Below are 845,018 nucleotides of genomic sequence, written 5' to 3'. Positions count from 1 at the left end.
GTGGTGACACATGGAGCTGACGAATACTAATCGATCGAGGACTTAACCAAAAAGTTTGAAGCATTCAATGAACCGTTTATCCAGTTTTGAAAGAATAATTTCTTTTATAAAGGGTTTCAAGATACGAGTAGTTCGAGGAAGCAATGGAGAGAGGGAAGGAGCGTACTCAAGTACGTGACTGACTGAACGACAGAAGCTGACGAAGAAATGCGATGTATATTGAAAGCCGAACATAGTCTAGTGATGATGGCAAAGAGGTCACACCCGTTCCCATACCGAACACGGAAGTTAAGCTCTTTAGCGCCGATGGTAGTTGGGGGCTTCCCCCTGTGAGAGTAGGACGTCGCTAGGCAACAAAACAGTCAGCTGTGTGCTGGCTGTTTTTTTATTTGCAACTATTAGTAAGAAACCATCCAAGCATGAAAACTCTTTCTATGTATAGGTCCAATCATTCAAATTCTTTTTAAACTAAAGTTGCAGGCTAGTCCAATAATCAATCTTTATAACGAATTTAATAGTAATTAAGGTGAATCGTACATAAAGACAGTATTCACGACTTGTGAATAGACTTTCACCACCTAATTATACATGTCAGATGCACAATAGAAAGTACCACAACCATAAAAGTTCGGTAATCCAAAATGTTCGCCTATCTAGCAGGATTCTTTACAGGTATGTACCGAATCAGTAGTTTGCCTAGTGAATAATTGAAAAGTATTGTGCAAAGAAAAAAATCAGGTATTTCACCAGATTTATAATGCTAGACATATAGTGTTGACAAACATTAAGTAGGAGTCCATCCCAAATCCCATTATCTATTTTTACAGTAAGTCCAATTGTTTAAGTGCTTTATCCCCATTAATAGTTCAACTTGATTAATTGTTAGTTCATGGGCTGAACAATCTTGATGCAATATCAGGGTTATTTCGGGTAGTTAAAATTTTCCTCTGAATCCATCCTTCTTTATTTGTAACCATGAATTTATAAAAAATCCATTTGAGTAATTGAGTGTATTCTTTTCCTTACAATACGTCTTGTCTTTTTTTAAAAGATAGGGTTAGAGTAATTAGAAATGTGTGCGTTAATTACAGTGTATCTTTGCAAATTTAAATTTCTCCTTTCTTATAATTTAAGGATAAACAGTAAGTTAAGGTTATTGCCATTTAATTTGAGATTATAAATGGTTTCTTGAACAGCAGTGAAAAATGGTTTGATGGTGTAAAGAGAAAAGAAAAGTTTAAAAATGTCATGAAGACGAGTGGTATAACATAAGGTATGTATGTGTTCCTGGTTCTTTAAATTCTGTTTAATGTTATTTTTATGCTCGTATTAATAGGAAAAATCTATTTGTTGCTAGACACCAAATTTTGAGAATGCTATATTTATATGGTCATAGTATTTTTATAATTAGGAAAAAAAAGAATTCTTTTATGAAAGAGAGTTGTTTTCCTGATTATAAGGAGTGATGGAGTATAGAGCTAGACGAAGGATGATAGGGCCTATGGTAAAGAAAACATTAAAGCAAAGAATTGTAGACGCTTCAGTTGAGCTGTTTCAGCAGGATGGTTATCACAATGTAACTGTTGATCGTATCGTTGAATATATAGGGGCATCAAAAGGTGGATTTTATCATAATTTTAAATCAAAAGATGAATTGTTGTATGAAATTCATGATGTTTTTATTTCATATGTTATTCAACAATCACAAGATGCATATGACAAATACGATACGCCCATTACCAGGTTATGTGCGATGCTACAAACGCTGACGCAAGTATTTGATATGTATCAAGCACATATTACAATTTTTTATGAGGAAAGTCGTTCACTCTCAGAGGAGTATAGTGAGATTATTCATAAAAAACGAGATCATTATCTGGACATCTTGCAAAAAGTGATAGCAGAAGGCCAAGAAAAGAAGGTTTTTCGTACAGAATTGCCTTGTACCATTGTTACGATGGCGATTGTGGGGATGATTAACTGGACATATAAATGGTTTAAGCAATCCGGGCCATTAACAATGGTGCAAATTACAGATGTTTTTACGGACATGGTACTACGTGCGATTGTAACAGAACAAGCAATGGAGGAAGCAAAGCAATTTATGATAAAGGGGTAGCCAGTAGAAAACACTGGTTTTATTATTTGCTTTTACAAACCGACTAGTCGGTATTTACTTGAAGGGAATTATCTTTGAGCTAAATCTACTATGGCAAATTTGACATTAGGGGGATTAGGGATGAATTTTGAATTAACAAAAGAGCAAGTGATGATTCGAGACATGGTACGTGATTTTGCTGAAAAAGAGATTAAACCGTATGCTCGTGAGGTTGATGAGACATCGACAATGAGAATAGAAAGCTTTAAAAAGATGGCGGAACTAGGCTTATTGGGTATCCCGTTCCCTGAAGAATATGGTGGTTCAGGTGGTGATACGGTGTCCTACGCTTTAGCTGTAGAGGAAATTGGTCGTGCATGTGGGGGCACTGGCTTAAGTTATGCAGCTGCTGTTAGCTTAGGCGCTTCGCCAATTTACAACTTTGGTACGGAGGAGCAAAAGCAAGAATGGCTTGTTCCATTGGCAAAGGGTGAGACATTAGGATCATTCGGTTTAACAGAGCCTAATGCAGGTTCAGATGCAGGCGGTACACGCACTACGGCTGTCATTGATGGAGATGATTATGTTATTAATGGAGAAAAATGCTGGATTACCAATGCAGGATACGCTCGACAAATAATTGTAACTGCAGTAACGGGAAAACGGGAGGATGGCAAAAAGATTATTTCTTCTATTATTGTGCCAACGAATACTCCAGGTGTAACGATTAATTGTAATTATGACAAAATGGGTGTCCGTGGTTCTAATACATGTGAAATTGTTTTACAAAATGTTCGCGTTCCTCGATCCAATCTATTAGGCGATGAAAAGCGAGGCTTTAGCCAGTTTTTAAACACTTTAGATGGTGGTCGTATTTCAATTGCAGCTCTTTCTGTAGGAATTGCACAGGCCGCTTATGAGAAGGCACTGAAGTTCGCAAAAGAACGCGAGCAATTTGGTGCACCTATTTCGAAGCTACAGGCGATCCAATTTAAATTAGCAGATATGGCGATGGAAATAGAGCTTGCTCGTACGCTTGTACATAAAGCGGCATGGCTAAAAGATCAAAAGAAACCATTTGGTAAAGAAGCGGCAATGGCTAAATTATTTGCTTCTGAAATGGGCTTCCGTACATGTAATCAAGCCATTCAAATTCATGGAGGTTCTGGATATATGAAAGAATACGATGTAGAACGTCATTTACGTGATATTAAATTAATGGAAATTGGTGAAGGAACATCTGAAATTCAGCGTCTTGTTATTTCTCGCTTAATTGGCTGTTAATGATTTTCAACACATTGTGTCCGGGAGCAGCTTTGTGCTGCATAGAGCACTTCTTTCCGATACCGAGACACCTACTAAAAAATAGCTTAAATCCGCATTTATCTCATTGCTGAAAGACGTTTAATAGCATTAACAAGGGGGATCTTCATGGCAGAACTTGTGTATCAAACAATTGGTCAATTGCTAGATGAACAATCTAAAAAGTACCCGCAAAATGAGGCTTTGGTCTATGCAGATAGGAATTTACGAATGACTTATGAGCAGCTAAATCGTCAAGCACGATTGGTAGCAAGGGGCTTAATGGCTTTAGGGATTGAAAAAGGAGACCATATTGCTGTATGGACGACCAATGTTCCTGAGTGGGTACAGCTTCAATTTGGTACAGGCAAGATGGGGGCTCCAATCGTTACAGTAAATACTAATTATCGTGCTAGTGAATTGGAGTATCTATTAAAGCAGTCTGATGCCAAAACGATATTTTTAATTGAAAATTATCGAGACCATTCTTTTATCCATACACTTCAAGAGTTATGTCCGGAGCTTGAACATTGTGAACCAGGTAATTTGCAATCAAAGCGACTACCTTTATTAAAAAATGTTATTTTAATCGGCGAGACTAAGTATCCCGGTGTATTGAATTGGTCAGATGTAGTAGCAGCGGCCAATCAAGTAACAGAGGAACAATTAGAACAAAGAGAGCAATCTCTTCATTATAATGATGTGATTAATATTCAATATACATCTGGTACGACAGGTTTTCCTAAAGGTGTGATGTTAACACATTTTAACTTAGTTAACAATGCGGTCAACATTGCAGAGTGTATGCGTTTAACAGCAGAGGACCGCTTATGCATTCCTGTTCCATTTTTCCACTGCTTTGGCTGTGTTATCGGAACATTAGCTATTACAACTAGTGGTGGAACGATGGTGCCAGTACAAGAATTTTCACCTGAAGAGGTGCTAAGGACGGTTCAACAAGAAAAGTGCACAGCCTTACATGGCGTTCCAACGATGTTTATTAGTGAGCTTAATTTACCGAATTTTGAGTCTTTCAACCTTTCAACTTTACGGACAGGAGTCATGGCAGGCTCTAATTGTCCGATAGAGGTAATGAAAGCGGTCATTGAGAAAATGGGCATGACAGATATTACGATTTGCTATGGTCAAACAGAATCATCTCCAGTGATTACACAAACGAGAACGGATGATCCGTTAACGTTAAAAGTGGAGACGGTTGGCCGTGCCTTACCAAACTTAGAGGCGAAAATTGTTGTTCCTGGGACGAACGAGGAAGCACCCACAAATGAACAAGGGGAGCTATGTACAAGAGGGTACCATGTAATGAAAGGCTACTATAAAAACCAAGAAGAAACCGATCTTGCCATTGATCAAGATGGCTGGCTGCATACTGGTGATTTGGCTACGATGGATGAAGCGGGCTATGTCCGTGTAACCGGTCGTTTAAAGGATATGATTATTCGCGGTGGTGAAAATTTATATCCCCGTGAAATTGAAGAGTTTCTTTATACACACCCAAAAATATCAGATGTTCAGGTTGCAGGGGTTCCTGATCCTGTGTATGGGGAGGAAGCGGCAGCTTGGATTATTTTAAGAGAAGGTGAGCAGGCAACAGAAGAGGAGATTCGAGAATATTGTCGGGATAAAATCTCTAGACATAAAATCCCAAAACATATTTTCTTTATCGATCATTATCCAATGACTGCTTCAGGAAAGGTTCAAAAATATAAATTACGAGAAAATTTTGTCATGACCGTCAGATAAGGAGGGGCAGTGAATATGTTTAATAAAGTATTAATTGCAAATCGTGGGGAGATTGCTAGACGTGTTATCAGAACATGCAAGCGCCTAAATATTAATACGGTTGCTATTTATTCTGAGGCTGATGCTGAAAGCTTACATGTGAAGGATGCGGATGAGGCATATTGTGTAGGGAAACCGCCTGTTGCACAAAGCTATTTAAATATAGAACGTATTCTAGAGATTGCACTAGAAAATGGCGTCGAGGCTGTTCATCCTGGCTATGGTCTACTATCAGAAAATGCAGAGTTTGCAAAGCGCTGTGAAGAGGAAGGTTTAATTTTTATAGGACCAAGTGCTGATGTAATTGCTTCAATGGGAAGTAAATTAGAAGCACGAAAAACAATGAAAGCCGCTGGGGTTCCCATTGTAGAGGGTGTAGAGGCACCTATAAAGGATGCAGAAGAAGCTACTGAAATCGCTGAACGTTTAGGCTATCCAATTATGTTAAAGGCATCGGCAGGCGGTGGCGGTATCGGTATGCAACTTGTTGAAAATGCAGAGGAACTAGCAAAAGCATTTGAGGGAAATCAAAAACGTGCCCAGTCATTTTTCGGTGATGGCACGATGTACATGGAGCGATTTATTGCTAACCCTCACCATGTTGAAGTACAAATTATTGCTGATCATCAAGGCAATGTAGTTCCGTTATTTGAACGTGAATGTTCGATCCAACGAAGAAATCAAAAAGTAGTAGAAGAAGCACCATCACCATTCATTTCACAGGAAACAAGAGATAGGATGCTTGAAGCCTCAGTGAAGGCAGCGAAGCATATTGGCTATGTCAACGCTGGAACGATTGAGTATTTGGTGGATGAGAATCAAAACTTTTATTTCTTAGAAATGAATACAAGATTACAAGTAGAGCATCCTGTGACAGAGGAAATTACAAAGCTTGATTTAGTAGAAGAGCAATTAAAAATTGCTGCACAGCAACCTCTCTCATTTACAAAAGAAAGTATTACGAAACAGGGTCATGCGATTGAAGTGCGTATATACGCTGAGAATCCTTCTACATTTTTCCCGTCTCCAGGTACGATCACAGCTCTAGAATTACCAACAGGGGAAGGGGTTCGACATGAGTGTGGTGTAGAGACAGGTTCTGCAGTTACACCATTCTATGACCCCATGATTAGTAAATTGGTAGTGTGGGGAGAAACAAGGGACATTGCCTGTGAGAAATTAATCCAAGCACTGAAAACATATAAAGTGGAGGGTATTCAAACGAATATTCCGATGCTGCTGAAAACTGTTACGCATGAACAGTTTTTAAAAGGCTATACGACAACAAAATTTGTAGAACAATTTTATTTACCTCAATTAGCAGAGTCAAAGTAAGTATGTAATAGCATTCGCGCTTCACAGAGAGTGCGAATGCAAAATTAATGAATAGTAGGAGTGAGTGTTAATGGCAACAGTAAAAGCAAGCATGGCCGGTACAGTATGGAAAATCGTCGTAGCAGAAGGTGAAAAAGTAACAGCAGGTCAAGATGTAGCTATTTTAGAATCAATGAAAATGGAAATTCCGATTGCAGCCGAAGAAGATGGCGTGGTAACAAAAATCATCGCCAATGAGGGAGATTTTATTAACGTTGATGATGATATTTTAGAAATTGAATAAGAGGAGGCCTCTTAATGCAACTACCTAAGCAGGTCGTGATTAAAGAAGTTGGTCCCCGTGATGGCTTACAAAACGAAAAAAAACATATTACAACAGCAGATAAAATACAATTAGTGAATTTGTTAAGCCAAACGGGATTAAATTACATCGAAGTGACTTCATTTGTTCATCCGAAATGGATTCCACAGTTGGCGGATGCTGTCGAGGTTCTTCAAGCCATTAAAAGGAACAATGATATTACTTACGCGGCACTTGTACCTAATATGCGAGGGCTAGAAAGGGCGTTGCAGGCGGAAGTAGATGAAGTAAGTATATTTATGTCTGCTAGTGAAAGTCATAATCAAAGTAATATTAACAAAACCATTGACGAAACATTTCCTATTTTAGAGGAAGTAGTATTAGGAGCTAAAGCGTCAAAAAAGAAAGTTCGAGGCTATATTTCTACAGTTCTTGGCTGTCCCTATGAGGGATATATACATCCTGATAAGGTGCTGCGTGTTACAGATAAATTATTGGAGATGGGTGTAACGGAGATATCCCTAGGCGACACGATTGGCGTTGGTGTACCAACTCAAGTTGAGTTTCTTTTAGAGGAACTATTAAAAAGGTATTCCGCTGAAAATTTTGCTATGCATTTTCATGATACACGTGGCACGGCGCTTGCCAACATTATGAAATCTTTAGAGATGGGTGTAACCAAATTTGATAGTGCGCTTGGTGGTCTAGGGGGCTGTCCATATGCAAAGGGAGCTTCGGGTAATGTAGCCACGGAAGACTTACTTTACTTATTTGATGAAATGGGTGTTCAAACTGGTGTGGATCAACAAAAAATACTAGAGGCTGCACTCTTTATTGAACAGAAATTAGGCAAAGCTGTAGCTTCAAAGCAAATGGCGATTGTCCGTAATGAAAGGAGTGCGAATCCATTATGACTCAACTCGTTCGTTTTGAATTACTGGAGGGAAGTATTGGACTGATTACTCTCTTAAGACCAGAGGCTGCGAACGCGATGTCAGTACAGTTACTGCAAGATCTATCTGGGACGTTGGATCAAATCAACGGTGATCCAGCAGTGCGAGTAGTCTTACTAACAGGTGCTGGGGAAAAAGCATTCTGTGCAGGGGCTGATTTAAAAGAACGTAAAGGTATGTCTGATCGACAAGTGAAGCAAATCGTCCAGTTGATTGGTGCCACAGTCGCAAAAGTGGAGACACTCGCTCAGCCTGTCATTGCAGTACTAAATGGAGTAGCTTTTGGTGGTGGTCTAGAATTAGCCTTAGCTTGCGACTTACGTGTGGCAGCAGAACATGTCAAGCTAGGTCTCACTGAAACCTCTCTCGGTATTATTCCAGGGGCAGGAGGAACTCAACGACTTCCACGTCTAATTGGCCTTGGGAAGGCAAAGGAATTAATATATACAGCACGTCGCTTAAATGCTGAGGAAGCCAAAAATTATGGCATCGTTGAGTATGTTCATGAGGCACATGAGGTAATGGAAAGGGCACAGCAGCTTGCACTAGAAATGGCAAAAAATGCACCATTATCGTTAGTACAGGCTAAAGTGGCTATGAATCAGGGGGTTGAGGTAGATTTAGCTACCGGTTTGAAAATCGAATCACTTGCATATAGTGCACTGATCCCAACTGAAGACCGATTAGAGGGCTTACTTGCCTTCCAAGAAAAGCGAGCACCACAATATTCAGGAAAATAAGTAAGAGAATCCAATCAGATTAATCACTCTGACTGAAATCTAAGTTGATTTTTTTGCGCATTGACAAAGGGAATAGGGGCGCTAAAAAAAATAATTTGGCGTAATTGAATGGGCAAAGGGAGGAAATAAAATGAGCAATATTTCAACAGAAAACACGCCACCTACAATGAAAGATAAAATTCTTTCTGGCGGTTTACCAAAATATCATGATAAAAATGCACAGCAAGGGAAGCTATTTGTACGTGAACGACTTGAATTATTATTAGATGATGGTCTTCAATCAGAGGATGGCCTCTATGCAAACTGTTTGGCAGGCGACTTACCTGCTGATGGTGTCGTCACAGGGATTGGTAAAATTCATGGTCGTACCGTTTGTATATTAGCTAATGACTCAACGATTAAAGCAGGATCATGGGGAAAACGTACCGTTGAAAAGATGATTCGTATTCAAGAAACTGCAGAAAAACTTAACTGTCCGTTACTATATTTAGTCGATTCAGCAGGGGCACGTATTACAGATCAGTTAGAAATGTTCCCAGGTAGAAGGGGTGCTGGTCGCATTTTCTACAACCAAGTCAAGTTATCAGGTAAAGTACCACAAATTTGTTTACTATTTGGTCCGTCCGCGGCAGGTGGCGCCTACATTCCTGCATTTTGTGATATCGTTGTCATGGTTGAAGGGAACGCATCCATGTATTTAGGATCTCCTCGAATGGCTGAAATGGTTATTGGAGAGAAAGTAGATTTAGAAACGATGGGTGGCGCAAAAATGCACTGTTCAGTTTCCGGCTGTGGAGATGTGCTTGCCAAAACAGAACAAGAGGCCATTGCCTATGCTCGTAAATATTTAGGCTATTTCCCTAATAACTACGCTGAACGTAGCAAGGTGGAGGTACCTAAGCCACCTGCTACATTCGATAAATCGATTGAGGAATTGATACCACAAAATCAAAACGTTCCTTTTGATATGTATAAGCTAATTGAACGTATTATTGATGAAGATTCGTTTTGTGAGGTGAAGAAATTATTTGCACCGGAATTAATTACTGGTCTAGCACGTATTAATGGGCAATCAGTAGGAATTATAGCGAATCAGCCTCGCGTTAAGGGAGGCGTACTATTCCACGATTCTGCGGATAAAGCGGCTAAGTTCATTTCTCTTTGTGATGCTTTCAATATACCGCTTCTATTTTTAGCGGACGTCCCAGGCTTTATGATCGGCACACAGGTCGAAAAAGCTGGGATTATCCGTCATGGCGCAAAAATGATTTTTGCGATGAGTGAAGCAACTGTTCCAAAGCTAACAGTCATTGTTCGTAAAGCATATGGAGCTGGTTTATATGCCATGGCTGGTCCTGCCTTTGAGCCAGACTGCTGTATCGCATTATCAAATGCTCAAATTGCAGTAATGGGTCCAGAAGCTGCAGTCAATGCAGTTTATGCCAATAAAATTGCTGAGCTTCCAAAAGAAGAGCAAGCAAGCTTTATTGCTGAAAAACGAAAAGAGTACCAAGAGGAGATAGATGTGTATCGATTAGCATCAGAACTAATTATTGATGATGTAATTGAGCCAAATGATTTACGTAAGGTGCTTGAAAATCGTTTAGAGCTTTACATGTCAAAATACTTACTTTTCTCACAGCGTAAGCATGGGGTAAACCCAGTATAAATACTTACTGGGAAGGCTGTCTCTCTATCAGGAGGCAGTCTTTTTTAGTTGATAAAAATTTAACAGCTACTTGCATGGTGTAGAGGAGCATATTAAAATATGGGAAGGAATAAAGGGAAGAGGGTGTTTAGCATGTCTAAAAACAACATAACGGATGTTCAAGGTAATGCCAAGCTCCCATTACCATATCGAGATGTTATTGATACATATTATTTGCCAATAAAAATAGTGGGTTGGATGTTATTTAGCATCTATTCTTGTTTGGCTTTTTATAAATTGGTGATTGATCGCTTAGTTAATGTAGTCGTTATATTATGGAAAGGTGATTATTCAGTCGGTGATTTAGGGCTGTTTGATTACAGCAGTTGGCGATTAACTACTAATTTTATTCCCTTTGAAACGATATTCCGCTATATTAACTACTCTCAGTATTTTAATTGGGATACAATAATTATTAACTTACTTGGTAACTTATTAATTTTCACCCCTATGGGCTTTTTACTGCCATTACTATCGAAGAAATTCCGCAAAGCAGGCGTTATACTTTGCTTAGGCTTTTTTTCCAGCCTTAGCGTGGAAACTATTCAATTTATTTTTACAGTAGGCTCTGCCGATATTGATGATTTAATTTTAAATACAATTGGTGCATGGCTCGGGTATTTAGCTTATAAGGGGCTATTGCTTACACCGAAAAAATGAGAAAACAGCCAGTTACCCCGTAAAAGGTTTAGACATCAATCTAACTTTTATGGGGGTTTTTTTTATTTATTAACACTATTTATTTTGTGTAAATGGTAGTAATTTTTATTGAAATCGAAATGAAAGTAATAAACGACTGAGGAGTATATTCTAAGATAGTGGGTATTTTAACCTAAAAATGATATTAATTTTTGCTTCTTTAGGTGGTTAGTAGTCATTTATGCTTGAATTTAATAATGAAAATTCCGATAATAAGTGTATAGAAGCTGTTTCGGAGGAATAGATTTTGTCATAAAAGATGTTCATATCTAGTAACAAGTTAGCATATGAAGATAGAAGGATGAGGTGAAAACTATGAAAATATATAATTCAATGGAGCAAGAGAGATTATCGTCCCCATTTAATCGTAAAAAGTTTCTGCAACGTAAAGAAGCGGGAGATGCATATCGAAAGAATGCCATGTATTTTCAGCCAAAGAAAAATCCATTATTGCTGGAACTTGAAAACCTACTATTAGGGCGCACAGATCAAGATTTATACGAGCAGCAACAAGAAGATACAGAAGTAGTAACACCCCAACAGCAGGCCATTATGGATGATTTGCAGCAGACTTCAAAGAATGTCCATGCACATGAGCAGGCTTATAAATGGGCAAGTGGTAATCATGACGGAGCACCTGTTGTAAATAATCCGGATTTGAATGATACGTTACAGGTTTTAGAGCAAATGCGAAATGCAGCATTATCATCGTCAAAGCCATCTGCTCAAGATGTAAGGTTAGCAGAAAACGTGAATGCTCAAATTCAGCATATTCTACATGAAGTTAACTCAACAGATGAACAGGACCAACCTTTTGTCAATGAAGTGACTACAGTTAAGGTTCCTGAACGTTTCTCGAAGGAATTGAAATTGGACCCATTTGCAGATACAATTTTCCGTAAGAGCCATGATGCTACTTTAAAATTGAGAGCCTTCAAACAGGCATCTGAAAAGTATGCAGCACATGTTCAAATGACGAAGAATGGCTATCGTCCAGGAAATGATTCGATGTTCTCTTTGATAGCCTAATGTTGTAGATAGGAGATTACGGTTATGGCGAAGGCAAAGCATGCCAAAACAAATGCGATAAGATTATTAGAGCAGCAAAAAATCCAATTTGATGTGATGGAATATGAAATTGGAGACGGTCAAGTAGACGGTGTATCTGTTGCCGAAAAAATTGGTCAGCCGGTTACCCGTGTTTTTAAAACATTAGTAGCAAAGGCAAGTGCACAAAAGCTATTTGTATTTGTTATTCCAGTGGCTGAGGAACTGGATTTAAAGGCTGCCGCAAAGGTAGTTGGAGAAAAGAAAATTGATATGCTACCTGTAAAAGATTTACTTAACTATACAGGATATGTCCGTGGTGGATGCTCGCCTGTAGGCATGAAAAAATTGTATCCTACGGTAATCGATAAAACTGCTCAACAACAAGGCAGTATTATTGTAAGTGCAGGGAAAATAGGTATGCAAATCCATGTTCAACTTAATGATTTGAAGAATATTACAAAGGCCCAGCTTGCGCCAATTACAACTATCCATTAGTGAAAAATGGGTAGTTTTTTATTTTAATAGAATAGGGTTATCCATCCTTCCATTTACAAGCACGATTTCACGATATTTGCAGAAAACATGATACAGTTAGAGCGTTATCAAATATAAAGAGAGGGATAGGGAATGCGCAAAATAATGGGGTGGCGCTGGACATTTTTTATTGGCGGCTTGATTGTGATGTCATTGGGGATTACGATGTCTATTAAAGGGAAGATAATTGGAACGAGCCCTTGGGATGTCTTGCATGTAGGGTTATTTCAAAACTTTGGATTAACGATTGGTACATGGTCTATATTAACAGGTCTTTTTATTGTCGCATCTACATCAATTGTATTGCGTGAGTGGCCTAAAATTGGTACATGGCTGAATATGCTACTAATCGGTTCATTCATCGATGTATTTAACTGGCTATTGCCTTCAACAGATGTGTATGGTCTGCAAATGACATACTTTACCATTGGTTTATTTGTCTTAAGCTTTGGCTGTGGTATGTATATTGCTCCAAATATGGGTGCAGGCCCTCGCGATACTTTAATGATGATACTTGTCGAAAAATTTGGCGGAACTATTAAAACTGCGAGAATGGGGATCGAAGTTCTAGTAACTATTGTAGGATGGCTACTAGGTGGCCCGGTTGGAGTGGGAACAGTATTAATTGCTTTAACTTCGGGATATATTGTGCAATATTCATTACCTTATTGCCGCAAAGTATTAATGAAATGTATTGGTCATATTGAAGACATGGAGCCTTTTTATTAAACTGTAAAGCTACTTTTATCTGTTAAGGATAGGAGTAGCTTTTCATCTTTTTTAGTGTTCCTTCATATAATGCAAGGCAGAAACAAAAGGAGGAACGACATTTGAACGGAAATGTGACGTATTATTTTGGACATGCATTGACTGGGCAAGGTGTGAAACATTTATATAAAGAAATGATGGAGGAAGCGGAGCTAGTTTATTTTTTACAAGGTGCCTCCACATCTAAAGGATCAGAACTATTGAAAGAGCTAGGTTATTTTTATGTTAAACAAGGCTTTGCTGTCGAATGGTTTAAGCATGCGTTATTAGAGGAAGTAGTCGAGGCTGTTTATGTAAAGGGTTGTAATAGACTGTATGTCTGGGCATCGGAATGGGGTATTGGGCCAACATTACTTGGTACGAAGCATCGTGTTATGTCTTTTTATGATTGCTTGGAAGATATCCAGCTTGAGAAAATAGGAGAGCAACTTGCTGAAGCAGTACAGGAACGTACGGCTTGGCGTGATAAATGTATTGCCAAGCTAAATCAAGCTATCAAGCTCCACGATGATTGGGAGGTTGTGACGCAAAGCTGCATGAATTGGCAGGCATTAAATGAACAGGTGGAAAATTTAAAATCGGAAGTCTTCCAATCTATTGTTTTAAATAAAACGGGTGAGCGAACACACCGTTTACTTGGAACATTGACTCCTAGAGGGGCAGAAAATACAGTGGAAAGCATAACGAAAAATATATCGACAAGATTAATGATTAAAGGTAAACCGGGTACAGGCAAATCCTCCTTGATGAAAGGTCTAGCAGACGAGGCGAATGCAAGGGGACTCGATGCACAAATTATATGGTGTGGCTTAGATGCAGGATCTGTTGATATGGTCATTATCCCTGAACTAAATTTCTGTATCTTTGATAGTACAGAACCTCATATTTTTAACCCACAGGATGGTCGATTAGGCGATAAGATATTTGATATAGGACAACATTGTGCGCTTACGGAAGAGGCAGAATTAGCAATTGAGGAAGTACGAGCGTGCTATAAAGAAGCCATGCAAGATGCGATGGGCTACTCAAAGCGTTATGCAGAGGCAGAATATACAGTGCGGCGTTTATTGGATAATTGCCTATCTGCCTCTTTGTGGCGAGAAAAAACAGCGTCATTATTCGAAAGATTAACAAAATAATTTAGCTATAGGCTTGCTTATGCTAAACTAGGAACTAGAACTGTTTTCCTAGGAAAGGATGATACGCTTGTCAAAAGTATTGAATGCATTTTTAGACGAAAACCTACAAGCCCTACATGAACAAGGCTTATACAATGAAATTGATCCAGTAGAGGGTGCAAATGGCCCGATAATACAGGTACGTGGCAAAAATCTTGTTAACTTATCTTCTAACAATTATCTAGGCTTAGCAACGAATGAAGAATTAAAGCGTATTGCCAAAGAAACGATTGAAAAATATGGTGTTGGGGCAGGTGCTGTTCGTACCATTAACGGGACACTGGACTTACACGTTAAATTAGAAGAAAAGCTTGCTGAATTTAAAGGAACTGAAGCAGCTATTTCTTATCAATCTGGCTTTAATTGTAACATGGCAGCTATTTCAGCTGTTATGGATAAAAATGATGCAATACTTTCTGATCAATTAAACCATGCCTCTATTATTGATGGTTGTCGTTTATCTAAGGCGAAAATCATTGCGTTTAATCACTCAGATATGGATGATTTACGTGCCAAGGCAAAAGCGGCAAAAGAATCTGGTTTATACAATAAAGTGATGGTTATTACGGATGGTGTATTCTCAATGGATGGCGACATTGCTAAATTGCCGGAGATTGTGGAAATTGCCAAAGAATTTGATTTAATTACTTATGTTGATGATGCACATGGTTCAGGTGTAACTGGTAAAGGCAAAGGAACTGTGAAGCACTTTGGACTTGAAAAAGAGATTGACTTCCAAATTGGTACACTATCAAAAGCAATTGGTGTTGTAGGGGGCTATGTAGCTGGTAAGAAGAATTTAATTGATTGGTTAAAAGTTCGCTCTCGTCCATTCTTGTTCTCAACTGCTTTACCACCAGGTGATGTGGCAGCCATTACAGCTGCTGTACAAATGCTAATTGATTCTACAGAGCTTCACGATAAGCTGTGGGATAATGGTAACTATTTAAAAGCGGGACTAGAGAAGCTTGGCTTTAATATTGGTGAATCTGAAACACCAATTACTCCTTGTATTATTGGAGATGAAAAGCTGACACAAGAGTTTTCAAAACGCTTATTTGAAGAAGGCGTTTATGCGAAATCAATCGTATTCCCAACCGTTCCTAAAGGTACAGGTCGTGTTCGTAATATGCCAACTGCAGCTCATACAAAAGAAATGCTTGATAATGCGTTAGCAATTTACGAAAAAGTTGGTCGTGAACTAGGTGTAATTCAATAATACGAAAAGGCTACCTCCACAGCTGAGGTAGCCTTTTTTAAAACGAGCGCTTCGTTCCAATTAAATTCTATAAAGTGATCTTTAGAATAAAGGGGTACTTATTTTGAGCTAATTACATGCGCTTTTTTTAGCTGTTGAACTTCATGATCAGTGATGTTTAATGCCTGCAAAATTTCTTCATTATGCTGTCCTAAAGTGGGCGCTGCACTAGTTAATTGTCCCGGTGTGCGTGAGAATTTTGCTGGGAAACCTAATGTCCTCATTGGCCCAGCAGTCGGATGGTCATAAGACAAGACCATGCCACGCTCTAAAATATGGGGATCATTCAATGTTTGGTCATAGGAATAGATTGGGCTGGATGGTACGCCGTGCTCATCTAAAAGCTCCAGCCAGTAGGTCGCTGGATGTTTCGCTAATTCGCTCTCTATTTCTACCTCTAAAGCTTTCACATGTTGGGCACGTGAATAGTTAGTAATAAAGAGGGGATTGTCTAACCAATCAGGACGTTTGACAACCTTTGTCGCAAAGATTTCCCACAGCTTTTGATTGCCAGCACCTAATAAAATATAGTCATCCTGTGTTTTAAAGCCTTGATAGGGTGCGGATACTCGATGGGCAGTTCCTGTTCGTTCTGGTAATTCGCCTTGACCAAAGTAGGCAGCAGCCTCCCAAACAGTCCAAGCAAGCCCTGACTCTACTAAAGAGACATCTATATATTGTCCCTCGCCACTGCGTAGCTTATAAATATAGGCCATTAAAATAGATTGTAAGGCCGTTTGGGCAGCAGCAATATCATTGACAGCAAAGCCAACTTTTACAGGCCGACCCTGCGCTTCGCCAGTCATATGCATTAAGCCACTTAAACCCTGTGCCATAATATCATAGCCACCTTTTTGGCTATAAGGACCCGTTTGTCCGTACCCAGAAATAGAGCAGTAAATGAGTCCGGGATTAAGAGCCTTTAAAGTATCATAATCAATACCTAGTTTTTCCGTAACACCTGGCCGGTAGTTTTCCACCAGCACATCTACAGACTGGATAAGCTCTTTGAATAAAGCCAAACCATCTGGCGTTTTTAAATTTATACAAACACCTTTTTTATTGCGATTAACCATCATATACATATGACTTTCTTCATTAATAAACGGACCCATTGCTCGGGTGTCGTCTCCGTTTGGATATTTCTCGATTTTTATGACTTCTGCGCCCATATCTGCTAAGACCATCGTACAATAAGGGCCAGCTAAAACTTGAGATAAATCTACAACTTTTAAACCGTCTAATGCTTGTTTCATTTGACCTCAATCCCATCATTTTTGACTAATGTAATCGTACGTAACCCTTCGATGGAGGTTGTGCCTGCTAATGCAATGGAAACCTTTAATTCATCATAGATATTTGTCATGACTCTTTCGACACCCTGTTGTCCTTCAAGGGCTAGACCATAGATGAAGGGCCGCCCAATTGCCACAGCATCAGCTCCTAAAGCAAGCGCCTTTAAGGCATCCATCCCGCGATATACACCGCTATCTAAAATTATAGGGATTTGTCCTTTGACAGCACTCACGATGGAGGGAAGGGCATCAAGTGACCCAATAACACCATCTAATTGTCGGCCGCCATGGTTCGATACGATAATACCGTCAATCCCATTTACAATTGCTAGCTTTGCGTCTTCAGGATGTAGAATTCCCTTTAATAATATAGGGAGATTTGTACGCCGTTTTAATTCACGAACATGCTCCCAATTGAGTGTAGGGTGGAAGACATTTTGCAAGACGCCTTGTACATACGATTCAAATGAATCATTAGGCAAAGAAGCCATAAAGACAGGATCATTTATGTAATTTCCTTTTGCGTAGCCTAGCTTTAATGGTGAAAATTGATTGCGTACATCTTCTTCTCGCCATCCAAGCATTACTGTATCGACTGTTAAAACAATGGCTTCAAAGCCTGCTGACTCTGCTCGTGCGGCCATACTAAATGCAATTTCCTCATTTGTAGACCAATACAATTGAAACCATTTTGTTGCTGAAGGGGCAGCTTCGGCAACATCTTCGAGTGCATAGGTGGAGACTGTGCTTTGAATATAGGGCATATTTAATTGCTGGGCAGCGCGTACAGCGGCAAGTTCACCTTCCTCGTGAACCATTCCGTTCATGCCTACAGGTGCAAAGAGCAATGGTGTTGGATATGTTTTTCCGAATAAATTAATGGATGTATGAACGTTTGAAACATCATTTAAAAAACGGGGAACAATGGAGTACTTTTCAAAAGCTGAACGATTATTGCGTAATGTTTGTTCACCGCCAGCTCCTGAGCGAATGTAGCCGAATGGTCCGGCGGGAATTTTTTCCGCTACTGCTTTTTCTAAATCTGCAAAGCAAATGGGGAAGGGCGCTTGGGCAGTGATATTTTTTAAGAGTAGGTCACCATCAGTTGTATTTGTCATCGTTACTACCTCACTTATTTATTGAAAATAGGCTTTCTTTTATTTAAAAAAGCTTGAATACCTTCGTTATAATCATCAGAACTAAATGAATCGAGAATCAATTGAGCCAGTTCATCACTCTCTTCATTTTCACCATCCACAATAGCTTGAATTATTTTTTTACTACCTGCATTGGCAATAGGTGATTTCTTTAAAAGATGCTCTGCAAAATGCAAAGTGGCATTTTCAATTTCCTGCGGCTCATGAAGGGCAGTAATCAAACCAATGCTTTTTCCTTCCTCCGCTGTAAAAATGTTTGCTGTGTATAAAATCTCTTTAGCCTTCGCGACACCCACAATATTTATAAGTCGTTTAGTGCTTTCAAGATTATAGACAATCCCAATGTTCGCAGCGGTAATGCCAAGCTTACTCTTTGGTGTTGCCAATCTAAAGTCACATGCATTGGCTAACTCTAAGCCGCCGCCAATCGCTAAGCCCTGAATCATGGCAATCGTAGGATGTGGAAATTTATAGAGGACATCAATGGCCTTTAAAGCTAGATTATTATAGGCTTTAGCATTATCTGACGCATAGCGGATATCTAAAAATTCACTAATATCTGCGCCTGAGGAAAAGGCGACTTCATTGACACCCCGTACAATTAATAGCTTGATAGACATATCTGTACGTAACTCTTCTAGCTCGTCTATGATCGCTTGGAACATTGCTCTCGATAAAGAATTCCGTTTGTCGGGACGGTTTAACACTAGCGTTGCGATATAGCCGTTTTTCTCTACATAAATCTCAGTTGCCATGGATATCTTCCCCCTAGTCTTTCTTCAATTTGGCTGAAATGCGGTTGCCTATGGATTGTATGCTTTGTACAAGGATGATTAAAATAAACACCGTTGCATACATGACATCTACCTCGTAGCGTAAATGACCATAACGGTAAGCGAGGTCGCCTAAACCACCAGCACCAACCATTCCCGCCATTGCTGTTGCGCCAATCAATCCAATTGTAGCAATCGTTAAGCCTAAAATAATGGATGGGCGTGCTTCACGTAATAATACATGCCAAATGATATGGCGACGTTTAATACCCATGGCTGTGTAGGCTTCGATAACGCCAGAATCAACCTCTAAAAGCGCTGACTCCATCAGTCTTGCAATATAAGGAGCTGTATAAACTACAAGCGGAACAATAACGCCTTTAACACCAATCGTTGTACCGACGATAACCTTTGTAAAAGGTAAAATGAAGAATAGTAAGATGATGAATGGCACTGAACGGATAATATTGATGATTAAATTAAATAATTGATAGAAAAATTTATTTTCAAAGGATTGACCAGGTCGTGTTAAAACAATTAAAAGACCTAAAGGTATACCGATTAGAATGGAAAAGAATAATGAAATTCCGACCATTTGAAATGTTTCGATAATTGCTTTGCCAATAACCTCAGACCAATCATGAAAGAAATTATTCATGGAATTCTCCTCCTAACTCTTCAACAGTAACGCCATTCTCTGCAAAATAGGTTAGCGCTTTTTGAACAATGCTTGGCTCTCCGTTTAAATGCACCACAATATTACCGACAATGCCGTTTTTTAATTCAATAATATTGGCTGTTAGGATGTTTGGTTGTACATCATATACTTTGCTGACTTCAGCTAATAATGGCTTCCCAGTACTTTCCCCAAGAAATGTTAAACGAATGACGCTACCTGAAACATTTAGCTGCTCAATAAGAGAAGGAGTTAAGTTACGCTGTGAAATGGTACTTAAAAACTTTCTTGTAGTAGGGTGTTGGGGCTTTGCAAAGAGCTCAATAGCCGTACCAAATTCAACTACTTTCCCGGCCTCTAGAACAGATACCTCATCACATATTTTCTGAATAACATTCATTTCATGTGTAATCAGTAGGATTGTAATTCCTAATTCACGATTAATTTTTAACAATAGTTCAAGAATGGCCTCTGTCGTTTCAGGATCAAGGGCACTTGTTGCTTCATCACTAAGTAAAATCTCTGGCTCTTGCGCTAGAGCGCGTGCAATTGCGACACGTTGCTTTTGTCCACCTGAAAGCTGATTGGGGTAGCTATCTAGCTTTTCTGTTAAACCTACAATTTCGGCATATTTAGCCACACGATTTTGGACTTCTGTTTCGTTATAACCAAGTAGCTTTAAGGGAACCGCAATATTGTTATAAACTGTTGCTGTCTTTAAGAGATTAAAATGTTGAAAAATCATGCCAATCTTTTGCCGTGTTTGACGTAAGTCATGAAGTGAAAGGGTAGTAATATCCACATTATCAATCAAAACCTTGCCTGCTGAGGGACGCTCTAGTAAATTAACACAACGAATAAGCGTACTTTTACCGGCACCACTATACCCAATTACACCATGAATTTGTCCTTTTTTTACATGAAGATTAATTCCGTCCACTGCCTTAATACTGCCTTTTTTCGTCTTATATTCTTTTGATATATTTTGTAATTGAATCATCAGATTACTTGCTCCTTTCTTAGCTTCTAAAAAGCAAGAATCTGCGCGATTTCCATAGTGGACAATTGGCAGATTCTCAGCCTTATATCAGCTTTTGGCATGTATTACCAGCTAGGGATTACAGAACCTTTGAATTCCTCTTCAATGAATTGGCGCACTTCATCAGACTGGTAAGCCTCAACGAATTTTTTAATTGTTGGGTCATTTTCATTTTCAGCACGAACGACAATGTAGTTCACATATGGAGAGTCAGTAGATTCTAAAAGAATAGAGTCCTCTTGTGGATTAATGCCAGCTTCCAGCGCAAAGTTCGTATTAATAGCAGCTACATCTACTTCACTAAGCTGCTTAGGAATTTGTGCGGCTTCTAATTCTATGAATTTTAAATTCTTTTTGTTTTCTTCCACGTCACGAACAGATGCTGTTAAGTCCGCTCCATCTTTTAATTTAATATAGCCTGCCTCTTGTAAAACAAAGAGAGCTCGCGCTCCATTTGTTGGGTCATTCGGTAAGCCAAATGTTGCGCCTTCAGGAACGTCATCCAATGATTTATATTTTTCAGAGTAAATCCCCATAGGATTTAAAATTGTTTTGCCAACTGGTACTAAATCTGTATCGTGATCTTTATTAAAAGTATCGAGGAAAGGTTTATGCTGATAGCTGTTTGCATCAAGATCTCCTTCAGCTAAGGATGTATTGGGTAAAACATAATCAGAAAAAGATTTTAGTTCTACTTCTAGCCCCTTTTCCTTTGCGACTTTAGCAGCTACCTCTGCAATTTGCTCATGAGGTCCTGAAGTGACACCCACGACAATTTTATTTTCATCGATAGCGTCGCTTTTTCCTGTACTATCTTCTTTAGAGCCACAGCCCGCTAGTGCTGCTACTAATGTAAGACTTGCTAAACCTACTAAAAATTTATTTTTCTTCTTCATGAAAACTACCTCCCAAAATTGTTTTATCGGTTTTTTGAAAATAAAAAAACTCTCTTATAAATTAAGAGAGGCTCATGAAAAAAAGTCCTCTCTTATCTATCAAACGAATTTCGTTTGCAGGATTTAGCACCTTCCTTCATAAAAGGAGGTTGCCGAGCTTCATAGGGCCAGTCCCTCAGCTACTCTTGATAAGAGATTCATATTATATTTTTGTATTTCCGATAGAACTAATATAATTTATAGGGTATAGTAAGTCAATAAATATTTTTGAAATTTTTTATATTGTTATAATATTTTGTCGCGAAGGAGGGGGAAGAATGCCAGTAAGAGTTAATTATGGCATAGGTTCATTTGGTAAGGTGATTAGTGCACGTCTTCTCATGGGGACAGACATCATTGAAGGAATAGAGGCACTTTGTGAAGAGAATAATATTGATTCAGCAACCATTATTAGTTGTATTGGTAGTTTTCAAAAAAGTAGCTTTGTTTATTTAGTACCCGATGAAACCTCCCACATTAAAGTTCGATTTAGTGATGTGGTAGAGAAAGAGGGGCCACTCGAGTTTATCCAAGGTTCAGGAGTGGTTTGTAAGCGTGATGCAGGATATGAAACGCATTTCCATGGTTCCATGAGTGATCAATGGGGAGTGGTTTCAGGCGGTCATTTTATAAAGGGCGGAAATATCGTCATAACAGCAGATGTAGTACTGGCAGAAGTGCAAGGCATTCAGCATATCCGTCAGATGGATGATGAAACAGGTCACGTACAATTTTATCCATTAGAACATGGGTTAGATTTTCCAAGGAAAATTGAAAAATAGTAAGTCCTGTAGCTAGTGAAAGCTACAGGACTCTATATGGTTACATGTTAAAATAATTTCAATTGCTCAATTCTTTGGATGGCCTCTCGTAAACGTTCCTCGCTTACAAGCAAGCCAATACGCACATAGCCTTCCCCATATTGACCAAAGCCATTACCTGCGGCTACTGCAATATCAGCTTTGTCGAGCAATATATCGGCGAATTGTTCGCTTGTAAAACCTAATGGGACAGGGAGCCAGGCAAAGAAGGAGCCTTTTGGTGCTGTTACTTGCCAGCCAATTCTATGCGCTTCTTCGATTAGAACATTTCGACGACGCTCATAGGTAGCTCTTAGCTCATCTGCACATTCCTGTGAAGTTGTAAGAGCAATAGCTGCTGCTTGTTGAATAGCTGGAAATTGACTACAAAACAAATGATCCTGAATAAGATTAATCGCAGCAATTAAATCAGCATTACCAACAGCAAAGCCTATACGCCAACCTGCCATATTATAAGTTTTTGATAATGTGTACATTTCGATTCCAACTTCTTTTGCGCCATTGGCCTGTAAAAAGCTAATAGGCTTATTGCCATCAAATCCAATTGCACCATATGCAAAATCATGTGATACGATGATATTATGCTCCTTAGCAAAGCGAACAGTTTCTTCAAAAAATTCAAGTGTTGCTGTACCACCCGTAGGATTATTTGGGTAATTTAAGTACAGTAACTTGGCCTTTTCCTTAACTTCTTTAGGTAGGGCATCATAATCAGGTAAGAAATGATTCTCAGCAAAAAGTGGCAACACTTCAAAATTTACATCACCTAATACAACACCTGATAAGTAGTCTGGATAGCCAGGGTCTGGTAATAGCATTGTATCCCCTGGATTTAACACAGCCAAAGGTAGCTCAACAAGACCAATTTTTGTGCCACCAAGAATCGCTACTTCAGTATCGGGATTAATCTCCACATCATATTCCCGTTTATAAAAGTCGGCAGCCGCTTGACGTAGTTCGGCGATACCACGAAATGGCGAATATTTGTGGTTTTGAGGATTTTCAGCTGCTCCCTGTAATGCTTGAATAATATGAGTAGGCGTAGGCTGGTCGGGATTTCCTTGACCAAGATTAATCACATCGCGTCCTTCTTCCAAGGCATTGTTTACTTTTTGGACAAGCGCCGCAAAAAATTGAGTGGGTAATTGCTGTAGTTTTTTCGAGAATTCCATGCATGATCACCTTTTTCAGAATATAATAATTATTATTAAAGAATATGAAGCAAATAGTATTACTTTTTTTGTTAATTGTCTATAGGAGGAATTAATATGAAAATCGGTTGTATTCAGTTAAACATTGGCTTCGGCAAAGTAGAAGAAAATTTTACACGGGCGGAGGACAAGATTCGTGAAGCAGCAAAACTAGGGGCAGAAATTATTGTGCTACCGGAAATGTGGAATACAGGCTACGCATTGGAGAAACTACCAGAATTGGCGGATGTTAATGGTGAGCGTTCAAAAGTATTTTTAGCTAACTTAGCGAAGGAGCTTAGTGTACATATTGTCGGTGGCTCCGTTTCCATAAAAAAGGACGACAAGTTTTACAATACGATGTATACATTTGATAACAATGGAGTACTTGTTGGGGAATATAGCAAGGCACATCTTTTTCGTTTAATGGACGAGCATCTTTATTTAGAGGCTGGAGATGATATGAATCGATTTGCGCTAGGACCAATTGAAGCGGCTGGTGTCATTTGCTATGATATTCGTTTCCCTGAGTGGTTACGTGCACATGCCCTCCAAGGAGCGAAGGTGCTGTTTGTACCAGCTCAATGGCCGACACCTAGAATTGATCATTGGAAAACATTGCTGCAAGCGCGAGCGATTGAAAACCAATGCTTTGTTATAGCAGTTAACCGTATTTCGAGAAAAGTAGAAAACTTTAATGGGCAATCGATGATTATTCAGCCATGGGGTGAAGTGCTTTGGGTTGGTGCTGAAGACGAGGAAGTTGCAGTAATTGATGTGGATTTCTCCATAGTTGATGAAGTACGTGGAAGAATTCCTGTATACGATGATCGTCGACCAGGACTTTATCAAGATGTTGTGGTGAAAGGATAATGAGATTGCACGTTGAAGGGGAGAGGCCTCTTGAACGTGCCTATTTTTTAACTCTTGTCATCAATTAAGGAGTTTGCAAGGAGCATAAATTCTAGAGTGATGCGATTATGACCCTTCATGAAATTTTCTCCGAGTAAACTTTCAAGCTTTTTTAAGCGGTGATACAGTGTTTGACGAACAATAAACAATTGGTTAGCCGTTTGCTGCTTGGAGCCGTTTGATTGTAAATAGACTTGTAATGTTTCAAGGAGCTTGCTGTTATATTTTTCATCATACTCAATAACTGGCTGTAAATAGTCATTTATAACTTCCTTTAAATTCACCTGCATTTGTAATTTATAAATTAAATGATACAAATGCAAATCGTCGTAAAAGAATGATGAAGCTTGCACCTTGCGGCAAATATATAATGTTTCTAAAGCAGTTTGATAGCTTTTGAAGATATCTTGTACATCTGCAACAACTTTACCAACTGCTATTTGAAACTCTTGAGTTTGCTGTTTTTTATAAAATTCAGTTTTAGGAAGCGAGGTGAAGATGCTATTTAGTATTTCACGAATCGCTCGACAATCTTTGGCATGAAGTAAAATAAAAATGACATAGCTTTTTCTTTCGAATAAAAACGGGATAAAGCCATGCTGTTCAAAGAGATTACGGTAATAAAGTTTACTATAGACAATATCCTCCTGCGCTTTCATGACTGTACTAGGAGTGGCCAAAATAAAGACAACGCCACTAGATTGTGAAAAGTTGGTATAGTGGGAAACGATAAATTTATAGATTTCTTCCTTGGATAGCTTTTGGTCGATCCAATCAGCTAAAATCGAGGCGTCCTCAATATTCTTTTTCTCCTCAATATAGAACTCTCGCATTAATAATTGTGCTAATGCTGTTGCTGTACGGTCTAAAATTAATAATTCAAACTCTGAAAATAGACCATCTTCACGGAATAAGGTTAAATCTGCATAATGCTGATCAAAAATATAGATGGGCTCATGTTTAAATTGCTGAGCATATTTATTCAATGCTAATAATTGCTGGCGTTTACTTTTGGTCATATTAGGATATAAGACGGGTTCCCGTCCCTTAATAGAAAACATAACTTGTGTTTTTAATTCGATATACATATTTTGTAAGATGTCTTCCGTATTTTGTCCTAACACCGTATTTTTATTTAAAGTTTGTGAGTAGGATTCTAGTGTCGAAACCATTAAATACTGCTGATTTATAATTTGACTATGTAAATCCTGTGTAATGCGAACAAAAGGAACTGCTTCATGAAAAACAATAATCGGGAACTGATGACGATTTGCAATAGCAAGTATTGCTTCTGGAACTGCTTGAATAGAAGAGCCATACTCAATACAAAGGGCAGCACAATTTTTTTCAATTAAGGATTCAATAAACGTCATAAAATCTTCAATGCCATGTTGAAGACTGATCCCCGTCGTTAACACCAACTCTTCTCCAACTAAAAAATTATCTACATGGACTATTTCAAGAACATGTGCCCACTTTACGATTCTTAATAACCCCTCATGACCTGCAACTACCTCTGCATTCTGAAAGTATTTATTTTCTAAAACATGAAGTACTTTAAGTTGGAATTGGCTCAATATAGCTCCTCCTTTGGAAACATCTTTTATGACTTTTTTATCTATTATTGATGTTTACTGTTATTAAATAGCTAGAAAACTAAATAAAGTAATATTTTAAGAATATTTAGTCTATTTTACATTATGTTTAAAACAATTGTATAGAAATTTACAGTTTGTCTATTACTTCAACGATATGAAACATGTAAGATTTTTGTAAGCGATAATCCAATCTAATAAAAGAGGTGTCAGATATGGAGCAACAAACGCATTTACAAAGAGGATTAAAGAAACGGCATATGACGATGATCGCGATAGCGGGTGTAATTGGGGCTGGCTTATTTATGGGCAGTGGCTCAGTCATTAACTTGGCGGGTCCAGGAGCAATTTTATCGTATATATTTGCAGGAATTATTGTCATCTTAGTGATGCGTATGCTAGGTGAGATGGCGGCTGTCAATCCAACAAGTGGGTCGTTTGCACACTATGCACATGAAGCAATTGGTCCATGGGCAGGCTTTATGATTGGTTGGCTGTATTGGTTTTTCTGGGTCATTGCTATCGCATTAGAGGCAACGGCAGCAGCGGCGATTATTCAATATTGGTATGACGGAATTCCTTTATGGCTCTTAAGTTTACTTTTAACAGTAGCACTTACTTTAACAAATGTTCTTTCTGTAAAAGCCTTTGGCGAATTTGAATATTGGTTCTCTCTTATTAAGGTTGCAAGTATAGTAGTTTTTTTAGGTCTAGGCGCATTTATTATTTTTGGTATAGCACCAAACTTTAACGCTGTTGGTCTGACGAATCTAGTTGAGCAGGGTGGATTTTTACCAAACGGCTTTGGCGCTGTATTAATGGGTGTTGTCATTGTTATTTTTTCTTTTATGGGGACAGAGATTGTGGCTATCGCTGCTGGTGAGTCAGATGAACCGTTAGCAGCTGTCACAAAAGCTACGAATTCGATTACTTGGCGCATTTTAATTTTCTATGTAGGCTCAATAACAGTTGTTGTGACGTTATTGCCTTGGCACTCCTCTGATATTTTAACAAGCCCTTATGTAGCAGTGCTAGATTATATTGGTATTCCTGCCGCTGCACAAATTATGAATTTTGTTGTTTTAACAGCTGTGCTATCGTGTTTAAATTCTGCACTTTATGCAACATCACGAATGGTATTTTCTTTAGCAGAGAAGGGGGAGGCACCGAAAGCTTTTTTAAAATTAAATAAAAATGGTGCACCAGTGAATGCAATTTTAGCCGCAACATTTTTCTCTTATATTGCCGTTATTATGAATTATGTTTCACCTGATAAAGTATTTATGTTTTTGCTAAGCTCTTGTAGTGCTATTACTTTGATTCTTTATTTAATCATCGCCTTTTCACAATTGAAAATGCGTAGAAAGATTGAACGCGAAAATCCTGAGCTACTGAAGGTGAAGATGTGGCTATTTCCTTATCTAACGTATTTCACCATAGTAGCTACAACTGCCTTATTAATGGCCATGTTCTTTATTGAGTCTATGCGCTCACAAATTCTATTTACATGTGTTGTCGTTGCCGTGGTCATGATTTTTTATTTACTTACGCAAAGAAATAAGGTGATAAAACAGGTCGATGAATCAAGCTCTATTTTTAACAAAGACGAATTTGATTTTGAACAATAATCCCATGTAAGGAGAGGTTAAATGATGACAGTACAACAAAAAATGAAAACGCTAACACATTTTATCAAAGGGGAAGAGGTAGCTGGTACTAGTGGGAGATTTTCAGATGTGTATAATCCAACAACAGGTGAAACGATAGCGAGAGTACCGCTTGCTTCAAAAGATGAAGTACAGCAGGCCATTCAACAGGCTAAGGAAGCCTTTCCTGCATGGAAAAAGATGTCCATTGGGAAGAGGGTTGAGGTTTTACATCGATTCCGTCAATTGTTAGTAACAAAGCAGGAAGAGCTTATTGAAGTGATTTGTCAGGAAAGCGGGAAAACTAAAGAGGATGCGAAGGGCGAAATTATTCGAGGGATTGAATCGGTAGATATGGCGATTAGTGCCCCACAATTACTAAAAGGGGAGTATTCCGTCAATGTAGGTGGCAATATTAATGCTTTTTCTGCCAAATCACCACTCGGTGTAGTGGCAACGATTGCGCCTTTTAATTTCCCTGTTATGGTCCCTTTAGCTATTACAAGTATGGCTGTGGCAGTAGGGAATGCTGTTATTTTAAAGCCATCTGAACGTGTTCCTCATTCTGCATTATTTTTAAGTCAATTATGGAAAGAGGCGGGACTCCCTGATGGTATTTGGACAGTAGTGAATGGCGATAAAGAAGCGGTCAATGAGCTTCTAGAAAACAAAGAGATTCAAGCCATTTCCTTTGTAGGCTCTACGCCAGTAGCCGAATATATTTATCAAACGGGAACAAAGCATAATAAACGTGTGGCTGCTTTTGGTGGTGGTAAGAATTTTATGATTGTTATGCCAGATGCCAACTTGGAGCAAACTGCGAACGCCTTTTTAGGTGCTGCATACGGGGCAGCATCACAGCGCTGTATGGCGATTTCTGGAGCGCTTGTTGTTGGTCAAGATACCGAGCAGCGTTTTACAGACATATTGAAGCAGAAGATTTCACAGCTAAAGATAGGTCCTTATACAGAAGATGATGTCGATTTTGGTCCAGTTATTAGCCAACAATCGAAGGAAACGATTATCAGCTATATTGATGGGGCTGTTACTGAGGGGGCAAACCTTGTCATTGACGGACGAAATCCTAAAGTATGCGAAACATCTAATGGTTTTTATGTTGGACCAACACTACTCAATAATATTACGCCTGATATGACTATCTTCAAAGAGGAGGTATTTGGTCCAGCCCGCATAGTAGTGGGTGTAGAGACATTACAAGAAGCTATTGAATTAATTAATGACCATGAACTTGGTAATGGTGTAACGATGTTTACCAGCAGTGGTGCAGCAGCTCGTAAATTCCAAGAAGAGATTGAAGTGGGCATGGTAGGGGTTAATGTACCGATTCCAATTCCTGTCGGCTACCATAATTTCGGGGGATGGAAGCGCTCTAAGTTTGGTGAAGGGCATATGTTTGGTCCGGATCAAGCGAGATTTTTTACAAAGGCTAAAACAATCTCGGAGCGTTGGCCAGATGAAATGGAAGATGCGACAAGCTCCTTTGCCTTCCCAAGTAATAACGATGCAAAAAGCTAATCTACTGAAAAAATAAATGAGAGGGTGTTCGGCAATGACACAGATCAATCTTAAAAGTGATGTTTTAACAAAGGATGAGCAATATGTATGGCATTCAATGAAACCCTACAATCCACAAGCAACCTATGTAGTGGAAAAATCAGATGGTGCAAGAATAATAGATACAGATGGCATCGAATATATTGATGCCATGGCTGGGCTATGGTGTGTAAATGTGGGCTATGGACGTAAGGAACTGGCAGATGCCGCACATGAGCAAATGATGAAGAATGCCTATGCACCATTATCGCAGGGACATTTACCAGCCGTACAGCTAGCTGAAAAACTAAATGACTTGCTTGGTGGGGAGTACGTTATTTTCTTCTCTAATAGTGGATCAGAAGCGAATGAAACAGCTTTTAAAATAGCACGACAATATCACCAGCAAAAAGGGCAAAGCTCCCGCTATAAGATTGTCTCTCGCTACCGCGCCTACCATGGAAATTCCTTTGGGGCATTAGCAGCAACAGGGCAAGCGGAACGGAAATATAAATACGAGCCTCTGTCTCCTGGCTTTATCCATGTTGCACCGCCTGATCAATACCGTGAACATGAAGATGATGCTATTGCGCCATTAGATTTAGCCAGCGTAAGGGCTGTCGATAAAACGATGACATGGGAACTGAGTGATACGATTGCAGCCATGATTTTAGAGCCAATTATTACAGGTGGCGGCGTCATTATGCCTCCTGAATACTATTTAAAAGGCATAGAGGAAGTATGTAAAAAGCATGGTGCTTTAATGATAGTGGATGAAGTTATTTGTGGCTTTGGTCGAACAGGTAAGCCATTTGGATTTATGAATTATGGTGTGAAACCAGATATTATTACAATGGCTAAAGGGATTACGAGTGCATACTTACCATTATCAGCAACTGCCGTAAAGCGTGAGATTTATGAGGCTTTCACTGGCACAGATGCCTATGGCTATTTCCGCCATGTCAATACATTTGGGGGCTCTCCAGTGGCATGTGCAGTTGCATTAAAAAATATTGAAATTCTAGAGCAAGAAGCATTGTTCGACCGCTCCAAGGAGATGGGGAAGGCCACATTACAAACATTGCAAGAAAATTTACAGGATCATCCGAATGTAGGAGATGTGCGGGGCAGAGGTTTATTAATTGGGATTGAGTTAGTAGTAGATAAAGTCTCGAAAGAACCTTTACCAGTGGAGAAGGTAAATGCTGTTATTGCTGCATGCAAAGAACAAGGGGTGATTATTGGGAAAAATGGGGCAACAGTAGCCGGCTTTAATAATGTTCTGACACTATCACCACCACTAAATATTGTGCAAGCAGATCTTCAGCGCATACTTGATGTGGTCGTTGAGAGTTTAAAGAGGCTTTAATAAATACTATTGGTTCTAAAGGACTCTAAATAAGAGCTTTTAGAACCTTTTTATGAAATCAGAAAAAGGTTCAATCAATAAAATAACAATCAATTTATGTAAAATAATACTGGAAAAAGGTGAACTGTAGTTTATAAAATTTTTTTTGATAATTATCTATCAAAAGTGTCCTGGCGAGGGATATTCTTTTAATTACTTCTTTTTAAACGAACAATCAATCAGAATAATCCCTTTTTATCTAGCAAGTAGAGAAAATCCTTCTCTACTTGCATCTCTTAGTCTTCTCTTTTAAACATATACCCCTTATAGGATTTATGAATAATCATGACAATTCCCATTAGCATGAAATTTGACAAAAGTGAGCTGCCCCCGTAGCTTAAAAAAGGCAAAGTAACTCCCGTGACTGGTAAAAGTCCAAGGGTCATGCCAATATTTTGAGTAATTTGGAAGGCTAATAAGCTTGATATTCCTGCGCCCATTAATGTCATAAAAGGGTCTTTTGCTTCAACTGTAATAAGCACAATTCTGTAGATGACAAAAAACAGTAAAGCAATGACGAATGCACCGCCAGCAAACCCTAATTCCTCAGCAATAGTAGAAAAAATAAAATCAGTATGTTTTTCTGGTACATAAACATTGTTATTCAGATAGCCTTTTCCGATAAATTCACCCGATCCAATGGCTAAAAAGCCCTGGCGTACTTGAAACGAAGAATCTATGTAATCATAAGGCTGCAGCCAACCATAAATACGAGATACTTGATGTCCTGATAGGGCACCTAAAATTTTTTCCGTGAAAAAATCATTAAATCTGACATAAAGTACTACAACTGTACTGATAAGAACTAGAGGAATGGCCGTAAACACAATCAGTAACTTTCTATGAATACCCGAAAAAAGTATCATGGGTAGAATCATTGCCATGTATAACATAACCATGCCTGTGTCGGGTTGTTTATAAACAAGGAGCGATGGAGGAAGGACGATGAGTCCGATTTTTACTAATAGCCATAAATCAGCTAGATAAGAGGGGCGTCCATTTTTCTCTTGATGAGAGATAATGACTTTACTCACAACAATTAAAAAGGCGAATTTTAAGAACTCAGATGGCTGAAGGGAGCCTAGAAATGGTATTTGATACCAAGATTTAGCCTCGTTTATCGTCCGTGCAATACTTTCTGGTGCTACTATGAGTCCAGCAGTTAATGCTACGGCTAATCCATAAAACGGCCATCCAATCTTTTTTAATTGTTCAATATCAAGTAAGGAAATCCCAAACATGATCATAAACCCAATGAGATAAAAGATAAATTGCTTCATAATGAAGGAACTGGTATATTGTCCGAAATTGACACTGCTAGAATGGACAAAAAGACAGCTAAAACCTCCAATGAAAAAGAGGCTCACAACTAAACTTCCATCCAATTTCTTAAGCTGCGACAAATGTAACACCTTCTTTCTATAGTTAATATTATAAACGCTGGTAATGTGTGGAAGGTTGCAACTATTTACATGATGCAAATAAAGGATATTTGTACATGTTGATTTGTACGGTAAATTACCTATATGGGATGAGTGAGTGGGCATAATTTCTTAATTCTTCGTCTAATCTTTACAAAAATATAACACTGGCTTTATATCTTCATACTATCATTATTGGTAAGAGTTGGAGGAGGAGCCAGAGATCATGCATTTTTTTCGTTTCATTAAGGTGAAGGACAAGTTACTTGTACTTATGATTGTTTGTGTATTATCGAATGTATTGCTAGGTGTATTTAGTGTGGATTATTTGAGAAAAATGTCGTGGCATGCAAGTGAGAGTTACAAACAGGGGCTTGTTCCAATTGGATGGCTAAATGAGCTGGAGGAATCGCAACGTCAATTAGATTTTATCGTTGATTCTGATGGTGATTATAAAAGAATGTCAGCCATTTTAAAAGACGTGGATAAGCCGTTAGACCATTTAAAAGGGCAAGAAATTGATAAAAAAATGAGTCATCAAATTAATAAGTATAAATCCTTGCTAGGAAAGCAGAGAGAAAAGATTGAGGGCTACCAGCAATTGAAACAAAGTGAACAAGAGAAATTTTATTCACAGACGTTTCTACCAATAAGTCAGGAAATTCATACATTATTAGAAGAAACTCAAAACTATCTTGTTCAACGAGCAAAAGACCAACAACAGTCCTATCAAGAAGATGTACAATTTGGTTATTGGCTGCTTGGTGGGGTGTGTTTAACAGTTGTGATGCTAGTTATTATTATAGGATTTATAGCAACAAAGGCAGTCAATGTACCTACACGACAATTGAAATCATTATTAAAGCAAGCTGAACAGGGTAATTTCACTGCCAATGCAAGTTATGTGGCTCATGATGAGCTAGGTGAGGTAGTGCTTTCTTACAATCAAATGGTCACAGAAGTGAAACGTTTACTCCATACAGTTACGGACAGTGCCTACGAAGTGGAGAAAATGACCGAGAAATTGCAGGAGTCTTCAGAGGAATCCTCTACAACAACATTAAAAATAGCTAAAGATGTACAGTCTATTTCAGATTCAACAGCCGCGTCTACTAATAAATTGGCCTCCAATACATCATCACTAGAAGAAGTTTTAAATGATGTACAGGTCATATTAGAGAAAATTCAAATTGTGGAAAATTTCGCCCACAAAACTGCTAGAGATGCGGAGAGCGGTACTGAAATTGTGCAGGCCAACTTGGCGCAAATGCAGACGATTAAGCAAGCTGTCGAGAAATCCAATACAGCCATTTTTAATTTAGTTCAACGAGCATCATCTATCGATCAAATGATAGAGGTCATCGAAAGAATAACAGCTCAAACAAATCTATTGGCGTTAAATGCATCTATTGAAGCGGCAAGAGCGGGCGAGCATGGCAAGGGATTTGCAGTAGTAGCGAATGAGGTACGTAAGCTTGCGGAGCAAACCGTCCATTCTACACAAACTATTACATCCATTGTACAAAACATTCATTTGGATTCAAGCTATGCAGTGCAAATGATGGAGGGCGTTCTAGTGGCAACCGAGAAAGGCGTTACTGTAACAGGACAAACGGCTTCCAGTTTTGATCAAATTTTAGAAAAAGTACATACAATCAAGCCTTATATTATGGAAGTATCTTCTACAGTTCAAGAGATTGCCAATCATACAAAAAAAGTTAGTGATGATGCGGTTATGTTGACATCGTTATCTGATACGAATACAGTATCGACAAAGCATGTTGCTGCTTTAACAGCCAATCAATTAACAGCACAGCAACATTTCCATAATTATATTAAAGAATTACGAAAGGTATCAAAAGTGCTACAAATAGCCGTTAAACGTTTTTCAATATAATTTAGTCATTCATATCTTAATGGGCGATTGAATCTCCTTTGTAAAGTTAGCAACGGGGATTCTTTTTATTTGCTCTAATAACTTGTTGGATGGTAGTTTTAAAATATGTCCTCTGTGAATATACAAATGTATTTGATATATTTTTGTAGCACAATAATTTAAAATGTTCATATACTGAGAAGTAAGGGATAGTATGTTTCTTTTATGAATATTTTTAATATAATTGTTGTATTTTCAAAACGAACACATTATAATGAATTTCATTGAAAGTGTTATTAAATCAATGTTTGTTAATATATTTTTGTACTTTCCATAAGTACAATTGTTCACATGTGGAGGTTTTGAGAAATGAAAAAAATTATGGTTACCGGAGCACTTGGTCAAATTGGTTCTGAGCTTGTAGAAAAACTTCGTAGTATTTATGGAGAGGACAATATACTTGCTACTGACATTAGAAAGCTTGACCATACTGAGGGCCCGTTTGAGATATTGGACGTTACAGATGGACAAAGAATGCATGATTTAGCAAAGGACTTTGGTGCTGATACAATGATGCATTTAGCAGCACTATTATCAGCTACAGCTGAAAGAAATCCTTTGTTGGCTTGGAATTTAAATATGGGTGGATTAATGAATGCTTTGGAAGTTTCACGAGAGTTAAATATGCAATTCTTCACACCAAGCTCAATAGGGGCATTCGGACCATCTACACCGAAGGAAGACACACCTCAGGATACATTGCAACGCCCGACAACTATGTATGGTGTTAATAAAGTGGCTGGCGAATTATTATGTGATTATTACTTCAGCCGTTTTGGAGTAGATACACGTGGTGTCCGTTTCCCAGGTTTAATTTCTTATGTAACACCCCCTGGCGGTGGTACAACTGATTATGCGGTAGAGATTTTCTACGAAGCGATTGAACAAGGTAAGTATACATCTTATATTCAAGAAGGTACGTATATGGATATGATGTACATGCCAGATGCTTTACAGGCAATTGTCGATTTAATGGAAGCCGATGGTAGTAAGCTTGTTCACCGTAATGCTTTTAATATAACAGCAATGAGTTTTGAACCATCGCAAATCGCAGCTGAAATAAAAAAACATTTACCGAACTTTACAATGAACTATCAGGTTGACCCAGTTCGTCAGGCAATAGCAGATAGCTGGCCAAACTCAATAAATATTGAAGCGGCACAAAAAGAGTGGGGCTTTAAAGCAGAGTACGATTTGTCTAAAATGACGGTAGATATGTTAGAAAAGCTAAAAATTAAACTGCATAAAAGAGCGATTTCATAATAGCGATTGAACGGATGATGTGATAGACTTCATCCGTTTTTTTTATGAAATAAATGGGGGATATATATTCTTATTGGAATAGATTCGTTTATACTTGTGTTTCAAGATCAGCAGACATTACATCATTAGTGAAAGTTGAAGAGCGATTTCCGGTTTAGGAAATCGCTCTTTCAGGTTTAAATTATTTATTTAACATATGAAAAACTTGCTCAACGTCCTTATCGCCACGACCTGAGATATTAATAATAATAATGTCATCAGTTGTAAGAGTAGGCGCTAGTTTTAGTGCATGGGCAACTGCATGAGAGCTTTCGAGTGCAGGAATAATACCTTCTACCTTCGATAGCACCTGAAATGCCTCTAGGACTTCTTCATTTGTCACGGTAACATACTCTGCACGACCAATTGTTTTTAAGTGACTGTGCTCAGGTCCCGCACCTGGGTAATCTAACCCTGCGGCAATCGAGTATGTTGGTAGAGGGTTTCCCTCTGCGTCCTGTAGCACTAAGCATTTGAAGCCGTGCAGTTCTCCAGGCGTTCCTTCGTTAAGTGTAGCAGCTTGATCTGGCTCTATTCCGATAAGACGAACATTTTTATCAGCAATAAACTCTGCGAATGCCCCTATAGCATTACTTCCACCGCCAACACAGGCTAGGACAGCGGTTGGTAGTTTTCCTTCTTTCTCCAAAATTTGCTCGCGGCTTTCGCGGCTAATAACTGATTGGAAATGTTTAACCATTGAGGGGAATGGGTGCGGCCCAACAGCAGAGCCCAATAAATAAAATGTCGTTTCGTAGTTTGCCACCAAATCAGCGAATGCTTCATCAACGGCATCCTTTAAACGTCCTTGCCCCTTATCAACAGCTACTACCTTTGCTCCAAGAAGCTCCATTCGAAATACATTTAATGCCTGACGTTTAGTATCCTCTAACCCCATATAAATAGTACAATCCATCCCGAACATGGCACAGGCAGTAGCGGTTGCCACACCGTGTTGTCCTGCACCGGTTTCAGCAATAACGCGATTTGCTCCCATACGTTTTGCTAATAAAATTTGACCCAATACATTATTGATTTTATGTGAGCCCGTATGGTTAAGATCCTCACGCTTTAAATATATTTTTGCGCCAGCCAATTGCTTTGTTAAATTTTCTGCAAAATAAAGAGGGGATTTGCGACCGACATATTCATTGAAATAATAATTCAATTCTGTATTAAAGTCTGCATCATCTTTGAATTTTTGGAAATTTTCATCCAAAATAGTTAATACATGCTGAAGCTCCTCTGGAACGAAGCTTCCACCAAATTCTCCGAAATATCCTTTATTCTCTGCTACTGTACTCATCTTTTCTCGACTCCTCTACGCTCATTTTTTCATAAAAAAAAGCCACTCCAATCCTCTGTAAAAAGGACGAGTAACCGTGGTGCCACCTTTATTCGCAATTGATGCGCGCTTTCTAACTCCGATAACGGGGAGCCAATCGGCCTTACATTGGGGTAAGGCTGCTCTGAAGTCCATTCACAAGTACGTACTACTGGTTTACACCGACCACCAGCTCTCTTTAAGTAACGATGCTTGCTACTACTCTTCTTCTTCGCATTTATTAGAAAGAATTGTAGAATGTTTTCAGAATATTGTCAAGAAAAAAAGACGAATCTTGTAAGACTCGTCTATTCAATCATCTCTTTAAAGTGAAGGCGTTTATTGAGTATATACATAATAGGTGCACCCACCGCTAAAACAACGAATTCACCTGCTGCCACCGTTAGCCAAGTCCAAAAGAATGGTAGCTCTAAGGCTAAATTCAATTCAAAGGCAATTATAAACATTGTACAAGTAAATAAGAATGTATTGATGATTAAGCGTGCCCAAATATTTTTAACAAATTTACAAATCAAAATGAACAAACCCAATGTAATCATAGAATGTCCAACACCAAATACTAAGTCGTAGATACCAAGTGGTGAAAAGATATTAGCAATAAATACTCCAATTATGATACCAACGGCAAAGCGTGGATTAAAGGCCACTAAATGGTTAAAAATTTCAGATACACGGAACTGCACCTCTGTAAAACCAAATGGTGCAACAAGCATCGTCACAGCAATGTATAGAGCTGCAATAATACCACTTGCTGCTAAAAACTTTATTTTCATATTCATTTCTCCTTAGTTTTTTTTCGTGGGATGGTTACGAACCACGTAGAGCAAGTGCAATCATATCAGTATTCATGCGGGTTTGTAAATAACTATGTGTAAATAATGTGTAAAATAATAAAGCGGCTAAAATATTCATTGTATTTCTCATGAATTCAATTTATCAGGAATTAGAGCTAACACCAGAAGAAGGAACAGCAATTTTTTTTGCTAACAACTTACGTAAAAAGAAAGTTTCGAAGGTTGAAATTGCGTAGGGTGAAAGTAAAAGTGAACTAGTTAGACGATGCGCTGTGATACCGAGCCAATGACGGTATTTAGTACAAATTTTCAATTACAGGGAAATCACGTTGCAATGATTGGACTGCCATTTCTAGAATTAAGAATTTATGAAATAGTCGCCGTTGTTCAGGTTTCAGCATACAACGGAACGCTCCTTGTGAATGACTGGAACAACTGCCAATACACTATCAATCATAAATGTGCGCTTGGCTTGCCTTGTAAAACAATACGCCTGAAAGGAACCGCCAACAATTTTAATTATCTTGATACGCCTTTGTGACACTGTGCCGTCTTTAGCCATATACATCATGTTCAAAAATTGATTTCGCTGCATTGCTTTTATAAGTTGTTCTTTCATCATTCCACACCTCTCAAACAAGAACATTAAATTACAAAAATACCTATATTTACCTTTATATATGTAATAATAGAATCCTATTCTACAAAAATATAATTTCGGAGGTAATTAAGAATGAAAAAAATTTTTACTTTATTAAGTCTTTTAGTTTTATTCAGCACTACTATTTCAGTTCCTTTTGCTAGTGCAAATGAAGAAGAGTTTCTGCACTCTACCAATGCTAGCCAAATGGAAGTAGACACACAAAGTGAGTATGATTTGAAAGCGCTCGAGATAATAAAAGAATTAGAAACATCAGATGAAGGTGTTATAGTAGAAGAATATCAAGCAGAAGAATATAAGATAGATGAAGAAGTTGAGAATGCTATAATTTTAAAAAAGGGTAAAAAGCCACCATATATATCTCGTGATATAGATGGTCATATTGGTGGAGCTTGGAAAGGTGGCTCTTCACCTAGTACTATCTGTTCAAAAGACACTAGGAGTGGTACATATGATAAAAACCTCACAAGGATTGGCGACTAAATCTATTCATACTAAGTCTGGGGTTCCCATTACTGAACCGTGGAGTTCTTCAATGTATTTTAATGCGTCAATGGAAAACCGTGTTCGATTCTTAACGGATTATTTTAAAGAAGTTCGAGTGGATGGGATTCGAAAGTTTATTAATGACCTCACACTGGATGATCCCACTGTTGATCTATTCATTTCTTTAGAATACGATAATAAAAAGAAATACATCTCTAATAACTTATCCAAGCGTATACGCTTAGTTAATTGGAAAGAATATAAACTTACAAGTGAAGAGTTTGATCTTTATGAAGGCTTTGGTAAGATTGCATTAATAAAAGATGTAGCAGTAAATGACACCATTTTATATACAATAGATGCGCTTCTCAACAAAAATAAGTGTGCCTCTAATGCTGTATTTTTTATTGTCACGAGTAAGTATTTAGTTCATTTCGGAGCGAGTGGGGACGTAATTAATATACTTTCTACAGATCCTATAAATATTAAAAACCTAAAAATGAATTATAAAGGTATTTTTGATACTTTTTATGATGAACCTTTAAGCTAACTTCAGTAATTAAATATGTAAACGCAAAAAGCCCGTCATCACTGTGATTTGAACATTAATGACGGGCTTTGATTTTTATTTAACGTTACGTTCAATATAAATCAATGCATACTCCAATATTTTCTCTGTTGAATAATTATCAACATCAGTATGTGGCGATGTAAATGTACCATCCGCTACTGCTTTACGAATTAAATTACGTCCTTTGTCCTCCACAGTTGATGATGTGGAAGGCTTCAGCATTTTACCGACCGCTTTTGCTAGTTGTCCTGCAATCGCTTGGCATATCTTCTCAAAGTCTCGCTTGTACATTGCAACATCTACGCTATCATTTACAAAGCATACTTCAATCAAGTAACAAGGTTTATTCGTACCTTTTAGCAATCCTAAATCAGTACGAATTTTCACCCCACGATTCTGCAATCCACTCGCATTACTAATCGCATCTGTAATAGCTGTAGCTGTATCAATATTTTTCCCACTATAAATAAGTGTCTCTGTGCCGATGCCTTTGTTGTGTGTGCCTGGAACTGAATTAAAGTGAATAGACACATCAATTTCTCGGCTCGATTTATTATGTTGTGCAATCAACCATTTGATGTTTGCTGCCTGCGATTTACTCACATTATCCTCAATGTAATTTGTAATAATACCTACTGCACGTAAAATAGACGTTACACGCTTTGCTACGTTGATTGCTTCGGTTCCTTCGTCGATTAATCCCATAGCTCCAGTATTCTTTCCTCGATGTCCTGGGGAAACTGTAATCATTTATTACCACCGTCCTTATAGGTCCAAAACCTCCAGTTGTACTAACTGGAGGGTCAACTGAATCGTCGTCTCTGCTATCATGCGTAGGAGAAGTATAATCAGTTGGATCTCTCCTAGTGTCGAGTCCTCCAGTAGCAAATGGATCTCCACTCGAATCTTCGTTCCTCATTTTGTTTTTCATTTTTTTCACTTCCTTTCTCTATATTCTTCACAAAGTAAGTGTTATATACAAAAAATCAGTGAAAAGGGAAAAGAAAATGACCACCCTAAATAGAGTAGTCATAAATTTTAAATGTGTAAAAAATGTGTAAAACAAAACAGAAACTAAACTCAACTAAATCAAACTTAAATTTGTGCAAAAAGTTGTTAACTGTTGATATTGCTAGGTTTTCATTTTTAATGAAATTACTCAATGCAAGTAAGTTTAGCCCAATTTTTTCGTGGGATGGTTACGAACCACGGTGCTTTCACACAAGTCAATATTTTATTATACATATCTAGCAGAAGTCAAATGTCAGACTTTTTATCTATATGACTAAATTCGCAAAATTGTCATAAATATTTTTTACTATTTTTTAAAAAGGAATCGAATAACAAAAATAGCGTAGTTTAGCGGTTTAAAGCGTCAAATTAAATGGAATACTAAAATTTTTTGTGAAATACAAAAGTCAGAACATTCATAATGTTGTTGACGGAGCTCAATAATAACGATAATATAGCGATACATTCACACTTTGTTTGGATAAAGTGTGATAGATATTCCAGAACTTAATCGGGGGGATTAATGGTGAAGAGCAATGTCAAAAAGCTTTCATTCCTACTCTTTGGACTAGTATTACTACTGGCTGCTTGTGGTAGTGGTGGGTCTAGTTCAACAGAATCAAAGGGAAACGAAACGAATAACGCAAGTGACAGCGGGAACGCAGATGATAAAACATATAAAATCGGAATTACGCAAATTGTAGAGCATCCATCGCTAAATGCAGCGACGGAAGGCTTTAAAAAGGCGATTGAAGATGCAGGTTTAAAAGTTGAGTATGATTCACAAATCGCACAAGGCGATAATAGTCTTAACACAACGATTGCTAACAATCTAGTAAGTGCAAACGTAGATTTAATATTTGCTAACTCTACACCTTCTGCACAGGCCGCGGCAACAGCAACAAGTGATATTCCCATTATCTTCACATCTGTAACAGATGCTGTAGGTGCTCAGCTCATAGAGTCAATGGAGAAGCCAGGGAAAAATGTTACAGGTACTATCGATTTACATCCTGAAACGATTTCTAAAACAGTGGCCTTTTTAAAAGAGCTAGGTGCTAAAAACGTTGGTATGGTCTACAACGCTGGTGAGCAAAACTCCGTAGCACAGGTGAAAGAAGTAAAAAAAGTGATGGCTGAGCAAGGTCTTGAGGTTAAAGAGGCATCTGCAGCAACTTCTGCGGAAGTAAAGCAAGCCACTGAATCCTTAATTGGTAAGGTCGATGCATTCTATATTATTACGGATAATACAGTAGTTTCTGCATTAGAGTCTGTTATTGATGTAGCAAATGCCAATAAATTACCTTTAATTGTTGGAGAGCTTGACTCTGTAGCGCGTGGTGGTTTGGCGGCTTATGGTTTTGAATATTTCGATATCGGATATGAGGCTGGGCAAATGGCAGTGAAAATTTTAAAAGGTGAGGCAACACCTGCTGAAACGCCAGCGCAATTTCCACAAAATCTAAAGCTATTAATTAATAAAAAAGTAGCAGATGATTTAGGAATTGAAATTAAAGATTCTTGGGGTGCAGAACTTCTAGAAAAATAGATTGAAGCGGGGGAACCATCCCCGCTTTATCTTCATTTACAAGCAGTAGAATAATAAAGAGATTTAGGAGATGATTCAACGATGTTTTTAGCATTATTTGGCGCAGTGGAGCAAGGAATCATCTATGCAATTATGGCACTTGGTGTATATGTAACATTTCGGGTGTTAGATTTTCCGGATTTAACGGTTGATGGAAGCTTTGTAACAGGGGCGGCAACAGCAGCAACAATGGTTTTGCTTGGCTACCACCCAATCTTAGCGACTTTAGTGGCAATTGTTGCTGGATTTATTGCTGGATGTATGACAGGAATTCTTCACACAAAAGGGAAGATTAACCCACTTTTATCAGGGATTTTAATGATGATTGCTTTATATTCCATTAACCTACGGATCATGGGGTTAACTGCAGAAAATACGATAGGTCGCCCAAATATTCCATTACTAAACTCTGAAACAATATTTTCAAAGTTTCAAGCGTTTTGGAGTAATTTAGGGATTGATGATGCTCTCAACAGCCTATTAAAAGTCATGGGGATTCAGCAAGTACCAGGTACTTGGAGTGTACTAATTGTTATCGTAATTATTACGATTTTAATTAAAATAGGAGCAGATTGGTTCTTAAAAACAGAGGTTGGGCTGGCTATTCGGGCTACTGGTGATAATAAACGAATGATTCGCAGCTTCTCAGCTAATACAGATACACTTATTATTCTAGGGCTAGGACTTTCCAATGCACTTGTCGCATTTTCTGGAGCTTTAATCGCACAATATTCAAAGTTCGCTGATGTAAGTATGGGAATCGGTATGATTGTGATCGGGCTTGCATCTGTTATTATCGGGGAAGCAATTTTTGGTACAAAGACCATTATTCGTACCACTTTTGCAGTCATCGCTGGAGCTATTATTTATCGTATTATTTTAGCGCTAGCATTACGTGTAGACTTCCTGGATTCTGGCGATATGAAATTAATTACAGCTATCATTGTCATTTTGGCGTTGATTTTGCCTCAATTTATTAACAAGCGTAAGGAACGAAAGCGTAAGGCAAAACGAGCTGCCGAACTTACACAAGTCAAACCAGTAGAGCAAGGAGGAAAAGGCCTTGCTTAAATTACACGGTATAAATAAGGTGTTCAATGAAGGGACACCGGATGAAAAGATCGCTCTAGCAGAAATTAACTTACATTTAAAGCCTGGTGATTTTGTTACTATTATTGGGAGTAATGGGGCAGGTAAATCAACGATGATGAATATGATTTCTGGCGCCTTAACACCAGATTTTGGCACGGTCTCGATTGATGGTAACAATGTTACTCATTTGCCTGAGTATAAGCGCTCGCAATTAATCGGTCGTGTTTTCCAGGATCCAATGGCAGGGACAGCACCTGCTATGACGATTGAGGAGAATTTGGCACTAGCTTACTCCCGCAATAAGAGTAGAGGATTGAGAAGAGGTGTAGACAAGAAACGTCGTGAGTTTTTTATTGAATCGTTAGAGATGCTTGGATTAAATTTAGAAAACCGTCTTTCTGCAAAGGTTGGGTTACTTTCAGGTGGGGAACGACAAGCTTTGTCTCTCTTAATGGCCACTTTTACAAAGCCATCCATATTATTGTTAGATGAGCATACAGCTGCGCTGGATCCTTCACGTGCAGAACTAATCACCCGCATTACAAAGTATTTAGTAGAAAAAGATCATTTGACGACATTGATGGTTACGCATAATATGCAACAAGCTTTAGATTTAGGGAATCGTCTAATTATGATGGATAAAGGTCAGATTATTTTAGAAGTTGGAGAAAATCGTAAACATGAATTAACGATACCTGATTTAATGGCTGAATTTGAACGCATTCGTGGAGAGAAAATGAATTCGGACCGTGCTTTATTAGGATAAAGGTATATCGTTCATACATTCGTATGAGTATAAGACTATAGGCAAACTCAATGACATTTGGGTTTGCCTATAGTTTTTTCATTTACAATGATGTGAGGGTCGTGCTTCTTCCCTCGCTCCATTCATCTATATAAATGGTTGAGAAAGATGCTGTTGAGGTGACTCTCAAATATTTAAACATAGAAAAAGCCTCACTTGCTAAAAGTGAGACTCCTTCTTTTAGACGAGTAGGCCAAATAGCTGAATATCATTGTTAACTTCTTTATATTTGAAGCCAAACTCATTCATTCTCGCTAGTAATCCCTCGTAATCTGATCGATCGCCGAGCTCAATACCCACTAGAGCAGGGCCGCTTTCTTTATTGTTTTTCTTAGTATATTCAAAGGTAGTAATATCATCATTAGGACCGAGTACGCTAGTTAGGAATTGACGAAGTGCGCCTGCCCGTTGAGGGAAGCTAACGATGAAGTAGTAAAGTAAACCTTCATGAATAAGAGACTTTTCTTTAATTTCCTGCATACGGCCAATATCGTTATTCCCACCACTGATGATAACTACGACAGACTTTCCTTTGATTTCTTCTTTATAAAAATCAAGAGCTGCGACTGACAATGCACCGGCAGGCTCAGCAATAATCGCATGCTTATTATACAAATCTAAAATGGTTGTACATACTTTTCCTTCAGGTACAAGAATAATGTCATCTAAATAACGGCGACAAACATCATAAGTATGATGACCGACACACTTTACAGCAGCTCCATCGACAAATTTGTCAATCCAATCAAGAGCAACTGTGCCACCTTCAGCAAAGGCAGCCTTCATACTGCCAGCACCGGCAGGCTCTACACCAATAATTTTGCTAGATGGAGAAAGGTTTTTAATATAGGCAGAAACACCAGACATTAAGCCACCACCACCGATACTGCCAAAAACGTAGTCGATTGGCTCTTCCATATCATTCATGATTTCTACCGCCACAGTTCCTTGCCCAGCAATAACATCGAAATCGTCAAATGGATGAATGAAGATTTTACCTTGTTCTTCACAGAAGCTTAGTGCGCTTTCAGCAGAGTCATCGAACGTATCACCCGCTAAAATAATTTCCACATACTCACGTCCAAACATACGCACTTGGTCTATTTTTTGCTTAGGTGTAGTTTGAGGCATAAAAATGCTAGCTTGAATTTTTAATTGGGCACAGGCATAAGCTACACCCTGTGCGTGGTTGCCTGCGCTGGCACAAACAACGCCAACATTGCGCGCTTCTTCCTCGATTTTTTTAATTTTATAATAGGCGCCACGAAGCTTGAATGAGCGTACATGTTGTAAATCCTCGCGTTTAAAATAAATATTTGCACCATATTTCTCTGATAAATAGTCGTTTCTTTGTAGAGGTGTATGCACAACTACGTCTTTTAAAAAATGGTGTGCAATGAGAACATTCTCCACTTGCACGGTTCTAGTATCAGCAACTTCCATAGTATTCATCCTCCATTTTACGTTTAAAACATTTATCTATGATAGCACACTTTATTTGCTTTTTGGACTTAATTTTTAGTAAATTCTAAATTTTCCGTGTCCATTTTGTTATGTAAGCGTTTTATCTTAATTCAACATACTTTTTATATCAAAAAAGGTATCAAACACGGTCATATATCACTTCTATGATAGTGCTCCTACTAGCAAATCACGTTTAAAAAAGAGCTCTTTTTAGAGGGGTGTCCACAATATCTTTGATCAAAAAAATACAATTTTCATATCAAAATTGGTCAAGCATATACTAGATTAGCTTAGGACAAGTGGGAGGGTAAGCAGTGGAAATCATTCAAGGAATTCTATCTACATATAGTCAGTTTTTTGATTGGGCAATGTGGAAGGAAGTATTAGTGGACCCTGTATCCTGGGGACTAATATTTTCCTTAATTATTATTGAAGGATTGCTATCAGCAGATAATGCACTTGTATTAGCAGTACTTGTCAAACATTTGCCGGATAAGCAACGAAAACGAGCTTTAATGTATGGGATGCTAGGAGCCTACTTTTTTAGATTTTTATTTATTGGAATAGGGGTTTATCTTGTAGAGTTTTGGTTTATTAAAGTGTTAGGAGCGTTGTATTTAGGATGGCTTTGTATCGCTCATTTTCTTCAAATTGGAAATGAGGATAGTGTGAAGGTGGTAAAAAAATCAGGCTTGATGGTTCGTTTCTTTGGGACCTTTTGGGCAACAGTTATTTCCGTAGAGCTGATGGATATTGCTTTTTCTATTGATTCAATATTTGCTGCCTTTGCTGTTTCAGATCAAGTATGGGTGCTTTTAATTGGAGGTATGTTAGGAATCTTAATGATGAGAACAATAGCGGGTGTATTTTTAATTATGATCGAAAAAGTACCTGAGCTAGAAGCAACTGCTTTCATCATTATTGGGGTAATAGGGTTAAAAATGTTAGTAAGTGTTGTTAATCTTCATATACCTCATTATTTTTTCTTCCTGTTTTTATTGATTGCCTTTTCCATCACGTTTATCGTGCATAAAGTAAATAAAGTAAAATCTACCTAATAAAATGAGGCTCTGTTCTCCAATCATAAGAGGACAGAACCTTTTATTTATTTTACATATTTATCAGGATCAATAATGTAGAATCTTTCAACATTTAGCCAGCTCTCGCTCATCGGTTCACCATCATCAATGCGTTTTTCTGTTTCTTGCATCATCCAACCAGTTTGTGATGCGTGTGCCTGTAAAGCTTGTAATTTATCCATTCGCATTTCGCGAATATCATAGACCACATGAGGTTCGCCATTTTTTTCAATAGTATCGTTTGCGAAGGCGCAGCCAAATACTTGCGGACGTGCAGCCTTAGGCATGCGACGTACAGCTTCAACGACAGCACGTGCGGTTGCTTCATGATCTGGATGTACCGCAAAACCAGGTAGGAACGTAATAATTAATGAAGGCATTAGCTCTTCAATTAAACCTTCTACCAGCTTCACCATCTTCTCATCGTCTTCAAATTCGATTGTTTTATCACGAAGACCCATCATACGTAAATCTTGAATACCCATTGCTTCAACGGCTGCAATTAATTCTTTACGACGTATTTCTGGTAATGATTCGCGCGTTGCAAAGGGAGGATTACCTAAATTACGGCCCATTTCACCTAATGTTAAGCAGGCATATGTAACAGGTGTATTCATTTTTTTTGTATAGTAGGCAATCGTGCCAGCAACTGAAAAAGCCTCATCATCTGGGTGAGGGTACACAATTAAAATATGACGTTGTGGTTGTAAATTCAAAGAGTCGTCCCCCTTAGTAAGTAAATGGCGTTTCACTTATTTCAAGCGCAATCGCCAATTTTCCAGAGTAATCTAATCCAGCCATTAATAAACGGCCTAAATCATCTAATTCATAATGAGTAATACCTTGTGCATAAACCCAGCCATGAGGTAATTTTAATCCAACACGATGAGGTGTCTTGTCTACAACTTTAGCAAGTTCATAATTAATTTTTGCGTTGCGTATAAAGGCACCTGCATTAAAGAACTTTTCATCATAATGTGCTGCATAAGATCCGTTTGTCGTCTCAAGATGAATATAAACGTCTTTGTTGGCAAAAGAATTTAGTAATTCTTGCAACGTCTCTACTTGTACTTCTTGCATCTTAACACTCCTCTCGATCATTTCTCCTTTAAGTATAGTAAAAAAAATTAGCAAAGGGAAATTGATTGCTTCATACGTACAAATTAATGATTTGTGTAACTTACATCCCTCCCACATAATTTCATCTAGATTAATCTAATTCTAAATCAGGGCAAGATGAATCATTAACTATTAATCTATGACAAGTTTCCAAGCAATATTCTTGAAAAAATTATTGTAATGTATCAATATAAGGAGTGTGAAAAAATATGTACAAAATGTGTCGTTTTGTATACGGTTTCACACCTGAAAGATATTGCAACCATAGCTTCTTCCTAAATCGTGTGTAGACAGCACAAAATGCTAAAGGATGGCAAAACTAGGTAAAAACGAATTCTATCTTGGTACAATAGATGACGTTCCTTCAGCATCTCAGATTGTGCTGTAGAATAGGGAGAAGAATGAAGCTCATTATCATAGTATAATAAAAAACCGCGTTTCTCTTTATGACGGAGATTCGCGGTTTTTTATTAAAATTACGGATAGGCTATGTATTGGTTAGAACCGATTAAGCTTTCTTTCGATCGTTTCTAAACGATTATTGACATTTTGCAACTGTTTAAACATTTGTCTCATATATAGATTTTGATCTTGATTTTCGGTCTTTTTTTCTTGTGCTAGTTCTTCTTCCTCCTGAAGTGCCATTATTGTGGCGAGGGTGGACAATGAGTAGCCGAGTGTTAAGACAATGGAAGCTAGTACTTCTACTTTTGAAGAGGTTATTTCTCCAGCTAATAAACCTGATTCTTCAGTTAAGTTCTCTGCCTTATGTTTTTTCATTTTTTTCCCTCCCATCTAAAGCTAATATATGGGGGATGAAGTCCTAACGTATCTTGTCCGATTTTTTATCTTTAGTCAGCAAAAACTCTAGAAAATAACGCATTATTTGTTTTGTAGTAGTAGTATTTAAATAATTACGTTTTTTTCTCATAGTGTTAGGTAATATTTTCAGCGAGATACTGGATGTGAGTATGGCTGAGGTGACTTAGAAACCTCCCTTGTGTAAAAAGGGATGTCTCTATCTTTGAGACATCCCGTTCACATGGTTATATTTCAGTCACTGTTACTTGTGGAGCACCAAAGCGGGATTTTGCACCATGCATGACAGGACCAACGTAATCGTTAAGAGCCCAACCATGTGCAATGGCTGCGGATACAAACTCTTTTGCTTCAATAACAGAATCCATAACAGACCGTCCATTTGCCAGATTTGCAGTAACAGAAGCAGCAAAAGTACAGCCTGCCCCATGGTTATTTGTAGAAGCGACTTTTTCAGATTCTAATAAATAGAATGTTTGTCCATCGAAGAATAGATCTGTTGCTTTTTCAGTGGCTAATGCTTTCCCACCTTTAATGACTACAGCTTTAGCTCCTAGTTCATGGATTTTTCGTGCGGCTGTTTTCATTTCATCAATCGTTTTGGGAGTACCTGTACCAGCCAATTGACCAGCTTCAAAAAGATTTGGAGTTGTGACTGCTGCTAATGGTAAAAGATGTTGTATCATTGCATCTGTATTGCCAGGATTTAGAACTTCATCGTCACCTTTACAAATCATAACGGGATCAATGACAACATTTGTAGTACCTGATGTTGCAACAGCTTCTCCAGCTAGAAGAATAATTTCTTCCGTAGATAGCATGCCAGTTTTGATAGCATCAATTCCTGTTGAAAGAGCAGTATCGATTTGTTTTTGTAAAAGTTCAGTTGGTAATGGTGTAACATTGTGTGTCCAACCATTCGGGTCCATTGTTACAACAACTGTTAATGCCACCATACCGTACGTACCGTGCTCTTGAAATGTTTTAAGATCGGCTTGCATACCTGCGCCACCGGATGTATCTGAACCAGCAATTGTTAATGTTTTTTTTAGAGTCATGAAAAGATCTCCTTTATTGTTGAGAGTGTTAAAATTACCATTTAGTATAGTCTTATTCTGATTCTATAAAAATAGTCAGAATTAGATAATTTTAAATGGTCAGTTTGAACTGAGGCTTGAATTCAAGGTTGGTTTTTTGTACCGTTGTAAGAAAAGAAAGGGGCTTAAAGGACAATGAAACAAGTATTCCCGAATGATTGGCAAGAAATACTTGCAGACGAGTTAGAAAAACCATACTATCATGCGCTACGTCAATTTATTGCTAATGAATATTCAACGCAAACTATTTATCCGCCCATGCAGGATGTGATGAATGCATTTTATACAACAGCTTATCAAGATGTGAAGGTCATTATTTTAGGACAAGACCCATACCATGGTCCTAATCAAGCACATGGCTTAAGCTTTTCAGTCAAGCCAGGTATCCCGCATCCCCCTAGCTTACGAAATATGTTACAAGAACTACAAGATGATCTAGGCTGTCCTATTCCTCAAGATGGGACCTTGACGAAGTGGGCAGAACAAGGTGTCATGCTTTTGAATACAGTGCTTACTGTACGAGCAGGACAGGCGAATTCCCATAAAGATCAAGGCTGGGAGCAGTTCACTGATGCGGTTATCGATAAACTAGCCGCAAGAGAGGAGCCACTTATTTTTGTACTATGGGGTAAACCAGCGCAGCGAAAAAAACAATTAATTTGTAAACATGCAACGCCCCATGTCATATTAGAAGCACCACATCCTAGCCCGTTAAGTGCTTATCGAGGATTTTTTGGTAGTAAACCTTATTCAAAGATTAACCAACAATTAGTGGAATGGGATAAACGACCAATAGATTGGTGTTTAGCATAGATTGGCACAAATCGTTTACTTTATACACTACATAAATCGTGATACAGTTAGAATAGAAGAAAGAGAGGGACAACGATGAAGGCGAATTGTTTTCAATGTCAATTTTTTAAAGTAACCTGGGACCCTCAAACTCCACGTGCCTGTGTCGCATATGGCTTTAAAACAAAGCAAATTCCATCCGTTGTCGTGAAACAATCCTCAGGTATGGAATGTTTAAAATTTGTACCAAAAGTAGAAAGTGGGAGAATGTAATGATTCCTTATCAAGCCGTTATACAACAACTTGAAAAACAATTATCTGGTGCAAAAAATGCAGGGAATGATCAGCAGATCCGCGAAGCTCTTACAGCCATTCGTGCATTATGTGATGTGGTGTTAGATTCTCCTGGTAATACGCCATCTATCACGCCACCTTCTAAGCATTTACCACAAATGCTTGGATCAGAGATGAAGCTACCAAGTTTATCTACATCCAAAGTTGAAGAAGATGGAGCAAATGGTGATTCAATTTTTGATTTTTAAACAATATTAAAGGTAGGGTAACGAGCAATGAAAAAATTTATCGTGACAGGGGCTCTTCACGGCCTATTAGCAGTAGCCTTTGGTGCCTTTGGTGCACATGCTTTAAAAGAAATTTTAGATGATTATAGTCGAGGGATTTGGGAGACGGCTGTTCAATATCAAATGTTCCATGCTACTGGTTTGTTGGTAATCGGATTATTAATGAGTTCCAAATTATTTGGTGAAGTGAAGCAATTAAATTTGGCAGGAATTTTCTTTAACCTTGGGATTGTCTTCTTTTCAGGTAGCTTATATGTACTAGCGATTAGTGGTATAAAAGTATTGGGCGCAATTACACCAATCGGTGGTGTTCTATTTTTAATTGGGTGGATACTTATTATTTTATCGGCTTTAAAACATGCTCGTTAATTTTAAATTATGACTCTCTTACATGATTTGTAGGAGAGTTTTTTCTTTATTTTGTAAGAATACGATTTAAATCCTATTCTTTTTGTAAGAATTTATAGTACACTACTACTATTACTTGCAATATTTCGAAAATACAAAAAGAGAGGTTGTGTAGGATGGAAAAGCTATTTACATTATTAGATGAAAATTATGAAGAAATGGTAGGGATTCGTCGTCATTTGCACGAGTATCCTGAACTATCCTTTGAAGAAGTGGAGACACCAGCCTATATAGCTGCCTATCATAAAAAATTGGGTCATGAGGTACGTGAAGGGGTAGGTGGAAGAGGTGTAGTAGCGCTGCTACGCGGTGCAAGGCCAGGAAAAACTGTGGCGTTACGCGCTGATTTTGATGCATTAGCGATCCAAGAAGAAAATGATATACCCTTTAAATCAAAGGTTGCTGGTAAAATGCATGCTTGTGGACATGATGGTCATACAGCAACATTACTAGGATTAGCTAAAGCACTCAATCATATGAAATCTGAAATTACAGGCAATATTATATTTATTCATCAGCACGCTGAAGAGGTGGCGCCAGGTGGGGCAAAGCCGATGATAGAGGATGGGTGCTTAGATGGTGTAGATGTTATTTTTGGTACTCATCTATGGGCTCCCACTCCAATAGGGGAAATTTTAGTGAAAGATGGCGCTATTATGGCAGCTGCGGACAAAGTAGAAATTGCCATTCAAGGGAAGGGTGGACATGGTGCCGAACCACATCACTCCATTGATGCGGTTACTCTTGCTTCACAGTTTGTAATCAGCGCACAACAACTTATCTCGCGACGTATTGATCCATTAAAGTCAGCTGTTTTAACAATTGGTCATTTCGAGGCGATTAATCCGTTTAATGTTATTGCTGATCGTGTTAAATTGGCAGGAACAATTCGCACCTTTGAGGAAGATGTGCGTACACAGATGGAGCAGGAACTAGAAGCAGTTCTAAACGCTACTTGTCTAGCCTTTGGTGCAAGTTATGAATATCGTTATACTAGGGGTTATCCACCTGTTTATAATCATCAGAAGGAAACTGAGTTTGTGGCACAGCTAGCGTCAACTGTCCCAGGCGTAGAGCAAGTGAAAACTTGTCCACCATTTATGGTTGGAGAGGATTTTGCTTATTATTTAGAAAAAGTACCTGGTACATTCTTCTTCACAGGTGCGAAAAGTCCAGAATGGGAAACGGCTTATCCACATCATCACGCACGCTTTGATTTTGACGAACGCGCAATGCTTATAGCTGCTAAAACTTTAGGTAAAGCTACATTGGAATATTTAAAAGATTAAAAAATAAAAATCCGCATACTCTCATCGACGGTTGTCAGTGAGAGTATTGCGGATTTTTAAGACACATGATTGCTCTTATGGATTTTGGTTAAAATAGGCCATTTCTTCATCATATTCAGCAAAATCAAAGTAAATCATTGGGAATAAGAAGCGGTGATTGGATTTAAGTTCACGAATGATAACATGATCTCGTCCAGCAGCTTCTACCACACCACGTACAGTTTTTGTGTTTTTTCCTTGTTCCACTGCATGCTCAAAAGAAAAATGGAAGGTAGCTGGTTTTCCGCGATTCAACCGTAAAATATTTTCTATATAGGACTCTTCACGGCCAGGTGGTCGTCCGGTCGGGATTGTGACTGGAGGAGGAGTCATTTGTTGTTGCGTTGTTGGTGTCCAATAATAAGGCATCATCAATAATCAACCTACTTTCTTTTTAAATTTGAGGACAATCTTCTTCAGTTGGCGAGAAGAAGCAATGAGATTTGTATCTGCCTGTATTCCATTGGCCATACCATTGTGCAGGACAATCACCCGCAGGCATGAAAAACCACAAGGAACGGTTAGCTGGATGGAATCTCTCACCTTGAATTACTCTTTTGGCTAACCGGATATCTTGATCACGTGCTCGTTGATAAAAATAACTTTTTTGAGTTGCTTCAAAGCCACCTGGACGTTGATAAACCATCTGTTCAATTGTTCGAATATTACCAAAATCTAAACAATCCCCCCTTACACGATTAACGCCAACATTCCCAACCATCAGCATGCCTAACTCACCTTCGCCTTCTGCCTCGGCACGCATAAGCCTTGCTAGCAGGGCTGTCTGGGCATCATTCGTCTTAATAACAGCGATTTTCATACCTCCTCGCTGTCAGTATATGCATGATGGTATTGTAGACATGTTCAATTTTCTGAAGAAAGAAATTCACACAACAAAGGTACTATGCATACAGTAGTAATAACGACAAGTCCGTAAAAAATAATCTGAAAGCCATTCATGTTAGATACTTTTTATGAAAAATTGGGTAAATAGAAAAAGATATAAATAGGGGAATAGGAAATCAGTAAATTGCATGTGTAGTCCATACATGTGAGGTGATTCTATTTATGGAAATTGGGGTATGGTTTGGTATATTACTAAGCGCGGTCCTAGCCTTTTTACTAGGAGCGTTTTATGGACAGCCGCTCCATTGGTATCTATTTATTTTAATTATTGTGACAGGTTTTTTTATACAAATGGTCATCTTAATTTTAAAAGTAAAGGATGAAAGCTCTTAAGAAAAAATAAATTCATGGATTAAGGAAGTGTCATCGCAGAGGGGTGACATTTTCTTATTTTTATAGCTAATTTAGCTTGGCCCGTATAGTAACGTTGTTCCGAGACATACTAATGTTGAATTTATTTTTGCATTCATGAAGGAGCGTTACAATGCGTATTTTTAGTATGTTTGTAGCAATAATTATTAGTGCCTTTATGGCAGTCGGGATAGCAGAATACTACCATCAACCCTATAATTGGTATTTGGTTTTTCTGATGATACTTACCGGATTTTTTATTCATACTATCATATTAATATTTGAATCCGAAAATGCGGAGGAAAATGAAATTTAAAATGCGAGTCCTCACTGGGGACTCGCATTTTAACATTTTTAATTGTAATTATTAAACCGTTAAGAATGTAACTAATTTATCGTTATCAAGTAGGTTTCCGACGAAGAATGCGCCAAACTCACCGTAGCGAGCAGAAACTTCATCAAAGCGCATTTCATACACTAATTTTTTAAATTGTAAAACGTCATCAGCAAATAATGTTACGCCCCATTCGTGATCATCAAAGCCAACAGAGCCTGTAATAATTTGCTTTACTTTACCTGCATAACCGCGACCAATCATGCCGTGAGAACGCATTAATGATTTGCGCTCATCCATTGATAGCATGTACCAGTTATCATTTCCTTGACGGCGTTTATCCATAGGATAGAAGCATACATATTTAGAGCGAGGAAGCTCAGGGTATAGACGTGCACGTACATGTGGATTTTGGTATGGGTCTTCATTTGATTCGCCAGCTAAATAGTTTGAAAGCTCAACAACAGATACATAAGAATATGTAGGAATTGTAAAATCAGCAATGGCTAATTTATTAAATTCTGCTTCAAGCTCTTGTAGCTCATCCATCGTTTCACGCAATGTCATAATCATAAAGTCAGCCTTTTGACCAACGATTGCATAGAAGGCATGAGCACCTGTTTTAGCAATATCTGCTTCATTTAATTTCTCTAAATAAGCAAGAAATTCTTCTACTGCTGCTTGACGTTCTTCAGCAGAAACGAGCTTCCATGAAGCCCAATCAATTGAGCGAAAATCATGTAAAGCGTACCATCCATCTAACGTAATTGCTGCTTCATTCATTATTGAAAACACTCCTTTATAAGTGAATACCATTCAAAATTAGTTTATCATAGTTTGTGCAAATTCCCTAAGTTCATGAATGTTTTTCACGAATTTGACACCAACTATAGATGATGTATGCTAAAGAGTAGAGATGGAATTAGAGGAGCACCAATATGAAAAGTATTTTACAGCAGCCAATTTGGCGTTATTATGATCAATCAATTAGTGCAAAGCAGCGATCTCCGTTAGAATCCTTTGCCACTGATGATACGCTGTGTCAACTAGTTGGACAATTAGTATCACCCCCAACTATTCGGACGTGGGTCCATGAGGCATCCGTTGTGCTTGGTATCCAAGATCATCGTTTACCATATGTACAGCAGGGAATGGATTTACTAGAATCAAGAGGTTATCAACCTATCGTTCGGAACTCTGGTGGATTAGCCGTTGTCCTTGATGAAGGAATTTTAAACATTTCTATTGTATTATCTGAACAAATGGATTCATTAAGTATAAATGATGGCTATGATGTGATGGTTGACCTCGTTAAAGGTTTGTTTCCAGAGGTGGCAGAGAAGATTGAAGCCTATGAAATTGTAGGCTCATATTGCCCAGGTTCGTATGATCTAAGTATTGAAGGGAAAAAGTTTGCGGGAATTTCACAAAGACGTTTACGCCAAGGTGTAGCTGTGCAAATCTATTTATGTATAGAAGGTAGCGGCTCACAGCGTGCTGCACTCATTCGTGATTTTTATGAGGAAAGCTTACAACAGGAAGAGACGAAATTTAATTATCCACAAATAGTTCCCGAAGTCATGGCATCATTATCGGAGCTTGTCGATCTACACTTAACTGTAGAGGGAGTCGTTATTCGTCTACAGCAATTACTTCATCGCTTAGCTGGTGAAGTACATCCAGAATCTTTTCATGACGAAGAATTAACGTTATATGGTTTCTATTTAAAGCGTGTTTTTGAGCGAAATGCTAAAATGCTAGAACGACATGAATAGACTGATATTAACAAAAATAAAAAAGGCGATGCTGCTAATTAAGCGCATCGCCATTTTCAGGCTGGAAATTAGAACTACTTACTACTAGATTTCCGTTTTTCTCCATTTTAAAAACAGGTGCAACACGTTCTTCCTCTTCATCTAACGTAACAAGTCGTCTAGCACGATTCATAATTTGAACGAATTGTTCATAATCTTTGCGAATTGCTCGATTTTCTTCTTCTAGCTTTGTAATAGTTTTCTCTAGTTTTTTATTTTTCTCAGATGTTACATGGACAAGCTGTCTCCATTTTGAAGATTCATTGCCTACTTCACCAGAATGCTGTAAACGCAGTAAATAAGCTATAACAATATCAAGAGAAAGAGCAGATAGCGGAATTGATTTTCCTTCTGCAGCACTACTATTCACTGTAAACATACTAGAAGTGCGACGTCTTGCAGGAGCTCCTAACACTCGCATTCTTTCTTTTCTTTCTTTTTTAGCTTCAGCTAATTGTTCTTCATATTCTTTACGAACAACAGCATTCCAACGGAAACCACAGGCTGCAGCAGTACGATTTAACGCATCACCAGCTTCTTCAAAGGCATTTAGCTGTGTACTCCCCTCCGTTACGTGACGAATTACCGCCTCTGCTAACAATTCATCATTTTCTTCTAGCCAAGCATCTTGTCTTATTTTACTCATATTAAAAACCTCCACCTTTTTTGGTACTTGTTATTTAAGACTAGCATGACCAATCTTTTAACCTTTTATTCATCTATGTAAAAGGAATTATGCTTGAATAGAAGGGGAAAAGTACGATACAATACCCGTTGTAGGTTTGTACGTATGCTGCATACTTAAATATGTGAAGGTCATGCGTTCCATAGAGCGAGCGATTTTTTGTTTGAAAAATACTATATAGAAAGGGTTGTTGACAAAATGGCAAACGAATTTAAAGTTTGCGATGAATGTCAGGCCGTTAACTTAAAAACGTTAATTCCAAAATTAAAGGAAATCGATCCTGATGCAACCATCGAAATTGGCTGTCATTCTTATTGTGGTCCAGGACGCAAAAAAACATTTACCTTTGTAAATAGCCGCCCTGTTGCTGCATTAACCGAAGAAGAACTAATGGAAAAGGTTTTAACAAAATTAAAGAATAAGTAAACAAAAAGCTGTCTCTACTTGTTGGAGAAAGCTTTTTGTTCATTTATAGCAATAGAAATAAAAAGGTTGTAAGTATCTATAGAAAAATGTGAATAAGTATGCTAGTCCTAGATTTATCGCATATAATAGAACTATAACAAAATGGGGGTGCTATACAAATGACATATGCAAACGCTAAATTACAAGAAGAAAAGGTATTTAAAGACCCTGTTCACCGTTATGTGCATGTAAGGGATCAGGTGATATGGGATTTAGTAGGTACAAGAGAATTTCAGCGTTTACGTAGAATTCGTCAGCTTGGTACCACATTTTTAGTCTTTCATGGGGCAGAACACAGCCGCTTTAGTCATTCACTTGGTGTATATGAAATTGTACGTCGTATAGTGGATGATATCTTTGTTGGCCGTGCTGATTGGGATGAAGGTGAACGACTTTTAGTGCTATGTGCGGCGCTCTTACACGATTTAGGACATGGGCCATTCTCACATGCCTTTGAAAATGTCTTTGAACTGGATCATGAATATTATACAAGACAAATTTTATTGGGTGATACAGAAGTAAATGCTGTGCTGAAAAAAGTGGCAGCTGATTTTCCTGAAAAGGTATCTCAAGTAATAGGAAAGACATATCCAAACAAACAAGTAATTAGCTTAATTTCAAGCCAAATTGATGCGGATCGTATGGATTACCTACAACGTGATGCTTATTTTACTGGAGTTAGTTATGGTCACTTTGATATGGAACGGATTTTAAGAGTGATGCGTCCTCGCAAAAACCAAGTGGTCATAAAAGCAACAGGTATGCATGCAGTAGAGGATTATATTATGAGCCGCTATCAAATGTACTTGCAAATTTACTTCCATCCTGTGTCACGTAGTGCAGAGGTTATTTTAAATAAAATTTTAAAACGAGTAAAACAATTAAGTTTGGAAGGTTATACATTTAAGCATGAACCTACTCACTTCCTAGCATTTTTCCGTAATGCAATTACGCTCGAAGATTACCTTGCCTTAGAAGAGAGTATTCTTTTTACATATTTTCAACTATGGATGCAAGAGGAAGATACGATTCTAAGTGATTTAAGTCGCCGCTTTGTTAATCGCAAGCTATTCCAATACATTGATTTAGATCCTGGTGTCGAGCTTGATAAATATCAAAAACTACAGGAACTTTTCAAAGAGGCAAACTTGAACCCAGACTACTATCTTGTTCATGATACAACGGCTGATTTGCCCTATGATTTTTACAGACCTGGTGAAGAGGAAGTACGCGTGCCGATTTTCTTAGAAATGAAAAATGGTGAGCTACGTGAGCTTTCACGTGAATCAATTATTGTTGATTCTATTTCAGGACGGATGAAGAGGGACCATAAAATATATTTTCCTTTAGATTTTTTAGAAGATGATTCTACGCACGCGACCGTTAAACGGAGAATATTAACCTTGTTAGGAAAAGACGGAAAATAAAATATGAAATAGAAAGCAGTAAACACGTTCAAAGGAGCGATGTTTACTGCTTTTTTTGTATGTTTAGATGATTGTTTAGAATTTGTTCAGCGCTTGTAGTTATAATGTATCAAAAATGATAAAAGGTGGTGATGTTTATTTTTATATGCGTCACAAAAGTAATGCTTCTAAAATAAAATAAAGGAAAGTTTATAATTTGTTAATTCTTATGTCCTATGTTAGGATACAATTTGGCTTTTATTCACAAGAATGACAAGTTAATTTCAGGGAGGAGAGAAACCAATGTTTGTGGCAGGCTTTATCTGAAAATGAAAGGAAGCTATCGTCGCAGCAAACAATCAAGCTCTCTATCTATTAAGAAAAGAGGAGTGTCATGAGAAAAAAAATGAACATTGCTATGCTGACCATGTTGTTAGTGTTCCAAACACTACTCAGCCCACTGTCAGTATTTGCTTCTGAAGACATTTCGACACCACCAGTCGTGAATGACAATGGTTCGGTTGATGAGATGGAAAAAAATCCATCTACACCTGTGAGCAATGACACAGAGTTGTCAGAAGATAACATAGGTGAGGAAGAGCTTTCTACAACACCGCAAGAAAATGAAAATACGGAGCAAGCTCCTGAGGGCCAAGCTCCTGAAGAAGAAAAAGTGGATGATGAACCCGCTAAAACATTGCCAGTGAATCATACACCATTGGCTGCTCAAGAAATTCCAGCTTCACTATTATCATTTGTAATGAAAATTGGTGAAAAAACAGTTGGAGCAGGTGAATTTGGTGCAGAATTAGATCCTAATACAACTGCTAACTTCACGGTTAAATTTTCCGTGCCAATGCAAGATAGTCAAGCAGAAGCTTGGGGAGACGGGAGTTGGTTTGAATTCCAATTGCCGCAGTCGTTAATTGATTTTGATGGGGCATTCACCGGTAGCAAGACAGTAAACGGTATCACATATAATTATGTAACTACGGATAATAAAGTTCGTGTAGAGTTAAGTGGAATGGAGCCCGGCTCAGGAAGCTCTCAACCAGAGGAATTAACCATCATATTTAATGCTGGTTTTAATAACCTTTCAGACGACATTGAGCAAGATCTGGAAATTCCGGCAGCCACAGGTGGTAGTGAGATCATTAAAGTTAAATTTACTTTCTTACCTTCAACGAGCAACAAAAAGGTAAGTAAGGAGAAAATAGGGACTCCTACACCAACAATAAGTGGTAATCATGAGATGGAATGGCAGGTATGGATTAATGAAGCTGGTAAATTATTAAGTAATCCAACTTTAACAGACGAGCCAACATCACATGAAATTATGGCTAATTCCGTGAATGTTTATCAATATGAGGTTGGTCTTAATGGAGTGAGAACAAGTACAGAAAAAAATGTTCTGACAAATGGTAGTTGGAGCGATATTGAAAGTACGCTGACTGGTAAGTATGCATATAAAATTACGTATAAAACGTCTGTAACATTAGAGGCGGATAAACGTGATGGTGCAGTTAATTTTAATAACAGGGTACAATTTACTAACAATGGACAAATAGAATCTTCTAATATGGCAACACACACCATTACGTATGGTAAAGCGCTAGATAAAAAGTTAGATAAAAATACAAACTATGAAACAAAGTGGCATATTGATTACAATCATAATTTGTTAAGTATCGATCAATCTGATGCATATGTTATAGATACAATTAAAGGTCCTCACGAAATCGATGCATCAAGCATTAAGGTTTATAAAATGAACGATGCAGCTGGCCATGTGGCGACAACAGTTTCGGAAGCTAATAGAGTAACAAATGGATTTACTATTACTCCTGCAGCTGGAAATGTTAAAAGCTTCACATTAACCTTTGATAACGATATTTCAGATGCCTATACAATTGTGTATGATGCGAACTATACTAAACAGGATTTTTATGAAAATGAAGCAGGGCTGTTTAATAATAGTGTGACAAGCGGTTCAGGTAAAGAGAAGAATATAAACTATGTACTTACTGAAAACCTATTAAAAAAATCATATACCGTTGATTTTGATAAAAAAGTAATTACATGGACGGTCAACATTGTATCTGATAATCCAACTAAATCAATTAACAACCTAACACTAACAGATACATTTACAGCTGGTGCTGCAGATGGGGTGCATGAGTTAATAGACAACACTGTAAAGCTTAATGGTATAGCAACTACTTATACTCTAATTGGTGGAGATAAGAAAAAAGGCTTTACAATTTCAGGTATTAACGTACCAGCAGGTAGTACATCAACTATCACTTATCAAACGAGCTTCGCAATTGGTGATGAGGGTACTGTACAAAAGCAAGGGTACGGAAATACAGCCGCTACAGAGTGGACAAGTGGCGGTAAAGTATATGAAAAATCAGCTTCTGCGAGCTATATTCCACAATCAACTACTGTTAATAATGGCAGTAAATCGGGATCGTTTGACTACTCCACACAGCAATTTACATGGGATGTAAAAGTGAATATCAATAAAAAGGATATTAATGGAGCTATTTTAATTGATACAGTTGGTGAGGGACATAAGTATTTACCGGGAACAATTGAAGTATTACCTTTAACTAATTTAGGTGGTAGTGATACAGGCGGAACTATTGGTACTACACCGATTGACCCGAACAATTACACAATTTCAGCTGAAACAGATAAAGGCTTTACATTAACATTCAGTGATTCCTTATCAGGAGACATAAACTACCAAGCATATGTGGTTCGTTATAACACAATGGATGACGATCACATTTTAGGTATTGGTTCTGATACGGCTACTGAAAGAGGGAATGTATATACGAATGATGCCACATTCAAAACAAAGGGTACGCAAGAATTTACGCTGGAATCAACGCCAGTAAAAATTGATGAGAATGTAGCGAACAATTTAGTGACAAAAAATAAACCACAACAAAACGCAAGTAAAGAAACAATCACTTGGACATTAGATGTGAATAAATCTCATTCTGATTTAGGTCAAAATGTCATCTTAACAGATTTACCAGGTAATAATTTAATGTTATTGGAAAGTAGTATTCTATTAGCACCATATACAGTATCTAAAACTGGTATTCAAAATGCATCTACCTGGCAAACACCTTTACAATTAGGGGTAACTGTCAAGTTTGATACTCAAGGAGGCTTTAGCCTCGAATTCCCTGATTTAAATCGAAAAGGGTATCAAGTACAGTATAAAACAATAGGCTTTGGTCAAATGGGTGATGCATTAGAAAATACAGCAACATTGCATAATACGGGGCAAACAAAGGCTAATCAAAAAACTGAGAGTGACTTTAAGGGTAAATTTAGCTTTAGTAGCTCTGAATCAGATTTTTCGTCAACACGAGGCAGTGCGAAATTCAAAAAGATTGGTATCGACTCAGCTACAGGTCAATTTAAAGAAAATTTAGCGGATGTTGAATTCCAACTAATTAAAAAAACCGCAAAACCAAATGAATATATCATACAAACAGCTACTACAGATGCAAATGGAGAATTCACATTTGAAAATGTGCCGTACAATGACTATCTCATCCGTGAAGTAGCAGCACCAACTGGTTATACTAAAATGTCTGATTTTAAATTTAAGTTAGATGAAAACACGACACTAAATAAGCAGCCAGACTTAATAACACAACTTGTCAATACGACACCAATAGTGGGTGGTAGTTGTACACAATTCGAAATAGCAATTAAGGATATGGATGGTCATTCAATTACTACAGGGACAGTTACATTAAAGGATCCCAATGGTACAGAAACAGCACCATACAACGTAACAAATGGCAAAGTGACATTACCTAATCATTTTACTGCTGGTGAGTATACTATATCTCATTCAGTTGAAGGTGAATTAGGAAAGGTAACAGTGAAATATGATGGTGGATGTAAAGCTGTAGTTCAACCAGTGCCGAAATGTGAAAACTACACAATTGTTGTGAGAGATGGTCAAGGTAATATTCGTACAAATATTTTAGAATTAACATTAAAGCAAGGTACTACAGTAGTGACAAAGGTATCTCCTGACGCAGGAGGTAGGTTTATTGTTCATTCAAATGATCCTACTAATAGTGTAAAACCAGGTGAATACACAATATATGAGGGTAACCAATTTTTAGGTACAGTTACACTGACATACAAGAAAAGCTGTGGTTATGAATTTACAATTATACAAGCACCAAAATGTGAAACATTCGATTTAACGGTCAAAGATGTTGATGGAGAATTAATAGAAGATAAAACGAAAGTAACTATTAAAGATATAGATGGCAAAACGGTAGCTACTGAAGAAACAAAAGATGGGAAAGTAGAGATAAAAGATTTAGAGCCAGGTGTTTATAGTGTATTTGATAAGGATGGAAATAAAATTGGGGAATTCTCTAGCAATATTGATTGCCATGCTGAAGTTCAGCAAAAACCAGCCTGCGAGCGCTTTACAGTAGAGTTAAAGGATAAAAGTAATGTCCTAATTAAGGCTGGAAAAGACGTTGTTATTAAAGATAAACAAGGTAACGTTATTTCAACAGTGATTGAAGCTGATGGTAGCATGACATTTGTTTCTAAAGATGTACCGGCAGGTAAGTATAATGTTTATGACAACAAAGTGTATTTGGGTGAAATTGTAGTTTCTTATAAACAAATTTGTAAAGTAGAACTGCCTATTGCTCCAGCTTGTCCAATTTTCACATTAACCATTAACAATATGTATGGTCAGCCTCGTGAAGGTGTTAAAGTAACATTTACAGATGAAAATGGTGAAGTGGTAGAAGAAAGTGGTACTAAAGAATTTATAACAAATAATATAGGTCAAATTACAATAAGTAATTCATTCATAAAGCCTGGTAAATATATTGTGAAAGAGAATGGAAGTACAATCATTGGGACAGTCGAGGTAGGTAATACTTGTGAGGCTAAAATCCAGCCTACACCACCTGTAACAAATCCTACAACTGATCCGGATCATCCAACATCAGAGCCAGGGCAACCGGTTGACCCAAACAAGCCAAATCCAGAGAAGCCGGTTGAGCCAAATAAGCCAAATCCAGATCCAGATCCAGAGAAGCCGGTTAATCCAAACAAACCAAACCCGGATCCGGGGAAACCAATCGGTCCAAATAAACCAAATCCAGATTTAGAGAAGCCGGTTGAGCCAAGCAATCCCAAACCAGATACAAACAAACCTACAACTCCTGGTAAGGGTGGCACTTCAGCACAAAATGTTATTGATCAAGGGAAACAATTACCACCGTATAATCCATCAAACGTAACTAAAAATACGTTAGATGCTTATAAAGATTTCCTGAATAAATATAGTAAGCTATCAAAAGATGAGCAAACTGAGGTAGCTCAAGCTATTGATATCAATAAAATTAAAGCGGATGCAGAGCGCTTAGAAGCACAGTTGAGAGCACAAGGTAAATTACCGCAAACAGATGGAGCCAATCAAACAGCTCTTGTATTTGTTGGTTTACTGCTTGTAGCTGGGTCAATATGGTTCTTGCGTCGCCGTACAACAGAGATATAATCAAAAAAGCGCCATCTTATAGTGATGGCGCTTTTTGTATGATTTAAAAGGTTCCTTTGGCATTTTCTAAAGAATAGCTTTGCACAAAATCTGCCTGTAAGGCCAGTCGTTTGGAGCCTTTTTCTGCACAAGTAATCAAGGTTAACGTCGTCTGGTTGGGGATATCGTCCAAGATGAAAACATCGGTTGCTGCAATAATTTTTTTAGTCGTTAATTTATACTCGTAGACATTACTCATGTCTGTAACATAAATGATATCGCCAATTTGCGCTTGATAGAGGGGACTGAATAAAATATCTTTCTCTTCAAAATAATGACCTGCCAAAGCATAGTTCCCTTGACCGAGTTGTTGATTAGGCTTCATTGTACCTGCTCCAATAGCAAGAACAGCATTGCCTACCCCCTTCAAAATAGGAAGTTGCATATGGACACTAGGTACGGCGATACTGCCAATAACGGGCATTTTACTAGCCTTTATTTGGGCTTGGAGAACCTCGGCGATGGACAGTGATTGCACAGCTTCGAACTCAAAATCTGCATCAAGCTGGTTGTTCTTTTTGATATCGTCTGTGCTGTATTCAACTGCATTTAATTTGTCACTCATCCGTGCGATCATCTTATTTTGAATAGGTGTGATAAATATTAGTAACAGGCCGATGATAAGCACGCATAGGAGTAAGGTCAGTTTAAGTTTATTCATTTTCATTAATCACATCACATCCTAGCCATAATTATGTAATACTGAAAAGTTTAAAAATGGGTAGAGCATTAGATGGCTCTACCCAAGTTCAATTTATTTATCACTTAAACGAACGCCTGCAACGCCGTAATGGTTTTTAGACATTTCTTCAATAAAAACTGTTACATTTTCTGCAGGTGCATTCACTGTGCGAGAAACGGCTTCTGTAACTTCTTTTACAAGGGCACGTTTTTGTTCCTCTGTACGACCTTCAAGCATTTTAACTGTTACGTATGGCATAATATTGCCTCCTTTATAGAATAATGTTGTATAGTTAGTTTATAAGAAAGTAGTATAAACTTCTTACTTGCATTGAGGCATACGTGCCAGGTTAATTGTGGCTATATGCTTCCTTATATAATAGCAGAATGGAGGGTATTTAAGTATGGCAAACGAAGAAAAACCAAAACAAAAAATGGGCTTTACTATTATAAAAAATGATCCAACCGATGGACATAAGGGGTTTGGGATTGGCTCGCTTTCATTAGAAAATGTATCGCCAGTCATTATAGATATCGAAGAGGGTACAGCATCTGTTGAGATTGGTGCTATGCATGCGCGTAGCGATGTGGAACGCGGAATTAAATTTACAACGGATCGTGCTGATTCAGAGGGTGGAAAGCCATATTGGCTAGTATGGGTGACAATCGATCATAAAGAGGATGGACCTTACTATGCTGGTATAACAGCTTGTGAAATGGTAGTGAACCGTGAAAAACGCCGTGGCTATAAAATTTTGGCTGATCATGTGAATAAAATGGATAAATCCATGAAGCGTCATATTATCGTAGAGCATATGGATATACCGTCTAAAAAAGTGTTAGCTACTTTCCTAGAACAACTTAATCCAGACCTGTGGGAGCGAAGTAGCGAGCAATTGCGTCAAGACTTATTTGTCGAATAGACCTTTAATGATTGAACAAACTGTGACATTTTGCAATCGTTTTCGATATTAGGTTGAAAGTGAGTTTGAAACAAAGTAAACTTGAGGCAGAGCTTACATTTTAGTAAGCTAGGACACTTGGTTTCGCGAAAGTGATGAGCGCTATGCGGCATTTGAACAACCCAAACCCAAGCCAAATGCCCCATGATGCTCATACTTCGCAAACCATAAAAAGAAAAGCTTTCTGTTCCCACGGACACGTCTCCGGGGAAGAGAAAGCTTTTCTTATTTTTCGTATATCTGTTACTTTGTCGAGAGCCTTCATAGCTTAAAACGTATTAGGTTTAAAAAGGTTTCCTGATTAATGCTGGTTTTTCTTAGTCCTTAAAGATCGAGAATGGAAGCATATTCCAAAATTCTCCCCATGTATTACTGTCAAGAATGTCGAAGTTTGTACATTTTTCAGTTGGTACATCCTTAGATTCCATATATACAAGGCGTTGTTTAGGACAAGCATCGGTCGCTAATTTACCTGTTTCGATATCAATGACAACACCTTCAACACCTTTTGGCTTTTTGAAGTCTTCATTTTTTGTTCCTTTATTTACAGCCTCCATAAAGTCTATCCATATTTGCTTTGTCGCTGCAGTATCTTCTTTTGTCGTTAGATTTTTCCCTTGGTCATAGCCATTCCAGACTCCAGCAGTTAGACTTGGTGTAAAACCAATGAGCCACTGGTCGCTATTGGTAGACCCTGATTTTGCTGCATAAGTATGGGTCATACGTGAGCGAATGCTTATACCTGTTGCAGGTGAGTAATCGCTGAATACAGGGTCAAAAATACCTGTCATCATTTCCGTTAAGATAAATGCATTCTCTTTGGAAATAGCGGTCTCCGACTTTTTCGTAACACCCTTGTTTTCATAAATCACATCTCCATTAGCATTTTTTATGGATACAATTGCCGTCGGAGTTGTTTGCTGCCCTTGTGAAGCTAAAACATTGTAGGCATTTGTCATTTCATATAACGTTGTTTCGATTGTGCCAAGTGCTATTGATAAATTATCCTTTGCACCAATTCCAACATTAAAACGGTTCGCCATATCGTGAAATTCCTTGAAGCCAATGTCCTCTAATGTCTTCACAGCATAAATATTATCTGAAATTGCAATAGCTTGTGCCATAGTCATATCATGATCAGCAAACTGCCCATTCACATTTTTAGGGGCATATGTTCCTCGTCCGTTATCATAAGTAAATGTTGTTTCACCCACATCTAAAAAAGTAAGTGGAGTGTATCCGTTTTCTAAAGCAGCCGCATATAAAATAGGCTTAATAGTAGAACCTGGTTGACGTTTAGCCTGTGTCACACGGTTAAAAGAACTTACTGCATAGTCACGTCCACCTACTAATGCCGTGACAGCACCTGTTTTAGATTCCATGCTAACAAAGGCTGTTTGAAGGTCATTAGCAGGCATGTTTTTTGCCACTGCTTCTTCGGCTGCTTTTTGATGTTCAAGATTCAAGGTCGTTTGAATCGTCCAGCCACCCTCACTAATATCCAGGTTTTTTGATTTTAAAATTTCACTCGCTTCTTGCCAAGCAACATCTAGGAAATAGGGGGCAACAGATTTGGTTGCTACCCAACTATCATTTTTCAAAACAAGTTGTTCATTTTCTGCACGAGTTTTTTCTTCTTGTGAAATGGCTCCTTGATCTGCCATAAGCTTTAAAATAACATGTTGGCGATTTGTAGCCTTGTCCAAATTAGCGATTGGCGAATAGATACTTGGACCCTTTGGTACACCTGTTAACATGGCTGCCTCTGCAAGCGTTAAATCACGAGCAGACTTTCCAAAGTAAAATCGACTGGCTGCTTCAACACCATACATCCCATGACCGTAATAGACTGTATTTAAATAACCCTCTAAAATTTCGTCTTTATCATAAAAAACTTCTAATCTATAAGCATACAGAGCTTCATTTAATTTACGTGTCCAAGATTTCTCATGAGAAAGATAGAGGTTACGTGCATATTGCTGGGTAATTGTACTCGCTCCTTGTACCTTTCCTCCAGCTTTAATATCCACTAAAATCGCACCAGCAATACGTGAATAGTCAAAGCCACCATGTTTATAAAAATCTTTATCTTCAACAGCTACTACTGCTTCTTTTAAATAAGGTGACATCTCTTCGAGGCCAACCCAATAACGTCGTTGATTTGTAAAGTGGTCTCCAATTTGGTTCTCATTTTCATCTAAGAAAATGGAGGCTTTAGGTACGGTTAAAGGCGGTGCACCAGCCACTTGAACATAGATGCGTAGTGCTACAAATGCTACGACAATTGCAGTTGCAAAGGCGACAAAATAAGTAAGTGATTTCCGTGTGCGCTTTACACGCTTTTGCTTTCGATGATAGCTTTTTCGTTTCATCCGACTCTCACCTCGTTTTCTCACAACTTCGAACTTAATGTTAGTATGTGTTCGAACATTCATCTTTAATCGAAATTCTACCTAAAAACTATTGCACTTTATTCAAAAACATCTATACTTTTTTTGTACTACTTGAAACGCTGGCATTCGACAAGAAAATCACGCTTTGTAGATTTTAATCGAATTTTGCTAGACGTTCCAATAATGTATACGAGGATAAAAGGATACAGGTTTCATTACAATCCTGTAAGCCATAATAATGGACTTTAAGATAAGTTGTTTTTCAAAATAATATTTTATTTATAACGGAGGTCTAGCAATGAGATTTGATGAAGCGTATTCAGGAAATGTATTTATAAAAAGTCATCCTACATATAAGGATGCTCAGGCAGTCATTTATGGTATGCCAATGGATTGGACAGTAAGTTATCGTCCAGGTTCACGATTCGGCCCACAACGTATCCGTGAGGTATCAATCGGACTTGAAGAGTACAGCCCATATTTAGATCGTGAGCTTGAAGAAGTAAAGTATTTCGATGCAGGCGATATTCCATTGCCATTTGGAAATGCACAACGTTCATTAGATGAAATTGAAAAATTTATTGAAAAGTTATTAGCTGATGGGAAAATCCCTGTTGGTATGGGGGGCGAACACTTAGTGTCTTGGCCTGTCATGAAAGCAGTATCTGCAAAATACGATGACCTAGCTATCATTCACTTTGATGCTCACACAGATTTACGGGTGGAGTATGAGGGAGAACCACTTTCTCACTCTACACCGATTCGCAAAATTGCCGAACATATCGGGCCAAAAAATGTTTATTCATTTGGTATTCGTTCAGGGATGAAAGAGGAATTTGATTGGGCGAAGGAAAACGGTATGCATATTTCTAAGTTTGAAGTATTGGAGCCGTTAAAGGAAGTTCTACCAACGTTGGCAGGTCGTAATGTTTACGTAACGATCGATATCGACGTGTTAGATCCAGCCCATGCACCGGGCACTGGTACAGTTGATTGCGGTGGTATTACGGCGAAAGAATTACTAGCTTCCATTCATGCCATTGCAGCAAGCGGTGTAAATGTTGTAGGCTTTGATCTAGTGGAAGTAGCACCAATTTATGATACATCTGAAATGACAGCTAACACAGCTTCTAAGTTATTGCGTGAAATGATTTTAGGCTGGGTAAAATAATTTAAATAAACACAATTAGATGGGGGTAGCTATGGCTAGCCCCACTTTTTAATTAGTCGATTTAATAAGAAAAAGGTATTATTTGACTCAATATTCACAATACGAATATAATTTTTATATATAAAAAGGGAAGGAGGAGTATTGTGATTTGGTCTCTTCTCATGAATGATTTATTTATCTTTATGAGCACAATGGAATATTTTTGGCTATTAGCTTCGTTCGTTTTAACCGTTTTCTGTGTTAATTTACAGCTATATTTCGCCAATAAATTAATGGTTCAAGAAATACAAGATGAAGAGATTGAAGTAGATTATGACATCACTAATACTTGGACTCCACCTTTGCTAACGTGGTTCGTTCTATGTATAAGAACGTCAGAAAACAATGAAGAAGAAAGTATGTCTCCTAGTTTTATTTAAACTTTAAAACTAGGAGGAGAATCATTGTTTACTTTTTTAACGCAACCAATCATTTATTTCATTCATTTCATTCATTCTTTTACAGGAAGCTATGCAATTGGTGTCATTAGCATCACGATTGCGGTGAGAGTCATACTTATGCCGCTTTTTATTAAATCGGCCAAGCACCAAAAGCATTCAAAGGAATTAATGACAGTTATTAAACCTGAATTAGATGTACTTACTGCTAAATTGAAGAATAGTAATGATGAGTCAGAAAAAATAACGGTTCAACAAAAAATACAAGAATTAACTTCAGATTCATTGAAAAGCTCATTATTAGGTTGTTTACCAATCATCATTCAATTGCCTGTGTTATTTTCACTGTACTATGCGATTAAGCTAGATACAGTGATTGCCAGTGAAAATTTTCTTTGGATGAATTTGGGCACAGTGGATATCGGGATTTCAATAATTGCTTGTGTCATCTATTTCATGCAAAGTTGGCTCTCGTTAGATAAAAACCAACCAATGAATGTGAAGGTGCTGGTGTTCATCAATCCTATCATGATTCTAATTTTTAGTTTGTTTAATCCAGCGATTATTCCTATATATTGGACTGTGAGTGCTTTATTATTAATGATTCAGCAATTGATTATAAAAAAATGGTATAGATAAATTGCGAAAATCCTCTCTCTTTAGAAGGGAGGATTTTTTATTGCATGAATATCCTTAGTAGTTTCGCCCTGATTGACTTCTATCTTGAAAAAACATTGGTATTCATCCTATAATAAAAAGGTTATAGTAAAAGATTAAAAAGGGAGCGTCCGTTATGGCGAACGAAGTAAGATCGCAAGTAAACATTAAGCTCATTTCTACGATTCGTCCAAGTGATGGAGAATCCGAAAGTTATGAAATGTGGCTCAAAGGGCAGCTACTTGAAAAAGCAGGAAGCTTGTATTTGAAATATGATGAAGTGCAGGAGGATAAAACCATCCGCACGACTATGAAGTTAGGCCATGAGAAGGCACTTATTATGCGTGCTGGAGCGGTCAGTATGCGGTTACCACTGAACATAATTGAACAACAAAAAGGGCATTATGAAGGTGAGTTTGGCTCCATGCCACTCGTTATCGATACGAAGAAAATGTCGTTTACGAACAGGGCAGAAAGCGGAGATTTCCATGTACAGTACGATTTACTAATGGGTGGGCAATCCGTTGGCAATTATACATTAGATATTACATTTACGGAGGTACAATGATGAACGCAGTAGAACAAGTACAACAGGCTATAAAAGCAGCGTTGGCTCAAGCCGTTAAAAAGGCTGGCTTAGTGGAGGCCGACACAGAATTAATGATTCACCTGGAAACACCAAAGGATAAAGCAAATGGTGATTATGCAACAAACATTGCTATGCAGTTAACAAAGCTAGCGAAGAAGCCACCTCGTGCTATTGCAGAAGCTATTTTAGAAAACCTAGATACTGCAGGAACAGATATTGAAAAAATTGATATTGCCGGTCCTGGTTTTATGAATATTACAGTCCGTAAAGATTTCCTGGCAGGGGTAGTTACACAGGTGCTTGAGCAAGGTAATGACTATGGTCGTTCAAATGCCGGCGCAGGGGAGAAGATTCAAATAGAGTTTGTTTCGGCTAACCCTACAGGAGATCTTCATTTAGGACATGCACGGGGTGCCTCTGTTGGAGATTCATTATGTAATGTATTAGATATGGCTGGCTACAGTGTCTCTCGCGAGTACTATATTAATGATGCAGGGAACCAAATTAATAATCTGGCTTACTCATTAGAAGCTCGTTATAAGCAGGCACTAGGATTGGATGCTGAAATGCCAGAAGACGGTTATCATGGCCCAGACATTATAGAAATTGCTGGCAAGCTAGCAAAGGAGCATGGTGATGCAATCCTAGCAAAATCAGATGAAGAACGTTTTGCATTCTTCCGTCAGCATGGTTTAGCGTTAGAATTAGACAAATTAAAAACAGACCTAGCAAACTTCCGTGTGAACTTTGATGTCTGGTATTCTGAAACTTCTCTTTATGAAAACGGGAAAATTGAAGTGGCATTAGATAAATTAAAAGCAAATGGTCATGTGTTTGAAGAGGATGGTGCCACTTGGTTCCGCTCAACAACTTTTGGTGATGATAAAGACCGTGTATTAATTAAAAACGATGGTTCATTCACATATTTAACGCCAGATATTGCTTATCATGAAGATAAAATTGTCCGTGGCTTTGATAAATTAATCAATATTTGGGGAGCTGATCATCACGGCTATATTCCACGTATGAAAGCTGCCATTCAAGCACTGGGCTATGATCGCGATACATTGGAAGTAGAAGTAATTCAGATGGTTCAGCTTTATAAAAATGGTGAGAAATTCAAAATGTCTAAACGTACAGGAAATGCAGTAACAATGCGTGAGCTTGTGGAAGAGGTTGGTTTAGATGCTGTTCGTTACTTCTTCGTAAAAACAGCAGGCGATTCTCATATGGACTTTGACCTTGACCTTGCTGTATCGCAATCCAATGAAAATCCAGTGTATTATGCACAATATGCACATGCACGTATTTCATCAATCTTACGTTCAGCCAATGAACAAGGTTTTGCTGCTACAAGTGAAAACCTTACCCTGTTAACAGCTGAGAAAGAAATTGATTTACTGAAAAAGATAGGCGATTTCCCACAAGTGGTTGCTGACGCGGCGAAACACCGTACACCACATCGTATCGCAAACTATATTCAAGAAACGGCTGCTGCTTTCCATAGCTTCTATAATGCAGAAAAAGTATTAGATGCTTCAAACAAAGAGCTAACAGAAGCTCGCTTAGCATTAATTACGGCTGTTCGTACAACAATTGCCAATGCACTTCGTTTAATCGGCGTATCAGCACCAGAAAAAATGTAATAATCAATTTTGGCCCCTAACAGGTAAAATGTTAGGGGCTTTTTTAATGGATAAAAGTGGTTAACACCATTAAAAAATGGCAGATAGATATACAAAAGTTTCGGCTAACCCTGAAATTTCTGCTTCGAACTATATTTTTCTGTTAATTGCGAAAATTTTGTTGAAGTTAACGTTAACGTCAATGGTATACTGATGCCATATAGGAGGGGGGAGACGATTATGAAGACGATTCAGGAGGTGGCTCAGGAGTTCGATGTGTCCACACGCACAATTCGTTATTATGAGGAGCTTGGTCTTCTTTGTCCTCAACGTTCATCTACGAATCAACGAACCTTTTCGAAAAAAGAATTAGCGAAGCTCAAGCTTATTTTAAGAGGAAAGCGTTACGGCTTTTCACTGGAGGAAATCAAGGAGATGGTGTTACTTTTTGACTTTGATCGCTCTGGGATTCAGCAATTGGAGCGAACCGTTGAATACGGAGAGCAAAAAATTCAAGAGATTGATAGTAAAATAGCTGAGCTTACGCAAATGAGAAATGAATTACAACAAATGCATGGCATGTTTAATGAAAAATTAACGACTTTAAGGGGAGAGATGCACGATGAATAGTTCCGATTTATTAGCACGTAATGCCCGTAAGTATCCAAAAAGGGAAGCTGTTATTTGTCATGGTAGAAGAGTGACCTATCATGATTTAGATGAGCAAGTGACCCGTTTTAGTCATGCTTTATTAGAACAGGGTGTAAGGCAGGGAGATAAAGTTCTGATTTTTATGCCTAACGTTGTAGAGTTTGTCGTGAGCTATTTTGCTATTCAGCGAATGGGTGCTATTGTCGTTCCGGTCAATGCTAAGTTTACATTACAAGAAGTAGAGTATGTGGCACAGCATGCTGAGGCAAAAGCAATTATTGCTCATGAAGCCATTTTTGCGGCAGTCCAGCATATTGCCGTAATCCCGTTGAAAATTAAAACAGGGCAGCAAGTAGCGGGCTGGCTTCAGTATGAAACAATGATTCAAAGTGCCAGTGCTCATACGATTGAATGTCAGTTAAACGAGGATGATGCTTCGACTATTTTGTACACATCAGGTACAACTGGGAAACCGAAGGGCGTATTGTTTAGCTATCGAAATATTTTAACGGTTGCGCAAATGATTGCAGTTGAAATGGAGGTCAAGCCTGAAAGCCGTATATTGCTGATGATGCCATTAACCCATTCCGCACCATTACATTTATTCTTAATGGCAGGTGTACTTGTAGGTTCTACAAATGTATTAACACCAACTTTCACGCCAGACTTATTGATGGATTCCATTGAACAGGAAAAAACGACCCATTTTTTTGGAGCACCTGTTGCTTATTTATTAACAGCACAGATGCCAAGATTGCAATCAGCTGATTTGTCCTCTATGAAATGGTGGGTATATGGAGGAGCACCGTTATCCGAAAACGAAGTTCGTTTTATTCAACAGTCATTCTGCACAACTAATTTAACATGTGTTTATGGATTAACAGAGGCGGGGCCAAGTGGATCATTGCTTTTTGGTAAGGAGCATGAAGAAAAGGCTGGGAGTATTGGTCAACGTGCACCTTTAGGTACAGAGATACGTATTGTTAACGACCATGGCGAAGATGTACCAGCAGGAGAAGTAGGGGAAATCGTTTTATTTGGTGAGGGTAATATGCTCGGTTACTACAGAGATGAAGTGGCAACCAATGCGGCATTTATAGGCGGCTGGTTAAAAACAGGGGATCTCGCTCGTATGGATGAAGACGGTTTTATTTGGATTGTTGATCGAAAGAAAGATGTGATTATTTCTGGTGGAGTCAATATTTACCCGAAAGAAATAGAAGATTGCCTTTTAAGCTTTGAGGGGATATTTGAAGCGGCAGTAATTGGTGTTCCACATCCACAATGGGGTGAGACAGTGAAGGCTGTTTATTCGGCTAAACAGGATATTGATGAAGATGCTCTAAAAGATTTTTTAGAGGGGCGGCTTGCTAAGTATAAATTACCACGTATTTTTGAAAAAGTGGAAGCGCTACCACGGAATGCCTCAGGCAAAATTTTAAAGCAATCTTTGAAAGGACAAGAGGTGAGATAGCATGAAAGTTTTACAACAGGAAATAGCACGTACAAGCAATTTCTTTACAGGTGATGAAACGCTTCAGAAAGTGTTGGAAATGATGTTGGGTAAAGAATTTTCATCTTATGCGCATCGAGAATTGACGGACTTTGGTGAGCTATGTGCTGGCGCTATAGACGTGAGGGCGAAACATACCGATCGACAAGGGGAGCCTCGCCTTCAAAGGTATAATGCCTATGGTGAAGAGGTCTCAGAGGTGTGGGTCAATGACGGCTACAAAAAAACAATTGAAGAGACATATAATACGGGTATTGTTGGTTATGTGCATAAGGATATTCCCCAACTAGGTCACAAGGGGAATTATGTCTATAGCTTTGCGCAAGGTTATTTACTGTCACATGCAGAGCCCGGTTTTTATTGCCCTGTGACATTAACGATGGCCACTGCCTATTTATTAGACCATTATGCAGAGGAAGAAGTTAAGCAGCGTTTCTTACCACATGTTTGTGCAACAGGCGATTTAGAGCTATATGAGGGGGCGACATTTTTAACAGAACGTCAAGGAGGCTCAGATGTTGGTGCAAATGTAGTAGAAGCAAAACTTGTAGGGAATGAGTACCGCCTCTATGGTGAAAAGTATTTCGCGTCTAATGCTGGAATGTGTGGGGTTGCAATGGTGTTGGCACGAATAGCGGGTGCACAAGCAGGCTCTAAAGGATTAACTCTATTTGTAGTTCCATGGCGAAATGAAGATGGATCGGTTAACCATCTTCGTATTCGACGACTCAAAGATAAATTAGGTGTGAAAGCCGTTCCATCTGGTGAGGTAGAGTTTGATGGAGCACTCGCCTATGTAGTTGGTGATCCAAATAAAGGGATTTATTATATGTTGGAGGCGCTTAATTTATCAAGAATTTGTAATGCAGTGGCATCCATTGGTATTATGCGCCGTGGCTTCTTGGAGGCGAAGCATTATGTGTCAAATCGATATGCCTTTGGTAAACCTTTAACACAGTACCCTATGATTCAGGATACATTGGGTAAATATGCTGCTAAGCTGCATGTTGAAGTAGCCACGATTTTTGATCTTATTCAATTATACGACAAAGTGACAAGTGGTCAGGGGACAGAACAAGACATCATAATGAATCGTTTATATATTGCCATTATGAAAAAGGAAACGGCAGAGCAGGCAGTTCATTATGCAAGTGAAGCAATTGAGCTACATGGCGGGAATGGCTATATTGAAGACTTTGTAACACCACGCTTACTAAGGGATGCGCAAGTGTTGACTGTATGGGAGGGTACGGCTAATATACTAGCGTTGGAGCTTATTCGCTTAGTGGATAAATACAGAGCACATGAATTGTTTGTTCAAGAGATGAGCGAGCGATTAGAAGTATTAACAGACCATTCATTAGTGAAAATCGTTCAAGAGCAATTAACTAAACTATCGGCAACATTACAAATTTTTAGTGCTCTCGATGAAGCTACAAAAACGTTTGAAGCAAAGGATGTTGCCCAAAAAATGGCTCATTTATATGAAAGTGTCATCGCAGTTGAATGGGCACAAAAATTTGGTGGGAAATATGAAAAACTTGCAGATGTTTATTTAGAGCAAACTTGGTCATTACGACCGATTGGTGCTTCGATGAAAACCGTACAGTATTTTGATGAAATTGTCTAACAACCTTTGGAGTCGCCTTGATATAGAGGCGACTTCTTTTAATTTCATGTATAATATAATTCAACTGAATATTATAAAGGTTCTTTACTTATGTAAAGTGAAAAGGGAAATCGGTGTAATTCCGATGCGGTCCCGCCACTGTAAGTGTGAGTTTTTTCAAATAATGCCACTGAAAATTTCGGGAAGGCTTGAAAAAACGTAATGAGCACAAGCCAGGAGACCTGCCTTTATAGCATAGACATGACAGCCTACGAGGATAGGATGGTGGATTTTGTATCAGTTTTTTGGTGCGATTTTGACCCCTCATCATTCGAAGATGAGGGGTCTTATTTTGATGGAAGAACACTTCTAACACATGAACGCACAAATCTACGAAGGAGGATTCACATGAAGAAATTTTGGAAAATAGGAGTATCGGCATTTTTAACGATAGGGTTGCTAGCAGCTTGTGGACAAGAGGCGAAAAATGACAAGTCCGCAGCTACAGAGGAGCAAACACAACAAGAAACGTCTAAGGTGGAAGAGGCAACATTTCCAATAACTATAACGGATGCTATTGGAAAGGAGATGACTCTAGAGGCCCCTCCTGAGAAAATAGTGTCACTTATTCCAAGTAATACAGAGATATTATTTGGCCTAGGTTTAAAGGATGAAATAGTCGGGGTTACAGACAATGACGATTATCCACCAGAGGTAGCTGAAAAGGATAAGGTTGGTGGCATGGAGTACAATATTGAACAAATTATTGCCTTAAAGCCAGACATCGTTTTTGCACATGAATCTAGCATGTCTCTTTCAGAATCAGCCATTGCACAACTTGAATCGGCGGGCGTGAAAGTATTTGTTGTAAAAAATGCCCAGAATTTTAATGAAACCTATACAACGATTGAACAGCTTGGTCGTGCCACAGGGAAATTACCAGAGGCTGAAAACATCATTGCTGACATGAAGGCGAAAGTAGAAGCAGTACAGGAGAAAGTGAAAGACGTTGAACCTAAGAATGTTTTTGTAGAGGCCTCTGATGAACCTAATATTTATACAGCTGGTCAAGGCACATTTATGAACGCAATGTTGGAGATGATTCATGCAAAAAATGTAGCAGCAGATGGTGATAATTGGTATGAAATTAGTGCAGAACAAATTATCACAAAAAATCCAGATGTCATCGTGGTGACATATAGCTATGTACCTGATATTTTAACAAAAATACCAAAGCGTGCTGGTTTCGATACAATAAATGCAGTGAAAAATAATGCCATTGTGCAAGTAGATGAAAGCACAACAAGCCGTCAAGGACCGCGTTTAGCGGATGGTCTTGAGGAGTTAGCAAAAGCCATCTACCCTGAGGTATTTAAGTGAAAAAAGTAGTAACAGCCTATGTATTAACATGTACGCTTTTTATCATTAGCATTTGGTGTGGCGTAGCTATAGGCTCTGTTCATATTCCGATAGAAGTGCTGTGGAATCAGTCAGTTGATGAAACGGCTGCCAATATCTTTTGGAAAATTCGCTTGCCTCGTGTGCTTTTAGCAGGGCTAGTAGGGGCTGCTCTCGCTATTGCGGGAGCAGCTTTCCAGGGCTTGCTAAAAAATCCGCTAGCAGATCCATATACATTAGGTATTTCATCCGGTGCTTCTGTCGGTGCAGTCATGACAATTTTTTTTAATATTTCGATACCTGTTGTAGGCTTGTATGCCTTACCTACCTTTAGCATGATAGGCGCAATCATTACAATGGTTGTAGTTATGAGCTTTGCTAGAATAGTAGACCGTTCGCTAAAGATGGAAACCCTTATTTTAACGGGCGTTATCTTTAGTTCATTTTTAGGGTCGTTAATCTCGTTAATGATTGCCTTATCGGGAGAGGAGCTACGCCAAGTAATCGGCTGGCTACTGGGTTCTGTATCTATGCGTGGTTGGCCGTATGTTCAAATGATTATCCCATTCGTTATTGTGGGTTCCCTTATGCTGTGGACGCAGAGACGTGAGCTTAATGTTTTATTATATGGGGAAGAAAGAGCGAAGCATTTAGGTGTCAATGTAAAACGTAGTAAGTATTTGATTTTAGTAGGTGGTTCTATGCTGACTGGAGCAGCGGTAGCTGTTTCAGGCACAATTGGCTTTGTAGGGTTGGTTGTACCACATATGACAAGAATGATTTGGGGTTCTGATCACCGTCATTTACTGCCATTATCATTTTTTAATGGTGCAACATTACTTATAATTTGTGATTTAGTCGCAAGAACAATCATCCTGCCAAGGGAACTGCCCATTGGTGTCATTACTGCATTTATTGGAGCGCCTGTTTTTTCCTATATTTTTTATAAACAACGGAGAAGCAAGGGGGTGCGGGCGTGATTTTTGTTGAACATCTATCAGGTGGTTATGAAGACGTACCAATCGTCAAGGATATAAGCTTTACGGTTGAGAAAGGAAAAATTCTTGGCATATTAGGGCCAAATGGTAGTGGGAAATCCACATTATTAAAGGTAATGAGTGGTATTCTACCAGCTGTTGAGGGCACAATTTCTATTGATGGACAAAACATTCTGTCCTACAATGCCCGTGCTTTAGCAAAAAAAATGGCTGTTTTACCACAGCTTCATGCGAATGCTTTCTCAAACAGTGTAAGAGAGACTATTTCGCTTGGACGTTATCCACATCAAACGGGCTTTTTTTCAAGTTGGTCTGAGCAAGATGAACAAGCGGTTCAACATGCAATGCTGCAAACAGGTATAAAACGTTATGAGCATACACCTATGGAATTTTTATCGGGAGGCGAACAGCAAAGAGTTTTTGTTGCACAGGCCCTTGCTCAAACTGCGGAAATTTTACTGCTAGATGAGCCGACAAATCATTTAGACATTGCCCATCAACGTCAAATTTTAGATATGGTTCGGAAGGAAGCAGTCGAGTGTGGATTAACAGTAGTGATGGTATTACACGATATGAATTTAGCCTCTCTCTATTGTGATGAATTATTGCTCATGGAGAGTGGACAAATGAGAGCTTTTGGGGCACCACATGAAGTATTAATTGCTTCACAAATAGAAGAAATTTACCAAGCACGAGTAGCTACTTATGCTCATCCAGAAATTCCTAAACCACAAATTACAATGATGCCTGCTGCAAGCGACCATCAACAGCGAGCTGTAATAAAAAAAGAACATTTTAAAATAACGGAACAATTTATACAACTTCAATCAGAGATTCCTTTAAAAACGGTATCATCTGCTGTCCATAACCCCGGTATAGGATGGCATAATTGCTTGTTAAACCGCTCTGTACCTGGTGACTATGTGATCAGTGATGTAAAAAGAGAAGTTAATGAATTTTTGCAAAAAGGTCATTTTTCACCCACGAATACAGTTGTCATGCTGACGGCAGTGCCAACAGCCCTTGTGGCGATCAATGAATGGGCTGCACCATTTGGCAGTGTAATAGTAGCTGTTACTGCTGGAGTAGGCAATGCAGTAGATGTATCCCGTGTGCATGAAAGGCAAGATCAGCCATATATTGGTACTATTAACACATGGGTAATTATAAATGGCTGTTTATCAGAGGAAGCATTTTTTCAAGCTATGATGACAGCTACGGAGGCGAAAACGAAGGCTCTGCAATCAGAAAATATTCGTGATGAGCGTAGTGGAACTATTGCTACTGGTACTGCTACAGATAGTCTTTTAATTGCTGCAACTCAAAAAGGGAAAGAAATGTTATATGGTGGCCCCATTACGGAGGTTGGTAAAATGATTGCAAAGGGTGTTTTTGAAACTACAGTTCAGGCTATCAGAAATTATAAAAATGAATTTTAGGAGATGAGCGAAATGAAGCTTTACACAAAAACAGGGGATACGGGTAAAACAAGTCTTATCGGAGGACGCGTTGATAAAGATAGTTTGCGTGTTGAAACGTATGGGGCGATTGATGAATTAAATTCTTTTATTGGTAAAGCAGTAAGTGAATTAGACCAAGCACTTTTCAAAGATATTTTAACAGACCTAGAAACCATTCAACATGAGCTGTTCGATGCTGGTGGTGATCTGGCAAACGTGATGAAAGAACGACATTATAAGCTTACAGAGCAACCAATTGAAGTGCTAGAGGCTCGTATTGATGCACTATCAGATGAAGCGCCACCATTACAACGTTTTATTTTACCAGGAGGGGCCCCAGCAGCTGCGACTTTACACATTGCACGTACGGTTGCTCGTCGAGCAGAGCGTGAAATGGTCACACTTATGAAAGAAGTTGAAGATGTGCCGAAAGTTGTACAAAAATATTTAAATCGATTATCAGATTATTTATTTGCGGCTGCACGTGTTGTAAATGCTCGATTACAGGTTGCGGATGTTGAATATATTCGCAGTGGTAACGTCTTTAAAAACTAAAATATAGTTTTCTACAGAAAGTAAAAAAATGCTACTTTGAAAAAATTCAGGGTGGCTTTTTTTCTTGTAAAATGTAAGAATATAAAATTATCAGAAATATTTCCGTTTTATGTTGACTGAATGCTCACTCATTTATTAGAATAGGAATATAATATCGAAATGATGAACATTTTCGTATGAGCTAGCAAATTTATCACAAAGAGAGAAAAATTACGACAAACAAGGGGGGATCAACCATGAGTCCATTATTAATTGCTAACATTGTCTTAACAGTCGTGGTTGTACTTTATGCAGTAGGATTGTTCTTCTATCTGTTGAAAACACGCTATAAGTATGTGCAGTTGGGGAAAAAGGTTGAGTTTGATGAAAGTGTAAAAGAGCGTCTTCGCTATATTATGGTCAATGTATTTGGCCAAAATAAGCTATTAAAAGATCCAAAGAGTGGTTTAATCCATGTTATGTTCTTCTATGGATTTTTAATGGTACAGCTAGGGGCAATTGATTTAATTTGGAAAGGATTAGCACCAGGCTCACATTTACCACTAGGTATTTTCTATGGAGTCTTTACATTCTTCCAAGAACTTGTGGTTTTAATGATTTTGGTAGCGGTTGTCTGGGCATTTTACCGCCGCTATGTTGAAAAGCTAGTACGTTTAAAACGTGGCTGGAAAAACGGTCTTGTATTAATTTTCATTGGTGGCTTAATGGTATCGACGTTAATTGCGAATGGTATGGGACTAATTTGGCATGGAGAGGGATTAACTTATACGGAGCCAGTCGCTTCTAGTATTGCTGCTATTTTTGGTTTCCTACCTGCGTCAGTAGCCGCTGGTGTATTTTATGTCATGTGGTGGGCACATTTATTAATTCTTTTAACATTCCTTGTGTATGTACCACAGTCTAAGCATTTCCATTTAATTGTAAGTCCGCTAAATGTTTATATGAATCGTTTAGATCGAACAGGAACTTTAGCACCCATTGATTTCGAAGCATTAGAAAATGCTGAAAGTGAAGAGGATATGCCTTCTATTGGGGTGGGACGCATACAGGACTTCACACAAAAACAAATGCTAGATTTGTATTCTTGTGTAGAATGTGGACGTTGTACAAACATGTGTCCAGCAACAGGGACAGGAAAAATGCTCTCTCCTATGGATTTAATCGTGAAATTACGAGATCATTTAACATTTACAGGTGCTGTTGTAACTAAGCAAAAGCCTTGGGTGCCTTATCAATTCTTTGCCAATACAAAGGGAAATCAGCTTGCGATGGCAGCTGGTGCTGAAGGTGCAGTGATTGAAGATATCTACAGCCCAGCTTTAATTGGTGATGTGATTACAGAGGAAGAGATTTGGGCTTGTACGACTTGTCGTAACTGTGAAGATCAATGTCCAGTAATGAACGAGCATGTCGATAAAATTATTGATTTACGTCGTTATTTAACAATGACAGAGGGAAAAGTAAATCCTGATGCGCAACGTGCGATGACGAATATCGAGAGACAGGGAAATCCTTGGGGACTAAACCGTAAAGAAAAAGAAAATTGGCGTGATCTAGATCCAACTATCCATATCCCTACAGTAAAAGAATTGAAAAAGTCTGGCGAGGAAATGGAATACCTATTATGGGTTGGGTCAATGGGAGCATTTGATAACCGCTCTCAAAAAATTGCATTAGCATTCTGTCGTCTATTAAACGAAGCAGGTGTGAAGTTCGCAATTTTAGGAAATAAAGAGAAGAACTCTGGTGATACGCCTCGTCGTTTAGGAAATGAATTCTTATTCCAAGAGTTAGCTACCGCCAATATCGATGAGTTTGTTAAAAATGACGTGAAAAAAATTGTTACAATCGACCCTCATGCATACAATATCTTTAAAAATGAATACCAAGATTTTGGTTGGAAAGGCGAAGTATATCATCATACTGAATTATTAAATCAGCTGATTGAAGAGAATCGTCTAGCATTAAATCACGAGGTGCATGAAACAATAGTTTTCCATGATTCATGTTATTTAGGTCGTTACAATGATGTCTATGATGCACCACGAGAAATTTTGCGTGGCATTCCTGGAGTGAAGTTAGTCGAAATGGAACGTAATCGAGAAACAGCGATGTGCTGTGGTGCAGGTGGAGGTCTTATGTGGATGGAGGAGCATGTCGGCAATCGTATTAACGTAGCCCGTACAGAACAGGCTTTAGCAACCAATGCATCAGTTATTTCATCTGGCTGTCCTTACTGCTTAACAATGCTGGAGGATGGTACAAAGGCTAAAGAAGTGGAAGACTCAATTGGCACATTCGACGTAGCAGAGTTATTGGAGCGTTCAGTGTTTGGAGAAAAAGTAAAGACTGCCGACAACACTACTGAGGAAGTAGAAGACACAATGGAAGAAGTTGTGATGACAGTTGAAAATACAAATCAAAATGAGAATACTGAAATAAGCGCAGAAAAATGATTGCTATTGTAGAAATATTTTAGTTATCTGAAAAATATAAATTGCACAATAAAAAATTGTTTTGTAGAATAAGATTAAATGGAAATGGGAGGTGAAATAAAAACTCCCATTTTTCATCGATAGAAGTCGAGCGAGCGTTCAGTCAATAAAATGCTTCACTACTTCATCGAGAACGTAAAACAAAAGGGGTGTTTTACTTGAATAGAGCAGTAATATTAGCAGGAGCAAGAACGGCATTTGGTAAATTTGGTGGTTCTTTATCAGCAGTACATGCAAGTGATTTAGGAGCCACTGCAATTAAGGGTGCATTAGAGAAATCCAATGTGAGACTTGATGAAGTCGATGAGGTAATTTTAGGCTCGGTTTTACAAGGGGGACAGGGGCAAATTCCCTCTCGACAAGCGGCAATAAAAGCAAATTTACCAATAGGGGTAAAAACAGAAACTATTAATAAAGTCTGTGCGTCTGGGATGCGTGCAGTGACATTAGCAGATCAACTGATTCGCTTAGGGGACGAAGAAGTGATTGTAGCTGGTGGAATGGAGTCCATGTCTAATGCACCGTATTATCTGTTAAATGGTCGAACGGGCTTACGAATGGGTGATTCAACGATGGTCGATGGGATGCTTTATGATGGGCTAACATGTGCTTTCGACCCAGCAAGACCACATATGGGCAGCTATGGTAACTCGACAGCAAAAGAATTCTCTCTAAGTCGTGAGGAACAGGACGCTTGGTCAGTTCGAAGCCATGAGCGTGCACTAGCAGCGATGGACAAAGGATATTTTGCAGAAGAGATCGTTCCTGTTGAAATTCCTCAACGAAAAGGTGAGCCACTTGTTGTGATTAAAGATGAGGCACCAAGACCAGGTACTTCTTTAGAAATACTGGCAAAGCTTAAACCAGCCTTTGATAAGGATGGTACCATTACTGCAGGTAATGCACCTGGTGTAAATGACGGAGCATGTGCACTCGTCATGATGAACGAGGAACGTGCCATACGCGAAGGTAGAGAACCATTGGCAATAATTATAGGTCATGAAGAGCTAGCGATTGAGCCAGAAAATTTCCCTCAAACACCAGGTCTGGTCATTAATAAGCTATTGAAAAAGACGAATAAGTCATTAGCGGATATTGATTTGTTTGAAATCAATGAAGCCTTTGCAGCAGTAGCTTTAGTGAGTAAGCAGTTAGCGGATCTAGATGCAGAAAAGGTGAATGTTAATGGTGGCGCCGTTGCTTTAGGACATCCAATCGGGGCTTCTGGAGCACGTATCATTTTAACGCTTGCACAGGAATTGAAGCGTCAGGGCGGTGGTATCGGCATTGCGGCTATTTGTTCAGGTGGTGGACAAGGCGATGCAATCATGATTGAAGTACCGAAAACAGGGGGACTGAACTGATGGGAATTCAAAAAGTAATGGTCATTGGTGCAGGGCAAATGGGCTCTGGCATTGCACAGGTTTGTGCACAAGCAGGCTTTGACGTGAAATTGAACGATATTAAACAAGAGTTTTACGAGCGTGGACTAGGCGTTATTGTTAAAAACCTATCACGTGATGTTGAAAAGGGTCGTAAAACAGAGGATGAAAAGACGGCAATTCTGGGTCGCATTACGATGTCACTAGATTTACAGGATGCTAGTGATGTAGATATTGTCATTGAGGCAGCTGTAGAAAATATGGAAGTGAAGCAATCTATTTTTAAACAACTCGATCGTATTGCGCAGGCACATGCTATATTAGCTACCAATACTTCTTCACTACCTATTACAGAAATTGCTGCTGTAACAAATCGACCAGAGCAAGTTATTGGCATGCACTTTATGAATCCTGTACCTGTCATGAAGCTTGTAGAAATTATCCGTGGTTTAGCCACAACCGATGAAGTATACAAAGCGGTGGAAGAGATGACAGTCAAGTTATCGAAGACGCCAGTTGAAGTGAATGACTTTCCAGGATTCATTTCAAACCGAATTTTACTTCCGATGATTAATGAAGCTATTTATGCTTTATACGAAGGGGTAGCATCGAAAGAAGCGATTGACGATGTCATGAAGCTTGGAATGAACCATCCAATGGGACCGCTAACATTGGCGGATTTCATTGGTTTAGATACTTGTCTCTCCATTATGGAGATTTTACATGAGGGCCTAGGAGATAGTAAATATCGACCTTGTCCACTGCTTCGTAAATATGTAGCAGCTGGTTGGCTAGGAAAGAAATCTGGAAGAGGCTTTTATATTTACGAATAATCCTATGGGGATGGGGTTATCGAATTGCTACAGGACAACTTAGAGGGGTGACATAATAGATGCATTTGCAATTTACAGATGAGCAAATTATGATGCGCGATATGGTTCGTAATTTTTCTCAAGAAAAAATTCAACCATGGGTAGAGCGAATGGAAGCTGGGGAGTTTCCACGTGAGTTACTTCAGCAAATGGGTGAGCTTGGTTTAATGGGTATCACAACGCCAGAAGAGCTTGGAGGCTCTGGCATGGATTTTACGTCGTATATTATTGCGATTCATGAATTATCAAAGGTAAGCGCTGTAATGGGCGTTATTTTATCGGTGCATACCTCAGTTGGAACAAATCCAATCATTTACTTTGGGAATGAGGAGCAAAAGAAACGCTATGTACCTAAACTTGCAGCAGGGGAATATTTAGGTGCTTTTTGTTTAACAGAACCAGGTGCTGGTTCGGATGCAGGCTCTCTTCAATCAAAAGCAGTACGTGATGGTGATGAATATGTCATTAATGGCTCCAAAGTATTTATTACTAATGGTGGGGAGGCTGATGTGTATATTGTATTCGCATCAACGAATCCTGCAGAAAAAACAAGAGGCATTTCTGCTTTTATTGTGGAAAAGGGAACACCAGGCTTAATTATTGGAAAAGACGAACATAAAATGGGCTTGCATGGCTCTCGTACAGTTCAACTAACCTTTGATAATTGCCGAATCCCTGCCGACAACCTCTTAGGGGAAGAGGGAGAAGGCTTCAAAATAGCGATGGCTAATTTAGATGTGGGCCGCATTGGTATTGCGGCACAGGCTTTAGGGATAGCTGAAGCGGCACTTGAGGCAGCTTCTGCTTATGCTAAAGAACGTGTTCAATTTGGTAAACCAATTGTTGCTCAACAAGGCGTTAGCTTTAAACTTGCCGACATGGCAACAGCTGTTGAATCATCCAAACTACTAGTCTACCGTGCTGCAGATTTACGTGCAAAAGGTTTACCGTGTGGTGCAGAAGCTTCAATGGCGAAACTATTTGCATCACGAACAGCTGTCCAAACGGCGATAGAGGCTGTTCAAGTATTCGGTGGCTATGGTTATACAGAAGATTACCCAGTAGAGCGATATTTCCGCGATGCCAAGGTAACTGAAATATATGAAGGAACAAGTGAAATTCAAAGACTAGTCATTAGTAAACATTTACTGAAATAGAGCCTGGTATAAGGTAATTGTAGCTAATACAAATGAATCAAATGTGCCAAAGAGGATGGGAATCGTTCGATATAGAAAGAGAACCGCTTAATAAAATGCTAAATCTAATTTAACATTATTCAGAGCAGAGTCTAATAAAAAGGGGAAATGGACAATGAACTTTCAGTTAACAGAAGAGCATGAGCAATTACGTGAAATGATTCGAGATTTCGCTATTAATGAAGTGGCTCCAACAGCAGCAGAACGTGATGAAAATGAAGAATTTGACCGCGCCATTTTCGATAAAATGGCGGAGCTTGGATTAACAGGTATTCCATGGCCAGAGGAATATGGCGGAGCTGGATTTGATTACCTTGCGTATGTCATTGCTGTTGAAGAATTATCGCGTGTGTGTGCATCAACAGGCGTAACATTATCTGCCCATACATCACTGGCAGGCTGGCCGCTTTATAAGTTCGGTACAGAAGAACAGAAACAAAAGTATCTTCGTCCAATGGCTGAAGGAAAGCATATTGGTGCCTACGGTTTAACAGAACCAGGATCAGGTTCTGATGCGGGTGGTATGAAAACTTACGCAAAGCGTGATGGCGATGATTATATTTTAAACGGCTCAAAAATCTTCATTACCAATGGTGGAGTAGCAGATACATATATTGTATTTGCAGTAACAGATCCTGAAGCCAAAAACGGTACATCAGCATTTATTGTTGAAGCTGGTTTTGAAGGCTTTTCGGTAGGTAAGAAGGAGAAGAAATTAGGGATTCGTTCATCTCCTACGACAGAAATTATTTTCGACAACTGTCGTGTGCCGAAAGAAAATTTACTAGGAGCTGAAGGGGAAGGCTTTAAGATTGCGATGACGACACTGGATGGTGGACGTAATGGAATTGCGGCTCAAGCTGTAGGAATTGCACAAGGAGCACTTGATGCAGCAGTTGACTATGCAAAAGAACGTGTCCAATTTGGTAAACCAATCACGGCAAATCAAGGTGTGTCCTTTAAGCTAGCGGATATGGCAACTCAAATTGAGGCATCTCGACTTCTTACATACCAAGCGGCTTGGTTAGAATCTAATAACCTACCATATGGTAAGGCATCTGCAATGGCGAAATTAATGGCTGGCGATACGGCGATGAGTGTAACGACGGAGGCGGTTCAAGTATTTGGTGGTTATGGTTATACAAAAGATTATCCAGTAGAACGCTTTATGCGTGATGCAAAAATCACACAAATTTATGAAGGTACGCAAGAGATTCAACGACTAGTTATCTCGCGTATGTTAACTAAATAATTGATGACCGAAAAAGATAAAAGGCCCCAAGTACAGTCAACTGTAAAAGATGAAAATTTAATCGCCATTCGTCGTGAGCAAATGATTCAGGGAGCTATTAAGTTATTCAAAGAAAAAGGCTTCCATCGGGCCACAACGAGAGAAATCGCAAAAGCTGCAGGCTTTAGTATCGGTACCTTATATGAGTACATTCGAACAAAAGAGGATGTTCTTTACCTTGTATGTGATAGTATCTATCATCATGCAATGGAACGACTTTCAAGTTACGAGATTAAAGCAGGAACAATCGAAGAGCTGAAGGAAATGATCCGAGAATACTTCCTTCAAATCGATAGCATGGTTGATGAGCTCACAATCATGTATCAAGAAACAAAATCATTATCAAAAGAAGCGCAACGTTATGTCTTTAGTAAAGAGTTTGAAATGGTTGCTACTTTTGAAAGATTGCTAAAGCGCTGTGTACAGTCTGGTGACATATCAATGACAGACAAGCAGATTCATTTAGCAGCCAATAATTTAGTGGTGTCTGGACAAAGTTGGGCATTCCGCAAATGGGCATTACATCGCCAACATTCAATTGATGAGTTTATCGACATGCAAATCACATTGTTCATTTCAGGCATAAAGGGGTTTTAATATTTCGTTAGGGGGTTGTCGGTAATTGCATAAAGCGACATTGCAATTGCCGGCTTTTTTTATTCATTAAGGGGAGAGAGTGGGGATTTCATATGACAAAGGTAGAAGTATATCGTCCAAAAAATCACGTACGTTTTGTGACAGCATCGAGTCTTTTTGATGGACATGATGCTTCGGTCAATATTATGCGACGCATTTTGCAATCGAGCGGTGTAGAAGTAATCCATTTAGGTCATAACCGATCAGTTGAAGAAGTCGTAAATGCTGCGATACAAGAGGATGCGCAAGGTATTGCTGTTTCTTCTTATCAAGGCGGGCATATGGAATACTTTAAATATATGTATGATTTACTGCGTGAAAAAGGGGCACCACATATAAAAATATATGGCGGTGGGGGTGGAGTAATTCTACCGCGTGAAATAAAAGAGCTTCATTCTTACGGCATTGCAGGAATTTTCTCGCCAGAGGATGGCCGTGTTTTAGGGCTTCAAGGAATGATTAATGAGCAAATTAAAGGAACAGATTTTCCTACTGCAACTGGTAGCTATTTAGAAAAATTAGAGTCTTTAACAACAGAGACTCCAGAAATTTTAGCTAATTTAATTACAGCTGCCGAGTCAAATGACGATGAAGACACGAAAAAAATGCTGGAGGAAGCACGGAAGCGTTCAAAAGGAACACCTGTTATGGGAATCACCGGAACAGGGGGAGCAGGTAAATCTTCATTAACGGATGAACTAATCCGCCGCTTCTTAAAAGAATTCCCGGAAAAACGTGTGGCAATTTTGTCCGTCGATCCAACAAAGCAAAAAACGGGTGGGGCATTACTTGGAGATCGTATTCGTATGAATGCCATCTTTAATAACCGTGTCTATATGCGTAGCTTAGCCACACGAGGCTCTCGTACGGAATTAACCGCATCCATTGGGGACGTAATAGATGTAGTACGTGTAGCAGGTTATGATTTAATTATCGTTGAAACAAGTGGTATTGGTCAGGGTGATGCCGAGATTACAAAATATACCGATTTATCGATGTATGTGATGACTAGTGAGTTCGGTGCACCAACACAGCTTGAGAAGATTGATATGATTGATTTTGCAGATGTTATTGCTATTAATAAATTCGAGCGTAAAGGTTCAGAGGACGCACTACGCCAAGTACAAAAACAATATCAGCGTTCGCGAGAACTTTGGGATGAATCACTTGATAATATGCCAGTTTACGGTACAATTGCTAGCCAATTTAATGATAAAGGAACAAATGCATTATTTGCCGCGCTAGTGCAAATCATTAACCAAAAAGTGGGTAGCGATTGGGAAACGAGCTATGAGCAATTTGCTAAAACACAAAAGCAAGATGTAATTATTCCAAATGATCGTCGTTATTATTTACGAGAGCTTACTGATACAGTGCGTGGCTATCATAAAAAAACAGAGCAGCAGGTAGCATTTGCTCGTCGTCTATTCCAATTAGAGGGGGCTATCGCTGCTGTTAAGGAAAAAGCACCGGATGATGCACTTATCACATCGCTTAATTCTTTAGCAGAAGGTGTCCGAGACGAATTAACGGCTGAATCCAAGCGTATATTAGACAATTGGCAAGCTTTAAAGGATGCGTATGCTGGGGATGAATTTGTGACGAAAGTTCGTGATAAAGAGATTCGCACAATATTGAAGACAACAAGTCTTTCAGGTACGAAAATTCCAAAGGTTGTATTACCAAAATTTGAAGACTACGGTGAAATTTTGCGCTGGGTTTATAAAGAAAATGTGCCTGGTGAATTTCCTTATACGGCCGGTGTTTTCCAATTCAAACGCGAGGGAGAAGATCCGAAGCGCCAATTTGCTGGTGAAGGGACACCAGAGCGTACAAATAAACGCTTCCACTATTTATCGAAGGACGATGACGCGAAACGTTTATCTACAGCATTTGATTCCGTAACATTGTACGGGGAGGACCCGGATTATCGACCAGATATTTATGGTAAAGTTGGAGAATCGGGTGTATCAATCTGTACGTTAGAGGATATGAAAAAACTGTATGCAGGCTTTGATTTATGTGCACCATCTACATCTGTATCTATGACAATCAATGGTCCAGCACCTATCATTTTGGCTATGTTCATGAATACAGCGATTGATCAGCAAATAAAATTACGTGAGCAAGAGTTAGGGCGTACTTTGACAGTTGAAGAATTTACAGAGACACGTGAAAAAACACTACAGGTCGTTCGTGGAACAGTGCAAGCAGACATCCTGAAAGAAGATCAAGGTCAAAATACATGTATTTTTTCTACAGAATTTGCCTTACGTATGATGGGGGATATTCAGCAATACTTTATTGACCATAAGGTTCGCAACTACTACTCCGTTTCGATTTCTGGTTATCATATTGCGGAGGCGGGAGCAAATCCTATTTCTCAATTAGCCTTTACTTTAGCGAATGGTTTCACGTATGTAGAATATTATTTAAGCCGAGGCATGAATATTAATGACTTCGCGCCTAACTTATCGTTCTTCTTCTCCAATGGACTTGATCCGGAATATACAGTTATCGGACGTGTAGCTCGTCGTATTTGGGCGATTGTGATGCGTGATAAATATGGTGCAAATGAGCGTGCCCAAAAGCTAAAATATCACATTCAAACTTCAGGTCGTAGTCTACATGCGCAGGAGATTGATTTTAATGATATTCGTACAACATTACAGGCTTTGATGGCCTTACAGGATAACTGTAACTCCCTGCATACAAATGCCTATGATGAGGCGATTACAACACCTACTGAGGAATCTGTACGTCGTGCAATGGCTATTCAAATGATTATTACGAAAGAGCATGGTTTAGCGAAAAACGAAAATCCACTTCAAGGTGCATTTATTGTGGAAGAGCTGACAGATCTTGTAGAGGAGGCTGTCCTCGAAGAATTTGATCGCATCAATGATCGTGGTGGCGTGTTAGGAGCCATGGAGACGCAATATCAGCGAGGGAAAATCCAAGAGGAGTCCATGCATTATGAAATGTTAAAACATTCAGGGGAGTTACCGATTATCGGGGTTAATACTTACTTGAACCCAAACCCAGCTTCTGATGCTGATATTGATAATATGGAAATTGCTCGTGCATCGACGGAAGAGAAGGAAACACAAATTCACAATTTACAAGATTTCTGGAAGGCCAATGAAGCTAAAAGCGAGGCGGCCATTAAACGATTACAAGAGGTAGCTGTTCATAATGGAAATATCTTCGCGGAATTAATGGAAACTGTCAAAGTAGCTAGCTTGGGACAAATTACGAAAGCTTTATATGAAGTTGGTGGACAATATCGTCGTAATATGTAGACAGAGATAAACAATTTTACACGTTTACAAATACTTTTTTAATGTATAAGCTTCTCTAGTTTTTTAGTGTCTAGTCTTAGGATTAGGCACTTCTTTTTTTTTTCGCTATAATAGAAATGTAAAAAAAAGGGGAGGCGCGGTAGAGGATGAAATCAGCTATTCACTACATAATTGTATTAGCTTTAGTATTGGGAGCCATTTTCCTGTATAATAAGCAAATTGGCGCTATTCCTTTACTACTATTATCTGTCTATTTGTTTTATCTTGGCATTAAAAAAATGCGTAATATAAAAAACAGTAATTGAAGCTAGCAAAGGGGCTAAAACTTTGTATATAATGGGTATTATGCTTATTGTATGGAAAGTACCTTTTGCGTGGCCATTTTGCTGCGCTTGGAAAATAAAGCACCATGTAATTTTAAAACGTCCATTGTGATGAGGGAAAGGAAGTGCACGAATTGAATTTTCGTGAAATGACAAAGGAACAATTAACAGAAGAGTCGTTAATTAACTTAGCGTATGTAATTTTAAATGAAAAACGTGCCTCAGTAACTTTTAATGATTTGTTAAAAATAATTCAAGAGCTTGTAGGCTACAGTGATGAAGAAATTAAATCCCGCCTACTACAATTTTACACAGATCTTAATGTAGATGGCCGCTTCTTATATAACCAAGAAACAGGCTGGGGCTTACGTGAATGGTTTAAAGTAGAGCAGATTGAGGAAGAAACAGCACCGTCTGTTAAAACTCAAAAGAAAAAATCTAAAGCTTCTGCGGATGAAGATGATGATCTAGAAGAAGATATCGATTTGGATGAAGAAGATATCGACTTCGACGAGGACTATGAAGAATTCGTGGATGAAGAAGAGATAGACGAAGAAGATGAAGATAAAGAAGATATTGATTTTGATGAAGACGAAGATTTAGAAGATATTGAAGAAATCGATGAAGAGTTTATTGATGAAGAAGAAGAGGAGTTCGAAGAAGAAGAGGAAGAAATCTAAAACCTCACTCTTAGAATTTTCTTACTTTTATGCTTGATGTAAAAATTCTTGACTTCTATCACGGTTACGTTTAATCTTTTACTTGGGCTCCTTAAAAAAAGGAGAAAGACCGTGTATATAATACGCTCCCCCTGCAGACCTTGCAGGAGGAGCGTTTTTTTTGTTTTTAACTTTATTCAGACTAGCTCTCCCATACTTTTTGCGCGGATATGAATATAAATGTTTTAAAGTATTCATGATGTATAGTAAACGGTGACTGAATAAATGTTAAAGTTTTAAGGTTTAAAGGAAAGTGGAAAAGAGATAGAAACGATGACAGCTTCGAATCGACTACAAATTTGTAGACATTCTCGGCTTTTCTTTTTTTAGGGTGTTTGACTGTCAGATGTTCTAATCCCTAACAAAACAACTTATCTAGCAATTCTAAAGGAGGAATTTTTTCATGACGAAGTATATTTTTGTAACAGGTGGGGTTGTATCATCACTTGGAAAAGGGATTGTTGCAGCATCTCTAGGCCGTTTATTAAAAAACCGCGGTTTAGAAGTTACGATTCAAAAATTTGACCCATATATTAATATCGATCCAGGTACAATGAGTCCTTATCAACATGGTGAGGTTTTTGTAACAGATGATGGTGCTGAGGCTGACTTAGATTTAGGACATTATGAACGTTTTATTGATATTAACCTAGGAAAGCATTCTACAGTAACTTCAGGTCGTGTGTATCAATCTGTATTACAGAAGGAACGTCGTGGTGATTACAACGGTGGTACTGTACAAGTTATTCCTCACATTACAAATGAAATTAAAGATCGTATCCAACGTGCTGGTCGCGAGACAAATGCAGACGTTGTTATTACAGAAGTAGGTGGAACAGTAGGCGATATTGAATCCTTACCTTTCCTTGAAGCTATCCGTCAAATGAAAACTAATTTAGGTCATAACAATGTAATGTATATCCACTGTACATTGATTCCTTATATTAAAGCAGCTGGTGAACTAAAAACAAAGCCAACTCAGCATTCCGTAAAAGAGTTACGTTCTTTAGGTATTCAACCAAATATTATCGTTGTGCGTACTGAACAAGAGGTTCCACAAGATATGAAAGAGAAATTAGCTTTATTCTGTGATGTTCAACCACATGAAATTATTGAATCACGTGATGCGGAGCATTTATATGAAGTACCATTAAACCTACATGCCCAAGATATTGATGATATCGTTCTTGACCATTTTGGTATTACAGCTCCAGAAGCTGATATGGAAGAATGGCGTGAGCTGGTAGACAAAGTGAAAAACTTACCAAACAAAAGAAAAGTAGCGTTAGTCGGGAAATATGTAGAACTACAGGATGCTTATATTTCAGTGGTAGAAGCATTGAAGCATGCAGGCTATGTTTATAATTCTGATATTGAAATTGACTGGATTAATGCAGAGCATGTCAATGCTGATAATGTAGCTGCACTATTAAAAGATGCTGATGCGATTTTAGTACCAGGTGGCTTCGGTGATCGTGGTGTAGAAGGGAAAATTTTAGCAACGCAATTTGCGCGTGAAAATAATGTACCTTTCTTAGGTATCTGCTTAGGTATGCAGCTTGCAACAATTGAATATGCACGTAATGTACTAGGCCTAAAAGGTGCTCATTCTACAGAGCTTGATGCAAACACAGAGTACCCAATTATCGACTTCTTACCAGATCAAAATGATAGTGTAGACATTGGCGGAACATTACGTTTAGGATTATACCCATGTAAATTAAAAGACGGATCTAAGGCAAGTGAAGCATATGGCAAAGAGCTTGTTTATGAGCGTCATCGTCATCGTTATGAATTTAACAATGAATATCGTGAAGCAATGGAAGCAGCTGGTCTTGTCTTCTCAGGTACAAGCCCTGATGGTAAGCTAGTTGAAATTATTGAGCTACCAGAGAATAATTTCTTTGTAGCATGTCAATTCCACCCAGAGTTAGTGTCACGACCAAATCGTCCACAACCTCTGTTCCGTGACTTTATCGGCGCAACATTTAAATAAACAAAAAAGAGTTGTCTCGGAATATGAGACAACTCTTTTTAATTGAATTATTACAATTCTTCCTCATCAAAACCAAGCATATCATCATAGGCCATTTTGACAGCCTCATAAACAAAAAGCCCTGCAAGTGCATGTGGTACAACTATCCGTTGACCTAAATCATTTGGCAATAAACCACCCTTTATACGAGTAGAAACATACGTATAGGCTAAGTCCATAAGAGGGTTTTCTGCACTGGCTGGTTCACTTGCAACAGCAGCGAAGGGAATAAATTGTGTATTTAATTTCTGAGCTAAAGCTAGTGCTTCTTCATCGTGTGCACTACGAGTAAAAATGCAAACTCGATCAGCTTCTGTTAAGTTTGTATCAGAAGTCCAAGGAGCTAACTTACTAAATGGTTCCACTGCTTGCAGAGCATTTAATTCCACTGTCTGCATTTCTCCAAAGCAAGCGAAATAGACATTACCTTCGCCAATTGCAGCTTGTGCCAATAGCCTTGCAGTCTCCTCGATAGCATCCTCTTCATTTTGTGTAATTCTTTGTAATAATCCACTTACTTGTGTTGTTAGAATTTTTGACATGATCCCACCTCTACCCATATTATAGGGGTGAAAAAGGTAGAAAGCAAAAGCAGATAATTTATAATACTAGAAGGTATTAAGCTGAAAAAGTAGAATTATACATAATAAAGAATATTTTTGTGTAAGAATAAAATATAAAAAGGGCGGAATGAAATGTGAAACGATTACTAATTGTCGATGATCAGCAGGGAATTCGTTTGCTTTTAAATGAAGTGCTGAAAAAGGAAGGATATGTTACATATTTAGCAGCCAATGGCTTAGAGGCATTAAAGTATGCAGATGAACAAGACATGGATTGCGTATTACTAGATATGAAGATACCCGGAATGGATGGTATCGAAATTTTAAGACGTTTAAAAGAAAAGTTCCCAAAGCTTCCTGTATTTATGATGACTGCGTATGGCGAGCTAGATGTTGTACAAGAAGCTTTAAATCTAGGAGCGATTCGTTACTTTACGAAGCCTTTTGATATTTTTGAAGTACGTGATGAAGTCAACAAAGCGTTACAAGCATAAAGAACAGGCAGTGAGTACACGGCCTGTTTTCTTTATGCTTAAAAAAAGAGGGAGATTTTTTCAGGTTCAAGCGCTGTGGTTTAGTTGCCTACACATTGGTGTACACTGCCGCTTTGTTGGACTGCGCTTTCATGTAGAAAATAATAGCCCTGCTTTTCAGGTTCAAGCGCTGTGGTTTAGTTGCCTACACATTGGTGTACACTGTTGCTTCGTGATACTGCGCTTTCGTGTAGAAAATAATAGCCCCTGCTTTTCAGGGGCTATTATTTTTGCTATGATTGAGGAGCATATTTATGTAGAAAGAATAGTCCTAAGAGGAGGATTTTTAGTATGGCATTAGTATCTATGAAAGAGATGTTAATTAAAGCAAAAGCAGAGGGTTATGCTGTTGGTCAATTCAACATTAACAACCTTGAGTGGACACAAGCAATTTTACAAGCAGCTGAAGAAGAAAAATCTCCAGTGATTCTTGGTGTATCTGAAGGTGCAGGGAAATACATGGGCGGATTTATTTCTGTTGTTCACATGGTAAAGGGTTTAATGGAATCCTATGGTACTACAGTTCCAGTAGCCATTCATCTTGACCATGGTTCTAGCTTTGCAAAATGTAAAGAGGCAATTGATGCAGGCTTTACTTCTGTGATGATTGATGCTTCACACCATCCATTTGAGGAAAATGTGAAAATTACTTCAGAAGTAGTAGAATATGCACATGCTAAAGGCGTTTCTGTAGAAGCGGAATTAGGAACAGTTGGTGGAGATGAAGATGGCGTAATCGGCGGTATTATTTATGCTGACCCTGAAGAATGCCGTAAAATGGTTGAGCTTACAGACATCGACTGCTTAGCGCCAGCACTTGGCTCAGTACATGGTCCTTACAAAGGAGAACCAAATCTAGGCTTCAAGGAAATGGAAGAAATCTCTAAATTGGCAGATCTTCCGTTAGTATTACATGGTGGTACAGGTATTCCAACAAAAGATATCCAACGTTCTATTTCATTAGGTACAGCAAAAATTAACGTTAATACTGAAAATCAAATTGAAGCAACAAAAGCAATCCGTGAGATTCTTGACAATGACAAAGTTGTTTACGATCCTCGTAAATTCCTTGGTCCTGCAAGAGAAGCAATTAAAGCAACGGTTATTGGTAAAATTCGCGAATTTGGTAGTGCACAAAAAGCATAATTTTTGCATTTAATATGTTACAAAAGCATAGATAAATACACATAATAAGAGAAGTGTTGATGCTTTCAATCGACCTTCTCTTGTTTTTGAAATAAAGAAATTTTGGAAAAATATTTAATAATATAAGAAAAATGATCAGGAGGAAATAATATGAAATTTTTTATTGATACAGCAAATTTTGAAGAGATTAAAGAGGCACATGCATGGGGGATTTTATCAGGAGTTACAACAAACCCATCATTAGTGGCTAAAGAAGAAAATGTTTCTTTCCATGATCGTCTTCGTGAAATTGCTGAGCTTGTCGATGGCTCGGTAAGCGGAGAAGTTATTGCATTGGATGCAGAAGGAATGATTAAAGAGGGCTTGGAATTAGCTGCTATTGCTCCTAACATTACAGTGAAACTACCAATGACTCCAGCGGGATTAGAAGCTTGTCGTTTCTTTGCAAACAAAGGAATTAAAACAAACGTAACATTAATTTTTAGTGCAAACCAAGCATTAATGGCTGCGCGTGCAGGTGCTACATATGTATCACCATTTATCGGCCGTTTAGATGACATTGGTCAAAATGGTGTAGAGCTAATTGAAACAATTGCTGACATGTTTACAATTCATAATATTGATACACAAATTATTGCTGCCTCTGTTCGTCACCCTCAGCACGTTACGGCTGCAGCTTTAGCTGGCGCGCATATTTCAACAACTCCATTTAAAGTTTTAAAACAACTTTTCCACCATCCATTAACGGAAAAAGGAATTGAAGGATTTTTAGCGGATTGGAATAAGAGAAAAGGCGAATAATAAGAATATACAGTGAGCCAATTGCAAAAAATACTACTTTCCAATCATGAGGGAGAACGCAAAATGGATGTTTATAAAATTACTGGCGAAAATCGTCTACAAGGTACAATTAAAGTTAGTGGTGCAAAAAATAGTGCAGTCGCCTTAATTCCTGCATCAATTTTGGCGAACTCTCCAGTGACTATTGGAGGGATACCAGAAATTTCAGATGCATGGACGTTAAAGGCTTTATTAGAGGAAATTGGTGGGGAAGTATCGTTTGAGGATGGGAAGATGACAATCGATCCAACAGACATGATTGCATTACCATTACCAAACGGCAATGTTAAAAAGTTACGTGCCTCTTATTATTTAATGGGGGCCATGCTAGGGCGTTTCAAGAAAGCTGTCATTGGTTTACCTGGTGGCTGTTTCTTGGGTCCTCGACCAATTGATCAACATATAAAGGGCTTTGAAGCATTAGGCGCTAAAATTACGAATGAACATGGCGCAATTTATTTACGTGCAGATGAGTTGATTGGGGCTAAAATTTATTTAGATGTCGCAAGTGTCGGTGCAACGATTAACATCATGTTAGCTGCTGTCCTTGCGAAGGGTCGTACCGTTATAGAAAATGCAGCGAAGGAACCTGAAATTATTGATGTAGCAACACTACTAACAAATATGGGGGCCAATATTAAAGGGGCAGGTACAAGTGTCATCCGTATTGAAGGGGTAGAAGAACTACATGGTACAGAGCATACGATTATACCAGATCGCATTGAAGCGGCGACATTTATGATAATGGCCGCAGCCGTAGGTGATGGTATTACAATTGATAATGTAATTCCACTGCATTTAGAAGCAATTATAGCGAAGCTTCGTGAAATGGGTGTGAAGATTGAAATTGGTGAAGAAAGTATTTATGTACCAAAAACAGACCTTTCCACTTTGCAAGCTGTTGATGTAAAAACATTGGTGTATCCTGGTTTCCCAACCGATATTCAGCAACCACTTGCTGTGTTAATGTCACAGGCATTCGGTTCCTCAAAAGTAACAGATACTATTTATACAGCTCGATTTAAACATATTGATGAGCTTCGTCGTATGAATGCTGATGCTCGTGTAGAAGGCAATACGGCCATTATTAAAGGGCCAAGTAGACTACACGGCTCAACAGTAACAGCTACAGATCTACGCGCAGGTGCAGCTTTAGTTTTAGCTGGTCTATTAGCTGAAGGCGAAACGGAAGTGCAAGATATCTATCATATCGAACGTGGCTATAGCTCACTTATTGAGAAATTACGTGATTTAGGCGCTGATATTCGACGTGAAACAATCCTGGCACGCGTAGCTGAGACAAAGGAATAATGAGAGCTAAAAGTTTTCACTCAATTATGTTACAATAGAGGTAATTTGAATGTTTCGGTATGAAAAACGGCCGATAACGGGAGGCAAAGCAACAATGGAACGTAGTTTATCGATGGAAGTAGTACGAGTAACAGAAGCAGCAGCAATTGCATCCGGGAAATGGATGGGACGCGGTTTAAAAATTGAGGCAGATGATGCAGCAACAACAGCGATGCGCAAAATGTTCGATACAATTCCAATGCATGCTACAGTAGTAATTGGTGAAGGTGAAATGGATGAAGCACCAATGCTTTATATTGGTGAAGAACTTGGCTTACGAAGTGGTGGTCCAAAAGTAGATATTGCTGTGGATCCATTAGAAGGTACAAATATTGTAGCAAAAGGTACGAATGGTGCCATGACAGTCCTTGCAATTGCAGATAAAGGTAATCTGTTAAATGCACCAGATATGTACATGGAGAAAATTGCTGTAGGGCCAGAAGCGGCTGGTAAAGTAGATATCAATGCTTCTGTCACTTATAACTTATTACAAGTAGCAAAAGCAAAAAATAAAGATATTTCAGATGTCGTTGCTACTCTATTAGATCGACCACGTCACCAAGCAATTGTTGATGAAATTCGCGAGGCTGGTGCACGTATTAAGTTTATTCAAGATGGCGATGTTGGTGCAGCAATTAATACTGCCTTTGATGAAACAGGTATTGATATTATGTTTGGAACAGGCGGCGCACCAGAGGGTGTTATTTCGGCTGTAGCCTTAAAATGCCTGGGTGGAGACTTCCAAGCAAAATTAGTACCCGAAGATGAGGAGCAATTAGAACGCTGCCATAAAATGGGTGTAGATGTGGATAAAGTTCTTTATTTAGACGATCTAGTAAAAGGTGACGACGCTATTTTTGCTGCAACAGCTGTGACAGATTGTGAGCTTTTAAAGGGTGTTCAATATAAAGGTGCTTACGCATTAACGCACTCGGTAGTTATGCGTGCTAAGTCTGGTACGGTTCGCTTTGTAGAAGGCCGTCACGCACTTGAGAAAAAACCTAGATATTAATGATATTATCTTCTAAAATATACCTAGTACATTTATTGTGCTAGGTACCTTCTTCTTAAAATAAACCATCCCGTAGTTTGTAAGGCAATGTTATATTATATGGTGGATTTGTTATTGACCTATAGAGGTAACCGTATACTATGAACAGAGCTATTCGTTCGTAAAAAATCTTCGATGATAACCCCAATAATTGTATTATATTTTGAAAAAGACTGGAGTTGTGCATATGTCTGCATTGACAATCGCTCAATTAGAAAACATGACGTTAAAAGAGCTTTACGCTCTTGCACGCCAATATAAAATTTCATATTATAGCAAGCTAACGAAAAAAGAATTAATATTTGCTATTTTGAAAACGCGTTCAGAGCAAGAAGGCTATTTCTTTATGGAAGGCGTACTTGAAATTGTTTCGCAAGAGGGCTTTGGCTTCCTTCGACCAATAAACTACTCTCCAAGTAAAGAAGATATTTATATTTCTGCATCTCAAATACGTCGCTTTGATCTTCGTAATGGGGACAAGGTATCTGGGAAGGTGCGACCACCTAAAGAAAATGAACGTTATTACGGCTTATTACAAGTAGATGCCGTCAATGGCGAGGATCCTGAAGTTGCAAAGGAACGTGTGCATTTCCCTGCTTTAACACCGTTATATCCAAACAGACAAATTAAACTGGAAACAACTCAGCGTAATTTATCAACACGTATTATGGATTTAGTGGCGCCTGTAGGTTTTGGTCAGCGTGGATTAATCGTAGCTCCGCCGAAAGCGGGGAAAACATCTTTATTAAAAGAAATTGCAAACGCTATTACGACAAATCATCCAGAAGCAGAGTTAATTGTCTTACTGATAGATGAACGTCCTGAAGAAGTAACGGATATTGAGCGATCTGTAAATGCAGATGTTGTTAGCTCAACGTTTGATGAAGTTCCAGAGAATCATGTCAAAGTAGCAGAAATCGTTTTAGAACGTGCACGCCGTTTAGTGGAACATAAACGTGATGTCATTATTTTAATGGATTCTATCACACGTTTGGCACGTGCATTTAACCTAGTTATTCCTCCAAGTGGACGCACGCTTTCAGGGGGGATTGACCCTGCTGCCTTCCATAGACCTAAGCGTTTCTTCGGATCGGCTCGAAATATTGAAGAAGGCGGTAGCTTAACGATATTAGCGACTGCTTTAGTAGATACTGGTTCACGTATGGATGAGGTTATTTACGAGGAATTTAAGGGGACAGGTAATTTAGAGCTTCATCTAGATCGCCAGTTGGCAGAGCGCCGAATTTTCCCTGCGCTTGATATTCGCCGTTCAGGTACACGTAAGGAAGAGTTATTGCTTGAGCCTGAACAACTTGAAAAACTATGGGCAATTCGTAAAACATTTTCAGACGCGCCTGATTTTGCGGAACGCTTCTTGAAAAAACTTCGTACAACAAAATCTAATGAAGAATTTTTTGAAAAACTGAACGAAGATATGAAAAAAGCAACAAAAGGTAAAGGTTTATTATAGAACTGCCATCACCATTGACAAATAATTGTCAATGGTGATTTTTTTTGTATATGTTTGAATGAAAAAATGTTTATTGAAATTGATAATCATTATCAATATAATGAAATTAATAAATATCTTTTTGAAGGAGATTCGGATGAATTATGATGCCTATATGCTGCTTTGGCAAAATGCCTATGTTCAAATGAAGCATATTAACTACATAAATAAATCAAAAGTTCAAGTTTCAAAGGTATTAACTAATAGTTCGTTTCTTATCATTACAGCAGGCGAGGCGCAAATTGTCATTGATGAGCAGCCTTATTATGTACAGCGTTTCAGTATTTTTCACATTGGTAAATCTCAGTGTTTGCAGATTAATGCACAGCATAGTGTTAGCTACTTCCTCATACGTTATGAAGGAGATGTCATCTATAAAGATGCCTTTATGCAGCATTTACAGATGCAATATCAACCTTTTCAAATAAATTTCTCTTGTGTGCCTGCTAATCCAATAGCCATTCATAACATTCTTCAAGATATGTATAGCAAATGGATATCTGGCTCTATTCAAGATCATTTTTCAGTCAAAGCTTCTTTGTATGAATTTGTTTATCGTATGTTTCAGGAATTAGCAGATGGGCAGGGCAACCCACATGAAATGGATAAGGCAGAAGTAGCACGGCTGTATATTCATCAGCATCTTCACCAACCATTATCTATACAATCACTGGCAGATACGCTCCATATTAGTACACGACATTTATTACGAATTTTTAAAGCACGCTATGGGGTAGGACCACAAATTTATTTACAGCAATTGAGAATTGAGCAGGCAAAACAATATTTGTTAGAAAATCAATTTGGTATAAAGGAAATTGCTATTTCACTTGGCTATGAAGATGAATACTATTTTAGTCGTGCCTTTAAAAAGGCTACAAATATGGCACCAAGTAATTTTAGGCTGAAATATGCATCATTTATGTCTGAAATGGCCATTACAAATGAGAATCATTTTCAATACAATGAAAATCAGCTCGCGCAAGCACACCGATTTGAGATTGGAGAAAATGAGATGATGATGCAAAAGATGATTCAACATATAAAACTGCCTTTTTTTCTGAGCCTGTTTGTTTTATTAGCTGCATGTAATGAAAATTCGGTCTCAACAAAAGTAGACCACACTATTTCAGATACTATAGAGACGAGAATGGTGACAGATGACAGTGGTCGTGAAGTAGAAATTCCAGTAAGAGCAAAAAGAGTCATCACAGACTGGTACTTAGGACAAATTTTAGCGTTAGATATTGTACCAGTAGGAGGCGTAACAGCTAACCTCGATTATGCAGCATTTCTAAAACAACACTACAAGGATGGGGAAATTACCAATATTGGTACTGATGGTAAGGTATCATTGGAAAAAATTCTAGAGCTAAAGCCGGATTTAATTATTACATGGAATCCAGAAGATGTAGGCAAGTATGAGAAAATTGCACCTACAATTGTTTTTGCTGAGGATGCTCATTCATCAGCTAGAGAGGAAATTGAGGCAATGGGGAATTATTTAGGAAGACAAAAAGAAGCAGAAATCTTTATGGATGAGTTTGAAGAACGTTTAGCCCAAGCTAAGGTAAAAATTAATGATGTAATTCCAGACGGAGCAACATTTACTATTTACGAAATGTTTGAAAAAATGCAACTATTGTTGGAAATTCAAGTGTATCGGGTGGTAGAGCACTCTATCAAATTTTGGGCATGAAACCACAAGAAAAAGTGCAGGAGTTATTTGATGCAAAAGAGGCGAGTGGTGGACGTTATGAGATCTCCTATGAGGTAGTAGGTGATTATGTAGGTGACTATAACTTCATGATTAACTTCTTTAACAAAGATGGGAAGTTGCCAGGCACTTGGACAAACTTAGATGTCGTAAAAAATAATCAAATCATAGAGCTTCCATCGGAATATTATTTTGCCTCAGATCCACTTTCGGGTCTCCATCAAGCTGAAGAGCTAGCTGACAAAATAGTAGAGTTTACCAAGGTTCAACAAAAATAAATTAGTAGATATGAAGATTGATATTGCAATAGGAGGCTACCAACCATGTTATTACAGCGATTTTTCTCATATTACAAACCGTATAAACGCTTATTTATTTTAGATTTTAGCTGCGCCATTTTAGTAGCATTAATTGAATTAGCGTTTCCAATTGTTTTAAATAAAGTAATTGATGATATTTTGCCAGATGGCGAGCTAAAGTGGATTATTATGGCGAGTTTATTGCTTTTTGCTTTATATATCTTTAACTCCATTCTCCATTTCATCGTTTCCTACTGGGGGCATATGCTAGGGATTAATATTGAAACGGATATGAGAAAGGAATCCTTTAGCCATGTACAAAAACTTTCCTTCAGATACTTTGATAATAATAAAACGGGGCATCTTGTTTCCCGATTAACAAACGATTTAATGGATATCGGTGAGCTTGCTCATCATGGTCCAGAAGATATTTTTATTGCTGCTATGACCATTATAGGGACATTTGGTGTCATGTTTTACATAGATCCAACCTTTACAATACTTATTTTCCTACTTGTGCCGATCATCCTAGTTTTGACAATTATTTTCGGAAAGTTAATGTCCAAAGCATTCCGTCAAATGTTTGGTGATATTGCTGACTTTAATGCACGTGTTGAAAACAATGTCAGCGGTATTCGCGTTGTACAGGCTTTTACAAATGAGGATCATGAAATTAAACGCTTTAAAGTGAATAATGAAAGATTCCGAATGACCAAGTTGTTCTCTTATAAGGTTATGGCTTGGAATGAAGCAATTTCAGGTATTCTGACAAAGATATTATCATTATTTACATTATTTGTTGGTGCTTATTTTGTGTTAAATGGTGATCTATCAAATGGGGACTTTATCGCATTTATTTTACTTTCCGGGATTCTGCTAGGCCCTATTAATAAAATCAATATGTTTATAGAAAGCTATCCAAAAGGGATGGCAGGATTTAGACGTTATATTGAATTCCTTGAAACAGAGCCTGAGATAGCGGATCGACCAGGAGCGAAGGACATCGATGAAATTGACGGAGAAATTACGTTCACAGATGTATCGTTTGGCTACTCGGATACAAATCGTGCTTTACATCAAATTAATTTAACGGTTCGTTCCGGTGAGACTGTTGCCCTTGTAGGTCCATCTGGGGCAGGGAAATCTACTATTTGCAGTTTGCTTCCCCGTTTTTATGATGTCAATGAAGGCTCCATTAAAATTGATGGTGTGGATATACGCGATTTCAAATTGCAATCATTGCGTGGCCATATTGGGATTGTTCAACAAGATGTCTTTTTATTTGATGGCACTATTCGTGATAATATCGCATACGGTAATTTGAATGCCAGTGAAGAAGATATTTGGTATGCCGCACAGCGCGCACAGCTGACTGATGTCATTAAGGCGCTCCCAGAGGGTATGGATACATTAATTGGTGAGCGGGGTGTGAAGTTATCTGGTGGTCAAAAGCAAAGATTATCCATTGCGCGAATTTTCCTGAAAAACCCAAAGATACTCATACTTGATGAAGCAACATCGGCATTGGACACTGAAACCGAACAAGCTATTCAACAAGCATTAAACGAGCTTTCCATTGGTCGTACGACGTTGGTAATTGCCCATCGATTAGCAACGATCAAAGATGCAGATAGAATTGTTGTTGTATCGAAAAAGGGCATTATTGAAGAAGGAACACATGAGCAATTAATGGAACGAAAACATGCTTATTATGGCTTGTATACAGCTCAATTTGGTCTACAAATATAAGGTTAGTTATAAGCTACTCTCAACAATGAAAGGAAGTTAATTATGTCAGTACTAGAAATAGATCGTGTAGCGATTGGTTATTCTTCGACGCTCATTGTCAATGATTTAAGTGTGGAAATTCCAAAAGGGCAAATCTCCACAATTATTGGACCGAATGGTTGTGGGAAATCTACTTTATTAAAGGCCGTGGCTCGTGTACTTCATACCCAAAATGGAGCTGTCTATTTAGATGGTAAAGCCATCCATCAATTGAAGACCAAGGAAGTTGCCAAAAGAATGGCTATTTTGCCTCAAACGGCAACAGCTCCAGGAGGCTTAACTGTATTTGAGTTGGTATCATATGGTCGCTTTCCTCATCAAGTCGGATTTGGCACATTACGCAAGGAAGACTATGAGTATATCCATTGGGCTATTGATGTGACAGGATTAAGGGATTTTAGTGATCGACCAATTGAAGCATTGTCGGGTGGCCAACGCCAAAGGGTGTGGATTGCCATGGCATTAGCACAAGGCACCGATATTCTAGTACTGGATGAACCAACCACATATTTAGATTTAGCCCATCAGCTAGATATTTTATTGCTTCTACAGAAGTTAAATAAAGAAGAAGGTCGAACAATAATCATGGTATTACATGATTTGAATCATGCGTCACGATTCTCCCACTTTATCTTGGCCATGAGAGACGGGAATTTAATGGTAGATGGAAGTCCAGAAAAAGTAATGACAAAGGAAAATTTACAAAGCGTTTTTAATATTGATGCTGAAATGGCTGTTTGTCCATATAGTAATAATCCAATCTGCCTATCCTATCAGCTATACGATATGAAGAAATAAAATCTAGTCCGTATGTGTATTGGGAAGTTTATAAGGAGGAAATAGAATGACTACGTCGACAGGAGTAGGAGAGCTCAACGATTTAGAGGAGCTACAGAAACGATCTCATCCGATCCGTGGAGTAGTGGCTTTAATTGTAGGAGTAATTGGATTAATTTTAGCTATTGGCTTATCGATTTCTTTTGGTGCAGCAGATATTTCACTAGGTACTGTTTGGACAGCAGTTACCCATTTTTCACCGGAATTAACGACACATCAAATTATTCATGATATTCGCTTACCACGAGTACTTGGGGCTGCTCTAGTAGGAGCAAGCTTTGCAGTAGCCGGGGCGATTATGCAAGGTATGACACGTAACCCATTAGCAGATTCAGGATTGTTAGGCTTGAACTCAGGAGCCGCATTTATGTTGGCCGTGTGCTTTGCCTTTTTCCCTGGTATGCCATATATATTTTTAATTTTATGGTCCTTTATAGGAGCAGGTCTTGGGGTGGCCATTGTTTATGGTATTGGGTCACTGTCTAAAGGTGGCTTAACACCAATGCGACTTGTTTTAGCAGGTGCGGCTGTTAGTGCATTGCTTGGAGCGCTAGGAGAAGGAATTGCCCTTTATTACCGTATTGGTCAAGACCTGGCCTTTTGGTATGCAGGTGGTGTCTCGGGAACAAAATGGAGCCATCTACAAATACTATCACCTTGGATTCTTATTGCGATGATAGGAGCTCTTATCTTATCACGGTCAATCACTGTACTGAGCTTAGGGGAAGAAATTGCTGTTGGACTTGGTCAAAGAACGGCTGTTGTGAAAATATGGGGCATGATTATTGTGTTAATTTTAGCAGGTGCAGCAGTTTCTGTTGTTGGAGCAGTTGGTTTTGTAGGCTTAATAGTTCCTCATTTAACGAGATACATAGTGGGTCATGATTATCGCTGGATTATCACATGTTCTTTAGTATATGGAGCATTGCTTGTGGTGTTAGCTGATTTAGTAGCACGCATTATCAATCCACCTTATGAAACGCCGATTGGTGCTTTAATTGCCTTTATTGGTGTACCCTTCTTCCTTTATTTAGCGCGTAAAGGAGGGAAAGAGTTATGAGTAACAGCTACTTAACACCAAGTCAGCAGAAAACAAGAAAGAAAAATTTTATCATCATTGCTACATTGCTTGTTTTAATCTTCGTTACCTTTGTGATTAGTATGAATACTGGGGTGATTAAGCTAACGCCGTTGGAGGTTTTTAAGACTCTTTTTGGACAAGGAGATGCACAACAACAATTAATCTTATTTGAATTTAGGCTTCCACGAATTGTGATTGCTGTATTAGTGGGAATGGGCTTAGCTATTTCAGGGGCAATTTTACAAGGCGTTTCCAAAAATGCTTTAGCAGACCCAGGTATTTTAGGGATTAATGCTGGTGCTGGTCTTGCAGTTATGCTGTATATTTCATTTTTTCCAACAACGAAGGCAGCACCTGTTTATTTACTCCCTGTACTTGCCTTTGTCGGAGCAGGCTTAACAGCAGTCCTAATTTATTCACTTTCTTATAAACGACACGAAGGTATTACACCGATGCGCTTAATTTTAACAGGGGTGGCTATAGCAGCCGGAATTAGCTCGGCAATGATTGTGCTAACACTACGGCTATCTCCTGAAAATTATCAATTTGTGGCTACATGGCTGGCGGGGAGCATTTGGGGTTCAAATTGGAGATTTGTTCTCTCGCTGCTCCCATGGCTAGTGATCTTATTACCATTTGTTTATGCGAAATCGCGGGTATTAAACATTTTAAATTTAGGGGAATTAACAGCTGTTGGATTAGGTGCCTCGATTGAAAGAGAGCGCCGTTGGCTATTAGCGGCAGCTGTTGGTTTAGCAGGAGCTAGTGTTTCTGTAAGTGGTGGTATTGGCTTTGTAGGGCTTATTGCCCCACATTTGGCTCGCCAGCTGGTTGGAGCAAAGCATCAATTTTTACTTCCTGCGGCGGCATTATTGGGTGGTTTCCTCGTATTAATGGCTGATACGATAGGTCGTTCTATTCTCGAGCCTTCAGAAATTCCAGCAGGGATTGTAGTAGCCGTTATAGGCGCTCCTTATTTCTTGTATTTATTAGCACGATTTAAGGAATAAATAGTGAAGGTACCTTGGTGAACAATAAAAGTGTATGAGCCGAGTGCAAATAATTATTGACGGAGTTAAGATGAAGGGGATGGAATGTAAAAATGGAGAACGAACTCTATGATGTAACGATTGTTGGCGGTGGCCCAGCAGGTCTCTATACAGCCTTTTATAGTGGGATGCGAGATTTAAAAACGAAAATTATCGAGTATAGCTCTCAGCTTGGTGGTCGTATGTTAATTTATCCCGAAAAAATGATTTGGGACGTTGGTGGAGTTACCCCTATTTTAGGTGGACAGCTCATCAAACAGCTTGTTGAACAAGCTCAAACCTTCGATCCAACAATTATATTAAATCAAAAGGTGGAAGGATTAGAGAAGCAACCAGATGGAACATTTATTTTAACGTCCTCAACGGGTGAAAAGCATTTTTCCAAAACAGTGATTTTGGCGGTTGGTTATGGCGTTCTGACGATGCAAAAGCTTGAAATAGAAGGAGCAGATCGCTATGAAGTAACTAATTTACACTACACTGTACAGGAATTAGAGATTTTTCGGAATAAACATGTCTTAATTTCAGGTGGTGGTAATTCAGCTGTCGATTGGGCGAATGAGTTAGAGCCAATTGCAGCAAGTGTGACCATCGTTCATCGTCGTGAGGACTTTGGTGGTCATGAAAAGAACGTTTTACGGATGAAGGAATCCTCCGTATGTGTAAAAACACCATTTGAAGTAGTGCAATTACATAGTGATGGGGATTTAATACAGTCTGTATCGATTATGAATAAAGAGACGAATGAGATAGAGCGAGTTGAAGTAGATGCCGTTATTGTGAACCATGGCTTAAAATGTGATTATGGTGCACTAGAAGAATGGGGATTACATATTAAAGATGGTGTGGCACTCGTCAATGAAAAGAGGGAAACTAATATAGAAGGAATCTATGGTGCAGGTGATTTTATTGATCATCCAAGTAAAGTTAGGTTAATAGCAGGTGCCTATACAGATGGTATATTAGCGTTAAATAGTGCAAAGCTATTAATAGAACCTGATGCACCAAAGGTTGCTTATGTGTCTTCTCATAATATCCGATTCAAAGAGCGAAATGAAAAAATAGGGTTACAAGACAATGATTATCGAGAAGTTCGAGGATAAAAACGATGGATATCTTTCTTTTGATATTTTTTTCTTGAAAATAATAAAACGACTATGCTATACTTCTTAGGTATGCAACGTGTACATATATAGCTGATGGTTTCACTCATATTCGGGCTATGTAAGGTACAGTTCGATAATACTCTGTTCCAGATGGTTCAGGGCGAGAGGAGAAAACGAATATGAAACAAGGAATTCATCCAGACTACAAAGAAGCAACAGTAACTTGCTCTTGTGGGAACACTTTCAAAACTGGTTCAGTAAAAGAAAACATCGTTGTCGAGTTCTGCAACGAATGTCACCCATTCTATACTGGCCGTCAAAAATTCGCGTCTACTGATGGTCGCGTGGATCGTTTCAACAAAAAATACGGTCTTAAAAACTAATGTTAGTTTAATACCTGCCAAGCATGTGCTTGGCAGGTATTTTTTTCAGTAAATATGACACGTTGATGCAAGTCTTTTCAAAATACAGATCGACCAAAAGAAAGGGAGAAGACAGTATGGCGCAGCTATATTTTAAACATGGTGCAATGAATAGTGGAAAATCAATAGAGATTTTAAAAGTTGCCCATAATTACGAAGAACAGCAGAAACCTGTAATGATGTTTACATCAGGTTTAGATACACGTGATGAGGTTGGCTTTGTTTCTAGTCGAGTAGGTTTAAGACAGCAAGCCATTCCTGTTTATGAAGATACAAATATTTTTGAGCTTGTGCAAAACAATGCAGTTAAACCATACTGTGTACTTGTGGATGAAGTTCAATTTTTAAAAAAAGCTCATGTTTTACAACTAGCTAACATTGTGGATGAATTAGATATTCCAGTTATGGGCTTTGGCTTAAAAAATGATTTTCAAAATGAGCTGTTCGAAGGCAGCCAATACATGCTTACATATGCAGATAAAATTGAAGAAATGAAAACCATTTGTTGGTTCTGTCATAAAAAAGCAACGATGAATTTACGAGTAGATGGAAATGGACAGCCTGTATATACGGGAGATCAAATTCAAATTGGTGGAAACGATTCCTATTATCCTGTATGTCGAAAATGTCATGCTCATCCTTCGCTATAATGGAGGACTAAGAAAAAGTGGCGTAGATGCGAAAAGTTTTTTATACTAAGTAGTGGACATAAACATTGTAAATAACCATTATGCATTAGCGTAATTTTAATGGAGAGCTCTTGAAAAATAGGAGCAATTTAAGAAACTAAATTGAGGTGAAATCCATGTTTGATCGATTACAAGCAGTGGAGGATCGCTATGAAAGGCTGACAGAGCTTTTAAGCGACCCAGATATTGTTAATGACAGTAAGAAATTACGTGAATATTCGAAGGAACAATCAGATATCCAAGAAACTGTGGATACGTATCGTGAATATAAAAATGTCAAAGAGCAATTAGTAGATACACGTGAAATGTTAGATAGCGAAAAAGATCCTGATATGCATGAAATGGTAAAGGAAGAATTTAACCTATTAAAAGCTCAGCAGGAAGAACTTGAAGAACGTTTACGTATTTTATTAATTCCCAAAGATCCTAATGATAATAAGAACGTTATTATGGAAATTCGTGGAGCAGCTGGCGGAGATGAGGCAAATATTTTTGCGGGTGATTTATTCCGCATGTATTCTCGTTATGCAGAAACACAAGGCTGGAAAATTGATATTATGGAAGCCACTCCAAACCCGATGGGCGGCTATAAAGAAGTAATCTTTATGATTAACGGACAAGGTGCTTATTCAAAGTTCAAATTTGAAAATGGTGCCCACCGTGTACAACGTGTACCAGCTACCGAATCACAAGGACGTATCCATACATCTACAGCAACAGTAGCCTGTTTACCTGAGGTAGAGGAAGTAGACGTTGAAATTCATGAAAAAGACATTCGTGTAGACACATTCGCATCTTCAGGTGCAGGTGGTCAATCCGTAAATACAACGATGTCTGCGGTCCGTATGACCCATTTACCAACAGGTGTTGTAGTTTCCATGCAGGATGAGCGTTCGCAAATTAAAAACCGTGAAAAGGCAATGAAAATTTTACGCGCTCGTGTAGCAGATATGTATATGCAAGAGGCACAAAAAGAGATCGATGCCACACGTAAGTCTGCTGTGGGTTCTGGTGATCGCTCTGAGCGAATTCGCACATACAATTATCCACAAAACCGTGTAACAGACCACCGTATTGGGTTAACAATTCAAAAGCTAGATCAAATCGTCGAGGGTAGATTGGACGAAATTATCGATACGCTTATTTTAGAAGAACAAGCATCGAAGCTAGAGCGTTTAAATGATGACTTATAAAAATGTGATGGAGGCCCTTGAGTGGGCTTCTTCTTTTTTAGTGGATAATGGTCGGGAGCAAACTGCGGCACGTATTGTTATGCAGCATATACTTGGTACAAGCTATTCAGAGGTTATGCTACATTTACAGGATAAATTAACAGAAGCACAGCAAGTAAAATTTAAAGCCCTTATAGAGGAACATATCAATGGTCGCCCAGTTCAGTATTGTGTGGGAAGTGAGGAGTTTTATGGTCGTTCATTTATCGTCGATGAATCAGTATTAATTCCTCGACCGGAAACGGAAGAACTGATTCTTGGCACTATCAATCGTATGACTAAACTATTTCAACACCAAGCATTGAAGGTAGCTGATATAGGTACAGGCAGTGGTGCTATTGCCATTTCAATGAAGCTGGAGTGTCCTACGTTAACGGTCGTAGCTACTGATTTATCTGAAGCTGCATTAGCGACAGCACAAAAAAATGCACAGAGATTAGAGGCTAATATTGATTTTAGGCTGGGAGATTTAACTGCTCCGCTCGCAGGTGAGAAGTTTGATATTGTTTTATCGAACCCTCCCTATATCGCTTTTGAAGAGGCGCAGGCTATGTCGGATGTTGTATTAAAGCATGAGCCTCATAGCGCGTTATTTGCTGAGGAAGATGGTCTTATTTTATATCGACAATTAGCAGAGCAATTGCCAGCGTATATGAATAGACCAGCATTAATTGGGTTAGAAATCGGTTATACACAAGGTGAAAAAGTAGCAAAGTTCTTTCAAGATAGTTTTCCACAGGCTACGATTTCGATAGAAAAAGATATTAATGGTAAACCGCGAATGATTTTTTGTGAGATTCATGTATAAAGTGTCTTCATCTTGCCAACAATGTTGAGCAAGGAGGGATTTACATGTTAAATGAATACAAGATTATTAGATTACCTAAACAAAATATCTTTCTAGCGTTTGCTAGATTAGTAGTAGTGGCCATTGCTTTACAGCTATGTGTTTTATATATTCCATCATTAGTAGGTTTTGCAAAAGAGGCTACTAATCAAGAACAAGAAAAAGATTTTAGAATTCGTGTAATTGCTAATAGCAATACAGCACAAGATCAGCATGAGAAAGAGCAGCTTGTTGAAGAATTAAAACCCTATTTTATGCAAGTAGTATCTGCAGGTGTTGCAGGGAATGAGCAAATTCAAACGTTAAAGCAACAAATTGAAACAGAATTAAGCAAAAATTATCCACAGATAGATACACAGGTAGTGGTTGGGGATAACTTATTTCCGCCTAAAAGACAGGGAGCGGTATTATATCCACAAAATGTGTATCACTCCATTGTAGTTAAAATTGGTGATGCGCGTGGTGATAACTGGTGGTGCAGTATATTCCCATCCATTTGCGAGCCCGAAAAAGAAGAAGTAAAAGCAGAAGAGCCAGAAGAGGAAGAGCAAGTAACATTCTTTATTTGGGAATGGATTAAAGGACTTTTTGCATGAATTGTTCACAAATTCAGATAACTTATGCACATTTTTTAAGCAGTTATAAACAATTTGTGGATAATTCAGTAAGAATCAATAAATGAAGGTAGGTTTTAAACATGGAAACCGTTTGCAAGGTTGTGGACAGTAATGTGAATAGTCAAATAAATTATACACAAGCTGTGGATATCTTAAATGCGGGAGAGGTAGTAGCATTTCCGACAGAAACGGTTTATGGGCTGGGTGCTGTTGCAACAAATGATACGGCAGTGAAGAAGATATTTGAAGCGAAGGGCCGCCCTTCAGATAACCCTTTAATTGTTCATGTTGGTACAAAAGAGGAAGTAACGAACTATATAGAACATATTTCTGAAATAGCCAAACAATGCATCGATTTATTTTGGCCAGGACCGTTAACGCTTGTAATGCCTGCTAAACCAAATGTGCTGGCTCAAAGTGTAACGGCTGGATTATCGACTGTCGGCATCCGTATGCCAGACCATCCAGTAGCACTTGCCTTATTACAGCAGCTTCAAAAACCACTTGCTGCGCCAAGTGCTAATCGTAGTGGTAAGCCGAGTCCAACAGAAGCTATCCATGTTTTAGATGATTTGGGAGGGTACATACCTTATATATTGGATGGAGGTTCCACAGGCATTGGGTTAGAATCCACTGTATTAGATGTGACACACGAGCCTCCAGTAATTTTACGTCCGGGTGGCATTACGAAGGAGATGCTTGAAGCAACAATTGGTCCGGTTATTCAACCAACCAAAATAGAGCAGAAACTAAAAGAGACACCAAAGGCTCCAGGCATGAAATATACACATTATGCACCAAATGCGCCGGTATACTTAATCAATTGCCATGATGGGGAAGTAAGCGAAGCTGTTCAACAATTACAGCAGCAAGGACATGAAGTAGCACTTCTTGCACCTCAAAATTTCCAACATATTAAAGCTGATTTTTACTTCTCAGTAGGTGAAGAGGGAAGTAAAGAAGACATGGGTGCTTCGTTATACCATGCACTTAGAGCATGTGATAAAACAACAGCTACCGTTATTTTAGCTACGACAACTTCGACTGAAGGCGTAGGGGCAGCTATTATGAATAGACTTGAAAAGGCTTCTGGAGGCAAATGGTATTCATTGTAAATAAAAATGAGTGACAAAAGACATTAATAAATTTACATGTCTTTTGTCCTTTTTTTATAGGCAGGGATCCTCTTTATAAAAAGGAAAATCTTATGTGGACAAATATGATAATAATGTATTTTCGAGCATAAAATGATAATATATTAGGGAGAGAAGGAGTGTATTCTTGCAGGGAATTCTTGCAGGTATATTAACGTCTGTTGATGTTATTGGTCTATATGTATTGCTGCCAAATGTTAGATATCGCTTATTTTTATCACTATGGACGGCTGCACTGCATATGCTTTTTCCTTTGTTGGGATTTGAATTAGGAAACTATTTAGTTCGTTTTCTATTAGAATGGGGACAATGGATATCGAGTATTTTGTTATTTTGCATGGGCATGCATTTACTATTATTCTCTCATCGGGATGAAAAAGTAACAATTTCCCCCGTACTTTTAGCTGTGACTGCAAGCCTAGATACCTTTTCAGTTAGTGTTTCTTTTGGTATGCTAAACTTAGAAAAAACCATTTTTATAATGAGTGCAGGCTTGAGTGCCTTGATTTGTGCCTATGGGTCATTAGTCATTGCACGTAGGAGCCAAGTCTTTTTTGGAAATAAAATTCAAATCATTGCTGGCATTATATTTATAATTATGAGTATCCTAGCTATTCAGCAATAATTCAATATAAATCGGAGAGTGATAAGTGTGAAAATATTATTTGTTTGTACAGGCAATACTTGTCGCAGTCCAATGGCAGAAGTCATATTAAAACATAAACAAATAGACAATTTAGAAGTACGTTCTGCAGGTATTTATGCTATGCCTAATGCCCAAATGTCAGCACATGCGCAACAAGTGTTAAATGAAGCTCAAATGTCTCATCAGCATTCTGCAACACAATTATCCATGGTAGAAATGGAATGGGCAGATTTAGTCCTAACAATGACTACCGCTCACAAAGACACTGTCATCTCAAGCTTCCCAGGCACTGATCATAAAGTATTCACATTAAAAGAGTATACAAATGAAGGTAGCCTAGAGAATGTAGTAGATCCTTACGGCGGTAACAGAGCAATATACGAAGCAACATTTGCGGAACTACATGAATTGGTTGATCAATTAATAAAAAAACTACAATAGAATTGAGGAGCCCTATGAAAAAACAATTTGGTTTACGACTTAAATTGGTGTTATTTGTGAGCGTGCTAGCATTAATTACTTACAGTATCAGTTTTATATTTATTGAATTCTTACAACCGACCTTCTTCCCAAGTATTAATGGAAAAGTATTTCAAGTGGTGACGTATGCATTAGGAATCACATGGTCAGGTATATTGGCTGCCATCTTTAGCGTGATCTTAATTAAACCTTTACAACAACTTGAGCATTCCGCAACTCTAGTAGCAGAGGGGAAAATTGGGCAGGATGTTCAGATGCCTAAAACAAACGATGAGATTCGTTCGGTTGCAGAGGCATTTCAACAAATGGTATTAAATTTACGTCAAATGGTGGAAAGTATTGACCAAAATTTTCAACAGACCAATCAATCGATTATTCAGCTCTCAGATGAAGCGGGAGTCGCTACTCGAAAAGCAGAAGGTATTGCTTCAACCGTTAAGCATATTTCGGCAGGAGCTGAAGCATCTGCGACAGCTGTACAAGATACCGCTGAAGCAATTGAGGATGTACGAGCTCTTGCGACAGAAGTAAATAGTAGAGCAGAAGCATCGGCATCACAATCTAAAGAGATTTTACATAATTTATCGACAACAACAAATGCAATCGAAACATTAGTTAATAGTATTCAACAAATAGCTACTGGTAACAATGAGGCATTAAAAAGCATTCATGCTTTAGAAGAAAATGCTGGCCAAGTAGAGCGCATTATTGGCTTAGTTGGTGATATTGCGGCACAAACAAATTTACTAGCTTTAAATGCATCTATTGAAGCGGCTCGTGCTGGAGAACATGGAAAAGGCTTCGCTGTGGTTGCGGAGGAAGTGCGTGGTTTAGCAGATGAAAGTGCAAAAGCTGTGCAAGGGATTACAGCTCTAATCCAATCTATGCAGCAAAATGTTGAAGTCGTAGTCAAACAAATGAATGAACAGGTAGCATTTGCAACGAAAGAAGCAGATCGCGTATCTGAAACAACAACAGCTGTAGAAGGTATGTCGTCTAACGTACATGAAATGGCAACAGCGATTGTAGAGATATCTTCACTAATTGAACAGCAGATGCATAATATTGAAACTACTGCTCGTCAATCACAAGAAGTGGCTGCAATTGCAGAGGAAACATCAGCAGGTGCACAAGAAGTTCGTAGTGCGGCTGAAGAACAAGCCTACGCCATTGAACAAGTAGAGCACCTAGCGCAAAGTTTAAAAAAGCAATCAGAAGCTTTGCATAAAGTGATTCAACAATTTGATCGACAGGCTTAGTCACAAAAAGCTGTTTATAAATGCGGTGAAAAATCGGATTTATAGACAGTTTTTTTATTTTTGGAAAAAATAGTGATACAGTTTGTCCACTGTAAATAAAAAATGAGAAAAACTTTAGTAGATAGAATATTACAACAAAAGACCATTATCCGAATTTATTAACATGATATTCACAATATCCACAGAAAAAGAGATATAAAAGTGAATGATTTTTAGCTAAGTAACAATAAATGTTCGTCTTTTAGGAGAAATCAGCATAAAAATACAAGAAAAATCGTGTTATTCTTCAGAAAGAAGTGGTACACTAAGGTTGACTATAATTCGAAAAGAGGGAACCCAGTGAGAATAGCAATTTCTTCTGATCACGGAGGTAACAACCTACGTCGTGAGATCATGCAGCTACTAGATGAGCTTCATATTAGCTACGAAGATTTTGGTCCACAATCTGCGGATTCAGTAGACTATCCGGATTACGCAAAGCCAGTTTCTGATGGTGTAGCCAACGGAGAATTTGATAAAGGTATTTTAATTTGTGGCACGGGAATTGGTATGTCTATTGCTGCAAATAAGGTGAAAGGTATTCGTTGTGCATTAGTGCATGATGTATTTAGTGCAAAGGCAACGCGATGCCATAATGACTCTAATATTTTAGCTATGGGTGAACGTGTTATTGGCCCAGGTCTTGCACGTGAAATTGTCCAAACTTGGCTAGAAACTGAGTTTGAAGGTGGTCGTCATACACGACGCATAGAAAAAATTACGGAACTTGAGCAATAAAGGATTGTTATTCCATATATGACATTCATCAAGGATGTCATGTATGGCATGATTTTAATGGCTATAAATGAAGGAGCTGAGCTTAATGGTTGTAAAACAAATACGAACGCATTTGACTCAGTTACTCAGTGAATTTGAAGAGCAGGTAACATTACGACCTCATACAATTTTTGTCGTAGGATGCTCTACATCTGAAGTGATTGGTCAGAAAATTGGCACAGCAGGTGCATTGGAGATAGGAGAAGCCATTTTCGAGCCGTTACAAGAATTCGCAATGAAACACCAGCTACATTTAGCGTTTCAAGGCTGTGAGCATATTAATCGTGCTATTACGATGGAGGCATCAACTGCTGAACAATTTGGCTACGATCCAGTGGCGGTAGTCCCAGTACGTACAGCTGGTGGCTCTATGTCCGCTTATGCCTATACGCGATTTACTAATCCTGTGGTTGTTGAAACCATTCAGGCACATGCAGGTATAGATATTGGACAAACATTAATTGGTATGCACTTGAAAGCAGTAGCTGTCCCAGTTCGCACATCAGTGAAAATGGTGGGAGAAGCAGTGGTGACGATTGCAACAACACGTCCAAAGCTAATTGGCGGGGAACGTGCTGTATATAAATAATAAAGGATACTAGGAGGCTTTTTCTAACATGGCATATGAAAAATTAGCAGTACAAGACAAAGCAGTATTAGAAGGAATTCTTGCAGAAAAAAAACGTCAACAAGCAAATATCGAATTGATTGCATCTGAAAATTTTGTATCCGAAGCAGTTATGGAAGCGCAAGGTTCTGTACTGACAAATAAATACGCAGAAGGTTATCCAGGTAAACGCTACTATGGTGGCTGTGAACATGTAGACGTAGTTGAAGATATTGCACGTGATCGTGTGAAAGAAATATTCGGTGCAGAATACGCAAACGTGCAACCACACTCTGGTGCGCAAGCAAATATGGCTGTATACCACACAATTTTAGAACCAGGCGATACGGTTCTTGGTATGAACCTTTCTCATGGTGGTCACTTAACACATGGATCTCCTGTAAACTTCTCTGGTATTCTTTATAATTTTGTGGAATATGGTGTAACAAAGGACACACAAGTTATCGATTATGAGGATGTACGTCAAAAAGCATTAGAACATAAGCCGAAACTTATAGTTGCGGGAGCTTCTGCGTACCCACGTGAAATTGACTTCTCTAAATTCCGTGAAATCGCAGATGAAGTAGGTGCATACTTCATGGTGGATATGGCACACATAGCTGGTCTTGTAGCTGTTGGTGAGCATCAATCGCCAGTTCCATATGCAGACTTTGTTACATCGACTACACATAAAACATTACGTGGACCACGTGGCGGATTAATTCTTGCATCGAAAGAATGGGAGCAAAAATTAAACAAGTCTGTATTCCCAGGAATTCAAGGTGGGCCATTAATGCATGTCATTGCTGCTAAAGCTGTAGCATTTGGCGAAGTACTGCAACCAGAATTTAAAGACTATGCAAAACAAATAAAATTGAATGCAAAAGCTTTAGCCGAAGTCCTTATTGCTGAGGGTGTTGAAATTGTATCTGGCGGTACAGATAACCACTTATTACTATTAAACGTTAAATCTCTTGGTCTGACAGGTAAAGTAGCAGAACATGCATTAGATGAAGTGGGCATTACAACTAACAAAAACACAATCCCTTACGATACGGAGTCTCCATTTGTTACTTCAGGTATTCGTATCGGTACACCAGCTGTTACATCTCGTGGCTTTAAAGAGGAAGATATGAAAGAAGTAGGTGCAATTATTGCAGCAGTTCTTAAAAACCCTGAAGATGAAGCAGTTAAAGCGGACGCAAAAGATCGCGTAAAAGCATTAACAGATAAACATCCATTATACGCTTAATAGCATTCTAAAACTGTGTTTAAAGTGGGAAATTCACTTTAAACACAGTTTTTTATTTTGAAAAGTAGGTCGAACAATGAAATACATATTTTTTCTAATTAAGAATAATAACACTCTTATTTTTGAATAAATTTACATATAATCGATAGAAAGGGATTATTATAGTTGGCTGAGGTCAGATTGTGTACTAAAAAAGAAGTTTTTTTTAATAAAAGTGAAAATTTAATTAAATTTTATGTACAATGGAAATGGGATGAAGTGATAGAGAAGGAGGGGTTGGATGGTCACTAAATCGTTAGATATAGATAATGATGCCTTATTAAATAGTATTCTCAATATAGGGGATAATTCTAAGGAAAGCTTCGTAATTTTTGATGCAACAAATCATCATAGTATAGTAGAGTGTAATGAATCTTTTTGTAGTCTTACAAATGCTTCAAGGTCACAAATCATAAAAACAAATTATTTTACATGGCTATTAGATGAAAAAAAGACAACCATAAAAAAGATTAAAGAAAAAATACATAATGGTATCATGGTACAAGCGAAGCTACATCATAAAGGTATCAATAAACCCCCATTTTGGGCTGAAATTCAAGCTCTACCATTTCGAAACGATGCAAATGTAACGCAATATGTGTTAGTCCTTATGAAGGACGTTACGTATTATCATACGGAAGATTTCTTAATGCGTTTAGAAAATGATATGTATAAGGCGATAGAGAGAGATAGCTCTTTTGAGCAAAAGATGCATATTATTTGTCGCGGACTGGATGAGTTTTTTATGCCGAATACTTCCAGTATGGTACTCATCAAAACAGAGAGCAATTTATTACAGACTTTTACGGATAATGGTAGATCAAAAGATGTACCGAGATGCTGTGAAAATACCGACTTTTTTACGAAGGTTATGCAATCAGAAACCTCTATTTTTATTGAAAATTTGGATGATGTGCATATTCCAGATGAGCATAGACAATTTGCTGCTTTTTCACACAAAGCGTATGGATTATTTATACCTATACGCAATCAACAGCGACAAGTAATAGGGCTTTTTTCAATATATTATCAGGAAGCACATAGTGACCTTGCATATTTCACAAATATGTTTCGAAAAGTTAGTGCACTGGTTGCCTTAGCATATACGTATGCAAGAACACAGAGAAAAATATGGGATTTAGCCTATACCGACATTACAACAGGTTTACCTAATCGTCATAGCTTTGTGAATTGCCTCGAAAAAGAGGCTGAACGTGGACAAAATGGTTATATTAAAATTGTGAAACCAAGCGAATTTCATCAAGTGGTTGAACTGTATGGACGTGAATTTGGTGATGAATTATTAAGGCAGCTCGCCAAACGTCTAGAGCAAGACAAGCCAGGGGATCGCGAATATATTGCGAGATTTACAAGCTCTAGTCTTATTCTATCCACGATGACCTTTAATGAAAATTTAAATAATTATGAAAGGCGCATCAAGGAGACGATTCGGCAGCCCTTTATAATAGGAGGAAAGCAAATTTACATCACGTTAAAAACAGGGATTGCTTCCTTTAATGATGCTATAAAAATTAATGATGCAATTCGGTTTGCAGATAATGCGCTTTCGTCTGCTACTGATAAACCGGGTACACATACAGAAATTTTTACGACAGAAAAAAATGACGTTCTAGTACAGCAAATGACAGTATTAAATCATTTGTCCCAAGCAATCAAAAATAAAGAAATTACAGTCCATTTACAGCCAAAAGTAGATTTACGTAATGGAGAGATTCAAAGTATAGAGGCACTTGCACGATGGGTATCCCCGAAGCTGGGCTTTGTGTCTCCAGCCATCTTTATTCCAGTAGCGGAAAGTGCGGGAAAGGTTAGAGAAATTGACGTTCAAGTTTTAGAAATTGTGCTATCGTGGCTGGCAGAACGTCAAAAGGTAGGGAAGAAATTAGTGAAAATAGCGGTCAATATTTCACCAGATCATTTCTACTATACGCATTTCGTTCAAGATACGCTAAAGCTCGTTAGGAAATATGAAATAGATCCAAGTAATATTATATTAGAGGTAACAGAAAATATAGGGTTAGTAGACTTCCAATCTGCCTTTACAATTATTCAGGAATTAAAAAGCTATGGTTTCAAAACATCCGTGGATGATTTCGGAACAGGATTTTCTTCATTGAGCTATCTGCAACAATTACCATTCACAGAATTAAAAATTGACAGAAGCTTTATTAATGCCTTAGAGGACCCTGCAACGCTTGCTATTGTACGCTCAATTATTCAATTGGCATTAAACTTAGGAATGATTTCTGTTGCAGAGGGAATAGAAACAGAAGAACAGGTTGAAATACTCCGTGCTTTAGGTTGTACAGTCGGACAGGGGTATTTCTATTTTAAGCCAATGGCAATAGAACAATTAGATACAATTCTGGATCAATAACTTACTTTGGTCAAAGAAAATTTAATAAAAGGAGTCACCTTAAATTTATTTTTGAGGCGATTCCTTTTTTCTGTTATACTAGTTGAGATAAAAATGAAATCCGAACGGTTAGGAGAGAATCCCTTTGAGCAAAGTCTATGTATTTGATCATCCACTAATCCAACACAAATTAACTTATATTCGCGACAAGAATACAGGTACAAAAGAATTTCGTGAGCTAGTAGACGAAGTAGCAACACTTATGGCATTTGAAATTACACGTGATATGCCGGTGGAAGAAATTGAAATTGAAACACCTGTAACGATTGCTAAAACAAAAGTACTTTCTGGTAAAAAGCTTGCAATTGTACCGATTCTACGTGCAGGAATTGGTATGGTAGATGGTGTACTAAAGCTTATCCCAGCCGCAAAAGTTGGACATATTGGTCTTTATCGTGACCCTGAAACATTAAAACCAGTTGAATATTACGCAAAGCTTCCAGCAGATGTGGAAGAACGTGATTTTATTATCGTAGATCCAATGTTAGCAACTGGTGGTTCAGCAGTGGAAGCTATTCACTCATTGAAAAAACGTGGAGCTAAAAACATTAAATTCATGTGCTTAATCGCTGCACCAGAGGGTGTCAAAGCTATTCAAGAAGAGCATTCAGACGTAGATATTTATATTGCTGCTTTGGATGAGAAACTAAACGATCATGGTTATATTGTACCAGGTCTAGGTGATGCCGGAGACCGCCTATTCGGCACGAAGTAAAAATGGTGTTATGAAATTTCCTCATTTAGGAAACTAATAATTTGTGAAAGCGTCCTTCAAATTTGAAGGGCGTTTCATAGTATGTTTAGGTAAGTACTCCTCATGTTGGACTTCAACTGGTGTGGTGTCCTTTTCATACAATAACAAAAAGGACGGTGCAGATCGTTTTGATGAAAAAATGGAAAGTAATGACGATTTTTGGTACAAGACCAGAAGCAATTAAAATGGCTCCTCTTGTTTTAGAGTTACAAAAGTATCCTGAGCAAATAGAATCTATTGTCACAGTAACGGCACAACATCGCCAAATGCTAGATCAAGTACTAGAGACATTTGAAATAACACCAAACTATGATTTAAATATAATGAAAGATCGTCAAACATTAATTGATGTGACGACAAACGCATTACAAGGTTTGGATCAAGTAATGAAAGAAGCTCAGCCAGATATCGTATTGGTACACGGTGATACAGCGACGACTTTTATTGCAAGCTTGGCGGCGTTTTATAACCAAATCGCAATTGGACATGTGGAAGCAGGACTGCGAACTTGGAACAAGTATTCACCATACCCAGAAGAAATGAATCGTCAGTTAACAGGTGTAATGGCTGATTTACATTTTGCGCCAACCGAAGTATCTAAAAAGAATCTTATCGATGAAAATAAGAATGCTGATACCATTTTTGTTACAGGTAATACAGCGATTGATGCATTGGCAACAACTGTTAGTGAACATTACACGCATCCCGTATTAGATAAAATTGGCAAAGATCGCATGATTTTATTAACAGCACATCGACGCGAAAATCTGGGTGAGCCAATGCGTCATATGTTCAAAGCAATTACAAGAATTTTAGCTGAGCATGATGATGTTCAAGTAGTATATCCGGTGCATATGAATCCTGCAGTAAGAGAAATCGCGAATGAAATTTTAGGTGACAATGAACGAGTACATTTAATAGAGCCACTTGAAGTATTTGATTTCCATAACTTTGCAGCGAATTCTTACATGATTTTAACAGACTCAGGTGGCGTCCAAGAAGAGGCACCATCATTAGGGAAGCCAGTACTTGTCCTTAGAGACACAACAGAGCGCCCAGAAGGAATTGCAGCTGGAACGCTAAAGCTAGCAGGAACTGAAGAAGATACTATTTACACTTTAGCTAAAGAATTGTTAACGGATAAAAAGGCTTATGAGGCGATGGCACATGCATCAAATCCATATGGTGATGGACATGCATCTAAACGAATTGTAGAGGCATTGCTAGTTTTTTTACAAAAAACTAAATAATGTACTATATTTAATTCGAAAAAATAAGTCTAATGTACCTATTGAGTTGGGTAAGCTAATTTATGAGCATAATTATGTCGTAAATTAGCTTTTTCTATGAGTCAAGAAAAAGAGAACATTTGAAACTATGAAATTTCATACACAAATTTGTCAACAATTTGACAAGAGTATATAGGTTGTGAAGTTTTTCTCTATTACCAATTGACTTCAAATATCTCCTATTGTATGCTTACAAAGGGTAAGAATGATAAGGGTTTCAGTTCATAATTAGGACGTTGAAACACTTGTTATATCAACTTTCTACTAAATTGACAGTTCAAAATAAAACTGTCGATTTGCAACGTTTTGTGCGTTTCGGTTTTTACCGAGTTGGTAAGGGGTGTAAGTTATTTTTTGGGTATTTACACCTGTAATTGAAATGACTCTCCCATTACTATTCCGCTGTGAGTAGTGCCTTTCACTGCTCTTTTCTGATTTCACATGGTGGTCAGCAAACGCTTTCAATACTCGAAAATTTGATTCAGGAGATTACAACCAATGCTAGATTTGCATCACATTTTTGCTGTGCAGAAGAGGGCGTTATTTTTTTTGCTTGCACTCTGCGCATTAGGCTGGGGATTCACTTCCTTTCAAACTGTATTTGCGGGCATCGCAGTCGGTGCATTCTTTGGTACGTATAATTTTTGGATTCTAGTTCGCCGTATGGAGAAGTTTGACAGGTCCATTAGTGAAGGGAAGAAAATAGGCTCACTTGGTACAGCACTTCGCTTTGGATCAGGTGTTGCGGCAGTCGCAATAGCCATTTCGTTGCCAAACTATTTTCACTTAATTAGCACGGTCATAGGGCTAATGATTCCGTACGTTTTTCTCTTTGTCGAGAGAATTGTGTCACATGTAAGGAACCGCTAATGTGCTTTAAATTAGAAAGAGAGGTGAAAAATAACAATGAATCATGAAGCTCCGTTACTAGAAGTCGGTTTTTTAACATTTAATAAATCGACAGTTATGATGTTACTAGTTGCTGCAATTATCGTATTTTTAATTGCCTTTATTTCAACTAGAAGCCTAAAACTAAAACCAACTGGTATGCAAAACTTCATGGAATGGATTATGGACTTCGTTAAGAATATCATCAAAAGCAACATGGACTGGAAAACTGGTGGTCGATTCCACATTCTCGGTATTACGTTAATTATGTTTATCGCAGTATCTAACTTATTAGGTCTTCCATTCTCGATCGTTTATGGTCATGAACTTTGGTGGAAATCACCAACGGCTGACCCAACTGTAACGATGACGTTAGCAACGATGATTTTAGTTTTATCGCATTTCTATGGTGTTAAAATGAAGGGTACAGGGCATTATGCTGGTACATTCTTTAAACCAATGTCTTTCATGTTCCCACTTAAATTAGTAGAGGAATTTGCAAATACATTAACGTTAGGTTTACGTCTTTACGGTAACATTTACGCGGGTGAGATTTTACTTGGCTTATTAGCAGGTTTAGCATCATCAGGTGCTGTGGGATTCATCGGGGCAATCGTTCCAATGATGGCATGGCAAGGTTTCTCAATTTTCATCGGCTTTATCCAAGCCTTTATCTTCACAATGTTAACAATGGTTTACATGGCTCATAAAGTGAGCGATGACCATTAATATAAAGCATATATCATATGCTTGAACCACAAAAACAAACAATTCCAAGGAGGAAATTTTCAAATGACAGGTTCATTAGGTTTATTAGCAGCAGCAATCGCAATCGGTTTAGGTGCACTTGGTGCAGGTATCGGTAACGGTCTTATCGTATCAAAAACAGTAGAAGGTATCGCTCGTCAGCCAGAAGCTCGTGGCGTTCTTCAAACTACAATGTTCATCGGGGTTGCATTAGTTGAAGCCCTACCGATCATCGCAGTAGTAGTAGCATTCATCGTAATGAATAAATAATTCAGTTGAACACTGGATTTTACTAGTGGCGAAGCAGGATTCTCCAGATGAAACTTCGCCCTTCATTTTGGAACGGATAAAAGCTATGTGTAAATATAGCTTTTTAAAATAGGTAGTTTTTTAATTCATTAAATTAAGTTGAAGTTAAAGCTCTTGAAGGGAGTGAAACAATCGTGTATTTAGATTATCTTGTACTAGGTGCTGGCGCTAGTAAGTTCAATAACGGAGACATCATCGCAACATTAGCTATCTTTTTAGTATTAATGTTCTTACTTAAGAAAGTCGCTTGGGGTCCACTGATGGGCATCATGCAACAACGTGAAGAGTTAGTAGCGAGTGAAATCGAAGCAGCTGAAAAAGCGCGCAAAGAGTCGCACCAATTTTTAGAAGAACAAAAGAGCCTTCTTAAAGAAGCTCGTACGGAAGCACAATCGATTGTTGAAGGCGCTAAGAAGCAAGGCGAACTACAAAAAGATGAAATTCTTACTGCAGCTCGTAATGAAGCAAACCGCTTGAAAGAATCGGCTTTACGTGAAATTGAGTCTGAAAAAGAAAAAGCTATTGCAGCTGTACGTGATGAAGTCGTTTCATTATCTGTACTTGCAGCATCGAAAGTCCTTAGCAAAGAGATTTCTGAGGCAGACAACCGTGCTCTAATTGAAGAGACGATTGCGAAGGCAGGGGAAGCTCGATGAGTAATTCAGCTGTAGCAAAACGTTACGCTCAAGCGCTTTTTGAATTAGCGCAACAAAAAAATATTCTTGCTGAGGTTGGAGCAGACTTAAACGAGCTAACAAAGATTGTTCAAGAATCTCCTGATTTTTTAACGCTTTTAAATGCTCCCAAGTTCTCTATCGAACGTAAGAAACAAATGGTAGCTGAAATCTTTGCAGGTGCAACTCCAGAGGTTTTACACACAGTTCAACTACTAGTTGAGAAAAAACGTGTAAACGAAGTGAAGCTTATTGCGAACGCATATGCTGAGCTTGCTGCAAAGGCACAAGGTACTGCAGATGCAACAGTATTCTCTACTCGTGCACTTTCTGCTGAAGAAAGCGCTAATATTTCTACAACATTTGCGAAGCTTGTAGGGAAACAATCATTAAACATTACAAACGAAATTGATCCATCACTTCTTGGTGGTATTCGTGTTCAAATCGGTAATCATATTTACGATAGCTCAGTAGCGAACAAACTTGAGCGCCTAAAACGTGAATTAATCGGTTAATAATTAAGAAATGTGAGAGGTGACATACATGGGCATCAAGGCTGAAGAAATCAGCAGTCTGATTAAACAACAGATTGAGAATTATGAATCTGAACTTAAAGTAAGCGAAGTTGGTACAGTTATCCGTATTGGTGACGGTATCGCTCTTGCTCATGGCCTCGACAACGCCATGGCTGGAGAACTTCTTGAGTTCTCTAACGGTGTTATGGGTATGGCTCAAAACCTAGAAGAAGGTAACGTTGGTATCGTAATCTTAGGTCCATACACAGACATCAAAGAAGGCGATGAAGTTCGTCGTACAGGTCGTATCATGGAAGTACCAGTTGGTGAAGAACTAATTGGCCGTGTTGTAAACCCACTTGGTCAACCAGTGGATGGACAAGGTCCAATCAACACAACTAAATCTCGTCCAATCGAAAGTCCTGCTTTCGGTGTAATGGCTCGTAAATCAGTACACGAACCATTACAAACAGGTATCAAAGCAATTGACGCTCTAGTACCAATTGGTCGTGGTCAACGTGAGTTAATCATCGGTGACCGTCAAGTAGGTAAAACATCAGTAGCAATCGATACAATCTTAAACCAAGATGGCGAAAATATGATTTGTATCTATGTTGCAATCGGTCAAAAAGAATCAACTGTACGTGGTGTAGTTGAAACTTTACGTAAGCACGGTGCATTAGATTACACAATCGTAGTAACTGCTGCAGCTTCTCAACCAGCTCCATTACTATTCTTAGCACCATTTGCTGGTGTTTCTATGGCAGAAGAATTCATGTTACAAGGTAAGCACGTATTAATCGTGTATGATGATCTTTCTAAACAAGCATCAGCTTACCGTGAACTTTCACTTCTTCTACGCCGTCCTCCAGGTCGTGAAGCATACCCTGGTGACGTTTTCTACTTACACAGCCGCTTACTTGAACGTGCTGCGAAGTTAAATGAAACATATCAAAACGGTTCTATTACAGCTCTTCCATTCGTTGAGACACAAGCTGGGGATATCTCTGCATACATCCCAACTAACGTTATCTCAATTACGGATGGTCAAATATTCTTACAATCTGACTTATTTAACTCAGGTGTACGTCCAGCGATTAACGCCGGTCTTTCTGTATCACGTGTAGGTGGATCAGCTCAAATTAAAGCGATGAAAAAAGTTGCGGGTACACTACGTCTTGACTTAGCTGCATTCCGTGAGCTTGAATCATTTGCTCAATTTGGTTCAGATTTAGATAAAATTACACTAGCTAAACTTGAGCGTGGTAAACGTACGGTTGAAGTTCTTAAACAAGACCTAAACAAACCACTTAAAGTTGAAAAGCAAGTAGCAATCCTTTATGCATTAACTAAAGGTCACTTAGATGATATTCCAGTACAAGATATCGTTCGCTTTGAAAGTGAATTCTTAAGCTGGTTAGATTCAAACCACACAAACGTTTTAGATCATGTTCGTACTACAAAAGAGCTTGCTCCTGATGCAGATTACGTAGCAGCTTTAACGGAGTTCAAAAAAACTTTCGCTAAATCAGAATAAGTTCGAGCTAGTCACTTGATTAAAAAACAAAAGGTGGTGAAATACCAGTGGTAAACTTACGCGAAATAAAAGGTCGTATTAATTCTACAAAGAGTACGAAACAAATTACGAAAGCGATGCAGATGGTTTCTTCTTCTAAGTTACGTCGTGCAGAGCAAAATGCTAAAGCGTACGTTCCTTACATGGAAAAAATTCAGGACGTAGTAGGCGCGATCGCTTCAGGAACAAAAGACAGTGGACATCCAATGTTAACTGCTCGTCCTGTTAAGAAAACAGCTTACTTAGTCATTGGTTCTGACCGTGGTCTTGCAGGTGCTTATAACTCAAGTATCCTACGTCAAGTACAACGTACAATTGACGAGCGTCATAAATCTAAAGACGAATACGTGATTTTAGCAATAGGTCGTGTTGTGCGTGACTACTTTGTGAAACGTGATCATAATGTCATCAGTGATGTTGTCGGTCTTCCGGACCAACCTACATTTGCTGATATTAAAGAAATCGCTCGTAATGCTGTTGGTATGTTCATTGACGGTACGTATGATCAACTTTATATGTACTATAATCACTTTGTCAGCGCAATTGCTAACGAAGTGACAGAGAAAAAACTTCTTCCATTAACAGATCTTGCACCTGCTAGCAGCAATGCTTCTTACGAATTCGAGCCATCTGGTGAAGCAATTCTTGAAGTGTTACTTCCACAATACGCGGAAAGCTTAGTTTATGGCGCATTATTAGATGGAAAAGCAAGTGAACATGCTTCTCGTATGACGGCTATGAAAAATGCAACTGATAACGCATCTGATCTTATTTCAGACCTTTCATTGCAATATAACCGTGCGCGTCAAGCGGCGATTACACAAGAAATTACAGAAATCGTTGGTGGAGCTGCAGCCTTAGAATAGGCCAGCTTCCCAATGTCGTATAAGAATACGATAGGAGGATACACAGTAATGAATAAAGGACATGTTATTCAAGTAATGGGTCCAGTTGTTGACGTAAAATTCGACAATGGCCAATTACCAGCAATCTATAACTCACTAACAGTTAAGATTGAACGTCCTAATGAAGAACCAACAATTCTTGCATTAGAAGTTGCGCTTCATTTAGGTGATGATTCTGTTCGTACAATTGCAATGTCATCTACTGATGGCTTACAACGTGGAGCAGAAGTAACAGACTCAGGAAAAGCTATCTCAGTACCAGTTGGTGAAGTTACTTTAGGTCGTGTATTCAACGTACTAGGTGAAGTAATCGACTTAGGTGAAGAGATTCCAGCTGACGCTCGTCGTGATTCAATTCACCGCGAAGCACCAACATTCGAAGAACTTTCAACTACAGTTGAAATTCTTGAAACAGGTATCAAAGTAGTAGACTTATTAGCACCATATATTAAAGGTGGTAAAATCGGTCTCTTCGGTGGTGCCGGCGTAGGTAAAACAGTATTAATCCAAGAATTAATTAATAACATCGCACAAGAGCACTCTGGTATCTCTGTATTCGCTGGTGTAGGTGAGCGTACTCGTGAAGGGAACGACTTATTCTTCGAGATGAGCGATTCAGGCGTTATCAAGCAAACAGCGATGGTATTCGGTCAAATGAATGAACCACCAGGTGCACGTATGCGTGTAGCTTTAACTGGTCTTACAATGGCAGAATACTTCCGTGATGAGCAAGGTGCTGACGTACTTTTATTCATCGATAATATCTTCCGTTTCACGCAAGCAGGTTCTGAGGTTTCTGCCCTATTAGGTCGTATGCCTTCTGCGGTAGGTTACCAACCAACACTTGCTACAGAAATGGGTAAACTACAAGAGCGTATCACATCTACGAACAAAGGATCTGTAACTTCTATCCAAGCGATCTATGTACCAGCCGATGACTATACTGACCCGGCTCCAGCTACAACTTTCGCCCACTTAGATGCTACTACTAACCTTGAGCGTAAATTATCAGAAATGGGTATCTACCCTGCGGTTGACCCATTAGCTTCGACTTCACGTGCATTATCACCTGAAATCGTAGGCGCTGAGCACTATGCAGTTGCTACTGGTGTACAACGTACAATCCAACGTTACCGTGAATTACAAGATATCATTGCCATTCTAGGTATGGATGAATTATCTGATGAAGATAAACAAACAGTAGAACGTGCTCGTCGTATTCAATTCTTCTTATCACAAAACTTCCACGTAGCGGAACAATTCACTGGTCAAAAAGGTTCTTATGTACCTGTAAAAGAAACTGTTCGTTCATTCAAGGAAATTCTTGATGGCAAATGGGATCACCTACCAGAAGATGCTTTCCGTCTAGTTGGTTCAATTGATGAAGTAGTTGAAAAAGCGAAAAGCATGGGCGTAGAGGTTTAATACTAGGGACGAGGAGGAAAAAATATGAAGACAGTTCTAGTCAATATTGTCACTCCCGACGGCCCGGTATACGATTCTGAAGTATCAATGGTAATCGCTAAAACAACTTCAGGAGAAATCGGTGTTCTTGCAGGCCATATTCCGATGGTTGCTCCACTTGCAATTGGTGCAGTGAAGCTGAAAAAAGCAGACGGTTCTACTGACATTGTTGCTGTTAGCGGTGGTTTCATTGAAGTTCGTCCAGAAAAGATTTCAATTTTAGCGCCTTCTGCTGAAGTTGCTGAAAGTATTGATGTTCAACGTGCAAAAGAAGCCGTTAAACGTGCTGAAGGACGTCTTCAAGGTAAACAAGACAACATTGATTTCAAACGTGCTGACCTAGCATTAAAACGTGCGTTGAATCGTATCAACGTTCATGAGGGTAATATCTAATTCATTTTTAACGGGCAGATATAGCATCTGCCCGTTTTTTAAAATGCTTAAATTATAGGACAGTTGGAGGGGGAAATATGGAGCTTTATGAAGCAATAGGACAAGAAGCCTTATTAGGCATTTTATCGCATTTGTTTTTTATAGCTATTACATTTTACGCATTACAGGCTTTTATGGCAGAAAAACTATTCAAGAAGAATAGAGTTTTTCAAATTCAACTTATTTATATTTTATTAAGTATTGCAATTGGTTCTGCTGTATCCAATTTCTTTTTACAAATATCTAACTGGTCTGGCAAACTTCCATACTTGTTTTAAAGATTCGACTTTATCAATTCGAATCTTACACTCCATCACTACATACTTCAAAGGACTTTATAATAACATTTATGTGGCCCTTTGAACTATGTATAAAAAAACTTCTAAAAGTTGTTTTTTGTTCATACATCTTTGGGTATGTATTAGAAGTGAACTGGTTATTGGTCATTCACAAAAAAAAAGTGGTAGCGTACAATAAATAAATAGCAAAATATCTAATAATGCCTTAAAATAGTGATTTGGACGCTTGAATGGGCGTTAAAAAAGTTGTACTATAGAGTTGTTTGTTTACTGATTATGACATTATACTTCTTTATTAAAATAAAAATTCGGTAGGTTAATAGATTGAATTCGGAGGGACATAGGGTGGATAAAATAATAGTGACTGGCGGCCAAAAACTACAGGGAAAAGTACGTGTAGAGGGCGCAAAAAATGCAGTGTTACCAATCCTTGCAGCAGCTTTACTTGCTTCAAAGGGAGAAAATGTAATTAAAGAAGTCCCTAACTTAGCAGACGTCTTTACAATAAACGAAGTACTTAAAAGTTTAAACGCAGCAGTTACATATATACCTGAAGATAATGCCGTATATATAGATGCAACAAAAGAACTTTCTAGTGAAGCACAATTTGAGTATGTTAGTAAAATGCGTGCATCAATTTTAGTAATGGGCTCGTTACTTGCGCGTAATGGGTATGCTCGTGTTGCGCTACCAGGAGGATGTGCAATCGGTTCTCGCCCAATTGAATTACATTTAAAAGGTTTCGAAGCAATGGGAGCGAAGATTTCATTTGGCCATGGATATGTAGAGGCAAAGACAGAGGGTCGTTTAAAAGGAGCAAATGTATATTTAGACTTCCCAAGTGTTGGGGCAACTGAAAATATTATGACAGCAGCATCTTTAGCAGAGGGGACAACTGTAATTGAAAATGCTGCCAAAGAGCCTGAAATCGTAGATCTTGCTAACTTTATTAATAGTATGGGCGGACGTGTAATTGGTGCTGGTACAAATACGATTCGTATAGAAGGAGTCGATACATTATATGGAGTAGAGCATCATATTATTCCGGACCGCATTGAGGCTGGTACATTTATGGTGGCAGCAGCTATTACTAAGGGTGATGTGGTCATTGAAAATGCAGTTCCTGAGCATATGACGGCTTTGATTGCAAAGATGCGCGAAATGGGCGTAGAGATTATAGAGTTGGATGAAGGCATTCGTGTATGTGCTCCTCAGACATTAAAGGCTGTGGATATTAAAACAATGCCACATCCAGGGTTCCCGACAGATATGCAATCTCAAATGATGGCGTTAATGTTGACTGCGGAAGGTACGAGTATCATTACGGAAACAGTATTTGAAAATCGTTTTATGCATGTTGAGGAGTTCCGTCGTATGAATGCGGGTGCTAAAATAGAAGGACGCTCTGTGTTTATTGAGGGGCCAGTAGAGCTTCAGGGGGCTGAAGTAATGGCAACGGATTTACGAGCTGCGGCTGCACTGATTTTAGCAGGTCTAGTATCAGAAGGAATTACACGTGTTACAAAACTACACCATTTAGATCGTGGATATGTTGATTTCCATGGTAAATTAGCTTCTCTTGGTGCCAATATTGAACGTATTACTGATGAAGAAGTTGTGACAACTGAAGACATTTCTGTTGAATTACCTGCAAACTAAAATGTGTCAAAACCCTTTGCTTACATAAGCAGAGGGTTTTTTATTTTTCATAACTAAATGATATACAGCATATTATTCCTTATGAAAAAATGGATGATTAGTATAGGTGTCCTTTGTTTAATGGGAGCATTATATGTGCTTCCTGTTTTAGGATTTAGCGAAAGACGGGAGGAAGTGCAACCTCCAACAGCGGAAGAAAAAGCTTGCGAAATATTTATAGAAGTGGAGGGGCAAAAGGAAAAAATCCCTTTAGAGACATATATAACAGGGGTCGTTGCGGCAGAAATGCCTGTTTCTTTTAAAAAGGAGGCATTGAAGGCTCAAGCGATTGCAGCACGAACTTATGCGTTAAAAACGACAAATTACGGTAAAAAAGCAATTGCACCGACTGTAGCAAAGCAGGTTTTCTATGATGAGAGTCAAAGAAAAGCGAATTGGGCTAGCAATTTCCTGGGAAATGAAAAGAAAATTGTCGAAGCAATTAATGAAACGAAAGGACAAGTTCTTCTTTATAATAATAATTTAATTACAGCTATGTTCCATTCAACAAGCAATGGACAAACAGAAAGTGCATACGGTTATAGTGGAAATAACATACCATATTTGCAAAGTGTTTCAAGTATATCAGATCAAGCCTCTCCTAAATTTGAGGCAGAGCAAGAGTGGTCACTAGCACAATGGAATAAACTATGGCCAGTACAATGGCAAGCTAGTGATTTTAATCGTATACAGCTATTTTACAATGACTCAGGGCGTGTAGAGCGTCTACAATTAGGGAATAATGTCTGGACAGGGAGAGAGGTACGAACATTTCTTGGGATACCATCAACAGATTTTTCAATTGTCTATAATGCTAATACAAAAAGAGTGCACGTGAAAACTCAAGGATATGGTCATGGAGTAGGAATGAGTCAATATGGAGCAGAGGCCATGGCAAATGAAGGGAAAACCGCTGCTGAAATTTTACACTATTATTATCAAGATATTGAAATAAAAAAAATAGATGCATGTTTAAAATAACTTCTAGTTGTTCACACTGCAACTAGAGGTGATGAAAATGAGAGAGGATAAAAATAATAAAGCTTCTCAAAACCAGAATCCAAATCAAAAGGAAAATGGTCAGTTACAAAAGAAACCATGGTTTTGGCCAGTAGTTTACACAGGTGGTGCACTCGTTCTAGCAGGGTTGTTATTTGGTTACAATAGTCTTGTATCAAAAGTAGAAGATGCTCCTTTACCAGATTTAGCGGAAGTTGACTCGGGTCCAGTAGTAGAAACAAATGCACGTACTGAAAACATGATGTATCCATTCAAAGAAGAGAGTCTTGGTAAAGTACAAATTTTACAAGAGTTTTATGAGCTAGAAGCAAATGAAGAATCTCGTGAAAATGCACTAATGGTATTTAATCAAACATTTACTACGTCTTCTGGTATCTCTATTGCTATGAATGGTGAAGAGTTTGAAGTACTAGCTGCTATGAGTGGTAAAGTACTAGAAGTAAAACTAGACGCATTTACAGGGAATAAAATTGTCATCGAGCATCCAAATGGCATGCAAACTCACTATAGCTCTGTAAAAGATATCGCTGTAAAAGAAGGCGATGAGGTTACACAAGGTCAAGCTTTAGGAAAAGCGACTGATAACGAGTGGAATCAAGCGGCTGGCGTCCACATGCATTTCGAAGTAGTTGAAGACGGAAAATATGTTAATCCGAAAAAATTACTAGCTTTTTAATTCTGAAAGCTAGTAACGCATAAAAATCAGCATTTTATTAGGAAAATGCAAAACGTGTTCTGAATAGCTTTGTCCTTACATAAGGTGAAGAAATGCGCAAATGTGCATCTGATTGCCAAAGCATTTTGTGAAATTGTGTGGAAAGGACGAAGAACGTGCATGAGCACATTCGGAAGCGCTGCATACGCCTCGGTGAATTACTGATTGAGACGCGTGAGACTGTGCGTGTCCTCGCGAAAATGACTGGTTATTCAAAAAGTACGGTGCACAAAGATTTAACAGAGCGATTACCAACAATTCATGAAGGATTAGCTGACCAAGTGAAGGAAATACTCGCCTACCATAAGGCCGTACGTCATATTCGCGGAGGAGAAGCAACGAAAAACAAGTGGAAAGAAAGAGCGAGTCAAGATTGATTCGTTCTTTTTTGTTGTGTGGACAGGCATAAAATAAGATTGTTAAAGGTAAAGTAATACTATACTATTGCCATGCGGATCGTGAAAAGAAAACAGTCTTAATCATTAAATTCAGGGTGAAATTACCAATAGAATATGATAAAATATTCTAGATAAAGAGATAAAATGAACGTTATGTAGTTGGAACTGGCGGGAAGGAGAAATTATAAAATGTTTTCGAAAGATATCGGCATTGACTTAGGTACTGCGAACGTATTAATTCACGTTAAAGGTAAAGGAATCGTCTTAAATGAACCATCTGTAGTGGCTATTGACAAAAAGACAAATAAAGTATTAGCGGTAGGGGAAGAAGCTCGCCAAATGGTAGGGAGAACGCCAGGTAATATTACAGCAATTCGCCCACTTAGAGATGGGGTCATTGCAGATTTTGATGTGACCGAAGCGATGTTAAGACACTTTATTAACAAATTAAATGTCAAAGGATTTTTAGCAAAGCCACGTATTTTAATTTGTTGTCCAACGAATATTACAAGTGTTGAACAAAAGGCTATCCGTGAAGCGGCAGAGAAATCAGGCGGTAAAAAAGTATATTTAGAGGAAGAACCAAAAGTAGCAGCAATTGGTGCAGGCATGGATATCTTCCAACCAAGCGGAAATATGGTAGTTGATATCGGCGGTGGAACAACAGATATTGCCGTTCTTTCAATGGGTGATATTGTTACAAGTGAATCCATTAAAGTGGCAGGAGATGTGTTTGATAACGATATTTTGCAATATATTAAAAAAGAATATAAATTGCTAATTGGTGAACGTACAGCAGAGGCTATTAAAATGACAATCGGAACAGTATTCAAAGGTAGTCGTAATGACACAATGGATATCCGTGGTCGTGACATGGTGACTGGTTTACCACGAACAATTTCCATTCACTCTGAAGAAATCGAACGTGCATTACACGAGTCTGTAGCAATGATCGTTCAATCTGCCAAAAATGTTTTAGAAAAAACACCACCTGAGCTATCGGCTGATATCATTGACCGCGGCGTTATTATTACAGGTGGCGGAGCACTTTTACATGGTATGGATCAACTATTAATTGAAGAATTAAAAGTACCTGTCTTTATTGCTGAAAGACCTATGGATTGTGTAGCTATTGGTACAGGCATAATGCTCGAAAATATAGATCGCGTGCCAGCGTCCTTATAAAAATAAAATGAGGTGATTTCTTTGTTTAAAGGTTTTTATACAGTTGCAACGGGTATGATCACGCAACAAAGAAGAACAGAATTACTATCTAACAATTTAGCGAATGCAAATACACCAGGATTTAAGGCTGACCAATCCACGATTCGTTCGTTTCCAGATATGTTGATGTCTAGCATCGGAAAAACAAATGCACCTGCCAATCAACAAGCTGGTGCCGAATATATGAGTCAAGTAGGCGCTTTAAATACTGGGACATACTTACAAGAAACATTACCAAATTACATACAGGGCCAAATCTATAGCACTGATTTTACAACAGATATGGCATTGATTGATGGAAACTTACCCCAAAATGAAGATGGTGTGACTGGCTCAATATTCTTTAGACTAGCACATCCAGATGGTGGGGAAGCCTATACACGTAATGGTAATTTTACTTTGGATGGCCAAGGTTATTTAGTGAATGGGCAAGGCCTTTATGTGTTAAATGATGCTGGACAAAGAATCCAGTTACCTAATGATGATTTCCGCCTCGACGAAAGTGGCGCCATTTACGTTAATAATCAACAAGTAGCGCGGGTAGGCGTATCATATGCTGCCAATCCGAACATGCTACAGAAACAAGATAACGGTCTTATTCGGACAGAAAATGGCGCAAATCTGCCATCAGCCTATGGAACGAATGGAGTTTCCTTTACATTACGTCAGAACTTCTTAGAGGGCTCAAACGTAGATTCTGGTCGTGCAATGACAGATTTAATGACAGCCTACCGAGCATTTGAAGCCAATCAAAAAGTATTACAAGCTTATGATCGCAGCATGGAAAAGGCTGTTAATGAAATCGGTAAAATTTAACGGACGAACAGAACAGGAGGCTTTTTATAAATGCTACGTACAATGATGACAGCAACCAATACAATGGGCCAATTACAAAATAAACTAGATACAATTAGTAATAACATTGCCAATAGTAGTACAACAGGCTTTAAAGCGAAGGAAGCAACCTTCAATGAGTTACTCTATCAACAGTTTAATAATGACAAACTGGATCGTGCCGAGCGTCAAACACCTGTTGGTATTCGCTTTGGATCAGGCGCAATGCTTGGCCAAATTAAATCCAATCAAAAGCAAGGTTCATTGCAAACAACTAATCGAGATTTGGACTTAGCTTTTACAAAAGCAAAACAATATTTCAATATTTTAATGCCAAATGGTGAAAATGGAACTGAAACAGTGTATACTCGACAAGGTGACTTTTATTTATCGCCGCTAAATAATGGAACAGTTATGCTAGTAACGGCTGAAGGATACCCAGTGGCAAATGCTGCTGGACAAGCTATTACATTACCAGATAATGTGCAAGGATTTTCAGTACGAAATGGTGGTATACTAGAAGCATCTTATCCAAATGGCGATATAATTCGTACGGATTTAGCGGTTACAGAATTTCAAAAACCGCAACTAATGGAACATGTTTCAGGTTCTTATGTTGGATTACCAGACAACCTTGCTGAACTTGGCTTTACACAAGCTGAAGTTCTAACAGAGCTAGTAGGTGCTAACCGTCAGCAAATCGGCATGCAGGGTGGTACTTTAGAAATGTCCAATGTTAACCTCTCGAAGGAAATGACAGAACTAATTCAAACACAACGTTCCTATCAATTCAATGCAAGAACGGTTACATTAGCAGACCAAATGCTTGGTCTCATTAATGGTATTCGATAGGGAGTCATCCTAAAAAGCAAGGAATGAAGAGGAGTACAATTTATGACAAACGATTCACGTCGACGTTCTGTGCCGACACAAGAAACCGATACGCAACCAGACAAGAAAGAACGCCGCTCAAATGGAGAGCAACGCGAGGTTCGATGGGTGCAAATCCGACTGATTCCGATTTGGTTACGCATTGTAATTGTTCTCATCTTAGTTGTTGCTGCCGCAACATTAGGCGCAATGGTTGGCTTTAGTGTTATTGGAGAAGGAAATGCTATGGATATTTTCAAAAAAGAAACATGGCAACATATATTCGATATTATGCATGGTAAAGAATAATTTTATTCTTTACCTTACTTTGTGTATACATACTTTATTTTGAGGGGGAAATGACATGTTAACAGCAGAGCAAATTCAAGCAATTTTACCACACCGTTATCCATTTTTATTTGTAGATCGTATTATTGAATTAGAAGAGGGAAAACGTGCAGTAGGCTTAAAGAATGTTTCTATGAATGAGGACTTCTTTAATGGACACTTCCCAGGATATCCAGTAATGCCAGGTGTGCTAATTGTAGAGGCATTAGCACAAGTAGGTGGAGTAGCTCTTTTAAATGCCGAAGAATTTAAGGGACGCTTGGCATTTTTAACGGGTGTTGATAACTGTCGTTTCAAACGTCAAGTAGTACCTGGAGACCAACTTAAATTGGAAGTGGAGTTTGTAAAACTTCGTGGTTCTATGGGTAAAGGACATGGCGTAGCAACTGTAGATGGAGAACTTGTATGTGAAGCCGATATTCTATTTGCAATTGGACCGGAGCAGCCAAAGCAAGCATAATTTGCATTTATAGACCAAAAGATATAAAATAGATAAAGTCAAGTCAAAAAATTGAGACTAGTAGGTTCTTAAACTGCGATGGCGAATTAAGCGATTGTGAATTGAAATAGATGTAATTTTTAGGTTTTACAAACGTAGGAGGATTATTAAGATGTATAAGGAATTGTCTTCAGGTATTAAAATTAGCATTACTCGTTCGATTTCAACATCTTTTGAAACATACTTAGCAAGTATTGGTTGGGATGAAGAGCGCTTTTCCATGGAAGACTTCATTGCAAGCTGGCAGACTTATTTCCAAGAGAATGCAGCATGGATCGAAAAAATTCCAGCCGAAATATTGATGAGCGCAGAGTTTCATGAAGAGATGGCACAAAAAATTGATGAGGTCATTGCCAAAATTTTAAATGAAGAACCAACAGCACAACAAGTTGAAACAATCGATGCATTGCAAAAAGAGCTAGGCACAGACTATAGCTATGACTGTAAAGCAGAAGCAGCATATATTGAACAGTTATTAAAAGAAAAACAAAAATAGTTTGTAGAAAAATCGGATAGTTCCCTCCTTTCTCGGGCAATCTATGTTAGATCACAAATACACATGATGTATTTGCTGACATAGTACCAAGAAAGGAGGTTTTTTACTATGTGGAAAATGTCATTTTTAACCATTATTCTGGCTACTGTATTCCTTGGAGGATGTAACTGGGGAAATCGTGCAGTTGAAGATCATCCTGTGAGAAACGCAGAGACTGACGTTCGTAATGGTGTGGATCGTGTCGAGGATGCGTTAGATCCAAATCATCGAAATGATGCATACGATCGGAATGTAAATGGTGTTGAACGAGGTACTGTAAATGAAAATACAACTTTACCTGAAGCGACAACGCCTGGATCAAATGCTGATATTAACAGCACAAATGGCTATGACAACGTACCAAACGCGAATGGCGTAAACGGTGTTAAGCGTAATGACAACATGGTTGATGAAAAAGCCAACGACACTGAAAAGTATCGTGACGGTATGAACAACCGATAATATCAAAAGAGTGTTTCCTACAAGGAAAACACTCTTTTTTTGATTTGAGGAAGCGGAATGCCTATTGGAATATAATATTTCAAGTCATTTATGACCCCGTTATCCCAAATAACTTGTACTGACAAGACCTCATTTCACAGAAAAACCTTCAAACGTTTTTTTAAAAAAAACGATGCAAGAAATTTGCATCGTCAGTCACTCTTCAATTTTGGTCGCTGCTTCATATCTTTTGTAAAGCGTTCCAGCAAATGTTCTAAAGAAACACCTTCAGCTAGTAGTTCAGAAAGTAATTGTTCGGCATATTTAGAGCGTTTTATTTTGAGGGTACCTTTTAAAAGTACTGATACATGGTCACCGATTTCTTGAACCGTATGTACGATTACCTGAAAAGGAGCGGGTTCATTATCGGGAAATGAAATAACGGCACGTACATTAAAAATAGTAGCATTCACTAAGAGCTCATCAAAGGTTGAACGATATTGTTTTTCCATAAACAATTCGAGTATCCAAGACTGATGGCTATTTTCCTGATTAATAATGATACCATCGACTAAAGGGAATGGTTGAACGCCATCTTTTGTGACAAGGTCAAAGGAAAGCATTTTAAATGTTTTCATTATGTATATTCCTCCTAAGTCTGTCATTCTTTTAGTATAACACATACGGTTCCAGTTGTTGGTCATACGCACTTACTAGTTAATTTCTATTACTGCGAAATTATTGATTTCATGAAATAGCATTTGCCATTACTGCCTAAAGCATTCTGGTGAAAAAATAAGAAAAAAAAGAAAAATACAACAGGTAATTTACCTATTTTATGCAGAAGTATCATGGCAAATTATCATTTTTCGATTTTGTTAATATTGGCATCATTTTGTAAGATGAAGGCAATCCACAGCAAAGGAGGTGAAGGGATGAATCAAGTCGGACTGGTCGGAAGGTTTACGAAAGATCCAGTATTACGATACTTATCTGGAAATCGTGTGCAGACTCATTTTTCACTCGCCATTAATCGCAATTTCAAAAATAACCATGGGGAAATAGATACAGATTTTATATTCTGTACAGTTTGGGGAAGACTTGCAGAACATATCGTCAAGTATTGCGGCAAAGGCTCATTAATAGGTGCAAACGGCCGAATTCAAACAAGGTCATTTGTAAATGAAGAAAACACTAAGATTTTTATGACAGAGGTAGTGGTCGAGGATGTTCGATTTTATCAACTTAAACAAAGGGATAGTGACGAAGCTTCTATGGTGACGCCACCTCCACCCAATGAACAGGAAGACTTAAAAGACTTTGTATTACCATAGCATGCTACATACGGCGCAGGAAAAGTATTGTCTAATCCGCCATTCTCCTTAAACTCCTTGCACCGTAGTAACAGAAAGGAATGATGTGGACCAATTTTTTTCGGAAAAGTTGCTGAAGACCGCACAGCAATGAAATTTTTAACACAACTGAATATGGATATGAAGTAAGTAGGGAAGAGAAGAGAAGTAAGCATGGTTCCACTGAAAAAGCGCCAAGAACCCTTGGCGCTTGTTATTAATATATATCTAATGTAATGAGATCACGAAGTTCTTGATCCTCTAATTCAGTTAACCACTGGCTTGACTGAATTAGTTCTTCTGATAGCGCTGATTTTTGCGCTAGCATTTTATCTATCTTTTCTTCAATTGTGCCAAGTGTTACAAATTTATGGACTTGCACAAATTGCGTTTGACCGATGCGGTAAGCACGATCGGTTGCCTGATTTTCGACAGCGGGATTCCACCAGCGATCTGCATGTAAGACATGATTAGCAGCTGTTAAATTAAGTCCTGTTCCACCTGCTTTTAAGGAAAGAATAAATATAGGAAAATCTCCTGCCTGAAACGCCTCTACTAAGCGGTCTCTTTGCTGCTTAGGCATAGCACCTGTTAAAAACGGTGCATCTACATTATATAATTCACTTAAACAATGCTGGAGCAATTGTCCCATTCCAATATACTGTGTAAAAATGAGGCATTGCTCGCCATTGTCCACAATTTCAGCCGCCATTTGCACAATGCGCTCTAACTTTGCCGAACGTGCAAGCATTGTTTGGGCATCCTCGAAAGGCTCTTTTAAATATAGGGCAGGATGATTACATAGTTGCTTTAATTTACTGAGCATTTTTAAGACGCGTCCTTTTTTTTGAAACCCTGTTAACTCTTCCAGCTGATCAAGCGTCTCCAAAATATAGCCCTCATAGAGAGAAGCTTGCTCGGCTGTTAATGGGCAATACTCATTTGACTCTAGCTTATCTGGTAAGTTCAGCTGCAAATGAGGATCACGTTTTGTCCTACGTAATAAGAATGGTTGAATTTTTGTTCGTAGCTTTTGTTTATGGGATTCAGATTCATCTCGTTCAATTGGTAATATAAAATCTTCATTAAAGCGACCAAAGCTACCTAAATAGCCTTTATGAATAAAATCAAAGATTGCCCATAGCTCAGACAGACGGTTTTCTACAGGCGTTCCAGTCAGGGCAATGTGATGGTCACCCAGTAATTTACGAATGGCTTTTGATTGTAAAGTTTGCATGTTTTTAATATTTTGAGCTTCATCTAAAACAACCGTTGCCCAGTCAATATCCTGTAAAAATTCTGTATCCTGTGACACCGTTCCATAGGTTGATAAAATAACATGTGGCCTATCAATCAATACCATTTTTTTGAAATCATCATCTTTTGCACGGTTAGTTTGATAATGCGTATGGACAATTAGTGAAGGAGCGAATCGAGCAAGCTCCTTCTGCCAGTTACCCAGGACTGATGTTGGGCAAATAATAATAGATGGTTTTGTGTAATCAGCTACTGCTTCATATATATGAAGTAAATAGGCTATCATCTGAACGGTTTTGCCAAGACCCATATCATCGGCTAGGCAAGCACCGAAACCTTGCTGACGCATAAAGACTAGCCATTCAAAGCCTTCAATTTGATAAGGACGTAACTCTGTTTGTAATGTCGCTGGAATGGGTACAGCAGGTAAACCCTTTTTGTCTAAGAGCTGTTCCATATAAGCCTTTAACGATTGCTGTATCTCTAATGCAAAGATAGGATCATCCCGAAGCGCATCGTCAGCATCCTCTTCTTCAATAGGTGCAGATAAATCTTCGGGTAATTCCCTGAATAACAATTCTCGGACAGTCCAGCTTTCGTCTTCTGCCTGCTGCATTAACGCACGCATCTCTTGCATCCAGTTAGCGTCAACACGGAACCATTCTGTCCCTATACGAATAAATTCACGCTTTTCTTCCACTAACTTTTTAAATTGCTCAGGTGAGATTGTCTGTCCATTCATCGAAAATTGCCACTTGAATGTTAGAATATCATCTAATCCAGCGACTTTTTTTGTAGATGCATTGCTAGTTGTCACACGGACACGGAATTTGGATTGCTTTAAATCCTTTAGCCATGCTGGGAGCACAACATCGAAGCCAAGTGCCTGTAATCTGGCAAGATCCTCACGTAAAAAAGATCGTACCTCCATATCTTCAAGTGTTACACGAATGAAGGTTTCACTACTAATAGCATCTTTAGATAGTAGTTGAACTATTTGTTGTTGTTGCTGCTCAATTTCAGTTGCAAACATACGCCATTTTGTAGGGAGTGCATCTTCTATAAGTAATGACTGCTTACGAATAGCAGGTGTCCAGTAATTTTTTGTAGTAGCGGTGCTAAGGACCGTTTCTAAGAGCCAGACATCGGAATCTTCTTCTGGTTCACTTAATCGTAAGGAAACGGTAATGGCACCAACTTGGCGTGTTTGATCCAATGGCCAGCCACCTCGTAAGAAAAAGGGCAATAGCTTTGGTAAATCAGAAAGTATTAGCCCTACTTGAGAAAGTTTTTGCTGCACCGCAGTTTCTAATAATGCAGAATCTATATCGTCGAGAGGGAAGGTTAGTGAAGAAAAATCCTCTGCAATGACAGCATGTGACCAAAGAGAGGGCTCCTGCCAATAATCCTGTAACGCCAATACTTTACCTAGCCATTTTTTACTATCTTCATTTGCACCAACCCAGCTGATAAAGGGATGTTGATAGCTTGATGAAAAAATATCAAGAAGCTCAGCAGCGGAAACCTCAATGGATAAATCCGCCTGATTTGTTAGTAAGCCATAGATATTTGCCTCATAGGTAAAGAACAATGAAGATACGAATGTATCTACGTCGATTGTTGTACCATTTGCAGTAAATCCCTGCAACGTAAAATATCCTTCTCGAGCTACATCGATACGAAGCTGCTGTGTTTTAGAAAAAGGGGAAGGAGAGTTGGCGTTTATTGTCATCATACTAAGTTTCCTTTCTCGATTTCTTCCTGTAACGCACGGAGTCGTTTGTATTCTGAGCGGATTGTTTGTATATATGCTTCAAAATAAGCTGTTTTACCTGCCCGTTTTGCAGCAGTACGCATACTTTTCCAAATGCGTACTGCCTGCTTATAATTCAAGCGAGATTTTTGAGCAATTTCCGCCATTGCATAAACATGATATAGCGGTAAAACCGTAGCTGGTTCAATTTGTAATACATCCTTTAATCCACACATCTCTAAATAAGATAGAGACGAAGGATTTAATTGATGAAGCGCTGCCCAGTCTCGATAACGTCCTTTTTTAATTAAGAAAGAAGAGAATGGTTGAAGGCCGTAGACTCCGAAGGCGCTGTATAGAATGGCTTCCTCTTCTTCGGTAAGCTGTATTTCATCAAATAAAACCTGGAATTGACGAACATACTGAGCACGTTGTACAACTGGTACGACTTCCTTCAAAAAGGCTGCTGTCATTGGCAGAATTGCTCGTAGAATAATAGCCAGAGCATGTGATTCGCCAGCACGCTGAGCAAAAGTAGCGAGTTCAAAAAGATCCTGCATTTGCTGCAAATCAATATGTTTCAAACTTTCAAGCAGTAAGTCCTCCTTTTGTAAGAGTACATAAAATAATAATCTTAATGATTCTAAGGATATTTCTGCCGAAGGGTTTTCAAGATTATTTAAATAATCTAATTCCTGCTCACGACGAGGCTTTTCATAAAAAAGTACCGCCCAAAGTAGCATGTACAGGTGAAGTCGATTTGGAAATAGTCCATGTCGTTCTAATAAAAACTTCCGTACTTCCACTTGGAGAGCGTCATAAAACGGATCAGTCGCAAAAAGGCGAGATCGATTAGTCAGCTCTGTAAGTATGCTCTCAAAAGATTGACTGCTTTGATCAATAAAGTATTTCATATAAGGGGAATCCAGTGAATGGCCTGGTGTTTCATTCAAATGTCGCCAAATAGTATTGAAAATGGCTAACTCCATATACAGTTTATAAAGAGGCTGCCATTCACGTTCAAAGGGCATATGTCGACGAAGACGCTCCAATGCATCAGTCCTTATAGCAGAAAGGCCATAGCCCTCTAAAATACGACCTGGTGGCAATAATCGTTTCATTACTTCCTCAACCATCAATGACCAACTTTGAGGGCTACGTTCATCAGCTAATGATTTTAACTGAACAGATTTTTGAGCACGCCAAGCACTCGACCAATTTTGAACGGAATCAAAGTACTGGTAAAGAGCAAGTAATGTACCTACCTGATGTCGACACCATTTTGGTTGTGGACAGCTACAGCGTAGCTCTTCTTTGACGAAATCAATTTCAACAGAAGCGGGTCTGACATCCTGGACAGTTGCATATAATATAGAACTGGCTCCATTAAAACGGTCAAAAATAATGGACTTATTTCTAACCGAAAAGACCGCACGACGGACTAGTTCTTCATCTTCCGTAGAGGAAGGATGTAAATCATGTTCAGCTTCTTTTAATTTAGTTAACACAAATGCTTGATGCTCTTTAGCCAATTGCGATATTGACAATGCCATAACCTCACTCCTTTCTTTATAGATGGCTATGTTAAATATGGATTAATGGTAGTAAAGGAAAAAAGACTGTCCTTCCATTATACGATTAAAATGCGGCAATGATAAGCTGAATGATCAGAAAGAAGGAAATTGAATTAAAGATAGTTAACAAGACTTTTGATTTGTGTTAAAATCTGAATAATCAGATAATCGGGAGGGATGAAGGATGATGCAAGTTCAATACATGAAGCCGTTTTATACAAAAATCACTGGGGACAAATTACGTCTCGTGTTTGCTTATCAATATTTCTCTATATTAAAAGAGAATGAGATTTTCCATTTCATTCCCATAGAAGGTAAAGAGATGATTATCAACATGAAGACACAACAAATTGAAAATTTATCTGAGGTGTTTGTTTTCCAAAAGGGCAATCGATTTATTCGATTACCACTTTATCAGCTACTTCTTATTACCAACGTCCATGATCATCTGGCACCTATACTTGAAAGCGCTACACCGAAGCAACTTCCTCTTGTTTCTACAGTGACTGTAGGTGAAATTGATCAGCTTATTGCAGAAATTGAGAACAGAAATCTGGATTACTTAATCGATCAAGCATTATTAGAGAACAATAAATCACTCTTTTTTAATCTATTGCAGCAAAAGAACCATCAACTTGGAGGTTTCAAAATTGAATAGATGGTATACCCATTAAGCACCTACTTTTCTTACTAGGAGAAGGGGTGCTTTTATTATCACAGGTAGGTCAAAAGTTTAAAGGGATGAATAACTTTCCTACAAATAATTAATAAATCCTACTATATTGGAAACTATTACCGATGGAATGTTAAAAAAGCGGAGGATAGACCGATATAAGTGGCAAAAGGGTGGTGAGTAAATGCTAGGTAATTGGTCAGCTACAGGGATGTCGATCCTGAATAATATGAATCGACATTATGGTGCTATGAGTAAAGCAATGTTACGAATTTCTACAGGTTACCGAATCAATAGTGCAGCAGATGATCCAGCTGGTCTGGCCATTTCTGAAAAAATGCGTGCTCAAATTCGTGGATTGAATATGGCGGCAAAGAATATACAGGATGGTATCTCATTAGTGCAAACAGCAGAGGGCGCATTGAATGAGACACATGCGATGATTCAGCGTATGCGAGAACTAGCAGTGCAGGCAGCCAATGATACATTAACAGATGAGGATCGGAAACAACTTGATTTAGAGTTCCAAGAGTTAAAGAAGGAAATTCAACGTATTTCAACCGATACCGAATTTAATACAAAGACATTACTGAATGGCGATTATGAAACAAATGGGATTAAAATTCAGGCAGGTGCCAACGCAGGACAGAGCATTGAACTGTTGATTAATGGTGTCGGTTCAGAAGCACTTGGTTTGAAAGATGTCTCGATTGCTACTAGAGATGAGGCAGATAAGGCTATTTCTTCTATGGAGGACGCTTTAAAACGCGTATCCAGTGAACGTTCCCGCCTTGGCGCCTATCAAAACCGTTTGGAACATGCCTATAATGCCAATGTGAACACCGCAGAAAATTTACAGGCAGCAGAGTCACGAATTCGAGATGCTGATATTGCCAAAGAGATGATGAATATGGTGAAGGCTCAGATTTTAATGCAGGCCAGTCAATATGTGCTGGCGATGCATATGCAGCAGGCACAATCCATTTTAAAATTATTAGAAATCGGAAAAAAATGATGAATTTCAATTACTATTGAAATTCATCATTTTTAATGTTTATTTAGAGAAAGTCTCAATCGCTAATTTAGCCGTTGCCGTAGCTTCATGCTGTAAGGGTAGCACAGCCTGACGCATATTTTCTCGAACCGTCGTATACGATTCTAACATGGCAATCGCACGTTCGAACAATGTGACACCGTTCCAATCATCCTTCTCGACATGCCCAATAACCGGCTGATCAACAATATCAGCAAATGCATCAATTTTTGGATCATACGAAATGGCGATAAAAGGTGTAGCATAGATGGCTGAGAAGATGAGGGAATGGAGTCGCATCCCAATCAATAATTGAGATTGTCCAATTACCGCAATTTTTTCCTCAATGGATAAATCAGAAGGAGCAATTAAGCTTTTTTCCTGCATGAGTGCTGCCACTTCCTGAGAAGTTTTTAAATCGTGTTCACCATGCATTGGTAAGAAAACGATTTGCTCACCCTGACGTACTAATTGGTCTAAGCTATGAGCAATTTTTTCTTTATATGCTATTGTAGATGGCCAGTCACGGACACTAACAGAAATATAGCTTTCTGCCGTTAGGGATTCTTGATCTAACCATTCACAATGAAAGTCGCCACCATTGAGTCCCATAACAGGATCGGGCACAATTTTAGTCTCTTTACGTACACCAATCTCTGTTAAAAGAGTTTGGGAGGCTTTATCTCTAACCGTAATTTGCTCAACCTTGTTAAAGGTTTTACGCACGATTAATTTACTAAGCGAGTGGTTGATTGGGCCCATACCTTGGGCGTAAACAAATACTGGCTTCTTCAGCCATTTTGCAATTTGAATCACGCCCGCATAGTATGGAATAGTTTTCATGCCTGTTTGATCCTGCATTAAACTACCACCGCCACTAATGAGTCCATCAGCTGTTTTAAGCAATTGATGGATTTCTTTCATTTTCCAACGATTGACGGCTTTTACACCATAGGTTTGCTCAGTAGCGGTTGGGTTATTAGATAATACAGTGATCTCTATATCATTTTCCCATTTCTTCAAAGCTTGAATGATGGAAAGCAGAATAGCATCATCTCCGACATTATCGAATCCATAATAGCCCGATAAAACAATGTGCATTATGACCACCTCGCGATGGCCTTAGAAACCCAACGATAACCGAATTTAAAAATAAGGATAAATACTAGTCCTATAACAAAACCAAGAGATACGCTGTATAGAGTACGTAATACTGAAACAGCTACTGGGATGTGTAAATGTGTAAATGTATTAACGATCGATAAGAATCCGATAACACCTGGTACAAGTAAGATACTACCCCATTTGCGGTTGATGCCCATTACATATAAAGCTAAAACAAAGAATGGGAAACCAATTAAGAATTCCTTCGTTCTTGGTCGTACATATAAGGTATTTTCTAGCCATTGTCTAAATGCTAATTCTAAATCACTAACTGAGCCAGAGTTACCAGTTCTGCTAATGTAAAATAAACCGATACCCGCCACGACAATTAGTAGGAGTACATGCCAATATTTTAATTCTTTGTTTAACAATGTTACGGTATTAGATAAAGATTTATTAATATTTTGATCAGCTAGTCGGTTAATCTCAATTAATGTAAATAGTAGAACGCCCATAATTGGAATCAGATAAACTAACTTCACGCCTTTGAACGTAGCAAAGCCTGTCATAAAGGCATTGCCATTTAATAAGCCAATGACAATAACAATCCCGATAAGGCTAATCGCTACTGCCTTCAAGTATTGCACAAGTATTTTAGACATTTTCGTAGACCCTTGTGCTGATTTAATTACGGCATAGGTAGGTGCAAGGACTGCAATAATTAGTGCAAATGCCTGTAAGAATAGAGTACTTTTCAGGATAAAGTACGCAATGGCTAGTACTGTCATAAATCCAGCTGCCGCAATTCGTAGAGGCATCCATTTGATTAAGTCTGAAACGATAAAGGTAAATAAAATACCTGCTACTAATACAGCTGCTGTGACCCAGGCTGGTACAGCTACCTGATCAAACAGCTTTGGCTCGCCAGGTTGGAAATGATCTGGCATTGCGTCATGTACTCCATTTAAGTAGTCAATTGTTTGCTCCACATTTTCCTTGGCATTACCAGTTGTTTTAATATGGTAGAAGATAGAACGGATATTACGCTCTTTTACAGCTCTTGTTGTACGGTCAATACTTTCATTTAACTTTAATTTCGTTTGTCTGTTGATGTTAATACTATGCAAACGAATCATATTGTAATCGGTCATTTGGGCGATTTTATTTTCGCCCTTCAATGGATTACTTTCGATTGTATAGAAGTAATAGCCCGCATCACTTAGTTTTTCAACTAATTGATTGCCTTTTTCTTGTCCAAAGCCAATTGCTTCGTCACCTTGACCAAGCAAGCGACCAGAAGAACCATCTTTTAATGCGAGTAACTGATTCACCAATTTAGCGTTAGCCACTTCATTATCTGCATTTTCAACTTTAAAGACATAGCCTAGGCCATGCTTACTAATCATATCGATAGCAGGCTGATCGTAGCCAATTGGTGTTTTTAAATCAAAGTTATGGTTAGAAGTAGGGAGAAAATAAAAAGCCTCTTCTCCTATTTGAACTTCCTCCGGCTCAACACTATCCATGATAAGCTTTCGGTAGCTTTCATTTTCAGGTACTCGAATATAAGAGCCACTCTTTGTAACATCAACAGCATCTTTATAAGGTGTAAATAATAATTGTGCTGCTAAGTCGTTTTCTTTATAGACAGTAATCAAATTTTGTTTTTCCATTTCCTTTAATGTTAAAGGCTCAAGACTAACAGTTGTCAGTCCAGCTTCCTTTAAGGAGGAAAGGATTTCATCCATTGTTAAATCACTGTTTTTATTTGCAGTTTGTATTTCATCATAGGGAATCACGATTTCATAAGAATCATTCGATTGCTCCGCATTCCACCTCATCATGATACCTGTGGAGGAAACGACGAGTAAAAGAACAATAATCCCCCAAAGCCATTTCTGTTTCGACATAAGTGTCCTACCTCTCTTATTTATGAAAATCTTTTTCCGATAACAGGGATTTTCTTTAAATCTTGTTTATCAATAGCTTTCATTAGCCATAGTAAAAGGAAGTAAATAGCTCCTCCAATGATGATGGCAATAGTCAGATAGCCCATTGCCCACATACGAGACCAATGTGTAAAATCAAGCCAAAACGTTGGTAAACCAACGGCTGCTCCCATTACGATGGAAGACACAATCATTTTCACCGTATCTTTTCCAAGAACAGTAAAGCGAATCATACGATATATAAAGACAGTATTCACAATAAATAACACAAAGTACACCAATAATGTTGCATAGGCAGCACCATCTAGACCGAATGCTTGAATGAAGAAGATGTTCGCAAACACCTTCAAAACAACACCACTTAAAATAATAAGAGCGCCTGTTTTAGCAGCATTCATTCCCTGTAAAACGCCCGTCCCAAGGAGTGTTAGTGATGTAAAGACCGAGCTAAGGTTAATCATGGCTAACATTAAGCTTCCCTCTAAGTCTTTAAAAAGAGCTAGATTTAAAGGCAAGGTTAAGGCTAGCAGTCCAATCGCAGCTGGCCAAGATATAAGATGAGTCATACGATGTGTTTGTTCAATAATACTGCGTGTTTCATCCATTTTACGTTCAGCAAGCTTAGTAGTAATTAGTGGCACTAGCGGTAAAATAATTGATGACGCAAATACCGTCGTAATTTGAACTAATGTTAGCCCTCGACCATATATCCCATAAAGGAAGCTAATTTCACTTGCGTCTGCCCCTGCACTTCTTAACCCATATGTAACGGTAAAGGAATCCACAAAGTTAAAAAGTGCCATTGTAACAGAACCAATTGCAATCGGAATGGATATTTTTAATATAGTTTTACTATATGTGGAGAAATCCTTACTAGAATATTTCTCCTTGCTCGTTACTTTTACCGACGAACGGAAATATTTATAGAGTAAATAAACAAGTGAACCGAGTGCTCCAAGGACAGAACCAGCCATAATTCCACCAGCTACGATATCATTTGAATAATCCATCGCAACTAGGAAGTACGCAACAATTAGAATTAATGCAACTCGAACTAATTGTTCAATTACTTGAGAGATGGCAGTCGGTCGCATATCTCCAAAGCCTTGAAAAAAGCCACGATAGACAGCCATATAAGGAGCCACAAGTAATGTCAGTGCCACAATAATTAAGGCAATTTCTGTTGATGGTCCACCAAGTGCATTCGCTATCTGCCCTGAAAAACCGTAAATGATTGTAAAACTAATGACGCCAAACGATAGGGCAAGGATTCTTGCGGTTACATAAATTTTCTTTATTTTGGCAGTATCCTTACTTGAGTTAGCCTCCGCAATCAGTTTAGAAATAGCAATAGGGATACCTGCAACAGATAAATACAAAGCCACCATATAGACAGGATAGACAAGACTGAAAATACCAAGTACTTCGTCACCAGCAATATTTTGAAGTGGAATACGGAAAATACTGCCAATAACCTTAGAAAGTAATGTCGCAATGGTTAAAACGAGTGTACTTTTGACAAATGTTGATTGACTCATTTTGTTGTGCCCTGCCCTCTAAGCTTTAATGAGAAAACCTTTAAAGCAAAACGTGGAAGAACAAGCATTCTTATAAAACGACTTGGCTGGCGTAGCAGTCGATAAAGCCACTCAAGATTTAACTTTTGCCAAATGACTGGTGCACGCTTCACAGTGCCCGCGATGACATCGAAGGAGCCACCCACACCAATAAATACGCCCTTTGAAAACTTGTCTAGGTTTTCAGTAATCCATTTTTCCTGTCTCGGTACTCCTAAAGCGACAAACACCAGATCAGGTTGTAATGCTGCGATATCGTCCGCAATATGATTATTATTCCAATCAAAGAATCCATCCTGATAGCCTACAACTTCAACATTTGGATAATTCTTATGAATATTGGCAATGGTCTTTTCTATTGTTTCTTTTTGTGCACCCAATAAATAAACTTTAAAGCGCTTTTGCTGACCAACCTCTAACAATTTCACCATGGTATCATAGCCTGTTACACGCTCGGGAAGTGAATCTCCAAGGATTTGAGCAGCCTTTACCACACCGATACCATCCGCACAAATGTAGGTTGCCTGATTTAAATAGCCCTTCACAGTAGGATTTTCATTTGCCTGCATGACAACTTCAGGATTTGCTGTCACAACGAAAGTCTTTTCTTGCTGTTCAATACGATTAACAAGTAGATCTACAAACCCTTGCTGACTAATATGTAAAAAGGGTACGCCCATAATCGTTACATGCCTCATATAGTGTTCAAACCTTTCTGTAATTCCTTTTTCACTGCAATCTATCATACCATAAAAGCAATATTGACAGGAAATTTTCGATAATAGTTCAGCTATGGCTATAGGCTGCATAAAAGGGGATTCATCGTTATAAAAAGGAGGATTCTATTGCATATACAAGAAACAAACTAAAAAATGCACTGATTTTTTTAGGAGGAAATAGTGGTGCTCATAACAGAGGGGGTTGAGTTTCTTCTATTATATAGTGTTTTATATTCATGCAATGAAGACAAAAAAAGAGTGCGAGACAATGTCGCACTCTTTTTTTAGAAAATCGTAGGAAATCATTTTTTTACAATATAATCGCCATGTACCCAGCCGGTTTTGCCGTTATAGATAACCTGATACCAGGCACCATTTTTTTTGAATTCGCCTTTATCATCTACTGCACCAATAATAAAGCCGTTTGGTTTAACTGTACCTAATATTGGGGCTGTCGTAGATGGTTCACTTCGGACATTGAGCATGATGTTCATGTTGACAATCTGTAAACCATTTTCAAGTTGAACATAATCATCAAACACCCAGCCCTCTTGACCATTGACGCTTACTTTAAACCAGCCACCATTTTCTCCAAGTACTTTGAAGGATGTATCTTTAGGTAAATTCGTCATAATGGATGCAGCATCTGTAGTATTAGGATATGTTCTCATATTGAGATTAGTAGTAGCCTTTCCGATTGCCCCAGCTATATATGAATCCAAAGCATATTGCTTCGTAGGGCTTGGTAAAGATGGAGCGGAAGGCTGACCCTGATAAGCAGGAACATCAAACACTAAATTCGTTGACGTATGTGCCCCAACTAATTCATAAATATCATAAATCTTTTTCGCCTGAATAACTGCCCACATTACATGTGTAGCATATTGATGGACGGTTGGATTATCAGGATTCCAGCGCATTTTATATAATGTGTCTTGTCCTTTACTAATATACTGATCCTTGACAAATTGAGCGCCGCCGATAATCGCATCCTGTACGGTAAACCAACCATTTGTATAAGCACGCTCAGCACCAAATTTATTGGCATCAGCATCAATAGCTCCAATACCATAAGCATTATAAGTTTTCTTAATAGCGGTTAAACTGTCTCGATTTTCAGGAGTAACCATCACTGGTTTTCCACCCGTATCTAAGCCAACCTCAATTCCATTCATAAGCGCAGAGGCCCCATTAGCGGTTTCATGTAAAGCATGTGATAACAGATAGATAGCATTTACATTGTTATCGATACCCGCCTGAATAAAGGCATCAGCCATACCTGCTAAGCTTCCTTTATTAGCAAGTACCTTATCATTGAGTTCCTTGGCATTCAAATTATTAACCACAGTTGATAATTTTAAAAATTGATAAAAAGATGGGCTATCCTGCATAACACTCTTTGGGTGTACATAGTATGACACTAGTGCGTCGCTAGCCGTAAAAATGCCAGCACCGTCTACCTTTGGATTATTGGCAGTTTGTTTATTCACCACCGAAGAATAGTCAAATGAGTAATTCGTCGTTATATATTCCTTTCCACCAGTTTCTGGTGCTTCTAAATGAAGTAAACGATAGAGAACGGTCGCTGCTTCAGCACGAGTTGTTTGGGCAAGTGGTGCAAATTGATTATTCGGCTTCCCTACAAGTAGCCCTGATGTTACGACAGCCTGTACATCAGCATAGGCCCATTTGGCGATACGAGCATTGTCACTAAAGTTAATAGGGGAGGAAGATGTATTGATATTTTGATAGTGGAGAGCTCTTTTTAACATAGCCGCCATTTCCTGACGATTAATATGTGCGTTTGGGTTGAATTTGCCCTGGTCGTCACCTTTAATCAATCCATGATAGCTAGCTTGCTCGATCACTCCGTAATACCAGTCGCCTTTCTTTACATCTGAGAAGGTTGCTTGACTAGAAGTAGCTGGCAAGTTAAGTGTTCTGACTAGAAATGCTGCGAATTCAGCGCGAGTAACAGCATCGTTTGGACGATAATTGCCAAATTCATCACCCTTCATTAAATCGTTTGTAATAAGATAGTTCATTTCATGATAGGCCCAGTGCTTCGAAATATCTTCTGCTGAAGCGCTAGTAGGTGCAAGATATAGCATACCTGCAAGCACTGCCCCGTAAAGAGGAAATTTTCGTTTCATTTTTCAAGCTCCCTTCAATAGCTGATAATTGTTCTATCAAACTATCAAAAGTGTATCACAAAAAAAGGTAATCTATTATTACAACATAGGGACAGATAGAATTAGCTATTATTTAATAATGAAGAAACTCTTAAAAGTGATAGGAAAGTGGCGAAATTCGCTAAAAAACTCTAGCTATGTTTCTGTTTCTTTACAAATATAACTAAAATGTTACGGGAGTCTTTAATTTTTGACAATTTAGTAACCATTCCAGAAAATGCTTGGTTATTATGGAGAGTCAGGTATAATAGGAAATGGAACTATATGTTACCAATACAAATGAGGGTAAAATTAGTTGGAAGAAAGTAGCCATCTAGTAAGGTCCATGGTAAAAAAATCTTCTATATCTAAATTTATGTCCCAATGCTTGAATTTCGGAAAAGATAATGTTATATTATTGTAGAAAGTGAATAAGCTTACTAGAATGGTATTCTACTACTCATTTTCTAGTAACTTTACTAAGAAAATTTGCTTTAGTTTTGAATTATTCGAGAAAGCTATAATACATAAATTTAGGCAACTAATTATGGTGGTACTATAGTTTTCGTTGGAATAATATCAATTTTTAGGAATATTAGGGAGGAATAAATTAATGGCAAAGCAAAACAAAGGCCGTAAGTTCTTCGCGGCATCAGCAACAGCTGCATTAGTTGCATCTGCAATCGTACCTGTAGCATCTGCTGCACAATTAAACGACTTCAACAAAATCTCTGGCTACGCTAAAGAAGCAGTTCAATCTTTAGTAGACGCTGGTGTAATCCAAGGGGATGCTAACGGCAACTTCAACCCACTTAAAACTATCTCACGTGCGGAAGCTGCTACAATCTTCACTAACGCTCTAGAATTAGAAGCAGAAGGTGATGTAAACTTCAAAGACGTTAAAGCTGATGCTTGGTACTACGATGCTATCGCAGCAACTGTAGAAAACGGAATTTTTGAAGGTGTAAGTGCTACTGAATTCGCACCAAACAAACAATTAACTCGTTCTGAAGCTGCTAAAATTTTAGTAGATGCTTTCGAATTAGAGGGTGAAGGCGATCTAAGCGAATTCGCTGACGCTTCTACTGTTAAACCATGGGCTAAATCTTACCTAGAAATCGCAGTTGCAAACGGCGTTATCAAAGGTTCTGAAGCAAATGGTAAAACAAACTTAAACCCAAATGCTCCAATTACTCGCCAAGACTTCGCAGTTGTATTCTCACGTACTATTGAAAACGTAGATGCTACTCCAAAAGTTGACAAAATCGAAGTAGTTGACGCTAAAACTTTAAACGTTACTTTATCTGACGGTACTAAAGAAACTGTTACTTTAGAAAAAGCTTTAGAGCCTAACAAAGAAACAGAAGTTACTTTCAAAATTAAGGATGTTGAATACAAAGCTAAAGTTACTTATGTTGTAACTACAGCTACTGCAGTTAAATCTGTATCTGCAACTAACCTTAAAGAAGTAGTAGTTGAATTCGACGGTAAAGTTGATAAAGAAACAGCAACTGATAAAGCAAACTATTCTTTAAAATCAGGTAAAGTAATTAAATCTGTTAAGCTTTTAGACGATGAGAAAACAGTTGTTCTTACATTAGAAGATAGACTAAACAACAATAAAGTTGATGCAGTTAGTGTTTCTAATGTAAAAGCTGGCACTTTAACTATTTCAGCTAAAAATGTAGAATTCAAAGCAGTTGATAACGAAATTCCAACTGTTAAAGAAGTAAAATCTTTAGGAACAAAAGCTCTTAAAGTTGTATTCTCAGAACCAGTTGATGATGTAAAACAAGGAAACTTCACTTTAGACGGTAAAGCTTTCTATGGTAAAGTTACTGTTACTGGAAATGAGGTAGTATTAACTCCTTACAGCACATCAGCATTAGCTGTTGGTACTCATTCATTACAAGTTTCTCAAATTAAAGACTTTGCAGGATTCACTTCTCTTACATCTACAACTGAATTTACTGTAGTGGAAGATAAAGAAGCTCCAACAGTAACTGAATCAAGTGCGACTCTTGAAACACTTACTTTAACATTCTCAGAAGATGTTGATCCAGATTCTATTTCAGCTTCTAAAGTATTCTGGAAATCAGGTTCTGATAAAAAAGCTGCTAAATCTGTAGAGCGTGTTGAAGGTAATAAATATAAATATACTTTTGAAGGAGTAAACACTCTTCCAACTGGATCTGTAACAGTTTATGTTGAAGGAGTAAAAGATTACTCTGGTAATACAATTGCTGCGGATACAAAAGTAGTTGTTTCACCACAAGTTGATCAAACTCGTCCAGAAGTTAAGAAAGTAGAAGTGAAAAATTCAACAACTTTAGTTGTGACTTTCTCTAAAACATTAGGTTCTTCAGCTGGAAACAAAAACAACTATACTGTTCTTGATAAAGACGGAAAAGTTATTTCTGTTAAAGACGCAGTATTATCTAACGATAAAAAATCTGTAACTGTAACTCTATATAAAGAGTTATCAGATGGTAAGAACACATTAGAAGTTAAGAATGTAAAAGATAACACAAAATTAGAGAATACAATGTTAGATTATAAAGAAGTTATTGAAAATGCTGACAGAGTAGCTCCTACAATGGATTCAAAATCATGGAACACATCTCAAAGACGAGTTGTTATTAAATTCTCTGAAAAAATGGATGTTGAAACATTATCTAACTACTCTAATTATCTTGTAGATATTAATGGACAATTACGTTCATTAAACAGCGATATTGCTAATATCGACATTTTACATGATGGAACTACTGTAGCTATTACATTTGCTGAAAAGATTGGTAATGAAACTGTTGAATTCGGAACAACTAATAGTTCAGGTAAAGCAATTATCAAACAATTACGAGTTCTTTCAGTTAAAGACGTTGCAGGTAATGTGTTAAAAGAGTTTTCTGAAAATAAAGGTGCTAACCATATTGATTTCACTAATGAAAATTCAAGTTTAGCACTTGGCGAATATAAAACAATTGGAAGTACGAAATACTCTGCTGCATTAGTTGATAGAAAAACTGTTGAAATCAAATTTAATGCTGGCATCGAAGATGTAAAAGCTGGTGGTATTACTTTAGCTACAGGTAGCACAAATACAATTTCTTCAATTGAAGCAAATGGTACTTCAACTGTTAAAGTGAAATTTGATAAAGAAATTAATGCTGACGCTTCTAATTTCGAATTAAATGTAAAATTTGATAAATTAGTTACTTTAGCTGGTGATTCATTTACAGGTTCTGATGTAATCAAAGCGCCAACAAAAACAGTAGCTGGTAATTTATTGGATAAAGTTGCTCCTGAAGTGGTTGGAGACGCTAATTATGCAACAAATCAAGCTGATAAAACAATTTTAGTTCCATTTACTGAAGAACTTACACTTAATGGATCTTCTGCAGAATTAGCTGCAAATGATTTTAAAGTTGTTCGTCACAGTGATAGAAAAACACTAACTGCAGGTTCTGATTATACTGTAAAACTATCTCCTGATAATAAAGGTGTTTTAATTACTATTAAAGCAGCAGATACTACAGTAGGTGGCTCTGTTTACTTAGTTGATGTAGTAGAAAATGCTAAATATATTTCTGATTTATCTGCAGCTCAAAACTTTATTGCTGCTGAATCAACTCGTGAATCTGCAAATGTAATTGACTTCGGTGCTGCAACTGCAGTAACTGCTACAGTTAGTGGATCATACAAAACTACTGGTCCTACAGATGTTGAAGCTAATGAAACTTTAGTATTTACTTTCAGTTCTGAAGTTGATTCAACTCTTATTGCTGATCTTAAAACTGAGTTTGCAACTGTATTCAAACCAGAAACTACGAATGGAGCAGCTGACGGATTTACTGTAGCTGATACTACAGTTTCAGGAAAAACAGTTATTACTGTAACAGCTGGTGCTAGCTATGCTACTACTCCTATTGCAAATTTAGGTACAAATGGAACAATTACTATTTCTAAAGCTAATTTTAAAGATAAAGTTACAGGTAATGTTCCTGCAAATGATTTAGTAATTGATTTCAAATAATAATTTTAATAAAGGAATGTGACTAACATTTCTTAAAGAAAGGTTCTGTTGAGAATAACTCTCTACAGAACCTTTTTCTACTTCTAAAATTTATTATTGGAATAATACCTAAGTTCAAGCAGATACAATACTAGTGAAAAAAACTTATAATCCATCTTTTAAGAACATCATAAAAGTTAAAATACCAAACTTTGTAGATGAGGGTTTTATTAAAGTTTGATTCAAATAGCCAAAAAGTCTTTGACAATGTTCGAGGAAGTTTAGGTGTCAAAGGTGAGTTTATTTTTGTTTAGGAACATGTCAAAAGGGAAAAACCAAAAATATTGCAGAAGATCAGTCAGTAATATGTATAATAAACTTATTTTCGAAAGATGAGGCTAGTACAACTTTACTGTATGGTATTTGATATTTTAAAACAATGGATATTCAAGTATTCAGTTCTTATAAGTTTAATTCCTAGGAATTTAATACTTGAATATTTTCGATGAAAAAAGGAGATGAATAAGTAAAAATCATTAGGTAGGTTTAATATGGAATTTTATAAAGAAAAAGAAATCTTTTGCTACAGTTGCCGTAAAAAAACTATATTTACTTATAAAGATATGCATAAAAAGAACGGGGTAGATAGCCATTGTAGTGAATGTTCTGGTATTTGGTTTGAATGGCAAAATAGAGCTGTTGAGAGGGAAATGGAAAAGTGGATTGACTATAATAAACAGCTTATCAAATGACCAATAGGTTGTTTACCAATATTTAATCGAGAAGTTTATAGTAGAAGCTCTGTAAAGAAAGTGTCTGCAGAGCTTTTTTATTATGGATATAATAAGCCTCTTGATAAAAATATTTTATTATTTTGTCTAGTTAAATGTATTAAGTCTAATAGTAATATATAGACATTCTAAAAATGGAAATACTAGTCCTAATAAGATTAATCATATTCTATTAGTTTGGACACGAGAAAATAAAAACTATTGATGAATACTGGAAGAGTACGGATATTTATATCTCTTCAATAACTATAAAAGTATTGAATGAGTATTTAGTATGTTTAAAATTAGAAAATAAAGCAGTGGCAACTATAACCATATATAAATGGATACTGGAACGCTTCCTACGTGAATATAAGGTTCCGCTGAAGGATATGACCTCAGAGAATGTTAGAGAATGGATTAATGATTTTTCGATACATAAAAAACCAAATACAATAGCGCTTGTACATGCAACACTATCACCCTTTTTTCAATTTTGTTTTGATGAAGAATATATAGAAAGGGTGAAAAAAAACGTTGGAGACCTCAATTATCTAAATCACTTCCTAATTATTTAGATGAGTATGAGTTTTCTTGTATTAAACTTATCTCTGAACAATTATCAACTCGTGATAGGGCTATTATTTTATTTCTTCTTACATCGGGTTGCCGTGTCTCAGAAATGTCAGCATTAAATATTATCAATATTAATATGGACAAACATACAGCTGAAGTAGTAGGGAAAGGTAATAAAATTAGAACTACCCATTTTTCCTTAGAATGTGCCATAGCATTACAAAATTATTTACAGGCTCGGACTTGTGATCTAAAAGAGCGGCTATTCATGAATAAATTTGGTGACCGTCTTTTAAATGGTGGAATAAGAGGTGTTCTAAAAAAGTGGGTAAACAAGCAGGACTTGAAAAAAATTTTCATCCACATTGCTGTAGACATACATTTGCCACCAATTTGTTAGCAAGAGGAGCAAACCTTCAGTTTATAGCGGATGAAATGGGACATGCTGATTTAAATACAACACGTATCTATGCACAAATACCATCGGAAGATAAGAGATTAAAATATAAGAATATAATGGGGTGATTTCTATGAATCAGGAAGTTTTACAAGCCTTCTATGATGATAATTGTATCAGTTCAGCTCAGAAACAATTCGTTCTTATAAAATTTCACTCTCACAATTTTTTTCGGAGATTGAAAAAAATATGATGAAGTAAGGGCAAAGGATATACGTAATTGGCTGGCAACTCTAAGTGTAAAAGGGTTAAAAATACGTAGTATTCAACTGAAACTAACTGCATTAAAATCATTTTATCAATATTGTATTGAAGAAAACAAGATTACTCATAACCCCACTAAGAAAACAGAAAGCTAGAACGATTAATTCTTAAGACAAAACTTAAAAGGATTGAATCTATTATTGCACTTAGCTCAAGCCTTTTATTTATTCGCAGCAGGGTAATCATTTTCATCTTTAACTAGAACAATGCTATCATCAATTTCGTTAGAAAAACTAGTGTTGCGATTCCCATTAAAAAAACTAAGTTTTTCAGTGCTATTCAGTCCACTAGAGGACTTTTGAAATTGGTCTTACATTACAAATCATTGTCTATGTAGTTCGTGTAGGAAACAAAAAAGTCTTCGAATTCAAGCATTTAGACCGATAAAAACAAAGAGTATAATTTATGAACCAAAGGAACTGTAAAAAAACATGTATGGAAGGAGGGCTCTGAAAAATGCCACATCAATTGTTATACAAATGGACTTTTCAAGTTGGTAAATCTGAAGTGAGCAAGATATATGCTAACGAAAACCGAATTTCTTTAGTACCCTCGAATGGAAGCTTTCCTCTTTTTTGAAGCCTTATCAGTAAATTGATAGTAGGTTTGCGAAAAAAGAATACGGACAATAGTTGTAAGCAAGCATCTTAAAAAAACTTGTAAAGCTTATGTAGAAAAAGGAGAACCGTTACATGAAAACTGTATTTAAAAGCCTTAAAAGTAAGTTGTATATTTCATTTGGACTTGTATTAATAATCCCCGTTGTTTTAGTTGGGGTATTGTCATACTTATCAGCTAAAGATTCTATAGAAAAGGAAATTCTGCAAAGTGCCAACCAAAGTGTTGGGGTATTAAACAAACTTATAGACAAAACCATCAGTGAAAAAATTAACGAAATTGAAGTCTTTAGTGAGGAAATTAATTCTTCGATGTATGGACAGGGTGAGGTTGCATTAAGATCATCACTTCATCAATACTTTAAACTAAATCCAGATGTCTTCAGCATATATGTTGCAACGAATAGTGGAGCGTTTATTCAAGGAGAGGACGTGTCTACTGCAGAAAACTATAATCCTCTGGATAGAGTTTGGTATAAAGAAGCAGTAAAGCTTCAAGGGAAACCTTTTATAACAGAACCCTACAAAGATGTGAGGACTGAAGAAATGATTGTGACAATTGCTAAGCAGTTAAAAGACCGCTCAGGAGTTGTGGCATTAGATCTTAAACTGGCAGACTTACAAATAACATCAGAATCTATTAGTATAGGAAAAAATGGATATTCTTCTATTTTTGATGAAAACAAAAAAGTTATTTCACATCCTACTTTAGAAGGTGGAGGGGAAGTGAAAGAGAGCTTCTTTAATCAGATATACGAGAAAGAATCTGGGACGTATGATTATGTATATGAAGGTGATAAACGTATAGTATTTTTTACAACGAATAAATTGACGGGCTGGAAAATTACAGGAACCATCTTTTCGAAAGAAATAGATGAATCTGCAGCTTCAATATTGTATACCACTATACTTGTACTAGTCATTGCCATTGTGGTAAGTTCTATAGCCGTTTATTTTGTAGTAAAAGGAATTATTAGACCGATTGGCAAGTTAAAAGAAAGTGCAGTGACAATCAGTAAAGGTGATTTAACTGAAAAAGTGAGCATCACATCGAATGATGAAATTGGACAATTAGGCCAGGCGTTCAATGATATGCGTGAAAGTCTTCGAACACTTATAAAGAAAGTAGAAGTCAATGCAGAAGAAGTCGCATCTTCAGCGGAAGAATTAACAGCTAATGCTGATCAAACGAGTTTAGCAACCGAGCAAGTGGCAATTGCTATACAAGAAGTTGCATCTAGTGCAGATACGCAAACTACGAATGCAAACAAAAATGCTGAATCATTAAATGAACTGTCAAAAGCAATTCTTCATGTTGCAGAAATTTCTTCTACTGTTACGGATCTTTCACAGCACGCTACGATACAGGCAGATGAGGGTGGCAAAGCAGTCCAAGATACGAAAGAACAAATGAATTCCATACATCAATCCGTTTCAGAATCAAACACAAAAATTCAAACGTTACATAATCGCTCACAACAAATTACGTCTATTTTAGATGTGATTACAGGCATTGCTGACCAAACGAATCTGCTCGCTCTCAACGCTGCTATTGAAGCTGCAAGAGCAGGAGAACACGGGAAAGGATTTGCTGTTGTTGCAGATGAAGTGCGTAAACTGGCAGAGCAATCCCAACAATCAGCAAAACAGATTTTCGAATTAGTACATGGTATTCAAGCAGATACGGAGCAATCGGTACACATTATGGCCCAAGTTACTAACGACGTACAAAGTGGTTTACGCGTATCGGATGAAGCGATTGCAAAGTTCCAAGTCATCATGACCAGCATGCGACAAATTACGCCGCAAATGCAAGAAGTATCTTCCGCATCAGAACAGATGTCAGCTAGTGTTCAAGAGGTTGCAGCTATTACGGAGGATTTGGCTTTTTCAGCTAAAGGAAATGCTGCTACATCAGAAGAAGTTGCCGCGTCCACAGAGGAGCAATTAGCTTCTATGGAAGAAATTAATGCATCTGCTCAATCACTCTCTCATATGGCGGATGAGTTAAAATCGCTAATCAACCAGTTTAAATATTAAAGCCTATCTTAGATAGCCAATTTGAATCGAGTAGGAAGCAGGTGACTCCCCCTCCGACCTCTCAGTCGAGTAAGCCAATGAGGGTTTAACCAAAGGCTCTAACAGAACCGTACGTGAACTCTCAATTCATACGGCTAACTATTAAGAAAACATTTCAAGAGCCCAGTGAGCAACATTCTGGGCTCTTTTTTTGGTGCGCCCAGCATGCACATGAACTATAGGGTGTAAGGCAAGAATCTCGAAGAAAGAAGTAGAGATTAGCCAAGAGCAAGGGTATCCGTGGTGACGCGGAACCTGAAGGCAGCTGAAGGCAAAACACCGGACCGAGGAACACGAATCTCATAGAAGGCTAGGTAAGACTGGATGAGTGTGCCAAACAACACAAGCATTGCAAAAATGGTGCAGCTGTTGCAAGCTTTCATAACGTAAATAACATTATCTACAAATCTTAATATTATTCAAGAGAATCTTTATTAGTGGGGTTCCATTAATGTTTAGTTCTAAAAGAAAAGCTGTCTTATAGCATTTAAAAGGTAGGCGCAGTATGAGTATGAGTATGAGTATGAGTATGAACAACACTTCTCATGTACACACCTTCCCTAATCTTTTGTTGTTTTAAACATGTAGCTACTATAAGATTTATTGATAATCATCACAATGCCAATTAACATGAAGTTTGATATAAGTGAACTTCCTCCATAGCTTAAAAATGGCAATGTCATACCAGTTACGGGCAAAAGGCCAATTGTCATACCTATATTTTGTGTGATTTGGAAGGCTAATAAACTAGAAATCCCTGCTCCCATCAACGTCATAAATGGATCTTTTGCTTCTATTGTTATAAGAACAATTCGGTAAATCACAAAAAATAACAAAGTAATGACGAAAGCCCCTCCAATGAAACCGAGTTCTTCAGCGATGTTTGCAAAAATGAAATCGGTATGCTTTTCCACGACATAGACATTATTCTTCATGTATCCTTTTCCGGTAAACTGTCCCGAACCAATTGCCAAAAACCCTTGTCTTGTTTGAAAAGATGAGTCCGGATATTCATTAGGTTGCAACCATCCTTGAATTCGAGAAATTTGATGCCCTGATAGTTTATTTAAAATGTTGTTTGTAAAAAATTCATTATACTTTACATATAAAATAGTCACAATGCTGAGAATTGATACGGGAATGGCTGTAAAGATAATAAGCAATTTTTTTTGTATACCTGAAAAGAAAAGCATAGGAATAAGCATCGACATATAGATCATTGTCATGCCTGTATCTGGCTGTTTGTAAACAGCGAGCATAGGGGGAAAGGTGATAGCCGCAATTATTATGAGGAGTCGCATATCCGTTAAAAAGGTAGGGTGCACATATTTTTCTCGATGTGAAACGATGACCTTACTGACAACGATTAAAAGCGCGAATTTTAAAAACTCTGACGGCTGAAATGATCCTAAAGCTGGAATTTGGTACCAGCGCTTCGCCTCATTTACCGTTCGGGCTATACTTTCGGGTGCAATAAATAAGCAAAATGTTAACAAGACCATTGCCCAATAAAATGGCCAGGAGACTTTTTTTAGCTGCTCGATATCAAGCGTCGCTACACCATACATCACTAAAAAACCTATTAGGTAATAGAATAACTGCTTAACAATAAATGAGCTTGTATACTGCTCAAATACCGTACTACTGGAATGGACAAAAAGACAACTAATGAAACCGAGTAATGACAAGCTAATTACTAAACTTTTATCTAATTTATTGATTTGTAACATTTAAATACCTCCTTTTTAGCGATCAAACTATTAGAAGAACGCTAGAGGTATAGATAAGGTTGCGAGTTTAAGGAATATTCTAAATATTTTTAAAAAATAACCAATTTCACCATTTTTTGGTTTTACATTTTATTCTATTCGAGTTCGTCAAATGGGGCTGCTTGGGTCAGAAAATCTTCGTACAATCTTTACAAAAACAGATCACTGGCTTAATATTTTCATCTATTATGGTGGGTACCAGTTGGAGTTATTATCTTTCCAATGGTTATCCAAAATCACGGCAATCTTAAGACAAGTTTGGGTCGTGAATCATAAGGCTGTGCAACGTATCATGCAAAAGTATGGTTGGCCATGTCGTGTAAAAGTTAAAAAACGTAAACAAACAGGACAACCACATTACGTGGCTAATAATCTGATGAATCGTGAATTTACATCACAAAAACGCTTGGAGAAACTTCTTATAAATATTACCTACTTACCTTTTGTCGGGAAAACGTTATATCTATCTAGTATACTCGATTAATTTAATGGTGAAATTATTGCTTATAAGATGTCTGATACTCAAAATGTAAACCTTGTGTTAGATAAACTTCAGCAATTACCTGTTTTACCGCAAGGTTGTCTTTTACACAGTGATCAGGGTCGGTTTATACTTCAGCAGCGTACCAGCAAGCCATCAAAGCAAAGGGCATTATCATGAGCATGTCCCGTAAAGGAACGTCCGCTGATAATGCCCATTTGAATCGTTTCATGCGACACTCAAAGCAGAAACGTTTTATCTCGACGGATTAACTCGAACTACAACGGTCATTGTAGATCAAACGTAAGAGATTATATAAATTATTATTACAATACTCGAATTCAATTGAAATTAAACAACCAGTCTCCAATTAATGATTGGAAACTGGTAGGGTGATGCTTTTTTGAGACTGCCTCACTTATGGGGTTCAGTCCCATATTGTCGTTAAGCTTTTTTCTATAGTTCAAAGCAGAGCAATTGAAATGGTAAATGAATTTATTACATTTGAAGCTATTATAAAGGTTTGAAAAGAAAAAATGGAGATGTAGCTGCAAATCGAAAATCTCCAAAATAAAGAGCTACGAGCTACCGGCATCTATTGATGATTCTCAACACTTTGAATAAAAGAAAATTATGATCTAGGAAAATATAAGTTTATTCAAACTTATTAGATTGTCAAAGCAATAAAGTCTTGTTCTTTTGGCGACTTTATTTAAAGATAGTTGTAATGAGTGTAGGGCTCCAGTATTTCTTATTGACCATTATAATTCTTTTTTTCATTTTAATTTATCCCATTCAACTGAATAATACTATCTATTAAACCGGGGCCTGGAAAATCAGCAGCGATAATCCCAACATGATGCAGCCCACTTTTTTGAATGAATTCAGTTCCCATTGTATTCATTCCACCGTAAAACACTTGGTCATTCATATCACGAGGGAAATCCGTCCATTCATTTGTAGCATTTTTTTGAATCAGCTTTTGATTGCTATTTGTATTTCGACTTTCTTTCCCACTTGCAACAAACCAAGGGTAGAAATTAGTCAATAATGCTAATCCGCCTCCCGTCCCACTAAAGTGGTTCAAATAGATTTTTCCATTTTGCGAGTTATTATTTGCCTGTAGAAGATGAGCTTTCACTGAATTCCATTTATCATATATTCCGTTTGGTCCGATACCGACTTCAAACTTATCTTGAATATATAAAGAATCATAATTAATACCATATGTTTGAGAGGCTGTGAAATTTTGTAGTATTACAATTTTACCTCGGACATCTTCTAGTTTCGGATTATTTCTTTCTGAAGATGCTACAGAATCTGGGTCCCAAAAATAAGGAGCATTACGCTCTTTATAATTGTTAAATATTTGTTCGAATGATTGTGAGCCGGTTTCGGGATCAGTGTCTTCTTTTAAACGCATTAAAATTGTTTCATTCGGATGATCTTTTAAAAATTGAATTATCTCTTGTAATACATCCTCAAACATTGCTTTTTGATAAACAATTCCATGATGCATTGCGAAGGAATCCTTAACACATTTCACTCGCATGTCTACATAACGAATACCCGAATTTAATTGCTGTGAAAGGTTCATGGTTTGATTCCTAGTCAGATCTTCATCAAAAACACTTATTCCATGTAAAGCCATAGAACCATGAGTTCCTGGAATAGATAGCTCGCTTATTTTTTTTGAACCCTCTATTTCTGACATCCAGGTTGAATTATGATAGCCTATATTTGATTCATATGAATAACCAGGGTGACTATCAGCAAATACAGTAGAAGTTGTACATAAATTTGCCAATATTACACAAGTAAGAATGCTAAATTTTAAGACGCTCCTCATGCTATCTCTCCTTTTTTAAACTAAATAATCGCATATAATAAAGTGTGTAATTATACATATTTATCTCAACAAAATGATGAGAAAATCTATTTAATATATTTTTTTACAAACAAAACAGGAGTCTTAAACAAGACTCCTATTTGTAACATACAATGGTAAAGTAGCACGGATCTTTTACGGATTCGTCAACAGTTATAAATGAGATACATTCGTTTAATAATTGATGTCAGTTACATTCCTAGAAAGGTCTATTCCTCGTTAAAGGTTAAACTAACGATAGTAGCAATAGATTGTGCTGCATGTTCCCAACTACCATCTATCACTCTCCCAATTTGTTGACCAAGTGTGTTTAAATCATTTGGATTAACAGGAATCCCATTATATGCAGCAATAATAGATAAAAGTGGTGCTGCAAATGGTGTAAAGCCACCTCTATCAATATAAAATTTAGGCGTATCAGTTACTTTTCCATCTTTTACTGTAAATTCATAGTAAAATTGATCATCTGGACGAAGAGTTAAATGATGAGAGATTTGGCCCTTAACATATTGTTTTCCGCCGCCTAAATTTACAACTTCAACTGGTTTTACATTGAATTCATGTTCAAATACTTTAATTTTTTTTACTTCTGGACCATATAAAGCAGCATTTACAGCTATTTCTAAATTACTCTGTGAGAACGGTTGAATACTCTTTTGTGATTCTTGTTGTTGATTAGGAGCATTTGTTTCTGCGGCAGACGCCAATGTAGTAGGTAATGCACTTGTAGCTAATGTGGCTACCATTGCTGCTGTGACTAACATTTTTTGTTTTTTCTTCATTATTTTTATCCCCTTTTTCGATAATATTGTATACCATTTAAAATGCGCGCCATTTAAACAAATGATATATAGATATGATAACCTTCTTCACAAATTCCCTCAATTTTCATATTAAGTAACTCATAACCACTTTTATATATAAATTTATCACTTAAAAATCCCCTCTTATTTACTTTAAATGGCATATAATCCAAATAAAACACTATGATAACGATTGAAAAAATAGTATAAGGGAAGATAAATGACACAAATTTGAAATATGTTTAAAGTATAAAGATGACAAATTATAATTTAAAGTGACATACTTGGCTGAAATTTTGAAAGAAGCTAGAATTAATAAGCGAGAAAATAAGGTAATCAGTCGGAATAAACGTTTCTGCTCTAAGTGTCTCATGAAGCGTTTCGATTGGGGCATTATCAGAGGGCATCCTTTACGGGACATGCTTATGATAATGCCTTTTGCTTTGATTGCTTGTTGGTACGCTGCAGAAGTATAAATCGATCCATGGTAGCTGTGTAAAACCACCTTGCAGTAAAACGGATAATGCTGTAGATTATCTAACACAAGGTTTACATTTTGAGTATCAGACATCGTATAAGCAATAATTTCACTATTAAATATACTTGATAGATATGTATTGAATTAGGTGGACTGAACTAGGTTTAAATCTTCTTATTATGCAAAGAATTCATATTTTCTGTTTAGAAAAGGAAAATATTTTGGGGATTTATGGTGGAAAACATTGGCTAAATGAATTAAAATCATGAGTTAAACAGAATTAATGAAAAAAATATACAAGGAGGTATTCAATAAGCTCTTAGTCTTAAAGTATGTTTTTTTAAAAAATTATAATATTTTATTAACTATTTTTGTGACAATTAGAAAGTCTGATGAATGCTTAAAAGTAAAAAATTAGTAAAGTGTCGTTGGAATTACGTACATACTATGACTAGAATCAAAAATACGCGTTACAAAATACGCTTTAAGGTATAAATTTTGCTATTATTACAGAATATTTGCTAGATTTAGCGAAAAACACTATTGTTTTTAGTGAGACAGAGTTATTTTTGCATAAATTGACCTTAATAGGCGTAGTTTGAAAAAGGACGCTTATACCAATTAATTGATATTCGAGACAAATACATGGACATTCATAAAGTTCATTTCTTGATTTTTTTAGTGTATAGGTAGTTCTACAAATTGGTATGGTAATACAAAATACCACGGTCTTAACAACATGAATACAAAAGCATATGAAGCAGGATATCAAATTGTATTTGATCAAACATATTATTCGGAAGGATTCTTATAGTGAATACGGTAACGGAAGAATATGAGCCTCTATGTTAATAGTCAATCATCCCAATGTTAGCAATAACGTAGCGGATATTTCCTTTTTATTGCCACCAACTGCTAATAAATAGGGATTATTTGATTAAACCCTCTTTTCCAAGCTATTAATTCTATATCGTTTTTTATTATGCAAAGTCAAAAGAATTTACCCATTAATTATTCTGTAATTATCTTATAGTGGGCTACAATTATATAGTGAATTAACTAATATAGAATAATAAAAATTTTTATTTCTGTGAAGATTTTCATTTTACAATAATAATATGTATGTTTGTAACAAAGGAAAGTAGGAGGGAAAATGAGAAATTTTTTCGAAGATCAGTATAAGTATAATGGGGAGAATCAAATAATAAACTTAGTTAGTGAAATTAGTGAATACAAAGGAAAGTTAACTGCTTATCAAGAACAAAGATCTGATATATTTACTAGACTGGAAAATGCTATGCCAATACAATACATAAAAAACTATGTTTCAATTTATGAGGATATAAAAGTTTCCAATAAACGATTAAAAGAGCTTATTTTAGGAGATATAATACCCCAGTCGATCTCAGAAGATGCGATATTTTGTTACTATGAAACTCTGACGCTTGTGCGTGAAAAATCTAATGTTTTTACTATTAGTCCAGATACTATACAAGAATTGCATTTTCAATTAATTCATTTTATTACCTCGGATGGTGCAAAATGGCGACAAAAACCATTTTCTATCCCCGGAATACTGGAGAATGGGATGTACACGAAGGTTTATCGTCCTCTTCCACCTGAAAAAATTCAAGTGGCTGTAGAACAATTATGCGACCAGTATAATTTATTAAACTGTAAAAAAGAATGTCCTACTATTCTACTGATAGCTTATTTTATATTCAATCTTTATTGCATAATTCCATTTAGTCAAGGCAATGGGAGAGTGACTATAATGTTAATGCAATTATTACTAATAAAAAGCGGCCATACATTTGTAAAATATGTTTGTTTAGATGAACATATAAAGAAAAGAGAATCAGAATACTATGAAGCAATCTATAAATCATCAGCAAATTGGTATTGTAATGAGCATAATAGTAGCTTTTGGTTAAAAATATTCTTAACAATTATTTTAGATGCTTATAAAAATCTACATAATAGAGTTAAGGATTCTATAAGTAGACAGACTAAGATAGAGAGAATTCAGAATTTTGTTCTTAATCACGAACAACCTTTCACAAAAGAATGCATTCGGAGTATGTATCCTGATATAGCCGAAAGAACAATTAGTAAAGCTTTAAATGATTTACAATTATTAGGCGAAATTAAGCTTGTTTCAAAAGGGAGAAATGCGTGCTGGATGAAAGTGTAACCTTAAAAGTATGGGATTAGAACCAACAACCCAGAATTACTTAAAGCAGCCTTTGAGGATTGTATATCACAGTTGTCTGTTTTTTTTATAAACAACAAAAAAGCGGCTAACTAAATTCAGTAAGCCACTACAATGATCATTCAACATTTGAAATACTCAAAATTCCAATAAATGAAATTTATGAATGTCCGTGTCCGTTTCGGATATCAATTAATTAGGTTGAGCGTCCATTTTCAGACTACGCCTAGTAAGGGTCAATTTATGCAGAAGACTTTGCTCTCCGATTTCATCATACAACTGTTCTCCATGTCTTTAGCCATGTACATTATATTCACCAATTAAATTTTATAAACATAAGTTTTCTTAATAGGAGTAGCCTAGGCTCTTGAATACTATGAACTATGAAACTGATTCAGATACTAAAATATTATTAAAAAGGTCTTGATTCCACTAAAATGGGGTTTGCTGGATTTGTAACATCTAAAATATCGACCTCTAATGTACTACCCATTACACCTTCGAATTTACCAGTCCCTTGTGCCTTTACTATAACTCCACCAGTACTTGGAAAGTAATTAAATTCTATTCCATTTAAATCATTTTTCTGAGCATTAGTCAGTTCATACCAAAATTGAGCCGTATATTTGCTCCATGTATGATTTTCCCAATAATGACCATTTGGTGCACGATATACAGCAGTCCCTTTTATTGTAGTCATAGGATTGACTCCTTCACCAGTAAACGAAACATCACCCCAAAAATTTAATTGTTTTAAAACAGCGACTGCTTTATATTTTTTACCCGATGGCACTCTTATATTTTGTGAAGGTGCTGTTAATGTTCTTGTCACGCTCTTTGTAGTTGTATTTGTAGTAGAAGAATTAAATTCTGCATTTAATTTTAAACCTTCTACTAATAGAGGAACTTTAAAAAATAGATCACCAGACCCTCCAACTTTAAAACCATTTTGTGTCGCTGTCGATGTTGTTTCTTGTACACTTTCACTGTAACTAATTGTTGTAAGTATCTGTTCTAGAGGAGTTTTTGTATTATCAAGTTGGCCTACTGTTACGTAATTAATCGTTGTTGAATCATAGTTAAGATTATTTAATGTATTACTCGTAATACTAAAGTTTAGCTCTGTCTCAACACTATCTGGGGCTGGATTAAAAATTAGTGGAAGTCCTTTTGAATAGTATTTTGTTCCAGCTATTTCATTAGTATAATAGTATTTTCCGATTTTGTTCAATTCAGATTGAACATCTTTAATACCTACTGCGTTTGCTTGTTCATTAATGCTTATACTAGTTGGAGTATTTTCTGCTAGAACACCTTGTTCTTGAGAAGTACTAATATGATTTGCACTAGCTAAACTTGGGGATGCTAAAGCAAATGTGGTTCCTATAGATGCAATTGCAGCTATAGTTAAAGTTTTTTGCACTAAATAGTTCCTCTTTTTCATAGATATCTTCTCCTTTTCGATTTTTTTCTGCCACACTAAAAATAATAGTTTTCTTCACATAATTGAGCAAATATTCTGTAATTTGAACGAAATCCTTATCTAAAAGCGCAATTTGTTAACGCGTATTTTGGATTCTAATGATATTAAGTACGTAATTCCAACGACATTATACTAATTTATTCATTTTTAAGAGGTCATAAGGTTTTTTAATTGTCACAAAAAGGAGGCACGTACTCATTTACTTGAAGCTGAATTTACAATTTCCATTTTTAGAAGCTATACGAGATGAAAAGGAAGGCGAAGAAACACACCCAGCATTTCTAAAGGGGTTAAAGATATGTGATTACTTCAGTCAATGTTTAACCGAGGAAACTGCCTAGATAGTTTACCAATGGAGTAATGCCCCATTCCTATTAGTGATAGTATTACCATGTACATTACTATTAGGCTTCATTGGTTGAGATAACAATACTAAGATATAGCAAGCTATCTATCATTACAATAAACAGGTGATGAAGTAAATGTTAGTGTTAAAATTTATTTAAACAAAGATAGCTATACGTAAATAATAAGACGGCCTCTAAAGGAAGTTTTGTGTTTATCAAAAGTAGACAATAATTTTCTTAATGAAAGTTAGTTATGTACAAAATTTGATCATCAATTGAAGATCCTTTTGTTTGTAACTAAAACGGTATTCTTTAACCTCAGCTGATGGTGCTTTACTGGTGTCGCTCATCCTTTTTAAGCTATATTCCGTATTCCTGGAATATAGCTTTTTTAATACAGTTCACGTGAATAATCCACCATTTTCTCCAGGCTGTGTAACTTTTTTTAAAAAAACCAGTCTACTTAATACAATAGTTTGCTAGATGACATGCTGATATCAGCCCATAATGTTACTGATCAACTACTAGCCATGTCTCGATATCAATTTGATAGAAAGCAGCTACACCATTGCTTTAAAATTTGCTTCTAGGGAGGGTATATATAAGGATCTAGTCAGGAAGAAAACAGTTTGCAAGAAAATATACTGGCCATTTGGAATATCATTTACTTCATATGAAGCTTTTGAAGGAGAGAGGTTAGAACTCTAGTACTGAATTCTACTTTTTTCGATAAGAATCCCACATTTTGGGGTTTTTTCATGTTAAGATGATAAAGACAATTGAATGTGAAAAAAAGGAGATTAGCATGTTTAAGAAACTAAGGAATACATGTATTGTATCAGCGGTTGCTTTGGCTACAATTTTACCTGGACAAGCATCTGCATCAGCAACTAGTAACAATGGAATTCAGATAAAAAACAATGTTTCAATTACAATTAATGGAGAGACGATTAGTGTCTATGACCCTATTTTAAATAAATCGGATTTCTTATTATTGCCAATGCGTGCTTTATATGAAGCGATTGGTGCGAATGTGGATTGGAATAAAGAAACACAGACAGCGTCAGCTACTCGTAACGGGAAGATTGTGGATTTAAAGATTGATTCGATGATGGCTTTAGTAGATGGACAAGAAGTGGTGATGGATGTTGCACCGTTCATGTATAAGGATCGTACTTATATGCCACTGCGTTTCGTTAGTGAAAATTTTGATGGGAATGTTCAATGGGACCCAGAAACACAATCGGTAGATATTACGATGTCAGATGATCTGCCTGAAACGCCTCAGGAAGACCCTTATATTTTACATATCAATAACAAACGTATCGTGATGAAAGATCCTATTATTATGAAAGATTCAAGATCTTATTTACCAGCTAGCTATATCTATGATTATTTAGATGATTCTGCTGGTGCATGGCTCCCAGACAATTCCTTTGAATTACAAATTGCCGGGATGAGCTTTGTTTTCAAAGATAATAGTAATGAGGTTCTTGTGAATAACGAAACGGTAACTTTAACAGAAAAACCGTTTATTCAAAAAGGAAAAATGTATGTGCCTATTACGTTTCTTGTGAATGCGTTAGGCGGAAATTTACGCTATATCAGTGAAAAAAAAGAAATGTATATTTACGTTTACCGTTATATGTACACAAGTTCATTCCTTGAAAAATCTTATGGTTCTACATCATCGCCAACAGCTGTTCCTTCTGCTCGTTTAGAGGGAGATCGTGATTTATTTATTAGTGATAATCCTGAAACGTTAACGCGTAAGCTTGTGCCAAAGAATAATGCAACGCTTTCACAATATGACGTGAACTCAACGGCAGTGACGAATAAGCATCGTGTCTTTGGGTGGCATTACAATACATTAGGTACAGATGTCAATATTGGGATTACGGTTCAAAATAAGTCTACGACAGAGAGTATTAAAGTTGTAGATTCTAGAGGTATTAACCAAAAGACAGGAAATAGCTGGGTAGGTCATGATATTGGTTTGACCATTGCTGATGCTACATTAAATAACAAGCTGAAAAAATCAGAAAGTAGCGGTATTGTCATTGCACCAGGAGAAACAAAGGTCATTGAAACATACGATCTACACCATGAATATATTATTGGCTTTTTACATGATTTAGATATTCAAGCGGTCAATGGTGGAAAACCAGAGTATACCATTCGCACAGTGCTTACAAAAGATAATAGTGATTTAACAACGATTCAATCGGAGCAGGTTGCCATCGATGAGTATGCAAAGCATCCAAGAGGTGCTTGGCCAAGCGCTACAATTCTAGCAGAACTACCAGCCTATACAGTAGATTCACCAGAAGTAGGCTATAACATTTCGAATGGCCGTACTGACCATTTACAAACAGCTGAAAATTCATTTTCACAAATTAATGGAGCAGTCGGAAATCCAGGTCATTTCGGTATGAACTACAAGGTTTCCATTCCTGTTGTAAATCCAACAGGGACGACCAAAACGATTAAGCTGAAACTTGCTGGTCGTGGAGGCTTATACAGTGGAGCAATTAAGGTGAATGGCAAAGTGCATTTAGTGCCTTCTTTAAGAGTAGGAGAAGAGTATGTTGAATTACCAGATTACGAAATGAAGGGTGCAACAGATACGATTCAATTAGAGTTAATGCATGCTGGTGGTGTCAATCTTCCAGTAGCTATCTATGTGGAAACAAAATAAAGAAGTCCCTGGCACGGTTCATATGACATGATATCGTGCCATACTTTGATTAATTCGGAGTGAAGAAATTGGCAAGAAAATTAGTAACAATTGTTGTAGTCATGTTCGTGCTTATGTTAACAGTTAGCCCCATCAATGGACAAGCAGCTGGTTTTGGAAATAAAGTAAGTGAAGTGAAAACAGAGGTATCACCACAAGTAAATCACGTACAACAAACCTATACGTCAGGTTCTATACGTCAGTTTGTAAATGTTTTAGATGTAAATTTAAATAATACATATACAAAACTAGAAATTGGGATGCCGAATCCTATTAATTCCCTAAAAACAACTTCAGCTATGGCGAAGCAAAACACGTATGATGGCCATCGAGTTGTTGGAGCTGTTAATGCTTCATACTTTTTAGGAAATGGGATGCCTGCGAACTTGTTAGCGGAAAAGAATGAAATTGTCAACTATGGTATTTTGGGAGATACGTATGATAGCCCGACGCAAAAGCCAGTTGCATTTGGCTTATCTAAATCAGGGAAAGCGATTGCAGATTATTATACAACGAATCTATCTTTCCAAGTAAATGGAAAAACATATCCTATTGATCTAATTAATAGTGAACGAGGAACAAATAAAAACGTTTTATATACGCCAGAAAAAAAGACAACTGGTACAAATGCATGGGGCTTAGAACTAGTGGTGTCAGGAGCTAGTCAAGATACAAATACCCTACATTTTGGTGATCAATTCTCAGGGACAGTTTCTCATGTAACAACGTATGGTGCAGAAGGAAACTCAGCAGTACCAGCGGATGGTTTTGTTATTTCTGTACAAAATAAAGAATTAGCCGCTGAATTAAGCAATATTTCAGCAGGTACAAATATCGATGTCAGCTTGTCAATCGATCAAAAATGGATGGATGCTCAATTCATTTTAGCTGCAGGACCAATGCTTGTACGCAATGGTCAAGTGGATATTTCCATGCCAACAAATTCTGGTTTTGCTTCGACACGCAGTCCTCGTACAGCAGTAGCGGTGGATGCTACAGGTACAAAGGTATCACTTATTACAATTGATGGTCGCTTAAGTGGTCATAGTAATGGTGTTAACTTATCAGATTTAGCTTCACATTTAATTTCAATAGGAGCTACTTCAGCTATTAACTTAGATGGTGGCGGTTCTACAGCGATGGTCGCGCGCAATCCAGGAGGGTATTTCGCCAACCTTGTGAACAAACCGTCTGAGGGTAGTGAGCGTCGTGTATCGGCCATTTTACAGGTCGTTAATACAGCACCACCAGGGAACGCAAAATCTATTACGCTAAATAGTGTTGGTCAAGTCATGAAAGGTTCATCTGTAGATATGCAAGTAGCAACTGCCTATGATCAATATTTAAATCCAATGACTATCAACCCAGCGAGTATGAAGTGGTCAGTTGAAGGAAATATCGGTAAGATGGATGGTGCAACCTTTACGGCTACCCAAAAAGGTGAAGGGAAAATTATTGGGGAATATGGAGGTATTCGTACGTCCACAGCTGTATCTGTAATAGACTTAGCAGAAAAACCTATTGTACTAGATAGCTTTGATAATGTGTCTTCTTGGACAACAGAAGTAGCAAAAGCGAATGCTTCGTTAGCAAATTCTAAAGAGTATGCAAGACAGGGAACAGCTAGCATGCAATTAAACTACGATTTTACAGTAGCGGGCTCAGGGACTAAGGCTGCCTATATGGTTGCTAAAAAACCCATTACTATAACAGGTCAGCCGAAAAATATCGGTGTTTGGGTATTTGGCGATGCAGGTAAGCATTGGCTAAGAGGTGTGGTTGTAGATGGATCAGGGACTAAGCACACGATTGATTTCACAAGCCAGGGCGGTTTAGACTGGAATGGCTGGAAATACGTAAAGGCGGATATTCCAAGTAATCTAGCAACACCATTGAAATTCGAACGTTTATATGTTGCTCAACCGACAGCTTCTCTTCAAAAGAAAGGCCAGCTGTATTTTGATCAATTACAGGCTGTCTACAAAGATAATCATGAGGAATTAGTTTATACGGATGTGAACAAAGGGCATTGGGCGTTTTCAGAAATCCAAAGCCTATACAATAAATCACTGATCAAAGGTTACTCTAATGGTACGTTTAAGCCAGAAGCGTCCATTACACGTGCAGAGGCAGCTACAATCATTGCCAGAGCACTGAATCTATCAACAACGAAGGATTCTAGCTTTAAAGATGTAAGTAAAAGTCATTATGCATATAGTGCCATTGCAGCAGTCGAGCAGGCTGGCATTATTAAAGGGCAAGAACCAGGGAAGTTCAACCCAAACGGACAGCTTTCACGTGCAGAGATGGCAGCGATTTTAACAAGAGCCTACAAATTAACAGGTACAAGTAAAGTTAACTTCACAGATGTTAAATCAACGCACTGGGCATACAGTAATATCCAGGCACTTGTGGCGAATGATTTAACAGGAGGTTTCCCAGATAATACATTTAGACCCGATGCACAAATTACTCGTGCTCAATTTGCAAGCTTCTTAAATAGATGCCTATCATTAAAATAATCTTGAAATCCCCCTGTAATAGCTACAGGGGGTATTTTTACAGAAAAAATCCGCCACTCTCTGAAGAGAATGAAGCGGATTTTTCATTTAGAAAACAATGTATTTCACATATTGCTTCCAAGTTAACTCTTTAAACTGCTTCCAGTGTAACTTCTCAATAGGTAAAGTACGGAAGGTATAGGCTTCCATATTGCGCTTCTCATTAGAGAGCATTGGTGTTCCCTCATCGAGATAGTCCGAGAAAATAGCAGATTGAGCCGTATTAAATTGGACATTAATATCTATCAGTTGGATTTTCCCATCCTGATTAATAATATGAAGCTTTTTATTTCCTTTTTTTGTTGTCGCTAACCACGATTTATCGACCTTATAAGAATCAAACGCTTCATTGACAATAATGGAGGCTTTGCCAGTTGATGAAAACGGTACATCCTCTATTGGCGCATCTTGTTGCAGTACTACTTCATAATTTGTTGGCTGCGGTAGGTCTGTTGTTTTGGCTAATTCACTTGCCCAAAAGGTTTCATCATCTGTAGCAATCATTTGCTTATCTAATACGATGCCAGATAATGGGTCTTTGACATGTTTCACTTTAAAATCAACCGTTTGGCCTTCCTGTACTTGTTGCCATTCTTTTTCAGATAAATAAGCATACATGGCTTTTTCATTAGAATAGATTTCGAAGGTTAAAGCACCAGCTTCTTCTTTCACCGCTGCTACTACACCGTCGATAGGACTGATGATGCCTTGACGTGATTCTATTTGTGTGATCTGTGCGTCAATGAGCGCAATTTGACGATTCGTTTCAGCGATATGTCGATTTAACAGGGCAACTGCTGTCGATAGCGAATTTTGTTGAGCAAGCTCTAATTTTAATGTCACAGACAATTTATCATTGATTTGATCGGTATTAATAGAGCTTTTTGGATTCGAATCGTCGTATTCATCTTCAATTTGATCAAGTGCATCTTGTAAATCATTTAATTCTGTTTCATAGGCAGTACGTTCCGATTCAAGCTTTGTAAGCTCCTCGTCTACTTCATCTGTTTTAAAGGTAGCGAGTAAATCATTCATCATCACTTCCTGACCGCGCTTTACATTGACAGCGGATAACTTTGTTGCATCAGCTGTAATGGTATACGTCTCAGCGGGTGCCACAATGGTTTCCTTATTGACACGCTCTGTATTCGTACCGATATATGCTTTCTGAAATTCGTCAATAAAGTAGGATCGTGTCACGGTGCTATCTTCTTTGAAAACAAAATAAGCATTTATACCGATTATGAGCATCGCCAACACAATACCTATACTTGTCCATGGTCTTGTCTTGATAAATGCCATCATCCTAACCCCCTAGCAATCCATTCTTTAATGGGTAGCACACTAATCATGCCCACAAATAAGGCCATAAATAGTTGTAAGCCAATCAATTTGACTACTAACATTTTTCTACTAGCTTCTTCCTCCCATTTCGACAGGAATAAATACTGCACAATAATGATTAAAACGGACGTTACTGTCAGCTGATTGATTGTAAATAACACGAAGTCAGTTTTAATGACCTGTAAGGCAGCGGGTGCCAAAGAAAAGAATGAAAACATCGTTGTATAGCCAACTCCATAAAAAACAGCAAAGAGGATTGCTTTTTCAATGAGTAGAAAGGCAACAACATAAAGCTGGACTCTTTTTATCCAAGTATAAGGAATGTCCGTTAATAGATGTAATAAGTAGGTAACACCGTAATAATGGAAGCAAAAATAAATGATTGCCCATAAAATGGCACCGAGCATGGAAAGTACGCGTGCTACATAGTATTCATTTTGTAAATCCATTGCAAATAAGGACGTTAAATTCTCTGTCCCCATTCCCCAATATTCGCGAGCAGCAAATAATAGGATGAAAAGAATGAACACCGTTAATGCACGTTTTTTATATCCGATGATCTCGCCCTTTTCTACGATGTTTGTAAAGTAGGTAGGATTTTTTAAGCTATGCCAGAACTTATAATGGTAAAACATAAACAGCGTCCTTTCTTCCAAAATAGGATATCAAAGATGTAGTATACACCTTGCAAAGACATTATGACATATGAAAATAGCTGTTTTTTTCCAATAATTTCGTTGAAAAAACGTATTTCGTCATTACATGTCGATGGATGAAAAACATCCTACTATCAATTAAATCTGGGCAGATTCGTGTCACATTATTTCGGACTTACTCGAAAGCACATTTTCAAAAATCTGTGATTTCTGCCAAAGGATTTAATATGATTCGGTAGGCGTTTGAAATCCGAAGAATCCATATAAATCTATTGTATAGTATAATTGAAATAACTTCCTGTTTTTCTAGCTAGTAATTTTGAAAAACTACTTTTGACGCTCGTTATTTTGTAAATATAATAGAATGGCTTGAAAACATGTAATTTACACCGATACTAAAGTAATGATTCATTAATTATGTCTTTGCGTAATTATGTCCAGATTTTTTCGATTTTGCTCGAAAAACCTCGGAGGCTTTTTAATCACATGAAGATTTTGGATAAATGAAAATGAACAGAATCATTTTCTTATACATAAAAAATGAAAGGGTGGTTCGATTGAATCGAAAATTGACAGCAGGTGTTATAACAAGTCTATTATTAGCACCTACAGCTATCGCAAATGCACAGGAAAATGATGCACAATCTCGTGCTACAGTTCAAACGGAGCAAGTTTCCTATGTCAATGCTGTAGCAGCTGCTACAACAAAGGAACAGCTCATTGCCCAATTCGGTAAATTATCAGAGAATTCGACTGCCAATGAGATGGTTATAGCAGATGGTGATATCAAAGTTGTACAAAATTCAAATGATCTTGGATTTGACAACAATGAAAAGGCGCTTATTCAAGCAAAATACGATTATGTAGTAGAGCAACGTCGTCTATTAAATGAGCTACAAGCAATTTGGAAGAAAATTAGTACTATCTCTTATACTAGTAAGACATTTATAGATGATGTGAAAGCTGTAGAAACAGAATATGACAATTTTTTAGGGAATGAAACGACAGACCATTCATATTTATTCGTACAAAAACAATTTGAGGAAGCTGTCGATGCAGCATTTGCTAATAGCGCTAGCAGTATTACTAATACCATTCGAGGAACAGTCTTACAATATGGTTATAAAGAGGCTGATCGCAATAACTATTTTAAGGGCAAAGGAGTAGATATTGCGAAATTAGGAAAATTGGTTTATGATGCAGCAGCAGTAAAAACTACTGCTACAGAACTAGATGCTTTAGTAGTTGTATTAAAGCAAAATCCAACAGATTATCCAGCTATTTCGTCAGCATTAGATAAAGTTACAGCAGCTTATAACTTACTAACGGCCGATCAAAAGAAAGTGGCTGAAGCTTATAATCCAAATAATGATGTGGTAACACCCTTTAAAAAATATAAGGATGCTTTAACTGGTCTATCAGCCATAGATAAAGTTTCATTAAGTATTACGCAATTAATGGCTAAAAAACCAACAGAATTTACTTCAGCGACAAGCTTTATTAGTGCAGTAACTGCTATTGAAAAATCCTACAATGCCTTAGATGAAGCATCACAAAAGTTAGTGGCAAACTATTCTACATTTGAACAATATAAAAAGGCTGCTGATATTTCCAAACGAATTTCAGCACTGCGTGTATCAAATGATCCTGCTTATCGCACAGAAGTAGATTCGATTAAAGGTAGTTATGATCAATTAACAATCGATAAAGAACTTGTAAAAAATACAGCTGATCTACAGGTAGCAATAGCAAATATTGCTTCTGCTGAAAAAATCGAAGGACTTATTGTGGCAATTGCAAATGCCTCAAATAAAGTGGAAGCTATCAAAGATGCTCGTACTGCCTATGATGTGCCGCAAGCAACAAATGGCACAGCTATTAACGCGGCGAATGTCAAAAAAATTGTCAATAACCTTGCAGAGCTGACAAAGTGGGAGAAGGTTTATAATGCGTCTTTAAGTGTGGACAAATTAATTGATGCTATTGATCCTAAAGCTTCTACATTCGAGAGTAAAACATTTGCTGCTCAATCGGCTTTTGATAAATTAGCTGTGGAAGAACAGGCATTTGTGCAAAAGAGTGATCGCTTAAAGCTTTTAATCCAATATGCGACTTTATCGAAACAAGTGAATGCGCTTAAACCGACCATGCAAGATTACAAGAACCAAATTACGGAACTGCAATCTAAAGTGACGTCTTTAAATGCTGGTAATGGTGATGATGCGGCTCCATTGGCAGAAATGAAAAGTAAACTTGAAGAAAAACTATCCAATCTATTAAATGAAGATTTAGTAATAGCAGGTGTGATTGAGCAAATATCAAAACTAAGTCAATCAAATGATATGATTACAGATATTTTAGCAGCCCGAGCTGCCTATGATGGTCTCCCATCTTCAGCAAAAAGCCGTGTAACAAATATTAAGGTATTAACTGATTTAGAGAAATCCTATAAAACGGTTGTGAATGTCATTTCACAATTTGAAAAACTTGATCCATCCTCTAAGAGCTATATCTCAAAAGCTAAATCAGCTTATACAGCATATGCTAAGCTAGATGACAAGAATAAAACCTATGTCAAAAATTATAAGAATTTAAAAGAGCTTGTACCTGTAATAGAGGTTATTGTGCAAATTAATGCATTAAATCCTTCCAGAAAAACGTATAAAGATGATGTGAAGGCAGCAACAGATGCTTACACAGCATTAGCAGATAAAGACCAAGTTATTAATTATCCGGACCTTACAAAAGCACAGAACTATATCAATATGGCAAAGGCATTTGATGAACGTGTTCTTGCATTAGCCAATGAGAATCCAGATACATTTGTCCAAAAGGTAGCAGAGCTAACGACAGCCTATAAAGCATTAGATAAAAATGCGCAGAAGCTTGTGGAGCAGGCAAAAACTTTAAGTAATTATGAAAAGAGCAATAAAGCTGTTATCAAGGTTATTCAACTAATCAATGCGTTGGACCCATCGAGTAAGGATTATACGAAAAAGGTACTTGGCGCTCGGAAGGCTTATAATGCACTTGATGAAGTTTCAAAAAAACATGTGACGAACTATGCGAACCTCACGTCTGTCGAAGATGTGGCTTCATTAATTGGCCTAATCGCTACGTTAAAGCCAACAAGTAAAACATTCTACCAAGATATGAAAACGGCACGTGAGCTTTACGATGCGCTATCTGAGGAGAAGAAGCAAGCCATTATCAACTATGATGCACTGGTAGCCGCTGAAAATGAACAGGGGCTAGCTGAGGGTGTAATTGAGCTAATTAAATTAACAGAAGTGCAAGATGCAGACTATTTAACAAAGCTGATGAATGCACGTGTAGCCTATGATAAGCTGTCATCTAATCAAAAGAAATTAGTGTCGAATATTAAAGATTTAACAACACGTGAAAAAGAGGTTAAACCTATTTTAAGTGTGATGGTACAAATTAATGAACTAGATCCACAATCGAAAAGCTTTGTTAGTAATGTCAACTCTATACGTAAGGCATATGACAAACTAACAAAAGATCAAAAAAAATACATCAACAATATTGATGTACTATTAAAATATGAGCCTGTATCCGATGTAGTGGAATTGATTAGTAAACTAAAATCTTCAAGCAATACATTCCTTCAAGATACAGCAAGAGCCCGTTCACTTTATGATGCACTTCCTGCCGATTTGCAGCAATATGTGACAAATTACTACTTATTGCAAGCGGCTGAATCAAGTATCCTTGGGGCTGGCAATGTAATGCAGATGATTGATGCTTTACCATCTATTGATCCAAAGCAGTATGTCAAACGTATTCAAGAAATACGTGCTGCTTATAATGCTTTACCAAAGGATCAGCAACGAGCTGTGCAAAACTACAGAGTATTACAAGACCAAGAAAAGCTGATTAAGCCCGTTATGAGTATTGTGGAGGATATTGATCGACTTTTAACAGCAAAAGATATGAATAGTCAATATCAAAAGATTTTAAAAGCTTATGATAAGCTGAATGCTGACCAAAGACGATATGTGTATAACGACCAATTATTACTATCCTTAGACAACGTTATAAAAGTCTATAATAACATTGCAAAATTAAATCCTAAGGATAAGTTCTACTTTGGTATGGTTGAAGCCGTACGAAAAGAATACGATAGTTTGAATACGACAGATAAACAGCGTATCTCCAATTATTCGATTCTCTTAGAGGCGGAGAAAAGTATGGCCGATGTCAAGAAGGTCGTTGAAATAATTGCGGGACTTTCTCCAAGCTCACCAACGTATATTGAAGATGTGGCTAATGCCGTGGCTGCTTATCAGGCATTGGATTCTAAAGTACGCGGACAAGTCATCAATGAAGACTTACTTAAACAGGCTGAAAAAGATGTGGCTGCAGTTCTTAAGGTTGTTCAAGCGATTGGAAATATCGATCCAGATAGCTCATCCTTTGAGAAAAAAGTGCTATCAGCTCAAAAAGACTACAGCTCATTGTCGATAGAGCAACAGGGATTAGTATATAATTATCGTATTTTAGAAGAATATCTTAAAATGATTCAATAGTATGAGAAAAAAGGAGTTTTCCCAATGAATATTAAGGGAAAACTCCTTTTATAATGATCAATGATGAATCTATTGATGATTTTCCAAAAAAAGTGAAACTATCTTATTTGAATTTCGTATCATATAGTAGGTATGGTGAATTTTCGTTTCCTGACCTCAGTGATGAAAAAGCGCCGTTTGCTACATATTTGACATGTGGAGGAGGTAGCCCTGTTGAAGAAAATGCTGAGTATTGTTGTACTTTCAATAGCTGCAACCGTAGGAAGTTTAACTAGTTTAAATCAGGTAGAAGCGGCATCTGCCAAAGTTGTAGATGTTTCAAATTCATATTGGGCAAATGCTTCGATACAACATATGCTTTCAAAAAAATATATGACTACATATAGCGATTATACATTTAAGCCAGAGCAGGCTATTACAAGAGCGGAGGCGGCTGCAGCCATTGCTCGTTCTATTCAGACCAATGTAGACATAGCGAATATGACAAATTTTAAGGATGTCCCTGCTAGTCATCCCTATTACAAAGAAATTTGCCAGCTTGTTAAATTGGGGATTATCCAAAAAGGAGAAGCCTTTTATCCTGAGGAGCCTTTAAAGCGAATGCAAGTGGCAAAAATGCTAGCATTAGCATATCAGTTTAAGGTTGATAACAAAAATAGTACCCAATTTGCGGATATTCCTGGCTCTCATTGGGCAAAAAATTATATTGAGTCGCTTGCTGATATAGGCATTATCAGTGGGGTTGAAGCTAAACGTTTTGCACCTGATCAATTAGTGACACGCGCCCAATTTGCTGTGTTCGTTGAACGAAGTATTTATTTTCAGCAAAAAATAAACAAATTGGAAGTGGCCTATGATTATTTGGCAAAGGATTATATCCCAACTGTCAACCTTTCTACAGAGTGGTCTAAAAAGGTGATTGAATTAATTAATGTTGAAAGACAAAAGAAAAAACTAGAACCTGTTGTGTATGATCCAAAATTGACACAAATCGCAATTATTAAAGCGCAGGATATGGTGAACCGCCATTATTTTGAACACGTTTCTCCATATTATGGTGCCCCATGGGATTTAGCGACTTTATTTGATTATGATTACACGAGCTTTGGAGAAAATATCGCGAGAAATATCCAAACGCCAGAGGTTGCGGTAAAGGCATGGATGGCTTCACCGAGTCATCGTGATAACATTTTGAAAGAAAATTATACGAATACAGGTGTTGCAATAGCGCAGGATAGCAAAGAAAATTACTATTGGGTCCAATTGTTTTCTAGTCAATAAGTTGTTATGTAACAAAGGAGCACTAATGTTACAGTAATGTTACGAAGGCTTCGAAATTTAATAAAAAAATCCCTCTTTTAACGCTGGAAATACGACCAAACGTTGGTATTACAGCGTTTTTTTGCTGTCTAAAACCGTTACACAAATGAAAAATAACAAGACCTTCTTTTGTGATAGTCTATTTATAGGCAAAAAAGTATTGAGAGGGGTATAACAAAAGTATGAATAAGAAATGGTTATTACCGATTTTTGCATCTTTCATGTTATTTTCAACAACTCATATAAATACTGCTGAAGCAGCGACAAAAGAAAATGTCACTGAAACAGCTTCTAAATATTTAGGTACTCCATATAAATACGGCGGTACAACAACAAGTGGTTTTGATTGCTCGGGCTTTACATCTAAAGTATTTTCAGACTTAGGTATTCAATTAAACCGTACATCGGGCTCTCAATACCAACAAGGTGATGCAGTAGCAAAGAGCGATTTACAAGTTGGTGACTTAGTATTTTTCAATACAAGTGGTAGTGGTATTTCACATGTGGGTATATACATAGGTGATGGAAAAATGATCCACTCTCAAACTGGTCAAGGTGTTAGCTACTCAAGTGTTAACGACCCATATTATTGGGGTTCTCGTTATGTAGGGGCTAAACGTGTGGCAACATTTGATTCGCAACAGCAAGCTGAAGTAAAAAAAGCTGCAATTGACTTTTCAGTATATGCTTCTCGTGGAGAAGTTGCTGTACAAATTGCAAAAGCTTTAAACTTAGATACTTCTAATACAACTACTAATTTCGTAGATGTAAAACCAACAAATGCAAATGCAGGTGCTATTGCGGCTGTTGAAAGATTAGGTATCTTTGAAGGGGATGAAAATGGTAAGTTCAACCCATCTTCACCAATTACACGTGCACAAATCGCAAAAGTTTTAGTACTAGCTTTCGGTCTTGAAAACCAAGGGGAAACAGTAGCATTTAGTGATGTCTCACAAAATAGCTGGGCTAGTGATTATGTTTCTATCCTGGCGTCTAATGGTGTTACAAATGGCGATGGAGATGGAAGCTTCGGCTCTGATGATTTACTAAAAATCAATCAACTTAAAGTTTTTATTGAAAGAATTCAACAATAAATAAATTCATGAATTTTACATGTTAATTTTGTCATAGATTGCAAGAATTGATCTTTTGAATAGCTTATAATGGAAGAAGGGTTTGCATTTGCAGACTCTTCTATTTTTATGATAACTACGTAGGAGAGGAAGTGATATGGAAAATATATTTTAACAGTTCTATTGTATGATGCATTATTTAGCTAATTTTGTTAAAATGGACACGTTAAGAGAACAAGAAGGGAGGAAATAAGACATTGAACATCAAAAAAATTAGTCTTATCTTGTGCGTCTTATTCATTTCGGCTTCTATGTTTACGATACATAGTGCAAGTGTCAGTGCAGCTACCAACTCAAATATAACATTTGAAGATGTCACTAAAAATCACCCAGCCTATGAAGAAATTAATTATTTAGTAAGTTTGGGTGTAATCCAAGGCTATTTTGTGAATGGTAAAAGAGTTTTTGGCCCAAATAACAATGTAACAAGAGGACAAGCAGCCAAAATGGTTGTCGTTGCCTCTGGAAACAAACCATTAATCGTAAATAAATCAAGCTTTTCAGATGTTACAGTAGGCACTGAAATGTCAGGTTATATAGAACGTGCTGTACAATTAGGTTTCTTCGACAAAAATATAAAAGGTGAATTTCTACCAAACAAAGCCCTAACTCGTGGAGAAATGAGCTATGTCTTAACAAAAGCATTTAATTTAGATACAAGTGAGTATGAGGGAATTGACTCTCCATTTACGGATGTAGGGATTACACACGAATATGTAAAGTACATCAATACGATCTATTATAATGGGATTACAAACGGAACAGGTAAAACATATTTACCAAACAGCACGGTGACACGTTCTCAATTTTCATTATTTGTGGCACGTGCAAAAAGTGAGAAATATCGTTTAGAATTGCCTGTAAAAGGTGTAACTGTACCAGATACATCTCAAGTTATTGGCTTAGTAAAGGTTACTACAGATGGTTTAAACATTCGTAAATCAACGGATAGTAGTTCAACTACGAACATTGTAGGTAAAGTCAATACAGGTGGTAAATTATCAGTATATGCAGTTGAAGGCAATTGGTTAAAAGTATCTTATAAAGGTGCTTATGCTTATATTTTCAAACAGTACGCTGAGTTTTTAGATGCAGATGGTAATGTGCTAGGAGCAGTCGAAAAAGAAGTAACGACAAAAAATGCGGTTAACTTATATGTGAAGCCAACTTCTTCTGCAAAAGTAATTTCAACGATTAAAACAAATGTAAAATTACCAGTGTATAAAACAGTAGGTGGCTACTATTTAACACAAGTGGATGGTTTACCTGGTTATGTTGTAGCCAATAGTACAACAGATGCGGTTGAAGAAGAAAAACCTAATCCAGATCCAGGTACACCACCAGTTATTTCTGGAGATGTACTGGGAAGAGTAACGGTTGCTAACCTAAATGTACGTAGTCAAAGTAATTCAACGTCAGCAGTACTTTTCAAGCTGAATAAAGGAGAGTATGTCCAAGTTAATAGCATTAGTGGTTACTGGGCAGAAATTACTTACAATGGACAAACAGGTTATGTTCATAAATCTTACTTAAAGCTATTAAATCAGTCAGCTAAACCTCTACAAAATCGCGTTATCATCCTAGACCCAGGTCACGGTGGTAAAGATCCAGGGACAGTAAAAGGCTCTGTTTCTGAAAAGAGCATTACATTAAAGGTCAGCACGCAAGTAAAGCAATTACTAGAGAGTGCTGGTGCCAAAGTGTATATGACACGTACTGGTGATACGTATCCATCATTACAAGATCGAGTAGATTTCACGCAAGCAAACTATGGTGAGATTTTTGTTAGTGTCCATGTCAATTCTGCTGCCAATTCGTCAGCACAAGGTACTGAAACATATTATGCTATATCTACAGGAGATATGTATCAGGAAGACATAGATTTAGCTACATTTGTAAATAACCAAATTGTTAACAATTTAAATATGAAAAACCGTGGTGTTAAACAAGAACAGTACTACGTAATTCGTAATATGGTCATTCCGTCTATTCTAGTGGAGCTTGGTTTCTTAACAAACACTGAGGACCATAATAAAATGACCAATGATCAATACGTGAATCTATTTGCAGAATCTATTTATAATGGTATTTTGCAATACTATAAAAAACAATAAGAGTTGAAGATACGATTCCAAAGTTTTACGAGCTTTGGGATCGTTTTTTCTCTTTACTAATAACTACCCAGTTTCCCAAACAATAAACAATTAAAGCTACCTTCCATTGTTGGAGAGGTAGCTTTTTGGGTTTTATTTTACTGTATTAATGAATTGAATATAATCCTTACTAATATAAGCTGGTTCTGAGTGTAATTTATCTGAAATCACTTGATACCAACCATTTGTTCCAGTATCTGTGACAATGACAGGCATATTACTTTTATTAAAGGTGAATAGTGGACTTTGCTGTGTTGATGCATCAGCACGAACATTTAGACCAGCGGTTGTTGTTAGTGCAATTTTATACGGGCTATTAGCATCTTTATAGCCCAATACTTTTTCTGCACGATAATAGTGTCCAGCAATTTTGGCTCCCCAGAAAGGGTCAGAGGCGTATTTGACGTTAAATCCAATCGCTTTAGAGCCAACGACTGAACCATTTGTATAACGTCCGCCAGGCGTAATGTAATTGGGCTGTAGAAACTTTTCGACAAGCTCATTAATGTTTGCGCCAACACTATCAAATTTTTTGTTTAGAGGATTTGTATCATATACATATAAACCAAATAGGTTATTAAAATTTTGAGCATGATCGCTCATTCCGTAGGCACTCTCATGCTGTGCAAGTGCTAAAATAAGCATGGCGTTAATATGAGCATTCGCTTCTATATCTTTTAACACGGAACCTAAACCAATCAGTTTACTTTTCGTTGTAGCATTTTTATAAATAGAAGCACCTGAGCTTTCAACCTCAGCTAGCTTTTGCATAATATATTGATCAATTTCTTCAGCTGTATATTGTGTCGTAGCTCGAGCAGGTAAGAATTGATAGTAATTATAGCCTTCACCTTTTGAAGAGCCGTTCACATTCGTAAAATTAATACCATCCCAGCTAAAGTATTTCTCACCTTGCTTCATAAAGCTAGGGGCCTTGCCGTAGACGTAACTAGATGAGTACTTATTGGATTTATAATCGTATAAGGTATGTTTAATTTCACCATTTTCATTTGTATAATAAGCGCGTCCCTTTACTAAAGCAGAAGGGATTAAGGTAACGTCTGCTTGTTTTAAAGAGCCAACATGTCCAGCTAGACGTACTCTAACGTGAGTCGCATCACTACCTAGATACTCCATTTCTGTATTAGCAGCAATTGCAATTTGATCCTTAATCGTCTCGGAATTTAATGCGACATAATTATTTGTGACAATCATACCCGAAGACATTTTTATAATCTTATTATTTTGAGTAACCACTAAAGAACCGTTTGTCACTGCTTTTTCAGCAGCTTCAAAGCTAGTATAGGATTGCTTGTCTACTAAATTACCATTTGTGATTTCTTTGACAATAAATGCAGCATTCTCATTATTATTGTTACCTGAATTATTGTCGTTACCAGAGTTGCCGTTATTATTAGAATTACCAGTATTACCGTTGCTATCAGTATTCCCATCATTATTTTCAACAGTATCAGCAAGGAGAATTAAGCGAAGTATAAAAGTTGAAGCTTCAGCAATGGTAGCATTGTCTCTAGGTAAGAACATGCCGTTAGAGCTTCCTTTAATAAGTCCCAATTGAGCTCCTATGGCAATGTCCTGACGGAAATCTTTGAAAATAGTAGCATTGTCTTTAAATGTAATAGAGGAAGTCCCTTTTGGGATTTTTAAATAATCAACCGCTCTAATTAACATAACGGCCATATGCTCTCTTGAGATACGTTCTTCAGGCTTAAATGTGCCGTCTGTGTAGCCGGTAATTATTCCAGCAGTAGCAGCAAGCTTGATTTCATTGGCCAATAAATATGTGTCAGAGACATCTGTAAACGTTATAGTATCTTTTGTCTTTAAGTTTAAAGCTTTTGCTATGTATGTGGCGAATTCACCGCGTGTAACAGTATCATTCGGACGATAGCTGCCATTTGCATCTTTCAGCAAGGCTCCTTTGGAAATCAAATAACGCAGACCACTTTCATGCATATGTCCTGATAGCTCATCAGCATAGGCCTTTTGGGGTTGCGAAATGAGTACGCTAACAAGCATCATGAGTAACATTAAAATTGATAGTTTTTTCATAGTTTTACCCTCCTAAACTGTTATCATTTTAACAAAGTTACAGAATCAAGTTAAGGGTCAAATGTTAGAAATATCATAAAATATACCAGATTGTTATAGGAGAAAAGTATCCTTTTGGCTTATATAGAGAACGTAATAGTGGAATCTGAGAGGGAAGTGAATCAAAATTCACATGAGTTTCTTCTATTATATATAGGTTTGAGTGAAACAATAAAAAAAGCCGTACATATTAAACTATGTACGGCTTTTATGCTGGAAAATATTATAGCATTTCAGAAGTTGTTTTTGCTTGCATGTGAAGTTGTAGGTAGTCTGGGCCACCAGCTTTTGAGTCTGTACCTGACATGTTGAAGCCACCAAATGGTTGGTAGCCAACAATCGCACCTGTACAACCACGGTTGAAGTAAAGGTTTCCAACATGGAATTCTTCACGTGCTTTTTCTAAGTTCATGCGGTTTGTCGTAATGACAGCACCTGTTAAACCGTATTCTGTATCGTTCGCAATTTCAATCGCATGATCGAAATCCTTTGCTTTTGCAATCGCTACTACTGGTCCGAAGATTTCTTCTTTCATAATACGTGCAGAAGGCTCTACGTCCGCAAATACAGTTGGTTGTACGAAGTAACCTACTGTATCATCTGCTGTACCACCAGCTACTAGACGACCTTCGCCTTTACCGATTTCGATGTATTCCGTAATTTTATTGAATGCTGCTTGGTCAATAACCGTTGCCATGAAGTTGCTGAAATCTGTTGGATCTCCAACTGTTAATGCGTTTGTTAACTCTTCTACACGGTTCACTACTTGGTCATACACATCTTCTACGATAACAGCACGAGAACATGCTGAACATTTTTGACCTGAGAAACCAAATGCTGATTTCACGATCGATTGTGCAGCTAATTCAAGATCTGCTTCTTTATCGACAACGATTGTATCTTTACCGCCCATTTCAGCGATAACGCGTTTGATCCAAATTTGACCATCATTTAGGACAGATGCTCGTTGGTTAATACGTAAACCAACATCACGTGAACCTGTGAAGCTGATGAAACGAGTTTTTGGGTGATCCACTAAGTAGTCGCCCACTTCTGCACCAGAACCTGGTACAAAGTTAACAGCTCCTGCTGGAAGACCTGCTTCTTCTAATACTTCGATAAATTTATATGCCACTACTGGTGTTGTAGAAGCTGGTTTTAGTAATACTGTGTTACCTGTTACTAAAGCAGCCACTGTTGTACCAGCCATAATCGCAAATGGGAAGTTCCAAGGAGAGATGACGATACCGATTCCTAGTGGAATATAGTCATAGCGGTTGTATTCACCTGGACGGCTTTCTACTGGTTGACCGTTTTTAATACGTAGCATTTGGCGACCATAGTATTCTAAGAAGTCGATTGCTTCTGCTGTATCTGCATCTGCCTCAGCCCATGGTTTCCCAGCTTCTTTTGTTAATAATGCTGAGAATTCATGTTTACGACGACGAATAATAGCTGCTGCTTTGAAAAGAACGTCTGCACGAATAGCTGGATCTACCTTTTTCCAAGTTTTGAATGTTTCATCTGCTGCTTGCATCGCTTTTTCAGCTAAATCTTTGCTTGCTTTTGACACACGGCCGATAACTTCTGTTTTCTTTGCAGGATTGTACGAAACAATTTTATCTTCCGTTGTAATACGCTCACCACCGATAATAAGTGGGTAGTCTTGCCCTAAGTAACCTTCAACTTTATTTAAAGCCTCTACATAAGCATTGTAGTTTGCCTCTTGTGAAAAATCTGTGAATGGTTCGTGTTTGTATGGAATCATATCTGTTTCCTCCCCTGGATAAAGGGTGCAAAATGATTATGCACCTTTAAAGATTTTGTTAATTATATAATGCAATATAATTTGGCATTAATCAACTAATTTTAAAACTTTTTTAATTATTGCATCTGTTTTTCGTATTGGTGTTAGAATAAGCATAATGGAATACAGGAGGACAAGATGGATAATAATGTATTACTAAGCATTTATAAATACGTCATTGAAAAAGGTGATATGGGAATCTGCGTTGTGGATACAGAAGGCAAATTGCTCATTTACAATAAAAAAATGCGAGAACTAGAAGGCGTGAATGAAGACGAGTATGAGGAGAGGCGAGCAATAGAAATCATTGATTTCGAAATCGAAAAAAGCGATATCTTTAAAGTTCTAAGTTCTGAAACGCCAGTTCTACATGTGAAAAAAACGTATTGGAATAAAAAAAATCAAGAAGTGACCTACATAAGCAATATTTATCCGTTGCACTATGAGGGTGTTTTAGTAGGGGCTGTAGAGTTTGCTCGGGATATTACGCAGCTTGAATATATGATGTATCAGCCATTAAGAAGATACGGTGCACCGCTAACATTTGATATTATTACGGCTGTCTCCGAAGTTATGAAGGGTGTCATTGAAAAGGCAAAAATTGTCGCCTTGAGCAGAATGCCTGTTGTGCTAATAGGGGAGTCAGGTACTGGAATTGATATGATTGCTGAGGGGATTCATCATGATCTAAACGTGCAAAATGATATGTTTATCGCATTAATTTGCCGGCGAGATGAGCAAACAGTGTTGAATCAATTTGAAAAATACATTGTTGAAAAAGAGAGAATTACTTTTTTTGCTGAACGCATCGAATATTTATCACTCGAGGCACAAGAAAAGATTGTCGAGCTATTCAACGATCATCCAAATCATCAGCATGTTTTAATTGCTAGTGTTGGCAAAGACCCAATAGATTTGATTCAAAAACAGGAGCTTTCTAAAAAACTGTACCGCTTATTTTCTGGAATCACAATTTATGTACCACCTTTGCGTGAAAGAAAAGAAGATATGATGCCATTTATTGATGATTACTTCAAAAGGCATCGTGATAGCTTTGGCTCAACGATTCAAGGACTTTCGGAAGAAGTTCAAGAGATATTTTTGAAATATGATTGGCCAGGTAATTTAAAGGAATTAGAAGTATTGCTGGATGAAATTACCTCTCTGATTACCAATGAAACGGTCGTAGAATCCCATATGCTACCTGTTCATTTTAAATGGAAAATCCAAAGTACATGTGAGGAAACAGAAAATGAAGTATCAACAAGTGATTTGTTTGTCATTAAAAATCAGCAAGACATTCGACCATTAGATGTCTACATGAAAGAGGTGGAGGAATATTATATTTCCAAGGCTTTAGACTTTCATCAAGGTAATATCTCCAAAACCGCGGCTGCATTGGGAATTCGACGACAAAGTTTACAATATCGCGTAAAAAACTATAAGCTCAATAAAAAAAGCGAAAACATGGATTAACAATGTTTTCGCTTTTTTTGATAGCTTGTTTAGAATGACGGATAAAGCAGTCGAACTGACGGATAGAATTCCGAAAGTGACGGCTAGAATTATCGAACTGTTGGATAGTCACTAGCCTTAAGTCTTATTTTCCTTTTTTTGAAAGACGACCAAGGGCGAAGGCTGCTGCTCCTAAGCCAATTGCTAGGTTTGTTTTTTTATTAAACACTTGTTTTGTTACAAGTGCTACGTTTTGTGGGCGCTCAGCTAGACGGCGCATAAAGTAACCGTACCAGTCGTTACCAAATGGTAGGTATGTGCAGAAATTATAGCCTTCACGTGCAAGGTCTAACTGCATTTCTTTACGGAAACCATATAGCATTTGGAATTCAAACTTATCATTTGGAACGTTATGCTGTTTAACGAATTGCTTCACATGATTAATAACATTGTGGTCATGAGTAGCGATAGAAGTAAATTTACCATGTAACAAGTGATGTTCGATTAGCTTCAAATAGTTCCGGTCGATATCACCCTTTGATTGATATGCTACACTTTCTGGCTCTTTGTAAGCACCTTTTACAATACGTAAACGGAAGTTTTTGTACTTCTCAATATTTTCCTCTGACTCGAAGAAGTAAGCTTGAATAACAGTTCCCACATTATCAAATTCTTTGTGTAACTCCTCTAATAATTCAAAAGAGCTGTGTAAACGTTCATAATTTTCCATATCGAAATTCACGAAAATATTATATTGATGTGCAAGCTCTACGATTTCTTTTAGGTTTTCGTAGCAAAATGCGTAATCAATATCTAACCCTAATTGGGAAGGTTTAAGTGAAATATGAGCATCTAGTTGCTCATCGTGAATCGCTTGGACAACAGCTAAAATATTATTTTTTGCAGCAGTTGCTTCTGATTTCTCATAAACGAACTCTCCAAGATTGTCGACTGTACAAGAAATATTCGCTTTATTTAATTCTTTAATAGATTGGACAACTTCAGGTAAGCTAGTGCCTGCAACAACACTTTGTGCCCCCATTTTTAGACCATATTTTTGTGCAGCGCTATTTAATACTTTGTTTTCTGATAAGTAAATGAAAAAATCACGTAGTACCATTTTTATGCCTCCAAAATTGAAAATTTTAAATTCTTGGCGATTATAACACTTTTTTCGAAAAGTAAAATGGGATGATTTTTAGAAAAAAATTTTTTGAACAGATGACTGAGGAGGTAAACTCTTGGCGTAATTGATTTTTCGAATTTAAAAACGGCCATAAAAAATATTTTTTCAAAAAAAAGGACTTTTCAAAATAATAGTTTTGTTTTATGTTAAAATTTTTGTCTTAAAACGGAAGTGCTGCTTTATTGAAGGAGTTTATTGCTATAATTTTGCTAATTTATTGGGTGAAAGAGTGTTTATTTAAACCCAATCTATAAGAAAAAAAGAAATAAGTGAAATCCTTCTATTGATAATATGTTGATATAATTTTATGGTATGGATAATTGAGGTATTTTGGAAATTAAATAAAAAATATACACTTTTTAGTGTAATCATAAATCTATCATTTATAGTAAAAATTTAAAAGGTGTATTATAATACAATGGTGTATAATCATGAATAAAAAATGCACATGTTATGAAAATTTAGTTACTTTTGATTAAGAATAGTGTGTCTATTAGTGATGCTAAGGGATTAGGGCGACTATAAACTGAGATAAGGTGGAAAGTATGGCAAGGGGTAGAAAATTTAATTCAAATGGTGAACGAAGCAAACAACTATTACTTGAAAAAGCGATAGAGCTATTTTCTGATAAAGGATATCATCATACAAAAATTAGTGATATTGTGAAGGCTGCTAATGTAACACAGCCTACTTTTTATTTATACTTTAAAAGTAAAGATGCACTTTATAATGATTTGAACTTGCAATTTCAGAGTGGCTTTTTTGAAGCGATGAATAGTAAATCCTCTGATAGTATGGCTAATGGATTAGAAGCATTTATTTCGATTTTAGAACAAAAACTGTCAAAATTGTTTCTCTACATAATCGAAAATCCGAAGCTATCAAAAATCGGTTTTATAGAATCTAAGCAGGCAATTTTAGTAAAATCTCAACTAACGCAAGAATTAATCCATCTTATTTATCTTCATGATTGTGACAAGGATTTACAACGTTATCGTGTAGATATTAAAATTTTAATAGATTCTTTAGTTGGATCGATGGAGAGACTGATTTTAACCAATTTACTAGAGCAAAAAAGATTGCCAGCAGAACTAGCAAACGATATTGTACAATTATATTTTTGGAAAACTGAAGAAATCATACAAAAATCCTCCCATCAGTCGTAATGTAGATTGATGGGAGGATTTTTCTTAATTTTCAAATTTTATGTGCTGATAATAACCTTTTTGTCCCTTGCTTTGTTTATTCGGATGAATGAGTAGCATATATTCCTGATTGAGTGATAAAGGACTCGTTGGAGTAACAATTAATGTTTGCCCTTCGACTTTAGTAGTGGCTAATACTTCATCGCCCCCTAAAGCAATAAGTTGAATAGACCCCTTATCCATTTGTGAAACAAGTGCTGTAGGTAGTTTCACCGTTATTTTTCCTGTTTGAATGCTAGTCTTCCCAATTGAAAGCTTTTTATATTTAGGGTATTGCTCCTTTATGGCATCAAAATGTGCCTGGAAAATAGGCGCTGTTGTTGTTTGAATATTGGGTTTGACTCCTACTTCATGAATGGTTTGCTGGGCAGGACCTGTAAATTTGCCTACAGTTAATTTTAAGTAGCTTCCGTCATGGAGCATATAAAAGCCCTGCATGGCGCCCTTCCCGTAAGTAGTTTCACCGTATAAAATAGCTGCTTTTTGGTCTTTTAATGATGCAGAAAGCATTTCAGAAGCACTAGCGCTGTATCGATTGACTAAAATACGCGTATTTACTGGAAACTTCGTATTTTGCTTAACGGCTGGTATTGTATAAGAGGCATGTGCTTCCTCTAATAGATACGCAACTTTTGCTGATGGAAATAGACCTGTAAGCTCTTCAGCTGTTGTAACATACCCGCCACCGTTATTTTGTAAATCGAAGATAAACGATTTAGCACCGCGCTTTTTTAAATCAGCTAACGCTTTTTTGACAAGCTGTGCACCATCTTCTGAAAATGAAGCTAGTGAAATGTAGCCAACATGCCCAAACAATAATTTAGATTGTACATTTGGTAATGTGAATTTTTTTCGTGTAATGGTTTTTGTCGTCGTCGTTTCATTACTATGTTTAAGTGTAACTTTCACCTGACTACCTTCATGACCAGTTAAGAGAGAAGAGGTCTCCTGTGTAGAACGACCAATAATTGACTCACCATTTACTGCAATAATGATATCTCCTGCTTGTAAGCCTGCATCAAATGCACCACTGCCCTCAATTACTTGTAAAATATGAATACCATCTTCGTGCTCTTCAATCACAACACCGATGCCGATGGATGATAAATTGATGCTATTCATATAATCTTCAAATTCTTGTTTTGTAAAATAAGTGGAGTAAGGATCCAGCATATCAATAATTTCTGCGATGGATGTAGCCTTTTCTAAGTTTCCGTTAATCGTCCCCACATACGTATTCTGTATAATATCCTTTACTTCTCTTACTAACGATTGTTCATGGCTAGCTGCTTGCGTAGATGTTAGTGGTAGGAGAAAGAAGCCTAGAATAAATACGAACGGCCATATTAATTTTTTCATTGAACACCTCTTTTCTAGAACTCACAATAGGAATGTATGTCCTCCTAGTTAATGGATGGATACATTTTACAATTGAGTATCTAGTTTTTATTATACATGAACGATAGAAATAGTGGATGAATTTAATGTCATAGAAAAAGAATCTACTTGCCTTGTATAGCAAGTAGATTCTCATGAAAAATGTCAGGTCCATTAAGCCGAGACTTGATTGTTAAATAGTTTATAAATAATAAAACCGATAAATGCACCAACAATGGCTGGTACAAGCCATCCTAAGTTTTGCTCATACAATGGCAAGGCTTGAAGAATATTTTCATATGAAGTGATGTCGATTTTCATTTGCTTTAATCCATCATATAGGCTGACAAGGAAGGTAGGGATTAACGCTAAAATATAAACAATTTGTCCACCTTTAAAGAAGTGATCCATTAATGATAGCACCATCAATACCATGGCTATTGGATAAATGATTAACAGCACAGGTAGAGATGCTTTAATAATTGTTGAAAGCCCTACATTTGTAATGGCTGTACTAAAAATAGTAAAGACGATTAAGAATGTTTTGTAGGATACTTTTGGGAATAGTTTATGGAAAAATTGTGCGTTGGCAGTTAGTAAACCTACAGCTGTTGAAATACAAGCTAGTAAAATAGTCGCAGACAAAATAATACTTCCTAGACTTCCAAAAAGTACTTCTGCTGATTTTGCAATAATATCTCCACCATTCGCAGAAGTACCAATGGCAGCAATGCTTGTATTACCGATATGACCGAGTGAGATGTAAACAAAAGATAAACCAATTGCTGCAACAACACCAGCAAATATAGTTGTATTGACTTGCTTTTTCTTATCTGTCATGCCCATATCGCGTAATGCTTGTAAAATAACGATACCGAATACAAGAGCGCTCAGAACATCCATTGTTAAGTATCCCTGTACAAATCCTTCAGCAAATGGGGAGCTAATATAGTTTCCAACCGCTTCCCCAGGCTCGCCCATTGGAGAAAGAAAGCTTTTGACAGCCAGCAATAAAATGACAAGAAGTAGGACAGGGGTTAAGATTTTTCCTACTCGATCGACAAGCTTCGAAGGGTTAATGGATAAATAAAGGATTAAGGTAAAAAACAAAATAGATGTAATGAAAAGAGGTGCCCAATGATCCTTCATACCTTCTGAAAGAAAAGGGGCAATTCCAATTTCATAGGACACCGATCCAGTTCGTGGTACAGCAAAAAACGGGCCAATTGCTAAATATACAATAGATGTAAAGAGTATACCAAAAGCGGGGCTAACACGATTGGCGAGCAGTTGTAAATCGCCTCCTGCTTTAGCGACAGCAACGATAGCTAATAATGGTAAACCGACACCTGTAATTAGGAAGCCAATCATGGCTACTGAGATATTTTCACCTGCTTGTTGACCTAATAACGGTGGAAAAATAATATTCCCAGCACCCAAGAATAAGGCAAATAGTAGTAATCCTACTGCTAAATTTCCTTTGAGGAAATGCATGATGTTTTTCATAAGTTAAAAACTCCTTTAAGATTGAAAAGATGAAACTTTCTAAAAATTTTAAATACAGAAGTGTATGTTATCATAGGAACTAAATTCTTGCAATGAATATACTATTGTAATATAGTCGGATTTCGTCGTTTTCTATAAGTTTGATAAAAAGTTTGAAAAATAGTCAGTATTTCCGATTTTTCATAATATAATTATCTAGTATGATAGACACACAAGGAAATATTCTAGCACGAACGGAGGCACTTTGGTATGCAAAAAACAAAAAAATGGAGAATTCTCGTTTTAAGCACTTTAGCCACTTCATTTTTAACACTACAAACTGCAGAGGCTGCAACATATACTGTACAAAAAGGCGATACTTTATCTAAAATCGCCCAAAATCATCAAGTAACGATTACAGATATTATGAAATGGAATAATCTATCGAAAGATACGATTTATGTGGCTCAAAAGCTTGAAATTCAAAAGCTAGCGACGAATGATAGTAAAAATACTTCAGTTCCATCAACAACCGTAAAGCAGCCAACAACTACTTCTCACACAGTAGCTAAGGGTGATACATTATCCAAAATTGCTAAGCAATATAATGTGACCATTAAGGATATTATGAGTTGGAATAAGCTGGAGAAAGACACAATTTACATTGGACAAGTGTTAAAAATGTCTCCAGGCGCAGTTATTCCCGAGAGCGATTCAATACATAATAATGTGACTTCAGATGCGGGTACACCACCAAAAGTAACATCAAATGATCCTACCACTAATGGACAAGCTATTTATAAGAAGACAATAGAAGTGGCCAATACATTGGTTGGGACACCGTATCTATATGGTGGAAATACACCTGTAGGCCTTGACTGCAGTGGCTTTATTTTCTATACCTTTAATCAAGGTGGCTTAAAAATAGGAAGAGCGAGTAGTGAAGGGTATTTTAATGGCAATACAACGGCTGTACAAAATCCAGTACCTGGTGATTTAGTCTTCTTCGAGAACACATATAAAGAAGGGATTTCTCATATGGGTATTTATCTTGGTGAGAATAAATTTGTCCATGCAGGTACAGATGGTGTAGAAATTTCAGATGTTACGTATCCATACTGGTCATCTAAACTAGTTGCCTATAAACGTTTTGATAATGTGAAATAAAAAACTAGGGATTTTTGCTAGGGCAGAGATCACTAGTGTAGTGGGAACTTATAAAGCCCCTTCTCTTTATTGAGAAGGGGCTTTATGTATTATTGCGTTACACGTGCTGTCCAACGAGAAAGATCAGCGTCTTCTGCATCAACAAGCTCTGCTGGGAAGATAAATGTCCATGGCTTTGTTGAGTTCGGTTGAACAGTTAGAATTGGGTCCATTTTAAAAGAACCTTTTGCAATTTGCTTACCTGTCGAATCAATAATTTCTAAAGGTAATTGCTCTAAATTGATCGCTTTGTTGTGACCATTTCGGATAAAGATGGATACGTTTAGATTACCATTGTCTGCTAGTTTTGCCTGTAGGCCTGTAAAGTTTACCTCAGTTTCACCAAGTTCTGGTAATGTTTTGACGATTTTCTCAAGCTCTTCTTTTTGAGCTGCTGGTAATTGCTTTTCCCATGATGGATCTAGCTCTAATTGGTGACCACGAAGGGAGACAAGGTTAAAGGCAATTTTCCAGCCATCTTCAGGAACTTCGTCTACTTTAATAGTAGATTTTTCAAATTCAAATACCCATGGACGAGCACTTTCTGCCGGAATTGTGCCTAAAGCTTTAAAATCGAATTTTTTAGAAGCGATAAGCTCTTCATTTTTATCTAGAATGAAAAGTTCAATTTCACCTAGCTCAATTGCTTGTGGTAAAGAAGAACGGAAAAATGCACGAACTAGCCATTTTCCAGCGCGAGCCTCTTCAATACTAATAGAAGATAGCGATAATTGATTCGGTTTCAATGGTTCTAGCTCATTCGCAAGGAAGTTAAAGATGTACTTTTGCTCCTGCGGCACATCCCATTCTGGATGAAAGGACAGTTTTGTTACAACATCACGGTGATCACCTTTATTTGCTGTAGCATTTCCTAGCAGGTCTTTAGAGTCAATCGTATTTTCTTGACCGACTTTGTCCGATTTTTTAAAAAATGAAAATAAACCCATTATTGTTCCTCCTGTTGTGCCTCGACTGTTTTCATGAAGCCTGTAATCTCTATTATAATTGAACGACGTAGCTCTTGGAAATTTTTACCGAACAATTCAAGTCCTTCTCGTTGGTAAATTCGCATTGGGTCTTCTTGTTGATAATGGCGTAAGCCGATTCCTTCTTTTAAATGCGTCATTGCCTCTAAATGTCTTACCCAACCACTATCGATATAGCTAAGCATAATTTGTGGAAGAACTTCAATTACTCTTTCATTTTCCGCAAATTTCTCCATATGATTGAGGAGCTCTTGTTCAGAAGGCTGAATATCAGCTAAAATTTGTTTTACTTTACCAACCTCGCGATCGATTGTAACCGGTGTGATGAAAAGGGAGTTAAGTGCATGCTCCATCCGATCATAATCCCAATCTATTGAGGATACATCCTCCGGTGCAGCATCTAGTACAGCGAAGTCAACCGTTTCATGTAGCATTTTTTTCAGCTCGCCCATTAAGTCTTCACCAGCTAAAATTTTGTCTCGTAGTCCGTATAGTACAGTACGTTGATCATTAATAACATCGTCTAACTTTAAGTTATACTCACGCATGCCATACTGAGAACCTTCGACAATGCGCTGTGTACGGTCAATTAGCTCCTGAACCTCTTTATTTTGAATAATGCCCTGTTCGTCAACGACCATTTTGGCAGAGAATTTTTCAACTTCTTCTTTTGCATAGCGTCGGAACATATCATCTTCAATAGAGAGAATGAAGCGGCTTTCGCCTATGTCACCTTGTCGACCAGAACGACCACGAAGCTGATTGTCTACACGGCGACTTTCATGCTTTTCGGTACCAATAACATATAAACCACCAAGTTCGTGAACATCATCGCCTAACACGATATCCGTACCACGACCAGCCATATTTGTCGCTACCGTAATACGCCCTTTTTGACCTGCCTGCGAAATAAGCTCAACCTCTTGCTCAACGGTTTTTGCATTTAGTAATTGGAATGTTAATTTTTCCTTTTTTAGATAATCGGCCACTGTCTCAGACTGTAAGATCGATGTTGTACCAATTAAGATAGGCTGTCCTTTTTCGTGGCGCTTTTTAGTTTCGGCTGCCACATACTTATATTTTGCCTCTTGAGTGCTAAAAATAATATCAGGCTGATCGACACGTTGACGTGGACGATTCGTTGGAATTTGTACAACTTCCATGCCATATACTTCACGAATTTCTTTTTCCTGTGTTTTCGCTGTACCCGTCATCCCAGAAAGCTTCGGATACATACGGAAATAGTTCTGAATTGTAATTTGTGCTTGTGATTTATTTTCATCTGTAATAGTGACGCCTTCTTTGGCTTCAATTGCTTGATGTAAACCGTCAGAAAGCGAACGTCCTTCTAAAATACGGCCTGTAAACATGTCCACAAGCTCGATTTTGTCATCTTTCACAATGTAATCCACATCACGTTTAAACATGACATGAGCTCGTACTGCTTGGATGACATAATGGAAAAGTGTTTGATGTTCTAAATCATACAGATTTTCAACATTGAAAGCAGCCTCAATTTTTTCAATACCTTTATCTGTTAGAGATGTAGCCTTTGTTTCATCATCGAAATCATAGTCTTCATCCTTTTTGAAACGTTTAGCTAACATAGCCGCAATGCGATGTAATTCATCATTTGAAGGCATTTTACCTGCGATAATTAAAGGTGTTTTAGCTTCGTCGATTAATACACTATCCACTTCATCAATAATTGCGAAGTGATAAGGACGCTGTACTTTATCTGCTAAGCTATAGGACATATTGTCACGTAAATAGTCGAAACCAAATTCAGTACCCACACCGTATGTAATATCTGCATTGTAGGCTTCTTTTTTCTCATCAGCCTCCATCATTGGAATATTTAAACCAACAGTTAGGCCAAGAAAACGATGAATTTGACCAACTAGCTCATAGTCACGTTTTGCTAGGTAATCATTCACGGTGATGACATGAACGCCTTTACCTTCTAATGCACGTACATAAGAGGGAAGAGATGCCACTAGTGTTTTACCTTCACCTGTAGGCATTTCAGCAATATTACCTTCTGTTAACACTAGACCACCGATAAGCTGCACATCAAAATGACGCATTCCTAATACACGCTTTGAGGCTTCGCGTACAACAGCAAATGCGTCTGGGATGATTGATGTAATAGGCTCACCTTGTTCTAATTGATTTTTGAAAATAAAAGTCATTTCACGTAATTCGGCATCTGACTTGTCAACATACTTTTGTTCAAGATTATTAATTTGATCTACTATTTTGTAGTAGCGTTTTAATTGACGAGCACTCGTTTGCTCTTTGTTACTTTTGAAAATTGAGAACATGAAATATACGCTCCTTTAATGTTGTCTAAATGCTAGACACTCCATTATTCTATCAAATTTTACGTATGGTGACTACAATTGACTATATAGGAATCTATTAATGCTAAAATGTACAAAATATTTGTGAAATCGTGGAAAATGTTTAGAAAAAGTATATTTCAATGCTTGTTCGTGCTATAATCAATTTGGATTTCAATGTAGATTATTTTTTGAGGAGGAGAGACATGATTTACGTGTCTTTAATAGCAGCATTCGTTGCATCCATTTTGTTAACTCCATTAGTGAAACGTTTAGCATTTAGAATAGGTGCAGTGGACGCACCAAACTATCGAAAAGTACATGCTCGAATTATGCCAAGACTTGGTGGTTTGGCTATTTTCCTTGCATTTATAATTGGTGTAACGATTTTATATTCTTATTTAATTCATACTAAAAATGGCAATAGCGATTATTTAATAGCGATTATTATTGGTGCTTGTATTATAGTAGCGACAGGCGTTGTGGACGATATGCGTGAGATTTCTGCGAAAGCAAAAATGCTTGGTCAGCTGGGTGCTGCTCTCATTATTGTTTTTGTAGGTGGCATTCAAATTGATGTGGTAAACCTACCATTTTTAGGTACATTAGATTTTGGTTTACTAAGTATTCCTTTAACAATCATTTGGATTGTTGGGATTACAAATGCTGTTAATTTAATTGATGGCTTAGATGGTCTAGCTGCTGGTGTATCCACAATAGCGCTGATTACATTAGCGGTCATGGCATTTATTATGAGTAATATGTTTGTATTAGCAATAGCAGCCATTTTAGCTGTAGCTTCACTTGGCTTCTTATTTTATAACTTCCACCCAGCCAAAATCTTTATGGGTGATACAGGAGCACTATTCCTTGGATTTATGATCTCTGTACTAGCGTTACTTGGGTTTAAAAATGTTACGTTCGTTTCTTTAATCATCCCAATTATTATTCTTGGTGTTCCGATTTCTGATACGTTCTTTGCGATTGTTCGACGTGTACGTATGAAGAAGAAATGGTCTGATCCAGATAAATCCCACTTACACCATCGTTTACTGGATATGGGTTTCACACATCGTCAAACTGTACTTATTATTTACGGAATTGCAGTGATGTTTGGATTAGCAGCAATTATTTTCTCAATGGCAAAAGTATGGGGTGCGATTTTACTTGTCGCTGTCATTCTAACAGCTATCGAAATATTTGTAGAAATTATCGGGCTAGCTGGTAAAAACTACAAACCATTATTGAATTTTGTACGAAGCTTTAGTAAATAAAGCTTTGTGACATACTAAAGACTAAAGACGCACTCAAAAAATTGAGTTTGTCTTTAGTCTTTTTTGATTTCCATAACTCCAGATTAGGTCGAAATGCTTCCTGCATGATCTCTACTTTGAGTTGGAATTTTAAGAGAGGACATCTATCCATAAGGGAAGTATACGAAAGAGACGCGAGAACTTCTTGAAGGCTTTTGATTGGGTCAATCGTTGTTTCACAATGCATAGGGCGTTATGCTTTTTCCTCCTTCGCGTCTAACATTTTATTATGAGGTTAGTTGGTTATTGTCACTAACGGAGAGCTGTTTAAAGTAGCAGATTAAAGGGAAAAGAAGCAACAACAAAAAATCTGCTCGTATGGTCGTTAAGGCGTATGGAAAAGAGAAGGAGAGATAAACTAAAATGGCGTTGGCTAGAATAAAAAGACCATAGACAAAAATTTCGTCTATGGTCTGAAGGGTTTTATTGTTATACGAACTGATTATTCAACCACTGAATTTTCATCGCTAGCAGCACTATCAGTTCCTGTATTGTTGCTACCACTTGAAGTTAGGCTTGAAGATTCTTCATTTCGGCCAAGATGGTTTTTGAATATTTCCTTTGTTTCTTCCACAGAATCCTGATTTAGCTGGTAATAATAAATACCAGTAGACATATCATCTGTACCATCTAAAGTTAAAGTGTCGATACGCGGAGCGCCTTTTGATAAGTATGATAAGAAGGATTTCATTTCAGTAAATGTCATATCTGTTTTCATATTATCACCAAGTGCCTTGATTACATCATCATACTTTGTGATGGAACCTACAGAAGCTACTTTTTTAATAATAGCTGAAAGAATTTCCTGTTGACGTTTACCACGTTCGATATCGCTATCCTGTTTACGTGTTCTTGCAAGAGCGAGTGCCTCACTACCATTTAAATGCTGTAGTCCTGGCTGTAAATTGATTGTAAACTTATCAAATTCGTCAAGTTCGTGTAAGGCATACGGTACTTCAGCCTCTACACCGCCTAATGCATCGACAACATCAATGAAGGCATTGAAGTTCATTCGTACATAGTAGTCGATTGGGATATCGAATAATTGTTCTACTGTCTCAATCGTAGTAAGGGTCCCACCCATTGCGTGAGCATGAGTGATTTTATCTTTATAGCCGACCTTAGGAATATAAACGTAAGAATCACGAGGGATACTTAACATTTTAACGGTATGTGTTTTATTATTTAATGTTGCTAAAATAAGCGCATCAGAACGTGAATGATCAGAACCTTGTCCACGATTATCACTATCATCAACTCCGACAAATAAAATAGAAACATTATCATGTACGGGTTCTACTTTTTCCTCACGGAGCTTAGATACTTCCCGACCTTCTAATACTTCATGGGCTGAGTTTGCCGCATGCTCTACCTGTTTTGTAAGGTAAACACCATAAGCAGTAACACAAATTACTAAGCTAGCCACTAGGAGTAGTGTAACTTTTATAATTAAGGAAGCTTTAGAAGATCTCTTTTTGAACTTATTAACAGATCTTTTTTTCATATTGGATATATTCTCCTCTTATTATTGGGAATAATAATGCGATAAAGCTAAATTTTATTCAATTACTAAAGAAGTAAACGTGTGGTCCATAAAAATAGCCTAACAAAAAAATTATACTATGCATATTTAGTTTCGACAATTAAAACTATTTATTTGACAATAAATTCTATAAATTGAGCATCTTCGAATGTAATGGATGCTTGTCCATTTGTGATTTCTGTCATCCAACCTCGAAACTGTTCTTCTCCCTCTTTAGGCACAGAGACGATGATTTCGACACCCTCCAAATAACGTATTTCCTCTAACGTATAAGACGAACCTCTTACTTCATTTTCGACTTTCCCGAGCCATGTGTAGTCAATGGCAACTTTCATGAAATGATGAAGCTTGCGTTCCACTACTTGCGCAGCAATAAGACCTTCTGTTGTTGCTTTTCCATATGCACGTATAAGACCGCCACCGCCGAGTTTAATACCTCCAAAATAGCGTGTCACGACGACGACCGTATCTTTTAGGCCTTGCTTTTTTAAGACCTCTAACATAGGGACGCCAGCCGTACCACTAGGTTCCCCGTCATCATTCGCTTTTTGGATGTGATCATGTTCGCCGATTATATAGGCTGAACAATTATGAGTTGCGTTGTGATGCATTTTTTTTATACGTTCTATAAAAGAAATTGCATCCTCTTCCGTTTCTGCACGTTCTATATAAGTGAGAAAGCGTGATTTAGAAATAACAATTTCGCTTTCACCATATCCTTTTACTGTTAAATAGTTTTCTCTCATCCGTATCAATCTCCTTTTAACTAGAGTTCTATTCTATAATTTTCATAAAGAAAAAGCATTAAATTTTAGCATGGTAATGCTATAATAGGTGTAGACTATGGAATATAAGAATTTGGTCTATTAAAATAGTAAGTAATCATAAGACATTAGACTGGGGAGTATAGTATGTTTTCAAATGATACCTTCGATTTAAAGTCGCTTGATGACATTTTTAATCGAATGTTAGATACAATCATGAGCTCGAAAGATGATATCTTTATTATAAGCGAACAAAGCCGTATAAGCTTTGAAGATATGCAAAAAGAGCTAGAAATTGTTCGAAAACAAATATCAATTGTAATTGATGAAGGCGACGCATTGGAAAAAAGTACGCAGCTTGCTAAACAAAGACTTGTCTTAGTAAGTAAAGCTTTTGATAATTATACCGAAGAACAAGTTAGAGAAGCATATGAAACTGCACATGATTTTCAAGTAAAGCTCTCCGTTATTAGAACGCAAGAAAAACAGCTACGGGATAAAAGAGATGATCTAGAGAGAAGATTAAGAGGATTACTCGATACGATTGAACGTGCTGATCATATTGTCAATCAGGTAAATGTCGTTTTGAATTACTTAACTTCAGATTTAAAAAATGTTGGTTTAGCGCTTGAACAAGCAAAAATGAAGCAAGATTTTGGGATACGTATTATTGCAGCTCAAGAAGAGGAGCGTAAGCGTTTGTCTAGGGAAATTCATGATGGACCTGCTCAAATGCTTGCAAATGTACTAATGCGCACTGATTTAATAGATAGAACGTATCGTGAAAAAGGCATAGAAAATGCATTGGCAGAAATTGCTGATTTAAAGAAAACGGTGCGAAACGCATTATCTGAGGTGCGACGTATTATTTATGATCTACGACCAATGGCACTTGATGATTTGGGAATTATTCCGACATTAAAGAAGTATTTATCAACAGTCACTGAATATAATCCAGGTGTCGACATTCATTTCCAATCGAGAAGTACTGAAAAACGTATACCTTCCAATTATGAAGTATCCATTTTCCGACTTGTGCAAGAGTGCGTAACAAATGCCATGAAGCATGGAAAATGTAAAGACATTTGGGTAAAGCTTGAGTGGTTAAAAGATGCTGTTAATATCGTTGTTAAAGATGATGGTATAGGCTTTGACCAACAAGTAGTGAAAGACCATTCCTTTGGTATTTTAGGAATGAAAGAACGTATTGAAATTTTAAATGGTACAATTACTATTACTAGTGAAATCAACCGAGGTACAACGGTGTTATTTAAAATTCCGTTAGAAGTAAAGTAACTGTTGCAGAAATTTAGGGGGTAAAGACAAATGACAAAGATTATTATTGTAGACGATCACCAGCTATTCCGTGAAGGAGTAAAACGTATTTTAGATTTTGAAGATACGTTTGACGTAGTAGCAGAAGGTGACGATGGTACGGATGTGGTGACGTTATACGCTGAAAATGAACCAGATGTAGTACTGATGGATATTAACATGCCAGGTAAAAACGGAGTAGAAGCAACATCGGAGTTAATTAATGAATTTCCAGATGCGAAGGTAATTATGCTGTCCATCCATGATGATGAAACATATGTGACACATGCATTAAAATCAGGCGCTCTTGGCTATATGTTAAAAGAAATGGATGCAGATGAAATCGTGGAGGCAATTAAAGTCGTTGCAAACGGTGGATCTTACTTACATCCAAAAGTAACGAAAAATTTAGTGGCAGAGTTCAAAAGACTTTCAGAACACGAAAATAAAGGGAACTTCCACCAAACGGAAATTCGCCGTCCATTCCATTTACTAACAAAACGTGAATGTGAAGTATTACAACTATTAACAGATGGTCAATCTAACCGTACAATTGGTGAGACACTGTTTATCTCTGAAAAAACAGTTAAAAACCATGTATCAAGCATCTTACAAAAAATGAATGTGAATGACCGTACACAAGCCGTTGTAACAGCCATTAAAAATGGTTGGGTTGAAGTACGATAATTGTTAAAACTGTTTTTAAAAGCTACTTTTTATGGGAGTAGTTTTTAAAACAGTTTTTTATTGTTTTTTGGTAAATTTTTGTATGGTCATCTGAAGATAATGGACCGCCTTTCACAAATTTGTAACAATGCTTTTTGGTCCTGTTAGTAGACATTAAATATGGAAACTGTCAGATCATGCAACATTTTACTGTCAAATGCGTCATAAGGAAGATGTAGCACCTAAATGTTGAAAAAGCACAACAAAATTCCTACGACAGCATTTATATGCTACAATATGCGCGGGAGGTTTTGTGATGTTAAAGAAAAGTTTTCTAGCAGTTTTAATTTTATTTGTATTCACTTTAACTGCATGTGGTAATAAAGAAGAGAAGATTAGTGACGACGATCGAGAAAAGGTAATAGAGGATGGTACCGTTGGCTTTGAGATGATGGGCGGTAATGTTGAAAAGGCAGAAAACGTACCAGAAGCAGATGAAAAAGCTATTTTAGCTTCTTTCGATGAGTATATTGCAGCCCTAAATGCGGAAGAAATCGACCGCTATATGAAAACGATTTCCAAAAATCCAAAGGGTTTTAAATACGATGAAGAAAAAACATATGCAACAGAAGTGTTCGATCAATTTGATATAAAGCGTGATGTCGAAAATGTAACGATTGCCAAATACGCGCCTGAAGAAGCACAGGTATTTGCCAACATGAAAATGCATTCACTTCAGCTTGAAACAAATGTCGAGCATGAAAGTGCAGGACGACAGGTGACGGTCTTTGTCAAAGAAGATGATGCTTGGAAAGTAACAAGCGTCTTTTATATTGGTGATGACTCACAGTCAAGTACAGGCAATTAAGAGGAGCGATCTTCATTCAACGTAGAATTGAGTGAAGATACGCCTACTATACATAGGAAATGAATGTGAAATGAAAGCTAGCCACTAGCTCGATGCTCGAATGACTAAAACGTAAAATATACGTTCGTCCTTCAACACATTCATTTCTTTTTTGTTTTCATTCAAAAATCTGTGGGAAGCCCAACAACAATTGCACCAAGATGAAATAGATTGTAAACTATGAATCATAGGAGAGTGGACATAGATGAGGACGGCAATCGTAACAGATAGTACTGCATATAATACAGCTGAGGAACGTGCACACTTAAATATTCATATGATACCTTTAAGTGTTAATATTTCAGGTCAATTATTTGCAGAAGAAGTAGATATCACAGCATCTGAATTTTATGATAAGGTGCGTGGTGCCAAAGAATTCCCCAAAACAACACAGCCTCCAATCGGAGAATTTGTCGCTCTTTTCGATGAGCTAGCAAAGGATTACGATGAGGTTATTTCCATCCATCTATCGAGTGGAATTAGTGGAACATACCAAGGTGCCGTGCAGGCAGGTGAAATGGTGGAAGGTATTGATGTTTATGCCTTTGACAGTGAAATATCCTGTGCTGTGCAAGGCTTTTACGTTTTAAGAGCAGCTGAAATGGCGAAAGAGGGCTATTCAGCAAAAGAAATACTTGCAACATTGGCGGACATGCAGCAGTCTATTCGTGCTTACTTCATTGTAGACGACTTAGCACATTTGCAACGTGGTGGGCGTTTGTCTTCTGCGGCAGCTTTGATAGGGGGCCTTTTACAGGTGAAGCCTGTTCTTCATTTTGTGGATAAGGTGATTGTACCTTTCGAAAAGATCCGAACACGTAAAAAAGCTTTAAAGCGTGTAGAGGAATTATTAGCTGAGGATGCTAAAAAATATGATGCCATGGATGCTGTGGTCATACACGGCAATTGCCCTGTAGAAGCACAAGAATGGCTAGAACAATTAGCTGCAACTTACCCAAACGTCAACTTTAAATTAAGCTATTTTGGTCCTGTCATAGGTACCCATTTAGGAGAAGGATCAATGGGATTAGGTTGGACAAAAAAATAAATGTAATTGATGAAAGTCTCTACGCAAAAGTAGAGGCTTTTTTCGATGAAGGGAGACATCATCTTGAGATACAAAGGTTGGCTGTTACCACCAGCTTTACGGGATTTCCATGAAGGACGTATTTGGTTAAAACATCATTCTCCATTTTCAACTACAGATACTGATCGAGCAATTAAGCAAAATTACTTCCATATAATAGATGGAATTGAAATGATGCCTGTTATCAAATGCAATCGTTGCCACAATATAGACCCACATTTATTCACATTATTCGATTGTTCAAAATGTCAGCAGCAATGTTTATATTGTCGGCATTGTATTAGAATGGGTAGGGTGAGTAGCTGTACAGAGTTAATGATTTGGACAGGCCCTAAAGTTATCAAAATGAGAAAGCATACACTGAAATGGGCAGGGCAGTTGACTAAGCTCCAACAGCAGGCAGCAAATGAAATGCGAGAAAGTGTACAGGCAAAACGATCCCATCTTATTCATGCTGTATGTGGAGCAGGCAAAACTGAGTTGCTCTTTCCTGCTGTTCACGAAGCATTAAAGAAAGGGTTACGTGTTTGTATTGCTACACCGCGCACGGATGTAGTATTAGAGCTATATCCACGCTTTCAACAAGTTTTCCCTAAGACAGTTATTCATGCATTATACGGTGGTGTAACGAAGCAAAATGCTTATGCCCAGCTTATTATTGCCACAACTCATCAGCTCTACCGATTTGAGAACGCATTTGATGTCATGATCGTAGATGAGGCAGATGCTTTTCCTTATACTTTTGATCAAGCTCTACAAAGAGCAGTAACAAAGGCCAAAAAGGGAGAGGCACCTATCGTATTTGTTACCGCAACGCCATCACAGAAATTACTCAATGCTTTCCAACATGAAAGCTATTCCTTCATCTCCAAACGCTTTCACAATCATCCATTACCAGTTCCTCAGATTCGTGCTTTATGGGGTTATAATAAAAGCTTTCATCAAGGAAGAATCCCTAAGAAATTAATAAAATGGACAGTAGAACGCCTTGAACGAAAGGAACCATTTTTACTATTTTTCCCTACCATCGCCCTCATGCATAAAGCAGCGCCTCTTTTTCAGCTAGTAAATGAAAATATACTTGCTGTGCACGCAGAAGATCCGGATCGGAAAGAGAAAGTAAAGAGGCTCCGAAATAATGAAGTACCCGGACTTTTAACGACCACCATATTAGAGAGAGGTATCACCATTAGTAATGTACAGGTGGCAGTTATTGGAGCAGAATCCGCGATATTTACCGCAAATGCACTGATACAAATTGCTGGACGAGTTGGACGAAATAGTCAATATCCTAATGGGGACGTCGTATACTTTCACCATGGCATCACGACAGAGATGGATGAGGCATGTGCGAAAATCCTTTTTTATAATAAAAAAGGATTTACCGTATGAATAAAACGGAATCGCATTGCTTATTATGCTCACAGCTATTAAAAACCTCAATTTCTTGGACAACGCTATTAACAAAGCAATTTACTCCAACTATATGTACATCATGCTCTGCTCGCTTTGAACAATCACAGTCAGTTACAGCAATCTATCAATATAATGAGGCCATGAAAGTCTATTTACACCAATTCAAATTCCTACAAGATATAGCTCTGGCAAAAGTATTTCGGCAGGAGCTGTATGCTCGTTTCAATAAAGAAAAGGCCATTATTCTACCGATTCCCATGCATCCCATCAAACAACAGGAGCGCACTTTCTCGCATACCGATGAATTATTAAAGGCAGCAAATATACCCTTTATTCAGCTGCTCGAAAAGACAACAACAGAGACACAAGGCTCCAAAAATAGAGAACAACGCTTACGTGCAACTCCGCTATTTCGCTTAAAAGTGCGTGCAAATGTAGAGCATAAAGATTACCTTCTTTTTGACGATATAAAAGCTACGGGAACCACCTTACAGCATGCTGCAGAAGTTTTAATGCAAGCAGGTGCGAAAAATGTCCAATACTTCACATTAATTGAAGGATGAATTTTCCAATGTATTATGTATAATAGATGATGAGTTTAGTATGCGTAGATAAGATATTTTGTTAGAGGAGGAAAAGTAGATGGCAGAGGTTCGAAATTGTCCAAAATGTAATGAGTTTTTTAATTATACAGGGGTACGGGAAGTTTGTCATAAATGTGCACAATCAGAAGAAGAACTGTATCAGATCGTATATCGCTTCCTTCGTAAACGTGAAAACCGTGCTGCAACAGTGGAGCGTATTGTAGAGGCAACGGGTGCTGAGGAAGAGCTACTATATAGATGGGTTCGTAAAGGTCGCTTGCAGCCAGCGATGTTCCCTAACTTAGGCTACCCATGTGATAACTGTGGTCATTTAACGACAACGGGCAAGCTTTGCACTAAATGTCAGGATGAATTAAAGGCTGATTTACGTACTTTTGAAGCGGCTAAGGAATTCCGAGATAGTGTTGAGCAACGCGACCGTGTCACATATCACGCAGATCGAAAACGTTAATAATTGAAGGTGTGTTAATTTTAAACAAAATTAGCACACTTTTTTATATGTGAAAACTTAACATTATGTGAGACAATCCGAAATAATAGTAAGATAAGATTTTAGACGGGGGGTTTCAAGATGAAAATTACATCTTATGGAATTAATGCAGTGAACGCCTATAAAAACCAAGTGCGCAATGTTAAATCCGATACAAACAAAGCATCTTTTGCAGATAAAATCGAAATTTCAAAAGCTGCTCAAGACATGAAAAGCGTTTCAACCTACAATACGGAACGAGCTGACCGTGTTCAACAGCTGAAAAAAGACATTGATTCTGGAGAATACAAAGTAAATGCTCGTAAAGTAGCTGAGGATATGCTGAAATATTATCGTTTCTAGGGTATAGCAGAAAGGGTGTATAGCAATATGTCTGTAGAAGCGATTAATTCTACATTAACGATGCTAGAGAGAATGCATAAAAGCTTACTTGAACTAGCCTGTAAAAAAACAGAAATTATTAAAGCTGGCGATATCGAAGCGCTAGACCAATTGCTCAAGGATGAGCAGGCACACGTAGCGGCCATCGATAAGCTCGAACAACAGCGTAAGAAACAGGTAACGGACTACCTTGAAGCAAAGGGACTTGCTTCAACTGACAAAACAACTGTTGCGGACGTCATCGAGGCTGCTGAAAAACAAACTGACAAAGCAACATTATCAGTAGTTCGCGATCGCTTATTGCAAATTATCAATGACCTACGAAAACAAAATGACTTAAATCAAAAGCTCGTTTTCCAATCACTTCAAATTGTCAACCTAACATTAGATGCCGTAAGACCTCGTACAGAGCAAATGAACTACTCTAGCAACGAGGTTCTCGGCACAAATAACATAGCAAAAAAATCATATTTCGATTCACAAGCCTAATAAGGGAGGAAGAAACATGCGCTCAACATTTATGGGTCTAGAAGCAAGTAAACGCGGCCTCTTCGTACAACAAACAGCTTTATACACAACAGGACATAATATTTCCAACGCCAACACATTAGGTTACTCACGCCAACGAGTAAATATGCAGGCAACACCTGGTTTTCCAACCGCTGGATTAAACCAACCAACCTATCCAGGACATCTTGGTACTGGGGTGGAAGCGGGGTCTATCCAACGTATTCGCAGTGAATTTATTGACCGCCAATATCGTCAGGAGACGAATAAATTAGGGTACTGGGAATCTAGAACAAATGCCATTGCTCAAATGGAAGATGTTATGAATGAACCTTCAGAATTCGGTTTAGATAAAGCTTTCGAACAGTTCTGGAAGGGACTTGAAGATGTGGGGACTAAGCCTGCAGATGGAGCTTCACGTCAAGTAGCTATTAGTCGTGCAGAGCACTTAGCTGAATCCTTTAATTATCTTGATAAACAATTGAAAATGATTCAGGGTAATATTGGAAATGAGCTTAATGTTTCGACAACTCAAATTAATACCATCCTAAAACAGATTGCTGCTGTTAATAAACAAATTCAAGAGGTTGAACCTAGTGGACATGTACCAAATGATTTATATGATGTTCGTGATACTCTAGTTGATAAATTAAATGAGTATATCCCCGTATCAATTGAACGTATTCCTTCTGGTGGTTTAGCATCAGAGGTTGCAGAGGGCAGCTTAAAAATTACATTTAAAGGTGCAGACGGTGTTGTCAGAGATTTAGTAAACGGTAAAGATTTTGCTCAATTTACAGCAATGGGTACGAATGGCACGAAGGTGACAGGCGACGATATTACAAACTCTTTCTCTGAATTACAATTAACAGGATTGGAATCTCTAGATGCGCACGAAGCAGGTGTTGTCACTAGTACACAAACGGCCATTAAACAGCAAGACTTTGAAGCATCAAAAGGGAAATTACTTTCACTCATTAATTCGTTTGGGTATCAAAGTGCAGGCGGCGATATTAAAGGATACTACTCGGAAACTTTACAAAAATTAGATCAGCTGGCTAATGCATTTATTAAAGAATTCAATGCGCAGCATGCAAAAGGTTATACCCTTGAAGAAAAAGATGCGAATGGAAACATCATCAATGCTTCGAAACCAGGTGGCGTTTTCTTTGAAGGAACAGGTGCAGGTGGAATTAAGGTTAATGAGGATATCTTAAAAAATCCTAATCTTTTAGCAGCATCGGCTAACCCGACAGAAGAAGGAAATGGTAAAAATGCTTATGAACTTGCCAATATGCAGCATAAATTATATGCAGATATAGATAACGCAAGCTTACAGTCATTCTATCAAGCGATTGTCGGTAAAGTTGGTGTAGATGGTGAAGAAGCATTACGTTTAGCGGCATCTTCTGAATCCCAGCTTCTTATGGTTTCCAAAAGCCGTGATTCTGTAAGTGCTGTTTCGCTAGATGAAGAAATGACAAATATGATTACTTTCCAACAGGCGTACAATGCAAATGCACGTATGATTACGGTTGTCGATGAAACATTGGATAAAATTATTAACGGCATGGGCCGAGTTGGATTATAACGATAGAAAGAAATCAAGAGTAATTAATGGAGACAACTTTCTCCAACTGACAAGAAGGAGGTTTTTTACAAGATGCGTGTAACACAATCTATGCTATCAAGTAACATGCTACGCAATTTAAATATCAGCTATGGTAAAATGTCTAAGCTTCAAGATCAAATCAATTCGGGTTCAAAAATCACTCGTCCATCTGATGATCCTGTTATTGCAGTAAAGGGTATGGGCTATCGTCGTGATTTGGCTAAAGTAGAGCAATACACTCGAAACACGATTACGGCAAGTAGCTGGTTAGATTCGACAGATGAATCTCTTAACCAGGTTGGCGAGCAAATGAAGCGAGTTCGCGAATTAGTTATTCAAGCAGCCACTGATTCAAATACATCAGAGGATCGCGACAAAATAAAAAAAGAAATTGACCAAATTCGCCAACAATTACAGGATGTAGGGAATACGAATATAGGTGGTAGTTACATATTTAGCGGAACTAGAACTAACGAGCCTTTGTTTATAGGAGGTGCCATAAACCCAAATACTAATCAAGAGAGTGTAAAAGTAGAAATATATGATGGTATCCAGCTTTCTGTGAATACCCCAGGGAAAGATCTATTTAATAATATAGATGATATGATGGGGAAAATTTCGGATTTATTAGGCGATCCAACCAAAACAGGTGAAGAAATTGCTAGCATGCTAGGTGGAGTATCCTCATCAACTACAAATGATGATATTACAGCCATGCATAATAAAGTTTTAGAAGCACAGGCAGACATCGGGGCACGACAAAATCGTGTAGAAATGATGGAAAATCGTTTGGGTGTACGTGAGGTTAACGTAACAAAGCAATTGAGAGATAATGAGTCTGTTGACTATGCAAAGGCCATTACTGAAATGGTAACACATGAATCTATTCATCAGGCTGCACTTTCAGTAGGTTCTAAAATAATTCAGCAAACATTAGTGGATTTTATCCGTTAATATCATTTAGGCGTTTGGACACCTTGTTCAAACGCTTTTCTTGAAAGGAGAGCTAGTATTGTGAGGCTACCACAAATACAAATTCGTACAATCGATGCCAAAATTGATCTTCATATTGGTAAACCTCAGCAGTATATTGAACAACCAAAAGCGACACAGCATATTGAACAGCCAGCCGCTATTTTAGATATAAATACAACGAGAAGTGTTTTAAAGATTGACTCCTCACAGGCAAGAAGAGACATAGGAATGATCGGTCCCTTAGAATCAAGTGCAAATTATGCTGAAAAAGGGAAACAAGAGGCGCTAAAAGGAATGGCACGAAGAGCAAGAGAAGGACGACAAATTATGGAGAATTCAGGGAAAGATCAAGGGCGTGCAGTAATTCAAAATATCGCTCAGCAAAACCACGGTCCACATCGTGTTCAATTTAATGTCAAATTTGTACCATCCGTAGGATCCGTTAAAATTAATTTCACTCCAGGTACAACGGATATCAATATTCAACGAAGAGAACCAGTAATTGACGCCAAAGTGAACAAACCTATACATGAATACACACCAGGAAAAGTAACTGGTACAATGATACAAAGACCAGATGTTGACATAGATGTCATCATTTAAAGGAGAGTTTATAAATGAAAATTGCTACTAAATTTTTAGGAGAAGTTGAAATTAGTGAACAGGATATCCTAACATTTGAACATGGCTTACTAGGATTAGAGGAGGAGAGAGAATTTATATTGCTACCAATTGATGCAGACCTTCCGTTAGCAATATTACAATCAGTTGAGCGGCCTGAAATTGGCTTTGTCGTTGCATACCCTTTCGCTTTCAAAAAAGATTATAGCTTTGATATAAGTGAAGAGGATCTTGAGCAGCTACACCTAGAGAAAGAAGAGAATGTGTTAACATACTCTATAGTAACAATGAAGGATACATTCCAAGATTCAACTATCAATTTACTTGCACCTTTAATCATTAATATGGAAAAAAAATACGGTAAACAAATTGTCCTTCAGGATAGTAAATCCTATCCATTACGTTTCCCAATGCAGTCATTGGAAGGAAGTGCAAAATAATGCTAGTCCTTTCTCGAAAAAAAGATGAGTCAATCATGATTGGTGATCACATTGAAATAAAGATTTTAGCTGTAGAAGGCGAGCAAATTAAGCTAGGTATTGTAGCCCCAAAAACGGTAAAAGTACATCGTTCGGAAGTTTTTGAAGCAATACAAGCTCAAAATAAAGAAGCACTTTCTTCAACTTCAAGCTTTTTAGAACAGTTAAAAAGAAAATAGTAGCTATTTCTTAATTTTAAATACAAACTTCAAATCTATTACATAAAAAAATAAAAAAAACTTTTAAAAAACTATTAAACTTTTCCAACTACTAACGATATATAGATTGTAGGGTAAGGGGAGTACATACATACAACCCAAGCCGACAATATTCCACACGGACGTGGAATAAAAAAACACACATTCAAGGAGGAATTCCAAATGAGAATTCAACATAACATTTCAGCTTTAAACACACACCGTAACCTAGCTTTCAACAACACTCAAGCTTCTAAAAACCTTGAGAAATTATCTTCTGGTTACAAAGTAAACCGTGCTGGCGATGACGCTGCTGGTTTAGCAATCTCTGAAAAAATGCGCGGACAAATCCGTGGTCTTGATATGGCTACTAAAAACGCTCAAGACTCAATCTCTTTAATCCAAACTGCTGAGGGTGCACTTAACGAAACACACGCAATCCTACAACGTATGCGTGAATTAGCAGTTCAATCTGCAAACGATACAAACGTAACAGCAGACCGTACAGCACTTAACAAAGAAGTAATTGCATTAAAATCAGAAATCGACCGTATCGCTAAAAACACAGAGTTCAATACTCAAAACTTATTAGATGGTTCATTCTCTGGTAAGAAATTCCATATCGGTGCTAATGATGGACAAGCAATTACATTAAAAATCGCTACTATGGATACAAAAGGATTAAAAGTTAGCGGTACAATTGATACTCAATCAAAAGCTGACAAAGCAATTAAAAACTTCAACAGTGCTTTAGAATTAGTTTCTTCGCAACGTTCAGATTTAGGGGCTGTTCAAAACCGTTTAGAGCACACAATCAATAACTTAGGTGCAACTTCTGAAAACTTAACAGCTGCTGAATCACGTATCCGTGACACAGATATGGCGAAAGAAATGATGGGCTTCACTAAGAACAACATCTTAATGCAAGCTGCTCAATCTATGTTAGCTCAAGCTAACCAACAACCACAAGGTGTACTTCAATTATTACAATAATTGACTAACATTTAGAATAATATTAAAAGCTTGAACGAGGACTCGTTCAAGCTTTTTTTTATAAAAAATTTAAAAATCCTTTTTTATACCGATATAAACAAAGAAGTAGTATATTATTTTTCTAAATAACACTACTAAAAATCCTTTTATCAGGATAGTCTTACTAAGTGAAGCAAGGAGACGACTTTATGGAAGAGTTAGATATAATTTATTTACAAACAAGAAATAATAAGCCTAATGCAAAAGTGAATGGATATTTTTTACATAGTAATTACAATCCAGAAGCAGAGGCTGAAAAATACATAAATAATAACTATAAAGAAGGATATTTAAATATATTATTTGGTTTTGGCCTAGGATATATAGCTAATACTATTGTAAAAAAGTATGGGAATACAGGTATTTTAGTTTACGATCCTTTATTTACTAGTTTAAATATTGAAAATAAGGATAAAATTGAAGGGATTTTTACTGATTTACAAGACTTTTGTAAGCGTTCAGAAGAATATATTGCTGAATTCGATCGTAAGGTCAATATTCTACTCTCACCTAATTATGATAAAATTTTTGACAGAGAATATAAAGAATTTCTAGATTTTATTCGCCATGTTCAAATTGAAGATATAGTAAATGAGAATACAATAAGATTCTTTGGCGATTTATGGCAAGAAAATTACATTATGAATTTATACTATGTTCATAACGATCAAAGTTTAAAAGCACTTTTCAATAAATATGATTGCCCGGTAATTTTAGCTTCGGGAGGTCCTTCATTAACAAAACAGTTACCATTGTTAAAAAAGATGAAGAATAAATGTTTGATAATATGTGCTGGTTCTACAATTAATTCTTTATTGGCTGCAGATATTATTCCTGATTATGTAGTAACAATGGATGGTGGAGAAAATAACTATTTACACTTTAAAAACATTAAAAGTTATGAGTTTGATTTAATTTATGGATTAGGGAATGCATGGAAAATAGCAAGAGATTTTAAAGGAAAGCGCTATAGCTTTTGTTTTTATGGAGAAGATAGTATACAAAAACGTATTAAAGAAGGTCTAGGGAAAGATTTACCAATGCTATCAACTGGTGGTACAGTTGCTATTACTGCATTAGAAGTTGCAAGTAAAATTAGTACAGGACCTATAGCAATCATTGGACAAGATCTTGCATATACGAACAATAAATCCCACGCAGAAAATAATAACCATTACAGTGAGTTAACAGATGATTTTTTTAAGAAAGATATGGCCTTTGAAGTAGAAGGGTACTATGGAGAAAATGTAAAGACGAATCACCAGTTTAACAGTATGAGAAAAAGTTTAGAAAAATTATATCAAAACTTACAGCATCATCATAAAATCTATAATTGTACTGAAGGTGGTGTAAAGATTAATGGTATGCCACAATTAGATTTCGTAGTATTTTGTGAAAATTATATTAATCCTAATCCTACAAATAACATTACTAAGTTGGAATTTAAGAAAGATCTAAATGATAATGAAGAAAATTATGTAGAATTTATGAATCAAGAAATAGAAGTCTATTTAAAAATTAAAAAATTACTAGTGGATGCGATGCATCTTTTAAAAGAAGAGAGAAATAATACTGTTTTTACAACTAGCACATTAAAAAAATTAGATAAAATAGATTCAAAATTGAAGGCGTATTATCCACAAGTTATAATGGAAAGAATTGTTGATCCAATTACTATGGATGTAATTAGAATGACTACGGATAAAAAACAAAAAGAGAGAATAGATAATTTCAAACAAATTCATAAACAAAATATGTATCTTTATGAAAATATGTTAGAGGCAACTGAAAAATCATTGAAATTTACTAGAGTTGCATTAGATGAATTCGGAGGGTGTTAACATGGATAAAACAGAGATTGTAGATGAATATTTTAAATATGTAGCAAAAATACCGGCAGGAATACAATATATTGCAGATAATTTAAGAACTCATAAAATTCCCATGGCTTTAAATGAAATCCTGAATTTCTCAGAAGGTATTACGTGGATTAAACAAATGGAAGAAATTTTAACTGACCAAGGGGTCAATACGAATTTAGATAAAAATCAATTGGATGAATTTTTAAATCTTATCAATGAAGGTTTAGAAAAGCAGGATTTTGTCCTTGTAGCTGATATTTTTGAATATGAAGTCTTACCGTATTTTATGAAAATTGTAGCTTGAAAATAATAGTTATTAGCTAATAGTTAAATTAAGGACACTTTTTGAAAGTATATTTAAAATCAAAAAGTGTTTTTTATTTTCAATCAATTGTCAAATTAAGTGCAACAGTTTATCCCGAAACGCCTCATATGCCATTTTTCAGCCTAGGCATTTCCTTGGTTGATTCTTTATGAAATTGAGTATTTGCTTCATGTCATCTAGTGTTACGTAATCGAAGTTCTTTTTCTTAGGAAGAATTCGCGCAGTAAGTCCTTCTATTTTCATTACTAATGCGTTGCCAAGCGGAATAAGCATCCCAAAATAGACTTGAAAGATTAGTTCTTTTTAAGCCCGGAATAAAAAAATTGCACCTTCTCGTATGCATAACGACTGGCCATCTACTCTAACTTTTTGGTTAGATGGCTAATTTGTACATATATATTGTATTTAAACCAAGTTTGTAATGATTTGAAATCTCTAGGTGTTGGTGAATCAGTAAAAGGCGATTCATCCACCCATTAAAAAACTCGAGACAAATATTTTAGCGGTGCTTTTCGGCGCTTTCCAGGTGAAAGGTGATTAAATTGACATTCGAAGCAATATATTTGATTGCAAGTATTGATGACTATTTGACCGTTTTTTCTATCGATCAGTCAATAAAGTCATACATGAGCCCAACAGTTAGCGAATGAAACATCATGAGGATTGCCGTAGTCAGAATAGCCATTCCAGATTAAGACATTAGCTTGCCTCACTTGGAAATACCATTGACTTAACCAGATTTTCCGTCTAAGCGTTTGATGATATACGTATAGGTATCATCACATGTAACACAAATTAGGATGATAATATCTTATCCTACACTAGTAGAAGCAAATAGGCCGCCCGAGCCCGTATCGTTCCCAGTTCCTTCACCTGGCGGTAAAGAGGTAAGTACTGAATGAATTTTGTCTGTTCAATTGCAAGTGTTGTACCTGCTTCGGTCAGTTGTAGCAATCAGCTAATCAAAAAGAGATTGGTTGATTTTTTTTAAAAAAAGCCGATAGTAAATATAATTAACTAGTTATGGTAATATAAATAGAAAGAATTTTAGAAGGGGTTTTTTTATGAAAATATTAATTACAGGTGCCGATGGCTTCATCGGCTCGCATTTAACAGAAACATTAGTACGACAAGGTTATGATGTTCGTGCATTTGTTTATTATAATTCATTTAATTCATGGGGCTGGTTAGATCAGTCTTCGGCGGAAATAAAATCATCATTAGATGTATTTTTAGGAGATATTCGTGATCCGTATGGCGTAAAAGAAGCGATGAAGGGGTGCACGCATGTCCTTAATTTAGCAGCTTTAATTGCAATTCCATATTCCTATCATTCTCCAGCAACTTATGTTGATACAAATGTGACAGGGACTTTAAATATTGTACAAGCTGCGAAAGAATTAGGTGTAGAAAAGGTAGTTCACACTTCTACAAGTGAAGTATATGGTACAGCGTTATATGTACCAATCGATGAAGAACATCCATTACAAGGACAATCACCTTATTCTGCTTCAAAAATAGGTGCTGATCAAATGGCTTTGTCATTTTATCGCTCATTTGACACACCTGTATCAATCATTCGTCCGTTTAATACATATGGACCACGCCAATCTGCTCGTGCCGTTATACCGACAATCATCAGTCAGCTAGCAAGTGGCAAAACAAATATTAAGCTTGGAGCTGTAAGCCCTACACGTGATTTTAACTATGTAAAGGATACCGTTAACGGTTTTATATCTGTTATGAATGCTACTAGTTCAATCGGTGAAGTCATTAATATTGGATCAAATTATGAGGTTTCTATTGGTGAAACTGCACAAATGATTGCAGATATTATGGGTGTAGATTTAACGATTGAAACGGATGAACAACGTTTACGTCCTGAAAAAAGTGAAGTTGAACGTCTTTGGGCTGACAACAAAAAGGCAAAGGAACTACTTGGATGGGAACCGCAATTTGGTGGCAAGGAAGGTTTCCGACAAGGTCTTGAAGAAACGATAGGATGGTTTACAAATCCTAAAAATTTATCTCAATATAAGGCAGATGTTTATAATATATGAATAATCAATGGTTGGAATTTGCAGATAATGTAAAGCGATTTTATGGAAAAGAGTTTGTGCCTTTACATGAGCCTACATTTAATGATAAAGAAGTTGAATATGTGACGGATTGTGTTAAAACAGGTTGGGTTTCCTCAGTTGGAGCTTATGTGAAGCGTTTTGAGGAAGACCTCGCTAAATTTGTCGGCGTTAAACGTGCTGTTGCTGTTGTAAATGGTACAGCTGCATTACATATTGCATTAAAGGTTGCAGGTGTAAAGGCGGAAGACGAAGTGTTAATGCCTTCACTTACTTTTATTGCAACAGCCAATGCTGTGTCATATTTAGGTGCAGTTCCACATTTTATAGATGTTTCTATTAATACTTTAGGTGTTGATGCAGATAAATTAAAAATCTACTTAGAGCAAATTGGAACAACAAAAAACAATCAGCTTTATAATCGTGTAACAGGAAGACGTATTTCAGCGATTGTACCAATGCATACATTTGGCCATGCTGCGGACATAGAGGGGTTACTTAAAGTATGTGAAATGTATAATTTGATGCTTATTGAAGATGCAGCAGAGTCATTAGGTTCATATTATAACGGAAAACATACAGGTAGCTTTGGAAAAGTTAGTGCATTGAGCTTTAACGGCAATAAAATAATGACAACTGGCGGTGGCGGTGCGATTGTGACAGATGACGATGCAATAGCTGACTATGCAAAACATTTAACAACTACTGCTAAAATACCACATCGTTGGGCATATGAGCACGATGAAATTGGATTTAATTACCGTATGCCGAATATAAACGCAGCGTTAGGTTGTGCGCAATTAGAAAAAATACCCTTGTTTATCCAGCAAAAACGCGAGTTAACAAAGCAGTATGAGCAATGGTTAGCTGGTATCGAGGGTGTCCAATTATTTAAAGAGCCAGCAAATTCTAGAAGTAATTATTGGCTACAAACTATTCTACTGGATGAACAGTTTAATCGTGATGAAGTCTTGGACTATTTAAATGAGCAAGGTGTAATGAGTCGTCCTATTTGGAGCCCGATGCATCACTTAGCAATCTATCAAAACTGCCCGAAATCAGATTTAAGTGTGACAAATCAGTTAAATAGAAGTGTTGTCAATATTCCTAGCACACCAATAAGTGAGGGATAATGATGAAACGTAAAATTTGTATTATAACTGGTACTAGAGCGGAGTACGGTCTATTATCAAATCTTGCAAAAAAACTTCGAGAAGATCAAGATTTTGATTTACAAATGGTTGCTACAGGCATGCATTTATCTCCAGAGTTTGGAAGCACTTATAAAGAAATGGAAAATGATGGATTTTTTATTAATGAAAAGATAGAAATTCTATTATCTGCTGATTCTCCAACCAGCATTGTGAAATCGATGGGACTTGCTACAATTAGTTTTGCAGATGCATTTAACCGTTTAGAACCAGATTTACTAATTATTTTAGGTGATCGTTTTGAAATGTTAGCAGTCGCTCAAACGGCACTTATTATGCGAATTCCTATTGCTCATATACATGGGGGGGAGTGTACGTTTGGTGCATATGATGATGCTATTCGTCATTCTATTACAAAAATGGCAACTTGGCATTTTACAAGTACAGAGTCCCATAGAAAACGTGTCATTCAATTAGGTGAATCTCCAGAACGTGTTTATAATGTTGGTGCTCTTGGTATAGAAAATATTGTAAATTTAACTCTGCTGACACGTCAGGAACTATTTCAAACACTGCAACTAGATGAGGAACGACCTATGTTTTTAATAACCTATCATCCTGAAACGAATGGTCATATTCATGGGGTATACGAATTGTTAAAGGCCCTGGAAAATTACCCTGATATTAATTTAGTGTTTACGAAATCCAATGCTGATAATGGTGGAAGGTTCATTAATAAGGCGATTCAACAATTTACTTTAAAACATAACAATGCAAAAATATTTGATTCACTTGGTCAGTTAAAGTATCTAAGTGCAGTGAAGTATGCTGATGTTGTCATTGGGAATTCTTCAAGTGGATTAATTGAAGTACCTTATTTAGAAACACCTACTGTTAATTGTGGAAATCGTCAGGAAGGACGTGAGCATCCCAATTCAGTATTTAATACAAATATGGATGCTGAAAGTATACTTATTTCCATTGAAAAGGCAAGAAAGTTTAGCGATAAGTATGAACATATATTTGGTGATGGAATAGTATCTGAAAAAATAATTTCAGTATTACGCAGTTTACCTTCATTTTCTATTCAAAAGGGGTTTTATGATTTATGAAAAATAAGACATATATCATTGCTGAAGCAGGTGTCAATCATAATGGGTCATTGGAAATGGCAAAAGAGCTTGTGTTGGTTGCAAAAAAAGCAGGGGCAGACGCGGTAAAGTTTCAAACCTTTAAAGCTGAAAATCTAGTTACAAAGAAAGCACAGCAAGCAGCATATCAAGTTGAAAATTTAGGTGGGGCTTCATCTCAATATACAATGTTGAAAAAGCTGGAATTAACTTATGAGGAATTTATTGAATTGCAATCATTTTGTCAAATAGAGCAAATAGAATTTCTATCGACACCTTTTGACTTCGAAAGTGTCGATTTTTTGCTAGATAAAATTGCAATTGCAAGGGCTAAAATCCCATCAGGAGAATTAACGAATGCTCCATTTATTCATTATATTGCAACAAAACAAAGACCAATTATTTTATCTACGGGAATGGCAACTATCGAAGAAATACATGAGGCATTAGCATTTATTTCTTATGGTTTAGCGAAATCTGATGAACCCGTTACGATAGAGCGTGTGAATAAGTTTTATGTTACAGAAGAGGCGAAAGAAGTGTTAAAAAAATATGTAACATTGTTACATTGCACTACACAATATCCAGCGCCTATGGATTCTATTAATTTAAAAGCAATGATTGAAATGGAAAGAATCTTTCAATTACCTATCGGTTTATCAGACCATTCAGAAGGAATCAATATTCCGCTAGTGGCAGTAGGTATGGGTGCAACTGTAATAGAGAAACATTTTACGTTAGATAAAACGTTAGAAGGACCAGACCATGTGGCATCCTTAAATCCTGATGAACTTAAGTCCATGATAATAGGAATTAGAGAAGTAGAGCAGGCATTAGGAAATGGCATAAAAAGTCCAACATCTATAGAACTTCAAAATCGGATTCCAGCACGGAAAAGCATAGTTGCTAAACAAACGATACAAGCAGGTGAAAAATTCTCTGTTAGCAATTTAACTGTAAAAAGACCTGGAGATGGTATGCAACCTTCTAAATACTGGTCTCTTATTGGTGAAATTTCTTTAAAATCATATGAAGAGGATGAGTTAATTGATGAATAAAGGGATTATTATGATTGGGAATGGGGGACATGCCTCGGTATTAACAGAAATTTTACTTGAACAGAAGCAAACGATTATTGGATTTACTGCACCAACTCTAGAAGAGAATGCTTTTGATTTGCCTTATTTAGGAACTGATGAGGTAATAGAAGATTATAATCCATCTGACATTGAACTAGTACTCGCTATAGGGACAATTAAACCGTCCCCATTACGGGAAAAAATCTTCAATAAATTTACACAAAAAACGTATCAATTTAAATCTGTCATCCATCCTTCAGCTATTATTGCTCCTTCGGTTCAATTAGGTCAAGGTGTTCAAATAATGGCTGGTACTATTATTCAAACGAAAACAACAGTTGCCGATAATAGTATTATAAACACTGGTGCGCTGATTGATCATGATTGTCAAATAGGTTCCCATATACATATTGCGCCGGGCACAAAAATATCAGGCAGTGTACATATACAAAAAAGAACACATGTCGGAACAGGTGCAACAATTATCCAAGGCGTTCATATAGGATCAAATTGTTTAATTGGTGCAGGGGCAGTTGTGGTTAGTAATTTTGCAAATGGCATAAAAGCAGTTGGCGTACCTGCAAAGGAAGTGTAACTATATGAAACAATGGAAAAAAACACTAGTTAATCAAAATCATACTTTACTAGATACAATGAAAATTATTGATGATTCTTCTTTGCAATTTGCAGTAGTTATAGATGAAGAAAAACATTTGCTTGGAACTGTTACGGATGGAGATATTCGCCGTGGTATTTTGCGAGGTGAAGGCCTTGATGTAAAAATTACCTCCATTATGAACCCAAATCCAATAAGTGCAAGAAGCGGTCAAAGATATCATAAATATAAGCAATTAATGAAATCAAAAATGCTTAAGCAGTTACCTATAGTAGATGAGGATAATAGAATTATTAATATACTATTTGCGGACAATATTGAAACGACATTGAATAAAAACACTGTTATCTTAATGCTTGGCGGATTAGGTACAAGGTTGCGACCATTAACAAACGATACACCAAAACCAATGCTTAGAGTGGGAAATAAGCCGATTTTAGAAACGATAATAGAAGGTTTCAAGCAATATGGATATATTAATTTTATTTTTTCTGTTAATTACAAAAAAGAGGTAATCCAGGACCATTTTCAAAATGGGGAAGCATTTGATGTAACGATTAATTATATTGAGGAAGACAAAAAAATGGGGACTGCTGGAGCACTTTCATTACTAAAAAATAGACCGACTAAACCATTTTTTGTGATGAATGGAGATTTATTAACACAAATTAATTTCGATCAACTGATGCAATTTCATATCGAACAAGATTCTGTTGCAACGATGTGTGTAAGAGAATACGAATATCAAATTCCATATGGTGTTATTGAAACAGTTGGAACAGATTTAGTGACCATAAAGGAAAAACCTATTCATCGTAGCTTTGTTAATGCTGGTATTTATGTATTAAGTCCAGATGTTTTTAGTTATATACCAAATGATGAATTTTTTGATATGCCTACATTGTTTCAGCGATTGGTAGAAGAAGGAATGAAAACATCAGTTTTTCCAATACATGAATATTGGTTGGATATTGGACAAATAGGCGATTATGAGAGAGCGAATAATGAAATAGGAGGAATTTCTAAATGATAAATGGGAAAAAAATAATTGCTTTAATACCAGCACGGGGTGGAAGCAAATCTATTCCTAAAAAAAATATAGCATTGCTAGGTGGTAAACCATTAATTTCCTGGTCAATCGAAGTAGCAAAAGCAATTGATTTAATAGATGAAATAATAGTTTCTACAGACTGCAAAGAGATAGCAGAGGTTGCTAAAAAGTTTGGAGCAAAGGTACAAGAAAGGCCGAGTGAATTAGCAAACGATAGCTCTTTAGTAATTGATACAGTTCGATATGTATTAAGTAATATGGAAAATTATTTAGATGATGATGATTATTTGTTGCTATTAGAACCAACCTGCCCTTTACGTTCTGAACAAGATATAAAATCTTGTATAAATCTAATTGAAACGGAACAGTTAGATTCAGTTGCTACATATAAAGAGGCGGAGTTAAATCCACATAGAGCTTGGAAAATCATTGGTAATAAACCAACGAGTTTTATAGATGGTGTAAATCCATGGTTACCAAGACAGGAATTACCAATGTCTTATCAACTAAATGGAGCAATTTATCTTTCAAAAGTTGGAGTAATTGATGAAAAAACGGTTGGTTTAGTGAATGGAAACATTGGGGCAATTGTTATGCCAAAAGAGCGTTCTATTGATATCGATCATCCGATAGATTTACTTGTAGCAGAGGTGATAGTAAATGGATAAAAGTAAAATACTAATTACTGGGGCTAATAGTGGTGTTGGAGCCTCTTTGGTCTCATACTTATCAAAAAGTTATGATGTTATTGCTTTAGCTAGAAATACGGAAGAGATTATAGAGAAAGATAATGTTTTTAAATATAAAGTGGATTTAATAGAAGAAAAAGAATTAGACAATCTATTAATCCAAATCGTTGAAGAACAAGGGTATATACCTTATTTAATTAATAATGCAGGTATTATGCATCAATCTAAAATTGAAAATTTAAGTCTTAAGGATTTAGAGTATTCTTTTAGAGTAAATGCATATGCCCCGCTTCAAATAATGAATAAATTGTTGCCATTAATGAAGTTAAACAATTATGGAAGAATTATTAATCTTACTTCAGGTGCACCTTTAAATTGTATGGAAGGCTATACAGCTTATAGTGCTTCAAAGGCAGCATTAAATGCTATAACTGAAACTGCTTCAAAGGAGTACAAGGATTATAATATTAAAATTAATTTGATGAGCCCAGGACCTTGTAAGACTAAAATGGCACCTAATGGTGTAATGGATCCATCAGTTTGTCATCCCACTGTTGATTATTTACTTAATTTAGATGAACAAACAATAACAGAAGGATTATATTGGTTAGGATATCAAATTCCACTTAAACCAGAACTTAAAGGAATTGAGTGGCTAAAAGGTACTGCTGATAAAAGGTACAAAAAAATATTATGAAAAAGATAGGGTTGCTAGGATTAACAGATGGTAACGGTCATCCATATTCTTGGGGATCTATTATTAATGGGTATAATGATAAAGCATTGAGAGATGCGAATTGGGATGTTATTTATAACTATGTTAAAAAGAGGGATATCTCTGAATTTGGTTTTCCTAACATTAAAATCACTCATGTATGGACTCAAGATGATGCTATTAGCAATAATTTAGCACAAGCGATTGGTGCAGAGAGTGTTGTCAAAAACTATACAGATATGATTGGAGAAGTTGATGCAGTAATTATTGCTCGAGATGATTATGAGCAACATTTAGTAATGGCTAAACCATTTTTAGATGCAGGAATGAAAGTTTTAATAGACAAACCTTTGACAATGGATATATCAGAGTTATTGTATTTTAAAGAATTCCTATCTAAAGGACAGTTAATGTCTGTTGCAGGATTAAGATTTGCAATTGAACTAGATGAGATAAGAGCTAATATGGACACGTTTGGTAAACTAAAAGTAATTCAATCATCAGTCATTAATGAATGGGAAAAATATGGAATACATATAATAGACGGGGTATTAGGGTTAATAGAGGAAAAGCCAAAATCAATTGAATATATTTCTAGTAATGCTGAAATATATGTGGTTACCTTTGATAGTGGATTAGTCTGGACAATTAATATTCTTGGTAGAACACAAAAAACATTTAATATAGAAGTTTGGGGAGAATCGAAAAGATCTAGTGTCGAAATAGAAGATAATTTTTCTATGTTTAGACGAATGCTCTATCGATTTGGAAAGTTAGTAGATAAAAATGAAATACTTTATAACCCTGAGAATACTTTGTTATCAATTGCATTATTAATAGCTGGAAAGCAATCACGTCAAGAGAATAGAAAAATCATATTGGATGAGCTATATCATTGCTTAGGAATAGAAGGGTATTAAAATGAAAAAAGAATTTAAAAAGCTTTTTGATTTGCAAGGTAAAAACGCTATTGTAACAGGTGGTGCAGGAATTTTAGGTAGTCATTTTTGTATGGGGTTGGCTGATGCAGGTGCCAATGTAGCAGTAGTAGATATCAATATAGATAAAGCGAATGAACTTGCAAGTACAATTGAAAAAGATTATGGAGTAAAAACACTAGCGATTTATTGTGATTTGACATCTGAACAATCAGTCAAAGAAATGGTCAATAGTGTCGTAACAGAATTTAAGACAATTGATATTCTTCATAATAATGCAGCGGGTAAATCTAGTAACTTAGAAGCTTTCTTTGCCCCGTTTGAAGAATATGAATTGAACCAATGGAAAGAAATAATGAGCACGAATTTAGATGGTATGTTCCTTGTAGCTAAATATGTAGGAAAAGTAATGAAGCAACAAAAAAATGGAGGTTCTATCATTCAAACGGCTTCTATTTATGGCGTACTTGGTCCAGATAATCGTATTTATGAGGGCTCTTTCTATTTAGATCGTCAAATCAATACGCCAGCCATTTATTCAGCATCCAAAGGAGGCGTTGTTGCATTAACTAAATATCTTTCTACTTATTGGGCGAAAGATAAAATACGCGTGAATACAATAACCCCCGGTGGAGTAGAAAGTGGACAAAATGAAGTATTTAAACAGAATTACTCAAATCGTATTCCGTTAGGTCGAATGGCACAAGCCGATGAAATGGTTGGAGCGTTAATTTATTTAGCATCTGATGCTTCAAGTTATGTAACAGGGCAAAATCTAGTAATTGATGGTGGTTTGAGTGCGTGGTGAGTATTATATCAATCATATAACAAAACTATTTGTTTTAATTCATAGTCTATAAAGATGAAAATTTATATAAATATATTATTTACTGTCATTTTTATCTAAGTAAATAGTATATATTGCTTCTACAATATAACCATACTTAATATTAATTATTTATAGTATGTTTTAGTTTTAGGACATAGATTGAATTGTTAAGCCTTTTTATATTGTATAAAAGAATTTATAATGTGCAAAGTTTAGTTGTAAGGATATTTGATGTGTTGCTTGGAACATTACAGTAGATAAAGCTTTATCATCCTGAAATAAGTAGGATCTAAATATAATCAAATCTAGCTAGAATTTTAAACTTTACACTCAAAATCTAATATGATTGGGAGTCTGTAAAACAGCAAAATTAACGCAGGAGATGATTATAAAAGTATACAGCAACTTGCTAAAGAAATTGGACTAATTCTACTTAATTCATATTATCTGAGTTGAAGCTTTTTTGTTGAGCAATACATATTAAAAAGAGTTTACTGCAAAGGTGAAAAATTTAAGAAGAGTTTTATGAGATTTCGTTATATAGTAAATTTCATGAAATTATAATCAATATCTTGATTCATAAATAGAAGTAAGAGAAGGAATGACGATAATCAAGGCCAAAAGAAAAGAATGGAGATTTTTTATGGGTTATATAAATAAGCAATACTGGGAAAACTTTTATAAAGATAGAGTTGATTTGACTGAATCATCAACCTTTAGTGAGTTTATTTTAAAGAAAAAAGAACAGATTATTGAAAATATAATTCTAATTGATTTAGGATGCGGAACTGGAAAAGATACATTTTATTTTGCTAAAAATGGTTTTGAAGTTATTGGAATTGATGGATCGGAAAAAGCGATACAGAGAAATAATGACCTAACAAAAGAACATTTTGATACAAATAATATATATTTTACATGTGTTGATTTAAGTGATGTGAATGCAGTTCAAAAATTAATGGCCAAATTTAATGATATTTCAATATCTCAAGAAAAAGAAATTTTGTTTTATACTAGGTTTTTCTTACATGCAATTACAGAAGAAACTGAAAATTTGATTTTTGAAAGCATTCTTGCGAATATTAAATTTTCTTGTGAAATAGTAGCTGAGTTTAGAACTAAAGAAGATGAGGAATTAGACAAAGTTTTTGATAATCATTACAGAAGATATATAGATACAGATATGCTAATTTCCAAGTTAATAAATCTAGGATTTTCTATTGAAGAGTTCTCAAAAGGAAGAGGGTTTTCTATTTACAAAAACGAAGATCCCTTTTTAGCTAGAATTATTATTAAAAAGAACTAAGTTGTTTATAAAAATAATGAAAGAGTGATATTTTTGAAAGATGCTAAAATAACTGCTTTGAAAAAATTTAAACAAGAAATCACTTTACTCTTAAATGAAGGATTATTAGCAGAAGCTAAGGTTAAATTAGATGCAATAAGTATAAGAAATGAATCGTATTATTCACTATCTGCAAACTATTATTATCAACTTAGTGAGTATCAACTAGGAATAACTTTACTAGAGGAAGAGGCATTAAAAGAATTTCCTTTTTCATTTGAAATTGTTTATAATTTGGCAATCTTAAAAAGTGCAATTGGGGAGTATATTGATAGCTTATGGATATTTGCACGATGTGTGAAGTTGGCGAATTCTGACGAAGATCGTGAAATGGCGACGCAAAATTTAAAACAAGTAATAGATAAAGTAAAAGAAGATTCTACTCTAATTCCTGATCAACTTCAGGCAGCTTTAGATTATACTAAATTGATTCTTTTAGAAGAAAACGAAAGCAACTATCCAATTAATCGCTTTAATGAAAGTCTTGTGAAAAAAATAGTAAAAGATTCTGCTGGCAATGAATACTTTACAGAAATGTACAAGTCGCTGAATGTGTTGAATATTGATAAAACTTCACGATTCTTTTTTAAAACTGAACTGTTACAAGGAAAAGCTACTGATACCTTTTCTTTTGCTATTAATAATGTAACAACTTTACCAATAGCATTATTTGAACAATATGATGAAATAATAGTAGAAGGCCCAAAAATTAATTATAGTTTCCCAAGAAATGTATTAAGGTCAAACCAATTTAATTATTTTACATTTACTGATGTAGGTGAATATAAAGTAACGTCGAGTAAACCCTTTTTTGTTGGAAAACCAGTTGATTTGAAACCTACTATAAAACAAGCTCAAGCTGTTATTACTATTTTTGTAGATGGTCTAGCTAATAGTGTAATAGAAGAAAAGTTACATAAATTAATGCCCCGTACGTATAACTTTTTTTCAAATGGCTATATAAATAATAATTGCTATACTACGGGAGATTGGACACTGCCAAGTGTTGCCAGCATGTACACTGGTAAGACTACCTTAAACCATGGACTTTACCATCCTTCAAATCATTTAGAGTTAAACAAATATAATCATATGTTCACAAGGGATTTTCAAAAAAATGGATATTTAACTACCCAAGTTAATAATGATTGGCGGGTTACACCTACCTATGGTTACTTAGAGGGGATGGATCGAATTTTATATCAAAACTATGCAGGAGGCTTTACGGCTGGAGAAGTAGTTGGAGAGGCAATCGAGCATTTAGAGACTTTCAAAAATAATAATCATTTTTTATGGATAAGCTTAATGGATTTACATGATGTCGCTGATGAAATAAATAATGATTTAATGAGTCAAGTCAACGTTTCAGCTAAATATAGACAAAATAAAAATCTTGGTGCTACATCTGTATTATCCTCTTATGACCCAAATAAAATAAAAAAGTACGAATCAGAATTAAAGCGTGTAGATTTGCATCTATCCTCACTATATAGTTATCTTGAATCAAGTTTTGGCAAAGAAAATATTATTGTTGCTTTAGTAGCTGATCATGGACAAACTTATTTAAAAGAAGACGACTTTCTTTTACATGAACCAAGACGTAAGGTCCCATTTATGTTGGCAGGTGGAAAAATTGAAAGGAAAATTAGTAATGAATTATGTTCCATTATTGATATTTTTCCTACAATTGCTAACCTTGCTGACCTAAAGTTAGATAGTAATGAAGGTGTTGTATTAAAAGATTTTGGTGGTAATGGACGAGATACAGCAATAACGGAGACAATACACCCTGATCAACCTTATTTAGTTGCTATTACAGATGCTGAACATATTTTTAGATTTAAGACAAAATCTAACGTTACTGACAATGGGTTAGTTGATTTAGAGCATTATGAAGCGCAATTATTAGACTTAAAAACATTTGAAGATGTATCAGTACAATTTATTGAAAAATTAGAGAAATATATAGATACAACTATTCAAAGAGCAATAAAATTACAGCCATAGAAATAATAATACAGTGAGATATAATTAAATAGAATAGAAAGGATGGCCTCTTGTTCAAGAAAAATTATTTGAACAAGAGGCCATTCTTTTGAAGTATACAAACATATCAAAGTACTTCTAGAGAAAGAGTGAAACATTCCTAAAAACTTCCGATATTAAATATAAGAATAAGAAAAGTTTAGGAGGTTACATATTATGCGTATTGCAGCTCAAGGACAATCTACAGATGTAGGAACTGCAGCGTCGTCTACTGTTGCGAAGAAAACAGTAAAAGAGGAAACTACGATGACGACTACTAGTAAAGCTCAATTAGTAACGCAATCACAAGGAGAAAATCTACCAACTGCTGACGTACAAGAAATATCTAAAGAGAAGCTGCAACATGCAGTAGACACTGTGAATGAATTTTTGCAAATCAATCATAATGCTTCTAAATTTGTGTTACATGACGGTTTAGATCGATATTTTGTACAAGTTGTTGATACTCAAACAGAAGAAGTTGTAAAAGAGATCCCTCCCAAAAAACTTTTAGACGCATATTATGAGATGCAAAAGTTATTAGGGATGATCGTGGACGAAAAAATATAAGAATATTTAGGAGGAAATATAATGGTAAATAGAATCGGCGGTTTAGCTTCAGGAATGGATATAGATGCACTCGTAAAAAAATTAATGAATGCGGAAAGAGCACCGTTAAACAAGTTATATCAAAAGAAACAAACGTACGAGTGGCAACGTGATGCATACCGAGGTGTTAATACAAAATTAAAAACATTTGATACTTATATTTCAGATAATCTAGTATTAAAAAGTCTCATTTCTAAAACGGCAGCTAGTTCCAATTCTAACTTAGTAACTGCAACTGCAACAGGAAGTGCTGCGGGAACACTGTCAATTGAGGGTGTTTCTCAATTAGCTACAGCAGCTCGTAAAGTTGGTGATCAGGTGAATGCTGTAGGAACAACAAAAATGTCTGATTTAGGAGCAACAGGAACTATAGAATTTAAAGCCATCCAAACTAACGGCAAATTAGCAAGTGAAGCAACAAAGATTGAAATTACTTCTGATATGACAGTTGATCAATTTATTAGTAAAGTGAATTCTAGTAATGCAGGAATTAGTGCTGTATTTGAAAATGGTCGATTCTCCTTTACTGCCAAAAACACTGGTGATGTTAAAGGTGATGATGAAATCAAAGTTGTAGGTGGTTTAGATATTTTCAACAAGTTAGGGTTTGCTGATCCTAATAAAGTTCAAAATACAGAAGGAAAAAATGCTATTTTCACTGTGAATGGCATAGCTACAGAAAGAACAACAAATACATTTACTATTTCAGGCTATAATGTAACGCTAAAAGATACATTTAATGGCCTCCAAACGATTGCAGATAAATATAAGGCTGCTGTGGAAGAATTAAAAAATGCTACTACTAATTTAGCAAATAAACAAGCAAATCTTATTACAAAACAAAATGCTTATGGTGCTAGTGATATTAATAGTTATACCGCTAACCATGAAACTGCATATAAAAACGCTTTTGGAAATACTTTATCTTTGTCACAACAAGTGCAATATAACAAACTTGGAAATAATGCGTGGAGAAATTTATCAACTGATGAAATAAATTACATTAAAAACCAATCATCTGCACAAGGTATTAAAGATAATCTAGATGGAAGCTCTTTAAGTGATGAAAGCAAAGCGAAATTAAAGGATTTATCTAATGATGTGTTAGATGTTCTATTTTCAAACAAAGATCAGCTTACAGATTTTAAAGCTCAAGCGGAATACGAAAAATATGGTGTAAAATTAAAAGATTTTGATCAAAATGCCATTGATGCATTAAAACGTTTCTCATATAACAGCAATGATTCAATTGAAAAAATTCATAAAGATATAGATGATAATCCGGAGTTTACAAAGGAAGTCAAAGATGCGCTAAAATCTTTAAGTAAAGATGATTTAACTAATTTAATAGCAACAGATTCAGCAACTTTAAAAACTTATCAAGAAAAAGCTCAGGCTGACGATTTCAAACAAAAGTATAGTCAGTTAGGCGATGCGTTAATTAAAGAGTTGCAAGAAGGTACTAAAAAGGTTGAGGATTTAACAGAAAAACAAAAAGAGATTTGGAATAGCTTATCACCAGAAAAAAAAGGTCAATTTTATGATTTAGCCGATCAAAATATTAAGCGCTCCGAGTATTTAACTGCAGTTGCTGAAGAAAAAGCAGCTCAAACTCGTTTAACAGAGGCCACTAATACCGAAAAAGCAGCAACAGCAGATGCAACTGCAGCAGGTATTTTAAAGGATGATGGTAGTGGCGGTAAAGAAGTTGACGAGGATAAAGTAAATGCTGCTCCACAAGCACAAGCGGTCACTATGACTTCCACAACAGATGTGGATGACATCATGGCTAAAATTAAGGAATTTGTCACTACTTATAACGGTTTTATCAAAGATTTAAATGATCAAACGAAAGAAACAAAATATCGTGATTATACGCCGTTGACTAGTGAACAAAGAGAAGAGATGTCAGAAAGTGAGATTAAGCTTTGGGAAGAAAAAGCGAAGAGTGGTTTATTAAGAGGTGACACTCTTATTCGTGAAGGGCTTGCAGGTATGCGTTCTTTAGTATACCAATCAAATCCTGGTATTGACTCAAAATATAATTCCCTCTTTAGTATTGGGATTACAACATCAAAAAATTATAATGATGGCGGTACTTTAGAAATTGATGAAGCAAAATTACGAAAAGTATTAGAAGAAGACCCTGATGCAGTTGAAAAACTCTTCAAAAATAGTGAAGGTAAAAAGGATGATGTCGTAGACGGAAAAACAGTCGATACACGCGGTTATTTAGATAAACTTCGTGAATCGATGAAAACTTTTGAAATTACTATTGAAAAAAAAGCAGGCCGCTCTACGATGACCGACGCTCAATATGCAATTGGAAAAAATTTGGTGGATACAGAAAGTCGAATCAGTACTTGGAAAAGAAAACTAGAGGATATAGAAGCACGATACTGGAAACAATTCACAGCAATGGAGCAAGCTATTAATAAAGCAAATCAACAATCAAGCATGTTCATGCAGGGCTAAGGCTTTCTTTATTAGATAGGAGAGTATAATGTATCAAACAGATCAACTATTACAGGTGTCTGCCAATCTATTTAAGCATTTAGGTGACATTCCAAATGGTGAAGAACGTGACGAATATATTGAAACAATTAATACCATGTTGGACAAGCGTGAAACAATTATTAAAGGCTTGAGACAAGAAGGTTTTCAATTCGATGAACAAAATCGTATTCATCGTACTCTGTTAGAGTTAGATAAGGGCATAAAACAACGATTAGCAGCTGTTATGGATGCAGTTAAGCAAGACATGGCAAACCTACAAAAAACGAAAAAAAGTGAACAGCAATATTTCAACCCTTACTCCAATGTTCGTGTGATGGACGGAATGTATTACGACAAAAAGAATTGACCTTTTATCTTCATTCAGTGTGGTGGAAGCCGCAAGCTGAATGAAGATAAGGCCCAGGCGTATGTCAAGGATTTTTAAAAGAAGTGAATTGTGCTATCACAATTCAAAATCCCGACACAATTACGCTTGGGCGTAATTGATCAAATAGCTTTTCTTCGGAAAATGGTTTAAACTAGTAAATAAGTAACCTTTCAAAGGAGTTGTCCTTTATTGGCAGCAAATTTAACAGCACAAAATGCGTACAAACAAAATAGTGTAACCACTGCTTCTCCAGGAGAGCTGACGTTAATGCTTTATAATGGATGTTTAAAATTCTTGAATAAGGCGAAACAAGCTATTCAAGAAAAAAATATCCAAGAAAAAAATACAAATCTTATTAAGGCACAGGCAATTATAAGTGAATTAATGGCAACGCTTAATATGGATATTGAGATTTCGAAACAAATGCTACCTCTTTACGAATATATGAATCATCGTCTAGTCGAGGCAAACATTCAAAATGATGTAGCCATTATTGAAGAAGTAGAAGGATTAGTGACGGAATTCCGCGATACGTGGAAGGAAGTTATTCGCATTAATCGACAACAGCAATTTGGTCAGGGAAACAGCGGACAAATTTAGACACTATTAGAGACCATCCACCAAGATGGTCTCTTTTCTTTAAGACAGAATCATCTGTTAGAAATTATCACTAAATAGTCATAAAATAGGCTGTTCAACGGTAAAATATGTTACTTATTCCCCTAGCTGTAAGATGGGCATCGTGTCATAATCAAAGCAATATAAATGTTTAACAATATACTGGGGTGGGAATATGATTTTTAAGCGTCAAGAAGGTTTCCGATTTAAATTTGAGGAGCCTGTTCAAATAACTTTTGCTGTTTATGAAAATGGGCGAGTTAATCATGGGCAGACGGCAATGGCTGAATTGCTGGATATTAGTCCGCGTGGGTTAAAGATGTATACGGAAGTGGATTTAGGTGTGAATCCCCCACCATTGGATATCCATTTTGTGCTTGATACGCAAGAGGTACGGGCTTATGGTGAAGTGATTTGGAGTCGTCCATTTGGTAGTGGTAAGCAATATGGCGTTTATTTTAATGATCAAGGTCGTGTTGAAGAGTTGATTGTAGATGAATTAAAGCTACGACGCAAAAAAGAAGCGGCAGAAATAAAAAAGCAAAGCCAATATTAATTTTATAAAAGTTTTTTGTAAAATAAAGAATTATTTTAGAGGAATTTCACACACTTGTGTAGAAATAGATAGTATAGCAGTTATAAAGGAGGAGTTTACATGTTAAACTTTAACATTCGTGGTGAAAATATTGAGGTAACTCCAGCTATTCGAGAGTATGTTGAGAATAAAATCGAAAAAGTTGAACGTTATTTTAACGAAGATGTTAACGCCAATGCTAACGTAAATTTAAAGGTTTATAATGACAAGCAAACAAAAGTGGAAGTTACAATCCCAATGAAGAACTTAACTCTTCGTGCTGAAGAGCGTCATAATGATATGTATGCTGCGGTTGATCTCATTGTTGATAAATTAGAGCGTCAGATTCGTAAGCATAAAACGAAAGTAAACCGTAAATTCCGTGAGCGTGAAGGGGCAGGCCTTTATTTTGCTACTACTCAAGCAGTCGCTGATACGACTTTGGATGAAGAAGAATACTCCATTGTACGTACCAAGCAATTTGATTTAAAACCGATGGATCAGGAAGAGGCTGTATTACAAATGAATATGTTAGGGCATGATTTCTATGTCTTTACAGATGCTGAATCAAACGGCACAAATATTGTGTATAAACGTAAAGACGGAAAATATGGCTTAATTGAAACAACTTAAACTTCATGATGACAAAGGCTCTCGCGATGGCGAGAGTCTTTTTTGTATGACTTTCTCATGCAAGTAGGGTGACTGTTTGCATGAAACTGTTACACAATGGTAAAATGAAAGTTGAATCTATATAGGAAGTGAAAAACATTCATGGCAAACCTATTAAATAAATTATTTGATTTCAATAAACGTGAGTTAAAAAAATTAGAAAAAATCGCTGACCAGGTTGAGGGATTCGCTTCTCAAATGGAACAGCTTTCAGATGAACAATTACAAGCGAAAACAGAAGAGTTTAAAAAGCGTTATGCGGATGGGGAGCAGTTAGAGTCTATTCGTGCGGAGGCTTTTGCTGTTTGTCGCGAAGCGTCGAAACGTGTGTTAGAGATGTATCCGTTCCGTGTCCAAATCATGGGGGCTGCTTCCCTTGATGAAGGTAACATTTCAGAGATGAAGACTGGTGAAGGTAAAACGTTAACAGCTACGATGGCGGTTTATTTAAATGCGATTACTGGTAAAGGTGTGCATGTTGTCACAGTCAATGAATATTTGGCTAGTCGTGACGCTGCTGAGATGGGACAACTGTATAATTTCTTAGGTCTTACAGTAGGTTTAAATTTAAATAGCTTGTCAAAAGAAGAGAAGCGTGCGGCCTATGAAGCGGATATCACTTATAGCACAAACAATGAATTAGGATTTGACTATTTGCGTGATAATATGGTGCTTTATAAAGAGGAGCGTGTTCAACGCCCACTTCACTATGCTGTCATCGATGAGGTTGACTCGATTTTAATTGATGAGGCACGTACGCCATTAATCATTTCCGGTCAGGCTGGGAAATCAGCACAGTTGTATAAACAGTCTAATGCGTTTGTACGTATGTTAAGTGCAGAAACAGATTACACATACGAAGAGTCAACAAAAGGTGTTACATTAACAGATGCTGGTGTGGAAAAGGCGGAGAAAGCATTCGGCATTGACAATTTATTTGATTTAACACATGTCCGCTTAAATCATGCGATTAACCAATCGTTAAAGGCACATGTGAGTATGCATAATGATGTCGATTATGTTGTCCAAGATGGCGAAATTGTGATTGTTGACGGCTTTACTGGTCGTTTAATGAAGGGGCGCCGATATTCGGATGGCCTCCACCAAGCTATTGAAGCAAAAGAAGGCGTTGAGATTCAAAATGAATCAATGACAATGGCTACCATTACATTCCAAAACTATTTCCGTATGTACCAAAAGCTTGCGGGAATGACAGGTACAGCGAAAACTGAGGAAGAAGAGTTCCGCAATATTTACAATATGAGCGTTATTGCGATTCCTACGAATAAGCCAATTGCTCGTGATGACCGTCCAGATTTAATTTTTGCTTCTATGGAAGGGAAATATAAAGCGGTGGCGGCTGATATTGCAGAGCGTCATAAGGCAGGACAGCCTGTTCTTGTTGGTACGGTTGCGATTGAAACATCTGAAATTATTTCGCAATTGCTTGATAAACATAAAATCCCTCATAATGTACTGAATGCGAAAAACCATGAACGTGAGGCAGAAATTATTGCGAATGCTGGTACAAAGGGTGCTGTAACGATTGCCACAAATATGGCGGGGCGTGGTACCGATATTAAACCTGGTGAAGGTGTTTTAGAAATTGGTGGGTTAGCGGTAATTGGTACAGAGAGACATGAATCCCGTCGTATTGATAACCAGCTACGTGGACGTTCTGGTCGTCAAGGGAATCCAGGGGTGACACAATTTTATTTATCACTAGAAGATGATTTAATGCGTCGTTTCGGTTCAGATAATATGAAGTCTATGATGATGCGTTTAGGAATGGACGATACACAGCCATTGCAATCAAAAGTTGTGTCGAGAGCTGTAGAATCAGCGCAGAAACGTGTCGAAGGTAATAACTTTGATGCTCGTAAGCGTTTATTACAATATGATGATGTTCTCCGTCAGCAACGTGAGATTATTTATAAAGAGCGTTATGATGTGCTAGAAACAGAAAATATGCGTGTGCTTGTGGAATCGATGATTCAAGAGACGATCGATAATGTTGTCGGACTCTATACACAAGGGGAGCAAAAAGATTGGAATCTGAAGGCTATTGATGATTTTGTGGCTGCTAACTTGCTAGAGGAAGGTCAACTAAAAGTAGCTGATTTCCAAGGCAAATCTGCTGAAGACATTAATCAATTGATTTCAGAAGCTGTTCATGCTCGATATGATGAAAAAGAAGCAGAGCTTACTCCAGAGCGTATGCGTGAGTTTGAAAAAGTTATTTTATTACGTTCTATTGATACAAAATGGATCGATCATATTGATGCAATGGATCAACTTCGTCAAGGTATCCATCTGCGTGCATACGGTCAAAATGATCCACTTCGTGAATATCAACAAGAAGGTTTTGCGATGTTCGAAGATATGGTTGCTTCCATTCGCGAGGATGTTGCGAAGTATGCAATGAAGGCAGAAATTCGCAGTAATCTTGAGCGTGAAGAGGTGGCGAAAGGTCAGGCTGTTAATCCGAAGGAAGAAGGCGGTCCTGCTCCGAAAAAGCAACCAGTTCGTAAAGCTGAAAATGTTGGACGTAATGATTTATGTCCGTGTGGAAGCGGTAAGAAGTTTAAAAACTGTCATGGCGCAGCTCAATAATATAAAGGGAAAAGGTCATTTTAACTGTGTGTTGAAATGATCTTTTTTTTATAAATAAATAAATTTTTGTTATAAAAGTCAGAATTTATAGACAATAGTAAAATATGGGTATACAATAGCTGTAATATTAGGGATTTAGTTTTAGAGAATACTTCTATTATTACCTAATAATTAGGTGGGTTGAAAACAAAGAATTAAGAGTGACAAAAGATTAAAGATGGGGTGGGAGAAATGTGGGTGGAAATAGAGTTTTCCAAGCAATTTCGACTTGTAGAAAAAAGCGGGAATGTACGGACATTTGTATATTCTTTTTTTATTTAGGCTGAAAACATAAGTGCATAAAGGGGGAATAATGATGCATAAGAAGGATATTATGAGTAGTGAAACTATGCTGTATATGCCTGTGTATGATTCCTTTGGAAATTTATGTACTCGGGTAATGGAAAAAAGTAAAGATTATATTTCTAAAATACCGCCGACAAAGTTAATGGACTATAATCTGCGTTATTATGGTTCTAGCTTAAGAGGGGCTTTTGATGGATCAAAAATGATTTTAGGTAAGCTTAATAAAAACCCAATCGTTGTGGATGAGCGAGGTAATATTTTATGGTTTCCGAGCAAGTCGCCTCTACATCCGGAATGTATATGGTTTGCTGTCCATCATATTGATGAGTATATCTCTGTGGATAAAAAGAGTACAAAGATAATCTTTACGAATGGGCAGGAAATTATTGTAGATGTTAGTGTCAAAACGATAGAGTATCGTATTCAACGGGCATTTTTATTAAAATATAGATTAGAGAGAAGGACGAAGCATTTACTTGTTCAATATGATCGTGTGAAAGTATTTCAACGTTTTACGCTTGATATGCTTGAGGACGAGACTTAGGATCGTGTATTTATGTATGTTTTCCTCTGTAAAAACGTTATAATAAAAAGATACGGAGCTTTCACACTATGCTCCATTACAAACGTTCGGAGGATTTTACAATGATAGAATTAGCAGATGTACGCAATGTGTTAGATACTACAGCCAAAAAATTGGTGGACTTCAGGGGGTCTCTTTGACTTAGAAAACAAAGAGGCACGTATACAGGAGTTAGATGAAATGATGCTAGAGCCAGGATTCTGGGATGATCAGCAAGGTGCACAGGTGATCATTAATGAGGGTAATGGCTTAAAAGCAATCGTTAATGAATATAAAGAATTAGAAGAAACACATGAGAATTTAGATATGACATTGGAGCTTTTACGTGAAGAGCCAGATGAAGAATTGCAGGAAGAATTGGGAAAAGAGTTGGTGGAATTCCAACAAAAAATGGCTGATTTTGAGCTGCAATTATTATTGAGCGGTCCATACGATCAAAACAATGCCATTTTAGAATTGCACCCAGGAGCAGGGGGAACAGAGTCACAAGACTGGGGTTCTATGCTTTTACGTATGTATACACGATGGGCTGAGAAGCGTGGCTTTAAAGTGGAGACAATGGATTATCTTCCTGGTGATGAAGCAGGGATTAAATCTGTAACCATTTCGATTAAGGGGCATAATGCTTTCGGTTATTTACAGGCCGAAAAAGGTGTCCATCGCCTAGTGCGTATTTCCCCATTTGATTCTTCAGGACGTCGTCATACTTCTTTCGTTTCTTGTGATGTTATGCCAGAGTTTGACGAGAATATTGAAATTGATATTCGCACAGAAGATTTGAAAATTGATACGTATCGTGCGACAGGTGCGGGGGGTCAGCACATCAATACAACAGATTCAGCTGTTCGTATTACACACATCCCGACTGGCACGGTTGTACAATGCCAAGCAGAACGTTCACAAATTAAAAACCGTGAAAAAGCGATGGCTATGTTAAAAGGGAAATTGTATCAATTAGAGCTAGAGAAGCAACAGGCGCAGCTTGATGAGATCCGTGGTGAACAAAAGGACATTGGCTGGGGCTCGCAAATTCGCTCTTATGTATTCCATCCATACTCTATGGTAAAAGATCATCGTACCAATGAAGAAACAGGGAATGTCGGAGCGGTAATGGACGGCGATTTAGATCCGTTTATTAATGCGTACTTACGTTCAAAAATTAATTAATATCCATCCCCCAAGAGTTAATCTTGGGGGATTCTTTTAGTTAAAAGGGTGGATGATAGGGGGAGTCTTGACTAAGCTGTTTTCGTTCGTTCATATAATGTTTATAGAGCATTGATGCATTTACAAACTGCTTACTAATAGAAGCATATTGAATAGGTAGCTCAATCTTTTTATCATTTTTTAATGTGACAACACATCCTGTTTTACTAGGTGTAATGTTAGTAATGGCATGGAGTCCTATCCATATATTATGAATTGAATTCGGTGAATAGGTTGGTAGAAAAATGCAAGGAAACCCATAATCAAAAGCCACAACTATTGGTAGCTTATGTTGATTACCAAAAAAACGTTTAGCAGATTGCTTGGCAGCTTCATAGGTGGAGCCTAATGATATACAGGATTTTCTTAGTACATGCATCGGTTTCCGAGTAACAATTAGCTCATTATGTTTGTCAATAACATGAGTAAAAACTTTAGCGTCATGCTGAATAGGTTGTAGCAAGTAAGTGTTAAAGGAAATTAAATAGCCATTAACAAATTTGGTAGTCATAGTGAAAGTGCCTCCCTTTTCTATTGATAATCGTAGTGTAGTACATAATATGAATTTCAAAAAATATACAAAATAATGGAACAAGGCTTATAAATGAATGAAATGCTTAGAGAGTTTGCTTTAAACTTCACGAGTTTAGTAGCTAATTCAAGTTATTTTCAAATCGTAAGCATTGCTTTTTAATTTCAATTTTCATATAATTTAGAAAAGGATCGGGGTGAGATCGTTGGATAAATATTATTCGTACACAGATTTTCTAAAAGCCGTTGGTCATTCAAAAAAAGTTGATGAGGCAGAGAGATTATTAAACGAGATTTATTTAGATTTATTTTTAAATCGTATCCAGCGTATGCATCGACAAGAGCAGCTCATAGTTCTGATAGATAGAGCGCTCGATGATAAAGATGAAAACGCATTTTATCAATACGCAACCGAACTAAACTCCTTGCATCAAACAGAAGATGAATCATACTAATTATTCCGCTCTCCGCGTCTATGGAGAGCGGGATTTTTGTTTTTGGAAATGATAGAGTGGGTGGGGTCCAATGCACTCAATTTATGAAATTGCACTAAAAATGAGAAACGAGAAATTGCGACTACCATTCTATAATTGACTAATGAATAGATAAAGCTTGAAAACCTGTTGAAACGGCTATGATGAAAGTAGAAGGTTGATGGGCCATCTTCCATTTTAGGGATAGAAAAAAATTTACAAACATTCGTTCGTTAAATGTTCGATATTTTAATATTGCTATGCTAAAATATATGTACAAATTGGAAAGAAAGGACGGGGACAGGTGTGCAAACTTTTGATTTACAAGCGCCATATCAGCCTAATGGGGACCAGCCACAGGCAATTGCGGAATTAGTGGAGGGTGTGAAGGCAGGCAAGCGTCATCAAACGTTACTAGGTGCTACAGGAACTGGAAAAACGTTTACGATTTCTAATGTCATCCAGCAGGTTAAAAAACCGACACTCATTATGGCACACAATAAAACATTGGCGGGCCAATTATATAGTGAGTTCAAAGAGTTCTTTCCAAATAACGCTGTAGAATATTTTGTTAGTTACTATGATTACTACCAACCAGAAGCCTATGTACCGCAGACAGATACTTATATAGAAAAGGATTCTAGCATTAACGATGAAATTGATAAGCTGCGCCACTCTGCAACTTCGGCATTATTTGAGCGTGATGATGTCATTATTATTGCATCTGTATCCTGTATTTACGGTCTTGGTTCTCCAGAAGAATATCGTGAAATGGTTGTATCGATTCGCACAGGTATGGAAATTGAACGTAATCAGTTACTGCGCAAACTTGTAGATGTTCAATATGAGCGCAATGATGTTAGTTTTACACGTGGAACGTTTCGGGTACGAGGAGATGTAGTTGAAATTTTCCCAGCCTCACGTGATGAACATTGTATTCGTGTCGAATTTTTTGGGGATGAAATTGATCGTATCCGTGAAGTAGATGCTTTAACTGGAGAAATATTATCAGATCGAGAGCATGTTGCTATTTTTCCAGCATCCCACTTCGTTACACGAGAAGAAAAAATGCGAAAAGCAATTGAAAATATCGAAAAAGAATTAGAAGATCGTTTGGCATTATTGCGTGCCGAGGATAAATTGTTGGAGGCTCAACGTCTAGAGCAACGAACGCGTTATGATTTAGAAATGATGCGTGAAATGGGCTTTTGTTCGGGGATTGAGAACTATTCCCGTCACTTAACTTTACGTGAAGCAGGTGCTACTCCTTATACTTTGCTTGATTATTTCCCTGAGGACTTTTTACTTGTAGTAGATGAAAGTCACGTAACTCTCCCACAGGTACGAGGGATGTATAACGGTGACCAAGCACGTAAAGGGGTACTGGTAGAACATGGTTTCCGCTTACCATCTGCTCTAGATAACCGTCCATTGCGTTTTGAAGAATACGAAGCTCGAGTACATCAAGCTATTTATGTATCTGCCACACCAGGGCCTTATGAGTTGGAGCATACACCAGAAATGATCCAGCAAATTATTCGACCTACTGGTTTATTGGATCCATTAATTGATGTCCGCCCAATTGAAGGTCAAATAGATAACTTGATTGATGAAATTCAGGATCGAATTGCACGTGATGAGCGAGTGTTAGTAACAACGCTAACGAAGAAAATGTCAGAGGATTTAACCGCCTATTTGAAGGAGATGGGCTTAAAGGTTGAATATTTGCATTCTGAGATTAAAACATTAGAGCGCATTGAGATTATCCGTGAGCTACGGAAGGGCACATACGATGTACTAATTGGCATTAACTTATTGCGAGAAGGCCTTGATATTCCTGAAGTATCACTTGTAGCCATTTTAGATGCAGATAAAGAAGGGTTCTTACGTTCTGAACGTTCACTCATTCAAACGATTGGCCGAGCTGCGCGTAATGCGAATGGTCATGTCATCATGTATGCGGATCATGTAACAGACTCGATGAAAAAGGCACTGGATGAAACAAAACGTCGTCGTGCATTGCAAATGGCATATAACGAAGAGCATGGTATTACACCTCAAACTATTAGCAAAAAAATACCAGAAGTAATTCGTGCTACACAAGTGGCAGAAGAAGAAGAATCCTATGTAACGAAGGCGACGAAGGGCAAAAAGCTGACAAAGGCAGAAAGAGAACAGCTCTTAGCTTCTCTAGAAATAGAAATGAAGGAAGCAGCAAAAGCGCTTGATTTCGAACGTGCAGCGGAGCTTAGAGATACAATATTTGAATTGAAGGTAGAAGGGTGAATGACTTGTGAAAAATACTGAAATTGTCGTGCAAGGTGCACGTGCTCATAATTTAAAAAATATTAATGTCACAATTCCACGTGATCAATTAGTCGTTTTAACAGGATTATCAGGTTCAGGTAAATCTTCACTAGCGTTTGATACGATTTATGCGGAGGGACAACGACGTTATGTCGAGTCTCTGTCCGCCTATGCTCGCCAGTTTCTTGGACAAATGGACAAACCAGATGTTGATGCAATTGAAGGATTATCGCCTGCTATTTCAATTGACCAAAAAACGACGAGTCGTAACCCACGCTCTACGGTCGGGACAGTTACAGAAATCTATGATTACTTACGTTTACTTTATGCACGTATTGGTAAGCCGATTTGTCCGAATCATGGGATAGAAATTACTTCCCAAACGATTGAGCAAATGGTGGACCGTTTATTATCTTATCCAGAAAGAACCAAGATGCAACTTCTTGCGCCAATGGTTTCTGGTCGTAAAGGAACACATGTAAAACTACTGGAAGATTTAAAAAAACAAGGCTTCGTTCGTGTGCGTATTGATGGGGATTTACGAGATTTAGATGATGCGATTGATCTTGATAAAAATAAAAAGCATTCCATTGAGGTTGTGATCGACCGTGTTGTAATGAAGGAAGGTATTGCTGCACGTTTAAGTGATTCTTTAGAGACAGCTCTTCGTTTAGCAGATGGTCGTGTTCTTGTAGATGTCATGGAGCACGAGGAATTACTGTTTAGTGAACATCATGCCTGTCCAATTTGTGGTTTTTCCATTGGAGAGCTAGAGCCACGCATGTTTTCATTTAATAGTCCATTTGGTGCTTGTCCTAGCTGTGATGGCTTAGGCTCCACACAAGAGGTGGATTTAGATTTAGTGGTGCCAGATTGGGATCGTTCCTTGTTAGAGCATGCTATTGCACCTTGGGAGCCTACAAGTTCACAGTACTATCCTCAATTATTAAAAGCAGTATGTGACCACTATGAGATTCCAATGGATGTACCAGTAAAAGATTTACCAAAGGACAAGATGGATAAAGTTTTATATGGTTCAGGCAAAGAGAAAATTCACTTCCATTATGAAAATGAGTTTGGCAATGTGCGAGACCAAATGATTGAATTTGAAGGTGTTGTGCGAAATGTAGAACGTCGTTTTAAAGAGACAACTTCAGATTATGTTCGTGAGCAAATGGAAAAATATATGGCACAACAGGCTTGTCCTTCCTGTAAGGGTTATCGTTTAAAGCCAGAAACATTGGCAGTGAAAGTTGCTGATAAGCATATTGGTGAAGTGACACAATATTCGATTCAGGAAGCCGATACATTTTTCAAAGAGCTAGATCTCACTGAAAAGGATATGCAAATTGCTCGTCTAGTTTTACGAGAAATAGAAGAAAGACTAGGCTTCCTTGTCAATGTAGGTTTAGACTATTTAACTTTAAGTCGTGCAGCAGGCACATTATCAGGTGGGGAAGCACAACGTATTCGTCTTGCTACGCAAATAGGGTCACGATTAACGGGCGTTCTCTATATTTTAGATGAACCATCGATTGGTTTGCACCAACGGGATAATGATCGTTTGATTAGCACCTTACAAAACATGCGAGATATTGGTAATACACTAATTGTGGTGGAGCATGATGAAGATACGATGCTAGCAGCTGATTATCTGATTGACGTTGGACCAGGGGCTGGTGTACATGGTGGTCAAATTGTTGCAGCTGGTACACCACAGGAAGTCATGGAAAATGATAATTCTTTAACAGGACAATATTTAAGTGGTAAAAAATTTATTCCATTGCCAGTGGAAAGACGTCAACCAAATGGTCGTAAGCTTTCGATTAAGGGTGCCAAGGAGAATAATTTACGCAATGTCAAAGTCGACGTCCCACTTGGTTTATTTGTCGCAGTAACGGGTGTGTCTGGTTCAGGGAAATCTACGCTGATTAATGAAATATTATATAAATCATTGGCACAGAAGCTGAATCGTTCCAAGGTTAAACCAGGAGAACATAAAGAGGTAACTGGGATGGATGAACTTGAAAAAGTCATCGATATTGACCAATCCCCAATAGGCCGTACCCCACGCTCGAATCCAGCCACTTACACGGGAGTCTTTGATGATATACGTGATGTTTTCGCTACCACAAATGAAGCAAAGGTAAGAGGCTATAAAAAAGGTCGTTTTAGCTTTAATGTCAAGGGTGGCCGCTGTGAAGCATGCCGTGGAGATGGAATAATAAAAATAGAAATGCATTTCCTCCCGGATGTGTATGTCCCTTGTGAAGTTTGTCACGGGAAACGCTATAACCGTGAAACACTTGAAGTGAAATATAAAGATAAGAGTATCGCAGATATTCTGGATATGACAATTGAAAATGCAGTAGTGTTCTTTGAAAATATTCCTAAAATCCAACGTAAGCTACAAACTATTGTAGATGTCGGCTTAGGTTATATGAAATTAGGACAACCTGCCACAACATTGTCAGGAGGAGAAGCGCAGCGTGTAAAATTAGCATCTGAATTACATCGACGTTCAACAGGTAAATCATTCTATATTCTAGATGAACCAACGACAGGCTTACATGCAGACGATATAGCGCGTTTACTTGTCGTGCTACAACGTCTTGTTGAAAATGGCGACTCCGTTTTAGTCATTGAACACAATCTAGATGTTATCAAAACAGCTGATTATCTAATCGATTTAGGTCCTGAGGGTGGAGACAAAGGTGGGACGATCATTGCAACAGGTACACCTGAAGAAGTGGCAGAAGTGCCTGGTTCTTACACAGGAAAGTATTTAAAACCAATTTTAGAACGCGACCGTATGAGAATGGATGCAGTTCTAGCAGAAGCTTCTAAATCTTAATCCTAATCATCAACGGAATGCGAAAAGCGCTACTTAATCTATAGAATTAAAGAAGATTGGAGCACATCTTTCAAGCTGACGAGAAGGAAAGCCTTGGTTGTGATAGAAAATCCATATTATTTCAATTTTGCAGTGAAACTTTTCAATTAAAGAATCGTATAAATAGTATAACGAACTGAGGGAGGCTATTTAGTTATGCAAAATGAACGTCAACGAATTTTAGAACTTGTAGAAAAAGGTACGATTTCGGCACAAGAGGCGATTACATTATTAGAGGCATTAGAGCAATCTGGCAAATCTACTCAAAATGTTATGGATGATGTGTCTAAAGAGTCACAGTCATTTTCAACTGACAAAGAGTCACTATTTGAAGAAAAGTCTAAAGATGGCGACAAGAAAAAAGAAGATTTTATGAAACATTTCCAAGATGAGATGCAAGATTTCCGTAAAGATTTAACGCAGATTGGTTCTCTTTTTATGGATATGATGAATACAGCTGTCAAAAAGGTGAAGGAATTTGATGTTGCTTCTCCATTTGGCGACAAAATTGAGTTTACACATACAGAAGAAGTGGCTGCTGCCAATGTAGAAAGCATTATCGCTGAATTACCGAATGGTAACTTTTCATTGGAATCCAGTGAGGGAGATACAATTCAAGTTATTTGCAAGGTGAAGGCACCGCTTATGAATGAAAGTGAAGAAGAAACACGCAATCACTTTTTAGAGCAATTTGTTGTGAAAGAAGATGAGCATTCACTTCGAATTCTAAGTCAATTAAAGCTTGTTCAAGTCAATGCGAAGGTACTTGTTCCAAAGGATAAACTTGAAAAGCTATCCGTCCGACTTATGAATGGTAGTGTTTCATTACAGGATACAGATGTTGAAGAATTAAAGGTGAAAACATTAAATGGTGCTATTAAAGGGACTAAGTTCAGTTTTGGGAAAGCGGAAGTAGATTCCTCTAATGGCTCCATTGAATTAACGAAGGTTCGCGGGAAAGATTTAGAAGCTGAAACTTTAAATGGTCGCGTTTATTTAGATGGCGCGTTGGATGAAGTAGAAGCTAAATCTGTGAATGGACATGTTGTGGTGACAACATGTTCAACAAATTCATCCAAAATAAAAGCTCAAACTGTTGCAGGAGCGGTTGAATTATATGTACCTCGAACTATTTCATTAAGTGGTAAAGTGGTAACTAACTTTGGGAAAGTAGACGTCGGAATACAGGATGTTTCCAAAATGGAGTCACAAGATCAATTCCTCTCTAAAGTTGTCCGTTTTGATAAAGAAGTGGAACATGCAAATCGCTTATTTATTGAGGGAGAATCAAAAACAGGTGCTGTTTTAATTCGCTACACAACATCAGATGAGCAGCAAGTTTAATACAAAGCATTCAGGCTGATTGCCTGGATGCTTTTTTCTTGTGAAACAGCAATCGACACCGTATGTCGTCGATTGCTGTTTTTATTGTATGTCATATTTTTAAGGATTATGGCAAGGAAAGAACGAAATAGAAGGAACTACCACGGATTGAAATGAAACTGTAATAAAAAAACAGAAATAGAGTGCTATAATAGTAAATGAAATACCTCTTACATAGTGAGAGTTTTAGGTGGTTTAATCATGATAGAAATGAAAAATGTGACAAAGAAGTACCCCAATGGCGTTGTTGCGACAAATGGTATTTCTGTAAATATAAAGCAGGGAGAATTTGTGTATGTAGTTGGCCCAAGTGGTGCAGGTAAATCTACATTTATCAAATTGATGTACCGTGAAGAAAAAGCAACGTCAGGGCAGATTATTGTTAATGGTATCGATTTAGCAACGTTAAAGAATAAGAAAGTCCCTTTTTTGCGTCGTCAACTTGGTGTTGTTTTCCAAGATTTTAAATTATTACCTCGTTTGAACGTGTATGAGAACGTAGCGTTTGCACTAGAAGTAATCGAGGAACAGCCTGATGAGATCAGACGTCGCGTTATGGAAGTTTTAGAGCTTGTTGGATTAAAGCATAAAGCCAGAATGTTTCCGAATGAGCTTTCAGGGGGAGAGCAACAACGTGTGTCCATTGCACGCTCTATCGTCAATGTACCAAAAGTTGTGATTGCGGATGAACCTACAGGAAACCTTGATCCAGAAACTTCATGGGAGATTATGAATTTATTTGAGGAAATTAATGCGCGGGGGACAACCATTGTAATGGCGACCCATAACCGTGAAATTGTCAATACGATTCGACGTCGAGTGATCGCTATTGAGGGCGGTTTAATTGTCCGTGATGAACACGGAGGTGAATACGGCTATGAAATTTAGTACAGTAAAGCGCCACTTCCGTGAAAGTATAAAGTCGCTTGGACGAAATAGCTGGATGACTATTGCGTCTGTCAGTGCAGTCACAGTTACACTTATTCTAGTTGGCGTTTTTGCGCTTATTATGATGAATTTAAATAAGGTGGCAACTGATTTAGAAAACGACGTTGAGATAAAAGTCTTAATTGATGAGACAGCAGATGAGGCCGCTGAAAAAGCACTCATTGAGAAAATTAAAAAATTACCTGGTGTCTTAGAAATGAACTACTCAACTAAGGAAGATGAGTTAACCAAATTAGTCAAAGATTTTGGTGACGATTTTAAACTATTTGAGCAAAGTAACCCATTACGTAATGTAATTTATGTAAAAGCTACTGAACCTCAGCAAACGGCAAAAGTGGCGAAGACGATTGATAAATATGAGTATACATATGACGTTATGTATGGCGAAGGAAAAGTAGAAAAACTATTTAACTTCTTAAATATGAGTCGTAATGTAGGAATCGTGCTTATTTTAGGGTTATTATTCACAGCAATTTTCTTAATTTCAAATACTATTCGAATTACGATTATTGCTCGACGAGATGAAATCGAAATTATGAAACTAGTAGGTGCCACGAATTCATTTGTGCGTATCCCTTTCCTATTGGAAGGAATGTGGCTCGGTATTTTAGGTTCTATTATTCCGATTGCGGTTGTCACAACCCTTTACCACAATATATATAAAATTATTGCACCTCGTTTACAAGGTGAGCTCATCCAAGTATTAGATTTTTCTCCACTTGTGTATCAAGTGAGCGGTCTTTTGTTACTCATTGGTGTATTGATCGGTATTTGGGGAAGCTTCATGTCAGTGCGTAAATTTTTAAAAATTTAGATTAGCACTCACAGCGGATATTTGTGAGTGGGAAAATGAATAGTCGAAGGGGAGTTCAATAGGTGAAAAGTAAGGCGAAAAACACATTGAAAACACTTGCAGTAGCATCTGCTCTCATTCTTTTTATCCAAACTCCATCAGCGTTTGCAACAAGTTTATCGGATTTAAAAGAAGAAAAAAAGCAAATTGAAACAAAGAAAAATGAATTAAATTCATCCATTTCAAACAAATCAAATGCAATTACAGCCAATCAAGAAAAACAACAAAAAATCATAGATCAAATTCAAGCATTAAACGCTGAAATCGACAAAACAAATAGTGATATAAAAAATGTACAAACCGAAATTCAAGCAACAAATGAAGAAATAAAAAAACTAGAAGAGTCTATTAAAGAACTTTTGCATAAAATTGAAGAGCGCGATGTTTTGTTACAAGAGCGAGCTCGAGCAATTCAAGCAGGAGGCTCTGTTAGCTATTTAGATGTATTATTAGGTTCTAATAGTTTTGTTGACTTTATTGATCGATTCTCTGCGGTCAATGCCTTAATGGAAGCGGATCGTCAAATTATTCAAGATCAAAAAGATGATAAGCAAAAATTAGAAGAACAAAAGCAAAGTGTAGAAGAAAAACGAAAAAAATTAGAAGGCCAACGAGCGGAGCTTGAACGACTAAAAGCTTCATTAAATAGCCAAAAAACTGAGAAAAATAAATTAGTTGACCAATTAGAAAAAGAGCAAGAAAAGCTAAAATCAGAAAAAGTATTACTTGAAAAAGAGTATTCAGAGGCTTTGGAAGTAAGCCAAGAATTACAGGATCAAATTATTTCTGAGCAAAAGCGTTTAGCAGAAATTGCTCGTCAACAAGAAGCAAAGCGTAAAGCAGCCGCGGCTGCAGCTGCTGCAGCTGCTGCCAACAATGGCGGTGGTGGCTCATCTGGTGGTACAGTCAATGCCCCTCAATCAAACGGCACATGGATAAAACCAACGAATGGTCGTTTAACATCACCTTATGGATGGCGTAACCTTGGAGCAGGCCCAGAATTCCATTATGGTGTAGATCTTGCCAATTCAACAGGGACACCAATTTGGGCAGCAGCAGATGGTGTAGTTGCTTACGCTGCACCATTAAGCTCATATGGAAATGTGGTCATTCTTACACATTCGGTAGATGGGCAAATCTATACAACTGTATATGCACATTTAAATTCATTTAATGTGAGTGTAGGACAAGAAGTAACACAGGGACAGCAAATTGCTGCAATGGGTAGTACTGGTCGTTCTACTGGTCCACACTTACACTTCGAAGTGCACATTGGTCCTTGGAGAGGACAGGCAGTTGGTAGTGTAAACCCGTTAAAATATATTCCGTTGTAAAAACTATAAGCTATACATTAGAGCCAATCTAGTGTGTAGCTTTTTTTTGTCCTTCATCATTATGAAGTTCTTAATTATGTTTAGTGCTCCAGCAAAAAATAATAGAATTACTAGCTAAACATAACTATTTGATAGACAGTAATTATTGAAGGTAGTGTTGAAAAAGGGAGGCACCTTCCTTTTCCTATTATCAAATTCTATTTAATGTTATGATGAATATATACATAGTGGGGTATATTTCTTAAGATTTTCTGAACACAATGTGAAACAGGCTTATTTTGAAAACGTTCTATGCTATGCTGTATGTATCTTTCGGAGGTGGATTATAGAGTGATCAATACAGATTGGTACTCCATCCGAGCACTAACTTTACCAGCAACTGCAATTGCTCTGCTTATTACATTTTTCATAGTTTGGCTTATTCTACGTTTACAATTTTCAAAAAAGTGGTCTGAGGCATATAGTGATGCAGCCTTTACGTTTATACTTGTTTGGAAATTTAGCTTGCTTGTCACTGACTTTAAAACAGTTGTGGCGCAACCCATCTCCTTACTATATTTCAACGGAGGTACGGTTGGCGTCTTTCTTGGCGCCATTGTTGCATCTTTGCAAATATGGCGGAAGCGACAAAAGCTCCCATTACAAGGCCATCATGTGATGGCGTATAGCTGGGCAATCATCTTAACCCAATCCATTTATCAATGGCTTGTTGTACTGCTCAACGACAACTCTACAACGAGTGAGATCACTACATTACTGGTACTAAGTGTTTTGACCATCTTCATACTATGGAAAATGCAGGGGATTAAGCGTGGCTTAATACTTTATACTACTGGCCTAAGCATTGTTGCTTTCTTCCAGCCACTTGGTATATGGCAAACGGCTGTAGGTATTAGTCTAATATTGCTTTGTCTTGGTATTGTTTTAGAACAAGAAGGAATCAAAGAGGGAGGTAAAGGATGAAAAAAAATATTGGACTGCTGATTGTCGTGCTTTTAGTAGTTGCGATGATTGGTACATATGTAAAACAGCAAATTGATGAAGACCGAGCAATTGAGAAATCTGCTCTTGGCAAGGATATTGAGGAGCGAAAAATTGGTTTAGGCAATGGAGATACGCCGCCTGATTTTTCGTTAACAAGCTTAGACGGGAAAAACGTCAAATTAAGTGATCTTCGTGGAAAGAAGGTTGTGTTAAATTTCTGGGCGACATGGTGTCCACCATGTAAGGCAGAAATGCCTCATATGCAAAGTTTCTATGATGAATATGGGAAAGAAAAAAATGTTGAAATCATAGCTGTCAATTTAACATCCGCTGAGCGTGATGTGACAGCTGATGCGAAAGTGGATACGGTGATGACTTTTAGAGATAGCTTTGAGCTAACATTCCCAATTTTGTTGGACCCTGAAAATTCAGCCGGCTCGGACTATCAAATTATTACCATACCGACCACTTATTTTATTGATTCTAACGGTTATATTCAGCGTGCCATCAAAGGACCAATGGACGTGGATATGTTAAAAGAATATGTAGATGCATTAGATTAGTTCATAAAAAATCTGTTCGATTTCTATAGTTGAAACGAGCAGTTTTTTTTTATTTTTCACTGACTCAGTGATGAAAAATCTTTAAGTGAATAGAAGCTCGCGCATGGTGAGGCCAAATTCCAGTAGGATAATGCCAATTATTCACAAATTGAGAGAAAGTATCTCTTCATTTCATAATTTTGAAAAGCAATCTTGTATGTTTGAAAAAATAGTGTCATACAGTAAAAGAGACGGAGGAGGGAAGATTTGCGCAAATTAACGGCCGGTGTCGGTGTCCTACTTAGTAGTTTAGTGGTAGGCAGTGGTATTTACTTTGATTGGTTTAATATGGGTGATAAAAAGGAGCCTGTTACGGAGGTTGACACAATTGGTGAGGCCATAACCCTCATTGAAGAAAAATCAGTGTACAATACAAAAAAGGATGCATTGGTGGAAGGAGCCCTTCGAGGTATGGCAGATGCCATTAAGGACCCTTACAGCACTTATTATTCCAAGGAAGAGGCTGAGCAACATCGACAAATGCTAGCTGAGGAAAGAGTAGGTATTGGTATTGAACTCTCAGAAAATAAAGGGAAATTTATCGTAGTTTCCCCTGTTCGTTCATCACCAGCAGAGAAGGCTGGTATGCGTTCACTTGATGAAATTGTACAAGTTGATGGTGTTCGTGTAGATGGTAAAACGATGAGTGAATTAATGCATTTAATTCAAGGGGAGAAGGGGACGAAGGTAACTATTGTTGTGTACCGTCCAAGTGAGGATAAGCATATTAAAATGACGATGGAACGGGCAGCTATCTCTAACAAGACGGTCTCAAGTGAAGTTGTAAAAGTAGAGGACACGACAATTGGCTATGTTTCTATCTCTCTGTTTGGTGAGAAGACGGCAAATGAGTGGGTTGCTGAAACAAGTAAGTTACTTCGGAAAGACGTTGAAGGAATTGTTATTGATGTTCGTGATAATCCAGGGGGTTATTTACATAGCGTCGCAGCGCTACTAAGCACAGTATTAGATAGTGGCAAGGTATTTGCATATATGCAAAATGCTGAAGGTGCTATGGAACCATTAAAAACACAAACAAAAGGTATCGATGAAAAATATTTAGAAAAGATGAACAAGATTCCGATTGTTGTTTTACAAAACCAAGGTAGTGCTTCTGCAAGTGAAGTATTAAGCGGAGCCTTAAAAAGCTGGGGACGTGCTTCTCTTGTTGGAGTGAAGAGCTTTGGGAAAGGAACGGTGCAGGAATCATGGGAGCTTTCTAATGGAGGAGAGCTTAAATTATCTACAAATAAATGGCTAACACCGAAGCGAGAATGGATTCATGGGCAAGGCATCGAGGCTAGTTTAGTAATTGAGCAAAATGAATTGTTCGCTTTTCAACTACATCCACTGACAGGGAAGTTTAAAGTGGGCGATATGAGCGAGGAAATTTCTTATTCACAAAATGCCTTGCAGAAACTTGGCTATCAAATAGATCGGTTAGATGGCTATATGGATGATACAACGGCTGAAGCGGTTAACCTTTATCGAAAACAGAAAAAATTAAAGCTAGCAGAAGATGAATTTTATATGGATACGACCTTCTTTAATAGCTTGAATGAAACATTGAAAAATTATAAAACAGATCGTCAGAATGATCAACAATTCCAAATGGCAACTAGTTTTTTACTACACACAATCGAACAATAAACTAATTAGTAGAACAAAAATACCATAATACAAAGCTTTCTATGAGTTTGTACTACGCAAGAGTGTAGTCGTTTGATACAATAAATTCATAGTATTCAAGATAGAAACGGCGGGTGTTCGTATGGTTAGTGAGATTTTATTAGAAATTGTAACAGCGATTGGCCGCTTTTTACTCAACCCATTACTGTATATAGCCATAATATTTGCTATTTTATTAGGTTATCGTCGCGTAAAGCAGGAGCGTAAATATTTTAATAGACGGATTATTTGGGGCTGGACAGAGTTAATCGGACAATGGAAAGATGGATGGCTTTATGCTTTGCTTATTTCCCTGATTAGTGTGGCGGCAGGCCTTACCGTTCCAAAAGTTTTTTTAATCCTTGTAATAGCAGTCTCTATCGTAGGGCTCGTATTGTATTTCCTGAATGCTTTGTCACCTATTTTAACCATGGGTGTAGCAACGCTAGCAATATGGGCTATGTTTTACTACAATTGGTCATTTACTTGGGGGGGCATTTCCCTGGCAGGTGTCGATTTAGAGAATGGGGCTATCGTTACCATTTCTATTATTGTAGGTCTTTGCGTCATTGCTGAAGGGCTTTTAATTCGACGTGCGGCAATAAAGGTCACAACACCTGGTATGGAAAAAACAAAACGAGGTATGCAGGCGATTGTCTATCGTTCAAGAAATGTTTGGGTATTGCCCATTTTCTTTGTAATGCCTGGTGATGCGATTTCTGCTGTATTCCCGTACTGGCCACAGTTTACGATTGGGGATACTAGCTTTGCACTCGTCCTTTTCCCACTCGTAATTGGCTTTTCCAAGCTGATAAGAAGGGAATTACCGGCCCTAGTATTACCTAAAATTGGACGTTCTGTAGTGATACTTGGACAGCTTATCTTAATAGGGGGACTGGCTGCATATCTTGAACCAATGATCGGTTATATGACGCTTGGGTTGGGAGCGATTATCCGTATCATCATCTCCATTTATTATGCTCAGCAGGATAAAACAGATCATTATGCGGTAGCACCTAGCACAAAGGGTGCTATTATTGCAGCAGTGCTTCCTGATTCGCCAGCTGAGAAAATGGGCTTACTTGCAGGGGAATGTATTCGGAAAGTAAATGGTGTTTCTATTTTTACAGAAAATGAATTGTACGAGGCATTACAATTAAATGCAGCTCATTGTCGTCTTGAAGTGTTAGATCGAAACAATGAAATTCGTTTAACGCAGCATGTAATTTATAGTAATGATCATTACCGAATTGGATTACTATTAGCTGAGCCGAGGGATATATAATGGACGTTTTTGGCAAAATGATGTTAGCGCTCTTCATACCTGCTTTATTGGTGCTATTGTTCACAAGAATTACGTTTAATCGCTATGTTGCCCTATTATTGGCCATTGCGCTTATCGCTGCCTCAGTATATGCTGGATATACATCTCCACCAATTATTTTCGTTATAGATGCATTTTCATTGACAGTGGGCTTTTGGCTAGCAAGTAAAATGAAGAAATAAACAAGGTCAGTCCTCATGGGGGACTGACCTCAGACTGTCAACAAAAGGAATTGAGAAGTTCACACTCGATTCCTTTTGTCATTTTTTTCTTTTTCATTATGTTTAAAAATGGTAATTTGATATCCAATAAAACAGACTCTTCAAGTATAAGAACTCTTTGAAGCCGCCTGCCAGGTCCAAGTAGCTAGTTTCTTTAAATTCATGGCAGCAAGTAGTAGGTATCGCCTGCATGGACAATTTTTCAGACCACTAGGTTTTCCATCGCATACCATGCCATGCTTTTCCTTTGCATCGGCAAAGACATGCTCAATCGTTTCTTTACGCTTTTATAAATTTGTTTGATGTCATAGGAATGGCGTAAATGTTCAGCTTCCTCCACATACAGTTCCCCAATATGGCGTTGAATGAGTTTTTTGTGATTCTTATTTTCTGTACATTGGGAAAGGCTTGACACTTAGCACCATTCAAAGGTTTCGATGTTTCTCAAAAATTTACCTATGTAGATGGGGTACTTTATGTAGAAGTTGATAGGAACGAAGGGCGGCGACTCCTGCGGGAAGCAGCTCGACCCCGCCCGCGGAAAGCGTCCGCCCGTAGTGGAAATCAACGGCTTTACTTTATTTCATTGAGTTTGTCTACAGTCTAAGGTCAGTCCTCATGGGGGACTGACCTTTTTACATGAAAAATCGCACAGCTGCCATGATGATCACTCCTGCAACGACAGTAATAGATAAACTTTTCGTAATCAGTGCAATAAGTAGCGTTGGAATAAATGTAATAAAGACTGGCCAATCAAGCGTCACAATTTTGCCGCTTTCGGTATCGATTAAATTTTCAATGACAAGAGCACTTAAAATACAAACAGGAATAAAACTAAGCCACTTCAGGACAACATCTGGAAGTGTAACACTGCGTACAAAAATAAAAGGAATGACACGTGGTAGCCATGTGACAAGCGCACAGCCAATAATTAGCCATACCATATAAGCGGTTGTTGTCATTTATCTGTCACCACCCCAATGGTTGCTACGATTACTGTTGCTAGTAAAACAGCCACATGTGAAGGTACTATATAAGATAGACCATACATAATAACAGCCATATAGCCGATTAACTTAATATAATGCACGATTTTACTTTTGCCGACACTACTCAATTGTAAAACTAAAAGAGCGACAAACATAGCGATTAAGGCGAAATCTAATCCCCATTGTTCAGGATTTGCCACCCATTGCCCTAAGAAGGCACCCGTGACACAAGATAAAATCCAAAAAAGATACGCAGTTAAGTTAAGCCCATCCATCCATTTACCGTATAATTTACCGGTTTGCATTTGCTTAGTCACAGCGACTCCAAAGGTTTCATCTGTTAATAAAGTACCGAAGCCTACATTTCTAAGCATGGAATAACGCGTAAAATGAGGTGCTAATGTTAAACTCATTAATAAATGGCGTAAATTGACGACAAAAATGGTTACAATGATAGCAGAAGCAGGACTACTTGTTAAAAGTAGTGCACAAAAGATAAATTGTGCAGAGCCTGCATAAATCAATATAGTTAAAAGGGCGATTTCTAGCACTGATAGTCCTGAAGCGGAACCTACAACACCGAATGCAAGTCCTATACTAATATAACCGAGTAAAGTGGGTACACAATCCTTCACGCCTTGTATAAAGCTATCGTTAGGAGAGCTTGTTGCCGGATCATGATGAAGCTCTGTTGTACTTGTCATAAATAGGTCATCCTTTCTTAAAAATTTCCATGTATACTGTTGATGGAATAGTTTGATAGTTCTTGATGTTTATTAAAGTATACATATGTCTGATAAAATAAACAATAGAAAATTGGTGATTATAAATGGAACAAATGAGTCGAAATTTAGCCTTTCAATTAAAGAAAATTAGACAACAACGTCATTTAAGCTTAGATGATGTTGCCAAAGCGACAGGCGTTAGTAAAGCGCAACTCGCTCAAATAGAAAAAGGAGAGGCCAATCCTACGGTATCAACCATCTGGAAAATAGCTGCTGGTATGCGTATTTCATTTTCTTCATTATTACAGCCGCCAACAGCTCATTTCATGCGTTATAGCAGTAAGGATGTGCCACATGTTGATGAGGATGAGGGACGCTATCGTGTCTATTCAATTATTCCGTATAATCCAGAACGAGGCTGGGAATTCTACAAGGTTGAAATGGAGCCGGGAGCTGTTAGTAGGAGTGAAGCCCATACAGAAGGGGTAGAGGAAACTGTCATGATCATCAAAGGACAAGCTGCTATTTCTGCCGGAGATATGCATGAATTACTGGATGAAGGGGATACACTAGTATTCTCGGGGCATCAACCCCATGAATATCGAAATACATCTGAAGGGTTAACAATTTTTCATTTAATTTTACAGTATAAATAGAGGTGTCGATATTGAAAGAATGGTTTACAGTAGAAAATATTGAACTTGTGGCGGCGCAGTATCGAACACTCGGCCCCATCATTGGTTTACTGCTACCTTTTCTAGAAGCGTTTTTACCATTCCTACCATTAGTGGTGTTCGTTGTAGCTAATGCAAGTGCATTTGGCTTATGGCTTGGGTTTTTATTATCTTGGTTGGGTTCTGCAGCTGGCTCCTATGTAGTGTTTTTGCTTGTCCGACATTTTGGAAAACATCCAAGGTTGCGATTTATAACTGGCAGTAAGAAAGTACAGAAGCTTATTAAGTGGGTGGATATGAATGGTATAAGCCCTCTTTTTGTCCTCCTATGTTTCCCTTTTACACCTTCTGTCATCGTGAATATTGTAGCGGGTTTATCTCATATTCATAAAAAGTTTTACTTAGTCGTATTACTAGCCGGCAAGTTCGTCATGATTTTAGGTATGAGTGTATTGGGATATGATTTAAAATCGTTACTAACAAGCCCCGTGAAATTAATAATTGCAGCTGTTGCGATTGTTGTTTTATGGTTTATCGGTAAGCTGATTGAGAAGCGATTGAATGCCCGTGTAGAGAGAGATTTAAAACAAGCGCGAAATTTGACGAAAAATCAGGATCACCATGTAAGATAAATAGTTGAAGCCTCTTTGAATAGCTGAAGAGGCTGTTTTTTTGTGAAATGAATTCATTGGTTTTTATTGTCTATCGAAGGTTGATAGATAGTATTTGCTAGTTTTTTTCGATAGAATTTAAGATAGCTAACCATCGTTGTTAATGGCGTAATCATTTTTAACGGAATATGATTTAGTGATAGAAACGATAAAAAATAATTTATATATAAATGTTAGTGAATCGCTACTAACGCTCAATCAAGATAGGTAGAAGGCAATCTATAGAGGAGGGAAACGGATATGACATTGCGAATTGTTTCAGGACGCTCAGGAACAGGGAAATCGGTATTTATTCATCAAGAAATTGTTGAACAGCTAAAGAGTGATCCACTAGGTCATCCTATTTTTATAATTGTTCCTGACCAGATGTCTTATTCTACGGAATATGAGCTAACGAATAGGCATGGTTTGCAAGGCTTAATTCGTGCACAAGTGATGACGTTTAAGCGTTTAGCATGGCTCGTTTTACAGGAGACAGGTGGGATTGCTCGTAAAGAAGTAAATGGCTATGGTTATCGAATGCTAATCCGTAAACTACTGGAGGAACAAAAAAGTGAGTTCTCCTTATTCCGACAAGCTGCTGGAAAACGTGGTTTTACGGAGGAAATTGAAACACTTTTAAAAGAATTTAGTCGATATAGTGTAAATAGCTCTGTTTTAGCTGAGGTAAAGGAATCCTTAAAGGCAATTGACGCGCCAAATACCTTACAAGCCAAAACGAATGATTTATATGTCGTTTTGCAGGCATTAGAGGAACGCCTTGGTACGACATATGTCGATAGTGAGGGGTATTATCCGATTTTAACGGAGCAATTGAAGTATGCTGAAACGATGAAGCAAGCAACCATTTACATTGATGGTTTCACGGCCTTTACGGTGCGAGAGTTAGAGCTGGTCCGTGAATTGCTTAAGGTCACTAAACATGTAACTGTGGTTCTTCCGTTTGATCATATAGACGAAGCTTTTGATGAACAGGCTCTTTTTCATGAAGCGGCGTTAACGAATCAGCGATTACATGATATTGCAAATGAAGAAGGCATAGACGTTGAGCCACCTTTACATTTTTATTATACTCAAAGATTTCAATCTGAAGATTTACAACATGTAGAGGGAAATTTTGCTAATATGGTGCCCCACACCAAAAAAACTTCTGGAGATGTAATGGTATTTGAAGCATCCAATCGTAGAGCGGAGGTTCACGCGATTGCCCGGGAAATAACAAAGCTTACAAGAGAATATGGCTATCGTTATCAAGATATAGTCCTTTTATATCGACAAGCAGAGCTTTACGATCCATTGATTACAAGTATTTTCCAACAATATGAAATTCCTATATTTACAAATACTAAAAAAACAATGCTCCATCATCCATTGATAGAGCTTAGTCGTTCGGCATTAGAAATCATGACGTCTAATTGGAAGTATGAGCCTGTATTTCGAAGTGTAAAAACAGATTTGTTTTTCCCCTTACAAGCGGAGCTAACTATCTGGCGTGAACGAGCTGATCGATTGGAAAATTATTGCTTAGCGCAAGGAATCTATGGTGAACGTTGGTTTGAAGAGCCTCGTTGGTTTTATAAAAAGTATCGTGGGCTTGAGTTCCATTCGCGTGTACAAACAGATGAAGAACGTGCGATGCAAGCAGAAATTGAGGCAATTCGTGACGAAATTCGTCAACCGTTAAAGAGTTTACAAGACAAACTGAGTATAGCGTCAACAGGTAAGGATATTGCCACCGCTTTATTTGAGCTAGTAGAGTCATTACAGGTATATGAGAAGCTTCAAGCTATGAAGGATCGTGAGCTTGAGCGAGGAGATGCACTCGCAGCGAGTGAGCATGAGCAAGCTTGGAATGAATGGATCAATGTACTGGATCAATTTGTCTATATGTTTGGCGAGCAGGAGATGTCAGTGGAGGAAGCAGCTAAAATTCTTGATGAGGGCTTTGATACATTAGAATTTTCTCGCATTCCGCCAACCTTAGATGAGGTTATGGTAGCGACGGTTGATTTAGCTCGTTTATCCAATATTAAAGTGGCCTTTGTTTTAGGGATGAATGATGGTGTGTATCCAACTCGGATGGAATATGAAGGTTTATTGTCAGATACAGAGCGTGAATGGTTTAGTCAAATTGGTTATGAGCTGGCACCAACCTCTTCTAACCGTTTATTACAGGAAAATTTCTTATTTTATCGAGCGGCCTCCACACCGTCAAACAAGCTTTATTTGACGTATCCAACAGCAGATGAAGAAGGAAAGGCACTGTTATCGTCTCTTTATATAAAAAAATTCATCGGAAATGACAAAATAGCTGGGTTGTTGAGTGGTGTTCAAGCGGAGCGTGTTGTAATGGATCCAATTGAATTATTAGATGAAAGTGCTTTACCGTATTTACGCCATCCGCGAACAGCGTTAGCACATTTAATGGTGCAACTACGTCAGGCAGAGCATAGCCGTGAGCTAGCACCAGAATGGTTAGCGTTACAAAAATTTTATCAACAGGACCCATATTGGGCACTTATTTTTGATCGGGTACATTATCCAATTACTCATAAAAATGAAGCAGAGCCATTGGAAACCTATATAACACAAGAGTTATATGGGCAAAAGCTCACATCTAGTGTGTCTCGAATAGAGAAATATTTTAGATGTCCATTTTCTCATTTCACAACGTATGGTCTACGTTTAGAAGAACGTGCGGAGTACCGTTTGGAAACCTTTGCAATGGGTGATTTATTCCATGAGGCGTTAAAGTGGATAACAGAGGAAACTCACCGACTGCAACTATCCTGGATTCGTTTAACAAAACAACAAATTAAACAGTTGGCACGTCAAGCAGTAGAGCAAATTGTTCCTGTCTTCTCCCATCAAATTTTATTGTCTAGTGCACGTTATCGCTATATTCAGCGTAAGCTTATTCGAATTGTGGAACGCACGATGATGGCATTGACGCAGCATGCAAATGTGTCTCACTTTAAACCAATTGCGATCGAGGCATCGTTTGGCCCAGGACAACATGAACAGCTTCCCCCTCTTGAGATTGATTTGACTAGTGGTAAGAAAATGTTTATGCGAGGGCGTATTGATCGAATAGATAGTGCCACGATAGATGACCGCTCTTATTTACGGATTGTTGATTATAAATCATCAGCTCGAGATTTAGATTTAAATGAGGTTTATTATGGATTGTCTTTACAGGTTCTTACCTATTTAGACGTGGCAATGGAAAATAGCACCTATTGGCTTCCAGGGGAAACAGAACCTGCTGGGGTACTGTATGTCCATGTCCATAATCCCATGTTAAAACTAGATAAGGATATGACGGATAGTGAAATAGAAGAGGACCGATTAAAGCAGTATAAAATGAAGGGTCTACTGTCTGAGAATGCTGAATCCATTTTATCAATGGACGAGCAGTTAGAGGAAAGTAGTGGTCACTCAAAAATTATCCCAGTCTATATGAAAAAAGATGGAACACCTTCTGAATCGCAATCTCGCATTGTGCCTGTGAATGATATGAAAAGACTTCAGCATTTCGTACGTCGTAAGCATCAGGAGGCTGGGAATGGGATTTTGTCTGGTGACACGGCCATCAGCCCATATAAATTAAAATCCAAAACGGCCTGTGATTATTGTCAGTTTGCAGCAGTTTGTCAATTTGATCCATCTGATGGTAAACAAAACTATCGTCAGTTAATGCAAGCGAAACCAAATGAAATTGTTGATAAAATTCGGAAGGAGATAGAGTAGCATGGTCCAAACAATTCCTATAAAGCCGGCGGATGTCTCATGGACAGACGATCAGTGGAAAGCCATTTACGCTAGTGGTCAGGATACACTTGTGTCGGCTGCAGCGGGGTCTGGGAAAACAGCGGTACTGATTAATCGTATGATTGAAAAAGTTATTGCTACTGACAATCCCATCAATGTAGATGAGCTACTGGTGGTGACCTTTACGAATGCTTCAGCAGCTGAAATGCGCCATCGAATGTCAGAAGCTCTAGAAAAGGCTATAGTAGAAAATCCAACTTCCAGTCATTTAAGACGACAACTGAGTCTTATTAATAAGGCGCAAATATCAACATTGCATTCTTTTTGTTTAGCAATTGTTAAACAGTACGCTTATTTGCTCGACATCGATCCTGGATTTCGTATTGCTAATGAGGCAGAGGTAGCCTTATTAAGAGATGATATAGTAGCGGATGTTTTAGAAGGAGCCTATGATTCTGAAGAAGAGACACAGGTACAAGCTATTTATCGACTTGTGGATAGCTTTACGTCAGATCGAGATGATCAGGCTATAGAAACGCTGATTAGTAAGCTTTATGATACTTCTCGGGTACACGCAGAGCCTCAAAGATGGCTGTGGAGCTTACCGAAAGCTTATGAATTAGCGGAGGAAGTGACAATTGATGATTTAGAGCTATCCCACTATGTTAAATTGACTGTTCGACATAGTTTGGAGGAAGCCTTCGTACTAATTTCAGAAATGCGAGCAATTACCCTCCAACCCGATGGACCAGCCCCATATGCTGAAACGGCAGAAATTGATTTTGCTATGATTCAGGAAGGGATTCGAATAAGTCAGGAAGGTACATGGCAGGAACTCTTTGATTATTTTGCGACTGTCAAGTGGTCTACATTAAAGCGAGTATCAAAGGACGCTTTAGTAGACGTGGAGTTACAGGAGCTTGCAAAGAAAAAGCGGGAAGCAGCGAAAAAAATTATGAATAAAATGAAAGAAACCTATTTTATTCGCACCCCCGCACGTTTGCTAGAAGAAATACGCTTGATGGCGCCAATAATTGGCACATTAGTGGAATTGACGACTATTTTTAGTGAGCAATTCAGACTTGCCAAGTTAGAGCGAGGTATTATTGATTTTTCAGATTTAGAGCATTATGCACTGCAAATTTTAACAGTTGAGGTAGATGGAGAGCTACAGCCATCCCCCGTAGCGCTTGATCTGAAAAAACGTTTTAAGGAAGTACTTGTGGATGAATATCAGGATACAAATATGCTACAGGAAACGATCTTACAACTTGTCAAATCAGGAGAAGAACAGGATGGAAATCTGTTTATGGTGGGAGACGTCAAGCAAAGTATTTATCGTTTCCGCTTAGCCGAACCTAAGCTCTTTATGAGGAAATATAGTGAGTTTTTGGAAACGCCTGATGCAACGGGCATGCGTATCGATTTAAATGCCAACTTTCGTAGTCGTAAAGAGGTATTGAACGCGACAAACTATATTTTTGCTCAAATTATGGGTGAGCGTGTCGGCGAAATTCTCTATGATGACAATGCGTCATTAAAGCCAGCAGCGCCCTATGATGAAAAAGAAGTACCTGTTGAGCTTGTCGTGATGCATCCTCCACAGGATGAGGAAACAGTAGACGAGCAAGAGGATAAAACTGATGAAGCATCTGAGTTAGAGGAATTAAAAAAGTCACAATATGAAGCACGCTTTATTATTGATCGTATACGACAGATGATGGAAGATGGCACCACTGTCTATGATACGAAATCAATGACAGAAAGGCCATTGAAGTATAGTGATATTGTTATTTTAATGCGCTCTATGACATGGTCGACGGATTTAGTGGAGGAATTTAAACTAGCGGGTATTCCACTTTATGCAGAGTCGTCCAAGGGCTATTTTGATGCACTGGAAGTCATGATTATATTAAATGTCCTAAAGGTAGTGGATAACCCTTATCAGGACATCCCCTTGGCTTCTGTACTGCGTGCACCTTTTGTTGGCTTGACGGAAAATGAATTAGCTAAAATCCGCTTAGCTGATTCAAAGGTACCTTTCTATGATGCATTACGACAATTTATTCGAAGTGAAGGACAGGGAGTACAGACGACTACATTTGAAAAACTTCAACGCTTTATGCTAGCTTTTGAAAATTGGCGAGATTTAGCACGGCGTGGATCACTATCAGATTTAATTTGGAAGATTTATTTAGATACACATTATTATGAAATGGTTGGTGCAATGCCCAATGGTAAGCAGCGGCAGGCCAATTTACGTATCTTACATGATCGTGCATTAATGTATGAGCAAACGGCCTTTCGAGGACTCTTCCGCTTTTTACGCTTTATAGATCGGATGCGTACACGCGGAGATGATTTAGGGACTGCTAAATCAATTGGTGAAAAGGACGACGTAGTACGCCTTGTGACCATTCACTCCTCCAAGGGATTAGAATACCCTGTAGTCTTTGTGGCAGGAATGGGACGCCCGTTTAATAAGATGGATTTTCATCATCCTTATTTATTCGACCAAGATTTTGGCCTAGCTGTAAAGGCCATTGACCCAGAAAATCGGATAACTTATACTTCATTACCGTTTTTGGCGCTGAAAGAGAAAAAAGAGCTGGAAATGCGTGCAGAGGAAATGCGTGTCTTATATGTTGCCATGACACGTGCAAAGGAACGTTTGATTTTAGTGGGCTCCGTGAAAAATTGGGAGAAAACACGAGACAACTGGCAGGATGCACAAAATATACCGAGTGATGCTCCGCTTCAAGAATATTTGCGGGCTAGAGCTAATAGTTATCTAGACTGGATTGGACCAGCTGTGGCAAGACATGGTGACTTTGCCTCCCAAGCTACCACTTCATATAAAGAATTGGACAGTCCATCCCATTGGTGGATACAGCCCATTGATACGAGACATTATTCGTATGATATACAGGCATTTAATGATGAAATACAACAACACCTTACAACACAAGAGGATGAGGCACTTTTATCTGAAATAAAGGCACGCTTTCACGCGCAGTATACGTATCAAAAATCAACAAGAAAACGCTCTAAAACGTCGGTCAGTGAAATTAAACGTTTAGAAAACTTACAGCGTCAGGAGGAGCCAGAATATTATTTTGCTACTCCAGCTAAGCGGACTTCAGCTTCTATTGCACCACGCCCAACCTTTTTACAGGATCAACAGCTAACAGGCGCGGAAATAGGAACGGCTGTACATACAGTGATGCAGCATATTCCGCAGTTTGGCTTTGATACTATTGAAGGTGTAAAAGGCTTTGTAGCAAATTTAGTAGCAAAACAGCTACTAACAGAGGCAGAGGGAAAAGTGGTTCCGATAAAGAAAGTTTATCATTTCTTTCATACCGAAATTGGACAACGCTTTAAGCAGGCAAGACAGATACGTAGAGAAATGCCATTTACTATTAGTAGAGTAGATGAAGATGGGGATGCTCAAATCGTCCAAGGGATTATCGATTGTTTGTTTGAGGATGAATATGGTAACTGGGTCTTGCTAGATTACAAGACAGACCGCATCCTCCCACATTTTGCAAAGGAGCCCGCCCTGACAAAGGAAATAATGGGGCGTTATGCTGTTCAGCTTCGTGTTTATAGTGAAGCTATTGAATCGATTTTACAAATTAAAGTAAGTGAAAAAGTGCTGTATTTATTCGATAATGAACAAACTGTACAGGCATAAGCATTTGTTATGGAAAGCGGAGTCATGCAATTTTTGCTTGCTCTGCTTACACCATAGCTGCTATTTAAGAGGGGGCTATTTTGTGGAGTTTAAACCGACAATGTTGCAGGATCGACTGGCAACATTAGATATTTTACGAGGTATTAGTTTATTAGGTATTTTACTCGTAAATATGTATGCATTTTATTTGCCAATGCCGCATATTGATTTGGCATCTTGGTTTACAACACCATCCGATATCGTTTGGCAGAAAAATTTAGATATTTATGTACAAGGTAGCTTTTATCCACTATTTGCGATGCTATTCGGTTATGGGCTTGCCATGCAGTGGCAAAAAGCACAAAGTCGTGAGCAAAATTTCTATACGCTAGGATTACGAAGACTTTCTGTATTATTTGCCTTTGGTTTAATACATGCCGTACTCATATGGTGGGGCGATATTTTAATGGTGTACGCCTTTTGTGGGGTATTTTTAGTGCTTTTACTACGTTTAAGCCCTATTTGGTTATTGATTAGTGCAATTATCATGAATGGTTTGATGCAAGTTTTTATGTTATTTGTTTTAGGGATTATGGAGTTTAATACGAAGGTGGATGACTATTTAGATATTGTATCTGTTGAGAAGGCGATTACGGCTTATGGGACTGGAAACTGGCTAGATGCCTTTATGCAACGCTTAACAGACTTATCGATGCAAGCAAGTATAGGGATGTGGTTTGCCGCATTGTTTACTATTTTACCATATATGTTAATAGGCGCAGCTGCATCAAAATGGCGTCTAGTAGAGCGAGCAAAAGAATTAAAATGGCTGTGGCTAGCACTTGCCCTTGCCGGATTGATTATCGGCATAACAATCAAAAGTTTGCCTATTATGCTTACACGGACATATTTATTAGATTATTTAAAGGTATACATAGGTGGCCCTATCCTTTCTGTGGGATATATCGCGGTCATAGTGCTACTTTGCCTGCTGCCAATTGTACCTAAGCTACTTAGTCCTTTTGGCAAAATTGGAAGAATGTCGTTAACGATGTATATATTGCAATCCATAATCGGCACGTGTTTATTCTATCAATTTGGCTTTGGTTGGTATGGGAAAGTAAGTGTAGAAACAGGTGTATTCATTGCCTTTGGAATAATTGTTGTACAAATGATCATAGCCGAAATTTGGTTATCAAAATGGAAGCAAGGTCCGTTAGAGGCTTTATGGCGCAAATTAACGTATAAGGAAAAAGGAAAAATATGATAATATATTCCGCTTCACATGCATAATTTATGAAGATATAACAACTTATAAAATTATTGTCGCAAAAGTGAGGCAATTTCTATCATATTGTTGTATCATGTAGAAAAAAGAAGGAGCTCTTTCAATCATGAAAATTTTATCATTCAAATTAGGTGGACATGTAAGCTTTGGACCAAAAGTAAAAAAAGAAGAAGCGGTATGGGATGTACTCGCTATTCAAAATGAACTTCAAGTTCTCCCTTCTTTTTCAAGTTCAATTGTAGATGGCATTGCTTTAGGCTTTGATTTTGTTGAACAGATTCGTAAATTAGTAGAAGCAGCTGAAAAATCAGATCGTGCTAATAGTTTTAAACGTGAATTTACAGAAATCGAGTGGCTTTCACCAATCCCACGAACACCTAAAAATATTATGTGTATAGGTAAAAATTATAATGAACATGCCAAAGAAATGGGTGCAGAGGCAGCACCAACGGAATTAATGGTATTTACAAAATCACCAACGGCTATTGCAGCAGATGGACAAACGCTTTCCATCCATGCGGACCTTTCATCTAAAATGGATTATGAAGGGGAGCTTGCTATCGTTATTGGAAAACGTGGTAAAAACATTCCGAAAAACTTAGCATATGATTATGTTTTTGGTTATACAATTGCCAATGATATAACAGCTCGTGATTTACAAGAGAAGCATAAACAGTTCTTCTTAGGTAAAAGCTTGGAGGGCACTTGTCCGCTTGGACCATACCTTGTAACAAAGGATGAAATTCCGAATCCTCAGGACTTAACAGTAGTCACAAAAGTAAACGATGAAGTACGCCAAAACGGCTCGACGAAGGACATGATGTTCTCAGTTGAAACTTTAGTATCTATCCTATCTGAGCATGTAACACTAGAGCCAGGCGATGTTATTTTAACAGGTACACCAGCAGGAGTTGGTAAAGGCATGAACCCGCCACAATTCTTAAAAGCTGGAGATACAGTAAAAGTATCTATTCAAGGCATCGGTACTTTAGTCAACCATTTTGAATAATAAAAGGGAATCCGTGTGAGTCTTTACTCCGCGGATTTTTTTATTACTCCCTGTGTAAGTTGCTTTCTAGGGAGTTTCTAAGTCGCAAATAGTGTAAATTATGTGAACACTATTGTAATGTTTGAAACCCTTTCCATCGCATGGTAGGATAGAGTTTGATAGAAAAATGAATGAGGTGGGACAAACATGGGTTTTTTAACTAGCCAAACGCATTTGCATATTACTACGTGGGTAGTAGCTATTGTTATCTTTTTAATCGCTGCGCTAATGGGCAAGCAATCAAAAGGCTTACATATGACATTGCGTCTATTCTATGTACTAATTATCATTACAGGTGGGGCATTATTCATTGAAGGCATGAATTACAACATGGGCATGCTTTACGGCTTTAAATTCATAGGTGGTATTCTAGTAATTGGTATGATGGAAATGGTATTAGTACGCCAAAAGAAAAATAAACCAACTGGCATGTTCTGGATTTTATTTGCAGTATTCTTATTGATTACATTGTTCCTAGGCTTCAAGCTACCAATGGGTCAAAATTTCTTAGCATAATATTTGGTGAAAGTCGTGAAGTATGTGCTTCGCGGCTTTTATTTTTTTTAAGCAGATAGCATACTGAAATGGAAGTGAACGGACACCTTTTTGCCGTAATTCGTTCCGCATTTTCGTAAAATCTTTTGAAATGATAGCGACGTGACAGTGTTATTTGGTAAAATGACGATGGATTGGTTTGAAAGAGAGGGAATAACAGTGAAATTCAAGAAGTGGATAAGTGCGACAGCTGCATCACTTTTACTAGCTACTACATTTGTAAGTACTACACCTGTTGCGCATGCGGATGCAAAAGCGACAACATCGATTGCAGAAGAGAGCATCTATGATTTACTCGTTGACCGTTTCTTTAATGGCTCGGGCACAAACGATTTTGATACAAATACGCAAGACCCTTCGAAATTTGCAGGGGGGGATTTTACAGGTCTACAAGATAAATTAAAATTTATCGGTGAAATGGGTTATACAATTGTTTCCATTGGACCTATTTACTCTACAGAAAAATATGATGGATCTATGCCAACAAGCTATTCTACGATTGAACGCCATTTTGGGACTACAGAAGAATTCCAAAGTGTTGTAGAGGCCTATAAAGCTAAAAACATGTCTATCATGGTGGATTTCCCACTCAGTGATGTAAGTCCTAATCATGAATGGGGAAAGGATGCTGCCAAAGCAGACTGGATTGCTTCTACGAATAATGGGCAAATTCAGTGGGATTTATCGAATAAAGACGTGCAAGAAGCGCTTATTCAATCAGCCATAGATTTTGTTTCTACATATGATATTGGTGGGATTCGATTAACCCATATTTCAGATGCTGATACGGATTTTATAAATAACATGATAGCTGCATTAAAAGATACTAAAGCCTCTCTTTATGTCATAACAAATGAAGCGAGCGATGCTGATTTTGATGCAACCTTCTCAACGGAGACAGCAGAAATTTATCGTAATATCTTTAAGAATGTTGATATGGACTCGTCTAAATTAACAGAGCCATTTTCAGGAGAAAAACCGACGCAAATTATGGTAGATTCTCTAGAAACCCACCGTTTTACATTCGATTCTGCGAATGAAAATATGTTCCCGCCTACACGTTTAAAAATGGCTATGGGTGCTTTATTTATGATGCCAGGAACTCCAGTTGTCCAATATGGTACAGAAATTGCGATGAACGGGGAAGCTAAACCTGATACACATCAACTTTATAACTTTAAAACAGATGAAGAATTAATTGATTATATAAAAAATGTTCAAACCTTACGAAATCAGTCTGCCACTCTACGTAATGGTGATTTTAAAGTCATTACAAATGAAAATGGTCTACTTGTCTTTACACGTACTTCGGATGAAGAACAATGGGTAATTATGGTTAATAATACGAGCAAAACACAACGCGTGGACTTAACACCTGAACAACTGGGTGAAGGGAAAATGCTAAACGGGATTTTACATGAGGAAAAAGTTCGTATAAATGAAAAGCAAGTTTATCCAGTTATTTTAGACAGAGAAATGGTAGAGATTTATCAGGTTCGAAATGATGAGGGATTAAACGTGCCGTATATGGTTGCTCTTGGCTTAGTTTGGGTCATCTTTATTGGCTTTGTTGTCATCATCATTAGACGAGGAAAAGTTCGTCGTCAAGAACAAGACGCTTCTTAATAATTTCACAAAGAAAATAGCATGCTAGGAGTCGTCCTAACATGCTATTTTTGTTTTCATTCAGTGAAGTTCAAACAGCTCGGCAATGCCAATCATTCATGGCTTAGCCTTGATAGCTCTTATTCGTGAAGAAGATTGCGATAGTGCCCGGCCCCACATGTGAACCGATCGCTGAGCCAATCATTGTAATTTGAACCGACTGTGGAGAAAAACGCTCCTGAATGGATGCCTTTGCTTCATTGGCAAAGGCCACATCATCACTATGACTAATACCAACAATTTTATTCGTAAAGCTACCTCCACGCTCCTGCATTAAATCCAGCATACGATTAAGTGCTTTTTTACGACCACGTGATTTTTCTATCGGTACAAGCTTGCCATCTTCTACATTTAAAATAGGTTTAATACTTAGAAGACCACCTAAAAAGGCACTAGCCTTTGAGACACGCCCACCCTTAGCGAGGTAGTCCAAATCTTCAACTGTAAATAAATGCTCCATCTGAGGAGCGAAAGCGCTAATTCTAGTCGCTACATCTTCAAAGGAGGTTCCTAAATTTCTAAGTCGAACAGCTTCTTCTACAACAAGTCCATGTCCTAGTGATGCACATTTAGAGTCAATAATGACTAACTTCAATGAAGGATATTGTTCTAATACTTGATTCCGAATCATTTGAGCAGTACTATATGTGCCGGATAATTCTGAAGAAAAGGCAATATAGATACCTTCCTCCTCTTTTTTGGCTAAATCTTCAAAGTGCTTCAAGAAAAGCTCTGGCGATACTTGAGATGTTTTTGGTTGGGCACCTTGACGGATTCCATCATAAACCTCTTTGGAATCAATGGAAATGACATCTTCATATTCTTTGTTGTTCAATTGCACTCGTAAAGGGAGTAGCACGACATCATTTTCTTCATAGTAAGACTTTGGTAAATCACATCCACTATCCGTAAAAATCTTCATTCTCTTGTCCCCCTAATTTCAACTTACTTTTTAAAGCCTGTTTAGCTTTATTCAGTCGGTACTCACTTAAGTCAACCGGAAGGGGTACCACTGAATAAAGTTAAACTGGTAAAAATGGTATAGTAACTTGAAGTTACTACTTAACTATGATAATTTCAAGCGTTCGATGAGTATTTTTGCAATCCCATCCTCATTATTTGTCGTAGTTATTTCATTGGCAATATTTTTAAGGCTTGATATACCATTCCCCATCGCTACGCCAATTCCAGCATATTCAATCATCTCTAAATCATTGTCTTCATCACCAAATGCAATAATGCGTTCACGCGGAATACCTAAATCCTTTGCTACGTGTGCAATGCCTACTGCTTTATTTAAGCCACGGCGAACAATTTCTATAATATGAAGCGGTGCTCCCCAACGACGGTGTTCAATAACTTCAGCGTGTACAGCCTGTAAATGGTCACGAATAATGACAGAATTGGATTCATTTGCCTGTATCAGTAAACTTGTAGGATTATCTAAGAGATGTGTGTATAAATCCCCAAGTGTAATTTTGGGATTACCCATATTAAAAATATTTAAGATGCGATCATCCTCTGTGTGTACATAAATATCATCTTTTACCTCAGCAATAATATTTTCATACTCATAACTATTAATGGAATGAACGACATCATGGACAACACTTAAATCAATGGGAGTGTGCATATGCTGCCAAGAGGCATTTTTAGGGTGATGCACATAAGCTCCATTAAAATTGACTATTGGTGTTGTAAGCCCAAGCTCATGATAATAAATATCACTAGCACGATATGGACGGCCAGTTGCAATCATCACTTGATGCCCCTGTTCCTTAGCCTGCAATAATGATTTTTTTGTTTTTGAGGAAATTTGTTGTTGGTCTGTTAATAAAGTACCATCTAAATCTAACACGATTAAATGCGGTTTCATAGCTCGTTGCCCCTTTCCTATAGTTTGAATAGTATCTCTTTGTCTTTCATTCGTCAAAATTTTGTCACAGTGAAAAAAGTTTGCTAACATAAAGATGAGACAAGAGTTGGGAGTGACAAGAATGTTTGTAGAAAAAGAAATGTGGGGAAATATTCCTTTATTACATATACATTCAGACAATATGAATGAAGAAACACCGGTAGTGATCTTTTTACACGGCTTTATGAGTGCAAAAGAACATAACTTACACTATGCATATCAATTGGTGCATAAAGGGGTGCGTGTCCTATTACCAGATGCAAAATTTCATGGTGATCGTAACGAAGGCCTAACAGAGATGCAAATGAACTTGAAATTTTGGGACATTGTTATAAATTCTATTCATGAAGTGGAACAATTATATAATGAATTAAAGAATAAAAATTTATTAGCTAATCATAAAGTTGGCCTAGCAGGTACGTCCATGGGTGGTATTGTGACATCAGGCTGCCTTAAGCTTTATGATTGGATTCAAACGGCTGCAATATGTATGGGTGCGCCTGGTTTTATAAAGTTGGGTGAATACCAATTACAGCAATTCATAAAAAGTGGTGTCAATTGGCCCATGACAGAGAATGATGTTCAAAAAATTAATGAGGTCCTAGCTAACTATGATGTTAGTCTAACTCCTGAAAAATTTGCGGGACGCCCGATATTCTTTTGGCACGGTGAATTAGATAAAACCGTCCCTTTCCATGAAACATATAAATTTTATGAAACATTACGGGAATACTATCAAGCAAACCCTGAAAATTTAACATTCATGGTGAATAAAAAGGCTGGACATGTTGTACCACGTGATGGAATGTTGGCAGCAACAGAGTGGCTTGCAGAGCATTTGGCATAATATGATGCATCTGCTATGATAAGGTTAACACTATGATGGAAGGAGAAATGGGAATGGATCAGGATATGAAAGATAGCATGTTAGGTGCATTAGAAAATGTAATTGACCCTGAGCTTGGAATTGATATCGTCAACTTAGGTTTAGTATATGATGTAGATTTAGATGATGAAGGTGTAGCAACGGTTACAATGACGTTAACATCGATGGGCTGTCCACTTGGCCCAGTGATTGTGGATCAAGTGAATACAGCATTAAACGAGCTTCCAGAAGTGAAAAGTACAAATGTAAATATTGTATGGAATCCACCTTGGTCAAAAGACAAAATGTCACGCTATGCCAAAATGGCATTGGGTGTACGCTAATAGTGTCTATTAAAAATCCCTGCTTATTTTTAATAAGCAGGGATTTAGCATGTAACGAATTAATCGATACGGCATACTTGTAATGGACAATTTTCGCAGGCAATCTCATTTTTTAAAAATTGTAAATCATGAATAGTAATAAAGCCTTTGTCAAAAGTCAAAATGTCATGTTTTTTTAAATCATTCAACATGCGATTAATCATTTCACGACTAGTCGCACACAAATTTGCAATTTCCGTATTTGTTAGTTGAAACTCAATAAAAATGGAACCATCCTCTAAAAGCTTACCATACGTATTAGATAGACGAATGAGCGTTGAAAACAAGGCACCCTTTTTTCCGTTTAACACTAAATCACGCAAACGACTCTGATGCTTTAAATTTTCTGTTTGTAGCCACTTCATATATTCCACCATAATCGTAGGCTGTTCTTCCAGTAAATGTTCTAATGACTGCCGACTTAAAACATATAGCGTAGCAGATTCTAAAACTTTTGCAGTCATGGAATTATAGACAAGGTTACAAAATAATGAACCCTCTCCAATGATACTATCAGGACCACATATTCGAATCGTCAATTCCTTCCCAGTTTCGGTTTCTTGACTAATCGATACAACACCCGACTTAATATAGTAAATTTCCTTTGACCGTTCACCTTCTAGAAAAATTTTATTCCCTTTATTTACTTTGATAAAAACACCATGCTTTTGAAAAAGGTCCATAATTTTTTCTAACATATTATCCTTTGAAACCATATCTCCAACACATCGCTTTCTTTTTGTAATAAATGGCGATTATTACAAAAGGACAGTGGATTTTTCGATACTTAAACATAGAAACATACCATTATTATAACGTAAATGTTTATTTATAAGTGTAAAAATTTAGTGCTATTTCTTTGCATAAGAATTGTCGAGTGATGTAAAATAAAGTTAGTCAAATAAGGTCAAACTTTTAAAAAGAACCAGAATGGGTATAAAGATTATGCGAAATAGTAAAGTAAAGGAGTGCTAATTATGCAATTTCAACAAACTGATAATCAAAAGCCATTAGAGCAATTTGGACGTAACTTAATAGAAGAAGTTAAAAATGGCAAAATGGACCCCGTTATTGGGCGCGATGAGGAAATTCGAAATGTCATTCGTATATTAACGCGTAAAACAAAAAATAATCCTGTATTAATTGGTGAGCCAGGAGTTGGTAAAACAGCGATTGCAGAAGGTTTGGCTCAACGTATTGTGAAGGGTGATGTACCAGAGGGCTTGAAAGAGTGCGTGCTATACGAGCTGGATATGAGTGCTTTAATAGCAGGTGCAAGCTACCGTGGCCAATTCGAAGAGCGTTTAAAAGGCGTATTAAAAGAAGTTAAAGATTCAGAAGGGCAAATCATTTTATTTATTGATGAAATTCATACAATTGTAGGCGCAGGCAAAACGGATGGTGCTATGGATGCAGGAAATATGTTAAAGCCCATGCTTGCTCGAGGCGAATTACACTGTATCGGTGCGACTACATTAGATGAATATCGTCTGTATATTGAAAAAGACCCTGCCTTAGAACGCCGGTTCCAACAAGTTCTTGTACGTGAGCCTTCTATTGAGGATACTGTGTCTATTTTACGAGGCTTAAAAGAACGCTTTGAATTACATCATGCAGTACGTATTCATGACCGCGCGATTGTGGCTGCAGCAGAGCTCTCCAATCGTTATATTACAGAGCGATTTTTACCAGATAAAGCGATTGATTTAATTGATGAGGCATGTGCAATGATTCGTACTGAAATTGATTCAATGCCACAGGAACTAGATGCAGTGACTCGTCGTATTATGCAACTAGAGATTGAAGAACAAGCGTTACGGAAGGAAAAGGACGAAGCAAGTAAAAAACGTCTTGAGCAATTACGAGAAGAATTGACAAAGTTGAAAGAGTCTTCTGAGGGGATGAGGCAGCAATGGGAAGCAGAAAAGGAAAAACTACATGAAATTCAGAAAAAACGGGAGACATTAGATAAATACCGTCGTGATTTAGAGGAGGCGGAAAGTAAATATGATTTAAATAAAGCTGCTGAATTACGTCATGGTAAAATTCCAACACTTGAAAAAGACATTCAGGAACTCGAAAAAGAATTAGAAAGCGGCGCAGAGTCTCGTATTTTACGTGAAGAAGTGACAGCTGACGAAATCGCCGCAATTGTTTCTCGCTGGACGGGTATTCCTGTGACAAAACTAGTGGAGGGCGAGCGAGAAAAACTATTGCGTTTAAAGGAAACCTTACATGAACGTGTAGTTGGTCAAGATACAGCTGTTCAATTAGTAACAGAGGCTGTATGGCGTGCTCGTGCAGGCATTAAAGATCCGCATCGTCCAATTGGTAGTTTTTTATTCTTAGGTCCAACAGGTGTTGGTAAAACAGAGCTTGCTAAGGCCCTAGCTGCTCAATTATTTGATTCAGAAGATCATTTCATTCGAATTGATATGAGCGAATATATGGAGAAGCATAGCGTGTCTCGATTAGTTGGAGCTCCTCCGGGTTATATTGGTTATGAAGAAGGAGGTCAACTCACAGAGGCTGTGCGTCGTAACCCTTATTCTGTTGTTTTACTAGATGAAATTGAAAAAGCACATCCCGATGTGGCTAATATTTTATTGCAAATTTTAGACGACGGCCGAATTACAGATAGTCAAGGACGTATGGTCAATTTTACAAATACAGTAGTGATTCTAACATCGAATATCGGCTCTAGTTATTTAATGGAGGCAAAAGATGACGATCCAGCTGTTGAAGACTTGGTTATGGCTGCTCTCAGACAGCATTTTAAACCAGAGTTATTAAACCGTATGGATGACATTATCTTGTTCCATGCGTTATCAAATAAACATTTTACAGCTATTGCTTGGAAGTATGTGGAGCAGTTAAGGAAACGAGTGGCAGAACAAGAAATTACATTAGCTATTGACCAAGAAGTTATCGATTGGGTTGTCCAACAAGGAGCAGATGCCCAATTTGGTGCAAGACCACTAAAGCGCTTCGTACAAAGACATATCGAAACAGCTGTGGCTAAGGAACTACTACGGGGTGAGGTATTGCCTGGAGAAACATTGCATGTAAAAATGCATGATGGCCATTGTATAGTGGAAAAATAACAGAAAAAACCTGTTTCGCATAATGCGGAACAGGTTTTTTCTAGCTGAATTAATGATGGTCTGCAGCTTCTGGTGTAGGATCGTTTGGAATAATTGCTCCAATAATAAAAATTAAGATGGAGAATACAACTGAAACGATTGCCCCTGTCTTAAAATCAAATGGTGCACCAAGTACAGAGCTGACTACATAGTTTAACATAGAAACTAGTAGGAATGACCATACGAACGTTACGATATATTGCATTAATTTCACCTCAACCGAACTTTTTTCATCATAAGTTTTTACTCATATTCATTATCATATCATAACATAAATCGAAAAAAAATGAATCTTTTATGTGAAACATGGCGAATTTGTCACAACAAATACAAGGTTTTGCATTTAATAATTATCTTGGTTTTGTGAGGGCATTTATTTTGTTAAAGGTTGTTTACAAAAAAAATAGAACCGCTATAGACTTCATACCATATGAGAGAAGTAATAAGAATACCTTCAAAAGCTGAAAGCTCCCTTTCGATAATAAAGAAATGCCGTGCTCTCAACACATTAATTTTAAATCAACTTGCGTCTGTCCTTTACTATGCGTTATAATTATGACCAGTTACTAATAATTGATAGTAAGAAAGCTGAGGGGTTGCTATATGAACGCTGGTATTTTAGGAATAGGCAAATACGTTCCTGAGAAAGTCGTGACAAATTTTGATTTAGAAAAAATAATGGATACTTCGGATGAGTGGATTCGTACGCGAACAGGCATTGAAGAACGTCATTTTGCGGCAGATGATCAGGAAACTTCAGATTTAGCAGTAGCCGCTGCTAAAGAAGCTATTAAAAAAGCGGGTATTACGCCTGAAGAAATTGGATTAATACTTGTAGCAACTGTCACACAAGATCAAACTTTCCCAAGTGTAGCATGTATGGTTCAGGAACAACTCGGAGCAGTAAATGCTGCGGCGATGGATCAAGCAGCAGCATGTGCAGGATTTATATATAGTTTAGTGACAGCTAAACATTTTGTAGAGGCAAACACTTATAAATATGTCTTAGTAGTAGGTGTTGAAAAGCTGTCAAAGGTTATTGATTGGAACGATCGAAATACAGCTGTATTATTCGGTGATGGCGCGAGCGCAGCCGTTGTAGGTCCAGTTTCTAATGGCAGAGGTATTTTATCATTCGAGCTTGGTGCAGATGGCACGGGCGGTAAAAATCTTTATTTAACAAAACAAGACACAATTGCCATGAATGGTCGTGAAGTGTTTAAATTTGCTGTGCGTCAAATGGGTGAATCAGCTGTCAATGTAATAGATAAAGCAGGATTAACAAAAGAAGACGTAGATTTTTTAGTGCCACACCAAGCAAATATACGGATTATGGAATCAGCTCGTGAGCGATTAGAGCTACCACCAGAAAAAATGTCAAAAACGATTCATAAATACGGAAATACTTCTGCAGCTTCGATTGGTATTTCCTTGGTAGATGAGCTTGAAGCAGGTAAAATTAAAGAGGATGATTTATTAGTCCTTGTTGGTTTTGGAGGCGGCTTAACATGGGGTGCCGTTGCCATGAGATGGGGAAAATAAGTAGGAAAAATGCTTGAGGGGAGTAAGACAATGAGTAAAAGACGAGTAGTAATTACAGGAATTGGCGCAGTTACACCACTAGGAAATAGCATCGAAGAAACATGGGCGAACATTAAAGCTGGTAAATCTGGCATTGGTGAGCTAACACGTTTAAATAAAGATCTTTTTGCAGCGAAAATTGCAGCAGAAGTGAAAGAATTTGATATTGAAAAATATATTGATCGTAAAGAAGCTCGAAAGATGGACCGCTTTACACATTATGCATTAGCTGCTTCAATCATGGCTATGGAAGATGCACAGCTAACAATTGATGAGGAGCTAGCTCCACGTGCTGGTGTTTGGATTGGTTCAGGCATTGGTGGAATGGAAACTTATGAGCAACAGTTTTTAACATTCCAAGAGCGCGGGGCAAGACGAGTTAGCCCATTCTTCATTCCAATGATGATTCCAGATATGGCTTCAGGTCAAGTGTCGATTCATTTTGGCGCAAAAGGTATTAACTCTTGTTCTGTAACAGCATGTGCTTCTGGAACAAATTCAATTGGAGATGCTTTTAAAGTCATTGAACGTGGAGATGCAGATGTCATGATTTCAGGTGGTGCGGAATCACCAATCGTAACGATGGCTGTGGCAGGTTTCTGTGCCAATACTGCACTATCTTTAAATCAAAATCCGCAAGAAGCATGCCGTCCATTTGATAAAAACCGTGATGGATTTATTATTGGAGAAGGCGCTGGTATTGTCATTTTAGAAGAATACGAACATGCAAAAGCTCGTGGCGCTAAAATTTATGCCGAAATTCTAGGCTATGGTGCAACGGGAGATGCTCATCATATTACTGCTCCAGCTCCAGAGGGTGAAGGTGCGGCACGTGCAATGATGCAAGCATTGACAGATGCTGGTGTAGAGCCATCACAAGTTGATTATATTAATGCACACGGCACGAGTACACCATATAATGACTTATTCGAAACGCAAGCGGTTAAAACTGCTTTCGGTGACCATGCTTATAACCTAGCTATGAGTTCTACAAAGTCTATGACAGGACACTTATTAGGGGCAGCAGGGGGCGTAGAAGCTATTTTTACTGCTCTTGCACTTAAAGAAGGTATATTACCACCAACAATTAATTTAACAGATCCAGATCCAGATTGTGATTTAGATTATGTTCCAAATGAAGCGAGAGAAGCAAATATTCAATATGCAATGAGTAATTCTCTTGGTTTTGGTGGTCACAATGCAAGTCTTCTATTTAAAAAATATGAAGCATAAATAGTACAACTAAACTCAAAAAACGTCAGCCAAATTTAATTGGCTGACGTCTTTTTTTATAGTTTTGTGAATAAATGATAAGTAAGAAGAAATAGAAAGGATGCCGTTACTTTGTTCCGTCTCTTTTTATTTTTAGTAAGCTATGGTCTCATGATCCTCTCTGTAGGGAATCTCATATTGTATTTAAATTACCGTACGCTAGGCTATTCTTGGAAAGTTGTATTTAAATTTATTTTTCAAACAACAGAATTTTATATGGCGGTTGGAGCATGTATCATCATATGCGCTGTCGTTCTTGATATAGGCTTTGATCGAACGTCAGATAGACTATAAATGATTAGCGACGTGCACGACCGAGACCCATTGCCTCTTCCATACGTTTTAATGTGGCACTGGCAATTGCATTTGCTTTTTCAGCACCTTCATCAAGGATGACGTCTAATTCAGAGGATTCTACTAAATGATAGAACTTTTCTTGAATTGGCGTTAGGTGGTCAATTACTGCAGTAGCTACGCCTTGCTTGAAGCCGCCATAACCAATGCCTTCATATTTTTTTACTAAGTCAGCAATAGATATACCTGAAATAGCCGATTCAATTGTTAATAAGTTTGAAACGCCTGGTTTATTTTCAACATCAAATGCTACGATACCGTCAGAATCAGTAACAGCTGATTTTATTTTTTTCTCAATATCCTTAGCCGTATCTAGCAACCTAATTGTCGCCTTTGTATTTGGATCAGATTTGCTCATTTTCTTTGTTGGTTCTTGTAGGGATTTTATACGAGCACCAGCTTTTGGTAATTGAATCTCTGGAATTGTTAAAACGTTGCCATAACGTTTATTAAAGCGTTCTGCCAGATCACGCGTTAACTCGATATGTTGTTTCTGATCATCACCAACTGGGACAATATTTGTGTTGTAAAGTAGAATGTCTGCAGCCATCAATGGTGGATATGTTAAAAGGGCAGCAGAGACGCTTTCTTTACCATGAGATTTATCTTTAAATTGTGTCATACGTTCAAGCTCTCCGATAGATGCAACACATTGTAACATCCATCCTGCCTGAGCATGTGCAGGCACCTCTGATTGAATAAATAATGTAGATTTTTTAGGATCGATGCCAGTCGCAATATAAGTAGCAGCTAGTTTACGAATGCTTTCTCGTAATTCTTTTGGATCTTGAGCGACTGTAATAGCATGTTGATCGACGATGCAATAAATAGCATCCCCTTCATCTTGAAGGGCAGGGAATTGCTTGAAGGCTCCTAAATAGTTACCTAAAGTTACAATTCCTGTAGGCTGAACACCTGAAAAGATTGTTGTCATGAAAATTTCCTCCTCGAATTCAAATAAAAAACATCACGCGTCCTCATTAGACTTTTTCTAATGAAGGGACGAATGATGTTTGAATCCGCGGTACCACCCAGCTTGCCTTAACGGCCACTCAGCTTCGTAACGTGAAGGGACGAGCTTTGCTAGTAGTTTACATACCTAAAACGTTCACAAAGCTAACTCGGAAGTCCATTCCATATGCCCCACGATCTGTTTTCACCAGCCACAGACTCTCTAAACGTGTACGTAGCATATGTACTACTCTTCGTCAGCGTTTTTCTCAATTTAAGTTCAAATTGATTTTATTGCATTGAATTATAGTATAAAGATTTCATTGTGTAAAGTCAGACTTTTGGCGGTGTTTTTTTTTGAGAAAAAATTATATGCTTTTTTTGTTGTGTAATTTTGTTATAAAATTAAACTTTTTTATTAAAATTAACTTGTGGTGTACACGTCAAATTGACAATTTTCTCGTTTACTTTAGTTAAATGAGAACAGCTGAGAGTCATAAAAAGATGTTTAAAATGCATGTAAAGTGGGAATAGTAGTAGTAGTTCGGAATGTTGTGAAAAAAGTATATACATTTAAAAGGTATATAAAAAGACAGAAAATTTAGCGAGACACCCATTCTTTTTTTTATTGGAACTATATTCAAAAACAGCAGAGTACTGTATAATGGTACTGTGTATTTTACATTACATTAATTCTAATTTAACACACTGGTTTATAGATATGATTACAAAATGAAAGGATGTGTCAGAAGGAATGATCGTAACTCTATTTACATCACCAAGTTGTACCTCTTGCCGTAAAGCGAAAGCATGGCTTGAGGAGCACGAAATTCCCTATACAGAACGTAATATATTTTCTGAACCACTAAGTATTAGTGAAATTAAAAAAATCTTACGTATGACGGAAGACGGCACAGATGAAATTATTTCTACGCGTTCGAAAATATTCCAAAAATTAAATGTAGATGTGGAAAGTTTACCTTTACAACGTTTATATGAATTAATTCAGGAATATCCTGGTTTATTGCGCCGACCAATTATTCTAGATGAAAAACGTCTACAAGTTGGCTATAACGAAGATGAAATTCGCCGTTTTTTACCTCGAAAAGTTCGAGCATATCAGTTGCAAGAAGCACAAAGAATGGTGAATTAATTTTATCTATTCTGAATAAAATAAGTAGTAGATGTTACAGCTGTGAGATGCATATTGTGACATCTATTTTTTTATGTTTTACTTATGTAAAACCTTCTATATAAAGTATAATAATTAATAGTGGAAAGTCATATATTTCCGTTAAAGTATGTTAAACTTGATTTAAGTTAAATAGTTTACTACAATTTCAATAATTCAAATATCTTCTGTGAAACGGTGTATATCCTTTTCATTTTATGACAGAACAGCATACAATAGTGTTAGAGACAACTGTGAATAAAAAATTTTAATGTTTGCAGTTCCTCGTGTGGTTTTACTGGTGTGGTCAAAGGTTGAAAAACAAATGCAGTATGAAGGTTAAAAAAAAAGAATAAAAGCATACTAATGAAACAAAACTGTTTTTCGACATATGACAGTGAAGGGAGATGAGGTCTAGTGGACATCGAACGTGTAAATGAAAATACACTTAAGCTCTTTATTACGTACAATGATATAGAGGATCGCGGCTATAGTCGTGAAGAAATCTGGTACAATCGAGCAAAGGGTGAACAGCTTTTTTGGGATATGATTGATGAAGTAAATACGGAGGATTATTTTGATGTAGAAGGTCCGATTTGGATTCATATCAATGCATCTGAAGTAGGCTTAGAAATCATTGTCACACGTGCACATATCTTAAAAGACGGTGAAACATTAGATGGTCATTCGAATTTTGATGAACACAAAGAGATGTTTGCACCATTCGATGAAGTTGGGGATGATCTTCTTAGCCAACTAACTCAATTTGGTGACATGGATGAATCAGAATTATTTATGGATACAGACATTTATGTATATAAATTTAAAGATATTGATGAGTTAATCCCTGTTGCAAAGCGAATGACAGACGAATTAGTGGATTCCTCATTATTTAAATATGAAAATTGGTACTATTTAGTGGTTGATTTTGGTAATGCAGATGAAGAGTTAAACCGTCACGATCGAAATGCAGTCATCAAAGAATTTTTAACGCCATCTAATTTTACGATTCATCGTTTAGAGGAGTACGGCGAAAAAATTATGGAATTTAATTGCTTTGAGACAGTTCGAAAATACTTTGCTTAAGCATTTGTTTACTTGATTTTTTAGACTGTAGTGAGACTCGGTAAATTTATCGAGATTCACTACAGTTTTTTTATACGAAATGTTCAATAGTAGCATTTTATAAATTTCAAGAAAAAGCAGCTTTTATTTTGTGATAGCTAATAATGTTTACTATAGTTGGGCTAAAAGGAGCTGATTATATGTTGATTGCCTATAACCATCTTCAGCAGCTTTTTCACCCATATCAATATACGAGAGAAGCATTGCAGAAATATAGGCGCCAGATGACATTTTTTTGTCCTCAATGTCTAGAACCAGTTCATTTAAAAATTGGTTCCTATACTATCCCACATTTTGCACATCATACGCAAAATCAATGTTCAAAGTTCTTTGCAGAAGGTGAATCAAAACTTCATTTACAAGGTAAAATTCAATTGTTTGAATGGCTACAAAAGCTTAGGCTTAAAGTGGAGCTTGAGCCCTATTTAACAGAGCTTTCTCAGCGTCCAGATTTACTTGTTGCTTTTGACAATAACAACTTCGCACTGGAATTTCAATGTAGCCCCATTACTCATGATAAATGGCAAAAACGGACAATAGGCTATGAAACAAATAACATACAACCAATTTGGCTCTTTCTAACTCCTCAAAGGAACGAAGCAATCACTGGTATTAGAAAAATAAGCATTTCCCCATTACTACAAAAGTCATTTATGACCACTTCAACAGGCCTTCCTTATTTAATGACCTTTAATGCCAAAACTGAACAATTTGTTTATTGGACGAATCTCCTCCATGTCCATGGGCATACTTTTATAGGTAAAGTACAAAAAATCTCAATAAAACAACAACGCTTTCCATTTTATATACCAACTTGTATTTCCTTAGAAGAATTTCAACAGTATTGGCAGCTATATAAACGTGCTTGCCAGCAATTTGCAAATAGGCGCCTCCTACAAAGTAAGCAGGGCGTACATGATTCATTTTTACGAAGTTGTTATGAGATGAATTTTTCTATTTCGGCAATGCCCTCTTATATCGGTATTCCCGTAAAAGAAGGGACAGCCATCTCGTTATTTGCGAGTGAATGGCAAACTATGCTGTGGTTTTTTAGTCAACAGTTAGGTTTAGAGCCTTATGATCTAAAAAAACACCATATACAAGATTTTCTAATTCAATATCACTTAAAGTATACAGGACAGGCAGTAAAGGCTGTTCAACAATATAGCCGAATATTGAAAGGAATAAAACAAGATCAGAAACTACAGGATATTTGTGAGCAAGTGTACGCACAATTATTTGCAATTGCCGCAATATACTGAGAAAATATGAGAGTATAGGGAAAAAAGCACATATAAAGGGGGCTGGCATGCACATGGCTAGTAACAGTAATCAAATTTTGGTAAGAAATGAAGTACCGAAAGAATTAACATGGCGATTAGAGGACATTTTTGCATCTGACGCACTTTGGGAAGAGGAGTTTAAGGAAGTTGCAGAACTTGCTAAAAAAGCATCTAGTTTTGCAGGAACTTTAAATAATGGGGCACAGGCATTATTAGCGGCTTTACAGTATCACGACCATATTTATGAACGTGCAATGAAGCTCTACACATATGCTCATATGCGTTACGATCAGGATACGACAAATAGTTTTTATCAAGATATGAATAGCCGTATACAAACATTAGCAACTAGTATTTCTGCGGGGCTATCATTTTTAACGCCAGAAATTTTGGCATTAAATGAGGAAACAATTGAAAGCTATTTAGCTGAAAGTCAAGACCTACAATTATATAAGCAATCTTTAAAAGAGATTACAATGGCACGTCCACATGTCTTACCAGCGGAACAGGAAGCATTACTGGCTCAAATGTCTGAGGTCACTGGCACTGCATCTAATACATTTAGCATGTTAAATAATGCGGATTTGGAGTTCCCTTTTGTAAAAAATGAAGAAGGGGAAGAAGTACAACTTACACATGGTAACTATATTAAGTTTTTAGAGAGCAAAGATCGCTCAGTTCGTGAAGGGGCGTTTAAAGCCATGTACGAAACATATGGCAAGTTTAAAAACACGTTTTCTTCAACACTAACAGGGAATGTGAAGAAACATAATGTGAGCGCTCGTATTCGCCATTATGACTCAGCACGTGAGGCAGCGATGTCTAATAATTTCATTCCTGAAAATGTTTACGATCAATTAGTAGAAACCATCCATAAGCATTTACCTGCAATGCAGCGTTATATTTCGTTACGTAAGAAGCTTTTAGGTGTGGATGAATTGCATATGTGGGATTTATTTGCACCACTTGTAAAAGAAGTAGAAATGAAGGTTACTTACGACGAAGCTAAGGATATTTTAGTGAAGGCTTTAGCACCATTAGGAGAGGAATATCAAAATATCGTACAAAACGGACTAGATAACCGTTGGGTAGATGTTTTAGAGAATAAAGGGAAACGAAGTGGTGCATACTCGTCCGGTGCCTATGGAACAAATCCTTATATCCTAATGAATTGGCAAGATAATGTGAATAATCTATTTACGTTGGCACATGAATTTGGTCATAGTGTTCATAGTTATTATTCAAGAAATAATCAGCCATTTGTTTACGGGGATTATTCTATTTTTGTGGCTGAGGTTGCTTCGACATGTAATGAAGAATTATTAAATGACTATTTACTCAAAACCATTGATGACCCTCAACAAAAAATCTATTTATTAAATCATTGGTTAGACGGTTTCAGAAGTACAGTTTTCAGACAAACAATGTTTGCTGAGTTCGAACATCTAATTCATCAAATGGATAAAAACGGTGAATCTTTGACAGCTGATCGATTGACTGAAGTGTATTATGAACTTAATAAAAAGTACTTCGGTGATGATATGGCTGTGGATGAGGAAATTGGTTTAGAGTGGGCTCGCATTCCGCACTTCTACTATAATTACTATGTTTATCAATATGCGACAGGTAAATCAGCAGCTACAGCATTGAGTAAACAGATTTTAGAGGAGGGTAAACCGGCTGTAGAACGTTATATTAATAACTTCTTAAAAGCAGGTTGCTCGGATTTCCCAATTGAAGTATTAAAGGCAGCAGGTGTTGATATGAACGTTGCGAAGCCAATAGAGGATGCTTGTAAAGTATTTGAAGATCGTTTAAATGAATTAGAAAAATTATTGTTGAATAACTAATTAATGAGGCTATAGGAATATTCCTATAGCCTCATTTTTTTTATAGGTAGCTTTATTTGAAAGGAAAGAATAATGATTTTTTTTGATTTCTAAATACTTTAAAAGAGTGCATCTAGGAAAAATACTGTTTGAAATCGCTTTCTATTTGACAAATTTGTGAATCTAGTATTGGATTCATTGCTAAATATATTATTCCGTGATAGAGTAATTCTTGTGAAATAAATCACAAAACAAACATACACCCCTTTGTTTGAACGTGAACATTTCTCCCATCCCCTTTGTGAAAAAGAAGCGTCTCTATCGGTCGAGGATAGAGGCGTTTCTTTGTTTTTTTATAGTATAAAATAAGGACTCAACTAATGATTAGTTAAGTCCTTAACGTTTATTATTTAAGACGCCATAAAGTAGCGTGAGTTGTCTGGATTCGTTCAATCTTTTGTTGCAGCATACGTTTCTTTAGTTCACGTTCAGCTGCTTGTTCTGTTAATGAATAGATAAATGCTATTTCATTTGTAGAAAGTGTATGGAATTTTGAAAATAAGTCCTCTATTGATGGTAAAGGCTGACGTACCAGCTGTTCATTGAGCATTTCTTGTAAAATATGTTCATAAACTTCATAGGCATAGCTACCACTAACTTTTAGTCCCTCATCTTCAATACATTCATTGAAAAATACAATACTAGGGACTTCGTCAACTTCCATTTCACGTTTAATGTATAAATCACATTGGAAAGCGCGTGCTGCTTCCTTTGAACCGAAGTCAACGGTGAATTCAGTCATATCTAATTGAATATCCTCTGCGATTTTTAAAAGAGTAGCATAGGAGTTTACATCTTGATGGCTTAGTAATACATATTCTTGTAATTTCGATAAATATCGTGCTCCGGCGCGTTTTCCCTGTAATTCGGCCGCTTTAATAGCGATAGAAGGTAATACAGGATGATTAATATCTAGCTCTATGCCTGAGATACAGCCCTTTACACGCTTACTTAAGCAGTTTAAAGAAGTAAGCTCAGTGCTTAAAACAAAACGCCAAGTGAAGTAATGGTTGTATTCAAGCTGTAATTTACGGAGCACAGCTTGCATGCTAAAAGCTTCAGGACAAAGTGGATCCACGAAAATATACAATTCAATAGGCTTATTGGCAGTAGAAATCGTTGGCGTTGGTTCTTGTAGCATTTGAATATTATTCACGTAACAATTCCCCCTCATCGTCATTAGGCGTATTAACCATGTGATGAGCTGTTAATACTAAACGTTGATAATAAGTTTCACGGAACTTTCCTTCCAAACCTACTTCATCCATAGCTTCTGACATACATTCCAGCCAAGCCTGTGCGCGGTCTGGTGTAATTGGAAAATTCATATGACGTGCACGCATCATTGGATGTCCATGTTCTTCAGTAAAGAGATTAGGTCCACCTAAATACTGTGTTTGAAATTGAATTTGCTTACGGGCTGTCTCTGTCAAATCCTTTGGAAAGATTGGAATAAGATCAGGATGCTGAGCAACTCTTTTATAGAACGCATGAATAAGCTCTGCCAGTTTTTCAGCCCCCAGCTCCTCATAAGGAACAGTGTATTTTCGACTCATAGGTTATATGCTCCTTTAATTCTTTATATCGTAAAGTACCATTTATATACTCCGTCATCAGTAAAATGTGAATTTCTTGTGACTACCTTCATTCTATCAACGTCTTTTCGTTTTCACAAATAAAGAGCTCTTTCGAATTGTTGTTCGCTATAAAAGCACAAATTTCACCACAGCGGGTGAAATTTGTTGGAAAAAAGATAGATAGTAGGAATAATGCGATTACACTGTGAAGTAATTCATCACTTTTTTGACATAATTCTGTGTTTCTTTGAAAGGAGGAATGCCTCCATATTTTGTGACACGAGAAGCGCCTGCATTATAGGCAGCTAATGCTAGTGTAGGATCATTATCAAACTTATCTAGCATTTGACGCAAATACTTTGCCCCAGCCATAATATTTTGTTCTGGATCAAAAGCATTCGTAACCCCTAGATACTGTGCTGTGCGAGGCATTAATTGCATCAAGCCTTGCGCGCCTGCATGACTAACAACGGATGGATTAAAATTGGATTCCTGCTTAATGACGGCTGCAATAAGTTTTTCAGGCACACCATATGTAGCTGATGCTTTTTCGATAATAGCAGCATATTGATCTGCTCCTGCCAAAGAGTTTGCATAGGCAGTTGAGCCAATTACATGATCAGAAACATAGGAGTCGAGTTTTGTATTCCCATAAGAGGTTGCTAATGCCTGCTTAACAGAATCAGGAATGTACACAGCATTAGAACCTTTGTATAACAATGATTCAAGTGTAGCTTCTGATGTATTAGCCAACTGATTGAAGATATCAGCGTTTGCTGTGCCTCCACCTAGTAGGCTCGATAATGTGGCATTGCTAGCAGTTGAAGCATCTCCCAATAATTCATTCATCATGTCAGAAAAAATAGATTGATTGTCTGTTAAAGCGTTTGTAGATGAACCATCTGTCGAACCAAGTGTTTGTAATGCTTGAATCTCCATTAAAGATCTTAGTGATTGAATATCCAAGAGGTTAGTCACCTTTCTTTTTAAACTATTATGAATTTTGCTGCTGTAAAGCCTTCATGAAGCGGGCGATTTTCTTATCAGTTTCTTGCTTTTGAATACCATGTTGTTGTAAAAATTCGTCGAAGATTGCTTTCCCTTTTATGGCATCTTTTGCTTCATATTCTACCTCATAATCGTCGCACTGCAAATAGTAAGAATGGTCAAAAACAAGAAGCCCCTCTTTATACGGAATTTCGACACGATCTGTAGTAAGCGAACCAAACACACGTAATTGGTCTAAAGGAATGCTATGAATGGCAAGTTTTTTGGCGACTTCTTGAGCGAAAAAGCCTTCGCCCTTCAGCATTTTCTGAGCTTGAGCCGCTGTTAATTGATCTGTAGTTTCAAGGTGGGCATGCTCAGTATTTTTTTCTTTAAGTGTACATTCATAATATTCACCAATTTGTCTAATACGCAATCCACTTTGTAGCTTGCGAATAGCCTGAGTAGCTGTGTCGAAATAATGATTTGTTTGACGATGAATAGCATTTTTATGAATGTGGAAATCTTGTAACAGTTGCTCGTATTGATGTTTAGTTAGGAGATTTTTAAACTCGATTTCAATTTCTTGTGTCATATTTATTCACCTATTTATTTTTTTATTTTTCATTCGCTGTTTCGCTTGATTTAACATTTACACACTGCAACTATTTACCCTCTGTGCTAAAATAAGAGGAAGAGTACAACGAAAAGGGGAACCGCACGTGCGTAAAATTTACACAATAGAAACATCGAATTTTGAACAAGATCAACTTCATTTTAGTTTAAACGACAATGAAGTAAATTTACAGTTAAAACCTGCTGGACAACTTATTGCAGATTCAGATGATTTTGCATTTATTTATTTACTGGATGCAGGTGAAGACTATCATTACTTGCGTTTTCCACCGAGTAGTTGGGAGAATCTTGTACATATTTTACAAAAAAAGAAAGATCCAATACTACGAATAAATGATGAAGCAATCGAGCTTATTAATTTCTACGATGAATTGGAAATGCTCGTGTATAATATTGAAGGAAATTACAATTACGGGGCAGAATTTGTCCAAACAGTGGAACAACACTTCAAGGCAATTCTCGCTGAATAGAAAGACAAAACGAACAGACGGTGTTCGATACCGAATGTCGGGAGGTTTTTGTGATGGGACAATGGGAAATATTTTTAAGTCCTTATAAACAAGCAGTAGATGAACTAAAAGTAAAATTAAAGGGCATGCGTTCACAATTTGGTATTGTTAATGCCAATTCACCTATCGAATTTGTAACAGGACGTGTGAAGCCCTTAGCAAGTATATATGATAAAACATTGGAAAAAGGGTTAGCCTTTGAGCCATCTAAACAACTTGGTGATGAACTCGGTGATATTGCCGGTCTTCGAATTATGTGTCAATTTGTGGATGATATTGCTACAGTAACTGAGCTTATCCGTCAACGAAAAGATATGCGTGTAGTGGAAGAACGCGATTATATTACACATAATAAACCAAGTGGTTATCGCTCTTACCATATGATTGTTGAATACCCTGTTGAAACGATTCAGGGCAAAAAGGTAGTGTTAGCCGAAATCCAAATACGAACACTCGCTATGAATTTTTGGGCATCTATTGAGCACTCTTTAAATTATAAATATAAGGGCATGTTCCCAGAGGAAATAAAAAATCGCTTGCAAAGTGCTGCTGAGGCAGCATTTCGCTTGGATGAGGAAATGTCATCTATTCGTAGTGAAATTCAAGAAGCGCAGGCGTATTTCAGCGAATATAAGGAAGCATCGAATCCTAATTTATTATCGGAGAAGGAGCGTGACTAACAATGAAATTTGCGATTCAATCACGTCGAGATGCACAATCCAATGAACTAATGGAGCTAGCTAAAACCTACTTACAGGATTTTGGCTTAACTTATGATGAGGAAGCACCAGAAATCGTTGTCTCTATTGGTGGAGATGGGACACTTTTACATGCCTTTCATCGATATTCTCATTTATTAGATCAAGTGGCATTTGTGGGCATCCATACAGGACATCTAGGTTTTTATGCAGACTGGAAGCCATCTGAATTAGAAAAGTTAGTTTTGTCCATTGCTAAAAAGGATTTTAATGTGGTGGAATATCCACTGTTAGAAGTGAAGGTGGAGCATCATAATGCAGCATCGAATACGTATCTAGCTTTAAACGAGGCAACAGTTAAATCGCCAGATGTAACACTTGTCATGGACGTTGAGCTAAATGGCAATCAATTTGAACGTTTCAGAGGAGATGGTCTTTGTGTGTCAACTCCTTCTGGAAGTACAGCCTACAATAAAGCGCTTGGTGGGGCAATCATTCATCCAACTTTAGCAGCACTTCAAATTACAGAAATCGCATCCATTAATAATCGTGTATTCAGGACAGTTGGTTCTCCATTAATTTTACCCGCTCACCATCATTGTGTATTACGTCCAGTAAATGAACAAAACTTTAATATGACAGTGGACCATTTACAAATTACACAGGGTGATGTAAAGGCAATTGTATTTAACGTGGCTAATGAAAGGGTACGTTTCGCACGTTTCCGTCCATTCCCATTTTGGGAACGTGTGCATGAATCATTCGTTGCAAATGAGTAAGACGGATACTAGATTTACATTGCGCTTTGTGGCTAAGAAAGAGGGTCAATTATTACGAGAAGCCCTACAAGAATGGCGTATATCTAAGCGAGCACTAACTGCTATAAAGTTCAATGGAGGGTTATTGACGGTCAATGGGATTGAACGAAATGTAAGATATGCCCTTCAAGTTGATGATTGTGTAGAAGTGACATTTCCTCCTGAGGAAAAGAGTGAGGGGCTCACGAGCGAACATGGAGATTTGGCTATAGTATATGAAGATGATACAATCTTGGTGTTAAATAAACCGGCTAACCAAAGCACCATCCCCTCACGTGAACACCCAACCAATAGTATTGCCAATCTTGTTTGTGGCTACTTTGAGCAGCAAGGATTAGCATCCACTGCTCATATTATAACGAGACTTGACCGAGATACATCAGGTTTACTCTGTATTGCCAAGCATGCACACATTCATCATTTAACAGGCTTGGCTCAGCGTAATGGTGAGATTTCAAGGAAATATGAGGCAATTGTCCACGGACATGTTCATCAGGATAGCCAATCAATCGTAGCACCAATTGGGCGTAAAGAAACGAGCATTATTGAGCGAGAGGTTCGTGAAGATGGGCAATATGCTCATACAGATGTAACTGTAATACAACGTTTTTACTTAGGGGCTGAACCGATGACACATATAGGGCTTACATTGCATACAGGACGTACACATCAAATTCGTGTACATATGTCGTCGTTAGGTCATCCACTTGTTGGCGATGAGCTTTATGGAGGAAGTCGACTTCATATGGACCGTCAGGCACTACATTGTGTGTCCTTAAATATGACACATCCCTTAACAAGTGAACATTTGCAGTTCACAAGTATGCTTAATGAAGATATGCAAAATTTGCTTAAAGAATCTTCCACTTAAAATCATGATAAGGAGATGTTCGCACAACGGGCATCTCCTTATCATTTTTGATAGTAAATAAAGGGTTCTTTACGCGTTTTTCATCTTCTAAGTACAAATATAAGGTATAGTCAAATAGAAAACATCACGATTTTTAAGAATGGAATTCCATTATATTGAAGCCATACAAATCCTATTGAAAATAAACAAAAAAGGGTTTGCAGAAGGGAATAATACGCTCTATTATATAGAAGGTAGATTTACGGTATTGTCCGTAACAAAGATGGATAGTTCGGAAGGAGGGGACAAGCATGATAGAGGATAGAAATGAAAAGGATGATGTGCAATTTGACGAAGCACATTTACGAGAAATGCTCGAAGCACATAATATTGACGCATTCCGTGATGAGTTTTTAGAACTTCATCCATATGATCAGGCAACGTTTTACGAAAAGGTGGAACCTGACATAAGGAAAATCATCTATTCGTTCTTGTCTCCGACAGAAATGGCTGATATTTTTGAGGCAATCGATATTGAAGATGATGAGTATAAAGCGTATCTAGCTGAAATGGATCCATCTTATGGGGCGGAAATGCTTTCTCATATGTATGCAGATGATGCAGCAGATGTTTTAAATGAACTGGATATGGAGCAACGTGAAAGTTATCTGGAAATGATGGATGAGGAAACGGCTGAGGAAATTAATGAGCTATTAAGCTATGATGAATACACGGCTGGTTCCATTATGACAACTGAATATGTCGCTATTCCAGAAAACTCTACAGTGCGTTCAGCCATGGCAATTTTACGTAAAGAGGCACCAGATGCAGAGACCATTTATTATATATTCGTAGTAGATGAAGAGCACCGCTTGACAGGTGTTATTTCATTAAGAGATTTAATTATTGCTGAAGAGGATACACTTATTCGTTCTATTATGAATGAACGTGTCGTTATGGTACATGTAGGAGATGATCAAGAGGAAGTCGCACATATTATGAAGGATTATAATTTCTTAGCGACACCTGTTATTGATGACAAAGGTGAATTACTTGGGATTATCACAGTCGATGATATTATTGATGTTATGGATGAAGAAGCGTCTGAGGATTACTCTAAGTTAGCCGGTATTTCCGATATGGATAAATTTGATGTCACACCATTCCAAGCTGCTAGAAAACGTTTGCCATGGTTAGTGGTACTACTGTTTTTAGGAATGCTAACAGCAAATTTAATGGGCCAATTTGAAGATACTTTAGATAAGGTTGCCTTATTGGCTGTCTTTATTCCGTTGATTTCAGGAACATCCGGAAATAGTGGAACACAAGCTTTGGCCGTAGCCATTCGTGGTATTGCTACAGGAGATGTAGAAGAACATAGTAAATTCAAATTACTACTACGAGAAGCGGGCACAGGCTTAATGTCAGGAATTGTTTGCGGCTTAATTGTCATTGGTATCGTTTATTTTTGGAAGCAAGAACTAGTACTTGGGATGTTAGTAGGTGCCGCACTTTGTGGCTCGATTTTAGTTGCGACATTAGCAGGCTCTTTTATTCCATTGTTAATGCATCGATTGAAAATAGACCCAGCTGTTGCTTCTGGCCCGTTTATTACAACTTTAAATGATATTACCAGTATTTTAATTTATTTAGGTTTAGCAACGGTTTTCTTAAGTCAAATAGGCTAAGAACCAAATTACTTTCCTTCGCATATTGTATGGAAAAAGGGGAAGTGAGTATTGTGGATCAAGAACCACGCTTGTTTATAAAATCACCATCATATTTTTTAAATATTTCTAAGGTGTTGCATGAACTTGATTTGGATGAAAGTACATCTGTATACGTAAAGGACCATACTTATGTAGAGGAAACAGTTGAAGAGGAAGACGTTGTAAAGGATGTGCAGGTAGATCCGTATTTACTAAAACAACTTCAATTTTTAGAGAAACCATTTCGTCAGCGCGCCTATCAGCCACTTTTAGTTTGTTTAAAAGATGGTAGAAAATTAACGGGCTCTGCTTCAGATGTACAAAATGATTCTTTAATGCTTACCTCACTCGAATTAAAAACACAGGAAATCATTTATTTTGAAGATATAAAACAAGTACTATGGCGTGGCAGACAATTACCAACATTATAAAAAAAGTGTACAGCAGAGGATGCTGTACACTTTTTTTATGTGTGTGTGTCAAAGGTGAAAGAAATTAGTCACAAATCCCTAAGTCAACATCAGCGATACATTGTACAGCACAGAAGCAAGATAAGTCTACAGTAATACAGCTATCTGTTGAGTTCCAATCATCCACTTTACAGATTTTTTTCATATTTACGCAACAGCCGTCACGACTTAATAAATCTACTGTACTTTCGCTAGAATCGAATGTACATAGAGGCTCTAAAACACGTAAAGTCGCACAACACTCATCAAACATATCTTCAACGCGGAAGAATACGGATGTACAAATACAAGGATCTGCAGTTGGGGAATTAAAGAATGCTTTGAAAGGAGTACCGTCTTTTGTAATTAACATAAATACACGTGTATCTGCTTGAGAGCGTGCAGGACTAACAATCCCGCCTAGTGGTTCTAAGAAACAGTTAGCTGTACATGGAGAACACTCATCTCGCACCGCTTGATTTTGAATATCTAAAATAGCGCGAACTACGTCACAAACGCAGCCTGCTGAATGGATTGGTCCAATAGGATTTGTTGGCTTACCACAACCCATATTGTCACCTCCTTTCCTCGTTACTACTTCTACAATATGTACTTTTCAAATTTGGACTCGGGCTATTGTATATATGAATAGTTTTTTTATGTGTGGAGAAACTTTAAAGAAAAGGAGGGTAAAACTTGAGGCTACTTGGAATGACGTTACCTCTCTTAGTCGTTTTATTGCTGTTAAATGGTTGTGCTGAAAAAGAAAAATTTATCGTCTACGGTCCATCTCAGAATGGAAGTGAAGTCGAAGCCCTTATAAAAGAAGAGGACTATGTGGAACGTTCAACCGTTATCCATTATGACGATAGTATGCTTGTTGCAGTACAAATTAAACCATGGGAAAAGTGGAAAAAGACTAAGTTAGAGAAAAAGTTGCAAAAAAAATTTGATGAGAAATATCCAAATAAAGATGTGTTTGTCTCAGCTGATTATAAAATTTTTTATGAAGCCAATAAAATAAAAAAGGATAAGATTGAAGATAATAAATTGAGCGATAAAATTAAAGAACTTAAAGAGCTTGCAAAGGAGAAGACATAAATGGAAAAAGAGCAATATCAGCAATTGGAGCAAAATGTAACACCAAAGCCTCCATATATAAAGAATGTAGCAAAGGCGTTTTTTGTCGGTGGTCTTATTTGTACAATTGGCCAAGCTGTGTCCCTTTTTTATATTATTTTCTTCAATTTTACAGAAGCCACAGCTGGTAATCCAACCGTAGCAACAATGGTATTCTTTGCCATGTTGCTCACAGGGCTTGGTCTATATAAAAGAATTGGCCAATTTGCTGGGGCAGGCTCATCAGTACCAGTAACCGGATTTGGTAATGCTGTAATTTCCGCAGCTATTGAGCATAGATCAGAAGGCTTAGTATTAGGAGTTGGCGGTAATTTATTTAAACTAGCAGGATCAGTGGTTTTATTTGGGGTAGTCGCAGCATTTTTCGTAGCACTTATTAAATATATCTTCGTGGTGATAGGAGTGGTTTCATGGTAATCATTTTTCAATCGAAACCATCCCTATTAGCAGGGGGTGTTGTAGCAGGACCTTTAGAGAACCGGAGTATTTTTAGTCAGTATTTTGATGCTGTTTATGATGATGAGCGTTGGCAAATGAAAACCAATGAACAGGGGCATCGTAAAATGATTGAAGAAGCCTGTGATGCGGCTATGAAGAAAATGAAGGTACAAAGTGGAGATATTGATTATTTAATGGGTGGGGATTTGGTCAATCAAATGACACCGACCAATTTTGCTGCAAGAGATTTGGAAATCCCGTTTATTGGATTGTTTTCTGCATGTGCCACCTCCATTTCTTCTGTCATTATTGCCTGTCTGTTAACAGAGTTAGGTGCTGCTAATTTTTCATTAGCGGGTGCATCAAGTCAGCATAATGCGATAGAACGTCAATTTCGTTATCCTATCAATTACGGTGCACAAAAGCCACAAACTGCTCAATGGACTGTAACAGCAGCTGGCTATGCGCTAATCGGTAAACACCGTGAAGATTATCCCTCTATCGAAGCCGCCACAATTGGAAAGTCTGTTGATTACGGTATGGATGATCCTTTCCATATGGGTGCTGCAATGGCACCAGCTGCCTTTCAAACGATTCAATCTCATTTACAACAACGCAATCAAAAAATTTATCATTACGATTTAATTTTAACGGGCGATTTAGGTCAGCTGGGCTTAAAGCTTTTGAAGGGTATGCTAGTTGAAAATGGTGTGAAAAATGAGGAGCTAACCCTGCTGCGTGATGCAGGCGCTGAGTTTTATGGACAAGATGAATCCTTTCAATCAGGGGCAAGTGGTGCAGGCTGTTCAGCAGCTGTTTTTTTTAGTTACGTTCTCCAACAGATGCGAGCGGGTAGCTATAAGCGTGTATTACTAGTAGCAACTGGGGCATTATTGTCTCCACTATCGTTTCAACAGGGTGAGACGATTCCATGTACGGCGCATGCGATCGAAATTACAATGAAATGAGGCATAAATTATGGTAATGACATTTGTATTTGCATTTATTGTTGGAGGCATTATTTGCGTCATCGGCCAATTATTAATGGATGTCGGTAATTTAACACCGGCTCATACATTAAGTACACTCGTTGTCCTCGGTGCTATATTGGATGGCATGGGGTTATATGAGCCATTAATTAATTTTGCTGGCGCAGGAGCTACCGTACCCATTACCTCTTTTGGTAATTCACTAACACACGGAGCAATGGCTGAGGCAGAAAAGCATGGACTGGTTGGCGTCTTAACAGGAATGTTTAAAGTAACAAGCTCAGGTATCAGTGCTGCTATTGTTTTTGCCTTTATCGGTGCATTAATTTTTAAGCCTAAAGGAAATATCGACTAGACGAATACCCCTCCCATTTCTACAACCAAAACATATTATAGGTTGTAGAAGGGAGGGGTGCTTTTATGGGATATCAAGGCTGGTCCTCACAACCGTATGGAAATAATGTTGGTGGGTGGAACAATAGCTATTGCGGAGGCAATAACTATAGTTATTGTGGAGGCAACAACTCTGGCTATGGTTCAACATTTGTTCTAATCGTTGTTCTATTTATTCTTTTAATTATTGTTGGCGCTACTTACATCTAATTTGATGAACATATTGTAAAGGCTTTAACTCTTATTTAGAGGGTTCACACCTAAATAAAGTTAAGGCCTCCACCATTTGTGAATGCTTCGGGCAAGTCGCAAGGTCAATTTGAGTTTTAATGATAGGAGGGAAAACATGCATCGCTCGTTATTTAATTCAATTGAGCAAAAAACAGGTGTTTCGATGGATGAAATCTTCGCATTAGCCAATGCCATTCAACATGCGGATTTTACAAGTGAAAAACAAGTAAGAAAAATCGTACGACGTGTTGCTAAAATATCTAACAGAACGATTACACAAGAGTTAGAGGATAAATTAGTACAATCTATTATTCAAGATGGAGCATCACTAGATTTCGATAAAATCACTAGAATGATGAAGTAGCGCATGGCATATCTACTTGGCAAAGCAGCTTGTTACGATAGAGTAGATAAATGGTGGCAAGCGAATTTTAGTTTAAAAAAGGGTGTTACGACATTGAACAATATCGTAACACCCTTTCATTAAATTTTTTTCTCCATTGCTCGATGTGGGATACCAGCATCCAAAAATTCTGGAGAAGTTACCGCATAGCCAAGCTTTTCATAAAAGGGAATCGCATGGCTTTGCGCGTGAAGCTTCAATGTTTCTTTAGAGATGGAAATGGCATATTTCTCCATTTCTCTCATTATTAAAGCCCCTAGTTTTTTACCGCGTTGAGATTGTAAAATACAAACCCGTTCAATTTTTGCTGTATTCTTTTCAATACTACGTAAACGAGCTGCTCCTACAGGCTCATCATCATCATACATAATAAAATGCGTTGCAGCTGCATCTTCAGCATCACATTCCAAGTGGAGTGGAACGCCTTGCTCTTCAACAAATACTTTTTTTCGTACAGCAAACGCATCATCATGTTCTTCCTTTGTTTCAACAATCTTAACGTTATACAATCATCACTCAGCTCCAGACAAACGGAATGTTTCGTATGTTGTCCATGAACCATCTTCTAATTGATATAAAAGATGAATGCGATCAATTGTATCCTTTTCATCTACACCAGTCATACGTAATTGACCAAAAATGTCGTCATGCTCGGAATCTGACATTTTTTGAGCGATTGTAATATGAGGTACAAATACATGTTTCGTTTCCCCATAAGAAATATTTTCTTGGATTTCATGTTGGAAAGCAGCTAATTGTTCAGTTGGCTCAATGCGGAAATAAATAGCATTGGTTGTAGGGAAAAACGAACTGATGCGTGATGCATGAATGTTTAAAGGCGCATATTTAGCAGCAAGTTCATCTAATTGCTTAACGATGGTTTGAATTCCTTCTTCAGACGCATCAAAGCTGTCTTTTAACGTCATATGCGGTGTAATCTTCGCGAAATGGGGATCATATCGTTTGCGATACGTGTTCGCTAAATCTTGCAATTTTTTTGATGGAAATGCCACAATACCGTACTTCATAGTCCATTACCTCCCGTAAATAAACAATTTTTCTATTTAAGTATATCAGAAAATCCACTTTTCGTAATTTAATCACTCACATTAATTAAAATTTTCAATTAATGCACGTCGAAGGTCGGGTTTCCAATATTTCCATGTATGATTGCCATCAAACTCGTCATAAAATATAGAAAACCCTTTATGAATCATAAGATCATGGAGCTGACGATTAGGTGTTAAAAAATCCTTCACAGATTTATCCATAGTGACTACTTGATCTTCACCCTTGCCAACTATATGGTAAATAGAAATGGCTGCTGGATCTTTGAAGTTTTCGACAGCCTTCAAAACTTCCTCATCCACGTATGGTGATTGTAGAATAACCTTACCGAAAATACTTGGATACTTTAATGCGGCCATTAAGGAAGCTGTAGCAGCCATCGAATCTCCAATCACTCCGCGACTCATACCCATTTGATACGTGGAAAAATCGTTATCTAAATAAGGTACTAGCTCATGTGCTAAAAAGCGAAGGTAAGCTTCATGCTGCTCACCGCTAGGAATATATTTATGACGTCGATCGTTAATATCTTTGTATGGAACAAATGCAATAATTAAATTTTCGATTTCATAGTCATCAATCAGTTCATCAGCTAGTTTTGTAATACCGCCAAGCTGGAAATAATCTTTACCATCCGATGCGATTAGAATGTTGTATTTATATAGTGGAGAATAATTTGCAGGAACATAAATATAGAGCTGTAATTCTTCCTGTAATGCTTCACTATAGAATGTTAAATCCTGTACTGTTCCCTTATCCAATGATGACACTCCTTCTTGTGTTTGTAACAAAATTGTACCATATTACAAAAGTAAAGGTATAATAGGTTGGGCTAGCACTATACTAGCAATAAAATCGAAATGAGGGGTAGCTATGCATAATAAAAGTATTCGTGTGCACTCTGATGAAGTAGCCAAGGCAGCACATGCTGCGTTAATTCGTAGAGGTGTAGCGATCGAGGATATCGCAAAAATTGTTTACGAAATGCAAAAAACCTATAATGAAGGTTTAACACTGGATCATTGTGTTCATTCGGTTGAGCGTGTACTGCGTAAACGAGAAGTGCAACATGCACTTTTAGTAGGAATTGAATTAGATGAGCTAGCTGAGAAAAAATTATTATCATCACCATTACAGCAAATTATTGAATCTGATGAAGGCTTATTTGGTGTGGATGAAACGATCGCACTAGGATCTGTATTTACATATGGCAGCATTGCAGTAACTACTTTTGGTCATTTAGACAAGCAAAAAATTGGGATTATTAAAAAATTAGATACAGAGCCTGGGCATCACGTTAATACGTTTTTAGATGATTTAGTTGGCAGTATCGCAGCTTCTGCAGCATCTCGCATTGCTCATCGTATGCGTGATTTAGAGGAAGAGGGCGAAACATTTGCAGATATCGAGCCAGAAGAGCTAGGACCAAAACCAAAATCACATAATGAAATATAAAATGAGTTTCTACTATAAAAAAAGAGCCTTTTACAATATGGAGAAGGGTAGACAAAAGCCATTGAGTTTTATTCTCAATGGCTTTTCTCATTTTTATCCTAACTATAAAGAAGACTCATATAACATCACTTTATATTACTTTTTATCGTTATAGGCTTTTAAAAATTCTTTTACTTTTTCGCTATTTGCTTCGAGTTTTAACCCAGTGTCAATTAAAGGAGATACAGTTGATACGGCAGGTTTTTTATTGCCTTGGTAATAGCTAATGAACTCGTCTTGGTTGATGGAGTACAAAATCGCTTTACGTAAATCAGCTGAATCGGAAACTGCACGACCAGATGTATTCATTTGTAAATAAGAAACAGCATTGCTATCGGCTGTATTTAAAGTTAATTTATCGTCTGAATTCACAATATCTAGCTTTGTTTCTGGAACTGTTTGAAGAACATGAATTTCTCCATTCCGTAATGCTGATAAAGCACTATCAACATCAGAGATGAAACGAACATTGATTTTTGAAATTTTTGGTTCATACTCACTACCAGCACGGTATGCAGGGTTTTTCACAAATTGTGCTTCATAATCATTTTTCTTTACTAAAATATAAGGACCACTTGCATAAAGCTGGTTGTTAAAAGTTGCAGAACCTTCAGTTACCGTAGCTTGATCACCATAGGCAATATCTTTGTCAGGGTTATAGTTAGCTACATCATACGTATTTATACTTGTTACTTGTTTTTCAGATACAATACCACCAGATTGGTGTGCTAAATAATTTAACACTTGTGGAAATGGTGTTGGTGTTGTAATTTTAACGACTTGATATGAACCAGAAGCATTGTTAACAGCCCCTTTGTCCTTTGCTAATTGCGCTACAGAGGCAGGGAGATTTTGTGATAATGCTTCGAGAACTGTTTGATCAGAGCCAGATACTTTTTTATTTTGTAATTCAGCTAAATCTGAAACAATCTCTACAGTTTCAATATTTTCATGGATACTATAAGTACGGTGATCTGGTACTGAATTAGCGTCTTTAGCACGGTTTAATGAGAAGACCACATCTTCAGCAGACACTAAATCACCTGTATCAACAGCTGCGCCATCTTTCACTGCTGCGAAATGAATATCGTCGCGTAAAATAAAGTAATAGTCTTGATTGCCTTCTGCCATAACATGGTTATAAGATAATGAACCATCTGAAACAACGTCATCAGTGTCTGTTAAATTAACAAGACGAACATACATATTTGTATTTAATGTATTGATGGAACCATCATTCCCTTTAATCGGATCTAGAGAAGTTAGAGAGTTAATTGTTTGGTGTAAAATTAATGGTTCAGTAGCATTTTTAGCTGAATCATTAAATTCGATTTGTTCCCATACTTGCGCACGAGATTTTGGTAAATGAACTGTTTTAGGGTTTACTAGCTCTGAGTAGATTCCCTGATACTTATTGGAAATATATAAAGGTGCAATATAAGCTTGATCAAATACTAATAATTGCTCTAAATCTTTATATTTAGCCGCTGCTTCTTCTCCAGTTAATGTACTAGCCTCATCGATTAGGGCATCTAATTTTGAATCTGCAACAACACTGTAATCTCCACCAGTTTTAAATAATCCACGAACAGCATAGTCCGGGTTACCGGTTACTGTCGTCCAGCTTGAAAGAGCAAGATCATAGTTGCCTGCTTCTTTTTGGGCAGAGAATGAACCGTAATCTGGTTGAATATTAAGCTTTACATCAAAACCGTTTTTTACTAATTGGTCTCGAACAATATTCATATCTTCTTCAGAAGCTGCCATGCCTAATACTTCAATGGCTACTTTGCCCTTGCTCTTGTCACTATCTTTTGAATCTTTATTTCCTTCTACGTCAGTTTTCGTCTGTACACAGCCAGCTAAAGCTAATACTGCGACGAATAAAAATACAAGTAATTTCTTCATAGGTACCTCCAGTTAATTTGTTTTTGGATCTAAAGCATCTCGTAAGCCATCTCCTAAGAAGTTAAAGGAGAGGACAAGAAGCATAATACAAAGACCTGGGAAAATCGCAACATAAGAATGAGTTTCCAGGTACGTACTACCAACTTTTAAAATATTGCCCCATTCCGGGATGTGAGGTTCAATACCAAGCCCTAAAAAACTTAAACTACTTGTTGAAATAACTGCTCCACCAATTGTTAGTGTTGCTTTGACAATCATAGGTGCTAATGAATTAGGAACAATGTGCTTGAAAATAATAGCCGCATCAGATGCTCCCAAAGCTCTGGCAGATTCAACAAATTCATAATTTGCTAATTGCATGACATTTGCTCGCATGGTACGTGCATAGGTTGGGATTGCCCCCACACTAAGTGCAATAATGAGATTGATCGTGTTAGCACCAAATGCAGCAATAATAGCAATGGCCAACAAAATGCCCGGAATAGCATATAAAATATCTAGGCTTCGCATGATGACATTGTCAGTTGTTTTTCCGTAATAGCCGGAAAATGCCCCTAACGCACCTCCGACTAACGCAGGAATAATCGTTGAGAAAAATCCGACGATTAATGAAATACGTGCCCCAAATACAATACGGGAAAATAAATCTCGCCCATAATTATCTGTGCCTAGAGGATATTCTAATGAAGGTGTTTGCAGCAGAGCACCGTAGTTATTTTCTGTAGCAAAGTCATAGTCAAAGGTCCAAGTGCTTGTGACAGACAATGAAAACATAAAGATAATGAAAAATAACCCGAATACAGCCATCGTATTACGTAAAATCTTTTCCCATATTTTTTGCCACTTTTCAATAGAAGAAGGGTTTGCCCTTCTAGCCTTTTGAATAAGACTATAACCTAGTAATGTAGCAAATAGATTACCAGTGAAAGTAGCCAATAGTAATAAAACACCTGGAATAAGCATCCATCTTGGGGCCGCTGTAGGTGTGACAAACTTAACGCATAAAATGGTCATCACGATATAAATAAGCGCAAGTATGAAGAAAACACCCATCGCCAGTAAAAAGGTATCAGTTACATATGGTTTAAATAAGTTCAATGCTGCAATACCAATGATGAATAATTGTGTAATAAAGGCATAAGCAGCAAACGTATATTCGGCAGTCTTTCTTGTGGACACAAGCATAAACGCAAATGATGTAGAAAAAATATTGCCAGAAAGAACTGTTAATAATAGCGGATAGCCGAAAATACGAGTGTTTCTTTGGATCTCACCAAACTTTGCTAAATCCCTTTTTATTCGTAAATTTACAAAAGCCACATAGATTGTAGTAATGGCATAAATAACAAAGAATAGTAGTACAATGGGTCGCCAGCTATGGGTAGAAAAATTATAGCTATAGGCTAGAAACAATAAAGAAAACAGTAAGGAAAAGACAAAGGTAAAATGAGAATTGACATATTCCTGTGTAATCTTCAAGAGTAGTTTGACATGTAAGATGTTTTTCACAGGTGATCCTCCTTTAAGACTTCTTCATTTTCGAGCGAATGCGTGGATCAAAAAAGGCATACATGATATCAATCAATAAATTGACAATGGAAATCGTTATAGCGATATAAACAACGCCTCCAAGGATTGCGGGAATATCAGGAATAAATTGTTTATCAACAATATAGCTACCAATCCCACTAATATTGAACACCTTTTCTGTAACAGATGCGCCTCCCAACATACCTCCAAAAAGAAGTCCAATCACCGTAATAATAGGAATCATGGCATTACGAATGGCATGTTTTGAAATTACTTTAAATTCATTCAAGCCTTTTGCTTTAGCTGTAATAATGTAATCCTCGTGAATCACCTCAAGCATACTAGACCTTGTCATCCTGGCTATGGATGCCGTAATGGATGTCCCCAAGACAATAACTGGCATAATAAGGGATAACCAATTTTGGGGGTTATAGGTCGCTGGAAACCATTGTAGCTTTAACGCGAACGTTAAAATAAAGATTAAACCTTGCCAAAAGCTTGGAATGGATAAACCAATTAAAGCAATAAACATAAAGGTATAATCCAAATACGAATTTGGACGAACCGCTGAAATAATACCTACTGGAATGGCGATAGCAATCGCCATTAACAGTGATAATACGGCTATTTCAAGTGTGACAGGAAATTTATTTGTAATGCTGTGCGTAATATCTTCTTTACCTGCAAAGGATGTGCCTAAGTCAAAAGTAAATAGGCCAGATAGTGAATGCCATAATTGAGATAAATAAGGTTGATCCAAACCATGAATGCGATTAAAGTTGGCGATTTGCTCTGCTGTCGCTTCAACACCGAGCAAGTTTCTGGCTGGATCGAAAGGTGATAGATACAAAATTGTAAACACTAACGTTGCCACTCCAACAATGACAATGAAGCTTTGTAAAATTCTTTCAATGATAAATTGCAAAAACGGGTTCGCACATAAGATTAGCACGACATAAAATAAAACAGCTGGTAGAAAGGTAAGAGCTACAAAATATTTGTTTTTCAGTTGCTGATTAAAAAATTGATCATAAGTTAATGGTTGTATACCTTCATTTTGTAAATCTTGGTCCACTAGCTGTTGAAGCCTTTGTTTGGCTAATTCATTAGCAGTTTGCTGTATTTGCGATGATGACGCAGCCTCTTGAAAAAATGAAGCTTTTGCTATTTCTTGCTGTTCAAATGATTGCTGCCAATGTGCAAATAAACCATTCTCTAAGTAATATTGACTACGCAATTCAAAAGCCTGATCATAAGTATTTGAATGTTTCTTATTCCGATAGATAAAGTATGTAAATGGATGAACCAAAATACTTAAAAGGAAAAGTAGTATATTGTAAGGCTTTTGGTGCATTAGTTTTTGATAAACCATAGAAAAGAACATAAATTCCTTAGGTTTTAAATGATTTTTTGAAGTAACCATGCATTTCCTCCAAGCGTTAATAAAATATTCAACACTATATTGTATAATTCCTATCAGTATTGTAAAGTATGGATTATAGTTGAAAGTAAGTCAATCACAAATTTCAAAAAGGATGGGTCGAATGAGCGAAAAGCTTTTAGAAATCAATAATCTTCGCGTTTCCTTTATCACTGGGGAGACAGAGTTTGAAGCTGTAAAAGATGTAAACTTCCATCTAAATAAAGGTGAAACACTCGGAATTGTAGGTGAATCTGGGAGCGGAAAAAGTGTAACAGCACGTTCCATTATGCGCTTATTACCATCTCCACCTTCATTTTTAAAATCGGGTAATATTATATTTAAAGGTCAGGAGTTAACGGAATTAGCGGAAAAACAAATGGAAACAATTCGTGGAAAAGATATTAGCATGATTTTTCAGGATCCTATGACATCTACAAACCCTACTATAAGAATAGGAGATCAAGTGGCTGAAAGTTTAATCAAGCATCAATCTATGTCAAAGACCGAAGCCTACACAAAAACCATTGAATTATTAAAACTTGTTGGCATTCGTGATGCAGAAGAGCGTTATCGACAATATCCACATGAATTTTCAGGTGGTATGCGACAACGTGTAATGATAGCTATGGCACTTGCATGTAATCCGTCACTGCTGATTGCGGATGAGCCAACGACTGCATTGGATGTAACCATTCAAGCCCAAATTTTGAAATTGATGCGAGATATGCAAAAGAAAATGGGCACATCTATTATTTTAATTACACATGATTTAGGCGTCGTTGCTGGTATGTGTGATCGTCTCATTGTCATGAAAGAAGGAGAAATTGTTGAACAAGGGACGACGGAAGAGATTTTTGCGAATGCGCAACATCCATATACCCAAAAATTATTGAATGCGCTACCAAAACTACATGAAAAAAAGCAGCCAAAAGAAATTTCCAATATCCAACCAGGTATTGACCCAAATAAACCTTTGATAGAAGTCACACATCTGTCAAAGGAATTTTCATTAGGCAAAGGCCAAACATTAAGAGCTGTCAATGATTTATCGTTTCATATACTTCCAGGGGAAACTTTAGGCTTAGTAGGCGAATCAGGATCAGGTAAATCTACCACAGGCCGAACTATTCTACAGCTTCATCAACCTACTAATGGAGAAGTTTTATACCAGGGGATTCCTGTCACGAGACTAACGAAAAAGCAATTGAAGGCGATGCGTCGCCATATGCAAATTATTTTTCAAGACCCCTATTCATCGTTAAATCCTCGAAAAAAAATCTTAGATATTATTGGGGAAGCTCTTGATATTCATGGCCTAGTGAAGTCACATGATGAAAGACTAGGACGAGTGGAGGAACTGCTTGAGCTTGTTGGTTTGAAGAAAGAACATGCTATGCGCTATCCACATGAATTTTCTGGAGGTCAACGACAACGGATCGGGATTGCGAGAGCATTAGCGGTCGAGCCCAATTTTATAGTTTGTGATGAACCATTATCGGCCCTAGACGTATCCATTCAAAAACAAATTGTGGATTTACTAAAGGAATTACAACAAAAGCTTGGGTTGACGTATTTATTTATTGCACATGATTTATCGATGGTGAAGCATATTAGTGATCGGGTAGCAGTTATGTATGCGGGGAAAATTGTAGAATTGGCTGAAAGTGAAGAGCTATATGCAAACCCACAGCATCCCTATACACGTGCACTATTACAATCCATTCCAATTCCCGATCCAGCGATTGAAAAGCAGAAATATAGTGATGCTGAAAATACAGACGACGTGAAAGTTCACTACGAGGTAGAAAATAGCCAGCTGGTAGAGGTTTCTCCAAATCATTGGGTAGCCGTTTCAACATGATGGCTGTCATATTATAGGACAATAGAGACAGGTAGCAGGTTTCTACTGAAATGAACAACCTTTAATTAAACTATATTAAAGCATAGGATGGAATATCTACATTACATGTACATATTTATTTGCATAAATAAAATGTAGTTGCATATAATGGAAATTCTTTAATACATTCAAAGAATTATAGAAAAATATATATTTGTTACAAGGGGATTATGTAGTGACTGTACATAATCTTTTTGATTTAGAATAATTTTGAATCTATATAAAAAGGGCTAGGACATGTTATTATTAGTGTAAATAAATAGCTGAGGGAGATAAAAGTGAAACAATCAGATATTAAAACGCTAATAACTAGTGGAACAATTATTTTGGCTGTTGTTTTATATTTAATATTTAAATAAATATATGTATAAAAGTCTTCAGTTGTTACAATGACTGAAGGCTTTTAATTTCAATACAGGAGTATTATAAAAGGGAAGAAGGAAATTATTTATAGGAAAATTAGTTAACGGAGGAGATTTTTTAATTTTAATAGGGGATATTAATTAGAAAGTAGCGTGTAAATTTGAAGAAAATTATTTTTGCTTTATTCATTTCTACATTGGTTTTGAGTGCATGCACAGAAGAAACTAGTACGAATATCATTAAGACTGACGATATAGAAGATCTAATATCTTCAACGATAGAAAATGCAGAGAAACACGATGTAAGTCAGTTTGAAGAATATGAACTAGAAAGTGTCATTGACGGCGACACAATACGAATAAAATATAATGGAAGCTCTGAAAAAGTTCGTTTTTTACTTGTTGATACCCCGGAAACTAATCATGAGACACTAGGAGAGCAACCATACGGACCAGAAGCTAAAGAATTTACTAAACAACTATTAGCTGGTCAAGATACAGTCTATTTAGAGTTTGACGTTTCTTATCGTGATAAATATAAAAGACTACTTGCCTATATTTATACCAAAGAAGGTATAAGTGTTCAGGAGCAGTTGTTAAAAAATGGATTAGCACGTGTAGCATATATATATAATCCAAATACTAAGCATGTAGATTGGTTTAAATCGATTCAAAAAATTGCACAACAATCAGCTATTGGGATATGGTCAGTTGAAGACTATGTAACAAATCGTGGATACGATAAAGATGTATACGATGCTGCCATAAAAGAAGGAAACCAGTCTAACATAGCTGAGGATAAATCGAATACCAATAACAAGAAGGACAGGTGCGAAATCAAAGGAAATATTAATTCCAAAGGTAACAAAATTTATCATATGCCAGGGCAACGGGACTATGATAATACAGTAGCTGAGGAGATGTTCTGCACTGAAGAAGAAGCAGAAGCCGCTGGGTTTATTCCAGCTAAGCAATAAAATCAAGTATTTCTGCTCCTATAAAATATCTGAGTCAGGTAACCCCTGTGCTCAGATATTTTTTTTGATCAACATGGGTGATTGAGTCTAAAATAGCTAGGGTACTGTTGAAGAACTTGGCATATCCGAAAAAAATTTAAATGAAAAGAGTAGTAGATTGAGCTTTTAAGGAAGCGTTATATTTTCTAAATTTTAGGATGAGTCAACTCATGTGAATAGCATTTGATGCATACAAGCAACCATCATTTAGGTATTGACATACTAAGTATAGGAATTATATATTTATCCCAGTTAAATTTTTTGAATATTCATTATATATTAACTTGTACCTACAACGTGTTGACGTGTAGTTGTGTTGTTATGGATAATTGAGGTTATTTACGTTTATGAATACAGGGCCATAAGGATGAAACGAGGGGGAAAAAAATGAAAAAAATAAGAATAGGTGTTATTGGAGCTGGTTTAAGAGGGGGCTTGGCACAATACTGGCATAAGCCTACCGGGGAATCAGAAATAGTAGCGTTAGCCGATATTTCTCAAGAACGTTTAGAAAAATTTCAGGAGAAATTTGATACACCTTTATTTTTAACAAAGGACTATAAAGAGTTATTAACAAGAGATGACATCGATGCAATTGCGGTTTTATCGCCAGATTATTTACATGAGGAACATATTATTACTTGTTTAAAAGCGGGTAAGCATGTGTATGCGGAAAAACCATTAGCCATAACGGTAGAAGGTTGCGATCGAATATTAGATGCATGGGAAAAATCAGGAAAGCATCTCATGGTGGGCTTTAATATGCGCTATATGAGTATGTATCAAACGATGAAAGGCCTAATTGATTCAGGTGCCATTGGAGAACTAAAGGCAATATGGGTGCGACATTTTGTTGGATTCGGTGGTTATTTCTACTACCACGATTGGCATGGTAATTCAAAAAATACAACCTCTTTACTACTTCAAAAAGGCTCACATGATTTAGATGTCATTCATTGGATTTCAGGGAAATATACGCAGAAAGTATCTGCGTTTGGTAGCTTAGATTATTATGGTGGAAATCAGCCAAATACATTAACATGTCCTACCTGCGATCAGAAAAAAACTTGTCCAGAATATGTTGCCCATACATTTACAGAATGTGCGTTCCGTGAAGAAATTGATGTGGAGGATAATAATATGGTCATGATGGAATTAGAAGGTGGCATAAAGGCTTCTTATTTACAATGTCACTTCACACCAGATTATTCGCGGAATTATACATTTATTGGTACGAAGGGGCGTATTGAAAATGATGATATCAATAATAAAATTTATTTAAAAACACGAAAATCAAATTCTTGGGAGGAACTAAGTAATGTTGTTTACGAAATGAAGCCTGAGGAAGGAAGCCATGGTGGTGCTGATCCAAAAATTGCCCAAGATTTTGTAGAACTCATCCTCTACGATAAGAAACCTTTAACAACGCCATTTGCCGGACGAATGAGTGTAGCAGTGGGTTGCGCGGCTACAGAATCCATTCGTAGCGGAGGTAAGGTTATTGAGATTCAGAAGGAATCTACCATTCTGCAACATTGATAAATAGGGGGTGTAGTCATGACGCTTTTAGATAAAACAACTGTTGAGGAAAAGCCATTTAAAACAAAACGTTTTTTCAAAAAGCAATCAAAGGTAAAGAAAAATCACCTGGTTGAGTGGAAAAAATCTATCAAAAAAAATTGGGAGCTCTATTTATTACTAGCCCCTGTTATCCTTTACTTTCTAGTTTTCCATTATTACCCACTATATGGTTTGCAAATTGCCTTTAAAGATTTTATTGCTACTAAGGGAATTATGGGGAGTCCGTGGGTAGGATTAAAGCATTTTGAACGCTTTTTTGATAGCTACTATTTTTGGCGTTTAATCAGAAACACAATTGGGATTGGCGTATTTACGCTACTTATTTCTTTTCCAATACCCATCATTATCGCCTTGCTACTAAATGAAGTGAAGAGTCTTCGTTTTAAAAAATTTGTACAGACAGTCATTTATGCCCCACATTTTTTATCCACAGTAGTAGTTGTTGGGATGCTATTACTATTCTTAAAATCGGATGGGATGATTAACCAAATGATTATGTTGTTTGGGGGTACACCCGTAGATTTTATTTCAGAACCTACATGGTTTAAATCCATATATGTACTGTCTGATGTTTGGCAAACGATGGGATGGAGTTCCATCATCTATATTGCAGCTTTGGCTGCCGTAGATCCAGCACAGCATGAGGCAGCAATGATAGACGGAGCATCAAAATTTCAAAGGATTATTCATATCAATATTCCTGCGATTTTGCCGACGATTATCATTTTATTTATCTTAAATGTAGGATCTGTCATGGCCATTGGATTTGAAAAAGTATTTTTAATGCAAAATGATTTAAATATGTCGGCATCAGATGTTATATCCACTTTTGTTTATCGTAGCGGAATTTTAGAGGCACAATATAGCTTTTCGGCAGCAGTTGGTTTATTCAACTCTATCATTAATTTTATCCTCCTTATTATGGTTAATAGAATAGCTAAAAAAGTGAGTGATACAAGTTTATGGTAAAGGAGAGATTGACATGAAAGAATCAAAGGGCGATCGTGCGTTTACTATCTTTAATTATATTTTTTTAGCCATTGTAGCAGTTGTTGTTTTGTATCCACTTATTTTTGTTTTGAGTGCTTCTCTTAGTAATCCTGAGTATGTCATTTCAGGGGATCTATGGCTATGGCCAAAGGAATTTACAGTGGAGGCTTACGAAAAAGTATTCCAAAATCCAGATATTATTAATGGATTTATTAACACGTTGAAATACACATTATTTGGAACGTTACTTAATATCGTGATGACCATTTGTGCAGCCTACCCTCTCTCTCGTAGACATTTGAAAGGAAAGGGCTTTATTATGGCATTTATGGTATTCACCATGTTTTTCAGTGGGGGATTAATTCCTACCTATCTATTAATCCGTGATTTGGGCATGATAAATACATTTTGGGTCATGATTATTCCGAATGCAGTAGCTGTATGGAACATCATTATTATGCGGACATTTTTTCAATCCATTCCATATGAATTAGAGGAATCGGCCATGATTGATGGTGCAGGGAACTTCCGTATTTTATGGAGTATCGTACTTCCATTATCATTACCTGTTATGGCAGTCATGGTTTTATTTTACGCTGTAGGACATTGGAACTCTTATTTCCAGGCATTGATTTACTTGCAAGACCAAGATAAGTTTCCATTACAACTTATTCTGAGGCAAATATTAATTCAAGGACAAGCTGACGATATGATTAAAGCGACGTCAGAAAGCTTTTTAGCTCAAAAACTTAGCGTTGAAGGGTTAAAATACGCAGTTTTAATCGTTGCTAACCTACCAATGTTAATGCTTTATCCATTCTTACAAAGATATTTTGTAAAAGGTGTCATGATTGGTTCATTAAAAGGTTAAAGAACAGGGGCGATTTTAAGTGAAAATGAAAAAAAAGCATGTTTATGGTTTTGTAACAAGCCTGATGTTAGCTGCAAGTTTATTAGGAGCATGTTCGGATAATAAAGAAGCTGGTAGAGTAAAAAGTGATAATATCGATAATTTGAATGTGACGGGTATGCCGATTGCAAAGGAGAAAATTGAAGTCGATGGTTTTGCAGCAAAGTTTTTTGCATCACAGGATTGGAATCATCTAATGTTATGGGAAGAATACGAGAAAATGTCTAACATCCATATGAATTGGACAACGGTTCAGACAGAAGTATTAGCAGACAAAAAGAACTTACTTTTAGCTTCAGGAAACTATCCGGAAATATTTTTTGCATCAGCATTTTCCAAAACAGATTTAATCAAGTACGGTCAACAAGGTGTATTCTTACCGTTGAATGAATACATCGATCAATATGCACCAAATTTTAAAAAGCTATTAGAAGAATACCCATCTGTCAAGCAAGGTGTGACAATGGCAGATGGAAATATCTATGGCTTTCCAACAATTTACGATCCAAAATTTTCATCACTTCGTGTTGGAGCGCCATGGATTAACCAAACATGGCTTGATAACCTAGGCTTACAATCACCAGAAACAACAAAAGATTTATACAAAGTATTAAAAGCTTTTAAAGAGAATGATCCAAATGGTAATGGTTTACAAGATGAACAAGGCTGGGGAACTGGTTATGGTATTGAACAAATTATTTCTTACTTAAGAGGATCGTTTGGCTTGAATAAGCAAGGAACGATGAATCTGAATTTAGATTTTAAAGAAGGAACTGAGGAATTCCGATTCGTGCCAACGACTGACGAATATAAACAATTACTTGAATATTTAAATAAGCTTTATAAAGAAGGTTTAATTAATAAGGATGTGTTTACGACTGAGCCACAGAAATTTGCGGCAGAAGCAGCAAAAGGAACGTTTGGTATGCTTAGTGAAGTAGACCCTAAAGAGTTATTTAAACTAGATGGTTATACGGGTGCCCAAGTTTTAGAAGGACCTAATGGGGATCGACAATATACTGCAATGACTAATGGTCTTGGGAATCTAGGAATGTTTGTCGTAACAGATAAAGCGAAAAATCCTGAAGCAATGGTTCGTTGGATTGATCATTTATATGGTGATGAAGGGGCTAAAATGTTCTTTATGGGCTTTGAAGGTGTCACTTACGAAGAAAATGAGGATGGAACTATTCAATATATCGACAGTATTACGAATAATCCAGATGGCAAAAACTTAGACCAAGCAATAAGTGATTATCTAACATGGCCAGGTGGTTATTACCCTGGGATTGTTACGCAAAAGTATTTCCAAGGTGCAGAGGCTAAGGAAAATTCTCTTAACAATGCTAAGCAAGTTATGCCATATGCTTTGAAAGATGATGAAATTATTCCAGGGTTAAATTACACTGTGGAAGAAAATGATCGAGTGTCCGCTGTTTTAACAGACATACAAACCTATGTAAATGAAATGACAGCAAGCTTTATTACAGGAAAAGAAAGCTTCGATAAATGGAATGACTATAAGAAAACAATAGAGAAGATGGGCTTGCAGGACTATATGGAAGTGGCACAAGGGGCATATGACCGTTCTAAATAAGGAGGTTCAGATTCTCCCTCAAACTTAACAAGAAAAGGTCACATAGGCTATAAGTTTATCTTGCATAACTGGGCTTATGTGACACTCTCTTGTTCGACCTTCAATGATGGATGTAGGGAGTGTATAAAAAGAAAATATTTAGGAATGCGTTATCGTAGGGAGGTAATGGACATGGAATTGGAAGGGTGGAAAGGTAAACTATACTGGTTTGTAGAGTGGATCACATTGTTAGCGGTGTTACAGTTACTATGGACAGGCTTAGCTTTATTAGGATTGTTGTTATTTGGAGTAGCCCCAGCGACTGTTGCCATGTTTACTACTTTACGTAAAAGGCTACAAGGAGAAGATGATTTAAAACGATTAGTCAAAATCTATTGGAATACATATAAAGCTGAATTTATTCCATCCAATAAAATAGGTATGATTCTACTGTGTGTTGGCTACTTTTTAACGATTAATTTTCAAATCATTTTAACGTTTCATGGCTTACAAGGTCTACTGTTACTAACAGCGTTTATTTCTATTTGTATACTTTTCGGTATGATTGTCGTAAATATATTTCAACTATTCTCCCATTATAATTTGCCAACACTACGCTACTTTGCTGCTTCAATCATATTTAGTATTGCGTATCCATTACAAATGATTAGCAATATTGTAGGGCTTGTAATTCTTTATAAAGTGTATAGCTGGTTGCCTGGCTTAATACCGTTTTTCGGTGTTAGTTTAGCTGCATTATTTTTAACGTGGATGTCATCCCATATATTTAAGAATGAGAGCGAAGTAGAGAAACATACTAATCTACCACATTACTCTGTTGAGAGAGGGATAACCTCATGAATAAAATATGGATTATTAATGCGAATATCGTGATGGAAAATCAAATTATCAATAACGGATTCCTAGTAATGTCGGAAGGGAAAATTACAGTAATTGATCATATGGCTAATTGCCCTACCCTCGCTTTAATAGAGAATGTAATTGACTGTCAGCAAAGAGGCTATATTATCCCTGGAATGATCGATATCCATATACATGGTGCTGTAGGCCATGATTTTATGGATGCGGACTATATTTGTTATTCGAGAATTGCAAAGTATTTAGCCAGTGAGGGAATAACTGCTTTTTTAGCCACAACGATGACAGGCTCTATGACGGAGATTGAAGCTGCTGTTGAGGCACTTGCCTATTATTATAAAAACCAACCGACAGCAGTACCTGAGATGTTAGGAATTCATTTAGAAGGTCCATTTATTAGTCAATTAAAAAAAGGGGCACAATCCGAAGCATATATTTTAAAACCAAATGTGCAACAATTTAATGACCTGTATAATAAGTCTCATCATTCGATTCGTATTGTCACATTTGCGCCAGAGGAAGACAGCAGTTTTGAATTACTACACGAATTAACTAGTAAAGGGGTTATTGCATCTATTGGTCACTCTAATGCTGACTATGATACAGCACAACATGCATTAAAAGCTGGTATTAATCATGCAACACACCTATTTAATGGCATGAGTGGACTGCATCATCGTGATCCAGGTGTTGTTGGAGCAGTACTTTTATCAGAAGATGTGTATGTGGAAATAATTCCAGATAATATACATGTTCATAAAGATTTACTACCAATGGTTTATAAACTGACAGGCTTGAATCGTTTGCTCGTCATTACAGATGGTATGCGTGCAAAGGGGATGCCAGATGGTATGTATCATTTAGGTGGTAATGAAGTAGAAGTAATGAATAATCAATGTATTCAACGTAAAACAGGTTCCTTAGCAGGAAGTGTATTGAATATGAATGCGGCAAGAAAGAACATAGAAGAATGGCTTACACTTTCACTTGCTGAGCAATTACGTGTTGTTTCCTTAAATCAAGCAGAGCATTTAGGCATGGACAATCGTAAAGGGTCTATTGCACTAGGAAAAGACGCAGATATTGTTTGGTTGAATGAGGAAGGGGAAGTAGAGAAAACTTTTTGCTTAGGGATTCTTGCCTTTGAAAAGGATTGATATATCAATAGGCATCCTATTATATAGATGGTATATTGATTACAAAACCTAGAGAAGGAAGGAAAAAAGATGCATTTATTAGATCAATCTAGTGTAATCCCATTATATCATCAACTGAAACAAATTTTATTTGGGAAAATTCAATCAGGTGAATGGAAACCAGGAGATAAAATTGACTCGGAAAATCAATTGATGGAGATGTTCCGTGTTAGTCGAAATACAGTAAAAAAGGCAATAGAGGAATTAGTAAAGGAAGAGAAATTATATCGGATTCAAGGGAAAGGGACCTTTGTTTGCAAGCCTAGACTTGAACAATCTCTTGGAGGGTTTTATAGCTTTAGTCGCATGATTCAAGAAAAGGGATTTAATCAAAAAGATGAAGTATTAGAAATACAGAAGGTATATCCATCAATGAAGGTTAGAACTAATTTAGCATTAGAGGAAAATGAACAAGTTGTAGAAATGAAGCGTTTACGATTTGCAGATAATGAGCCGATTATTTTGGAATCATCTTTTTTACCATTAAGCCTAATTAAGGATATTGAAATATTACGAGAAGTAACGTCTTCGTCCTTATACAGTTTATTAGCCGAACGTTTTAACATTATTGTTGTAAGGGCGAGAGAAGCCTTTGAACCTGTCCTTATTAAGAAAGATGAAGCATCTTTATTGAAAACAGAGGCTGGAAAACCAGCTTTATTACTGGAGCGGACTGCGTTTGACACTTCAGGGAAACCAGTGGAGTTCTGTATTTCGATTGTTAGAGGAGATCGTTGCCGTTTTTATACGGAATTAAATTAAAATTTAATAGTTTGCTTCATTTATTTTTGTTATAGATTATACCAACAACCCATTGAGGGAGGAATTCTATTATGCCATTAGTGACAACTAAAGATATGTTGGAAGATGCTTATAAAAATAATTATGCAATCGGTGCTTTTGGAGCACATAATTTAGAAGTGATTAAAGCTGTAATAGCTGGGGCAGAAAAAGTGGGTGCACCTGTAATTTTGCAAACAACTTCAAGTACTTATAAATATGTAGAGATGCCTTATCTAATTGCGCTAGCAAAAACAGCAGCGGAACAGGCAAAAGTACCGGTGGCATTACATTTGGATCATGGCGAATCTTATCATATTGTGATGGAATGTTTACGGGCAGGCTACACCTCTGTGATGATTGATGGATCTTCCTTACCTTATGAGGAAAATATTTTATTAGTAAAAAAAGTAGTTGAAGCTGCAAGTGCGGTAAATGTGCCAGTTGAGGCAGAGCTTGGAACAATTGGTGGTGTCGAGGATAGTGTAAGCGTAAAGGAAGAGAATGCATTCTTTACTGACCCTAAGCAAGCTGAGCATTTTGTGAAGGTTACGGGAATCCATTCGTTTGCCCCCGCTTTCGGTACGGCACATGGTAAGTACCGGGAAAAGCCAAAATTGTTATTTGAGCTTTTACAGGAAATCCATTGTTCTACTAATATTCCATTAGTTATGCATGGAGCCTCGGGGGTGCCAGAAGAGGATGTGCGTAAATCTTTGAAATATGGAATTGCGAAAGTAAATTTTTCTACGGAGCTTAAAGACTTATTTGCTGAAGAATTAAGAGCTTATTTTAAGGATTATCCAACAGAAAATGATCCAAGAAAGTATTTCCTTCCAGCACGGGAATCTTTAATTAAATTAGTAGAGCAAAAGATTGTGATGTTACAAAAATGATTACTACTTTAACCTTAAACGCAGCCATTGACCAAGTATATGAGCTGGACTCTTTAATGATTGGTCAGACAAATCGTGTGTTACAGAAGTCACAACAAGGTGGTGGAAAAGGGGTTAACGTAGCTCGTGTTATTGCATCACTTGGTGGTGAAGTGAGTATTGGCGGTTTCGTTGGTGGATTAAATGGTAGTAAAATAGCCGAGCTTTTACAGGAGGAAAATCTCCAAACTGATTTCGTACAAATAGTGGAGGAAAGCCGGATTTGTTTAACGATTATTAATCAGCAAACGAAGGAAATGAGCGAGTTGTTAGAGGTAGGACCTACAATTCATGAACAAGAGTGGATAAAAATGTTAAGCTGGATTGAAACACAAGCGGAACATGCTACCTATTTTGTATTGTCAGGAAGCCTACCCCAAGGTATACAGAAAACGGCATATGCAACGATTATCAAATTATTAAAGGAAAAAGGTATTAGAGTCGCACTTGATACAAGTGGCGATGCTTTGAAAAAGGGTATTACGGCAATACCTTTCATCATTAAGCCTAATAAGGATGAAATTGCTCAATTAATCGGTAGGTCTGCTTTGACTCAGGAAGACTTAGTTCATACTGGTGTAAAATTACAAAAAATGGGCATTGAGCATGTATGTTTTTCATTGGGCGAGCAAGGCGCTCTATTTGTTCATCCGTCAGGGGTTTACAAAGTGAATGCACCATCGATAAATGTGGTCAATACAGTAGGAAGTGGTGATGCCTTTTTAGGAGGACTTATTTATAAGCTCTCACATGGTGCAGACCATACAGAGGCATACAAATGGGCTGTTGCCTGTGGCTCAGCGAATGCAGCACATAATGAAATTGCAAAAGTCCAAAGAAAAAATGTGGAAAAGCTTATCGATGAGATACAAATAACTAAAATATAAGAGAAGTAGGGATTTGGTTATGTACACATACAATGAGATTATGGCACAAGGACAAAAGTTAGAAAGAACAAAGGACACTGTTCAATTAATTACTTTCAATGAAAAAGCTGTAGATGTAGTGCTTTTCACTGGATGTGGAACATCCTATTATTTAGCCATTGCAGCAGCGCGGTATTATCAAGCCGTTACGGGAGAATTTGCCATTGCGGTACCAGCATCTGAGTTATTTTTACACACAGACACTTTTATATTAAAGAATAAAAAGTATCTTATTATTGGAATTTCACGATCGGGGACAACTTCGGAAATCATTATGTCCTTAGAGCATTTGAAGGATGCTAAAAATATACGTACTATGGCAGTAACATGTAATGGTGACACACCTATGGCAAAATTAACAGATGAATTGATTGCTTTAAATCATATATCAGAAAAAAGCGTGGTCATGACACAATCATTTTCTAATATGCTATATGCCTTGCAATTATATGCTACGAAAATTAGTGGAAGAGCGGATATGCTGGAACAATTAGAGAAAATCCCCGCTCTTGTGCATTCAGCATTAGGCAATGGACAGCAGTTAACGCAGGTGACTGAAGATGCTTCCATAAAGCGCTTTATTTTTTTAGGGTCAGGTGTTTTTAATGGGTTGGCTAAAGAAGCAACATTAAAGCTGAAGGAAATGACCCAAACGGAATGTGAAAGTTACTCAAATTTAGAATTCCGACATGGTCCAATTTCTATTGTCGATCAGGAAACGGTTGTTATTATATTTACACAAAATGAAACGAAGGAATATGATCAGGCATTAGTGAAGGATATTCAAAAGCTTGGAGGCTTCGTTGTTATTATCGGTATAGCTTCTGAAGAATTAGAAGCAGATTTAATTTTTAAGCTATCAGCAGAAGTAGATGATGTAAATCGCCTTGTTGAAGCGGTTCCTTACTTCCAACTTTTAGCTTATCAGCATGCCATATTTAAAGGGCGTAATCCCGATAAACCACGTAATTTAACACAAGTCGTCAAACTTTCATAATAGTAGACTCTTCCATAGGTAATAGATATATTTCTATCTTTTACTTTCTGATAATTTTGAATTTAAGTGAATCCTGTGTGGAAAACTGGTGATGAAAAGATGAGTCATATTTTAGTAGCCGATGTTGGTGGGACAAAGTTAGCCACAGCTTTATTCAGCCAACACCAGCAGCTCTTAATTAAAAGAGAGGTACCAAGTGATATTTCAACTAGAGACGCTTTATTCCATTGTTTAATCAACAGCTTTGAGTTGCTCTGTATGGAGAAGAAGCTCTCTTTTAAAGATATCTCTAAGGTAAGCATTGGTTTACCTGGTATTGTTGATGTTCAAAAAGGTCTAGCCATCTATCAAAATAATATACCGTGGCGTAACTTTCCGATTTGTGAACGCTTAGTTGAATTTTTTCCCCATGCACAGATTATGATGGATAACGATGTGCATATGGCAGCCTGGGGAGAGTATAATGCTAGAGGATTTCAGAAGGAAACGATGGTATATGTAACATTAAGTACAGGGATATCTTGTTGTACCATCGTTAATGGTGAATTTTTACGAGGAACAGGATTAGCTGGTGAAATAGGGTTTAATATTGTCGGTCATGCTGGTGAAACGTTAGAGGAAAGTGTCGCTGGGCCAGCTATAGAAAAGCTGGGAAGAGTATTACTAGGAAATTCAGCTATTCGATTAAAAGATATGATGGAGCTCTATTACAAGGGTGACCCTATCATGGAGAAGGTGTTGCAGCAAATTATTGATTGCATGGAAAAACAGTTACACCAAATGATTTTAATGCTTGATCCACACTGCATCGTATTAGGCGGAGGTTTTTTTAATCATCAGCCGAAAATCATCGAGCAGATTAAAGAGGTCATTCAGCAACGTTTGTTACGTACGCCTTTTGAAGGGAAAGAGCAAATTATAGAGAGTAGTATTCGGAAAGCTGAGGCAGGTCTGTATGGTGCAGCAATGAAGTAATAAAAAACAGTGGTGCGATTAGGAAAATGGGAAATTACATCGATAAAAATTTCATAAAAAGACCCAACTTCTTTCTATCCCCTATATAGAGAAATTGGGTCTTTTACATTTGTATGTTTTTAGTACGTAAATGTCATGAATGGTAGAGGAGAATAACTAACTGTCAAATAGAACGGTTAATCTGAAATTAGTGAGGTTGATTGCACATTAAACTGTAAAAAGAGAAACAGACTTGTTGTAGTCTGTTTCCTTTTCAATGAGGCTTATACTTGTCTATTATTCTAACGAATGCGTTGCTCTGTTTCTAAGTCAAAGAAATGAGCTCGTGACATATCAAAAAGTAGGTGTGCTAATTGGCCCTGAGTAATTTTGGTATCAGAGTTTACACGTGCAATATAAGGCTGTCCATTTAACTGTGCATGTAGCATAAGCTCAGCACCTGTTAATTCGGATACATCAACATTTGCTTCAATAGCTGAGAAGAATGGCTCAGAAATGACAGAAGATTTTTCATATATATGTTCAGGACGAATGCCAAGAATCAATTCTTTTTGTAAGTATCCTTGCTCTAATAATAATTTGGATTTTTCTGCTGGAATGGTTAATGTAATAGGTCCTAATTGAATCCCTTCCTCATAGAAAACCCCTTTAAAAAAGTTCATTGATGGTGAGCCTATAAAACCACCAACAAATTTATTTTCAGGTAATCTGTATACTTCTTCAGGCGTACCAATTTGTTGAACAATACCATCCTTCATGACAACAAGGCGTGTTGCCATTGTCATTGCTTCAGTTTGGTCATGTGTTACGTAAATTGTCGTTGTTTTTAATCGTCGATGAAGCTTAGTAATTTCTGCACGCATTTGCACGCGTAGCTTTGCATCTAAATTGGACAATGGCTCGTCCATTAAGAAAATATTTGCATCTCGGACGATTGCTCGACCAAGGGCAACTCGTTGTCTCTGACCACCCGATAGAGCTTTAGGCTTACGATCTAAATACTTTTCTAAATCGAGTATGGCTGCTGCGTTGTGAACACGTTCTTTAATTTCTTGTTTTGAAAATTTTCGAAGCTTTAAGCCAAATGCCATGTTGTCATATACTGTCATATGTGGATAGAGTGCATAGTTTTGAAACACCATCGCTATATCACGTTCCTTAGATGGCACATCATTCATTTTCCTGTTATCAATTAAAAAATCGCCTTCCGAAATTTCCTCTAACCCTGCTATCATACGTAATGTTGTTGACTTTCCACAACCTGAAGGACCAACAAGTACAATAAACTCTCGATCCTGAACTGTTAAATTAAAATCAGATACAGCCGTTACACCACCATCGTATATTTTATAAATATGATTAAGTACAATTTTCTCCATATTTAATCCCCTTTGTTCTTTTATTCAGTGTAAATAAAGTAAGGAAGAAAACCAATGTTTAATGTGCATAATTTTCAGTTAATTAATTTTGTGCATTTTGTAAAAAGGACCAAAGATAACTAGCAAAGTAAACAAGAATAACACCATCTAAATTTTTGATAGTAATATTGGTGATTTCTTGAAACTTTAATAATCGATAGGTAAGCGTATTACGATGTATATGTAATTTTTTGGATGTCGACGAAATATTGAAACCACATTCACAAAAAGTTTTAATTGTTTCCAATAATTCCTTGTCTGACTTTAAAGGTAGAATAATCTGCTCTTCAATAAATTTAAGAATAGAAGTGGGCAATTGTTCTGTTAATAAAATAGGGAATATTGTTTGAAATGAATAATAAGGTTCAGCAGTTCTTAAATGTAAGCATTCTTTGAACCATTGTGCTTCTCTTTGGAATTTAACTGGAAAACTTTGATCGATTACATAAAATTCTCCTACATATAAATGGATGCGGACATAAAAATCTACTTCAATCGTACGAATAAGGGCAAGTAAATCTTCCCTCTCATTTATGGAACAGTTTTCAGGTTCAATAAGTAAAAAGTGATTAGTAGCAACTTGAATGAATATCGTATTTTCCTGAAAAAAATTGTATAGCGCTTCTTTTAATGCTTCTAAAGGAGGGTTTTCGTTTATAAAAGTTATTTGAATAACACGTGCTTTCTTAAAGGTTAATTTGGATGGCATGTCACCATTTGAGTAAATAAATTCATACCATATATCCGAGGCTTGAAATAGTGACGAAGTAACTTCAGTATAAAAAACCGTCAGCCATTCGTAGTCCCGGTGTGAAACCTCATGCTTTGAGATAGAGAACCATTCCTTAGTTTCGTGATGGTAAAAAATATGACAGTCATTTGATAGTTGAGTTGGCTTGGAACGATAATAACGATAGGAAGGAAACAATGCTTTGAGATTTAAGTTCATGAAAGACTCCTTTTCTTTCGATATATAGTAAAACATTTAACTGAAAAGTCATACGGGAAAAATTCGTAAAAATATATAATCAAGCGTGCTTTAAAATTTTCTACCATTACTAGTAATAATAAATGTTAGGGTGAAAAAAGTTAAGAAGTGTAAATAAATTCATAGCCATGAAGATGGTGAATAAGAATGGTTAATTCTTATTCATTAGGGCCCCCTGTTCAAAAAAGAGTAAAGATAGTAGAATAGCCTAATGTTTCAATACCGTAGACAAACTTTAAAAAGTTTTAGTTGTGTTTTCCGCAGAAGTTCTCCTTCGTTCCCATCAACTTTTCCCCATTTAGTATTGATTGTAAAGGAGTGTTAGTTATTGGTGGAATGAACTTGCACTTGATCGACAGCACAGGGGTCACAATTTAAAACTAGTTTCAAGGTGATCACTTCTAAAAGGAGGATTACAGTTGTAAGTAGTCCATTATAATTAGAAAATCCATTTACTAGTGATTAGTAAATGGATTTTTTCATTTATGATGACTTCCCGTCTTTTGTCCAGTCAGCTACTTTATCTTGATTGTCGTTAATCCATTTCTTGGCTGCTTCCGTAGCACTCATACCTTCCATAATATCAAACATCACACTTTCAATATCCTCGGCAGTCCAATAGAAACGATCTAGGACATCATACGCCTCAGATGCATCTTCTTTTAATCCTTTACGAGCGAATGTACCAATATATTCTTCTGTACCATATAAACCTTTAGGGTCTTCTAAATATTTTAAATCGTAGGCATTAAAGATCCAGTGGGGTGACCAACCTGTAATAATGATTTCATCATGGTTTGAAATGGCTTGACTAAGGGCTGCGGTCATGGCACCGGCTGAAGAGGTTAAAACATTCCAACCTTCTAAATTGGGATATTCCTTATAGGCATTTTCGGTTGTAGCCATCATATTAGCCCCTGGTTCAATGCCTGTAATTGTTTTATTGGCTTGAGTTGTTAAGTCTTCAATTGAATTAACATCCATATAACTTGGAACGACTAAGCCAATTTTAGCACCAGTAAGGTTTTCGCCTAAATTCTCAATTTTATCTTTGTATTTCTCTACTTGAGGAGCATGTGTTTGCGGTAACCAGGCAGATACCATACCGTCAACCTCACCGTTCGCAAGTGCCTCCCACATGATGCCATTGTCTAATGGTGTTAGTGTTACCTCATATCCTAAATTTTCTAATACTTGTCCTACCACATGAGTAGAAGCAACCTCTGTATCCCATTCAACATACGCCAAGTTAATTTCTTTTTTATCTTTCGTACCAGCATCTGCAGAACCACATGCAGCTAATAGTAGTAGGCATGAAAAAACAAATCCTATCTTCCATACTTTTGAATATCTCATCATATTCCCCTTTCAATAATTCCTTACCTCTTAGTGAAAATTAATAAATATCAATAAGTAACAACTTAATTTTATATACAAGTTGTTACTTTTGTCAAATAGAGGTTTCCTGTAACTCATGCAATAAAATGAAGAATGAATCATGGAAAAGGTGCTGAATAAGGGACTAAGAAGCCCATAGATTTTTAACTCGATTACATATGATAGGTGAAAATGGAGACTGGGTTTTGAGGAGGCTTAGTATGCACTGGATTACTATTATTCTAATAGGGATTGCTGCAAATCTAGACAATTTGGGGATTGGGCTTGCTTATGGTGTCAAGCAAGTTAAAATCCCTATTTTATCGAATGCAGTGATCGCTGGCATGTCAATGATTGTCACATATGTCGCTGTAACAGCTGGCAGCACTGTTGTTGAATACATTTCACCGCATACTGCCAATTTATTAGGAAGTTTACTATTATGCGTTATAGGCATATGGACCTTGATGTCCAATAACTTTTCTAAACAGCGGATAGCAGGGAACCCTGAGCTTTTTGATGAAGATAAAAATTTAGTGATCTCAACTCGAGAGGCAATGGCACTCGGTTTTGTATTGTCAGCTAATTGCTTGGCAGGGGGCATTGCCATTGGAGCAAATGGCATCTCTGCAATATGGACAGTAATTTCCATCGGTGTCTTTTCTTTTGTTACGGTGGGAGTAGGCAGTCAATGTGGGGCGTTGCTCGCCAAAACGTTTATTGGCAGGCATTCAACAGCTATTTCAGGATGGTTATTATTATTGATTGGTATTTTAGAGATGTTTGCTAAATAAAATGATGAGCGAGAGTATCACCAAATTTTGGTGATATTCTTTTTATTAGGAGGAAAATTTGACATATTGAGGACGAATTTGGATTAATAGTTGACATTGACTGGCAGTAACGATTATTCTTGGGAGTAGAATCGTAATTGAGAATTATTTTCGTTTACATGGAAGTGAATCTATCAATTAGGATGTTTTATTATGACTAAGGGAGGCGTGCAACACATGAAGAAAATGCTCATGTTGATCATGCTTGTTAGTATTTTTTTCGTTAACTTCGGGTTAACGCAAGCATCTGCTCAGCTGGCTGATGGCACTCATTCGATAAAATATCAGGTCAATAAACCTGAAAGTAATTCCGCATCCATTGCTAATGATTATTTTGTAAAACCGGCTAAAGTGACGGTGAAGAATGGCACTGCTGTAGTACAAATTACATTAAAAAACAGTGCATGGATTACGAAATTTCAACCACCAGGTGGAGCAACTGTAGTAAGTGAAGATCAAGCAGCAGATACACGAACGGTACAATTCACTGTTAAAGACCTAACAAAACCTGTAGTAACAGCGATGAAAATTGATATTGATGATATCAATTATCATCATGAATACAGTGTATCACTTGTATTTGATGCCACATCAATTGCAAATACAGCGACTGCTTCTACTCAACAGACAGAATCCAGTAAATCTCAACCTACTTCTTCAGCAACTACAACTGGAAGTCAAGTGCCCAATCCACAAACAGATGATGCAACACCTTATCTATTAATCGTTGCGTTAGTGGGGTCAGCATTTTTACTTTATAGAAAAAAACTACAAACAAAAACGGAGGGTCAATAAAATGGCTAAAAAACGTCAATCACGTGCAACTAAAATAGTACTAGCTTCATTGTTAGCAGCATCTCTTACAGTTCCTTCCTTTGCATCTGCGGCAGAATTAGTAACAACAAATACAGAAGTGAAGGCAGAAACAACGAAAGCTGCTAAAACGGATTCAGTTATTAATTTCCAAATTTTTAAAACAGGTACGACAGAAGCACAGCCTGCAATTAGTTCTCATTTAGTACCACAAGGAACAATCGTTGAAAAAGACGGTAAATTTGAAGCTCAATTAACAATCACTGCTAAATCTGCACCAATGATTGCAGGTCTACAAACAAAACAAGGCGATACATTTTTAGATGCTAAAGAAGTAAAAAATAACGACGGTACTATTACATACAGTTTCCCTGTGGTTGTTGATGAAGTTAAATCAGCAAAAATCCATGTAGTTGTTCCTTCCGCAAATATGGATAAATGGTATGATTTTGATCTAAAAGCAGTGAAAGAAGTAAAAGAAGAAGTGAAAGTGAATGAAGTTGCTGTCACTGTTTACAAAGATGGTACAACAGAAGAGTCGATGATGAAACAATATATCGCACCAAAAGTAGGAGTTACTGTAAAAGACGGTAAAAATGTTGTGACAATGACATTCCCTCAAGGTCAATATGTAAAAGGTTTCACTGTAGAGGGGAAAGAAGCAACTTTAGTGAAAGAAGACGATGCAACAAACTCACGCACATATTCATTTGAAGTTAAAGATTTGAAGAAACTGGTAAGTGCTCAATTACACATCGTTGTAAATGAACCAGCCCAAGGTGTGAAGTATGATTCGAATCATACAGTACAATTTAGCTTTGCTGTGGAAGGTGCAGTGAAACCAGTTATCAATCCATTTAAGGACATTAGTAAAGATGCGAATAAAGATGCCATCCTATCACTTTACAGCTTAGGAATTGTGAAGGCACAAGACAATTTTAGACCAAATGACAACATTACACGTTCTCAATTTGCTTTAATGGTGGCACGTTCATTGAACGTATCTTCTACAAAAGATGCTGGATTTAAAGATACAGGTAAGCTTAGTGCGGAAGCTGTTCAAGCTATTAATGCATTAGCTGAAGCAGGCATTGTTAAAAAAGCGACAAACTTCAATCCAAATGATACACTTACTCGTCAACAAGCAGCTGTCATGATCTATCGCACAATAACACATGTAGCAGGAAAAGAAATGAGCTTTGGTGACACAGGTCTTTCTTACTATGCTGATGGAGCAAAAGTGAAAGACGAAGAAGCAAAAAAAGCCTTTGCACTTCTATATGCAGGTAAAGTAATGACTGGTTCTCCAACTGCTGATGGCAAAACAGTTATTGATGCCAACAGTCCATTAAAACGTTCACATATGGCGAAAATTTTAAATGGCTCATTGCAATACATGAATAAATAATAAGGATTTTTACAGCAACTTCCTTTCTCATATTTTATGGGGAAGGAAGTTCCTATGTGTTTAAAATGGGAGGAGACCATGCAATGACAATCATAAAAAAGCACATTTGTATTTCGGCTGTTTTGGCAGTTTTATTGCTTGTTTTCCCTCCATCCATTCTTATGCAAGCAAAAGCTGAGAACCTTGGCATAATAGATGGTAGTTATCAAGTTGAACTAAGTTTTTCTCCTATTGAAGGGTTTGAAGGAAATCTTTTTAAACATAAAGCAACTCTCACCGTAAAGGATGGTCAGTATCAATTAACTTTGGCACTTGAACAATCATATTCTGTACGCGACATACATATCGAACAGCTTGGCAATGAAATTTCTTTGACTCAAGATATAGAAAATTTAGTTCAGTTTGATGTTTTGGCATTACAAGACCCGATTGTTATAAAGGGCAATGTGGAGCTTGCAGCTGAAGAATCTTATTTTTCGTTCACTCAAGAGCTGCGAATAGAGATAGCGGGACTTACTCCGAATGTTCCTCAGGAAGAAAACAAAACGGATGAAGCTGAAAACTTAGTTGTAGAAGAAACAAAAGGCCAAGAATGGGCAGTGGACTATGTATTATTAGCGGATGGTAAAAATGAACCTTCTATTATGAATAACTATGTGAAGCCAATCGCAAAGGTTATTGAAAAGGATGGTAGATACTATGCGCAAATGACTATTTTACAATCAGCTTGGGTGACAGGTCTACAGATAGATGATAAGGGAAATCAGATTGAACCAAAGCAAGTTTCTCTTTTAGATAATGTACGCATGGTGGAATTTGAGGTTGAGGACTTAACACAGCCGTTAAGAATGTGGGTAAAGATTGATATTCCTGACATTTCTTATCATCATCAATATTATGTTCAGCTAGTATTCAATCAAAAGCAGGTTTCATTGCTTTTACAAAAACCCACGAACGAAAAACCTACTACGCAAGTCGTACGTGACAAGTCGGTGGAAACGGAGCAACAGGAGCAGGTACAAAAGCCACCAATACAAATAAGTAAAGAGAATGTTTCTAGCAATGCCACACAGACATTACCAGCTATTCAAACACCCTTGCTTATACCAAAGGAAGAAAAATTAACATTTGATCGTACACTTGATGAACCAACTGATGAAGCTTTAGAAGAAGCATTAGAGGACAGCAAAACAAATGAGGAAACTACGGAAACAAAAGTAGTAAAAAAATCGACTGCAGATCAGCAAATGGAGCCGTTAAACTTCGTAAAAATTATTGGGCTAATCGTTATTTGTCTTGTATCAGGATGGTTACTGATTAAGCGTATTAGGAAAACCAAAAATTTAGTTGACTGAGCAGAAATAAGTGGGGGATGACACAATGAAAAAAGATTGGAAAATGAAGGTACTGTTGCTGACATTACTATCACTAATTCTTGCTGCATGTAGTAGCAGCGATCAAACAGAAAAAAAAGAGACAGTTACTGATAAAGAACAGGTAACAGAAGATAGTGAGCAACGTATTATTGCTGGGACTGTAGTGGTAGCGGATATCCTTGATAAGCTGGAGCTTGATGCAATCGCTGTACCTGAAACAGAAAAGCAATTAGCAAATCGTTTTGATGGTCTGCCAACAATCGGTAATGCGATGGAGCCAGATATGGAAATTGTTAAGTCATTAAATCCAACAGAAGTATTATCCGTTTCCACTTTAGAATACGATTTACAGGATAAATTTAAACAACTTAATATTCCTGTTGATTTTCTTAATTTCCAAAGCGTTGATGCCATGCTAAAGGAGATAACATCTCTAGGAAAACGCTATGATCGTGAAGCTCAAGCCGATGCATTAGTAAAAGATCTACAGAAGAATATCGAGGCAGTCCAAAGCGTAGCTGCGAATAAAGAAGGTCCTCGCGTATTAATTTTACTAGGTATACCAGGGAGTTATCTAGTAGCAACAGAAAATTCCTATGCCGGGGATCTTGTCAAACGAGCAGGGGGTATCAATGTAATGGAAGGGCAAGATGCAGAATATCTATCTTCTAATACGGAATATCTTCATAATAGCAATCCGGATATTATTTTGCGCTTATCACATGGCATGCCCGATGAGGTTGTAGAAATGTTTGATGAAGAATTTAAAACTAATGATATTTGGAAACATTTCGATGCAGTGAAAAACGGTAAAGTCTATGATTTAGAGGAAGAATTATTCGGGACGACATCCTCCTTGCAGGTACCACAGGCTTTAGGACAGCTGATGGAAATTTTCTATCGTAAATAGTAACTCGAATGTCGCTCGTATGATCAGTATTTTTACTCGTCATAGAGCGTTTTTCTTATCCTATATGGAATAAAAAAAGAAAAAGGAAGTCCGATATGACAAAAAGAATCGTCAGTTTTTTACTTGTAATTTTTTTATTACTGGTGACAGTGATTTATTCAGCATCAACAGGTAGCATTAAAATGGGCTTTTTTGAGTTTATAGGGGCATTATTTAATGAGGGGAATAGTCAAATGGAGGCTATTCGTGATTTACGCTTCCCACGTATCATTGTGGCATTATTTGCAGGTGCCGCCCTTTCAGTTTCTGGGGTGCTTTTACAATCGGTGATGCGTAACCCATTGGCAGATGCAGGGATTATCGGAATATCTTCGGGTGCAGCATTTGTCCAATTGATTATTGTTGCCTTTTTCCCCACATTATTTTTTATGACACCCGTGTTAGCATTTATGGGTGGAGCCTTAGCCTGTACGCTTGTCTTTGCATTATCTTGGAAATCTGGCTTAAGCCCGCTCAAATTGATTTTAGTAGGGATAGCGATTAACGCTATGTTTACAGGCTTAACCGAGGCTATGATTAGCTTAGGCGGCTCCTTAAATATGTCCGCATCCAGTGTTATTGGTTCTAATCTAACCATGCGAACATGGAAAGATGTTTCAACAATTGTGACATATGGTTCAATCGGATTAATAGGTTCTCTTGCTTTATATAGTTGGTGTAATTTACTCGTATTACAAGACAAAACTGTTAAAAGCTTAGGATTTCAAGTTGTGCGAGCACGGTTATTAATTGCAGCAGTGGCTGTCTTACTAGCAGCTGTTTCAGTTGTTGTTGCAGGAGTTATTTCATTTGTGGGTCTTTTAGTACCTCATATTGCTCGCAGATTAGTTGGCCATGATCATGCTGTGCTTATTCCGTTTACAGCATTGGCAGGAGCATTACTAATCTTATTAGCAGATACAATTGGACGTACAATTGTTGCACCACTTGAAATCCCGGCGTCCACCATTATGGCCATTATCGGTGGACCCTTCCTAATATTCTTATTACGAAAAGAGTGACAAGCATGAATATACAAGACATTATTGTATCGCATGATAATACACGTAATCATTTAAATGGTGTTTCCACATCAATTACAAAAGGCAAAATTACAACAATAATTGGTCCGAACGGCTGTGGGAAATCAACTTTATTAAGTGTCATCTCTCGCCTGCATTCACCTAAATCAGGAAATGTCCTGTTAGAAAATAAAGACTTACTAGATTATAAGCCTAAGGAATTTGCTAAAAAACTAGCCATAGTATATCAGCAAAACGATATACCGAAAGATTTAACAATTGAAAAATTAGTCGGTTTTGGTCGTCTTCCCCACCAAACATTGCTGAAAAAGGACAATGAGGGAGATGCAAAAGCCATTGAATGGGCACTGGCTTGTACAAATTTACAACAAAAGAGTTCAACAAATTTAGAGGCGTTATCAGGTGGGGAGCGGCAACGTGTCTGGATTGCTATGGCTTTGGCACAACAATCAGAAATACTATGCTTGGATGAGCCGACAACATATTTGGATATTTATTATCAGCTAGAATTATTAGAGCTTGTCAAAACATTAAACGAGCAGCACGGCTTAACGATTATCATGGTGCTACACGATATTAATCAAGCTATTCGCTATAGTAACCATATTATTTTAATGAAGGATGGTAAAATATTCGCAGAAGGTACCCCACGTGATGTAATTACGAAAGATGTTATTAAAGAGGTATATGGGGTTAACGCGGTATTTAATGAAGATCCACAACTTGGCTATTATATGATGCCAATGGGGATATGAATGGTGATGGGATGAAAAAGAAGGCGTCAAAGTTTGTCACATTTCTATATGTAGCAATATTTTTATTTTCTGCATTTTCCCTAGCAAAGTATCTATATACGTACTATGAGACATCAAAATCGCTGAAGGAAGTGCAGGATATATATCAAGCTACATTAAGCACTATTGAAGATCAGCCTGTAAATCAAGAGGAAGAAACTCAAGCTCCTTCAACGATAAGACCTCAATTCCAAGATTTATTAGCAATGAACCGTCAAATTGTAGGATGGATTTCAGTGGATGGAACAAAGTTAAATAATCCAGTACTACAAGCTGACAATAATGATTTTTATTTAAATCATAATTTTAGAGACGAGGAAAGTCGTGCAGGCAGTGTCTTTATGGATTATCGAAATAATATTGTTTCTATGAGTCAAAATACAGTTTTATATGGTCATGCTATGAAAAATAATACGATGTTTGGCAGTCTAAAAAATTACTTAAAGCAAGACTACGCGAATGACCATCCCATTATTTATTTAGATACCTTATATGAAGGGTATGATATCGAGGTATTTGCAGCATATGAGACAACTATTGATTTCTACTATATTGAAACGGATTTTACAAGTGACGGAGCTTATAAGCAATTTCTAGAGGAAATTCAAAAGCGATCATCCATACAAATGGATGTCGCTATAAGTCCCGGTGATAAAATCCTGACATTGTCTACCTGTAAGGATTCAGTGATGAGTGACGAGCACCGCTTTGTTGTTCAGGGTAAATTAGTAAAACGTGGTGAATAAATAGAGCTTGACTTTCTTTTTATTGAGGAGAACCTTCACTGTCAAGGTTCTCCATCTTTTTAGCCTTTTTTATTGGATTTTCTCCGCCAACTCTAAAATAATGCCCTCAGGACCACGCACGTAACATAATTTATAACTTTCTTCATATTGCTGTATCTCACTAAAAATTTTTGTACCCCTTTTTTTCAATTTAGCAATAATACCTTCAATATTTTCAACATTAAAGCAAATATGTCGGATTCCAAGCGTATTTGCAAAAGTTGGCTGTATACCTTTTTCATCAGAAGGCGAGTAAAATTTCACTAGCTCTATCCATGTCTGACCATCAGGCATCCCCAATCCTACACATGCCGTTTTTGTATAATTAAGCCCTACAATTCGGCTCAGCAGTTCTCCTTGTAATTCCCATTCTGCTCTCACTTCAAGCCCTAGCTCAAGAAAAAATGCTTTAGCCTCTGAAAGATCATTCACGTTTATGCTCACATGATCCATTCTATTGATTTTCATACCTCATACCTCCAAGTCCTCTTCGCAGAATTATATAACAAATGGATGAAAAAAAATCCTGATACGATCATGAATTTTGATAGACAAAGGATGATACATAAAAACTCTTTAACGTTATGCTTTATTTATGGCTAATGTGGACAAACCTATGCTTGTTCGAAATCGTAAATTGAATATTTCAAATTTCAAAAAGAACTTTTAACAAAAAATAATTAAATTACTTGACGTAATTTAATTATTAATATATAGTAAGTTACATAAAGTAATCAATTACTTTTCATAACCAAAGTAGTACAAAAAGATAAGTAACTACAAATGTTTAGCCTAATCAATGTTGGGTAACATAATTCATGTAGTTGCTTCATATTTTAAAATATATCTCGAAATCGAGATAAAATCAACTTATTGGAGGAATTTTAAAATGGCAAAATGGAATATTGATTTAGGGCACTCAGCAATTAACTTTCAAGTAAAACACATGATGGTATCAAAAGTGAAAGGTGTATTTGATAAATACACAGCGGACATTGAGGCGGCAGATCTTGCAGACTTAACAACTGCTAACATTAGCTTTACTATTGATCCAGCAAGTATTAATACACGTAGTGAAGATCGTGATAACCATTTAAAAGCAGCGGATTTTTTTGATGCTGAACAATATCCAACAATTACGTTTAAATCAACAGACATTACTAAAAAATCTAGCGATGAATATTCAGTAACAGGAGACTTAACTATTAAAGGTGTAACAAAATCAGTAACATTTGATACAGAATTTAATGGCAAGGGTACTAATCCTTGGGGGCAAGAAGTATATGGTTTTGAAGCTGAAACAACTATCAATCGCGAAGACTTTGGTTTAACTTGGAATGCAGCCTTAGAAACTGGTGGAGTACTTGTAGGTAAAGATATTAAAGTATCAGTTGAGTTAGAAATTAACCCAGCTTAATAAAGAGATTTTCCTGCATGCTTGAAGGTATATTCAAGCATGCTTTTTATATGTCCAAAAAAAGGTATGTTCTTAAGAAATATTCTAGTAATGATATTTTGTAAATTAATTCCATTGAGTATGTTTTTTGCATATTTTTAGCAAATTCTGCATATAAATCATCATATTGTTTTTGGGGGCGATAGGATGAATGTATTAGTGACAGGTGGCTATGGTTTTATTGGCAGTGCAGTAGGTAGGCGTTTTTTTGAAGAAGGTGCATCTGTTTATATTATTGATAATTTAAGTACAGGTCACTTACGGAATGTTGATTTTGAGCATAAATCTTATCTTTTAAATGTGGAGGATGAGGTTTGTGAGCACCTTTTTAAAGAGACACATTTCGATGTGGTCATTCATTGTGCAGCACAAACGAGTGTTCAACAATCCTTACAGGAGCCAGTAAAGGATATTTTGACGAATATTGTTGGGCTAAGTCAAATGCTCTTTTTATCATCTAAATATAAGGTAAAGCATTTTGTTTTTGCCTCCTCAGCTGCTGTGTATGGAAATAGTCACTATCCGCCACTAGAAGAAACAGATGTGTGCGAACCTATATCAATGTATGGGCTAAACAAGAGCATAGGGGAAACCTATTGTGAAAAATGGCAAAAGGATTATCGGTTACCTATCCTTATTTACAGATTCGCCAATGTTTTCGGTCCAAGACAACAAATGCAAGGTGAAGCTGCTGTCATCCCAAGTATGTTAAAGAGTAGCATGGAGGGAAGACCCTTTACAATTTATGGTGATGGTGAACAGACACGTGACTTTATTTACGTCGATGATATTGCAGATGCCATTTATGCCGGTGTCCATTCAAGATTACAAGGTATCTATAATGTGTCCACAAATGAAGCGTGGTCTCTTCATCAAGTGATTTTGTTGCTTCAGCATTTAAATCATCCACTTGAAATTCAATATGCACCCGCACGAGAAGGAGATATTGAACATTCATTTTTAAATAATGACAAATTAGCCAATGCAATTGGTTGGAGACCCAAAATTTCTTTTGCAGAGGGAATTGAACGTACGTTGAATGCTTTACAAGTTGATAAATTGGCGGAAATTTAACTATATAGAGGATTCGGCATATTACACAGTGTAATATGTCTTTTTCTATGTCTATAGTATAATAATTCATTAAAGAAATGGATGTGGACGGAGGCTTACATATGCTTGTAGATTTTAGAGTGAACAATTGTCTAAGCTATAAAGAGGATACATTATTTTCAATGGTAGCAGGAAGTCGTCTACGAAAATGGAAGGATACCCATACCATACCGTTGGATGATTCACTTCGTGTCGTGAAAAGTGCATTTATTTTTGGGCCGAATGGAAGTGGTAAATCCAATCTATTTACCGCGCTTAAAGTTTTGAGAACCTTACTCTTTAATTTTGAGAATTTAAACAATGTTAAACAATTACGCCTGCCTTATCAACCATTCAAGCTAGGAAGTCAGCAGGGCCAACCAACAGAATTTATGATTTCATTATTTTTGGACGGTGCTTTGTATGAGTATGAAATTCAGTACAATGCTTCCATCATTCTATATGAGCGTCTTCACAAGACAACTCATAATTTGAAGGAAGAGCTTTTTGTCCGACGATGGGATGGTGTGGATTATTCGTATGAAACAGCTCATTCGACTGCACAGGAATTAACAAAATATACGCGGAATAATACAGCCTTTATATCAGTGCTACATGTTTTTAATGATTCAGACGCGTTAAAGGTATTCGATTGGTTTTTACATAAAATGCTGTTTCTAGATGAAGCGAATCGGTTATCAAGTCATCCTCTAATTCGTAAACTTGAAGAGGAGCCCTTCAAAAAAGAGGTCATCAAACTTCTTAAAATTGCCGATTTTTCAATTCAAGATGTCACGGCAAGACGTGTGGAGCGCAGAGAAAAAAATACCATTGGCTACGAATTTGACAGCCCTGAGGTCATTCAAGAAGTTGATATTGACCTACATTATTTATCATTTGATGAATCGGGTGTGCCCATCGGAAACGAGACGATCAATTGGACGATGGATTCTAAAGGTACAGTGCGCATGTTGCATTTAGCTTGTGTGATGGTAGATGCTTATAATAAAGGAAAAACTATTTTTATTGATGAATTCGATACAGCTTTTCATGTATCAATTTGCGAATTTCTAATGGCAATCATGAATAGTAAACGTAATACGAGTAATCAATTTGTCGTGACGAGTCATGAAATAGAGTTATTGGATCAGCCATTGCGTTCTGATCAAATTTGGTTTGTTAATAAAACCTTTAAAAATGAATCTGAGCTCTATTCTTTATTTGATTTTGCAGACTTGCAAAAAAAGCGTGGCGACCTTTCTTATGCAAAACGTTATTTAAAAGGAGAATTTGGCGCAACGCCCGTTATTAATGAATATTTATCTGAACAATATTTAGAAGAAGCGGAGGTATCTGAGCAGTGAGAGTACGTCAACAAGGGAACCGAACACTGCGGAAAACTATTTTAATTTATTGTGAAGGTGAAACGGAGCGTATTTATTTTGAACAGCTACGTATTTTGAAGCGCTCTAAAATGGTGAGTGTCAAAATAAAAAATGTTAAACGATCTGCCATCAAGCTTGCTCAACATGCTTATCGGGATTCTAGTTATCAATATTTTGATGAGGTCTGGATTGTTTTTGATAAGGATGATTTAACAGAAAAGCAATTGGAGGAAGTAAATCAATTTTGTGAGGAAAAAGAGATTCAAATTGCCTATTCTAATGAGGCTTTTGAATTGTGGTTACTTTTGCATTTTGAGGAAGTGGATAGCTCGGAAAAATATCCACGTGCCGTCTTAAATGACAAAATGGAACAACACCTCGGTGTGAGCCGATATTTCCGTCATAAGGCTGATGAGACGATTATTGCCCCCATTGCATTACGTCATGAAGTAGCGATTAAAAATTGTACAGACATGATGGCTCTTCGTAGTTCGGAGAGCCGTGACAACCCTTACTGTAACATACATGAAATGATACGATACATATTTTAAAAACGGTAGGTTCTTTTTGTGACGTAGGGGTCCTACTCTTTACTTTAGTGGAAATAGATTGTCAAATAAATGCATGTTTAATCCAAACAAACATATAGTGTCTATTGAGCGAAATCAGTAATAGTATGAAAGGGGATTGCGTGGATAAGCCAAATTCGAATCAACGCAAAAATATAGAGGAAAATGCCAAGGATCAGCAACTAGAGCCATTTCGTGTAGAGAACGAAGGCACAAAAATGACTACGAATCAGGGTCTTAGAGTGTCAAACGATGAGGATTCCTTAAAAGCAGGAGTCCGTGGTCCGACAATTATGGAGGATTTTCATCTTCGAGAAAAAATTACACATTTTGACCACGAACGAATTCCGGAACGTGTCGTGCATGCTAGAGGTTTTGCTGCACATGGTGAATTCGAATTGTATGAGTCGATGAGAGAGTATACGAAGGCGAAATTTTTGCAAGACCCGAAAAAGAAAACGCCAGTGTTTGTCAGGTTTTCGACAGTGGTAGGTAGTTTAGGTTCAATGGATACGGCTCGTGATGTACGGGGATTTGCAACTAAATTTTACACGGATGAAGGAAATTATGATTTAGTAGGCAATAATATTCCAGTCTTTTTTATTCAGGATGCCATTAAGTTCCCAGATTTAATTCATGCAGTAAAGCCTGAGCCGCATAATGAGATGCCACAAGCTGCCTCTGCCCATGATACGTTTTGGGATTTTGTGGCGAACAATCAGGAGATTGCACATATGATTATGTGGCATATGTCAGATCGAACAATACCTAGAAGCTTCCGTATGATGGAGGGTTTCGGGGTGCATACATTCCGTTTTGTTAATGATAGAGGAAGATCAAGATTTGTGAAGTTTCATTGGAAGCCTGTACTAGGTGTGCATTCACTAGTTTGGGATGAAGCTCAGATAATAGCTGGGAAGGACACAGATTTTCAGCGACGGGATTTATGGGAGGCCATTGAAATTGGAGATTATCCAGAGTTTGAGTTAGGGGTGCAAATACTTGAGCCAGAAGACGAATTTAAATTCGATTTCGATATTTTAGATGCCACAAAACTTTGGCCAGAAGAACTGATACCCGTAAAAATAATTGGAAAAATGACCTTAAATCGCAATGTGGATAATGTATTTGCTGAAACTGAGCAAGTTGCCTTCCATCCAGGAAATGTTGTACCAGGCATTGACTTTACCAATGATCCACTATTACAAGGTCGACTCTTCTCCTATTTAGATACACAGTTAATACGTTTAGGGGGTCCAAACTTTACAGAAATCCCTATAAATCGCCCTCTTTGTCCTGTGCATAATAATCAACGTAATGGTTTTAGTCGACAGGCAATTAATCTAGGAAGAGTAAGCTATCATAAAAATTCATTAGCCAATAATACACCTGCAACATCCACTGCAAGGGAGGGAGGATATGTTCATTATGAAGAAAAGGTTGAAGGGCGAATCACAAGGGCACGTAGTAAATCCTTTGACGATCACTTTTCACAAGCTAGACTCTTTTGGAACAGTATGTCCCCTCCTGAAAAACAGCACATTATAGATGCTTTTAGCTTTGAGGTTGGAAAAGTCAAGAGTAAATCTGTGCGACAACAAGTTGTAGATATGTTTGTTCACGTAGATAAAGCAATGGCTACAACTGTTGCTGAAAATGTGGGTGTTAACCCTCCTAGTGGCGAACAGTCCAAGGTAACAGCCTCTTCACCCGCACTTAGTCAAGCCAATACCATTAAATTACCTTATACACTTAGGGTAGGTGTTTTAATTGGTGATGGATTCGATGCGAATGAGGTAGGGGAGGTATTAAAATATTTAACAAGGCAGGGGGTGCGCTACAGCATTATTTCTGATCGACTAGGAGTTGTGACTGGAAATAATGGTGTTCAATTAACGGCAAGCGACACCTTTATTACAACCGATGCCGTATTATTTGACTCGTTATATGTGGTGGGTGTAAAGGCAAGTAATCAAGCTAAATTTAATACACATATCGTAAATTACATTAATGAGGCATATCGTCATTACAAACCGATTGGATTTGCCGTTACAGGTACAACGTTTTTCAATATGTCGAATGCCAATGTAGGGCCAGGTATTGTTTTAGCAACTGGGAATAAGGATTTTTCTAAAAAATTTGTAGACGCCATTGCACAACAAAGATTTTGGCAACGGAATATTTATTAAGCCTATTAGTTGGGAAAAATATACGCGTAATGAAAGTAAAGTCGAGGCCAGACTGGAGACAAAAGCAATTGAGAGAAAACCTCTCAATTGCTTTTATTATTTTTCATCTTTAAGCTTTAAATTTCTGAAGGATCCCTTTCAATGACCTTACTGGTAATATTGCATTCAATTTTTGCAAATGATAAGGTGATACATGAGGTGAAAAATATGGAAAAATTTGATATAGCAATTATTGGTGCAGGGCCAGGAGGGTATGTAGCGGCCATTCATGCTGCCAAAAATGGCAAAAAGGTTGCGTTGATTGAACGAGATAAATTAGGAGGAGCTTGCTATAATGTTGGATGCATTCCATCTAAAATTTTATTGGAGCATAGTAAACTAGTGCAGGCAATAAATCGAGGAAATAGTTGGGGAATAGAAACAGACAATGTTAAAATAAATTTTCCTCGATTAATGCAACGTAAAGATACAATTATTCAAGAGCTTCTAACAAATATTGAGCACTATATTATCAACAACCATATAACTTTATATCGTGGTGAGGCCACATTAACTAAAGACTTACTGATAACAGTAGGAAATGAAACTTTGACGGCGTCAGATATTATATTGGCAACAGGCAGTAAACCATATGTTCCACCATTTGAAGGGTTAGAGTCCGCTACCTACTTTACAACAGATACATTTTTCAATCTTAAAGAGCTACCAGCACAGTTAACGATTATCGGTGGTGGTGTGATTGCAGTAGAAATGGCCTTTAGTTTAGCCCCCCTAGGAACGAAAATTACAATGCTTAATCATAGTGAGGATATTTTACAAACGGAAGAACCAGAGGCAAGACCCCTTATTCGAGAAAAGATGAAGAAACTTGGTATTGAGCTTATAACAGATTTCCAATTCGAAAAATTTGAAGGCCATACTATTCATACGACAAAAGGTATATATACATATGAAAATCTTCTGTTTGCGACAGGGCGTCGTCCTAATACAGAAATCGCTCAGCATTTGGAGTTAACTTTTGAAGGCCGTTTAATTGCCGTGAATGAGCATTTACAGACGAGTCAGCCTCATATTTATGCAATTGGTGATTTAGTCGGTGGTTATCAGCTTGCACATTCTGCGAGTGCGGAAGGAATCTATGCTGTGGATTATATTATGGGTAATCAACCAGCATTAATTGACCAAGCATCAATCCCGCGTTGTGTATATACACACCCTGAGATTGCCACATTTGGTTTACTAGAAGAACAGGTAAAAGTACCTTACACGATGACAAAAATGCCATTACAAACAAATCCAAAGGCTTTAATGGAGGGAAATACTGAAGGCTTTGTGAAGCTAATAACAAAAGAGGGCAGCGGTCAAATTCTAGGTGCTTGTGTTGTAGGGGATGGTGCAACAGAAATGCTGAATGCTATATTGGCGGCAAAAAACTCAGGTGGTACAGCTCTTTCTTTAGCACAAATGATTTTCCCACATCCGACTGTATCTGAGCATATTGGAGATACTGCCAAAGCTGTTTTTGGAAAAGCCATTCACCAATAATTGAAAAGCTATTGACATTAAAGAAATATATGTTAGATTAATTTTATAAGAATACTTGGTTTTGGAGTTGACTAGGCAGCTAGAGGCTTCTATTTTACAAGGCGGTTTTCGTTTGATTGTAAAATAGGGGCTTTTTTTAATGGCTTTTAAAAAATTAAGAGGAGCTGGTAAATTGACAAAAGCAGTAATCATTAATGGCAGTAACTCAAAAAGCTCTAGAGTTATGGCAATCCATGAAAAGGTTAAAAATCATTTAATGGCACAGGGTGTAGAAGTCCATTCCAATTATATTCATGAACTACCGGCTGTAGATCTAATAACAGCCAATTTTGCAAGTGAAAGTATACAGCTAGAGAATAAATGGATTGAGGAAGTACAAATAGTCGTCATTTTAACCCCTATATACAAAGCATCGTTTACGGGAATATTGAAAACTTATTTAGATTTACTACCCCAAAAAGCACTGCATGGGAAGGTCATTCTACCTATCGCTGTTGGGGGTTCTATTGGTCATTTATTAGCATTAGAGTATGCTTTGAAGCCTGTTTTAGCTGTACTAGGGGCGACCTCAATATCACACTCTGTTTATATTGTAGATAAACAAATTATTCGGTTAGATGAAGGAGGTTTTGCCATAGAGGAAGAAGCAATCAGTAGACTAGAAGCAGAGTTAGAGCAGTTACGGCAATTATTAATCGCTAATTAAACATGATAAAAGCGCATTAAAGGGGTATCCTATAATGCGCTTTCATTTAATTTACTTCAAGATTTTCTTCGTTTTCTACCGGTGCTGTAGAAAGATATAAGAAAGCCTCATCTTGCAAAAGCAATAATTTTTCTTCACAAATCCCATGTGATAATGGTCCAGAAAAAATAGACTCCCACCATGTCGTTGTTGTTGTCATTCATCTACGCCCCCGTTTCGTTTAGTATGTAGTTGTGTAGTTGTATATTTCCCAAGATGAAAAAATTAAAACATTTCACATACTCAAAATTCTTCCCCCCTGATGTAGAAAGAGGAATTTTTCCTCCTGATGTTGTATCGTATAGACAATGATAGTTTGTTTCGAAATGAAAAAACTATGTATGCCATTTTTGAAAAGGGGTGCTTTATTGATGAATTTTACGTCTAAAGATGTGGAAAATATGATAACAGAGCAGCGTCAATTTTATTTTTCTCGTGCCACTAAAAGTGTCAAATTTCGAAAAGAGCAATTAAAAAAACTAAAGAAATCCATTTTGAAATATGAGAAGGAAATACTGAACGCACTATACTTAGACCTCCGGAAAAGTGAGTTCGAAGCGTATGCAACTGAAATTGGCATTGTCTTAGATAGTATTTCTTACATGGTGAAGCATGTGGAAGAATGGATGGAGCCAGAAGCCGTCAAAACACCTATTCAATATCAGATGGGTAAGAGCTTTATTGTTCGTGAACCGTATGGTGTAACATTAATTATTGGTCCGTTTAATTACCCATTTCAATTGGTCATGGAACCATTGGTAGGTGCTATTGTTGGCGGTAATACAGCTATCGTTAAACCGTCAGAAACATCTGTACACACTGCAGCCATTATAAAAAAGGTAATTGAAGAAACTTTTCACCCATCCTATATACGTGTAGTGGAAGGGGAAAAAGATGAGGTTACTGCCTTAATCCATGCTTCCTTTGACTATATCTTTTTTACAGGAAGTGTAGCAGTTGGCAAAGTGGTTGCTAAGGCAGCAGCAGAACGATTAACACCAATTGCTTTAGAACTTGGAGGGAAAAGTCCAGCTATTGTTGATCAAACAGCGAACCTAGAAGTAGCAGCGAAGCGGATTGTATGGGGTAAATTCACAAATACTGGGCAAACATGTGTGGCACCAGATTATTTACTTGTTCACAAAGATGTTTATGATCGCTTTATGAAAATTTTAAAAGAGACGATACGTTCTTTTTATGGGAAGAACCCATTAAAAAGCCCTGATTACGGACGCATCGTGAATCTTAGACAGTTTGATCGTTTACAGCAAATTATTAAGGAAGAACGTGACGCTATAACATTCGGTGGACGGATAGATCGAGATGATTTATATATTGAGCCAACAATCATCGAATATGTAAAGTGGACAAGTCCTTCGATGCAGGAAGAGCTTTTTGGCCCTATCCTACCTGTTATGATGTATAGCGATTTACCACTGGCAATTCATCAAATACGCCAATTACCGAAACCATTAGCGGCATATTTCTTCTCAGAGCATGAAAAAGCGACTCAATACTTTTTAGAGGAATTGCCATTCGGCGGAGGATGTATTAATGATACGATTACACATGTTGGTAACTTACACTTACCATTTGGAGGTGTTGGTCCATCGGGTGTGAAAGCATATCATGGTAAAGCAAGCTTTGAAAACTTTACACATGCAAAATCCATTTTAAAGAAATCTTCTAAGCTTGAGACGAATGTACTGTTTCCACCGTATAATCAAAAGGTGAAAATTGTACGCTCTATTATGAAATAGTTAAAATGGGGGTATCTTTTTTCAAATGAAGATATCCCCTTTCAAAAAAACCCTCCTTTGTATAGAAAAATATCCCCAAAAATCCCAACCTAGGCGTGTCGAAAAATGCCGATTAGTCATTAATTATGAAAAAATTGAAGAAAACGTATTTTTTGTTCAAATGAAAGCGTTTTCGTTAAAAAAACAGCACGGAGACATTTTATTTATCGCGAAATAAGTAGTAAAATAAGTTCAATAGAGCGTGGGGGGATTCATTTTGTCGTTTTTTGTCGAATAATCAAAAATGATGACATGAGTGTAGAGATTGATTGGAGGACTATGAAATGTATGCAGAGGAATTGTTAAGTGCATTACCTTTGAAAAAAATAATTGGCATGTTGCCAGACCAAGTGACTGATATCGTAGTAGATTCAAGAAGTGTACAGCCAAATAGCATGTTTGTTTGTATTAAAGGTTATACAGTGGATGGACATGACTATGCTCAAAAGGCTGTAGATGGAGGTGCTACGATTGTTGTAACAGAGCGGGAATTGCCGCTAGGTGAGACGATTGCTCAAGTAATTGTAAAAGACACAGACCGTGCAGTAGGCTTGTTAGCCGCAAAGTTTTTTGATTATCCTTCCAAAGATATAACGATGATCGGGGTAACGGGAACGAATGGTAAAACATCTGTAACAGGTATTATTCAAAATATTATGCATGGTATGGGTGAAAAATCTGCCTTATCTGGCACAATTGGCTTTAATTTAAATGGAATTTTATATGAATCTGCCAATACAACAAGTGATGCGTTATCAACACAACAAATGATTTTTAGAGCAAAAATGGAAGGCTGTCGTTTAATGACGATGGAGGTTTCATCCCATGGATTAGCACTTGGACGTTTAGCAGGTGTTGACTATGATGTAGCTATTTTTACAAATCTAACGCACGATCATCTTGATTTCCATGGTACGATGGAGGAATATGGGCATGCCAAAGGTTTATTATTCTCCCAGCTTGGACAAGATTTAGAAAAAAATAAATTTGTTGTGCTAAATGCCGATGATGCTTGGTCAGAGCGGTACGCAGCTATGACACCATTTCCAGTGTGGACATATGGTTTAAAAAATGAAACAGCAGATTTCCGTGCCATTAACTGTGAATATCACGATTATATGACATCTTTTGATGTGGAGATGTCAGAAGGAATTTATCGTGTGAAAATGAATTTACTAGGTGAATTTAACATTTATAATGTGTTAGCAGCAATGGTGGCATTTTATGGTCGTGGCTATTCTATGGAGGCCATTATTGAGCAAATCGAGCAACTTCCACCAGTTAAAGGACGTATGGAAAAAGTATGCTCTGAGCTACCTGTACAAATGTTTGTTGATTATGCACATACACCTGATGCTATTGAAAAAGCGATTGAGGCAGCACAACCATATAAAAAGGGCAAACTTATTTTCTTAGTTGGGACAGGTGGTAACCGTGATAAATCAAAACGTCCTGCAATGGCTGAGAAGGCGTCGGCAGCAGAGTATGTTATTTTGACAACAGATGACCCACGCTATGAGGACTATAATAGTATTACGGGTGATTTGGCAAAAGGGATGTTACATGACAATTTTGCCTGTATCGGAGATCGTGCAGAGGCAGTTCGTCATGCGATTGAGGTTGCTGAACCAGGCGATATGATTATTTTTGCTGGTAAAGGCCATGAGGATTATCAAATTATTGAAAATACAAAATTTCCGCATAGTGATGCAGAAATAGCAATAGAAGCTGGCCGTTTGAAATTTGTTTGATGGAATATAAGATTTAGGAAACCCTTTTAGATAGTACTAAAGGGTTTTCTTTTTGGCGATTTCATGTAAAAAGGTTGTACGAAAGGCAAGTCTTCTTTTATTATTATTAAGTATGAAAAAAGGAGAATGACGAGATGAATTCAAATTTAGAAAAAGATATACAATCCCGTCGTACTTTTGCCATTATCAGTCACCCTGATGCTGGGAAAACGACGATTACAGAAAAGCTTTTACTTTTTGGAGGCGCCATTCGTGACGCAGGGACAGTAAAAGGGAAAAAAACAGGTAAGTTTGCAACATCTGACTGGATGGAAATCGAAAAGCAACGTGGTATCTCTGTTACTTCTTCCGTGATGCAATTTGACTATAATGGCTCACGTGTGAATATCTTGGATACCCCTGGGCACCAAGACTTCTCAGAAGATACTTATCGCACATTAATGGCAGTAGATAGTGCTGTCATGGTAGTGGACGCCGCTAAAGGGATAGAGGCGCAAACTTTAAAGCTATTTAAGGTTTGTAAAATGCGCGGTATTCCGATTTTCACTTTTATTAATAAATTGGACCGTCAAGGGAAAGAGCCGCTTGAGCTAATAGAAGAGCTTGAGGAAGTACTGGGGATACATGCATATCCTATGAACTGGCCGATTGGTATGGGGAAAGAGTTTCTTGGTATTTATGATCGTTACAATAAGCGTATTGAGCAGTTCCGTACGGATGAAGCTGAACGCTTTCTGCCAATAGATGAAAATGGTGAACTTGCTGTAGAGCATCCGATGAAAGTTACTTCTTATTATTCTCAAGCAATGGATGATATATTACTACTGGACGAGGCTGGTAATGAATATTCGGAAGAAAAAATTCGTCGTGGCGAATTAACACCAGTGTTCTTTGGTTCAGCTTTAACAAATTTTGGGGTACAAACATTCCTAGAGACTTACTTACAATTTGCACCAATACCACAGCCTAGAATTACGGAAGATGAGCAGTTTATTGATCCGCTTGAACAAGAGGAATTTTCAGGATTCATATTCAAAATTCAAGCTAATATGAATCCTGCGCACCGTGACCGTATTGCCTTTGTCCGTATTGTGTCTGGTAAATTTGAGCGTGGCATGAATATGACTTTGTCTCGTACAGGCAAATCCTTTAAAGTCACACAATCTACACAATTCCTAGCTGATGATCGTGAGACTGTAGATGAAGCTGTTGCAGGGGATATTATCGGTTTATATGACACAGGGACTTATCAAATTGGAGATACCGTAGTGGGTGGTAAAAAAACATTCCAATTTGAAAAATTACCACAGTTTACTCCAGAGTTATTTGTCCGTGTAACGGCTAAAAACGTAATGAAATCGAAGCAATTCCATAAAGGTATTTTACAATTAGTACAAGAAGGTGCCATTCAATATTATAAAACACTGCACACAGAGGAAGTTATTCTTGGAGCAGTGGGTCAACTTCAATTTGAAGTATTTGAACATCGTATGAAAAATGAATACAATGTGGAAGTAAGGATGGAGCCAATTGGTTCGAAAATTGCCCGTTGGATTGAAAATGAAGAGGATGTTAAAGAATCTATGTCCTCTGGACGTTCAATGCTGGTGAAAGATCGTTTTGATAATCTTGTGTTCTTATTCGAAAATGAGTTTGCCATGCGTTGGTTTGCCGATAAAAATGAAAACATTAAACTTTATAGCCTTCTTTAATAGTCAACACGAATCGACAATTTTGCGATTCGTGTTTTTTTACAAGGAAATTTGACACGGATTGTAGAATATATACAGTATTAGGAAATTTGAATTCGCAAATGCGCTTAAGATAGGAAATTAGCTCATTTATAAAATAATGCCCTTTTCGGCTATGATAGAAAGGAAGAGGTAGAAGAAGGAGTTTTTAATATGAACATCAGTAATTTTTCGATTAAAAGACCAGTATTTACTATTGTAACGATGCTATTTGTAATTTTATTAGGTGGTGTATCGTTATTAAAAATACCGATTACTTTAATACCTGAGCTAAATCCGCCAATAGGTGTAGTAGTCACCTCTTATCCGGGAGCCAGTCCAACAGAGGTGAATGAAAGGGTGACGAAGCCTTTAGAGGCAACACTAGCCACCTTACCAGGCATTAAGAAACTACAATCAACTTCACAAGAAGGAAGCAATTTAATCGTCCTTGAATTCAATTGGTCCACCAACCTAGAAGATGTCCAGCTTGATATTTTACAGAGAATTGATATGACACCACTTCCCAATGATGCGGGCAAACCAAGCTTTTTAAAGTTTGATCCATCCCAATTTCCCATTATTCAGCTTTCATTGCGGGCAGAAAATGAAAATGTAGATGTGCGCTTATTAGCAGAGGATTTAGAAAAGGAGCTTCGACGGACAGAGGGTGTCGCAAGTGTAAATGTTTCTGGGAAGCTTATAGAGGAAATACAAATAACGTTAGATGAGGTAAAGTTAGTCGAAAAAGGCTTAACACAGGCAGATATTATTCAAATAGTCCAAGCGAACAATGTATCACTTCCTGGTGACCCTGTTTTAACTGATGATGGAAAAATGTTAACAACACGTATTGTTAGTACTTTAACATCACCTCAGGATATAGCCGATTTAATTGTTTCCGTGAATCCTTTAACAGGTGAAGCGTTAACAGTTGGCAACCTCGCCTCTGTTAAAAGGGCAGAACAGCCATCTGTAACGACAACCCGTGCCAATGAGCATGCAGCAGTTCTTATGTCCGTTTTACAGGAGTCGGGTGCGAATACTGCTGAAGTGTCAAAGGAGTTTCAACAAACCTTAAATGAATTGCTAGAGAAAGAGCAATACAGGGGAATTACAGCAGACATATTAGTAGATCAAGGCAACTACGTGGATATTGCCATTAGCAACATAGGCTCTTCCTTAATTTTAGGAGGTCTGTTTGCGATGGTCGTTCTTTTTGTGTTTTTACGCAGTGTGAAGAGCCCTATCATTATTGGTATTGCCATCCCCTATTCGGTTATTGTGACATTTGTATTAATGTTTTTGGCTGATTTTTCACTCAATATTATGACATTAGGTGCTCTAGCATTGGGTATTGGCATGCTAGTGGATAATGCAATCGTTGTTATTGAAAATATTGAAAGACACTTAGGGTTAGGAAAAGATCCTATTACAGCAGCGCAGGAAGGGACAAGGGAAGTTGCTCTTGCGATTACTGCTTCAACACTAACAACAATCGCTGTCTTTATTCCTGTTATGTTCATCGAAGGACTGATTGGACAAATTTTTACAGAATTTGCTCTCACTATTTCATTTAGTTTAATTGCCTCTTTAGTAGTTGCCCTTACAGTAGTACCGATGCTAGCGAGTCGGCTATTAAAAATGAAAAGTATTAACTTTTATGAGCAGCGTAGTAAATCTCTATTTTATAGGCAGTACAAATCGTCTATTGTGTGGGTTCTGCAGCATCGCATGCTCCTACTAATTTTCACGGTAGTTTGCTTTGGCCTATCATTATTTGGATTGACTAGAATAGGTACTGAATTTTTACCACCTACCGATGAAGGTTTTACAACTATTAGCGTCAATCTTGAAAAGGGTGTAGCTGTATCGAAAACTGAACAGGTAGTCAGAAAGATTGAGGAACGTTTAAAGCAGGAAAAAGATGTGGATGTTTATGTTAGTTTAATCGGCGGTACACAACAATCACAATCACGTGGACAAACTAGCCCGAACCAAGCAGAGATGTATGTAAAGCTTGTGCCTTTAGCAGAAAGAGAACGTTCAATTTTTGAATTTGTTGAAGAGCTAGAGCAAGACTTACAGGGAGAGCTAGAGGAGAAGACTGAACTGACATTTAACGTATCGACAGCAACTGGCTCATCACCGCATACTTTAACGTTTCGATTAACCGACTCTGATGAACAAAGGCTCCAAGAGGCAGTCAATAAAGTACAACAAGACCTGCAAGCAATTGAAGAGGTGACGAAAGTTTCCACAGATTTAGATAATACTGTTCAAGAAATTCAAATTGAAGTAAAACGAGAAAAGGCAAAAGACTATGGTTTCATACCCGCGCAAATTGCACAGTCTGTCAATCAAATGACAAGAGGACAATTAACCTCCCAATTAATTGCAGAGGATGGTGCTGTATTACCTGTCTACACAGGTTTCGGTCAGCTCTTCAATGATAGTATAGATTCACTAAAAGCAATGCAACTGCGTTCACCAGCAGGGGTATTTGTGAAATTAGAGGATGTTGCGACAGTTTCTATAAAAGAGGGACCCGTCTCTATTCGCCGTTCAGATCAGGCGGCAGCAGTGGCATTTTTTGTTGAATATGAAACGAAGGAATCTTTAGGGGGAATATCGGCAAAAGTAGATAAAGCAATAAAGAGTGCTCAATTAGCTCCTACTACACAAATCGTATTTAGCGGTGATCGTGAGCTTTATGATAGTGCAATCGATGATATGCTATTAGCAGTGATTCTTGCCATTATATTAGTGTATATTGTGATGGCTGCTCAATTTGAATCATTCAAATATCCGTTTGTCATTATGTTTACGGTTCCATTAATGATCATAGGGGTAGCGGCTGCCATGTTTGCTACAAATACTTTAATTGGTGTGACATCTGTAATAGGAATTTTAGTACTTGTAGGGATTGTTGTAAATAATGGTATTGTGCTAGTTGATTATATTAATCAGCAAAAAGCAAATGGTATGTCTGCTTATGAAGCAATTTTACTAGCTACTCAGGATCGTCTCCGTCCAATCTTAATGACAGCGTTAACAACTATATTAGGGTTGTTGCCACTTGCACTTGGCATAGGTGAAGGAACAGAGATGAATCAACCGATGGGAATAGCTGTTATTGGAGGACTTGTGACTTCCACGTTACTAACCCTATATATTGTACCGATTGTTTATAGTTTAGTGGATAAAGAAACAAGAAAGATGCGTTAGAATCAAGGGGGGAATGGTAGATGAAAGTTCATTTTTTTACTGGTTTTCCTGGTTTCATTTCAAGTCAATTAATTAGGTCATTGTTCCGAAACAAACAAACGCAACAGGTTATAGCAATCGTATTGACTGGCGAAACCATTAAGGCCCATCATGAGAAAAATAAAATAGTAAATGAATTTCCTAACTGTTCGATTCGAATTGTAGAGGGTGATATTACCCTACCGAATCTTGGTGTAGATAATCAAGTAATAGAAGAAATCATACCTCAAATTGAAGTACTTTGGCATTTAGCAGCTATATATGATTTAGCTGTACCACGTGATATTGCTTGGAAAGTGAATGTTCATGGGACAACAATGGTGAATGAATTTGTGCGTTCTTTACCTAATTTAAAACGCTATATGTACTTTAGTACGGCATATGTGGCTGGTACACGTGAGGGGTTACTGCGTGAAAGTGAACTGATCCGACCATTCGCATTTAAAAATTATTATGAAGAGACAAAATATGAGGCTGAGCTCCGAGTAGAAGATTTAAAATCAGAAATCCCATTAACAATCATTAGACCTGGCATTGTGAGGGGACATTCTGAAACCGGTGAAACTATTAAGTTTGATGGACCCTATTTCTTTTTAAATTTAGTAGAACGCTTAAAATGTTTACCTATTATTCCGTATATTGGACAATCTACGTCTACAATTAATGTAGTACCAGTAGATTATATATTAAATGCCTCGACTTTTTTGGCATCAGAACAAGAGGCTGAAGGCAAGACACTTCATTTAACAGATCCGAACCCTCATCCTGTACAGGAAGTATATCGTACTATGGTGAAACTAGTGACGAATGCTTATCCGAAGGGGCGTTTACCGTTTGCGTGGGCAAAACTATCTCTGCAAATCCCTTTTATTCGGAGAAAGTTAGGGGTGGAACAGGAGACATTAGATTATTTAACATGGAATGCCACATTCGACACGACTGAAGCCCAGAAAATTCTACAAAAAGGTGGAATTACATGTCCTGATTTTATTCAAACGATGCCGAAAATGATTGATTTTTATTTAGCACATAAAGAAGATACGAGCTACCAGATACAAATTAAGTAATGAAAAAAACCATTTAGATATTTTTGTCAGCTGTAAATGATAGTGCTATAATATTTGAAAGAAGATACCTTCGACACTTTGTCAAAGGGGAGTAGCTAACAGGTTTTGCAATTGTACCTGGTTTCACATTCGTCAAGACATGGTTTTACCATCGGATGTGATAGTGAATGGCTCTATACGTAAAATGATGACTGATGACGTGTAGATTGATGTACCGATAAGGTACTAATTTACTTAGCGAGACCTTTGCCACTTAAGGCAGGGGTTTTTTTCTTTTGTAACTTTAGTGGAACAAGTCATTTTGGGGTATTTCGAGCTTAGAGGAGGCACTAGCATAAATGGAAGCAATAATATTACAATACGGCTGGGTTTTAATTGTCCTAGTTGTTTTAGAGGGTTTACTAGCGGCTGATAATGCAGTAGTAATGGCTGTAATGGTCAAACATTTACCGCAAGAACAACAAAAAAAAGCGTTATTTTACGGATTATTTGGTGCTCTGATTTTTCGATTCGCTGCTCTTTTTGTCATTACTGTTTTAGTAAACTATTGGCAAATACAAGCAGTAGGTGCGGCTTATCTGCTATTTATGTCGGCGAAAAATATTTATGATTTGCGCAAACATAAAAATGATGAGGAAGAAGATACGAGTGAAAAGGCTGGGAAAAAGGGGTCTGGATTCTGGTTAACTGTACTCAAAGTAGAAGCAGCAGATATTGCATTTGCTATTGATTCAATGCTGGCAGCAGTGGCTATCGCTGTCACGTTGCCTCATTTAGGGAATTTTGATATCGGTGGCATCAATGGTGGACAATTTATCGTTATGCTCCTAGGCGGTTTTATCGGGGTTATTATGATGCGTTTTGCTGCCCAATGGTTTGTTAAAGTATTAAATGATTATCCTTCACTTGAAACAGCAGCATTTTTAATCGTTGGCTGGGTAGGGGTAAAGCTCGTTGTTTTAACATTAGCCCACGAAAAAGTAGGGATATTACCTGCAGAATTCCCGCATTCCACTGCATGGGAGTTAACATTCTGGATTGTCTTACTAGGCATAGCATTTTTCGGCTATATAGTAGGTGTTCGAAATAAAAAATAGCTATTAGTCAGTAGACAAAAGCCATCGAAAAATTGGATATGCTCCCTATTAGATAGACAGATTAAAAATAAAATTTGTTTATCTAAGGGGAGCATTTTTTGGATGAAATAAACATCCAATCGAGTTAAAATGACATATCCTTCAATTGTTCGAGGAAGGTCACTTTACTATCTGGCCATTGTACGAAAGGTTTTCATTACAACCTCAAACTTTATATAGCTGGAAAATGAAATATGAGGCAAATGGACGTGATGGATTACAGGCAGCTACTTCATGTGAAATTTATTCAAAAGAGTTAAAATGAGCGGCTTTGGAAGACTATATTCAATGGAGAGTTAGATTCAGCGATAAATGACGCTATTTATTTTAAAATCAATATCGCTACCAGAAACAATTAAACGGCTTGAGTCCTTAGAATTCAGAGCGCAAGCCGCTTTATACATTTTTTATTATTTCCACTATCTATATCAAACCAATTAGTAGTACTACTAATAAGCCTCCAATTGTAAAAATAAAAATACTCCAAGCCTTTAACCACTTATTCAAAACTTCACCTCCAAAATGAAAAAAGTATTTCGAATCATCCAATTATATTTATTCTTTTATCGAGTCGAAAAGTATAGTAATCACTATTCCTCTTTCTTTTTTCTTGTATTTTTTCTATACTATAATCTATCTAGTTGGGCATCATATGTAGAGGGGTTGTTAAAGTGCCTTGGAAAAAAACTTCCAATAGACTTGTCACACCATTTCAGGTACTTGTATCTTATTATTTCATAGCGATAGCGATTTCCTTCCTGTTATTACGGCTTCCAGGGGTTCATCAAGAAGGAGTAAAGGTTTCCTTTTTAGATAGTCTATTTACGGCGGTAAGTGCAGTAAGTGTAACTGGTTTAACAACCATTAATATTTCCGAAACGTATACGAAATTTGGACTTGTGATGATTCTTGTTATTTTACAGTTAGGCGCAATTGGTATTATGTCACTGGGTACCTTTGTGTGGCTATTAGTTGGGAAAAAAATAGGGATGCGCGAGCGTCAGTTAATTATGATTGACCATAATCAGTACAATTTGTCTGGTGTTGTGAAATTAATACGTGAAATTTTAAAAATACTAATTGGTATCGAGGTAGCAGGTACGGTTATCTTAACGCTCCATTTTACCAATTATTTTGATACGTTAGAAGAAGCATTTTTACATGGAATCTTTGCTTCAATTTCTGCTACGACCAATGGAGGATTTGATATTACGGGAATGAGCTTATTGCCATTCCATGATGATTATTTTGTTCAGTTGGTGACAATGATACTTATTGTGTTAGGGGCAATCGGTTTCCCAGTATTAATTGAACTAAAGACTTTCTTACTCAAGCGACATGCGAATTTTCGATTTAGCTTGTTTACAAAAATCACTACGTCTACTTATGCCATTCTATTTGTTGTAGGTGCTCTGGTCATTTTACTTCTCGAATCCTTCCATTCTTTCAAGGAAATGTCCTGGCATGAGGCGCTTTTTTCAGCAATGTTCCATTCTGTATCTACAAGATCTGCAGGGCTTACAACTTATGATGTGACGACATTTAGTGAGGCGACAGATATTTTTATGAGCTTTCTCATGTTCATAGGTTCTTCTCCAAGTTCAGTGGGGGGAGGAATTCGAACAACTACTTTTGCCATAGCCATATTATTTTTAATTACATTTGCAAGAGGGAGAGAGGATATTCAAGTGTTTGGGCGAGAAATTCATTTAATTGATGTTTTCCGCTCCTTCGTTGTCATCTTATTAGCCTTTTTCATGGTTTTAATTGCAACGATTATTTTGCTTATTACAGAGCCACATGCCTCCCTTATTCAAATTATTTTTGAAATCACCTCTGCGTTCGGTACTTGTGGTATGTCATTAGGAATAACTTCTGATTTATCAGTCATTGGTAAAATTATTATTATTATTTTAATGTTCATTGGTCGAGTCGGCTTAATATCCTTCCTTTATACACTTGGGGGTGGTGGACGAGGTAAGAAATCGAAATTCCATTATCCAAAGGAACGCGTAATAATCGGATAACACTTTCAGAACATTGATATATAAGGATTTGTTGAGGGGTAATCGTGGGATTGCCCCCTTTTTGCCCCCATAAGGTCATTATCAAAAATCAATTAGAATATGCAAAGTACCTAGAAGGGGCGAAGGCGCTGGTATGTGGAAGTAGAAGCAAAGTCATCAACTGATGTTTTTGAGCCATTGAAGTTTAAAGTAAAGAGTACTCATCAGTGCTTTTAAATCATTAAAATAGTCAACCAGGCGATCATAAAATGTTCGTATCTGGTCTTTTCTGTTTATTCACTTTGTAAGTACTTTTCTTTTGTATCAATTAGTTGCTTTAAATCCTTCAAGTCCTATAATCAATTAATATACGTATTAAGGCCAGAGCAGCTTTAAACCTAGATACCTAAAAGTTGTTTCTTCTTCGTATCAAATCTTCTTTTATTAAAATACTGGCAACCATAAGTTCATTTAATTTTTATTAATTCGTCAATTGGAATTGATGATGTTGCAGGCGGGGGCGGGAAGACTGCGGACCCTTCTATGATTTCATCATCAGTAAATTGCTCAGCAACTAGTTGGAATTCCTTTTTTTTAATATCATCCTACAGGTATTTGATGTTCTTTTATTTGTTCAAATATACATTTTAATTTCCACCTTTCCAATACATGAAGGCCATACAATAAAATTGTATTAATACTAGTAGGTGTTGTCAGTGAAGTTAATGACTTCCTGTCGAAATACGTCAAGACAAATGTAATGACACTATAATACGCCAACTACACTAAATCTGTTAAATGAATTAGAGGTTTTAAAGGATAACACCTTCAGAACGTTGATATATAAGAAACTGTTGAGGGGGAATGTTGATATTGCCCTTTTTTGTCAAAGTCATTAAGTATTAGTGTTCATGTTAGGGAGCTTCATAGCTGCATGATTGTGTATTCATATTTAAAGCTGTCATTCGAATCCATCCTCTTATCGGTAGCTGGTAATAGCATAGAAGGGTAAAGGACTTTCTTCTATTATATATAGAAGAAAGAAATAAAATTGTCGAATATTGTCATTACAGATGTCTATACACTAAAAAACCATCTATTAATAAATCATATACTTTTTTTTAAATCGAAAATTAACTATTGAAAAGGACTAGGTAGTTCCAATAAAATAAAAAATACATAAAAACACCATACTAATAAATGTGAAATTATTGGCTGATATTCTAAGACGACCAGATTTTTGGCGTAGAATATAAGGGCTCCATTCGTTACCAAAATGTCTAAATGAGTAAACTGTCACAAAATTTTTGGAAAATTTAAAAATTAATTTCCCGAGTATGGAAATTTTAATTGGGTATATTTTCAACCTATAAATCGTCTACCTTTAAGAAATTTGCCCTAATCATTTTTAGATTCGCTGTGAATACTTGACTACTAGATTAAGGATGCAGAAAAGCGATAGAAGCTCTACATTTCCTTTTGAGTGTATCTTTAAGAATTGTTTAAGACAAATAAAAAAAGCTAGTCCTGATCGTTAAATCAGTCTAGCGTTTCTTATTAAAGAGTGTGGATTGTTGCAAAGTAAGGAGCTTGACCATGACGGAAATAGGTTAAGAGATAGCCATCTTTTTGTACAATTTTGCCATTCAGGAAATCATCATAATTGAGAGAATGCGGGATGACCAAAGTATGCTTAAATAGCTCTTTCTCAGTGAGTTTAAAGTCTGCAAATTCCTCACCTGCGATAGCTGGATTTTCACGTAATGTCTGATAGATTAATTTTTGTTGCTCTTCTGTTGGACGTTCCTTCCACCATAATTTACGTGGTTGGAATTGCTGAGCCGTTAGATAATCTAGTTGCATTAAGCTCTGAATAATGTTTAAATTTGCACCATCCACAGTTTCTAAGAACATTAGTAAACGACGGAATAAATCTTCTAATTGATGGCCAATACGGGACCATCCTTTAGTTTCCCAATACGTACCAAAGCTTTGGAAAAAGTCAAAAGGTGTATCGAAGACCTCTGTCACTAAATATTCGATTGTATGGTCCATACGATGATCATTCCAATATTTCTCTAGAACATCCTCTGCATGTTTAATGCGAACAATATCATCAAATGTGAGGACATTATTAGAAAAGATTTCATAAGGAGCTAGGTCAACGTACGTATAACCAAACTTTTCAGCCTCCACTCGAAGGCCTGTACCACGTAAAAGTTTTAAAAAACCAAGTTGAAGTTCTTCTGGTCGCATGGCAAAAACATCATTGAATGTTTGACGGAAGCTTGCGTAATCCTCTTCTGGTAAACCTGCTATTAAATCTAAATGTTGATCGATTTTTCTGCCTTCTTTAACCATTGTCACGGTTCGTTTTAGTTTTTCAAAGTTTTGACGACGTTGTACAAGTGTATTTGTTAAATCGTTTGTGGATTGAACACCGATTTCGAAACGGAATAGACCTCTCGGTGCATTGTCATTTAAAAATTGGATAACTTCAGGACGCATAATATCGGCAGTAATCTCAAACTGGAATACAACACCGGGTTTATGTTCATCAATTAAAAACTGGAACATTTCCATAGCGTAACTTCGGCTTATATTAAACGTTCGATCCACAAATTTTATAGTTCTAGCGCCATTATCCATTAAGAAACGAATATCTTCTTTTATTTTTTCACGGTTAAAGTAACGAACACCAACTTCTATTGAAGATAAACAGAATTGGCAGCTAAACGGACAGCCTCTACTTGTTTCAATGTACTGTATGCGTTTCCCAAGATGAGGAAGGTCCTCTTCAAAGCGAAACGGACTTGCTAATTCACGCAAATCTATCTTAGGTGGCTGAGCGTGAATTTTGACTTTCCCGTCCTCCAAATAGCAAATCCCAGGAACTTCCTCCAATAATATTTCTCCGTGTAAATAACGTAACAATTGTTTAAATGAAATTTCTCCTTCACCCATCACGATGAAATCTACTTCAGGTATACGACGTAGCCAATGGTGAGAATCGTAAGAAACTTCAGGGCCTCCAAGCAAAATTTTAACATTTGGACAGACTGTTTTTAACATTTTAATGACATGAATTGTTTCTTCAATATTCCAAATATAACAACTAAATCCAATAATATCAGGTTTTTTTTGGAACAAATCTGATACAATATTAAAAGCAGGGTCTTTAATTGTATATTCTGCTATAATTGGATTGAATTCGGGCGCAGCGGCACCTTTTAAATAGCGTAACGCTAAGTTTGTGTGTATATACTTTGCATTTAAAGTAGTTAAAATAGTATTCATACAATAATCTTCCTTTCAATTTCTAATTGTATCAGTCAAGTATTTGACGTACAATATAATTCTTTTTACCTATTTATTTTGTGAACAGTTCGTGAAATAATTTAAAATACTTAAATTTACTAAATTTTGTAATAATAGAATCGTACTGTCATAATGTATAGTAAAGGCTCAAAATTCGATTTAGAGGTTTCTTACTCTTTTGAAAGGTTCGGTGAGAAAGTTGAAGCAAAATGATATTAATCAATGTTTTGGAAATCTTATGAAAAGTACTTCGTCACCAACACTTATACTCAATAAAGCAGGGAAAATTTTGAACGTCAATGAGGCTGCTATCCAACTTTTTAATCTTAATTTAACGTTTATTGGTAATTTGGCTATGGACGAGCCGTCTAAATTTAAATGGGCGAAATTCGTCCAACAATTACAAAAGGATTTACGATCAGAAGAAATTTTCAACATTCGCACAGTTGGGAATGAGTACGAAATGTTATCTTTTAAATGTTTCTACGACCCAAATGCCGAAGAAATTGTTGCGCAAATTTCAACATTAAATGATGATGTTGCCCATAAATTATACGTTAGTCAAGAGCATGAAAGATCTCAATCCTTTAATGCATATGATTACTTACCTTATGCTGTTATTGTGAGTGATGCTAGCGGTATTATTCTTGGGCTTAATAAGTATGCAGAAATGTTTCTAAAAGTAGAAAGCTCGCAGTTACTCCATAAAGCTCATCAGCATATATTTGATTTATTTACATTGAAAAAAGGGCAGATTACATCCTATCTTTCTAAATTAATGGGTGAAAAACATGCAAGTCTTCACGTTGTCGATGAAACCCAAGTAAGTAGAACTTGCTATTATGAAATATCCAGTATCTTTGATGAATACAATAATATTATTGTCACAGTTATTAATGATGAAACAGAGAAGAAGCAACTTCAACATAAAGTTGAACATCAACATGCTTTAAATGTTGTTGGACAAATGGCAGCGAGTATTGCGCATGAAATTCGTAACCCATTAACTTCTTTAAAGGGGTTTACTGATTTATTAAAGATAAATGCGGATGATGAATCACGCATGTATCTCTCTGTCATTGATAGTGAGCTTCAACGAATGGAGCAAATTTTATCAGAACTTTTAGTTTTGTCCAAGCCATCAACTATGAAAGTGGAGTTGCTGGAACTAGATCATATCGTGAAACAAGTCATTGAGTTCATGTTACCAGATGCACTCATGAAAAATATTATGATTCAGTACATTTCAAATCCAAATCAAGTTTATATCGGCGGAAATGAAAATCGATTAAAGCAAGTGTTAATGAATCTTATCAAAAATGCGATGGAATCCATGAACAATGGTGGTACGATTACTGTAGAAATGACTACAAATGACTGCGCGATTGTTGAACTTACAATTAAAGATGAAGGCGTTGGAATGGATAGCACAACCCTTCAAAACCTATTCCAGCCTTTTTACACGACAAAATCATCAGGGACAGGACTGGGCCTTGCTTTCGTGAAAAAAGTTATAGAAGAGCACGATGGAATTATAGGTGTTAATAGTGAATTACAGAAGGGGACATGCTTCCATCTGCAGTTCCCAATCTATACATTTAATCAAGTGGATACACTCGAAGTGTCCACAAAAGATTCTGCCTATTTAGTCACATAAAGAGAGAAAAATGGTTGAATAACAACAATATAACCTTCTAAATCAGATAATGCTTTTGACAATGCTTTTCTAATATCGCTATAATGTCAAGTATAAAGAGCGAAGTGAGAGGAAAAGAATATGACGTCAGAAGACTTAAAACAATCTTTAAAATTATATATTGTATTGTCACGTGCACTTAAGGCTATTAATGAGACAACACATCAATTATTTCAGGATAATGGTTTAAACCCAACTGAATTTGCTGTACTTGAGCTTCTTTATCATAAAGGAAGACAGCCATTACAGCAAATTGGCAATAAAATTTTACTTGCCAGTGGGTCTATTACGTATGTCATTGATAAGCTTGAAAAAAGAGGCTACTTATTGCGTGTGTCTTGTCCTTCAGATCGCCGTGTGACATATGCAGAAATCACGGATGAGGGCGAAGCATTTATGGGAGAACTATTCCCAAAACACGAGCAGCATTTGCATGAAATAATGAGTGTATTATCTTCAGAAGAAAAAGAGCAAGCTATTACATTATTAAAGAAAATGGGCCTTTCTATTAAAGATTTATCTTATTAAAACGTTGTCTCATTCATTTGAGACAACTTTTTTATCATGTGGAAGAAGTAAGATATCACAAAGAGCTTATACACACATAAAAGGACGATAGAGACAAGTTGTCTATCGTCCTTCCTTAGTATGAATTATTATTTTTTAGAAATAGTTGCTGCCATGTTCATCATAGCATCTGTTAAATCTTGCTTATCATTATCGTGAATAGTTAATTTTGTAATGAGACCATCTTTTTCAAAAACAACCCCAATTACTTTCTCTGTGTCAAAGTCTACAACATAACCTTCAATATTTTGAACATCCTTGAATACAGCTAATTCATCAGTAGTTAAAGCGACTGTTTCACCTACAGCATTCATATAATCTTGCATTGCTGTTTTTACTTCAGTAAAGCTTGATTGAGATGCCTCAATTGTTTCAATACGCATAAACACTTCATCATCTTCATTAGATACTAACATATCTTTACCAGGCTCTTCTTGTGTCAATGTGAATCCTGAAAGTTGTTGTAGTTTATAGCTTTGATCAACGCTTTTAGATTCAGTTGCCTTTTCTGTTTTATCTACACCATTTTGTTTGTAAGTCACATCTTGTTGTGGCTGTTTGGAAACATCCTCTGTATTTGTTTCATTTGAAGCAGGTGTATCTGTATCCTCTTCCTCTTGTGCTTCACCTGCTGTTTCATCACCAGATGGTTTTTGATCGGCAGCAGTATTTGACGGCTCATTTTGTTGAGCATCTGAATCCCCTGTTTTTTCAGAGGTATTACAACCTACAACTAGTACTGCTGTTAATAATAATGCAAGAATTGAAACTAATTTTTTTTGCATAAAAAACCCTCCTTTTCTAAATTAAACGTTAGTAAAGCTAAAATGTTTCCAAATAATAATGTTATGATGTTAAAGGTAACACTAAAAATAATAATAGTACAAAAACAACATGAGCTACAATAACAAGTGGCATACTTTTCCGCCATTCATACAAGAAGCCCCAAATAATACTTGTCACAAGTGCAGCAACCACGCCTAGAATAAAGCCGCTTAGGGCTATGGAAATGGCACATAAAACTGCCGTAACTAGGACAGCCAAAGATGGGCGCATAAAGCGTTTTAATTGTTGCTGAATGTAACCACGCCAAAACAATTCTTCGCCGATGGCAACAATAAAAACAAGTAATGCATAGTGCCAAATATTTTGTGGTCCATAATTTGTTAAAAATTTATGAACAGATTGTACTAAATTATTATTAATATAGGGAGCAAGCCAATAACCGAAGCGAATAATACCATAAGTGATGGTACCGTATCCAATTCCAAAGAGTAAAAATTGCCATGTCGGTAATTGATCTTCAATAGAACCGGCTAGTATGGCAATGGCAATACATACTAGTAAAGTAAATGCATACATGTACCAAAATACTGCTTGGTTAGCAAAGGTAAAGGCAAGCATGCCATAAACGAATAATAGAGAAAGGAGTAATAGTATTGTTTGTTTTGAATTTGTTAGCATATACGACCTCCATGCTTTAATTTTATCAAAAAAAAAGCCCCATATCATCTATAAAGACAAATAGGGACTATTCAGACTATTAAGCTTCATTCGTATATAAAATTTTATAACGTTTATGATTGACGACCGTTTTCTCTTCAATTTCAAGGGAATCAAAATTCTCCATATATGTTAAGTTAACAATCACCGAATTTTCATTTACCTTTTCGACAATACCTTGGAGACCATTTTTAAACTCGATAATATTTCCAACTTCAGCTATTTTCACAGACAGTCAGCTCCTTCATCGACTAATAATATACAGTTTGCACGAAAAAATGGTAAACGTAAAGCTTTTTTTAAATAATTCATAATTTAGTACACAAAAGATGAAAAGAAAGGAATAAAACTAATGGAAAAATACGAAAATATGCTTAAACAATTACAAAATGGGGAAATAGGAAGTATCGAAATTCAAAAGGAAGATTTTTACGAATTTCGGGAAATACTTGTAAGACATCCTTTATTTAAACATTTTAGGGGTGAGGCCAAGCAAAATGGACGAATTATCTATACTTATAACGAAATACCAAGGAGTTAATTTGTCGAACATTGTCGTAAGTTAATGCTGTAAGAAATGAAATATAAATGTATAATAATGGTATGATTATTTGTGTGTGGAGGGTTGTATGAATGGTCAATCTACTCTTGAAACAAATGGAACAAACTCGTGAGTTGATGATTCGCTCTGGTGTTGAAAACGGGTTACAAAATGCAAAAACCATTCAACTGAGTCGCAGATTAGACCAGTTAATGAATACCTATTATAGACAGACAGCATTCGATGAAGAAAAAGACCAAGACGAATAAAAAGATTGTTCCAGTATTCAGAGTAATAACATTATAAAAATAGATGTTTAAAATGCATTTCATTGGGGAATAACTTACTATGAACACAGCAACATTCTCATTTCCCCCTTTAGAGCAGTGATCCCCCAATCACTTGCTCTCTTTTTTTTGCTTATTCGGTATATATGCAGGCCATCCTTTTTTTAGTACAAGTTATAGGAAGAGTTTGAATTATTTTATTTATTCGCCTAAACTGAAAACATCAAGTCACTTAGGTGAAGGAATCCTAACTTTATGACAAAGGAGTATGTACATATGAAAAAGCAACGTATTGCATTTATCGGGACTGGCGTTATGGGGACAAGTATTATTAAACACTTATTGAGGAATGACCATGAGGTGACGGTGTATACTCGAACTAAAGAAAAAGCAGAGCCACTAGTAGCTTTAGGGGCATCTTGGGCTAGTTCGCCAGCAGAAGCATTTAAAAATAAAGATATTGCATTTACAATGGTTGGTTACCCATCAGATGTGGAAGAGGTTTATTTTGGAGATAATGGGCTTTTCAAAACAGTTGAACCTGGCAACATTGTTATTGATATGACAACTTCAGAGCCTTCTTTAGCTAAGAAAATTTATGAGCATGCTCAATCTATTAGTGTAGAATCTTTAGATGCACCTGTTTCAGGTGGTGATATCGGTGCGCAAAATGGTACATTGTCCATTATGATTGGTGGCGATTTAACAACCTACGATAAAGTTTTACCGTTGATGAAGCATTTTGGGGAAAATATTGTTTATCAGGGTGAGGCAGGGGCTGGTCAGCATGCAAAGATGTGCAATCAAATTGCCATAGCTTCAGGTATGATTGGGGTATGCGAATCACTGGCTTATGGTCTTAAGGCAGGGCTGGATTTACCGACCGTATTGCAGTCAATTGCATCAGGTGCAGCAGGCTCTTGGTCTCTAAGTAATTTAGCACCACGGATGATTAAAGAAGACTTTGCACCAGGTTTTTATATCAAACATTTCGTGAAGGATATGAAAATTGCTTTGGATGAGTCCAAGAAAATGGGAATCACTTTACCAGGATTGGCATTAGCCTATGAAATGTATGAAAAATTGATGGAAGATGGCTATGGTGATAATGGGACACAAGCTCTTCTTCAGCATTATAGATAGTTATATTTGGTTGGATTAAAATAGGAAACCTGAAATCTCTTCATTTTGAGGAGACTTCAGGTTTTTTCATTACTCTTTCCCAAAAAGTTGGGCGTCTAGTGAAAGGCTAGAAGCACCAGCTAGAGTAAAGTATAGAGCAATAGCACCTAAGGCTAAATCTAATTCGTAACCGGCTAAACCATCAGCCCCAATAAAGCCAATGCTAAGCTTAGCTGTGAAAATGGCTACAATCATAGTGATTGTTAGTAGGGCACCAAAAATTCTCGTTGCTAAACCTAATATAAGGGCAATACCTCCCACTAATTCAATAATCGCAACGATATACGCCATAAATCCTGGTATACCTATACTGTCAAAAAAGTCTGCCGTATAGCTAATACCTCCTTGGAATTTTTGAAAGCCGTGTACTGCAAAAATAATGCCAAGAACGACACGTAAAATAGTTGAACCAATGTTTTGCATATTATTGTATCTCCTTTTCTTTAACTTACATTTCGTAACCTAGTGTATTTTTAAAAACGACTTTTGTCAAGTAACTAAATGTATTTTAAGAACTGAATGTCGAAATAAGTGTTATACTGTTGTATATGAACTACTAACAATGGAGGCTTGTAACGTGGATCAAAAAAAAATTTGTCCTCGATTTGAAAAGGCGCTAAAAATATTAAATCATCGCTGGAATACTTTACTTATATTTCAATTATTAGATGGTCCACAGCGATATTCAGTCATTAAAAATCAGTTAAACATAAGCAGCCGCGTATTAACTGAGCGATTAAAGGAGCTAGAGACCGAGGAAATTGTATTACGCACGGTCATTCCTTCTACCCCAGTCGTCATTGAGTATGAACTGACGGAAAAGGGATATGCACTTGCTCCGGTGTTAAAAGCAATTGAACAATGGTCTTCTGAATGGGTAGCAATAACTGAAAAATAATAAAAAAGATATTCAGGCGAGGGGGCTTGAATATCTTTTTTTTTACTAGAAAAAAATTGAGAAAGGGCTTTGTTTTTCGATCTATTAGCAGTTATGTTTTAGGAAATTTACTGTTATATTGTAAATAATATTAATTTTCTTTAAAAAAAGAAATTTTTTATTACGGAAAAAAATTAATGGATTATTATAGAGAATGTAAGGGAGGGTTTTATGAAAAAGAGTTCAGCAATAGATGTTCAGCATCGAAGTCAGTTAGCAATTTACTTATCATTACCAATACTGTCATGGGCCTTCTATGATTTTGCTAATACAATTTTTTCTTCAAATATTAATACGATTTTTTTCCCGTTCTATATGGATGAGGTATTAGGGACAAATGAAGTTATGCAACAAGTAGCTAGTACATTTATTTCGTACGCGAATGCCATTGCTAGTTTATTACTTGTAGTATTCTCTCCGCTGTTCGGAGTATGGATTGATAACACTGGCTATAAAAAGAAATTTATTGTCTGGTTTGCGTCTATTTCCATTCTTTTTACGTTTATGATGGGGATCTTTGCGAACCTACAGACTACCACTCATTACTCAGGCGTCCCCCTTAGTTTATTTTTAGTCGTGGCAAGTTTTGTTATTGCAAAGTTTTTCTTTAATTCCAGTCTAGTATTCTATGATTCCATGATGGGAGATTTAGGAACGAAAGAAGAAATGCCGCTCATATCGGGCTATGGCGTTGCAATAGGGTATTTGGGTACACTTGTTGGACTTCTCGTTTATTTGTATGTTGGCAGCAGTGATTTTCATCGTGCATTTATTCCAACAGCAATTTTGTATTTATTATTTTCGCTGCCCTTATTTTTGATTAACAAAGATACACCAATACCAAAAGCACAGAGGAAGTCTTTAAAATTTTTAGATGGCTATAAGGAAATTATTCAAACCTTCAAGGATATGAAGCAATATAAGGCTATCTTTACTTTTATGATTGCTTATTTCTTTTTGAATGATGCTATTGCGACTACGATTGCAATGATGGCAGTTTATGCGACAGCCATTGTTGGGTTTAGTTCAGGTCAATTTATCATTCTTTATCTAGTCTCTACTGTATCAACGATTATAGGTTCTTTGGCATTTGGCTATATAACGAAATCAGTAGGAGCTAAGCGCGCCATTACTATGGTAGCTCTAATTATGATTGTCGCTTTAGTGTTTGCTGTATTTGCCACAGCACAATGGATGTTTTGGCTTGCAGGTAGCCTTTTTGGTATATCACTTGGCTCTATGTGGGTAACGTCTAGGACCTATATTATTGAATTGTCACCCAATGAGAAACGTGGACAGTTCTTCGGCTTGTTTGCTTTCTCAGGGAAAGTATCCTCCATTATTGGGCCAGCCGTATATGGAACAGTTACATTGTGGATGAAGGATTATGGTACACTAGCAAGCCGTGTCGCACTATCGACGTTAATTGTAATGACAGTTATCGGCCTGTTGGTACATCTAAAAGTTAATGATAAAAATGGAAATAGCAAGTAGGAGAAATGTATTGCCTATGATACAATTGAATTATAAATTGAAGTAGAGAAAGGAGCGGGGTTGCATTGGAACATAAAGGAATATTATTAGAAAGTGGCACAAATGAGCTAGAAATCGTTGAATTTGAAGTGGCTAACAATAAATTTGGTATCAATGTAATTAAAGTAAAAGAAATCATTCAACCGATTCCAGTAACATTTATTCCACACGCGCACCCGCATGTAGAAGGAATCATTCAATTACGAGGTGAAGTATTACCAGTTGTGGATATGCTACGGGTATTAGGAATTCAGAGTACTGAGCGTAATCCACAACAGAAATATATTGTTGCTGAATTTAATAAGCAACGTGTTGTGTTCCATGTGGATAACGTGACACAAATTCACCGTATATCGTGGGATCAAATTGAAAAGCCTTCAGATATGTATCAAGGCGGAACATCACAAGTTATAGGTGTTATTAAACAAAACGAACAGATGATTCTACTACTCGATTTCGAAAGAATTATGGTGGATATTAATCCTGAATCGGGCATAAGTGTAGAATCTGTCAAAAAACTGGGCAAACGTGAGCGTACTGGAAAACGCATTTTAATTGCAGAGGATTCACCTTTATTACGAAAATTATTATTTGATACGATGAATGAAGCTGGCTATGACAATGTAGAATTCTTTGAAAATGGCCGCGATGCTTATGAATACTTAGAAGGAATAGCGAAGAGCGGTAGTGATATTGCAGAACATATTCAATTAGTTGTAACGGATATTGAAATGCCACAAATGGATGGGCATCATTTGACAAGAAAAATCAAAGAACATCCTGATCTTCAAAAACTTCCAGTTATCATATTCTCAAGTCTAATTACAGATGACCTTCGTCATAAAGGTGATCAGGTAGGAGCAGAAGATCAAATTAGTAAGCCAGAAATTGCAGAGCTCATCCTACGTGTTGACCAATTAATTTTGTAAAAATTGTGCCTTACATGATACTTCTCAATTTTAATAATGGGTATCCTGAAAGTATAAATAAATGAAAGTAAAGTCGGATGCCTTTAAAGGGTCCGACTTTTTGTATAGGTATACATATTGTGAACAAAATAAACTGAAGATGCTTGAAGGATGTGATTATTTGAATGAATTAAAAACAGCTATTATTGATATCGGCTCCAATACTATTCGCTTAGTGATATATCAGTATAACAATGAAGAGGGGCTTCATGAGCTTGGAAATATTAAAACGGTAGCACGTTTGCGTACATATTTACAGCCCTCTGGTGAGATGTCTAAAGAAGGTATCCATGTGTTAGCGGAGACCTTAGAAACATTTAAAGCGATGTTAGAAGATTTTGAAGTGACAGAAGTGAAGGCAGCTGCAACTGCTGCTATCCGCCAGGCGACCAACCGCGACCAAATAATAGCAGAAATGAAAGCTCGAACTGGCATCCAAATTGAGCTTTTATCAGAAGAAGAAGAAGCTTATTTTGGCTTTGTAGCTGTCGCTTTTTCCAGTGGCACAAAATCAGGAGTTACGATTGATATTGGTGGTGGAAGTACCGAAATTACACTGTTTGAAAATAAAGAAATTCAGCAATCACATAGTTTCCCATTTGGGACAGTTTCATTAAAGCAACGTTTTGTGAAGGGGGACATCATTAATAGCAGTGAAAGGAAGGAACTTATTGCCTTTTTAAAAGAGCAATTTCAAACCTTAACATGGATTCAAAATAGTGGTTTACCGATCATTGCAATTGGAGGAAGTGCGCGTAATATTGCACAAATTCATCAACAAAAACATGATTATCCCATTGCCAGTGTCCATGGATACGAAATGACAAAAGAAGATTTAGATGAATTAAGCTTATTTTTAGGCCAATTAAGTTTTCAAGAATTGAGGCAGCTTGATGGTCTATCATCAGACCGTGCCGATATTATTTTACCTGCCTTAGAAGTATTTAGAGTATTAATGGAAACTGTAGGAAGCAAGTCTTTCCAACTAACGAAGAAGGGATTACGTGAAGGACTAATTATCAAAAAGATCTTACAAACAGATAGCAATGCTTTTGATAAATATAATGTTTTTGACGGCAATGCCAGGCGGCTTGCTCGACAGTATGGTCGAACTGAAAATGAGGTCGATTATTTGATGCATTTAGCCGATCAATTGTATCGCGAATGTTGTCATTTAGGCTATTTACAATATAATGCGGAAGATTTGCAGTTAATAAGAAAAGCAGCAAAGGTATTTAATATCGGTGAATATATAGAACTAAGCTCTGCAAGTCAACATACCTTTTATTTGATTGCGAATCAATCTATTGATGGTTTAAATCACCCAGAAAGAGTCAAACTAGCCCTTCTAGCCTCTTATAAAAATAAAGATTATTTTGAACGATTCGCTGCCCCATTCGCTACTTGGATGAATCGTGAGGAGTATCGGAAAATAAGAGATTTTGGAGCGTTATTAAAATTTGTCTATGCTTTAAATGTCTCAAAGCGAAATGTTGTACATGCAATTGATATGCATCCAGAGGAAGACTATGTACAGCTCAATATTTATATAAAGAACAATGCAGCAGCTGAAAAATATCAAGCTAATCGACATAAAAAACATTTAGAGCGAGCATTAAAAATCCCAATGACAATCAATTTTATTGAAGAAGGATGGAATAAGGATGACAACTGAAATAACGAATAATGAGCTAAATGAGGAAGAGTTTTTAGAAAATCATAGTCGTTTACTAGAGGAGATTGCGAAGCCTCAGTACTATAATAATCGAGAGTTAAGTTGGCTTGCTTTTAATGAGCGTGTATTAGAGGAAGCGGAGGATGTGAATAATCCTCTGCTAGAGCGTTTGAAATTTTTAGCTATATTTAGTTCAAATCTAGATGAGTTTTTTATGGTGCGTGTGGCAGGCTTACAAGATCAAGTTCGTGCAGGGTTCCATAAGGCTGAGAATAAATCTGGGTTAACACCAAAAGAACAATTAGCGAAGATTGCAGAACGTACACAAGCTTTAGTGCGTCGACAAACTGAAGTATACCGCCATTTAATCTATGATTTATTACCACAGCATAATGTACATATTGCAGACATGAAAGATCTAAATAGCACACAAAAAGCTTTTATTAACGAGATGTTTGCAGAAACTATATTCCCAGTATTAACACCTGTAGCAGTAGATGCGTATCGTCCCTTCCCGACATTGCTTGGGAAAACACTAAATTTACTAGTCCTATTAGAGCAGGATGAATCAGATCTTGAAAGTCGTGAAAAAGTCGCAATCGTTCAAGTTCCATCTGTTTTAGATCGATATATCAAAGTGCCTACTGAAGAAGGTAAAACAGTCGTTGTACTACTGGAGGATGTCATTGTAGCACATATTGAAAAATTATTTTATGGCTATAGTGTAAAATCAGCGCAAGCCTTCCGTTTAACGAGGAATGCGGATTTAACGATCCACGAAGAGGGTGCAAGGGACCTTCTCGTTGAAATTGAAAAAGAGTTGAAGAAACGAAAGTGGGGAGTAGGAAGCCGTCTAGAAGTTCGAGTTGGAGAAATGAATGAGGAAGTGCTTCTATATTTATTAGATGAATTTGAAATTGAAGAAAATGATGTTTTCCATATTGATGGTCCTTTGGATTTAACCTTTATGTTCTCTTTTGTAAAAGGTATAGCTGTTGGCCGTGAACATCTTGAATATGAAAGCTTCATCCCACAGCCACCTTTAGATTTACAATCTGACGAAAATATTTTTGAAAAAGCATTGACACAAGATATCTTTTTCCATCATCCATATGAATCATTTGCACCGATCGTTGACTTTGTCTCAGAGGCAGCAGTTAATCCGAATGTATTGGCAATTAAACAAACATTATATCGAGTAAGTGGCAATTCACCAATCATTCAAGCACTGAAACTGGCTGCTGAAAATGGCAAACAAGTAACAGTTTTAGTCGAATTAAAGGCTAGATTCGATGAAGAAAATAATGTGCATTGGGCAAAACAACTAGAGCAAGCAGGCTGCCTTGTTATTTATGGGATGAACAATTTAAAAACACACTCCAAAATTACATTAGTCGTTAGTCGTCGAAATGGAAAAATTGAACGCTTTGTTCATCTTGGCACAGGAAATTATAATGATGCCACTGCAAAAATTTACACGGATATGGGCATAATAACGACAGATAAAGAATTTGGGATTGATGCGACAAACTTCTTTAACTATTTAAGTGGCTATACAGAAAAACCTACATTTAATCACTTGGTTGTGGCACCATTTGATATTCGAGATGAATTTATTCGTTTAATGGATGAAGAAATTGCTTGTCATAAAAAATATGGGAATGGTTTTATTCGAGCTAAAATGAATTCATTGACAGACAAAGATCTTATGATGAAGCTATATGAGGCTTCGATTGCTGGGGTAAAGGTAGAACTTATAATACGTGGTATTTGCTGTATTAGACCGGGGATTCCTGGCATTAGCGAAAACATTACTGTAACAAGTATCGTTGGTCGTTTCCTTGAACATTCCCGAATCTATTGGTTCCATCATAATGGTGAGAATAGAGTATATTTATCTTCAGCTGATATGATGACACGTAACATGATTAAACGTGTAGAAATTTTGTTCCCTGTATATGCAAATGAAGCAAAAACTCGTATTATTGACATTATGAATACACAATTAATGGATACTGCTAAGGCTCGTATTCAAGACTCCAATGGTAAATATCATTATAAAGATTTTGATCGTAGTGAAGATCCGCTGAATAGTCAGGAGATTTTCTTACAAGATGCATTAAAGCCTACGCTAGACGAAGAATAGAGCAAACACGCTACTTAGTGAGGGATAGAATGAAAAAATATAGAGAGAGTGTAGCGCCATTTGCAGATTATCAACAGCTCATTCAAATGAATCCGTTTGATGCAGTCGTCTGTTTGAGAATAGTTGATAAAAAGAGGTTCGAGGTCGTTGATTTTAATGATAAGCTATTATCATTTATGGAGCTGCAGGATAAAGCAGCGACGAACGCTGAACGTTTTTTTACCAAGCAATGCTGGCTGCAGTTGTCGAATTTTCTAAACGAAGAAGTCCATACACAGCATGTCCTGAAATTAGGTACCGGTTTTTATGAACGAGCATTTGCTCTTCATATACAACATTTTTCTCAATCCATGGTTGCAGTTATTTTGAGAGAAACACAAATAGAAGAAAAACCTTATTTACAATACGTGGAACAACATGTAAGTCCGGTACTGACGGTAGATTTACAAGGCCGAATTATTCATCAAAACATGGCTGTTACGTCAGCAATTTCTAGAGACCAGCAGTGCTTAATAGGACGAGATATTTTTTCATTATTGGACAGTAAATATAGTAAAGAATTTAAATTATTATTTGCCAAAACAATTGAAGGTTCAGCTTTTGGTATGCCAAAATGCTTATTTAAGGACCAATTGTTAAGTAAAGAGCCTTTTTACTTAAGAACACACCCAACCTATTATAATGGGGAGGTTATAGGGGTTCATTTATTTGTTAAAGATGCAAATTCATTTCTGAATGATCATGAGGCATTTTATTACCTAGCGTTAATGGATGAATTAACTGGCATTTGGAATCGTAAGGCATTCAAGGAGCATTGGTTACATTATCTAAATGACAAAAATCAAGAGCACAAGCAAGCAGCCCTTATTTTAGTGGATATTGATCGTTTTAAAAAATTTAATGAATCCCTAGGTGAAAGTAAAGGGGATGAGCTCATGCGTATGTTTAGTCAAAGACTTAATGAACTTTGCTATTCAAAATGTGCCCTTTATCGTTATAACAGTGATGAGTTTATCTTTGTACTAAAAGATGCGACTATTCAAAAAATTGAGCATACCGCCAATGCTATTTTGAATGTTTTAAAACAGCCATTTATGATAGATGGACAGGAATATTTTATTAGCGTTTCAATCGGTATATCCCTTAGTCCAGCAGATGGCAAGGATTTAGAGACACTTGTAAGGAAAGCCGATAAGGCATTATTTTCTGTTAAAGAGCATGGGCGATCTCACTATCGTTATTATCGTGAAGATATGACGGCGATTTTCCCAAATGAAGCTTTAATGGAGGCACATTTACGACGTGCTATTGAATTTAATGAGCTTAGTCTGCATCTCCAGCCTCAGATGGACTTAACAAATAATAGCATCAATAGCTTTGAAGCTTTATTGCGATGGAATAACCGTAAATTTGGTTTTGTTTCCCCTGCGCAATTTATACCTATTGCAGAGGCTTCAGGATTAATTATTGAAATTGGTGATTGGATTATTGACGAGGTTTGTCGTCATCAAAAAGAATGGCAATCTAAGGGCTACCGTCCTGTGCGCATAGCTGTCAATATTTCACCAAAACAGTTTAGGAAAGAGAACTTCGCACGAAAAATAAAGGCAGCATTAAAAAAATACGAGGTGCCTGCAGAACTTCTGGAGGTAGAAATCACAGAAAGCTCGATGACAAATGTTCATGAGACATTTTCGATTCTTACAGAGTTAAAGCAATTAGGGGTTTATGTGTCAGTAGATGACTTTGGAACCGGCTATTCTTCATTAAGCTATTTAAAGCGTTATCCAATTGATATTATAAAAATCGATCAATCGTTTATTCGGGATATCGCTAAAGATGACAAAAATGAGGCCATTATTAAGGCCATCATTTCGATGTCTCATAACTTAGGGTTAGAGGTAATTGCCGAAGGAATTGAAGAGCCCACGCAAGTTGATTTTCTCAAACGTCACCGTTGTCAAAAGGGACAAGGTTATTTGTATAATAAACCACTACCAGTTGAAACCATTGTACAAAAATATTTCGTCAGCTAGTTAAAAGTAGCACTCATCACTCAACTGATGAGGTGCTACTTTTTTTATTTGACACTTTTAAGACCGTTTAACACAATAGCTGTAAATCGGTTCATCTCAGCTGCCAAGTCAAAGTTTTCGTTATGGATTAACCAATCATAAACATTGGCACGCATACAACGCTGTATGATGGCCTGTATTTCAGTAGCTGATAAATCCTGTCTAAGTTCACCTTGTTGTAGCCCTTCCTCAATATATGTATTCATGATTTGAAATATCTTCCGCTCGGGATTGATTAAATAATGATCCTGTTTTACTTGATTTGTCATTGCAGCAGTATACACAGTGCGTAACAGATCCTTTCCTACAACATTCATTAAGTATTTCATTTGTTCTTGATACACTAATAAAATTTTTTCACTTGCTGGCAATGTATGGTCTATATTTTTTTCTAAAGTACTATAAAAATGATCCAGCTCTTTAAATTTTTCTAAAATAACGTCATATTTAGAGGGGAAATGTGTATAAAATGTACCCTTGGAGACATGACAAGCCTTGGTAATTTGTTCCACAGTAACATGTTCAAATCCGAATTTATTGAATAAATCTAGGGATGTTTTTAATAATTTATCACGAGTTTCTAATGCCTTTTTTTGCCTGCTTGTTAGTGATTCCATAGTGGCAAATTACCTCCGATTTTAAGTATTGTAAAATATTTTTTAAATTAAAAATTCAGAAAATATAAAATTTTTAATTGACGAGATGGATTTATTTTGATTATGATTTAATTGACCGAAGTCACTGACTCAGGTCAATTAAAGGTATCTCGTTATTAATGTTACGATAAAAAACTGTTGTTGGCTAGTGACTATCCAGCACTATTGCTGAATTTTCAAGGATTGGGGGATATCCAAATGAATAGAAAATTAGGTTTTATCGGCTTAGGAAATATGGGGTTACCAATGTCTATTAACTTATTAAAGGCAAACTATGAAGTGTATGGCTTTGATACAAATACGAAGGCAATGGAGCTATTTACAGCAGCTGGCGGTATAGGTCTTGAATCAACAAAGGAAGTTGCAAAGCAATGTGATGTGATAATGACTAGCTTGCCCACACCTCAAATAGTTGAAATGGTGTATCAAACAGAAGAAGGCATTATACAGCATGCTAAGAAAGGTGCCTTACTCATTGATTTTAGTACGGTCAATCCCGATTTGAATGATTCGTTACATAAAGAAGCGAGTGTGTTGGGATTACGCTATTTAGGAGCACCTGTAAGTGGTGGTGTCATAGGGGCTATAAATGCCTCCCTAACAATAATGGTCGGTGGTAGCAAGGAAGATTATGAAAGTGCAAGCCGAATATTCGGAATAGTGGGGAAAAATATCTATCACCTAGGTTTGTCCTCAAGTGTAGGTACGCGTCTTAAATTATTAAATAACCTAATGATAGGGTTTTACACAGAGGCTGTAGCTGAAACAATTGTACTTGGTGAAAAAATGGGGATTGATGGAGATACGCTATATGAGGTATTAAGTAATAGCTACGGTCAAAGTCGGATTTATGAGCGTAACTATATGGAATATATGAAAAATAATGATTATGCACCTGGATTTTCAACGAATCTTTTATTGAAAGATTTAAAGCTAGCAAAGGAAATGGCTGATGAAGCTGGTGTATCTCTTCGAATCGGCGAAAAATTAGTGGAACTTTATAGCGAGATTGCTCAGCAGGGCTATGGTGAAAATGATATGTCTGCAGCTTATTTAAGCTTAAAGGATACATGTAAAATAAAACAATTATAAGGAGGAAATGATGATGACGACAGCTCAAGAGGTTAAAACATTAACGCATTTTATTGGTGGACAGTTAGTTGAAGGAAGAAGTGGAAGATTTGGTTCTGTATACAATCCAACTACCGGTGATATTATTGCAAAAGTGCCATTGGCAACTTTTGAGGAGACAAGAGAGGCAATCGAGCAGGCTCAAGCAGCCTTTCCATTATGGCGTGATACATCCGTGGCTAAACGTGCAGAAGTCGTCTTAAAGTTCCGTAATCTTATTACTGAGAATATGGAGGAGCTATTACAAATTATTTGCACGGAAAGCGGAAAAACGTTGGAAGATGCCAAAGGCGAAATTACACGAGGTCTTGAGTCTGTTGATTTAGCTATTGGTGCCCCACATCTCATGAAAGGGGAATACTCTGTGAATGTTGGAGGTCAAATAAACGCTTACTCAGCAAAATATCCTCTAGGTGTAGTAGCGGCGATTTCACCTTTTAATTTCCCAATTATGGTGCCTTTAGCACAAACGAGTATGGCTATTGCGGTAGGGAATGCAGTTATTTTAAAAGCATCTGAACGTGTGCCAATGACCGCTTTATATGTTAGTAAGCTGTGGAAAAGAGCGGGCTTACCAGATGGGATTTGGACTGTGATAAATGGTGATAAAGATGCAGTCAATGAACTTTTAGAGAACCCAACCGTGCAAGCGGTTTCATTTGTAGGTTCTACACCGGTTGCCAAGTATATTTATGAAACAGGTTCTAAGTATGGAAAACGTGTAACAGCACTTGGCGGTGGAAAAAACAATATGGTTGTCATGCCAGACGCAGATCTTGAACAAGTTGCAAACGCCTTTATTGGGGCAGCCTATGGGGCAGCGTCTCAGCGTTGTATGGCAATATCCACAATCATGCCTGTAGGCAAAGATACTGCTGATCGACTAGTGTCGATATTAAAAGAGAAGATTACTAATCTGAAGGTAGGTCCATATACAAATCCTGATTCAGATTTTGGTCCAGTTATTTCTCAACAATCAAAAGAAGCAATACTCGCTGCAATTGATCGTGGAGAATCCGAGGGAGCATCCATTATTTGTGATGGTCGTGTTTTGGATATCGTTAAAGAGTCAAAAGGATTCTATGTAGGTCCTACACTTTTAGATCATGTAAAGCCTGGTATGGAAATTTATGAGCAGGAAGTATTTGGTCCTGCTCGTAATGTTGTACGCGTGGACTCTCTAGAGGAAGCCATTGAACTAATTAATAAGCATGAGCTGGGAAATGGTGTCACTATCTTTACAAATGATGGATTAGCAGCTCGTAAATTCACAACAGAAATAGATGTCGGCATGGTAGGGGTGAATGTGCCAATTCCTATTCCGGTTGGCTACCATAATTTTGCTGGTTTTAAAGGCTCTCGTTTTGGTGAAGGGCATATGTTTGGTCCAGATCAGGCGCGATTTTTTACTAAAACAAAGACTATTTCAGAACGCTGGATGGCAAGTAATACTTCCACTGCGTCTACATTTGCATTCCCAAGCAATAACGACTAATACCTATAAAGAGCTGTAGCGTTATACAGCTCTTTTTCTAAAAATGGGGAGGGGTGGGATGTCTATGTTGGCGTACATGGGTCTTTTTGGTAGCTTAGCATTATTAGTTTATTTAACAATGAAGGGCGTTAATTTACTTATTTCAGCACCGTTAACCGCACTGTTAGCTGCTTTAACTAATGGTTTAGCATTTTTTCCTCAAACTGCAAGTGAGAACCAAGCCAATTTTCTAACAAGCTATATGGATGGATTTACTGGGTTCGTTGGTTCTTGGTATTTAATGTTTATGGCAGGTGCTATTTTTGGGAAAGTCATGGAGGATACAGGAGCAGCGGATAGTGTTTCAACATGGATTATTCAAAAAATCGGGGTGAAATATGCAACATATGCGGTTGTGTTAGCAGCAGCGGTCCTTACTTATGGGGGTGTTTCTGTTTTTATCGTAGCATTTTCTGTTTATCCGATGGCTATCAGTTTATTTAAACAAGCGAATTTTCCACGACGCTTTATCCCCGCTGCACTTGGTCTAGGCTCAGTCACTTTTACGATGACGTCAGCTGGCTCACCTGAAATTCAAAATTGGATTCCCATTCAATATCTTGGAACGACACCATATGCAGGATGGCAAGTTAGTATTATTGTCGCTATTTTTATGGCTGTTGGTGGTTCTCTTTGGCTGAATTGGATGATTAAACGAGCTGTAAACAATGGAGAAATATTTATAGAACGCTCGACAGATCCAATAGTTGATGAAACGCGGAAGCTTCCCAGTCCGCTACTTAGTCTAATACCATTGCTAGTCGTCTTAGTGATTTCTTATGTTTTCCATAATTCGCTTGGAACTTCTGCTTTAATTGTTGCTTTGACAAGTGGCTGTATTGTCGCCTATTTAGTGAGTTATAAGTATGCCAAATCCGTTGGAGCAACATTAGCAGCGGGAGCAATGGGTGCCATTATTGCCATTGCTAATACAGCGGCTGTAGTAGGATTTGGTGGTGTCGTAAAAGCAACGCCATCCTTTTTGGCTACCGTAGATGTCATGACAAATATCCCTGGCAGTCCGTTAGTTGGAGGAGCCCTAGCTATTGCTGTCATTGCAGGTTTGACTGGTTCTGCATCTGGTGGTCAAACCATTGCGATGCCTTTGCTTGCACCCCACTATATTGACATGGGGGTAAATACAGAGGCTTTGCATCGGACAATTGCCATTTCATCAGGATCACTTGATTCATTACCACATGGTGGTTATGTGGTCACTACCATTAATTCAGTCTGTAATGAAAAGCACAAGGACGCCTATATGCCATTTGGAGCGTTGACGGTTATTATTCCAACTATCGGCACAATAATAGCTATTATCTTATTTTCAATAGGGATGTAGGAGGAATGTTGTATGCAAGGAAAAACAGTGTTCATTACTGGAGCAGCTCGTGGCATTGGTCTTTGCATGGCACAAGCATTTACCGAGCAAGGGGCAAATGTCGTCATTACGGATAAAAATGAACAGCTTTTAAGAGAGGCTGTTGGAAAAAACCCCTCCTTAACGGCTTATACATGTGATGTGACAGATGAAGAAGCCATAAGAGAGGCAATTAATTGGACAATCAATCGATTTACAACGTTAGATATTTTAATCAATAATGCAGGATTTCAACATGTCTCGCTTATTGAAGACTTTAAGACTGAAATTTTCCAAGACATGCAAAAAGTAATGGTGGTTGCTCCATTTATTGCGATGAAATATGCATTCCCTCATATGAAGAAAAATCAATGTGGTCGTATTATTAATATGGCCTCTATTAATGGAGTGATTGGATTTGCTGGAAAGGCCGGTTACAATGCGGCGAAGCATGGTGTCATTGGTTTAACGAAGGTAGCTGCACTGGAGGTAGCGAAGGATGGCATTACGGTAAATGCGATTTGTCCAGGATATGTGGATACAGAATTAGTTCGTCATCAGTTTAAAGATTTAGCGTTAACTAGAGGAATTCAAGTAGAAGAAGTACTTGAAGAGGTACTCTATCCTCTTGTACCTCAAAAGCGTTTACTTGATGTTTCAGAAATTACAGGGCTTGCTTTATATTTGGCAAGTGATTTAGCTAAAGGGTTAACGGGTCAGGCAATTCTTTTAGATGGTGGCTATACAGCTCAATAGTGTAGGAGGGAGAAAAATGATTCAAACAAAAACAATCTTTACTGTTCATTCACCTGGAACGATTGTTTATGGGCGTGATTCCTTTGAAGAGGTGGGTGAGTATGCTAAAAAACTCGGTACCAAAGCGCTTATTATTAGCGATCCCATTATGGACAACTTAGGCTTTGTGAAGCAATGTAGTAGCTTGTTAAACACAAATGGAATAGAAGTCGCCTCATACCTTGGGGTAGTAACTGAGCCGGATGACACGTATGTAGAGGAAGGCCTACAGCTTCTTCTGCAAGAAGGCTGTGATGTCATCATTTCTGTTGGAGGTGGAAGCTGCATTGATACAGCAAAGGCAATTGCAGTGGTGGCTACTAACGGTGGCTACATAGGAGATTACATGAAAATGGCAAAAATTGCAGCGCAAGCGCCAATCCCACATATTGCTATTCCAACAACAGCTGGAACAGGTTCTGAAGCAACAGATGCTACTGTTATTACCAATACAAAGAGTGAAGTCAAAATGATGATTAAACAGCCTGCCTTTATGCCAACGATTGCCATTGTTGATCCTATTTTAACGATAACATCACCGCCTGCAATTACAGCGGCTACAGGGATTGATGCCTTAAGCCATGCCATTGAAAGTTATTTGTCACGTTTAGCCCACCCATACTCAAATGTACTTGCTCTTTCTGCCATGGATTTAATCATTCATAACATTATGAGAGTTTATGAGCAAGGTGATGATGTAGATGCGAGAGAAGCTATGTCATTAGGTTCCATGCAGGCAGGCCTATCTTTTTCTAATGCTTCGGTCGCGTTAGTACATGGGATGTCTCGTCCAATAGGTGCGTTGTTCCACGTACCCCATGGTATTTCCAACGCGATGCTTTTACCAGCCGTTTTAGAATTTTCAAAAGAAGCTTGTATAGATCGGTTAGCAGTTTTAGGAGAGTTCTTTCATAAAAGCAATGAAATATTATCACAAGAGGAGCTTGCTCAGTTAGCCATTTCTTCCATTAAGGAAATATGTAAACTTTTGAATATAAGTAATTTAAAACAGTGGGGCATAGAGGAGGCAGCTTATTATAAGGCTATCCCTAAAATGGCTGAAGATGCGATTGCAAGTGGTAGTCCTAGCAATAACCCGAAGATACCGACAAAAGAGGAACTAATGGAGCTATATCATATAGCTTATACTTATGAATTCTAAAAAATTTGCGAGCTATTCATTATTGTGGATAGCTCTTTTATATTTTTTATAGAAATTAAAAGGAGTGAAAAGCAGAATTAATATGACATATTCGAGAAAATATAGTAAAATTTTAATGAATAACCATTCATTTTTAATAAAGGGGGAAATGGAATGTTGCAGGGGAAGACAATTGTCATTACAGGTGGATCAAGTGGGATGGGCCTTTATATGGCGAAGCAATTTGTTGCTGAAGGAGCAAATGTTGTTATAACAGGGCGCAACGAAGAACGTTTAGCAGAGGCAAAAAAGTTTATTGCAGAGGCTGGCTCAACTATTGAAACTTTTCAAATGGATGTACGAGTACCAGAACATGCAGAGGCGATGCTAGCGTTTGCTATTGAAAAATTTGGACAGGTTGATGGTCTTGTTAATAATGCGGCAGGTAATTTCATTGTACATGCTGAGGATTTAACACCTAATGGTTGGAAGGCAGTTGTAGATATCGTGTTAAATGGTACGTTCTTCTGTTCTTCAGCTGTCGGTAAATATTGGATAAAAAATAAAATTAAGGGCTCTATTTTGAATATGGTGGCTACTTATGCTTGGAATGCAGGAGCTGGTGTGGTCCATTCAGCTGCGGCAAAAGCTGGAGTATTATCATTGACGAGAACATTAGCAGTAGAATGGGGAAAGCAGTATGGTATCCGCGTCAATGCAATAGCACCAGGACCAATTGAACGGACGGGTGGAGCAGATAAGCTTTGGGAATCGGAAGCAGCTGCTGCGCGTACATTAGATTCTGTTCCACTAGGACGAACGGGTACACCTGAGGAAATAGCTGATTTAGCAACATTTATGATGTCTAATAAAGCAAGTTATATGAACGGAGAATGTGTGACACTGGATGGTGGCCAGTGGCTCAATCAATATCCATTCTAAAAATGTTTGCATAATGGAGAGCTGGATTGACGCATACTAAGGGAAAAGAAAGGAGTTTTGACAATGGGTATGTGGTTAATACCAGCTCTAATTGCCATGATAATTATTTGTGTTATTTCGTTTGTATCCACGTTGAAAATTGCAAAGATGACTTCTGAACGGAAGTCTGAAAAGGATACTCCGATTTCAGAAACGGTTGAAGAGTATGCAACGATGCTCAATCCAATCGTATGGGTATATCTGATATTTTTACTCTTTTTAGGGATCATGATTTTTTATTACTGGAGTAAGGCTGGCTATTAGAAATAACGCATCCTCAATCAGAGATGAAACACTTTAACTGATTGAGGGTGTACTTAGTTTTTGTTGAATGATTCAAAATAATTCGTTATTCCTGAAAAACTCTTCCCGTCCTGATCATGGTCAGACATAGAAAAGTTGTGATATGATGAAAGGGAAGGACTGTTCTGCACAGCCAGGACAGAAAAGGAGAAGAAGTTCATGATTTCAACTAACAGCAAAGACTTATTAGCAATGCCAATTAGTGATTTTATCATTTCCTCTGAAAAAGTTGCACATGTACAAAGTGGTAATAGTGCAGAACACGCACTCCTTGTACTAACGCGGACAGGATATTCGTCCATTCCTGTATTAGATATGAAATATCGACTTCAAGGTTTACTGAGCATGAAAATGATAACGGAATCGATTCTAGGACTCGAGCATATTGAGTATGAAAAGCTTCCTGATATTAAAGTTGACTCTATTATGGAAAAAGAGATCGCTGTATTAAAATTGTCAGATACATTTCAGCGAGCTTTGGATTTAGTTATTAACCACGCATTTTTATGTGTAGTGGACGAAGATGGTACATTTGCAGGGATATTAACAAGACGTGTTATTTTAAAGCAATTGAAAAAATATATTTATCAAAAAGAGTAGTAGTTTAAGAGGGAGCTCATATGAAAGTCATGAGGCCCTCTTTGCTTGTATTGGAGGTTTACAGATTGATGGCAACAGAGGCAGAGATTTTAAAAATTTTGGCTGAGGAACGCAATATGCGGAAAGCAGCTGAACGTCTATTTCTATCCCAACCAGCCCTTTCTCAACGTTTACAAACCATTGAAAAGGACTGGGGTGCACAATTATTTATTCGTTCACAAAAAGGTTTAACAGCAACACCTGCTGGTGAACAGGTTATTGCCTATGCAAAGGAAATGCTAGCGAAAAAGGAAGAAATATTTGAAACGATTCAATCTTTAACAACAAAGGTAAATGGGACATTGAAAATTGCCTGTGCGTCCATTGTTGGACAAAACTGGTTGCCTAAAATCCTAAAGGAATTTGTATCTAAATATCCTGATGCAAAAATATCGCTTATGACGGGCTGGAGTTCTGAAATTGTGAAAGCACTTTATGAGGGCGAGGCACATATTGGAATTGTACGAGGTCAGGTAGATTGGAAAGGGGAAAAGATTCACCTTTTCAGAGACACTCTTTATTTAGTGGATAAGGAATTGAAGACAATTGAAGATGTACTGACGACAGATCGTCCATTTATTCAATACAAAAGTGATTCGAACTACTATCAGGAAATTCAACAATGGTGGCAGCAACACTTTGCTCAAAATCCCAGAAAACAAATTTTAGTAGATCAAATTGAAATTTGTAAACAGATGGCTTTAAATGGAATAGGTTATGCTATACTACCATCCATCACATTAAATGATCATGATGAAATTCATAAAATACCTTTAACAAACGATGAAAAGGAATTTGGGATTACACGAGATACATGGCTTATTGGCTATGAATCATCTTTTGAATTGCGTCAAGTAGAGGCATTTGTAGAAGTAGTGCAAGACCATGCACGTTGTTTGTTTGACTATACAAAATAAAAAATAAGGCAATTCCAGTCTATTAGGGGATTGCCTTTTCATTTTGGCTCAGTGATTTCTTAAGAGTTTATGAATATTGATGAAGATATCATAAGAAATGGAACAAAATGCAATTTAAATCGTATAATTATGTAACCATCTACTTACATAAAAAGGGGTTGAGCTTTTGAAAAAGACAAAAATTATGGCACTGACTTTATTAGTAATGCTGATGATGAGCTTTCTGTTGCCTTCCACACAGGCGCAAGCTGCTGCACCATTAGAGGTCAAAGCAACAGCAGGCATTTCAGGGAAAGCTAAATATCAATCAGTTGTGCCCTTACAAGTTACAGTGAAAAATAACGGTGCAGATTTTTCTGGAGATATGGCAATAAATTCTTCTAATTCCTATGAAGCAGCATCCGCACTTGTCGTTCCAATTGATATAGCAGCTGGAGAAGAGAAGACATTTACCTTCTATCTAGATGGTTTAGCTGACAATGGATATTCGGACGCAGATTTATTTGCTTTTTATGAAGGAAATATTGAAAAAGGAAAAAAGATTGCCTATAAGGGGACTAAGCGTCTACAATCGAATTTTTTAGATCCTACATCAACATTTGTCTATACATTGACAGATAAAAGTGATCGACTATCAGCACTTTTACGTTTATCATCATTTGTTCCTCAAAACAATGTAGAAATATTTAACATTAATCAATTAAAGGATTATACATTCCCAGAAGATGAACAAGGACTTGCCATGGCAAATGTCATCGTCGTAGATGAAGTAGCAATAGCCGACTTAGCACAAAAACAACAAGAGGCATTGCTGAAATGGGTACAAGATGGGGGTACATTACTTTTAGGGGCTACTGATCAAGTGGATGTCACAGCAGGGGTTTTTAAAGATTATTTACCAATGTCATTATCACAAGAGACGACATCTATCTCTGCAGAAACATTAACAAAATTATCGGGCGGTGGTATTTTTACGCAGCCAATTTCGATTCATACAGCTACTAATCTTGAAGGAAGTTTACCGGTATTAACGGAGAATAATGTTGTACTAGCTTCGAAGAAAAAAATTGGCGGTGGTGAAATTATTCAAACAGCCTTTTCTTTAGGAGATCAGCCGCTTGCTTCAATGGATGGCTATGCAGCCCTTCTAGCAAAAATGATCGATATTCAAAGTATTTCGCAGCATGGAATGATGAATCAGGGCCAATCCCCACTCGATCAAATTTCTTATGAGCTTCGTAACATAAATGAATTATTCCCGTCCTTTGAAGTTTCAGTAAGCTATATGCTTATCGTCATTATTCTTTATATTATCATCATTGGCCCAGTTCTTTATTTTGTTCTGAAAAAAGTAGACAAGCGTGAGCATGCATGGTGGATTATTCCCGTGTTCTCAATCGTTCTTTCGATTGGTCTTTTCATTGTTGGAGCAAAAGACAGAATTGTTCAGCCACAAGTACAACAATCCGCATTTTATAAGGTCAATGAGGATAGTAGTTTGAATGGGTATTATGTTGAATCAATCTTAACGAATCGTAGCGGGGATTTTATCGTTAATACGGATAAAAATACAACGGCAGTTGCGATGAGAAATTATAATAATTTCACAGGTACTGTGGGTGATTTACATGAATCTTCTTATATTAAAGAAAATGCCAACGGTTCAACGTTAACATTACGTGATTTAAATTATTGGTCTGTTCAATCATTTGGAGGGAAAACATCAGCTCAAAATATTGGGAAAATGGATGTTGATATCACATTGAAAAATGAAAAGCTGACTGGAACAATAAAAAATAATTTCCCATTTGAATTAAAAGACGTCACGTTAATTTCTGGCGTGAAAGAAGTAAAGCTGGGTGATATTAAAGCGAATGGAACTTTGCAAGTAGACAAGGAATTGAAGACAACGGTACTTCAAAAGCCATCTGTTTTTAATAATTACAACTACAGTTACCCATCTCAGAAGGATGAGGTAGATCCAATGCGTGTTGAACGAATGAAAACATTAGCATTACCACTTGTAGAGAATGATAGACAGCCAATACTTACAGCATGGACAGATCAAGCGATAGTAGGGGCTGAGCTTGAAACAAGTGCAAATATGTCTCCAATTACAATGCTTGTTCAACCGTTTAAAGGGAAAGTGGAACTATCAGGACCATTTACAATGAAACGCAATAATTTCACGTACTCATTAAACTCACTATCCGCGAGTGGATATTTCGATAAAATCGATGAGGAATTGAATAACTGGTATCTATCTGATGGTTTATACGAATTAACAATGGCAATGCCTGATCAATTTATGGACGCTGTGGAATCACTTAATGAACTAACCATTTCTAATAAGGATGTTAAACGTATGCAGCTGTCGATATGGAATAATGCCACAAATATGTATGAGCCATTAGTTGATACAAAGCAAGTGTTTACAGATAATATTAAAAATTTTATTAATCAAGATAGTGAAGTTCGACTTGAAATTAAGTATGGTCCAGATCCAACTGGTGAACAAACGAAATTACCTGAAATAGAGCTGAAGGGAGTGGCAAAATAATCATGATTGAAATTCGTGACCTAACGAAAAGATATGGCTCCTTTACGGCACTGGATCATTTAAATTTGTCCTTAGAAGAAGGCATCGTGTTTGGCTTTGTTGGTGCTAATGGAGCGGGTAAATCAACAACATTTTCTATTTTAGCGACATTACTGTCACCGACATCAGGTGATGCGTTGATAAACGGTAAAAGTGTTGTTAAGGAACCGAAAGAAGTACGCAAGCAAATCGGATATATGCCTGATTTCTTTGGTGTTTATGACCAGCTAAAAGTAGATGAATATTTAGATTTTTATGGAGCTAGCTACGGTATTCAACTAGCAGAGCGCCAAGTGCTGATTCCACAGCTTTTAGAGCTTGTAAATTTAACGAGCAAACGTTATGAATACGTTGATTTATTATCGCGTGGGATGAAGCAGCGTTTATGTCTTGCACGTGCACTTATCCATGATCCTAAAGTATTGATTTTAGATGAACCTGCGTCAGGATTAGACCCTCGCGCCCGTGTGGAAATGCGAGATATTTTACGGAATTTAAAGTCTATGGGTAAAACCATCTTAATCTCTTCTCATATTTTGCCTGAGCTTGCTGAAATGTGTGATGAAATTGGCGTCATTGATAATGGCAAATTAATTGCACATGGAAATGTTGCTGCCATTCAGGCGCAGTTACAGGGAGAAAAGCGTATCGTCATGAAAGTAACAGATCGTATACACGAAGTACGTGCATATTTGGAAGAAGATCCCCATATTTCATCTATTGATGTCCTTGAGCATCGTCTAGAAATAGCCTTTAATTATCGTGGAACAGATGCAGAGCAGGTAGCATTACTGAAAAAGGCGATACTTGCAGATTTACCTATTTATGCGTTAAGTGAGGAAGAGAAAGATCTAGAGGATGTCTTTATGGCGATTACGAAGGGAGCGGACAGTCAATGATGGAAAGATTTTATAATCCAGTATTTGTGAAAGAGTTAAAATTACGATTCCGTTCTTTTAAAAGCTTCTCAGGATTAATGTTTTATTTAGCGGTACTTTGTATTTTCATTGCAGGTTTTTTATTGCTTACCACTGAATTTACTGGCAAGGGATTCTTTAAACCAGAAACAAGTTTTATGATGTTTGCTGTATTAACCATTTTACAAATGGCATTAGTTCTTTTTATTACTCCAAGCTTAACAGCAGGAGCAATCAGTAGTGAGCGTGAAAAACAAACCTTGAATATTTTGCTAACAACGACACAAAGCTCTACACAAATTGTTGTTGGTAAATTATTATCATCGGTGTCGTTTCTAGTTTTAATGCTTGTAGCAGGATTACCATTATATAGTTTAGTGTTCCTATTTGGTGGGGTTTCACCTTCCCAGCTTGTTTCTATATTTTTATTCTATTTAGTTACTGTAGTAGCAATAGGTAGTATTGGTGTCATGTTTTCAACTATTACGAAAAAAACGATTGTTGCCATGATTGCCACATATGGTTCTATTATCTTTTTAGGTGGGATTACAGCGTTTTTCTTCTTTTTAACAATGGCTTTCCATCAAATGGGTAATGCTGTAGGTGCAAGTACCTCCTTTATGACTTATTTTTGGGCTTCAATTAATCCAGGTGCCCTAATGCTGACGCTGATTTCACCTGAGATGGGAAATGCGTTAGCTGAACTTTCAGGAGTGGAACTACCTGTGTGGATTACTTATTTAATCGTTTATGTATTGATTATTGTACTTTGTTTAACAGTTGCCATAAAAAAATTACGTGCCAACATGAAAAGTAACCGATGAGGAGGAATTATTATGGAGCGTCGTAAGCAATTACGAAAATATATTCAGCGTGCAAAGTCGAGTTTAACACTTGAAAAAAGCATTCCTATTGCACAATATGGTCTGTTTTTGGCATTGCTTTCGAGTGCTTCTCTCGTTCTTATTTCAAGATTATTTGTCTGGCCCTATTACCGCCAAATTGCGTTGGCTATCTTTGTTACACTTATTATTGCAACGATCGTTTACATCTGGTGGAGACGTGTCAAAGAGAAAGAAGCTTTGCATACATTGGATCACTATTTTTCACATAATGAGTTGGTTACAGCTTTATCATTGAAAGACGATCAGGACCCACTTGTTCAAGCATTATTATTAAAGGCGATACAGAATGTTGAACAGGCTTTCATAAGCTTTAAGGCTCGCAAGAAAAATTTGTTTCGACCAAAGGCGTTTATTGGACTATTTGGCACTGCTGTCGTCCTAGCAATTCTTTATATGTTCCCGGCAGCGACTCAAATAGAAGCGATTGAAGTTGAAAAAGAGCAAGCTGTAATCGACGATATGAAGAAGGAAGTTGCGGAGCTGGAGAAAAAAGCGCAGACAAAAGAAGTGAAAGAGCAATTGCAAGAGCTTCAAAACACGCTTAAGGAAGCAGAAACAGCTGAAGAGGCACTCCGCGAAGTGGTGAAGAAGCAAAAGGAGCTTGCTCTTAAGGAGCAGCAATTAAAGGATAAACAAACGGCAAGTCAAGACGGAGCTACCGATGAACAAGGCTTATCGAAAAAAGAAGTTGAGCAATTGAAGGAACTTGCTCAAATGCAGCAACAGCTCACACAAAATGCAAATGCCACACAAACAGCTATGAGTAAACTTGGTAAACCAGCGAGTAATTCCTTACAAAATGCAATTGCAAGTGCTAATAATGCTGGCACTAACAATCAAAATAATAATCAACAACAAGGTAGTCAGCAGTCATCTGGTAATTCCCAGCCAAGCAATCAGCAAGGGCAGACGAGTCAGTCTGGTCAAAATAATGCTCAAAATGGTTCCCAACAACAAAATGGTAATAGTCAAGGACAAGGACAAGGACAGGGCCAAGGACAAGGGCAAGGACAAGGACAGGGCCAAGGACAAGGACAGGGCCAAGGACAAGGACAAGGACAGGGCGCAGGTAAAGGTCAAGGTGGTCGAGATTTATTAACGACACCGAATCGGATTGGTGGGTCAAACGAGACATCCGTGGATGGTGGAGCATTAGGAGATGGCTCTCATGTCTCTGAGCAACAGGGGAATGGTCCGATAACAAAGGGCAGCATTCGACCGTATGAAGAAATAATTGGTTCTTATAAAGACAGCTATTTAGAAAGCTCAGAGCGTTTACAATTACCGAAGGATTTACAAAATGTCGTGCAATCTTATTTCACGTCAATTGAGTCGCAGTAGGAGGAAATGAAATGGCATTTACAGAGCAACAATATGTAGAAATGAGTACAAAATTACAACAAGTAAAAGATGAAATTCATCGTTTTATTGTAGGGCAAGAAGATGCGATTGATTATACTTTGTATGCTGTACTAGCAGATGGTCATGCATTATTAGAAGGTTTACCAGGCTTAGGGAAGACGATGTTAATTCGTACAATTTCTGAAGTTCTTGACTTATCGTTTTCACGTATACAATTTACACCGGATCTTATGCCGGCGGATATAACTGGGACAAGTATGATTGAACGCACCCCAGATGGTAAACAACAATTTACGTTTCAGCCTGGCCCTATTTTTAGTCAGATGGTGTTAGCAGATGAGATAAATCGCGCTACACCCAAGACTCAAAGTGCTTTGTTAGAAGCAATGGGAGAAAAAACGGTAACGATTTTGGGCGATACAAAAAAAATGGCGAGACCATTTTTCGTGTTAGCGACTCAAAATCCGATTGAAATGGAAGGCACATATCCGTTACCAGAAGCACAGATGGACCGTTTCCTTTGTAAAATTCTTGTCCCCTATCCGGAAAAAAATGAGCTAATGGAAATTATGAAGCGAACGACAGGTGCTCAGGAAATTGGCTTACAGAAACTGATGAATACAGAGGCTCTAATAGAAGCCCAGCAAATGGTGAAGGAAGTGCTGGTTGCTGATGAAATGCTTGAATTTGCAACCGATTTAGTAGTGGCAACGCACCCAGAAAGATCTGATGCTCTGGACGAGGTCAAGCAATATGCGATGTATGGCAGTGGACCTCGTGGTTTGCAAAGTTTAATAAAATTAGCAAAAGCTAGAGCGCTGATGAATGGTCGGTTCCATGTTTCAGTGGCTGATATTAAATCAGTAGCAAAACCTGTATTACGTCATCGGATGCTATTGAACTATGAAGGGGAGGCTTCAGGAAAAACAGCAGATGATGTCATTGATGTTATTTTAGAAAAGGTTCAACAAGGTGTTAGCAAGTGACAGCCAACTACTTATTGCCCGAAGACTGGTTAGCGAAAATCAGTCGTTTTCAAGTAGCTACTGCCTCCAAGCTACGCGGGCAGCATAAAGGCTCGCATCGTTCACAGCGCTTTGGGGCATCCCTCGATTTTTCGGATTTTCGAGAATATCATTTAGGTGATGATGTACGACAAGTGGATTGGAACGTCTTTGCCCGAACGGATAAATACTTTATTAAAAGATTTTTAGATGAACAAGAAATGCGCGTACACATCCTACTCGATACCACAAAATCAATGAGCATGGATGCCAAGTGGACTTTTGCTCGTCAAATAGTGGCATCCCTTGGTTTAATGGTACTTGGTAGAGACGATCGTTTATCTTTTTCATTTTTACAAGATGAAACGAAGCCTCCATTTCGTCGCAAGGGCGCCATGTATCGCCGAGCATTTTTACAAATAGTAACAGATATAGAGGAAGCAAGTTATTCGAATCCTTTTGCACAGGGTGCCTTAAAGGCTTTACCAAAGGATAGTACAGTGTTATTTATTGTTACAGATGGTCTAGAGTCAATTGAAGAATGGGAGCAACTTTTAAAAAGGCTACCACGCTATGCTGGCGATGTACGTATACTACAAATAGTGACGGAAGAAGAACTATCACCAAATTATTCAGGGGATGTGCGTCTTCTTGATCGTGAAACAGGTAATGAAGTCAATGTGACAATGTCCACTAAAGTACTAGAAACCTATCATGCAAGACGTTTATTACATGAAGAAGAGTTTGAAGCTATTTGTCGTCGTTTCGGCATTCGAAAATTACAATTGAAGGTGGAAGATGGTTTGCAACAGGCAATCTTTCAGCAATTATTAAAAGCACATTGGATTAGGTGAGGTGAGCCGTATTGGGCTTTAGTCAAATTATGTTTAGCTGGACGGCCATCATCCCGGTCATTGTCCTACTCTATTATTTCTTTCGAAAAAAATATACAGATCAGCCGGTCTCTTCAACACTTTTCTGGTCTGAGATTATGCAGGAAACACGGGTATCTCCTTATTTAAAGCATTTGCAAAAGAATGCCCTACTTTATTTACAGTTACTAGCATTGTTGCTTCTTGTGTTGGCACTCATGAATCCCTATGTGAAAAAATCAACGATTGTTGGTGAGCAAACTATATTTATTGTGGATACTTCTGCAACAATGTTAGCTGGTAAGGGGCAATCTACCTTTGACACACATAAACAGGAAATGCTGACGCTTATAGATGAATTAAATGGGAGACCAGTCACGTTAATTACGACTGGTTCAGCACCAAAAGCGATTTTGCAGCAAGAGACAAATGTTAAAGAAATCGAAAAAGGTATTAAAGACTTACAAGTAACCTATGAAACGGCAGAAATGGATAAGGCGCTAGATGTGGCACAAGCATTTGTAGGAGATACACCGACTTCCATCTATGTATTTACAGATGCACTTGATAAAAAACAACTACCTATGAATAAGGACTCCGTTAAATGGCTAGTTAGAGGTGCTGCGAAGGACTTAACAAATATTGCTATTACTCGATTTGCTGCAACAACAGATGGACAGGCTACAATGGCGCTTGTGCAGCTTCATAATGATACAGACAACGAGCAAAAGGTCACACTAGCATTACTAAATGAAGAGGGTAAAGAGTTAGTAGCTGAGAATATCGCTGTTCCTCCAAAGGAAGCGATAACTAAAACCTTCAAGGAGTTACCTTTAGAAAAATCGATGACAGCGATTATTGATGCGCAAGATGATTATGACGTAGATAATCAACAAACGGTTTTCCTACAAACGGCTACTTCAAAAATTGTGGTTGATCAGGGCATGCATCAATTGATTCAAAAAGGATTTCAATCCGTAAGCACGGGTGTGAAAATCGTTCCGCCTTTACAAGTAATGGACAATCAGGATGCTACGGTGATTACCAATCAAGCCATCTTGCTAGAAAAGATGAATAAACCTCTTGTGTTATTTGGCCGTGATGATGCTGAAAAGGTAGAGGTAAGTGGCATAGTAAGTACTAAAAGTGATGCTTTATTTGCTTTTAGCGAGCTCAAGGATGTTTATGTTAGCGCCTTGTATCCTGGATTTACAAATTATGAAACTATCGCTACTGTTGGAGAAAAGCCGTTTATACAGCGCTCTCCTAAAGGGGATATCGTCGTCTTAGCAGATATTGCAGATACGGATTGGCCACTACACCCATCATTCCCGTTATTTTTATGGAGTACTGAACAGCAGTTATCAGAATCCATTGGTTCACTCGGTATTTTCACACCAAATGAACAAAGAGTAGTAGCTTTAGCGCAGGAAGACTGGAGTGTATATTCACAAGAAGATGAATTTCTATCATTGGTTACAGATGGTATGCTAACTGCGCCAACAAAACCTGGCATCTATTTTGTGCGTTCTAATAATGAAGAAAAACATTTTATTGTACAATTGCAGGCGCAAGAACGTGTTATTGAGCAAGGAACAAGCTATATATTGGGGGATATTTCTGATAACGGAAAGGCTGAGATTTCGAAGGCTTCTTTTGTCCCTTGGCTAATTCTTATTATTTTAGTTTTACTTGTTTTAGAGTGGGAGGTGCAACGACGTCGTGGATTTACGAATTGATATGCCATTCATATTGTTGCTATTACTTCCATTACTCATCTATTTTGGTTGGACCTATTGGCGAGAACGACAGCGACTAAAAAAGAGTCATGCTATCGTACTTATGATTCGCATGCTAGCGGTAGGCTGTTTAGTTTTCGCATTGGCAGGGCCGTATCTTTTATTACCTATAAAAGAAGAACAAATCGTGTATCTAGTTGACCGCTCAGCTTCCATGAATGGGACTGAAGATGAGATGGTACAGTTTATACAGGATAGTTTACAATCGAAAAAAGATGAACAGCTTGCAGGGCTGTATTCATTCTCATCAACATTACAAACAGAAGCCATTATGACTAAAACATTAAAGGAAGTACCAAAGTTTACGGAAATAAAGGCTACTGATCAAACGAATATAGAACAAAGCCTGCAACTTGCCACAGGTATTATAGATCCGAAAAAAGCAACACGCCTTGTGCTATTAACAGATGGCAATGAGACAAAGGGAAGTGCTTTAGATTTCGCCACGAAGTTTAAAGGCTCCAATATTAGTGTGGATGTTGTGCCCTTCAGTCAGCCTGTTGTGAATGATGTTTCATTAAAAAGCTTTGTGTCCCCACAAGTTGCCTATGTAGGTGAGCAACAACAACTGGTAACAGAAGTGCATGCAACAACAGCTGGACAAGGCGAGCTATTATTATATGAAAATGATGAACTGATTCATCGTGAGGGAGTCGAGCTAGCCGAAGGAACGAATATGTTTACCTATAAACATGCAGCGACTGGTGAAGGGCTGGTGAAATATGAAGCCGTTGTTCAAGTAGGACAGGACGCAATATTTGAAAACAATAAATTAACAAGTGTCACAATGGTACAAAGCGAACCACATTTACTCATTGTGAATGGCTATGAAACAGCTTCACCACTAGCGGCAGCACTTGGTCAGCAATCAATAGGCTATGATGTAAAATCACCTGAAAGCTTGCCAAATGAACTCTCCAGTTATTTGCAATATAATGCCATTATTTTTGATAATGTACCGGGACATTTAGTCGGTGAGGCAAAAATGAGTGTGATAGAGCAAGCAGTCAAAAACTTTGGTGTTGGTTTTGCAATGGTGGGTGGAGAAAATAGCTTTGGTTTAGGTGGTTATTTTAAAACACCAATTGAAACTTTATTACCTGTTGAAATGGAGATAAAGGGGAAAGAACAATTACCTTCGCTAGGACTTGTCATTGTGCTAGACCGTTCTGGCAGTATGTCAGGATCCAAGCTAGAGCTTGCAAAGGAAGCGGCTGCACGATCAGTTGAAATGCTACGTGATGAAGATACATTAGGATTTATAGCATTTGATGATCGTCCTTGGGAAATTATAGAGACTGGACCTTTGAATAATAAAGAAGAGGCAGTGGATACCATTTTATCCGTTACACCAGGAGGCGGAACAGAAATCTATGGTTCACTGGCAAAAGCATATGAAAACCTAGCAGATATGAAACTGCAACGTAAGCATATTATTCTTTTAACGGATGGACAATCGCAGCCAGGAAATTATGACGATTTAATTGAACAAGGAAAAGATAACGGAATAACCTTATCGACAGTAGCTATTGGTCAAGACGCGGATGCAAACTTATTGGAAGCTCTGAGTGAGATGGGGAGTGGACGTTTCTACAATGTTATCGATGAGCAAACTATTCCGTCCATTTTATCTCGTGAAACGGCCATGATTTCCCGTACGTACATTGAAGATAATCCATTCTATCCTGTACTGTATAATGCAGGGGGATGGAATACGCTATTTGCCAATGGCGTTCCACAAATGAATGCTTATATTGGAACAACCGCAAAGCAGGGTGCTACCGTCGTGGCTGAAAGCGAAAAGGAAGATCCAGTATTAGCACAATGGCAATACGGTCTTGGCAAAACATTCGCATTTACTTCTGATTCAACAGGAAAGTGGTCAGGAGACTGGGCAAGATGGCAGGACTGGGGCACATTTTGGCAAACGCTTATTTCGCAAATGCTCCCAAGTTATAATGACGTTGCCTACGATGTAAGAGTAGAATCAGATGGATCCTTTATGATTACAGACCCTACAAATGAAGCAGCATTTTTAGATATTGTGGCTGTTAATGAAGCGGGTGAAGAGCTAGACACACAGCTTGAAACTATATCAGCCTCTCAGGTGCGAGCTGTGGTACAAGCTGAGCCGGGGTTAATCTTCTTCCGTATCGCTGATGAAAAGGAAACGATTTATCAGGCGGGATTAAGTGTTCCTTACAGCGCTGAATATGAACTTCTTCCTGTTAATGATAAATTAATAGAAGAAATAACCGAACAAACAGGTGGTGCTGTTTTAAAAGAACCACAAGAAGTGTTCCGTGACTTTACAAAGCAAGGGGCGGATCGTCAAAACATTGCCACATGGCTTCTCCTTGCAGGTATGCTCTTATTCTTTATTGATATAACAATAAGGCGCTTTGGCTGGAATTTCCTAACGAAGTCGAAGAAAAAGGAGCAACTGGTAGAGGATCTCCCTGTACAAGCAGAAGACACGAAGGTAGCACAACTATTAAAGGGTATGAAAAAACGCCAATAATTTAGTTTAGATGAAAGCAGTGCGAATTTCGCACTGCTTTTTGTACATTCATGGAAAAAGAAATCCTCCTACGACACTATTTAATAAAGAGAGTAGGATTAAAATATCTTACTAGCACCGTTTTTCGCAAACTGCTAGCTACTAAAATGCCTAAAATTGCTCCAATTGTACTTGATATTAAAAAGGCAGGCATAAAAAACAAGGCTGCTACGGAAGTTCCCATTAGTACCTTTGCATAGGGCACTGCTACAAGTGATGCTAGAAGACCAGTGCCAATCACTTCACCCAAACCAGCAAACCAAATTTTACCGCTATATTTATAGGCAAGCCCTGCGCATAATGCACCAATAATACTACCAGGAATGGCTAAAAGAGAGCCTGTCCCTGTAAGGATTCGAATAATGGCCGTAACAAAGGCAACTACAACTGTAGATACGGGTCCAAGTATAATGGCTCCTATTACGTTAATAGCGTGCTGCACCGGATAAGCACGAGCAATCCCAGTTGGAATGGAGATAAAAGTAGAACCTGCAATAGCAATCGCTACTAATAAAGCCATAATTGTTAATTTTCTAATAGACATGTTAGGTGTACTCCTTTTCATTTTAGCCACTAGGAAAATGAAAAAAGCCGCTTCCTTCAAACGACAGGAAGCGGCCTTGCTTATACACTGAAAATAGCAAGAAGCGCCACTTCCCTCCGCTAGTATGAACTAGATCAGGTTCGAAGGGTCCGTATATAACCATATACGTCTCAGCCTTTAGAAGACTCCCCTAGTGGTAAGTATTTTTCTATTTTTTAGAAGTGTAACATACTTCAATAAATAGTCAATAAGAGTTACCTATTAATGTGAATCTGGATGCATAAGCTGAGGCGCCTTTTTCAATGTCCAAATCAGGGCAAGGAAGAAGCAAGCTAATAAGATAATGGCACCAAAAATATAAGGACTGTTCATATTCCAGTCAAATAAAAAACCAGCCAAAGCGGGTCCAATCATATTTCCTAGACTCATATAGGCATTATTCAAGCCGGCTGCGAATCCTTGCTCTTTTTCTGCAAGTTTTGATATGAGAGTATTAACAGCTGGACGAATCAACGTTGTCGCCGTAGAGAAGATGGTTGCAACAACTAATATTAGTGCAAAACCAGAAACAAATAATATTAAGAAAATAGCAACGGCCGCAATAAATAAATTGACCAAAACTACTTTCATTTCACCAAACCGTTTAAAGAGTGGCGTAATAATAAACATTTGTACAATTACCCCAAACGCACCACCAACAACTAAAATGATGGCAATATCGCCAGGTGAGTAATTAAATTTCTCTGTCACAAATAGTGATAAGGTCGTTTGGAAGTTAGCAATCCCAAATGAGAATACCATCATAATAATTAACATAACAAAATAAGGCATATGTACAGAGCGAGCCATCTGTTTTACCAGATTATCTTGCTTTTGACTATTTTGCGCAGTATTTGGCTTTGTAGATGGTAATAAAAAGTAAGATAAAATAGCCGCTAAAATGGCGGCAGCTCCCGCCATGAAAAATGGAAAATGTAAGCTAACCTTTGCAAGGAAACCACCAATTCCAGGGCCAATCATAAAGCCGAAAGACATAGCAGCTCCTAACAAACTCATTCCTTTTCCGCGTTCTTCATAAGTTGTCACGTCTGCTACAAAAGCCATAATAGGAGGTGCTACAAATGCAGAGCCAAGGCCACCTAAAAAACGTGCTAAAAAGAGCATCCATACATCTGTAGAAAGGCCAAAACCGATTTGTGCAAGTCCTGTTAGTATAAGACCGAAAATAATTAAATTTTTCCGCCCATACTGGTCCGAAAGATTCCCAGCAATTGGAGAAAATACGAATTGTGCTAAGGCGAACGTTGCAATAAGCATGCCTAGAACTTGTCCTGCTGCTCCAAATATTCTTAAATATTCAGGCATTACAGGAATAATAATTCCAATACTCCCCATTGCGATAAACATGTTAAACATTAAAATATACAAAGCCGCCTTATTGGACTTCTGCTGGGTCATCGACAAGCCCCCCTTTTTGTAATCAAATATAGTACAGTCTATCATAAAGAATTATGGCTGGCTAATAGTTGAGATTGCTGTAACTGGTTCGATATGTAGAATGATTTTCCAGAAAAGCTTTTATCTCATAAAAATTCGGGGTGTGGAGTGAGGAGAGAGAATTGCTTTTTCTAGAGACTTGAAGTAGGGAGAGTAAAAAACTAGTGAAAATAAATAATTGCGTTTGCCATTACCTATAACCGTGTAGATGAAAGTTAAAGATGAAGTTATAATGCGCAGGTGTCGTACGACGTAGATTCAAGGTCTTTTTATGGATAAAGAAAAACTAAAGATTGCTGGCATCTTGAAAAAATTGATGATACCTAGACGAAGTGGGATTGTATGATCGACAACTGGTTACTAGTAGAATTTCTTTCTAAATATAGCGATACAAATGAATGCTTAAATAAAAAAGGCGAATTGGTTTGTAGACCAATTCGCTCTTATAAATTATCGAATACTCATTTTAAATTCTAAAAACAGTTCATTATATTTTCCTAAGTAATCTGGACCTAAGTTTTTGTATACCTCTAAGGTATCACGTTGGTCCTCAGATGGGTAGTAGCGTTCATCTGAAACTACTTCTGGGTCCATTAAGTCCATCGCAGCAATATTTGGCGTTGAATAGCCAACATAATCGGCATTTTGAGCACCGGATTCTGCACTTAGCATAAAATTGATGAAGGCATGTGCACCATCAATATTTTTCGATGTTTTGGGAATAACCATATTATCGAACCATAGATTGGAGCCCTCTTCAGGAACAGCAAAGTCCAACTCTTCATTTTCAAACATCATGTCTGCTGCCTGACCAGACCAAGTGAGGGCTACTGTTGCTTCATTATTAATCATTAATGGTGTAATTTCATCCCCAATGATCGCTTTTACGTTGGGCGCAAGTGTAATCAATTTGTCAGTTGCTTCCCGTAGTTCATTGTTTTCCAATGAATTCAAGGAGTGTCCAAGACTATTTAACCCCATCCCAATCACTTCACGGGCACCGTCTACTAAAAATACTTTTCTTTTTAATGAAGGATCCCATAAATCGTCCCAAGAAGAGAAATCTAAATTTCCAACTAGTTTTGGATTATAGACAATCCCTACTGTTCCCCAAAAGTAAGGAACTGAATATTGATTGTTATCATCGAATGGTAAGTCTAAAAAGTAAGGGTCGATATTTTTTAAATTCGGTATTTTTGCTTTGTCTAAAGGAATCAATAAATTATCTTCCTTCATTTTTTCAATCATATACTCAGAAGGAACAGCAATATCGTAAGCTGTACCACCTTGCTGTATTTTTGTCATCATAGCTTCATTAGAGTCAAATGTTTCATAGATGACATGAATACCTGTTTCTTTTTCAAATTCCTTCAATAGATCAGGGTCAATATACTCTCCCCAGTTAAAAATGGTTAAAGTGTCTTTTCCACTTTTACCGCCACCTGCACTTAAGGCGTCAGCAGCATAGAATAAAAGGGCAGAAACAACAAGGATAGCGATGGTCGCTTGAATTAATGACTTCATTGTTGTCCCTCCGTTCTTTTGCTTGTACGACTTGTAATGAAGTAATAACCAACCACAACGATAACGGTTACAAAGAATACTAATCCAGAAATAGCGTTAACTGTGAGAGATATTCCTGCGCGAGCCATCGAGTAGATTTCTACCGATAATGTACTGAAGCCATTGCCGGTTACGAAAAATGTCACAGCAAAATCATCTAATGAATACGTAAGAGCTAGGAAGAAGCCTGCAAAAATACCTGGCTGAATATACGGTAAAATGACACGCATCATAACATCCTTTTTGGTTGCTCCTAAATCTAACGCTGCATCAATTAGTGATTTATTCATTTCTAACAATTTAGGTAAAACCATTAACACTACAATCGGTACACTAAACGCTACGTGTGCTAATAATACTGAAGCAAAGCCTAATTTAATGCCAACCATTGTAAATAGAATTAAAAAGCTTGCCCCAATGATGACATCTGGACTGACAATTAAAACATTGTTTAGGGACAATAATGTATTACGCATTTTTGAATCTTTGACAGTGACAATACCAATTGCTCCTAATGTTCCAATAATAGTAGAAATTAAAGCAGATAGTAATGCTACGATAACAGTATTGATTAAAATAACAAGTAGCCTTGAATCTTCAAAAACAGCCTGATAATGCTCTAAAGTAAAGGACTCAAAGTTATTCATGGAGCCACCACTATTGAACGAATAAAAGATTAAATAGAAAATGGGTGCATACAGAACGACAAAAACAATCGTTAAATAGACTTTGGCTGATGCAGAGAGTTTGTTCATCGTACGCGACCTCCTTTATCTTTTTGTCCCGTAACAAGCATAATGATGACCATAAATAAAATTAAGAACACGGCAATAGTTGAACCCATCCCCCAATTTTGTGTCACAAGGAATTGCTGCTCAATCGCTGTACCAAGCGTGATAACACGATTTCCTGCAATTAAGCGAGTAATCATGAAAAGTGATAGAGCAGGGATGAAGACAACCTGAATACCTGATTTAACACCATCCATTGTCAATGGTAAAACAACGCGACGGAACGTTGTAAAGGCAGATGCGCCTAAATCACGAGATGCATAAATAAGTGTCGGATTTAAACGATCTAAAGAATTAAATATCGGTAAAATCATAAACGGAATAAAAATGTACACGGATACAAAAACAAAGCTAATATCCGTAAAAAGCATTTGCTTTGGATCAAAGCCAAACACTTCGATAAATGCATTAATTGGCCCGTATAAACCAAAGATGCCGATAAAGGCATATGTTTTTAACAATAAATTAATCCATGAAGGAATAATAATGAGCAGTAACCAAAGCTGCTTATGTTTCGTTTTTGTTAAAAAGTAAGCAGTTGGATATGAAATTAATAATGTAAATAATGTAATTAAAAATGCATACCAAAACGAGCTTAATGTCATTTTTAAGTAAACAGAAGTGAAGAACGCTTTATAATTATCGAGCGTAAAATTGCCATGTAAATCGAGTAGGGAATAATAAACAACGAGTGCAATCGGCGCGATAACAAAAAAGGCGATCCATAAAACATATGGAAATAACGCTGATTTTGATGGCTTAGTTTGCATCTTCGTCGTCTCCGTAGGATTCTAATCGTTTATCGAACTCTTCCTCTGTTTCATTTAAACGCATTACATGAATGGACTCTGGATCAAAGTCTAAGCCGATTTCTGTCCCTACTTCAGCTTTTTTCAACGAATGGACTAGCCATTCATTGCCATCTTTATCATACGTAGATAGCTCATAATGGACGCCACGGAATAATTGTGTATCTACTTTTACTACAAGCTTCCCTTTATCTATAGTTGTCATTTCTAAATCCTCTGGGCGTATAACAATATCAATTTTCTCATTTGGTTTCATACCTTGGTCAACACATTCGAAAATCTTACCAGCAAATTCAACCTTAAAATCTTCAATCATGACACCGGGTACTATATTGGATTCACCAATGAAATCTGCCACGAAGCGATTAATAGGTTCATCATAGATATCTACTGGTGTACCAGATTGTTGAATTTGCCCTTCACTTAAGACGAAAATTTCATCACTCATAGCAAGTGCTTCTTCCTGATCGTGAGTAACGAAAACAAAGGTCTTGCCAAGACGTTGCTGTAATTCACGCAATTCGTATTGCATTTCTGTACGTAATTTTAAGTCTAATGCAGAAAGTGGTTCATCCAGTAAAATTACTTCAGGGTCGTTAACGATGGCACGCGCAATTGCTACACGCTGACGTTGACCACCAGACATTTCGGAGATTTCACGATTGCCATAGCCTGCTAAATTGACAAATTTTAATGCCTCCGCCACACGTTCTTTTATTTCCTTTTCAGGTAACTTCTTGATACGTAGTCCGAATGCGACATTTTCAAATACATTTAAATGAGGAAACAGCGCATAATCTTGAAAAACAGTATTCACCTGACGTTCATTGGCAGGAACAGAATTTATTTTTTTATCATGGAAAAACACATCCCCAGTTGTAGGTTCTGTGAAACCAGCAATAATTCGTAAAATGGTTGTTTTTCCACAACCAGATGGGCCAAGGAGAGTATAAAATTTGCCCTTTTCTAGTTCCAAGTTGATATTCTTTAAGACGACTGTTCCGTCACTATAAGACTTGGATACATTTTCAAAACGTATAATAGAATTCATTGTCATTGATGCGCCTCCTTAAGCTATAAATATGAATCCGTTGCAACGAGTAAAATTTTCGTCTCAGCAGCATGGGCATTAAAAATTTGATGATGGTCTGTCGCGTCAAAATAAAGAGCATTGCCTTCACTAGCGATATATTGTTCATTCCCTAAAACGAGACGAATACGCCCCTTAACTACATAAATAAATGTTTCTGATAGTGATGGCTCAAATTGCTTGAATTCGCCATTGGCTTCAAATGTTAAGAAAATGGGCTCCATTTCTTTTTCGTTGGATGTTGGAATGAGCCATTGAATTTCGTATTTTTTCTCTTCATCTGTAAAGATGGACTGATCTTCCTTCGTATAAACTACCTTTTGTTCAGGTGATTCATCATCAAAAAATTCCTTGGGTGTGGACCCTAACACTTCTAATATTGAAAAAAGTGTTTCAATAGAAGGTGAATTCAAATCACGCTCTAATTGGGAAATATAGCCCTTACTTAAATCTGTACGTTCTCCAAGTTCCTCTTGGGTAAGACCTTTTTTTAAACGAAGCGCTTTAATTTTTGCTCCTATTTGCATCTTTTCCCTCCTAGAAGAAGTTTAGCAATCATAAACTTTTGAAATATGAAGTTTACTTTAACGAAACTTTTAGTTTACTAAAACCATTACAATTATACATAATAAATAAAAATTTGCAATCGTTATTTATGAAAAAAATCGCTGTAAAATGTTAAAAAAAGAGTCATAAATGTAGTGGAGAAAAAAATTGTATAAAGAAGAATATAATTGTTAAAAATAGCTAATAAATAGGATGTAGCAGAAATTCCAATTTCGGATTTGACAATTTTTTGTCGCCTTATTTCAATCGTGTAATTGGGCGGAGCTTACTTGTTTGAAAAACTACGTTTACTCTGCTATCGTAGAAGACGAGTTCGCTTGTGCGAATGGAATATATAAACTACATATTTATTCGGAGGGATTTATTATGGCAGAACGCATGGTAGGTAAACAAGCACCTGACTTTACAATGGAAGCAGTACTTTCAGACAAATCATTTGGTAAAGTATCATTAGAAGATATTAAAGCACAAGATAAATGGACAGTACTTTTCTTCTATCCAATGGACTTCACATTTGTATGTCCAACAGAAATCACTGCAATGAGTGATCGTTATGACGAGTTCGAAGACTTAGATGCAGAAGTAATTGGTGTTTCTACTGATACAATCCACACTCACTTAGCATGGATTAATACAGACCGTACTCAAAATGGTCTAGGTGAATTAAAATACCCATTAGCTGCGGATACAAACCATCAAGTATCAAAAGAGTATGGTGTGTTAATTGAAGAAGAAGGTATCGCGCTACGTGGTTTATTCATCATTAATCCAGAAGGTGAATTAAAATACCAAACAGTATTCGATAATAATATCGGCCGTGATGTTGATGAAACATTACGTGTACTTCAAGCACTACAAACTGGCGGTCTTTGCCCAGCAAACTGGCGTCCAGGTCAAGCAACTCTATAAGAGCATAGAGTTGAGTCATGCTGTAACAAAAAAAGAGTCCCCACGACATGTTTGTGGGGACTTTTAAGTGAAGTGGCGAGTGCTAATTTACTTTATCTTAGATGGCAATAGAGTTTGGGGAGGAGTTTTAACCAAATCTTAAGCATCTAAAGAAAATGATCTATTAGAGGAGGATTTTTATGAAACTTCGTGAACAAATGCCTGAACTAGTTGGCGCAACAACTTGGTTAAATGGCGAAGTAACAAAAGCGGAACTAGTAGGCAAAAAACCAACATTAATTCATTTCTGGTCAGTAAGCTGTCATTTATGTAAAGAAGCTATGCCTGATGTTAATAATTTCCGTGATCAATATAAAGATGAACTAAATGTTGTAGCAGTACATATGCCGCGTTCTGAAGCTGATACTGATTTAGAGACAATTAAGGCAGTAGCGGCTGAGCATGATATTTCGCAACCAATCTTTGTGGATAGCGAAATGAAATTAACAGATGCTTTTGAAAACCAATATGTACCTGCTTATTTTGTGTTTGATAAAGATGGTCAACTGCGTCATATGCAAGCTGGTGGTAGTGGTATGAAAATGTTAGAAAAACGTGTAAATCGCGTACTAGATGAAATGCGTAACGCTGAATAATTATAGTAGGTGATGACGGGGATGAAGGTCCTCGTCTTTTTTTATGTTTGGAGGGTTGTCCAACAATGACGAATCGCGTCTTGTTTTGACAATACATATCACAAAGAATACGCTACAATGATGGTATAGTAGTTTTCGGAGGGATTTTTTATGATGAAAAAAGAGTTTGCGGTCATTGGGCTTGGACGTTTTGGGGGAAGTATTGTTCGTGAATTAATGAGTCAGGGTGCTCAAGTGATGGCAATTGACCATTCCTCAGAGCGTGTAGACGAATTTGCTTCTATTGCGACACAAGCTGTCATTGCAGATTCAACAGATGAATCGGTCCTAAATTCATTAGGTATCCGTAATTTTGAACATGTGATTGTAGCCATTGGGGAAGATATTCAAGCAAGTATTTTAACAACCATTATTTTAAAAGAAATTGGTGTTGAGCAAATTACAGTAAAGGCTCAAAATGATTACCATGAAAAAGTATTGCGTAAAATTGGTGCTGACTTTGTAGTCCATCCTGAAAGAGATATGGGTATTCGTATTGCTAATAATATGCTATCGAATACAGTACTAGATTACTTAGAGCTTTCAGATGAACACTCTATTATGGAATTAAAGGCGAATGATGCCATTGCGGGATATTCTATTATGGATTTAGATATTCGAGCAAAATATGGTATTAACATTGTAGGGCTTAAGCGTGGTGCTGATATTATTGTATCACCACAGGCAAGTGATAAGATTTTATTGGGAGATATTATGCTTGTAATCGGTGCTGACGTTGATATAAATCGTTTTGTCAAAAAGGCATTGAATGGGTAATTGTCCATGACTAAACGAAGATGGAGACTTATTATATTTGCAGCTATTTTACTGATTGGTATTTTTGTTATGCAGTCTCGTGAAAAAAATGAGAAGGAATCGATTTCTCTTATTTTAGATCAAGCCGCCAAAATTGATTCAATTGAAATATTTCAAGGGGAACAACCTGTATTTCGAGCAATCGACGGCGAGGCGAAAAACTTCGTCGAGAAATACCCATTAAGTCATGTAAAGAAGCTTTCTAAAAAAGAACGAACATTCTTTGAAGAAGAGCCAGCCTATCATATTGTTTATAAAATAAAGGACAAGCCGCTTTATGAAGTGGACATTTTAAAGGTAGCGATTAGCTCTGAACTAAGCGAAGAATTACAACAAATGGTTTTTCCTATCGGTGACGGTCACTATATGATTTATTGGACTCAAGAGAAAAAAGCTTTAGAACAATCAACCAATACTCAGCGTTTACTGGAGACATATCAACATTAATGAAGGTAGTGACACAGCATGTCCGGCTGGTCACTATTTTTTTATTTGTATGTATGTGTTGTTTGGAAAAAATTGTTTGATTTCAGTATGGTAGTTCGATTAAACTTTGACATAAAGAAGGGGGTAAAAATATATGAAGTTTATGTCTAATCGATGTGTGATCGAACGTATACAACCAGAACACTTCATAGATATTCAGGGGCTCTACACAAATGAAAGCGTCAGAGAGTATCTTGGAGGAGTTCCACAAAAAAACTATATTGAAGCTTCTTTTCGAGGCATGCTAGAGGCACCATTTCCTAATACATATTTTTATATTTCATTAAAGAAGACGGGGGAATTTATAGGCCTTGTATCCATTGATGAGTATCATGAGCAAGAGATGTATGAACTTTCCTATCAATTTTTACCTCAGTATTGGGGGAGGGGGTTAGCATTCGAAGTGTTAACACAAGTGATAGAGGAAGGTTTGAAGTATTTAAATATCTCTTCTATCGTGGCAGAGACACAAACTGTTAATCATGCATCCTGTCGCCTACTCGAAAAGCTAGGGATGAAAAAAGTACAGGTACTTGAAAGATTTGGTCGAGAGCAAGCAGTCTATGAATTTAAAAAAACGAGTGCTGTCACTAGACAAATCGTTGCCATATCAGGCGGAGGATTTTCTCAGCAAATACCTTCCTTTATTGACCATTATATTTTGAGTCAAATTAAGACAAATGAACGTATCAAAATTTGTTTTATTCCAACAGCAAGTAATGATGCACAGGGGTATATCGACAAATTTTATTCAGCATTTACACATTGTGACGCTACTCATATTTTGCAAAAGGACATGAATGACATACAAATTCGAGAAAAAATATTGGCACAGGATATTATCTATGTAGGTGGGGGAAATACCAAGCTTCTTTTAGATAAATGGCATGCCTATCAGTTCGGGGAGTTATTGAAGGAAGCTTATAAAAGCGGTGTTATTTTAGCTGGCATTAGTGCTGGGGCAATGTGTTGGTTTGACAAATGCTTTAGTGAAAATCAAAACAATCATTATGAGGAATACAACGGGCTAGGGATATTATCAGGAACATTTTGTCCACATTATGATGATCCAGAACGAAGCATGCTATTTAATAGCTGGCTAAAAAATAATGCAACATTGCAGGCATATATGCTGAATGATGCAGAGACGCTTCATTTTAACAATGAAAAATTAGTTGCTAAAATCCAATGCTATTAAAAGGGAAGGAAATTATGGTCAGGTCAAACATGCTAAAGCTTTAAAAGCAGAGATAGGGGGTTTTAGATAAACATATATTTATTTTCTAATGGATAAAGACAAAAAATAGGAAGTGAGGTTCTTGACATGCTAATACGAGAAGCAACAAGAAATGATAGTGCTCAAATTATAGCTGTTATGAAAAATGCGGAAGCATCTAATTTGATGTTATTTGGTCCTGGCGAACGAAAAATGGCGCCTGAGCCGTTTGCAAATTATTTAGAAAAGCTAAATCATAGCCGTCATTCAGCCTTATTCGTAGCTGAAATAGATGATACGGTGGTCGCATATTTAATTGCACAAGGTAATGAAGCATCCAGAATTGCTCATCGTGCCTATCTTGTCATTGGCATCCAAAGTAATTATAGAGGCAGAAAAATTGGAACAGCCTTATTTAATCATGTAGAAAAATGGGCAAAAGATAATAGTATTCATCGTCTCGAGTTAACCGTGATGGAAAATAATGAAGCTGGAATTGCTTTATATAAGAAAATGGGCTTTGATATTGAGGGAATGAAACGGGATTCCTTGTATGTGGATGGACAATATATCAATGAGTATTACATGTCAAAACTTGTATAAGAAAAGGAGTAGGAGATGACTACTATCGGTATTTTTTCACCGTCCTCTCCAGCGACGGTTTCTGCGTCAAAACGTTTTGAGCGTGCGAAAGCATTTCTAGAAGAGAGAAATTTTCATATTGTAGATGGTTCTCTTACTGGCAAATCCGATTATTATCGCTCGGGCTCACCTAAAAAACGAGCAGAAGAATTAAATGAATTACTTTGCAATCCAAGGGTGGATATTATTATGTCTACGATTGGAGGTACCAATTCCAATAGTATGCTACCTTATATTGATTATGAGGCTTTCCAACGAAACCCAAAAATCATTATAGGCTACTCTGATGCAACAGCTATTCTACTGGCGCTTTATGCGAAGACAGGTATCTCAACATTTTATGGTCCAGCGTTCGTGCCTTCCTTTGGCGAGTTTGAGCCATTAGTCAACGATACATACAAATTTTTTGAGGCGTATTTCTTGCAACCCCAAGTGCTTCCTTATGAAATACAAAAGCCCCCTTACTGGTCAGATGAGCCAGTCAATTGGCTAGAGAAAACAGTGGAGAAAAAGTTAATCATAAATGAATGGATAACCGTCCGAGAGGGAGTTGTAGAAGGGAGGCTAATTGGGGGAAATGTTAATGCCATGTATGGTTTTATTGGTACGCCTTATTTCCCAGTAATTGCTGAAGGCGACATTTTATTAATAGAAGATTGTATGAAAAATGCGGCGATTGTGGAAAAGAATTTTGCGATGCTCAAATTGCACGGTATTTTGGACAAAATCAGTGGAATTATTTTGGGCAAGCATGAATGTTATGATGATCTAGGGACCGGACGCCAGCCTTCCGATATATTACTTGAACAATTGGACGGTATAATGATGCCTATTTTGGCTGAAGTGGATATTTGTCATACACAGCCTATGCATCCGATAGCAATTGGTAAACGAGTGAGGCTAGATGCTACAGCTAGAAAGATTTATTGTATCGAACAATGGTTATAGTACAAAGCCTTGCTAATTTGGCAAGGCTTTATTTGTTATGGGTTCCTTGCATCATCATCAGTTATAGCGTACATTTTCACATTTTTATATTGACCCTTGACGAACATACTTTTGCGTAACAGCCCTTCAATTTGCATTCCAGATTTCTCCATTACCTTTTGAGAGCTTATGTTTTCTTCAAAGCATCTCGCTTGAATACGTACGAGCTTTAATTCCTGAAATCCAAAGTCAATCAGCTTTTTTGTGGCTTCCGTTGTCATTCCTTTATTCCAATAATCCTCCGAAAGAACAAAACCGATTTCCCCACATTTATGGGTGTTATCAACTGTAACAAAGTCAATTGTCCCAATTAGAGTCCCTGAATATTCAATTCCCCAAAGTAAATGATTGCCTTGCTCGTACCCATTTAAAATGAACGTCAAAAAAGCTTTAGTATCCTCTATACTTGTATGGGCATGCCATGTTACATAACGGGCTACGCTTTCTCGAGAAGTATAATCGAACATAGCCTCGACATCCTGCTGTGTAACAGGTCTTAAAAGTAGTCTTTCTGTTTTCAAAATGGGTACATTATATTTCATGTAATCCCCTCCTTTAACATTATTGTATACAAAAAAGCTGACCTCAGAATGAATGGGGCCAACTTTTTATAAAGGGGAGATGGGTGAATACACATACACATCATCTGTGGACACATCTTCTATGCGTAATCTCATTTTACGGATAGCGTTTATCGGTTGCAGAGGAGTCCTTTGTTTTCGTTTTATGCTGTTCATCTTTGACTTTTTCATTTAGTTCTTCGACAGGTATAGGATCAACGGTTTTCATATCCTCATGTTTATCAAAAATACTTTCCTTCCCTGTATCCAACACATCAGGATTGTTTGTATAGCGCGTTTTTGATTGCTTTTTATTAGTCATTTATAATCACCTCTTACTATACACTTTCACCATTTTACTAGAGTTTAAACATAATCGTTTTCCATAGTCTACCCTTGAAAAAAAACATAAGAAGGGCAGTGAAACAGCCGTGGCTGTCATCACTACCCTTTTTCTTAGGATACTATAGTGGCCTTTCCTTGAAGGGCACGTTCTTCCATCGTGACATCAAATTCTTTTTCGGATTTCGATACTACCACACAAGCAACGCCATTACCAATTAAATTTGTAACAGCACGAGCCTCTGACATAAAACGATCGACACCAATTAAAAGTGCTATTCCTTCCACTGGTATCATTGGGAAAGCAGCTAAAGTCGCTGCTAATGTAATAAATCCTGATCCGGTTACACCCGCTGCACCTTTAGAAGTAATCATTAAAATTCCGAGTAATGTAATGATTTGAATCCAAGTTAGGTCCATCCCGTATGCTTGTGCAATAAACAGGGCTGCCATTGATAGATAAATAGAAGTCCCATCTAGATTGAATGAATACCCAGTAGGAACGACTAAACCTACAACCTGCTTTGAGCAGCCATAATTCTCTAGCTTTCGCATCATAGATGGTAGAGCTGATTCAGAGGAGGATGTCCCAATTACTAAGAAAATTTCATCTTTGATGTAAGCAATAAATTTAAAAATATTGAATCCAAAAAACTTTGCAATGCCACCTAAAATAAAGACAACAAATAAAAACATTGTAATATATACGGCAGCCATTAATAGACCTAGATTACCTAAGGATTTTAATCCAAAGTTCCCAATTGTATAGGCCATTGCACCAAAAGCTCCAATTGGTGATATTTTCATCACCATACTGACAATCTTGAAGAAGATTTCTGCTACTTGCTCAAAGAATGTGATGACTGGTTTTGCAGGTGCTCCGATTGAGGCAGCTGCTAAGCCAAATAAAATAGCAGAGAATAGGACTGGTAATAGTTGACCAGTTGCCAATGCACCCACTACATTTTCAGGAATAATACTAGAAATAAATGCACCCAAGCCTTGCTCAGATTCAGCCGCAGCAGTTGTATATTTCGAAATATCAGCATCAGACGCACCTGATGTATCTAATCCAGTACCAGGACTTACAATTAAAGCAACAGCAATTCCGATTGCTAAGGCAATTGTGGAAACTATCTCGAAGTAAAGTAATGCCTTACCTCCGATTTTCCCAACCTTTTTCATATCCCCCATACTGCCAATTCCAATAACAACTGTTAGGAAGATAATTGGGGCAATTAACATTTTAATTAATTTAATGAATAGATCTGCTAAGATTTTTAAACTAGCACCGAACTCGGGGAAAATGGCACCAACAATAATCCCAAGGATGATAGCCACAATAACCTGAACAGTTAAATTTTTCAGTATCCTCATTTTTTGCTACCTCTTTTCTAAATTTTCTCTTTGATATCGCTTTCACTAGAATCATCATAGCGAATACTTCTTAAAAAAAGAGATTTAGAAAATAAGAAACATAACGTTCATTAAGTACATTTTCTTACATTCACATATAAATATAGTAATATCAATAACTATCTCTGTTATGGTACGCTAAAGTTAATCTATTATTGTTATAATACAAAAACATAAAATAAAAAAAGAGTTCATTGTAAATGGTCGAATTATAATATTGTTCATTAAATTCAATATTTTCTGCTATTTATATAGACTAAAGGTGTTGTCAAAAGAATTTTTTGCAGATAATCTTAAAACCATATCGTAAATATGTGTGCCACTACTAATGAGAATGCGAATTTGAAAGGAAGGATTTATTGAATGATGAAAATGCCTGTAAACGGCAAAATACTGTTAATGACATTTTTAATCATTGCACTCTCCTTTTTACTAGGTGGTATTTTTGTACTCGGTAACTTATTATCTGAACAGGAAAAAGATTACGGTCAGCGAGCAATGCTTGTAGCACGAACTGTATCGAATGTACCAGAGTTAAGTGTGCATTTGAACAATGACAATATAAAAGAATCCGCCAAAAATATTAATAAAATTGTAGATGGCATTAGAGTGATTAATAAGGCAGAGTATATTGTTGTGATGAATATGGATCGTATTAAACTATCTCATCCAGTAAGTAAGGAATTAGGACAGCGCAGTGAGTCGCAGGATTTAAATGCGGCATTTAGTGAGCATTATTATGTTTCGAAGGCACGTGGAGAATCAGGTGTCATGATACGGGCTTTTGTCCCCATTATTAATGACAAAAGGGAGCAAGTGGGCATTGTAGTAGTTGGCTATTCATTACCAACACTGCTAGAAATGCTACAAAGCTATGAGCGAGAAATTATGATAACTATTGTTATCTCACTGATTTTCAGTATTTTTGGTGCATATACACTTGGACGGCATATAAAAAAACAAATGTTTGGGCTAGAACCTCATGAAATTGCCAAAATGTATGTGGAAAGAACAGAAACCTTTAATGCTATGCATGAGGGAATAATAGCCGTTGATAAGGAGATGAATATAACGATTTTTAATGAGAAAGCAGCTGATATTTTAGGTGTTACTCGGAAAATAGAGGACTGTATTGGACAAAAGATTTATGATGTTTTGCCGGATACTCGCCTGCCTGAAATTGTTGAAACAGCAACTCCTGTTTATGATCAAGAGCTTTACATTAATCATCATAGTATCTTAAGTAATCGTGTCCCCATTATTGTGAATGGCGAGCTAGTTGGGGCAGTTGCTATGTTTAAAGATTTAACAGCTGTGAAGAAGCTTGCAGAGGAAGTGACAGGTGTAAAGGCCTTTGTTCAAGCATTACGTGTGCAAACCCATGAGCATAAAAATAAAATTCATACGATTGCAGGACTATTACAACTGGGACACACAAAGCAAGCACTTGAATATGTTACAGTCACCACTGAAAATGAAGCATCATTGACGAAGTTCTTAAACGAACGCTTTCATAATGAAAATATTTCAGGTTTGTTATTAAGTAAAGTAAGTTATGGAAAAGAACTGGGTATCGAGGTTGAGATTGATCAGAAAAGTCATTTTAAACGCTTTCCTCCTCTATTAGATCATCATGATTTTGTTGTGTTACTCGGCAATTTAATTGAAAATGCTTTTGAGGCTTTGAATGTCCTTTCTAAAGAAGATAAATATGTAGCCATCTCTGTAGACGAGCATGATGGAGTCTTAGCGATAGCAGTTTCTGATAATGGGATTGGCATGTCCAAAGAGGTACAGGATCGTATGTTTGAAAATGGATTTTCTTCAAAGGCTGCTGAAAATCGGGGCATTGGCTTGCATCTAGTCTATGAAATTATAAGAAAAGGCAACGGAGATATAGAAGTAGTGAGTGAATTTATGAAAGGAACAAGTTTCTTAATTTTATTTGAGTTAGGAGAAGTATAGATGGATGTAATAAATGTCTTATTAATTGAAGATGATCCAATGGTACGAGAAGTGAACAGGCAATTTATTGAGCAAATCAAAGGTTTTTCTTTAGTCGGCTATGCTAGTAATGGTATTGAGGGAATTCAAAAAATTAAACAATTAACCCCAGAGCTTGTCTTTATAGACATTTTTATGCCAGAGCAAGATGGCATTATTACGTTAGGGAAAATTCGAGAGGAGCATCTTCCGGTCGATGTTATCGCTGTAACTGCTGCGAATGATATGCCCACTGTGCAGCGTATTTTACACTTAGGTGTATATGATTATATTATGAAGCCTTTTACATTTGAGCGGATTGAGCAAACATTAAAAAATTATCGAAGCTACAGAAAAAAAATAAGCGGTATGCAGGATTTAACCCAGCATGATGTGGATCATTTAATGCAGCAACGTCTCCCTGAGCAAGTTGTTATTACAACAGCAGGAACGGAGGCAATTACTATAGAGGAGCTACCAAAGGGGTTTAATCGAGCTACGTTAGATAAAGTGTTTGCCTATATTCAAACAAGTGGTGGGGCAGTATCTGCCGAGGAGGTTTCTACTTATATAGGTACAGCACGTGTTACAGCTAGACGTTATCTTGATTTCTTAGAAAAGCAAAGTCTATTAAAAGTAGATATACAATATGGAAGTGTAGGACGTCCTATTCATCGTTACTATATCTAATCATTAGTTATGTTAGATTTATCGGTTGTATGGTCATTCACTTTACTGTATGCGACTCTAAAAAATTAGAGCCAATAATGGTCATTTTTATGTCTCTAATTATAGAGGGATGAAAATGGCCCTTTTGATGTTGGTTAGTTAGGAGTATAAAATTGTTCTATATAGTTTATTTATTAATGAATAGTAGTACCTTACTTTGACAATACATATAGCAAAGAATACGTTACAATATGGAAATAGTCTGTTACCTTAAATAGGTAATAGAAAGTTTAGTTAGATTATGGGAAGTAGGTTTGGCATATGTTTACCGTTCGAAAAGAGGCACTGTTGAAATTATTAAAAATTATTTTCCCAATAATACTTTTGGGGATAGCTATTTATGAAATTCAACAAACAGTGAGTGGGATAGATGTTCATTTACTACAAAAAGAAGTGAATGAGCTTCAGCTATGGGAGCTTTTATTGATCTTTCTAATCACCTTTTTAGCGATTACCCCAATGATTTTTTACGATGTTATTTTAGCAAACATCTTACGTATCAAGATTAATAAACGTAATCTGCTCAATCATTCATTTATTGTTAATACCTTTTCAAACCTCATTGGCTTTGGGGGATTAGTTGGTATATTTTTACGCGATTATTTTTATACCAAATATAAAGAAGATCAAGAAGGCATGATGCGAAGTATTGCTTCGGTCACACTGTTTTATTTAACCGGAATTTCCTTGTTAACGTGGATTATGTATATATTCTTTTGGGATTTCCCGTTGCTTAAAGAAGAACGATGGTTATCGATTGCCGTAGTTCTTGTCAGCCTATATGTACCAGCTTTTTTGGCGATGTATATAATTCGCTATAAAAAGGAAAGTTCTTTAACACCAAAAATATCAGTTCAATTGATGATCACTTCAGTAGCTGAGTGGCTTGCCGTATTTTTTGTGATCTGGGCTTTAACGTTTATTTTGAAGATTCCAATAGAATTATCTACATTAATTCCCATTTTTTTAATTGCTTCTAGCGCAGGAATAGTCAGTATGATACCTGGCGGTGTTGGCTCCTTTGATCTCGTTTTTTTATGGGGAACACAAAGTATTGGAATTGCTGATGAAAAGGTGTTGTTTCTATTAATATTGTATCGAGTGGGCTATTTTGTTCTACCATTTTTAGTTTCTGTACTCTTATTTATTAAAGAATATTGGATGCGGTGGAATCAATCTTGGGATGACTTACCTAATATTATTTTTCAGAAACTAAGCCATACGCTATTAACCATATTGGTGTTTATATCTGGCATTATTTTATTGCTATCTGCAGCTTTGCCAGGGATACTAAGTCGTCTAAAAATTGCTCAGGAGTTTTTATCCTCGCCCATTATGAATGTATCCCATCAATTGACTGTGGCAGCGGGCTTTATACTGTTAGGGTTATGTAGGGGAATCAAATACAAGGTAAAAAGGGCCTACCAGCTCGCTATTGTTGTGCTAAGTAGTTCGGCGCTATTTTCAATTTTTAAAGGTTTTGATTATGAGGAAGCCATTTTTTTAGTCATTGTCGCAGTGTTATTAATGGTGTCAAAAAAGCAGTTTTATCGAGAAAGTTATGTTTTGACATGGGGAATTGTCATTATTGATTTTGCTGTAGTAACTGTTATTACAGCGATGTATGTGGTAATTGGCTACGTTAATTTGCCCTCTGCCAAAATTCATTTTCCTAGTGCCCTACAAGACTATATGATAACTGATTATCAGGACCTCTTTAATAGTGCGATTATCGGTATTCTGATCGCCATTGTTATTTTTTATATAGGCTATTTTATATGTACACCTAAGAAAATGGTCAAACTTTTATCTCATGAACAAGAGGAAGCTATTAAAAATCATTTGATGTCCTATCAAGGGACGGAGTATTCACATTTAATTTTTTTACATGATAAATTTGTACATTGGAATGAAAAAGGAACAGTTTTATTCTCTTATCAAATTTATGCAGATAAGATTATCGTTCTTGGAGATCCGGTTGGTAATGAATCTGATTTTTTATCTGCTATCCAGGAATTTTTGGAAATGGCTGATCGTTATGGCTATACACCTGTATTTTACGAAATTAACAATAAAATTTTCTCCGCCTTACACGAGTATGGATATAGTTTCTTTAAGCTTGGTGAGGAAGCCTTTGTAGATTTAGATAAATTTACATTTACAGGAAAAGAAATGAAGGGTAGCCGAGCAATCAGAAATAAGTTTGAACGTGAAAATTATATAGTGGAAATAATGAGTCCACCTTATTCTCAGGAAGTCATGAAGGAATTGAAAGAGGTATCAGCAAAATGGTTGCAGGGAAGGGCAGAGAAGGGTTTTTCACTTGGTTTTTTTGATGAACATTATTTAAGTACTTCAAATATTGCTGTTTTACGTGGTGCTCAAGGAACGTTTGGCTTTGCTAGTATTATGCCCATGTATGATCAAGGGGAAAGGGTTTCTGTTGATCTTATGCGCTTTAAGCCTGGCTCACCATCTGGAACAATGGATTTCATTTTCCTATCACTATTTGAATGGGCAAAATCGGAAGGTTATCGTGTCTTTAATATGGGGATGTCTCCTTTATCCAACGTCGGACAATCTAGATATTCCTTTTTAAGTGAAAAAATAGCTGCGCAAATCTTTCTACATGGACAGCATTTTTATCATTTTAAAGGATTAAAAAACTTCAAGTTAAAATATGCAGATTTTTGGGTACCCAAATATGTAGCGTATCGGAAGAAATCATCATTACCATTCACGATGGCACAAATCACATTGTTAATCGGTAGCAAGAGAAAATAGTGCCCCTTTAAAATTTCAGAAACAAAACAGTCAGCTGTGTGTTGGCTGTTTTGTTATTTTCATCTGTTAGTCGTTTATTCACTTTCAGCAGGCAAAAGCCTTTTCAATAAGTTTTGTTAGAAGAAAAATGATGATAATTAAAAAAGCCCTGCATGGTGACAGGACTTTCTTAACATCGAGGAAGGTGCTTTGCAGCAGGTTTGCAAACGTCAGTTGATTAACTAGAAGGATGTTTAAACATCTTTATGCTCAGCAGTAGGTCTTCCAGCCTGTAATAAGACTTTACTGCCCAGTAGGAAAAATCCTTGGATAAATAAGAGGATTCCTGTACCAATAAGTAGCCACTCGATAACAATAATGTCTGCAATCGGACCGAAAATAAGCATACCTAAAGGCATCATAGAGGTAGATATCATACTAAGAATGCCAAATACTCTTCCCATATAATCACTATTCACTTTTTCTTGTAATAATACCGTTGCGGGTGTATTAAAGATTGGCATAGCTATTCCAGTAACTGTCATGATTATGAGATACAGCCAAAAAACAGGAATGACTCCTAGAGCCATTGTACAAAGACCAAATAATAAAGCAGATAATGTCATCGTATGCACTTTATTTTTAAAGCCACCCCATGTTGCGATTGCGATACCACCAATTAACATCCCAATGGCAAAGGCCATCTCGATAGCAGTCAAGCGCCAGACATCATTACCAAAGCTACGAGTAACTTGCAAAGGTGTTAAAAAGGCAGCAGGGGCAGCGAGCAACATGAAAAAGGCAAAGAACAAGAATAAATGTTTCAAGAAAGCATGCTCTTTAATGTAGATAAAGCCTTGTTTCATATCACTAAAATAACTTGTTGTTTGTGGCTGATTAGCTTTCGCATGTGCAGGAATATGCAGAAATAATAAGAAAATAGCAATAGCAATAGCAGCTGTTGTCACATCAATAAAGAAAATAGACTCGATTGAAGCCATCGTTAATAATGCTCCACTTGCCATAGGTGCAAGAATCATGATAAAAGCTTGAATACTACTATTCGCTCCATTAACTTTCATTAAATGCTCTTCAGGTACAAATTGCGGTAAAATAGCGCCCACAGCTGGTGTTTGAATACCTGCACCAACTGCACGTACCGCCGATATGACAAACAATAGCCAGAGTTCATCATAGCCGGTTAAAAATAAAATGGCTAAAAAGAGCGTAGATAAGGCGATCATGCCATCCGCCAAGATAATAAGCCATTTTCGGTTATAACGATCTGCCCAGACACCAGCAATAGGCGCTAGGAAGAAGGTTGGTAAAAAGCCACAAATAATCGCAATGGTCATCATGCTGCCTGATTGCGTTGTAAGCGTGATATACCATGTAATGGCATATTGCACAAGAGCAGAGCCAAAAAGTGAAATCGTCTGACTACTTAAAAAAAGTATTGTATTACGTTTCCAATGTTCCAATTTCGTCATCCCTTTCTAACAGTAATGCCTGTGTGGAAAGTAAAAAGACAACAAAAAAGAGGGGAGTAGAAGTCCCCTCTTTTCCAGTATTCCTAAAACAGACTAGACCTAATTCCATTTCCTTGCACAGCAGGCAAAGTGTACACATATTTAATTAGTAATGTGAAATCGTAGTCTAATTGAAGCTGTCATTTGGAATACCCTCCGTTCTATATAAGTTGTGTTGATTGTAGCATACAGTTTATGACTGCGTAAAGAATGAATCAAACAAAAATTAGGTTAAATTATAAAATAAGGAAATTGTAACGGAATAATAATGAAGTGTAGGTCATCTGTGTTTTTTGGAGGGATTATAATGATACATATTTTGGCATTAACTAAAGCGCTTTTTAAATAGGGTTATAGAAACAAATGATTTTGTTTTAGTCATACGTAGTAATTCAAATTCCATGATTATTATTTGATCCAGTTAGTGAAGTTGCTTCAGGAACGTGCATATAGCGTGAACTTATCATATACTAAAATAGAAAAATAGCAAATGGAGGAAATATGAGAAAGAAAAATAGTAAATGGAAACTTATTGCTTTAGTCGCTATGATTTTGATGTTATGCCTATCAGCAATCCCTGCTAATACAGTGAAGGCAAGCACGACACAGCCGAAACGAGAAATGCGGGGTGTCTGGATTTCAACGGTTCTCAATCTTGATATGAAAGCAGGTATGAATAAGGAGCAGTACACGGCTTGGGCACGCCAAACATTGGATCAATTAAAAGCCAATAAATTCAATACTGTTATTTATCAAGTAAGACCAACAAATGATGCAATGTATGCATCTGAGTTAGCCCCATGGTCGTCCTACATAACAGGGAAAAAACAAGGTACAAACCCCGGTTACGATCCTCTTACGATACTAGTAGAGGAGTCACATAAACGAGGGATGGAACTGCATGCTTGGATGAATCCTTATCGTGTAACAATGTCTGGACAAAAGCTAACTGACCTTGCTCCCGATAATGTAGCTATAACACATCCAAACTGGGTTGTTAAATATGGCAAACAATATTATTTAAATCCTGGTTTACCTGAGGTGCAAGACTATTTAGTTGAAATAGTAAGAGAGCTAGTAGCCAATTATGATGTTGATGCCGTTCATATGGATGATTATTTTTATCCATATAAAATTGCAAATGAGGTTTTCCCAGATCAAGCAGCTTACAAAAAATATGGTGCTTCCTTTAACAAGGTAGAGGATTGGCGAAGAAATAATGTGAACAGGCTTGTTGAAAATCTTTATACAGCTATTAAAGAGACAAAGCCATATGTACAATTTGGTATTTCACCATTTGGTGTATGGCGTAATAAATCATTGGATAAAACAGGAAGTGATACACGAGCTGGTGTCAATAATTACGATGATTTATATGCAGACGTCAGAACATGGATTCAAAATGGCACGATTGATTATATTACCCCGCAAATTTACTGGTCAAGAACATTATCTGTTGCCAAATATGGGACATTGTTAGATTGGTGGAGCCATGAAGTACAAACATATGCAAAAACGCATCCTGTTCATCTATATATTGGATTGGCTGATTATAAAGTTGGCAATGACAGTGATGCTGCATGGAAAAATAAAATGGAATTGCCCAGTCAAATACTAGAAAATCGTTCAGAAAAAGTAGCAGCCGATGGGCAAATGCATTTCTCGTTAAGAAGTTTTCAAAGCAATAAATTAGGCTATGCAACAATTGTTAGTCAACAGCTATATAATTATACAGCAATGACACCAGAAACAATTTGGAATGATGACGCAGTGCCGAACAAACCGACTTATGTAGAAGTGACAAAGGAAACGGCAGGTCGTAAGATTGAAATTATTGACGATAATGAAACACAGCCACGTAAGTATGTTATATATCGTTTTAAAGGGAACAAAGAAGGTTCCTACCATGACCCTCAAAATATAGTGGATGTTGTATATAATAAGGATGGCATCACTCAATTTGTGGACAAGTCAGCTCTTGCTAAGCAAAACTATACATACGGCATTACGGCCGTTTCTGCTACAGGTGTAGAAAGCAAGGAAGCTTTTGTAGTGAAAGAGGTTCAATAAATAATAAAACAGCTACTCAAGCGATTGAACCGCATGAGTAGCTGTTTTTTATTAATTTTCTTCGATATCTTTACGATTTTTCTTTAACATTTTTGAAAGCATTTCATACACAATTGGTACAACCACTAATGTTAATAGAGTGGATGATAATAAACCACCAATTACAGTAATGGCTAAGTCTTTTGATATTAATCCACTACCACCAGAACCAAGTGCCATAGGAACCATCGCACCGATTGTTGCAATAGCTGTCATCAATATTGGGCGTAAACGTGTAGCACCAGCTTCTAGAATGGCTTCACGCATGACTAAACCAGCATGTTCCATATGAATAATACGGTCAACTAATACGATGGCGTTCGTCACAACGATACCGATTAACATCAGTAGACCCATCATAACAGAAACAGAAATCGTTTGACCTGTTACGAATAAACCAACAAATGCACCGATTACGGCGAATGGAAGCGAGAAGAGAATAGCGAATGGAGCTAAACCTTCACCGAACGTAACAACTAAAATGAAGTATACAATCGCTATTGCCGCTAGCATAGCAACACCCAGCTTCGTGAATGTTTCTTGCATATCTGCAGCAACTCCAGCAACACCTGTTGTTACACCCTTTGGTAAATCTAATTTGTCAATTTTCTTATCGGCAGCAGAAGTTGCTTTTGAAATATCATCGCCGATAATCGTACCAGATACTGTTGCGAAGTATTCACCTTTTGAACGAGATAGTGAGTTAAGAGTCGTGCCTTCTTCAACATCTACTAGCTCACCAATAGTCATCGTTGTGCCTAATGCTGTTTTAACTTCAGTTGCTAAAACATCCTCAAGTGAAGTCGCAGCTGCTTTGGCATCACGTTGAACAATGACATCAATATCTTTTCCATCATTTTTCACGGTTGTTAAAACTTCTTGTGATGTATTTGCATTTAAAGCCATCACGATTTGAGCAGTTGTTAAACCATATTGAAGGACATTCTTCTGTTCTACTTTAAGTACATTTTCAACATATGGATCTTCGTTATCTGATTTAATATCTTCTAGGCCATCCACATCTTTTAAAGCACCTTCTACTTGATTTACAGCATCTCGTAGCTTATCTAAATCATCACTATATAGTGTGTAGCTTACTTCGTTTGAAGACATAGACATTGAAGAGAAGTTCTGAGATTTCCATTCTCCTGATTGACCTATATTAAATACATAGTCTTCTACTTCTTCACGAGCTTTAGGGAAGTCTTTCATATCTGGATCAAAGATTAGGTACATTAAAGCTCCCCCAGCGCCTCCGCCCATCATCATTGCTGATGGATCGACATTGTTCGCATCTGTAATGGAAACTTGTAAAATATCAACGTCTTTGCGCTTCATTAATTCTTTTTCTACTTTTTCAACATTTGCTGCAGTTTCATCTGCAAGCTCTCCAGTTGAAGGAGTATATGTGAGGTACATAACTTTTTCTTCCTGTGATCCCATAAAGCTAAACCCAATTAAAGGAGTTAACGCTAGTGAACCTACAAGTAAGAAAATCGCAATTAGAGACGTAATAATTTTATGATTTAACGCTTTTTCTAAAACACCTTTGTACCATGTTGCTAGTCTACCAACTTCTTTATGCTGGCTTTCTTTTTTCTCACCGTATAGTTTTTTACGGAATAGGAAATGGGATAATGCAGGTACAATGGTAATGGCTACTAATAATGATGCACCTAATGCAAACGTCATTGTTAGTGCGAATGGCATGAATAGTTCGCCAACCATACCACCTACAAAAATAAGTGGAGCAAATACAGCCACTGTAACTAATGTTGACGAAAGAATCGGTTTAAACATTTCAATGGTTGCTTCACGAATTAAAGCTCGACCTGTTAATTTTTCTTGTTTTAAATGGATACGTCGATAAATGTTTTCAACAACTACAATCGAGTCATCGATAACACGTCCAATGGCAACGGTAATCGCCCCAAGGGTCATAATGTTTAATGTAATATCCATCCAGTTTAGTAGTAGTAATGCCATGAAAACTGAAACTGGGATCGAAACAATCGAAATAATGGTTGATTTGAAATCACGTAAGAATAACAAGATGATTAATACAGCAATTGCACCACCAAATACGGCCTTTTCAATCATGGTAAAGACAGAATCTTCAATTGGGGCACCTTGGTCAAGAGAGATATCTACGTTTAGGCCATCTAAACGTTTTTCTTCATCTTTCATAAGGTCTTTAACGGCATTGACAACAGTTACAGTGTTAGCATCTTGACCCTTAACGATTTGAATGGCAATAGCATCTTGACCGTTTGTACGGGACACAGATTGTACTTTACCTTCTACTTCAATCTTTGCAATATCACCCAGACGAACGAATGGTGAAGGATTTGTTGCTGAAGGTGTGACTGGAATTAATAAATCTTTTAGTTCATCTACGGACTTTACTTTACCGTCTACAGAAACTGCTTGTTCTCCAACAGTAAATTGATATAAACCAAGTGATAGTGACATATCGCTTGCTTGAATCATTTGCTTGACTGATTCCTCTGTTAACCCTAATGCAGCCATTTTTTCTTCATCATATTTAAAGGATACTTGTTCAATATGCTGACCTGTAATGGTTGCAGAGGCAACACCATCAATTTTTTCAATCTTAGGAAGTAAAACATCTTCTACTGTAGAAGTAAGATCGACAATATCTTCCTCAGAACTACTAACGGATAAAGCTACTACTGGCATCATGTTCATACTGATAGCCATAATAGTTGGCTCTTGAGCACCTTCAGGCAATTTTAGATTATCTAAAGCTGCTTCTAACTGACGCTTTTTTTCATCCATATCAATGCCATAGTCGTATTCAACCTGCACTTGTGCTACGTTGGAAGAGGATGTTGAGTAAACTGCCTTCACATCTTCTAAGCTTTCTATGGATTTTTCGAATGGGATGGAAAGCTCATTCATGACTTGTTCAGGCGTTGCACCTGGATATACGCCCATGACAATTAAGTATGGGATCGAGATATCAGGTATAGATTCCATTTTCATTCTTGTGCCGGAATAAATACCAGAGACAGTGATGATAATTGTTAATAACCACACTGCCAATTTGTTTTTCAATACGAAATTAACTAAACCTTTCACCTTCACACCTACCCTTTATTGACTAACTAAATTCAATTATTTATACTAATGACTAATCGGTCATTTGTCAACGAAATGCATTAGGAGAGAGTTAAAAATATGTTAAAAAAGCAATTAATTATGGAGAAAGCATTAGAGCTGTTTTCTGAACAGGGTTTTGAAGCTACATCAGTACAGCAAATAACAGAACGTTGTGGGATTTCTAAGGGTGCGTTTTACTTATCCTTCAAAACAAAAGACGAGCTTGTTATCTCTATGGTTGACTACTACTTACAACAATTTATTACAGATGTTGACCGAGTAGTCAGAGGGACGTATAACAAAGAAACGATTTTGGTTGAATTTTATAAAAGTATCTTTCAGGCATTCAAAAATCACTCTGCATCTGCTAGAGTATTTTTTAATGAGAAGGTCTTTCTAACAAAAAAAGAGCTATTTCATAAAATAACAGCGTATGAAGCAGAGATGTCTAAATCTATCATTTATATGCTGGAGCAACTTTATCAGGATAAGCTACAAGAAACAAAATACGATGTCATGTATTGTATTAAAGGTTTTATGAAGAGCTATGCGGAACTTTTTATCTTTTCAGATATGCCTCTCGATTTAGAACAACTTGCGAAATCTTTAGCAGAAAAAACAGATATTATTGCACGACATACAACGATACCTTTTATTACGAAGGAGCTTGTTACTTTTATAGCGAAGCCTTGCGAACAGGATATTTCAAAGGAAATGTTACTGCAGTTAATTGAACAAAATATTGATAATACTGAGGATTCTATTGAAAAAGAATCATTGGAACTGCTAAAACTCGAAATAGAAAAGCCAACATACAGTAAAGCCATCGTAAAGGGGCTAATAGAAAATCTACGACTTAGCCCTGCGTATCATTGGATTGCTTATGTATGTGCAAAATACTTAAATATTTAAATTATAGGATAGAATTGCTCACTTTAGATCGGTGAACAATTCTATTTTTTTATTTTTCTTTCAAATGCATGGAAATATTTATTAAATGTGGCAGAGCTCGGTAAGCCTCTAATGCACTACTAAAAGGGTCTTGAATCCATAATAATCGTTCGAGAAAATCCTTCACTTCTATCGGTAAATTCAATTCTTGTTGCCACGTGTCCTCTTTCTTTTTACGTGGCTTAAAGTCTGAATAAAGTAAGAACAATAGAAAATGGCCCACGAAATATAGATCGCTAATATGATTTTCAGCTCGCTTCGGGTTTTGTATAGAAGAAAGTTCCACTGCCTTTTGTAATGTCGTTGCGAGACCAAAATCTATAATGTGTAATTGTTGATCAACCAATAAGATATTAGGTATACGTAAATCTCGATGGACAATTCCGTGATTGTGTAGCAGGATAATTTGTTCTAAAAGCTGTTTGGTTATTTCAAGTGACTGAGCGACAGTAAATTTAACACCTTCTTGAAAAATAAGCTGTTCAAAGGTTTGGCCGTTTATATAGTCCATCATAAAATAAGGCATATCTTGGATAGTTCCAGTCGAATGGATTTTAGGTATATTCGGCAATGATAATTGCTGTAGAATTTGAATTTCCTGCCTGAATTTATGTATGGTCTTTTGGTGATGACGATGCTTGGGACGCAGGCATTTTAAGACGAACAGACCTGTTGATGAGCAATTTTCAATTAAGTACGCACGACCATATGAGCCAAAGCCAAGAAATTTTTTAAACGTGAAATCTGGATGCTCAGCTATGAAAAGCTCTACAGCATAATCAAAGTTTTTTTCTGAAAGTCGTTTCCACCACATTAGCTACTGAAAAAACTCAAAGAGCTGAAAAAACTACGTGAGCTTTTACGAGAACTACGTTTATAATGCTTATGGCCATAATAATTATGGCGTTTGGAATATCTGCGACGACTGCTTGATGAAGAATAATGACGTTTGGATTTACCATTGAGTAGGGATTGAAGAAGTTTATTTAGCATAAAACGCTCCTTTTGGATGTTGTTATTACTATATACGCAAAAATAAAAAGGGAGGTTTCAAAAAAAGAAAAAAATTAAGTAAATTTACAATTAGCAAAAAGAAAGAAGCTATGTACATATTACATAGCTTCTTTCCATGAGGCTAAACCTCCATAATAATCGGTAGAATCATTGGACGACGTTTTGTTTTTTCAAATAGGTAAGGACCTAAAACGTCTGTAATTTCGTTTTTAAGCTCTGTCCATTGAGGAGGGGTTTTGCTTTGAATGGTTTCATTCAGATGACGATTAAGCATTTTTTGAGCTTCATTGATCATCGTACCTGACTCGCGCATGTAGACAAAGCCACGGGAAATGATATCAGGACCTGAAACAATTTTTTGATTTTCCATATCTACGCTTACGACTACGATAACTAGGCCTTCTTCAGAAAGAATGCGACGATCGCGCAACACAATATTACCGATATCTCCAATACCATTACCATCGATATAAACATCACCAGAAGGGATACGACCAGCCACATGTGCCTCATTGGCACTTAGTGCTAACACATCGCCATTTTCCATAACAAATGTATTTTCAAGTGGTACATCGCAATCTTCTGCTAAGTGTGTATGCATTTTTAACATACGGTATTCGCCATGGATAGGCATAAAAAACTTAGGTTTCATTAAACGTAGCATCAATTTTTGTTCTTCTTGTGAGCCGTGACCAGAAGTATGGATATTGTTTAATGCACCATGAATAACTTCTGCACCCGCACGGAACAATAAATTGATGATTTTATTAACACTCACAGTATTACCAGGAACCGGTGAAGAAGAGAAAATAACTGTATCACCAGGTTGTATTTGGATTTGACGATGAGTACCATTGGCAATACGTGATAATGCAGCCATTGGTTCACCCTGTGAGCCTGTACATAAAATCATTACTTCATTTGCTGGAAGTCGATTAATGCTTTGAGCATCAATAAATGTATCTTTTGGAGCGTTGATATAACCAAGCTCGCGCCCAATTGTAATCGCATTATCCATAGAGCGACCAAAGACAGCAATTTTTCTTCCGTATTTGATAGCAGCGTCTGTTGCTTGTTGTAAACGGTGAATATTTGACGCAAATGTAGCAAAAATAATTCGGCTATCCACTTTACGGAAAATTTCATCGATACTTTTGCCAACTGTACGCTCTGACATTGTAAAATTAGGCTTTTCAGCGTTTGTACTATCTGATAGTAAGCAAAGTACGCCATCTCGTCCTATTTCGGCCATCTTTGTTAGGTTGGCTGGTTCGCCAACAGGTGTAAAGTCGAATTTAAAGTCACCTGTATGAACGATATTACCAGGTGGTGTTTTAACAACAATTCCATAAGCATCAGGGATACTATGAGTTGTTCTAAAGAAGCTAACAGATGTTTTTCTAAATTTAATAACATCTTCTTCTTTAATTTCGATGAGTTTAGTTGTACGTAGCAAGCCATGTTCTTCTAATTTATTACGTAATAAGCCAAGTGCGAGCTTACCACCATAGACTGGAACATTCACTTGACGTAAAAGATAAGGAATACCGCCAATATGATCCTCATGTCCATGTGTAATAAATAGTCCTTTGATTTTATCGACGTTACGTACTAAATACGTATAGTCTGGAATAACATAGTCAATGCCGAGTAAGTCATCTTCTGGAAATTTAATGCCAGCGTCAATTAAAATAATTTCATCTTGAAATTGAACGCCATAAGTATTTTTGCCGATTTCGCCCAGTCCGCCGAGCGCGAAAACAGCTGCTTGGTCATTTTTAACAAACTTCATGTTTGTTAAATTTCCTCCAAGACGAAGTTCGGGCTTGCTTGTTCGTACTCCAAATAGTTACCTTCAAGCAGCTGGACGAACTCGATATTGTAGTTACGGTCTTTTAACTTTTGACGTACTTCTCGTTCTGAAGCAGCTTCAAGATATAGACTTTTAGTATTTTCGCGAACTGGAATCTCATTTGCATTTTCTTGATAATAAACTTTGTAAATCATAGTTTGCTCTCCTTTAATTGCGTACAATTTTATTGCACCTTTGACTACTACCACACACGTGCTACAAGAAAACAACGAATTTCTTATAAGAAGAAATGTACGTTTGTAGTCCTTGTATCTCAATACTTCGGTTGTGCACTATGTTATAAAATGAATAGGAAGTAGTGAGACAGTGGTTGCGTATAGCCAAATAAATGCATTTCCTTTATATTATCACGCAGTTCCTCTAAAATAAAGAAAAGCCCTTCAAATAATGAAGGGCAAATGTTAGGCAATTGATTTTTTTCCGAGTACGCCGCGAAGTTGCTTCAACAATTTCCGTTTTAGTTTCTTCAGCATGGCACATCACTCCTTAGGATCATTATAATCAAAATTATTGTCTGTGTAAAGTCATTCACCTTGATGGGTACTATTTATAGAAAGGGATTATAAAATGAATAAAATTTTGTTTTTTGATGTTGATGGCACTCTCTATAACAGCGAAAAAAAATTACCTGAATCTGCAAAAAATGCTCTTTTGGAAGCACGCTGCAATGGCTATGAATTGGCGATTGCTACAGGTCGTGCACCTTTTATGATTGAATCATTATTAGAAGAACTTGATATTAATACGTATGTTACTTTCAATGGACAGTATGTTGTTTATAAGGGTGAGGTTGTCTATACGAACGGAATTGAAAAAGATGAATTAGCTAAAATTATTGCTTTTGGTGAAGCTCGCAATGAACCGGTAGTGTTTTTAGATGACAAACGTATGATTGCGTCTGTCAGTGACCATATGATGGTAGCAGAAAGCTTGGATACACTTAAATACCCGTATCCAGAATTAGATTCATCCTATTATATGCAGAATGATGTATATCAAACACTTATATTTATGGAAGAAAAAGATGAACCTTTATATTGTGAAATGTTTCCGAATGTCCAATTTGTCCGTTGGCATCAGTATTCTTGTGATATTTTGCCAAAGGGCGGTTCGAAGGCGGTAGGGATTGAAAAAGTATTGGATAAAATGGGCATCACATTAAAGGATGCCATTGCTTTTGGAGATGGTATTAATGATATAGAAATGCTTCAAGCGGTTGGGACCGGTGTTGCAATGGGAAATGGTCATGAACGAGTGAAGGCTATTGCACATCATATTGCCGATCATGTAGATGCAGATGGTCTCGCTAAAATAATGCGCAAGCTTGCTATCATATAATAAAGAAACAACTAGTTGACAATCGTAGCAACTAGTTGTTTTTTTGGTTAAATTACTGGTGTTCTTCAGAAATGTTCACTAGTTTTATTTCAACCCCTTTATCGGAAAAATGTTGAATCGTTTTTTTAGACAGTGTGTCGTCTGTAATAATGACATCTACTTCTTCAAGAGGACATACTTGAATAGCTACATCCTTGTTAAATTTTGAAGAATCAGTAGCGACATAGACGGTTTGAGAAATCGAAATAATTTTTTTTCTCGTAATAGCTTCTTCTAGATTAAAGTCGGAAATCCCCTTTTCAAGAGATACCCCACTAGCGCAAATAAAAGCCCTATTAATATTTAGATGTTCGAAGTGGAAGAGAAATTCATTCGATGTAACGGATTTTTCAGAGTGACGCACTTTTCCACCGAGCAGTATAACTTCAATATTAGAGCCGATTAGATCGAAAGCTACAGGTAATGAGTTTGTCACGACTGTTAATTTTTCCTTGTCCAATAAAAATGGTGTCATTTGATATGTAGTTGTTCCACTATCGATAAAAATACATTCTCCATCTTGAACAAGAGAAGCACTTGCTTTGGCGATGGCAATTTTTTCTGTTAACTGTTCATGTAGTCGTTGATCAATTAGTCCCTCTACAGGTTCAATATATTTAATACCTCCATAAAACTTCTCAATTTTCTTGTCTTGCACTAGCTGTTGAATATCGCGACGAATTGTTTCCATTGAGACATTAAATTCTTTCGTGAGTGTTACCAATTTCACAACCTTATGCTGTCTTACAAATTGTAATATTTGTTGTTGTCTTTCAATCATATACATTTCATCACCTCTAATAGATATTTACTCAAAGTATACATAACTTTGTCAACAATTGGTCAGAATTTACTCAACATTTACACAAAGGCGCATTTTCCTTTACAAATGGCCCCTATACTAAAGCTAAGAACTGAGAGAGGTGACCAATTTGTTAGAACTGAAAAATATCTCAAAAAGCTATAAAAATAAGCAAGTCTTAGTAGATATCAATGTAACCATCGAATCAGGTGAAATCATATCTTTATTAGGGCCGAGTGGCTGCGGTAAAACTACTTTGCTTAATATCATCTTAGGGCTTGCAGAGCAAACGGGTGGTCAGCTGCTCTACAATGGGCAAGATATATCGAAGAAATCCATGCAAGAAAGAGGATTCAATATTGTTTTTCAGGATTTTGCGTTATTCCCTCATTTAAATGCCTACGACAATATTGTATATGGATTGAAAAATAAAAATAAGCAAATGTCCAAAGAAGATGTACAGGAATATATTGATTTTTTAGAACTGACTCCGCATTTGCAAAAAAAGATTCATGAATTATCAGGTGGTCAAAAGCAACGTGTATCTATTGCTAGAACGCTTGTTATGCAACCCAACATACTTTTGTTAGATGAGCCGTTAAGCGCACTTGATGGGGTCATTAAGGAATCTATCAAGGAGCGTATTAAATCAATTGCTCGTGAATTTAATTTGACGACAATTATTGTGACACATGATCCAGAAGAAGCGCTAACTTTATCGGATAAAGTTTTGATCATTAATGAAGGAACAGTCGCTCAATTCGGTACTCCACATGAAATCGTAGCAGCACCGAAAAATTCATTTATTGAGGATTTTATTTTAAAGCAGCTTCATATTAAGCGAAATAATATCTATCAATTGTTTGGAGAAACATATGCTTAAAACGAATAAAATGATGAAATTAATCTTTCTGCCGATTCTATTATTTCTCCTATTTTTTTTAATAGTGCCATTGATTTATATGTTTTGGCACTCTTTAAAAGTAGGAAATGATATTTCCGTTCAACATTATATAGATGCTTTAAAAAATGTAGAAATCCGTGATGCTTTCTTCAATAGCTTTAAAGTTTCTTTTGTGGCATCTGTCATTACAACCATTTTAGCTTTTTTATTGGCCTATGCTGTTCATTTTACAACGATGCATCGCCATACAAAAAAGCTAGTACAAATAGGAATTACGTTGCCTATGCTATTGCCGACTATCACCTATGGCTTCGTGTTGATTTATACATTTGGTAATCAAGGAATTCTAACAAGATTAGCTGGACAACCACTTTTCACGATTTATGGATATAACGGTTTGGTGATAGGTTACATCTTATACACATTGCCAGTCGCTTTTATTCTAATGCAAAACTCTATGCAATATATCGATAAACGATTTTTGCTAGTGTCTATGTTAATGCATGATCGTCCGCTCCGTCGTTTTTATCATACGGTATTACGTCCGATGCTTGGGACGATTGGTGGTGCGTTTATTTTAACATTTATTTTAAGCTTTACAGATTTCGGAATCCCTGCATCAGTAGGTGGTAATTACAGGGTAATTGCCACTGAACTTTATCAAGCTATGCTAGGTTCGATTGTGCATTTTGAGCGTGGGGCAGTTATTTCAGTGTTAATGCTTGCCCCAGCTATATTGGGTGTCCTCATGTTAACCATTTTAGAACGTTTTAATTTTCATTATAAACAGGCGGGGAGAAGTGAACTTGTTAAACATCGTCTTCGTGACACATTGTTTACTGCCTATTCAATTGCCTCTGTTGCAGTCGTATTTATCATTTTTTCAACCATGTTTATCGTTCCATTTACGAAGGGTTATCCCTATGATTTCAGCTTTACATTTGAACATGTGCAAAATGTGTTAGCGGAGAAAGATTTAATAAAGGTGTATGTTAATTCACTTATCGTTGCGGCTTTAACAGCTGTTTTAGGTGTAATGATTACATTTATGTCGGCTCTTCTTAATGCAAGGACGCCATTGAAAGGAAGGAAAAGCTTAGATATTGCCTCAATGATTACTAACACAGTTCCTGGAATGGTGCTTGGTCTATCGTATTTGTTTTTCTTTAATGGAAGTTCATTAAAGGGTACATTTCTTATCATTATCGCATGTAATATTGTGCATTTTTTTACAACTCCTTATTTAATGGCTAAAAATTCATTGCAAAAGATGGACCCAACCTGGGAAGTGACAGCGGAGCTATTAAAGGATTCTTGGTTAAAAACAGTCATACGCATTATCTTGCCAAATATTAAACCGACCATTTATCAAATGTTTAGCTACTATTTTTTAAATGCAATGGTCACGGTCAGTGGCGTTATTTTCCTTGTCAGCACAAAGACTATGCTTGTTTCGACAAGAATAAAAGAGCTTCAGCATTTTGCAAAATATACAGATATTTTCGTACTATCAATATTCATTTTATGTACAAACCTCATTGTGAAATTAGGTTGTGATTATATAACAGCACATCAAGAAAAAGTGGAGGAGATCTCAAAATGAAAAAATCAACAATCATGATGTTAGGGACAGTTAGTGCGGCAGCAATAATATTAACTGCATGTGGAGGGGGGGAAGCAGGTTCGAAAGATGAAATAATTATTTATTCAAATGCAGATGATGAGGCAATTGAAGTAATGGAATCTACATTAGACGAAAAAGGCTATAAAGGAAAATATGTAATTCAATCATTCGGTACTTCAGAGTTGGGTGGAAAAATGATGGCTGAAGGAACAGATATTGAAGCGGATATCGTAACGATGGCTTCTTATTTTATAGAAAGCGCCCAAATCTCGAAATCCATGTTTACAGATATTTCTTCGGATTTAAAACCTCTTGATGGCGGTGTTACATATGCATTGCCGATTTTAGGAAATGTTGGATCTATTTTTATTAATACAGGTGTTTTGCAGCAAAAGGACTTGCCGGTTCCAATAACGATAAAAGATTTGACGGCCCCTGCCTTTAAGGATTTACTCTCATTCCCTAATATTATGGACTCTTCAACCGGTTGGCTATTAGTACAAGCCATTATTAAAGAATATGGTGAGCAAGAGGGACAAAGGATTTTGGCGGATTTAATTAAAAATGCTGGACCTCATATTGAAAGCTCTGGATCAGGACCAATAAAAAAAGTGAAGACAGGAGAAGTAGCAGCTGGATTTGGTTTACGTATTCAAGCTATTGATGCCAAAAAAGAAGGACTACCAATAGAATATATAGACCCAGTGGAAGGGAACTTTACGCTAACAGAATCAGTGGCTGTGGTAGATAAAGAAGGAGATGAAACTTTAGCTAAAGAAATGGCAAAGGTAATTGCAACAGAGGTTCGAAATGGTTTATTAGAGCAATACCCTGTAGCGCTTTATGAAGGAGAGCAGGTAAAGGCAGAGCATGTGCCGGCACACCTTAAAAAGTGGGATACTACCTTAACAGTAGATTTACTAGAAAAACACCAAGCTTTCTTTAAAGAAGCGCAAAAATAAGGGGTTGTAGAAGATGAGCAACTATAAATTATTAACACCAGGACCATTAACAACTACTAAGACAGTCAAACAGGAAATGTTAAAGGATCGCTGTACGTGGGATGACGACTATAAAAATGTGACACAAGTGATACGGAAGCAACTCTTAAATTTAGCGCAAGTCGATGAGCCACATTATACAGCAGTACTAATGCAAGGTAGTGGCAGTTTTGTTGTAGAGTCGGTGCTAACAACTGCTGTGGGTGAAGATGATAAATTGCTAATTATAACGAATGGCGCTTATGGTGAAAGAATTGTAGAAATGGCTAAAGTGTTAAGATTGGCACTAGTTGTTTATAGTGTCCCTTATGATAAACAGCCATCATCGTTAGAAGTTCAAGCGTTACTAGAAAAAGATGCAAGTATTACACATGTGGCGGTTGTACACTGTGAAACAACTACTGGTATTTTAAATCCAATTAAAGAAATAGGAGAAGTTGTTCATTCTTTCAACAAAACATTTATCGTAGATGCTATGAGTAGCTTTGGTGGTGTGCCAATGGATTTATCCGACTTGCATATTGATTTTTGTATTAGTAGTGCCAATAAATGTATTCAAGGTGTTCCTGGGTTTGGGTTCGTCATTGCTAAAACAAATATATTAGAAAAATGCAAAGGACAAGCGCGCAGTGTAGCCTTAGATTTATATAGTCAATGGGAAGTAATGAAAAAGGATGGGAAGTGGCGTTTTACTTCCCCAACACATGTAGTAGCGGCATTTGCTAAGGCGTTAGAAGAGTTAGTGGAAGAAGGAGGAGTTAACGCACGTTACCAACGTTATGCTGATAATAATCTATTACTGCGTTCTCGTTTATCGGTACTAGGGTTCGAGGCATATATTTCTGAAGAGCTACAATCACCGATTATTACAACGTATTTGTTCCCACATAAAGAATTTTCTTTTGAACATTTTTATCAGGAAATGAAAAAGGCAGGCTTTGTCATCTATCCTGGTAAGCTGACAGATGTAGATACATTCCGTATTGGAAATATTGGGGATATATATGAGGAAGATATGCAGGCCTTATGTGAAGTCATTGAAAACTATATGGTGGTGAAAAATAATGAAAATTGAAACAGTTATTTTGGATTGGGCAGGTACAGCAGTTGATTTTGGTTGCTTTGCCCCTGTAAATGTCTTTTTAACGATTTTTGAAGATGCTGGTGTAACAGTAACCCTTGAGGAAGCTCGTAAACCTATGGGCATGCTGAAAATTGATCATATTCGTACGATGCTTGAAATGCCAAGGATTAATGAGGAATGGAAACGAGTTCATCGGCAGCATTTTACGGAGGAAGATGTACATCTTCTATACAATCAATTTGAGTCAAAGCTAATGGAATCTTTGGCGACCTACACAGATCCTATTCAGCATGTAACCGCGACTGTACAGCAATTAAGAGAAGCGGGTATTCGATTTGGTTCTACTACAGGCTACACAGATTTCATGATGGAAGTCGTAACAAAACAGGCTGCTACGAAGGGCTATCAACCAGATTTTTTAGTAACTCCGACACAGGTTAGTGATAAAGGGCGACCCTATCCGTATATGATTTTCAGAAATATGGAGGCATTAGGAGCGAAATCAACCAAGCAAGTAGTAAAGGTCGGCGATACAACATCAGATATAAAAGAGGCGCTGAATGCAGGTGTTTGGGCTGTTGGTGTTATTATTGGAAGTTCGGAAATGGGACTGTCTGAAGAAGAGTTCCTAGCTTTAACTGCTGAAGAACAACAACAAGCCATTGAAAAAACAAAACGTATTTTTGAGATGACTGGTGCACACTATACCATTGAAACGATGAAAGACCTACCTATATTAATTAATACGATAAATGAAGAGCTAGCAAATGAAACGAACGATAGAAATTGAGAACAAAGAAAAAACAAACCTCAGCACAATTGCTGAGGTTTGTTTTGTTGATTTGCTTTTAATCACGTTCATAAGGAATTGAATCTGGAATTTCAGCAAATGGATTTTTCTCATTAATACGGTCATAAAACATGACACCGTTCAAATGATCTAATTCATGCTGAAAGGCGATGGCAGGCAATCCTTTAAGGCGCATTTTCTTCTCTTCCCCATCTATAGTTTTAAATTTTACTGTAATGCGTGCATGGCGTGGGACGTATCCAGGAACATTACGATCAACTGAAAGACAACCTTCTCCAGCAGAAAGGTATGTATTTTCAACTGAATGGCTGACTATTTTGGGGTTTATGGCTACGAAGCTTAATTGTTCACCAGCATCATCTTGCAAATGAAGTGCAAACATACGCTGTAGACTATTTACTTGATTGGCAGCTAAGCCTATGCCGCTGCGTAAATTATATTTTTCTGCCATTTCTGGGTCTTGGCTATTGATTAAGTACTGCAGCATATCCTCGGCGAGCTGCCTTGTTTCATCAGATAAAGGGAATTTAACTTCCTCAGCTTTCGTGCGTAAAGTCGGATGACCTTCGCGGATAATATCATCCATTAAAATCATATAGTAATCTTCCTTTCATCTTTGTAGTGCTCTATTAATTAGTATACATCACGTCTAAAAACAATCACATGAAAAAAGACCTTATTTGAATATACTCAAAAAATTTTTCGAATGCTATTAGATTTTCTAGAATGGGGTATTCTACTATTGGAAAACCTGTTGAAAAACTTAAGAATTACAAGGTGTAAATATGGTGTTCTAATACAGGATTTCGTTATTAGTAATACAGTATAGGACAGAGATAATTAAATGTTATTCTAGAAAAAATCTTTGTTTATAGCCGTAATATATGATTGACCGACAGTATTTTATTCAGTATACTGAGTGTCAAGAATAAGTTGTACTAGTCAAAAAGGTGATTTATTTTAATACAGCTGAAAGGGAGATGTGACAAATGAGCAAGAAAAACAATAATATTTTTGATGCTAAACAAACGCTAACTGAAATCGAAGATAAGTTTGAAATGTTTCAAATTTTGAATGAAGAAGGCGAAATTATAAATAATGAGGCAGATCCTAAATTATCGGATGAAGAATTAGTTGAACTAATGACACGTATGGTTTACACACGTATTTTAGACCAACGTTCAATCTCACTGAACCGTCAAGGCCGTTTAGGTTTCTATGCACCAACGGCAGGTCAGGAAGCTTCTCAGCTTGCTTCACACTTTGCATTAGAACAAGAGGATTGGATTTTACCAGGATATCGCGATGTTCCACAAATCGTGTGGCATGGCTTACCTTTAGATAAAGCGTTTTTATTCTCTCGTGGTCATTTCATGGGGAACCAGGTTCCTGAGGGTGTAAATGTTTTAGCACCTCAAATTATTATCGGTGCTCAATATATTCAAGCAGCTGGTGTTGCACTAGGTATTCAAAAGCGTGGGAAAAAGGCTGTTGCCGTAACATATACAGGTGATGGTGGTTCATCGCAAGGGGATTTCTATGAAGGTATTAACTTTGCAGGTGCATTTAAATCTCCAGCAATCTTCATTGTCCAAAATAACCAATATGCAATTTCAACACCACGTGAACTCCAAACTGCTGCAAAAACAATTGCTCAAAAAGGTGTGGCTGCAGGTTTACCAAGTATTTTAGTAGATGGAATGGATGCGCTTGCAGTATACGTTGCAACTCGTGATGCACGTGAGCGTGCTATTAATGGTGAGGGTCCAACGTTAATTGAAACAATGTGTTATCGTTATGGCCCACATACAATGGCTGGGGATGACCCAACGCGTTACCGTACTTCTGATACAGATAATGAATGGGCTCAAAAAGACCCACTTGTACGCTTCCGTAAATACTTAGAAGCTAAAGGTCTATGGGATGAGAAGAAGGAAGAAGCAGTTATTGAGCGCGCAAAAGAAGAGATTAAAGAAGCCATTAAAAAAGCTGATGCTGCTCCAAAACAAAAAGTAACAGAGTTAATGGAAAACATGTATAAAGGCGAAATGCCATCTAATTTAAAAGAACAGTATGAAATCTATAAAGAGAAGGAGTCGAAATAACCTATGGCACAAATGACGATGATTCAAGCAATTACAGATGCACTTCGCACAGAATTAAAGAATGATGAAAACGTTCTTGTATTCGGGGAAGATGTAGGTGTCAACGGTGGGGTATTCCGCGCGACAGAAGGCCTACAAAAAGAATTCGGAGTTGACCGCGTTTTTGATACGCCGTTAGCAGAATCAGGTATTGGTGGCTTAGCAGTCGGTCTTTCTCTACAAGGATTCCGTCCAGTTCCTGAAATTCAGTTCTTCGGCTTCGTTTATGAAGTAATGGATTCAATTAGTGGTCAGTTAGCGCGTATGAGCTACCGTAGTGGCGGCGTATATAACGCACCAGTAACAATTCGTTCACCATTTGGTGGTGGAGTGCATACTCCTGAGATGCACTCAGATAGCTTAGAAAGCTTAATGACTGCACAACCAGGTTTAACGGTAGTTGTACCTTCAACACCTTACGATGCAAAAGGTTTACTTATTTCATCTATTCGTAATGACAACCCAGTTATTTTCTTAGAACATTTAAAACTTTACCGTTCATTCCGTGAAGAAGTACCAGAAGAAGCTTACGAAATTCCACTAGGAAAAGCGGATGTAAAACGTGAAGGTAAAGATTTAACAATTGTTGCTTACGGTTTAATGGTTCATGAAAGCTTAAAGGCTGCAGAAGAACTTGAAAAAGAAGGCCACTCTGTTGAAGTAATTGATTTACGTACAATTCAACCAATTGATATCGAAACAATTATTGCGTCTGTAGAAAAAACAGGTCGTGCAATCGTTGTACAAGAAGCACAAAAACAAGCAGGTATCGCGGCAAATGTAGTAGCAGAAATTACTGAGCGCGCAATTCTAAGCTTAGAAGCGCCTGTTCTTCGTGTGGCTGCACCAGATACTGTGTACCCATTCCCACAAGCTGAAGGTGTTTGGTTACCAAACTACAAAGATGTAATGGAAACAGCGAAAAAAGTTTTAACATTCTAATGAAGCTTCTAAACTTGAACATCAGTAAATAGAAAGGATGGGTACACATGGCATTTGAATTCAGATTACCGGATATTGGCGAGGGAATTCACGAAGGCGAAATCGTGAAATGGTTCGTCAAGGCTGGAGATACAGTAAAAGAAGACGATATTCTTTGTGAAGTACAAAATGATAAAGCAGTAGTAGAAATTCCTTCACCAGTTGAAGGAACAGTAGAGGAAGTTTTAGTAGGAGAAGGAACAGTTGCCGTTGTAGGCGATGTTTTAATCCGTTTGGATGCACCTGGCTATGAAGATTTAAAGCTAAAAGGTGATAGTCATGCTGAAGAGAAAACAGAAGCACAAGTTCAAGCAACTGCTGAATCTGGTCAGAACGTAGAGAAAGCTCCTGCTAAAGAGGAGAAAGCACCAGAGAAAGCTCCTGAAAAAGCCGAGACAGTTGTTGATGAAACAAAACGTGTTATTGCGATGCCTTCTGTTCGCAAATTTGCACGTGATAACGACGTAAACATCCATGAGGTAAAAGGTTCAGGCAAAAATGGTCGTATTTTGAAAGAGGATATTACAAACTTCTTAAATGGTGGAGGTACTGTTGAGACAGAATCAGCAACTGATGTGACAGTTGAAGAAGCTGTTCAACAAGAAACTACTCCAACAGCACCAGTTGTTCTTGAAGGGGAATTCCCAGAAACTCGTGAGAAAATGTCTGGTATTCGAAAAGCGATTGCAAAAGCAATGGTACACTCGAAACAAACAGCTCCACATGTTACACTAATGGATGAAGTCGATGTAACAGCTCTTGTAGCGCATCGTAAAAAATTCAAAGATATCGCAGCTGAAAAAGGTGTTAAATTAACATACTTACCTTATGTAGTGAAAGCACTAATCTCAACATTACGCGAATTCCCAGAATTTAATCGCTCATTAGATGATGCAACACAAGAAATTATCCAAAAGCATTACTACAATATTGGTATTGCAGCGGATACTGAAAAAGGTTTACTTGTCCCAGTAATCAAGCATGCAGATCGCAAGTCTGTATTTGCAGTGTCAAATGAAATTAATGATTTAGCGACTAAAGCCCGTGAAGGTAAACTTGCACCACATGAAATGAAAGGTGCATCTATGTCTATTACGAATATTGGCTCTGCGGGAGGTCAATGGTTTACACCAGTAATTAATCATCCTGAAGTAGCAATTCTAGGTATTGGTCGAATTTCAGAAAAACCTGTAATAAAAAATGGTGAAATTGTAGCCGCACCTGTGTTAGCATTATCATTGAGCTTTGATCATCGTATGATCGATGGAGCCACTGCGCAAAATGCTTTAAATCACTTGAAGCGTTTGTTAAGTGAGCCAGAATTATTATTAATGGAGGCGTAACAAAAATGGTAGTAGGAGATTTCCCAATCGAAACAGATACTCTTGTCATTGGTTCAGGTCCTGGAGGATATGTAGCAGCAATTCGTGCAGCTCAAACTGGCCAAAAAGTAACAATCGTTGAAAAAAATGTACTTGGTGGTGTGTGCTTAAACGTAGGTTGTATTCCATCAAAAGCATTAATTTCAGTAGGTCACCGTTTTGAGCAAGCTAAGCATTCAGATGACATGGGAATCATCGCTTCTGATGTGAAATTAGACTTCTCAAAAGCACAAGCATTTAAAGACAGCGTTGTTAAAAAATTAACTGGCGGTGTTGAAGGCTTACTTAAAGGGAACAAAGTTGAAATTGTACAAGGTGAAGCTTATTTCGTTGACGCTCATTCAGTGCGTATCATCAATGGTGAATCTGCTCAAACTTACACATTTAACAATGTCATTATTGCAACAGGTTCTCGTCCAGTTGAAATTCCTACATTCAAATTCTCTGAGCGCGTACTAAATTCTACTGGTGCACTTTCTTTACAAGAAGTTCCTGGTAAATTAGTGGTAATCGGTGGAGGTTACATTGGTACAGAGTTAGGATCAGCATATGCAAACCTTGGCTCACAAGTAACAATTATTGAAGGCGGAAAAGATATTTTAGCTGGCTTCGAAAAACAAATGACTCAAATCGTGAAAAAAGGCCTTAAAAAGAAAGGCGTTGAAATCGAAGTAAACGCATCTGCAAAAGGCGTTGAAGAAACAGAAAACGGCGTAGTAGTAACTTATGAAGTTGGCGGAGAAGAGAAAAAAGTTGAAGCTGATTACGTATTAGTGACTGTAGGTCGTCGTCCAAATACTGATGAAATGGGCCTTGCTGAAATCGGCGTTGAATTCGGTGAACGCGGTCTAATCAATGTAGATAAACAATGTCGTACAAATATTTCAAATATCTATGCAATCGGTGATATCGTTGCTGGACCTCAGCTTGCACATAAAGCTTCTTATGAAGGCAAAGTTGCTGCTGAAGCAATTGCTGGTGAAAAATCAGTTGTTGACTATCTTGCTGTACCTGCTGTATGTTTCACAGATCCAGAAATGGCGACAGTTGGTTACAACGAAGAACAGGCAAAAGCAGAAGGTATCGAATACACTGCCGCGAAATTCCCATTCGCAGCAAATGGTCGTGCTCTTGCATTAAACCAATCTGAAGGCTTCGTGAAGCTTGTTGCTCGTAAAGAAGATGGTTTATTAATCGGTGCTCAAATCGTAGGTGCTGGTGCATCTGATATGATCGCTGAAATGGGCTTAGCCATTGAAGGCGGAATGACTGCTGAAGATATCGCATTAACAATTCATGCTCACCCAACATTAGGTGAAATTACAATGGAAACTGCTGAAGTATTACTTGGCAACCCAATTCACATTGTAGCAAAAAAATAATGTAAAACCGTTTAAACGGCTATAAAGCAAATGCTTTGTAGCCGTTTTTTGTATATTATCTATAATTTTGTTAAAGTAAATATATTGTTAAGAATATTCGAAAATATTTGGGGTGAATATAATGGAACTAGGCTTAAAGGGGAAAGTAGCAATTATAACAGGATCGAGTAAAGGTATTGGCTATTATACGGCCATGCAACTTGTAAAAGAGGGTGCACAGGTTGTCCTTTGTGCACGTGGAGAAAAACAGCTACAGGTGGCAGCTGGGTGTATTAAAAATGAAACGGGTATCGATGTTTTAATTGTTCCAACGGATATTACTAAAGAAAAAGATTGTAAGAATCTAATTGAGCGTACAGTTGAACATTTTGGACATGTTGATATTCTCATTAATAATGCTGGGACAGCTTCAGCAAATCCTTTTGAATCTGTGAGTAGTGAGCTGTGGCAAGCAGATTTAGATTTAAAGGTATTTGGGGCTATTCATTGCTCAAAATATGCTGCGCCATATATGCGTAAGGCTGGTGGCGGTGCAATCGTTAATGTGACTGCGGTGATGGCTAAGACTCCCCCTGCAAGCTCGCTTCCTACAACTGTTAGCCGTGCTGCGGGACTTGCCTTGACAAAAGCGATGAGTAAGGATTTAGGTAAGGATAATATCCGTGTAAATTCTGTATGTATTGGGCTTATTCGCAGTGATCAAATCGAAAAAAAATGGAAGAAGGAAGATCCTAGTTTATCGTGGGAAGACTATTCTCGTAAAGTAGGACAATCTATTCCACTTGGTCGTGTAGGTGATACACAAGAAGCTGCTAACGTCATTACGTTTTTAGTATCTGATGCAGCTAGCTATGTTACCGGGACCTCATTGAATATTGATGGTGGTTCTGGTCACGCATTATAGTGAAAAAATCCACTATACTTTCATTAATAGAATGTGTAGTGGATTTTATGGATTATCCTTCTTCGTTAATCAGAACATTTTTACCACGCATTTTCATGAATAGTGGTATAAGTAACCAAGCAATAGCAGCTATTAAAAATAGTAATGATAAAGGCTTTACTATAAAAATAGAAAAATCACCATTAGAAATAGTTAATGCACGGCGCATATTATTTTCAATCATCGGTCCTAGGACAAGTGCTAGTACTAAAGGTGCTACTGGATAGTCATTTTTAGCAAATAGATAACCGAGCACACCACAAGCTAATAATAAAAATAAATCAAAAGTGGCGAATTGTACTGCATACACACCAAAAATTGAAATCGCAACAATAATGGGCAATAAATATTTTTTCGGAGTTTCTATGATTTTTGCAAAAATACGAACGAGAGGCATGTTTAAGGCTAATAACATAAAGTTTCCTATAAACATACTGGCAATTAATCCCCAAGCGACTTGAGGATGCTCATCAAATAATAATGGACCTGGCTGAATATTATACATAATAAGTGCACCCATTAAAATAGCAGTTGTACCAGAACCAGGAATACCTAATGTTAGCAATGGAATCATTGCGCCTCCTGATGCAGCATTGTTCGCTGATTCAGGTCCAGCAACACCGGCAATATGGCCTTTTCCAAACTTCTCAGGTGTTTTACTGAATTTCTTTTCGGTAATATAAGAAAAGAATGAGGCAAGTGTTGCGCCTGCGCCAGGTAAAACGCCAATGAAAAATCCTAGTAGTGAACCGCGAGCGATAGGGATAGCGCTTTCTTTTAAATCCTGCTTTGTTGGTAATACACGATTAATTTTTGCTAATTGACCATCTTCCTCATCTCTTTCAAGTATCGTTTTAAATACTTCTCCTAACGCAAATAAACCAACGGCAATTGTTAAAAATTCAATACCTGAGAACAGCATAGGTTGACCAAATGTAAAGCGTTCGATTCCGGATACAGCATCAATGCCAACTGTACCGAGCATAAGTCCTAAGGCAGTCATAATTAAAGCTTTTGTAATAGAGCGGCCTGCAAGTCCACTTACTGCAGCAAGCCCTAGTAACATTAATGAAAAGTATTCTGCTGGTCCAAATTTAAGGGCTAATTTTGATAATGGATTCGCTAATAGTATTAGACCAAGTAATGCTATAACCCCAGCACAAAAGGAACCAATTGCTGCAATAGAAAGAGCACTTCCAGCACGTCCTTGCTTAGCCATTTGGTAGCCATCCAATGTAGTAACAACTGATGAGGATTCACCAGGTGTATTTAATAAAATCGAAGTGGTAGAACCACCATACATGGCTCCATAATAAACCCCTGCAAGTAAAATAATTGAGCTTGTAGCGGCGGCCTCCGTAGGTAATCCCGCTGTAATGGTTGCGGTTACTGGGATTAATAAAGCAACGCCGCTCATTGGACCTATGCCAGGAAGGACACCAACTGCTGTTCCAATTATGACACCAACAAGAGCGAATAAAAGATTTTGCCATTGAAGGGCAATAGCAAATCCATCAGCTAAAAATTGCAATGTAGACATATGTTCACTCCTTTACATTAAAAAGTTGGGAAACTAGGCAATGAACCTCCTAGTAAACTTGTAAATAAATAATAGACACCCAATGAAAATCCAGCGGCAATAATAATGGAATAAATAAGCTTAGCTCGTTCCATCGTTTGGAAGCTAATACATAAAAATAAAAACGTTGTGATCACATAGCCTATTTTTTCTAGGAAGAATACATAGGCAATCGCACTAACAAAAATGATTAAAAATTTCTTGAGCTCAGTAGATGAGGTTTTAGAAGGTGCAGTTGGTCCTCCTGTAATTCTCTCCCTTACAGCATTTTTCCATGATTCATAAAATAGTTGAAGACTTAATAAACCTAAAATAATACCTAAACCTAGTGGAAATATTTTAGGACCGACTGTAGATCCATAAGCACTATCAGAAATTTGCGTTGCTTGAAAGATAAATAAAATGCTAACAGCTAAGAGGATAATGCTAAATGTTTTATCAAATGTGTAATTCAATCGTTATACACCTCCGTTGATAATAATTTAAGGTTGCACAAGTAAATCTTATTGGATGGAAATACTTGTGCTCTTTTTCGACACAGGCTATTCTTTACTTTTGCATACCAAGAGCTGTCAATAGTTCTACGATGATTTTATTCTGATTGTCTAGGTAAGTTGTAAAATCCTCAGCATTGCGGTATTCAGCTTGCCAGCCATTACGTGACACCTCAGCTTGCCATTCTTCTGATTCAGCCATTGCTTGTAATTTTTCAGACCAGTAGGTAACCGCATCTTCACTCATATTTTTCGGACCAAAAATACCACGCCAAATAGTAAATTCTTCATCAATACCAGCCTCTTTAAATGTAGGAACTTCTGCTAGCTCACCTTCTAAACGTTCAGAGGAACTTACGGCTAATACACGCACATCTCCTGATTTAACATAAGTAGCAATTGTCGAAGCATCTGTTGCAATGACATCAGCGTTGCCGCCTAGTAACGCGGTTACAGCTTCACCACCACCATCGTAAGAAACGTATTTAATTGTTTTTAAGTCTAAGCCAGCTTTATAGGCAGGAATAATTCCTACTAGATGATCCATAGAGCCCGGTGCAGAGCCACCTGCTAAAGTAACATCTTTTGGCGAATCTTTTATAGCATTTAATACATCTTCAAGCGTTTGGAATGGAGAATCCTTCTTAACAACAATTGCACCATAGTCACGCGTTAATTGTGCTAAGGGTGTAGTGTCCTTGTAGCCAAATTTACTATTTCCTTCAGCTTTTTCATGATTAATAAGAATTGGCGGTGATTTAACCATTAACATATAATCATTGCTTGCTTCCTTTGTAGCAAATGTTGCCATAAAGGCAGCACCACCGCCGCCTGGCTTGTTTTCAACTTGAATGGATTTATTAATTAAACCTGTATCATTCATCGTTTTTGCTACTGCACGAGCTGTTAAATCCCAACCACCCCCCGCCCCTGATGGAGCAACAATGGTAATATTACTTTTCGGATAATTATTTGCTTTTTTTCCTTCAGCTGTTTCTCCATTTGATGATGAACAGCCAACTAAACTAGTAAATAGTAAGCCAGCTATCATAACTTTTGAAATCTTCCTCCACATAAAAATCCCCCTTAAAAATAAAATGATAGCGCTATCATTCGAGCGCTATCATAACTATAACTTATATCAGAATTGTGAAAATATTGTGGTGATATTGTGGATTAACGTCATTTTGTTCATAAAGTTTATGAGAAAATAAAGTATCGCCGTTCAGGACGACCAACTGTGCCATAAGTTAGTTCGATATAGGCCTGCTTTTGTGTGACTAAAAATTCTAAATAGCGGCGAGCAGTGGAACGACTAACACCAATATTTTTTCCTAACAGTTCAGCTGTACTACCATCTTTCCTTGTGCTTAAATAGTTGATGACATGATTCATCGTTGTTAGATCAATGCCCTTTGGTAATAGTAGCTGTGTATCCTCTGGGATGGATGAAGCAGTTTTGGGCCAAAGGCATTGAATTTTTTCTTGTGTAAATTTCTCATTATTTTGCAGGAGTAGATGCTTGAAACGGAATTTTTCTATACTTTCTTTTAGTTGATCGAATGTAAATGGCTTTAAAATATAGTCAGTAACATTTTTACGATACGCTTTTTGTACAATATGAGCCTCCGTGGCTGCGGTAATCAAAATAATGCTACTGGTTGGGCTAATTTTTTTGATTTTATCAATTAGATCTACGCCAAGTATATCTGGTAAAAATACATCGAGTAATATTAGCTGTGGTGCAAATGATTGAAGCCAATCTAAAGCTTCTTCTCCAGTATTTGCACACGCAATTACTGTAAATCCTTCAATTTTCTCTAAAAAACGACGATGTACGTCTGCTACACGTACATCGTCTTCAATTACTAGCACTTCAATATCAGTCATTGTTAATAGTCCCCCTTTTACTAATAGATATGATAAATAGGGCACCTCCTAAATCGCCTTCCCCAAGAGCGAGTGTGCCGTTTAAATCATGGATGCTAGAAATTACTTTCTTTAACCCATAGCCTCGATGCTTCCTATCTTTAGTTGAGATATTTTCTGAAAATAATACATCTAGTTTTTCTTGTGCTATGCCATTGCCAGAATCCTCGACCTCAAAGATGATTTCCTCTCCATTATCAAAGATAAAAAGCCTTACAATTGGCTGTTGCTCCTTATTTCTTTCGACCTCCTCAAAAGCATTGGTTAGTAAATTGCCCATAATCGAAATAATAAGGCCTTTTTCGATATTTTCAGGGAAGGTTTCTAAATAACTATCTTCATCAAATATTAGTTGAATCTTTAATTCACGAGCACGATTAAAAAATCCGATAATTAAACCATTTAAGAATGGGTCTTTTACACGATTTGTAATAAATTGTGTTAACGATGAATGTCCTTGTACCTCATTATGAATAATTGTTAAAGCTTCATCGGATGCATTTAATTGAATAAGACCAGAAATGGTATAAAGGATATTATTAAACTCATGTGTTTGTGCACGTAAAGCTTCTGTATATTGTTTTACTTGTGATAATTCAATCGCCATTTGCTCAATTTCTGATTGTAGCCGGAAACTTGCTACAGCACCGACAATTTTACCATTCACTCTCATAGGAACACGGTTAACGATAATTTCATCACCGTTGATAATCATTAATTTATCAAGCTGTTTCTCACCATTCATTAATACATTTAGTAGGTGTGTATTTGGGATATGTTGCTTAATATTATGTCCAATAATCGAAGCAGAATCGGGTAAATTTAAGATATTGGCGGCGGCATTGTTTAATGTTGTAATTTTGCCTTTATCGTTGATCGTAATAATAGCTTCACGTACTGATTCTATTAAAGTATTTTTTTCTGTTAATAGATTGGCAATTTCATTTGGCTCCAGATTAAAAATTTGCTTTTTAATATTACGGGATAAAATAATAGAGCCAATAATACCGATGGTGAGTGCAATAATGATTGTATAAAAAATGTTATCCAAGTATAAAAAATATAAGTTATCCAATTCACTTGTTAAATAGCCAATTGACACAACGCCTAAAATCGCTCCATTCGTATCAAAGATAGGCGCTTTCCCACGTATAGATTGTCCCATTGAACCATCGGCGATTGAAATATAAGATTCACCGTTGATCAATGCTTTGTCATTATCATCACCTACCATGGATTTGCCAATACGGTCGGCGAGAGGGTGGGTGTAGCGAATGCCATTTTTATCACCGATTACAACATAAGTAGCTTTTGCAGCAACCATAATATCATTGCTAATTTTTTGCAGACTTTCTGATGGGTTGTCGGTGTGAAAGGCTTCTATTACGTCGCCCCTACTAGCAGTTGTTTCCGCCAAATAAAGCGCTCGATTACCAATTTGTGTTTGCAGTGCATCAGAAATTGTTATGTAGAAGAGTAGACCAGCTAAAGTGACAATAAGAAATATTAAAAAGCTGCTGTAATAAGAAATGCGAGTTTGAAGTTTTAATGTTTTAAAGATAATAGAAGATCCCACCTTATTGTGTATTCTGGAGACTTATATGATTGTTTGAAAAATGAGTATCTTTTGTAATTTCAGATTATATATAAAAATTCTGGAATTTGCTAGCTAGTGATTAAAGAAAAGGGGATGAATAGAGATTTTTCATTGGTAAAAAAAGCTATTTGAATAGTCCTTAGTGACAATTCACCCTAAATATCGATTAAAAATTGTATATGTAAAAACTTAGAATCATTTTTAGTCTTTTTGTAACTGATTATTATTTTTCTAAAATTACAATAGACAGAAAATTCCTACAGATGTAGAATGAACGATATAGGGGGTGAAAAGTGGCGAAATGTTGAACGAAAATTTTGCTACAATTTTGTTGCGAGTTGCTCGAATCATTTTTCAAATTGGCATACTGACCATTTTTTATTATATGGGGGTAGGGATTGTTACTTATTTACACATACCGCTTCCAGGGAGTGTCATTGGATTACTGTTATTGGTACTTTCACTCATTTTTAAAATCATTAAGGTTGAATATATTCAAGATGGCGCAAGTTTTTTAATTGGCGTTTTAACGTTGTTTTTCATACCGGCAACAGTGGGTGTTATTGATTACCCAGAACTCATGTCAATTACTGGCTTGCTTATAATTCTAGCCGTTATTGCTAGTACATTAATCTCTATTTATGTCACAGGTTTACTGACGCAAATAATTGAGAAGAAAGAATTAAAGAAAAAAGAAGGAACAGAATCTATTGTTGAAGAAGGGAAGGGTGAGTTAACGGTTGATTGAAGCAATTGTTGTCCTGAGCACTATTATTATGTTCATATTATTTACGAAGCTTTATCAGCGATATCCACATCCTATTATGATTCCTTTAGTTACGACTACCGTCGTTAGTGCAGTGATTTTACTAGTTTTTAAAATCCCCTATGCTACATATATGGTAGGTGGAGAATGGCTTCAGAAAATGCTTGGGCCAGCTGTAGTTGCACTTGCCTATCCTCTTTATAATCAGCGGGCAATTATTATCAAATATAAATATTCTATTTTATCAGGACTTATCATCGGCATGGTGACAGGATTAATAACTATTTTTTTGTTGTTAAGATCGATTGGTGTAAAATCTAGCTGGATGCTGACAGCCTTGCCTAAATCTCTAACAACGCCTGTTGGGATGCAGGTCAGCGAAACAATCGGTGGTATCCCGCCATTAACAGCTGTTTTTGTGATGATAGCAGGGTTTGTAGGGGCTATTATAGGCCCATTAGTTATTAAATATGGCAAAATCGACTCGGCGGTTAGTAGAGGGGTCGCAGTGGGGAGTGCCTCTCATGGTGTAGGACTTGTGAAATTAAGGGAATATGGAGAACAGGAATTATCAGTTGGTTCATTATCGATGGGCCTAACGGCTATTATTGGGGCTTTTTTCTGTCCATTATTTGTGTATTTATTTTTATAAAGAATTCTCATTTTAGGAGTTGTCTCAAATGGTTTGAGACAACTCATTTATTTTTTCTCAATAATGAATTGAATAGTATGGGCTAGTCCAGTGTGTAACGTCCCTTCATGGCGTATTTGCTCTCCTGTGAAAAAATGGATAATTTTGTGAGACTGACACCATTGCAGGACATGAATGGGGTCATATAAAAAATCGAGCTGCTGTGGACCACCAGACGCATAGGGGAGCTGATAAATAGAATATAATTCCATCATGATCCGCCCACCTTGCTTGACTGAATCGATAATCTTTTGGATGACAGCCTGCTGTTGTTGTAATTGAAAATGACCAAAAATCATAATAGCCGCATCATATTTCTCCACAGGTAGGTCATCCAGTAGTAGATCAGTTAGCATAGTTTGAACTGACACATGATGTTTCTGTGCTAATTGTTCTGTTTTCGTAAGACCACTTTGTGCATAATCATAGGCAGTGACAGTATGGCCCATTGAGGCTAAAAAAACAGCATTGCGTCCTTCACCTTCTGCATAGGCTGCGATATTAGGGCATTCTTTTAAATAATTTACATAATCTTTAATAAAGGCATTTGGTTGTTCACCATAAACGTATTCGGATCCTAGAAAACGTCGATTCCATGTATTCATGAATCCATTCCTCCTTTTCTATATTGTAGATAATGTGCATTCGTTATTCTAACTTTTAGCTTATAAAAGCTAATAATAAATTCTGGCTTCTAAGTTAATTGTGATCTATTATGTAATAATAGTTAGGAGGTAAATTTTATGGGTGATTTGGAAAATTGTTTACAGAAATTAAGGGAACAACATCACTATACTCAGGATGAAGTGGCAGAGTACTGACAGATTTCACCGCAGGTTGTGTCTAAATAGAAATTAGGAAAAGGTTATCCTGATATAGATAATTTCATTAAGTAAAGTGAACTGTTTCAAATTTCCTTAGATGAACTGAATAAAATAGTTGGCGACTTTTTTATGGCATTCTTGGTGGTTAGCCTTTCCGATTTTAGCGATCGCAACCTCTGCTTTTTATAAATAATGAAAAAGCTAGCTCTCCTTGAAGAGCTAGCTTTTAAGATTAAATAATAGGTTTTCTTTCTTTTATAACACGAATCGTTTTTAATGTTGTATCCTCTGGTCCTTGAACTGGTAACCCCGCCTCAATATTCATTTGAATATAAAGTATATTTTCTTGAGTAATTATTTCCCCGGGAATAAAAATTGGAATTCCAGGAGGATATACCATAATAAATTCTGCACAAATACAGTTATCTGCTTCAGCAAGTGGAACTACCTCAGTATCAGCATAAAAAGCATCACGGGGTGACATAGCAAGCGCTGGAATATCTGGGACATTAACTACAGCCTCTGTGATAGCAGCTTCCGAATCAAATGCTTTTGACATACGAGATAATGCATTTACTAAAAGATTAATTTCTTTTTTCGTATCTCCTAATGTCACTAAGCATAAAATATTATAAAGGTCAGACAATTCTACTTCGATATTGGCATTATAACGTAACCATTCCTCAGCTCGATGCCCAGAAATACCCAAATCTTTGACACTTATAAGAAGCTTTAAAGGGTCCATATCATAAGTAGCAGATGAATGTAATTTCTCCTTGCCTGCACATTTTAAATGTGGGATTTGGTTAATTCGTTTACGTGCATCCTTTGCTAAACGTAGTGCATCGTCAATTAAATCATATCCATGAATCGCTAATTGACGTCGAGCTGTGTCAAGGGAAGCGAGCAATGGATAGGATGTTGATGTCGTTGTTAGCATAGAAAAAACAGCTTGTACACGTTTTGCTGAAACGAGTCCTTCTCGAACATTCAAAATGGATGTTTGTGTCATTGAACCACCAAGCTTATGAACACTTGTAGCAGCCATATCAGCACCTGCCTCCATTGCTGAATAAGGAAGGTCATCATGGAATTTAATGTGTACACCATGGGCTTCATCTACTACTACAGGTATATCACGGCTATGAGTGATTTCGACAATACGTTTTAAATCTGCTGTGAAGCCATAATAAGTTGGATTAATAACTAGCACAGCTTTTGTATCAGGATAAGCATTTAACGCTTTTTCGACAGCTTCAGGGGATATGCCATGAGAAATCCCGTATTCACTATCGACTTCAGGATGAATAAAAATAGGAATGGCACCAGCGAAAACGATCGCCGACATAATAGATTTATGGACATTCCGTGGCACTAGAATCTTATCGCCTGGACCAACGACGGTCAGAATCATCGTCATGATGGCGCCACTAGTACCTTGAACGGAAAAGAATGTATGATCAGCACCAAAAGCTTCTGCTGCAAGATTTTGCGCTTCTTTAATAGCACCCTTTGGTGAATGTAAATCGTCTAGTGGAGCAATATTAATTAAATCAATTGATAAAACGTTGTCGCCGACGAATTCTCGGAAAGCAGGGTCCATCCCTTGCCCTTTCTTATGGCCTGGAATATGGAACTGAATGGGATGTCTGTTCCGATGTTTAAGTAATACGTCGAACAATGGAGTCTCTAGTTGTGACAACGCAGGTACCACCTCACTTTTAATTATCTAAGAAAACAAATGAATTATAGCACCTAACGACACGAAAAAATAGACTTTTCATAAAAAATAAAAGGATTTTTTAAGGATATCGAGAAATTAATACCGAATGAAAGGGGAGGTATTATGAGTTGGAATACACGGGTGACAGAGCTTTTACAAGTAAAATACCCAATTATTCAAGGTGGTTTAGCGTATTTAGCCTATGCTGATTTAGCTGCAGCAGTGTCGAATGCTGGAGGGTTAGGTCAAATAACAGCAATGAGTTTACGAAGCCCTGACTTATTGCGAGCAGAGATTCATAAAGTACGAACATTAACAGATAAGCCTTTTGGCGTAAACTTTGCTATTGGTATGCATGGTACAGGCTATGAGGAAATGGTTCTCGTTGCAGTGGAAGAAGAAGTACCTGTTGTGACGATGACTGGAGGTAATCCTGCACCCATTTTTGATTTATTAGCAGGTACAGATATAAAAAAAATGGTACTGGTAGCTGCACGTAGACAAGCACAAAAAGCTGAGCAGCTTGGAGCAGATGCTGTAATGGTTGTTGGACAAGAGGGTGGCGGACATCTTGGAAGAGATGATGTAGGTACGATGGTGCTCGTCCCACAGGTTGTTGATAGTGTAAAAATCCCAGTTATTGCTTCAGGGGGGATTGGCGATGGCCGAGGCTGGATGGCTGCCCATGCATTGGGAGCTGAAGGAATTGAAATGGGTACTCGCTTTATTGCAACTAAAGAATGTGTTGATGCTTCTGCAGCTTATAAAGAGGCACTAATAGCAAGCACAGAGGCTGATACAACGATTATAAAACGTTCTATTGGTGCACCTGCTCGTGCTTTACGAAATGAGTTTACGGCAAAAATTTTAGATATTGAGAAAAAAGAGCCAACCTATGAAGCGTTAAAGGAATATATAAGTGGTTCAGCGAATAAGCGTTTTATTTATGATGGTGAACAAAAGCAAGGCTTTGGTTGGGCTGGACAAGTAACAGGGATGATTCATGATATTCCAACCGTTGAGGAATTAATCAATCGAATGGTTGCAGAAGCGGAAAGTATCCGGTTAAAATGGGGGCAATAATGTAAAGGTGGTTTTGTCGAATGGAATATTCTTATCCGTTTTCAACAGATTGGTCTACAGAGGAGATTGTGGATGTTGTTCAATTTTTTGAAGGAATTGAACAAGCTCATGAAAAGGGCATCAAGCGTGAGGTTATGATGGCTAAATATCGCCGCTTTAAGGAAATTGTTCCTTCACAGGCTGAGGAAAAAACAATCTTTCGTGAATTTGAAGAAGCGAGTGGCTATATTAGCTATCCTGTTGTTAAACAAACAAAAGAAGCCGCAGATGGTACAATTATAAAAATAGTCCCTAAAAAAAATCGATAAGAAAGCGGATGTGAGAAAAACTCACATCCGCTTTTTATTTTAGGGTGTTAAAAAACGACATTTGGCATACACTACTTCAACAAATAACATTAGGTTAAAGCTTATTTTAGGTCCTTCCCAACGATGACATTGTAAAAAGGTAGCAGGCTGTTGAATGTTTGTTCCGTTAACTGGTGGAATTCACTGGCAGTTAATTTTGTTGCTTGGTCTTTTGGAATATGGCGACCAATTAAAAACTCACCTTTTTTTACATCTCGCAGACGTAAGAGCAATTCCTTAAGCTTGTCTTCTTTCGCCTCTTCAAGTGAAATGGCCTCTGGGGACATATGATCACCAGACACAATAAAGTCATCAGATAGCTGCTCAAATAAGGATGGATGAGCGAGTAAACGTTCTGCCATTACATTTTTTTGAGGAGCTTCATAAATAATAGCTAAGACGATGAATAAATGTGAGTGCCATAGACCAATCTGAAAGTGAGGCAATGATTTATAACCTCTTTTATACGGGGCGAAGGCAACCCAACTATCTTGTGGAGGGTTGACAGTTCTTCGAGCGTGTTTGGCAACATGAGGAAAGAATTCTTCACCTAGCTGGCTTGAGAAATAGGTGGCAAAATCATCACCAAGCTGATGGAATTTTGGGCGTACATGATCGTTTAATGCATTCATCCTTTGTTCTAAACCGTCTATTTTAAAAACATTAAAATCTTTGTTTGTCCACTTTATTTTAGGCAATTTTATTTTACTCCTTTCGTTTTATAAGGTTTATTTTACGCTGATTTTGGGAAAAAATCTTATAACAAGAACTATATCGAATTAGAAAAGTTTTTGTAAAAAAATTTAAAAAAGGAAGTGTTTTTATGAAACCAATCGTAAAAATTATACGTAAAGTTGACATTGAAAAGCAATATGAACACATTTTACAATTGGAATTAGATTATGAATTAGCTTCGCTGTTTGCAGCGATGAATGAAAAAAACGAAATTGAAATTGAAAAAAGTAAAAAACGTCTTGGAGAAATCCAGATGGAACTTGAAAGCTTGCACGCCTATGCGTAATCAAAATCTTATACCCATTTAAAAAATCACTTGCTGAATATTCCGACAGCAGGTGATTTTTATTGTGACAAAGGGTAAAATAGATACTATATTAAGCGAAATGAATTTCAGTAATTCTCGAAATTCATGTTTTATATCGCTATAAAGACATTGTAAAGAGATGGAACAGATGAAACTAAATGAATAAAGAGTGAGGAAAGAAAAGGCTTTTTCTTATATTCGAAGGGTGGGTTTTAATTGGATTTACAACAAATAGATGAATTTGCGAAAAGTATAATCTTTGAAGCTGGAAGGCGTATTCGAAAAGCCTTCTCGTATAATTTAGTCATTGAGACAAAATCAGGTGCCAATGACCTGGTAACAAATATTGACCGAGAGACTGAGTTATTTTTTATCGACCAAATTAAAGCTTTTAATCCAGCCCACAAAATTTTAGGCGAAGAAGGAATGGGAGAAAAGGTAGAGTCATTAGATGGTGTAGTTTGGATTATTGATCCAATAGATGGCACAATGAATTTTGTCAAACAACATCGTCACTTTATGATTTCAATAGGTATTTTTATTAATGGGGTAGGCAAGTTAGGGTACATATTTGATGTCATGCGTGAAGATTTATTTTATGCGATTGAAGGCCAAGGCGCATGGTATAACGATTCTCCATTGCGGAAACTTCAATCCGTTACGATGGAGGAATCAGTCATCGGCATCAATGCACATTGGGTAGCACCTAATCGACATATTCATCATGAAAAGGTCATTGAAATGGTCCGCAAAGTTAGGGGCACGCGTTCCTATGGCTCAGCTTGTATGGAAATCGCATTTGTTGTTAGTGGGAAGTTGGATGCTTACGTTTCCATGCGCCTATCACCGTGGGATATAGCAGGTGGTACCATTATTGCTCAAGAGGTTGGGGCCATTGCCACAAATTTGCATGGAGAGGGCTTTGACTTCTTGCATCAAGACACTTTTATTATCGCTAATCCTTCCATTCATAGAGAATTATTGGAAAAATATATTGTACCTTATGAATAAAAAGGAGCCGTCTAGTTACTAGACAGCTCCTTTTTTTAACTAAAGTAAACCTTGCATACGTAGTTTACGCTTCATTTTAAAGGCTGTCATGAAAATGACACAAGTAGCGACAATACCTGCTATTGCACCAAGTACACTACTAGCCGCCACTGAATAGCCAATTGAACACATTGCTAAAACAGCTGCTAATGCATAAATAGCCATTACGAATTTTGCACGATTCATAGCCTAGCCTCCTATATAAAAAATTTATCGATCAAATATATTTTTTAGAATGATGGAAATTCTAATAAGGACATTTCTATCCTTCTTGTGCTATAATATCACAGTTAAACATTCGAAAAAAGAATATGGAGTGGAATAATGACAAACTTACGTCAAGATCTTCGCAATATCGCAATAATCGCCCACGTTGACCATGGTAAAACTACCTTAGTCGACCAATTACTAAAACAATCAGGTACATTCCGTTCAAACGAACGTGTTGAAGAACGTGCAATGGACTCTAATGATATTGAACGCGAACGTGGTATTACGATTTTAGCTAAAAATACAGCAGTAAACTATGAAGGAACTCGTATCAACATCCTTGATACGCCTGGACACGCTGACTTTGGTGGTGAGGTAGAACGTATTTTAAAAATGGTAGACGGCGTTTTACTAGTTGTCGATGCGTATGAAGGTTGTATGCCTCAAACACGTTTCGTATTAAAAAAAGCATTAGAACAACGTCTAACACCAATCGTTGTTGTTAATAAAGTAGACAAAGACTCAGCTCGTCCACTAGAAGTAGTAGATGAAGTACTTGAATTATTTATCGAGCTAGGTGCAGATGACGATCAATTAGACTTCCCTGTAGTCTATGCTTCAGGTGTAAATGGTACAGCTTCTTTAGACGCTGATCCATCTAAACAAGAAGAAAATATGAAATGTCTATTTGAAAAAGTTATTGAATCTATCCCAGCACCAGTTGATAACTCAGAAGACCCATTACAATTCCAAGTAGCTTTACTTGACTATAATGACTTCGTTGGACGTATCGGAATTGGCCGCGTATTCCGTGGAACAATTTCTGTAGGTCAACAAGTTGCACTGATGAAATTAGATGGTACAGTGAAAAACTTCCGTGTAACGAAGATCTTTGGTTTCTTCGGTTTAAAACGTGAAGAAGTAGAGACAGCAAAAGCTGGTGATTTAATCGCCGTTTCTGGTATGGAAGATATCAACGTAGGTGAAACAGTTTGTCCTGTTGAGCACCAAGAAGCGCTTACGCCATTACGTATCGATGAACCAACTTTACAAATGACATTCTTAGTAAACAACTCTCCATTTGCAGGTCGTGAAGGGAAATGGGTTACATCTCGTAAAGTAGAAGAGCGTTTACGTGCTCAATTACAAACGGACGTATCATTACGAGTTGAAGATACTGACTCTCCAGATGCTTGGACAGTTTCAGGTCGTGGTGAGCTTCACCTATCGATCCTTATCGAAAATATGCGTCGTGAAGGTTTTGAATTACAAGTATCAAAACCACAAGTAATCGTGCGTGAAATCGATGGTGTAAAATGTGAACCATTTGAGCGCGTTCAAATCGATGTACCGGAAGAAAATGTTGGTTCAATTATTGAATCTATTGGTACACGTAAAGGTGAAATGCTTGATATGGTGAATAACGGCAGTGGTCAAGTTCGTTTAACGTTCTTAGTACCGGCTCGTGGTTTGATCGGTTATACGACTGAATTCATGTCAATGACAAAAGGTTTTGGTATTATCAACCATACGTTTGATTGCTACCAACCATTACTACCAGGTAAAATTGGTGGACGTCACCAAGGTGTGCTAGTTTCTATGGAAACTGGTAAATCAACAACTTATGGTATGATGCAAATTGAAGATCGTGGTACACTGTTCTTGGAGCCAGGTACAGATATTTACGAAGGTATGATCGTTGGAGAAAATACTCGTGACGCTGATATCACTGTAAACATCACTAAAATGAAACAAAAAACAAACATTCGTTCAGCAAATAAAGACCAAACGAATGTTATTAAAAAACCACGTATTTTATCTTTAGAAGAAGCGCTTGAATACTTAGGTGATGATGAGTATTTAGAAATTACACCAGAATCTATTCGTCTGCGTAAAAAAATTCTAGATAAAAATGAACGTGAGAAAGCAGCGAAAAAATTACGTAACGCAGAACAATAATTTTCGCTGACATGAAAGGAAGAGGAGTCTTGGATATTAAGTCCGCTTTATTGGGTGAACTAAATGTTATTCAAGTTGCTGCACAGACAAGTTCCGAGGAAACAACAAGAGTTTTTGGAAGAATGGCGGGTATAACTAGATTTTTATACGAAAATTTACCAAGCTATGAAATTGCAGGCTATGTTGTATTTCTTCTTGTATTTGCACTTTCTGCCATTGTCTATAAGCTTGGCTTTGCCAAGAAATTAAAACTATCTCAAAACATTATTATTTATGCGTTCCTCTTTTTGGGTTGTATCATGCTAACATTCTTCGCTCTATTCTTGCCAATGATTGAGGGCTTGATTGTAGCCGCCTTAATTTTAATTGTTTATAAAACAAGATTATGGCGTGAAAAAAGAGAAGAGCAACAAGCTGCCAATCAATAAAAGGCAGTACGTATTATGTATTTAGAGCTTTAATCGTTTATCAAAAAGCCTTAGCACAGTAGTTGCTAAGGCTTTTTTTATATAACTAAAAACTTCTTCAAAAAAATCCTATTGCATACCTAATGCTACACAATTACAAAATCAATATAAAATGGTTGGCACCGAATTCTTCAGATGTGAATAAGTTAATGTCGATAGGCTTATTTTCATCACATCAAGGAGGAAAGGGAATGCGTTGGCTTACAAAAGGTTTTCTAATAGGTGTCATTGCTTTGTTACTCCTTTCTTTGACAGCATGTAATAAAGCAGAGCTAGAAAAAGTCAAAGTTGGAGAAGTAACTCGTTCGATTTTTTATGCACCTCAATATGTAGCGCTTGAAAAAGGATTCTTCAAGGATGAGGGTCTTTCTGTAGAGCTACAAACGATAGCTGGTGGCGATAAAACTATGACGGCATTGCTGTCAGATGGTATTGATATTGCTTTAGTCGGGTCAGAAACTTCCATTTACGTCACATTACAAGGGGCGAATGATCCCATTCAGAATTTTGCTCAGTTAACCCAAACTGACGGTACTTTTTTAGTTGCAAGGGAAAAAATAAATAATTTTTCATGGGATCAATTGAAGGATTCTACATTTTTAGGGCAGCGTAAAGGGGGAATGCCGCAAATGGCAGGGGAATTCGTGTTGAAGAAGCATGGCATTGACCCTGTTAATGATTTAACCCTTATACAAAATATTGATTTTGCGAATATTGCTACAGCTTTTGCCTCGGGTACTGGTGATTATGTGCAGCTATTTGAACCAACAGCTAGCGTATTTGAAAAAGAGGGGAAAGGCTATATAGTAGCATCTTTCGGCACGGAGTCTGGTAATTTGCCTTATACGTCCTTTATGGCGAAAAGCAGTTATTTAAAGGATGATAAGAAGACAGTTCAAGCCTTTACAAATGCCTTGCAGCGAGCACAGGATTTTGTACAGCAAGAGAGTGCCGCTGAAGTGGCAAAAATTATTCAACCTTATTTTGAAAATGTAGATGTTGCGATTATTGAAACAGTAATCGAGCGTTATAAAGCACAAGGCTCTTATGCAACAGACCCAATCCTCGATGAGGGGGAGTGGGATAACTTGCAAACAATAATGGAGGAAGCAGGTGAACTTCCTCAACGTGTGGAGTATGAAAAACTTGTGAACACAACTTTTGCTAAAAAGGCTGCTGAGTAATGGAATTTTTACAGCTAGAGAATATTCACCATAGTTATTTTTCAAGCACCCAGGCAAAGGAAGTATTACGTGATATTAGCTTGGCCATTCGTGAAGGAGAGTTTGTGTCGTTTATCGGGCCTAGTGGCTGTGGCAAAACGACGTTATTATCAATAATCGCTGGTTTGTTTCCAGCAACAGAAGGCAAGGTCTATATAGATGGTGAGGAACTATCGGCATATAATCAATCAAGCATTGGCTATATGCTTCAGCAGGACTATTTATTTCCGTGGAAAACGATTGAAGAAAACGTTACTATTGGTTTGAAAATTATGGAGCGAAGCAATAATACGCATAAAGTAACGGCCAATGCTCTTTTGCAAGAAGTAGGATTACCAAATGTGGGAAACAATTATCCACGAGAATTATCAGGGGGTATGAGACAACGTGTGGCACTTGCTCGCACCTTAGCAGTAAATCCTAAAATTTTATTGTTAGATGAACCATTTTCAGCTCTTGATTATCAATCAAAATTAAAGCTTGAGGATTTAGTTGTAGAAACATTAAAGACCTATAGAAAGACAGCAATTCTTGTGACACATGATATTGGAGAGGCAATAGCTATGAGTGAGCGTGTCTTTTTATTTTCTGCCAATCCAGGGACATTGCATAAAGTGTTTGAAATACCTGAAGAACTTCGTGAATTGTCACCGTTTGAGGTAAGACAGCATCCGACCTATGCAGATGTATTCCAAATCATTTGGAAGGAGCTGGAGAGCCTTGGATAACACATTATTTAAACAATATCAGCAAATGCTGAAAAAAGAAAAACGCTTTGTACGGCTATATCAGCTTATTATTCTGCTTCTTTTCTTTGGAGGTTGGGAGCTGCTTTCTAGATTAGAATGGATTGACCGTTTAATTTTTAGTTCACCGACACAAGTTTGGCATACATTTATCGAAAAAGTAATTGATGGAACTTTAACATTGCATGTTGGTGTGACATTAATGGAAACGGTTATTGGCTTTATTGCTGGGACTTTACTGGGGACGCTCATAGCTATCCTATTGTGGTGGTCACCATTTCTATCGAAGGTACTCGACCCTTATTTAGTTATTTTAAATGCGATGCCAAAAGTGGCGCTAGGACCTATTCTTATTGTTGCACTAGGCCCGGGTTATTTTTCCATCATTGCGATGGGGGCTTTAATTTCCATTATTATTACGACCATCGTAGTATATACGGCCTTTAAAGGTGTTGATCCGAATTACAGTAAAGTCCTACAAACATTCGGTGCAACTAGGTGGCAAATCTTTCGAGAAGTCATCTTACCAGCATCCTTTCCGACCATAATTTCAACCTTGAAGGTGAATGTGGGACTATCGTGGGTTGGGGTTATTGTTGGTGAGTTTTTAGTTGCCTCTAAAGGTCTTGGCTATTTAATTATCTACGGCTTCCAAGTGTTTAATTTTAACCTTGTGCTCATGTCCTTGCTTATCATTGCATTTTTTGCAACGATTATGTATCAGGTGGTTGAGTTGATAGAAAAGTCGGTTATTAAAAATAATGGCTAATATAGTAAAGAGGTGTCTCCTATGGGAGGCACCTCTTTTTGGTTTTATACATTAAAATTCTTTATCCATTTGTGGTGAAGTTCTATAAAAACGGAAATTACCTGTTTCTAAACGTGCAACCGTATTTTCTTTAATACGATCATGGCAATTGTCACACATATAAGTATGGATTGGACGATTACGTAATTTTTTAGCTAAAGGTAAATTATCGTCTATATTTTGAATCGTATCGCAAATTACGCATTTTACGCGCATTGCATTCCCCCCTATTCAGCGCGAATGGCTAATACGTTTTTAATAGGATTGTCAAGATTTGAACCATCTCTCATTAATACATGGATAGGACCATCCTCTAAGAGTGGTTTGCCATCTTGGCTATATTTTAAAATAAGTTTATAGGCTTCTTCAATAGAAAAAGGATATTCCTGACCATTTTCACATTCAAAGATAATCTTTGTTGCTTCAGGTTTAATTTCAGCATTTTTCAAGAAATGACCTAATTCAATACCAAATGTGCCTGTTTCCATTCCTTTACGGTCAAATTTACGCTCTGATTTTAATGTAGGTGGAAATGTAGCTCCTTCCATAATCTCACGAGACCAGTGAGCACCAACTTCACGCATATATTTGATGTCTGAATCTTCCTCAACATCTTGTGTCGTGAAATATGTTTTTAAATCTAATTTACGGTCATCGAAAATCCAAACAGTGGGATCTAATGTTAATTGATATGATACTGCGCCCTTGATAGGAATTATTGTTTCCATGATAGAAATCCTCCTCAAATCTTGTATATCCATGACATAGTATAACGCTAATGCCTAAAAATAATAAAGAAATAAAATTGGAATTCGGTATTTTCCAATGAAGACACTTGCATTTTTAACGACTAAAAGATAAACTTTATTAAGATAGAATCGAAGAAATATCAGATAATGGGGGCGTCCTCATGGATACGAAATCACAAACTTCTTTTCAAGAAAAGGCTTTGGAGCTTTTAATTGCTGATGCAGATAAGATTGCTCGCCTTATTCGAGTACAAATGGATCATTTAACAATGCCACAATGCCCTTTATATGAGGAAGTATTAGATACACAAATGTTCGGCCTGTCTCGTGAAATTGATTTTGCTGTGAAGCTAGGTCTGATTGAACGTGAAAAAGGCAAGGAAATTCTCGATTCACTCGAGAAAGAACTTTCTGTACTACACGATGCGTATACAGACAAATAAAAAGAAAAAACTCAAACGCTTTTTTGCGCTTTGAGTTTTTTTACTAGAACGAGGTTTTTCAGATGAAACAATACTTAAAACGATATGCACAAAATTTTGATTACCCCTTATTTTTTACTGTCCTATTATTGAGCTTATTTGGATTAATTATGATTTATAGTTCAAGTATGATGGTAGCTATTGTACGTGAAGGAGAAGCGCCTGATTACTTTTACCAAAAGCAAATCACCAATTTAATAGTTGCCTCTTTAGGTTTTATTGTGGCAGCATTTTTCCCTTATAAGCATTATGCGAATAAGAATATTATGATGATACTTACTATCATATTAGCTGTTCTATTTACTTGGCTAAAGGTAGCAGGGCATGGTGCAGAAGATGTAGGGTCACAAAGTTGGATACGTGTGCCTGGTTTAGGAAACTTTCAGCCATCTGAATATGCAAAACTATTTATAATTTTATATTTTGCAGCTGCTTTTTATCGCAAATCACAAAAATATACATTTGAAAAACTTCAACCGACGGAAATCTTTTATCCCATTTTTCTATGGATTCTAGTAGTGGCTGGTGTTGCATTTGAAACAGATTTAGGGGCAGTTATTATTTTATGTGGTATTGCCGTATCCGTCGTAGCTTCCAGTGGTATTCCCTTTAAGACCTTTTGGAAATTTTTTGGTGTATTGGCGGCATTCGGTGCTGCAATCCTTGGCATACTTTTGTTATTCAAGGGTGAACTATTAACTGATAACCGAAAAGGGCGAATTTTATCTTATTTAAATCCGTTCGAATATGAAAATGGTAGTGGTCACCAAGTGGCCAATAGCTATTATGCAATTGGTGGAGGCGGCTTAGAAGGAAGAGGACTTGGTCAATCCATTCAAAAATTAGGGTACCTACCTGAACCACAAACAGATTTTATTATGGCTATAATTATGGAAGAATTAGGGATATGGGGAGTTTTAATCGTCCTGACTGGTTTAGGGTTTATCGTGTATAAAGGTTTTTCTATTGCTTTGCGAACAAAGGATCCAATGGCACGCATGATTGCGGCAGGTATTGCGAGCTGGATAGGCTGGCAATCGTTTATAAATCTTGGGGGTGTAACTGGGTTAATCCCGTTAACCGGTGTAACGTTACCTTTTATAAGCTATGGCGGTACATCTATAATCATTCTATCTTTAGCAATGGGAATATTAATCAATGTTTCTATGTTTGAAAAGGTAGAGAGGAAAAAAACACAATCATAAAGGGGGATATCTATGGAATCAATCAACAAAATCCTTGTAGCCAATCGAGGAGAAATTGCAATTCGTATTTTCCGTGCTTGTACGGAGCTGAATATCCAAACTGTTGCTATCTATTCAAGAGAAGATAGTGGTGCTTTTCATCGCTTTAAAGCTGATGAAGCTTATTTAGTGGGAGCGGGCAAGAAACCAATTGATGCCTATTTAGATATTGAAGGTATTATTGCCATCGCAAAAGATGCAGATGTTGATGCGATTCATCCTGGGTATGGTTTTTTATCAGAAAACGTGGAATTTGCACGTCGCTGTGAAGAAGAGGGTATTATCTTTATTGGACCAACTTCTGAACATTTAGATATGTTTGGGGATAAGGTTAAAGCACGTTTGCAAGCCATTGCGGCTGACATTCCTGTTATTCCTGGTACAGATGGCCCTGTAGCCAATTTAGCAGAGGTAGAGGCATTTGCTAGCACTTTTGGCTATCCAATTATGATTAAGGCAGCGCTTGGCGGTGGTGGTCGTGGCATGCGTCTTGTGCATGCAGCCGAGGAGCTTGCTTCTGCCTATGAACGCGCAAAATCAGAAGCAAAAGCTGCTTTTGGCTCTGATGAGGTGTATGTTGAAAAGGCCATTATAAAACCAAAGCATATTGAAGTACAAATTATTGGTGATCAGCAAGGCAATATTGTGCATTTATATGAACGCGATTGTTCAATCCAACGTCGTCACCAAAAGGTAGTTGAGATTGCTCCTTCTAACTCGATTTCCGAAGAGCTAAGAAATCGTATTTGTGCTGCTGCTGTGAAAATAATGAAGAATGTCTCGTACATAAATGCAGGGACAGTGGAATTTTTAGTCGCAGGGGACGATTTTTATTTCATCGAGGTAAACCCTCGCATTCAAGTAGAACATACGATTACAGAAATGATTACAGGTGTAGATATTGTTCATACCCAAATTAAGGTAGCAGCAGGTTATAGCCTGTTCAGCGAAGAAATTCATATGCCAAAGCAAGAAGATATGCCAATGATCGGCTATGCAATTCAGGCTCGTGTAACAACAGAGGACCCTGCTAACGACTTTATGCCGGATACAGGAAAGTTAATGGTTTACCGCTCTAGTGGTGGTTTTGGAGTGCGTTTAGATGCCGGTAATGGTTTCCAAGGTGCTGTTGTCACACCATACTATGATTCCTTACTCGTAAAAATCTCTACATCTGGCATGAATTTTAAAGAAGCTGCTGCGAAAATGGACCGAAATTTAAAAGAATTCCGTATTCGTGGCGTCAAAACGAATATTCCGTTTTTAAATAATGTTGTGACACATGAGAAATTTTTATCCGGTGCCTTTGATACAAGCTTTATTGACACTACACCAGAGCTGTTCCATTTCCCAGTACGTCAAGACCGGGGGACAAAGCTGTTAAGCTATATCGGTAATGTAACGTTAAACGGATTCCCTGGTGTGGAAAAGCAATCAAAGCCCATTTTTGTTCAACCGAACATTCCTAAAATAGATCGTTTAATTGTGCCACCAACCGGTACGAAACAAATTTTAGATACACAGGGAGCAGATGGCTTAGTGCAATGGATTTTAGCACAAGATGATGTGCTATTAACGGATACTACTTTCCGTGATGCTCATCAATCTCTTCTCGCTACTCGTGTACGCTCGCATGATATGTATCAAATTGCAGATGCAACAGCTCGTATGATGCATCAATTATTCTCTTTGGAAATGTGGGGCGGTGCTACGTTTGATGTGGCGTATCGCTTCTTAAAGGAGGACCCATGGGAGCGTTTAGCAAAACTACGTGAGCAAGTTCCAAACGTATTATTCCAAATGTTGTTGCGTGGTGCCAATGCTGTTGGTTACACGAACTATCCTGACAATTTAATCCGTGAATTTATCGCAGAATCAGCTGCATCGGGTATTGATGTGTTCCGTATTTTCGATAGCTTGAACTGGATTAAGGGAATGGAAGTAGCTATAGATGCAGCACGACAATCAGGGAAAATTGCGGAAGCGGCAATCTGCTATACTGGCGATATTCTGGATGATACTCGTGCGAAATATTCTGTGCAATATTATAAGGACATGGCCAAGGAACTTGAGGCATCTGGTGCTCATATTTTAGCTATTAAAGATATGGCTGGTTTACTGAAGCCAGAAGCAGCATATCGTTTAATTTCCGAATTAAAAGAGACGACAAGTCTGCCAATCCACTTGCATACCCATGACACTAGTGGTAATGGTATTTACTTATATGCAAAAGCCATTGAGGCAGGTGTAGATATCATTGATACAGCATTAGGGTCAATGGCGGGTCTCACATCTCAGCCAAGTGCAAACTCACTTTACTATGCCATGAAGGGCAGTAAACGTGAGCTCCGTGCAGACATCGATGCATTGGAAAGATTGTCTTATTATTGGGAAGATGTACGTAAATATTATAAGGATTTCGAAAGTGGCATGATTAGCCCACACTCTGAAATCTATGTACATGAGATGCCTGGAGGACAATATAGTAATCTACAACAACAGGCAAAAGCAGTAGGCCTTGGCGATCGCTGGGAAGAAGTTAAACGTATGTATTCCCGTGTGAACCTATTATTTGGGGACATTGTCAAAGTAACACCTTCCTCGAAGGTAGTAGGTGATATGGCACTCTTTATGGTACAAAATGACTTAGATGAAAATACTGTATTAACAAGGGGTCAAACGATTGATTTCCCAGACTCTGTTATTGAATTATTCCAAGGCTATCTAGGACAGCCACACGGCGGATTCCCTAAAGCATTGCAACAAGTAGTGCTAAAAGACCGTAAAGCTATTACAGTTCGACCTGGTGAATTATTAGAGCCTATTCAATTTGAACAATTGGAGGCAGTGCTAGAAGAAAAATTGAATCGTCCGGTTTCGAAAAAGGACGTATTGGCATATGCCCTTTATCCAAAAGTTTTTGAAGAGTATGCGAAAACGGCAGAATCTTTCGGTAATATTTCAGTTCTTGATACGCCTACATTCCTTTACGGCTTAAAGCTTGGTGAAATCATTGAAGTTGAAATCGAAAAAGGAAAAACGCTGATTATTAAACTGGTCTCTATCGGCGAACCGCAACATAATGGAACGCGTGTCCTGTACTTTGAGCTAAATGGTCAATCCCGTGAATTGGTCATTCAAGATATGACCGTGGAAGTAGATGGCAATCTGTCATTAAAGGCAGATCCAAGTAATCCAAATCAAATTGGTGCTACAATGCCTGGTACTGTATTGAAGGTCGTTGTGTCCAAAGGAAGTCCTGTAAAACGTGGTGATCATCTATTGATTACAGAGGCAATGAAAATGGAAACAACTGTCCAAGCACCAAAAGATGGTATCGTTAAAGAGGTTTATGCAAGTGCAGGAGATGCTATTTCAACAGGTGATTTGCTGATTGAAGTTGAATAACTGATAGTAATACAAGGTATGTAGATGCTTTTTTAATATCTGCATACCTTTTTTAATTGTAGAAATGAGAACAATTATATAGAATTTGATTAATTGATTAAGAGATGTTTGAGTAATCAATGAGATTTTATGGAAATTAATAAAAATACCTTTATTCAGGAAGCAAGGAAACAGCAAATTATTTGATGTAACTATAAGGACGTTCAGTGATATTGGCTATGTGAAGTCGAGTTTAGCCCAAATTGCAAATGTACTTTCATTAGCACAGCTTTAATTTCATATCATTTCGCAAAAACACATGTTGCGGATGATTCATTAGCTCATTTTATGGAGGTCATATCAAGAGATACACCCAGAAGGTAATACTGCGCTACTAGTACTGCTAATAACATTCCTTTTGATAAGTTGCCAGGTGATGGAGAAGATCTTTATTACAAGCCTTGAGCAATATATTAACTAAAGGAACAAGGGGAATATATTACATCTGTCCATGTTATGGTAAAACTTATTCAAGGATTGATTGGGGAGTACATGTTAAGAAGGATACCTCATCGAAGAGGTTATCAACATTAGCTGGACAGCTATGAAAGTAGAGGACACTAACCATGCCTAAAGCTTTATTTAATTGGATGTTTGTCATTGGTTTAATACTATTAGGTGGTCGTCTTGTAACAGTGATTTGTAGATATTTTGACATTCCATTTACATCATTCTTTAAAGACTACGCCCTAGTATCTATGATTATTTTAATAGTAGGGATTATTGGAACTGAATCTATGAAGAAACAACGATAAGAATAAAAAAAGATTCGTTACAAATACTGTAACGAATCTTTTTTATTAAACTATTTCATTTTTTCATTGTAGTTACTACGAGCAACGAGCATGATCATGTAACATAATAGACCGAACAAGAGAGAAATTAATAATGAATGCATTAAAGCGACTGTTAAGTTCAGTTTAGTTAGGACTACTAACATACCAGCAATCACTTGTAAAAATACTATAGTAAAAGCAATGATCCAACCATAGTAAACCACACGTTGATTTTTATATTCTTTCACAGCGTGCCAAGTTATGTATGCAATCCAAATGAAAATAATAAGAACAGCTAAACGATGTCCCATTTGCACCCATTCGTACATGTTATTTGGAGATGCTAATGGTGTTTCGTTATAGCAAAATGGCCAGTCTGGGCAAATTAAGCTCGAATCTGTATGTCGAACTAACGCACCGGTATAAACGACCAAATAAGAATAAATTGTGACAGCAATTGTATGCCAACGTAACTTTTTACCAATAAATACGTTATCGGCATCAAATTTCCGATCGACTTCAAATACAATCATAGAGAGAAGCAGAACCGCGGCAAAGGAAATAAGAGAAATACCAAAATGAAGTGCTAAGATGAAATCACCTTGCCCCCATAGTACTTGAGCAGCTCCAATAAGAGCCTGCGCAATTAAGAAAAACATTGCTAAAAAACCTAAAAGTTTTACTTCACGAATATGTCCGAGCTTACGCCATGTCCAAACTGTTAACACAAGAATTGAAATAGATACGACTCCAGTAACAAGACGATGTGAGAATTCAATAAGGACTTCCGGTGTAATCTCCTTTGGAATAAGAGATCCATTACAATCAGGCCAGTTTCGACCACAGCCTAAGCCACTATCTGTTTTCGTAACGAGAGCCCCACCTAATAAAATAAGGAGCATCCCTACCGTAGCGGCAACAGCAAACCACTTTAAATATCTATTGTGTTGCATAAAATGAGTCACCTACTTTATCTATCAACATTACAAGAACGTAATGTTTCTGCTACTAGATAATATCGAAAATACGTTTAAAAAACAACTTGTAAAGGGAAGGGAGTACTAGATGTCGATTCCATTTCACAAATTGTTCATAATTTCGTGCTTTAACCTTCACAATTCATTTTAGAAAATGATTTACTATAGATATGTTGTTTTTAATTATATTTCTAGACAAAACTAATTTTTACAACTTCATCTAAATTTCACTTAATGTCTAGAAATCAATCGCAAATTTCGCTATAGTTATTGTTAGCGGAATATGCTTACAAAAATGAAAGGAGAGGTAGTATGTCAAACGGTCGTACGCTGGCGGCTACTAGAAATACTGGTCCAGAAACAACATCAGTTGTAAAAGATTTCTTAGCACTAATAAAAATTGGCATTGTAAACTCGAATCTTGTCACAACGTTTACAGGGATGTGGCTGGCTTTTCAATTTACTAGTAGACACTTCTTGCAAGAACTGGATGTCATCTTATTCACCATGCTGGGTGCGGCATTAATCATTGGTGGCTCAGGTGCAATGAATAACTTTATTGATCAAGATATAGATCCGATCATGAAAAGAACGAAGGCAAGACCGACAGTGACTGGCAGATTCAAGCCAAATTTTGTATTGACCATTGCCCTCTCATTTTTAATTGTAGGTGAAATTTTGTTATTTGCGGCATCGTTTGCAGCCGGCATGTGGGGACTAGCAGGAATATTTGCTTATGTCGTTCTGTATTCAATGTGGTCAAAGAGAAAGCATGTTAGTAACACGGTTGTAGGAAGCATTTCAGGGGCTATTCCTCCTATTATTGGATTCGCAGCAGTTGAGCCTGCTTTAGGTCCAGGAGCACTTGCCTTATTTCTAATTATGTTTGCATGGCAACCACCACATTTCTACGCGCTTGCTATGAAACGTACAGAGGAATATCGTGCAGCTAAAATACCAATGCTACCAGTTGTAAAGGGATTTAAACGTACAAAGTACTCAATGTTATTCTGGATTCTTTTATTATTACCGTTACCTTTCCTTTTACCGGAGCTTGGAATTGGCTTTTTAACTCTTGCTACTGCATTGAACTTGGGTTGGTTAATACTAGCTCTGAAAGGCTTTACAGCAAAAGATGATATGAAATGGGCAAACAGAATGTTTATTTATTCATTGAATCATATGACCATACTATTTGTATCCATCATAATATTTGCGGTGTTTAGCTAAATTTAGGAATTCTTTCTTTTTTAAAAGAATTCATATAGACAGAACTAATGTCCTATGTACACATGAAAATACAACAAAGAAAGAGGGGTTTAATTAAGCTATGATGAAAGGGCTTAAAAAATGGCGTCTTTTTTCACTTCTAGCAGTGATGATGGTTTTCCTTTCAGGTTGTGGTGAAGATTATCTTTCTACACTAAAACCATCTGGAGAAGTAGGTAAACAACAATTAAATTTATTACTGTTAACTACTGTAATTATGACGCTAGTAGTGGTAATAGTATCCGTTATTTATTTACTTGCATTCCTGAAATACCGTCGTTCACGCGTTGGTGAAAATGTTATCCCTAAGCAAGTAGAGGGTAGTCATACGTTAGAAGTGATTTGGACAGTTATACCAATTATTCTATTATTAATTATCGCTGTACCAGTTGTTACAACTACTTATAAATTTGCAGATGTTGCTGCAATGGATGAGGTAGATGAAGAGGGGAACAAAACTGCCCTAACAATCAATGTAACAGCAAAATTGTACTGGTGGGAGTTCGAATATCCTAACCAAGGTATTATAACGGCTCAAGAGCTAGTAGTACCAACAGGTGAAAAAGTTTACTTTAATTTAAAAGCTGCCGATGTTAAGCACTCATTCTGGATTCCTGCTGTAGGCGGTAAAATGGATACAAACGTAGAAAACTTAAACAAATTCTATTTAGTATTTGATAAAGAATCTAAAGACCTAAAAGATGGCGTATTTTATGGTAAATGTGCTGAATTATGTGGACCTTCACATGCTTTAATGGACTTTAAAGTAAAAGCTTTAAGCCCAGATGCATTTGACGCATGGGTTGATGCAATGAAAGCAACAGAAGGACAGACTGCTGACAAAGCATCATCAGATCTTGGCGAAGCAACTTTTGCTAACAGCTGCTTAGGCTGTCATGCTATCTCTGGTTCAGGAGCAGGCGGTACACCAGGTCCAAACTTAACTACGTTTGGTGACCGTAACCGTGTTGCTGGTTTCTTAGAACACAATGAAGAAAACTTAAAAGCTTGGATTAAAAACCCTGAGGAATTTAAACCAGGTAACTTGATGATGAATGCTGATGGTACTGCACCTATATACGGCAATTTATCTGACGAAGAAATTGAAGCTCTTGCAACTTATATCATGGGCTTATCAGTTGAAAAATAATTTCCGTTCTATGTAACAAATTTTGAGGGAGGTAAAAGTTGTGAGCTCATACACACAGAAAAAGGGCTTTGGAGCAACTGTCTGGGATTACATTACTACTGTTGACCATAAAAAGTTAGCAGTTATGTATTTATTAGCCGGTACATTGTTCTTCGCTATCGCTGGTTTTGAAGCGTTATTAATGCGTATTCAGTTAATGAAACCAAATAACGATTTCGTGTCAGCTGGTTTTTTCAATGAATTATTAACAATGCACGGAACAACGATGTTATTCCTAGCTGCTACTCCATTACTATTCGCATTTATGAACATGCTTGTACCATTACAAATTGGTGCACGTGACGTTGCATTCCCGTTCCTTAACTCATTAGGGTTCTGGTTATTCTTCCTAGGTGCAGTATTCCTTCACCTGTCATTCTTTATGGGTGGCGCTCCTGATGCGGGCTGGACTTCTTATGCATCACTATCTTTATATTCTCCAGGGCATGGTATTGACTTCTATGTACTTGGTTTACAGATTTCAGGTGCAGGTACGTTAATTTCGGGTCTTAACTTTATCGTTACGATTATCACGATGCGTGCTCCTGGTATGACATTCATGCGTATGCCATTATTCACATGGACAGCTCTTGTATCAAGTGCATTAATTTTATTCGCATTCCCTCCATTAACAATTGGTTTATTAATGATGTTATTTGACCGTATGTTCGGTGGTAACTTCTTTGACCATACAATGGGTGGTAACACAGTTATTTGGGAACACTTATTCTGGATCTTCGGACACCCAGAAGTATATATCTTAGTATTACCTGCGTTCGGATTATTCTCTGAGATTATCCCAGCGTTCTCTCGTAAACGTTTATTCGGATACTCTTCAATGGTATTCGCAACAATTTTAATCGGTTTCTTAGGGTTCATGGTTTGGGCCCACCATATGTTTACAGTTGGTCTTGGACCAACAGCAAACGCTATCTTCGCCGTTGCAACAATGGCAATTGCCGTTCCAACAGGTATGAAGGTATTCAACTGGATCCTAACGATTTGGGGTGGATCTATTAAAGTTACAACACCAATGCTTTATGCACTTGGTTTCATTCCGTCATTCGTTGCGGGTGGTGTTACAGGGGTAATGCAAGCATCTGCACCTCTTGACTACCAATTACATGATTCTTACTTTATCGTAGCTCACTTCCACTACGTAATCGTTGGTGGTATCGTTACTGCATTATTTGGTTCAGCACATTTCTACTGGCCAATTTTCTTCAACCGTATGTTAAACGAAACGCTTGGTAAAATTACTTTCTGGATATTCTTTATCGGATTCCATTTAACGTTCTTCGTTCAACACTTCCTTGGTTTAATGGGTATGCCACGTCGTGTATTCACTTACATGGAAGGTCAAGGTTGGGATCAATTCAACTATATCTCTACAATCGGTGCATTAATGATGGGTGTAGGGGTTATCTTAATGGTAATCAACTGCTTAATGTCTATCAAAGGCAAACCAGCAGGTCGCGATCCATGGGGCGATGGACGTACATTAGAATGGTCAATTCCACAACCAATTCCATTCTACAACTTCCGTCAAACACCTCTTGTTCGTGGTTTAGATCCATGGTGGATTGAAAAACAAGAAGGTAACAAAGAAGTTACATTTGCTGAGCCACTAGGCGATATTCATATGCCAAATAACTCAGCGATTCCATTCGTTATTTCATTAGGTATGTTTATTGCAGCATTCGGTGCACTTTATAATCCTGATGCAGATAAACCTTGGTCAATTTATGTTTTAATTGCAGGTCTTGCAATTACATTTGGCGCAATGATTGTCCGCTCTGTTAAAGATGATCACGGCTTCCATTTACACAAAGAAGAAATTCTTGAAATTGAAGAACAACTTTATGGCAAAGGGGGAAATAAATAATGGATTTCAATACTAAATTTACTCCTCATACTTGGCCAGATCATCCTGAACAAGCAACGCTGGAAGGTAAAAACAAAGTCGTTGGTTTCTGGATTTTCCTTGCCTGTGAAGTTGTACTTTTCGCAAGTTTATTCGCTACTTATTTAGCGCTTAAGAACAAAGGGCCAGCTGGCATGGAGTTCACAACTCAAGGTTTATTTGAATTACCATTAGCATTTGCTATGACGATGTTACTTTTAACATCTTCACTAACATCTGTTTATGCAATTTACCATATGCGTAACTTTAACTTTAAAGGAATGCAAACTTGGTTAGCAATTACTTTAGCTTTAGGTCTTGGTTTCTTAGCTCTTGAAATTTATGAGTTCCAACACTATGTACATCTTGGTTTTACATTTAACCAGTCTGCATTCGCAACTGCGTTCTATTCTTTAGTTGGTACACATGGTTTCCACGTAACTTTAGGACTTGTATGGATCGCAACTTTAATGATTCGTAATGCTAAGCGTGGTTTAAACTTATACAATGCACCTAAATTCTTCGTAGCTGCTTTATATTGGCACTTTATCGACGTTGTTTGGGTATTCATCTTTACAGTAGTTTACTTGATGGGAGTGATCGGATAATGTCTTCACACGATACACCTATAGTTGCTAAATCACAGGCACAATATGAGTATGATCGTCATCATAATGCCGTTCATATGCGTAAACAAGTACTCAACTTTGCGATTATGATTTTCTTTACTTTTATCGCTTTCGCAGTAGTTGCAGCTGATTTTTCTAAATACTTAATTATGCCATTCGTTTTATTATTAGCGGGTGTTCAAGTTGTACTTCAACTGTATTCTTTCATGCACTTAGAAGACAAAAAAACACACTTCGGTGGCGTTATTGGTTTCTTCATGTGGATGGGGATTTTAATTGCATTTACATTCTTCTTAGCATTCTTAACAATTATTTGGTGGTAATCACCAAAAAAAGCACGTTCGTTACTTTGTACGAACGTGCTTTTTTTATTTTAAATTTTAGTGATAGATGCAAAAAGAAGCAAACACTGGCAATCTTAACATTTGTTCACCTTTCGTTCATTGCAGTATAGCTGTAAGCGTTTTATAATAGGAGTACTGAAGTTTAAAGGAGTGCGTTCTATATGCCACTTAGTATATTTGGTTTCCAAGCATTATGGAGCCCATATTTAATAGGGGTTCTTGTTTTTATAACAATCATCTATTTTTTAGTCACAGTAAAGTGGCGTCAGGATTTTAAAGAAAGTGAACCTTTAAAAAAGGGACAAGCAATCTATTTCGTATTAGCCATGATTACCATTTATATCATTAAAGGATCTCCAGTTGATTTAATGGCTCATATTATGTTTACAATGCATATGGTTCAAATGGCTATTTTATTATTACTAGTACCGATTTTCTTAATTAAAGGAATACCTTGGTGGGTTTGGAAGGTTGCCATTGAAGCACCTGTTGTTAGAACTATATTTAAAGTATTAACACTACCAGTTGTTGCCGTGTTTGTGTTTATTGGTCTATTTTCCTTCTATCATTTACCAGATGTATTAGATTATATTAAATTAAATGAAACGCTACATGGTACCTATACATTTGTCTTATTCCTATCTGCTGTATTTATGTACTGGCCTTTAATTCAAAATATCCCAGGTAGAGCTCAAATGAAGCCCTTGCATAAATTAGGCTATATTATTGCAAATGCCGTTTTAATTACTCCTGCCTGCGGATTAATCATATTTGCGCCTAATGCCATGTATGAAACGTATACGAATGGTGAAGCTTGGTTAAAGGCAATGGAGCTCTGTGTTCCAGCTTCTACGTTATCGGGGCTATCATTATCAGGACCTGAGTTATTTACAGACATGAAACCTGTTGCTGACCAGCAGTTAGGTGGCGTACTAATGAAAATCATACAAGAGCTTATTTTTGGTGTATTACTTGGTGCCATCTTTACAAAATGGTATCGTGCTGAACAAAAGGATCCAGATAAAATTACAGCTGATGCATTAGCAGCCCATCAAAAAAAGTGGGAAAGTCAACAGCAACATTAATTATAAAATAGAAATTTACTTTGTATAAGGGGTTTTGATAATGGAATTGCAAATTTTGCCTACTATTAGTACATCGTTTATCGTCATTAGTGCCGTACTAGTAGCAATAGGATGGGGCTTAATTATAAAAAGAAATGTAGAAGGGCATAAAAAGGTAATGCTTGCTGCAGGTGTTGCTGCTCTTATCTTCTTTATTATTTATGCTTCACGTACGGTGTTTATTGGAAATACTGCCTTTGGTGGTGGAGAACATTTAAAACCATATTATACGTTCTTCTTGATATTCCATATTATTTTAGCAACATCTGGTGCCGTGTTTGGGATAGTTAGTATTATTTCAGGTCTTAAAACAAACCTAAAATTACACCGTCGTATCGGACCAATTACAAGTATTATTTGGTTCTTCGTCGCTATAACAGGTGTCCTTGTTTATTTATTATTGTATGTTTTATTTGAACCAGGCGAAACAACATCCGTTATTAAAGCTATTTTAGGCTTATAATAAAAATCTCCCACCTCATTTTTCTATAGGTGGGAGGTTTTTTGTCGTTGGCTGAAGTAATGAGAGTACCACTACAAAAAGTAATGGACCAATTAAAATACCTAAAAATCCAAAAATTTTGAATCCAATAAACATGGCAATAAAAGTTGAAAGAGAAGAAAGTCCAATTTTATCACCTATTATTTTAGGCTCAATCATACGACGAACTAAAAATTGACCTACTGTTAATACAATTAATACAACGGCATAAAGATAGTCGCCAGCAAAAACTTGATAGATTGCCCAAGGGACTAATAAAATAAAGGAGTCTAGAAAAGGAATAAAGTCCAAGACGACAAGCAGCAATGCTAACAATAGAGGGAATGGCGTTTTAAGAAAATAAAAGGCAGCGATAGCTAAAGCAAAAATGCCTAATCCTACTAGCAATTGTGCTTTCAAAAATCCAAATAAGGCTAGTTTTACTCGTTGCCCAATAAATACAATTTTCTGATGGTAATGGAAAGGGATGGGCATTAATATTTTTTGATTGATGGTTGGCAATTCCAAAAGTAACATATATAAGACGATCCAATAGACAAAAATATCAAATAATCGTGTAGGGATATACGTTAATAAGGCTGACCAGACATCGATGTTTGTTAAAGAGAGTGCAAAATTTTCAGTGGAAACTAAAGCTCTTGCAATCATATATTGAATTTGTGAAACTAGCTCTACAGGTAAATGGTAGGTATGGTTACTCAATTTAGATTGCATTTGAATCCATAGTGCAGAAAGTTGATTCAGATAATCTGGAATATGAATTATAAAAGATGAAAATTGTTTCCAGCTTATATAAATAATAAGCGTACATAATAATAAAGATATACTTAAAAAAAATATAAAAAAGATCGAGACCACTATTTTACGCTTTTTTCGAAAACGTTTGCTCATCCGAACTATAATAGGTTCTAAAAGTAAGGCGGTTAAGTAGGCAAGTAAGATCGGCAATGATATTGAAATGAACCAGAGAAGAAAGACCCCAATTGCGATAACGATTATGGGATGACGAAAAAAAGGACGATTAAAAAAGGACAACATTTTTCTCACCTACATCTTCTTATAGATATAGGTAGTATGAGAAGAAATCAAATTTTTACTCAAAATAAAAAAGACTGGGCTACCAGTCTTTTCGTAACAATGAAGCTATTTAATGCGATACTTGCTATCACTTTTTCAGTTAATAAAGATTAGCGTGCGTTAACAGGTTCAAAGTTATTTTTATTTGTAGGCTCGATTGAGAATTGATCTAATTCTAATTTAACCTTTTTTAAGATTTCTTCACATTTTTTCACTAGGTGTGCTGGGTAAACTTCATCATCCCCATATTCAACACCATGTGGATAATAGTACTTACCAAGTGCTGGCTTCATTAAAGTAAGGATGGCATCGTGAGCACCAACATCACCAGAAATGGCATATGCGAAAACGCGTAGGTAATAGCGACCTTCACGAGTATCGAAACGTTTATCGAATGTCATACGTTCATAATCCCAACCGCCATCACATTCTAAACCATGTTTTTTCATAATGCTGACAAGTAGCTCTTGATCAGCTGTTAAATTTTCAAGGTTAGTATTTTCAAAATACATGTATAATCCTCCTTTAGGTTCTCGTACAAAGTATACGCTCATTTTTATAATAGAGCATATTCGACATTGTTGCAATGACAACATTGTGTCAACCCAATTACAATTGATATAATAACTTACAATAATGGTGATGAAAGGAGTCCTATATGAAAGCTTTATTCCGCATATTAATGATTTGTGGTGCGATAGCATTAATCGGCTTTATGTTTTTTAACACCCCTAAGGAAAATGAACCACTAGAAGGCCCGAATACCAATTCTAATATAATCCCTCAAACAGAACTAAAACAGCCTGATATAGGAGCAATGACACGTCCACAAACGGGTATTTCAACATTAATAGGGAAAGGCACACAAACCGTTTTGGAACAATATGGGGTACCAGGAAGAAAGGAACCCTCCTCGTTTGGGTATGAATGGTGGGTCTATAATAAAGATATTTCTACCTTTTTTATGATTGGCGTTGAAAATAACGTTGTCACACAAGTTTACATAGCAGGGCAAGATATCAATGCTTTCCCTTTTAAAGTAGGACAAAAACGCGATGAAATTTATCGCATGACGATTATTGATTATGAGGTAGCCGCCAATGTTGGTGATAATATTTACATATTCTCGATGAATGAAGAAGATATGCAAACAAGATTACTGGTCAAATTTGATGGACTCTATGCTCAGCTTTATATTGACCGAGAAACAAGTGAGTTACAGGGGATCCGATATACCGATAGTGAAACACTTGTCCTTCACCAGCCATATGAAATGAGTTATCAAGGAGAGCTTGTTAGACGTACACCGCCTTCTTCATTTTTACAGCAAGAAATTGATAGGGCGAATGCCAAACAGCTCGATGATTTACTAAATGTAACGAGAAAGCATCATGGGTTGCTGCCTGTAGAAATGAATGAATCATTGGAAAATACAGCGAGAATGCATAGCGAAGATATGAAGGTACAAAATTTTTTATCACATGAATCCCCCACTTATGGAGATCTTAAAAAGAGGTTACAAGCACAGAACATTGACTATAGCGATGCTAATGAAAATCTAGCAACTGCCTATTTTGATGCGATTGAGGCAATGCATGGCTGGACAAATTCACCAGAACATCGAAAAGTTCTTCTAAATGATAAATATTCACAAGTTGGTTCAGGCGTTTTCGTTGATTATTATACACAAATTTATCTAGAACCTGCTTCACAGAAGGTGGATCATGAGGAGTCAAATAATGAAGACACTGAAAGTGAGGAACCTGTAGAGGAAGAGAATAAGGACCAATCACCATAAAATAATAAATTTACATGAAGACAAGCCTTCGCTGAATGGACTTGTCTTCATTTTTTTGTGCTTGTTAGTGCTCCGATTGGCTTCAACATTTTTCGTCACACCGTTACAAAGGCCGTCATATGATAGAGAACTGAAAGGGGGAAGAGGCTTGCAATTAGCAGAGTTATTGAAAGACTGGCCATGTAGCGTGACGGGAGGTTCAATTCGAACAGAAATTACAGGCGTAGAGGATTATGCACAGGCCGTACAACCTGGCGACATTTTTATAGTACGAAAAGGCAAAAAAACTTCAGGAAGTCGTTTTGTCAAAGAAGCATTGGCCCGTGGAGCAGCCGCAATTGTCTCCGAGGAAAGTATTTCTTTACCCATTATTGATAAAGAAATTCCTTTTGTATGGGTTCCTAATACAGCCTTATTTCTATCGTATGCAAGTGCAAAGCTAGCGGCTTTTCCGGCAGAAGCATTAAGTGTTATTGCAATAACGGGGACAAATGGGAAGACCACAGTGAGTCACTTTGTCAGTCAACTTTTAAACGCTCTACATAAAAAAGCAGCGGTTATAGGAACGATTGGGTTTTATCTTGATGGCGAAAAGCAACAAACATCTTATGAGCAGCTTACCACATTGCAGGCTAAAGAATTACATCCGATATTAAAACAATGTGTACGCAAAGGTGTCTCACATGTAGTGTTAGAAGCATCTTCAATGGGATTACAGCAACATAGACTTGATCATTGTGATATTGATTGTGGAGTGTTTTTAAACTTATCAGAAGATCATTTAGAAGATCATGGGGGATTAGAAGCCTATAAACGTGCGAAAAAAAGATTAGCTGACTTATCTAAAAAGTTAGTATTAAACGGCGATGATAACTTTTGCCGTTCTGTTGGAATTTATGATAAGAAAAAATCCTGCTCATTTGGCTTTGATAATCACAATGATTTACATATCCAAATTGTCAGTGAAACAGTTGGCAAAACAGTGCTTTGCTTACAAACATCTGCGAGTGAGCATATTGTAGAAATCCCATTTGTAGGGAAGTATCATGTGCAAAATACGGTTGCAGCATTGATGGCAGTATGGCGCTTAGGAATTCCAATAGATGATATAATCGAACATATGTGGTCCTTAAAGCTTCCAGAAGGTAGGCTCGAGAAGATCGATAACCCAGTTGGAATTGATGTTTATGTAGATTATGCTCATACTGCTGAAGCGCTCCAAGCGGTGTTACAAACCTTCGATCGTTCGAAAACGATTTATCTTGTCTTTAGTTGTGGAGGAAATCGAGATAAAGCGAAACGCTTTGCTATGGGCGCTGTAGCAAGCAAATATGCAGACGTTATCTATTTAACAACAGATAATCCTCGAGATGAAGATCCAATCATAATTAATGAAAGTATTATTGCTGGTTTTACAGAGCAACAATACTATGAAATTTATTTAGACCGTAAAGTGGCAATCCATCAAGCGTTAGCGAAGGCAAAAAAAGGGGACATTGTCCTTGTTGCCGGAAAAGGGCATGAACAAACACAGCAAATTAAAAATCAAAAATTCCCTTTTTCCGATCAACAGTGTATCAAAGACTATTTTACAGGTTTACTTACCGACGCTGAATAACAAAGAATGATCCCGTAGCAATGGCTAGCTTGCGCCCTGTCTCATCTTCAATATCGCATTCCATTACAAGTGTTTGCCGCCCTTTATGAACAAAACGACCACGCGCAATTAATTCTTTATTCGTTGTTGTGGCAATATATGTGACATTCATATTTGTAGTTACTACATTAAATCCTTCTGGTACAGAACGGGAAGCAAGTCCACCCATTGCCGCATCGGCTATAGTCGCAATAATGCCGCCGTGTGGCACCTTTATCGTGTTATGAATAACTGGTGTAATGGGAATACGAACCTCACTGACTTCAGGCTCAAACTTGCCAACCATGTGTAAGGCAGCGTTAATAAAGCGACGATGAATGCCTTGCTGTTTTTCTCGGAGCCCGGTTAAAAGATGTAAAAGAACTTCTTCATCTTCCTCCGTACTATCTTGTAAAATTGCCCCTAATAATAGATCGATTTTTTCTTTGGGTGTTGTCATCAATTGGAAAAACCTCTTTCATTAATAATCTCATTAATGTAAAATTACCATAAAATCTGTTATGATGGGAAAGAGATTGGGGGAATTAAAAATGATGATGACCTCTGACTGGGTATTCATTTTAGATGAGGCGGAAGCGCTTTGTGAGATGATTCTTTCCTCAGAACCTGCGATGGCGCTCCGACAAGCGTATGATGCCGTTTATAGTGATACACAAATTGTAGAAGCTATTTACGCGTTTAATCGCATGAAAGAACAGTACGAAGATGTACAACGTTTCGGAAAATATCATCCGGACTACCATACAATTATGAAGTCGATTCGCCAACAGAAGAGGGCGCTTGACTTAAATGAAAAGGTTTCTGCCTTAAAAATTGCTGAAAACGATTTTCAGGACTTGCTTGATGAGATTAGCCTACTTGTAGGGAAAACAGTCTCTGAAGCGGTAAAAGTTCCTGTAAGCAATCCATTCTTTGCATCTGGTTCATCTTGCGGAGGAGGATGTGGCTCGGGCGGTTCATGCTCATGCTCAGCGTAAATGAAGATGTGTTAAAACACATCTCTACTAGACTGTACACAACTCGAAGTAAAACTGAGTTTGTTTACAGTCTTTTTCTATACAATTATGGCAGGAGGCAATATACATGAAAAACATAGGATTGCAGTCGTACCAGAAGATGGTATATGAAAAGAGGTAGTACCAGCAGTTATAGATGCACATGCACTTAATATGGGGGATCTATTAGATGGTCACTTTCAATACGAGTGGACATCTTTCCAGGGGCATTATCACTTAGAGAGGACTAATATGAAACCTGAAAATGGGATAGAGATTTTAGAGTCATATGACCAAATTTTCTTATGGGCAGTGGGCATGCCGCAATTAGTGCCAGACCATATATTCTTAAGAGGGCTACTGAACGGATGCGGTATTACAACATGAAGAATCAGTCTATCAATGAAAGACATTACTTAATATAACAAAAGCCATCGTGTATCTCGATGGCTTTTATCAATAGTAAGAAGGAAGGCGTTTATTTAAAATATTAGCTTTCCATAGGATAATTCCTTGTTAAGACTCTTGAGTTTGCAATAATTCTACGGCTATATCAGGACGATCCGTAATAATCCCTTTAGCGCCGTTAGTAATTAATTTTTTCATCGTCTCTATGTCATTGATTGTCCAATAGTGAACTGGAATGTTGAGATTATTTAAAAACTGAATAAATTTTGGAGAATCTAAAGCGATAACCCCTGATTTAGGAGGAATTTGGAACACATCTACTTTTGGATGATATAAATGTCCGAATTGACTGGAGAAGGAAGCAAATGCTTTTCTTACATCTGATTCACCTGCACCAAGCGCCACCTGATTTTGAGCATATAAGTTAAAACGATCTATTTGCTCACCATAAAAACTTGTTACAACAACACGATCCTCTGCGCCAAGTTCTTCAATTAAACGCCAGAGCTTAGAAGGCATTAGACTTCCTTCATAAGTTTCAGGGGCATCTTTAATATCGATATTGATTAACATATGTGGGTACGTCTCAAGTAACTCACGTAATGTTACTACTTGTAATTTATCCTCACGATAAGGGAAGGCTCCATCCAAATCTTCAAATTGATAGCCGTGGTTTAAGGCATTGATTTCTGCCAATGTCATATCAGCTATAAGACCGTAGCCATCTGTTGTTCGTTCAACTGTATCATCGTGGAAAACAATAATTTCTTCGTCTTTTGTTAATCGTACGTCTATTTCAAATCCATCAACGCCTAGCTGAGCTGCTTTGTCAAAGGCGATCATAGTATGTTCGGGTGCTAAATGAGCTCCGCCTCGGTGTGCAAGAATGATTGTGCGATCAAACTGTAATGCTTGTTTACCTTCACGTTGCTGTGGTTTAGAAATAGCTTTACTACCCGCCCAAGCTGCCGCACTTGCAGCTGCGATTGCAATTGCTATTTTAGTTTTCTTCCCCATATTCGTCCTCCTTAACAATTTTTTTCTAAAGTAATGGTGAATTCATTGTTTCAATGACTAGCTCCCAACGTTCGTCCAAGAGCTTTATAAAAAACTAGTAAGTAGTTAAGGGAATGATGATTTTTTCATGTCGACTTCTACCTTCATCCGTGATGAAAGAATGAGGCATAAACATCTCATCCTTCAGTAAAATATACATTCCATGGAAAAAATAATCATGTAAGCTATTTAAAACAACTGATTCGAATTTCTACGATGCTAACGTAGTATGCTTTTCCATTATAACGGAAAATCGAGCGTTCTGTCAGCTAAACTCTGTTGCTATCATTTTCTGGTCTATGGTATGCTTTTAGGTAAGAAATGAGGGAATCCATTATGAACGAACGACAAGGGCTAATCGTTTACGTCCATCAATTAAAACATGCGAAGTCTCTTCGGAAATATGGTCATGTTCTTTATATTTCTAGAAGACAAAAATATGTAGTGCTGTATTGTGATCGTGAGGACATTGAAATGTTGACAACAAAACTACAACGCCTTCCATTTGTGAAAGACGTTGTGGAATCTTACCGTCCATTTGTGAAAACTGAATACGAAAATGCAAAGCCGGATAAAGCCAAGGAATATGACTATAAAGTAGGTCTATAATATTAGGCTAATGCTGGTATATAGTTATTTAGTCTTAATATGCCGATTAAGTATTGATAAAATAGTTTTGATTCCGAAAATATAGATGAGTGCTTTATTTCTACAACAACTGCTTTTCGGTCTAGTTGTTCTATTTGTGCTTCAAACATTTTTTGTCGCTTAGTTGGTTGTTCATCATGATAAGGGATGCCTTCGCGACAAATATATATTGGCATGAATTTACTTTCACCCACTGGTTTGAGGGCAACGGCTAAGGAGATTACCTTTTTATCTTCTTTTGTAGATGTTAGTATAAAGGCCTGATGAAAGCGTTCCTGATTGGTTTTAATAATTTCAAGTAGCTCGTATACATCACCATAGCCTTCTCCTAATTCTATAAATTGTTGTGGCATAATAATTGCACATCCTTTCCAATACTCATAGTATCATGCTGCGGGAGGTCAAGCACATGAAATTTGCATTAAGCTTTTTTTCTATTTTAGTACTTATTATTTCAGGAACGTTATTTTTCCAGTATCATGCATACTCATCTGATTTAGAAACCGGCATAGGGGATTTTCATTACTCGCAGGAAATTGAGATTGTTTATCGTGAAAATAGCTTAGATATTCGCCAACATTTTAAAAATTTGCCAAATCAAAAGGTGAAAATAAAATGGCCTGAAAAGGCAACAAATCCTAGTTGCTTTATCGAGAATGAAAAAAGCTGTGATCGATTATCAGATGAGGTCTCTTATTTTGCAAAAGGGGAGACAAAATCACAATCTGTGTCATACATAATTCCGATTGAGGGTGGCTTGAAAAATAAGATGCTCCTTCAAGACGTTTTTGCTACACTAATTAATGGTGAAGCGTCCTATTCAATTGTTCATATTTCTACAGATAGTAAAATTAATGGACAATGGATTACAGGTTTGCCATTAGTAGGTCAACAACAGCTATCACTTGTTAACTATACGATGTTTAGAGGCAACGGAACTGTTCATGATCTTTATTGGCAAGCAGGAAAACTCAAAGTACAAGAACAAACGCCTGTATTATCAATCTATGCACAACAGGCTGTTCCGAATGATTTCCTAAAATCTTTAGAGAGTTTACAGTTTTTAAATGATGAACATATCGCGATTATTCAAGAGAAAAGTCCTGTCCCGGTTCATGATGAAAGGTTGTTATTTTTACCAACACTTACAGCTCAAGCTGTTGAACAGGAAGTCATTTTGTCCCAAATAAAATCGCAATATACATTTGTGGACTCCCCAGAATGGTTGCTAGAAGTTGTGGCATCCTATTTAGTGAATGATTCAATTGGTGGAGACAAAGCAAAGAAAATTGTGAAGACATTGAATGATTATATGACAGATAGTCAACAGCAGAGTTGGCAAGATAAGTTGAAAAAACTTGGAGATGACCCTATTTCTCCAAACACTATGGATGAGTATTTATCGCAAGTGTTAGATGCTAAGACATCATACTTTACGTTAAATGCAGCACAGAAAAACGGAACATATCCGTTATTATTTGAGGATTCTCGAGATGTATATGTGAATGATGTGTTGAAGGAAGACGTTCATGTTATTCTATATGAAGGACAAGCGTTATATACGGCAGATACGTTATTACCTTATCTTGGTTATACAGTCGGAGAAGGAAAGAACGGCTATTATGTAAATAGCGAGCATCGCACATTCCGATTCCCTAAAGAACCTGGATTTTATGTATTCAATCAGCGAAGATATTCAACAATTTCAGAGCCAATTATTAAAATTGCTAATCAATATTATGTGGAAGAAGCTTGGTTACAACGTTTATTCTTAGTTGAATTACAAAAGAAAGAGGAACGTATTCAAGTATTAACACAAGAGCAACAATAAATTTTGCAGCGGAGGGCTTTCCTTTCGCTGCAAAAATACTTTATATGGATGAAAGTACGGTGATAGCTTATATGAGAGTTGTAGCAGGAGAGCGTAAAGGAATGCCGCTAAAGGCGATAGCTGGGAATACGACGAGGCCTACAACTGATAAAGTGAAGGAATCGATTTTTAATATTATTGGTCCTTTTTTTGATGGAGGTACTGCACTTGATTTGTTTGCAGGAAGCGGCGGTTTAGGTATTGAATCGCTAAGTCGTGGTGTAGAGCGTGCTATTTTTATTGAAAAAGATGCAAAAGCCTTTCAGGTGCTGCAAGAAAATATAAAAAAATGCCGTTACGAAGAGCATACTGAGCTGTTTCGCATTGATGCAAAGCGTGCTGTGAAAGCGCTATTAAAGCGTGATATTACGTTTTCATTAGTTTTTTTAGATCCACCTTATCATCAAAAGGAATACTATGACTTAGTACAATTACTCGTTGATAATGAAAAAATTCAACAAAATGGTATTATTTTATGTGAACATGCAAAAGAAGTAACATTGCCTCAAAGTTTTGGTGAGTTTGTTTTAAAAAGACAAGAAGCATATGGCGGAACAATTATTTCTGTTTATCGCTGTACAGAGGAAGAGGGAGAATAAGTTGTCAGAGAAAATTGCTGTAGTTCCTGGAAGTTTTGACCCTGTGACATTTGGCCATTTAGATATTATTAAACGTGCAGCCGATGTGTTCGATATCGTCTATGTCGCCGTATTAAACAATTCAGCAAAAAATCCGTTGTTTTCTGTAGAGGAGCGTATGGCTTTAATGGCTGAAGTAACAAAAGCGTTACCTAATGTTCGGATAGAAAGTTCTTCAGGTCTTCTCATAGACTATGCTAAAGAAAAAAAAGCCAAGGCCATTGTACGTGGCTTACGAGCAGTTTCAGATTTTGAATATGAAATGCAAATTACTTCTATGAACCGTTTTCTTGATGAAACCATCGAAACATTTTTCATTATGACGAAGAATCAATACTCATTCCTAAGTTCCAGTATTGTAAAAGAGGTTGCGAAATATGGAAGTGATGTAAATGAGCTAGTTCCAGATTGTGTTGTACAAGCTTTAAAAGAAAAATATGGTTTTTCCCAATAGTGGTTGAAGAGGATGTCGGTAATATACGCTGAACATCCTCTTTTTTATCTGTGAAAACTAATTATTTCAGAAAAAATAGAGCATAAATAGTTGGTACAATGATTATGCTAAGGAGGCGGAATTTTAGATAAGGTCTCACAGAAAGTTTGGCGGATTTAGCAATCACAAAAATTTGTAAATGAATACTTATACTTTGCATCGTTAACAAAATGACGACTAGTAAAGTAGTATACGGAAAATCTGGGAAGGCAGTGACAGTCATTTTAAGACCATTTGTCACTTCTAGAATAGCTGCTAAGGAAAGTTCAATTGTATAAGGCAGCTTTGGTATTAATTGATCTAAGCCCTGTTGCACAATAGTCTGGATGGTTGTGAAAAAGATAATAGTTGTGCCCACTAGTAAAATTGTTGGGGCAGTTTCTTTAATACTTTCTGAAAAGGGAGCCGTATAAAGTGTAGTGTTGTGAACAGATATGGTAGGTGAATCCGTTTTGCGGTATAAAAAGTAACCAGTTACTAAGCAACAAATATTAAACGTATGTAGTAAACATAAAAATAACCATCCAAACGTATTACTGTGTAGTAAATCAAGACTTACAAAACCTAACACGAATAATGGACTTGGTGCATGACAAACAGCTAGTAGAAAATTTGCTTCTTTAGGATGTAACTGACCGCTGTTTTTTAAATAAACAATAGTGGTTGCTCCAGTTGGATAGCCCCCAAGTGCGCTAATAATATAGGCTTGTACGTATAAGGAAGCTCTCTTTGTTTTCGTACGCATAGGCGCTGTTAAACGCAAAAGCCATTGTGTTAATACCAAATAGGGTAGTAAATACGGAAATAACGCCTCCATGAAAAGAGATAAGCCTAAATCAGTACCACTATGAGCGGTTTGTGGGAATAACAAGAGTAAGAGAATTAGAATTACGCAGAGCGCTATTTGAATTGTAGCAAACATGTTATCATCTCGTTTCAACTTTTTGTCATTCACATAGGCAAATGCTAAAATTAATATATGTGAGAAAGGCAAAAACATGAACGTATGGTTTTGCAAGCGTCCTAGGAGGTGTATTCAAGTGAAGAAAAAAATTGGCATTTATGCGGTGGTAATAGTCGTGATTTGTTCTATGATGTTATACCGACTAGACGCGTATATTATGAAACCTGGTAGTGCCTATGATGTCAGTAAATTTGTTACAGTCGATAGCAAGGAGCCAGATAGTTTAGGGTCTATGAGTCTCATGACGGTTGCCATGCAGCAAGCCACACCGTTTTCATATTTATGGGCTAAAACTCAAAAATATCAAAAACTCATGGATATTGAACAAGTCCGAAATCCATTAGAGGATGATGAGGAATATAATGTTCGACAGTTGAAATTAATGTCAGATTCACAATTTAATGCAAAATATGTAGCTTTCCAAAGAGCTGGATTAGAGACAAAAATTCATTTTAACGGTGTTTTTATCTTAAATGTATTAGATGGTGGTGCTTCAGACGGCATCTTAAAAGCTGGTGATGAAATAATTGAAGTGGATGGTCACAAAATAACTAATCAGCAAATGCTTGTAGAGCTTTTACAGCCTAAACAGCTTGGGGATCAAGTAACGATTCAATTTATACGACAAGAAGAACAGCAAAAGGCAACGGTTACATTGAAGGAAATTCCAAATGCGCAAGAACATAGAGCGGGTTTAGGGATTTCTTATACAGAAAGCAAATCAATTGAAACCAATCCACAAGTAACAATGAAAACAGAGGATATTGGTGGTCCATCTGCAGGATTGATGTTTACACTTGAAATATTAGACCAACTTCTGGATGAGGATTTAACGAAAGGTTATGCCATTGCAGGTACAGGAGAAATGCTAGTGGATGGATCCGTTGGTCGAATTGGGGGGATTGACTATAAGGTCATAGCGGCTGATCGTGATGGTATGGAAATCTTTTTTGCCCCCGATGATGAAATTTCTACAGAAATGAAGGCAAAATATCCAGATTTAGAGTCGAATTATACAACTGCTGTAAAAACAGCGAAGGAGATTGGGACAAAGATGAAAATTGTACCTGTGAAAAATGTAGATGATGCCATAAAATATTTAAAGCAGCTGCAACCAAAATAAAGACGATAAAGGGATGCTAGACTATCTAGCATCTCTTTTTATGACTTTAATTACGAATTGGGGGTGTTTGATAATCTTTAGGGAGACTCTGCGCTGTAACGCCTTGTTCTATACTTAAATTGTATAGCTCTGCAGCATGAATATCTATGGCCAACATAGCATCATTTGCAGCTGCAACACGACTTATTAAAGGTAATTCAATATCTTTTTTGCGCTTTCCTAAATAAGCTTGACCCTTTGCGCTCATGCCAAGTAAACGGATAAATGATGGGGCTTCAAAGCTCTGTAGCTGCTCCTTTGTAAACCCTGTATAAATATGAGTGATCATACGTTGTATTCGTGTCCATGTATAACGTTTAGATTTTATTTTTTCCATAAAGCTATTAAAGGATGAGCTATTTTTTGCAGCTTTCATAATAGCGTTCTCAATTCCTTCAGTTACTTCTGCATAACGAGTGAGCTCTGAAGGCGTGTGTCTCATGATAGTGAACTGTAATAGTGGCCAAAATGATTCCCAACTGGCAAATTTTTTATAGTGTCTATGCCAGTCTGTCAAATAATCAAAAGATGTCTCAGGGACAACCTTTTGCACACTTTGTAAAGAACTTGTAGATGCTAGGGCTTTACGTATTCCAGTGGCGCTTGCAATGGATGAGTCCTGTTTAAGTGCATCATGATAACCTGCTGCGATACGGGGAATGGTTAGCGGCTTGATGTTACTGTCCAGCGTTCTCGCCGCCTCTAGATAATGAAAGCCAAGAATATTATTGGGTTGTGCAAGATCAATGTATGGGGCTGGGAACTTCTGAGTAAGCTGTTCATAGGCGTAATATAGGCTTTTAGGGTAGCTCGCCCCCGTTTTAAGGCTGTCTTTTATGAGTGCGTCATATTCTGTACGGTTATTGTCAATCAAATCATAAGTGTTCAAGAATGGTTGGATAGAGCCATCCTCACTACCAAAAGCAAACGAGTCGCAGCCAACGGCAGTTAATATTGAAATCGCCCCCTTTGCGAAATCAGTAGCAGGAGCTGTACTATAGACATAAGGTAGCTCAATGACAATATCTACACCACCTGCGAGTGCCATTTTTGTACGTGTCCATTTATCAACCATAGCTGGTTCACCACGTTGTAAAAATGTTCCACTCATAACAGCGATGACAATATCTGCTTTCGCTACTTTTTTTGCCTGTGTCAAATGATAGGCATGTCCGTTGTGAAAAGGATTATATTCAACAACAATTCCAACTGCTTTCATGCTTTCCCTCCTGGTCATTTATGTTTTTATGGTAAGCTGTTAGGAGCAAATATACTTCTTATAGTATATAATTATAAGTAGGTTTTAGAGTAGTGACAAGAAATTATCTTGACATCTATTTTTACACATTATATAATCAACATTGTTGTCTCGAGGTGATTAAACGAATGAAATGGTCAATTCATCAATTATCTAAATACCGCCAAAACGGGATGCCAATCGATGCCTTTGTCCAATTGGACGAAGTGATGGAGCGAAACCAGGATATTCGAGCAATTTCGCCCGTTCATGTAAAAGGGCTATGTACTTTTGGTGCATCGCAAATGACATGTCAGTTAACTGTGAAAGCGACGTTAACACTACCATGTGCTCGCACGTGGGAGGATGTTGAGTTTCCTATCAATGTTGAGACAGTTGAAATTTTTAGCTGGATTGACGAAGATCAACGAGGAGACGATGACGGAGACATTCACTATATTGACGGTGAAGTCATCGACATGAAACCAGTTCTTGAGGAACTAGTGTTACTCGAGGTGCCTATGCAAGCGTTCAAGGAAAATACTGAAGGACAAGTGCAAGGCGGTAAAAGCTGGTCTTATGCAACAGACGAAGACGTAGAGCTACACAAAAAAGCTGACGAACAAAAAGTGGATCCAAGACTAGCTGCTTTAGCTAAGTATTTTGATCAAACAGACGAATAGACGATCTGTAAGGAGGTGCCATCAATGGCTGTACCATTTAGAAGAACTTCTAAAACTGCAAAAAGAAAGCGTCGTACGCATTTCAAATTATCTGTACCTGGTATGGTAACTTGCCCTAACTGTGGTGAGGCTAAATTATCACACCGTGTTTGCAAAGCTTGCGGACAATACAAAGGTAAAGAAGTAGTAAGCAAATAATACAGTGTTTGCTCACTTAAAAGGCTAGTAGAGAGACCATGGCTCTTTACTAGCCTTTTTTTGATGGATTAAAAACGGAATATTGCGTCGTTTGTGAAGTTTAATATAATAGTGAAATAATTGTATGATACAATTTGTTCATGGAGACAAAGGGGGTAGTGATGTGAGTTATACGATTGACAATCGTGATGGTGTTATGACTTTTACGATTAATCGAGAAGAGAAGCGTAATGCTGTCAATGATGAGGTTATGAATGGTCTTCAGGAAGTCATTATGTATATTCGTAAACATGAGGATGTACGTTTTTTAGTAGTGACGGGTGCTGGAGAAAAATCATTTTGCTCTGGGGGAGATCTATCTGAGTTTCATTCTCTGGAGACGGAGGATGAGGCATTTGGTATGTTAAGTAAAATGGGGAACATATTATATGACCTTGCGACACTCCCGGTTCCGACGATAGCGCTTATAAATGGTACTGCAGTTGGTGGCGGTTGTGAGATTGCCACGGCTTGTGATTTCCGTTTAGTGGCAGAACATGCCAAGTGCGGTTTTATTCAAGGGACCTTAGCCATTACGAGTGGCTGGGGTGGTGGTACATATCTTTTTGAAAGAGGGTTACGTCATGATCGTGCGTTAAAAATGCTTGTAGATGCAAAGCCATATCCTGCACATTTGCTCTATGAAATAGGGTGGGCAATGCGAGTTTTTGAAGGCTCAAAAGAAGAGGCGTTAAATGATTTTATTGAACATATGCGAAAAATACATCCGTCTGTTCATAAAGCTTATAAGGAAATCGAACTTCGTAAATGGCGCGAACGAAATATGTATGAGCGGGTGATGGAGGAAGTTCGTACTTGTGCAAAATTGTGGGAAAGCGAAGCGCATCATTTGGCTGTTAATAATTTCTTAACTAAGAAGAATAAAAAGTGATGTATAAAGGCAGTGATGAAAGTAAAACATCATCACTGTCTTTTTTCATGCAATGATTCTATTTTGCTCGCTACTGCATATAGTAGTAAAAAATGCGAGGGTGATAGATTATGGAATTGAAAAAAAGAAAAGATCAATGGACAAAGGAAGACGATGAAAGACTAGCAGAAATTGTCTTGCATAATGTGCAAAATGGCAAAACGCAGTTGGAGGCTTTTGAAATGGCGGCTGTGGAATTGGGCCGTACAAAGCAGGCATGTGGCTTCCGTTGGAATAAAACATTACGTGGTCAATATAGTCAGTCATTATTAGCTGTAAGAAATCAACCACAACAATCTATGCGAAGTCACTTGAAATTGGCATTGACAAGTTTTGACGAATTAACAGATGCCTATCAAACCCTTGAAATGAAACATCGCGAGTTGCAAAATGAACATGAGAAATTAGTGAAGTGGCTGCAACAAGGTTATTCATTAATGAAAGATTAAATTTACAGTAGCTTCGGAAGATTATACAATATTTATCTTTCCTAGAGATAAAACCCTTTCAGTATATCGTCAATAATCAGCCAATCTTGTATAATAGAAGAACCTGCTTAGGGGTGCCTTAGAATTTATTCTGAGGCACCTTATTCTTATAGCTTTATAAAGTAGTGAGGAAAGGATGTAAAATGAAATGATGAAGGTAGCAGTTATTGGTGCTGGTGCGGTTGGTCAATTAACAGCAAGCTTTTTAGCAGAGTCGGGAATGTCAGTGTCATTGGTTGCCAGAAAACAGGAGCAGGTAGAAGAGCTAACTATCAATCAATTAACGCGATTGAATGTTGATGGAACTAAAACTGTACAAAAAATTGTTTCTACAACAAATTTAACTTCTTTACCACCTCAAGATTTAATGGTCATTGCTGTTAAATATGTTCATTTACAGAATCTCTACGACCAATTAGCGTCACTATCAAATGAAATACCTTTGCTCTTTTTGCAAAATGGCTTAGCTCATTTTGAGGAGGCACTAAATTTACCTCAAAAAAATATCGCGTTTTGCTCTGTATCTTTTGGCGCACAATTGCTGAATCAAACAACGGTTCAACATAGAGGAATTGGTCCATGTAAAATAGCTATTGAACGAGGGGAACAACATGTTTTTTTTAAGTTGTTACAGTTACAAAACCCATTGTTTCCTGTTGAACTGGTCGATAATGCGGAGAAGATGCTATTTGAAAAAGCTATATTCAATAGCTTAATCAATCCATTAACTTATGTATTACAAATAAAGAACGGGGAACTAGTGACTAATACACACGCGTATGTACTTATGAAAAATTTATATGAGGAGTTAACAATGGCGTTCGAAGGCATTGAGCGCACTATATCTTTTGGAGACGTGGTAGACTTATGTAGGCAAACAGCCGAAAATACCTCTTCTATGCTTGCAGATCGTATGCAGGGAAGAAGAAGTGAGATTGAAACAATTGTTGGTGCCATACTGAATAAAGCCTTAACAAATGGTCATCATTTGCCTACTTTGCGTACCTTATATCTCCAAGTACTTGCGATAGAGGAGAGCGGTGAACAAAGTTGAAAGACATTTTACATATAATTGTTAGTATCGTTATTTTTTGTCCAATTGTTCTTTTTATTATAGTCTATCTAATTAGCAGGAAAGTTAAAATACGGGGCACGCATGCATTTGGTGCAGCCTCTGATGTGACAACCTTCTGTTTGTTCTTTTCGGTACCCTTAGGCATTGGGGTACTATGGCAAATAAATGTAGGGGGACTTTTAGTCATACTTGCAATAATGATGGCTATGATTTTTACATATATTGATTGGCGGACAAAAAAAGAAATAGAAGTGAAGCCTTTATTAAAGAAAATTTGGCGTTTTTTATTTTTATTATTGAGCACCGCGTATGCTGTTATTTGTATAATTGGTGTCATTCAGTCCCTTGTAGACTATTTTCGGGTTGTCTAAGCATTTTCTTTTCAAGTTGGAGCTATAAGGGTTAAAATAATAGCATTATAAAGTAGATATAAAAAATCATTCTTTATGGATGGGAAACTGATTAAAGGCCATAAAGCCCAGAGCTAGAAGAATAGTTCAGTAATATTGCACAGTGCTATATTTATGGTGGGAGAAATGCAATATGGGCTAAAACATTTACTGCATCATGTGCATAATATGTGAGGAATCAATTTCTCGTTATAAGTAAATTAATGATTGAGTGAGTAGAGGAGCTTATGTTAAATGAAACTGGAGTCTATCCAAGTACCTATAAAAAATAATGTGCTAGCCGATTACTGGTCGCCAAATACTGCCATTCATCAGTTTTTTGAATACGAATTTAATGATCAGGCTTTTGAGAAAAGAGCGAAGCATTTAGCACAACATGCCAGAGATCAAAAAGAGCTGACAGCCATCATCCGTCAATTTATGGAGCCGCTAGGGCTATCACAAAAAGCGAATGAGCATTTACAACAATTAGAACAGGGAGCTATGGTCATAATTGGTGGCCAACAAGCAGGTATCTTAACTGGCCCTCTTTACTCCGTTCATAAAGCGATTTCAGTGATTGTGTTAGCAAAAGAGCAAAGTGTGAAGCTTCAAAGATCTGTGGTACCTGTTTTTTGGATAGCTGGAGAAGATCATGATTTGGAAGAAATTAATCATACCTATACGGTGCATGGTGAGCTATTAAAAAAACGTGCATACAGTGAGCGCTCTAGACGTAAAACAATGGCTTCTGCAACAATGCTCAATAAAGAGTCAATGACACAATTCATCCATACCGTTGTTAGGGATATTGGGGAAACAGAGTATACAGAGGCGCTTATTAAACAATTAGTAGATGTGCTGAACGAAAGTGAGACATTTACTGATTTCTTTGCGCGGTTAATGAACCAATTATTTAAAGATGAAGGGTTACTGTTAATTGATGCAGCGGATTATAATTTCCGTCAATATGAAAGTACCAATTTTACGCATATCATTCAGCATAGTGAAGAAATTGCTAGAGTCGTAACAGAAAAGGAAGAGCAACTAGAGCGAACGGGCTACGGAAAACCTATTTTGGCCACACGAGAAGCAGCTAATTTATTCTATGTAGAGGATGGAGAACGTCATCTTTTAGAAAGAAAAAATGATCTATTTATTAATTTAGCAGCAAACCTTAAATTTACTCGAGAAGAGCTATTAGAGATTGCTGAAAAATATCCAGAGCGTTTGAGTAATAATGTAGTGTCTCGCCCATTAATGCAGGAAATGACGTTCCCTGTACTAGCATTCGTCGGTGGTCCAGGTGAATTAGCTTATTGGGCAACATTAAAGAGTGCATTTTCTGTGCTAGACCTACAAATGCCTATTTTTGCTCCACGCCTTCATATGACGATTGTGACGCGTCATGTAGAACAATTATTACGTGAACATCAATTGTCTGTTACAGATGTTTGGAATGGCAAAGCCTTAGAAATGAAAGAGCGTTTTATTCATGATGTGCAAGATATTGAAGCTAAACGCAAAATTCAGGCTATGGAGCAGTTATTAGCAGAAAAGTACAGTGAGCTTGCATCGTATTTAGAGGAACAACATTTAACTTTAGATAAAATCCTTGTGAAGAATCAAGAAAATCATGCAAAACAATTTGATTACCTTCAGCAAAAAATTGAACAAACTGTACTCGATAAGCATGAGACTACTATACGCAAATTTACGACGCTACAAAATGAGTTGTATCCAAATGAGGGCTTCCAGGAAAGAACGTATAATCCGTATCAATATTTTAATGAGTTTGGACCTATGTTGATTGCTGAAATGTTAAAGCAAAACTATAGTATTGGCAAACACCACTATTTACTTTATTTATAAAACCTAAGTATCAAGTTCTTTATACCTAGGTAGTTTTTTGATACAATAGGGATTTGATGAATAATGTCTATAAAAATCGTATATAGAGAGCTATCCTACTAAGGATAGCTCTTTCTTTATGTCATTTAGCATATATCAAAAATTCCTATCAAGGTCTAATTGCATATTAAGAGATAAAATGTCAAGTTTTTTTTAAAAAAAGTGGAGGAAAGTGGGGGGATGTGGTACATTATTTAATAAAGTGGGGTGAGTAGTATGTTCATGGGAGAATATCAACACTCCGTTGATGCAAAAGGGCGATTAATCGTGCCGGCAAAATTTCGTGAAGCTTTAGGCGAAGCGTTTGTTGTCACAAGAGGTCTCGATAACTGTCTATTTGGCTATCCTATGAATGAATGGCGAAAACTCGAAGAAAAGTTAAAAGATTTACCGATGACCAAAAAGGATACACGTGCATTTGCAAGGTTTTTCTTTTCTGGAGCAACAGAGGTAGAAATAGACAAGCAGGGGCGAATCAATATTCCAGCTACTCTTATGCAACATGCACATCTGGTTAAGGAATGTGTAGTGTTGGGGGTTTCAAATCGAATTGAGATTTGGGCTAAGGATGCATGGGAAGCTTACTTCAGCGAGTCTGAACAATCTTTTAATGAAATTGCAGAAAATATGATTGGCTTTGATTTTTAACTTTTGATAGGCATGTCAATGCAAAGTTGACATGAGGTTAAGGCCTGAAAGGAGCGAGTGGTATGTTCGATCATACAACCGTGTTATTAAAAGAAACTGTTGATGGGTTGAACATCGATCCTGATGGTGTATATGTGGACTGTACGTTAGGTGGTGCAGGCCATAGTGAATATTTAGTACAGCAATTATCAGATAAAGGCCGATTAATTTGTTTTGATCAAGATATGACGGCTATTGAAAATGCGAAAATTCGATTAGCGCCCTATATTGAGCGTGTCACGTTTATCCACTCGAATTTCCGGTATTTAAAAGAAGAATTATTGGCTCATGGTTTTGAACAAGTAGATGGCATTTTATATGACTTAGGCGTATCTTCACCTCAGCTAGATACACCAGAGCGAGGCTTTAGCTATCACCATGATGCACCACTAGATATGCGCATGGATCAAACGGCAACACTTACAGCTTTTGAAGTTGTCAATCAATGGGCTTATGAGGATTTAGTACGTATTTTTTTCCGTTATGGGGAAGAAAAGTTTTCAAAGCAAGTTGCTCGTAAAATTGAAGAGGCGCGCAAATCAGCACCGATTGAAACAACTGGACAACTTGTAGAACTTATTAAAGAGGGTATTCCAGCAGCGGCACGCCGAAAAGGTGGGCATCCAGCAAAGCGCATTTTCCAAGCAATAAGAATTGCTGTCAATGACGAGTTAGGCGCGGCAGAGGATTCATTAGTCGATGCGATTGATATGATTAACGTAGGTGGACGCATTAGTGTCATTACGTTCCATTCATTGGAGGACCGCCTATGCAAGACAATCTTTAAGGAAGCGTCATCATTACCGGAATTACCACCAAATTTACCTGTAATTCCCGATGACATGAAGCCAACTTTAAAGCTTATTACACGAAAGCCAATTGTTCCTTCAGATGAAGAATTAGAAGTGAATAATCGGGCGCGTTCAGCAAAGCTTAGAGTGGTGGAGAAAATTAACGACAAAGGGCGTGAGTAAATGGCAGCCGTACGTGTAAGGCAACAGCACCAACATCAACAAGTGCAACAACCGATAACACCACCTAGTCCACAACCCACTATCATACGTCGTAAAAAAACGAACCAGAAGTTTGAGAAGACAATGTTAATTGTTTTAGTTAGCATTATTGCTGTATTAGGTATCCTGGTATTAAATAAACAAGCAGCTATTCAAACTACAAACATGGACATTCAAAACATCGAATCAGAAGCAGATGAGATTGCAAAACAGAATGTTGACTTAACGGTTCGTGTAAGTGAACTTTCTACATACGAAAACATATGGAAAAAAGCGAAAGAACTCGGTTTAACTCAAAATGAGAAAAATGTAAAGGTAGTGCCGGGAGAATGAAAAAAAAGAGATTTCGATTCCAATGGGGAGCCTTTCTATTATTGATTTTTTATGGAGGGCTCTTTTTTCTATTATTCACAAGAATGGTGAACATTCAGGCGACAGGGCAAGTAGAAGGACAGGAGCTTGCAGCAAGAGCAGCTGCTAAGTATGGTAAGGAAAGTGTTATCACAGCAAACCGAGGAAAGATTTATGACCAAAACGGTCAAGTGATTGCAGAGGATACGTTAAGCTATCGCCTAGTAGCTGTCGTAAGTGAAGCAGCTACAACGGATTCAAAGAAACCGAGGCATGTTGTAGATGCTGAAAAAACGGCTCAAGTTTTAGCGAAGTATATTCCAGCCATGCAAGGAAAAGAAGACGAAATTCTTAAAAAGCTAAATAATCGCTATAGAAGCGATGGGAAACCATTATATCAAGTAGAGTTTGGTAGTTCAGGACGCGGTATTAGTCACGAGGTTATGAGTAAAATAAAGGAAGAAAAATTACCAGGGATTCTATTTGTTAGCGACTTAAAACGATATTATCCAAATGGTGTCTTTGCCTCCCATTTAATTGGCTATGCACTGAAGAAGGATAACGAGGACGGGACTGTTACAACAAAAGGCGAAATGGGCCTAGAATATACGTATGATAAAGAACTGACAGGCGTCGACGGGAAAATCAAATATGAAACAGATGCTTTCAGCTATTTATTACCCAACAGCGAGAAGATGGTGACGCCTGCTAAAAATGGGGATGACATTTATTTAACCCTCGATAAAACCATCCAAAGCTTTTTAGAGGAAGCAATGTCAAAGGTTGAAAAGGAATACAATCCTGAATCTATGACTGCGGTTGTAGCAGACCCCAAAACAGGGAAAATATTAGCGATGTCCCAACGACCTACGTTCAATCCTGAAACACGCGAAAGCCAAAATATGAAATGGCTGAACGAGGTAATTGAGGAGACAATTGAGCCTGGTTCAACGATGAAAACATTCACGCTCGCTTCAGCGATTGATACAAATACGTGGGCTCCGAATGCAAATTTTCAATCTGGCTCTTATACAGTACATGACCGAACAATTCGAGACCATAATCAGGTTGGATGGGGACAAATTAGCTATTTAGAGGGTTTCCAACGCTCTTCGAATACGGCCATGGCCCACTTATTAAAATTGATTGGCGATGATGTCTTTGTGGAATATTTAGACCGCTTTGGTTTCGGCCACAAAACCGGAATTGATTTACCGAATGAAGCGGCAGGAACAATATTATCTCAATACCCAATCCAACGAGTAACAACAACATATGGGCAAGGGTCAACCGTAACACCTATCCAAATGATTCAAGCCATGACTGCTATTGCGAATGATGGCAAGATGATGCAGCCCTATGTAATTGACCGCATTGTTGATTCATCAACAGGGAAGGTTATTCAAAACCATGAACCTGTTGAAAAAGGACAGCCAATCAAAGCAGATACAGCGAAACAAGTACGAGAAATCCTTGCTTCTACTTTAACTTCAAAATATGGTACGGCAAAGGATTTTATATTGGAGGATTACGAGGTTGCGGGGAAGACAGGGACAGCGCAAATTCCGAGAGCAGATGGTACGTATGCTTGGGGCGCTAACCAATTCCTATATTCATTTTTAGGAATGGCTCCCGTTGATGATCCTCAGCTCATTATGTATGTCTCAGTGAAAAAACCTAAGTTAAATAATGAGCTTGGATCAGTGCCAGTATCTAAAGTGTTTAATCCTGTGATGTTAAATAGCTTAAAGCACCTTAATATTAATCCGGATGATGTACAGCATGTGGATAAGGTAGATATGAAGGATTATACAGGTCAAAGTGCTGAAGCGATTGAAGTAGAGCTAGGAAACAATGGATTGCAGCCTGTTATTGTTGGTAGCGGGGGTAAAATCATAGATCAATATCCTAAAGATACAAAACAACTAGTAAAAGGTAGTTATGTATTTTTAAAGACAGATGGCGATATCATATTGCCAGACTTTACGAATTGGTCATTAAGAAATTTACTTGTATTCAAATCCATGACAGGGGTAGAGATGGAGATTTTCGGTGAGGGCTTTGTAGCGAGTCAAAGTGTATCTCCAGGGACTGTTATAACGGATAGTTCGCCGATTGTTGTTAAGCTCAAAACACCTGCTGAAAGTTTTGTGCAAGATGTAGAAGCTGCCTCTGAGGGTGAAATTGAACAAGTAGAGGATGAATAATACTGAATAGAAGTCCACTTTATTTCATACGTTGTAAAAAACAAGGTGTGATGTCGAATGAAGTGGATTTCTATCCATTCTAAAAAGCGTTTACGTATTTTATATGTGTTGTTTATGTGTGCAGCAGTGGCGATAGTGATTAGGCTGTTCTTTTTGCAAGTGTTAGATCAAAAAGAACTGACATCGAAGGCAGAAGAGAACTGGGACCGAGAAATACCGTTTGCTAATGAACGAGGGCATATTACTGATCGAGATGGGGAGAGTATTGTAACTAATAAGCTTGCACCAACTTTATATTTTATGCCCTCTCAAAGTAAAGATATTGAAGGGGCCGCTGAAAAAATTGCGCAAGTTTTGGAAGTGGATAAAGAGAAACTGTTAGAGAAGATGAAGAAAAAAGCCTATTTAGTAAAGCTAGCGCCTGAGGGAAAAAATATCCCCTATGAAAAAGCAGTTGAATTACAAGGCTTACAAATTGAAGGACTATATAGTGGTGTCGACTACTCTAGAGATTATCCATATGGGACACTTTTATCTCGATTTTTAGGATTTACAGGCTATGATGCACAAGGTTTAGCTGGTATTGAATACGAATATGATAAGTTTTTACAGGCTAATTCTTCTGCAATTCGCCTCTTTACAGATGCAAAAGGCAATAATCTACCAAATGTCGCGAGTGCTTGGAAAGCTGGTGAGGATGGAGCAACTATTGAGCTAACGATTGATGTCGATGTCCAGCAGGTCGTTGAGCGTGAATTGTCACAGGCTATGAAGCGCTATGAAGCGGACCAAGCATTGGCCATTGCTATGAATCCAAATAATGGTGAAATTTTAGCATTAGCCTCTTATCCAACTTTTAATCCGGCTGAATATCAATTAGTCGAACCAACGATTTATAATCGAAATTTACCTGTATGGATGACATATGAGCCAGGTTCTACTTTCAAAATTATTACCCTGAGCGCTGCATTGGAAGAAAATTTAGTGGATTTAGAGCATGATACATTTTATGATCCAGGGTATACAATGGTTGCTGGGGCAAGACTACGTTGTTGGAAGCGTGAAGGGCATGGACATGAAACCTTCTTAGAAGTTGTGGAGAATTCCTGTAACCCTGGCTTTGTTGAATTAGGGCAGCGGTTAGGAAACGAGCGACTATTGCAATATATTAAAGATTTTGGCTTTGGTCAAAAGACTGGTTCCAATATTGCTGGTGAAGCCTCAGGAATTTTATTTTCTAAGAAAGCCTTCGGACCCGTTGAACAGGCTACAACCTCATTTGGGCAAGGGGTAGCGGTAACTCCAATTCAGCAAGTTCAAGCGGTAGCAGCAGCTATAAATGGAGGCAAGCTATATACGCCTTATGTTGTGAAAAAAGTATTTAATCCAAATACAGGGGATGTCATACAGGAGACTGAACCTGTTGTCAAAAATCAGGTGATTCGTGAGGAGACTTCTGCAAAGGTTCGGGGCGCATTGGAGTCAGTTGTAGCAAATGGTTCAGGTCGACAAGCCTTTAGAGATGGTTTACGAATTGGCGGTAAAACAGGAACAGCGCAAAAGGTTGAAAACGGCCGTTACAAGAGTGGGGAATATATCGTATCATTTATTGGCTTTGCGCCAGCTGACAATCCGCAAATTGTCGTCTATGTAGCAGTCGACAACCCTAAAAAGACGACGCAGTTTGGCGGTGTTGTAGCAGCACCTATTGTTGGGCAAATAATAGAGGATGTTGCACCGTTTGTAGGTATTGAAAAATCAAAGGAACAGCTTGAAAAGGATTATCGATATGGTGATCCAATTACTGTGAAGGTACCAAATTTTATTGGTCAGACAAAGGATGATATTGCCAAGCAGTTTTATCCATTTCGTATAGAATGGCATGGAGAAGGGACTAAAATTGGTAACCAATTACCTGAAGTGGATAGTGTTATCAAACAAGATGGTACCATTCATTTATATTTGGAGAACTGAAATAACTTTACCTTTAAAAAATGGGAAAGAACCACTATTATTATGAAGGGTAGTAATAAATAAATGAAAGTTTATGCTTTTTTCCTAACGAAGAAAGTGAAACAAGATTTAAAGGAGATTTTTCAATGAAACTCGCAACAACACTTACCATTTTAGCTCTTGCTTTTATAGTAACAGTTATCCTGGCACCAATTAGTATTCCACTTCTTCGACGCCTAAAGTTTGGGCAAAGTATTCGTGAAGAGGGACCGAAATCACATATGAAAAAAGCTGGTACACCAACAATGGGCGGTATAATTTTCTTAATTTCTATCGTCCTAACAACTGTTGGTGTAGGAAGCTTTTTAGATTTATTAACGACACAGACCATAGTACTTTTATTAGTATTAGCAGGATTTGGCTTAATAGGTTTATTGGATGATGGTTTGAAGGTTGTATTTAAAAGGAATTTAGGGTTAACCTCTCTTCAAAAATTAATTGGTCAAATTGTTATCGCCATCCTTGCATATTTTCTACTGTATGTTGGATCTTTTGATACAACGCTCGCTATTCCATTTACAGATTGGACAGTTGATCTTGGTGTATTCTATGTTGCCTTTTTAATCTTTTGGTTAGTAGGGTTCTCCAATGCGGTGAATTTAACAGATGGTTTGGATGGACTAGTGGCAGGAACTGCATCGATTGCTTTTGCGGCTTTTGGCGTTATCGCACTCTTCCAAAGCCAAGCAGATATCGCTTTATTTGCATTTGCTGTTACAGGAGCATTATTAGGGTTTCTATTATTTAATGCGAATCCAGCAAAAGTATTTATGGGTGATACGGGTTCATTAGCATTAGGTGGGGCATTAGCTATGGTATCGGTATTAGTAAAAGAAGAATTTTTACTTTTACTAGTTGGCTTGGTATTTGTCATCGAAACATTATCCGTTATTTTACAGGTAGGAAGCTTTAAGCTACGTAAAAAGCGTATTTTTAAGATGAGTCCAATCCATCACCATTTTGAATTATCAGGTTGGTCAGAGTGGAAGGTAGTGCTTGTCTTCTGGTCAACTGCCCTAGCAGTAGCATTGATTGCAGTTTTATCGGAGGCGTTTTAATGAAAAACTATACAGATTTACAACATAAAAAAGTACTTGTGTTAGGCCTAGCGAAAAGCGGTGTGGCCGCTGCTGAAATTTTACATGAGCTCGGCGCCTTTGTAACAGTCAATGATTCCAAACCATTTGATGAAAGCCCAGATGCACAGGGTTTATTACAAAAGGGGATTACCGTGATTTGTGGTCGTCATCCTGAGGACTTACTGGATGAAGGTTTTGAATTAGTCGTTAAAAACCCAGGTATACCTTATAGCAATCGCATTGTAGCGGATGCTATACAGCGCGGTATTCCTGTATGGACAGAGATTGAACTTGCGTATTTAATAAGTGACGCGCCATTTATTGGTATTACAGGCTCGAATGGAAAAACAACAACGACCACTTTAATATTTGATATGTTAAACAACGGAAGTAAAAATCCATTAATTGCAGGAAATATTGGTACAGTTGCTTGTGGCGTTGCTAAAGAAGCTAGTAAAGATAACGTTATTGTAACGGAGTTGTCATCTTTCCAATTGATGGGGACTAAAACATTTAAGCCTAAAATTTCTATACTTACAAATCTTTATGATGCCCATCTTGACTACCATGGAACATTTGATAATTACGCTGAAGCGAAGTTTGGTGTGACACGTAATCAAGATGAAAGTGATTATTTTATTTATAATGCGGACCAACCAATTGTAGTTGGCTATGCGGCAAAATCCAATGCGCAAAAAATTCCGTTCAGTTCAAATGGGCGTACTGTCAACGGAATCAGTGCAGATGATACAACGATCTATTGGCAAGGGGATCCGTATATGGACCGAGCAAATATAGCACTGCCTGGTAAGCATAATTTAGAAAACATCCTAGCAGCAGTGGCGGCCTGTATTTTAGTTGGCTGTGACAAAGGGAAAATGGAAGAGGTTTTAGCGACTTTTGGTGGGGTGAGACACCGTACTCAATTCGTACGCGAATGGAATGGTCGAAAGATTTATAATGACTCCAAAGCAACGAACTGTTTAGCAACAAAAAGTGCTTTAGATGCATTCCAGGCGCCCGTTATTTTGTTAGCAGGTGGTTTAGATCGTGGACATTCTTTTGAGGAGCTTCGACCTAGTATGAATCATGTTAAAGGCGTCGTCGCATTTGGAGAAACTGGATTACGTTTTGTTGAATTTGCAAAATCATGTGGTGTCCAACAAACAGTAATCGCTCAAAATGTGGAAGACGCTGTACACTATGCAGCACCGATGTCAGCAGAGGGAGATATTATTTTACTATCACCAGCTTGTGCAAGTTGGGATCAATATGACAGCTTTGAAATACGCGGAGATGTTTTTATTGATGCTGTAATGAAGCTGTAATGAGCCTGTAACTATTTTAGAATATACTTGACTTGGAAGGATGGCATTACTGAGAGGGAAAGAAAGCTACTTATTGCTCGTCACAACTTTGATGCTATCAGTAATCGGCATTATTTTCGTCTATTCTGCGGGGACTTATTGGAGTGCCATTCATTATAGTGGAAAAATGCCGTTTTATATGAAGCAAAGCGTATACTTTGTGGTAGCCATAATTGTATTTTTAATCACAATTCGATTAAATATTTTGAGAGAGCAGTCCTTTTGGAAAATGGCCTATATATTTTCGTTAGTCTTACTTGTTCTAGTGTTAATACCTGGTATTGGGCTAGTGCGAAATGGCTCGCAAAGCTGGATTGGGATTGGTCCATTGACAATCCAGCCAGCGGAGATAACGAAAATAACAGTCATTGTTTACCTGAGTCATATTTTAGCGCAGCATAAAACAGGAACGCCAGTTGTTAATTGGCGCCATGCTTTAATCCTCCTAATCCCTGTTGTTTTGATTATGTTGCAGCCTGACTTTGGTTCAGTATTTATTCTTGTTGTTGCTGTATTTTTATTGTTTTTTGTCGCTGGCTACCCGTTAAAGCTATATGCCATGATTATGTTAGCTGGTATAGCTGGACTAGTAGGACTAATTGCGACTGCACCATATCGACTAAAGCGAATAGAAGCATTCCTCGATCCATGGGCTGATCCCTTAGTAAGTGGATTCCAAGCAGTGCAATCACTTATGGCGATAGGTCCTGCTGGAATTTTTGGTCATGGTTTTGGACAAAGTCGGCAAAAGTTTCTATATTTGCCTGAGCCACAAAATGACTTTATTTACGCTATTATTTTGGAGGAGATCGGCTTGATTGGTGGTCTCGTTATTTTAGCACTTTTTGTACTGACAATTTATGCAGGCTATAGATTTGCTGTACAGGCTAAAAGCCGAACATCCTATTATGCGATTATAGGGTTAGTCACAATGCTGATGGTGCAAGCGTTTCTTAATATAGCTGTTGTAATAGGTTTAGTACCCGTAACGGGTGTTACATTGCCTTTTATCAGCTACGGAGGAACATCTTTAGTCACAATGTGGTTAATAATAGGTATTATTTATCAATTAGCGAAATAAATATAAAGGAGGAGTACTTTTTGGAGAAAGTAATTGATATAGAAGATCGTATACCTACGCTAAAAAAGCGACGAAAAAAGCGTACAAATCGTAAATTCATCGTGCTAATATTACTTTTCTTTATTGTGTTAGCAGTACTCCTTTATTTTCAATCTCCATACAGTAACATCAATAAAATAACAGTCAATGGTGCTAAGCTGGCAAATAATGAACATTATGTGGAGACAAGTACCCTGGCGCTAGGTAAATCAATGTGGGGTTTCAAAATAGAAGATGTGGAGAAGCTTCTGTTGAAGGATAAATGGGTAAAAGAAGCACATGTTAAACGTAACTGGCTTCGAGGCGTAACGATTGATGTGAAAGAGTGGAAAAAAGTTGCGTATTTGGCTGGGGACGGCACCTATTATCCACTGCTTGAAAATGGTGAACGTTTTGAACAAAAAGGAAATGATACGCCAATTGATGCACCTGTTTTTATTGGTATTACTGGCGAAAAAACAATCAAAAAACTTGTTGAACAGTTAGCACAATTAAAACCAGAAGTATTAGCTTTAATTTCTCAGGTTAACACGAATAGTAATGATACAAATCCGAACGCGGTAAAGCTTTATATGAATGATGGATATGAGGTACGAGCTGTTATTCAGACGCTTGCGGAGAAGTTAAATTATTACCCCTCCATTGTTGCACAAATTGCAAATTTAGAAAAAGGCGTGATTGATTTAGAGGTCGGTTCCTATTATCGCCCTTTTAACGAGGAGTACAACAAAATAAGCATCGATATGGAAGCTAATGCAGATGGGGAAATGGTTGACCAGGAAGTGACAGACGATGAACAACAAAAAGATGAATAGCAAAGGAAGTTTTTTTTCAAGAAAACAATTTGAATTACTGATTGTTTGTGTGACAACAGGATTTATTATCGGCTATTCATATAATCAGGCAAAAGATAACCGGGAAGCAGGCACGATTAATTCAGAGCTATTTGAGCAAGAAGATTCTTATCGTGAGGAATTGATCACTCAACAAGAACGTAATAAAGAGCTATCGGATGAGCTAAATAGTCTACAGGAACAAATTCGAAAGTATGAAAAATCATTTGCTTCTAATGAGAAGGATTATAAAGAACTTGTGGAACAAGCAGAGGATTTACGGCTTCTACTTGGTGAATTGAAGAGTGAGGGAAAAGGAATAAGGATCACTCTCCAGGATGGTGACTATGATCCAAAATCTTTGAATCCGAATGACTATATTGTTCATGAAAGTCATGTTTTTAAATTGTTGAATGAACTGAAGATATCGGGTGCTCAGGCAATTGCTATTAATGGGCAACGTGTCATGGCCAATTCCTATATCCGATGTAATGGTCCTGTAATAACTATTGATGGTACACAGCATCCCGCTCCTTTTGTGATAGAAGCTGTTGGAGATTCCGATACTTTAATAGCATCTTTAAATTTAAATGGCGGTGTCGTTGATCAATTATTAAATGACAATATTGTAGTGTCTTTAGAAGAACATCAAAAACTTACAATGCCAAGAGTAAAAGTAGAAAGTTAAGGACAAGACCTATTTCATGTTTAAAGTCTAATTTTAGCCTCTAGGAAAGTTTTACATTGAATTCTGAGGGGCATACGATACGTCTAGGAGGGGCTATTTTGCGAAGAAATATGTACACCCGAATAACGATCGTGCTATTTATTATCGGTTTGATGATAGCGGTACAATACAATACCATACAAAAACCAGCAGAGCGAGATACACGAGATATTTGGGCAATAAGAGAGGAATTAGCACAAGAAAAGCAAAGACATTCCGCATTACTGGCAGAAATTCGCTCACTTCATGAAGTAGTGGATCGCTATGAGCAATCTGAAAAAGTAAATCAGCAAGCCGCTTTACATGAAACATTGAATCGTTTAAAGCAACAGGCTGGACTAACAGAAGTGGTAGGGCCGGGTGTCAGACTTCGTATTGAACCCGCACCTGAATTAATAGAGATGGGTTATGAAATCAAAGAGATATCGCCTGATTTATTAACCCAATTATTAAATACGCTGTTTAAAAACGATGCAACAAGTGTTTCAATAGATGGCAATCGTGTTGTTCAAACAACAGCCATTCGGGACATAAATGGGAAGACAACGGTGAATAGTGTACCATTGTCGACACCTAAATTTGATATATATGTTGGGACAAGCGATTTTAAAGCAGCTCAAAAAATGTATAATTCGCTTCAAGCCTCAACGTTTATAGATTCATTTTATTTAGATAATTTTAATTTAGTGATTGAAGAGCCAATTGATCAATTACAAATTCCAGCATTTGATCAGCGATTGACAAATGATTACTTAGCAGAGGTAAAAAAAGGAGATTAATTTATGTGGCTACCATTTTTAGGTTTGATATTTGGACTTGCCCTTGGCTTGTTAACAAATATACAAATCCCCTCTATGTATGAAAATTATCTGTCAATAGCTGTTTTAGCAGCTTTAGATACATTATTTGGTGGTATCCGTGCTCAATTACAGCAAGTGTACGACGATAAAGTTTTTGTATCAGGATTCTTTTTTAATATAGTTCTCGCAGCAGGGTTAGCTTTTATAGGTGTGAATTTAGGGATAGATTTGTATTTAGCAGCTATTTTCGCTTTTGGGGTACGTTTGTTCCAAAATATAGCAATAATTAGGCGTATATTACTAACACGGTTGGATGAGAAACGTCACAAGAAAGAAAAAACTTCCATAGATTAAGAGAAAAATTGACCAAAATACTCGATTTGCTTAGACATTATGCCAAATTTACAATAGAATGAAAATAAGAGCATTTTTCAAGGAGGTGCAGCGAATTGAATCAGCAAGATTTATACATTTCACTTGATATTGGATCCTCCTCTATCAAGGTATTAATAGGTGAAATGAGTGACGGACAATTACATGTAATTGGCGTCGGAAATGTAAAATCGAATGGGGTTCGAAAAGGAGCAATTGTTGATATAGATGCAACAGTTCAATCTATTCGAAAAGCAGTAGAACAAGCCGAACGAATGACAGGTTATCAAATTCACGAAGTCGTTCTAGGCGTTCCTGCTAACCAAACGATGTTACAGCTAGTTAAAGGTGTTGTCGCTGTAAATAGTGAAAACAGAGAAATTACAGATGATGATTTAGACAGAGTGGTAGAATCTGCACAAGTCATGTCAATACCTCCTGAACGTGAATTAGTTAACATCATTCCAAGACAGTTTATTGTGGACAACCTTGATGAAATTAAAGATCCTCGTGGTATGATTGGCATTCGTCTAGAAATGGATGCAACCATGATAACGACATCCAAAACGCTTTTACACAATGTACTTCGTTGTGTTGAGCGTGCCGGTTTAAGTATACGAGAAATATATTTGCAACCATTAGCATCAGGCTACTTTGCATTAACTGAAGATGAAAAAAACCAAGGAACTGCCTTTATCGATATAGGAGGCGGATCTACTACAATCGCAGTATTTGAAGAGGGATTGCTAACGCATACAGGTGTCATACCAGTTGGTGGTGATCATATAACGAAAGATATTTCTATCGTCTTAAAGACACCAACAGAACAAGCTGAAAATATCAAACACCAATTTGGACATGCCTTTTATGATGATGCATCTGACGATGAAATCTTTGAAGTACCAATTGTAGGAACAGATTCTACTGATCAATATAGTCAACGCTATATATCAGAAATTATTGGCGCACGCCTAGAAGAATTACTAGAATTAGTGATTGACGAGTTAGCACGTCTAGGTGTTAGAGATTTACCAGGTGGCGTTGTTATAACGGGTGGTGTTGCTAAACTTGAAGGTATCGCCCAGTTAGCGCGTCAAATTCTACAAACGCGTGTAAGAATTTATACACCCGATTATATTGGCGTTAGAGAGCCTTCATTTGCAACAGCGGTTGGACTTATTCGTTACGCCTATTTAGAAGATGATTTTTACGGTAAAAGTACGAATACGCAACCTGTTGAATATGCAGCTGTAGGAGCTCAAGCAGCTATGCCTAAAAAGCAAGAGTATTCTGCACCTTCAGAACCAAAAGAAAGCGTAATTGGGAAAGCAAAAAAATTATTTGATAAGTTTTTTGATTAACTAGAATGCGTAATGATTGATACAGAGTCGAGTTACCGTGGGAGGAAAAAGAGATGTTAGAATTTGATACAAATGTAGATGAACTTGCAGTAATAAAGGTCATAGGTGTTGGTGGCGGCGGTAACAACGCTGTCAATCGAATGATAGAACATGGTGTACAGGGTGTTGACTTTATCGCAGTTAACACTGATTCACAGGCATTAAATTTATCAAAGGCAGAAGTTAGGCTTCAAATTGGAGCGAAACTGACGCGTGGTTTAGGTGCAGGTGCAAATCCAGAAGTAGGAAAAAAGGCTGCTGAAGAGAGCCGCGAGCAATTAGAAGAGGTTCTACGTGGTGCAGACATGGTATTCGTCACTGCTGGTATGGGTGGAGGAACCGGTACGGGTGCAGCGCCGGTAATTGCACAAATTGCTCGTGAATTAGGAGCACTAACAGTAGGTGTTGTGACACGTCCATTTACGTTTGAAGGGCGTAAACGTCAAACACAAGCTATCGGCGGCATTGGTAGTATGAAAGAAGCTGTGGATACGCTAATTGTTATCCCGAACGACAAGCTATTACAAATTGTCGATAAATCAACACCAATGTTAGAAGCTTTCAGAGAAGCAGATAACGTACTTCGTCAAGGTGTTCAAGGTATTTCAGATTTAATTGCAACCCCTGGTCTTATTAACTTAGACTTTGCAGACGTGAAAACAATTATGTCAAACAAAGGCTCAGCATTAATGGGTATCGGTATTGCTACTGGTGAAAACCGTGCTTCAGAAGCAGCAAAGAAAGCCATTTCAAGTCCATTACTAGAATCATCTATCGATGGTGCTAAAGGTGTTCTTATGAATATTACAGGTGGCTCTAATCTTAGCTTATTTGAAGTACAAGAAGCGGCAGATATCGTAGCTTCTGCATCTGACGAAGAAGTAAATATGATTTTCGGTTCTGTTATTAATGAAAACCTTAAAGATGAAATCATTGTTACAGTTATCGCAACTGGTTTCTCAGAGGAAGCTTTACAGCAACAACGTAATACAACAAAACCATCGCTCAATATAAATAGACAATCTGCTCCACAACAACAAGCACCGATTCGTGAACAACGACAAGAAGTGCATGTTCAACAAGAGCAGCCACGCCAAAATCAGCAACATTATGCACAGGATGACATGCTTGAAGTCCCAGCATTTTTACGCAATCGCAAAAATCGCGGTTAATTGAAAAAACAACTTCTAAAAAGCTCGTATTTTACATATGTAAAATACGAGCTTTTTATTTTTGTTGTCGAGATGTTCATTTGTGTAAGGAAACCATGTATTTTGTCAAAACATTTTAAGGAAATGGTGCGATTGTTTGACAATATTTGTGGGAGTAACATGCTAACTTTGTAAGTAGGAGGCGGCTGTTATGTATGGAGAATGGCTGGTGCTCATTAATACGCTTTTCAATCTAGCAATACTCACGTTTACCGCAAGAGTAACAGGGGTTTTGGTCAAGAATTCAAGATTATTAATGAGTTCATTTTGTAGTAGTTTAGTAGCTGTAATTGGCGGTCAAATGCTGTGGTCAACGGTACTTAGTTTTATATTGCTCATAGGTATAGCTTTTCGCTTTAAGATTCGAAGCTTCCAAAAGCAAGGACCGATCGTTTTAACAGCAACGATCGTTATCGGCGGATTGCTAACAGCACTACAGCCCTATTTAAAAAATCTTTCTGCCAACCATTTTATAATGATTTGTTTTGTACTAGCAGTTTTAAATCTTGTTGCATTTTATAAGCAATGGGGTTTTGTTAAACTAGAACGTTTAAGTGGACAATTTGTATTTGATACAACTTTAAAAATCTTTGGTTCGATAATACCACTTTCAGCTTTTGTGGACACAGGAAACCAAGCAATCGAGCCGCTTTCAGGGAAACCTGTTCATTTCGTCTCTTATACAGCTCTAAGCCCACATTTACCTGCCGATTTTTGCAAATCATTAGTAGAATGGCAAGAAACAGATCCGTACAATGTATCTATGTTTTCAGAAGATTATCAGCGTTATATTCGATTTATTCATATCAATACCGTACAACAACAAACCGTTGTTCTTGGTTTTCGCTTTGATGAGTGGTTGATAAAGGGGGAGCCTTCACAGGTGAAATCGAATGAATATATCGTTTTAACAAAAAAAGCAAAAAATTTTCCACATAGCACAGCAGCAATTTTACATTTTTCAGCGCTTTCAAATAACTCATAGAGGGGGAGAACTATTGCTTCTTAGGCTACTTGCTAGCTTGAAAAAATTTTGGAGTAAGTTTCGTAGTCGTGAAACGTACTATATAGGGGGAAATGATTCATTGCCAGTGCCACTAAGTCGAGAAGAAGAAGTTACAGTCATTGCATCCTTTATGAAAGGTGATTTACGAGCTAGAGACACACTAATTGAACGTAATTTACGTCTTGTTGTTTATATTGCTAGACGTTTTGACAATACGGGAACGCCAATCGAAGATTTAATCAGCATTGGTTCTATCGGATTAATAAAGGCAATTGAAACGTTCAATACAGATAAAAATATTAAGCTTGCAACATACGCATCTCGATGCATTGAAAATGAAATTTTAATGCATTTACGAAAAACAAGTCGTATGAAGGGTGAAGTATCATTAGACGAACCTTTAAACTCTGATGCAGATGGAAATGAATTATTACTGTCAGATATTTTAGGTACGGAAGAGCACATTATTCTTGATAATGTGGAGAAAAAAATTGAACGGCAGCATATGTTCCATGCCATAAATTTATTAGGTGCACGTGAACGATATATTATGGAATGCCGTTTTGGTCTCAATGGAAAAGTAGAAATGACGCAAAAAGAAGTAGCAGATCATTTAGGGATATCACAATCATATATTTCCCGTTTAGAAAAGAAAATTATTCAAGATTTACGTGAAAATTTAAATCAGCCAATTTCTTAGAAAGGGAAAATTATCCTACCTAAAATTGGTCATAGCTTTTGTGCATATTCTTGTTTCTCTCGGACAAACTGATGTCACGGTTTAGTCAGAGAATAACATCCGGAGGAATCGAATATGCGAACAAAAGTAGATCTTTGCGGCTTAGATACATCGACTTTGCCAATTTTAAAGCACGAAGAAATGAAGGAGCTCTTCATTCGTTTACAAGCCGGTGAAACTGAAATCAGAGAAGAGCTTGTCATGTGCAATTTAAGGTTAGTGCTAAGTATTGTTGGTAGATTTGCCTATAGAGGTGAACAGGCAGATGATTTATTTCAAGTAGGCTGTATTGGCCTCATGAAAGCCATTGATCATTTTGATTTAAAGCATAATGTAAGATTTTCAACATATGCTGTCCCAATGATCATTGGTGAAATTCGTCGCCATCTGCGTGATCATCATGCATTACGAGTATCTCGTTCTTTAAGGGATATTGCCTATAAGGCAATGCAGGCAAAAGAACAGTGGATAACCGAAAATTTGCGCGAACCAACGATTGAAGAAATTGCTGACATGATTGACATGAAAAAAGAAGATGTTTTATTTGCTTTAGATGCTATTCAAGACCCAATGTCATTACAAGAGCCCATTTATTCAGATGGTGGGGACGCTGTTTATATGATGGACCAATTACGTGATGATGATGTATCAGAAGATCAATGGGTTGCCTACGTGTCGGTAAAGGAAAGCTTGCAGAAACTAGATGAACGTCAGCAAATGATCGTGGCAAAACGATTTTATTATGGAGAGACACAAACTGAAATCGCTAAGGAATTAGGGATTTCACAAGCACAAATTTCACGTCTTGAAAAGAATGCAATTGAAACAATGCAAAAAGATTACAAATAAAAAATGCGCATCGAATTATTCGGTGCGCATTTTATCTTCATTCAATGAACAGTTGATACATAAATATAAAGAGACAGCAAAGTTTGGTGATAGAGAAAAATAATTTAGGTGAAAGAGTACTGGATAGAGGAGGTTATTTATTGCGGTTCTCAATGTTACAGCAAAAGGAAGTAATTGAAGCAGGAAATGGACGATTTATAGGATTTGTGGTAGATGCTGAAGTATCGAAAGAAACGGGCTATGTAACAGCATTTTTAATTGCTGAGCCCCGTAAATATCTTGGTTTTTTTAAAGGAGAAGAATCTGTAAGAAAAGTGTATATGAAAGATGTGCTTGTTGTTGGCAAGGATGTCATTCTAGTCAAGGCACTTTCCTAAATAGCTGACATAGGTTAGGCTATTCATTGATAAATCAAGCATTGCTTGTTACAATAAGAGAAACTAATGTTGTAAAGTTGGGAAAAACAGTGACAAAAATCTTAGCAAATTTAAACAAATTAAATGATTTAATAGCAGCAGCAGAAACAAGAGTCAATCGCGAAGCCAATAATGTCCAAATAATAGCTGTGACGAAAGAGGTTTCTGTAGAAAGAACGCAAGAAGCTATCGAAGCTGGATTGACTCATTTAGGAGAAAACCGACCGGAAGGCTTAAATCGTAAAATATCTGCGATTCAAGCTGATGTCAATTGGCATTATATAGGGTCCCTACAAACACGTAAAGTAAAACAAGTGATTAACAGCATTGATTTTTTACATTCATTAGATCGTTTGAGTTTGGCAGAAGAAATTGAAAAAAGAGCAGTAAAGCCCGTTAAATGTTTTATCCAAGTAAACGTTTCTGGGGAAGAATCAAAACATGGTTTAAGCATGGAAGAAGTATTACCTTTTGTAGAATCATTGAGAAGCTTTACAAAAGTCCAAGTTGTCGGTTTAATGACCATGGCACCAAACACAGAAGACGAAACACTTATTCGTTCTGTATTTAAGCAATTAAAACAATGTCAACAGCAAATAGCCGAGCAAGGATTCGCACACGCACCTTGTACCGAGTTATCAATGGGCATGTCTAATGACTTTGAAATTGCGGTAGAGGAAGGGGCTACTTTTGTTCGAGTCGGAACGGCTCTTGTTGGAAATGAAAGAGGGGAACAGGATGAGCATGAAAAATAAAATTAAAAACTTCTTTTACCTTGAAGAAGAACTAGAAGAAGAAATCACGCAAGCTCCTATTCAGCAGCAACAACCCGTACAACAACAGCAACCGATTCATTCAGTAAAGCCTAAAAAAACAATTAAAGAACGTAAGGCATCGATCCATGAAATTGTGCCGCAAAGTACAGCTACTCCTAATAATATTGTTAGCTTGCAAGCTGCGATGAGTTCCAAGGGAGCAAAAGTTGTCTTAATAGAGCCTAGAGTCTATGCAGAAGCACAAGATATCGCGGAACATTTAAAAAATAAACGTGCAGCTATCGTCAATTTACAACGTATTGAACGAGAGCAAGGTAAACGCATTATTGATTTTTTAAGTGGCACAGTCTATGCCCTTGCAGGGGATATTCAACGTATCGGGAAAGATATTTTCCTTTGCACTCCAGATAATGTAGAAGTAACTGGTGAAATTACAAACTTTATTTTAGACGATAATTAATAGCGAGGATTGTAGTTTATATGACTTTTTTTATAATACTTGGTTATGTATCTTTAGCATTTAGGATTTATTCGTTTATGCTAATTGCATATATCTTAATGTCTTGGGTGCCTGCCGCTCAAAATTCAGCCATTGGACGAATGCTTGAAAAAGTGTGTGAGCCTTATTTGGGGATATTCCGAAAGTTTATCCCTCCGCTTGGTATGATTGATATTTCACCAATTGTGGCGATCTTTATGCTGAATTTTATTGAAAGAGGACTTGTTATAGTCATTCAGAAAATATTTCTTATGTTCGTATAGATATAAAATCCTCACGTTTTAGTGGGGGTTTTTTATTTATATGGAGTATAGAAAAAACGTAGCAAAGAAGTGTTGCCCTAAAGCTTTAAGCAGATGTCACAAATTTTAAAGGGTCCATTTCGAGTGAACTAGAAAAAATTTGATGCAATGATGTCAAAGTACCAATGATTGGGAATACTATGTTTATCTAATAATTGAAGCAAATAGGGACGATGAAAGAGGAGACAACAAGATGGAGCACTTGATTCAGCATTTTCGGAAAGATGAGCAACCTTTTATTGAACAGGTAATAAGCTGGCAGCGGGAGGTAGAGGATCGCTATGCACCTAAGCTGACTGATTTTCTTGATCCAAGACAGCGCTTTATAGTGACATCTATTATTGGACAGGATGACTCAATGAATACATTATGTGCAGGGCTATTTAATGAAGCAGAGAGACAACGTATGCTCATTTATCCAGCCTACTATGAGCCTACAGAGAAGGACTTTCAACTGACAGCTTTTACACTTCAGTATCCCGTTAAATTTGTACAATTACGCCATCCAGATGTTTTAGGAGCCTTATTATCATTAGGGTTAAATCGTAGTAAGTTCGGTGATATTCGCGTTAATGACCATCAGATTCAATTTGTCGTTGCACAGGAAGTGGCTGAATATGTGCGTCTACATTTAACTGGCATTGGTAAAGTAAAGGTACATGTTGAATCTCTTAAAGAACAGGAGCCACTCCTTATCAATGAAGAGGAATGGTTAGAGGAATCTTACACAGTTACCTCCATGCGACTAGACGTTATTATTGCAACAGTTTTGAAAGTGTCTCGTCAAAAGGCACAAGCTTTAATTACAGGTAAAAAAGTGCGTGTAAATTGGACAGAGCGTGATGCCGTTGCTTTTGAATTACAAGAAGGGGATATTCTATCGATAAGAGGAAGCGGTCGTATGAAAATAATTATGACAGAAGGCCGTACAAAAAAAGATAAAATCCGTCTACAAGTCGGTCGATTGGCCCAAAAAAGCTAAAAGAAAAGTAAATTTCATTAATTTATACTGCTAAGTTGTCGGAAGAATTGTATAATAGGAAATACGAATGTACACGAAAAGGAGAGAAGGATTGTATGCCATTATCACCTATTGATATACATAATAAGGAGTTTACAAAAGCTTTCAGAGGCTATGCTGAAGATGAAGTAAATGAATTTTTAGATCAAATCATTAAAGATTATGAAATTTTGTTGCGTGAAAAAAAAGAGGTTGATAAGCAACTAGAAATGGCCTTAGAACAAGCGAGGCATTTTAGCACTTTAGAAGAGACCTTACAGAAGTCTATTGTTGTTGCGCAAGAAGCAGCAGATGAAGTGCGAAGAAATTCTCAAAAAGAGGCAAAGCTTATTGTCAAAGAGGCAGAGAAAAATGCTGATCGAATCGTTAATGATGCTTTAACGAAAGCGCGTAAGGTAACGATTGAAATTGATGAGCTTAAAAAACAGTCAAAAGTTTTCCGTAATCGTTTCAAGATGCTAGTCGAAGCTCAGCTCGATTTATTAAATGCGGATGATTGGGATCATTTACTTCAGTATGATATCGATTTAACAGAGATTCAAGCATCTGTAGATGAAGCGCAAGAATCAGAAGATATGTAGCTTTACTTTTCATTGAGATGATCAAATTTAAATGAAACTTGACGCGATTGTTTGAATTTCATATACTTTGTAATAGTAATTATTTTGTACAGACATATGCATAGAAGCAGAGACGAAGACAGTATTTGTTAGGCGTGGTGAAGCGATTTGGGGATAGTGGAAGCCCAAACAAGCAACTAACAATGAATATCACTTCCGAGCTAAATAACTGAAAAAAGTAAGTTATTTCGTGGTGCACGACGTTAATGTGCTTGAAAGAGGTAGTGCAGCCTAATGGATTGTGCTACAAGTAGGGTGGTACCGCGAGTAGAAGCTTCTCGTCCCTTAGTGGGATGAGGGCTTTTTTTATTTGTCCGCGAATCGTTTCAGATAAGTAAGCCTATAACTGTCGTAAGAGAATAGTGTCGATATGCTTTATGTAAATTAAAGGAGGATTTTTTATGGTTGAATACAAAGATACGTTATTAATGCCAAAAACGGATTTCCCAATGCGTGGAAATTTACCAGCAAATGAGCCGAAAATGCAAGAAAAATGGAATGAAATGGATATTAATAAATTGCAGATGGAGCGTACAGAAGGACGTCCTGAATATGTACTTCATGATGGCCCTCCGTATGCAAATGGTGATATTCATATTGGGCATGCATTGAATAAAGTATTAAAGGATATGATTACCCGTCATCGTTCAATGACTGGCTACCATGTTAATTATATTCCTGGTTGGGATACGCATGGTCTACCTATTGAACAAGCATTGACAAATAAAGGTGTTAAACGTAAAGAAATGTCAGTAGCAGCTTTCCGTCAACTTTGTGAAGAATATGCATATGAGCAAATTGACAATCAACGAAATCAATTCCGTCGTTTAGGTATCCGTGGTAATTGGGAAAACCCTTATATTACATTGAAACCTGAGTTTGAAGCTCGCCAAATTGAAGTATTCGGAAAGATGGCGGAAAAAGGGTATATCTATAAAGGCTTAAAACCAGTATATTGGTCTCCGTCTTCTGAATCTGCTCTTGCTGAAGCAGAAATTGAATATAAAGATATTAAATCGCCTTCTATTTATGTAAGCTTTGCTATTAAAGATGCAAAAGGTGTTGTACCAGCAGATGCTAAATTTGTTATTTGGACAACAACTCCTTGGACATTACCAGCAAACTTAGGGATTTCTTTAAATCCTGAGTTTATGTATGTTGTCGTTGCAGTAGCTAATAAAAAATTCATCATTGCAAAAGATTTATTAGAAACTGTGGCAACTGCACTTGAATGGGAAGCGTATGAGGTTATTCAAGAAGTGAAGGGTGAAGTATTAGATCGTATTGTCGCTCAACATCCTTTCTATGATCGTGATTCACTTGTAATGGTAGGCGAGCATGTTACTGCTGACGCAGGTACTGGCTGTGTTCACACAGCTCCTGGACACGGGGAAGACGATTATCATATTAGTAAGCAATATGGTTTAGACATTCTGAGCCCGCTTGATAATAGTGGCTGCTATACGGATGAAGCACCTGGGTTTGAGGGCGTCTTTTATAATGATGCCAATAAACTAGTAACAGAAAAGCTAAAAGAAGTAGATGCATTAGAAAGTCTTGGGTTTATTTCACACTCATACCCACATGATTGGCGTACAAAAAAACCAGTTATTTATCGTGCCACACCGCAATGGTTTGCGTCTGTTGAAGCGTTCCGCGGGGAGCTCTTAGAGGCTGTTAAAGCAACTGCATTTACACCAGCTTGGGGAGAAACACGTCTTTACAATATGATTCGTGACCGAGGAGATTGGGTAATTTCTCGTCAACGTGCTTGGGGTGTACCAATTCCAATTTTCTACGCTGAAAATGGGGAGCCAATTATTACACCTGAAACAATTAGCCATATTTCAGCACTATTCCGTGAGCATGGCTCAAATATTTGGTTCAAAAAAACAGCAAATGAATTATTACCGGAAGGCTTTACACATCCAGGTAGTCCGAACGGTGAATTTACAAAAGAAAATGATATTATGGACGTATGGTTCGACTCAGGTTCTTCACACCAAGGTGTACTTGTAGAACGTGGCATGAAGTACCCTGCTGATTTATATTTAGAAGGCTCAGACCAACACCGTGGATGGTTTAACTCTTCTCTTATTACATCAGTAGCTATTAACGGTTTTGCACCATATAAAGGACTTTTAACACATGGTTTCGTTCTTGATGGAGAAGGTCGTAAAATGAGTAAATCCTTAGGGAATGTCATCATTCCGCAAAAAGTAATGGATCAATATGGAGCAGATATTCTTCGTCTATGGGTTGCTTCTGTAGACTATACTGCTGACGTGCGAATTTCTATGGATATGTTGAAGCAAGTATCAGAAGTATATCGTAAAATTCGTAACACTTTCCGTTTCCTACATGGCAATATTGCTGATTTCGATCCAACAAAAGACCGTGTAGCCTATGCAGAGCTTCGTGAAATGGATCAATATGTATATATGCGTTTACAGGATGTTTTAAAAACTGTTCGTACTGCATATGATCGTTATGATTTCGCTGCTGTATATCATGTTGTGAATAATTTTGTAGCAGTGGAACTATCTTCATTCTATTTAGATATTGCAAAAGATGTTGTTTACATTGAAGGTTCTGACAATAAAGATCGACGTGCTATGCAAACAGTTATTTATGATACGTTGATGACTTTAGTTAAAATTATGACACCAATTATCCCTCATACTACAGATGAAATGTGGTCATACTTACATGCTCAAGGTACTGTAGAGGAAGCTTCTGTTCAATTAACGGATTTCCCAGAGGAAGATGTACAAGCGAATTTTGAAAATCTTCGTGCAAAATGGGAAAAAATCATTGATGTACGTGATGATATTTTAAAAGCATTAGAAGAGGCTCGTAATGCTAAAACGATTGGTAAATCTCTTGAAGCAAAAGTAACAGTATATGCAAAAGAAGATGTTGTGGCATTATTGAACGATGCGAACATTGACTTTGCACAACTATCTATCGTTTCTGCTTTTGAGGTAGCTACAATCGAAGAAGTACCAGCAGATGCTTTGGTACTTGAACATGTATCCATTGTTGTTGAGAAGGCTACAGGTGAGAAGTGCGAACGTTGCTGGTCTATTTCAGAAACAGTTGGTGCGAATGCGGCACATCCTACAGTATGTGCTCGCTGTGCAGAAGTAGTAGAAAAATATTACGCATAAGTGGAATCAGTGAATAATAAGAATCTGCATTCTATGTAGCTTATAAGCAAGTCTCCTTTAGGGGGCTTGCTTTTTTCATGTGGTTTTTGCAGATTCTTGAAAAACTACATCCTACTTAAACAAAATTTCCTTCGTATTGCGGTAGTCTGTTGGCGATATTCCAACATATTTTTTAAAGGTTAGACTGTAATAATTCGGTGTATTAAACCCACAGGTGGAGGAAATTTTTTCGACCGTGTAATCAAACTTTCGTAAAAAGGGTAAAGTCTTGATAATACGTGTAAAGGCAACATAGTCAACAAAATTACGACCCGTTTCTTTTTTAAATAGCCTGCTAAAATGTGTTGGGCTAAAGCTTATATATTTCGCAACTTCACTTATAGAAAGCTGTTCGTCAAAATGCTCTTCTATAAATTGAATAGCTTTTTGAAGCTGTGGATGCTTCGTTAAATCTTCATAATATCGTATATGAATGTTATCAATAGGCGGTTTTCTACGAGCTTTTCGTGCCTGACTATAGGATTCCTTCACTTGCATAGCATCCTGAAATACACCTCCAACCCCCATAAAAAGATGGATACAATGGTCCTTTTTTAGTGTCTCGATGACCTCTAATAAACATGCTTTGCCCTCTGGCCAATGTTTGAATGAGTTATAGTCATTAGGAATTCGCAAAAGAAGAAGCAAATAGCGTTCAAAATGTAAAAAGGACAACGGCGCTTTATCTGCAAATTTCTGTTGAATAACAGTTGTAATGAGGCTACTTGCATCTTGTGGATGAGCTTTTTTTTCATTGACATCGATATAGCCCTGTATTAAGAACACCATATTAGGGATACAGTTAGGCGATAAAAAGGATGCAGATTGAATGATTTCCTGTTCATTATCAATCTCACCGCGTATAAGACGTTTTAAAAATGCTTCTCGAAATGGAGAAGTTTGGTTATGGGATATTTGTTGTGTCAGTTCAAGCATGGTAAGTGTACTAGCCTTTTCTTCCAGATAGGCAGTGTGTAACTTTTTTACAATACGTAAAAATTTTGATTTTTGTAATGGTTTAATGAGAAGTGCAGGTAAAACTAATTCAATTGCTATACCAGTCGAGTAGGTGAGGTGTTCTGTAACAATTGGGACAATTATACTATTAGGATAATTTCTTTTTAGTCGCTTAATCTTAACCCAATCAAATAACCGATTGACTTCATAGACAATAATAGTGTCATCTTCTGGTTTAGGCTCTTTACACTCCATTAAAGCGCTTGGTAAAACTTCTTCTAACCAATCTCTCATTTGTTGCTTATCCAATGAGCTTTCCATAAACCATACCACCTTTAAAATGCTACCAGCCTCCTAAGAATAAAATTGATAGAAATATTTTAACTTAAAATAGCATTTTTTTGTACTAATACAGCAATATTTTATATCTATATTGAAGTTGAAATAGAATAGAATAATTGTAGTGAATAATAATTTGAAATTTCAGATAATTATTTACTGAAATAAAAAGGGGGAGTTGGCTATGGCAGAAGTCGGGAGTCATGATTACGAATATGTGGAGGCAGGCACCATTGATGTAAAGGATCTTCCACCTCTAGATGCGGCGACAAATAAAATTATGAAAGATGAATTTACAACAGGTTTAGGCTTATCGGTATTTTATTTTATATTGATTTTTAGTATCCCAGTTATGAATTGGTTTGCACCGGAATTTGCCTTTAAGAAAATGTGGGGTGGAATGACGGTAACCTGGTTTGTGACAACCGTTGTGATGATGGCAATGGCATTTATTATCGCTTATGTGCATACTTCCATGTACGAAAAGCGCCTAAAAAAATATGATCTAGCCAATAAGTAGTTGAAATAAGGGGGATAAGTGAATGATAGAAGCTCTTTTAGAACCAAAGATGTTAATGACCATTGCATTAATGGGAACGATTGTATACATTACGTATTTAACAAAAAGAAATGCAACAGCATCGGATTTCTTTGTAGGAGGAAGAAGCTTTGGGTGGTTTACAAATGGTTCTGCAATTGGCGGGGATTATTTAAGTGCAGCCACATTCCTTGGGATTGCAGGCTTAACATTTCAACTAGGATATGATGGGGCTTATTACGCTTTTTGTTTCTCCATTGGTTTAACCTTATTAGCTATTTTCGTAGCGGGTCCTTTGAGACGATTTGGTGCATTTACGGTAGCAGATTTTTTGGGGTATCGTTTTCATAGTAAACGTGCACGACTAGTAGCAGTCGCGGTAGTATTAGCCATTTCAGGCTTTTATGCGGCTCCGCAACTATTAGGTGCTGCTCAAATTTTAAGTATGTTTTTTGGCACTTCCTATGAATTTGGCATTATCTTTACATGTGTAGTCATGATTTTTTATGTAGGTATTGGTGGAATGAAAGGAACAACCATTAACCAAGCATTGGAGCTATGGATTCGTCTTGGTGCATTTATTGTCATGTTAGTAGCAGCGGTATATAGTGGTTTGCATTACGATAAAATTCTTGCAGCTATTAATTCCTTTAGCGGTCCTATTTCAGGCACATCCCCATATGCTTTAGATGGGAATGAAGTTAATTTTGATGGTGCTGCTTGGACAGGGACAGGATTTTATTTCCCAACATTTTGGCAAACGATTAGCATGACGATTGGTTTAGCTTTAGGAACCATTGGACTCCCTCATATTTTATTGCGCTTTTATACGAATCCAAGTGCAAAAGCAGCACGAAAATCTGCCCTGATGGCTATAGGAATTGCTAGTACATTCTTTTTTTTAGCCGTTTATTTAGGAGTTGTTGGTCGTTCCATTTTCATTTCGGGAACAGCTAGTGAAGAGGTTATGCGTGATCTTGTACTTGGCGGAAACAATATGGTGATACCAACTACAGCGTTAGCTCTAGGTGGTAAATGGTTGCTGGGCTTAGTTATTGCGGGGGCATTTGCAGCTATTTTCTCTAATCTTTCAGGTCTTTTTATTACAAGCTCTGGGGCACTCGCTCATGATTTATATGCGAACATTATGAAAAAAGACATTACGCAAAAACAGCGTGTCATTGCTGGAAAAGTAGCTATCGTACTATTAGGTATTTTATATGGGGCACTTGGGCTCCTCGTTAAGGATGCATCTATCGGTCATTTAGTGGCGCTCGCCTTTACAGTAGCAGCAAGTACATTTACGCCAATATTTATTTTAGGGATTTGGTGGAGAGGCATGACAGAGAAAGGAGCCATTGCAGGATTACTTATTGGACTTGGCGTATCTATGTGGATGATTTTTTTACCAGGAACTTTACCGAGTTTCTTACAGTTTAAAATTCCAGGAATTGTAACGGTTCCTGTAGGCTTTTTATCCGTTATTATTGTGTCACTATTAGATCGAAAGGTACCTGCTGATGTCAATGAATTTATGAAGCGAGTCCATTCAAAAGAATCTGAAACAGTATAAGACAATAAATTTGGCTATTTCTATTGCTCGAAAAGTGATAGAGATAGCTTTTTTGTATTTTCAAGACATTTGGAATCGCCATATTTTTGATGTGATATTAGTTATTGTGAATGGTGCTGATATGGTAGAATAGGTTAGATGTTGAGCGAACGGAGGAATGTTTGTGTATAAATATTATGGATTGGCTGCCTTTGTCGTATTATTGGATCAATGGACAAAGTGGTTGATTGTGAAAAATATGGAGTATGGTGAACGTATTGCTGTAGTAGATCCATGGTTTGGCATTTTATCACATCGTAATAGAGGTGCAGCATGGGGGATGCTAGAAGGGCAAATGTGGCTCTTTAGCATCGTGACAATTGCCGTTATCTGTGCCATTGTCTATTTTTATCATAAAGAAGCGAAAGGGAAGCCAATTTTTCAAGTGGGCTTAATGCTATTACTTGGTGGAGCAATAGGGAATTTTATCGATCGTTTATTTAGAGGAGAAGTGGTTGATTTTGTAGATGTTTTAATTCCGATTATTCAGTATGATTTCCCAATTTTTAATGTGGCAGATGCTGCGTTGACCATTGCTGTTGTTATACTAATGATTGGCTTGATTAGGGAAGATAAAAAAGAGAAGAAACAGGTGAAACAATGACGGAAGTAACATATACAATCGAAGAACAACAGCAAGGAGAGCGCATTGATAAAGCACTTTCAAGCTTACAATCTGAATGGTCGCGCACACAGATTGGGAACTGGATTAGTGACGGAAATATCAAGGTAAATGGCGATGCTGTGAAAGCAAAATATAAGGTAAAAGCGGGGGACGTTATTGCTATTGATGTACCAGAAGCTGAACCACTTGATGTAATCGCAGAAAACCTAGCACTTGATATTGTTTATGAGGATGCTGATGTTCTTGTTGTGAATAAACCAAAGGGTATGGTCGTTCATCCAGCACCAGGGCATATGACAGGCACGCTAGTAAATGGGTTGATGTATCAATGTAAAGATTTATCGGGTATCAACGGGATTATGCGTCCAGGTATAGTCCATCGTATCGATAAAGATACATCAGGCTTATTAATGGTTGCCAAAAACGATGTAGCCCATGAATCGTTAGTGGATCAGTTAGTCAATAAAACTGTTACTCGTAAATATATTGCTCTTGTACATGGGCATATTGCACATGATAAAGGGACTATTGATGCGCCAATCGGTCGTGATCAGAAAGACCGTCAGAAGCAGGCTATTGTCGATAATGGTAAACATGCTGTTACGCATTTTCATGTGGTAGAGCGCTTTGGTGATTATACGCTTGTAGAATGTCGTCTAGAAACAGGACGAACACATCAAATTCGTGTGCATATGAATTATATCGGTTTCCCGCTTGTTGGGGATCCAAAGTATGGACCGAAAAAGACAATTGATTTTGGTGGACAAGTTCTTCATGCAGCAACGCTAGGCTTCAATCATCCTTCTTCAGGTGAATACTTAGAGTTTGAAACGCCACTTCCTGCTGATTATGAGCAATTATTAAATGAATTACGAAATAGGCATTGACGTATACGCAAAGAAAGTCTATACTAACGACAGTGAATGAACAAACTAATTAAATATTCACCTTTAATAGCAGTCCAGAGAGGCTGAGAAGGGACATGTGATAGTGTTGCAAAAAATTTGTGCTGCAAATTTTTTTCGACATGCTTTTTAAACACGTATACAACCCTCTCAGGCTATTCGCCTCGAGAGGTTTTTTTATGGACACATGCTCACAATAGATTGTAGAGAGGGGGAAACGAATTTGGCTCAAAATGAATTGTTAGATGGCCCATCAATGGCACGAGCATTAACACGTATTGCTCATGAAATTATTGAACGCAACAAAGGAATCGATGAATGTATTTTAGTTGGCATTAAAACACGAGGTGCTTTTCTAGCCAAACGCTTAGCACAACGAATTGAAAAAATCGAAGGTAAACCAATTCGTACTGGGGAGCTTGATATTACACTTTACCGGGATGATTTAACAACGAAACATGAAAATGAACAAGCACATGTTGAGCAAGTTGACATTGAGCATGAAGTGAAAAATCAAAAGATTATTTTAGTCGATGATGTTCTTTATACAGGACGAACAGTTCGTGCAGCACTAGACGCTATCATGGATTTAGGAAGACCTGCTCAAATTCAATTAGCTGTTCTAGTTGATAGAGGACATCGAGAGTTACCAATCAGAGCAGACTACGTGGGGAAAAATGTTCCGACTTCTGGCTCTGAGCGCATCATTGTCAATTTACAAGATGTAGATGGAGAAGATGGCGTTATTATTTATAAAGAAGACGAACAATAAAGTGAGGAAACAAAATGTCAAATGCAGTATTAGATATTAAGGATAAGCCAACCCCACTTCAGCTAGTGACATTAAGCTTCCAGCATATGTTTGCCATGTTTGGGTCAACAATCTTAGTGCCACAGTTAGTAGGTCTTAGCCCTGCAATTGCCCTTTTAACAAGTGGGATTGCAACAATATTCTTCCTATTAATTACAAAATTTCAGGTACCCGCTTACTTAGGCTCCTCCTTTGCCTTTATTGCTCCAATATTACTGGCGGCAGGTGGTTTGAATGAGGATGGCTCCAGTGTAAACCCTGGAAATGCCATGATTGGCGCAATGGCTGTCGGAATCACGTACGGAATCGTATCTTTAATCATTTGGAAAAGTGGTTATAAGTGGATAATGAAAATTTTGCCACCGATTGTAGTAGGACCAGTAATTATGGTTATTGGACTTGGACTATCGGGTACGGCCGTGAATATGGCGATGAATGTTAACGGGGAATATAGCTTTTTACATTTCTCTGCCGCTTTAGTCACAGTCTTTACAGCAATTATCTTCACGATTTTCTTTAAAGGAATTTTAAGTACAATGCCAATTTTGATGGGCTTAATCGTAGGTTATATTTACTCCATGATTGTCGACATTGTAGATTATACACCGATTGCCAACGCAAAATTCTTTGCTATGCCGGACTTCTTGCTACCAGGTGTACATTATGAATTTGAAATCACAACAAAAATTCTACTTGTCATGGTACCAATCGTGATTGTAACGATTTCTGAACATATTGGTCATCAGCTTGTATTAGGGAAAGTAGTTAACCGTGATTACATTAAAGAACCTGGTTTACACCGTTCCCTACTAGGTGATGGACTTGGCACATTCGTAAGTGCACTAATCGGTGGTCCACCTAAAACAACTTACGGTGAAAATATTGGGGTTCTAGCAATTACTCGTGTTTATAGTGTGTACGTTATCGCGGGTGCTGCAATAGTAGCCATCTTACTATCATTCTTCGGGAAAGCAATGGCAGTGATTGCAACTATTCCAACCGCAGTACTAGGTGGGGTGTCCATCTTGCTATTCGGTATTATTGCAGCAAGTGGTTTACGTATGCTAGTAGATAATCATATTGATTTCGGGAATAGTCGTAATCTAGTAATTGCCTCAGTGATTTTAGTCATCGGGATTGGCGGAGCGAAGTTCGTCATTTCAGAATCATTGAGTATTGAAGGAATGGCACTAGCTGCCATCATCGGTGTCCTATTGAATGCCATATTACCAGGTAAGAAAGAAGCCGAAAAACCTGTACCATACAATCAAAATAAAAATTCATAGTAGTACCTTTTAATGAATTGTCCAGAGAGGCAAAAAAAGGGAAGTTGTGGATAGACTAAAGTAAGGATGATTCCCTGCTGTAGTTTGTCACGCCTCCTTATGCCTCGTTGATGACATCAACGGGGCTTTTACTTTATGAAAAGAACGTCATACATAGACGTTCATGACACACAACCTTATGGGGGTCACATGATGAAGAACTTATTATCGATGGAACATTTAACAACAGAAGAGATTCACCACATCCTAGATCTTGCGCAAGCTTTTGAAAATGGTGAAACATCATCGTTATCTCGGACATACAACGTTGCCAACTTATTTTTTGAACCAAGTACACGGACAAAATCAAGCTTCGAAATGGCTGAGCATAAAATTGGCTGTCATATCATTCCTTTCGATGCGGGATTTTCGAGTGTTACTAAAGGGGAGACCATGTACGATACGGTCAAAACTTTAGAAATGATAGGTTTAGATGCAGTCATTATTCGAGCATCAGAGGATGAATATTATAATGAGCTACTAAATGGTATTAATGTAGCAATCATCAATGCAGGGGACGGTGCAGGACAGCATCCATCCCAATCATTATTGGATCTATATACAATAAAAAAAGAGTTTGGGTATTTTGAAGGGCTCAATATTACGATAGTTGGAGATATCTCACATAGTCGAGTAGCAAAATCAAACGCCCATGCATTGCAACGTTTAGGGGCAAAAGTGCACTTCCTTTGTCCAGAAGAATGGGCAGGAGGATTTGAAGCGCATCATTCTTGGGATGATCTAATCGAAATTAGCGATGTCATTATGCTATTACGTGTGCAACATGAACGTCATAAAGTAAATAAAAGCTTTTCGAAAGAAGGCTACCATCAAGAATACGGCTTAACAATAGAACGAGAAAAGCAAATGAAAGAATCAGCTATTATTATGCATCCAGCACCAGTGAATCGTGATGTAGAAATTGCTTCTGAGCTTGTAGAGTGTGGACGCTCTCGAATTTTCGAGCAGGTGCGAAATGGAGTCTATACACGGATGGCAATTGTGGAAACAATTTTAAAGGGGAGAGAATAACATGAAAAAAGTTCTTCAAAATGTACAAATGTTAAATGAACAAGGTGAGCTGCAAACAGTCAATATCGCCATGGCAGAAGGAAAAATTACAGCAATTGGCCAAGAGGTAACGGTAGTAGATGCAGAGGTCATTGAAGGAAATGGCTTTATTGTAGCACCAGGGTTTGTCGATGTGCATACACATTTACGAGAGCCAGGCTTTGAACATAAAGAAACAATAGCGACAGGGTCTGCCTCTGCAGCAAAGGGTGGCTTTACGACAATTTGTGCCATGCCAAATACGAAGCCGGTACCAGATTCAGTGGAAAACATGCAGCTTATTAATGGGCTGATTAAAGAAAGTGCTGTGATTCGAGTACTTCCATACGGTTCACTAACAAAGGATATTTCTGGGGAAGTTCGAACAAATGTGGAGGAGTTAAAAGCATATGGAGCTGTAGCGTTCTCAGATGATGGTGTAGGAATTCAGCTTGCTTCAACCATGTACGAGCAAATGAAGGATGCTGCCAAGCACGACATGGTAGTTGTGGCCCATTGCGAGGATAATTCATTAATTTATGATGGGGTTATGCATGAAGGAAAGCGTAATAAGGAGCTTGATCTTCCGGGGATTCCATCCATTTGCGAATCCGTTCAAATTGCACGAGATGTACTGCTTGCTGAGGCTGCAGGTGCACGCTACCATGTTTGTCACGTATCAACAAAAGAATCCGTTCGTGCGGTAAGAGATGCAAAGGCAGCCGGAATTCGTGTAACAGCAGAGGTTTGTCCGCATCATTTATTACTCGAAGAAATGGATATTCCATCCGATGATGCAAACTGGAAAATGAATCCACCATTGCGTGGGGCTGATGACAAAGATTCGCTGCATGCAGCACTACTAGATGGAACTATCGATTGTATTGCAACAGACCATGCACCACATACAGTGGAAGAAAAATGCTGTGGTATGGTGGGGGCACCGTTTGGTATTGTAGGTTTCGAAACAGCCTTCCCACTACTATATACACAATTTGTTGAAACAGGGAAATGGACTTTAAAACAATTAATAGACTGGATGTCAGTGAAGGCAGCTGAAATTTTTGATCTACCCTATGGCACATTAGCAGTGGGTGCTTCAGCGGATATGATTTTAATAGATATTCAAAAAGAACAAACAATTGATGCAGAAGGCTTTGTATCAAAAGGACGTAATACACCATTTAACGGTTGGGTTGCAAAAGGTTGGCCGGTCCTAACAATTTTTGAAGGAAATATCGTATATCAGGAGGCAGAGTAATGAAAAAACGTTTACTAGTTTTAGAGGATGGCACAGTATTTACAGGTACAGCATTTGGGAGTGATCGCGCTTCACAAGGTGAGGTTGTATTTACGACAGGTATGACGGGATATCAAGAAACTATTTCAGACCCTTCGTTCTATGGTCAAATTGTTACATTGACGTATCCAATGGTAGGAAACTACGGCATTAACCGAGATGATTTTGAATCCATTACGCCAGCTATACGTGGATTTGTTGTACGCGAACTTGCTAAAACGCCTTCTAACTTCCGTTGCGATTTAACGTTAGATGAGTATTTAACATCAAAAGATATCCCGGGTATAGAGGGGATTGATACGCGTAAATTAACACGTATTATTCGTAGTAAAGGATCAGTAAAGGCGATTTTAACAGCGGCCAATGAAGAGGTAAATGTGAGTGAAGTTGTGACGCAACTGCAAGCGACACCAGCTATAACACACCATGTACGTGAAGTATCGCCAAAAGCAGCCTATCCATCACCTGGTCGAGGTAAACGAGTGGTCTTAATTGACTACGGTATGAAACATGGCATCCTTCGAGAATTAAATAAACGTGATTGTGATGTACTAGTAGTTCCTTACAATACATCAGCTGAACAAATTTTAGCTTGGCATCCAGATGGCATTATGCTCTCAAACGGACCAGGGAATCCAGAAGATGTCCAAGAGGGAATAGAAACAGTACGTAACTTAATTGGAAAAGTGCCAATGTTCGGGATTTGCTTAGGTCATCAAATCTTTTCCTTAGCAAGTGGAGCGAAAGCCTTTAAACTACCGTTTGGACACCGTGGTGGCAATCATCCAGTAAAAGATTTACGCACAGGTCGTACAGATTTAACATCTCAAAATCACGGCTACGCTATTGATATCGAATCATTACAAGATACTGATCTAGAATTAACACATATCGCCTTAAATGATGGTACGTGTGAAGGGGTACGTCATAAAAAATATCCAATTTTTACAGTACAATACCATCCAGAAGCATCACCAGGACCAGAAGATTCAAACCACTTATTTGATGAATTTATTGAAATGATGGAAGAAGAAGCAGGGAAGGGGAAACAACATGCCTAAACGTACAGATATTGAAACAATTTTAGTAATCGGCTCAGGCCCAATCGTCATCGGGCAAGCAGCAGAATTTGACTATGCAGGAACACAAGCTTGTTTGTCATTAAAAGAAGAGGGCTACCGTGTTATCTTAATTAACTCAAACCCTGCCACAATTATGACAGATACAGAAATTGCGGACAAAGTTTATATCGAACCGATTTCTCTTGATTTTGTATCTCGTATTTTACGTAAAGAACGCCCAGATGCTATTTTGCCAACACTTGGTGGTCAAACTGGTCTTAACATGGCGATTGAATTAGATAAATCAGGCATTCTAGATGAGCTGGGTATAGAAATCCTTGGTACAAAACTAGATGCTATTCATAAAGCAGAGGACCGAGATTTATTCCGTAACTTAATGTACGAATTAGGTGCTCCAGTACCTGAGTCTGATATTATTCATTCCTTAGACGAAGCGAAAAGATTTGTAGTCAAAATTGGTTACCCTGTTATTGTTCGTCCAGCCTTTACGCTTGGTGGTACAGGAGGCGGCATTTGCTACAATGATCAGGATTTAGAGGAAATCGTAACATCCGGTCTTAAATATTCACCAGTAACACAATGTTTACTAGAAAAATCTATTGCAGGCTATAAAGAGATAGAATATGAAGTAATGCGCGATGCAGTGGACAATGCCATTGTAGTATGTAACATGGAAAATGTTGACCCAGTAGGAATTCACACGGGGGATTCGATTGTAGTAGCACCGACTCAAACTCTCTCGGATCGTGAAAATCAAATGCTACGTAATATTTCATTAGATATTATTCGTGCGTTAAAAATTGAAGGTGGCTGTAACGTCCAACTAGCACTTGATCCATATAGCTTCAACTACTATGTAATTGAAGTAAATCCGCGTGTATCACGTTCTTCTGCGCTAGCTTCTAAAGCAACAGGCTATCCAATTGCTAAGCTAGCAGCAAAAATTGCAGTTGGTTTAACATTAGATGAAATTAAAAACCCTGTAACAGGATCAACCTATGCTTGCTTTGAGCCAGCTCTTGACTATATTGTCGCTAAAATCCCACGCTGGCCATTCGACAAATTCGAATCAGCAAAGCGTAATCTTGGCACGCAAATGAAAGCTACTGGTGAAGTGATGGCACTAGGCCGTACATTCGAGGAAGCCATGTTAAAGGCGGTTCGTTCACTTGAAACAGGTCAAGTACACTTAGAGCTAAAGCACGCTGAAGACAACTCGGATTCTTGGATTGAAAAACGTATCCGCAAGGCTGGGGATGAGCGTTTATTCTTCATCGGTGAAGCATTACGCCGTGGTGTGACAATTGAACAAATCCATGAATGGTCAGCTATTGACTTATTCTTCTTAAACAAATTTAAAAACATTGTAGATATGGAACAAACGCTAGCTGACCATAAAAATGATAAAGAAGTGCTTCGTACAGCAAAACGTTTAGGCTTTGCAGATAAGAAAATTGCTGAGCTTTGGGACACGACAGAAGCAGCCATCTACGCATATCGTAAAGAGCAAGGTATTATTCCTGTCTATAAAATGGTTGATACATGTGCAGCAGAGTTTGAATCTGAAACACCTTACTTCTACGGCACATATGAGGAAGAAAACGAATCCATTAAGTCAGAAAAACCTTCTGTAGTAGTACTAGGTTCAGGACCTATCCGCATTGGACAGGGGGTAGAATTCGACTATGCTACCGTCCATTCAGTATGGGCCATTCAAGAGGCAGGCTATGAAGCTATCATTATCAACTCAAATCCAGAAACAGTGTCTACGGACTTCTCAATTTCCGATAAATTATACTTCGAGCCATTAACAATCGAGGATGTTATGCATATTATCGACTTAGAACAGCCAATTGGAGTTGTTGTTCAATTCGGTGGTCAAACTGCGATTAACCTTGCTGATAAGTTAGCTGCAAATGGTGTGAAAATCCTAGGAACTTCTCTAGAGGATATCGACCGTGCAGAAAACCGCGATAAATTCGAACAGGCTTTACGTGACTTAAACATTCCACAGCCACAGGGTGAAACAGCGGTTTCTACAGTTGAAGCACTTGCCATTGGTGAGCGTCTGGGCTTCCCGGTACTTGTCCGTCCTTCCTATGTTCTAGGTGGACGTGCAATGGAAATTGTTTACAACCAAGAAGAATTACAGCACTATATGGAGAACGCAGTGGAAGCATCTCCAGATCATCCGGTATTAGTGGACCGTTATCTAACAGGGCAGGAAATTGAAGTAGATGCTATCTGTGATGGAGAACATGTATTAATCCCAGGTATTATGGAGCATATTGAGCGCGCAGGGGTTCACTCTGGTGACTCTATATCAGTTTACCCACCACAGAAATTAACACAGTATCAAAAAGATACATTAGTAGATTATACAACACGTCTTGCAAAAGGTCTTGGAATCGTAGGCTTAATGAACATTCAATATGTAATTTCCCAAGGTGAGGTATATGTCATTGAGGTTAACCCACGTTCATCACGTACAGTACCATTCTTAAGTAAAATTACAAATATCCCTATGGCTAATATTGCAACGAAAGCAATTCTAGGGAAATCGATTGTCGAGCAGGGCTATCCAACAGGATTAGCCCCTGAGCAAAAAGGTGTATTTGTGAAAGTACCAGTGTTCTCATTTGCCAAACTACGCCGTGTAGATATAACATTAGGCCCTGAAATGAAATCTACTGGGGAAGTAATGGGCAAAGATGCAACATTAGAAAAAGCACTTTACAAAGGCTTAGTTGCAGCAGGAATGGAAATTCGCACAGAAGGAACAGTATTGTTTACGGTATCTGATAAGGATAAAGAAGAAGCAATCGCATTAGCAAAACGTTTCTCAACAGTAGGCTATCGCATTGTAGCTACTGAGGGAACAGCAAAAGCATTTGAAGCTGCTGGAGTGCGCACGGATGTTGTTGGCAAGATTGGTGCGAAGGGACAAACACTGATTGATTTAATCCAAAATGGCGAAGCTCAGCTTGTCGTTAATACATTAACAAAAGGTAAGCAACCAGCTCGAGATGGTTTCCGAATTCGTCGTGAGTCTGTAGAAAATGGCGTACCTTGTCTCACATCTTTAGATACGGCAGAAGCAATGGTACGTGTCATTGAATCTATGACATTTACAGCAGAAGAAATGCCAAAAGCGGAGGTAGTACACTAATATGATACGTCAAGAGAAAATGAGGGTCGTCTCCCAAAAGCAAATTGCGACAAACATTTTCGAACTGACACTTCATGGTGAACTGGTTCAGGATATGACTCCTGGCCAGTTTGTCCATGTAAAGGTGTCGGATTCGTTGGAGCCGCTTTTACGTCGACCAATTAGTATTGCAAATATAGATAAAGATAACAATGAATTTACAATGATTTATCGTGCTGAGGGTCGTGGTACCAAAGTATTAGCAACAAATCGTGAAGGTCAACAGGTCAATGTCCTCGGACCAATTGGAAATGGTTTCCCAGTAGATGCAGTAAAAGAGGGAGGAACAGCTCTACTAGTCGGAGGGGGAATCGGAGTGCCTCCACTACATGAGCTTTCCAAGCAATTAAACGCACGTGGTGTTAAAACAATACATGTGCTTGGCTTTCAAACGGAAGATGTATGCTTCTATGAAGAGGAATTCAGCGCCCTTGGGGAAACGCATTATGTAACGGTTGACGGCTCTAAAGGGACAAAAGGCTTTGTGACAAATGTGTTAGAGTCTCGAGCACCTGAATTTGATGTCTTTTATTCTTGCGGTCCTCTCCCAATGTTAAAAGCACTTGAAGGCTTCTATCCAGAAAAAGAAGGTTATTTATCATTTGAAGAGCGTATGGGCTGTGGTATTGGTGCTTGTTTTGCATGTGTCTGCAAAACAACCGATCAAATAGCAAAAGACTATGTCAAAGTATGCTCTGATGGTCCAGTTTTCCCGAAAGGTACGGTGGCATTATGAGTCGTTTAAACATTCAATTACCAGGTTTAGATTTAAAAAACCCTATTATGCCTGCTTCCGGTTGCTTTGGTTTTGGACGTGAATATGCACAGCTTTACGATCTATCCAAGTTAGGGGCAATAATGATTAAAGCAACAACAGTTGAAACTCGTGCAGGTAATCCAACGCCGCGTGTGGCTGAAACAGCAGCAGGGATGTTAAATGCAATTGGGCTACAAAATCCTGGCATTGAAAAAGTGATGAATGAGGAATTGAAATTTTTAGAGGGCTATGATGTACCAATTATCGCCAATGTGGCTGGAACAGAGACTGCAGATTATGTAGAAGTAGCGAGACGTATTTCAGCAGCACCTAATGTCCAAGCTTTGGAGCTGAATATTTCATGTCCAAATGTTAAATGTGGTGGCATTCAATTTGGGACAGATCCAGACACAGCACGTGAGCTTGTCAAGGCGGTTAAAGCTGTATCCACTGTTCCTGTTTATGTGAAGCTATCACCGAATGTAACAAATATCGTAGACATTGCTTTAGCTGTCGAAGCGGGTGGCGCGGATGGCATAACAATGATTAACACTTTAGTAGGTATGCGTTTAGATGAGCGGACAGGGAAACCAGTCATCGCAAATGGCACAGGTGGTTTATCTGGTCCTGCTGTAAAGCCCATTGCCATCCGAATGGTTTATGAGGTGTACAAGGCTGTTAATATTCCGATAATTGGCATGGGTGGTGTGACAGAAGCACAGGATGTCATTGATTTTATGTCGGCAGGTGCTTCAGCTGTGGCAATAGGAACTGCAAATTTTGTGGACCACTTCGTTTGCCCAAATATTATTGATGATTTACCAGCAAAACTTGACGCACTTGAGGTAGAACATATAACAGATATTATTGGAAGGAGCCATCGTTGATGAATACTAAGCCTATACTAGCATTAGATTTTCCAGGAGAAAAAGAAGTATTCGATTTCTTAAAGCACTTCCATGAGCCTCTTTTCGTGAAAATTGGAATGGAATTATATATGCAAGAAGGGCCTGATATTGTACGCAAAGTAAAAGAGTTAGGTCATGATGTTTTCCTTGATTTAAAACTACATGATATCCCGAATACAGTAGGCTCTGCTATGAAGGGCTTAGCCAAACTAGGAGTGAATTTAGTAAATGTCCATGCGGCAGGTGGACGTCCAATGATGGAGGCTGCCCTAGAGGGTCTAGAAGCAGGAACACCTGTAGGCAAAGAACGTCCAGCATTAATTGCTGTAACACAATTAACATCCACAACAGAGGAGCAAATGCAGACGGAGCAAAGAATTGCTTTATCCTTACAGGAGTCTGTTCTACATTATGCACGTCTAACAAAACAAGCTGCCTTACAGGGTGTCGTTTGTTCGGTACATGAGGCTAAGGCAATAGCTGAAGTGTGTGGAGAGGATTTTCTTCGGGTAACACCAGGAATTCGTCTAACCGGTGGCGCTGCACACGATCAAAAACGTATTGCCACACCGGATGGAGCAAAACGTGAAGGTTCGTCACTCATCGTTGTTGGACGTGCTGTAACAGGTGCACAGGATCCAGTAGCGGCATATAAAATCGTAAGTGATTTATGGGAGGCATAAATGATGACATTACAGAATGAAATTGCACACGCTATGCTAAAGGTGGGTGCTGTAGAATTAAATCCAACAGAATTATTTACATGGGCATCTGGTATAAAATCACCTATTTACTGTGATACACGTTTAACAATCTCTGACCCTGTTATTCGTAAACAACTTGCGACTGGCTTAGCAGCTGTAATTAAAGAGCATTTTGGAGCGACTGAAATAGTAGCTGGTACAGCAACAGCAGGTATCCCACATGCAGCATGGGTAAGTGATATTTTAGAATTACCAATGGTCTATGTACGCTCTAAAGCGAAAGAACATGGCCGTGGCAATCAAATTGAAGGAAAATACGCAGCGGGCCAAAAAGTAGTTGTGGTGGAGGATATCGTTTCTACTGGTGGCTCTTCCATTACAGCAGTTGAAGCATTGCGTGCAGCAGGCTGTGAAGTACTAGGAGTTGTTTGTGTCTACACATATAATCTTCCACGAGCTGAACAAGCATTTGATGAAGCTGGCATCCAATATGTCTCCTTAACTAATTTCGATTATCTGATTGAGGCAGCAAATGAATCAGGTGCTATTAGAGAAGAAGATATTCCATTCTTAAAAGAGTGGCATGCGAAATTAAAGGCAGGAGAGCTATAATAAAAAGCTGTTCTACTGGTTATTTGACCTGTAGAACAGCTTTTTTCTTCCTATTTAAATAGGGAGAGGGTATTTAAAATTGAATACTAAAGCCATTAAAACGATGTATACCTGTCCCAAAATGTACTAGATTATTTTCTCGAAGTGTAATAACTGCCTTTTTTACCTCTAATAAGATAGAAGGGTCAAGACCTAATGTGTGATGAGAACCAAAAATTTTCGTAAGCGAAGATAAGTTAGCTATTTTTTCTAAAGATTGGACTAAATCCTCGGGGCTAGTAGTTGGAAAAAATGCATAAATAGGTGCTTGATCATATAGTAAGTCCCCAGTAAACAAATAGCCATATTTATGATCCAAAAGAGCAATATGGCCAGGAGAATGCCCTGGTGTGTGGAGTATAGATAATTTTCGGTTCCCTATATCTATAATATCACCATCTTCTAAAACACCAGAAGGCTGTCCCTGAAAAGGCTTGTAGTCCGAAGGATTAAACGTTTTAGGTGTAGGTATCGTAATATTACGGCCAACATCCGTTCTAATCTGTTCGATAGATAATTTAGGGATACCATGGATTAGCCAATCAACCTCATCTTTATGAACATAAATATCATCAAACGCTCCGTGACTGCCAATATGATCCCAATGAACATGTGTTGTAATCACAGAAATGGGCAAAGAGGTTAATTGTTTACTAATCCTTTGAATATTATCAATCCCAAGACCTGTATCAATAAGAACAGCTTGTTTCTCCCCAAGCAATAAAAAGGAATGCACCTTTTCCCAATGACCATATTCACTTATAGCATACGTTTCATTATTGATTTCCTCTACAGTAAACCATGCATCATTAATTTTTGCCATGACAGCCAACCTTTCCTTATGTTGAAATGAAAAATAATATAATAAAACTTTGTCATTGGAAATTTTAACATAAAATCATGTAATTTCCTTTTAAAATATTCTAAATAGTATTTCTATATTGAATATTAAAGAAAAATTCGGCAATTAGGAATAATTAAGAAGTATGGTAGATAGCTATAAACTAAAAGCTTTAAATTGTTTTCTTAAAGTAATTTGAAATATTAGCACTTCAACGTCCAAAATTATTCATTGAAAATAAAAATGTGTGAAATATAATTTTTCTATAAAAGTTAATTTGTTATTTTTTGCTATAAAACACTCATTTATTTGAGTTTAACTGTGTTTTATTTGTAAAAGTAAATTTGTGGTGTGAATTTTTTTGTTATATTTGAATAATTTATTTTTGTATAAATTATAACTTTGTAAAGATAAAGTAAAATATTTCTTAAAACGAAAATATAAAACGAGCATTTTTTAGAGGGAGATGTCTGGTGGAAATTTATAAGCTGGATTGAAATAATTTGAAAAAGGGACTTGCGTTTATACATGTTTTCTAGCTAAAATAATAGCACAGTTTAATTTTCAGATAATTCTATCAGCAGCTGACGAGTTGAAGGCGAAAAAATTATTAAAATCATACTTGCCAATATAAAAATGAGGGGAGAAGAGAGAAAAACTAAATATGATTCTGATATAAAGTATCGTTTGTATTTTCAGAATATTGAATTATAGAGGAGAGATTGTTTGAATACAGCAAAAGACTTACTAACAATAACAAATTTGACTACAAGTTTTCGCATAAAAGATACATACCACGCTGCTGTAGATGATGTCTCACTTTCGCTTCAAAAAAATGAGGTATTAGCAATAGTTGGAGAATCAGGTTGTGGTAAAAGTACGTTAGCGACTACTATTGTAGGTTTGCACAATGAGGTTAATACAAAGGTTACTGGTGATATCTTTTATAATAATCAAAATTTAGCAAAATTGAATGACCAACAATTTAATAACTTACGTGGTAATGACATTGGGTTTATTTTTCAGGACCCGCTATCAGCACTTAACCCTTTAATGAGAATAAGCGAACAAATTGAAGAAGGGTTAATCTATCATACAAAGCTTTCAAAACAACAGCGAAGTGAAAGAGTATTAGAACTACTCAATCAAGTTGGAATTGCAAATCCAGAACGCGTAGCTAGACAATTTCCTCATCAGCTATCGGGGGGGATGCGTCAGCGTGTCATGATTGCGATTGCCCTATCATGTAAGCCAGCTATATTAATTGCTGATGAACCAACAACAGCATTAGATGTTACCATTCAGGCCCAAATTTTGGACCTGTTAAAAGCATTACAGACTGAGACAGAGACAGGCATTATTCTCATTACGCATGATTTAGGCGTTGTAGCAGAGATGGCTGATCGTGTTGTAGTTATGTATGCAGGTGAAGTAGTGGAGGAGGCACCGGTTCAGGAATTATTCAATAATCCAAGGCACCCTTACACGCGTTCACTATTAAATTCAATTCCACAAACACATAGCGAAAATGAAAGACTCGAGGTTATTCAAGGGATGGTACCATCTTTAATCAATTTACCTCGAGAAGGTTGTCGTTTTTCAGGACGTATTCCGTGGATTGATGCATCTTCACACGAAGCAAAACCACAATTACATGAAATTGCACCAGGACATTTTGTGAGATGTACCTGCTGGAAACACTTTCATTTCGAAGGTGAAGAAGGGGGCGGGACTGTATGAGCTTTATGCAAATAAAAGATTTAAGTGTTCATTACCCAATACGTGGAGGATTTTTTAATACCGTTGTTGATCGCGTATATGCAGTGGACGGTGTAACAATGGAGTTCGAAAAGGGCAAGACGTATGGGCTAGTAGGAGAATCAGGATCAGGTAAATCAACAACAGGAAAAGCAATCATAGGTCTAGAAAAGATCACCTCTGGTCAAATTTTTTATGAGGGTGAAAATGTGACAAACCAACAGAGAAAACGTGATTCTGCCTATAACAGAGACATACAAATGATTTTCCAAGACTCTCATTCTAGTATGAATCCTAGAAAACGTGTTCTCGATATTCTAGCAGAGCCTATTCGGAATTTTATGAAGCTCAGTGATCAAGAGGAACGCAAACGTATTAAAGAGCTACTTGCTATTGTTGGGATGTCGGAAGATGTTTTACTAAAATATCCCCATGAATTTTCGGGTGGCCAAAAGCAACGTCTGGGCATTGCGCGAGCGGTTGCTTGTAACCCTAAAATGATTATTGCAGACGAACCTGTTTCAGCGCTAGATCTATCAGTACAGGCACAAGTATTGAATTTCATGAAAGATATTCAAAATGAGTATGGACTTACATACTTATTCATTTCCCATGATTTAGGCGTTGTTAAACATATGTGTGATCATATTTCTATTATGTACAAAGGACGCTTTGTGGAAACTGGTACAAGACATGATATTTATAAGAATCCGCAGCATATATACACGAACCGCCTTTTATCAGCCATTCCAAATATCGAACCAGAGACTAGGAATGAGCGTAAATTAATTCGACAGCAGGTAGAAGGAAATTATCAACAAGAGCAACATAAATACTATGATGAGCATGGAAAAGTCTATCCACTGAAATCCATTTCAGACACACATATGGTTGCAATGTCAGGAGGAATGTGAAATGTGGAAAACAATTGCTAGAAGAATAGTTTTAATGATTCCTCAAATGTTTGTGCTAAGCTTAATTATTTTTATCTTAGCGAAACAAATGCCAGGTGATCCTTTTACAGGGTTAATTACACCAGAAACAGACCCTGCACGTATTGAAGAACTTAGAATTCAAGCGGGTTATTATGATCCATGGTATGTACAATATTACCATTGGGTGATCAATGCCTTTCAGGGAGATTTTGGACAAAGCTATACATATAAACTTGCAGTGTCCTCATTGATTGGCGAGCGTGCATTAAACACTTTTTGGCTTGCCCTACTTAGCACCATTCTTGTTTATTTAATTGCTATTCCATTAGGAATGATAGCTGGACGTAAGCAGGATACATTGTATGATAAGTCGATTACTCTGTATAGCTTTATAAGCTATGCAATACCAACTTTTGTATTGGGCTTAATTTTCTTATATATCTTTGGATATCGTTTAATGTGGTTTCCGACGAGTGGAACAGTCGATGTAGGGATAGAACCCGGAACGCTCGAGTATTATTGGAATCGCTTGTATCATTTAATATTACCTGCAATGACGTATGCCATTTTAGCGACAACGACGATTATTCAATACTTACGTTCAGAAATTATTGATGCCAAGACACAGGATTATGTTAAGACAGCACGTAGTAAAGGTGTACCAATGAAAATCATCTACAGAAGACATATTTTCCGTAACTCTTTATTACCTATTGCGGCCTTCCTTGGCTTTACAATTACAGGCTTATTAGGCGGCTCGATTTTCATAGAGACAATTTTTGGCTTCCCGGGCATGGGGCAATTATTCATCCATTCCGTAACAAGTCGTGATTATAGTGTTATTACAGCTCTTGTTATGCTTTATGGCTTCTTGGCGTTATTAGGTAGTCTATTGTCAGATATAATTATGAGCATTGTTGATCCACGTATCCGCATAGACTAACAGTTACATTGAACGCATAAGGAGAGGTGAATAAAATGGAGCAAAAAAATGATGTAGTAAAAGTTGAAAATATGCCACCAACAGGGATTCAAGTCGTTATTCGTGAATTCAGAAAAGATAAATTAGCGTTATTGTCATTTATTGGAATTACTTTGCTTATAATTGTAATATTAATTATGTCCGTATTTATGAATCAGGATGAAATATTACGAATAAAATTATTAGAGCGTTTTACAGAGCCTGGTGTTAATGGATATATTCTTGGGGCTGATGAAGCGGGTCGTGATATGTATGGACAGCTTATTATCGGTGCGAAAAATTCTATTTTAATTGCAGTTGCTATTACGCTTATTGCGAATGCCTTAGGGATTGCCCTCGGCATTATAATGGGCTATTACGGCGGCTTTATCGATAATTTATTTATGCGTATCATTGATTTCCTTATGACATTACCGACATTAATGATCATCATTGTATTAGTTACAATTATTCCGAAATATGGTGTTTTTGAGTTGATTTTGATTTTAAGTGCCTTTCAATGGATAAGCACTGCGCGCCTCGTTCGAAGTAAAGCTTTATCCGAAGGGCGTAGAGATTATGTGAGTGCCTCGAAAACAATGGGGACTAGTGATTTTGCCATTATGTTTAAAGGGATACTACCAAATTTAAGCTCGTTGCTAATAGTAGAATTAACGTTAAACTTTGCAGGGAATGTTGGTATTGAAACGGGTCTATCGTTCTTAGGCTTTGGTTTACCGCCGTCAACACCTAGCTTAGGGACATTAGTAAGCTATGCAACAAATCCGGTAGTATTATCTTCAAAATGGTGGATTTGGTTGCCCGCATCATTATTAATTTTAGTTTTGATGCTTGGTATAAATTATGTCGGTCAAGCGTTAAGACGTGCAGCTGACGCAAAACAACGATTAGGATAAAGGGGAGGATTTACACATGAAGAAAAATTGGTTATTCTTGTCCATTTTATTTGCATTCATGCTAGTTTTAGCAGCCTGCAGTGGTGGAGGCAATGGGTCTGAAAAAGGCGCAGAAACTGATAACAAAGAAAAGTCGGGTGAAACAGAAAAATCCGGCGAGTCTGAAGGTACTAGTGATTCATTATTACCAATGGAAGTAACAAATGAAGGAGACGCAATCCAAGGTGGTACATTACGCGTAGGACTTGTAACAAGCTCTCCGTTCCAAGGTATTTTCAACTGGGAACTATACGAAGATGCTTATGATTCAGAAATTTTAGCCTTTGCGTCTAATGTGCTTTTTGAACAAGATGGAAACTTCCTTGTTACAGACAAAGGTATTGCAAAGTTAGACGTTGATGCTGAAGCAAAAACAGCAACTGTCACAATTCAAGGTGATTATAAATGGTCAGATGGTACACCTTTAACAGCTGATGATCTAATTTTTCCATATGAGCTAATTGGTCATCCAGATTATACAGGTGTTCGTTATGATGATGATTTTAAAAACATTGTAGGAGCAGAAGAATACCATAATGGTAAAGCGGATACAATTTCTGGTATTACAAAAGTTGATGATAAGAGTATTAAAATCCAACTTAAAAAAGTATCACCAGCTATTTACTCCATTGGTGATGGCTTATGGGCATATGCAGAGCCTAAACATCAATTAGAATCTATTCCAGTGAAAGACTTACTTGCTTCAGATGCAGTACGTAAAAATCCAGTAACACTTGGTGCATTTAAAATTGATAAAGTCGTAAATGGTGAGTCTGTACAGTTTGTAGCAAACGAACATTATTTTAAAGGCAAGCCAAAAGTGGATAAAGTAGTACTTGAGGTTGTTCCACCAACTTCAATTGGTGAAGCATTACGTACTGGAAAATATGATATTGCTACATCATACCCAACTAATCAGTATGATAGTATTAAGGATTTACAAAACATAGCATTATTAGGTCGTCCAGAATTATCATATTCTTATATCGGCTTTAAATTAGGAAAATACGATACAACAAATAAAGTAAACGTATTTGATGAAAAGTCAAAAATGAATAGTATTGAATTACGTCAGGCTGTTGCGTTTGCAATGGATGTTGAAGGTGTTGCAGAAAAATTCTATCAAGGATTACGTGAGCGCGGAAATTCTTTAATTCCACCAGTATTTGCATCCTATTATGATGCAACATTAGAAGGCTATAATTATGATCCTGAAAAAGCAAAAGAATTATTAGATAAAGCGGGCTTTAAAGATGTAGATGGTGACGGTATTCGTGAAGATAAAGATGGTAAAAAATTCTCTATTCGATTAGCTTCAATGGCTGGTTCAGAAACAGATGAAGCGATTGTTGAATACTTCCGTCAGAACTGGAAAGAAGTGGGATTAGACGTGCAATTAACAACAGGTCGTCTTATTGAATTCAATGCTTTCTACGATAAAGTTCAAGCAGATGATCCAGAAATCGATATGTATCAAGCTGCATGGGGAACTGGAACAAATCCATCTCCTAAAGGTTTATATGGTGAAGGTGCTGAATTTAACTTTAGCCGCTATGTATCTCCTGAATTAACAAAATTATTAGACGCTATTGACTCAGAAGAGGCTATGGACCAAGATACACGTACAAAGGCTTTCAGAGAGTGGCAAGAATATATGAGTGAAAAAGCAATGGTAGTACCAACTTTCTTCCGTACAGAAATAATTCCTGTTAATAAACGCGTAAAAAACTGGAATGCATCTTATGATAATGGAACTTCTAGTAATCTTCAAACAATTGAATTATTAGCTGATCAACCTATTAAATAGTTTATTATTAATCAAAAAAGCAGCTTTTCTACAAAGAAGAAAAGCTGCTTTTTTAATAATACATCTCATAAAAAAGGGTATACGTATATTACGTTGGAAAAAACATGTAAAGTAAAACGGCAGCCAAATAAGCTGGCTGATAGGTTGAGGCCTTTTAAGTAAAGCTTTTAGCCACATTTAGGAGGCGGACACTGCCTGCAAAAGGTGAATTCGGGCTAGATCCATAATTAAACCAAACAAGAAAGAAATAATAGTTTTAATTTGTTTTATCGTTCTTTATTAATATCAGGAATATGTAACCTGATAAAATATAAGTAATATTTTCAATGCTGCATACATATAAATTTATGTACAAACTTATTAGTTATAGAACAAAATGGAGAAATGTAAAGAAAAAACTCCCGCCACAGTAGTAAAACTGTAGACAGGAGTTCGAGTCTTATCGATTATTAACCCAAGTTTTAACTAAATCAGCAGTTCCATATACATAGTGTTGGTCGCCTACTTCATGATACGATGCACTTTCGTCAACCTCCGTATGCTTGTACGGAATACGTTGACGACGTTTCTCAGACATTGGATCAGGAAGTGGGATTGCTGATAATAAAGATTTTGTATACGGGTGAACAGGATGATTGTAAATGTCATCTGCTTTACCGATTTCCATGATTTTACCGCGGTACATTACAGCAATACGATCACTGATGTATTTTACCATCGAAAGGTCATGGGCAATGAACAGATATGTTAAGCCACGTTCTTTTTGAAGTTGTTTTAGTAAGTTAACAACCTGAGCTTGGATCGATACGTCAAGCGCAGAGATTGGCTCATCGGCAATGATAAACTTAGGATCTAAGCTTAGTGCACGGGCAATCCCAATACGTTGACGTTGACCGCCAGAGAATTCATGTGCGTATCGATTCGCGTGCTCTTTGTTTAAACCTACAGCTTCAAGTAACTCTTGAATTTTCCCACGACGTACATTTTTATCCTTGTAAAGGCCATGGATATCAAAGGCTTCACCAATGATTTCACCAGCTGTCATACGAGGATTTAAAGAAGCGTAAGGATCTTGGAAGATCATTTGCATTTGGCGGTTAAAATTCTTTAACTCATTTTTAGATTTTTTTCCATGAACATTTTCCCCATCGAAAACAATCTCGCCACCTGTAATATCATATAATCGAATGATTGAACGACCAGTTGTTGACTTTCCACAACCTGATTCACCTACAAGACCAAGTGTTTCACCTTCATAAACATCGAAGCTAATACCATCTACGGCTTTGATTGGATTACTTGGTGAACCAAAATGCTGCTTTAGGTTTTTAATTTCAAGAATTTTTTTAGCACCAGTTTTAGTCATTTTCTTGTGCCTCCTTTGCTAAATACCCTTCTATACGTTTAGCAACCGCTTCAGGAAGAGGAATCTTTGGTGCATCAGGATGCAATAACCAAGTTTTTGCAAAATGTGTTTCACTTACTTGGAACATTGGTGGTTCTTGTTCATAATCAATGGCCATTGCGAACTCGTTACGTGCTGCAAATGCATCCCCTTTAGGTGGGTTCGTAAGATCTGGTGGTGATCCAGGAATCGTGCGTAATAACTCATCTGTATCATTATCCAAATCAGGCATGGAACCTAGTAGACCCCATGTGTATGGGTGCTTTGGATTATAGAAAATATCATTAACAGTACCATATTCTACAATTTGTCCAGCGTACATTACGGCTACACGATCTGCGATGTTCGCTACAACACCTAAATCGTGTGTAATGAAAATGATAGATGTTTTCGAGTTCTTTTGGATTTCCTTCATTAGCTCTAAAATCTGTGCTTGAATAGTTACGTCTAGGGCTGTTGTTGGCTCATCGGCAATCAGTAGCTTAGGATCAGCTGCAAGGGCGATCGCAATAACAACACGTTGACGCATACCACCTGAAAATTCATGTGGGTATTGATTATAACGTTTCTCAGGGAAGGGGATACCTACCTGTGTTAAAAGCTCAATGGCACGTTTTTTTGCATCTACTTTAGAAACTTTTCTATGTTGCAAAATTACTTCAGTTATTTGACGTCCGACCTTCATAGTTGGATTCAAACTTGTCATTGGATCTTGGAAAATCATTGCAATTTCATTTCCGCGTACTTTAGACATTTCTTTATCAGTTAACGGAACTAAATCACGACCATTAAATAAAATTTGCCCTGACTCATAAATACCAGGTGGCTGTGGAATTAGTTTCATTAACGCATTACTCGTAACACTTTTTCCAGAACCTGATTCACCAACTATAGCTAGTGTTTCACCTTCCTTTAAATCAAAGTTAACACCACGTACAGCATGAACAAGCCCTGCATAAGTTTTAAAGTTAATTTTTAAATCTTTTACTTCTAGAATTGTTTTACTCATTTCGGCCACCTCCTTATTTACGTAGTTTTGGATCTAGAGCATCACGTAAGCCGTCACCAACAGCGTTAAACGCAAAGATTGTTAGTGAGATAAATACTGCTGGGAAAATCAAGCGCCATGGTGCATTTGCTATAGCTTTATTACCGTCGGAAGCCATTGTACCCCATGAAGCAGTTGGAGCAGGAACCCCAAGACCAAGGTAACTTAGGAATGACTCAGTGAAGATAGCAGATGGAATTGTTAAAGTCATCGTTACTAAAATGGCACCAAGAGCATTCGGCACTAAGTGTTTAATAATTAAATGTCCTGTACTTGCACCTAATGTGCGAGCAGCAAGAACGTATTCTTGATTTTTAATAGATAATACTTCACCACGAACGATACGTGCCATGTTAATCCATCCAGTGATAGACAAGGCAATAATCATAGGGAATAAACCTGGTTGCATAACAACTAAAAGTACGATTACTACTAAAAGGTAAGGGACAGCTGTTAAAACGTCAGCAATACGCATCATAATATTATCAACGCGACCGCCTGATAAACCTGAAATACTTCCCCAAATAACACCGATAATTAAGTCAATAACCGCCGCAGCAATTCCGATAAATAGGGAGATACGAGCTCCTTCCCAAATACGAACGAAAATATCACGACCAAGGTCATCCGTCCCAAACCAAAATTGTGCAGATGGTGGTGCATTGTAAACACCTAGCTGATCACTTGCTTTATATTGAGATAGCATTGGTGCGAATATAGCCATTAAAATAACAATAATTAAAATAATGATCCCAACAATGGCCATTTTATTATGAGAGAAACGGAGAAATACTTCTTTCCAAAAGGAGACTGATTTGTCAGCTAATTTTTCCGTTGCTTCATGATTACCACCAACAATTTTAAACTTATCTTTTTCAATTTGTTGCTGTGTCATTATTTTTTCGCTCCTTTCAGTTTAATACGCGGATCAATCACACTATATAGAATATCAACGATTAATACCGCAAATAAAAGGATGATGGAATAGAACACTGTCGTACCCATAATGACCGTATAGTCACGGTTTGTAATACTTTGAACGAAGTGTTTACCAAGTCCAGGAATAGCGAAAATTTGCTCTACAATGAAACTACCTGTAACAACCCCAGCTGTTAAGGGACCAATATACGTTACGACTGGTAGTAGGGCATTTCGTAATGTATGGCGGAAAACGATTGTCCATTTACCAATACCTTTCGCACGAGCCATTTTTACATATTCACTATTGTTTTGTTCAAGCATACTTGAACGAGTTAACTTTGCAATAAAGCCCATGTGAGAGAGCGCAATTGCAAAGGCTGGTAATATACTATAAACAAAGCCTTTCCATCCACTGATAGGGAACCAACCAAGCTTAAAGGCTAAGAAATACTGCATTAAACCTGCTAAGATAAATGAAGGTACTGATATACCGAGCACCGCAAAGGACGTTGCCAAATAATCCGGGAACTTATTATGATATAGCGCGGAAACTACGCCAATTAAAACACCGAATCCAATTGCTAATAGCATAGCCTCAATCCCCAATGTTAAAGAAACAGGGAAACTTTCAGAAATCATATCATTTGTAGAACGCGCTTTATATTTCATTGACTCACCGAAATTGAAAGTGGCCGTATCGATTAAATAATCTTTATATTGTATATACCAAGGGTTATTTAATCCATACGTTTCGTTTAACTTCTCCTCGATTTGAGGGGGGAAATTACGTTCACTCGCAAAAGGACTACCAGGAGCGAGACGCATTAAGAAAAACGTAACAGTTACGATGACGAAAAGCGCGAGAAGTATATACATCAGCCTTTTCAAAATATATTTAATCACATAAAACTCCTCCTTCTATTTGTCAATTGTCTGACAAATATATGCCTTCGTATTTTAAAAAGAGCTGACTCGCGCCGTAGGGGCTACGAGGCAGCTCTTCGCTGTAGAGCTAAATAAGCGAAATGTTGTTGATTATTTCTCTACTTTAACCTCTTTAAGAGAGATGTTACCAAGGATGTCTGCCTTCATGTCTTTCACATAATCTTGTACTACAGATAGGTTCGTGTAGTAGTAAATTGGAACAACTGGGAACTCAGAAACAGCAATTGCTTCAGCTTGTTTTAAAAGCTCAAGACGTTTCGCTGGATCTGCTTCTGTATTAGATTGATCTAATAATTTTTTGTATTCTGCATTTTCCCAACCTGTATCATTGTTACCGTTTGCAGCAGTGTCATACATTTCTAAGAATGTATAAGCATCGTTGTAGTCACCAACCCAGCCCATACGGCCAACTTGGTAGTCTAATTGGTTAAGTTTTTCTAGGTAAACTTGCCATTCAGAGTTATCTAGACCTACAGTGATTCCTAGGTTTTTAGTCCAGTTTTCTTGTACGAATTGAGCGATAGCAGCGTGTGATTCACTAGTGTTGTAAGAAAGATTAATTTTTACATCTGCTGGGTTTGTAATACCAAGTTCTTTCATACCAGCTTCAAGTGCTGCTTTAGCACCTTCGATATCGTTATCTTTGTAGTAACCACGGTCTTCTTCAAAACCATGAACTGCGATAGGAACCATACCTAATGCAGGTTTTTGCTCACCTTTAGTAACATTATCAATTAAACCTTGTCGATCAACTGCTAATGCTAATGCTTTACGAATGTTAGCGTTTCCAGTGATTTTATCTTTTGTATTTAGCTTGTACCAATATACAGAAGCTTGGTCATTAATATTTAAAGATTTATCAGCTTTAAATCCATCGATAGCATCAAGTGCTACAGATTGGAATGGTGCTCCAAGATAGTCAATTTCTCCACCTTTGAACATTGTTACTGCTGTTGCTTCAGATTCAACCATACCGATATTAACAGTGTCTAAAGCCACTTTATCAGCATCCCAGTACTCTGGGTTTTTCTTTAATACGATTGTATCGTTGTGTCTCCACTCACCTAATGTGAATGGTCCGTTTGTTACAAAGTTTTCACCAGCATCTGTATACCACTCATCATTACCTTCAACTACTTTTTGGTTTAATGGTGCGTATGTTTTGAATGCTGTTAATTCTAAGAAGTAAGGTGTTGGGTTTTCTAAAGTTACTACTAATGTTTTTTCATCTTCAGCTTTAACGCCTACGTCATCAGCAGAACCTTCACCATTATTGTATGCTGTAGCACCTTTAATTGGGTAAAGGATTGAAGCATATTCAGAAAGATTGTCTGGGTTTAATGCCCATTTCCAAGCATATTCGAAGTCACCAGCAACTACTGGATCTCCGTTTGACCATTTAGCATCACGTAATTTAAACGTGTATGTTTTTAAGTCTTCGCTAACTTCCCAGCTTTCAGCTGCAGCTGCAACGGGACGAGCGTCTGCATCAAGCGTTGTTAATCCTTCAAAAGTATTTGTAAGAATAACTCCAGAAGTTGTATCTGTTGCTAATGCAGGATGAAGTGATGGTGGTTCAGAAGCTACCACTACATTTAATTCGCCACCTGAAGCTGTTTCAGATGAACCAGAATCTTTTCCATCGTCTTTTGATTTTTCAGACGAATCTCCACCGAAGCCACATGCAGCAAGTACTAAAGAAAATACTGCAAGAACTGTTAGTAATAAAAACTTTTTGTTTTTATTCATGTGAATCCCCCTTATACAATTTTTAAGCCTTTTGTGAAGCTCCTATTTAATATACCAAAAAAATCATTGTGCACAAAATAAAAAAGATTCAAATTTATATAGTATTATCTGACAAGTAAGAGAATAATAAATTTTTCCGATTTAACATGCTAATGAAATAGAGTGTATGTATAATAAAAATTTGATATTTATCTATTCTGAATATCAAAAATAGAGTAAAAACAAAAAAATGATTTACTATATAGAAAATTCCTATTTTTTCGATAATAATATTAAATTTTGAAAAATGATACAAAAGTCATAGATGTAATACTTTGAGGGAATTGAATAGATTTGTAGAAAATCTAAGCAAAACTAAGTGAATTAGTTTCGTTTGCAGGTAATTTCTTGTAATTTGTGATCTCGAAATATGAATATTTCTATCTATTAATGATATATAAGAAACTTATTTTGTAATTTTCTAGGATTATCCATCTATTAAGTTGAAAAAGAAAGAATAGAGCTAATCTATGAAAAAATGTACCCATACTAAGAAAAAAATGGATTATATGATAAATCAGTTATACCAAATATATTCTATTGAAATAATTTCCTTGGAGAGAAGTTAGATATTATATATGCACTCAGATTAAGTTTTATTCATGCAAGATAAAGTCTATATAAACCTTGATTACTGTACACTCTTTACTAATTTAATCCATTTTATTTGTACTGTTTTTTTGAGGATGTCATTTGTCTTACTGGCGAGGATTGATTATGCAAATAATTACTAAAAATCTGATTTTTCAATGTTTAAGTTCTTTATAAATTTCCTGATTGAGGCAGTGTGCTTTGTTGTTCTGAAGATTTATATAACATAATAAATAAAAAATAGTGCATTCCAGTATAAAGAATGCACCATTTGCTTCATTAAAGTTTAAACTGATTAATTTGTTGCTGTAAATCTAAGGACTTTTCGCTTAGATGCGAGGCAACCTGATTGATTTGTTGCATAGTGATGGTCTGTTCTTTGCTAGCAGCGGCTACTATTTGAGTACTATCTGAGCTAGTCGAAGCGCCGTGAGCAATTTCTGCGACAGAGGCCGCTACTTGTTCTGCGCTAGCTGAAATTTCTTCAGAAGTTGCTGATATATCTTCTATTTGGTCTGTCATTGCATTGATGGCTTTTACGATTGCCTCAAATGCTTGTCCTGCATGTCCAATGATTTTGACACCATCTGCAACTGAATGGAGGCCATCTAAAACAGCTTTTTCTACATTTTGTGTATCCTCTTGAATCTCCTGCGTTAAGACAACGATTTGATTAGCCGATTGTTTGGATTCTTCAGCTAACTTACGGACCTCATCTGCGACAACAGCAAATCCTTTTCCATGCTCACCCGCACGTGCTGCTTCAATGGCAGCGTTGAGTGCCAATAAATTAGTTTGATCAGTAATGGCTGTAATGACAGTTGTAATCTGGCTAATCTCTTCGGATTGTTTACTTAATTTTTGTACAAGGTTGTTGATTATTTGCGTTGAATCATGGATCACATTCATTTGTAGTTGAGCATTCTCTAAGGTGCTGTTGCCGTTTGTAGCTAATTCATTTGTTGTTACAGCACTGTGATGAAGTTGTTGTGTAGCTTCTGCTATACGTTGAACACCTACAGCTGTTTCATCCATAGCATGGGCACTTTCATTGGCAGCGACGGTAGCTGCTTTAGCAACATTGGCAGTTTCATTAATACGCACCGTTATTTCATCAGCTGAGGAAGTAATTTCTTCGGTAGAAGCCGAAAGTTCTTCTACTGATGCTGTTAGATGCTCAGCATTGTCTTGAATATGGGTTAATAAATTTTTCAGGCTGCCTTTCATTGAATTAAAGGCCGTTGAAAGTTGACCAATTTCATCTTTAGTGTGGTGAGTCACATCTTGATGGTGTAATTCTCCGATAGCTATTTGGTTTGCCGCATGGACTACCGATTTTAAAGGGCGAGAAATAGTTCGCTGTATATAAACCATCAGGATAATACCAAGGGCAACACCAATAATGATAGCAATAATTGAAATGATTTGAGAGTTGAAAACAGCTTGTTTAGATTCTAGTGTAACCTTTTCAAGTTGTCCCTTTTGATAGTTCGCAATTTTATTGGATATATCCTGAATGCCTTTATTAGCCTGCTGGACTTCACCATTAACCTTTAGCAAAGCTCCTTCTAGGTCACCAGCTTCAAAAAGTGTGAGTGCGTCAGTAGCTGATTTATTAAAAGCATCATTAAAAGTATTTAATTCTTTTGCATATGTATCCATTTCAGAGGAATTTGATTTTTCTTTGATTTCAGCTACATGCTTATCGAGTAAATTTGCATGTTCTGTGAAATTTTTTTTATTTACAGGGTTGTCTTCGATAATAATGGCGCGAATAAAAAGACCTTGCATGGCCATTTCAAATTGAATATCATCTGCTAATTCCACAAGGGCTACGTGAACTTCCAATGCATTCTCAATCTTTTTTTCAATGTTTGAAAATAGTATGAACATAATCATTAACGAAATAATTAACGTGAGAATAATGGTAAAGAAACCGAAACTTAATTTTTTGCCTACAGACATATTGATACGCCCTTTCCAAAATGCTAGTCAATCTTTTATATTTTGATTTTGCTTTGCTAAAAGGTAGAAGTCAATAACTGTAGTAAGAAACAGTTCAGATGATTCATATGTTTTTTTATTGTTAATATAATAAGGAAGATTGTCTGTAAGAAACAATCAAGATGTGGCTGTTTTCATTGTTTTGTAGGACGGATTACGTGTACATAACTTTAAAAAAGAAAAAACCGAGAAAATTTATCTCGGTCTCTATCTTTACGACTGCTTTTTTAATTGTAAAATGAGTGCTTCATCGGGATCGATATACAAAGTTTTTTGTTCGAAGTAAATTACAAAACCGGGTTTTGCCCCATTGGGTTTCTTAACCTGACGAATGTCTGTATAATCCACTGGAACAGAAGAAGATTCTCTTGCCTTCGAAAAATAAGCAGCTAATGTGGCAGCTTCACGTAAAGTTGTTTCATCGGGCTCGCTAGAGTGGATGACAACATGAGAACCTGGAATATCCTTCGTGTGTAACCAGATATCTGTGCGTTTTGCAATTTTAAAAGTCAACATATCATTTTGCTTGTTGTTCTTGCCAACTGAAATGGCTGTACCTGTGGAAGAAATATAGCGTTCGGGTTCAGGTTTCACAGGTTTTTTCTTTTTCTTAGAATGGCGTAGCTTTAAATAGCCCTGTTCGGCAAGTTCTTCACGAATTTCTTCAATATCGCCAGGTGATGCTTGCTGAACTTGTTGTGCTAGCATTTCAAAGTAAGTAATTTCTTCTTGTGTTTTTTCAAGCTGTTGTTGCACCATGATTAATGCATTTTTGGCTTTGGTGTATTTCGTATAATAGCTTTGAGCGTTTTCTATAGGTGTTTTACGTTCACTGACTGGTATCGTAATCTCTTCACTATTTTCGCTGTAGTAATTTATGACTGTAACTTCCTTGACACCCTTTTCAAAAGCATAAATATTAGCCATTAACAGCTCACCATATAACTGAAATTGATCGAGCTTTGAGGCGCGTTCAAAGTCCTTCGTTAGCTTTTTCGTTTTTAAAGACAGTTTATCAATTTCATTTTGTAGCCATCTTTCTAAATCACCTGCTTGCTGCTTAACACGGTCCCGTTCCGCACGTGCAAAGAATACACGATCAAGAAGCTCATGAACATTCGGATAAACTGTAATATCCCCATGTAAGTGGGTTAGTTCAATTGGTGAGAAGTAAGTTTTGTGATTAGCCAATACATACATAGGGCTCGTTCCACCATTAGAAAAACCTGCTATAAATTCTTTGAAACATTGTACTCGATTTAATGATGATGTCATGCGGTACAATAATTCTTCAGCATGAAGAGGTGAAAACCCAGCAAATTGTGTCACGACGTCTTTGGCATTTTTTGTTTCCGCAAAAAATATTGCTAGCTCTTCTTCTGTTACTAGTATGGGATTCCATTTATTTTGCGTTGGTGGAGCTAAGTAAGGCTGGCCTGGTAAAACGGTACGAAAACTATTTACAGATGGAGGCAAGTGCTTTAAACTATCAACAATTTTACCTTGCTCTTTATCAATTAAAAGTAGATTACTATGTCTACCCATAATTTCAGCATGTAGTTGTCTAACTATAGGGTCACCAATTTCATTTTTACTTTCGATTTCTACTATTATAATACGGTCAAACCCAAGCTGTTTAACGGAGGAAATAAATCCACCCTCTAAATGCTTGCGCAGCAGCATACAAAACATAGGGGGTTCTGCTGGATTTTCAATCGTTTGTTCCGTAAGATGCACTCGTGCATAAGAAGAATGAATAGAAAAAAGCAATTTATGATTTTTCCCGTTTGCACGAACATGTAAAACAACCTCTTGAGCGTTAGGTTGGTGTATTTTAGTAATTCGACCTGTGACAAGTTGTTGTAGGTCGGCTGTTATTGAATAGGTAAATAAACCGTCAAATGCCATATGAATTCCTCTTTCCAATGATAACAAGCATCTTGGTACTTTCGTATTTTTTTCTTGTTGCATCTGCATTCGCTTTTTAAGCCTCCGCAAAGCACTAATTGTATGTTTATCATAGCATTTTTTAGGCGAATATTAAAATATAGCTTCAATTGTGGTAGAATTAGCTCTTATTCGATCCAATTTTTTTTGGAGATTCGTCATATTCGATAAAGCTTATGTTATAATATTCCCAGTATGCAAAGAAAGGTGTGACGAACCTTGGTGCGTAGTATGACTGGTTTTGGCAGAGGTGTCACAACAACTAGAGACTTTCAATTAACCGTAGAAATGCGCTCGGTCAACCATCGCTTTTTAGAAATCAATGCTAAATTTCCGAAAGAATGGCTTGAAGCTGAAATTTTTGCAAAGAAATTTATTTCTCAAGCTTTGTCACGCGGAAAAATTGATGTGATGGTATATGTGAAGGACTTAGAAAATGTAGAGCAATCTATTGAGATTAATTGGTCATTAATTGAAGCGTATCGTAAGGCAAAAGAGCAATTAGCAAGTAAAGTACCACTAGAAGAAAAATGGACGATGCAGGAGCTTTTATCGTTAGAGCAAGCACTCGTACAGCAAAAACCACAACTAACACCTGAGGATTTACTTAGTGCTGTTGAACAAGCGATTTCACAGGCGATAGAACAGCTTGTACTTATGCGTGAGCGTGAGGGGCAAGAATTGCAGGAAGTTGTTGTACAATATAAGCAACAGTTAAAAGAACAAGTGAATCAAATACGTTCCTGTTCATCTCTTGCTGTTGAAAAATATCGTACACGATTAGTAGAACGGATTGCAGAAGTTGCAGATGGAACTTTATTAGATGACCGTTTATTAGCAGAAGTAGCGATTTTTGCAGAACGCGTTGACATTTCCGAGGAATTAGACAGATTGGATAGTCATTTTAATCAACTGGAAGAAACGTTACATGAAACGATTTCAGTCGGAAGGAAATTAGACTTTTTAATGCAGGAGATTCATCGTGAAATCAATACGATTGGTTCAAAAAATCAATCTACAGAAGCAGCGGTTGCTGTTGTTCAGGCGAAAACAATTTTAGAAAAGATGCGTGAGCAAGTTCAAAATATCGAATAACTTGCACGTGTCTGTTATAAATTAAGGGAGATATAGAGAATAAATGATAAAAGAACGTGGATTATTAATTGTTCTGTCTGGCCCATCTGGTGTAGGTAAAGGGACAGTGCGAAAAGAATTATTTTCTCAGCCGAATACGAATTATGAGTATTCCATCTCGATGACGACACGAAATCCTCGCGAAGGAGAAATCGATGGTGTAGACTATTTTTTCAAGAAACGAGAAGACTTTGAAACGTTAATTGAACAGGGTGGCTTATTAGAGCATGCTGAATTTGTAGGAAACTACTATGGTACACCATTAGCCTACGTGAATGAAACACTGGATGCAGGTCGCGATGTGTTTTTAGAAATCGAAGTGCAGGGTGCAGCGCAGATTCGTAAAAAAGCACCAGATGCCTTATTTATTTTCTTAGCCCCTCCAAGTTTAACTGAATTAAAAGATCGTTTAGTTGGACGTGGGACGGAAACAGAGGATATCATAGCAAAACGCATTGCTACAGCAAGTGAAGAGCTTGAAATGATGAGCTTATATGATTATGTTGTAGAGAATGATGAAGTGACAAATGCCTGTGATCGTATTAATGCGATTATTAAAGCAGAGCATTGCCGTAGAGAACGTGTTGAAAAAAGATATTTGTCAATGTTGAGAGGAGAATAAACAATGTTATACCCATCAGTAGATGCTTTAAAAAAAGAAATCGATTCAAAATATTCACTAGTGAGCCTTGCTTCAAAACGTGCTCGTCAAATGCAGGAAGAGCAAAATACAGAACGTTTACACAAGTACGTATCTCATAAATACGTAGGAAAAGCACTTGAAGAAGTAGCGGCAGGTGTTCTTACGAAAGTATCACAGGATGAGTCAACTGTGTACGAAGACGAAATCTAACCTCTATGTTAGTCAGCAGTTGATTTAATTATACAGAATGCCGAGAGCTCCCAGGGAATCCTCCTTTGGGAGCTTATCATTTGAAGGGATGACACCTAGCATGAATAAAAATATTTTACTATGTGTTTCAGGCGGGATTGCCGTATATAAAGCTGTTGCTCTTGTTAGCAAGCTATCACAAGCAGGGGCGAACGTAAAAGTGATGATGACAGCCTCTGCCAGACAGTTTGTGAATCCATTAAGCTTTCAAGTGATGTCCAAAAATGATGTTTACTTTGACACGTTTGATGAAAAAGATTCTAGTGTGATTGCCCATATTGATTTAGCGGATTGGGCTGATTTGATTTTAGTTGCACCTGCAACTGCTAATATGATTGGGAAAATGGCCAATGGAATTGCGGATGATATGGTATCAACCACCTTACTAGCTACTACTGCGCCAGTGTGGATAGCACCAGCGATGAATGTACATATGTATGACCATCCAGCAGTAAAGCGTAATCTAGAAAGATTAGCAGCAGATGGCTACCAATTTATTGAGCCTTCGGAAGGATTTTTAGCATGTGGCTATGTTGGAAAGGGGCGCTTAGAGGAGCCTGAAAAAATAACAGCTATTGTACTGGATTTTTTTGCAGCGCCAGCGACAATAAAGCCACTTACAAATAAAACAGTTATAGTGACAGTTGGTGCCTTGCATGTACCGTTAGATGAGAAGCATGTGATTAGCCCACAAGCCAATGGTCTTATTGGACAGGCTTTGGCTAATGAGGCGAGGGAATTAGGCGCGCACGTTATTCAAATAGAAAATGGTAGTTTGAATGATGTGATGCAACAGCTTGAAGCCTCTAAAAATCAGAACCCAGAAATTATCTTGATACATGCAGCTAATGTACCGACAATGGAGAAAACGCCGCTTATTTCAGTAGAGGGTATCAAGGCTGTCACGTTTGGACAAGAAGTGCTTGGTGAACCCATGCTCAACATTCGATCGGATCGTTGGATAGAATTTAGTGAGGAAGCTCAGTTAAATGGGCGCATAATAGCTACGACTAATCCACAGCAATTTGCCCGCACATTATGGACCCATATTTTAAAGGGTGAGGAGCAATGAGTTTATTGATAGCGGAAGTCATTGTTGACGTCTCAACCTACCATGTCGATCGTCCTTTCGATTATCAAGTACCGCCAGAATGGGAAAATGTAATAGAAATGGGCTGTCGTGTGAAAGTGCCATTTGGTCCTAGAAATGTTTTAGGCTTTGTAGTGGGAATAAAAACTGAAACAGATGTGCCCCTCAATAAATTAAAATCAATCGCTCAAATTTTAGATATGGAACCAGTATTAACAGCGGAAATGCTTCAAATGGCAAAGTGGTTGAAGAATCAAACGATTTGCTATGAAATAGATGCTTTACAAGTAATGTTACCTTCAGCATTACGTGCGAAATATGAAAAAATTGTAAAGCTACATGAAGATCAATCTATACCCAATGAAGTACAGGCGATTTTTGGTAAGCGACAAAAAGCTAATTTTAAAGAGTTTGAACGTGCAGGTTTACTTCCTTTATTAAAGCCATTAGTTGCACAAAATAAGGTGACTATTGATAATGTTGTGAAACAACAGGGTCATGTGAAAGAAATACGGATGGTGAAAATTACTGAAGAGCCTAACGTTATTGATAAAGCGTTAAAGCAATCAACTAGAGCTATGAAACAACGTCTATTACTAGAATGGATGGAGCGCCATTTAGGGGAGGTTTTGTCACCACAGCAAATTTGTGAGGAGGCAAGAGTCTCTTCTTCAGTTTTAGAGAGCGTTATTGATAAGGGTGCTGCGCAATTTACTCAAGAAGAAGTGTATCGTGACCCGTTTACGAAAGAGGTTTCACGTACGCAAGCCTTACAATTAACAAATGAGCAGGAAATTGCTTTACAAGCCATTAATGAAGCTTTGGAGCAGCAACAAGCGCAAACGTTTTTATTGCATGGCGTAACAGGGAGTGGCAAGACAGAGGTATATTTGCAGGCGATACAAAAAGTGTTGAACGAAGGCAAAGAAGCCATTATGCTCGTTCCTGAAATCTCTTTAACGCCTCAAATGACAGAGCGATTCCGTAGTCGTTTTGGAGAAATGGTTGCGGTGATGCATAGTGGATTATCTGTGGGCGAGAAGTATGATGAATGGCGCAAAGTTCAACAAGGGAAGGTGAGAGTCGTCGTTGGGGCTCGTTCAGCAATATTTGCTCCCTTTACGAATATTGGTCTTATTATTTTGGATGAAGAGCATGAGTCAACGTATAAGCAAGAAGACTCACCACGTTATCATGCAAGAGATGTAGCTATTTGGCGTAGTGAATATTATAATTGCCCTGTTATTTTAGGTAGTGCTACACCAGGATTAGAATCTTTTGCAAGAGCTAAAAAGGGTGTTTATACCTTACTTTCATTAAAATTAAGAGCCTTGCATCAGTCCTTACCAACCGTTTTTATTTCAGATATGCGTGAGGAGCTTCGACAAGGAAATCGATCCATGTTTTCGCAATCACTTATAGAAGCAATTCGTATAAGATTAGAGAAAAAAGAGCAAATGGTGTTGTTTTTAAATCGACGAGGTTACTCATCTTTTGTGCTATGTCGGGATTGCGGGACAGTTGTCCAATGTCCCAACTGTGATATTTCTTTAACCTATCATCGTACAACCGAAAAATTGAAATGCCATTACTGCGGCTATGAAGAACATGTGCCTCAAATTTGTCCACAATGTCAAAGTGATCATATACGTTATTTTGGTACTGGCACACAAAAGGTAGAGGAAGAAATATATAAGCTGTTCCCAGAAGCAAGAGTATTGCGTATGGATGTAGATACGACAAAGCATAAAGGTGCACATGAAGAAATATTAGCTGCATTTGGAGAGGGACAAGCTGATATTTTACTTGGCACACAGATGATTGCAAAAGGGCTTGATTTTCCAAATATTACGCTGGTAGGCGTACTTAGCGCTGACACCTCCCTACATTTACCAGATTATCGAGCAGCAGAACGTACATTTCAACTATTAACACAGGTAAGTGGGAGGGCAGGAAGACATGATAAACCCGGAGAGGTAATTATTCAGACCTATACACCAGAGCATTATGCTATCGAGTTAGCTAAAACGCAGGATTATGAGCCATTTTATGAGCGTGAGATGTTTTTACGACGTCGTTCCAGTTACCCACCATATTATTACGTGGCGCTTGTGCAGATTTCTCATGAGGATGTTATGGTGGCTGCTGAATATGCTGGACGAATGGCTGATTGGCTCCGTGGAAATTTATCGAATCAAGTGGCTATTATTGGCCCAACCACGGCAAGTATTGCTCGACTCCAAAATAGATATCGTTATCAATGTTTGATAAAATATAAAATTGAACCAAATCTTATTCCGGTATTACAGCGTCTACTTGCTATGTATCGAGCAGAGTGGATCAAACAAGGAATATTAATGACGGTAGATTTAGATCCGTCTACTATATAAGAGAGTATAAACACAGTTTTACGAGCATATGTCTAACAAATAAATAAAATGGTATGGCTCTAGCTAAAAGCAGAAATGAGGATATAATAATGGCAATAAAAAAAGTAATCGAACACCCAGCACAAGTACTTTCAACACCATGTGCAGAAGTAACCGAAATAAATGATGAACTCATTACATTACTGGATGATTTATATGACACTATGGTTGAATATGATGGTGTTGGCATTGCTGCACCGCAAATTGATATAGGGTTACGAGTAGCGATTGTAGAATTAGGTGAGGAACGCGATATTTTAGAAATGATTAATCCAACTGTTATTGAAACGGATGGAGCGGAAATAGATATTGAAGGTTGCTTGAGTTTCCCTGGATTATATGGTGAGGTTGAACGCCCAAGCTATGTAAAAATTGAAGCTTGTGACCGTGAAGGACGTGTCTATGAATTAGAAGCAGGGGGCTTTGATGCTAGAGCAATTTTACATGAAATTGATCATTTAGATGGCGTGCTATTTGATTCAAAAATCCAACGCGTTCTAACAGCAGAAGAGCTTGAAGAAATGTATGCAGAAGAGGAGGAATAAAATGACTTCGATTATTTTTATGGGGACACCTGACTTCTCCGCACCCATTTTGCGTATGCTACATGAAGAGGGGTACGATATTAAAGCAGTGGTGACACAACCTGATCGACCTGTAGGACGTAAACGTATATTGACACCACCACCTGTTAAGGCCGCAGCATTAGAGCTAGGATTACCTATTATACAACCAGAAAAACTACGTGGATCTGAGGAACTACAACAAATTCTTTCGTTACAGCCAGATATAGTCATTACCGCTGCATTTGGACAAATATTACCGAAAGAACTTTTGGATGCTCCTTCACTTGGCTGTATTAATGTCCATGCTTCATTATTACCAAAATATCGTGGAGGCGCTCCTATACACCAAGCTATTATAGATGGTGAAAAAGAAACTGGCGTAACAATCATGTATATGGCAGAAAAGCTTGATGCCGGTGATATTATTTCACAAAGAGCTATCCCTATTGAACTAGATGATCATACGGGTAGAGTTTTTGATAAGCTAAGTATGGTTGGTCGAGATTTATTAAAGGACACACTTCCATCTATTATTAATAGAACAAATAACCGCACTGTACAAGATGAAACGCAAGTTACCTTTGCGAGCAATATTTCGAGAGAACAGGAACGTATTGATTGGACAAATGACGCCACAACTCTTTACAATCAAGTACGCGGGCTTCATCCATGGCCTGTAGCTTATACCACTTTTGAAGATGGTAATTTTAAAGTATGGTGGGCGACTATAGGCAAAAGCAAGCATGATACTATTCCTGGTACTGTTGTTGCAATTGCGAAAGACCATTTTGAAGTGGCGGCAGGCAATGGGACAACATTGGCATTATATGATGTACAACCTGCAGGTAAAAAGCGCATGACAGCTGAGGAATATTTACGTGGTACAGGTTCTAAATTACAGATTGGGGACCAATTTAAATGAGTAAAAAAAGTGTAGTTATTTGGGATGGAAATGTGCGAGACGCCGCACTATCTATTCTGTTAGCCGTTGATAAAAATCAAGCCTATAGCAATTTACTTCTCAATGAAACCATTAAACGACATAAGATAGAGGCGAAGGATCGCGCTTTATTAACAGAATTAACATATGGTACATTGCAACATAAAATGACACTTGATTATTACTTAGAGCCTTTTATCCGTGGCTCTATAGATCATTGGGTTCGTTGGTTATTACGAATATCTTTATATCAAATGCAATATTTAACGCGTATCCCAGCGCATGCTGCTGTTAATGAGGCAGTAGAAATTGCGAAGCGCCGAGGGCATCGCGGTATTGCATCGACAGTCAATGGTATTTTAAGATCTGTCTTGCGTCAAGGTGTCCCTTCTATAAATGATATAGAAAATCCTATTGAGCGTCTGGCTATTGAAACAAGTCATCCTATTTGGCTAGTACAACGTTTTGTTAATAACTATGGTTTAGAAGTAGCTACAGGTATGTTACATGAAAATAATGTACCACCTATACAAACTGTTCGTGTCAATACAACGAAGGTAACTGTTGAGCAAGCTGTGGCGGAACTCGAAGAAGAAGGTTTAACAGCGAAACAAAGCGACGTTATCCCAGAATGTCTACACGTAACAAATGGTCAACCTGCCCGTACCAATGCATTTAAAGAGGGGCATATTACTATTCAAGATGAGAGTTCAATGATACCAGCCAATGTTCTAAAACCTTCCCCTGGTATGCGTGTTTTGGATATGTGTGCGGCACCAGGCGGTAAAACAACACATCTAGCTGAAATCATGAAAAATGAAGGCTCTATTTTAGCAACAGACCTTCATCCACATAAATTAGATTTAATCGACCATAATACAGAACGTCTAGGGCTAGATATTATTGAAACAGCTCCAATTGATGGACGCAAAGCTCCTGAATTTTTACAAGCTGAGTCGTATGACGCCATTTTAGTGGATGCACCATGTAGTGGACTAGGGGTTATGCGACGTAAACCTGATATTAAATATACGAAGCGAGAAGAAGATTTAGAAAATCTTCAAACAATCCAACTAGCATTATTGGATGCAGCGACAAAAGTATTGAAGATAAAGGGTAAGCTTGTGTACAGTACATGTACAGTCGATAAGCAAGAAAATGAGGGCACAGTAAATGCCTTTTTAGCAGCGCATCCAGAAATGGAAGCGATACAACTAGAATCTTTACCAACAAAATTAGCGGAAAAGCAAGCTAATGGCATGCTTCAAGTCTTTCCACAAGACTTTGGCAGTGACGGTTTCTTCGTTGCCGCCTTTCGTAAAAAAGGAGAATCCAACTAATGGTGGATCAAAAGAAATTTAATGAACGTATCAACGATTTAGTTGAAGAAGCAGAAGAAAAGCCCGTTCGACGTGCGAAAAAGGAAAAACCAAATTTAAAAGAATCCATTTATTCTTTCCAACCACATCAATTAGAGGATTGGTTAAAGGAAAATGGAGAAAAACCTTTCCGTGCGGCACAGATTTTTGATTGGTTATATAATAAACGTGTTAAGACATTTGAAGAAATGTCAAACCTTTCGAAGGGATTAAGGGACAAGCTAGCTGCAAATTTTGCATTATCTACCTTGTCAACAATTATTAAGCAAGAGTCTAAAGATGGTACCATTAAGTTTTTATTTCAATTACAGGATGGTTACTCTATAGAAACGGTATTAATGCGTCATGAATACGGAAACTCTGTTTGTGTGACAACACAGGTAGGATGCCGTATTGGCTGTACATTTTGCGCCTCAACCTTAGGTGGTTTGAAGCGACATTTATTGGCTGGGGAAATTGTAGAGCAAGTTGTAAAAGTGCAGCAAACTTTAGATGAGGTAAATGAGCGAGTATCACATATTGTTATTATGGGGATTGGTGAACCTTTCGATAACTATGATGCTATGATGAACTTCTTAAAAGTGATCAATCATGAAAAAGGGTTAAATATTGGTGCACGTCACATTACGGTATCCACATCAGGAATCGTTCCAAAAATTTATCAGTTTGCTGATGAACAATTACAAATTAACTTTGCGGTTTCTTTACATGCACCAAATCAAGAGGCTCGTCAAAAGCTTATGCCAATTGCGCGTGCCTATAAATTAGATGAGTTAATGGAAGCTGTTCGATACTATACTAAAAAAACTGGTAGACGTGTGAGTTTTGAATATGGATTAATGTCTGGTGAAAATGATTCAGTAGAAATTGCAGAGGAGCTATCTGCTTTAATTAAAGGAATTAAATGCCATGTTAACTTAATTCCTGTTAACTATGTACCAGAACGTGATTATGTTCGTACGTCTCGTAGCCAAATTTTTGCGTTTGAAAAAACCTTAAAGAAAAATGGGATAAACGTAACGATCCGCCGAGAGCAAGGTTCTGATATTGCAGCAGCGTGTGGTCAATTACGTGCGCAAGAGAGATCTGAAGAAACGAGGTGACCGGTGTTGGAATACACAGTCGAAAGTGATATTGGTTTAAAACGATCCATTAATGAAGACCGTGCTGCATTATTTAAACGTCCTGACGGGCTTGCACTAGCACTTGTGGCGGACGGCATGGGTGGTCATAATGCTGGAGATGTAGCAAGTGATATGGCAATAAAACAGATGGAGACCTTTTTTTTACAGGCAGACGCACATCATTTTGAATCAACAACATCAAAGAAAGAATGGTTATTACAAACAGTAAAGCAATTGAATAAAAATATTTATGACTATTCTTTATCACACGAAGACTGTAAAGGAATGGGCACGACGTTTATTGCAGTGTTAATAGAAGAACATCATTGTTTCATTGCACATGTTGGTGATAGTCGTGTGTATTATTTCTTTGAAGATGGTGCACAACAAATAACAAGGGATCATTCTTATGTTAATGTACTGGTTGAAAATGGAGAAATTAGTGAAGAGGAAGCTTTGACGCATCCAAAGAAAAATTTTATCTTAAAAGCTGTTGGTACAGAGGAAGCAATTGAACCAGATTTTTATGAAGTAGAGTTGGCATCAAATTCGTATTTACTCATTTGTTCAGATGGATTAAGTAATAAACTAACTGTCTATGAAATGGCTTCAATCATTACGTATCCCGAACCTATAATGGAAAAAGGACGTAAACTTGTAGAATTAGCAAATGCTAGCGGGGGAGAAGATAATATCTCCCTCGTGCTGCTAACTAAAAAGGATGAGGAGGTGTAAGAATGCTTGTAGGTAAAAGAATTAGTGACCGTTATAAGATTTTAGAACTCATTGGTGGCGGGGGTATGTCCAATGTCTATTTAGCTCATGATATGATATTAAATCGGGATGTGGCCATAAAAATATTACGCTATGATTTTTCCAATGAGGATGAATTACATCGACGTTTTCAACGTGAGGCACTGTCTGCTACAAGTCTTACACATCCTAATATTGTTAGTGTTTATGATGTAGGTGACGATGGTGATCTACACTATATTGTGATGGAATATGTTCAAGGAAAAACTTTAAAGCAGTACATACAAGAATTTGCACCAATTTCACCAGCTAGAAGTGTGCATATTATGAAGCAATTAACGTCTGCTATTGCTAATGCCCATGAAAATCATATTATTCATCGTGATATTAAACCACAAAATATTTTGATGGATGCAGAGGGTAATGTAAAAATAACTGATTTTGGAATTGCCATGACGTTAAGTGCTACATCCTTTACACAAACGAATTCTGTATTAGGGACAGTGCATTACTTATCACCAGAGCAAGCTAGGGGCGGTACAGCTACAAATCAATCTGACATATATGCACTGGGTATAGTATTGTATGAATTATTAACAGGTGAATTACCTTTTTCTGGGGAGTCAGCTGTTTCTATTGCACTTAAGCATTTACAAGCAGAAACACCTTCTGTTCGTGCTTTTGATGGAACCATTCCACAAAGCTTAGAAAATGTAGTACTTAAGGCAACAGCCAAAGCAGCTTCCCATCGCTATAATACAGTGGAAGAAATGTATGAAGATTTGGAAACCGTATTATCATCTTCCCGAATAAATGAACCAAAGTTTGTCATACCAGTGGATAATGATGCGACAAAAGCTATTCCAATTATTAAAGAGGAAGTTTTAAAGAAAGATGAAGATTTAACTAAAACAAGGGTCATTGAACCTATTGTGGACTATACATCTCCAGCTCAGGCGCAACCTAAAAAACCTGTAGAAAAACCTATTCCTGCTAAAGCAAAGAAGAAAAAGTGGCCTAAGTTTGTGGCAGGATTATTGATAGCAGTAATTATCATCTTCTTATTCTTCATATTCGCAGCAGATTTATTTAGCCCGAAAAAAATAGCTGTCCCGGATGTGACAAATTTGACTGTAGAGGATGCTACAAAAAAATTAGTGGCAGAGGGATTTGTGGTTGCTGAGGAGCACCAGGAGCGAAATCATGAAGACATTGAAAAGGGTCATGTCATTGAAACAGACCCAGAAAAAAATTCGATGCGAGCAAAAGGCTCAGAGATCGACCTAATTGTTAGTCTAGGCGTGGAGACAACGACCGTTGATAATTATGTGGGACAAAATTATAGTCAAGTAGAGGCTTTAATAAAAGGAAAGTATAAAGAAGTTAGAAAAGAGGAAGTTCCTTCTCGTGAACCTGAAGGTAGAATTATCGAGCAAAGTATTCCAGCTGATACAGAAGTGATAGCGAAAGAGGAAACAATGACCTTTAAAGTAAGTCAAGGAGTTCGAATGGTAAGGGTGGAAAGTGTTGTGAATTATACGAAAGCGGATATGGATAACTATGTCAATAGAGTGGGCCTCAATTGGCGTGTATCTCGTGAAGATTATCATGAGACGATTCCTGCTGGCAGTGTAATTTCACAATTGACAAAAGCTGGTACTATGGTGGAGGAAGGCTCTGTTATATCGGTTGTTATCAGTAAAGGACCAGCTAAAAAGCCTGAAAAACTTTTGCTTAAGCCCGTAGTCATTGAGTATAAACCTAAAGAAGAGGGTGTACCTCAAAAAGTTCGCATTGAAATTCAAGATAAAAATCATACATTTTCTGAACCAGTTACAGAGTTGGAAATTTTAAATGATACGCCTTACAATATACAGCTTGTTATTGAAGAAGGCAAAGATGCGAGTTATAGAATTATCCGTGACTCAGAAATCATCTTAGAAGAAAAAGTTAACTATAATGATGTCAATTAAGGAGGAATTGGATGGCGCAAGGCCAAATAAGAAAAGCATTAAGTGGTTATTATTATGTTTATGACGGTCATCAGCTTATTCAATGTCGAGGACGTGGGGTCTTTCGCAATCGCGGAGAATCCCCGCTTGTCGGTGATATTGTAGAATATTCTTTGGAAACAGAAGGATCGGATGGGACCATTCAAAAGATTTTAGAACGTCAAAATGAATTGGTTCGGCCACCAATTGCCAATATTGATCAAGGTATTTTAGTGTTTTCTGTAAAAGAGCCTAATTTCAATACCATATTACTCGATCGCTTTTTAGTTGTTTTAGAATCGTTCCATGTGCACCCTATTATTTGTCTAACAAAAATGGATTTGCTAGAAAATGACGAACGTACGGAATTACAGAGTTATATAACTGATTATGAAAATATGGGCTATACAGTTCTTCAAACTTACAAAGATGAAGAAGAATTGTTGGAAAGATTGCAGCCTATTTTAAAGGGAAAAACAACTGTCCTAGCAGGCCAATCTGGTGTTGGAAAATCAACATTGCTGAATACATTAATCCCCGAATTAAATTTAAAAACAGGTATTATCTCACAGAGCCTAGGGCGAGGAAAACATACAACACGTCACGTCGAATTGATTGAGGTCTGTGATGGTTTATTGGCCGATACTCCTGGATTCAGTTCGTTTGATTTTGATGAAATTGAGAAAGAAGAATTAGGCGCATGTTTTCCTGAAATAGCTAGAATGGCGGATCATTGTAAATTCAGAGGCTGTTTACACATGAAAGAGCCTAAATGTGCAGTTAAAGCGTCAGTAGAAGCAGGAGAAATTCGTGACTACCGCTATAAACATTACGAACAATTTATGCAAGAAATTATGGATCGAAAGCCGAGGTATTAAGGATGATACAAATAGCACCATCAATTTTAGCAGCTAATTTTGCGAAATTAGGAGAAGAAGTAAAGGAAGTAGAGCAAGCGGGTGCAAAGCTAATTCATATAGATGTGATGGATGGCCATTTTGTGCCGAATATTTCATTTGGCTCAATCGTATTAGATGCTATCCGTCCATTAACAGATTTACCATTAGATGTACATTTAATGATTGAAAACCCAGATCAGTATATTGAACAGTTTGCTCAAGCTGGAGCAGACTATATTACGGTGCATGCTGAAGCATGTCGTCATTTACATCGAACAATCCAATTAATCCGTTCGTATGGTATAAAGGCGGGGGTTGTATTAAATCCACATACACCAATCGAATCTATTCAGCATGTCCTAGAAGATATCGATATGGTATTATTAATGACTGTCAATCCAGGGTTTGGCGGACAAAAATTCATTCATTCGGTTGTGCCTAAAATTGAGGCTTTATCAACACTGATTAAAGAGCGTGGGTTGGACATCGCTATTGAAATTGACGGTGGAATTACAGCAGAAACGATTGTTCCATGTGCACAGGCAGGGGCGACGATTTTTGTGGCAGGGTCAGCCATCTATAGTAAAGAGGATCGAACAGCTGCACTTCAGGAAATTTTAGCGGCTGGTGAGGCAGCGATTAAAGGATGACGACAGTCGTTGTTTGTGCAGGTGGTCCAAAACAAGAACTATGCTCGCTCACAACGCTTCAATCACAACGGGATGTAGTGTTTATTGGTGCAGATCGAGGGGCTTTGTATTTAATAGAGCAGGGTATTACGCCACATGCAATTGTTGGTGATTTTGATTCATTATCAGATGAAGAATATCAGTTGGTGTTGGCACAGACAAATGATCAGCAACGTTTTAAGGAAGAGAAAAATGAAACAGATACAGATTTAGCCTTGCTTAAAGCATTTACGTTTGCACCTCAAGAAATTATTTTGACAGGTGTTACTGGAGGGCGTTTAGATCATTACGAGGCAGCTGTTCGCTCTATTTATCGTTTACAAAAAGAGCATCCACACATTGTATTCAAGATTATTAATCATACAAATATGTTGCAATTTTTATTGCCGGGTACACATGCTATTTATGCAGATAGCCGATACCGTTACTTATCCTTCTTTGCACATGAAGAGCCTATTAAAGATGTGACATTAAGGCAAGTAAAATATGAAACAACGAAAGAAGAAATCACTTTAGGTACATCGCGATTTACAAGTAATGAAATAATAGGAACTTCAGGGTCTATATCTTTCTCAAGAGGCATATGTTTAATGATAAGAAGCATAGATTAGCGTAAGGGGGAGAGAGTCCTGAAAGTATATACGTTCCAATTGCCGAAATTTGTTAGTAGTATCACGCGCACATGTATTAACCTATTTAAAAAAGATAAGAAAGTAAAAAAATCCGACTAAAAGTAGTCGGATTTTTTCATTCTTTGCTATATGTAGATTTTTATGCAGTTAATCATTCTATAACAAAAGAAAAAAATCGATTTACGCTCAAAGCGAAATCGATTTTTTAGAAGCGTCGATTAAACGCGCTCGATTTTACCTGATTTTAATGCACGAGCAGAAACCCATACACGTTTTGGTTTACCGTCAACTAAGATACGAACTTTTTGAAGGTTAGCACCCCAAGTACGTTTGTTAGCGTTCATAGCGTGGGAACGGTTGTTACCAGTACGAGCTTTACGTCCTGTGATTACACATTGTTTTGGCATGTTGTATTCCCTCCTTACTGTTGATGCTGAAAGATTATTATATTTCAGTTCGGTATTTCACATACCATAATAATTTAACATACGATGGCGCTCAGTGCAACAGTTTTCACATAACCTTTCAAGAAAAAAACCTTTACAGGCAAAATTGGTGAACAAAAATAGATTTTCTTTGAAAGAATCAGTTCTTCTAATCTTTTCCTCGATAACCAAGTTTCAGTGAGACGCGTTTTCCAGTATTAACTAAACGTTCAATGAGTGTTTGAACGTGCTCTTGCGAAACATTGAAGCTAACGAAACCGATGCTAACTGCTCCTACGACTTCACCAAAACCATCTAAAACGGAAACGGCAATGGAAGAAGTACCAGCTGTTCGTTCTCCGTGACTAATCGCATAACCTTGTTGTCGAATTTGACGAAGCTGTTCCTCCAACTCAGGTATTTCATCTTGTGTTACTAGCTGATCTAATATTTCTTTCGAGTGTGAGGGAGACATAGAGGCAAGAATAGCTTTATTGGCTGCTCCGATATGTAGTGGTATACGAATACCCAATTGGTCATAAATACGAATCGGATTAGCAGCACTATCTATTCTTTCAATAATAATCGTATCTAAACCTGCTGGCTTACTTAAATATACACTTTCCTCAACATCTCTTGCTAATCGCTCTAACTCTGGTCGGATTTTGCTAATATAATCCATCGTATCGTAGACTTGCAAACCGAGTTCCATCCAAATGGTACCGAGTCGATAATGTTTGGTTTGTTCATCTTGCTCAATCATTCCTTGGTTAATCATCGCTTTTAAAATTCTATGTAAAGTACTTAGAGGTAAATCACATTTTGTTGAAAGCTCTGAAATGGACAAGCTACTGTCATTTGCTTCAGAAGCTAAAACCTTCGCAATAGTCATAGCTCGCTCTAATAATTGCATTTGTCCTACCTCCTTTTCTCCTATTTTATTTTTATTCTCCATCTACGTCTAGTTCCAATCTTACTGGGCCCCTGAGGTACTATGAAAAGTCAAACTTCATTCAATAAATAATTTTAAGCAAAAAGAATGGGAATTGAAAATTCCGACCAAATACAGCAGAGCCTTCTTAGTAGTTTGAGAAGAAAGTGAAAAATAAAAGTTTTCTAAATATATTGACAGTATAACATAAAACGCATATATTTTTCATATAAACTTTCCTCTTAACGGAAACGTTTTCCACTAAACGGAAAAGGAGTGAAGGGAATGCATTATTGCTCATCAATGTATACACCTTTAAAACACGTCATAGTAAAACATCCAAAAGATGCTTTCCGAAGCCAGAAACATCTTAGTGATGAATGGAAAACTTTTAACTACTTATCTGAGCCCAACTTTGAAGAAGCATTAAAGGAATATGCAGAGTTTGTTGAGATTCTTAAAAAGTATGTTGACACAATTGATTATCTACCATTGTCAGACGAGGTGGGGCTAGATTCGCTTTATGCCCATGATCCAGTAAAATTCACGCCAAAGGGTGCCATTTTATTAAAGTCTGGAAAAAAATTAAGACAGCCAGAGGCTTCCATCTACAAAGCATTTTTACAGGACAAGGGTATTTCAATAATTGGAGAACTCACTGGCGATGCAGTAGCAGATGGTGGAGACATTGTTTGGTTAGATGATCGAACACTTGCTGTCGGTAGGGGATATCGAACAAATGATGAAGCCATTCGTCAGCTAAAAGAAATGACAGCTGAAATGGTAGATGAATTTATTGTTGTCCAGCTACCACATGATTTAGGTGAAGCTGAATGCTTACATCTAATGTCTTTCATTAGTATGGTTGATAAAGATTTAGCTGTTGTACATTCCCGTTTAATGCCTGTATTTTTCCGCCAATTGCTAGTGGAAAGAGGTATTCAGTTAGTGGAAGTTCCAAAGGATGAATACGATACACTTGGCTGTAATGTGTTAGCGCTTGCACCACGAGTTTGTGTTATTCCTGAAGGAAACACGGTCACAAAACAGCAACTGATTCAAGCTGGTGCAACAGTTTTTGAATATAAAGGTCATCAAATTTCTGTGTTAGGAACAGGCGGCCCTACATGTCTGACTTGTCCAGTAATAAGAGCATAAAAGGAGAGAAAAGAATATGTTTAAAAATGTTATTGTTAAAAATCCAGGAAATAGTTTTGTAAACGGTTTAACAACTAGTGATTTAGGAAAACCAATTTTAGAAAAATTATATGAACAGCATGAAAAGTATGTAGAGGCTTTAAAAAAATGTGGGGTAGAGGTAACACAATTACCAGTAAATGAGGCATTTCCTGACTCAACATTTGTAGAGGATACGGCTGTTTTAACACCAGAATTTGCTATCATTTCAAATCCAGGGGCTGCTGCTCGTAACCGTGAAATTGAAGATATCGAACCTGCTGTAAAGCAATTCTACGATAAAATTTATTATATAAAAGGATCTGGAACGCTTGATGGAGGAGATGTATTACAGGCTGAAAAGAAATTTTATGTAGGAATTTCAGATCGTACAAATGAAGAAGGGGCTCAACAATTTAAGGAAATCGTTGAACAAGAGGGCTATGAGGCGACGATTATCCCATTAAAAGAATTCTTCCATTTAAAAACTGGTATTGCTTATGTAGGAGACAATCGTATGGTGCTAGCTGGTGAGTTCGTGGATCATCCGGCATTTGAATCCTATGAAAAAATTATCATTCCAAAGGAAGATGAATACTCTGCTAACTGTATCCAAGTCAATGATTATATTATTATTCCAGCTGGATACCCAGAAACAAATCGTAAATTACTTGACCTAGGTTATCAAACGATTGAACTAGAGATGTCCGAATTTAGAAAACATGATGGTGGCTTAAGCTGCCTATCATTACGTTTTTAAGTAGGACTGCTTAACCCAATCAATTTAAAAGAGATAAATTGATTGGGTACTTTGGTTGTTTATATATCAGAATATTCTATAAATTCACAATATATGGGAGGGTTAAATGGATGTTGGATAATGGGGATCAATTTCACAATCAACAACTAAACCGTTCGATGAAAAGTCGTCACTTATTAATGCTTTCTCTAGGGGGAGTTATCGGAACAGGGTTATTTTTAAATGTTGGCTATACCATTAATCAAGCGGGCCCAGGTGGAGCACTAATTGGCTATTTATTCGGTGGGTTAATTTTATTTATGGTCATGAATTGTCTAGGGGAATTAGCTGTTTACATGCCTGTTACCGGTTCCTTTCAAACATATGCTACACGTTTTATTAGCCCCTCAGCTGGATTTTCATTGGGCTGGATGTACTTTGTCGGGTCAGCGGCGACAGCGGGTGTTGAGTTTACAGCTGCTGGAATTTTAATGCAGCATTGGTTTCCAGATATACCTATTTGGATATGGTGTGCTGTATTTATGGTTCTTTTATTTGTCTTAAATGCTTTAACTACAAAGGGGTTTGCTGAAGCAGAATTTTGGTTTGCGAGTATTAAAGTAATCGCAGTTATTGCCTTTATCATCATAGGTGGGGCTGCTATTTTTGGCTTGATACCTTTAGCAGATCGTCCAACACCTCATTTGACAAATTTAGCACCGTCTGGCTTATTCCCAGCGGGTATTTCCATTATTTTTGTCACGATGATGAATGTTATTTTTTCTTATCAAGGGTCAGAGCTTGTGGGAATTGCAGCTGGTGAAACCGAAAATCCTGAAAAAAATATACCAAGAGCTATTCGGACAATTCTTTTTAGAATTATAGTTTTTTATATTGCTTCTATTATCGTATTATCAGCCATCTTCCCATCCTCAGAGCTTGGTCTAATGGAGAGTCCATTTGTGACGTTGATGCATATAGCTGGTGTTCCCTATGCAGCAGGTATTATGAATTTTGTTATTTTAACCGCAATCCTATCTGTCGGTAATTCATGTTTGTATGCGTCAACTCGTTTACTGTTCTCTATGTCACATGAGGGAATGGCACCAAAATTATTTGGGCGTCTTACTAAAAATAAAGTACCTCTAAATGCACTAATCTTTACGATGGCTTTCTCACTATTATCATTATTAACAAGTGTGATGGAAGCAGATGCGGTATTTGTTTTATTAATGTCGGTTGCAGGAATATCTGTCACGATTTCATGGATGGGCATTTGTGCTTCTCAATTAATGTTCCGCTATCGTTATATAAAGTCTGGTGGAAATTTGGCAGATTTAAAATTTAAAACACCATTATTTCCGTTAATACCTATATTTTGTATTTTCTTTTGCTTAGTAATTCTGATTTTTTTAGCATTTGATCCAACCCAAAGAATTGGCCTATTGTATGGCATTGGCTTTTTTATTGCCTGTATGATTTTTTATCGATTGAAATTAAAAAAAGCATCTAATGCTACTACAGACACCAAAAATGAAGAGTCATCAGATATTCGTTAAAAACCCTCTAACGAGTTCGATTTAAAGGAGAATTTTTATGGAAAATTACATGTGGAATACCCCAGAAAAACTGCGAGCACTACTATGTGAAATTGTTAGCTGGGATAGTAGAACATTGACTGAGGGGGAAAATGAATTTGCCTATAAATTGAAAAATAAACTGTTAGCGCTTCCATATTTTACTCAGCACCCTGAGTTTATCGAATTGCATGAGGCAGGTCTTGGAAGAAACGCTGTAACTGCTTTATATAAACATCCTACAGCAATCGATACAGTAGTGCTAATAAGTCATTTCGATACAGTGCATACTGAGGAATATGGTGAGTTAGAGCCTCTAGCTTTTTTCCCTGAGGAATTGACTAAAAAGCTAATGGAGCATAAATACAAAAAGGATTTACCAGAAGCCGCTAAAATTGATTTGGAATCAGGTAATTATTTGTTTGGTCGTGGCACAATGGATATGAAAATGGGACTGGCATTACACATGCAGCTAATTGAAAAGGCAAGCTTCGAGCAATGGCCCATTAATTTAATTTTAACTGCGGTCCCAGATGAAGAAGTGAATTCAGCGGGAATGAGAGCCGCGGTTGTAGAGCTTGTAAGAATACGTGAACAGTATGATTTAACGTACCAATTATTTTTAAATAGTGAACCGTCCTTTTCACAAGGACCCGCTGATACAAATGAATATATTTATTCAGGCACTATTGGTAAGATTATGCCTGCTGCTCTATTTTATGGCAAAGAAACACATGTCGGTGAGCCTTTAAAGGGAATGACAGCTAATTTTATTGCTTCTTATATGACACAGCATATGGAGTGGAATCCTCTTTTCCGCGAAACAGATTTAGGAGAGAGCACACCACTTCCGGTATCTTTACAGCTAAAAGACTTGAAAATGGAATACTCTACACAAACACCATATCGTGCTGCTGCTCTTTATAATGTATTTTTATTAAAACGTACAGCAGCAGAAGTAATGGATATATTTGAAAAGGTCGCATTCCAAGCAATGTCGGCTTGTAACGAACAGTATTTGCAAATCTGTAAACGAGAAAAAGTACAAGGTGTGGGGACAGTCAACGTATTACGATATGAAGCTCTCTTAGAACATGCCGTCCGGAAACTGGGGGCTGAAGAAGTCGATTCTATCAAATCACAAGTTCTTAAGCAAAGTACATGGGATGACCGTGAAAAGTCAATTCGTATCGTTGATCAGCTCATGATACGTTGTCAGGAATTAGCACCAGCCACTGTTCTGTTATATGCACCACCTTATTACCCGGCTATTAATTCATCCAATCATCCACTTGTTGTAAAATCGATTGAATTAATGAAGAAAACAGCGCAAACATTCGACATTGAAGTGCAGCAAATACATTATTTTAACGGGATTTGTGATTTAAGCTATGTGAACTATACAGATGAATCAGATGAATGGTTAGCCTTCGAGCGTAATACACCTGTATGGGGGAATACGTATAATATTCCATTTAAAGAAATGACCGCATTACAAGGACCGGTTTTAAATGTAGGACCATTTGGAAAGGATGCACACCAAAAAACAGAAAGATTACATGTAGATAGTGCCTTTAAAGAAATGCCTATTATGATAGATACTCTTATAAAAAGCTTATTTTAATTAAATACAATAAAAAGTTGATGCTTTTATAGTATCAGCTTTTTTTATTTCTAGTATTGACTTGTCATGTTCATGCTGAAAAAAATCTATATTGGAAGTAAATATAAGGAGATGCTCACATAGGCATGTGTCATGGTAAGATTTTGAGATATGAGGGTAAATAAATAGGCTGTGAACTTGCTGATCGAGCGTTATATTTCATAAAACAAATTGGCGGAAATAAATTTAATTGGAAGAAGACCATTTTCGATGAATCCACAAATACGTTGATTTAAAGTCACAAAACGTTGCTACATAGCCTTTCTTTACCCCCTTAGGTTGCTTAAATTACAACGAAAGTGTTACAATATACTTTAGTCAAAAAGAGCCAAGGGGGCATTTCTATGTCAATTGAGTTAAACAATGAATTCGGCCAAATTGATATTTCAACAGATGTACTTGCACAAATTGCTGGTGGTGCTGCTGTAGAATGCTACGGGATTGTTGGCATGGCATCTAAACATCAAATTCGTGATGGTCTAACTGATATTTTACGTAAAGAAAACTTCACAAAAGGTGTTGTGATTCGACAACAAGACGACGATTTACATATTGATATGTACATTATTGTTAGTTACGGGACAAAAATTTCGGAAGTTGCTTACCAAGTACAGTCGAAAGTGAAATATACAGTAGATAAAACATTGGGTATGAGCGTAAAATCTGTCAATATCTTTGTACAGGGCGTTCGTGTAGCGAATTAAGAGGAGGAACTAAATCGAATGCAGTCTTTAGACGGTATAAAGTTTGCAGAAATGGTACAAATGGGTGCGCATCACCTATACCAAAATGCAAATTATGTAGATTCATTAAATGTTTTCCCAGTACCAGATGGTGACACAGGGACAAATATGAACTTATCGATGACATCTGGAGCAAAGGAAACGGAGCTTTCTGCTTCAGAGCATATCGGTAAAACGGCACAGGCCTTATCAAAAGGTTTATTAATGGGAGCCCGTGGAAATTCTGGTGTAATCCTATCACAATTATTCCGTGGATTTGGAAAATTCATTGAAAAAGAAGCGACAATTGATGCGAAAGGTTTTGCTAGTGCCTTCCAAGCTGGTGTAGATACAGCATATAAAGCCGTTATGAAACCTGTCGAAGGAACAATACTGACAGTTGCTCGAGAAGCGGCAAAAAAAGGTGTGGAAGTGGCAGAAACTGAAACCGATATCATTGCAGTTATGGAAGCTTTTACTGCAGAGGCAAAGGCATCATTAGATCGTACACCTGATTTATTACCTGTTTTAAAAGAGGTAGGGGTTGTCGATAGTGGTGGCCAAGGCTTATTGTTTGTCTATGAAGGATTTTTAGCTTCTTTAAAAGGTGAGCCTCTCCCAGAGAAAAATAATGCGACATTAGATGACCTAATCAATGCAGAGCATCATAGAGCTCAAGACTTTATGAACACTGAAGATATTGAATTTGGCTATTGTACAGAAATAATGGTGCGCTTAGAAGATGGGAAAGAGCCATTTAATGAGGAGCAATTCCGTCAAGAATTAAGTCCTTTAGGAGATTCGTTACTTGTTATTTCTGATGAAGAAATTGCCAAGGTTCATATCCATTCTGAGCAGCCAGGTTCTGTTTTATCAATTGGACAAAAATATGGTAGTCTGATGAAGATAAAAGTCGATAATATGCGTGAGCAACACTCAGCTATCGTTGGTGAAGAGCATAAGGCACCTATGACAACGAAAAAAATAGAGAAACATCCATATGCTATTGTAACAATTGCGATGGGCGAGGGTGTTGCAGGATTATTGCGTTCTATTGGTGCGTCTTATGTCATTGAAGGCGGGCAAACGATGAACCCCTCAACAGAAGATATCGTGAAAGCGGTACAAGAAATTGGTGCAGAAAAAGTTTTAATCCTCCCAAATAATAAAAATATTGTGATGGCTGCAGAGCAAGCTGTAGAGCTGTTAGAAATTGAAGCAGCAGTTGTCCCAACGAAGACAATTCCTCAAGGTATGGCTGCGATTTTAGCATTTAATCCAGAAGCAGCCGTTGACCTAAACAAGAAGTCGATGACTGAAGCATTTGCAAATGTAAAGACTGGTCAAGTAACTTATGCTGTGCGTGATACATCTATTGATGGTGTTGAAATCCATAAAGATGATTTTATGGCGTTAGCAGAAGGGAAAATTGTCCTTTCTACACCAGCTTTAAAAGATGCAGCTGAAAAAGTAATCATCGATTTAGTTGATGAGGATGCAGAAATTGTCACAGTTATTTATGGAGAGGATACAACTGAACAAGATGCTACAGAGCTAGTAGCATTCATTGAGAAGAACTATCCAGACGTAGAAGTTGAATTATTTGATGGAAAACAAGGGTTATATCCATATATTATTTCAGTAGAATAATTACATGCTACTTTGCTATCCCGTAAAGAAAGCAGTGCACAAAATGTGTACTGCTTTTGTTTATGCTACAAAGAAAGTGATGTCTCTGTTTAGTCGGAAACATACGTACTATTCATAGTTGAATGTACGTATCTAGAAGATATAAAAATTGGAAATATTGGAATATCAACGGTTTTTGTTGTATGTGCACAGGGTATGGACAAAGTATAACATATCTAGTTTGGCCACAAATTATAGTAGTGGTAATTTTCTGAAAGCTGACAAATTAAATACTTTACTTTTGTAGTAACTATCAAGCATGATATAAGTAAATATAAATATTATTATAGGAATAGAATAGAGGGGTGTTTGTATGAAATTTACTTCGGTTTTTGATATTATTGGACCAGTGATGATTGGGCCTTCCTCCTCTCATACGGCAGGTGCGGCTCGTATCGGACGAGTTGCAAGGGATTTATTTGGTAGACAACCTAAATGGGCGAAAATTCATTTATATGGTTCGTTCGCAGAAACGTATAGAGGGCATGGGACAGATGTTGCCATCGTTGGGGGCTTATTGAACTACGACACATTTGATGATCGTATTAAAACGGCATTTGAAGATGCAGAAAAAGCAGGATTGGAATATGAATTTATTCCAGAAACAGCTAATACTGAGCATCCAAATACGGCACGTCTAGTTATTGGAGACGATGAAGGTGAAATGTCTGTTGTCGGGATTTCTATTGGCGGCGGTAAAATAGAAGTAAGTGAAGTAAATGGCTTTAAATTACGTTTAACAGGTGGCATGCCGGCGATTCTTGTTGTACATGACGATCGTGCTGGCTGCATAGCAAACGTAGCCAATTGCTTAGCGATGCACGAGGTTAATATTGGACATATGGAAGTATCACGTATAGAACGTGGTTTAACAGCTTTAATGGTTATTGAAGTCGATCAAAATATTGAGGAAAAAGTACTACAGCAGATTTCGTTAATTCCATATATTACAAAAGTATCTAAAATTAATAATTAAGGGGGTGTCCCAGAATGGACGTTTTATTTCATAATGTTCGGGAGCTTGTGGAACGAGCAGAACAGGAAGATAAATTAATATCAGAAATTATGATTGAGCAGGAAATATTGATAACTGGCAGAACAAGAGAAGAAATTATTCAACAAATGGATCGAAACCTAACCGTGATGGAAGAAGCGGTTGAACGTGGATTAAAGGGTGTACAATCCGTTACAGGTTTAACTGGTGGGGACGCCGTGTTACTTCAAAATTACATTGCACAAGGAAAATCACTTTCGGGGGATTTATTATTAGATGCAGTAAGTAAAGCAGTTGCAACCAATGAAGTCAATGCAGCAATGGGAACAATTTGTGCAACGCCAACAGCAGGTTCCGCAGGGGTTGTACCAGGTACTCTTTTTGCGGTGAAAAATAAACTGAATCCAACTCGTGAGCAAATGATTCGTTATTTATTTACATCTGGTGCATTTGGCTTTGTTGTGGCTAATAATGCTTCCATCTCAGGTGCTGAAGGTGGCTGCCAAGCAGAGGTTGGTTCAGCGGCAGGTATGGCAGCGGCAGCTATTGTTGAGATGGCTGGAGGAACACCACAACAATGTTCAGAAGCATTTGCGATTACGTTAAAAAATATGCTGGGCCTTGTTTGTGATCCTGTAGCAGGTTTAGTGGAAGTACCTTGTGTTAAACGTAATGCAATGGGCGCTGCCAATTCTCTTGTAGCAGCAGATATGGCGCTAGCAGGTGTCACAAGCCGAATTCCATGTGATGAAGTAATTGGAGCGATGTATCGCATTGGACAATCTATGAGTCCAAACCTGAAAGAGACAGCACGCGGTGGTTTAGCGGCAACTCCAACAGGTAAGGCTATTAGTAAAGCCATTCTCGAAAATGGTGGATTACAAAGTATTAAAGCTATCCAATAAAAACATGAAAAACATGCTATCCCAACAGGTAGCATGTTTTTATGTTGGTTGATAACGTAATGGAAAGAAAAACCCTCTTACGTACATAGTCGATTTAAGTATAATTAAATTTTAATAAGGGAAATGTATGTATCTTAATTTATAGCAGGGACGTGAATAGAGATGGATTTACGTAATTTGAAAACGTTTCATGTTGTTTCAACTTACCTCAACTTTACAAAAGCGGCTCAAATTTTAAATTATAGCCAGCCTACAATTAGCCAACAAATTAAAGCGTTAGAGGAAGAATTAGGACATATCTTAATTAATCGAATAGGCAAGAAAATGTTTCTTTCTCAAGTAGGAAAAATAGTAAAGGAACATACAAATCAATTATTTGGGATTATAGAGGAAATGGAACAGGATTTAAAGAATTTCGAAAAGCCATTTGGCCATTTGACAATTGCTGCGCCAGAATTTTATTGTGGCTATTATTTATCCCATATTATCGGCTCGTATTTAAAACAATATCCCCAGGTAAACCTAAAACTTCTTTGTGCCAATAGTAAAGAAACTGCGAAACTTGTGAGTTCAAATCAAGCAGATATAGGTTTTGTAGCTGGATACCCGAGTTACGCTGGCGTAGAGGGGATTTTATTGGAGGAAGAGGATTTGGTATTAGTTGGAAATCCTTTTATTATAAAGGATCATACTGTTCAGGAAATATTCGATGATTATCCCTTTATAACCTATGGTATGGATGACTGTATTGTCAGTTGCCTTCAAGAAATTCAGTGTAAGCCCCAAACGATAGTGGAATTTGGAAGCGAGGAAGCGATAAAGAGAGCAGTAATGGAACAAGTGGGTCTAGCCTTGCTGAGTGATCTCATTATACAAAAAGAGGTAAGTAAAGGGAGTCTTCAAGTTCTTTACCGATTCCCTAAAAAGTTACCTACTTATTTAATCTATCCTCAAAATGCTAAAACATTTAGTAATGTAAGTACTTTTATTGATTTAGTTAAAGATACATGGAAAACAATTTAAATGATTTGTATATGAAAAGAATGTTGCAACCTGGTGAAATCGCAGGAATGTAACATTTTTTTATTTGTAATTTTTTTGATGTATCCCGATGAATTTATATGTAAATTTATCAATAGTAACTATTCGAAATAGTAATTTTTTATTTATTTTTTTATCTATTACAATGAATAAGACGGAAATTTCAAAAAAAGGGGATGGCTTTTTATGTTGGAGAGATACGATATGCATTGATAGTGGTAATAAAAATTTGTTTTTAATCAATGATTCAACGAAGGAGGATGGTGGATGAGTAAATTTATAGCTAATAAAGAAATTGAGCAACAAAAAGGAATTAATGTTTATGTGTTAATCTTTTGCCTTATTGTTGTAGCATCTATTTTAACGTATTTTATCCCAGCAGGTTCATTTCAACGGGAAGAAGTTAATGGACGTCAAGTGATTCAACCGGGAACATTTAGTTTTACAGAGATGAACCCCATCGGATTTTTAGATATTTTTAGCAGCGTACATTCTGGCATGATGCAAGGAGCAAGTATTATTTTCTTCGTACTGATTGTAGGAGGTACCTTTGGAATACTTTCAGCCACAGGCGCATTGGAATCCTTTATCGCCATGCTATCTGTAAAAATGGCTAAACGTGAAATGTTAATAATACCAGTATTGATGTTGTTTTTCGCCTGTGCTGGGTCATTAATGGGGATGTCTGATGAAACGATTGTGTACGTAGGAATTCTTGCACCGCTGGCTGTTGCCTTAGGTTTTGATGCAATTACGGGTTTTGCTATTGTTATTTTAGGTGCATCTGTCGGATTTTCGGCAGCTGTTATGAATCCGTTTACAGTAGGAATAGCACAAGAAATTGCGGGCTTGCCTTTATTTTCAGGGATTGCTTTTCGAATTGTCATATTTATTGTCTTATATACAGTAGCAACAATATATGTTTATCGATATGCAAAGAAAGTGAAAAATAATCCTGAAATGGGATTTTACGGAAATTTCAGAAATGATGAGAGTGGTTTTGTGCAGGGGAATTCAAAAATGGAAATAAGACATAAGCTTGTTATGGCTACATTTCTTTTGAATTTTATCGTATTGATGTATGGGGTTGTAAAACTAGGTTGGTACATTACTGAAATAGCCGGTTTATTTTTATTGTTTGGTATTTTAATGGGGCTTATTGGCAAACTATCACCTTCACATATTGCTAATTCATTTATGAAGGGTGCAGGAGACTTAGTGGGTGGCGCTCTTATCATTGGGTTAGCTCAGTCTATTTTAGTGATTTTCAATAACTCAGGGTTAATTGATACAATCCTATTTTACACGTCTGCATTGCTTGATTCAGTTCCACCTGCACTAAATGCAGTAGGGATGTTTATCTTCCAGTTATTTTTAAATTTTTTAGTACCATCCGGTAGTGGACAGGCTGCCTTAACAATGCCGATTATGGCGCCTTTATCAGATATGATTGGCGTTACAAGACAAACAGCAGTACTTGCCTATCAATTTGGAGATGGTATGTCGAATATTATATTCCCAACTGTAGGTTTTTTAATGGCGGGATTATCAATAGCGGGTATTCCTTGGGGGAAATGGATAAAATGGATTTTTCCGTTTATGCTTATTCAAATAACAGTAGCTGTTATATCTCTTATTATAGCACAAGTCATACAATACGGACCTTTCTAAAGGAGTTTAACAATGGAAATAATGAATATAAAAAAATTAGCAGAAAAAGCAATAGAGGATCGCCGTCATCTGCACCAATACCCAGAGCTTTCGGGTCAGGAATACGAAACAAGTGAGTTTATTCGCCAAAGACTAGAGGAATTAGATATAGAAATTCTAGATTACGAACCTCCAGGTGTAGTGGCATTTATAAAAGGGACAAATGGATCAAAAACTATTGCATTACGTGCTGATATAGATGCATTACCTATAGTAGAAGAGGGGGATAAACCATATATCTCCAACAAGCAGGGTGTTGCTCATATGTGTGGCCATGATGGTCATACTGCAATTTTATTAGCAGTTGCTGCATGGATAAGCTTGAATAGAGAAAAAATCGAACCGAATATTAAGCTTATATTTCAATCAGCAGAGGAAATCACCCCAAGTGGTGCTGATTTATTAATTCAAAAAGGTGTGTTGGAAGATGTAGAGGCTATTTTTGGCATTCACTTATGGCAAGGTTTAGAGAAAGGGAAGATGGGACTAACACATGGACCAATGATGGCTTCTATTGATGATTTTGAAATTATAATTCAAGGATATGGTGGTCATGGATCAATGCCACATGAAACAATTGATCCTATTTATATAGCGAGCCATTTAATGCAGGCTTTTCAAAGTATCATAAGTAGAAATGTTAATCCTATTGATGCGGGTGTCATTACAGTAGGTAATATTCAAGCTGGAACCACTTATAATATTATTCCTGATACGGCAAAATTAACCGGAACAATCAGAGCTTTGACACCGAACACTGTAAAAATTATAAAAACGAAAATGGTAAGTTTAACAGAAGGAATTTGTCGAGCATTTGGAGCAGAGGGAAAAATCAATTTTATTTTAGGAACACCTCCGCTCGTCAATGATTCGACACAATCGCGATTTATTGAATCGATTGTACGTGAACAATTTGGAGATACCGCATTTAAGGTAGTCGAACCAGTCATGGGTGGAGAAGACTTTTCTTATTATTTACAACATAAGCCTGGAGCATTTGTTTTTTTAGGTATGGGGGGGGAAAAAAGCCAATATCCACATCATCATCCACGATTTGATTTAGATGAAGATGTTTTTCCTAATGCGATTCAATTATTTATAAATATTATCTTGCAACATAAATAATCAAACTATTTATACGAAAAGGAGTTTTACATCGTGATAAAAAAGGTTGAAGTGTTTGCAGCACGTTTACAATTAAAGGAACCATTCGTTATTTCGTATGTTCATTTAGATGATATGCCTACTATTCTTACTAGAATCGAGACGGATAAGGGGGTAGTTGGCTGGGGCGAAGCTGTGCCTGATCAAAATGTGACTGGTGAAACTTGGGAGAGTACGTATCACGTTATTAAACATGAATTAGCACCACTATTGATTAATGAAGACCCATTTGCAGTAGAGCGTATTCATAAAAAGTTTAATGAAAAAATCGATGGAGTTCCTTCAGCAAAAGCAGCATTGGACATTGCGCTCTATGATTTGATGGGGAAAATAACTGGACAACCAGTTTATCAATTAATTGGTGGAAAAGCACATAAGGAATTACAGGTGCCAAGAGTGATTAGTATTAAGAGTCCTGAGGAAATGGCTAAAGATGCAAGTGAATTTGTAGCATCGGGTTTCCGTAATATTAAAATTAAGGTTGGTACAAATGCTGAATTAGATATTGCTCGTATTCGTGCGGTAAGAGGAGCAATAGGTGATGAGGTGCAACTCCGGGTAGATGCCAATCAAGGTTGGAATAGGATGGAGACACTAAAAGTAATAAGGGAAACAACAGCTTGTCATGTAGACTGGTTCGAGCAACCTGTAAAAGCACATGATTTAAGAGCATTAAAAGAAATTAGAGCCCTTTCACCTTATAGTATTATGGTGGATGAAGGTGTTCATAATATTTATGATTTAGTCGATGTCATAGAAATGCGCGCTGCGGATATGCTAAATATAAAATTGATGAAATCAGGTGGAATCTATCCAGCTCTAGCTCTTGCAAGTCTGGCAGAGGCTGCAGAGATGCCTTGTCAAGTAGGCTCTATGGTAGAATCAGCAATCGCAACAATGGCTGGGGCACACCTAGCGATCAGTAAGTCGATTATCCATACCAACGAGATGGTTGGGCCTTTAATGTTTGTAAAAGATGTGGCAAATGTTACATACGATAAAGACATCCTGCAGTTAAGCCATAAAGCTGGATTGGGAATAGAAGTTGATGAGCAATATGTGAAAGAAATTACATGTTTCTCCTGTGAAATTAAATAATTAAAATCTAACCCTATCAATCAATGGTAGGGTTTTTGTTTATATGTAGGGTTAGGGAAATAATTTATGGTACATTAAGATAGAGAGGCTATAACACTACATAAACAAGCAATGAAGGGAGTGTGGGATAAGATGACTGAATTATATGGACCCGTCAATGAATTAAAAGGCGTCGGGAAAGAAACAGCAGCACATCTTGAATCACTAGGAATCAATACAATAGCTGATTTATTATGGACGTTCCCACATCGACATGAAGATTTTCGTTTAAAGGATTTAGCGCAAACACCACATAACGAACGGGTTACAGTTGAGTGTAAGGTGGAGCGGGAACCTACCATTTTATTTTTAGGCCGCAATAAATCAAGACTCCAAGTAACCGTTTTAGCTGGAAGACATTTAGTGAAAGTCGTATTTTTCAATCAGGGCTATTTAAAGCAAAAGCTTGTACCTGGTTCCATTATTACAGTGACTGGGAAATGGGATCGTGGTAGACAGGTCATCAATGGCACATCGGTCTCATTTGGACCTAAAACGGATCAAGTAGACTTTGAACCTGTATACAGTCTGAAAGGATTAATTCAACAAAAAAGATTTCGAAAATATATGCGACAAGTATTGGACGAATATGGCGCTAATTTGCCTGATGCTATTCCACAACATTTTCAGGATTCCTATAAGCTTTTGCCTATACAAGAAGGCTTGGAGGGGATTCATTTTCCGCAAGATGCGCAACATGCCAAACAAGCAAGAAGACGTTTTGCCTATGAAGAGCTATTAAATTTCCAGCTACGTATGCAAGCATTACGTAAGGTACGTAAGGAAAATGAACAAGGAACTGTGATTCAATATGATGTGCATTTGCTCCGTGAATTTATCGCTGCGTTACCGTATGAATTGACCAATGCTCAAAAACGCGTTGTCAATGAAATTTGTAAAGATTTGAAGGAACCACATCGAATGAATCGTTTATTACAAGGTGATGTAGGTTCAGGGAAAACGGTGGTAGCAGCTATCGGTCTATATGCTGCAGTATCAGCGGGTTATCAAGGGGCATTAATGGCACCAACGGAAATTTTAGCAGAGCAACACTTGGAGAACTTGCAAGAATGGTTCCAACCATTTGGCGTACGTGTAGCTTTGTTATCTGGGTCAACCAAAATGAAGGAGCGACGTGTAATACTAGCAGATTTGGCGAATGGAGAGCTTGATATTGTGATTGGTACACATGCCTTAATCCAGCCAGATGTTATTTTTAAAAAGCTTGGTTTTGTTATTACCGATGAACAACATCGCTTTGGTGTTGAACAACGACGTATACTGAGAGATAAAGGGGAAAACCCAGATGTGCTCTTTATGACAGCGACTCCTATTCCAAGAACACTTGCCATTACAGCATTTGGAGAAATGGATGTGTCGATGATTGATGAAATGCCGGCAGGGCGTAAACAAATTGAAACACATTGGATGAAAAAAGAGCAATTCGGATCGGTCATGTCAAAACTAGAAGGAGAGCTAGCCGCTGGAAGACAGGCCTATGCCATTTGTCCTCTCATTGAGGAATCCGATAAGCTTGATGTTCAAAATGCAGTTGAAATTTATGAACAGCTAGCGACTTATTTTAATGGCCGCTATCAAGTGGGATTAATGCATGGACGTTTATCAGCAGATGAAAAGGATGCTGTCATGCGTGCTTTTAGTGATGGTTCCATACAGGTTTTAGTTTCAACGACAGTCGTTGAGGTAGGGGTGAATGTACCGAATGCGACATTTATGATTGTCTATGACGCTGAACGATTTGGTTTAGCGCAATTGCATCAGTTACGTGGACGTGTTGGACGAGGTGAGCATCAATCCTATTGTATTTTACTTGCTGATCCTAAATCTGACGAAGGAAAAGAGCGAATGCAGTCTATGACAGAAACAAATGATGGTTTCCGCTTAGCTGAAAAAGATTTAGAGTTGCGAGGGCCAGGGGATTTTTTTGGACGCAAGCAAAGTGGTTTACCAGATTTCAAAGTAGCTGATTTAGTCCATGATTATCGGATTCTTGAAACCGCTCGCAAAGATGCAACTATGATGCTGGAAACCGATGCCTTTTGGCATGATGACGACTATCAGTACTTACGCAAAATGTTAGAAGATTCTGGCGTTATGCAAGGGGAGCGCTTCGATTAATATAGTAATATGATTCACGCTAGAATGCAGGCACTTGATTTTAAAACAAGTCTTGCATTCTTTTTTTAACCTCTATATACTGATATTAGTACCAAGTGCTAATAACAACTCAAAAGGTGGCGAATGATGTTGAGACGAACAAAAAAAGAACGACAGCGACTACTAACTGAAACGATAGCTGAAAATCCATTCGTCACAGATGAACAGCTAGCAACACAGTTTCAGGTAAGTGTTCAAACAATTCGCTTAGACCGTATGGAATTATCCATACCAGAATTACGAGAGCGTATTAAAGATGTCGCTTCAAAAAACTATGAAAATGAAGTGAAATCTCTACCGATTGATGAGGTCATCGGAGAAATTGTTGATATTGAATTAGATAATCGAGCACTTTCGATTTTTGATGTGAAAGAAGAGCATGTTTTCCAGCGCAACGGCATCGCACGTGGACATCATTTGTTCGCACAAGCAAACTCTTTAGCGGTTGCCGTTATTAACGATGAACTAGCATTGACAGTACATTCTACTATTACGTTTGTGAAACCTGTTCGTGCTGGAAATCGTGTTATTACAAAAGCGATTGTTATCGGACGAGATGATAAAAATCATCGGACAAAAGTTGAGGTAACATCTACTGTTAATGGCGAAACCGTTTTTGTTGGTGAATTTGATATGTACCGTACGAAAGGTAAAGGTGAGTAATAATGAAATTAGCGCTAGATGGAATGGGTGGAGACAATGCACCAAAATCAGTAATTGAAGGTGCACTCTTGGCATTAGAGCAAATTCCAAATTTAGAAATTCAATTATATGGACAGCAAGAGAAGCTTGAGCCATTTTTAAAGCAGCATGATCGATTAACGATCGTACATTGTGAGGAAGTAGTTGAAGGAACCGACGATCCAGCACGTGCTGTTCGTAGAAAAAAAGATTCTTCCATGGCGCGCATGATGGATGCAGTGGATGAGGGTAGAGCAGATGCTTGTCTCTCAGCAGGAAATACAGGTGCTTTAATGGCAGGTGGTTTATTTAAAGTAGGTCGTATTGAAGGAATTGCCCGACCAGCTTTAGCGACGACATTACCAACACTTGATGGTAAGGGCTTTTTAATGCTTGATTTAGGTGCTAACGCAGATGCCCGTCCAGAACATCTAGTACAATATGCGATTATGGGCGATATTTATGCGAAGAAAGTTGGCGGGTTACAAAAACCTCGAATCGGCTTATTAAATATCGGTACTGAAGATAAAAAAGGAAATGAATTAACGAAAGCAACCTTTGATTTATTAAAAGAAGCGAATTTGAATTTTATTGGTAATGTAGAGGCACGTGATTTACTTGAAGGAGTAGCTGATGTTGTTGTTACGGATGGCTTTACGGGGAATATGGTGTTGAAGTCAATTGAAGGTACGGCGGGCGCTTTATTTTCAATGTTAAAAGAGGCGTTTATGTCCTCAACAAAAACGAAGATTTCGGCGGTCCTTATGAAAAATAATTTACGTGACTTAAAACATAAAATGGACTATACAGAATACGGTGGTGCTGGATTGTTTGGCTTACAGGCACCTGTAATAAAGGCTCATGGATCATCTAATGCGAAAGCGATCTTTAGTGCTATCCGCCAAGCAAACACAATGGTTGAACATACTGTTATTTCGACAATTACAGAAACAGTACGCCACATAGAAATTGATTAACAAAGGGGATTTTTCAAATGACGAAAATAGCATTTATTTTTCCGGGACAAGGTTCGCAAGTAGTGGGAATGGGGCAAGAGTTTGTTGAAAATGCAGCGGAAAGTAAAGCCTTCTATGATCGTGCAGACCAAGCTCTCGATTTGGAGCTATCTAAGCTAATGTTAGAAGGTCCAGCGGAGGAATTAACTTTAACATATCATGCTCAGCCAGCGCTATTAACTACAGGTGTAATGGTAGCAGAGAAGCTACGTGCAGCCGGAATTCACCCTCATTATGCAGCAGGTCACTCCCTTGGAGAATATGGTGCATTGGTTATTGCGGGCGTCATGTCCTTTGAAGATGCCGTGAAGATTGTGCATAAACGTGGTCTCTATATGAACGAAGCTGTACCTGCTGGACAAGGTGCTATGGCAGCGATTTTAGGCATGGAATTAGAAGCATTAAATGAAGTAACTGAGCAAGTGTCTGCAACAGGTCATCCTGTGCAGGTCGCCAATGTTAATTGCCCGGGGCAAATTGTTATTTCAGGAACAAAAGAGGGTGTTGAGAAGGCATCAAGCGCTGCAAAAGATGCAGGGGCTAAGCGTGCAATACCATTAGTTGTAAGTGGTCCATTCCATTCTGAACTGATGCGACCATCGTCAGAGATGCTGAAAGCTGCGTTGGTTGATGTTACTTTAGCGGCTCCGCAAATTCCTGTTGTAGGGAACGTGATGGCTAAGGAGTTAACGGATGTTCCGGCTATTCAACAAGAGCTTGTTGAACAGGTTTATAGTGCTGTTCAATGGGAGGCATCTATGCGCGAAATGATTGCACAAGGTGTGGATGTCTTTATTGAATGTGGCCCGGGTAAAGTATTAAGTGGTCTATTGAAAAAAATCGATCGCTCTGTTGCTGCCTATTGTGTCTATGATGAGGCATCATTAGAAGCGGTTCTAGAAGCGTCAAAGGAGTGGTCAATCAATGCGTAAACTTGAGGGAAAAGTAGTTGTTGTAACAGGAGCTTCACGAGGAATAGGTCGTGCTATTGCATTAAAGCTTGCTGACGAAGGTGCGAAAGTTGTCGTGAATTATAGTGGCTCGCAAGCAAAAGCTGAAGAAGTGGTTGCTATAATTCAAGAAGGTGGTGGTGAGGCAATTGCTGTACAAGCTAGCGTCTCTCAAACAGAAGAAGTGACAGCATTAATGGATACAGCTGTGAAAACATTTGGCTCCCTTGATATTTTAGTGAATAATGCTGGTATTACAAGAGATAATTTACTTATGCGCATGAAGGAAAATGAATGGGATGATGTCTTAGATACGAATCTTAAGGGTGTTTTCCTATGTACCAAAGCGGTAACACGTCAAATGATGAAGCAACGTGCTGGTCGAATTATTAATATTTCATCGATTGTTGGCGTAGCTGGAAATGCGGGCCAAGCAAACTATGTAGCTGCTAAAGCGGGTGTTATTGGGTTAACAAAAACAACTGCGAAGGAATTAGCGTCTCGCAATATTTTAGTTAATGCTATTGCACCTGGTTTTATCGAAACTGAAATGACAGATCAGTTACCAGAAGATATTAAACAAGGGATGCTAACTCAAATTCCGCTTGCAAAACTAGGGCAACCAGAGGATATTGCAAAGGCAGTTGTTTTCCTTGCATCCGATGACGCAAACTATATGACTGGACAAACGCTTCATATAGACGGTGGTATGGTCATGTAATTTCAATTAGGCATGAGCGCTAATTTTTTGTATAATCATTTGAGGGGAGGTGAATCATTTGTCTACAGTATTAGAACGCGTAACAAAAGTAATCGTGGACCGTTTAGGTGTTGAAGAAAGCGAAGTAACACTTGAAGCTTCTTTCCGTGATGATTTAGGTGCTGACTCATTAGACGTAGTTGAGCTTGTAATGGAGCTTGAAGACGAATTCGATATGGAAATTTCTGATGAAGATGCTGAAAAAATCTCAACAGTAGGTTCTGCAATTTCATACATCGAAAGTAAAATAAACTAATTTCGTTTGTACTTTATTTAGCAGAAATTTATCACCCTTATTGGTGTAATGGTTATCGTAATTATACAAATGGTATTTATGATTGGTTGAATAAAGGAGAAATAGTTTCCTGCTTTTCTTTACAGGGAAGCAGATCTAATAGACAAGATGTATTCAAAGGGGACGAAATAGATCGGTTTTCGATCTATAGACGTCCTCTTTTTGTTTCAATTATATAGTGGATTTACATCCCGAAGATCGATTGGGACACAAATGTGCCAAGGCTTAATTGATTTTGGAAATAAATTTGCTAAAAATTTTCCAAAATATTGTGTTTATGCCGAAATACTTTTGCATAAACGCTTTGAAAAAGGTACACTAAAACGGTAGAAACTATTAGGAAGGCAGATTTGTTCAATGGCTATGAAAAGAAAAGGAACTATGCAGAAATCTGGCGTACTTCCTGAAAAAGTACGCAATCAATTCGAGCTGCTACAGCATGAATTAAATATCACATTTATTAATAAAAATTTATTGTATCAAGCATTCACGCATTCATCTTATGTGAATGAGCATCGCCGTAAGCTATTTACGGATAATGAGCGTCTTGAATTTTTAGGGGACGCAGTACTTGAACTGTCTGTTTCTAAATATCTTTTTGAGAAATACCCCAATATGAGCGAGGGTGAGTTAACAAAGTTACGAGCATCCATTGTTTGTGAACCATCTCTAGTTATTTTTGCAAATGAACTAGGCTTTGGTCGCTTTGTTTTACTTGGAAAAGGTGAAGAATTAACAGGTGGACGGGAACGCCCAGCACTACTTGCAGATGTGTTTGAGTCATTTGTAGGTGCCTTATATTTAGATCAAGATTTACAAACGGTCGTGTCATTTTTAGAACGTATCGTGTTCCCAAAAGTAGAAGTCGGTGCTTTTTCGCATGTGATGGATTTTAAAAGCCAATTGCAAGAAATGGTACAGCAAACAAATAATGGACTTCTTCATTATGAAATCATTGATGAAAAAGGTCCTGCACATAATCGTACCTTTGTATCAAGCGTCTTACTGAACGGACAAGAGCTTGGTATTGGTCGAGGAAAATCGAAAAAAGAAGCCGAGCAGCAAGCTGCACAATGTGCTATGCGTATGATGCGAGAAGAAGCTGCAAAAGAGGAGGCTTAAAAGATGTTCCTAAAACGACTAGAAGTGATTGGCTTTAAATCATTTGCGGAGCGCATTGGTATTGACTTTGTACCCGGTGTTACAGCGGTTGTCGGACCAAATGGCAGTGGAAAAAGTAATGTCACAGATGCAATACGTTGGGTACTTGGAGAGCAATCGGCAAAGTCGTTACGTGGATCAAAGATGGAAGATGTAATTTTTGCAGGGAGTGACTCTCGGAAGCCGCTCAACTTTGCAGAGGTAACACTAATATTAGATAATACCGACGAGCAACTTGCTTTTTCCTATACAGAAGTCAGCGTAACAAGACGCGTATACCGTTCAGGTGATAGTGAATATTTATTAAATAACCAGCAGTGTCGCCTGAAGGATATTACGGACTTGTTTATGGATTCAGGCCTTGGAAAAGAGGCTTTTTCTATAATTTCACAGGGGCGTGTCGATGAAATTTTAAATAGCCGACCTGATGACCGTCGTTCGATTTTTGAAGAGGCAGCTGGCGTACTAAAGTATAAAATAAGAAAGAAAAAAGCAGAGCATAAACTTGTTGAGACAGATGAAAATTTGTATCGTGTATTAGATATTCTTCATGAATTAGACAGTCGTCTAGGACCTCTCGAAATGCAAGCATCTAGTGCAAGAGACTATGTACAAATGTCTACTGAGCTAAAAGATTTTGATATTGCCATTCTTGTGCATGATTTTAAAAATTGTGCACAGTCTTTGCGTGCGCTAAAAGAAGAATACACAAACCTATCTGAGATAGAGCAAAAGCAAGCTCAAGATATTGCAGCTTTCGATAAACAGACAATTCATATTCGTAAGCTATTAAAAGAACTTGATGAATATTTGGATGTTTCACAAGCTGACCTAGTTAATGCCACAATGGAGGTAGAACGATGGGATGGACGAAAGGCGCTAATGGCTGAAAAGCGTCAAAATGCGTCCAATCAATTACAGCAACTGAATACGTCATTACAAGAAGCAAAAGCAGAAGTAGAGGCATTGCTTATTCAGGAGCAAGAGAAAAAAGCTGTATTCTCAGAAAAACAACAAGCCGTGTCGGTGCTAAAACAGAGCATTAAACAGTTAGAGCAATCATTAAATCGCTCGGTAACAGAAATTGAACAAGAAATTGAGGAGCAAAAAAATCGATATATCGATTCGTTGAATGAAGAAGCGACCATCAAAAATGAGTTAAAAAATATCGATCAGCAGTTGGCTCAACAAAAAGCTATGGCAACACGAATGTCCGACCAAACTGATGAAATTGGGCAAGAGCTTATGCAAATTATTGCTGAAAAAGAACAGCTAGTAGCAGTACATACTACAACAACAAATGATTTGCAAGAAAAGCTAGACCAATATGATGCTTTGCAAATACAGTTGAAAAATGTTAATTCAACCTTTACTGAGAAGCAAGATATGCTGTATAAAGCTTATCAGCATCAGCAGCAACTTAAAGCTAGAAAAGACACGTTAGCGGAGCTTGAAGCTGACTTTTCAGGGTTTTTCCAAGGTGTTAAAGAAGTACTACTGGCACGAGATAAAGGGGAATTACAAGGTATTGAGGGTGCCGTAGCTGAGTTAATTCAAGTTGAGGGGAAATATTCACAAGCAATAGAAACCGCTTTAGGAGCTGCCTCTCAGCACATTGTCACAACTAATGAACGCCATGCCCAACAGGCTATTCATTGGCTAAAACAAAAGCGAGCTGGACGTGCGACCTTCTTACCGAAAACAGTAATGAAATCACGCAAAATTAATCTAGCGACTATCCAATTGGCCACTGAGCACCCAGCATTTGTTCGAATGGCGGATGCGTTAGTGACTTTCAATGAAGATAATCGAACAATTGTTGAAAACCTTCTAGGGAATGTCATCGTTGCAGCAAATCTTGAAGGGGCAAGTCAAATTGCTAGATTATGTGGGTTCCGTTATCGAGTTGTTACGCTTGATGGAGATATTGTTAATGCAGGGGGCTCGTTAACGGGTGGTGCTTTGAAACAGCAATCTTCACTCTTTACAAGAAAAGCGGAATTAGATGGTTTAGTTCTAAAGCTAGAGTCTCTACAAGCTTCCATTTATGGTGCCGAACAGGCTGTTGCAGCGGAAAAGGAAAAGCTAGCAACAATTCGTGATCAAGTAGAGCTGCTGAAGCTTGAAGGGGAGCAATTACGAAAAGATGAGATGCAGCAGGCGGGTCGTTTACGTGAGTTAGAAGCTGTGGAGAAAAGCTTGTCGGCTAGAGTAACTTTTGCCTCGACTGAAACACAAGATGTAAAAACACGAGAAGAGGCATTATTGGCTCAAAAGCAAGTAGCAGAGGAACGTTTAAGCGCGCTTGCAGTAGAATTAATCGAAATCAACGAAACGGTTGAGCAATTAAGTAAGGTTAAACTACAAAGTGAGACAGAAAAAGATGTATTACGAGAGCAATTGGCAGAAAAACGCTCACAATTAGCTGTAATACAGGAACAAATGTCACAAGTTCAAATAGCTACAGCTGATTTAGCCCTACAATTAAACAAAGCTCAACAAAAAGTTGAAAATATTTCTCAGGAAATATTATGGCTTCAATCTGATGAATCGACAAATTATTTAAGTGATGAAGAGGTCGATGAACAGGTGATGACTTGGAAGGCTAGAAGAGATGAGCTACAACAGGCAATTTCTCAGAAAAAAGAAGAAAAAGTAGGGCAACAGAATGAACTTTCAACGCTAGAAGCGCAGCTGAAGGAATTACAACGAATCCATAAAGGATATCTTGAAGCGATACGTGGAAATGAGTTGAAACGAAACCGTGTTGAATTTGAGATGGACAATTTCACAGAACAGCTTGAGGAAAACTATCAGCTAACCTTCGAAGAAGCACAAGAAGAAGCACGGGCTATAGAAGATGAGGAATTTATACGCCGACGTGTTAAATTGCTTAAAAAATCAATTGAAGAGCTTGGACCTGTTAATTTAGGTGCGATTGAAGAATATGAAAGAGTACTCGAACGACATACGTTCTTAACTGAACAGCGAGAGGATTTGCTTGCGGCGCAAGAAACATTGCATGAAGCCATTAAAGAAATGGATGAAGAAATGACAATGCGCTTTAGCGAAACGTTCTTTGCAATTCGAGAACAATTTAGACTTGTGTTCCGTGAATTGTTTGGTGGGGGGCAAGCCGATTTAGTGCTTATTGACCCGCAAAATTTACTAGAAACAGGCATTGAAATCGTTGCTCAACCTCCAGGGAAAAAATTACAAAATTTAAGTTTACTTTCTGGTGGTGAACGTGCGCTAACGGCGATCGCTTTATTATTCTCCATCTTAAACATAAGACCAGTCCCATTTTGTATTCTCGATGAAGTCGAGGCTGCTTTAGATGAAGCAAATGTTGTGAGATACAGCCAATATTTGAAAAAGTTTAGTGGTGAAACACAATTCATTGTCATTACCCATCGTAAAGGAACGATGGAGGGAGCGGATGTCCTGTATGGTATAACTATGCAGGAGTCAGGTGTATCGAAACTCGTATCAGTAAAATTAGAAGACGAACCCGTACTTGCGGAGCAAAGGAGCAAATAAGGATGAGCTTTTTTAAGCGTTTAAAAGATAAATTGATGGGGAATCCAGCGGAGGAAGAAAAACTAGAGGCTCTTGAACATGATGTGGATTCTCATCAACAGGAATCAGAAGGAGACAGTGAGTCACCAATGACTGTGATTGAAGAACCTTCTGAGCAATTCGAGCAACCCTCACAAATTGAAGAGACAAAAGAATCCGAACAATCTTCACAAATTGAAGAGACAAAAGAATCCGAACAATCTTCAGACATCGAAGGTACAAAAGATTTAGAGCCTTCTCCAAGCGAGGAAGAAGAGCAGCTAGAACTACAAGTTATTGAGGAACAACCAGCTGAGGAGAAAAAACCTTCTGCTTGGTCTATTACGCAAAAATTTAAAGCCGGCCTTGAAAAAACACGTAATTCCTTTACATCGAAAGTCAACGACCTTGTTGCGCGTTATCGTAAAGTAGATGAGGATTTCTTTGAGGAATTAGAAGACCTTTTATTACAGGCCGATGTTGGTTTTGAAACGGTCATGGAACTTATGGATAAATTACGTTTCGAAGTGCAACGTAAAAATATAAAAGATACAAATGGTATACAAACTTTAATTTCTGAAAAGCTTGTAGAAATATATGAGCAAGGTGAAGAAGATTTAATTGAATTAAATATGCAGCCTGATGGTGAACTGACAGTCATTCTATTTGTTGGGGTGAATGGTGTAGGGAAAACAACGACAATTGGTAAACTTGCTCATCGTCTAAAGTCCCAAGGCAAAACAGTCGTTTTAGCTGCAGGTGATACATTCCGTGCAGGTGCTATTGATCAATTACAAGTGTGGGGAGATCGTGTAGGCTGTGAGGTGATTAAACAATCTGAGGGCTCTGATCCAGCAGCAGTTATGTATGATGCAATTCGTGCTGCTAAAAACAGAAAAGCAGATGTGTTAATTTGTGATACTGCTGGACGCTTACAAAACAAAGTGAATTTAATGAACGAGCTTGAAAAAGTACATCGTGTCATTTCCCGTGAAATCCCAAGTGCTCCGCATGAAGTATTATTAGCGTTAGATGCAACAACTGGTCAAAATGCCCTTGTTCAAGCACAAACATTTAAAGAAGCAACGAATGTGACAGGTATCGTTTTAACAAAGCTGGACGGTACAGCTAAGGGTGGTATTGTGCTTGCAATCCGTAATAAATTACACATTCCTGTGAAATTTGTAGGTCTTGGAGAGAAAATGGACGATTTACAGCCATTTGATGCAGAACGATATGTCTATGGGTTATTTGCTGATGGTTTAGATAAAGAATTACAAAACAATGAAGAATAACAGATAAATTGGCTTTGCCATTTTATCTTGATTTAGCATTCATCTCCTTCATGTATCGGAGGGGATGAATGTTTGTTTTTTTATAGGTCATTAATGTTAGATTAACCTCTCCATAAGAAATGTGACATTCATTCACTAGGGTGTAATCGTGTAGAAACGCTCGCCTATGAAAAATTGAATTGACATGTTGGAAAGTAATACTAGCTCAAGGCAAGAAATGCCCAAAAGTAAGTAAATGAGGCTTTTAGACAAGGAGATTACCTTGACACAGACGGGCGCTTTTCGATATGATACAAATGACTAAATAGCAGGAGGAGAAATATTCGATGCTACTTGAAAAAACAACACGCATGAACTTTCTCTTCGACTTTTATCAAGCATTATTAACAGATAAGCAAAGAAGTTATATGGAACTATACTATTTGGATGATCACTCACTAGGTGAAATCGCTGAATCGTATGGGGTTTCACGCCAAGCTGTCTACGATAATATTCGTCGAACAGAAGCAATGCTTGAGGAATATGAAGAAAAATTATGTTTACTTGAAAAATTTCAACAACGTACCCAAATGCTTTCACAGCTAACAATGGGGATAACAGAACAAAGTATGACAGCTGAAGAGCAGTTAGCGCTTATTGAACAGCTGAAAGAATGGGATTAGGAGGCGAAAGCGATGGCTTTTGAAGGATTAGCGGAACGACTCCAAGGAACGATCCAAAAAATTAAGGGCAAAGGGAAAGTATCAGAGCAAGACGTCAAAGAAATGATGCGTGAAGTCCGATTTGCTTTAATTGAGGCGGATGTTAACTTAAAAGTAGTCAAGGAATTTGTAAAAAAGGTTAGTGAACGTGCTGTTGGTGTAGATGTTATGCAAAGCTTAACACCAGGTCAACAAGTCATTAAAATTGTACAAGATGAATTAACCGAATTAATGGGTGGCGAGCAAAGCCCAATTAAATTTAATACGAAGCCTCCAACTGTTATTATGATGGTCGGTCTCCAAGGAGCAGGGAAAACGACAACTACAGGTAAATTGGCTAATGTTCTACGAAAAAAATATAATCGTAAACCATTGTTAGTGGCAGCCGACGTTTATCGTCCAGCAGCTGTTCAACAATTAGAAACATTAGGTAAACAGCTTTCATTACCAGTTTTTTCGTTAGGCACTGATATTTCTCCTGTAGAGATTGCGCGTCAGGCAATTGAAAAGGCGAAAGAAGACCATCACGATGTCGTAATTATCGATACGGCCGGCCGTTTGCACATCGATGAGGATTTGATGCAAGAATTAAAAGATATACGCGCATTAAAAGAGCCAGATGAGGTCTTTCTTGTTGTTGATGCAATGACAGGTCAAGATGCCGTGAACGTAGCAGAAAGCTTTAACGAGGCTATTGGTATTACAGGAGTTGTGTTAACGAAACTTGATGGTGATACTCGTGGTGGTGCGGCATTATCTATACGTTCTGTAACGCAGAAACCGATTAAGTTTGTCGGTATGGGCGAAAAAATGGATGCGCTAGAACCTTTCCATCCTGAACGTATGGCGTCTCGTATTTTAGGTATGGGAGATGTTCTATCGCTGATCGAAAAGGCCCAAGCAAATGTAGATGAGGCAAAAGCCAAAGAGTTAGAAGAAAAATTCAAGACTCAATCCTTTACATTTGATGATTTCGTGGAGCAACTACAGCAAGTTAAAAAAATGGGACCTCTAGATGAAATTTTAAAGATGCTCCCTGGTGCAAACAAAATCAAAGGCTTAGATAATGTCAAAGTTGATGATAAGCAAATGGGGCGTGTAGAGGCGATTATTTACTCCATGACGCCTGCTGAAAAGACGAATCCTGAATTGATTAATGGCAGCCGTAAAAAGCGCATTGCTAAAGGTTCAGGGACCTCTATTCAAGAGGTGAATCGTCTGATTAAGCAATTTGATGAAATGAAAAAAATGATGAAGCAAATGACTGGAATGGCAAGTGGTAAGGGCAAGAAAAAAATGAAATTACCAGGCTTTGATTCATTGTTTAAATAATAATTTTTAGGTGTTAAGAAAAAACACTTTACAAACAACCTAAACATTGATAATATACTATCTTGTGTGAAACTTATTCGGAGGTGCTATTAAAATGGCAGTTAAAATTCGCTTAAAACGTATGGGAGCTAAAAAATCTCCTTTCTATCGTATCGTAGTTGCAGACGCTCGTTCACCACGTGACGGCCGTCAAATCGAAACAGTTGGTACTTACAACCCACTAACTCAACCAGCTACTGTAAACATTGATGAAGAGAAAGCTCTTAAATGGTTAGCTGACGGTGCAAAACCATCAGATACAGTACGTAACCTGTTCTCAGAACAAGGTATCATGGAGAAATTCCATAACCAAAAATTCAGTAAATAATCGGGGGCGACGTCTTTGAAGCAGCTGATTGAAGCAATCGTTTTACCGTTAGTCGATTATCCAGAAGAAGTTCGTATTGAGACGGATGAAAATGCAAATCGAATTGTTTATAAACTTTTTGTTCATCCAGAGGATCGAGGGAAAGTCATAGGCAAGCAAGGGCGAGTAGCGAAAGCAATTCGTACAATTGTTTATTCAGCGGCAGGTAGTCACCATCAAAAGAAGACCTACGTCGATATATTGGATTAATAGAAAAGATTTTCGCGCTCTTGCAACGAGTACAATTGAGTCCTGATAGGTGTGTTTACATGTCGCTTAGGAGTTCGAAGTGGCCTTTAGCATGAAGCGTAATATCTGGACTAAGAAGGAGGGAGCTTGTAGGTTCCTTCCTTTTTTCTTTATTTCGCCTAGAATTGTTCTTTTTATTTAGGAAAAACAGGGCATAAAGTTTTAACTAAGATTACAGCTAGAGGCAATTGATTATATTAATATGGACGAGACAATTGATTGTCTTAGCTGAACCTACATTTTTCCGAAGTAAATTTGCTAACTACGGGAAAAGGTAGAAAGCGAATGCAATTGGAGAGAGTAGTACGTTTTAATGAGGTGATAGTTGAATGGAATGGTTTAATGTAGGTCGAATTGTCAATACACACGGTATTCGAGGAGAGGTGCGTATATTATCGACAACAGACTTTGAAAAAGAGCGTTTTGCGGTAGGGAATAAGCTTGCTGCCTTTAAAAAGGACGATAAAAAGCCAACTTGGGTAACGATTCAATCTGTGCGTCGTCATAAAAACTTTATTTTATTAACATTCGAAGGCATGAATAACATCAATTTGGTCGAGCCGTTTAAAGAAGGTTTGTTAAAAGTGACAAAAGATCAAATGACTGATGATCTCCTGGAAGAAAATGAATTCTTTTTCCATGAGATTATAGGTTGTACAGTTGTTTCTGAAGAAGGCGAAACAATTGGTGTTGTGAACGATATTCTACAAACGGGTGCTAATGATGTATGGGTGGTTAAAGGCTCAAAGAAGGAGCATTATATCCCTTATATAGAAGATATCGTGAAAGATATTGATGTGGATGAGAAGAAAATTGTCATTCACGTAATGGAAGGTTTATTATGATGAATATTCATGTGCTGAGCCTTTTTCCCGATATGTTCTCAGGTGTTTTCGGGGCTTCTATTTTAAAGAAAGCTCAAGAAAAAAATGCGGTCAAGCTAGAGGTAACCGACATCCGTACATTTTCGGGGAATAAGCACAATCAAGTTGACGACTATCCATATGGTGGCGGAGCAGGCATGGTTTTAAAGCCTGAGCCGATGTTTAGCGCTGTAGAAGCAATTTGTGCAGGAAAACAACCACGCATCATTTTAATGTGCCCTCAAGGAGAACGATTCACCCAAAAAAAAGCAGAAGAATTGTCACAAGAGAAGGAATTAGTCTTTTTATGTGGTCACTATGAAGGCTATGATGAACGTATACGCCAGCACCTTGTAACAGATGAAATTTCTATTGGGGATTTCGTTTTAACAGGTGGAGAACTAGGAGCCATGACGGTTATCGATAGTGTTGTACGCCTATTACCAGGTGTATTAGGCCAAGAAGATTCACATATACAAGATTCCTTTTCAACTGGTCTCTTAGAGCATCCTCATTATACTCGACCAGCAGAATTTCGAGGAATGAAGGTGCCAGATGTTTTATTATCGGGCAATCACGCAAAAATTGAGCAATGGCGTGAGGAGCAATCGTTGAAAAGAACCTTTGAACGTCGTCCTGATTTACTTGATCTATATCCTTTAACTGACAAGCAAAAATTGTATTTAGAAAAACTTAAAAACAATCAACAAGATGCTTGATTGCCTAGTATATTTATGATAACATTTAATCTGTACTTCTATGTGAAGTACTGAATTACGGTGTTCCGCTGTGGCATTAGATTGCGTGCAAGAGCATCTGTCTAAGGAGAGAAAACAATGTCAAACATTATTACAGAAATTACAAAATCTCAACTTCGCACGGATCTACCTGCTTTCCGTCCTGGTGATACTGTTAAGGTACACGTGAAAGTAGTAGAGGGTACTCGTGAACGTATCCAGCTTTTCGAAGGTGTAGTAATTAAACGTCGTGGTGGCGGTATTAGCGAAACTTTCACAGTTCGTAAAATTTCTTACGGTGTAGGTGTTGAGCGTACATTCCCTGTACACACACCAAAAATCGCTAACTTAGAAGTTGTACGTCGTGGTAAAGTACGTCGTGCTAAACTTTACTACCTACGTAACCTACGTGGTAAAGCTGCTCGTATTAAAGAAATTCGATAATTATGACTTAAAAGTGAGGGGCTTGTACGCAAGCTCCTTTTCTTTTTGCTTGTCATCTTAATTCCCTATCAACTAAAATAGTGTTAGACAAGGGGGCATTTCTCAATGGAAAAACAGGTGAAAGAAAAGAATGAATTATGGGAATGGACAAAAGCGCTATTAATTGCATTTGCGATTGCTGCAATTATACGATATTTTTTATTTACACCAATTGCAGTTGATGGTGAGTCCATGATGCCAACCCTTGAAGATGGCGACCGCATGATTGTGAATAAAATTGGTTATAAAATTGGTGAACCGAAACGCTTTGATATTGTTGTGTTTCATGCACCTGAACAAAAAAATTACATTAAACGTGTAATTGGATTGCCAGGAGATTCACTGGAATATAAAGATGATCAATTATATATCAACGGTGAGCCAATTGATGAGCCCTATTTAGATGCTTATAAAGCTCAAATTACAGGGGGAACATTAACAGAAGACTTTACCTTAAAAGACATCGATGTTTCATTAGATGAGATTCCAAAAGGGTATGTTTTTGTCATGGGGGATAATCGTCGAAATAGTAAAGACAGTCGACATATTGGTCTAGTAGATCAAAAGGAAATCATCGGCAACACAAGTTTGATTTTCTGGCCGTTTAATGACATAAAAATTGTAAAGTAATGCAAGAAAGGGAGCGTTTAGGAACTCCCTTTTTCTTTTAGTTTAGGAGGCACAGCAGTGACAATTCAATGGTTTCCAGGGCATATGGCAAAGGCCCGACGTGAAGTAACGGAAAAATTAAAGCTTGTTGATATTATATTTGAGTTAATAGACGCACGTTTACCTTTATCGTCTCGTAATCCAATGATTGACGAAGTCATCAATCAAAAACCTCGTTTATTAGTTTTGAATAAGGCAGATATGGCAGACGAGCAAGAAACACGTAAATGGGTAGAATATTTTGCACAGCGTGGTCATAAAGCAGTCGCTATTAACTCGCTTGAGGGTAAAGGCTTACAACAAGTAACGAAAGCAGCACAGGAAATATTAAAAGAAAAGTTTGATCGCATGAAAGCAAAAGGGATGAAGCCTAGAGCTATTCGTGCAATGATTGTTGGAATACCGAATGTTGGGAAGTCCACATTGATTAATCGCTTGGCGAAAAAAAATATTGCTAAAACGGGGAATACCCCAGGTGTAACAAAGGCGCAGCAATGGATTAAGGTTGGGAAAGAACTTGAGCTATTAGATACGCCAGGGATTTTATGGCCAAAATTCGAAGATCAAGAAGTAGGCTTTAAATTAGCTTTAACGGGTGCTATTAAAGACACCATAACAAACATGGAAGACTTAGCAGTATATGGCTTACGCTTCTTATCCGTTCATTATCCAAAGCGTATGGAGGAGCGTTACGGCTTTGGGTTCATCCATGAAGACTTGGTTGAAACTTTTGACCATATTGGGAAACTTCGACGTGTGTTTGGTGCAGGTGGAGAAATTGATTATGATCAAGTAGCTCAACTAATCGTGCGAGATATTCGTGGCTTGCAATTAGGCAAATTAACATTTGATTTTGTTAATGAACAACTAGAAAAAGAATCGGAACAATAAAAAGTTTTGGAAACTGTCACACCCTCTTTGTGGCAGTTTTTCTTTTAGGAATGAATTTTTCTACCGATAATAATTATATAGAGGAAAAATCTGAGCTACATAATGACTGAAATGGATTTAGGTTTAATGCGTAGAGGCAAGAAGGAGTAAGAAAGTGAAAAGTATTAAAGAAATTACAGTTGCACTAAAAGATGCGGAAGAATGGCAAGAGTGGATGTCGGGTATTGCGGAAGATGAACGAGTAGGTGTCCAAAAGGCTTGGCTTACTTGGCAGAAGAAGCAAGACAAAAAGCGGCAATTGATTCAGGAACATCAAGAAAAAGTGGCATTCGATTTAAGCTATGGGGGAATAGATGCATTAATTGCAGGTGTAGATGAGGCGGGGCGTGGTCCTCTAGCGGGGCCCGTCGTTACAGCAGCTGTAATTTTGCCAACAAATAGTGAGGCTCTAGTTGGTTTGAATGATTCTAAGCAATTATCGAAGGATAAACGAAATGCCTTTGCCGCTTTAATTAAAAAACATGCTATTAGTTATTTTATTCACTTCCAATCGGCTCAACAAATAGACGAGCTTAATATTTATGAGGCGACCAAACAATCTATGAAGGCAAGTGTGGAATCGTTATCGAGAAAACCTGATTACGTTTTAGTAGATGCCATGACATTACCTATGGCTATCCCTCAGGATTCCATCATTAAAGGAGATGCCAAAAGCTTAGCAATAGCAGCAGCCTCCATTCTAGCTAAAACAGCCCGAGATGATTACATGGAACAATTAGATAAAGATTTTCCTATGTATGGTTTTGCACAACATGCAGGCTATGGTACAAAGCAGCATTTAAAGGCACTAGAAGAATACGGACCAACGATACACCATCGTAAATCGTTCGAGCCGATCAAATCCATGTTTGAATAATACGTTAGTACCAATTACCGAAGGAGTAATTGATGAAAGGAGTATCTTATATGACAGCCACATCATTTAATCCAATCCAGATGCAACAAAATCAAATAACTGCAAGTAATCAACCACTTGCCTTAAAACAAGGGCAAGTATTTCATGGAACGATTAAGAAATTATACCCTGATCAAATGGCAGAGATACAAGTAGGAAATCAAAAATTTATAGCTAAACTTGAAGTTCCATTAAAAGCTGGGGATGCCCATTTTTTCCAGGTAACAGGAACAGACCCACAAGCAGAATTAAAAGTGGTGTCAGGACCGATGACGCCCACCACTTCACCAAGCCAGCAAATTAATCAGCTATTAGAATCCATGAATTTACCTAAGACAGCAGAGATGCAGCAATTATTAGGACATTTTATGAAGGCGGAGCTACCTATTTCAAAAGATCAGCTATTACAAGCTGAAATGTGGTTAAAGGCATTACCAGAAGGTATATCTAAAATGGATGCTTTGCAAACGATTCAAAAAATGATAGAGCTTAAAATGCCCATGACTAATGAGGTCTTTCAAGCGCTAATTAGTGGACAGAAGACTTCTGGCATGGCGGCTATTATGGAAAACTTTGCACAGCTTCTAGCAAGAGATACAGCCTTACCTGAACAGCTTAAGCAAAATTTAATGCAACAAGTACAAGCTATTGCAAAGCCATTTGAAGTAGAAACGGGTAGCGTGGTTCTTGCGAAAGTTCTCGAAAATTTAACAAATAATACCGCTACAACCAGTGAAAAAATGCAAGCTCTGTCGATCTTAAAGGAGTCTGGGATAATACCGAATCAGGCTACATTGCAAAATTGGTCAAGTATGAACGATGCAAAAGCTTCTCAGCAAATGCAGCAAGCGGGTCAAGTCGTTCAAGCTATCCTAACAACGAAGCCTGAAAATGCTGCTCAGCTGATTGAACAGCTTAAATCATGGACAACCAATCAGCACTTTTTAACAAATGATCAAAAGCAACAGATTAATCAACTAATTGATCGTTTTAATCAATTGCCTGTTACCAAGCAAACATTAGATATTTTTGCTAAGCAAATGCAAGATCAATTATTAAAAGCCTTTTCGCAAAATATGTCTAATCATTTATTTACACAGGACATAAAAGGACTGTCAGTAAAAGATCATCTACTGTCTTTAGTAAAGCAAGAGGTAGCTTCTCCATTACAAAATGAAGCCCTGATGCGTAATCTCGTAAAAAATAGCATCGCTTCTTCACAGCCCTTTGTTCAACAAATAGTGACACAAGCAGACGCTCTTGTTCAAAATTCGATGGATAGTAAGGCAATGGAGCATGCTATGAAAACGGTATTGAAAAATTTAGGGGTAAGCTATGAGGCGACACTCGGAAATAAATCAGCGGATTTACAAATGATTGCACATCAATTAAAACCACAGCTTCATACATTATTGCAGGAAACTAATATGACACCGCAATTGAAGGAAGCGGCAGAAATGCTAATGACACGAATGAATGGGATGCAACTATCTTCAGGAGAAAATGGACACCAACATCAATTAATTATGCAAGTACCGCTTGAGTTTTTCGGTAAGAGAATGGATGCAACATTGCAATGGAATGGTCGCATGAAGGATGATGGTAAGATTGATGCCAACTATGCAAGGGTATTATTTTATTTACAAATGGCCTCCATGCAAGAAACGGTCATTGATATGCAGGTTCAAAATCGAGTGGTTACAGTAACGGTCTTTAATGAATATTTGGAGATTCAATCTCTTGCAGAACCACTAAAGGCAGCATTAAAAAATGGGCTGGCAGAGAAAAATTATCAATTATCAGGCGTTTTTATGAAGCAATTTGACAAGGGGCAAGTGGTCAAAAGTAGTCCTGTAATAGAACAGCAAGAGGAACAGAGTGGGGTGGATATCCGCGTATGAGCGAAGAAAAATTCACCCGTAAAGAGGCAATTGCGTTAACGTATAAACTTGGTCAATTCGATAGTCCAACTGTTGTAGCAAAGGGAAAAGGGAAAATTGCCGAGAACATTTTGGCAAGGGCTAATGAGCATAATGTGCCGATTTATGAGGATCCTAACCTAGTTCAACTGCTTGGTCAATTAGATTTAAACGAGTCTATTCCTGAGGAATTATATCAGGCTGTGGCAGAGGTTTTTGCTTTTATTTATCGTTTGGATCAAGAACATGCGCGAAAATATAGAAAAAATGAAGTATTCTGATTATTTTTGCAAGCTGTTTTAGTACACAAAATAGAAGAATGCGTCATAATAATAGAGAAAATTCGAACAAAAGACAAAGTGTAGACTTTATCAGAATGTTTCGTTAGAATAGACTATGTTAGTAAAACAATTCTATGCAAATGTTTGATGGGAGGATGTATTATGAATATCCATGAATATCAAGGGAAAGAGATTCTGAGAAAATATGGTGTAGCTGTACCAAACGGAAAAGTTGCTTTTTCCCCTGATGAAGCAGTGAAAGTAGCGAAGGAACTTGGCTCTAATGTAACTGTAGTCAAGGCGCAAATTCATGCAGGTGGACGCGGTAAAGCAGGTGGTGTAAAAATCGCTAAAAACCTTGATGAGGTACGTACGTACGCAAAAGAATTATTAGGGAAAATTTTAGTGACTCATCAAACAGGTCCTGAGGGAAAAGAAGTAAAACGCTTATATATTGAAGAAGGTTCTGATATCCAAAAAGAATACTATTTAAGTTTAGTTTTAGACCGTGCAACTTCCCGCGTTACAATGATGGGATCCGAAGAAGGCGGTATGGATATTGAAGAAGTAGCGGAAACAAATCCGGAAAAAATCTTCAAAGAAGTAGTTGATCCAGTGGTTGGATTAACAAGTTTCCAAGCACGTCGTATGGCGTTTAATATGAATATTCCAGCAAACCTTGTAGGGAAAGCTGTTAAATTAATGTTAGGTTTATATCAAGCATTTATCGACAAAGATGCATCAATTGTTGAAATTAATCCACTTGTTGTAACTGGACAAGGCGAGGTAGTAGCACTAGATGCTAAGTTCAATTTTGATGCCAATGCATTATACCGACATAAAGATATTGTCGAATTACGCGATTTCGATGAAGAAGATCCAAAAGAAATCGAAGCATCAAAATATGATTTAAGCTATATTTCATTAGATGGTAACATTGGCTGTATGGTTAATGGTGCTGGTCTTGCTATGGCGACTATGGACACAATTAGCTACTACGGCGGTAGCCCGGCCAACTTCCTTGATGTAGGGGGCGGTGCAACAGCTGAAAAAGTAACTGAAGCTTTCAAAATTATCCTTTCTGATCCACACGTAAAAGGCATTTTTGTAAACATTTTTGGCGGAATTATGAAATGTAACATTATCGCTGAGGGTGTTGTGACAGCTGCTAAAGAAATCGGTTTAGCTGTGCCACTAGTTGTACGTTTAGAAGGTACGAATGTAGAACTTGGAAAAGAAATTTTAAATGCATCTGGTTTAAACATCGTTGCAGCGGATTCAATGGCTGACGGTGCACAAAAAATTGTGGGACTAGTAGGCTAAGGAAGGCAGGGAGAACAATGGCTGTATTTATTAACAAAGATACGAAGGTAATTGTACAAGGGATTACGGGCGAAACAGCTCTTTTCCATACGAAGCAAATGCTTGAGTATGGTACTAAGATCGTAGCAGGTGTAACACCAGGTAAAGGTGGACTTGAAATCGAAGGAGTTCCTGTTTTCAATACAGTGGCAGAAGCTGTAGCTGCAACAGGCGCGACAACTTCAGTTATCTACGTTCCTGCTCCGTTTGCAGCAGATGCAATCTTAGAAGCTGTTGATGCTGAATTAGAATTAACAATCTGTATTACAGAACATATTCCGGTTCTTGATATGGTGAAAGTTAAACGTTACATGGAAGGTAAAAAGACTCGCCTAGTAGGTCCGAACTGTCCGGGTGTTATTACAGCTGATGAATGTAAAATCGGTATCATGCCTGGCTATATCCATACAAAAGGTCATGTAGGAGTTGTATCTCGTTCTGGTACATTAACGTATGAAGCAGTACATCAATTAACACAAGCTGGTATTGGTCAAACAACAGCTGTTGGGATTGGTGGAGACCCTGTAAATGGTACAAACTTCATCGATGTACTTGATGCGTTTAATAATGACCCAGAAACATATGCAGTAGTTATGATTGGTGAAATCGGTGGTACAGCTGAGGAAGAAGCGGCTGCATGGATTCAAGCCAATATGACGAAACCTGTCGTTGGCTTTATTGGTGGACAAACTGCACCTCCAGGTAAACGTATGGGGCACGCAGGTGCTATCATTTCTGGCGGTAAAGGAACAGCTGCAGAGAAAATTAAAGCTATGAATGCGGCAGGCATTGAGGTAGCAGAAACACCATCTGTTATTGGTGAAACACTTATTAAAGTAATTAAAGAAAAAGGGCTATACGAAAAGTGTAAAACCCATTAAAATGGAAGATGTAGCACATAGTGGCTACATCTTTTTCCTTATTTATACACTGTTTATCTTCCTTCATTATCAATTTCCTATTTCCTGTATTGAAAATTACACACAAAGTTGTGTTCAAAACACCATTCGGTCATTTACTTTCTTCTATTATAAAGGAGGTTTGTAAAATGATTCTTGCAGTAGATACACAGAGATTACTAGCTTTGCATTATGTATATCCTTTACCTCTTCAAAAACTTCAACGATTATTGTCCCCAGTGAACGTTTTAAACACTTTTGAAGAAGCTCATTATGGTGAAATCGCGAATATTTTACAAATATCGGCACATAAAGCATTACAAATTTCCCGAAGCTTTCGACAAATTATGACAATCCCATTTGAAGAGGCCTATACACGGGCCAATATTTTCCCCATACCTTTTTATCATCCTTATTTCCCGGCGCAATTATTTGAAATATCCAGTCCTCCTACTGTATTGTATGTGAAAGGTCGATATTCCCTGTTAACAAACAAGAAACAGATAGCAATTATAGGCTCTAGGAAGGCTACAGCGTATTCGAAAAGAGCGTTAGACCTAATTGTCCCACCTCTTGTTCAATGTGGGTATACGGTCGTAAGTGGGCTTGCTAGAGGCGCTGATACAATGGCACATAGGGCAACAATCGATATGGGAGGGCACACAATGGCTGTGCTTGGACATGGTTTTAATTATCTCTATCCGAGAGAAAATCAAGTACTTGCGATGGATATGGCCGATCAACAGTTATTAATAACTGAGTATCCTCCATATATGAAGCCCGAGAAATGGCATTTCCCGATGCGTAATCGAATCATTAGTGGTTTAGCTCAAGCGTTAGTTGTGACAGAGGCAGCGATAAAAAGCGGTACGCTTATTACAGCAGAGCTTGCATTAGAGCAGGGGAAGGATATATTTGTGGTACCGGGACCTATTGATGCAGCACAGTCCAAAGGGACCAATCAATTACTTGTAGAAGGAGCAATTCCAGTAATGAATGGTCATCAAATCGTTGAAACACTAGACCTGTTTTCTAACAAAAATTGAAAAAAAGTTGCATTATCTTAAAATCTGTTATACATTTTGCAACAGGTAACTTAAAAATTTAGTAAAAGACCTCGCTAAGGGGGAGACATAGATGGCGGATTATTTAGTGATTGTAGAATCACCAGCAAAAGCAAAAACAATTGAACGTTATTTAGGCAAAAAATATAAGGTGAAAGCATCTGTTGGACACGTAAGGGATCTTCCACGTAGCCAAATGGGTGTGAGTGCAGAAAATAACTTTGAACCTAAATATATTACGATTCGTGGTAAAGGACCTGTTTTACAGGAATTAAAATCTGCGGCTAAAAAAGTAAAGAAAGTCTATCTAGCGGCCGATCCAGACCGCGAGGGAGAAGCAATTGCTTGGCACCTTGCGACTGCATTAAATATCGATATTAACTCGGATTGTCGAGTTGTATTTAACGAAATTACGAAAGATGCGATTCTTGAATCATTTAAGAATCCGCGTCCTATTAACATGGATTTAGTAGATGCACAGCAAACAAGACGAATATTAGATAGACTTGTTGGCTATAATATCAGCCCAATTCTTTGGAAAAAGGTGAAAAAGGGTTTATCAGCGGGTCGTGTACAATCTGTAGCGCTGCGTATGATTATTGATCGCGAAAATGAAATTAAAAACTTCCAACCAGAAGAGTATTGGACAATTGAGGGTACTTTTGAAAAAGGTAAAAAATCATTTGATGCACTTTACTATGGAAATGGCAAAGACAAAATTAAGCTAACGAATGAGGAACAAGTAAAGACAGTTTTAAAGGGTGTCAAAGGGACAGACTTTCATGTTGTGAATGTTTCTAAAAAAGAGCGTAAACGAAATGCTGCACCAGCCTTTACAACCTCTTCGTTACAACAAGAAGCAGCGCGAAAATTAAATTTCCGAGCAAAGAAAACAATGATGCTTGCACAGCAATTATATGAAGGTATTGATATTGGTAAAAAAGAGGGTACAGTCGGGTTAATCACTTATATGCGTACCGATTCCACACGTATTTCTGAAACGGCAAAAACGGAAGCGATTGCTTTCATCGAATCAAAGTATGGAAAAGAATATATTGCAACAGAAATAAAGCAGACGAAGAAAGCTTCAAATGCGCAGGACGCCCATGAGGCAATTCGTCCAACAAGTACGATGAGAACACCAGAGGAATTAAAGGCAGTTCTTAGTCGTGACCAGTTGCGTTTATATCGCTTGATTTGGGAGCGCTTTATTGCAAGCCAAATGGCTCCGGCTATACTTGATACTGTGGCGGTAGATCTTCAAAATGGTGATGTTTTATTCCGTGCGAACGGCTCACAAGTTAAATTTGCAGGTTTTATGAAGCTATACATCGAAGGTACAGACGATCAAACGGAGGAAACGACAAAGCTTTTACCTGAGATGGAAATTGGTGATCAAGTAAAATCGCTTGAAATTGAACCTAAGCAGCATTTTACACAGCCACCACCACGCTATTCAGAGGCGCGACTTGTTAAAACGATGGAAGAATTAGGTATAGGTCGCCCGTCCACATATGCACCGACCCTCGATACAATTCAGCGCCGTGGCTATGTTGTGTTAGATGCAAAACGCTTTATGCCAACAGAGCTAGGTGAAATCGTACACCAACTCGTACTAGAATTTTTCCCTGATATCATAAATATCGAATTCACTGCACAAATGGAACAAGATTTAGATGATATTGAAGAAGGTAGTCGTCAATGGAAGAATATTGTGGAAGAGTTTTATAAAGACTTTGAAGTCCATGTTAAACATGCAGATGAAGCTATGGAAAAAGTAGTAATAAAAGATGAGCCAGCTGGAGAAGATTGTGAGCTTTGCGGATCACCAATGGTCTATAAGCTGGGTAGATATGGTAAGTTTATGGCTTGCTCGAATTTCCCAGACTGCAGAAATACAAAAGCTATTATGAAACCTATTGGTGTAAAATGTCCGTCATGTGAAACGGGCGAAATTGTAGAGCGTAAAAGTAAAACGAAGCGTTTATTCTACGGCTGTAATCAATATCCGGAGTGTGAATTTGTATCTTGGGACAAACCAATTAGTAGACCATGCCCGAAATGTAGTGCATTATTAGTAGAGAAAAAGATTAAAAAAGGTGTCCAAATTCAATGTACAAAATGTGACTATGAAGAAGCACCAACACAATGATAGGAAGATGGTAAAATCATGACTGAACAAGTAGTAAATGTAATAGGAGCGGGGCTAGCAGGTAGTGAAGCAGCTTGGCAAATAGCAAAACGAGGTGTGAAAGTAAGACTCTATGAAATGCGTCCAGTAAAGCAAACGCCTGCACACCATACAGATAAATTTGCAGAGCTTGTTTGTTCTAACTCACTACGCGCAAATGGATTAACAAATGCTGTAGGTGTTATTAAGGAAGAAATGCGTATTTTAGATTCTGTCATTTTAAAAGCAGCAGACCAATGTTCTGTGCCTGCTGGAGGAGCATTAGCCGTAGACCGTCATGAGTTTGCAGGTTATGTGACAGAGGCAGTGAAAAATCATCCACTTGTGGAAGTTATTCATGAAGAAGTGACAGAAATTCCTGAAGGTATAACAGTTATTGCTACAGGTCCTTTAACTTCGAAAGCTTTGGCTGAAAAAATTCAAGGTTTAACGGGTCTAGATTATTTATACTTTTATGATGCAGCTGCACCAATTATTGAAAAAGATAGTATAGATATGGATAAGGTTTATTTAAAATCTCGTTATGATAAGGGTGAAGCAGCATATTTAAACTGCCCGATGACGAAGGAAGAATTTGATCGTTTCCGTCAAGCATTAATTGAAGCAGAAGTAGTCCCATTAAAAGAATTTGAGAAAGAGATTTACTTTGAGGGCTGTATGCCAATCGAAGTTATGGCGTCTCGTGGAGAGAAAACCATGTTATTTGGACCAATGAAGCCAGTCGGTCTTGAAGATCCGAAAACAGGGAAACGTCCTTATGCCGTAGTACAACTACGCCAAGATGATGCTGCTGGTACTCTTTATAACATTGTTGGCTTCCAAACACATCTTAAATGGGGCCCTCAAAAAGAAGTATTACAATTAATCCCAGGATTAGAAAACGTGGAAATTGTACGTTACGGTGTTATGCACCGAAATACTTTTATTAATTCACCAAAAGTGTTAGAGAAAACATACCAACTTCGTGAACAAAAGAATATTTTCTTTGCAGGTCAAATGACGGGTGTCGAAGGATATGTGGAATCAGCTGGAAGTGGATTAATAGCTGGTATAAATGCAGCTCGTTTAGCATTGGGACAAGAACCGATTATTTTCCCATTCGAAACGGCGTTAGGAAGCATGGCGCGTTATATAACAGAAGCGCAATCGAAAAACTTCCAACCAATGAACGTTAACTTTGGAATTTTTCCTGAGTTACCACCAGGTAGACGTTCAAAGCCGGAGCGTGCAGAAATGCATGCAACACGCGCAATAAGCACAATTCATAATTTTGTGAATTCACAAACAATTTAATTGCCAAAAGCCTCTAAAAGTTGTTATACTCTTAGAGGCTTTTTCTTTTTGTAGACAAAATGCTTGCTTAGACATGTTTTATTATTTTGTATGGAGATTTTCTCAAAATATAACTAATTACACTTGCTATCTTACAAAGATAGGTATAGTGTCAATATGTATGTTTATTAATGATGGAATACGATACAAACTTGTAAGAGATGACAAAGAATTATTTATCCGTTATATTACAAGTGTCAGTCATTTGAGAAAATTATTAATAAATTATTGGTGGTGAATCTTTCTATGTTAGTTTCGTCCCAAGATGCACTCGAACAGTTCATGCTTTACATCCAAGTTGAAAAGAACTTCTCTGTTCATACAGTGCGAGAATATGAATCAGACCTGCTGGATTTTTTGGCCTTCTTACAAAGGGAAGGAATTAATGATTTAGCGAGTGTTGAATATATACATGCACGTCTTTATGTAACAAAGTTGTACGACGAAAAAAGAGCAAGGGCTTCTATTTCTAGAAAAATATCCTCAATACGCTCCTTCTTCCGCTTTCTAAATAGACAGTATGGATTTGATGATGGGGCATTTCGTTCTCTTTATCATCCTAAAAAAGAATCTCGTTTACCAAATTTCTTCTATGAAGAAGAATTGATGCAGTTATTTGATGCGAATACCGGGGATGATTTGAAATCGTTGAGAAATATGGCTATATTAGAGCTGTTATATGCGACAGGTATTCGTGTAAGTGAGCTGACTTCCATTCAAGTTAAGGATGTAGATTTTCATTATTCCATCATACGAGTTATGGGAAAAGGTCGAAAAGAACGAATTATCCCATTTGGTCAATTTGCAAGTTTAGCAATGCTGGACTACATAGAGCAGGCTCGTCCTAGATTGATGAAAAAGACTAATCATCAGCAATTGTTTGTCAATATGCGAGGTGGGGAACTTACTCCTCGAGGGGTACGTCATGTTTTAAACGAAATGATTGACAAGGCCTCGCTCCATACGAAAATTTACCCACACATGCTTCGCCATACTTTTGCCACACATTTATTAAACAATGGCGCGGATTTGCGAACGGTGCAGGAGTTATTGGGCCACTCGCATTTATCTTCTACACAAGTTTACACACATGTAACAAAAGAGCACCTACGTCAAACATATATGAATGCTCATCCAAGGGCATAATAGAGTTAAGGAGGAAAGCAGATGGGACAAATTCATGCGACTACGATATTTGCAGTTCATCATAACGGAGGCTGTGCCATGGCTGGTGATGGTCAAGTTACATTAGGAAATGCAGTTGTGATGAAAGGTACAGCGAAGAAGGTCAGACGTCTGTTTAATGGGCAGGTTCTGGCAGGATTTGCGGGCTCTGTTGCAGATGCATTTACACTATTTGAGATGTTCGAAGGCAAATTGAATGAATATAACGGTAATTTACAACGTGCTGCAGTAGAGGTTGCCAAACAATGGCGCGGAGATAAAATGCTACGTCAACTAGAAGCGATGCTATTGGTCATGGATAAAACAACACTACTACTTGTTTCTGGTACTGGTGAGGTCATTGAACCCGATGATGGAATTTTGGCCATTGGTTCAGGTGGAAATTATGCTTTATCAGCGGGTAGAGCATTGAAAAAATATGCAGGTGAAACGATGACTGCTCGTGAAATTGCTGAAGCAGCATTAGAAACTGCTGCTGAGATCTGTGTATTTACGAATCATAATATTATCGTGGAGGCGCTGAGCTAATGACGCAAAAAAATTTAACGCCAAGACAAATTACTGAGCATTTAGATCGTTATATTGTTGGGCAAAATGAAGCTAAGCGAGCTGTAGCTATTGCGTTGCGCAACCGTTATCGTCGTTCGCTGTTAAATGAGGATATGAAGGCAGAGGTTATTCCAAAAAATATTTTGATGATTGGGCCAACTGGTGTCGGAAAAACGGAAATTGCCAGAAGAATTGCGAAGCTTACAAATGCTCCTTTTGTAAAAGTGGAAGCGACAAAATTTACTGAAGTAGGTTATGTAGGTCGCGATGTTGAATCAATGGTACGTGACTTAGTAGAAGCTTCTCACCGTCTTGTAAAAGAAGAAATGATGGAATCAGTTAAGGAACAAGCCGAGCAATTAGCAAATGAAGCTATTGTGAAACTTTTAGTCCCATCATTGCGAAAGAAACAGAGCATGCAAAATCCATTCGAAATGTTATTTGGAGGGAAAGAACAAACTTCTACGGACGATACGTCGTCTGATGAGACGGAAGTACGCTCTAAACGTGCACAAATTGCTATTGATTTACGAAATGGCAAATTGGAAAATGAATGGGTTACGGTAGAGGTAACAGAACAAACTCCATCCATTTTTGATGCATTACAAGGCACGGGAATGGATATGTCTGCTAACAATGGTATGCAAGATATGCTATCTAGCTTAATGCCTAAAAAACAGAAAAAACGCCGTGTGCAGGTAAAGGATGCGCGTCGTATTTTAACAATAGAAGAAGCAAATAAGTTGATAGACGCAGATGAAGTGGCACAGGAGTCAATTGTTAGAGCGGAGCAAACTGGTATTATTTTTATTGATGAAATCGATAAAATAGCTAGTAAAGAAGGGAATTCTTCTGCAAATGTATCTCGTGAGGGTGTACAACGAGATATTTTACCAATAGTAGAAGGTTCAACTGTAACAACGAAGTACGGGGCTGTGAAAACTGATTACATGCTATTTATAGCTGCTGGTGCGTTCCATATGTCGAAGCCTTCAGATTTGATTCCGGAATTGCAAGGACGTTTCCCAATTCGTGTAGAGCTTGAAAAATTAACAAAACAAGATTTTGTCCGTATTTTACAAGAGCCTGACCAATCGCTCATTCTGCAGTATAAGGCATTGCTAGAAACAGAAGGTGTGGAAATCAATTTCACATCTGATGCCATTGAACGTATTGCGGAAATAGCAACAGAGGTTAATCAGGAAACAGATAATATCGGAGCCCGTCGTTTGCACACGATTTTAGAACGTTTACTAGAAGAGCTGTCGTTTGAAGCAGCTGAAATTGCACCAGCGAGTATACCGATCAATGCAGCCTATGTAGATCAAAAACTCGCAGGTATCGTAAAAAACAAAGATTTGTCACAGTTTATATTGTAAGATAAAGCTGTTCAGTATCATTCAGTAGTAAAAACCTTTAGAATATTAAGTGAATACTCTTCGGATTATTTATAGGAGGAACATATAATGAATTTATTAGAAAAAACACGTAAAATTAACTCGATGCTTCAAGCTTCTGCTGGTAAGCCTGTAAACTTTAAAGAAATGGCTGACACACTAGGAGATATTATTGATAGTAATGTCTATATTTTAAGTCGTAAAGGTAAATTATTAGGGATTTCAATTCACCAACAAATTGAAAATGAGCGTATGAAAAAAATGTTCGAAGAGAGACAATTCCCAGAAGAATACACACATAGCTTGTTTACAATTTCAGAAACATCCTCTAATTTAGATATCCATAACGAACATACTGCTTTCCCTGTGGAAAACAAAGATCTTTTCCAAAACGCATTAACAACAATTGTACCAATTGTTGGTGGTGGGGAACGTTTAGGAACATTAATCCTTGCTCGTTTATCTTCTCAATTTGAAGATGATGATTTAATCCTAGCAGAATATGGTGCAACAGTAGTTGGTATGGAGATTTTACGTGAAAAATCTGAAGAAATTGAAGAGGAAGCTCGTAGCAAAGCGGTCGTACAAATGGCCATTAATTCACTTTCGTACAGTGAATTAGAAGCTATTGAGCATATTTTTGAAGAGCTTGATGGTAACGAAGGTTTACTTGTAGCTTCTAAAATTGCAGACCGAGTTGGCATTACACGCTCAGTGATCGTCAATGCATTACGTAAACTTGAATCAGCAGGTGTTATTGAGTCTCGCTCTCTAGGTATGAAAGGAACTTATATTAAAGTGTTAAATGACAAGTTCTTAAATGCATTAGCTGAAATTAAAATGAAATAATACTTCTTGAAGAAGATAATGAAGGCGTCTAGGTAAAACTAGGCGCCTTTTCTTGTGCACTACACTGAAAATTTATCCGTACATTAGCTTGTTATTTTTTGTATAAATACAAGTTTGGAGAATATTGATGTTTTTTGTTTCTTTTATCCTAAAGTCGTTCATAAAATTGTCACTACAATTAGCATACAAAAATGAAATATGTGATACTTTAGAATAATGGTAAATAAACTGTTGGTTATTTATATTAGAATATTCAGGTATTTGTCGAACTAGTAAAATGGGACCTTAAATTAATTTCATTTTAAAAGGCGATAAAGCTCATAAAAAGGCAAATTTAATACTAAAATCGTAAACACTGTCGAAATAGTGTAAAATAACTAGATGTTAACCAACCTTTTGTAAAGCCTACAGCTACAAGGGATGCGGAAGTATTGTCCCGGTTGTGGCGATAAAAAAATAGGGCGTATATACTATTAAAAAGTGACAAAAGACAATAGACACTAGGTAGCATCTTAATTACAATTGTATTATTGAATATATTAACAAGTACATAGAATTTAATAAAATGAGGTGAACAGTTTTGAATTTATTTGGAGGAACTATTAGTAGCTTGGAAAATGGACTTTCCTATGCAACTTTGAATCATAAAACAATCGCAAACAATATTGCGAATGTCGATACACCTAATTATAAGGCGAAAAATGTTAGTTTTAAGGAAATGTTGGCGGAACAAAAGGGTATCGCTATTTCTGCCTATCGAACTGACAATAGACATTATGATTTCACAATTCGACAATCTACACCTGGTGTCAATAATATAGAAAACCTACGATACCGAAATAATGGCAACGCAGTAGATATGGATGCTGAACAAGCGAAATTAGCAGAGAATCAAATTTACTACAATGCTTTAATTGATCGTGTAAACGGGAAATTAAACACATTAAACACAGTTATTAAAGGAGGTAAGTAATAGATGTCTATTTTCCATGGGATGAATACCACTGCCTCAGCTTTAACTGCCCAACGATTACGTATGGATGTTATCTCTTCTAATATGGCTAACATGGATACAACTCGAGCTCGTCAAGTTAATGGAGAGTGGGAGCCATATCGACGAAAGTCAGTAACGTTTACAGCACAAGAAGGACAATTTTCAAAGTTTATGAATGTGGCACTTGGGAAAGACGCCAAAAGCGGTGTTGGTAATGGTGTGAAAGTAACTCGTATTTCAGAAGACCGAGAAACACCTTTCAAACTTGTTTATGATCCAACTCATCCAGATGCAAATGCAGATGGTTATGTCAATTTGCCGAATGTCGACCCATTAAAAGAAATGGTAGATTTAATGTCAGCTACTCGTTCCTACGAGGCAAACGTAACAGTATTTAACGCAAATAAATCTATGCTTACAAAGGCATTAGAGATTGGTAAATAAATAAGAAGAAAGGAAGATACATAATGACTATTTCGTCCGTTTCGCTAATGACACCTACTCAGGTTGTAAATGAAACAAATAAACTTAATACGACACCTTATGAAGCTCAACAAAGCTTCGCGAACTCGTTAAAAGAGGCAATAGCCAAAGTTAATGACCAGCAAATCACATCCGATAATTTTACTCAAAAGCTAATTAAAGGTGAAAATGTGGAATTGCATGAGGTAATGATTGCTTCACAAAAGGCGAGCATTACATTAAACGCAACAATTGAAGTTCGCAATAAGGTGATTGAAGCTTACCAAGAAATAATGCGAATGAGCGTTTAATCTGTTATTGAGGGGGAGACCCCTCTCAATATAGATTAATGACTACCTAAATGGTGGGCTCATAAATTTCGCAATTTATTGATGGCTAGGTTATTCACTATAACCGGAGGATTCATAATGAATGAACGATTGACGAAAATAAAAAACGACACCAGTCAATTTTGGAAAAGTCGAAGTAAAAAGCAAAAAATAGTTATGATTGGCTCCTTGGTAGGCGTCATTGCCCTTGCGGCAATTGTAACGTTTTTCGCTTCAAAAACTACATATGTTCCACTTTACAAAGATTTATCAACAAGAGAAATTGGACAAGTAAAAGAAGCACTGGATTCACAAGGTGTAACATATCAAATTGCGCCAGGCGGAACATCTATTTTAGTGCCTGAGGAGCAAGTTGACTCTTTATTAGTGCAATTAGCATCAGAAGGATATCCACAAACGGGTACGATTGATTACTCATTTGCAAACAGTTCAGGGTTTGGTATGACAGATAATGAATTTAATCTATTAAAAAAAGCTGCTACTGAAACTGAAATCGCTAAGCTTTTTAGAAACCTTGAAGGTGTTAAAGATGCAAAGGTTATGATTACTGTTCCTGAAGAAGGAGTCTTCGTAACAGATGTGAAAGAGGATGCAACTGCATCTATCGTATTAAATACAGATCCAGGATATAAATTTACAGAGCAGCAAATTACAACTATGTATAATTTGGTGTCAAAAAGTATTCCGAATTTAAAAACTGAAAACATCGTAATCTCAAACCAATTCTCTGAGTACTTTGACTTAAATGCAGCCACAACAGATGGAGCATCAACAACAACTGCTGAAGGTCAATTGCAAATGAAAAAGTTGGTTGAACGTGATTTACAACGTCAAGTACAAAATATGCTTGGTACGTTGATGGGACAAGATAAAGTAATGGTTTCTGTCACTACGGATATTGACTTCAAGAAAGAAAATCGTGAAGAAAATCTTGTGACACCTGTTGATGAAGAAAACATGGAAGGTATCGCCATTAGTGCTCAAAGAATTACTGAGCAATATTCTGGAACAGGGGCGGGAGCAGCTACTGGAACACCTGAAGCTGAAACAACTACTGATAACTTTACTACTTATAATGAAGGTACATCGGGTAACGGTGATTATGAACGTACAGAAGAGACGATTAATAATGATGTGAACCGTATACGTAAAGATATCCAAGAAGCTCCTTATAAGGTGCAAGATATTGGGATTCAAGTAATTGTTGAACCACCAACAGCAACAGATGCAGCGTCATTACCAGATGGCGTCCGTGAAGATATTGAGAAAATTTTAAGTACGATTGTACGTACAACCATTTCAAAAGACGTGGCAGCTGAGCTTACTCAAGAGCAAATTGATGAGAAAGTAGCGGTATCTGTTCAGCCTCTATATGGTAAGGCCACACAAGTTGCTGATGAGAAACCAATAATTCCTTGGTGGGTTTGGGTTATTGGCGGTATCCTGTTAGCTGTTATTTTATTGTTAGCATTCTTCATTATCCGCTCTCGTAAACGTGCGCAGGAAGAAGAAGAGCTAAGTATCCTAGAAGAACAAGAAGATTTAATGATTGACGATATTAATGAAGAAATTGAAACGGAAGCTACAATGCGTCGTAAGCAGCTAGAAAAAATGGCAAAAGATAAGCCAGACGATTTTGCGAAGTTACTGCGTAGTTGGATTGCTGAAGACTAACTAGGAGGTTCGGCTGTGTCCAAGAAAGATAAGGAATTAACAGGAAAACAAAAGGCCGCTCTCTTGTTAATTTCATTAGGGCCTGAAGTTTCAGCTTCAGTCTATAAACATTTAACAGAGGAAGAAATTGAACGTTTAACATTAGAAATTTCAAGTGTTAAAAAAGTAGAATCAAACGTTAAGGAAGAGATTATAGAAGAATTCCACAATATTGCCCTAGCTCAAGACTATATCACGCAAGGTGGTATTGGTTATGCGAAAACAGTATTAGAAAAAGCACTTGGTGTTGAACAAGCTCAGACCATTATTAATCGTCTGACATCATCGTTACAAGTGAGACCGTTTGATTTTGCACGGAGAGCTGATCCAGCACAAATATTTAACTTTATTCAAAATGAACATCCACAAACGATTGCCCTGATTCTTTCATATTTAGAAGCGGGGCAAGCGGGAGTGATTTTATCTTCGTTACCACAGGAAGTACAGGCTGACATTGCAAAACGTATCGCTGTAATGGAATCGACTTCACCAGAGGTCATTAGTGAAATAGAATCGGTGTTAGAGCGTAAATTATCATCTACAGTTACTCAGGACTACACTGAAACCGGTGGTATTGATGCAGTTGTTGAAGTTCTTAATGGTGTTGATCGACAAACTGAGAAAACAATCCTTGATGCGCTTGAAATCCAAGATCCAGAGCTTGCAGAAGAAATCAAAAAACGCATGTTTGTATTCGAAGATATCGTTACGCTCGACAATCGTTCCATTCAACGTGTTATTCGTGATTGTGAAAACGAAGACTTACTCCTTTCAATGAAAGTATCAAGCGAAGAGGTAAAAGATATTATTTTCCGCAATATGTCTCAACGTATGGCTGAAACATTTAAAGAAGAAATGGAAATTATGGGACCTGTACGTTTACGTGACGTAGAGGAGGCACAATCTCGAATTGTTGCTGTTATTCGTCGCCTAGAAGATGCTGGTGAGATTATTATTGCACGTGGTGGAGGAGATGACGTCATTGTCTAGAATCATCCGTTCAATTTACACTCAATCCGATAGCGATAATGTAAAAGAGATACAAATCCGGGATATGTTTGAAGTGCTTGATTTAGAAGACGGTGAAGATGGTTCATCCCAACATCAATTATCAATAGAAGAAATAATGGCTGAGCGAGATCGTTTACTTGCAGAAGCAAGAGCTTCCTTACAAGTCGAACGCGAAGCGTTTGAGCAAGAAAAGCAAATGCATTTTCAAGAGATTGAGCATTTGAAGCTAAGTTGGGAAGAAGAAAGACCGAATCGAGTTCAAGAAGCCTATGACGAAGGATTTGGCCAAGGCTATGAAGACGGTGTGAACAAATCTACTGAAGCAATGGCCGAGTCCCTTCAAACTGCGAATGAAGTGATTAATCAGGCAAAAGAAAATGCTAGAAAATATATTGATGATCAAGAAGCAGTGATTTTAGAGCTTGGCTTAACGACAGCTGAACGAATAATTGGCGCGTCATTAGAACGTGATCCAGATCTGTTTGTGTCAATTGTCCGTAGAGGGCTAAAAGAAGCAAGAGAAATGAAAGAAATTAAAATTTATGTGTCACCAGCCTATCACGCTTTAATTACTGCTAATCGCGATGAATTAGCTGAAATGTTCCCGGTCGATGTACCATTTATGATTTTTGTTAATGAAGATTTGAACAATGAAACGGATTGCTATATCGAAACAAATCATGGTCGTATAGTAGTGAGCGTCGATGAGCAATTGAACGAACTAAGATTAAAGCTTCATGAAATATTAGAAAGTAAGGAATGATCTAGATGAAGACGGCTCAATTAATCGAACATATTCCTCATATGCCAACATTTAAAAAATTTGGTAGAGTCACTAGAGTTGTCGGCTTGATGATTGAGTCGCAAGGTCCAGATAGTTCCATAGGTGATGTTTGTAAAATTCATGTGGAAACTGTAAACAATGGTCACCAAATCATTTTAGCTGAAGTTGTGGGCTTTAAAGATGAAATTGTTGTTTTAATGCCTTTCACTTCTTTAAGAGAAATATCTATTGGTTGTCTTGTTGAAGGGACGGGGGCTCCACTAGAAGTAAAAGTGGGCCCAGAGCTAATAGGGAAAGTGTTAGATTCTATGGGTAATCCTATTGATGGCACCTTGCTACCAAAAGGGCTAATGACGGTTCCGACAGAGCAAGATCCACCAAATCCACTGACACGTCCACCTATTAACGAAAGACTTGAAGTGGGCGTAAAGGCTATTGATGGTATGCTGACAGTTGGTAATGGGCAACGTGTCGGGATTTTCGCTGGTTCAGGGGTCGGAAAAAGTACACTTCTTGGAATGATTGCGAGGAATACACAAGCAGATTTGAATGTAATTGCTCTGATCGGAGAACGTGGACGTGAGGTCCGTGAATTTATTGAACGTGATTTAGGCCCCGAAGGTCTAAGTCGGTCCATAGTTGTGGCTGCTACTTCTGACCAACCGGCATTGATGAGGATAAAAGGGGCGTTTACTGCAACAGCAATCGCCGAGTATTTTAGAAATCGTGGTTTAAATGTCATGTTGATGATGGACTCTGTAACACGTGTTGCCATGGCTCAACGTGAAATTGGCCTTGCCACAGGAGAGCCGCCGGCACAGAAGGGATATACCCCATCTGTATTTGCGATATTACCTAAATTACTAGAACGTACAGGTACTAATGAAAAGGGTTCTATCACTGCATTTTATACGGTCTTAGTAGATGGTGATGATATGAATGAACCAATCGCTGATACGGTGCGAGGGATATTAGATGGTCATATTGTGCTTGATCGAAATCTAGCAAATAAAGGGCAATACCCTGCTATAAACGTCTTAAAAAGTGTTAGTCGTTTGATGAATCATGTGGCAGCGCCAGAGCATAAAAAAGCTGCTGAACGATTAAGAGAACTCTATTATACATACGACAAATCTGAGGATTTGATCAATATTGGCGCTTATAAACGTGGGACGTCTAGAGAAATTGATGAAGCTATTCATTATGAACCGCTTATAACTACCTATCTCAAACAGGGTTATTTGGACAAAGTGACTTTGGAAGAAAGTGTGAATGAGCTACTATCCTTATCGAACGGTGGTGTAAACTAGATGGTCAGTTATGTATATCGTTTTGAAAAAGTACTAACAATTCGTGAGCAAGAAAAAAACGAAACTGAAATGGCCTATAAAGAATCTGTCCGTTCTTTTGAGGAAGTAGCTACTAAGTTATATGACTTGCTTAAAAAGAAGGAAGATTTAATTGCCTTCCAGCAGGATCGCTTAACTGTTGGTTCATCTATTGATGAAATTCATCACTATGCACGTTTTATTGATAGTCTTGAAAAGACAATTGCAGATGTACAGCAGAAAGTGATACAAGCTCGTGCAAAGATGAATTGGCACGAAGATAAATTATTAGAAAAAAACTTGGAAGTACGTAAATTTGAAAAAATGAAAGAAAAGGATTTTAAGCTTTTCCAACAAGAGCAGGATCGTATAGAAAGCCTTTTTTTAGATGAAATTTCATTGCTAACGTATAACAAGAGAGAAATCAGGTGATTTCATGGTGAAAAAAGACAATCGATTGACAGCAGAATTAGTAGAACAGCCACCTAAGAAAAAAGCTGGAGGCTTTCTAAAGTTTTTTACTTGGATCGTACTGCCACTTATGTTTGTAGTAGCTGTTTTACTTGTTGTGGCTACGTTAATGAATACAAATGTTTTTGACTTAGGAAAAAAGGCAATTGGCAATTTACCTTTTGTTCCTTCAGAAGAACAGCAAGCAAAAGATGCTGTCGTAAACAATGATTCGAAAATAGTTAATTTACAGGCAGAGATTCAAGAAAAAGAAGCAGAAATTACACAACTACAAAAAAAGTTGGATACAACGACATCTGAAAAAGAGAAGCTCACGATTGAAAAAGAGCAACTTCAATTTGAAATTGAAAAATTAAATCGACAACAAGATGATGTGAAGCGGGATTTCAATGATATATTATCGACGTTCGATAAAATGTCTCCTAAATCTGCAGCACCGGTATTAATTAATATGAGCGATGCAGAAGCACTGCGCATTTTAACCAATTTAAAACCTGATAAACTAGCAGCAATTTTAGAGAAAATGGACGCTAAGGATGCAGCGAAATATACGGAGCTCATGGCTAAACAGTAGAAATCACGAAAGGAGGTGAAAAGAGTGGATATAGCAATGTTGAAAATGATAACACAATCAGCCCCTACTAAAAATGCGGCAACAAAACCGTCAACAGTTAGTAGCTCTGATGGAAAGATTAATGGAACATCGAAACAGGATAATTTATCAAAATTCGGCTCTGTTTTTGGACAAGTACTATCTTCCTCAACCCAACCAAATCAATCTTCACAAGCTACTTCAAACAATGAACTGGCTGATTTACAGCAGGTTTTAAACGCTGATTCATTGGAAGAGGTACTAGATTTATTAGGAGTCTCACACGATGATGGATTATTAATACTTCAGCTTGGAGAAGAAGGTAAAGCAGTGTCTATGGACGAAATGCTTGAATTAAACAATATACTAAACGCATTAGGTATTGATGATGAGCAGCTCCAAAAAATAGTTCAGCAGCTATTAGGTGAAGAAAAAGAAGCTAGTGACGTTTGGGAGCTATTATCATTAGTAGATGCTCAGGCGCCAATTCTACAATCGCTGATAGGTACTGCACTACAAGGTGAAGGTCAAGTAACACCAAAAGAGGCAACGCAAATTCTTCAAGTGTTAAAGCTAGTACAATTAGTAGGACAAAAGTCGGACTTAACAGCTCCGCAAGAAAATTTGTTAACAACCGTTAAAAGTCTTTTAACGACGTTACAAACGCAAGTCGAAACGATACAAGTAACAACAACAACCAAATCAACAGGCACATTTTCATTACAAGGCTTCCAGCAAGTCCAAATGACCAAGCAAAGTGAGACAAATTCTCATGAAATGGTGACACCGCAAACGGTACAAACCAAACCAGATACGTTCCAGGTAACTTTACCTACTGCTAAGCCTGCACAGTCAGAGGCTTTATTAAAAGAAATGCAAGCCATTATCAATAGAGCCCAAATTTCCAATGCACAAGGGATCACACGATTAACAATCAAATTGTATCCAGAAAATTTAGGTACAATTCGTATAGAGCTTGTGCAAAATGATGGTGTATTGACAGCTCGTCTACTAGCTTCTACAGCCCATGGACGTGAAATGCTTGATAGTCAAGCACATCAGCTAAAACAGGCATTTGTTCAGCAGAACATTCAAGTGGATCGTCTGGATATTGCACAATCATTACAGGATGCAGATCGCCAGCAACGTGATCAAAACTTCTTTAATAATTTCTTTAGACAACAACAGGACGAAGAACAGCAGCAAAAAACTGAGGATGATGAAGAAGAGAAATCCTTTAGTGACTATTTATTAAACGAGGAGGTGTAATGGATGGCGGATTCAACGTCTAAAGTAAAGAATGCATCCATAACGGACGATCTTTACTATTCGAATTATAAAAAACCAACCAAACAAACAGGGAATAGTGAACTTGGCAAAGATGCCTTTCTTCAACTGTTAATTACCCAATTACAGCATCAGGATCCAACAAATCCAATGAATGACCGAGAATTCATTTCACAAATGGCGCAGTTTTCTTCTTTAGAACAAATGCAGAACATGACAAAGGCAGTAGAATCTTTATTAGCATCACAGCAACAAACACAAATGATGAATTATGCTACCTTTGTTGGTAAAGAAGTCAAATGGCATGAGATTTCAGATAAAACAGATGAAAAAGGAGAGCCAATCGTAAATGAAGGCTCAGGTGTAATTGAATCCTTGAAATTTGTAGATGGCAGTGTTGTCTTCAAATTAGCAGATGGGAAAGAAATAACGCCTGGTAATATTTCTGGAATCCTTGGCTCTGGAACAAGTCCAGATGGGAATAATCCTGTGCCAGAATCTCCACTTGTTCAGGCTAGTAAATTGATAGGTAAAAAAGTGACATATCAAGATGGTGAGCAGGAATTACAAGGGAGAATCGTTTCTGTTTCCAATAAAGATGGCGTCATTTACTACCTATTAGATAATGATAAAAAACTAACTGATAAAGATTTTACAGTTATAAGCGAATAAAGGTGGGGAAAAGTGATGGATAAATTTTCAATTCATCGTGTACCCTTGCATCCATCTGTTCGTGCAAATCAACCTACACCCATTCATTCACAGCAATCCTTTAAAGCCCATTTACAGGAAGCTTCAAAGCAAGAGCTGAAGGTGAGCAAACATGCGCATGAACGTATCACGGAGCGTAAAATTGACATCTCTGAACAAGAATGGCAGGTTGTCTCGGATAAGGTATTTGAAGCTCACTCAAAAGGTGTTAAACAGCCATTAGTCTTGATGGATCAAGCAGCTTTAATTGTCAGTGCTAAAAACGCTACTGTCATTACAGCAATGGATCGCACGGAAGCAAAGCAACAGTTATTTACAAATATTGATGGCACGATCGTGCTTTAAAGGCTGGACCTTCTTATGAAAGGAAGCCTTCGTGATGCTGATTGATAGAAGCACACAAATAAAAATTGAAGGGAGAACGAAAACTTATGTTACGTTCTATGTATTCAGGTATTTCAGGTCTTAAAAACTTCCAAACAAAGCTGGATGTTATTGGTAATAACATTGCGAATGTTAATACTGTTGGCTTTAAAAAAGGGCGTGTACTTTTTAAAGATTTAATGTCTCAAACACAAGCCGGTGCATCTGCCGCAACAGCAACACGAGGTGGTGTGAACCCACAACAAGTTGGTTTAGGTTCACAATTAGCAGCTATTGACACAATACATGGTGGCGGCTCTTTACAAGGTACTGGGCGTGGGCTGGACTTAGGGATTGAAGGAGATGGCTTCTTCATGGTTGCTGATGCAAATGGAGCTCCAGACCCAGATAGTGGATTCATTGGTGAAGAAGGATTCAACAATACCCTATTTACTCGTAATGGTGTTTTCTATATGGATAGCAATGGCTATTTAGTTAATGCTGACGGTAAATATTTAGTAGGTGTTTCTGCTGGGGAAGACATTGTTATGGAAGCTGATGACGATGGTATTAATCCAGATGATGCACCAATTGCTTCAGGAGATGAAGGTGCCAACTTATTTGATGATGATGGTGTCCTAGACCCTGAAGATGGAGAGGTAGGACCAATCCGTATTCCAACGACTGCTAAAGAGATTAGCATCGGAGCTAATGGTACGATCGAATATGTGGATCTAAATGGTAATCGCAAATGGGCTGGGCAGCTGATTATGGCTAAATTCCCTAACGCTGGTGGTCTTGCTAAGGTTGGTGGAAACTATTATCAACAAACGGCAAACTCTGGTGCTGCATATGCACAAGTAGCCACTGTTGCAGGGATGGGTAAAGTAGTACCTGGAACAGTTGAGATGTCCAATGTAGACTTATCGGAAGAATTTACAGAGATGATTGTAGCTCAACGTGGTTTCCAAGCGAATACTCGTATTATTACAACATCAGATGAAGTGTTACAAGAGCTTGTAAACTTAAAACGTTAATGATTGATTAGAAGTCCTTTAATTCATAATGGACGTTTTAATAAACATATTTTCATATGAGGGAGGGTCGGGCCGGCTCTCATGCTAGACCCGGCCCTAATTCAATGATTGAACTAACACGTCTTAATGGCAAAGCATTTACATTAAATGCTTTATACATAGAAACAGTCGAATCATTTCCAGATACGACCATTACTTTAACAACTGGAACAAAATTTATTGTTTTAGAGAGTGAAGATGAGGTGCGACAAAAGGTAACTGCCTTTTATAACAATATACAAATACTATCCAACCCGCATCTACGAGGTGAAAAAGATGAAGAATAATAAAATGTTAACAATGATTATTATTTTGCTAGTAGCAGTCATACTGATCGGGGTTATCTTGTTTGTATTGCTTACACAATTTAATAAACCGACAGGAGCTATTGAACCAACCATTGATGAAATTGTTGAGGCAACCGTGGAGATTCCAGAAATCACGACGAATCTTGCAGATAAAAGAGTAGTGCGCTTGTCATTAAAAGTTCAAACGACAAGCAAAGATGCTGCTGCAGAATTAACAAAGCGTGTTTTCCAAGTGCAAAACATTGCCATTCAAGAGCTTTCTGAAATGGAGCAAAAAGATTTAGAAGGTAAGCAAGGAAAGCAAATTTTCCAAAAATCATTAAAAACTAGAGTAAATGAATTGATGCAAGAGGGAGAAGTCCAGGAAGTATATTTTACCTCCTTCATCACTCAATAAAACAGAAACTGCTTGAAATGGAGGTGGGCAAATGGCAGGAGATGTGTTATCTCAATCCGAGATAGATGCGCTGCTTTCCGCTATATCAACTGGGGAAATGTCAGCAGATGACATAAAAAAGGAGGATGAGGGACGTAAGGTTAAAGTTTATGACTTTAAACGTGCGCTCCGCTTCTCAAAAGATCAAATCCGAAGTTTGACCCGAATACACGAAAATTTTGCACGACTATTGACAACCTTCTTCTCTGCACAGCTTAGAAGCTATGTGCAAATTACGGTTGCTTCAGTAGACCAAATACCATTTGAAGAGTTCGTCCGTTCGATTCCGAATATGACACTCATAAATGTATTTGAAGTGCCACCATTAGATGGTAATATATTGATGGAAATAAATCCGAACATTGCCTATTCCATGCTTGATCGTATAATGGGCGGTAGTGGGGCGAGTCATAGTAATGTGGATAATCTAACTGAAATTGAAACAAAAATTATGACAAACCTTTTTGAACGCTCATTCGACAATTTACGCGAGGCTTGGGAAAATGTTGCGGAAATAGATCCGATTTTAGTGGAGCTTGAAGTGAATCCACAATTTTTACAAATGATCTCACCAAATGAAACAGTAGTTGTCATTTCGTTAAATACGATTATTGGTGAAACAAGCGGTATGATAAATATTTGTATTCCGCATGTTGTATTGGAGCCGATTGTTCCAAATCTTTCTGTTCGCTATTGGATGCAAACAAATACGAAAGAAATGTCTCCAGAGCAAACAAAAATGCTTGAAACACGCGTAAAACAAGCAAAATTACCTCTTTCAGTTGAATTAGGGCTAACGGATATCACGATAGAGGATTTCCTTACAATGCAAATTGGTGATGTTATACAGTTAGAGCAAAAAATTAATGACCCACTTCTATTGAAGGTAGGGACATTACCAAAATTCACTGTTCAACCAGGTAAGCAAGGCAAAAAATTAGCAATCCAGATTATCGACCCTTTGAAAGGAGGAGACGAAGATGAGTGATGAAATGCTCTCCCAAGAAGAAATTGAAGCGTTATTAAGGGGCGAGACGTTGGAAGATAAAAACAGCGGCACTGAAGCTTCTTCAATTGATGAAACAAATGATTTACGAGTAGAGGATTACCTTGATTCGTTTGCACAAGATGCATTAGGTGAGGTAGGCAATATTTCTTTCGGTAGTTCTGCCACAGCACTATCGGCGTTATTAGGACAAAAAGTAGATATTACTACCCCAAGTATATCAATGATTAATCGAAATAAATTAGAAGAGGAGTTTCCACATCCTTATGTAGCTGTACAAGTGGAATATACGATTGGCTTAACAGGTATGAATTTACTTGTTATTAAACAATCTGATGCAGCTATTATTGCAGACCTAATGTTAGGTGGCGATGGATTAAATCCGAAACCTGACTTAGGAGAAATTCAGTTAAGTGCTGTTCAAGAGGCAATGAATCAAATGATGGGCTCTGCGGCTACATCTATGTCAACAGTATTCAACAAAAAAGTAGATATTTCGCCACCAACAATTGACTTAATGAATATTTCTCAAAATGAAGGTCGAGAAAATATCCCTGAAGATGATTTGCTAGTTAAAGTATCCTTTAGATTAAAAATTGGTAATTTAATTGATTCGAATTTAATGCAATTATTACCGCTAAAATTTAGTCAAAACATCGTAAAATCTCTATTAGGAGAAACTGAGTCTATTGAAGAACCTGTGGCTGCAACGATAGCACCTGAGGCACCGCCAATTACAGCACCACCTGTTCAAACACAAGCGCCTGTTATGCCACCGCCTGCACAGCCTGTTTATCAGCAGCCGGAAGCAACTATGCAACAACCTGTTTATCAGGAGCCACAGCAGTTTGCTCAACCAGCGAGAGCTGCACAGCCAGTGAATGTTCAACAAGCACAATTTGCTAGCTTCGATTCAAATGTAATCTCTCAATCTGAAGCTAGAAATTTAAATATGCTACTTGATATTCCATTGCAAGTTACTGTAGAGTTAGGACGTACGAAACGTTCTGTTAAAGAGATTTTAGAACTATCCAGTGGTTCGATTATTGAGTTAGATAAATTAGCAGGGGAGCCTGTTGATATTTTAGTGAATAGTCGTTTAATCGCTAAAGGTGAAGTCGTTGTTATTGATGAAAACTTTGGTGTACGTATTACAGATGTTTTAAGTCAAGCAGAGCGTTTAAATAATTTAAGATAGTTTCAATTGGAGGAGTTAACCATGTCTAAAAGAATTTTGATTGTAGACGACGCTGCATTTATGCGTATGATGATCAAGGATATTTTGTCGAAAAATGGATTTGAGGTTGTTGGAGAGGCGGCAGATGGATTACAAGCTGTTGAAAAGTACAACGAATTGAAGCCAGATTTAGTAACAATGGATATCACAATGCCAGAAATGGATGGTATTGCGGCTCTTAAAGCAATTAAGGGATCAGATCCAAGTGCAACTGTAATCATGTGTTCTGCAATGGGACAACAAGCAATGGTAATCGATGCAATTCAAGCTGGTGCGAAAGACTTTATTGTTAAGCCTTTCCAAGCAGACCGAGTAATTGAAGCGATCCAAAAAGCGCTAGGATGATTGCATGAAAATGTTAAAATCATTTCGTTTAACGATGATTTTTGCATTTCTTGTATCCTTCCTGTTTTTGTACCCGACACCAACTTCTGTTTATGCAGACTCTGATACGAATAGTGTGACAGATTGCATTAAAGACCCAGAAGCTTGTTATGGAGATACGACTGATCCAGCTGCTAAACAAGAACCAAGTGTATCAGCAGCTGGAGATATATCTGCATGGGAATACATAAAAATGGTTTTAGCGCTTATTTTTGTTGTAGCTTTGTTTTATGGTTTAATGAAGTTTTTAAATAAACGTAATTTAAACTTTCAACGTAATCAAATGATACAAAATTTAGGCGGTTTATCGTTAGGTGCGCAAAAATCAGTACAGCTTTTACAAGTAGGTAAAACCATGTATTTAGTGGGGGTCGGTGAAGACGTTCAGCTATTACGTGAAATTACTGATCCTGAAGAAATAGAAGCACTGTTAGCACTATATAACGAAAGGCAAGAACTTGCAGCAACATCACCTTATATTGCAGAAGTATTTTCTAAGTTTAAGAAAAAAGATAGAGAGAATTTGCAAAATGAACAAAAGCAAGAGACATTTGGCAAGCTCTTTGAAAAAAAGATATCCGAAATTAAACAGGAGCGCAGTGAAGAGATTGAGAGATGGAAGCAAAAGGAGAAGGATGATAAATGAATGATTTAATCAATATTTTTTCCAATAGCGATCCAACCAACGTCTCAACATCTGTTAAGCTCTTATTACTACTAACTGTTTTATCACTGGCACCAAGTATTTTAATTTTAATGACATCCTTTGCTCGTATTGTCATCGTTTTATCCTTTGTGCGTACGGCACTGGCTACACAACAAATGCCACCTAATCAGGTGATTGTTGGTTTAGCCTTATTTTTAACGTTCTTCATTATGGCGCCAACCTTTCAAGAGGTCAATAAAGAGGCTTTGCAACCACTATTTTCTGAAGAAATTGGTTTAGAGGAAGCTTATGATCGGGCAAGCTTGCCATTTAAAGAATTTATGAGTAAGCATACTAGACAAAAGGATCTAGACTTGTTTTTATCGTACAATCAAGCAGAAAAACCAGCATCAGTGGAAGAAATCCCACTGACAATGCTTGTGCCAGCATTTGCTTTAAGTGAAATTAAAACAGCATTTCAAATAGGTTTTATGATTTTTATTCCATTCCTAGTGATCGATATGATTGTTGCGAGTACATTAATGTCGATGGGGATGATGATGTTACCGCCAGTAATGATTTCATTGCCGTTCAAAATCTTATTGTTTGTTCTGGTCGATGGCTGGTATCTCGTCATGAAATCGCTACTACAAAGTTTTTAGGGGATGATACAGTATGACAGGTGAATTGGTTATTTCCGTTGCAGAACGTGCCATTATGATTATCCTTCTAACAAGCGGTCCATTACTATTAGTAGCTTTAATCACTGGTTTGGCTGTAAGTATTTTTCAAGCTACGACTTCGATTCAAGAGCAAACATTAGCTTTTGTACCGAAAATTGTCGCCGTCTTAGTGGCCATCGTGTTCTTTGGCCCATGGATGCTATCTCAAGTTACTAGCTATGCGAGAGACATTTTTGAGAATTTAACACGTTATATAGGGTGAGTCCATGAATGAATTAATTCCGCATTTAACGGTTTTCTTATTGGTGCTTGTGCGTGTTTCAGCATTTTTTGTTACGGTTCCTTTTTTTTCCTATAGAACCATACCACCACAAGTCAAAATTACTCTCGCATTGGTTTTAGCTTGGATGATGTATTACACAATTGATGTTGAGCCATTTGCATTCAATGATGATTACATATTATTAGTGATGAAAGAAGCACTTGTTGGCCTGTTACTCGGTCTAGTAGGTTATATTATTATGTCTGCCATTCAAATTGCAGGGAGCTTTATTGATTTTCAAATGGGTTTTGCCATTGCCAATATTATTGATCCGCAAACAGGTGCTCAAAGTCCATTAATAGGACAGTTCTTTAATATGCTAGCATTCCTTTTATTATTAGCCATTAATGGCCATCATATGATTCTTGATGGAATTTACTATAGTTATCAATTTTTACCTATGGATCAATTCCCTAGTTTTACAAATGATAGCTTTCCGCAATTTATCATCACAACATTTACAGCCGTTTTTGCCATTGCATTTCAGATGGCTGCACCTGTTGTGGCTACCCTATTTTTAGTCGATTTAGCTTTAGGAATAACTGCGAAAACAGTACCACAATTAAATATATTTGTTGTTGGTTTTCCTATTAAAATAGGAGTTAGTTTTTTAGTGTTATTTACAATGATGGCTGTAATGATTCAAGTTATTCAAAAGTTAATCACTATTATGATTTACGGCATGCGTGATTTAATGGCCATTTTAGGTGGTGGATAACATGAAACTACTACTCAATTTAGATATCCAGTTTTTTTCAGGAGAAAAAACTGAAAAGGCGACGCCAAAGAAACGCCAAGATGCTCGAAAAAAGGGACAAGTTGTTAAGAGTCAAGATGTAACAAGTGCCATCGTCATGCTGATGGTCTTTATCTTCTTATTTTTCTTTGCAGGTTCTTTACGGGATGAGCTATTAGCGTTTTTTAGACAAACCTTTATCCATAACATACGCATCGAAACACTGACTATTGACAGTGTGATGCACTTATTTATAGACACATTAATTCAAATGGCTTTCATTATTGTACCGATTATGGCAATAGCTGTTGTTGGAGCACTTGCAGGTAACTTTTTGCAATTTGGCTTTTTATTTACTTTGGAGCCAATGAAATTTGATCTGAAAAAGATGGACCCTATAAAAGGGTTGAAAAGAATATTTTCGGTAAAGGCAATCGTAGAGTTGCTGAAATCTGTATTAAAGATTGGCTTTATCGGTAGTGTAACGACAATTATTATCTGGACAAACCTGCCAGAGGTTTTAGCTTTATCCTTTAAAAGTCCATGGATAACGCTCATTACAGTCGGAAAACTTGTCGGCATTATGGGCATAGCGGCATCATTAGTTTTACTTTGTGTATCCATTTTGGATTGGCTGTATCAAAAATTTGATTATGAAAAAAATCTTAAAATGTCTAAGCAAGATATTAAAGATGAATATAAAAATAGTGAGGGTGACCCGCTGATTAAATCGAAAATCAAACAACGTCAGCGCGAAATGGCGATGCGTCGGATGATGTCAGAGATTCCAAGTGCAGATGTGGTTATTACTAACCCTACTCACTATGCGATTGCCCTCAAATATGACGAGGAAAGCATGGATGCACCTCGGGTAATTGCAAAGGGTACAGACTTTATCGCTCAAAAAATAAAGCTGATTGCCAAAGAGCATGACGTCATTATGGTGGAAAATCGGCCTTTAGCTCGCGCCATGTATGATCAAGTTGAAATTGGTGATCCCGTACCAGAAGAATTTTTCAAGGCAGTAGCAGAAATACTCGCTTATGTTTACCGTATTAAACGTAAAATTTAAAGCTTTTTAGTAGGAGGGACACAAATGAAAGTTCGCGATATTGGGGTTTTAGGTGCGGTTATTTTAATCGTTGCGATGCTCATCATCCCTCTTCCTCCGTGGATGTTAAGTTTCTTAATTGTCATTAATATTACATTAGGATTAATTGTACTGCTAACAGCAATGAGTATGAAGGAAGCATTAGACTTCTCTATTTTTCCTTCGGTTATTTTACTTTTAACCTTATTCCGATTAGGACTGAGTGTTTCCACAACCCGTGCGATCTTAGCAAATGGGGACGCGGGATCTGTCGTAGAAACATTTGGTGATTTCGTAGTCGGGGGAAATATTCTCGTAGGTTTAGTTGTCTTTTTAATTCTAGTATTAATTCAGTTTATTGTGATTACAAAGGGTGCAGAGCGGGTAGCTGAAGTAGCAGCTCGTTTCACACTCGATGCAATGCCAGGTAAACAAATGAGTATTGATGCTGACTTAAATGCAGGAATAATTTCCGAAAAGGAAGCACGCGAACGACGTGAAAAAGTAGCGGGCGAAGCGGACTTCTACGGAGCGATGGATGGTGCCACAAAATTCGTAAAAGGGGATGCCATTGCCTCGATGGTCATGGTTATTATCAACTTATTATTCGGAATCATCATCGGAGTTGTCCAAATGGGACTCCCATTTGCAGAAGCTGCAACTCATTTTTCTAAGCTAACCGTTGGGGACGGTATTGTTTCCCAAATTCCTGCCTTGCTTATTTCAACAGCAACAGGGATTGTGGTAACTCGCGCCTCTTCTAAAGGAAGTCTTGGTCAGGATATAACAGGACAATTATTTGCTCAAGCAAAGTTACTCTATGTAGCTGGAGGTACCATAGTATTACTAGGATTATTTACACCAATTCCTAACTGGGTAACGCTCCCAATAGGTCTATCCCTCATTGCTGGAGCTTATATGATGGAACGTAAGAAACCAGAGGATGAAGAGGAATTACTTGAAATTGAAGAAGAAGTGGCAACAGACGGCATGAAGAGCCCTGAAAATGTTGTGAATTTATTAAATGTGGACCCAATCGAATTTGAATTTGGTTATGGATTAATTCCATTAGTAGATGCTGCTCAAGGCGGGGATTTATTAGATCGTGTCATTATGATCCGTCGTCAGTTAGCACTAGAATTAGGGATTGTCATCCCGGTTGTTCGTATTCGAGATAATATTCAGCTTCAACCAAATGAATATCGAATAAAAATTAAAGGAAACGAAATGGCACGAGGTGAGCTTTTACTGGATCATTATTTAGCTATGAGCCCAGGTGATGATGATTCTATTGAAGGTATTGATACAGTAGAGCCATCATTTGGATTGCCAGCTAAGTGGATTACAGAGCAAGTGAAGGAAGATGCTGAAATTTATGGCTACACGGTTGTGGACCCACCAAGTGTGGTATCCACGCATTTAACCGAAATAATTCGTGCGAATGCTCACGAATTATTAGGTCGTCAAGAGACGAAGCAGTTAATAGATCACTTACGAGAAACTCATCCTATTTTAGTAGAAGAGCTAACACCGACACCTTTATCGACTGGAGAAATCCAAAAAGTACTTGGTAAACTACTGCGAGAAAATGTTTCTGTTCGGAACTTACCAATTATTTTTGAAACTCTAGCAGACTATGCAAAGGTAACTAGTGATACAGATATCTTAACCGAGTATGTTCGTCAATCATTGGCCCGTCAAATTACATCTCAGTATGTGGGAGATAGTTCAGCATTAAAAGTTATTACAGTTTCAGGTAAAGTAGAAAAAATGATTGCTGATAGTATTCAGCAAACAGATCACGGAAATTATTTAGCAATGGATCCTCAAGATTCCCAAACGGTCCTAGAGACAATTGCAGCAGAAATAGAGCGTGTGTCCTTTATGGAACAATCGGCTATTATTTTATGTTCTCCCGCAGTGCGTATGTATTTACGACAGCTAACGGAGCGTTATTTCCCGCAAATTCCAGTTCTTTCTTATAATGAGTTGGATGCTTCTATTGAAATTCAAAGTGTTGGGGTGGTGAATGTTTAATGAAAATGAAAAAATATTATGCATCTTCCATACCAGAGGCTATGAAGCAAGTACGTGCAGAACTTGGTGAGGACGCTGTCATTTTGAATTCTAAAGTTGTCATCACGAAGAAATTTTTCGGTATGATTAAACAAAAAAGTTTCGAAGTAGTTGCAGGAGTGGATGGGATGGAGCCAAGTCAAGTGGCTCCAGCACCAACGCCTGTAGCACTACCTATCGCAACTAAGGAAAATGTGAGACTACAAGATATTACAAATGCGATTCAAGCAAAAATTCATCAAGATCAACCATCGCCAAATGTAGTTAAAAACGAGGACACTGGCATTTCAGAAGAATTGAGGAAGGAAATTGCAGATTTAAAATCTTTAATGCAATCGATGCATAAAAAGACTACCCAAGCTCAATATCCCGATGAACTCTTACCCTTCATTGAATACTTAAGACAGCAAGAGCTAAATGAAGAGCTCATCACAACGATAGGTGATGAGCTTTTTATGCATTTCAAAGAAGCGTCAGAAATAAATTTCTCACAATGTAAAATGGTAACGAAAAATCTACTACGTAAGAGATTAGAAGATCTGCCTATTGGAGGATTGTCCTATGAAAGAAAATATATCAACGTATTAGGTCCTACAGGCGTGGGTAAAACAACGACAATCGCCAAAATGGCAGCTAGAGCAGTTTTAGAAAAGAAGAAGAAAATTGGATTTATTACGACAGATACGTATCGAATCGCAGCAATAGAACAGCTAAAAACCTATGCTGGCCTTTTACAGGCACCCGTTGAAATTGCTTACAATGCAACAGATTTCGAACAAGCTATTCAAAGGTTATCACATTTAGACTTAGTGTTTATTGATACAGCTGGTCGAAATTATAAAGAGATCAAGTATGTGGATGATCTTCAACGTCTTATAAAATTTGATGATCAAGCAGAATCCTTTTTAGTACTGGCGATGACCACGAAAGAAAAGGATATGGCGAACATTATCGACCAATTTAATCAGCTGCCAATTGAAAAATTTATATTCACAAAAATTGATGAAACAAATTCTATTGGCACAATGCTCAATTTAATGATTAAATATAATAAAGGACTTGCTTACTATACGAATGGTCAAGAAGTACCAGAAGATATTGAAGAAGCTGATTTAGAAGCAGTACTTAATTTGTTTTTTCAAGGTGAAGAGAAATGAGAGACCAAGCTGAAACATTACGCTTGAAAATGATGAAGCAGCAAGGCGATTTAGGTCGAGCAATTGCAGTTGTCAGTGGCAAAGGTGGGGTTGGTAAAAGTAACTTCACGATGAATTTTGCCTTGTCTTTGGCCCAAAAGGGGAAAAAAGTTGTCATTGTAGATATGGATATTGGGATGGGAAATATCAATATTTTAATTGGGAAAAGTGCTTCCAATAGTTTGAAAGATTTCTTAGAAGGAAATAAGCTACTAGAAGAGGTAATATTTGAAGGACCCCATGGTTTAAGATATATATCAGGTGGGTCGGGCATGACAAATATTTTTAATTGGTCCGAAATGATGTTTGAGCAGCTTATTCAAGCATTTGAACAACTTCAGAAAAACTATGATTATATTTTATTTGATATGGGGGCAGGTGCCACAAATTGGTCGCTAGATTTACTCACATCAATAGACGAAATTATTGTAATTTCAACGGCAGAGCCGACCGCAATTACGGACGCTTATTCTATGATGAAATATATTCATATGCGAGATGCTGATAAGCAGTTTTTTGTCCTCTGTAACCGTGCATTTAGTAAAGAAGAAGGCATCGAAACAAACGAACGTTTAAAATTAGCCATGAAACGTTTTTTAGACAAAGAAGTCACGATTCTCGGTTCATTACCCGAAGATTCGATTGTGCGGAAGGCTGTGCGTGAGCAAGTCCCATTTTCACTTGCTTATCCAGACGCACTGATTTCTAAGACATTACAACTCATAGTGATTCGTTTTATGGAGCACCGTGTGGAGGAAATACATGCACATGATCAGACAGCAAAGAAATTTTTAACGAAACTAAGAAGTATTTTTTCGAAAGGGCGTGATTAATTGGACTTTTTACATAAAAGCAAGCTATTAGTTGTGGATGATTCTGCTTTTATGAGAAAGCTAATTAGTGACTTTTTTGTTGGCAACTCGAAGGTGGAAGTAGTTGGAACTGCACGAAATGGAAAAGATGCAATCAAAAAGATACAATCATTGAAGCCATCAGTTGTGACAATGGATATTGAGATGCCTGAAATGAATGGGCTAGATGCATTAAAAGAAATAATGATACAATGTCCAGTTCCTGTAATCATGCTCTCTAGCACCACTCAGCGTGGAACAGAAAATGCTATAGCAGCTATTGAAAGTGGTGCTGTAGATTTTGTCGCAAAGCCAAGCGGAACAATATCTCTTGATTTACATAAAATCCAAAGTGAGCTTGTTCACAAAGTAGAACAAGCAGCAATGGTGCCAATTTCCAAATTGAAAAAACCTTCTGGTAGTAAACGACAACAAGATTCAGTAACAAAAGTGAGTACCGTAAACAAAGATTTACAACAACATCAAATACCTATTCCTGTGAATGCTACTGCTTCTAAAGTAGCTATAACTAAGTCGCATACTGAATGGAATAAAGCGGGGAAAAAGATTGTGCTAATCGGTACATCTACAGGAGGACCTCGTGCGCTACAGGAGGTCATTACAAAAATTCCTAAGTCTATTCAAGCTCCTATCCTCATCGTCCAGCATATGCCTGCTGGATTTACAAAATCTCTCGCTACGCGTCTAGATCAGCTAAGTGAAGTAGTTGTTAAGGAGGCGGAGCAAGGAGATATTTTACAAAATGGAGTGGCTTATATTGCCCCAGGTGGCTATCACCTAAAGCTTAGGAAAGTAGGGACAACCTTTGGTATTGTTCTTGATAATCAAGAAGCGCCAAGATCAGGTCATAGACCATCAGTAGATGTGATGTTTGAAGATGTTAGTCAATATAAGGATTTTGATAAAGTAGCAGTGATTATGACCGGTATGGGGCATGATGGTTCGAATGGACTGAAAGCATTAAAAAAAACCGGTAATGTTATTGCCATTGCTGAGTCAGCAGAAACTTGCATTGTATATGGTATGCCAAAAGCAGCGGTAGAAACGCAACTAGTTGATGAAGTAGCCGATGTAGATGATATAGCACTAACAATAATGAAATATTTGCCTTAAAAGGGGTGTCCTCTTATGGAAGTCAATCAATATTTAGAGATGTTTATCGAAGAAAGTAAAGAGCATTTACAAGCATGTAGTGAACATTTATTAGCATTAGAAAAAAATCCAGATGATTTGGCAATTGTTGGGGAAATATTCCGATCTGCCCATACTTTAAAAGGTATGTCTGCCACAATGGGTTTTGAAGATTTAGCCGATTTAACACATAAAATGGAAAATGTTTTAGATGCAATTCGTAATGAAAAAATCCATGTAACACCTGAAATTTTGGATGTGGTCTTTGAATCTGTTGACCATCTAGAAGAAATGGTTATGGATATTGCGAACGGCGGTGATGGTAAACGTGATGTGTCAGCAACTGTCGCTCAACTTAAGCGAATAGAGTTAGGTGAGGAAGCAGTACCAGAGGTGGTTGCAACCGTTGCAGAACCAGCATCTGTGGAATGTGTTTTAGAATATGATAGTTTTGAACAAACAGTTATCACACAATCGGCTGAACAAGGTTTCCATGCCTATGAAATTTCAGTAAAATTACGAGAAGATTGTCTATTAAAGGCTGCACGTGTATTTATGGTCTTTGAGATTTTAGAAAAAGATGGAGAGGTTATTAAATCGAGTCCATCTGTTGAAAAGCTAGAAGATGAACAATTTGATCAACAGTTTTATGTAGCCTTTGTGACAAAAGAATCAGCAGAAGATATGCAGAAAAAGATCATGAAAGTTTCAGAGGTTGAAGAAGTTATTGTTACAGCAATTGACCAAAAGAAATTTAGTGAAAGAGAATATGAATCACAGCAAGAAGTGGCTGCAACTGCATTGGCTGTAGCGGAAGTAGAATCTACATCTACTCCTGACCCTTCTAAACCTGAACCAGTCGCGCAGTCTGTAAAAACAGCAGCACCAGCAAAGGCTGAAAAAAATCATGCACCTGTTGGGAATAAAACGATTCGTGTAAATATTGAACGTCTTGATATTTTAATGAATTTGTTTGAAGAACTTGTCATTGACCGTGGTCGATTACAATCTATTGCCACAGAGGTAAACCATGGTGAACTAAACGAAACTGTGGAGCGAATGAGCCGTGTTATGGGTGATTTGCAAACAATCATTTTAACAATGCGTATGGTGCCAGTTGAAACAGTGTTCAACCGTTTCCCAAAAATGATTCGTCAGCTATCACGAGATTTAAATAAGAAAATTAATCTTGAAATTATTGGTGCTGAAACAGAGCTAGATCGTACAGTTATCGATGAAATTGGTGACCCGCTTGTTCACTTAATCCGAAATTCTGTAGACCATGGCATTGAGAACCCAACATCGCGCCGTGCAAAAGGTAAGCCAGAAGAAGGTACGGTTGTCCTACGAGCTTACCATAGTGGGAACTATGTCTTTATTGAAATTGAAGATGATGGTGCAGGAATTAATCGTGATAAAGTACTAGCGAAAGCTATTTCAAAAGGTATTGTGACGCAAGAACAATCTTACTCAATGTCTGATAATCAAATCAATGAGCTTATTTTAGCTTCAGGCTTCTCGACTGCTGATGTCATTTCTGATGTATCTGGTCGTGGAGTAGGGTTAGATGTTGTTAAAACGACGATTGAATCTCTTGGCGGTAATATTTCAATTGAATCGACACAAGATGTTGGTTCCATCTTTTCTATCCAATTACCACTAACATTATCGATTATTTCTGTCATGCTTGTGGAAATTGAAAAAGAAATTTATGCAATTCCATTATCATCTATTATTGAAACATCTATTATCCGTTCATCGGAGATTATGAATGCGCATAATCAAAAAGTAATCGACTTCCGTGGCAAGGTTGTACCGTTGGTATTCTTAGAGGAAATCTTTGAAGTACCTCGTACAGAGCCGCAAGATGAAGAATTCCATTCAGTAGTGATTGTTCGCAAAGGTGAAAAACTTGCTGGTTTAGTGGTGGATTCCTTCATTGGACAACAAGAAATTGTCTTGAAGTCTTTAGGAAATTACTTAACAAATATTTTTGCTATTTCAGGTGCGACTATTTTAGGAAATGGTAAAGTAGCCTTAATTGTGGATTGTAACGCATTAATAAAATAAGGTGAATGAATAAGAGAGGTGTAAAAGATGACAAACGCAGTGGAACAAGAAAGTATTAAAGTAATTGTATTTCAACTAGCCAATAAAGAATATGCAATTCCAGTGTCCCATGTTCAGGGTATAGAAAAGTTAATGCATATTACGCGTGTACCGAAAACGGCGAAATATGTAAAAGGTGTTATCAATCTTCGCGGAGTCGTAACACCAATAGTGGATTTACGTGAACGCTTTGAATTACCTATTTCAGAACATGAGGAAACAACTCGCATTATCATTATCTCACTAGAAGATATGGAAGTAGGCTTTGTTGTAGATTCAGCAAACGATGTAATTGATATTCCTGCAAGTGCGATTGAACCACAACCAGAAGTTGTTGGCTCACTTGAGGAAGAATTTATTTCAGGTGTTGCTAAAGTAGAAAAACGATTATTAATCTTATTACATTTAGAAAAAGTATTAAATCCACTAAAGTAGGGATCGATCATGACATTTAATCAAAAGATTACCTCGCTACATTTAGATGTATTAAAGGAAATTGGCAATATTGGTGCTGCGCATGCCGCGACAGCACTTTCCAATTTACTTGGGAAAAAAATTGATATGCGTGTGCCAAAGGTAGAAATGGTGTCCTTTAACGATATGATGGAATTAGCTGGCGGATCAGAAAATGTCGTTGTTGGTATTTACCTTCGCATTGAAGGTGATGCTGAAGGAAGTATGTTCTTTATACTCCCTATTGAACAGGCAAACCGTTTTATTCGTCGACTCATTCATGATGAGACATTTGATTTTAAAAAACGACCTGTTTCTGAACTAGGGTTATCAGCTATGCAAGAAATGGGAAATATTTTATCAGGTTCCTATTTATCTGCCTTATCGGACTTCACTAATTTGAAAATTTATCCAACTGTGCCAGGCCTAAGCGTTGATATGTTTGGTGCAATTATAAGTATTGGTTTAATAGAATTATCACATGTAAGTGATAATGTCATTGTTATAAATACATCCATTTTTGAAGAAGGTGTAGAAGACCATGAAACTGTGAGAGGTCATTTCTTCCTATTACCAGATCCCGACTCATTTGATGCTATTTTTAAAGCATTAGGGGTTTCCTGATGATGCTAAGCAGTAATAGTGGGCAAGTGGTTAAAGTAGGAATTGCACAAATGGATGTAGTAAAGCTACCTAACACGATTCGAACTTCTGGTCTGGGTTCTTGTGTTGGCGTTATTTTATATGATGAGTCAAAAAAAATTGCTGGTTTAATCCATGTGATGTTACCAGATTCAAGCTTGGGAAGATCTGAGTCAATCAATGTAGCAAAATTTGCAGATTCGGGAATAGCAGCAATGATTGATCTATTAAAATTAGAGGGCGTTCAAAAATTTAAACTAAAGGCAAAAATTGCTGGGGGCGCACAGATGTTTCAATTTACTTCGGACAAAGATTCGATGCGCATCGGTCCTCGTAATGTAGAAGCTGTTAAAAATGAATTGAAAAGACATGGAATTCCTTTAGTGGCCGAGGATACTGGTGGAAACAGTGGTAGAACGATTGAATTTAATCCTGCCACATCGTCATTACATATTCGAACAGTTAACCAAGGAGTGAGCGAAATCTAATGTTTGGTTCCATATTTTATAACCTATGGGGAGCATTAATAGCTTTTACTATATATTTTTTTAGTACATTTCAAAAGCCTTACACTCCCCTTCGAGTCATTATCGGATCTTTTATCACAGCAATCATTGTATTCCTTGTGATGTATATCGTACGTACTTTAATAGCATACATATTGTATACGCCAGAGGTAAATGAGGAAGCAGTGGAAGGTGAACTAGGAGACAATGAACAAACGACTCCTGAAGGCACAAATCAAGAAGTTGCTTCCGCTAATTCAACCGTTGAATTTCAAGATGAGAACTCAGAGGAGATTGCACAAGTGGTTCGAACGATGATGAATCGAGAAGAAGAACAACAAGTGAATGCTTAAAACAGAGAGTCGCCATGAGCGGCTCTTTTTTATTTGATCGCTCAGGAAAAACTGTATGGTAGGGGGAAACTTTTGTGAAATTTACTAGTGCAAACATAGTCTTAGTGGATGCTTCTTGCTGCTGAAGCAATCGCCCGCAACTCCCAACGTAAGATAATTATCTTTAATGGTCATATCGTATCTAATTTTATGGAAAGCAATAATGTCAAAAGTGGTACTATTACGCTTCGGTCAACTAGCCATCCTTTTTTGGGCTGTTATAGACAAATGGTGAGTATATTGCAATTTTAAAGGTATTTATACCTGAAAAAATCAATAGATAAAGAGTCAAAATACTTCTTATAAGAATTAGTATATATGTAAAAAGAACTAACAAAATTGAAAAGTAAAAGCTTAATAATTTAGACATATTTTTAAACTGTATACTAGGTTAATGTATAACAGGGGGACAATTATAATTTGTTTGTATAAAACGAAGAGAGACTAAGAGAAACAAATGAAATTATAGTCGATTTTTGTTATAATAGTAGGAAAGATGGCAATAGCTTATCCATTTTTTTACTCTGTTGCGTGATGCTAAGAGTAGAACGGTTATGGATTTTATAAAAAATAATGGAGAAATCCTTATGAAAGAAAAGTTTTATGAGCGCAAGTAGTCAGTGGCAAACGGGCGCGTAAAGGCGTTTTTTAGAGAGGTGGATTTCATGACACAACCAATTCTGAACGATGAGCAAAAACTGTGGAATCGCTGGATACATGAGCGTGATCCAGATGCTGGTGATTTACTCATAAAAAAATATATTTCTTTAGTATCTTATCATGTTCAACGTATTAGTGCGGGTTTACCAAAGAGTGTATCTCGAGATGATTTAACGAGCTTAGGAATGATAGGATTATTTGATGCATTAAATAAATTTGATATTAATAGAGATTTGAAATTTGATACATATGCTTCATTTAGAGTAAGGGGAGCCATTATAGACGGGCTTCGTAAGGAAGATTGGCTACCACGCTCAGCGCGAGAAAAAGCCAAAAAATTAGATGCTCAGATTGAGCAATTAGAGCAAAAATATATGCGTCATGTTACACCTGAGGAACTTGCGAAGCATATGGAAGTACCTGTGGAAGATGTTTATCAGACAGTACAAGAGCATTTTTTTTCTAATGTTCTTTCCATTAATGAACAACAAGACCAAGAAGAGGTAGATGGAAAGTCGTTTGTCATACGAGACGATACGACAAAAACACCTGAACAATCGGTGGTTAAATCAGAGTTATTAGATGATTTAGCAGAAAATATTCAGAAGCTTAATGAAAAAGAACAATTGGTTCTAAGTTTATTTTATACGGAGGAACTAACTTTGACTGAAATTGGTGAAATGCTTGAATTATCAACATCACGTATTTCCCAAATCCATTCCAAAGCGCTTTTAAAGTTACGTAAATTATTATCTAGCGAAATGATGAATGCGTAAATATCCTTGAGGGAGAGATTCCGATGAGTTTAAAAGGGGTTGAATTGCAAATTGCGATTCCTAAAACATTTGAAGCTGGGAAAATGGCTGATCAAGTACAACAACAAGCTTTAGCTCAACAAGCACATGCCAATGAAGCGTTAAAAAAGGAAATAGAACGCAAGCAAAAAATTGTCAATACATCAGAAGGTATGGATGAAATAAATGAGGATGAAGATGCAGGTGGCGAATACTTAACGGATATTTACAAAAAGAAGAAAAAGCAACAGGATCAACAAGAAAAACAGGCACAACATCCGTTTAAAGGTAATTTCGTGGATTTTAGTGGATAGGAGTTTACAATGACAACCATACTAATAGCGGTACTATTCTTTTTACAGCTACTTACATTTTACTTCCTTATTATTTTAAATACTAAGCTAGCAAAATTTAAGGATTTAGAAAAGAAGCAAGAACGCTTAATGAGTGAAATGGACGATACCATTAGTGTCTATTTAACAGAAATGAAAGATGAAAACGACCGTCTTATTAAAGAACTACAAAATGTCTCACCTTCAGAGTTAGCAGCAACTAGCGTTCAGCAAACCGTAAGCTATGAACCTCAGCAGGAGCAGGCTTATTCGGCAGCAGAGCAAGAGCTGAAAAAGGACCGTCCATTAAGCTTAGATAAAGATGCTAGGCTCTATGTTCCTAAAAATATTGTAGCCAATGCTTATTCCCGTCAGAGACAGACAACTGAAACAATAGCTTCCTCACCGATGCCTTTAAAAGTAGAGCAAAAGGAAGAAGTTAAAGAGCTAACAATGGAGCAACAGGCATTAAATTTAGCTAAGCAGGGTAAATCAACAGAAGAAATAGCGAAACAGCTGCAAAAGGGAAAAACAGAAATCGAGCTTTTACTGAAATTTCATCACTAAATTGTTGCTAACTGGGAAAAGCTATGATATAGTTGCAAATGGTGTTATTACTACACACGCATTTTGATGTAGTAAGTGGTGCTCTAAGATTAGGGTAGCTTGTTGCAGAAGATAAATGCGGAGGATAAAAACCAAACATACTAGGAGGAAATTCACATGTCAGTAATTTCTATGAAACAATTACTTGAAGCTGGTGTACATTTCGGTCACCAAACTCGTCGTTGGAACCCAAAAATGAAGAAATATATCTTCGTAGAACGTAACGGGATTTACATCATCGACTTACAAAAAACTGTTAAAAAATTAGAGGAAGCTTATGACTTCATGCGTCAAGTTGGTCAAGACGGTGGTAAAGTTCTTTTCGTTGGTACGAAAAAACAAGCACAAGAAGCGATCAAAGATGAAGCTGAACGTTCAGGCAACTACTACATCAACCAACGTTGGTTAGGTGGTACTCTTACTAACTTCGGTACAATTCAAAAACGTGTTGCACGTATGAAACAAATCGAAAAAATGGAAGAAGAAGGTACTTTCGAAGTTCTTCCTAAAAAAGAAGTAATCCAACTTAAAAAAGAACACGAGCGTCTAATCAAATTCTTAGGCGGTATCCGTGATATGCACGATCTTCCAGACGTAATGTTCGTGGTTGACCCACGTAAAGAACGTATTGCGGTTGCTGAAGCTCGTAAATTAAACATCCCTCTAGTAGGTATTGTTGATACAAACTGTGATCCAGATGAAATCGACTACGTAATCCCTGCTAACGATGATGCTATTCGCGCTGTTAAACTTTTAACTGCTAAAATGGCTGACGCTTTAATCGAGTCAAAACAAGGTGAAGAAGAAGCTCCAGCTGTAGAAGCTGCTGCTGAGTAATTCACGTTTACAAAAAGGTGATAAGTGGCTCAAAACCCTTATCACCTTTTTTAGAACCTATCATTAAAACTTTGTTCAACCAATTTGAGGAGGAAACACTAAATGGCAAACATTACTGCACAATTAGTAAAAGAATTACGCGAAAAAACTGGCGCTGGTATGATGGATTGTAAAAAAGCGCTAGTACAAACTGATGGCGATCTAGAAGCTGCAATCGATTTCCTACGTGAAAAAGGTCTTTCTTCAGCTGCTAAAAAAGCTGACCGTATCGCTGCGGAAGGTACTACTTACATTTTAGAACAAGGTAACGAAGCAATCATCCTTGAAGTTAACGCTGAAACTGACTTCGTTGCAAAAAACGACAAATTCCAAGTATTGGTTTCATCTTTAGCGGAGCAATTACTTACTGCGAAACCAGCATCAGTTGAAGCTGCTCTAGAGCTTACAAATGCTGAAGGTGTAAAAATTGAAGATCAAATTTCTACAGCTGTTGCAACAATTGGAGAAAAAATCACACTTCGTCGTTTTGAAATCAAAACAAAAACGGATGCAGATTCATTCGGTGCTTACTTACACATGGGAGGCCGTATTGGCGTATTAGTAACTTTAGAAGGTTCTACTGATGCATCAGCAGCGAAAGATGTTGCAATGCACATCGCTGCAATCAACCCAACTTATGTTTCTCGCGATGAAGTTTCTGCTGAAGAAGTTGAACGTGAGCGTAAAGTATTAACTGAGCAAGCTCTTAACGAAGGTAAACCAGAAAACATCGTTGCTAAAATGGTTGAAGGTCGTCTTGGTAAATATTTCGAAGACGTGTGCCTACTTGATCAATCATTCGTTAAAAACTCTGACCAAAAAGTACGTGATTTCGTAGCTTCTACTGGTGGTTCAGTAAACGGCTTTGTACGTTATGCTGTAGGTGAAGGTATCGAAAAGCGTGAAGATAACTTTGCAGAAGAAGTAATGAGCCAAGTTAAAGGTAACTAATTTAGCGGGCATTTGATCCTAATCAAATAATATCTAGATTTTCTAGAAAAAAATGGGGAACACAACATAGCGTGTTCCCTATTTTTCCGAAATGAACGAAAATAGTAATAGAATTTTCTATTCTGCCTTATTCTCAACTAGCAATTATTGTTAGATATACTATAATGGAAAAGGGAATAGAGATTTTTTAAATAAAGTCTTACGGAGGTTTACAATGAGTGTACCGCAATATAAACGAGTAGTTATTAAACTAAGTGGTGAAGCGTTAGCTGGAGAAGCGGGCTTCGGTTTATCACCAAAAATAATCAAGTCTGTTGCAGAAGAAGTAAAAGAAGTAGTGGATCTTGATGTAGAAGTTGCTGTTGTTGTAGGTGGCGGTAATATATGGCGTGGAAAAATAGGTAGTGAAATGGGGATGGATCGTGCAGCAGCTGACTATATGGGCATGCTTGCAACTGTAATGAACTCCCTAGCTTTACAAGATGCTCTTGAAAAATTAGGCATTGAAACACGTGTTCAATCTTCTATCGTGATGACTCAAGTAGCGGAGCCATACATTCGTCGTAAAGCAGTTAGACATCTTGAGAAAAAGCGTGTCGTTATCTTTGCAGCAGGGACAGGTAATCCGTTCTTCTCAACCGATACGACGGCAGCATTACGTGCAGCAGAAATTGATGCAGATGCGATTTTAATGGCTAAAAACAATGTTGACGGCGTTTATTCAGCAGATCCAAAAGTGGATACAACAGCCATTAAATATGATACACTCACATACTTAGACGTTATCCAACAAGGCTTACAAGTAATGGATTCAACAGCTTCTACCCTATGTATGGATAATGATATTCCACTAATTGTTTTCTCAATTACGGAACCAGGCAACATTAAACGTGCTGTACTAGGCGAAAAAATCGGAACAGTTGTTAGGAGGAATGCATAATGGCAAAACAAGTATTAGAACAAGCAAAAGAAAAAATGAACAAAACAATTGCAGCTTTCACACGTGAACTATCTTCAATTCGTGCAGGGCGTGCTAACGCATCGTTATTAGATCGTATTATGGTTGATTATTATGGCGCCCCGACACCAATTAATCAGCTTGCGGGTGTTTCTGTACCAGAAGCTCGCTTATTAGTGATTACACCTTATGATAAAACAATTTTAGGTGAAATTGAAAAAGCAATTATGAAATCAGATATCGGTATCACACCAACAAATGATGGCTCTATCATTCGCTTAATGATTCCTGCTCTTACTGAAGAGCGTCGTAAAGATTTAGTGAAGCAAGTGAAAAAAGAAGCAGAAGACGCAAAAATTGCTGTACGTAATGTACGTCGTGATGCGAATGATGATTTGAAAAAACTTGAAAAAGCTGGCGAAATCACAGAAGACGATCTACGTGGCTATGGTGATGATATTCAAAAATTAACAGATGAATTCATTGTCAAAGTGGATCAAGTAACGAAAGATAAAGAAAAAGAAATTTTAGAAGTGTAAAACAAACGTTTTACATGTCTATGATGGAACTTTTTGATGAGATGAAGGCGTCCTATACATAACAGGACGTCTTTTCTCTTTACCATTCGAATATGAGCTGAATCATAGAGAAAAGCATAGATGAAATATACAAAGCTGTGCATCACATAAATATTGATTAATTTTTTAACAAACTTATTCTTTAAAAATGTGTATAGTTCTAAAATACGCTAGTACATACATAGTCAATTTAGAGGGGAAAAAAAAGACAAAAAGCGCTTTTGTTTGTTATGATAGGTTAGTATACGTCCGATTAGTTGTAGTGGGGGAGTTAGCATGTTTAAAAAGCTATTAGGTAAACAAATAAATATGGATACACTATCATTGGAGGAGCGTGTGGCCCTAACTAAAAGCGAGCCGATTCCTGCCCATGTAGCGATTATTATGGACGGAAATGGACGTTGGGCAAAAAAACGAGCTATGCCCCGTGTTGCTGGTCATCATGAGGGAATGAAGACCGTACGTAAGGTCACGAGATTTGCGTCAGATTTAGGCATTAAGGTATTAACCGTATATGCGTTTTCCACTGAAAACTGGAAACGGCCAAAACCTGAAGTAGATTTTTTGATGCGGCTACCAGTCGAGTTTTTAGGTTCCTTTTTACCCGAGATGATGGAACGCAATGTACGTGTCGAAATGATTGGAGATCCATCTTTATTACCTGCCCATACACAAAAAGCGTTGTATGAGGCAATGGAAGAAACGAAGCATAATACAGGTCTTATTTTAAATTTCGCCCTGAATTATGGAAGTCGTTCTGAGATGGTTAATGCCATGAAAATGATGCTTCAAAAAGTACAGGACGGTCAATTAACAATGCAAGACCTAACAGAAGAATGCTTAACATCTCATTTAATGACGGCCCATTTGCCTGAACCGGATTTATTAATTCGTACAAGTGGTGAAGTGCGCTTAAGTAACTTTATGCTTTGGCAGCTTGCCTATACAGAATTTTGGTTTACAGATACATTGTGGCCAGATTTTAGTGAGGAAACCTTACTGGAAGCGGTGGAAAACTATCAAAAACGTAATCGCCGTTATGGTGGGTTGAAGGGAGAAGAAACAACTTGAAACAACGAATTATTACCGCAATAATTGCAGCAGCATTTTTCATACCATTCGTTATTTATGGAAAAGTACCATTTGCCATACTTGTGCTAGCAATGGCTATTGTCGGTTTTTATGAAATACTTAAAATGAAAGGTATTTCCATTTTTTCTGTGCCTGGCTTTTTAGGGCTGGTCACTTTAATTTTGCTTGTTATCCCGAAGGACTGGAGTGAAAAGGTTGTAGACTTAATAGGCTATTCGTCTACTCTAATGGTAGTCTATGGTCTGATGATGCTACTCCTTATTTATGTAGTCTTGGTAAAAAATAAAATAACTTTTGATGAAGTTGGTTTTATTTTATTAGGCGCATTTTATGTGGGCTTAGGGTTCCATTACTTAATTGAAACAAGAAATGTAGGTTTAGAGTATGTTGTCTATTGTTTATTGGTCGTTTGGACAACGGATTCAGGTGCCTATTTTGTCGGAAGAAAATTTGGTAAGAACAAGTTATGGCCTGAAATCTCACCAAAGAAAACGATTGAAGGCTTCATCGGTGGAATTGTCATTGCTGTCATTTTCGCTGTCGGTATGCAACTTATTTACCCATTTGCAAATGGTTATATAACACTTGTATTCGTAACAATTTTCGCCTCCATTATTGGTCAGATGGGCGATTTGGTGGAATCTGCTATTAAGCGTCATTTTGATGTAAAGGATTCAGGTAATATTTTACCGGGGCATGGCGGGATATTAGATCGCTTCGATAGTCTATTGTTCGTTGTGCCTTTACTTCATTTTTTACATTTGTTTGGTAATTAATCCGAACTATAAAGGACTTCTATTCATACATTTGCTTAGATAGAAAAAGGGGACAATGTGTTGTGAAAAAAATTAGTTTATTAGGTGCAACTGGTTCAATCGGTTGGCAAACCTACGATATTTTAAAAGAACAACGTGAAGCTTTTCAATTAGTTGCTTTCTCTTCAGGGAAAAATATGGAGAAAACACGAGAAATGATTGATAACTTAAAGCCCGAATTAGTTTCTGTGCAGCTAGAAGAAGATGCGCTACTGCTTGCTAAGGAGTATCCGACTATTCACTTCACATTTGGCGCACAAGGCTTAGTTGAGGTTGCTACACATCCGGCTTCGACAGTTCTTGTTAATGCTGTACTTGGAAGTGTTGGGCTGGAATCCACTTTAGCAGCCATTCGAATGGGAAAAACAATTGCGATTGCAAATAAAGAAACACTTGTGACAGCTGGACATTTAGTAATGGCTGAAGCGAAAAAATACAACGCAACTATTTTGCCAGTTGATAGTGAGCATTCTGCTATCTTCCAATCGATGAATGGTGAAAACCCCAAAGATATTGAACGTTTAATTATTACTGCTTCAGGTGGTAGCTTCCGCGATAAAACACGGGACCAATTAAAACATGTGACTGTGGCTGACGCACTGAATCACCCGAATTGGTCTATGGGCGCAAAGATTACGATAGATTCTGCAACAATGATGAATAAAGGTTTAGAAGTAATTGAGGCGCATGTTTTATTCGATATGCCATATGAAAAAATAGATGTACTTTTGCATAGAGAAAGTATTATTCACTCTCTAGTTGAGTATCATGATACTAGTGTGATTGCACAATTAGGCACACCAGATATGCGCGTTCCTATCCAATATGCTTTAAGTTACCCTGATCGTATCCCGTTACATAATGGTCAGAGACTAAATTTAGCGCAAATTGGTCAATTGCATTTTCAAGAAATGGACTTTGAACGTTACCCAGCATTGCGCTTAGCATACGAGGCTGGCCGTACTGGTGGAACCATCCTAACAGCAATGAATGCAGCAAATGAAGCAGCAGTTGCAGCTTTTTTACAAGGGAAAATAACATTCCTTCAAATCGATGAGACGATTGAACGTGTGATGCAAGCACACCAAAACATTGCAATACCAGATTTACAAACGATTTTACAGGTGGACAGTGAAACAAGAAAAATAGTGTTAGACATGGTAAAATAACGAGAGCAATGTATCGTTAACTAATCGCTTTTAAAGGTGGGGTATTATGCAAACAGCCATTGCATTTATTTTAATATTTGGTTTACTCGTCTTCTTCCATGAACTTGGACACTTCTTATTCGCCAAACGAGCAGGTATTCTAGTACGTGAATTTGCCATCGGTATGGGACCCAAGATTTATGGTAGAACACATGGAGAAACAATGTATACTATTCGTTTATTGCCTATCGGTGGATATGTACGAATGGCTGGCGAAGATATGGATGGCACTGAATTACAGCCAGGATATCGAATAGGGCTTGTTGTCAATGAAGATAATGTTGTTAAAAAAATTATTTTCAATCAAAATAATAAGCAATTACCAGATTTGTTATTTTTAGAAGTTGAGCGTGCTGATTTAGAAAAAGATTTGTTTGTAGAGGGCTATGATGAAGAAGAAAGATTAGTTCGTTATCAAGTAGCGAGAGATTGTATTCTTGTGGAAAATGGACGAGAGCTGGTCATTGCACCTCATGATCGTCAATTTAATGCAAAAACGGTTGGCCAACGAGCGATGACTATTTTCGCAGGTCCATTTTTTAACTTTATTCTAGCTTTTGTAATTTATTTAGTTATTGGATTAATTCACGGAGTTCCAACATATGAGCCAGTTATCTCTGAAGTTGTAGAAAATAATCCAGCTGCGGAGGCTGGGATGCTTGCAGGTGATAGAGTGACAGCCATTGATGGACAGGCTGTTGAAAAGTGGCAGGATTTAGCTGCAATTATTCAGGATCATCCAAACGAAGAGATTATGGTGACCGTAGATCGAGATGGACAATCTGTCAACTTAAACATGACTGTGAAGGAAGTCCAACAGGATGGAGAAAAGTATGGTCAAATTGGAGTGCTTTACGATAGCCCGAGAGAATTTAATCCTCTAAAGGCTGTTGTCTATGGGGCACAAGAAACCTATAATATGACTGTCAAAATATTTGAGCTTCTAGGTATGCTGATTACTGGTAAGTTTACAATAGACGCTTTATCCGGTCCTGTAGGTATTTATAAAGCAACCGAGCAAGTTGCTCAGTATGGAATTATGAACTTAATGAATTGGGCTGCAATGTTAAGTATAAATCTAGGAATTATGAACTTACTTCCATTACCTGCTTTAGACGGTGGTCGCTTATTATTCTTTGGTTTTGAAGCTTTACGTGGGAAACCAATTGACCGTCAAAAAGAAGGAATTGTCCATTTTGTAGGAATTGTTCTACTAATGATTTTAATGGTAGTTGTCACATGGAATGATATACAGAGATTTTTCTTTTAATTAATGACTAGTAAATTCTAACTTTACAATTAAAAGGAATTTTATTTATAGCTTTGGGCGCATTTTCTACGAAACATTGCGCTCAAAGCTAAATTTGTTTATGCTATTGAGAGTATAAACTTATCTATTAAAAAAGGTGGAACACTGAATGAAGCAAAGTAAAACATTTATCCCAACGTTACGTGAAGTACCTGCTGATGCTGAGGTAAAGTCACATAAGCAATTACTACGTGCAGGGTTTATTCGTCAAAATACAAGTGGGGTATACTCGTATTTACCGCTTGCAAAACGTGTGTTATCAAAAATTGAAACAATTATTCGAGAAGAGATGGAGGCCATCAATTCGATTGAGCTATTAATGCCATCTCTACAATCTGCTGAGCTTTGGCAAGAGTCAGGTCGCTGGGAAAAATACGGTCCAGAATTAATGCGCTTGAAAGACCGTCATGACCGTGATTTTGCATTAGGGCCAACACATGAAGAAGTAATTACAACGTTAGTACGTGATGAAATTAAATCTTATAAAAAATTACCGTTAACACTTTATCAAATTCAAACGAAGTTCCGTGATGAAAAACGTCCTCGCTTTGGTTTACTACGAGGAAGAGAATTTATTATGAAAGATGCGTATTCTTTCCATGCGTCTCGTGAAAGCTTAGATGAAACATATGATGATATGTATCGTGCTTATTCTAATATTTTCTCACGTCTTGGCTTAAACTATCGTGCTGTTATCGCAGATGCAGGGTCTATCGGCGGAAAAGGTACACATGAGTTCATGGTCCTTTCAGAAATTGGAGAAGATACAATTGCCTATTCAGATACATCTGACTATGCAGCAAATATTGAAATGGCTGAAGTTATTGCAGATTACCAGACATCTGATGAAGCATTAAAAGAAGTTGAAAAAGTAGCGACACCAGATCAAAAAACAATAGAGGAAGTTTCAGCATTCCTACAAGTAAAACCTGCCCATGTTATAAAATCTCTTGTTTTTGATGTAGATGGAGAGCTTGTAGTTGTTCTTGCGCGTGGAGATCATGAAATCAATGATATTAAATTGAAAAATGCGCTTGAAGCGGGTTCTGTAGAGCTTGCAAGTGAAGCAGCGATTCGTGAGCTATTAGGTTGTGGTGTTGGCTCCATTGGGCCAGTGAAGTTACCTGTAGACGTAAAAGTAGTAGCTGATCATGCGATTAAATCTATTCGTAATGGTATTGCAGGTGCGAATGAAGATGGATTCCATTTAGTAAATGTTAATCCTGAGCGTGATTTTGCTGTGAATGACTACTTAGATATTCGTTTTATTCAAGAGGGTGATCCTTCTCCAGATGGACAAGGTACGATTAAATTTGCGGAAGGCATTGAGGTTGGTCATATTTTTAAACTAGGTACTACATATTCTGCTAAAATGAATGGTACTTTCTTAGACGAGCAAGGGAAATCTCAACCATTTATTATGGGTTGCTATGGTATTGGTGTTTCTCGTATTCTAGCTGCGGTAGCTGAGCATTTCCAAGATGAAAATGGCTTCACTTGGCCAACACAATTAGCTCCATACGATATCCATGTTGTACCTGTAAATACTAAAGATGAAGTGCAAGTAGCTTTAGCAGATGAGCTTTACGGCTTACTAAAATCATATCGCTATGATGTACTACTAGATGACCGTGCTGAGCGTGCTGGCGTTAAATTTGCGGATGCTGATTTAATTGGTTTACCTGTTCGCGTAACAGTTGGTAAAAAAGCAACAGAAGGTATTGTGGAAGTGAAGTTCAGACAAACTGGAGAAACATTTGAATGGAAAAAGGAAGAAGTGATTGACCGCTTGAATGAATTTTTCCGTAAAAACTAATAACCTGTCATGATTGGTTTTAAATGGAAGTGAATGCTTCTAATAGAGGCTTTCATGTAATTTTGATAAAATAGGGATAAATAAATTCGCGACAATTCTGCGGGACAGTGAGCCAAGCAAACAAAACAGATAGTTTAGACTCTCTGTTAAGCTTGAAGAGCGCCCGCAGTGAGGGAGCGAATTTTTTTCTGGCATTCTTGTCCTATGTTGAAGATAAATTAGAATATGAGGCTTATATGGACTGCCTCCTCCTGAAAGTAGGTGTCGATAAATTGGAACAGCAACAAGAGGCAAGAACGAGATTTCGAATGCTTTTGCAGCAACTAGAGTTAACAGATGATGTGTACATGTCATTTTTCGAGGAAGGTGAGTTATCACGGCTAACAGTCCATAAAAAGGATAGACTATGGCATTTTACTATTCAATTGCGTGATATACTGCCATTTCCGCTTTACCAGCTTTTCCGTACCCATTTAACAGATAAATTTTCAGCAATCGCACAAGTTTATACAACCATTGAGACACAAGAGAAAAGTGTAACGGAGGAACTTGTTCAAGCTTATTGGCTAAATGTTGTCGAGCAAATTGATGAGATGGCACCAACTTTGAAAAATTGCCTCATCTCTCAAGTGCCGATGTGGAATGGTCAGAAAATTACATTGGCCTGTATGCAGGAAATGGAATTTATGATGTTAAAAACGAAGTATGCCGACAAGCTAGCAGATAGCTATTGTCAATTCGGTTTTCCAAAAATGGTGATAGACTTTGTACTTCAAGAACAAACTGAAGAAATGATTGCTGCTCAGGAAGCGTTTATGGAACAAAAACGTATGGAAGAAGCGGCTTTATCTCAACAAGCGATGCAGGACTTCCAAAAACGAGAGCAGGAGAAGAAGGACAATCCAGCTATTGCGAACCTTGGTGATCGTCCATTCCAGCTTGGTATGCATATTAAAGATGATGAAATTATGGAAATTAAACGCATTGTTGAAGAAGAACGCCGTGTTATTGTGGAAGGCTTTGTCTTTGATACGGAAATTAAAGTACTGAAAAGTGGCCGTTCTTTATTACAAATTAAAATTACTGACTATACGGACTCTATTATCGTCAAAATGTTCTCACGTGATAATGACGATGCCGAATTGATGCAGCACCTAAAAAAGGGAATGTGGGTTAAAGTTCGAGGCTCCGTCCAAACAGACACATTTATTCGTGATTTAATCGTCATGGCGAATGATATTAATGAAATAAAAAAAGAAACACGTCAGGATCTGGCACCAGAGGGTGAAAAGCGAGTAGAGCTACATTTGCATACACCGATGAGTCAAATGGACGCTGTGACGCCCGTTGATCGTCTTGTTGCACAGGCAGCAAAATGGGGTCATCCAGCAGTAGCTATTACAGATCATGCTGTTGTACAATCCTTCCCAGAAGCCTATGCAGCAGGGAAAAAACATGGCATTAAAGTAATTTATGGCTTGGAGGCTAATTTAGTCGATGATGGTGTACCTATTGCATATGCCCCAGAGCATCGCTTATTAGCAGATGCCACTTATGTTGTCTTTGACGTGGAAACAACCGGATTATCCACTGCTTACGATACAATCATTGAGCTGGCGGCAGTAAAGATTAAAGATGGCCATGTCATCGATAAATATGAAAGCTTTGCAAACCCACATCATCCGCTTTCAGCAACGACCATTGAATTAACAGGTATAACCGATGATATGGTTCGTCATGCCCCAGAAGTAGAGCAAGTCATTAAAGAGTTTCATGCATTTATTGGGGATGGGATTGTTGTTGCTCATAATGCGTCATTTGATATTGGTTTCTTATATACAGGCTATAAAAAATTTGGTCTTGAAGGAACAACACATCCAGTCATTGATACATTAGAATTAGCTAGATTACTTTACCCTACAATGAAAAATCACCGTTTAAATACACTTTGTAAAAAATTCAATATTGAATTAACACAACATCACCGAGCGATATACGATACAGAGGCGACAGGCTATTTACTTTTACAATTATTAAAAGATGCCGATGAATTAGTCATTAAATACCATGATGATTTTAATAAACATATCGGTGGTGGGGATGCCTATAAAAAAGGTCGACCGATGCATTGTACTATTTTAGCTGTTGATAATGCGGGCTTAAAGAATTTATTTAAAATTGTTTCACACTCCCATACAAAGACATTCTATCGAGTTCCTCGTGTGACACGAGCTGTTCTAGAGCAATATCGAGAAGGTTTATTAGTCGGTTCTGGTTGTAGTAATGGTGAATTATTTGAAACGATGATGAATAAATCACCGGAAGAAGCCGAACAGGTGGCAAAATTCTATGATTATATTGAGGTACAACCGAAGGCGGTATATGCACCATTAATTGAACGGAATGTCGTTCGTGATGAATGGACATTAGAGGATATCATTCGAAAGCTTGTTAAGTTAGGGAAGAAGCTCGATAAACCAGTTGTCGCAACGGGAAATGTTCATTATTTAGACCCAACTGATGCTATGTTTAGACAAATACTTGTTGGCTCTCAAGGTGGTGCAAACATCTTAAATCGATCCAAACTACCTGAGGTGCATTTTAGAACAACGGATGAAATGCTAAAAGAATTTGATTTCTTAGGACCAGATCTAGCTAAAGAAGTTGTTGTGACGAATGCACAAAAAGTAGCTGATAGCATTGGAGATGTTAAGCCGATTAAGGATGATTTATATACACCAAAAATTGAAGGCTCTGATGATGAAGTAACCAATTTAACGTATGAAATGGCTCATCATATTTACGGTGAGGAGCTACCCGAAATTGTAAAAGCTCGAATTGAAAAAGAACTAAAATCTATATTAGGACATGGTTTTGGTGTAATTTATTTAATTTCTGCGAAGCTGGTTAAGAAATCTTTAGCTGACGGTTATTTAGTAGGTTCTCGTGGTTCCGTAGGCTCTTCATTAGTGGCAACCTTTATGGAAATTACGGAGGTTAACCCATTGCCTCCGCATTATGTTTGTCCAAATTGTAAGCATTCCGAGTTTTTTGATGATGGTTCGGTTAGCTCAGGCTTTGATTTACCCAATAAAGACTGCTCAGAATGCGGAACACCTTATAAAAAAGATGGACAAGATATCCCATTCGAAACCTTCCTTGGCTTTAAAGGGGATAAGGTACCCGATATCGATTTAAACTTTTCTGGTGAATACCAGCCGAAGGCCCATAATTATACCAAGGTATTATTTGGTGAGGATTATGTGTACCGTGCAGGAACAATCGGTACGGTGGCGGAGAAAACAGCATATGGTTATGTCAAAGGCTATGCGAATGATCACAACTTACATTTCCGCGGAGCTGAGGTGGATCGTTTAGTGCAAGGATGTACAGGGGTTAAGCGAACTAGTGGGCAACACCCAGGGGGAATTATCGTAGTACCTGATTATATGGATATTTTTGATTTCACTCCAGTACAGTTCCCAGCAGATGCTCAGGATGCAGAATGGCGCACAACCCATTTCGACTTCCACTCGATTCATGATAATATTTTAAAACTAGATATACTTGGACACGATGATCCGACAGTTATTAGAATGCTACAGGATTTATCAGGAATAGATCCGAAAACGATTCCTACTGATGATCCTGTCGTTATGCAAATTTTTAGTTCACCTGAATCGTTAGGTGTAACTGAAAAACAAATTGGCTGTAAGACGGGAACATTAGGTATTCCTGAATTCGGTACTCGCTTCGTACGGCAAATGTTAGAGGATACAAAGCCTTCTACATTCTCAGAGCTTGTGCAAATTTCCGGATTATCTCATGGAACAGACGTATGGCTAGGTAACGCACAAGAATTAATTCATAACGGGACATGTGTCTTGAAAGAAGTAATTGGTTGTCGTGACGATATTATGGTGTATTTAATTTACCAAGGTCTAGAGCCATCGTTAGCATTTAAAATCATGGAGTCTGTACGTAAAGGGAAAGGCTTATCAGAGGAATTTGAAGCAGAGATGCTCGCCAATAAAGTACCAGGATGGTATATCGAGTCATGTAAAAAGATAAAATATATGTTCCCGAAAGCCCATGCTGCCGCATACGTATTAATGGCGGTTCGTATTGCTTGGTTTAAGGTCCATTTTCCAATCCTGTACTATGCAGCATATTTCACGGTACGTGCAGATGACTTTGATTTAATTGCTATGGTTCAAGGTTCACAAATGATTCGGGCCCGTATTGACGAAATCAATTTAAAAGGTCTAGATGCCTCTACAAAAGAAAAGAACTTATTAACAGTGATGGAGCTAGCACTGGAAATGTGTGAGCGAGGCATGAGCTTCCAAAAAGTTGACTTGTACCGCTCACAGGCAAGTGAATTTGTCATTGAAGGCAATTCATTAATTCCACCTTTTGATGCAATCCCAGGACTTGGTACGAACGTAGCCAAAACGATAGTGGCTGCTCGAGAAGATGGAGAGTTTTTATCGAAGGAAGATTTACAGCAACGCGGTCGTGTTTCGAAAACACTAATCGAATACATGGATCAGTTGGGCTGTTTGGAAGGAATGCCGGATGCTAATCAGCTATCACTCTTTTAAGGATCAATGAGCTGCTAATCATTCAAAGTTTGATCTGTAAAATCTAGTCATTTCAAAATCCTGTCACAATATGGTTATCTTTCATGAAGGAAATTTGCATTATACCAAGAACTATGCTATTCTAATGGTAATAATTTGTTGATATTTTTCCAGCAAAAGAGTGGGGCTTACCCGCTCTTTTCTGTTGTTATACCGTAGCAAAACAAATTTTGACTAACAGCAGGTAAGACCGTAAAATTTCACCAAAGCAACTGGTGGAATTTCTGTTTTATTATGGTTCATTACACCACCAATACTGTAATGAATGATTGACACGCTAGAATAGATACAGGAGGAAATAATGAGCAAAGTACCATCTTTAATTGAAGAGCTCGCTAAACCAATAGTAGATGAGTTAAATCTGGAGTTAGTGGATATTGAGTTCGTAAAAGAAGGACGTAACTGGTTTTTACGCGTCTATGTTGATACACCAGAAGGTGGCATCGACATTGACCAATGTGCTCAAGTAAGCGAACGACTAAGTTTGTTATTGGATGAAAAAGACCCAATTACACAAAACTATTATTTAGAAGTTTCATCACCTGGAGCGGAGCGTCCATTAAAAAAGGATGCTGATTTTGAAAAAGCAATTGGTAAGTTTATTTATGTAAAAACCTATAAGCCCATTAAGGACATGAAGGAATTCCAAGGCTACTTAACATCCTACGAGGAACATACATTAGTGATGGAAGTACGCATTAAAACGCGTAAAATTACAGTAACAATAGAACAAGAAAAAATCGCATTGGCACGACTAGCCATCGATTTTTAAGCATAATGCATATTTAGGAGTGAAAACAAAATGAGTAGTGATTTGTTAGATGCGCTGAATGCGCTAGAAGAACAAAAAGGAATTTCAAGAGATGTGTTGATTGAAGCAATTGAAGCGGCATTAGTTACAGCTTACAAACGCAACTTTAACCAAGCACAAAATGTTCGTGTGGACTTAAATTTAGATAAGGGCTCTATTCGTGTGTTTTCACGTAAAGATGTTGTGGAAGAAGTAGAGGACGATCGTCTACAAATTTCTTTAGAAGACGCAAAGGTTATTAACCCTGCTTATCAATTAGAAGATATCGTGGAACAAGAAGTAACGCCACGTAACTTCGGTCGTATTGCTGCACAAACAGCCAAACAGGTAGTAACACAACGTGTACGTGAAGCGGAACGTGGTTTAATCTACGAGCAATATGTCGATCGTGAAGATGATATCGTAACTGGTGTTGTGGAACGTTTAGATGCGCGAAATATTTATGTAGGTTTAGGAAAAGTTGAGGCTGCATTGCCAGTCAATGAACAAATCCAAGGCGAAACTTACCATCCACATGATCGCATTAAAGTGTATATTACAAAGGTTGAACGTACAACACGCGGTCCGCAAGTGATTGTATCTCGAACACATCCTGGCTTATTACGCCGATTATTTGAGATGGAAGTACCAGAAATTTATGAAGGAATTGTAGAGATTAAATCGATTGCTCGTGAAGCAGGAGATCGCTCAAAAATTTCTGTCTATGCACACAATGAAGAAGTAGATCCAGTAGGCTCTTGTGTGGGAGCTAAAGGTGCTCGTGTACAAACGATTGTTAACGAACTAAACGGTGAAAAAATCGATATCGTAGAATGGTCGGAAGATCCTGTTGTATTCGTTGCCAATGCGCTTAGTCCATCAAAAGTTTTAGATGTACAAGTAAACGAAGAAGAAAAATCTACAACGGTTGTTGTACCAGATTATCAATTATCACTAGCTATTGGTAAACGTGGACAAAATGCACGATTAGCTGCAAAGCTTACTGGCTGGAAAATTGATATTAAGAGTGAGACAGATGCACGTGAATTAGGTATCTATCCGTCTGCTACAAGCACTTTCGTACCTGCTGTGGATGAAGAAAGTGATTTTGAAGAAGTGGCAGTAGACTTATATCAGGACGACGAAGAATAAGTAAGAAAGCCCGTGTGACGAGTTAACTGACAGTATTCAGTGGGCCCCCTACGCCGACTGAATACTGTCAGAGCGTCAAGTAGAGCATGACTTGTCCACCTCTTACGACAAGCTTCAGAGAGGAATGGTGATTCTTATGGCTGTTAACAAAAAAGTACCTCTTCGTAAATGTGTAGCAACTGGAGAAATGCTACCTAAGAAAGAAATGATACGTGTTGTTCGTTCGAAAGAGGGCGAAGTAAGTGTAGATGTCTCCGGGAAAAAACCTGGGCGTGGTGCCTATGTCTCTAAATCAGAGAAGGCAATCGATATCGCTCGTAAGAAAAATGTATTGGGGCACCAACTTGATGTGAAAATACCTGAAGAAATTTACGAGGAGCTTATTTTGCTAATTCGTAGGGAGTCAATTTTATGATCAATCAAGCAATATTTAATTTGCTTGGAATTGCGGCAAGAGCCCGTAAAGTGATTTCAGGAGAAGAGTTAGTAGTAAAGGAAGTCCGCAATGGCAATGCTAAGTTAGTACTGCTTGCAAACGATGCTTCTAAAAACTCAAGTAAGAAAATTCAAGATAAGTGCACGTACTACAACGTTGAGTATCATGTAATTGGAGATCGTTATGATCTAGGACATGCTACAGGTAAGGAGGCCCGAGTGGCTTTAGCGATTACCGATAAAGGTTTTGCAAGTAAATTGTCTAGTCTACTCAACGAAAAATAATCGGGGGTGAGCAGATGACCAAAATCAGAGTTCATGAATATGCGAAACAAGTGAATAAAACGAGTAAAGAGGTTATTGAAGCACTTAGTAAATTAAATGTGAGTGTAACTAATCATATGTCTATGTTAGAGAAAGACATCGTGTCAAAGTTAAACCAAACATTTAAAGCAACACCTGAGAAAAATGTAGGAAAACAAGCAACTCAAAACATTTCACAAAAATCTCAATCGAATGGTCAACAAAACCATTCGGTGAAAAAGCAAGAAGGTCAAAGGCAGCAATCTGCTACTTCTAAGCCTAAAGTAAATAATCAGCAACACTCAAATTCGTCTAACGAAAAATCTAAGAATACAAAAGGTAATCAAAATAGAAATATGACACAAAATAATAATAATAACAATAATAATAATCGTAGAGGTGGCGGTGGTTACAACCAACGTCCAAAACCAGGGATTCATGGAGGCAAACGTCGCCATCCAAAAACGCATCAACCATCAATACCAGTTAAACAAAAGGAACTTCCAGAAAAAATTACTTTTGTTGAATCATTATCAGTGGCAGAATTAGCAAAAAAATTACACCGTGAGCCATCAGAAATTATTAAAAAATTATTTATGCTTGGGGTAATGGCAACAATTAACCAAGAATTAGATAAGGATGCAATTGAATTAATTTGCGCAGACTATGGTGTAGAAGTGGAAGAGGAGATTCGTGTAGATATCACGGACTTAGAGACACACTTCGAGCAAACAGAAGAAGTAAATGAAGCTGAATTATCAGAACGTCCGCCAGTTGTAACAATCATGGGTCACGTTGACCACGGTAAAACAACATTATTAGATTCAATTCGTAATACTAAAGTAACTGCAGGTGAAGCGGGGGGCATTACGCAGCATATTGGTGCCTACCAAGTAACAGAAGGTGACAAGAAAATTACCTTCCTTGATACACCTGGACACGCTGCTTTCACAACAATGCGTGCACGTGGTGCAAAAGTAACAGATTTAACCATTTTAGTAGTAGCTGCTGATGATGGTGTAATGCCACAAACAGTAGAAGCAATCAATCACGCAAAAGCAGCGGAAGTACCAATCATTGTAGCTGTGAATAAAATGGATAAACCATCAGCCAATCCAGATCGTGTAATGCAAGAATTAACTGAACATGGCTTAGTTCCTGAAGCATGGGGCGGAGAAACAATTTTCGTACCAATTTCTGCATTAAAAGGTGAAGGCATTGACACATTACTAGAAATGATTTTACTTGTTGCCGAAGTAGGAGAATTGAAAGCAAACCCTGACCGTTTAGCACTTGGAACAGTCATTGAAGCTCAGCTAGACAAAGGACGCGGTTCAGTTGCTACGCTGTTAGTGCAAGATGGTACATTAAAAGTGGGTGACCCAATCGTTGTTGGTCATACATTTGGTCGAGTTCGTGCAATGGTGAACGACAAAGGCCGTCGTGTGAAAGAAGCTGGACCATCAACACCAGTAGAAATTACTGGTTTAAATGATGTACCTCAAGCAGGGGACCGTTTTGTTGTCTTTGAAGACGAAAAAACAGCTCGTCAAGTTGGGGAAACTCGTGCGATGTCAGCTATCCAAGCACAACGTTCTGAAAAACAACGTGTAACGCTTGATAACTTATTTGAGCAAATGAGCCAAGGCGAAATGAAAGAGCTGAACTTAATCGTTAAGGCAGACGTACAAGGTACTGTAGAAGCAATGGCTGCTTCATTAATGAAAATTGATGTAGAAGGCGTAAATGTGAAAATTATTCACACTGGTGCAGGTGCCATTACGGAATCTGATATTTCTCTAGCTGCTGCTTCCAATGCTATTGTTATTGGTTTCAATGTACGTCCAGATGTCAATGCAAAACGTGCTGCAGAAGAAGAAGGCGTAGATATTCGTTTACACCGTATCATTTACAAAGTAATTGAAGAAATTGAGCAAGCGATGAAAGGTATGCTTGATCCTGAATTTGAAGAAAAAATTATTGGGCAAGCAGAAGTTCGCCAAACAATTAAAGTATCAAAAGTTGGTACAATTGCTGGTTCGTATGTAACTGAAGGAAAAGTAACGCGTGATTCAGGCGTACGTGTAATCCGTGATAACGTAGTTATTTTTGAAGGTGAATTAGATACGCTTAAGCGCTTCAAAGACGAAGTAAAAGAAGTAGCAAGAGGATACGAATGTGGTATTACTATTACAAACTTCAACGATATTAAAGAAGGCGACATTATTGAAGCCTACATTATGGAAGAAGTTAAACGAGTATAATGATTGTATACGCAGAGGTTGAATTTATCATTCAAACTGCCCATTCGTTAAAAGAGAAACGTGCTGTCTTACAGCGTATGATTACCCGCACAAAGCAGAAATTTAATGTTTCTATTGCGGAAATTGACCATCAAAATGTATGGCAGCGCACAAAATTAGCACTTGTAGCTGTTTCATCATCGAAAGAAGCAGCTGAACGGGAAATTAATCACGCGCTCCATTATTTAGAGTCAAATCCATCATGGGAACAGCTTAATGTGTGGCGAGACTATTTATAAGGAATAGTAGGTAGTTGGGATACTATAGCATAAAAAGACCAACTATCTGTACTGAAATAGAGGTGACAAATTATGTCTCTACGTTCAAACCGTGTTGCTGAGCAAATGAAAAAAGAGCTTGGTGATATTCTTGGCCGTAAAATTAAAGATCCGCGTGTTGGTTTTGTTACTGTTACAGGTGTTGAGGTAACTGGTGATTTACAGCAAGCGACTATTTATATCACATCTTTAGGCAATGAACGTGAACGCGAGGAAACGCTTAAAGCTTTAGTAAAGGCTTCTGGTTTTATTCGATCAGAAATTGGTTCACGTATCCGTTTACGACGTACACCAGAGTTAATCTTTGAATTCGATTCATCGATTGAGTACGGAAATCGTATTGATACTTTGCTAAGAGATTTACACAAAGAATAAGCTAATAAAAGTCTGCCATTTGCATGTTCATGCAGGCAGGCTTTTTATCTTCATGAAGAAGTTTTTTGTCCTGGCAATTATGCTAGGTGCAATATTTATTTTAAAGGCAATTTGGGAGGATTTATATGAACGGTATTTTACCGCTTTGGAAAGAAAGAGGCATGACAAGCCACGATTGTGTCTTTAAACTACGCAAAATTTTACGTACAAAAAAGGTTGGACATACAGGGACATTGGATCCAGGCGTGGAGGGTGTACTACCAATTTGTATTGGCCAAGCCACTCGAATTGCAGAATATTTAACAGATGCAGGTAAAACCTATGAAGCTATTATATCCATTGGTCGTACAACGACAACGGAGGATGCAGAGGGCGAAACGGTTGCACAGGATCAGACTATTAAAAAGTTTTCTCGTGAGCAATTACAAGAGGTTTTAGCTTCATTAACAGGAATTATTGAACAAACTCCACCCATGTTTTCTGCTGTTAAGGTAAATGGTAAACGCCTCTATGAATATGCTCGAAAAGGTGAGACAGTTGAAAGACCGACTCGCCAAGTTACCATTTATGCTCTAGAACTTCTCGATGACAATGAATCCTACGAGGGACAGGAGATTACATTCCCTGTTCGTATCGCTTGTAGTAAAGGAACTTATATCCGTACATTAGCTGTCCAAATTGGGGAGGAACTTGGTTATCCAGCCCATATGAAAGAGCTCGTACGTACTGCTTCAGGTACCTTTACGCGCGATAACTGTTTTACGCTGGCACAGGTGGCTGAGCTCATGGATGAAGAGCAGGTGGCTACTTGTATTTTACCTGTCGAGTATGCATTAACAGACTATCCATATATTGAGATTACTTCTGCCAATGAAAAAGAAATTTTTAATGGACAAGTGCTTCCAGCAGATACATTGTTAAAGATACATGATAAAATTGTCTTTGGAATCAATGGAAAGGCAGTTGCGGTTTATCAAGCTCACCCTTCAAAGGCAGGCTTGATGAAACCACACAAGATGTTTCCGACGATAGAGTAGGAGGATTTTTCAATGGAGGTCATTCATTTAAAATACCCACATCAATTACAGCAAAGAGAAAGCATGCAGCCCTATTCATTAGCGCTTGGCTTTTTCGATGGTGTACATAGAGGGCATCAGGCAGTTATCAAGGCAGCAAAGGAAGAGGGAGAGAAGCGGCAAATTCCAAGCGCAGTAATGACATTTGACCCGCATCCATCATTAGTCCTTGGAGGGCGTAACGAAAAGGTTTTCTATATTACACTCTTACAGCAGAAATTGCAGCTTTTTGAGGAACAAGGCGTGGATACAGTGTTTGTTGTCCATTTCACATCTGATTTTGCTAAACTATCTCCAGCCGCATTTATTGATACATTTATTCGTGGATTAAATATACAACATGTGACAGCTGGCTTCGATTATTCATTTGGGGCATTTGGTAAAGGTACAATGGACGATATGCGTGCATTAAGCAATGGGGATTATGGTGTGACAATCGTTGAGAAGAAGACGGATGATGTGGAGAAAATCAGCTCAACCCGTATTCGTCAACTTTTACAAGAGGGTGATATGGAAGCAGCGAGAACATTATTAGGGCGTCCATTTGAAATAAACGGAATGGTTGTACATGGAGATAAACGTGGTCGAACAATTGGCTTCCCAACAGCAAATGTCCAAGCTTTAGAAGGAACTTTTATTCCTGCAAGTGGGGTCTATGCTGTCCGTCTGTTAGTCCAAAATGCTTGGTATGATGGTGTCTGTAATGTAGGCTACAAACCAACGTTTAAAGATCCGAACGATAAGCAATTGTCCATTGAGGTTCATATTTTAAATTTTGATAAGAATATTTATGGCGAAGAAGTACATGTAGCTTGGTATAAACGTATACGAAGCGAAAGAAAATTTGACGGTATTGATGCTTTAAAAACGCAAATTGAAAAAGATAAACAAGAAGCTATACAATATTTTAACGATTTACAATAGAGTCAACTGAGCTACGGTTTTTACTTGCTTGACTCAATCATTTATGGTAACATTCATAAGTGCATAATGCTCAACCTTAGCTCGGTATATCGAAGACTCCAACGTTTACTGTGCTAATGGGGATAAATAATTTTTCTTAGGAGGTCCATACAAATGGCTATTACAAAAGAACGTAAAAACGAAATTATCGCTGAGTACCGTACTCACGAAAGTGACACTGGTTCACCAGAAGTACAAGTTGCAGTATTAACAGCAGAAATCAATGCTCTAAATACTCACTTACGTACACACAAAAAAGATTTCCACTCTGAGCGTGGTCTTCTTAAAATGGTAGGTCGTCGTCGTCACTTATTAAAATATCTTCGTGAAACTGACGTACAACGTTACCGTGAACTAATCAACCGTTTAGGCTTACGTCGCTAATTACAGCGGACTGTAGACAAACTTATGTTTTGTCTACAGTCTTTTTTTTTTGAATAAAAGGATGGTTTATTTCTCGTCTCTATTTATATTTTGTTCGATAATCAGCCATAACTTTTTTACGCTCCGGTGAACGAGCTAGAAAAAACATGTTCTAGTCAATAAAAGGATGATATATTCTAATCACATTTCGCAACCAAATTCAACTAGTTATATGGTAATCTACCTTTGTTGTCCATGCGACAAAAGAAATAGAGTTGAATCAATGAACTAATCAATAGTGGTTGTTTTTTTTTAGCAATGAATGGCCATTCATAACAGTCCACCATCTATAACAGCTTACTTCAGCTTGTGAAATGTAAAAACAAAATTTATGGTGAGAAGGTGCAGTTGAATGTTTAACAAAATATTAAGAGAGAATAATATTGTTGCAGGAATCTTGACCATTATTCGCATATATCTAGGTTGGCATTGGCTAACAGCCGGTTGGGGAAAATTGATGAATGGATTTGATGCATCCGGTTTTTTAGCAAATGCTATAGCAAATCCAGTAACGAGCGGTGAGGATTTAGCATATCCACTATACGTAAAGTTTATTGAATCATTTGCTTTACCCAATGCTGAAATTATTAATTTCCTTATTCCATGGGGAGAATTTTTAGTCGGCCTGGGATTAATACTAGGATGTTTAACAACATATGCTGCATTTTTTGGAATGGTTATGAACTTCGCATTTTTAATGGCAGGTACTATATCAAGTAACCCTTGGGATATTTTACTTGCTATCTTTATAGCAGCAGCAGGCTTCAATGCCGGTAAGTTTGGATTGGATCGTTTCGTCCTACCAGCTTTCAGCAATATGATCCAAAAAGTAAAAAACAAAGATAAAATAGGTCGACCGGTGTCTAAAACGACATAATTTACATAAAGAAGACGCGAAATGCCCCGTGAATGCTATTTTGACGGGGCATTTATTTTAAATTTCTTCTCTTGACACACTTAAACTTTACTACATACTTAACTTTCTTTATACTAGTAGGATGTATGACAAGTACCGTGTTATAATAAATCTATTGTGTATAGCCTGCACTTGAAATAATAATGTGAAGAAGCATTTATATCTATTTACATACATTACTTTTCGTCAGGAAGGAATCAATTTAAATTAATTCCATATAACAAAAGTATAAAAATGTTTTTTCAATAAAATATAGAAATAAATCTTAAATAAATTGGCAATAACTGAATTTAAATGTATGATTATTTCATGAAATATTTTTTAGCATAGAACAAGCATTTTTGGTACACTTACAATTAGTACATACAGACGAAGTAAGTGTTTTTATAATAGAGAGGGGTTCATTGAATGAACGAAAAGAAAGTCTATTCCTATGAATGGGCTGGCCGTCCACTTGTAATTGAAGTAGGACAGTTAGCAAAACAAGCAAACGGTGCTGTATTAGTACGCTATGGCGACACGTCAGTATTATCTACAGCCACAATGTCAAAATCACCAAAACCACTTGATTTCTTCCCATTAACAGTAAACTATGAAGAGCGTCTATATGCTGCAGGTAAAATTCCTGGCGGCTTTATTAAGCGTGAAGGGCGTCCATCTGAAAAAGCTATATTGGCGAGCCGTTTAATCGACCGTCCAATTCGTCCGATGTTCCCAGATGGTTTCCGTAACGAAGTTCAAGTAATCTCTATGGTTATGTCAAATGATTCTGACTGTACGTCTGAAATGGCAGCAATGGTTGGTTCTTCATTAGCATTAGCTATATCTGATATTCCTTTTGATGGACCAATCGCAGGTGTACAAGTTGGTTATATTGACGGGGAATTCATTGTCAATCCAACAGTGGAACAATCGAACCAATCGACAATTCATTTATCTGTAGCAGGGAACAAAGACGCTATCAACATGGTTGAAGCAGGCGCACTTGAAGTTCCTGAAGAGGTAATGTTAGAAGCGATTATGTTTGGGCATGAAGAAATTAAAAAAATCATCGCATTCCAAGAGCAAATTGTGGCTGAGGTAGGAAAAGAAAAGAAACCAGTTACATTATTTGAAATTGATGAAGCAATTCAAGCGGATATAAAAGCTGCTTGTGAGACTGATATGCATGATGCTATTCAAACGGCTGAGAAACATGCTCGTGATGAGGCAATTCAAGCTGTAAAAGATCGTATTATTGCTTCCTATGAAGAGCAAGAAGCCGATGATGACACGATGAAGCAGGTTTATACAATTCTTGATAAGATGGTAAAAGATGAAGTACGTCGTCAAATTACTGAAGATAAAATTCGTCCAGATGGTCGTAAGCTAGACGAGATTCGACCACTTTCTTCTGAAACTGGCTTATTACAGCGTACACACGGTTCAGGTCTATTTACACGTGGACAAACTCAAGCACTTTCTATCTGTACATTAGGTGCGCTTGGTGATGTGCAAATTATTGACGGTTTAGGTGTCGAAGAATCAAAACGCTTTATGCACCATTATAACTTCCCTCAATTCTCGGTTGGTGAAACAGGACCAATTCGTGGACCAGGTCGTCGTGAAATTGGTCATGGAGCTTTAGGGGAGCGTGCACTGGAAGCAGTCATTCCTGATGAATCAGTTTTCCCATATACAATTCGTTGTGTATCAGAAGTACTTGAATCAAATGGTTCAACCTCTCAGGCTTCTATTTGTGCATCCACGTTAGCTATGATGGATGCTGGTGTTCCATTAAAAGCACCAGTTGCAGGTATTGCAATGGGCCTTATTAAAAAAGGTGAACATTATTCTATTTTAACGGATATTCAAGGAATGGAAGATCATCTAGGTGATATGGACTTTAAAGTGGCTGGTACAGCTAAAGGTGTAACAGCTCTACAAATGGATATTAAAATCGATGGGTTATCTCGCAATATTTTAGAAGAAGCATTGACACAGGCTAAAGTAGGCCGTATGCATATTTTAGAATCAATGCTTGCAACACTTGCAGAGCCACGTAAACAATTATCTGAATTTGCACCTAAAATCGTAATTGTTAAAATCAATCCAGATAAAATTCGTGATGTTATTGGACCTGGCGGAAAACAAATTAATAAAATCATTGAAGAAACGGGCGTTAAGATTGATACAGAACAAGATGGTACAATCTATATTTCTTCAGCTAATGAAGAAATGAATGCACGTGCAAAACAAATTATTGAGGATATCGTACGAGAAGCTAAAGTAGGTGAATACTACTTATCGACAGTGAAGCGTATTGAAAAATTCGGCGCGTTTTGTGAAATCTTCCCAGGTAAAGATGGCTTGCTTCACATTTCTGAAATTCAAGAGGAACGCACTAAGCAAGTGGAAGACGTCTTAAAACTAGGCGATCAATTACTAGTAAAGGTAATTGAAATTGACAAACAAGGTCGTGTGAATTTATCTCGTAAAGTAGTACTACAAGAGGAAAAAGAACGCGCTGAACAACAAAAATAATAAAGATAAAAGGCTGCGTCTAATGCGCAGCCTTTTTAAATAGTTTATTCATAATAAAGAAATATACAGTTGGGGGAGATTTTTTGGTTCAAGTACATACATGTCAGAACGGTGTTCGTATTGTGTCAGAGCAAATTAACCATGTAAGATCAGTCGCTTTGGGTATTTTTGTTAATGCGGGTTCACGCTATGAGCTACCTGAAGAGAACGGTATTACACATTTTATAGAGCATATGTTGTTTAAAGGAACAGCAACTCGTTCGGCTCGTCAAATTGCGGAAGAATTTGATCGGATAGGAGGAGAATTAAATGCCTTTACATCTAAAGAAAATACATGTTATTATGCAAAAGTTTTAGATCATCATGCAGAGCTAGCAGTCTCCATTTTGGCTGATATGTTTTTTAATTCTACATTTGCAGAAGAAGAATTAGAAAAAGAACGGCAGGTGGTATTAGAGGAAATTTTAATGAGTGAAGATGCTCCAGACGATGATGTACATGAAAAGCTATGGAGTGTCATGTATCCAAATGATGCACTGGGCCGTCCGATATTGGGCAGTGCAGCTACTTTAAAGACATTTACTGCAGAGGCGATTCGACATTACATGGCTAAGCATTATGGTCCTGAGTCTGTAGTTATTTCCATTGCGGGCAATATTTCACCACAACTAATGGCAACGATTGAACGATTATTTGGACAATATCAGCCTTCTTCTGTTGCGATTGCACCTGTGCTGACAAACCCCTCATTTCATCCTGGAGAAATCTCAAAAATTCGAGATACTGAGCAAGCACATCTAGCTATTTCCTACCCAGCTATTGGTGTAAAGGACCCTGATATGTATAGCTTTATTGCGTTAAATAATATTATTGGTGGCAATATGAGCTCACGATTGTTTCAAGAAGTACGGGAGGAAAGAGGACTAGCATATTCCATTTTCTCATACCAGTCCTGTTATGCAGATGTTGGGGCGTTCACCATATACGGCAGTACTAGCCGTCAACAATTAGCGCAGCTACAACATACTATTGATGCTACTTTACTCGATATTGTTGCGGGTGGCGTCACAGAAGAAGAGCTTGATAATGCAAAAGAGCAGCTGAAGGGTAGCTTTGTTCTTGGATTAGAGGGAACTGGCGCACGTATGAATCGTAATGGTACGAGTGAGCTCGTTCATCGTAAACATCGTACAGTAGACGAGGTATTAGCTTCTATAGATGCTGTATCTATGGCCTCAGTGGATCGATTGATTGCTAAAATTTTGAAGGCAGAGCCAGCTATTTCAATTATTGGACCAAGTGAATAAAATTACCTCATCGTAAAGCCTTAAGAGAGGTGTCTCAAATGATTATGGAGACACCTCTTTTTTTATAGTATCAATTAGGCATGTAATCAATATTGTAAATCATTACCATTCACGAGAAAATATAAAATGTGGAAAATTAGCTATATGTTGGAGCACTGGCATTATCACCTGCACGGGTAGGATATGCTGAACAAGAAGAGAAAGGTACAGATCAAGAAATTAAAAAAGATGTAACAAAACATCAAGAAACTACATATGCTTCGACTGTCAAGGACAGTATCCGAGGGCAAATGGGGACACCGGATAAAGGTCATGACTGAACAGCTAATCGTTCAAAGTAATAATCTGTATTCCATGTTTTAATCCCTTTTTCATTGTCGAGCCGAGTCGCAATAAGCGTTTCAGGGCATGTAATTCGTCCAAAACCACGCCAATGTCATTTTTTATCGATTGTTCATGCTCGACAAGATTTTTGTTAAAAATTAATAAATCGCCATATTCCTTTTTTAACAACGAAGCCCATTACCGTCCCTGAGGTACTGAAAACTTACACCTTTTAGTGAAAATCCTTCAAATCCTTTTGTAACTCATGGATTGCTAGGGCATACATTCTTACTGATCCCCCTCTAACATGAAAGTGAATAAATTTTGTAATTCTTCATTTGATAAACCAACTGTTTTCGCTAATCTTACGGCCTTCTGTACATGTTCCTCTACCTGTCTCAAAAGCTCCTCACGTAGGAAATCCTGGTTACGTTCTGTAACAAGCTACCTTTCCCAGCGACTGTTTCAGTAAAGCCGCCGTCCTGTTCTAGATCGGCATAGCCATGTTTGTAGTCATTACACATATTTTTAAATCCTTAGCTAAAGCGCGAATGGATGGTAGGGAATCACCTGCTTAGAATTTATTGGCTAGAATGGCTTCTTTGAGCTGGATAGTGATTTGCTCATAAATGGGCTTATCACTGGCATTGCTTAAATGGATATGCAAACTCCTCACCTCACATATCTGTGTATATACACTACATACAGAAGGGAGTGTGAATGCAATATATTCCTACTTTTGGTAGGGGGCACGATTTACAAAAACTCGGCATATATTGAGGTAACGGCTCAAGGAGGGAGATGAGGAATGCTACTATCTGAGATGGTGGATAAAGAGTTAATTCAAATTGAGGGCGGTGTACATTTTGGCATCCTGGCTCATACAGAATGCCTATTAGATGTGCAAACAGGAAAAATACATGGTTTTGAAATTGTCAAAGATAAATTACCTTTCCAAAAAAAGAAAATGAAAGTTAGTGAAATGATCCCTTGGAATGAAATTATATTAATTGGTGAAGATCGAATTTTATTTAACAAGACATCTACAGTACAGTCAGAATATTTACAGTGAGGTGAGCTTTTGGAAAACGAAAAATGGCTCGTTATCGGTGAGGACTCCAGATTAAAGGAACTAGCAACAATGTTAAGAAGTCCATCGAGAACAGTGTTTTATAAAAGAACGACAGTTTGGAACGAGGAGTTAAATAAGCTTGTTTTAGAATTTCAACCAAATAAAATTATTCTACCTATCCTTCCTTTAAAAATAGAAGTGGAACAGCTATATGGTATATCACAGGTTAAATTCTATACAGGTCGTTTAACTATGCATTGGAAGCATCTGCTGGAAAAAAATGAATCCCTTTGCTACTTGCAACAAGAATCGTTTATTTGGCAAAATGCTAGATTAACAGCAGAGGGGTTTATCGCCACGTTTTACGGACTCGAGCAAAAATGTATTTACGGACAAAACTTTACAATCGCAGGTTTCGGACGTATCGCCAAAATGCTCGCTTCTTTACTTGTTAAGATGGGAGCTAATGTTCATATTGTTGCACGTTCGGTTGTACAAGTGAGTGAAGCTAAAGCATATGGCTATAAAGCTACGGACTTAGATGATCGTTTATGGTCAATTAATGAAGGTACATTTATTAATACCATTCCAGCTAAATGGATTACAGAATCGTTTAAAGATCATGTTCCAGCAGTTTTATATGATTTAGCCTCAGAGCCAGGCTGCTTAGATATAGATGCTGAGCAACTTCAAACATATGTGCTGTTGCCATCATTGCCTGGGAAATACTTTGCACATAATGCTGCTGAAATTCTGTGCAAGGCCATAGAGGAGGAAGAAAATTGTTAACGGGGAAACGAATTGGCCTAGGTATTACAGCTTCCCATTGTACGTATGAAGATGTCATACCTAAAATTCAAAATTTTATGGATGTAGGTGCTACAGTTATACCAATCATTACCCATTCCGTTTTACATGCAGCAACTCGCTTTGGTACAGGGGAGGAATGGATTGCAAAAATAGAAGCTTTAACTGGAGAAAAAGTTATTTCTTCAATAAAAGAAGCAGAGCCATTTGGCCCATCCAATCCACTGGATGCTATGGTGATTGCTCCAATGACAGGTAATAGTATTAGTAAGTTTGCAAATGCGGCAACAGATAGCCCTGTACTTATGGCAGCAAAGGCAACTTTACGTAATGGATCACCTGTAGTTTTAGGAATTTCAACGAATGATGCACTCGGCTTAAATGGTATCAATATAATGAAGTTGTTAAATGCCAAAAATATTTATTTTATCCCATTTGGTCAGGACTCTCCTCATTCCAAACCCAATTCCCTTATTGCTGATTTTGACCGAATGGTAGATACTGTTCATGCAGCAATTACTCAGAAAAAGCAATTACAACCGCTGTTGATACAATATTTCAAATAAATCATAGATTACACACAATTTTCAGTATTTTTGTGATACAATAGCACACATTATGGAACATGTATTCAAGGAGAGATGACAGATGACAAAGCAGTTAACAGTTGCGGTTGTTGGAGCAACAGGAGCAGTAGGTTCAAAAATGATGGAGCAATTAATCAAACGTAAATTTCCAATAGGGAACATTAAATTTCTAGCTTCTGCACGTTCAGCAGGGAAATCAATCGAGTTTAATGGTCAAACATATACAATTGAAGAAGCGACACCTGAAGCTTTTGAAGGCGTCAATGTCGCTTTATTCTCAGCTGGTGGTTCTGTATCAGCTGTGCTTGCACCCGAAGCAGCAAAGCGAGGTGCAGTAGTTATTGATAATACGAGCCATTTCCGAATGGATCCAGAGGTACCACTTGTTGTACCTGAAGTGAATCGAGGCGACCTGGCGAAGCATAAAGGGATTATTGCAAACCCAAACTGCTCGACAATTCAAATGGTAGCTGCGCTTGAGCCAATTCGTAAAGCATTTGGATTAACAAAAGTGCTGGTTTCAACGTATCAGGCGGTTTCAGGTGCAGGTATTTCTGCTATTCAAGAGTTAAAAACACAAAGCGCAAACTGGGAAGCAGGTAGGGACGTAGAAGCAAATATTTTACCATCTGGTAGTGATAAGCGCCATTACCCAATCGCTCGTAATGTCATTCCACAAATTGATAAATTCACAGATAATGGATTTACATACGAAGAAATGAAAATGATTAATGAGACGAAAAAAATTATGCATGCACCAGAGCTAAAAGTTGCTGCTACTTGCGTTCGTGTGCCGGTCGTTTCAGGTCACTCAGAGTCTGTTTATATTGAGGTAGAGAAAGAAACATCAATCCAAGAGATTTTTGACGTATTACGCAATGCACCAGGTGTAGTATTACAAGATGATATTGCAACACAAACTTACCCAATGCCTATTTATGCAGAAGGGGAGGACGCTACTTTTGTAGGACGTATCCGTCAAGATTTAGACAACAAAAAAGGATTCCATCTATGGATCGTTTCTGACAATCTATTAAAAGGCGCTGCATTAAACTCTATCCAAATTGCAGAAGCAATGCTTGAGGATAACTTACTATAAGAGGGGTGTAAGGATGAATTTAGGTCGAATTGGAACGGCTATGATTACGCCGTTCAAAGATGATGGCACGATAAATTATCCAGAATTAGAACGTATTATTAATCATTTGATTGACAATGGTACAGATTGTATAGTTGCTTGTGGTACGACTTCTGAAAATCCAACTATGTCCACCGAAGAAAAAATAGAGGTTGTTCGTTTTACCGTAGAAAAGGTAGCTGGTCGCGTGCCAGTTATTGCAGGTACAGGGGACAATGAAACAGCATACTCTATAGCAATGACTCATAAAGCAGAAGAAAATGGAGCAGACGGCATAATGCTTGTAGCTCCTTACTACAATAAGCCAAATCAACGTGGAATCTTTGCTCACTTTGAAACGATTGCTAAACAAACGAGTCTACCAGTCATGCTCTATAATGTCCCTGGGCGTACTGGTGTGAATGTGGCCTATGAAACTTCTGTTGCACTAAGTAAGATTCCTAACATCGCTTGGATTAAAGAAGCAAGCGGCAATTTAGATCAGATGGGCGATGTTATCGAAAATGTTGATCCAGATGATGATTTCTTAGTGTACAGTGGAGATGATGGCCTAACATTGCCACTAATGGCGATAGGTGGGGCAGGCGTTATTTCCGTTGCTGCTCATGTAGTAGGCAATGACATGCAATTAATGATTAAAGCGTTTGAAGAAGGAAATCATAAGCTAGCAGCCAAAATTCACCGAGCATTATTACCTCTTGTACGTGCGCTGTTCGCTCAACCAAACCCTTCACCTATTAAATATGCGATGACAAAACTAGGCTTTGATACACTCAATGTTCGTTTGCCAATGATGGAAATGACAGATGAAGAGAAGGAAAATTTTGATAAAATTTGGGATACGTATCAAGAAAAAGCGAGAAGTTTTAGATAAATATAGACGAGGCTGATTATTCAAATCAGCCTCGTTTTTTAGTTGAGAAATTCATAACATTGCATCCTCAAAAATACTTTAATAACTCTATTTCTATAGAAATCCAATATCTGTATTTCCATCTACTAGTAATAAGAAAAAGATAAGAAAATATATTTCTGATGTGAAACATGTATTTTTAATTTGTGCAAAAGCTTAGCAAACCGTATAATAAATGTTAAGTGGTTGCTGTTCGGGATATTTTTTAGGAGGAAATAAATTGACAAAAAAGAAAAATGAATTGATTCGAATCATCCCTCTTGGGGGTGTGGGCGAAATTGGAAAAGCAATGTACGTAGTAGAAATTGATGAAGAGCTATTTGTAGTAGATAGCGGCTTAATGTTCCCAGAGGACGAGATGCTAGGCATAGATATCGTAATCCCTGATATTACGTACTTAGAAGAAAACAAAGAGCGTGTGAAAGGTATATTCTTAACACACGGTCATGAAGATGCAATTGGCTCTATTGCCTATGTATTGCAAAAAATAAAAGCACCAGTGTACGGTTCAAAATTAACAATTGCTCTAGCAAAGGAACATTTGAAAGAATTACCTGCACCACATCAGGTAAAGTTTTTTGAAGTAACAAATCGTAGTCGTATGAATTTTAACTCAACGTATGTAACATTCTTCCACACAACACATAGTATTCCCGATTCGTTAGGGGTGGTGTTCCATACATCTGAAGGCGCGATTGTTCATACAGGAGAGTTCAAATTCGATCAATCGGCGACAGGTAAATTTAAACCTGATTTAGCGAAAATGGCCCAGTTAGGGGAAGACGGCGTCTTTATTCTATTATCTGAGTCTTGTGAAGCTGAACGACCAGGTTATACGACATCGGAAATTGTCATTGAAGAACAATTATCAAAAACATTCCACTCAGCACCGGGACGTATTTTAGTAGCTGTTTATGCATCGAATTTTATTAGAATTCAACAAGTATTTGCCCAAGCTCAAAAATCATTCCGTAAAGTAGTGATTGTCGGGAAACCATTAGAAAAGGCTGTAGATTTAGGTGTACAGCTTGGCTATTTAACAGTAGAAGAAGATACGATTATTCCAATTTCAGAAATGCAAAAATATCAAGACGATGAAATTATCATTATTACAACAGGTAATAAAGGGGAGCCTTTAGACGCTCTAGAAAAAATCGTACGTAAGCATCATCGTGATATTAAAATTAAGCAAGGTGATACAGTTTTAATTACATTTACACCTTCACCAGGTATGGAAGTGCAAATGGCTAATACGATGAACTCCATTTCTAAAGCTGGTGCTGAAATTCTAACTTCTAGCAAAAATGTGCACGTATCAGGTCATGGTAGTCAAGAAGATTTAAAGCTTATGTTAAATTTAATGCAGCCAAAATATTTTATTCCTGTTCAAGGGGAATACCGTATGCTGATTGCTCACTCTAAATTAGCTCAACAGCTAGGCATGCAAAAATCACAAATCTTTATCGCTGATAAAGGGGATATTGTCGAATATAAAAATAATAAAATGCGCATGAGTGGACGTGTACAAGCTGGTAATGTCTTAATCGATGGGATCGGTGTTGGCGATGTGGGGAATATTGTTCTTCGTGATCGTAAATTATTATCACAGGATGGTATTTTCATTGTGGTCGTTACATTAAATCGTGCCCAAAAGAAAATTGCATCTGGTCCAGAAATTTTATCACGCGGCTTTGTATATGTTCGTGAATCAGAAGAGTTAATGGTCGAGGCATCGGACATCGCAAGGACTGTCATTGAAAAATATGTCGGGAAAGATACATTTGAATGGACGAATATTAAGCAAGAAATTCGTGATACTTTAAATACGTACCTATTCCAGAAAACAAAGCGTCGTCCAATGATTATCCCAATCATTATGGAATATTAATACAAATGACTCATCGTCAAGGCTTTGAGGAAAAGTAAATGGAAAAGGATTTTCTCCCAATTGCGGTGGAAAATCCTTTTTTTGGAATGTTAGAGTTCTACATGGTATGATTCGCTACATATATAAAATGGATTGCAGAAGAAGGTGATAGAGATGGCAGTTAGTAAAAGAAAAAAGGTTACTAAAAGCAAAGCAACAACAGAAAAAAAAGAAATGTCTCCCCTTATGTATGAAATTCTAGGACTGCTCTTAATTGCGCTGGCAGTCATCATGATTTTTGAATACGGTATGATAGGACGTACGCTACAAACATTCGCAATGTTTCTTTTAGGTAATTTACATTTTGCGGTTCCATTTATGCTAATATTCGTGGCGTTATTAATGATGATTGGTCGTAAAAAGGTCGGTATGAAAGACCGCTTAATTTTGGGTATGCTCCTTATTATTATGAGCTTAACCATTTTTAGTCATGGCATTTTATTTGAGCAATTATCAAAATCAGGTGGCTTATTATCTGATTCGGTTCTACGTGAATCATGGCGAATTTTAATCAATACCGAGGGAATTATTCATCGCAGTAATGCACTTGGTGGTGGAATGATTGGTGCCCTATTATTTAGTGGTCTTCATGTACTGTTTGAAGCATCAGGGGCGAGGGTTGTTGCTTGGGTTATTTTCTTTATCGGATTGATTTTGGTGACTGGGAAAGCATTGGTGCCATATTTGGCAGAGAAAATGCCAGATTTATTTGGTAAATGGAAAAAGAAACATCGAGATAAGAAAAAAAATGCACCTAAAAAGCCAAGCAATCGTCGTTCTAGAGCTGAAAGTGTGGACGAGGTTGCAGCGGTCAATCAAACTACTGATATGCCTGAGCAAGAAGAAGAAATACATCATGAGCCAATTATCTCTGCATTTACACAAAATGTGTCTCAGGAAAGAGCCATATTTGATCAGGCAGATTTAGTGGAACATGAACAGGATGAAGCAATAGATGAGGTCCATATGCAAGGGACAGATACTGTAGAAAATGCAGACTACCAGCTTCCATCTTATAATCTATTACAATTACCACCCCAACATGACCAAAGTGGAGAATATTCCGTTATCCAGGCGAATGCCAAAAAGCTCGAACAAACATTGCAAAGCTTTGGCGTAAAGGCAAAGGTGACACAAGTTCATTTGGGGCCGGCTGTTACAAAATATGAAATTTTGCCTGATATTGGTGTCAAGGTAAGTAAAATTGTTAATTTGCAAGATGATCTAGCTTTAGCACTGGCTGCTAAGGATATCCGTATGGAGGCACCAATCCCTGGAAAATCGGCGATTGGTATTGAAGTGCCAAATAGTGAGGTTGCCATTGTCACTTTACGAGAAGTATTAGAATCGAAGGATGGCGCTAAGCCGGAAGCATTGTTGCAAGTAGCGTTTGGACGAGATATTACGGGACAAGCTGTTCTTGCAGAGCTCAATAAAATGCCGCATTTACTGGTAGCGGGTTCAACAGGTAGTGGGAAAAGTGTCTGTATAAATGGCATCGTAGTGTCCATACTAATGCGTACAAAACCTCATGAGGTAAAGCTGATGATGATTGACCCGAAAATGGTGGAATTAAACGTTTATAATGGTATTCCCCATTTATTGGCGCCTGTTGTGACAGATGCACGAAAAGCTTCTCAAGCCTTGAAAAAAGTGGTTTCTGAAATGGAACGTCGATATGACCTGTTTTCACATACAGGAACACGAAATATTGAGGGCTATAATAATCATGTTCAAAAGGTCAATGAACAAACAGATGAAAAGCATCCAAAGCTACCTTACATTGTAGTCATTGTAGATGAGTTAGCAGATTTAATGATGGTCGCATCTAGTGATGTGGAGGATTCAATTACCCGTTTAGCCCAAATGGCACGTGCAGCTGGAATCCATTTGATTATTGCAACGCAAAGACCTAGTGTAGATGTTCTAACAGGTGTCATTAAAGCTAATATTCCATCCAGAATTGCATTTGCGGTTTCTTCAGCCATTGATTCGAGAACGATTTTAGATATGGGCGGAGCAGAACGATTACTTGGTCGCGGAGATATGTTATTTTTACCAGCCGGTGCATCGAAACCAAAAAGGGTACAAGGGGCCTTTTTATCGGATCAAGAGGTGGAGGGTGTTGTGAATTTTGTTATAGAACAGCAAAAGGCGCAGTATCAAGAGGAGATGATTCCTACTGAAGAAGAAACAATTTTAGAGGAAACCGATGAATTATATGACGAAGCAGTGCAATTAGTTGTCAGTATGCAAACAGCATCTGTGTCAATGCTTCAGCGTCGCTTTCGTATAGGTTATTCAAGGGCTGCACGTATTGTTGATCAGATGGAACAACGCGGTATTGTAGGGCCTCCTGAGGGCAGTAAACCTCGTCAAGTACTTATTCATCAATACGACAATTAAACAGTAAATGGATGGTCCTTCCTGTATTTTTGTCCATTATTTGCAACGATTTTGAAGAAAGAATGAATTCTATAACAGATTTTATTTAAAACTGTTTATTTCATTCTGCAAAAATGTTATATTTATGAACGATTAGTAGGAATGTTGTACATCAGATGTCTGATCTCTGATTTGGTGGTGATATATGTGACTATTAAAGCAGATCATCGTCATCTCTATCTTCAAGTTATCGATCGTTTAAAATCTGACATTGAGGCTGGCATTTTTAAAGAAAATGAAAAGCTGCCTTCAGAATTTGAATTATCGAAATCACTCGGAGTCAGTCGAGCAACACTTAGAGAAGCACTTCGACTGTTGGAAGAGGAAAATGTGATTGTGCGCCGACATGGGGTTGGGACTTTTGTTAACCCTAAGCCGTTGTTTACATCAGGCATCGAGCATTTATCGAGCATTTCTTCTATGATCGAGGCAGCAGGTATGGAGCCTGGTTCGCGTTTTTTAAAAGCGGCTGAGCACATTCCTTCTGAGGAAGATTTAAAACGCTTCCAATGTGATGGCGACGATAAAATACTCACAATTGAACGTGTCAGAACAGCGGATGGTGAGCCAGTAGTTTACTGTATAGACAAGCTACCCGCAAGCTTCCTGCCTACTGACTTTGTCGAAAAAAAAGAAGTTTCACTGTTCTCTGCTCTTGAGCAATCTGGAAAAATTCATGTTGCCTATGCGGTTACGTATATTGATCCAGTTGGGTATCATGAACAAGCTTCACCGATTTTGAATTGTGGACGTGAAACAGCTCTTTTAGTGTTAAAGCAGTTGCATTACGATGACCATGATCAAGTAGTGCTCTATTCAAAAAATTATTTCCGAGCTGATAAATTCAGCTTCCATGTAGTTCGTAAACGGGTGTAGAACATTTCTAAATTTTTTTCCTGCTAATTACAATACCTTTGGGGGGTTAATTAAATGAAAAAACGTAAATTTGGTTTAGTATTAACATCAGTATTAGCGGCAAGCGCAATTTTAGGTGCTTGTGGTACAAAAGACGAAAAACCTGCAAAAGAAAATGATAATGCTTCAGGTGGAGAAACATCAGAAGAATCATTTTCAGTAGCAATGGTTACTGACGTAGGTGGCGTTGATGACAAATCATTCAACCAATCTGCATGGGAAGGTGTTCAAGCTTACGGAAAAGAACACGGTCTTAAAAAAGGTGATGGTGGCTTTGACTACCTACAATCAGCTTCAGATGCTGACTATGAAACAAACTTAAACAACTTAGTACGTCGTGACTTTAACTTAGTTTATGGTATCGGTTTCATGATGGCTGATGCAATCGATGCAGTAGCAGCTGAAAATCCAGACAATCACTTTGCATTGATTGATGCTGAAGTTAAAGCAGACAACGTAGTAAACGTACTGTTCAAAGAGCAAGAAGGTGCATTCTTAGCTGGTGTTGCTGCAGCAAAAATGTCTAAATCAGGTAAAATCGGCTTCGTAGGTGGCGTAGATATTCCAGTTATTAACCGCTTCCACGCAGGTTTTGTTGAAGGCGCTAAAGCAGTAAATCCAGATATCGATATCCAAGTAAAATATACGGGTGCATTTGATAAAGCAGATCTAGGAAAAATCACTGCTAACAGCATGTACTCTTCAGGTGTAGATGTAATCTTCCACGCTGCTGGGGCAACTGGTAATGGTGTATTCTCAGAAGCAAAAGAACGTAAAGCAAAAGATCCAAATGCGGATGTATGGGTAATCGGTGTAGATGCTGACCAATACGAAGAAGGTAAAGTAGACGATAAAACAAATGTAACTTTAACTTCAATGTTAAAAGGCGTTAACACAGCAGTAGTAGATATTTCAAACAGAGCGAAAAACGGTGACTTCCCTGGTGGAGAAACACTTGTTTATGGTTTAGCTGAAGATGGGGTTAAACTTGCAGATTCTCGCGGTGCAATTCCAGAAGATGTACAAAAAGTAATCGATGAATATAAAGAAAAAATTGCTAAGGGTGAAATCAAAGTTCCAGAAAAAGTGGAAAAATAATTCATCTTTTGATCATCATAAGGGACTTTTAAGAAGGACCTTATGATGATTTTTCAATCTATCGTTATATTTAGATTATTCGCAATTCTCTATTTAACTAGATTTATATGAACCTTTTAGAGGTAGTATTAATGATTTTCATAATGATGGTAACAAGTTAATAGAAGAAAGGTTTCTAACGATGACCTTTCCTGTATTAATTTAGCAAAACACCTACCTCTATAGGTGGGATTAATCAGTAAATAAAAGATAGCCTTTGGTAACGAAAGCGGTCTAAAGAATTAGTGAACTGTAGCAAAAAAAAGCTCTAACGGTCATCTAGTTTATATACATTTCGAATACTGGATGTATTGCTAATCTGTGCCATCAGTCATAGTAGAGGCAGATACTAAACGCTAAGGCGGAATTACTTTATAAAAGTGCCTATTAAGGGAGTGACAATATTGGAACATGTGATTGAAATGCTAGGAATCCGGAAAGAATTCGGTAATTTCGTGGCGAATAATAATATCACCCTCCAACTGAAACAAGGCGAAATCCATGCATTGCTTGGAGAGAATGGTGCAGGTAAATCGACTTTGATGAACGTCCTTTTTGGTTTGTATCAACCAGAGGGTGGCGAAATTCGCGTTCGTGGGAAAGCTGTGAAAATTACAAACCCAAATGTTGCCAATGATTTAGGGATTGGTATGGTGCATCAGCACTTTATGTTGGTAGAGAATTTTACAGTAACAGAAAATATTATTTTAGGCTCCGAGCCAACTAAAATGGGTATTGTCAATATAAAAGATGCAGCAAAAAAAGTACAAGCCCTTTCTGAGAAGTATGGCTTGGATGTTGATCCTAATGCTAAAATTGAAGACATCACTGTTGGTATGCAACAACGTGTTGAAATATTAAAAACATTATATCGTGGTGCTGAAATTTTAATCTTTGATGAACCAACAGCCTCTTTAACACCACAAGAGATTATGGAATTAATTCAAATTATGCGTCGTCTTATTGCGGAGGGAAAATCTATTATTTTGATTACCCACAAGCTAAAAGAAATTATGGAAGTGTCCGATCGTGTAACGATTATCCGTAAAGGTGAAGGAATTGGCACTGTTGTAACCGCTGACACAAATCCTGATCAGCTAGCTGAAATGATGGTTGGCCGACAAGTTGAATTTAAAACAGAAAAAACGGATGCGAATCCAACTGATGAAGTACTTGCGATCCATGACTTAGTTGTAACGGATTACCGTGATATTGATAAGGTAAAAGGTCTGAACTTAAAGGTTCGTAAAGGTGAAATTGTCGGTATAGCAGGTATTGATGGAAATGGTCAATCAGAATTAATCGAGGCGATTACAGGTCTTCGTAAAATTAAAAGTGGTACTGTCGAACTAAACGGTAAAAATATTACAAATTTGAAGCCGCGTAGCATTACAGAAGAAGGCGTTGGACATATTCCGCAAGACCGTCATAAGCATGGTCTAGTGTTAGATTTCCCAATTGGTCATAATATTGCGCTACAAACGTATTACCAATCTCCTATAGCAAAAGGCTTTGTCATGGACTATAAAAAAGTGTCAGAGAAAGCTAATCAAATTATTAAAGAATACGACGTGCGTACAGGGAATGGCGAAATGACACCTGCCCGTGCATTATCTGGTGGTAACCAACAAAAAGCTATTATTGGTCGTGAAATTGACCGTAATCCTGATTTATTAATTGCCGCTCTACCAACACGAGGTCTGGACGTAGGGGCAATTGAATTTATTCACTCGCGTCTAATTGAGCAACGCGATAAAGGAAAAGCCGTTCTGTTAATTTCCTTTGAATTAGATGAGGTTATGAATGTATCGGATCGCATTGCCGTTATTTATGATGGTCAAATTGTGGATGAATTAAATCCTAAAGAAACAACAGAACAAGAGCTTGGCTTATTAATGGCCGGCCAAAGTAAAAAAAATAATAAGCATGATGCGAAGGAGGGGAACGACTAATGTCAAATCGTGTCATTAATATACTCGTTCCTATCATCTCTATCATTATCGGTTTAATTGTAGGGGCTATCGTCATGGTAGTCAGTGGCTATGACCCAGTACAAGGTTATATCGCTCTTTGGACAGGTATATTTGGAGATTCATACTCAATAGGGAACACAATTCGTCAAATTACACCATATATATTGGCAGGTCTTGCAGTAGCGTTTGCCTTCCGTACAGGGCTGTTTAATATTGGTGTTGAAGGTCAGCTTATTTTAGGTTGGCTAGCTGCAGCTTGGGTTGGTTATGCATTTGAGCTACCTAAAGTCATTCATTTACCATTGGCATTACTTGCAGCAGCAGCAGCAGGTGCATTTTGGGCCTTTATTGCAGGTTTCTTAAAAGCGAAATTTAAAGTGCATGAAGTAATTGCGACAATTATGCTTAACTATACTGCGTTATATATTGCCAACGCGGTCATTAAAAAATTGTCAGATGGTAGCTTTAAAACAGAACGTATTCATGAATCAGCTTCATTACGTTCTCCGTTTTTAAGAGAGCTTACAGACAACTCAAGTCTTCACTATGGGATCATTGTTGCACTATTAATGGTTGTAGTTATGTGGTTCATTTTAGAAAAAACAACTCGTGGATATGAGCTGAAAGCTGTAGGGTTCAACAAAAACGCTGCAGATTATGCGGGTATGAGTGTTAACAAAAACATTATTTTAGCGATGACTATTTCAGGTATGTTTGCGGGTCTTGGGGGAGCGATGGAAGCTCTAGGTACGTTCCAAAACGCATCCATTAAACCTGGCTTCACAGGAATTGGGTTCGATGGTATCGCCGTAGCCTTACTTGGTGCAAATACACCACTTGGCGTAGTATTCGGGGCATCACTTTTTGGTTCATTAAAATATGGTGCATTAAATATGCCAAATGCTGCCGGTATTCCAGAAGAAATTGTATCGATTATCATCGCGTTAATTATCTTCTTCGTAGCATCAGGCTATATTATTCGAGTAGGCTTACAGAAGCTGAGCAAGAAAAAGGAGGGACAATAACATGAGCTTTTTAGAAATGTTATATTTCATCATCCCTTCAGCGATTCTTTATGCAACACCTTTGATTTTTACAGCCATCGGTGGGGTATTCTCTGAACGCTCTGGTGTTGTCAACATCGGGCTAGAGGGCTTAATGATTGTTGGTGCTTTTGTTGGTATATTTATTAATTTAGAATTTGCTTCATCATTAGGTGCGGCAACTGTTTGGGTAGCAATGCTAGCGGCTATTGTAATTGGTGCGATTTTCTCACTTTTCCATGCCGTTGCTTCTATTTCCTTCCGAGCTGATCAAACGGTATCAGGGGTAGCTATTAACTTACTAGGTTTAGCTGCTACTGTATTCTTAGTAAAAATGATTTATGATAAAGGTCAAACAGATATGATTGACCAACCGATTCGCCGTTTTGGAATTCCTTATTTAGAGGACATCCCATTCTTTGGTCGTTTATTGTTCCATGATGTTTACAGTACGTCTATTCTGGCGTTTGTGGTAGCATTTGGTGCTTGGTTTATTATTTATAAAACTCCATTTGGCTTACGCCTTCGCGCTGTAGGTGAGCACCCAATGGCAGCAGATACAATGGGGATTAACGTCAATAAAATGCGTTATATTGCTGTTATGATTTCTGGGGCTCTAGGTGGACTTGGTGGTGCTGTCTATGCACAAACAATTACACATGACTTCTCACATGCAACAATTGCTGGTCAAGGCTTCATGGCGATCGCTGCCATGATTTTCGGGAAATGGCATCCAATTGGTGCGCTAGGTGCAGCCCTATTCTTCGGTTTGGCACAAACATTAAGTATTGCGGGGAACCAAATTCCTTTCATCGAAAATGTTCCAGCCGTTTATTTACAAATCTTACCGTATGTGCTAACAATCCTTGCTTTAGCAGGCTTTATCGGTAAAGCGAATGCTCCTAAGGCAAGTGGACAACCATATATTAAAGGTAAGCGTTAAAATAAGTCATGATCAAAGACTGAGTGAAATATGCTCAGTCTTTTTTTCCATGTTGAATGCATATAATTTATAATTTTTCCCATACATACTTTGGATTCTTTTTGCAATTATAGACAGTAGACATGTATAGTATGTGTAGTACATCGTTATATTAAGAAGGATAGGAGGGTTTCATATGTTTAAAACTATACCTTTTGCCAAAGGTGTCAATTTGCATATCCGACAAACGACCCAATTTAAAACCGTAAATTTTTCAATTAAATGGAGAAGAGCATTAACGGCTAAAAGTGCATCGGAACGTACTGTATTAACCAATGTCCTGCAGCATAGTAATGCTAAATATAAAACAACCGCTGCTTTTCGAAGCTTTTTAGACGATCTATATGGCACTGTTTTATATTTTGATACGTCTAAAAGAGGGAATGAGCATACAGTCCTCATGAATGTGGAGACTGTAAATGATCACTATTTAGCAAATACAAGTGTGTTAAATGACGTACTTGGTTTACTGCATACGGCTATTTTTGAGCCTAATTTAGAAAATGGAGTCTTTAAGGAATCCATTGTGGAACGAGAAAAGAAGACAGTTATACAACGTATTGAATCTATTTTCGATGATAAATCTCGCTTTGCTCAATTCCGCTTACAGCAAATCCTAAGACCAAATGAACCAGCATCTATTTCGGCAAATGGTAGTGTCGAGGAAATTCAAAAAATTACACCTTCCTCCTTATTTGAGGCTTATCAATCCATGCTAGCTAACGATAAAATAGATATTTATGTTGCTGGGGATATTAATGAAGAGGAAATTGTAGCGAAATTAAAAAAAGCGCTACCATTTAATGATCGTATGCCTGAAGAAGTGCCAGCCGTTCTTCCGCAACAGCATCCTCAAAACGATTTTGTTCGAGAACAGCATGAGATGAAGCAAGGGAAGCTTCACATTGGCTTTAGTACGCCTGTAAGATTTGGTAATCCAGACTTTGCTAAAATGCAGATTTTTAATGGTATTTTCGGTGGTTATCCACATGCAAAATTATTTATGAATGTTCGTGAAAAAGAGAGTCTGGCTTATTATGCTTCTAGCTCCTATGCTTCACATTATGGTCTTGTATTTGTAGTTTCTGGGATTGAGGCTAAAAATGAGGAAAAGGCGTTATCTTTAATTAAAGAACAGCTTATGACAATGCAGTCTGGTAACATAACAGATTTAGAACTAGAACAAACAAAAGCTATGCTCACGAATCAATTAAAAGAGTCCTTGGATTCTGCCCGTGGACAAATCGAAATTTTTGATCAATATAAAGATTTACCGGAGGAGTTCTCTGTAGAATCTTGGGCAAATAAGTGGAAAGCTGTGACGAAGGAAGATGTTGTGGACATGGCGAAGCAAGTGCAGCTTGAAGCGGTCTATTTCTTAAGTGGAAAGGAGCAAGCCGCACAATGAAAACAATTGAATTTAAGCAACTAGATGAAACCCTTTATTATGAAAAGCTTGAAAATGGTTTAGATGTATATATATTGCCGAAAAAAGGTTTTTCTAAAACATTTGTAACTTTTACAACGAAGTATGGTTCTATTGATCGCACGTTTATACCGATTGGTCAAACAGAAAGCATTACTGTGCCAGATGGAATCGCTCACTTCTTAGAGCATAAGATGTTTGAAAAAGAAGATGGAGATGTCTTCCAAAAGTTCAGTGAATATGGTGCTTCTGCTAACGCCTTTACATCGTTTACGCGTACGGCATACTTATTCTCTTCAACTGATAACATTTACAAAAGTACTGAAACGTTATTGAATTTTGTACAGGAGCCATACTTTACAGAAGCGACTGTCAACAAAGAAAAAGGAATTATTGGGCAAGAAATTACGATGTATGATGATCAACCAGATTGGCGTTTATATTTTGGTACGATTGAAAATATGTATCATCATCACCCCGTAAAAATTGATATTGCTGGGACAATTGAATCGATTGATGGCATTACGGCGGATCATTTATATACGTGCTACAATACGTTTTATCACCCATCTAATATGCTATTATTTGTGATTGGTGCGGTTGACCCAGAGGAAATGATGACTTTTATCCGTGAAAATCAGGGTAAAAAAGAGTTTTCTGAGCCTGCATCCATTGAACGTTTCTTTGAGGAAGAACCAACTGAGGTAGCGATTAGCGAACGAACATTAAACATGGATGTACAAAAGCCTAAGGTTTATGTTGGATTGAAGGCAAAAGAAACCAATTTGTCAGGTCGAGAAATGTTAAAGCATGAGCTATCTGTTCAAATTGCGCTGGAACTTATTTTTGGACGTACATCTAATTTTTATGAACGTGTTTACGAAGAAGGTTTAATTGATGAAACATATGCGTTTGATTTTACATTAGAAAATGGTTTTGGATTTGCAATGATTGGTTCTGATTCTTCAGAGCCTGATAAATTAACATCGGCAATTAAAGAAGAATTGGCCAAATTTGAAGGGAATTCACAATTTGAAAGTGCTGATCTTGAACGTATTAAACGCAAAAAAATTGGTTTCTTCTTACGTGCTTTGAATTCTATAGAATTTATCGCTAACCAATTTACTCGTTATTCCTTTAATGACATGAATTTATTTGATGTTGTACCAGTTCTTGAGGAATTAACAATTGATGATTTGTACAAAGCGTTTGTCTCAGTTCAGGGTGAATCTCAACAAACCGTGTTTAAAATTTTACCAAGTAAGCAGGATGCCTAGTGAAAAAGTTTGCTCTTGTACTAGGTGCTTCAGGTGAAATTGGTCACGCTATTTGTCATAGCTTGGCTGAAGAAGGCTGGTCTATCTATTTACACTATTCAACTAATAAAAATGCTGCAGAAACTTTATGCGATACACTTACTAAAACTTTCCCTGCACAAGAATTTATGCTTGTACAGGGGGATTTTTCAATTGTAACAGGAGCAGAAATGGTAGCCGCACAGATTTTTAATGTGCAGGCTATTATTTTCGCAAATGGACAAGCGCATTATTCGCTGCTAGAGGATACAACAGTGGAAGATATGGACGCATTATGGAGAGTCCATGTTCAAAATCCGATGAGGCTGACAGCTTTACTATCTGAAAAGCTTCGTCAGCATGATGTCAGCTATGTATTATTTATCGGCTCTATATGGGGAGAAGCTGGATCTGCTGGGGAGGCGCTGTACGCAACTGTAAAAGGAGCACAACATGCATTTGTTAAATCCTACGCAAAGGAAGCAGCATTATCTCGTATTCGAGTAAATGCCATTGCTCCTGGCTTCATTAATACATCGATGAACAGTCATTTAAGCAAAGAGGAGCTTAATTATATTTTGGAGGATATTCCTCTAGGCTCAATTGGACAAACAATAGACGTGGCTGAGATGGTTCGTTTTTATTTGTCTGGGAAAGCCGATTACGTGACAGGACAAATCATTCGATTAAATGGTGGTTGGTACATATAATCTTCTTTTTTACACATACTACATGTGTAAAGGAGGAGAAACATATGACCATTTTAGAAAACTGGCAAAAATGGACATCGTTTTTAGGACAAAACGTTATGCAAGCTGAATCAAGTGGCATGCCTAAGAAAATGATTCAAGCAGCTGCTGTCCAAATTGGTGAATATTTAGCTTCAAATGTAGATCCTAAAAACGAGCAAGAGCGAGTGCTGTCGGATTTATGGGGCGTTGCCTCTGAAGATGAAAAGCATGCATTGGCGAATTGTGTCGTTAAGCTTGTCCAAAATAAGCATGTGCAATAAAAAAAGAGGAGAGCTTATCTCCTCTTTTTTCTATATAAAAAATTTATTTTTTTGTGAAAACGGGAACGTATGTAAGCCTTATTTCTATGCATTCAAAAAAAATAGTAAGTTTTTAAAAATAACGCCGCAATTCCATGTATTCTAACTTTCCATTACATAAAAAATCAGCTATGATGGAACTTATAAAGGATTTTTTACGTTAACTAATAGGAAGGGAACGAGTGTGTTGAGCGATTGGTACTTTGAATATGAGATTCAGGTGAATCGCCCTGGATTATTAGGAGATATTGCTTCACTTTTAGGGATGCTTCGTGTCAATATTATTTCAATCAATGGTGTCGATGAGGATCGGCGTGGTATGTTAGTGCATACAGACAACGATGAGGCAATTGAACGCTTTCGTACAATTGTTTCGACAATGGAACATATTAACGTAACCAAATTTCGACAACCAAAACTTCGAGACCGCTTAGCTATTAGACACGGTCGTTATATTCCAAGAGATGCAGACGAAAAAAACACTTTCCACTTCGTAAGAGATGAACTTGGTATTTTAGTCGATTTTATGGCCGAACTCTTTAAAAAAGAGGGACATAAGCTGATTGGTATCCGTGGCATGCCACGTGTTGGTAAAACGGAGTCTATAGTAGCAGCAAGTGTTTGTGCCAATAAAAAGTGGATTTTTCTATCGTCCACGATGATAAAACAAACGGTTCGTAATAAATTAGTGGGGGATGAATTTAGTCGTAATAATATCTTTATTTTAGATGGTATTGTGACTCGTCGTTCATCTGATGAGCGACATCTACAATTAGTGCGTGAAATGATGAATATGCCATGCATCAAGGTTGTAGAGCATCCAGATATGTTTGTTCAGCATTCCGAATATAAAATAGAGGATTTTGATTATATTATTGAATTACGTCATCACACAGATGAAGAAATTACTTATGAAATAATGGAAAAAAATCATATGTCCGAATCCGATTCATTTGGTGGATTTAATTTTTAATTTGATGTTAAAGTAGGTGTTATTAGTGGCAGAATTAGGGACTCGACTGAAAGAGGCGAGACTGTCTAAAGGCTACAGCTTAGACGATTTACAAGAAATAACGAAAATTCAAAAGCGTTATTTAGTAGGAATTGAAGAGGGCAATTATTCCATTATGCCTGGCTCGTTTTATGTACGAGCTTTTATTAAACAATATGCAGATGCGGTTGGTTTAAATGCAGAAGAAATATTAGAGACTTATAAAAATGAACTGCCGAGTACTCCAAATGATCAAGTAAGTCAATCTATCACGAATAGTCCAAGCAGAAGAAAGGTCACGAAAGGCCCTTCCAATAAAATGATGGAGGCAATGCCGAAAATCATTGTTGCGTTATTTATTGTCGTAATCATTGTAGCAATATGGGTGCTATGGCAATCTAAAAACAGTCCAGGGACAAGCGAAGGCAACACAACGTCTCCTGAAATTGAATACGATACGAATGTTAAGCCTATTGATAGTGCGAAAGATAAGAAAGAAAAAGAAGAAAAAGATGCTCTGAAAAATGACCAAAAAGATACAGATTCTAAAGAAGAAACACCAACTGATGAAGATCAAACTGATCAAACTGAAGAGATCAAGCAAACCATTTCCGCGGGTACTGTTGAAGCAGATGGAGAAACAACTTCATACACGTTAACAGGTACAGATACACTGAAACTGAAAATTGAGGTTTCAGGTCCTACATTTGTTGGTATTCGTAATCAACAGCAACAAGAATTATTAACGGATACTCGTGTTTATAATGCTGGTGAAGTGGTAGAATTTGACGCGACGACTCAAAATTATGTTCGTATCCGTCTTGGTAATTCTACGCAAGCTAAAATCTATATTAATGACGAGCTTCTCACATATGCACAGCAAGTTGTAACTCAAAATATCGTCATCAATTTCAATAAAGAACAGTAGTCATCATGTGATGGCTACTTTCTTTCATCATGAAAGGTGTTAGAAAAATGAACATACCAAATAAAATTACCATCTCACGAATCTTGCTTATTCCATTTTTTGTCATTGTTATGATGTTTGATTTTGGCTGGGGAACATTGACTCTATTTGGGGCAGAGATGCCAATCCATCATTTTATAGGTGCACTTATTTTTATTTTAGCTTCGACAACTGATTGGGTAGATGGTTATTATGCACGTAAGTATAATCTTGTGACTACATTTGGGAAATTTTTAGATCCCTTAGCTGATAAATTACTTGTATCAGCAGCGTTTATTTTAATGGTAGAGCTTGATATGGCACCAGCCTGGGTGATTATTATTATTATTAGCCGTGAATTCGCTGTTACGGGTTTACGCCTTATTTTGGCAGGTGGAGGAGAGGTCGTAGCGGCCAATCAGCTTGGCAAAATCAAGACTTGGGCACAAATAGTAGCAATCGCTGCTGCGCTTTTACACAACACAATTTTCGAACTCATTGGTATTCCTTTTGATATGATAATGCTATATGTAGCATTGTTCTTTACGCTATGGTCTGGGTGGGACTACTTCTACCTTAATCGACGTGTTTTACTTGAGTCTAAATAAGAAAGGTCTTGTGAATCATGAATGCTGAAATTCTAGCGGTGGGCTCAGAGCTATTATTAGGTCAAATTACGAATACAAATGCGAGATTTATCTCGAACCAGTTATCCGAGCTAGGCATTAATGTTTTTTACCATACAGTAGTTGGTGATAATGCAAAACGTTTAGAACAAGCTATTGAAGTGGCAGAATCTCGTGCAGATTTAATTATATTTTCGGGAGGACTAGGACCTACGAAAGATGATTTAACAAAAGAAACGATTGCTCGCCATCTCGGTGTTTCTCTTGAGTTTGATGAGGTAGCATTAACTTATATTGAGCAGTTTTTTGCCAAGCGAGGACGTCCTATGACGGAGAATAACCGGAAACAGGCTTTAATTCTAGCTGGAAGCGAAATACTAGCGAATCACCATGGAATGGCGCCTGGTATGATTTTCAACAATAATAATCATACGTATATCTTACTTCCAGGGCCACCAAAAGAGCTTGAGCCTATGTTTCAATTTGAGGCGAAGCCTAAACTTGCCGCGATGCTTAATGATGGAGGGATTATTGCCTCACATGTGATGCGTTTTTATGGCATTGGTGAAGCCGAACTTGAAGTTCAGGTACAGGATATTTTAGATGCTCAAACAAATCCAACCGTCGCTCCACTTGCGTCGGATGGTGAGGTAACATTGCGCGTAACAGCAAAGGCAGAAACAGAACAGCAAGCCCAGCAACTTATTGCTGCCAAAGTGGCTGAGATACAAGCCCTTGTTGGTGACTATCAGTATGGTATGGATGATGATTCACTTGCTTCAAAGACAGTTGAAATGCTCTTAGATAATCATCTTACTATTTCTGCTGCGGAAAGTTTAACAGCAGGATTGTTTCAATCGGAGCTTGCAGAAATTCCAGGGGTAGGGGACGCACTCATTGGAGGTGTCGTGACCTATGCGGCAGAAGCAAAAGTAAAGCATCTTGGTATTTCACAAGAATTAATAGATACGCACGGCGTTGTTAGTGGTGAATGTGCTGCTGCAATGGCAAGTGCAGTTCGGAAACAATTTGGTACAAACATTGGAATTGGGCTAACAGGGGAAGCAGGGCCTACAGCACATGACCATCAGCCAGTAGGAACGGTTTGGATTGGTATTGCCATCAATGATGAGGAGCCACTTACATACTTACTTCATTTATCTGGTATGCGAAATACAAATCGACTTCGTGCAGTGAAATTTACATGCCATTATTTAATGCAGCTTTTAGAAGAACGCGGTTATACAAAACGATATTAACATAGAGTGAAAATAGGAATTTGGGTAGAGAAAAACTATCCAAATTTTTATTTTGTATAAAAATCGAATAAATGTTCGCTTTTTTCTTGCGTGTTTTCTCAAAAACAAGTATAGTAGAGATAGACAAACACAGTGAACAGTTTTCGAAGGAGGAAAATGAATGAGTGATCGTAAAGCAGCCTTAGAACAGGCTTTAAAACAAATTGAAAAGAATTTTGGTAAAGGTTCAATTATGAAACTCGGTGAAAAAACCGATTTAGAAATTGCCACATCTTCAAGTGGATCACTAGCACTTGACGCTGCATTAGGCGTAGGTGGTTATCCACGTGGACGTATTATTGAAGTGTATGGTCCTGAATCGTCAGGTAAAACAACAGTTGCTTTACATGCTATTGCTGAAGTACAAGCAAAAGGTGGACAAGCAGCATTTATTGATGCAGAACATGCATTAGACCCTATCTATGCTCAAAAATTAGGTGTCAATATTGATGAGCTATTATTATCACAACCAGATACAGGGGAGCAAGCACTTGAAATTGCAGAAGCACTAGTTCGTAGTGGTGCAATTGATATTATTGTTATTGACTCCGTTGCTGCTCTAGTGCCAAAAGCTGAAATTGAAGGAGATATGGGGGATTCTCATGTCGGCTTACAAGCCCGCTTAATGTCACAGGCATTACGTAAACTTTCAGGTTCTATTAACAAATCAAAAACGATTGCTATTTTCATTAACCAAATTCGCGAAAAGATTGGGGTAATGTTCGGAAACCCTGAAACAACACCAGGTGGACGTGCCCTTAAATTCTACAGCTCTGTACGTTTAGAAGTTCGCCGTGCAGAAGCTATTAAGCAAGGTAATGATATTGTTGGTAACCGTACGAAAATTAAAATTGTCAAAAATAAAGTAGCGCCGCCATTCCGTACAGCTGAAGTTGATATTATGTATGGAGAAGGTATTTCTAAAGAAGGCGAAACAGTTGATTTAGGTGTAGAATTAGACATCGTGCAAAAAAGTGGTTCTTGGTATGCCTACGGTGATGAGCGTCTAGGTCAAGGGCGAGAAAATGCAAAACAGTATTTAAAAGAAAACCCTGCTGTTTTGGAAGATATCTCGAACAAAATTCGATCCTCTTATGGTATTGCAGCTTCTTCCTATACAATTGCTGCGCATGAAGAAGACGAGATGGATGAAGAATTAATGTCACTTCTTGATGAAGAATAATCAAACGATTGCATTGTTCCCAATTTATTAAGGGAACAATGCTTTTTTTGTCTATAATCTAAAATTTTTACACATAATAAGATAGAAGCTATATGCCTCAGAAATTATTTCTTATGTACTGGGTGGACGTAAAAGGTATAAAAGGTAAATTTTTTTCTAGTGTAAAAGTTATAGGGAAAAAATTCACTGAATGGATAGGACTTACTTTTTTTCTGTTTAGAGGGCGAACAGGTGCCCGACTATCCTTGACAGAGCTGATGGCTAGCTATACAATTAAATATGTATAATTTCTGAATTATGACTTTAAATAGGCAGTACATTTTATCTTCATTTAGCAAAAGTTTTATAGTTAAATATCCTTTTCGAAGGATGTCAAAACGCCTACTGAATGCAGATAATACCTTTGGTCAATTAAACGGATTTTGTTTTAAAGGCTAACAAAATCTTGTACAATTTGCCAAGGGACATAGATGTATGCGCCGACTGAAACTGTAATACCCAAATAGCAAGAGGAGGTGTTCATATGGATGGAATTACTATCATCTCCGCTTTGCTTGGACTCATCGTTGGTGCCGCTGTTAGCTATATCTACATGAAAAAAGTGAATGACTCAAAAATCACTGGTGCTAAACATGTCGCTGAAACAATCGTTGAAGAAGGAAAACGAGAAGCGGAGGCATTAAAGAAAGAAGCACTACTTGAAGCCAAAGATGAAACTCACAAATTTCGTACTGAAGCCGAAAATGACATTCGTGAACGTCGTTTAGAACTTCAAAAACAAGAGAACCGTTTATTGCAAAGAGAAGAGAATCTTGATCGCAAGGATGATACTCTAAATAAGAGAGAAGCAAGCTTAGAGCGTAAAGAACAAGCTCTAGCTGAAAGACAACAGCATATTGAACAGATGGAGAGCAAAGTGGACGAGCTCGTTGCATCACAAAAAACAGAACTAGAACGTATTTCTGCTTTAACTAGAGAAGAAGCAAAATCAATTATCTTAAATGAAGTAGAAAAAGAGCTAGCAACTGATATTGCTGTGATGACGAAGGAAGCTGAGACACGTGCAAAAGAAGACTCAGATAAAAAGGCACGTGAAATCTTATCATTGGCACTACAACGATTTGCTGCAGACCATGTAGCTGAAACAACAGTATCTGTTGTAAACTTGCCAAATGATGAAATGAAAGGTCGCATCATTGGTCGTGAAGGCCGTAATATTCGTACGTTGGAAACGTTAACAGGCATTGATTTAATTATTGATGATACTCCAGAAGCGGTTATTTTATCAGGCTTTGATCCAATCCGTCGTGAAACGGCTCGACTTGCACTTGAAAAACTTGTACAGGATGGTCGCATTCACCCAGCTCGTATTGAAGAAATGGTGGAAAAATCTCGTCGTGAAGTGGATGAACAAATCCGCGAAACTGGTGAGCAAACTACATTTGAAATTGGCATTCATAACTTACATCCAGATTTAATGAAAATTTTAGGCCGCATGAAATATCGTACAAGCTATGGACAAAATGTTCTCAAACATTCAATTGAAGTCGCGCATTTGGCAGGTTTACTGGCAGCTGAATTAGGTGAAGATGTGGCGTTAGCTCGTCGCGCAGGCTTATTACATGATATTGGTAAAGCCATTGACCATGAGGTAGAAGGTAGCCATGTTGAGATTGGCGTGGAATTAGCAACAAAATACAAGGAACACCCAGTCGTTATTAATAGTATTGCTTCGCATCATGGTGATACAGAAGCAACATCTGTTATCGCGGTATTAGTTGCGGCAGCTGACGCATTGTCAGCAGCTCGTCCAGGTGCACGAAGTGAAACACTTGAAAACTATATCCGCAGACTTGAAAAATTAGAGGAAATTTCAGAAAGCTATGATGGCGTAGAGAAATCTTATGCAATTCAAGCGGGACGTGAAATCCGAATAATCGTACAACCTGAAAAAATTGATGATTTAGCTTCTCATCGTCTTGCACGTGATATTCGCAAGCGTATTGAGGAAGAATTAGATTATCCAGGTCATATTAAAGTAACAGTCATTCGCGAAACTCGTGCTGTAGAGTACGCGAAATAATATTGAAAGTTAGAGGTTTCTCTAGATTCATATCTAGAGAGCCTCTTTTTTAATTTAGCCAGAGTCATGTTTGAGGAGCATCCATCATAAAAAAGAAAAAGGCTAGATTTTCTGCAGATGGATTAAAGAAGAAAGATGTGATCAAAATGATAGATCTTCATGCCCATATATTATTTGATGTGGATGATGGACCTAAAGAAGAAACGGATTCCTTAAACATGTTGAGGCAAGCTGCACGGGAGGGGATCACAGATATAGTCTGTACTTCACATGCTATGCATCCACATTATCATGTCCCATATCGCAAGGTAGAAGCGCTAGTCCGTTATTTACAACAGTTACTGCTGCAACAAAAAATCCCAATCACCCTCCACACAGGACATGAAGTTCGTTTACATGATGAGCTTTTGGCTCATCTTCAGCAAAAGCAACTTCATACATTAGCTCACACCCACTACATTCTATTAGAGCTTCCTTCAACTACAATCCCTGCTTATACGAAAGAGATAATTAGACGTTTAAAATGTGCTGGATATATATCGATTTTGGCACATCCTGAACGAAACCTTGCTATTAGAGAAAATCCGAAAAGACTTGATGACCTCATCCATGAAGGCGCATTTACACAAATAACGACAGGTAGTTTAACAGGCTTATTTGGTAAGGAGGTGCAGCGACTATCATTGGCTTTAGTAAGAGCAAATTACATTCATATGATTGGCTCTGACGCCCATAATGTAAGCACAAGAACGTTTTGCTTCCAAGCGGCACTTCAATATCTAGAGAAAAAGAATGAAATAGAGATGGTTGAGCGACTCCTCATGAATAATGCAAATGTTTTAGCTAACAAGCCTATCATGCGATTTGAACTTGAGGATATTGTTGTGAAGAAGCGGTGGCTTTTATTTTGATAACGTATGTAGAATTGAGTGTGAGAATAATATGAAACTATTCATCACATTAATGTTTAGCGCTCTTATTTTAATGAGCCTTATGCAGCCCGTCGATGGCATTTACCATAAATTATCTTTAGTTCTCAGCCTTTTTATAATTAGTATCTCTATACTTTGTCATAAAAAAATTATTATTCAAAATGTACAAGCTAGTATTTTTTTTAGTATGTATACGTTCTTTTGTATCATTGCAGCAGGGGTAAACCAAGATATGAATTTATTGAAAAATAGTCTTCAATTATATTGCATGTTTTTAGCAGTTTCTATTTTCTTTAATGACCTTGTGAAAGAGCATGTCATGGATATTGTTGTGAATAGTGTTTTAATAGCCTATGTCCCATTTATATTTGTATGTTTCCAACAAGCGCGCTATATGTTTGGAGGGTTTGCAGGTGTATTTGAGAATCCCAATACCATGGGGTTTTCTATGATGGGGTTAGTGGTTGTTGTACTTATAAGACTCTATCAGCTAGCCGTGAAAATATTACATGAACGACAACAGCCGAAATTAATTTTATTATTTGTTTTTTATACGACGATATATTTAATTTGTATGTATATCATACTGCTTTCGAATGCACGTACTTCATTGTTCACGGCTGCACTAGTGACGATTGTAGTAATTGTTTCTAGTATCAAAAGCTTGAATAAAGCCTTCCTGCCATTCCTAAAGTTTAGTGCTCTTTTTGCAGGTACTGTTCTAGTTGTATTAATAGCTTTCTTGAAAATGAATAGGATGCAAGATGCTGTACAAAGTATTTTATTAAAAATGGAAAAAAAGTCTACGAATATGACAGATGGCCGCCTTGAAATTTGGCAATATGTTTTTGAGCATGTTCAATTTTGGGGGCATGGTGTGGAATCATTATGGACTATAGGTGTATCTCATGCTCACAATACATTTATGAATATTTTACAGGAAGCGGGTCTACTGGCATTGATTAGCTATTGCTGTTTTTTGCTAGCCATTGCTAAAGGCTATCGCCGAATGAATGCCCAGCTTACCGTTTTGATGACGTTAATTATAGTTGCAATGTTAGGGGTTTCTACATTTGAAATTCTTTATTTTAACGTGCTCCATATTCTTGTGTTTGTTGTAAGTGGTAGCTTGAGAGATACGGACAAAAAGACGACATTGACCGAATAAGCGATAGGCTTGTTTAATATACTTTATTAGCATTGCAGCTATCTGCCTACATTAGGAGGGATCCATTTTGTGAATGAAGAAATGACAATTCAAAGTCTAGTAAAAGTATGGCAAAAACGCTGGTTCTTCATCCTAATACTGATGATACTGTCCATTGGCATTGCTGTTTTCATTAATTATTTTCTTCAAACACCTATTTATGAAGCGGAAACTCAATTATTGGTCAATCAAAAAAGCTATGAGAATCAGCAACTAATAGGAGCGCAGAATGTTGATACGGACCTTCGTTTAATTAATACGTACAATGTTATTATCAAAAGTCCTGTTATTTTAACAAAGGTAATTGATGTCCTAGCACTAGAAACATCTCCCGAAACATTAATGAAGCAAATAGAGGTTTCAAGCGCCAATAATTCACAAGTGGTTAATATTCGTGTACAGGATGAAGATGAAGCAAGGGCTGTGAAGATTGCCAATACGATAGCTGAGATTTTTAAAGAGGAAATTCCTATTTTAATGCATGTGGACAATATTAATATTCTCTTTGTTGCCCAATCCAGTGAACATCCAGTACCGGTGAAACCCAATAAATTGCTGAACCTCCTAATAGCGACTATTGGTGGTTTCAGCTTGGCACTCGTGCTCGCCTATTTTTTAGAAACGCTTGATAGGACGATTAAAACAGAGCAGGATATCGAGGAAATATTATCATTACCTGTGATTGGAGTTGTCAGTAATATTGAATTACTCAATAGTAAAAAATCAAGAGCCGGGGGGTCCTCCTAATGCTGTTCAAAAGAAAAACAAAAAAAATCCCAATGGCTCGCAAGCTGGTAACAGTTTCCGATATGATGTCAATTCCTTCTGAGCAATATCGCACCATTCGGGCGAATATTAAATTTTCGCAACCCAATCAAGATGTTAAAACTATTCTAGTCACCTCCTCTATCGCAGGTGAAGGAAAATCGACCAATGCGGCTAATATCGGTGTTGTGTTTTCACAGGAGGGAAAACGTGTCCTCATTATTGATGCTGATATGCGTAAGCCCACGCTCCATCATACATTTTATCTTGATAATGTTTTTGGCTTATCATCTGTATTATCACGTCAAGCGACCTTACAAGAGGTGATTCAAGCAACCTTTGTAGATGGTGTGGAAATCATTTCGAGTGGCGCTATCCCCCCTAATCCAACAGAATTATTAGCCTCTGAAACTATGACTTTATTGTTGCACGAAGTGAAAGAACGCTACGATATTGTGATGATTGATGCACCACCATTACTTTTTTTATCGGATGCACAAATTTTATCTAATAAATGTGATGGTACTCTTTTAGTTGTTAATACGGGCACAGTAGGAAAAGCAGCTGTTGTAAAATCAAAATCCATCTTAACGATTGCTAAAGCCAATATATTAGGTGTCATCTTGAATAATTATAAAATGAAGGGCAGCACGTACGAGCAATATTATGGAAAAGAATAAAAGGTGGAGAATGACATTGAAAAGGGTTTTGCATATTATCCCCACTACTGATTATGGCGGTATAACGACCATGATTGTAGATACTTGGATGAATGTTAATAAATTTTCATACCATTTTGATTTTGTGTCATTTAATAAGGGGACTTATCATGAAATTCTCTTACAGCAAGGTTCGAAAATATTTTACGAAACGTATATTACCGAGCAAGGTCCACTTTCTTATATGCGGAATATTTATAGGATTATAAAACAATATCAATATGATGCCGTTCATGATCATACAGGCTACCGAGCAGTTTTTACCATGCTAGCAGCTCGTTTAGCAGGTGTATCATGTCGTGTATTACATAGCCATACGAATGTTGCTGAAGAATGGAACAATAAAGCTCTGTTAGCATTGTTGAAAAGGCTAAGCGTTGGAAATGCCACGAAATTGGTAGCGTGTAGTCAAAAAGCGGGTGAATTTTGCTTTCATAAAAGACCCTACGAGGTTATTGCCAATCCAATTGATATGCAGAAGATAAAGCGTTTATCGCCAGAAGAGAAAAAGAGTTTAGCAGAAGATTTAGGGATTCAAGATGGGGATTTAGTAATTGGGCATATTGGTCGCTTTGTACCTGTGAAAAATCATTCCTTTTTAATTGAGCTTGCTGTTAAATTAAAGCAACAAAACATTCCATTTAAATTGCTTTTGATAGGAGATGGCCCCTTAGAGCAGGAAATTCGCCTTCTCGTCAAGGAACAAAAAGTAGAGGATTATGTTCAATTTTTGGGACCACGGGCAGATAGTATTAAGCTCCTTCAACTCATGGATAAGTTTATTTTACCGTCTTATTTCGAGGGCTTTGGCATTGTATTATTAGAAGCTCAAATTTGTGGTACACCAGCCATCGTTTCTTCCACACTGCCAAAAGAGGTAGATCTTAATGTGGGATTACTACAGTATTTAGAGCTACAGGGAGATATTAATAGTTGGCTGCAAGCTATTATAAAAATGAATGTAAAACCAAATCCGCAAATTATTAGGAAGAGTCTTAAAAATAAAGGTCTTGATGCAGAAGAAATAGCAATTAGATTATGTGCGCTTTACACATAGCTAGTAAACTAATTCAAAGGATGAGACTATCCAAAAAAAAATTAAAATTACTCATATCATCACTACCACAGGTCTTGGCGGAGCAGAAGCAATGCTTTACCGTCTTTTACAAAACGTGGATAGGGACATGTATGAGATAGAGGTTATTTGTCTAACAGAGATAGGAACTTATGGTAAGTATATTGAACAACAATTAAACATCAAAGTAACAATATGTGATATGCGACGCAGTATGGGGATTGCCTTTGTTCGTTGTTATCAACGATGTCGAGAGAGTGATATTATTCAAACTTGGATGTATCATGCTAATCTTCTTGGATACATTCTTTCAAAATTACTCAAAAAGAAATTAATTTGGGGTATTCACCATAGTAATTTAAATAAAGATGACAATAAACGAAGGACAATTTTTATTGCGAAGCTTTGTGCAAAATTATCTAAACATGTGGACGCTATTATTTCTTGTGGTCCAAAGGTGAAAGAAATCCATGAAGCTATTGGGTACAAGAATAAGCAGCACCGAATTATTGTAAATGGTGTAAATACAGATTTTTATAAGCCTAGTAAGAAGCGTCAATATTATTTGGAGCGATTCAACATAGTGAACCAACCTATTTTATTGCATGTAGGTAGATGGGACCCTTTAAAGGATTATGAAAATTTGCTGGCAAGTTTAAAGCAGTTAAAGCAAAAACGACAAGATTTTTATATGTTTTTAGTTGGCTATGAGATAGAAAGCTCTAATGAGGTATTGCGGCAAATGATTGAAAACGCGCAGTTAGAGCAGTTTACATTCCTATTAGGTAGTAGAGACGATATTCCACAATTAATGGCTGCAGCTGATCTATTCATTTTATCATCTTCTGGAGAGGGGCTACCGAATGTGTTGGTAGAGGCACTTGCCAGTGGCACTTGCTGTGTGACTACAAATGTTGGGGATTGTGAATTTTTAGTAGGTAATTATGGAGAGGTTGTACCTTCTAAGGATGCGGTCGCTTTATCGAAAGCCATCAATAGGGCATTAAATTACGATTCAAAGACATATGAACAAAAAGCTAATCTTGGTCGTGCACATGTTTTAGCAAACTTTGAAATTAAGCATGTGGCAGAGCAATATCAATCTCTATATCCCGCTATTATTCAAAGAAAAGAATGAAAGCCAATCCTCACTAACAGAAAGGCGTGCACATGAAAGAAATTAAGATTGGAGCCATTCTTTCGTATCTTACAATCGGCTGCACGATGATTTCTTCCCTTCTTTTTACACCCTTGATGATTTCGCTTCTTGGTCAGAAAGAATTTGGATTATATTCTTTAATGATTGTCCTTGTTGGCTATCTTTCTATTTTAGATTTAGGGCTGGGCAATGCGATTGTACGCTATATTGCTAGAAATAGAGCAATTGCGGATAAGGCATTAGAGGCATCATTAAATGGATTTTTTTTGAAGTTATTTATTAGTATTGGCTGTCTTACATTATTGATAGGCTTTTTCCTATTTTCACAGGTAGAGATGATTTTTGGACAAAGCTTATCAGGAGATCAATTAGCCAAAGCCAAAGTAATGGGCTATATAATGACCATTAGTGTAGCGGTGCAATTCCCACTAGGTGTTTTTACTTCCATCTTACAAGCATATGAAAAATTTATTTTTATTAAATTTACAACATTACTACAGGTGATTGTACAGCCTTTGACAATGTTGTTTTTTCTGTTACAGGGAACCGATGCGGTGACGTTAATCTATATTATCGCTATTTATAATATTCTCTTTTTAGTAATGGATGCCATTTATTGTATGAAGGTCTTATCCATTCGATTTACTTTTACTTTGAAAAACAAAAAGCTGATAAAAGAAATTTTTATCTATTCATTTTTTATTTTCATTACAGTCATCGTTGATAAAATCTATTGGCAAACGGATCAAGTGTTATTAGGCATATTAAAAGGAACTGAGGATGTTGCAATTTATGCAGTGGCTATGCAAATAGTATTAATATTTATGTCACTAGCTTTAGCCATAAGTGGATTATTTCTACCTCGTATTTCTATGCTTGTCACAAAAGAAGAAGGGTTATTAGAAATTAACCAATTATTCATTAAAGTGGGCGCTATTCAGTTTTTAGTAGTGGGATATATGCTCGGTGGATTCTTTCTTTTTGGAAAAGAATTTTTATTACTATGGTTAGGCAAAGATTTTTTGGCCATCTATGCGATTGTTCTTATTATTATGGTGCCATTCAGTATTGATCTCATACAAAATTTAGGTATTAATGTGTTGAAAGCGAAAAATCTTTTTAAATTTAGAACGATTTTATTAATGATTGTGGCGCTGGTCAATATGATTGTATCCATACCAGTTATCTTTTTTTATGGGAAAATTGGCACAGCAATTATTACGGCATGTTCTTTATTTATAGGAAATGTAGTTATCATGAATATTTATTACTATAAAAAAATTGGTTTGGATATTTTGGGTTTTTGGCGGACCATTAGCAGGCTAGTTCTAGCATTTATTTTGGCTATTTGCTGTAGTCAGCTTCTATGGGATTTAACGAAACCTCCCATCATTTGGAGCTCTATCATCCTTTATATTTTTTATTATACAGTTTTGACAGGCGGGAGCCTTTTCTCTATTGGCATGACAAAAGAGCAGAGAAGAAGGTGGATAGAGTCATTACGTAAAGGAGGGGCAAAATTTTGGTCTTAGTGAGTGTGATTGTCCCTGTCTATAATGCCGAGAACTATTTGAACAAATGCCTTACGAGTATTTGTCATCAAAGTTTAAAGGACATAGAAATTATTACGATTAATGATGGTAGCGATGATCAATCATTGTCGGTTTTAAAAAATTTTGCACAGAAGGACACTCGTATAACTGTTTTAGATATTGACAATGGTGGTGTTAGTAAGGCAAGAAATTTAGGCATAGAACAAGCTAATGGACAATATATTACTTTTGTTGATGCGGATGACTGGCTAGAGCTAACTATGCTGGAAGAACTGTATCACGCCTGTAGGCTGACAGGTAGCAATATTGCTAAATGCGATTTATTTTGGCAGGAGGAAGTGGGAAGTAGGCAGCTATATTATCCTTCAAAGACATACTATACTTATAGTGCAACTGTTTGTTTAAATAAATTATTTACAGAAATAGGTGAAAAGCACTTTGGTTTTGCCAGCTGTAAACTATATAAAAAATCCTTTATAGATTTGCATAGGCTAAGATTTGATGAAGCGATGAATTTTGCAGAAGACACGTTGTTTCTATCGAGAGCAGTAATAAAAAATCAATCCATCTGCTACGTCCCAAGACAGCTTTATTACTATAATGTTGACAATCAAAATTCACTTACAAGCAGGGCTATGAGCAATATAAGAAACAATTATGATTTGTTGTATAAAAAGCTTTTTGAGGAATTACAAAATGGAGAAGTTTATGAGGAAGTAAAAAATAGCTTTTTAAATTACCAATTTGAAGGGCTCCTTGTTATTCTCCATCAATGTCCAACTAATCCGCAGGCCATTAAAAGTGCCATTCAATCCTTTTTACTAGCATACCCAGCTGTTTTGAAGGTGAAGCTTATCAACCGTAATCTAAAACAGATTATCTTTTTAAAGCTCATAAAAATGAATTGGCTTACATTATCCTCTACACTCATCTACATAAAGGTGAAAAGAGCCAAAGTGATATAATGGCCAGATTTTTATTTTATTTTGCTTAATCCTCCACCTAGCGTTACAATTAATGATGTTATTCAAGGTACGTAAAGTCTCTAAAGGCAAATTTTTAGAGACGTAATGGAAAGAAAGAGTGGTTGAAAAAATGAAAGTTTTATTTATTGGCGATATTGTTGGTTCAATTGGTCGAGATGCGGTAGAGAAATATTTACCTCGTTTAAAAAAGAAATATAATGTCGATGTTGTCATTGCCAATGGTGAAAATGCTGCGGCAGGTCGAGGAATTACACGTAATATTTATAATGACCTGTTACAAATGGGTGTAGACGTTATTACAATGGGTAATCATACATGGGATAATAAAGATATATTTGATTTTATTGATGATGCTGATTATTTAATACGTCCAGCCAATTTTTCTGAAGAAGCGCCAGGTAAAGGTATGGTGCAAATTTCTAAAAATGGTGTGACAATATCTGTCATTAATTTACATGGTCGTGTATTTTTACCACCACATGAGGATCCATTTGCAATGGCAGAAAAATTGATTGAAGAAGCTCGTCAAACGTCACCGCTTGTATTTGTAGATTTCCATGCGGAGGCAACTAGTGAAAAGATTGCACTTGGCTGGCACTTAGATGGGAAGGCTTCTGCCGTTGTTGGGACACATACACATGTTCAAACAGCAGATGCTCGTATCTATCCTAATGGTACAGCTTACATTACGGATGTAGGTATGACAGGTCCGTATGATGAGATTTTAGGGATGACGAAGGAAAGTGTCATTTATAAATTCCAAACAAATATGCCTTCTCGTTTTGAAGTACCGAAAAAAGGGCGTGAGGTATTAAGTGGTTTCTTTGTAGAGATTGATAATCAAACAGGGAAGGCTAAATCCTGTGAACGCATTTATATAAATGAAGATTATCCATTTCAAGGATAAATAAGTCGAAGAATGTTGATTTACAGCACTTTTTCCGAGGAAACAGGATTCTTTGTGAAACTAGTCTATTTCCGTCTTGCGGCGCATAAAATGTGCTACGGACAATAACTTGAGGTCCAAAAAGGGGGACATGAGTTGTTGAGCGTAAACACTATTCGCGAAACGGGGAGGAATAATTGTGGATTCATTAAAAGTATCATCACGCTCTAATCCAAATTCAGTTGCAGGTGCATTAGTCGCGGTAATCAGAGAAAAAGGGCAAGCAGAAATGCAAGCAGTTGGGGCAGGTGCACTTAACCAAGCCGTGAAAGCAGTGGCCATCGCACGCGGATTTGTAGCGCCAAGTGGCACAGATTTAATTTGCGCGCCGGCGTTTGCCGATATTTTAATTGCTGGTGAAGAACGTACAGCCTTGAAGCTGCTAGTGGAAAAACGTATTCGATAAAAAGTAATAAGTAAAATGCCTTGTCACATAATAAGTGACGGGCATTTTTTCGTTTTCCTGTTTACATATGATAGATGTCACTTGAAATAGGTTCGTTATTTTGCTTAGATTTGAAAATTACAACTTTATGAACAGGATTTTCAGTCAAAGGTCTGATTTTCGCCTAAATCGTTGAGAAACAATAGTGCAGAAGGTTTCTTCGTGTTAAACTTATGAAGGAAAAATAATAGTACACATTGGATTTAAGGAGTTGTTGACATGTTACATCAGCTTTCATGGAAAGTCGGTGGGCAACAGGGTGAAGGGATTGAGAGTACAGGTGAGATTTTCTCAATGGCAATGAATCGTCTAGGCTATTTCCTATACGGTTATCGTCACTTCTCTTCTCGAATTAAAGGTGGCCATACGAATAATAAAATTACAGTTCGTCCAACAGAAGTACGTGCAATTGCGGATGATTTAGATATTTTAGTGGCGTTCGATCAGGAAACAATCGATGTCAATTATAAAGAGCTTACAGAAAATGGTGTTATTTTAGCGGATGCCAAATTTGATCCTGTTAAACCAGAAGATTCAAAGGCTCCATTATTTGTTGTACCGTTTACAGAAATAGCAGCAGAGCTTGGCACTTCATTGATGAAAAACATGGTAGCCATCGGTGCAACCGCATCATTGCTAAACCTAGAGGACGCAGTGTTCCAAAATGTTGTCGATGATATTTTTGGGAAAAAGGGCGAAGAGGTCGTTCAAAAAAACATGGAGGCCATTACTCGTGGTCGTCAAATCATGAATGAGCTGTTAGGTGATCGCGTAGGTGCATGGGAGCTTTCTCCAGCAGATGGAAAACGTCGGATGTTTATGATTGGTAATGATGCAGTAGCACTTGGTGCATTAGCAGCTGGGACACGCTTTATGGCAGCCTACCCAATTACACCAGCTTCTGAAATTATGGAGTATCTAATTAAGAAACTACCAAAATTCGGCGGCACAGTCATCCAAACAGAAGATGAGATTGCCGCAGCAACAATGGCGATTGGCGCTAACTTTGGTGGTGTTCGCTCCTTTACAGCATCGGCTGGACCTGGTCTTTCACTGATGATGGAAGCAATTGGTCTTTCAGGTATGACGGAGCAGCCATTAGTGGTCGTGGATACACAACGCGGAGGTCCTTCAACTGGGCTACCAACAAAGCAAGAACAATCAGACTTAATGGCAATGCTATACGGAACACATGGCGAAATTCCTAAAGTAGTTATTGCACCTTCTACAATGGAGGAAGCATTCTTTGACACAATTCAAGCATTTAATATTGCGGAGGAATTGCAATTACCAGTTATCTTAATGACTGATTTACAATTATCGTTAGGGAAACAATCTGTAGAACCATTTGATTACAGTAAGATTGAAATTCGTCGTGGTAAAATTGTGATTGATGATCTTGAAGAAGCCGCTGATAAAGCCTATTTCAAACGCTATGAAGATACTGAAGATGGGGTTTCACCTCGGGTATTACCTGGTACATTACATGGTATTCACCACGTTACAGGCGTGGAACATGATGAAACAGGGAAGCCATCTGAAGCAACGGGTAATCGTCAAACTCAAATGGATAAACGCTTCCGTAAGTTAGAGAATTTGAAATTTGATAATCCAGTGTTTGTGAATGCTCCACATGAAGAGGCGGATATTTTATTAGTAGGCTTTAACTCAACAAGGGGCGCTATTGAAGAAGTACAAGAACGACTCAATGCGCAAGGAATGAAAGTTAATCATGCACATGTTCGCTTAATTCATCCATTCCCATCTGCGGAAATGGCACCACTTGTAGCGAAAGCGAAAAAAGTAATCGTTGTGGAAAATAACTATACGGGTCAATTGGCAAACATTATGAAGATGAACATAGGTGGTCACGATAAAATCGCGACAATCACTAAATATAATGGTACACCATTCTTGCCAGGTGAATTAGAAAATCGTGTGAAGGAGTTGACTCGCTAATGGCAACATTTAAGGATTTTCGTAATGCAGTAAAGCCAAACTGGTGCCCAGGCTGTGGAGACTTCTCTGTACAAGCGGCTATTCAACGTGCTGCTGCGAATGTGGGAATTGAACCAAATGAACTTGCAGTAATTTCTGGGATTGGTTGTTCGGGTCGTATTTCAGGATATATTAATTCTTACGGATTTCATGGTATTCATGGTCGTGCACTTCCGATTGCACAAGGGTTAAAAATGGCTAATCGTGATTTACATGTCATCGCTTCTGGTGGTGATGGTGATGGATTTGCGATTGGTATGGGGCACACCATTCATGCAATTCGCCGTAACATCGATATTACGTATATTGTCATGGATAACCAAATTTATGGTTTAACAAAAGGTCAAACATCGCCTCGCTCTGCTGCTGGATTTATTACTAAATCCACACCAGGTGGAGCAATTGAGCCATCGTTAAAACCTTTAGAAGTTGCGTTAACAAGTGGTGCTACATTTGTGGCACAAGGCTTCTCGACTGATATTAAAGAGTTAACAGCTTTAATAGAAGCGGGTATCAATCATAAAGGCTTCTCATTCATCAATGTCTTTTCACCTTGTGTCACATATAACAAAGTGAACACATACGATTGGTTTAAAGAGAACTTAACAAAGCTAGCGGATGTTGAAGGCTATGACCACACTGATCGCGGTATGGCAATGCGTACAGTGATGGAGAACGAGGGCTTAGTAACAGGCGTTATTTATCATGATACAGAAACAACGTCCTATCAAGAAAAAGTACCTGGTTACTCCGAGTTACCATTAACAGATATTGATATCAAAATGAGCGAAAATGAGTTCAATGAATTAGTAAAAGAATTTATGTAAAATGCTAGAATCAAAGCATTTGGACTGGTAATAGTCCAAATGCTTTTTTGGTTGTATGAATGTATTGCTTGTAGAGTTAGAAAACAGCAGTAAAGATACAAAAAATATGTGAAATCATATTCAAGTTGTGAATCTAAAACAAATAGAAGGGGCTGGTAGAGGTAAAAATCTCCCCGAAAATGCTACAATAAAAGAAAAAAAAGAGGCGATGCACGTGAATAACGTCATTGATTTTATTGCAAAGAAAAGGGAACGTGAAGAAAGGCAGCGTGCTCAGAATTTAGAGCGGTATGTGGCAACACACTGTAATTTTCAACAACCTGAAAATATTGACGCGCTAGTAGAGGGCAAACTGATAGAGGTCAAAGATCATTCGTTATTTTTGGGCTTTCTGTCTATTTTAAAGGATGAGCAAATAGAACCCATGACTATTTTTCAGGATGTCTTTACGTTAGAACCCGCTCGTTTTGAAATGTCTTATAATATGAGATGGTGGTCTGTTGTTCAACTAGCGTTTACATTTTTAACAATTTTAAAGGAAAATGAGCCGCATACATATGCAAATTTTTTAGGTCTCTCCAAATAATCTAGGTATGTGTACGTCTCTTCAAACAAACGTGCACATACAGAACTAGATTTCTCCTTATCTCCTTCCTTCCATTTTACAATTCTCCTTCAATTATTATTTACATTCATAGATTTTATAATTTCTCAATAATTTTTACTAAATATTTTAATGACCTCCATACTTGCTTAATGTTTGTTTTATACCATTACGGATGTAAGCAAATAAAAATAAACCAAAACAAATGGAGGGTCCAACACATGGCAATTCAAAAGTTGTGGAAAAAAGGCTTAATTGGTGCATTAGCCATTTCCATGTTGGCAGCTTGTTCAGACAGTTCATCAGGTACAAATGAGGTAAAGGAAGATGTAACGCTTGAAGAAATTACGACAAAAGCAAAGGAAGAGGGGGCTGTCAATTCTGTTGGTATGCCTGATACATGGGCGAACTGGGTGGAGACTTGGGAGGAGCTAGGAACTGAATATAGCATTAAACACAAAGATACAGATATGTCGAGTGCTGAAGAATTAGCAAAGTTTGAAGCAGAGAAAGATGATGCTACAGCAGATATTGGTGATGTAGGGATTGCTTTTGGTCCGATTGCTAAGGACAAGGGCCTCACATTACCATACAAAACTTCTTATTGGGAAGAGATACCTGATTGGGCAAAAGACAATGAAGGCCATTGGATTGTAGGCTATACAGGAACTATTTCATTTTTAACAGATAAAAATAATGTAAAAGATGCTCCGAAATCGTGGGAGGATTTAAAAAATGGCAATTATACAGTCAGTATTGGAGATGCATTAACAGCTAACCAAGCACAGTTTGCCATTTTAGCTGCTGCCATGGCTTTTGGTGGAGATGAGTCCAATATTCAACCCGGGATTGATTTTTTTGCAGAGTTAGCGAAGCAAGGTAGATTACAGGGTGACCCATCTGTCGCAAATTTAGAAAAGGGAGAAATTGATGTCGCTATCTTATGGGATTTTAATGCATTAGGCTATCGTCACCAAATTGATGAGGAACGTTTTGATGTAGTGATACCGAAAGAGGGTTCTGTTACTTCGGGCTATGCAACGATCATTAATAAGTATGCTAAAAACCCACATGCAGCCATGCTAGCACGTGAATATATTTTATCTGATGCAGGTCAAGAAAATTTAGCAAAAGGCTATGCAAGACCAATTCGAGACAAGGTGGACCTACCACAGGATGTAAAAGATTTATTGTTACCAGCTGATATGTATAACAATGCTCAACCAGTAAACGATCAAAAGAAATGGGAAGATACAACAAAGCAAATTCCACAATTATATCAGGAGCAGGTGTTAATCCATGCAAAATAAGAAAGTAGTTTTAATTGTCGTTGATGCACTACGCTTTGATACTGCTTGTTCCCATATGGGATTTTTACACCATTTAGTAGAGCGAAAGGTAGCAGCCCGCTATAAAATTTGTTCGGAGGTTCCTGCGTTATCTAGACCATTATATGAAACCATTTTAACAGGGACACCCCCAATTGTTCATGGTGTCACAAGTAATATGACCGTCCGTTTATCGACTCAAAAAAGTGTCTTTCACGTTGCAAAGGAACACGGATTGTCTACAGCAGCCTCAGCCTATTATTGGGTAAGTGAACTTTATAACAGAGCGCCATTTAACCATATGGCTGACAGAATTCAACTGGATACATCCTTACCAATTGACAATGGATTGTTCTATTTTGAGGATCATTATCCGGATAGTCATGTATTTGCAGATGCAGCCTGGTTAATGGATGAAAAGCAGCCTGATTTCCTTTATATTCATCCGATGAATGTTGATGATGATGGTCATAAATTTACTGCGGATTCCGCACAATATCGCAATCGTGTTTTAGCGATGGATGCCATATTATCATTATTCATTCCAAAATGTATGGCACAAGGGTATGAGGTCATTGTTACAGCTGATCATGGCATGACGAGTGATGGCAATCATGGAGGAACAACGGATGAGGATCGTTATGTTCCACTGTTTGTAATCGCCGATTCTGTCAAGGCAGGGATAAATGAGGGTGTTGTTTCCCAATTACAAATTGCACCACTATGCTGTCATTTATTGAAGATGGAGCCTACTGATGAAATGGTGCCACTTTTACTTGAAGGTGTATATACAGCAAAAGAGGTTTAAATCATAATAGTCGCTCCTGTTAGGCTAGAGCGACTATTATCCCCTTGGGCAGCAGTAATTATAGAAAGAAGTGATTGTGTTGATATCGAAGCGGCAATCCATTGCCTGGCTTTCTCCTTTTCTAGTATTACTATTATTATTTTTCCTTGTCCCTTTATTGTATATGCTCATAACTAGCTTTCAAAATAGTGATGGCTTCACGCTAACGCAATACAAGGCTGTCTTTACGAACGGCTATATTTTACAAGGTTTTAAAAATAGTATTACCTTATCCATCATTTCAGCTATTATCGCGTTAATGGTTACATTGTTCGCGGTCTATGCGATGATGAAGTTTTCTGAGCCAGTGAGAGAGAAAATTTTAATACTAACAAATTTAACATCTAATTTTTCGGGTATTCCGTTAGCTTTTGCCTTTATCGTGTTACTTGGCAACAGTGGTTTATTTACACTGTTATTTGAAAAATGGGATATCGATGCACTGTCATCATTTTCACTTTATAGTTGGGGTGGCCTTTTATTAATTTATATTTACTTTCAGCTTCCACTATCGCTTATGCTGTTATATCCGATTTATGATGGAATCCAGCAGCAGTGGAAGGAGGCAGCTGCACTTTTAGGGGCATCCAGTTGGCAGTTTTGGAGGAAAATTGGTCTACCCGTGATGCTTCCAGGGATTGTCGGAACTTTTAGTGTATTATTTGCTAATGCTATGGGTGCGTATGCCTCAGCCTATGCACTGACTAGCAGTAATTACAATTTAGTGGCGATTCGTATTGGCTCATTAATTAAAGGTGATATCTTTGCCCAACCAGAGCTAGCAAGTGCAATTGCGGTCATTTTAGCCGTATCGATGGTAACGGCGATGTTAATTAGTGAGTGGAGCATCTCAAACACAAGGAGGAAGCTTAAATGAAAAAGCGAGGCTTGGCTGATTTATTTTTCCTCCTGTTAATGGGGTATCTTATATTGCCCGTTCTAGCAACGATGCTCTACGCTTTCGCATCAAAATGGAATTCAACTATATTACCAGAAGGATTTACATTAAAATGGTTTTCCACATTGTTTCAGGATAGTGAATTTATTCAGGCATTTGGACGTTCAGTATTGCTAGCAGGTGGTGCTGTTAGTATCGCACTCCTCGTTATTGTGCCAGCCATCTTCGTTATTGTCTTGTACTTTCCAACGTATGAAAAATGGATACAGATGGCCGTTGTCATGGTCTATTCTTTCCCAGGAATCATTTTAGCGGTTGGGCTTATCCGTGTTTATAGTCAAATAGGGATACCGATGATTTTCGTTGTTCTAGGGGCCTATGTTGTTGGAATTCTACCTTATATCTATCAGGGCACACGAAATAGTTTGCGAAATATAGATGCAAGGCAGCTTCTTGATGCAGCTCAATTACTTGGGGCATCTAAAAGGCAAGCGTTCACAAAAATTTTACTGCCTACTGTTTATCCAGGCTTATTTGCAGGTGCGCTGTTATCTTTCTCTGTTTTATTTGGTGAATTTGTCTTAATTAATCTTGTTGTTGGCTCTCGCTTTGAAACAGTTCAAATTTATTTAATGAAAAAACTTAGTACTAGTGGACATATTGCTAGTGCAGTAGTTTTCATTTATATCGTGCTGATGGGTTTATTAACATTTGTCATTGCTTTAGTAACGAAACGATCGAAAGGTGCTACAAATCTATGAGTTATCTTGTTATTGAAGGGCTTCATAAAAACTATGGGTCATCAACTGTTTTATCGAATATTAATATGAAAATTGACAAAGGTGAATTTATTACTTTATTAGGGCCAAGTGGCTGTGGAAAGAGTACGATTCTTCGCATTGTCGCAGGCTTGACAGATGCATCGGCAGGGCTTATTTCCATTGAAGGCAAAGATATGAATGGTGTACAACCTAAGGATCGCCAAGTAGGGATGGTTTTTCAATCCTATGCACTTTTTCCGAATATGACCGTGCAAGAAAATGTCGCCTTTGGCTTACGTATGCAAAAGGAGAATTCAGTTGATTTAGAAAAACGCGTTCAAGATATGCTGGAGCTTGTTCATTTAAGTGAAAAAGCCCACGCATATCCGAAAGAACTATCGGGAGGTCAACAACAACGTGTTGCACTAGCACGAGCTTTAATTGTTCGACCTAAAGTGTTGTTATTAGACGAGCCACTGAGTGCGCTAGATGCTCAAATACGAAAGAAGCTTCAAACAGATTTACGAGCCATTCAACGGAAGCTCAATATGACGATGATTTTAGTAACGCATGATCAGGAAGAGGCCATGGCTGTTTCAGACAGAATATTTGTAATGAATAATGGCAGTATTGCGCAAAGTGGGACACCAACTGAGATTTATACAAAACCTGATAATGAATTTATTGCTAATTTTATCGGGCATTATAATGTTTTTTCCCGACAGGTATTAGAGCGAATGCTCGGAGAATCTTTACCAGAAACCTCCCGTAAATTTGCGATTCGTCCAGAAGCTCTGCATTTCGATAAAAGAAACGGCGATCTGTCTATAACAGGAACAGCGAGACAATCATTAATGAGTGGCAATATCATTCGAACAACATTTGAGGGAGAAACCATATTTACAATGGAGCAACTGCATCAACAGGGTGATTCAATTGAAATGGGAACAACCTATAAGTGTTATGTCGCAAAAGAAGATGTGATTGCATTATCATGACTTACGCAAAACTAGAAAGATTTGAATTTATCTTAAAACAATTAGAGCGGGAAGGGAAAATTATTGTTGCGAATATTGCTGATGCGCTTCAAGTAGCCCCTGAAACAATACGCAGAGACTTTGATGAATTAGAGCAACAGCGATTATTAACAAGAGTGCATGGAGGAGCTATTAAATATACGAACGTGCGGAATGAGCCTGCCTTTTTGCGTAAGCTTCAAATGCAAAAAGAGGCTAAGCGTCAAATTGCTCGCATGGCCGCAAAACGTATTGGTGATGGAGATACGATAGCCATTGATACGGGGACGACAACGGTCCATATTGCAGATTTTCTACTGGCTGTTGACGATATAACAGTTGTTACGAACTCGATTGCAGCAGCTGTCCAGTTCAATTTAGCAATAGAAGAAAGGCGCATGACGGGGAAGGTTATTTTACTAGGAGGTACTGCGAATCCTCGACAATCCTCTGTCGCAGGCGCTATGACTTTGGAAATGTTAGATAATATGAATTTTGACAAAGCATTTATCTCCTGTGGCGGCATTAGTGAGGGTGTCGTGTATGATTATGATTTAGATGAATCTCTTATTTCAAAAAAAATGCAAAAGCATAGTAAGGTTAATTATTTATTAGCGGATGCATCAAAGATTAATGGAAAATCATTTTTCCAAATCTGTCATCTTGAAGAATGTACGGAAATTTTTTGTGAAAGTACTTGTCCATTAGAGTGGCAGGCTTATGAAGAAAAATGGACGGTATGTAATGGAGGGAAAAGTTGATGACTATTGATTATCATGTACATTTAGAAGAGGGTCCTTATTCATCGCGCTGGCTAGAGCGTACATCACAGGCGCTTGAGTTCTTTCAATGTGTGGATGCATCTGCACAAGGTTCAAAGGAGCAAATGACCTATCAACTTCAGAGGTTAACAAAGAGGGTTCAAAATGGCTGTTATAGTGAGGAATGGTTAGATTTATATCTTCAGCAAGCAAAGCGGCTTGGATTACGTGAGGTAGGCATTGTTGATCACTTATATCGTTTTAAGGAGACGCGCGCTTATTTCGAGCGCTTTATGAAGTTGGACGATAGTGAGATTGGTCAATTACAGCAATATTGGCTGGATCGTGTCATGACAGAAAATATCGATTCTTTTGTCTCTACCATTCAGCAGGCGAAGGAAAAATGGCACCAAGAAGGAATTGCCTTAAAACTAGGTATAGAGGCAGATTATTTTATAGGTGGGGAGATGGAACTAACTTCATTATTAGCAGACCACCCATGGGATTATGTCATCGGTTCAGTCCATTTTGTGGATGGATGGGGCTTTGATAATCCCCAAACAGAACATCTATTTGAACAAATGAATCCGCAAGCATTACAAGAAAATTATGAACGATTCTTTATGACTGTTGAAAACATGATTCAGTCCAAACTATTTGATTTTGTTGCCCACCTTGACAACTTTAAAGTATTTAATTATCAGGTAGAGGATCAGGCTTTTCTGAAAGTTTGGTATGAGCGTATCGCACAAGCTTTAACGTCAACCCAAACTGCCACTGAGATCAATGCCGGCTTGTATTATCGTTATCCTGTAAAAGAAATGTGCCCTGGCCCTCGTTTTTTACAAACCTTACTTGATTATGGGGTTATTTTTACTGTATCCTCAGATGCCCATTTCCCTGATGATTTAGGAAAATATACATTTGCCAATACGGACTTGCTCAAGAGTCATGGGGTTCAATCTCTTGTCTCTTTTGAACAACGCATTAAAAAATTTATAGAAATATAGATACTGGAGAAGGCACTAAAGTTTTATATTAGTGTCTTTTATGGGTGCTACATATGTACAATCTAGTGCGCATACAAATGAATAAATTCATTTTTACTAGAGAGGCGATCGAATTGTCATACCTACAGGAACAACCTTTTTTGCCTATTGTTATACAGTCAGGACAGCATGCCTACGGGGTAGCCCGTTCTTTTTATGAAGCTTATCATATTAAGAGCCTTGTTATTGAGCCAGCTAGAGAGCGAGGGAATTTCCGATCACTTTTCTCCGGTGGTGCCCAGGGCATCGCCACTCAAAATAGTGGTATCCTCGAATTTCAATATGTAGAGCATTTAGATGACCCTCACTATTTTGTGCAAGCGCTGCAGATGCTGGCGAAGCAGTTTCAGCATCAACGATTGATTTTATTAGTGTGTGACTGCTTTTACGCAGAGCTAATCATTCAAAATAAAGAGGAGCTAGAAAAATATTTTATTTTACCCTATATCGACCAAGCTTTGCTAAAGAAGGTTCAAACGAAGGAAAAATTTTATCAACTTTGTGACTTGTATAAGTTAAAATACCCTCAAACAGTGACTGTAACAAAGGAACAACAGACAAACTGCTTCATACCATTCCACTACCCAATCATTATTAAACCTTCTAATTCTGTGGCGTACTCTAGCTGCTCCTTTCCTGAGAAGAAAAAAATTTATCTAGCCCATAATGACAGTGAGGTGCAAAAGATTGTTCACTGTATTTATCGCTCAAGCTATCAAGATTCCTTAATTTTACAAGAGTTTATCCCCGGTGATGATTCGTTCATTCGTGTGTTAGATGTTTATGTAGGGAGGGATAAAACAGTGAAATTGATGTGTTTAAGCAATAAGCTATTTGAGGACCCCTCTCCGCAAAACAAGGGTATCTCTTTAGCTGTCATGACCGATTATGATGAGCAATTGATGGATACAATCCGGCATCTGTTGGAGGACATTGGTTATACGGGCTATGCCAATTTTGATATGAAATATGATCCGCGAGATGGGGAGTACAAGTTATTTGAGCTGAATTTACGAGCCGGTTCTTCCAGCTATTATGTGACAGCGAGCGGCCATAACTACATGCAATATGTAGTGGATGATTATCTATTTCACATCCCGCTTGAACGAACATATGTCCAAACTAAGCATTTGTGGTCACTACTGCCTCCCAGAACCTTATATAAATGTATGGGGAATGAAAAATTAAAAATAGAAGCAAAACGTTTAGTGAAACAAGGTCAATATACAAATGCTTTATTTTATAAAGAGGATATGAGTATGAAGCGTTGGATTAAGCTGAAATTATACGATGGATACTTATATATCAAGCATAGGAAGTATTTTATTAATCGGGACGTTTAGCGCCTAATAGATAATAGAACTTGAAAATGGACGAATCAATCCTTTCAGCTACTTGTAATTAAGTCGAAACCACGACATTTGAAGCGCAAGCCTTGTAGGAAGTATCAACTATTCAGTATAATAGTAAGATGGAAATTCAAGTGCATGGATTTCGTTTGAAAGGAGTTACCTGATTGCGATGAATGAGGAACAACGCTTAGCTAATCAACAGGTCAATCAACCAAAAAAAGAAGACAAGCCTGAAAAGGATTACAGTAAATATTTTGAGAAGGTCTTTACGGCACCTTCCTTAAAAGATGCTAAAAAACGTGGCAAAGAAGATGTGAAATACCATAAGGATTTTAACATTGACGAACAATTTGCAGGAATGGGTAAAGATCGTACTTTTTACATTCGTACTTATGGCTGCCAAATGAATGAGCATGACACAGAAGTAATGGCTGGTATTTTTATGCAGCTGGGTTACACACCAACTGAAATAATTGAAGAGGCTGACGTGGTCTTGCTGAATACATGTGCCATTCGAGAAAATGCTGAAAACAAAGTATTTGGAGAACTTGGTTTCCTGTTGAAATATAAACGAAAAAACCCAGAGATGCTAATCGGGGTTTGTGGCTGTATGTCGCAAGAGGAATCTGTTGTTAATAAAATTTTAAGAAGCTATCCACATGTCGATATGGTTTTTGGAACGCACAATATTCACCGCCTACCAAACATTCTTAAGGAAGCTTACATGTCGAAAGAGATGGTCGTAGAAGTTTGGTCAAAAGAAGGCGATGTGATTGAAAATCTGCCGAAAAAACGCCTTGGTTCCATTAAAGCATGGGTTAATATTATGTATGGTTGCGATAAATTCTGTACGTATTGTATCGTACCGTATACACGTGGAAAAGAGCGGAGTCGTCGTCCAGAGGAGATCATTGCTGAGGTTCGAGAGCTAGCGGCAGCGGGCTATCAAGAGATCATGTTGCTTGGTCAAAATGTCAACGCTTACGGGAAAGACTTTGAGGATATCGAATATCGTCTTGGTGATTTAATGGATGCTTTAAGAAAAATTGATATTCCAAGAATTCGTTTTACAACGAGTCACCCTCGAGATTTTGATGATCATTTAATCGAAGTACTTGCAAAACGTGGTAATTTAGTAGAGCATATTCATTTACCAGTACAATCTGGCTCTAATGACATTTTAAAAATTATGGCTCGTAAATATACACGTGAGCATTTCCTGACATTAGTAGAAAAAATTAAGGCTGCCATTCCTGAAGTAACATTAACGACAGATATTATTGTTGGCTACCCAAATGAAACAGAGGAACAATTCGAGGAAACGCTTTCCTTATACCGTGAAGTTGGCTTTGAGGCAGCATTTACGTATATATATTCTCCTCGTGAAGGGACACCGGCTGCAAAAATGGTCGATAATGTACCTGAAGAGGTGAAAAAGGAACGACTTCAACGTTTAAATGAAGTTGTGGGTGAGTATTCTCGTAAAGCCTTAGAGCGTTTAAATGGTGAGGTTGTCGAAGTGTTAGTTGAAGGAACAAGTAAACGACGAGATGATGTGCTAGCAGGCTATACACGTAAAAATCGTTTGGTCAATTTTAAAGGACCAGCAGAAGTAATTGGTCAATTAGTAAAGGTTAAAATTATCGAGACTACATCTTATTCACTTACTGGTGAGTTTTTGGAAGTCGTAAAAAATGAAAAGGTGGAAGCGTAAATGACACAAATCTTATACACAAAAGAAGATTTAATTAAAAAATCACATGAAATTGCACATATGATTGCAAATACACCAGAGGTTGAATTTTTCAAAAAAGCAGAAGCTCAAATCAATGAAAATCAACAAGTACGTGAACGAATTGCTAGTCTAAAAAGTTTACAAAAACAGGCTGTTAATTTCCAACACTTAGGGAAAGAAAAAGCGCTTAAAATGATTGAAGATAAAATTGCAAAAATCGAAGAAGAAATTAATGATATCCCAGTTGTTCAACAATTTAAAGAATCACAAGGCGATGTTAATGATTTATTGCAATTAGTATCGAATACAATCGCTAATAATGTAACAAATGAGATTATCCGCTCAACAGGCGGCGATGTGCTACGTGGTGAAACGGGTTCATATGTAGATAATTCTCAACCAGGTAGCTGTTCTTAACAGATTATAGAAGTAAAGCTCGAATGACAGCATTCGAGCTTTTTTATGTTCATTTCTATGGAGGAATGCTCATGCTATAGCAGTCATCTTTCTGAAAGAGTTCTAGAGGAATCATTTAATTCTCTAAAATATATGTTCACCCAATGGGCGCAACCTGCATATGATGGAGTGAAAAGAGTCGAAGGAGGAATTGCGCTGAAACGTTTACGACAAATCGTGACGAAAGCAGTAGTTGCCAAAGGGAAGAAGAGAACGGAAGAGCGTGTAACATTATCACCAACAAATAAACCGACAAGTATTTTAGGATGCTGGGTAATTAACCATACTTGCTCTGCTAAAAGAGTCGGGAAATTTGTAGAAGTAACAGGGAAATTTGATGTCAATGTATGGTATGCCTACAGTAATCATTCGAAGACAGCTGTGTTTTCGGAAACAATTCACTATAAAGACAAAGTGAAGCTTCACTATCGAGAAGGGGAAATTAGTGTTGGTGATGATGTTCGTGTACGGGTAATACAAGAACCAAATTGTATTGAAGCAGTTATTTCTTCATGTGGTACGAAATTTGAAATTGTAGTGGAACGTGAAGTGGTTGTGGAAGTAATGGGTGAAACAACAATTTGTATTAGTGTACATCCGCTAGATTATGAAGAAGACTGGAGCTTTAATGATGAGAGTTCATCATCCTCATCCTCATCTAGCTCGAGCTCAAGCTCATCTTCAAGCTCTGATGGAGAAGGTAGGTATGTATTAGAGTCATCATCGTTTCCTGATGAACGACCAAGATAATTTTAGAAACCATCATTTTTCGATACATGCGAAACGCTAGCATCTTAAAAAAGGTGAATGAAGCGTTTCGCATGTATCTTTTGTTATAATAAAAGTATCTATAGGTAAGAGCGAGGTAAATATTTATATGACAACATATACACCAATGATGCAACAGTATCTGCAGGTTAAGGAAGATTACAAGGATGCCTTTTTATTTTTTAGATTAGGTGACTTTTATGAAATGTTTTTTGAGGATGCCATCAATGCCTCACAAATTTTAGAAATTACATTAACGAGCCGAGATGCAGGGGCAAAAGAGCGAATTCCCATGTGTGGTGTGCCGCATCATTCAGCTAAAAATTATATTGAAACGCTTGTGCAAAAAGGCTATAAAGTGGCCATTTGTGAACAAACGGAAGATCCAAAGCAAGCAAAAGGCGTGGTCAAACGTGAAGTGGTTCAACTCATCACACCAGGTACAATTATGGAAGGTAAGACACTTGAAGGGAAATCCAATCATTTTATTGGAGCAGCCGAACAACTGGATGACACAACATTTGGCTATGCATATCTAGATTTATCAACAGGTGAAGCCGTGGCTTCTTCCATTGAAGGCGATGGCAAAGCATTATTAATGCAAATGCAGGCCTATGGTATTCGTGAACTTATTGTAACGGATAGTTTACAGCTATTGTTAGCAGAACATGCTGCAAATGCTGCCATTGTACTGTCAGTGGAAGCCGATGAAATGACGATGGATAAAGCAGCTAGCTATGTAGAAGCTGTTCCGCCAGCCTTACAAATTTCATGCCTTCGATTATTGGCCTATATAGATAAAACACAAATGCGTTCGTTATCACATATTCAAGCATTTACGTTTAATGAAATGAAGCATTATTTACGCATTGATTCTAGCTCAAAGCGGAATTTAGAGCTCATTCAATCCATTCGCGGTGGAGATCAAAAAGGGACACTGTTATGGTTACTCGATGATACCGTCACAGCAATGGGTGGCCGTAAATTAAAACAATGGCTACATCAGCCGCTTGCCACACGCTCAGCTATTGAGTCTAGACTAGCGATTGTGACTGATTTATTGGAAGAATATTTTGTTAGAACAGAGTTACAAACTGCCTTAAAACAGGTATATGATTTAGAGCGTCTAGCTGGTCGAGTTGCTTTTGGCAATGTAGGTGGCCGTGATTTAGCACAATTACGAGATTCGTTGCGCCAAGTGCCAGCTATTCAGCAGCAGCTAATGGGTGCAGGTAAGGAGACCCTCCAACAAATAGGGGTAGCACTCGATACATGTACAGATGTTGAGGAACTTTTAGCAAAAGCCATAACGGACAATCCACCTATTACCATTAAAGAAGGTGATGTGATTCGAGACGGCTATCATGGACGATTAGACGAGCTTCGATATGCCGCCCGTAATGGTAAGGATTGGATCGCTCAGTTGGAGCAAGAGGAGCGACTAAAAACAGGCATTAAAAACTTAAAAATAGGCTATAATCGCATCTTTGGTTATTATATTGAAATTACTAAATCTAATATTCATTTAGCGGATTTAACTCGTTATGAACGTAAACAAACGCTTGCTAATGCAGAGCGCTATATTACACAGGAACTAAAAGAAAAAGAAGCGTTGATTTTAAATGCTGAGGAAGAAAGCCTAGCACTAGAGTATCACTTATTTGTAGAAATTCGAGATGCATTAAAGGAATTTATTCCACGTGTACAGGCACTGGCAGCGAGCATAAGTGAGTTAGATGTTTTGCTAAGCTTTGCTAGCATCTCAGAAAAATATCGTTTTACAAAACCACAATTCCATAATGGACGAGCGCTCGAAATCATTGAGGGTCGCCATCCTGTTGTGGAAAAAATGTTAAACAAGCAAATGTATGTACCAAACGATTGTGTGCTAGAGGAGCAGAACAACATGATGCTTATTACGGGACCAAATATGTCTGGTAAAAGTACCTACATGCGTCAGGTAGCATTAATTGTCGTCATGGCACAAATGGGCTGCTATGTACCTGCTGAAAAGGCTAAGCTACCTATCACTGACCAAATTTTCACTCGCATCGGAGCAGCTGATGATTTAGCAGCTGGGCAATCAACATTTATGGTGGAAATGCTTGAGTCTCAACACGCCATTATGCATGCCACAAAAAACAGTTTAATGTTATTTGATGAAATTGGGCGAGGAACCTCTACTTATGATGGGATGAGTTTAGCTCAATCCATGATGGAGTATATTCATGACAAAATCGGTGCCAATACGTTGTTTTCTACGCATTATCATGAATTAACAGCTCTTGAAAAGGATTTGCCACGCTTACAAAATGTCCATGTGGCAGCTACCGAAAAAAATGGCATGGTTGTCTTCCTGCATAAGGTGAAAAAAGGCGCTGCTGATAAATCATACGGTATTCATGTGGCACAATTGGCGCAGCTACCAGAAGAAATTTTGGCAAGAGCTCGTGTGCTGTTGGAAAACTTTGAGGCTGGGAACGAAGTAGTGGCTGAAGCACAGAAAATAGCAGAACCACCACTGCAAATGTCTTTATTTACTGAAGAAGAGCCAATGGCACCAGCTGAGGCAGAGGTACTAAAAAAATTAGAGAAAGTTAATATTTTAGGAACTTCACCGATGCAGGCGATGAATATTTTATATGAGTTACAGCAAGAGTTATTAAACATGAAAAAATAAAGGAGTGATACGTTAGTGGGAAACATACAAATTATGGACGAATGGCTCTCCAATAAAATTGCAGCAGGAGAAGTAGTTGAAAGACCAGCTTCAGTTGTCAAAGAGCTAGTAGAAAATGCTATTGATGCGGGAAGTACGTCCATTGATGTTTTTTTACTAGAAGCGGGTCTCACTTCCATTCAAGTAATTGATAATGGTAGCGGTATGGATGAAGAGGACGCTATTATGTCATTCTCTCGCCATGCAACGAGTAAAATTCATCAAGAACATGATTTATTTCGTATTCGTACATTGGGCTTCCGTGGTGAGGCATTAGCATCTATTGCTTCTGTTTCAAAAATGACTCTAATTACATCGAACGGTGAATCTGGTACACATTTGGAGCTGGAGGGTGGTCATATGTTGACGCATAAGCCCGGCCCTTTACGTAAAGGTACAGATCTGACGGTATCACAATTGTTTTTTAACACACCTGCTCGCTTAAAATATATGAAAACTATTCAAACTGAGCTTGGGCACACAATTGACTTAATGAATCGTCTTGCCCTTAGTAATCCGCAAATTGCTTTTAGATTACTGCATAATGGTCAAATATTGCTCCAAACAAACGGACGAGGAGATGTGCAACAAGTGCTTGCTGCCATTTATGGAGTACATAATGCCAAGAAGATGGTGTCCTTCCAAGGAGAGTCACACGATTATCGTATTTCTGGCTATGTGACCCTACCAGAGGTAACTCGTGCTTCAAAAAATTATATGTCTCTATTCGTCAATGGTCGCTGGGTTAAGCATTATTTAGTACAAAAAGCCATTGTTGATGCCTACCATACGTATTTACCAATTGAACGTTTTCCCATTGTGGTTCTTTATATTGAGGGAGATCCATATTTGACAGATGTCAATGTGCATCCTGCTAAACATCAAATTCGTTTAAGTAAGGAGCCAGAGCTTTTAAAATTAATCGAAGAAACTATTCGTGAGAGAATACGTAGCGTTATTCGTGTACCACAAATGGAGAAAAAAGAAAAAATCGTCAAACCAGCTACAGAGCAATTAAATATTTGGAAGCCTGCACCTAAGATAGATGTGGAGAAAATGAACGCAATTGTAGAGAAGTTATATGATGTGCAAACCATTCGAGAAAACCAACGAGAAACTCCAGTAGAGCCAGAGCCTGTTTCTACTATTGTAAAGGATTATGGGCAGACAACTCCGTCATTAGAGGCTGTAGAAATAGAAGAAATAACTATTACCGAGCAACATGAGGATTTAGTAGATGAAACGGGTAAGGAACCGTTCCCTGAGCTGGAAGTAGTAGGGCAAATCCATGGCACATACATTGTCGCCCAAATGGAGGATGGTTTTTATTTAATTGATCAACATGCTGCACAAGAGCGCATTAAATATGAATTTTTCCGGGAAAAGGTTGGTCAAGTTAATCCACATGAACGTCAGGCATTACTGCTGCCACTAACATTCCACTATGCGGCTGATGAGGCACTTTTATTACGAGAACACAAACAAGAGTTAGAAGCAGTAGGCGTATTTTTAGAGGAATTTGGACAATCTTCCTTTGTAGTACGAGAGCACCCTAGTTGGTTCCCTCAAGGTGAGGAACAGGAAATCATTGAAGATTTAATTGAACAGGTGCTGACGACTAAAAAGGCAGATATTAAAAAATTACGTGAAGCCGCAGCGATTATGATGAGCTGTAAAAAATCTATCAAAGCCAATTATTATTTAACGAAAGAACAAATGGAAATTTTGCTTAGAGATTTACGCAAGGCTGATAATCCATTTACATGTCCACATGGACGTCCAGTGCTAATTCATTTTACATCGTATGAAGTGGAAAAAATGTTCAAACGAGTCATGTAGTGAAGAGGGGGAAAATAATGGGCGAATTTATTTTAGCGATTGATCAAGGCACAACAAGCTCAAGAGCTATCTTATTCAATAAAAAAGGTGAAATTAATCATGTAGCACAAAAGGAGTTTCAGCAAATTTTTCCAAAGGCTGGTTGGGTAGAGCATAATGCCAATGAAATTTGGGGTTCGGTTCTTTCAGTAATTGCAACCGTCTTAACAGAAAGTGGACATGATGCTAGCGAGGTCCATGCTATTGGAATAACGAATCAGCGAGAAACAACTGTTGTGTGGGATAAACATACAGGACAGCCTATTTACAACGCCATTGTCTGGCAGTCGCGTCAAACGCAGGAAATCGTGAATGACCTGAAAGAACAAGGGCATGAGGAGCTTTTTCAGCAAAAAACGGGATTACGTCTAGATGCTTATTTTTCAGCCACAAAAATTAAATGGATATTAGATCATGTAGAGGGCGCCCGTGAAATGGCTGACAATGGAGATTTATTATTTGGCACGATTGATTCTTGGATTGTTTGGCGATTATCAAAGGGAAAGGCTCATGTTACCGATTATTCAAATGCAGCTCGAACATTACTATACAATATTCATGAATTACAATGGGATGCGGAACTTTGTCAGTTATTAGATATTCCGATGTCGATGCTTCCTGAAGTGAAAAATTCATCAGAAATTTACACTGAGACGGCAGCAAGTATTTTCTTTGGTGAAAACATTCCGATTGCAGGTATTGCTGGTGATCAGCAGGCGGCCCTTTTTGGGCAAACTTGTTTTACAAAAGGCATGGCCAAAAACACTTATGGTACAGGCTGTTTTATGTTATTGAATACAGGAAAACAGGCTGTAAAATCGAAAAATGGGTTATTGACGACAATTGCTTGGGGAATAGATGGTAAAGTGACCTATGCATTAGAGGGAAGTGTTTTCGTAGCAGGCTCAGCGATTCAATGGCTACGAGACGGACTACGTATGATTCGGACAGCAGAGGATTCTGAAACCTATGCTAAAAAAGTAGCCGATACGGATGGCGTCTATGTTGTACCTGCCTTCGTTGGACTAGGTACACCTTATTGGGATACAGATGCTCGTGGTGCCATTTTTGGGCTAACGCGGGGCACTTCTAAAGAACATTTCATCCGTGCGACACTTGAATCATTAGCCTATCAAACGAAGGATGTACTCGATGCTATGGAAGTAGCAGCCGGGGCACCTATTGAAGTACTCCGTGTAGATGGTGGTGCGGTAAAAAATGAGTTATTGATGCAATTCCAAAGTGATATATTACAGTTGCATGTTGAGCTGGCAAAGCTCAATGAATCAACGGCATTAGGTGCAGCTTATTTAGCAGGACTTGCTACAAATTTTTGGCCAAATCAAGAGGTTTTATCAGCACTGAGGGTAAATGGTCAAACCTACCAGCCGAAAATGGAAAAAGACCAAGCGACAGCTCATTATGCTGGCTGGCAAAGAGCTGTAGAGGCAACACGAATTTTTAAATCTTAGCTATTGGGGGAAAAAGGTATGTTTTCATATGAGCATCGTCCAAAAATTTTATATTATTTAGAGCACTATAGTTTTGACGTTTTAGTCATTGGTGGAGGCATTACGGGTGCAGGTATTGCTCTGGATGCTGCCTCAAGGGGATTGTCCGTTGCATGTATCGACATGCAGGATTTCTCTGCCGGAACATCGAGTCGGTCGACTAAACTCATCCATGGTGGACTACGATATTTAAAGCAATTTGATGTAGGAGTTGTAGCAGAGGTGGGACGTGAACGTGAAATCGTCTATGACAATGCTGTTCATGTGACAACACCAGAAAAAATGCTTTTGCCTTTATATAAAAAGGGTTCCCTTAGCCCAATGACAACATCTCTAGCCTTAAAAGTTTATGACCGTTTAGCAGGTGTCAAAAAACAGGAACGTAGAACAATGCTAAATGCGCAAGAAACCTTAGCATTAGAACCTTTACTCAATCAAGAAGGACTTGTCGGTGGAGGCTATTATGTTGAATATCGTACCGATGATGCGCGTCTTACGATTGAAGTATTAAAAAAGGCTGTTGAATATGGGGCACTTTGTCTTAATTATGCGGAGATGAAGGAATTTATCTACGACAAGAAAAAGCTAATTGGAATTAAAGTAGAAGATCATTTAACAGGACGCATTTTGAATGTACACGCCGCACAAATTGTTAATGCTACAGGTCCGTGGGTAGATGATGTACGTCAAAGGGATAAAGTAGCTGATAATAAGCAATTACGGTTGACGAAGGGTGTTCATATTGTCCTAAATCAAAAAGATTTTCCATTAAAGCAAGCAGTTTATTTCGATATTGCTGATGGACGTATGGCATTTGCTATTCCGCGTGATGGTAAAACCTATGTAGGTACAACGGATACTGTCTTCGAGGGCAATCCAGTACATCCTGTTGCAACACAGCAAGATGTGGATTATTTAATAGAGGCGGCAAAGAAAGTATTTCCTACAGCCAATATTACGAGAGCTACTATTGAATCATCGTGGGCAGGCGTTCGTCCATTGATTTATGAAAAAGGAAAGAATCCTTCAGAAATTTCAAGAAAAGATGAAATTTGGACGGCTCCGAGTGGTTTAATGACGATAGCAGGTGGCAAGTTAACAGGCTACCGACAAATGGCAGAATCGATTGTAGATAAAATTGTAAAAATCCGTCGTTATAAGCATGCGAGCGCATCTATAACTCGAGAGTTATCACTATCAGGAGCAAAGGGGATTAATGCCATCAATTTCCCTGACTATATTGCCTATAAAGCTCGAGAAGGTGTTCAGTATGGTTTAAATTACGATGAAGCTAAGCAACTTGTTCAAAAATATGGCACGAATGTGGATGCTTTATTTGATCGCGTAAAATATTTACATGAGCATGGTAGTACAATGCCACTTACTTTACATGCGATGCTATTATATGGCTTAGAAGCTGAAATGGTCTATACGCCAAGTGACTTCTTTATTCGCCGTACTGGTATGCTGTATTTTGACATTGAAGCAGTCAAGCTTTATAAGCAACAAGTGCTTCAAGTGATGCAACAACACTTGAATTATACGGAGGAGCAACGAAATGCTTATATGGCTGAATTAGACCAAGCCATCTTGGATGCCACTATTTTCGTGAAAGAAGGGGAGTAAGCGATGGAGCGTTATATTCAAATGTCTGATGGCCATTTTGTATTCACACGAACATTAGAATCTAAAAAGCCTTGTATTGGACGTATCCATATATTACATGGCATGGCGGAGCATAGTGGTCGATATTTAAAATTTGCTCACACTCTTCAAAAAGCCGGCTATGTAGTGACGATGCACGATCATCGTGGACATGGTGAAACAGCTGCTTATAATGGAACTTTAGGCTTTTTTGCTGAAAATAACGGCTTTGAACGTGTTGTAGAAGATGCACATGAAGTAATGACTCAATTACATGCACCATTTGTCGACAAACCGTTCATTATTTTTGGTCATAGTATGGGCTCATTCATTACGAGACGCTATATCCAACGGTATGGGGAACTGGTAGACAATGTTGTGCTCTGTGGAACGGGTAATGTTACAGCTTTACACGCAATTGGTAATATCGTGTCCAAGGCTTTAGCCAAAGGTCTTGGTAAAGAGACAGAAAGCAGGCTTCTCAATCAATTAAGTTTTGGTAGTTTTAATAAGCAGTTTCCAAATCCGAAGACTGCCTATGATTGGTTATGCTCTGTACAGGTAGAAGTTCAAAAGTATATAGATGATCCATACTGTGGCTTTATTCCAACCAATCAATTTTTTGTAGATTTGACAACAGGCTTTTCAACCTTGAATCGCAAAAAAGAGATTGCCAAAGTAAGAAAGGATCTTCCAATACTTTTGATAAGCGGCAGTAAAGACCCTGTCGGTGAACAGGGACTAGGAGTGTACGCAGTGGCAGAACAATTAGCAACTGCTGGTGTGGAGGATGTCACTGTTTATTTATTTGAAGATAAAAGACATGAAATTTTAAATGAAGACAATCAAGAAGCAGTCTTTCAAGTATTATTACGGTGGTTAGAAAAATATGATAGAAAATAAATTACAGCAGGCTGAGGTCGTAGCAATTGTGGGACCAACTGCTTCTGGAAAAACAGCGTTAAGTATTGAACTTGCCAAAAAGTATAATGGAGAAATCATTAATGGTGACTCAATGCAAGTTTATAAAGGGCTAGATATAGGTACGGCGAAAATTACGGAAGAAGAGATGGAGGGAGTTCCTCATCATTTACTAAGTTTTCTGGAGCCGACAGCATCATTTTCAGTGGCCGACTATCAAAAGCTAGTAAGAGAGAAAATTGCAGACATACAAGCTCGTCATAAGCTACCGATTATCGTAGGTGGGTCAGGCTTATATGTACAAGCTGTTCTGTTTGATTTCCAATTTACTGATGAAAAAGTGGATGAGGCAGCACGTCAAGCCTATTATGATGAATTAGCGAAGCTTGGTCCCGAGGCAATGCACGATAAATTAAAACAACTAGACCCTCAAACTGCAGAAGCCATTCATCCAAATAATACACGTCGTGTCATTCGCGCATTAGAGATGCTAGAATTAAGCGGTGTATCGAAGGCAGCTGAAGCTCAAAATCGAGGCGAGGTACCTCTCTATAATCACTTGATTTTAGGGCTAGGTCAAAATATGTCACGAGAGGTGCTTTATGACCGTATTAACCGCCGTGTCGATTTGATGATGGAGAATGGTCTTTTAGAAGAGGTCCAAGGGCTATGGCAACAAAATATCCGGGGTGTGCAGTCTATACAAGCCATTGGTTATAAGGAATTATATGATTATTTAGATGGCAAATGTTCACTAGAAGGCGCCATAGACAGCTTAAAACAAAATTCTCGTCGCTATGCGAAAAGGCAACTTACTTATTTCCGCAATAAAATGGATGTCCATTTTGTGATGACAGGTGAACAATTATAAAATTAAAGAAAAATTTCTAAAAATTACTAATTGATAAATTGGTAGAACGTGCTACTATAGGAATGAAGAGGTAGAAAGTTAGTAGGGAGGCTATTTGATGAAATCAATCAACTTGCAAGATACGTTCTTGAACCAACTACGTAAAAACAGTGTTTTTGTAACTGTATTTCTATTAAACGGATTTCAGTTAAAAGGGACTGTGAAATCATATGATAATTTTACAGTTCTATTATTGGATGCTGATAATAAGCAGCACCTGATTTACAAGCACGCTATTTCTACATTCGTTCCAGCAAAACCAATAGAATTTTTAGAGACAGAAGCATAAAAAGATTGTTAAACAGTTAGTGTACTCCACACTGGCTGTTTTTTTTGCTTCAGGCTATAATGATAAAGGAAATAGATATTTGGAGGACGAGTTTGATGAAATCAATGGAAACAACACAATTATTAGAACTATTAGATGCAAATGAAGACCTATATATTATTGATGTTCGTGAAGAGGATGAAGTAGCACACGGCATGATTCCTGGCGCTCAGCATATCGCTCTTGGGACAATCCCAGAACGTCTAGAGGAATTAGATGAAACAAAGCCATATATTATCGTTTGTAAGGCTGGTGGCCGTTCAGCTAATGCTTGTTCTTATTTAGAAGCACAAGGATTTGATGTGACAAACCTAGAAGGTGGCATGTTAGCTTACGATGGCGAATTAGAATTTAAATAATGACATAATGAAAAAAGAAAGAGTGTATACTCTTTCTTTTTTCATGTGCTTATTTTTGGAGTGAGTCCATGATGAGGCTAAAGTTTTTTTCAAAGTTCATGTACGGGTTCACATTTTTTTGCCCCCGAACCTTTGAAGCATAACTGGCAAAATTTAAACCAGCACCGTATATTTGTAAAGCGCCATTCGCCAGGTCTCCCTTTTTTAGAAGCTCAATGCCATCCTGTAAGAAATTTTCACTCTCATCGAAGTGACATTCCGCCATGTATTTATCTCCACTATAATATAATTTCAAATTTTCTATAATGACATACGCCGTTCCTTCACTGATGAAAGCATCAACATTCATTAATAACTGATTAATCGGTTTTACTAACTGCGCATATTGACTATCATAGTTTTCACAAGTCTCTGCAATAGCGTTTCTTAATTCTCTTGCGTGCACTCTAACTCCTCCTTAAAGAAAATTTTATCCTTACCTAATGAAGTAATTAGTGATTCATTTTCCCTTTATCTATAAAACATACTCTTTAATTTTCTGAAATATGTTACAATTATATCGGTGAAGGAGGGATTTGTATGTTTCGTTCAATAGCACCCCCAACAATGTCTTTACAGTAGAATCTACTGGTAAGGCATACAATAACAGTTTGCTCATTTTCAATAGATTCTACTGTGTAGGTTAATACTTATACGTAGAAAGTAGGAATTGTAATGAGCGGAAAATTAGCGTTTGTATTATCCATGATTATTTTTGGCGCAGTTGGTGTTTTTGCCAAGTATATACCTTTATCTTCAAGTGAAATCGCTTTTTGGATGAGCTTAATTGGTGCTTGTTTTTTGATAGTGATTTTTATTTATAAAAAGGAAAGCTTTACGAAAAGAAGTATTCTCAAAAATAAGTGGAAATTAGTACTTTCTAGTGTTGCCTTATGTGGGAATTGGATTTTTTTATTTCAGGCTTATAAAGAAACAACAATTGCTAATGCTGCACTTAGTTATTATGTTGCACCAGTACTCGTTATCTGTTTATCTCCAATTATCTTAAAGGAGAAGCTAGTTGGCAGAAAAATGATGTATGTCTGTGTAGCCCTTATCGGACTTTATTTGATTGTCCAAAGTCAAGGCACTGGGGACAGTAAACAATTTATTGGCATTGTCTACGGTCTTATCGCCGCATGCTTTTACACAGCTCTAACATTTACAAATAAATGTATAGGTAACATAAAAGAACCGGGAAATACATTAATTCAACTAGCTTTAGCAGCATTTTTCCTTTGTTTTTATATACTTGGGACAACAGGATTTCAGGTCATGACAATCAGTTTTAAGTCAGTCTTACTATTAATAGTATTAGGTATTGTCCATGCAGGAGTTGGATTTTTATTGTTCTTTTGGGGCATGTCAAAGCTGAAAGGGCAAAGTATAGCCATCCTTAGCTATATAGATCCACTGACATCATTAGTCATTTCAACGATGTTTATTGGAGAAAAAATGACGCTACTACAACTAATAGGAGCGATACTATTATTAGGGTCAACATTGCTAAGTGAGCTAGAAAAAAATAGGTAGCCGAAGAAATGATACAAGTAACGCATTCAAATATTGACAGAAAAAATACTCTGTCGTAGATTAAAAGTAGTTTAATATAAGCATTAGGTGCCCATTAAGGGAGAATAGGGAATAAAGTGAAAAACTTTAGCGGACCCGCCACTGTAAAAGGGAGTTTAATAGTGAAGACCACTAGCTCATTGCTGGGAAGGTACTATGAAATGTTGAACTTAAGCCAGGAGACCTGCCTATTTGCTTTAAGAATATAGATGATGGAAAAGTCTGTAGTTTATTTGTCATGACAATAAACTACAGGCTTTTATTTTGTCTTCATGAAGAACGAGAGGAGAAATGACAATGCAATTATTACATGACACGATTCAAAACATTCAAGGCGCTGATAAAAATAGTAGGGAGCAAGCAAGAAAACGAATAGATATTCTTTGTAAGCCTCCAGGAAGCTTAGGGAAATTGGAGTCCATTGCTGTGCAACTATCTGGAATTACAGGCCAGTTATATCCGATGATTGATAAAAAGGTGATGATTGTCTGTGCAGCAGATCATGGAGTTTGTGAAGAAGGCGTGACGCCGAATCCTCAAGAGGTTACTTTATTTCAAACATTGAATTTTCCGAAGGGAGGTACAGGTGTTTGTGCAATTGCAAGTGTGACCAATACCAAAGTTGTAACGGTAGATGTTGGAGTTAAGGAGGATATCCCTCTCAATGCGGACGTAATCATCCAAAAGGTGAAATATGGAACAGGTAATATAGCACAGGGCCCTGCTATGTCTAGAGAGGAGGCTATTCAATCCATAGAAGTGGGGATTCGTGTGGCAACAGACGAAATTACAAAAGGGGCCAACCTACTTGGAACAGGTGAGATGGGCATTGGTAATACAACGCCGAGCACAGCAATCTTAGCTGTTTTGACTGGCTATGACCCTATTCAAATAACCGGGTTTGGAGCAGGTGTTGGTCAAGGAGGAATTGCTCATAAAGCAGCGGTCATTGAAAAAGCAATTATGCTTAACCAACCAAATCCTAACGATATCATTGATGTACTAGCTAAAGTTGGAGGGCTAGAGATTGGGGCTATGGCTGGTATTATACTTGCTGCCGCAAGTCACCGAAAACCTGTTGTGATTGATGGTTTTATTTCGACTATTGCTGCGCTTATAGCTTATCAAATTGAACCGAAAGTGAAGGACTTTATCATAGCTTCTCATGCTTCGGAGGAACCCGGAGCTAAAATAGCCGCTGAATTGTTGGGAGTGGAACCGATGCTGCATATGAATATGCGGTTAGGAGAAGGTTCAGGTGCAGCCCTAGCCTTTCCTCTATTAGATGCTGCTTGCTCAATGATGAAAAATATGGTGACGCTGGAAGAAGCAACGAATCTTTTGGCTAAATAGTTACTGAAAAACAAATAAGCGCAAATAGTTAAAGAGCTATTTGCGCTTATTCGTTTTTTTTTATCAATGATAGACTCTATGCCCGATTCAACCTTCGCAAAGGTAAACGCCATTTCATCATATAGGAAAGAATACGTAATGCTGTAATTACCGCAAATAAAATATAAAGGAAGATATCTCCTGTAAAAACTTCAAATCCAATAACAAGCCCTGCGAGAGCAGCCCACACACCATAGACTTCGTCACGAAGTACAAGTGGTTTTCGTCTAGCTAATAAATCACGCACAATACCACCACCCGACCCTGTTAAGACCGCAGCTACGATGACAGCACTAATCGGCATATCCAGCTTTACGGCGTAGAGTGCGCCTTGAATAGCAAATGCTGATAAACCAATCGCATCTGTAAAATTACCCCAACGATGCCAATGTTGAATCAAATGATGTGGAAAAATAAAAAATATGGTAATTGCAGCAAGCGCAATTTGAAACATCATATCCTGTCCCCATAATGTCGTGACAGGTAGACCGATAAGTAAATTTCGAATAGCCCCTCCACCAAAAGCAGTGACAATACCGAGTATATAAACACCGAATAAATCGTATTCCTCTTCCATTGCAATAATTGCCCCAGAAATAGCAAAGGCAATTGTACCGATCATACTAAAAACTTCCCAAGCCATCCCTTTCACCCCTTCTATCAATAAATGAACCTCATTCCTAAAGTTGAAAGATCCTGTAAGTAACAAAATCTATGAATTTAATAGCCAAAATTAAACATTAAATACGCTTCTTGAAATAAGTCCGCACATTAGCTTAGCGTAAATTTCACTCAGAAACAATAGGCAAGTTTTACAGGGACCTATACAAATTGATAAGATGTTAATGAAATAAAGAAAAACATCTGTCATAAGCGTTCATTACAAGTAGACAATCAGGGAATCCTAGGATAATCGAGGTCCATTTAGATATAGAATAAAGTTTACGGAATAATATGCATGACAATTGTGAAATGGAGAAGAAAAGAATGACGTTTACATCTAATTTATCAGCATCGACGCTATCTTTAGCGGCAACAATAGAAGAAAGAGTGAGACCTTTTCATGCTAGGGTGGAGGAGATGGCGTTTTATAACCAACAAAAAGTGCTAGCGGCATTTCGTAAGCATCAAGTGAGTGATTATCATTTACACCCATCCAATGGCTATGGCTATGACGATGAGGGACGCGATAATTTAGAGCGTGTCTATGCTGAGGTGTTTGGAGCAGAGTCCGCCATTGTTCGACCGCAAATTATTTCAGGCACACATGCAATTACGCTTAGTTTATTCGGTGTGCTGCGTCCTGGTGATGAGTTGCTCTATATTTCTGGACAGCCATATGATACGTTACAATCCATTGTTGATGGTGGTGACAAAGATACAGGTTCCTTGAAAGATTATCAAATCGGTTATTCACATGTTGAGTTACTGGATAATCAAACCATTGATTGGGAAGGAGTGGAAGCGGCCATAACGGCAAAAACGAAAGTGATTGCCATTCAACGATCAAAGGGCTATGCAACGCGACCATCCTTTTCTATAGCAGAGATTGCTGATATGTGTGCAAAGATTCGTGAGCTAGCTCCACAGGCCATTATTTTTGTTGATAATTGCTATGGTGAATTTGTAGAAAAGCAAGAGCCTACAGAGATTGGTGCTGATTTAATGGCGGGCTCTCTCATTAAAAATCCAGGTGGAGGATTAGCGAAAATTGGAGGTTATATCGCAGGCCGAGCAGATTTAGTGGAGAAATGTGCGTACCGGATGACTTCACCTGGAATCGGGGCAGAAGCAGGAGCTACATTAAATACATTGGGTGATTTTTATCAAGGGTTTTTCCTAGCTCCACATGTTGTATCACAAGCATTAAAGGGCGCCATTTTTACGGCAGCTATGCTGGAGGAAATAGGGATGAATACATCTCCAAGTTACCAGGCACATCGGACAGATTTAATACAATCGGTTTCTTTCCAAACCGCACAGCAAATGATTGACTTTTGTCGGGAAATACAAGCCAACTCGCCAATAAATGCTCATTACGCACCAGAACCAGCCTATATGCCAGGCTACGAGGATGATGTCATTATGGCAGCGGGGACATTTATCCAAGGCTCCAGCATAGAGCTAACAGCAGATGGGCCGATACGACCTCCCTTTACAGCCTTTATACAGGGTGGGCTAACTTATGAACATGTAAAATTTGCAATTTGTAGTGCGGTACAAGCTATTCAAAAATAGAGATGAGGAAATGGACAAACCGTAAATTTGAATAGTTTTTTACAATTTTCTCTCGGATTGAAAAAAATAGTGCCAACCATGTTAGGAAACCTGACATGGTTGGTTGACAGTGAAAAAATTTCGTTATATGATAAGCGGGTATTGGAGGAGGACTTAAATGAGTCGTGAAATTAGACGAACTATGCCGTTATTATCAATGAGTATTGTAATGCAATTAACTGAGCTCTCGGCACGACAAATTCGTTATTATGAAGAACACCATTTAATTGAGCCGCACCGAACAGAAGGCAACCGTCGAATGTTTTCATTAAATGATGTCGACACATTGCTTGAAATTAAAGACTACTTAGAACAGGGTATGAATATGGCGAAGATTAAAAAGATATTTGCTAAAAGGAAAAATCCTGTTTCTACAATTGAAGAACAAGATTTAAGTGATTCTGAATTACGTCAAATTATGCGCGAAGAAATGCGTCAAGCACAGCGCATGCAAAAATCATCCATCCGACGAGGGGATTTATCTCGATTCTATTAAAAATAGGGTAGGGTAAACATAAAAGCTAGACAAATTATAGGAGTGTGGAAAACTGTGGGTAAATTCACAAAAGAGGACATTAAACGTCTCATCGAAGAAAAGAATGTAAGCTTTATTCGTTTACAATTTACAGATATTCTTGGCACAATCAAAAACGTTGAGATTCCTGTAAGTCAATTAGACAAAGCACTAGAAAATAAAATGATGTTTGATGGCTCATCTATTGAAGGCTTCGTTCGAATCGAAGAATCAGATATGTATTTATATCCTGATCTTGATACTTTCGTGGTATTCCCTTGGACTTCTGAAAAAGGGAAAGTGGCACGTCTTATCTGTGATGTTTACACTGCGAAAGGCGAACCGTTTGCTGGTGACCCACGAAATAACCTAAAACGTATTCTTAAAAAAATGGAAGATATGGGCTTCTCAAGCTTCAATTTAGGGCCAGAGCCTGAATTTTTCTTATTCAAATTAGATGCAAAAGGAGAACCAACTTTAGAAGTAAATGACCATGGTGGTTATTTCGATTTAGCTCCAACAGATCTTGGTGAAAACTGCCGTCGTGATATCGTATTAGAGCTAGAAGAAATGGGCTTTGAAATTGAAGCCTCTCACCATGAGGTTGCTCCTGGACAACATGAAATCGACTTTAAATATGCAGACGCTGTTACAGCTTGTGATAACATCCAAACATTTAAATTAGTCGTGAAAACAATCGCTCGTAAACACGGTTTACACGCTACATTTATGCCAAAGCCATTATTTGGTGAAGCTGGTTCTGGTATGCACTTTAACGTGTCACTATTTAAAGGTAAAGAAAATGCATTTTATGATGAATCTACGGAATTAGGACTATCAAATACAGCTATGCAATTTATGGCTGGTGTCCTTGCACACGTACAAGGTTTCACGGCTGTTACAAATCCAACAGTTAACTCTTATAAACGTCTAGTACCTGGTTATGAAGCGCCATGTTATGTAGCATGGTCAGCACAAAACCGTTCACCACTCATTCGTATTCCATCAGCACGTGGTCTGTCAACTCGTGTAGAAGTACGTTCAGTGGACCCATCCGCAAACCCATACTTAGCGATGGCTGTTATTTTAGAGGCAGGTCTAGAAGGTATTCGTCAAAACTTGACACCACCAGCAGCTATTAACCGTAATATCTATGTGATGTCGGAAGAAGAGCGCCAAGCGAATGGTATTGAAAACCTACCAGCAGCACTTGACGATGCTTTAACATTACTGGCTAAAGATAAAGTAGCGCAAGCAGCTTTAGGTGAGCATATTTATGCTAACTTTAAAGAAGCAAAAGAAATCGAGTTCGATATGTATCGTACAACTGTACATCAGTGGGAACGCGATCAATATTTAAAAATGTATTAATAACGAATAAAACCGAGTACCTCTAAGAGAGGCTACTCGGTTTTTTTGTTTGAAATAATGAACGGGTATTACTCGCCCCCCTCATTATTTATTAATAGCCCATATGTTTATGGGGATGATGCGGCATATGACAAGGGTTAGGTGGCATACCGCACATTGTATGTGTTTCACAGCATTCATTAACAACTGACTCTGTGCATGGGAAATAGTATTGGTGATCAATCATATGTTTGTTCACTGTTGTGACATGTACTGGTTGTACATGTGGAACAACTGTATGGATATAATTTGTGCGAACATATTGCTCTGGTGGTAAAAATTGTGGTGGATCAAATTGCATGGGCATTGTTTGTGGGGGACAGCAGTGTGGACCTTTTGCCGGATGGCGTCTTCGTTGAAACATGTTATAACCTCCTGTTTTGATAAGTTGTCGTTCATTATTAAGATATGAGATAGACGTCAATAGGGACTATTTATTTGCCTATTATTGAATAGGTAAATCTAACAAGTCACTGGAATGGTAGAACATCTAATGTAGAATTGCCTTCACATTAGGTGAAAAAAGGAACTACAAATCGCATTTTTCACATTCTATTGTTGTCAAAATAGTAGTGAATCGATCTAGTGTTTAAACAATAGTCCTCTGCATCTTGCGATTATTGTGTCGAAATTTTTACAAATAACCAACAAACCTAATGCTTCCAAACTATAGATGATTGAGTTGGAAGCTAAATTAACAATAAAATTATTAAAAAAGTATATTTTTTGAAAAAATAGATATTGTCAAGCAAACAGTCATACAGTATACTCTTTAATTGATAATGATTATCGTTATTGATTATAATTTAGGAGGAAATGTATGTCGAAATTATCACTACGTAACAAAAATATTTTTATTCTTTTTGCATTAGTATCAATCTTCTCTCTCTTGATGGTTGGATGTGGAGATAAAGCATCAAACACTAGTAGTAGTTCGCAAGAAACTGATAAAGCTGAAGAAGGTAATACAGAGTCTTCTAGCCGTGAAATTACCCACGCTATGGGTACTACGACAATTGAAGGAACACCTACAAAAATCGTTACGCTATACCAAGGGGCTACTGATGTTGCAGTAGCAATGGGCATTAAGCCAGTAGGAGCAGTAGAATCTTGGGCAGAAGCACCTTTTTATAATTATTTGAAAAAAGATTTAGATGGTGTTGCAGTTGTGGGACAAGAAACACAACCAAATCTTGAGGAAATTGCAAAGCTTAAACCAGATCTAATCATTGCATCGAAAGTTCGTCATGAGGAAATTTATGATCAGTTATCACAAATTGCTCCAACCGTTGCTCATGAAACGGTATTTGATTTCAAAGGTACAGCAGAAATGATGGGTCAAGCAATGAATGAGGAAGAAAAGGTTAAAGAGTTATTTGGAGATTGGGATACGCGAGTTGCTGATTTCCAAACAAAAATGAAAGAGAAGCTTGGCGATAAATGGCCATTCCATGTTGCGGTTGTCAATTTCAGAGCAGACCATGCACGTATTTATGTAACTGGATATGCAGGTTCTATATTGTCAGAGCTTGGCTTCCAAGGTCCTAAAAATTTAACTGATGACTCATTGGAGATCGTCAAACTAACAGATAAAGAAAGTATTGCGCAAATGAATGCCGATGTCATTTATATGTTTATGGAAAATGATGACGCTGTGAAAAAGAATTATGAAGAGTGGACAAATCATCCTCTATGGAAAGAGCTCGATGCTGTGAAGGCAAATCAAGTTTACCAAGTAGATGAAATCAATTGGAATCTAGCTGGCGGATTGATTAGTGCTAATTTAATGCTAGATGATATTTATGACAAATTTGAATTAGATAAATAGAGAAAGTGATTAGGGCTGTTTAAAGTGTTAGAGAATGCTTGAGAGACAGCCCTCTCCTTGTAGTGTTTCGCCTATAAAAACCTACAACTTTTCTCAAAAGATAAAATGTGGTTCAAGAAAGTTGGCGCAAAATGAGAATTTTTCTTTCTACTACCTCGATGAAACAAATAGGGTTGTTCATCAGTTGTTTGGTCCTATTGCTGACGTTTATGTTCAGCATAACTATTGGTCAAACATCTATTCCCTTCTCGTCAATCTATGATGCCATTTTTCATTATGATGCTGCTAATAAGGAGCATGTCATTATTCGAACATCTAGATTTACAAGAGCTGTGATCGCTACAGTAGTTGGCGCAAGCCTTGCTATCTCGGGAGCATTGATGCGGGCATTAACAAGAAACCCTTTAGCAGCTCCTGATATTTTAGGTATTAATGCAGGGGCAATATTTTTTATTGTCAGTGCCATTACTCTTTTTTCTGTTAATTCTTTAATGAGTTATATGTGGATTGCCTTTTTAGGTGCTGGTGCAGCGGGAGCTATGGTGTTTTTCCTTGGATCATTAGGAAGAGATGGTTTAACACCGATTAAAATAGTACTAGCTGGTGCAGCGATTACAGCTCTATTTGTCTCGTTTACGCAGGGGCTTTTAGTAATTGATGAACAAGGTTTACAAAGTGTACTATTTTGGCTAGCGGGGTCAGTATCAGGTCGTAGCATAGACATGCTCATACCTGTCCTACCATTTATTTTAGGGGGCACGATCATAGCAATAGGTATGGGTCGTTCTATAAATATTTTACAATCAGGTGATGATATTGCAAAAGGATTGGGACAACGAACAATGGTGACGAAACTCACACTTGGCATCATCATAATTATTCTTGCAGGTAGCTCAGTTGCTGTAGCAGGTTCGATTGGCTTTATTGGTTTAATTGTCCCTCATATAGCGATTCATCTTGTTGGCATGGATTATCGTTGGATTATACCGTACAGTGCGGTATTAGGAGCCATACTGCTGTTGCTTGCAGATATAGCAGCAAGATACGTAATTATGCCATTAGAAATGCCAATTGGTGTAATGACTGCATTAATTGGTGCTCCTTTCTTTATTTATATTGCACGAAAGGGGTTAGCTAAAAATGTCTAATTATAGGACGATTCGAACGAAATCCGATCGCATATCTTTTCAAATCGCCAAAAAGACTTGTTGGATTATACTACTGTTAAGCTTATTATTAGTCATCATAACGATTATTGGTTTATCTGCGGGTAGCGATTTTATTCATCCTGTCACCGTAGTGAAGGAATTATTAGGCTACGGAAACGGAGAGTACGATTTTGTCTTACATACATTAAGGCTTCCGCGTATTTTAATGGCCTTATTAGTTGGTGCTGCGCTAGGAGTTGCTGGTTTAATTTTACAAGGAATCATAGGCAACCCTTTAGCTGCTCCAGATATTATTGGTGTAACGAGTGGGGCGTCCATGGGTGCGATTATTTTTATCGTGTATTTTATGGGGTCAGTGGGCATTCAATTTTTACCGTTAGCTGCCATTTTAGGTGCGGCTATTATCTCCTTTATCATTTACCTGCTGTCATGGAGAAAAGGTGTCACACCTATACGTATGGTGCTTATTGGAATTGGGATTTCCGCGTTAGCAAAGGCAGTGGTAACTATGCTGTTGGTGATCAGCGAGGTAGCCGCAACAACGAAGGCCTATCTATGGCTGACAGGTAGTTTGTATGGGGCAAATATGACAGATGTCTACTTGCTTTTACCATGGGTTACTCTCTTATTACCTCTAACATTTGTTTTAGCGAGAACCGTCAATGTGAAGGAATTAGGAGATGACATTGCGATAGGGCTGGGCGTAAAAGTTCAAGTGTACCGTTTGCTCTTTTTACTTATTAGTGTAATGCTAGCTGGTTCTGCAGTTGCTTTTGCTGGTGGAATTGCCTTTGTTGGATTAGTAGCCCCACATATGAGTAGATTGCTAGTAGGGCGTTCTTTTGCAGGATTAATACCTGTTACGGCTATAATTGGTGGCATTATTGTCATTGTAGCTGACATTGTTGCACGTACAGCCTTTTTACCAAAGGATTTACCAACAGGTGTCTTTACGGCTGCAATTGGAGCACCATTCTTTATATATTTACTATTTAGAACGCGCAATCAATAATGCCCAATGATAAATGAGTTAAAAGCGTGAGAGAAGAGGGTGAAGGGATTTTGAAAAACGTCTTAGAAGTACAAAATCTAGATGTTAGCTATGGTGAAAATCTTATTTTAGAAGATTTGAATCTTCAAATACCAAAAGGGAAAATTACGGTACTAGTAGGTGCCAATGGCTGTGGAAAATCTACGCTCCTTAGAACGTTTGCCCGACTGCAAAAACCAAGGTCAGGTGAAATTTTCTTAGAAAATCATCCACTAGACGCCATTTCAACTAAAGAGGTGGCAAAACGGTTAGCCATTCTTCCACAGGGACCTGTTGCACCAGAAGGATTAACTGTCCAACAATTGATTAAACAAGGTCGTTACCCTCATCAGAGCTGGTTAAAGCAATGGTCTACAGAGGATGAAACTATTGTGAACAATGCTCTTGAGGTGACACAGATGACCGAATTTGCGGATCGCCCAGTAGATGCATTATCAGGTGGGCAGCGTCAGCGTGTGTGGATTGCTATGACATTGGCTCAAAAAACGGATCTTATTTTACTAGATGAACCTACAACCTATTTAGATATGGCTCATCAAGTAGAAATTTTAGATTTACTATTTGATTTGAATGAACATGAAGGCCGTACAGTTGTTATGGTATTACACGATTTAAACTTAGCCTGTCGTTATGCTCATCATATTGTAGCTGTGCGAAATAAACGGGTATACGCACAAGGAAAGCCAGAGGAAGTGGTGACACCTGAGATGGTACAAGCGGTCTTTCGGATGGACTGTACCATAATGAGAGACCCTCTATTTGGAACGCCATTATGTGTTCCGCATGGTAAGGGAAGAACAGTTCAGATGGAAGCATTTGAGGAGGTAGCGGCCACTTGAGCAACAAATTGTCAGCTGAAGAAATACCCATACTATTAAGCGATTATCGATTGACGTTTGAGCCCGCGATAGACGCTACTTACTCCATAAGAGCGGAAAATTTATTGGACTCTGAACTGGCCCTAGTCTATTTACAAACAATCGCACCTTTTTTTCAATCGGCCTCTTTATTAGTGACAGCATCGTTATTTGGAAAGCGTTATAGTGTCTTGACGATGGCTTCAGCATTCTATGCCATGTCGAGATACGATAAAGGGCTACACGTTGCTATTGATAATATTTGGGTGGAAGCAGAAGGACATGCGAAGCCATGGCTACCTAACGTTCGGTTCATAGATCATACGGTGTCTGTGCCAACAATTGATCGTAAATCATGGCGTGACGAGGTGCTGAAAGGAATTTTTGCGGACAATCTAGCAAAAGTGTGGCAGTCATTAATGAAAGTAAGTAAAATCCCAAAAACAATCTTATGGGAAAATACAGCTATTTATGTCAATTGGCTATATGAAACGAAAATAAGAGAAGGGGCCAATGAGCAAGAAATTACTCGCCTACAAGAGGATTATGCCTATATTGTACATGAGGCACCAGGTGCTCTCTTTGGCGAGAAGAAAAATCCTCTGACTAAATATTGTGGACCTAAAGTGACAATAAAGGAATCTGAGCAACCTATCCGCTTAAGAAAAACATGTTGTTTCTATTACCATACATCTGATGAAGCAAATGACTTTTGTATCTCCTGTCCTAAAATCAAAAGACTCGTCTAACCTCATAAAGTTTACAAATTCCTCAAAGTGAATAAATGTGATGTTTATTCACTTTTTCTTACTTTAAAAATTTCTGTTTGTTATCTTATATAATTGTTATACTTGATTGAAGCATTTGTTGCCTGTATAAAAATTCAGAAAAATGTGAGATTGAACCAATGGCTTTATAGCGTTTAAAATAGTTTTATAACACAGTAATGTTATAAAAACATGAATGATGTGAGTATTTTTCTGTTTAAAACTCAAAACTCTATTGTTTTTATAATAGTACTATAACAGGTTATGAGGGGAGGTTTTGAATGAACACAACATATAGAGCTTATAGAATAGTAGATTGAGAAATAGATCAAGTTGCAATTTCATGATTAATAGAAATGAGGTTTTAATCAAAAAATGAAAAAATATGCTGTTTCTACATATGTTTATTTTATCATCCCTTCTTTAATTGGTATTTTTCTATTTATGACACCTGTCTTAACAGAAGAAGGCTGGAAGGTACCAATTGCAATTTTAGCAAATGTTTTAGCAACTATTGTTGCTCCTATTATTAGTTATTTTACAATTTTTATGTTTGCTATTTCAGCAATTGGCGCACTTATGGCTAAATTTATTCCTCGTAAAAACGTAAAAGAGCCAAGTATTTTAGATACATTGTTTTATGTTAATTGGTTTTGGACGATTACCCGCTGTATCGGCTTAGTTTTTGCTTCAATGGTTGTCTTTAACTTTGGTCCTTTTGCCATCAACAACGAAAATACTGGTGGACTACTGATGGATCCTAATGATGGTCTTGTCACATTTTTATTTACCATCTTCTTGTTTGCTGGATTCCTCTTGCCGTTTTTGACTAATTTCGGGCTTCTTGAATTTTTCGGTACAATGATGGTGAGAATTATGCGACCCCTATTTAAAAGTCCGGGCCGTTCTTCCATTGATGCCCTTACATCATGGGTCGGTGATGGAACGATTGGTGTTTTAATGACTAGTAAACAATATGAAATGGGGAACTATACCAAAAAAGAAGCAGCTATTATTGCAACAAGCTTCTCGGTAGTATCTATTACATTTTGTATCGTAGTATTGGATACGGTTCATTTGGCACGCTATTTTATTCCATACTATTTAACAGTTGTCTTTTGTGGAATTGTACTAGCGATTATTATGCCCCGTATCTATCCACTTGCACAGAAAGAAGATACATATATAGATGGTACGCCTGTAGACTATTCACGTGAGGAATTACCAGAGGGCTATAATTTAGTCTCACATGGCTTAGAAAATGCACTTGCTGTTGCCCATGACAATCGTGACCCACGCAAATTTATTAAAGATGGATTTAGAAATGTTATTGATTTATGGGTTGGTGTTGCGCCTATCGTAATGGCTTTTGGTACGATTGCCCTAATGCTTGCCGAATTTACGAGTATCTTTGTGATTTTAGGCAAACCCTTTGAGCCTATTTTAACAGTACTTGGCTTACCAGAGGCGGCACAAGCAGCACAAACAATGGTTGTGGGCTTTGCAGATATGTTCCTGCCTTCTATTTTAGGTGCAGGGATTGAATCTGATACCACTAGATTTGTCATAGCAGTTGTTTCAGTCACGCAGTTAATTTATATGTCTGAGGTGGGTGGACTTATTTTAGGTACGAAAATTCCATTGAAATTTTTCGATTTAGTGGTGATATTTATATTACGTACACTTATCTCACTTCCAATTGCTGCATTAGTGGGCCACCTTTTATTCTAATCAAAATGCCAAGTCCTAGATGGACTTGGCATTTTTCATGGAATTTATAGCATAGGATTTCTTTACTCGCTTCCATAAAACAAGCATATAGACAAATAGCACTAAAATAATAAGATAACCACTAAGCGTAGGGCTCTCTACATTTCCCATAAAGTTAAAGAAATTATTGAATCCATGGAAAATAATGGTAATAATAATCGATTGCCCATCTAAAATAAGTAAAGAAAGAACAAGGCCCACTAAAAGGGCATAGATGATTTGAATAATAGTATCTTCAAGCGATTGCCCACCAAGTAATTGTAAAGCATGTGTAATGCCAAACAATAAACTAGAAATGAATACCGCTGTAAATGCACCCTTGGCAAGAAGCATTCGCAGCATAAGGCCCCTAAATATGGTCTCTTCTATAAATGCCACAATAAGCACTTGCATTAAAAACATAAAAATAAGATCGCTAATCGATGTGAGATTTAATCCTTTAGTACTTACAAGGATGATTCCTAAAACAAAAAGTAGCGGTAAAATCATTAATAAATGATTCTTTTGAATAGGATGAAAGAAATACATTTGCCAGTTTTTTTTCAGGGCAATATAAATGAAGAGTCCCAATGCTAGTGGAACTAACATAGCAAACTGTAACAAAGGGCTTGATGGTTCTTTAATAGAAACAAAAGCTCCGTTACCAACATAGAAAAGTATGATAAGAAACTCTAAGCCAATTATTTTGGCAATCACTTTTTGTTTCATTCTGTTCATTTCCTCCTAATCATGCTAGCAGTAATTAATAGGAAGACACTTAAAAAGAGAGTGCTTCTGGAAAAAAATAGGGAAATACATTCTAAAATGATGTTAAAATCCACAACACGTAATAAATGTACTCGTCGTAATTAATGAACTATTATCCATTGTATCAAATTTTTTCCTCAATTTTGGATTGACTTTTTTTGGTGAGATTTGCCGATTAAATATGCACTAAAGGGGAGAAAGGAAATAATTTTTATGAACAACATACAGACGACAAAACTAGCTAGAAAAAGTGAAATAACTTGTAGAGAAGTGGTAGGGAGTAATGCACTATAGGGAGCTAGATATTCTTGAATAAGCCAGTGAATTAAAAAGATACCAAAGGAATAACGACTTATGGTATGGATGAAGGGCAGCTTAGGTAAAATTTGGGCAAATGTTAAAATAAAAATCGTCATCGCTAACACAAATAGAATCATATCGATTCTTCGTGATGTAATTTGCTGGTCGCCCAAATAATAATTTAAATAGATAATGACTGTTGCAAGTATAACCGATAAAACGGTAAAAAATTTATATTTAAGGAGATAATATGTGAATCTTTCATAATGACGACCCATGAAATAGGCAAATACAAAATAAGGAAGCCAGCCTACGAAGAGCAGTCGTATAAAATGATCGTTATTTACGAAATAATCTATATTTAATTTTGCTAGTGTCATATAGAAAACCCCTAGTAAGAACATTATGGGAGCAAACCATATACAGGATAGATTATATTTTTTTACCATAAAAAATAGAATATAGAGCTGAAAAATCGTCATGACAAACCACCCAGAAAAATCCCCCAAAATAATGTGACGATACAGGGCATACCAAAAATTTTCATGATAATGAAAGGCTGCATTAGCCGCATATAAAATACCAGCAGCTACAAACGGCATGACGATAAACTGAAATCGATGCCATAAAAAATGGGAAGGCAGCTGATGTTGATAGCGATTAGCTAATATTAAAATGGATAATAAAATGAAAATGGGTGTGGCGGCACATAGCACAAGTCTAAAAAATTGATAGAAAGGTTGATCAATAAAGCCATTAATAATTTCAATATTTGTCGTCGCGTGCAATAGCACAATACTTAAGCAAGCAATAGCTCTCAATGCGTTCCACTCGTACACCATCTCAATCACCCTCGATTTCAGTAAATTGGCGGGCATCTCCTGCCAGGATGCAACCTTACTAACTATATGAATTTGGCATTATGGTTACAACCGGTCTGTCTTTCACTCGAAAATAGTTTAGTTCGCAAATTATTATTAAAAATACCTAGTAAACTTGTCAAAAGCTCCATTTTTGCATATGTGTTACATAACCTCCCTGCATATACTGGTTCAAGAGGGGGGGAGGTGAGCTTTTATGAGAATTAACTGGAAGGTTCGTCTTCAACATATACCATTTTTATTAGGTCTATTTTCATTGTTACTCTTACTCGCACAACAAGTAGGAGCGATTTTCGGCTTTGATTTGACAGCTGCAATAAGTGAGCAAATTGCAGCTATTTTAAATACAGTTCTATCTATTCTTGTATTAATGGGTGTCATAGTAGACCCAACGACAAAAGGTACAAGTGATAGTGAAAAGGCATTAATGTATAGGAGACCACGATAAAGTATTCAAAAAGTGTAATTTTACAATAAGGATAAATATGTTATAATGTTAGAAAATTGATACAGTGGGGAGGATGATTGAATGTCCCTTGAAATGGAACGAAGAGTGGCTAAACTTGAGGAGGAAATGGCAGAGTTACGTCAGGAGTTAAGTGAATTAAGGCGAATTCAAAGCAATGAGAAAATAAATACTCTTGATGCAAGACAGTCAATGATCGAGCAATCGGTTCCAATAAAACCAAAACCAACACCAAAACCAACAGTGGAGTCGAAGACTACCCCAGTCAAAACAGCACAAAAAGAGGTGCAACCACAGCCATCGATGGAGGAACGTGTTATGTGGGCACTTCCAAAAGTATTCATGGTTATTTTAGTTATGGGGGTACTTTGGGGTCTCAAACTTGTTAGTGACTATGGTTATTTATCGAATGGCGTGAAAATCATCCTTGCCTATTCATTATCGGTAGGATTGGCGATTATCGCTTATATTCTGGAACGTAGAAAAGTAGGCTCTCCCGCTATTACCGTCTCATTATATGGCGGAGCATTTATTGTTGGTATTTTAACGACTGCAGCTAGTGCCATTTTATACGAGATCATCCATCTCACACCAGCGCTTGGTATTACGATTCTTTATATTGGCTATGGTATTGCAATAAGTTACTTAAAGAAAAATGAGGCATTAACTATTTTTGTTGCTTTTACCTCATTATTACTACCTTATTTATTAGAATATATGGACTTTAGTGCCATCATTATTTTACTATTTGTTATCGTTTTATTTGCCATGCTGCAATTGGTTGTCCAACAGCACAAGCAGAAGCTTGCCCTTTATATTTCAGCCTTTTTCTCAGTGGTGGCAATAGGTGTTGTTGCATTTATGAATCATGATAAGCAAGTTGTCTTTGCTTTTGGTTTACTTGCTATACTAGCCATCTTTTATGCAAGCTGGTGTCGATTATTTCATGCACAATCTAAATGGAGAGCTCTTCATATTGGCCTCCAATTTTCGTTAGGGTCATTTAGTTTATTGCTGATGAACCTGATCATACGCTCACTAGAATATGGGGAAGCAGTGCTACTTGTTTTGTTTGGTTTATTCATAGCATTATCGTTTTATAGTCATCGTCAAAAATGGCAGGAAGTATTTGATAGTGCTATAACACTCGCATTTATGACCGTATGTAATACGGTACTTATCATGAATATACCTGATAAAGTGGATGATTTACTATATCCATTGATCGCATTTGCAGGTGTAATGATGAGCTTACGATTACGGGCCAGTATGATGAAGGTAGTCACATCATTTTTCCTTGTGATGACATTGTTGCTAAACTTTATTTTCCATGAACCAACACCATTTATGAGCTTTAATCATGTAAGCCTGTTCATGCCGATTATTTATCTTGTAGTCATTTACTTGTATGCTAGACGCCCAAAAGAAACGTTATCACCTTTTGAGAAAGTCATGAAGGATGTATATGCTATTGATATTTTAGCAGTAATCACCACAGGCTACTTCTTAGCTTATATGAGCAAACTAGATACAGCCTATTTTGCGGCAACAAATGGCATTCAGTATTTGATGTGTATGGCACTAGCTGCTTTGTTTGCAGGAACTCTGCTCGTGTCAGAGAAATTCAAAGGGCGTGTTCTAACGCCTGTGCTGGGAGCATTCTTTATCGTATTTTCTTTGATGGTCAGCGCAAAGCCTTCTATGTTGGACAGCTTAAGTATGATGACCAGATTAGTTTATATAGCAGTAATAGTGGCGATTATTGTGGACGTTCTAGTAAAGGGCCGTATTTATCGGCTATATGCAGAACGAATGGGGAAATATGTAGACGCTATTGTTAGCTCAGGTGTCGTACTCACAATGATCTCGATATGGGGGCTCGTTCATCAATTTACGTATAGTCATCTACTTGATTGGAAACTAAGTATAGCTCTTACAACGATTACATTATTTCTAACCGCGAGTATTTCGTTATGGCTTAGTTCCACGCAACAATTAAAAACGCTTCGCATTACAGGCTTTGTTATCTTAGTCATTGCGTTTATCAAGCTGATTTTCTTCGACCTATCAGCACTTGATTTATTAATTAGAGCTGTTCTATTTATAACAATTGGTGGCATTGGCATGCTGTTATCAGGTAGGTTACTGAGGAAATAAATAAAAGAGATTCCAATGATTTTTGGAATCTCTTTTATCTTGTGCTAAACTGATAATACTCTTACTCTACTCCTTCTTTCTTCTTATCGTACTTTAAATCCTTTGTGAAAATATTCCTCAAATACATCACATATTATCTATGTCCCTTGTTCTGAATAACATTGGTTACGTGTATTACCGAGCAAAACTACAATAATTATATGAATAGGCGCATCATACGGATTGTATGGGCGCCTATTGGTTTAGGAGGACATAAATTTGGAAATGGCTTATACAATTATCATTTTTTTATTTGGTCTAGTGTTTGGCTCTTTTTATAATGTAGTTGGCTTTCGTGTACCGCGGAAGGAGTCTCTTGTACTTCCTTCCTCCCATTGTACAAACTGTCAGAGACCATTGACGGTTCTTGATTTAGTGCCAGTATTGTCTTATCTGTTTATAAGAGGAAAATGTCGGGGCTGTGGCTTTAAAATCTCGTCAGTATATCCAGCGATAGAATTGTTGACTGGAGGATTATTCGCCCTTGCTTATTTGAAGCTAAACTGGAGCATGGAATTCATAGTAGCTTTATCGTTCATCTCATTGTTAGTCATTATAGTTGTTTCAGATTTTACTTATCTGTTAATTCCAGATAAGATTCTTTTATTCTTTTTGCCTATATTGGTCATTGGACGTGTACTATCACCTTTAACACCTTGGTGGGACAGCCTATTGGGTTCACTCGTTGGTTTTGGCATATTATATAGTATTGCGGTTTTATCGAAAGGTGGAATGGGAGGAGGGGATATTAAATTATTCTTTTTAATTGGTCTTGTTCTCGGTACTATTCATACGCTGTTGACTTTATTTTTAGCTGCTATCATTGGTATGATAGTCGGAATAGTTGTCTTATTAAAGCGTAAACAGGGAAGAAAAACACCTATTCCCTTTGGCCCATCAATTGCATTAGCCGCTAATATTGTTTATTTCTATGGAGATTCGTTCATCAAGTGGTACTTAGGTTTTTGGTAAGTATTTAATCTTCAATTTTGTGGAGGGGAATCAAGTGAAGCCGATTATTGGAATTACAGCTTTTGTAGAAGATGATTTATCAGCTCATTTAAATGCTGCTTACAGCAAAAGTATTATTGAGGCGGGCGGTATCCCCCTCATTATTCCGTTAGGGGTTGAGGAAGATGCTGCACAAATTTTAGCCCTTACGGATGGCTTATTGCTATCGGGAGGCTATGATGTACATCCTTTTTTATTTGGAGTGGACCCTTCACCAAAGTTAGGTAAAATTCATCCAGCTAGAGATGCCGTAGAATTAGCATTAATTGAGGCTGCATTTTTACGAAAAATGCCTATTTTCGGTATTTGTCGGGGTATCCAAATATTAAATGTTGCATTAGGCGGGACGTTATATCAGGACATTGATAGTGACCATTATAGTACAAAGCTTATTAAACATATGCAACAGGCCGGTAGATCAGTAGCAACGCATTATGTACAAATTATTGCGGAGAATTTATTAGCCACTATTCTGGAACAAGAGAAAATTGCCGTCAATTCTTTTCATCATCAATCAGTGAATGTACTGGCGGAGAATTTAAAAGTTGCAGCGAAATCAAGTGATGGCATTATTGAAGCAGTGGTACATGAGGAATTACCATTCTGCTTGGCTGTCCAGTGGCACCCAGAGGAATTAGCTATAGCAGGAGATCCGCATGCACAAAAGCTATTTGCAGCGTTTATTGAAGCGAGCATAAAATTTAAAAAAGAGGCTTAAAAGGCCGTTGTCAAAAGAATCCAATAGTTTATGGATTCTTTTTTTGCGTAAAAAAGAGGATTTATGCTCAGTGAAGGAACACAATCCTCAAACCCTCATTTAATTAATGTACACGGCGATACAGACCAACAACTTGTCCCAAAATGGATACTTGATCGACGATAATCGGTTCCATTGATGAATTTTCAGGCTGTAAACGGAAATGGTTTTTTTCCTTAAAGAATCGTTTTACAGTAGCTTCATCTTCAGCAGTCATGGCTACAACAATGTCTCCATTATTAGCCGTTGATTTTTGCTTCACAATCACTAAATCACCATCTAAAATTCCTGCTTCAATCATCGATTCACCCATAATTTCTAGCATGAATAACTGATCCTCACTCGTGCCATATGTATCAGGCAGTGGGAAATACTCTTCAATATTTTCGATAGCTGTAATAGGAGAACCTGCTGTAACCTTCCCTACAAGTGGTACATGGATGACGTGTTGCTTTTGGATGGATTCTTCAGGTTCAAGAATTTCAATAGCACGTGGTTTTGTTGGATCTCGACGAATAAAACCCTTTTGTTCTAATCGAGCCAAATGACCATGAACAGTTGAACTTGAAGCAAGTCCAACAGCTTCCCCGATTTCACGGACTGATGGCGGATACCCTTTAGCTCGTACCTCGTCTTTAATGAACGCTAAAATGTCCTCTTGTCTTTTCGATACTTTTTTCATGATTGCTCACCTCTTTTTTCTAATATCATTCTTCTTATTTGATAGTATAACAGAATGCGAACACGTATGCAAACATAGGTTCGAAAAGTGTTTGACAAAAACGTTTGTTCGCTTTATTATGGGAACATATATTCCGAACAAACATTCTAGAAAAGAGGTTATAATGATGAAATGGTTAAAGAAAAATACACATATCACTATATTATTAGGTGCTTGTTTACTCTTCGCAAGTTACCTTTACATCACTGATCCGGGGGATGTTAATTACGCTGAAATTCAAATTGAACATGGGGATAGCTTGTGGTCGTTAGCCGAACAATACCGTGGTAAAATGAGTAAAGAAGATTGGATTAAACTTGTCAAATCAGAAAATGAGTTAGCAGATATTAAAATCGTGGCGGGTAAATCTCTAGTCATTCCAGTTTTGAGTGATCAAGCCAGTCCCATCAAAACCATTGAAATTGCGAGAAACGAACAATGAAAAATAATCAAATGACGGCTGTTGTCTATTGCCGGGTAAGTACTGAAAAAGAAACGCAAAGCTCCTCGTTAGAGCGCCAACAAGAAGAATTAGTGCTCTGTGCTAAAGAGCAAGGCTATGAAGTAAAGGGTGTTTTTAAAGATAAGCATAGCGGTTATGATGTTGAACGCGAAGGCTTACTTGAAATGCTTGATTTTATAAAAGAGAAGGAAGTAAAAGCTCTTTTTGTACAAGATGAAACTCGTTTAGGCCGTGGAAATGCCAGGATGGCAGTATTGCATTTATTACAAAAATCAGCAACAGATGTTTATTCGATGCGTGATGCAGGACCAGTTCAATTAAACGAAATGGATACGATGCTACTAGAGATTTTAGCAATTGTAGAAGAGTATCAACGTAGAATCCATAATGCGAAAATCCGCAGAGGTATGCGACGTGCTGTGGAAAATGGCTATCGCCCTGAAAATAACCTATCCAATCGTGGGAATCCGCATGGTCAGGAACGGAAGGAACTCCCTGTTGATGAAATCGTGAAGCTACGTAATCGTGGTTTTACCTTTGAGGAAATTTCCATTACTCTTAGAGGATTAGGCTTTGAGGTAAGTAAGGCAACCGTACATCGCCGATTCCAAGAGCATCAAGAAAAATTAGCAGGCAAATAATATAGCCTGCTAATTTTTTTAATACAAGCTTTCGATAATAACATTTTGGGGTAGTTGAAAAGGGTTATCTTTATTAATTCGATCATAAAACATAATACCATTTAAATGATCGATTTCATGTTGTACAACGATAGATTCATAGCCTTTTAAAGACAAAATAAATTCCTGTCCATCAATAGTATAGGCTTTTACTTTAATTCGTTCATATCTTGGTACAAAACCGTGAACTGGTCGATTAACAGACAGACACCCTTCTCCCTCAGGCAAATAGATCATATTTAAAGAATGGCTCATTACTTTTGGGTTAATGAACATCATTTCGTGTTTTTGGTCATGATCTTCAAAAAGGACAGCAAACATTCTTTTATCTACGCCAATTTGATTTGCAGAGAGGCCACTACCAGGACGTAGCTTATACTTTTTTGTTAAAATCGGATCTTGGCTGTTTTTTAAATATTGAAGCTTAGAAAATAATATATGTCGGTCCTCTAAGGGAACTGGTATGGCAACATCTTGTGTTTGTTTTCGTAATAGGACCGAGTGTTCTTTTACAAAATCTTTCATAGTAATCATGTAATCAGGATGAAATTTTGCCATCGAAAAATACCTCCTCCGTATTCAGAAGTTTTTTCAAGCTAATTTGTATGGTCGGATCATCCATTATTGACCAAGTGCCTAATACCATTTACAGGAACTTCTTCCATTTCCACGAGCTTAGTAGTTTAGTGTTTAATGTTCTTCTAACCTCCTAACAAATTGTCCCACTCTTCACGTAAGACTGCGTAATAGTATTCGTCCCACCATTCATCCCCATATGGTATACATTTTTTAAAAAAACCTTCACGCCTCATTCCGATTTTTTCCATAACTTTATAGGAAGCGATATTTTCGGGCTGACACGTTGCAATAATTCTATGAAGTTTCTTTTCATTAAATCCATAGTCTAATACAGCATGTGCAGCTTCAGAAGCAAAGCCTTGATTTTGGTAAACTGGATTTAGTACCCAACCGATTTCATATGTATGATCACCGAAATAAGGATGGAAAACAATATGACCAATCACTTGCTTGCAATTATTTGAAACAATAGCAAAATGTTTTGCTTTGTCGCTGCTATTTTCTTTAATAAATTTCTTTGCCTGATCTTCAGTGAAAACACCTTCAGGCATATAATGCATCACTTTTTCATCTGAAGTATAGCTATAAACAGCTTCCCAGTCCTGTTCTTGAAATGTTCGAATGAGTAATCGCTTAGTTGTCACGTTCACATGTATATCCTCCAATATATAGTTAAATTTTTCCTTCCATATAATACTTATACACTTCAAACATCTGGAAGTCATGTATTTTTTTATTTCAACAGTTTGAATAAGGGTTGGTATAACTGCATTTAATGGGAAACCGTGCTATACTTTGCATACCGAAGTCAATAAGATAGGTACTGAAAGGTGTGTAACTATGTTATCAAAAGAAAAAATTAACCGTATAAATGAACTTTCTGCTAAAGCAAAAAATGGTCAACTAACGGATGAAGAGGCAAAGGAGCGAACAGCGCTTCGTAAAGAATACTTGGATACATTTAGAGCAACGATGCGTGATACGATTGAAAACGTAAAAGTGGTTGATGCAGAAGGAAATGATGTCACGCCAGAGAAGGTAAGACAAGCGAAAAAAAATAAATTTCTAAATTAATGTGACACAATTTAATAAAGTATGTATGAAAATACAAATAGTATAACAAAAGCATTGTTTTCTAAAGCAATGTTGACTAAACTGTAGAAGAACAATTATAGGACGAGAAAGGATGTCACAATATAATGACTCAACATGCGGATTTATTAGCAATTAATGCTATCCGAACTTTGTCAATCGATGCTATTGAAAAAGCAAATTCTGGTCACCCAGGTTTACCAATGGGGGCAGCGCCAATGGCTTATACGCTTTGGACAAAACAATTACGCCATAATCCAGCGAACCCAAAATGGTATAATCGCGATCGTTTTGTATTATCAGCTGGTCATGGTTCCATGCTTCTATACAGCCTACTTCATTTAGGCGGCTATGGTTTACCAATGGAAGAAATTCAAAACTTCCGCCAATGGGATTCATTAACACCAGGACATCCTGAATATGGTCATACAGTAGGTGTGGAAGCAACAACTGGTCCTCTAGGACAAGGTATTGCCATGACTGTAGGTATGGCAATGGCAGAGCGTCATTTAGCAGCTACTTACAATAAACCAGGTCATGACATCGTTGACCACTATACATTTGCATTATGTGGTGATGGAGACTTAATGGAGGGCGTAGCAGCAGAGGCTATTTCATTAGCTGGTCACTTAAAACTTGAAAAATTAATCGTGCTTTACGATTCTAATGATATTTCTTTAGATGGAGACTTAGAAAAGTCATTCTCAGAAAACGTCCAAAAACGTTTTGAATCTTATGGCTGGAATTATTTAAAAGTTGCAGATGGCACAGATGTTGATGCGATTAATGCAACTATTGAAGAAGCTAAAAAATCAACTGGCAAACCAACATTGATTGAAGTGAAAACAGTGATTGGTTTTGGTTCACCAAATAAATCGGGTAAAGCGGATTCTCATGGTGCACCACTTGGTACAGATGAAGTGGTATTAACAAAAGCTGCCTATGAGTGGGCACATGAGCCTTTCCAAATTCCTGCTGAAGTATATGATACTTTTAATGCTGCGGCTGAGGTGCAAGGAGCACAGTCTGAAGAAGCTTGGAATGCGAAATTTACTGCTTATAAACAGGAATTCCCAGAATTAGCAGCTCAATTTGAACAGGCTATGAAGGGTGAATTACCAGCAGACTTCGCTTCGGAATTACCAGTGTATGAAGCTGGTAAATCTGTAGCAACACGTTCTTCTTCGGGTGATGCGATTAATGCTATTGCTAAGAAAACTCCATCATTCTTTGGTGGCTCTGCTGACCTTGCTGGCTCTAATAAAACAACGATGAAGGGTGCAGGCGACTTCTCAGCGGACGATTATGCTGGTCGCAACATCTGGTTTGGTGTGCGTGAATTTGCAATGGGCGCTGCTTTAAACGGTATGGCACTTCACGGTGGTTTAAATGTATTTGGTGGTACATTCTTCGTGTTCTCAGACTATGTGCGTCCGGCAGTTCGTCTGTCAGCATTAATGGGTCTACCTGTAACGTATGTATTTACACATGACTCGATTGCTGTTGGCGAAGATGGTCCAACGCATGAGCCAATTGAACACCTTGCATCACTACGTGCAATGCCTAATTTATCTGTTGTTCGTCCTGCGGATGCAAATGAATCAGCTGTTGCATGGGAGCTTGCCGTTGCATCAGAAAATACGCCAACAGTATTAGTATTGTCTCGTCAAAACTTACCTGTTCTTAACGCTTCTATTGAAACAGTACGTGAAGGTGTGACGAAGGGTGCTTACACAGTATCACCTGCAACTAAAGCAGTAGCGGATGCTATATTAATTGCAACAGGCTCTGAAGTATCTCTTGCAATTGAAGCTCAAAATGCATTAAAAGGTGAAGGTTTGGATGTAGCTGTCGTTTCAATGCCATCTATGGATCGCTTTGAAAAACAAGATGCTGCCTACAAAGAATCTGTTTTACCAAAAGCTGTCACTAAACGTCTTGCGATTGAAATGGGTGCATCATTCGGCTGGCATAAATATACTGGCTTTGATGGTGATGTGCTTGCAATCGATAAATTTGGCGCATCAGCTCCAGGTGAAGTAGTAATGGAAAAATACGGATTCACTGTAGAAAATGTAGTTGCGAAGGTAAAAGCTCTATAAGATTTTTAATAAAGTACCGCAACACTCAGCGTTTGTATCAATTCGCTGGGCGTTGCGGTACTTTTTATAGCAAGTGAGAATCAAATGTTAGGTATTGAGTGACGTATCACTAAAGGAATTAACAAATATATCTGTGGCAATAATTTTCAAAAATATCCCAAATCAAAAAAACTGCATATGGTTATGCAGTTCAGACTGTGACAAAAGGAATTGAGAAGTTCACACTCGATTTTTATGTTTAAAAATGGTAATTTGATATCCCATAAAACAGACTCTTCAAGTATAAGAACTCTTTTAAGCCGCCAGCCACGTCCAAGTAGCTAGTTTCTTTAAATTCATGGCAGCAAGAGTTAGTATCGCCTGCATGGACAATTTTTCAGACCTCTAGGTTGTCCATCGCATACCATTGCATCGGCAAAGACATGCTCAATCGTTTCTTTACGCTTGCATAAATTTGTTTGACGTCATAGGAATGGCGTAAATGTTCAGCTTCCTCCACATACAGTTCCCAAGTATGGCGTTGAATGAGTTTTTTGTAATTCTTACTTTCCGTACATTGGGAAGGCTTGACACTTCGCACAAATCAAAGGTTTCGATGTATTAGCACCTCAAAATTTACTTTTCAACATCCTATATAGATGGGGCACTTTATGTAGAAGTTGATGGGAACGAAGGGCGGTGACTCCAGCGGGAAAAGCGGGAAAGACGAGATCCTGGACTGAGCGAAGCGAGGGAAGCAGCTCGACCCCGCCCGCGGAAAGCGTCCGCCCGTAGTGGAAATCAACGGCTTTACTTTATTTCATTGAGTTTGTCTACAGTCTGAACTGCATATGGTTATGCAGTTTTTTTATGTAGGAATTATTTGGCAAGCCCATTTTGAAATGCATAGACAACAGCCTGTGTACGATCCTGCACTTCTAGCTTTGCTAGAATATTGCTAACATGTGTTTTCACAGTTTTTAAAGCAATATATAGCTCATCGGCGATTTCCTGATTGGCTTTGCCCTGTGCCATTAATAATAGGACTTCCATTTCACGGTCAGTAAGTTGCTCGTAAAGAGGTGTATTATTGCCGTTGCGCATACGGTGCATCATTTTAGATGTGACTTCTGGCTCTAAAACCGTTTCGCCACCCATTGTTTTACGAATGGCTTCCGCAATTTGTTTAGCATTAGATGTTTTTAAAATATAACTTACTGCTCCTGCCTCTAATGCAGGGTAGACTTTGTCATCATCTAAAAAGCTAGTCACCATCATGATTTTTGCCTCAGGCCATGCCGCTAAAATTTCTGCTGTTGCCTCAGCACCAGTCATAATGGGCATAACATTATCCATTAAAATAATATCAGGCTTTAAGGCAAGAGCACGCTCAACTGCTTCTTGCCCGTTTTCAGCCTCACCAACAACTGTAATATCAGGCTGTGCGGATAAGTAAGCTGAAACGCCTATACGCACCATTTCATGATCATCCACTATGAGTACTTGTATCATTACTATTGACCTCCTCCTTATGTAGTGGAATTTTTACTTCGACAATCGTTCCTTCTTCAGGGACTGACACAATTTTGTATGTGCAGCCTATTTCAACTGCACGTTCAGCAATATTTTGCAAGCCGTAAGAAGTGGATTTATCGGCTTCTACATCAAAGCCCAAACCATTATCTTGAATGCGTAAAATGGCTAAGTCATCTCGTGCAACAAGCAACAATTCAACCTCACTTGCTTTGGCATGTCGAAGTGTATTAGAGAGGGCTTCCTGGGCAATGCGGAATAAGTGATCTTCTTCTGCTTTCGTTAATGCCATTTCTTCTAGCTCATATTCAATATGAAAGTAAACCTTTTGCTGAAGCTCAATAATTAATTCCTCTAAGCCTTGCGCAAGCGTTTTATTGCGGAGTGCAACAGGGCGTAAGTGTAACAGTAACGCACGCATTTCGAGCTGTGCTTGTTGTACTATTTTTTCCACTTGCTTTAAACTAGTCGCATTTTCGTCACTTTCAGTTAAAGCAGAAAGCAACATGGAGGCCGCAAACAATTGCTGCGACACAGAATCATGTAATTCTCTAGCCAGACGTTGACGTTCAGCAACGATGCGTTCCTGAATAATTTTGTCATGAGCTTCTGCACGTTCATTGGATAAGCGCTGTAGGCTTTTACGCTGTGTATCTATTAATTCACTTGTTTGAATAAGTGCTTTTTTTAATGGTTTCGGAAGGGCTTGCTTTTTAGAAAGTACAAAATCAGGCTCAATTAACTGTTTGACAATTTTTGTTGCTTGAGCCTCTCGGGCACGAGCAGTCATACTAATCCAACTGGCAAAGAGGAAGCTTAGAGCAAATAGGCTGACTACAATAATTCCGCCAAGAGGAAAATTATTATAATTTTGTCGCCATAAAGGTTCCCAAGCTTTTTCATCAGGATTTCCCCATACGGCAACAAGCAATCCGAATGTAGCGCTCATTAAAATGAAAAATAAGGTAAATAATCTTGAGATAAAGGCAATCATTTACGCAGCACCTCCAAATCTCCAAGCCATGTTGCAACATGAATAATTAATATGCGTTTTGCATCCTCTGGATTTCCATCAGAAAAGCTAACACTTTCATTTAAAATACGTTGTGGGCCCACATGTAAGCAAGTAAGCTCACCGAATAGGGTAGTATAGTGTATACGAAAAGGTATTTCATATGGGACATAGATTTGTACTTTACCGATACCTTGACGAATCGTAATTAGACTTGTGCCAGCAGGCAAAATCGTTTGAGTCGTATCCACTGTAATATCCCCTGCTAAACGTTGAATCTGCACATCTTGCCATTTGTATGCCTCTGTTGGTGCTTGGATGGTGCCAATTAAGTCGTTTTTCGAAGTAGATAGTTTTTCAAAAAGCTCTGCACCGACTATTTTTGGTTCATTTTCTCGTTGTAAGTATTGATAAAGCATATATAAGAGCATTATGACAATGAATAGACGGAGGCTCCACATTGTGAATAATGCAATCGCGATGAAGAATATGCCGGTCCATTTAAAAAAGCGAACTTTTTTAGAAAAGCTTAAATAAAGCAGTACGGCCCCAATCAATAAACAAAAGGCGCCACCATTATTAAAAATAGTAAGCTCCACAAAAACGAGTAAAAAGAAGCATAGTACCCAAAATGTGAGCTTATTTGTAGTGAAATTCTGCAAGAGGGTCACCCTTCTTTCTACTAATAGTATAAAAGAGGGAATGGGACCCTCTGTTTTAAAACGTGAAAGAATGCGCCGGCTAGCGAGGGCGCATTACTTCCATTATAACATGTTATTTATTTTCAATTAGCAGTGGAGAGCTTTCCTCTGCAGCTTTTTTTTCTAATTGTGCCAATCTTGCTTCAAATGTTGTAACTTCATGATCTTTGTCAATTTGATAAGCTAATTTATCAATATAAGCTTCCAAATCTTCAAAATTTGTTTTATTGTTTTTGGCAATCATACCGTCCATTTGATGATGGGCACGCGTGACGTTTTCTTTGCCCATTAACTGTAATTGACGAACTTTCATGTCTTTAATTTTATGTTTCATTGTTTCGAATTTACGCTCTAGCTCGAAATATTCACGTGTACTTGCTTCGATACTCGCTTGTAACGTATGATTACGGGCAGTGTAAGCTGTCACTTCATCCATTGCAAAATCAATTAAATCTTGCTCGCCACTAGTTTTCGCTAATGTCAGTTGAGATTCACGTTTAGCAAGTAAATCTGCATTTTGTTGATATTCTTGCTCAAGCTTTTCTTTTAATTGTCCTTGACGTTCTAATAATTTACCTGTTTCTTCTGTTTGTTTTTCAGCTTCTCGGATGTACTGATTTAACATAGCAATTGGATTTTTTTGTTCCTTCTTATCAAATAACTGATGTAAGTCTGCTTCTACTGTATATCTAAAACGTTGAAATAAATTCATATTTATTCTCTCCTTTTATTTTGTTAAATTTGACCATTCTTTTTCGAAGTTTGTAAATGGATCTTCTTCTTTTTTACCTTCAATTGTTGGGATTTTTACTTCTTCGCCATTCCATTTTTTATAAATGACATAGACAATAGCGATTGCTGCAAGACCAATCATTGCAGGAATATTAGATACTGCTGATAGAATACCGATTAAACCAACCGCAAACCAAAAGATTTTACCGAAATTTGACTTGCTTGCCATGTAGAAATGCATCCCTAGTGCTACAAATAGTCCGGAGAATAATAAGCCTGCCAATGGTCCGATTAAGGCAAGTGCAACACATGCTGCGATAACGCCTCCAGTTAATAAAAGAAATTTTCTCATTTGTTTTAGCTCCTTTCGTTTGTACCTTTATGTTACCTATTATCAAGATTGTCTAAAACGGACTCGAAATTGATTTTCTACTAGGTCTTGAGGCTGAGAACTATCTAAGCTGCAACAAAAGTGGATTTTTGGCGTACTCAATGAGTAGATATTGCTTGTTTTTTAGGAAAAATAGCCGTTCATTTTTAGAGCAAATTATCATCTGCCATAAAATAATTTTTAGATCCTAAACTAGAAGCTTTTCGACAAAAATAGAAGATGAAAGCTTCCTCCGTTTGACAAATTAACAAGATGGGATGAGCTATACTTATGGAAAATAAACTGAGCGAAGGAGGATTTCTGGTGAGAACCTATTCCATATATAAGATAAAAGAAGAGCATTTAACGTTTATTTTTGGCAGAGAACGAAAGTTATTAGAGATGATGCAAGGCTGTGAAGACGCCAATGAGAAATCCTTAAAAGAGCTTGCGTATATATGTGAATCCGTTCGTTTTGATGAAATAGCAGCAATGTTAGAGCATCAACTTGATTCCAAATATGCACATTTAGAAAGAGCTCGTAATGCTTTGTTTTTAGAACATCCGATAAAAGGCAAAATGGCTATTTATTTAGTCGATCGTAAGATTTGTGTTTATTGTGAAGGCTCACGAATGCTAGATTTAGATTTATTTCAAATGCTTGCCAAGATGAGTGAACGATTTATAGCTTTCAATAAACAAGATAATGAATGTGGGTGGTTGAAACCTATGAAGTATACAATGCACTAGGAAATTTCACTACAATATATAGTAACATGCTATCATTTGGTGTATAATGGAGCGTGGAGAGTTTTTTCTCGGTATATTGTAGTGGAGGAGGTTGGTTGTATGCCTACATGGGGCTGGATTATTATCGTAATTATCGCATTAGCAGCGGGAGCGGCACTTGGTTTCTATTTCGCTCGTCAAGCTATGATGAAATATTTAAAAGAAAACCCACCTATTAATGAGCAAATGATTCGTATGATGATGGCACAAATGGGTCGTACGCCGTCTGAAAAGCAAGTACGTCAAATGATGGCACAAATGAATAAATTCCAGAAGTAATTTGGAATGTTCCGAGCAACTAGTTCAAGCTTAACTAGTTGTTTTTTTTATTTTTAATAGTATTTAAATAATTCTTAAAAATCATACAACTCTATCGGGAAACTATGTATAATGTAGTTACTATACGGAAGGGAGTTGTGTATATTGCAAAAAGAAAAAACAAATGTAGAAAGTTTTGATCTAGATCATACAAAAGTAAAGGCACCTTATGTTCGTTTAGCAGGTGTGAAAACGGGCAAAAATGGCGATGAGGTTTATAAATACGATATTCGCTTTAAACAGCCAAATAAGGAGCATATGGAAATGCCTGCATTGCATTCTTTGGAGCATTTATCTGCTGACATTATCCGTAATTACTCTGATCATATTGTTGATTTCAGTCCAATGGGTTGTCAAACAGGCTTCTATGTGTCCTTGATCAATCATAATGATTATGAGGATTTATTAGCTATTTTAGAGAACACATTTACAGATGTGACAAAGGCAACCGCAGTGCCTGCATGCAATGAAGTGCAATGTGGCTGGGCTGCTAGCCATAGTTTAGAAGGGGCCAAAGCATTAGCGAAAGAGTTTTTAGCGAAACGTGATGAATGGCATATTATTTTTGAAGATTAAATAAAATAAAAACCTTGCGAGTAAAATAACGCAAGGTTTTTCATTGCCCTAAAAATGGAATGGAATGACATTCGAAGAAGAAGAATCCCGATTGATTTTTTGATAAATAAAATTGTCTAAAAAATCATGAATTAAATCCTCATATTCATCCATATTTTCATTAAAGGATTGTGCATGTGCCCCCGTATCAAAAAGTTTTAATTTTTTTGGACCGGTTTTTTTATTGTAGAGATCGAGTGACATGGAAGCTGGAATAAACGTATCTGGAATACTATGGATAAAGAGCACAGGTTTTTCAATATGTGTGACGGCTTCGGCAGGTGTTACACTTTTAAATGAGTAGCCGTCCCGGAGGCGGACAAAGAAATCGGCAAAACGGATGGGAATAATAGAGCCATATTTAAATTCTGTTTTGGCTATTTGCTTGAGCAACATGGAAAAATCGGAGAATGCACAATCTGAAATATAAAAATCAGCACCATCTTCCACCGTACCTGCATAAAGTAACATTGTTGCTGCACCCATAGATTCCCCATGAATACCTAGTATTGCATCCTCACCGATCATGGCTTTTACTGTATTAACTACAGCATCAAGATCATTTTTTTCATAGTGACCATAGCTAGTTGTTTTGCCACCAGATTCGCCATGACGCCGATGGTCAAAGATAACTGAATTATAGCCTAGCCTTTCAAATAGCCGAGCGTATTTGACGGAGTTTATTTTATTTTCTGTAACGCCGTGACATATGATGATGGTGTTATTGGTTTGTAACGGCTGAAACATAATTCCTCTAATTGTGTAGCCATTTGGAGAATCAATATTAAGTTCGCATTTCAAGTTTTTATTGTACCAAGCCTCATCAAAACGTTTGGCAGTCGTTTCTCGTTCACGAATAAATTCTGGATCTTTTTGTTGAATATACATTAATTTATTGGAAAGCGCGAAGCCGAACAGACCAGTAGCTGCAGCGGCAAGCGTTGTTGTAATACCAGAGAATAAAAGCATCTTCTTTTTCATGATAAAACACCTCCACATGCTATTTCTTATTTGTAATGTTCCCAACTGAGATTGTTTAAAACACGTCAACATTTTACAATAACTTTGGCAAAACTGCGATTATTTCTATTATCGAAAATCGTCAAAATATTTGTTAAAATATACATATCTGCTAGTAGCATATGCAGCAGTGTTGATTTTTGAACGGGGAAAAGGGGAGAATGGACATGATAAATGAGGTAGTAATCGTGAGTGCTGTTCGAACAGCTATAGGCTCATTTCAGGGGACATTAAAAGACGTACCAGCTGTAACTCTAGGTAGTATTGTTATTAAGGACGCTTTAGCACGTGCAGGAGTAGCTGGGGAACAAGTCGATGAGGTCATTATGGGGAATGTGTTATCGGCTGGTCTTGGACAAAATCCAGCTCGTCAGGCAGCGATAAAAGCTGGTTTACCAAATGAGGTGTCAGCACTAACAATTAATAAAGTTTGCGGATCAGGTTTAAAGGCTGTGCATTTAGCGACGCAAGCTATTTTAGCTGGTGATGCTGAAATTATCGTGGCTGGAGGCTTTGAAAATATGAGCCAAGCCCCTTATGTTTTAAAAAATGCGCGTGAAGGCTTCCGAATGGGCGATCAAAAGGTTGTGGATACTATGATTCATGATGGTCTATGGTGTGCATTTAATGATTATCATATGGGCATTACAGCTGAAAATTTATGTGATATGTATGAAATTTCGAGAGAAGAACAGGATGCTTTTGCAGCACGTTCTCAGCAACGTGCAGAGGCAGCAATTGCAGCTGGTAAATTTGAAAATGAAATCGTCGCTGTCGAGATTCCACAGCGTAGGGGAGAGCCTATTGTATTCGACAAGGATGAATTTCCGCGTGCAGGCGTGACAGAGGAATCTCTAGGTAAGCTACGCCCAGCATTTAAAAAAGATGGTTCCGTAACAGCGGCTAATGCTTCAGGTATTAACGATGGAGCTGCGGCAATTGTTGTGATGTCTAAGAAAAAGGCGCAAGAGCTTGGTATTCAGCCGATGGCGATTATTACAGCCAATGCAAGTGCGGGAGTAGATCCTGCAATTATGGGAACTGGTCCAGTTAAAGCAGTCCAAAAAGCACTGGCTAAGGCAGCAACAACTTTAGAAGAAATCGATGTGATTGAAGCAAATGAAGCTTTTGCAGCACAATCGATTGCTGTTGATCGTGAATTACGCTTTAATCATGATAAACTAAATGTAAACGGGGGTGCGATTGCTCTTGGTCACCCAATTGGTGCAAGTGGAGCTCGTATTTTGGTCACACTCTTACATGAGATGGAAAAGCGTGATGCAAAAATGGGCTTAGCCACTTTATGTATCGGAGGTGGTCAAGGCGTAGCCACAGTAGTGAAGCGTCCTTGATGTCAATAAGAAGGTGAATGAAATGGGAAAGAAACGAAAACAACAGCAACAGACAAGCAATAGCATGACAGCAAGCTTGCCAAAGCAGGAGGCAGTCACATTGGCAGACCAACTAGGTGGCGATGTGCTAGCTAAATTAAAGGCGGCAAAGCAAGATTTATCCATGAAAGAACAGGCTGCAGAAGAGGAACGCCAAGCTAAACTAGCTTTTGAACGTAAGCAGCGAGAAAAAAATAAATCATTTGAAGAATTACTAAATGAGTATGGCGATAAAGGCACTAAATATTAACAAGAAAACAGTGAATTCACACTTGTGGAATCACTGTTTTTAATTGTAAGTAGAGAAGCAACAAATCATTTTGCTTCCCCTCAAATTTTAGAAAAAGCAGGGGCTACCTTGTATCAAGAAACTGAGTTTTTGATTATTGAAGATTCCTTTATTGATTTATATAAAAGACAAAAGGCTAATATAGTGCCTTTTGTCTTTTATTTTTCAACAATTTCCTGAACACAGCAACAGCACTAACAAAAATAATAGCTCCAGCTGTATCAACAAGCACATCTTGGCCGCTCATTGTACGACCTGGTGTAAAGCTTTGACGAAATTCATCAAGTATAGCAATAAATGCTGTTCCAGCAATAGCAATAGTTGCTGCGAAACGGTGTTTACCCCAAGCAAAGTATAACCCAAGCGCAATGCAGCCAAATCCGATAAAATGTGTTAGTTTACGAATTAAAAATTCGACAAATGGAAAATAACCACGTTCTTCAACTGATACGACTGTGTCCCAATAAGGGATTTTTAAAAAGGATAGTTGTTTTTCAAAAGGTTTATCTGCTAATAAATTTTTAAGCTCTGGTAAAATACTTTGTTGTTCGTAAGTCATACTAGAGGAAATAATTAGCACAACTAGACAGATGATAAAAATCAACCACTTTTTCATCGATGTTCTACATATTGTTCATTTTTTGTTAAAGTGTTTGCTGCTTCCAAGTCGGTTATAGCAGTCATGCTTTCATAGGCAGAGAGGGTCTGTGCTAGTTGCTCCTGTGAGCTTGCTCCAATTACTGTAGAAGCGATTGCAGACTCTTTTAAATTAAAAGCCAGTGCCAGTGCATGTAAATTATTATATTGTGAAGCTAAACTTGTTAACGTTGTTGTTAACTCTTCTGAAGAATAGTTGTTAAAACCTTTTACTCCCTGAAGACGTTGCTGCCAGCTATTTGTTAATAAGCCCTTAGCCACTGTGCCACGTGTTACAACAGAAGCGCCTTGGTTCGCAATAAAGTCAAACCACTCCTCGGGGCGGCGATCTAAAGCACTATATTGCATCATGACGCTTTTAGCTGAACTTGCAGGTAAAAAACGTTGCAAAACGTTTGGACGAATCGAAGAAATGCCATATTCTCGAATAAGTCCTTCTTTTTTCAAGCGCTCAAAAGTGTCGATAATCCCATCCCAATCATCTCCGATTGTACCACCGTGTAACTGATAAACATCAATGTAGTCCGTTCCTAATCGTTTCAAACTAGCATGAATAGCTTGTCTTATATAGGATGGCGAAGCATCCCATTGCCAGCCTTCTGCACCTTCAGTCCAGCGATTACCTACTTTTGTGGCAAGGATAATCTCTTGACGACGTTTCCCTAATGCCGCACCTAGGATCTCCTCATTCGTACCAAAATCATATAAATCGGCAGTGTCAAAATAATTTATGCCCGCATCTAATGCCATATCGACAATAGTTGCTGCTTGCTTTTTATCTGTGGAAAGTGACATGCCTCCTAAACTAATTTCTGAAATGAATATTTCACTAGTGCCTAGCTGCCTCTTTTTCATGAAACGACCTCCTTCGATTTCTCTACTTGTAATGGTACAATGAACATATCTGAAGGACAAGCGAGGTTATCGTCTATGAAAAAGTTTGAGGAAAAAACGACAAAAACGACACCCATCTATGACGGAAAAATTGTAAAGCTACAGGTTGATGATGTCATATTACCAAATGGTCAGGTTGCAAAGCGTGAAATTATCAAGCATCCTGGAGCGGTTGCGGTAATTGCTGTGACGGATGAGGGTAAATTAGTGTTAGTGGAGCAATATCGAAAGGCACTTGAACGTTCTATTGTTGAAATTCCAGCGGGGAAACTTGAACCTGGTGAAGAACCAGCGATGACAGCTCGCCGTGAATTAGAGGAAGAGACAGGCTACGGCGCGCATAGCCTTACATACTTACAAACATTTGCAACGTCACCGGGGTTTGCAGACGAGATCATTCATCTATATGTAGCGAAGGATTTGTATATCATCGACAATAAAGCAGCGTTAGATGAGGATGAGTTTGTCGAACTTTTAGAAGTTTCGTTGGAAGAAGCACAATCAATGGTGGGGGATCGACGTATTTTTGATGCTAAAACTGCATTTGCTGTACTTTGGCTTGCTACCTATTTAGAAAATAATCTTTAGCATAATAGAGACGGACGAGCATAAGCTGTACAAACCTTGATAGAAAAGGAGCATGTTTATGTCTCGTACGGTGTCTATATTTTATCACGCTTCCATCATTGCAGTTAGCTTTGTTTGTGGCGTTATTTTCTTTCATATTTTTGGTGGATCGAAAGCGGAACCGTTTATTTTATTTATAGAACCTCGTTTAGCTGATGGGGACAGGCATTCGATTTTTCATTTAGTGCTTCCTGTTGCCATTTCCATAGGTCTTGTATTAATACTAGCAACTCACAGTGTGTTAAAAATTTTAGTACGTGTAACTGTAGCCATGCGTGCAACTTTTTTTGGCTTTAGTTCTGTATTTTTATTACAAAAACTTGAAGCTTTTTGGCTTTATACGATTTGGTGGTTTCCATTTCAGCTTATCTATTGTATATTGTTGCTAGTCCTATGCAATTTACTTGTACCCGCTTGGTCAAAGCGAAAAATCGGGAAGCAAGTATCTGGTCGGACAATTTTGTTGAATTTTATCGCATTTTTCATCATAATAGTTGCTGAGTTTATTGTTGTTTCATATGTGTTAAAATGATGGATTTAATAGACAGAGATTGTGATCAGATAAAAAAGTAAAAGCGTGTTAGAAATCTATTCACTATCTTGTAATAGGATTTACTCCTTTGGTATAATGGAAAGAGTTTAGGGGGGCGTCACATGGAGAGCCGAATTGATCGTATAAAAAAACAGTTGCATAGTGCTAGTTACAAGCTGACGCCGCAGCGAGAAGCAACAGTTGCTGTCTTGCTTGAGCACGAAGAAGACCACCTAAGTGCTGAGGATGTATATCTTTTAGTAAAAGAAAAAGCACCAGAGATTGGTCTAGCGACTGTTTATAGAACGTTAGAATTATTAACTGAGCTCAAAATTGTCGACAAAATCAACTTTGGCGATGGCGTGTCGCGCTATGACCTACGCCAAGAGGGAGCTGCCCATTTCCACCATCATCTAGTTTGCATTGAATGTGGAGCTGTTGATGAAATTCAAGAAGATTTACTTGAAGATGTGGAAGCCGTTGTTGAAAAGCGTTGGAACTTTATTATAAAGGATCACCGACTAACTTTCCACGGCATATGCTGGCGCTGTCATGATAAAAACGACGAATCGAATGAAGAAAATTAACGAAAAGCTGTCTGTTTTAATCTCTAGTATAGATTAAATCGGGCAGTTTTTTGTTTTTTTATGAAATAATCATCCTTATTATCGTTAGTTTATGTCGAATGGAGGGGGCTTTAGCACATTTCTAATAGCCATGCTAAAATAGAAAATAATTGACAGTGAGGGGGCGTTGTGATGAATGAATTTCAATACGCAGTAGAGGATTATATCCATTTTATCCAAGTGGAACGGCAATTATCTGTTAATACATTAGCATCCTATCGCCGAGATTTAGAAAGCTATGTAAATTTTTTGCAAAATGCAGAGGGTATGGCTAATTTTAACCATATAGAAAGAACGACCATACTACGACATTTAGAGCAACTACGTGTACAGGGGAAGACAAGCCGTACGATTGCTCGCCATATTTCATCTATTCGTAGTTTTCACCAATTTTTACTACGAGAAAAGCGTGCTGAATCAGATCCAACGGTCCATTTAGAAATGCCAACAATTGAGCAAAAATTACCGAATATTTTATCTATAGAGGAAATCGAAGCCTTATTGACTGCGCCGAATAGAAGTAAGCCACAAGGTATCCGTGATTTAGCGATGCTGGAACTATTATATGGTTCGGGTATGCGAATCAGTGAGCTTATAGCCTTAGATTTAGCAGACATTCATTTAACAATGGGATTTGTTCGCGTATTTGGGAAGGGTGGAAAAGAAAGAATCATTCCACTTGGCAAAAGTGCTTTATCAGCCATAAGTACCTATTTAAATAATGCTCGTGGTCAATTACAGGGAAAATATCCAAAAACTGATGCGTTTTTTATTAATCAAAGAGGGAAACGTTTAACAAGACAAGGTTGTTGGAAATTAATGAAGGAGCATGCTTTAAAGGCAGGCATCCAACATGAGTTAACACCACATACATTGCGTCACTCTTTTGCTACTCATTTAGTCGAAAATGGGGCTGATTTACGTGCTGTACAAGAGATGCTAGGTCATGCAGATATTTCAACAACGCAAATATATACACATATTAGTAAAACAAGATTATCGGAAGTATATAAGCAATTTCATCCACGTGCTTAAAAATTTCAGAAAATTTTTTTCGGTCGGATGTCTGACCTTTATTTTTCGCATTTTTTTGGTAAAATAGAGTCATGAGATTGGAGGCAATAATGATGAATAAACCGTTTAACAAAATCCATGTCGTTGTAATGGACTCTGTAGGTATTGGTGAAGCGCCAGATGCTGCAAATTTTGGCGATGTAGGAGCACATACATTAGGACACATCGCTGAAAAAATGAATGGGCTTACAATGCCAGTAATGGAGTCAATGGGTTTGGCAAATATTGAACCGCTGCAAGGTATGCAAGCGACAAACGAGCCGAAAGCATACTATGGGAAAATGCAAGAAGCTTCTGTTGGGAAAGATACGATGACAGGGCATTGGGAAATTATGGGGTTAAATATTGATAAGCCCTTTAAGGTGTATCCTGATGGATTTCCTGCAGAGTTGATTGCTGAGCTAGAAAAACGTACGGGTCGTAAAGTACTCTGCAATCAACCAGCGAGTGGTACGCAGGTTATAGAAGATTTCGGTAAAGAGCATATGGAAACTGGAGCAATTATTGTCTATACATCAGCTGATCCGGTATTACAAATTGCTGCACACGAGGAAATTATACCATTAGAGGAATTATATAAAATCTGTGAAATTGCGCGTGAATTAACATTACAGCCCGAGTATTTAGTCGGTCGTGTAATCGCACGTCCATTTATAGGTACGCCAGGGGACTTCTCCCGTACTTCAAATCGACATGACTATGCGCTGAAGCCATTTGGTCGTACAACGATGAATGTCTTAAAGGACGCGGGTTTAGATGTAATTGCAATTGGTAAAATCTCTGATATTTTCAATGGTGAAGGTGTCACAGATGCTGTACGTACTAAAAATAATACGGATGGAATGGACAAATTTGCTGAAGTTGTCCGCCGTGATTTCCATGGAATGAGCTTCCTAAACTTAGTAGACTTTGATGCTAATTTTGGACACCGTCGTGATCCACTAGGCTACGGACAGGCATTGGAAGAATTCGACGCGCGACTGACAGAAGTTACGAGTGCAATGTCAGAGGATGACTTATTAATTATTACAGCAGACCACGGAAATGATCCAACCTTCCACGGTACAGATCATACACGCGAGTATGTACCGTTAATTGTCTATTCTCCACGTTTTAATGGTGGTGCTGAACTAGAGCTTCGTGAAACTTTTGCAGATATTGCAGCTACAGTGGCTGAGAACTTCCAAGTAGAAGCACCAGCATTTGGTAAAAGTTTCTTACAAGAATTGAAATAGGGGGTTTTTCGAATGAATATGGTGCAATTGTTTGAAAAGAAAAAACAAGGATTAGAGCTCTCACAAGCTGACATTCAGTATTTTGTTGATGGCTATACGGCAGGTTCCATTCCTGATTATCAAGCAAGCTCACTCTTAATGGCGATTCGACTTCTAGGAATGTCTGATGATGAAACGTTTTATTTAACAAAAGCAATGATTGAATCAGGGGATGTCATTGATTTAACGTCTATTGAGGGTTTTAAAATTGATAAACACTCAACAGGTGGCGTTGGTGATAAAGTCACACTTGTAGTCACACCTATAATTGCATCTCTAGGAATTCCGGTAGCTAAGTTTAGTGGTAAAGGTCTAGGCATTACAGGTGGTACAATCGATAAGTTAGAGTCCATCCAAGGCTTCAAAACAGAGCTTTCCTCACAAGAATTCATTGATAATGTCAATCGACATAAAATTGCAGTTGCTGGGCAAACAGGTAATCTTGTACCAGCCGACAAAAAGTTGTATGCATTAAGAGATGTGACAGGCACGGTGGATTCGATCCCATTAATTGCTGCATCTATTATGAGCAAAAAAATCGCTAGTGGTGCAGATGGTATTGTGCTAGATGTTAAATGTGGTTCAGGTGCGTTTATGAAAACGCAAGAAGAAGCACAGCGATTAGCTGATACAATGACAGCGATTGGGGAAAAACTTGGACGCAGAGTCGTTGCCCATATTAGTGATATGGATAATCCTCTTGGTAAAATGATTGGTAATAAGCTTGAGGTATTAGAAGCCTATGCATTATTAAGTGGTCGTATGGAAGAAACACATGAGGATTTACTAGATGAATGTGTAGTCATTGCTTCTTTAATGTATCAAGTTGCCGCAGGTGTTGATGAAGCAGAAGCAACTGCCGCAGTTAAGCGCGTACTAGCAGATGGTTCTGCGGCTGCGAAATTTGAGGAGTTTATTGTTGCACAAGGTGGGGACGTATCAGATATTGTACAAAATGAAACGGCCCATAAAGTTTCAGTTGCGGCAGTGACGGAAGGTACTGTGGAAACGATTAATGCCCTTTTAGTTGGTGAAGCTAGTGTTAGTCTAGGTGCTGGACGTTTAACAAAGGAATCCACGCTTGATTACGATGCAGGCATTCAACTGGTAGCTAAAAAAGGCGATCGTGTAAAAAATGGGGATATTATTGCTTATTTATATGCCAATAACCAAATCAATCAAGATACAATTCTTAAAATACAGCAAGCTTATACAATTGTATAAAATTTCTTTTGCGAGAGCTCTCACAGACGAGGGTTCTCGTTTTTTTTGTTGTTCCACCATTAAACCTATGAAATGTTTACATTTCGTATAAATTTCATATTGAGATAACTGCCGCTTGTTTAAAACACGTTCACTTATCCCATACTGCACGTAAACCTAAAAAGCTATAAGTATGTCGATTTGACACTATTTCAGAAGACTTTGCACTAGTTCTGTCAACCGCAAGGATTCAGCGTATTAAATGTGGAATTGCACGAGGAGGAGGCGATGTTCATGCATTTTCAATTAGAAATGGTCACAAGAGAGACAGTCGTTATACGTTTATTTGGGGAGCTCGATCATCATGCAGTAGAGCAAATTCGAGCGAAAATTTCTGCAGCAATTTTCCAAGGCACTGTGACGACCATCATTTGGAACTTAGAAGGGCTATCTTTTATGGATAGTTCGGGAGTAGGTTTAGTGCTTGGTCGTATGCGTGAGTTAGAGGCAGTTGCTGGGCGAACTATTTTATTGAATCCATCGCCAACCATGCGAAAAGTTTTTCAATTTTCAGGTTTAGGGCCTTGGATGATGGATGCAACAGAGGAACAAGCGATTGATCGCGTAAGGGGGATTGTAAATGGATAACGAAATGACATTAACTTTTTTAGCACTTAGTGAAAATGAAGCCTTAGCCCGTGTTGCGGTCACAGGCTTTATTGCTCAATTAGACCCAACTATTGATGAGCTGTCTGAATTTAAAACAGTTGTCTCAGAAGCAGTTTCCAATGCCATTATTCATGGCTATGAAGAGGATGGCAAGGGTGTTGTCACTGTTCATGCTAAACGTGAAGATGACGTTGTAACGGTGTCTGTAATGGATAAAGGGATAGGAATTGAAGATGTGAGTCAAGCAATGGAGCCGTTATTTACAACAAAAAGTGTAATGGAGCGCTCAGGTATGGGCTTTACGATTATGGACAGTTTTTCTGATCAGCTAACAGTCATGTCCAAGTGGCGAGAAGGAACAACTGTAACATTTACGAAGAAATTTTACACAGTTCGGACAGCGGTAATGTGAGGGTATCATCGTGAAGCCGTTAGAACAGTCGTCCGAAAAGCTTTTGTCTCAGGAGGAAATGCGTGATTTAATAGCACGCGCACAGCAGGGCGATCATGAGGCTCGTAAACGAATGGTAGAAGGCAATACGAGGCTTGTATGGTCCATTGTTCAACGTTTTACAACGAGAGGTGTTGAGCTCGAGGATTTATTCCAGATAGGCTGCATAGGACTCATGAAATCAGTAGATAAGTTCGATTTATCGTATGATGTTAAATTTTCAACCTATGCAGTACCTATGATTATTGGTGAGATTCAACGCTTTTTAAGGGATGATGGCATGGTGAAGGTGAGTCGCTCTATAAGGGAGCTGAACTTTAAAATCCGACATGCTACAGACGAATTTATTAAAAGGAATGAACATCCGCCAACGATTCAGGAGCTGGCTCAAGTACTTGGTGTGACAACCGAGGAAATTGTGACAGCATCAGATGCATTGAGAGATCCAGCCTCTCTACATGAGCAATTGTATGAAAGTGAAGGAGATTCCATCACATTGATGGATCAAATGAAGGATGAAAAATCCGAGCAACCATTTGATTATATCCCCCTTAAAGAAGTGCTTACAAGGCTTGAACCGAGAGAACAGTCTATCATTTATTTACGGTATTTTTCAGATTGCACGCAAACTGAAATTGCAAATAGGCTAGGCATATCACAGGTGCAAGTATCCCGTTTGGAGAAAAAAATTCTAGCTCAATTAAAAAGCTGGATGGCTACAAGTGCAACTGTGGAGCAAGAAGTAATAAAAAAAGACATCTAAGAAAATGGTGACAGCATGACAAATAAATTATTTAGCAGCTTAGAAGAAGCCGAAGATTTTCTTAAGGAGCAATTTGGTGACGGCGAATCATTTGACGTTGGGATTAAGCATTTATTTGTCAAAGATTTGCCGGTTCTTTGCGCCTATATTAGTGGCCTTGTGGATGGCGAAGCCCTAACACAATTACTTTCAAACATGCTCCCTGATGAGGACTATGACATCGATGTGGAGGATGAGAAGGAGTATTTTGAGTCCTATTTTAACTTTCACGGACGTTCAGAGGAAACCGAGCGTAAAGCTTATTTATTAGCCATTTTAAGCGGGCAAGTGACCTTTATTACTAAAAGTGGCTATTGCTACATTGCCGAGCTCAGAAACTATCCAGGACGTTCCCCTGAGGAGCCCGACAATGAAAAGGTAATACGTGGCTCAAGGGATGGTTTTACAGAAGGAATATCTCAAAATACGGCTTTAATTCGTAGGCGTATTCGCAATAGTAATTTACGTTTCGAGCTACATAAAATATCCAAAATCGGCCAAACCGACGTCGCAATAGCGTATATGAAGGATATTGCCAATGAAGATATGCTCGAAAAATTACGACAGCGCCTTGACCAGATTAACCACGATGGTTTAACAATGGCTGATAAATCATTAGAAGAATGGCTGTTTAAGCAAAAATTCCATCCAGTTCCGTTTGTTCGTTACACGGAAAGGCCAGATATTGCTGCGGCGCATTTACTGGAAGGGCATATCGCCATAATGGTAGATACTTCACCATCTGTTATTCTTGTGCCAATTACAATTTTCCATTTACTGCAGCATGCGGAGGAATATAGACAGGCGCCATTAGTTGGAACATTTGTACGTTTTATGCGGTATTTCGGCGCTATTATGGGTTTACTTTTATTACCTTTGTGGTATGTATTTGCAACAAATGAATCATTGCTGCCAGATGCTCTTTCTTTTTTAGGGACCCAGGAGAAATCGCATGTACCCTTATTACTGCAAATACTTATTGCAGATATTGGTATTGAATTTTTGAGGATGGCCGCCATTCATACCCCAACACCGCTGTCTACTGCGATGGGCTTGGTTGCGGGGGTAATTATTGGTCAAATCGCGATCGATGTGGGACTATTCTCAGCAGAGGTTGTACTCTATACAGCGGTTGCAGCTATTCTCATCTTTATTATCCCGTCCTATGAGCTAAGTATATCCATAAAAATATTTAGGCTGTTCTTATTGATTATGGTAGGTATTTGGGGCGTTAATGGTTTATTCATTGGCATATTCTTAGTGTTTACGTATTTATGTTCATTACGACCAATGCAGGCACCATATTTTTGGCCGCTTGTCCCATTCTTCCCAATGGCGATGCTACGTGTTCTTATTCGTTTCCCAATGACGGCAGATGCATTAAGACCTTATGTAGTTGCTTCCAAACAGCGAAAAAGATCATAGGAGCCGTTGCACTCGATTTTTTCATGTGATAAAGTTCACATATAGTATTTTGTGATTTTTGCAAAAATTATTTTCATTCAGCAAAAGGGAGGTTTTATACATAGGCCACTTGAAGCTGGATGAAATTAATTTTTGGTGGGACTACTTTATTACCATAGGGTAGATCCTACCATATTTCTGTAAAAGTGACAGAATGGAACGAAGTGAAAAGGGAGAGATGCACATGCATTTATATGGAACACAAGCGATTTCTGAGAATGGTCATTTAACAATTGGACAGGTAGACACACTAGAGCTTGCCAAAGAGTACGGTACACCACTTTTTGTGTATGATACTGCACTTATTCGGAAGCGTGCTCGCAGCTTTATCGATACGTTTAAAAAACTAGGCGTAAAAGCAGAAGTAGCTTATGCTTCAAAGGCATTTGCATGTGTAGCTGTGTATCAATTAGCAGCAGAAGAAAACCTATCTTTGGATGTTGTATCAGGTGGAGAATTATTTACAGCTATAAAAGCAGGTTTTCCAGCTGAGCGCATTCATTTCCATGGCAATAATAAAAGCATTGCAGAATTAGAGCTAGCTTTTGACTCCAAAATCGGTTGTATTGTTGTAGATAATTTCTATGAGATTCAGCTTTTGAAAGAAATATCTGAACGTCGCCAACAAAAAATGCGTATATTACTACGTGTTACACCAGGGGTTGAAGCACATACGCATGATTTCATTACGACAGGTCAAGCTGATTCAAAATTTGGTTTTGACTTAAACAATGGTCAAGCGGATGAGGCATTCCAACAAACATTTAACCATGAATTCTTAGAGCTATTAGGCTTACATTGTCACATCGGCTCACAAATTTTTGACACTGCTGGCTTTGGGTTAGCAGGAGAAAAATTGATTGACAAAATTTCTGATTGGAACAAGGCTCACGGATTTACATGTACTGTGTTAAACTTAGGTGGGGGCTTTGGTATTCGTTATACTGAAGAAGATGCACCGCTTGAACCGCAAGTATATGTAGAGGACATGATTACAGTAGTGAAAAACAAAGCAACTGTACTTGGACTAAAAATGCCAGAAATTTGGATTGAACCAGGTCGATCACTTGTCGGTGATGCAGGAACATCTCTTTATACAATCGGATCACAAAAAACAGTACCAGATGTGCGAAAATATATTGCAGTTGATGGTGGGATGAGTGATAACATCCGCCCAGCATTATATGACGCTAAGTATGAGGCAATCATTGCAAGTAAAGCGAATGAACCGAAAAATGAAATTTATACTGTTGCTGGTAAATTATGTGAATCTGGCGATAAATTAATTATTGATGCTAAACTACAAGACGCAGCTTCAGGTGATGTTTTAGCCATTTTCTGTACAGGTGCATATGGTTATTCTATGGCAAGTAACTATAACCGTGTTCCTAGACCTGCTGTTGTATTTGTAGAGAATGGACAGCATCAATTAGCTATTCGCCGCGAAAGTTATGAAGATATTGTGCAAAACGATCTCCCGCTAACTTTAAAAAAGGGTGAGTAAATTTGAGAAAGAATAAATGGGTATTACTAGCATCCATTTCAACTTTTATTGTGTTGTGGGGTATTGTCTATTGGGTGTTGGCGTCTAAAGGAATTCTCGGACCTGGTTCGTAAGACAGAAATTGGCTTGCGGTAAAAGTACAAATCGTGTAGGATAGTCAAAGATTATGTACAGCTAGAAAAAGAGGGAATAGACAAATATGTTAATTCGATATAAAAAAGCTTTAGAGAAAATAGCAATGGGGCTACTTTCGTTTATGCCGAACGAAAAAGACGTAAAAAAGCTTACCGAGACCATCCACTCCTATGAAAATGATGATAACTGGGTTTTATACTTATGGAAAAAAAATGATGAATACGTTGGCATTGTTGGGCTGGTAACAGATGAGAATAATACTGCTACGATCCAACATGTATCTGTTGTGCCTTCCTATAGAGGCGAGGGTGTTGCGAAGGAAATGCTTCAGGAAATAGGAGTGCTAGGTCAATATGAACATGTACGCGCGACAGATGAAACACGTCAATTAGTTCAAAAATGTATCAATTGCATCGAAAAAAAAGCAGACGAGTAACATCGTCTGCACATACTGTAGACAAAAGCCATCGAGCATTCACACTCTCGATGGCTTTTGCCATTCTCAATTGGTAAATTACTGTAGAGATAACGACTCTAAATGACTACGTCTCATCCCTTGAATAGTACTTGGGTTATCAGCGTTTTAGCATCCCAAAAGTTTCGTTGATTGAAACAAAGCCGACTCCTGCGGAAAAAGCGAGGGAATCGAAATTCAGGATATCACGAAGCTAAGGAAGCGATGAAATCAGCACATCTTCGCCAGCGGTGCACGTAGTGGAAATTAACGTCTACCTTTTCTTTGTTTACTTTCTTGTCGCTCTGCAAGTATATGTGAGCGATCTCTTAGCATATGCTTATGAAGAAGATAGTTTGAGTTACTATAGGGTAAAATTTGTATACGGGCTATTGTTAATTCCAGCAACTTAGGTGAAAGGGGGAGCTGGAATGCATGAAAGGACTTGCCTGTTTGAATCGCGGCAAGACAATTTTTTATTTCTGTCAGGAGTTGATAGTAACTAATTTCATGGAAAAAGATATGATCTTCATTTTGTTGAAAATTATAAAGTGCTTTTTCTAAAATTCGTATAGCGCCAGTATCATTACCACGCCGCCAATGGTATAAGCCTGTTGCAAGTTGTACATAGCCAACCAATGGGTGCATTTTATCACCAGGCGCGATTTCCTTCCAATATTCCTCAAGCACTTCATGGCATTCAAAAAAATCCTGATTGCCATTAAAATAAGCGCAGTAATCAATAAATAAAGTATGATGCTGTGGATGCATTTTGAACTCCTTTCCACTATACTATAAGAACATAGAATCTCAGGGTGGTAAAATTATGTCTTACGAAGTAAAATTAGATGCCTTTTCAGGGCCTCTTGATCTATTATTGCATTTAATTCACAGGTTGGAAATTGATATCTATGATATCCCAATGGCTGAAATCACACAACAATATATCGACCATATACATGCCATGCAAGTATTGGAGTTAAATGAAGCAAGCGAATATTTAGTAATGGCCGCAACACTGCTAGCGATTAAAAGCCGAATGCTATTACCTATTCATGAGGGCGAAATGGAAGATGCCGAATTGGAAGTTGATGGCCCAGACCCGCGTGAGGAACTGGTGCAACGATTAATCGAGTATAAGAAATATAAGGAAGCTGCCAGCAATTTGCAAGAGCTTGAAACAGATCGAGCGCAGGTATTTACAAGGCCACCTGCTGATTTAACCGGCTTAGCATCGGAAGAACAAATGGCTTTGTTTGATTTGAATGTGAATATTTATGATATGCTTGGAGCATTTCAAAAATTGATGCGTCGAAAGAAATTAAAGAAACCTCTTAAAACGACAGTAACGAGGCAAGAACGGTCAGTGAAGGATCAAATGCGTTCGGTTGTAGATTCTTTGCGATTAACAGGTGGACGTGCATCATTTTTCGAGCTTTTTCCCTATGAAGATAAGCCGACACTTATTTTGACGTTTGTATCCCTTCTTGAATTGATGAAACGTCAGGTCGTCATCGTAGAGCAAGATGGTAACTTTGAAGAATTAACAGTTACCTTACAGAAGGAGGAATGGGAAAATGACGAAAACATTGATGTTACAGAGTAGAATTGAAGCCTTATTGTTCGTTGTCGGAGATGATGGCTTAACAATTAAACAACTTTCTCAGCTGTTAGGTGAACAAGATGAGATGATAGTACAGGCAATGGATGCCTTGCGAAAAGTCTATGAGGAAGATTTAGCTAGAGGAATAACTGTGAAAGAAATGGCAGGCGTTTTTCAGCTTATTACAAAATCAGATTTAGCAGATACTATTCAAAAATTGGTAGAAAATCCAACTGCACAATCCTTATCCCAAGCTTCTCTTGAGGTTTTAGCGATTGTAGCCTATAAACAACCAATTACTAGGGTAGCTATAGAAGATTTACGAGGTGTAAAATGTGAAAGACCTATACAGACTTTAGTATCAAGAGGGTTGATTAAAGAGGTAGGGCGTTCAGAAGGAACTGGACGTGCTATCCTATATGGAACAACTAAAGAATTTTTACACTATTTTGGTCTAAACAGTGTAGAGGAAATGCCACCTCTGCCAGAGGAGGAGTTTGCAGAAACTGAGCAAGAAACCGATTTATTTATGACCAAATTCCAAGAAGCTTTTAATGGTGCAAAGTAATGTATAGGAATAATGCATAACGACCAACATAAATCTATACTTTCCTATCATATTGAATAAGGAGTGGCTCGTTGCTTCGGTTATTTCGATTAATAATGTTGATGATCATTGTGTTAATGGTAATACTTCCTCAATCAAGCTTTGCGAGAGGAGGAAGTGGCTATGCGGTCTTAGATGGAGAGACAGGTCGCGTGTTAATAGGTTCAAATAGTAATGAACGGCTACCAATTGCTAGCTTAACGAAAATTTGGACGGCACTTGTGGCTATCGAAAATAGTGATTTGCAAGAGGAAGTTGTCATCTCACCAAAGGCTGCCATGGCTGAGGGAAGTTCTATTTATTTGCAGGCAGGCGAAACGGTAACCGTAGAAACGTTATTATATGGTTTAATGCTTCGTTCAGGCAATGATGCTGCGACAGCTTTAGCAGAGCATGTAGGGGGTTCTGTTGAAGGCTTTGTCAAATTAATGAATGAAAGAGCCGTTATTGCGGGTCTTACCAATACGGTTTTTATGAACCCCTCTGGCTTACATCATGAAGAGCATTTATCTTCTGCAAGAGATACTGCTGAGATGCTAAGAGTCGCTTTACAAAATAAAACATTTGAGAAAATTGCCTCAACGGTTCTTTATAAAGCGAATACGGTTAACGGAATGCTATGGGAGAATAAGCATCGACTATTAAGAGAAGGCTCAGGGATGGCTGCGGAAATTGATGATGAAACAGAACAACCTGTGAGTTCTTTAAAATCTGCTACTGGAGTTGCCTATGCTGGTAAAACAGGTTTTACAAAGGTAGCTGGTCGTACGCTTGCAACAGCCTTTCAAAAGGATGGGCAAACCTGTATTGTTGTCACGTTAAATGAATCGGATGATTGGAATGTTCATCGAAGCTTTTCTAATCAAGTGTGGAGAGATTACGATCTTGAAACAGTGGTGAAGAAGGGCAAATACAACGTTAATAAAAAATTGGCTATTCGATTAGAAGAGCCTGTTCGCCTGCAATTAAATAAAGAGGAAAAAGAGCAAGTGCGGCAAGTTTTACACGTTTCAAGAAAACGTCAGGAAGCTGTCTTATCAATCTTTTTAGGTGAAGAACGTATTTATGCAATACCAGTAAAAGTTGAATCAGCGGATCGTTGAAAAAACGATTTGCTGATTTTTTTGTTATATAAGCGGTTGAACTGAATAAGGATATATGATGCGAGAATATCTATTTCCTTAAAATTAATCTAATCAAAGCTTAGCAACTTGGGGTAGCAATGGAAAAATATAAAATTACTCTTGATTACGTTCAAAATAAGAGTGCAAACAGAGCATATAAACATTTTTTTAAAAACGATTTGCTTACTGGTAAAAAGAGTATACTACTAGAAGGGTAAAATAAAATTTTTATTCCTACTATTGCTAAATGTGCTAAAGAAAAATTATTACGAATACTCCAACAATGATTGTGAAATTTGTTTTTCTTTAATATTGCGCTAAAGTATGACATAATTTTCACAGATTAGCGGGAAAATTAACCCTATTCAATTGAACGTGAAATCGATTTTCAACGAAATTGTTAATGTGAAAGAAAACTAGAGGTGAAGAAATGGAAAGATTACAGAAAGTCATTGCTTATGCGGGTGTTGCTTCGAGGCGAAAAGCAGAGCAATTGATAGTAGAAGGTAAAGTAAAAGTGAACGGTATAGTTGTCCGTGAATTAGGCACAAAGGTGTCTAACTCAGATACAATTGAAGTGGAAGGCGTAAAGCTTGAAAAAGAAGATAAAGTTTATTTCTTACTTTATAAACCACGTGGCACTATTTCGGCCGTGACAGATGATAAAGGACGCAAAACTGTCACAGATTTATTTCATCATATTCCGCAACGTATTTTCCCAGTGGGTCGTCTTGATTATGATACATCTGGATTATTGCTATTAACAAATGATGGAGAATTTTCCTATATGTTAACGCATCCAAAATTTAAAATTGACAAAACGTATATCGCACGTGTCAAAGGCATTCCAACAATTGAAGGTCTGAAAAAGCTTCAACGTGGTATTAAATTAGAGGATGGAAAGACAGCACCAGCCAAAGTAAGTATGACATCCTTTGATGAAAATGCTGGCAAGGCAATTTGCGAAATTACGATTCATGAAGGCCGTAATCGCCAAGTTCGACGTATGTTTGAAGCTATTGGTACACCAGTTGTCAAATTAAAACGTGAACGATTTGCCTTTTTAGATTTATACGGACTTGCACCAGGTGAATTCCGTGAATTGTCTAAGCATGAAGTCAAGCAATTGCGTGTGTTAGCAGAAACAGGGAAACTGGATTAAAAGAACTTGCCAGAAGAAAGTGAGGATACTTTAAAAGGAATAAAAACTATTTTCACTTTCTTTTTGGTGAAATCGTTCATAAATCATTCATAATTAATAGCTAAGTGTTTTTGTATCATTTTGCTATAATAGGTGAGAATAGTACGCCTAGTTACATTTTAGCCAGAAGAGCTTAACACATCGTTGACGTACAATTTTCATAGATGTTTTTACATACGTAAAGACGTTTATAAATTGAAAAAGTTCTATGCTAAAGTCTTTATAATGTAAAAAGCTTCATGTCTACAATGTTTACGCAAAGTCGTAAATGATAGGGGGTTTATTAACTTGGAGAAAAAGAAAAAGCGTCTCGTACTACGAACGGTCATTTTAGCAGTATTAGCATTGGCAATCGGGTACACGGTTTATGGAACAGCAACAAAGGAAAAAGTAGAGTTAGTAGCAGTTGGCTCAGAAGCACCTGACTTCACGTTAGTAGATTTAGACGGTGAAAAACATAAATTGTCGGATTATAAAGGACAAGGGGTATTTTTAAATTTCTGGGGAACTTGGTGTAAGCCATGTGAAAAGGAAATGCCTGCGATGGATAGACAGTATCAAATATTTAAAGATCAAGGTGTACAAACTTTAGCGGTTAATATCGCTCAAACGGATTTTGAAGTACAGAATTTTGTCGATCGATATAAATTGTCTTTTCCGGTAGTTATTGATAAAACAAAAAGTGTTATGACTGCTTATAACGTAGGTCAACTACCTGCTACAGTGTTAATTGATCCAGAAGGAAAAGTCGTAAAAATTATTACTGGTGAAATGACAGATGCAAATATTGCTTCGTACATGGAATTAGTGAAGCCGAAATAAGGAGTAAATGACGATGGAAAAAATCATTTGTGCTTGTGGTCATAGTAACCCTTACGGCACGAAGCTCTGTGAGAAATGTGGTCGTCCTTTAACGGAAGAAGAGAAGCAAAATAAAGTTGTTGATATGCGTTATGACGGTACTGCCATTCGTTCTAAAACGTATAACAAATCGATTATCGACAAAATTTGGAATTTCTTCTCTAGTGTTAAAGTTGGTATATCTTTAATTATTATCACATTAATTGCTGCTTCAATCGGAACATTACTACCACAAGAGTTTTATGTAAAAGCCTCTGATATAGAGAAGGGAGCTTATTACGCTGACGTATATGGTACGTTTGGTAAAATTTATTACACGCTAGGACTCTCAGATTTATACAGTTCATGGTGGTTCCAAATTTTAGTTGGTATGCTAGCTGTATCAATTATTGTAGCGAGTCTAGACCGAGGAATCCCACTCTATAAATCACTAAAGAATCAGCGTGTTAAAAGACATGAAAGCTTTATGAAGCGTCAACGTATTATTGGTGAAGGTCAAATAACGGCTGACGCAGAGGAGACGCTTGATAAAGTGGCTCAAAAAATGACTGAAATGAGATACTCTGTTCGTCGAGATGGTAGCGCTCTCTTAGCTGAAAAAGGTCGCTTTTCTCGTTACGGTCCGTACATAAACCATGTCGGTCTCATTATCTTCTTAAGTGGGGTTATGTTACGTCTTATCCCAGGATTTTATGTTGATGAATCAATATGGGTCCGCGAGGGAGAGACACGTGCTATTACTGGCATGGACGGTTATTTCATTGAAAACAAAGATTTTATTTTAGAAACTCACGATAATGAACCTCAAGGAGAGCAAGTAAAACAGGGTGTTAACGTGGTTGCTAAAAACTTCCAAACTGATATTACGCTTTACAAACAGCCTAAAGATGCAATCCCTGGCGATACGGAAAATTTAGAAAAAGTTAAAGATTATTCGATTCGTGTCAATCACCCATTAAAAGAAGATGGCTTCGCTCTTTATCAAATGGATTATCGTCTGAATGAATTAAAGCAAATGAATTTTGAATTAATTAATAAGGCGAGTGAAAAATCACTTGGTAAAGTGGAAATTGATTTAACAAATCCTAAAAAAGAATATGATTTAGGTAATGGGTCTTCCGTGCAAATTCTAGTTTATACACCAGATTTTGATGGCTTTGAAAATGGAGAACCTCAAACAAAAACATCGATTCCAAATAATCCGGCATTTTTATTTAAAATGACTACGCCAGAAACACCAGAAGGCGAAGTAAGTTTTGTGGAAATTATGCAGCCACCACTAGAACCACTGGGCGAAAATAAATATAGAATGAAATTTGCTGCTGCTGAGATGCGTGATATGTCAGGTATTACGGTCCGTAAAGATAGTACAATTCCTATCTTATTTGTTGGTGGAGTTATCTTTATGATTGGTGTCGTAATTGGATCATACTGGAATCACCGTCGTTTATGGCTTCAAGTTGAGCCGGATGGCCGTGTTTTAATGGCTGCCCATGTTAATAAAAATATGTTCAGCATGAAGAAGGATTTAGATGCTGTTACAGCATTTGCTGCATTGCCTCCGTACAAAGATCAGTTAGAGAAAGAAGAGGCTGGCGAAGAGTCCACGGATGGTGGCATTAAAGAAAAGGAAGGTGACAACACCTTATGAGTTTGATTGACATAAGTGGAAACCTGTTATTTGTAGCTTTTATTGCTTATTTAGTTGCGACGTTATTATTTGGTGGTTCCATTAAGCAAGGGAATGCTACGGGTAAAAACACGGGTAAATGGGGTAAGCTTGCCATTGTGGTAACAATTATTGGATTTGTATCACAGCTTGCCTACTTTATTACACGATGGATTTATACTGGACATGCGCCAGTAAGTAATATGTTTGAATTTACAACTGCCTTTGGTATGTTCATTGTTGGTGCGTTTATTTTAATTTACTTTATTTATCGTTTATCTGCACTTGGATTAGTAGCATTACCAGTAGCACTTTTAATTATCGCTTATGCTTCGATGTTCCCGAAAGAAGTAAGTCCATTAGTGCCCTCATTACAAAGCCATTGGTTAACAATTCACGTAATTACAGCGGCATTAGGGCAATCTATTTTAGCGATCAGTGCTGTGGCTGGACTTATTTACTTATTAAAGGTTGTAGATTTAACGAAGCCTTCTAAACAGCGATTTTGGTTAGAAGCCGTTATGTACTGTCTTGTAGTAGTTGTTGGGTTTGTCGCTGTGACATCTACATTCAGTGCAATGGATTATGAATCTAGCTACAATTATGTGGATAAAGAAGGAACTACACGTAAAATTATTTACAATTTACCACCTGTATTCGGTATGAATGAGTATGAGGTGGTTGAAGAGCATGGCATGTCACCAATCGTAGAAATGCCAGCATTAATTAATGCGAAGAAATTAACAACTGTCTTCTGGTCATTATTAGTAGGGTCAGTATTTTATTTATTAATTCGCTTAATTGCACGTCGTCGAATAAGTGCTATTTTCCAACCACTTGTGAAGCGTGTTAACTTACAATTACTTGATGAAATTGGTTATCGTTCAGTGCTAATTGGTTTCCCTGTATTCACCCTAGGCGCTTTAATCTTTGCGATGATTTGGGCGCAAATTGCTTGGAGTCGCTTCTGGGGTTGGGATCCTAAGGAAGTATGGGCTCTTATTACATGGTTATTCTATGCGGCATTCCTACATTTACGTTTATCAAAAGGCTGGGAAGGTCAAAAATCTGCTTGGTTAGCATTAATTGGTTTCGGCATTATTTTATTTAACTTAATTGCTGTTAACTTAATTCTTGCAGGTTTACACTCCTACGCATAACCTGTGAAACAACAAGCCTTTTCGCTGTAGCGAAGAGGCTTTCTTTTCTTTTCAATATGTGTCACACCATGTACAATAGAAGTTAGAGAAAGATTGGAAGAGAGGGATCGTGAAAGTGTCAGAAAATATTTCAGTATTAGTAGTAGATGACGAGGATCGTATTCGCCGCTTATTAAAAATGTATCTGGAGCGAGAAGGTTACCTTGTTGACGAGGCAGAAAATGGTGAACAAGCGATCGAAAAATCTTTAGAAAAAGAATATCACTGTATTTTACTTGATATTATGATGCCTGAAAAAGATGGGCTAGAAGTGTGTGCAGAAATTCGTGAACGAGCAGCAACACCTATTATTTTATTAACTGCTAAAGGTGAGGAAGCTAATCGTGTTCAAGGCTTCGAACTAGGAGCAGATGATTATATTGTAAAACCATTTAGTCCTCGTGAGGTTGTGTTACGTGTGAAGGCTATTTTACGTCGTTCACAGGCATTCTCACCTACGACAAATGCATCCTCTTCAAAAGATTTAGTGGTGTTCCAGCATTTGATGATCGATCATGATGCACACCGTGTAACGGCTGAGGGCATTGAGGTTAATTTAACACCAAAAGAGTATGAATTACTTTACTTCTTAGCGAAATCGCCAGACAAAGTATTTGACCGTGAACAACTACTAAAAGAAGTTTGGCATTATGATTTCTTTGGTGATTTACGTACAGTTGACACACACGTAAAACGTTTACGCGAAAAGCTCAACCGTGTTTCTGAAAACGCTGCTAAAATGATTGTGACAGTTTGGGGCGTTGGTTACAAATTTGAGGTTGTCAATGAATAGAATATGGAATAGTGTTGTCGGGAAGCTATGGGTAACCATATTGCTTCTCGTTTCATTTGTATTATTTGTTTTCACGGTATTAATGCTTGAATTTCTTCAAAACTACCACATGCAGCAAGCAGAAATATCTTTACGTCAAACGGCTGCCACTGTGGCAAGTATAGTGGATGACAATGAAACAGCTGAATCGACTTCGGAACTATTAAAAGATATTTTACCTAAAGGCACCAATGCACTAATTGCAATTAGCCATGTAGAGGTATCCTTTGCCATGCAAGAGGGTGTCAATAAAAAGAAAATTCAAGATACCATTTTGGCGAATAAATCTTTCCGTGAAGTCTTTCAATCAGACGAACCCATTATTAAAGAAATGATGATGCCCTCCTCTACAGATCCAGAGAAAATGGAATCTTATGTAGTGCTAGGCTTCCCCTTGAATGTAGAAAATGCTGTACATGGAGCAGTTTTCATCTATCAGAGCCCCGATGCTCTACATAAAACGTCCAAGGAAACGACGAAAATTGTCTTTTTGGCAGCTTTCATAGCATTTGTCTTGACGACATTTTTTGCGTTCTTCTTGTCTTCTCGTATAACTTCACCACTTAGAAAAATGCGTGAACTGGCATTTGAAATTGCAAAGGGGAATTTTGAAGCAAAAATGCCTACCACTCAAAATGATGAAATTGGACAGCTGGCAGTTGCCTTCAACCAAATGGGTCGTCAATTAAAGCATAATTTAGAGGTTATCAATCAAGAAAATGAACAGCTATCAAATATTTTGACATCCATGACAGATGCAGTGATTACGTTTAATCGTGACCGTACAATATTATTAAGTAATCCACCAGCAGAACGTCTAATGCAAAAATGGTTTGTAAATAAAGGCTCACAAAGTGCTAAACCAATACCGCCAGAGCTTTATCATATGCTGGACCATGTACTCATGTTTGAGGATAAGCTAGAAGAGGAAATTGAAATGGATGGAAATTATTATACTTTTACAATTAGCCCTCTTTATAGTGGAGAAATCATTCGAGGGGCAGTCGCGGTTATTCGTGATATGACAGAACAACATCGCCTAGAAAAACTTAGATCTGATTTTATTGCGAACGTCTCTCATGAATTGCGTACTCCTATCGCCATGCTTCAAGGTTATTCTGAAGCATTGATGGATGATGATTTTATTCAAGATCAGGAAGAACGTAATGAAATTACAAAAATTATTTATGATGAATCCAAACGAATGGGTCGCCTTGTCACTGATTTATTAGATTTAGCACGCATGGAATCGGGGCATATGACGCTCTATAAAGATGAATTACCGATTAATTCTACATTTGAACGTATTACTCAAAAATTTGCACAGGTGGCAAAAGAGAAGCATGTTCATCTACTATTCGATAGTGAATTTAATGACGACGCTATGATTAATATAGATGAGGATCGTATCGAGCAAGTACTCACGAATTTAGTCGACAATGCATTAAGACATACAGATGAGGGGTCTGTCACGGTAAAAGTAGAAAAGGAGCCAACATTTGCTAAAGTTTCTGTTCAAGATACAGGACATGGTATTCCTCAAGATGATTTACCTTATGTCTTTGAACGCTTTTATAAAGCGGATAAGGCACGTACTCGATCTAAGGGTGGTACGGGACTTGGCTTAGCCATTGCACGAAATATTGTAAAGGCACACTCAGGAAATATTATGGTAGATAGTGTGCTTAAGGAAGGTACAACCTTCACATTTTATTTACCGTTCGATTAATAACAGGGTTTTGTTATTAGTTGGCTGTAACTTCTGCGAAAGTAAGACGACAAATAATATAGAACGGGGGTGGAGTGCATTGAATGACTCCGTGTTCCATCGACTTTACGATGCCTATCATCAAGACGTGTTCCAGTTTCTAATCTATCTAGTAAAAAACCGTACACTTGCTGAGGATTTAGCGCATGAGGTTTATGTAAGAGTATTGCGCTCATATGATCAATTTGCAGGCAATAGTAGTGAGAAAACATGGCTTTTTGCAATAGCCAAAAATGTTGCGATTGATCATTTTAGAAAGCAAGCTGTTCGTCAGAAGCATTCGCTTGATTTCTTTGACTGGGAAACGGAACAGCTCCATTCAAACACACCATCACCGGAGGAAATGCTACAGGCCAGTGATGAATTTATGCAAGTAGCGTCAGTATTAGAAAACTGTACTGGCGACCAAAAAATGGTCATTATTATGCGTTATTTCCAGGATTTATCGATAGCAGAAACGGCGCAAATACTTGATTGGACAGAAGCAAAGGTAAAAACAACCCAGCATCGAGCCATTAAATTTTTAAGGCAACAGCTACAGCCGATCAGAGAACAGGAGGCGAAACGGCAATGACACATAAGCCATTTGATGATGAGCAGCTTGAACATGTACTGAACAATGCCCCTAAGCTTTCTGACCACCGTTCGAAAGAAGATATATTAAATCGGTTAATGGCAGATGCTCGCTTGCAAGATAATATCCACCTTCAAGAAGCTATGCAAGAACCTATAGAAGATGAACCATCTCAACAGGAAGATCCTATCATTAAAAAGCCTGCGACAAAATCGAAGGTACGTAATATGCAGATTTTTATGAGTGTAGCCGCAGTCTTTGTGCTAACAATACTCGTTGGCACAGTATGGAAGAATAATCAAGGTGAACAAAAAGATCAAGCGAGTATGCCTGAAACAGCTCAGTATTCTACGATGCAAGAGGATTCAGCGGCAAAGGAAGCGGCAACGCAGGATGAAATGCTGGATTCCAAAAGTATTGTCGCGGAGCATGAGCGCATTTTATCTTTACGTACCTCTGTCTACGAGGAGGATGTAAAGGATGCTGTCGTTTTCCGTATTGGTTTGGCAGGACGCGATGCGGAAAGTGTTCCTATGACGTATGTTATCCCAAATGAACGTGTTGCTACTGATTTTGGAGGAGAGAAGCCTTCTACCTTACGGATGTATGAAAAGTATGCTCCGCAAATTGACGAGGAGGCTAAAGGGTTTACAGAGTATCATCCTTATAAAGGTGAGCTGAAGGAGAAGGATGATAAGCTCATCCATGTCTTGCCAAAGGAAAATGACTATGATGTTGCCTCTGCTACAGTTAATGAATACAAAGGCACAATGGAAGATACCTTCTCGGACTCTGAATATTCCGAAGTAGAAATACAAAATGAAGATGGAACACCCTATGAGTTTTCTCAAGAAGGTGAGCCAAATCAAGCGATGTCTTTAACTAATGCCAAGCGTTATAATTATTACTTGTACCAAGATACTAATGGTGCAGAATATTTATCACCAGATTTCCGTCAAACTTTTGAGACAGTTACAGAAGCACTTACACAGATGAAAAATAAAAATGATGATGTCTATACATCCGTTGTGCCTGAAAATGTGACATACACAGTCAAAGAACAAGAGGAAGGTGTAGTTGTTACCTTTGATATTCCGCTTGATTTAACATCTATGGAGCCAATACGAGCAACTCAATTAATTGAGGCCATGATGTTGACTGCTGCTAGCTTTAATCAGCAGCTACTTTTAGATAATGTTGTGCAAGAAAGCTGGGAAGGGTTTGATTTGAAGGGTTATTTACCAAAGCCAGTGGGACCAAATAAACAATTTTTACCATAGTCGAAGGAAGAATAAAAAAGAGAGGCATTCCCATATAGCGGGAATGCCTTTACTGTTTATAAAACATAGCAATTTAATCGGATTTTTTTGAGCAGAACTATTTACTTTTACTTCATAATTCATTATAGTAAAGCTGTAGTATAAAATAATATGATTCATCTTCGGGGCAGGGTGAAAATCCCGACCGGCGGTAATAGAGTGGTAAATCGCTAGTGAATTTATTCATTAGCTCGATTGATTTATTTTTAACTCTTCAGCCCGCGACCTGTGCGAATTTTCGCATGGCTGACTTGGTGGAATTCCAAGGCCGACAGTTAAAGTCTGGATGGGAGAAGATGAAGGTACGATCGTCATTCATTGTCATGAAATAAACTATGACCGAGCGCTTTTTTGTATGGTTTATTTAACGGTGCTCAAAAATTAGTTGATGAGGACGTTTATTCGTTATGCCTTTCTCCCTTATGCTTTATTAAACGCATAAGGGTTTTTTCATGAAACAATTGAAAGATCGTCACCTTTCTTCTTGCGAGATTGAATCAGCAAAGAGGAGAGAGCTTTCTATGAAGAAAAATGTCAAACTTCAATCGTTTATTACGATTGGCATGCTGAGCAGTATTTCGTTTTTATTAATGCTTTTTAATTTCCCAATTCCACCATTCCCAGCATTTTTAGAAGTGGATTTCAGTGATATGCCTGCCTTACTTGCAGCAATCACGATGGGACCTGTAGCTGGTATTTTAGTAGAGTTGTTTAAAAATGTGTTGGATTGGATTTTCTCAGGCACTCCAACAGGCGTTCCCGTAGGGCACATGGCTAATTTTGTAACAGGTATTTTATTTATATTGCCAGTAAGCTTTATTTTTAATCGCTTTAAAACAATTGCTGGTCTTGTTGGAGGTTTAGCAACGGGAACAGTTGTGATGGCAGTAGGAATGAGTATTTTAAACTATGCTGTATTTTTACCAATGTACACTTACTTTTTAGGAATGGAGCCTGTTGTAGGTGATTCACTATATAAAATGATTGTCGCTGGTATTTTACCATTTAATATTGTCAAAGGAATTTTATTAACGGGTATTATGGCGTTATTATTTACAACAATGCGTAAATGGATTGACCGCCAGCGTTCTATGTATATAACAAAATAAATTGTACTAAACCTCGAGTGAAGAACTCGAGGTTTTTTTGAGATGAAATGGTGGAAGGAAAATAGAAAAAGGTAATAGGTTGTCGAGATATCACTAGTTCTTTTTTAGTAATACCTAGTCGAGAACTCTATTTTCATGTAGAATTAGAGATGAGTTTAGAATGTTAGAGGAGTTTGAAGAGATGAGTGGAAAAAAAGGACAGTGGTCTAGTAAGTTAGGATTTATTTTAGCATCAGCGGGTGCTGCAATTGGACTAGGAGCGATTTGGAAGCTCCCGTATGTAACTGGGCAAAGTGGTGGAGGCGCGTTTTTCTTAATATTTGTGCTATTTACATTATTAATTGGGCTCCCGATGCTATTATCTGAATATATATTAGGGCGAGGTACGCAGTCTGAGGCAATCACTGCCTATAAAAAAATTGCTCCTACAAAGCAGGGGTGGGCATGGATTGGCCGAATGGGTGTTCTCGGATGTTTTTTATTACTAACATTTTATAGCGTTGTCGGGGGCTGGATTTTTATTTATAGTGGGCTAGGATTAACAGGTGCTGTCATTGACCCAGCTATTGATCCTGCAGAGCTATTTGGAAAAATAATTGGTACACCTTGGATTACGCTTGTAGGTTTAGCTTTGTTTACATTAGCAAATGTACTTGTTATTTCATTAGGAGTCCAAAATGGTATTGAAAAGGCAAATAAATGGATGATGCCATTGCTCTTTATTATGTTCATTGTCCTTGTGATACGTGCTGTCACATTAGATGGCGCCATGGAAGGGATAAAATTCTTTTTATGGCCTGATTTCTCGAATATTACAGGGAAATCTATATTAGAAGCTTTGGGGCAATCATTTTTTGGATTAGCAGTAGGATTTTCTTGTCTTGTTACATACAGTTCCTACCTCAAAAAAGATGTAAGTCTTCCGAATTCGGCAGGCTCCGTAGTTATGCTGACGGTACTGGTTTCATTTTTAGCCGGACTAGCCATTTTCCCGGTTGTTTTTGCTTTTGATTTAGAGCCGGCAGCTGGGCCGGGCTTATTATTTATGGTGCTACCAACAGCATTTAGCCAGATGCCGTTTGGGGAAGTATTTTTAGCGATGTTTTTATTATTGTTCTTATTTGCCACATTAACGTCTTCGTTTAGTTTATACGAGATTATTGTAGCGGCATTGATGGAAAATAGTCAAAAAACACGTCTTGTATGGACTTCATGTCTTGGTGTAGTCGTATTTCTCGCAGCCATTCCAGCATCCCTTTCCTCTAGCTTGTTAGCTGATGTATCGGTTTTTGGAAAGAACATATTTGATGCAACTGACTTTTTAGTATCAAACTTAATGCTACCATTGGGGAACTTGTTTATTGCTATTTTTATTGCCTATGTAGTGGATAAGGAATTTGTAAGAAGAGAACTGTTAATGGGAAGTCATATGGGACAGGGATATTATTCAGCCTACAGGTTGTTAATGTTGATTATAGTACCTGTTGTCATTCTGGTAGTGTTCGTTAATATGCTTTTACAATATTAAAAAATAAAATATAAATTAGGTGTATCCATTTAGTTAATGGGTATACCTTTTTTTATGTATCGAAAATCAAGATGAATATATTCTAAAAAAACGATGTTACAAAACCTTACATGAATGTTGCTAAATTTTAAAAAATAATGTATTTTTAAAACAGTCATAAAAAAGTTGTGTTAATTAAATTTACATTGGAGTGGTGGAAAATGAAACATTATACAAAAGAAGGTATTATACGCCGAGTGAAGGAAGAAAATGTGAAGTTTATTCGCCTACAATTTACTGATATATTAGGTACGATTAAAAATGTAGAGATACCTGTGAGCCAATTAGAAAAGGCATTAGACAATAAAGTCATGTTTGATGGTTCTTCGATTGAAGGTTTTGTACGTATAGAGGAATCAGATATGTATTTAAGACCAGACTTTAATACATTTGTAATTTTTCCTTGGACAGCTGAAAAAGGTAAGGTGGCACGCTTTATTTGCGATATTGCAAGACCAGATGGAACACCTTTTGAAGGGGATCCACGATCTAATTTGAAGCGCGTTTTAAAGGAAATGGAGGAGTTAGGCTTCACTTCCTTTAACTTGGGACCAGAGCCAGAATTTTTCCTTTTCAAGCTGGATGAAAAAGGGCATCCGACACTTGAACTAAATGACAGCGGAGGATATTTTGACTTAGCTCCGACAGATTTAGGGGAGAATTGTCGCCGTGATATTGTTTTAGAACTGGAGGGGATGGGCTTTGAAATTGAAGCTTCTCACCATGAAGTTGCACCTGGACAGCATGAAATTGACTTTAAATATGCTAGCGCCATCGAAGCATGCGATAATATTCAAACATTTAAATTAGTCGTAAAAACGATTGCTGCACAGCATGGGCTACATGCAACATTTATGCCTAAGCCACTATTTGGAGTTAACGGCTCTGGCATGCATTTTAACCTATCGTTATTTGAAGGGGATAAAAATGCCTTCTATGACGAACACGCAGAACTTCAATTAAGCGCAACAGCTCGTAGCTTTATGGCAGGTATTATCCAGCATGTACATGGCTTTACTGCTATCACGAATCCACTGGTTAATTCTTATAAACGATTAGTTCCAGGCTATGAGGCCCCATGCTATGTTGCATGGTCTGCTCAAAACCGTTCGCCACTTATTCGTATTCCAGCAGCTCGAGGATTATCAACACGTATTGAGTTACGTTCAGTTGATCCTGCAGCAAATCCTTATTTAGCAATGGCTGTAATCTTAGCATCTGGACTTGACGGCATACGGAAAGATTTAACGCCTCCAGCAGCGGTAGATCGAAATATTTATAAAATGACAGGTCCAGAGCGTGAATTAAATGGTATTGATAGTCTACCATCTTCATTGGAACACGCATTAATTGAATTAGAAATGGATGCAGTTGTACGAGAAGCTCTAGGTGATCATATTTATGAAAAGTTTAATAGAGCCAAAGAAATAGAATGGGATAAATACCGTACACGGGTCCATAACTGGGAGCGTGAGGAATATTTAACGATGTACTAAAAAATATTGGAGCTTATTTTGCTCCAATATTTTTTTACTGACTTTGATACCCTTTTGAACTAACATGAAAGAAAAGGGGTGTGGGCAATGACACAAACGACTCAAGTTGTGACAATCCAAAACAACGATATTGTGCAATTTGAACATGATATTAATCGGGCTTTATTAGATTTGAGTTACTTTTTCATACTTGATATCAAGTACAATACCCTCTATATCGGCGAACAGACGGTCATCCATTCTGCCTTAATTATTTATCAGCATCAAGAAGAGAACAGCCAATAATTTTATATGAAAAAAATCGGTCATGTCGAGAGGCGTGACTTTTTTTATTGACATAAACATAAGAGAAATGGTCGATCTTTTAGGAATGTTAATAGTAGTAGTGCGACCTCATCTTTAGATTTCCATGCAATATCATACATTAATTTATTCAAGATTAAGAAGGGTCATTTGTCCGCCAATTATGATGGCTTCAAAGTAACAGACTTCTACAGCTGCATTAGATTTATCATCGATACTACCTGTAGCCTAATTCTTCGTATACTTCATGATTACAACATGCTTGGAAATTTCCCATTGCCCCCTTTTCATCTGAAGGCATAGCCTAAGTCTTTTCTTCCTCATTTGGTAAGATACGATGATGACACTCCTTGATTTAAGGACAATAAAGGCCTTGTCCGTTATTATAAATATAATGGTTGTTTTTCGATAGTTAGTACAATGGATTTTAGTGGAGAAAGAGCGAAAATCGTATGTAAAGTAACGAAAATAGAAGGAGTGTTAGTGATGAAAAACTGCTTCTACACATACCTGTCCAAAGTTAGCATAAAAAGACAGGCTGGAAAGCATTAACTATTTTAAGATGGTATCAGGGAGTGAGAGCAATGAGTTGGATTGAGTCGATTCAAAAAGCCATTAATTTTATGGAAGATCATTTATTAGAAAACATAACGATTGAACAGATTGCACAGGAGGTTAATTCATCTGTCTTCCATTTTCAGCGAACGTTTGCGATTTTAACGGATATGTCCATTGCGGATTATCTACGACGGAGGAGATTAACATTAGCGGCTCAGGAATTAATGGATACAGATCAAAAAATAATCGATCTCGCCTACAAGTATGGCTATGAAACTCCTGAAGCTTTTACAAAAGCGTTTCGTAAACAGCATTATGTAACGCCGAGTGAAGCGAGAAAGAGGCAAGGACCACTAAAATCATACAATCGCCTGGTGATTCAGGTAAGCTTGAAGGGAGCAGAACCAATGAAGTATAAAATCGTAGAAAAAGATAAGTTTCAAGTTGTTGGGGTGAAAAGAACGTACAATTGCCAAGACGGAGAAAACACTCGGGAAATTCCATTGTTTTGGCAGGAAATCAATGAGAGTGGCTTCGATCATCAGCTATATCAATTAAATAATGGCAACATCAATGGAGTATTAGGTGTTTGTGTACCAAATACAAACCAAGGACAACAGGGCTTCATTGATTACTGGATTGCTACAAATCATGTAGGTGATGTGGGAGAGGATCTATTAACGATGGAAGTACCTGCATCAAAGTGGGTTGTGTTTGAGGTGCACGGGCCAATGCCAGATGCTATGCAAAATACGTGGAAACAAATATATTCAGAGTGGTTCCCCTCCAATCCATATGAGCCAGCAGGAACGGCTGAGCTTGAAGTGTACCCAGAAGAGGATGCGTATAGCCCCGATTCATACTCAGAAATTTGGATTCCAATTAAATAGCGTTAAAGTAATAAAGCCAAGAATGCTAAACGAGTGCATTCTTGGCTTTACTTATGCGCGAAAGGAAAACTATTCTTTTTTTAGATACCATAAAGATGTAAATGAAATATATGTTTTGAGATTAACGTTTTTATTTTTATCGTACTATATTTTGATGAGGGGGTTAACGATAAGAGATATGATTCAAAACAAACGTGTAGAAATTTCTAAAAATGAAGCACGGCAATTTTGGAAGATGGGGAAAGTCGCGTATGTTGCGACAGTTGATGAGGAAGGATATCCTTATGTAATTCTATTTGTTTATGTGTATGAAGGAAATGATAAACTTTATTTGCATATTGGTAATATTCTAGAAAGCCATCTTTGGTCCAATATTAAACAAAACCCTAAAATCAGTATAGAAGTAAGTGAAATGGGCGATTTACACCCAGGGAAAAAATATTCTTACCAATCTGCACTTGTCTACCAAAGTGTAGTGCTATTTGGATAAGTTGTAAGAATGGAAGAGGAGTCAAAGAAGGAATGGTTCTTTGATGCGCTTTTAGAGAAGTATGGTAATCCTGAATGGATATTTGAAAAAGAGGGCTATCCAATTATGCCTAAAATAGAATTATTCAAAGTACTAAGCAAAAAGCTAAGAATGATTAGATAACCATTCTTAGCTTTTTATATTACTCTCTACATAGTACATATACTTGTAAATTTTTTTCAGTGCTATCGTAGCCCTGCAAAATAAAATTCAATTTCTGTAAGACTCTGATGGAATTGATATTCGCCGCATCGACCTTTGCTATAATTGTCGACATGTCCAAATGTGTAAAAGCTACATGGATTAAAGCGATGATACCTTCTGTGGCGTAGCCTTTGCCCCAATGAGTCTTCGCCAAGTCATAGCCAATTTCTGCGGTAGCATTATCGTAATCCACGTTATTAAATCCACAGGAGCCAATGATATGATTACTTGTCAATTCAATGATGGAATAGCGAATGGCACGATGTTCATTAGCTAATTGATTTAGTAATTCAATCATGTCTAGCGCCTGTTCTTCGTGTGTAAAGCTTGAGATATTCATAAATTTCGTCACAGAAGGATCTGACCAAATCGACCATAAACTTTTAGCGTCAGCATTAGCTACTTTTCGTAATAATAATCTTTCCGTGTTCATACATTCAATCAATACTTTTACCTCCAAGATTTTAATGATGTTGGATGAAAAATATTGCTATCTGTGCATAATTCAGTCCCTTCAAATAAATCTATATTTTATTATAGAAGATAAGGTACATAATGCCAATAAAAAGGGGGAAACATCGTGATAAAAGTTACAGTTAATCATTATCCGAGCATTAAACGAAATATTAAAAGGGCTCCAACATTTGTTTATAGTGTTCTCGATCAATTAATAGAAGGAACAGTTTATACAGATACAACTTTATTTCAAACGCTATTAATACATACAAAATCAGGAATTTATTTTGTATATGGTAATTCAACTACTAGTGAAATTGATTGTCAGCTTTCCGCCTGTCTCGAGCAATCTATAAAGCAAGGGGAGCGTTTTACCTTATTTTCATATTCAGAGCAATGGAATACTAAAATTGAACAACTGCTAAAAGGACAGCTAAGAAAACTAGAACGCTATACATTTACATTTAATAAAAGCTTGTATGATGGTAGAGATGAGCAAAAAGTATCGAATTTTTATATGATGTCAATTACTCGACATCATATAAAAAAAGCGATGGAGTTCACCCATGCTTACTATGATGAATATTGGGATTCTACAGCTAATTTCCTGACAAATGGATTTGGTTTTTGTTTATTACATAAAGAGCAAATCATTAGTGAAGCTGTCTCTATTTTTACATCAAACGAATATGCGGAAATTGATATTATGACAGATTCGAATTTTAGAGGTCAGGGATTGGCTAGTTTGATGGCGACAACATTTATCAATCATTGTTTGGCCAACGAGCTAAAGCCTTGTTGGGATTGTGATGTTACAAATAAAGCATCCATTTACTTAGGTACGAAGCTGGGCTTTACCGATCCACTAAAATATGCGATTTATACAAAAAAATAGCCCACGTTGTTTTCAAAACACCGTGAGCTTCGTTGTTAAAAGAAACGATTGCGTAGTTCGAATACTTGATAAAATAGTCTAGCATCTCTCGCCATCTTATTGGGTGTATGCATGTGAGGTCTGAGGCATTGCTGAAACAGTTCATCACAATATCTTATGCTACCGTAACGATCATAACATTCATCATGTAGTTTACAGCAGCTATCCACCGCATTCGTGGGCTCACCTGGTCCCGAGCAACCAGGTCCGCAGTATCGATAGCCAGGATAACAAAAACCAAATTTACGATTTCTTTTCATGGGAGAAACCTCTCTTCTGCTATGTTCTTACTATAAAGTATGTTATTTTTTTCGAGAGAATCGGATAAAAAACTATTAAGTTAATCTTTTGATTTGTAAGGTTCCTGTAAGCTTTAAAAAAAATAGCTGTAAGGATGAAGAGTTATGCTAGCTATAGCATAAAAGATAAGGAGTTAGTTGAACATGAATCCATCCGTTACAAAAAAAGAACGAATTCTTTCCTTGGATATTATTCGAGGATTAGCTTTATTTGGCATTTTATTTATTAATGTAGGCGCCTATCAGGTCATTATAGAAGGCGGACCTATACCTGATTATAGTGGCATCAATGGAGTGATCGATTCACTTATTGATATTTTTATTGAAAAGAAATTCTTTTCAATCTTTTCCTTCCTATTCGGTGTTGGCTTTTATATTTTTGCTTCCCGGGCAGAAGCACGTGGGGATAAACCAAAATGGCGCTTTGCAAGACGTTTATTTGCATTATTGATAATCGGTATCATTCATATTTTCTTGTTTTGGGGTTCGATTTTAGCCATTTATGCAGTCATTGGATTTTTATTGCTACCATTTTACTCTGCGAAAATTTCAACAATTTGTAAATGGCTTTTTACAATCATCACACTTCATATTCTTGCTATATTAGGTCAAATGTATATGCCGACTCATGCTGTAATGTCCACTATTTCAGGACTTTTAGGCAATGATGCTATCGCTATATTCATCATGTTTTTAAGCGGATTTTTAGTAGCAAAAGCTGGTTGGATTGGTCATATTGGGGCACATATTCAAAAAATAAAATGGCTGCTTTTTGTTACAGGCCCATTCTTTATTGGTTTTTCATTGTGGATATGGTTTGCATCACAAGCAGATGACCAACAGCTACAATCTATTATTGGTTTAGGAGTAGTTCCGACAACATATTTTTATTTAGCTTGTTTATTTATAATTTTGGAAAATCGTCCTATTGTGAAAATGCTTCAGCCGATTGGACGAGTGGGACAAATGGCATTTACCAACTATTTAGCCCAAAGCTTTATTGGCACGGCAATTATCTCACTAATGGGCTTAGAAGTCGTTTCACCATCAGATATTGTAGTAATCGCATGTATTATTTTTGCCATTCAAATTATCTTTAGTATGATTTGGTTCAAATTCTTTTCAATTGGACCATTTGAAAAACTATGGCGCTATATGACATATGGTAAAAAGATTTCGACAAAGACATCGTAAAAGCTCTATAAATTAATAAGGGAAATAACAAAAATCGGTGAGACTGTTGAAAAGTCTTACCGATTTTTATTTGTCTAATCCTTCCAGCCCTTACAGACATCAATCCATTCTTCATACGGTGTATAGGTTTCTAGCTCGGAAATCGTGACCTCTATCGCAGAATTGCTACTACCACATGCAGGAAATACCGTTGTAAACCGTTTAAGGGATTCATCTAAATAAATAACAACTCCTTCATTAACGCCAAAGGGACAAACTCCACCGACATCGTGACCTATCATAGCTTCGACATTATCTTTACCTAGCATCTTTGCCTTTGTTCCAAAAACTGCTTTATATTTGGCATTATCGATTTTTGCATCTCCGGCTGCCACAATTAGTATAGCGCTATCATTGACAAGAAAGGATAAAGATTTTGCTATGCGGGCAGGCTCACAGCCAAGTGCCAGTGCTGCTAATTCAACGGTGGCAGAGCTCTCTTCTAATTCTTGTATTTTGTGTTCCACATGCCATTGGCCTAAATGATTCCGTGCTTTTTCTATTGCCATATGTACAATCCTCCTAATCCGTCCAGTTGTGCCTTGGCGAATTTTCCCCTACTAAATGTAGGATAACCACCAAAAGCTCTATCTTGTTTCAAGCAGATGTCGAATCAAGATAAATTTAATTTTAACATAATTTTCAGAATATAATGTTGCGAATATCTGCTTTATTTAGTACGATTAATTTGAAAGTGTAAAATTACACTGGAGGGTTGCGGCTTGATTAAATTCTTACAAATTGTGAGCGTTATGATTGGTTTATCAGTAGTGACATTAATGGTAGTACTTATTGTCATATTGAGTGGTCATATGCACTTTCTGCAACTAGTTTATACGGTTCCAGTTTGTGTATTTGTATTGTTTGTTTGTGGAATATTTAATTGGATGAATACAAAAAAGAAAAAGAGATGGGTAATGGGTGCATTGGGTGTGACAATAATATTTGCTTTAATTCCTCCTATTCAACATTATTATAAGCTGAGTATTCCTACTGTTGATGCAGAAATTGATATATCTGCTTATCAACCATTTACGCAGGACAATCAAGTGGTAAAGCCTGACGAAAAAGTCTCATTACAATTGACAGGGTCATTACCACGATTAGATGGAGCCACAGCTATGTATCCTTTATATGCAGCCTTTGTTGAGGCTACTTATCCTAAGGGAGACTATCTGCCATATAAGAGTAGGGTCCAAGTTAACCGTACACCAGAAGCCTATCAAAATTTAATAGCGGGAAATGTGGATTTAATTTTTGTGGCAGCACCATCTATTAAGCAAGAATGGCAAGCAGAAAAAGAAGGACTTACGTTTAATATGACACCGATTGGGCGAGAGGCATTTGTTTTTTTCGTCCATCATAAAAACAATGTGGATAATGTAACATTGGATCAGGTGAAGAAAATATATGCTGGTGAAATTACCAACTGGCGTGATGTTGGCGGTGAGGATGAAGCCATCCGTGCTTTCCAACGTCCAGCGGATAGCGGAAGCCAAACAGCATTAGAAAATTTAATGGGTAATAAGCCAATTATGGAGGCACCCTCTGAAAATATTGCCTCAGGAATGGGTGGAATTATCCATGAAGTATCTCAATATCGAAATTATAAAAATGCGATGGGCTTTACGTTTAGATACTATTCGACAGAGATGGTTCGTAATAAAAAAATCAAATTACTATCCATTGATGGTATAGCCCCAACTAAAGAGAACATTCGAAATGGGACCTATCCTTTAGTCTCTGAGTTTTATGCGGTCACTGCTGGGGGGAGAATGAAAATGTTCAAAAGCTAATCGATTGGATACTTACCGATGAAGGTCAAGCATTAGTAGCCAAAGTCGGTTATGTTCCAGTGGAAAAGTATTAAATAGTTTGCTATACTAAGGTTAATAAAATATTGTAAAGTTTTCTAGGGTTCCGTAGCAGATGCTAGTCTGGTCCGAGAGAAAACCACAAATTGATTTTGTGACACGGAAGGATAAAAGCCTGGGAGATACTGTTGAAGGACAGTTTCTTCTGGGCTTTTTTGTTTGGCTAAAATCAGGTGTTTTGGCGAAAGCTGAGGAAGGATAGTCATCAACAAGTGATTCGTCGTGTCTGATAAGATGGAGGGATTTTTTATGAATAAGCATTGGGTAAGTGTCATTATCGCTGCTTGCTTTGAAGTAGGCTGGGTCATTGGTTTAAAGCATGCTTCGGGTGTGTGGGAATGGATAGGCACTGTAATTGCAATCTATGTTAGTTTTTATTTACTAATTAAAGCGGGAGAGCACTTACCAGTTGGTACGGTATATGCGATTTTTGTAGGTTTGGGGACAGCCGGCACAGTATGCGCGGATAGTTTACTGTTTGGAGAGCCATGGAAGCTAGCAAAAATACTATGTATTGTTGTTTTATTGGCAGGGGTTGTAGGCTTAAAGCTTGTGACAGGAGAGCCGAAGGAAAAAGAGGTGACTGAATAATGGCATGGATGGCATTAATAATGGCAGGCCTATGTGAGATGATGGGTGTCTATATGATTAGTAAATATAATAACGAAAAGAATAAAAAAAACTTAGGATTATTAATATTTGCATTTACATTAAGCTTTGCAGGACTTGCGTATGCTATGGAAACCTTACCGATGGGTACTGCTTATGCAATTTGGACAGGAATTGGTGCGGCTGGAGGAGCCTTGCTAGGAATGTTCTTCTTTAATGAATCAAAGGATTGGAGAAGAATTGTTTGTATAGTGCTTGTTTTAGGAGCAGCCGTCATGTTGAAAATTTTGTCATAAAAGAAGCATAACAAATGCACTTCCCGTTGAAACAAAGGAAGTGCATTTGTTTACATTATTTTTTTACATCTTTTGTCCATTCAGCTACTTTTTCTGGATTTGCTTCAATCCATTCCTTAGCAGCGTCTTTTGGATCTTTACCATCCATAACTTCTAGCATAACGCTTTCTAAATCTTCAGCTGTCCAGTGAAAGTTGTCTAACACTGAATACACTTCTGGTAAATCCTCTTTTAACCCTTTACGAACAAAAGTATTGATTGTTTCTTCGCCACCGTAAACACCTTTTGGATCTTCTAAATATTTAAGATCATATTTAGCAAATTTCCAGTGTGGTGACCAACCCGTAACAATAATTTCTTCCTTATCTTTCAAAGCCTTAGCTAAAGAAGTAGTCATTGCACCAGACGAAGAAGTAACAAAATTCCAATCTGCTAAATTATCATATTCATTTAATGCTTTTTCTGTTGCTGCTGTTATACCAGCTCCAGGCTCAATACCAGTAATTGTTCGATCAGCTTCATCTGTTAAATCTTCAATAGAGTTTGCTTTCATATAGCTTGGTACAACTAAGCCGATTTTGGCGCCAGCAAGGTTTTCGCCAAGCTCATCTAATTTATCTTTATATTTTTCATACTGTGATTCATGTGTATGTGGTAACCATGCAGCGACCATGCCGTCTGCCTCGCCTTTAGAAACTGCTTCCCACATAATGGCATTATCCAAAGGAGTTAATGTCACATCATAGCCTAAATCTTCAAGGACTTGCCCCACTACATTTGTGGAGGCGATTTCAGTATCCCACTCTACATAGGCTAAGTTTACCTCCTTAGAATCACTATTTTTTCCAGAACCAGAGTCTTCTCCGCTACATGCAGCGAGCATGAAGCCTAAACCTAAGGCCATTCCTAATTTCGATAATGTTTTCAGTTTCATCTAATCTCCCTTTCTGTCCATCATTTATATCTATTAAACTGCCTTCTTGGCAAGAAAATAAACTAATTTTATAAGGCTTTCTTTTTATTAAAGCTTTGTGTTAAACGGTCAATAATAATGGCAAAAATAACTAAACCTAAACCTGCAACGAAACCATTCCCAACCTGTGTACGTTGAAGGGCTGTTAAGACCTCACGTCCTAAACCTGGAGCACCAATCATCGAGGCGATGACTACCATAGAAAGGGACAGCATGACAGTTTGGTTAATACCTGCCATAATCGTTGATTTAGCAAGTGGGATTTCTACTTTAAATAGTTTTTGACTAGCTGTACTACCGTAAGAGTCTGCGGCTTCCACTAATTCTTTAGGTACCTGACGAATACCAAGGTTTGTCATACGTACCGTTGGAGGTAAAGCAAAGATAACTGATGCGAAGACACCAGGTACAATTCCGATGCCGAAAAAGGCAACGGCTGGGATGAGGTAGACAAAGCCAGGCATTGTTTGCATGAAATCGAGTATTGGTTTAATAATACTTTCAGCGATTGTAGACTTCGACATTAGAATCCCAAGTGGAATACCAATGATGATGGAAATAATACTTGAAAAGATAACGAGCGTGGTTGTTTCCATCAGATTTGTCCAAAGACCTTGATTATAGATAAACAACAAGCCTATTAATGAAAATGAGGCAAGTCCGAATTTTTTACCAGTTGCATAAAAGGCAAAAACAACGACAAGTAATATTAAAATAATGGCTGGGATACTATTTAACAAATCAGTGACCTGATTCATGAGTAGTTTTCCAAATTGCTGAATCGAGTTAAAGAACGCTGAAAAATTACTCGTCAACCAGTCCATAGCTGATTCTACCCATGGAGCTAGTGGTATTGTTGGAATATTATCTAAAAAATTATTCATGTACATCCGCCTCCTCATCACTCGTTGAAAGTGCTTGGATGACAACGCCTCTAATCAGCACACCAAGCAAGCGACCATCTTTTACAACGGCAATAGGAGTAGGTGAATTATAAATCATCCCTAATATATCCTGTAATAGCATATCTGGTGGAACTGTTAACACTTCTGATTGCACAATGGAGTGAACGGTTTGCTCTTGCTTCTTTGCTGAAGCTAATGCGTCGTCTGCTGTAATAAAGCCTTGTAAATGTCGGTTTTTGTCGACCGCCATTAGTAAACTAACCGCTTCTTGTCGCATGCGTTTTAGCGCTACTTTAGGGCCATCTAAATCTACGTTGACATACACTGGTCGCACCATGACATTTTCAGCCGTCAATACTTTAGAACGGTCCACATCTTCCACGAATGTTTTGACATAATCATTTGCTGGGTTGGTTAATATTTCTTCGCCCGTACCAATCTGAATGATAGAGCCATCCTTCATAATAGCGATGCGATCCCCAATGCGTAATGCTTCATTCAAATCATGCGTGATAAATAAAATTGTTTTTTTGACCTTTTGTTGTAGATCAAGTAGCTCATCTTGCATTTCTTTTCGAATCAATGGATCTAATGCTGAAAAAGCTTCATCCATTAATAAAATTTCAGGATCATTGGCAAGAGCACGCGCTAATCCAACACGTTGCTGCATACCACCTGATAATTGACTTGGATACTGATCTTTGTAAGCGAGTAATCCAGCATTTTCAAGAGCCTGCTCTGCTTTTGCTTGGCGTTCTTCCTTTGAAATGCCTCGGATTTCAAGGCCATATTCGGTGTTTTGAAGTAATGTACGATGGGGGAATAAACCGAAGTTTTGGAAAACCATACTCATTTTATTTCTTCTTACAGTCCGTAAACTTTCTTTACCCATTTTAGAAATATTTTCTCCATCGATATATATATTTCCGCTCGTTGGTTCAATAAGGCGGTTTAAGAGCCGTATTAATGTAGATTTACCGCTTCCTGATAATCCCATGATAACGAAGATTTCTCCCTCGTTTACTGTAAAGCTGGCATCGTATACACCAACAGTTGCACCTGTTTCTTTTAAGATATCAGTCTTACTTTTTTGTTGCTTGACGAGTTCTAGTGCTTGGGGAATATGTTTGCCAAACACTTTCGATACGTGTTCTACTTTTAATTTTTCCATAGAAGCACTCCTTTCGTAGATTATTACTATATGAGGATAGTGATACCCAAAAATAAACAAGTAACAACCTTACTGTAACAAAGGGTTGTTACTTTTGTCAAACCGACCAATAAGAAAAAAACCGCTTAAACGCTGTGATATCAGCGCTTAAACGGTTTTTAATTGGGATATAAAAAGCCTTGTACTCTAGCGAAGCTTTCGTCATTTCCCACAAAATAAATAATGTCGCCTTCTTCGAATGATACATAAGGGCCAGGTGATAGTAATAATTCATTACCACGACGAATACCGACGATGGTACTTGATGTATTTTGCCAAAAATTTAAGGCTTGTACAGTTTGATGAATGCATGGACTTTCCGCAGTCATTTCTAATTGATAAGGGATAAATGGATTTACTGAACGGAAATGCTCCGTACGACTAATTAGCTGCTTTGCTTTGTCTTGTAAATTTATTAATTCATGCTGTTGCTTTTGAATACTTGTCAGAAGCTCACTTTGTATTTCATGAATCGATTGAACGTCATGAAACTGTCGGACAAAATGAGCTGCTTTTTCATACGACTTAATGATGACACCGCTACCTTTCGTTGCCTCTACAATTTCTAAGTCTTGTAAAACAGCGATTGCTCTTCTAGCAGTCTCAGCAGACACATTATATTGACTTGCAAGAGATGATCTAGCATATATTTTATCGCCGATGCGGTATTTTCTTTCGACGATCTTGGAGGCAAGGTCGATAGCAATTTGTTGATATTTTGGCTGCTTTAGTTGAACAGTTTTTTCTAAGTTCATTTTAAACTTCCTTTCGTCATTACAGGTACCACAGCTTATTATAGACTAGCCTGCACAGAAAAAATAGCATCTCCATAAGCTAGTAGTATATGATGAAAAAGTAATGCTAAAATTTTTGTATCTACTATTAAAAATAATAGGATAGTAGCCGTTGTTTGACACTTTTCAGTTATTATTATAAACTAAGTTACGTTATGTAAGTGGTGTGAAAATACATGTGCTCAGTTGGTGGTTTAACCAACTGTTTCCTATAGAAGGTTGGAGATTAATATGACAATTACTACTAAAATTATGGACATAGTGAAAGATAAAATGACAGTTATAAAGCACACGAATACAGAAAATATTTGCCTAGTTGGTCCTGTCAATTTGCCCGTTCAACAAGGTGACTTTTCTGCTACTTTTCAGTGGTATAACTGGCTTACAGTAGATGTGAATGTATCAAAAGAAGAAATCATTGATAGCTTAGCTACAGCCAATTTGGCTTTCTTACAGCAATCATCAGTTCTTGTATATGGTGATTTTACCCATTCAGAGGATGCTTTAATCCGCATGCATAGTATTTGTCACACTGGTGACATATTTGGCAGTCAGCGCTGTGATTGTGGCTATCAATTGCATGAATCTATGAAAATGATTGTAGAGCACGGCTGTGGAGCTATTTTTTATTTAGCCGATCATGAAGGGCGAGGCATTGGATTATTCTCGAAATCACTCGCTTATTTATTACAAGAAGAAGGGCTAGATACAGTAGAAGCAAACCATGCACTTGGCTTCCCTGACGATACTCGTTCATATGAAGAAGCACTTGCGGTATTAGCAACACTACGCGCAAAACCTGTGACACTTATTACAAATAATCCTAAAAAATTGGCTGCTTTACAGGCTCGTGGCTTGGCGGCAGAAGGGCATGTTCCTTTATGGGGTGGCTTAACGGAAACGAATCGTTTTTATTTGGAAACGAAGGTTGAAAAATCTGGACATTTACGAGAAAAACAATAAGTGGAGGTGGCGACCATGACTACTAAAGACGAAAAATACATGCAACTAGCTCTAGACCTAGCAGCTAGTGCAAAAGGTAATACAAACCCTAATCCACTTGTCGGGGCGGTAATTGTCAAAAATGACATTATTGTAGGCACTGGTTTACACAGAAAAGCAGGCGAACCACATGCAGAAGTTCATGCTTTTCGTATGGCTGGAGAACATGCACAGAATGCTACACTATACGTTACGCTTGAACCTTGTTCACATTTTGGTAAAACGCCTCCTTGTGCGAATCTAGTGAAGGATTCTGGCGTTAGTCGAGTTGTGGTTGCGATGCAAGACCCTAATCCTACTGTAGCAGGTCGTGGCATTCAATTGTTGCGTGATGCAGGTATAACAGTGGAGGTAGGTGTTTTGGAGCAACAAGCACGTCGTTTAAATGAACGCTTTATCCATAACATGCTCACTAAAAGACCGTTTATTATTTCAAAATTTGCGATGACTGTAGATGGGAAAATTGCTACGCATACAGGTCATTCTAAATGGGTAACAGGTAAGGCTGCACGTGAGGACGTCCACCGTATTCGCCATGAGGTAGATGGTATTCTAGTTGGTGTTGGTACAGTTATCGCTGACAATCCATCATTAACAACAAGATTAAGCGAGGGCTACGGAAAAAATCCAACACGTATCATTATGGATAGTCTATTACGTACACCACTAGATGCGAATGTGTTGAATACGGAAGAAGCCCCAACAATTCTTGTTTGCAGCAATGATGTTAGCCAAGAAAAGATCGATTTATTGATAAATAAAGGTCTCACAGTTTTACCGATAGAGAAGGACGAACGTGGGCTAAATATTGATGAAATGCTTGCAAGACTTTATGAGCATGGCATTACAGATATTTTGCTAGAGGGTGGTAGTAAAGTGAATGCTTCATTTTTACAGCGAGGTGCCATTGACAAATATGTGATTTATATAGCGCCAAAGGTTCTAGGAGGGAATTTATCATTAACCCCTTTTGCGGGCTCTAATCCCTCCTTAATGAATGAGGCATGGCAGGTTGAATTTGCCTCATTTGATAAGATAGGCGAGGATTTATGTATTATTGCTTATCCAAAGCAAGGTGAAGAAAATTGAACTATGAAGCGGATGTTTGTATAGTAGGGGCTGGACCAGCAGGTGCACTTTTATCTTATTTACTGGTCAAAAAAGGGCTATCTGTCATCCTACTAGAACAAAATGCGGATCTTGGAAAGTCTTTTCGTGGTGAACATTTAAATGAAGAAGGCGAGGCTGTTTTAAAAAGTCATCAACTTTTCGAAGCAGTCGAGTCGCTTGGCTTATTACGCATGGAAAAGCTAGAATATTACGCAGATGGTAAGGCCTTTAAAACCATTTTTCCTAATGACATAGTAGGTCATCTAGGAATTCATGTTCCTCAAGCTAATTTATTAAAGGGGATTTTAGAAAAAGCGCTGCTATTTTCTCATTTTACTTGTCTGCTACATACGAAGGTAACGGAGCTTATCCAGGACGCGTCGGGTTATTATAAAGGCGTAATCGCCATAAAAGATGGAACAACCATAAAGGTCGATAGCCAATTAATAATTGGTGCTGATGGACGCTATTCAACGATTCGTAAGGCGGCACATATTGATGTTCAAAAACAAAAACATGGCTTTGACTTGCTATGGGCTAAAATTCCTGCACCTTCAGGCTGGGAGCCTTCTATTAAAATGGCATTAATTGGAGATAAGCAATTATCATTGTTCACGCAAGTTGGTGGCTTTATTCAAATTGGATGGAATATTGAACAAGGGAGCTATCCACAGCTTCGAAAACAATCATTTACACCTTTTATCCAACAGCTTACGATGCAATTCCCTGCATTATCTGAGCCTGTAAAGGAGCACATTCGGTCTTGGAAAGATTTTGTGCTGTTAGATGTTTTCAGCTGTCATTGTAACTGTTGGGGCACGAAGGGTCTTGTGCTTTTAGGCGATGCGGTTCATACGATGACACCAACAGGAGCATTTGGCTTGAACAGTGCGCTAAAAGATGCGGATTGTTTGGCATCTCTATTAAATAAAGATTCATTAGCTCATTTTAATGTTCAAGATTTTCAGCATATGCGAGAGCAAGCTATTGAGGATGTTTTAGCAGTACAAATAGAGAGAGAACAAACTTTTTCTGCTCATTTTCTAAATAGAGCATCATGAAAGGATGTAACACATCTAATGAAATTTGGTTTTGACATTGATGATACACTGATAGATTTACGGGCACATGCCTTTGCCATTTACAATAAAAAAATGGGGAAAAATATTCCGATTGATATTTTTCATACGCTAAAAAGAGTAGAAATTCATGAGCCTTTTGGTTTATCAGATGCAGAGGGCGCAGCGATGTGGAGTAGTTCATTAGAAGAGATTTATTTTACGAACTGTCCTTCTTTTGAAGGGTCATTAAAAATGTTGCAAGCTTTAGCTTATCATGGTCATGATATTTACTACATTACCTCTCGGCCTAAGCAATTTTGTAAGCAAACAAAAGAATGGATGGAAGCACAGGGGTTTCCGATAAAAGAGGGCCATTTTTTCTGTGGGATGCAAGATGCCGAGAAGGTAGCGATTATAAAAGAGCTTGCTTTAGATGTTTATGTAGATGATAAACCAGCAGTACTGGAGACACTTCACAATATACAAACAAAAGTAATTTTAAAAAATCAATCTTATAATCAGCATGTTGAGTTACCAAGATTGCATCATTGGCAGGATTTTTTAGCACTGATTGAAGCGTAAGATTTTTAATATGGTTGAACCCCAAATTATAGTGATTGATAAAGTTACATGTTTGGGGTTCTTTTTAGGTTAATAAAAATAAAATATTAAATTGATAGAGAATGAAATAAAGTAACGTCGCTTATTTCCACAATTGGAATTGCCGCCTTACGTTCCACTCTGCTTTTATGATGAAGCATCCATTTAATGCCGGCTATTGATTGTTTTCTACATGTATTCAAAACTAATAAAATCGATTAAGCTGGAAGCGTGTTAAATCCTGCTTGCATTTACCATGTAATGTTAATTCTGCGAGAGCTTCTCCAACGGCACTGCTAAATTTAAAGCCATGACCTGAAAAACCTGCCGCAATTATCATATTTGGATGAGTAGGTAAGAAATCGATGATGAAATCTTCGTCTGGCGTCATGGAATATTTGCACGTTTTCCCGTATTTTAATGCTCCATGCTGAGGCATAAATTGCTGAATGAAATGTTGTAAATCTGCACGATCATGGTCATCGAATGGATGAAGAGGTTTATTTGGATTTATTTCTTCGCCGCCATCATGTCGACCTAGCTTTAGTCCTGCACCATCAATGCTTGGGAAGCCATAGTAAGAGGAATCAGCGAATTCAAAGCAATAGGCTGGAAAGACCTCATTACTATAAAGCTGTTCATCCGCTTCAAACCATGCAAAGGTTTTTCGCGTTGGTGTAACAGGAAGGGCGATGTCCAGCGTTTGAAGTAGCTCAGTTGCCCATGCCCCAGCAGTGACAATTAAATGCTTTGCCTCATAGACTTGATTGGCCGTTTGAACTTGCACAATTTCTCCCGCTTGGATGCCAACAACTTTTTCTTTTATCTGTAAGCGTGCCCCAGCTTGCAAGGCTAGCTTTTTATAGGCTCTAATACATGCTTCAACTCGAAGGACCCCAGCTGTCGGCTCAAAGCATGCTACCAAATTGGCTGGTAAAGATAATCCAGGCCACTTGTTCATGGCTTCAGCTGCTGAATAGTGTTCGAGTGCTAATTCATGAAGGGTAGCGCTGGCTTTTACGTTTTGAATAAAGCTGCAAGTTGGCTCTCCGATATTTACTACCCCAGTTTGTAAAAATAAGTTCTCATCTGCTAAAGATTCGAGCTCCTGCCATAGCTCCCCAGCTCGTTTAACGAAAGGTACATAGCTAGCTCCCTCACCATAGGCAAATCGAATAATTCTTGTCTCTCCATGATGGCTCCCTTCCTCATGAGGGGGATCAAAAGCATCCAGCATTAAAACACTTTTCCCAGACTTTGCTAAATAATAACCTGCCGCCATCCCCATAGAGCCTGCTCCAACTATAATGACATCATATACCATAATAATCCCTACTTTTTTGCTCAAGTATAACAGATTGTTAGAAAATGAAACAGAAATTTTTGAAAAATTAAATATGCACAACCCCCACTTCCAATGTAAAAAGAGGGTTGTGCATGAATTGGTTGATTATTTTGAGCGTGGTAATAGTTTATTGAGGACAATGGCTACAATTGCAGCTGTGGCAATTGGTGAGCCCAATAAATATTGAACAGTTGTCGGTAATGAATACAAGAAATCATCTGGCAATAATGTCAACGCTAACGTTAAAATGACTGGAATAGCAATCACATACATTTCCTTTTCGCCAATAGGTTCATTTTTCATTACCTGCAGACCACTAATAGCAATGATGCCGCATACAATGACAAACACTCCTCCAATGACAGCCGAGGGAATCGCTGAAATGAGTGCGGCTAATTTACCAGAGAAACCAAAAACTATAAACCAAATACCCGCAGCAATAAATACGCGACGACTAGCAATTCCTGTAATGGAGATAACCCCTGCATTTGTAGAGTAACCAGTTACAGGTGTAGAACCTAGTAAAGAAGCAATAAAACAGCCAATCCCTTCACCAACAACACCGCGATTAATTTGCTTATCCGTTAAAGGTTTGTCGATGACATTACTAATGGCAAACCATGTGCCAGTTGTTTCCGCCATTAAGACAATATAGATAATGACCATTGTAATAATGGCGGAAATATTAAAGCTAAAGCTGAAATCCGCGAATGGAATTTGTGGCATACTAAACCATTTTGCTTGTGATACAGCTGATAAATCTAAAACTCCCATCATATTTGCAGCAACACTACCGACTATTAAAGCAATAATAACGGAGCCAATACGGAATAGGCGACCCTTTTGATGGAAGACTGTACCAAACATTACACAAATGATTAGGACAACTGCTGAAATTAACGCTAAATAAATATTTTGTTCAATGGATGCACCTGCCCCATTAAAAATATTATCGCTTAAACCGACAGGCATTAAGGATAAACCAACAACAAAAATAATTGTTCCCCCTACAATGGGCGGAATAAATGTCTGTACAATTTTATTGAAGATACCTGTGTAACCTAAAATAATCACTAAAATGGCCCCAATTAAGCTTGCACCTAATATTGTGCTCCAACCTAAATCACCACTGCCACTTGCAGCGTAAATACCAACGATGGCTCCTAACGGAACATAGGAAGGACCTTGTGCCATCGGTAATTTCATACAGAAATGTGTTTGTATAATAGTTGCAAGTCCAGCAGCAATAAAGGTTGATTGGATTAATGCACTGGCTTGACCAGTTTGTAAGCCAATTAACATGGCGATTAAAAATGGGACAACGTAAACATCCATTGCCATGACATGCTGTAAACCTAGTAGCGCTGATTGACCAATCGAGACTTTTTCATCTGGAAGTACGGTTAATTGTGTTGTTTTTTTCGTTGTATTAGTTAGTTGGCTATGTTGCGTTTCCACGAAGATGTGCACCTCATATGAATAAATTTTTAATATAGACAGTTAGTAAATCATTAGTCCCTTGAATGAACTTTATTTCCTTGGACCCAAACCTCACGAATATTCTCTGGACGAACAAGATACATTATTTTTTGGAAAATATCGTGTAATGCTTCTTGGCTATCGAAAATTGGAAGCTTTGCAGAATGGATCTTTGTATCAATGATTTGTACATCCCATGTATAATTTTCCTGTAAACGGCCAATTGGAAGACTTAAGCTTTCCCCGCCACCAGCTGTCGCTAGATAAAAGGCTTCATTAATCGTAATACGTGAATTTGGAACACCACGTTTGTTGGCTACAATTGCTGTATCTACACCATCTTCAAGCATTCTCGATGACATGACTGCCTGTCTTGCATTATCGAAAAGGCTAGGGGAAAATCCACCTGATATATCTGAACCTAATCCAATATCAACACCAAGTGCATGGAAGCGGGCAATAGGAATAACGCTATTTGCAAAATAGGCATTAGAAATCGGGCAATGACCGATAGCTGTGCCTGTCTCAGCAAATAAACGTGCATCATCATCGCTTAGGAAATTACAATGGGCCATAACAGATTTTTCGCCTAATAAACCAAAATCATGGAGAGCCTCAGCATCATTTTTATGGAATCTTTCCTTGACGTAGCCATGTTCCCAGTCGCTTTCGCTACAGTGAGATTGGATATGTGTATTGTATTTTGCTGCTAATTCCCCTAAGCCCTTTAAAGCATTGTCGGTACAGCTTGGAATGAAGCGAGGAGTGACAACTGGGTATACACCTTGCTTAGTTGTCTTTGCTAAATCTTTAACAGCTAAAATGAATGCTTCTGTATCAGCAAGCGCTGTTTGTGTAGTAGCATCTCGATAAAAATGAGGATTTTGTTCAGGGTCATCCATCACCACTTTTCCGACTAATCCTCGTTGCCCCTTTTCAGCACAAATTTTTGCTAAAAGAATACTAGCCTCTTTATGAACTGTCGCGAAATATAAGGATGTTGTTGTGCCGTTAGCAAGGAGTGTGCTCACTAAATCTTCGTAGACCTCTTGGGCAAATGCTAAATCCGAAAATTTTGATTCGATAGGGAATGTATATGTGTTCAGCCAATCATAAAGTGGTATGTCTAAAGCTGTACCAGATTGCGCCCATTGTGGTGCATGTACATGCAAGTCGACAAATCCTGGTAAGAAATATTGACCTTCATCTAATTGATGAAAATGTTTATGGTGTTGGTATGTAGTTAATAGTTGTTGGTAATCAGCATGTTCAGGAGAGACTGTTTTTTCAATCATGCCATCTGCATTAATGAAAAATAAATAATCTTTTAAAATCTGAACTTCAGTAGCAGATGTACTAGTAAAAGCCGTTCCTTTAAAAATTTGCGTATATTCAGCCATAAAAACCACCTTAATGTTCGTTTATTGATAATAACACGGATTATTATAGGCTATTTAAACTATTAAGTCTATAAAAAAACGAATAATAATATGGAGTGGTAAGAAGAGAGATCAAGTCTTAGCCTACATTTTTAGAGCTTTTACGGACGCTGAAGGATACAAAAAAAGGCACTCTTTTTTGATGCTAGAGTGCTTTTTCTTTAAGAAATCGTTTCATTAATGATATGAAGAAAGTGATTAAAAGAAGCTGAATGGTGTTGTTCATTTTTTCGTGTACAAAGATAAATTGGACGCTGAATGTCAATCTCTTTAATAAACACTCGTGCTATTTGTTCCTGTTGGATAAAGCTGGATGCAGCAATAGATGGAGCTAGCATCGTCCCAAAACCAGCTGCAATAGCATGAATCGACTCATTGATTCCATCTAGCTGTAGTCCTACTTTAGGTGGGGGAATCTTATATACTTTACATAATGCATTTAAGTATTCCTTTGTGGAACTACCGTCTTCTCTTGTGACAAAGGGCTGTTGCATGAGTTCTGAAAGAGAAACCGTTTGCCCAGCTAATGAATGATTGTATGGCACAATAAACCAATAATCTAGATTCATCAGAAATTGATAATGAATATCAGGGTGATGACCATCTTCTTTAACAATAAAGGCTAAATCTGCTTTATAATGGAGTAACTCTTCTATTACTTGCTGTGAATTAGCTGTTTTTAAATGAATATGGGTAGTTGGGTAGACTTGTTTAAAATGAGCCAATAATTTAGGTAATAAAAAATGAGAGGGTACATGTGTGGAAGCAATTTGTAATTCCTCATGGCCTGTACTTTTTAACTGTTGTACTTTATTTTCGATATCTATTTCTAAATCAAATAAGCGCTGTGCTTGCTTATATAAAAAGGTGCCGCTTTGAGTTAATGTAATACCTCTACCTTTTGATTCTAGCAATGTTAAACCTAGTTCTTTTTCTAAATTTCGAATTTGAATGGTTACAGCGGGCTGACTAATCATAAGGGCCTGCGCAGCTTTGGAAACACTATTGAGTTCGGCTACCTTTGTAAATAACCGCAGTGCATGTAGATTCATGATAGACACACCTTTTATAAATTATTTTTATGCTTTTATATACATTATATATTAGATTTATTAATTTTTGCTCGGTATCCTTTTAATTACAATAGGGGAAAAGGGGGGACACTATGAATCGCCAACATATGGGGATTGTTTTCGGAGGAATTTTATTACTCGTCATCGCTATGGGGATTAGTCGATTTGCTTTTACGCCGATCCTACCGTTTATGCGACAGGATGTAGGATTTTCTTTAGAAGTTGCTGGGTTTTTAGCTTCAAGTAATTATATTGGCTATTTCATTGGGGCACTATGGGCGGGCTTTATTCATCGTCAGCGTAAACAAATTTTAATGGCAAGTGTTATTTTTAATGTCCTATCAGTTGGATTAATGGGCTTGATTGAGGTGTATAGTATATGGTTAATTCTTCGATTAATCGCTGGTATTACAGGTGGACTCATTTTTGTTCTAACGTCTAGTATTGTCATGGATTATTTGGCGAAACACTCACTATCCCGATGGTCGGGCTATGTATTTAGTGGTATAGGGCTAGGGATTGCCATTTCAGGTATATGCGTTCCTCTTATTGAAGAGAGACTTGCATGGCAAGGAACATGGGTAGGACTAGGCATACTATCAATTGTTTTTTTACTGATTACTACCATTTTATGGAGAGGTTTAGAGGTTCAGGATACTTTAAAAGGAGCAAAATCTTCGAATACGAAAATGACAAAGGGCTTTATGCCATGGCTTATCCTGTCCTATGGACTTGAGGGACTTGGGTATATTATCACGGGTACATTTTTAGTTGATATTATTCACAATATTCCTTCTCTCCAAGCATACTCCTCGTATAGCTGGGTCGTTGTAGGATTAGCCGCCATCCCATCAGCACCTGTGTGGACGATCTTATTAGAGAAGTTTTCAGCGATAAAAATTTTGTTTGTGGCATACATACTTCAAGTAATAGGCATCTTGTTACCTGTATTTTCACAAACCGTATGGAGTGTATTGCTAGCATCATTTTTATTCGGTCTAACCTTTGTAGGTATTGTGACACTGACTACATCCTATGCACGACAACTTTTTCCTACACAGAGTGGATTTGTTGTATCATTACTAACAACGTTTTATGCGTTTGGACAAATAATTGGACCGATTGTCGCCGGACAGTTGGTCGATATTTATAATAGCTATAAGGCTGCACTAGTCTTTGCGGGTATCATCGTCTTTTTGGCGTTACTAGTGATGTTAGTGGGAAGATGGCTAACCATTAAAAAGGAAACAGTTGCTGAACATACCATTTCTATATAAAGCATAAAAGCCAGAAATCCTATATTGATTTCTGGCTTTAGTCATTTACTTAAAGAAGGCGTGCCTCTATCTACATGATATTAAAAAAATAAAAAAAAGTCTATAATTTTTTTTCTTTATATGAAAAAATAGACAAGTGCACAAGGGACGTAACGTTACGATTTAACATTGAAATGAGGTATTTTCATGAATACAGAGCAAGCCATTGAACGTTGGAATCAATATGCGGAAAGGTATACGGCTAATTATTATGAGTATGGTGATATTCATCACGAAGTACTATTAAACCCTACTATCTTTTCTTTACTGGAAGAGGTGGATGGAAAGCATATATTAGATGCGGGGTGTGGCGAAGGATATTTAAGTAGAATACTAGTGAAAAAAGGGGCTATCGTAACGGCTGTTGATTTTTCACAAAAAATGCTAGACATTGCTATGGAAAGAACACCGCAGCAGTTGCCGGTCCAATTTTTTCATGGTAATTGTGAAAATTTAGCCTTCTTAGCAGACAACCAATTTGATCGTATCGTTTCGAATATGGTTCTTCAAGATTTAGAGGATTATCGTGCTACAATACGTGAGATGTATCGCCTTTTAAAGCCGAATAGTACTTTTATTTTTTCAATATTGCATCCATGCTTTGTTACACCAAATAGTGGATGGATTAGACATGAGCAGCTGGAGCAACAGTATTGGAAGGTACAACGTTACTTTTATGAAGGCGTATATCAACAACTAGCTGCTGACCCACCTATTGTATTGTTTCATCGCACATTAACAAGCTATGTGGAAGCGATTACGGAAGCTGGCTTTCATATAGAAAAAATTGTAGAGCCTAGACCGTCACAAGAGATGCTAGAGAAGTATCCTCAATTTGAGGAAGATTTGCATTGTGCTGATTTTATTGTATTTAAGTTGAAAAAATAAGGAGCAGAGTCCGTGAGATTATTTCATGTTAGCGAAGACCCTACGATAACGATTTTCCATCCTCGTATACCTGAGCGACCAGATTTAGATGCAAGCAAAGGTCTTGTATGGGCAATTAACGAGAGATGCTTGCCTAATTATTTAACTCCCAGAGATTGTCCGCGTGTTTGTTTTCATGCTGGGAGTCAAACTACAGAGCAGGACAGACAGCATTATCTCGCAATAGCTCCTCATGTAGTAGTGATTGAAAGCAAGTGGTTAGAGGTATTGAAAAATACAAGACTGTACCTATATGAATTTGAGAGAAAAGGGTTTACGTTACAAGATGAAAATGCTGGCTATTTGGTTAGCGAAACAGCTCAAATTCCTATTGCGTTATTTGAAATCGAGGATATATGTAGTGCATTGCTAGAACGTAATGTCGAATTGAGAGCAGTAGATAGTCTATGGGATATCCATGATGAAATACAGCATACAACGTTATGTTGGTCAATGTGTCGAATGCGATTAGCCCAGACAAGACCATAAGAACAAGCCTCGTCATGTACTTTTTACAATGACGAGGCTTATTTATTATATTTTAGATGTTTGTTCAATGGGTGTTGAAGAGATATTGACTAATTTTTTGTCTTGATAAGTAAAGATGTATTCGTAGTTTGTTGGTTCATTAAGCATTGTAGGCAAATAATACTTTAAATCCGCAATGCCTACATTTTCAGGGTGGAAAATCCAAGAAAGCTCCTTCCAATCAAGAATGCCCTCTGCAACCTTTATCGGTGTAATATATGTAAATGAATCAGGAATCTCTGCTATAAACGCATACATACAGCCATAATCAATGACCCCATCGGTCCATGTTATTTTACCTTTATAAGTAATATCCTCAACCGTAATACCTGTCTCTTCTTTAATTTCTCGTAGGGCACCAGCTAAAGGTGTTTCATTTTGTTCAATTTTACCACCTACACCATTCCATGCGCCCATCCAAGTTGGATAATCTCTATTAAGTAATAGGATGTGCTCCCCTTTTTTTAGAAAACAAATCGTAAATTCCACGAAAATCTACTCCTTCTTCTTTATTTTAAAATTCCCTATCAATTTCTTAGAAAGTTAAATCGATGGTTAATCCCTATTTTAGAACAGCTTTGATAAGTATTGTATCAGAGAAAATGCTAGGTCACTTAGTCATTTTCCAGGAACGCATGTTAAAATGATGTTATTCATACAGACGATCATCATGGAGGGAGAGGGAGGCAGTGATTTTAATAAGTGCTTGTTTAGCAGGATTAAATGTTCGTTATAACGGTACGAACTGTCTAGATGATAGTGTACAAAAGCTAGTGTTAGAGAAAAAGGCTGTCACCGTTTGTCCAGAGCTGATGGGAGGATTTTCAACACCTCGTGAGCCTGCTGAAATTGTGGGCGGAAATGGAGAAGATGTTCTTGATGGCAAAGCTACCGTTATTGAAAGGTCTGGCCGTGATGTCACAGAGCTGTATCTGAAGGGAGCGTATGCGACCTTACAGAAAGCGCTAGAGGTGGGGGCGACTCAGGTCGTCTTAAAGGAAAATAGCCCATCCTGCGGTAGTGCAGCGATTTATAATGGCGAGTTTAACGGGACTAAAATAGTTGGGGAAGGCGTAACCACTGCCTTACTTCGAAAAAATAATATTGTCGTGCTATCGGAAGAAAATATTTAGTGAAGTATGGTTCCTCCAGAAATCGATAAAAGGAGCCCCTAATGAGTAGGGGCCAAGCGTAAATATCAATATTCATATTTTTAATGGCATGGCATTGCTGCTACCAGTTGAATAGGTTTTACATACATTTGGGGCTCGTATCAATACTTCTTTTTCCATAGTAATCCTCCTTTTAATATATTTTCATTAGTGTTATATGTGATGATTAGTAGGTCCTTATGAAATTATTAATAAATTCATACAGTCGGAGTAACCTTTTCAACTAAAAAACGTTGTAATAATCTGAAAGATGTCATAAAAGGAGATGGAAGTTTTGCCATTAACATTTGCTCATCCAGCGGCGGTCCTACCTTTTTCTCGGAAAAGTAAATATATTCATTTTTCTGCCTTGGTATTAGGTAGTATGGCTCCAGATTTCGAATACTTTTTAAGGGGACGGCCAATAGGGGAGATTGGTCATACATTTACAGGGTTCTTTTTATTCAATCTTCCACTCGTTCTAGTAATCTACTTGATTTATCAACGGTTTATCCATCAGCCAATCATGAGCCATTTACCAGAATTTTTACAGGATTTTAATAGCTATCAAAAGGCAGGGACTAAAACTTGGAAAATCATTGTTTTTAGTTATTCAGCATTACTAGGTATGCTAACCCATGTCATATGGGATTCATTTACACATCAAAATGGGCTTATGGTGACCAATCTTCGTTTTCTTTCTCAAACATTTACTTTATTTGGCTTTCCAATTCCCATATATAAATTTTTACAACATGGAAGTACATTGTTAGGCATTTCGCTTATTTTGGGATATATGTATTACAGGGCATCTTTGATTAAACATAAAAAAGTGTCGGCCGTATCTCCTCAGAAAAAAATTACTTTTTGGAGTGTACTAGCACTATTAACGTTTGTTTATGTAAGTCTTTGGCAGTTAATCAATGGCATTCCTTTAAGCAGCTATGGAGTATGGGTTGTCCGTATCATCGATTCATTTTTTGGTAGCGTACTTACCCTTTCATTCTGTTTAGCATATCGGAAAAGTACGATGAACGATAAAAAGACTACCTAAAATGGGAGTCTTTTACGAGATAGGGAGTGTGAGAATAAAGGTAGTACCTTCCCTGTGCTTGCTATGAAATGGAACCATGGTGTTCCTTCATAATAGACAAATAGATAGCCCCTAGCCCCGCTCCTTCGTTTTTAATAGCGGACTCTCTTTCGGGCTGGCGACCTCTAAAATAACGTTCGAAAATAAAGGGCATTTCTTCCGGAAGCATATAGAGTGTTTGATACTCGATATAAATAGTAATAGTTATAGTATCTCCAGTGGAGGTATGCTTTAGGGCATTGGTAATTGCCACTAGCTCACTTAGTGAAAATGGTTTAGTCATATAATCATCCGCACCGAATCCTTGTCCCAATACTTTATCGGTAACACTCCTTCTAGCACTCAAAATGAGTATCGCCACATTACTATGTTCACGGATTTTACGGCATATGTCGATCCCATCACAATTGGGTAGAGAAAGATCAAGGATTACGAAATCTGGAGCGGACTCTTGCAAATAAAGGATAGCTTCATGGGCAGCTCTTACAATATGTGAATGGAACTGATGAACGCTTAAGTAATCCTTTATAATATTGGCAATATCATTTTCGTCCTCCACAATTAGCATATTGATGTTCTTTATGAAATTATCTCTCCTTCATAAAAAGTGAGAATCATTTTCTTCTTCGGTTAACGAGGAAGAAAAATAAAGTAATGATAAGGGACGCGTAAATGATTATCCAAGCATAGTGCCAGTAAAATACGTTAGGGACTACTTCAAGTTGATCACCTACACTCATTATTTCTAGTGAAAAATGAACAGGTGGTAGTAGCCACAGGAGACTAGCTTGTATATTATTTTTTAAAGTAGCGATAACGACAGAAATAATTAGGATACTTATGACACCCCACCAAGTATTTTGCTTATTTTTTACAAGTTCTCTTGTGAACAAGGCAGTGAGTGCAATAGCAAGAATCGATAAACTAAAGTGTGACAAGAAACCTAATACTATATGTAATGGTTTGGGTGTTTCGAAAAACGCATCAATTAGAATCGGATAGAAGACAGAAACGCAGCTTAAGCTAAAAGCAATTAAACCACAAATAATGAAAACTCCCATATTGTAATGTGTTGGACTTTTGGCATGAAGAGTAGTAATCATCTTTTGTCCCTCATCCTCTGCATGAAATAACGTAACAGTAAACCAGCCCATTAAAAAGAATAGAATAAGTGATGTAAATGAATAGCTATCTAATATAGGATTAGGAACAAAGGTATAGTTAACGACAAGACATAGGATAAAAATAGTAAAAGGTGGTACGTATTGATAGGTTCTTAAATAATTGATCAATTGATAGCGCAATAAACTGCCCATCCTTTTCAATACCTCCTATTAAAAATGAGAAGAAAATTGTTCTTTTTTGTGATGTACATTAGTTAAATATTTAATAGAGGCATTTTTTTGTAGTAGCTTTAGCAATATTTGATCTGAATCCTTTGTCTGTACAATTGCTACTATTTCGAAATGCCCATTCGCTAAAGGTCGTTTTTGTTGGATATCCATCAAAGGTAAAATTTCATCTAGTAATGCTAAACTTGCAATGTCAAATAGTAGTCGATTCACAGGATAGCTAGTCAATTCCTTTGCATGAATAATTTGATTTTTTTGAATAAGCAAAACTGAATCGACAAGGTTTTCGAGTAATTTTGTTTCATGGCAAGTTAGGATGATGCTTAGTCCTTTATCTCTTACTGTAGCCAATATTTGTTCGAAATCATTTTGTGCTTTGGCGTCTAGCCCTGACAATGGCTCATCCATTATTAATAAATCTGTTTCTTCTAGCATGGCTTGCATGATCATTACCTTTTGCCTCATTCCTTTAGAGAAGTGGACGATCCTTGTATTTTGCGACTCTTTTAATTGAAACATATCAAGCAATTCTTCTATCTTTTGCAAAAGATGCCTTTTTGGCATACCTCGAATCCGGCCCATATGATAAAGATATTCTTGTGGTGTAAATAAAATATTTGAAGGGGTGACTTCTGGGACATAGCCGACTTTTAGAGAGGTTTTATGCGCCACAATTTTACCGCTGTCTGGTTTAATAAACGCCGCAATAATTTTGAGTAAAGTGCTTTTTCCAGAACCGTTTTTTCCGACAAGCGCAATAATTTCATTGGCCGCAATCGAAAACGATGCATGATCTAAAATTGTTTTCCCATTGTATTGTTTACAAACGTTTTGTATTTCCAAAATAGTAGCCATCTTCACTCACCTTTATTCTTTGGATAATTATGATTATAAAATTATTATAAAGAAATTTGGTCTTTCACTCCAATAAAATTGGATAATTTTCCTGTATTTAGCTATTAATTTACTCGCAATAAAAAAGTTCTACTAATAAAGCAGAACTTTAATATTTCATTATAACGAACGATATTTTTTAAAACTGATAATATTTAACGTAATAAAAACAATAGCGAAACAAGCAAGTATGCTGAGATTCAGGATAATATCAGGGAAAGTATAACCTTTATACATAACGCCATTCAATGCGTCTGCTGCATAGTAAAGTGGCATGATTCGGCCGATGTTTTGAAGCCATTCAGCCATATTCTCAAGTGGGAAAATGCCCGAAAAAAATACTTGTGGAACAATAATTAATGGTATAAATTGCATCATTTGAAATTCAGAAGCGGCAAAGCTCGATAATAGCGCACCTAATGATAAGGATACAAGAGCGACTACCATATTAATAAGTAAAACAAGCCAGATTGAGCCTACATGGACAATATCAAGTACATATATGCCAAACAACACGATAATAATCGTTTGTAGAAAGGCAAATAGACCATAGCCAATCATATAACCTGCTACAACTTCGGAACGCTTAATGGGTGTTGCGAGTAAACGTTCCAAAGTTCCAGAGGTGCGCTCCTTTAACAGGGCAATGCCAGTAATTAAAAAAACAAAGAAAAAGATAAAGAAACCAATGAGCATGGGACTAAAAATATCAAAAATGGCAGTATCCTCATCACCATACACATAGTCTGTTTTCAAGCTTCCCATTGTTGAGGCTTGAGATGGCTGTAAAATTTGTGCAAGCTGCATGGTTAAAGCCTTTGACTGGGAAGGATCAGCATTTAATAAAGTTAATTTACTACTATTTGGCTCTATTGCTAGCCATCCATCATACTCATTATCCTGAAGTTGTTTTTTTGTAAAATTATCATCTTCAATAATAGAAAAATCCGCATTTTTTAGTTTCTCTATGATGGGCGTGGGGGCATCGGAGACAACTAATGTGATCGTAGCTTCGTTACTATTAAAAATAAAGTACATTAATGACAGTACAAGCAGTGGGGCTAAGAACAATAATGCAAGTGTCCGTTTATCTCGTTTCATTTGTTGGATGATTCTTGTTACCATTGCAGCAATTCTCATAGTCCGTCCCCTCCAGCCAATAAAAATACTTCGTCAAAATCTTTTGCTTGGTAATGTTCCTTTAATGCCTGAGGTGTACCCTGGGCAATAATCCGACCATTTCTCAGCATAGCTAATTGATCACATCTTTCTGCCTCATCCATTGCATGGGTCGTTACTAAAATGGTTTTATGTTTTTGTTCTTTTAAACGAATGAGCTCTTGCCAAATTTCTTTTTTGAGGACAGGATCAATACCTACTGTTGGTTCATCTAAAATCAATAGCTTAGGATCTTGAATAAGGGCAATTGCTAAGGATAATCTTCGTTTCATTCCGCCAGAATAATTCTCCACCTTAAGCTGTAAATCATCGGTTAGACGGACAAGATTGGCAGCATAGGCTACACGCTCCATTCGTTCTGCTCTGGATAAGGGATAGAGCTTAGCGAAGAAATGTAAATTTTCCTCCCCCGTTAAATCTGTATAAAGAGCATCTGATTGTGCCATATAGCCGATATCTTTCAATAATTGTTGATGAGGTACAACCAAATCTAATACTTCAATAGCGCCGTTATCAGGTTTTAGCATACCCATTATCATTTTAATTAACGTTGTTTTTCCACAGCCTGATGGACCAAGCAATCCCATTAATTGCCCCTTAGGGATATTTAAAGATAGGGGGGCAATGACCTGCTTATGATGAAAACTTTTTTCAAGGGCATTGATGGAGATGGCATGGTTTACCATATAAAATTCACTCCTTCACTGAACACAATGTTGATTTGATAAAAATTTTAAGGTAGCATGTGAGCAAATACAATAAACAGTTTGCCAGTATGTGTTAAGTAAATGGAGGGAAGCGCATTGTCCGTACATGACAAGATGAATTTTGAAACAAAACTAGCGATTAAAACGGCATTGATCCAGCAAGTGGAGGAGGTCGGCTTTGAACGTGTGACAGTAAAAAATTTAGCACTAACCGCTCAAATTAATCGAGGCACCTTTTACTTACATTATTCTGATAAATATAAAGTGATGGAGGATTTGCAGCAGGAACTTTTGATGGAATTGGAACGCTATGTGAAGCATGTACAACCAGTGGATGCTTTTCAAACTTTAAAAATGGGACAACTTTATCAACCGTTCATCAAGGTCATTACCTGCATCAAAGATCATGCACCTGCCTTTCGTATGTTATTAGGTGAACAGGGAAGTCCTAGCTTTACACAAAAAATGAAAACCATATTTGGCAATCATATTTTGGACAGATTGTCGGCGGTTCGCGAGGAAGTGAGGGACCCCGAATTTCAGCAATATTTACAAGCCTTTATAGCATCTGCAATTTTAGGAGTCATTCAAGAATGGTTAGAGAAGGGCAATGAGAATTTAACGGTAGAAGAAATGGTCACGTTGCATTTCCGATTATTACGATTTTTAGGCAATGTAGTGGCCAATGCTTAAAACGAGAAAGAGGTATCGCATGATAAAAAATCTATGAATAGATATTGATTCTACCTGCACTTATCTTACAAAATCTTATTCAATAATGATTCGAAAGTGACTACTCTAATGTGTCATATGTATTTGGTGGAAACAAGATGGGATAAGCATGACAGTACAATCTTTCTAGTCAAAAATCAGATAATGCTTGTCGAAGCGCAAGAAATCAAAAGTATTTTAAGTTGATTCTTGCGCTTTTGATATATTTATTAAAAAATCATAGCTGTTAATAAATAAAGAAGAGTAGGTGCAAGTAAGCATCCTAGGCCTGTATAGAAAGTCGCAGTAACTGCCCCATAAGGTACTAGTTTAGGATTTGTTGCGGCTAATCCTCCTGCTACACCCGACGTAGTACCCATTAGCCCACCATATACCATAGCAGTGACAGGGTTATTTAATCCAATAGACTTTGCAACAAAAGGTGTTCCTACCATTACTAGTACAGACTTTACCAAACCTGCAGCAATACTAATGGCCATGACTTCAGAGCTTGCACCTAATGCGGCTCCTGTGACAGGTCCTACAATATATGTAACAGTGCCAGCACCAATAGTTGCAATACTTACCGCATCCCTATAGCCGAAACTAACTGCAAAAATAACGCCAATTACAAAAGATAGTATGACACCAATAAATAAGGAGAGTACGCCTCGAAGTCCTGCTTTTTTTATTTCATCGAAATTGGCGCCAAAAGAGGTAGCAACAATAGCAAAATCTCGGAGCATACTACCGCCTAAGAAGCCAATACCAGCAAGGAAGCTAACATCGGAAAGGCCTTTTGTTCCACCGGTTGAAACCCCACCAATATAAGCTAAAATTAAACCTAGCACGATGGCAATGGCTGAGCCATGAATGAGTCCCTTTGTTAACTTATTTGAAATGAAGTAAGCGACCCACATGGTGAAACCAACAATTACGAATGCAGTAATTAATCCATTATTCGTTAAAATATTTCTAATTATTTCATGCATCCACTTCACCTCCCACTATTTGCTTATCCACTTCTACCATTGGCTCTTGCTTTCCACTTAGTAGGGGAACACAAATCCAACTAATAATTACCACAGCGACCCCTGCAATTATTGCTAATGGACCTCCTGTTAATGCACCTAGCACATTTTGACTTGCAGCCATAGCAATTACGACAGGAATATACATAGCGTTCCAAAAGCTTAAGCCATCCTTAGCAGGTTTGCTAATTTTTCCGGCTTTTACTAACTTATCAACAATAATGATTAATAACAGCATTGCTACTCCAACCCCGCCTACATTTGAATCAATTCCCATTAGAGCTCCAATAAATTCCCCGACAATTGTTCCCACTAAATAACACCCTGCTAAGATAGCAACTCCATAGATTACCATTTTCCCTGCACCCCTTTGTGAAATGATTTGACCTAATATTTAAAATATTCGGTCGACTGTATTCTGAAAATATCATAATTTATCCTCCATAATAAATCAACTAGAAAAATAGTGATAAGTAGAATATTATTGTTTTTTCGATTGAAAACATGAAAGGTATGTAGTATTGTTTTGGTATACAGTCGACTGTACGACTAGATTTTTACATAAGGAAGTGGTTGGATGGAGTACTTTACAGATTTATTGGATAACGCTTTATCGCGGACAGTGGCACAAAAAATTATGGATCAGATTTTAAATGGTGAACTGAAGCCAGGTGATCAAATAGTAGAAAGCTCCTATGCTGAAATGTTTAATACTAGTCGATCTCCTATTCGTGAAGCTATTTATTTACTTTCTACAGAGGGCCTTATTGAGAGAGTACCTCGTAAAGGTGCATTTATTAAAGGTTACACACTTACAGAGGTACAAGATTTGTTAGATATACGAAATAACTTAGAGATATTAGCAGCACAGAGAATTCATGAGCCTCAAAAAAAGAAAACATTACTTAATGAAATGAAAAAAATTGTTAAAGATATGGAAAAGTGTTCCAATCAAATGGAATATACTCATTTAAACTATGCCTTTCACTTTACACTTATTAAATTTAGTGAGAGTACAGTAATTGAAGGTGTCTATAGCAAAATAAGTTTACCATTATTGCGTATACAAGGTATTCATTTTTCTATTAATGACACAATTGAGAAATCACGAAAAGAGCACCGTAAAATTTATGAGCTTTTAAAGGACAATCAACTAGATGAATTGATTTCGATTTTAAGAAAACATACAGAAGATGTAATTTTCAATATTCGTCGACAAATTTTGTAAGGAGTGATAATTTTGCGAAGCGCTTTTTTATTTCCTGGGCAGGGCTCGCAGTTTGAAGGAATGTTAGATTATCTTCCTAAAGAGTGCTACGTGAAAGATATGCTAGAGCAAAGTAGTGATATTTTACAGCAAACAATATCAACATTACACAGCAAAGAAGCACTCTCAAAGACAAAGGCAGTTCAACAGTGTTTATTAATTTCCTCTGTAGCCACTTATAAGCTATTTGAAATGAAAGGGTTAATTCCTTCATTTTTGGCTGGTCATTCGGTTGGTGCTTTTGGAGCTGCCACCGCGGCAGGGACTTTAACTTTTGAAGAAGCATTAAAGCTGGTGACATTGCGGGGAGAATTAATGGAGCAAACATGTAGCGAAGGATTTGGAATGGGTGTTGTTCTAGGAATGAATGAGCAAGATCTTCTAGAAATCACAAATAAGTTTTCACTTGAACATGAACCAGTGTATGTTTCTAATCGAAATACTCCTTATCAAATCACGATATCTGGCTCTTTGAGTGGTCTGGAAAAGGTAATTCATTATGCAAGTGCACATGGGGCTAAGTCCGCTAAATTATTGAATGTTTCGACTCCGTCTCATTGTCCTCTTTTTCAAAATGTTAGCCAACGATTGCTTGATGAACTCAATAAGATTGAACTGAAAAGACCGAAAATTCCGATTGCTAGCAATGTAAATGCACGTTTGTTAAAAACCGCAGAGGCTATTAAACAGGATTTAGCGATAAGTATTTGTCATCCCGTTCGATGGCATGATGCGACAAGTATTTTATATGAAAACGGAACTAGGCTATTCATTGAAATGCCGCCAGGTGACATTTTAACTAAGTTAGCAACAAGTGCATTTCCGGATGCCAGGTCTATATCCATCAGTAAAAATGGAATTGAGGACTGTTTATTTCTATTAAAAAATTAACGTAAAAACGTACAAGGGGTGTATGGCATGGTGTTAATTCATGAAAGTATAACAAGGAAATCTTGGACAACACGATTGGATGCAAAAAAGGAAAAATTAAGTAGTGTGAAAGATTTAGTAGATGGAGTAGTCATACCAACGAATCGTATTGTTGATGCGCTAGAGTGTCTCATTAAGCCCGGTGATCGTGTTGTACTAGAGGGAAATAACCAAAAACAAGCTTCATTTTTATCACAAGCATTAGCGCAGGTCAACCCTTTAAAAGTACATGATTTACACATGATTCTGTCTAGTATTTCTCGTCCAGAGCATCTTGATATTTTTGAAGATGGAATTGCTAAAAAAATAGACTTTTCTTTTGCTGGACCACAAAGCTTAAGAATTGCACAAATGATAGAGGACGGAAAAATAGAATTAGGAGATCTTCATACGTATGTGGAATTGTATGGTCGATTATTTATTGATTTAATTCCTTCCGTTGCATTAGTAGCGGCAGATAAAGCGGATCGGTTTGGTAATCTTTTCACGGGACCTAATACTGAGGAAACGCCCACTTTAGTAGAAGCGGCAGCGTTTCGAGACGGTATTGTCATTGCACAAGTGAATGAAATAGTAGATGAGCTACCTCGTGTTGATATCCCAGGCTCATGGATCGACTTTATCGTCGTTGCAGATAAAGAGTATGAATTAGAACCTTTATTTACCCGTGACCCAAGACATATTACAGATATTCAAATTTTACAAGCAATGATGGTAATCCGCGGAATTTATGAGAAGCATGGTGTGCAATCATTAAATCATGGCATTGGCTTTAATACAGCTGCTATAGAGCTACTATTACCAACATATGGCGAGAAATTAGGATTGAAAGGTAAAATATGTAAAAATTGGGTGCTGAATCCTCATCCTACGCTCATTCCTGCCATTGAATCAGGTTGGGTGGAAAGTGTTCATTGCTTCGGTGGGGAGCTAGGGATGGAGAAATACGTAGAATCAAGGCGAGATGTTTTTTTCACAGGTAGAGATGGCAGTCTACGTTCCAATCGAACATTGGCTCAATTAGCTGGTCAGTATGCGGTCGATTTATTTATTGGGTCAACCTTACAAATGGATGGATTAGGGAACTCTTCAACAGTAACAAAAGGCCGAGTTGCTGGATATGGTGGAGCACCAAATATGGGGCACGATCCGGGAGGGAGACGTCACTCGACAGAGGCTTGGAAAAATATGATAACATCCGAAAATTCTCTTGCAAGAGGGAAGAAGCTAGTTGTACAAGTTGCTGAAACATTTCAGGATGCTAATACACCAGTATTTGTTGAGTCACTAGATGCTATTTCTGTAAAAGATCAAGCAAAATTAGCTGTCGCCCCTGTCATGATTTATGGAGAAGATGTCACACATGTGGTAACAGAGGAAGGTATTGCTTACTTATATAAAACAGATAGCCCAGCAGAAAAACGTGAAATGATTGCTGCCATTGCAGGTGTAACACCTATTGGGATGAAATATAATCCGAAATTATCGAAGCAATTACGAGAAAAGGGATTAATAGCAATGCCAGAGGATTTAGGAATTAGAAGAGCAGACGCTAAACGCTCTTTATTAGCTGCCAAAAATATAGATGAACTTGTGCAATGGTCAGGAGGCTTATATACACCTCCAGCAAAATTTAAAAGTTGGTAATTTACGGGGGTGACCTATGGTTGGGGTTGATAAACAATATTTAGCCAAAACACTAGCTCAAATGGCTGTTTCATCTCTTATTGAAGAAGTCACATTGACTCCTAAACCTGGACTTGTAGATGGATGGGATCAAGGTGCTCATCAAGATTTAACGTTAGAGTTGATGATTGGCTCCGCACAATGTTTACGACATACATTTTATGAAATGGCCATGGCTGCTTTCAATGATGGACCCTCTCAAGCATTACGTGAACAAATTGGGGCAATAGGGCGTAAAGGTGAAAAAATGATGTTTCAATTTACTGGTGGTATAAACACCCATAAGGGAGCTATTTGGTCATTGGGGTTAATTACTGCGGCAGCAGCAATTTATGATGGTATGGCGGATGAAGAATCTATTTGTTTTACTGCTGGAGAAATTGCTCGCTATGAGGATCGATATATACCTAAAAATATGTCGAATGGGATGAAGGTTATTCATAAGTTTGGTGTTAACGGTGCTAGGGTAGAGGCTCAGTTGGCATTCCCACATATTCGACAATATAGCTTACCTGTGTTGGAGGCTTCCATGCGTAAAATGAATTATGAACAGGCTAAGCATTTTTCATTACTTTCACTTATAGCTCATTTAGATGATACATGCCTTCTTCATCGAGGGGGATTAGAAGGATTAAATTATGCAAAAGAACAGGCAAAACAAATATTAGAATCTGCTAATTTATTGGAGCTCGAAAAGATGAACCAAAGTTTTATAGATCGCAATCTATCACCAGGAGGTAGTGCAGATTTATTAGCAGCAACCATCTATCTGTTTAAAATCAAAAAATGGAATAGTTTATTGAAGGAGAAATTACTAGCAACTCATTAAACACAAAAGGGGTGTTTTTATGGAAAAGTTAATTTATTCATTCCCGGCATCTAAAGTGTTAGAGAATCGTGTGCATGTTGGGGTTGTGGGGTCAGGGGATTTAGAGGTTCTAGTAGAACCAACGAATGGTCAAGAAACGGTAGTAGAAATAAGAACAGGAATTACAGGATATAGCGAAACATGGAGGCAAGTCATTGAACGTTTTTTTAGTCAAAATGATGTCTCCGCACATATTACCATCAACGACTTTGGGGCAACTCCAGGTGTCGTGTCTATCCGATTAGCTCAAGCGCTGGAGGTGAGCAAAAATGCTTAAGCCACTAATGACTAGTTTAGTAGAGAGCTATGCAAGAGAGCGTGCCTTTTTAATTTTAGATTCTGGATACGAGATTTTAGGACCTTTTGATCGATTTGAATCGCCTCATTTAACTGCACAAAATATTGTACCTCAATATGATGATGGGATGATTATAGTGAAAGGAAAGCTAGGTGATAAACAAGCAGTTGTTATTGCAATTGAGGGAAGCTTCCAGGGTGGTGGTATTGGTGAAGTGTCAGGTGCAAAGCTAGCTGGAACATTGGAGAAAATTTTATCTGAATGTAAAAATGGACAGCTGATTTATCCAATTATTATTTATGATACAGGTGGTGTCCGATTACAAGAAGCAAACTATGGCCTATTATCAATTGCTGAAATCAGCTCGGCAATTGTAGAGCTTCGCGAACATGTTCCAGTAATCGGAATTATCCCAGGGAAAATTGGATCGTTTGGGGGTATGTCATTAACTGCTGGTTTATGTAGTGCACTTATTATGACACGTGAGGGACGTTTAGGAATGAATGGACCTGAAGTTGTTGAACAAGAGGCAGGAGTCAGGGAGCTAGATGCAAAAAATAAGCAGTTAATTTGGCAGATGATTGGTGGCGAAATACGAAAAGAAACAGGCCTAGCAGATGTAATTGTTGAGGACGATGTGCCAAATTTCCAGCAAGCCATTAAAGACATATGGAACGGGAAAGTAGAATGCAAAAATCGTATCAAAAAATATAATGAGTTTTTAACCTTCTATAAAGCTATAGAAATAGAAGAAAAAATTCTACCTAAACAAGCTATTAGTTTTTTTAAAACATACGACAAAGTAGCTGATAAACCATTATCACAGCCTAAAATAACTGTAGCTAGCCGTGGGCGAAGCTGGTTTAATGCTTTAACGAATACTGCTCCTTCTATAAGTGAAATACCTTCTGTTCTCGTTGCTGATGGTGAAGTACAGGGGAAAAGGGCACGTTTTTTAACAGTTGTACCAAATCCCGATAATCCATACTATCGCGCTCGAAATGGTGAAGTTGGATTACTTGAGGGGTGGGCAATAGCAAAATATATATATGAAGCTATTGAAGAGGATCATGAAGAACAAGACAAGAGATTGATTGTACCAATTGTCGATGTTCCAAGTCAGGCGTTTGGCTATCATGAGGAGCTGTTAGGTATCTATTTAGCGTGTTCAGCAGCCGTGAATGCATACGCTTCAGCTCGCATAGTCGGTCATCCCATCGTAGCGGTGTTAGTTGGTAACGCTATATCTGGTGCATTTTTAGCACATGGTATGCAGGCAAATCGCCTATTAGCGCTAAATGATGAAGGTGTGAATGTACATGTCATGTCAAAAAAATCTGCTGCACTTATTACTCAAAGAACTGTTGAAGAGCTTGATGAATTATCTAAAGATGTCCCTTCCATGGCGTATGATATTCAGTCCTTTTACAAGCTTGGCGCAATACATCAGCTTATTGATGGAACTAATGCAACACAGCCTAATAAGGAAGATATTGAGTTGGTGCTAACAGAGATACAAAATGCTCATGAGGATATTATAGCTAAACCTAGTACGAGTCTAGCTAATCGACTCCATTCTGAAATTGCTACCTCATCTGGACGTCAGGCATCTATTAAAGTACGTGAAATGATTGATAGTCAATGGAAATAAATGTTCACGATATTCTTAAGTTCACAGATATACATCAACTTAATGACCACACAGCAATTCCAGCATGGGTAACACGGTCTATTGAGTCAACCTCTTACGGCGTTGTTCGCAGAGCACCAATTATGAATCAATTAGTACCGATTGGATTACGAGGAAATGCTAGACATGAAAGATTTGGTACGTCAATTAATCAGCAATATATTTTAGACATTACAACACCCTGCTCATTAATAACCCGATTAGATTTTTTTAAGAACAATCGTTTTTATTCATTATTAAAGGAAATTCGTTATAAATTTGATTCTTATAAAATAAAATGGGGGCCAACTGGGAGTGTCGGCTTTGAGCTAGCAACTGGTATTCAGGTAACCACTACAACGAGTGATTTAGATTTACTTATTTGTCTCGAAGTTATCGATGAGAAATTGTTACATGAAATTAGTAATCTTTTAGTAAGCTCACACATTACTATTGATGCTCAAATAGAGATTCCTGGATTAGGAGCTTTTTTATTGAATGATTATGTGGAAAATAAAGAAAGGGGCTTTATTATAAGAACACTATATGGACCACAGCTATGTAAAATAGATGATGAAAGAGTTCATTTATCTCTATAAAAAGTCCGTTAGCAGTCTTGAGGCTGTTAACGGACTTTTTTGCAAGCGAGTAATCATTATTAATAAGTTTTTGCACCGCAGGAAAATACAATGCCCATTTTAGACAAAAAAGCAGTCGCTAACTATATGTATGGAATAGCCATCTAGGTCTCATATAGAATTAGGAGATCAGATTGAGAATAGGTAATTTCCTCGTTAAAAAAGAACATGATTGTGACTTTTTAATTAGTCTCATTCATGTTCTAATAAATTTGGATTATTTTTCATAATATTCGCTCAACGCAACTTCCAAGCGTTCTTCTAAATGCGTTGAAATATAATTTAAAACAAATTGTTCTTTTTCCATGTCAATTTGAGAAGATCTGAACATCCTTTTGAAAAAACTAACTTGGTTGTTCATTGAAAATTGCTGTAATGCTTCCGTACGTAAAGTAGAAACGATTTCATTTTCGATATGACGCTCTCTAATTTTTTGCACAATGTCCTTGACACTATTTTCTTGCAGCTCGGTAATCTGTTGCTGGAGATTTTCATTCTCCTCTTTTAGTTCTGCTGTTTCTTTTTGAATTTCCTCAAACTGAAGAGTAGAATCGGAGGATAATCGTTGAATATTCTCTGCAAGAAATTCCTGATTAATGTTAACTTGTAACGTCCCATGCTTCTCATTCGGCAAAATCTGAAAGAGTCCTGTTTGAATCATTTGCTGTAGGACATTCCCAAGAACATCAATTTTATGAGATAAATCTCCGGAATCCATGGTCGTAGCTGTAATTTGATGCTTTAACAGTTGACCATTATCATCAATACCAAGCAATAATTTTATACCCTTCACACGATATTCATCCTTTAATAATAAAATCATTCTTAGCCTTAATATAGCTGGCAAATCTAAGCGAATATTACCATTTACATTCGGTGTAGCATTGTCAAAAATGTACTGTTCAAACGGTTTCAAATAGTAGCGAAGCATGGCATCTGTAATATCAAACCAGCCAGCGATTTCTGCTATCGTATAGTGATTTGTTTCATCGATGTCTGCCAAATATTCATCATTGTATAGGCTCTCCTCTAAAGGCGTATGCTGTAGCGCAACAAACAATGGGTCATCTTGCACAATTCCAAGTACCATTTCTTTTGCATCATTTACTTTAAGCATCCTTTCACACCCCACTTTATTTTTCCCATAACAAAATGTTTTCTATATAGGTTTCTATTCGATTGGCAGCAATTGTATGCCTAATTTAAGTAGGAAATAATCATTAGAACAATGTACCTTCTAACCTTTTATGACTCTTTTGAAAAAAAAATTCGTCCTAAGTGGAGATGTGTGGGGGATAGAGGAGAGGGGACTATTAAATGGGCCCCCTCCATTTTTAGACTAATATCCAATCATAAAATACTGGTCAAGTTTCCGATGCTTCGGTATACACAATGAAGCAAAGTTAGGCTGGTTTCATTAATG

The 845,018-nt window shown here is 37.5% G+C and carries 785 protein-coding genes, 1 rRNA gene, 4 pseudogenes, 7 riboswitches and 3 other annotated features; of the genes and pseudogenes, 625 read left to right on the top strand and 165 right to left on the bottom strand.

Features of this window, described 5'->3' with window-relative positions; all coding sequences use genetic code 11:
• The first annotated feature begins 236 nt into the window (after positions 1-236).
• The 15 genes from rrf (at position 237) to ACOZBY_RS04990 (ending at position 15,688) form a co-directional block, all read left to right on the top strand.
• Positions 237-352, top strand: a 5S ribosomal RNA gene (rrf, locus tag ACOZBY_RS05060).
• A gap of 1,149 nt (positions 353-1,501) precedes the next feature.
• A complete protein-coding gene (locus ACOZBY_RS05055) occupies positions 1,502-2,119 on the top strand; it encodes a TetR/AcrR family transcriptional regulator (RefSeq protein ID WP_031418404.1) in 618 nt (205 codons plus the stop codon).
• 120 nt (positions 2,120-2,239) lie between these two features.
• On the top strand, positions 2,240-3,382 hold the full coding sequence (locus ACOZBY_RS05050) for an acyl-CoA dehydrogenase (RefSeq protein WP_031418406.1): 1,143 nt from the start codon (positions 2,240-2,242) through the stop codon (positions 3,380-3,382).
• 147 nt (positions 3,383-3,529) lie between these two features.
• A complete protein-coding gene (locus tag ACOZBY_RS05045; RefSeq protein ID WP_036218137.1) occupies positions 3,530-5,164 on the top strand; it encodes an AMP-binding protein in 1,635 nt (544 codons plus the stop codon).
• 15 nt (positions 5,165-5,179) lie between these two features.
• On the top strand, positions 5,180-6,538 hold the full coding sequence (locus ACOZBY_RS05040; RefSeq protein WP_036218140.1) for an acetyl-CoA carboxylase biotin carboxylase subunit: 1,359 nt from the start codon (positions 5,180-5,182) through the stop codon (positions 6,536-6,538).
• A 70-nt stretch (positions 6,539-6,608) separates the two neighbouring features.
• Positions 6,609-6,821, top strand: a complete 213-nt coding sequence (locus tag ACOZBY_RS05035; RefSeq protein WP_031418413.1) for an acetyl-CoA carboxylase biotin carboxyl carrier protein subunit — start codon at positions 6,609-6,611, stop codon at positions 6,819-6,821.
• A gap of 14 nt (positions 6,822-6,835) precedes the next feature.
• A complete protein-coding gene (locus tag ACOZBY_RS05030; RefSeq protein ID WP_031418414.1) occupies positions 6,836-7,753 on the top strand; it encodes a hydroxymethylglutaryl-CoA lyase in 918 nt (305 codons plus the stop codon).
• Positions 7,750-8,532: an enoyl-CoA hydratase gene (locus tag ACOZBY_RS05025; RefSeq protein ID WP_207889609.1), complete on the top strand. Its 783-nt coding sequence runs from the start codon at positions 7,750-7,752 to the stop codon at positions 8,530-8,532. The genes ACOZBY_RS05030 and ACOZBY_RS05025 overlap by 4 nt, the downstream gene beginning before the upstream one ends.
• Before the next feature lie 130 nt (positions 8,533-8,662).
• Positions 8,663-10,201, top strand: coding sequence for an acyl-CoA carboxylase subunit beta (locus ACOZBY_RS05020; RefSeq protein WP_012292664.1), 1,539 nt, complete (start codon positions 8,663-8,665; stop codon positions 10,199-10,201).
• Between the two features lie 132 nt (positions 10,202-10,333).
• Positions 10,334-10,900, top strand: a complete 567-nt coding sequence (locus tag ACOZBY_RS05015; protein WP_031418416.1) for a VanZ family protein — start codon at positions 10,334-10,336, stop codon at positions 10,898-10,900.
• A 354-nt stretch (positions 10,901-11,254) separates the two neighbouring features.
• On the top strand, positions 11,255-11,968 hold the full coding sequence (locus ACOZBY_RS05010; RefSeq protein ID WP_099806404.1) for a hypothetical protein: 714 nt from the start codon (positions 11,255-11,257) through the stop codon (positions 11,966-11,968).
• 24 nt (positions 11,969-11,992) lie between these two features.
• Entirely contained in the window at positions 11,993-12,484 is a 492-nt protein-coding gene (gene ybaK / locus ACOZBY_RS05005; RefSeq protein WP_031418419.1) for a Cys-tRNA(Pro) deacylase, read from the top strand.
• A 132-nt stretch (positions 12,485-12,616) separates the two neighbouring features.
• The gene (locus tag ACOZBY_RS05000) at positions 12,617-13,252 is read left to right on the top strand and encodes a YczE/YyaS/YitT family protein (protein WP_375827981.1); all 636 of its coding nucleotides are present in this window, start codon (positions 12,617-12,619) and stop codon (positions 13,250-13,252) included.
• A gap of 101 nt (positions 13,253-13,353) precedes the next feature.
• The gene (locus ACOZBY_RS04995) at positions 13,354-14,430 is read left to right on the top strand and encodes a nucleotide kinase (protein WP_036160713.1); all 1,077 of its coding nucleotides are present in this window, start codon (positions 13,354-13,356) and stop codon (positions 14,428-14,430) included.
• Between the two features lie 58 nt (positions 14,431-14,488).
• Positions 14,489-15,688: a glycine C-acetyltransferase gene (locus ACOZBY_RS04990; protein ID WP_012292670.1), complete on the top strand. Its 1,200-nt coding sequence runs from the start codon at positions 14,489-14,491 to the stop codon at positions 15,686-15,688.
• A 98-nt stretch (positions 15,689-15,786) separates the two neighbouring features.
• Here the strand turns inward: ACOZBY_RS04990 and ACOZBY_RS04985 are convergent, their stop codons facing one another.
• The 6 genes from ACOZBY_RS04985 to ACOZBY_RS04960 all read right to left on the bottom strand — a co-directional run bounded on the left by ACOZBY_RS04985 (position 15,787) and on the right by ACOZBY_RS04960 (position 21,563).
• Positions 15,787-16,983: a CaiB/BaiF CoA transferase family protein gene (locus tag ACOZBY_RS04985; RefSeq protein ID WP_012292671.1), complete on the bottom strand. Its 1,197-nt coding sequence runs from the start codon at positions 16,981-16,983 to the stop codon at positions 15,787-15,789.
• Complete coding sequence (locus ACOZBY_RS04980) at positions 16,980-18,140, bottom strand: alpha-hydroxy acid oxidase (RefSeq protein WP_031418424.1); 1,161 nt, start codon at positions 18,138-18,140, stop codon at positions 16,980-16,982. Before ACOZBY_RS04980 ends, ACOZBY_RS04985 begins: the two co-directional genes overlap by 4 nt.
• Before the next feature lie 14 nt (positions 18,141-18,154).
• The gene (locus ACOZBY_RS04975) at positions 18,155-18,934 is read right to left on the bottom strand and encodes an enoyl-CoA hydratase/isomerase family protein (RefSeq protein ID WP_036166791.1); all 780 of its coding nucleotides are present in this window, start codon (positions 18,932-18,934) and stop codon (positions 18,155-18,157) included.
• 13 nt (positions 18,935-18,947) lie between these two features.
• Positions 18,948-19,610: a methionine ABC transporter permease gene (locus tag ACOZBY_RS04970; protein WP_031418426.1), complete on the bottom strand. Its 663-nt coding sequence runs from the start codon at positions 19,608-19,610 to the stop codon at positions 18,948-18,950.
• Positions 19,603-20,628 carry a methionine ABC transporter ATP-binding protein gene (locus ACOZBY_RS04965; protein WP_012292675.1) on the bottom strand — a complete coding sequence of 342 codons (1,026 nt, stop codon included), beginning with the start codon at positions 20,626-20,628 and terminating at the stop codon, positions 19,603-19,605. The genes ACOZBY_RS04970 and ACOZBY_RS04965 overlap by 8 nt, the downstream gene beginning before the upstream one ends.
• A 104-nt stretch (positions 20,629-20,732) precedes the next feature.
• The gene (locus tag ACOZBY_RS04960) at positions 20,733-21,563 is read right to left on the bottom strand and encodes a MetQ/NlpA family ABC transporter substrate-binding protein (RefSeq protein ID WP_012292676.1); all 831 of its coding nucleotides are present in this window, start codon (positions 21,561-21,563) and stop codon (positions 20,733-20,735) included.
• A gap of 89 nt (positions 21,564-21,652) precedes the next feature.
• A riboswitch (SAM riboswitch) is annotated at positions 21,653-21,758 on the bottom strand.
• A 122-nt stretch (positions 21,759-21,880) separates the two neighbouring features.
• Between ACOZBY_RS04960 and ACOZBY_RS04955 the strand changes: the two genes are divergently transcribed.
• Positions 21,881-22,384, top strand: coding sequence for a PPC domain-containing DNA-binding protein (locus ACOZBY_RS04955; protein ID WP_422761630.1), 504 nt, complete (start codon positions 21,881-21,883; stop codon positions 22,382-22,384).
• A gap of 47 nt (positions 22,385-22,431) precedes the next feature.
• Here the strand turns inward: ACOZBY_RS04955 and ACOZBY_RS04950 are convergent, their stop codons facing one another.
• Positions 22,432-23,595: a pyridoxal phosphate-dependent aminotransferase gene (locus ACOZBY_RS04950; protein WP_422761629.1), complete on the bottom strand. Its 1,164-nt coding sequence runs from the start codon at positions 23,593-23,595 to the stop codon at positions 22,432-22,434.
• A 96-nt stretch (positions 23,596-23,691) separates the two neighbouring features.
• Here ACOZBY_RS04950 and ACOZBY_RS04945 point away from each other — a divergent pair, with 96 nt between their 5' ends.
• On the top strand, positions 23,692-24,486 hold the full coding sequence (locus tag ACOZBY_RS04945; protein ID WP_012292679.1) for a carbon-nitrogen family hydrolase: 795 nt from the start codon (positions 23,692-23,694) through the stop codon (positions 24,484-24,486).
• Positions 24,487-24,533: 47 nt separating this feature from the next.
• On the opposite strand, the gene ACOZBY_RS04940 is transcribed toward ACOZBY_RS04945, so the two are convergent.
• Positions 24,534-26,102 (bottom strand): PucR family transcriptional regulator, encoded by a 1,569-nt coding sequence (locus ACOZBY_RS04940; RefSeq protein WP_036166806.1) that lies wholly within the window; start codon positions 26,100-26,102, stop codon positions 24,534-24,536.
• Positions 26,103-26,335: 233 nt separating this feature from the next.
• On the opposite strand from ACOZBY_RS04940, the gene ACOZBY_RS04935 reads away from it, so the two are divergent.
• Genes ACOZBY_RS04935 through ACOZBY_RS04925 form a run of 3 tightly spaced genes read left to right on the top strand, consistent with a single transcriptional unit; the run spans position 26,336 to position 30,689 of the window.
• Entirely contained in the window at positions 26,336-27,748 is a 1,413-nt protein-coding gene (locus tag ACOZBY_RS04935) for an amino acid permease (protein WP_012292681.1), read from the top strand.
• Between the two features lie 24 nt (positions 27,749-27,772).
• Positions 27,773-29,302: a CoA-acylating methylmalonate-semialdehyde dehydrogenase gene (locus ACOZBY_RS04930; RefSeq protein ID WP_036166826.1), complete on the top strand. Its 1,530-nt coding sequence runs from the start codon at positions 27,773-27,775 to the stop codon at positions 29,300-29,302.
• Positions 29,303-29,336: 34 nt separating this feature from the next.
• Positions 29,337-30,689: an aspartate aminotransferase family protein gene (locus ACOZBY_RS04925; RefSeq protein ID WP_375827878.1), complete on the top strand. Its 1,353-nt coding sequence runs from the start codon at positions 29,337-29,339 to the stop codon at positions 30,687-30,689.
• 275 nt (positions 30,690-30,964) lie between these two features.
• On the opposite strand, the gene ACOZBY_RS04920 is transcribed toward ACOZBY_RS04925, so the two are convergent.
• Positions 30,965-32,140 (bottom strand): FtsW/RodA/SpoVE family cell cycle protein, encoded by a 1,176-nt coding sequence (locus ACOZBY_RS04920; RefSeq protein ID WP_239069399.1) that lies wholly within the window; start codon positions 32,138-32,140, stop codon positions 30,965-30,967.
• A gap of 235 nt (positions 32,141-32,375) precedes the next feature.
• On the opposite strand from ACOZBY_RS04920, the gene ACOZBY_RS04915 reads away from it, so the two are divergent.
• On the top strand, positions 32,376-34,046 hold the full coding sequence (locus ACOZBY_RS04915) for a HAMP domain-containing methyl-accepting chemotaxis protein (RefSeq protein ID WP_422761625.1): 1,671 nt from the start codon (positions 32,376-32,378) through the stop codon (positions 34,044-34,046).
• Positions 34,047-34,394: 348 nt separating this feature from the next.
• Positions 34,395-35,348 (top strand): L-threonine 3-dehydrogenase, encoded by a 954-nt coding sequence (locus tag ACOZBY_RS04910; protein WP_008176053.1) that lies wholly within the window; start codon positions 34,395-34,397, stop codon positions 35,346-35,348.
• Between the two features lie 181 nt (positions 35,349-35,529).
• Here the strand turns inward: ACOZBY_RS04910 and trpB are convergent, their stop codons facing one another.
• The 3 genes from trpB to ACOZBY_RS04895 all read right to left on the bottom strand — a co-directional run bounded on the left by trpB (position 35,530) and on the right by ACOZBY_RS04895 (position 38,145).
• Positions 35,530-36,693 (bottom strand): tryptophan synthase subunit beta, encoded by a 1,164-nt coding sequence (gene trpB, locus ACOZBY_RS04905; protein WP_031418434.1) that lies wholly within the window; start codon positions 36,691-36,693, stop codon positions 35,530-35,532.
• A gap of 59 nt (positions 36,694-36,752) precedes the next feature.
• Positions 36,753-36,953 (bottom strand) — a binding site (T-box leader).
• Positions 36,954-37,019: 66 nt separating this feature from the next.
• The gene (locus ACOZBY_RS04900) at positions 37,020-37,505 is read right to left on the bottom strand and encodes a QueT transporter family protein (protein ID WP_031418436.1); all 486 of its coding nucleotides are present in this window, start codon (positions 37,503-37,505) and stop codon (positions 37,020-37,022) included.
• Between the two features lie 6 nt (positions 37,506-37,511).
• Positions 37,512-37,556: riboswitch (PreQ1 riboswitch) on the bottom strand.
• Positions 37,557-37,920: 364 nt separating this feature from the next.
• Complete coding sequence (locus ACOZBY_RS04895) at positions 37,921-38,145, bottom strand: transcriptional regulator (RefSeq protein ID WP_031418437.1); 225 nt, start codon at positions 38,143-38,145, stop codon at positions 37,921-37,923.
• Positions 38,146-38,259: 114 nt separating this feature from the next.
• Between ACOZBY_RS04895 and ACOZBY_RS04890 the strand changes: the two genes are divergently transcribed.
• Positions 38,260-38,670: a toxin C-terminal domain-containing protein gene (locus ACOZBY_RS04890; protein WP_375827930.1), complete on the top strand. Its 411-nt coding sequence runs from the start codon at positions 38,260-38,262 to the stop codon at positions 38,668-38,670.
• A complete protein-coding gene (locus tag ACOZBY_RS04885) occupies positions 38,639-39,223 on the top strand; it encodes a hypothetical protein (RefSeq protein ID WP_036166835.1) in 585 nt (194 codons plus the stop codon). Before ACOZBY_RS04890 ends, ACOZBY_RS04885 begins: the two co-directional genes overlap by 32 nt.
• 75 nt (positions 39,224-39,298) lie before the next feature.
• Here the strand turns inward: ACOZBY_RS04885 and ACOZBY_RS04880 are convergent, their stop codons facing one another.
• On the bottom strand, positions 39,299-39,994 hold the full coding sequence (locus ACOZBY_RS04880; protein ID WP_422761622.1) for an N-acetylmuramoyl-L-alanine amidase: 696 nt from the start codon (positions 39,992-39,994) through the stop codon (positions 39,299-39,301).
• A 787-nt stretch (positions 39,995-40,781) separates the two neighbouring features.
• Between ACOZBY_RS04880 and ACOZBY_RS04875 the strand changes: the two genes are divergently transcribed.
• The 3 genes from ACOZBY_RS04875 to ACOZBY_RS04865 all read left to right on the top strand — a co-directional run bounded on the left by ACOZBY_RS04875 (position 40,782) and on the right by ACOZBY_RS04865 (position 43,701).
• Positions 40,782-41,804, top strand: a complete 1,023-nt coding sequence (locus ACOZBY_RS04875) for an ABC transporter substrate-binding protein (RefSeq protein WP_031418444.1) — start codon at positions 40,782-40,784, stop codon at positions 41,802-41,804.
• An 81-nt stretch (positions 41,805-41,885) separates the two neighbouring features.
• Positions 41,886-42,914, top strand: a complete 1,029-nt coding sequence (locus tag ACOZBY_RS04870) for an ABC transporter permease (RefSeq protein ID WP_012292688.1) — start codon at positions 41,886-41,888, stop codon at positions 42,912-42,914.
• Positions 42,907-43,701, top strand: coding sequence for an ABC transporter ATP-binding protein (locus ACOZBY_RS04865; RefSeq protein ID WP_031418445.1), 795 nt, complete (start codon positions 42,907-42,909; stop codon positions 43,699-43,701). Before ACOZBY_RS04870 ends, ACOZBY_RS04865 begins: the two co-directional genes overlap by 8 nt.
• Before the next feature lie 219 nt (positions 43,702-43,920).
• Here ACOZBY_RS04865 and ilvA read toward each other — a convergent pair whose 3' ends face one another.
• A complete protein-coding gene (gene ilvA, locus ACOZBY_RS04860; RefSeq protein WP_012292690.1) occupies positions 43,921-45,183 on the bottom strand; it encodes a threonine ammonia-lyase IlvA in 1,263 nt (420 codons plus the stop codon).
• Positions 45,184-45,518: 335 nt separating this feature from the next.
• On the opposite strand from ilvA, the gene ACOZBY_RS04855 reads away from it, so the two are divergent.
• The gene (locus ACOZBY_RS04855) at positions 45,519-46,262 is read left to right on the top strand and encodes a TerC family protein (protein ID WP_012292691.1); all 744 of its coding nucleotides are present in this window, start codon (positions 45,519-45,521) and stop codon (positions 46,260-46,262) included.
• Positions 46,263-46,309: 47 nt separating this feature from the next.
• Here the strand turns inward: ACOZBY_RS04855 and bshB2 are convergent, their stop codons facing one another.
• The 4 genes from bshB2 to thiD all read right to left on the bottom strand — a co-directional run bounded on the left by bshB2 (position 46,310) and on the right by thiD (position 49,279).
• The gene (gene bshB2 / locus ACOZBY_RS04850) at positions 46,310-46,999 is read right to left on the bottom strand and encodes a bacillithiol biosynthesis deacetylase BshB2 (RefSeq protein WP_012292692.1); all 690 of its coding nucleotides are present in this window, start codon (positions 46,997-46,999) and stop codon (positions 46,310-46,312) included.
• A 13-nt stretch (positions 47,000-47,012) separates the two neighbouring features.
• Complete coding sequence (locus tag ACOZBY_RS04845) at positions 47,013-47,363, bottom strand: YojF family protein (protein WP_008176033.1); 351 nt, start codon at positions 47,361-47,363, stop codon at positions 47,013-47,015.
• A 537-nt stretch (positions 47,364-47,900) separates the two neighbouring features.
• A complete protein-coding gene (locus tag ACOZBY_RS04840) occupies positions 47,901-48,182 on the bottom strand; it encodes a hypothetical protein (protein ID WP_031418447.1) in 282 nt (93 codons plus the stop codon).
• Positions 48,183-48,448: 266 nt separating this feature from the next.
• Complete coding sequence (gene thiD / locus ACOZBY_RS04835) at positions 48,449-49,279, bottom strand: bifunctional hydroxymethylpyrimidine kinase/phosphomethylpyrimidine kinase (protein ID WP_422761620.1); 831 nt, start codon at positions 49,277-49,279, stop codon at positions 48,449-48,451.
• A 174-nt stretch (positions 49,280-49,453) separates the two neighbouring features.
• Between thiD and ACOZBY_RS04830 the strand changes: the two genes are divergently transcribed.
• The 5 genes from ACOZBY_RS04830 (at position 49,454) to ACOZBY_RS04810 (ending at position 52,388) form a co-directional block, all read left to right on the top strand.
• Positions 49,454-50,131, top strand: coding sequence for a uracil-DNA glycosylase (locus ACOZBY_RS04830; protein ID WP_031418449.1), 678 nt, complete (start codon positions 49,454-49,456; stop codon positions 50,129-50,131).
• A gap of 75 nt (positions 50,132-50,206) precedes the next feature.
• Positions 50,207-50,383 (top strand): hypothetical protein, encoded by a 177-nt coding sequence (locus ACOZBY_RS04825; RefSeq protein WP_012292696.1) that lies wholly within the window; start codon positions 50,207-50,209, stop codon positions 50,381-50,383.
• A complete protein-coding gene (locus ACOZBY_RS04820) occupies positions 50,383-50,652 on the top strand; it encodes a YwdI family protein (protein ID WP_012292697.1) in 270 nt (89 codons plus the stop codon). Before ACOZBY_RS04825 ends, ACOZBY_RS04820 begins: the two co-directional genes overlap by 1 nt.
• Positions 50,653-50,679: 27 nt before the next feature.
• The gene (locus tag ACOZBY_RS04815; RefSeq protein ID WP_012292698.1) at positions 50,680-51,060 is read left to right on the top strand and encodes a DUF423 domain-containing protein; all 381 of its coding nucleotides are present in this window, start codon (positions 50,680-50,682) and stop codon (positions 51,058-51,060) included.
• 155 nt (positions 51,061-51,215) lie between these two features.
• A complete protein-coding gene (locus ACOZBY_RS04810) occupies positions 51,216-52,388 on the top strand; it encodes a M20 family metallopeptidase (protein WP_031418450.1) in 1,173 nt (390 codons plus the stop codon).
• Between the two features lie 75 nt (positions 52,389-52,463).
• Here the strand turns inward: ACOZBY_RS04810 and gerQ are convergent, their stop codons facing one another.
• On the bottom strand, positions 52,464-52,799 hold the full coding sequence (gene gerQ / locus ACOZBY_RS04805; protein WP_008176019.1) for a spore coat protein GerQ: 336 nt from the start codon (positions 52,797-52,799) through the stop codon (positions 52,464-52,466).
• 22 nt (positions 52,800-52,821) lie between these two features.
• The gene (locus ACOZBY_RS04800; protein WP_012292700.1) at positions 52,822-53,247 is read right to left on the bottom strand and encodes a cell wall hydrolase; all 426 of its coding nucleotides are present in this window, start codon (positions 53,245-53,247) and stop codon (positions 52,822-52,824) included.
• A gap of 248 nt (positions 53,248-53,495) precedes the next feature.
• Between ACOZBY_RS04800 and ACOZBY_RS04795 the strand changes: the two genes are divergently transcribed.
• Positions 53,496-53,666, top strand: a complete 171-nt coding sequence (locus ACOZBY_RS04795) for a hypothetical protein (protein WP_012292701.1) — start codon at positions 53,496-53,498, stop codon at positions 53,664-53,666.
• Between the two features lie 385 nt (positions 53,667-54,051).
• Here ACOZBY_RS04795 and hemQ read toward each other — a convergent pair whose 3' ends face one another.
• Positions 54,052-54,801 (bottom strand): hydrogen peroxide-dependent heme synthase, encoded by a 750-nt coding sequence (hemQ, locus tag ACOZBY_RS04790; protein WP_031418454.1) that lies wholly within the window; start codon positions 54,799-54,801, stop codon positions 54,052-54,054.
• A 155-nt stretch (positions 54,802-54,956) separates the two neighbouring features.
• On the opposite strand from hemQ, the gene ACOZBY_RS04785 reads away from it, so the two are divergent.
• Positions 54,957-55,793, top strand: a complete 837-nt coding sequence (locus ACOZBY_RS04785) for a lipoate--protein ligase family protein (protein ID WP_012292704.1) — start codon at positions 54,957-54,959, stop codon at positions 55,791-55,793.
• Between the two features lie 34 nt (positions 55,794-55,827).
• On the opposite strand, the gene ACOZBY_RS04780 is transcribed toward ACOZBY_RS04785, so the two are convergent.
• Positions 55,828-56,478 (bottom strand): RsfA family transcriptional regulator, encoded by a 651-nt coding sequence (locus ACOZBY_RS04780; protein WP_025115432.1) that lies wholly within the window; start codon positions 56,476-56,478, stop codon positions 55,828-55,830.
• Positions 56,479-56,715: 237 nt separating this feature from the next.
• Between ACOZBY_RS04780 and ACOZBY_RS04775 the strand changes: the two genes are divergently transcribed.
• The 3 genes from ACOZBY_RS04775 to ACOZBY_RS04765 all read left to right on the top strand — a co-directional run bounded on the left by ACOZBY_RS04775 (position 56,716) and on the right by ACOZBY_RS04765 (position 63,954).
• On the top strand, positions 56,716-56,943 hold the full coding sequence (locus ACOZBY_RS04775; protein WP_008179127.1) for a DUF1450 domain-containing protein: 228 nt from the start codon (positions 56,716-56,718) through the stop codon (positions 56,941-56,943).
• A gap of 158 nt (positions 56,944-57,101) precedes the next feature.
• Complete coding sequence (locus tag ACOZBY_RS04770) at positions 57,102-58,409, top strand: HD domain-containing protein (RefSeq protein ID WP_422761615.1); 1,308 nt, start codon at positions 57,102-57,104, stop codon at positions 58,407-58,409.
• 373 nt (positions 58,410-58,782) lie between these two features.
• Positions 58,783-63,954, top strand: a complete 5,172-nt coding sequence (locus tag ACOZBY_RS04765) for a collagen binding domain-containing protein (protein WP_422761613.1) — start codon at positions 58,783-58,785, stop codon at positions 63,952-63,954.
• A gap of 43 nt (positions 63,955-63,997) precedes the next feature.
• Here the strand turns inward: ACOZBY_RS04765 and ACOZBY_RS04760 are convergent, their stop codons facing one another.
• Together ACOZBY_RS04760 and ACOZBY_RS04755 are read right to left on the bottom strand one after the other, a co-directional pair.
• On the bottom strand, positions 63,998-64,558 hold the full coding sequence (locus ACOZBY_RS04760) for a class A sortase (RefSeq protein ID WP_232900810.1): 561 nt from the start codon (positions 64,556-64,558) through the stop codon (positions 63,998-64,000).
• Positions 64,559-64,747: 189 nt separating this feature from the next.
• A complete protein-coding gene (locus ACOZBY_RS04755; RefSeq protein ID WP_012292709.1) occupies positions 64,748-64,933 on the bottom strand; it encodes a 2-hydroxymuconate tautomerase in 186 nt (61 codons plus the stop codon).
• A 145-nt stretch (positions 64,934-65,078) separates the two neighbouring features.
• Between ACOZBY_RS04755 and ACOZBY_RS04750 the strand changes: the two genes are divergently transcribed.
• Entirely contained in the window at positions 65,079-65,597 is a 519-nt protein-coding gene (locus ACOZBY_RS04750) for a YwhD family protein (RefSeq protein ID WP_012292710.1), read from the top strand.
• Between the two features lie 356 nt (positions 65,598-65,953).
• Here the strand turns inward: ACOZBY_RS04750 and ACOZBY_RS04745 are convergent, their stop codons facing one another.
• Positions 65,954-68,008, bottom strand: coding sequence for a transglycosylase domain-containing protein (locus ACOZBY_RS04745; RefSeq protein WP_036218165.1), 2,055 nt, complete (start codon positions 68,006-68,008; stop codon positions 65,954-65,956).
• Between the two features lie 319 nt (positions 68,009-68,327).
• On the opposite strand from ACOZBY_RS04745, the gene speB reads away from it, so the two are divergent.
• The 22 genes from speB to ACOZBY_RS04635 all read left to right on the top strand — a co-directional run bounded on the left by speB (position 68,328) and on the right by ACOZBY_RS04635 (position 94,904).
• Positions 68,328-69,200, top strand: coding sequence for an agmatinase (gene speB, locus ACOZBY_RS04740; protein ID WP_012292712.1), 873 nt, complete (start codon positions 68,328-68,330; stop codon positions 69,198-69,200).
• A gap of 143 nt (positions 69,201-69,343) precedes the next feature.
• Positions 69,344-69,619 (top strand): hypothetical protein, encoded by a 276-nt coding sequence (locus tag ACOZBY_RS04735; RefSeq protein WP_031418464.1) that lies wholly within the window; start codon positions 69,344-69,346, stop codon positions 69,617-69,619.
• A 24-nt stretch (positions 69,620-69,643) separates the two neighbouring features.
• Positions 69,644-70,276, top strand: a complete 633-nt coding sequence (gene yidC, locus ACOZBY_RS04730) for a membrane protein insertase YidC (RefSeq protein ID WP_012292714.1) — start codon at positions 69,644-69,646, stop codon at positions 70,274-70,276.
• Positions 70,277-70,430: 154 nt separating this feature from the next.
• Positions 70,431-70,862: a DUF1934 domain-containing protein gene (locus ACOZBY_RS04725; RefSeq protein ID WP_012292715.1), complete on the top strand. Its 432-nt coding sequence runs from the start codon at positions 70,431-70,433 to the stop codon at positions 70,860-70,862.
• Entirely contained in the window at positions 70,862-72,529 is a 1,668-nt protein-coding gene (gene argS, locus ACOZBY_RS04720; RefSeq protein WP_422761664.1) for an arginine--tRNA ligase, read from the top strand. The genes ACOZBY_RS04725 and argS overlap by 1 nt, the downstream gene beginning before the upstream one ends.
• 219 nt (positions 72,530-72,748) lie before the next feature.
• Positions 72,749-73,138, top strand: a complete 390-nt coding sequence (locus tag ACOZBY_RS04715; protein ID WP_031418470.1) for a MerR family transcriptional regulator — start codon at positions 72,749-72,751, stop codon at positions 73,136-73,138.
• The gene (locus ACOZBY_RS04710) at positions 73,131-74,633 is read left to right on the top strand and encodes a class I adenylate-forming enzyme family protein (RefSeq protein ID WP_422761609.1); all 1,503 of its coding nucleotides are present in this window, start codon (positions 73,131-73,133) and stop codon (positions 74,631-74,633) included. Before ACOZBY_RS04715 ends, ACOZBY_RS04710 begins: the two co-directional genes overlap by 8 nt.
• A 1-nt stretch (position 74,634) precedes the next feature.
• Entirely contained in the window at positions 74,635-76,302 is a 1,668-nt protein-coding gene (locus ACOZBY_RS04705) for an acyl-CoA dehydrogenase family protein (protein WP_375827881.1), read from the top strand.
• 60 nt (positions 76,303-76,362) lie between these two features.
• A riboswitch (cobalamin riboswitch) is annotated at positions 76,363-76,545 on the top strand.
• Positions 76,546-76,689: 144 nt separating this feature from the next.
• Positions 76,690-77,661, top strand: coding sequence for an ABC transporter substrate-binding protein (locus ACOZBY_RS04700; RefSeq protein ID WP_031418474.1), 972 nt, complete (start codon positions 76,690-76,692; stop codon positions 77,659-77,661).
• On the top strand, positions 77,658-78,659 hold the full coding sequence (locus ACOZBY_RS04695; RefSeq protein ID WP_031418476.1) for a FecCD family ABC transporter permease: 1,002 nt from the start codon (positions 77,658-77,660) through the stop codon (positions 78,657-78,659). The genes ACOZBY_RS04700 and ACOZBY_RS04695 overlap by 4 nt, the downstream gene beginning before the upstream one ends.
• On the top strand, positions 78,656-80,116 hold the full coding sequence (locus ACOZBY_RS04690; RefSeq protein ID WP_012292722.1) for an adenosylcobinamide amidohydrolase: 1,461 nt from the start codon (positions 78,656-78,658) through the stop codon (positions 80,114-80,116). Before ACOZBY_RS04695 ends, ACOZBY_RS04690 begins: the two co-directional genes overlap by 4 nt.
• 12 nt (positions 80,117-80,128) lie before the next feature.
• Positions 80,129-80,692 carry a cob(I)yrinic acid a,c-diamide adenosyltransferase gene (locus tag ACOZBY_RS04685; RefSeq protein WP_031418478.1) on the top strand — a complete coding sequence of 188 codons (564 nt, stop codon included), beginning with the start codon at positions 80,129-80,131 and terminating at the stop codon, positions 80,690-80,692.
• Between the two features lie 236 nt (positions 80,693-80,928).
• Positions 80,929-83,148, top strand: a complete 2,220-nt coding sequence (locus ACOZBY_RS04680; protein WP_031418479.1) for a heterodisulfide reductase-related iron-sulfur binding cluster — start codon at positions 80,929-80,931, stop codon at positions 83,146-83,148.
• A 197-nt stretch (positions 83,149-83,345) separates the two neighbouring features.
• Positions 83,346-84,551, top strand: a complete 1,206-nt coding sequence (locus tag ACOZBY_RS04675; protein WP_422761605.1) for an acetyl-CoA C-acetyltransferase — start codon at positions 83,346-83,348, stop codon at positions 84,549-84,551.
• Positions 84,551-85,402 (top strand): 3-hydroxybutyryl-CoA dehydrogenase, encoded by an 852-nt coding sequence (locus ACOZBY_RS04670; protein WP_012292727.1) that lies wholly within the window; start codon positions 84,551-84,553, stop codon positions 85,400-85,402. The genes ACOZBY_RS04675 and ACOZBY_RS04670 overlap by 1 nt, the downstream gene beginning before the upstream one ends.
• Positions 85,403-85,461: 59 nt before the next feature.
• Positions 85,462-86,598, top strand: coding sequence for an acyl-CoA dehydrogenase (locus tag ACOZBY_RS04665; protein ID WP_422761603.1), 1,137 nt, complete (start codon positions 85,462-85,464; stop codon positions 86,596-86,598).
• Positions 86,599-86,752: 154 nt separating this feature from the next.
• Entirely contained in the window at positions 86,753-87,889 is a 1,137-nt protein-coding gene (locus ACOZBY_RS04660) for an acyl-CoA dehydrogenase (protein WP_031418482.1), read from the top strand.
• Between the two features lie 3 nt (positions 87,890-87,892).
• Positions 87,893-88,525, top strand: coding sequence for a TetR/AcrR family transcriptional regulator (locus tag ACOZBY_RS04655; RefSeq protein WP_012292730.1), 633 nt, complete (start codon positions 87,893-87,895; stop codon positions 88,523-88,525).
• A gap of 92 nt (positions 88,526-88,617) precedes the next feature.
• Positions 88,618-91,866, top strand: coding sequence for a fused isobutyryl-CoA mutase/GTPase IcmF (gene icmF, locus ACOZBY_RS04650; protein WP_099806122.1), 3,249 nt, complete (start codon positions 88,618-88,620; stop codon positions 91,864-91,866).
• Between the two features lie 146 nt (positions 91,867-92,012).
• Positions 92,013-92,171: a hypothetical protein gene (locus tag ACOZBY_RS04645; RefSeq protein WP_012292732.1), complete on the top strand. Its 159-nt coding sequence runs from the start codon at positions 92,013-92,015 to the stop codon at positions 92,169-92,171.
• Positions 92,172-92,323: 152 nt separating this feature from the next.
• Positions 92,324-92,869 carry a DNA-directed RNA polymerase subunit delta gene (gene rpoE, locus ACOZBY_RS04640; protein ID WP_031418485.1) on the top strand — a complete coding sequence of 182 codons (546 nt, stop codon included), beginning with the start codon at positions 92,324-92,326 and terminating at the stop codon, positions 92,867-92,869.
• A gap of 442 nt (positions 92,870-93,311) precedes the next feature.
• Entirely contained in the window at positions 93,312-94,904 is a 1,593-nt protein-coding gene (locus tag ACOZBY_RS04635) for a CTP synthase (protein WP_012292734.1), read from the top strand.
• A gap of 50 nt (positions 94,905-94,954) precedes the next feature.
• On the opposite strand, the gene ACOZBY_RS04630 is transcribed toward ACOZBY_RS04635, so the two are convergent.
• Positions 94,955-95,485, bottom strand: a complete 531-nt coding sequence (locus tag ACOZBY_RS04630; protein WP_031418486.1) for a DUF2529 family protein — start codon at positions 95,483-95,485, stop codon at positions 94,955-94,957.
• 155 nt (positions 95,486-95,640) lie between these two features.
• Here ACOZBY_RS04630 and ACOZBY_RS04625 point away from each other — a divergent pair, with 155 nt between their 5' ends.
• From ACOZBY_RS04625 to ACOZBY_RS04385, 49 genes are all read left to right on the top strand, one after another.
• A complete protein-coding gene (locus tag ACOZBY_RS04625) occupies positions 95,641-96,000 on the top strand; it encodes a response regulator (RefSeq protein WP_012292736.1) in 360 nt (119 codons plus the stop codon).
• 330 nt (positions 96,001-96,330) lie between these two features.
• Positions 96,331-97,185 carry a class II fructose-bisphosphate aldolase gene (locus tag ACOZBY_RS04620; protein WP_031418488.1) on the top strand — a complete coding sequence of 285 codons (855 nt, stop codon included), beginning with the start codon at positions 96,331-96,333 and terminating at the stop codon, positions 97,183-97,185.
• Positions 97,186-97,335: 150 nt separating this feature from the next.
• Complete coding sequence (gene fsa / locus ACOZBY_RS04615; protein ID WP_012292738.1) at positions 97,336-97,986, top strand: fructose-6-phosphate aldolase; 651 nt, start codon at positions 97,336-97,338, stop codon at positions 97,984-97,986.
• A gap of 63 nt (positions 97,987-98,049) precedes the next feature.
• Complete coding sequence (locus ACOZBY_RS04610; RefSeq protein WP_036123013.1) at positions 98,050-99,336, top strand: UDP-N-acetylglucosamine 1-carboxyvinyltransferase; 1,287 nt, start codon at positions 98,050-98,052, stop codon at positions 99,334-99,336.
• 94 nt (positions 99,337-99,430) lie between these two features.
• Positions 99,431-100,387 (top strand): class II fructose-bisphosphatase, encoded by a 957-nt coding sequence (gene glpX, locus ACOZBY_RS04605; protein WP_008179010.1) that lies wholly within the window; start codon positions 99,431-99,433, stop codon positions 100,385-100,387.
• Positions 100,388-100,613: 226 nt separating this feature from the next.
• Entirely contained in the window at positions 100,614-101,897 is a 1,284-nt protein-coding gene (gene rho / locus ACOZBY_RS04600; protein ID WP_012292741.1) for a transcription termination factor Rho, read from the top strand.
• 136 nt (positions 101,898-102,033) lie between these two features.
• Complete coding sequence (locus ACOZBY_RS04595; RefSeq protein ID WP_422761598.1) at positions 102,034-103,635, top strand: helix-turn-helix domain-containing protein; 1,602 nt, start codon at positions 102,034-102,036, stop codon at positions 103,633-103,635.
• The gene (locus ACOZBY_RS04590) at positions 103,626-103,931 is read left to right on the top strand and encodes a hypothetical protein (RefSeq protein ID WP_422761596.1); all 306 of its coding nucleotides are present in this window, start codon (positions 103,626-103,628) and stop codon (positions 103,929-103,931) included. The genes ACOZBY_RS04595 and ACOZBY_RS04590 overlap by 10 nt, the downstream gene beginning before the upstream one ends.
• A 45-nt stretch (positions 103,932-103,976) precedes the next feature.
• Entirely contained in the window at positions 103,977-105,701 is a 1,725-nt protein-coding gene (locus tag ACOZBY_RS04585; RefSeq protein ID WP_289449491.1) for an ABC transporter ATP-binding protein, read from the top strand.
• 42 nt (positions 105,702-105,743) lie between these two features.
• Positions 105,744-106,538 (top strand): ABC transporter ATP-binding protein, encoded by a 795-nt coding sequence (locus tag ACOZBY_RS04580; protein WP_422761594.1) that lies wholly within the window; start codon positions 105,744-105,746, stop codon positions 106,536-106,538.
• A gap of 46 nt (positions 106,539-106,584) precedes the next feature.
• Positions 106,585-107,637, top strand: a complete 1,053-nt coding sequence (locus tag ACOZBY_RS04575) for a FecCD family ABC transporter permease (RefSeq protein ID WP_031418493.1) — start codon at positions 106,585-106,587, stop codon at positions 107,635-107,637.
• Entirely contained in the window at positions 107,634-108,668 is a 1,035-nt protein-coding gene (locus ACOZBY_RS04570) for a FecCD family ABC transporter permease (RefSeq protein WP_289449489.1), read from the top strand. Before ACOZBY_RS04575 ends, ACOZBY_RS04570 begins: the two co-directional genes overlap by 4 nt.
• A 92-nt stretch (positions 108,669-108,760) precedes the next feature.
• Positions 108,761-109,810 carry an NAD(P)/FAD-dependent oxidoreductase gene (locus ACOZBY_RS04565; protein WP_422761591.1) on the top strand — a complete coding sequence of 350 codons (1,050 nt, stop codon included), beginning with the start codon at positions 108,761-108,763 and terminating at the stop codon, positions 109,808-109,810.
• A gap of 182 nt (positions 109,811-109,992) precedes the next feature.
• Complete coding sequence (rpmE, locus tag ACOZBY_RS04560; RefSeq protein ID WP_025114780.1) at positions 109,993-110,196, top strand: 50S ribosomal protein L31; 204 nt, start codon at positions 109,993-109,995, stop codon at positions 110,194-110,196.
• A gap of 116 nt (positions 110,197-110,312) precedes the next feature.
• On the top strand, positions 110,313-110,885 hold the full coding sequence (locus ACOZBY_RS04555; RefSeq protein WP_012292749.1) for a thymidine kinase: 573 nt from the start codon (positions 110,313-110,315) through the stop codon (positions 110,883-110,885).
• Between the two features lie 155 nt (positions 110,886-111,040).
• Positions 111,041-112,117: a peptide chain release factor 1 gene (gene prfA, locus ACOZBY_RS04550; protein WP_012292750.1), complete on the top strand. Its 1,077-nt coding sequence runs from the start codon at positions 111,041-111,043 to the stop codon at positions 112,115-112,117.
• Positions 112,104-112,964, top strand: coding sequence for a peptide chain release factor N(5)-glutamine methyltransferase (prmC, locus tag ACOZBY_RS04545; RefSeq protein WP_031418500.1), 861 nt, complete (start codon positions 112,104-112,106; stop codon positions 112,962-112,964). The genes prfA and prmC overlap by 14 nt, the downstream gene beginning before the upstream one ends.
• A 44-nt stretch (positions 112,965-113,008) precedes the next feature.
• The gene (locus ACOZBY_RS04540) at positions 113,009-113,599 is read left to right on the top strand and encodes a stage II sporulation protein R (protein ID WP_036166897.1); all 591 of its coding nucleotides are present in this window, start codon (positions 113,009-113,011) and stop codon (positions 113,597-113,599) included.
• Positions 113,600-113,700: 101 nt separating this feature from the next.
• Positions 113,701-114,735, top strand: a complete 1,035-nt coding sequence (locus tag ACOZBY_RS04535) for an L-threonylcarbamoyladenylate synthase (protein WP_325881097.1) — start codon at positions 113,701-113,703, stop codon at positions 114,733-114,735.
• 166 nt (positions 114,736-114,901) lie between these two features.
• Positions 114,902-115,399: a manganese efflux pump gene (locus ACOZBY_RS04530; RefSeq protein ID WP_012292754.1), complete on the top strand. Its 498-nt coding sequence runs from the start codon at positions 114,902-114,904 to the stop codon at positions 115,397-115,399.
• Between the two features lie 27 nt (positions 115,400-115,426).
• Positions 115,427-115,861, top strand: coding sequence for a low molecular weight protein arginine phosphatase (locus tag ACOZBY_RS04525; protein WP_031418503.1), 435 nt, complete (start codon positions 115,427-115,429; stop codon positions 115,859-115,861).
• A 14-nt stretch (positions 115,862-115,875) separates the two neighbouring features.
• The gene (locus tag ACOZBY_RS04520) at positions 115,876-117,159 is read left to right on the top strand and encodes a methyl-accepting chemotaxis protein (RefSeq protein WP_012292756.1); all 1,284 of its coding nucleotides are present in this window, start codon (positions 115,876-115,878) and stop codon (positions 117,157-117,159) included.
• Positions 117,160-117,498: 339 nt separating this feature from the next.
• The gene (gene rpiB, locus ACOZBY_RS04515; protein ID WP_031418505.1) at positions 117,499-117,936 is read left to right on the top strand and encodes a ribose 5-phosphate isomerase B; all 438 of its coding nucleotides are present in this window, start codon (positions 117,499-117,501) and stop codon (positions 117,934-117,936) included.
• 85 nt (positions 117,937-118,021) lie between these two features.
• Complete coding sequence (locus ACOZBY_RS04510) at positions 118,022-118,564, top strand: TIGR01440 family protein (RefSeq protein ID WP_012292759.1); 543 nt, start codon at positions 118,022-118,024, stop codon at positions 118,562-118,564.
• Positions 118,565-118,592: 28 nt separating this feature from the next.
• Positions 118,593-119,834, top strand: a complete 1,242-nt coding sequence (gene glyA / locus ACOZBY_RS04505; RefSeq protein ID WP_012292760.1) for a serine hydroxymethyltransferase — start codon at positions 118,593-118,595, stop codon at positions 119,832-119,834.
• Positions 119,835-120,114: 280 nt separating this feature from the next.
• On the top strand, positions 120,115-122,271 hold the full coding sequence (locus ACOZBY_RS04500; protein ID WP_422761586.1) for an EAL domain-containing protein: 2,157 nt from the start codon (positions 120,115-120,117) through the stop codon (positions 122,269-122,271).
• Positions 122,272-122,395: 124 nt separating this feature from the next.
• Positions 122,396-123,025: a uracil phosphoribosyltransferase gene (gene upp, locus ACOZBY_RS04495; protein WP_004269470.1), complete on the top strand. Its 630-nt coding sequence runs from the start codon at positions 122,396-122,398 to the stop codon at positions 123,023-123,025.
• Positions 123,026-123,192: 167 nt separating this feature from the next.
• Positions 123,193-124,314 carry a non-hydrolyzing UDP-N-acetylglucosamine 2-epimerase gene (gene wecB / locus ACOZBY_RS04490; RefSeq protein WP_036160737.1) on the top strand — a complete coding sequence of 374 codons (1,122 nt, stop codon included), beginning with the start codon at positions 123,193-123,195 and terminating at the stop codon, positions 124,312-124,314.
• Between the two features lie 537 nt (positions 124,315-124,851).
• The gene (locus ACOZBY_RS04485; RefSeq protein ID WP_008180553.1) at positions 124,852-125,223 is read left to right on the top strand and encodes an ATP synthase subunit I; all 372 of its coding nucleotides are present in this window, start codon (positions 124,852-124,854) and stop codon (positions 125,221-125,223) included.
• Between the two features lie 36 nt (positions 125,224-125,259).
• Positions 125,260-125,970, top strand: coding sequence for a F0F1 ATP synthase subunit A (gene atpB, locus ACOZBY_RS04480; protein ID WP_012292763.1), 711 nt, complete (start codon positions 125,260-125,262; stop codon positions 125,968-125,970).
• A gap of 63 nt (positions 125,971-126,033) precedes the next feature.
• Positions 126,034-126,258 carry a F0F1 ATP synthase subunit C gene (gene atpE, locus ACOZBY_RS04475; RefSeq protein ID WP_004269474.1) on the top strand — a complete coding sequence of 75 codons (225 nt, stop codon included), beginning with the start codon at positions 126,034-126,036 and terminating at the stop codon, positions 126,256-126,258.
• A gap of 173 nt (positions 126,259-126,431) precedes the next feature.
• Entirely contained in the window at positions 126,432-126,953 is a 522-nt protein-coding gene (gene atpF / locus ACOZBY_RS04470; RefSeq protein WP_012292764.1) for a F0F1 ATP synthase subunit B, read from the top strand.
• Positions 126,950-127,486 carry a F0F1 ATP synthase subunit delta gene (locus tag ACOZBY_RS04465; protein WP_012292765.1) on the top strand — a complete coding sequence of 179 codons (537 nt, stop codon included), beginning with the start codon at positions 126,950-126,952 and terminating at the stop codon, positions 127,484-127,486. Before atpF ends, ACOZBY_RS04465 begins: the two co-directional genes overlap by 4 nt.
• 28 nt (positions 127,487-127,514) lie before the next feature.
• Positions 127,515-129,023: a F0F1 ATP synthase subunit alpha gene (atpA, locus tag ACOZBY_RS04460; RefSeq protein WP_012292766.1), complete on the top strand. Its 1,509-nt coding sequence runs from the start codon at positions 127,515-127,517 to the stop codon at positions 129,021-129,023.
• A 47-nt stretch (positions 129,024-129,070) separates the two neighbouring features.
• On the top strand, positions 129,071-129,928 hold the full coding sequence (atpG, locus tag ACOZBY_RS04455) for an ATP synthase F1 subunit gamma (RefSeq protein WP_008180542.1): 858 nt from the start codon (positions 129,071-129,073) through the stop codon (positions 129,926-129,928).
• Between the two features lie 48 nt (positions 129,929-129,976).
• A complete protein-coding gene (atpD, locus tag ACOZBY_RS04450; RefSeq protein ID WP_012292768.1) occupies positions 129,977-131,392 on the top strand; it encodes a F0F1 ATP synthase subunit beta in 1,416 nt (471 codons plus the stop codon).
• 24 nt (positions 131,393-131,416) lie between these two features.
• The gene (locus ACOZBY_RS04445) at positions 131,417-131,824 is read left to right on the top strand and encodes a F0F1 ATP synthase subunit epsilon (protein WP_031418510.1); all 408 of its coding nucleotides are present in this window, start codon (positions 131,417-131,419) and stop codon (positions 131,822-131,824) included.
• Between the two features lie 77 nt (positions 131,825-131,901).
• A complete protein-coding gene (locus ACOZBY_RS04440; RefSeq protein ID WP_012292770.1) occupies positions 131,902-132,141 on the top strand; it encodes a DUF1146 family protein in 240 nt (79 codons plus the stop codon).
• Positions 132,142-132,507: 366 nt separating this feature from the next.
• A complete protein-coding gene (gene murA, locus ACOZBY_RS04435; protein ID WP_012292771.1) occupies positions 132,508-133,821 on the top strand; it encodes a UDP-N-acetylglucosamine 1-carboxyvinyltransferase in 1,314 nt (437 codons plus the stop codon).
• 120 nt (positions 133,822-133,941) lie between these two features.
• Entirely contained in the window at positions 133,942-134,841 is a 900-nt protein-coding gene (gene spoIID / locus ACOZBY_RS04430) for a stage II sporulation protein D (protein WP_230584538.1), read from the top strand.
• A gap of 37 nt (positions 134,842-134,878) precedes the next feature.
• The gene (locus ACOZBY_RS04425) at positions 134,879-135,556 is read left to right on the top strand and encodes a M23 family metallopeptidase (protein WP_031418512.1); all 678 of its coding nucleotides are present in this window, start codon (positions 134,879-134,881) and stop codon (positions 135,554-135,556) included.
• A 155-nt stretch (positions 135,557-135,711) separates the two neighbouring features.
• On the top strand, positions 135,712-135,972 hold the full coding sequence (locus ACOZBY_RS04420; RefSeq protein ID WP_025114760.1) for a sporulation transcriptional regulator SpoIIID: 261 nt from the start codon (positions 135,712-135,714) through the stop codon (positions 135,970-135,972).
• Between the two features lie 210 nt (positions 135,973-136,182).
• Positions 136,183-137,178, top strand: a complete 996-nt coding sequence (locus ACOZBY_RS04415; RefSeq protein ID WP_008180529.1) for a rod shape-determining protein — start codon at positions 136,183-136,185, stop codon at positions 137,176-137,178.
• Positions 137,179-137,199: 21 nt separating this feature from the next.
• Positions 137,200-138,033, top strand: coding sequence for a flagellar hook-basal body protein (locus ACOZBY_RS04410; protein WP_031418513.1), 834 nt, complete (start codon positions 137,200-137,202; stop codon positions 138,031-138,033).
• 30 nt (positions 138,034-138,063) lie between these two features.
• Complete coding sequence (locus ACOZBY_RS04405; RefSeq protein ID WP_012292775.1) at positions 138,064-138,903, top strand: flagellar hook-basal body protein; 840 nt, start codon at positions 138,064-138,066, stop codon at positions 138,901-138,903.
• Positions 138,904-138,945: 42 nt separating this feature from the next.
• Positions 138,946-139,230 (top strand): DNA-directed RNA polymerase subunit beta, encoded by a 285-nt coding sequence (locus tag ACOZBY_RS04400; protein ID WP_036166922.1) that lies wholly within the window; start codon positions 138,946-138,948, stop codon positions 139,228-139,230.
• Positions 139,231-139,285: 55 nt separating this feature from the next.
• Entirely contained in the window at positions 139,286-139,729 is a 444-nt protein-coding gene (gene fabZ / locus ACOZBY_RS04395) for a 3-hydroxyacyl-ACP dehydratase FabZ (RefSeq protein ID WP_031418516.1), read from the top strand.
• A 151-nt stretch (positions 139,730-139,880) separates the two neighbouring features.
• The gene (locus ACOZBY_RS04390) at positions 139,881-140,264 is read left to right on the top strand and encodes a hypothetical protein (RefSeq protein ID WP_197224532.1); all 384 of its coding nucleotides are present in this window, start codon (positions 139,881-139,883) and stop codon (positions 140,262-140,264) included.
• A 108-nt stretch (positions 140,265-140,372) separates the two neighbouring features.
• Positions 140,373-140,765 carry a hypothetical protein gene (locus tag ACOZBY_RS04385; protein WP_036160741.1) on the top strand — a complete coding sequence of 131 codons (393 nt, stop codon included), beginning with the start codon at positions 140,373-140,375 and terminating at the stop codon, positions 140,763-140,765.
• A gap of 191 nt (positions 140,766-140,956) precedes the next feature.
• On the opposite strand, the gene ACOZBY_RS04380 is transcribed toward ACOZBY_RS04385, so the two are convergent.
• Positions 140,957-141,382, bottom strand: coding sequence for a YwpF family protein (locus ACOZBY_RS04380; RefSeq protein ID WP_422761578.1), 426 nt, complete (start codon positions 141,380-141,382; stop codon positions 140,957-140,959).
• A 297-nt stretch (positions 141,383-141,679) separates the two neighbouring features.
• On the opposite strand from ACOZBY_RS04380, the gene ACOZBY_RS04375 reads away from it, so the two are divergent.
• On the top strand, positions 141,680-142,078 hold the full coding sequence (locus ACOZBY_RS04375) for a single-stranded DNA-binding protein (RefSeq protein WP_036160744.1): 399 nt from the start codon (positions 141,680-141,682) through the stop codon (positions 142,076-142,078).
• Between the two features lie 235 nt (positions 142,079-142,313).
• On the opposite strand, the gene ACOZBY_RS04370 is transcribed toward ACOZBY_RS04375, so the two are convergent.
• A complete protein-coding gene (locus tag ACOZBY_RS04370; protein WP_031418523.1) occupies positions 142,314-145,088 on the bottom strand; it encodes a DEAD/DEAH box helicase in 2,775 nt (924 codons plus the stop codon).
• Complete coding sequence (locus ACOZBY_RS04365) at positions 145,085-146,659, bottom strand: hypothetical protein (RefSeq protein ID WP_422761575.1); 1,575 nt, start codon at positions 146,657-146,659, stop codon at positions 145,085-145,087. The genes ACOZBY_RS04370 and ACOZBY_RS04365 overlap by 4 nt, the downstream gene beginning before the upstream one ends.
• A gap of 205 nt (positions 146,660-146,864) precedes the next feature.
• Here ACOZBY_RS04365 and ACOZBY_RS04360 point away from each other — a divergent pair, with 205 nt between their 5' ends.
• Both ACOZBY_RS04360 and ACOZBY_RS04355 read left to right on the top strand, forming a co-directional pair.
• Positions 146,865-147,338 carry a hypothetical protein gene (locus ACOZBY_RS04360; protein WP_031418525.1) on the top strand — a complete coding sequence of 158 codons (474 nt, stop codon included), beginning with the start codon at positions 146,865-146,867 and terminating at the stop codon, positions 147,336-147,338.
• Positions 147,339-147,537: 199 nt separating this feature from the next.
• A complete protein-coding gene (locus ACOZBY_RS04355) occupies positions 147,538-148,368 on the top strand; it encodes a flagellin (RefSeq protein ID WP_012292785.1) in 831 nt (276 codons plus the stop codon).
• A gap of 39 nt (positions 148,369-148,407) precedes the next feature.
• Here ACOZBY_RS04355 and csaB read toward each other — a convergent pair whose 3' ends face one another.
• The 5 genes from csaB to ACOZBY_RS04330 form a co-directional block, all read right to left on the bottom strand.
• Positions 148,408-149,487, bottom strand: coding sequence for a polysaccharide pyruvyl transferase CsaB (csaB, locus tag ACOZBY_RS04350; protein ID WP_031418527.1), 1,080 nt, complete (start codon positions 149,485-149,487; stop codon positions 148,408-148,410).
• Complete coding sequence (locus tag ACOZBY_RS04345; protein WP_422761572.1) at positions 149,487-151,400, bottom strand: DUF5693 family protein; 1,914 nt, start codon at positions 151,398-151,400, stop codon at positions 149,487-149,489. The genes csaB and ACOZBY_RS04345 overlap by 1 nt, the downstream gene beginning before the upstream one ends.
• Positions 151,401-151,420: 20 nt before the next feature.
• Complete coding sequence (locus ACOZBY_RS04340; RefSeq protein WP_207889625.1) at positions 151,421-152,977, bottom strand: putative polysaccharide biosynthesis protein; 1,557 nt, start codon at positions 152,975-152,977, stop codon at positions 151,421-151,423.
• On the bottom strand, positions 152,974-153,714 hold the full coding sequence (locus ACOZBY_RS04335; RefSeq protein WP_031418530.1) for a WecB/TagA/CpsF family glycosyltransferase: 741 nt from the start codon (positions 153,712-153,714) through the stop codon (positions 152,974-152,976). Before ACOZBY_RS04335 ends, ACOZBY_RS04340 begins: the two co-directional genes overlap by 4 nt.
• Before the next feature lie 323 nt (positions 153,715-154,037).
• A complete protein-coding gene (locus tag ACOZBY_RS04330; RefSeq protein WP_036167055.1) occupies positions 154,038-155,888 on the bottom strand; it encodes an S-layer homology domain-containing protein in 1,851 nt (616 codons plus the stop codon).
• A gap of 631 nt (positions 155,889-156,519) precedes the next feature.
• Here ACOZBY_RS04330 and ACOZBY_RS04325 point away from each other — a divergent pair.
• The 7 genes from ACOZBY_RS04325 to ACOZBY_RS04295 all read left to right on the top strand — a co-directional run bounded on the left by ACOZBY_RS04325 (position 156,520) and on the right by ACOZBY_RS04295 (position 164,645).
• A complete protein-coding gene (locus ACOZBY_RS04325; protein ID WP_207974109.1) occupies positions 156,520-159,942 on the top strand; it encodes an S-layer homology domain-containing protein in 3,423 nt (1,140 codons plus the stop codon).
• A 530-nt stretch (positions 159,943-160,472) separates the two neighbouring features.
• A complete protein-coding gene (locus tag ACOZBY_RS04320; RefSeq protein ID WP_416277914.1) occupies positions 160,473-160,673 on the top strand; it encodes a hypothetical protein in 201 nt (66 codons plus the stop codon).
• Positions 160,674-161,011: 338 nt separating this feature from the next.
• The gene (locus tag ACOZBY_RS04315) at positions 161,012-161,269 is read left to right on the top strand and encodes a hypothetical protein (protein WP_422761662.1); all 258 of its coding nucleotides are present in this window, start codon (positions 161,012-161,014) and stop codon (positions 161,267-161,269) included.
• Positions 161,203-161,667 (top strand): tyrosine-type recombinase/integrase, encoded by a 465-nt coding sequence (locus tag ACOZBY_RS04310; RefSeq protein WP_422761660.1) that lies wholly within the window; start codon positions 161,203-161,205, stop codon positions 161,665-161,667. Before ACOZBY_RS04315 ends, ACOZBY_RS04310 begins: the two co-directional genes overlap by 67 nt.
• A complete protein-coding gene (locus ACOZBY_RS04305) occupies positions 161,592-161,792 on the top strand; it encodes a tyrosine-type recombinase/integrase (protein WP_230591361.1) in 201 nt (66 codons plus the stop codon). The genes ACOZBY_RS04310 and ACOZBY_RS04305 overlap by 76 nt, the downstream gene beginning before the upstream one ends.
• Positions 161,793-161,936: 144 nt before the next feature.
• Entirely contained in the window at positions 161,937-162,083 is a 147-nt protein-coding gene (locus tag ACOZBY_RS04300; RefSeq protein ID WP_422761658.1) for a site-specific integrase, read from the top strand.
• A 597-nt stretch (positions 162,084-162,680) separates the two neighbouring features.
• The gene (locus ACOZBY_RS04295; RefSeq protein ID WP_422761568.1) at positions 162,681-164,645 is read left to right on the top strand and encodes a methyl-accepting chemotaxis protein; all 1,965 of its coding nucleotides are present in this window, start codon (positions 162,681-162,683) and stop codon (positions 164,643-164,645) included.
• A gap of 599 nt (positions 164,646-165,244) precedes the next feature.
• Here ACOZBY_RS04295 and ACOZBY_RS04290 read toward each other — a convergent pair.
• Positions 165,245-166,414, bottom strand: a complete 1,170-nt coding sequence (locus ACOZBY_RS04290) for an FtsW/RodA/SpoVE family cell cycle protein (RefSeq protein ID WP_012292857.1) — start codon at positions 166,412-166,414, stop codon at positions 165,245-165,247.
• Between the two features lie 271 nt (positions 166,415-166,685).
• On the opposite strand from ACOZBY_RS04290, the pseudogene ACOZBY_RS04285 reads away from it, so the two are divergent.
• A pseudogene (locus tag ACOZBY_RS04285) lies at positions 166,686-167,330 on the top strand (IS3 family transposase); the annotation flags it as partial.
• Between the two features lie 388 nt (positions 167,331-167,718).
• On the opposite strand, the pseudogene ACOZBY_RS04280 reads toward ACOZBY_RS04285, so the two are convergent.
• Together ACOZBY_RS04280 and ACOZBY_RS04275 are read right to left on the bottom strand one after the other, a co-directional pair.
• Positions 167,719-168,783: pseudogene (locus tag ACOZBY_RS04280) on the bottom strand (phosphatidylinositol-specific phospholipase C); the annotation flags it as partial.
• A gap of 248 nt (positions 168,784-169,031) precedes the next feature.
• Complete coding sequence (locus tag ACOZBY_RS04275; protein WP_422761566.1) at positions 169,032-169,604, bottom strand: methyltransferase; 573 nt, start codon at positions 169,602-169,604, stop codon at positions 169,032-169,034.
• 1,652 nt (positions 169,605-171,256) lie between these two features.
• On the opposite strand from ACOZBY_RS04275, the gene ACOZBY_RS04270 reads away from it, so the two are divergent.
• On the top strand, positions 171,257-172,297 hold the full coding sequence (locus tag ACOZBY_RS04270; RefSeq protein ID WP_031417543.1) for a Fic family protein: 1,041 nt from the start codon (positions 171,257-171,259) through the stop codon (positions 172,295-172,297).
• A gap of 430 nt (positions 172,298-172,727) precedes the next feature.
• Here the strand turns inward: ACOZBY_RS04270 and ACOZBY_RS04265 are convergent, their stop codons facing one another.
• Complete coding sequence (locus ACOZBY_RS04265) at positions 172,728-173,759, bottom strand: ETX/MTX2 family pore-forming toxin (RefSeq protein ID WP_051563179.1); 1,032 nt, start codon at positions 173,757-173,759, stop codon at positions 172,728-172,730.
• Positions 173,760-174,950: 1,191 nt separating this feature from the next.
• On the opposite strand from ACOZBY_RS04265, the gene ACOZBY_RS04260 reads away from it, so the two are divergent.
• Entirely contained in the window at positions 174,951-176,843 is a 1,893-nt protein-coding gene (locus ACOZBY_RS04260; protein WP_036160808.1) for a stalk domain-containing protein, read from the top strand.
• Positions 176,844-176,911: 68 nt separating this feature from the next.
• Complete coding sequence (locus ACOZBY_RS04255) at positions 176,912-179,404, top strand: S-layer homology domain-containing protein (RefSeq protein WP_031417539.1); 2,493 nt, start codon at positions 176,912-176,914, stop codon at positions 179,402-179,404.
• An 87-nt stretch (positions 179,405-179,491) separates the two neighbouring features.
• Here ACOZBY_RS04255 and ACOZBY_RS04250 read toward each other — a convergent pair whose 3' ends face one another.
• Complete coding sequence (locus tag ACOZBY_RS04250) at positions 179,492-180,748, bottom strand: HlyD family secretion protein (RefSeq protein ID WP_422761563.1); 1,257 nt, start codon at positions 180,746-180,748, stop codon at positions 179,492-179,494.
• Complete coding sequence (locus ACOZBY_RS04245) at positions 180,745-181,422, bottom strand: hypothetical protein (RefSeq protein ID WP_012292868.1); 678 nt, start codon at positions 181,420-181,422, stop codon at positions 180,745-180,747. Before ACOZBY_RS04245 ends, ACOZBY_RS04250 begins: the two co-directional genes overlap by 4 nt.
• 569 nt (positions 181,423-181,991) lie before the next feature.
• Between ACOZBY_RS04245 and ACOZBY_RS04240 the strand changes: the two genes are divergently transcribed.
• From ACOZBY_RS04240 to ACOZBY_RS04225, 4 genes are all read left to right on the top strand, one after another.
• Entirely contained in the window at positions 181,992-185,993 is a 4,002-nt protein-coding gene (locus tag ACOZBY_RS04240; protein WP_422761657.1) for a cell wall-binding protein, read from the top strand.
• A 222-nt stretch (positions 185,994-186,215) separates the two neighbouring features.
• Entirely contained in the window at positions 186,216-187,274 is a 1,059-nt protein-coding gene (locus ACOZBY_RS04235; protein WP_230584337.1) for an S-layer homology domain-containing protein, read from the top strand.
• 221 nt (positions 187,275-187,495) lie between these two features.
• Positions 187,496-188,407, top strand: a complete 912-nt coding sequence (locus ACOZBY_RS04230; RefSeq protein ID WP_012292871.1) for a C40 family peptidase — start codon at positions 187,496-187,498, stop codon at positions 188,405-188,407.
• 236 nt (positions 188,408-188,643) lie between these two features.
• Positions 188,644-190,560: an N-acetylmuramoyl-L-alanine amidase gene (locus tag ACOZBY_RS04225; RefSeq protein WP_031417531.1), complete on the top strand. Its 1,917-nt coding sequence runs from the start codon at positions 188,644-188,646 to the stop codon at positions 190,558-190,560.
• Between the two features lie 132 nt (positions 190,561-190,692).
• Here ACOZBY_RS04225 and ACOZBY_RS04220 read toward each other — a convergent pair whose 3' ends face one another.
• Together ACOZBY_RS04220 and pruA are read right to left on the bottom strand one after the other, a co-directional pair.
• Complete coding sequence (locus ACOZBY_RS04220; RefSeq protein ID WP_422761560.1) at positions 190,693-192,672, bottom strand: S-layer homology domain-containing protein; 1,980 nt, start codon at positions 192,670-192,672, stop codon at positions 190,693-190,695.
• A gap of 262 nt (positions 192,673-192,934) precedes the next feature.
• Positions 192,935-194,479, bottom strand: a complete 1,545-nt coding sequence (gene pruA / locus ACOZBY_RS04215; protein WP_061504551.1) for an L-glutamate gamma-semialdehyde dehydrogenase — start codon at positions 194,477-194,479, stop codon at positions 192,935-192,937.
• 177 nt (positions 194,480-194,656) lie between these two features.
• Between pruA and ACOZBY_RS04210 the strand changes: the two genes are divergently transcribed.
• Positions 194,657-195,994, top strand: a complete 1,338-nt coding sequence (locus ACOZBY_RS04210) for a helix-turn-helix domain-containing protein (RefSeq protein WP_012292877.1) — start codon at positions 194,657-194,659, stop codon at positions 195,992-195,994.
• A gap of 124 nt (positions 195,995-196,118) precedes the next feature.
• Here ACOZBY_RS04210 and ACOZBY_RS04205 read toward each other — a convergent pair whose 3' ends face one another.
• On the bottom strand, positions 196,119-197,093 hold the full coding sequence (locus ACOZBY_RS04205) for a proline dehydrogenase family protein (protein ID WP_012292878.1): 975 nt from the start codon (positions 197,091-197,093) through the stop codon (positions 196,119-196,121).
• Between the two features lie 611 nt (positions 197,094-197,704).
• Between ACOZBY_RS04205 and ACOZBY_RS04200 the strand changes: the two genes are divergently transcribed.
• Positions 197,705-198,325 (top strand): TetR/AcrR family transcriptional regulator, encoded by a 621-nt coding sequence (locus tag ACOZBY_RS04200; protein ID WP_031418674.1) that lies wholly within the window; start codon positions 197,705-197,707, stop codon positions 198,323-198,325.
• A 24-nt stretch (positions 198,326-198,349) separates the two neighbouring features.
• Here ACOZBY_RS04200 and ACOZBY_RS04195 read toward each other — a convergent pair whose 3' ends face one another.
• Positions 198,350-199,723, bottom strand: coding sequence for a S41 family peptidase (locus ACOZBY_RS04195; RefSeq protein WP_012292880.1), 1,374 nt, complete (start codon positions 199,721-199,723; stop codon positions 198,350-198,352).
• A 192-nt stretch (positions 199,724-199,915) separates the two neighbouring features.
• A complete protein-coding gene (gene brnQ, locus ACOZBY_RS04190; RefSeq protein WP_200990896.1) occupies positions 199,916-201,247 on the bottom strand; it encodes a branched-chain amino acid transport system II carrier protein in 1,332 nt (443 codons plus the stop codon).
• Positions 201,248-201,496: 249 nt separating this feature from the next.
• Between brnQ and ACOZBY_RS04185 the strand changes: the two genes are divergently transcribed.
• Complete coding sequence (locus tag ACOZBY_RS04185) at positions 201,497-202,393, top strand: LysM peptidoglycan-binding domain-containing protein (RefSeq protein ID WP_012292883.1); 897 nt, start codon at positions 201,497-201,499, stop codon at positions 202,391-202,393.
• Positions 202,394-202,482: 89 nt separating this feature from the next.
• Here the strand turns inward: ACOZBY_RS04185 and ACOZBY_RS04180 are convergent, their stop codons facing one another.
• Both ACOZBY_RS04180 and secA2 read right to left on the bottom strand, forming a co-directional pair.
• A complete protein-coding gene (locus ACOZBY_RS04180; protein ID WP_031418678.1) occupies positions 202,483-203,379 on the bottom strand; it encodes an accessory Sec system S-layer assembly protein in 897 nt (298 codons plus the stop codon).
• A complete protein-coding gene (gene secA2, locus ACOZBY_RS04175; protein WP_031418679.1) occupies positions 203,379-205,742 on the bottom strand; it encodes an accessory Sec system translocase SecA2 in 2,364 nt (787 codons plus the stop codon). Before secA2 ends, ACOZBY_RS04180 begins: the two co-directional genes overlap by 1 nt.
• Positions 205,743-205,966: 224 nt before the next feature.
• On the opposite strand from secA2, the gene ACOZBY_RS04170 reads away from it, so the two are divergent.
• Positions 205,967-207,034, top strand: a complete 1,068-nt coding sequence (locus tag ACOZBY_RS04170) for a glycosyltransferase family 4 protein (protein ID WP_031418680.1) — start codon at positions 205,967-205,969, stop codon at positions 207,032-207,034.
• Positions 207,035-207,515: 481 nt separating this feature from the next.
• On the opposite strand, the gene ACOZBY_RS04165 is transcribed toward ACOZBY_RS04170, so the two are convergent.
• The gene (locus ACOZBY_RS04165) at positions 207,516-208,577 is read right to left on the bottom strand and encodes an LCP family protein (RefSeq protein ID WP_099804979.1); all 1,062 of its coding nucleotides are present in this window, start codon (positions 208,575-208,577) and stop codon (positions 207,516-207,518) included.
• 149 nt (positions 208,578-208,726) lie between these two features.
• Positions 208,727-209,362, bottom strand: a complete 636-nt coding sequence (locus ACOZBY_RS04160) for a YigZ family protein (protein WP_422761554.1) — start codon at positions 209,360-209,362, stop codon at positions 208,727-208,729.
• Between the two features lie 165 nt (positions 209,363-209,527).
• On the opposite strand from ACOZBY_RS04160, the gene ACOZBY_RS04155 reads away from it, so the two are divergent.
• The 38 genes from ACOZBY_RS04155 (at position 209,528) to prfB (ending at position 247,567) form a co-directional block, all read left to right on the top strand.
• A complete protein-coding gene (locus ACOZBY_RS04155) occupies positions 209,528-210,676 on the top strand; it encodes a sensor histidine kinase (RefSeq protein WP_012292890.1) in 1,149 nt (382 codons plus the stop codon).
• A 30-nt stretch (positions 210,677-210,706) separates the two neighbouring features.
• Positions 210,707-211,381, top strand: coding sequence for a response regulator transcription factor (locus ACOZBY_RS04150; protein WP_008178876.1), 675 nt, complete (start codon positions 210,707-210,709; stop codon positions 211,379-211,381).
• Positions 211,382-211,676: 295 nt separating this feature from the next.
• Positions 211,677-212,228 (top strand): DUF3225 domain-containing protein, encoded by a 552-nt coding sequence (locus ACOZBY_RS04145; protein WP_036214684.1) that lies wholly within the window; start codon positions 211,677-211,679, stop codon positions 212,226-212,228.
• Positions 212,229-212,472: 244 nt separating this feature from the next.
• Complete coding sequence (locus ACOZBY_RS04140; RefSeq protein ID WP_036214687.1) at positions 212,473-213,315, top strand: DegV family protein; 843 nt, start codon at positions 212,473-212,475, stop codon at positions 213,313-213,315.
• Positions 213,316-213,360: 45 nt separating this feature from the next.
• On the top strand, positions 213,361-214,746 hold the full coding sequence (locus ACOZBY_RS04135; RefSeq protein WP_012292893.1) for a DEAD/DEAH box helicase: 1,386 nt from the start codon (positions 213,361-213,363) through the stop codon (positions 214,744-214,746).
• The gene (locus ACOZBY_RS04130) at positions 214,743-215,333 is read left to right on the top strand and encodes a ComF family protein (RefSeq protein WP_012292894.1); all 591 of its coding nucleotides are present in this window, start codon (positions 214,743-214,745) and stop codon (positions 215,331-215,333) included. Before ACOZBY_RS04135 ends, ACOZBY_RS04130 begins: the two co-directional genes overlap by 4 nt.
• A gap of 79 nt (positions 215,334-215,412) precedes the next feature.
• Positions 215,413-215,826: a TIGR03826 family flagellar region protein gene (locus ACOZBY_RS04125; protein ID WP_012292895.1), complete on the top strand. Its 414-nt coding sequence runs from the start codon at positions 215,413-215,415 to the stop codon at positions 215,824-215,826.
• Between the two features lie 120 nt (positions 215,827-215,946).
• Complete coding sequence (gene flgM / locus ACOZBY_RS04120; protein WP_012292896.1) at positions 215,947-216,207, top strand: flagellar biosynthesis anti-sigma factor FlgM; 261 nt, start codon at positions 215,947-215,949, stop codon at positions 216,205-216,207.
• A 27-nt stretch (positions 216,208-216,234) separates the two neighbouring features.
• Positions 216,235-216,735: a flagellar protein FlgN gene (locus ACOZBY_RS04115; protein ID WP_422761550.1), complete on the top strand. Its 501-nt coding sequence runs from the start codon at positions 216,235-216,237 to the stop codon at positions 216,733-216,735.
• A gap of 16 nt (positions 216,736-216,751) precedes the next feature.
• Positions 216,752-218,344: a flagellar hook-associated protein FlgK gene (flgK, locus tag ACOZBY_RS04110; RefSeq protein ID WP_012292898.1), complete on the top strand. Its 1,593-nt coding sequence runs from the start codon at positions 216,752-216,754 to the stop codon at positions 218,342-218,344.
• Positions 218,345-218,416: 72 nt separating this feature from the next.
• On the top strand, positions 218,417-219,319 hold the full coding sequence (gene flgL / locus ACOZBY_RS04105) for a flagellar hook-associated protein FlgL (RefSeq protein WP_012292899.1): 903 nt from the start codon (positions 218,417-218,419) through the stop codon (positions 219,317-219,319).
• Between the two features lie 60 nt (positions 219,320-219,379).
• On the top strand, positions 219,380-219,943 hold the full coding sequence (locus ACOZBY_RS04100; protein WP_012292900.1) for a DUF6470 family protein: 564 nt from the start codon (positions 219,380-219,382) through the stop codon (positions 219,941-219,943).
• A gap of 14 nt (positions 219,944-219,957) precedes the next feature.
• Positions 219,958-220,401, top strand: a complete 444-nt coding sequence (fliW, locus tag ACOZBY_RS04095; RefSeq protein WP_099804980.1) for a flagellar assembly protein FliW — start codon at positions 219,958-219,960, stop codon at positions 220,399-220,401.
• Positions 220,401-220,619 carry a carbon storage regulator CsrA gene (gene csrA / locus ACOZBY_RS04090; protein ID WP_031418695.1) on the top strand — a complete coding sequence of 73 codons (219 nt, stop codon included), beginning with the start codon at positions 220,401-220,403 and terminating at the stop codon, positions 220,617-220,619. Before fliW ends, csrA begins: the two co-directional genes overlap by 1 nt.
• Before the next feature lie 201 nt (positions 220,620-220,820).
• Positions 220,821-221,630 (top strand): flagellin, encoded by an 810-nt coding sequence (locus ACOZBY_RS04085; RefSeq protein WP_203582523.1) that lies wholly within the window; start codon positions 220,821-220,823, stop codon positions 221,628-221,630.
• A 188-nt stretch (positions 221,631-221,818) separates the two neighbouring features.
• Positions 221,819-223,510 carry a motility associated factor glycosyltransferase family protein gene (locus ACOZBY_RS04080; RefSeq protein WP_325881111.1) on the top strand — a complete coding sequence of 564 codons (1,692 nt, stop codon included), beginning with the start codon at positions 221,819-221,821 and terminating at the stop codon, positions 223,508-223,510.
• A gap of 1 nt (position 223,511) precedes the next feature.
• A complete protein-coding gene (locus ACOZBY_RS04075; RefSeq protein WP_031418700.1) occupies positions 223,512-223,835 on the top strand; it encodes a hypothetical protein in 324 nt (107 codons plus the stop codon).
• A 1,085-nt stretch (positions 223,836-224,920) separates the two neighbouring features.
• Complete coding sequence (locus ACOZBY_RS04070) at positions 224,921-225,916, top strand: NAD-dependent 4,6-dehydratase LegB (protein WP_031418701.1); 996 nt, start codon at positions 224,921-224,923, stop codon at positions 225,914-225,916.
• On the top strand, positions 225,913-227,067 hold the full coding sequence (locus tag ACOZBY_RS04065; RefSeq protein ID WP_031418702.1) for a LegC family aminotransferase: 1,155 nt from the start codon (positions 225,913-225,915) through the stop codon (positions 227,065-227,067). Before ACOZBY_RS04070 ends, ACOZBY_RS04065 begins: the two co-directional genes overlap by 4 nt.
• A 2-nt stretch (positions 227,068-227,069) precedes the next feature.
• Positions 227,070-228,197 carry a UDP-N-acetylglucosamine 2-epimerase gene (gene neuC, locus ACOZBY_RS04060; RefSeq protein ID WP_422761655.1) on the top strand — a complete coding sequence of 376 codons (1,128 nt, stop codon included), beginning with the start codon at positions 227,070-227,072 and terminating at the stop codon, positions 228,195-228,197.
• On the top strand, positions 228,194-229,273 hold the full coding sequence (gene neuB, locus ACOZBY_RS04055) for an N-acetylneuraminate synthase (protein ID WP_325881113.1): 1,080 nt from the start codon (positions 228,194-228,196) through the stop codon (positions 229,271-229,273). Before neuC ends, neuB begins: the two co-directional genes overlap by 4 nt.
• Positions 229,266-229,889: an acetyltransferase gene (locus ACOZBY_RS04050; protein ID WP_031418705.1), complete on the top strand. Its 624-nt coding sequence runs from the start codon at positions 229,266-229,268 to the stop codon at positions 229,887-229,889. Before neuB ends, ACOZBY_RS04050 begins: the two co-directional genes overlap by 8 nt.
• Positions 229,890-229,893: 4 nt before the next feature.
• Entirely contained in the window at positions 229,894-230,940 is a 1,047-nt protein-coding gene (locus ACOZBY_RS04045) for a nucleotidyltransferase family protein (protein ID WP_031418706.1), read from the top strand.
• Entirely contained in the window at positions 230,937-231,629 is a 693-nt protein-coding gene (locus ACOZBY_RS04040) for a cytidylyltransferase domain-containing protein (RefSeq protein ID WP_031418707.1), read from the top strand. The genes ACOZBY_RS04045 and ACOZBY_RS04040 overlap by 4 nt, the downstream gene beginning before the upstream one ends.
• The gene (locus ACOZBY_RS04035; protein WP_031418709.1) at positions 231,622-232,347 is read left to right on the top strand and encodes an SDR family oxidoreductase; all 726 of its coding nucleotides are present in this window, start codon (positions 231,622-231,624) and stop codon (positions 232,345-232,347) included. Before ACOZBY_RS04040 ends, ACOZBY_RS04035 begins: the two co-directional genes overlap by 8 nt.
• Positions 232,344-233,285, top strand: a complete 942-nt coding sequence (locus ACOZBY_RS04030) for a Gfo/Idh/MocA family oxidoreductase (protein ID WP_289449409.1) — start codon at positions 232,344-232,346, stop codon at positions 233,283-233,285. The genes ACOZBY_RS04035 and ACOZBY_RS04030 overlap by 4 nt, the downstream gene beginning before the upstream one ends.
• 1 nt (position 233,286) lies before the next feature.
• Complete coding sequence (locus ACOZBY_RS04025) at positions 233,287-234,111, top strand: SDR family oxidoreductase (protein WP_031418711.1); 825 nt, start codon at positions 233,287-233,289, stop codon at positions 234,109-234,111.
• Positions 234,112-234,775: 664 nt separating this feature from the next.
• Positions 234,776-235,438: a class I SAM-dependent methyltransferase gene (locus ACOZBY_RS04020; RefSeq protein WP_036121019.1), complete on the top strand. Its 663-nt coding sequence runs from the start codon at positions 234,776-234,778 to the stop codon at positions 235,436-235,438.
• Positions 235,439-235,471: 33 nt separating this feature from the next.
• Positions 235,472-237,484 (top strand): sulfatase-like hydrolase/transferase, encoded by a 2,013-nt coding sequence (locus ACOZBY_RS04015; RefSeq protein ID WP_031418713.1) that lies wholly within the window; start codon positions 235,472-235,474, stop codon positions 237,482-237,484.
• Positions 237,485-237,679: 195 nt separating this feature from the next.
• Positions 237,680-238,072 carry a flagellar protein FlaG gene (gene flaG, locus ACOZBY_RS04010; protein ID WP_031418714.1) on the top strand — a complete coding sequence of 131 codons (393 nt, stop codon included), beginning with the start codon at positions 237,680-237,682 and terminating at the stop codon, positions 238,070-238,072.
• A 21-nt stretch (positions 238,073-238,093) separates the two neighbouring features.
• Positions 238,094-240,586, top strand: a complete 2,493-nt coding sequence (fliD, locus tag ACOZBY_RS04005; protein WP_197224287.1) for a flagellar filament capping protein FliD — start codon at positions 238,094-238,096, stop codon at positions 240,584-240,586.
• Positions 240,587-240,614: 28 nt separating this feature from the next.
• Positions 240,615-240,974, top strand: a complete 360-nt coding sequence (locus ACOZBY_RS04000) for a flagellar protein FliT (protein WP_099804995.1) — start codon at positions 240,615-240,617, stop codon at positions 240,972-240,974.
• A 210-nt stretch (positions 240,975-241,184) separates the two neighbouring features.
• Positions 241,185-241,595, top strand: coding sequence for a flagellar export chaperone FliS (fliS, locus tag ACOZBY_RS03995; RefSeq protein ID WP_012292914.1), 411 nt, complete (start codon positions 241,185-241,187; stop codon positions 241,593-241,595).
• Positions 241,596-241,788: 193 nt separating this feature from the next.
• Positions 241,789-242,169 carry a PilZ domain-containing protein gene (locus ACOZBY_RS03990; RefSeq protein ID WP_036214791.1) on the top strand — a complete coding sequence of 127 codons (381 nt, stop codon included), beginning with the start codon at positions 241,789-241,791 and terminating at the stop codon, positions 242,167-242,169.
• A gap of 99 nt (positions 242,170-242,268) precedes the next feature.
• On the top strand, positions 242,269-242,820 hold the full coding sequence (gene hpf, locus ACOZBY_RS03985) for a ribosome hibernation-promoting factor, HPF/YfiA family (protein ID WP_012292915.1): 552 nt from the start codon (positions 242,269-242,271) through the stop codon (positions 242,818-242,820).
• Between the two features lie 141 nt (positions 242,821-242,961).
• Entirely contained in the window at positions 242,962-245,472 is a 2,511-nt protein-coding gene (gene secA, locus ACOZBY_RS03980; protein WP_012292916.1) for a preprotein translocase subunit SecA, read from the top strand.
• A 352-nt stretch (positions 245,473-245,824) separates the two neighbouring features.
• Positions 245,825-246,361 carry a competence protein ComK gene (locus ACOZBY_RS03975; protein WP_230584340.1) on the top strand — a complete coding sequence of 179 codons (537 nt, stop codon included), beginning with the start codon at positions 245,825-245,827 and terminating at the stop codon, positions 246,359-246,361.
• 101 nt (positions 246,362-246,462) lie between these two features.
• A protein-coding gene (gene prfB / locus ACOZBY_RS03970; protein WP_206700897.1) for a peptide chain release factor 2 occupies positions 246,463-247,567 on the top strand; the annotation gives its coding sequence in 2 pieces (ribosomal slippage) (positions 246,463-246,537 and positions 246,539-247,567; 1,104 coding nt in all).
• Between the two features lie 40 nt (positions 247,568-247,607).
• On the opposite strand, the gene ACOZBY_RS03965 is transcribed toward prfB, so the two are convergent.
• A complete protein-coding gene (locus ACOZBY_RS03965; RefSeq protein WP_031418723.1) occupies positions 247,608-248,117 on the bottom strand; it encodes a competence protein ComK in 510 nt (169 codons plus the stop codon).
• A gap of 226 nt (positions 248,118-248,343) precedes the next feature.
• Between ACOZBY_RS03965 and ACOZBY_RS03960 the strand changes: the two genes are divergently transcribed.
• The 12 genes from ACOZBY_RS03960 to ACOZBY_RS03905 all read left to right on the top strand — a co-directional run bounded on the left by ACOZBY_RS03960 (position 248,344) and on the right by ACOZBY_RS03905 (position 263,088).
• A complete protein-coding gene (locus ACOZBY_RS03960) occupies positions 248,344-248,592 on the top strand; it encodes an IDEAL domain-containing protein (protein WP_012292920.1) in 249 nt (82 codons plus the stop codon).
• Between the two features lie 324 nt (positions 248,593-248,916).
• Positions 248,917-250,896 carry an excinuclease ABC subunit UvrB gene (gene uvrB / locus ACOZBY_RS03955; RefSeq protein ID WP_012292921.1) on the top strand — a complete coding sequence of 660 codons (1,980 nt, stop codon included), beginning with the start codon at positions 248,917-248,919 and terminating at the stop codon, positions 250,894-250,896.
• A gap of 7 nt (positions 250,897-250,903) precedes the next feature.
• Complete coding sequence (gene uvrA / locus ACOZBY_RS03950) at positions 250,904-253,771, top strand: excinuclease ABC subunit UvrA (protein WP_031418725.1); 2,868 nt, start codon at positions 250,904-250,906, stop codon at positions 253,769-253,771.
• A gap of 195 nt (positions 253,772-253,966) precedes the next feature.
• A complete protein-coding gene (locus tag ACOZBY_RS03945; RefSeq protein WP_289449399.1) occupies positions 253,967-255,154 on the top strand; it encodes a DUF4097 family beta strand repeat-containing protein in 1,188 nt (395 codons plus the stop codon).
• 240 nt (positions 255,155-255,394) lie between these two features.
• Positions 255,395-256,081 carry a cell division ATP-binding protein FtsE gene (gene ftsE / locus ACOZBY_RS03940; RefSeq protein ID WP_025116775.1) on the top strand — a complete coding sequence of 229 codons (687 nt, stop codon included), beginning with the start codon at positions 255,395-255,397 and terminating at the stop codon, positions 256,079-256,081.
• Entirely contained in the window at positions 256,071-256,955 is an 885-nt protein-coding gene (ftsX, locus tag ACOZBY_RS03935) for a permease-like cell division protein FtsX (RefSeq protein ID WP_031418727.1), read from the top strand. The genes ftsE and ftsX overlap by 11 nt, the downstream gene beginning before the upstream one ends.
• A gap of 62 nt (positions 256,956-257,017) precedes the next feature.
• Positions 257,018-258,328, top strand: coding sequence for a murein hydrolase activator EnvC family protein (locus tag ACOZBY_RS03930; protein WP_031418728.1), 1,311 nt, complete (start codon positions 257,018-257,020; stop codon positions 258,326-258,328).
• Positions 258,329-258,658: 330 nt separating this feature from the next.
• A complete protein-coding gene (locus tag ACOZBY_RS03925; protein ID WP_422761539.1) occupies positions 258,659-259,291 on the top strand; it encodes a hypothetical protein in 633 nt (210 codons plus the stop codon).
• Positions 259,288-259,875 (top strand): redoxin domain-containing protein, encoded by a 588-nt coding sequence (locus ACOZBY_RS03920; protein ID WP_012292928.1) that lies wholly within the window; start codon positions 259,288-259,290, stop codon positions 259,873-259,875. The genes ACOZBY_RS03925 and ACOZBY_RS03920 overlap by 4 nt, the downstream gene beginning before the upstream one ends.
• 246 nt (positions 259,876-260,121) lie before the next feature.
• The gene (locus ACOZBY_RS03915) at positions 260,122-261,564 is read left to right on the top strand and encodes a S41 family peptidase (protein ID WP_012292929.1); all 1,443 of its coding nucleotides are present in this window, start codon (positions 260,122-260,124) and stop codon (positions 261,562-261,564) included.
• Positions 261,565-261,685: 121 nt separating this feature from the next.
• Entirely contained in the window at positions 261,686-262,867 is a 1,182-nt protein-coding gene (locus ACOZBY_RS03910) for a PDZ domain-containing protein (protein WP_031418731.1), read from the top strand.
• On the top strand, positions 262,867-263,088 hold the full coding sequence (locus ACOZBY_RS03905) for a DUF2198 family protein (protein WP_012292931.1): 222 nt from the start codon (positions 262,867-262,869) through the stop codon (positions 263,086-263,088). The genes ACOZBY_RS03910 and ACOZBY_RS03905 overlap by 1 nt, the downstream gene beginning before the upstream one ends.
• A gap of 140 nt (positions 263,089-263,228) precedes the next feature.
• Here the strand turns inward: ACOZBY_RS03905 and ACOZBY_RS03900 are convergent.
• From ACOZBY_RS03900 to ACOZBY_RS03890, 3 genes and pseudogenes are all read right to left on the bottom strand, one after another.
• A pseudogene (locus ACOZBY_RS03900) lies at positions 263,229-263,565 on the bottom strand (transposase); the annotation flags it as partial.
• 197 nt (positions 263,566-263,762) lie between these two features.
• Positions 263,763-264,089: an AzlD domain-containing protein gene (locus ACOZBY_RS03895; protein ID WP_012292933.1), complete on the bottom strand. Its 327-nt coding sequence runs from the start codon at positions 264,087-264,089 to the stop codon at positions 263,763-263,765.
• Positions 264,086-264,820, bottom strand: coding sequence for an AzlC family ABC transporter permease (locus ACOZBY_RS03890; protein ID WP_012292934.1), 735 nt, complete (start codon positions 264,818-264,820; stop codon positions 264,086-264,088). Before ACOZBY_RS03890 ends, ACOZBY_RS03895 begins: the two co-directional genes overlap by 4 nt.
• 125 nt (positions 264,821-264,945) lie before the next feature.
• Here ACOZBY_RS03890 and ACOZBY_RS03885 point away from each other — a divergent pair, with 125 nt between their 5' ends.
• From ACOZBY_RS03885 to ACOZBY_RS03850, 8 genes are all read left to right on the top strand, one after another.
• Positions 264,946-265,497, top strand: a complete 552-nt coding sequence (locus ACOZBY_RS03885) for a helix-turn-helix domain-containing protein (protein WP_012292935.1) — start codon at positions 264,946-264,948, stop codon at positions 265,495-265,497.
• Positions 265,498-265,508: 11 nt separating this feature from the next.
• Positions 265,509-266,147, top strand: a complete 639-nt coding sequence (locus ACOZBY_RS03880) for a TVP38/TMEM64 family protein (RefSeq protein WP_012292936.1) — start codon at positions 265,509-265,511, stop codon at positions 266,145-266,147.
• A gap of 279 nt (positions 266,148-266,426) precedes the next feature.
• A complete protein-coding gene (gene addB, locus ACOZBY_RS03875; RefSeq protein ID WP_422761536.1) occupies positions 266,427-269,936 on the top strand; it encodes a helicase-exonuclease AddAB subunit AddB in 3,510 nt (1,169 codons plus the stop codon).
• 1 nt (position 269,937) lies between these two features.
• Entirely contained in the window at positions 269,938-273,654 is a 3,717-nt protein-coding gene (gene addA / locus ACOZBY_RS03870; RefSeq protein WP_422761534.1) for a helicase-exonuclease AddAB subunit AddA, read from the top strand.
• Between the two features lie 82 nt (positions 273,655-273,736).
• Positions 273,737-274,900 (top strand): DUF418 domain-containing protein, encoded by a 1,164-nt coding sequence (locus tag ACOZBY_RS03865; RefSeq protein WP_036160846.1) that lies wholly within the window; start codon positions 273,737-273,739, stop codon positions 274,898-274,900.
• Between the two features lie 127 nt (positions 274,901-275,027).
• Entirely contained in the window at positions 275,028-275,930 is a 903-nt protein-coding gene (locus ACOZBY_RS03860; protein WP_012292940.1) for a fumarylacetoacetate hydrolase family protein, read from the top strand.
• 186 nt (positions 275,931-276,116) lie between these two features.
• Positions 276,117-276,485: a YisL family protein gene (locus ACOZBY_RS03855; protein ID WP_012292941.1), complete on the top strand. Its 369-nt coding sequence runs from the start codon at positions 276,117-276,119 to the stop codon at positions 276,483-276,485.
• A gap of 198 nt (positions 276,486-276,683) precedes the next feature.
• The gene (locus ACOZBY_RS03850; protein ID WP_031418747.1) at positions 276,684-278,150 is read left to right on the top strand and encodes an alpha-amylase family glycosyl hydrolase; all 1,467 of its coding nucleotides are present in this window, start codon (positions 276,684-276,686) and stop codon (positions 278,148-278,150) included.
• A gap of 103 nt (positions 278,151-278,253) precedes the next feature.
• On the opposite strand, the gene ACOZBY_RS03845 is transcribed toward ACOZBY_RS03850, so the two are convergent.
• Both ACOZBY_RS03845 and ACOZBY_RS03840 read right to left on the bottom strand, forming a co-directional pair.
• A complete protein-coding gene (locus ACOZBY_RS03845) occupies positions 278,254-279,111 on the bottom strand; it encodes a DegV family protein (RefSeq protein WP_012292944.1) in 858 nt (285 codons plus the stop codon).
• 144 nt (positions 279,112-279,255) lie between these two features.
• Positions 279,256-280,065: a Cof-type HAD-IIB family hydrolase gene (locus ACOZBY_RS03840; protein ID WP_422761532.1), complete on the bottom strand. Its 810-nt coding sequence runs from the start codon at positions 280,063-280,065 to the stop codon at positions 279,256-279,258.
• A 121-nt stretch (positions 280,066-280,186) separates the two neighbouring features.
• Here ACOZBY_RS03840 and ACOZBY_RS03835 point away from each other — a divergent pair, with 121 nt between their 5' ends.
• Together ACOZBY_RS03835 and ACOZBY_RS03830 are read left to right on the top strand one after the other, a co-directional pair.
• Positions 280,187-280,951 carry a prolyl oligopeptidase family serine peptidase gene (locus ACOZBY_RS03835; RefSeq protein ID WP_031418750.1) on the top strand — a complete coding sequence of 255 codons (765 nt, stop codon included), beginning with the start codon at positions 280,187-280,189 and terminating at the stop codon, positions 280,949-280,951.
• Positions 280,952-281,004: 53 nt separating this feature from the next.
• On the top strand, positions 281,005-281,313 hold the full coding sequence (locus ACOZBY_RS03830) for a metal-sulfur cluster assembly factor (protein ID WP_025116795.1): 309 nt from the start codon (positions 281,005-281,007) through the stop codon (positions 281,311-281,313).
• 59 nt (positions 281,314-281,372) lie between these two features.
• Here ACOZBY_RS03830 and ACOZBY_RS03825 read toward each other — a convergent pair whose 3' ends face one another.
• Positions 281,373-282,068, bottom strand: a complete 696-nt coding sequence (locus ACOZBY_RS03825) for a Crp/Fnr family transcriptional regulator (protein ID WP_012292949.1) — start codon at positions 282,066-282,068, stop codon at positions 281,373-281,375.
• Between the two features lie 261 nt (positions 282,069-282,329).
• Between ACOZBY_RS03825 and ACOZBY_RS03820 the strand changes: the two genes are divergently transcribed.
• The gene (locus ACOZBY_RS03820; protein WP_099805002.1) at positions 282,330-284,456 is read left to right on the top strand and encodes an ATP-dependent Clp protease ATP-binding subunit; all 2,127 of its coding nucleotides are present in this window, start codon (positions 282,330-282,332) and stop codon (positions 284,454-284,456) included.
• A 49-nt stretch (positions 284,457-284,505) separates the two neighbouring features.
• Here ACOZBY_RS03820 and ACOZBY_RS03815 read toward each other — a convergent pair whose 3' ends face one another.
• Positions 284,506-284,700: a YjzD family protein gene (locus ACOZBY_RS03815; RefSeq protein ID WP_025116798.1), complete on the bottom strand. Its 195-nt coding sequence runs from the start codon at positions 284,698-284,700 to the stop codon at positions 284,506-284,508.
• A gap of 398 nt (positions 284,701-285,098) precedes the next feature.
• Here ACOZBY_RS03815 and ACOZBY_RS03810 point away from each other — a divergent pair, with 398 nt between their 5' ends.
• Positions 285,099-286,037 carry a beta-ketoacyl-ACP synthase III gene (locus ACOZBY_RS03810; RefSeq protein WP_012292951.1) on the top strand — a complete coding sequence of 313 codons (939 nt, stop codon included), beginning with the start codon at positions 285,099-285,101 and terminating at the stop codon, positions 286,035-286,037.
• 30 nt (positions 286,038-286,067) lie between these two features.
• Positions 286,068-287,309, top strand: coding sequence for a beta-ketoacyl-ACP synthase II (fabF, locus tag ACOZBY_RS03805; protein WP_031418753.1), 1,242 nt, complete (start codon positions 286,068-286,070; stop codon positions 287,307-287,309).
• Positions 287,310-287,646: 337 nt separating this feature from the next.
• Here fabF and trpS read toward each other — a convergent pair whose 3' ends face one another.
• The gene (gene trpS, locus ACOZBY_RS03800) at positions 287,647-288,636 is read right to left on the bottom strand and encodes a tryptophan--tRNA ligase (RefSeq protein WP_012292953.1); all 990 of its coding nucleotides are present in this window, start codon (positions 288,634-288,636) and stop codon (positions 287,647-287,649) included.
• 61 nt (positions 288,637-288,697) lie between these two features.
• Positions 288,698-288,923 (bottom strand) — a binding site (T-box leader).
• Between the two features lie 487 nt (positions 288,924-289,410).
• On the opposite strand from trpS, the gene spxA reads away from it, so the two are divergent.
• The 4 genes from spxA (at position 289,411) to pepF (ending at position 294,082) form a co-directional block, all read left to right on the top strand.
• A complete protein-coding gene (gene spxA / locus ACOZBY_RS03795; RefSeq protein WP_025116803.1) occupies positions 289,411-289,806 on the top strand; it encodes a transcriptional regulator SpxA in 396 nt (131 codons plus the stop codon).
• A 435-nt stretch (positions 289,807-290,241) separates the two neighbouring features.
• The gene (gene mecA, locus ACOZBY_RS03790) at positions 290,242-290,910 is read left to right on the top strand and encodes an adaptor protein MecA (RefSeq protein ID WP_008181512.1); all 669 of its coding nucleotides are present in this window, start codon (positions 290,242-290,244) and stop codon (positions 290,908-290,910) included.
• 179 nt (positions 290,911-291,089) lie between these two features.
• Positions 291,090-292,211, top strand: coding sequence for a competence protein CoiA (locus ACOZBY_RS03785; RefSeq protein ID WP_099805003.1), 1,122 nt, complete (start codon positions 291,090-291,092; stop codon positions 292,209-292,211).
• Between the two features lie 53 nt (positions 292,212-292,264).
• Positions 292,265-294,082, top strand: coding sequence for an oligoendopeptidase F (pepF, locus tag ACOZBY_RS03780; RefSeq protein WP_012292957.1), 1,818 nt, complete (start codon positions 292,265-292,267; stop codon positions 294,080-294,082).
• Positions 294,083-294,467: 385 nt separating this feature from the next.
• On the opposite strand, the gene ACOZBY_RS03775 is transcribed toward pepF, so the two are convergent.
• The 4 genes from ACOZBY_RS03775 to ACOZBY_RS03760 all read right to left on the bottom strand — a co-directional run bounded on the left by ACOZBY_RS03775 (position 294,468) and on the right by ACOZBY_RS03760 (position 297,280).
• Positions 294,468-295,277, bottom strand: coding sequence for a DsbA family protein (locus ACOZBY_RS03775; protein ID WP_012292958.1), 810 nt, complete (start codon positions 295,275-295,277; stop codon positions 294,468-294,470).
• Positions 295,270-295,677 (bottom strand): globin, encoded by a 408-nt coding sequence (locus ACOZBY_RS03770; protein ID WP_031418760.1) that lies wholly within the window; start codon positions 295,675-295,677, stop codon positions 295,270-295,272. Before ACOZBY_RS03770 ends, ACOZBY_RS03775 begins: the two co-directional genes overlap by 8 nt.
• A gap of 219 nt (positions 295,678-295,896) precedes the next feature.
• Positions 295,897-296,664, bottom strand: a complete 768-nt coding sequence (locus tag ACOZBY_RS03765) for a lytic transglycosylase domain-containing protein (protein WP_031418761.1) — start codon at positions 296,662-296,664, stop codon at positions 295,897-295,899.
• Positions 296,665-296,692: 28 nt separating this feature from the next.
• Positions 296,693-297,280, bottom strand: a complete 588-nt coding sequence (locus tag ACOZBY_RS03760) for a CYTH domain-containing protein (protein WP_012292961.1) — start codon at positions 297,278-297,280, stop codon at positions 296,693-296,695.
• Between the two features lie 127 nt (positions 297,281-297,407).
• On the opposite strand from ACOZBY_RS03760, the gene ACOZBY_RS03755 reads away from it, so the two are divergent.
• From ACOZBY_RS03755 to ACOZBY_RS03730, 6 genes are all read left to right on the top strand, one after another.
• On the top strand, positions 297,408-297,791 hold the full coding sequence (locus ACOZBY_RS03755; protein WP_012292962.1) for a hypothetical protein: 384 nt from the start codon (positions 297,408-297,410) through the stop codon (positions 297,789-297,791).
• Between the two features lie 53 nt (positions 297,792-297,844).
• Positions 297,845-298,510, top strand: coding sequence for a GTP pyrophosphokinase (locus ACOZBY_RS03750; RefSeq protein ID WP_012292963.1), 666 nt, complete (start codon positions 297,845-297,847; stop codon positions 298,508-298,510).
• A gap of 2 nt (positions 298,511-298,512) precedes the next feature.
• Positions 298,513-299,307: an NAD kinase gene (locus ACOZBY_RS03745; protein WP_031418763.1), complete on the top strand. Its 795-nt coding sequence runs from the start codon at positions 298,513-298,515 to the stop codon at positions 299,305-299,307.
• On the top strand, positions 299,282-300,217 hold the full coding sequence (locus tag ACOZBY_RS03740; protein WP_031418765.1) for an RluA family pseudouridine synthase: 936 nt from the start codon (positions 299,282-299,284) through the stop codon (positions 300,215-300,217). The genes ACOZBY_RS03745 and ACOZBY_RS03740 overlap by 26 nt, the downstream gene beginning before the upstream one ends.
• Positions 300,218-300,507: 290 nt before the next feature.
• Positions 300,508-301,884 carry a magnesium transporter gene (gene mgtE, locus ACOZBY_RS03735; protein ID WP_012292967.1) on the top strand — a complete coding sequence of 459 codons (1,377 nt, stop codon included), beginning with the start codon at positions 300,508-300,510 and terminating at the stop codon, positions 301,882-301,884.
• A 53-nt stretch (positions 301,885-301,937) separates the two neighbouring features.
• A complete protein-coding gene (locus ACOZBY_RS03730; protein WP_230584342.1) occupies positions 301,938-302,336 on the top strand; it encodes a hypothetical protein in 399 nt (132 codons plus the stop codon).
• A 64-nt stretch (positions 302,337-302,400) separates the two neighbouring features.
• On the opposite strand, the gene ACOZBY_RS03725 is transcribed toward ACOZBY_RS03730, so the two are convergent.
• The gene (locus tag ACOZBY_RS03725) at positions 302,401-302,925 is read right to left on the bottom strand and encodes a CotY/CotZ family spore coat protein (protein WP_008174263.1); all 525 of its coding nucleotides are present in this window, start codon (positions 302,923-302,925) and stop codon (positions 302,401-302,403) included.
• A 125-nt stretch (positions 302,926-303,050) separates the two neighbouring features.
• On the opposite strand from ACOZBY_RS03725, the gene ACOZBY_RS03720 reads away from it, so the two are divergent.
• From ACOZBY_RS03720 to ACOZBY_RS03695, 6 genes are all read left to right on the top strand, one after another.
• The gene (locus ACOZBY_RS03720) at positions 303,051-303,455 is read left to right on the top strand and encodes a YhcN/YlaJ family sporulation lipoprotein (RefSeq protein WP_227256903.1); all 405 of its coding nucleotides are present in this window, start codon (positions 303,051-303,053) and stop codon (positions 303,453-303,455) included.
• Positions 303,456-303,911 (top strand): stage V sporulation protein AC, encoded by a 456-nt coding sequence (gene spoVAC / locus ACOZBY_RS03715; protein WP_012292970.1) that lies wholly within the window; start codon positions 303,456-303,458, stop codon positions 303,909-303,911.
• A complete protein-coding gene (locus ACOZBY_RS03710) occupies positions 303,905-304,900 on the top strand; it encodes a stage V sporulation protein AD (protein WP_012292971.1) in 996 nt (331 codons plus the stop codon). The genes spoVAC and ACOZBY_RS03710 overlap by 7 nt, the downstream gene beginning before the upstream one ends.
• A gap of 16 nt (positions 304,901-304,916) precedes the next feature.
• Positions 304,917-305,276 carry a stage V sporulation protein AE gene (spoVAE, locus tag ACOZBY_RS03705; RefSeq protein WP_008174255.1) on the top strand — a complete coding sequence of 120 codons (360 nt, stop codon included), beginning with the start codon at positions 304,917-304,919 and terminating at the stop codon, positions 305,274-305,276.
• A 65-nt stretch (positions 305,277-305,341) separates the two neighbouring features.
• Positions 305,342-305,524, top strand: a complete 183-nt coding sequence (locus tag ACOZBY_RS03700; protein ID WP_012292972.1) for a YjcZ family sporulation protein — start codon at positions 305,342-305,344, stop codon at positions 305,522-305,524.
• A 136-nt stretch (positions 305,525-305,660) separates the two neighbouring features.
• On the top strand, positions 305,661-305,909 hold the full coding sequence (locus ACOZBY_RS03695) for a stage VI sporulation protein F (RefSeq protein WP_008174251.1): 249 nt from the start codon (positions 305,661-305,663) through the stop codon (positions 305,907-305,909).
• A 119-nt stretch (positions 305,910-306,028) separates the two neighbouring features.
• Here the strand turns inward: ACOZBY_RS03695 and ACOZBY_RS03690 are convergent, their stop codons facing one another.
• From ACOZBY_RS03690 to ACOZBY_RS03680, 3 genes are all read right to left on the bottom strand, one after another.
• Positions 306,029-306,457, bottom strand: a complete 429-nt coding sequence (locus ACOZBY_RS03690) for a GNAT family N-acetyltransferase (protein WP_012292974.1) — start codon at positions 306,455-306,457, stop codon at positions 306,029-306,031.
• Positions 306,458-306,460: 3 nt separating this feature from the next.
• Complete coding sequence (locus ACOZBY_RS03685) at positions 306,461-306,976, bottom strand: YjcG family protein (protein WP_422761523.1); 516 nt, start codon at positions 306,974-306,976, stop codon at positions 306,461-306,463.
• Between the two features lie 81 nt (positions 306,977-307,057).
• Positions 307,058-307,777, bottom strand: a complete 720-nt coding sequence (locus ACOZBY_RS03680; RefSeq protein WP_422761521.1) for an alpha/beta hydrolase — start codon at positions 307,775-307,777, stop codon at positions 307,058-307,060.
• Positions 307,778-307,889: 112 nt separating this feature from the next.
• Between ACOZBY_RS03680 and ACOZBY_RS03675 the strand changes: the two genes are divergently transcribed.
• Positions 307,890-308,471, top strand: a complete 582-nt coding sequence (locus ACOZBY_RS03675; protein ID WP_008174245.1) for a phosphatidylglycerophosphatase A family protein — start codon at positions 307,890-307,892, stop codon at positions 308,469-308,471.
• A gap of 135 nt (positions 308,472-308,606) precedes the next feature.
• Here the strand turns inward: ACOZBY_RS03675 and ACOZBY_RS03670 are convergent, their stop codons facing one another.
• The 3 genes from ACOZBY_RS03670 to ACOZBY_RS03660 are packed head-to-tail and all read right to left on the bottom strand — an operon-like array spanning position 308,607 to position 313,371.
• Positions 308,607-310,418 carry an ABC transporter substrate-binding protein gene (locus tag ACOZBY_RS03670; protein WP_012292977.1) on the bottom strand — a complete coding sequence of 604 codons (1,812 nt, stop codon included), beginning with the start codon at positions 310,416-310,418 and terminating at the stop codon, positions 308,607-308,609.
• Positions 310,419-310,430: 12 nt separating this feature from the next.
• Complete coding sequence (locus ACOZBY_RS03665; RefSeq protein ID WP_031418771.1) at positions 310,431-311,927, bottom strand: ABC transporter permease; 1,497 nt, start codon at positions 311,925-311,927, stop codon at positions 310,431-310,433.
• Positions 311,928-311,940: 13 nt separating this feature from the next.
• On the bottom strand, positions 311,941-313,371 hold the full coding sequence (locus tag ACOZBY_RS03660) for an ABC transporter permease (protein ID WP_012292979.1): 1,431 nt from the start codon (positions 313,369-313,371) through the stop codon (positions 311,941-311,943).
• 121 nt (positions 313,372-313,492) lie between these two features.
• On the opposite strand from ACOZBY_RS03660, the gene ACOZBY_RS03655 reads away from it, so the two are divergent.
• From ACOZBY_RS03655 to ACOZBY_RS03595, 13 genes are all read left to right on the top strand, one after another.
• Positions 313,493-315,232: an ABC transporter ATP-binding protein gene (locus ACOZBY_RS03655; protein WP_031418773.1), complete on the top strand. Its 1,740-nt coding sequence runs from the start codon at positions 313,493-313,495 to the stop codon at positions 315,230-315,232.
• Positions 315,233-315,794: 562 nt separating this feature from the next.
• Positions 315,795-316,610 (top strand): thermonuclease family protein, encoded by an 816-nt coding sequence (locus ACOZBY_RS03650; protein WP_031418774.1) that lies wholly within the window; start codon positions 315,795-315,797, stop codon positions 316,608-316,610.
• Between the two features lie 426 nt (positions 316,611-317,036).
• A complete protein-coding gene (locus tag ACOZBY_RS03645; protein ID WP_012292982.1) occupies positions 317,037-318,188 on the top strand; it encodes a Gfo/Idh/MocA family protein in 1,152 nt (383 codons plus the stop codon).
• Between the two features lie 18 nt (positions 318,189-318,206).
• The gene (locus tag ACOZBY_RS03640; RefSeq protein WP_012292983.1) at positions 318,207-319,199 is read left to right on the top strand and encodes an ABC transporter permease; all 993 of its coding nucleotides are present in this window, start codon (positions 318,207-318,209) and stop codon (positions 319,197-319,199) included.
• A 13-nt stretch (positions 319,200-319,212) separates the two neighbouring features.
• A complete protein-coding gene (locus ACOZBY_RS03635) occupies positions 319,213-320,091 on the top strand; it encodes a carbohydrate ABC transporter permease (protein WP_422761516.1) in 879 nt (292 codons plus the stop codon).
• Between the two features lie 25 nt (positions 320,092-320,116).
• Complete coding sequence (locus ACOZBY_RS03630) at positions 320,117-321,727, top strand: extracellular solute-binding protein (RefSeq protein ID WP_422761652.1); 1,611 nt, start codon at positions 320,117-320,119, stop codon at positions 321,725-321,727.
• A gap of 171 nt (positions 321,728-321,898) precedes the next feature.
• Positions 321,899-322,567, top strand: a complete 669-nt coding sequence (locus tag ACOZBY_RS03625) for a YesL family protein (RefSeq protein ID WP_012292986.1) — start codon at positions 321,899-321,901, stop codon at positions 322,565-322,567.
• Entirely contained in the window at positions 322,564-323,742 is a 1,179-nt protein-coding gene (gene nagA / locus ACOZBY_RS03620) for an N-acetylglucosamine-6-phosphate deacetylase (RefSeq protein ID WP_012292987.1), read from the top strand. The genes ACOZBY_RS03625 and nagA overlap by 4 nt, the downstream gene beginning before the upstream one ends.
• 69 nt (positions 323,743-323,811) lie before the next feature.
• Entirely contained in the window at positions 323,812-324,543 is a 732-nt protein-coding gene (locus ACOZBY_RS03615) for a GntR family transcriptional regulator (RefSeq protein WP_031418781.1), read from the top strand.
• A 71-nt stretch (positions 324,544-324,614) separates the two neighbouring features.
• Positions 324,615-325,457 (top strand): class II fructose-bisphosphate aldolase, encoded by an 843-nt coding sequence (locus tag ACOZBY_RS03610; RefSeq protein ID WP_012292989.1) that lies wholly within the window; start codon positions 324,615-324,617, stop codon positions 325,455-325,457.
• On the top strand, positions 325,454-326,383 hold the full coding sequence (pfkB, locus tag ACOZBY_RS03605; protein ID WP_012292990.1) for a 1-phosphofructokinase: 930 nt from the start codon (positions 325,454-325,456) through the stop codon (positions 326,381-326,383). The genes ACOZBY_RS03610 and pfkB overlap by 4 nt, the downstream gene beginning before the upstream one ends.
• 19 nt (positions 326,384-326,402) lie before the next feature.
• Positions 326,403-327,419 carry an SIS domain-containing protein gene (locus ACOZBY_RS03600; protein WP_227256905.1) on the top strand — a complete coding sequence of 339 codons (1,017 nt, stop codon included), beginning with the start codon at positions 326,403-326,405 and terminating at the stop codon, positions 327,417-327,419.
• A gap of 99 nt (positions 327,420-327,518) precedes the next feature.
• Positions 327,519-328,394 carry an ROK family protein gene (locus ACOZBY_RS03595; protein WP_031418782.1) on the top strand — a complete coding sequence of 292 codons (876 nt, stop codon included), beginning with the start codon at positions 327,519-327,521 and terminating at the stop codon, positions 328,392-328,394.
• Positions 328,395-328,675: 281 nt separating this feature from the next.
• On the opposite strand, the gene ACOZBY_RS03590 is transcribed toward ACOZBY_RS03595, so the two are convergent.
• From ACOZBY_RS03590 to ACOZBY_RS03580, 3 genes are all read right to left on the bottom strand, one after another.
• A complete protein-coding gene (locus tag ACOZBY_RS03590; protein WP_012292993.1) occupies positions 328,676-329,773 on the bottom strand; it encodes an ABC transporter ATP-binding protein in 1,098 nt (365 codons plus the stop codon).
• 82 nt (positions 329,774-329,855) lie between these two features.
• Positions 329,856-330,761: a PucR family transcriptional regulator gene (locus tag ACOZBY_RS03585; RefSeq protein WP_036167274.1), complete on the bottom strand. Its 906-nt coding sequence runs from the start codon at positions 330,759-330,761 to the stop codon at positions 329,856-329,858.
• 522 nt (positions 330,762-331,283) lie between these two features.
• A complete protein-coding gene (locus ACOZBY_RS03580) occupies positions 331,284-332,156 on the bottom strand; it encodes a glycine betaine ABC transporter substrate-binding protein (RefSeq protein ID WP_099805006.1) in 873 nt (290 codons plus the stop codon).
• A 242-nt stretch (positions 332,157-332,398) separates the two neighbouring features.
• Here ACOZBY_RS03580 and ACOZBY_RS03575 point away from each other — a divergent pair, with 242 nt between their 5' ends.
• The 8 genes from ACOZBY_RS03575 to srtB all read left to right on the top strand — a co-directional run bounded on the left by ACOZBY_RS03575 (position 332,399) and on the right by srtB (position 340,139).
• Positions 332,399-332,971, top strand: a complete 573-nt coding sequence (locus ACOZBY_RS03575) for a manganese efflux pump (RefSeq protein ID WP_012292996.1) — start codon at positions 332,399-332,401, stop codon at positions 332,969-332,971.
• 216 nt (positions 332,972-333,187) lie between these two features.
• Positions 333,188-333,805 (top strand): heme uptake protein IsdC, encoded by a 618-nt coding sequence (gene isdC, locus ACOZBY_RS03570; RefSeq protein WP_031418787.1) that lies wholly within the window; start codon positions 333,188-333,190, stop codon positions 333,803-333,805.
• Position 333,806: 1 nt separating this feature from the next.
• Positions 333,807-335,231: an NEAT domain-containing protein gene (locus ACOZBY_RS03565; RefSeq protein ID WP_099805007.1), complete on the top strand. Its 1,425-nt coding sequence runs from the start codon at positions 333,807-333,809 to the stop codon at positions 335,229-335,231.
• An 83-nt stretch (positions 335,232-335,314) separates the two neighbouring features.
• The gene (locus ACOZBY_RS03560; RefSeq protein ID WP_236249605.1) at positions 335,315-336,586 is read left to right on the top strand and encodes an NEAT domain-containing protein; all 1,272 of its coding nucleotides are present in this window, start codon (positions 335,315-335,317) and stop codon (positions 336,584-336,586) included.
• Between the two features lie 25 nt (positions 336,587-336,611).
• A complete protein-coding gene (gene isdE, locus ACOZBY_RS03555) occupies positions 336,612-337,517 on the top strand; it encodes a heme ABC transporter substrate-binding protein IsdE (RefSeq protein WP_099805008.1) in 906 nt (301 codons plus the stop codon).
• A gap of 95 nt (positions 337,518-337,612) precedes the next feature.
• Positions 337,613-338,578: a FecCD family ABC transporter permease gene (locus tag ACOZBY_RS03550; RefSeq protein ID WP_422761510.1), complete on the top strand. Its 966-nt coding sequence runs from the start codon at positions 337,613-337,615 to the stop codon at positions 338,576-338,578.
• A 5-nt stretch (positions 338,579-338,583) separates the two neighbouring features.
• Positions 338,584-339,354 carry an ABC transporter ATP-binding protein gene (locus ACOZBY_RS03545; RefSeq protein ID WP_099805009.1) on the top strand — a complete coding sequence of 257 codons (771 nt, stop codon included), beginning with the start codon at positions 338,584-338,586 and terminating at the stop codon, positions 339,352-339,354.
• Entirely contained in the window at positions 339,351-340,139 is a 789-nt protein-coding gene (srtB, locus tag ACOZBY_RS03540) for a class B sortase (RefSeq protein ID WP_012293003.1), read from the top strand. Before ACOZBY_RS03545 ends, srtB begins: the two co-directional genes overlap by 4 nt.
• 69 nt (positions 340,140-340,208) lie before the next feature.
• Here the strand turns inward: srtB and ACOZBY_RS03535 are convergent, their stop codons facing one another.
• On the bottom strand, positions 340,209-340,646 hold the full coding sequence (locus ACOZBY_RS03535) for a VOC family protein (protein ID WP_099805010.1): 438 nt from the start codon (positions 340,644-340,646) through the stop codon (positions 340,209-340,211).
• Positions 340,647-341,067: 421 nt separating this feature from the next.
• Between ACOZBY_RS03535 and ACOZBY_RS03530 the strand changes: the two genes are divergently transcribed.
• From ACOZBY_RS03530 to ssuE, 7 genes are all read left to right on the top strand, one after another.
• Complete coding sequence (locus ACOZBY_RS03530; protein ID WP_025113709.1) at positions 341,068-341,595, top strand: YceI family protein; 528 nt, start codon at positions 341,068-341,070, stop codon at positions 341,593-341,595.
• A gap of 186 nt (positions 341,596-341,781) precedes the next feature.
• Positions 341,782-342,708 carry an NAD-dependent epimerase/dehydratase family protein gene (locus ACOZBY_RS03525; protein WP_012293006.1) on the top strand — a complete coding sequence of 309 codons (927 nt, stop codon included), beginning with the start codon at positions 341,782-341,784 and terminating at the stop codon, positions 342,706-342,708.
• 101 nt (positions 342,709-342,809) lie between these two features.
• Positions 342,810-344,090 carry an AAA family ATPase gene (locus ACOZBY_RS03520; RefSeq protein ID WP_036160870.1) on the top strand — a complete coding sequence of 427 codons (1,281 nt, stop codon included), beginning with the start codon at positions 342,810-342,812 and terminating at the stop codon, positions 344,088-344,090.
• On the top strand, positions 344,087-344,662 hold the full coding sequence (locus tag ACOZBY_RS03515) for an RloB family protein (RefSeq protein WP_012293008.1): 576 nt from the start codon (positions 344,087-344,089) through the stop codon (positions 344,660-344,662). Before ACOZBY_RS03520 ends, ACOZBY_RS03515 begins: the two co-directional genes overlap by 4 nt.
• Before the next feature lie 125 nt (positions 344,663-344,787).
• Positions 344,788-346,869: a catalase gene (locus ACOZBY_RS03510; RefSeq protein ID WP_012293009.1), complete on the top strand. Its 2,082-nt coding sequence runs from the start codon at positions 344,788-344,790 to the stop codon at positions 346,867-346,869.
• A 207-nt stretch (positions 346,870-347,076) separates the two neighbouring features.
• Positions 347,077-348,414 carry a dihydrolipoyl dehydrogenase gene (gene lpdA / locus ACOZBY_RS03505; protein ID WP_036162588.1) on the top strand — a complete coding sequence of 446 codons (1,338 nt, stop codon included), beginning with the start codon at positions 347,077-347,079 and terminating at the stop codon, positions 348,412-348,414.
• A 139-nt stretch (positions 348,415-348,553) separates the two neighbouring features.
• Entirely contained in the window at positions 348,554-349,120 is a 567-nt protein-coding gene (gene ssuE, locus ACOZBY_RS03500) for an NADPH-dependent FMN reductase (RefSeq protein ID WP_012293011.1), read from the top strand.
• A gap of 46 nt (positions 349,121-349,166) precedes the next feature.
• Here the strand turns inward: ssuE and ACOZBY_RS03495 are convergent, their stop codons facing one another.
• Positions 349,167-349,319, bottom strand: coding sequence for a hypothetical protein (locus ACOZBY_RS03495; protein WP_012293012.1), 153 nt, complete (start codon positions 349,317-349,319; stop codon positions 349,167-349,169).
• Positions 349,320-349,530: 211 nt separating this feature from the next.
• On the opposite strand from ACOZBY_RS03495, the gene ACOZBY_RS03490 reads away from it, so the two are divergent.
• The 8 genes from ACOZBY_RS03490 (at position 349,531) to ACOZBY_RS03455 (ending at position 361,936) form a co-directional block, all read left to right on the top strand.
• Complete coding sequence (locus tag ACOZBY_RS03490; protein ID WP_099805012.1) at positions 349,531-350,919, top strand: aldehyde dehydrogenase; 1,389 nt, start codon at positions 349,531-349,533, stop codon at positions 350,917-350,919.
• 323 nt (positions 350,920-351,242) lie between these two features.
• Positions 351,243-352,709: a UDP-N-acetylmuramoyl-L-alanyl-D-glutamate--2,6-diaminopimelate ligase gene (locus tag ACOZBY_RS03485; RefSeq protein WP_099805013.1), complete on the top strand. Its 1,467-nt coding sequence runs from the start codon at positions 351,243-351,245 to the stop codon at positions 352,707-352,709.
• Positions 352,710-352,843: 134 nt separating this feature from the next.
• The gene (locus ACOZBY_RS03480; protein WP_012293015.1) at positions 352,844-354,421 is read left to right on the top strand and encodes a peptide chain release factor 3; all 1,578 of its coding nucleotides are present in this window, start codon (positions 352,844-352,846) and stop codon (positions 354,419-354,421) included.
• 192 nt (positions 354,422-354,613) lie between these two features.
• Positions 354,614-357,667, top strand: a complete 3,054-nt coding sequence (locus ACOZBY_RS03475; RefSeq protein WP_422761505.1) for an efflux RND transporter permease subunit — start codon at positions 354,614-354,616, stop codon at positions 357,665-357,667.
• A 20-nt stretch (positions 357,668-357,687) separates the two neighbouring features.
• Entirely contained in the window at positions 357,688-358,773 is a 1,086-nt protein-coding gene (locus tag ACOZBY_RS03470) for an SDR family oxidoreductase (RefSeq protein WP_036160873.1), read from the top strand.
• 338 nt (positions 358,774-359,111) lie between these two features.
• Entirely contained in the window at positions 359,112-359,870 is a 759-nt protein-coding gene (locus ACOZBY_RS03465; protein ID WP_012293018.1) for a TerC family protein, read from the top strand.
• 145 nt (positions 359,871-360,015) lie between these two features.
• On the top strand, positions 360,016-360,174 hold the full coding sequence (locus tag ACOZBY_RS03460) for a helix-turn-helix domain-containing protein (protein ID WP_422761502.1): 159 nt from the start codon (positions 360,016-360,018) through the stop codon (positions 360,172-360,174).
• A 406-nt stretch (positions 360,175-360,580) separates the two neighbouring features.
• The gene (locus ACOZBY_RS03455) at positions 360,581-361,936 is read left to right on the top strand and encodes a TrkH family potassium uptake protein (RefSeq protein ID WP_036214846.1); all 1,356 of its coding nucleotides are present in this window, start codon (positions 360,581-360,583) and stop codon (positions 361,934-361,936) included.
• A 1,536-nt stretch (positions 361,937-363,472) separates the two neighbouring features.
• Here ACOZBY_RS03455 and ACOZBY_RS03450 read toward each other — a convergent pair.
• Positions 363,473-365,212: a B12-binding domain-containing radical SAM protein gene (locus ACOZBY_RS03450; protein ID WP_198695111.1), complete on the bottom strand. Its 1,740-nt coding sequence runs from the start codon at positions 365,210-365,212 to the stop codon at positions 363,473-363,475.
• Positions 365,213-365,522: 310 nt separating this feature from the next.
• Here ACOZBY_RS03450 and ACOZBY_RS03445 point away from each other — a divergent pair, with 310 nt between their 5' ends.
• Positions 365,523-366,890 (top strand): ATP-binding protein, encoded by a 1,368-nt coding sequence (locus ACOZBY_RS03445; protein WP_230584346.1) that lies wholly within the window; start codon positions 365,523-365,525, stop codon positions 366,888-366,890.
• Between the two features lie 120 nt (positions 366,891-367,010).
• On the top strand, positions 367,011-367,457 hold the full coding sequence (locus ACOZBY_RS03440) for a MarR family winged helix-turn-helix transcriptional regulator (protein ID WP_008174146.1): 447 nt from the start codon (positions 367,011-367,013) through the stop codon (positions 367,455-367,457).
• Between the two features lie 128 nt (positions 367,458-367,585).
• Here the strand turns inward: ACOZBY_RS03440 and ACOZBY_RS03435 are convergent, their stop codons facing one another.
• The 3 genes from ACOZBY_RS03435 to ACOZBY_RS03425 form a co-directional block, all read right to left on the bottom strand.
• Entirely contained in the window at positions 367,586-368,281 is a 696-nt protein-coding gene (locus tag ACOZBY_RS03435; RefSeq protein WP_031418820.1) for a hypothetical protein, read from the bottom strand.
• A gap of 61 nt (positions 368,282-368,342) precedes the next feature.
• Complete coding sequence (locus ACOZBY_RS03430; RefSeq protein WP_012293027.1) at positions 368,343-368,960, bottom strand: CPBP family intramembrane glutamic endopeptidase; 618 nt, start codon at positions 368,958-368,960, stop codon at positions 368,343-368,345.
• Between the two features lie 79 nt (positions 368,961-369,039).
• Positions 369,040-369,228 carry a YkvS family protein gene (locus ACOZBY_RS03425; RefSeq protein ID WP_004224583.1) on the bottom strand — a complete coding sequence of 63 codons (189 nt, stop codon included), beginning with the start codon at positions 369,226-369,228 and terminating at the stop codon, positions 369,040-369,042.
• Positions 369,229-369,351: 123 nt separating this feature from the next.
• Here ACOZBY_RS03425 and ACOZBY_RS03420 point away from each other — a divergent pair, with 123 nt between their 5' ends.
• The 3 genes from ACOZBY_RS03420 to ACOZBY_RS03410 all read left to right on the top strand — a co-directional run bounded on the left by ACOZBY_RS03420 (position 369,352) and on the right by ACOZBY_RS03410 (position 370,970).
• A complete protein-coding gene (locus ACOZBY_RS03420) occupies positions 369,352-369,540 on the top strand; it encodes a hypothetical protein (protein ID WP_012293028.1) in 189 nt (62 codons plus the stop codon).
• A gap of 92 nt (positions 369,541-369,632) precedes the next feature.
• Positions 369,633-369,809, top strand: a complete 177-nt coding sequence (locus ACOZBY_RS03415) for an aspartyl-phosphate phosphatase Spo0E family protein (protein ID WP_008174142.1) — start codon at positions 369,633-369,635, stop codon at positions 369,807-369,809.
• A gap of 294 nt (positions 369,810-370,103) precedes the next feature.
• The gene (locus ACOZBY_RS03410; protein ID WP_031418822.1) at positions 370,104-370,970 is read left to right on the top strand and encodes an NAD(P)-dependent oxidoreductase; all 867 of its coding nucleotides are present in this window, start codon (positions 370,104-370,106) and stop codon (positions 370,968-370,970) included.
• A gap of 69 nt (positions 370,971-371,039) precedes the next feature.
• Here ACOZBY_RS03410 and ACOZBY_RS03405 read toward each other — a convergent pair whose 3' ends face one another.
• Entirely contained in the window at positions 371,040-371,432 is a 393-nt protein-coding gene (locus ACOZBY_RS03405) for a DoxX family protein (protein ID WP_012293031.1), read from the bottom strand.
• 154 nt (positions 371,433-371,586) lie between these two features.
• On the opposite strand from ACOZBY_RS03405, the gene ACOZBY_RS03400 reads away from it, so the two are divergent.
• From ACOZBY_RS03400 to ACOZBY_RS03375, 6 genes are all read left to right on the top strand, one after another.
• The gene (locus tag ACOZBY_RS03400; RefSeq protein WP_012293032.1) at positions 371,587-371,907 is read left to right on the top strand and encodes a winged helix-turn-helix transcriptional regulator; all 321 of its coding nucleotides are present in this window, start codon (positions 371,587-371,589) and stop codon (positions 371,905-371,907) included.
• 210 nt (positions 371,908-372,117) lie between these two features.
• Positions 372,118-373,440, top strand: a complete 1,323-nt coding sequence (locus ACOZBY_RS03395) for an MFS transporter (RefSeq protein ID WP_197149213.1) — start codon at positions 372,118-372,120, stop codon at positions 373,438-373,440.
• A 65-nt stretch (positions 373,441-373,505) separates the two neighbouring features.
• Positions 373,506-374,408 (top strand): chemotaxis protein, encoded by a 903-nt coding sequence (locus tag ACOZBY_RS03390; RefSeq protein WP_012293034.1) that lies wholly within the window; start codon positions 373,506-373,508, stop codon positions 374,406-374,408.
• Positions 374,409-374,568: 160 nt separating this feature from the next.
• A complete protein-coding gene (locus tag ACOZBY_RS03385; protein WP_036160877.1) occupies positions 374,569-376,122 on the top strand; it encodes a Ppx/GppA family phosphatase in 1,554 nt (517 codons plus the stop codon).
• Positions 376,112-378,268: an RNA degradosome polyphosphate kinase gene (locus ACOZBY_RS03380; protein ID WP_012293036.1), complete on the top strand. Its 2,157-nt coding sequence runs from the start codon at positions 376,112-376,114 to the stop codon at positions 378,266-378,268. The genes ACOZBY_RS03385 and ACOZBY_RS03380 overlap by 11 nt, the downstream gene beginning before the upstream one ends.
• 29 nt (positions 378,269-378,297) lie before the next feature.
• The gene (locus ACOZBY_RS03375) at positions 378,298-380,304 is read left to right on the top strand and encodes a putative bifunctional diguanylate cyclase/phosphodiesterase (protein WP_325881134.1); all 2,007 of its coding nucleotides are present in this window, start codon (positions 378,298-378,300) and stop codon (positions 380,302-380,304) included.
• 44 nt (positions 380,305-380,348) lie between these two features.
• Here ACOZBY_RS03375 and ACOZBY_RS03370 read toward each other — a convergent pair whose 3' ends face one another.
• Entirely contained in the window at positions 380,349-380,960 is a 612-nt protein-coding gene (locus tag ACOZBY_RS03370) for a TetR/AcrR family transcriptional regulator (protein WP_031418826.1), read from the bottom strand.
• Between the two features lie 237 nt (positions 380,961-381,197).
• Here ACOZBY_RS03370 and ACOZBY_RS03365 point away from each other — a divergent pair, with 237 nt between their 5' ends.
• The 17 genes from ACOZBY_RS03365 (at position 381,198) to ACOZBY_RS03285 (ending at position 401,779) form a co-directional block, all read left to right on the top strand.
• Entirely contained in the window at positions 381,198-382,091 is an 894-nt protein-coding gene (locus tag ACOZBY_RS03365) for an NAD(P)-dependent oxidoreductase (RefSeq protein WP_198695128.1), read from the top strand.
• A 13-nt stretch (positions 382,092-382,104) separates the two neighbouring features.
• Positions 382,105-383,625: a CoA-acylating methylmalonate-semialdehyde dehydrogenase gene (locus tag ACOZBY_RS03360; protein ID WP_036160881.1), complete on the top strand. Its 1,521-nt coding sequence runs from the start codon at positions 382,105-382,107 to the stop codon at positions 383,623-383,625.
• A gap of 64 nt (positions 383,626-383,689) precedes the next feature.
• Entirely contained in the window at positions 383,690-385,006 is a 1,317-nt protein-coding gene (locus tag ACOZBY_RS03355) for a GntP family permease (RefSeq protein ID WP_332289579.1), read from the top strand.
• A 12-nt stretch (positions 385,007-385,018) separates the two neighbouring features.
• Positions 385,019-385,780, top strand: a complete 762-nt coding sequence (locus ACOZBY_RS03350) for a 3-hydroxybutyrate dehydrogenase (protein ID WP_012293042.1) — start codon at positions 385,019-385,021, stop codon at positions 385,778-385,780.
• A 16-nt stretch (positions 385,781-385,796) separates the two neighbouring features.
• Positions 385,797-386,981: an iron-containing alcohol dehydrogenase gene (locus ACOZBY_RS03345; RefSeq protein WP_012293043.1), complete on the top strand. Its 1,185-nt coding sequence runs from the start codon at positions 385,797-385,799 to the stop codon at positions 386,979-386,981.
• 153 nt (positions 386,982-387,134) lie between these two features.
• Positions 387,135-387,902: a 2,4-dienoyl-CoA reductase gene (gene fadH, locus ACOZBY_RS03340; protein WP_012293044.1), complete on the top strand. Its 768-nt coding sequence runs from the start codon at positions 387,135-387,137 to the stop codon at positions 387,900-387,902.
• A gap of 63 nt (positions 387,903-387,965) precedes the next feature.
• Positions 387,966-388,205 carry a hypothetical protein gene (locus tag ACOZBY_RS03335; RefSeq protein WP_008174117.1) on the top strand — a complete coding sequence of 80 codons (240 nt, stop codon included), beginning with the start codon at positions 387,966-387,968 and terminating at the stop codon, positions 388,203-388,205.
• Between the two features lie 198 nt (positions 388,206-388,403).
• Positions 388,404-388,844: a cyclic-di-AMP-binding protein CbpB gene (cbpB, locus tag ACOZBY_RS03330; protein ID WP_012293045.1), complete on the top strand. Its 441-nt coding sequence runs from the start codon at positions 388,404-388,406 to the stop codon at positions 388,842-388,844.
• Positions 388,845-388,912: 68 nt separating this feature from the next.
• Positions 388,913-389,800 (top strand): LysR family transcriptional regulator, encoded by an 888-nt coding sequence (locus ACOZBY_RS03325; RefSeq protein WP_012293046.1) that lies wholly within the window; start codon positions 388,913-388,915, stop codon positions 389,798-389,800.
• Between the two features lie 166 nt (positions 389,801-389,966).
• Complete coding sequence (locus tag ACOZBY_RS03320; protein WP_422761496.1) at positions 389,967-392,360, top strand: hypothetical protein; 2,394 nt, start codon at positions 389,967-389,969, stop codon at positions 392,358-392,360.
• Between the two features lie 2 nt (positions 392,361-392,362).
• Positions 392,363-393,298: an ABC transporter ATP-binding protein gene (locus ACOZBY_RS03315; protein WP_012293048.1), complete on the top strand. Its 936-nt coding sequence runs from the start codon at positions 392,363-392,365 to the stop codon at positions 393,296-393,298.
• Positions 393,295-394,140 carry an ABC transporter permease gene (locus tag ACOZBY_RS03310; protein WP_012293049.1) on the top strand — a complete coding sequence of 282 codons (846 nt, stop codon included), beginning with the start codon at positions 393,295-393,297 and terminating at the stop codon, positions 394,138-394,140. Before ACOZBY_RS03315 ends, ACOZBY_RS03310 begins: the two co-directional genes overlap by 4 nt.
• Before the next feature lie 12 nt (positions 394,141-394,152).
• Complete coding sequence (locus tag ACOZBY_RS03305) at positions 394,153-395,562, top strand: hypothetical protein (RefSeq protein WP_422761494.1); 1,410 nt, start codon at positions 394,153-394,155, stop codon at positions 395,560-395,562.
• An 11-nt stretch (positions 395,563-395,573) separates the two neighbouring features.
• Positions 395,574-396,569 carry an AAA family ATPase gene (locus ACOZBY_RS03300; protein WP_012293051.1) on the top strand — a complete coding sequence of 332 codons (996 nt, stop codon included), beginning with the start codon at positions 395,574-395,576 and terminating at the stop codon, positions 396,567-396,569.
• Positions 396,566-397,441, top strand: coding sequence for a DUF58 domain-containing protein (locus tag ACOZBY_RS03295; RefSeq protein WP_031418833.1), 876 nt, complete (start codon positions 396,566-396,568; stop codon positions 397,439-397,441). Before ACOZBY_RS03300 ends, ACOZBY_RS03295 begins: the two co-directional genes overlap by 4 nt.
• Before the next feature lie 11 nt (positions 397,442-397,452).
• A complete protein-coding gene (locus tag ACOZBY_RS03290) occupies positions 397,453-399,198 on the top strand; it encodes a vWA domain-containing protein (protein WP_416277505.1) in 1,746 nt (581 codons plus the stop codon).
• Positions 399,182-401,779 (top strand): VWA domain-containing protein, encoded by a 2,598-nt coding sequence (locus ACOZBY_RS03285; protein WP_422761491.1) that lies wholly within the window; start codon positions 399,182-399,184, stop codon positions 401,777-401,779. The genes ACOZBY_RS03290 and ACOZBY_RS03285 overlap by 17 nt, the downstream gene beginning before the upstream one ends.
• 76 nt (positions 401,780-401,855) lie before the next feature.
• Here the strand turns inward: ACOZBY_RS03285 and thiW are convergent, their stop codons facing one another.
• From thiW to ACOZBY_RS03250, 7 genes are all read right to left on the bottom strand, one after another.
• On the bottom strand, positions 401,856-402,362 hold the full coding sequence (gene thiW / locus ACOZBY_RS03280) for an energy coupling factor transporter S component ThiW (RefSeq protein WP_422761489.1): 507 nt from the start codon (positions 402,360-402,362) through the stop codon (positions 401,856-401,858).
• 94 nt (positions 402,363-402,456) lie between these two features.
• Positions 402,457-402,564, bottom strand: a riboswitch (TPP riboswitch).
• Positions 402,565-402,623: 59 nt separating this feature from the next.
• Positions 402,624-403,820, bottom strand: a complete 1,197-nt coding sequence (locus ACOZBY_RS03275; RefSeq protein WP_422761488.1) for an MFS transporter — start codon at positions 403,818-403,820, stop codon at positions 402,624-402,626.
• Between the two features lie 489 nt (positions 403,821-404,309).
• Positions 404,310-405,383, bottom strand: coding sequence for an ABC transporter substrate-binding protein (locus ACOZBY_RS03270; RefSeq protein ID WP_422761486.1), 1,074 nt, complete (start codon positions 405,381-405,383; stop codon positions 404,310-404,312).
• A complete protein-coding gene (locus ACOZBY_RS03265; RefSeq protein ID WP_036160896.1) occupies positions 405,380-406,177 on the bottom strand; it encodes an ABC transporter permease in 798 nt (265 codons plus the stop codon). The genes ACOZBY_RS03270 and ACOZBY_RS03265 overlap by 4 nt, the downstream gene beginning before the upstream one ends.
• Complete coding sequence (locus ACOZBY_RS03260; RefSeq protein WP_031418839.1) at positions 406,174-406,983, bottom strand: ABC transporter permease; 810 nt, start codon at positions 406,981-406,983, stop codon at positions 406,174-406,176. Before ACOZBY_RS03260 ends, ACOZBY_RS03265 begins: the two co-directional genes overlap by 4 nt.
• Positions 406,973-408,079 carry an ABC transporter ATP-binding protein gene (locus tag ACOZBY_RS03255; RefSeq protein WP_031418840.1) on the bottom strand — a complete coding sequence of 369 codons (1,107 nt, stop codon included), beginning with the start codon at positions 408,077-408,079 and terminating at the stop codon, positions 406,973-406,975. Before ACOZBY_RS03255 ends, ACOZBY_RS03260 begins: the two co-directional genes overlap by 11 nt.
• A 17-nt stretch (positions 408,080-408,096) precedes the next feature.
• Positions 408,097-408,639 carry a helix-turn-helix domain-containing protein gene (locus ACOZBY_RS03250; RefSeq protein ID WP_422761483.1) on the bottom strand — a complete coding sequence of 181 codons (543 nt, stop codon included), beginning with the start codon at positions 408,637-408,639 and terminating at the stop codon, positions 408,097-408,099.
• A 406-nt stretch (positions 408,640-409,045) separates the two neighbouring features.
• Here ACOZBY_RS03250 and ACOZBY_RS03245 point away from each other — a divergent pair, with 406 nt between their 5' ends.
• The 7 genes from ACOZBY_RS03245 to ACOZBY_RS03215 all read left to right on the top strand — a co-directional run bounded on the left by ACOZBY_RS03245 (position 409,046) and on the right by ACOZBY_RS03215 (position 414,370).
• Positions 409,046-409,588, top strand: coding sequence for a peroxiredoxin (locus ACOZBY_RS03245; protein ID WP_004224676.1), 543 nt, complete (start codon positions 409,046-409,048; stop codon positions 409,586-409,588).
• Between the two features lie 179 nt (positions 409,589-409,767).
• A complete protein-coding gene (locus ACOZBY_RS03240) occupies positions 409,768-410,223 on the top strand; it encodes a TlpA family protein disulfide reductase (protein WP_012293064.1) in 456 nt (151 codons plus the stop codon).
• A gap of 153 nt (positions 410,224-410,376) precedes the next feature.
• Complete coding sequence (locus tag ACOZBY_RS03235) at positions 410,377-411,039, top strand: potassium channel family protein (protein WP_031418843.1); 663 nt, start codon at positions 410,377-410,379, stop codon at positions 411,037-411,039.
• A 6-nt stretch (positions 411,040-411,045) separates the two neighbouring features.
• Entirely contained in the window at positions 411,046-411,525 is a 480-nt protein-coding gene (locus tag ACOZBY_RS03230; RefSeq protein WP_099805024.1) for a hypothetical protein, read from the top strand.
• A 133-nt stretch (positions 411,526-411,658) separates the two neighbouring features.
• Positions 411,659-412,762: a GNAT family N-acetyltransferase gene (locus tag ACOZBY_RS03225; RefSeq protein ID WP_036160900.1), complete on the top strand. Its 1,104-nt coding sequence runs from the start codon at positions 411,659-411,661 to the stop codon at positions 412,760-412,762.
• A gap of 126 nt (positions 412,763-412,888) precedes the next feature.
• Positions 412,889-413,383, top strand: coding sequence for a GNAT family N-acetyltransferase (locus tag ACOZBY_RS03220; protein WP_012293068.1), 495 nt, complete (start codon positions 412,889-412,891; stop codon positions 413,381-413,383).
• Positions 413,384-413,398: 15 nt separating this feature from the next.
• Positions 413,399-414,370: a S66 family peptidase gene (locus tag ACOZBY_RS03215; RefSeq protein ID WP_422761479.1), complete on the top strand. Its 972-nt coding sequence runs from the start codon at positions 413,399-413,401 to the stop codon at positions 414,368-414,370.
• A 35-nt stretch (positions 414,371-414,405) separates the two neighbouring features.
• Here ACOZBY_RS03215 and ACOZBY_RS03210 read toward each other — a convergent pair whose 3' ends face one another.
• The 3 genes from ACOZBY_RS03210 to ACOZBY_RS03200 form a co-directional block, all read right to left on the bottom strand.
• Positions 414,406-414,951, bottom strand: a complete 546-nt coding sequence (locus ACOZBY_RS03210; RefSeq protein ID WP_012293070.1) for a GNAT family N-acetyltransferase — start codon at positions 414,949-414,951, stop codon at positions 414,406-414,408.
• A gap of 136 nt (positions 414,952-415,087) precedes the next feature.
• Positions 415,088-415,291: a hypothetical protein gene (locus tag ACOZBY_RS03205; protein ID WP_012293071.1), complete on the bottom strand. Its 204-nt coding sequence runs from the start codon at positions 415,289-415,291 to the stop codon at positions 415,088-415,090.
• Positions 415,292-415,425: 134 nt separating this feature from the next.
• Positions 415,426-416,688 carry a dicarboxylate/amino acid:cation symporter gene (locus ACOZBY_RS03200; RefSeq protein ID WP_031418848.1) on the bottom strand — a complete coding sequence of 421 codons (1,263 nt, stop codon included), beginning with the start codon at positions 416,686-416,688 and terminating at the stop codon, positions 415,426-415,428.
• A 402-nt stretch (positions 416,689-417,090) separates the two neighbouring features.
• Here ACOZBY_RS03200 and ACOZBY_RS03195 point away from each other — a divergent pair, with 402 nt between their 5' ends.
• From ACOZBY_RS03195 to mprF, 3 genes are all read left to right on the top strand, one after another.
• A complete protein-coding gene (locus ACOZBY_RS03195; protein ID WP_036160903.1) occupies positions 417,091-418,692 on the top strand; it encodes an ATP-binding protein in 1,602 nt (533 codons plus the stop codon).
• Positions 418,693-419,400: a response regulator gene (locus ACOZBY_RS03190; protein ID WP_031418850.1), complete on the top strand. Its 708-nt coding sequence runs from the start codon at positions 418,693-418,695 to the stop codon at positions 419,398-419,400.
• A gap of 300 nt (positions 419,401-419,700) precedes the next feature.
• The gene (gene mprF, locus ACOZBY_RS03185; protein ID WP_031418851.1) at positions 419,701-422,223 is read left to right on the top strand and encodes a bifunctional lysylphosphatidylglycerol flippase/synthetase MprF; all 2,523 of its coding nucleotides are present in this window, start codon (positions 419,701-419,703) and stop codon (positions 422,221-422,223) included.
• Positions 422,224-422,456: 233 nt separating this feature from the next.
• Here mprF and ACOZBY_RS03180 read toward each other — a convergent pair whose 3' ends face one another.
• Positions 422,457-423,692 carry an MFS transporter gene (locus ACOZBY_RS03180; RefSeq protein WP_422761476.1) on the bottom strand — a complete coding sequence of 412 codons (1,236 nt, stop codon included), beginning with the start codon at positions 423,690-423,692 and terminating at the stop codon, positions 422,457-422,459.
• A gap of 540 nt (positions 423,693-424,232) precedes the next feature.
• Here ACOZBY_RS03180 and ACOZBY_RS03175 point away from each other — a divergent pair.
• On the top strand, positions 424,233-425,801 hold the full coding sequence (locus ACOZBY_RS03175) for a glycoside hydrolase family 10 protein (protein WP_036167317.1): 1,569 nt from the start codon (positions 424,233-424,235) through the stop codon (positions 425,799-425,801).
• Between the two features lie 51 nt (positions 425,802-425,852).
• Here the strand turns inward: ACOZBY_RS03175 and ACOZBY_RS03170 are convergent, their stop codons facing one another.
• Complete coding sequence (locus ACOZBY_RS03170; protein ID WP_197223828.1) at positions 425,853-428,942, bottom strand: efflux RND transporter permease subunit; 3,090 nt, start codon at positions 428,940-428,942, stop codon at positions 425,853-425,855.
• Positions 428,943-429,041: 99 nt separating this feature from the next.
• Between ACOZBY_RS03170 and ACOZBY_RS03165 the strand changes: the two genes are divergently transcribed.
• Positions 429,042-429,875, top strand: coding sequence for a TetR/AcrR family transcriptional regulator (locus ACOZBY_RS03165; RefSeq protein ID WP_012293079.1), 834 nt, complete (start codon positions 429,042-429,044; stop codon positions 429,873-429,875).
• Positions 429,876-429,924: 49 nt separating this feature from the next.
• Here ACOZBY_RS03165 and ACOZBY_RS03160 read toward each other — a convergent pair whose 3' ends face one another.
• From ACOZBY_RS03160 to ACOZBY_RS03150, 3 genes are all read right to left on the bottom strand, one after another.
• Complete coding sequence (locus ACOZBY_RS03160; RefSeq protein WP_422761473.1) at positions 429,925-430,728, bottom strand: serine/threonine protein kinase; 804 nt, start codon at positions 430,726-430,728, stop codon at positions 429,925-429,927.
• A 321-nt stretch (positions 430,729-431,049) separates the two neighbouring features.
• The gene (gene rnjA / locus ACOZBY_RS03155; protein ID WP_012293081.1) at positions 431,050-432,720 is read right to left on the bottom strand and encodes a ribonuclease J1; all 1,671 of its coding nucleotides are present in this window, start codon (positions 432,718-432,720) and stop codon (positions 431,050-431,052) included.
• Between the two features lie 5 nt (positions 432,721-432,725).
• Positions 432,726-432,935, bottom strand: coding sequence for a DNA-dependent RNA polymerase subunit epsilon (locus ACOZBY_RS03150; protein ID WP_012293082.1), 210 nt, complete (start codon positions 432,933-432,935; stop codon positions 432,726-432,728).
• A 433-nt stretch (positions 432,936-433,368) separates the two neighbouring features.
• Here ACOZBY_RS03150 and ACOZBY_RS03145 point away from each other — a divergent pair, with 433 nt between their 5' ends.
• Positions 433,369-434,139, top strand: coding sequence for a Cof-type HAD-IIB family hydrolase (locus ACOZBY_RS03145; RefSeq protein ID WP_422761470.1), 771 nt, complete (start codon positions 433,369-433,371; stop codon positions 434,137-434,139).
• Positions 434,140-434,191: 52 nt separating this feature from the next.
• On the opposite strand, the gene ACOZBY_RS03140 is transcribed toward ACOZBY_RS03145, so the two are convergent.
• Positions 434,192-434,959 (bottom strand): DeoR/GlpR family DNA-binding transcription regulator, encoded by a 768-nt coding sequence (locus tag ACOZBY_RS03140; RefSeq protein ID WP_012293086.1) that lies wholly within the window; start codon positions 434,957-434,959, stop codon positions 434,192-434,194.
• A 151-nt stretch (positions 434,960-435,110) separates the two neighbouring features.
• Here ACOZBY_RS03140 and ACOZBY_RS03135 point away from each other — a divergent pair, with 151 nt between their 5' ends.
• The 5 genes from ACOZBY_RS03135 to phnX are packed head-to-tail and all read left to right on the top strand — an operon-like array spanning position 435,111 to position 440,383.
• Positions 435,111-435,863, top strand: coding sequence for an ABC transporter ATP-binding protein (locus ACOZBY_RS03135; protein ID WP_036167325.1), 753 nt, complete (start codon positions 435,111-435,113; stop codon positions 435,861-435,863).
• Positions 435,856-437,487, top strand: coding sequence for an ABC transporter permease subunit (locus ACOZBY_RS03130; protein ID WP_325881150.1), 1,632 nt, complete (start codon positions 435,856-435,858; stop codon positions 437,485-437,487). Before ACOZBY_RS03135 ends, ACOZBY_RS03130 begins: the two co-directional genes overlap by 8 nt.
• Complete coding sequence (locus ACOZBY_RS03125) at positions 437,484-438,470, top strand: extracellular solute-binding protein (RefSeq protein WP_422761469.1); 987 nt, start codon at positions 437,484-437,486, stop codon at positions 438,468-438,470. The genes ACOZBY_RS03130 and ACOZBY_RS03125 overlap by 4 nt, the downstream gene beginning before the upstream one ends.
• A gap of 13 nt (positions 438,471-438,483) precedes the next feature.
• Positions 438,484-439,584: a 2-aminoethylphosphonate--pyruvate transaminase gene (gene phnW, locus ACOZBY_RS03120; RefSeq protein WP_031418866.1), complete on the top strand. Its 1,101-nt coding sequence runs from the start codon at positions 438,484-438,486 to the stop codon at positions 439,582-439,584.
• The gene (gene phnX / locus ACOZBY_RS03115; RefSeq protein ID WP_012293091.1) at positions 439,574-440,383 is read left to right on the top strand and encodes a phosphonoacetaldehyde hydrolase; all 810 of its coding nucleotides are present in this window, start codon (positions 439,574-439,576) and stop codon (positions 440,381-440,383) included. The genes phnW and phnX overlap by 11 nt, the downstream gene beginning before the upstream one ends.
• Before the next feature lie 58 nt (positions 440,384-440,441).
• Here the strand turns inward: phnX and def (ACOZBY_RS03110) are convergent, their stop codons facing one another.
• Entirely contained in the window at positions 440,442-440,999 is a 558-nt protein-coding gene (gene def / locus ACOZBY_RS03110; protein ID WP_012293092.1) for a peptide deformylase, read from the bottom strand.
• A gap of 394 nt (positions 441,000-441,393) precedes the next feature.
• Between def (ACOZBY_RS03110) and pdhA the strand changes: the two genes are divergently transcribed.
• From pdhA to ACOZBY_RS03085, 5 genes are all read left to right on the top strand, one after another.
• Positions 441,394-442,509, top strand: coding sequence for a pyruvate dehydrogenase (acetyl-transferring) E1 component subunit alpha (pdhA, locus tag ACOZBY_RS03105; protein WP_012293093.1), 1,116 nt, complete (start codon positions 441,394-441,396; stop codon positions 442,507-442,509).
• A 3-nt stretch (positions 442,510-442,512) separates the two neighbouring features.
• The gene (locus ACOZBY_RS03100; RefSeq protein WP_012293094.1) at positions 442,513-443,490 is read left to right on the top strand and encodes an alpha-ketoacid dehydrogenase subunit beta; all 978 of its coding nucleotides are present in this window, start codon (positions 442,513-442,515) and stop codon (positions 443,488-443,490) included.
• Between the two features lie 47 nt (positions 443,491-443,537).
• Positions 443,538-444,872: a dihydrolipoamide acetyltransferase family protein gene (locus tag ACOZBY_RS03095; protein WP_422761466.1), complete on the top strand. Its 1,335-nt coding sequence runs from the start codon at positions 443,538-443,540 to the stop codon at positions 444,870-444,872.
• Between the two features lie 5 nt (positions 444,873-444,877).
• The gene (lpdA, locus tag ACOZBY_RS03090; protein ID WP_012293096.1) at positions 444,878-446,293 is read left to right on the top strand and encodes a dihydrolipoyl dehydrogenase; all 1,416 of its coding nucleotides are present in this window, start codon (positions 444,878-444,880) and stop codon (positions 446,291-446,293) included.
• Positions 446,294-446,414: 121 nt separating this feature from the next.
• Positions 446,415-447,197, top strand: coding sequence for an SDR family NAD(P)-dependent oxidoreductase (locus ACOZBY_RS03085; protein WP_012293097.1), 783 nt, complete (start codon positions 446,415-446,417; stop codon positions 447,195-447,197).
• Between the two features lie 52 nt (positions 447,198-447,249).
• Here ACOZBY_RS03085 and ACOZBY_RS03080 read toward each other — a convergent pair whose 3' ends face one another.
• From ACOZBY_RS03080 to ACOZBY_RS03060, 5 genes are all read right to left on the bottom strand, one after another.
• Positions 447,250-448,776 (bottom strand): tripartite tricarboxylate transporter permease, encoded by a 1,527-nt coding sequence (locus ACOZBY_RS03080; protein ID WP_012293098.1) that lies wholly within the window; start codon positions 448,774-448,776, stop codon positions 447,250-447,252.
• A gap of 17 nt (positions 448,777-448,793) precedes the next feature.
• Positions 448,794-449,270 (bottom strand): tripartite tricarboxylate transporter TctB family protein, encoded by a 477-nt coding sequence (locus tag ACOZBY_RS03075; protein WP_012293099.1) that lies wholly within the window; start codon positions 449,268-449,270, stop codon positions 448,794-448,796.
• Between the two features lie 94 nt (positions 449,271-449,364).
• The gene (locus ACOZBY_RS03070; RefSeq protein WP_031418871.1) at positions 449,365-450,384 is read right to left on the bottom strand and encodes a tripartite tricarboxylate transporter substrate binding protein; all 1,020 of its coding nucleotides are present in this window, start codon (positions 450,382-450,384) and stop codon (positions 449,365-449,367) included.
• Positions 450,385-450,509: 125 nt separating this feature from the next.
• On the bottom strand, positions 450,510-451,199 hold the full coding sequence (locus ACOZBY_RS03065) for a response regulator (protein WP_031418872.1): 690 nt from the start codon (positions 451,197-451,199) through the stop codon (positions 450,510-450,512).
• Entirely contained in the window at positions 451,192-452,814 is a 1,623-nt protein-coding gene (locus ACOZBY_RS03060; protein WP_230586121.1) for an ATP-binding protein, read from the bottom strand. Before ACOZBY_RS03060 ends, ACOZBY_RS03065 begins: the two co-directional genes overlap by 8 nt.
• Positions 452,815-453,136: 322 nt before the next feature.
• Between ACOZBY_RS03060 and ACOZBY_RS03055 the strand changes: the two genes are divergently transcribed.
• Both ACOZBY_RS03055 and ACOZBY_RS03050 read left to right on the top strand, forming a co-directional pair.
• On the top strand, positions 453,137-453,583 hold the full coding sequence (locus ACOZBY_RS03055; protein WP_031418876.1) for a CidA/LrgA family protein: 447 nt from the start codon (positions 453,137-453,139) through the stop codon (positions 453,581-453,583).
• Entirely contained in the window at positions 453,576-454,253 is a 678-nt protein-coding gene (locus ACOZBY_RS03050) for an LrgB family protein (RefSeq protein WP_012293104.1), read from the top strand. The genes ACOZBY_RS03055 and ACOZBY_RS03050 overlap by 8 nt, the downstream gene beginning before the upstream one ends.
• 47 nt (positions 454,254-454,300) lie before the next feature.
• Here the strand turns inward: ACOZBY_RS03050 and ACOZBY_RS03045 are convergent, their stop codons facing one another.
• Both ACOZBY_RS03045 and ACOZBY_RS03040 read right to left on the bottom strand, forming a co-directional pair.
• Positions 454,301-454,897: a class I SAM-dependent methyltransferase gene (locus tag ACOZBY_RS03045; RefSeq protein WP_031418878.1), complete on the bottom strand. Its 597-nt coding sequence runs from the start codon at positions 454,895-454,897 to the stop codon at positions 454,301-454,303.
• A gap of 451 nt (positions 454,898-455,348) precedes the next feature.
• Positions 455,349-456,818 (bottom strand): aminotransferase class I/II-fold pyridoxal phosphate-dependent enzyme, encoded by a 1,470-nt coding sequence (locus ACOZBY_RS03040; RefSeq protein ID WP_031418880.1) that lies wholly within the window; start codon positions 456,816-456,818, stop codon positions 455,349-455,351.
• 144 nt (positions 456,819-456,962) lie between these two features.
• On the opposite strand from ACOZBY_RS03040, the gene ACOZBY_RS03035 reads away from it, so the two are divergent.
• The gene (locus tag ACOZBY_RS03035) at positions 456,963-457,922 is read left to right on the top strand and encodes an NAD(P)H-dependent flavin oxidoreductase (RefSeq protein ID WP_031418882.1); all 960 of its coding nucleotides are present in this window, start codon (positions 456,963-456,965) and stop codon (positions 457,920-457,922) included.
• Positions 457,923-457,942: 20 nt separating this feature from the next.
• Entirely contained in the window at positions 457,943-458,230 is a 288-nt protein-coding gene (locus tag ACOZBY_RS03030; protein ID WP_012293108.1) for a UPF0223 family protein, read from the top strand.
• 101 nt (positions 458,231-458,331) lie between these two features.
• Here ACOZBY_RS03030 and ACOZBY_RS03025 read toward each other — a convergent pair whose 3' ends face one another.
• Positions 458,332-458,967, bottom strand: coding sequence for a YktB family protein (locus ACOZBY_RS03025; RefSeq protein WP_031418885.1), 636 nt, complete (start codon positions 458,965-458,967; stop codon positions 458,332-458,334).
• 125 nt (positions 458,968-459,092) lie between these two features.
• Between ACOZBY_RS03025 and ACOZBY_RS03020 the strand changes: the two genes are divergently transcribed.
• Both ACOZBY_RS03020 and ACOZBY_RS03015 read left to right on the top strand, forming a co-directional pair.
• A complete protein-coding gene (locus ACOZBY_RS03020; RefSeq protein WP_012293110.1) occupies positions 459,093-459,290 on the top strand; it encodes a hypothetical protein in 198 nt (65 codons plus the stop codon).
• Positions 459,291-459,527: 237 nt separating this feature from the next.
• On the top strand, positions 459,528-460,322 hold the full coding sequence (locus ACOZBY_RS03015) for an inositol monophosphatase family protein (RefSeq protein WP_012293111.1): 795 nt from the start codon (positions 459,528-459,530) through the stop codon (positions 460,320-460,322).
• Between the two features lie 39 nt (positions 460,323-460,361).
• On the opposite strand, the gene ACOZBY_RS03010 is transcribed toward ACOZBY_RS03015, so the two are convergent.
• On the bottom strand, positions 460,362-460,547 hold the full coding sequence (locus tag ACOZBY_RS03010) for a DUF5325 family protein (protein WP_012293112.1): 186 nt from the start codon (positions 460,545-460,547) through the stop codon (positions 460,362-460,364).
• Between the two features lie 138 nt (positions 460,548-460,685).
• Here ACOZBY_RS03010 and typA point away from each other — a divergent pair, with 138 nt between their 5' ends.
• The 5 genes from typA (at position 460,686) to ACOZBY_RS02985 (ending at position 465,735) form a co-directional block, all read left to right on the top strand.
• A complete protein-coding gene (typA, locus tag ACOZBY_RS03005) occupies positions 460,686-462,530 on the top strand; it encodes a translational GTPase TypA (protein ID WP_008173982.1) in 1,845 nt (614 codons plus the stop codon).
• 29 nt (positions 462,531-462,559) lie between these two features.
• Positions 462,560-462,958, top strand: a complete 399-nt coding sequence (locus ACOZBY_RS03000; protein WP_031418888.1) for a YlaH-like family protein — start codon at positions 462,560-462,562, stop codon at positions 462,956-462,958.
• Between the two features lie 230 nt (positions 462,959-463,188).
• Complete coding sequence (locus tag ACOZBY_RS02995) at positions 463,189-464,181, top strand: ABC transporter substrate-binding protein (protein WP_031418889.1); 993 nt, start codon at positions 463,189-463,191, stop codon at positions 464,179-464,181.
• Positions 464,181-464,948 (top strand): ABC transporter ATP-binding protein, encoded by a 768-nt coding sequence (locus ACOZBY_RS02990; protein ID WP_012293115.1) that lies wholly within the window; start codon positions 464,181-464,183, stop codon positions 464,946-464,948. The genes ACOZBY_RS02995 and ACOZBY_RS02990 overlap by 1 nt, the downstream gene beginning before the upstream one ends.
• Positions 464,941-465,735 carry an ABC transporter permease gene (locus ACOZBY_RS02985; protein WP_012293116.1) on the top strand — a complete coding sequence of 265 codons (795 nt, stop codon included), beginning with the start codon at positions 464,941-464,943 and terminating at the stop codon, positions 465,733-465,735. Before ACOZBY_RS02990 ends, ACOZBY_RS02985 begins: the two co-directional genes overlap by 8 nt.
• 51 nt (positions 465,736-465,786) lie before the next feature.
• Here ACOZBY_RS02985 and ACOZBY_RS02980 read toward each other — a convergent pair whose 3' ends face one another.
• Complete coding sequence (locus ACOZBY_RS02980; RefSeq protein WP_012293117.1) at positions 465,787-465,990, bottom strand: YlaI family protein; 204 nt, start codon at positions 465,988-465,990, stop codon at positions 465,787-465,789.
• Positions 465,991-466,001: 11 nt separating this feature from the next.
• Positions 466,002-466,502: a hypothetical protein gene (locus tag ACOZBY_RS02975; protein WP_012293118.1), complete on the bottom strand. Its 501-nt coding sequence runs from the start codon at positions 466,500-466,502 to the stop codon at positions 466,002-466,004.
• A 182-nt stretch (positions 466,503-466,684) separates the two neighbouring features.
• Between ACOZBY_RS02975 and ACOZBY_RS02970 the strand changes: the two genes are divergently transcribed.
• The 4 genes from ACOZBY_RS02970 (at position 466,685) to ACOZBY_RS02955 (ending at position 472,451) form a co-directional block, all read left to right on the top strand.
• The gene (locus tag ACOZBY_RS02970) at positions 466,685-466,966 is read left to right on the top strand and encodes a YlaN family protein (RefSeq protein WP_012293119.1); all 282 of its coding nucleotides are present in this window, start codon (positions 466,685-466,687) and stop codon (positions 466,964-466,966) included.
• Between the two features lie 62 nt (positions 466,967-467,028).
• Positions 467,029-468,210 carry an FtsW/RodA/SpoVE family cell cycle protein gene (locus tag ACOZBY_RS02965; protein WP_012293120.1) on the top strand — a complete coding sequence of 394 codons (1,182 nt, stop codon included), beginning with the start codon at positions 467,029-467,031 and terminating at the stop codon, positions 468,208-468,210.
• 12 nt (positions 468,211-468,222) lie between these two features.
• The gene (pyc, locus tag ACOZBY_RS02960) at positions 468,223-471,657 is read left to right on the top strand and encodes a pyruvate carboxylase (protein ID WP_012293121.1); all 3,435 of its coding nucleotides are present in this window, start codon (positions 468,223-468,225) and stop codon (positions 471,655-471,657) included.
• 605 nt (positions 471,658-472,262) lie between these two features.
• Complete coding sequence (locus tag ACOZBY_RS02955; RefSeq protein WP_012293122.1) at positions 472,263-472,451, top strand: hypothetical protein; 189 nt, start codon at positions 472,263-472,265, stop codon at positions 472,449-472,451.
• A 50-nt stretch (positions 472,452-472,501) separates the two neighbouring features.
• On the opposite strand, the gene ACOZBY_RS02950 is transcribed toward ACOZBY_RS02955, so the two are convergent.
• Positions 472,502-473,425, bottom strand: coding sequence for a COX15/CtaA family protein (locus ACOZBY_RS02950; protein WP_012293123.1), 924 nt, complete (start codon positions 473,423-473,425; stop codon positions 472,502-472,504).
• A gap of 336 nt (positions 473,426-473,761) precedes the next feature.
• Here ACOZBY_RS02950 and cyoE point away from each other — a divergent pair, with 336 nt between their 5' ends.
• The 7 genes from cyoE (at position 473,762) to ACOZBY_RS02915 (ending at position 480,370) form a co-directional block, all read left to right on the top strand.
• Positions 473,762-474,679, top strand: coding sequence for a heme o synthase (cyoE, locus tag ACOZBY_RS02945; RefSeq protein WP_012293124.1), 918 nt, complete (start codon positions 473,762-473,764; stop codon positions 474,677-474,679).
• Positions 474,680-474,779: 100 nt separating this feature from the next.
• Positions 474,780-475,868 (top strand): cytochrome c oxidase subunit II, encoded by a 1,089-nt coding sequence (gene coxB, locus ACOZBY_RS02940; RefSeq protein ID WP_031418894.1) that lies wholly within the window; start codon positions 474,780-474,782, stop codon positions 475,866-475,868.
• Positions 475,869-475,908: 40 nt separating this feature from the next.
• The gene (ctaD, locus tag ACOZBY_RS02935) at positions 475,909-477,792 is read left to right on the top strand and encodes a cytochrome c oxidase subunit I (protein ID WP_012293125.1); all 1,884 of its coding nucleotides are present in this window, start codon (positions 475,909-475,911) and stop codon (positions 477,790-477,792) included.
• A complete protein-coding gene (locus ACOZBY_RS02930; protein WP_008173951.1) occupies positions 477,792-478,418 on the top strand; it encodes a cytochrome c oxidase subunit 3 in 627 nt (208 codons plus the stop codon). Before ctaD ends, ACOZBY_RS02930 begins: the two co-directional genes overlap by 1 nt.
• Positions 478,418-478,762 (top strand): cytochrome C oxidase subunit IV family protein, encoded by a 345-nt coding sequence (locus ACOZBY_RS02925; RefSeq protein ID WP_012293127.1) that lies wholly within the window; start codon positions 478,418-478,420, stop codon positions 478,760-478,762. Before ACOZBY_RS02930 ends, ACOZBY_RS02925 begins: the two co-directional genes overlap by 1 nt.
• A gap of 182 nt (positions 478,763-478,944) precedes the next feature.
• Positions 478,945-479,868: a cytochrome c oxidase assembly factor CtaG gene (gene ctaG, locus ACOZBY_RS02920; protein WP_012293128.1), complete on the top strand. Its 924-nt coding sequence runs from the start codon at positions 478,945-478,947 to the stop codon at positions 479,866-479,868.
• Between the two features lie 40 nt (positions 479,869-479,908).
• On the top strand, positions 479,909-480,370 hold the full coding sequence (locus ACOZBY_RS02915; protein ID WP_012293129.1) for a DUF420 domain-containing protein: 462 nt from the start codon (positions 479,909-479,911) through the stop codon (positions 480,368-480,370).
• Between the two features lie 15 nt (positions 480,371-480,385).
• Here the strand turns inward: ACOZBY_RS02915 and ytvI are convergent, their stop codons facing one another.
• Positions 480,386-481,447, bottom strand: a complete 1,062-nt coding sequence (gene ytvI / locus ACOZBY_RS02910) for a sporulation integral membrane protein YtvI (RefSeq protein ID WP_080717426.1) — start codon at positions 481,445-481,447, stop codon at positions 480,386-480,388.
• A gap of 149 nt (positions 481,448-481,596) precedes the next feature.
• Positions 481,597-481,998, bottom strand: coding sequence for a YugN family protein (locus ACOZBY_RS02905; RefSeq protein WP_012293131.1), 402 nt, complete (start codon positions 481,996-481,998; stop codon positions 481,597-481,599).
• A 146-nt stretch (positions 481,999-482,144) separates the two neighbouring features.
• Between ACOZBY_RS02905 and ACOZBY_RS02900 the strand changes: the two genes are divergently transcribed.
• Entirely contained in the window at positions 482,145-483,284 is a 1,140-nt protein-coding gene (locus ACOZBY_RS02900; RefSeq protein ID WP_012293132.1) for a CAP domain-containing protein, read from the top strand.
• A gap of 148 nt (positions 483,285-483,432) precedes the next feature.
• Positions 483,433-484,902 carry a UDP-N-acetylmuramoyl-L-alanyl-D-glutamate--2,6-diaminopimelate ligase gene (locus tag ACOZBY_RS02895; RefSeq protein ID WP_031418899.1) on the top strand — a complete coding sequence of 490 codons (1,470 nt, stop codon included), beginning with the start codon at positions 483,433-483,435 and terminating at the stop codon, positions 484,900-484,902.
• On the opposite strand, the gene ACOZBY_RS02890 is transcribed toward ACOZBY_RS02895, so the two are convergent.
• Positions 484,886-485,380 (bottom strand): PaaI family thioesterase, encoded by a 495-nt coding sequence (locus tag ACOZBY_RS02890; protein WP_031418900.1) that lies wholly within the window; start codon positions 485,378-485,380, stop codon positions 484,886-484,888. The two genes, ACOZBY_RS02895 and ACOZBY_RS02890, sit on opposite strands and share 17 nt — an antisense overlap.
• Positions 485,381-485,471: 91 nt before the next feature.
• On the opposite strand from ACOZBY_RS02890, the gene ACOZBY_RS02885 reads away from it, so the two are divergent.
• Together ACOZBY_RS02885 and ACOZBY_RS02880 are read left to right on the top strand one after the other, a co-directional pair.
• The gene (locus tag ACOZBY_RS02885; RefSeq protein ID WP_031418901.1) at positions 485,472-485,918 is read left to right on the top strand and encodes a YlbF family regulator; all 447 of its coding nucleotides are present in this window, start codon (positions 485,472-485,474) and stop codon (positions 485,916-485,918) included.
• A 270-nt stretch (positions 485,919-486,188) separates the two neighbouring features.
• Positions 486,189-486,323 (top strand): hypothetical protein, encoded by a 135-nt coding sequence (locus tag ACOZBY_RS02880; RefSeq protein ID WP_268890059.1) that lies wholly within the window; start codon positions 486,189-486,191, stop codon positions 486,321-486,323.
• Positions 486,324-486,452: 129 nt separating this feature from the next.
• Here ACOZBY_RS02880 and ACOZBY_RS02875 read toward each other — a convergent pair whose 3' ends face one another.
• Positions 486,453-487,361, bottom strand: a complete 909-nt coding sequence (locus ACOZBY_RS02875; RefSeq protein WP_012293136.1) for a glycerophosphodiester phosphodiesterase — start codon at positions 487,359-487,361, stop codon at positions 486,453-486,455.
• A 375-nt stretch (positions 487,362-487,736) separates the two neighbouring features.
• On the opposite strand from ACOZBY_RS02875, the gene ACOZBY_RS02870 reads away from it, so the two are divergent.
• Positions 487,737-488,009 (top strand): YlbG family protein, encoded by a 273-nt coding sequence (locus ACOZBY_RS02870; protein ID WP_031418902.1) that lies wholly within the window; start codon positions 487,737-487,739, stop codon positions 488,007-488,009.
• A 2-nt stretch (positions 488,010-488,011) separates the two neighbouring features.
• Here the strand turns inward: ACOZBY_RS02870 and ACOZBY_RS02865 are convergent, their stop codons facing one another.
• Positions 488,012-488,401 carry a DUF7147 family protein gene (locus ACOZBY_RS02865; protein WP_422761453.1) on the bottom strand — a complete coding sequence of 130 codons (390 nt, stop codon included), beginning with the start codon at positions 488,399-488,401 and terminating at the stop codon, positions 488,012-488,014.
• Positions 488,402-488,457: 56 nt separating this feature from the next.
• On the opposite strand from ACOZBY_RS02865, the gene ACOZBY_RS02860 reads away from it, so the two are divergent.
• From ACOZBY_RS02860 to coaD, 3 genes are all read left to right on the top strand, one after another.
• Positions 488,458-489,879 carry a hypothetical protein gene (locus ACOZBY_RS02860; protein ID WP_036214899.1) on the top strand — a complete coding sequence of 474 codons (1,422 nt, stop codon included), beginning with the start codon at positions 488,458-488,460 and terminating at the stop codon, positions 489,877-489,879.
• 71 nt (positions 489,880-489,950) lie between these two features.
• A complete protein-coding gene (rsmD, locus tag ACOZBY_RS02855) occupies positions 489,951-490,517 on the top strand; it encodes a 16S rRNA (guanine(966)-N(2))-methyltransferase RsmD (RefSeq protein ID WP_031418904.1) in 567 nt (188 codons plus the stop codon).
• A gap of 1 nt (position 490,518) precedes the next feature.
• Positions 490,519-491,010 carry a pantetheine-phosphate adenylyltransferase gene (gene coaD, locus ACOZBY_RS02850; protein WP_012293141.1) on the top strand — a complete coding sequence of 164 codons (492 nt, stop codon included), beginning with the start codon at positions 490,519-490,521 and terminating at the stop codon, positions 491,008-491,010.
• 61 nt (positions 491,011-491,071) lie between these two features.
• On the opposite strand, the gene ACOZBY_RS02845 is transcribed toward coaD, so the two are convergent.
• A complete protein-coding gene (locus ACOZBY_RS02845; protein ID WP_230584349.1) occupies positions 491,072-491,971 on the bottom strand; it encodes a hypothetical protein in 900 nt (299 codons plus the stop codon).
• Positions 491,972-492,089: 118 nt separating this feature from the next.
• Here ACOZBY_RS02845 and ACOZBY_RS02840 point away from each other — a divergent pair, with 118 nt between their 5' ends.
• Positions 492,090-493,136, top strand: coding sequence for a SepM family pheromone-processing serine protease (locus tag ACOZBY_RS02840; protein ID WP_031418908.1), 1,047 nt, complete (start codon positions 492,090-492,092; stop codon positions 493,134-493,136).
• 46 nt (positions 493,137-493,182) lie between these two features.
• On the opposite strand, the gene ACOZBY_RS02835 is transcribed toward ACOZBY_RS02840, so the two are convergent.
• Positions 493,183-494,394 (bottom strand): nucleotidyltransferase, encoded by a 1,212-nt coding sequence (locus ACOZBY_RS02835; protein WP_012293144.1) that lies wholly within the window; start codon positions 494,392-494,394, stop codon positions 493,183-493,185.
• 167 nt (positions 494,395-494,561) lie between these two features.
• On the opposite strand from ACOZBY_RS02835, the gene ACOZBY_RS02830 reads away from it, so the two are divergent.
• From ACOZBY_RS02830 to ileS, 31 genes are all read left to right on the top strand, one after another.
• The gene (locus ACOZBY_RS02830) at positions 494,562-495,095 is read left to right on the top strand and encodes a YceD family protein (RefSeq protein ID WP_422761450.1); all 534 of its coding nucleotides are present in this window, start codon (positions 494,562-494,564) and stop codon (positions 495,093-495,095) included.
• 24 nt (positions 495,096-495,119) lie between these two features.
• Complete coding sequence (gene rpmF / locus ACOZBY_RS02825) at positions 495,120-495,293, top strand: 50S ribosomal protein L32 (protein WP_004224819.1); 174 nt, start codon at positions 495,120-495,122, stop codon at positions 495,291-495,293.
• Between the two features lie 163 nt (positions 495,294-495,456).
• Positions 495,457-496,224: an enoyl-CoA hydratase/isomerase family protein gene (locus tag ACOZBY_RS02820; RefSeq protein WP_031418911.1), complete on the top strand. Its 768-nt coding sequence runs from the start codon at positions 495,457-495,459 to the stop codon at positions 496,222-496,224.
• 110 nt (positions 496,225-496,334) lie between these two features.
• Positions 496,335-496,712: a transcriptional regulator gene (locus ACOZBY_RS02815; RefSeq protein ID WP_012293147.1), complete on the top strand. Its 378-nt coding sequence runs from the start codon at positions 496,335-496,337 to the stop codon at positions 496,710-496,712.
• Between the two features lie 187 nt (positions 496,713-496,899).
• Complete coding sequence (locus ACOZBY_RS02810) at positions 496,900-497,805, top strand: ketopantoate reductase family protein (protein WP_422761447.1); 906 nt, start codon at positions 496,900-496,902, stop codon at positions 497,803-497,805.
• The gene (locus ACOZBY_RS02805; RefSeq protein ID WP_031418914.1) at positions 497,802-498,197 is read left to right on the top strand and encodes a DUF3397 domain-containing protein; all 396 of its coding nucleotides are present in this window, start codon (positions 497,802-497,804) and stop codon (positions 498,195-498,197) included. Before ACOZBY_RS02810 ends, ACOZBY_RS02805 begins: the two co-directional genes overlap by 4 nt.
• Before the next feature lie 273 nt (positions 498,198-498,470).
• Entirely contained in the window at positions 498,471-500,087 is a 1,617-nt protein-coding gene (gene bshC, locus ACOZBY_RS02800; RefSeq protein ID WP_036214903.1) for a bacillithiol biosynthesis cysteine-adding enzyme BshC, read from the top strand.
• 255 nt (positions 500,088-500,342) lie between these two features.
• On the top strand, positions 500,343-500,774 hold the full coding sequence (gene mraZ, locus ACOZBY_RS02795; protein ID WP_008173894.1) for a division/cell wall cluster transcriptional repressor MraZ: 432 nt from the start codon (positions 500,343-500,345) through the stop codon (positions 500,772-500,774).
• A gap of 62 nt (positions 500,775-500,836) precedes the next feature.
• Positions 500,837-501,787 carry a 16S rRNA (cytosine(1402)-N(4))-methyltransferase RsmH gene (rsmH, locus tag ACOZBY_RS02790; RefSeq protein WP_012293152.1) on the top strand — a complete coding sequence of 317 codons (951 nt, stop codon included), beginning with the start codon at positions 500,837-500,839 and terminating at the stop codon, positions 501,785-501,787.
• Positions 501,788-502,159 (top strand): cell division protein FtsL, encoded by a 372-nt coding sequence (ftsL, locus tag ACOZBY_RS02785; protein ID WP_012293153.1) that lies wholly within the window; start codon positions 501,788-501,790, stop codon positions 502,157-502,159.
• Positions 502,156-504,384 carry a penicillin-binding protein gene (locus ACOZBY_RS02780; protein WP_036167365.1) on the top strand — a complete coding sequence of 743 codons (2,229 nt, stop codon included), beginning with the start codon at positions 502,156-502,158 and terminating at the stop codon, positions 504,382-504,384. Before ftsL ends, ACOZBY_RS02780 begins: the two co-directional genes overlap by 4 nt.
• A gap of 57 nt (positions 504,385-504,441) precedes the next feature.
• Complete coding sequence (locus ACOZBY_RS02775) at positions 504,442-506,358, top strand: stage V sporulation protein D (protein ID WP_422761444.1); 1,917 nt, start codon at positions 504,442-504,444, stop codon at positions 506,356-506,358.
• A gap of 125 nt (positions 506,359-506,483) precedes the next feature.
• Positions 506,484-507,455, top strand: coding sequence for a phospho-N-acetylmuramoyl-pentapeptide-transferase (mraY, locus tag ACOZBY_RS02770; protein ID WP_422761442.1), 972 nt, complete (start codon positions 506,484-506,486; stop codon positions 507,453-507,455).
• Positions 507,455-508,804, top strand: coding sequence for a UDP-N-acetylmuramoyl-L-alanine--D-glutamate ligase (gene murD / locus ACOZBY_RS02765; RefSeq protein WP_422761440.1), 1,350 nt, complete (start codon positions 507,455-507,457; stop codon positions 508,802-508,804). The genes mraY and murD overlap by 1 nt, the downstream gene beginning before the upstream one ends.
• 40 nt (positions 508,805-508,844) lie before the next feature.
• Entirely contained in the window at positions 508,845-509,924 is a 1,080-nt protein-coding gene (gene ftsW, locus ACOZBY_RS02760; protein WP_012293158.1) for a putative lipid II flippase FtsW, read from the top strand.
• 20 nt (positions 509,925-509,944) lie between these two features.
• The gene (locus tag ACOZBY_RS02755) at positions 509,945-510,778 is read left to right on the top strand and encodes a cell division protein FtsQ/DivIB (RefSeq protein WP_031418919.1); all 834 of its coding nucleotides are present in this window, start codon (positions 509,945-509,947) and stop codon (positions 510,776-510,778) included.
• Positions 510,756-511,484 (top strand): DUF881 domain-containing protein, encoded by a 729-nt coding sequence (locus ACOZBY_RS02750; RefSeq protein ID WP_031418920.1) that lies wholly within the window; start codon positions 510,756-510,758, stop codon positions 511,482-511,484. Before ACOZBY_RS02755 ends, ACOZBY_RS02750 begins: the two co-directional genes overlap by 23 nt.
• 98 nt (positions 511,485-511,582) lie before the next feature.
• Positions 511,583-512,302 carry a DUF881 domain-containing protein gene (locus ACOZBY_RS02745; protein ID WP_031418921.1) on the top strand — a complete coding sequence of 240 codons (720 nt, stop codon included), beginning with the start codon at positions 511,583-511,585 and terminating at the stop codon, positions 512,300-512,302.
• Between the two features lie 3 nt (positions 512,303-512,305).
• Positions 512,306-512,677 carry a small basic family protein gene (locus ACOZBY_RS02740; protein WP_008173872.1) on the top strand — a complete coding sequence of 124 codons (372 nt, stop codon included), beginning with the start codon at positions 512,306-512,308 and terminating at the stop codon, positions 512,675-512,677.
• A gap of 95 nt (positions 512,678-512,772) precedes the next feature.
• Complete coding sequence (ftsA, locus tag ACOZBY_RS02735) at positions 512,773-514,056, top strand: cell division protein FtsA (protein WP_012293163.1); 1,284 nt, start codon at positions 512,773-512,775, stop codon at positions 514,054-514,056.
• 53 nt (positions 514,057-514,109) lie between these two features.
• The gene (ftsZ, locus tag ACOZBY_RS02730; protein ID WP_031418922.1) at positions 514,110-515,267 is read left to right on the top strand and encodes a cell division protein FtsZ; all 1,158 of its coding nucleotides are present in this window, start codon (positions 514,110-514,112) and stop codon (positions 515,265-515,267) included.
• 190 nt (positions 515,268-515,457) lie between these two features.
• Positions 515,458-516,291 (top strand): sigma-E processing peptidase SpoIIGA, encoded by an 834-nt coding sequence (locus tag ACOZBY_RS02725; RefSeq protein ID WP_031418923.1) that lies wholly within the window; start codon positions 515,458-515,460, stop codon positions 516,289-516,291.
• Positions 516,292-516,304: 13 nt separating this feature from the next.
• Positions 516,305-517,012, top strand: a complete 708-nt coding sequence (sigE, locus tag ACOZBY_RS02720) for an RNA polymerase sporulation sigma factor SigE (protein WP_025113851.1) — start codon at positions 516,305-516,307, stop codon at positions 517,010-517,012.
• A gap of 114 nt (positions 517,013-517,126) precedes the next feature.
• Positions 517,127-517,900, top strand: coding sequence for an RNA polymerase sporulation sigma factor SigG (gene sigG / locus ACOZBY_RS02715; protein WP_012293168.1), 774 nt, complete (start codon positions 517,127-517,129; stop codon positions 517,898-517,900).
• Between the two features lie 140 nt (positions 517,901-518,040).
• Positions 518,041-518,277, top strand: coding sequence for a PRC-barrel domain-containing protein (locus ACOZBY_RS02710; protein WP_031418925.1), 237 nt, complete (start codon positions 518,041-518,043; stop codon positions 518,275-518,277).
• Positions 518,278-518,366: 89 nt separating this feature from the next.
• Positions 518,367-519,071, top strand: a complete 705-nt coding sequence (locus ACOZBY_RS02705) for a YggS family pyridoxal phosphate-dependent enzyme (protein ID WP_422761434.1) — start codon at positions 518,367-518,369, stop codon at positions 519,069-519,071.
• Positions 519,055-519,552 carry a cell division protein SepF gene (locus tag ACOZBY_RS02700; RefSeq protein ID WP_031418927.1) on the top strand — a complete coding sequence of 166 codons (498 nt, stop codon included), beginning with the start codon at positions 519,055-519,057 and terminating at the stop codon, positions 519,550-519,552. Before ACOZBY_RS02705 ends, ACOZBY_RS02700 begins: the two co-directional genes overlap by 17 nt.
• A 20-nt stretch (positions 519,553-519,572) precedes the next feature.
• The gene (locus ACOZBY_RS02695; RefSeq protein WP_025113856.1) at positions 519,573-519,854 is read left to right on the top strand and encodes a YggT family protein; all 282 of its coding nucleotides are present in this window, start codon (positions 519,573-519,575) and stop codon (positions 519,852-519,854) included.
• Positions 519,855-520,086: 232 nt separating this feature from the next.
• On the top strand, positions 520,087-520,875 hold the full coding sequence (locus ACOZBY_RS02690; protein WP_012293172.1) for an RNA-binding protein: 789 nt from the start codon (positions 520,087-520,089) through the stop codon (positions 520,873-520,875).
• 95 nt (positions 520,876-520,970) lie between these two features.
• Entirely contained in the window at positions 520,971-521,495 is a 525-nt protein-coding gene (locus tag ACOZBY_RS02685; RefSeq protein ID WP_012293173.1) for a DivIVA domain-containing protein, read from the top strand.
• Positions 521,496-521,595: 100 nt separating this feature from the next.
• Positions 521,596-521,823 (top strand) — a binding site (T-box leader).
• A gap of 112 nt (positions 521,824-521,935) precedes the next feature.
• A complete protein-coding gene (gene ileS, locus ACOZBY_RS02680; protein ID WP_422761431.1) occupies positions 521,936-524,704 on the top strand; it encodes an isoleucine--tRNA ligase in 2,769 nt (922 codons plus the stop codon).
• Positions 524,705-524,815: 111 nt separating this feature from the next.
• On the opposite strand, the gene ACOZBY_RS02675 is transcribed toward ileS, so the two are convergent.
• On the bottom strand, positions 524,816-526,021 hold the full coding sequence (locus ACOZBY_RS02675; protein ID WP_036214912.1) for an AraC family transcriptional regulator: 1,206 nt from the start codon (positions 526,019-526,021) through the stop codon (positions 524,816-524,818).
• A gap of 202 nt (positions 526,022-526,223) precedes the next feature.
• On the opposite strand from ACOZBY_RS02675, the gene ACOZBY_RS02670 reads away from it, so the two are divergent.
• The 14 genes from ACOZBY_RS02670 to pyrE all read left to right on the top strand — a co-directional run bounded on the left by ACOZBY_RS02670 (position 526,224) and on the right by pyrE (position 541,476).
• The gene (locus ACOZBY_RS02670; RefSeq protein WP_012293176.1) at positions 526,224-526,559 is read left to right on the top strand and encodes a hypothetical protein; all 336 of its coding nucleotides are present in this window, start codon (positions 526,224-526,226) and stop codon (positions 526,557-526,559) included.
• Between the two features lie 22 nt (positions 526,560-526,581).
• Entirely contained in the window at positions 526,582-528,150 is a 1,569-nt protein-coding gene (locus ACOZBY_RS02665) for a cation acetate symporter (RefSeq protein ID WP_012293177.1), read from the top strand.
• Positions 528,151-528,313: 163 nt separating this feature from the next.
• On the top strand, positions 528,314-528,793 hold the full coding sequence (gene lspA, locus ACOZBY_RS02660) for a signal peptidase II (RefSeq protein ID WP_080695172.1): 480 nt from the start codon (positions 528,314-528,316) through the stop codon (positions 528,791-528,793).
• Positions 528,790-529,701 carry an RluA family pseudouridine synthase gene (locus ACOZBY_RS02655; RefSeq protein ID WP_012293181.1) on the top strand — a complete coding sequence of 304 codons (912 nt, stop codon included), beginning with the start codon at positions 528,790-528,792 and terminating at the stop codon, positions 529,699-529,701. Before lspA ends, ACOZBY_RS02655 begins: the two co-directional genes overlap by 4 nt.
• Positions 529,702-529,942: 241 nt before the next feature.
• On the top strand, positions 529,943-530,491 hold the full coding sequence (gene pyrR / locus ACOZBY_RS02650) for a bifunctional pyr operon transcriptional regulator/uracil phosphoribosyltransferase PyrR (protein WP_031418931.1): 549 nt from the start codon (positions 529,943-529,945) through the stop codon (positions 530,489-530,491).
• A gap of 14 nt (positions 530,492-530,505) precedes the next feature.
• Positions 530,506-531,816, top strand: coding sequence for a uracil-xanthine permease family protein (locus ACOZBY_RS02645; RefSeq protein WP_031418932.1), 1,311 nt, complete (start codon positions 530,506-530,508; stop codon positions 531,814-531,816).
• Positions 531,817-532,008: 192 nt separating this feature from the next.
• Positions 532,009-532,887 (top strand): aspartate carbamoyltransferase catalytic subunit, encoded by an 879-nt coding sequence (locus ACOZBY_RS02640; RefSeq protein ID WP_036167374.1) that lies wholly within the window; start codon positions 532,009-532,011, stop codon positions 532,885-532,887.
• 1 nt (position 532,888) lies between these two features.
• Positions 532,889-534,166, top strand: coding sequence for a dihydroorotase (locus tag ACOZBY_RS02635; protein WP_036167377.1), 1,278 nt, complete (start codon positions 532,889-532,891; stop codon positions 534,164-534,166).
• The gene (locus tag ACOZBY_RS02630; protein WP_207889694.1) at positions 534,166-535,266 is read left to right on the top strand and encodes a carbamoyl phosphate synthase small subunit; all 1,101 of its coding nucleotides are present in this window, start codon (positions 534,166-534,168) and stop codon (positions 535,264-535,266) included. Before ACOZBY_RS02635 ends, ACOZBY_RS02630 begins: the two co-directional genes overlap by 1 nt.
• A complete protein-coding gene (gene carB / locus ACOZBY_RS02625) occupies positions 535,259-538,456 on the top strand; it encodes a carbamoyl-phosphate synthase large subunit (RefSeq protein ID WP_031418935.1) in 3,198 nt (1,065 codons plus the stop codon). Before ACOZBY_RS02630 ends, carB begins: the two co-directional genes overlap by 8 nt.
• Before the next feature lies 1 nt (position 538,457).
• A complete protein-coding gene (locus ACOZBY_RS02620) occupies positions 538,458-539,231 on the top strand; it encodes a dihydroorotate dehydrogenase electron transfer subunit (RefSeq protein WP_012293188.1) in 774 nt (257 codons plus the stop codon).
• The gene (locus ACOZBY_RS02615; protein WP_031418936.1) at positions 539,228-540,139 is read left to right on the top strand and encodes a dihydroorotate dehydrogenase; all 912 of its coding nucleotides are present in this window, start codon (positions 539,228-539,230) and stop codon (positions 540,137-540,139) included. The genes ACOZBY_RS02620 and ACOZBY_RS02615 overlap by 4 nt, the downstream gene beginning before the upstream one ends.
• On the top strand, positions 540,139-540,843 hold the full coding sequence (gene pyrF, locus ACOZBY_RS02610; RefSeq protein ID WP_422761425.1) for an orotidine-5'-phosphate decarboxylase: 705 nt from the start codon (positions 540,139-540,141) through the stop codon (positions 540,841-540,843). Before ACOZBY_RS02615 ends, pyrF begins: the two co-directional genes overlap by 1 nt.
• A 3-nt stretch (positions 540,844-540,846) precedes the next feature.
• Positions 540,847-541,476: an orotate phosphoribosyltransferase gene (pyrE, locus tag ACOZBY_RS02605; RefSeq protein WP_031418938.1), complete on the top strand. Its 630-nt coding sequence runs from the start codon at positions 540,847-540,849 to the stop codon at positions 541,474-541,476.
• Positions 541,477-541,549: 73 nt separating this feature from the next.
• Here the strand turns inward: pyrE and ACOZBY_RS02600 are convergent, their stop codons facing one another.
• A complete protein-coding gene (locus ACOZBY_RS02600) occupies positions 541,550-542,338 on the bottom strand; it encodes an MBL fold metallo-hydrolase (RefSeq protein WP_031418939.1) in 789 nt (262 codons plus the stop codon).
• Positions 542,339-543,082: 744 nt separating this feature from the next.
• On the opposite strand from ACOZBY_RS02600, the gene ACOZBY_RS02595 reads away from it, so the two are divergent.
• From ACOZBY_RS02595 to ACOZBY_RS02575, 5 genes are read left to right on the top strand one after another with little or no spacing between them, the layout of a single operon-like run.
• The gene (locus ACOZBY_RS02595; RefSeq protein ID WP_012293192.1) at positions 543,083-544,096 is read left to right on the top strand and encodes an ABC transporter ATP-binding protein; all 1,014 of its coding nucleotides are present in this window, start codon (positions 543,083-543,085) and stop codon (positions 544,094-544,096) included.
• On the top strand, positions 544,093-545,028 hold the full coding sequence (locus ACOZBY_RS02590) for an ATP-binding cassette domain-containing protein (protein WP_012293193.1): 936 nt from the start codon (positions 544,093-544,095) through the stop codon (positions 545,026-545,028). Before ACOZBY_RS02595 ends, ACOZBY_RS02590 begins: the two co-directional genes overlap by 4 nt.
• Position 545,029: 1 nt before the next feature.
• Positions 545,030-545,992 (top strand): oligopeptide ABC transporter permease, encoded by a 963-nt coding sequence (gene opp4B / locus ACOZBY_RS02585; protein ID WP_031418940.1) that lies wholly within the window; start codon positions 545,030-545,032, stop codon positions 545,990-545,992.
• Positions 545,993-546,027: 35 nt separating this feature from the next.
• Positions 546,028-546,927: an ABC transporter permease gene (locus ACOZBY_RS02580; RefSeq protein WP_031418942.1), complete on the top strand. Its 900-nt coding sequence runs from the start codon at positions 546,028-546,030 to the stop codon at positions 546,925-546,927.
• A 16-nt stretch (positions 546,928-546,943) separates the two neighbouring features.
• The gene (locus tag ACOZBY_RS02575; RefSeq protein WP_031418944.1) at positions 546,944-548,773 is read left to right on the top strand and encodes an oligopeptide ABC transporter substrate-binding protein; all 1,830 of its coding nucleotides are present in this window, start codon (positions 546,944-546,946) and stop codon (positions 548,771-548,773) included.
• A gap of 439 nt (positions 548,774-549,212) precedes the next feature.
• On the opposite strand, the gene ACOZBY_RS02570 is transcribed toward ACOZBY_RS02575, so the two are convergent.
• The 7 genes from ACOZBY_RS02570 to ACOZBY_RS02540 all read right to left on the bottom strand — a co-directional run bounded on the left by ACOZBY_RS02570 (position 549,213) and on the right by ACOZBY_RS02540 (position 559,383).
• The gene (locus ACOZBY_RS02570; protein ID WP_012293197.1) at positions 549,213-550,139 is read right to left on the bottom strand and encodes an ABC transporter ATP-binding protein; all 927 of its coding nucleotides are present in this window, start codon (positions 550,137-550,139) and stop codon (positions 549,213-549,215) included.
• Positions 550,132-551,187, bottom strand: a complete 1,056-nt coding sequence (locus tag ACOZBY_RS02565) for an ABC transporter ATP-binding protein (RefSeq protein ID WP_025113882.1) — start codon at positions 551,185-551,187, stop codon at positions 550,132-550,134. Before ACOZBY_RS02565 ends, ACOZBY_RS02570 begins: the two co-directional genes overlap by 8 nt.
• Before the next feature lie 13 nt (positions 551,188-551,200).
• Positions 551,201-552,121, bottom strand: a complete 921-nt coding sequence (locus ACOZBY_RS02560) for an ABC transporter permease (RefSeq protein WP_012293199.1) — start codon at positions 552,119-552,121, stop codon at positions 551,201-551,203.
• Entirely contained in the window at positions 552,121-553,050 is a 930-nt protein-coding gene (locus ACOZBY_RS02555; protein WP_031418948.1) for an ABC transporter permease, read from the bottom strand. The genes ACOZBY_RS02560 and ACOZBY_RS02555 overlap by 1 nt, the downstream gene beginning before the upstream one ends.
• Before the next feature lie 132 nt (positions 553,051-553,182).
• Positions 553,183-554,841 carry a peptide ABC transporter substrate-binding protein gene (locus ACOZBY_RS02550; protein WP_031418949.1) on the bottom strand — a complete coding sequence of 553 codons (1,659 nt, stop codon included), beginning with the start codon at positions 554,839-554,841 and terminating at the stop codon, positions 553,183-553,185.
• A gap of 909 nt (positions 554,842-555,750) precedes the next feature.
• The gene (locus ACOZBY_RS02545; RefSeq protein ID WP_422761420.1) at positions 555,751-557,436 is read right to left on the bottom strand and encodes a methyl-accepting chemotaxis protein; all 1,686 of its coding nucleotides are present in this window, start codon (positions 557,434-557,436) and stop codon (positions 555,751-555,753) included.
• A 252-nt stretch (positions 557,437-557,688) separates the two neighbouring features.
• Entirely contained in the window at positions 557,689-559,383 is a 1,695-nt protein-coding gene (locus ACOZBY_RS02540) for an Rqc2 family fibronectin-binding protein (protein ID WP_099805127.1), read from the bottom strand.
• A gap of 258 nt (positions 559,384-559,641) precedes the next feature.
• Here ACOZBY_RS02540 and ACOZBY_RS02535 point away from each other — a divergent pair, with 258 nt between their 5' ends.
• The 15 genes from ACOZBY_RS02535 (at position 559,642) to spoVM (ending at position 574,039) form a co-directional block, all read left to right on the top strand.
• On the top strand, positions 559,642-560,517 hold the full coding sequence (locus ACOZBY_RS02535; RefSeq protein WP_031418953.1) for a YicC/YloC family endoribonuclease: 876 nt from the start codon (positions 559,642-559,644) through the stop codon (positions 560,515-560,517).
• Between the two features lie 43 nt (positions 560,518-560,560).
• Positions 560,561-561,178, top strand: a complete 618-nt coding sequence (gene gmk / locus ACOZBY_RS02530) for a guanylate kinase (protein WP_008173787.1) — start codon at positions 560,561-560,563, stop codon at positions 561,176-561,178.
• 3 nt (positions 561,179-561,181) lie between these two features.
• Entirely contained in the window at positions 561,182-561,409 is a 228-nt protein-coding gene (gene rpoZ / locus ACOZBY_RS02525; protein ID WP_008173785.1) for a DNA-directed RNA polymerase subunit omega, read from the top strand.
• Positions 561,410-561,509: 100 nt separating this feature from the next.
• Positions 561,510-562,520 (top strand): bifunctional phosphopantothenoylcysteine decarboxylase/phosphopantothenate--cysteine ligase CoaBC, encoded by a 1,011-nt coding sequence (gene coaBC, locus ACOZBY_RS02520; protein ID WP_422761417.1) that lies wholly within the window; start codon positions 561,510-561,512, stop codon positions 562,518-562,520.
• Positions 562,517-564,928, top strand: coding sequence for a primosomal protein N' (gene priA / locus ACOZBY_RS02515; protein WP_422761416.1), 2,412 nt, complete (start codon positions 562,517-562,519; stop codon positions 564,926-564,928). Before coaBC ends, priA begins: the two co-directional genes overlap by 4 nt.
• Before the next feature lie 89 nt (positions 564,929-565,017).
• Positions 565,018-565,512, top strand: coding sequence for a peptide deformylase (def, locus tag ACOZBY_RS02510; protein WP_031418961.1), 495 nt, complete (start codon positions 565,018-565,020; stop codon positions 565,510-565,512).
• A 1-nt stretch (position 565,513) separates the two neighbouring features.
• On the top strand, positions 565,514-566,455 hold the full coding sequence (fmt, locus tag ACOZBY_RS02505; RefSeq protein ID WP_012293208.1) for a methionyl-tRNA formyltransferase: 942 nt from the start codon (positions 565,514-565,516) through the stop codon (positions 566,453-566,455).
• Complete coding sequence (gene rsmB / locus ACOZBY_RS02500) at positions 566,452-567,813, top strand: 16S rRNA (cytosine(967)-C(5))-methyltransferase RsmB (protein WP_198694724.1); 1,362 nt, start codon at positions 566,452-566,454, stop codon at positions 567,811-567,813. Before fmt ends, rsmB begins: the two co-directional genes overlap by 4 nt.
• The gene (rlmN, locus tag ACOZBY_RS02495; RefSeq protein ID WP_012293210.1) at positions 567,813-568,955 is read left to right on the top strand and encodes a 23S rRNA (adenine(2503)-C(2))-methyltransferase RlmN; all 1,143 of its coding nucleotides are present in this window, start codon (positions 567,813-567,815) and stop codon (positions 568,953-568,955) included. The genes rsmB and rlmN overlap by 1 nt, the downstream gene beginning before the upstream one ends.
• Positions 568,956-568,961: 6 nt before the next feature.
• Positions 568,962-569,711 (top strand): Stp1/IreP family PP2C-type Ser/Thr phosphatase, encoded by a 750-nt coding sequence (locus ACOZBY_RS02490; protein ID WP_031418963.1) that lies wholly within the window; start codon positions 568,962-568,964, stop codon positions 569,709-569,711.
• A 2-nt stretch (positions 569,712-569,713) separates the two neighbouring features.
• Positions 569,714-571,702: a Stk1 family PASTA domain-containing Ser/Thr kinase gene (pknB, locus tag ACOZBY_RS02485; protein ID WP_031418964.1), complete on the top strand. Its 1,989-nt coding sequence runs from the start codon at positions 569,714-569,716 to the stop codon at positions 571,700-571,702.
• An 11-nt stretch (positions 571,703-571,713) separates the two neighbouring features.
• Entirely contained in the window at positions 571,714-572,598 is an 885-nt protein-coding gene (gene rsgA, locus ACOZBY_RS02480; protein WP_422761412.1) for a ribosome small subunit-dependent GTPase A, read from the top strand.
• A 2-nt stretch (positions 572,599-572,600) separates the two neighbouring features.
• Positions 572,601-573,269 (top strand): ribulose-phosphate 3-epimerase, encoded by a 669-nt coding sequence (gene rpe, locus ACOZBY_RS02475; RefSeq protein ID WP_012293214.1) that lies wholly within the window; start codon positions 572,601-572,603, stop codon positions 573,267-573,269.
• The gene (locus tag ACOZBY_RS02470) at positions 573,266-573,919 is read left to right on the top strand and encodes a thiamine diphosphokinase (protein WP_031418965.1); all 654 of its coding nucleotides are present in this window, start codon (positions 573,266-573,268) and stop codon (positions 573,917-573,919) included. The genes rpe and ACOZBY_RS02470 overlap by 4 nt, the downstream gene beginning before the upstream one ends.
• Positions 573,920-573,937: 18 nt before the next feature.
• A complete protein-coding gene (gene spoVM / locus ACOZBY_RS02465) occupies positions 573,938-574,039 on the top strand; it encodes a stage V sporulation protein SpoVM (protein ID WP_099805045.1) in 102 nt (33 codons plus the stop codon).
• A gap of 119 nt (positions 574,040-574,158) precedes the next feature.
• On the opposite strand, the gene rpmB is transcribed toward spoVM, so the two are convergent.
• Together rpmB and ACOZBY_RS02455 are read right to left on the bottom strand one after the other, a co-directional pair.
• Positions 574,159-574,347 (bottom strand): 50S ribosomal protein L28, encoded by a 189-nt coding sequence (gene rpmB / locus ACOZBY_RS02460; protein WP_004227417.1) that lies wholly within the window; start codon positions 574,345-574,347, stop codon positions 574,159-574,161.
• 187 nt (positions 574,348-574,534) lie between these two features.
• Positions 574,535-575,278: an IclR family transcriptional regulator gene (locus ACOZBY_RS02455; RefSeq protein WP_031418966.1), complete on the bottom strand. Its 744-nt coding sequence runs from the start codon at positions 575,276-575,278 to the stop codon at positions 574,535-574,537.
• Positions 575,279-575,581: 303 nt separating this feature from the next.
• On the opposite strand from ACOZBY_RS02455, the gene ACOZBY_RS02450 reads away from it, so the two are divergent.
• The 154 genes from ACOZBY_RS02450 (at position 575,582) to ACOZBY_RS01685 (ending at position 739,489) form a co-directional block, all read left to right on the top strand.
• Positions 575,582-576,454 carry a dimethylarginine dimethylaminohydrolase family protein gene (locus ACOZBY_RS02450; protein ID WP_031418967.1) on the top strand — a complete coding sequence of 291 codons (873 nt, stop codon included), beginning with the start codon at positions 575,582-575,584 and terminating at the stop codon, positions 576,452-576,454.
• Positions 576,455-576,470: 16 nt separating this feature from the next.
• Entirely contained in the window at positions 576,471-577,232 is a 762-nt protein-coding gene (locus ACOZBY_RS02445; RefSeq protein WP_031418968.1) for a dimethylarginine dimethylaminohydrolase family protein, read from the top strand.
• Between the two features lie 110 nt (positions 577,233-577,342).
• Complete coding sequence (locus ACOZBY_RS02440) at positions 577,343-578,770, top strand: amino acid permease (protein WP_012293219.1); 1,428 nt, start codon at positions 577,343-577,345, stop codon at positions 578,768-578,770.
• A gap of 37 nt (positions 578,771-578,807) precedes the next feature.
• On the top strand, positions 578,808-580,412 hold the full coding sequence (locus tag ACOZBY_RS02435; RefSeq protein ID WP_012293220.1) for a M20/M25/M40 family metallo-hydrolase: 1,605 nt from the start codon (positions 578,808-578,810) through the stop codon (positions 580,410-580,412).
• 383 nt (positions 580,413-580,795) lie between these two features.
• Entirely contained in the window at positions 580,796-581,155 is a 360-nt protein-coding gene (locus tag ACOZBY_RS02430) for an Asp23/Gls24 family envelope stress response protein (protein ID WP_012293221.1), read from the top strand.
• Between the two features lie 18 nt (positions 581,156-581,173).
• Positions 581,174-582,823 carry a DAK2 domain-containing protein gene (locus ACOZBY_RS02425; RefSeq protein WP_012293222.1) on the top strand — a complete coding sequence of 550 codons (1,650 nt, stop codon included), beginning with the start codon at positions 581,174-581,176 and terminating at the stop codon, positions 582,821-582,823.
• 352 nt (positions 582,824-583,175) lie between these two features.
• Complete coding sequence (gene sdaAB / locus ACOZBY_RS02420) at positions 583,176-583,838, top strand: L-serine ammonia-lyase, iron-sulfur-dependent subunit beta (protein WP_031418969.1); 663 nt, start codon at positions 583,176-583,178, stop codon at positions 583,836-583,838.
• A 14-nt stretch (positions 583,839-583,852) separates the two neighbouring features.
• Positions 583,853-584,761 carry an L-serine ammonia-lyase, iron-sulfur-dependent, subunit alpha gene (gene sdaAA / locus ACOZBY_RS02415; protein ID WP_012293225.1) on the top strand — a complete coding sequence of 303 codons (909 nt, stop codon included), beginning with the start codon at positions 583,853-583,855 and terminating at the stop codon, positions 584,759-584,761.
• A gap of 162 nt (positions 584,762-584,923) precedes the next feature.
• Positions 584,924-585,784 carry a LysR family transcriptional regulator gene (locus ACOZBY_RS02410; protein ID WP_012293226.1) on the top strand — a complete coding sequence of 287 codons (861 nt, stop codon included), beginning with the start codon at positions 584,924-584,926 and terminating at the stop codon, positions 585,782-585,784.
• 285 nt (positions 585,785-586,069) lie between these two features.
• Complete coding sequence (locus ACOZBY_RS02405; RefSeq protein WP_422761406.1) at positions 586,070-587,473, top strand: YfcC family protein; 1,404 nt, start codon at positions 586,070-586,072, stop codon at positions 587,471-587,473.
• 12 nt (positions 587,474-587,485) lie between these two features.
• A complete protein-coding gene (locus ACOZBY_RS02400) occupies positions 587,486-588,637 on the top strand; it encodes a M20 metallopeptidase family protein (RefSeq protein WP_422761404.1) in 1,152 nt (383 codons plus the stop codon).
• A 33-nt stretch (positions 588,638-588,670) separates the two neighbouring features.
• Entirely contained in the window at positions 588,671-589,774 is a 1,104-nt protein-coding gene (locus tag ACOZBY_RS02395; protein WP_422761402.1) for a mandelate racemase/muconate lactonizing enzyme family protein, read from the top strand.
• Between the two features lie 132 nt (positions 589,775-589,906).
• Positions 589,907-591,952 carry an ATP-dependent DNA helicase RecG gene (gene recG, locus ACOZBY_RS02390; RefSeq protein WP_031418973.1) on the top strand — a complete coding sequence of 682 codons (2,046 nt, stop codon included), beginning with the start codon at positions 589,907-589,909 and terminating at the stop codon, positions 591,950-591,952.
• Positions 591,953-592,081: 129 nt separating this feature from the next.
• On the top strand, positions 592,082-592,654 hold the full coding sequence (gene fapR, locus ACOZBY_RS02385; protein ID WP_031418974.1) for a transcription factor FapR: 573 nt from the start codon (positions 592,082-592,084) through the stop codon (positions 592,652-592,654).
• A 2-nt stretch (positions 592,655-592,656) separates the two neighbouring features.
• Positions 592,657-593,649: a phosphate acyltransferase PlsX gene (gene plsX / locus ACOZBY_RS02380; RefSeq protein WP_031418975.1), complete on the top strand. Its 993-nt coding sequence runs from the start codon at positions 592,657-592,659 to the stop codon at positions 593,647-593,649.
• A gap of 17 nt (positions 593,650-593,666) precedes the next feature.
• Positions 593,667-594,620: an ACP S-malonyltransferase gene (fabD, locus tag ACOZBY_RS02375; protein WP_031418976.1), complete on the top strand. Its 954-nt coding sequence runs from the start codon at positions 593,667-593,669 to the stop codon at positions 594,618-594,620.
• Complete coding sequence (gene fabG / locus ACOZBY_RS02370) at positions 594,613-595,359, top strand: 3-oxoacyl-[acyl-carrier-protein] reductase (RefSeq protein WP_012293236.1); 747 nt, start codon at positions 594,613-594,615, stop codon at positions 595,357-595,359. The genes fabD and fabG overlap by 8 nt, the downstream gene beginning before the upstream one ends.
• A gap of 58 nt (positions 595,360-595,417) precedes the next feature.
• Entirely contained in the window at positions 595,418-595,654 is a 237-nt protein-coding gene (acpP, locus tag ACOZBY_RS02365; RefSeq protein ID WP_008181678.1) for an acyl carrier protein, read from the top strand.
• Positions 595,655-596,050: 396 nt separating this feature from the next.
• Positions 596,051-596,815: a ribonuclease III gene (gene rnc, locus ACOZBY_RS02360; protein WP_012293239.1), complete on the top strand. Its 765-nt coding sequence runs from the start codon at positions 596,051-596,053 to the stop codon at positions 596,813-596,815.
• Positions 596,816-596,818: 3 nt separating this feature from the next.
• Positions 596,819-600,394, top strand: coding sequence for a chromosome segregation protein SMC (gene smc / locus ACOZBY_RS02355; protein ID WP_031418977.1), 3,576 nt, complete (start codon positions 596,819-596,821; stop codon positions 600,392-600,394).
• A gap of 2 nt (positions 600,395-600,396) precedes the next feature.
• Positions 600,397-601,707 (top strand): signal recognition particle-docking protein FtsY, encoded by a 1,311-nt coding sequence (gene ftsY / locus ACOZBY_RS02350; protein WP_325881178.1) that lies wholly within the window; start codon positions 600,397-600,399, stop codon positions 601,705-601,707.
• A gap of 326 nt (positions 601,708-602,033) precedes the next feature.
• Complete coding sequence (locus ACOZBY_RS02345) at positions 602,034-602,369, top strand: putative DNA-binding protein (RefSeq protein ID WP_012293242.1); 336 nt, start codon at positions 602,034-602,036, stop codon at positions 602,367-602,369.
• A gap of 12 nt (positions 602,370-602,381) precedes the next feature.
• Positions 602,382-603,740, top strand: coding sequence for a signal recognition particle protein (ffh, locus tag ACOZBY_RS02340; RefSeq protein ID WP_031418979.1), 1,359 nt, complete (start codon positions 602,382-602,384; stop codon positions 603,738-603,740).
• 94 nt (positions 603,741-603,834) lie between these two features.
• Positions 603,835-604,107 (top strand): 30S ribosomal protein S16, encoded by a 273-nt coding sequence (gene rpsP, locus ACOZBY_RS02335; RefSeq protein ID WP_004269411.1) that lies wholly within the window; start codon positions 603,835-603,837, stop codon positions 604,105-604,107.
• A gap of 15 nt (positions 604,108-604,122) precedes the next feature.
• Positions 604,123-604,356, top strand: a complete 234-nt coding sequence (locus ACOZBY_RS02330; RefSeq protein ID WP_004269410.1) for a KH domain-containing protein — start codon at positions 604,123-604,125, stop codon at positions 604,354-604,356.
• Between the two features lie 368 nt (positions 604,357-604,724).
• A complete protein-coding gene (gene rimM, locus ACOZBY_RS02325; RefSeq protein ID WP_031418980.1) occupies positions 604,725-605,240 on the top strand; it encodes a ribosome maturation factor RimM in 516 nt (171 codons plus the stop codon).
• The gene (gene trmD / locus ACOZBY_RS02320; RefSeq protein WP_025113917.1) at positions 605,240-605,977 is read left to right on the top strand and encodes a tRNA (guanosine(37)-N1)-methyltransferase TrmD; all 738 of its coding nucleotides are present in this window, start codon (positions 605,240-605,242) and stop codon (positions 605,975-605,977) included. Before rimM ends, trmD begins: the two co-directional genes overlap by 1 nt.
• A gap of 117 nt (positions 605,978-606,094) precedes the next feature.
• A complete protein-coding gene (gene rplS, locus ACOZBY_RS02315; protein ID WP_008181294.1) occupies positions 606,095-606,439 on the top strand; it encodes a 50S ribosomal protein L19 in 345 nt (114 codons plus the stop codon).
• Between the two features lie 105 nt (positions 606,440-606,544).
• Positions 606,545-607,108 (top strand): signal peptidase I, encoded by a 564-nt coding sequence (gene lepB / locus ACOZBY_RS02310; protein WP_012293246.1) that lies wholly within the window; start codon positions 606,545-606,547, stop codon positions 607,106-607,108.
• A 57-nt stretch (positions 607,109-607,165) separates the two neighbouring features.
• Positions 607,166-608,038, top strand: a complete 873-nt coding sequence (gene ylqF, locus ACOZBY_RS02305) for a ribosome biogenesis GTPase YlqF (RefSeq protein ID WP_012293247.1) — start codon at positions 607,166-607,168, stop codon at positions 608,036-608,038.
• A gap of 154 nt (positions 608,039-608,192) precedes the next feature.
• Positions 608,193-608,954 (top strand): ribonuclease HII, encoded by a 762-nt coding sequence (locus tag ACOZBY_RS02300; protein ID WP_012293248.1) that lies wholly within the window; start codon positions 608,193-608,195, stop codon positions 608,952-608,954.
• Positions 608,955-609,004: 50 nt separating this feature from the next.
• On the top strand, positions 609,005-610,894 hold the full coding sequence (locus tag ACOZBY_RS02295; protein ID WP_036160958.1) for a hypothetical protein: 1,890 nt from the start codon (positions 609,005-609,007) through the stop codon (positions 610,892-610,894).
• A complete protein-coding gene (locus tag ACOZBY_RS02290; protein ID WP_012293250.1) occupies positions 610,891-611,193 on the top strand; it encodes an EscU/YscU/HrcU family type III secretion system export apparatus switch protein in 303 nt (100 codons plus the stop codon). Before ACOZBY_RS02295 ends, ACOZBY_RS02290 begins: the two co-directional genes overlap by 4 nt.
• Before the next feature lie 162 nt (positions 611,194-611,355).
• A complete protein-coding gene (gene sucC, locus ACOZBY_RS02285; protein WP_025113922.1) occupies positions 611,356-612,516 on the top strand; it encodes an ADP-forming succinate--CoA ligase subunit beta in 1,161 nt (386 codons plus the stop codon).
• A 17-nt stretch (positions 612,517-612,533) separates the two neighbouring features.
• On the top strand, positions 612,534-613,436 hold the full coding sequence (gene sucD / locus ACOZBY_RS02280) for a succinate--CoA ligase subunit alpha (protein WP_012293252.1): 903 nt from the start codon (positions 612,534-612,536) through the stop codon (positions 613,434-613,436).
• Positions 613,437-613,603: 167 nt separating this feature from the next.
• Positions 613,604-614,500, top strand: a complete 897-nt coding sequence (dprA, locus tag ACOZBY_RS02275; RefSeq protein ID WP_012293253.1) for a DNA-processing protein DprA — start codon at positions 613,604-613,606, stop codon at positions 614,498-614,500.
• 91 nt (positions 614,501-614,591) lie between these two features.
• Positions 614,592-616,670 carry a type I DNA topoisomerase gene (gene topA / locus ACOZBY_RS02270; protein ID WP_031418983.1) on the top strand — a complete coding sequence of 693 codons (2,079 nt, stop codon included), beginning with the start codon at positions 614,592-614,594 and terminating at the stop codon, positions 616,668-616,670.
• Between the two features lie 18 nt (positions 616,671-616,688).
• On the top strand, positions 616,689-618,002 hold the full coding sequence (gene trmFO / locus ACOZBY_RS02265) for an FADH(2)-oxidizing methylenetetrahydrofolate--tRNA-(uracil(54)-C(5))-methyltransferase TrmFO (RefSeq protein WP_012293254.1): 1,314 nt from the start codon (positions 616,689-616,691) through the stop codon (positions 618,000-618,002).
• 285 nt (positions 618,003-618,287) lie between these two features.
• The gene (gene xerC / locus ACOZBY_RS02260; protein WP_012293255.1) at positions 618,288-619,187 is read left to right on the top strand and encodes a tyrosine recombinase XerC; all 900 of its coding nucleotides are present in this window, start codon (positions 618,288-618,290) and stop codon (positions 619,185-619,187) included.
• Between the two features lie 21 nt (positions 619,188-619,208).
• The gene (hslV, locus tag ACOZBY_RS02255) at positions 619,209-619,754 is read left to right on the top strand and encodes an ATP-dependent protease subunit HslV (protein WP_008181271.1); all 546 of its coding nucleotides are present in this window, start codon (positions 619,209-619,211) and stop codon (positions 619,752-619,754) included.
• Complete coding sequence (gene hslU / locus ACOZBY_RS02250) at positions 619,754-621,154, top strand: ATP-dependent protease ATPase subunit HslU (protein WP_012293256.1); 1,401 nt, start codon at positions 619,754-619,756, stop codon at positions 621,152-621,154. The genes hslV and hslU overlap by 1 nt, the downstream gene beginning before the upstream one ends.
• Before the next feature lie 87 nt (positions 621,155-621,241).
• Positions 621,242-622,021 (top strand): GTP-sensing pleiotropic transcriptional regulator CodY, encoded by a 780-nt coding sequence (codY, locus tag ACOZBY_RS02245; protein ID WP_012293257.1) that lies wholly within the window; start codon positions 621,242-621,244, stop codon positions 622,019-622,021.
• Between the two features lie 580 nt (positions 622,022-622,601).
• On the top strand, positions 622,602-622,994 hold the full coding sequence (gene flgB, locus ACOZBY_RS02240; protein ID WP_012293258.1) for a flagellar basal body rod protein FlgB: 393 nt from the start codon (positions 622,602-622,604) through the stop codon (positions 622,992-622,994).
• Positions 622,995-622,997: 3 nt separating this feature from the next.
• A complete protein-coding gene (gene flgC, locus ACOZBY_RS02235; protein ID WP_012293259.1) occupies positions 622,998-623,459 on the top strand; it encodes a flagellar basal body rod protein FlgC in 462 nt (153 codons plus the stop codon).
• A 23-nt stretch (positions 623,460-623,482) separates the two neighbouring features.
• Positions 623,483-623,788 (top strand): flagellar hook-basal body complex protein FliE, encoded by a 306-nt coding sequence (fliE, locus tag ACOZBY_RS02230; RefSeq protein WP_025113930.1) that lies wholly within the window; start codon positions 623,483-623,485, stop codon positions 623,786-623,788.
• A 117-nt stretch (positions 623,789-623,905) separates the two neighbouring features.
• The gene (gene fliF, locus ACOZBY_RS02225; RefSeq protein ID WP_012293260.1) at positions 623,906-625,501 is read left to right on the top strand and encodes a flagellar basal-body MS-ring/collar protein FliF; all 1,596 of its coding nucleotides are present in this window, start codon (positions 623,906-623,908) and stop codon (positions 625,499-625,501) included.
• 15 nt (positions 625,502-625,516) lie between these two features.
• Entirely contained in the window at positions 625,517-626,530 is a 1,014-nt protein-coding gene (gene fliG, locus ACOZBY_RS02220) for a flagellar motor switch protein FliG (RefSeq protein ID WP_008180783.1), read from the top strand.
• Entirely contained in the window at positions 626,523-627,314 is a 792-nt protein-coding gene (gene fliH / locus ACOZBY_RS02215; RefSeq protein WP_036160963.1) for a flagellar assembly protein FliH, read from the top strand. Before fliG ends, fliH begins: the two co-directional genes overlap by 8 nt.
• 5 nt (positions 627,315-627,319) lie before the next feature.
• The gene (gene fliI, locus ACOZBY_RS02210) at positions 627,320-628,645 is read left to right on the top strand and encodes a flagellar protein export ATPase FliI (protein WP_012293262.1); all 1,326 of its coding nucleotides are present in this window, start codon (positions 627,320-627,322) and stop codon (positions 628,643-628,645) included.
• Entirely contained in the window at positions 628,646-629,095 is a 450-nt protein-coding gene (gene fliJ / locus ACOZBY_RS02205) for a flagellar export protein FliJ (RefSeq protein ID WP_012293263.1), read from the top strand.
• A 4-nt stretch (positions 629,096-629,099) separates the two neighbouring features.
• Positions 629,100-629,708 carry a MotE family protein gene (locus tag ACOZBY_RS02200; RefSeq protein ID WP_012293264.1) on the top strand — a complete coding sequence of 203 codons (609 nt, stop codon included), beginning with the start codon at positions 629,100-629,102 and terminating at the stop codon, positions 629,706-629,708.
• A 24-nt stretch (positions 629,709-629,732) separates the two neighbouring features.
• Entirely contained in the window at positions 629,733-630,995 is a 1,263-nt protein-coding gene (locus ACOZBY_RS02195; protein WP_422761387.1) for a flagellar hook-length control protein FliK, read from the top strand.
• 3 nt (positions 630,996-630,998) lie between these two features.
• Positions 630,999-631,685, top strand: coding sequence for a flagellar hook assembly protein FlgD (gene flgD, locus ACOZBY_RS02190; RefSeq protein ID WP_012293266.1), 687 nt, complete (start codon positions 630,999-631,001; stop codon positions 631,683-631,685).
• A gap of 15 nt (positions 631,686-631,700) precedes the next feature.
• A complete protein-coding gene (locus ACOZBY_RS02185; protein WP_012293267.1) occupies positions 631,701-632,069 on the top strand; it encodes a TIGR02530 family flagellar biosynthesis protein in 369 nt (122 codons plus the stop codon).
• A gap of 86 nt (positions 632,070-632,155) precedes the next feature.
• Positions 632,156-633,124 carry a flagellar basal body rod protein FlgG gene (flgG, locus tag ACOZBY_RS02180; protein ID WP_012293268.1) on the top strand — a complete coding sequence of 323 codons (969 nt, stop codon included), beginning with the start codon at positions 632,156-632,158 and terminating at the stop codon, positions 633,122-633,124.
• 104 nt (positions 633,125-633,228) lie between these two features.
• Complete coding sequence (locus tag ACOZBY_RS02175; protein WP_012293269.1) at positions 633,229-633,450, top strand: flagellar FlbD family protein; 222 nt, start codon at positions 633,229-633,231, stop codon at positions 633,448-633,450.
• Complete coding sequence (gene fliL / locus ACOZBY_RS02170) at positions 633,440-633,868, top strand: flagellar basal body-associated protein FliL (protein ID WP_008180761.1); 429 nt, start codon at positions 633,440-633,442, stop codon at positions 633,866-633,868. Before ACOZBY_RS02175 ends, fliL begins: the two co-directional genes overlap by 11 nt.
• 31 nt (positions 633,869-633,899) lie before the next feature.
• On the top strand, positions 633,900-634,895 hold the full coding sequence (fliM, locus tag ACOZBY_RS02165) for a flagellar motor switch protein FliM (RefSeq protein ID WP_012293271.1): 996 nt from the start codon (positions 633,900-633,902) through the stop codon (positions 634,893-634,895).
• Positions 634,888-636,111, top strand: a complete 1,224-nt coding sequence (gene fliY / locus ACOZBY_RS02160; protein WP_012293272.1) for a flagellar motor switch phosphatase FliY — start codon at positions 634,888-634,890, stop codon at positions 636,109-636,111. The genes fliM and fliY overlap by 8 nt, the downstream gene beginning before the upstream one ends.
• 21 nt (positions 636,112-636,132) lie before the next feature.
• The gene (locus ACOZBY_RS02155) at positions 636,133-636,495 is read left to right on the top strand and encodes a response regulator (protein WP_008180756.1); all 363 of its coding nucleotides are present in this window, start codon (positions 636,133-636,135) and stop codon (positions 636,493-636,495) included.
• Between the two features lie 4 nt (positions 636,496-636,499).
• Positions 636,500-637,180: a flagellar biosynthetic protein FliO gene (locus ACOZBY_RS02150; protein ID WP_012293274.1), complete on the top strand. Its 681-nt coding sequence runs from the start codon at positions 636,500-636,502 to the stop codon at positions 637,178-637,180.
• On the top strand, positions 637,177-637,842 hold the full coding sequence (fliP, locus tag ACOZBY_RS02145; RefSeq protein ID WP_012293275.1) for a flagellar type III secretion system pore protein FliP: 666 nt from the start codon (positions 637,177-637,179) through the stop codon (positions 637,840-637,842). Before ACOZBY_RS02150 ends, fliP begins: the two co-directional genes overlap by 4 nt.
• A 13-nt stretch (positions 637,843-637,855) precedes the next feature.
• On the top strand, positions 637,856-638,125 hold the full coding sequence (gene fliQ / locus ACOZBY_RS02140; RefSeq protein WP_012293276.1) for a flagellar biosynthesis protein FliQ: 270 nt from the start codon (positions 637,856-637,858) through the stop codon (positions 638,123-638,125).
• A 4-nt stretch (positions 638,126-638,129) separates the two neighbouring features.
• Positions 638,130-638,903: a flagellar biosynthetic protein FliR gene (fliR, locus tag ACOZBY_RS02135; protein ID WP_012293277.1), complete on the top strand. Its 774-nt coding sequence runs from the start codon at positions 638,130-638,132 to the stop codon at positions 638,901-638,903.
• Between the two features lies 1 nt (position 638,904).
• Positions 638,905-639,993 (top strand): flagellar biosynthesis protein FlhB, encoded by a 1,089-nt coding sequence (gene flhB, locus ACOZBY_RS02130; RefSeq protein WP_012293278.1) that lies wholly within the window; start codon positions 638,905-638,907, stop codon positions 639,991-639,993.
• Positions 639,994-640,017: 24 nt separating this feature from the next.
• A complete protein-coding gene (gene flhA, locus ACOZBY_RS02125) occupies positions 640,018-642,048 on the top strand; it encodes a flagellar biosynthesis protein FlhA (protein WP_012293279.1) in 2,031 nt (676 codons plus the stop codon).
• Positions 642,048-643,244 (top strand): flagellar biosynthesis protein FlhF, encoded by a 1,197-nt coding sequence (flhF, locus tag ACOZBY_RS02120; protein ID WP_012293280.1) that lies wholly within the window; start codon positions 642,048-642,050, stop codon positions 643,242-643,244. The genes flhA and flhF overlap by 1 nt, the downstream gene beginning before the upstream one ends.
• A complete protein-coding gene (locus ACOZBY_RS02115; RefSeq protein WP_012293281.1) occupies positions 643,241-644,116 on the top strand; it encodes a MinD/ParA family protein in 876 nt (291 codons plus the stop codon). Before flhF ends, ACOZBY_RS02115 begins: the two co-directional genes overlap by 4 nt.
• Positions 644,117-645,268 carry a protein-glutamate methylesterase/protein-glutamine glutaminase gene (locus tag ACOZBY_RS02110; protein ID WP_031418992.1) on the top strand — a complete coding sequence of 384 codons (1,152 nt, stop codon included), beginning with the start codon at positions 644,117-644,119 and terminating at the stop codon, positions 645,266-645,268.
• 15 nt (positions 645,269-645,283) lie between these two features.
• Positions 645,284-647,356 carry a chemotaxis protein CheA gene (locus tag ACOZBY_RS02105; RefSeq protein WP_036167447.1) on the top strand — a complete coding sequence of 691 codons (2,073 nt, stop codon included), beginning with the start codon at positions 645,284-645,286 and terminating at the stop codon, positions 647,354-647,356.
• A 27-nt stretch (positions 647,357-647,383) separates the two neighbouring features.
• The gene (locus tag ACOZBY_RS02100) at positions 647,384-647,830 is read left to right on the top strand and encodes a chemotaxis protein CheW (protein WP_008180734.1); all 447 of its coding nucleotides are present in this window, start codon (positions 647,384-647,386) and stop codon (positions 647,828-647,830) included.
• Positions 647,831-647,839: 9 nt separating this feature from the next.
• Entirely contained in the window at positions 647,840-648,472 is a 633-nt protein-coding gene (locus ACOZBY_RS02095; protein WP_012293284.1) for a chemotaxis protein CheC, read from the top strand.
• Positions 648,472-648,978 (top strand): chemotaxis protein CheD, encoded by a 507-nt coding sequence (locus tag ACOZBY_RS02090; RefSeq protein ID WP_012293285.1) that lies wholly within the window; start codon positions 648,472-648,474, stop codon positions 648,976-648,978. The genes ACOZBY_RS02095 and ACOZBY_RS02090 overlap by 1 nt, the downstream gene beginning before the upstream one ends.
• On the top strand, positions 648,978-649,349 hold the full coding sequence (locus tag ACOZBY_RS02085) for a hypothetical protein (protein WP_036160966.1): 372 nt from the start codon (positions 648,978-648,980) through the stop codon (positions 649,347-649,349). The genes ACOZBY_RS02090 and ACOZBY_RS02085 overlap by 1 nt, the downstream gene beginning before the upstream one ends.
• 704 nt (positions 649,350-650,053) lie before the next feature.
• Positions 650,054-650,824, top strand: coding sequence for a FliA/WhiG family RNA polymerase sigma factor (locus ACOZBY_RS02080; protein ID WP_008180720.1), 771 nt, complete (start codon positions 650,054-650,056; stop codon positions 650,822-650,824).
• A gap of 23 nt (positions 650,825-650,847) precedes the next feature.
• Positions 650,848-651,156: a hypothetical protein gene (locus ACOZBY_RS02075; protein WP_012293288.1), complete on the top strand. Its 309-nt coding sequence runs from the start codon at positions 650,848-650,850 to the stop codon at positions 651,154-651,156.
• 9 nt (positions 651,157-651,165) lie between these two features.
• Positions 651,166-651,741 (top strand): hypothetical protein, encoded by a 576-nt coding sequence (locus tag ACOZBY_RS02070; RefSeq protein WP_031418999.1) that lies wholly within the window; start codon positions 651,166-651,168, stop codon positions 651,739-651,741.
• Positions 651,742-651,897: 156 nt separating this feature from the next.
• Positions 651,898-652,617: a 30S ribosomal protein S2 gene (gene rpsB, locus ACOZBY_RS02065; RefSeq protein WP_004269262.1), complete on the top strand. Its 720-nt coding sequence runs from the start codon at positions 651,898-651,900 to the stop codon at positions 652,615-652,617.
• A gap of 102 nt (positions 652,618-652,719) precedes the next feature.
• Positions 652,720-653,607 (top strand): translation elongation factor Ts, encoded by an 888-nt coding sequence (gene tsf, locus ACOZBY_RS02060; protein WP_012293292.1) that lies wholly within the window; start codon positions 652,720-652,722, stop codon positions 653,605-653,607.
• A gap of 214 nt (positions 653,608-653,821) precedes the next feature.
• On the top strand, positions 653,822-654,547 hold the full coding sequence (pyrH, locus tag ACOZBY_RS02055) for a UMP kinase (RefSeq protein ID WP_012293293.1): 726 nt from the start codon (positions 653,822-653,824) through the stop codon (positions 654,545-654,547).
• Positions 654,547-655,104: a ribosome recycling factor gene (frr, locus tag ACOZBY_RS02050; protein WP_031419001.1), complete on the top strand. Its 558-nt coding sequence runs from the start codon at positions 654,547-654,549 to the stop codon at positions 655,102-655,104. Before pyrH ends, frr begins: the two co-directional genes overlap by 1 nt.
• Before the next feature lie 315 nt (positions 655,105-655,419).
• Complete coding sequence (locus ACOZBY_RS02045; protein WP_008181400.1) at positions 655,420-656,214, top strand: isoprenyl transferase; 795 nt, start codon at positions 655,420-655,422, stop codon at positions 656,212-656,214.
• Positions 656,211-657,011, top strand: coding sequence for a phosphatidate cytidylyltransferase (locus tag ACOZBY_RS02040; protein ID WP_012293296.1), 801 nt, complete (start codon positions 656,211-656,213; stop codon positions 657,009-657,011). The genes ACOZBY_RS02045 and ACOZBY_RS02040 overlap by 4 nt, the downstream gene beginning before the upstream one ends.
• Before the next feature lie 62 nt (positions 657,012-657,073).
• Complete coding sequence (dxr, locus tag ACOZBY_RS02035; protein WP_012293297.1) at positions 657,074-658,219, top strand: 1-deoxy-D-xylulose-5-phosphate reductoisomerase; 1,146 nt, start codon at positions 657,074-657,076, stop codon at positions 658,217-658,219.
• Positions 658,220-658,265: 46 nt separating this feature from the next.
• Positions 658,266-659,528 (top strand): RIP metalloprotease RseP, encoded by a 1,263-nt coding sequence (gene rseP, locus ACOZBY_RS02030; protein ID WP_012293298.1) that lies wholly within the window; start codon positions 658,266-658,268, stop codon positions 659,526-659,528.
• A 148-nt stretch (positions 659,529-659,676) separates the two neighbouring features.
• Positions 659,677-661,383: a proline--tRNA ligase gene (locus ACOZBY_RS02025; RefSeq protein ID WP_012293299.1), complete on the top strand. Its 1,707-nt coding sequence runs from the start codon at positions 659,677-659,679 to the stop codon at positions 661,381-661,383.
• A 272-nt stretch (positions 661,384-661,655) separates the two neighbouring features.
• Complete coding sequence (locus ACOZBY_RS02020; RefSeq protein WP_422761375.1) at positions 661,656-665,987, top strand: PolC-type DNA polymerase III; 4,332 nt, start codon at positions 661,656-661,658, stop codon at positions 665,985-665,987.
• A gap of 340 nt (positions 665,988-666,327) precedes the next feature.
• Complete coding sequence (gene rimP, locus ACOZBY_RS02015; RefSeq protein WP_012293301.1) at positions 666,328-666,798, top strand: ribosome maturation factor RimP; 471 nt, start codon at positions 666,328-666,330, stop codon at positions 666,796-666,798.
• A gap of 30 nt (positions 666,799-666,828) precedes the next feature.
• A complete protein-coding gene (nusA, locus tag ACOZBY_RS02010) occupies positions 666,829-667,968 on the top strand; it encodes a transcription termination factor NusA (protein ID WP_012293302.1) in 1,140 nt (379 codons plus the stop codon).
• Positions 667,969-668,104: 136 nt separating this feature from the next.
• Positions 668,105-668,383 carry an RNase P modulator RnpM gene (rnpM, locus tag ACOZBY_RS02005; RefSeq protein ID WP_036167453.1) on the top strand — a complete coding sequence of 93 codons (279 nt, stop codon included), beginning with the start codon at positions 668,105-668,107 and terminating at the stop codon, positions 668,381-668,383.
• Positions 668,380-668,688, top strand: a complete 309-nt coding sequence (locus ACOZBY_RS02000; protein ID WP_008178997.1) for a YlxQ family RNA-binding protein — start codon at positions 668,380-668,382, stop codon at positions 668,686-668,688. Before rnpM ends, ACOZBY_RS02000 begins: the two co-directional genes overlap by 4 nt.
• A gap of 14 nt (positions 668,689-668,702) precedes the next feature.
• Positions 668,703-670,970 carry a translation initiation factor IF-2 gene (gene infB / locus ACOZBY_RS01995; RefSeq protein WP_031419004.1) on the top strand — a complete coding sequence of 756 codons (2,268 nt, stop codon included), beginning with the start codon at positions 668,703-668,705 and terminating at the stop codon, positions 670,968-670,970.
• Positions 670,970-671,248: a DUF503 domain-containing protein gene (locus ACOZBY_RS01990; RefSeq protein WP_008178987.1), complete on the top strand. Its 279-nt coding sequence runs from the start codon at positions 670,970-670,972 to the stop codon at positions 671,246-671,248. The genes infB and ACOZBY_RS01990 overlap by 1 nt, the downstream gene beginning before the upstream one ends.
• A gap of 72 nt (positions 671,249-671,320) precedes the next feature.
• Positions 671,321-671,662, top strand: coding sequence for a 30S ribosome-binding factor RbfA (gene rbfA / locus ACOZBY_RS01985; protein WP_012293305.1), 342 nt, complete (start codon positions 671,321-671,323; stop codon positions 671,660-671,662).
• Between the two features lie 125 nt (positions 671,663-671,787).
• On the top strand, positions 671,788-672,699 hold the full coding sequence (gene truB, locus ACOZBY_RS01980) for a tRNA pseudouridine(55) synthase TruB (RefSeq protein WP_012293306.1): 912 nt from the start codon (positions 671,788-671,790) through the stop codon (positions 672,697-672,699).
• A gap of 12 nt (positions 672,700-672,711) precedes the next feature.
• The gene (ribF, locus tag ACOZBY_RS01975) at positions 672,712-673,662 is read left to right on the top strand and encodes a riboflavin biosynthesis protein RibF (RefSeq protein WP_012293307.1); all 951 of its coding nucleotides are present in this window, start codon (positions 672,712-672,714) and stop codon (positions 673,660-673,662) included.
• A 153-nt stretch (positions 673,663-673,815) separates the two neighbouring features.
• Positions 673,816-674,085, top strand: a complete 270-nt coding sequence (gene rpsO, locus ACOZBY_RS01970) for a 30S ribosomal protein S15 (protein WP_008178982.1) — start codon at positions 673,816-673,818, stop codon at positions 674,083-674,085.
• Between the two features lie 391 nt (positions 674,086-674,476).
• Positions 674,477-675,001, top strand: a complete 525-nt coding sequence (locus ACOZBY_RS01965) for a DoxX family protein (RefSeq protein WP_031419005.1) — start codon at positions 674,477-674,479, stop codon at positions 674,999-675,001.
• A 447-nt stretch (positions 675,002-675,448) separates the two neighbouring features.
• A complete protein-coding gene (pnp, locus tag ACOZBY_RS01960) occupies positions 675,449-677,563 on the top strand; it encodes a polyribonucleotide nucleotidyltransferase (RefSeq protein ID WP_012293310.1) in 2,115 nt (704 codons plus the stop codon).
• Between the two features lie 83 nt (positions 677,564-677,646).
• On the top strand, positions 677,647-678,870 hold the full coding sequence (locus ACOZBY_RS01955; protein ID WP_031419006.1) for a M16 family metallopeptidase: 1,224 nt from the start codon (positions 677,647-677,649) through the stop codon (positions 678,868-678,870).
• Positions 678,871-680,002: 1,132 nt separating this feature from the next.
• On the top strand, positions 680,003-680,266 hold the full coding sequence (locus tag ACOZBY_RS01950; RefSeq protein WP_012293313.1) for a hypothetical protein: 264 nt from the start codon (positions 680,003-680,005) through the stop codon (positions 680,264-680,266).
• Positions 680,267-680,275: 9 nt separating this feature from the next.
• Positions 680,276-681,055: an NAD(P)-dependent oxidoreductase gene (locus tag ACOZBY_RS01945; protein WP_012293314.1), complete on the top strand. Its 780-nt coding sequence runs from the start codon at positions 680,276-680,278 to the stop codon at positions 681,053-681,055.
• The gene (locus tag ACOZBY_RS01940; RefSeq protein ID WP_012293315.1) at positions 681,049-681,639 is read left to right on the top strand and encodes a dipicolinate synthase subunit B; all 591 of its coding nucleotides are present in this window, start codon (positions 681,049-681,051) and stop codon (positions 681,637-681,639) included. Before ACOZBY_RS01945 ends, ACOZBY_RS01940 begins: the two co-directional genes overlap by 7 nt.
• Positions 681,640-681,721: 82 nt before the next feature.
• A complete protein-coding gene (locus ACOZBY_RS01935; RefSeq protein ID WP_012293316.1) occupies positions 681,722-682,759 on the top strand; it encodes an aspartate-semialdehyde dehydrogenase in 1,038 nt (345 codons plus the stop codon).
• 13 nt (positions 682,760-682,772) lie between these two features.
• Positions 682,773-683,672: a 4-hydroxy-tetrahydrodipicolinate synthase gene (gene dapA / locus ACOZBY_RS01930; RefSeq protein WP_012293317.1), complete on the top strand. Its 900-nt coding sequence runs from the start codon at positions 682,773-682,775 to the stop codon at positions 683,670-683,672.
• A gap of 259 nt (positions 683,673-683,931) precedes the next feature.
• Positions 683,932-685,599: a ribonuclease J gene (locus tag ACOZBY_RS01925; protein WP_012293318.1), complete on the top strand. Its 1,668-nt coding sequence runs from the start codon at positions 683,932-683,934 to the stop codon at positions 685,597-685,599.
• A 153-nt stretch (positions 685,600-685,752) separates the two neighbouring features.
• Entirely contained in the window at positions 685,753-688,044 is a 2,292-nt protein-coding gene (locus tag ACOZBY_RS01920) for an FtsK/SpoIIIE family DNA translocase (protein ID WP_031419009.1), read from the top strand.
• Positions 688,045-688,230: 186 nt separating this feature from the next.
• Complete coding sequence (locus ACOZBY_RS01915; protein WP_008178950.1) at positions 688,231-688,959, top strand: GntR family transcriptional regulator; 729 nt, start codon at positions 688,231-688,233, stop codon at positions 688,957-688,959.
• Positions 688,960-689,013: 54 nt separating this feature from the next.
• On the top strand, positions 689,014-690,096 hold the full coding sequence (locus ACOZBY_RS01910) for a BMP family lipoprotein (protein WP_012293320.1): 1,083 nt from the start codon (positions 689,014-689,016) through the stop codon (positions 690,094-690,096).
• A gap of 443 nt (positions 690,097-690,539) precedes the next feature.
• Positions 690,540-692,087 carry an ABC transporter ATP-binding protein gene (locus ACOZBY_RS01905; RefSeq protein ID WP_031419011.1) on the top strand — a complete coding sequence of 516 codons (1,548 nt, stop codon included), beginning with the start codon at positions 690,540-690,542 and terminating at the stop codon, positions 692,085-692,087.
• On the top strand, positions 692,087-693,133 hold the full coding sequence (locus ACOZBY_RS01900; protein ID WP_012293322.1) for an ABC transporter permease: 1,047 nt from the start codon (positions 692,087-692,089) through the stop codon (positions 693,131-693,133). The genes ACOZBY_RS01905 and ACOZBY_RS01900 overlap by 1 nt, the downstream gene beginning before the upstream one ends.
• Position 693,134: 1 nt before the next feature.
• The gene (locus ACOZBY_RS01895) at positions 693,135-694,094 is read left to right on the top strand and encodes an ABC transporter permease (protein WP_012293323.1); all 960 of its coding nucleotides are present in this window, start codon (positions 693,135-693,137) and stop codon (positions 694,092-694,094) included.
• Between the two features lie 175 nt (positions 694,095-694,269).
• Complete coding sequence (gene yfmF / locus ACOZBY_RS01890; protein ID WP_422761364.1) at positions 694,270-695,541, top strand: EF-P 5-aminopentanol modification-associated protein YfmF; 1,272 nt, start codon at positions 694,270-694,272, stop codon at positions 695,539-695,541.
• Positions 695,538-696,836, top strand: a complete 1,299-nt coding sequence (yfmH, locus tag ACOZBY_RS01885) for an EF-P 5-aminopentanol modification-associated protein YfmH (protein WP_012293325.1) — start codon at positions 695,538-695,540, stop codon at positions 696,834-696,836. Before yfmF ends, yfmH begins: the two co-directional genes overlap by 4 nt.
• Positions 696,836-697,564 (top strand): elongation factor P 5-aminopentanone reductase, encoded by a 729-nt coding sequence (ymfI, locus tag ACOZBY_RS01880; protein ID WP_012293326.1) that lies wholly within the window; start codon positions 696,836-696,838, stop codon positions 697,562-697,564. The genes yfmH and ymfI overlap by 1 nt, the downstream gene beginning before the upstream one ends.
• Positions 697,565-697,608: 44 nt before the next feature.
• Complete coding sequence (locus ACOZBY_RS01875) at positions 697,609-697,866, top strand: DUF3243 domain-containing protein (protein ID WP_008178933.1); 258 nt, start codon at positions 697,609-697,611, stop codon at positions 697,864-697,866.
• Positions 697,867-698,092: 226 nt separating this feature from the next.
• Positions 698,093-698,878 carry a DUF3388 domain-containing protein gene (locus tag ACOZBY_RS01870; RefSeq protein ID WP_008178931.1) on the top strand — a complete coding sequence of 262 codons (786 nt, stop codon included), beginning with the start codon at positions 698,093-698,095 and terminating at the stop codon, positions 698,876-698,878.
• 16 nt (positions 698,879-698,894) lie between these two features.
• Positions 698,895-699,824 (top strand): helix-turn-helix domain-containing protein, encoded by a 930-nt coding sequence (locus ACOZBY_RS01865; RefSeq protein WP_012293328.1) that lies wholly within the window; start codon positions 698,895-698,897, stop codon positions 699,822-699,824.
• Positions 699,825-699,871: 47 nt separating this feature from the next.
• Positions 699,872-700,450 carry a CDP-diacylglycerol--glycerol-3-phosphate 3-phosphatidyltransferase gene (gene pgsA, locus ACOZBY_RS01860; RefSeq protein WP_031419015.1) on the top strand — a complete coding sequence of 193 codons (579 nt, stop codon included), beginning with the start codon at positions 699,872-699,874 and terminating at the stop codon, positions 700,448-700,450.
• A gap of 17 nt (positions 700,451-700,467) precedes the next feature.
• Positions 700,468-701,727, top strand: coding sequence for a competence/damage-inducible protein A (locus tag ACOZBY_RS01855; protein WP_012293330.1), 1,260 nt, complete (start codon positions 700,468-700,470; stop codon positions 701,725-701,727).
• A gap of 160 nt (positions 701,728-701,887) precedes the next feature.
• The gene (gene recA, locus ACOZBY_RS01850) at positions 701,888-702,949 is read left to right on the top strand and encodes a recombinase RecA (RefSeq protein ID WP_031419019.1); all 1,062 of its coding nucleotides are present in this window, start codon (positions 701,888-701,890) and stop codon (positions 702,947-702,949) included.
• A gap of 523 nt (positions 702,950-703,472) precedes the next feature.
• Positions 703,473-705,032: a ribonuclease Y gene (gene rny / locus ACOZBY_RS01845; RefSeq protein ID WP_012293332.1), complete on the top strand. Its 1,560-nt coding sequence runs from the start codon at positions 703,473-703,475 to the stop codon at positions 705,030-705,032.
• A 146-nt stretch (positions 705,033-705,178) separates the two neighbouring features.
• Positions 705,179-705,943 carry a tyrosine-protein phosphatase gene (locus ACOZBY_RS01840; RefSeq protein ID WP_281487148.1) on the top strand — a complete coding sequence of 255 codons (765 nt, stop codon included), beginning with the start codon at positions 705,179-705,181 and terminating at the stop codon, positions 705,941-705,943.
• Positions 705,944-706,196: 253 nt separating this feature from the next.
• On the top strand, positions 706,197-707,132 hold the full coding sequence (locus ACOZBY_RS01835; protein WP_227256913.1) for an O-antigen ligase family protein: 936 nt from the start codon (positions 706,197-706,199) through the stop codon (positions 707,130-707,132).
• Positions 707,133-707,201: 69 nt separating this feature from the next.
• Positions 707,202-707,918, top strand: coding sequence for a YveK family protein (locus ACOZBY_RS01830; RefSeq protein ID WP_012293335.1), 717 nt, complete (start codon positions 707,202-707,204; stop codon positions 707,916-707,918).
• Positions 707,918-708,616, top strand: coding sequence for a CpsD/CapB family tyrosine-protein kinase (locus ACOZBY_RS01825; protein ID WP_012293336.1), 699 nt, complete (start codon positions 707,918-707,920; stop codon positions 708,614-708,616). Before ACOZBY_RS01830 ends, ACOZBY_RS01825 begins: the two co-directional genes overlap by 1 nt.
• Before the next feature lie 10 nt (positions 708,617-708,626).
• The gene (locus ACOZBY_RS01820; RefSeq protein ID WP_036167475.1) at positions 708,627-709,712 is read left to right on the top strand and encodes a glycosyltransferase; all 1,086 of its coding nucleotides are present in this window, start codon (positions 708,627-708,629) and stop codon (positions 709,710-709,712) included.
• A 28-nt stretch (positions 709,713-709,740) separates the two neighbouring features.
• On the top strand, positions 709,741-710,868 hold the full coding sequence (locus ACOZBY_RS01815; RefSeq protein ID WP_332873419.1) for a glycosyltransferase: 1,128 nt from the start codon (positions 709,741-709,743) through the stop codon (positions 710,866-710,868).
• A 32-nt stretch (positions 710,869-710,900) separates the two neighbouring features.
• Positions 710,901-712,421: an oligosaccharide flippase family protein gene (locus ACOZBY_RS01810; RefSeq protein ID WP_036167476.1), complete on the top strand. Its 1,521-nt coding sequence runs from the start codon at positions 710,901-710,903 to the stop codon at positions 712,419-712,421.
• Positions 712,421-713,407 (top strand): glycosyltransferase family 2 protein, encoded by a 987-nt coding sequence (locus ACOZBY_RS01805; protein WP_036167629.1) that lies wholly within the window; start codon positions 712,421-712,423, stop codon positions 713,405-713,407. The genes ACOZBY_RS01810 and ACOZBY_RS01805 overlap by 1 nt, the downstream gene beginning before the upstream one ends.
• Positions 713,408-713,537: 130 nt before the next feature.
• A complete protein-coding gene (locus ACOZBY_RS01800) occupies positions 713,538-714,335 on the top strand; it encodes a TIGR00282 family metallophosphoesterase (protein ID WP_031419033.1) in 798 nt (265 codons plus the stop codon).
• A gap of 178 nt (positions 714,336-714,513) precedes the next feature.
• Positions 714,514-714,780, top strand: a complete 267-nt coding sequence (locus tag ACOZBY_RS01795) for a stage V sporulation protein S (RefSeq protein WP_004224903.1) — start codon at positions 714,514-714,516, stop codon at positions 714,778-714,780.
• A 258-nt stretch (positions 714,781-715,038) separates the two neighbouring features.
• Complete coding sequence (locus tag ACOZBY_RS01790; protein WP_031419036.1) at positions 715,039-716,778, top strand: 2-oxoacid:acceptor oxidoreductase subunit alpha; 1,740 nt, start codon at positions 715,039-715,041, stop codon at positions 716,776-716,778.
• On the top strand, positions 716,778-717,644 hold the full coding sequence (locus ACOZBY_RS01785; protein WP_012293343.1) for a 2-oxoacid:ferredoxin oxidoreductase subunit beta: 867 nt from the start codon (positions 716,778-716,780) through the stop codon (positions 717,642-717,644). Before ACOZBY_RS01790 ends, ACOZBY_RS01785 begins: the two co-directional genes overlap by 1 nt.
• Before the next feature lie 208 nt (positions 717,645-717,852).
• Entirely contained in the window at positions 717,853-718,230 is a 378-nt protein-coding gene (locus ACOZBY_RS01780) for a 2-oxoglutarate ferredoxin oxidoreductase subunit beta (RefSeq protein ID WP_206700921.1), read from the top strand.
• A gap of 239 nt (positions 718,231-718,469) precedes the next feature.
• Positions 718,470-719,558 (top strand): ABC transporter substrate-binding protein, encoded by a 1,089-nt coding sequence (locus ACOZBY_RS01775; protein ID WP_012293345.1) that lies wholly within the window; start codon positions 718,470-718,472, stop codon positions 719,556-719,558.
• A complete protein-coding gene (locus tag ACOZBY_RS01770; RefSeq protein WP_012293346.1) occupies positions 719,548-720,384 on the top strand; it encodes an alkaline phosphatase family protein in 837 nt (278 codons plus the stop codon). Before ACOZBY_RS01775 ends, ACOZBY_RS01770 begins: the two co-directional genes overlap by 11 nt.
• Positions 720,385-720,454: 70 nt before the next feature.
• Positions 720,455-721,300, top strand: a complete 846-nt coding sequence (locus ACOZBY_RS01765) for an ABC transporter permease (RefSeq protein ID WP_012293347.1) — start codon at positions 720,455-720,457, stop codon at positions 721,298-721,300.
• The gene (locus ACOZBY_RS01760) at positions 721,297-722,082 is read left to right on the top strand and encodes an ABC transporter permease (RefSeq protein ID WP_012293348.1); all 786 of its coding nucleotides are present in this window, start codon (positions 721,297-721,299) and stop codon (positions 722,080-722,082) included. Before ACOZBY_RS01765 ends, ACOZBY_RS01760 begins: the two co-directional genes overlap by 4 nt.
• Complete coding sequence (locus tag ACOZBY_RS01755; RefSeq protein ID WP_012293349.1) at positions 722,079-723,080, top strand: ABC transporter ATP-binding protein; 1,002 nt, start codon at positions 722,079-722,081, stop codon at positions 723,078-723,080. Before ACOZBY_RS01760 ends, ACOZBY_RS01755 begins: the two co-directional genes overlap by 4 nt.
• Positions 723,077-723,859, top strand: a complete 783-nt coding sequence (locus ACOZBY_RS01750) for a DeoR/GlpR family DNA-binding transcription regulator (RefSeq protein ID WP_012293350.1) — start codon at positions 723,077-723,079, stop codon at positions 723,857-723,859. Before ACOZBY_RS01755 ends, ACOZBY_RS01750 begins: the two co-directional genes overlap by 4 nt.
• Positions 723,859-724,869 carry a histidinol phosphate phosphatase domain-containing protein gene (locus ACOZBY_RS01745; RefSeq protein WP_012293351.1) on the top strand — a complete coding sequence of 337 codons (1,011 nt, stop codon included), beginning with the start codon at positions 723,859-723,861 and terminating at the stop codon, positions 724,867-724,869. The genes ACOZBY_RS01750 and ACOZBY_RS01745 overlap by 1 nt, the downstream gene beginning before the upstream one ends.
• Positions 724,870-724,946: 77 nt before the next feature.
• Entirely contained in the window at positions 724,947-726,251 is a 1,305-nt protein-coding gene (locus ACOZBY_RS01740; RefSeq protein WP_197149300.1) for an ATP-grasp domain-containing protein, read from the top strand.
• Positions 726,252-726,429: 178 nt separating this feature from the next.
• Positions 726,430-727,974: a tRNA (N6-isopentenyl adenosine(37)-C2)-methylthiotransferase MiaB gene (miaB, locus tag ACOZBY_RS01735; protein ID WP_031419051.1), complete on the top strand. Its 1,545-nt coding sequence runs from the start codon at positions 726,430-726,432 to the stop codon at positions 727,972-727,974.
• Positions 727,975-728,412: a RicAFT regulatory complex protein RicA family protein gene (locus ACOZBY_RS01730; protein ID WP_012293354.1), complete on the top strand. Its 438-nt coding sequence runs from the start codon at positions 727,975-727,977 to the stop codon at positions 728,410-728,412.
• 132 nt (positions 728,413-728,544) lie between these two features.
• Positions 728,545-729,201: an outer spore coat protein CotE gene (gene cotE, locus ACOZBY_RS01725; protein WP_012293355.1), complete on the top strand. Its 657-nt coding sequence runs from the start codon at positions 728,545-728,547 to the stop codon at positions 729,199-729,201.
• A 127-nt stretch (positions 729,202-729,328) separates the two neighbouring features.
• Positions 729,329-731,899, top strand: coding sequence for a DNA mismatch repair protein MutS (mutS, locus tag ACOZBY_RS01720; protein WP_031419054.1), 2,571 nt, complete (start codon positions 729,329-729,331; stop codon positions 731,897-731,899).
• Between the two features lie 15 nt (positions 731,900-731,914).
• Positions 731,915-733,777 (top strand): DNA mismatch repair endonuclease MutL, encoded by a 1,863-nt coding sequence (mutL, locus tag ACOZBY_RS01715; RefSeq protein WP_036215013.1) that lies wholly within the window; start codon positions 731,915-731,917, stop codon positions 733,775-733,777.
• A 17-nt stretch (positions 733,778-733,794) separates the two neighbouring features.
• Positions 733,795-735,288 (top strand): glycerol kinase GlpK, encoded by a 1,494-nt coding sequence (gene glpK, locus ACOZBY_RS01710; protein ID WP_036167503.1) that lies wholly within the window; start codon positions 733,795-733,797, stop codon positions 735,286-735,288.
• Between the two features lie 18 nt (positions 735,289-735,306).
• Positions 735,307-736,953, top strand: a complete 1,647-nt coding sequence (locus tag ACOZBY_RS01705; protein WP_031419058.1) for a glycerol-3-phosphate dehydrogenase/oxidase — start codon at positions 735,307-735,309, stop codon at positions 736,951-736,953.
• Between the two features lie 3 nt (positions 736,954-736,956).
• Positions 736,957-737,874 (top strand): alpha/beta fold hydrolase, encoded by a 918-nt coding sequence (locus ACOZBY_RS01700; protein ID WP_198694681.1) that lies wholly within the window; start codon positions 736,957-736,959, stop codon positions 737,872-737,874.
• Positions 737,861-738,763 carry a tRNA (adenosine(37)-N6)-dimethylallyltransferase MiaA gene (gene miaA / locus ACOZBY_RS01695; RefSeq protein ID WP_012293361.1) on the top strand — a complete coding sequence of 301 codons (903 nt, stop codon included), beginning with the start codon at positions 737,861-737,863 and terminating at the stop codon, positions 738,761-738,763. The genes ACOZBY_RS01700 and miaA overlap by 14 nt, the downstream gene beginning before the upstream one ends.
• 97 nt (positions 738,764-738,860) lie before the next feature.
• On the top strand, positions 738,861-739,091 hold the full coding sequence (hfq, locus tag ACOZBY_RS01690; protein ID WP_031419061.1) for an RNA chaperone Hfq: 231 nt from the start codon (positions 738,861-738,863) through the stop codon (positions 739,089-739,091).
• Between the two features lie 95 nt (positions 739,092-739,186).
• Entirely contained in the window at positions 739,187-739,489 is a 303-nt protein-coding gene (locus tag ACOZBY_RS01685) for a rhodanese-like domain-containing protein (protein WP_025114024.1), read from the top strand.
• Positions 739,490-739,538: 49 nt separating this feature from the next.
• On the opposite strand, the gene ACOZBY_RS01680 is transcribed toward ACOZBY_RS01685, so the two are convergent.
• Positions 739,539-739,934 carry a hypothetical protein gene (locus ACOZBY_RS01680; protein ID WP_012293363.1) on the bottom strand — a complete coding sequence of 132 codons (396 nt, stop codon included), beginning with the start codon at positions 739,932-739,934 and terminating at the stop codon, positions 739,539-739,541.
• A gap of 269 nt (positions 739,935-740,203) precedes the next feature.
• On the opposite strand from ACOZBY_RS01680, the gene ACOZBY_RS01675 reads away from it, so the two are divergent.
• Positions 740,204-741,061, top strand: a complete 858-nt coding sequence (locus ACOZBY_RS01675; protein ID WP_031419062.1) for a DMT family transporter — start codon at positions 740,204-740,206, stop codon at positions 741,059-741,061.
• A 68-nt stretch (positions 741,062-741,129) separates the two neighbouring features.
• A riboswitch (cobalamin riboswitch) is annotated at positions 741,130-741,306 on the top strand.
• Between the two features lie 91 nt (positions 741,307-741,397).
• Entirely contained in the window at positions 741,398-742,453 is a 1,056-nt protein-coding gene (gene cobT, locus ACOZBY_RS01670; protein ID WP_036160989.1) for a nicotinate-nucleotide--dimethylbenzimidazole phosphoribosyltransferase, read from the top strand.
• 76 nt (positions 742,454-742,529) lie between these two features.
• Here cobT and ACOZBY_RS01665 read toward each other — a convergent pair whose 3' ends face one another.
• Positions 742,530-743,135, bottom strand: coding sequence for a trimeric intracellular cation channel family protein (locus tag ACOZBY_RS01665; protein ID WP_031419064.1), 606 nt, complete (start codon positions 743,133-743,135; stop codon positions 742,530-742,532).
• 344 nt (positions 743,136-743,479) lie between these two features.
• Here ACOZBY_RS01665 and ACOZBY_RS01660 point away from each other — a divergent pair, with 344 nt between their 5' ends.
• The 3 genes from ACOZBY_RS01660 to glnA (ACOZBY_RS01650) all read left to right on the top strand — a co-directional run bounded on the left by ACOZBY_RS01660 (position 743,480) and on the right by glnA (ACOZBY_RS01650) (position 746,654).
• Complete coding sequence (locus tag ACOZBY_RS01660) at positions 743,480-744,730, top strand: aminotransferase class I/II-fold pyridoxal phosphate-dependent enzyme (protein WP_031419065.1); 1,251 nt, start codon at positions 743,480-743,482, stop codon at positions 744,728-744,730.
• Positions 744,731-744,887: 157 nt separating this feature from the next.
• On the top strand, positions 744,888-745,265 hold the full coding sequence (locus ACOZBY_RS01655) for a MerR family transcriptional regulator (RefSeq protein WP_031419066.1): 378 nt from the start codon (positions 744,888-744,890) through the stop codon (positions 745,263-745,265).
• Positions 745,266-745,319: 54 nt separating this feature from the next.
• Complete coding sequence (gene glnA, locus ACOZBY_RS01650) at positions 745,320-746,654, top strand: type I glutamate--ammonia ligase (protein WP_031419067.1); 1,335 nt, start codon at positions 745,320-745,322, stop codon at positions 746,652-746,654.
• A 91-nt stretch (positions 746,655-746,745) separates the two neighbouring features.
• Here the strand turns inward: glnA (ACOZBY_RS01650) and ACOZBY_RS01645 are convergent, their stop codons facing one another.
• Positions 746,746-747,057 carry a CotD family spore coat protein gene (locus ACOZBY_RS01645; protein WP_422761345.1) on the bottom strand — a complete coding sequence of 104 codons (312 nt, stop codon included), beginning with the start codon at positions 747,055-747,057 and terminating at the stop codon, positions 746,746-746,748.
• A 456-nt stretch (positions 747,058-747,513) separates the two neighbouring features.
• Between ACOZBY_RS01645 and ACOZBY_RS01640 the strand changes: the two genes are divergently transcribed.
• The 6 genes from ACOZBY_RS01640 (at position 747,514) to ACOZBY_RS01615 (ending at position 754,096) form a co-directional block, all read left to right on the top strand.
• Positions 747,514-748,521 (top strand): ABC transporter substrate-binding protein, encoded by a 1,008-nt coding sequence (locus ACOZBY_RS01640; RefSeq protein WP_031419069.1) that lies wholly within the window; start codon positions 747,514-747,516, stop codon positions 748,519-748,521.
• Between the two features lie 131 nt (positions 748,522-748,652).
• On the top strand, positions 748,653-749,669 hold the full coding sequence (locus ACOZBY_RS01635) for a FecCD family ABC transporter permease (protein ID WP_036160992.1): 1,017 nt from the start codon (positions 748,653-748,655) through the stop codon (positions 749,667-749,669).
• Entirely contained in the window at positions 749,662-750,702 is a 1,041-nt protein-coding gene (locus ACOZBY_RS01630) for a FecCD family ABC transporter permease (protein WP_012293373.1), read from the top strand. The genes ACOZBY_RS01635 and ACOZBY_RS01630 overlap by 8 nt, the downstream gene beginning before the upstream one ends.
• Before the next feature lie 50 nt (positions 750,703-750,752).
• Positions 750,753-751,580, top strand: a complete 828-nt coding sequence (locus ACOZBY_RS01625; RefSeq protein ID WP_031419071.1) for an ABC transporter ATP-binding protein — start codon at positions 750,753-750,755, stop codon at positions 751,578-751,580.
• Positions 751,577-752,347 (top strand): IucA/IucC family C-terminal-domain containing protein, encoded by a 771-nt coding sequence (locus tag ACOZBY_RS01620; RefSeq protein WP_031419072.1) that lies wholly within the window; start codon positions 751,577-751,579, stop codon positions 752,345-752,347. The genes ACOZBY_RS01625 and ACOZBY_RS01620 overlap by 4 nt, the downstream gene beginning before the upstream one ends.
• Before the next feature lie 393 nt (positions 752,348-752,740).
• Complete coding sequence (locus ACOZBY_RS01615) at positions 752,741-754,096, top strand: YjiH family protein (protein ID WP_012293376.1); 1,356 nt, start codon at positions 752,741-752,743, stop codon at positions 754,094-754,096.
• A 15-nt stretch (positions 754,097-754,111) separates the two neighbouring features.
• On the opposite strand, the gene ACOZBY_RS01610 is transcribed toward ACOZBY_RS01615, so the two are convergent.
• Positions 754,112-754,843, bottom strand: coding sequence for a CPBP family intramembrane glutamic endopeptidase (locus tag ACOZBY_RS01610; RefSeq protein ID WP_416277474.1), 732 nt, complete (start codon positions 754,841-754,843; stop codon positions 754,112-754,114).
• Positions 754,844-755,019: 176 nt separating this feature from the next.
• A complete protein-coding gene (locus ACOZBY_RS01605; RefSeq protein WP_422761341.1) occupies positions 755,020-756,024 on the bottom strand; it encodes an acyltransferase family protein in 1,005 nt (334 codons plus the stop codon).
• A 235-nt stretch (positions 756,025-756,259) separates the two neighbouring features.
• Here ACOZBY_RS01605 and ACOZBY_RS01600 point away from each other — a divergent pair, with 235 nt between their 5' ends.
• From ACOZBY_RS01600 to ACOZBY_RS01585, 4 genes are all read left to right on the top strand, one after another.
• A complete protein-coding gene (locus ACOZBY_RS01600; RefSeq protein ID WP_012293379.1) occupies positions 756,260-756,511 on the top strand; it encodes a phage holin in 252 nt (83 codons plus the stop codon).
• Positions 756,512-756,592: 81 nt separating this feature from the next.
• Positions 756,593-758,686, top strand: a complete 2,094-nt coding sequence (locus ACOZBY_RS01595; RefSeq protein ID WP_422761339.1) for a DUF2339 domain-containing protein — start codon at positions 756,593-756,595, stop codon at positions 758,684-758,686.
• Positions 758,687-758,944: 258 nt separating this feature from the next.
• A complete protein-coding gene (locus tag ACOZBY_RS01590) occupies positions 758,945-759,697 on the top strand; it encodes a prepilin peptidase (RefSeq protein WP_031419077.1) in 753 nt (250 codons plus the stop codon).
• A gap of 34 nt (positions 759,698-759,731) precedes the next feature.
• On the top strand, positions 759,732-760,454 hold the full coding sequence (locus ACOZBY_RS01585; protein WP_031419078.1) for a gamma-glutamyl-gamma-aminobutyrate hydrolase family protein: 723 nt from the start codon (positions 759,732-759,734) through the stop codon (positions 760,452-760,454).
• Between the two features lie 103 nt (positions 760,455-760,557).
• On the opposite strand, the gene lexA is transcribed toward ACOZBY_RS01585, so the two are convergent.
• Positions 760,558-761,175: a transcriptional repressor LexA gene (gene lexA / locus ACOZBY_RS01580; RefSeq protein ID WP_031419079.1), complete on the bottom strand. Its 618-nt coding sequence runs from the start codon at positions 761,173-761,175 to the stop codon at positions 760,558-760,560.
• Between the two features lie 163 nt (positions 761,176-761,338).
• Here lexA and yneA point away from each other — a divergent pair, with 163 nt between their 5' ends.
• Both yneA and ACOZBY_RS01570 read left to right on the top strand, forming a co-directional pair.
• The gene (gene yneA / locus ACOZBY_RS01575) at positions 761,339-761,656 is read left to right on the top strand and encodes a cell division suppressor protein YneA (RefSeq protein ID WP_230584541.1); all 318 of its coding nucleotides are present in this window, start codon (positions 761,339-761,341) and stop codon (positions 761,654-761,656) included.
• Positions 761,653-762,318, top strand: a complete 666-nt coding sequence (locus tag ACOZBY_RS01570; RefSeq protein ID WP_012293385.1) for a YneB family resolvase-like protein — start codon at positions 761,653-761,655, stop codon at positions 762,316-762,318. Before yneA ends, ACOZBY_RS01570 begins: the two co-directional genes overlap by 4 nt.
• 18 nt (positions 762,319-762,336) lie before the next feature.
• Here the strand turns inward: ACOZBY_RS01570 and def (ACOZBY_RS01565) are convergent, their stop codons facing one another.
• Both def (ACOZBY_RS01565) and ACOZBY_RS01560 read right to left on the bottom strand, forming a co-directional pair.
• The gene (def, locus tag ACOZBY_RS01565) at positions 762,337-762,915 is read right to left on the bottom strand and encodes a peptide deformylase (protein WP_422761335.1); all 579 of its coding nucleotides are present in this window, start codon (positions 762,913-762,915) and stop codon (positions 762,337-762,339) included.
• A gap of 143 nt (positions 762,916-763,058) precedes the next feature.
• Entirely contained in the window at positions 763,059-763,586 is a 528-nt protein-coding gene (locus ACOZBY_RS01560; protein ID WP_036167522.1) for a GNAT family N-acetyltransferase, read from the bottom strand.
• Positions 763,587-763,776: 190 nt separating this feature from the next.
• Here ACOZBY_RS01560 and ACOZBY_RS01555 point away from each other — a divergent pair, with 190 nt between their 5' ends.
• Positions 763,777-764,010, top strand: a complete 234-nt coding sequence (locus ACOZBY_RS01555; protein WP_012293388.1) for a DUF896 domain-containing protein — start codon at positions 763,777-763,779, stop codon at positions 764,008-764,010.
• Positions 764,011-764,135: 125 nt separating this feature from the next.
• Positions 764,136-766,130 carry a transketolase gene (gene tkt, locus ACOZBY_RS01550; protein WP_012293389.1) on the top strand — a complete coding sequence of 665 codons (1,995 nt, stop codon included), beginning with the start codon at positions 764,136-764,138 and terminating at the stop codon, positions 766,128-766,130.
• Between the two features lie 294 nt (positions 766,131-766,424).
• Here tkt and ACOZBY_RS01545 read toward each other — a convergent pair.
• From ACOZBY_RS01545 to ACOZBY_RS01520, 6 genes and pseudogenes are all read right to left on the bottom strand, one after another.
• Positions 766,425-766,726: pseudogene (locus ACOZBY_RS01545) on the bottom strand (transposase); the annotation flags it as partial.
• Positions 766,727-766,988: 262 nt separating this feature from the next.
• Positions 766,989-767,621 carry a response regulator gene (locus ACOZBY_RS01540; protein ID WP_031419087.1) on the bottom strand — a complete coding sequence of 211 codons (633 nt, stop codon included), beginning with the start codon at positions 767,619-767,621 and terminating at the stop codon, positions 766,989-766,991.
• On the bottom strand, positions 767,596-768,636 hold the full coding sequence (locus ACOZBY_RS01535; RefSeq protein WP_012293392.1) for a sensor histidine kinase: 1,041 nt from the start codon (positions 768,634-768,636) through the stop codon (positions 767,596-767,598). Before ACOZBY_RS01535 ends, ACOZBY_RS01540 begins: the two co-directional genes overlap by 26 nt.
• Positions 768,633-769,325 carry a cell wall-active antibiotics response protein LiaF gene (gene liaF, locus ACOZBY_RS01530; RefSeq protein WP_235616136.1) on the bottom strand — a complete coding sequence of 231 codons (693 nt, stop codon included), beginning with the start codon at positions 769,323-769,325 and terminating at the stop codon, positions 768,633-768,635. The genes ACOZBY_RS01535 and liaF overlap by 4 nt, the downstream gene beginning before the upstream one ends.
• Before the next feature lie 103 nt (positions 769,326-769,428).
• Complete coding sequence (locus ACOZBY_RS01525; protein ID WP_012293394.1) at positions 769,429-770,067, bottom strand: PspA/IM30 family protein; 639 nt, start codon at positions 770,065-770,067, stop codon at positions 769,429-769,431.
• Between the two features lie 15 nt (positions 770,068-770,082).
• Positions 770,083-770,439 carry a hypothetical protein gene (locus ACOZBY_RS01520; RefSeq protein WP_012293395.1) on the bottom strand — a complete coding sequence of 119 codons (357 nt, stop codon included), beginning with the start codon at positions 770,437-770,439 and terminating at the stop codon, positions 770,083-770,085.
• Between the two features lie 342 nt (positions 770,440-770,781).
• Between ACOZBY_RS01520 and sirA the strand changes: the two genes are divergently transcribed.
• The 3 genes from sirA to ACOZBY_RS01505 all read left to right on the top strand — a co-directional run bounded on the left by sirA (position 770,782) and on the right by ACOZBY_RS01505 (position 772,140).
• Positions 770,782-771,207 carry a sporulation inhibitor of replication protein SirA gene (gene sirA, locus ACOZBY_RS01515; protein ID WP_025114054.1) on the top strand — a complete coding sequence of 142 codons (426 nt, stop codon included), beginning with the start codon at positions 770,782-770,784 and terminating at the stop codon, positions 771,205-771,207.
• Positions 771,208-771,306: 99 nt separating this feature from the next.
• Positions 771,307-771,525 carry a YneF family protein gene (locus tag ACOZBY_RS01510; protein WP_004232154.1) on the top strand — a complete coding sequence of 73 codons (219 nt, stop codon included), beginning with the start codon at positions 771,307-771,309 and terminating at the stop codon, positions 771,523-771,525.
• Between the two features lie 144 nt (positions 771,526-771,669).
• Complete coding sequence (locus tag ACOZBY_RS01505; protein WP_012293397.1) at positions 771,670-772,140, top strand: S-ribosylhomocysteine lyase; 471 nt, start codon at positions 771,670-771,672, stop codon at positions 772,138-772,140.
• Positions 772,141-772,188: 48 nt separating this feature from the next.
• Here the strand turns inward: ACOZBY_RS01505 and ACOZBY_RS01500 are convergent, their stop codons facing one another.
• A complete protein-coding gene (locus ACOZBY_RS01500) occupies positions 772,189-773,160 on the bottom strand; it encodes an alpha/beta hydrolase (protein WP_036167529.1) in 972 nt (323 codons plus the stop codon).
• Between the two features lie 206 nt (positions 773,161-773,366).
• Between ACOZBY_RS01500 and ACOZBY_RS01495 the strand changes: the two genes are divergently transcribed.
• A complete protein-coding gene (locus ACOZBY_RS01495; RefSeq protein ID WP_155273152.1) occupies positions 773,367-774,551 on the top strand; it encodes an acetyl-CoA C-acetyltransferase in 1,185 nt (394 codons plus the stop codon).
• Between the two features lie 22 nt (positions 774,552-774,573).
• Entirely contained in the window at positions 774,574-774,840 is a 267-nt protein-coding gene (locus ACOZBY_RS01490) for a YqkE family protein (RefSeq protein ID WP_031419099.1), read from the top strand.
• A gap of 175 nt (positions 774,841-775,015) precedes the next feature.
• On the opposite strand, the gene ACOZBY_RS01485 is transcribed toward ACOZBY_RS01490, so the two are convergent.
• Together ACOZBY_RS01485 and ACOZBY_RS01480 are read right to left on the bottom strand one after the other, a co-directional pair.
• Positions 775,016-775,495, bottom strand: a complete 480-nt coding sequence (locus ACOZBY_RS01485) for a VanZ family protein (RefSeq protein WP_036161007.1) — start codon at positions 775,493-775,495, stop codon at positions 775,016-775,018.
• Entirely contained in the window at positions 775,492-776,391 is a 900-nt protein-coding gene (locus tag ACOZBY_RS01480; protein WP_036167532.1) for an aldo/keto reductase, read from the bottom strand. The genes ACOZBY_RS01485 and ACOZBY_RS01480 overlap by 4 nt, the downstream gene beginning before the upstream one ends.
• A gap of 75 nt (positions 776,392-776,466) precedes the next feature.
• On the opposite strand from ACOZBY_RS01480, the gene ACOZBY_RS01475 reads away from it, so the two are divergent.
• From ACOZBY_RS01475 to ACOZBY_RS01420, 12 genes are all read left to right on the top strand, one after another.
• Positions 776,467-777,018, top strand: a complete 552-nt coding sequence (locus ACOZBY_RS01475; RefSeq protein ID WP_012293404.1) for an NUDIX domain-containing protein — start codon at positions 776,467-776,469, stop codon at positions 777,016-777,018.
• Between the two features lie 58 nt (positions 777,019-777,076).
• Positions 777,077-777,589 (top strand): hypothetical protein, encoded by a 513-nt coding sequence (locus tag ACOZBY_RS01470; RefSeq protein WP_031419104.1) that lies wholly within the window; start codon positions 777,077-777,079, stop codon positions 777,587-777,589.
• A gap of 122 nt (positions 777,590-777,711) precedes the next feature.
• Complete coding sequence (locus ACOZBY_RS01465; protein ID WP_008174639.1) at positions 777,712-778,176, top strand: Fur family transcriptional regulator; 465 nt, start codon at positions 777,712-777,714, stop codon at positions 778,174-778,176.
• A gap of 171 nt (positions 778,177-778,347) precedes the next feature.
• Positions 778,348-779,250 (top strand): site-specific tyrosine recombinase XerD, encoded by a 903-nt coding sequence (gene xerD / locus ACOZBY_RS01460; protein ID WP_036215027.1) that lies wholly within the window; start codon positions 778,348-778,350, stop codon positions 779,248-779,250.
• A 92-nt stretch (positions 779,251-779,342) separates the two neighbouring features.
• The gene (gene deoB, locus ACOZBY_RS01455) at positions 779,343-780,524 is read left to right on the top strand and encodes a phosphopentomutase (protein WP_031419107.1); all 1,182 of its coding nucleotides are present in this window, start codon (positions 779,343-779,345) and stop codon (positions 780,522-780,524) included.
• A 12-nt stretch (positions 780,525-780,536) separates the two neighbouring features.
• Positions 780,537-781,787 (top strand): thymidine phosphorylase, encoded by a 1,251-nt coding sequence (locus ACOZBY_RS01450; RefSeq protein ID WP_012293408.1) that lies wholly within the window; start codon positions 780,537-780,539, stop codon positions 781,785-781,787.
• A gap of 273 nt (positions 781,788-782,060) precedes the next feature.
• On the top strand, positions 782,061-782,414 hold the full coding sequence (gene spoIIAA / locus ACOZBY_RS01445) for an anti-sigma F factor antagonist (RefSeq protein ID WP_025114066.1): 354 nt from the start codon (positions 782,061-782,063) through the stop codon (positions 782,412-782,414).
• Positions 782,407-782,847, top strand: a complete 441-nt coding sequence (spoIIAB, locus tag ACOZBY_RS01440) for an anti-sigma F factor (protein ID WP_031419108.1) — start codon at positions 782,407-782,409, stop codon at positions 782,845-782,847. The genes spoIIAA and spoIIAB overlap by 8 nt, the downstream gene beginning before the upstream one ends.
• A 58-nt stretch (positions 782,848-782,905) precedes the next feature.
• Positions 782,906-783,649: an RNA polymerase sporulation sigma factor SigF gene (gene sigF, locus ACOZBY_RS01435; RefSeq protein ID WP_206700923.1), complete on the top strand. Its 744-nt coding sequence runs from the start codon at positions 782,906-782,908 to the stop codon at positions 783,647-783,649.
• Positions 783,650-783,664: 15 nt separating this feature from the next.
• Entirely contained in the window at positions 783,665-785,113 is a 1,449-nt protein-coding gene (locus ACOZBY_RS01430; RefSeq protein ID WP_036167536.1) for a spore germination protein, read from the top strand.
• Positions 785,114-785,336: 223 nt separating this feature from the next.
• Entirely contained in the window at positions 785,337-786,656 is a 1,320-nt protein-coding gene (lysA, locus tag ACOZBY_RS01425; protein WP_031419110.1) for a diaminopimelate decarboxylase, read from the top strand.
• A 199-nt stretch (positions 786,657-786,855) separates the two neighbouring features.
• On the top strand, positions 786,856-787,227 hold the full coding sequence (locus ACOZBY_RS01420) for a GNAT family N-acetyltransferase (protein ID WP_031419112.1): 372 nt from the start codon (positions 786,856-786,858) through the stop codon (positions 787,225-787,227).
• Positions 787,228-787,512: 285 nt separating this feature from the next.
• On the opposite strand, the gene ACOZBY_RS01415 is transcribed toward ACOZBY_RS01420, so the two are convergent.
• Positions 787,513-788,016 (bottom strand): DUF309 domain-containing protein, encoded by a 504-nt coding sequence (locus ACOZBY_RS01415; RefSeq protein ID WP_031419114.1) that lies wholly within the window; start codon positions 788,014-788,016, stop codon positions 787,513-787,515.
• A gap of 55 nt (positions 788,017-788,071) precedes the next feature.
• Here ACOZBY_RS01415 and ACOZBY_RS01410 point away from each other — a divergent pair, with 55 nt between their 5' ends.
• The 18 genes from ACOZBY_RS01410 to ACOZBY_RS01325 all read left to right on the top strand — a co-directional run bounded on the left by ACOZBY_RS01410 (position 788,072) and on the right by ACOZBY_RS01325 (position 806,577).
• On the top strand, positions 788,072-788,851 hold the full coding sequence (locus ACOZBY_RS01410; protein ID WP_036215029.1) for a segregation/condensation protein A: 780 nt from the start codon (positions 788,072-788,074) through the stop codon (positions 788,849-788,851).
• On the top strand, positions 788,823-789,416 hold the full coding sequence (gene scpB, locus ACOZBY_RS01405) for an SMC-Scp complex subunit ScpB (protein WP_031419117.1): 594 nt from the start codon (positions 788,823-788,825) through the stop codon (positions 789,414-789,416). The genes ACOZBY_RS01410 and scpB overlap by 29 nt, the downstream gene beginning before the upstream one ends.
• Positions 789,417-789,511: 95 nt before the next feature.
• Entirely contained in the window at positions 789,512-790,558 is a 1,047-nt protein-coding gene (locus ACOZBY_RS01400) for a D-alanyl-D-alanine carboxypeptidase family protein (RefSeq protein ID WP_012293417.1), read from the top strand.
• 451 nt (positions 790,559-791,009) lie between these two features.
• Positions 791,010-791,741 carry a pseudouridine synthase gene (locus ACOZBY_RS01395; protein ID WP_012293418.1) on the top strand — a complete coding sequence of 244 codons (732 nt, stop codon included), beginning with the start codon at positions 791,010-791,012 and terminating at the stop codon, positions 791,739-791,741.
• Between the two features lie 327 nt (positions 791,742-792,068).
• Positions 792,069-792,602 carry a thiol-disulfide oxidoreductase ResA gene (gene resA, locus ACOZBY_RS01390; RefSeq protein WP_012293419.1) on the top strand — a complete coding sequence of 178 codons (534 nt, stop codon included), beginning with the start codon at positions 792,069-792,071 and terminating at the stop codon, positions 792,600-792,602.
• Between the two features lie 13 nt (positions 792,603-792,615).
• Positions 792,616-794,292, top strand: coding sequence for a cytochrome c biogenesis protein ResB (resB, locus tag ACOZBY_RS01385; protein ID WP_036161013.1), 1,677 nt, complete (start codon positions 792,616-792,618; stop codon positions 794,290-794,292).
• The gene (gene ccsB, locus ACOZBY_RS01380; protein WP_012293421.1) at positions 794,289-795,470 is read left to right on the top strand and encodes a c-type cytochrome biogenesis protein CcsB; all 1,182 of its coding nucleotides are present in this window, start codon (positions 794,289-794,291) and stop codon (positions 795,468-795,470) included. The genes resB and ccsB overlap by 4 nt, the downstream gene beginning before the upstream one ends.
• 115 nt (positions 795,471-795,585) lie before the next feature.
• Positions 795,586-796,302 (top strand): response regulator transcription factor, encoded by a 717-nt coding sequence (locus tag ACOZBY_RS01375; protein WP_004232215.1) that lies wholly within the window; start codon positions 795,586-795,588, stop codon positions 796,300-796,302.
• Positions 796,295-798,070, top strand: a complete 1,776-nt coding sequence (locus tag ACOZBY_RS01370; RefSeq protein ID WP_036215032.1) for an ATP-binding protein — start codon at positions 796,295-796,297, stop codon at positions 798,068-798,070. Before ACOZBY_RS01375 ends, ACOZBY_RS01370 begins: the two co-directional genes overlap by 8 nt.
• A gap of 79 nt (positions 798,071-798,149) precedes the next feature.
• Positions 798,150-798,683: an RNA polymerase sigma factor SigX gene (gene sigX, locus ACOZBY_RS01365; protein ID WP_031419120.1), complete on the top strand. Its 534-nt coding sequence runs from the start codon at positions 798,150-798,152 to the stop codon at positions 798,681-798,683.
• On the top strand, positions 798,680-799,963 hold the full coding sequence (locus ACOZBY_RS01360; protein ID WP_012293424.1) for a hypothetical protein: 1,284 nt from the start codon (positions 798,680-798,682) through the stop codon (positions 799,961-799,963). Before sigX ends, ACOZBY_RS01360 begins: the two co-directional genes overlap by 4 nt.
• A gap of 153 nt (positions 799,964-800,116) precedes the next feature.
• Positions 800,117-800,304: riboswitch (FMN riboswitch) on the top strand.
• Between the two features lie 219 nt (positions 800,305-800,523).
• A complete protein-coding gene (locus ACOZBY_RS01355; RefSeq protein ID WP_031419122.1) occupies positions 800,524-801,111 on the top strand; it encodes an ECF transporter S component in 588 nt (195 codons plus the stop codon).
• Positions 801,112-801,292: 181 nt separating this feature from the next.
• Positions 801,293-802,639, top strand: a complete 1,347-nt coding sequence (locus ACOZBY_RS01350; protein WP_036161017.1) for a sodium-dependent transporter — start codon at positions 801,293-801,295, stop codon at positions 802,637-802,639.
• Between the two features lie 200 nt (positions 802,640-802,839).
• On the top strand, positions 802,840-804,174 hold the full coding sequence (gene glnA, locus ACOZBY_RS01345; RefSeq protein ID WP_031419125.1) for a type I glutamate--ammonia ligase: 1,335 nt from the start codon (positions 802,840-802,842) through the stop codon (positions 804,172-804,174).
• Between the two features lie 87 nt (positions 804,175-804,261).
• Positions 804,262-804,459, top strand: a complete 198-nt coding sequence (locus tag ACOZBY_RS01340) for a hypothetical protein (protein WP_031419126.1) — start codon at positions 804,262-804,264, stop codon at positions 804,457-804,459.
• Positions 804,460-805,061: 602 nt separating this feature from the next.
• Entirely contained in the window at positions 805,062-805,925 is an 864-nt protein-coding gene (locus tag ACOZBY_RS01335; protein ID WP_012293429.1) for an AraC family transcriptional regulator, read from the top strand.
• Positions 805,926-806,103: 178 nt separating this feature from the next.
• Entirely contained in the window at positions 806,104-806,415 is a 312-nt protein-coding gene (locus ACOZBY_RS01330) for a pyridoxamine 5'-phosphate oxidase family protein (RefSeq protein ID WP_422761319.1), read from the top strand.
• Between the two features lie 9 nt (positions 806,416-806,424).
• Positions 806,425-806,577, top strand: coding sequence for a hypothetical protein (locus tag ACOZBY_RS01325; RefSeq protein ID WP_422761317.1), 153 nt, complete (start codon positions 806,425-806,427; stop codon positions 806,575-806,577).
• Between the two features lie 19 nt (positions 806,578-806,596).
• Here ACOZBY_RS01325 and ACOZBY_RS01320 read toward each other — a convergent pair whose 3' ends face one another.
• Positions 806,597-807,103 (bottom strand): GNAT family N-acetyltransferase, encoded by a 507-nt coding sequence (locus ACOZBY_RS01320; protein ID WP_036167545.1) that lies wholly within the window; start codon positions 807,101-807,103, stop codon positions 806,597-806,599.
• A gap of 135 nt (positions 807,104-807,238) precedes the next feature.
• Here ACOZBY_RS01320 and ACOZBY_RS01315 point away from each other — a divergent pair, with 135 nt between their 5' ends.
• A complete protein-coding gene (locus tag ACOZBY_RS01315; protein ID WP_422761315.1) occupies positions 807,239-808,009 on the top strand; it encodes a GNAT family N-acetyltransferase in 771 nt (256 codons plus the stop codon).
• A gap of 35 nt (positions 808,010-808,044) precedes the next feature.
• Here ACOZBY_RS01315 and ACOZBY_RS01310 read toward each other — a convergent pair whose 3' ends face one another.
• Positions 808,045-808,308, bottom strand: a complete 264-nt coding sequence (locus tag ACOZBY_RS01310) for a Parvovirus coat protein VP1-like protein (RefSeq protein ID WP_080695175.1) — start codon at positions 808,306-808,308, stop codon at positions 808,045-808,047.
• Between the two features lie 183 nt (positions 808,309-808,491).
• Here ACOZBY_RS01310 and ACOZBY_RS01305 point away from each other — a divergent pair, with 183 nt between their 5' ends.
• Positions 808,492-809,541, top strand: a complete 1,050-nt coding sequence (locus tag ACOZBY_RS01305) for a DUF418 domain-containing protein (protein ID WP_012293434.1) — start codon at positions 808,492-808,494, stop codon at positions 809,539-809,541.
• A 74-nt stretch (positions 809,542-809,615) separates the two neighbouring features.
• Here the strand turns inward: ACOZBY_RS01305 and ACOZBY_RS01300 are convergent, their stop codons facing one another.
• The gene (locus ACOZBY_RS01300) at positions 809,616-810,089 is read right to left on the bottom strand and encodes a YbaK/EbsC family protein (protein WP_036215043.1); all 474 of its coding nucleotides are present in this window, start codon (positions 810,087-810,089) and stop codon (positions 809,616-809,618) included.
• 213 nt (positions 810,090-810,302) lie between these two features.
• Between ACOZBY_RS01300 and ACOZBY_RS01295 the strand changes: the two genes are divergently transcribed.
• The 3 genes from ACOZBY_RS01295 to ACOZBY_RS01285 all read left to right on the top strand — a co-directional run bounded on the left by ACOZBY_RS01295 (position 810,303) and on the right by ACOZBY_RS01285 (position 812,359).
• Complete coding sequence (locus ACOZBY_RS01295; RefSeq protein WP_422761312.1) at positions 810,303-811,376, top strand: PstS family phosphate ABC transporter substrate-binding protein; 1,074 nt, start codon at positions 810,303-810,305, stop codon at positions 811,374-811,376.
• 105 nt (positions 811,377-811,481) lie between these two features.
• Positions 811,482-811,578: riboswitch (guanidine-I (ykkC/yxkD leader) on the top strand.
• A 125-nt stretch (positions 811,579-811,703) separates the two neighbouring features.
• The gene (locus ACOZBY_RS01290) at positions 811,704-812,045 is read left to right on the top strand and encodes a DMT family transporter (RefSeq protein ID WP_031419133.1); all 342 of its coding nucleotides are present in this window, start codon (positions 811,704-811,706) and stop codon (positions 812,043-812,045) included.
• The gene (locus ACOZBY_RS01285) at positions 812,045-812,359 is read left to right on the top strand and encodes a DMT family transporter (RefSeq protein WP_012293440.1); all 315 of its coding nucleotides are present in this window, start codon (positions 812,045-812,047) and stop codon (positions 812,357-812,359) included. Before ACOZBY_RS01290 ends, ACOZBY_RS01285 begins: the two co-directional genes overlap by 1 nt.
• A 55-nt stretch (positions 812,360-812,414) precedes the next feature.
• On the opposite strand, the gene ACOZBY_RS01280 is transcribed toward ACOZBY_RS01285, so the two are convergent.
• The 4 genes from ACOZBY_RS01280 to ACOZBY_RS01265 all read right to left on the bottom strand — a co-directional run bounded on the left by ACOZBY_RS01280 (position 812,415) and on the right by ACOZBY_RS01265 (position 816,202).
• Positions 812,415-813,293, bottom strand: coding sequence for a glycine betaine ABC transporter substrate-binding protein (locus ACOZBY_RS01280; RefSeq protein ID WP_012293441.1), 879 nt, complete (start codon positions 813,291-813,293; stop codon positions 812,415-812,417).
• A gap of 68 nt (positions 813,294-813,361) precedes the next feature.
• The gene (locus ACOZBY_RS01275) at positions 813,362-814,216 is read right to left on the bottom strand and encodes an ABC transporter permease (RefSeq protein WP_008174570.1); all 855 of its coding nucleotides are present in this window, start codon (positions 814,214-814,216) and stop codon (positions 813,362-813,364) included.
• Positions 814,209-815,408, bottom strand: a complete 1,200-nt coding sequence (locus ACOZBY_RS01270; RefSeq protein ID WP_012293442.1) for a quaternary amine ABC transporter ATP-binding protein — start codon at positions 815,406-815,408, stop codon at positions 814,209-814,211. Before ACOZBY_RS01270 ends, ACOZBY_RS01275 begins: the two co-directional genes overlap by 8 nt.
• Before the next feature lie 158 nt (positions 815,409-815,566).
• Positions 815,567-816,202, bottom strand: coding sequence for a TrkA C-terminal domain-containing protein (locus ACOZBY_RS01265; RefSeq protein WP_031419135.1), 636 nt, complete (start codon positions 816,200-816,202; stop codon positions 815,567-815,569).
• A 270-nt stretch (positions 816,203-816,472) separates the two neighbouring features.
• On the opposite strand from ACOZBY_RS01265, the gene ACOZBY_RS01260 reads away from it, so the two are divergent.
• From ACOZBY_RS01260 to ACOZBY_RS01245, 4 genes are read left to right on the top strand one after another with little or no spacing between them, the layout of a single operon-like run.
• Positions 816,473-817,204, top strand: coding sequence for a GTP cyclohydrolase II (locus ACOZBY_RS01260; protein ID WP_012293444.1), 732 nt, complete (start codon positions 816,473-816,475; stop codon positions 817,202-817,204).
• 15 nt (positions 817,205-817,219) lie between these two features.
• Positions 817,220-818,332, top strand: a complete 1,113-nt coding sequence (ribD, locus tag ACOZBY_RS01255; RefSeq protein WP_197223876.1) for a bifunctional diaminohydroxyphosphoribosylaminopyrimidine deaminase/5-amino-6-(5-phosphoribosylamino)uracil reductase RibD — start codon at positions 817,220-817,222, stop codon at positions 818,330-818,332.
• Positions 818,329-819,414 carry an FAD-dependent monooxygenase gene (locus ACOZBY_RS01250; RefSeq protein ID WP_031419138.1) on the top strand — a complete coding sequence of 362 codons (1,086 nt, stop codon included), beginning with the start codon at positions 818,329-818,331 and terminating at the stop codon, positions 819,412-819,414. Before ribD ends, ACOZBY_RS01250 begins: the two co-directional genes overlap by 4 nt.
• A gap of 18 nt (positions 819,415-819,432) precedes the next feature.
• Positions 819,433-819,996 carry a 5' nucleotidase, NT5C type gene (locus ACOZBY_RS01245; RefSeq protein WP_012293447.1) on the top strand — a complete coding sequence of 188 codons (564 nt, stop codon included), beginning with the start codon at positions 819,433-819,435 and terminating at the stop codon, positions 819,994-819,996.
• A 223-nt stretch (positions 819,997-820,219) separates the two neighbouring features.
• Here the strand turns inward: ACOZBY_RS01245 and solA are convergent, their stop codons facing one another.
• The 4 genes from solA to ACOZBY_RS01225 form a co-directional block, all read right to left on the bottom strand.
• Positions 820,220-821,338, bottom strand: a complete 1,119-nt coding sequence (solA, locus tag ACOZBY_RS01240; RefSeq protein WP_036161030.1) for an N-methyl-L-tryptophan oxidase — start codon at positions 821,336-821,338, stop codon at positions 820,220-820,222.
• Positions 821,339-821,464: 126 nt separating this feature from the next.
• On the bottom strand, positions 821,465-822,817 hold the full coding sequence (locus ACOZBY_RS01235; protein ID WP_031419142.1) for a uracil-xanthine permease family protein: 1,353 nt from the start codon (positions 822,815-822,817) through the stop codon (positions 821,465-821,467).
• A 53-nt stretch (positions 822,818-822,870) separates the two neighbouring features.
• Positions 822,871-824,238, bottom strand: coding sequence for a guanine deaminase (gene guaD / locus ACOZBY_RS01230; protein ID WP_012293449.1), 1,368 nt, complete (start codon positions 824,236-824,238; stop codon positions 822,871-822,873).
• Positions 824,239-824,438: 200 nt separating this feature from the next.
• Complete coding sequence (locus ACOZBY_RS01225; protein ID WP_031419143.1) at positions 824,439-825,329, bottom strand: LysR family transcriptional regulator; 891 nt, start codon at positions 825,327-825,329, stop codon at positions 824,439-824,441.
• 113 nt (positions 825,330-825,442) lie between these two features.
• Here ACOZBY_RS01225 and ACOZBY_RS01220 point away from each other — a divergent pair, with 113 nt between their 5' ends.
• The 3 genes from ACOZBY_RS01220 to ACOZBY_RS01210 all read left to right on the top strand — a co-directional run bounded on the left by ACOZBY_RS01220 (position 825,443) and on the right by ACOZBY_RS01210 (position 828,082).
• Positions 825,443-826,627, top strand: a complete 1,185-nt coding sequence (locus tag ACOZBY_RS01220; RefSeq protein WP_012293451.1) for a YbfB/YjiJ family MFS transporter — start codon at positions 825,443-825,445, stop codon at positions 826,625-826,627.
• A 186-nt stretch (positions 826,628-826,813) separates the two neighbouring features.
• Positions 826,814-827,554, top strand: coding sequence for a class I SAM-dependent methyltransferase (locus ACOZBY_RS01215; RefSeq protein ID WP_012293452.1), 741 nt, complete (start codon positions 826,814-826,816; stop codon positions 827,552-827,554).
• A gap of 12 nt (positions 827,555-827,566) precedes the next feature.
• Complete coding sequence (locus ACOZBY_RS01210) at positions 827,567-828,082, top strand: DUF6886 family protein (protein WP_031419145.1); 516 nt, start codon at positions 827,567-827,569, stop codon at positions 828,080-828,082.
• A 45-nt stretch (positions 828,083-828,127) separates the two neighbouring features.
• Here the strand turns inward: ACOZBY_RS01210 and ACOZBY_RS01205 are convergent, their stop codons facing one another.
• A complete protein-coding gene (locus ACOZBY_RS01205) occupies positions 828,128-828,610 on the bottom strand; it encodes an NUDIX hydrolase (RefSeq protein ID WP_012293454.1) in 483 nt (160 codons plus the stop codon).
• 200 nt (positions 828,611-828,810) lie between these two features.
• Between ACOZBY_RS01205 and ACOZBY_RS01200 the strand changes: the two genes are divergently transcribed.
• Positions 828,811-829,254 (top strand): DUF523 domain-containing protein, encoded by a 444-nt coding sequence (locus tag ACOZBY_RS01200; RefSeq protein WP_031419146.1) that lies wholly within the window; start codon positions 828,811-828,813, stop codon positions 829,252-829,254.
• A gap of 313 nt (positions 829,255-829,567) precedes the next feature.
• A complete protein-coding gene (locus ACOZBY_RS01195; RefSeq protein WP_422761303.1) occupies positions 829,568-830,326 on the top strand; it encodes a DUF4184 family protein in 759 nt (252 codons plus the stop codon).
• Between the two features lie 61 nt (positions 830,327-830,387).
• On the opposite strand, the gene ACOZBY_RS01190 is transcribed toward ACOZBY_RS01195, so the two are convergent.
• The 5 genes from ACOZBY_RS01190 to ACOZBY_RS01170 form a co-directional block, all read right to left on the bottom strand.
• Positions 830,388-830,933: a response regulator gene (locus ACOZBY_RS01190; protein WP_422761301.1), complete on the bottom strand. Its 546-nt coding sequence runs from the start codon at positions 830,931-830,933 to the stop codon at positions 830,388-830,390.
• A 46-nt stretch (positions 830,934-830,979) separates the two neighbouring features.
• Positions 830,980-831,681, bottom strand: coding sequence for an ABC transporter permease (locus ACOZBY_RS01185; RefSeq protein ID WP_422761299.1), 702 nt, complete (start codon positions 831,679-831,681; stop codon positions 830,980-830,982).
• A gap of 18 nt (positions 831,682-831,699) precedes the next feature.
• Positions 831,700-832,572 carry an ABC transporter ATP-binding protein gene (locus tag ACOZBY_RS01180; protein ID WP_012293459.1) on the bottom strand — a complete coding sequence of 291 codons (873 nt, stop codon included), beginning with the start codon at positions 832,570-832,572 and terminating at the stop codon, positions 831,700-831,702.
• A gap of 159 nt (positions 832,573-832,731) precedes the next feature.
• On the bottom strand, positions 832,732-833,751 hold the full coding sequence (locus tag ACOZBY_RS01175; protein WP_422761297.1) for an ABC transporter permease: 1,020 nt from the start codon (positions 833,749-833,751) through the stop codon (positions 832,732-832,734).
• Positions 833,748-834,476, bottom strand: coding sequence for an ABC transporter ATP-binding protein (locus ACOZBY_RS01170; RefSeq protein ID WP_036167564.1), 729 nt, complete (start codon positions 834,474-834,476; stop codon positions 833,748-833,750). Before ACOZBY_RS01170 ends, ACOZBY_RS01175 begins: the two co-directional genes overlap by 4 nt.
• Before the next feature lie 117 nt (positions 834,477-834,593).
• Here ACOZBY_RS01170 and ACOZBY_RS01165 point away from each other — a divergent pair, with 117 nt between their 5' ends.
• Positions 834,594-835,190, top strand: coding sequence for a TetR/AcrR family transcriptional regulator (locus ACOZBY_RS01165; RefSeq protein WP_099805086.1), 597 nt, complete (start codon positions 834,594-834,596; stop codon positions 835,188-835,190).
• Positions 835,191-835,438: 248 nt separating this feature from the next.
• On the opposite strand, the gene madM is transcribed toward ACOZBY_RS01165, so the two are convergent.
• Entirely contained in the window at positions 835,439-836,200 is a 762-nt protein-coding gene (madM, locus tag ACOZBY_RS01160; RefSeq protein ID WP_099805087.1) for a malonate transporter subunit MadM, read from the bottom strand.
• Positions 836,193-836,594: a malonate transporter subunit MadL gene (madL, locus tag ACOZBY_RS01155; protein ID WP_099805088.1), complete on the bottom strand. Its 402-nt coding sequence runs from the start codon at positions 836,592-836,594 to the stop codon at positions 836,193-836,195. Before madL ends, madM begins: the two co-directional genes overlap by 8 nt.
• A gap of 222 nt (positions 836,595-836,816) precedes the next feature.
• Between madL and ACOZBY_RS01150 the strand changes: the two genes are divergently transcribed.
• Genes ACOZBY_RS01150 through ACOZBY_RS01120 form a run of 7 tightly spaced genes read left to right on the top strand, consistent with a single transcriptional unit; the run spans position 836,817 to position 843,556 of the window.
• Positions 836,817-837,467, top strand: coding sequence for a GntR family transcriptional regulator (locus ACOZBY_RS01150; protein WP_099805089.1), 651 nt, complete (start codon positions 836,817-836,819; stop codon positions 837,465-837,467).
• Between the two features lie 3 nt (positions 837,468-837,470).
• Positions 837,471-838,397 (top strand): malonate decarboxylase subunit epsilon, encoded by a 927-nt coding sequence (locus ACOZBY_RS01145; RefSeq protein WP_422761294.1) that lies wholly within the window; start codon positions 837,471-837,473, stop codon positions 838,395-838,397.
• A 27-nt stretch (positions 838,398-838,424) separates the two neighbouring features.
• Positions 838,425-840,083, top strand: a complete 1,659-nt coding sequence (gene mdcA / locus ACOZBY_RS01140) for a malonate decarboxylase subunit alpha (RefSeq protein WP_197149352.1) — start codon at positions 838,425-838,427, stop codon at positions 840,081-840,083.
• Between the two features lie 16 nt (positions 840,084-840,099).
• The gene (locus ACOZBY_RS01135; RefSeq protein WP_099805092.1) at positions 840,100-840,951 is read left to right on the top strand and encodes a triphosphoribosyl-dephospho-CoA synthase; all 852 of its coding nucleotides are present in this window, start codon (positions 840,100-840,102) and stop codon (positions 840,949-840,951) included.
• A gap of 19 nt (positions 840,952-840,970) precedes the next feature.
• Positions 840,971-841,267 carry a malonate decarboxylase subunit delta gene (locus ACOZBY_RS01130; RefSeq protein WP_198694646.1) on the top strand — a complete coding sequence of 99 codons (297 nt, stop codon included), beginning with the start codon at positions 840,971-840,973 and terminating at the stop codon, positions 841,265-841,267.
• Positions 841,260-842,939: a biotin-independent malonate decarboxylase subunit beta gene (gene mdcD / locus ACOZBY_RS01125; protein ID WP_422761291.1), complete on the top strand. Its 1,680-nt coding sequence runs from the start codon at positions 841,260-841,262 to the stop codon at positions 842,937-842,939. Before ACOZBY_RS01130 ends, mdcD begins: the two co-directional genes overlap by 8 nt.
• A complete protein-coding gene (locus tag ACOZBY_RS01120) occupies positions 842,930-843,556 on the top strand; it encodes a malonate decarboxylase holo-ACP synthase (protein ID WP_422761289.1) in 627 nt (208 codons plus the stop codon). Before mdcD ends, ACOZBY_RS01120 begins: the two co-directional genes overlap by 10 nt.
• A 256-nt stretch (positions 843,557-843,812) precedes the next feature.
• Here the strand turns inward: ACOZBY_RS01120 and ACOZBY_RS01115 are convergent, their stop codons facing one another.
• The gene (locus ACOZBY_RS01115; protein ID WP_012293463.1) at positions 843,813-844,712 is read right to left on the bottom strand and encodes a hypothetical protein; all 900 of its coding nucleotides are present in this window, start codon (positions 844,710-844,712) and stop codon (positions 843,813-843,815) included.
• Positions 844,713-845,018: the final 306 nt, after the last annotated feature.

This window comes from Lysinibacillus sp. NPDC056220 (genome assembly GCF_049315265.1).
Classification (GTDB): Bacteria; Bacillota; Bacilli; order Bacillales_A; family Planococcaceae; genus Lysinibacillus; species Lysinibacillus pinottii.
This window is presented reverse-complemented; position numbering and strand designations above follow the sequence as displayed.

Coding starts and splice junctions, on each gene's coding strand:
- ACOZBY_RS05055 (WP_031418404.1), top strand. CDS start 1,502: ATGGTAAAGAAAACATTAAAGCAAAGAATTGTAGACGCTTCAGTTGAG.
- ACOZBY_RS05050 (WP_031418406.1), top strand. CDS start 2,240: ATGAATTTTGAATTAACAAAAGAGCAAGTGATGATTCGAGACATGGTA.
- ACOZBY_RS05045 (WP_036218137.1), top strand. CDS start 3,530: ATGGCAGAACTTGTGTATCAAACAATTGGTCAATTGCTAGATGAACAA.
- ACOZBY_RS05040 (WP_036218140.1), top strand. CDS start 5,180: ATGTTTAATAAAGTATTAATTGCAAATCGTGGGGAGATTGCTAGACGT.
- ACOZBY_RS05035 (WP_031418413.1), top strand. CDS start 6,609: ATGGCAACAGTAAAAGCAAGCATGGCCGGTACAGTATGGAAAATCGTC.
- ACOZBY_RS05030 (WP_031418414.1), top strand. CDS start 6,836: ATGCAACTACCTAAGCAGGTCGTGATTAAAGAAGTTGGTCCCCGTGAT.
- ACOZBY_RS05025 (WP_207889609.1), top strand. CDS start 7,750: ATGACTCAACTCGTTCGTTTTGAATTACTGGAGGGAAGTATTGGACTG.
- ACOZBY_RS05020 (WP_012292664.1), top strand. CDS start 8,663: ATGAGCAATATTTCAACAGAAAACACGCCACCTACAATGAAAGATAAA.
- ACOZBY_RS05015 (WP_031418416.1), top strand. CDS start 10,334: ATGTCTAAAAACAACATAACGGATGTTCAAGGTAATGCCAAGCTCCCA.
- ACOZBY_RS05010 (WP_099806404.1), top strand. CDS start 11,255: ATGAAAATATATAATTCAATGGAGCAAGAGAGATTATCGTCCCCATTT.
- ybaK (WP_031418419.1), top strand. CDS start 11,993: ATGGCGAAGGCAAAGCATGCCAAAACAAATGCGATAAGATTATTAGAG.
- ACOZBY_RS05000 (WP_375827981.1), top strand. CDS start 12,617: ATGCGCAAAATAATGGGGTGGCGCTGGACATTTTTTATTGGCGGCTTG.
- ACOZBY_RS04990 (WP_012292670.1), top strand. CDS start 14,489: ATGATACGCTTGTCAAAAGTATTGAATGCATTTTTAGACGAAAACCTA.
- ACOZBY_RS04985 (WP_012292671.1), bottom strand. CDS start 16,983: ATGAAACAAGCATTAGACGGTTTAAAAGTTGTAGATTTATCTCAAGTT.
- ACOZBY_RS04980 (WP_031418424.1), bottom strand. CDS start 18,140: ATGACAAATACAACTGATGGTGACCTACTCTTAAAAAATATCACTGCC.
- ACOZBY_RS04975 (WP_036166791.1), bottom strand. CDS start 18,934: ATGGCAACTGAGATTTATGTAGAGAAAAACGGCTATATCGCAACGCTA.
- ACOZBY_RS04970 (WP_031418426.1), bottom strand. CDS start 19,610: ATGAATAATTTCTTTCATGATTGGTCTGAGGTTATTGGCAAAGCAATT.
- ACOZBY_RS04965 (WP_012292675.1), bottom strand. CDS start 20,628: ATGATTCAATTACAAAATATATCAAAAGAATATAAGACGAAAAAAGGC.
- ACOZBY_RS04960 (WP_012292676.1), bottom strand. CDS start 21,563: ATGAAGAAGAAAAATAAATTTTTAGTAGGTTTAGCAAGTCTTACATTA.
- ACOZBY_RS04955 (WP_422761630.1), top strand. CDS start 21,881: ATGCCAGTAAGAGTTAATTATGGCATAGGTTCATTTGGTAAGGTGATT.
- ACOZBY_RS04950 (WP_422761629.1), bottom strand. CDS start 23,595: ATGGAATTCTCGAAAAAACTACAGCAATTACCCACTCAATTTTTTGCG.
- ACOZBY_RS04945 (WP_012292679.1), top strand. CDS start 23,692: ATGAAAATCGGTTGTATTCAGTTAAACATTGGCTTCGGCAAAGTAGAA.
- ACOZBY_RS04935 (WP_012292681.1), top strand. CDS start 26,336: ATGGAGCAACAAACGCATTTACAAAGAGGATTAAAGAAACGGCATATG.
- ACOZBY_RS04930 (WP_036166826.1), top strand. CDS start 27,773: ATGACAGTACAACAAAAAATGAAAACGCTAACACATTTTATCAAAGGG.
- ACOZBY_RS04925 (WP_375827878.1), top strand. CDS start 29,337: ATGACACAGATCAATCTTAAAAGTGATGTTTTAACAAAGGATGAGCAA.
- ACOZBY_RS04915 (WP_422761625.1), top strand. CDS start 32,376: ATGCATTTTTTTCGTTTCATTAAGGTGAAGGACAAGTTACTTGTACTT.
- ACOZBY_RS04910 (WP_008176053.1), top strand. CDS start 34,395: ATGAAAAAAATTATGGTTACCGGAGCACTTGGTCAAATTGGTTCTGAG.
- trpB (WP_031418434.1), bottom strand. CDS start 36,693: ATGAGTACAGTAGCAGAGAATAAAGGATATTTCGGAGAATTTGGTGGA.
- ACOZBY_RS04900 (WP_031418436.1), bottom strand. CDS start 37,505: ATGAAAATAAAGTTTTTAGCAGCAAGTGGTATTATTGCAGCTCTATAC.
- ACOZBY_RS04895 (WP_031418437.1), bottom strand. CDS start 38,145: ATGAAAGAACAACTTATAAAAGCAATGCAGCGAAATCAATTTTTGAAC.
- ACOZBY_RS04890 (WP_375827930.1), top strand. CDS start 38,260: ATGAAAAAAATTTTTACTTTATTAAGTCTTTTAGTTTTATTCAGCACT.
- ACOZBY_RS04885 (WP_036166835.1), top strand. CDS start 38,639: ATGATAAAAACCTCACAAGGATTGGCGACTAAATCTATTCATACTAAG.
- ACOZBY_RS04880 (WP_422761622.1), bottom strand. CDS start 39,994: ATGATTACAGTTTCCCCAGGACATCGAGGAAAGAATACTGGAGCTATG.
- ACOZBY_RS04870 (WP_012292688.1), top strand. CDS start 41,886: ATGTTTTTAGCATTATTTGGCGCAGTGGAGCAAGGAATCATCTATGCA.
- ilvA (WP_012292690.1), bottom strand. CDS start 45,183: ATGGAAGTTGCTGATACTAGAACCGTGCAAGTGGAGAATGTTCTCATT.
- ACOZBY_RS04845 (WP_008176033.1), bottom strand. CDS start 47,363: ATGCAAGAAGTACAAGTAGAGACGTTGCAAGAATTACTAAATTCTTTT.
- ACOZBY_RS04840 (WP_031418447.1), bottom strand. CDS start 48,182: ATGAAAAAACATAAGGCAGAGAACTTAACTGAAGAATCAGGTTTATTA.
- thiD (WP_422761620.1), bottom strand. CDS start 49,279: ATGACTCTAAAAAAAACATTAACAATTGCTGGTTCAGATACATCCGGT.
- ACOZBY_RS04830 (WP_031418449.1), top strand. CDS start 49,454: ATGAAACAAGTATTCCCGAATGATTGGCAAGAAATACTTGCAGACGAG.
- ACOZBY_RS04825 (WP_012292696.1), top strand. CDS start 50,207: ATGAAGGCGAATTGTTTTCAATGTCAATTTTTTAAAGTAACCTGGGAC.
- ACOZBY_RS04820 (WP_012292697.1), top strand. CDS start 50,383: ATGATTCCTTATCAAGCCGTTATACAACAACTTGAAAAACAATTATCT.
- ACOZBY_RS04815 (WP_012292698.1), top strand. CDS start 50,680: ATGAAAAAATTTATCGTGACAGGGGCTCTTCACGGCCTATTAGCAGTA.
- ACOZBY_RS04810 (WP_031418450.1), top strand. CDS start 51,216: ATGGAAAAGCTATTTACATTATTAGATGAAAATTATGAAGAAATGGTA.
- gerQ (WP_008176019.1), bottom strand. CDS start 52,799: ATGATGCCTTATTATTGGACACCAACAACGCAACAACAAATGACTCCT.
- ACOZBY_RS04800 (WP_012292700.1), bottom strand. CDS start 53,247: ATGAAAATCGCTGTTATTAAGACGAATGATGCCCAGACAGCCCTGCTA.
- ACOZBY_RS04795 (WP_012292701.1), top strand. CDS start 53,496: ATGGAAATTGGGGTATGGTTTGGTATATTACTAAGCGCGGTCCTAGCC.
- hemQ (WP_031418454.1), bottom strand. CDS start 54,801: ATGAATGAAGCAGCAATTACGTTAGATGGATGGTACGCTTTACATGAT.
- ACOZBY_RS04785 (WP_012292704.1), top strand. CDS start 54,957: ATGAAAAGTATTTTACAGCAGCCAATTTGGCGTTATTATGATCAATCA.
- ACOZBY_RS04780 (WP_025115432.1), bottom strand. CDS start 56,478: ATGAGTAAAATAAGACAAGATGCTTGGCTAGAAGAAAATGATGAATTG.
- ACOZBY_RS04775 (WP_008179127.1), top strand. CDS start 56,716: ATGGCAAACGAATTTAAAGTTTGCGATGAATGTCAGGCCGTTAACTTA.
- ACOZBY_RS04770 (WP_422761615.1), top strand. CDS start 57,102: ATGACATATGCAAACGCTAAATTACAAGAAGAAAAGGTATTTAAAGAC.
- ACOZBY_RS04765 (WP_422761613.1), top strand. CDS start 58,783: ATGAGAAAAAAAATGAACATTGCTATGCTGACCATGTTGTTAGTGTTC.
- ACOZBY_RS04760 (WP_232900810.1), bottom strand. CDS start 64,558: ATGAGTGACAAATTAAATGCAGTTGAATACAGCACAGACGATATCAAA.
- ACOZBY_RS04755 (WP_012292709.1), bottom strand. CDS start 64,933: ATGCCATACGTAACAGTTAAAATGCTTGAAGGTCGTACAGAGGAACAA.
- ACOZBY_RS04750 (WP_012292710.1), top strand. CDS start 65,079: ATGGCAAACGAAGAAAAACCAAAACAAAAAATGGGCTTTACTATTATA.
- ACOZBY_RS04745 (WP_036218165.1), bottom strand. CDS start 68,008: ATGAAACGAAAAAGCTATCATCGAAAGCAAAAGCGTGTAAAGCGCACA.
- speB (WP_012292712.1), top strand. CDS start 68,328: ATGAGATTTGATGAAGCGTATTCAGGAAATGTATTTATAAAAAGTCAT.
- ACOZBY_RS04725 (WP_012292715.1), top strand. CDS start 70,431: ATGGCGAACGAAGTAAGATCGCAAGTAAACATTAAGCTCATTTCTACG.
- argS (WP_422761664.1), top strand. CDS start 70,862: ATGAACGCAGTAGAACAAGTACAACAGGCTATAAAAGCAGCGTTGGCT.
- ACOZBY_RS04715 (WP_031418470.1), top strand. CDS start 72,749: ATGAAGACGATTCAGGAGGTGGCTCAGGAGTTCGATGTGTCCACACGC.
- ACOZBY_RS04710 (WP_422761609.1), top strand. CDS start 73,131: ATGAATAGTTCCGATTTATTAGCACGTAATGCCCGTAAGTATCCAAAA.
- ACOZBY_RS04705 (WP_375827881.1), top strand. CDS start 74,635: ATGAAAGTTTTACAACAGGAAATAGCACGTACAAGCAATTTCTTTACA.
- ACOZBY_RS04700 (WP_031418474.1), top strand. CDS start 76,690: ATGAAGAAATTTTGGAAAATAGGAGTATCGGCATTTTTAACGATAGGG.
- ACOZBY_RS04685 (WP_031418478.1), top strand. CDS start 80,129: ATGAAGCTTTACACAAAAACAGGGGATACGGGTAAAACAAGTCTTATC.
- ACOZBY_RS04680 (WP_031418479.1), top strand. CDS start 80,929: ATGAGTCCATTATTAATTGCTAACATTGTCTTAACAGTCGTGGTTGTA.
- ACOZBY_RS04670 (WP_012292727.1), top strand. CDS start 84,551: ATGGGAATTCAAAAAGTAATGGTCATTGGTGCAGGGCAAATGGGCTCT.
- ACOZBY_RS04665 (WP_422761603.1), top strand. CDS start 85,462: ATGCATTTGCAATTTACAGATGAGCAAATTATGATGCGCGATATGGTT.
- ACOZBY_RS04660 (WP_031418482.1), top strand. CDS start 86,753: ATGAACTTTCAGTTAACAGAAGAGCATGAGCAATTACGTGAAATGATT.
- ACOZBY_RS04655 (WP_012292730.1), top strand. CDS start 87,893: ATGACCGAAAAAGATAAAAGGCCCCAAGTACAGTCAACTGTAAAAGAT.
- icmF (WP_099806122.1), top strand. CDS start 88,618: ATGACAAAGGTAGAAGTATATCGTCCAAAAAATCACGTACGTTTTGTG.
- ACOZBY_RS04645 (WP_012292732.1), top strand. CDS start 92,013: ATGAAATCAGCTATTCACTACATAATTGTATTAGCTTTAGTATTGGGA.
- ACOZBY_RS04635 (WP_012292734.1), top strand. CDS start 93,312: ATGACGAAGTATATTTTTGTAACAGGTGGGGTTGTATCATCACTTGGA.
- ACOZBY_RS04630 (WP_031418486.1), bottom strand. CDS start 95,485: ATGTCAAAAATTCTAACAACACAAGTAAGTGGATTATTACAAAGAATT.
- ACOZBY_RS04620 (WP_031418488.1), top strand. CDS start 96,331: ATGGCATTAGTATCTATGAAAGAGATGTTAATTAAAGCAAAAGCAGAG.
- fsa (WP_012292738.1), top strand. CDS start 97,336: ATGAAATTTTTTATTGATACAGCAAATTTTGAAGAGATTAAAGAGGCA.
- ACOZBY_RS04610 (WP_036123013.1), top strand. CDS start 98,050: ATGGATGTTTATAAAATTACTGGCGAAAATCGTCTACAAGGTACAATT.
- glpX (WP_008179010.1), top strand. CDS start 99,431: ATGGAACGTAGTTTATCGATGGAAGTAGTACGAGTAACAGAAGCAGCA.
- rho (WP_012292741.1), top strand. CDS start 100,614: ATGTCTGCATTGACAATCGCTCAATTAGAAAACATGACGTTAAAAGAG.
- ACOZBY_RS04595 (WP_422761598.1), top strand. CDS start 102,034: ATGAATTATGATGCCTATATGCTGCTTTGGCAAAATGCCTATGTTCAA.
- ACOZBY_RS04585 (WP_289449491.1), top strand. CDS start 103,977: ATGTTATTACAGCGATTTTTCTCATATTACAAACCGTATAAACGCTTA.
- ACOZBY_RS04580 (WP_422761594.1), top strand. CDS start 105,744: ATGTCAGTACTAGAAATAGATCGTGTAGCGATTGGTTATTCTTCGACG.
- ACOZBY_RS04575 (WP_031418493.1), top strand. CDS start 106,585: ATGACTACGTCGACAGGAGTAGGAGAGCTCAACGATTTAGAGGAGCTA.
- ACOZBY_RS04570 (WP_289449489.1), top strand. CDS start 107,634: ATGAGTAACAGCTACTTAACACCAAGTCAGCAGAAAACAAGAAAGAAA.
- ACOZBY_RS04565 (WP_422761591.1), top strand. CDS start 108,761: ATGGAGAACGAACTCTATGATGTAACGATTGTTGGCGGTGGCCCAGCA.
- rpmE (WP_025114780.1), top strand. CDS start 109,993: ATGAAACAAGGAATTCATCCAGACTACAAAGAAGCAACAGTAACTTGC.
- ACOZBY_RS04555 (WP_012292749.1), top strand. CDS start 110,313: ATGGCGCAGCTATATTTTAAACATGGTGCAATGAATAGTGGAAAATCA.
- prfA (WP_012292750.1), top strand. CDS start 111,041: ATGTTTGATCGATTACAAGCAGTGGAGGATCGCTATGAAAGGCTGACA.
- prmC (WP_031418500.1), top strand. CDS start 112,104: ATGATGACTTATAAAAATGTGATGGAGGCCCTTGAGTGGGCTTCTTCT.
- ACOZBY_RS04540 (WP_036166897.1), top strand. CDS start 113,009: ATGTTAAATGAATACAAGATTATTAGATTACCTAAACAAAATATCTTT.
- ACOZBY_RS04535 (WP_325881097.1), top strand. CDS start 113,701: ATGGAAACCGTTTGCAAGGTTGTGGACAGTAATGTGAATAGTCAAATA.
- ACOZBY_RS04520 (WP_012292756.1), top strand. CDS start 115,876: ATGAAAAAACAATTTGGTTTACGACTTAAATTGGTGTTATTTGTGAGC.
- ACOZBY_RS04510 (WP_012292759.1), top strand. CDS start 118,022: ATGGTTGTAAAACAAATACGAACGCATTTGACTCAGTTACTCAGTGAA.
- glyA (WP_012292760.1), top strand. CDS start 118,593: ATGGCATATGAAAAATTAGCAGTACAAGACAAAGCAGTATTAGAAGGA.
- ACOZBY_RS04500 (WP_422761586.1), top strand. CDS start 120,115: ATGGTCACTAAATCGTTAGATATAGATAATGATGCCTTATTAAATAGT.
- ACOZBY_RS04485 (WP_008180553.1), top strand. CDS start 124,852: ATGCTAGATTTGCATCACATTTTTGCTGTGCAGAAGAGGGCGTTATTT.
- atpB (WP_012292763.1), top strand. CDS start 125,260: ATGAATCATGAAGCTCCGTTACTAGAAGTCGGTTTTTTAACATTTAAT.
- atpE (WP_004269474.1), top strand. CDS start 126,034: ATGACAGGTTCATTAGGTTTATTAGCAGCAGCAATCGCAATCGGTTTA.
- ACOZBY_RS04465 (WP_012292765.1), top strand. CDS start 126,950: ATGAGTAATTCAGCTGTAGCAAAACGTTACGCTCAAGCGCTTTTTGAA.
- atpA (WP_012292766.1), top strand. CDS start 127,515: ATGGGCATCAAGGCTGAAGAAATCAGCAGTCTGATTAAACAACAGATT.
- atpD (WP_012292768.1), top strand. CDS start 129,977: ATGAATAAAGGACATGTTATTCAAGTAATGGGTCCAGTTGTTGACGTA.
- ACOZBY_RS04445 (WP_031418510.1), top strand. CDS start 131,417: ATGAAGACAGTTCTAGTCAATATTGTCACTCCCGACGGCCCGGTATAC.
- ACOZBY_RS04440 (WP_012292770.1), top strand. CDS start 131,902: ATGGAGCTTTATGAAGCAATAGGACAAGAAGCCTTATTAGGCATTTTA.
- spoIID (WP_230584538.1), top strand. CDS start 133,942: ATGGGAGCATTATATGTGCTTCCTGTTTTAGGATTTAGCGAAAGACGG.
- ACOZBY_RS04425 (WP_031418512.1), top strand. CDS start 134,879: ATGAGAGAGGATAAAAATAATAAAGCTTCTCAAAACCAGAATCCAAAT.
- ACOZBY_RS04415 (WP_008180529.1), top strand. CDS start 136,183: ATGTTTTCGAAAGATATCGGCATTGACTTAGGTACTGCGAACGTATTA.
- ACOZBY_RS04405 (WP_012292775.1), top strand. CDS start 138,064: ATGCTACGTACAATGATGACAGCAACCAATACAATGGGCCAATTACAA.
- ACOZBY_RS04400 (WP_036166922.1), top strand. CDS start 138,946: ATGACAAACGATTCACGTCGACGTTCTGTGCCGACACAAGAAACCGAT.
- fabZ (WP_031418516.1), top strand. CDS start 139,286: ATGTTAACAGCAGAGCAAATTCAAGCAATTTTACCACACCGTTATCCA.
- ACOZBY_RS04390 (WP_197224532.1), top strand. CDS start 139,881: ATGTATAAGGAATTGTCTTCAGGTATTAAAATTAGCATTACTCGTTCG.
- ACOZBY_RS04385 (WP_036160741.1), top strand. CDS start 140,373: ATGTGGAAAATGTCATTTTTAACCATTATTCTGGCTACTGTATTCCTT.
- ACOZBY_RS04380 (WP_422761578.1), bottom strand. CDS start 141,382: ATGAAAACATTTAAAATGCTTTCCTTTGACCTTGTCACAAAAGATGGC.
- ACOZBY_RS04375 (WP_036160744.1), top strand. CDS start 141,680: ATGAATCAAGTCGGACTGGTCGGAAGGTTTACGAAAGATCCAGTATTA.
- ACOZBY_RS04370 (WP_031418523.1), bottom strand. CDS start 145,088: ATGATGACAATAAACGCCAACTCTCCTTCCCCTTTTTCTAAAACACAG.
- ACOZBY_RS04365 (WP_422761575.1), bottom strand. CDS start 146,659: ATGGCATTGTCAATATCGCAATTGGCTAAAGAGCATCAAGCATTTGTG.
- ACOZBY_RS04360 (WP_031418525.1), top strand. CDS start 146,865: ATGATGCAAGTTCAATACATGAAGCCGTTTTATACAAAAATCACTGGG.
- ACOZBY_RS04355 (WP_012292785.1), top strand. CDS start 147,538: ATGCTAGGTAATTGGTCAGCTACAGGGATGTCGATCCTGAATAATATG.
- csaB (WP_031418527.1), bottom strand. CDS start 149,487: ATGCACATTGTTTTATCGGGCTATTATGGATTCGATAATGTCGGAGAT.
- ACOZBY_RS04345 (WP_422761572.1), bottom strand. CDS start 151,400: ATGTCGAAACAGAAATGGCTTTGGGGGATTATTGTTCTTTTACTCGTC.
- ACOZBY_RS04340 (WP_207889625.1), bottom strand. CDS start 152,977: ATGAGTCAATCAACATTTGTCAAAAGTACACTCGTTTTAACCATTGCG.
- ACOZBY_RS04335 (WP_031418530.1), bottom strand. CDS start 153,714: ATGAGGCATGTAACGATTATGGGCGTACCCTTTTTACATATTAGTCAG.
- ACOZBY_RS04330 (WP_036167055.1), bottom strand. CDS start 155,888: ATGAAACGAAAATTTCCTCTTTACGGGGCAGTGCTTGCAGGTATGCTA.
- ACOZBY_RS04325 (WP_207974109.1), top strand. CDS start 156,520: ATGGCAAAGCAAAACAAAGGCCGTAAGTTCTTCGCGGCATCAGCAACA.
- ACOZBY_RS04320 (WP_416277914.1), top strand. CDS start 160,473: ATGGAATTTTATAAAGAAAAAGAAATCTTTTGCTACAGTTGCCGTAAA.
- ACOZBY_RS04295 (WP_422761568.1), top strand. CDS start 162,681: ATGAAAACTGTATTTAAAAGCCTTAAAAGTAAGTTGTATATTTCATTT.
- ACOZBY_RS04290 (WP_012292857.1), bottom strand. CDS start 166,414: ATGTTACAAATCAATAAATTAGATAAAAGTTTAGTAATTAGCTTGTCA.
- ACOZBY_RS04275 (WP_422761566.1), bottom strand. CDS start 169,604: ATGAAGAAAAAACAAAAAATGTTAGTCACAGCAGCAATGGTAGCCACA.
- ACOZBY_RS04270 (WP_031417543.1), top strand. CDS start 171,257: ATGAGAAATTTTTTCGAAGATCAGTATAAGTATAATGGGGAGAATCAA.
- ACOZBY_RS04265 (WP_051563179.1), bottom strand. CDS start 173,759: ATGAAAAAGAGGAACTATTTAGTGCAAAAAACTTTAACTATAGCTGCA.
- ACOZBY_RS04260 (WP_036160808.1), top strand. CDS start 174,951: ATGTTTAAGAAACTAAGGAATACATGTATTGTATCAGCGGTTGCTTTG.
- ACOZBY_RS04250 (WP_422761563.1), bottom strand. CDS start 180,748: ATGATGGCATTTATCAAGACAAGACCATGGACAAGTATAGGTATTGTG.
- ACOZBY_RS04245 (WP_012292868.1), bottom strand. CDS start 181,422: ATGTTTTACCATTATAAGTTCTGGCATAGCTTAAAAAATCCTACCTAC.
- ACOZBY_RS04235 (WP_230584337.1), top strand. CDS start 186,216: ATGCTGAGTATTGTTGTACTTTCAATAGCTGCAACCGTAGGAAGTTTA.
- ACOZBY_RS04230 (WP_012292871.1), top strand. CDS start 187,496: ATGAATAAGAAATGGTTATTACCGATTTTTGCATCTTTCATGTTATTT.
- ACOZBY_RS04220 (WP_422761560.1), bottom strand. CDS start 192,672: ATGAAAAAACTATCAATTTTAATGTTACTCATGATGCTTGTTAGCGTA.
- pruA (WP_061504551.1), bottom strand. CDS start 194,479: ATGATTCCATACAAACACGAACCATTCACAGATTTTTCACAAGAGGCA.
- ACOZBY_RS04210 (WP_012292877.1), top strand. CDS start 194,657: ATGGATAATAATGTATTACTAAGCATTTATAAATACGTCATTGAAAAA.
- ACOZBY_RS04205 (WP_012292878.1), bottom strand. CDS start 197,093: ATGGTACTACGTGATTTTTTCATTTACTTATCAGAAAACAAAGTATTA.
- ACOZBY_RS04200 (WP_031418674.1), top strand. CDS start 197,705: ATGGCAAGGGGTAGAAAATTTAATTCAAATGGTGAACGAAGCAAACAA.
- ACOZBY_RS04195 (WP_012292880.1), bottom strand. CDS start 199,723: ATGAAAAAATTAATATGGCCGTTCGTATTTATTCTAGGCTTCTTTCTC.
- brnQ (WP_200990896.1), bottom strand. CDS start 201,247: ATGAAAAACATCATGCATTTCCTCAAAGGAAATTTAGCAGTAGGATTA.
- ACOZBY_RS04185 (WP_012292883.1), top strand. CDS start 201,497: ATGCAAAAAACAAAAAAATGGAGAATTCTCGTTTTAAGCACTTTAGCC.
- ACOZBY_RS04180 (WP_031418678.1), bottom strand. CDS start 203,379: ATGGGTTTATTTTCATTTTTTAAAAAATCGGACAAAGTCGGTCAAGAA.
- secA2 (WP_031418679.1), bottom strand. CDS start 205,742: ATGTTCTCAATTTTCAAAAGTAACAAAGAGCAAACGAGTGCTCGTCAA.
- ACOZBY_RS04170 (WP_031418680.1), top strand. CDS start 205,967: ATGATTTACGTGTCTTTAATAGCAGCATTCGTTGCATCCATTTTGTTA.
- ACOZBY_RS04165 (WP_099804979.1), bottom strand. CDS start 208,577: ATGAAAAAAAGATCTGTTAATAAGTTCAAAAAGAGATCTTCTAAAGCT.
- ACOZBY_RS04160 (WP_422761554.1), bottom strand. CDS start 209,362: ATGAGAGAAAACTATTTAACAGTAAAAGGATATGGTGAAAGCGAAATT.
- ACOZBY_RS04155 (WP_012292890.1), top strand. CDS start 209,528: ATGTTTTCAAATGATACCTTCGATTTAAAGTCGCTTGATGACATTTTT.
- ACOZBY_RS04150 (WP_008178876.1), top strand. CDS start 210,707: ATGACAAAGATTATTATTGTAGACGATCACCAGCTATTCCGTGAAGGA.
- ACOZBY_RS04145 (WP_036214684.1), top strand. CDS start 211,677: ATGTTAAAGAAAAGTTTTCTAGCAGTTTTAATTTTATTTGTATTCACT.
- ACOZBY_RS04140 (WP_036214687.1), top strand. CDS start 212,473: ATGAGGACGGCAATCGTAACAGATAGTACTGCATATAATACAGCTGAG.
- ACOZBY_RS04135 (WP_012292893.1), top strand. CDS start 213,361: ATGAAGGGAGACATCATCTTGAGATACAAAGGTTGGCTGTTACCACCA.
- ACOZBY_RS04130 (WP_012292894.1), top strand. CDS start 214,743: ATGAATAAAACGGAATCGCATTGCTTATTATGCTCACAGCTATTAAAA.
- ACOZBY_RS04125 (WP_012292895.1), top strand. CDS start 215,413: ATGGCAGAGGTTCGAAATTGTCCAAAATGTAATGAGTTTTTTAATTAT.
- flgM (WP_012292896.1), top strand. CDS start 215,947: ATGAAAATTACATCTTATGGAATTAATGCAGTGAACGCCTATAAAAAC.
- ACOZBY_RS04115 (WP_422761550.1), top strand. CDS start 216,235: ATGTCTGTAGAAGCGATTAATTCTACATTAACGATGCTAGAGAGAATG.
- flgK (WP_012292898.1), top strand. CDS start 216,752: ATGCGCTCAACATTTATGGGTCTAGAAGCAAGTAAACGCGGCCTCTTC.
- flgL (WP_012292899.1), top strand. CDS start 218,417: ATGCGTGTAACACAATCTATGCTATCAAGTAACATGCTACGCAATTTA.
- fliW (WP_099804980.1), top strand. CDS start 219,958: ATGAAAATTGCTACTAAATTTTTAGGAGAAGTTGAAATTAGTGAACAG.
- csrA (WP_031418695.1), top strand. CDS start 220,401: ATGCTAGTCCTTTCTCGAAAAAAAGATGAGTCAATCATGATTGGTGAT.
- ACOZBY_RS04085 (WP_203582523.1), top strand. CDS start 220,821: ATGAGAATTCAACATAACATTTCAGCTTTAAACACACACCGTAACCTA.
- ACOZBY_RS04080 (WP_325881111.1), top strand. CDS start 221,819: ATGGAAGAGTTAGATATAATTTATTTACAAACAAGAAATAATAAGCCT.
- ACOZBY_RS04075 (WP_031418700.1), top strand. CDS start 223,512: ATGGATAAAACAGAGATTGTAGATGAATATTTTAAATATGTAGCAAAA.
- ACOZBY_RS04070 (WP_031418701.1), top strand. CDS start 224,921: ATGAAAATATTAATTACAGGTGCCGATGGCTTCATCGGCTCGCATTTA.
- ACOZBY_RS04065 (WP_031418702.1), top strand. CDS start 225,913: ATGAATAATCAATGGTTGGAATTTGCAGATAATGTAAAGCGATTTTAT.
- neuC (WP_422761655.1), top strand. CDS start 227,070: ATGAAACGTAAAATTTGTATTATAACTGGTACTAGAGCGGAGTACGGT.
- neuB (WP_325881113.1), top strand. CDS start 228,194: ATGAAAAATAAGACATATATCATTGCTGAAGCAGGTGTCAATCATAAT.
- ACOZBY_RS04050 (WP_031418705.1), top strand. CDS start 229,266: ATGAATAAAGGGATTATTATGATTGGGAATGGGGGACATGCCTCGGTA.
- ACOZBY_RS04045 (WP_031418706.1), top strand. CDS start 229,894: ATGAAACAATGGAAAAAAACACTAGTTAATCAAAATCATACTTTACTA.
- ACOZBY_RS04040 (WP_031418707.1), top strand. CDS start 230,937: ATGATAAATGGGAAAAAAATAATTGCTTTAATACCAGCACGGGGTGGA.
- ACOZBY_RS04035 (WP_031418709.1), top strand. CDS start 231,622: ATGGATAAAAGTAAAATACTAATTACTGGGGCTAATAGTGGTGTTGGA.
- ACOZBY_RS04030 (WP_289449409.1), top strand. CDS start 232,344: ATGAAAAAGATAGGGTTGCTAGGATTAACAGATGGTAACGGTCATCCA.
- ACOZBY_RS04025 (WP_031418711.1), top strand. CDS start 233,287: ATGAAAAAAGAATTTAAAAAGCTTTTTGATTTGCAAGGTAAAAACGCT.
- ACOZBY_RS04020 (WP_036121019.1), top strand. CDS start 234,776: ATGGGTTATATAAATAAGCAATACTGGGAAAACTTTTATAAAGATAGA.
- flaG (WP_031418714.1), top strand. CDS start 237,680: ATGCGTATTGCAGCTCAAGGACAATCTACAGATGTAGGAACTGCAGCG.
- fliD (WP_197224287.1), top strand. CDS start 238,094: ATGGTAAATAGAATCGGCGGTTTAGCTTCAGGAATGGATATAGATGCA.
- ACOZBY_RS04000 (WP_099804995.1), top strand. CDS start 240,615: ATGTATCAAACAGATCAACTATTACAGGTGTCTGCCAATCTATTTAAG.
- ACOZBY_RS03990 (WP_036214791.1), top strand. CDS start 241,789: ATGATTTTTAAGCGTCAAGAAGGTTTCCGATTTAAATTTGAGGAGCCT.
- hpf (WP_012292915.1), top strand. CDS start 242,269: ATGTTAAACTTTAACATTCGTGGTGAAAATATTGAGGTAACTCCAGCT.
- secA (WP_012292916.1), top strand. CDS start 242,962: ATGGCAAACCTATTAAATAAATTATTTGATTTCAATAAACGTGAGTTA.
- ACOZBY_RS03975 (WP_230584340.1), top strand. CDS start 245,825: ATGATGCATAAGAAGGATATTATGAGTAGTGAAACTATGCTGTATATG.
- ACOZBY_RS03965 (WP_031418723.1), bottom strand. CDS start 248,117: ATGACTACCAAATTTGTTAATGGCTATTTAATTTCCTTTAACACTTAC.
- ACOZBY_RS03945 (WP_289449399.1), top strand. CDS start 253,967: ATGCAAAATGAACGTCAACGAATTTTAGAACTTGTAGAAAAAGGTACG.
- ftsE (WP_025116775.1), top strand. CDS start 255,395: ATGATAGAAATGAAAAATGTGACAAAGAAGTACCCCAATGGCGTTGTT.
- ftsX (WP_031418727.1), top strand. CDS start 256,071: ATGAAATTTAGTACAGTAAAGCGCCACTTCCGTGAAAGTATAAAGTCG.
- ACOZBY_RS03920 (WP_012292928.1), top strand. CDS start 259,288: ATGAAAAAAAATATTGGACTGCTGATTGTCGTGCTTTTAGTAGTTGCG.
- ACOZBY_RS03910 (WP_031418731.1), top strand. CDS start 261,686: ATGGTTAGTGAGATTTTATTAGAAATTGTAACAGCGATTGGCCGCTTT.
- ACOZBY_RS03905 (WP_012292931.1), top strand. CDS start 262,867: ATGGACGTTTTTGGCAAAATGATGTTAGCGCTCTTCATACCTGCTTTA.
- ACOZBY_RS03895 (WP_012292933.1), bottom strand. CDS start 264,089: ATGACAACAACCGCTTATATGGTATGGCTAATTATTGGCTGTGCGCTT.
- ACOZBY_RS03890 (WP_012292934.1), bottom strand. CDS start 264,820: ATGACAAGTACAACAGAGCTTCATCATGATCCGGCAACAAGCTCTCCT.
- ACOZBY_RS03885 (WP_012292935.1), top strand. CDS start 264,946: ATGGAACAAATGAGTCGAAATTTAGCCTTTCAATTAAAGAAAATTAGA.
- addB (WP_422761536.1), top strand. CDS start 266,427: ATGACATTGCGAATTGTTTCAGGACGCTCAGGAACAGGGAAATCGGTA.
- addA (WP_422761534.1), top strand. CDS start 269,938: ATGGTCCAAACAATTCCTATAAAGCCGGCGGATGTCTCATGGACAGAC.
- ACOZBY_RS03860 (WP_012292940.1), top strand. CDS start 275,028: ATGAAAATTTTATCATTCAAATTAGGTGGACATGTAAGCTTTGGACCA.
- ACOZBY_RS03855 (WP_012292941.1), top strand. CDS start 276,117: ATGGGTTTTTTAACTAGCCAAACGCATTTGCATATTACTACGTGGGTA.
- ACOZBY_RS03845 (WP_012292944.1), bottom strand. CDS start 279,111: ATGAAGATTTTTACGGATAGTGGATGTGATTTACCAAAGTCTTACTAT.
- ACOZBY_RS03840 (WP_422761532.1), bottom strand. CDS start 280,065: ATGAAACCGCATTTAATCGTGTTAGATTTAGATGGTACTTTATTAACA.
- ACOZBY_RS03835 (WP_031418750.1), top strand. CDS start 280,187: ATGTTTGTAGAAAAAGAAATGTGGGGAAATATTCCTTTATTACATATA.
- ACOZBY_RS03830 (WP_025116795.1), top strand. CDS start 281,005: ATGGATCAGGATATGAAAGATAGCATGTTAGGTGCATTAGAAAATGTA.
- ACOZBY_RS03825 (WP_012292949.1), bottom strand. CDS start 282,068: ATGGTTTCAAAGGATAATATGTTAGAAAAAATTATGGACCTTTTTCAA.
- ACOZBY_RS03820 (WP_099805002.1), top strand. CDS start 282,330: ATGCAATTTCAACAAACTGATAATCAAAAGCCATTAGAGCAATTTGGA.
- ACOZBY_RS03815 (WP_025116798.1), bottom strand. CDS start 284,700: ATGCAATATATCGTAACGTTCGTATGGTCATTCCTACTAGTTTCTATG.
- ACOZBY_RS03810 (WP_012292951.1), top strand. CDS start 285,099: ATGAACGCTGGTATTTTAGGAATAGGCAAATACGTTCCTGAGAAAGTC.
- fabF (WP_031418753.1), top strand. CDS start 286,068: ATGAGTAAAAGACGAGTAGTAATTACAGGAATTGGCGCAGTTACACCA.
- trpS (WP_012292953.1), bottom strand. CDS start 288,636: ATGACAACAATCTTTTCAGGTGTTCAGCCTACAGGAATTGTAACTTTA.
- ACOZBY_RS03785 (WP_099805003.1), top strand. CDS start 291,090: ATGTTGATTGCCTATAACCATCTTCAGCAGCTTTTTCACCCATATCAA.
- pepF (WP_012292957.1), top strand. CDS start 292,265: ATGGCTAGTAACAGTAATCAAATTTTGGTAAGAAATGAAGTACCGAAA.
- ACOZBY_RS03770 (WP_031418760.1), bottom strand. CDS start 295,677: ATGAGTCGAAAATACACTGTTCCTTATGAGGAGCTGGGGGCTGAAAAA.
- ACOZBY_RS03760 (WP_012292961.1), bottom strand. CDS start 297,280: ATGACACAAGAAATTGAAATCGAGTTTAAAAATCTCCTAACTAAACAT.
- ACOZBY_RS03750 (WP_012292963.1), top strand. CDS start 297,845: ATGGGACAATGGGAAATATTTTTAAGTCCTTATAAACAAGCAGTAGAT.
- ACOZBY_RS03745 (WP_031418763.1), top strand. CDS start 298,513: ATGAAATTTGCGATTCAATCACGTCGAGATGCACAATCCAATGAACTA.
- ACOZBY_RS03740 (WP_031418765.1), top strand. CDS start 299,282: ATGAATCATTCGTTGCAAATGAGTAAGACGGATACTAGATTTACATTG.
- mgtE (WP_012292967.1), top strand. CDS start 300,508: ATGATAGAGGATAGAAATGAAAAGGATGATGTGCAATTTGACGAAGCA.
- ACOZBY_RS03725 (WP_008174263.1), bottom strand. CDS start 302,925: ATGGGTTGTGGTAAGCCAACAAATCCTATTGGACCAATCCATTCAGCA.
- spoVAC (WP_012292970.1), top strand. CDS start 303,456: ATGGAAAAAGAGCAATATCAGCAATTGGAGCAAAATGTAACACCAAAG.
- ACOZBY_RS03710 (WP_012292971.1), top strand. CDS start 303,905: ATGGTAATCATTTTTCAATCGAAACCATCCCTATTAGCAGGGGGTGTT.
- spoVAE (WP_008174255.1), top strand. CDS start 304,917: ATGACATTTGTATTTGCATTTATTGTTGGAGGCATTATTTGCGTCATC.
- ACOZBY_RS03700 (WP_012292972.1), top strand. CDS start 305,342: ATGGGATATCAAGGCTGGTCCTCACAACCGTATGGAAATAATGTTGGT.
- ACOZBY_RS03695 (WP_008174251.1), top strand. CDS start 305,661: ATGCATCGCTCGTTATTTAATTCAATTGAGCAAAAAACAGGTGTTTCG.
- ACOZBY_RS03685 (WP_422761523.1), bottom strand. CDS start 306,976: ATGAAGTACGGTATTGTGGCATTTCCATCAAAAAAATTGCAAGATTTA.
- ACOZBY_RS03675 (WP_008174245.1), top strand. CDS start 307,890: ATGCATAATAAAAGTATTCGTGTGCACTCTGATGAAGTAGCCAAGGCA.
- ACOZBY_RS03670 (WP_012292977.1), bottom strand. CDS start 310,418: ATGAAGAAATTACTTGTATTTTTATTCGTCGCAGTATTAGCTTTAGCT.
- ACOZBY_RS03660 (WP_012292979.1), bottom strand. CDS start 313,371: ATGGTTACTTCAAAAAATCATTTAAAACCTAAGGAATTTATGTTCTTT.
- ACOZBY_RS03655 (WP_031418773.1), top strand. CDS start 313,493: ATGAGCGAAAAGCTTTTAGAAATCAATAATCTTCGCGTTTCCTTTATC.
- ACOZBY_RS03645 (WP_012292982.1), top strand. CDS start 317,037: ATGAAAAAAATAAGAATAGGTGTTATTGGAGCTGGTTTAAGAGGGGGC.
- ACOZBY_RS03640 (WP_012292983.1), top strand. CDS start 318,207: ATGACGCTTTTAGATAAAACAACTGTTGAGGAAAAGCCATTTAAAACA.
- ACOZBY_RS03635 (WP_422761516.1), top strand. CDS start 319,213: ATGAAAGAATCAAAGGGCGATCGTGCGTTTACTATCTTTAATTATATT.
- ACOZBY_RS03630 (WP_422761652.1), top strand. CDS start 320,117: ATGAAAAAAAAGCATGTTTATGGTTTTGTAACAAGCCTGATGTTAGCT.
- ACOZBY_RS03625 (WP_012292986.1), top strand. CDS start 321,899: ATGGAATTGGAAGGGTGGAAAGGTAAACTATACTGGTTTGTAGAGTGG.
- nagA (WP_012292987.1), top strand. CDS start 322,564: ATGAATAAAATATGGATTATTAATGCGAATATCGTGATGGAAAATCAA.
- ACOZBY_RS03615 (WP_031418781.1), top strand. CDS start 323,812: ATGCATTTATTAGATCAATCTAGTGTAATCCCATTATATCATCAACTG.
- ACOZBY_RS03610 (WP_012292989.1), top strand. CDS start 324,615: ATGCCATTAGTGACAACTAAAGATATGTTGGAAGATGCTTATAAAAAT.
- pfkB (WP_012292990.1), top strand. CDS start 325,454: ATGATTACTACTTTAACCTTAAACGCAGCCATTGACCAAGTATATGAG.
- ACOZBY_RS03600 (WP_227256905.1), top strand. CDS start 326,403: ATGTACACATACAATGAGATTATGGCACAAGGACAAAAGTTAGAAAGA.
- ACOZBY_RS03595 (WP_031418782.1), top strand. CDS start 327,519: ATGAGTCATATTTTAGTAGCCGATGTTGGTGGGACAAAGTTAGCCACA.
- ACOZBY_RS03590 (WP_012292993.1), bottom strand. CDS start 329,773: ATGGAGAAAATTGTACTTAATCATATTTATAAAATATACGATGGTGGT.
- ACOZBY_RS03585 (WP_036167274.1), bottom strand. CDS start 330,761: ATGAACTTAAATCTCAAAGCATTGTTTCCTTCCTATCGTTATTATCGT.
- ACOZBY_RS03580 (WP_099805006.1), bottom strand. CDS start 332,156: ATGAGATATTCAAAAGTATGGAAGATAGGATTTGTTTTTTCATGCCTA.
- ACOZBY_RS03575 (WP_012292996.1), top strand. CDS start 332,399: ATGCACTGGATTACTATTATTCTAATAGGGATTGCTGCAAATCTAGAC.
- isdC (WP_031418787.1), top strand. CDS start 333,188: ATGAAGAAAATGCTCATGTTGATCATGCTTGTTAGTATTTTTTTCGTT.
- ACOZBY_RS03565 (WP_099805007.1), top strand. CDS start 333,807: ATGGCTAAAAAACGTCAATCACGTGCAACTAAAATAGTACTAGCTTCA.
- ACOZBY_RS03560 (WP_236249605.1), top strand. CDS start 335,315: ATGACAATCATAAAAAAGCACATTTGTATTTCGGCTGTTTTGGCAGTT.
- isdE (WP_099805008.1), top strand. CDS start 336,612: ATGAAAAAAGATTGGAAAATGAAGGTACTGTTGCTGACATTACTATCA.
- ACOZBY_RS03550 (WP_422761510.1), top strand. CDS start 337,613: ATGACAAAAAGAATCGTCAGTTTTTTACTTGTAATTTTTTTATTACTG.
- ACOZBY_RS03545 (WP_099805009.1), top strand. CDS start 338,584: ATGAATATACAAGACATTATTGTATCGCATGATAATACACGTAATCAT.
- srtB (WP_012293003.1), top strand. CDS start 339,351: ATGAATGGTGATGGGATGAAAAAGAAGGCGTCAAAGTTTGTCACATTT.
- ACOZBY_RS03535 (WP_099805010.1), bottom strand. CDS start 340,646: ATGAAAATCAATAGAATGGATCATGTGAGCATAAACGTGAATGATCTT.
- ACOZBY_RS03530 (WP_025113709.1), top strand. CDS start 341,068: ATGGCAAAATGGAATATTGATTTAGGGCACTCAGCAATTAACTTTCAA.
- ACOZBY_RS03525 (WP_012293006.1), top strand. CDS start 341,782: ATGAATGTATTAGTGACAGGTGGCTATGGTTTTATTGGCAGTGCAGTA.
- ACOZBY_RS03520 (WP_036160870.1), top strand. CDS start 342,810: ATGCTTGTAGATTTTAGAGTGAACAATTGTCTAAGCTATAAAGAGGAT.
- ACOZBY_RS03510 (WP_012293009.1), top strand. CDS start 344,788: ATGAAAGGGGATTGCGTGGATAAGCCAAATTCGAATCAACGCAAAAAT.
- lpdA (WP_036162588.1), top strand. CDS start 347,077: ATGGAAAAATTTGATATAGCAATTATTGGTGCAGGGCCAGGAGGGTAT.
- ssuE (WP_012293011.1), top strand. CDS start 348,554: ATGGCTTTTAAAAAATTAAGAGGAGCTGGTAAATTGACAAAAGCAGTA.
- ACOZBY_RS03495 (WP_012293012.1), bottom strand. CDS start 349,319: ATGACAACAACAACGACATGGTGGGAGTCTATTTTTTCTGGACCATTA.
- ACOZBY_RS03490 (WP_099805012.1), top strand. CDS start 349,531: ATGAATTTTACGTCTAAAGATGTGGAAAATATGATAACAGAGCAGCGT.
- ACOZBY_RS03485 (WP_099805013.1), top strand. CDS start 351,243: ATGTATGCAGAGGAATTGTTAAGTGCATTACCTTTGAAAAAAATAATT.
- ACOZBY_RS03480 (WP_012293015.1), top strand. CDS start 352,844: ATGAATTCAAATTTAGAAAAAGATATACAATCCCGTCGTACTTTTGCC.
- ACOZBY_RS03475 (WP_422761505.1), top strand. CDS start 354,614: ATGAACATCAGTAATTTTTCGATTAAAAGACCAGTATTTACTATTGTA.
- ACOZBY_RS03470 (WP_036160873.1), top strand. CDS start 357,688: ATGAAAGTTCATTTTTTTACTGGTTTTCCTGGTTTCATTTCAAGTCAA.
- ACOZBY_RS03465 (WP_012293018.1), top strand. CDS start 359,112: ATGGAAGCAATAATATTACAATACGGCTGGGTTTTAATTGTCCTAGTT.
- ACOZBY_RS03450 (WP_198695111.1), bottom strand. CDS start 365,212: ATGAATACTATTTTAACTACTTTAAATGCAAAGTATATACACACAAAC.
- ACOZBY_RS03440 (WP_008174146.1), top strand. CDS start 367,011: ATGACGTCAGAAGACTTAAAACAATCTTTAAAATTATATATTGTATTG.
- ACOZBY_RS03435 (WP_031418820.1), bottom strand. CDS start 368,281: ATGCAAAAAAAATTAGTTTCAATTCTTGCATTATTATTAACAGCAGTA.
- ACOZBY_RS03430 (WP_012293027.1), bottom strand. CDS start 368,960: ATGCTAACAAATTCAAAACAAACAATACTATTACTCCTTTCTCTATTA.
- ACOZBY_RS03420 (WP_012293028.1), top strand. CDS start 369,352: ATGGAAAAATACGAAAATATGCTTAAACAATTACAAAATGGGGAAATA.
- ACOZBY_RS03415 (WP_008174142.1), top strand. CDS start 369,633: ATGGTCAATCTACTCTTGAAACAAATGGAACAAACTCGTGAGTTGATG.
- ACOZBY_RS03410 (WP_031418822.1), top strand. CDS start 370,104: ATGAAAAAGCAACGTATTGCATTTATCGGGACTGGCGTTATGGGGACA.
- ACOZBY_RS03405 (WP_012293031.1), bottom strand. CDS start 371,432: ATGCAAAACATTGGTTCAACTATTTTACGTGTCGTTCTTGGCATTATT.
- ACOZBY_RS03395 (WP_197149213.1), top strand. CDS start 372,118: ATGAAAAAGAGTTCAGCAATAGATGTTCAGCATCGAAGTCAGTTAGCA.
- ACOZBY_RS03380 (WP_012293036.1), top strand. CDS start 376,112: ATGACAACTGAAATAACGAATAATGAGCTAAATGAGGAAGAGTTTTTA.
- ACOZBY_RS03375 (WP_325881134.1), top strand. CDS start 378,298: ATGAAAAAATATAGAGAGAGTGTAGCGCCATTTGCAGATTATCAACAG.
- ACOZBY_RS03370 (WP_031418826.1), bottom strand. CDS start 380,960: ATGGAATCACTAACAAGCAGGCAAAAAAAGGCATTAGAAACTCGTGAT.
- ACOZBY_RS03365 (WP_198695128.1), top strand. CDS start 381,198: ATGAATAGAAAATTAGGTTTTATCGGCTTAGGAAATATGGGGTTACCA.
- ACOZBY_RS03360 (WP_036160881.1), top strand. CDS start 382,105: ATGACGACAGCTCAAGAGGTTAAAACATTAACGCATTTTATTGGTGGA.
- ACOZBY_RS03355 (WP_332289579.1), top strand. CDS start 383,690: ATGTTGGCGTACATGGGTCTTTTTGGTAGCTTAGCATTATTAGTTTAT.
- ACOZBY_RS03350 (WP_012293042.1), top strand. CDS start 385,019: ATGCAAGGAAAAACAGTGTTCATTACTGGAGCAGCTCGTGGCATTGGT.
- ACOZBY_RS03345 (WP_012293043.1), top strand. CDS start 385,797: ATGATTCAAACAAAAACAATCTTTACTGTTCATTCACCTGGAACGATT.
- fadH (WP_012293044.1), top strand. CDS start 387,135: ATGTTGCAGGGGAAGACAATTGTCATTACAGGTGGATCAAGTGGGATG.
- ACOZBY_RS03335 (WP_008174117.1), top strand. CDS start 387,966: ATGGGTATGTGGTTAATACCAGCTCTAATTGCCATGATAATTATTTGT.
- cbpB (WP_012293045.1), top strand. CDS start 388,404: ATGATTTCAACTAACAGCAAAGACTTATTAGCAATGCCAATTAGTGAT.
- ACOZBY_RS03325 (WP_012293046.1), top strand. CDS start 388,913: ATGGCAACAGAGGCAGAGATTTTAAAAATTTTGGCTGAGGAACGCAAT.
- ACOZBY_RS03315 (WP_012293048.1), top strand. CDS start 392,363: ATGATTGAAATTCGTGACCTAACGAAAAGATATGGCTCCTTTACGGCA.
- ACOZBY_RS03310 (WP_012293049.1), top strand. CDS start 393,295: ATGATGGAAAGATTTTATAATCCAGTATTTGTGAAAGAGTTAAAATTA.
- ACOZBY_RS03305 (WP_422761494.1), top strand. CDS start 394,153: ATGGAGCGTCGTAAGCAATTACGAAAATATATTCAGCGTGCAAAGTCG.
- ACOZBY_RS03300 (WP_012293051.1), top strand. CDS start 395,574: ATGGCATTTACAGAGCAACAATATGTAGAAATGAGTACAAAATTACAA.
- thiW (WP_422761489.1), bottom strand. CDS start 402,362: ATGTCTATTAGAAAATTAACAATTATGGCTTTATTAGTAGCGATTGCT.
- ACOZBY_RS03275 (WP_422761488.1), bottom strand. CDS start 403,820: ATGACCCAGCAGAAGTCCAATAAGGCGGCTTTGTATATTTTAATGTTT.
- ACOZBY_RS03270 (WP_422761486.1), bottom strand. CDS start 405,383: ATGAAGTCATTAATTCAAGCGACCATCGCTATCCTTGTTGTTTCTGCC.
- ACOZBY_RS03265 (WP_036160896.1), bottom strand. CDS start 406,177: ATGAACAAACTCTCTGCATCAGCCAAAGTCTATTTAACGATTGTTTTT.
- ACOZBY_RS03260 (WP_031418839.1), bottom strand. CDS start 406,983: ATGCAAACTAAGCCATCAAAATCAGCGTTATTTCCATATGTTTTATGG.
- ACOZBY_RS03255 (WP_031418840.1), bottom strand. CDS start 408,079: ATGACAATGAATTCTATTATACGTTTTGAAAATGTATCCAAGTCTTAT.
- ACOZBY_RS03250 (WP_422761483.1), bottom strand. CDS start 408,639: ATGCAAATAGGAGCAAAAATTAAAGCGCTTCGTTTAAAAAAAGGTCTT.
- ACOZBY_RS03245 (WP_004224676.1), top strand. CDS start 409,046: ATGGCAGAACGCATGGTAGGTAAACAAGCACCTGACTTTACAATGGAA.
- ACOZBY_RS03240 (WP_012293064.1), top strand. CDS start 409,768: ATGAAACTTCGTGAACAAATGCCTGAACTAGTTGGCGCAACAACTTGG.
- ACOZBY_RS03235 (WP_031418843.1), top strand. CDS start 410,377: ATGAAAAAAGAGTTTGCGGTCATTGGGCTTGGACGTTTTGGGGGAAGT.
- ACOZBY_RS03230 (WP_099805024.1), top strand. CDS start 411,046: ATGACTAAACGAAGATGGAGACTTATTATATTTGCAGCTATTTTACTG.
- ACOZBY_RS03225 (WP_036160900.1), top strand. CDS start 411,659: ATGAAGTTTATGTCTAATCGATGTGTGATCGAACGTATACAACCAGAA.
- ACOZBY_RS03220 (WP_012293068.1), top strand. CDS start 412,889: ATGCTAATACGAGAAGCAACAAGAAATGATAGTGCTCAAATTATAGCT.
- ACOZBY_RS03215 (WP_422761479.1), top strand. CDS start 413,399: ATGACTACTATCGGTATTTTTTCACCGTCCTCTCCAGCGACGGTTTCT.
- ACOZBY_RS03210 (WP_012293070.1), bottom strand. CDS start 414,951: ATGAAATATAATGTACCCATTTTGAAAACAGAAAGACTACTTTTAAGA.
- ACOZBY_RS03205 (WP_012293071.1), bottom strand. CDS start 415,291: ATGACTAATAAAAAGCAATCAAAAACGCGCTATACAAACAATCCTGAT.
- ACOZBY_RS03200 (WP_031418848.1), bottom strand. CDS start 416,688: ATGAGGATACTGAAAAATTTAACTGTTCAGGTTATTGTGGCTATCATC.
- ACOZBY_RS03195 (WP_036160903.1), top strand. CDS start 417,091: ATGATGAAAATGCCTGTAAACGGCAAAATACTGTTAATGACATTTTTA.
- ACOZBY_RS03190 (WP_031418850.1), top strand. CDS start 418,693: ATGGATGTAATAAATGTCTTATTAATTGAAGATGATCCAATGGTACGA.
- mprF (WP_031418851.1), top strand. CDS start 419,701: ATGTTTACCGTTCGAAAAGAGGCACTGTTGAAATTATTAAAAATTATT.
- ACOZBY_RS03180 (WP_422761476.1), bottom strand. CDS start 423,692: ATGACGAAATTGGAACATTGGAAACGTAATACAATACTTTTTTTAAGT.
- ACOZBY_RS03175 (WP_036167317.1), top strand. CDS start 424,233: ATGAGAAAGAAAAATAGTAAATGGAAACTTATTGCTTTAGTCGCTATG.
- ACOZBY_RS03165 (WP_012293079.1), top strand. CDS start 429,042: ATGTTAAAAAAGCAATTAATTATGGAGAAAGCATTAGAGCTGTTTTCT.
- ACOZBY_RS03160 (WP_422761473.1), bottom strand. CDS start 430,728: ATGTGGTGGAAACGACTTTCAGAAAAAAACTTTGATTATGCTGTAGAG.
- rnjA (WP_012293081.1), bottom strand. CDS start 432,720: ATGAAGTTTGTTAAAAATGACCAAGCAGCTGTTTTCGCGCTCGGCGGA.
- ACOZBY_RS03150 (WP_012293082.1), bottom strand. CDS start 432,935: ATGATTTACAAAGTTTATTATCAAGAAAATGCAAATGAGATTCCAGTT.
- ACOZBY_RS03145 (WP_422761470.1), top strand. CDS start 433,369: ATGAATAAAATTTTGTTTTTTGATGTTGATGGCACTCTCTATAACAGC.
- ACOZBY_RS03140 (WP_012293086.1), bottom strand. CDS start 434,959: ATGATTGAAAGACAACAACAAATATTACAATTTGTAAGACAGCATAAG.
- ACOZBY_RS03130 (WP_325881150.1), top strand. CDS start 435,856: ATGCTTAAAACGAATAAAATGATGAAATTAATCTTTCTGCCGATTCTA.
- ACOZBY_RS03125 (WP_422761469.1), top strand. CDS start 437,484: ATGAAAAAATCAACAATCATGATGTTAGGGACAGTTAGTGCGGCAGCA.
- phnW (WP_031418866.1), top strand. CDS start 438,484: ATGAGCAACTATAAATTATTAACACCAGGACCATTAACAACTACTAAG.
- phnX (WP_012293091.1), top strand. CDS start 439,574: ATGAAAATTGAAACAGTTATTTTGGATTGGGCAGGTACAGCAGTTGAT.
- def (WP_012293092.1), bottom strand. CDS start 440,999: ATGATTTTAATGGATGATATTATCCGCGAAGGTCATCCGACTTTACGC.
- pdhA (WP_012293093.1), top strand. CDS start 441,394: ATGAGCAAGAAAAACAATAATATTTTTGATGCTAAACAAACGCTAACT.
- ACOZBY_RS03100 (WP_012293094.1), top strand. CDS start 442,513: ATGGCACAAATGACGATGATTCAAGCAATTACAGATGCACTTCGCACA.
- ACOZBY_RS03095 (WP_422761466.1), top strand. CDS start 443,538: ATGGCATTTGAATTCAGATTACCGGATATTGGCGAGGGAATTCACGAA.
- lpdA (WP_012293096.1), top strand. CDS start 444,878: ATGGTAGTAGGAGATTTCCCAATCGAAACAGATACTCTTGTCATTGGT.
- ACOZBY_RS03085 (WP_012293097.1), top strand. CDS start 446,415: ATGGAACTAGGCTTAAAGGGGAAAGTAGCAATTATAACAGGATCGAGT.
- ACOZBY_RS03080 (WP_012293098.1), bottom strand. CDS start 448,776: ATGTCTACATTGCAATTTTTAGCTGATGGATTTGCTATTGCCCTTCAA.
- ACOZBY_RS03070 (WP_031418871.1), bottom strand. CDS start 450,384: ATGTGGAGGAAGATTTCAAAAGTTATGATAGCTGGCTTACTATTTACT.
- ACOZBY_RS03065 (WP_031418872.1), bottom strand. CDS start 451,199: ATGACTGATATTGAAGTGCTAGTAATTGAAGACGATGTACGTGTAGCA.
- ACOZBY_RS03055 (WP_031418876.1), top strand. CDS start 453,137: ATGTTGAACGAAAATTTTGCTACAATTTTGTTGCGAGTTGCTCGAATC.
- ACOZBY_RS03045 (WP_031418878.1), bottom strand. CDS start 454,897: ATGAATACATGGAATCGACGTTTTCTAGGATCCGAATACGTTTATGGT.
- ACOZBY_RS03035 (WP_031418882.1), top strand. CDS start 456,963: ATGAGTTGGAATACACGGGTGACAGAGCTTTTACAAGTAAAATACCCA.
- ACOZBY_RS03030 (WP_012293108.1), top strand. CDS start 457,943: ATGGAATATTCTTATCCGTTTTCAACAGATTGGTCTACAGAGGAGATT.
- ACOZBY_RS03020 (WP_012293110.1), top strand. CDS start 459,093: ATGAAACCAATCGTAAAAATTATACGTAAAGTTGACATTGAAAAGCAA.
- ACOZBY_RS03010 (WP_012293112.1), bottom strand. CDS start 460,547: ATGAATCGTGCAAAATTCGTAATGGCTATTTATGCATTAGCAGCTGTT.
- typA (WP_008173982.1), top strand. CDS start 460,686: ATGACAAACTTACGTCAAGATCTTCGCAATATCGCAATAATCGCCCAC.
- ACOZBY_RS02995 (WP_031418889.1), top strand. CDS start 463,189: ATGCGTTGGCTTACAAAAGGTTTTCTAATAGGTGTCATTGCTTTGTTA.
- ACOZBY_RS02990 (WP_012293115.1), top strand. CDS start 464,181: ATGGAATTTTTACAGCTAGAGAATATTCACCATAGTTATTTTTCAAGC.
- ACOZBY_RS02980 (WP_012293117.1), bottom strand. CDS start 465,990: ATGCGCGTAAAATGCGTAATTTGCGATACGATTCAAAATATAGACGAT.
- ACOZBY_RS02975 (WP_012293118.1), bottom strand. CDS start 466,502: ATGGAAACAATAATTCCTATCAAGGGCGCAGTATCATATCAATTAACA.
- ACOZBY_RS02970 (WP_012293119.1), top strand. CDS start 466,685: ATGGATACGAAATCACAAACTTCTTTTCAAGAAAAGGCTTTGGAGCTT.
- ACOZBY_RS02965 (WP_012293120.1), top strand. CDS start 467,029: ATGAAACAATACTTAAAACGATATGCACAAAATTTTGATTACCCCTTA.
- pyc (WP_012293121.1), top strand. CDS start 468,223: ATGGAATCAATCAACAAAATCCTTGTAGCCAATCGAGGAGAAATTGCA.
- ACOZBY_RS02955 (WP_012293122.1), top strand. CDS start 472,263: ATGCCTAAAGCTTTATTTAATTGGATGTTTGTCATTGGTTTAATACTA.
- ACOZBY_RS02950 (WP_012293123.1), bottom strand. CDS start 473,425: ATGCAACACAATAGATATTTAAAGTGGTTTGCTGTTGCCGCTACGGTA.
- cyoE (WP_012293124.1), top strand. CDS start 473,762: ATGTCAAACGGTCGTACGCTGGCGGCTACTAGAAATACTGGTCCAGAA.
- coxB (WP_031418894.1), top strand. CDS start 474,780: ATGATGAAAGGGCTTAAAAAATGGCGTCTTTTTTCACTTCTAGCAGTG.
- ACOZBY_RS02930 (WP_008173951.1), top strand. CDS start 477,792: ATGGATTTCAATACTAAATTTACTCCTCATACTTGGCCAGATCATCCT.
- ACOZBY_RS02925 (WP_012293127.1), top strand. CDS start 478,418: ATGTCTTCACACGATACACCTATAGTTGCTAAATCACAGGCACAATAT.
- ctaG (WP_012293128.1), top strand. CDS start 478,945: ATGCCACTTAGTATATTTGGTTTCCAAGCATTATGGAGCCCATATTTA.
- ACOZBY_RS02915 (WP_012293129.1), top strand. CDS start 479,909: ATGGAATTGCAAATTTTGCCTACTATTAGTACATCGTTTATCGTCATT.
- ytvI (WP_080717426.1), bottom strand. CDS start 481,447: ATGTTGTCCTTTTTTAATCGTCCTTTTTTTCGTCATCCCATAATCGTT.
- ACOZBY_RS02905 (WP_012293131.1), bottom strand. CDS start 481,998: ATGTATTTTGAAAATACTAACCTTGAAAATTTAACAGCTGATCAAGAG.
- ACOZBY_RS02900 (WP_012293132.1), top strand. CDS start 482,145: ATGAAAGCTTTATTCCGCATATTAATGATTTGTGGTGCGATAGCATTA.
- ACOZBY_RS02890 (WP_031418900.1), bottom strand. CDS start 485,380: ATGACAACACCCAAAGAAAAAATCGATCTATTATTAGGGGCAATTTTA.
- ACOZBY_RS02885 (WP_031418901.1), top strand. CDS start 485,472: ATGATGATGACCTCTGACTGGGTATTCATTTTAGATGAGGCGGAAGCG.
- ACOZBY_RS02880 (WP_268890059.1), top strand. CDS start 486,189: ATGAAACCTGAAAATGGGATAGAGATTTTAGAGTCATATGACCAAATT.
- ACOZBY_RS02875 (WP_012293136.1), bottom strand. CDS start 487,361: ATGGGGAAGAAAACTAAAATAGCAATTGCAATCGCAGCTGCAAGTGCG.
- ACOZBY_RS02870 (WP_031418902.1), top strand. CDS start 487,737: ATGAACGAACGACAAGGGCTAATCGTTTACGTCCATCAATTAAAACAT.
- ACOZBY_RS02865 (WP_422761453.1), bottom strand. CDS start 488,401: ATGCCACAACAATTTATAGAATTAGGAGAAGGCTATGGTGATGTATAC.
- ACOZBY_RS02860 (WP_036214899.1), top strand. CDS start 488,458: ATGAAATTTGCATTAAGCTTTTTTTCTATTTTAGTACTTATTATTTCA.
- rsmD (WP_031418904.1), top strand. CDS start 489,951: ATGAGAGTTGTAGCAGGAGAGCGTAAAGGAATGCCGCTAAAGGCGATA.
- ACOZBY_RS02845 (WP_230584349.1), bottom strand. CDS start 491,971: ATGTTTGCTACAATTCAAATAGCGCTCTGCGTAATTCTAATTCTCTTA.
- ACOZBY_RS02835 (WP_012293144.1), bottom strand. CDS start 494,394: ATGAAAGCAGTTGGAATTGTTGTTGAATATAATCCTTTTCACAACGGA.
- ACOZBY_RS02830 (WP_422761450.1), top strand. CDS start 494,562: ATGAAATGGTCAATTCATCAATTATCTAAATACCGCCAAAACGGGATG.
- rpmF (WP_004224819.1), top strand. CDS start 495,120: ATGGCTGTACCATTTAGAAGAACTTCTAAAACTGCAAAAAGAAAGCGT.
- ACOZBY_RS02815 (WP_012293147.1), top strand. CDS start 496,335: ATGGAATTGAAAAAAAGAAAAGATCAATGGACAAAGGAAGACGATGAA.
- ACOZBY_RS02810 (WP_422761447.1), top strand. CDS start 496,900: ATGATGAAGGTAGCAGTTATTGGTGCTGGTGCGGTTGGTCAATTAACA.
- bshC (WP_036214903.1), top strand. CDS start 498,471: ATGAAACTGGAGTCTATCCAAGTACCTATAAAAAATAATGTGCTAGCC.
- mraZ (WP_008173894.1), top strand. CDS start 500,343: ATGTTCATGGGAGAATATCAACACTCCGTTGATGCAAAAGGGCGATTA.
- rsmH (WP_012293152.1), top strand. CDS start 500,837: ATGTTCGATCATACAACCGTGTTATTAAAAGAAACTGTTGATGGGTTG.
- ftsL (WP_012293153.1), top strand. CDS start 501,788: ATGGCAGCCGTACGTGTAAGGCAACAGCACCAACATCAACAAGTGCAA.
- ACOZBY_RS02780 (WP_036167365.1), top strand. CDS start 502,156: ATGAAAAAAAAGAGATTTCGATTCCAATGGGGAGCCTTTCTATTATTG.
- ACOZBY_RS02775 (WP_422761444.1), top strand. CDS start 504,442: ATGAAGTGGATTTCTATCCATTCTAAAAAGCGTTTACGTATTTTATAT.
- mraY (WP_422761442.1), top strand. CDS start 506,484: ATGAAACTCGCAACAACACTTACCATTTTAGCTCTTGCTTTTATAGTA.
- murD (WP_422761440.1), top strand. CDS start 507,455: ATGAAAAACTATACAGATTTACAACATAAAAAAGTACTTGTGTTAGGC.
- ftsW (WP_012293158.1), top strand. CDS start 508,845: ATGGCATTACTGAGAGGGAAAGAAAGCTACTTATTGCTCGTCACAACT.
- ACOZBY_RS02750 (WP_031418920.1), top strand. CDS start 510,756: ATGAACAACAAAAAGATGAATAGCAAAGGAAGTTTTTTTTCAAGAAAA.
- ACOZBY_RS02740 (WP_008173872.1), top strand. CDS start 512,306: ATGTGGCTACCATTTTTAGGTTTGATATTTGGACTTGCCCTTGGCTTG.
- ftsZ (WP_031418922.1), top strand. CDS start 514,110: ATGTTAGAATTTGATACAAATGTAGATGAACTTGCAGTAATAAAGGTC.
- ACOZBY_RS02725 (WP_031418923.1), top strand. CDS start 515,458: ATGTATGGAGAATGGCTGGTGCTCATTAATACGCTTTTCAATCTAGCA.
- sigG (WP_012293168.1), top strand. CDS start 517,127: ATGCGAACAAAAGTAGATCTTTGCGGCTTAGATACATCGACTTTGCCA.
- ACOZBY_RS02700 (WP_031418927.1), top strand. CDS start 519,055: ATGAGCATGAAAAATAAAATTAAAAACTTCTTTTACCTTGAAGAAGAA.
- ACOZBY_RS02695 (WP_025113856.1), top strand. CDS start 519,573: ATGACTTTTTTTATAATACTTGGTTATGTATCTTTAGCATTTAGGATT.
- ACOZBY_RS02690 (WP_012293172.1), top strand. CDS start 520,087: ATGGAGCACTTGATTCAGCATTTTCGGAAAGATGAGCAACCTTTTATT.
- ACOZBY_RS02685 (WP_012293173.1), top strand. CDS start 520,971: ATGCCATTATCACCTATTGATATACATAATAAGGAGTTTACAAAAGCT.
- ileS (WP_422761431.1), top strand. CDS start 521,936: ATGGTTGAATACAAAGATACGTTATTAATGCCAAAAACGGATTTCCCA.
- ACOZBY_RS02675 (WP_036214912.1), bottom strand. CDS start 526,021: ATGGAAAGCTCATTGGATAAGCAACAAATGAGAGATTGGTTAGAAGAA.
- ACOZBY_RS02670 (WP_012293176.1), top strand. CDS start 526,224: ATGGCAGAAGTCGGGAGTCATGATTACGAATATGTGGAGGCAGGCACC.
- ACOZBY_RS02665 (WP_012293177.1), top strand. CDS start 526,582: ATGATAGAAGCTCTTTTAGAACCAAAGATGTTAATGACCATTGCATTA.
- ACOZBY_RS02655 (WP_012293181.1), top strand. CDS start 528,790: ATGACGGAAGTAACATATACAATCGAAGAACAACAGCAAGGAGAGCGC.
- ACOZBY_RS02645 (WP_031418932.1), top strand. CDS start 530,506: ATGTCAAATGCAGTATTAGATATTAAGGATAAGCCAACCCCACTTCAG.
- ACOZBY_RS02640 (WP_036167374.1), top strand. CDS start 532,009: ATGAAGAACTTATTATCGATGGAACATTTAACAACAGAAGAGATTCAC.
- ACOZBY_RS02635 (WP_036167377.1), top strand. CDS start 532,889: ATGAAAAAAGTTCTTCAAAATGTACAAATGTTAAATGAACAAGGTGAG.
- ACOZBY_RS02630 (WP_207889694.1), top strand. CDS start 534,166: ATGAAAAAACGTTTACTAGTTTTAGAGGATGGCACAGTATTTACAGGT.
- carB (WP_031418935.1), top strand. CDS start 535,259: ATGCCTAAACGTACAGATATTGAAACAATTTTAGTAATCGGCTCAGGC.
- ACOZBY_RS02620 (WP_012293188.1), top strand. CDS start 538,458: ATGATACGTCAAGAGAAAATGAGGGTCGTCTCCCAAAAGCAAATTGCG.
- ACOZBY_RS02615 (WP_031418936.1), top strand. CDS start 539,228: ATGAGTCGTTTAAACATTCAATTACCAGGTTTAGATTTAAAAAACCCT.
- pyrF (WP_422761425.1), top strand. CDS start 540,139: ATGAATACTAAGCCTATACTAGCATTAGATTTTCCAGGAGAAAAAGAA.
- pyrE (WP_031418938.1), top strand. CDS start 540,847: ATGACATTACAGAATGAAATTGCACACGCTATGCTAAAGGTGGGTGCT.
- ACOZBY_RS02600 (WP_031418939.1), bottom strand. CDS start 542,338: ATGGCAAAAATTAATGATGCATGGTTTACTGTAGAGGAAATCAATAAT.
- ACOZBY_RS02590 (WP_012293193.1), top strand. CDS start 544,093: ATGAGCTTTATGCAAATAAAAGATTTAAGTGTTCATTACCCAATACGT.
- opp4B (WP_031418940.1), top strand. CDS start 545,030: ATGTGGAAAACAATTGCTAGAAGAATAGTTTTAATGATTCCTCAAATG.
- ACOZBY_RS02580 (WP_031418942.1), top strand. CDS start 546,028: ATGGAGCAAAAAAATGATGTAGTAAAAGTTGAAAATATGCCACCAACA.
- ACOZBY_RS02575 (WP_031418944.1), top strand. CDS start 546,944: ATGAAGAAAAATTGGTTATTCTTGTCCATTTTATTTGCATTCATGCTA.
- ACOZBY_RS02570 (WP_012293197.1), bottom strand. CDS start 550,139: ATGACTAAAACTGGTGCTAAAAAAATTCTTGAAATTAAAAACCTAAAG.
- ACOZBY_RS02565 (WP_025113882.1), bottom strand. CDS start 551,187: ATGAGTAAAACAATTCTAGAAGTAAAAGATTTAAAAATTAACTTTAAA.
- ACOZBY_RS02560 (WP_012293199.1), bottom strand. CDS start 552,121: ATGACACAGCAACAAATTGAAAAAGATAAGTTTAAAATTGTTGGTGGT.
- ACOZBY_RS02550 (WP_031418949.1), bottom strand. CDS start 554,841: ATGAATAAAAACAAAAAGTTTTTATTACTAACAGTTCTTGCAGTATTT.
- ACOZBY_RS02545 (WP_422761420.1), bottom strand. CDS start 557,436: ATGTCTGTAGGCAAAAAATTAAGTTTCGGTTTCTTTACCATTATTCTC.
- ACOZBY_RS02540 (WP_099805127.1), bottom strand. CDS start 559,383: ATGGCATTTGACGGTTTATTTACCTATTCAATAACAGCCGACCTACAA.
- gmk (WP_008173787.1), top strand. CDS start 560,561: ATGATAAAAGAACGTGGATTATTAATTGTTCTGTCTGGCCCATCTGGT.
- rpoZ (WP_008173785.1), top strand. CDS start 561,182: ATGTTATACCCATCAGTAGATGCTTTAAAAAAAGAAATCGATTCAAAA.
- coaBC (WP_422761417.1), top strand. CDS start 561,510: ATGAATAAAAATATTTTACTATGTGTTTCAGGCGGGATTGCCGTATAT.
- priA (WP_422761416.1), top strand. CDS start 562,517: ATGAGTTTATTGATAGCGGAAGTCATTGTTGACGTCTCAACCTACCAT.
- def (WP_031418961.1), top strand. CDS start 565,018: ATGGCAATAAAAAAAGTAATCGAACACCCAGCACAAGTACTTTCAACA.
- fmt (WP_012293208.1), top strand. CDS start 565,514: ATGACTTCGATTATTTTTATGGGGACACCTGACTTCTCCGCACCCATT.
- rsmB (WP_198694724.1), top strand. CDS start 566,452: ATGAGTAAAAAAAGTGTAGTTATTTGGGATGGAAATGTGCGAGACGCC.
- rlmN (WP_012293210.1), top strand. CDS start 567,813: ATGGTGGATCAAAAGAAATTTAATGAACGTATCAACGATTTAGTTGAA.
- pknB (WP_031418964.1), top strand. CDS start 569,714: ATGCTTGTAGGTAAAAGAATTAGTGACCGTTATAAGATTTTAGAACTC.
- rsgA (WP_422761412.1), top strand. CDS start 571,714: ATGGCGCAAGGCCAAATAAGAAAAGCATTAAGTGGTTATTATTATGTT.
- rpe (WP_012293214.1), top strand. CDS start 572,601: ATGATACAAATAGCACCATCAATTTTAGCAGCTAATTTTGCGAAATTA.
- ACOZBY_RS02470 (WP_031418965.1), top strand. CDS start 573,266: ATGACGACAGTCGTTGTTTGTGCAGGTGGTCCAAAACAAGAACTATGC.
- rpmB (WP_004227417.1), bottom strand. CDS start 574,347: ATGCCAAAACAATGTGTAATCACAGGACGTAAAGCTCGTACTGGTAAC.
- ACOZBY_RS02455 (WP_031418966.1), bottom strand. CDS start 575,278: ATGCAATTATTAGAGCGAGCTATGACTATTGCGAAGGTTTTAGCTTCT.
- ACOZBY_RS02450 (WP_031418967.1), top strand. CDS start 575,582: ATGCATTATTGCTCATCAATGTATACACCTTTAAAACACGTCATAGTA.
- ACOZBY_RS02445 (WP_031418968.1), top strand. CDS start 576,471: ATGTTTAAAAATGTTATTGTTAAAAATCCAGGAAATAGTTTTGTAAAC.
- ACOZBY_RS02440 (WP_012293219.1), top strand. CDS start 577,343: ATGTTGGATAATGGGGATCAATTTCACAATCAACAACTAAACCGTTCG.
- ACOZBY_RS02435 (WP_012293220.1), top strand. CDS start 578,808: ATGGAAAATTACATGTGGAATACCCCAGAAAAACTGCGAGCACTACTA.
- ACOZBY_RS02430 (WP_012293221.1), top strand. CDS start 580,796: ATGTCAATTGAGTTAAACAATGAATTCGGCCAAATTGATATTTCAACA.
- ACOZBY_RS02425 (WP_012293222.1), top strand. CDS start 581,174: ATGCAGTCTTTAGACGGTATAAAGTTTGCAGAAATGGTACAAATGGGT.
- sdaAB (WP_031418969.1), top strand. CDS start 583,176: ATGAAATTTACTTCGGTTTTTGATATTATTGGACCAGTGATGATTGGG.
- sdaAA (WP_012293225.1), top strand. CDS start 583,853: ATGGACGTTTTATTTCATAATGTTCGGGAGCTTGTGGAACGAGCAGAA.
- ACOZBY_RS02410 (WP_012293226.1), top strand. CDS start 584,924: ATGGATTTACGTAATTTGAAAACGTTTCATGTTGTTTCAACTTACCTC.
- ACOZBY_RS02405 (WP_422761406.1), top strand. CDS start 586,070: ATGAGTAAATTTATAGCTAATAAAGAAATTGAGCAACAAAAAGGAATT.
- ACOZBY_RS02400 (WP_422761404.1), top strand. CDS start 587,486: ATGGAAATAATGAATATAAAAAAATTAGCAGAAAAAGCAATAGAGGAT.
- recG (WP_031418973.1), top strand. CDS start 589,907: ATGACTGAATTATATGGACCCGTCAATGAATTAAAAGGCGTCGGGAAA.
- plsX (WP_031418975.1), top strand. CDS start 592,657: ATGAAATTAGCGCTAGATGGAATGGGTGGAGACAATGCACCAAAATCA.
- fabD (WP_031418976.1), top strand. CDS start 593,667: ATGACGAAAATAGCATTTATTTTTCCGGGACAAGGTTCGCAAGTAGTG.
- fabG (WP_012293236.1), top strand. CDS start 594,613: ATGCGTAAACTTGAGGGAAAAGTAGTTGTTGTAACAGGAGCTTCACGA.
- rnc (WP_012293239.1), top strand. CDS start 596,051: ATGGCTATGAAAAGAAAAGGAACTATGCAGAAATCTGGCGTACTTCCT.
- smc (WP_031418977.1), top strand. CDS start 596,819: ATGTTCCTAAAACGACTAGAAGTGATTGGCTTTAAATCATTTGCGGAG.
- ftsY (WP_325881178.1), top strand. CDS start 600,397: ATGAGCTTTTTTAAGCGTTTAAAAGATAAATTGATGGGGAATCCAGCG.
- ACOZBY_RS02345 (WP_012293242.1), top strand. CDS start 602,034: ATGCTACTTGAAAAAACAACACGCATGAACTTTCTCTTCGACTTTTAT.
- ffh (WP_031418979.1), top strand. CDS start 602,382: ATGGCTTTTGAAGGATTAGCGGAACGACTCCAAGGAACGATCCAAAAA.
- rpsP (WP_004269411.1), top strand. CDS start 603,835: ATGGCAGTTAAAATTCGCTTAAAACGTATGGGAGCTAAAAAATCTCCT.
- rimM (WP_031418980.1), top strand. CDS start 604,725: ATGGAATGGTTTAATGTAGGTCGAATTGTCAATACACACGGTATTCGA.
- trmD (WP_025113917.1), top strand. CDS start 605,240: ATGAATATTCATGTGCTGAGCCTTTTTCCCGATATGTTCTCAGGTGTT.
- rplS (WP_008181294.1), top strand. CDS start 606,095: ATGTCAAACATTATTACAGAAATTACAAAATCTCAACTTCGCACGGAT.
- lepB (WP_012293246.1), top strand. CDS start 606,545: ATGGAAAAACAGGTGAAAGAAAAGAATGAATTATGGGAATGGACAAAA.
- ACOZBY_RS02295 (WP_036160958.1), top strand. CDS start 609,005: ATGACAGCCACATCATTTAATCCAATCCAGATGCAACAAAATCAAATA.
- ACOZBY_RS02290 (WP_012293250.1), top strand. CDS start 610,891: ATGAGCGAAGAAAAATTCACCCGTAAAGAGGCAATTGCGTTAACGTAT.
- sucC (WP_025113922.1), top strand. CDS start 611,356: ATGAATATCCATGAATATCAAGGGAAAGAGATTCTGAGAAAATATGGT.
- sucD (WP_012293252.1), top strand. CDS start 612,534: ATGGCTGTATTTATTAACAAAGATACGAAGGTAATTGTACAAGGGATT.
- dprA (WP_012293253.1), top strand. CDS start 613,604: ATGATTCTTGCAGTAGATACACAGAGATTACTAGCTTTGCATTATGTA.
- topA (WP_031418983.1), top strand. CDS start 614,592: ATGGCGGATTATTTAGTGATTGTAGAATCACCAGCAAAAGCAAAAACA.
- trmFO (WP_012293254.1), top strand. CDS start 616,689: ATGACTGAACAAGTAGTAAATGTAATAGGAGCGGGGCTAGCAGGTAGT.
- xerC (WP_012293255.1), top strand. CDS start 618,288: ATGTTAGTTTCGTCCCAAGATGCACTCGAACAGTTCATGCTTTACATC.
- hslV (WP_008181271.1), top strand. CDS start 619,209: ATGGGACAAATTCATGCGACTACGATATTTGCAGTTCATCATAACGGA.
- hslU (WP_012293256.1), top strand. CDS start 619,754: ATGACGCAAAAAAATTTAACGCCAAGACAAATTACTGAGCATTTAGAT.
- codY (WP_012293257.1), top strand. CDS start 621,242: ATGAATTTATTAGAAAAAACACGTAAAATTAACTCGATGCTTCAAGCT.
- flgC (WP_012293259.1), top strand. CDS start 622,998: ATGTCTATTTTCCATGGGATGAATACCACTGCCTCAGCTTTAACTGCC.
- fliE (WP_025113930.1), top strand. CDS start 623,483: ATGACTATTTCGTCCGTTTCGCTAATGACACCTACTCAGGTTGTAAAT.
- fliF (WP_012293260.1), top strand. CDS start 623,906: ATGAATGAACGATTGACGAAAATAAAAAACGACACCAGTCAATTTTGG.
- fliI (WP_012293262.1), top strand. CDS start 627,320: ATGAAGACGGCTCAATTAATCGAACATATTCCTCATATGCCAACATTT.
- fliJ (WP_012293263.1), top strand. CDS start 628,646: ATGGTCAGTTATGTATATCGTTTTGAAAAAGTACTAACAATTCGTGAG.
- ACOZBY_RS02200 (WP_012293264.1), top strand. CDS start 629,100: ATGGTGAAAAAAGACAATCGATTGACAGCAGAATTAGTAGAACAGCCA.
- flgD (WP_012293266.1), top strand. CDS start 630,999: ATGGCGGATTCAACGTCTAAAGTAAAGAATGCATCCATAACGGACGAT.
- ACOZBY_RS02185 (WP_012293267.1), top strand. CDS start 631,701: ATGGATAAATTTTCAATTCATCGTGTACCCTTGCATCCATCTGTTCGT.
- flgG (WP_012293268.1), top strand. CDS start 632,156: ATGTTACGTTCTATGTATTCAGGTATTTCAGGTCTTAAAAACTTCCAA.
- ACOZBY_RS02175 (WP_012293269.1), top strand. CDS start 633,229: ATGATTGAACTAACACGTCTTAATGGCAAAGCATTTACATTAAATGCT.
- fliL (WP_008180761.1), top strand. CDS start 633,440: ATGAAGAATAATAAAATGTTAACAATGATTATTATTTTGCTAGTAGCA.
- fliM (WP_012293271.1), top strand. CDS start 633,900: ATGGCAGGAGATGTGTTATCTCAATCCGAGATAGATGCGCTGCTTTCC.
- fliY (WP_012293272.1), top strand. CDS start 634,888: ATGAGTGATGAAATGCTCTCCCAAGAAGAAATTGAAGCGTTATTAAGG.
- ACOZBY_RS02155 (WP_008180756.1), top strand. CDS start 636,133: ATGTCTAAAAGAATTTTGATTGTAGACGACGCTGCATTTATGCGTATG.
- ACOZBY_RS02150 (WP_012293274.1), top strand. CDS start 636,500: ATGAAAATGTTAAAATCATTTCGTTTAACGATGATTTTTGCATTTCTT.
- fliP (WP_012293275.1), top strand. CDS start 637,177: ATGAATGATTTAATCAATATTTTTTCCAATAGCGATCCAACCAACGTC.
- fliQ (WP_012293276.1), top strand. CDS start 637,856: ATGACAGGTGAATTGGTTATTTCCGTTGCAGAACGTGCCATTATGATT.
- fliR (WP_012293277.1), top strand. CDS start 638,130: ATGAATGAATTAATTCCGCATTTAACGGTTTTCTTATTGGTGCTTGTG.
- flhB (WP_012293278.1), top strand. CDS start 638,905: ATGAAACTACTACTCAATTTAGATATCCAGTTTTTTTCAGGAGAAAAA.
- flhA (WP_012293279.1), top strand. CDS start 640,018: ATGAAAGTTCGCGATATTGGGGTTTTAGGTGCGGTTATTTTAATCGTT.
- flhF (WP_012293280.1), top strand. CDS start 642,048: ATGAAAATGAAAAAATATTATGCATCTTCCATACCAGAGGCTATGAAG.
- ACOZBY_RS02115 (WP_012293281.1), top strand. CDS start 643,241: ATGAGAGACCAAGCTGAAACATTACGCTTGAAAATGATGAAGCAGCAA.
- ACOZBY_RS02105 (WP_036167447.1), top strand. CDS start 645,284: ATGGAAGTCAATCAATATTTAGAGATGTTTATCGAAGAAAGTAAAGAG.
- ACOZBY_RS02100 (WP_008180734.1), top strand. CDS start 647,384: ATGACAAACGCAGTGGAACAAGAAAGTATTAAAGTAATTGTATTTCAA.
- ACOZBY_RS02095 (WP_012293284.1), top strand. CDS start 647,840: ATGACATTTAATCAAAAGATTACCTCGCTACATTTAGATGTATTAAAG.
- ACOZBY_RS02090 (WP_012293285.1), top strand. CDS start 648,472: ATGATGCTAAGCAGTAATAGTGGGCAAGTGGTTAAAGTAGGAATTGCA.
- ACOZBY_RS02085 (WP_036160966.1), top strand. CDS start 648,978: ATGTTTGGTTCCATATTTTATAACCTATGGGGAGCATTAATAGCTTTT.
- ACOZBY_RS02080 (WP_008180720.1), top strand. CDS start 650,054: ATGACACAACCAATTCTGAACGATGAGCAAAAACTGTGGAATCGCTGG.
- ACOZBY_RS02075 (WP_012293288.1), top strand. CDS start 650,848: ATGAGTTTAAAAGGGGTTGAATTGCAAATTGCGATTCCTAAAACATTT.
- ACOZBY_RS02070 (WP_031418999.1), top strand. CDS start 651,166: ATGACAACCATACTAATAGCGGTACTATTCTTTTTACAGCTACTTACA.
- rpsB (WP_004269262.1), top strand. CDS start 651,898: ATGTCAGTAATTTCTATGAAACAATTACTTGAAGCTGGTGTACATTTC.
- tsf (WP_012293292.1), top strand. CDS start 652,720: ATGGCAAACATTACTGCACAATTAGTAAAAGAATTACGCGAAAAAACT.
- pyrH (WP_012293293.1), top strand. CDS start 653,822: ATGAGTGTACCGCAATATAAACGAGTAGTTATTAAACTAAGTGGTGAA.
- frr (WP_031419001.1), top strand. CDS start 654,547: ATGGCAAAACAAGTATTAGAACAAGCAAAAGAAAAAATGAACAAAACA.
- ACOZBY_RS02045 (WP_008181400.1), top strand. CDS start 655,420: ATGTTTAAAAAGCTATTAGGTAAACAAATAAATATGGATACACTATCA.
- rseP (WP_012293298.1), top strand. CDS start 658,266: ATGCAAACAGCCATTGCATTTATTTTAATATTTGGTTTACTCGTCTTC.
- ACOZBY_RS02025 (WP_012293299.1), top strand. CDS start 659,677: ATGAAGCAAAGTAAAACATTTATCCCAACGTTACGTGAAGTACCTGCT.
- rimP (WP_012293301.1), top strand. CDS start 666,328: ATGAGCAAAGTACCATCTTTAATTGAAGAGCTCGCTAAACCAATAGTA.
- nusA (WP_012293302.1), top strand. CDS start 666,829: ATGAGTAGTGATTTGTTAGATGCGCTGAATGCGCTAGAAGAACAAAAA.
- rnpM (WP_036167453.1), top strand. CDS start 668,105: ATGGCTGTTAACAAAAAAGTACCTCTTCGTAAATGTGTAGCAACTGGA.
- ACOZBY_RS02000 (WP_008178997.1), top strand. CDS start 668,380: ATGATCAATCAAGCAATATTTAATTTGCTTGGAATTGCGGCAAGAGCC.
- infB (WP_031419004.1), top strand. CDS start 668,703: ATGACCAAAATCAGAGTTCATGAATATGCGAAACAAGTGAATAAAACG.
- ACOZBY_RS01990 (WP_008178987.1), top strand. CDS start 670,970: ATGATTGTATACGCAGAGGTTGAATTTATCATTCAAACTGCCCATTCG.
- rbfA (WP_012293305.1), top strand. CDS start 671,321: ATGTCTCTACGTTCAAACCGTGTTGCTGAGCAAATGAAAAAAGAGCTT.
- truB (WP_012293306.1), top strand. CDS start 671,788: ATGAACGGTATTTTACCGCTTTGGAAAGAAAGAGGCATGACAAGCCAC.
- ribF (WP_012293307.1), top strand. CDS start 672,712: ATGGAGGTCATTCATTTAAAATACCCACATCAATTACAGCAAAGAGAA.
- rpsO (WP_008178982.1), top strand. CDS start 673,816: ATGGCTATTACAAAAGAACGTAAAAACGAAATTATCGCTGAGTACCGT.
- ACOZBY_RS01965 (WP_031419005.1), top strand. CDS start 674,477: ATGTTTAACAAAATATTAAGAGAGAATAATATTGTTGCAGGAATCTTG.
- pnp (WP_012293310.1), top strand. CDS start 675,449: ATGAACGAAAAGAAAGTCTATTCCTATGAATGGGCTGGCCGTCCACTT.
- ACOZBY_RS01950 (WP_012293313.1), top strand. CDS start 680,003: ATGCTACTATCTGAGATGGTGGATAAAGAGTTAATTCAAATTGAGGGC.
- ACOZBY_RS01935 (WP_012293316.1), top strand. CDS start 681,722: ATGACAAAGCAGTTAACAGTTGCGGTTGTTGGAGCAACAGGAGCAGTA.
- dapA (WP_012293317.1), top strand. CDS start 682,773: ATGAATTTAGGTCGAATTGGAACGGCTATGATTACGCCGTTCAAAGAT.
- ACOZBY_RS01920 (WP_031419009.1), top strand. CDS start 685,753: ATGGCAGTTAGTAAAAGAAAAAAGGTTACTAAAAGCAAAGCAACAACA.
- ACOZBY_RS01910 (WP_012293320.1), top strand. CDS start 689,014: ATGAAAAAACGTAAATTTGGTTTAGTATTAACATCAGTATTAGCGGCA.
- ACOZBY_RS01900 (WP_012293322.1), top strand. CDS start 692,087: ATGTCAAATCGTGTCATTAATATACTCGTTCCTATCATCTCTATCATT.
- ACOZBY_RS01895 (WP_012293323.1), top strand. CDS start 693,135: ATGAGCTTTTTAGAAATGTTATATTTCATCATCCCTTCAGCGATTCTT.
- yfmF (WP_422761364.1), top strand. CDS start 694,270: ATGTTTAAAACTATACCTTTTGCCAAAGGTGTCAATTTGCATATCCGA.
- yfmH (WP_012293325.1), top strand. CDS start 695,538: ATGAAAACAATTGAATTTAAGCAACTAGATGAAACCCTTTATTATGAA.
- ACOZBY_RS01875 (WP_008178933.1), top strand. CDS start 697,609: ATGACCATTTTAGAAAACTGGCAAAAATGGACATCGTTTTTAGGACAA.
- pgsA (WP_031419015.1), top strand. CDS start 699,872: ATGAACATACCAAATAAAATTACCATCTCACGAATCTTGCTTATTCCA.
- ACOZBY_RS01855 (WP_012293330.1), top strand. CDS start 700,468: ATGAATGCTGAAATTCTAGCGGTGGGCTCAGAGCTATTATTAGGTCAA.
- recA (WP_031419019.1), top strand. CDS start 701,888: ATGAGTGATCGTAAAGCAGCCTTAGAACAGGCTTTAAAACAAATTGAA.
- rny (WP_012293332.1), top strand. CDS start 703,473: ATGGATGGAATTACTATCATCTCCGCTTTGCTTGGACTCATCGTTGGT.
- ACOZBY_RS01840 (WP_281487148.1), top strand. CDS start 705,179: ATGATAGATCTTCATGCCCATATATTATTTGATGTGGATGATGGACCT.
- ACOZBY_RS01835 (WP_227256913.1), top strand. CDS start 706,197: ATGAATTTATTGAAAAATAGTCTTCAATTATATTGCATGTTTTTAGCA.
- ACOZBY_RS01825 (WP_012293336.1), top strand. CDS start 707,918: ATGCTGTTCAAAAGAAAAACAAAAAAAATCCCAATGGCTCGCAAGCTG.
- ACOZBY_RS01820 (WP_036167475.1), top strand. CDS start 708,627: ATGACATTGAAAAGGGTTTTGCATATTATCCCCACTACTGATTATGGC.
- ACOZBY_RS01810 (WP_036167476.1), top strand. CDS start 710,901: ATGAAAGAAATTAAGATTGGAGCCATTCTTTCGTATCTTACAATCGGC.
- ACOZBY_RS01800 (WP_031419033.1), top strand. CDS start 713,538: ATGAAAGTTTTATTTATTGGCGATATTGTTGGTTCAATTGGTCGAGAT.
- ACOZBY_RS01790 (WP_031419036.1), top strand. CDS start 715,039: ATGTTACATCAGCTTTCATGGAAAGTCGGTGGGCAACAGGGTGAAGGG.
- ACOZBY_RS01785 (WP_012293343.1), top strand. CDS start 716,778: ATGGCAACATTTAAGGATTTTCGTAATGCAGTAAAGCCAAACTGGTGC.
- ACOZBY_RS01780 (WP_206700921.1), top strand. CDS start 717,853: ATGCACGTGAATAACGTCATTGATTTTATTGCAAAGAAAAGGGAACGT.
- ACOZBY_RS01775 (WP_012293345.1), top strand. CDS start 718,470: ATGGCAATTCAAAAGTTGTGGAAAAAAGGCTTAATTGGTGCATTAGCC.
- ACOZBY_RS01770 (WP_012293346.1), top strand. CDS start 719,548: ATGCAAAATAAGAAAGTAGTTTTAATTGTCGTTGATGCACTACGCTTT.
- ACOZBY_RS01760 (WP_012293348.1), top strand. CDS start 721,297: ATGAAAAAGCGAGGCTTGGCTGATTTATTTTTCCTCCTGTTAATGGGG.
- ACOZBY_RS01755 (WP_012293349.1), top strand. CDS start 722,079: ATGAGTTATCTTGTTATTGAAGGGCTTCATAAAAACTATGGGTCATCA.
- ACOZBY_RS01750 (WP_012293350.1), top strand. CDS start 723,077: ATGACTTACGCAAAACTAGAAAGATTTGAATTTATCTTAAAACAATTA.
- ACOZBY_RS01745 (WP_012293351.1), top strand. CDS start 723,859: ATGACTATTGATTATCATGTACATTTAGAAGAGGGTCCTTATTCATCG.
- ACOZBY_RS01740 (WP_197149300.1), top strand. CDS start 724,947: ATGAATAAATTCATTTTTACTAGAGAGGCGATCGAATTGTCATACCTA.
- miaB (WP_031419051.1), top strand. CDS start 726,430: ATGAATGAGGAACAACGCTTAGCTAATCAACAGGTCAATCAACCAAAA.
- ACOZBY_RS01730 (WP_012293354.1), top strand. CDS start 727,975: ATGACACAAATCTTATACACAAAAGAAGATTTAATTAAAAAATCACAT.
- cotE (WP_012293355.1), top strand. CDS start 728,545: ATGTTCACCCAATGGGCGCAACCTGCATATGATGGAGTGAAAAGAGTC.
- mutS (WP_031419054.1), top strand. CDS start 729,329: ATGACAACATATACACCAATGATGCAACAGTATCTGCAGGTTAAGGAA.
- glpK (WP_036167503.1), top strand. CDS start 733,795: ATGGGCGAATTTATTTTAGCGATTGATCAAGGCACAACAAGCTCAAGA.
- ACOZBY_RS01705 (WP_031419058.1), top strand. CDS start 735,307: ATGTTTTCATATGAGCATCGTCCAAAAATTTTATATTATTTAGAGCAC.
- ACOZBY_RS01700 (WP_198694681.1), top strand. CDS start 736,957: ATGGAGCGTTATATTCAAATGTCTGATGGCCATTTTGTATTCACACGA.
- miaA (WP_012293361.1), top strand. CDS start 737,861: ATGATAGAAAATAAATTACAGCAGGCTGAGGTCGTAGCAATTGTGGGA.
- hfq (WP_031419061.1), top strand. CDS start 738,861: ATGAAATCAATCAACTTGCAAGATACGTTCTTGAACCAACTACGTAAA.
- ACOZBY_RS01685 (WP_025114024.1), top strand. CDS start 739,187: ATGAAATCAATGGAAACAACACAATTATTAGAACTATTAGATGCAAAT.
- ACOZBY_RS01675 (WP_031419062.1), top strand. CDS start 740,204: ATGAGCGGAAAATTAGCGTTTGTATTATCCATGATTATTTTTGGCGCA.
- cobT (WP_036160989.1), top strand. CDS start 741,398: ATGCAATTATTACATGACACGATTCAAAACATTCAAGGCGCTGATAAA.
- ACOZBY_RS01665 (WP_031419064.1), bottom strand. CDS start 743,135: ATGGCTTGGGAAGTTTTTAGTATGATCGGTACAATTGCCTTTGCTATT.
- ACOZBY_RS01660 (WP_031419065.1), top strand. CDS start 743,480: ATGACGTTTACATCTAATTTATCAGCATCGACGCTATCTTTAGCGGCA.
- ACOZBY_RS01655 (WP_031419066.1), top strand. CDS start 744,888: ATGAGTCGTGAAATTAGACGAACTATGCCGTTATTATCAATGAGTATT.
- ACOZBY_RS01645 (WP_422761345.1), bottom strand. CDS start 747,057: ATGTTTCAACGAAGACGCCATCCGGCAAAAGGTCCACACTGCTGTCCC.
- ACOZBY_RS01640 (WP_031419069.1), top strand. CDS start 747,514: ATGTCGAAATTATCACTACGTAACAAAAATATTTTTATTCTTTTTGCA.
- ACOZBY_RS01635 (WP_036160992.1), top strand. CDS start 748,653: ATGAGAATTTTTCTTTCTACTACCTCGATGAAACAAATAGGGTTGTTC.
- ACOZBY_RS01630 (WP_012293373.1), top strand. CDS start 749,662: ATGTCTAATTATAGGACGATTCGAACGAAATCCGATCGCATATCTTTT.
- ACOZBY_RS01615 (WP_012293376.1), top strand. CDS start 752,741: ATGAAAAAATATGCTGTTTCTACATATGTTTATTTTATCATCCCTTCT.
- ACOZBY_RS01610 (WP_416277474.1), bottom strand. CDS start 754,843: ATGAAACAAAAAGTGATTGCCAAAATAATTGGCTTAGAGTTTCTTATC.
- ACOZBY_RS01605 (WP_422761341.1), bottom strand. CDS start 756,024: ATGGTGTACGAGTGGAACGCATTGAGAGCTATTGCTTGCTTAAGTATT.
- ACOZBY_RS01600 (WP_012293379.1), top strand. CDS start 756,260: ATGAGAATTAACTGGAAGGTTCGTCTTCAACATATACCATTTTTATTA.
- ACOZBY_RS01595 (WP_422761339.1), top strand. CDS start 756,593: ATGTCCCTTGAAATGGAACGAAGAGTGGCTAAACTTGAGGAGGAAATG.
- lexA (WP_031419079.1), bottom strand. CDS start 761,175: ATGAAAAAAGTATCGAAAAGACAAGAGGACATTTTAGCGTTCATTAAA.
- yneA (WP_230584541.1), top strand. CDS start 761,339: ATGATGAAATGGTTAAAGAAAAATACACATATCACTATATTATTAGGT.
- ACOZBY_RS01570 (WP_012293385.1), top strand. CDS start 761,653: ATGAAAAATAATCAAATGACGGCTGTTGTCTATTGCCGGGTAAGTACT.
- def (WP_422761335.1), bottom strand. CDS start 762,915: ATGGCAAAATTTCATCCTGATTACATGATTACTATGAAAGATTTTGTA.
- ACOZBY_RS01555 (WP_012293388.1), top strand. CDS start 763,777: ATGTTATCAAAAGAAAAAATTAACCGTATAAATGAACTTTCTGCTAAA.
- tkt (WP_012293389.1), top strand. CDS start 764,136: ATGACTCAACATGCGGATTTATTAGCAATTAATGCTATCCGAACTTTG.
- ACOZBY_RS01540 (WP_031419087.1), bottom strand. CDS start 767,621: ATGATACAAGTACTCATAGTGGATGATCATGAAATGGTGCGTATAGGC.
- ACOZBY_RS01535 (WP_012293392.1), bottom strand. CDS start 768,636: ATGATTGCCTTTATCTCAAGATTATTTACCTTATTTTTCATTTTAATG.
- ACOZBY_RS01525 (WP_012293394.1), bottom strand. CDS start 770,067: ATGAATTTATTTCAACGTTTTAGATATACAGTAGAAGCAGACTTACAT.
- ACOZBY_RS01520 (WP_012293395.1), bottom strand. CDS start 770,439: ATGAGAAAATTTCTTTTATTAACTGGAGGCGTTATCGCAGCATGTGTT.
- ACOZBY_RS01510 (WP_004232154.1), top strand. CDS start 771,307: ATGCCTACATGGGGCTGGATTATTATCGTAATTATCGCATTAGCAGCG.
- ACOZBY_RS01500 (WP_036167529.1), bottom strand. CDS start 773,160: ATGAAAAAGAAGATGCTTTTATTCTCTGGTATTACAACAACGCTTGCC.
- ACOZBY_RS01495 (WP_155273152.1), top strand. CDS start 773,367: ATGATAAATGAGGTAGTAATCGTGAGTGCTGTTCGAACAGCTATAGGC.
- ACOZBY_RS01490 (WP_031419099.1), top strand. CDS start 774,574: ATGGGAAAGAAACGAAAACAACAGCAACAGACAAGCAATAGCATGACA.
- ACOZBY_RS01485 (WP_036161007.1), bottom strand. CDS start 775,495: ATGAAAAAGTGGTTGATTTTTATCATCTGTCTAGTTGTGCTAATTATT.
- ACOZBY_RS01480 (WP_036167532.1), bottom strand. CDS start 776,391: ATGAAAAAGAGGCAGCTAGGCACTAGTGAAATATTCATTTCAGAAATT.
- ACOZBY_RS01475 (WP_012293404.1), top strand. CDS start 776,467: ATGAAAAAGTTTGAGGAAAAAACGACAAAAACGACACCCATCTATGAC.
- ACOZBY_RS01470 (WP_031419104.1), top strand. CDS start 777,077: ATGTCTCGTACGGTGTCTATATTTTATCACGCTTCCATCATTGCAGTT.
- ACOZBY_RS01465 (WP_008174639.1), top strand. CDS start 777,712: ATGGAGAGCCGAATTGATCGTATAAAAAAACAGTTGCATAGTGCTAGT.
- xerD (WP_036215027.1), top strand. CDS start 778,348: ATGAATGAATTTCAATACGCAGTAGAGGATTATATCCATTTTATCCAA.
- deoB (WP_031419107.1), top strand. CDS start 779,343: ATGAATAAACCGTTTAACAAAATCCATGTCGTTGTAATGGACTCTGTA.
- ACOZBY_RS01450 (WP_012293408.1), top strand. CDS start 780,537: ATGAATATGGTGCAATTGTTTGAAAAGAAAAAACAAGGATTAGAGCTC.
- spoIIAA (WP_025114066.1), top strand. CDS start 782,061: ATGCATTTTCAATTAGAAATGGTCACAAGAGAGACAGTCGTTATACGT.
- spoIIAB (WP_031419108.1), top strand. CDS start 782,407: ATGGATAACGAAATGACATTAACTTTTTTAGCACTTAGTGAAAATGAA.
- sigF (WP_206700923.1), top strand. CDS start 782,906: ATGCGTGATTTAATAGCACGCGCACAGCAGGGCGATCATGAGGCTCGT.
- ACOZBY_RS01430 (WP_036167536.1), top strand. CDS start 783,665: ATGACAAATAAATTATTTAGCAGCTTAGAAGAAGCCGAAGATTTTCTT.
- lysA (WP_031419110.1), top strand. CDS start 785,337: ATGCATTTATATGGAACACAAGCGATTTCTGAGAATGGTCATTTAACA.
- ACOZBY_RS01420 (WP_031419112.1), top strand. CDS start 786,856: ATGTTAATTCGATATAAAAAAGCTTTAGAGAAAATAGCAATGGGGCTA.
- ACOZBY_RS01415 (WP_031419114.1), bottom strand. CDS start 788,016: ATGCATCCACAGCATCATACTTTATTTATTGATTACTGCGCTTATTTT.
- ACOZBY_RS01410 (WP_036215029.1), top strand. CDS start 788,072: ATGTCTTACGAAGTAAAATTAGATGCCTTTTCAGGGCCTCTTGATCTA.
- scpB (WP_031419117.1), top strand. CDS start 788,823: ATGACGAAAACATTGATGTTACAGAGTAGAATTGAAGCCTTATTGTTC.
- ACOZBY_RS01400 (WP_012293417.1), top strand. CDS start 789,512: ATGTTGATGATCATTGTGTTAATGGTAATACTTCCTCAATCAAGCTTT.
- ACOZBY_RS01395 (WP_012293418.1), top strand. CDS start 791,010: ATGGAAAGATTACAGAAAGTCATTGCTTATGCGGGTGTTGCTTCGAGG.
- resB (WP_036161013.1), top strand. CDS start 792,616: ATGGAAAAAATCATTTGTGCTTGTGGTCATAGTAACCCTTACGGCACG.
- ccsB (WP_012293421.1), top strand. CDS start 794,289: ATGAGTTTGATTGACATAAGTGGAAACCTGTTATTTGTAGCTTTTATT.
- ACOZBY_RS01370 (WP_036215032.1), top strand. CDS start 796,295: ATGAATAGAATATGGAATAGTGTTGTCGGGAAGCTATGGGTAACCATA.
- ACOZBY_RS01360 (WP_012293424.1), top strand. CDS start 798,680: ATGACACATAAGCCATTTGATGATGAGCAGCTTGAACATGTACTGAAC.
- ACOZBY_RS01355 (WP_031419122.1), top strand. CDS start 800,524: ATGAAGAAAAATGTCAAACTTCAATCGTTTATTACGATTGGCATGCTG.
- ACOZBY_RS01350 (WP_036161017.1), top strand. CDS start 801,293: ATGAGTGGAAAAAAAGGACAGTGGTCTAGTAAGTTAGGATTTATTTTA.
- glnA (WP_031419125.1), top strand. CDS start 802,840: ATGAAACATTATACAAAAGAAGGTATTATACGCCGAGTGAAGGAAGAA.
- ACOZBY_RS01340 (WP_031419126.1), top strand. CDS start 804,262: ATGACACAAACGACTCAAGTTGTGACAATCCAAAACAACGATATTGTG.
- ACOZBY_RS01335 (WP_012293429.1), top strand. CDS start 805,062: ATGAGTTGGATTGAGTCGATTCAAAAAGCCATTAATTTTATGGAAGAT.
- ACOZBY_RS01330 (WP_422761319.1), top strand. CDS start 806,104: ATGATTCAAAACAAACGTGTAGAAATTTCTAAAAATGAAGCACGGCAA.
- ACOZBY_RS01325 (WP_422761317.1), top strand. CDS start 806,425: ATGGAAGAGGAGTCAAAGAAGGAATGGTTCTTTGATGCGCTTTTAGAG.
- ACOZBY_RS01310 (WP_080695175.1), bottom strand. CDS start 808,308: ATGAAAAGAAATCGTAAATTTGGTTTTTGTTATCCTGGCTATCGATAC.
- ACOZBY_RS01305 (WP_012293434.1), top strand. CDS start 808,492: ATGAATCCATCCGTTACAAAAAAAGAACGAATTCTTTCCTTGGATATT.
- ACOZBY_RS01300 (WP_036215043.1), bottom strand. CDS start 810,089: ATGGCAATAGAAAAAGCACGGAATCATTTAGGCCAATGGCATGTGGAA.
- ACOZBY_RS01290 (WP_031419133.1), top strand. CDS start 811,704: ATGAATAAGCATTGGGTAAGTGTCATTATCGCTGCTTGCTTTGAAGTA.
- ACOZBY_RS01285 (WP_012293440.1), top strand. CDS start 812,045: ATGGCATGGATGGCATTAATAATGGCAGGCCTATGTGAGATGATGGGT.
- ACOZBY_RS01280 (WP_012293441.1), bottom strand. CDS start 813,293: ATGAAACTGAAAACATTATCGAAATTAGGAATGGCCTTAGGTTTAGGC.
- ACOZBY_RS01275 (WP_008174570.1), bottom strand. CDS start 814,216: ATGAATAATTTTTTAGATAATATTCCAACAATACCACTAGCTCCATGG.
- ACOZBY_RS01270 (WP_012293442.1), bottom strand. CDS start 815,408: ATGGAAAAATTAAAAGTAGAACACGTATCGAAAGTGTTTGGCAAACAT.
- ACOZBY_RS01265 (WP_031419135.1), bottom strand. CDS start 816,202: ATGAACTTAGAAAAAACTGTTCAACTAAAGCAGCCAAAATATCAACAA.
- ACOZBY_RS01260 (WP_012293444.1), top strand. CDS start 816,473: ATGACAATTACTACTAAAATTATGGACATAGTGAAAGATAAAATGACA.
- ribD (WP_197223876.1), top strand. CDS start 817,220: ATGACTACTAAAGACGAAAAATACATGCAACTAGCTCTAGACCTAGCA.
- ACOZBY_RS01245 (WP_012293447.1), top strand. CDS start 819,433: ATGAAATTTGGTTTTGACATTGATGATACACTGATAGATTTACGGGCA.
- solA (WP_036161030.1), bottom strand. CDS start 821,338: ATGGTATATGATGTCATTATAGTTGGAGCAGGCTCTATGGGGATGGCG.
- guaD (WP_012293449.1), bottom strand. CDS start 824,238: ATGGCTGAATATACGCAAATTTTTAAAGGAACGGCTTTTACTAGTACA.
- ACOZBY_RS01225 (WP_031419143.1), bottom strand. CDS start 825,329: ATGAATCTACATGCACTGCGGTTATTTACAAAGGTAGCCGAACTCAAT.
- ACOZBY_RS01220 (WP_012293451.1), top strand. CDS start 825,443: ATGAATCGCCAACATATGGGGATTGTTTTCGGAGGAATTTTATTACTC.
- ACOZBY_RS01215 (WP_012293452.1), top strand. CDS start 826,814: ATGAATACAGAGCAAGCCATTGAACGTTGGAATCAATATGCGGAAAGG.
- ACOZBY_RS01190 (WP_422761301.1), bottom strand. CDS start 830,933: ATGCTAATTGTGGAGGACGAAAATGATATTGCCAATATTATAAAGGAT.
- ACOZBY_RS01185 (WP_422761299.1), bottom strand. CDS start 831,681: ATGGGCAGTTTATTGCGCTATCAATTGATCAATTATTTAAGAACCTAT.
- ACOZBY_RS01180 (WP_012293459.1), bottom strand. CDS start 832,572: ATGGCTACTATTTTGGAAATACAAAACGTTTGTAAACAATACAATGGG.
- ACOZBY_RS01175 (WP_422761297.1), bottom strand. CDS start 833,751: ATGAGAATTGCTGCAATGGTAACAAGAATCATCCAACAAATGAAACGA.
- ACOZBY_RS01170 (WP_036167564.1), bottom strand. CDS start 834,476: ATGGTAAACCATGCCATCTCCATCAATGCCCTTGAAAAAAGTTTTCAT.
- madM (WP_099805087.1), bottom strand. CDS start 836,200: ATGCATGAAATAATTAGAAATATTTTAACGAATAATGGATTAATTACT.
- madL (WP_099805088.1), bottom strand. CDS start 836,594: ATGGTAATCTATGGAGTTGCTATCTTAGCAGGGTGTTATTTAGTGGGA.
- ACOZBY_RS01150 (WP_099805089.1), top strand. CDS start 836,817: ATGGAGTACTTTACAGATTTATTGGATAACGCTTTATCGCGGACAGTG.
- mdcA (WP_197149352.1), top strand. CDS start 838,425: ATGGTGTTAATTCATGAAAGTATAACAAGGAAATCTTGGACAACACGA.
- ACOZBY_RS01135 (WP_099805092.1), top strand. CDS start 840,100: ATGGTTGGGGTTGATAAACAATATTTAGCCAAAACACTAGCTCAAATG.
- ACOZBY_RS01130 (WP_198694646.1), top strand. CDS start 840,971: ATGGAAAAGTTAATTTATTCATTCCCGGCATCTAAAGTGTTAGAGAAT.
- mdcD (WP_422761291.1), top strand. CDS start 841,260: ATGCTTAAGCCACTAATGACTAGTTTAGTAGAGAGCTATGCAAGAGAG.
- ACOZBY_RS01120 (WP_422761289.1), top strand. CDS start 842,930: ATGGAAATAAATGTTCACGATATTCTTAAGTTCACAGATATACATCAA.
- ACOZBY_RS01115 (WP_012293463.1), bottom strand. CDS start 844,712: ATGCTTAAAGTAAATGATGCAAAAGAAATGGTACTTGGAATTGTGCAA.